Consider the following 922,746-nt stretch of genomic DNA (forward strand, 5'->3'; position numbering starts at 1 on the left):
CAAAATTTCCGATTTTAATTTTATTCGGGGGAAACAAAATATTTAATACCTTTTAGGACGAAATAAAAACCGATGAAAACTTTTCATAAACAGAAAGAGGAAACTGCAGAGCAGATCAGTTCCGGGAATTATCATCAGGCGTTGAAACGGATTATAGATTTTACGCTGGATACAGAGCACGTTAATTTTTACAGAAAAACCAACTTATTCCTGAAATGGTTTGACAGCCACCAGCATTCGGAAGAGGTGCCGGGAAAACTGACAGCCTTACTTTCTGAAGTTACAGATCAGCTTCAGAACAAAGAACCTGTGGACCGCCATATTCTCACTAAAATGATTGGTTGGGAGAAAAAACATTCTAAATCCTTTACATTAGGTCCTATGAACCTTGAGCTCAGAACCGGAGAAATAGCAGGTTTAGTAGGAGAGAATGGAAACGGAAAGACAACACTTCTCCGATCTCTGTGTGGAGAACTGAAAGCAGATAAAGGAGAACTTTATTATCTGTTTCCTTATACGGATGCCTATGATCTTCGTTCCAAACTTATTTATATTCCGCAGCGTACTCCTTCATGGAAAGGAAGTCTTATTCAGAACCTTTTGTTTACAGCGGTATCATACGGATATTCTCCTGATGAAGCAGTTGAAATTACAGAACTGATCATTGCAAGGCTCGGATTAAGAGAATTTAAAGAATATGCCTGGAAAAATCTTAGTTCAGGATATAAGATGAGATTTGAATTAGCCAGAATGCTTTTAAGAAAACCTAAAATTCTGCTCATTGATGAACCGCTTGCCAATCTGGATATTATTGCGCAGCAAACCGTTTTGGAAGATCTCAGACAGATTGCGGATTCACCGTTTCGTCCCTTGGCAGTAGTTCTCAGCTCACAGCAACTGTACGAAGTTGAGAAAAATTCCGGTCAGATTATTTTTCTGAAAAAAGGAAGACAGCAGAATCTGAATGCACACGAAACCGGATCTCTTATTGTAGAATTCGAAACGAATGAAGGAATTACAGAACTTAAGTGTAAGCTCTCTATATTGCCACTGCATTCTCTTGAGCAGAACGGAAGTACATTTATAGCCACTTTTAACGGAGATTTGAAGAGGGAAGATTTTATGAAATTTTCTTTGGACCAGGAAATTAATCTGGTTTATTTCCGTGATATTTCAAAATCAAGCCGGGTTTTCTTTTTAAAATAGATCTTATGTTGAAAAAATTTGATACTCAATTACTGCTTCGGTTTCCATTGTTGTGGAATACCAGATTTCCTTATATAGTTATAGTGGGAATACTGTTTCATATACTGGCATTTCTGGCTGGTTTCTGGTTTAATGATTTTGGAAAAGATCTTTATCGTAAAGATGTTTATTTTTATAAACACAGGGATCTTACAGCGTTCGGAATTGGGATTATAGGAAGTGTTATTCTTCTTATATGGTTTCTGTTTTATATCAGGAATAATGGTTTCAAATCATTTTACCCTAAAAAGAAAGACGATCTTTTTAAAGAATGGTGGATTGTACTGGGAATTTTTGTGTTTTTTTCAATGGCTTTTTTCTCAGTGAATTATGGAAGCAGAGATGCAGCAAGAACTGTTTTTTCTGCTGAGCAGCTAAGCCGGAATGCTGAAATTACCTATAAAGGCAGGCTGCTGATGCTTAATGATGATTATAATAAGGAAAGACAGCCTGAAAGTTCCTATATAGATCCTGTTGATTCTGTATATCAGACTATTGATAGTGAGTTTTTCAAATATAAAGATAAAGAGTATCCCTGGAAAAGTATGATAGCCAATCAGGATCGGGAAGTATTTTATTATGATAACAAATTAGATTCTTTATATACAGATCAGGTCAGACAGCTCTTTTACAGAAATGATTCCGTACAGCTGCAAAAAATCCTGAGCCAGTATTTAGATCTGCTTAAAGAACATCATTTAGAAACTAATGTAACCACTGCACTGTGGTTTAAATATTTTTATAATAAGGAATTTGTTTCTGATGTTTTAATTGGTGACAGAAGGGGGAACTCCTATGATGTTCCTGAATACCTTCCTAATAAAAAAGGGCTCTACGCAGATTCTTATATCCTGAAAGAGTATTACGGGAATCTAATAATGGGAAAAGATGCTAAAGTATTGCATTATGATATTTTTCTGGCATTGCTGTATCTGGCGACGACCTTATCAATGGTTGTAATTACATTCAGGATATCTTCTCTTCTGCAATGGTTTATTTCTATTGTGACGTTTATGTTACTGGTAATCATAAATACGGCTTTGCTGGGATTTATTAGTGACCGTGTTGTAGGTTTTCAGATTTTTTTGATAGCTTTGCTCGTGGAATTAATTGTTTTCCTGTCGCTTGCTTTTATCGCCAGATACAGGAAAAACCTGTCATCAGTAGCATTAAATGTAATTATTTTAGGCTTTACTTTCATAATTCCCTCTGTAATAGCTGTGTTTCGCAATGCATTCTGGAGTATGCAGGCACACCAGTTTAGTTTTTATTCTGGAAGTGAATCCTATACTTTAGACCGTTTTTTTAGTGATGCAGCAGCAGGAAATCTTATTTTGACAGGTATTGTGATGCTTCTTTTATTAAGATGGGTACGCAGCCGAAAAGCACTTCCGGGTAACTGAAAAATATGGAACTTAAAGAAAAACAGAAAAAAATACTAGACGTAGCCGTAGAACTTTTCAAAGAGAAAGGGTATATGGGAAGCTCGGTGAGAGATCTGGCTACGAAGCTCAGCATCAAGGCGGCATCTTTATATGCCCACATCCGTTCTAAAGAAGAAATTTTGGAATGGATATGCTTTGGTATTGCTCAGGAATTTTTTGATGAACTTCAGAAGGTGAAAAGTACTGAAGCTGCCCCAAAGGATAAACTAAACTTGTTTATTGACAGGCATTTATCCGTAGTGCTTAAAAACCGCGATGTCACCCATATTTATTCCAATGAATGGAAGCATCTCGAAGAAAGGCTTCCTGAATTTGTAGAGTTGAGAAAAAATTATCAGGAAGAAGTGGAAGAGCTGATCTCTGAAATTTACAAAGCGGAAATGTGGGAATTGAAATCACCTTCTTTTACCACAAGATTTATTCTGCATACCCTAAATAACTCTTATTTCTGGTTCAAAAGAAACAGCGATTCTACCGATGAGATTACTAGCGAGATAAGAGATAAAATTCTTTTCGGGCTGAGAGGAAATCAAAAATACTGATGAGCCCCGTTTTTAAACAGAAATTTCCCACAGAACGGCTTTATACTATTTGCCTATAGTAAGCGTGTCGCTATACGACCGCTTCATCGAATCAACGGAGTTGATTCGATCTTTGCCTCCTCTAAATCAGCATTGCCTATCAATGAACTTTGCGTTTGAAAAAAGAAGCAATGCAAATTTTCCCACAGACGGCACGGATTTACAGATTTTATGATTTTAACTCTCGCGGATCCGGCAGATTGAGCAGATTTTTTAGAAGGTCTTATCGTTTGTTAAAACTAAGGGTAACCGCCATAATTTAAATGCGCAATTTATAACTTCCATCTTCCTGCTCCCATCTTCGATTCTTATCTCATCAGAATTCCAGTTATTTAGAATCATTCAAAATATGATAAAAATCATAAAAATTTTGCCAGATAGCAAAATCTTTTTAAATTTACACCTAACAAATGTTAGTTAGTTAAGATATGGATTTTTCAGTTGAATATTTGAAGCTCGATCAGTTGAGACAGCTTCAGTCTGACCGGTTGGCGGCTTTGGTCACCTATCTTGCAGAGCGATCAGAATTTTATAGAGGAAAGTTTAATAAATCAGGAATTGCTCCGGAAGAGATAAGGTCGGTAGAAGATATTGCGAAACTTCCGATTACTTATAAGCAGGATTTAAGAGATAACTATCCATTCGGCCTCTTCACTGTTCCGAAAGGTGAACTGCAGAGAATTCACTGTTCAAGCGGGACAACGGGAAAGCCTACCGTGGTGGGCTATACCAAAGAAGATGTAGACCTTTTCAGTGAAGTGGTGGCAAGATCATTAAATGCTGCTGGAGCCAGACCGGGAATGCAGCTGCATAATGCATACGGATACGGAATTTTTACCGGTGGACTGGGACTACATTATGGAGCAGAAAAATTAGGAATGAGTGTTCTTCCGATTTCAGGAGGAATGACGGCAAGACAGGTAGATCTGATCATGGATTTCAAGCCGGAAGTCATTTGCTGTTCGCCGTCTTATGCACTGACAATTGCCGAGGAATTTGCCAACAGAGGAATTTCTGCTGAAGAAATCAGTCTGAAATATGCGGTTTTAGGTTCAGAGCCATGGACGGAAATTATCAGAGGACATATTGAAGAAAGATTAGGTCTTCATGCAACGAATATCTACGGATTAAGCGAAATTATCGGTCCCGGGGTTTCCATGGAAGACTTTGAGGAAAAAGGAGGTTCTTACATCTGGGAAGATCATTTCTATCCGGAAATTTTAGATCCGGTTACCAAACAGCCGGTTCCTTTCGGGGAAGAAGGGGTTTTAGTGATTACCACATTAACGAAAAAGGCAATGCCGCTTTTAAGATATTGGACCAACGATATCACCAGCCTGTATTATGATGAAAACAGCAAGAGAACCATGGTGAAAATGAGACCTATTAAAGGCCGGGCAGACGATATGCTGATCGTAAGAGGGGTGAATGTTTATCCAAGCCAGATTGAAGAAGCCTTTTCCCATGTAAAAGGAGTCGTTCCGAATTATTACCTGACACCCGTTGAAAAAGAACAGATGTGTGTAGCACTTGATATTGATGTGGAAATCGCAGATGAATTGGTGAAAGATCAAAAAATACTGGCGGGTACCGATGATTATTTTAATTTTGTTGGAAACTTTGGAAAAAGCATAGAAAACGAAATAAAAAAACGGGTAGGAATCACCACAAAAGTAAAAATTCACGCTCAGGACAGCTTACCGAAGTGTGAAGGCGGAAAAATTAATAGAATACTTAAAAAATAATGAATTCATTTTATAAACTTAAGACTGTAAAAGTTCAGAAAGATACTTCCGAAGCAGTAAATGTAGCGGTAGAAATCCCTGAAGAGCTGAAGGATAAATTCAGGTTCAAGCAGGGACAGTATCTTAATTTCCGGATGATTATCAACGGAAACGAAGAGAGACGTTCTTATTCTATCTGCAATGCCCCAAGTGAGAAAAGCAACACGTTGGAAGTATTGGTAAAGCTCCTTGAAGGAGGAAAAGTTTCAGGATATTTCAATGAACATCTTCATATGGATGAACTGCTGGAAGTAATGCCTCCAATGGGTGGTTTCAATACCTCTTACCATCCTACGAACGTAAAAACCTATGTTGGTTTGGCGGCGGGAAGCGGAATCAGTCCTGTTTTATCAAATATTAAAGAAAGCCTTTACCAGGAGCCTAACAGCAACGCTTATCTTTTCTACAGCAACAGAAGCATGAATCATGTGATGAAGAGAGCAGAGATTGATAAGTTGGTAGAGCACTTCAACGGAAGACTGAAAGTAATCTATCTGGTAAGCCGTGAGAAACACGAAGATCCTGTATTTGAAGGGCGTATTTCAGCCGAAAAACTGGAACAGCTGTTTGAAAGATATACAGACATCGATGTGAAAGAAGCGACCTATTTTATCTGCGGACCTGCAGAAATGATCAAAGGAATCGCTGATTATTTAAAGAAAGATAAAAAAGTACCTGCCATTCAGGTATTATTTGAATATTTCACCGCTCCTGACGAAGAAAATTCCGAAGAAATGAGTGATGAATTCAAGGCTATTGCCAACATTGAAAGTATGGTAACGGTAATCATTGATGATGATGAATATTCGTTCCACTTAAATTCCAAAAAAGAGAGTATCTTAGATAAAGCATTGAAAGACCAGCTTCCTGTTCCTTTCGCATGTAAAGGAGGCGTGTGCTGTACGTGTAAAGCGCAGGTTTTAGAAGGAGAAGTATTCATGGAGAAAAACTACGCACTTACCGAAGACGAAGTAGCCAGAGGTTACGTTCTTACTTGTCAATGTCACCCGACAACGAATGTGGTGATGCTTAATTATGACGTGTAATTAATGTAACAATGTAACAGTTTACCCATGTAACAATTATTGTTAGACTGTTATATTGATTCATTGTTACATTTTAAAATTTTAAAAATTTTAGTTATGGACTTAGAAAAATTTGTTCAATACGTTCACGAAGAAAATAAAGTAGAACCCAAAGATGTAATGCCGGATGATTACAGAAAATTATTGGTTCGTCAGATTTCACAGCACGCCCATTCTGAGATTGTCGGGATGCTGCCGGAAGCTAACTGGATTTCAAGAGCCCCTTCATTGAGAAGAAAAATGGCGCTTTTGGCTAAAGTTCAGGATGAAGCAGGACATGGTTTATACCTTTATTCTGCAACAGAAACATTAGGAGACGGAAGCATCAGAGCAGACAGAGATGCTACCTATGATGATATGTTGGAAGGAAAAGCAAAATACTCAAGTATTTTCAATTACCCTACTTTGAGCTGGGCAGATATAGGTGCTATCGGCTGGCTGGTAGATGGTGCGGCAATTATGAATCAGGTAATGCTGATGGGGAACTCTTATGGACCCTATTCAAGAGCAATGGTGAAGATTTGTAAAGAAGAATCATTTCACCAAAGACAGGGATATGAAATTCTGATGGCGCTTTGCCGTGGTACCAAACAACAGAAAGAAATGGCTCAGGCTTCATTGAACCGTTTCTGGTGGCCGGCTCTGATGATGTTTGGCCCGAATGATGACAGTTCACCAAACTCTAAAATCTCTATGAATTACAGAGTTAAAAGAGAAAGTAATGACAGTCTTCGCCAGAGATTTATTGACGTTACCGTTTCTCAGGCTGAATTCTTAGGATTGACGATTCCGGATAAAGACCTGAAATGGAATGAAGAAAGACAGCATTATGATTTCGGAGAGCTTCCATGGGATGAATTCATGACCATCTTAAAAGGAAACGGTCCTTGTAATAAAAAGCGTATTGAAACGAAGAGAAAAGCTCAAAGAGAAAACTCTTGGGTAAAAGAAGCGGCGATAGCTTTTGCAGAAAAACAACAAAAAGAAGTTATATGATTTGAAAATGTGCCAATTTGAAAATAAATTAAAAACGTTAATAATTCTCAAATTTTCAATGAAGGCAATCAATCAATTTTCAAATTAACCAATTTTCAAATTTTCAAATTAATTATGGCAAATTTAGATATGTGGGAAGTGTTTATTCAGACTAAACCGGGATTATCCCACAAACATGTTGGAATTGTACAGGCGCCAACAGCAGAAATGGCTTTGCAGAATGCAAGAGACGTTTATACAAGAAGAAAAGAAGGAACTTCTGTTTGGGTAGTTCCAAGTAAATATATTGTGACTTCAGAAGGGGTGGATAAAGAGGCATTCTTCGATCCTGCTGATGATAAGCTATACCGTCACCCAACTTTCTACGAAATCCCTAACGACGTAAAAAATATGTAATTAATCAAGATTTTAAGATATGAGATCTCAGATACCAGACTTTTTTTGTCGATCTGAAATCTGATGTCTGAAATCTGAAATCTACTAAACAATGAACCCATTATATAATTATTTATTAAAACTAGCAGACGACAGCTTCATTATGGGGCAGCGTTTGTCTGCGTGGTGCGGTGAAGGTCCTTATCTGGAAGAAGATATTGCATTGACAAATATTGCGTTGGATGAGCTGGGGCAGGCTAATAATTTTTACGTGTATGCTTCAAGAGTAATTGACAACGGTAAAAGTGAAGATGACATTGCTTTTTTAAGATATGAACACGAATATGTAAACGCTCACTGGACAGAACTTCCCAATGAAGATTATGCACAGACAATTCTTAAAGTATATGTGTTCTCCATCTATCAGAAGCTGATGTATGAAGCCCTTTCCAACTCTGCCGATGAAGAACTTTCTGCCATCGCTCAGAAATCATTGAAAGAAGTAAAGTATCACTATACCCACACTTCTTCCTGGATGAAAATTTTTGCCCAGGGAACAGAGGAAAGCCGTGAACGTTTGGTAAAAGCCATTGAGAATATCTGGGAATACACCAAAGGATTGTTTGCAAAAGTAGAAGGAGAGGATGACCTTATCGCTTTGAATATTGCTCCCAATGCTGACGAACTATACAATGAGTTTGTAGCCATTACACAAAAAGATTTTCAGGAGTTTGGGTTAGAATATCCTGCTAATCCTTTCATGCAGCCAAAATCAAGAACAGGATACCATACAGAATATTTTGGATATATCCTTTGCGAGTTGCAGTATATGCAGAGAGCATATCCGGGATGTACCTGGTAGACAATGGACCAATATATCAGTACAACAATGCAGTAAAGATTGTCTTGTTCTACTGCTAAATTGTTAAATTAAAGAAATTGAACAACCTATTAGATTTATTAAAAACAATCCCTGATCCGGAAATTCCCGTGATTGATATTGTGGAATTGGGAATTGTAAGAGGAGCTCATGTTACTGGTGAAAATACCTGTGAAGTGATCATTACACCTACCTATTCCGCCTGTCCTGCAATGTTTACCATTGAAGAGGATATCATCAAAATGATGAAGGAAAACGGCTGGGATGCAAAGGTGGTAACCAAAATGTTTCCAATCTGGACAACAGACTGGTTAACCGATGAAGCCAGAGAAAAACTCCGTGTTTACGGAATTACCCCTCCGGAAAAAGGAGCAGACGAACATCATATCGGAAAACCGAAAAAATGTCCGAGATGTGGTTCCGAACATACCAAACAGATCAGCAGATTCGGATCCACGTTATGTAAGGCCTCTTATCAGTGTTTAGACTGTCTGGAGCCGTTTGATTATTTTAAATGCCACTAATCAATAAACAAAGCGTAGCCGATATTGTTACATTTTATTTGTAACATTGTTAATCTGTTCAATTGTTATAGTATGGCAGGCCGTTACATTGATTTATATTGTTAAATTAGTGCATTGTTAAATAATAAAATTAAAAACTATGTATACACAACTTGATATTGAAATGCATTTTGACGGGAAACTGAAAATTGCTTATCTCAACCAGCCGGAAACCATGAATGCTCTTACAAAGCCGTCTTTATCAGATCTGAAAGATTTTATTAAAGAATGCAGCGAAGATGAAACAGTAAGATGTGTTGCCATTTCAGGAAGAGGAAGAGCTTTCTGCTCGGGACAGAACCTGGATGATGCTTTTGTACAGGGGAACGAGCATCGCGATAATGATATTATCAGAAAAATTGTGGTAGATTATTATAACCCTTTGGTGCTGGAAGTTACCCGTTGTAAAAAACCGGTTATCGCTTTGGTAAACGGTCCTGCAGTAGGAGCAGGAGCCATGCTGGCACTGATCTGTGATTTTGTACTGGCTAACAACAAAGCGTATTTCTCACAGGCATTCTCTAATATCGGATTAATTCCTGATACAGGAGGAACCTATTTCTTACCGAAACTTTTAGGTAGGCAATTAGCCAATTATCTGGCCTTTACAGGTAAAAAACTATCAGCAGAAGAATCTAAAATGCATGGTCTTGTGGCAGAAGTGTTCAGAGAAGAAGAATTTGCTCCTAAATCAATGGAGATCCTTGAAAAAATGGCCAATATGCCAACTGCAGCGATCAAATTGACGAAAAAAGCGTTTGCAAACTCTTACAACAATACCCTGAAAGAGCAGCTTGAATTAGAAGGAGATCTTCAGCAGGAAGCTGCAGAAACAGAAGACTTCATAGAAGGAGTAAATGCCTTTTTACAGAAAAGAAAACCTAATTATAAAGGAAAATAATCAATTTGAAAATGAGCTCATTTGAAAATTTTAAAATGAGAAACGATAGGGAAAATATAATTGTTAATAAAACTTTCGAATTTACATTGGATATTATTGAATTTTCAGAAGAACTCTATAAGGTAAGCAGATTTTCGATCGCGAATCAAATTTTTTAAATCGGGAACATCTATTGGGGCTAATGTAAGAGAAGCTCAAAATGCTAAAAGTAAGACTGATTTTATTCATAACAGAATATTGGTTTTTATTATGTTTGCAATCACCGTTTTTGAGTTCTCCGGACGAGAAATTATTTAAAGATTTAAAAGAGATTATATTAATTCTCTCTAAAATTGTTTCTACTTCAAAATTTAAATAATTTTCAAATGAGCTCATTTTCAAATTTTCAAATTAAAAATATGAATATCGGAATTATCGGTGCAGGAACTATGGGGGTAGGAATTGCCCAGGTAGCTGCAACAGCGGGATGCAAAGTTGTTTTATTCGATGCGAATACACCGCAGATTGATAAAGCGCTTACCGGCCTGGAAAAGACCCTTCAGAAACTGTCTGAAAAAGGTAAAATCTCTCAGGAAAAAGCCGCAGAAATCAGAACCAATATCGTTAAAGGTGAAGCTCTTCAGGATTTAAAAGATTCAGATCTTGTCATTGAAGCCATCATCGAAAACAAAGAAATTAAAACCAAAGTATTCACAGAGCTTGAAACCTATGTTTCTGACAGCTGTGTGATCAGTTCCAACACCTCTTCCATTTCTATTACCTCTCTGGGTGCAGAACTTAAGAAACCGGAACGTTTCATTGGTATCCACTTTTTCAACCCGGCACCTCTAATGCCTTTAGTGGAAATTATCCCATCTTTAGTAACAGAAAAAACTTTAGCGGAAAAAATGTATACCCTTATGAAAGACTGGGGGAAAATACCAGTTATTGCTAAAGATATTCCTGGTTTCATCGTTAACAGAATTGCCCGTCCATATTATGGCGAAGCATTAAGAATTGTTGAAGAAAATATAGCCTCTCCTGAACAGGTAGACGAAGCCATGAAAACCCTCGGGAACTTCAAAATGGGACCTTTTGAACTGATGGACCTTATCGGAGTTGATGTCAACTTTGCGGTAACCACTACCGTTTACAAAGATTATTTCTATGATCCGAAGTATAAGCCATCTTTGCTTCAACAGAGAATGTCTGAAGCCAAACTTCACGGCAGAAAAACCGGAAAAGGCTTCTATGACTACAGTGAAGGTGCAGAAAAACCTGCAGCTTCAAAAGATGACGCATTATACCAGCAGATCTTTTTAAGAATTATCTCAATGCTGATCAATGAGGCCGTTGAAGCCAAAAGATTAGGTATTGCCAATGATGAGGACATTGAGTTGGCTATGCAGAAAGGAGTCAACTATCCAAAAGGATTATTAGACTGGGGAAAAGAGATCGGATATGCAAAAATTTCAGAAACCCTGCAGAATCTTTACGGGGAATACCAGGAAGAAAGGTATAGACAAAGCCCTTTGCTAAGAAAATTATAAATCTGTTAGCTAGTTTATTTTATGATGAGTAGGTCAAGAAGGAAAACATCCATAACGGGAATTACTACTGCTGTGACAGAAAAAGAGAATAAAAGAAAAGCTAACCGAAAATTAAGAAGATTGAATAAAATCAAAATTCATAAAAAAGATTATGATTTGTTTCAATTAAGAGAAATATCAGATGTTTGGGGATTTGACAAAGATGGTAAACAATATTTGATAGCTCCGGATAAAAAATGGTTAAGGAAATAAAAGGAAAATAGATAAAATATTTTCATGAATATAGATGAATTCAGGGCAGAACTTGAAGTAAGACTTTTAATTGAGAAAGAATATTTAATCAGAGAAGCGTCCTCCATTGAAGATGTTCAGGAAAGGCTTGAGCTGTTGGGGAAGTTTAATGAGAAATACAAAATGTTGATTAAAAGACTGGCAAATGAAGAAGGTATTGATTTGAATGCACCTTATCCGCCTGAAGTTCCTTCCGACTCAGAAAACCTTACCTACGAACAGATCATTCTTGGCAAAACCATGAGTGTTTATGATAGATTATCTGATGAATTATATGAAGAAATAACGAACGTATGACAGAAATGAATCCAAGACAGGTTGCAGATTATATGCTTAATCAGGATTATTTTTCCCAATGGATGAATATCAGAATGATTGAGGTAAAAGAAAATTACTGTTTAATAGAAATGCCCATCAAAAAAGAAATGATTAACGGGCTGAAAACAGTGCACGGAGGAGTAACATTTGCTTTTGCGGACTCCGCTCTGGCATTTTCCTCCAACAACACCGGAGATGCTGCGGTAGCACTGAACTGTATCATCAATTTTACCAAAGCAGGAAAAGAAGGGGATACTTTCAGGGCAGAAAGCATTCTGGTGAATAATACCCGGAAAACAGCTGTTTACGATATTAAGATCACCAATCAAAATAATGATCTGATTGCAAAATTCGTAGGAACGGTATATAAAATAGGAAAAAAAATAACAGAGCTATAAATAAGATAAAAGACATCAGATATTAGATTTTGAAAATGTCTGCTATCTGAAATCTATCATCTAAAATCTAATAAGAAATGAATAACGTATACATTATAGACTATGTCAGAACTCCTGTTTCAAAACTACAGGGAGGATTATCAGAAGTAAGAGCCGATGATCTGGCAGCCATTGTGCTTAAAGAAATCGTAGCCAGAAATCCGGAAGTTCCTGTTGATGAAATTGAGGATGTTATTTTCGGATGTGCCAACCAGGCAGGAGAAGATAACAGAAATGTGGCAAGAATGGGACTTTTACTGGCAGGTCTTCCATATAAGATAGGAGGTGAAACGGTCAACAGGCTTTGTGCTTCAGGAATGTCGGCCGTTGCCAATGCTTTCCGTTCTATTGCAGCCGGAGAAGGAGAAATTTATATTGCAGGCGGAGTAGAACATATGACCCGTTCGCCGTATGTGATGTCAAAACCAAGTGCCGCTTTCGGAAGAGACAGCCAGATGTTTGATACTACGTTCGGATGGCGTTTTATCAACCCGAAAATGAAGGAAATGTATGGAGTTGACGGAATGGGAGAAACCGCAGAAAATCTTGCAGATATTCACCAGATCAGCAGAGAGGACCAGGATCAGTTTGCCCTTTGGTCTCAGCAGAAAGCATCAAGAGCTCAGGAAAGCGGAAGACTGGCCGAAGAAATTGTAAAAGTGGAAATTCCACAGAGAAAAGGAGATCCTGTAGTTTTTGAAAAAGACGAATTCATCAAACCTTCATCATCCATGGAAGGACTTGCCAAACTTCGTCCTGCATTCAGAAAAGAAGGAACCGTAACCGCAGGAAATGCTTCAGGAATGAATGACGGAGCAGCAGCTCTTATTCTGGCGAGCGAAGAAGCTGTGGAAAAATACGGACTGAAACCAAAAGCTAAAATTCTTGGATCATCTGTAGCAGGGGTAGAACCGAGAATCATGGGGATCGGACCTGTAGAAGCTACACAGAAACTGTTGAAAAGACTTAACCTGTCTTTAGAAGATATGGACATCATTGAGCTGAACGAAGCATTTGCAGCACAGGCACTAGCCGTAACAAGAAGCTTAGGTTTACAGGATAATGATCCAAGAATAAATCCAAACGGAGGAGCGATCGCCATTGGTCACCCTCTTGGAGTTTCAGGAGCAAGAATTGTTGGTTCGGCTGCTATAGAACTTCAGAAACAGGATAAAAAATATGCATTGTGTACCCTTTGTATCGGTGTTGGACAGGGGTATGCAATGGTGATTGAAAAAGTATAACTTATTTGAAAATGAAATAATCTGAGAATTTAAAATGCGCTACCGGAAATTTCTTCTGGAATGTAACCTTCTATATAGTTTCTAAACAATGAAAACGTTAGGAAATAAACAGCGTACTATTCATTTTCAAATTATCTCATTTTCAAATCTTCAAATTAAAGAAATATGAACATCTACTCATACCATGGAATACGCCCCGTTATAAAACCTTCAGCCTACATTCATCCGCAGGCCGTAATTATCGGAAACGTAGAGATTGGTGAAGAGGTCTATATCGGACCGAATGCAGTGATCCGCGGCGACTGGGGGAAAATTATCATTAAAGACGGTGCCAATGTTCAGGAAAACTGTACCCTTCATGTTTTCCCGAATATCGAAACTATTCTTGAAGAATCTGCCCATATCGGCCACGGAGCCATTATTCATTCTGGACATATCGGAAAAAACTGTCTGGTGGGAATGAATTCTGTAGTAATGGATAAAGCAGTTATCGGAGACGAATGTATCATTGGAGCTCTGGCTTTTGTTCCTGCTAATTTTAAATGTGAACCGAGAAAACTCATCGTAGGAAGCCCGGCAAAGATCATTCGTGATGTTTCTGATGAAATGATCCGCTGGAAAACAGAAGGAACAAAACTATATCAGGAATTGGCAAGAGAAGGCAAAGAAGCTATTCTTCCATGTGAACCGTTTACAGAATATGTGCAGCAGATCCCTACAAAAATTGTTGATTACAGCATTTGGGATGATGTGAAATAAAGATATATACAAACTTAAATCTAACAGGTTTCCAAAGCCTGTTAGGTTTTAAATTAAGCATCAGATTTATAAATTTTATATATGATAAAAAAAGCTTTTATTTTTTGCAGTATTCTTTGGGCTGTGAATTTTATGATGTTGGGGCAAACTGCAACAGTAAAACCGCTTACAATAGGAGAAGTAAGAACATTAAAATCTAAAGTCTTAAACGAAGACAGAATTTTAAACATCTATCTTCCACAGAATTTTGATAAAACAAAATCATATCCGGTGGTCTATCTTTTGGACGGATCAATGAATGAAGATTTTATCCATGTTTCAGGATTGGTTCAGTTTTTCAACCTGATGTATGCGATGCCTGAAACCATTGTTGTTGGGATTGCAAATATTGACAGAAAAAGGGACTTTACTTTTCATACAGATTTAAAAGATCTGCAGAAAGACTATCCTACAACAGGACATTCAGATAAATTCATCAGTTTTCTGGAAAAAGAACTGAAACCTTACATCGAAAGTCAATATAAAACAACAGACAAATATCTGTTTGGACAATCATTAGGAGGACTTCTGGCAACTGAGATTCTTGTAAAGAAACCGGAAATGTTTGATAATTATTTTATCATCAGTCCGAGTTTATGGTGGGATGACCAGAGCCTTCTGAAGCAGGCTCCTCAAATGTTTTCAAAATCAGGAGATAAAAAGAAATTTGTGTATGTTTCCGTAGGAAAAGATGAACATCCTGTAATGGTAAAAGATGCAGGATCGCTGTATGATGTCCTGAAAAAAACAGGAAAGAAAAACTGGACTGTTGAATACCAATTAATGGAAACAGATAACCACGCTACGATTTTACACAGAAGTCTGTACGAAGGATTAGTAAAAATGTTCCCGTATAAAGAGCCTAAATAATAGACTTAACCATGAGATACCTATTCGTTGCAGTTTTCTTTTCAATAGTAATGAGCGGTCAGAAGACCGAAGTAAAACCTGTTAATACAGAACTTAAAAAAGAGCTGGCACAAATCTATAAAGATGACCAGATCTACCGTGAGCTGATGTCTCCAATTACACCTGAGAGGCGAAAAGAAATTATGACGGAGAAAAATCTCACTCAGGCAGATATGGGGGCAGAACTGCCTAAACGGGCGGATGCTCAGGATCGTGAGAATCTTATCAAAGTAGAAAAAATTATCAAAAAATATGGTTATCCGGGAAAATCTTTGGTGGGAGAGCCTGAGAACAAAGCCGTATGGTATGTGATACAACACTCGCCAGAGATCGAAAAGTATTTTCCGATGATCAAAAAAGCAGCTGAAGAAAAAGAACTGCCGTTCAGACTGTATGCCATGATGCTGGATCGGAAGCTAATGCAGGAAAATAAAGAACAGATCTACGGAACACAGGCCCGTTCCTATACCGTGACAAAAGATGGAAAACAGCAGTTAGTGTGGCTGATCTGGCCCATAAAAGATCCTGAAAATGTTAATAAACTCAGACAGGAAGCAGGAATTGGAGGAACAGTAGAAGAATATGCAAAAGACCTTACAGGAGCAGAATATAAAAAATATACATTGAAAGAAGCTCTGGAGCTCATGAAAGCAAAATGAGAAATTTCCTGAGAAAATATTGGGTCTTGATATTGATTGCAGTGATTGCAGTCAATTTTTTGGGGTTTTATCTGATCAAAGAATCAATTGGCATTTCAGATGCGTTGGAACATATAGATTCAGAGAGGGTCATAAAAAAGCTGGAACAGAAAAGTTTTTTCTATACCCTGTTGATAGATGCCGTTCTGATTCTGGATTTCTCGCTGATCCTTTTTGTTCCTTATCTGCTCATCAGGAATTTGATTAAAAATAAAAACAGAAAATATAATAAGTAAAAATTAATATGGAAAAACTGAAAAACTATATCTACGGAGAATGGATAGAAGGTACCGGAAACGGAGTCCCTTTATACAATGCTGTTACCGGTGAGCAGGTTGCTGTCTCAGATACGGAAGGGCTTAATTTTGAACAGGCTCTTGATTATGGTAGAACAGTAGGGTACAAAAATCTTTCTTCAATGACTTTCTATGACAGAGGGGAAATGCTGAAAAAAGTAGCCCTTTATCTGTTGGAAAGAAAGAAAAAATATTATGACTTATCTTACAAGACAGGAGCTACTCATGTAGATTCATGGGTAGATATCGAAGGAGGTTTCGGAACTTTCTTCACCTATTCAGGACTAGCGAAGAGAATGCTTCCTAATACTCCGTTTTGGGTAGATGGTGATACTCAGAAAATTTCTGCCAACGGAACTTTCCTTGGAACCCATATTTTAACACCAAGTGAAGGAGTATCCATACAGATTAATGCTTATAACTTTCCGGTTTGGGGAATGCTGGAAAAACTGTCTACTTCATTATTGGCGGGGGTTCCTTCTATCGTTAAACCTTCACCATTTGGTTCATACCTTACCAATGCGGTATTCCAGGATATGATTGAAAGCGGAATTCTTCCTGAAGGAGCAATCCAATTGGTATGCGGAGAACCTGGAAATATTCTTGATTATGTTCAGGACGGAGATTCCGTTTTGTTTACAGGTTCAGCCTCTACAGGTAGAAAATTAAAATCCTTACCATCAGTTGCCGGAAATGCTGTACGTTTTAATATGGAAGCAGACTCTCTGAACTGCTCCATCCTTGGATTGGATGCAAAACCGGGAACTCCTGAATTCGATCTTTTCATTAAGGAAGTACGAAATGAAATGACCACAAAGGCCGGGCAAAAATGTACGGCAATCAGAAGAATTATTGTTCCAGAACATTTGATCGGAGACGTTCAGAATGCTTTATCTAAGGCTTTAGACCAGACTAAAATCGGAAGCCCGCTGAGCAGAGAAACCAGAATGGGTTCATTAGTAGGAAAACAGCAGTATGATGAGGTATTGAGAAAAGTTAATCTACTGAAAGCAGAAACCGAATTGGTATACGACGGGAAACATGAGCTGGTAGATGCTGATTATGAAAAAGGAGCGTTCATGAGCCCGAAATTATTCCTGAATGATAAACCGTTTGAAAAGAATATCTCTCATGATGTAGAAGCCTTCGGACCGGTTTCTACACTGATGCCTTACAAAGATGCAGAAGAAGCAGCTGCGCTGGCAAAAAGAGGAAAAGGAAGCTTAGTAGGATCTATTATATCCCACGATGAAAACTTCATCGCAGAAACGTCATGGAAAATGGCTTCCCAACACGGAAGAATTTTTGTATTGAACAGAGACAGTGCTAAAGAAAGTACAGGTCATGGTTCTCCACTTCCTACATTAATGCATGGAGGTCCTGGCAGAGCAGGAGGAGGCGAGGAAATGGGTGGACTGAACGGTCTCCATTTCTTCTTACAGAAAACAGCAATTCAGGGATCACCGGATGTATTGAAAGCCATTACCAAGATCTATCAGCAGGGTGCCGAGAAAAAATTCTCAGATAAGCATCCGTTCCAGAAATACTTTGAAGAAGTTGAAGTAGGAGATTCTTTAGAAACAGCAGGAAGAACTGTTACCGATGCAGATATCGTAAACTTCTCCAATGTTTCCTGGGATCACTTCTACGCTCATACAGATGCAACAAGCTTATCAGGGACAATTTTCGATAAAACCGTTGCTCATGGATACTTTATCCTTTCTGCAGCAGCAGGATTGTTTGTTTCCGGGAAAAAAGGTCCGGTTATCGCCAATTACGGCCTGGAAGACTGTAGTTTCTTCAAACCCGTATATGCAGGAGATACCATCACAGTATACCTTACAGCAAAAGAGAAGATCAACAGGGGCGTAAAAGGAAGAAATATTCCTTCAGGAGTTGTTAAATGGCTGGTTGAGGTAGTTAACCAGAGAGACGAGATCGTTTGCGTAGCAACCATTCTGACACTGGTCGCAAAACAGTCTCCTTTTATCGATCTGAATGTGAAAAATATTCAGAAAATTCTGAACGGATTAACAGAAAATACTCCGGCACAATGGGGTAAAATGTCTCCACAGCAGATGATTGAACACCTTGAACAGGGAGTGTTGGTAAGTTTGGGAGAACCGGAAGCTGAAAAATGTTTCACTCCGGAAGAACATCTTGAAAAATGGCAGGATTCACTATACACCCATAGAAAAATGCCGAAAGATTTTACCGCTCCTTTCCTTCCGCAGGATGGCAGCCTTCCGGAACCGGTTTATAAGAACCTGGAGAAAGCAAAAGAATCTTTCATTGAAACCATGAAGAAATATGCCATCTATTACAGAGAAAATCCTCAGGCAGAGCATATGAATTTTGTCTTCGGAAAATTGAACAAAGAAATGTGGGAACTAATGCACAAAAAACATTTTACCCATCATTTTGAACAGTTTGGATTAATTTAATTCCAACAGAATATCTAATAAAAACAGCAGTTCGTTTCTAGCGGGCTGCTGTTTTGCTTTGGTACTTAGCAGAGGGTTTTAATAGATTAAACTTGCTGAATGAAATGCCCTTGCAAACGAAAGTATACATAATGTTTTATGCATCCCTTTGCGTATTTTATGCGTTGAAGGAAATTTTACAGGTGTATTTTATTTTGCCCGCTGATCTGGCAGGTTCAGCAGATTTTTATATTTCTTTAAACCACAAATTTATGCCACTTCGTTGCTAATTATACGTCCGCTTCATCGAATCAACGGAGTTGATTCTGCTCTTTGCATCCTAAAATCAACATTGCCTGTACATTGAACTTTGCGTTTAAAAAATGTAAAATATTTAAGTTTATTCTTCTTGCTTTTTATGCTCCATTTCATCTTTTGATTTTAAATATCTCAGATACCAGAAAGCCAAAAGAGGAAGACCAAAAATCTGGAACAGAAAAATAACCAAAGATAAAATCCCCTCAGGTTTATTTTCATTCGCTTTTAACAGAATCTGATTTCCCAACGGGCCATTGGAAAACACAATAATATTGAAAAGGTTCCATCCAAGATGAAGCCCAAAGGGTAGATAAAGAGACTTTGTTATGGCAAAAGCATAAGCAAGCATATATCCGAAAACAGCGGTCATTACAAAAATAATAGCCATCTGGAAAGGACTGCCGAAAGCATTGTATGAAAACCAGTGATAGATTCCAAAGCAGGCTGCAGACAATAAACAAGCCTTCTTTATTCCTAATTTATCTATGGCAATATACAGTAAAGCACCCCTGAAAATAAGTTCTTCAAACAATACCGACTTTAAAACCCACCATACTCCCGGTAAAAGGGTCCGAAATGAAATCTGTTTATTCAGCTCCCAGTTATTATTTGCTGAAATTTTGGAGGTTACGTGATAAAAAATACAGCAGACTGCTGCAAGTAATATTCCGGAAAATAGCTGGATGAGCCTTTTTCTGGAGGGTTTAAATCCCAAAATACTGAGATTTTTTTTCACAATAAACCAAAGTAAGAGCCAGGAAATAATTAATTCAGTAATGATTCCAATCATAGGTTATTTGTTTAAATATCAAAGTATTACAGTTTTATAAAAACGAAATTAAGAAAAAATAGAACTTAAAGGCCTTTTTTATGAAATTATATGCTTTAGTAACAGGTTAAAAATTCAGCAAGAATTGGTATTCGTCAAATAAATTGTATTTTTAGAATTCAAATCCAAGCAGGACAAAATAATGAGCGATAGCTGTAGGGAACAATGGCACGAATAAGATTTTATGAATGAAACTTTTGCAGATAAGGTTATTGAGTTTAATGAAAATCTAAATTTTACAGGTGAACTTCCTGAAGGTTTTCAGGTGTTAAATCCGTATCTGGATAATCCGGAAACGATGATTGTGATGAAAGAATTTTATCACAAATATTATAACGATTCAGCACAAAGAAAATTGATGATCGGAATCAATCCTAGCCGTCATGGAGCAGGCGTTACTGGAGTCCCGTTTACTGACACCAAACGACTTGAATCTGTCTGCGGTATATCCATGAAGGCGGCGCATACCCATGAAGTTTCCTCTGTTTTCATGTACGATATGATAGCTGATTATGGTGGTCCGGCAGAGTTTTACAGAGATATTTATATCAATTCACCATTTCCGCTGGCTATTGTCAGAAAAACGAAAAACGGCTGGCTGAACGCCAATTATTATGATGATAAAAGTCTGGTTGAGGCGGTAAAAGATTTTATGATTGATTCATTAAAAAAACATATCAGTCTCGGATTGGATACCTCAGAAGTCTTCATCCTTGGAAAAAAGAATGCCGATTTCATTTCAAAATTAAACAAAGAAACTAAGCTGTTCGGGAAAATGACCGTTTTGGAGCATCCCCGCTATATTCAGCAATATAAATCCAAAGAAAAACAATTGTATATTGACAAGTATGTTCTGGCATTGAAAAAGTAAAATGTCAGCTTTACGATTCTTAGCTAAACCTAATAACCTATGACCATTTTTCCTGCAGAAGCAAAATTTAAATACAGTTGGCGTGCCTACCAGAAGAATTTTCTGGATAATATGGAAGAATATCTTCAAAACGGGCACCTTCATGTAACTGCGCCGCCCGGATCAGGAAAAACCGTTCTGGGACTGGAGGTCATGCTGAGACTTAATAAACCCTCCCTTATTGTTGCCCCTACTTTAGCTGTAAAAAATCAATGGATACAAAGATTCTGTGAACTTTTCCTGGATACAGAAGTTGTTCCGGACTGGATATCAGGAGATATTAAAAACCCGGGGCTTATTACTGTAACTACATATCAGGGAATTCATGCCGCATCGGGTTATGTGGATGAAGAAGAAGATACCAATAAAAAATCGTCAAGGGTTTCATTAGCTGATATCATCAGAAAACTGAAAAAACAGAATGTGGAAACCTTTATTTTTGACGAAGCTCACCATCTGAAAAGTGCATGGTGGCGAAGTTTAATGGAGCTAAAATCTAAGATTGAGCCTACCATAGTTTCCCTTACCGCAACACCTCCTTTTGATGTCTCAGGTTCCGAATGGCAGAAATATATCCAACTGAATGGTCCCATTGATGCAGAAATCTCTGTTCCTGAACTGATGATAGAAGGAGACCTTTGCCCACATCAGGATCTGGTCTATTTTACATTGCCGTCTTATGAAGAACAACAGAAAATAGAATATTATCATGCCCAGGCCGCCGCTTTTCTTAATGAGATCAGTACTGATGATATTCTTTTGAATGCTTTGGAACAGCATCCTGTTTATTTAAATCCATTAGAACATTTGGACTGGATCTATGAAAATGTATCATCTTATACTTCGGGGCTTGTATATATGCATTTCAGACAGAAAGAAATCCCTGAAATTCATTTTGAGGTTATAGGAGATCATCAGAAATATATCCCGGAATTTGACTTTTTCTGGCTAGAAGAACTGCTTGATTTTTACCTGATTGTAGATGAGATTCATTTTAAAAAAGAAGAAGAGCATCGTACAGCACTCGGAAACAGGCTTAAACGGCAAGGGTTTTTTGAGAAAAAGACCATAAGTTTTTTTAATAACAAACATTTAGGTCAGATCCTGAATTCCAGTATCGGAAAACTTCAAGGTATTAAAGATATAGCGGATTTTGAATTCTCAATTCTGAAAGAAGACCTGAGAATGGTTATCCTTACCGATTTTATAAAAAAAGAGTATCTGAGCAGCGGACAGCAAAACAATCTCACGCTGGACAAAATAGGAGCAGTGCCCATTTTTGAAAAACTGAGAAGAGAAAATGCTCAGAATAAAAAAATAGGAATTCTTACGGGCAGTCTGGTCATCATTCCGGCTTCAGTAAAAGATCAGTTAAATGCTCTTTGCTTTAAAAAAGGAATATCCGGAATTTCGTTTTCACAGCTTACGTATGACTCTGGATATGTTCAGATCAGCCTTAGCGAACAGATCAAACATGATATTGTACACATTGTAACCGAAATTTTTCAGTCAGGTGGAATACAGATTCTTATCGGAACCAAATCTCTGTTGGGAGAGGGCTGGGATGCCCCTAAAATGAATACTTTAATTCTTGCAAGCTTTGTAAGTTCTTTTGTCCTTTCCAATCAGATGAGAGGTCGGGTAATAAGAGTTGATAAAGATAACCCTTGTAAAAGTGGAAATATATGGCATCTTATATGTTTTGATCCACAAAGCGAAGATGGTGGGCAGGACCTGAATATTGTGAAAAAAAGATTCAAAACCTTTGTAGGAATTTCCAATAAAGAAGAAGCTACCATTGAAAATAATTTTGAAAGACTTCACCTGGGAATTATCGAAAAGCCGGAAAACATTTCAGCAGTTAATAAAGAAATATTTTCGAGGGCCGGAAACAGAAAAGGGCAGTCGTCACGTTGGAAAGAAGCTTTAGAAAAAGGAAATGTTCTCATTGAAGAAATCAAAGTTCCGTCAACGGATATGACGGAAATGCACGACATGAAAATGAACTATGTTAAAACCATGATAGGTGATCTTTCAGGGGTTCTTATTTCATCTGTTTTGCTTTTTGGAAAAGATCTTCTGATGGGAATTCTTGAAAATGCAGATTCAATAGATTCCAGGAAAGGTTTGTTACTGATTACTTTTATATTAGGAGTTGGAGGAATAATACGATATGGCAGGAAATTTTACCGTGCTTTACGGCAGTATCAAAAATATAAAAATGTAGGCAGACAGATTGGCCTTATCGGAGAAACAGTTTTGGAATGTCTGGTACATGAAAGAATTATTACTACAGATCCTGAAAAGATGAAAGTAGTAAGTTCCGGCAATAAAGATAAAGATGTATTCTGTTATCTGGAAGGTGGCAGTTATTATGAAAAATCACAATTCATCCAGGTGCTTCAGGAAGTAATTTCAAAAGTGGATAACCCAAGATATCTGCTGAAGCAAAAGACCATATTTTTCTTTACAAAAAAAGAAATGTATTATCCCATCCCTGAGGCTTTCGCCAAAAATAAGAAAAGTGCTGATTTCTTTGCCAAAACATGGAGTGAGAAAATTGAAAAATCAGAAGTGCTTTTTACCAGAACTATTGAAGGCCGCCGGATTCTGTTAAAGTTAAGATTTCAGGCTCTCCTGAAAACAGATGCAAGAATAGAGCATCTTCATAAATGGACCCGATAAACTAAAAAATCCCCCGAACATTTCAGGGGATTTGATCATTTATGCATTAGAATCTTTATCGCACAAAGACTTATGAAAAAATTGGATTTTATTTTTTGATGACCTTAGAAGATCCTGACGGAGTTTTAACGATATACGTTCCGCTTGGAAACTCTGAAAGATCAGCCTTTTGATTACCTTTCTTAAGATCCATAGTCTTCATTAGCTTTCCTTCCATACTGTAAACCTCAGCTTTTATATCCTTTTCCGTTTCAATGGAAACAGGTCCGTCAGTTGGGTTAGGATAAATACTGATCCCTTTTTGCGCAGCTTTGGTTTCGTTGGTTGCCAATACAATATTGCTGTCCTTTACCCAGGTGAAAGCATCAAAGCCAAGATAGTAGAAATTACCACCAAGCGTCAGCACCAGCTCATCAATAATAATATTTGAATAGTTCTGGCCGTTCAGATTAGTCATATCAATTAGCGTGTATCCATTTGTAGAGCCAAGTGATGTAGCAAAGTTTCCGGTTTTTATGGTGGAAAATTTAGTAACACCACTTAATTTTCCGGTTACAGTAAGTGACCCTGTGGCATTCTGATTGCTGAATTTATCAGCCGTGTATACCCAAAACTTGTTTACCTTAAACAGATTGGACGTGGTTTTAACACTGAATGATGGATTGGCCGGACCTACATTGGATGTATTGTCTATATACCTGTTATCATTAGCTGTACCAGACCAGCCTGTATTTGGGAAATTTACGACGTTAAAAGTGGATACATGCGAGTTAATTTTAAAAATTACCCCGTTATCTGTAAAGGTAGTGCTTCCAGGAGATTCAGTTTCAAAAAGTTCGCTGCTGGTCTGCCCAAATGAAAAAATTGAAATGAGCAGGCTACATATTGTTAAAAAGGTAGTGCTTTTCATGATTTTTGTATTAAATATTAGATTTTTGTTTGGATATTAACTGCGGGAAGGATATATTCCTTCAACACAGATAATATAGTTCAGTCCGATATACGGAGGCATATTATTCACAGGAAGATTCTGCCCGGTGAACATAATAGACTTTGTACTAATAGCCGTATCCGGATCAGCATCTATAAAACTTGGCACTGGGTCAAAGTTCCTCCCGTTTGGAATTCCCGAAATAGCAAGTGCTGAAGCAGCCGTAGGGGTTGCACTGTTGGCATTCTGGTTTTTTACTCTCAGCTGAAACCCACCTCCTATACTTGGAAGATTGGCTGATAATAGTGTATTCTGAGTGGTCCCTGCCTGAACTCCTAAAGGATAATTTTCGTTAGAGTTTACGGTTCCGGCTCCGATAGCCATACGCCCTTTCATGTTAGGGAGTGCGAAAGTATCAATCCCGTTTCCTCCGTAAGTTGTTCCCAGAATTGAAAATAAAGCGCTGTTTTGGGAAATTCTTAATAAGCTTCCGTCGCAGAACATCCAGCCTCTAGGTGCAAAATTTCCGGCAAATAATTTTACGATTCCAATGTACTCATCCATAATAAATAGTTTTCAGTGATTAAATTTCCTACTCGTATAGGGCTTTTCGGATTCCGCCTCAATAGATCAGTTGTTTTGATAGGTCAAAGGAACGATTTCCCATAAGGCAGTACTAGCGTAGAAAATACCAAATTTCGCACTACGTATTTATACGTAATTTCATTAAAAAAGGGATGAGTGATCTGATATTCCGAAGCGGTGATGAAAGAAATAATTTGTAGAGGATAATTTTCTCTGAAAGATCAGTATTTAGTATTTTTGTAAGAATCCAATTTAAAATAAAAATGAACGAATTTGTAGTATCAGAAATTAAAAATAATATTGCCGAAATTACTTTCGGAACCCCTAAAAGCAACTCTCTTCCGGGAGCAATTCTGGAAAAGCTTGCTCAAACCATTCTGGATGAAGGCGCAAAAGATGAGGTAAAAGCCATTCTGGTAAAGAGTGAAGGAGAAAAAGCATTCTGTGCAGGAGCCAGCTTTGATGAGCTTCTGGCTATTGAAGAACTGGAGGCTTCTACAAAATTTTTCGGAGGATTTGCCAAAGTGCTTAATGCGATGAGAAACTGCGGAAAGATTGTCGTAGTAAGAGTTCAGGGAAAAACAACCGGTGGAGGAGTAGGAATTGCGTGTGGAGCAGATTATTGTTTTGCTACTAAAGATTCTGCGTTAGCGTTAACAGAGATCAATCTGGGAATCGGTCCTTTCGTTATCGGTCCTTATGTAGAAAGAAAAATCGGAAAATCACAGTTCTCTGCAATGGCTATTGATGCTGATTTCAGATCGGCAGCGTGGGCAGAACAACACAATGTTTACCACTCCGTTTCAGACAGCATCGCAGAAATGGATGAACAGCTTGAGAAATTTTTACAGACTTTGGCGTCCAGAAGCAGTGATGCTTTGGCACTGATCAAAAAAGTATCATGGGAAGGTACAGATCATTTCAATGAGCTGATGCCTGCCAGAATCCATATGAGTGCAAGCCTTATCCTTGAAGATTCTGCCAAGAAAAATATCGAAGCCATCAAAGAAAGACTGAGAGCTAAGTAAAAACCAGCTTTCCTATAATACAGCCGTTGATTTGTTCAGCGGCTTTTTTGTTGACCATTAACTGCAAAATCAATTCGCTATTCATAATCTCTTATTTTCCATTTCAATTTTTTCGAAAAATATTTTGCAGGATAAAAATAAATTATAACTTTGTAATTCAAAGTTCTTTTTATGGATTCAAAAAATTATCATGAAGACCTGTCCCATATCCGTTCCATGATGGAGCGGTCTTCCCGGTTTATTTCACTGAGCGGGTTGTCCGGTGTATTTGCAGGACTTGCAGCCTTAATTGGGGCTGGATATGTATATTTTATACTTCAACGTGAAGGAATCGATTATTTTGAAGGTGAGAGGAATTTTTTTAGCCCGGAACTGGTGAAGGAACTGGTGATAACCGGATTTGTAATCCTGATAGTAGCTGTGGTTAACGGATCTGTGTTTACAGCCAATAAAAGTAAAAAGAAAGGACTGAAAATCTGGGATGCAACAACAAAACGCCTTTTGGTAACCTTTGCTGTTCCTTTGGTGACAGGAGGTATTTTTTGCCTGGCGCTCATCTTCCATCATCTGTATGTGTGGATTGCTCCGGCTACCCTGATCTTTTACGGGCTTGCATTGGTAAGTGCAGAACGATATACCCTCACAGACGTAAAATATTTAGGATATCTTGAAATTATTTTAGGAATGCTTTCATTATTCTTCTTAGGCTGGGGATTGGTATTCTGGGCATTTGGCTTTGGAGTATTGCACATTGTGTATGGATTAATCATGCATAAGAAATATAAATAATGGGAATAGGCTTTGTCATACTTATATATCTTTTCATACTCTTTATTTTAAGCTTGACTTGTGCAGTAATAGGAGGTATCATTACTTATTTTGTAAGTAGGGAAGGAAAAAGCAGAAATACGATATTGGTGATAATAGCCCCTTTTGTAGGTTTTTATACTTTTTTTATCTGTGGCTTTATGGGAATGTCTATTGTGGCAGATAAAAAGAAGGTAGATGTTGGAATTGGAGATGCATGGTATGTACCATTAAAACATGAACATCAGCTGTTATTCATTGATATTCCGGAGCAGGCATCTATTGCAAAAGAAAACGGAGAACTATTGGTTTCGGAAATATCAGAAATTGAGGAAAACGGAAATCAGATCTTGGGAAAGATGTTTGATGGCCAGTATTTTTCTTACAATACAAAGACCAGTGAAGTTAAAGAATTCAGTACTGAAAAAGAACTGAGCTCTTCAATTGGAAATAAGAAGCTTCAGCTGACAGATGCTTATGATTTTTATTCAGCCAGGAAAAGTAAAATAATGAGTTTATGGCCAATCTGGATAGGGATTTTATCTTTCATGGGAAGTGTAGGAGCAGTGTCGCTTTTGAAGCAAGTAGTTTTTAAAATTGTTAGAAAAAGATAACTGGAAAATAGAATTTATAATTGTGAAGAAATGGATCCTGTTTTTAATCATTATTTTTGCAGCTGTTTTCAGCAGGAATTTTCTGTTCAGCAGTTTATTCAGATATGAAATCATCAAAGAGAGACAGATTTATCCATTTGAAAATGAAAATTTAAAAGACGATAAACCTGCCAGGGAAATAGAAGAGATTATTCAGAACAACTTAGAACAGACCTCATCCGTACTGGCATTTAGTTTTGAGCGCTGTGAAAATGATCCCAATCTGCTTTTGAAAACAAAAAAGGCCAATTGTATAGGATATTCCGCACTTTTAGCAGCATTGATACAAACTGAGCTCAGGAAGAATAAATTAGATAAAAAATGGGAGGTGAGCCATGAAGTAGGAGAGATCTATTTTTTGAATAAAAATATCAATCAGTACTTCACCTCAAAATTTTTTAAAGACCATGATTTTGTGGTCGTGGAGAATAAAGAAACTAAAGAAAGAATAGCCATTGATGCAGCACTCTATGACTATTTCAGAATAAATAAGATAACGTTAAAATGATAAAGATAAATCAGCTCAATAAAGAATTCGAAAGCCGCGTAAGACTGGGCATCATGTCCGTTCTTATGGTGAACGACTGGGTTGATTTTTCTGAAATGAAGGCTCTGCTTGAAATCACAGACGGTAATATGGCAAGCCACAGCAATGCCCTGGAAAAAGCAGGATATATTGAAGTGAAGAAAGAATTTGTAGGAAAAAAACCTAAAACTTCTTACCGCGTAACCCAGAGTGGGAGACTGGCCTTCACGGAACACCTTAATGCTCTTGAAAAATTATTGGGACGATAATTCTTATATTTTTTTGAAAATTTACTTTGCAATTCAAAGTACTTTATAAAAAATAAAATTAAATAATATGATGACACAAAAACAAAAAACACTTACGATTTACGCCCTTCCATTGGTTTTACTATGTATTCCGCTATTTGGAACTATAATTACTGATGAGGTGAACTGGTCTCCTTCAGATTTTATGATCGCAGGAGTTTTACTTTTTGCTACTGCTTTTCTAGTCAACCTCGTAAGGAGCAGAATTAAAAAACAAAGTTGGAAAATCCTGATCTGTACTTTCATTCTGCTGGTTCTCGCATTAATTTGGATTGAATTGGCCGTAGGGATTTTCGGAAGCCCGTTTGCCGGAAATTAATGCCGGATTTACTTTCCCGGAATTAGAAAATACCACAGACCTTAATGATGACCAGAAGAAAATTTATTAAAAGATTGATGCAGATTTCAGTAATCGGAGCATTTCCTGCGCTGTATTCATGGCAGGTAGAACCTTTCTGGATAGAGTTTGTCCAAAAAAAACTTCCGGTTAAAAATTTGCCGGAAACTTTAAATGGTAAAACACTGATGCAGATCTCTGATCTTCATGTGGGAAACCGTTTCGACTGGAATTTTTTGATCGAATCTTTTCAGGAAGCCCAACAATTCAATCCAGATTTTGTAGTCTACACCGGGGATTTTGTGAACCACGGAAATGCAGAAGAGCAGGAAGCTCTGAAAAAAGTGATGAACCACGCTGTTCACGGAAATCTGGCTACTTTCGGGATACTGGGGAACCATGATTACGGAGCAGACTGGAAAGATATACCATGCTCAGAAAAGATCTGTGGAATTCTCGAAAACGCAGGTATCACGATGCTAAAAAACAGAAGTGAAGAAAGCCACGGGCTGAACTTTATTGGGTTTGATGATCTGTGGTCACCCAATTTCGGATTTTCTGAAGTCATGAAGAATTATAATCCTTCAAAAGCTTCCATTGTGCTTTGCCATAACCCTGATGCCTGTGATATAGACATCTGGAACGGCTACCAGGGATGGATTTTGAGCGGACATACCCATGGTGGACAATGCCGAATTCCGGGAATAATTACTCCGGTTCTCCCGGTGAAAAATAAACAATATATCTCCGGCGAGATTGATCTTCAGGATGGAAGAATGCTGTACATCAACCGGGCAATCGGGCATTCTTTCCAGATCCGTTTTATGGTACGTCCGGAAATAACGGTTTTTACTTTAGCTCAAGCTTAATATAAAAATATAACAATGAAAGACCATGAAATTATAAATATAGGAAGAGGGCTGTTTGGGTTATGCCTGCTGCTGGGAAATATATGTCTCTTTGGTTTTATATTCACCAGAGATGACGGTTTTATGGCTGGCGGTTATATGCTGCTTGTATTCGGATCTATACTGAATATGATAGCAATAGCAGGACTGCTGCTGTACGGGCTTATCTGTCATTCAAAACTCAATGCCTGCCTTAAAGCTATAGGAATAATCCTTATCAATATTCCTCTCGCTATTGTGTACACTTTAATAGGACTTACTATCATTTAAAATAATAAACTATGAAAAAAATGCGTGTTGCCTTTTTGCTTTTTGTTTATGATAAAACTCAGAAACTTTACAGAAAATACTTTAAGAAGAAAAAAAGACAGTGGCAGTTCAATGAAAAGCAGCTGCTGGAATTCAAAGAAGATTCTTTAGGCAGAAAGTTGGGGGAGTTTTATAAAAAACATGGATTCTCTATGATCCCTAAAATGGAGAACCACGATGTACACCATCTGATCACAGGCTGTGGAACTCATTTTGAAGATGAAATCGCTATGCAGTATCTGCTTCTCGGAAACGGAAAATTGAATGCCCACCTTCTTGCGGCAGTGGTATTGGGAACACTTATCCTTCCTGAATACATGAAAATGTACCTCAGAGCCTACAGAAAAGGACAGCGTATGAAACCATTTTATAACTGGGATTTTGAAAGCCTCCTGTGGCAGAATTTTGACCACCTGAGAGACTATATCCAACAGAAAGATCCAGTTGTACTTTATTAATTAAACTGATCAAACCATGAAGAGTATCAAATGCAGCCCGCTGGGTAGAAATGTTTTCCTTACCTCATTTTTAACAGGAACGTTTATTTTTATCAGCTTCCTGGTAACCCGATCAGATTTTCTGGTCATACTGGGCTTTTATTATGTCGTTGCTGCTGCAGTCATCAACCTGATTGTACTATTGTACGAACTCATAGAATTTCTAACGAATGTTTCAGATCATAAGGCTTCAGGAAATTCCATATTGCTGCTTCTCCTTAACATCCCGATAGCAGTTGTATACCTTCTTATTGTCTTTAATATATAAACCTTTAATCTCTAAATTTTTCAATTATGAAAACACATCACTATATATTTCTTACAGCCGCTTTATTTGTTGTTCTGTTTTATGATCAGGATATCGGATTGAATTTTGGAATCCTGGGAATTATCTATGCCTTATTAACTTTATTCAGAACGCCGGAGCAAAACAGGACCAGAATTTTTCTGATACTTTTTGTTACCAGTATTTTGTCGAGTATTGCTTTTATATGGTACGGGGACTTTCCTTCATTTCTGGCGGTTGTAAGTTCATTCCTTATGCTTTCTTACCGTTCCCGAAACAGGAAGCTGAAAATGTTATTCCTGATTCCGGTTTTTATAATCAACTGCATTACCTCATTTTTCCGGTTTTTCAGTTTTGATGCATGGCTGCCGAAAAGAAACGTCTCAGGGGTCTGGCAGAAAACATTGGCTTTTGTGTTAATTCCACTCATATTCCTGTCCATTTTTTTTGCGATCTATTCAGCAGGAAGTGATCACTTTGCTGCACTTTTCAGAGATTATGAACTGGATCTGAACGTTTGGCAGGTCATTTGTCTGTCAGCCATCGGGTTTTTTATTGCCTTCAATTACTGGAATTATGCAGTAGAAAGACCAATCTATAAAATGAATCACCTGTTGGATAATGACTTTAGTGAAAACAGGAAACCTCAGAAATCCACCTATTCATTTCTGGATCTTGATGCCGAAAGAATAAGCGGGGTCGTTTCTTTCTTCTCCCTCAACATTTTGCTGGTCTTTTTTATTCTGACCTACAATTATGAACAATTTTATGAAGCTGTAAAGACTCCTTACCAGCTTTCAGAAGAAACCCATCAGAGAGTGAATGCGGTGATTGTATCTATTATAATGGCTATTCTGGTCATCATGTTCTACTTTAAATCTGGCTTTAATTTTGATCCCAAAGCCCGGCTGATGAAAATTTTAGCCAAAATCTGGATATTTCTGAATGCTGTGTTGGTGCTGTCTGCAGCCGTAAAAAACTACGAATATATCGTGAATTACGGGTTTACCTATAAAAGACTTGGTGTGTTTGCATTTCTGATTCTGTCTCTGGCGGGGCTGGCAATGACTTTTATTAAAATTCAGAAGCAAAAAAGAAATGTATTCCTGTTCAATACAATGGCCTGGTATTTTTATGGAACGATCCTGATTTGCAGCTACATCAACTGGGGAGGGTTTATTACCTCACAGAATATGAAACGTAAAGATTTTGTCGTGGATTATCACTTCAGGTCTATTAATTTTAGTGAAAGACCTCTGCTGAAATATGCAGATGAAAAGAATAATCCGGAACTTAGAAAGAAAGTGCAGGATAAAATTAAAGAACAGAAATTAAAACCTTTCCTTTCAAAGATTGTATATTATCAAACCCTGAAATAGAAATAAAAGATTGTCTGAAAAACACTTGGAATAATTTTAGCTTTGAAAAGATCATATGAACCGGAGATACAGATGATTGAAAATATGTTTTCCCGGTTTAAACTACAGTTAACACATCATTCTAAAATAAAGTCCTATGAAAAAGAGCTTATTCTTCATTCCATTGTTGATTCTTTCCTGTAAAAAAGAAGCACCCCCGGTTACAGTACCCGACAAAGATTCTGCAGTGGTAACAGAAATACCGGATTCTGCAGTAAAATCAGATTCGGCAGTGCTTACTAGAGATTCTGTCACCAGGAATGTTTCGGCTGGCGGACGGAAGGGAGTCATGAGAGAAGAAAAAGGCAGACAGATCATAAGAACAGCAGATGCTTCCCAATTGCCTTTCGCATTGGGGGAAGAGTTTACAAAAGAAGGGCAGGAGCTTGTTCTTAAACTCAGGAATTATGGGAAATCAGATTTGAAAGCTACAATCACTACCAACCAGAAAGACTTTAATATCCGTTTCAACCAGATCAGGCTGCCGAACGGAAGCTATGATGGCCCTTTCGGAAGAGATATCACCTATAAAATTCCGGAAAAAGGCGAAGTATGGCTGATAATCGGGAAAAGTAATATGGCTTCAGGAAATACAAAAGGTAGTTTTATGGTTAATGTAGAATAATTGTAATCGGTTTGGTATAGTTTCTGCAAACTGAACACTAAAGTTTAAAATTATGAAAAATATATTTTTAATGACAGCAGCTGTTTCTGTGGTAGCAGTAAGTTGTGGAACGGTACAGTCGCTGGTTCAGAATACATTCCCCTATACAGCCAATGTTTTAGTTTCTACGGGAGTGCCTGCCGATAAAGAAGTTTCATCAACTTCTACTGCAACCAATGTACAGACATGGTTTGGAGGAAATAATAACGCTAAAATTAAAGACGTAAGAATTTCTGATGCGAAAATCTCTATAGTTTCTCCTTCAGGCGGAAATCTGAGTGCCTTTAAAACAGTTAAAGTATACATTTCATCAGGCGGTACCGGAGAAAGACTGGTTGCTTCCCGCTCCAATATATCAACCAATTCTTCCAGCCTGAATCTTGATCTTAATGATACCGGATTTCTGGATGAGGTCGTAAAAAGTTCCGGACTTACCGTAAGAACCGTTTATGAATTGAAAAACCAGACCAGTTCAGATATGAATATCAAAGTTGCGCTTAATTTCAGCAGCGTTCCTGCGAAATAGTTTAATATATATTGATTAAAAAAACACCTTTCAGTACTGCTGAAAGGTGTTTTTGTTGAGTTTATAATTTTGTGAATTTCTCAACAACTCTTCTTTGTCCTTCATTAATATTGATCATATATTGTCCCGGAGGAAGAGAAGATATGTCCATTCTTTCATCTGTAGAAACCGAATTTTTGATCACAGATCGTCCCTGCATATTGATAATTTCTATATCAAGCTTTTTATTTTCACCGCCTTTTAATGCAATATAGTTGCCTGCCGGATTAGGATAAATTTTGATTTCTAACGGAAGCATATTTTTTACAGGAGCTGCAAAGCTGCCCTCTAATTGTAATATGGCATTTTTTACATTGGGAAGTGGTCCTATTTTCTTATTGGTGTCTGTTCCTCCCTGAGGAATTCCCGTAGAAACCAAAAGGTTTTTCATGGCAGCCGGAGTTAAATACTGGCCTGTATTCTGACGGTAGAAAGACTGGATCAATACAGCTGCTGAGGCTACGGTAGGAGTGGCAGAACTTGTTCCGCTGAAATAGTTATAAGTCCTGTTGTTATCATTATCATATTTCTGGTAAGAACCATATCCTGCCGCCAGAACACTGCTTCCCCAGCCCTGAACATCCACCCTGTTTCCGTAGGTGCTGAAGCTTAGTTTAGAATGGGTAGTATTAGGAGAACCGGCTCCTACAATAATGGCTCCGCTGTTTCCTCTTGCCCGGTACGCTGCGTAAAAAGGCTCATCTAAATCCTGATTTCCGTTTCCTGCAGCAGCAATAATGATAATTCCGGAATCTGTAGCGGCTTTTGTCATATCCCAGATAACACTGTCATATTCTGCAGGGCAGTAACCATCTTTCCCGCCGGTCTGCATTTCGTATAAAATAATGTCGCCTGCCTGAGAAGCACTGATAGATCTGCTTACCGCCGAAGCCCTGTTATAACCAACAGTCGTCCATTCTAAATAACCTTTTATTTCAGAAGCACCATAGGCTGCCCCGGAAAGCCCTACATTATCTTTTGCTGAACCCATAATACTTACCACAGCGGTTCCATGATCCATATAATTGTTGCCCGATAATCCGGAGTTAGGAGTGTATCCTGATTCCAGCTGTATAAAGTTCTGTGCGGACAGCATTTCATGGGTTTTATGAAAGCCATATTCTACATCACGAATACGGATGTTTTGTCCGGTAATCCCTCTGGACCAGGCATATTTTGCATTGATGCCGGGATTATCGTTGAGGTAGGTCTGCAGGCTTTCCAGATTAGGTGTTACGGTATACATTTTAACTAACGGTGGCTCAATTGGAGTTCCGCTCATGACTGATACATACTCAATCTCAGGAAATTTTTCAAGAACCCGAATCATCTTTTTTGTACCTTCTTCATTTTGTAGAGGAAGCTCTGCCTTGAATATCCGTTTCAGTTTTTCTACAGATTCACCCGAATGACCATTGGCCTTACTGTCTCTCATCATTTCATCAAGTTTCTGATCACTGAAACCGAGATCATAAGTAAATGAAATCTGATTGGCTCTGGCAAAGCTTTCCAGCTCCGGATTTTTACTGAATGCCATTTTTTCAGAGTTGATCCCTTTTGAAAAGCATACATAAATGTGATCTTTCAAATGGCTTGCTTTATTAAATGTATTTTGCCCAAAAGAAAGGGTAAAGCATAAAATAAGTAACGTGAGAAGTGAAATTTTTGCTCTCATAATATTGTATTAAATGGTTGTGAATCATATATAATTGGTGTTTTTTTAGGTAATGAGATAAAAAATAAATGAACGAACGAAATCTTCATCTGCTATAATCAGATTACATCAAAAATAAGAATAAAATAAATGCAAATCACTTTTTTGTGAATTTTTCAAATAAATAATTCTTTTAATACTGATGAAAACTATATTTACAGGATTAAAATGAAAAACGTCTTTCAGAAATTTTGAAAGACGCTGTTTTATAGAGGATTAAAGTAATGCTGGTGAGGTATTCAATTCTTAATGAATACTGATGAATTCCTGGATTAGTTTTTTGTTATTGAATCCATCACAATGGTTACAGGTCCGTCATTAATTAGGGAAACCTTCATGTCCGCCCCAAAGATACCACTTTCAGTTTTTAATCCGGATCTGGCGATCTCTTCTTTAAAATAATCAAAGAGAGGGACAGCTTTGTCAGGTTTTGCTGCCTTTATAAATGAAGGACGGTTTCCTTTTTTATAGTCAGCAATCAATGTAAATTGACTGATACAAAGGATTTCTCCTGAAATATCCTTTACAGAAAGATTCAGTTTCCCATCTTCATCGCCAAAGATCCGGAGATTCAGTACTTTCTGAACCAGCCAGTCTGCATCTGCTTTTTCATCGTTTTCATCTATTCCGGTTAGCAGCATTAAGCCTTTACCGATCTCACCCACTGTTTTTCCATCTACTTTTACACTGGCTTCCGATACTCTTTGTATGACAATCTTCATTTTATTGATCTTTACTTTTAAACTTCCAATATAAGAAAACTCAAAGGATAGCAGCAAGAATTCAGGAAAGTTTTGTTCAATGGTAAGCTATAATTTTATATATTGTCAGCCTTTTATGTTCAGTATTCTGAAAAGCTTTAAAAACATGATAACAATGAAAAAGATAGCCGCGATACTATTGGCGCTCATGAGCTGTTTACTATATTCTCAAAATGACCGCTTTATTTATGAGATCAGTTTCAAAAAAGATTCTGCTTCCAGCGAAATCACAAAAGAAAATTACCATTTAGACATTACAAAAGAAGAAATAGCCTATTACAACAGAATTTTTTATATCAATGATTCCGTATTTGCGGCAACAGGAAAAGAGGGTTTTAAAGGATATCGTTTAACTTCCTTTTTAACCAGAAATAAAGGGAATTCCATTTATGAAAATTACGAATATATAGGAGATGTGAATTTTTATAAACTGGAAACACCTGCCCATCTTGTATGGAAGATATCAGACAGTACAAAGATGATAGGCGAGCTGAAAGTACAGAAAGCAGAAACCGGTTTTGGGGGAAGAAAATGGGTTGCGTGGTTTACCCAGGAAATCCCTTTGTCATATGGCCCGTATAAATTTAATGGTCTTCCCGGAATGATCATTGAAATCCATGATACCCGGAATGATTATATTTTCAAGCTGATTAAAAGTGAGAAAATTCCCGGAAATTACGAAAGCTACAGCCTTAAAGAGCGGAGAAGCAAAGCAATAAAAGTCAGTCAGAAAAAACTGAATGATCTGAAACTAGAACTGTATCAGAGCCCTTTTAAATACGTTTTTAATGGAAAATTGAGTATTCCTGAAGGCAAAAAGCTTCAGTTGGATGATGGCACCATCCTGACCAAAGAAGAATTAAAGCCGGCAGAAAAAAATGAACGGAAAAAGCTCAGATCTTTTAATAACCCGATAGAATTGGATAAGGCTATTCAATATCCCGATAATGAATAAAGAAACCGCAATTTAAGATCATTGCGGTTTTTATTTTGGACTAATAATAAATGTTCAGGGTTTTGGATGCCGGGTCATAATTGTAAGGGTACGTTTTCGGAGGAAGGGAGGTTTGAGCTCCATCCAGCGGCTGGCCTGTATTCAGTATCCATTTTGTATTATCTTTTGGACACAGAATATTGATGTTGTTTTGTACCTCAAGGGTAGTATTGGAATCAGGGCAGAGATGAGGAGCATTACGGTCATAAACCTTAAAGGCGTCACCAACACGGACAACAATCAGCCCTCTGGTTCCGGACTGCTGTTCGTCCACATAAATCCAGCCTCCGCTGTACGTAAGATTATAATAAGCCGGAAGGTTGAGGTTTAAGGTAACATTAATAGGATTGTTGGGAAAGCAGCTTACAGTATCTTCTCTGCTTCCACATGAGTTTATAGTTAAATTGCTGAAAATCAGAAGTATGAAAATAGATAGTATCGAAAAAGTTTTTTTCATTTCAATTTAAATTTTTATATATTTGTAAAAATAAAACGATTATAATACGAAAACATTGTCCGGCAAATGTCGGATTATTTTTTTATACTAAAACTAAATTTTGAAAATTATGGCAAGCTATGTAACAAAGGAGGGGCTAGAGAAAATGAAAGCTGAGCTGGAACAGTTAGAAACTGTGGAAAGACCAAAAATTACCCAGCAGATCGCAGAAGCAAGAGACAAAGGAGATTTGTCTGAAAATGCGGAATACGATGCGGCCAAAGAGGCTCAAGGGATGCTTGAAATGAGAATTTCCAAGCTGAAAGATACTATCGCAACCTCTAAAATCATAGATGAAAGTCAATTAGATACTTCAAAGGTTTCCATTCTTACAACGGTAAAACTTAAAAATAACGCTACCAAACAGGAGCAGGTGTTTACACTGGTACCGGATAATGAAAGTGACCTTAAAGCAGGGAAAATTTCTGTGAATACCCCTATCGCAAAAGGACTGCTTGGAAAAGTAGTAGGCGAAACTGCAGATATCGTTCTGCCTAACGGAAACAAACTGTCTTTCGAAGTATTAGACATTTCTCTATAGTCTGATACATCTTCTTATCTGAATTTCTGATTATTAACTCTATTATTTAATTTCTAACTTCTACAACATGAGCAGTATATTCACAAAGATCATCAACGGCGAAATTCCCTCCTATAAAATTGCAGAGGATGAGAACTTTATCGCATTCCTGGACGCAATGCCATTGGTGAAAGGACATACATTGGTTGTTCCCAAAAAAGAAGTAGACCTGATCTTTGATCTGGAGAGTGAAGAATACAAAAACCTTTGGGGATTTGCACAGAACGTAGCGAAGAAGATTAAAAATGCTGTTCCCTGCGTGAGAGTAGGGGTGGCAGTAGTGGGACTTGAAGTTCCGCATGCACATATTCATCTCATCCCTTTGAATAAGGTGGAAGATATGAATTTCAGAAATGAAAGATTAAAATTAACGGACGAAGAATACACAGAGATTAAAAACTCTATTATTAATTCTTAAAAACATAAATCGTAAAAAAGTAATTTTTTACGATTTTCTTTAACATATACAATATATTATTATAGTATGAACTCAAACCAATGTTCTTTCTGCGGCAGAAAAAGAAATGAAGTACAGATGCTGATTTCCGGGCAGAATGGTTTTATCTGCGAAAACTGTATAGAGCAGGCGCATGTGATTGTAAAAGACAGCGTTTCAAAAACAGGATATTCCCCGGCAGAAAATATAGACGAATTAAAAAAACCTAAGGAGATCAAGGTATTTCTTGATCAATATGTTATTGGGCAGGATCAGGCAAAAAAACAGCTTTCGATCGCGGTGTACAATCACTATAAAAGACTTCTTCATGCCAAGGATGAAAACAGAGAAGTAGAGCTGGAAAAATCCAATATCATCATGATTGGTGAAACAGGTACCGGAAAAACCTTACTGGCAAAAACCATTGCAAGAGAACTTAATGTACCTTTCTGTATCGTTGATGCAACTATCCTGACAGAAGCCGGTTATGTAGGGGAGGATGTCGAAAGTATCCTTTCAAGACTTTTAATGGTGGCAGATTATGACGTGGAAAAAGCAGAAAGAGGAATTGTATTTATTGATGAAATTGATAAGATTGCAAGGAAATCAGATAACCCGAGTATTACAAGAGACGTTTCCGGAGAAGGAGTACAGCAGGGACTGCTGAAACTGTTGGAAGGAAGCATTGTTAATGTTCCGCCTCAGGGAGGAAGAAAACATCCGGATCAGAAGTATATCCAGGTAAATACCCAGAATATCCTGTTTATAGCCGGAGGTGCTTTTGATGGAATCAAAGAGATCATTGAAAGAAGAATGAACAAGCAGGCTATCGGGTTTAGTTCTGAAAAGATTAATAAAGTAGATGAAGATGAATATGTATTAACAAATATTAATGCAATTGATCTTCGTTCTTTCGGATTAATTCCTGAACTTTTGGGAAGATTTCCGATCATTACTTATCTTGATAAACTAACAAAAGAAACCATGGTAAGGATTATGAAAGAACCTAAAAATTCTATCATTAATCAATTTGTGGAGCTTTTCAAAATGGATGGTACCCAATTGTCTTTCACAGACGGTGCTATCGAGAAAATTGTAGAAGAAACCATTGAGAAAGGATTGGGCGCCAGAGGCTTAAGAGGAACAACCGAGAAGGTTTTGGAGGATTATATGTTTTCAATAGGAGAAGAGAAAGAAATCATATTGACGGAAGATAATATTTTTGTTAATAAATAAAATATATTTTTTTCTAAGAAATAAAAATCATACCTTTGCGGGTGAGATTGTATTAACACACAAATAATTTATACAATGAGAAAAAGTTTATTTGCTATAGGTCTTTTAGCCGTTAGCTATTCTGTTCAGGCGCAGAATGTTTTATGTCACGTAGACACTAACGCTAATATGTATGTAAGCGAAGGTACCCTGGTTTATAGCGGTGGAGGTGTTCAGACAAAAGGAAATGGTCTTTTGGATGTTCACGGTAACGTTATGATTGTAGGTGCCGCAGGAGATGCCCTAAAAACAATTACCGGCACCGGTTCAGATAAAACCGATGGTGGTAATATCGTATTAAGGCTGAATAATTCAGGCAGCTATGACACTTCTACTTACGGACAGTTGTATATCAATGGGTTAAACCAAGGCGATATTACAGGTATTGTAAGTAAAGAATTCAGAAGCAAGAAACATGGTAACGGTAGCTATTATCAACAGCTGGCAATGCCATTTTTTGGTAAAACATTGAGTTCTCTGTCCTCAGAATTCGGTAAAGTATTCAATACTGCACGATACAGTAAAAATGAAATTCTGAAGCTGAACAACATTAACAATGTTGCAGAAACACTCACCAATCTTGCAGCAACAACCAGCGATGCAACCGGTTATTATATGTTGGGATCAAACAATAATAACTTAGATACCAGTACGCCGCCAGCATCAATGGCAACCATTGCTCCAACCCCTACAGGTTCTGTTTATACCCTTAACGGACGTCCTAATGCAACACTGGCTAACGCTACCTTGCAGAATGGAGGAAGTATAGATTTCGGAGCAGGAGGTAACAACCTGAATCCATATGGTGAAAAGTATAACACCCATATTCAGGATCAGTTTGAATTTTCAACAGGAGCCTGGGTATCATCAACATATGGTAAAAATATTTATCAGTTCGGAAATCCTTTCCTAACCAATCTTGACTTATCAAGAATCGGATATGTAGAGAACGGAGGAGTTACTGACGGAAATAATATTTCCAATATCTGGGGAGTAAGATATGACCCTGGAACTGTTGTCGCTACTCCTGCGGGTAATGCATACAGTATGGGAGCTCAGATTCAGACATATAATGCTTCCGGAATTCCGGCAGGGGATGTAGGACTTATTATTAAGCCTATGCAGGCATTTGTTTTGAAACTGAGAAACAATAATCCTCAGACTTTAAATTTTAATACCCTTAGAAGATTTAGCTCCACAACCAGAGCTGCAGGTACAGACTATAACGTAACTGCTGCTAAAAACGTAACTTCAGGAACTCTGAAGCAACTTGGAGTAATTGGTCTGGATGCTAACGGATATGAAGTTTCAAGAGCGTATTATGTAGTTTCCAATACTGCCACTACAGGGTTTCAGTCTTCAATTGCTACTACCGTTCAGGCAACCAATACAAGTGCCAATCTGATCGGAACATTTGAAGAATTACCAACTGGAGGTTATGATCCGAACTACAACGCTAAATATTGGTTATACATCAATGAAGCCAATGAAAACAACTTCCTTGGAAAAGATGTTTTACTTTGGAACTATGATTACGATAAGCCAAACAGAAAAATTGTATCTTATAAATTTGAGATCAGAGAAAACGCTGAACTTGTTCCGGCTGGAACACACCAGCTTTCTTCTGGGGAAGGTTTCTATTACAAAGCTTCTAATGGTACAGTACAGCAGGCAAAACAAGGAGATATAGTTTCTTTAAGTTCTAAATCTTATAATTTATACTACGGAGAGCCAAACAAAGGTTCGCTAGGAGCGAGAGATACTGAGGCTACACAATCAAGAACAATGGTAGTTTATAATCCAGATATTACCAACTACATTGTGAGATTCGATCCGGATTGGAAAAAAGCAGATATTGAAGTTTATGATATGAGTGGTAAACTGGTTATTTCTAAAAAAGCAGTTGACACATCTAGAGATTTTGTAATTGAGCTTAACAGCGCTCTTAAAAACTCTTATGTTGTAAAAATTGTTTCAGATAAAGGAATAACCGTTAGCACTAAAATCTTAAAATAAATATTATGAAAACTATAAATAAACTAGTATCAGCTCTTTTTATATTCGCAGTATTACTGGTCAGGGCAGCAGATCCTAATGATATGCCAGTGCCGGGTGGAGACGGAACAGGAACGGTAGGTCCTGGAAAACCGGCATCTCCTATCGATATGTACATTTATGTACTGTCAATAGTAGCTATCCTCTTCATTGTTTATTACACTAAAAAATATAAAAGCGTAAAAGCCTAAAATTTTATTAAAATAAAAAAACTCTCTGATTAATCAGAGAGTTTTTTTATTTTTACCCTATGAAAAAGATTTATATAGTATCTGCAGTATTAGCTGCATTTTCTTTACAGGCTCAGTTTACTGTAACCATTCAGGCGCCTGCAGATTTTAAAGATCAGGATGCCATTCTATATACACTCAACGGCTCAAAGGACGTTATTGTTACCAAAGAGCAAAATAAGAACAATACATGGACTTTCAAGAATCCTAATCATTACATGGGAATGATGAAGGTGTATTTTCCGGGCTCCAATAATACGGTGAGTTTTATTTCCGAAAATAAGAATGTCAATATTAAGCTGGATGTTCAGAACAATAAAATTAAAGATGTAGCTTATCTGGATGAAGTTAATGATCTGATGAGCAAACAGCAGGAAGGTTCTCAGAAAAAGGAAATGATTCTTCCGGCTTTGGCACAGATCAAAGAATATTATAAAGATAACACAGATTTCGGAAAAGCTCTCAAAACAGAAATTAGCAGACTTTCAGGTAATGCCGCCCCTATAGATGCAGCGAAACACCCGTTTATTTCTTTCTATAATACCAACTACAGTAAGTTTCTGTCTAATTCCTCAGATCCTTCTAAAAAGGTTTCTCAGGACGATATTATCAACTTCCTGGACAAGTCCAATGATATGCTTGAATCTTCATCCTTATTAAGACCAGTTTTAGTAGCTTATCTTAATGCTGGTGGCAATACTAATGTACCAGCTTCTGTAGATAAGGTGTTAGACCGCTTAAAAGTAGAAACTCCAAGAGGGCAGGCTGTTCTGTCTGAGCTTATTGATATTTTCGATGCTTACGAAATGGATGAGTTTAAAAACAAGTACCTTAGCCTGGCTAAAAATCTTAAATGTACAATCACCGATAGATTAGCTTCTACGTTAAAATCTAATGCTAATGTAGAAATAGGGGCTGTATTTCCTAATTATAAATTCCAGTCACCTGTGAATACCACAGCAAAGTCACTTCAGGATGTAAAAGCAGATAAGAAAATTGTAATTTTCTGGTCGTCTACGTGTTCTCACTGTGAAACTGAGCTGCCTAAGCTTCTGGAGAAATACAATGATCTGAAAGCGAAAAATATCCAGATTGTAGGTCTGTCTTTAGATACAGATAAAAATTCCTACACCAACAGAATTGCTGCATTTCCATGGATCAATGATTCTGAACTGAGAGGTTGGAACAGCAGTTATACCGAAACCTATAATGTTCACGCAACACCTACGTATTTTATTTTAGATGCTAACAATAAGATAATCAGCAAACCAGACCATGTAGGCGATGTTTTGGAATATTTTAAGGTAAAATAATTTTGGTAGTAAATAAATATTTTCTATATTTGCACCACCAAAACGGCGAGGTAGCTCAGTTGGTTAGAGCGCAGGATTCATAACCCTGAGGTCACGGGTTCAATTCCCGTCTTCGCTACAAAGTCCCTAATTTTAGGGACTTTTTTATTTGTATTCATTTGAATATTTTTTTAAACCTATTCTAGAATATCTTTCTTACTTTTGAGCGAAAATTGATAATTGATGAAAATCAGTAAAGAAGGGGTAATCCCCTATATAAATGGAGCTCTAATATTATTTATTATTTCTTATATTGCTTTTGGATTTATTACCCAGAAGCAGATTGGTAAAGAAAATGGTTTAGGATGGGACGGAGTGTATTATAATGCAGCTTATCAGGTATTTTCAGATAAAGGAAATGAACTGTATAAAAGTAAAGATCACAACAATACGTATTATAATTTATATCATGATGCCGATCCGTTTAATAAAAGGGTAGGGGTCCCCGAATTGGCAACAGCTCTTCCTTTTGATGCGGCTACCAGTTTTAAATTAATTAATCTTATAGCTTTCTTCTCCGGGCTTATCCTGTTGATGTATAAATGGGGAAAGAAGAATATTACTATTGCTTTAATTTTTATTCTTTCTATTCTGATAACGCCGCAGATGCCGTTCAGGCTTACTCTTTTTTATCCTTTTACCGTAGATGGGGTGCAGTTTTTATTTATTGCTTTAATGCTATGGTTTTTCGATAAACCTTTATATGTGATACTGGCAAGTATACTTTTTATGCCCTTTAAAGAAAGTACGATTCCTATTTGTTGTATCTATTTAGGAACAAGATTTTTAATCTATAGAAAGTTTAAATACCTGTTGTATATTGTACCGGTTGTTCTGCTCTTCTGGGGCTATTTGCAGTTGGGTGCCGAAATCTTTGGATTTAACAGTGAAAGTGTAGGGCTTGGTGCCCTTGAGTTTTTCTTCCACCGCTTTTATGGTGAGATTGAAAATACAGTCCGGCTTCTTGCGTGTTTCTTTATTGTATTTTCTTCCTTCTTGTTTATCAGAAGAAAATTTTCTGAGCAGACCTTGTTTTTTACATTTCTGATTGCACTTCTGTCCGTTTCAGGATCTGATCTTACAAGAATATTCTGTGTTGCACTTCCTTTCCTTTTTGATGAACTGATCAATAATGACAAAATAAAGAATGTTTTTCTCTATTTAATTATATTTATCATTTTTCTTCCTTATAAGTTTGCGTTTACTATTTTAGAATTTCAGGATAGTAATGAGATTGGGGAAGGGTTTTTCATTACGAATTTTGAATACCTGGATGTTAAAAAGAGTATCTTCTTTTTAATTTATTTTGTAGTTTGTAATCTGCTTTTATTTTTTTATTTAAAATATGCAAGACGCAAACAATTGATACAATAAAGTGAAATGATCATACCGGAAATTACTGCAGATTTCAATATAATTCTGGTTTATCATTATAACATTTAAAGCTGTAAGAGTTCTCTTGCAGCTTTTTCATTTATTCTTAGAATATGTTTTTTCAATATTAAATTATCACAACAAAGGGATAAATTAGGTATAAATACGTACTGTTTTTTTTAGAAGGGTGCTTAGATTTGTATTTAACATAAAAGTATAAATCTAAAAAAAAAACTAATTCTATGGCTAAATTCTTAAGAAAAAATGCATGGGAGAAAGGAGGCACTTTTGATAACCCTGATCTTTTTTGGTATGCAAAGGGAGTAGGAGCTTTGCAATCAAGACTTCTGAGTGATGAAAACAGCTGGTGGTTCTTTGCCGCTATTCATGGTGAACAGATTGGAGGAAAGAAATTTCCTAACTGGAATGTACTTACCGGTGTTCCGAAAGTTCCTACAAGCCCGCTTCCTTCCCCGGATGTTATTAAGAAATTCTGGAATCAATGTCAGCATCAAAGCTGGTATTTTACACCATGGCATCGTGGTTACCTTATCGCTTTGGAAGAACAGGTTCGTCAGGCGGTCATCAGTTTAGGAGGACCGGCAGACTGGGCACTTCCTTATTGGAATTATTTAGGTCCCGGAGATCAATATAAAATTCCACCTGCCTTTATGCAGGAGACAATGCCTGATGGTAGTGCCAATCCTTTGTATGTAACCGCGAGATATGGACCTAAAAGTGACGGAAATGTATATGTACCCATCCCACCCATCTCAGAGGTATGCCAGGGAAATACTATTTATACAGGAAGCAATACTTCAACGCCACATCCTGGATATGGAGGGCCAAAAACGAAATTTTCACATGACGGTAATGTGAGCGGAAATTTAGAAAGCAATCCGCACAATCTGGTGCACGTAAAGGTTGGAGGCCAGGATGGCTGGATGTCAGATCCTGATTCTGCCGGGCTGGATCCTATTTTTTATCTGCACCATTGCAATATAGACAGAATGTGGGCGGCATGGAATACAAGCAATGATAATCCTACGGATCCGGATTGGTTAAACGGGCCTGCAGCATCGGGGGAAAGAGAGTTTATCATGCCTGTACCGGGTAATGATAAAGGCTGGGTATACACTCCTGCAGAAATGAGTAACTTAGAGACACTGGATTACAGCTATGATGACCTTTCACTGACCACGGCTCCGCTGCCTCAGAAGACACTTGCTCAGAGATTAAATAAATTAGGTGCACAGCCTGTTGAAAATCTGGAAGAAAAAAATATGGATTTAGGACGTAACTCAGAGCTTGTTGGTGCCAATGCAGGACAAGTTCAATTAGACGGATCAGGAACAAAAACCAGTGTAAAGCTGGAAGGAAGCTCCTGGAAAAACGTATCCGGAAGTCTGATGAAAGCTTCGGTAAACAATTTGCCGGATCAGGTTTATCTTCAGCTGGAGAATGTGAAAGGAACCGCTGATTCCAATGTTTTAAGTGTTTCGGTAAATCATCAGCTGGCAGGCTACGTTTCTCTTTTCGGGTTACGTAACGCTTCTGACAAAGACGGGCATAATGGAGGTAATGGACTTACTTTTATCCTGAATATTACAGAGATCATTGACAACCTGTTTGTGAGTAATAATCTTGATGTAAATTCTCTGGAAGTAGCTATTCTGCCTGATAACGCAATTCCAAATGACGAAACCATTACGGTAGGACGGGTGAGCATCTACCGTGAACAACAGAAATTATGAAAATCTCAGTAAGAGATGGCAACTATATCACGGCTGTCATTCTCATCACAAGTATCATATTCTGGATTATATTGCTGGTGAATCCGGGTGGAATTATGGGGATAAAACATTGCCACATGACGGCAGACGGCGCATCAAATGTTTCTCTGCAGATGATGCTTCAGATGAATCCTTTTTCAGAGATGATGACAGGCTGGATTCTTATGGTATTGGCGATGATGCTTCCAAAGCTGATCTCACCGGTTCAGTATATTTATGCAAGAAGCCTTAAAAGACGTCGCTTCTGGCTAAGCTTACTCTTTGTATTAAGTTATACAATGGTCTGGACGGTTATGGGAGTAGTAATGAATGCTGTTATCCTCGGATTTAATCTGTTATTGCCCGGAGGCTCATATATTCCGGCTCTTATCGTAGGAATTGTAGCTTTGATCTGGCAATTTTCACCAGTGAAGCAAATGTGCTTGAACCGCGGACATGATCACATCTCGATTGCTGCTTTGGGATGGGCTGCAGATCGGGATGTCTTGAAATTTGGAATAATGCACGGAATATGGTGTATCGGTTCTGGATGGGCCTTAATGCTGTTCCCGATGATCCTGCCGGAAGGACATAATCTGGCGATGATTCTGGTAACGGTTATTATGATCAGTGAACATATGGAGCATCCAAGATATCCGCGCTGGAATTTTGATTTCCGTCTGAAGCTCATCCGGATCATGGTGGCCAGAATAAAAATCAATTGTAAAAGAAAAGAAGAAATTCAACATCAGGTTCACTTTGATATGACTGAAAAATTTCTTTAAATTCTGAAGAAACATAAAATAAAAACCGCAGCCTGAATCAGATTGCGGTTTTTATATATTTTTTTTAAAAGTATCAACTCTGATACCCCAGTAATTTTCTGATCTGGTAGAAGAATCTTTCAATCAGTCTTAGGTCCTGGGTGACAATTTCAGCATTCCCTCTGAGCTCTTTATCAAATACGAGGGTTTTGTTATAGCTGGTTTTTAATCCTTTTGGAAGAATTACATCTACGTAATAATTTCCTTTGTCATCCGGAATAAGAGAGATATTCTGTACTTTTCCTTCCACAATACCATATTCCTGAAAACGGTAATTATCCAGTTTAATCAGTACTTTTTCGCCTGGAATGATTTTTCCGGAGTTAATGGTAGGTACAGACATCCGTCCTACAAGATTCTCTTTATTGGCAGGAAGAATAGAAAGAATAGGTTCACCGGTTTTTACAAACTGATTTTCACCAAAAAACTGTTGAAAACTGGCCATACCGTCAGTCGAAGAAATTACAAGATAGGTTTGTTCCCATTGTTTTAAAGACTTACGAAGCTGTTCGAAAAGCTGTAAAGTCTGTGATGAATAAGTAATCTTGTCCTTTTCTGTATTAATGGCAGTACCGCTTTTGGTTTTATGTAGGTTGGAGATTCCTTCTTCCATCTGTGATAGAGAAATCGTAATATTTTCAAGATTCTGCTGGGCCTGAATATATTTTATTTTCTCGTTTTCCAGTTCCATGGAAGAAATAACGCCCTGGTTAAATAGTTCCTGCGATCGTTGATAATTCTTTTTTGTGAGTTCATATTTGGCCTGTTCTAAATTCTTTTGCTGCTTCGTTGTTGCCATTCTTACACGGTATTCCGAAAGACTCTGATTGGCTGCAATATTTTCCGGTGCATAAGGCTGGAGTCTGGTGAAAAGTTCTTCATCCTGAAATGCTTTTGCAAAATTGTTGTAGTCGCCCTGAAGCTCTCCAAGCTTAAACCTTGATGCCTGCGCGATGGGAAAGGACAGAACCTGGTTGGGAGTAATGGAATCCACCAGTTTTTTCAATTCCAGAACATCTTTATAGTTGGCTGCAGACTGCATCACCATAAGAACATCATTCTTTTTAACTTCCTGATGGTTTTTGATAAATATTTTTTCAATTTTTGAACTGGTCCGGGCCTCTATCTTTTCAGGAGGATTTTGTGAAGTAACAATAATTGGAGCCGGAACAAATTCAGGGTACTTGATGATGTAGCTCATCAGAAGAATAAGCAGAAGTATAATAAATATAAGCGTATTTCCCCAGCGTATCATCCAATGGGGCGGCTGGGTAAGAATGTCCTGAACGCTTTCCGAACGAAGTTCAATAGTATCTAAAATTTCCTTTTCCATATAAGCAGTCTGTTGAAACCAAAATCTTCACAGGAAGATCCTGATTCATTTTTTCATTTTAAAATAAATTATAACAAAGACAGTTGGCAATCATATCTCTAATCATTGTAATGCTGTCTTCAATTTTTTTCTTTGTAATATTGTAATTGATACGTATTAAGTTGAGTACGTGAATTTAGTAAAAACAGATTAATTCCCCAATTCCAGCTGATTCTTCACCAGTCTGTAATATTCACCTTTTAAAGCAACAAGTTCACTGTGGCTGCCTTCTTCCACTACCTTTCCTTTATCCAGAACAATGATCTTGTCGGCATGTTTTACGGTAGATAACCTGTGAGCTATGACAATGGCTGTTTTTCCTTTAAAGAATTGTTCCAGATTTTCCATAATGATCTTTTCATTATTGGCATCTAAGGCAGAAGTAGCCTCATCGAAAAAGATATATTCCGGAGATTTATAAACTGCTCTGGCAATGAAAAGCCTTTGTTTTTGTCCACCGCTTACTCCCACGCCTTCATTTCCGATTTTTGTATTGTAGCTTAAAGGTAGTCCTTCAATAAACTCTTTAATATTAGCAATTTCTACGGCACGTCTTAATTTTTGCTTGTCGATATGATCTTCGCCAACAGCAATATTGTTGGCAATCGTATCATTGAAAACATACCCTTCCTGCATTACAACCCCACAATGATCTCTCCAGAATCTTGGAGATACGTTTTTCAATTTTGTATTCCCTATTTTAATATCTCCTTCAGAAGGCTCATAAAACTTCATGAGCAGCTTTAAGAGCGTCGTTTTTCCGCTTCCGCTTGCTCCTACAATAGCGGTGGTTTTCTGATAAGGAATGCTAAGATCCAGATTTTCAAATACCGGAACATCAGACCCGATGTATCTGAATGACATATTGCTGATCTCAATGTCTTTTTGCGGTACTTCTGTAGCATATTGCTCATCCTTGTCTTCTTCATCTTCTTTATCATGAATTTCACCAAGCCTTTCAAGAGAAATTTTAGCATCCTGAGTTTGTTTGATAAAGTCAATAAGCTGAAGCAGTGGGCTGTTAAGCTGCCCAATAATATACTGTACAGAAAGCATCATCCCCAAAGTAAGATTACCGCTCAGAACAAGTTTTGCAGAAAGAAAACTTACCAGGATATCTTTCATCTGGTTAATGAAATTTCCTCCTACAGACTGCCATTGCTCTAATGAAAGTGACTGAATTCTTATTTTAAATAGTTTTACCTGAAGGAATTCCCAGTCCCAGCGTTTCTGTTTTTCAGCATTATGCATTTTAATTTCCTGCATCCCGTTGATCAGTTCAATGACTTTACTCTGTTCCTGAGAAACCTGAGAGAATCTTTTATAGTCTAATTCTTTTCTCTTTTTAAGGAAAAAGCTGATCCATCCAACATACAATACGGCTCCTACCAGATAAACGATAAATAGTCTATAGTCATAAAACAATAGAACAATACTGAAAATAATAAGGTTGACCAATGAGAACAATGTATTTAAAGACGAACTGGTCAGAAGCTGTTCAATTCTGTGATGGTCATTAATTCTCTGCATGATATCTCCTGTCATTCTCGTATCGAAAAAGCTGATAGGAAGTCTCATCAGTTTAATAAAGAAATCTGAAATGATAGAGATATTGATTCTGGCGGATAAGTGAAGCAAGATCCAGCTTCGGATAACTTCAATTCCCATTCTTCCCAGAAACAGCATGATCTGTGCAAGAAGTACAACATAAATGAAGTTAAGATCCTGATTTTGTATCCCCACATCTACAATACTCTGGGTAAGGAATGGGAAAATAAGGGAAAGTAAACTTCCTGCTAAAAGTCCTACTGCAAGCTGGATAACAAGTGATTTGTACTTTAAAAGATATTTGGACAGAAAAGAGAAGCTTGCCTTGCTTTCTTCTGAATCGAATTCGGTCTGGAAAAAAGCCGGTGTTGTTTCCAGAATCAGGACAATACCCTCTTCTGTATTTTCATTGGCATTTTCTCCTATCCATAGTTTGATGAATTCTTCTCTGGTATAGGTAATCAGTCCATAACTGGGATCTGAAATATAGACTTTATTGTTTTTGTCAATCTTATAAACAACAACGAAGTGATTTTTGTTCCAGTGTACAATGCATGGGAATGGAACTTCTTCTGTAAGGGTATTGAAATCAATCTGAACCCCAAGTGACCGGAATCCCAGATTTTCTGCTGCATCACTGAGCCCTAAGAGGCTGCTCCCTTCACGGGTAGTTTCAGAAAGTGTACGGATCTGCTGAAGCGAGATGCTTTTGCCATAATATTTACTTATTATTCTAAGGCAGGTGGGCCCGCAGTCTTTAGCGTCAGGCTGTTTATAAAAAGGAAATTTCTTCAAAACTTTTTTTCATTGTAAAATGCCGCCAAAAGATGGCGACATTTTTAATTTATCTACTATTATTAATATTCAAGCTTAGCGCTTATTTACAGAATGCATACCTTATTGCATACCCGTACACAAATTTCATCTAAAGGGCATCCGCCGATAGGATAGCATACTGATACAGCCTGGATACGGGCACATTCTTCAGTAATTCCCCCCTTAAGAGTCTTTAGGTTTTCCCTTGAAAGTTTTTTTAAATTTTTCACAATAGTCTTTTTTGTATTGGTTGTTGTTTTTAATTCAGTAAATTGATTAGATCGGATCATGGCAGAATGAAATCATACATTTAGTAAAACTCATGCACATTGGCGTACAGCCTTTATAGCATACTATTTCAAAACTGCTTGAACAACGCCATCCACCCAGACCATCACTTATAGGGGTACTGTCTCCACCAATGATCATTTTCAGGTTTTCGCGGGATACTTTCTTTAAATTTTTCATAATAATTAGTTTTGGTTGGCTTCCTACTCTTTTAAAGCTCTTCGGATTACGCTTTTATTTTTTCCTAAGATAGTGAATTTTCAAATTCAATAAAGGTTTTTCTTTTGGAAAATCTTACTAAAAGTCTTCATCTTCTATTAATTCATCAACGAAATACCAGATATCGTCACGATCATATTTATCCGGGAACTGATATCCGTTCAGAACGAATATAGGAGTGAAGTTAAGTCCTGCATTACTGTTGTCAGTAGACATTGCAGTGAATGGTGTAAGATCCTCAGTCGTAGCCAAGCCTGCTCTTGCCACAGCTTTGCTCTCATCTTTTGTTTCAAACCATTCTTCTATAGTGTGCATGAATTCTTTCTGAGGTTTGTTATGGTACATATAGTTGAATGCAGAAAGAAGCTGAGTGTATTTTTCAGGAGCCCTGTCCGGGAAATAATTGAAACGGATTTGTCCGGAAATATCTTCCGGGTATTTTTCCAAAAGTCCCTCCATAATCTTATGAGCATCTTTACAGAAACCGCAATAGGGATTAGATACAATGGCAATACGAAGTTTAGCATCTTTATTTCCCAGAGAAAAGGTCTGGTTATCCTGAAATGTTATTTTTTCATTTTCTAAAAGCTGACTTTTGAAAAGATCATAATTTCTTTTAAATCTTAGATTTTTTGCATTAGATTTCTGAAGGTTTTCTTTTTGAGTAAGCAGATTGCTGGAATATAGGACGGCTGAAAAGATAAGCAGCCACAAAATAAGAGTTAATAATAACATTCCTATACTAAAAACCGTGTTCTGAAACAACAGAGTACTGATTACGATTTGTCCTGCAAGAATTGAAATAATCAAAAGGCAGACTCTGCAGAATGTTTTCTCTACAAAAGCCTGAATATATAAAGAATAAGCAATGGCAATTACCGAAACAAACGTGAATCCCTTAATAATATAAGCTGAAGCTGGAAGGAATAATCCCATTACTGCAAGTCCGGTAAAATAGATCAGAGAAAAATCTGAAAACTTTAAACCGAAAATACTTGTTTTATCCTGTTTGATGATCTTATCACATGAATTAGCCGCCTGGCTGGCAGTTGTATCACCGCATATACTTCCGATAACTGTGGAAGTATTCCCGAATTTCTGGTTGAAGATTTCCAGCGAGATGTAAACGCCGGCTAACGAAAGAACATTGAAAATAGCTTCATATACACTCAGAGTTAGAAAAGAGTAGATAAGAATGACCGCAAAAACAAGATATAAAACAGGCTTAAAATCAAAAGCTGATTTATTTTCTGCGTTTTCTGTTTTTTCAAATAATAATACGAAATCTGTAGATTTTTGATGAAGTTCTTCTTTGTTAAGAGTTTTAGCTTTTTCTGAGTAAACTGAATAAGAGTTTCCTGATTTTTTTACAAGAGAGAAAGAGTTGTCCACAATAGCAATAAATTCTTCCGGCAATTCATCCCAGTATTCTTTATCCAGTTCATAGGCATCATTTTTTACCCCCATAAAGTTTAAGGTATCGCTGAATGCAAGTGCAGAAGGAAAATTAGGATGCGAATTGAACTGAAATGTGAATTCCTGTTTGTCTAATTTCAGGTAGTTTATTAGCTTGTCAAAAATCATATTAATATTTTTATCTAAAATACGCAGAGATTTCAAATAAACAAATTTTTTTTCTTTCAAGGGTGATATACGACGTTTAAGTGACTATATAAGGTTGTAAATCTGTACTTTTAGAAATAGTCTGGTATTTTATGCTATAGATTTTTATGAGCAGCAGGTAACCGATTGTAGCGGCTGATAACGTCAGAAAATCTTTTAGATTTTCGTTTTCTATTAAAAATTCCCCAATCCTGTCAACAAGAGTTCTGTTCAATGGGACCGTTTCCAGATTTTATTTTACACAGAATTGTATTTGATATCCGTTTTTTCCTGGTTTAACTATGAGCATGATCAGTTTGAGATATTATTAAAAATTGAAAGCCGTTTTATACCTTATATTCGATAATAACTCTAATTTTTTACTTCTGAAAAATAAAGAAAAACTGTTTATTATATCTTTATATAAGTGTTGAATTTTGTAACCTTTTTATATTTAAAACCGATCTTTAAAATCAATTTTATTGCAGAATTGTTGATTTTAACATAATGTTGATTTTCAATAGCAAACTCAAAAAAACTTAAAAAATCATAAAATTTTCATAAAGTTTAAAAAAAGGAGGGAAATCTTTTTGTATTTATGAAATATGTTGTACTTTTACATCGCCTTGAATGAGGGAACAAGTCAAGGTAATAAATTTTTTTTCATCATTTGTGTTTTTAGAATCGTATCGCCTGATACGATTCTTTTTTTATGCCTGTTAAAAAGGATAAAGCATAAAAGCTGAAGCTGCTTAAGATCTGACTAAATACCCCCATCATACATTATATCAAACATAAATCAAGGCAAAGAGATGGATAAATTTAGGGATAAACAAAGGTGTAAGTTTAGTAAAGTAATACAAAGACCTTATATTTCAAATATGAGCAAAGAGCCTTCAAAACAAGCCACTATTATTTTTTGTTTGCCTTCGCGGTCAATAAAAATTATTTCAAAATTTTGTGTCTTGCTTTCACAGAATTTTCATTTTAAGTCCTACACTATTTCTCATAGTTTAAAAGAAGGTCAATAAAGTAGGAGTACGTTACAGAACCTTCCTGCTGGTTACTTTTCAGAAACAGATTGTTCGTAAATCCGAAAAAATCATCAAGCCAGCCCTGATGCCTTAAAATAAAAGCTCTTTCATAAGCTCTGTCTCTTTTCATGGCAGGAGAATAGTGGTTCAAAACCATTTTTACAAATTCAGGATCTTCCTCCACAATGAATCTTAAAAGGCTTTTAAGAGTGAAATATTCGGTGCTGTATCTCAAATCAATATTGTCTGAATGAATGCCAATCAGATAGCCTATAAAATTAGCTTCCTGTTCCCGTGCAAAGCCAAGCTGATGAGAACTTTCATGCGCCGACGTAAACGGAATAAAAGTGTGCGGAAGCTCTCCATTATATTGAGCTTCTGCCGTAAAAGGATTATAATATCCCAATATTCCGGTAAAGTTCATTACTTTTTTAAACAGGCTGGGTTTGAAAGCATTAACCTGCGGGGCTCTTTTGTCTGAAATAAACTTTGGAAGCTGCTGCTGTTGTTTAAGAATTTCAGTTTGTACCGATTTCAGATCAGTAATAATGAAAATACCGTTTTTATCTTCCCGAACGGAGGTGCGGGTAGCTTTACATTTTTCAAGATAGCGGAGAGCAAGAGTTTTCGCTTTATTAATGTCAGGCTCCTGTTGAGATGCAAGCTTTTTGATGATTGGAGTCTGAAAATACAGCATTCCCCAGAAGATCTGGTAGGTAAAATAGAAAATATTGATGCCTGCGAGTATTTTAAGAAAAGCATCGTTTCTGCCTGTCTTTTTAAAACATTTAATGAGAAAATATAAAAGAAAGATTCCCAGAATAATATAGATCAGATCTCCGAAAGAAAAAGGAATCCAGCTGAAAAGTACCTGATGTATTCCTTTTTGATATTCAAAGAACTGTTCAAAAAAAGAAACCATCATGCTGGATTTCGAAAATCCATAGAACAAAAGAAATTGGGCAAGTAATACACCTGCCCAAAATCGTTTTTTATGAATAATTTTTTTACTGTTAATGACCACTGCCTTTAGAAATTTTGTCTAGATCAATACCTTGTGCCTTCAGGATTCCTGTGACACGGATTGCATAGAACGCAAGATAAGCAAAACAGATAACACCTACGATATAGCTGAAGTGAATATTTGTTAAATCAGCAATGTAACCCTGTATCATACTGACAATACCACCTCCCATGATCATCATAATCAGGTAACCGGATCCTTGGTTAGTATGCTTTCCAAGACCATTGATCGCAAGAGCAAAAATACACGGCCATAGGGTAGAACAGAATAAACCTACACTGGTAAATGCATATACAGAAGTCATTCCAGAGGTAGACATTCCTATCAATAATGCTGCAATACCAGCTACGGAAAAGATCAGAAGCATTCTTGCAGGATTTCCTTTACTCATAATATCGCAGATAATCATTACGATAATAACCGCTGCATACACATAAAACGGAGAAAGATCATGTTTTGCAATGGCATTCACCAGAAGGAAGACTCCAAATGCAAGATAAGGAGCAATGAATCTTAATATCTTTTTAAATCCGCCGCTCACATCAAAAGCTTCTACAGCTCCGGTCCAACGGCCGATCATTAATGAAGCCCAGTATAATGAAATATAAGGAGCAACTTCTTTAGTTTCGAAACCTAAACTTTTTTCCATATATGCAGGAAGATTACTTGCTGTAGAAACCTCCACCCCTACATAAACAAAGATGGCAATCATCCCCATAACTAATTGAGGGTATTGGAAAGCTGATGTTTTATGATCGCCAGGAACAATATCATCAGTATCTTTAGTATTGGTAGGAGTTATTGCAGGAAGAGATGAAAACTTAAGCATTACAGCTACCAAAGCAAATGCAGCCCCTAAGATCAGATAAGGAATTTTTACACTTTCAATACTCGCTTCCGTATTAGCAGCAGAAGCAGATCCGAAAATGGCAAATGAAACAATAAGAGGGCCGATCGTTGTTCCCAAATTATTGATTCCCCCGGCCATTGTCAGTCTTTGAGATCCTGTTTCCACCGGTCCGACTTCAATGGCTAATGGATTGGCTACAATCTGTTGCAGTGAAAACCCGAGACCTACGATAAAAAGTCCTGAGATCATTAATGGGAAAGAACCCATATTGGCTGCAGGATAGAAAAGTAAAGTTCCCGCTGCAGAAATAAGAAGACCTAAAATTAAGCCGTTTTTATATCCTATTTTGTTGATCAGGTCTTGTTTCAAACTCTTTGAAACAGCCATATAAATTAAAGAACCCACAGTGTAAGCCACATAAAAGCAGATCTGTACGAGCATACTTTCAGTTTGGGTCAGTTTAAAGGCTTTTTGAAAGACCGGGATCAGAATGTCATTACTTGCCGCTACAAATCCCCAGAAAAAAAACACAGTAACCAAAGGAATGAATTGTCCCCAATTGGTTTGTTTAGAATAATTTGACATATTTGTTAAAAATTTCGCAAACAAATATAACTATTTCTTTTAAATAGAATGTTCCAGCAGCGTTTTTTTTATCTGATTATAAGCTTCTGTTTTTAAGTCTTTTGGAGAATCTGAAGGCTCCATAATTCCGTTGAAATATACTTTTACTCTTCCAGGGTAGCCTTTCGAGCTGTCAAAGGGGAAAATTTCTTTTAACCCGATAAAAGTATACACAGCAATAGGAGAATTATGTTTCGAAGATAAGGTGAAGGCTCCGTCTTTAAAATCATCCAGAATAACAGACGTGTCATCCGGAACGCCGCCTTCAGGAAATATGGCGATGCTGTTACCTTCCTCCATCTTTTCAGCACATCTTCTGTAAACATCGGCTCGGCTTCTGGCGCTTCCCCGGTCTACCATTACACATATTCTTTTATAGATGGTTCCGAAGATCGGAATTTTTACCAGTTCTTTTTTACCCACAAAACAAATCGGGTTGTGTGGAAATAAAATGCAGGTAAGCATAATATCCATGATGGAAGTATGATTCGAAATGAAAACATACTGGGTGTTTTTATCTTTCTTCTGGTCTGAAAGCTTGATCAGGTCATATCTCAGTCCCATACCGTAAAACATACCAAAGCACCACAATCGTATGAATTTATACGCATATTTATAATGCTTTTTGTTGAAGGATAAAATATAAACAGGAATTCCCAGAGTAACTGTCAGTACAAAAGCTAACAGAAGAAGCCAGAATCTCCATAGGTAATTTAAAATCTTTGCCACTGCTTAACCGTTAAAAATTACTTTCTTTTTTACTGAATAATTAAGAATGGAAACCAGCAGGATTGCCGCTACTTTGCTGATCATTTCCGGGCTTAAGGTATAAAAAATTAAATTGATATTATCCTTAAATATAAAACTGTAAAATACCTGGAAAAATCCAAGACTCAATAAGGTTGAAACAAAAGAAACTCCCATAAAATAGGCAAATTCCCGTTTCTTGGAATGTTTTCCTCTTTCAAAAACAAACCAGATGCTCAGAAAATAATTGCTGATGATGCCACAGCTCGTAGAGAAAATATTGCTTAAAGGATAATGTATACCATGAAAATTAACTTCCCTGGCAAAGACATGAGGAAGGTAGGTGCTGAATGCCTTAAAACTTCCGATCTCTACTACAGCACTCAGTCCTCCGGCAATGATGAAGAACAGAACCTGCTTCTGGCGTATGAGTAACTCTTTCATTCAAAATATATGATCTGCAAATTTATAACTATATATTAATATACCGGAAATAAAAGTTTTCACACAAAAGATTTTGTATCTCCTCAACCTGTTAATCGTGAATTTCGTCTTGCTGGTGAATGATAAATTAATAAGAAAGAGAGTCAAAATTTAAAATAAAGAAAAAAGATTAAGAAAGATGAGATGATAACCTGTGTCTTAGAACATATAAACATAAGCTCAGAAAAGGATCAACTAATAATGATATGTTAAACACTGAAAAAAGTTGTTAAAAAATTTTTTTGAATCAAAATTATGTCTAAATTTAATCTTCTGAATGATGTAATTATAACCTGATAATAAATTCATTTTCAACTTCTTGTGTTGATGGTTTTTTCTATCTTGTAATGCACGATTGAAAGCATACACCCCATTTTTACGCCCCTCAATTAATAACAATATTTGTATGAAACGTCAAAACAAATACAGAAAATTCCAGCTTCAGCAAAAAAATATTGAAGCTCTTGAAAAAGAAAATTCCCGCTTCAAAAGAGTATATTCTGAATATGAAAATATGGCAGATGAACTCTGGAATCTTGAAAATTCTACAGGAGAACCCGTACCCGATGATTTTATCAATGCGATGGTTCTTCAGACCTCCTATCTGGAAGATGAAATTGAAGACTGGCTGATCCAGTTCAATAACGAAAAAACTGATATAAAACATTCGTGATTTTAAACAGCTTCCAGGTTGTTTTTAAACGCTAATTGAAGATAAATTCATATTTTAGCACCCTTAAACTAAAATGTAAAATATGGTTGCTATTGTTGACAGTGGTTCTACTAAGTCGGACTGGGTGATTCTTGATGATTTCAAAAAGGTTTTTCTAAAAACAGAAACTATCGGCTTCAACCCGAACTTTATCAACAGAGAACTTATTGTCCCTGAAATAGAGAAAAACAGCAACCTGACATTGATCAAAAACTCCATCACAAAGATTTTCTTTTATGGTTCCGGATGCGGTGTGAAAAAAAACTGCGAAACAATAGAAGAAGAGCTTAAAAGGATATTTACCAGAGCTGAAATTGTGGTAAAAGAAGATCTTATGGCCGCAGCTTATGCCGCATACAGCGGAAAACCGGCTGTCGTATGCATTTTAGGAACAGGGTCAAACTCTTGTTATTTTGACGGGAAAAACCTGAAAATAGAACTACCGTCCCTTGGTTTCCTTATAGGAGATGAAGGAAGCGGAAGTGCGATCGGAAAACAGCTCGTGCGCAGATATTTTATGAAAAAACTTCCTGCAGACCTTCATTCCGAATTTGAGCAGGCTTATCAGCTTACGGTAGAAGAAGCATTGAAAAAGATGTATCACAGCCCGAGACCGAATGCCTTTCTGGCAGACTTCAACAAATTTGTGATCGAAAGAAAAGATCATCCTTACCTTAAGGAGATGGTTTTCGAAGAAATGAAGAACTTTTTCGAATACCAGGTGATTCCTTATGCCGAATCAAAAGATGCCGAAATTAACTTTATCGGCTCTATCGCTTATTACTATGAAAATATTCTCCGTTCTGTTGCGGCAGAACTTCATTTAAATGTGGGTCATGTCGTACAAAAACCTATCGAAAGTTTAGTAGACTACCATATTAAATATATACTTTAATAAAAAACGAAATTCTATGTCAAGTAAAACCCACCGCGACGAAAAGAACTTTAATCAGGCCGCGTTAGACTATCATAAAGCAGAACCTAAAGGAAAGATCGAAGTGATTCCTTCAAAGCCGCACTCTTCTCAAAGAGATTTGTCCCTGGCCTATTCGCCGGGAGTGGCTGTTCCTTGTATGGAAATCCACGATAAACCGGAAACAGTTTACGATTACACAGGAAAAGGAAACCTGGTAGCTGTAATTTCAAACGGAACTGCCGTGCTTGGGCTTGGTGATATTGGGGCAGAAGCCTCAAAACCAGTAATGGAAGGGAAAGGACTTCTGTTTAAGATCTTTGCAGATATCAATGTGTTTGATATCGAAATCAATGAAAAAGATCCGGATAAATTCATTCAGATTGTAAAAGGAATTGCTCCAACGTTCGGAGGAATTAACCTTGAAGATATTAAGGCTCCCGAAGCATTTTATATTGAGCAGAGACTTAAAGAAGAGCTGGATATTCCATTAATGCATGATGATCAGCACGGAACAGCAATTATTTCTGCAGCAGCACTAATCAATTCACTTCAGATTGCCAATAAAGATATTGCTGAAGTAAAGATGGTAGTGAACGGGGCAGGAGCAGCTGCCATTGCGTGTACTAAACTGTACATTGCACTGGGGCTGAAAAAGGAAAACGTTCTGATGTGCGACAGTAAGGGAGTAATCAATCATAAAAGAGAAAATCTTACCCCTGAAAAATTGGATTTCATCGCTCAAACTGATATTGAAACATTAGAAGACGCTGTAAAAGGTTCAGATGTTTTTATTGGATTATCAAAAGGTAATGTGATGACTCCGGAAATGCTGATGAGCATGACCGAAAACCCTATTGTTTTTGCCCTAGCAAATCCAGATCCGGAGATTGCGTATGACCTGGCTGTTGAAACCCGTAAAGACGTGATTATGGCAACAGGAAGAAGCGACTATCCTAACCAGGTAAACAATGTATTGGGATTCCCGTATATTTTCCGTGGTGCTTTAGATGTTCAGGCAAAAGGAATTAACGAAGAAATGAAGCTGGCTGCCGTACACGCTATCGCAGATCTGGCTAAAGAACCGGTGCCTGAAGCTGTAATATTAGCATATAATGTACAGAATTTACAATTCGGAAGAGAGTATTTCATTCCGAAACCTTTTGATAACAGACTGATCACCAAAGTATCAAGTGCTGTAGCAAAAGCAGCTATTGAAAGCGGAGTTGCAGGGAAAACAATCACAGATTTCGAAGAATACGAAAACCAGCTGCTGGACAGAATGGGACGTGACGAAAAGCTGGTAAGAATGATGCAGAGCCGTGCAAGATCCAACCCGAAAAGAATTACCCTTGGAAATGCCGAAGAATACAATGTTCTGAAAGCTGCACAGATTCTTTATGAAGAAGGAATTGCTTTCCCAAGTCTTTTAGGAGATAAAAAATACATTCAGGAACAGATGGTACGTTTCGGAATCAATCTGGATGTACCGATTATCGATCCTAGTGATGACGATCAGAAGGAAAACAGGAAAAAATACAGAGAAACACTCTGGAAACTTCGTCAGAGAAAAGGAATGAACGAGTACAAGGCGAAAAGATATGTACGCCAGAGAGATTATTTCGGACCTCTGATGTTGAGACATGGAGATACAGACGGGCTTATCGTAGGGTTCTCTAAAAACTATACCTCAGTACTCCGTCCTGTTTTAGAAGTAATCGAAAAAGATAAAGGCGTAGACAAAGTAGCTGCAATGATGATGATCCTGTCTGAAAAGAAACCTATTTTCTTTGCAGATACTTCCATCAATCAGAATCCAACAGCAGAAGACCTGGTGAATATCGCTAAAATGGCAGAAATTACCGTAAAATCTTTTGCTATTGAGCCTAGAATTGCAATGCTTGGTTTTGAAAACTTCGCTGCCATCTCTGATACCTCTAAAAAAGTAGCCAAAGCAGTAAGTATTCTGCATGAAAAATACCCTAAAATGGTTGTAGATGGAGAAATTCAGCCGGATTTTGCCATGAACGCAGATCATTTAAGTGATTATCCATTCTCAAAACTTGGAACAACCCCGGCCAATACATTCATTTTCCCGAATCTTGAAAGTGCAAATTTATCTTACAAGATTATCAGAGGAATGAAAGTGGCACAGGTTATCGGACCAATCTTAATGGGATTAAAGCAGCCTGTACATGTATTGCAGATGCGTTCCAGTGTAGATGAAATCGTAAATCTTGCAACAATTGCAGTATTGGATGCTCAAAGAAGAGAAAGCAAAAAATAATAAAAAACCTGTTTTTTAAGAATAAAAATAGTATAAAACCTATCCGCTTGGATAGGTTTTTTGTATTTATATGAATTCATTGAATATACAGTCAAAATTTAAGTTAAAATTCATTCGTACTGGAAATAAAAACATTAATTAGTTTAAATTGCTATATTTGGGAGTTTTAAAAATTAATAATGATATTTTCTTTACAAGGCAGCGTTCAAGAACTTACGCCCACCTACGCAGTGATCAATGTACAAGGAGTTGGTTACTATGTAGGTATCAGTTTGATGACCTCCCAGGTACTGGCCCTGAATCAGCCGGCTTTCTTATTTACCCAGCAGATCATCCGGGAAGATGCCCACCTTCTCTTCGGTTTTAACACTCGTTCAGAAAAAGAGATGTTCAACCTGTTAATAAGCGTTAATGGGGTAGGCGCTGTTTCAGCACTTATCCTGCTTTCTACTTTAAGTCTCGGGGAGATTTCTTCAGCCATACTTTCAAAGAACAGTGCACTCATTCAAAAAGCAAAAGGAATCGGGGCAAAAACAGCAGAGAGGATCATTGTAGATCTTAAAGATAAAGTCCAGAAATTCAGTCTTCCGGAAGAAAACATTTCTGCCCTTGCAGATAATAAAATCAAGGAAGAATCGTTATCTGCATTAGAAGTTTTAGGGATTCCTAAACGGATGAGTGAAAAAATTGCAGACAGAATTCTGAAGCAGAATCCGGAGGTTTCTGTAGAAGAACTGGTAAAACAAATTTTAAAAAACATTTAACATTTGGTGGCGAAGAATAAGCATTTTAAGATATTTTTGTTCCTGTCGTTCCTGTGTATGTCAGTAAGTGGCTTTGCACAGCAGGTACGTGATACCGCGATTATAAAAAAGGAATATCAGCTGGCCGATCCTACAAGATACGAAGCCTACTATGACATAAAAACCGGAATGTATTTCATATATCCAAAAATTGGGAATATAATTACCGGTCCTCCTACAGCCATGTCTCCGGAAGAGTATAAAGAATTTATGATGGCAACCCAGACAAGGGCTTATTATAAGGAGAAATCGGATAAATACAACCTGCTTTTCAGGAAAGACAGAAGTGATGCCCGCAGAAAAGGCCTTATTCCTTCTCTGATGATCAATAACAAGCTTTTTGAAACTATTTTCGGAAGCAACAAGATTGAGATCATTCCTTCGGGATATGCCTCTTTAGACTTTGCAGGTTTGTATCAGAAAATAGACAATCCACTGATTTTACCGCAGAACAGAACGAGTTTCACCTTTGACATCGATCAGAGAATACAGCTGGGATTATTGGGAAAAGTTGGAGAAAATCTTCAGCTAAAAGCCAATTATGACACCCAGAGTGGTTTTGCATTCGAGAACAGAATGAATCTTGTCTGGCAGGCAAAAGGAAACTGGAAAGATTTACAGACTAAAGGTTTAGGTGATGTTGATAAACCAAGTGCCGGAGGAGAAGATAAAATCATCAAAAGAGTAGAATTCGGTAACGTAAACATGCCGCTTTCAACCAGTCTTATCCGGGGTTCGCAGTCTCTATTTGGTATGAAAACAGAGTTCCAGCTTGGGAAAACCTATGGAACTGTTGTGCTTTCCCAACAACAGGGTGAAGCAAGAAATATTGTTGTACAGGGTGGTGGTGTGATGAATAACTTTAAGGTCAATGCGATTGACTATGAAGATAACCAGCACTTTTTCCTTGGACATTATTTCCATGACCGTTATGATAATGCCTTAATGAACTATCCACAGATCAATTCCACAGTGAATATTACCAGGCTTGAAGTCTGGGTACTTGATCAGGGGAACAGTAATCTGGCGTATCAGAAAAGTATTATCGGGATCAGAGATCTTGGAGAAGGAGCAGGGTTGCCGGATAACTCTCAAAACGGCTTATATACATCAATTAATACCGCTATCGGAACACCTAGAGAGGCCGGTAAAAATTATGCACCCAATTTCCAGGGACAGACCTTTCCGGGAAGTGCGCAGCCTTATGATAATGGGGAACAGTTTATCTTCAATACCAAAGCAAGAAGGCTGAATTCCAACGAATATACATTACAACCTCAGTTAGGATATATTTCATTAAATCAGAAACTAAATGAGAATCAGCTTTTAGCTGTTTCCTATTCCTACACAGATGGGTCTAATAAAGTGTATAAAGTAGGGGAATTTTCAGAAGAAAGCCCTGTTCTGGTAACCAAAGTCCTAAGAGTAAATAACAGAGTGAATGTAGATTCGCCGATGTGGGACCTGATGATGAAGAATATTTATTCTCTGGATGCAGGGCAGGTTGCACAGGATGGCTTTATCCTCAACGTTTTTTACAGAGATCCTAAAACCGGAGGTAAAGTAAATTATCTTCCCGGAACACCGGTTGCAGACAAAAATTTATTGAAATTGTTGAATTGGGACCGCCTCAATATGAATGGTGACATTCAAAACAGTGGAGGAGTTCTGGGAGATGGTATTTTTGACTTTGTTAATGGTGTTACCATCAAACCTGAAACCGGAAGAATAATCTTTACCAAAGTACAGCCTTTCGGAACCTTTATGCAGAGTCAGGTTGGAAATGATCCGCAGTTTGTTTTCACAGACCTGTATAAGCAGCAGAAACAGACCGCTACGGCAAGTAACCTGGCACAGCGTTATACCATAGAGGGTCGTTATAAAGGAACACAGGGACAAGGAATTTCCCTTGGTGCAGTAAACGTTCCTCAGGGATCCGTAAAAGTTTCTGCAAACGGAGTACAGCTGACAGAAGGGGTGGATTACACCGTAGATTATATGCTGGGTACTGTAACAGTTATCAATGAAAATGTAAAACAGTCCGGACAGGCCATCAATATTTCATTAGAAAATCAACTGACTTTTAATACACAGAGAAAAAGATTCCTCGGCTTAAACCTCGAAAGACGATTCAGTGAGAACTTTATTCTGGGAGGAACGGTTGTTAATTATTCAGAATCTCCGCTTACCCAAAAGGTAAATTACGGACAGGAAGCTGTTAATAATACAATGGCGGGTATCAACATGATGTATAACAATCAGGTACCTTTCCTTACAAGATTAACGGATAAAATCCCATTGGTAAATACGGAAGCCCCATCCAATCTGAACTTCAAGATGGAAGCTGCCTATTTGCTTCCGGGACTTAATAAAGGAACAAATGACCAGTCTTATATTGACGATTTTGAGCAGACTACTTCTAAAATATCATTAAAAGAACCTGCTGCATGGAGTCTTGCCTCTAAACCGGAGAAAAATGTGCTCCCTCCTTTTAACGGAGTTCCGGCTAATGATGATACAACAACCGGTTACGGTAGAGGACTTTTATCCTGGTATAATATTGACCCTAGGTTCTGGGGAGTTGGAGGAAGAGCTCCGGCAGGGATTACGGCACAGTCAATGTCCAATCATGCATCCAGAAGAGTACAATATTCCGAAATTTATAACAACAGGGATTTTGTAGCTGGAGAGCAGACTTTCACCAATACCCTGGATATTTCTTATTTCCCTCAGGAAAAAGGTCCGTATAATGTGAATCCGAATGCAGAAGCTCCGGCCAGCAGATGGGCGGGAATTATGAGACCGGTGAGTGTACCTAACTTCATCACTTCGAATATAGAATATGTAGAATTCTGGATGATGGATCCGTATGCCGATGGTAATACCCTAGGATCGTCTCCTGGAAATCCGCCAAGACTTTTACTTCACTTAGGAAACGTTTCTGAAGACATCCTGAAAGACGGAAAAATGCAGTATGAGAATGGTCTTCCTACAGCAGGAGCACCTTCTACAACATCTGCTTCCAATTGGGGAATTCAGCCAAAACAACCCCCTATCCTTTATGCATTCTCTAGTGAAGGGGATGATAGAAGAGCACAGGATCTTGGGTATGACGGCTTAAGTTCAGAACAGGAATCATCGAGATTCGGAAATACATTTGTGAACCCGGTAACCAATCTGGTAGACCCTGCGGTAGATGACTTCGTATTCTATATGTCCGAGAAATTTACGGGCAGTCAGGCGTCTTCTGTGGTACAGAGATATAAATATTTCAGAAACCCGGAAGGAAACTCTCAGGCGAATTCATTGGAAGTTGCTTCACAGACACCGGATGCAGAAGATATCAACAAAGATTATAACCTTGACCAAACAGAAAGCTATAATGAATATGTTGTAAAACTTGACCAACCAAACCTTGCATTAGGACAGAATAATATCGTAGATGTAAAAACGGTGAAGGCAACCTTCCAGAACGGACAGTCTTCAGATGTAAAATGGTACCTTTTCAGAATCCCGGTTTCCAAATTTGAGGAAACTGGAGCAGAAGGAGAGCGTAAATCAGCAGTACTTAATAACGTAAGATTTGCGAGATTAATGTTAGCCGGATTCGAACAGACTTCTACATTAAGATTTGGAACATTGGATTTAGTGCGATCAGATTGGAGAAGATATCCAAATAAAATTGCCAGTATATCAGTGCCTGAGCCTAATGAAGGAACAACAGGACCTGATACGATGAACAATAATTTTGAGGTTGGAAGTGTAAATATTGAAGAAAATGCTTTAAATCAGCCTCCTTACGTATTGCCTCCGGGAATTGACAGACAGGTATTGAGTGGAAATGCAGGAGCTCAGAGACAAAACGAAGCGTCTTTGTATATGAAAGTGGACAATCTTTTTGAAGAGGCCAGAGGAGTTTTCAAAAATACATCCCTGGATATGAGAAGATATAAAAAGCTGAAACTTTTTGTACACGCTCATGATCCTACCCCTAGTGGAGGTAGTAATAACGGGCAAATAGATCCTAGAACCAGATTCTTTATTCGTTTCGGTAGTGATGCTACAGATAACTATTATGAATATGAGTCAGCATTGAAATTGACGGATAAGACCGCAACTGCACCTATGGATATCTGGCCGTTTGAAAATGATGTAGATCTTGAAATCCAAAACTTTGTTGATGCTAAAATCCGAAGAGACAAGAGTTCACCTACTGATATCATCAAAAGAATCATGGATCCTGTATTTGGTGATGATTTAAAGAGAATTTATATCAAAGGACGTCCAAGTTTAGGAAATATTACAACCATAATGATTGGGGTAAGAAATGCAGGAGACAGAGTAGGAGGTCCAATTACCAGAGTTCTATGGGTGAACGAGATTCGTCTTTCTGAAATTGAAAATGACGGAGGATATGCCGGAAATGCAAGTTTGAACTTTAATCTTGGAGATTTTGCAACGGTTAATACCAGCGCTTCCTATACCTCAGTAGGATTTGGAAACATAGACTCAAAACCGGCAGAAAGAACCCAGTCTACCCAATCAGCTTTCAGTATCAATACAGCGGTAAATGTAGATAAATTCCTTCCTGAAAAAAGCGGAGTGAAAATTCCTCTGAACTATTCATACTCACAAACCATCGAAGATCCTAAGTACAATCCACTGGATACCGATGTAGAGTTCAATAAAGCTGCCAACAAAGAACAGCTGAAAAAAGTAGCGAGAACATATACCCAGCAGAGAAGTATCGGGGTAGTGAATATGCATAAAGAAAGAATGAACCCTAATAAGAAACCTAAATTCTATGATATTGAGAACGTTTCTGTAACGGCGGTATATAACGATGATTACTTCAGAGATATTTATACTTCCAGAAATTACAGACAGTATCTGAGAGGATATGTTGATTATAATTATACCTTCAAACCGTGGGTGATCAAACCTTTCAATAGAATGATCAGCGATACGGCAAAATCAACGAAGTATCTGAGATGGGTTAAAGAGTTTAATTTCAATCCTATTCCTACAAGATTATCTTTCAGAACGGAAATCGACAGAAATTATAATGAACTTGAATTTAGAAATGTAGAAGCTATTTTAAGTGGAAACACAGGAAGCAGCTTCGATGCAATCAAAAACAGAAACTTCTATTTTGGATGGCAGTACGGGTTGGGCTTCAATTTCACAAAATCATTAAAGCTGGAAATCAATTCTGCTACAAGAACCCTTAATGATCAGGTGGATGTGAATACCATGAATGACAAATCCATTTTTGGAAATGTATTCAGAGCGGGAAGGCCGGTATTGTACAATCACAGAGCACAGTTGAACTATAAACTTCCGTTCCAGTATCTTCCGTATCTTGATTTCATTAATGCAGAAGTAGGATATGGATTTACCTACAACTGGAATGCAAGGTCTACAGCACTCCTTTCGAGTCCTGAAGGAAGCCTTGGTTCTGTTGGTCAGAATACCAATATGATCCTGGCAACAGCAACGGCGGATATTCCGAAGTTCTTCAGTCAGTTTAAGTACTTTAAGAATATCAATACAAAGCTTCAGAAACGTAAGCAGGAGATTGACTCCCTGAATAATGTTTATACTCAGCAGTGGGAGAAAAAAAGATTCAAATACAAAAAATATAAGTTCAAGAATAAACTGACACCGCTTGAGAGTGCAGCATTCTTCATGACCTCTTTCAAACAGCTGGATGTTAATTACTCTGAAAATAACGGAACAGTACTTCCTGGCTTACTGTCTGCTCCGAACTGGTATGGCTACGGTCAAACCCTGGGAGGACCTACTATGGGATTCTTATTAGGGTCTCAGGCTGACGTCAGAAGAACCGTTCTGGAGAACGGATGGGTAAGTGACTCTCCTTATATGACAGATCCTTATATACGGATGTCAACACGGGAATTAAGAGCCAATTTACAAATTGTCCCAATTAATGAATTCAGAATAGATCTGAGTGCGTTGCATAATTATAACAGAAACTTCTCCCAGTCAGGATTCAATAACAGGAATAACCTGGCAACAACAAACCATGATTATGTATTTGCTAATGATCTGGTAACTTACTCTAATTCTGTAGTACTGTTGAAAACCTCGTTCAAGCAAAGCGAAGCGATTTACCAGGCGATCAGGCAGAATGCAAGAGAACTTTCACAACAGCTTGGTGGTCCTAATGCTCCATTAACAGATGGTTTTGCAGACGGCTATAGTATTTCCAATGCTTATGTGTTAATTCCTGCATTCAGAGCTGCTGTTGAAGGTAAATCTGTAAAACAGATGGGGAATGCAAAGAAAGCAGGACTTCCAATTCCGAACTGGAAACTAACCTATTCCGGATTGAGAAATATCCCGATTATTAATGGTCAGTTCTCTAAGTTTGATATACAACATACCTACACAGCAACCTATACAGCGGCAGGGGTTCAGTCAAGTATTGATTATTTTAATAGCCTAACTGCTAAAGGGAGTGATCCTAATGCTGTGTTTGATGTGAATGGTGACTACATCAATCCATTTACATTCTCACAGGTAGGTTATGTAGAATCATTCTCTCCGCTTATCGGAATAGATGTTACCATGAGAAATAATATGCAGTTTGGTATTCAGTATAACAAAAACAGGATGTTATCACTAGGTTTGGTAAACCATACCCTGACAGAAGATTCCAATACAGAATACGTGGTAAGGCTTGGTTATATTGTGAAAAACTTCAGATTAGGTATGGCCAATACCAGAGGAAGCAGAGGAAAAGGAAGCGACCTTAATATCAGGGGAGACATCTCATTAAGGGACAGTAAAACCTCTATTATGAATATTCTACTGAATGATTCGCAGGTGACGGGAGGGCAAAAGCTAATGAATATTAAGCTTTCTGCAGATTACAATGTTTCCGAAAATCTTAACCTGAGAGTCTTCTACGAACAAATGACTTCAAAATATAAGATATCAACGGCATTCCCATTATCTACTATCAGAGCCGGAATTTCTGCAACGTTTACGTTCGGTGATTCAGGTGGTTTCTAAAATAAAGTGAAATAAACTCAAATGTCCTTCAATTTTGAAGGACATTTTTTATATCTGATATTTGAAGCTAGTATAATTTTGAATACATTTGTACAAAATAAAAATTTAAAAATGAACACACCATCAGAATTAAAGTACACTAAAGATCACGAGTGGATCAAGATTGAAGGAAATGTTGCTACGATTGGTATTACAGATTTTGCACAGGGAGAGCTTGGCGATATTGTGTATGTAGATGTAGATACAGTAGATGATGATCTTGAAGGCGGAGCGGTTTTCGGAAGTGTAGAAGCAGTAAAGACGGTTTCAGATTTATTCTTACCTATTGCAGGAAAAGTAATTGAATTCAATTCAGATCTTGAAGATCAGCCTGAACTGTTGAATACAGAGCCTTATGGAAACGGATGGATCATCAAATTAGAAATTGCTGACGGTGCAGATCAGTCTGAATTGCTTTCTGCAGAAGAATACCAGGCTATCATTGGATAAAATTTCAAAAATATTTAGTAAGATTTTGCCCATTTATTGGGCATTTCTTACTTATATGCTTCTCAAACCCGGGCAGGAAAATCAGGAGTACTGGTTTATGTTCAGCGGTATTGACAAAGTCCTGCACCTGAGTATATTTGCCGTTCTGGGCTTTTGTTTTATGGCCACATTTCCCCGTATAAAGTTTTCCTATTACATTCAGATCATGTTGATCTACGCTTTTCTCACGGAGATTCTTCAGGAAGAGATGGGACTGGGAAGATCTATGGAAACCCTCGATATCGTAGCCGATACTATAGGTTGTCTTTTGGGATACTATATATATAAGGCTTTACTCAAACGATTTTTCTGATCACTTTATTGAAGTCAAAGAGGAACTTCACGTTTCAACTTCTCCAGATTTTAAATCCCTTTAATAAGATAATTGCTTATTAGCACTTTCCCGCTATTCGCTTCTACTCCTCAGGCTTTACTTTCCGCGGCATTTCTAGCGTCTTTCCAGTGCATGTTGCGGGGTAACCGCTGCTATCGGGGCTAGTGAGGTGTACCTTTTATGATGATTATTCATGAAAGAATTCTTTCTCCCAATTATTTAATGATACTCATTCCAATCCCTCTTTCGGATTCTTCCATTAAAAAACGCCCATTGTCCCCAATATATCTCTATTATATATAGACTCTGGGGAAGAGGCTCGCCAATCTCCTCTTAATAAATCGTGTGTACATGTCTTCCCTATTCACTAGGAACGGGTTTTAACCTCTTCCCCTAAAAACAATCCCTCCAATGCGTCTTTAGCCAAACCCTATTATAGCATTTTTGAAATCCCTCGTATTAATAAGCCTATCTATTATATATAAAGCAGCATTTCCGTCGTCTAACTATGCCCAAGAGCCTCTTTCCAAAGCATCGTAAAAACAAATCCGCCATTGTTAATAACTCTGTATATCTCCTAACACGCATGAAACAAGCATTTTAAAAGGTATACTTATCCACAATATAAATATTATATGAATTTTATGTTAAGTAAGTTTGTTTTATGACGGTATAAGTTGTTATCTTTGCCGCACTGAAAACGAGAGATTATCAGTAAGCGCAGAAGAATAAAAAACACTCTAAGTATTCATTTAAGGAGACCGAAAAAACTTTATAAAATAAGTTTTGTGGAATTAAAAAAAATGTTTACCTTTGCAGTCCGGTTTGCCGGGAAGCGCAGGAGTTAAGGATTGAGTTTTAGAGAGGGGTTAAGGTTACTAAAAAAACTTTAAAATTTTCTTTCAAAACATTTGGTCATTAAGAAATAAGTTATTACTTTTGCAACCGCAAATAAGGAACAGAACGACAGAGAGAGTTCTTTATGAAAGCGGAAAGATATAAAGATCATTGACATACAATATAACAACCAAGTAAGGAAAAACTAAAGCGTTAAGAAACTTTGAGTGAGCTCGGGACAAACATACAATGGAGAGTTTGATCCTGGCTCAGGATGAACGCTAGCGGGAGGCCTAACACATGCAAGCCGAGCGGTATTTGTCTTTCGGGACAGAGAGAGCGGCGTACGGGTGCGGAACACGTGTGCAACCTGCCTTTATCTGGGGGATAGCCTTTCGAAAGGAAGATTAATACCCCATAATATATTGACTGGCATCAGTTGATATTGAAAACTCCGGTGGATAGAGATGGGCACGCGCAAGATTAGATAGTTGGTGAGGTAACGGCTCACCAAGTCTACGATCTTTAGGGGGCCTGAGAGGGTGATCCCCCACACTGGTACTGAGACACGGACCAGACTCCTACGGGAGGCAGCAGTGAGGAATATTGGACAATGGGTGCAAGCCTGATCCAGCCATCCCGCGTGAAGGATGACGGCCCTATGGGTTGTAAACTTCTTTTGTATAGGGATAAACCTAGATACGTGTATCTAGCTGAAGGTACTATACGAATAAGCACCGGCTAACTCCGTGCCAGCAGCCGCGGTAATACGGAGGGTGCAAGCGTTATCCGGATTTATTGGGTTTAAAGGGTCCGTAGGCTGATGTGTAAGTCAGTGGTGAAATCTCACAGCTTAACTGTGAAACTGCCATTGATACTGCATGTCTTGAGTGTTGTTGAAGTAGCTGGAATAAGTAGTGTAGCGGTGAAATGCATAGATATTACTTAGAACACCAATTGCGAAGGCAGGTTACTAAGCAACAACTGACGCTGATGGACGAAAGCGTGGGGAGCGAACAGGATTAGATACCCTGGTAGTCCACGCCGTAAACGATGCTAACTCGTTTTTGGATTTTCGGATTCAGAGACTAAGCGAAAGTGATAAGTTAGCCACCTGGGGAGTACGTTCGCAAGAATGAAACTCAAAGGAATTGACGGGGGCCCGCACAAGCGGTGGATTATGTGGTTTAATTCGATGATACGCGAGGAACCTTACCAAGGCTTAAATGGGAAATGACAGGTTTAGAAATAGACTTTTCTTCGGACATTTTTCAAGGTGCTGCATGGTTGTCGTCAGCTCGTGCCGTGAGGTGTTAGGTTAAGTCCTGCAACGAGCGCAACCCCTGTCACTAGTTGCCATCATTAAGTTGGGGACTCTAGTGAGACTGCCTACGCAAGTAGAGAGGAAGGTGGGGATGACGTCAAATCATCACGGCCCTTACGCCTTGGGCCACACACGTAATACAATGGCCGGTACAGAGGGCAGCTACACAGCGATGTGATGCAAATCTCGAAAGCCGGTCTCAGTTCGGATTGGAGTCTGCAACTCGACTCTATGAAGCTGGAATCGCTAGTAATCGCGCATCAGCCATGGCGCGGTGAATACGTTCCCGGGCCTTGTACACACCGCCCGTCAAGCCATGGAAGTCTGGGGTACCTGAAGTCGGTGACCGTAACAGGAGCTGCCTAGGGTAAAACAGGTAACTAGGGCTAAGTCGTAACAAGGTAGCCGTACCGGAAGGTGCGGCTGGAACATCTCATTTTAGAGCGTTGAAGAACGTTAAACAAAATTAAGTATCGTAAGATACACACGAACTTACTTAAAGTTCAGCTTTAGTTTTTTATTTGGTTGATATATAAAACAATACAACACCCACTAGAAATTAGTAAAAGGGATTGAGACGAGAGGAAAGATAAAAGAAAAAGCTAAGTCTGGTATCTATTATCTGAAATCTGTTAGTCTAACAGACAGTCTCGTAGCTCAGCTGGTTAGAGCGCTACACTGATAATGTAGAGGTCGGCAGTTCGAGCCTGCCCGAGACTACTAATTAAAGCGGTAAGCAATAAGCATTAAGCTGGAGGCATTAAGCCTTGGTTTTATAGCGTAAAGCCTACAGCACCTAGAGGGGGAATTAGCTCAGCTGGCTAGAGCGCCTGCCTTGCACGCAGGAGGTCAAGGGTTCGACTCCCTTATTCTCCACATAGTGGATGTTTTAATCTTAAAAAAGCAAATAGAGCCAAAAACAATATTTGCGGGTTAAAGCAGAAATAGCATTAAAGATCATTGACATTAACGGTAAAGACATCACAAAGAGAAAACCGAGCGCATAAAAGCGCTTGAGTAACCTAAAAATAGGAAAGAAATCGTTAAGGGCGTATGGCGGATGCCTAGGCTTTCAGAGGCGAAGAAGGACGTGGTAAGCTGCGAAAAGCTGCGGGGATCGGCACACACGAATAGATCCGCAGATGTCCGAATGGGGCAACCCGGCATGTTGAAGACATGTCATCCCTTAGGGGAAGCAAACCCGGAGAACTGAAACATCTAAGTACCCGGAGGAAAAGAAATCGAAGAGATTCCGTAAGTAGTGGCGAGCGAAAGCGGATTAGCCCAAAAGCTGATATATGTTTAATAGAATGTTCTGGAAAGAACAGCCGTAGAGGGTGATAGCCCCGTATATGAAAGGCATATTTGAGTGATAAATGAGTAGGGCGGGACACGTGAAATCCTGTCTGAATATGGGGGGACCATCCTCCAAGGCTAAATACTCCTGAAAGACCGATAGTGAACAAGTACTGTGAAGGAAAGGTGAAAAGCACTTCGAATAGAAGGGTGAAATAGAACCTGAAACCGTACGCCTACAAGCGGTCGGAGCAGCATTAAGCTGTGACGGCGTGCCTTTTGCATAATGAGCCTACGAGTTAATTTTACTAGCGAGGTTAAGGTATTAAGTACCGGAGCCGGAGCGAAAGCGAGTCTGAATAGGGCGGTTAGTTAGTAGGATTAGACGCGAAACCTTGTGATCTACCCATGGGCAGGTTGAAGCTCTGGTAACACAGAGTGGAGGACCGAACCGGTTGACGTTGAAAAGTCTTCGGATGACCTGTGGGTAGGGGTGAAAGGCCAATCAAACTGGGAGATAGCTCGTACTCTCCGAAATGCATTTAGGTGCAGCGTCGATGTTAAGTTTATTAGAGGTAGAGCTACTGATTGGATGCGGGGGTTTCACCACCTACCAATTCCTGACAAACTCCGAATGCTAATAAATGTTCGTCGGCAGTGAGGGCATGGGTGCTAAGGTCCATGTCCGAGAGGGAAAGAACCCAGACCAACAGCTAAGGTCCCCAAATATATGTTAAGTTGAAGCAACGCGGTTGGACTGCATTGACAGCTAGGATGTTGGCTTGGAAGCAGCCATTCATTTAAAGAGTGCGTAACAGCTCACTAGTCGAGCGGTCCGGCATGGATAATAATCGGGCATAAACATATTACCGAAGCTATGGATTTATACCTTAGGGGTATATCTGGTAGGAGAGCATTCTATTTGCGCCGAAGCAGTACTGTGAGGTATTGTGGAGCGGATAGAAAAGAAAATGTAGGCATAAGTAACGATAAAGGGGGCGAGAAACCCCCTCACCGAAAGACTAAGGTTTCCTCAGCCATGCTAATCAGCTGAGGGTTAGTCGGGACCTAACGCGAACCCGAAAGGGGTAGTGGATGGACAATGGGTTAATATTCCCATACTTGCTCAAGAATAAAGGGGACGGTTGGATGTAGCTGCTGGAGACTGACGGAATAGTCAAGGCCTAGCCTTCGGGCGAAGCTGCTGTAGTGTAATCTGATCCAAGAAAAGCCGAATTGAAGCAACCCGTACCAAAACCGACACAGGTAGTCGAGGAGAGAATCCTAAGGTGCTCGAGTGAGTCGTGGCTAAGGAACTAGGCAAAATAGTCTCGTAACTTCGGAAGAAGAGACGCCATCAGCAATGGTGGCCGCAGTGAAGAGGCCCAGGCGACTGTTTATCAAAAACACAGGACTCTGCTAAATCGAAAGATGCTGTATAGGGTCTGACACCTGCCCGGTGCTGGAAGGTTAAGGAAGGTGCTTAGGGTTAAACCGAAGGCATTAACTGAAGCCCCAGTAAACGGCGGCCGTAACTATAACGGTCCTAAGGTAGCGAAATTCCTTGTCGGGTAAGTTCCGACCTGCACGAATGGTGTAACGATCTGGGCACTGTCTCAGCCACGAGCTCGGTGAAATTGTAGTATCGGTGAAGATGCCGATTACCCGCAATGGGACGAAAAGACCCTGTGAACCTTTACTATAACTTCGTATTGACTTTGAGTAAGTAATGTGTAGGATAGGTGGGAGGCTTTGAAGCCGGCACGCTAGTGTTGGTGGAGCCAACGTTGAAATACCACCCTTTACTTACTTGGAGCCTAACTTCTGAATTGAAGGACATTGCGTGGTGGGTAGTTTGACTGGGGTGGTCGCCTCCAAAAGAGTAACGGAGGCTTTCAAAGGTACCCTCAGCACGCTTGGTAACCGTGCGTAGAGTGTAATGGCATAAGGGTGCTTGACTGTGAGACCAACAAGTCGATCAGGTGCGAAAGCAGGACATAGTGATCCGGTGGTTCCGTATGGAAGGGCCATCGCTCATAGGATAAAAGGTACTCCGGGGATAACAGGCTAGTCTCCCCCAAGAGCTCACATCGACGGGGAGGTTCGGCACCTCGATGTCGGCTCGTCACATCCTGGGGCTGGAGAAGGTCCCAAGGGTTGGGCTGTTCGCCCATTAAAGTGGCACGCGAGCTGGGTTCAGAACGTCGTGAGACAGTTCGGTCTCTATCTATTGCGGGCGTTAGATGTTTGAGAGGGCTTGATTCTAGTACGAGAGGACCGAATTGAACAAACCTCTGGTGTATCAGTTGTACCGCCAGGTGCACCGCTGAGTAGCTACGTTTGGAAGAGATAAGCACTGAAAGCATATAAGTGCGAAACTCGCCTCAAGATGAGACATCTTTTAAGGGTCGTGGGAGATGACCACGTTGATAGGCTATAGGTGTAAAGGCAGTAATGTCATAGCCGAGTAGTACTAATTACCCGTAGATTTATAGCCTATAGGTTGCTATAACAAATATAATTTAAATTATACAAGCCTTTTATGCGCAGTTAAGGTTTTGTCTTTGTGAAAGTTTTTATCGATAAAAAAGCAGTATGCTTTACGCTGTAAGCTTGAAGCTTATAGCCTACTGCCTACAGCTATATACCTTCTTTAGGGTGGTTTTAGCGGTGGGGCTCACCTGTTCCCATTCCGAACACAGAAGTTAAGCCCACCAGCGCCGATGGTACTGCGACAAGCGGGAGAGTAGGCCGCCGCCAGTTTTTATATTATTAGAAAGTCTCATACAGTTTTGTATGAGACTTTTTTTTGTTGTATACTGCACCCATTATTTTTGAGCTATAAGCTATAAGCTATAAGCTATAAGCTATAAGCTATAAGCTATAAGCAGTACGCTGGTAAGCTCCGTAGGAGCGCCCTGTTAATAGCATAGATTCATATTATGTTTTGGATTTGCTAGTCCTGTAAGGGCGGCCTGTAGCTATAATATCTGATTAATCAAAATAAAGAATACAAAATCCCGTACAAAATAATGTACGGGATTTTTTTGTCTTAAACTTTTAGAAACATTTAATTGATAAACAATATATTCAATAGAAGCGGGCTAAAGCCTGCTTACAGCAAAGCAGAACAGAAAAGCTTTAGCCAAAATCTAGATTCCAATATTTTTAACAATATTTTTTAATATCTGTAAAATAAAGATCTGCTCAATCCGCCTGATTAGCGAGAATTATTAAACATGAAGTTCCGTGCTGCCTGTGGGATTTGTTTGAAAATAATCTTTCCAGTTCTTAAATATTGTTTTCTATAATAATACTTCCTTTTATATCCAGTCCGTTTTCCACATGTTTCCTCTAATATTTTCCTTACACTAAACCTAGCTTATCCTCCAGACTTTGAAGTTTTTTTTCCTGGCTTTATTCCTGGTCTCCATCTTGTTTTCCAGTATTTTGAGGATCTCTCCACAACTATTAACTAATAATCTGTTATTGTGGATAAGTCTACTATTCCATTAACGTATTCAAAAATAGAATCTTATGACAATACTTATCCACAATATAAATATTATATGAATTTTATGTTAAGTAAGTTTGTTTTATGACGGTATAAGTTGTTATCTTTGCCGCACTGAAAACGAGAGATTATCAGTAAGCGCAGAAGAATAAAAAACACTCTAAGTATTCATTTAAGGAGACCGAAAAAACTTTATAAAATAAGTTTTGTGGAATTAAAAAAAATGTTTACCTTTGCAGTCCGGTTTGCCGGGAAGCGCAGGAGTTAAGGATTGAGTTTTAGAGAGGGGTTAAGGTTACTAAAAAAACTTTAAAATTTTCTTTCAAAATATTTGGTCATTAAGAAATAAGTTATTACTTTTGCAACCGCAAATAAGGAACAGAACGACAGAGAGAGTTCTTTATGAAAGCGGAAAGATATAAAGATCATTGACATACAATATAACAACCAAGTAAGGAAAAACTAAAGCGTTAAGAAACTTTGAGTGAGCTCGGGACAAACATACAATGGAGAGTTTGATCCTGGCTCAGGATGAACGCTAGCGGGAGGCCTAACACATGCAAGCCGAGCGGTATTTGTCTTTCGGGACAGAGAGAGCGGCGTACGGGTGCGGAACACGTGTGCAACCTGCCTTTATCTGGGGGATAGCCTTTCGAAAGGAAGATTAATACCCCATAATATATTGACTGGCATCAGTTGATATTGAAAACTCCGGTGGATAGAGATGGGCACGCGCAAGATTAGATAGTTGGTGAGGTAACGGCTCACCAAGTCTACGATCTTTAGGGGGCCTGAGAGGGTGATCCCCCACACTGGTACTGAGACACGGACCAGACTCCTACGGGAGGCAGCAGTGAGGAATATTGGACAATGGGTGCAAGCCTGATCCAGCCATCCCGCGTGAAGGATGACGGCCCTATGGGTTGTAAACTTCTTTTGTATAGGGATAAACCTAGATACGTGTATCTAGCTGAAGGTACTATACGAATAAGCACCGGCTAACTCCGTGCCAGCAGCCGCGGTAATACGGAGGGTGCAAGCGTTATCCGGATTTATTGGGTTTAAAGGGTCCGTAGGCTGATGTGTAAGTCAGTGGTGAAATCTCACAGCTTAACTGTGAAACTGCCATTGATACTGCATGTCTTGAGTGTTGTTGAAGTAGCTGGAATAAGTAGTGTAGCGGTGAAATGCATAGATATTACTTAGAACACCAATTGCGAAGGCAGGTTACTAAGCAACAACTGACGCTGATGGACGAAAGCGTGGGGAGCGAACAGGATTAGATACCCTGGTAGTCCACGCCGTAAACGATGCTAACTCGTTTTTGGATTTTCGGATTCAGAGACTAAGCGAAAGTGATAAGTTAGCCACCTGGGGAGTACGTTCGCAAGAATGAAACTCAAAGGAATTGACGGGGGCCCGCACAAGCGGTGGATTATGTGGTTTAATTCGATGATACGCGAGGAACCTTACCAAGGCTTAAATGGGAAATGACAGGTTTAGAAATAGACTTTTCTTCGGACATTTTTCAAGGTGCTGCATGGTTGTCGTCAGCTCGTGCCGTGAGGTGTTAGGTTAAGTCCTGCAACGAGCGCAACCCCTGTCACTAGTTGCCATCATTAAGTTGGGGACTCTAGTGAGACTGCCTACGCAAGTAGAGAGGAAGGTGGGGATGACGTCAAATCATCACGGCCCTTACGCCTTGGGCCACACACGTAATACAATGGCCGGTACAGAGGGCAGCTACACAGCGATGTGATGCAAATCTCGAAAGCCGGTCTCAGTTCGGATTGGAGTCTGCAACTCGACTCTATGAAGCTGGAATCGCTAGTAATCGCGCATCAGCCATGGCGCGGTGAATACGTTCCCGGGCCTTGTACACACCGCCCGTCAAGCCATGGAAGTCTGGGGTACCTGAAGTCGGTGACCGTAACAGGAGCTGCCTAGGGTAAAACAGGTAACTAGGGCTAAGTCGTAACAAGGTAGCCGTACCGGAAGGTGCGGCTGGAACATCTCATTTTAGAGCGTTGAAGAACGTTAAACAAAATTAAGTATCGTAAGATACACACGAACTTACTTAAAGTTCAGCTTTAGTTTTTTATTTGGTTGATATATAAAACAATACAACACCCACTAGAAATTAGTAAAAGGGATTGAGACGAGAGGAAAGATAAAAGAAAAAGCTAAGTCTGGTATCTATTATCTGAAATCTGTTAGTCTAACAGACAGTCTCGTAGCTCAGCTGGTTAGAGCGCTACACTGATAATGTAGAGGTCGGCAGTTCGAGCCTGCCCGAGACTACTAATTAAAGCGGTAAGCAATAAGCATTAAGCTGGAGGCATTAAGCCTTGGTTTTATAGCGTAAAGCCTACAGCACCTAGAGGGGGAATTAGCTCAGCTGGCTAGAGCGCCTGCCTTGCACGCAGGAGGTCAAGGGTTCGACTCCCTTATTCTCCACATAGTGGATGTTTTAATCTTAAAAAAGCAAATAGAGCCAAAAACAATATTTGCGGGTTAAAGCAGAAATAGCATTAAAGATCATTGACATTAACGGTAAAGACATCACAAAGAGAAAACCGAGCGCATAAAAGCGCTTGAGTAACCTAAAAATAGGAAAGAAATCGTTAAGGGCGTATGGCGGATGCCTAGGCTTTCAGAGGCGAAGAAGGACGTGGTAAGCTGCGAAAAGCTGCGGGGATCGGCACACACGAATAGATCCGCAGATGTCCGAATGGGGCAACCCGGCATGTTGAAGACATGTCATCCCTTAGGGGAAGCAAACCCGGAGAACTGAAACATCTAAGTACCCGGAGGAAAAGAAATCGAAGAGATTCCGTAAGTAGTGGCGAGCGAAAGCGGATTAGCCCAAAAGCTGATATATGTTTAATAGAATGTTCTGGAAAGAACAGCCGTAGAGGGTGATAGCCCCGTATATGAAAGGCATATTTGAGTGATAAATGAGTAGGGCGGGACACGTGAAATCCTGTCTGAATATGGGGGGACCATCCTCCAAGGCTAAATACTCCTGAAAGACCGATAGTGAACAAGTACTGTGAAGGAAAGGTGAAAAGCACTTCGAATAGAAGGGTGAAATAGAACCTGAAACCGTACGCCTACAAGCGGTCGGAGCAGCATTAAGCTGTGACGGCGTGCCTTTTGCATAATGAGCCTACGAGTTAATTTTACTAGCGAGGTTAAGGTATTAAGTACCGGAGCCGGAGCGAAAGCGAGTCTGAATAGGGCGGTTAGTTAGTAGGATTAGACGCGAAACCTTGTGATCTACCCATGGGCAGGTTGAAGCTCTGGTAACACAGAGTGGAGGACCGAACCGGTTGACGTTGAAAAGTCTTCGGATGACCTGTGGGTAGGGGTGAAAGGCCAATCAAACTGGGAGATAGCTCGTACTCTCCGAAATGCATTTAGGTGCAGCGTCGATGTTAAGTTTATTAGAGGTAGAGCTACTGATTGGATGCGGGGGTTTCACCACCTACCAATTCCTGACAAACTCCGAATGCTAATAAATGTTCGTCGGCAGTGAGGGCATGGGTGCTAAGGTCCATGTCCGAGAGGGAAAGAACCCAGACCAACAGCTAAGGTCCCCAAATATATGTTAAGTTGAAGCAACGCGGTTGGACTGCATTGACAGCTAGGATGTTGGCTTGGAAGCAGCCATTCATTTAAAGAGTGCGTAACAGCTCACTAGTCGAGCGGTCCGGCATGGATAATAATCGGGCATAAACATATTACCGAAGCTATGGATTTATACCTTAGGGGTATATCTGGTAGGAGAGCATTCTATTTGCGCCGAAGCAGTACTGTGAGGTATTGTGGAGCGGATAGAAAAGAAAATGTAGGCATAAGTAACGATAAAGGGGGCGAGAAACCCCCTCACCGAAAGACTAAGGTTTCCTCAGCCATGCTAATCAGCTGAGGGTTAGTCGGGACCTAACGCGAACCCGAAAGGGGTAGTGGATGGACAATGGGTTAATATTCCCATACTTGCTCAAGAATAAAGGGGACGGTTGGATGTAGCTGCTGGAGACTGACGGAATAGTCAAGGCCTAGCCTTCGGGCGAAGCTGCTGTAGTGTAATCTGATCCAAGAAAAGCCGAATTGAAGCAACCCGTACCAAAACCGACACAGGTAGTCGAGGAGAGAATCCTAAGGTGCTCGAGTGAGTCGTGGCTAAGGAACTAGGCAAAATAGTCTCGTAACTTCGGAAGAAGAGACGCCATCAGCAATGGTGGCCGCAGTGAAGAGGCCCAGGCGACTGTTTATCAAAAACACAGGACTCTGCTAAATCGAAAGATGCTGTATAGGGTCTGACACCTGCCCGGTGCTGGAAGGTTAAGGAAGGTGCTTAGGGTTAAACCGAAGGCATTAACTGAAGCCCCAGTAAACGGCGGCCGTAACTATAACGGTCCTAAGGTAGCGAAATTCCTTGTCGGGTAAGTTCCGACCTGCACGAATGGTGTAACGATCTGGGCACTGTCTCAGCCACGAGCTCGGTGAAATTGTAGTATCGGTGAAGATGCCGATTACCCGCAATGGGACGAAAAGACCCTGTGAACCTTTACTATAACTTCGTATTGACTTTGAGTAAGTAATGTGTAGGATAGGTGGGAGGCTTTGAAGCCGGCACGCTAGTGTTGGTGGAGCCAACGTTGAAATACCACCCTTTACTTACTTGGAGCCTAACTTCTGAATTGAAGGACATTGCGTGGTGGGTAGTTTGACTGGGGTGGTCGCCTCCAAAAGAGTAACGGAGGCTTTCAAAGGTACCCTCAGCACGCTTGGTAACCGTGCGTAGAGTGTAATGGCATAAGGGTGCTTGACTGTGAGACCAACAAGTCGATCAGGTGCGAAAGCAGGACATAGTGATCCGGTGGTTCCGTATGGAAGGGCCATCGCTCATAGGATAAAAGGTACTCCGGGGATAACAGGCTAGTCTCCCCCAAGAGCTCACATCGACGGGGAGGTTCGGCACCTCGATGTCGGCTCGTCACATCCTGGGGCTGGAGAAGGTCCCAAGGGTTGGGCTGTTCGCCCATTAAAGTGGCACGCGAGCTGGGTTCAGAACGTCGTGAGACAGTTCGGTCTCTATCTATTGCGGGCGTTAGATGTTTGAGAGGGCTTGATTCTAGTACGAGAGGACCGAATTGAACAAACCTCTGGTGTATCAGTTGTACCGCCAGGTGCACCGCTGAGTAGCTACGTTTGGAAGAGATAAGCACTGAAAGCATATAAGTGCGAAACTCGCCTCAAGATGAGACATCTTTTAAGGGTCGTGGGAGATGACCACGTTGATAGGCTATAGGTGTAAAGGCAGTAATGTCATAGCCGAGTAGTACTAATTACCCGTAGATTTATAGCCTATAGGTTGCTATAACAAATATAATTTAAATTATACAAGCCTTTTATGCGCAGTTAAGGTTTTGTCTTTGTGAAAGTTTTTATCGATAAAAAAGCAGTATGCTTTACGCTGTAAGCTTGAAGCTTATAGCCTACTGCCTACAGCTATATACCTTCTTTAGGGTGGTTTTAGCGGTGGGGCTCACCTGTTCCCATTCCGAACACAGAAGTTAAGCCCACCAGCGCCGATGGTACTGCGACAAGCGGGAGAGTAGGCCGCCGCCAGTTTTTATATTATTAGAAAGTCTCATACAGTTTTGTATGAGACTTTTTTTGTTGTATACTGCAATAGGGAGAAGGAATTAGGGAATAGGTGATAGTAATAAGCGATACCTGATCAAATCTTTGTATTTCAAAAATAAGCGAAGTGGCTTTATTTATCTTAAAAACAGTAAGCTGTTACCCATCTTTGTCTGCCATTATCTATTGCTGATAAACCCTAGCCCCGATAGCAGCGGTTACCCCGCAACTGGATGGAAAAGAAAGGATTGAGGCAGGGAACAGCTAATGGCGTGAGGAGTATGAGCGGATAGCGGGAAAATGCTCATGAAAAAGTTATTTACGATCACGTCATAAAATCTTGCTCCTACCCAGTGGAAAAGTTGAAACAGATACTTTGTAAACACATTTTTTATATTTAGCAGAATTAAATATACTTCAATACCCTGATCAGAATAAGAACTGGAAATTGTTTTTTTCGTTAAAGTGAATGATATTCTTTGGGCCTTATCAATAGCGCTTTCTTTGAGTGTATTAATATTCGGATAGGTTGTTCGAATATGCTGCTTTCAGTAATATTAAAGGCCTTCTGGCAGGATCAAAAATTTTCAGCTATAAGTCTAAATTTATGATCTGGTTTCCGAAGGGGAAATTGATGACAGCCTTTGCTTCTAATGGATCTCTGACAGTGGATAATTCTTTAATAAAAATGATTTTCTTCGGCTCTACAACAGGTAATTATGTCTTCGAAGCCTCAGAAAGTACTGTAGATTCTATATTCTCCCTGGGCTGTTTTGTAAGGATCTACAAAAAAATATACTGAACTGCTTTAATAATAAATCTTTAAAAACGGTCAGTTTTAATGATGATTCACGCAGTCGAAAGTAAGCACAGAATTAAGCCTCTGATCAGTAAGACTATTTTCATTTAAAATGAAATGTATAGTTTTTCCGTTTTCAGCAGGAAGATCTATAAATGTCTGTGAAATTTTTTCTTTTTTAGGCGATTTTCTTTAAACTGTTTTTCAAACCTTTGAAAATCGAAACGAAAAAGATTACAAGGTAAATGACACTTTTTTTTGATCCAGTGTCAAGAAATAGTTAAAAGCTATTAATAGAACAAAATTTTAATTATATTTCATGATAAAATGGTTTTGCTGTATAATTATCAAAAAAAACAATGACAAAATGAGATTTTTTACATTTTTATCATTGTTTTTTTAGATTTTACTGAAAATATTAATTGCTTTTCTGTTGAAAATGATTTTTTTATACTTGAATGACACCTAGGTTAAATTTCTCCGTAATTGGAGCATGATTTGCTGCTTCAATCCCCATAGAAATCCATTTTCTGGTATCTATTGGATTGATAATAGCATCTGTCCATAACCTCGCTGCTGCATAAGTAGCTTCAGTCTGCTTTTGATATTTCTTTGTAATCGTATCCAGAATCTCCTGATGCTCTTCTTCAGAGATCTCTTTGCCTTGTTTTTTTAGCGTTGATTCCTGTATCTGTGCTAAAACCTTTGCTGCCTGGGCTCCTCCCATTACGGCAAGATCTGCCCAAGGCCATGCAACAATAAGTCGTGGGTCATAAGCTTTGCCGCACATGGCATAATTTCCGGCCCCATAAGAGTTTCCTGTGATTATTGTGAATTTAGGTACTACTGAATTAGAAACAGCATTTACCATTTTCGCTCCGTCTTTGATAATTCCGCCGTGCTCCGACTTCGAACCTACCATAAATCCGGTAACGTCCTGAAGGAATATCAATGGTATTTTTCGTTGATTACAATTGGCTATGAACCGGGTTGCCTTATCTGCAGAATCAGAATAGATAACGCCTCCGAACTGCATTTCGCCTTTACCGCTTTTTACCAGTTTTCTTTGGTTGGCAACGATACCTACAGACCAACCATCCACTCGGGCTGTTGCACAAATAATACTTTTCCCGTAATCTGGTTTGTATTCTTCATATTCAGAATTATCAACAAGACATTTTATGATGTCAAACGTATCATATTGTTCTGCTCTGGAAGAAGGGATGATTCCAAAAATATGATCCGGATTTTCTTTAGGCGGAAAACTTTCTATTCTGTCGAAACCCGCTTTTTCGGTACTTCCAACAGACTTCATAATATTTTTAATCCTGTCTAGGGCGTCTTTATCGTCTTTTGCTTTATAATCGGTTACCCCGGAAATTGAACAATGAGTGGTAGCACCGCCAAGGGTTTCGTTATCGATACTTTCTCCGATGGCTGCTTTTACAAGATAACTTCCTGCTAGGAAAATAGAGCCTGTTTTATCAACAATCATGGCTTCATCACTCATAATAGGCAGATAAGCTCCGCCTGCAACACAACTTCCCATTACTGCAGAGATCTGGATGATTCCCATAGAGCTCATTTTTGCATTATTTCTGAAAATACGTCCAAAGTGCTCTTTATCCGGGAAAATCTCATCCTGCATTGGCAGATAAACTCCTGCGGAATCCACAAGGTAAATAATAGGAAGTTTATTTTCCATAGCAATTTCCTGAGCCCTCAGATTTTTTTTCCCGGTAATAGGAAACCATGCGCCTGCTTTTACAGAAGCATCATTGGCTACAACGAGACACTGTCTGCCGGAAACATATCCCATCACCACTACAACACCACCGCTAGGACATCCTCCGTGCTCTTTATACATTTCATAGCCGGCAAATGCTCCGATTTCTATGGAATCTGAACCTTTATCAAGAAGATACTCAATTCTCTCTCTTGCTGTCATTTTTCCTTCATCACGAAGCTTTTGGAGTCTTTTCTCTCCGCCTCCTTTTTTTATTTCAGCGAGTAATTGATTGATCTCAGATAATTTTAACCTATTTTGATCTTCCCGTTTGTTGAATTCAATGTCCATAAAACTTCAATTTTTTACGTCTAAAGATACTATTTTTATAAGGAATACAAGTTGGAGTAAAACAAGTGTTTAATATATTGGTTCTCAGAAAATTGTGAATTTTTTAACAAAAAAATATTTTTAAATGATTTATATTTTTTCTAACTTTACCTCAGAGTAAAAGGGAAGATATTCCCTGCTAAATACTCTAAGTTCCTAGTTTATTTTTTTAATAGTTTATTATTTGAAGGCCCTGAAAGTTGAACAAATTTTCAGGGTTTTTTTGTTGTATAAAATTGATTAAATGAACTTATTTTTACATTTTATATTTTTTTCTATGACTTAATTTACCTTTTTGCTAATTATTGCGAAAGCTATTTGTAAATTTGCATGTTAAAAATTTATAAGAGGTATAAGATGCATAAATTAGCACTTTTCAGATTGCATTTGATTGTTTTTTTGTGGGGCTTCACTGCAATTCTAGGAAAAATGATTCATGCCAATGCCCAGGTTCTGGTATTTTACCGAATGCTGTTTGCCGCTGTTTTTCTATTTGTCTTCATTAGGTTTTTCAAAAAAGAAAGCATCAGAGTTTCCAAAAAAATATTTTTTCAGCTGGCCGCTATTGGTTTTGCCATGGCTCTGCATTGGTATTGTTTTTTTTATTCTATTAAAATTTCCAATGTCTCCATAGCTTTGAGCTGTCTCTCCTTATCAACACTCTTTGCTTCCGTATTGGAGCCTATTATTTTTAAAAGAAAGATTGATGTGTCTGAAGTAATTATGGGAATCGTGATCGTAGCCTGTATATTACTTATTTTTAAAACAGAGTTTCAGTATAAAGAAGGAATTTTTTATGGAATTCTATGTGCGATCTTTGGAACTATCTTTTCTGTTTTTAACGGAAAAATGTTTGGAAAAACGAGTTCAGATAACATTATATTTTATGAAATATTTTGCGGATGGTTTATTTTAATGTTATTTTATCTGTTCACTGGACAGTTTTTTGAAATGAGTGAAATAAATTACCGTGATTTAGCGTTAATATGCTTGTTAGCAAGTGTTTTTACAGCTTATCCGATGCTTGAATCTGTGAAGCTAATGAAGTATATATCGCCTTTTACACTAATTTTAACAGTTAATTTGGAACCTGTCTACGGAATTATACTAGCTTTTTTTATCTTTGGAGAATCAGAACAGATGAGTCCTGTATTTTATATAGCCTCAGCAGTTATGATTCTGGCTATCATTGCTAATGGGGTCATAAAAAGCTATAAAACAAAAAAACTTTAACTAGCATCAAATTTATATGATGAAAAAATATTTTTTACTTGCATTCTCACTGCTATTTGGGCTGTCTCAATCTCAGATTATCAGAAAATATTCCAATGAATTTTTAAATATCGGTGCTGGTGCGAGAGGGCTGGCGATGGGAGGAGCTGTAATTTCCAACCAGGATGATGTGTATTCTCCTATGTGGAATCCCGCAGGTTTAATGGCCATTGAAAAAGATTGGCAGGGAGCAGCAATGCACGCAGAATATTTTGAATCTATTGCAAAATATGATTACCTGGCTTATGCAAAGGTACTTGAAGAAGGTGTTTTTGGGGTTTCTGTAGTAAGGCTTGGGGTAGATAATATCCTGAATACAACACAGATGATTGATGCTGAAGGGAATATTGATTATGATAAAATTACAAAGTTCTCTCAGTCTGATTATGCAGCAATTCTTTCTTATGCATTTAATCCGGCAGGAAACACTAAACTGGATATCGGGGTGAATGCTAAAATTGTCTATAGAAATGTAGGAAAATTTGCCAGTGGCTATGGTTTTGGTTTTGATATCGGGGCTATTTATAAAGCGGATAACGGATGGAAATTCGGGGGAATGTTGCGAGATGCAACCACTACGGTGAACTTTTGGAGTATCAATCAGGATAAACTTTCAACAGTGGTGAATGGAGAGGAATTTAACCCGGCACCAAAAGATAAAATGGAACTTACCATGCCTAAGCTTAACGTAGGAGCAAGTAAAATGTTCAATATCAACAGCAGTGTATATGTTCTGCCGGAAGCTGGGATTAATGTAGATTTTGCTAAAACGGCAGCTCTTGTTTCTACAGACTTTGCAAGTATTACACCTTATGCCGGAGCAGAATTAGGCTATCAGAAAATGATCTTTGTCCGATTAGGGGTCAACAGATTTCAGTCGATCACAGATATTGAAGATCTTAAAAGAAAAGTATCTTTCCAGCCAAGTGCCGGTATCGGAATCAGATACAGAGGACTTACCCTGGATTATGCTATTACCAATTCAGGAATAGGAGGATCTAATTTCTACTCTAATTTCTTCTCGTTGAAATTGGATATGGGAGAATTCAGAAATGATTAACTTTGAAGTACAATTAAAGAATTAATGAAAAAAATATCACTACTGGTATCCGTTTTTTTGGTAACTGCTGTTTTCGGGCAGAAGGTTTCCGATTATAAATATATTTCAATTCCGGGTAAATTTAAAGATTTTGAAAAAGAGTCTTATGGCTTAGACACCGCTTTAATTAATGCTCTGAAAGGTAAAAAATATGTTGTCATCCAAGGAGATAAAGAACAGTGGCCATCAGAAATTAAGGGGAAATCCTGCAATGCAGTTATCGCCAATCTTATTAATGATAGTAATTTTCTCAGAAACAGAGTAAAGCTGGAATTTAAAGATTGTAATGATAAGATTATATTTACCTCTAAAGGAAGCTCAAATATAAAAGAATTTGAAGAGGGATTTCACGATGCTTTGAAACAGGCACTCATCAATATTCCCGCTTCAATGCCTACAGACAACAAACCTGAACCTAAAAATACAGGTGAAGTAAAAGAAAGTACAGCGATTACTGAAAATAAAGTTAAAAAATATGTCAATGGTAAAATGAGTCTTCAGAAGATACAAATTGATACTAATCAGTTTATTCTGGTAGATGCTGCAGGTACCGCACCATACGCGACTTTTGGACTTACCTCTAAAAAAGATGTCTTCAGAGTAAAGCTGGCAGATGGGAAGTTTACAATCGGATATCTGGAAAATGGAGATCTGGTGATTGACATTCCTCAGGCTGACGGTTCATATTCTAAAGAGATTTTTTCAGAAAAATAATAAATAAAGTTCTGATACATAAAAAATAAAAGGTTTCCTCAAGTAGGAAACCTTATTTTTTATCATTTTATTGATTAAGAAAAGAAGCTAGTTTGATAAGGCTTTCTTCTTTGTTAAATTTGATTTTATTAATGTCAAAAAATTTGTCAAGTTCATTAGCTTTATCTGGATATAATTCAAGAACATCTTTTTTGTTTTTAACAGCTTTATAAATGTTTTTATCTGTTTTGATATAGTACACAGGATCATTTTTGACAAAACTTGACTTGTCATCCTTTTCCACAAAAGAAGCTGGTTTCTTGGTTGTTTGCGAAGGCTTTTGAATTTTTGAAGATACTTTCTTTAGCAATAGATTTTTTCCTTCAGCTAATAAGATGAAATATTCTGGTGTATGATCAACCGTTTCAAGAACGATGGTCTGCTTTGGGTCTGAAAATTGAATTTTAGAGTAGGGCAGCCCTTTTTGCAGAATATATACCATTCCATCTTTTTTAAACTCAATTTCATCAGCATAAGTATTATAACGCATAGGTAATGTTTCATTACAGCACGTTGCTTTAGCAAGCTTAAAATCAGAATTTAAATAAGGTGAACCATTGATTTCAGAATATTTTAAAAATTCTTCCTTTGTTGACGTTGTAGTCATTTGATATGAAGTTTCCTGTGAATAAACACTTATTGAGGAAAGGGCACACAGCAGAACTATTGTAAGATTTTTCATGAAAATTATTTGCATAAAAGTAATAAAATCTTACAACTAAAATAGCCCTATTTTACAAAAAAATAGGGTTTAGTAAATTGTCCTTGTCTTTAAGCTTTGTAATTAAGAATTTTAATTAACCTTTATTAATAAAATTAACAACTTTAATCAAGTCCTCTTCCTTGCTAAACTTAATTTTATTTGAGCTAATAAATGCTGTTAATTCAGCTGATTTTTCAGGATAAAGATCAAGAATATCACTTTTACTTTTGATCAGCTGATATACATCCTTGTCTGTTTTGATGAAATACTTTGGAAGATTTTCTTTGAATACAGTAGATGTTGTAGGCTTTTTTTCAAAGATGACTTTTTTTCCGGCAACCGTTTCAATTTTTTTTGAAACTTTCTTCAATAGAGAATTCTTACCATCAGCGAGCTCAATAAAATATTCCGGCTTATCATCAAAGGTGCCGAGAACAAGAGTAAACTTGGAATCTAAGAATTCAATTTTTGAGTAAGGCTGTCCTTTTTCAAGAATATATACAGTTCCGTCTTTCTGATATTCAATTTGATCAGCATATTCGTCATATCTCATCAGGGTTTTTTCACTACAGCAGGTTGCTTTTGCTATTGAAAATTCCTGATTGTAGTATGGAGTTCCATTAACTTCCGAATAATTTAAAAATTCGTCAGCACTGGCTGTTTTCGTAAACTGAAGTGAAGTCTCTTTATTTCTGGTGAAGTTTAATATAGCCTGAGCCTGCATAGCACCAGCTGTCACTAATAAAAAAAGAACGGTATATTTTCTCATATTGATAGGTTTTAGTTTTTACAAATGTAATAAAATGTTTTAATTCTTATCAGTTAGAATTAAAAAATTCCCAAATCATTTTTGCTTTGCTTTTCCCCAGAATTTCTTCCAGAGTTTCCAGGTTTGATTCTTTGATTCTTTTTACTGATTTCAGTTTAGAAAGCAGCAGCTCAATGGTTTTCTCACCCACGCCAGGAATTTCTTCCAGCTCAGATTTTATAGTGGAATTTTTTCTTCGTGTTCTATGGTGCTTTACTCCGAAACGGTGGGCTTCATCACGAACCCTCTGCAAAATCTTCAACGTTTCAGATTTTTTATCCAGATACAAAGGAATAGAATCTTCAGGAAAGAAAATCTCTTCAAGTCTTTTCGCAATCCCAACAATGGTAATTTTTCCGTAAAGTCCTAACAGCCTTAAACTTTTCACTGCAGACGAAAGCTGGCCTTTCCCACCGTCGATAAGGATAAGCTGGGGAAGACTTTCACCTTCATCCAGCATTCTTTTGTAACGGCGGTAGATTACTTCTTCCATGGTAGCAAAATCATTAGGCCCTTCTACCGTTTTAGGATGGAAGATCCTGTAATCTGCTTTGCTTGGCCTGCCGTCTTTAAAAACCACACAGGCTGAAACAGGATTGGTTCCCTGGATATTAGAGTTATCAAATCCTTCAATATGTCTCGGCTCTACAGGCATTCTCAAAAGTTTCTGCATTTCAGCCATAATCCTGTTCGTATGCCTTTCCGGATCTACAATTTGTACCTGTTTTAATTTTTCCAGACGGTATTCTTTGGCATTTTTTTCCGAAAGCTCTACAATTCTTTTTTTATCGCCAACTTTAGGAACAATAAGTTTTACATTCGGAATTTCTACAGACAGGTGAAAGGGAAGTAGAACCTCTTTAGAGTCAGAACCAAATTTCTGGCGGATTTCAATCAGGGCTTCCTCCATAATATCCTCATCCGTTTCCTCAAGAATTTTTTTGATTTCTGTTGTAAAACTCTGGATGATATTTCCGTTTCTTATCTTAAAGAAATTCACATAAGCCGCCGTTTCATCGCTCGTCATTCCGAAAACATCCACATCATCAATATTCGGATTTACAACGGTGTTTTTCGCCTGATAATCTTCAAGGATATCCAGTCTTTCCTTAATGATCTGTGCTTCTTCGAACTTCAGATCAGTGGCCAGTTTCATCATCTGGTTGACCAGATACTCCTTTGCTTTCCGGAAATCCCCTTTGATAATATCGCGGATTGCATCAATCTTTTCATCATATTCCTCTTTGCTTTCAAGATCTTCACAAGGGCCTTCACAGTTTTTGATATGATATTCCAGGCAGACTTTATATTTTCCCTCAGCAATTTTGCCGGGAGAAAGATTCAGGTTACAGGTTCTGAGCTTATAGATATGTTTAATAGTATCCAGTAAAATCTTTGCTGGACGTACCTTAGCATAAGGTCCGAAATATTCCGAACCATCTTTGATGATATTTCTGGTCAGAAAAATTCTTGGAAAATCTTCATTCTTGATACAGATCCAGGGATACGTTTTATCATCCTTCAACATGACATTATAAAAAGGACGGTGTTCCTTGATCAGATTATTTTCCAATAAAAGAGCATCGTATTCACTGTTGACAATCGTGGTCTCCAGACGGACGATCTTTCCCACCATGATTTTGATGCGGTAGCCGGACAAATTCTTGTTGAAGTAGGAGAGAACCCTCTTCTTCAGGTTTTTGGCCTTTCCTACATACAGCAGCTGATCATTCTTGTCGTAATAACGATAAACGCCGGGTTCTGAAGGTAAAGTTTTGAGCTGTAATTCTAAAGAAGGATTCATATAACAAAAATACGGAATCATTCCCGGATTTAAAAGCACAAAAAAACTGCAGGGTATTTCTGCAGTTTTAATCATTAATTTTAAATTTTATCCGTTGCTCATATCTGTATATTCACTAATCAGAAAACTGAAATAATCCCATTCAACAGATTTTTTCGGATACTTTTTAATGAACTCGGCATTATCTCCGAAAAGGAAGTCGTAATTGTCTTCAAAATCATCTTTGTGAAGCCACAACACTTTGTCTCCCTTTTTTACATAATAAGACTTGATAACTCCGCCGCCAAGCTGGGGAGAACCCATCACAGAAAAGCCTGCCGTTTCTTTAGCTCTGGGATCATGATACACCGAAATGATATCACTGAATTCAGGATTGATCAGCTGCATCAGGAATTCCTTGTCATCTTTTTTATTCTTCAGCGAAACGGTCTGGTTCACAAAATGTATTCTTTCCCCGGTTGTATTCTTAGTCAGCTTTTTAGTGCCGAAATTTCTGATGTTCCCCATGTACTTGGCAACTTTGGCTATTTTTTCAGCATTGCTAGGATAAACATACATTTCGCTGATCTGGTCAGCATTGAAATTAGCACTTTTTTTGGTGATGCTGTCTTTGATGGAAACCTCATAGATCTGTCCTTTTTTGGTTTCAATCCTGCCACAGAATCCTTTATGAGTAGTTCCGTCTTTTAAAATAAGGGTAGATGTTTTCTTGGGTGAAGGAGCATTAAAACCTTCATTAAAAAGGTAAGTCTCCATTTTTTTGATCTCTTCTTTAGAATATTTTACCTTTTGGGCGAAAGCAGTCGTACTCGCCAGACATAAGGCCAACAGTAGAGTTTTAAATTTCATGGGTTATTATTTTTATTCGGCGGTAAAAATAGCAAATAAAACGATTTATCCTTAAGAAAAATATAAGACCTTGAAATTTAGCTTTTACAATTATTGTTAAATGCGTAATTTTAAGGAAATTTTTTAGAAATGATATACGGTGTAGATGTTTTCACTTTCCATGATGTTTTGGAAATATGTAAAAAACCTAATAAAGCTAAGCTGAATAAAACAGCAAAAGAACAGATATTAAAATCTCAGCAGAACGTTCAGAAAATTGTAGAATCCGATCGATGTGTATATGGGATCAATACAGGTTTCGGACCACTTTGTGATACTAAAATTTCAGCAGATGAAACAGCTCAACTGCAGTATAACCTTATCATCTCGCATGCAGTAGGAGTGGGAAAACCAATAGAAAAGGAATATTCCAAGATCATGATGATCGCCAAGGTTCATGCATTATCTAAAGGATTTTCCGGAGTTTCTCTGGAAGTTATTGAAAGAATGATTCTGATGCTTGAAAAGGATATTATTCCGGTGGTTCCTGAACAGGGATCTGTTGGAGCATCTGGAGATCTTGCGCCTCTTGCTCACCTCGTACTGCCTTTATTAGGACTTGGACAGGTTTGGGAAGGAGATAAAGTTTCCGATACCATGGAAATTTTAGAAAAACATGGATTAGACCCGTTGGTTTTAGGCCCGAAAGAAGGATTAGGACTGATTAATGGAACCCAGTTTATTCTGGCTCATGCCATCAAAGGGCTTGAAAAGTTTGAATATTTATTAAACCTTGCCGATATGACGGCTGCCATGAGTATTGAAGCATACAGAGGATCTGCCAGTCCGTTTAAAAAAGAGCTTCACGAGATAAGACCTTTCGAGGGCAGTAAAAAAGTAGCAGCGAGAATGCTTAAATTCTTAAAAGGCTCTGAAAATATGAAAGCTCATGAAGACTGCGAAAGAGTTCAGGATCCTTATTCCATGAGATGTGTGCCACAGGTTCACGGAGCCAGCAGAAATGCTTTTGAACACCTTAAAAATATGGCAGAAACAGAATTGAACTCAGTAACCGATAATCCAATTGTGCTAAGTGCCGAAGAATCTATTTCAGGAGGAAACTTCCACGGACAGCTGATGGCACTACCTTTAGATTACGCAACTTTGGCTGCCGCTGAATTAGGAAATATTTCAGATAGAAGAAGTTACTTATTACTGGAAGGGAAATACGGGCTTCCGAGGCTGCTTACAGAAAGTTCAGGACTGAACTCAGGATTCATGATTCCGCAATATACTTCTGCTGCCTTGGTTACAGAAAATAAGACCCTTTGTTTCCCGGCTTCTGCAGATTCTATTCCAACGAGTTTAGGACAGGAAGATCATGTATCAATGGGAAGTATTTCAGGGAGAAAATTCAATCAGGTTCTTGGAAACCTGGTGAATATCCTGGCGGTGGAACTGATGTTTGCTGCACAAGGTTTAGAGTTCAGAAGACCTTCCAAATGTTCAAAAATTATTGAGGAAAACTTTGCGGTTCTTCGTTCTAAAGTTAAAAAGCTGGAAGATGACAGGCTGATCGGGCAGGATATGCTGGCCATAGCGGAGTTGATCAACGAAAGAAAATTTATTGTTGAGGCTTAATTCAGTAAAAATGAAAAAAGTAATAACCGTTTTAAGTCTTTTTATAGGAGCTCTGGCATTTTCCCAAGCTTCGGAAGCAAAGGTTAAGGAGTTCATAAAAATTACCGGTGCGGATAAACTTGCAATTTCTTCTATGCAGACCTATATGGAGCAGTTTAAAAATAGTGCTCCCAATATTCCGGATGAATTCTGGAATGAGTTTGCAAGAGAATTCACAGCCGATAAAATGGTACAGCTGTATGTACCTATTTATGCTAAATACTATACGGAATCAGATATTGATGAACTCATAAAGTTCTATAAATCTCCTGTAGGGCAGAAAACAATTTCAGTGATGCCTTCAATTTTACAGGAAAGTATGGAAGCAGGCGGAAAAATGGGCAGGGATGTAGCAGAAAGAGTTATGGAAAAACTTGATAAAGAAAAGGGCTACACAAACCCGCCACCTCCTGCAGATTCTAAAAAGAAATAAATTTCAGGCTTCCTTATCATTGGGGAAGCTTTTATATTTTCGTAAAATAAATTTTTAAAATGTTGTCATGAACATAGAAAGAACAGACTCTTCCAATATAGATTTTCAGAATTTAGTAAAACATCTTGATGCTGATCTTGCTGTTCGTAACGGAGATGATCATGTATTTTTTAATCAGTTTAACAAAATCGATATGATCAGAAATTGCCTGGTAGCTTATATTGATGGCACCCCGGCAGCCTGTGGAGCGTTCAAAAAACTTTCTGAAGAAACTGTAGAAATCAAAAGAATGTATACCAGTCCGGAATTCAGAAAAAGAGGTCTGGCCACAGCTCTTGTACAGGAACTGGAAATCTGGGCTAAAGAGTTCGGTTTTAAAAAAGCTGTTCTGGAAACTTCTGCAGAACAGAATGAAGCGCTTTCCGTATATGAGAAAAGTGGGTTTTACAGAATTCCTAATTATGAACCGTATGTAGGCATTGATAAAAGTGTATGTTATGAAAAAGTATTTTAAAGCATCAGCTCAGGATAAGAATTTCCGATTAATTTAATGGAAGTTTGAAGCTGGAAGCTATGAAGGTTATTAAGTATAAATGTTTTTTTTATACTATTAAAGTTTTATAGTGACTGTTAATACCTATAACTAAAAGTAACTCCCAGCCTCCTTCTTCCAGCTTCCAATCAATATCCTTAAACTAAGCTCAGAGTAAATCAATAGCCGCAACAGGGGAAGATTAATATTCCTGTAATACTAAATTCATTTTTTACGCATTTGTAATTCACTTTAAAGTGTTATATTAGGATTCCAAATCAAAATATTAACCTATGAAAAAAAGTGTATTCTACCTTTTGCCCCTGTTCTTTGTTCTGAACTCATGTAATACGAATGAACTGCCAGGTGAAGGTTCAAAAATCGAAACTGTTCAGAAAGATCCTTTAACGGCAAAACAGATCAATGAAGAGATCAAAAATTCCATTAAAAATACCGGAAGCTTTAATTGGAAAGAAGCTTCTGACCATTTGTTATGGAGTGCCGTGTTTCGCGGAAATAAAATGGTTTCCATTGGTTTCGGAACTTCGGGAGAGGATTTCGACAGAAGCCTTTCTGCCAACAGTAGAGAGATGGAAGATGAAATTTTAAATGTCATCAGAAAATCGGAAGGAAAAGAAAGAGGAGATGCTTTGATTTCTTCAGACAAATACCTCAATCAAATTGATGTTCTGATTGAAAAAGAAGAAACCTTAACTGCTCTCCGCCAGATGAAGACGATACGGTATGTAGAGCCTGGTGACTATCGTTACTTTGACTATGAAACCGATGTCGCGGCAAAATCCAGTGGATCATCATCAGGATGCGGATTTGAATCTACTGCCCTGAATGCCGCAGATTACACTTCTACCACACCTAATGCAAAAGTTCCGTGGGCATTTACCAAACACAATATCCCGAATGCATGGAATTACAGTACGGGTGCAGGAATAACAATAGGGCTTGTAGATACAGGAGTTTCAGCCCAGCAAATCCTGTTGGGAACCAATTTTAATACGGGAGCATCATCAGGAAGAACCATCACAAAAAATGGAGTTTATGTGAACGGATCCAGTACAGACGGACCAGCCGATCAGTGCGGGCACGGAACCAAAATGGCTTCTGTAATGGCCGCTCCGAAAAATAATGCAGGACTTCCTGTTGGAGTAGCTTATAATGCCAATCTGATTACGTATCGTGCTGCCGCCAACGTTTTGCTGGATACTTCCAGTGAGCAGAACGGAGTAAAGACAGCATTTACAGAATTGGCCAATAATACGAGTGTAAAAATCATTTCCATGTCAATGGGGCACATTTTTTCAGTAGGAAAAATTGAAGATGGTGTGAAATATGCCTATTCCAAAGGAAAACTGATTTTCTGTGCAGGCGGAACTTCTACCAGCTTTACCAATTTTGTAGGCGTTATTTTCCCGGCAAGCATGTCCGAAGTACAGGCCGTGACAGGAGTAAAGGAAGGGACTTCTAACCAAAAATGTGACGTTTGCCATTCCGGAAGCCAGATTGATTTCACCTTCCAGATGGAAAGGCCTTCAGGAAACACCGTTCCTGTTCTGAGTTATTATAACGGACAGGCAGATTATGTAGGTGGGTCTTCCGTTGCTACAGCAGCTACAGCAGGAATCGCAGCCTTGGTCTGGTCTAAAAACCCTTCATGGACAAGAGATCAGGTTCTGAATAAAATGAGACAGTCGGCAACCTATTATCCTTCCGTGAATTCAAGTTACGGGTACGGGAATATCAATGTTTTACAGGCTGTACAATAGAATTTACAGATTCATAAAAAAATAAATAAAAACTCAGATTAAAGGCTGGAAGATGGAAGAAAGGAGGCTGGAAGCTACTTTTAGGTATAGGTATTGAAAGCCACTGTAAAAACAGATCAATACTTATAACCTTCATAACTTCCCTCTTCCTGCTCCCAGGTTCAAGCCTATATAAATAAGAAAACCGCAGATATATTCTGCGGTTTTTTGTTCATATGATAGATGAAAAATTAAATTATTTTAATCTCCGAGTTGATAATCCAATGGAAGCATATTTTCAATCTTATTCTTTGAAAAATCCCCTTCATTAGTCAACAGATCCGGAGTGGTGATATTTCCTTCTTTTGAAACTTCAAAAGTTTCGCCCTCAGGATGAAGATAAGAAGTGAGGGTAACCGGATATTCACTTTTGATAAATTGTTTTCCTTTCTGCTCGTAAAAGTATTTCTGATAATTCACCTGCAGCATATCTTTAAAACTGAAGAAAACCTGTCCGTTCTCTCTCTTTACATAATCAGAGTCAGGAATCAGAGTTTTTACAATAGCAAGGGCATAAGGTTTCTGGCTGTTCTTTCTTTGAGCAATATCGAGGATGTCATCAGGAAATTTCAGGGTTCTGGAGCCTTTAGTCATCGCCTGAAAATCTTTCAGAGTTTTAAGCTCCTCTTCAGTAGGATACTTGGGATTGGGAACTTTTATAAGGTGGTTAACGACAAATTTGTCCTCAGAAATCTTATTCTCATAAATGCTTCTGAAGAAATGCAGCATACTTCCGTCATAGGCATTCATCCGGTTGAGTTTGATCTTATCTGTATTCTTAGTTTCCTGAAAAAAACTCGTTCCGATATAATTGATCATCCGGGTATTGAAATCCGCAGAATAGGTGATAAGATTATATTTGATTTCATATCCCAGATTTTTATTCTCAATGATCAGTGTTTTGGGTGCCTTTACCCTTAGAATTTTGTTCTCTTTATCAAATGAAAACTTAAGGGTATTTTGGTTTTTAATCTTTACATTTTGGTGATCGCTGCCGATGAAAGTGTCAAGGAAATATTTAATGTAGTTTTTGTAAGCTTCCGCAGTATAAGGAACTAACTTGATTTCCTCAATTTCATGGGTCTTGGTGAGAACCACTTTCAGATTTTTATTAATAAGGTCAGAAACAGGAGAGGTAAAAGTTTCATATTCTTCTTTCTGAAAAACTACACTACCAAGATTTCCTGCCGGAACTGAAAGACTGAAACTTCCATCCTCTTTAGAAACGGTCCCTGTTTTAGTTCCGTCAATGTAAATATTAACTCCGGGAAGAAAACCTCCCTTGTCACTCACAACACTTCCCCGGACAGTTTGTGCTGTCAGCAGATAAAGAGGAAGCAGCATTAAAAATAGAAATACTGTTTTTTTCATGGTAAAACAATATTACTAAATTTTTAGTGATAAAAAAATACCAGTGAAAAACACTGTTAATTTAGCCTATCCTTACACTGGTCATGCTCAGAGATCCGCCGATCAGCTCATCATTAAATAAAGCCAGATTTTCAGATGTATCCTTTAATCCTAATGTATAAATCAGCGGAAGATAATGATCCGGTGTAGGAACAGCATACTGCATAAATGTTCCTTGTCCCTGATAGTCAATGATATTTTGGAAATTTCCGTCCAAAAGCCAGTTATTTGTTTTTTCTCTGGCTTCAACAGCCCAGTCCCAGCCGGCTCCTACGGTATTGATGTTTCTCCAGTCGATCATACGAAGATTATGTACAATGTTACCGCTTCCGATAATTAAAATACCTTTTTCACGAAGCTTATTCAGTTTTTGGGCTAGCTCAAAATGATATTGGGGAGGTTTTGTGTAATCGATGCTCAGCTGGATCACAGGAATATCTGCTTCAGGATACATATGTTTAATGACCGACCAGGCACCGTGGTCAAGCCCCCAGCTGTGATCTTCCTCTACTTGAACAGGAGCAAGAAGCTCAGCCGTTTCTTTGGCCAGTTCAGGATCTCCGGGAGCCGGATACTGTACATCAAACAAAGCTTGTGGAAATCCCCCGAAATCATGAATCGTTCTGGGCATTTTCATAGCGGTTACTAAAGTTCCCTGCGTATACCAGTGGGCAGAAATACACAAAATAGCATTAGGCTTTGGAATTTCCGAGGCTGCCTTTCGGAATCCCTGTACAAACTGGTTTTCTTCAATGGCATTCATAGGAGAGCCGTGTCCCAGAAATAAAACAGGCATTCTCTGTGTGCTTTTAAAATTTTCGCTGATGTGCTGTAGATCGTTGAGGTTCATTGGATATTATGTATTGAAAAATAAAAGGCTCAAGGCTGTAGAAAAACCCTGAACCTTGTATTGTATGTGTTAGAAATTATGCCTGTTTTACAAACTGTAGTTCTCCGGCTACTTTTACTTCATCGCTTACCATTACACCTCCTGCTTCAAGAGCTGCATTCCAGTTAAGTCCGAAATCTTTTCTGCTGATCTTTCCTTCAAAAGAAAAACCGGCTTTGGTATTTCCCCAAGGGTCTACATTAATTCCTCCGAAATCTACATCAAGAGTTACCGGCTTTGTGATCCCGTTAATGGTAAGATTTCCTGTTACCGTATCGTTTAACGCCTGAGAATCGAAAGTGATGGTTGGGTGAGCCTCAGCATTGAAGAATTCAGCAGACTTTAAGTGGTTGTCACGGTCTGTATTGTTTGTGAAAACAGAGCCCGTCTCAATCGTAGCTGTTGTTTTAGCATTCGCAAAAGAATCATCTTCAGCTTCAATTTCAGCTGTGAAAGTTCTGAAGCTTCCTTTTACATTAGAAATCATCATGTGTTTTACTTTGAAGGTAATTTCACTATGCGTTGGGTCTAGGTTCCATTTTGTTGCCATTGTAATATATTTTTTTGTTGGTTAACTATGATGCAAATGTAGGACAGAGAACAGGTACAAATCATTGATATAGGATAAGAAATGCATACTGCCCTGCATTGGGAGTTCAGATTTTTAATTTTTCAGGAGCTTTTTCCCGCTATCCACTCATACTCCTCACGCCATAGCTTTCCCATTCCTGTTGCGGGGTAACCGTTTCTATCGGGGCTAATAAGATAAGCTATAATAATAGCAATGTCTGCCATCCGCTAGAGGTTAATTTAAGTTGAAGTTACTTCATTACGGCTTTATTTCAATACTCAAAAAAAATCTAGTATTAAGTTAAGAAATAATTTTTATCAGTCCATTAATTCTATTTTATGAATGTTTTATTTTAACATTTCTTAACGGATGATTTTTATTTCTTATTTTTGACAGATTCAATTTTATACAATGAAATTATATAAATTCTCTTTATTGATGCTGGTTTTGGGGAATGCTGCATTGGCCCAGACCCAAAAGTTTACCATGGCTGAGGCTGTAAATGGGATGAGAACCAACCTTGCGGTGAAAAATATTTCCCAGTTTTCATGGTCTGCAGACGGAAAATCTTACGTTCAGGCTGTAAAAGGCGGATACCTGATCACCGATCTGAAAACCAATAAACAGGATACGCTGGTATCTTTAACACAGTTGAACAGATCATTTGCTAATGATAAGTTAAAGACTGTTCCTCCAATTAAATTTTCAGGAAATCAGCAGGGATATTTCAATACAGATGGCAGTATGTTCTGGATTGAGAAGTCAGGAAATGACTGGAAAGTAAAGAATAAAGCTACCATAGATCAGGACGCAGCCAATATAAAAATGTTTGGTGACGGACAGACCTTTGCTTTTACGGCAAAAAATAACTTATTTGTCAATAAAAACGGGAAAACTGTTGCAGTAACCAATGAAGCTAATGAAAATATCATCAGCGGACAGGCCGTTCACAGAAATGAATTCGGAATTGATACCGGAATTTTTCCTGCTCCCAACTCAGAAAGTGTAGCGTTCTATAAAATGGATCAGACCATGGTTGCGGATTACCCCATCATCGACTGGTCTGTAACTCCGGCTGTAAATCACAATATCAAATACCCAATGGCGGGGCAGACTTCCCATCAGGTGACTTTGGGAGTATATAATATTAAAAGTCAATCAACCACTTTCCTGAAAATAGCAGGAGAAAAAGATCAGTATTTAACAGCGGTTACGTGGAGCCCGGATTCAAAATACATCTTTGTAGGTGTTCTGAACAGAGGACAAAACCATATGAAGATGAACCAGTATGATGCTGCTACAGGAGAGCTGGTAAAAACTTTGTTTGAAGAATCAGACAGCAAATATGTAGAACCACAGCACCCGCTTACCTTCTTCCCGAACTCTAACACAGACTTTATCTGGCAGAGTCAGAGAACAGGATACAATCACCTGTTCCACTATAGTCTGGAAAAAGGTCTTGTTGCTCAAATTACAAAAGGAGACTGGCTGGTAACCGATATCTTAGGCTTTAATGAAAAGAAAAAAGAGATTTATTTTACCTCTACAAAAGAAACACCTTTAGAAAGACATTTATATAAAATAGACTGGACCAATTTCAAAATGCAGAGACTGGATACAGTAGAAGGAATGCATACCGGAGTGTTAAGCAGCGACGGGAATTATTTATATGACACTTACAGCAGTTCAAACTCGCCAAGAGTAGCCAATATCATCAATACTGGTAACCTGAAATCTACCAATATCCTTACCTCTGAAAATCCTTTGAAGAATTACCAGAGACCGGAAGTTAAAAACGTAGAATTAAAAGCAGATGACGGAACTCCTTTATATGGAAAAATCATCCTTCCTACCAATTTTGATCCGAATAAAAAATATCCGGCAATCGTTTATCTGTATAATGGTCCTCATTTACAGCTTGTAAACAATACTTTTCCAGCTTCAGGAAACCTTTGGTACGAATACATGGCTCAGAACGGATATGTAATTTTTACCATGGATGGAAGAGGATCTGCAAACCGTGGAATGAAATTTGAGCAGGCCGTATTCAGAAACCTGGGAACCACCGAAATGAATGATCAGATGAAAGGTGTGGATTACTTAAAATCCCTTTCTTATGTAGATTCTCAGAAATTAGGAATTCATGGATGGAGCTTCGGAGGATTTATGACGACAAGTTTCATGCTTCGTCATCCGGAAGTGTTTAAAGTAGGAGTAGCCGGAGGCCCGGTGATAGACTGGAGCATGTATGAAATCATGTACGGCGAAAGATATATGGATACGCCTCAGGAAAATCCACAGGGATACAAAACGGCCAATCTTCTGGATAAAGTTCAGAATCTGAAAGGAAAATTACTGATGATTCACGGAGCTCAGGATGATGTAGTGGTTTGGCAGCATTCCGTGAAGTTTATTAAATCTGCAGTAGACAACGGAGTTCAGCTGGATTATTTTGTCTATCCGGGACACCCGCACAACGTTATCGGAAAAGACAGGGTACACCTGATGCAAAAGGTAACCGATTATTTTGATCAGTATTTAAAGAAATAAAAAAACAGAAAATCCGGATCTTTGGACTGCCCCCAAAAAGTTAGACACTTTTTAGGGGCATTTTTTTATGTATAGAAAAGAAAAATTTAGCGTTGCTTTCAAATGAGAGTGTATTAACCTTCATAAAAATTCTCACTGTTCGATTGAATCTATAGCAACAGAGAAAGGATTTAATAAAAGCTATTTGCACAGATGTTAGATATGATAAAAAATTCTCAAAAGAATAAAAATCAAAGATTTTTGAAGGCTTATGTGAACTTCTATGCACAAGGTATTTAGACTTAAAAATCACTTAAGTGTTTAAGATAAAACTTTTGCTCCTTTTGTGGTTTAATAAAAAAGTTTAAACAGCTTTTTGAATTACTGTTAATCATAAAACTCTTTGATCACATATTGGCCGTTATTGATTCTTTTCAGTTCTTTCAGCAGATAATACCTGTGCAGAAACCCTGTCAGGACTACAATCTTTTGATGAGGATGTTTTTCTGCGACTTTATAGATATTTCTTGCCATGGTCTGATTGCGTAGATCCCAGAAGCCGGACATCAATTTAAATCCGTCCCGGTAGCTGATCTTTTTACCATCAGGCTTGGTTACCCATCTTTTAGCAAATTCCGGTCTTCCGTCACTGATTTTTACCAATCCGGAATACTGGGCATTCTGTCTCCTTTCTGATATTTTATCCGTCGCTGCATTGTTGAAATTTTCGGGAGATAACCCTGCCGTTTTCATCAATTCTTTAGTGGTGTTGGTAAAATCTTCATAGAGCGCGGTTTCCTTAGAAGTCAATGCTTTTGCTTTATACAGGCTGTCAGTCAGTTTTACGGCCAAATTATCTGTGGGAACCATTCCCCGGTCTTTCCTGTATTGGTTTCTGCCTTCAAAATCAAAAGGAAACCTTAACGTTTTCGGGTATTTATTTACATAGAGATTGCTTGCTTTTATCTCATTGCCATTGAAGTCAGCACCACTTTCGTACTCTTTCATTCCTTCGCTGTCCACTTCATGAAGAATGATGTCCGGTTTGATTTTTTCAAGAATATCGAACAGTATTTTGGGATGATAATTCGGAACACTGTCATGAATATTCCCGATCACATAAATCTCCGTTTTATTTTGAGAAAAACATAGACCGGCCATAAAAAGCAGAAAAGTACTGATGATAGATTTCATTACGGGTAAAAATTAAGAGATAATCCTCAAATATAGCCAAGTAAAGGTAAATCAGCAAAACCGTTCTTAACAAACATCAATGTTTTTCATTTTTTACAGCCGTACTTTTGTATCTATAAAATCAGAAATATGGAATTAGGAATAGGAATGTTCGGGGATCTGGCTTTCGACCAGGCCACCGGAAAATATAGAGAAGCAGGAACCAAAATTCGTGAAATCCTGGATCAGGTAAAGCTAATGGATGAGGTAGGGCTTGATGTTTTTGCTATGGGAGAGCATCACCGTCCGGATTATGCTGTTTCGTCTCCGGAAATGGTTTTGGCCGCCGCCGCTTCCATCACCAAAAATATAAAACTGGCAAGCGGTGTTACCGTATTAAGTTCTTCGGAACCTGTAAAAGTATATGAAGATTTCGCCACTTTAGACCTTATATCAGACGGAAGAGCGGAAATATTTGTAGGAAGAGGAAGTTTTATTGAATCCTTTCCATTATATGGCTATTCTCTGAATGATTATGAAGAGCTTTTCGATGAAAAACTGGAACTGCTGATGAAGATCAATACTGAAGAAAATGTAACCTGGTCAGGAAAACTCAGAGCTCCCATGCAGAACCAGACCGTTTATCCGAGAGCTAAAAATGGTGGTAAAATACCCATCTGGAGAGCAGTAGGAGGAACTCCGCAGTCTGTTTTAAGCGCAGCACAAATGGGAATGCCTTTGGTGGTGGCTATTATCGGTGGAATGCCTGCACAGTTCAGAAACCTGATTGAATTCTACAAACAGGAATATAAAAAGGCAGGACACGATGTATCACAGATGCAGATTGCTGTTCATTCCCACACTTTTGTCAGCAATGATTCTGCAGTGGTGGACGGATATTTTCATAATTATAAATCCCAGATGGACAGAGTAGGAGCATCAAGAGGCTGGGCACCTTATACAAAAATGCAGTATGACGGCGGAAGAAGCCGTGAAGGCGCTTTGTTTATCGGAAGCCCGGCAGAAGTAGCTGATAAGATTGCTTATATGAAAGAACTCTTCGGGATTACGAGATTCATCGGGCATATGGATATTGGAGATCCTGCTCATGATATCACCCTGAAATCAATAGAATTGTTTGGTGATGAAGTAAAACCAGCTGTTCAGAACCTTTAAAAACAATCCTCCGTTGATTTTCAGCGGAGGATTTATTTTGATTTTAAAATTTAAAATAAACTGTTTACACAATTTCAATCAGGCTTCCCCGTTCTTCATCACGGGCGATATTCAGGGCAGCAGGTATTTTTTCTTTCAGCTCTTCCACGTGGGAAATGATTCCAACAATGCGGTTTTCTTTCTGAAGGCTCATCAGCGTCTCAAAAACAATATTCACCGATTCCGTATCCTGTGTACCGAAACCTTCATCAATAAAGAAGAAATTTTTATCGGCAGCGGCATTAGATTGTACACTTTCTGCCAATGCAAGCGCCAGACTTAAAGAAACCTGGAACGCCTGTCCTCCCGAAAGCGTTTTTACACTTCTGCTTCTGCCCTCATTCAGGTAATCGATGATCTCAAAATCATTGTTTTCATTAAGCTGTAAACTCAGCTGGTTTCTTGTCATTCTATGGAAACGTACGTTGGCATGATCGCACAGCTGTCTCAGATAGATGGAAGAAACGTACTGTACAAAACCAGCTCCTTTGAAAAGATTCATCATCAGTTTCAGGTTTTCAGAACGTTTCTGAAGACGTGACAGGTCTTTTAAAAGGTCTTCCTTCTTTTTGTATTCATTTTCCAGCCTTTCAATCTCTGCGGTGATTTTTACAACAGATTCCCCGATCTGTTTCACTTCACTCTGAACAGTATTGAACTCTTCTTCAGCTTTGGCGAACTGAGTTTCATCAAAAGAAAAATCCTTCAGCTTGATTTCCAGCTCATCAATTCCATTTTTCAGGGTTTCAAATTCAATACGGAAAGCCTGAACGGTTGTTCTTACATGCGCGACATTGATTTCCTGTTCAAGAATAAGGCGAACTTCATCAAGGGATGCGAAATTCTGTTCCTGAAGTGTTTCTTTCATTCGTTCCTGATGCGCGGAAATTTCCAGCGTGAGCTCCGAGATTCGTTTTTCCAACTGTTCAACCACTGTTTTTTGTGAAGCCAGCTGAGGGGAAAGTTCTTTTTCCTGTTGAGTCACTTTCTGGTAATTCTGCTCGATTTCTGCATTGGAACGGGATAGTTTTTGATAAGTATCTTCAACTTCAACTTTTGTTTTTTCACGGTAATCATCCCAGTTCAGTATTTTTAATGCCGAACGGCTAGTATTGATCTGCTCTTCTTTTTTAGCTTCTTCCAGCCTGAAACTTTCCAGCAAACTTCTGTATTTTTCTGCATTTTTACTTTCTTTTTCCAGGGCTTCACGTTCCTTCAGAATATTCTGATCTGCCTGTTCAATTTCCTTTTCAATAGCAAAAGAAGTCGATCGCTTTTCTTCAAAATCCTTTTCATTATCAGGATCAAATTGAGGCCAGGTAAAACTTTTCAGATGCTCTTCCATGTCTTTTTGAAGCTGTTCCGCTTTTTTTACCTCCGAAATAAGCTGATCCTCATAAATGGCTTTTCTTTCCAGAATTTTCTCTGCTGTGGTTTCTTTCTTTTGAAGTGCAACAGTCTGCAAATCTATAGATTCCATTTTTTCCTGTATCTCCTGAATTCCTGAATGTACATCATGAAATTCTACAATAGCCGGGTGATCATGGGAGCCGCAGAGAGGGCAGGCCTCTCCCGAATGAAGCTCATCAGCAAACCGGGAAAGCTCTTTCTGAACCTTTAAATGATCCAGTTTTTGAGACCAATTTTTTTTCTGTTTTTCAAAATCCGCGTATAAAGCTTTAAAATCTTCCTTAAATTGTTCAATATTGATCTCAAGAGGTTTTAGTTCCTCTTCTGTCAGTTTGATTTCCCGTTGTCCTTTTTCAACTTTTATAGCCTGTTCATCTATAAGTTTCTTCAGGCTTTTTTGATGGATGAACCAGTTTCCGACATTCAAAAGAAGTGCAGAATCAAGCTTTTTAACCTTCAGCGCTTCAGTATCTTTTGACAGTTTCTCAATATTTTTCCGAAGATTTTCCATGACCGTTTCCACTTCTCCTACCATTGCCTTTCCCTTGGCGGTTCTGTCTTTAAGAGCGGTAATATCGGTGGAGTAGCCAAGCATCTGCAGAATCAGCAGCAGGTCATTTTCCTGTATTCTGGATTGATCCAGCTGTTCAAACTGTGGCTGCAAAGCAGTAAGCTGTTGTTTTACCCCGTTGAAAGCTGTTTCTGTCTGCTGAAAAAGTTTTGTCTGTTTCTCTTTTTCCGCTTTTTGTTCGGAAATTTCCTTAGTCAGTTTCTGGTCTTCAGCGATCAGAGGACTGAATATTCTGGACACTTTATCATATTGTTCAGCCTGTACTTCCAGCGCATCCATTTTCTGTTTCTGTGCAGATAACCCGCTGAACTTTTCTTTTTTCTGCTTTAAATTCTCAAAATCAGCTTTTAAATTTTTAAGCCGTTGAAACCCTTCAGCGATTTTCTGAAACCGGGCGTCTGCCTCACTGAATTTTTTCTTTTCTTCGGTTAAATTTTCTTTATGAAGCTGTATTTTCTCCTCATTGATTTCCTCAAAACCTTTAAGCTGACCCTCAAGTTTATCCAGTTCAGAATTATTACCACTGTTTAAAACAGCCGCATTATTGTAAAGATCATAACGGTGAAGACTGAAGATCTCCTTCATCATATTGGTCCGTTCCGTAGCTTTCAGTTCCAGAAATTCTTTAAACTGGCCTTGCGGAATAATAATGGTGCGCTTGAAATTGGCATAATTTAATCCTATGATCGTCTCAATATCCGCATTTTCCATAGAGACCCATTTCCCATCGATATTTTGATAAATGTCGGCTGCATGAGGGTTTACATCATCAAACCTCTTGGAATTTCTTCTGAAATCTCTGGTAACACGAAACAGTTTATTTTCGTAATTCAAAAAATCAAACTCAATATAAAACCGGTTCGATTTTAGGTTCATCATATTGTAGGCCCTCTTGTCATTGGTATTCAGACGTTCCGTTTTTCCGTAAAGGGCAAATGAAATGGCCTCTAGAATAGATGATTTTCCGGAACCCACAGAACCGAATATTCCGAATAATCCGGCATCAGTAAGATTTTTAAAATCGATAACCTGGCGTTCCTGGTAAGAATAAAGCCCTTCGATGGTCAGTTGAACAGGAATCATAGCTTATGGATTTAAAATTTCGTTAAACAAATTCATCAGTTCTTCATTGGCTTCCTGGCCACCGTTTTTTGATTTAAAATAATCGTTGAATAAAGTTTCTATATTCTGGCTTAAATTCATTTCGTGAGATTGGTCTTCTGCAGGGTTGAGGTTTTTTATTTTCGGGATCAGGTGAACAATACCGGTATGAGATTGGTAAAGCAGTTTCCTTTCATCGGCAGTGATAAAGGTTTCGCTTTCCAGAGTAAGTTCAATAAAAGTATTTGGGTTTTCCTTCAGCCACTGAACGGTATCTTCAACATTGCTGAATATTTTCCGTACCAAAGCTTTTCCGTTTTTCAGGGGCTTTTTTTCAACAGAAACATTTTTTCCCGGGAAAGCTTCAACCATCGAAACATATTTGGTTTGTCCTGCCTCACTGAAGCTGTAGCAAAGTGGTGATGAAGAATAAATTACAGGCTTTTCTGCTGTTCCTATATTCCTGAAACCGTGAAGGTGCCCAAGTGCGGTATACTGAATCTGCTCTGGAATACAATCTGAATAGATCATATCCGCATTTCCGATCCTGATTGGTTTTTCCCCTTCCGGTTCCTCTAAAACAGGGCCGTCTTTTTTATTCATATACAAATGGGCCGTCAGAAGATTGACGCCTGCATCATCGCAAAATTCCTCAGCCAGCGTCTTCCAGGTATCCGAAAGTACTTTATTGATCTCTTCCTCTTTATTTTCTCCGAAATATTCTTTTAAACGGGCCTCATTCGCATAAGGAGTATGCAGAATTCTTACCGGAAAATCCAGATTTCCAATTTCCAGTTCTATAAATCCTTCCTTGGAGCGGGTAACTTCAAAATATTCGGTTTTAATAGGAGTGATGTGGGCTCTGGGATGACCAATCAGAATAATTCCGCATTCCCGGGCCAAAGGATCCGGAGCATCAATCAGATTAGGAGAGTCATGGTTGCCTGAAATGGCAATAACCGGACGGCTGCCATTACGGGAAAGCTGTTTCAGGGTTTTATAAAATAGTTCAACAGCTTCTACGCCGGGATTGAAATTATCAAAAAGATCGCCGGCTACCAGAATTATATCGGCATTTTGTTCATCAGCAATATCGGCGATTTCTTGCATAACCAGAACCTGCTCTTCCATACGGGAGAAGCGGTCCAGGCGTTTTCCTAAATGCCAGTCGGCGGTGTGCAGAATTTTCATCCCTCAAAGGTAAGGACAAAATTGCGATACTGGATTCCGGATTTCCGTATCAACTTATAATAATTTAATTTTGTAAAAAAATAAACAATGCAGCAGCCCTCCAAAGATCCTTTACACGGAAAAAGACTTGATGCCATTCTGGAAGAACTGGTAGAATATTACGAAGGCTTTGAGAAGCTGGGTGAACAGATCAATATCAAATGTTTTACCGATAATCCCAGTATCAATTCATCGTTAAAATTTTTGAGAAAAACGCCTTGGGCAAGAACCAAAGTTGAAAGTTTATACCTCTTTGTACTGAGACAGAAAAAAAGAGAGGAAAAAGGAAAGTAAGGTGCTGTCTGGAGATTTTTCTTTGAATTCTTTTCTCTGAACAATCATTTCAAAAACAGTATATTTGTATCATTAATCGTGAAAGAACTCACGACAAAAAAGAAAAGTATGACAATTGAAAAAAATCACGTTGTAGCTGTAAAATACATCCTTCACACTATCGAAGAAGATGGAAGTAAAGTTCTTGCAGAAGAAACAACAACAGAAAATCCACTTACATTTTTGTACGGTGTGGGAATGATGATTCCAAAATTTGAAGAAAACATCTTAGGATTGAAAGCAGGTGATAAAGCTGCTTTTATCGTTCAGCCGGAAGAAGCTTACGGTGACAGACAGCCTGATGCTATCGTTCAATTGCCAATGGAGATGTTTAAAGAATCAGGAACTCCGCCTATCGGGGCTATTTTACCATTATCTGATAACCAGGGAAATAATTTCCAGGCATTTGTGGTAGAAATCACTCCGGAAGCTGTAGTAGCAGATCTTAACCATCCGATGGCAGGTAAAGTTTTGGATTTCGAAGTAGAAGTTTTAAACACTCGTCCTGCAACAGAAGAAGAGCTGTCTCATGGTCACGCTCACGGAATTGACGGAACAGAAGGTCACTAAAAAATATAAATATCCGGTTTTTGCCGGATATTTTTACACTAAAAAAGAATCAACCGCTGTATTTTACTGCGGTTGATCTGTTTAAAAGCCTTTATCGGTAAGTTCAATTTTCAGATATTCTGTTTTATGAGCCGGATCTGAAGTATTGGTGTTCAGATGGGTCACTTTAAAATAAAGGATGTTGGAGGTTACCCAGACCAGTGATTTGGAATCGATAGCCTTGAAATTGGTAAAGTTGATGTACAGCAGATTTTCAAAACGGTCTGTTTTCGGATTGTACCGGGTCAGTGTAAAGTCTGAACCAACATCATTATTGGGGGTTACACAGGCAAGAAGCTTCAGTGTTGTATTGATCGCCGGATAACCCAGAAAAGTCATCCCTTCATCCTGTTTGGAAGAACGGTAGGCCGTGTAGTACTTATCCGTATTATAGCTGTTCTCTCCCACAAAGAATTCCCTTTGGGTAACCGGAGAAAAACCGATATACTGGTTGGTATATTCTGCTTCTTCATCCACTTCCTTTTTATTGATTTTTAAGAAATTAAGGCTCCAGGCTTTTCCGTCAAAATGAACTTCCGGATTAGGAGAAATTCTCTCATTCAGACTTTTGCTCTGCGCCTGAACATAAGCTGCTTCATCAATCATGCTTACCACGGCATAACTTTTTGACGTTTTGGTTTTAAAATCATCCACACCTTTCACTGTAGAACTGCGGATTTCATTCAGATCAATACCCTGAACCGAAAGCTGGGAATCTTTGGTAAATTCTTTCTTGGAAACATAAGCGGTGATCGTCCTGTTCGGCTGATACGCTATGGTGTAGTGAATTTCAAAAAAATCATTCAGGTCGTTGAAGCCGTAATAATTATTCAGCTTATCATTTTTGATCCTTAAAACTTTGGCATCTGCTTTTGGTTCTGTATAAAATGAAACGGAATCCATTTTGGAATACACTTCAAAAGGAACGTCATTAACATTGTCCACCTGCTGCGCTTCTTTAAAATCACTGATTTCTGCCTTCAGGTTTGAGGTCTTTTGCTGAATGGTATCTTTTTTTGTTTCTGCAGATGGTGAGGCAGACTCTTTTTTACAGCTTACTATAAGCGAAATCAGACCGATACTTGCTAATATCTTTTTCATACTCTATTTTGTAGTGGTGGTTATTTATTCAGCATCATATTCTGTGACATCAATAAAGGTAAGATACCACTGTGCATTTATTTTGGTCAGGATACATCTGAATCCGTTGATGGGAGCATTTTCTTTAGTGTTTTCGGCAAGCGTTACAAAAACGGTATTCTTCGGATCGGTATTGATTTTGAAAATAGTCTGATCCTTTACTGAATACTGCTCCAGGAAGTCATCGGCATATTGATTCACAATATTGGAATTAAGTTCTACAGATAAACCTTCCTTTTTCCATTTTTTATTTTTGCTGTCGTACTCCGGAGCTGGCCCGAACTGTAATGGAAATTGGTTGCGGATATTCCATGATTTCTGAATATATCCTAAAGACATATTGAAATCCACCTCTTCATTAAGGACAAACCCCAGATCTCCCGCACTTTTAAACAGAATTCCCACCCCATAATCTTGGTTCACATACCTGTTTAAAAGATCAGCATTTTTCGTTTGAAAACCTTTCAAAATATCAGTAACTGCCACTGAAATCTGCTTTTTGTCATCATTGCTTTGGGCATTGAAAAAACTGAAGCTGCAAATCAGCATCAGTGTCATGTAAATCATCTTCTTCATATCTTATTAACTTAAAAATTCACCTGAAACATAATACCATCGCTCATGCATTTTCTGGAATACGGAAAACTCGTGGTGGAGCTGCTGCTGTCCGTCCTGATCCGTATAATAGGCCTTAAACTCTACATGATTTAATGCCGGGGTCCGGATAATTTCCAGTTTTGTCCATTCATTGATCTCGCCCCACTCCTGAAGATCCTTTTTGTTATGAAATTTTCGTTTTCCGGGAAGGGTGGTTTCCATAAGATATTCCCCGTTGGGAATGGCAAATGCCGAAAACCGTGAACGCATTAACGCTTCGGCTGTAGGAGCATGCTGTTCTCCTTTGTGATAAGGGCTGCAGCATTCTTCATACGGTTTTCCAGAACAGCAGGGACAGTCCATAGTGTTGTATTTTATTGGTTGAAGGGCAAAAATAATGAATATCGCGGGATAATTCCCTTATAATACGTTTAGGATTTGTATTTCTGTAGCTGAAGGATCTGAAACATTCTGCTTTGATGTAGTATTTTATTGCCACTGATGCACGAGTTTTTTATTAGTGAATTAGTGTCTGAAAAACAAGAGAAATATGTAATCTTCCAGCATAAAAAAAGAAGCATTCCGAAGAATGCTTCCTGTTGATTTATTTAATAAAACCTCTGCTTCTTAATAAAGGTTTGATATCCGGATCATGTCCCGTGAAATCTCTGAAGGCCTGGTTAAGATCTACGGAATTTCCTACAGAAAGAATATATTTTCTGAAACGGTCACCGTTTTCTCTTGTAAGCCCTCCGTTATTTTTAATCCATTCCCATGCATCATTGTCAAGAGTTTCAGACCACAGGTAAGCGTAATACCCTGCTGAATAGCCTCCACCCCAGATGTGAGCGAAATAAGGAGTGTGGTATCTTGGCGGAACGGTTGCCAAAGTAAATCCGTGGTTGTTCAATGATTGTTTTTCAAAATCTAAAACCGGGATCAGCTGGCTTTCATTGGTTACGGTGTGCCAATCCATATCCAAAGCAGCGGCAGAAACAAGTTCTGTCGTCATATAACCCTGATTAAAGGTTGATGCTTTTTTAATCTTATCTACCAAAGCCTGAGGAATAGGCTGCTTGGTTTCATAATGAAGCGCATAATTTTTAAGCACTACCGGATCTAAAGCCCAGTGCTCGTTGATTTGGGAAGGGAATTCCACAAAGTCTCTCGGTACATTGGTTCCTGATAGAGATGGATATTTCTGGCTTGCAAACATCCCATGAATAGAGTGCCCGAACTCGTGGAACATCGTAGATACATCGTCATAGCTGATCAGGGAAGGTTTTCCCGGAGCTGGCTTCTGATAATTATAACAGTTAACAATCACCGGTTTTGTTCCTAAAAGGTAAGACTGTTCTACAAAATTACTCATCCATGCACCCCCATTTTTAGAATCTCTCGTATAGAAATCAAGATAGTAGATGGCAATAGATTTTCCGTCATGATCAAAAACTTCATAGGTTACCACATCAGGGTGATACACCGGAAGATCTGTTCTCTTTTTGAAAGTAAGGCCATAAAATTTTTCTGCAGCATAGAAAACTCCTTTTTCCAGAACTGTTGTTACTTCAAAATAAGGCTTGATCTGGTTTTCATCAAGATCATATTTCGCTTTTCTTACCTGCTCGGCATAGAAATTCCAGTCCCAAGGCTCTACCTTGAATCCTCCTTTCTGCTGATCGATCAGATCCTGAATATCTTTAGCTTCATGCTTTGCCGTTTCTACAGCCGGAGAAGCAATTTGGTTCATCAGTTTTGTAGCTGCTTCAGGTGTTTTGGCCATCTGGTCCTGAAGTTTCCAGTCTGCAAAGCTTTTCTTGCCTAACGTCTGAGCTTTTTTCAGTCTTAGAGCAGCTAGCTTTTCAATGGTTTCTCTGGTATCACTTGCATCACCTTTTTCAGCACGCTGCCATGAAGCTTTGAACAGCTTTTCTCTGGAAGCTCTGTTTTTCATATTCTGAAGAAGAGGCTGTTGGGTAGTATTCTGAAGGGCCAGAAGATATTTTCCGGGCTGGCCCGCCGTTTTGGCATCAGCTGCAGCCGCTGCAATTTCATCAGCAGAAAGTCCGTCTAATTCTTTGGCATCCGAGAAAAATACACCTCCTTGTTTTCTTGCTTCCAGTAATTTATTGGAATATTGTGTAGAAAGTGAAGCCAGTTCCTGATTGATTTGCTTTAGCTTCTCTTTGTCCGCTGCAGAAAGGTTGGCACCTGCAATTTCAAAATTCTGTTTGTAGTATTGTACCAGTCTTTTTCCTTCAGCATCCAGACCGTCTTCTTTTATCGATTTGATTCTTTTGTATAGGTTTTCGTTCAGGTACATTTTATCAGAATGTGCTGCAAATATAGGAGCATATTCTTCGTCTAAAGCCTGAAGGGTAGGGTTGGTATTAGCGCTGGTAAGGTTAGAGAATACAATAACCGCTCTTTTTAATACTTCACCGCTTTTTTCTAGGGCAACAATTGTATTTTCAAAAGTAGGAGCTTCCGGATTATTGGCGATCTTCAGAATTTCAGCATCCTGCTGCTTTAGTCCGAAGTCAAATGCCGGTTTGAAGTGTTCGTTCTTAATTTTATTGAATTCCGGTGCTTCATATTGAAGCTTGCTCTTCTTCATAAAAGGATTGGAAGATAAAGACGGATCGGTAACAGGAGCCTCCTGTTGAGTATCGGTTTTCTTCATTGTAGTACAAGATTGGTTAAGTGCCAAAGCAGAAATTAACAATACCGATGAAATATTTTTCATAAATTAGTTGTTATTAAAGTATAAAGATATTAAAAACTTAATTTATAAAAGTAGTAAACATGAAATCAAGGAATCTTTTTATTCTGTCAGCCTTTGTGCTGTTAGCATCATGCAACGAAAGGCATGAGAAAAAAAACAGGGAAAATAATGGCTGGGTAGAGAAAGTGATCAATAAAGAAAGCGGCCCGATTAAACAGAAAGAATTCAGTGGTGATTTTGACGAAATTGAGGTTTCACAGGCGATAGATGCTGAAATCATTAAATCTGAAACGGAAAGAGTAGTTATTTCTGCCCCTGAAAACATCATCAATGAAATCCTTGTGGATAACAGCGGCGGAAAACTGCATATCCATTACAAACCGGGAATCAGAGTGATGAATATCAATAAAGTTACAGCGAAGATCTATACTAAAGATTTTACCAGACTGAATGCTAATTCAGCGGCAAAAATTACAGTGAAAGATAAATTTACCCAGGAAAAAACCAATATTGAGATCTCAAGTGCCGGAAATATTACCGGTGATCTGGAAGCTAATGATTTTGATATTACTACAGACAGCAGCAGTAATTTCAGCGGAAAAATCTGGGCTGTAGATCTTGATATTGATGCTTCTTCAGGGGCCAGCATTGATATTTCCGGAAAAACTAAAAATGCGGATATCAGTTCATCTTCAGGCAGCAGCGTTTCTGCATCAGGTGTCGTTGCAGATCATGTGAAAGCAGAAGCATCCAGTGGGGCAAGTGTGCAGATCAGTGCGGTTTCCAGTGTAAAAGCTGAGGCATCTTCCGGTGGAAGTGTGGATATTTCCAAAAAAGGTCCACTTCAAAACGTAACCAAAGAAGAGAGTAGTGGCGGAAGCGTAAGCATTCAATAAAGTTAATCTGGGTTATCCTCGTCTTCATCTTCGGCAGACGAGGAACCTTCCCAGCCCTTGTGGTCAAAATTCAGATTGTCATATGCCAGCAGCTCTTCTTCACGCTGAAGAATTTCTTTTGTGGTGAATAATAAAATTTCATCATCACTATCCTTTGCTTTAGCCAGTCTTCTGATTGAGGCTTTATCTATAGCCATGAACCTCTGGCCGAGTCGCCTTGCTGCATATTTTCTCATACCAGTTTCGTGGAGTACATCTACAGCCATATCTACGGCAGTTCCTAAGGTTTCCCGGTAGATATGATTGATTCCGTTGTTGAGGTAATCATAAGCATCGATTCTGTTTTTTGCCCTTACAAATATCTTTACCGTTGGATAATGTTCGCGTACCAGATCGGCAATGAACTTATTATCATCGGGGTCATCAAGACATAAAACCAGAATTTCAGCGTCTTCAATACCGGCTGCCCTTAAAATAGGGATTCTTGTTGCATCTCCGTAATAGACTTTAAACCCGTAGCTTCTCAATAATTTTACACGATCCGAATCTCTGTCCAGAACGGTTGCTGAAATTTTATTGGCTTTTAAAAGACGCCCCACCGTGCTGCCGAAGTGTCCGAAACCTACAATAATGATCTTCTTCTGGCTTACATCGCTGTCCAGAATATTATAATCATGTTCTCCTTCCGGAATTTCTTTAATAAATTTAGGAGTAATGAATTTATCATTGATGATCAGAAGAATAGGAGTAATACACATGGTAATTGCTGTCACCGCCATCATCTGTGCGTTGAGCTCAGGTCCTAAAAGATAAAGATCTGTAGCATAATTGATTAATACAAAAGCGAATTCCCCAACCTGAGACAGCGCAAAAGCATAAAACAGGCTCTGTGGTGTATCAATTCTAAAAAACTTTCCAATAGCATACAGAACCGTAAATTTTACAAAAAGTACGGCCAATACTGTACTGAAAATAAATAAAGGATCATTCTGAATAATATTGAAATTGATTGTTGATCCCACACTTACAAAAAAAACGGCCAATAAAAGACCTTTGAAAGGATTGATCTGTGCTTCCAGCTCATGCCTGAATTCACTGTTGGCGAGCATTACTCCCGCAAGGAAAGCACCCAAAGCCGGGGAGAGACCAATGGCAACCATCAGCTCGGAAACCCCGATTACCAGAAACAGGGAGGAAGCGGTCAGAAGTTCTGTCATTCCGGATTTGGAAACATATCGTAAGAAAGGAACAAATACATACCTGCCTAAAAGGATCAGAAAGGCAACGCCAAAGATCACCGTAGCTGCCTGAAGCCATTCCGGAAGTTTCTGAATAAGGATCTGAATCTCGTTATCATGATGTGTTGCTTTATAATTGGCGATAAGCGGCAGAATAGCCAGAATAGGAATTACAGCAATATCCTGGAACAGGAGCGTCGAGAAGGAAGCTTCTCCTGCCATTGTTTTAAAGTTATTCTTTTCCTGAAGGGTCTGCAAAACAATGGCTGTGGAAGACAATGCAAAGCACATGGCAACGGCAACAGCCTTATCTATTCTCCATCCTGCACTTATGAATACCAGAAATAACAATGAAATCGTGAGAATCATTTGAGTAAGCCCCAGTCCCATGATCTTTTTCCGCATTTCCCAGAACTTACGGGGCTCCAGTTCCAGTCCTACCAGAAAGAGAAGCATAATAACCCCGAATTCACTGGCGTGCATAATATCATTAACGTCTTTTCCCGTAAGCCTGAGAACATAAGGGCCTATGATGATTCCGCCTAAAATATAGCCGATCACAGAACTCAGCCCAAATTTTCTGGCGAGCGGAACCATAATGATGGCTACTCCCAGAAAAATTAATGTATTCATTGCTAAGCTGGATTCCATAGGCTATTGATTCAAAAGTTCTGTAAATTCTTTTTTGTGTAAAATAATTTCTTTTTTGCTGAGTTTATTGGCTTCGTATACAATCTTAAGATGTCTGATATCTGCTTTGAAGACTTTTAATGATACAATCAGCCCGCTGATCAGTTCATCAACGGTATACTGATAGGTCCCGTTTTTACTGAATGATCTTTCTTTTCCGCCGGTGGTGACAAGGATATAGACTTCTTTTCCTTCTAATGGATTGTGTTCGCCTTCCTTCAGCCAGTCCCTGTCAAAAACTTCATCAATCCACAGTCTCAGCAGAGGAGGCATCCCAAACCAGATAAGAGGAAACTGGAATATAAAACGGTCATAATTTTTCAGACGTTTTCTTTCCCTGAAAGCGGCAATATGAAAATCAGGATATTCTTCATAGAGATCTCTTAAAGTGTAATGCTGGTGGCGGACATAGAAATTAATGAGCTCCACATTCGAATTGGAGTGCTCCAGATAAGGATGGGCAAAAACTACCAGCGTCTTCTTCATAAACCTGTTTTCAGTAAATATAACGAAAAATTTTTGAATTAAAACCAGTTTTTGTGTTGATTTGTTAATTTTTTAATATGTAAAACGGAATTTAATGTTAAAAAGGATAAAGAAAGGTTTGTTTTTTAGTATTTTAAATAAAAAATCGGACTGTTTAGTCCGATTATGTTGAATTTTAAATATTGTTGGGTTACCATCCGCCGGATGCCCCGCCGCCGCCAAAGCTTCCGCCTCCTCCGAAGCCGCCAAAGCCTCCTCCTCCGCCTGAACTTCCGCCGCCGAAACCGCCTCCTCCGAAGCCTCCGGGGAAAGGAAAGAACCCACCCGGATAATTTCTGCGTCCGCGTCTGGTGATGATCACGTCATCGTCATCATAATTTCCACCGCCACCACCACGTCCGCCTCCTTTGTTTCCGAAGAGAATAGCGATAATGATGAAAATAACAAATGCAATAATGAGTACTTTGAAAGCGCTTCCATTACCGGAAGGTGATGAGGTTTCCGTTGGTTTAAATTTTCCCTCAACAGCTTCCATGATTGCTGAAGTCCCACGGTTGATCCCTTCATACCAGTTCCCCTGTCTGAAATGAGGGGTCACAATATAATCAATGATCTGCCCTGCTACAGAAGCGGTCAAGTATTGTTCTATAGCTCGTCCCTGCTGGATAGCCATGGTTCGGTCTTCAGATGCAATCAGGAAGACAACGCCGTTATCCACCCCTTTTTTTCCGATTCCCCATTTTTCCCCAAACATTGTTGCCAGAAAGTTAATGTCTTCTCCTTTGGTAGATCGAATGATGATCACTTCAATTTCCGTTGAGGTAGAGTCTGCAAATTTAATCAGCTTATTGTTCAGTTCGTTTTTTTCCTGCTGGGTAAGCAGCCCGGCTTCATCCACAACAGGATAAAGAACCGGTGGCTTTGGGGGAATGGTATACTGTGCTGATACAAAAGTGTAAAAGCAGAGCATCATCAATGAAAATACTATTTTAAGAGAACGTAATTTCATTTGGGAGTTGGTTGGGGTTTTCTCCCTGTATGGGAAAATATTTTTTTAGCTCAATACCGGTTTCCAGAATAGCACTTTTCAGCGCTTTGTAATAATTTCCTTTGGCAAATTCAGCGGTGATATAATCATGAAGATGGTCCCAATAGGATTGGTGTACTTTTTCATGAATTCCGATATCCCCAATAATGGCCAGATATTTTTTCTCAAAATTGACATGAAAAAGCACAGCATTCCTGTCAGCAGTTTTATTCATACAGAGTTCTCTGAAAACTTCAAATGCCGTTTTTGCATTTTGGTCTTCCGTATTAGAGTCTATGTGCACTCTGATTTCACCTGTAGAATATTCTTCTGCCGATTTTATCGTTTCCACGAGGGAATTAATCTGCTGATGGGTCAGGAATTTATTCATCTTTGAATACTTCAGGCGCTTTATTAGCTCCGGCTTCTGCCTTGAAATAAGGTTTTTCTTTAAAGTTGGTAAAATTGGCCAGAATGTTATTCGGGAACGTTTTGATGGATGTGTTGTAATCTTTAGCAGCATCGTTATAATATACCGTTTCGGTTCTGATGCTGTTTTCAATCGCTGTATATTCTCTCTGGAAGTTAATGTACTGTTGGTCCGCTTTTAAGTTCGGATAAGATTCCACTACGGCCATCAATCTGCTTAATGCTCCGGATAATTCTCCCTGTGCTGCCTGGAATTTTGCCATATCAGCTTCAGTCATATTCGAAGGGTCAATGTTGATAGAAGTTGCCTTGGAACGGGCTTCCACTACTTTTGTTAAAGTTTCCTGCTCGAATTTAGAGTACGATTTAATGGTTCTTTCCAGATTAGGAATAAGATTGGCTCTTTTCTGGTAAACAGTCTCAATATTAGACCATTTAGCATCTACGTTCTGCTCTTTTCCGACGAAATTGTTGTAGCCGCTTTTTCCCCAGAAGAAAATAACTGCAACAATGATAAGCAGCGCAATACCGATAGTTCCTGCGCTCAGGCAGCCTTTATTTTTCATAGTTTATTTTTTTAATTTTTTGTGCTAATCAAATATACAAATTATGTGCTAATTTTGCAGAAAATTATTAGAATGATAACAATAGTGGTGGCGATAGGAGAAAACCGCGGTATTGGTTCCAACAACCAAATGCTATGGCACCTTCCTAAAGATTTAAAACATTTTAAAAATATCACTTCGGGACATCCTGTAGTGATGGGCAGAAAAACGTATGAAAGTATAGGAAAGCCTCTCCCTGGACGTACTAATATTGTCATTTCAAGAAAGAATGACTGGTTTGAAGAAGGTATTTTAATTGTTGGAAGCATCAAAGAAGCCCTGAAATTTGCTAAAAAAATTGATGAAGAAGTATTTATTATCGGTGGCGGGAATATTTATAAGCAGACTATAGATCTTGCGGATAAGATTGAACTTACTACCGTTAAAGCAACTATTGAGGCTGATACCTTTTTTCCGGAAATGGATGGTAAAGTCTGGGTAAAAACAAATGAAACCTGTCATGAGAAGGATGAGAAAAATCCTTATGATTTCTGTTTCCAGACGTTTGAAAGAATCAAGACTGATGAACTGTAAAAATTCTAAGTTCTAAGTTCTGGGTTCTAACCTCTAAATTCTTTATCTTTGCACTTCTAAAATTGAATAATGAATAAATACATAAAAATTGTAATTGCGGCAGTTCTTATCCTTTTAGGACTTTATATGATGTTCTTTACGAGAAGTTTAGGCTGGGGGATCGTTGTATTCCTTCTTGCTTCACTGCCGATCTTACTTTTCTTTAAAAATGAATATATTCTCCTTGCTTTCTGGCAGCTGAGAAAACAGAATATGGAAAAAGCCGCTGAATGGTTAACTCACATCACAAGTTACCAGGCACAGCTTCATAAGTCCCAATACGGATATTACCACTATCTTTTAGGTCTTACGCAGGCTCAGGCACATCCTACGAAAGTAGAGCCTTTAATGAAAAAAGCCTTGGAATATGGTTTAAATATGAAACATGACCGGGCGATGGCTACCTTAAATCTTGCAGCCGCTGCGATATCCAAAGGAAGAAAGCAGGAAGGCCAGAAACTTCTGGATGAGGCAAAAAGGTTAGACAGCGCAGGAATGATGACAGATCAGATCAAAATGATGAAAGACCAGCTGAAAATGCCTACGATGCAGAAACATATGCACAACCCTAATATGAGACAAAGAGGAAAATTCTTCTAGCAGATATAACAAAAGCACCTAATTTTAGGTGCTTTTTTATTTTGAATAAACTACAGTTACATTTCAGAATTATGATCATAGCCATAAAATTTGGGCATCTGCCATTGATATTTCACAGCAAGTGTTCTGATGGCAACAATCAGTATAATTGTAAAAATCTGTATAAAGGTATAGGATAATGAAGTGAATTTCGTCATCAGGAGAAATGCAGAACCTCCTACAATACAGGCGGTAGCATAAATCTCTTTCCTGAAAATCAGAGGAATCCTGTTCAGAAGAATATCCCGGATAATACCTCCAAAACAACCAGTAATCGTCCCCAGAGCAATACATATTAATGGGTGAATACCCGCATTTAATCCTTTCTGAACCCCGATAATGGTGAAAAGCCCCAGTCCGAAGCTGTCAAAAATGAACAGTGTTACCTTAAAGTTCTTTTCAATGGATTTAAATACCATGGCAAATATCGCGGTGATCAGGATTAGGGCACACATCAACAGATCATGCATCCAGAAAACAGGAATGTCCAGCAGAAGATCTCTTACTGTTCCTCCTCCTACAGAGGTAACGAAGGCAATAATGAGCACCCCAAACGGATCAAGGCGTTTCTGCATGGCAGCAAAACTTCCTGACATCGCAAAAGAAATGGTTCCAAGAACTTCTATGGCAAAATTAAACTGTTCGTGCATATCATGGTGAGTAATGAATGATGAGCAATGGGTAATAAAAATTATGCCATTTCATCCGGTAATCATTCGAATTAACTATTTTATAATCTTTACATTCTGCTTTTAAATGTAAGATTTTCTCCAGATTAAAAAATCTTTATTATATTCCAGATGGTTCTAAAATTACTTATTGCTCATTACCAATCATTTATTTTTCTATCCTCACCGAGTCTGGTACCAGCAGTTCGTATTCTCCGCCGTGATTGATGATCTCCCGGACGATGCTGCTGCTGATGAATGATTTTCCGGAAGAGGTCAAAAGAAAGACCGTTTCCAGTTTTTTGTGAGCCAGTGTTCTGTTGGTATGAGCGATGGCTTTCTCAAATTCAAAATCAGCAGGATTTCTTAATCCTCTGATGATGAACTGGGCGTTTTTTTCAAAACAGTAGTCTACCGTTAATCCTTCAAAATAATCTACTTCCACATTGGGAAATTCAGCGACTGAGTTTTGAATAAATTCCATTCTTTTTTCAAGAGGGAACATATATTTTTTCTGGGAATTCTGCCCGATTGCAATAATTAATTTGTCAAAAAGCGGAGCCGCTCTTTCTATAATATCATAGTGTCCCAGAGTAATAGGATCAAACGATCCGGGGAAAACAGCAATTTTCATATGGTATGAATTATAAATTTTCAGTTGTAAATTATGAATGATACATTTTTATTGTATATCTATAATGTACAACTTCTACTTTCTATTTTTTAAGTAAAGCTTTTTCTACCTCGTTTCCGCAAAGATCCATGATAGAGATTCCGTAATGTCTTGCCTGTTGCGGCAGGATACTGGCAGGAGAGAAGCCCGGATTGGTATTCATTTCAAGCATGTAAGGAATTCCTTCCATCAAAATAAACTCGCTTCTTGAAAATCCGCTCATTCCTAATGAATTGTATGCTCTTTTTGCAATTTCTTCCACTCTCAGACGGGTTGCATCATCAATTCTTGCAGGTGTAATTTCTTCGGAAGCTCCTTCATATTTGGCTTCATAATCAAAGAATTCATTGGTAGGAACAATTTCAGTGATTCCTAAAACAATGGTTTCGCCTTTAAAATCAATAACTCCTACGGAGACTTCCATTCCGTTCAGGAAACTTTCAATCAGGATCTCGTTATCCTCTTTGAACGCAATTTCTGTGGCAGCAATCAGTTCAGATTTTTCTTTTACTTTAGAAATTCCCAGAGAAGATCCGGATTGGTTCGGTTTTACGAAAAGAGGAAGCCCAAGGCTTTCTGTAATCTCATCGATATTGATGTTTTCTCCTTTTCTTAAATAAATGCTTTTGGCAGCCGGAATTCCGTACTTTGACAATACAGCCAGTGTATCTTTTTTATTGAATGTTAGAGCACTCTGATAGAAACCGCAGCCGGTATACTTTTGTCCTATAGCGTCCCAGTAAGCCTGAAGAATTCCGTTTTCGCCCGGTGTACCGTGGATAATGTTAAAACAGACATCAAATTTCAGGGTTTTATGGGTATCTAATGTTACAGAGAAATCGCCCCTGTTGATTTCATATTTTTTATCATTTTCGTCTAAGAAATACCATTCATCTTTAAGGATCACTACTTTATATACATCATATAGATTTCTGTCCAGAGAATCATAGATCAACTGACCGCTTTTTAAAGAAACGACATATTCGTCTGAATAGCCTCCCATGACAACGGCAACACATTTTTTGCTCATAACCATATAGTATCAATTAAGGCAAATTTAAACATTTTATACATTGTAATAAGGGAAATTGGGAAATTTTAGAGACGAAAATGAAATGTGTTAAATAAAAAGCACATTCTAAAATTATTAGCTATATTTGCCGTTATAATTATAGTATTTTTAAGTATGCTTAAATCACTTTTCAATTGGAAAGTTTTGCTGAACTTAGTAGTGGCCATCGGTGTTTTTGTGGGGTTGGTATGGCTTACGTTCCGCTGGCTGGAATACCACACCAATCATGGTCAGGAGATTCCGGTTCCCAATGTTATTAATAAATCGGTATATGACGCTGTTAAAATATTAGAGGATACAGGCCTAGAATATGAAGTAGACAGTGCAGAATATAATCCTAAATTTAAGCCTTTTCAGGTTTTAAAGATGCACCCGCTATCCAGTTCCAGAGTAAAACCGGGATCACTGGTCAGAATTGTAGTGAATCCAAGAACCTGGGCGCCTATTACGGTTCCGGATGTAATTAATAAATATTCAGGATTAGCTTTCCAGAGATTGGATCAGGTAGGACTGAAGATTGGAGATACGATCTATGAGCCAAGTATTCAGAAGGATGCCCTTTTAAGAATATTATATAAAGGAAACGCCGTAAGTCCGGGAGCACGTCTGCCTAGATTCTCTATGATTGATGTTGTAGTAGGATCAGGTCCTATGAGGAATATCTCCATTCCTAGTGTAGTAGGATTATCCGTAAAAGAAGCAAGAGCAATTATTGCAAAAAGTATGTTTGAAGTAGGACTTGTAGAGCATGAAGATGGTGGGAAAGATGAGTCTGATATTATCTACTATCAGGATCCTGCATCGGGTGATGTAAGAGATCAGGGAATGCAGATTGATCTTTGGGCAAGTAAGAAAACTCCTGCTGAGTTGGGAGCTAAAATAAGTCAGCTGAATTCTATCTACCGTATGAAAGTAGATACTTCGCTGCCTCCGGTGCGTTACGAAGAAATTCCTGCTCACCCTACCCCTAGCTATGATCCGCCTGCAGATGTTCCGGCTCCAAGGAAAGAAGCTCCAAAGCCTGAACCTGTGAAGACAGAAACACCGAAAGCGACAGTTCCTGCCAAACCAGCGGGATCTGCAACGGAAAAGCCTAAAACGTCTTCAGCTAATCCATCGGCCGGAAATACAAATAATAAACCGGCAGCCTCTACAACAGGGCAACAACCCGCTCAAAAGCCAAAAGCAAAGAAGATGGTCATAGAATAGTAATAACTTATTATAAAAAATAAGGCTTCAACTGTAAAATGTTGAGGCCTTTTGTGTAAAAAATAAAACAATGGCAGAAGATAACGAAGATTTTTTTGACGAGGAATTACTGGATTCCGGGAATATAGACAGTATTGAAAATATTGATATTGATGAGGAGAATAAAGGGTTGTATGAACATCTGAATATTACAGTAGACAGCAAGCAGGAACCTCTGCGGATCGATAAATTCTTATTACTATACAGACAGAATTCTTCAAGAAACAAAATTTCCCAAACCTGCCGTGCCGGAAATGTAGTGGTAAACGGAACTCCGGTAAAGCAGAATTACCGTGTGAAGCCGGGAGATCAGATTTCGGTACTGCTTGCGCATCCACCGAGGGAGAATGTGATTATTCCGCAGGATATTCCTGTTAATATTATATACGAAGATGATGATCTTGTCGTTGTAGATAAAGAAGCCGGAATGGTAGTACATCCCGGTTTTGGAAACTGGGACGGAACTCTGGTGAATGCGCTGGCTTTCCATTTTGAAAATAACGGGGAGAAATCTGATCTGGACAGGGTGGGACTTGTTCACAGGATTGATAAAGATACTTCCGGATTACTGGTTATTGCCAAAAATGAATATGCTTTAAGCTTTTTGGCTAAACAGTTCTTCAACAGAACTACAAAAAGACTCTACTGGGCTTTTGTCTGGGGAAATCTTCAGGAAGATGAAGGAACAATTAAAGGCCATATCGGAAGACATCCGAAAAACAGAATGCAGATGTCGGTATATGAAGATGGCAGCCAGGGGAAACATGCTGTTACCCATTATAAAGTATTGGAACGTTTCAAGTACATGACCTGGGTGGAATGTAAGCTTGAAACAGGAAGAACGCATCAGATCAGGGCTCATTTCAGGCATATCGGGCATACTTTGTTCAATGATGAGAGATATGAGGGGCATACTCCTTTGCGGGGAGTGAATCTGCCTAAGTATAAGCAGTTTATAAAAAATGTTTTTGATATTCTGCCAAGACATGCACTGCATGCCCATACTTTAGGTTTTATACATCCCACGACAAAGAAGGAATTGTATTTTGAGAGTCCAATGCCAAAAGATATGGCGGATGCTGTAAAAAAATGGAGAAATTATTTGGAAAACTAAAAATATATTGAGAATTTTTTTATATTTGTTGAATTGAAATCAAGATTTGTTATGAGAAAACTATATGCTATCGTATGTTTAGCTCTTTTGTCGAATGCATACAAAGCACAAGAATCACTACCATACTATCAGCAATATCTTTTGGATGGTGAGTTCCTGTTCAACCCAGCTCAATACGGAAAGACAGATTACGTACAGCTCAACGCCAATTATCACAAACAATTTGACAAGTTCAGCGACTCTCCAAACACGCAGTCTATTGGGATTAATGGAAACATTTTCGATAGAGTGGGAGCCGGACTTTCTATTTTCAGAGACAGCAATGGGCCTATCTCTGCAGGTGGTATTACTGCTGGTGCTTCTTATTTTATTCCACTAAGTAGTGAGGGGGAAAGAAAAGACCAGTTCTCTTTCGGTACCAGTGTAAGTTTCTATAACATGAATTTTGACTATACTTCGGTGAACGTTGAAGATGGTTATGATCCACTATTGATAGGAAAGGAAGGAAATATCTTCATGGCTTATGCCAACTTCGGAGCAGCAGCTACCTATAGAAATATTTTTGCAGGTGTTTCCGTGAATGATATTGCTTTAAGTAATGATAAAGCAATCGTAAACGGAATTGAACCTTCACCAATCAAGTTCTTCCTTAATTTAGGATACAACTGGCATTTAGCAGATAATATTTTCCTGACACCGTCAGCTTTGATCAACTTAAATACAAACTCAACAAGAATGATCGATTATAACCTAATGGGTACATTCTTTAATGATATCAACTCTTTCTCTTTCGGGGTAAGCTACAGAACAGTACAAAACAGATTCGACAGCCAGCAGCTTCAGGTTGCACCCGTAGTGAAAGTAAGATTTAATAAATTTATGGTTGGAGCTACTTACAACATCGGGATGTCTGATATTCAGACGTATGGAGGAAACAGCTTCATGATCAGTCTTGGTTATAACTTCGACAACTTTATTAATCATAGAGGATTTAGATATTAATCTGATTTAATTTAAATAAATTTGAGCTCTGAATTTTTTCAGAGCTTTTTTTATGATCTATATTCACGTTCCTTTCTGCAGACAGAAGTGCAGCTACTGCAATTTTCACTTTTCCACATCCCTGAACTTTAAGGATGAGATGATCCGTGCCATGAAAACGGAAATCATGCTCAGGAAAGATGAGCTTCAGGATAAAAATTTAAAATCCTTATATTTTGGAGGAGGAACTCCTTCCATTCTTTCTGCGGATGAAATCGGTTCTCTTATTGATGAAGTGCTCCGATATTTCAGTTTCGACAAAGATATTGAGATCACTCTGGAAGCAAATCCGGACGATCTGGATAAAAACTTTCTGAAACAGCTTTCAAAACTGCCGGTTAATCGTCTTTCCATTGGAACACAGAGTTTCTTTGATGAAGATTTAAAGCTGATGAACCGTGCACACAATGCGTCAGAAGCAGAAGGTTCCATCAAAAGAGCCCAGGATTTCGGCTTTGAAAACCTAAGTATTGATCTGATCTATGGTTCACCAACCTCTAATCTGGAAATCTGGAAAGAAAATTTAAATAAGACCATTGCTCTTGAGGTTCCTCATATTTCATCTTATGCTTTGACGGTAGAACCAAAGACTGCTTTGGAAAGCTGGATCTCAAAAGGAAAAGTGATTAGCCCGAAAGAAGAAGAGCAGAACAGAGAATTTTATTACTTGTCAGATTTCCTGAAAGATAACGGATTTGAACATTATGAAGTCTCTAATTTTGCGAAACCCGGTTTTTATTCCAGACATAATTCCTCCTATTGGAAGTATAAGGAGTATCTGGGAATAGGACCTTCTGCCCATTCCTATAACGGATTTGATGTCAGAAGCTGGAATGTGGCCAACAATCAGCAGTATATCAAAAAACTGAGTAGTAAAAATCTTGCTAAAGAAGAAGAATTGCTTTCACAGGAAGATCAGTTCAATGAAATGATTATGATCGGGCTGAGGACCATCTGGGGAGTAGACCTGGAAAGTCTTAACAGTAAGTTTTCGGATCAAATTCTTGAACAGTTCCGGAATGAAATAAAATCTAAGCTGGAAGAAGGTATTTTAATGACTGAAAATAACCATTTGAAAATTCCTGAGAAACACTGGTTCATGGCAGACGGAATTGCTTCAGATTTGTTTATTGTATAATGGCTGTATATATGCAACTGTGCCATAAAATTCACTATTTTTGTATAAAATTTCAGTTCGTTTGAAAACTAAAAAACAAGATTATTCGCATCTTTCATCCAGCCAGCCGATCGGTATTTTCGATAGTGGGGTGGGAGGTCTTACCGTAGCTAAAGAAATTAAGAGGCTTCTTCCGAATGAGGATCTGATTTATTTTGGAGATACCAAGCACCTTCCTTATGGTGAAAAGTCAAAAGAAGCGATTATAGAATATTCAACCAAGATCACCAATTTTCTGCTTGAGCAGAACTGTAAAGCTATTGTGGTTGCCTGTAATACAGCTACAGCCAATGCTCTGAATGAAGTGCTGCAGTCTGCTGCAGGAAGAGTTCCTGTTATTGACGTCATTAATCCCGTGGCTGAAAAAGTATCTTATGAAATCCATAATAATGTTGGGGTAATCGCTACGAAAGCTACAGTAAACTCAGGCCTGTATAAGAAAAGCATCCGGAAGCATAATAAATGGATCAAAGTAGATGAGCTGGCAACACCGTTATTGGTTCCGGCTATTGAAGAGGGGTTTAAAAACCATCCGATTACGCACGCCATCATTTATAATTATTTAAGCAACAGCAAGCTGAAGAATATAGAAACCCTGATCCTTGGCTGTACTCATTATCCGCTTTTGATTGATGAGATTAAACAATATTACGGAAACCGTGTCCGTGTGATAGATTCTCCGAATATTGTAGCCAATCATTTGAAAATTATTCTGGATAAGTACCATCTTCTGAATGAAAACAATCCAAAACCCAACTATCATTTTTACCTTTCAGATCTCACCAAAAATTTTGAAAAGATCTCTAAGAAGTTTTTCGGGAAAACGATAGACCTGGAGTTGAAAGTATTATAAATAAAAGGCTGTTTCTATAATGAAACAGCCTTTTTTGATGTTCAGACCAGTCATTGGATTTTACAACGCATCCAGAATTACTTTCTCAGCCTTCAGTCTGGATTTTGGATTGAATTTCGGTTGATTGGCATCTGTTTCCTCTTTAACTCCAATAGCTACAGCAAATAAAGTTTCATATTTTCCGTTTTCCAGAATTTCATCATACTGTTCCGGCTCAATTCCTTCCATTGGGGTAGAATCTATTCCCATAGCTGCACAGGCGGAAAGCAATATACCTAATGATAAATAGACCTGGTGAGCCAGCCATGATTTTACAGCAGCTTCACCTTTAGGTTTTACCCGGTTTATGTAATAGTTTACTGCTCCTTCAGGAAGGTTTTCCTCAATCTGCTTTTCAAAGTCTTCAGTCTTTTTTATCACTTGGAAAATAATCAGATGGCTGCAGTCCAACACTTTTTCTTTATTAATGAAAGAAACTTCTGCCAGCTGTTTTTTTAATTCAGGATTGCTGATGAAGATAAAATTCCATGGCTGGCTGTTGATGGATGAAGGGCTCAGGTTCAGAATTTCTTTCAGTTCACTGATTTGTTCTTCACTGATGGCTGCCTGAGGGTTATACTTTTTTACCGTATACCTCGTTTTCATTTTTTCTAAAAAGTTCATAATTTATACTATCATTTTTATAGTTGCAAAATTAATGTAAGTTTGTTACCTTTGCAATAACGGTTAAAAAGGATAGTATAAAAATGTATACAATAGACGATAAAAAATACCCCTGCTGCACAAGCGTGACGATGAGATTTATAGGTGGAAAATGGAAAGCTGTAATCTTATATCACCTGATAGACGGAGTTAAAAGATATAATGAGCTGCGAAAGCTCGTTCCCACCATTACAGAAAGAACGTTGAGCCTTCAGCTAAAGCAAATGGAGGAAGATGATATTATTGAAAGAAAAGTTTATACTGAAAAGCCTCCTTTAATGGTAGAATACAGCCTGACCGATTTCGGAAAGACGCTGCTGCCTGTTCTGCACGCCATTACAAACTGGGGAAAGGGTGCTCCGGAGCTTTCCAAAAAAATAATCAGGAATTAAATTTCCTGATTATCTTCTTTATTCGGTTCAAAAAAACTGAAACTAACGTTTCCGTATTTTCGGGTTTCTTTTAAGTTGGAGTGTTCAAGCTTCATACGGCTTTGATGTTCTACGATCAGAACTCCGTTTTCTTTCAGGAATTTATTGTTGAGGACTAAAGAGATCAGTTCATAATATTTCTTTTCTTCCATTTCGAAGGGAGCATCAGAAAATACAATCTCAAAACTCTTTTTATTTCTGAACTTTTTAAGCCAGTCAAACACATCTCCTCTCTGTACATTGATCTGTAAGGACATATCCAGTTCTGATGCAGTAGAATTGATAAATCCGGTATGTTTCGGGTTCATCTCCACAGAAGTAACATCCTGACATCCTCTGGATGCAAACTCAAACGAGATAGAACCAATCCCTGCAAAAAGATCCAGTACGGAAATGGACTGCATATCATACGTATTTTCCAGAATACTGAATAAAGCTTCCTTAGCGAAATCGGTTGTTGGTCTGACATCAAAATTTTTCGGAGCCGCTATTTTCTTGGCTTTCCACTTGCCGGATATTATTCTGAACATATTTTTTTAGTTGTTAGGTAACAGACATAGGTGGCAGATCACTGAATTTGGGAATTAATCCCTATGATCCGCTTCCTGCAGTCTAATTGAGTATAAAATTCTTATTAGGAACGTTGTCAAAAACAATTTTCAGGTTTTTGACAAATTTCTGAAGTTCGGAGATAAAGGTTTCATTTTCTGTGGTCTCACCATAAGCATAGAAATGGGTCTCATTGATGCCGAAACCTATTTTACTCAAAGTAAACATGATGAAATAAAGAAAATCTACTTCCGAATTGACATCCAGGTTGTTATACAGGATGATTTTTTTATTATCGATAGCAAAAAATTCACATTGGTTATGATATAGATTGATATGAATTTCTTTGCCGGTTTTAATGTTGATAGAATTTAAAAACTTTTCTCCCGAAAAATTAAAATGGACGGGAACCGCAATTTCTTTTATTTTTTTATAAAAGTTTTTCTGAAAAGTATAATAAAACTGTACCCCGAATTTTTTATTAACAGAGAGCATCAGTTCTTCTTTTTCTTTGTTGGTAGGAGCATTGAACGCAATAAGTTCAAATCCTGCCTCATGCTCAGAATATCCTTCCGGCATCAGGGTAAAATGATTCAGAGCCGAAACCACCTGTATTTCATCAAACCTTTGTTTGATAAGTATTTCATCAAGCTTGTCTTCGATTAGATTTTCCGGTGTTTCTTCCGTAACGAAATAAGACTTTTCCTCCAGGACACTCTTGTTTTTGGTGATCTGGCAGATTAATCCGTCTTTGGTAAAAAGTAAATTAAGTACGTTCATATTTCTATTGAATGCAAATTTAGTGAAATTCTATCATAACGGCACCCGATTGATGATGAAGTATTTCTTTATTATAAAAATCGATATCAGTCTGGCTTTCCAGAACATTCCATACCATTCTCTGCAGGGTTCCGTCACCAATACCGTGAACAATTTCAAGTCGCTTCAGATGATGTTTTCTACAGAAACTTAGCACTTCCATCAGTTTTTCCTTTTGGATGAAAAGTCTTTCAAAACTGTCATAATCATTAGGATTCTTCACCAGATTGTGGAAATGAAGATCCAGAACCATATGATTTTTCTGGTGTTTTTTAGAAATAACCTTTTTCAGTTCGGCTTTCTTTTCAACCCTAATATTCTCGTAAAGATCAACATCTTTGGGAACCAGCTTTTCTTTTGGATACTGATGAGTGAATCCGTACTCATCTTTAAAAACCACAATATTTCCATTTACGGAAGTAATAATTCCGCTCAAATCTTCATCTACTACAGAAACTTTGTTCCCGATCTTCATAATTCTTAACGCCTGTTTACTTTTAACCTTTGTTTCCCAGTTCAATAACTTCAAGATCCTTTATTTCTTCACCATCTACTACAAATCTCATCATGGTTCTCACCTTATGCCAGCCCTGTTGTCCGCATGCGCCGGGATTAAGGTGCAAAAGGCTGTTCTTTTCATCATACATTGCCTTTAAAATATGGGAATGTCCGGAAATAAATAATTTAGGGGCTTTCTCAGCAATCTCTTTTTTGGTTAACGGAGTATATTTCCCAGGATATCCACCGATATGAATCATCAGAACCTCAAGATCTTCGCAGAAAAACCTGTTCACTTCAGGAAATTCAGAACGGATCTTTGCGTTATCAATATTTCCGTAAACTCCTTTCAGAGGTTTTATTTTTTCCAGTTGTTCAATAACGTCCATACTTCCGAAGTCGCCGCAATGCCACACTTCATCAGCCTGCTGTGCATATTCTAAGATTCTGTCATCTATATAAGAATGCGAATCGGAAAGGAGAAGGATCTTGGTCATAAAACGCTGGAATTTTTTACAAAGTTAGGAAAGATTTAATTTTTCAATATTTAAAACGAAAAACTTTTATCATCCGTAAAATGGTATCTCTTAATATTTAGTAAATTTGGGAGAAATATATAAAAAAAATGAAGCAGAAATTTTCTTTTTTCCTTCTTCTTTTGGCGGTGGGATTTTCCAATGCCCAGGTGGAAGAAAAAAAACTGGATGAACTGATCCAGAATACTCTGAAAACCTTCGATGTTCCCGGAATGTCTGTAGGAATTGTAAAAGATGGAAAAGTGATCTATTCTAAAGGTTTTGGGCAGCGCTCTTTAACTACAAAACAGCCGATGGATGACAATACACTGGTAGGTATTGCTTCCAACTCCAAAGGGTTCACCTGTACCGCTCTGGCCATCTTAGCAGATGAAGGAAAACTGAATTGGGACGATAAAGTTTCAAAATATATCCCTGAGTTTCAAATGTACGATCCGTATGTTTCCCAAAATGTAACGGTAAAAGATCTTGTAACCCACAGAGCCGGATTAGGATTAGGACAGGGTGATCTGATGTTTTTCCCGGAAGGTGGAAGCATGACCGTGAATGATATTGTACACAACGTACGTTATTTGAAGCCTGAAAACCCTTTTAGAACAACGCTGGACTATAATAATATTATGTTTATCATTGCCGGAGAAGTTATTCACAGGATCTCCGGTTTAAGCTGGGCAGAATTTATTGAACAGAAAATCATGAAGCCGGTAGGGATGACCTCCAGCTATGGCAGCTATAACAAAGCAAAAGCAGTATCCAATAAAATTGATGCCCATGCTCCTGTAGATGGTAAAGCAGTAGCCGTTCCGCATGACTGGAATGAGACCGCTAATGCAGCAGGCGGAATTATGAGCAATATTAAAGATATGACTACCTGGGCAGATTGTCTTTTAAATAATTTCACTACTAAAGACGGCAAAAAACTGGTTTCAGATAAAAATGTACAGCAGTTGTGGAGCCTTCAGATTCCGGATAGAGTAGCGATGAAAAATCCTTATGACACCAGTTTCTATGGATATGGATTGGGATGGTTCTTAAGTGATGTGAAAGGACATAAACAGATACAGCATACCGGCGGATTAATAGGAACTGTTACCCAGTTCACCCTTATTCCGGATCTGAAATTGGGAATTGTAGTATTGACTAATCAACAGTCGGGAGCGGCTTTCAATACCATCACCAATACCGTAAAAGATTCTTATCTGGGAATTGCAGACAGAAACTGGCTGAAAACTTACGGAGAGAGAATGGCAAAAGTGAATGCTGAATATGAGAAGCAGAAAAAAGAAGCTTTTGCAAAATCTGAAGCTTTCAAAAAAGATAAAAACCTGCAGCCTAAAGCCGAACAGTTTGTAGGAAAGTATAATGACGAATGGTTTGGAGATGTGGAAATTTCACAACAGGGAAGTACCTACAGAATTATCTGTAAAAATTCACCAAGACTGAAGGGAGAATTGCTGCCTTATTCCAATAATACATTTATCATCAAATGGGACGACAGAAGCTACGATGCCGATGCCTATATTATTTTCGCCTATGATGAGAACGGTAAGGCAGAATCTGCAAAACTAAAGGCAATTTCAGATATCACAGATTTCAGCTTTGATTTTGATGACCTGAATCTGAAAAGAAAATAACAGAAGAGATTATTAAATTAACCTCAGTTCGGGATAAGAATATCTGATAAATGCAGGTTTGAAGCTGGATGATGGAAGAGGGAAGTTATGAAAGTCATTAAGAGCAAATATTGATTTGTTTTAATTTTCTGGAGGCTTTCAAACTCCTTGGCCCGAACTCACGTTAAATTATTCAATAGAAACGGGCTTAGGCCCGTTTTGTTTTTTTATATTATTTCAACACATTTAAATCTGCTTCAGTACGGGAAAGTTCAGTATTCAAATGTTGTTTTTCAAAGAATTGTTTCAGCTGGCTGAGGCGCTTTTTAGGATCGTAATGAATACTTGAGTTCAGTTTTTGCTGACAAAGCGAGCAGGCTCTTGCAAAATGAAAATCCGCCTCAGAAAGTGAATTGGTTCCGTTCATCACACAATTGGCATTAAGGCAGTGGCTGATGCCGAACATATGTCCGATTTCGTGGGAACTTATTTTTATTAGCCTAAGAAGACTTTCATTAAAATTAGATTCTGTTAAGTTACCATTAGCAAATCTGTACAGGGAAGTTACACCTACACCGTCTTCATAAGAAGCAAATCCGAAAACATAATTCCATTCCGGTCTGGGATACAGATCTCTTTCTGTAATTCCCATGAGTACCACACCATCTTTGGGCTTCCGTTTAATCAGAATATTGTCCAGAACATAGCTCGCCAATACCTGCTCATGTCCTTCCCTGGATATTCTTTTAGCCGTTTTGTCAATAATTGAATTAGGTAAAGCAGGAAGAATTTTTGTTTCCAGTTGGTAATAAGCATTTAAATATTCCTTAGTGAGCTGGATCTCCTTTTGCTGCAACGCATTGAAATTTCCTACAGGCTGTAGATAAATGATGTTTTTTCCGGGCTCAGGTTTTATTTTTTTTGACTTCTGAAAGTCTTCAAATTGCTGAAATTTTTCATCGTGGCTGTACCTCCAGCTTCCCGGTTGGGGATCAGAAAGTTTTACATCATTGATGGCGATTGTTTCCAGATAAGACTTTTCCTTCTTCTGGCAGGAGAAAAGGAAAATAAAAATAACTGCATAAAAAATACTATTATATTTTACCTGGTTCATAAAAGAACAGCAGCTTCTTTTTGGCTCCGTCAAATTCAGACCACGAATTGCAGTCGATCTCAAAGCCTGCTACCCCGCAGGTGGGAAAGTGAAAAATATCTTCCGAAATAGAATTGGCAAAGTTTGAAATACCATTGTTATGAGAGAACAGGGCTACAGAATTTATATGGTCATCCAGCTCGTAGATCACAGATTCAAAATTTCTTTCCGAGGGATTATACAGTTTATCTGCTGTTGACATATTCAGCTGATAGGTCTGGTTAAAGATCCTGCAGGTATTCAGTGCACGGACCGCCGGGCTGGATACCAGATAATCGATAGAAATATTCTTGTTTTTCATGAATCTGGACATGTTCATAGCGTCCTGCAATCCCTTATCTGCCAGGGGTCTGTCAAAATCTTCCGTTTCTTCCGGCCAGTCGCTTTTTGCATGTCTCACGAGGATGAGTTTCTTCATACTTTCGTTTTTTGGAAGATTAAAATTATAAAAAAAATAATGGAATAAAACATGATTTTTATAAAAAAACTGCGTTATGAATAAAATCAGTAAATTTTACTAAATTTGCAGACTTATGGGACAGATCCTTGCAATAGACTATGGAAAAGTGCGCTGCGGTATTGCCGTAACAGATGATATGCAGATTATTGCGAGCAGCCTGGATACCATTCAGACACCACTTCTGATGGAGTTTTTGAAGAAGTATTTCAGTGAAAACAAAGTGGATGAAGCAGTCGTAGGACTGCCTACAGATCTGAAGGGTAATATTTCTGAAGTGGAGACGGATATTTTGAAATTCATTGGAGTGTTTCAGCAGGAATTTCCGGATATCAGGGTTCACCGTTTCGATGAAAGATTTACCTCGAAGATGGCTTCCTTTTTTATTTCCCAGAGCGGAAAAAATAAAAAAAAGAGGCAGGAAAAAGGATTAATAGATAAAGTAAGTGCAACTATCATATTGCAGAATTTTTTAGAACAAAGAACAAGATGATTTTACCGATAAGAGCTTTTGGGGATCCTGTTTTGAGAAAAATGGGAAAAGACATAGATAAAGACTATCCCGGATTACAGGAATTGATAGACAATATGTTTGAGACGATGTACAGTGCAAACGGTATCGGATTGGCTGCACCTCAGATCGGGCTGGATATCCGTATGTTTGTGATTGACGTAACTCCGCTGGCGGAAGACGAAGATTATGAAGATATTAAAGACGAATTAGCAGAATTCAAAAAAGTTTTCATCAATGCACAAATTCTTGAAGAATCAGGCGAAGAATGGAAGTTCAACGAAGGATGTCTTTCTATTCCGGATGTAAGGGAAGATGTAAAAAGAAAGGGAACCATCGTTATTGAATATTATGACGAAAATTTTGTGAAACATACAGAAACTTTTTCCGATATTAGAGCCCGCGTAATTCAGCATGAATATGACCACATCGAAGGGATTCTGTTTACCGATCATTTGAGTGCGTTGAAAAAAAAGCTGGTAAAAGGCAAACTGACGAAAATCTCTCAGGGGGATGTAAGCATCAACTATAAAATGAGATTTCCAAAATAAGGATAAACAAGGATAAAAAGAAAAAATAATACAGAGCAAAAAGCCCCGAGCTGATTGCAGAATTTACAAACAATATAATTATGCTGTTAGAAAAAATAATTTCAATTTCAGGAAAGCCAGGACTTTACAAATTAGTTTCTCAATTAAGAAACGGGTTTATTATTGAAGACGTTACGACCAAGAAAAAAGTAAGCATCGGAAACTCAAGCCAGGTAAGCTTATTAGATAATATCGCAATGTTTACAGTGGATAAAGAAGTTCCTTTGTTCGAAGTTTTTGAAAATATTGCTAAAAATCAAGATTACAAAGAAACAATCTCTCACAAATCTTCAGATGCTGATCTGAAAGAATTTATGACGGCTTCTCTTCCTAATTATGATACGGAAAGAGTATATGCTTCTGATATCAAAAAATTGGCTCAATGGTATAATATCCTTCATAAAGCAGGATATATTACTCCGGAAAGCTTCGTAAAAGCAGAATCTGAAACTTTAGAACCTGCACAGGAAGAAGTAAGCATTGACAAAGATGCTCCTAAAAAAGCAGCTCCAAAAGCAGAAAAACCTGCCGCTCCGAAAGTAAAAGCTACTTCAGCAGCAAAAGCAGCTCCAAAAAGTACACACAGAAAGCAAGGATAATTAATCCTTAATTGTAAAATACAAAGCCCCGTCAATCCCGATGGGGCTTTTTTGTTGAAATTTATTCGCTCGCAGATGGGGTCTATAGCGCAGATTTTTTGATATATTTTGTTAGGTTTGCACAAAGACGCTATTTTTTTACCAGCTTTATGGATATAAGACGCCAGATTTTATCTCCGATAAAATTTCATACTGTGAAACTTGCTGAAAATCTCCGATTTTCTTGCGCCTTAAAGCAGCATAATCAAAATCTTGCGACCTTGCGTTTTCCAACCAAAGATTGCTGTTATGTTTCGGATTCATTCAATTTTAAAAATAAGGTTTGCCGGGGAGCCCAAATAACCCTTACCTTTGTATAACATTGAACGTTCAACAAGTTATGAATACCAGACAGGAAAAATTAGAAGCCTTCGGAAGATTGCTGGATATTATGGATGATCTCCGGGAAAAATGCCCATGGGACCAAAAACAGACCCTGCAGTCTTTACGTCATCTGACATTGGAGGAAACGTATGAACTTTCAGATGCCATTCTTCAGGAAGATCTTCAGGAGATAAAAAAAGAATTGGGTGATGTACTTCTTCATCTTGTTTTTTATGCTAAAATAGGTTCTGAAAAAGAAAGTTTTGATATAGCAGATGTAATCAATTCCCTGAATGAGAAACTCATCTTCAGGCATCCGCATATTTATGGGGGTACTGAAGTAAAGGATGAAGAAGAAGTGAAGCAGAACTGGGAAAAACTGAAACTGAAAGAAGGCAATAAATCTATATTAGGTGGTGTTCCGAAAAGCCTTCCAAGCATGGTAAAAGCCTACAGAATACAGGACAAGGTAAAAGGGATTGGATTTGAATTCCATGATGCGGAGGATGCCTGGAAAAAAGTGGATGAAGAAATACAGGAATTCCATGAAGAAACTGATCCTGAGAAGAAGGAACAGGAACTTGGGGATGTATTTTTCTCATTGATTAACTACGCAAGAATCTCTGGGATCAACCCGGATTCAGCGTTGGAAAGGACTAATTTGAAATTCATTTCGAGATTTCAGAAAATGGAAGGACTTGCTGAGGAGGACGGCCTGAAACTTGCAGATCTGTCACTCGAAGAAATGGATGTCTTTTGGGAAAAGGCTAAACGTTTGCCTTAGCAAAGAATTTTTTCAGCATCAATAGATAATTAATAACTTAGATTAAAAATAAATATGTTACGGACACTCATATTTTCAGCCTGCATTTTGTGGAGCTGTAATCCCAAGGCTCAGGATACCCCTAAAAATGATGAATTAAAAGTGGAGTTTTCTCTGCCCAAAAAGCTAAAGGAAGTTTCCGGAATAGCATTATCCAAAGATAAAAAAACGATCTGGGCTATTGAAGACCAGGGGAATAAGAATAGGGTGTATGGCCTGGATATGAAGGGGCAGCAAATTGCTGATGTTTTGGTAGAAAATGCAGAAAACAGAGACTGGGAAGATATAACAGCCGATACACAGGGAAATATCTATATTGGTGATTTCGGAAATAACGACAACAACAGACAGGATCTTGCCATTCTGAAGATAGGCCTTCAGAATATAGAGCAGAAAACAGCTAAAGTAGTGGAGACTATTAAGTTTCATTATGAGGGACAGACCGAGTTTCCTCCTAAAAAATCGAACTGGCTGTACGACTGCGAAGCTTTTGTTGAGATGAACGGTAGTTTTTATCTGTTTACGAAAAACAGAAGCAAAGGTTTTGACGGAACATTTCTGGTATTCCAGGTTCCTAACAGGGAAGGAGATTTCGAGGCTAAGCTAATAGGGAAACTGAAGCTTGATGGAAAATACAGTGATGCTGCTATCACATCTGCTGCCATTAACAGTACAAAAGATAAAATTGTTTTGCTGACCCATAAGAATATTCATGTTCTTTCCGGATTTAAAGCGGATGATTTCAGTACAGCAAAGATTGAAAAAATATCTTTAAATCATAATTCCCAGAAGGAAGCCGTTGTGTTTCTTGATGACAAAACCCTGCTGATTGCTGACGAAAAAGATAAGCAGACAGGCGGAAACGTGTACCAATTTTCTTTTTAGATAAACGACAGATCTAAGCTTTATATAACTTAAACTAAAAACCTTCAGTTGAAAGCTGAAGGTTTTTTGATGTTATATGTCATAATAGCTTAAAAAGTCATTCCGACTCCTGCCGAAATCCTTCCGCCATCTGAACCGTAAAAATAATTAAGCCTTGCAGAAAGCATCTCTACAATGCTCATCCAGAAACCTGCTCCTACAGACTGGTGCCATTTGGTGGAATTTTCATTATCATTCCATACACGGCCGATATCATAACCGATTAGCACTCCCATATTGGCGGGAACGATATTGTTTCTCACCCTTCCGAAATCCCAGCGGACTTCAGAATTGTTGGTGAAGTATGATCTTCCTGAGAATCTGTCGTTTCTGAAAGCTCTCATTCCGTTATTCCCTCCGATACTTGCCGCCTGATAGAATTCAAAATTATTATTGTTAATCCACATCACGTTGCTGGAATTGGCAAAAACAAAATTTCCTTTTTTATCAATTCTGTGGTCAATCGTCAATGTTCCGTTCAGCGTGACGAAATTCTTTTCAAAGTTGGATGTATTGGCTTTCCAGTCTGCATTAATCAGGAATTCCAGTCCTAAAGTCGGGAAAGCATTATTATCCATGTTTTTGTAACTGAATGTATAGTTGGCCCCGGTAAACTGCTGGCTTTTGAACACATCAGGACGTACATCCGGTGACTGGTCTACAAAACGGTCGCCTTTTCGCTGTACTTTATTATCCTCAAACGTAAGCTGGAACTGATGCTGAAGATTCATCCAGCTTTTTTTGGAAATGGAAGGGGCAAAATTGAATCTGGATATTCTGGCCCGGTTGTATTCCCTTTCCGTATTTTCTTTGTCGTAGGGGCTTTCATTGGAAAGGCCAAAGAAGTTTCTGGAAAATTTCGGAGTGGTATAACCTGCGTCAATATTGAAATCCCATCCGGAAATCGCTTTCTTAAAGATCCCTTTATACACAAGATTGAATCCTGCCGTAGCCGTATAGAAATTAGCTTTCAGACTGTGCTTCTGTGTGTAAGGATCGCGGATGAAGTTATTCACAGTATAATTGGCAAGGAAACCTATAATTACCCCGTCATCAGGATTGTAATCCGCATTCGGGTAACCCGCAACATAATTGAATTTCGGGTGTTTATAATTGTAGGTATTGATGTCATAGTCATCAGAAATATTTTTTGTTGCCGATCCTGCATTGTAGGTGTTTTTCTGAGATTTGAAATCATAAATTTTCACTCTGCTTCCGTCTGCAATATTATACACATCATGGTTGTAGCCACCTACGAGTCTGATGGCCATTTTAGGTCTGCCTTCTCCTGAAACTTCATAAATATCATCATCTTCCAGTCCGTAAATCCAGAGCTCCTTGGTTTTGGAGTCATCATAGTTTTTTTCGAAGACCAGCTCAGGATTTTCTTTGTCTTTGTCTAATTTATATTGTTTTACATTAACTGAATGCCCGGTTTTTGTGACCACAAACTTATCAGGATTCACGGTTCCGGCCAAAGGAACTTTTTTCTGAAGCACATCATAATATTGGGATGCATAATTCTGCAGTTTTGTTTTCCGTATTTTCAGCTTACTCAGGATGTCGGAAAGAGTTTCATCTTTTACTTCTTTCGGAAGATTAGTGAAGGCGTCGTCAATATCAGCATCCGTAAGATGATCCTGGATGTATTTGGCCTGAGCAATCCATTCTTCTTGTGTAGAACCTTTCAGGAAAACCAGATCCAGTGGATAAGGCTCCATATTCATCCATTTTACATTTTTTATGTCATCTTTGAAGGTTTTCATATGGCGGATAGCCGGAACATTCATAATGATTCTGAATGCAGCCCCGTCATACTTGCTGAAAGCCTGATCTCTGTCTTTCGGGATCGGTTTGTATACCACCTGATCTCCCTCCTGGTATTCTGCCCATTTCCATTGATCAGAATGCCTGTCCCAGTCGCCGATCAGCATATCGAAGATTCTTGCTCTGATGTAGGATTCACGGTCTACGGAATATTTATAATTTTTAGTGAAATTTTTCAGAACATCATCTGTAGAAACAATGTCTTTGGCATTATCCAGTGAGGCAAGGGTTTTAGGATCGGAAGAGAAACGTTCCTCAATCATGTACATTTCATCCCCGTAGTTTTCATTATATTCTCCCAGCGTATACTGCTTCGGGATGTAATATAATTTCGGATTGCTGTGAAAGATTCCCACCTTATCAGCCATATTTCCTACAGAAAAAGGGGTAAAAGGATGATTGGTAGTGTAAAAATCCAGCAGGAATTTTTCCGGGAAGGTATTATTCAGCTCATTTCCGAAAGTACTTTTCTTAAAAGCCATATTATTAAGGAAACGGACGGCGCTTTTCTTTACTCCACGCATCACAAACTCCTGTCCGTCTGCTGCTTTTAGTCGTAAGCTGTTCGACTGGTTTCCTCCTCCTTCTCGGAAAGGGGTAAAGCCTCCGTTTAACGTAGCAAGATCAGCTGTAGGAGCTTCGATAGGAATTCCGTAATACTTTCTGTAGTGTTCGCCCCATAGCCAGCGGTACACATTCCCTTTTTGGGTAAGCTCCACAGGGTATACTGTTGAGGTAGCAGTCCCAGGAAAAGTACGTGGATAATTATTGACAAATACATCCGGTTTTGAGATCACGGAAATATGGGTAAGCTTTTGTAAGTTGTTATTTTTTGTAGAAAAATATTCAACATCAGTGCTTTGATCTTTTCTGATATTCAGGACTGCGAAGCCGCTGCCTCCGTAAGAGAAATCGGTCTTCTGGGCAATGGTGGAGGGATCTGTTTTGGAACCTGCGCCACTGATAATCTGTCTTATATTCCGGTCTTCATGATATTGAAGATTATGATCATGTCCGGAAACAAAAATGATATTCTCTTTATCCTGAACAATGCTTTTTAAACGGTTGGCCAGATCAGCATAATGCTGGTTATTGAGATCTTCTGGACTGGCACCGGAAGAACTTCTCAGTATATTGATAAGACTTGCGACACCGGGAACCGGAATTTTACTTTTCAACGGAAAAAGATGGGATTTTGCTGAATTGAATCCCGCATGGGTACCACTGCTGATGATGGGATGATGCAGCGCAACAATGATTCTTTTATCCTGGTTTTTAGTCACCAGATCTTTAAATTCTGTAAAAAAATCTTCACGGGTTTTGATGGTGCAGCCTTTGTTCACCCCTGGATAATTATCCCAATTGGCCAAAGCCCATTCAGAATCAATGACGATCAGTTTGATGTCTTTTGATAGGTTAATATCATCTATAGGACAGGAATTTTTCGGTAAAAAAGCTTTTTTGTCGTTGAAATAATTCTTCACGAAATCCTCCTGTGCTTTTAGACCTCCCAAACCATTGTACCAGTCATGATTTCCCGGAATAACTAATGTTTTTCCTTTAAAATTTTTAGTGATAATCAATTGGTCTTCCAGCTTTTGTTTTGCCAAAGTATAGTCTTTGTCTGTCTCTTGGGGCATTCCGTTGGGATAGATATTATCTCCCAGGAAGATCAGCATCGAATTACTGTCTGCAGAGTCCAGCTTGTTTTTAAGAAGGCTGAGCGTCTGTTGTGCCTGAACTTCATCTGCATTGCCTGCATCACCAATCAGGAAAACTTTAAAATCATTTTCAGATTTTATATCAGAATTTTTTACTTCAAATAAGTTTTTACCCTTTTTTACGTTATATGTTGCGCAGGAGTAGAGAACTCCGGCAGACAATACTGCTCTAAAGGCAATAGAAGTATTTTTTAAATGAGTTTTAAAGGATAAATTCATAAATTTACATTAACAAAAATTCAGGGATGAGCATTTTACACAAAGCCAAAGATTATGTTGAAATCTTATTCAAAGATAAGTTATCTTCTGTATACTTTTACCATAATTTTATTCATACCACCTATACGGTCAATAAGGCTGAAGAGATTATGAAGCATACCCCGGTTTCTGAAGAGGACCAGGAAAAAGTGCTGCTGGCTCTCTGGTTTCATGATACCGGTTATATAGAATGTGCCCAGAACCATGAGGAAAGAGGGGTTGAAATTCTGAAAGACTTTTTACAGAAAGAAAACTATCCTGAAAATTATATCCACGATGTTTCCCAATTGATTCTGGCAACAAAAATCACTTATGAGCCGCAGAATCTTCTTGAAAAAATTGCGAAGGATGCCGATTGCAGCCATTTTGCAAGCCATGACTACAGTGATATTTCCGATTGTCTGAGAAAAGAATGGGAGCTTACGAATGTAAGATGCTTTTCCAATGAAGAATGGAATGCCGGAAATCTTGATATGCTGAAAAATAAACATCATTACTATACAGAATACGCCAAGGAAAACTGGGATCCTTTGAAAAAGAAGAATATTAAAAAAATAGAGAAAAAGCTGGAAAAAGAAGACGATAAAAAAGAAAGCTCCGATAATAAAAAAGAAAAGGAACCTAAATCTGACCGTAGTGTGGATACGCTGTTCAGGGTAACTTTGAATAACCATACCCGACTGAGTGATATTGCAGACAGCAAAGCGAACATCCTGCTTTCCGTGAATGCGATCATCATTTCTGTATGTCTTTCTGTGCTGGTTCCTAAACTGGATACTCCCAAAAATTCACACCTGATCATTCCAAGTTTTATTCTCCTGCTATCGAGTGTACTGACAATTATATTTGCGATTTTATCTACAAAACCCAATGTCACGAAAACGGCATTTACCGCCCAGGATATTAAAGAAAGAAAAGTAAACCTATTGTTTTTCGGGAACTTTCACCAGATGTTGTTCAATGATTATCATGATGCGATGAGAGACCTGATCAAAGACCGGGATTATATCTATGATTCTATGGTAAAAGATCTTTATTTCCTCGGAAAAGTGCTGGATAGAAAATACAAGCTTCTTTCTATTACCTATAAAATCTTTATGGCCGGTATTATTATTTCCGTGCTTTCTTTTGGGTATGCGTTTCTTTCGCTTTGATGAAGTGAAAACTTTATCTGCATACTTTTTTTAATCAGAGGGGCTATTTTTTCTTAAAAAATTATTGACGAAAATTTCAAATACTTTTCGCCCTACCGTCACAGACTTGTCAATAGATAAGCCTGGGACTTTGTGATGATTAAAAACAAGCATATTTGGCTGCTTTTATTTTTATTTTATTCATGCTTTTGTGAATTTTTTATATATTTAACCCACCAAAAAAACAAAAATGTATGAAGAAAAAATTAAACCTTACCAGGATTTTCCTGGTCATTCTGGCAGTGCTCTCTGTCTGTTCCTGTATCCGTGAGGATCTCCTTCAACCCGATAATACCAAGGGATTACCATCGAAAGGTGCCACTGCTGCAAAATATGTTTCGAAAAGTTTATGGCAGGAAGACGATGTATATATTGCGAAAATACAACAGGTATTCTTAAAGGCCGCCAACCTGGAAAAAGTAAAAGAAACTTATGGCGAGCTGTACTGGAATTATGCGATGAGTTTCGGTCAGTTTGGGGAAAAGTATCTATTGGTTCCTGTAGTGAAAAAAGACAAAGTTGTTCTTTTGATGGAGGCGGTAAGAAAAGGTAACAGGGTGTATTTCTATGAAAAAGATGATGCTGATCTTCTAGGTTTCTTTCAGCATGTACTATACTCTAATATTCTTAGCCACAGCGAAGTGATAGACGGGGCTGCCGCTTAGTCAAAATATGTATGCTCTACCAGAACCATTGTGATAGGCTGTCTGAATGGACAAACGGATTGTGAGCCGCTGAGCTACTCACAGATGGTTTGCGAATGGAAGGAAGGTGGGAACGGAGGTCCTCCTCCTAAGAGTTTTGATCCGCTTGGTGACCCGTTTAGCGGTGGAGGTGGTGGAGGTGGAAGCAGTGATGACGGCCATGAATATCCTGATCCACCAGAAGATCCATGCGAGAAAAATAAACAGATCATTACCAGCCCGGGGATACAGAATAAAATAAAAGATGTAAGAGAGAAAGCTGACAGTAATGGCAGATATGAGTTTGGGTTTAAGGTGAATGTAGATGGTACATCCACTGAAGTAACTCAGGGACCTGTAAAAGGAGAATGGGAGGTTGGAAGTTTAGCGGGGGATTAAAGGTTTTTATCACTCACACCCGGATGTAGGAATCCAGATTTTTTCTCCTAATGATATACAATCATTTTTCAGAACTAGAGTGACTTCAGGAACCCCCTCTACAGTAAGTGATATTTTTATCGGAGTAATAGGCGCTAAACCATGCAGCTGCCCGGGTGGTAAAAAATATTTTCATTATATGATTCGGTATGAAGGTTCATTAGAGGATGCAGGGACGGTTACTTTTACAGATTATAATATGATAGATATTATAAAAGATTATCAAGAAAGAGAAAATAAATTAACGTCTATATTGCCTACTTCTCCGTATTCAGATGATGGAGGAGTATCACTTAATTATAAAGGTGTTGAAAAATTATTTTTTGATACATTAGATAGAATGAATATAGATAAAACAAAAATGGTATTGCAAAGAATAGAAAATGATGGAACTATTAATACAATTATGTTTAATAATAATGGAATTCCAACCGAAATTCCTTGTCCTAACTAAAAAATTATCAAAATGAAAACTTACTTGTCAAAAATTATATTATTAGCTACTATAACATTAACTTTTTCATGTAAAGCACAGCAGGTGTATCCTTTAAATACAGATTATGAGACAGTACCCAATAATTCATATTTAAAAGATCTTAATAGCGAACTGGAACGTTATATTGGGGTTTATAAAACTAATTATGGAGGAAATGAAATTACATTGTTTATCACAAAGGATAATCAAAGACTGATTAAAAGAGCAAATAAAAATTTCTATCGGGATATTTTGATAATAAGATATATGATAAAGAATTCGTTTGGTAATGTACTGCAAGATATTCAAAATATGACATTTCCAGATAATCAACCCTCACATCATTTTATTGAAAGTATTGCCACCAACCCCTTACAAAATACTGTAACATTTATTTATAGTGGAACTAATTGCGGGATAGGCTGGGGAAAGATTATATTGAAAAAACTTAATGATACACAGATATCTTGGATCTATAGGCCAAATGGTTCAGCTACTACTGATGAAAATTGCCCGGGAAATCCAGATAAAACGGTATATCTTCCGGATACGGAAAATTTAGTTTTTACCAAACAATAATGAAAGGATTTGTTTCCTTTTTAGGAGAATTACTTGCTATGGTTTCTCCCAGATACAGAAGATTTAATCTTTGCCCAATAACGAATAATGGTAGTAATTATAAAACGACCACAATAATTTAAGCAGAACTTAATTATGAAATCTTTATTATTTTTTTTTATTCTTTCGTCTGCCTTATTACATGCTCAAATTATTAAAGATTCAATTTTAGGAAAACCTAAATTTGTAAAAGAGTTCGTCATTTTTCTAAATGATTCTGGACCATATACTTTTATAAAAGGGGATGATGAATATGGTCACTCAATCATTAAGACCCCTAGTAACCTAAGAAAAAGTATGAGGGATACGTGGTTTGAGACCTATTTTTGCAGATATATAAATAATGAAACCTATTATGATAAAAACAGAAATATTATAAAGGAAACATGGTATTACAAGTCGGGAGAAATTGTTGATGATTATGTTTATACGTTTGATCATTCAAACAGATTAATTACAGAAATATCTAAAAACAAATATTCCGAAAGAAGGTCTAAATACTGGTATGAGGAAAACAGTAAAACGGCAGCATTTAAAGAAAATTCTTATCAATGGAAAGATGAACCTGCAAGAAGATATTTGAATAAGACTGGAAACTATGAACCTTTAATTGTAACGAAGTTTGACACTCTTACAAAGACAGACAGCATTTTTGCCGTAACGAATAATATTTGGAAAGCAACAGGAAAGGGATCTTTTATGAGAAGCACAGACTCTGTTTATCATAAGAGATTGAGTAGAATTAAAATTTATGATAACGAATACAGGGTTATTGAAGAAGATTTTTTCAACTATGAAGATAATCTTCAAAACAAAATATATTCCATGGGACAATTTCGATATCAATATGATGCATCTGGAAATATTGTAAAAAAAACGTTACTAAAAGAAGGAAAACCTTATTCATATAGTTTTTTTGAGAATGGAAAATTAATTAAAGAAGAAAAAGCTGAAAGTTCAGAATATACAGTTTATACTAAAAACCAAAAACAAGAAAGGAAAACAACATATTACAAAGGTGAAATTTTACATGATCAGATAATTGAGTATAAAGGCAATTATATAACCGGACTATTTTTTCTGGATAAATTAGGAAAGGAAGATCAAAAAAAGGAATCCAAAATAATACGTTTCAAGTATAAGTTTGATAAATATAAAAACTGGATAGAAATAATTAAAAATGTAGATGGAAAAGATTTATATAAGTGGGTCAGAAAAATTGAATATTATTAAAATCTAATATCTGCCTTTCTAAAATGAATAGTAACTGATCTGGATATTTTAATTTTAAACTATTGAAATCCTCAGAGCCAGCAGCCCGGTAATTCCCTGAAGATCCTCTACTTTCAGGAATTCTACATCGTGCTGAAGGATTCCCTTTTTCTGGAGCTTGGCGATGTATTCCAGATATTCTTTCTGGTTTTCCATGCCAAAATAAACGATGGTAATCTTTCCGGGACAGGTAATCCTTTCTGTAGAGTCTTTAACATGGGATTTGTCAAGACGTTTTTTAACAATTTCATAATAAGAATTGTAGGCACCGTCTACATCAAAGCGTTTTTCATCCATTCTGAAACGGATGTCTATTTTTTCGTTGTACACAAAGATCAGGGAGGCAATATCCAGTCGGATGGGAAGATCCATTTTAAATGTCTGGAATTCGCGTTCCATATTGCAGATGGTTTTCAGCTGCCAGTATCTTAATTTGTGAACGACTTTGGAGGAGTATTGAAGTTCCGGGGCAATATTGTGCCCGATGTACAGATTATGCTCCACACCATCCGATTTGAATCTTTCATAATAATGCGGAAAGATTTGCTGGGCTTTGATCTGACTTTCATCCAGCATATCTGCCAGTTTCCTGTTGAGCAGGGTAATGGAATCATCCAGCCTTTTCCGGTTGGCATAAAAGAGGTCGGTTTGTGGGAAGACCTGTAAAAAATAATCTTTGATCTTTGCTTTGATTTCTCTTGTTGATTTCACCTCTAGTTTGCCCTGCAGGTAAGGATGAATTTCTTCTCTCAAAATCCTTTGGAAACGTTGTTCCGTATCAGCTTTGATCTCGTTGTTCAGTTCATTTTCAAAAACATCCAGTGCCAGCAGGTATTTCTCTGAATCGGAATTAATCAGAGTGAAAATATCATGAAGGACCTCAATCTGTTGATTAAGGTCTTCCAGCATCAGGTTAAAACGTTTGTCTGAAGAAGAACGGATATCTGAAAACCCAAACAGAGGGGTGAGATTCTTAAAGGAGATCTGCTTCAGTGTATACATTTTCTTGGCCAGATAAGCATTGAAATATTTTTCGGCTTCGTTCCGGAATTTCCAGACTACGCTGTTATGGATGGAAGTATATTCACGTTGGATAATGGCTTCTATCTGATAGTTTTTTTCAAAGCTGAACCGGGTCAGGGAGAACAGGATCATATCCGTGAAAAACTCCATCTTTTTCAGCTTTAAGCCGTTGAAACTATTGGCATGATGAGACGTAAATTCCATGATGGCCAGAAGCTCATTGTCTTTCATGATGGGGATCACCATGAAGCTGTTGATATCGTTCTCCTTTAAAATACTGAAAGAGGGCAGCGCTTTTATATTTTCATCCAGATTGCCGACATTGGAGACGACAATTGGTTTTGAATTATGACTTAAATTGTTAAAAGTATTGATTCGTGTTTCTTCGTCAAAGGCATTGATCCAGAAATCAAGAATATGATTACTGAAAAGGCTTTCATAGATCGGAAGTTTCTCCAGTTTCTGGCCTTTCTGGTCGAAAAGCATTAATCCGAAGCTAAGGTCTGCCACATCAAAGTACGATTTGAAAATTTCTGTAAGGTTTTCATCAGGACTCAGGTCTTCCGGGTCGATCTCTATCATACTTGATTTAAGCTCGGATAATGCCACTTCCGAAGTACAGTCTACCAGCGATATAATGGTGAACCCTTTCAGAACCCATGACTGTGACGGGAAATACCTTTTCCAGAGCTTGAAATCATCGAGGTTTTCCAACAGCATATCCAACACGTCATCTTCAGGAATTTTTGCCGTTTCTGTAGGATAGATTTCTGTAAAATCTGAATTGACCGTAATCTTATAATGTTTCATGATTCCCTGTTTATTCGGGATATCATAGTAAAACGGGATAGTGCTCTTGATATCTTTTTTGAAATAGCTCTGAAGGATCAGGCAGCAGCAGAATACATAAAATTCATTGTCATCAATATTCCTGAGTTCTATTTCAAAATCTTTACCGGCATCTTTAAGAATACTTTTAAATCTCTCCGTGTAATTGAAGGTGATATTGGAAAGTGGAATACTGGCCGCTTTGATCTCGTTATGGGTGAGTCCGGTGGGGAAGAGGTCTGCCAGAAGCATTCTGATGAGGTCCTCATGTTTGTCCAGAAGAGAAACATCCTGAAAACCTTCTCTTAGTTCCTGAAAATTTTTAGTACTGTCGATCAGGGATTCAGCGTAATTGACACGATATTCCAGACGATCATTGTACCGAATATGTTCCAGTACATCCAAATATTTTTTGAATGAAATGTAAACCTGAAAGGGTGAGTCTTTTTTGTAAAGATTGGCCAAAAGCTGAAATTTAGAGTAAAGTTATGAAAAAAACGGAACTTCCAATTTGAAGGGATTAGCTAAAAATGAAGCCAGGAAAATGTTTTGTTTAATACTTTTAAATAGATCTCTGAAATCTGTAAAACATTATTTGTTTCTCCTTTTCTTTTTTAAAAAATCAATAGTTTTATGTAGAAGATTAGGATAAAAGTCTAGTGTTCCGATCTTTAATTCTTTGGTTGCCGGAAAGAGGAATTTCATCACAGGAATGGAAAGCATCACGGCAAAAGGCAGTAAAAGTATTCCCGGGCCATTATTTTCTGCCGGATCTTTTTTTAGAAAAAGAACAAAAGCGGCAACAGATAAGGCTGCTAATAATGTGATAAGTATTTTCTTCATAAGATAATCAGCTTTTCAAATATAATGAATTTTAGACTGTTTTCTGATGAAAATGCCTATTGTTTTTCTTCAAAACTGCACAGTTTTGTAATTTCTGTTTTTCCGATAAGGGAATGGTCATATTTCAGGATTTCCGGTTCTTCCGGATCGAAGGTAATATCCTGAAGTTTTTTTGCAGCAGGGAAAAATTCCAGCCAGCCTACCGCATGATCTGCCATCATTTTTACGGATGAATCTTCGGAAATATCATTGGTTACATACAGTTCAACGGTGATTTTTTCAGATGTGACCTCTTCTATCCGGATTTTAACATCTTTGAAAGTTTTCAGAGCAGAAACATTGCTGGATTTCACCAAAGCTGCGATTAGTTCTTCGCACGATTTGAATGTGTCTTCTTTTTGAACAGGTGCTTTCTTTTGGGCAGGCTGGGCTTTAACAACAGTTGCTTTGGGTACTGAAGCTGTCTGCTCCTGTTTCTTTTCGCATGACAAAGAAAGAAAAGCTGCTACGGTGAAGATCAGAATTGTATAGATTTTCATTGAGGTTTGAAAAGGTTTAAAGGTCATAAGTTTTATTGTTTCTCAATCTTATATTCTTTCTGTTCCCCGACTATTGATTCCATAAGGCTTCCTTTAAGTATTAATTGATCTGTCTTTGTGATGGTCAGGGATTTTCCTGTGGATGGATCTTTTAATTTTAGCTCTTTGGGGGATTGGCTGAGCACTTCCAGATTTTTTTGAAGGATTTCAACATAAGAGTCAATGACAAAAATGGCTTTTTTATTGTGAATATCCAGTTTGATCTGGCCCCATGCCCGTGGATCGGCAGATTCATCTTTTAATCTCAGAAACGTTCCAAAATATTTTCCGTTCCAGGTGAAAGAAGGGGTGGTTTGCTGTGAAACAGCTTTATCTGAATTGATTTCCTGCTGTTTTTCCGAAATTTGTTTTTCAGGAATAATTTTCTCTGCTTCAGAAATCGGAGCGGATTTCTGTTTGTTTTTGGAATCATTAGTTTCCTTGCAGGAAATGATAGATACCACCAGGAGAAATAATAGAGTTCTCAGTGTTCTTTTCATGGTTTTTAATTGCAGAGTTCAAGAATCAGGGGTGTTTTACCTCCGTTTTCACGGATCAGCAGAAAATCTTTTCCGGTAAATTCAAGACGTTTTGTTTTCGTATATATATCAGGAAATAGAGAATACATTTTATTTCTTATTGGTTGGATGTTTTACTGATTACGAAACGATAGTTGGAAGATGGCTTCATTGTATAAAGTTCTGTATCATAATATTGATTGGTTAGAATGATGGGAACTATGTTTTGTTTTCCGTTTTTAAATGTAATAAATTTATTGATTTCAACTGTATCTTCAACAGGTGCTACATCTAAAATGATTTTTTTTACCAGTTTTTCTTTATCAAAATAGTACAACCTGTATCCATAGATGCCGGATTCATCTTCTTCCTGAATTAAAAGTATGTTCTCATACCCATCAGTAAATATAAAAGGAGTAAGCACGTAGGCATCCGATACAATAAAATCAATTTCTTTATTGTTGATATACATTTTTTTTCCACCGATATTTTTAGATTCATCTAAATAACTCTTTAACTGTAGTGTTAATCTGTTTTTCTGATAAATTCCCTCAGCCTTGTTTATTGTATTCCATTTTTCGTAAATGAAATAGGCGTTATTCTGGCTTTCAGGTTGATCAGAATTTACTTTATTGATCTTTTTATCCTTTTTATTAGTATCGTTAACAGGCTTTATCGCATCAGAACCTGATGGTTGATGGGTTTCCGGCTTTGTTTCTTTGCAGGAAAAGAAAATAAAAAGTCCGACTATAAAAAGTATTTGCGTCTTTATCATTTTAGTGACAGAGTTCAAGAATTAATGGGAGTTTACCGCCGTTTTCTTTTATGAGGAGAAAATCATTACCCACAAATTCTAGTTTTTGTTTTTTCATGTTATATAAACCGATCCATTGGAGTTTTGCTTTCCCGTTGTTTTGAAGAATCAGTTTTCCAATAATCTTATCTTTGGAGATCTCCTCATCTACAATTTTTAGATATTCTTTATAATAGTTTTCCTGAGAAGATACACTTGCATATTTAAGAAGATATTCATTCTTATTGGATGATCTTTCTACCTTTAGATTGATGTAAATGGCATTGAAATCGTACAGGGATAGAAAACCTTCATTTTTATTGACACTCAGTTCTGTTAATTCATTCTGACAGATTACGGCCCACATTCCTTTTAAATCCGAGGGATAAGTTTTTGTTTCAATAATTGTTTTATTCCTATTATTGTTTGAATTTATTAAGTGTGCTGAACTATTTTTCTGTGTAGTATTATCTATAGGTTGAAAATTCCCCTTGAACTGATAAGAACCAATTTCTAATAAATATGAACTATTTTGTTCTGATAAAGTAGCTTTAGAGTCTACATATAATTGATGGATATCCTCATGGGTTTCAAAATAAAAATGACTATCCGAAAACGTTTTTTTTAATTGATCATATTTTAATATTTGAAATGTTAAATACTCTTCAGTAATTGACGGAAATAAAAAGATGAGGTTATTTTTATCATTGGCGAGAAGCTTAATTTCATCAATAGCATCTTTGGCTGCAATGTCATAAGAAAAATTGAAATCAGTATTAATTTTTTGACTATCAATTTCTAAAATTGAAGTTTCCTTTTCTAAATCTAAAGTTAAAAAGATGTTCTTCATTTCTGAAGTTTTTAACTCATAGGTTATATTTTCTGAGTTTTCTTTTATTTTAACTTTTTCAATTTTAACTTCTGAATAAATATTAGAAACAGTTCCTGTCTTTTTTATATCTATTTTAGGCACTTCTTTTTTACAGGAAGTGATATTGATGCCTATAATTAATAGGAATAACAAGGACAATACATTTTTTAGCAAATATTTACTATTCATTATTTTATAGCTCCATTATTTTATATTTCTTTTTTAAAACTCTTTTTTCAGTAGAGTTATTTCTTGTATATATATTAATATCAAAAGTTTCAGTAATAACAAAATCTTCAATGGTTTCTCCATCCATTTTTCCAATTTGTAATGAAGAAATAATCTTATTATTGTTGACAATTTTTAAAAAATAGCCTTCAATATCAGAATCGGTAAAAGCAAGAATTATGGGTTGTAAATTGTTAATTTTCGGAAGAAGAAAAAAGATAGATGGTTGCTCCTTGATACCATAGTTTTCAAGGATATCTTTATTCTCCAAAAAAGTGTAAGAAGGATACTTACCCTCACAATTCTTATTATCTTCGATACATGCTTTATAAGAAGTATCAAAGTCAAATGGTAAAGTACAAAATTTGCTGTTGTTAGTAATATAAGTCTGTTTTGTTTTCGAAAATTTTGATATATCTACATTCTTATTTTTTAATAGAATCTTACTAAATTTTTTAAACTCTGCTTGAACATCAGGCATAAGATTTTGTAAAATATCATCATTTTTTCCTTCAAGGTTTACTTTTTCTATTTCACCTAAGCTATTATAAACAAAGTTATATTTCTCATAATATGTATCAGATGGTTTTTCATTAATATAGGTTTCAACTTTGAATTTTACATTTACTGTTTGCTTATCTTGTGAAACGGTTTCTGGTGTGTATGTCATCGCACAACCTGATCCACAGCTTAGTACAAAAGAATTATCATTTATATTATTAATAACAGACGAAACTTGATTTTCTTGTTTGGCTCGGATTATACTTTTATCTGAATCATTTTTCTTACAACTGATTGTTATAAAAAATAAGCAAAGAATTAATTGTGAAAATTTACTGGTTTGCATTTTTTGAATTTATTAAAGCAAATTGTACTTTAAGACAAGCATAAACTATGTAAAATATTATTTAGTCTTTTGTAAAGGCATTTCATTATTGCCAGGATTTATAAAATATATTGGACTTCCTGAGATAAAGTAATTATTGTCTGTTTTTTCAATATAAATAATTCCCATGTCACCAGCAGATTCGTCATAATTAATTTTGATTTTTTCATTATCAATTTGTTCAGCTTTTAAATTAGAATAGTTATTTTTTGTTCTGTCTTCCGTAACATTTACCATAACGTCTTCTAAAGAATTTATAGTGATATTGAAAATTGTTTTTATATTATCTTTATTTGTAGCCTCAAAGTAATAGGATCCTTTCCAAACATTAGTATTATTCTGAACTACAGTATTGTTTTCTTTTGTAAATAATTTTTGTTTTACCAAAAGTGTTTTTCCAGAAGTATTGATTTTGTATTGCTCCCATTTTTCAACACTTGCTCCGGATTCATCTTCTGCAATATCTAATAAATAAATATTGTCTTTATCAATATAATAATATTTTGTTTTTACAGTTAAAGCCTCGGAATAGTTGAAAGATTGATATACAATAATAGAATCTGACAGCGTTTTATTTTTCTCAATATATAATGTTGCTTGATAACTTAAATCTGCATTATTTGTACTTATAGGAGATGAGTTTTTAATGAATAACTCTATTCCCGAAGACAGTTTTCCAATATGGATCTTTTTATTGATAGAGTTTAGCTGGTCATAGTCAAATTTGATTTTTGATAATGCACATTTTGAATCATCTTCTTTAATCTGCTTTTCAGATCTATCAAAAAATGTAGTGCTTAGTTTACATGAAGAATCAATAGAATTCACAAAACTTAAATTAGAAATTAAAACGTCACCATTCCAAATTTTGCCAATAAAGAGCTCATTAGATATAGTTGTTTTTGATATGTTTTCCTGTGTTTTTTTACAGGAGAATAGGCATAGAATGGCAATTATATAAAATATTTGTTTCTTCATCATTTTAGTGACATAGTTCAAGAATTAACAGGAATTTACCGCCATTTTCTTTTATGAGGAGAAAATCGTTACCCACAAATTCTAGTTTTTGTTTTTTCATGTTGTATAAACCGATCCATTGGAGCTTTGCCTTCCGGATTATGGAGATAGGCTTTAATTTTGAAGGTGTATGTATACCTGTCTTGTTATTCTGATATAGTTTCATTTAAGTCAAGCTGTTTAAGAAGAATTTTTTTAGAAATTTCTTTTTTTATCCATTCTTCTTCTCCTGTTTTTGCACTCGTTCCTAAGGTTGCAATAAATATTTTTTCGATATAAAAGTCATTATTTTTAAAAAGAACAGGAATAACAACTTTTCTGAATATATTTTGATATTGATCAGTAAAACTCAAGATTAAATTGAAAGCTTGATTGTTTTTCGTTTTCGTTTTAATATCTATAAAATCACAAACAAAGTTTTTGTTAAAAAAAGATTTATTATTAGATTTTGCTTCAACATTATAACCTTCCGTTTTTTTCTCTACAATAATTATATCCTGATAATTATTGTTATTAAAATTTACTTTAAAGCTCTTAGTTTGGCCTAACTCATTTGAACCACTATTTGAAAGAGAAATTGTATCTTCTTCCATACTTTCTTTTGACTTTAAAAAGTATTTTTTACATTCTGGCAAGTCACAGCCTAAAAGCATTGTTGTTTTACCGTTAAAGAGTGATATATATGATCCTCCATTAATTTGTAAGTCATATTTTTTTCCTTTGTATGAATAATTACTTACATCAATATTACAGGGTGTAATCGGATATGAAAAATGCCATTCATTTTCGGTGATAGATGTAGCTAAACTCATTATTTTATCTACATCATCATTATTCAGAGACCATGCTTTATCTTTTTTATTTAATGTTTCTCCTGTTGAATATTGTCCTTTACATTTTGCAAAGTAAGTTGTCACTTGAGTCTTTTTATTTTCATTCTTATCCTGTCCCTTACAAGATAAGATAACTGACAATAATAAATATAAAATTGTAATATTTTTCATTATTTTAAATAATCTTTAATGGCATTATAAACAATCTGTCCTTCACCTGCTTCTTTTGCTGCTAAATGCTCATGACAATCAATTTTACTTGTATCTAAGTTATAGTAACTTAAAAGTGCGATGACAAGACATGCTACAGATTTTGCTTGTTCTTCAGTTAAGTTCTCCCAGCCTGCAACTGGATTTTGTCCCTTTAATCCTAATGTAGGTTTACCATTTTTATCTATTGCAAAACCAACTACTTCAATTCCTACGGATTTTGAATTCCATCCAGCACAATGCCAAGTCACTTTTGATAAATTAGCTGTTTGAATAATTACACCATCTTTCCCAACAATAAAATGTGTCCCATAATAATCTATACCTCCTTTTTTATTTTTTCTCCCACCTTTAAAAGCATTGATACAAGCTTGGGTTGTTCCACCGGCAGTTCTATGTAAGATTATTTTTTGAACACTTGTTTTTGGGTCTTTAAAAGTTCCATGTTCAATTACAGCAACATGATTTTTCATAACTCTTGAATGTTCTATAAAACCATTATTTACATTGAATGCTGTAGTACAAATACAGTCTTCTAAGTCACTTGGGCAAAGTTCATTCTTGCTTGATTTTTCCTTTTTATTTAGATTACAGCAGTTTTGAGGATATTGAAAAACTGTTTTTAATGCATTTATAGCATTAACCCGTTGATTATAGCCATTGATTGAGGATGATTTGGTTGCATTAGGCTTATTAACCATTCTGGAAGTATCAAAAACACTATCTTTATCAGCAAATGGATTAATATTTCCTTTATCATTATATTTCCAATACCATCCGCTTGACATGGCTGCTATTTCAATATTTGTAGAAACTAATTTAGGATTTTTTACAACATCATATCCGGAATTATCTTTAAATTTTTGATAATTTCCCTGTAATGTTAAATGAATAAACCCTCTACCTCTATATGGATCATAAGAATATTCTTGATTTATTTTCCCTTCTACACTTTTCATAAAAGCACCTGTTTCATGATAACATTGTCCTAAGAAGTGTATTTTTCTAATACAAGAAGTTATTTCATAATTTTCAAAAGTTTTGTTTAATACTTCAGCAAACTTTTCATATGATTTATCATTAAATTGTTCATGTCCACCTGTAAATAAATTGTCTTTGTTCCATTTATAGAAATTTTCTCCAGCTTCATCAAAGGTTGCTTTTCGCATTGCAATTACCATTTCTTTTAATTCCTTGGGATTAATTGCTCTATCACAAAAACATGTACAATTATCCGTCTTTTTTTCCAATTTCGGTTCTTTAATTACTGCGGGACTATTCCCTGGCGGGGGCGGAGCGGTAGGTCTTTGATCTTTTTTTATGGTGCCATTGCTTTCTCCCCAGTCCCAAAGCTCATTCCACCAGTCAATCACTTGGTGTGCTATGTCTTTTTCTTCTTTTTTAGACTTTGGTTTGTTCTCTGCAGGAGAGTCCTTAGCTTTGGACTGTTCTTTCGGAGAGACCGGTTTGGGGCTGGGTTTGCTACTCGGGAGATCAAGGATGATAGGATTTTTTACACTTTTATTCTCCGTAGCATGCTTTTTATGGGAATAGTATTCTACCGTTACATAAAACTCCAGTTCTTTAGGATCGGTTTCACCTTCCATAGCCTTCTTCATTAAGGCTTTGGTGAGCATAAATTCTACTCTGGCAATTCCGTTTTTTACTTTTTCTTTTTTGCTATCTATGGGTAAGTTTTTTGCATTATGACCTGAACCTTTGGCGTCATCTTCCCAAAGAGTAAATTGAAGATACTGGCCTTCCAGATTCATGCATTTGGCTTCTGCGACCAGTTTTTCCGTGAAGCTGAAAACAGTTCCGGGAGTATCGTCTATGTATTTTAATTCAACTTTATTGATTCTGGGAACATCGCTGGGTTGTGGCTGTATTTCCAGTGCCATTGGAGCTCTGCCTTCCGGATTATGAAGATAGGCCTCAATCCTGAAGGTATCTTTGTAAGCTGTTGTGTTAAAGGTAAAGCTGCTTACTCCTTTTTTCTTGATATTGGTAGGAACAAATTTCCCATTTACCTTTTTAAAAAGATGCCAGGTAACGAGTGCCGGATTTCTTTTCTCCAATGGAGTGGCAGGATACCATTCATCAATTTTATAAGTAACCCGTTCTCCTACTTTTGGTTTTGTATTTCCCGATATTTTATAAATTCCTTGTTTAGACATGGCCGAAAAGTTTTTGATTAGTAGGCGTCTGGTTCAGTGTCCTGCATTTCCTTCTGGAATTCCTTGAAATTCATGAAGGGATTGATATGATGCTGCTCCTGGGGATCTGCTTTTTTTACATTCTGCTGAGTCATCGCTGCGGTTTGTCCATGTTCCATGATGGTGATCTTTCCGCCTGTGGAGCACATAAGTTCTGAGACTTCAGTAACGCAGCTTTTGTCCATTACCTTTACTTTTTCATAGGTTTTCTGCCATTTTCCTGCGGGAGCGTAAGCGCAGGGAAGATACCCTCCAGATGAAGGTTTCAGTTTGCATCTTCCGAAACTTGGCCCCGAGGGATTGAACTGAAGATCATCTTCAGTTACGGCCAGATAATCGGCTTGACCTTTTTCATTATTCCAATAATGTTTCTGGTGAGAGGTTACTTTAAATTGTGGAAACTGATCGCCCTGATTACATTGAGCTTTTCCTTTCTGTATGACGAGATGTTTTCCGTCATGTGGTGATGCGGATCCGGACATATTTTGCGTTTTTATTGGTGTTGTTTCAAAGATAGTAAATTATTTTAATTGCTTTTCCAGTGTAAATACTTCTTTTTCAGTTATATTTCCGATCTGGATTTCAAAATTTCCGGTGATTTTCTGAACTTCCAGATCAGTCCGATTGATATAATATTCCGCTTCATGGTGGCAGGCTACGGAATATCCATTAAAAGGTGATGATTCCTGATATTCATGGTTTTTGTCATAAAGCTGATCAAGGTTTCTGTAATCACAGGAAGTTCCTTTCTGAACGATTTTCAGTATTTCATTATCGGTTGTATCCGGTTCTCTGGGTAAAATCCGGTTATACAGTTCGAAACGGATTGGGGAAGCATTGGTCAGCCATGGAAGAAATTCATGATAAATCCCGGAATCTGTCCAGCTTTCATATTGGGCATTATAAAATGAACCGAACAGAAATTGCATAGGTAATGTATTCCGGATATCTGTCAAGATTTGTTTTTTATCTTCAGTTTTCTTTTTCAGCTGATCAATATAAGAGGCGGACCATTCATCGGTAAAGTATTTTTTTAATGCCTCAAGCTCATCTTTAACAACCGTTTCCGGATGGTGGAATGCTGCATCTGTAAGTTTTCCTGTTTCATTAATTCTAATTTCTAAAGGAAACATAATTGCTGCACAGGCTTTGGCAAGGCTGGAAATTTTACTGTCTGATTCGTAGCCGTTTTTTATGGAACCGAATTGCTGGACTGAAAAATGATGCTGGTCTTTTTCATGTCTCAGATACTTCAGTTCTGTCCGATACAGATAATTGGTCAGAAGGGTATTATCCTGATATTTTTGATGTCTGACTGTATAGCTGCCCTCAATCAAAGGAATTTTAAACGGGATTTTCCCGTGAGGCGGATGATAATAGAGGCTGTCACCATTTTTATTGATCTTTTTATTGAGCTTTTTTATTTCATCACCAAAGGGAATATGGAGAAGAGTACCGGTTTTCAGTTTTACAGGATCTACAAGCCGATCATACAATGCACAATGGGCATTATGAAAATCTTTGATATATTTCGGGTTCTCTACTTTCAGATCAGAAGCAATCTTCTCTAAGGTATCGCCCGGAAGTGTCATGTAGGTGATCATGTGATTGTGTGTTTTTAACGATTAATAAGTTGACCGTTATAGTTCCAGACAACGGGATTTATTTATCAGGATGTAATTTATAAAAAATTTCATAAAAAAAACTTTCAAATCACGTGAAAGGTTTATTAATAAAGCAATTATCCCTGAAAACAGGGAGTAATTTTATACATTGAATCTACTTAATTTGGAGAGAAATTTTCTTTATTTTGATTTATTTCCCCAATGTAATTTCATCTTCCACTTGAAAAAACGAATGGATACAAAAAAACCTCTCAGTTGCCTGAAAGGTTTTGTGTTATATGTTTAATATTCGCTTATAATCCAAACTGCTTTGCAAACAGATCCGGGAAAACTCCCAGAAGGATAATGGATACAATAACGAATACCGCTACAATATTATAAGTAACTGTTACTTTTTCTGAAGACTTGAATGTTGATTCTTTAAAGAAGAACATCGCAATGATCATTCTTAAATAGTAAGCAATGGAAAGGGCGGACCCCAAAACAGCTACCAACACTAAGAAAACTCCGTGCTTTGAATTCATCGCCTGGGAGAATAAAGCAAATTTACCCATGAAACCTGCAGTTAAAGGAACTCCGGCCATTGAAAGCATAGAGATTGCTGCTGCTGTTGCCAGTAAAGGCTCAGTTTTAGCAAGACCCTTGAATGCTCCGAATGAAGTTTCTCTTTTCAGTTTTTCTACCCAGATCAGGCACATGAAAACTCCTACTGTAGATAGTGAATAAGCAAATAAATAAAATGCTAAGTTATAAGTAGAAAGGCTTGTCATACCGAAGAATACCAATCCGATATATCCTGCATGGGAAACAGAAGAGTAAGCAAGCATTCTTTTTGCGTTCGTTTGTGCAAGACCCATAACGTTGGCCAAAAGTAAAGTGATGATTAAGAATACCCCCAATACATTGATCCAGTCCTGGGTAACTCCTGCAAAACCAATCGTCATTAATCTGAACAGAGCAAAGAATCCGGAGATTTTCACCACACTCGCCATAAAGGCTGTAATCAGGGAAGGGGCACCTACATATACGTCAGGGCTCCACATATGGAAAGGGGCTAATGCTACTTTGAATGCCAGTGCGCAAAGGATAAGCAATACCCCTAGGATGAACATAACATTGGTTGTATTAGCTATTCCAAATTCATGGATCTTATATAAATCAAAACTTCCGGTACTTCCGTAGATGAATGCAATACCGAACAGTAAAAAACCTGTTGCGAATGCACCCATTAAGAAATACTTAATTGAAGCTTCGTTGGATCTTAAATCAGTTTTGTTGGCTCCGGCCATTACATATAATGGGATAGAAAGAATTTCAACACCTAAGAACATGGTTACTAAGTTCTGGTATCCGAAAAGAACAATTCCTCCAACTAATGCAAAAAGCATCAGGGCATATAATTCCGACTGGTGGCTTCTGTGGTTGCTGAATGCAAAACCTCCGAGAAAGAATAACAATAAGGTGGTTACAATTGATATTTTAGTGAACAAAGCTGTATTAGCCGTATATTCATACATATGTCTGTACTTTTCGAAGAAAGCACATTCTGGCATGAAACTTACGTACAATGCGATGATCAATCCCAAAATCCCAATGTATCTTGCGAATTTTCCCTGTTCAAAAACTCCCGAAAATAACGCAACAACTGCCGTTAGGAAAACAATAATTAAAACACTCATAATATAGATTTGAGAGGCGAGATTTAAGTTTAAAGGCTTAAAAGTTTAGAGTTTCCGGTTCAGAACCTTCCGTCTCTTATCTCTTTGTCTTTTACCTTTAGTCTTCTCTGATCTCTTATTTTTTAATTTTTAAATCTTTTAATTTTTTTAGTTAGCCATCGCTGTGTAGATAAACTTCACCGAACTGCCTACCATATCGATCACCGGCTGTGGATAAATACCCAATAGGATCACGAAAACCGCTAAACTTGCCAATACAGAGAATTCTACACCGGAAAGATCTTTTGCTGTGCTTAGAACTGCTTCATCACCTTCACCGAACATGGCTTTTCCGTAGAATCTCAACAGGTATACCGCACAAAGAATTATCGTAAGACCAGCAATCACTGCTGCCAATCCGTTGAAATCATATACTGCTTTTAACAGGATAAATTCTCCGATGAATCCATTGGTCAACGGAACTCCCATTGATCCCAGGATAATGATCAGGAATAACACGGCAAATTTTGGAGCTACTTTTGCTAAGCCTCCCATTTGTCTGATATCTCTTGACTTAAATCTCTTATATAAAATATCACAACAGTAAAACAATCCTACTACGTTGATACCGTGAGCAAAAGTCTGAACCAAAGCACCTTCAGCACCTTCAATATTGAATGTTCCTCTTAAAGTAATCACTGCTGAAGCGAAGATTCCCGCTACCATTAATCCAACGTGAGAGAAAGAAGAATAAGCAATAATTCTCTTCATATCGGTCTGGATGATCGCGATAAGTGCACCGTGAACAATTCCCACAATAGCAAGGATGATTACAATCTGTCCTGAGATCCCTGCAATTGGAAGTGGAGTGATTGGAAGTAAATAACGCATTACTCCGTACACCGCCATCTTAAGCATGATCCCTGATAACAACATCGATCCCTGAGTAGGAGAGTAGGTATAGGTATCAGGCTGCCAGGTATGGAAAGGGAATACCGGTAATTTCACTGCGAAGGCAAAGAAAATGAACCAGAATACCACCGTCTGCTGTGTTTCGTTAAGCTGAGCATTATACAGGTCTGTAAGTTCGAATGATGCAGAGTGGTTGTACACATAGATCAATCCTGCCAGCATGAATAATGAACCAACGAATGTATAAACGAAGAATTTCGTAGTGAATTCAAATCTTTTATTTTCCTGACCCCAAAGTCCGGCAATGAACCAGATCGGAATTAAGGTTACCTCCCAGAAAATGTAGAACAATAGTCCGTCTAAAGAAGTGAACACTCCTACAAGACCAAACTGCATTAACAGAATCAGACCGTAGAATGTATTTCTGTAGTTTACATTTTCATTGAAAGATGATAAAATAATGATTGGCGCTAAAATGTTCGTCAATAATAAAAGCAGCATGCTCATTCCGTCAATTCCGAAATGCAGAGTGCTTTTTATGAATTGAGACCACGGGTAATTGATTTCATGCTGCAATACACTGTCTACGGTTGGATTAAAATCGAAATCCGAAATAATGTAGAATGTTACAAGCATCTGGATCAATGCAATTCCCAGCGCCAAATATTTGCTGGAATTATTCTTCCAGGCAAAAACTAATCCCGAACCTACAAGAGGTAATAGTAATAATGTTAATAATAAACCAGACATTATTGTAATATAAAGTTAACAATCAGTATAATTCCCACAGCTAAAGACATGATAAGGATATAAGTCTCTACATTTCCGTTCTGGATGCGCTTCATTGCTTTTCCGCTGTCTTCAGCGCCTTCGCCTACGAAGTCTACAAAACGGTCTAAGATCCCTTTATCAAACATCTTTCCTCCGCGTCCTAATCCTTCAACAGTTTTTACAATCAATGCATTGTAAAGTTCGTCTACATATAGTTTTTTAGCAGAAAGCTTTTCCCATCCGGTATAGCTTTCTTCTGCAAGAGCCATTTTTTTCTTTTTCACGTAGGTGTTTCTTACGATAAACCATACGGAGAAGAACATTAGTACTGTTGCTGCTAATAAGATCATTTCAGTATTGAAAGGTACTCCGGAAAGAGTAGCTTCCATCTGCTTGAAGCTTTGCTCGGTAAGAACCGGTTTAAGCCATTCCATCAGCTTGGCATAATGTCCGTGACCGATGAAGTGTGGAAGGTTAATGAAACCTCCAAGTACAGAAAGGATAGCCAATACGATCAATGGTAATGTCATATTAGACGGGCTTTCATGTAAGTGGTGCTTCTGCTCTTCAGTACCTCTGAATTCTCCATGGAAAGTCAGATAGTACAGTCTGAACATATAGGTTGCTGTTATTGCTGCTAAAATAAATAAGAGTACCCAATACATTGGGTTTTTAGCGAAAGCAGCGACTAAAATTTCGTCTTTGGAGATCATCCCTGATAATAAAGGGAAACCTGAAATGGCTAATGTTCCGATAAGGAAAGTAGCGTGAGTAAGAGGAATGTATTTTTTTAGACCTCCCATGAAACGCATATCCTGTTCGTTGCTCATCGCATGGATCACAGAACCTGCTCCTAAGAACAATAAAGCTTTAAAGAATGCGTGAGTCATTACGTGGAACATCGCTGTGGTATAAGCTCCAAGACCTAAAGCGATGAACATAAATCCAAGCTGTGAAACGGTAGAGTAAGCTAATACTTTTTTGATGTCGTTCTGACGTAGCGCATAGAATCCGGCTAAAGCAGCCGTTAAGAATCCGATGAATAAAATTCCTCCCTGTACTGTAGGTGCTAAAGTAAATAAGAAATTAGATCTTACTACTAAATAGATACCTGCCGTAACCATGGTTGCTGCGTGGATTAACGCGGAAACAGGAGTTGGTCCGGCCATCGCATCCGGTAACCATGTATATAAAGGAACCTGAGCCGATTTACCGGTTGCACCGATGAATAAACTCGCTGTAATAAAGATAATTACTGTTCCGTCCAATTCAAATTTTGAAGAGTTCTGAGCTACCGTAAGATAATCTACAGCATTCGTCTGAGAAGCAATCATAAAAATACCGATCAGTAACGCAAGGTCACCAATTCTGTTCATGATGAAAGCTTTTCTTGCCGCTTTACCGTATTCCTCGTTGGTATACCAGAATCCGATCAGTAGATAAGAACAAAGACCTACACCTTCCCATCCAATGAAAAGAATAAGGTAGTTGCTTCCCATTACCAAAAGTAACATCGAGAAGATGAAAAGATTCAGATAAGTAAAGAACTTATAGAATCCTTTATCGTGGCTCATATATCCGATAGAGTATAAGTGGATCAGGGAACCGATACCTGTGATGATCATGACCATCATTAAAGAAAGCTGGTCGATCTGGAATCCGAAATTAATCTGAACCCCGTTTACTCTGAACCATTCAAAAGCTCTTACGATTACCGGCTGGCTTTCAGAATTGAAATTCATGAAAAGACTTACAGCAATACAGAATGATCCGAAAACCATGGCTGTTGCCAAAGAACCCACCACTATTTTTGGAAGATTTTTCCCGAATAAACCGTTAATAAGAAACCCTAAAAGTGGTAAAAGTACTATTGCATACACTAAATTTTCCATTCCTTATCCTCTTAATTTATTAAATATACTTACATCTACAGAACGGGTATTTCTATACAGCATAGCAATAATTGCAAGACCTACCGCAACTTCTGCGGCAGCCACTACCATAATGAAGAAAACTAAAAGCTGTCCGTCTCCGTTTCCTTTATACGCTGAAAAAGCAGCCAATAAAAGGTTTACAGAATTCAGCATAAGCTCTACACAGCCCAAAATAACAATAGCATTTTTTCTCAAAAGTACTCCAAGCACTCCCAGACAGAATAATACTGAACAAAGAATGATGAAATAATTCAGAGGGATGCTTTGTATAAATGTATTTACTTCTCCCATAATTTTATAAATCTTTTTTACCGATTAATACCGCACCTACAATACCTGCCAAAATCAGGATAGAAGCAAGTTCAAACGGTAAAACATATTCATTAAACAAAAGTCTGCCCAGATTTTTCGTAAGACCAATCCCTTTATCTACATTTTCAAGTACAATATGGTTGTCGCTTACTCCTCTGAATACACCTAAAACTCCAATTAACAGAAGACCTGCCGTAAAAACTCCAACAAATTTTAAAGTATTGTTCTTCTTACTTTCGTCTTGTTTATTAAGGTTAAGCATCATCAGGATATAAAGGAATAATACCATGATGGCACCGGCGTACACTATAATCTGAATGATTGCCAGAAACTGTGCATTCAGAAGAATGTACATTCCCGCAATGGAAAACATCGTAACAATTAATGACAGAATAGCATAGAGAGGATTTCTTGCAAACACGAAATATACCGCACTTGCCACTGCTAAAAACGCCACCAAGAAAAATAAAAACTGATCCATTATTTTACCGCATTTTTTTGTTTCTCGGATTGTCTGGTCGTGATGTCAATCCTTTCATTTATTTTTTCAACTAATTTATCTTTTCCGTAAATGAAAGAACCTCTGTTGGTTTCCACATCCACCAGTCTGTCGGTAAGATAGATGGCAGATTTCGGACAAGCTTCTTCACACATACCGCAGAAGATACATCTCAGCATATTGATTTCATATACTGATGCATATTTCTCCTCTCTGTAAAGACCTTTTTCTTCTTTTGTTCTTTCTGCAGCAGTCATGGTAATGGCTTCTGCAGGACAGGCTACGGCACAAAGTCCACAGGCTGTACATCTTTCTCTGCCTTCCTCGTCTCTTTTCAGAACGTGCTGGCCTCTCCAGATGGAAGCTCTCGGTTTCTTTACTTCCGGATACGAATATACTGCGGGAGCACCTTTTATCACGGTTCTTACAGCATGCTTAAATGTAATCCCCATTCCTGTAAAGATCGCAGGAAGGTAGATTTTTTCAGCAAGGGTCATTTCTTTATTGGAAACAACTTTTGATCTGTTAGTTAATTTCATTATATAATTTGAAATTTGAAGTTTGAGATTTGAAATGTATTGAAAATTTTATCTCTCAAACCCTTAATTATTAATTATTATTTCTTTTAAATTTATTTCCGTTGTGTTCTGTCATTTTCAGATAACTGATAAATCCTGACAGTTTTTTAGACAAAGATATTGTTTGGCTTTTTAAAAAATTAAAAACTTCTTCATCTAAATAATTTCGGTCAAAAGCTCTGATCAATTGAGAACGAACTTCTCCTGCAGAACCTTTAGACATGGTAAGAAAGTTTATCAATTCTTTATTACCTTCTCTTTCAAACCCTTCGGCTATATTATCCATAATTGATGCAGATGATCTGTCAATCTGGTTTTTATCATGGTTTAGAAATTTGGGATTCAGCAAACATTCTTTTTGAATCAACTGGCAAAGACTTCTTGACTGCTGCCATATTTCCAAATCTTCAAAATTATTTATCGTTGCCATATTTGATATTTGAAATTATTACTCTTAAAATTACTAATTTAAAGTCATTTCGCTGAATCTCAAATTTCAAACATCAAATCTCAAATTTACTGGAACGCTAAAATTACAGCACCTGTAACTAATAGGTTTACTAATGCCATAGGAATAAGAGTTTTCCATCCTAAGTGCATTAACTGGTCATATCTGAATCTAGGAAGCGTCCATCTGATCCACATGAAGATCAGGATTCCGATTACTGTTTTCGTTAAGAAAGCAACAATACTTAAGATTCCTGCAGCATTTTCTCCCCAGTTCTGAGTTACCCATTCAATTCCAGGATAGTTGTAACCTCCGAAGAAAAGAACAACCATGAATGCATTGGAAATAAACATGTTCACGTATTCACCGAACATATAAAGTCCCAGTTTCATGGAAGAGTATTCTGTAGAGTATCCTGTTACCAATTCAGATTCACATTCAGGTAAATCGAAAGGGTGTCTGTTGGTTTCTGCTAAAGCAGCTACAAAGAAAACAAGGAAGGCAATCGGCTGATAGAAAATATTCCAGTTCATCCCGGAACCCCAGGGAATAATTCCCCATAATTTTCCGCCAGTCTGGCTTTCTGTAATTTCTTTTAAATCTAAACTTCCTGTCATCATAATGATAGAAAGAAGGGCTAATCCCATCGCTAATTCATAAGAAATCATCTGTGAAGAAGCACGGATAGCACCCAGTAATGAATATTTGTTATTCGAAGCCCAACCTCCGATCATGATTCCGTATACTCCGATAGAAGCCATTCCGATGATGAAAAGAACTCCCACGTCAATATTCGCAACCTGAAGATCAAAAGAAGTACCTGCAATATTTAAACTTTTACCCCAAGGAATAACCGCCCCAGTGATTAATGAAATAAACATTACTAAAGCTGGTCCCAATACGAAAAGGAATTTTTCAGCATTGGCAGGCGTAAAGTCTTCCTTAAAGAAGAATTTTCCACCGTCAGCAAGAGGCTGCAGCAATCCGAAAGGTCCTGCTCTGTTAGGACCAATTCTATCCTGCATAATAGAGGCTACTTTTCTTTCTGCCCAGGTAGAGTAGGCTGCTATTGTCAGAGACAGTAGGAAAAGCGCTAGTACAAGTATAAGTTTAAATGTTAGTAAATCCATTTTTTATTTATTTAGATATTAGATGTCAGATGCTATATATCAGATTTAAAATCTGTTGTCTGTTGTCTGAAATCTTACGTCTTAAAGATTAAAATTTATTTTTCGTCTTTTTCACTGATTTCCTTAGCCATCGGATTGTCTAAAACTCTTAGTTCATCCTTAGGTTTTTCGTAGTGGTTCAATGAAATAACAGAATGTCTGTCGATATGCCTAGGTCCTTCAAGATTCCAGTCAGACAATTCTTTTCTTTCGAAACGGCAGGTATCGCAGATGAATTCTTCTACTTCACCCCACTGGTCTTTTCTGGCTGTAACTCTTACCACTTCATCACCTTTCATCCAAACAACAGCTTTTCCTGAACACTTATCACATTTACATGAAGCATTCATTGGTTTTGTAAACCATACTCTGCTTGCAAAACGGGCTGTTCTGTCTGTTAATGCTCCAACAGGACATACGTCAATAACGTTTCCGATGAAGTCATTATCCAAAGCTTTATTTAAATAGGTTGAAATTTCAGCATGATCTCCTCTGAAAAGAATTCCATGTTCTCTGGAATCGGTAAGCTGATTAGCGGTAAGAACGCATCTTGCACAAAGAATGCAACGGTTCATATTCAATTTGATGTTCGGACCAAGATCGTCAGCTTCGTAAGTATTTCTTTCGAATTCAGTTCTCGTGTTCTCTACACCGTGCTCATATCCTAAATCCTGAAGGTGGCATTCTCCGGCCTGGTCGCAGATAGGGCAATCCAGCGGGTGGTTTACCAATAGAAATTCGGTTACCGCTTTTCTTCCTTCCTGAGCCTTTTCGGAGGTAAGGTTTTTAACCTCCATTCCGTCCATTACATTGGTTCTGCAGCTGGCAACCAATTTAGGCATTGGGCGCGGATCTGCTTCAGATCCTTTAGAAACTTCCACAAGGCAGGTTCTGCATCTTCCTCCACTGGTTTCCAATTTGCTGTAGTAGCACATTGCAGGAGGTACAGATTTTCCGCCGATTTGTCTTGCAGCTTCCAGAATAGAAGTTCCAGGCAGTACTTCGGTGGTCTGTCCGTCTATCGTTATTTTGAATTTTTTAACCTCTTCGCTCATATTCTATGCTTTTCGCTTATGCTTTTAGGGCGTTAAGCTCTATTTTAATTATACTTCTTCGTGTTAAATGTATATCCTACTCCCGCAAGAACCTGTCCGAAAACAAAGTCCTGTCTTGCTTTATCAGGTTTATTATTTAATGTAGTTTTAATATCCCACATATTAATATATCCTGCTTTGGCTTCTGCTCTGATCATCCAGTTTTTCCAGAAAACCAGGTTAAGACTGGATCTTAAATCGGCTCCCATACCTGCAACGTGAAAACGGTCACTTCTTTCATTTCCAAAAAGCTTTATATTACTTTTCGGGAACATCACTCCGAGCCCGGCTCCGTAAGACCATACCAGATCTATATTTTTCTTATGAATAAGGTTTTTATATTTTTCTAAACCTAAATTCTCATAATTAAGTCCATCTGTATGTTCAAAGGTAAGAAACTGAGAGTCTGATAAGTCCACTTGTCCGTTCTGTACCATTCCTGCATATTTGGGATCTGAAATAGTTCCTGAAAAATCAACCGTCTGGTTCTGTTTCATTACATATTTCATGTGGTCTATTCCTAAAACAAGAGCCAGATCATCTTTTATAAAATATCCGAGTCTGAAATTATACTGGGTTACAGTAAACCAGCTTGGATCAATATAAACGATTCCGAACTTGGTAGGTTTATCCCTTGCCTGCACATTATTCAGCTGAAAATCATAACCGTTTCCTGAAAAATGGATGTCAGAATTACTGAAAGCTCCTCTGTTCCAACCGTAGAAAACGAATACCTGACCTTTTTTGCTCAAAGGTAAAGGCTTTTCTTTCTTTTCAGCTTTATATGGAGTTACCTCCAATTTATATTCTTTGTCTAATGTATCTTTTTTAATTTGCCCAAAAGCAAAGCCCGACATCATTAAGCCGACAACTAATAACTTCTTCATTTCTTTAGCTATGCATTTTTTTCAACAGCCGGGATAGGATCTGCATAATGTGCTAATCCATAGTTTTGTGTCTGAGCCAATTCAGGGTTTTTCACATGCCATTCAAATTCGTCTCTGAAGTGACGGATTGCCGCTGCAACCGGCCATGCTGCTGCATCACCTAACGGACATATCGTATTTCCTTCAATTTTTCTCTGGATATCCCAAAGAAGGTCAATGTCTTCCATTTTTCCTTCTCCTTTTTCTATCTTCTTCAGAATTTTGTGCATCCATCCTGTTCCTTCACGACACGGCGTACACTGTCCACAGCTTTCGTGATGATAAAATCTCGCTAACGTCATGGTATGTTCTACCACACACTGGTCTTCATCTAAAACAATAAAACCTCCTGAACCCATCATGGTTCCGGTAGCGAAACCACCGTCTGCCAATGACTCGTAGTTCATGTATCTTGGTTCTCCGTTTACCGTTCTCAGTAATAAGTTTGCCGGAACAATCGGAACGGAACTTCCTCCCGGGATACAGGCTTTTAATCTTTTCCCGTCTTTAATTCCGCCACAGTATTCATCAGAGTAAATGAACTCTTCTACGGTGATCGTCATATCAATTTCATACACTCCCGGTTTGTTGATATTTCCACAGGCAGAAATCAATTTTGTCCCTGTAGATCTTCCTACTCCGATTTTAGCGTATTCAGCACCTGTAATATCAATAATAGGAACGATAGCTGCAATAGATTCTACGTTGTTCACTACCGTTGGTCTTTCCCAAAGTCCCTTTACAGCCGGGAAAGGAGGTTTCAGTCTTGGATTTCCTCTTTTTCCTTCAAGGGATTCAAGCAATGCGGTTTCTTCACCACAGATGTAAGCTCCTCCTCCTCTCTGAACGTAGATTTCAAGATCGAATCCTGTTCCTAAAATATTTTTACCTAAGAATCCTGCTGCTTTGGCTTCTTCAATCGCTTCTTCTAAAATATCAGGAATCCATGAATATTCCCCACGGATGTAGATATAAGAAACGTTTGAGCCTAAACAGTAAGATGAAATAAGCATTCCTTCAATCAAAAGGTGAGGAAGGAATTCCATCAAATATCTGTCCTTGAATGTTCCGGGCTCAGATTCATCTGCGTTCACCACAAGGTGTCTTGGAACGCCTTCTGGTTTTGCCAGAAAGCTCCATTTCATTCCTGTTGGGAACCCGGCTCCACCACGTCCTCTCAATCCTGAAGTTTTTACTTCTTCAAGAATTTCATCAGGAGTCATTTTCAAGGCCTTTTCAGCTGCTGTGTACCCTCCCTGCTTACGGTAAGTTTCAAAGTAGCGGATGCCTTCTATATGTGCGTCTTTAAGTAAAAGTTTTTTACTCATTGTTATTTGCTTATTGCAATTGGCTTTTGGCTTCTTGCATTAATTATTATTAAACGTTAAGTGAATAATTTAAAATCTAAAAATTAGAATTTAAAATTTCTATTAGTCTAAAGCAATCTGTCCCTGTCTGCAAAGATCAAGGATTTCGTCTACTTTTTCTATCGTTAAATTTTCATGAAAGAATTTTCCAAGCTGCAGCATTGGTGCATATCCGCATGCTCCAAGACATTCTGCCGGTTTCAGGGTGAACATCCCGTCTTCAGTAGTTTCACCGTCTTTGATGTTCAGTTTGGTTCTGATATGGTCCAGAATTTTTTCGCTTCCACATACCATGCAAGGTCCTGTACGGCATACTTCCAATACATATTTTCCTACCGGTTTCATGTTGAACATCGTATAGAAAGTAGCCACTTCATATACTTCAATCGGCTTGATACTTAGTAATCCGGCAACATAATCCATTACAGGAACGTCCAGCCATCCTCCGAATTCTTTCTGTGCTAAATGCAGAACAGGAAGAAGAGCAGATTTTTGTCTTCCTTCAGGATATCTTGCGATAATTTTGTGTACCTGTGCTAAACTTTCCGGTTTAAAAGCTATTGTTTCGCTCATTTTTTATCTAAGATTTCAGATGTCAGATTTCAGACATCAGATTTTAAATTTATATGTAAAGCTAAGTGTCTAGCATCTGAAAATCAGATATCTGACATCTTATTTTTTATGCGTCTAATTCTCCCGCAATAATATTCATACTACACATCGTTACAATGGCATCTGAAATTACAGAGCCAGTAATCATTTCAGGATATGCCTGATAGTAGATAAAACAAGGTCTTCTGAAGTGAAGTCGGTAAGGGCTTCTTCCTCCGTCACTCACTAAATAGAAACCTAACTCTCCGTTTCCACCTTCTACAGCATGGTAAACTTCTCCTTTTGGTACATCTGTTTCTCCCATGACAATTTTGAAGTGGTAGATCAGTGCTTCCATTTTCTGATATACATCTGCCTTTTCAGGAAGATAGAAGTCCGGAACGTCTGCGTGGAACGGACCTTCCGGAAGGTTTTCGTATGCTTGTTTGATAATTTTAAGGGATTCCCAGATTTCCTGCTGACGAACCATGAAACGGTCGTAAGTATCTCCTGAAGTTCCTACAGGAATAATGAAGTCGAAATCTTCGTAGGAAGAATAAGGCTGTGCAACTCTTACATCGTAGTCTACACCTGCTGCACGTAGGTTAGGACCTGTGAATCCGTAGCTTAATGCTCTTTCTGCAGAGATCGCTCCGGCACCAATCGTTCTGTCCATAAAAATTCTGTTTCTTTCTAATAAAGTACAGAATTCTTTAAATCTTGGCGGGAAGGTTTTTAAGAAGTCTTGTAATAACTCATGGAATTTCGGGGTGAAATCTCTTTCAAAACCTCCAATTCTTCCCATATTGGTGGTCATTCTGGCACCGCAGATCTGTTCGTACATATCGTAGATACGCTCTCTTTCGATGAACATATAGGTAAGACCTGTGATGGCTCCTGAATCCATTCCGGTTACCCCGTTACAGATCAGGTGGTCGCCGATTCTTGCAAGCTCCATCAGAATAACACGCATATAGTCTACACGTTTAGGAACTTTTATACCGATCAGCTTTTCTACTGTCATATGCCATCCTAAGTTGTTAATAGGGGCAGAACAGTAATTCATACGGTCAGTAAGGGTAGTGATCTGAGAATAATTTCTTCTTTCGGAAATTTTTTCAAAGGCTCTGTGGATGTATCCTACGGTTTGTTCTGCGTGAAGGATTCTTTCACCATCCATGGTAAGGATATTCTGAAAGATCCCGTGAGTAGCAGGGTGGGTAGGTCCTAAATTGAGGGTATACAGCTGCCCGTCAATCTGTTCCTTACTTTCGTACTGGTTGAGTATATTAGATAATGAGTTATCTTTCATAATTTAAATGCTTTAGGCTATAGGCTTTAGGCTTTAAGCTTACCGCTTATTGCTTACTGCTTATTGCATTATTTTTATCTTCCGAACATACTGTCATTCTTATCCGTTCTGGTTCCGTCTTCAAGGCGGTATTCCTTCAGCATCGGATGGTATCCTAGATCTTCCATATTCAGGATTGGTCTCAGGTCAGGATGTCCTTTAAATTTAATTCCGTAGAAATCGTAAGTTTCTCTTTCCATCCAATTGGCTCCGGCATACAGCTCTACCAATGAATCTACTTCAATATTTTCTCTTGACATGAAAATTTTCAGACGAAGCCTGAAATTGGTCATCATATTCTGAAGATGATACACCACGCCAATCTCTTTTTCAGGAAATTCAGGATAGTGGATTCCACAGATATCGGTAAGGAATTTTATTTCTAATGATGAATCTCTCAGGTAATGAACGATTTTTTTGATGTCTTCTTTCTTTACTTCAATCGTCAACATTTCATAAGGTTCTGAACTTGAAATTACAGACTCCGGAAATTCTCTAGTGATTGCTTCTAATACAAATTCGTTTGTCATTTCCGTTTAGTTGCTTATGTTGTAAGAATCCAATAATTTCTGATATTCTGGCATATCTCTTCTTCTGATGCTTTCGCTTTCAGCAAGAGCCTGTACCTGCATTACCCCTTCAATGATCTGCTCCGGTCTTGGAGGACACCCCGGAACATATACGTCTACCGGAATAATCTTATCGATTCCCTGAAGTACAGAGTAACTGTCAAAAATACCGCCGCTGGAAGCACAGGCTCCAACTGCTACCACCCATTTCGGCTCTGCCATCTGAGTGTAAACTTCTTTTAGGACAGGTCCTAATTTTTTCGATATAGTTCCACAAACCATCAGCATGTCTGCCTGTCTTGGTGAGAAAGAGTTTCTTTCCATACCAAATCTTGAAGCATCATATGTTGGGTTCAGGGTAGCCATAAACTCGATACCACAACAAGAGGTTGCAAAAGGTAACGGCCAAAGAGAAAACTTTCTTGCCATCCCGATTACACTGCTCAGTTTCGTTGCGAAAAACCCTTCTCCTTCAAATCCTTCCGGAGCAGGTGCATCTGTTCTTATTACTGGTTTTTTATCTGACATTTCTTTTAATTTTAGATTTTGAATTATAGATTTTAGATTAAACTTCTGGGAGTCAATAATCCAAAACTCAAAATTTATAATTCATAATTTTTTTTTATTTATCCCAATCCAATGCGCCACGCTTCCAGACATAGAAAAATGCCATGAAGAAAATTGCTACGAAGGTAAGTACGGCCAGGAATCCTTCTAATCCAAATTCTCTGAAATTAACCGCATATGGGTAAAAAAATACGATTTCAATATCGAATAGTACGAACAATACCGCAGTCAGGAAGTACTTAATGGAAAACGGTGTTCTTGCGTTTCCTTCCACAGGAACTCCACATTCCCAACTTTGGTTTTTTACAGAATTTCCTTTTTTCTGCTTTGGTCCCAGAAAATGTGCTCCAAGCAAAGAAACGGCTACAAATCCTATAGCAACACCCGCTTGAATCAGGATTGGAATATAACTTTCAGGTAAATTCATTTTTGCATTATTATCTCAATTTGCAAATTTAGCGAATAAACAAGAAAGCATGAAATTTATCAGCTTAAAAGTCGGTTTAAAATAGGGAAAAGTGATAATTTAGAATCAATAAAAATAAGATTTATTTCTTCATTTTTTTGAGGAGAGCGTAGGCCATGAACGAGATATATCCGAAAAGAATACTGGCAAACATTATGTTAACTATAGTATTGGTTCTGTCGTCTTCCAACTGAAAAAAGAAGTTGTAAATAAGAAAGGCTGCAATCAGAACGGCAAAAATAATTAACTGTGGTTTCATTAGGTAAAGGTAAGATTTTAATAGCTAACAGAAATAGTTGAGTTATTACTCATAACTGATTACTCATTGCTAATATTCTTTGAATAAGTTCTTCTTCTTTTATGGTTAACGGGATTGTAGTCCTGCCAAAGGAGCTGAACACTTTTGTTTTCTTCCAGTTCAGGGTTGGTCTCAGCAAAGGCAATTCCCATACTGGTAAAGCGCACGAAAATTTCTTTGAATATGATGGCTGTTACTCCACGTCTCTGGTAATCCGGATGGATACCAATCAAATAAAAATTAGCACGGTCGTTTTTCTTTCCTGCCTGCAGAAGATGCCACCATCCGAACGGAAGCAACTTTCCTTTTGCTTTCTGAAGTGCTTTGGAATAAGAAGGCATGGTAATCGCGAATGAAACAAGTTCATTGTTTTCATCCACTACACAAATGACGTAGTTTTTGTCTATAAAAGGGAAATATTTTTCTTTATAGGTCTGTATCTGTTCTTCCGAAATAGGGGTATAGGTTGAAAGGTGCTTGTAGGTCTCATCAAGAAGTTTGAACATGGGTTCAACAAAAGGAAGTATTTCCTGTTTCGACTTGAAATTAAGGACTTTAAGTTTGTATTTCTGGGCAATCAGTCCACTGAATTTCTCTACTTTTTCAGGCAGGGTTTTGGGGAAGTTCATTTCATATTCCACCCATTCCTTTTCTTTAGTCAATCCCAGATCTTCAAGGTGTTTCGGGTAATATTCGTGATTGTATATTCCGATCATCGTTGCGAGTTTATCAAATCCCATTGTCAGCATTCCTGCCTTATCGAGATTGGTAAAACCCATAGGTCCTTCAATCTTGTTAATGTTATTTTCTTTGGCGTAATCTATAGCCTTTTGAATCAAAGCCTTGGAAACTTCTCTGTCATCAATGAAATCAATCCACCCGAAACGTACTTTACTGATCCCTAGCTCCTGTGCCTCTTTCTGGTTGATGATGACGGCAATTCTTCCGACTACCTTATTGTTTTTTAATGCCAGATACTGTTTTGATTTTGAATATTGCAGTGCCGGATTTTCTTTGGCATCCCAGATTTTATATTCCTCATTAACAAAAGAGGGAACATAGTAAGGGTTGTTTTTGTACAGATCCATCGGAAATCTTACGAACTGCTTGAGCTGGTCATTAGATTTTACTTCAATAATCGAAACTTCAGACATAGTTTTGTAGGGTAATTAAAGGGCAAATATAAATAATAAAATGTAATACTTTGGCACAGTTTTTACATCAATATGGTTAAATTTTAAACACAAAATCTATATAAAATGACGGGTTATTATATCATTATCGGTATTTCAATGCTGGTGAGCTGGTGGGTTTCATCCAGATTGAAATCGAAATTTGAATACTACTCCAATGTGCATCTTAGAAACGGCCTTTCGGGAAAAGAAGTGGCAGAGAAAATGCTTAGAGATAACGGGATCAATGATGTACAGGTGATCTCTGTTCCGGGCCAGCTTACGGATCATTATAATCCGGGAGATAAAACAGTCAACCTTTCTGAGGGGGTATATATGCAGAGAAATGCAGCGGCAGCGGCAGTGGCGGCTCATGAATGTGGTCACGCTGTACAACATGCAGTAGGATATTCTATGTTGAATCTCCGCTCTAAACTGGTTCCTATTGTAAGTATTAGTTCTAATCTGATGCAGTTTGTGCTTATTGCAGGGATCGCAGTGATGGCGGCAACCAGATCAATTGAAAATCCGAATGGGAATACCACGGTTTTAGCCATTGGGGTAGCGATGTTTGCCGTAACCACTCTTTTTGCTTTTGTAACACTTCCTGTAGAATATGATGCGAGCAACAGAGCGATGAAGTGGCTTAAAGATACGGGAACTGTAACCCAGGAAGAGTTTGTGGGAGTTCAGGACAGCCTTAAATGGGCTGCAAGAACATATCTGGTAGCTGCTCTTGGATCATTGGCTCAGTTGTTATACTGGGGATCTATGCTTCTTGGAAGCCGGAGGGATTAATCTTTAAATTCAAATGAAACATACTGCATCTCGGATAATTTATCTGAGATGCTTTCTTTTTGAGTCAGTTTTAAAGAAGCGGTGAGAATACAGTTTTCATTGGCATCGAAATTCAACACTTTAGCATCAAATTTTGAGAGTAGGGTAAAGATGGTATTCTGCTGGTTAAAGTTAAACTGAATTTCAATTTCGGTTTCCAGTTCTTTGGTGATGATATTGGCTTCTTCAAGGGTGATTTTCGCTGATTCTTTATAGGCTTTTACCAATCCTGAAACACCGAGTTTTGTTCCGCCGTAATACCGGATAACGACTACCAGGGTATTGGTGATTTCATGGGCCAGCAATTGATTGTAAATCGGGAGCCCTGCACTTCCTGAAGGTTCACCATCGTCATTAGCGCGGTAATTCTCGCCCTGAAGCCCCATTCTGAAAGCGTAACAATGGTGCGTTGCTTTGGGATGTTCTGTTCTGAGTTTTTCCAAAGCACTTTTTAATTCTTCTTCATTGTTGACAGGGTAGGCAAATCCGATGAACTTGCTTCCTTTTTCTTTTAATAAAGTATTTTCAATGGGGTTTTGTATCGTTTTGTATTCGAACATGCTTCAGAGTAGCTTTTGAAATGCAAATTTACAGCTAATATGCTACAAAAAAAAGAGCGTTGCCGCTCTTATATTATTATTGTTAACACATTGTTGTTGCAGGAATGCAAGCTCCCTTGGGCTCACATCTGTGAAATCCCGGTCTGCAGGGACATACCGTCATCCATGGTTCGCAGGATTGTATACCTCCCTGAATTGTTTTTAGTTCTCCTTTTGATAGTTTCCTTAGATTTTTCATGATTGTTATGGGTTTTAATGGTTGTTTTTTTTTCTAATCACACAGATCCATAGGGGTGTAGCATAGATAGCTGGTTGGTCCGCAGAAATCTGTAGGGCAGTGGTCTCTGCATTTTGTAGGCTGTCCGTTAGGTAAAGTACAGGTTACAAAAACTCCGCCTGTAATGGATCTCAGGTTACTTCTCGAAATTTTTTTCAGATTTTTCATGATGTTGTATTTGGTTTTTCCTACTCTGAAACTTTTCAGATTCCGTTTTAATTAATATTAAATATAGGTAAAATAATTCAATTGGTTATGAAATATCTAAACAATGTTGTTTTTGTTTGTGTAAAATGAAATGGTGTTATCTCTGAAATTCTCGGTTTTTTCGGGAATATGATTAAAATCCGGTGCTTTGGTTCCGCTTTCTAGTTTCAGGTTTTCATTTTTAATAATGATTGTTTCATCCCAGATTCCGGCATCAATAAATTGTTGCAGCGTAAATCTTCCTCCTTCAATAATAACAGACTGGATCTGTTCTTTGTATAATGCAGCCATCAGATCAGACTGAAAATTGCCTTTCCCAATTCTGATGAACCGGATATTGCCCTCTGTTCCTTCTTTTTCAGTGTTAAAAACAAGAGTTGGGGCTTCATCATTGTAAATCTTGAAATCCCGGGGAACTTTCAGATCGAAATCAATCAGAATTCTCACCGGATTTATTCCTTCAACGTGTCTTACCGTAAGGCCTGGATCGTCTGTTAAAGCAGTTTGTGTCCCGACTAAGATAGCATGTTCATCGGCTCTTAACTGATGAACAAACTGGCTGGCCAGTGTATTGGAAACGGCTGTAGGTTTAAAATCTTTATCCAGGAACCCGTCTCCGGACTGTGCCCATTTTAAAATAATGTAGGGTCTCTGCTTTTCGTGGTAGGTGAAGAATCTTTTATTTAACTGAATACATTCTTTTTCCAGAACTCCTGAAACAGCTTCGATACCGGCATCCTGAATGATCTTTTTCCCTTTTCCGTTTACTTTATCATGGGAATCCATGGCACCGATTACTACTTTTTTGAAGCCGAGTTCTTTAATTTTAAGGGCGCACGGTGGTGTTTTTCCATAGTGGGCACACGGTTCCAGCGATACATAGATGGTAGATTCAGGAATAAGGTTTTTATCTTTAACGGAATTGATGGCATTGATCTCGGCATGGTTTTCTCCTGCTTTGTGGTGATACCCTTCTCCGATGATTTTTCCGTTGTGAACAATCACACTGCCAACAAGAGGATTAGGGTAGGTGCTGCCCAAGGCTTTATGAGCCAGTTCAATACATCTTTTAATATAGAATTCGTCGTTGTTCATAGTGAAAAAAGAAAAAAGCGAAGACAAATTTCTTTGCTCCGCCTGTTTATGTTTTTTAATGTGTTACTCTCCAGCGATGATGTTGTGAAGGTTCTGTTTTAATGTTTCCAGATGGGCCTTTTTCTCGTCAATCGTATTGTAAGTGTCTCTTAGGAGAGGATTCTCTCTGGACGGTTTGTTGAAGAATGCTAAATTGTTTTCCAGTTTCACAATTTCGGCTTCAAGGTCGGAGATCTGGCTCTTCATTTTTCTTGCCTTGTCGGTAAGCTGAGTTTCTGTTAAGCCTTCTTCTTTCAGTTCAAGTTCATTGATCTTGTTCAGTTTCAGCTTCTCTCTCAACGTTTTGTTGAATTCAGAGTTGATGGCGATTTTATCTCTCGGCACTTTTCCGATATTGTTCCATGCTGTTTTAATGGCTTCAATTCTTTCAATGCTGCCATCTTCGTTGGAAACTGTTTTCAGCTCATCAAGCAGTTCTTTTTTGTGCTTGTAGTTTTCTTTCCAGTTGTCGTTGGAAGCGTTGTTCTTTTCTCTGTAATTATTGAAGAACGTGTTGCAGGCATCACGGAACTCATCCCAGATTTTGTTGGTCATACTTTTTGGAACATGACCTACTTTTTTCCAGTCTTCCTGAAGTTTTTTGAATAACGGAACGGCAATATCCCATTCTTCGTTGTTCATGTTGTCTTTAGCTGTCTGGATCAGTTTTAGCTTTTCTTCCAGGTTGGCCTGCTGAGATCCTTTCAAAGACTTATAATAGTTGTTCTTTGTTGTGTTGAATCCTCTTAATATGGTTTTGAAGTCATTCCAGTTCTGATTGGACAGTTTTCTTGGAACACTTCCTGTTTTTAAGAATTCAGAACGAAGATCTTCCACTCTTTTAATGGAGCTTTGCCAGTAGTTGTGGTTAGGTGTTTCTGATGGTTCAGAAAGTTTTTTAATCTCTGCAATAATCTGGTTTTTCTTTTCCAGATTAGCGTTCTGTTCTGTTTCAATAGCAGCAGAAAGCTCAGATTTTCTTTCATGGATCTTGTTAGAGATCTCTTTGAACTCTTCCCATGTTTTTTCACGGAATTCTTCTGCCACAGGCTCTGCCTCTTCTTTCCATAATTTATGAAGATATTGAAGCTCGTTCAGGGCTTTTTGAATGACAGGTTCATTTTCAAGTTCTTTGGCACGTGCAATGATATGCTGTCTTTTCTCCAGATTGTGGCTGAATTCCTGCTCCAGGAACTCTTTGTTCAGATCCAGCATCTGATAAAACTGGTTCAGATGGTGAAAATAGTTGTTGTTAAGGATCTTGAATTCCGATTTGGCAACCTGTCCTGCTTTTGACCAGTCTTCTTTAATCTCACGGATGGATTTGAAAAGATTGGTTCCTGCTTCAGAATTGGTATAAAGATTTTTAAGTCTTTCAATAATACTCTGGCGGTAGTCCAGATTTTTCTTTTGCTCTTCTTCCTGCGATTTCTGATAAGAATCGTGTTTTTCTCTGAAGATATTAACCAAAGCAGAGAATCTGGCTTGTAAAGGATGCTCATAACTGAAGTTTTCAGGAGCATTTCCTGCCTCTACATATTCATGTTTTTTGTCTTCCACTTCATCATGGATGTGATGACTTGCTTTATCTTTTAACAGGTTGAATCTTTTGAAGTTTTCTCCGGCATTGTCCGTATTGATAATCTTTTCCATTTCTTTCAAAGCATCGGAAAAAGTTATATCTGCATCAGCATGCTCTTCCTCATGATGTTCTGTGTCGTCATCATGGTGCTCATTCTGAGGTACGGTGTTTCCTGACGTTTCTTCCTGAGATACTTCCTGGGAATTTTTGTTTTCTTCGTTTTCAGAAAGATTGTTTTCTGTAGTCATAGCAAATCTTTTATGTGAGTGGCGTTAATATCCTTTCTATATAGCCTCAAAGCCAATTTGAGTACTAATTTAGTTTATTTTTTTTGAAAATTCCAAATTTCCCAGGCTTTTTCTGCTTGCTGTTCAAGCATGTAGTAGCCGTTCACTGTTTTTGCTCCTTTTTCGGATGCTTTTATAATGAATTGGGTGTAATTGGGATTATAAATAAGGTCTATGATAAGATGTTCCGCTGAAAGTCCGTCAAAAGGAAATTCCAGACAGTCTTCAACATTGGGAAAAGTTCCTACCGGTGTACATTGAACGATAATTTTATGTTCCTGTACGGTTTCTTTGCTTAGCGTATCAAACGTAATTTCAGATTTTCTGGAGATGGTTATGGAGGGGATTCCCAGTTTGTCCAGAACATACTTCACCGCTTTTGCTGCCCCGCCGTCTCCTAAGATCAGGGCTTTGTCGTGATGGGTCTTTTTATGCAGAAGCAGGGTTTTTTCGAATCCGAAAGCATCGGTATTGTAACCCGTCTTTTTTCCGTCGCGGATCAGTACGCAGTTAACTGCCCCTATTTTTTCGGCTTCATCACTCAGTTCATCCAGATAATTGATGATTTTTTCTTTGTAAGGAATGGTAACATTAAAGCCTAAGAGTTCCGGGTTGTTGAAGAGTTGTTCAGCTTCATGAATATCATTAAGGTCAAAAATATCGTAAGAATAGTCTTGAAGCATCAGCTTTTGAAACTTATTTTCAAAGAATTTTTTGGAAAAGGAATAGGAAATATTCTTTCCTATAAGTCCTAATTTTTTATTGGAATCCATGAATCAAAAATAAAAAAAAGACCGAATAAATCGGTCTTTGTTGTAAAATATTTTTCAAGTTTAATCTACTATGAATTTTGTAGAGAAACTATCCGTTTTCAGAATGTAATTTCCTTTAACAAGTCCTTTAAGGTTAATCTTATTAGAGTTTTTGAAAGGATTAGCGATCACTTCAATAAGCTTTCCTGAAAGATCATAGATTTCAGCTTTTGAAATTTTGCTCAGGTTTTCACCTTTTACAAACAGTTCATTGTTTTTTACCGGATTAGGGTAGATGGTGAACTCAGTTTTATCTTTTTTAATTTCGGAAGTACCTAATGCACCGAAGCATGTCCAGCTTAAGTCATCCATGGTAACTCTGTTGGAGCTAGGGTTGGTTAACTTGATGACAACATCTCCGTCAACATTAATGTTAAGAACTGTTGTTGTTGCAGTCTGGTTATATGGAATAGTACCTACTACAACATCATTAACCAATACGTTTACAGTGTTGTTTGAACCACTGAATCTTCTTTGGGTAGTCAGTGTTAACGTCTGAATACCTCCGGATATGGTTGTACTGGTCAACGTTCCGTTTCTGATAGTGATGGCTCTGGTTGTATTGATTTTCTCGTCTATTTTGGTATCTGTTGCAGTCCAGGTGATATTATTATTGGTCCAGGTTCTGATGTCATAACCATTATCTGTTCCTACAATACTATTGAAGTTTTCTGTACCACAGCTTGTATTTCCTCCGGACTGTCCGGCTAAAGTTGTTTCACTTGCAATGTTACTTTGAGGGGAAGAGTTTCCTGCTGCATCTCTTGCAATAACATAGAAGTTGTACAGTGTGGAAGGTGTTAATCCCGGAACAGTTGTAGAGGTTCCGGATACCGTGGTTTTTAATGTTCCGTTAGCATAGACATCATAACCTATTACTCCGATATTATCTGTAGAAGCAGTCCAGCTTAAAGAAATCGTGTTAGAAGTAGGGTTTTGTGCTGTAAGGTTGGTTGCAGCGGTCGGTGCTTGATTATCAGGAACCGGACTTCCCCAGATCATTTCAACATAAGCAGGATTGTCAATAAAAGGATTCCTGTTTCCCTGATAAGTATATGAAGCATTGTTTCTTCCTCTTTCAGCATCTGAAACCGGATCCATAGCATGCCATGCCATAAGCTGGCTCAGTTCCCACGGCTGTAGTCCCGGAAATGCAGATCCGCCCAGCATATTTCCTGAACTGAAAGAAGGAAGTTCTGCTTCGTATCTTGTTACAAAATAAAAAATCATTCGGGCAACGTCTCCTTTGAATTCATCAATCGGCTCAAATACTGTTCCTGAATATCCCGGAGATACAGAGTTACCTAACTTAGATCCATTCATAGAAGTGAAACTTGCAGTTGTTCCTACTTTCCCGAAAGGAAAATTGGATCTCATCCCGTTTACTTTTCCATCGGTAGCGCGGATAAAATGAACGTCCGCAACCATAGGACTCTGTTCACTAAAAAGACTTTGCGGTACAATGTGTTCTCTGTTATAGCAATGGCTTTCAGCGCTGTAGTTTCCACACTGATTCGTTCCTAAGGTATATGAGTATGGATCCGGGCCGGAAGGGTTTTCAGAGTAAATATCTAGAATTTTCCCATCATTATCATAATAATAATCCCGGTCTGTAGTTGCGTAAGCTGTCCATAAACCGTTGTAACCTTTGTCCTGATGACCATTCTTGATGATGGTTTTTAAGGCTGTCTTAAGGGGAGCTCCTGTTAGGCCTGCAGCATTATTATAATAACCGGCAGGTGCCTGTGCTGCAGCATTGATAAACAAAATGCCCAGCATTAAAAAGGATAGAATTCGTTTCATTTCTAAAAAATTAAGGGGCGTAAAGGTACAAAAAAATGAAAACGAAACGTGTTAATTTTTAGTAATATACTCTTTGCTTATTTTTGAAAAGAACCAAGAAATAGCAATCCCGAACAGGGAAGCGGTAAGGGCTACAATGAAATAATTTTTCCCGACAATTTTTACAGGGAACGGGAGGATAGAGTTGGCTCTGAAAAACTCTGTATAGAGTTGGAAATAACAAAGGATGGTTCCCAGAAGCAATCCGGAAATAACACCTGAAATTACAATAAGAATCCCTGTATAAAAATAAGTCATTCTCAGATGGCTCAATGGGAATCCTAATGAAATAAGGGATTTGGCCTGTTCTTTTTTATCCAGCTGAAGGATAATAATGGCTCCGGCCAGGTTGAAAGTCGTAATGAAGATAACAAGCGCAAAGATCAGGTAAATGAACATTTTTTCTGTGTTGATCATCTTCCAGAAAGCTGCATTTTCTTCTTCCTTGGTTTTTATTTCAAAGTTTTTTCCAAGGATATTGAGAAGGTTTTGCTTAACTGCATCGGCGCTGTCCGGATTTTTTAATTTGATAACAATCTCGTACGCGGATTTTTTTTGAAGATTAAGCAGTTCTTCGGTGAGCTCAATAGGAGCAATGATATAGCTGTCGAGTTGTTCTTTTCCCGGAAAAAGTCCGGTAACAAGAATATCTCTTTTGTTGTAAATATCTTCTTCTTTGTTAATGATCCCGGTTCCTGGTTTCGGCATAAATACTGTAGCATAATTGTCGGAAGAATCTACAGGAATAGAAAGTCTGTTATCCAGATTGGTTTCCATGAACACTTCATTGGAGTATTTAAAACTCGGATAAGTTCCGTAGATGACTTCTTTATCAATCGGATTAACTTTAGTATAGGCTGAATCTACTCCTCTCAGATAGGCAATATCGCCTTTCCCGCGAAAGCTGATGTATATTTTCTCTTCAATGATACGGGAAAAACTGCTGATCGCTTTGTTGTTCTTTAAGGTAGTATTTACCTTATCCAGATCTTTTATTGTCTTTCCTGAAACGCTTTTAAGGGTAAGATCCGCATGAAGATTGGAGATCAGATCTTTATTGAGGTCTTCAAGTCCTGAAAAAACGGAGATAATAACGAACATTGCAGTCACAGCAACCATCATGGCACCTACCGAAAGCCACGTAATGAACGTAACGGCAGTACTGCCTTTTTTAGCCAAAAGGTATCTGGATGCTATGTAAAATGCAATATTCTTCAAAATTCTTATAAAACAGGATTGTCGCCTTCGCCTCTTAATTCTCTTTCAAGTCTTTCAACGTCGTCAAGAGCGGTGTCTAGGTAAAAGTTAAGCTGTGGAATGATACGTACCTGTTTAGCCATTTTCTGGCCGATAAAATTTCTGTACTGAGGTTTGTTTTCTTCAATTTCCTTCATAACTGCAGCACGAAATTCCTGCGGGAAAATGCTTAAATAAATTTTAGCAATACCCAGATCTGCCGTTACTTTTACATCTGAAACGGATACTAAAATACTCTGCTTGCTTTCTGAAGCCTGTTTGCGGAAAAGCTCCGCGAAGTCTTCCTGAATGATCTGTGCTACTTTTCTTTGTCTATTACTTTCCATAAGTTGTGCAAATTTAGTACTTTTGTTTGAATTGATACCTGAAATTTAGCTCCGGTATCAAATTTACGATTTAATTATATTTATTAGTATTTATGAAGCTAGAACATATTGGTATTGCCGTAAAATCTTTAGGCGTTTCTGACGATCTTTTTGCCAGGCTTTTAGGAAAAGAACCCTATAAACAGGAAACTGTGGAAAGGGAAGGAGTGGTTACTTCCTTCTATGAAACCGGAGAGAGTAAAATAGAACTTCTGGAAGCCAGCAACCCGGAAAGCCCGATCTCTAAATTTATCGATAAAAAAGGCGAAGGAATCCATCACCTAGCTTTTGGCGTAGAAAATATCCTTGCAGAGGTTGAAAGACTAAAAAAAGAAGGATTTCAGTTTATCTCAGAAGAACCGAAAGAAGGTGCTGATAATAAATTAGTTGTCTTCCTTCATCCTAAATCTACCAATGGAGTGCTGGTAGAATTGTGTCAAGAAAAGCAATAAAAAATTTTGTAGTGAAATAAATTTTGCTATTTTTGCAGTCACAAAATTTAACCAAATTTTGAGGTCCTATAGCTCAGTTGGTTAGAGCACCTGACTCATAATCAGGTGGTCCCTGGTTCGAGCCCAGGTGGGACCACGAAAAAACGCTTACATCATGTGAGCGTTTTTTATTATTACTCCCCATCACAATAAATCTACAACTTTTACACTTTTCAAACCACCCAACAAATAACCCAAACAGGGTATTTCAAATTTCCTGCAGACTGCTTACATTTGATTAGAGAATTAAACAGAGAGGGTTGCAGACAACCAGGCGCGAACTTTCAGTAATACTTCATCAGAAGTATTAGCATTGATACCCATTTGACCCAATTTATACTACACTAATACCTAAAAACTTAATCTTATGGCAGACTGGTCACCTAACAACAGAGCATGTACCACTTTGTGGTCTACCTTTTATATTATGAAACAGTTATCCACCAATTTTAACGATAGTGGAGATCTGGTAATGAGCGATCTTACCTATTACAATCCGTTGGCAAGTGCAGAACTCAGGAAGCTGGACGCGAAGATGATTGCAGATCAGCTGGACAATGTGTTCAGGGTTGGCCGGGGAGCGAAATATGAAGACAAAATGACGAGGACAAAAGCCATAAACAGTATGGTGAAAGTTCTTACAGACGATACCAAAATGGTAAAAGATCTGGCCAAAGCTGTGGATGACGCTTACAGGTTCTGGGGAGAATAAAACAATTAAAACCAATGATCATGAAAAAGCTATATTTAAATCTGATTATATTAATTCTCAGTCTGGCAGGAGGTTTTCTGAATGCCCAGCAAGTATCGGACAAACAGATTAATGATTTGGTTACCGTCTTAAAAGCCAATAACAAAAGTGAAGAAGACATTAAAACCATCCTCAACGGAATCATCAAAGATCCTGAATTGTACAATGCCTTGTGGCAAAACTTTATTAAGCAGAGCTACATCAGCGAGAATAATAAATTTAAGTTCCTCAATGACCTGAATATCGCGTTTAAAACGTTTCAGTCGAAGGACAGTGCCACGACTTCTTTAGGTTTTACCTATGATTTTAATTTTGATTATGCCAAATTTATAGAAAAAGAGAACCATAGAGTTTCGCATACTTTCGGGCTTTCTGCCAAAGGGAATGTAGCATTTAACAAAGATGCCAATCCCAATAATTTTCTGGAAACGAAAGTCAACTACAGTTATACCCATTTCAGTGGAGGCGTTATCCGGCAAAATGATGAAGAGGTGTTTACCAGACTGAACGAAATTGAAGATAAACTGGTGGCGATGAAAGACATGAAAAGCCCTGAAGCCCTCAAATTATGGGACGAGTTCGGAAATAACCTTAAGCTTTCCGATCAGTTTTATTACGGCTTGTCACCTAAATTTGCTTTTGAATCCAATCAGGATTTTTCAAAAACTCAATTCACTCCCGGACTTATGATTGATTTAGGAGCCAAAGGCTGGGATAATTCAAGCCTGCTCTCAAAGCTGAATATTCTGGATTACCCGTTTGCTTTGCTGAGATTGATTACAGGCGCAGACAAGACTTTTACAGTATACGGTTCAACGGTTCCTACCTTACAGATCGGATGCGATTATGTGATTCCCAATAAAGATCTTGTCCGTGAAAGCCTCACCGGAAATAAGGATCCTTTTCCGAGATTCAGGATAGAAACGGGTTTCAGAACCTTTATTTCGAGAATAAAGAAGGAGAATATTTTCTTCAATGCCAATTATCGTTTTTATCAGGAAATAGACGCTCCTGCTTCTGTTAAAGCAGCCGGACTGAGTTCTGTGAACTATTTTGTAATGGCACTTCAGACCACTTCCGGATTCTATGCAAGCTATGCGGCGGGAAGGCTTCCGTTTGATGCCAAAAATGATCAGGTATATTCCCTTGGATTTAATTATAAATTCTAAGAGTCTGTTTAAATTTCTAAATTTGATTTTTTGTATAGAGTTCAAATCTTTATCTAAATCATAGTCTTTAAGTCTTTTTTTGATTAAAAAGATCATATACTGATGACGTGTTTTTGTAACGTTTTAACTTCATTATGGATATTTTCTGAATAATTGACCGATCGGACACTCATATCAAATGAGTGTCTTTTCTTTAAAAATAATTGTATTCAATTTGAGAAGGATTCACCACTCAGAACATATTTTGGTTAATTTAGCGGGAAAATACCATGAAAACAAAAATCACAGAAATCGTTCAGGGAATTAAAAAGAAGCATGTGAATGATCCCACTGTTTCAACGGATAAAGATTTGATTAGTGAGCTTATGCTTTCTGATGTATCAGGCGCAATAACAGCGCTTAATGAGCTTGATCTTGATACACTGGAATGGATCTCTTCGCGTTTTGAAGCAATTTCTTACCAGCTTCAGAATAAAGAATGGGTTGAAGGTCTGAAAAGATTGTTAATCAAATTTCCAGACAGTCAAACGCTGAAAGAAGATATCCATGATGCTGTTGAGGCTTATTATGGAGATGAAGGGTTGAAAAACTCAGTCCTACCCAAAACAGATTAATTCCTTAACTTTGTCGTTCTTAATGGATAACAAACCGTTCTATCTATAAAACCACCATTATGTCTATAACAAACGAAAGCGAATTGACCGGAATGCAGAAAGTGAGTGAAGCAGTTGCCTTTACTTTAAAGGAAATGATCAGTTATGCCCAGCCCGGAATGACAACGAAAGATCTTGACGAGTACGGAACAAAAATCCTCTCTGATTTCGGCGCTAAATCGGCACCTTATTTAACGTATGGGTTCCCGGGATGGACATGCATCAGTGTAGACAATGAATTCTGCCACGGGATTCCTTCTGATCAAAGAGTTTTGAAAGAAGGAGACCTGATTAATATTGATGTTTCGGCAGAATTGAACGGATATTGGGCAGATAACGGTGGATCTTTTGTTGTGGGGAATGATATTCTCGGACATCAGAAACTGGTGGATGCTTCCAGAGAAATCTTACAGAAAACGATCAGTAATATAAAAGGAGGCGTAAAAATAGCAGAAATAGGTGCCCTGATGGAAACCGAAGCCAAAAAAAGAGGCTTTAAAGTCATCAGAAATCTTGGCGGACATGGAGTAGGGAGAAGCCTGCATGAACAGCCTGATGAATTAATGAATTATAAAAACCGTTTTGATACCAGAAGGTTTAAGAAAAATTCCGTTGTAGCCATTGAAACTTTCATTTCCACAACGTCTAATCTTGCCGTAGAACTGAATGACGGCTGGACCATGGTGGGAAACAAAGGCGGATATATGGCACAGCATGAACATACCATCCTGATCACAGACGGGAAACCCGTAATCTTAACAGAAATGAATGGAATATTGAACTGATTTCATTCCTGTCAATAAAAAAGCAGACACTTACAGAAATGTGAGTGTTTTTTTGCTCATCAGTTTCTGATACAGAAGAATTTTTCCTGAAACAGTCCAGATTTATTTAAAATGTGTATATTAATTCATTATTTGAAGAATTATGTATTATAGCGGTGCAAATTGTGATATCTATATAGGCCGTGGAGCCGGAAAAAAACTCCTTGAAGATATTTCCTATGCCAGAAAAAATGTGAAAATCGTATCCCCTTATTTATCGGCGCACCTGGTAAGACAGCTTATTGCTTTAAGATCAAGAGGGATTCAGGTGAACCTGATCACTACGGATAATATTGAAGATTTTTACGGTGAATACGAAAAAAATATTCATAAAATGATTATCCAGCAACGGGTCGTTGATGAACATGCACAGGCTGTCCGCAACAGCTGGATAAGTCTGGAGAAAATGCTACTTTACATCATGCTGGGATCAGCAGCCTTACTGATTGTTTTGCTGTATTCTATGAAAGATCTGAAAATACTGTACGGTCTCTTTCCTTTACTGATCTTATTTTTCATCAGAAATTACTACCTCACCAAAATAAAAACGAAAAAAATATACAATTACCATTACCGGCAGCTGTTTCCTTTTAAAGTCTTTGTTTCCGATTCAGGAAGCAGTTTTATCCACAGCAAAATTTATATCATCGATGATGAGATTGCCTACATGGGATCCCTGAATTTTACAGGAAGCGGGCTCAAAGGAAACTATGAAACACGGATCAGAACAACAGATCCTAATGCGGTCGGCCGGATTGTTACAGAATTTAATGAGCTTTTTCATTCAGATCTCAGGCAGAGAGATATTCAGGCTTGGGGGAAACATCTGTATCCTGAACCTGCTAATTAAACTTTCTCAGAAATTTTCAGTATATTAATCAGATGCAAGATGAGATGAGAAAAGGATTTCCCGTATTGGTATCCAGACCTAACTGGACAATGACCTGGCTGATAAGGATTTTTGCCGGAGCGTTCCTGCTCTCTTTATTGATAATACTGTCCATATTTCCTTTGCTTTTTGCTGAATGGTCCATCGTTTTTATCGCAGGAGCCATTATATATTATTTTATATGGGGCACCGGGCTCTTTTTTTTATCCCGGCATATAAAAAGAAACGCAGAAAACAGGATCAAAAGAATTGTGGTGGATGACCAGGGAATTCATTATGAAAAAGCAGACGGAACCACAGATGAGGTGCTTTACAGCCGGATCAGAAACCTTAACCTTCCGGATACCTATGATGTACAGCTGACCAGCCAGAATAAGACCTATCTTATTGCAGTATTTACAGACACCGGATACGAAAAAATTAATTTTAACAATCTCGATCCGGCTTTGTCTTATTCACTCAAAAACAGCAGAGCCCTGAGAGCAGGTTTTATACAAAGAATCAGACATTTCAGACCGGATCTGAAAGTTGATCCGCGGATATATGGAGAATTCTGCATCCATCCGGAAACCTTTCAGTTTGATCCGAAAGCATTCTGGAAATTAGTGATGTTCTCTGTCGCTATTATATTTGGAATACTGGCATTCGCTGGGATTTTTTTACTAGTAGTATTGTATTTTTCCGGACAGCTGAAATGATATAAACCGTAAAATGTATCCGTTTTTCCTTAATTTGTATCCTTCCGGATAAACTTCTTAATTTTGCTGAATATTGGAGAGCTTATTAAGAGACGGTTTTGCCGGCGGAAGTCCTATGGAAGTTCTTAATAATGTTACCGCTCGGCGTTCCGCAGAAGTCAGAGGTGGAGATCTGCTGACTATCAATATGCTTCCTGATTCAGTAGAAGCCGGAAAACAGGCCGGAATTGAAGATATAGATGTCCTTGAAGCCACAGACTATTATAAAACCCCAAGAGGGAAGGCTCCGGGTGGAGCAACCAGTGCAGTATATTTCTGTATGGGCGCAGGAATGGGCTGGGATGCATTCTATTTAAGCGAAATATTATTAAAACAACCGATTTTGGTGGTAATAGGAGATAAACCCTGAGGTTTCGGTGCCTACAGAGACGGATACGAGATCATAAGAAGAGCCGCATCCGGGAAAAAGAATTACTGGTTATAAAAGAATATTCCCATTACGATCTGTATGACCAGCCTGAGCCCGTAAGACAGGCAATGGAAAAAGCAATTCCTTTTTTCAGAGAAAATCTTTAAACTGAAAATGCGGCTGTGTAAAAGGCCGCATTTTTATCACCCTGTTTTTATTTAATTTGATTTTCTGGTGGCTTTCAATACCTATAACTCAAAGTAATTTCCAGCCTACTTCTTCCATCTACTCCTTAATCCGAGCTCAGATTAATACAAAAAATATTTCCATACTTTCCTGTCAATTCTTATATTTATTTAGAAAAAATCCGGTTTTATAAAATTAAAAGACGACTGGGTTCAAAATAAATTAAAAAACAATGGTGGAGAATTTTATTTATTACCTGGGGCTGGTCTTAGTCATTATTGGTTCAGTTATGCTGGCCAACCGGCTGAAAGTGGCTTATCCTATCATTTTAGTGATTGCCGGACTTCTGATCAGTTTCATTCCCGGCTTACCTGTTCTGAGAATTGATCCCGAGCTTATTTTTATTATTTTCCTGCCACCTTTGCTGTATGAAGCTGCCTTTGCCGTTTCATGGAAAGAAATATGGAAGCTGAGGCGCATCATTACCAGTTTTGCTTTCATTGTCGTATTTCTTACTGCCATATCAGTGGCTTTTGTAGCCAACTCCTACATTCCCGGATTTTCACTGGCGTTAGGATTTGTGCTGGGAGGAATTGTTTCTCCACCCGATGCCGTGAGTGCCGGAGCTATTCTGAAATTTGTAAAAGTACCCAAAAATGTATCCACGGTTCTGGAAGGAGAAAGCCTGTTCAATGACGCTTCCTCACTGATTATTTTTCGGTTTGCAATGGTAGCGGTTGCTACAGGACAATTTGTGTGGCAGGAGGCCGCTTTAAGCTTTGGATGGATGATATTCGGAGGACTAGGAATAGGATTAGTACTAGCGTTTTTATTTTTAAAAATTGAAAAAATATTTCCTACCGATGTTAATATGGATGCTATTTTAAGTCTGGTGGCTCCCTATGTCATGTATATTGCTGCAGAGGAAGTTCATGCTTCCGGTGTATTGGCGGTGGTAAGCGGAGGACTATACCTTTCTGTCCGCAGGCATGAAATATTCCGTACTTCAGAATCAAGGCTGAAAGGATCAAATGTCTGGGAAAGTTTTGTATTTCTGATCAACGGAATTGTATTTCTGCTGATCGGTTTGGATTTACCGGAAATTATGGTAGGCTTAAACAAAGAAGGAATCAGTCTGTCTGGAGCGGTCGGCTATGGAGTACTGGTTACGGCGGTTCTGATTATAGTTCGTTTCCTGGCTTCTTTCGGAGCCGTATTTGTTACCCTGATTATGAGAAACTTTATCAACGTGGCAGATAGAGACCCCGGAATGAAAGCTCCCGTACTCATGGGATGGACCGGAATGCGCGGGGTAGTTTCTTTAGCCGCAGCATTATCAATTCCGGTAATGATGGAAAACGGGCAGCCTTTTCCGCATCGTGATCTCATCCTCTTCATTACCTTTGTAGTGATCTTAATAACATTAATTGTTCAGGGGCTGACACTGCCTGCATTGATAAAAAAACTCAAACTGTCTGAATCAGAAAGCAGTTACATGTCTGAAGAAGAATCGGAACACTTTTTAAGAAAAGGAATGCGTCGTGTAGCCTTAAAGTACCTCAATGAAAACTATAAAGAAAGACGCAGTGAAAACGAATATTTCAATAGATTGATGGACCGTTGGGAACAGGAAGATAAAGAAGATTCTACCCACAAACTTTCCGATGAAGCCAAAGAAATTTATTTTGAAACCCTGGAACAGCAGAGAACCTGGCTCCGGGAAGAAAACAGAAGGAATTCCCATATCGACGAAGAATACATAAGACATTATCTCACAAGACTTGATCTGGAAGAAGAAAGGCTCAGAATGTAAAAAAAATACAGCAATGAATTTAGTAAAACAACTCGGGCAGTTCCCCGATGAAAAAAGAAAAGAATACTTCAGTACCCTTCCCAACTATCTCAACGGAAGGTTTCAGAATATACTTCCTACACCCGCTTTACTGGAAGGCGAAAGCATGACCAAAGCCCTCCTGAACAGCCTGTGCAAAGTAGAGCATACCACTCCGGGATTTCCGCTTCCGTTTATCACAACAGACCTTAAAAATCTCAAGCCGGAAGAAAATGTGCTCGTGTGGTTCGGCCACAGTTCCTATTTTATCCAGATTGATGGTAAAAAGTTTCTGGTAGATCCGGTGTTCAGTGGGAATGCATCACCAATGCCGGGGTCTATAAAAGCATTTCCGGGAGCAGATTATTACAAGCCGGAACATATGCCGGATATAGACTTTCTGCTCATCTCTCACGATCACTGGGATCATCTGGATTATAAAACCGTTCAGGCGCTGAAAGACAAAACAGGAAAAATAATATGCGGATTAGGAACCGGACAACACTTTGAATACTGGGGATGGCCTTCTGAGAAGATCATTGAGAAAAACTGGTGGGAAATTGCAGACCTTGCAGAAGGTTTTACCCTTACGGTTACTCCGGCAAGACACTTTTCAGGAAGATTGCTCAACCGGAATATTTCCCTGTGGATCTCATTTGTTTTAAAAACACCGTCTAAAACTCTCTTTCTCGGTGGTGACAGCGGTTACGGAAACCATTTCTCCGAAATCGGAGAAAAATACGGGCCCTTCGATCTGGCTATTATGGAATGCGGACAATACAACGAAAAATGGCCATATATTCACAGTATGCCTGAACAGATCATTCAGGAAGTAAAAGAACTGAAGGCAGACAACTTTATTCCTGTTCATAATTCAAAATTTAAGCTGGCCCAGCATCCATGGTATGAACCCCTGGAGATGGTTTCAAAATATGCTGAAGAAAATAACCAGCCGATAACCCTTCCCATGATCGGTGAAAAAACAGATCTGGATCAGCTGGGAAAAGTTAATTGGGAAAAATGGTGGGAAAATTGTTGGTAGCCCCCGGATAAAAAAATAAAGCCTGCTCCTCTGAGCAGGCTTCACCATTCATCATCAACTAACTTAAAAAATATCTATGTTTTAATGGGGTTCGTTGTGGTTCACCTTGGTGTGGATGATATCATAGTATACAGAAGGATTCGCTGCATCAGGAGTAATTCTGTAGGTAAATTCACTGCTGTTCAGCGTAAGAATATCAACAACACGGGTGAAAAGCACATTCCCGTTATTATCCAAAGCCGTGATGGTTCTTTTCTTTCCGTCCGGAGAAATAGACCATGTACCTTTTGATCTCGGAGCATCATTTAATCCGTAAATAGCATATGTTCCGTTAGCTTTGAAATAAGAATACCCTACAAATCCGGCTACACTTGCATCAGTTAAAGCTACCGGCTGTCCGCTGCTGTTCTTTGCTCCCGTAGTTTCCCATGGAGTAGAAGCAAGCGTAAGCTGCCCGTTAGCAGGCTCAGCATGCGAAGTTCTTGTGTGGATAATATCATAATAGATAGACTGATCCGCTGCATTAGGACGGATTCTGTACGTAAATTCATTTCGGTTAAGAACAAGAATCTCTACATCACGAGTGAAAATCGTGGTTCCATCCGGATTTAATGCTGTAATGGTTCTCTTGGTTCCCAAAGCGTCTACAGACCATGTTCCTCTTGATCTGATAGCGTCATTAAGCCCATAAATAACAAAATTTCCGTCACTTTTGAAGTAAGCGAAACCTACATAGCCGTTTACGCTGGCATTGTTAAGGTCTACGGATTGTCCGTTTCTGTCTTTAGCCCCAGTAGTTTCCCATGGAGTAGAAGCAAGAGTCTGTGAGGGAGTTATCTGCTCAGTGATAATCTCATCATTATCAGAGCACGATACAAAAGCAGCAGAAAAAAACACGGCTGCAAACAGGTAACATAATTTTTTCAATGTATTCATAATTGGATTTTTAAATCTTTGCAAACTTATCCCTTTATGATCATCAAAATGTTGTATCAAATATCTCTTTTTTTGTAAAAAATATCACTCACGATTATTGGAGTTATTGATTTCTCAATAAAGCTGAGAAATCAAAAGATTACCCCCCGCTTACAAGCAGATTTCTGGCCGCCTTCATACTGCATTTCTGATATTGGGAATAGGCCGAAGCTGCTCGGGTCCTGATCTGTTCCCCGGATTCACCTTTTACATAACCTGTCAGGGCATCATGCAGAATATAAGCTTCAGGAGCCATCAGATGGGTAGTCCATACCAAAGGATTGGCACGCGTATCTTTTAGCTGAGGTGAAAAAAACTTCTTGCTGTAACAGGCTAAAATAATACAGTCCCTGACTTTTCCATCTGTGTTTTTAAAAGATTCCGATAACTGGAAATCCATCAGCCCGTCATGCCCGACATAAGAAACCATCTTTGCATTTCCATAGATTCCGATCCGTTTTCCGTTAATATTGACAACCTCCTTTAATTGGCCGGAATTGCTGTAGAAAAAATCTCTTGTGCAGTTTTCTATATATTGGCCATCATAGGCATCTGCCACCAGATAATAGTTTTTATCTGATGTATTCTGAAATACAAGCCTTTCCATTCGTACAGAATCCTTTTTCTCCAACTTTAAAAACTTCCATTCTTTACTTTTCTTAAAATAAGTACGGATTCCGTAAGCGGCACCCCAATAAAGATTCTGATCAGGATCCTGCCCGTTTCCTATCTTTTCAGGAACAGGTACTATTCCCTGGTACTTATTATCACATAAAGCCACAAGAACATGAATGGTTTTCGTATGCTCATCAAAGTCCTTTACATTTTTCAAAGTCTTTTTTTCAGAAGCTTCCTTTGCACCGGAGCCGTTTCCTTTCACCTTATATTCACAGCTCAAAAGAAACAGGGTAGAAGAAAAAAATAAGAGAAAAAACGAAATTGAAGAAATCTTTTTCATAACAGAAGTGTATTTCCGATAAAAATACAAAATATCTGAAGGTAATCTTTGTATTCCTTCACTAAGTTTACGCCCTTGTCTACCTTAAAAACCTTAATGGTTTAAAATAGTACCAATGAAAACCAGAATTTCGCTTCGCAGACACTCCATCATTGCTTTCATCATTTTCAGAAAAGAAAAAAGCTTCTCATTGCTGTAAAAATTCTATTTTTGAACATGAACAACAGAAACCGTGGAAAAAATACAGGTGATGATACCCTCTTCGGATCAGAAAAACAGCTCGATAAGCTGAAAATGGCTGTTCAGGATATGCAGTACCTATTAAGTAGAGGCTATGCTGAAAAAGCATCTTCTGAACTGGCGGGAAACCGCTACAGGCTTAAAACCCGGCAGATCCAGGCATTCCGGGGCGCTTCTGCATCAGAAGAACAGATCCAAAACAGGAAGCGTAAGCGGTTGCAGGCTGCAGAACTTAAAGGTAAAATCGTTTATCTGGATGGTTTCAATGTAGTGATTCTTTTGGAAAGCTTATTGTCAGGTGCTTATCTTTTTAAGGGCACAGACGGCTGTTTTCGTGATCTTTCAGGAGTTCATGGTACCTATAAGAGAGTCAATCAAACTCAGAGAGTTCTCGAACTTGTTGCCGAATTCTTCCGGAAAACAGAAGTGCAGAAACTGATCTGGATTTTCGATAAACCCGTTTCCAACAGCGGAAGAGTCAAGCAGATGATTCTTGATTTTGCAGTCGAAAATAACATGAACTGGGAAGCTGATCTGCAATTTAATCCGGATCATTTTCTGGCAGAAAATACAGAAATCTCCATTTCCTCAGATGCATGGATTCTGGATCACTGTAAAACATGGTTCAACCTGATTGATTACCTGATTGAAGAAGAAAAGCTGGATGTAAACCTGGTAAAAATGTATTAAAATGAAACTGCTTGATCCATACATTCCCTTATTCTCAGATCCTTGGAAACAAAAATACCAGGAAATCCTGGCTGAAGAGCATATCAATAACCTTGAAAATAACATCCAAAATTTTCAGGAAAAAATATCAGACTGGGAACTGCCGTATTTTAATGAAGAAATAAAAATCAGCAGAAAAGACAGCTTTGATCTGTTCATGAATATATTCCAAAATAATAATCCAGATGAGGTTAAAGCAGTTCAGCTCGAAGAAATTTCATTTGAACACTGGCTGAATATTCTGGGCCAGCGCCTGACTTCCGCCAGTATCCGTAATGAAGATGCGGTTCCTCCACTTAGAGAAACATTGCTTGAAGCCTGCCGACAACCTTTTAACAGTGAAATAACGATTGCCCAGAGAGCATGGGAAAAACATGTCGGAAGAATGGATGATGAATTCTGGGGCAAGATCAAAGGAAATAACAGCCAAAAGCAGGAAAAAGTGATGGAGAAAATCACTCATATCCTTGATAACAGAACCTGGTGGAACGTTTTCTTCCATTACAAACATGAACTGGTATTTGAAGTCAGGGAAAAAGGTGGACACGGTATCCGGTGGAGTCACGGAGGCAGGCAGCTGATCGGGTTTCTGGAAAAATTTATTAACGAATAATCAATCTTTTTTCTGCTGCGTAAAAAGATTGCGCATTTAGAAAATAGTTTTGCAGATATAAAACTGAAACAATGGAACTTTCGGAGCAAAAATTTTCACAAAACGAATGGGAAGCATGTCTCAAGGTACTGAATGCCCTGAAGGATGAACCCTTTCTCAATCCGGATAATAAAACGTTTTCAGGACTGATCACGAAGATTCATAAAAATGCGAAAAAACAGAACCGTCAGGAAAGCTATTCCCGGATGAAAACGCATGACCTGGAAATCAGCTCAGAAGCTGTACTTATGAAAAAAGCGCTGGCAGGGGTTTCAGGTTTTTATGATGATGAAAAAGACGAAACGAAATTAACGAAACTTCAGATCCCTAAAAACTGCTACTGCTGTAATCAGAGTTATCAGTATGCCCACTCTTTCTATACCCGGCTGTGCCCGAAATGTGCCGGAGAAAACTATGAAAAACGTTTTCAAACAGCGGATCTTACCGGAAGAAATGCCATTCTTACCGGAGGAAGAGTAAAAGTAGGCTTTGCCACGGCGTTGAAGCTGCTGAGAAACGGAGCTAATCTGGTTTTGACAACCCGTTTTCCCGCACTGGCCCTGGAAACTTTGCAGCAGGAAGCAGATTATAAGGAGTGGAAAGACAGACTTTGGATATATGGCCTGGATTTGAGAAACTTAAAAGCCATTCAGGAATTCGTAGATTTTTACAGAGCGAGCTTTGATACGTTGGATATACTGATCAATAATGCAGCCCAGACCATCAAATATCCTGATGAATACTACCTTCCGATCATCAAAAAGGAAAAAGAAAAAGAACTGGAATTTAAAAATATTCCGAATTTCATTCCAAACCGGACAGAAATTTCAAAGGAGATTGCGAGGCTGGAATATGCAGAAAATGAAGAGTCACAGATTGCTCTGACCCGATTCGGACAGCCGGTGGATAACCGTGAGAAAACAAGCTGGAATTCAACACTGGAAGAAGTTTCCATGTACGAACTGGTAGAAGTGAACCTCATCAATCATATTGCTCCGTATTTTCTGATCAAGGAACTGAAACCTTTAATGAAAAACTCTTTGTTTAAAGAAAAGTTCATCATCAATGTCACCTCATCAGAAGGAATTTTCAGCTACGAAAATAAAACGGTTTTTCACCCGCATACCAATATGACGAAGGCCGCTTTGAATATGATGACCCTTACTTCTGCAAAAGAATTTGAAAAAGATCAGATTTATATGAGTGCGGTGGACGTAGGGTGGATTTCTACAGGCGCAAAGGAAAGTTTAAGAAAAAAACAGTTTGAACAGGGGTATATTCCGCCGCTGGATTCTGTAGACGGAGCCGCAAGAATTTTGCATCCGGTGGCAGAAGGAATCAAAGGGAATTGCTTCAGTGGGGTGCTGCTGAAAAATTATAAAATTCATACCTGGTAAAACCAGACGGAGATAGTAGTAATAATTGGAAAAACACATTTTGCTAAGATGAATTGCAGGTTCGAATCCTGCTTATCTCCCAAAAAACGAAACGTTGGTTCAATGGAAGAACGCTTGCTTTCCTCGCCAGAGGATGCGGGTTCGACTCCCGCACGTTTCACAGGAGTACATAGTTCAACAAGAAGAATACGTCCGCAGCATGGACGAGGTTGTAGGTTCAAATCCTGCTGTACTTCCTTTTAACCCCGGAGATAATAGTTTAACTGGAAAAACGTATTCCTACCCCGAATGAATACGGGTTCAAATCCCGTTTATCTCCCAATTAAAACAGTAAAAGAAATAGTTTAATCTGGAAAAACTTATTCTTAAAGAGTACATTATCGGTTCGATCCCGGTTTTCTTTTACTTTAAAAAATGATGTTATGCTTAAAAATCTATTGCTTTTTTTCCGAATTGTTGATGAAATTTATACTCCGGCTCCGATTGTCAGAAGTGAAAAATCGGTGAAAGATCCTGTAAAGCCGAAGGAAACTCCAATTTATGAAGAAAATCCGGTAACAGCATCGAAATTGAAAATAATGCCAGTCAGCACGAAAAAAATTGCAAAACTGGAAGAACATACAAAAGGTTACAAGGAGTACTGTCTTGAAAAAACAAGCAATCAGCATACAATGAAAACATCGGATTATAAAGTAATCGACCGTAACGACAGCACGGAAACATTCTTTATTCAGGATGATGCTTTTATTACGCATAATGAACATAAGATGCTTCGTGTAGAAAGTAAATATTTTGTGAAATATATCCAGCAGGAATACAATCCTATAACACAGATCAACGAAAATGCATACGACTGATCCCATAAAAAGATATAAAATATTCTCAAACAAAGACCTGAAGGATATCCGTTTTGATGAATATGCATCCCTAGAGATCTATGGTAAAAATATGACCCTTGATTTCAAAGAAATAAATGGCAACCTGCTGTTGAGGGGAGAAGGATGCAGCCTTCCGGAACTGGTGAATATCCGGGGGAATCTTTCTATAGATGCCGAAAATTGTGTACTTCCGGAACTTAAATCCATAGAAGGTCATCTGGCAATGCATTATTCCGCAAAACTGGGCAGACTGGAAAAAGTAAACGGAAATTTCAAATGTATCGTTGATTTTGGATTTAAAGATCCGATAAAAATAGGCGGTAGCATCGAGGTAAAGAATGCCGAAGTATATTCAGGAAGCAGAAAACTGACAGACAGAAGAAAGGTCATTGAGATTAGCCACCAATATCAGGTTGATGCCCTGCCTAAAGACGGGAATTTTAACATCAATATTCTGGTGAATAATATCACTTTCGGCCATCGGGAAATCCGGGGAAGAATTACTATCTACAGTAAAAACGTTTCTTTTCCCAATCTTGAATATATCCACGGACGGTTAAAAATAGAATGCCGGGATAAGACACAGGCTCATTTCAATTACGATTTTCCGGTCCTGAAAAAAATAATAGGAAATCTGAAAATAGACCAAACCAGAGTTTCCTTTCCGGAACTTGAGGAAATATCAGGGAATATCGAGATCAATAATAATTCTTATGTTTCATTCCCGTTTCTGGAAAAATCAGGAAGTGTTTTGATCGGACAGCATGCAGGCGCGGAGTTTCCGTTCCTGAGAGAAATAAACGGAAACCTTCAGAACTATGGATTTGAAACCTGTTATATGATAGAACTGCAGAAGGTAAAAGGAAGTTTGAATACCCATCAGATTCTGGCAGAAAATATACTGGAAGTGGGAGATTTACTGATGGGAAAATACTGTGAATTCAATCATTTAAAGAAGATCAATGGCTATGTAAATTCTAACGAAAGCTTTAATTTCAGATCATTGGAGTATATTGGATCTTTGGTGAATGAAAAGCAGAAAAATTCAAAACTGCCTTCATTAAAAAAGATAGGAAACTACCTGTATGATGAAAATGATGGCTTCGAAGACTTTGCAGAACGTATCCATTTTAATGTAAAAGAAAACCTGTTTGTTTCAAAAGATCAGTGTTACATTGCAACACTGCATGCGGGAATAATGTATAACTGTTTCAGCTATCCGCTTAAAAAGCTGGTCTCTATTTTAAAATTACGGCACAAAAGCTTTCAGAACTTTGTCACCCGTGAATACGAAAGAGAATGGACCAACTACAATTCACCCAACTTTACAAAAGTTTTACGTCAGATTGAAAGAATATGGACTAAAACAGATCCAATCCGTTATGAAGAGTTTTTTACCCATTACGACAGGGATTTCAGGCTCTTCTGTTTCAGCTATCTTGGAGTGGGAACATTAATGAAAAAGCTTGACGCAAAAAAAATCTGTCAGGACGAAATTCAGGTCAACTACTTTGAATATGATGAAAACGGAAATAAAAACCAGATACAGAGAACCAATTATTACGAAGTATATGAAGTGGAGAACGAAAAGTTCAGATTGTCTTTATGGGGAAGAGAAAGACAGTCTTATGCCGTGAAATGTTGGTGTCCCTCTACTGCGGAAGAACATTGGCTGTGGATAGAATCTCGGTATAAGGATAATGCACTAACTGCAATAGCATCTACCTTCAGGATTCACGAAAATATCATCCCCCATATTAAATGTCTGAAAAGGCAGGGCGATGTGCTGATCTGTGAATTAAAAAAGGAAGTCCGTCCGGAAGGAACTGTAAGACCTTTAACCGCCGAAGAATATTTCAGCCTTCTGGAAGCAGAAGCATAATCATAGGACAGAAGCGGTAGTTTAAGCGGAAAAACGATCCCGACAAGGAGGTTTACAGGTTCAAATCCTGTCTGCTCTGTCTTTTTAAACGAAAAAACAAATTAAGAAAAGAAACAAAAGTATAGAAGCTGTCATTTCATTAAACGACAAATTACAACCCGACCAAGGAAGCCTAAGCGTTAAAAAAATGATTCCTGTGAACGTCAAAAAAATTCTACTGTTCGAAGCGTGAGACCACCTCTGCCGCGAAGAAGCCACCACGAATTCGCGTAAGTTTTAGAATTTTTAGAGAACAGAAATCATTTTTAGCGAAGGCTTCCAAGTCTTGAATTGTTGTTTCTTTTGTTTGACTACGTCGAATCTTCGATTTCAAGACAAAAGAAATTAAAAAAAACAAAAATATTATGAACACATACATCGACATTGGCATTAACCTGACCAATAAACAATTCCACAACGAGCACGACGAAATCATCAACCGCGCCCTGGACAACGGAGTAGATCACATGATCCTTACCGGAACCAGCGTAAGAGGAAGCAAAGAATCCGCAGAAATCGCATCAGATTACCCCGAAATTTTATATTCCACAGCGGGAATCCATCCCCACGACGCTAAATCTTTCAATGCAGAAAGCATTCTCGAACTCAGAAAACTATTGAGTCTGGATCATGTTATCTCAGTAGGAGAGTGCGGACTGGATTTCGACAGAGACTTTTCTCCAAGACCCGTTCAGGAAAAATGCTACAGAGCACAGCTGCAATTGGCTGTTGAGGTTAATAAACCGCTTTTCCTGCATGAAAGATCAGCTTTTAAAAGATTTAATGAGATCACAGACGAATATCTTTCCAGACTGCCGGAAGCTGTTGTACACTGTTTTACAGGAACTCTGGAAGAAGCGAAAATTTATCTGGATAAAGGCTTTTATTTAGGATTTACCGGAGCAATAAGTGACGAGAAAAGATTCAGTCATCTGGAAGAAGTACTCAAATATACGCCTCTGGACCGGATGATGATTGAAACAGATGCTCCGTTTATGCTTCCGAAAAATATGCCGAGAACACAGAACCGCAGTAACGAACCATCTTATCTGCCCTATGTTGCACAAACGATTGCCCGCTGGAAGAAGATCAGTATTGCTGAAGTTGCAGATGAAACAACAGAAACGGCCAGGAATTTTTTCAGAATATAAAAAAGAGCTCTACCCATAAAGTAAAGCTCTTTTATTTCTGCAACACAAAGTTTCATGATTAATATTGTAGATTTAAGAAGTATTGATTCAATGAAACGGATGTTATCACACCGCTTCATCAGCGACGAAGTCACACCTCTTTGCCTTCTCAAAATAAAATATCAGGTTATTCAAACTTTGCGTTTATTTTAAATATCAAGCCAGATCAGAAACAGTCAGTCTGTTGATGAATACAGTTTCTAAAGACTTTTCAAAGCTGCTTCCAAAGCCAGTTCCATCATCGGCTTCAGGGCTTTTTCCCTTTCGTCGGCTGAGATCTTTTCGTGAGTAGGAATAATATCAGTAACGGTAAGAATCGTGGCTGCATTTTTTCCTAAATGCTGGGCATTGGCAAATAATCCGAAAGCTTCCATTTCTACTGCAGGACAGTTGTATTTAGTCGCGATAGCAGGAACGTTAGGATCTTTTCTATAGAAAATATCGCTGCTGTGTACATTGATCGCTTTAGCATCCAGAGAAAGCTCTTTAGCGGTTTCGTTGATCGTTCCAAAGATATTCCCCTGGTGAGAAAGGATTTCGTCTTCAATTTCCCAGGCGTATTTAGCGTAGGTACTTTCGCTGGCCGCATTTTCGATATTTAAAATATCAAAAAGTTTAAGATCCGTAGTATAAGCTCCGCAGGTTCCGATTCTGATGATCGTGTCTACCTCATATTCGGTGAATAACTCAAAAGAATAGATTCCGATGCTTGGGAATCCCATTCCGCTGGCCCCTACAGTAATTTCTTTGCCTTTATAAAGACCGGTATAATAAAAAATTCCTCTTGTTTTGCTTACCAGTTTAGCATCTTCCAAATAGTTTTCAGCAATATATTGTGCACGAAGCGGATCCCCCGGCTGTAATACTACTTTAGCAATTTCTCCTTTTTTTGCACTGATGTGAATACTCATAATTTTATTTTGAATGTGGGCAAAGATACTAAATATGTGAATTATGTGTCGTCAATTGTGAATAGTCAATCCGCGATGCTTGTGAATTTTTTTACGCTTATAAATTCACCATTGACTTGCGGAGCAAAATTGACCATTCACAACAATAACATTGCAAATCCGGAGCAACGATAGCATAATACAGAGCAGGTTCCCCAATATCCCGGAAGCTAATTTTGTATGATAAATAAAAATTTTAAAAATGAAAATTGAACATATTGCTATTTGGGTAAAAGACCTTGAAAAATCCAGAATGTTTTATCAGAAATATTTCGGAGCAGTTTCCAATAAAAAATACCATAATCCGGTAAAGAATTTTGAATCCTATTTCTTAAGCTTTGAAAACGGATGCCGTCTTGAACTAATGACTAAACCGGATATTCAGGAAAACGAAAACTCTTTTGAAGCACAGAAGTATGGAATTATACATCTGGCTTTTTCAACAGGAAGCCATGAAAAAGTGGACCAGCTTACAGAAACTTTAAGAAATGACGGATACCGGATTGCCGGAGAACCCCGTACAACAGGAGATGGTTATTATGAAAGTGTGATTCTGGATCCGGAGGGTAATATTCTCGAAATAACGGAATAGGGATAATGTCAATGGTGAATAGTGAATCCGCTTTGCTTGTGAATTTTTTACGCTGTTTCAATTCACCATTGACTTGCGCAGTAAAATTGACCATTCACAGGTAATATTCCTAAAAAATTTTATTCTCAGAGAAATAATTTTATTTTTGTTCAATGATGGAAAACAAATCCGCATTTTTAGATACCTTATTTCTGCTTCGGAAGGATGAATGTATTACAATCTTCACAGATCTTTATGAAATCTCTAAAAAAGAAGAACAGGAGGCTGCTGATTATTTCGAATCCGAATTTGAAAAAGAAAGATTGGAGTTTTTATCCGATCAGATCACCTGTGACCGTGAAACAGCTGTCTGGGCGGCAAAAATTCTGTATCACAGCGCACAGTTATACCTGATCAGGAAAGATACAGCGAAGAATCTTGACAAATTAATTCCTCCGTTTAATGGCAAAAGAAATGTCTCAGCCTTATTATCGGCGGACCTGTCACTGCGGTTTTTACCCCAGACGATTTCTGCTTTACAATCTGCCGATCCGGAAGACCCGTTGATCAAAATGCTGGAAAATATCCTCCTTCAGTTTCATTATTCAGGAGTTGGATTTGATCTGGATCTTGAAAACATCAACTGGGAAGAAGAATTAAAAGATAAAACCTATCGGAAACTCTATCTGGAAAGAATTGTAGAAAAAAAATCCTACAGACTGGCCGAAATTCCATACATCAATCAACTGTTGATCGCGGAGTTTGGGCTACATAAAGATATTTTCTGGAGAGAATTAAAAATGAGTGAGAATGGAAATTAGTTCGGCCGTAACAATGGGCCTGGCTGCAGGAACCTATCTGTTTTTATTTTGCATAATATCATATTATACCAATAATCTTCTTTTTAGGAAAAATGTGGGTGAAATCGGTATGTTCATCTCTTTTGGAAAACCGCTGTACAAATATTATCTGAAAAACGGGATCAAAATAAGCTTTGGATATGTTCCTTTAGGAAGCTATATCACCTTTAAAACCCACGAACTTCCTGTCCCTGTATCAGTAGATGATGCAGAAGCGGCATACAATAAAAGAAGGATTAAAATCCTTAATCTCGTGGTATTGGCTGTCATTGTACTGGCTCTTTTTACAGCGAGTTATATCATAGGTTATGATCCTGTTAAAATATTCAAAGACATTCTTTCCATTGAATACCGTTTAATCACGCAGAAGCTGCTTTATAAAGACCTTGCTTCGGCTGTTTTTGACCGTTATGAAATGTATGGTAAATACTTCTTTCTTTGCTTTGTGCTTGTAGTACAGTTTATAATCTCATTAGTGCTGGTCTTTGTGCTGTCACTTTGGGACTATTTAGGATTAATCCTGGGTATTCTTTTATTGATTGCTTATTTTAAATATAATTTGGCTTTTTTTATATTTCCGGTTAATTTTTACATAGATTCGCTTCTTACACTTGTCATAAGTGGGTTTATATATTTTTTACTGCTTAGATTTTTTATTAAATAAATACTAATGAACCATAATATTACAAAACTCAACACCGTTCTTAATTATGTAAAAGATACCTTCGTCGGGAAAAATGATGTGGTAGATCTTTTGGGAATCTGCCTTCTGGCAAGAGAAAATGCCTTTCTGTACGGACCTCCCGGAACCGCAAAATCTGCAATCGTAAGAACACTTTCCAACACGGTAAAAGATGGGAAAAACTTTGAATACCTTTTAACCCGTTTTACAGAGCCGAACGAGATTTTCGGTCCTTTCGATATCAGAAAACTAAAAGAAGGGGAACTTCTTACCAACACAGAAGGAATGATGCCGGAAGCCTCTATGGTATTCCTGGATGAGATATTCAATGCCAACTCGGCGATTCTGAACTCTCTGCTGATGGCTTTAAACGAAAAGATATTTAAAAGAGGAAAAGAAACCAAACATTTACCGGCATTGATGTTTGTCGGAGCAAGTAACGTTCTTCCTGAAGATGAGGCTCTGAATGCCTTATTCGACCGTTTCCTGATCAGAATCAATGTAGATTATGTAAATCCTGACCTTCTTCAGCAGGTGCTTTTAGCCGGAAGAAAACTGGAAAATCCGGTGGAAACGGAAACCCCTGAAATCCTTTCCGGTGAAATTAGAGAACTGCAGAATCTGTGCAGAACTATTGATCTGAAACCTATTTATGAAGTATATCTAAATACCATCATCAGCCTCAGAAATACAGGAATTGCCATTTCCGACCGTCGTGCTGTAAAACTACAGAACCTGATCGCTGCAAGTGCTCTGATCTGTGGAAGAAACGAAGCAATTCTGTCAGACCTTTGGGTACTGAAACATATCTGGGATACCGAAGAACAGATTGAAATTCTGGAGGGGATCATCAACAGGACCATAGAAAAAGATGAAAATCCGAAATCCCATCCCCAGGCCATGCAGAATAAAACCCCGAATCCTGAAGAAATCATGAAAGATGTAAAAATTTTGGTTGAAAAATGGAACGGCGGTGCATTGAGTTTTGAAGAACAGAATGTAATCAAAGATAAGCTGAGATACCTTCAGACCCGCTGCGACTGGATCCGAAATCCGGAACAGAAACAATATATTCAACAGGAAATAGAAAGTTTATGGCAGAAAATCCTTCAAAGCGTGTAAAAGAATTCTGGGCAGAACTTCCGCGGGCAGATGAAGATTTTTTAGGCTCAATCCGGGACTGGAAAAATGTTCAGATCGCATTGGAAGAAGATGTGATCTGGATGAAAGGCTTTACCGGAGAACAGGCAGTTTCACCGGAAATTCAGCAGTTACCTGACTTTTTACTGTATGAATTGAGAGAAGGTCTCTTATTCAGGAAAGATGCTTTGGTTCCCAGTAAAAAAGTGAGAACCGCTTTGCTATGGACGCCTATTGATAAAGCTTTACGGCTTACTTTTCCACCGTCCAACCAGAATTTTTTTGGAATTGATGAAAAAGTAAAGGTCAGACTGGTTCCAAGTGAGGAAGAACAGCCTGTTATTGCCTTATTAAGCCTTATGGATGAGATTAAAGAAGCAATAATTGCCTTCCCGAAATTTAAACTGGAAAAAATAGACTGGACGGTTATTAATGATAAAGCCCTGTTTTTAGGAACACCATTATTAAGCCTTCCGGGGAAAACCCTTTGGATGAAAGACCATCATCTTCTTCCGGCGGGTTATGATTTTGAATTTAAAAATTTAAGCACTCTGTTACAGAGAAAATATAATGCAGCTCAGGACATGTGGCTTTTATGGAATGAAAACGGAAGTGTTTTACCTCTTGATAAAACCGATTTCCGTAAACTTTCCGTAAGCTCATTTCGTCTGACTGAAAAATCAAAGGAATGGATCTGAACGAATATTTCCAATCATACCAAAACTATTTCTGGGAATGGACTACCGATAAAGATGTTCCGGATCCCACAGGCTATCATGAAAACAACCTTATCATCATTCCGAATGTAGGGGCGGTAGCGTATAGACCTTACATTATGGAAATTCTGAAAGAGTTGATGCTGCAGGGGTTCCCGCCCTTCGGAGCATTATTGCTGGTGCTGTATGCCTCTCAGGATGGATACCTGAATTTAGACGGAATATATTATTATCTGAATAAAGTACAGACGGAAAGCAAAGAGGAAGTCCGTTTGGATATAGAATCAGGATTTAAATTTCTTGAAAACCTGAAAAATCTGGGACCGCGTTATAAAACCGGACAAAATAGGATTATGCTTTTACAGACCCTGTTCAGACATACTCCGCGTTTGGTGAGATCCTCTACAAGTGCAGACATGATCTTAAAAGGATTTGCCAGAAGACCTCACAGCCTTGCCGATTCGGCAGAGAAAAAAGAGTTGACAGATGCCGTTAAAATAAAAGACATCCGCACGTTAGCGATATTAAATGAGAAATTTCCGTCGGTAGAATCCATCATCAATGTCATGAAAGGGACCGTTGATATTCCTGAGCTGGAAGATGAAGTGGCCGAAGAAGAAACTACTGTTGAAACCAATAAAGATTTCATTCAGGAACTGATTGAAGAACCAAAAACTTTTCAGGTAGGAAGCCTGATCAAAAGAATCTGGAGCGGCCTGAAAATTCCTATGCGTCATCTTTCTCCCGGAGAACAGCCCATCGGAGGAATTTCTGATATGACGAATAAAGGAGAGCTTCATCGGATGCTTTTATCAGAATTTGCCAATGAAGATGATGTTTTCATGAACCGTGTTGCTAATAATGAAGCATTATATATCCAGCGGGAAATTCCGCCTGAAGAAAATATCTTTGAAAGAATTATTTTAATTGATACTTCTATAAAAAACTGGGGAACCCCAAAAGTATTAGCATTTGCCTCAGCTATTGCCGTGATCAAACATCCCAAAGCCCACTCCGAATGTAAAGTTTTTGCATTAGGACAAACTATTGTGCCGGTTTCTCTGGATAAGGTGGAAGAAGTAGTAGAAAACCTCAACCATGTAAGTCCGGTACTGGAGGCTTCCCAGGCTCTGGAAAAGTTCTTTGAAGAAGATCACAAAGAAAAGGATCTTGAAGTTTTTTTCATTACTCATCAGGATAATCTTGCTAACCATAAATTACAGAAAGTAATTAACGAAAACAGAGACCGTCTGAAATTTCTTGTAACAACTTCTGCAGACGGAGAACTGAATTTCTACAAACATCATAAAGGAACAAGAAAACATATTCAAAAGATTCTGCTTCCGTTGAAAGAGTTGTGGGCGAATCCTCCACAGAGAAGATCGAAGGCTCCTCAGGATTCCCGTAACGGAAAGAAAACAGATCTTCCGTTGAATTATCCAATCCTGTTTCCTTCTCCGGTTGGCCAGATTGCCCAGTTCATGTATGAAGGAGAATACTTTATTTTAAGCAGCAAAAAGCAGCTGCTCCGAACTTATCTGTCTGATAATTATTACAACAGGGAGTATTATGACCGTCATAAAACCCATCATGGCTGCGAGGTTCTGTTTGAAAATATCTCTATAAGGCCCAAAGGACAGTTTGCCTTGGCAAAAAACAAACAGCAGCAGTTCATCCTGTGTCAGTATCAGCCGGATAAAAAGCTGATTTCAAAGTTAAACCTGAACACCAAAGAATATTCAGAACTGAATATTACGGGAAAAATTATTCCACAGGAATTTAAGCTGGTTTATTTTAACAGGAATTTTTATCTGTTTTACGCGAAAGCTCCCTGGATTTCCGAAATTAACTTAGAAGGAAATATCTCTATTGAACAGGTTAAAAATGATGAAGAGATTGCCAGAAGCTATTCTAAGATAGAAATAGAACTGAGTAAATTATCCTCCGGAATCAGAGTTCTAAGCAGTTTCAACAGAATCGGGATCAATTCGGAAAATAAGCTGGTGATTTCCAACCATGAATTGCATAAAAATTATGTCAACACACTGACCTTGCGTAAAAATAAGCATCAGATAAAAATTTTTGCAGGTAAGAATAAAAACAAATTCAGTTTTTCCGATGGAAGCGACATCATTACAGATTCCCGAGGGGTGCTGACATTTAAAAGCAGTAACAAAAATATTCCGGAATTTTATATTCCTTCTGCAGAAAATAGTTTTCTGGCGATGGCTGCAGATACCGAATTTAGTGGTTCCGAATATTTCCTGCCGGATCACACTCTGCTAAAGGTGAGAAAAATGGAAGATATGTATGAAGAGTATTTGAAAAGATTTATAGATCAGATTGTGGAATATGGAACTTAGAATAAAACCTTTTCCGAAGAATAATTATCCTAAAAAAGGGCTTTTAATAAAAGGTTCCTCACCATTCACATGGTTATATGAGATGGAAACTTTAGGCATAGATCTTGATCATGTCCGCTCTTTTGCGATTCCTTCCAACGAGCCGAACGGAATATATGGGTGTTTCCTCATATTTAACGGTTCTGCTCCTGATGAGATCGGACGAAATGCTTATTTTCAGTGTGTGGATGGCAAATTGTTTATTCCAGAGAATACGATTTTCTATCCCAAAGTAAATCCTGAAGACTGGCTGAATACAGATGCGGAATTTCTGATTATGCATCCTGAATTTGGTATGGTGAAATTAAATGAAGAGATCGACTGGATCTCATTAATTCAGCATCCGGAACAGTCAAAAGATACAATCCGAAAACCATCCAACGGGGTAAAGATTCCCCAGAAAATTGAGAGCTATACCGTAGAAATGGACGATGACCAAGTTCTGGAAGCTCTTGAGAAACCGAAGACCGAGGAAGAATGGATGAAAAGCCTGCCTTTCGATCTGAAAAAAGTAATGGCCGGCAATAAAAAAGAGATTGAAAAATACCTGAACTATATTGAAAAATACCCTGACAGGGCTGTAGATCTCGGAGTTCCGCTGGATGTGATGGGAACCTCAAGAGGAGATGGTTTCGGGAATTTTAAATTTGGAAATCCCTGGCTGGATAAGCTTTTTGGAGGAAAAGAAAATGCAAGCGGTTCCGGGCGGGATTACCGCTGGGTTTTCTGGGTAATTTTACTGGCAATCGGCCTGGTCAGCATGTTTAGGCATTGGGGTGAAAGTGAGCCTGCAAAAAATGCTACAGCTTCCTCAGGTGAAATTTATACAGGACCGGGCAAAGAGCAGGATCCGAATCTAATGAAGCCTGTGGTAGCTTATCAGTCAGGCGTTACTGATATTGATATGAAAATAGATTCTATGTACGGCCGGAAAAGACGTGAGCTGATGCAGGAAAGTGTTTTGGCCAACATGATGTACCATAATCCAAAAAAAGAAACCACCTACAAGGAATATCTGGATAAAGGAGGAAGGCCTATTGAAAACATTTATAAAGATATTGATGGCATAAAAGCTAAAGTCAAAACATCTGAAGATTCCCTTAAAAAAGTGTACCGCAAGAGAATTACAGAATATATCGGGCAGAATGAAGCGGGCTACCGGCAGAAAATTAAAGATTCCATCAAAAAAGCCAATCCCGGAAAAGCTGTAGACAATGGAACTGTGAAAACAGTCTGGAAGAAAAAGCAGGTGCTGGTGGAAGATTCGCTGGGCCGTCTTTACGGAACAAAAGAATATGCTGATACACCGGTTTATAAGAATGAAAATTCAGACATTGGCGAAATAGAAATTAAGAAGCCTTATCAGAAGCAGAACATTTCCTTTTCGGATATTTTCTGGCTGATTGTAGCCATGACAGGAGCTGTTGGTCTCTACTCCTTCATTATTAAAAAAAGATCCCTGAACGTTGGTGGAGATCATGTTCCGGGCGGAGTCAAGATTTTCCTGATGATTGTTCTGGTAGCCATGCTGGCCTATATTTTCTATCCTTTGATTGAAATGTACGGTTACAACTGGTTCGTATGGATTCTCATCATTTGCGTTATACTCCTTCTTTACCGTTTGTTCAGTGAAGATAAAACCATTTTAAAATCAGATAAAGATGAATAGGCAGAAGTTTATAGATAAATTCATGGCGGCATTTTTCATTCTGGCGATCCTTAAGATCATCGGAATTCTGGCGCAGCTTTTTCATCAGAGTTTTTGGGAGGTAATATGGACCCTGGTTGTTTTCGCTTTTGTGGCCATTATGATTTTTGCCGTTCTGCTTCGTCTTGAAAAGAAAGAAAAAGGACAAAATTCATCAGGAGGAAAGAGCAGGGGAGGAAGTGTCTATGTAGAAACCTCTATTTTTGATAAGATCAGAAATAAATACGAAGAGCTGGCAGAAAAGTACATCGCAGAAAAGGATTACAAAAAAGCGGCAAAAGTTTATATGAATCTTCTTCAGGATCATTACCGAGGGGCAAGAACATTGGAAGACGGAGGCTTTTATACCGAAGCAGCAGTTGTTTATCTTAAAAAACTGAAGAACAGAACAGATGCTGCAGCCTGCTATGAAAAAGCAAAGCAGTACAAAAAAGCTATTGACCTTTACAAAGAACTTGAACAAAAAGAAAAAGTGGGTGACCTGTACAGGATCATCAACGATATAAAAAATTCCAATACCTATTATCAGATGGTGGTGGATGATTATGTGAGCAACAGCCAGATGGTGAAAGGCTCTCTGATCTACCGCAAAAAAATGGAAATGCCGGAAGAAGCACAAAAAATCCTGCTGAAAGGCTGGGAAGAAAACAAGGATGCTTTCAACTGCCTGAATAATTATTTTGCGAATATCTTTGATGTGAAACAGCTCGAACATTCCATTCAGGAACTCTATCAGAAGACACCTGAAGATAAAAAGATCATTTACCTTGATGCCATGAAGCATGAATTTAAAAAAGATCCGAAGCTTCAGACAGCAACCCGGAACATCGCTTACGAAATCATCACCGAAAAGGTAGCAGGACATTCCGAAATTGTCAACGAACTGAAACATTTTAATCCGGATGATGAGGTGATCCTGAAAGATATTTCCAGATATAAGACAGGACGGAATAAGATGTTCAGGAATTAATGCTTTTTAAAAGTTAAAAGGTAAAAAGATTTCATTGAAGCATTATACCTAAAAAAGTATCTTTGATGTTTCCTTAATTGATCTTAAAACTTAAAGAGTCTTAATGGTTCAAATAAAAATAAAAATGGATCACACCAACAAATACCTTTATTTAAAGCACGAAGGCAAAAATGCATATAAGATCGTTCTTGAAGCTACAGGAAATGGGAAAATGCCTTTGCAGGGAGTAAAGAAAATCAGAGAAATATTTCCGTTTCTTTCTCTAGCCGAAGCCAAGGAAATTGTCGTCATTGCAACTTCTGAGTACAAAAGCTTATATGATTATCCGGGAAGCTTATTCAAAGAGCTGGAAGAGTTAAATGATTCAACAAACGAGTCGTCTATTTGAGATCTCAAAAAAACAAGCTAATCAAGGCTTCTGAGCCATTATTTTTATTCGCCTACCTTGTGAAGATTATCAATTAATTAAGAAAAAGATTTATCTTTGCGCCATAAAAATATGAAACTACAAAGAACACATATCAATGCAGAACTATGCGAAAGCCCTTCAATAAAGGGATTATTCGTGTATGATTGGATGATATTGAGTGAGGCGAAATGTGCATTCTTTGGAAATTATTTACAGTGAACCCGTAAAAATTTTATCAAAATATAGCAAAAACGCCTCGGTTGCCGGGGCGTTTTTTGTGTTTTCAGGGCAAAAATTATTTAGAACGAAAAAAAATAACCATAGAAGTAAAAATTTTTTAATTAACAATGAACAATTAATAAGAAAATAAAGCGTGATAAGTAACCCAGTGAGAGACAGTCATTTAGGTATTTAAGAGATCTGCAATCTATTGCAGATAGGAATTTTCTATTCTGAATTTTAATTGTAATTAATTGATTTTCAAATAGTTAATTGAAAAATAAATTTGCAGGTTTCAAAATTTCATATTTACTTTGCAACCGAAAATTGAAAGCAACAGGTTTTCAGGATTCATTTAATAATTTAAAAACAAACAGTACAATGCTACAATTACATAACATACAAAGTCAGTTTTCAAAACTACACGGACAAGAACCGATGGAGCTGTGGTATGCGAATATTCTTGATTGTGGATTTATTGATAAAAGGTGCTTATATACGTAGGTCTCTCATGACCTGACACGTAAAAATATAGTAAGCGCCTCCCGAAAAGAGGCGCTTTTTTTATGGTTTCTTTAGCTTATTTGGTAAAGCGCCGGTCTGTGGAACCGGAGAACAGGGTTCGATCCCCGGAGATACCCCAAATAAAAAGATCCTATAGCTCAATTGGTTAGAGCGTCGGCCTGATACGTCGAAGGTTGAAGGTTCAAGTCCTTCTGGGATTACAAAAAATGGTCTATTGAGGTAATGGCTAACCTGCCCGACTGTCTCTTGGGCACTGCGGGTTCGATTCCCTTATGGAGTACAAAAGTGAAATGGTCAACAGCCATTCACAAATGATAAACGATTTCGTAGCTCAAGTGGTTAGAGTATCGGTTTCATAAGCCGAAGGTTGAAGGTTCGAGTCCTTCCGAAATTACAAAAATGATTCTGTAGCTCAATGGTAGAGCGCTGGTCTGTTAAACCAGAAGTTGAAAGTTCGAGTCTTTCCGGAATCGCGGATAATTAAATGTTAATTGTTTCAAAAGAGAAGAAGAAAGGGTTTGTCAAGAGCAGAAGATCTTTACGCCAAAACACAATACAGACAGACTTTTTCTTACCTCAAAAATGATGGTTCGCCGAAGTGGAAGAGTCGGGGCGGTCTGCAAAACCGTTGCGTGAGCTGAGTGGGTTTGAAATGTGAAACATTCGTGAATTCAAATAAAAAAATAAAATGGTTATGAACAATCCCATAGCCATCTCAAGGAAGAAGCTGGAAAATGAAGAAAGAGAAAAATAAGGCTGAATAACCTTCAGCAATGATGAAAACTAGTTAGTTCGAAAAAATAAAAGCCTGTCAAGCGCAGAAGTTCTTATATCAAAAAAAAAAATTAAGACAGGCTTTATTTTTTCAAAAAAGGAAGTGCGCCGGAGTTGGAGAGTCGGGGCAGACTGTAACTCTGTTGCTTCATAGCTGAGTAGGTTCGAATCCTACCACTTCCACCAAAAACCACCGGTAATGTAACGGCAGCATGCAGGAACTATACTCTTGTTGTTCAGGTTCAATTCCTGGTCGGGCGGTTTTTTAATAAAAGATAAAAATTGATGATAGGCTTCAGAAAAGAAGTCTTGATCAGGAAACATACATTACTCATGGAAAGAGAAAAGTTTGTCAAGCGCAGAAGATCTTTACAAACACTAACAGGCATAGTTTATTAATAGACAGACTTTCTCTGACCTTTTTAAAAATGATCAGTAATGAGCAATAAGTAATGAGTACTTTCAGACATTACCTATTACTCATTACCCATCATATAAGTACGCGGGAATGGCGGAACTGGCAGACGCACTTGATTTAGGCTCAAGGTATTGGGGGTTCGAATCCCTCTTCCCGTACAAAATTATCAGTAATGAGTGATAGGCAATAAGTAATTTCAAACATTACCGATTACTCATCACAAAACCCGGAAGAGTGGTGTACAAGGTGTGCACATTAGTCTGAAAAACTAAAGGTACAGGTTCGATTCCTGTCTGTTCCACAAAACAGCATAACACTGATCCATAGTGTAACTGGCAGCACCCAAGATTTTGATTCTTGGAGTTCAGGTTCGAATCCTGATGGATTAGCAAAAAATACTCCGATAGTGTAATGGCAGCATCCCGGTCTCCAAAACCGTTGGTACTGGTTCGAATCCGGTTCGGAGTGCAAAAAATGAATGATTGAAAACATTCAAAAAATAATTTTTATGAACTATAGAATTGAAACGTAGAATTTAAAATGTAAAAAAATGGAAACGCAACACGAAACATGGCAGAACATGAATGGAAAAATTTTCCGTAACTCTATCACACAGCTGGTAGAAGAAGCCATCATCCGCGAACTGGCAGCCGGGCACCGTCTGAAAGTATGTGTAGGATCAGATTCCCACGTATACGGAGAGGCCATCAATTATGCTACGGCAGTAGTATTCGTTCGTGAAGGAAAAGGAGCGTTTACCTTTATCAGAAAAGAAAGAGAGATACAGACGATCAGTATCAAAGAAAGGATGCTGAATGAGGTGAACAGATCCGTAGCAACAGCCTACGCTATCTGTGCCGTTCTGGATGCTTATGGCGTAGAAATGGAGGTACACGCAGACATTAATACCGACCCGGAATTCAAATCAAACACCGCTTTGAAAGATGCCATGGGATACATTCTCGGAATGGGGTATGTCTTTAAAGCAAAACCCTTTGCCTTTGCAAGCTCCAACTGTGCCGATATGATGGTTTAATCTTTTTGATCTGACAATGAAAACAGTTTTAATTATTAATGGAGAAAACTACTGGGATGATTACTTTGCCGGATTCAACACTATCCGGAAAAAAGTTCAGACCTCGGAATGTATCATAAAAAATGATGTTCTCTACGTCGCAGATGTGGAAGGAGCATGCAGCCCGGATGTCATATTCTGGAGATTGGGAGCTGTAAATCCTGAAGCTAAGCATAGAAATATGCTTGAATTGATTCAATATTCAGGAGTACCCTGCATCAACTCAGCGGAAACCCTGCTGAAAGGATACGACAGATTATCCATGTTGAATACGCTTAAAAAACTGGAATTACCGGTTATAGATTTCAATGCAGCGACAGGAACAGCTCATCTGAAAAATCTGGAAATGCCGTTTCCGTTTGTTGTTAAAGTGGGAAACCACCATGGCGGATATGGAAAAAGTCTGGTATCCGATGAAGAGCAATGGGAAGAACTTAAAGACCTGCTGTTTATTCATCAGGATTATGTAACGGTTGAGAAATTCATTGATTATAAATATGATATACGCTATCTGGCCGTCAATGATAAAGTATGGGCTATGAAAAGAAAAGGCAGATATTGGAAAGCCAATTCATTAACCCAGGAATACCAGATTATTGAACCTGAAAAAGAGTGGATAGGAAACGTAAAACTGTTACAGGAAAATATTAAAGCGGATATTGTAGCTATTGATGTTCTGGAAACAGAAAATGGAGAAAAAACAATTGTAGAATATAATGATATTCCCGGTCTTACCGGATTCCCGGAAGAAGCAAAGCTGGAACTATCAGAAACTGTGAAAAACAAATAAAAGAGAACCTTAAAAACTAGTAACCATGTATTTTTTAATTCAGGCTAATGTATATTTAGATCCCGACCATTACAGGATTTTTGATGCTCTGGAAGAACTGGGTATTGATTATGAAGTGATCAATATTCCTCCAACGGCAGAAAAAATAGATTTCAAAACAGACCGTAAGGATGTTTTTGTATATGGTTCGGTGACAATTGCAAGACTGGCCAGACAAAATTCAGACTGGTTTCCCGGTTCTTTTTACGGAGGAAATCATTTATATGAGGTTTATTCTCAATATTATGGCGAAAATCTCCTGAATCATACCATTTCCGTACATAAAATCTCAGAAGCTTTACCTTGGAGAAAGGATGAAATGAAATTCATTAAACCTTACACAGAAGCAAAGATTTTTACAGGAAAAGTTTTCACAGAAGCAGAATGGAACGATTTCGTTTTTGAATCACTGGAAAATTCGTCCAACAGGATTACAAAAAATTCTCTGGTACAGGTTTCCGAAGCTAAACGAACGGTAAAAGAAGCAAGACTTTGGATTATTGGCGGACAGATTATTGATGGAGGCTATTATAAATTCAATGATAATGCTCCTTTTGAAGAAACAGTTTCAGAAGACGGATTAGCTTTTGCCCGTGAAATGATTCAGCTTTTCAATCTTGAAGAAGCCTTTGTAATGGATATTTGTTTTACAGATGAAGGCTGGAAAATTGTTGAAATCAACTGTATCAACAGTTCCGGATTTTATCCCAATACCAATGTGAAAAGTATTATCAGAGCTTTGAATATTTACTTTTCCCAATAAAAAATACAGAATGTTTTTATACGATAAAGTCATAGTCATTGATATTGAAGCGACCTGCTGGGCAAAAGGAGAAGTTCCCGAAAATTCAAAAAGAGAAATTATTGAAATCGGGATCTGCAAACTGAATATGTCAGATGGAAGCATAGAAGATAAAAGAAGCTATCTGATCAAACCTTTATATTCAGAAATAAGCGAATACTGTACAAACCTTACAGGAATTACCGCTGAAAAACTGGAAAAAGAAGGAGTGACCTTTCAGCAAGCCTGCTCCAATATCAAAAACAGATACAATTCCCTGCACAGAACCTACGCCGGCTATGGTGGATTCGATAAGTCGATTATGGAAAGCCAGTGCAGCGAATTGGGAGTGAAATTCCCTTTCAGTGAGACCTATCTCGATCTGAAAGTGATGTTAAGTCTAATGAGCGGTGAAAAACCGATCGGACTTCTGAAAGAACTCGAAGCAAGAAATATCAGTTTTGAAGGAAGTGCACACAGTGGTGCAGATGATGCCTTTAATACGGCAAAGCTTCTGTATCATGTTTTAAAAAAATAAAGCAATGGAAATAACCAAAAGATTATTGTTTCTGGATGATATAAGATACCCAATTGAAGCGTATCATTATACAAAGAAGGACATTTTCCTCAGAAAAGACTGGCATATCGTCCGGAATTACGAACAGTTTGTCAACAGGATTTTGGAAAAAGGACTTCCGGAAATGATTTCTTTTGACCACGACCTTGCCGATGAACATTATTTAAAACCGGATACCCTGGAGTTTGTTGAGAAAACAGGCTACGACTGTGCAAAATGGCTCATAGAATACTGTATGGATAACTATTTAGACTTACCAAAATTCTACTGCCACTCCATGAATCCCGTAGGAAAAGAGAATATTCTAAACCTATTAAAAAATTTTAAGAACCATTAAATTAATAACGGATTGAATTATAAGAATATTAAGATGAATTTCACTTTAAAATGTGCTGTCTATGAAAAATCTTTGATTTTTTCCTTAATTAAACTTAAAACTTACCAGAATCTTAATGGTTTAAAACAACATTAAAAACTAAAAAATGATTTTCAAAACATATAACGCTATAGAAAATGCTTACCAGGCCCGCGTGATCGATCAGATCAGGATTCAGGGTTTTGGGGATGAGGTTTTCATCGTACAGGAGAAGGTCCACGGTGCTAATTTCTCTTTCTTTACCGATGGAAAGGAAATTAAGATTGGAAAACGGACCGCTTTCATCGAAAAAGATGATAAATTTTATAACGCACATCAGATTTTGGAACGTTACAGAAAAAACGTAACCGATTTGTTCCATAAAGTAAAAACGCTGTTTCCGGATCTTGAAACCGTAGTCATCTATGGTGAATTGTTCGGCGGAGGCTACAAACATAAAGAGGTTGCACCCGTAAAAGATGCCGTAAAAGTACAGGCAGGGGTGGAATATGCACCTTATAACGAATTTTATGCTTTCGACATCAAGCTGAATGGAACCACTTATCTGGATACAGACAAAGCCAATCAGATTTTTGAGGAAACCGGATTTTTCTATGCTAAAATTCTATTCCAGGGAACTCTGGAAGAAGCTTTGAAGTACCCGAATGCCTTTAATTCAAAAATTCCGGGATGGCTTGGCCTTCCTGAAATAGAGGATAATAGGTGTGAGGGAACCGTGGTCAAAACTTTAAAAACCCGTTATTTTGGAAATGGAGCCAGGATTATTCTTAAAAATAAGAACGAAAAGTGGGTCGAAAAATCCAAAGTAGAGAGAAAAGAAAGGAAAACCATTCAAAAACAGGTCAATTTCAGTGAAAAAGCTCAGGAAATCTGGAATGAAATTCAGAAATACGCTACTGTTAACAGATTGAATAACGTAATGAGCAAGATCGGCGAATTTGAACCTAAAATGATGGGACAGGTAATTGGCCTTTTCTCACAGGATATCCTGACTGATCTTGAAAAGGATTTCCCCGGCATTTTTACAGCAATAGAAAAAGATGAGCAGAAAAGAATCAATAAAAAACTGAATTCTTTAGCCATTGATGTGATAAAAGAAGAGCTGATGACTCTTAAAGTGTAGTTTCGGTAAATTTTTACCGGAACTTTTTTATGTGTACAATCCCACAGCAGAAGCTTTTAAAAAAAAACTTCTGTGATAAAAAACCAGAAAAAATGATACAGGCAGAAATAAAAAGTCTTTTAAAAGAAGACATCAGCATATTGGTGAAAATTCCGAACTCTTCAAAACATTATTTATGTGACTGCGGGGAAGCAAGCCTACTCACGGTGAAGGAAGCACAGTCGGTTTCAGCAATATTCATCAGTCATACCCATATTGATCATTTCTCCAATTTCGATGGAATATTCAGACATCAGATAGGGAGTGGCGAAAAAGTTGTGATCTGTGGGCCGGAAAATATTCACCGGCAAGTTGAAGCCAGATTAAAATCCTATACCTGGAATTTAATAGATGAAGGTGCCATAGCTTATGAAATCCGGGAAATTGTTGCAAAAGACAAAATCAATATTTACACCATTCACCCTCCGTTCTGGAATGCAGAGCAGGCAGGAAGTCAGGATTTCCTTTTTAAAGATGAATCTGTGGAAGTTGATTTTGCAGTTCTCGATCATAAGACAGCTTCTGTGGCTTACTTATTCAAAGAAAAAGATTCTGTGACATTCCATGAAAATGCCTCAGAATATAAAAAAGGAAAATGGATCAGCGAACTGAAAACTGCTTTTGAAAACAACAATTCGGATAAAGAAATTGAAATTGAGGGAACGGTGTACAAAGCTTCAGATCTCTTTTATCATTTAACACGTACCGAAGGCTATAAACTGGGCGTTATCATGGATCATGCAGTGTCTGAAGACAATTATAAAAAGATAAAAGCAGTTTTCAAAGGAGCGGATAAAGTATACATTGAAACCTTTTACAAAGATGAAGATCAGGAATTTGCAACAGCTAATTATCACAGTTTTGCTTCAGCATCCGGAAAGATCATGAACGAATGTGGAGTAAAAGAAGCTGTTCCCGTTCACTTTTCAAGAAGATACACCGAAAGTGATGTACAGGAAATTGAAACCGCTTTTTATAAAGCATTTCAGACCGTTAAAAACAATTAGTAATTAAACTTTACAATCATAAAGCCGAATCAACAGAGCATTTTATGGTTGAACAAAAACAATTAAAAAAAATGAAACCAAATATTTTTTTCACGGCAGACCATCATTTCGGTCATGCCAATATTATAAAATTCTCAGAAAGACCTTTTGAATCATTGGAACAGATGAATGAAGAGCTTATCAAGAGATGGAACGAGAAGGTTGGTGTCAATGATACCGTCTATCATTTAGGCGATGTCAGCCTCGGTAAACCTGATTTTACCAAAGAAGTCCTCGACAGGCTGAACGGTAAAATCCACCTGATAAAAGGCAACCATGAAGGCGCGGCACTTACCTATCCCAAACGTTTCGAATCCATCAGAGATTACCACGAACTGAGAGTTGATGAACCGGACAACAGCAATAGCAATCAGAAAATTATTCTTCTGCATTACGCCATGCGCAGCTGGAACGGCTCTCACCGCGGAGTTTGGCAGCTCTACGGTCATTCACACGGAACATTACCGGACGATGAAATGGCCCTGAGCTTTGACGTGGGAGTTGACTGTCATAATTTTTACCCGATTTCTTATGAAGAAGTCAAAGAAATTATGAAACGAAAAAAGTGGACACCCCCGTTTGCCCCAAGAAATTAAATTTAAAATAAAAAAGGGAGATAGAAACAGGGAGAAAGAAAATTGAGAAAGACCATATTAAATTCCATCTTCTGGCTCCCATCTTCCCCCTTTAGAAAATGTAAACCAATGAAAACAACAGAAAATATATTAATTATAGACCTTGAAGCCACATGTTGGGATAACCGCCCGCCCAGAGGTCAGGAAAGTGAGATCATTGAGATCGGAGTATGCATCATGAATGCAGCTACCGGCCGTATCTCCCAAAATGAAGGAATTTTAGTGAAACCGCAATATTCAAAAGTAAGTCCGTTTTGTACAGAACTGACTTCCCTTACCCAGAAAATGCTGGACGAAGAAGGTGTGATGCTGGAAGATGCACTGGACATTCTGCGTGCAGAATATGATTCCCAAGACCTTACCTGGGCCAGTTACGGAAATTACGACCTGAATATGCTGCAAAGCCAGGCCAGAAGATTTAACGTGGATTATCCGCTGAGTTATGACCATATCAACGTGAAAACCCTGTTCGGCCAGCTGCATCCAACAGTCAGGAAAAGTGTCGGAATGGCCAGAGCTCTAGGTGAACTGAATATGAAACTTGAAGGTACTCACCATCGAGGAGTAGATGATGCGAAAAATATTGCTAAAATCCTTTACTGGTGCCTGAATCAGGCTTAAAAATAGGAGTGAAATTCACTTAAAATCCGTATATTTAAAGAAATAACCTGTACCTGAAATGATTGAAAAAATTAGCCCGATTGAGCACATCAGAATGCGTCCGGGAATGTATATCGGAATCCCAAACCATTATGGAATTCTGGAAATGTTAGGCTATTTGATAGAGGATTTTTTTAAAGCAGGTATTGATGAGATACATTTCTCTCTGAAAGATGATAATCAATTGATTATTGAAGGATTTGGTAAAAAAAGTTTACTGTTACTAAGCAATACTTTAAAGAATGTTGATTCACATTTTAGTAAAAATTGTCCTTTCTCTCTTATCGAAATTCTGGCACTAAGTGAATCATCAGAAATGATGGTTAATGATAATGGTAATCAGTATGGAATAAGATCAGATAAAGGAAAATTGAAGGAGCTTACATCCGTTTTTCAGGAAACATGTAACAATATAAAAATAGACTATATCCCCGATCGGGAAATTTTCAAAGACCTTTGTCTTAATTATGAAATACTTAATCATTTATTCAGAAGATATGCCTTTCTGAATCCTGAAATTAAGATTAAAAGTGTCAATGAATTAAACAAAGATCAACAAGTCAATATTTTTCACTTTCCCAATGGAGTTTCTGAGATCATGGATTACGAACTTGAAAAAAGATTTCTCTATTACAGTCCTTTTTTTAAATTGGATTTCCAAAAGAAAACGGAATTTTCTTATGCGGTTGCTTTGCTTTTTTTTAATAACTGTTATGAAGCTTTTAAGATCAAAACCTACGCGAACTATAAAGAAGCTACATTGGGAGGTTCTCTATTAGATGGAATAATGCAGGGATTTCAAAAGTTTTTTAAAGAAGAAGCACGAAAGAAAAATAAAAGAATAAGTGTTCGTTCTGCTAAGCTTAAACAACATCTTTTTCTTTATGCATCAGTAACAGGGGAGCTTACTTTCCTTGGAGCAACCAGACAGAAACTTGGAACACCTTTAGTTCAAAAAGAAAGTAAAGAATTCGTCTATCAGGAACTGAAAACTTATTTTACTGATAAAGACGACGAACTCATTGATGTTCTCCGGATATTTGAAATAACAGCAGAGATATAAATATTCAGCTAAAATAAGGATCGTACAGCCGTATGATCCTTATTTTATTATGCTTTTTGGCAATGATCAGAATTTTTTTACCTATAAAATCAAATAATTTTCTTTAATTTTTTAATACGCAAAAAGGTTGCGCAATTGGTTTCTTACTTTGCATCATCAAAATGAAATACTACTAAAATTTTGAAAAACAGATTTTAGTCAAAATATCAGACAGGCCATGTTGGAGTGTTTCTGTATAGCACCATTGCAGGAGATTTTATTGAGAAATATGATGTTCTTCTGTTCAGCGGGTCTGAAGGTTAGGAGTTTTCCATAAAATTCCATGCGCTATGGGTCGAAGGTTCGAATCCTTCTATTTCCTTCACGGGAATATAACTCAGTTGGTTAGAGTAATAGCTTATGATGTGTGGGTTCGAATCCCACTGCCAATTCGATTGGTATGGCGGAATGGTTGACGCGCTGCACTATGACTGCAGTATCATTGAAATAGACTCAAAATCTATTTTTTATGCCGAGTTTTAAATGTTTCTCATTAAAAAAACATCTTTTTACAGGAAAATCTGAGGTTTTTTCAGCTGTTGGATCAGCATTTTGGAAAGACCTGCAGGAAAAGATTTTTCTGAAGATGAAATCGGTCTTAGGAACAGACCTTATTGGATAAATAGAGTTAATGAAAAGCTTTTGTATGAGTTTCAAAAAAGAACAGGATACAGAATCATGAAATCAACAATACCATTCAAAAAGCTGTTCAGAGGCAGAATGAATTTTCTGAAGCCCTTTTCTTCCGTTGTTTTTGAAAGAAACAATCTCGGTTTTTCCCTTTTTTAAATAAATAATAACCATAAAATACAATTAGAAATGTTGAAAAAAATTACAGTTAAAGCATATCAGACAGGTCTTGTTTTCCAAAACGGAAACCTTATTCAGATCCTTAAAGAAGGTGGTTACTGGATGTTCGGAAATAAAACCGTAACGATTCATGACATGAAAACAGCATTTCATGCCCCTGAAGACCTTAACCTTCTTCTTAAAAATGAACAACTGAACACTATGTTACAGGTAATTGATGTAAAAGACGGCGAAATCGTGCTGGTCTATGAGAACGGAATTTTCAAAGAAGTATTGAAAGTAGGGCAGTACGCCTTCTGGAAAGATATTCTGAAAAGAGAATTTCAGAAAATTGACCTTACCAAAGTGGAAATCACAGAAAACATATCCAGAACCGTTCTGGAAAATCCAATGTTGAGAAACTTCGTAAGAAAATTTTCAGTGATCAACCAATATAAAGGAATACTGCTTATTGACGGGAAACTTACGAAAGTGCTTGAACCGGGAACATACAACTTCTGGATGAATGAAATTCCTATTGAAGTAAAATGTGCCGATATCCGTATGCAGCAAATGGAAATTGCCGGACAGGAGCTTTTAACAAAAGATAAAGCTATGCTCCGTATCAACTTCTATGTAAGCTTTCAGATCATCGATATTGAAAAATCCCTGATGCATAATAAGGAATATGATAAGCAATTGTATGTTCTGATGCAGCTGGCTCTGCGTGAATTCGTAGGAGCACTTACCCTGGATGAACTATTGTTGAAAAAAGATGCTGTAGGAAAAGAAATCCTGGAAAACTTCGGAAATAAAGGAAATGATCTTGGATTGAAAGTTTCAGACGCGGGAATCAGAGATGTGATCCTGACCGGGGAAATGAAAGAAATCATCAACCAGGTATTGATTGCAGAGAAAAAAGCCCAGGCCAACAGCATCATGAGACGTGAAGAAACAGCTTCTACCAGAAGCCTTCTGAACACTGCAAAGCTGATGGAGGAAAATGAAGTCCTGTGGAAACTGAAAGAAATGGAATATATGGAGAAGATCGCAGAAAAGATCGGAGATATCACCGTTTCCGGAAACAGCAATATCGTTTCCCAGCTGAAAGAAATTTTTGCTAAATAGAAACTAATAACTATCACCATAGGGGCAGACTTGTGAATAAGCAGGTTTGCCCCGTTTTTATTTACTTACAATGCCAAATAATTATAATACCATCCGGAATAAACTTTTAGAAGCTTTCCCTCAATCGGATATATCATTTTTGAAGGTTTGAAACAGGAATTGAAGCTAATAGGTAAGAATATTTCATTCCAGAGGAAAAGAAATGGAGAGTCTCAGTTATAATCAAATAGCTGGGATTTATTTTTATTTATAAAAATTTGTAAAACAATTACTTATGTCGTGTTTCTGGTTTAAGGTTCCTGTCAAAACTTAAAATATTTACCCATAATACGGAAACCCGTAAGGTCATCAAGCCGGAAGCCTCTACTTTTACTTCCAAGAAATTAATACGATGACTACCCAAACCGAACAGGCACTGGAAAACGGACTGATAAAAACTCTTATAGACAACAGCTACGAATATGTACAGCTGAGAGAGGAAAATCTGTACGCCAATTTTAAAAGCCAGCTCGAGAAACATAATAAAAAGAGATTGGCTGAAGCCGGAAGAACAGCTTTTACGGATAAAGAGTTTGAAAAGATCCGTATTCACCTGGAAGGAGGTACCCGTTTTGAGAAAGCAAAAAAGCTGAGAGATCTTTACCCTCTTGATACGGAAGACGGTCAGCGCATCTGGGTTGAATTTCTGGACCGGCAGAAATGGTGTAAAAATGAATTTCAGGTTTCCAACCAGATCACTACTGAAGGAAGAAAAAAATGCAGATATGATGTCACCATCCTCATCAATGGGCTTCCTTTGGTTCAGATAGAGCTCAAAAGAAAAGGAACAGAGCTCAAGGAAGCATATAACCAGATTCAGCAATATTATAAAACATCTTATACAGGCCTGTTTGATTATGTTCAACTTTTTATCATTTCGAATGGCGTGAATACCCGGTATTTTGCCAACAATCCCAATGGTGGTTACAATTTCACATTCAACTGGACGGATACGGAAAATGTTCCCTATAATGATCTGAGCCAGTTTGCTAACTCTTTTCTGGAAAGATGCAGCTTAGGGAAAATGATCAGTAAATATATTGTTTTACATGAAGGGGATCGTGCTTTAATGGTCCTTCGTCCCTATCAGTATTATGCGGTTGAAAAAATCCTGACCAGAATAGAAAATACCGCCAAAAATGGCTACATATGGCATACAACAGGGGCCGGAAAAACATTAACCTCTTTTAAAACAGCTCAGCTGGCGTCTGAAATAGATGGGGTAGATAAGGTCATTTTCGTTGTAGACCGGAGGGATCTGGATACCCAGACCCAAAGTGAATATGATGCCTTTGAAAAGGGAGCCGTAGATGGCACCGATAACACATATGAACTGATAAAAAGGCTGGGAGGGAATTCCAAAATTATTATTACAACGATCCAGAAGCTGAACAATGCCGTTACGAGGGACCGTTACAATAAACATCTTCAGGAGGTACGCGAACAGAAAGTCGTGATGATCTTTGATGAGTGCCACAGAAGCCAGTTTGGGGATTCGCACCGTAATATCAGGCAGTTTTTCAGCAACCTTCAGATTTTTGGATTTACCGGAACGCCCATTTTTGCAAAAAATGCAAATGAGCATACAACGGCTGAAATATTTGATGACTGCCTGCATAAATACCTTATTAAAGACGCGATTGCAGACGATAACGTATTGGGATTTCTCGTGGAATATTACAAAGGAAATACTGAATTAGGCGGAGATTATATGAATGAAACCAGAATGACTGAAATTGCAAAATTCATTTTGGGGAATTTCCATAAATCAACTGCAGACGGAGAATTCAACGCCCTTTTTGCCACTCAATCTATAACGGCATTAGTGAAATATTATAAGCTTTTTAAGCAGCTTAATCCTGAAATAAAAATCGGTGCCGTATTTACTTTTCCCTCAATCAGTAATCAGGATGATGAAAATACAGGAATGGGGCAGGGGTTTGCCAATGAAAAGGTAACTTCGGATGAACTGGCAGACATTATGAGCGACTATAATCAAATGTTTGACACTTCATTCTCTACTGAAAATTTCGGAGCCTATTATGATGATATCAATTTGAGAATGAAGAAGAAAAAGCCGGATATGGAACCTCTGGATCTGCTTCTTGTGGTGAATATGTTCCTCACGGGTTTTGATGCTAAAAAACTCAACACTTTATATGTGGATAAAAACCTGGAATATCATGGATTATTACAGGCTTTCAGCAGAACAAACCGTATTCTGAACGATAAAAAGCAGTTTGGAAAGATCATCTGCTTCCGCAATCTTAAGGCTAATGTAGATGAAGCCATTAAATTATTCAGCAATAACCAACCTGTTGAGCATATCATCCGCGGGTCTTATGATGAAGTCAAAGGACAGCTTTCCGATCTTATGCAGGACTTTAAAGAGAAATATCCTGAAGTTCAGATCGTAGATCTGCTGCAAAGTGAAGACGACAGGCGTGATTTCGTACTGGACTTCCGTGATATTATTAAAAAGCGGGCTGAAATACAGGTGTATGATGATTTTGATTCCGAAGACAGCTCTTTTCCAATGACTAATCAGGAATTTATGGACTTCCGGAGCAAATACCTGGATATTGCAGATCGGGTGCATACTTCATCCACCATTGGAGAAGATCCGCAGGTGTATGGAAACCAACAGACTCTGGAGGATATTGATTTCTGTCTCGAATTACTGCACAGCGACATCATCAACGTAAGCTATATCCTGAAACTGATGGCAGGACTGGATACTAAAAAAGATGATTACGAAAAAGAGCGCCAGCGCATTCTGGATACCATTTCCAATGACTCGCAAACACGTAACAAGACACCACTCTTCCATGAATTTATGCAAGAGAACATTGACAACAATAAAGAAGAATTTGAAAGATCCAAAACCGACGGTACTCTGGATCTGGAAAGCCTTCTTAATGAATTCATAACCCGTAAACGCGATGAAGCCATCCATAAATTAGCTGATGAAGAAGGGATCAACGTTGAGGCACTGGCCGCTTTTATTGCAGAATATGATTATCTCCGGCGGGAAAAACCTGAAATCATTCAGGATGCAGTAAAACAGATCAAAGTCGGACTGAATGAACGTCGTACCATTATTGATCGTGTATCCCAAAAATTAAAAACCATAATCAGTGTCTTCAGCTGGGATTAAAAGCAAGACCAATCTTTATCAACATCCATTTCGGATATAAAAAACAATAATTATGAGCGAAGAATTACAGGAAAAACTGCGCACCCAGTTGTGGATGGTGGCTAATGCTTTGAGAGGAAATATGTCTCCAAGCGATTTTATGTACTTTTCACTGGGCTTTATTTTCTATAAATACTTGTCAGAAAAAATTGAACTTCACGTAAATGAAGAATTGGCCTATGACGGTGTGGATTTTCGACAGGCGTGGGAGGGTAATGATGAAAGCTTAAAAGAGAATATCAAGCAGACCTGTATTGATAATCTGGGGTATTTTATTCAGCCTGAGCATCTGTATTCTCACATCATCAGCCTTATCCAGAAAAAGGAAAATATCCTTCCTGCCCTTGAACGTTCTATGAAACGTATTGAAGACAGTACAATAGGACAGGAGAGTGAAGATGATTTTGGAGGACTGTTTTCCGATATCGATCTGGCATCTCCAAAACTGGGAAGAACACCTGAGGATAAAAACCGCCTGGTAAGTGAAGTTCTGATCGCTTTAAACGGAATAGATTTCGGTTTAAACGAAGCCGGGGATATTGATATTCTGGGTGATGCTTATGAATATATGATCTCCCAGTTCGCAGCCGGAGCGGGAAAAAAAGCAGGGGAATTTTATACCCCTCAGGAAGTCAGCCAGATTCTTGCGGAAATTGTTACTACCGATAAAATAAGGTTGAAAGATGTATTTGATCCCACCTGTGGAAGTGGATCCCTGCTTCTGAGAACCGCAAAAAACTGCCGGGCAGATGTGATTTACGGACAGGAAAAAAATCCGACAACCTTCAACCTGTGCCGTATGAATATGCTGCTTCATGGAGTAAAATATAAAGATTTTGATATCCGCAACGGCGATACTCTGGAGTCTGACCAGTTTGGAGACCAGCAGTTTGATGCGATTGTAGCCAATCCTCCGTTTTCCGCACAGTGGAGTGCTGCTTCAAAGTTTAATACGGATGACCGCTTCAGTCCTGCCGGAGTCCTGGCTCCCAAATCAAAAGCCGATTTTGCTTTTATCCTGCATATGCTCCACCATCTTAACGACCAGGGAACAATGGCTTGTGTAGCTCCACACGGGGTTCTGTTCAGAGGCAGTGCAGAAGGAAAAATCCGCCAGTTCCTGATTGAAAAGAAGAATTATATTGATGCTATTATCGGGCTTCCTGCCAATATTTTCTACGGAACAAGTATTCCCACTTGTATTATCGTAGCCAAGAAATGCCGTAAAGAGGATGAAGATGTTCTATTTATTGATGCCAGCAAAGAATTTGATAAAGTTAAAACCCAAAATAAAATGCGGGTAGAACATATCGAAAAGATTGTCGAAACATACCGCACCCGTGCAGAAATCCCAAAGTACAGCCATAATGCAACTTTACAGGAAATTGCAGATAACGAATATAATCTGAATATCCCGCGATATGTAGATACTTTTGAAGAGGAAGAACAGGTTGATATTCAGGCTGTCATGCATGAAATAAAACAATTGGAAGCTCAGCGCTCTCAACTTGATGAGGAAATCAATTCCTATATGGCTGAGCTAGGCCTTACCTTCGAATCACCTATCCTTAATGCTTTTACTAAATGATAATTCTATGATCGAGATAGCTAATCAAGTTTTTAAAAAGGGCAAAGTTCCTAATTTGAGATTCCCGGGATTTGTGGGGGAGTGGGAGGTGAAGAGGTTGGGGGATTGCTGCTTTTCTCTAGATTATGGAATGAATGCAGCAGCAACAACTTTTGATGGAGAAAATAAATATATTAGAATAACTGATATTGATGATACTTCATTAAAATATAAATCTACAGATCCTGTATCTCCTGCTGGAGATCTAAATGAAAAATATTTAGTCAATAATAACGATATATTATTCGCAAGGACTGGAGCGAGTACTGGAAAATCATATTTATATGACTCTTCTGATGGAAAGTTATATTTTGCAGGATTTTTAATTAGAGCAAGAATTAAAGATAGCCACAATTCTAAATTTATATTCTTTCAAACACAGACACAAGAGTACAACAAATGGATCAAAATAATGTCAATGAGATCAGGGCAACCTGGAATCAACTCACAAGAATATGCTAGCTTCAATTTTTTTATGTCTCCAATAAGGCACGAACAAGATAAAATTGTCAATTTTATAACCAAGCTAGATGAGAAAATTTTATTACAAAGCAAAATAATTAGGGATTTAAAGTTGCTAAAGAATACTCTTATTAAAAAATTATTTTCATACCAATTGAAATTTAAAGATGACAATGGGAATATTTTTTTTGAATGGAGAGATATAATGCTTGGAGACATTGGACAAATAATTACAGGGAAAACGCCATGCACTAAAAGCTTGGATTTGTGGGACGGAGATGTACAATTTATTACACCAACAGATATGGATGAAAGTAAATATCAATACTCTAGTGAACGAACTATTAAAAGAACTGAAAACCTAAAAATACTACCACCGAAGAGTATAATGTTTACTTGTATCGCTTCTATTGGTAAAATGAGTTTATCATTGAAACCTTGTGTAACAAATCAACAAATAAACTCTATTATACCTAATTCGGATTTTAATAATGAATTTGTCTTCTATGCTGTTGCAAATATCTCAGAATTTATAAAGTCTATACAGAGTTCGTCTACAATGCCAATTATTAATAAAACTGAATTTTCAAGATTCAAAATTTCAGTTCCTTCTTTAAAAGAACAAACCAAAATTGCTGATTTTCTTACATCAATTGATAAAAAAATAAATATTGAAAAATCATTGCTACAGCAATATGAGATACAGAAAGTATATATGCTGCAAAACTTATTTATATGAATAAGTTCTGCAATAGATAATTCTTTTGAAATTGATATATCTTTAACAAATTTCTCTCTATTTGTTTCTTAGCATCAATCGAAGATAATAATTGCGCTATAGAATTTTGTTCCAGTGAGTTAGGGAATGCTACTTCAAAATTTTTTATAGTTTCTGCATTTAGATTTCCTTGTGTACCAGTTGTAATATATTTATTGATAAATTTTTGAAAATAAACCAGATAGTAATATAAATATTCTATATTGATATCATTATTTGGAATTAGATTGAGTACAGCTTGGGAAGTTGCCAATTCTATTTTATTTATACTGACAAATCCAACAGATGCATACATTGAGTATATGATAGAATCTATTGGAACTATCCAACTTGCTGAATTATCTATACCTTTATTAGAAATATATTTTCCAGTTGAATACAAATATTTCCCCTGTTCTGTCATATCACTAATTGCAAGAAAAGGAATATTACCATCATAATACTCTTCTATTGTAGATTTTGGTGTACCTCCACTTTTAGCTTTTTTACATAGCTCTCCTAAACTTTGTGTCTCCCATTTATTCTCAAATTTTTTAAATCTAATTTTCTGAGAAAATAGTTTTTCACTTAGTCCTTTAATTAAAGTTTCCAACTCCTCAATTATTTTGCTTTGTGATAAAATTTTCTCATCAATCAATGAAAGAAAATCAGATATTTTTCTTTGTTCCTCAATTGATGGAAAAGATATCTCAGATTTCATTAATTGGTTCTTAGATAAATTGTATCTCGTGCTTCCTTGTGCCAATATTTTCACTATACTTCTGAAACCATCACTTCTAAATAAAAATTGACCAAAAGCAGGATTTAACATTTCAATTGAATACAGTCTGTATCCAAAACAAAAACTGTTTAAATATAATTCGTCAATTTCATCAAGTAGTACTGAAGACATACCTATTTCTTCGGGAGTTTCTGAAGATGTTGTAAATAGGATATCACCATATTTTACGTGATTTTGATTTTCGCTTTCATTAATTCGAACATAGTCAAATCTTGAAGTATCAATTTTGGAATGATCAAAAACCTGTTTGTACTGAACGTAAGGTTTCCCAGTTCCAAAATCTTCTTTGGTTTTCCCTGATAATCCACTATAGGTCTCCCCAATTTCCCCTAGTTTCTTTCTCTCCCAATCTTGTGTAAATCCGAAAAATCTCAAATTAGGAACCTTGACTCAAAAAAATCCTGAAGATTATTTATCCTTAATTACTTTCCTTTGGATTTTAAAAACTTAAATCATTATGAAGGAACAGAAACAACTTTCTGAAGTTATTAATCTGTGGAAGGCAGATAAAAAGCAGTATGTGAAAAAATCAAGTTTCTCAGCATACATGCTGTTGATAGAGAATCATTTATTACCTGTTTTTGGAGATAGGGATGGAGTAGAAGAGGCTGATGTACAGGCCTTTGTTTTTCAGAAATTGGAAGCCGGGCTGAGCCAGAAAACAATTAAAGATATTCTGATTGTTTTAAAAATGATCCTCAAATTCGGCGCAAAAAACAAATGGCTGGAGTATATGCCTTTTGATATTCAGTTTCCTACGGAAAGGGAAAAACATAATATTGAAGTACTGAGCCGGGCCGATCAGAAGAAAATTATGAACTACATTCAGGAGCATTTCACGTTCAGAAATTTAGGAGTTTATATCTGTCTGAGTGCCGGAATGAGAATCGGAGAAGTTTGTGCGCTAACCTGGCAGGATATTGATACCGATAATGGTGTGATCAGTGTCAACAGAACCATTCAGCGGATTTACATGATTGAAGACGGAAACAGAAGGACTGAGCTCATTCTTGATACCCCGAAAACCAAAAATTCTATCCGTGAAATACCAATCAGCAAAGACCTTCTGAGAATTTTGAAGCCATTCAAAAAAATTGTTAATCCTTTATTCTTTGTTTTAACGAATGATGCGAAACCCACAGAACCCAGAACCTACCGAAGCTATTACAAAAACCTCATGAAAGAGCTGGGAATGCCGGAGCTTAAATTTCATGGTTTGAGACACAGCTTTGCAACACGATGTATTGAAAGCAATTGTGACTATAAAACGGTTAGTGTTCTCTTAGGGCATTCAAATATCAGCACAACACTTAATTTGTATGTGCATCCTAATATGGAACAGAAAAAGAAAGCCATTGAACAGATGTTTAAAGCTTTAAGATAAAAGTTCACTTTGTATAAAAATTTTCATATAAATCCACATTCTTAATTACTGATGAAATGTGGATTTATTTTAATTGAATAGTAAAAAAAATAGTTTTTCATGCTGAAATTCAGACTAAGTAGCCTCAAAAAATATAAAATTTTGTTAAAAAACTCACTTTAAAGGGATAATTTATTATTCGTCTTCCTATTTTTGTTATTTTAGTCCCCCAAGATTGGAATTATGCTTATTGAAGAAGAATTTAAGAAGATTTATTTGAACTTTAAAATCAAAGAAATCATTCCTTTTCTTACAAAGCTTACCATAAAAGAAAAGAGAGAAATTGCAGCTGTTTTAAAGAAATCTTTAAACAAAAACTGGGGCCATAATCATATTTCTGTGCTCACTGCTTTGGCGTGCAGTAAAACAAAAGAAGAATATGATAAACTTTCTCCGGGATATTATGCCGTTCCGGTCAATCTTGTGGATGAACTTTTCGAATCTTACGTTCCGGACTGGATTGGGGAAAGTTATACTTTTCTAAAAAATATAGGCTACCTTAAAGCAATGGAATGGCAGCAGAAAGGCTATTGCGTTCTGAGTAACGAAATTCTGGCTGAACTGCTTTCAGAATCATTGGTTTCTGATCATACCGAAGGAGAACTCTTTTTAACATATCCGGAAACACTGGAAACGCATTTATGGTTTCTGTTCGAATATAACTCAGATATAACTTACAATTATCATCAAAGGAACTGGAAAGACATACTGAAACAACTTATCCTTGAAAACAAGATCAACCGTTTCAGAGTATTGAAATCCAGCCTTTATGCGGTAAACCAAAACTTTTCCAAAGAACATAATACCTGGTTCATAGAGCTGTTTTCCTATCTTAAACCTTCCACAGGTGAAATTCTGGATCTTCAGGATGAGCTGTTTCTTATTTTACAGTCATCCCAGCAGTCACTTTTTGTCCCTGTATTAAAAATGATAAGCCAGGCATGTACAGAACAAGGTTTTAAAACGTGGGATTTCCTGAAGTCAGCAGAAGTATTGGCTGGTCTTCCGGGGAAAAATATTTTAAATACACTGCTTCAGATAGCAGAAAAAATAGCTAAGAATAATGCAGAATTCCGTGAGGAGATCTGTCTGTTAGTAATGCCTGTATTTCTGAATAAAGATGCTGCCATACAAACTAAAACAGCTAAAATAATTACAAAGTGTGGAGATTCCTCATCCGATAAAATTCGGGAAGCAGTGAATTCTTATTCCGAATCATTTCTTACAGATACCCTTATTTTATTGGAACAATTTCTGTCTGAAAAGAAAAATATTGATACAGGCGGTAATGACAACCATGAAATAAGAGTATGGCATGTGTCAGAACCTATTGCACCTATTAAAACGATAAATGACTTTATCTTTTTTGCTCCACAGGCTTTTATCAAGAATGAACCCTGGTACTTTGATCTGTTTCTGGACGCATTGATGAGATTCGATGCAGAAATTAATGAAGAACATTGGTCTCAGCTGGAGCCTGCTTTCAAAGCTGCTTTGAAAAGGAAAAACGGAGAAGGCATGCATCATTTGCTGGCTGCATTTTTTATCAGTTATGCCCTGATGAAACAGGAAAAAGCATCTCCGGTATTGTATGAAGTAAAGAAAGAATTCCCTGCTTTAGAAAATTGGGCAGGAAAACGAACACCATTGATTTTTAAAGCGTACCATCGTTTTCTTCTGGATATTTTTGAATTATTAAAACAAGGAAAGAAACTTCCTCTGCTTTCCGTGCCTGATCAAACACCATGCTGGATTAATATCCGGGTGCTGACTGATAAACTGAAAATCTACCAGGAACAGAAAGAAAAGCCAATGCCTTTTGACCTGCAGAAAGCAGTACTTAAAACCAAAAAAGAAAACCTTGATGAGGCTCTGCGCTATGCACAAAAACATCTGGATAAAAACTATCTTCAACTCCTGAATCCGGTTTTTAACCCTGATTATTATAAAAGTACATACGAAAATACCTATCTGGAGGGCCGTTTTACCTGGAAAACCGGAACCAGAAAACTTTATCAATGGAACCAGACAGAAGAAGTTCCGGAGCTGATCTTCAATATTGAAAATCAGAAAGAGATTCCGGAAAATGCTCCATTACTGGACTATCTGTTCAATTCCTATCATGGAATATATTATGATGATCTTATTCCTGTTTTGTATACGGCTCCATACTTTTCGGGATCTGTTTTTGCAAAAAAATATAACGAAACACTTTCCAATGCAGTATATCATTATGACCTCAGAGGAAATACCGAATTACTGGACGCCTGGATGAAGCTGGAACTGCCTTTTCAGCCGGTTCATTATTTATTCCTTTCAGCAGCACTTCTTAATAAAGATAAAACCCTTTGTGGTACGGCTTTTGAAGCACTTATTTACAAGATAGTTTCTGATGATTTTGATGCATCTGCTACGGGAATGCTGATTGGGGAAATGATCAGATCCGGACTGGCTCCCGTAAAAAGACTGACTGATGGACTTAATGGCTTTATCAATCTGAGTACCAGTCATAATCATGCTTTTGAAAAACTATTGACAGCCATTCTTAGAGAAATAAATCACCCGGTTTTTAATCTTAAAAAGCTGCTTGAATTCTACTATGAACTCCTGCAGCTCAACCAGTCAGAAACTGAGACAGCTGTGAATAAAAGACTTGAAGAGTGGAAAAACGAAAATAACCTGAAAAAAATTATTATCAAATTAAAAACAAATGAAAGAAAGACTTTATGAGATTCTTAACGAGGAAAAAAAACATGAGATTATTCCTTTTTTGAAACAGCTTACCGCTGAAGAAAGAAAAACACTGGTTCCTACCATAAAAAAACTGGACCGTGAGATCAACAAGATCGTAATGACGAAAAACTCCTATCACACCTCCGGTTCTGTAGATCAGCATTCCATTATAGATATAGCATCATTTGTCTGTATGGATCAGAAGCATTACGGTAAAAATTACTGGAGTTTTTTTAGTGATAAAGAACAGACGGATAAAATATTAGAATGGGGCTGCCCAAGTTGGTTCTCCGATTTTATCAACGATTCTGTAGAAGCTGAATTTACGGCATTTAACTATCAGGATATTTTAGGTTGGGCAGAAAAAGGCTATGTAAAGCCCAGCCCTGAATTGCTGGGATATCATCTGAGCAATCAGCCTTCCGACCTTGAAAAGTATCCGGAAACACTGGAAACCCATTTTTGGTATCTGTGCGAATTCCCTTCCAAATCACTTCCTTTTTATAAAGAATGGCTTCCTTTAGTACAAAAACTGGTCGCCAAAAATAAAATTGACAGAAAAAGATTTCTAAAAGAATGCCTTCTGGCAGCCAACAGAAATTTCAATAAAAATGTCACAGGCTGGTTCATAGAGGCATTCAATACCCTGAAACCTACCTATGAAGAACTGCTTATGCTTCAGGATGAACTGCTGGCGGGCTTGGCTTCCCTGCAGTCAAAAGCAGTCAATACTATCCTTGTTCACCTGAAAAAAATAGTGACTGATCCGGAATTTAAAACCACCGAATTTTCACATTTTCTTCCGAATTTGCTAAGTTCGGAAATCAAAACCGTGGTTACTTCCAGTCTTTCCGTAACAGAAAAGATTCTTCAGAAGAAAAAATCTGATACAGAAGATCTTGGAATGGCACTAAGTGCGGCATTTGTGAGCAAAGATGAAAGCATACAATCCAAAGCAGCTAAAATTATCCATAAATATATTCCTGTTTCTGAAGGAATAAAAGAAGCTTTATCCCATTATTCAGACAATATTCTGGCGAATGTTAAACCTATATTGGCAGAATTTATAGAAGATAAATATCAGGAATTGGATGAGGTAACAGTTGAAACTTTAGAGCTAATTAGTGAAGACGTAAAACTTCAGGCGCCCGGAAGCTTTGAGGATCTCATGTTTTTCCTTCCGCAGGCTATTGAAAATCCCGGAACGTATTACTATGATCTGGCTATAGCAGCAATGGTCCGCTTTGCAGGAGAAGCAGATACAGAATCGGTAAAGCTGTTTGAACCTGTTTTTCAAAAAGCCTGTAAAACGATTGCAAAATGGGAAGTTCCTTATTTCAATGTGATATTATGTAACCTGATCATTAATTATGGTCTTACCTTATTGGAAAAATACCCTGTACAGCTTAAAAATCTGGAAAAAATATATACCAGAACACGTGAAGATGAAGCAACAAGAGAAGCCTATTCAAGTTATCAGAAAAAGCTAGTACCTCTTGAAGATCTTTTTGTAGGAGGACTGGCCATGAAACCGTTCAGAGAGATTGCTGTTCACGCTTTCCGTAAGATCCAATCGGGAGATCAGACCCCATTGCTTTCTACCACAACTCATGCTCCATGTTGGATATCTCCTGTGACACTGGTTGAGAGGTTTGAAATATATCAGAAAAAAGGGATAAATCCTGATTCTATGGATGTGCAGCTGGCATTACAGCGTTGCTCACTGGAAAGAACCACTGAAGCATTACAGCTGGCAGGCAGACTACAAGGTGAGTATAAAGATTTGCTGCTTTTCTTTTTAAATAAAAATAATGCAGCCCCTCAGGGAACATTTGAACATCCTTCATGGTGGATGACAGCAGGAATTACGCGTTCTCCACAAACTGTTTTTAAAGAATTTAAAGACTTTGGATATGATAGCATTCCTAAGGAACTTCTTTCCGGTAGATATAGCTGGAAGACTGTTGACAGTGGAAAAAACTCATATTATCCGGTAGAACTCGATATAAAAATTCCGAAATATCATTTTGAAAAAAGAGAACATCAGCTGTTTCTGGAGTATTTTATAGCAGAACAGACATCATTTTCTGAAGTTCCGGTCTTTATGTGGAGTTTTCCTAATACTCCTGGAAATGTACTGGCAAAAATAATTAAAACCTGCCTGTATTATTCAGGGGTAGCAGAAGTGTATGAAAGAGGGTTGGTTCTGAACACTACACAGGCGCTTCATGAACTGAAAAAACCTTTGGATGAAATGAGCATGCTGTTTCTGGGAACGATCTTTCTTAACGGAGACAAAGTAATCCGTGGTACTGCTGCGGAAATCTGGCTGGAACATGTCTCTTATAAAGTAATGAATAATAAACGTCTTGGAGAAGTAATCGGTCTCCATGAAAAATTAGAATGGGCTCCTGTAAAAAGATTTACAGATCTGGTACAGCATCAGATGCTGAACGTCAGCAGAGATCATAATCTGGCTCTTGAAGAACTCATGGTTCATATCCTGCTGCAGATGGATACTCCGGTTACCAATCTTAAAAGGATATTAGATGTATATTACGAAGTTCTGTCTTTAAACCAGTCAGAAGTCAATGAAAACTTAAAAAACAAACTTGATAGCTGGAAAGAAAACTCCAGTCTGAAAAAAATCTGCAATCTTCTTCTAAAAAAATAAACTATGGAAGATATGCTTATTTACAACTACCGGAGACCTTCGTCACTGGTAAAAAAAGATATTTCTGAAGAACTCTTTCTGGCAAGATACAGTGAGATTCAGAAAAAAACAGATGCGCCCTGCTTTTTCTGGGGAAATGTCAGTCAGCCGTTTATTCTGGCAAGATGTCTGATTGCGCTTTCCAATATTGTGAAATCCAGTTTTAATCTGTCACCGTTTCAGATGGCAATGCTTAAAGATCCTATCGTTACTGCCGGGAATGGACGTCTTCGCTTCGAAGGATTTTCCCATTGCGCAGGAGTCTATGCAAGAGTTGATGTACTGCCGGACGGTCTGGATGGAGAATTTCTGGAAAATGGAACCACCAATGTAGATTTTAATCAGCCAATGATTACTGCTTTAGGCAGCATCCGTCCCAATGAAAAAATTATGCTTTCTGTTGGGGAAAAAGAAATGGGGCTTTACAGAGAAGAGGAGAAGGTAGTGGAGAGAAAAGTACCGCTGCCTGTAAAATGGATTAAAGGTTTAAGTACCGTTCAGATCTACCTTTCAGAGTCAGAAAAGGTGTATACATTTAACAAGATCCAGACCCAGCAATTGTTCAGAGGAATACCTAAAGGAACTGTAAAAGCGGATTATTATCTGATCGTCAGAGGAAATAAACCCATGTTTTCCCCGGTAAGATCTATAGATGCAGTGTGTATTGGCGGACTTCACAGGCTTCGTCTGCTGGAACCTCTTTTGCCTTATATCGATCAGATGCAGGTTTTTCCGCATGCTGAGATGCATTCTACAACATGGCAGCTGTATATTGGGAATATCCGGTTCAGTTTTTCATTGTCAAGAGAATGCTGGAGGGGATTTTCAGGAGAAGGAGCTGTATTGGACAGCCTGATCAATGAAGTATCTGATGAGTGGATTGATGCTTTGGATAAATATGCCTATGCCAATCAATCCTTCAACCCTTCAGTGTTTGCTTTAAGTGAAAATATCAGCCCTGAAAAAACAGAAAATCTTACAGGAAGATTAGCAGCAATGGGACTGTTGGGGTATGATCTTGATGATAACGGATTCTTCTACCGCAGGCTGCCTTTCAAACTCAGCCGTATCATGAGTTTGAATCCCAGAATGAAAAATGCTCAGAAACTCATTGACGAAGGTAAAGTGGAAATTCTGAATACTAATGCAGGAAGAACCGAAGCCCGTGTACAGGGGAGTGGCGTACATCACACCGTCATTCTTGAAGACGAAAAAGAAAGATGTACCTGCGAATGGTTCAGTAAATATCAGGGAGAAAGAGGTCCGTGCAAACATGTACTGGCCGTAAAGAAAATAATACAGGTCTCTTAAAAAAACAAAGGGCAGATTGAATTACAGTCTGCCTTTTTATTGAGTTAATTTCTCAGTGTTAACCATTCATCATAAGAAATTACGCCCAGCTCAGGTCTTCCTTCCCCTTCCAGTATAGAAATAAATTCAAGCTGATTTCCATCAGGATCATTGAAGTAAATAGCCAGAGCCGGCATCCATGCAAAAACCATAGGCTTATCAATTCCGTCTTTCAGAAAATTATAAGGCTTGAGATCTTTATTTTTTAAAAATTCTACCGAATAATTCAAAATATCTTCTATGCTGCTGGAAAAAGCAAAATGCCGCGTCTGAAGATTCTCTTTCTGTTCCCACAACCCTAGCATAAATTCTTTTCCTTCTCCGATCCATAAAAATGCAATAGGACGTGTTTCGTCCCTGTGAGCCAGCTTCAATCCCAATACTTCAGTGTAAAACTGTATAGCATTCTCCAAGTTGCTTACCTGAATATGAGTTTCATATAATCCTTTGATCATTACTACTGATTTTAATTAAAAGCAAAACTAGACAATACGCCCATGAAAAACATGAATTAGCCATTCTTTTAGATAAAATGAATAATAGATGAATTGTATATCATTAAAAGTCCAACCAGATGAAAATCAAACTTTAAAATCTGCCCCTATCTTTAAAATAAAAACACTTACAAAGATCTGTGATATCTGAGGAATCTGTGGGAAATTTCAAGAAAAAATTCGTGCATCCGTGGCAATTATACTTTTCTCCAACAACTTCATTTCAGAAAAAACAAAAAAAATTCAAAAAAATATGCTACGCAAAAACATTGCGCGATAAGGGTTTTACTTTGCACCAGAAATCAGAAGCTAATTTTGATCTCCCTTATGTTTAACAATAAAAGCAGTAACCATGAAATTTAATTTTTTTAAAAAAGAAAACGGAACAGTAATGAACCATGAAGGGGCAAAAGCTTATTCCATGACCCCTGCCGAAGAATTATACAGTGCTGTTGTTACAACAGGACTATCAAATACAGCTTATGAGAAGGGGAATGAAAGACTAGCCAGAATTCAGTCACTGATCAGGAAGAATGATCCCGAATTTGTAGCAAAACTGGCTGTTTATACAAGAAAAAATATGTACTTGCGTTCAGTTCCTCTGGTTTTGACGGCAGAACTGGCAAAACAAACCTCCGGTACAGACCTTGTAAGCAGAACCGTAGACGGAGTTATTCAGAGAGCCGATGAAATTACCGAATTACTAGCTTATTATCAGATAGCGAATGAGAGGACGGATCTTAAAAAACTGAACAAACTTTCAAAGCAGATTCAGAAAGGGCTTGTAAAATCCTTCAATAAATTTGATGAGTATCAGTTTGCTAAATATAACCGGAAAGCAGACGTAACTTTAAAAGATGCCTTGTTTTTGGTTCATCCGAAAGCAAAAGATGAAAACCAGCAGGCGATTTTTAATAAAATTGTGAGTGATACATTAGCCGTTCCTTATACCTGGGAAGTTGAACTTTCCGTATTAGGACAGACCAAATTTGCCGATGAAGCGGAAAAGAAATCAGCATTCAGAAACAAATGGGAGGAACTTATTTTCAGCAATAAACTGGGCTATATGGCTACTTTGCGAAATCTGAGAAATATTTTAGAAGCTGACGTCTCAGCAGAGGCCATGGAAAAAATATGTCGTTATCTTTCCGATGAAAAAGCCGTAAAAAACTCAAAACAGCTTCCATTCAGATTTTTGGCAGCTTATAGAGAATTAAAAAACACAAAGTCAAAATATTCGTCATCTGTTTTGGAAGCCCTGGAAAATGCAGTGGCAGTAAGTGCGGAAAACATCAAAGGTTTTGGCTTCGATACCTCTGTGGTCATTGCCGCAGACGTTTCCGGATCCATGCAGACTCCTGTTTCACCAAAAAGTAAAGTGCTGCTTTACGATATTGGCTTATTAATGTCCTTGATCCTGCAATCGCAGTGCAAGAATGTTATTACAGGAATGTTCGGAGACATCTGGAAAAGAATTCCGGTGCCTAAAAATGGTATCCTGAGAAACGTAGATGAATTTTATAAGCGTGCAGGAGAGGTCGGTTATTCCACCAACGGTTATCTGGTGATTGAAGACCTGATCAACACAAGAGAAGTAGCAGATAAAGTAATGCTGTTTACCGATACCCAGCTGTGGAACAGTAACGGAACCCGGTACTCCTTTGAAAGTTTATGGAACCGGTATAAAGAAATTGCTCCTGATGCCAAGCTGTATATTTTCGATCTGGGAGGTTACGGTATACAGCCGCTTGATGTCAGAAAAAATGATGTGTATCTGATCGCAGGTTGGTCTGATAAAGTTTTCGATATACTGAACGCTTTGGAAGACAAAAAATCCGCAATTCAGATGATTCAGAAAGTAGTGTTGTAAAAGGCACTGCTTTTCAAAAATATAACCATTGAAAAACTTGTAGTGTAGATCGTGACAAAAGGACAAAAACTATATATGAATATTTAAAAAAATAGGAAAAAATTAAACTGCGTAAAAAGAATGCGCACCAGCATGATAAATTTGCAGCATACAAAACTAATAACCATGAATAACTATAAATCATGTCTTAAAGAAGCTGTGTATTGAGGTAAATGCCCAATACTCATGAAAAAAAATAAAGCTTTAAGACAAACTTTTGGAATCAATGAATATGGATTGATTGATTTCCCCGGGAAAATTTCCGGTGTACAGGTTTCCAGAATTTTATATGGAGATGAAATGGGGTGCTCCCGCTGTTTTCCGCACGGCTTCGAAGTAGTCAACGCAAAGCAGCGTAAATTTCAAAGGAACTGAAAAAAATACAGGAAAGCACAATGGAAAATAAAAAACAGGTGCCGTAAAACAGAATTGCTTCGTTGGGGAACAGTAATGCAGGTTCGAATCCTGCTCTGCATAGCAGATGGTGTAAAAAGGGAACACTCTGTTGTGAACGTCTGTTTGCTCTGTAGCCCTGATAAAAAAATCAAGTGTCGTTTCGGGATCATACTTCGGGAATATGAACATTGGGTCGCAGGTTCGATTCCTGCCCACTCCCCCGAAAAGGAGAGGTAGCTCAGACGGTAGAGCAGATGCACGAAAGATCCTGACCCTGTTACCTTGATTAAAATAATAATATTGTTAAAACCGATATTGAAGAAAAAAATAAACATCAGATGTCGTTTCAGAATCGTACTTCGATTTAAACCATCAGACGCAGGTTCAATTCCTGTCATTCCTGTTGTAAACGGAATGTAGCTCAACAGGCATAGCAGATGGCAAAGAAAGATTCTGATATTTTACTCTGATACAAAAAAAGAGTGCCGTAGAAAAGGCTTACTTCGAATGAAAATTTAGACGTCAAAATCTAATAAAAGTGTAATAATCCTGAATAACAGTAAGGTAAAAGGTGCACGTCTGTCTTTTCGATTTTTGCCTCTTTTTTATAAAAATAAAACAGATAAGTGCCGTAGAAAAAAGTTACTTCGTAACTATAACGGTCCTAAGGTAGCGTAATCCGGGCGACCGGATCAGCGAAGCCGGGTTGAAATCCGGCAGGGTAAAAGTTTTCTGTAAGAAAATGCAAGTCTCACGCAGATGTCGAATTATCGGTTCACTGCCCATAATGGGTAAGAACGGCGCTCTTCAATGAGCATACTTTTTTCGCTTTTTGCCTTATCTGTCTCAATAACAAGTGCCGTTGAATAGTGTTACTTCGCTCATTACGACGGGGACGCGGGTTCGAGTCCCGCCTCTTCCACAAAATACGATGTAAAGGAAGAGTAGCTCAGCTGGTTAGAGCACGACATTACACATTCAGTTGTCGCCTTGTTTTAAAATAAAGTGTTGTCAGGAAAAAGCTCCATCGCATCATTCCTTTGGGGAAATAGTGAAGCTGGTTATTCCGGTATGAAAACTGGTTTTTTCCAAGGGTAGCCTTTAAAAAATTAAATGCCGGTGAAATTATTCTCCGGCATTTAATACTTGCTTAATCTCTTCCTCGAAAGTCTTTTTCCAGTTGGTGATTGTTGTTCTGCTTATTTTATATTTTCTGGACATATAGCTGGTAGAAAAACCATGCTTCTGCTGATATTGCAAAAGTTTAAACATTGTTTTTTTATCATAGGTCTTTAGTCTTTGGTTGCTTTTTTGGCTCTCCCGGGACTGTTCAAAGATCTTTTCATTGAAGTTCAGGACATCTTCCGTCGTATGAAGCTTATCCAGAAGTTCTCTGATCTTGGGATCCTTTAATTTTTCAGGATGTTCCAGCTTTAGCATATCATGGTAAATTTTCTTGTAATTGGGACGCATAATATATCTGTTTATCCGTTAGTATTGTCATTACTTTTCTGAAACCAGCGGTGAAGCGTACTCTTGGGAATAGAATATTCTTTGATTGCTTCGCTGTGGGTCATTTCTCCTGAAGAAATTCTTCTCATAATAAAGTCTTTGATTTCTTGGGTATAGATGTTTTTTCTGAAATAAGGGATCTTTTCGGACTTTTTATGATTTTTATTAACTGCTGAAGGAGGGGCATATAAAATAAGGTGCGAACTGTAAAGCCTGAAAAAATCATATTCAAGCAGCTTGCTCCATCGCAGAAGAAGTTCTGTATCTATTGAGTTGCTGGAATATACATTTTCGATGAACTCTTCATCTTTATTGAGAAAATTGCATATCCTTTCCATCGGTACTTCATTTTCATCAACCATCTCTTTAATAAATTTTCCGATATGAATTTCTTTGTATAACATGTATCAATATTTTATGATTAAAGCATTAGGAAAAATAAATCATTATACCTGATACAAAGATGATCGGTAGAGACAGTTTGTAGATAAAGTTCAGGCTGTTGTATAGTAACAATTCCTCCTGTTCTTTTGAATGTTCAGGTGGATGATTAAGATACAATCAGCTAAACGGTCTTTCGTTAGTTTTCAGGTTATTTTATCTGTAAATTGTTTGCTTTAAATAAAGCAAGCTCTTCTCATATAATTTACTTAGCAGACCTCTGGTTCAAACTTCTTTTTCACAGTCCAGTATGAATCAAATATAACCTTTTAAAGATCTTTCATGCAATTCTATTCGTAATATTCTATAAATATATAAAAAATAGATTGTGATTTACTTTAAACTTTTTTAGCCTTGGGTAAATAATCTATTTGTTATTCTTCAAATTTAATTAAAAATTATAGAAAACTTAATTAACATGTAAATTTTAATGAAAATTAACATGTTAATTAAGTTTATTCATTAATAATTAAATATGCTATATAGAGAAAACCGGAATGATAATGAAGGATAATAATTGTATAAGATCTGTTGAGTACCTACCTTTGTCCCTCAATGAAAAATACCATAAGCTTATTCGATTTTTCGAAAAAAATAAATTATAAAAATGAATTGCTTGCAGGTTTTACTGTTGCAATGACCATGATTCCTGAATCACTTTCATTTGCTATATTGGCGGGGTTATCTCCTTTAACAGGCCTCTATGCTGCATTTATGATGGGACTTGTTACCGCAGTTTTGGGAGGCCGTCCGGGAATGGTATCCGGTGGGGCAGGAGCCACCATTGTTGTATTGATTGCTCTGATAAAATTTCATGGTGTAGAATATCTTTTTGCTGCAGTTGCTCTGGCCGGAATCTTTCAGATGCTGGTCGGTATTTTTAAATTAGGGAAATTTGTAAGATTGATCCCTCAACCTGTTATGTACGGCTTTCTCAACGGGCTGGCAGTAATTATTTTTATGGCTCAGATTGAGCAGTTTAAGATTATAGACAGCAGCGGTGCAGTCAGCTGGCTTCACGGAACATCTCTATATATTATGGGAGGCCTTACAGCACTTACCATCGCAGTGGTTTACTTCTTTCCGAAAATAACAAAAGCAGTTCCTGCCTCCCTGGCAGCTATTATGGTAGTATTTGCTGTTGTTTTGGGGTTCGGGATCCAGACAAAAACGGTGGCAGATATTGCTCATATCAGTGGAAGCCTTCCTGCATTTCATATTCCGAAGCTGCCTTTCACCTGGGAAACCCTGCAGATTATTTTTCCTTATGCGATGATAATGGCAGGTGTTGGCCTGATTGAATCTTTACTGACCCTGTCAATGGTAGATGAAATCACCAATTCAAAAGGAAATGCCAATAAGGAATCTGTTGCCCAGGGTCTTGCCAATATCACCAACGGATTTTTTGGAGGAATGGGCGGATGTGCCATGGTAGCACAAACCTTAGTGAATCTGAATGCCGGATCAAGAGCCAGATTATCAGGGATTGTAGCTTCATTGATGATCTTGCTGATTATTTTATTTGGTGCACCTGTTATTGAAAAAATTCCGATGGCCGCTTTGGTCGGAGTGATGATGATGGTTTCCATAAGCACTTTTCAGTGGGTTTCCATCAGGATTGTTAATAAAATGCCAAAATCAGATATATTTGTAGGAATTACAGTGGCTTTAATTACTATTGTTCTTCATAATCTTGCGCTGGCTGTGCTGATTGGAGTAGTTATTTCTGCTTTGGTTTTTGCCTGGGATAATGCCCAAAGAATCCGTGCAAAAAAATACACTGATGAAAACGGAATCAAATACTATGAAATATACGGACCTCTGTTCTTTGGCTCCGTAACTGCATTTATGGATAAATTTGATCCTGCCGGAGATCCGGATGAAATCGTTATAGATTTTAAAGAAAGTCGCGTTGTAGATATGAGCGCAATTGATGCTTTGGATAAACTGTCGAAACGATACAGTCAACTGAATAAAAGGCTTTACCTCCGCTACCTTAGTGAAGACTGCCGAAAAATGCTGGGAAATGCAGAAGCTGTAATTGAAGTGAATATTCAGGACGACCCTACCTATAAAGTGATGCCGGAAAAATAAGATAAACCCATCTGAAAGATTAACAAGATCTGCGTTATCTGTGAAATCTGCGGGAACATAAATCATTTAAATTTCGGAAATATAATGATGTATAAAAACTGATTTTCAAAACAATTCTATTTGAACATCATTGGTCTTTACTTTATTTGATAACTCTTAGAATATATTCAATAGCAATGGTCTTCAGCCTATTGTAAAGAAGAAATAAATCTAGCCAAAATTTGCATCTGACAATTTATTATTCATTTAAGATAATCATATTAATAAAAGATACCCCCATAACCAGACAAGGACTGTAAAATTACTTTACAGTCCCTGTTGTTTAGGTCATTAATGTTTCAGCAATGAAATCCGGCACTAGAGCATAGTGGGAGAATTGCATACTGATGGAAGCTCTTCCGCTGGATAAGGTTCTCAGATCGGAAATATATCCGAATGTTGAAGCCAATGGAATTTCCGCGGTGAAAATCTTTCTTCCTGAACGTTCATCAATAGAAGTAATGATTCCTCTTCTGCGGTTAATATCCGCTGCTATAGCTCCCGTGTATTCCTCAATACTCTGGATCTCTATCAGCATAATCGGTTCCATAAGTTTAGGAAAACATTTCACAGCTGCATTTCTGAAACCGTCTCTTGCAGCAATTTCAAAATCCAGTGCAGCCGAATCATTAGGGTGGAAAGATCCGTCCAGAAGTCTGATACTCATACTTTCCAGCGGATAACCTTTCAAAGGACCGTTTGCCATGGCTTCTCTGAAACCTTTTTCAACAGAAGGAATAAATTCACCGGGAACAGCACCGCCTTTGATCAGACTGACGAATTCCAGACCGGCTTCATTATTTTCTCTGGGGCCAATTTCAAACGTAATATCTGCAAATTGTCCGCTTCCTCCGTTCTGCTTAGAAAACTTTTCCCTGAAGGTATGCCCTTTTGTTAAGATCTCACGGTATGAAACTTTTGGTTTTCCCTGATTCACTTCAATGCCGTGATTCAAACGAATTTTTTCCAGCGTTACTTCAAGATGAAGTTCACCCAGACCGCTTAACAGAGTTTCTCCGGTCTGCCCATCTCTTTCTACAACCAGAGAAGGATCTTCTTCCTGGATTTTAGCCAGAACCAAACCGAAAGATTTCTCATCACTGTTCGTTTTAGGTTCAATCGCAACCCTTATCACAGGTGCCGGAATGGTAATAGACTCAAGAAACACAGGTCTTTCAGGTGCAGATAAGGAATCTCCGGTTTTAGCATCTTTTATACCCGTTAAAGCGACAATGTCCCCGGCTTTTCCTTCCTCCATCGATAATGTTTTATCCGACTGCATCCTCAGAATTCTGGAAATCCTGAAACTTTCCCCTGTTCTTGCATTTACTACAGAGTCGCCCGGCTGTATCGTTCCTGAATAGATGCGGAGCATGGCCAGTCTTCCCATATGCTTATCAATCACCACTTTGAAAACGAGGCCTGAGAAAGATGCTGTTTCCTTACTTTGTATTTCAATGACTTCCCCGGTTCCGGGATCTTTCCCCTGAATTGGAGGCAGATGTTCGGGTGCAGGAAGATAATCTGCAATGGCATCCAGAAGCGGCTGAACCCCCTTGTTTTTAAAAGCAGAACCACATAAAACGGGAACAGCAGCTCTTGACGTACAGATCCTCTGTATACAAGCAATAATCATTTCTACAGAAACCTCCCGGTCAGATTCCATAAAGATTTCAAAGAATGTTTCATCATGTTCCGCGAGGGTTTCCATCAGCTTTGTTCTGTATTCTTCTGCTTCCGGGATATAACTGTCAGGAATTTCCTTTTCCACAATGGTTTCCCCGGTCTCTTCAGTCCAGTAAAGCGCTTTTTGTTTTACAAGATCAATCACACCTTCAAAATGGTCTTCAGCACCGATCGGAATCTGTAGTGCCATCGGAACAGCATTCAGTTTGGTTTCAATTTCTTTTAAAACAGCAAAGAAATCTGCTCCCGTTCTGTCCATTTTATTGATGAAACAGATTTTCGGAATACCATGTTTCTCAGCCTGGAACCATACATTTTCAGTCTGCGGCTGTACTCCTGAAGAAGCGCAGAAAACAGCGACAACACTGTCCAGAACCCTCAAAGAGCGTTCTACTTCCACAGCAAAATCAATGTGGCCCGGCGTATCGATGATATTAATGTTGAATACATTTCCTTCTTTTTTCCATTGAGTAGAAACGGCTGCCGATGAGATGGTAATTCCCCGGTTTTTCTCCTGAATATCTTTATCCATGGTGGTATTGCCGTCATCAACATTTCCGATCTTATGAATAAGTCCTGTATAATAAAGAAGCCTTTCCGATAAAGTGGTTTTTCCTGCATCTACATGGGCTATGATTCCTATATTTCGTGTATTGTATTTCATTTTGTTTAATTATATGGGTTGAATTTATAGTGTTGAATATCAGTGTTCTAAGTGTGCGGCGAAATGAATATATTCTAAAAAATGCATAGCAGTTCCCGGACCGGGAAATTTCCGGTCTGAAGGGTTTTTACCAGTCTATGATTCTGACATGATGTTTTTCAGAGGAGAAACTGATGAATTGATGATATGGGTATTTCAGAACATGACATAACCGGACACCAGAAATTTCTGATGGGTTAAAGTCTGAAAAATTGGGCAGCAAAAAAGACCTGTCTGAATAGAGAGGTCTTTTAACATATTTTTAGTAAAAAAGATCTATATAACTATTCAGATAAATATTCAGTGCTGCCAAAGTACACAGCTCTGACAGGATTGCTTAAAGTTATAATATTTATCATTTTTGTTGACATTGTTGATGGTTAATCGGTTGCGAAATTATCATTTTTTTTCAATTGTCAAAAATTTTTTGCACATTTTTTTATAAAATTGGGTTAAACAGATTTTTCAATGAGTCTTTTATAATCTTCCGGATCAATAAAAAATTCTTAAAATATCTTAAAACAGAGAACGAAAGTGATGCGTTTATGATAAAAATTTTATCTTTGGGAAGAAATGAAAATTAAACACTTGTTGATGATTAAAAATTTTTAAATCTTTTTCAAGAAGCTAAATAAAAACTTTTAACTTAAAATTATTGAAAACAGATATCGATATTCATAACCACTGTCACTTTTCCTTTGACCTGTGGCTCACCTTAATCAAATCTCATCCTGAATTTAAAGCAAAAAGAGTTGAGCTGTTCTCCTCGTATTTTAATATTGATAAACCAATTGATGAAGTTGCGAAATCCGTAAAATATTATGATGATCTTTGTAATACCATCAATGAGGTGACCGGAGGGAATATAGATACTTTTGAAATCTATTTATTGATTTTAAGCTCAATGAATGTTGATGTAAAACAGATTGATAAAGAAAATCTGGAAGGATTCTATCTGAAAAGTGAAGAATTGTTTTTAGAATACAGACCCGTTGTTATTTTTGAAAATGTCCGCAGTTTTTTTGATGAAATTAAAAATCAGGGAAAGACCATCAATATTTTAAGCAATACAGGTTTTATTAAAGGAACAACGATGAGGAAATTTCTGATCGGTGAAAATCTGGATCAGTATATTGATTTCCATATCTATTCCGATGAAATTAACTGTTCCAAACCGAATCCGCTTATTTTTCAGGAAGTAAAGAATAAGATAACTGATCAGGAGCTGCCGCTTCACCGTATTCTGCATATCGGAGACAATCCCATTGCTGATTATAAAGGAGCGAAAGACTTTGGCTTCAGTGCACACTTACTTAAACACTAAATCAATATGAACAAGAGATACAGCTTACACCACATTCATTCGGCGGATGAATTCACTTTTTCGCCCGCAGAATACAGCTATTTCAAATATGGCGATAAGTCGTATGCTGAAAAGTTTGCTAAAGAATTATTCGATGGCTTTATTGCCGGCTATGAGTACCTTTTAGATACCGATAAAGAGATCGTTGTGCTTCCCAGCCCGTATATGGCGATTCCTACGGCATCTAATTTTTTATGCTTTTATTTTAAAAAGTATCTGGATTATTTTCTTTTTCAGAAAGGGAAGAGATCTAGCATCCTGTCTAAAATCAACAGAAACCATACCTATATCACAGATTATGGGAATCTGAACTTTGAAGACCGTAAAAATCTGATCGCAAACGATACTTATTACATTGATAAAGATTTTTTAAGAGGAAAACTTTGTATTTTTATAGACGATATAAAAATTACGGGAAGCCACGAATATACGGTACACAAAATTCTGAACGAATACAAGGTAGAAGCAGATTTTATGTTTCTGTATTATGCAGAACTGATGAACTTTGATATTGATCCGAAAATTGAAAACTTCTTCAATTATTATGCAGTAAAAAATGTAAAACATATTGCAGAAGTAATGCTGAAACCGGGTTTTCAATTCAATACCAGAATTGTAAAATATATTTTAGGCCTGGATTCAAGTAATTTTGACTATCTTACGTCTAAAGTAAAGAAGGAGCAGATGGATCTTCTTCTGGAGCTGGCAATCAGCAATAATTATCATTTAATAAAAGAATACGAAAATAACATCAATTTTTTAACACAAACGGAATTACACTATGGCTATTAACTTACAAAAAGGACAAAGAGAAAACATTAACGCACCTAAATTCACTGTAGGTTTAGGATGGGATATCAATAATACTTCTACAGGAACTGCATTTGACCTGGATGCTTCTTTATTCCTGTTGGGTGAAGACAGAAAGCTGGTTTCAGACAACCACTTTATTTTCTATAACAACCTTGAATCTCCGGATAAAGCGGTGATCCACACTGGAGATAACCTTACAGGAGAAGGAACGGGAGATGATGAGCAAATCAAAATAGATCTTACAAAAATAGATTCTGCGATCAAGGAAATCACTGTTGTAGTAACGATCCATGAAGCAGAATCCAGAAAACAGAACTTTGGACAGGTAAGAAATTCTTTCATCAGAATTTTCAATACAGATACGAATGAAGAGATCCTAAAATATGAATTAGATGAAGATTTCTCAATCGAAACGGCTGTAGAATTCGGAAGAATCTACAATAAAAACGGAGAATGGAAATTTGAGGCGGTAGGCGCAGGACAGCGTGACGGCCTTGACAAGTTTGTATCAATTTATCAGAATTAATTATGGACAATCAGGGAAATCAGCCAACAGATCCATATGGGTCTATTGAGCCTCTTAAAACATTTGAACCGGCTCCAATGACGCCGCCGGTTGAGCCTGCCCAAAATGCAGCACCGCCGGTTCTTGTGGACAGGGAAGGAAATGTAAATCTGACGCAGATGCAGTCAGATGACCGTCAGAAATATGAAGTTTTGGCTAATTCAATTGATGAAGCCAATCCTGGATCTATCGTAAATTATGGAGCCGAACTTCAGAAAACACTTTCCAATCAGAGTGACAGCTTTCTAGGAAATGTAAGAAGATCCAATTCAGGAGAAGTTGGTGTATTGATCAACGACCTTTTGGTAGAACTTAATTATGTAGACGTAGATGAGCTGAACAGCAATAAAGTAAAAAGTTTCCTAAGCAAACTGCCGTTCATGAAAAAAGTCATAACGCAGGTAGAAAATCTGTTTACGAAATACGATAAAATCATCAATAATATCGAGCAGATCTCTTACAAGGTAAACGCAGGAATCATTACTTCTACAAAAGATAACGCTGTTCTTCAGACGATCTTTGAAAGTAACGTGAACTCTATCAAGCAAATTGAAGACCTTGTGATTGCAGGAAGCCTGAGAATGGAAAGAGCTGCCGCAGAATTGGCTCAGATGGAAACTGCTCCGCAGAACTATCAGGATTACCAGATTGCAGATAAAAGAGATTTCATTGCAAGACTGGACCGCAGAATGGCGGATCTTAAAGTGGTGCGTGTGATCATGATGCAGTCACTTCCGCAGATCAGACTGGTACAGAACAACAACGTTTCTATTGCAGAAAAAGCACAGACGATCCTTACGACAACGCTTCCGGTATGGAAAAACCAGCTGTCATTGGCTGTAGCGATGTACAGACAGCAGCAGAATATTGAAATTCAGCAGAAAGTATCTTCCACAACAGAAGAGATTTTAAGAAAGAATGCAGAACGTCTTGGCCAGAATTCAGTGAATGTTGCCAGAGCAAACGAACAAACCATTGTATCTGTAGAAACATTGAAAGAAACAACTTCAATGCTTATCAATACGCTGAATGAAGTAAAACAGATTCAGAAACAAGGTGCGGAAAGCAGAAGAAAACTGGATCAGGATCTTCAGACATTAGAACACGAATTAAAAGCAAACGTAAGAGGTTAAATAACAGGATACCAAGGTGGGGGATGATGCAGCAACCATAATGTCTCAGAGCAGAAGAAGATTAACAAAGCTTAAACTTCTTGCTAATTTTTTTGAACATATTGACATTATATCGATTTACATTAAAACCGATATTATCCATAATCTGTTTCAGGAAAATAAGGCATTGGACTTTAACAAGCTGGAACTTTTCCACCTTCAGTATACCGACAGCCTGATTGAACTTCTCACGAAGATCAAAAGGCAGAAGGAAAACGAAATGCTGGCTGTCATTAACGAAATTGGTGTCAACAGCAAATATATTGCAGGTTTTGAGGAAAAAAAAGCAGACAGTTTTGAGACCGACAGGAAAATGTACAGCGGTATATTTTCCCAGCATCTGAAAACACTGTATAAAGATCTAACAGAAGACACTTTTACGGTAAATTGGGATAATGTGATGTATTTTCATAAAAAATATGCACAGGAATTTTACCGGAATCAGGCAGACGAAACACTGCTGAAGCCGGGCACATTTCCAGCTTATCAATACCGGGATTTTGCCATCGAAAGAAAGCTTTTGGGAAGATTGAATATACAGGGATTTAAAGTCCGGTTTGTCTGCGGTTATCTTATCGGGATTCATGAGTATGAACTTTTTAAAATCTTTCAGTCTGATGATTATTTCATTTTCAGCATAGACGATAAAAAGCTCTATCTTTTTGAACATGAACTGGATAAACTGGATATCTCTGAAAATGAATCCAACCAGAGTTCCATTATTAATCAGTTGAAAAATAAAAATGAACAGCTGGAAGGTTCTATGAACGAAAGAAAACGCACCCTCACCCCGGAAGTGGAAAACGTATTGAAAGACTACCTCCGAAACCTGGAAAATATAGACATTATGAGCAAAATATTCGATTTTGATGAAGAAACGAATATCCTGCGCGCAATGCTTAATTTGAATTTGAATAATAATTAAACGAAATTTGAGAAGCAGATACAGCATTTGCTTTTCGTGAAAATAACAACAATTACAAACATAAAAAAATGGCTATTAACTTACAAAAAGGTCAGAGAATCAACCTTAAAAAGGAGGACGGCGCAACGCTTAACCAGGCGTGTGTAGGGATCAACTGGGGGGCGATTGAAAAAAAAGGATTATTCGGAACTAAAAAAGAAGCAGTAGACTTAGACGGAAGCTGCATTTTATATGACTCAAACAAAAACGTTACAGAAGTAATTTACTTCGGAAACCTTAAATCCAGAAACGGTTCTGTAAAACACAGCGGAGACGATCTTACAGGGGACGTAAACGGTGATGACGGACTAGATAATGAAGTAATCACAGTAGATTTCAGCCAGCTGGAACCTAATGTAGAGCATGTTGCATTGGTACTGAACAGCTACCAGGGGCAGGACTTCGGAACCATTCCTTTTGCCTCCATCCGTATTTATGAGGGAACACCTACCAATGTGAAAGAAGTTTTTGCTAAATATGACGTTGCTAATGATGCTTCTTTCAGCGGTCACGTTGCCATGGTAATGGGAGTATTCTATAAGAGAAACGGAGAGTGGAAGTTCAATGCTATCGGAGACCCTACTTCTGACAGAAAACTGGAACAGACTATTCAGACCGTACAAATGAACTATTTGTAATAGACTATCAATCAAAAAAATAAATAAAACAGCAATACTTGTACCCCGTACAGCTATTGCTTTTGTCATATAATAACACATAACTGAAGTGGAACATCAAAGTATTTTAGATCTGCACCCTGGCCTGGTGTGGGGATTCGCGATAACAGTCGTTATCATGCTGCTCCTGGACTTAGGGGTATTTAATAAAAAAAGTCATGAAGTATCATCCAAAGAAGCTACGATTTGGTCTATCGTATGGATCTCGCTGTCCATGGTATTCTCAGGAGTTGTTTATTGGGTTTTCAATACAGACGGAACTCCTCAAAGTCATGCCCTGGCGATAGAGAAATTTACACAGTATCAGGCGGCCTATTGGATTGAGAAAGCCCTCTCCGTGGATAACTTATTCGTCTTTATTCTTGTTTTCGGATTCTTTAAAGTTCCGAAATACCTTCATCACAAAGTTCTCTTCTGGGGAATCATCGGTGCATTGGTATTCAGGGCTATATTTATCTTTGCAGGAGTAGGACTGATTAATCTGACCTATCTTCCTGAAATGAATGTCTTCGGAGAAGCCGTAAAAATCAACATAGTAATGACCCTGTTCGGATTATTCCTTGTATATGCAGGGATCAAATCATGGGGTGACGGTGGTGACGATGATGATGAAGATTACAGCAATACAGCCGGAGCCAGACTAATCAAAAGTTTCTGGAAAGTTTCCGATAATTACGATGGAGATAAATTCTTCACGATTCAGAACGGAATCAAAATGGCAACACCGCTTTTAGTAGTGGTAGGAGTAATTGAATTTACAGACGTTCTTTTCGCAGTAGATTCAATCCCGGCGATCTTTGCGATCTCTAATGACCCGTTTATCCTGTATACATCGAATATTTTTGCCATCTTAGGACTTAGATCACTCTATTTCCTGTTGGCGAACTTCATCCACATGTTCAGCAAACTTCCGTACGGACTGGCGATTATCCTGTCTTTTATCGGGGTGAAAATGCTGATCGCACCATGGATCCATATTCCGTCCCCAATTTCCCTGGGAATTGTAGGAGGAGTATTGGTCATCTCAGTTCTCTTATCCATTATTTTCCCTGAAAAGGAAGACGACGAGAAAGAGAAACTTGACGAGAAAGAAAAACAGATAAAATAATACAAACAACCCCTGGGATTTTTATCCCGGGGGATTTTTTTTGATGTAAATAGAGGAGAAGCACTGTTTTGCATAGGAAAAATCAATTTTGAATCAATAATATCCCACGGAGGAAAAAGATATGGATGTGATCAATTTCCAGCCTCCAGCTTCCCTTCTTCTATTTAATAATAAAAAGACAGACTGGTTTGTCTATTTTCTCTTTTTATTGTATATTTGCAGAACACAAAAACAAAATATTATGATATCTCCAAGAGAAAGAATTGTAGAAGCAACATTTGAACTGTTTGCTAAGCAGGGGTATAACTCTACAGGAATCAACCAGATCATTTCCGATGCAGGAGTAGCAAAAGCCAGCTTTTATCAATACTTCAAGTCCAAAGAAGACCTGTGTGTAGAATTTCTTAAAGTAAGACATGCTTACTGGTTTGATGAGCTCGAACATTTTTCCGAGAAAAGCCAGGATCTTAAGTCCAGAATACTCATAGCCTTTGATTTTCTCATTCATATGAATGAAAAAGAAAACTTCAGAGGATGCAGTTTCCTGAATATTCTCTCGGAAATCCCTACAGATAACGTAAAAATAATGAGGGAGATCATGGAACATAAGGCAGCACTCAGAATGTATTTTCTTGAATTACTGAAAGATGAGACCCTTTCAGATCATGTCTATATGCTTTTTGAGAGCAGTATTATTGAAAGTCAGGTCTTCAGATCCAATGAATTAATAGAACGTTCAAAAAAAATAATCATTAATCTAATCCCTTAAATATGGAACAGAAACATCCCCTTCCACCTTTCACCCTTGAAACGGCGATACAAAAAATCCAGATGGCAGAAGATGCATGGAACAGTCAGGATCCTGAAAAAGTTTCTAAAGCCTACACACTCGATAGTGAATGGAGAAACCGGGATACTTTTATCAACGGAAGAGAAGAGATTGTAAAGTTTCTTCAAAGCAAATGGGAAAAGGAACTGGACTATAAGCTTAAAAAAGAATACTGGGCCCATACAGACAACCGTATTGCAGTACGTTTTGAATATGAATATCGTACAAAAGACGGAAACTGGTTCAGAGCTTATGGAAACGAAAACTGGGAATTTGATGAAAACGGTTTGATGAAGAAAAGATTTGCAAGCATCAACGATCTGTCCATTAAAGAAGAAGACCGGAAATTTAAATAAACCCAAAGGGCTGTTATCATGACAGTCTTTTTTGTTCCAATGAATTACCTAAAGAAATCATAGATTTCTAAAGACTCATGTGTACTTTTTATGCATAAAGCTTTAAACTTATTTCTACTTAAGTGTAAAGCCTTTTATGCCTATGGTGGTTAAAAAAATTCCTTGCCACAGATGTACGAATTTTTTTAATCTCTTGCAGATTTTTTCTTTTGCGGTAAGTGGAAATTATTTCCCATGCAGAAGCTTATTGATTTTTCTTCTCGTTTGTATGGAAACCTTATAAGCTTCGTCTCTCAGTTTCTGGATCTTTCCCACTGGCTGAAAAGCGGCAATACTTTCAAACGGATTAAAAGATAGCAGTTCATTGGTACAGTCCCTCGGGTCAAGCAGGGAATCTTTCATTATTACCACCTCACCAATTTTAATAAAAGGAGAATTTTTCCATTCTGTATTCAGCTTATTGACTGGTTGGTCTTTGAGGTCATAGCAAAACTGGATGAAAACATCGGCTGCAAAATCATGATCCTTCAAATAGACTTTTACGGCTTCTTTTGTTTTTAATTTATTTCCAAAATGATGATCGGTAGACTTTGGAGTTAATTTTATTTTGATGATATGATCTCCAAGGCGGTAAGCGCCTACAGAATGATAATCAAAAGACAGGATAAAATCGTTTCTTTTGCGGAGCAGCTTCAGGATATTTCTTGCAAAAGATAAGGTGAATAACGATGGAACTATTTTAATGCTTTGAGCAAGGATAGAAAAAAAACTGCTCCATTTTTTCATATAAAACCTGTTCACAGCGGTAAACAGCTTCAGAAATGTCGAAACTGAATTAACAGGAAATAATGGAAAGTTTACCAATGGAAAATTCGCGATAAGTCCTCCGTTTTCATTCTTTATTTTTACTGCAAATCCATAAGCCGGAATATCTTTTTTGGAATTTTTAATTTTAAGCTGCGCATTGGAAAGCCGGATGATAAGGTCGAACCTGTCTTTGTCAAAAAAATAGCGAAGTTCTTCGGGAATATTTTCATCAATATAGAAAAAGCCTTCCGTAACTGCATACGTTTTGGCATGAGCATTTCGGGTAGCGTAATTGACATCGCTGATGGAAGAGGACTGTTCAACGAAATCGGCAATACTTTTTTTGTTGATTTCCAAAAGTTTCTTTTCCTCTTCATTCAGTACGTCGAGTTTCTTATTATATTTTAGTGGATGTGGCATTTAGTTTTTAAATTCAATTATAACACCAAGTTTCTGATTCTGTGTTAACATAATATTAAAGTTGTTTGAATTTTGATTACAGAAACAAAAGAGAACGCAGCAGAACTGAAATATTTTCAACACCAAAAAAGACTTATCTTTGTAAAAAAATAGAGTATGGGAGTAGCAGACATGTTATTTAAACGTAAAAAAGAACAAGCAGAGAAAAATCTGAAAGACGGTCAGGAATATATGCTGGAATACGGTAAGAGAGAAAGTGTTGTACAGCTGCCAAGTGGTTTACAGTACGAAATCATCACTGAAGGCGACGGAGCAAAACCAGGACCTAAGTCTACCGTAAAATGCCACTATCACGGGACAACTATTTCCGGAAAAGTTTTCGACAGCTCTGTAAAAAGAGGTACTCCGGCATCTTTCCCTTTGAACAGAGTCATTGCAGGATGGACGGAAGCTCTTCAGCTGATGCCTGTAGGAAGCAAATGGAGACTGATTATTCCTCCGCATTTAGCCTATGGAGATCAGCAGATCAGCAAAGAGATCGGTCCGAACAGCACCCTTGTTTTTGAAGTGGAACTGCTGGATATTAAGTAATCAATGCTTAAAAATAAAAAAAAATTTACCTGAATTCAGGTAAATTTTTTTTATTTGCATTACTTAAACTGAACTAAATTTTAAGTTAAGTGATCAAATGGATGAAATTTTATCTTAAATTAGCTGTATCAGACGGTCCAAACCGCCTGATCTTATTTAAAATCTGACTGAATGAAAAAACTGTTTTACCTTGTGGCTGTTTCCCTGCTGATGGCTTCCTGTGTTTCTAAAAAAAATCAGGTCATCAGACAGAATATCCTTACCCTGAAGGACAGTTATTGCAAGGCACCCTTCAAATACAATTACAACAATAAAGTTCCTTCTTATAATTCAGATTCTATTCTGGCGGCCAACAAAGATCTGAAACAGACGTTTTCAGACCAGAGTATTCTTATTCTGAATGCACTGGATAACCTGGATGAAGTTCATCAGATCATGAACCTTAAAAAAGACTCTTCCCTGGCTTCCCAGGTTAAAGTATTACAGCTTAAAAGTAAAATCAACAGTAAAATTACCATTGCCCTCACAGAACTGGATGCTGTTGCAGCAGAATTTGACTGTGAAGGGGAGAGAGTTGCCCAGATCGGAAATTATGTGGATAACCTGAATGATTCAAGAAACAATAAAATGATCCTGTATTCCATTATTGCAGGAGCTGCAGCTTCCATTGCCGGAGGAATTGTAAAAGATGAAAGCTGGAGCAATGCTATAGATATCGGAGGAGGGGTTTTGGGAGCAGGCTTCGGTCTCGCTACCCTTAATCCTAAAGGAAAGAAAGTGGAATTTATTCATCAGAGAAATCTTTTGAGAGATATCTGGAGGGAAAAACTGGAGTCTCCGAATTTCCCGCCTTTTATATGGTACATGTATACAGAGAAAAAATTCTCAAACAGAGAAGCCCGTTCCATTATCGGAAATATGAAAGAACGCTGGCTGCACTACCAATTTGATGACAACAGACAAAATGCAGATCAGTCAGTGATATTCAGTGATGGAGGATACTACAGAGCGAATGATCTTCACAACCGGGCGGCTATGCTTAACCAGATGCAGTCGGCTACCAGAACCATTAATCAGAATATCAATTACCTACTTCTGGATTTGGATCGTTTAATCCTTTAAGAAAAATTTAACTGTAATGAAATTTGTTACATTTAAAAATTTGCTTATCTTTGCCATGTAATTACAATGAACAATACAAGATTTGCTACGGCAATACATATTATGACCTTACTGGCGAAAAATCCTCAGGAATGGCTTACGTCCGATTGGATCGCTGGAAGCATCAATGTGAATCCGGTGATTGTCCGAAAGGAAATCAGCGTGTTGAGAGAAGCGGGTCTTATTGCCAGCAGACAAGGAAAAGACGGCGGAAGCCACCTAGCGAGAAATGCTGAAGAAATCAGTATTTCTGAAATTTACAGAGCAGTGAAAAATACGGAAGTTTTAGGGAAGAGAAATCAGAATCCCAATCCGGCCTGCAGCGTAGGAAAGGAAATCAATGTACATCTGGATACCTTATTTGAAGAAACCGATAAGTTGGTTGTTGGATTTCTGGGGAACAAGTCATTGAAAGAGTTTTCCGAACAGTTTGAGTAAAATTTTTTACCCATAAATGTAACAAAATTTATTACAATTAATTTAAAATAAAACAATATGAAAAAAGTAGCCGTAATTGGAGCAACAGGATTTGTAGGAACACAGATCGTAAATGAATTAACAGGCAGAGGATATGCCGTGGAAGCTTTAGTAAGAGATGCATCGAAGGTAAAAACACAGGAAAATGTAACCGCAAAAAGTATTGATGTAAATAATGTGGATGAGCTGGCAGAAGCTTTAAAAGGAAATGACGCCGTAATCAGTGCTTTCAATGCAGGATGGGCTAACCCCAATCTTTATCAAGATTTTTTAAACGGATCTGAGAACATTGAAAAAGCAGTAGAAGAATCCGGAGTGAAAAGACTAATCGTAGTAGGAGGCGCAGGAAGCCTTTATACACCAGATAACATACAGATTGTAGACACGCCTGATTTTCCTGAAGCCTACAAGCCGGGAGCAACGGCTGCAAGAGATTATCTGAACAAAATCAAAGGAAACAATACCCTGGACTGGACTTTCTTCAGCCCGGCTATTGAAATGAATCAGGCTAATACAGGAGAAAGAACAGGAAAATACAGAACTTCCCTGGAAACTCCGGTTTTTGATGAAAACGGAAGAAGCCGCCTTTCCGTAGAAGATGTAGCAGTAGCCCTTGTGGACGAACTGGAACAGAATAACCACATCCGTGAACGTTTTACAGCTGCCTATTAATCCATCAAAAAATAACCAATGTTTAAAAAGAAATTATTACCTCTGATTGTTCTGCTGTTTGTCGTCAATATGCTGTCAGCCGGAAATCTGAAGATCAAAGTGTACAACCCGGGATCAAAGGCGATCTTTTCTGTTACTTCTACAATTATCTATGGAGATAAGGATGCCGTACTTATTGATGCCCAGTTTCAGAAACAGTACGCCGAACAATTGGTGAAGGAAATAAAAGCTACAGGCAAAAATCTGAAAGCTGTTTTTATTTCCCACAGTGACCCCGATTTTTATTTCGGATTAGATGTGATCCGTAAAGCATTTCCCAATGCAAAAATCATTTCAACCGCCCAGACTGCTTATCTTATTTCAGCATCAAAAGATGATAAAATAGCAGTTTGGAAACTGCAGCTCAAAGAAGATGCACCATCAGAAATTATTGTTCCCGACGCAGTAACTGCAATTCCTGATCTTGAAGGAAATAAAATTGAAATCATCAACAAGCCTGAAGATCCGGCGCACAGCTTCCTTTGGATTCCATCTGTGAAAACCATAGCCGGAGGAATTTCAGTCTCCACAGGTTCACATCTTTGGATGGCAGATACCCAGGATATAAAGGCTGTTGATCAGTGGATTGCCCGGATTGATGCGATGAAAGCACTGAAACCGGAGCAGGTTGTCCCTTCACACTTTTCAGAGAATTCTTTATCACCCAAGTCTCTTGATTTCATAAAAAGTTATCTGGAGAATTACAAAAAAGCAGTAACTGAAAATAAAACAACAGATTCAATTGTGAATTTTATGGTCAGAAAGTATCCCGGGCTTCCCGGAAAAGAAGAGCTGGAAATGGGCGTAAAAGTTTTTCTTGGACAAATGAATTGGGATCTTAAATCTCCGTATCCTGCCATTGGGCACAAAGTGGAAGCTGATCTCGGAACATTCAGATTTATTCTTGACTTTAAAGACAATAAAGAGATGTCTTTTACAGGAGCAGGCGGAAAGGTAAAAGGAGCTACTGATACGGTACAATATACTGCAGTGGAAGTGGCTAAGAATGTTTTTATGGTCTATTGGCACGAGCCTAAACTGGGTTCCAATGTTACTCATATTCAGGATTACAATAAAAATATAGTATATACGAATATTGCAGATCCGGATGGTTCATTCAAACATCTGAAAGGAACACTCAAAATTGTAAAATAAATACGAACTGCTATCCATCAGGACGGCAGTTTTTTCTAACCTTATAGGTTTCCAAAACCTATAAGGCTTAATTAAATTATCACACAAACATCTGCCAATCTGCTAGAGATTTTTAGGCTCGCAGATGTATCAGATGAGGCAGATTTTAAGATTGAAAACATAAAATACAACCGAAAATCTTGTATTTCCTGGAGCCTTAAAAAGCATGTAGTCGTAAAAATCTTAGTGTCTTGGCATATCCCAACAAAAAAATCATCAAATAAAAAACGGCTGTCAGAAAGACAGCGGTTGGTTGTTATAAATTCATAAACAATTTCGGATTAACCGGAGTATTGTTCTTGTGTACTTCGTAATGAAGATGAGGTCCTGTAGAACGTCCTGAATTTCCGGATTTGGCAATAACCTGTCCTACTTTTACTTTATCGTTAACCTTTGAAACAAGCTGTGACAAATGCCCGTAAAGCGTAGCCAGCCCGTTACCGTGGGAAACAATCACGCAGTTTCCGTAACCTCCTTTCTGACCGGAGAAAATTACAGTTCCGGCTGCTGCAGCTCTTACATCTGAACCATAAGCAACAGCAATATCAAGCCCTTTATGGAACTGCATCTGGTCAGCCTCTGCGGGTGGGTTGTTTTTTTCCATTGAAGCTTTAGAATTGGTGTTTACAGCAACAGATTTTACTGAAGTAGCTGCTGGTGCAGGAGTCGGAGCGGCAGGGGCAACTTTTGGAGTAACCATTACCTTGATTTCCCTTTTGTTTCCATAGCTGTCTGTAACTTCTACGATTTTTTCAACCGGTACAGGTTTTACTTCAGGTTTTGGAGCAGCGGTTGCTGCAGGTTTAGACTCTGCTGAAACAGTAGATTTTACGGATGCAAATACGGTTTTGAAAGGAATCGGGTTTTTTCTTATGCCAAAATTAGATGAAATATAGCCGTCTGTAGGCATTCCCAGAGGAACCTGCATCAGTTTGTTCTGCAGATCCATTAAATACTGGCTGTATCGGTTGGATTGTTTGGCCAGATATACAGAATTTGAAATACTGTCTTTGCTCAGGGTCATCAGCTTTTCACTCGAAATGTCTTTAGATTTTAGGAATGAATTAAGCTGTGCCACAGTCTGATCTACTAAAGTAAGATCTGTTTTCATTTTTAAGTAATCTACACTGTCTTTTTCAGTGTTTATTTTTACAAGGTTGATCTCATAGGTCTTGTCATCTTTTTGAGAAAACAGCCTAGCAATAACAACGCCTTGTGCAAAAACTACTAGTAAAAGTCCTCCAAGAAGAATGTTTACGTTCTTTTTGCTGCTTAGAAATTTCTTCATATTTCTTCTCTTAGTATATTATAAAACGGTTTTAAGCGTGCAAATTTAAGTAAAAACTAAGTTTTGCGGGTTATTCTTAAATAAAAATTATATTTTTCTGTATTTAACGTTTAATTAGGTATTTAATTGTGCAGATGTGTTAATTTTTTCAGAATATGGGTTTTATCATGCTCTCAAAAGCCTTGTTACATCTTGTTTTAATATATTTGCAGTTCACATTCCAATTATGGCTAAAAAGAAAATAATTTCAGAATCTTCGAATCCTAAAAAGAATAATAAGGAGATTTCTGTAGGGGTGGTAGGAAGTGGAAGTTTTGCCACTGCCATCGTGAAAATGCTTGTTGAAAACTGTAAAATAGTGCACTGGTGTGTAAGAAGTGAATTTGTGAAAGGAGCTATAGAGCTTCGTGGGCATAACCCTACCTATCTTACCGCTGCCCATTTTAATCTGAAAAGCTTAAAGCTGACAACGGATATCAATGAACTGGTTTCTGCCTGTGACGTGATCGTTCTGGCTACACCGTCTATTTACCTGTCTGATACATTGGACAAAATGAGCTGTGATTATTCAGATAAGATCTTTGTTTCAGCAATCAAAGGAATTATCCCTAAAGTAAATGATGTGGTAGCACACTACCTGCGTGATGAGTTTAAGATTGGTTTCAGAAACCAGGCGGTGATTGCAGGACCGTGCCACGCAGAGGAAGTGGCAATGGAGAGGCTTTCATACCTTACTATTGCGACTGTGGAAGATGAAACGGCTGAAAAGCTTGAAGAAGTTTTTAGCTCAGACTTTATCAAAGTACACACAAGTAAGGATATTCTTGGAAATGAATACAGTGCGATCCTTAAAAATATTTTTGCTATTGGGGCTGGTATCGCAAGCGGATTGGGATATGGAGATAACTTTACTGCTGTTTTTGTATCTAATGCCATCCGTGAAATGGAAACCTTCCTGGAAGCCATCTATGAAGCACCAAGAGATGTGAATGAAAGTGCTTATCTGGGCGACCTTCTGGTAACGGCTTATTCACTTTTCTCAAGGAACCGTAACTTAGGTAATCTCATCGGAAAAGGGTACACTGTAAAATCTGCGATCCAGTCTATGAACATGGTCGCAGAAGGGTATTATGCTGCGGATTCTATTTATAAAACTGCAAAACAAAAAGGCCTTAAATTGCCGATTATTGATACAGTATATGCCATTCTTTACGAAGGTAAGAACGCCGAAAAGCAGTTCAGAAAGCTAACAGCAAAATTAAACTAGTAAAGTTCCGGTTACAGCCTTGCTATAATCATAAAAAAATAAGAAGCTCAGTCTTCACATAAAACCATAACAAGTATTCTGTTATGGTTTTATTTTGGCCTTCTTTTTCTTTCTTTTTTCAGAACACCCACACAAGGATAGTTTGTGATGCGAAATCTTGTTTTTTCATAGAAGAAAATTGTTTTATTTGATTTTTCAAAAGAATATAACCCAACGGGATTTATAAAATATGACTAATACGGAAATTGCTACATCGTATATGCCAGGAGATCAATCGGGTGATATTATATTACAAACTCCCATACATTGGATGGGGCAACTTTACAGCAGGAATCAAGATACAGAGTCATTGACTTGGCAGTTAATGATGGTTTACCTTTTATAAGTTCTTTAATCATCAATCAATACCTTTAATCAGGCTTTAGAAATCGGCATAATCAAAAAAATAAGGCCTTATTGTAAAGACCTTATTTTTATATATGTTTGACTTTTTATTGGCTCATTTTCGTGATTACCAGTACAAATGAAGATCTTGCATTAAGATTACTGTTGGTAAATCCGTTCCCGGTATCAAACTCGAACCTTTGTTTAAACGTTAAGGGAGCTGCTATCGTCAAAAAATAGGTTCCCTGGAAAAACGTAAAGGAGCTGGAGAGCTCACACATTTTGTTTTGCTCCGTGATGACAGCTGTACCGGCGGAGTTCGTCAGATAAGAACGTGTACAGGTAAAATTCTGAGACAGATATTGGGTATTGGCAGGTCCGCTGTTATTATTCGCATTGCTGGTATCTACAGAATATCGGATGATATAGGTTCCGGCTGGAATCGTAATGGATGAGGTATCGGAACCAAGAGAAGCTCCCGTAATCTTATTGGAAGCAACCGTAAATCCTGTAAGCGTATTATTGGTGCTGTTAGCCGGAATAAGAGTACCCGAACCTATTGTCAGAGACATGCTCTGAGGTTCTGCTCCCGCAAGAATAGCGCGCTGCCATTGATTTCTGATCCAGACATAGTACCCTTTGGGGTGAACAGATACCCCTCCCTTATTATAGATCATCAAACCGTCCGTAGGATTAGATACCGGACTGCTTGTGCTGTTCAGCGTGATGAGGTCATATTGTGGAAAAAGTACCCCTTTGTTGGTTGAATTAATATCCAGAACACTACCCGCTCCAGGAACATTTGTATTAATGCCAACCTGCGCTTTTGCTGTTATGCTGACAAAAAAAACAGCCATACAGATGATATAAATATGTTTTTTCATTTCTTTGATAGTTTATTGATTAAGTGCAGACCGCTGAATATCAACCTTTGTATTGGTGATAATGATCTCACCGTTGTTAGGAGTAGTACCCCCGGATCCCATTTGATAGGTCCCTCCCGCGTCATGCGCTATGGAAGGCATCAGATTAATAGGAGTGGTGGATGTTGTTACAAAAGAAAAACTCAGATTAAGTGTATGGGTTTTATTACTGGCAATAGACTGGGCATTGATGCTGATTGTTTTACCATATTGTGTATTGGTTGCAGGATCCCAAAGTCTTACAAGATACTGATGAAGATGTACAGGTGTATTTCCAATACCCGCAGAACTGCTTTCCAGGGTTGTTTTGATATTCAGACATACATTCACAAGATACCCGCTGTTTCCGGGAAGAGTAATGGCTCCGGTAGCAGTGCTGTATGAAGCCCCGATATCATTGGATACAACAGTCAGGGCAGCATCAGTAAAATCTTTATAAATACCGTTGTTAAGGCTGCCTAATATCGGGTAATCAGTATTTCTCTGAAGGATCATATAGCTTACCAGATTATAGGTGTCAGCAATCTGGCTCCAGCGGTTATTTTTCCATAAATATAATCCGGGACTGATAGAGTTTCCTTTATTGTAAACCAGAAGCCCTTCAGCAGGATTGTTTATCGGGGTTGTATTATTTAAAATATCCACAATGTCCACCCTTGGAAGCAGCACCCCTTTATTGGTAGATTCGGTTACCTCCAGAACAGCAGAAGCATTCACACTCGTTTTCCCAATAGCAACTTGCGCATAAAATAACTGAACTATTAATAAAAATAGCAGCATATAATTTCTTTTCATATTGTAAGTGTTTAAATTTTAGATATTTTGATGTAAGATCCGGTTGGAATTACATTAACAAGGTCATAGAACGTACTGTTCTGCATTCTCCCGAATCTCAGTCTCAACCCTCCAATGATATTGGCGTTCGCATTAGCCGGAACACTATAATAATAGGACCAGGAAGCCAGATGATTGGTGCTGGTTTTAGAAACAATCGGAATTTCTTTTCTTGTATTAACTCCTGCGGTAAACGTATTGGTAGAATTATTATAAGTATCCCCATAAAAATCTATAAAATATCCCATCAGGTAATAGGAGCTTCCAGTTAAAGGAGCAGTTCCGCCCTGTCCGGAAGGGTTTTCCGGTGGGGAATTAAGATTCAGGTTCACTTCTACTAAATAATTTCCCTGGGGAAGAACCAAGGAGTAGCCTCCTGACAAGGTATTCTGTACTACCTTAAAACCATTGATGTTGGAAACCCCTGAAATAGAAGGGGGATTCACAAGAAGCAGTGTATTAACACCGGCAGCAGCATTATCCAGAGCAGATAAAGAACCTGTAAAATCCAGATAAGCTACCTTAGGAGTATCTTCAGCATCTATAGTACTCTGCCAGCGGCCTAAAGTGCTGTTGAAAATATGCAGCGCCTTATTATTACTGTTGGTTCCTCCATTAAAAGCAATAAGTCCGTTGGCTGGACCATTAACCGGTGTTGTTGTGCTGCTGAGGCTGGCAAGGTTAAGATTGGGAAGAAGAAGTCCTTTGTTTCCTCCCGATACCGTAACTGATGGAGCAGAAGTATAGCCACTTCCTCCGTTGTTGAGAGTGATCCCTGTTACAACACCATTTGAAATGACAGCTGTGGCGCGAGCTTTATTTCCGCCGTTTACAATCGTTCCGCCTCCGTAGAAACTAACCGTTGGTGCAGAAATATAGCCGCTTCCTCCGTTTGTTACGGTAATACCGGTAACAGCACCGCCTGAAACAGTTGCCGTTGCGATTGCTGGTATTCCGTTGAAATTTTCAATGTGCAGAATGGCACTGGGGTCCGGTGTGGACGTGTTGATTCCTACATTTCCGCTTTGGGCTAATGCCGCTGCTGCGAAAAATGTACTTACGAAATTAATAATTTTCATCTGTACTATGTTTAATAAGAAATATTTTTAATTTAATTGTGTCTTAATGTGTGTTTATTTTAATGCAAATTACATAAAATAAATTATATATTAATGAATTTTTCGCATTTTAAAATGTTAAACATTGTGTTTTATTCAATAAAAAGTGATAATTTTAATTTTATGTTTAATATTTTTCACAAAATATTGATAAATTGTTATAACGTAAATGTTTACTGTTGAAAGATTTTTTATGATAAACTTAAAATAACTTAAGTTTTTATAACTTTTTTTAACATTTTAAGTCCTTTTTATGAGAGTTTTGTTATGGTAAATCAGGTTGGGATTTTTTTTGAAAATAGAGGTCCTGATGAAGGGAAATCCGGGAAAATAATCATATAATCACTATTTTCAATGAAAATCTATTGATACTTTCCATCACATTTTTTTGCGGAAACCGAAAGAATTTTTCCGTCAAAAAATAACGTGTTAAAATCGTTAAACGCGTTATTTTTTATAAAACTTTTCCCGAAATTTGAAGTAAAATTTTAGATTATGTCACAATCGCTTACAAGCAGAACACCGAAACCCAAGTACGATGTTGTCCTGATAGGTGGCGGAATTATGAGCGCCACTTTAGCAACACTGCTACACGAATTTGATCCTGAACTGGAAATTGCAATATTTGAAAGGCTTGGAAGGTTTGCTAAGGAAAGCACCGCAGCCTGGAATAACGCGGGAACAGGACACTCTGCTTTTTGTGAACTTAATTATACCCCTGAAAAACCAGACGGAACCATTGATATTACCAAAGCAGAAAGCATTGCCGAACAGTTCGAAATTTCAAAACAGTTCTGGTCATATCTGGTTACTAAAGGATATATTCAGGATCCCAAGGATTTTATCAACTCGTGTCCGCATATGAGTTTGGTATTCGGTGAAAAAGAAGCAGAATACCTCAGAAAACGTCACGAGAAAATGTCAGAATCTGTTTTGTTCTCCGGTATGGAATATTCTACTGACCATGAGCAGCTTAAAGAATGGATTCCTCTGGTAATGAGTAAAAGAAACGGATCCGAAGTAATGGCTGCTACCAAAATGGATATGGGAACAGATGTAAACTTTGGAACTTTGACCAGAAAAATGGGAAGACATTTGCTTGAAGATTCCAATGTTGAGGTTTTCCTGTATCATGAGGTGAAAGATATAGATCCTAGAGAGGACGGAAAGTGGGAGATGAAGGTAAAGGACAGAATTCATAGTCATCAGCAGGAAGTGGTTGCTGATTTTGTATTTATCGGGGCCGGAGGATACGCACTTCCGCTGTTGGATAGTTCAGATATTAAAGAAAGTGAAGGATATGGAGGTTTCCCGGTTTCAGGACAGTGGCTGGTAAGTCATAATCAGGAATTGGTAGAGAAACACCATGCCAAAGTATATACACAGGCCACAGTAGATGCTCCGCCAATGTCGGTTCCTCACCTTGATCTTAGAATTATTGATGGCAAAAAAGCCCTTCTATTTGGCCCTTTTGCTGGGTTTTCTACCAAATTCCTGAAAGAAGGAAGTTATCTTGATCTGCCGGAAAGCGTTAATACGAAGAATTTAAGATCATTATTCGGAGCATGGTGGCATAACATTCCTCTTACCAAATACCTTATCCAGCAGGTTGCGATGACAAAATCCCAAAGAATGCAGCACCTGAGAGAATTCATCAAAGATGCCAAAGAAGAAGACTGGGAGCTTAAAGTAGCAGGGCAGAGGGTACAGATCATTAAAAAAGATGAGAAAGAAGGCGGTAAACTGGAATTCGGAACAGAAGTGGTTGTGAATAAAAAAGGAACGATTGCTTCTCTTCTCGGAGCTTCACCGGGAGCTTCCACAGCGGTATATGCCATGTTAAATGTTCTTGAAAAATGTTTCCCTGAAAAACTGAATGGCGAATGGCGAGAAAAGCTGCTGGAAATGGTTCCTTCTTATGGACAAAAACTGGCTGATCATCCGGAGCTTACCGAGAAGCTGAGAAACTATACCAAAGAAAAATTAGAATTAGAATATTAACATAAGCGATGGGCAATGGGGAATAAGTAATCAGGATACATTACCCATTACTCATTGCCTATTACCCATTACTAATAAAAAAGTGGAAGAAGTTGTTGTAAAGCCAATCATTGTAAAAGAACTCCTGGAATCTCTTCAGACCAAGATAGAAGAGGAAAAGCAGGTCATTGTACACTGCTGTTTTCCGGCATCACCATTTTTAGGAAATCTGATCAGGATTTGGAATTCAACCTATCTTTTTGATAACCAGTCTGAACATAAAAGCAGCCTCATTCATGCCGAAAATATTACCATATATCCCAATTGGACGCCCGTTCCCTTTATGCAGGATTTTTGGTTTACGCTGATCTTTTCAGGCCTTCCCCAGGACTGTAAAAGTTTTGACCTGAAAGAAGTAATTCCTGAAGAAGGCGGTTTTTTTGTGGAATCTATCAAAAGAAACTCACTTGATGTTTACCGGGTGAAAATTTCAGAATCTTATTAAATCTATGAAAACAAGAGAAGAAAAACTGAAACAGATTATCAGCTGGGCAGAAGATAACCCGGACGTTCGTGCCGTCTTGCTCACGAGCTCACTGGTGAATCCCTATGCTCCCGTAGATGATTTCAGCGACCTTGATGTGGAACTTGTTTTTGAAAACAGGGCGCCTTATGAAATCCATAATGACTGGCTTTCACTTTTTGGAACTCCTATCTCCATGATAGAAGAAGATGACCGTGTTTTTGAAGGAAAGCACGCAATGAAAATGGTGCTGTATCGGGATCATGTAAAAGTTGATTTCAAACTTTACCAAAAAGAAGATTTTCTGGCAGAAATTCAACAGGATTCCCTTCCCGAAGATTGGGATGTGGGATATAAAATTCTGGTTGATAAAGATGATCTGACTAAAGAACTAAAACCTCCAACCTATCAGTCTGTGATGATTCACAAACCGAAGGAAGAGGATTTTAATAAACTGATCAACGACTTCTGGTGGGATACAACCTATGTGGCTAAATGCCTTCAGCGTGGCGATATTTTTTACGCAAAATTCATGACTGAAAATGTGATAAGAACAGACTATCTGGTTCCACTCATAGAATGGCATATTGGAGAATCACAGGGCTGGAATAATATCACCACCAATAAACACGGAAGACTTTTCCCGAAATACCTTCCTGAAGATTTATGGAATAGAGTAGAATCCACCTTCTCAGGAAGTAATATTGAAGATAACTGGATTTCTTTGTTAGCTTTTGCAGATCTCGTTCATGAACTGGGTGCTGCTTTGGCCCAAAAGCTTAATTTTATCTATCCCACTAAGCTAGAAGAGGATATCCGGAACTATCTTGCAGAAGTCAAAGCAATGCTTTAATTATAAACGAATTCATTCTGCCTGATCAGATTTTCTATACAGTATTCTGCAATAGCCGTAATTGTTACAAATGGATTGACGCCAATGGTTCCCGGAATTAAAGACCCGTCCAGAACATAAAGGTTCTCATGCTTTTTCAGCTTTCCGTATTCATTGGTGGCTTCTCCCAAAACACAGCCGCCGAGCGGATGATAGCATATATCAGCTCCGAATCCGTTCTTAAAAAGGAGATGACTTCTTGTACCGCCATTAGCCTTGTTCATTTTTTTTATAAAATAATCTGCATTGTCTCTCATTTTGGCAGTATGCTGTTCATTCCAGTCCAATACCAGTTCGCTTTTATCAGGATTATAAGTTACTTCTCCTTTTTTGTCAACCCTATTGATCAGTAAATACAAAGCGGTGGCAACGTCCATTCCCATAGGTAATGGTGCAATCTCTGTGAAAAAAGGATGTTCAGGATCATCCCAATTGTCAATCCCACCTACAGGAATTGTAGATTGTTTGGATCCCGTTCCGCCGGATAAAGGTTTAACCCAATTTCTTCCCGTCATAAAATTACCATTGTTACCCCAGTTTTTCCCGATACGTTCATGAACAGGAAATCCGTTTACAGCCTGAGAATGTAACAATAGTTTTAGCGTTCCCATAGTTCCTGCTGCAAGGATCAGCTTTTTGCAGTTGAATATTTTATCAGAAACCGATGCTCCGGAAGTATCAGTTTCCTGAACTTTTAAAGTATAGGTCTGGTCATCATTCAGTTTAATATAATCCACACGGTGAAGGTCAAGGATTTCCAGGTTTCCCGTTGCCATTGCTTTTTTCAGATAGGTTTTATCCAGGCTGTTTTTACCGTGGTTGTTTCCGTAAATCACTTCCGTGTTGAGTGCAGAACGGGGAACTTCATTTTTGTATTCCTTTTCCATATATTGAAAATCATAGACATTCGGAACCCGTATTGTTTTAAATCCGGCTTTGTGCGCTTCTGCTTCTCCCACTCTTGTAAATTGATAATAAGGACAGTCTTTCAGAAATTGTTCATTAATTACATTAACTTTCAGCTCTTCGTGCACAAGAGGGAAATAATGGTCATAAAATTTTTGAGTATCAAGGCTGGGAAAAACCTCTTTGAAATAGCTTTCTTTAGGAGTAACTGCCATACCTCCGTTGACTAGCGAACCGCCGCCAACCCCTCTGCCAGCCCAGATATTGATGTTTTCAAATTCCATCCGGTCCAGTGTTCCGGTAAATGGTGTCAGAGAGAATATATTCATAAACGGAGCAATCGTTTTATTTTTCAGCCATGCCGCACTTTTTCCGGGTTTGAGCAGATTGGAATAAGGAATTCCGGCTTTCTCCCAGTTAAGCCCCATTTCCAGAAGAACTACTTTTTTTCCGGATTCACAGAGACGTAATGCAGAAACAGCCCCTCCATAACCGCTTCCGATAATGATAATGGGAGCATCAATAATCTTTTTTTCAGACTGAGGCTGGGCAGCCTGAAACAAATTGGAATTAAGGAAATAAAATCCGGATACAGCCAAGAGGCCTGTCTTGATGAATTGCTTTCTGTTCATAGGCATTGCCTGTCAAAAAATATGCTAGGAAAAAAGGTTTGGGATTTATTTAAAACAGATTATGCTATTTTATCAGAATTTTAACTTTTCATACCGTTGGAAATTCATAGTTTTACTTATAATTTTAAATAGATCATGAAAAAATATATCATTTTATTTCTGCTGTTTCCCCTGATGGTTTTCTCACAGAGAATCGTGTCAGGAGAAGTTATGGCTGTTAAGAAATTCCAGGAGGACCTTAATGCGGAATACAAAGATCCTAAACAGACCCCTTTGCGAGGGGATAATTTTACCAATTTTAAAGGACATCCTTTTTTTCCGTTCAGCCGGAAGTACAGAGTAATCGCAGAGCTGACCAGAACAAAAAATGCAGAACCTTTTGAATTACCTACTTCTTCGGGCAAAACAAAGAAATACAGAGAATATGGAAAAGTAAATTTTATGCTTAATGAAAAACCGTATACTCTTACCTTATATCAGAGCTTAGACCTCATGAAGCAGAAAAAATATAAAGATTATCTTTTCCTTCCTTTTCGTGATGAGACCAATGGCAAAGAAACCTACGGCGGCGGAAAATATATGGACCTGAAAATTCCGAAAGGAAACACCATTGTACTTGACTTTAACCAATCATACCAGCCATTCTGCGCATATAACGCTTATGATTACAACTGTCCGATCGTTCCTGAAGAAAATAAACTTCCTGTGGAAATAAAAGCAGGGGTGATGTACGAAGATATTTATCATCATTAGTTATGGTAACCTTACAGTTCTTCAAAGAAGATGACCTTTTCAAAGTGAATTATGCTCTGGATGAAGATCAGCTGCGTTTTACTTCCACAGCGGAACAGGCGATACAGAGAATAAAAGAAAGAAATGATCATCAATCATTTGCGGTTATTATTATGGATAAAGGACTGCCTGTAGGTTTTTTTGTCCTTGATTTTGGTGAAGATAAACTGGATTTGACCAATAACAAGGATTCTGTCTTATTAAGGTCTTTATCTGTAAATCCTGAAATGCAGGGAAAAGGAATAGGAAAAGAAGCAATGCAGAAAGTAGATGATTTTGTCCGTGAAAATTTCAGTCACTGTAATGAAATTGTGCTGGCCGTCAACCAGAAAAATGAATCGGCGTATCATATTTACCGTAAAGCAGGATATTCTTATGATGGTAAAACGAGGATCGGAAGAAGCGGACGTCAGTATCTGATGTATAAAAAACTTTAAGAAAATTTTAAATTCAAAAACTTCTGTTCTGCTGATTTCTTCCATAACTTTGAGTAACATCAAATTCAAAATATGGAAATATCACTTCATCATCAGGTCGCTGTAGTTACCGGAGCTTCCAGCGGAATAGGTTCAGGAATCGCAAAATCTTTAGCAGCAGCAGGGGCTGCAGTGATCATTAATCACTCTTCGGAAAGATCTACAGAAGAAGCAAAAGCTGTCTTAAAAGAAGTTACAGATGGCGGAGGAACAGGAATAACCTATCAATGTGATGTCTCTAAGGAAGATCAGGTTATCAAAATGTTTCAGGATGTGGTTTCCGAATTTGGGACAGTAGATATTCTGATTAATAATGCAGGAATTCAAAAGGATGCGAAATTCACGGAAATGACCTTGGACCAATGGAATGCTGTTATCGGAGTGAATCTTACCGGGCAGTTTCTTTGTGCAAGAGAAGCAATAAAAGAGTTTTTACGACGGGGGATAGATCCTTCACGTTCTTTAGCGTGCGGGAAAATCATTCATATCAGTTCGGTTCATGAAATTATTCCCTGGGCAGGGCATGCCAATTATGCAGCAAGTAAAGGAGCCGTGAGAATGCTGATGCAGACTTTGGCTCAGGAATATGGGGCTGATAAAATCCGGGTCAACTCTATTTGTCCCGGAGCCATTCAAACTCCCATCAATACCAATGCCTGGAATACCCCTGAAGCACTCAATTCACTTCTTACGCTGATTCCTTATAACAGGATCGGTCAGCCGCAGGATATAGGAAATTTAGCCGCATTTCTGGCTAGTGACCTGGCTGATTATATTACCGGAACCAGCATTTTTGTTGACGGAGGGATGACCACGTTTGAAAGCTTTTCTACAGGAGGCTAAAAGAATAAATGTAGTGAAAAGTTTTCATCTTAATCCAGAGTAATATTGCTCATTACCTATTATTCATTACTCATAATTAACGTTTATGTCAGAACAACAAAGAATTTCGGATGTTTCCTGGAAAAAATGGGGACCTTATGTCAGCAACCGTGAATGGGGGCTTGTACGGGAAGACTATAGTGAAAACGGTGATGCCTGGAATTACACCAGCCATGATACCGCTGAAGCTAAAACCTATCGTTGGGGAGAAGAGGGAGTCTGCGGAATTTGTGATGATTTTCAACGGTTTATTTTTTCTGTAGGATTCTGGAATAAGAAAGATAAAATGGTAAAAGAGCGGTTCTTCGGCCTTACCAACGGGCAGGGAAATCATGGAGAAGATGTAAAGGAATATTTCTATTATCTGGATTCCACCCCCACTCATTCTTATATGAAGATGCTGTATAAGTATCCGCAGAATACCTTTCCTTATGAAGATCTGGTAAAAACCAATGCAGCAAGAAGCAAAGATGAACCCGAATATGAACTGATTGATACCGGGATTTTTGATCATAATGAATATTTTGACATCTTCATTGAGTATGCAAAAGAAAGCCAAAATGATATTCTGGTCAGGATAACGGTGATCAACAAATCTGAAAAAGAAGCTTCCCTTATTCTATTGCCGACGGTTTGGTTCAGAAATACGTGGAACTGGGGATACGATGACTATAGGCCACAGCTCCATGCTGAAGAGGCAGACCAGATCATCATTAATCATAAAGATGTTGATATAAAAAATATCTATGCAAAACAGTCTTCAAAAACTCTGTTCTGCAACAATGAAACCAATAATCAAAGACTTTATCAGTCAGTCAATGAATCAAAATATTGTAAAGATGGCATCAATGATTTTGTGATAACCGGGAATTCCCAGTCTGTAAACCCTCAGAATAGCGGAACTAAGGCTTCTTTTTTCATAGATGAAGATTTTAAAGAAGGAGAGACCAAAATATTTGAATTCAGGCTATCGGATAAAGATCTAACGAAACCGTTCGAGGATTTTGATTTTGTCTTTGAGGAAAGACAGAAAGAAGCAGATGAATTTTATGCTGAGATTCAGAAAGGAATCTCTTCAGAAGATGAAAAACTGGTCCAAAGGCAGGCCTTTGCAGGAATGCTCTGGAATAAAATGTATTACCATTACAACGTTGAAAAATGGCTGAAAGGTGATCCTGCTGAGGTTCCTCCTCCAAAATCTCGCGAAAAGATCCGGAATTATGACTGGAAGCACCTCAATAATGAACACATCATTTCCATGCCTGATAAATGGGAATATCCATGGTATGCCACCTGGGATCTGGCGTTTCATACAATAAGTTTCTCACTCATTGACCCTGATTTTGCAAAATACCAGCTGAAGCTTTTTCTCTTTGAATGGTACATGCATCCTAACGGGCAGCTTCCCGCTTATGAATGGAACTTTAGTGATGTAAATCCTCCGGTACATGCTTGGGCTGTTTTCCGCGTATTCAAAATTGATGAGTACCTGAAAGAAAAGCCGGATCTTGAATTTCTGGAAAGCGCTTTTCAAAAGCTGCTGATGAATTTTACCTGGTGGGTGAACAAAAAGGATAATAACGGGAATAACATTTTTGAAGGTGGATTTCTTGGATTAGATAATATCGGGGTTTTTGACCGGAACTCTGCTCTTCCCAATGGAGAGGAGCTGGAACAGTCGGATGGAACAAGCTGGATGGCTATGTTTGCCCTGAATATGATGAGAATTGCATTAGAACTGGCGCTGTACAACAATGTTTATGAAGAGATGGCGATGAAGTTTTTCGAACATTTCCTGTCCATTGCCAATTCTCTGGATAATATGGGGGAAGAAAATTTCAGCCTTTGGGATAATGAAGATGAGTTCTTTTATGATGCGATTGCTTCCAGTGACGGAACTCATATGTATTTAAAATTAAGAACAATAGTCGGATTAATTCCCATGTTTGCCGTTGAGGTTATTGATGATGAAATGATTGAAAATCTGCCCAATTTCAAAAAAAGAATGAGATGGGTTTTGGATAATAAACCTGAGCTGGCTTCTCTGGTTTCAAGATGGGAGGTGAAAGGACAGGATTCCAAGCACCTTTTATCTCTGCTTCGGGGGCATCGCCTGAAAAGACTTTTGAAAAGAATGCTGAATCCGGATGAGTTTTTAAGTGAGTACGGAGTGAGAGCGTTATCCAAAGAATATGAACAGAATCCTTACACCCTTAGCCTTAATGAAACAGATTATCATGTAAAATATACGCCTGCAGAAAGCGACAGCGGACTTTTCGGAGGAAACAGCAACTGGCGCGGTCCTATATGGTTTCCGATTAATTTTCTGATCATTGAAAGCCTACAGCGCTTTTTCTTTTATTACAGTCCCGATTTTTTGGTTGAATATCCTACAGGAAGCGGTAATTATGCTAATCTGGATCAGATCGCCGATTCTCTAAGCAGAAGACTGGCAAAAATATTTTTAAAGGATGAAAAGGGCAAAAGACCTGTACATGGACAATATGAAAAATTTCAGACAGATCCGGATTTTAAAGATTATCTTTTGTTTTATGAATACTTTCATGGAGATAACGGCCGTGGAGTAGGTGCTTCTCATCAGACAGGATGGACCGGGCTGATTGCAAAGATCCTGCAGCCAAGGTTTTCCAAAAAAGAAATCGCAGCATCTGAAACAGAAATGCCGAAGGAAGTGGCTGGGAAAATAAAAAAATAAATTTGCTTTTTCACTTTTCAGTCTTCCATTTCATTATTCAAAAATCTGCTGGATAACCTCCAGAGAGGCAGGCATTTTAAAGCCGGCTATATGATAATGATAATAGACGAGAAGGCTGTCCAGAAAATCTTTCCTTAGAGTGGAATGAATTTTTGCTGAGTATATATTTTCTGAAGTAAGCACTGCTTTCCACAGCGAAGAAATTTCCTGTCCAAATAACTGATGAGCTGAGGCCATAGAAAACGTTCCGGTTTCCGGATCTAAAAAAAGACCGTCATTAACAAGCGGGGCTACCCCCTGAATCTTTAAAATACTGATCATAAAAAGCAGGTGGCACTGGTAATTTTTATTCATCAGCTCATGAAGGAATTCATCAATAGTGAAAAATATATTCAGGTTCTTATTTTCATGTTTCAACACCTGGTTTAGAAAATCTGAAATGAAAAACAGAACCGTATTGGCTCTTATATCTGTAAAAGCATCGTTGGTTTTCAGCAATTCCATCCTTGAAACAGACGGGATTCCGGCTCCTCTGGCAGGATTAATGGAAAAACTGAGCTTATTCAAAGGCTGAAGCAGGGCTTTCTTTTTATTTCTTTTGGAATATACTCCTTTTAGAAAATAGGTCTGAAAGCCATCTTCTTCTGTGAAACAATGCAGAACCGCATCATTTTCGCCATATTTTATGAATGAAAGTAAAAATCCGTTTTGTGAATTCATTAATTAACTACGGCTATTTTGGCGGTAGCTTTATCTGAACCGTCTTCATTGGTCATCAATACAAAATAAATTCCTGAAGCAACACGGGTACCTTTGTTATTGTTAAGGTCCCATTCATAATATCCTCCTCTTGCTACTGCAGAATGTACTACGTTTCCTGCTGCATCGGCTATTCTGATATTGGTTTTTTCAGCAAGTCCTTTAATGGTTACTTTTCCTTTAAAGTTGGAATATACCACAGGATTTGGATATACTACCACATCTCCAAAATTAGAATTTACATCGGCTACATCGCCTTGATAAACCACAATTCCGTTATAAGTAGCGAAATATACTTTGCCTGTTTTTTTATCTACTTTGATATCAGTGACGGAGTTGGTAGGAAGGGGAGAGTTTTCTTTCGTAAAATGTTTAATTGTCTGCTGGCCGTCGGAAGAAAGGTAATATACCCCCCCTCCGTCTACGGAAATCCATTTATGATCTCCGGCATCTACTTCTATCTGAAGGATCTGGCTATCTCTGAAAAGTTCTTCTCCAAGTCCGTTCTGTTCAATAATAATAGGGGATACCTGTGGAGATGTTCCTTTTATTTCTGTAGCAGCGTTGGGTAATATTCTTAATCCACTGTCAGAACCGATCCATGCATCTCCGGATTTGTCAATGGCAACAGATATTGTTCCTTTTGCATTACCCGAAAATCCGTTGGTATCTTTTAGAATATATTCAGTATCATCAGACAGGTTGGCTGCATTTTTATAATCATAGACCATGAAAGTATTTGTTCTTGGAGTAGGAATCCATAGCATATTTTCATAAAAGAGAGGTTTTTGTAGGGCCTCACTTGATATATTAAACTTTTTAACAGTAAAATTATCAGCTGCTTTATCAAAAATACCTATAGAAGCAACCGCTTCGTAAAATGAAATTGAAACGAAAAGATTATTCTGATTGTCCGACGCGAAGCCTACAGGACGGCTGTAATATCCATTGGTGTTGCCCAGATCATAATATTTTACCATATCAAAATCTTTGTTGCCCGGGTTGTATTTCATTCTATAAACCCCTTGTGCGCCCAGAACGGTATAGTTGGCAAAAAATACTTCGCTACCGTCACCTGGATTTAAAACTGCATCCATAACATTAATAGGACCGGTATTTCCTACGAAAAAGGAAGGATAGATCCATTCAGCGCCGGTAAAATAATAAAAACCAGGTTTTTTAGGGTTCGTTACAGGTCCGTTATATCTGTCTATTCTTGCTCCGGAGGAGACTAGAATCTGATCGTTGTCGTATAAATTAATTTTGTAGGCAAAATTAGAGTATGGTCCCGACGGTTTATAGATGATGCTGTTTTCATCTTTTATTCCGGATAATATGGTTCCTCCAAATATTTTTCCGGCTGCTTTTATGGCTGTATTGCATTCTTCCCCTACACTTACTGTTCCCTGAGGCATTCCGTTGGTACTGAATGTATAGATTCTGGCAAGATCAGTCACCACAATATTGTCTGACGTTACCACTACATCATGAATGTCTCCAAAAGTTGATGGAAGCGCAGTGGGTATTCCATTATTGTACATGAAAGCAGAGGTTGCGGATGAAAATACAACAGAAGATTCAGCATCAATATGTTTAAATGAACCCGGTATTTCTGTTACCCAGGTAGAATATACAGGGAAGGTGGTATTCATTTCATGGGTTTTCAGCCCGTTATTGGTTACAGAATATACTTTATTCTGAAAAATAACAGCCTCGTTGCTGGCTTCATAGATGCCCGCTCCTGTCATAAAAAAGGTAGTGTCGTTGAACTCTTTCTTTTTCAGGTTAAATATGGAAAGCCCATAGCCTACAGAAATAACTGCCTGATCTCCTGTAATAGAGATATGATTGATCTTTTTGCTTCCATTGTACCCAGTTGCAATGGGGATATCAACAATATATTTGATTTCCTGCGGGGTGATAATATCTAAAGACCCATTACTATAACCTATAATTCCTGTTTTGGTTTGTGGATTATAGTCGAAAGCTGTAATCCCTGTATCATGAAGACCATTGGCTTTTGATAACTTTGTAATCTCTCCTGTTGAGATTGTATAATAGAATATCCCGTTTTCGGTAGCGGCAATTATTTTCCCGTTGTCTTCCTTCATGGCTAAGACATTGTTGTAGGAAAAAAGATCCGTCCATTTTTTTGAGGTAATGACCTGCGCTTTTGTCAGTTGCAGGGATGCTAAAATACCAAGAGAAATTATAGAAAGTTTTTTCATATTATGCTGTTATGCTGCTGTCAATAACCTGGTTATTCCAGGAAATATGCTGTATGTTTTTATTACTGTCAAAGTGGAAATCAATTCTGCCTAAAAGCAGGCCTGCCCATCCAACCTGGTTTACCAGAACATTTTTACCCTGTCTGTTGGTATACGTCTGAGGTTCCGGAAGGAAAGTATGGGTGTGCCCCCCAAGAATAATATCAATATTTTCCGTTTTAGCGGCCAGAATTTTATCACTTATCTTATTAGGTTCATCTTTATAATCATAGCCGATATGTGAAAGGCAGATCACCAGATCACATTTCTGCTCATTTTTTAGAAAATTTGAATAATGCTGAGCTACCTCTACAGGATCTGAATAGATGGTTTCTCCATATTGCTTTTTCCCGACGAGTCCGTCCAATTGGATTCCTACTCCGAAAATTCCGACTTTAATCCCGTTTTTATTAAAGATTTTGTACTGTGACGTCTTTCCGTCCAGAACTGTATTTTTGAAATCGTAGTTAGAACAGATGAAAGGGAATTGGGCATTCGGCAGCACTTTTAAAAATCCATCCAGACCGTTATCAAAATCATGATTTCCCATGGTAGAAGCATCATACTTCATCATGGACATCAGTTTGAACTCCAGTTCACCTCCAAAGAAATTAAAATAAGGAGTTCCCTGGAAAATATCCCCTGAATCCAGAAGAAGCACATTGTTTTCCTGACTTCTGATCTGCTGAATCAGGCTTGCTCTTCTTGCAAACCCTCCCTGATTGGGATTTTTTGTATAACTGGCATCAAAAGGTTCTATCCTGCTGTGCTGGTCGTTGGTATGAAGAATGGTAAGTTTATTCGCGGATTTAAAAGGGTTGAATTTTAATTCTTCCGCCATCATCATCTGGGGAGCTAAAGCCATTGCTAAAGATCCGCCGCCTATTGCTTTTAAAAATTTTTTTCTATCCATTATTTCTTACCGGTAAAATTTAAACGAACATCTGTATTAGGAACTATTTCAGGATTTTTTTTGAAATATTCAATAAACAGATCTCTTAGCTTGATTCCTGTAGGAATGGCTTCCCCCTTTGAGAAAAACTTCATATTGTCACCTCCCAGAGCCAGATAATCAGAAGTCGCTATATAATATTCCTCAGAAGGGTTTACAGGTTTTCCGTTGATTAAAGTTTTAGTAAGCTGTCCGTTATTGGTTTCAATGTATAAGTGGGAAACAGGATTGTTTACCTGCGTTTTTGCATAATAATCATAAAGCCCCTGAAGATCTGTTCCTTTTAGCTTTACAATAATGACTTCATTTTCGAAAGGCATTACTTCAAATATGCTTTTCAGAAGAATATCTCCTTTTCCGATGGTCGTTCTGATCCCTCCGATATTGATCAGTGCGGCATCTACATTTTTTTTCAGATGTGTTTTCGTCCATGCGTCGGCTCCATCAAATGTATAGTCTGCCAAAAGATTACCCAGATTGCTGTTATCACCTTGTTTGGTAAGGTCTACACTGGTGTGGGAGATCTTTTGGTTCATCTCTTTATCCAGTTTCTGCTTATAAGGTTCAATAACTTTTACAAATGCCTCATCATTCTTTAGCTCATTATTAATAGAAATGTTTTTCTGGGGCTGTACCTGAGCCAGCTGCAGCGTGGAAGCTGTTTTGCAGGCAGTCAGTGAGGCCAGAGCAATTCCTAGTAACAAGAATTTATTTTTCATAATATCTTTTAGTATATGCAAATATAATTATATGTATAATAAAACATTATTATTTATTATAAATTCTTACTGTAAATTATTAAATTTGACAAAAATAATTCGAACAGATGAGCATTTTAAAAGGAGTAGGTGTTGCGCTGGTAACACCCTTTAATGAAGATTTATCCGTTGACTTCGATAGTTTGACAAAACTTGTTGAATATAATATCGACAACGGTACCAATTATTTGGTAGTATTGGGAACGACAGCTGAGGCAGCAACGCTTTCTGATGAAGAAAAGAAACAGGTAATTGAACATATCATTAAGGTAAATAGTAAACGTCTTCCTTTAGTTTTAGGAATTGGCGGAAACAATACTCTGGAGGTCAAGAAGCAGATAGAAGAAACAGATCTTTCTGAATTTGATGCAGTGCTTTCAGTGTCTCCCTATTATAATAAGCCTAATCAGGAAGGGCTTTACCAGCATTATAAAGTGCTGGCATCTACAGGGAAGAAGATTATTATTTATAACGTTCCATCCAGAACAGGGCAGAATATTGAGGCGGATACTACAATCCGTCTTGCAAAAGAATTTCCGAACCTGTTAATGATTAAAGAAGCAGCACCGAATATTCTTCAGTATTTTGACATTCTGAGAAAGAAACCTGAAGGATTCTCTTTGGTTTCCGGAGATGATGAATATACACTTCCGGTAACATTGGCCGGAGGAAACGGGGTGATTTCTGTAATAGGGCAGGCCTATCCAAAAGAGTTTTCAACAATGGTTCAGTTGGCTTTTGACGGAAAAGTGAAAGAAGCCTATGAAATTCACAATAAATTGGTAGAAATTACCAGACTTATTTTTGCAGAAGGAAATCCTTGCGGAATTAAAGTGATTCTGGCAGAGAAAGGTATTGTGAAAAACTATTTGAGACTACCTTTGGTTCCTGCTTCTGAAGGACTTTATGCAAAGATCAAAGCAGAAATGGCTAATATCTAATAGGGTGAATTGTTAGTTTAATTAAACAATTGACCTGTAAGTAAAATTTACAATTGAAATAAATAACAAGGTGGAAAGTTCAGGCTTTTCACTTTTTTTAATCATAAAAAGTATGAAATTAATAGAAGCAACAGAAAAAGATATTCCGCTGATCCGGAATCTGGCAAGACGATCCTGGGAAAACGCTTATGCAGAGATTCTTTCCAATGAGCAAATGGATTATATGCTTTCAGAAATGTATTCGGAAGCTGAACTTACAAAACATTTTCAGGATACCAATTACTATTACTACCTGATTAAAGATGAAAATACGGATTCTTATGAAGGATTTATTGGATATGAGCATCATTATGATGAAAATACAACAAAGCTTCACCGTATTTATCTGGTGCCGGAAAGTAAAGGCAAAGGTTTTGGTAAAGAAGCACTCCTGTTCCTGAATCAGAAAGTTGCTGAAAACGGGGATCAAAGAATTATTCTGAATGTTAATAAACATAATGAAGCCAGACGTTTCTATGAATCTCAGGGGTATAGTGTTTATGGTGAAGGAGTATTTGATATTGGGAATGGTTTTGTAATGGATGATTATATGATGGAATTTTTAATTCACAAACAAATGACTTAAAATTCTGTAACAATATATGGTAATTCTATAACAAGTGAAATCAATTTTTAATTCATCTTTGCTCCAGAACCAAATCACTTATACAATACATTCATATGCTTGGTTTTGAGCTGTAGCAGCTTTTTATCAGTATATTTTTTTCATCCTTAGTGTTTAATTCCTGTATTCAACAATGCAGGAGTTTTTTGTTTTTATTAATATAAATAAAAATTTTTCTACTATTTCACTTTTACTTGAAATAAATTATTATATTTACTTCATAATTTAACACACTATAATAAGGATGAAAATGTATGTAAAATTTGATTTCAACGCACTCTGTAAGAAGGTGTTGGATGAGAAGCTTAAAGAACACGGACTAAAATACCGTCTGCTGAACTTTGGTGAAGTGGAGTTTTACGAACCCATCACACAGGAACAGCATAGTCTTTTTAAAAAAAATCTTGAAGACTATGGTATTGAAATTATCGAAAGCCAAAAAACGGCCTTGGTACAGAAAATAAAAGATGCTATTGTAGAGCTTGTCTTCTCTGAGGATCCAGTTTCTGTAAAAGCTTCAATTTATATTGCTGAAAAACTGAAGCACAGCTATGGATATCTTTCCAATCTGTTTTCGGAGCTGGCTTACACATCAATTGAAAACTTCATTATTCTTCAAAAGATAGAATATGCCAAAGAGCTTATCATCAGTAATAAACAAAGTCTGACGGAAATTGCCCATAAATTGAATTATTCCAGTGTGGCACATCTTAGTACCCAATTCAAAAATACAACAGGAATAACTCCTTCTCAGTTTCAAAAGTTCATCTCAAAGAGGAGAAAAGCACAAAGTATGATTGTTCATTCCAAAATGCAATATGAATAAAGAATTTTTGAATGTGATTGTCACAGATCAGGATGAAGGAAACCTGATTTTCTTTAAAAGTATATTTAAAGATCTTAAAATTGAAGTTAAGGTTCAGTGTTTCTATCATAAGTACGATCTGATGGATTATTTGAATAGCGATGATGCTATAATTCCTGAAATTTTGTTCATGAATTATGATATGGCGGATAAAACCTGTTTAAGTTGTATCAAAGAAATAAAAGAAGATTTCAGATTTAGCAATATGGTGAATGCTGTATATTCCGACACCATTTCAGAAATTGAAATTGAAGAACTGTTGGTGAACGGGGCTAATATTTTTATCAGAAAACCTGATACCTATGAAAATCTTAAAAAGGTTCTTACAGAAGTTATTGTAATCAATTGGCAATACCATACATCAGGATTGAATAAAGATAACTTTATTATGAAAATAGGATGAACAGTAGGTTTTCTTGATTGTTTTTTGTTAAAATTAAATGTATTTACTGCATACTATTCACAGAAAAGTGAAAATTTTATAACTAATAATTAAAATAATATAAGAGTAAATTCAGTCAATATCAGCAATTTTGTAAATGTAAATAAGCCAACACAAATTAGCTATATAAAAAGCAGAGAATGACAGAAGATTGATTATTTCGATCAGATGTACAGAATATAAATAACGATGTTAGTTAACAAAATGGATTATATCAATTTCCAGCTATAAAGCATAGAAGATCTTTAAACAAAACGGTACAATCATGAAAACTTGACCAGGTTGAAGGGTATTAATATTCGTTTCATTCCCACACCTTCAACTTAGACACAGTTAGTTTTTATAATAAGCAAGTTGGAAAAATAATTCATTTTGTTTTTTTATAATTTATTTTAATAGTTAGGGCAATAAGCATTCAAATAATATATAAATATTTTCACACCACATCACAAAATATTAAAGTCCGGCTATTAAAATAAATTTTTTAAAATAACCAAAAGTAATTTCTTCTAAATAACAGTTTTATAAGGGGGCCGCGGAAAGATTCTTTCCGCGGTTTTTTTATGATATCTTACTCCACTTATTCTTTCCTTTATAGTATTTCAGATAGTAGTTTTTGATGATCATATTTTCCGGCCGATTCAGGTGAGGGTCGGCTTCCAGTATTTTATCAACCACATTTTTGGTGGTCTTAATAATGGCAGAATCATTAACAAGGTCCAGTTTTTTGAAATCTACAACACCGCTTTGCTGTGTACCCAGAATATCTCCGGGACCTCTGAGCTGCATATCTACCTCCGAAATTTTAAATCCATCGTTTGTCTCCGTCATGGTTTTAATGCGGGTTCTGCTTTCCTTAGACATTTTATCAGAGGTCATCAGAATACAGTAACTCTGCTCAGCACCTCTTCCTACACGCCCTCGAAGCTGGTGAAGCTGGGAGAGCCCGAATCTTTCAGAGCTTTCTATGACCATTACCGATGCGTTGGGTACATTTACTCCAACCTCAATAACAGTAGTTGCCACCATAATCTCTGCTTTTCCGGAAGCAAAATAATTCATGGCAGCATCTTTCTCATCAGATTTCATTTTACCGTGAAGCATGGTGACATTATAATCTGAAAATGCATCCATCACATGCTCAAGTCCTTCCATTAGATTTTTATAATCTAAAGTTTCAGATTCTTCAATCAGAGGATACACAAAATAAATCTGTCTTCCTTTTCTAATTTCGTCTCTGCAGAAGTTATACACATAAGTTCTGTCTTTTTCGCGCCTGTGAGCTGTAATGATGGGTTTTCTGCCGACAGGCATTTCGTCAATAACAGACACATCCAGATCAGAATAAAAGCTCATCGCCAGCGTTCTCGGAATTGGGGTAGCGGTCATTACCAGAATGTGTGGAGGAATTCTGTTTTTTGCCCATAATTTAGCGCGCTGTGCAACCCCAAATCTGTGCTGTTCATCAATAATGGCAAGCCCGAGGTTTCTAAATTTTACTTTATCTTCCAGCACCGCATGAGTTCCTACTAAAATAGAAAGTGAGCCGTCTTCGAGTTCCTGATGAATGATTTTACGTTCTGATGTTTTGGTAGAGCCCGTCAGAAGGCGGACATTAATGCCGGTTTCCTGTAAAAGATCTTTGATTCCGTTGTAATGCTGCTGGGCCAGAATTTCAGTGGGAGCCATCAGACAGCTTTGGAAACTGTTGTCCATTGCAATCAGCATGGTTAATAGAGCTACCATTGTTTTTCCGGAACCTACATCGCCTTGCAGAAGCCTGTTCATCTGAATAGGTCTCTTCATGTCCATACGTATCTCTTTCAAAACCCTTTTTTGAGCATTGGTGAGATCAAAAGGAATATGATGATTGTAGAAAGTATTAAAATGGTCTCCTATGATAGGGAAGGGATTACCAACAGCCTGGGTTTTATGATGAAGTTTTTTCAGGCCGTATCCCAACTGAAAAAAGAAGGATTCTTCAAACTTCAGCCTGTGGTCTGCTTTTTCAAAATGCTCCATATCTTTCGGGAAATGGATGTTTAAAAAAGTATGTTGTCTGGATAAAAATTTAAAAGCTTTTATCAGGTATTCGGGGAAATTTTCCTCAATCAGATTAGGGATTTCTCTGCAGATATTTCTTAGTACAAACTGAAAAAATCTTTGATTCAGCCCTCTTTTGGTTAATTTTTCTGAACTTGGATAAATGGGTTTCAATCGGCTGTCCCCTTCTTTCTTCTCTTCTGCATCAATTTCCGGGTGCGGCATAGAAAACTGCCGGTTGAATACATTGATCTTTCCGAAAATATAAACTTCCCTGTTGATTGGAATCTGCTCTTTGAGCCATTTTGAATATTGAAACCATACCAGATCCATGGTTCCGGTATCATCATTGAATTTCGCAGAAAGTCTTTTTGTTTTCCCCGTCTGAATCTCCTGAACCTGAGTAATTTTTCCTTTAAGCTGGATTTCCTGACTAGTTTCCTCGAGCTGGGAAATTTTGTGAACTTTACTCTTGTCAAGATAGCGGATAGGATAGAAGTTCAGAAGATCGTCCACCGTAGAAATACCCAACACATTTTTGATGAGTTTGGCTCTTTCAGGACCTATCCCTTTTACGTATTCTATGGAAGTATCTAAAGTCATCAATTAGGTTCGAATGGAAAAACAAAGGTTCGAATTTCGGGAAAATAAAAAAGACTTCCAAAAAAAATTGGAAGTCTGAATTTAGTATAAGAAAATCCGAAGCCAGATTACTGTTTAATCTTTGATCTTAGATTTGAATTTTTTCTGGTAATCTTCCCATTGCTCTCTGGTACGGATCTTTTTAAAAAGATCTTTGGAGATCAGCTCCAGATAAGGTTCCAGTTCTTTAGCAGACAATTCGCCCTGAAGTATGGTAATAGGGCCGCCGTTTTCATCCAGAAAAACCGTGCTTGGAACAGCGCCTACATTCATATACTGGGTAAACTCATGCAGAGAATTCCGTCCTTTTTTATGTTCTGTATTTTCATTGGCAAATGTTCTGCCGAAAATTTCAAATGTCTTTTTCTCTTCAGCATTGAATTTTACAGGATAAAAATTATCATTCAGGATCTGAGCGATTATTGCATGACCATAGGTTTTTTTATCCATAATCTTACACGGTCCGCACCAGTCTGCATAAAAGTCAATAAGAATTTTTTTTGGACTTTCTTTTTGAGCCTTTATTGCTTCTTCAATAGTCATCCATTTTACCTGAGCAAAGCTGAAACTCAATAAAAATAATAGGGTTATGCTTAAAAATTTCTTCATATTTTGATATTTACGTAAAAATAAGCATAAAGTGCCTACTTTTTATTTAACATCTTGCATTAATTTCTTCACAAGCGAAGATAACAAAATTAATACCACACCGGCAGATAACGCATAGATTCCTAAAGTTTTATATCCGTCTGTGTAAGCTAACAGCTTACTCATATTAGTATTTCCTGTATTTGCTTCAGATAAGCTGGCTCCGATCTTTCCTGCTGCAAACTGCCCGAATGCACTGGCCAGGAACCATAATCCCATCATCATTCCGAACATTTTTTTGGGAGATAATTTGGTAATAATCGACATTCCGATCGGTCCAAGGCACAATTCTCCGAAAGTAATGACCAGCCATGTGAAAGTGAACAGGTTCAGTGAAGATTTACCATCTGGTCCGGCAAAGAATCGTAAACTGTAAAATAAAAAGAATCCTGCCGCTAAGAATAAAAATCCGATTCCAAATTTATTAATGGTATTAGGTTCCAGTTTTTTCTTATTCAGGCCTACCCATGCCAGACCGATTAACGGGCTGAAAATAATAATAAAAAATGAGTTGGCACTGTTATTAATAACATTAGGATCCATCCCAAATCCAAGTAAGTTGTGAACCAGGTTATCTTTTGCAAACAGAGATAAAGATCCTCCGCTCTGCTCATAGATGGAATTAAATAAGAAATACATGAAAATGAAAACAAATGCAGCGATCAGCTTTTTTTGGTAAGTTGAAGTCTGCTTCAGGGTTTCCATAATGAAATAGCCCACTGCGACAATCCCTATCAGATACATGAAGTAATCGGTGTAATCTGTATTTTTTACCATGATGAAGATCAAAGGCATGCTTAATAAAGCGCCTATATATACCAATACTTCACGCAACGATCTTTTAGACTGAGGCAGCATCTGTATCGGTGAGTCTCCGATGGGACCTAAAGATTTTTTAGTAATAAAAAAAGTAATCAGCCCTAAAAGCATTACTACAGCAGCGGCAAGAAAACACCATGACCATGAATGGTATTTACCTAAATACACACACAGAGCTCCCCCTAAAAGTCCTCCGATATTAATACCTGCGTAAAAAAGACCATATCCTGCATCTCTTCTCGGATCATCTTCTTTATAAAGTTCTCCTACCATTGATGAAATATTAGGCTTAAAAAATCCCGTGCCTATGATAGAACATGTAATCCCAAAATAGAAAAAATCATGAGGGGATAAAGCAATAATCAAATTACCGATCATCATAATAAGTCCGCCAAATATCAGTGATTTTTTGAATCCCAGAATTTTATCAGCAAAAATACCGCCTATGAAAGTAAAGGCATAAATGAAAGCCTGTATTGCACCGTATTGAAGGTTAGCTTTGTCTTCCAACAGCCCAAGCTGGTCTACCATAAAAATAGTAAGGACTCCCCGCATTCCGTAAAAACAGAAACGTTCCCACATTTCCACAGTAAAAAGTGTCCAAAGCTGTTTAGGATACTTTCCTTTAAAATTCTGTATTTCTTCTAGAGTTAAGCTCATAATTGTATATGATTAAGTTTTTAATTAGGGTTTCTATTGTTATTCTGATCCAGTTCAAAACGAATTCTGTCCTGATCAATAATTTGTTTTAATTCTTCTTCTTTAGGGAGATAGAGTAAATATTTGCTGGCGAAAAGATTTGATATAATAATTTATTTTATCAGAATCGTTAAGTCTTATTAACAGTCTATAATGAGTCCAGCTCAATTCATGACGCAATGCGTCACAAATTGGAAATGTCTGATAAAAGGAACGCATATTCCTTAGGTTGCTCTCATCAAACCCTTTTCCAAATTCCAGGGTAAGTTTTTGGGAAAGATTCTTCAGGATGTATTTTCCATATTCTGCACGCTCTTTTCCTTGTTGTTCATCTTCTACAATCAGTTTTCCGATTTGCCAGTAAGTAAGAAGCAGGGTAGAATTCGCTATTCGAAAAACTTTTTCGTGCGACTGTCTGATGAGTTCCTTTACGGACAGAAATAAAGAATCTTCGGAAATTTCCATCATACGAAAATAAAAAAAACCTCTGACTTAACAGAGGTTTTTATATAATTGATTGAATTTATTATTTGATACCGTGCATTTTCTTTTCAAGCCATCTGCTGATCACGAAAAGAATGAGTGCAGCTATACCACACATGATCACAAACACGATGAAGAAATCGAATAGGTTGGCAATTTCAAATCCTAAGAAAGAAGTTGTTTTTGCAGGGCCTCCGTTTTCTCCGCCGCCAGGAATTAATGCAGATAATGTTCCTGCAAACTTATTGGCTGCAGCATTCGCAAGAAACCATGTTCCCATAAGCAAAGAAGAGAAACGTACAGGAGATAATTTAGATACCATAGAAAGTCCGATAGGTGAAAGACAAAGTTCTCCCATAGTGTGGATCACATACAGACCAATAAGCCAGAACATGGAAACTTTATCCATCATTCCCAAACCATAAACGGCAAAAGCGATTACAGCATAACCCACCGAAATAAGGGCTAAACCATAGGCCATCTTTTTAGGAGAAGACGGTTCTTTACCACGATTTCCCAATCTTAGCCAGAATGAAGAGAAAAGTGGGGCTAAAAGTAAAATAGCCAAAGCATTTACAGACTGGAAGTAACTTGCAGGCATTTCCCATCCGAAAAGATTACGGTCCGTCTGTCTGTCTGCAAATATTGTTAATGAAGCACCTGCCTGTTCGAAAGCACCCCAGAAGAAAATTACAAAGAATGCCAAAATAAAAATGACTACAATACGGTCTCTTTCATCTTTGGTAAGACTTTTATCTGTAAGAACGATTAGTGGCATAAGGATCATAGCTCCATAAATAAGATATCCGATAACATCCAGATCACTGTTGAACATTGTTTTGAAATTCATCAGGAAGAAAATCAAACCAATAGAACCTAAAACGATAAGCAACTGAACAAATCCGAATTTATCTCTTGGCATTCCGATAGGTTTATTGTTAGCATCTACCAGTACCTTGTTCTTTTGAGTGATGAAGGTAACCAAACCTATAAGCATTCCGATACCGGCTGCTAAGAATCCCCACTTAAAATCTACTTTTTCTGCTAAAGTACCACACACAAGAGGTGACATAAATGCACCCAGGTTAATACCCATATAAAAAATGGTAAATGCTGAATCTACTCTACGGTCTCCCTGAGGATAAAGTTGCCCAACCATAGTGGAAATATTCGGTTTGAAGAATCCATTTCCGATGATCAGCATTGTAAGACCCAGCCACATCAGGGTAAGAGCGCTGCCTCCTGTTGTGGAAGCACTGAAGAATAAGATGAATTGTCCAATAGCCATCAGTAATCCTCCAATTTCAATACTTCTTCTGTTACCTAAAAACCGGTCAGCCAAATATCCACCCAAAAGTGGCGTAAGATAGACCAATCCTGTATAACTTCCATAAATTTCTGATGCATTGGCATCATCCATAAGGAGTATTTTTGTCATGTAAAGTACAAAAATAGCACGCATTCCATAGTAAGAAAAACGTTCCCACATTTCTGTTAAAAACAGAAGATAGAGACCTTTAGGATGTCCTTTCTGCTGAGCTGTATCCATATTTCTTGTTAAATTTTTGTTAAGACTGACAAATATAGTTTATTTTGAGTTTTTGGCAAGGTTTTAATTTTATATTTAAATAAAAAAGCTGCGGAATAGTCCCGCAGCTTTATATTCTTTATTCAAATTAAGGTTTAATGTCCTTTTTCTTTCATGATCTTGTTTAGTCTTTTTAACATAGAGAGTCCTAAAAGAGTCGCAAATATTAACAAAGCAAAGTTCACAAGGAAATAATTCATTTTGTTGTCATAATTGTACCAGGTACTGGCCAGGATTCCTGAAAGCTTGTTTCCTACCGAGTTGGCAAGGAAGAAACCTCCCATCATCAAAGCGGTGATTCTGGCAGGCGAAAGTTTGGAAACAAAGGAAAGCCCCATTGGGGAAAGGCATAACTCCCCGATGGTTATGACTCCATATCCGGCTACCAGCCATAATGGAGAAACCTTCACAGCTCCGTTGTCTCCGGCCATTACTGCAAGAACCATCACCAGACATGATAAAGCGGAAATAAATAACCCCAATACAATCTTAGTAGGTGTTAAAGGCTCTTTTCCTTTTCTTCTCAATAACGCCCAGAATCCTACCACAACAGGAGTCAGTGCAATTACCCAAAACGGATTGATCGACTGGAATAATTCTGTATTATAAAGGTATACTTTACTTTCTGGATTTTTTTCCAAAGCGGCACGCTGCTCAGCAGAAATATTTCTAAAATAAATATCTTTTCCGGTTTCTTTGATGCTGTTGCCATCTTTATCTTTCTGAGACTGAAACTGGTTGTCATACACAGGTACTTCTTTATCAGCATAGCTCTTTCCGTCTACCATATAAATTCCTTCAAGAGGTTTTTCCAGAGAAGCCGGAACACTTCTGTCTGTATAATAATTGGCCCATCTTGTAAGAGCGGTTCCGTTCTGTTTGAAAACGGCCCAGAAGAACATACTGATCAGGAATACCGAAAGCAGTGCTCCAATGGAAGGCTTTTCTTCAGGTTTAGCTTTAAAGTAAAGGGATGCATAAAAATAAATAACAGGGATACATGCGAAAATAAATGCATCTGTACTGTCGCTTCCGAAAATATTACCGGGAATAAACCATCCTATAACTCCGGCAGCTATAGCAGGTACAAAAACCTTGATCATAATTTCAGAAAGCTTGGTATCGCCTTCCTGTACAGGTTTCATTTGTGCTGCGTGGATGTAATGCTTTCTTCCGATACTGAAGATCACAAGACCTATAAGCATCCCAACTCCTGCTGTGATGAAGGCTTCACCCCAACCGAACTTATTACGCATAAATGCCGCAATAATATTACAGATAAATGCCCCGATATTGATTCCCATATAGAAAATATTATATCCGGAATCTTTATTCGCTTTATAAGGTTCTTCAGAATACAGATTTCCTAAAAGGGTAGAAATAGTAGGTTTAAAAAAACCATTTCCAATGATGATCAGTGCTAAAGAGCCATAGAACAGAGGAAGTTCTTTGAAAACTCCCATTCCGATATATCCTGCGGCCATCAGAATTCCGCCCAGGTAAATAGATTTGATGTAGCCTAAAACCCTGTCAGCCAGAAAACCTCCAAGAAAAGGAGTCAGGTAGGTCAATGCGATATAGGTTCCGAAAATGTCATCAGCTGTTTTGTCCGGCAGTCCAAGTCCGCCTTTCATACCGGCAGGCTCAATCACATAAAGAACAAAGATTCCGAGAATCAGATAGTACCCGAAACGCTCCCACATTTCTGTGAAAAAGAGGTAAGGCAGGCCTTTAGGATGTTTAGTCTTCATATATTCAAATTTCAAATTCCTCCAAAAATAAGTTTTTAATTTTAATTGATAAAATAAATAATTTACCCTGAAAACGATTAATAAAACAAATAGTAAAAATCCCTTTCAAAAAAATGAAAGGGATATCTGGGTTGTTTTAGTTTTCTGATAGGGAAAGAGAAGCTAAAAGAATCATCTCAATGTATTTTCTGTTTTTTATTTTACAGATTATTCAAAATAAAATCCGTCATTTTCTGATACAGCTGCGGTCTTGTCTGTCCTCCGTAGATTCCGTGATTTTTGTCCGGATAAGCCATGAATTCAAACTGTTTTTTATTCTGGATCAATGCTTCCGATAATTCCATGGAATTCTGGAAATGTACGTTATCATCGGCTGTTCCGTGGATCAGAAGGAATTTGCCTTTCAGCAATTTGGCATATTCTGTAGGAGAATTTTTATCATATCCGTCCGGATTTTCCTGAGGTGTTCTCATAAATCGTTCCGTGTATACAGAGTCATAATATCTCCAGTTGGTAACCGGGGCTACAGCAATTCCTGCTTTGAAAACATCGGCTCCTTTGGTCATTGCCAGACTGGTCATATAGCCTCCGAAACTCCATCCGAACATTCCGATTCTCGTTTTATCAATGTAAGACTGATTTCCAAACCATTTGGCAGCTGTGATCTGGTCTTCAATTTCATATTTCCCCAAATTCATATAAGTCACCTTTTTGAACTTAGCGCCTTTATATCCGGTTCCGCGCCCGTCTACACAAGCTACGATATACCCTTTTTGCACAAGATGGTTGAACCATAATGTATTTCCGTTATCCCATGAATTGGCCACTTGTTGTGATCCCGGTCCGGAATATTGGAACATAAACAGCGGATATTTTTTATTTGGATCGAAATTCTTAGGTTTTATAATCCATGCATTCATCTGGTCTCCTGCAGCATTAGGAATGGTGATGAATTCTTTTTCAGCAAAATTGTCTGCTTTTAACTTCTGAAGCTGATCATTGTTGTTCTGAAGTTCTTTTAGCGCTTTACCATTGCCGTCTTTCAGAACAAAGGTGTGAGGTCTTCCGGCTGTAGAAGAAGCTTCAATGAAATAATTATAGTTTTTGCTGAAACGTGCTGAATTATTTCCTTCAGCATTGGAAATCAGCTGTGATTTTCCGTTTTCAATATTTACTTTGGAAACCACCTTGTTAATACTGCCTTTTTCCGTAGTCTGAACATAAATTTCTTTAGATTTCGGGTTGAAACCATAATAATCGGTTACTTCCCAGTTTCCTTTTGTGATCTGCTTTTTAAGTTTTCCGTCTTTATCATACCAATATAAATGGCGGTTACCGTCTCTTTCAGAAGACCAAAGGAAAGAATCATCTTCAAGGAATTCCAAAGTCGGACTGTCTGTATCGATCCATTTTTCATCCGTTTCAGTGAATAATTTCTGAACTGCTCCGGTTTTGGTATTTACTTTTAAAATGTCAGACGCATTCTGAATTCTTTCAGAAGTGATCAGAACAATTTCATCAGGTTTTGCAGTCTGGAAAACATTGGGAATGTAATAATTCTTGAACGAACTTAAATTAAGCGGTATGATATTTCCGGTATCAAGACGATAAAGCTGTGCCGAAACAATAGAATTTTTTTCTCCGGCTTTAGGGTATTTATAACGCATTTCATCCGGATATAGTTTTTTGCCGTAGATTGGAATATAGATTTCCGGAACCTGGCTTTCATCTGATTTTACAAATACAATGGCATCAGAATTTTTCGTCCACTCATATTGCCTTGCATGTCCGAATTCCTCTTCATATACCCAGTCAGCAAGACCATTGATGATTGAGTTCTTTTTACCATCATTAGTAATCTGGGTGATTTTTCCTGAATTAAGATCCTGATAGAATAAATTATTATCAGCAATGAAGGCTATTTTCGAAGCATCAGGAGAAAATCTCGGTTCCTGAACGGGTTTTCCTTCATTCAGACTGATCACTTTTCCGGATTTCAGATCCTTTACATCAAATTTCCCTAAGAATGAATGTCTGTATATAGGCTGACTTCCTAATTGTAAAAGGATTTTTGATTCATCATCAGAAAACTCATAGCTTTCAAAGCTTCCGTCCACCAGATTTCCTTCTTTCTGTGAGGTTTTATAAGAATATTTTGCAATTCCTCCGGATTCAATCACCAGGTAATTCTCACCGTTTTTCATGGATGTAATTCCGGCAATACCTTTACCACGGTAATATCCTGAGTATATTTTATCTAAAGTAATTTCCTGCGCCGATACATTCTGGAATACAGCAGCAATTGTAAGTGTGAGTAAGAATTTTTTCATTTCTAATTTTAATGATTCCAAATTTAATAATTCTTACGTATATAACCATATAAAACAAAAAACCGGGATAAGTTCCCGGTTTTATCAGCTATCCTTCAATAATAGGTCCTTCTATCACCGGTGGGTAATACTCTCTGGGAGCACAAATAGGGTAGAGCAGGTTGCATGGTGTTTCCAGATCACCTCCGATAAAACCGAGTCTGTACTGGCAGGTTTCCGGATCCAGACATCTTCTCATTCCGGGTAAGCCTCCTCCCTGTATTTCTTTTAACTGGTCTCTCGTGATTTTTCTTGAATTTTTCATAATGCTATTTTGTTTTTTTGATTGAAATTCTAAAGTAATTAAAAATATCATTAGTTGGTGAATTTTATTGAGAAAATAGTTTTGGCAGAAAAATTGAATGTATAATAATATCAATCAATTTAAAATAATAATTATGGAAACAAATGCATACAACCAGAAACTGAATCGGTATGTTTTGAACGACCAGATTGTGTATACTGGTTTTTCAAGTTTTAAAGATGCTGAAGAATGTGCCCATAAAAAAGGCGGTACTTTAGTTGAAGTAAGTTTTAAAGATGGAAATGATAATCCTCAGATTACCAGTGAAGCGGGACTGATTGAAAAACAGCTTCATTACTATGTGTATGCAGGTGATGAATATAAATTTATCCATTCTTCAGATCCCGGATTCAGAAAATATGCCGATGAGCTGCAGAAAATAAAGGCAAGAAATGATAAAACAAGTCCCGATGAAAGGTACTTTGCCAGTTTTGAAATTGAAAATTCAGAAGACCCGATTATTGTTCTTAAAAATGATCATTTTGAATCGGTAACTTCAAGAGAACGCTGTAAATATCTTAAACACGCTAAAGTTTACGAATTAGGGGTATCCCTGCCAAAATCTTAAAAAAATCTTATCATGAGCAAGACAAAATATTCAGAAAAAGCTCAGGACAAAATAGGAGAGGTAATGCACGAATACAAGGAAGGAAAGCTAAAATCTTCTTCCGGAAAAAAGGTAACCAGTAGAAAGCAGGCTATAGCTATTGGTATCTCTGAGGCCAAAGAAAAAGGGCTGAAAGTGCCTAAGAAGAAAAAAGATTAATTTCAATAAAAAACCGTGTGAACATCTCACACGGTTTTTTATTGAGCTAATTATCTGCTGTCTTGCTGTTAGCTGTTTTGTTCATTATAAAGGAATCTGTAATATTCATCTGCCATCCTGTCGCTGTTGAATTGATCTTTTACATCATTCATCGCATTATACTGGATTTTCCTCCACTGCTCCGGATGATCGTAATAGGTTGGAAGAATTTCATTTTCAAGAATTTCATAGAGTTTGTTCAGATCATAGTTGTCCTGTTCGTAAATACTCATATTCAGATAATCTGCTTTAGGCACAACGAAAGAATTTTCACCTGATTGAGCAAATTCCGGAATCCATCCATCATCAGTTGATAGATTGACAGATCCGTTCATAGCAGCGGTCATTCCGGATGTTCCTGAAGCTTCTCTTGGAACTCTTGGATTATTCAGCCATAGATCAGATCCCTGCTTCAGAGATTTACTCAAAGAAAGCTCATATCCGGTAAGAACAGCCATATTTTTATGGTTTTTACTTTCTTCCACCAGTGAATTGAACGTGGAAATGGCTGTATAGTCCATTGGATAAGGTTTTCCTGCCCAGATGATCTGTACCGGATATTTGGGGTTGTTCAGAAGTCTGTAGAATCGGTCTTTATCATGAAGAAGAAGATCTGCCCTTTTGTAGCCTGCAAATCTTCTCGCCCATACAATAGTGAAAACATTCGGATTGAACAGGTTTCCGGTCTGGTCTGCTACTATTTTGAAAAGTCTGCTTTTTAAATGCTTTTTGCGGTAATCGAAAACGGTTTCGTCATTTTCATCCTTGGCATTGTAAAGTGGCTTGTCTGCCCAGTATTTGAACTCCTGTGCATTGGTAATAGATTTGATCTCGCAGATGCCCGGATATTTGCTCCACATAGCTCTGGAAACTACACCATGCAATTGAGAAACTCCATTAGCAATTCTTGCCATTTTCAGGGCGCACAATGAATGGTTGAAGCGGTCGTCATCACCTCCTTCAATGTTTTTTATATCCTCCATGCTGAATCCGGAGAAATAAGACATGTCATAACATAATTTAAGATTATGCTTTTCGTTTCCTGCCTCTTCCGGGGTATGGGTAGTGAATACCAGCTTTTCTTTTACTTTGTTCAGATCTCCATTGTATTTTTTCAGAAGGTAGAATGCTGCGGGAAGTCCATGTGCTTCATTAAGATGGTAAACATCTCTTTGAATATTCATCTCATCCAAAAGTTTAGCTCCTCCTTTTCCTAATAAAATATACTGAGCAAGTTTGGTAGATTCGTTGGCATCATACAATTTATGACAGATGGTTTTAGAAACATGATCATTTTCAGGAACATCTGTTGAAAGGAAAAACATAGGTGCCGTATTGAATATTTCAGGATCCAGATACCATACCTTTACCCAAACCGGTGCACTGTGAATTTCGATCTGGAACTTTATTCCGGTATCTTCCAGGAAGCTGTACATTTTTCTGGTCCATACCGGCTGAAGGGTCTGGTCATGGTTTCTTGCCTGATCATAATAACCGAATTTCCATAGAATTCCGATTCCGATAAGGTCCTGCTTAAGATTGTATGCACTTCTCATATGAGAACCTGCCAGGAATCCCAGCCCTCCCGAATATATTTTTAAAACCTGGTCAATGGCAAATTCCATCGAAAAATAGGCGGTTTTTTTAGAATATTGTGGATTGATGCTGTAAGGTATTTTAAAATTTCTAAAATCCATAAATTACGGTTTTGTATTAGAAGGGGCAAAGGTATTAATTATGAAAATAAACTTTATATTAATTATTTGATAAATTAATTTAAAAGTATCCGATGAATAGTTTTTTTACTTACCTTTAATGTATAATTTTTTGATTTTCAAAAAGTTCTAATAGTGAAAGCGGATAACGCATGTATTCTTCAGACCTATAAAAAAATGCACATGAAAAAGACATTTTCTGATGAAGATCTGACTAAGAATCTTAGCCTGTATTACCTGAACCGACATTTGAAAAAAAAGCCGATAGAAAAGTATCACCGTACTATAGATGAATCTCTTCTTCATGACCGCGAAAAATATAGGAAGAAATCTGAGATTCTGCTTCTCAATTCTTTCATGCACCATTTTCCCGAAGTAAAATTTGAAAACCTTACCTGCGAGAGTCCTGACTTTATCGCCAAACTCAATGACAAAAAAATCGGAATAGAACTCACTGAAGTCATTAATCATCTGGAAATGAAAAAAGCAGAAAGCACTTTGAACAAAATGTTCCGTCAGGCAGAAATATTATTAGAACAGGAAGACACTACGAAATATCGTGGTGTTTATTTTTTAGAATTTCACCCTCATTTAAAGCTTGATAATCCCGAAGAACAGCAGGAAAATATCCTTAATATTTGTAAAAGCATCAAAAGAAATAAAGCGGTAGGCTGTGTAAAAAGTCTGAGAAAATCTTTTCACAGGAGAAATGTTTTTATCACTCACGAATACAGTATGAACCTTTTTGATGAACTCTGTTCTGATAAAATTCTGGAACTCATTGAAAAGAAAAATGAAAAATTTCCCTATTATGATACCTCGGTAGATGAATGCTGGCTGGTTATCGTCTCTGATATGAACTCTATTGCTTCACGATATACTTTTATTCAGGATAAAGAACATCTGCAGGAGGTAAAAAGCCCCTTTCATAAAATTTTTCATCTTGAAAATCTTTGCGGAAATATTACAAGCATAAAATAATTTACTTTTCAGGTGTGTAATTTTTTGTTAATGCTTTAATTTAATTAAAATAATTCAAAATTTTATCGTTTTTGTTGTTTATAATTAAATTATGAGTATATTTGGTATTACCTTGTATATCATATGCTTGGTGATTTATTTTTAACAAAAAACTATGTATCTATGAAGAAACTTTTACTTTTTATTTTTCTTTCACTTTCGCAATTTCTTTTCTCACAGGCAGACTGTACGTCTGCACTGGCGGTTTGTGGAAATTCTAGTATTACCTACAGTCCTTCAGGGATTGGGAATGTCAATGAAAACTTAAGAGGCTGTCTGACAGAGGGGGAACACAACTCCATATGGTATAAAATTACCATTGCTACAGGCGGAACCCTTACTTTTAATCTGGTTCCGAATGATCAGGATGCAGATTATGACTGGGCAATTTATGGTCCGAATGTAAACTGTTCCAATCTGGGAACACCAATTCGCTGTAATGCAGCCACTGTTGTCGGAGTTGGAGCAGATACGGGATTAAATATGACGAGTACAATCATTAGTGCCCCCGGAGGCTCACCAACTCCTTACTGTAAATATCTGGATGTTCTTCCGGGGCAAACCTATTATTTGTATCTGGATAACTGGGTGAGTGCTACAAATCCAACAATGGCTCCGTTCTCTTTAACTTGGGGCGGAACTGCAACGTTGGCATCACCATTTACAGATCCTACTATCCAGCCGTTTCCGTTTACTCCTCCGGGAGTACCTGCTGCTAACCCTGCGGACCCAAGAGAGGTGGTGATTTGTTCTAATCCTGCTATATTTGATTTTACCACTTTATCTGCGGGAATCATCAATGGAAATCCAAACTTTTCTGTTAGTTATCATACAAGCCAGAATTCAGCTTTAACGGGAACCAATCCTATTACGGGTCCTACTTCCGTAACAGTAGGCCCTACTTATTATTACAGTATTAGTTATACGGACCCAACCAACCCTAATAGTCCGCTTAATAAATGTAAGCAGGTTGGATTATTTAAATTCCGGGATGGAAAAATCACGACAAGAAATGCTACATTAACCCAATGCAACAATAATAATGCAGGTACTGCAGTGTATGATCTTACAAGTGCCGATATCATTGGAGATCCTAATGTTACCAAAAAATATTATCACAGCCTTTCTGATCTTAATGCGGGAGTTGGAGAAATTACCAATCCTATGACATTTACTTCTGCAGAAGGTACCATTTATGTGAAAGTCACTTCACCTTTCGGATGTACTTCTGTGGCTCAGATCTTCCTGAAATTCTATCCTGTACCTGCAGTACAGAATGCCGAAATAAGAACATGCTCCTTGGAAAACAATCCTTCTACAGGATCATTTAATCTTACAGGGCCTACGGTAACAACGCAAGCGGGGGCTATCAAAAAATATTATCCTTCATTAACAGATGCAATAAATCAGACCAACGAGATTCTTACTCCAACGGCATATATAGCACCTACCGGAGTGGCTTATGTAAGAGTTTTCAATGCGCAAGGCTGCTATAATGTTGCTAAGATTACCCTGATTGTGATCGCCCCTGTCTATTCCAATGTTCTTCAGGACAAGATTATTTGTGTGGCTGATAAGACTACCTTGGATGCAGGTCCTGGATTCACTAACTATCAATGGAGTACAGGAGCTATTACCCAGACTATTAGTAATGTAGGAGTGGGTACATATTGGGTTAAACTTACTTCAGGAGGTTGTGTGGTGAAGCAGAATGTGAAAGTATATGCGTCTGAGCAGCCGGTAATCACCGGGGTTGATATTTCAAGCAATACCATTACCATATTTGCGATAGGAGGTACGCCGCCATATCAATATTCAATGGACAATATCAATTGGCAGGATTCTAATATTTTCACTAATCTTTCAAGAGGTGATCATAAAGTCTACGTAAAAGATTCCTATAACTGCTCCCCAATGGAAGTTGGAGTGGTAGTCCCTAATCTGGTCAATGTAATTACTCCAAACGGAGATGGTATTAATGATGTGATTGATTATTCTGCATTGGCTAATAAAAAGAATCTGGTATTCAGTATTTTTGACCGATATGGAATTAAGATTCATGAAGGAAGCAAACAGAACGGTTACAAATGGGACGGAAGTGTGAATGGTATCGGAAAAGTACCGACAGGTAACTACTGGTACTCTGTAACCTGGAATGAAAACGACAAAATGAGTACGCCAATCAAGTATTCAGGATGGATCGTTGTGAAAAACAGGGAATAAATACGATTAAAAAATTTAAAGAGTCTCCATAATATCAGTAATATTGGGGACTCTTTTATTATGGCGATTTTAAGCCAGCTAAAAAACTAAAACTATTGAAAACAATGAGTATGGATACTGTAGACAAGAGCTGCAGGGCAGATCCGTACAATATCACAAATTAAATCAATGAAGAACAGAATTTTTACAACTTTGCTGGGCTTAATCATAGGAATCCCTGCATTTTCTCAAACATGGACTTTACAGAATGCCGGATCCGGCGGTGCAGGACAGACATCGATGCATGTGTATGATGCAAACAGCGTTTGGGCATGTGCCAACTCTGGAACCGGGGGTGTTTTTACCAGAACTTCAAATGGAGGAACCAGCTGGACTCCGGGAATCTTTAATATAGGTAACAATACCAGATTATACAACATTCTAAATATTTCGGGAGTTAATGAAACAACTGCCTGGGTCATGAGTCCCAATGGATCTACAAGCCCTACCAGTACTTCTACTCTTGGTGAAGTATGGAAAACAACCAATGGAGGATCAAGCTGGACAAAGCAGTTTACGCTGCCATCAAGTGGAATTGCTGTTCATTTTTTTGATGCTAATAACGGTTTAGCTATCGGATCTCGGGCATCGGTTTATGATATATTTACCACTCAAAATGGTGGTGACAGCTGGTCACAGATACCGGCAGCTAACGTTTCCAATCCAATGACAGAAACATTTGGTTACCAGAAATATTATGTAATAGATAATGTCATTTTTATATGCTTTTATAATGTAGTGGGAGGTGTTTGGGATTATAAAGTGTATAAATCAACTGATAAAGGGCTGCATTGGTCAGCGCTTCCAACTTCATTTGAAGGAGGGCAGTCTCATGGGTTTTTAATGGCCTGGAGTGATGTAAATAAAGGTATTGTTTTTTCACAAACCTATTCATCAGGTACTCCAACTGATTTAAAAATATATGGAACTGATGATGGTGGTGCCTCATGGTCAGTAGTCCCATCTTCAGGGATTCCTGTAACAACTAGAATTGATGATATTGCTTATGTTCCAGGTAAAAATATCCTGGTCGCCGGAAGTGGAGATAATATAACAAAAGGATCTTGGAAAAGTATGAATAATGGAACCTCTTGGGAAGCTATAGATCCAGGAGTTTATCATTGGAATGTAAGGTGTGCCGGAAATAACTGTTATTCGGCAGGATGGACTTCAGCTGCTCAATTTGCGGCCATGTACAAGATAAGTTTCAGAGAACTGAGTACCCAGGAAACAAAATTGAACTGGGGTGGTATTTATCCTAATCCTACAAAAGGGGAACTCTATATAAAGACAGATAAAAAGATTAAGTCCTCAACCGTTCTGGATGCATCAGGCAGAATAGTATTAATGGCAGATTCATCTAAACTGGATCTTTCTTCATTTCCTAAAGGAGTATATGTTGTCAATATAGAATTCGGGGATGGCACATTTTCATCTGAAAAAATAATCAAAGAATAGTATATCAAGCTTTTTAAAAATAAAATTGATAGATAAAACCATTTCGTAAGAGATGGTTTTTTTGGGTGAAAAATGGTACATTTAGTTTTCAAGAATCATGAATATGAAGAATCTATTTGTAAAACGTTTTGAATATTATAAATCACTGGGTGATAAAACTTTCGGACAGCTTTCTGAAGAACAGATCTTTTGGCAGCCTAACGGAGAAAGCAATTCTATTGCCGTTATTGTGAAGCATATTGCAGGAAATATGCTGTCAAGATGGACGAATTTTTTAACAGAAGACGGTGAAAAACCCTGGAGGAACCGTGATGATGAATTCATCAATACATTTAAAACCCAACAGGAAGTTCTGGAATACTGGGAAAAAGGCTGGCAGTGTCTTTTTGAGGCTATGGATCAGATTAATGATGATAATTTACACTCCGAAATCTATATAAGAGGAGAGGCGCATTCTGTTCTTGATGCCCTTGTGCGTCAGGTAGCTCATTATCCTTATCATATAGGGCAGATGGTTTATATTGCGAAAATGATGAAAAATGACAACTGGGAAACACTTTCCATTGCAAGAAACAAATCTCACGAGTTTAATAATGAAATGAAAGAGAAGTTTTCAAAAAGTTCAGGTCATGGAAATGTATAATTTTACAATTAATGGAGAAAATGGGACTGTTTCCAGAAAATGTATTGAATTAAATATCCGCGACTTCCATACAGCGGCCAGATTGGTGGCTGAACTTTCCTATAAAAGAAATTCCGATAAAAATAATATCCTTTGTGTTTTTGATGATCAGGGCGGAACCTGCAGTACAAAACACGCGGTATTGAGAAAACTGGCGCTGGAAAATAATGAAAATCATATAAAACTAATGCTGGGTATCTTTAAAATGGATTCAAATTATGCTCGGCTATAAAAAATACACTCTGTAAATACGGACTTACTGATATTCCCGAAGCGCATAATTATTTAAGGATTGGAGATCAATATTACGATTTCACAAAGTCCAGATCAAAATATAACGACTTTAAAAACAATGTTTTATCGGAAACAGAAATAGAATATGACCAGATTGTTTCCGAGAAAATATCAATTCATAAAAAATTTCTTCAAAAATGGTTGAATGATGAAAAAATCAATTGTAATTTAGACGAAATATGGAAAATCCGGGAAGAATGTATTAAAAATTTGCAAAAATCTGAATATGACGAACCTGATCCTAATTTTTCTTCTGTCTGCTTCCTCAACAGCCCTGACGTAAGAGAAGAATATAAACAATAGACCGAATCAATTTAGAATTCTTATTAAAATTACTATCTTTGCACCCATAAAATTCAGGAGTAATAAATGTCTACTTTTCACAGAACTGCCGCATTTCATACACTGGGCTGCAAATTAAACTTTGCGGAAACATCTACTATTGCCCGTCAATTAACAGATGCAGGTTATGATAAGGTAAGCTTTGATGAAAGAGCAGATATCTATGTCATCAATACCTGTTCAGTAACTGAAAATGCAGACCGCGAATGTAAGCTTCATGTGAAAAGAGCCATGAAGGCCAATCCGGAAGGGCTTGTAGTCATTGTAGGATGTTACGCACAATTAAAACCTGAAGAAATTTCGCAGATTGAAGGAGTAGATCTTGTTTTAGGAGCTAAAGAGAAATTCAATATCTTAAGCTATCTTGATGACCTTGAAAAAACCGATCACGATGGCATTGTTCATTCATGCGAAATTGAAGAAACCGATTTCTTCATCGGAAGTTATTCTATCGGTGACAGAACCAGAGCTTTTCTAAAAGTTCAGGATGGCTGTGACTACAAGTGTACCTATTGTACCATTCCATTGGCTAGAGGGATTTCCCGTTCAGATACTATCGAGAATGTTCTTAAAAATGCAAAAGAAATTGCAGGAAGGAATATCAAAGAAATTGTTCTTACCGGAGTAAACATTGGTGATTACGGTAAAGGTGAATTCGGAAATAAGAAACATGAGCATACTTTCCTGGATCTGATCTCGGAACTGGATAAAGTAGAAGGCATTGAAAGAATCCGTATATCTTCCATTGAACCGAATCTGTTAAAAAACGAAAGCATCGAACTGGTTTCTAAAAGCAGAAGCTTTGTTCCGCATTTCCATATTCCCCTGCAATCCGGAAGCGACGATCTTTTGAAAAAAATGAAACGCCGTTACCTGACTAAATTGTACAGAGACAGAATCAGCAAGATCCGTGAGGTAATGCCTGATGCAGCTGTTGGTGTAGATGTTATTGTAGGCTTTCCCGGAGAGACAGAAGAAAAATTCATGGAGACTTATAACTTCCTGAATGAACTTCCTATTACCTATCTTCACGTATTTACTTATTCTGAAAGAGAAAATACAGAAGCGGCAGGTATGGACGGCGTTGTACCTGTAGCCGAAAGAAAAAAACGAAATAAAATGCTGAGAATACTTTCTGAAAAGAAGAAAATGGCATTTTACCAGACCCAGCTTGGAAAAACGCTTCCTGTACTTTGGGAGCACGAAAATAAAGACGGAAAAATGTTTGGCTTCACAGAAAACTATGTGAGAGTCCAGAAAGACTTTGACCAGGCATCCGTAAATCAAATCGAATTTTTGAATTTAGAAAAAATCCTGTCAGATGGCACGGTTTCTGTGCAATCTTCCTACGAAAGTTTTTTAGCAAAAGCGTAGTCTCTTTGCAAAATTTCCACTAAATTTATTTTTAACTTTAAAATACTACATTCATGAGAGATAAGTTTTTATCTTGGGGAATTGTATTAGTAACCGCTACGTGGATTGTAGCGTTACTGATCAGAGCGCATTACTGGATACCGATCCTGCTGTCCGCCATCTATGCATTGGGTGTTTACAATGCTTACCAGTCAAAACATGCTATTTTGAGGAACTTCCCGGTATTGGGTTACTTCAGATACTTTTTTGAAAGTATTTCACCCGAAATGCAGCAGTATTTCATCGAAAGGGAGACAGACGGGAAGCCATTTCCCCGAAACCAGCGCTCTGCAGTATACAGACGTGCCAAAAATCTGAGCGATACCGTTGCTTTTGGGACGCAGTTAGAAGTGAACCATAGAAAATATGAAGGGATCAAGCATTCTATTTATGCCAAATCACCATCCGAAGAACTTCCAAGAGTTTGGGTAGGAGGAGAACAGTGTACGCAGCCTTACCATGCATCTTTATTCAATATTTCTGCCATGAGTTTTGGAGCATTAAGTGACAGAGCGCAGATTTCTTTAAACAGAGGTGCTAAAAAAGGAAATTTCTATCACAATACAGGAGAAGGAGGAATTTCTCCGTATCATCTTGAAGGGGGAGATTTATGCTGGCAGATTGGTACCGGATATTTCGGATGCCGTGATGAAGAAGGAAAATTCAATGCAGAACTATTTACAAAATATTCTACACTTCCCAATGTGAAGATGATTGAAATTAAATTGTCTCAGGGAGCAAAACCAGGTCATGGAGGAGTACTTCCAGGGGTGAAAAATACACCGGAAATTGCAAAAATCCGTCACGTCACACCAGGAATGACTGTTATTTCACCGCCTTCTCATTCTGCTTTTTCAGACGCGGCAGGACTGCTGAGGTTTGTGCAGCATCTCAGAGAGCTTTCAGGAGGTAAGCCGGTAGGTTTTAAATTATGTATTGGAGATACCAGAGAATTTGAAGACATCTGTGTTCAGATGAATGTTCTGAAGATCTACCCTGATTTTATTACCATTGATGGAGCTGAAGGAGGTACAGGAGCAGCACCGCCTGAGTTCTCAGACGGAGTAGGAATGCCTCTGGAACCCGCATTGATTTTCGTTAACAGAACCCTTAATAATTACAATGTAAGAAATAAAGTAAGGGTAATTGCCAGTGGAAAAGTACTGACGAGTCTTGATATTTTAAGAGCTGTGGCTATGGGAGCGGATATGTGTAATAACGCAAGAGGTTTCATGTTCTCTTTAGGATGTATCCAGGCTTTAAGATGTAATTCCAATAACTGCCCGACAGGTGTTGCCACGCAAGATAAAATGCTGATTAAAGGGCTTGATGTAACGGATAAAAGTGAAAGAGTATACCACTTCCATAAAAATACGCTTCACACGTGTAATGAACTGATTGCTGCGGCAGGAAGAAGTTCTTATGAAGAAGTGGATGCAACCATGTTTATGAGAGGAGACGAGTTTGATCATCTGGCAGATCTTTACTTCCCTGATATTTTGGGAAATGTAAAACAGAAAGCAAGATCTTAAATAACCTGAGTTCGGGTTAAGGAGTTTAAATGTAAAAGATTGGAAGATGGAAGAAGGAGGCTTGAAGTTACTTTTAGTTATACGTATTGAAAGCCACCAGAAAATCAAATTAAATAAAAACAGATCAATATTTGTTCTTAATGACTTTATAACTTCCCTCTTTCATCATCCAGCTTCAAACCTGCATCCATCAGATATTCTTATCCCGAACTGAGGTTAAATAACAAAAAACCGTAATCGAAAGATTACGGTTTTATTTTTTGTACTATGCTTTATTATTGCGGTCTCGCAGTTGTTTTATACACCTGGAAATTGAAAACGAATGTTCTGTTTCTGAAAGAATATCCGCTGTAATTATAGTGGGCATCCCTTGCAAAAGCAGCTCTTGATGGTACAATAATTACTCCCTGAAGGTTATAAGGTGATTCGTCAGCCTTATCAAAAGCTTTAAATTTTCTTAAAGCCTCTCCAAAACCTTCTATCATATAATAACTTTGCTGTGCAGCAGCAGTAGTTGCAGCCCCTGTAATTAATGGGTCAGAAGGAGAAATATAATAGATTTTAGGATCTACTAAAGGAATACCGCTTCCGTCAACAGGACTGTAACCTAAAAAGGTTGTCACAGAAGAAAAAACTGAATTTCCGTCAGTATTGATAGCAAGATAGGTCTTAGCACTCATCATGATTCTTATGATGTCTTTTTCACCGATGGCTTTTCCGGCAGTTGGATCTACGTCATCCGGCTGGGCTCCCGGTCTTGTAATGTATATCGTACCTGAAGGTAAGGTTTCTTTAGGCAGCTCGCTCAGTTTTTTTTCGTTGTCATCAGAAGGATCAGTACTGCTGAAAGCTTTTATATTTCCCTGGGCATCCAGATAATTTTCGGTCATAAATTTTTGAATGGCCTGATCATCATAGGTATTCTGTACATTGATATCTTCAGGCTCCTGATAACCATCAACTTCATCATCCTTTTTACATGCAGTAAAACACAAAGACCCCGCGAGGATATATAAAAATATTTTTTTCATTTCAAAAAACTTTAATTACTTTACAGATAATATACCGGCAAAAGTATAAAAAATTATGAGAATAGATAAATTTTTATGGAGTATTCGTTTTTATAAGACGAGAAGTATTGCATCAGAGGAAATTAAAAAGAACAGGGTTTCGATGGGAACGTCTGCTGTAAAATCATCAAAAGAGGTAAAAGAGGGCGATGTAATCAAGATCAGGAAGAATCAGATTGATTATAAAATCAAGGTTCTTCAGATTCCCAAAAGCAGAATTGGGGCCAAGTTGGTTCCGCTTCATATACAGGATGTAACGGATAAAGAACAATATGAACTGCTGAAGATGCGTAAAATGTCACAGGATTATTACAGGAACAAAGGAGAAGGGAGGCCTACTAAAAAAGACAGAAGAGATATGGATGATTATGTCGGAAATGATATTGATGCCGATTTTACAGACTGGGATGACTTTTTTGGTGAAACAGGTGATGATACCGAAAACGAAGATTAAAAATAAAAAGCTCTAGAGATAGAGCTTTTCTGTTATTTCATTAACGATATCTTCAGGGGCCCGGGAGTCTGTAACAACGCTAAACTGGGCCTTGCTGTAAAATACATTTCTTTCAAATAAATGTTTAGCGATGAATTCGGGAAGATCTTCATCAGAAATATTGGCTATTAATGGCCTTTTTTCTTTTTGTTTCGAGAGTCTTTCTGATAAAGTGGCAACAGAAGCTTTTAAAAATATACTTTTAGAATTATGGTTGATGATCTCCATGTTATTATAATACACAGGGGTTCCTCCGCCCAGGCTTAAAACCACATTTTCTTCAGTCGCTAAAATCTCTTCCAAGGCCTCTCTTTCCAGCTTTCTAAAATAGATTTCTCCTTTTTTTTCAAAAATTTCTGGAATGGTTAATTTATTTCGTCTGGAAATCTCTTTATCGAGGTCAATTAATCTAAAATTTATTTTTTCGCTTAATATTTTGGAAACGTGAGATTTGCCACAACCCATGTATCCGATCAGTGAAATTATCATGAATTTTTTTTAAACAAATTTGCAAAAAAGTTTTGAGATAACGAAAAAACCCATATCTTTGCACCACTTAAAACAAGGGACATTACTTAAATGAAAACTTGTTAAAACAAGTGGCCGACTCGGTAGCTCAGCTGGTAGAGCAATACACTTTTAATGTATGGGTCCTGGGTTCGAATCCCAGCCGGGTCACAAGCGAAATAGATTACTAGATTTTTGTAATTTTATGGCCTGCGTGGTGAAATTGGTAGACACGCCATCTTGAGGGGGTGGTTTCCTAAGGATGTGCTGGTTCGAGTCCAGTCGCAGGCACTGCAACGATTTTTAATAATTAATTGAAATGTAATTCATTTAATTGTGGCCGACTCGGTAGCTCAGCTGGTAGAGCAATACACTTTTAATGTATGGGTCCTGGGTTCGAATCCCAGCCGGGTCACAAGTTTACTGAAAAGTAAATTTTTTTCATATTAATATTTTGTGATTTGGTGTTTCAAAGGTCTCCCTGAGACCTTTGATTTTTCTAAACCTCTTGCAGGTTCCAAAAAATATATATATCTTTGCAATTCTGTAAAACAAGAATATTGTAAAATAGAGTTGTTAAGTGACCGACTCGGTAGCTCAGCTGGTAGAGCAATACACTTTTAATGTATGGGTCCTGGGTTCGAATCCCAGCCGGGTCACAAGTTTACTGAAAAGTAAATTTTTTTCATATTAATATTTTGTGATTTGGTGTTTCAAAGGTCTCCCTCAGGAGGCCTTTGATTTTTTATTGCTGCTCCTTGGAAGTGCAAAGAATCACGGATGAAAGTTGTGGAGTAAGATGTAAACTCAATAAAGTAATACAAAGTCATTGTATTTCAAAATAAGCGAAGCACTCCCTGTTTATCTTATAAAACGTAGGCTATCTTTTTTTCAGAATAAAAAAACTCTGATCACAAAGTAATGATCAGAGCTGCTTTTATCAGTGTTTTCTTTTTAAAATTTAAATGAAATTAATCCAGATGCATGTTGTCAATCAATCTTACACCGTCTACAACAACTACGATAAATGCTCTGAAATTTCTGTCTTTATAAAAAAAGTCAGTTTCTTTTAGGGTGTCTTCATCTGCAATTAGAAAATATTCGAGCTTCATTCCCTGCTGGCGGTCGAAAATATCGGTTACCCTTTCTTTAATTTCAGGAATAGTAACAGTCCGGAACCAGTCATTTACTTTCTTTAACGTTTCATAAATGATTTTGGAGACTTCTTTTCTGTCTTCATGGAGTCTTTGGTTTCTTGAACTTAATGCCAGTCCGTTCTCTGCTCTGTAAATGGGAACGCCTTTTATTTTTACAGGAAGCTGTTTTTTCTCAACCATTTTTTTGATAATGGCCAGCTGCTGGAAATCTTTTTCCCCAAAATAAGCAGTATCAGGCTTTACCTGTCTGAATAATTCTTCTACTACAGTTCCTACACCGTCAAAATGTCCCGGTCTTGATTTTCCTTCCATTTCATTTTCCAGTCCATCAAAATCATAATGAAGACTTTCTGTTTTCTCAGGATAAATATCCGTAACTTCCGGAATGTACACTGCATCTACCAGCCCGGAGTTTTCCAGAATTAAAATATCCCTATTAACGTCTCTTGGATATTTTTCAAGATCTTCAGCATTGTTAAATTGAGTGGGATTTACAAAAATTGAAGAAACAACCAGGTCATTTTCTTTTCTGGCTTCTTCATATAAGGAAAGATGGCCTTTATGAAGCGCTCCCATAGTAGGGGCGAAGCCTATCCGTTTTCCCATTTCTTTCTGTCTTTCAATGAAATCCTGAAGGGTTTTCCTGTTCTTTATAACTTCCATAGTTTATTTTAATACTATTTCAAAAATACTAAAAATATCACAAAATAATATGTGTTTTTAATAATTTGGAAAAGGGAATTATCGTAAAAAAATGTTAATTAAAATAATGTTGGATGTTTTTTTGTAATTTTGCACATTAAAGCATTTTTACAAAAAATAGATAGAAGTTTATGCCGAATCAAAAAATACTGTACATTACTACAGAGATGTATCCATATCAGGAAGATACAAATATGGCTGCAGTGGTTAATAAAATGGCACTTAAGATGCACAATGAAGGCAATGATGTAAGAGTTTTTATGCCAAGATTTGGACAAATAAGTGAGAGGAAATTCCAACTTCATGAGGTGATCCGCCTTTCAGGAATGAATATTATTATCAATGACCTGGATCAGCCCTTAATTATTAAAGTAGCATCTCTTCCGGGAGAAAGACTTCAGGTCTACTTTATCGATAATGAAGAATACTTCAAAAGAAAACAATATTATTTCGATGATGAAGGGACTCCCTTTGAGGATAATGACGAAAGAGCTATTTTCTTTGCCAGAGGAGTTATTGAAACCATTAAGAAACTGAACTGGGTTCCGGATGTAATTCATCTGAACGGATGGATGTCTTCTTTTGTTCCAATTTATCTTAAAACCTATTACGAATCCGATACTTATTTTAAAGACGCCAAAATTGTGCTTTCCTTGTACAATGAGAAAGATGCCGCTTTGGATAAGAATATCGCTGAAAAACTGACATTCGATAATATTTCCGGGCTAAAAGCGTTAGATAACCCAACGATAAAAAGCTTTGTTATCGAAAGTATGAACTATGTAAATATGGTAGTGAAAGGAGATGAGTTTCTTGATGAAGATCTTGATCAAGGTTTTAATGAAACAACAACTCCAAAATCAGAATACGTAGACGTAGATTCTATAAACCAACTTTATTAAAAACACTTTTTTAATGACTCATACTGTTAAAAGGACTTTCGCCATGCTTTTACTGGCGTTTTTCGGGAGTGCACTTCTTTATAATTGTGAACCGGACGCAGATTCGCTTGGAGAACAGTTATTTATTAAAGATGCCACGGAAGGAAATGAAAAATCATACCCCGTTATTGCTTACAATATAGATAATAAAGATAGTTTAAGTAGCGATGCCTCAAGACTTATCAACCAGATTAATACCAATGGAGTATCTCCATCTACTGCTGTTTTAGGAGCTTTTTCCGAAGGCCAGTTCGGGATGCAGAAAGCTTCTTTTGTTTCCCAGCTTAGATTAACCCAATACGACTTTGACTTCGGTAAAGCACCAAAAGTAGACTCTGTTGTATTAGTAATAAGGCCGGCAAATGAAACACAATATAAAAAGGACTCTGTAGATGCAAGACCAGCAGCAGATATAGATTTCCTAGTTGGAAGTGAGACTGTAAAGGCTTCCATTGAAAAGAAATTCTATCCGGTTGTAAAATTCGGAAGAGGTAAAATAGGAAGTACAGACGTATTGTATCATGTAAAAGTACAGGAAGTGACTACTTTCTTAGATGCTAATAATGTTGCTTTACAAAAATCCAATGCTGCTATAAGTACCGGAGATTTGTTAGGAAGTACAACATTTAATGGAAATTATAGTGAAGTAACTGTATCTAAAAAGTCAGATAATACCAACATATTTTTAGGAGGTGTCGGGATGAGAATTCCTTTGGATAAAAATATTTTCCAGACCAAAATCCTGGATAAAAATAAAAAACCTGAACTTCTGAACGCAGCTAACTTCGTTAGATATTTTAAAGGGCTTAGAATCTCTGTGGATGAAACCAATGGATATCTTTTCCAGTTTTCTCCTGAAAACACAGAGGTAATCATGTATTACAGCAATGAAACCACATCCGGTGGTACTACAACAAGAGCACAGCAGACGCCATTTAAATTTACTCTTGGAGGAGCACGCCTTGGTCACTATGAATATGACAGATCTGGTAGTGCCTGGGAAACCGCAAAAACGGCTATCAACACACAGGATGGTGATCAAAAACTTTTCCTTCAGGGAATGGGAGGTCCTTCCATTGCTGTTAAAATTCCTGACGCTAAAATTGATGAACTGAGAACTTTATATCAAAAAGACAAAGCAGCCATCATTAATGCAAGAATCAGAATTTATACAGACCCTACAGACTGGGCTAACAATTATACAAAGCCACAAAATCTGACGTTGGTGACTGCTAAACCACAATCTTCAACATCATCACTGCTTATCCCTGACGGATATACTTCAGATCTTACTGCATTTGGATTGTTTAAAGGTTACGATTTAGATAAAAACCCAGCTTATTATGAGTTTTATGTAACCAAAACATTGAAAGATATTGTTGAGAAAAATACCGAAAATAAAATGCTGATGATTAATCCTGGAAATTTTATAAAAGATACAGAAAGTGTATTAGCCGGATTTAAATTTACCACAAAAGCATTTGCGATGGACAGAGCCGTATTTGTAGGTACAGTAGCGAATAATCCAAATAGCATTCAGTTAAAAGTAACTTACGGTACAAAAAAATAACACAATAAAAACACTAGAAAAAATATGTGCGGAATAGTAGGATATACAGGATTTCAGGATGCGTATGATATTGTGATCAACGGTCTTAGAAGATTAGAATATAGAGGATATGACAGTGCAGGAATCGTTTTGGAAGATGCAGGAAGAAAATTTGAAGTAGAAAAAACGAAAGGAAAGGTAGATGATTTAGTTAACATTTCCGCGCAGTTAAAAGGAAAAGCCAAAATAGGAATGGGGCATACCCGTTGGGCAACTCACGGAGTTCCAAGCGACAGAAATTCCCATCCTCATTTATCAAACAATGGTAAAGTAGCCATCGTTCATAATGGAATCATTGAGAATTATGATACCATTAAAAAAATGCTTACCGAAAAAGGATTTACCTTTAAATCGGAAACAGATACAGAAGTATTGGTCAATCTTATCCAGTATTTTATGGATCTGAATTCGGATATGGATTTTCCTTCAGCAGTAAGATTTGCACTGAATGAAGTATACGGAGCCTATGCGATAACCGTAATGCATGAAGATTATCCGGGAGTACTGGTAGTAGGAAGATTAGGCTCTCCATTGGCTATCGGAATCGGAGACCAGGAGTATTTTATTGCTTCTGATGCTTCTCCTTTTGTAGAATTTACAAAAGAAGCAATCTATCTGGAAGAAGGACATATGGCAACGATCTCTTTAGAAAATGGAGTAGACATAAGAACTATTACAGAGAATTCTAAAATTGAGCCGGAAATCCAAAAGCTTAAGTTAAGCTTAGAGCAAATCGAAAAAGGAGGTTATGAGCACTTTATGCTTAAAGAAATTTTCGAGCAGCCTAAATCTGTACATGATACTATGAGAGGAAGACTTCTTGTAGACGAAGGAATCATCAAAATGGCAGGAATCTGGGATCATGTTGAAAAGTTCAAGAATGCCAACAGAATTATCATCATTGCGTGCGGAACTTCATGGCATGCCGGTCTTATCGGAGAATATCTTATTGAAGAGTACGCAAGAATTCCTGTAGAAGTAGAATATGCTTCAGAATTCAGATATAGAAATCCTATTATTACAGATAAAGACGTTGTTATTGCGATTTCACAATCGGGAGAAACAGCTGATACCATGGCTGCACTAAAGCTGGCTAAAGAAAAAGGAGCATTTATATATGGTATATGTAACGTAGTGGATTCATCCATTGCAAGAATTACAGATGCAGGTTCCTATACGCATGCTGGTCCGGAGATCGGAGTGGCATCTACAAAGGCATTCACAGCACAGCTTACCATTCTTACCCTAATTGCATTTAAATTAGGAAAACATAACGGAAACCTGGGTAATGCTGAATTTATGAGCTTAATCGCTGAATTGGATGCAGTGCCTAAGAGAATTGAAGAAGTTTTGAATTCTACTCACGAACTTGTTCAGAATATAGCAAAAGACTTTGTGGAGGCTACCAATTTCCTTTATTTAGGAAGAGGATACAACTATCCGGCAGCACTGGAAGGAGCTTTGAAGCTAAAAGAAATCTCTTACATTCATGCAGAAGGATATCCGGCCGCAGAAATGAAGCACGGGCCTATTGCTTTGATTGATGAAAATATGCCAATCGTTATTATTGCCCCTAAAAAAGGTCATTATGACAAGATCGTAAGCAATGTTCAGGAAATTAAAGCAAGAAAAGGAAAAATTATTGCTGTTGTGAATAAAGGAGATCAGCAGGTAAGTTCAATGGCGGATTATGTTATTGAAGTTCCTGAGACTTCAGAATGTTTCTCACCAATCGTTGCATCAGTGCCTTTACAGCTGTTAGCATACTATATAGCAGTGTATAGAGGGGCCAATGTAGACCAGCCGAGAAACCTTGCAAAATCAGTAACCGTGGAATAAAAAATTGTTGTAAATAAAATAAATTTAGATTTCTTCCGTTATTTCAAAAAAAATCTTAAAAGTTTCTTAAAAAAATTATATATTTACGGCTTAATTATAAAAATTAACATGAAAAGGATATTTCTTTTATTATTGTCTGCGTCAGTAGCATCGGTATCTTGTTCAGGTGGTGGCAGCTCTTCAGTTGGGAAGCCTGGAACAAAAGGAGAATTGATACCAAGAGAAAAAACGAAATCATTTGTTGCGGAAAGACCATACGGAATGGTCGCAATTCCTGCAGGTTCATTTGTTGCTGGTTTAGCAGAACAGGATCCAACAAATACTCCTGAAAAAGCTTCATTGACTACGGTTACCGTTTCTTCTTTCTTCATGGATGAAGCAGAAACTACCAATGCAGAGTACAGGGTATTTATCAACTATGTAAGAGATTCTATTGCCAGAACACTACTTGCTGAAGCTGCCGGAGAAGGCGGAGAAGGCGGACGTGGAGGGAGGAGCATAGGAGATTATGCATATCTTGCTAAAAAAGAGGAAAATTTAACACCTTATCAAGAATATTTAGAAGGCCAGGGAGGAAGAGAAGATGGAAGCTATGATGCAAGCAAAAGACTAGACTGGAAAATTCCATTGCATTGGACTACAGGGAAGTATCCTGATGTAGAATATGCGGAAGTTTTAGAATCCATGTATCTGCCTGCTTCTTCCAGAATCGGAAACGAAAGAATCCTGGATGTAAGTAAACTTAAATATACCTACCAGTGGGGAGATATGGATGCTGCAATTGCTGATAACGAAAGAGGAGCAAACTACCTGAAGAGTTCAAGCATTGCCATCTATCCTGATACTACAGTGTGGGTAAAAGATTTCCACTTTGCTTATAACGAGCCATTGTTTGAACAGTATTTCTGGCACAAAGCTTATAAAAACTATCCTGTAGTAGGTGTTACATGGGATCAGGCTAGAGCTTACTGTAACTTCAGATCTAAGCTGAAAACAGATTATAACGAAAGTTTAAAAAGAAAAAAACAGAGACCATTGACATTCCGTCTTCCAACCGAAATCGAATGGGAATATGCTGCAAGAGGTGGAATGCAAAATGCTACTTACCCTTGGGGAGGTCCTTATTTAATGGACGACAGAGGTTGCTACCTTGCTAACTTTAAACCTAAGAGAGGTAACTACATGGAGGACGAGAAAAAAGGTACTTATACATATACAGCTCCAGTTAAGAAATTTAAGAAAAATGGGTTTGGGTTATTTGATATGGCTGGAAACGTTTCTGAATGGACTTCGTCTGCTTATAACAACTCTTCTTATGGATTCTCTTCTACTTTAAATCCTTCTACGAAAGATAAAATAGATACAAAAAGATCTGTAAGAGGTGGATCTTGGAAAGACGTTGGCTACGCGCTGATGACAGGTGCAAGAGATTGGGAAAGAAAAGACTCAGCCAGAAGTTATATCGGATTCAGAACTGTACAGGATATTCCTGAAGCAGCTGTTAAACCAAGAAGAGTTAACAGATAATCAATCAGACAATTATTTTTCAATACAATTTTATTTAACATTAAAAAAACTAACTTAATATGTTTAAGACTAAAGATGCTTGGATGAATTTCTTTTATTCATTCGGGGCTGCAATTGTAATTCTTGGAGCTTGGCTTAAAATTACTCACATTACCTTGGGACCTATTAACGGGAATATAGCTCTTACTGTGGGACTTATTACAGAAGCTATTATCTTTATCATTTTCGCATTCGACCCTCCAAAATCTGAAGAGTCTTATGCTTGGGAAAATGTATATCCTGAATTATTAGACAAACATGCAAACCCAAATCCACTTCACTCTAATGTATCTACTAAAGTGAATGCACAGCAGCAGTTTGCAGAATTAGAAAATTCTCTTTCAACGAAATTAGATAAAATGCTTGAAGATGCTAAACTTGATGTTCAGCTATTTGAAAGATTAAGAACAGGTATCGACAAGTTTTCAAGTTCTGTGGACCAGATCAATCAAACTGTTGATGTATCTGCATCTACTCATAAGTATAATGACCAGCTTAACAAAGCAGCTCAACACATGGAAAGCATGAATGCTTTATATGCAATGCAGCTTGAAAGTGGGAAAAGACAATCTGAATTTGCTAACAAATATGTAGCAGATATGCAGAAGTCTGCGGAACAGTCTGAGAAATTCAATCAAGAACTACAAGGTTTAACATCTAATCTGAATAACTTAAATAGAGTTTATGGCGGTATGTTAACTGCTATGAAGTCTTAATCCTGAACCATTTCTAAAATTTAACTACTTAATCAAAAAACAAAGAAAAGAGAATGGCACAAGGAAAACAGACCCCTCGTCAGAAGATGATCAACCTGATGTATCTGGTGTTCATCGCGATGATGGCCCTCAATATTGATGCAGAAATCATCAGATCATATTATGATTCAACCAGAGCATTGAATGAAACAAGAACATTAACAGAGAAGAAGAACGAAAAGATCTTTGAAAGAACGCTGGAAGCTAAAGCTCAGCAGGTTCCGGATACTTACGCTCAACCTTGGGAACAGTATAAAGTACTGAAGGGTAAGATTGATGTTTTGGTATCTTCTGCTCAGGGAATCAAAGATGCTCTTAAAAAACAATCAGAGTTCCACGATAAAGATCCTAAAACAGGTAAAGATATTGATGTAAGTGAAAACTTTGCTGCATTGAACAACAATGAAGCCACTACAGAATATTTCTTTAAAGAAGGTGATGAAAATGCACCTTCAAAAGGAGCTTTAGATTTAAAAGCTAAAATTGATGATGTAAGAAATTATATTAATTCAACTTTTGGTAATAATGAACAATTAAAAGATTTAGTTGACAGAGCCAACAAATCTCTTATCGCAGAATATCCTAAAGGAAAATCTCCGAATGATAAGACTTGGTTCCAGAACAAATTTTATCACCAGCCGCTTATTGCTGCAATTTCTAACTTGGAGATCATCCAAAATGATGCCAGAAATGTACAATCTGATGCATTAGCATTATTACTTCAGGAAAAAGTAGATGCGAGTATCAAATTTACAAGCTATGAAGCTATTGTTTCAGGTCCGGTAGATATCCAGGCAGGTAAGCAGGCAGAGGTAAAAGTAATGTTGGGTAACTATTCTAACAGTAATAAGATCAGTATTTCTGGTGTTAGCAGAGTAGAAAACGGAAAAGGTACCATTTCAATTTCAGGTTCTGGACTTGGAGAGCATAAATTAGGAGGTGTAATTACATTAACTGATGCTTCAGGTAAATCTCAGCCTTTCCCTTGGACCCATACGTATAACGTAATTGCAGGGCCAAGAGAAGTAAAACTTGAAAAAGGACTATTACTTTCTGCGGATAAGATGAATGTAATGTACAGAGGACTTGAGAATCCTGTTTCAGGATCTATCTTAGGTGCTGATAACTCTAAACTTTCATTATCTGCTCCGGGTGCTGTTGTGAAGAGCACAGGTCCAGGGAAGTGGGATGTAACTCCTACTACAGGAAATACAGTTAGGTTAACATTATCAGGAGTTGATCCTTATGGTAAGACTGTTTCTCAGGTATTTGAATACAGAATTAAAAATATTCCTAGACCTCAGGGACAAATCAGAGGAAAAACGGTTAACTATATGCCTGTAGGTTCTATTCCTAACCAGATTGTATCTGCAGCGTTGCCAGATTTTGATTTCCCTGTTTCGTTTACAGTAAACAGCTTCATTATCAAAGTTCCTGGAAGAGCAGGTACATTGATCCAAGGAAGTTCACTTCAGGGTGCAGAAGGTATGCTTAGAAATCTTAGACCAGGCGATGTCGTTCAGATCTATGATATTCAGGCAACAGCTACAGGTCTTGGAAGCCAAAAACTTAAAGAGATATCACCTGTAATTATTAATGTTCAATAAGGTTAATTTGTAAAATCATATTATGAAAAAATATATTAGCAGTCTTTTAGTACTAGTTTCGGGATTTGCTTTTTCCCAGACTATTCTGAACGCTTCTTCTCCTGAGGAATTTAGACAGATGAGAGCTGAATCTATGAGAAAAGCAGGGGATACTGTTATCAGTAATAAAGTGAAACCACTGGAATATGGATTCGTAGATGATAAAGACATCATGAAAAGTATGTTCGTTTGGGAGATCATTGATATGAATGATAAGATCAACCAACCTTTCTACTATGACAATCCGGATGGTCTTCTTTCTTCCTCTACAAGATCTATATATCAGCTTTTGTTAGATGGGGCACTTAACGGAACCATCAAGGAAGTATATGATGATGATAATTTTGTAACCAGACTTACTCCAGAAGCTATTCAAAAGAGATTGGAAAGTGTAAGATTGGATGAAGAAGCTATCGATATTCTTAACTCCGGAAGAGCATTAACAGAGGAAGAGAAGAAGAGATTAACAGATATCATCAGAACAACGACGGATAAAGTTAAAGTTCTTAAGATAATGGGTATGTGGTTCATCGATAAGAGAGACGGACAAATGAAGTACAGACCTCTAGGTCTTGCAGCTATGGGACCGGATCCATCTTCTGTAGGAAGAATTGGTCCTGATGGCCAGCCTCTTGCAGGAGGAGATGATCTTGTAGACCTGTTCTGGATCTATTATCCGAATGCACGTGAAATTCTTGCGAATAACTATGTGTATAACAGAAAGAACTCTTCTGCAGACCTGTCTTTCGATGATATTATCAATGCAAGAAGATTCTCTTCAGTTATTTATAAGTCATCAAGCGGTCTAGGAGACGGTAAAATCAAAGATTATATTCCTAGAGATGCTGATGATCAGCTGGAAGAAAGCGAGAGAATTAAATCGCAGATTCTTGAAATGGAAAATGAAATGTGGAATTACTAAATTTCACTTGATATTTATAGAAAACCTGAGTACTTTTACTCAGGTTTTTTTATTATGAAGAATGTAGATTATATTATTGTCGGAGACGGCTATGCCGGGCTTTTCTTTGCCCATCAGCTTATAAAGAATAACAAATCCTTTGTCATCTATTCTGACGGCAGGAAAAGCGCTTCCCAGGTTTCTGCAGGGATTATCAATCCGGTAGTCCTGAAAAAATTTACGATTTTCTGGAAAGCCCAGGAGCAGATTGATTTTCTAAAGGTTACTCTTGATGAAATTAAATCATATACAGATAGAAATTATCTGATCAGTGCACCTATCCACAGAATCTTTCATGACGAAAACGAGCAGAAACTCTGGTTGAAAAAATCAGAAAATGAAGATCTTTCTGATTTTCTTGATAAAAATTTCGATCGTTTAGAGGGGGTAAAAAATGATTTTAAGACAGGAAAGGTTAATCAGTCTGCCAGACTTGAAGTAAGTGGTTTTTTTGCAGGTCTATTCAGTTATTTCAAAAAAAATAGTCAGATTGAAGAAGGAAAGTTCGATTATGGGAAATTAGATGTTCAAAATTCATCTTACAAAGAATATCAGTTTAAAAATGTTGTGTTCTGTGAAGGAATGGGAGTTAAAGAGAATCCTTATTTTTCTGATATTGAAGTCAACCCTAATAAAGGACATCATATAAAAGTAAAACTCTCTGAACCTTTATCCGGAAATAATACAATTAAAAAGAAACACTTCCTCTTTCCAACAGACAATGGATTATATTTTTACGGAGGAACCTATGACAGAGAACAGCTTCATCACCATATAGACGATTCAGCAGTGGAACAGCTTGTCAATGGTCTCTCTGAAATCTATCCTTATGACTTTGAAGTAAAAGAAGTAAACTTTGGCTTTCGGCCAACAGTAAAAGATCGCAGACCTATTATCGGAAGACATAAAGAATATAAAAATCTCTATGTCTTCAATGGGTTGGGAGCAAGAGGAATTCTGAATGGATGCTATTTTTCCCGTAGTCTGTACCGCTTCATAGAAGAAAACATACCCCTGCATGAAGAAGTTTCCTTAAACAGATTCAAATAAATAAATCATTATCCAATACATAATCCCATGAATGAAAATATTCTCGGAATAGCAGCCGGCATTCTTACCTCCGTTTCTATGATCCCTCAACTGATAAAAGTAATCAGGGAAAAGGATGTGAAAGATATTTCTTTGGTAATGCTTTTGATCCTCATTTCAGGCCTTTCATTATGGGTATGGTACGGTATTAAGAAAGATGAGCTGCCTATTATTTTGTCGAACTCATTTGCCGTGCTGGTGAATATAAGTCTCTTAATTTGTTTTGTGATCTACAAAAAAAGATGAGTTTTGGTATAACAGCAGCGGCGGGCTATTCGGCCCGCCGCTGCTATTAATAATATATTTTTATCAATTACTGAAGCGTAAACTTGGCTAAAGGAGCCATTCTTGCCTTATTTAAAGTCAGAGTATTTCCGTTAACAGAATAATTATCTGCAGCAAGTACCGCTTTTGTAAACTGGTTTTCAATCTCCAGATCTTCACAAGCCATCATTGTAGACATTCCCTGGTTGAATTTGATTCTCATTGCTTCAGGTTTAATTTCAAAAGTACCTCCAAATCCATTACATCCGGCGTGTCCTTCATATCTCATTCCTTCTGTGTTAAGTTTGAAATAAGGATTGTTTTTCGGATTTTTAAGTTTAATGGGCTGTCCGTTAAGCTCAGTTAGCTTCCATGTTTTTCCAGTGATATCAGTGCTTTTTTGAACTGAGGGAGTTTTGCATGAAATAAGGAATGCAAATAAAAATACTGTGGATAAATAGTAAAATAAATTTTTCATAATAATTGAGATTTTGATTAAATGTAATGGAGCTGCCTTATTTTAGTAAGAAGCCATTTTTGTAGATCCTGAGCCTTTAGTGTCACGTTTAGCGTGGAATAACACCATATCTACATTTTTCTTTAAAAAAGTGATGTTTCCTTTAATGTCAGAATATTGATATTCTTCATTAGAGGCCGTATATTCAGGCAGTGCATCGCTTTTTTTCAGATTATACGTTTTTCCGTTCAGATGAACAATGGCCGTATTTTTTGTATTGTTTACAGTGACTTCTATTGTTTCGCCATAGCTGTCGGTGAAAACATTTTTAGATACTTCATCTTTGTTTTCCGGAACAGCTGTAACTGTTTCAGTTTCTTTAGCAGGATGTTTACACGCTGTTGAGGAAAAGAATGCCAGCCCTATAAAGACTGTTGTTACTAATTTTTTCATAGTGATAAGTGATTTTAAAGTGTTGCATGAAATTATGATATTAATATTATATAAAATTACAAATATTATTAATAATTATATGTTAATTTTACATAAATTAATTATATTTTTTTATTTAAAAAACAGTGTGATTTCTTTTAAAGTACTTTCTTTAGGCTTTTGAACGGGAAGAATTAAAGAATAAATCAAAAGGAAATACCCGGATTTTCAGACCTGATTTAAGAATAAAAACATATATTTTTTATCATTTCTCTGTGTTGTTTTAGCGTGGTGCAAAAGTATTAAAAATTACAACATGCTGATACATAGATTGAAGTGATTTAAATCATACCGGGATGAGATATTTGAATTCAATTTAAACTATATTTTCAATAAAACATTTCTATCAAAGAGATGGTAAAGCAATAATGGTTAATCATTTTATCTGAAGAATAAGAAAATAATTATAAAATCCCATGATTCCTTTATTCAGCTTATTTAAAGGAGCGTTAAATTTTGTTAATCTGCTATGAGGATATACATTTCTAAATGTACATTTGCGACTTCAAAATGAGAAACCTTATAATATATTTTTTGACCGGCCTTTTCCTACTTTTTGTAGTAGAAAGCCGTCTGAATGTCAAAACACTTCGGAATGACTATTCCGGACACGTTTCTCATCATATGCCCAAAAGAGCCAACCGCCTGAACCAGACTTACGAAAAGCTTACCGTTCAGCAGATGGCAGACAGCGTAGACAATTCCACATTAGAACTTTATGAAGATGATTTTCATCTCTCTGACACTTTTCAGGCCATTGTTGTTCTTGCCGGAGTTTTTAACCTCGTTTACATTTTTGGATTAAGGTCCTTTAAAAGCAAAAAACCTGATATTCATGGTTTTATTTCGCTGTTTTCCCATGTAAAAAAATTCATTCTGATCCGTTCTATCAGAATTTAAAAATTTATTTCTTTTTAATTTGTTTTCTGTTCTTATTACGGACAGGAGACAGACTGCGTTGTGTATGCCGGTAATCATCACACCGTAGAAACCCCTATTACCTTTTTATTTCCATTCAAAACATTAACGAATTTATATAACTCTAGAATTATGATGAAAAGAGTTGCCTCAGGCATTGCGCTTTGTACCCTTTTGTTGGCAGTAAGCTGCGGTCACAAAAAGGAAGAAAAGGAAGAAGCTGCAGTTTATCCAGTTACCAGTCCTGTAAGAATGGATACCGTGATCAATAAAGAATATGTAGCCCAGATCCAATCCGTAAAAAACATTGAAATCCGCGCACAGGAAAAAGGATTTCTCGAAAAAATTTATGTAGATGAGGGACAGTATGTACAGGCCGGCCAGACCCTGTTCAGAATTATGCCTCAGCTATACCAGGCAGAGCTGTTAAAAGCGAAAGCAGAAGTAGAGCAGGCCTCTATTGAACTTAAAAATGCAAGTACGCTGGCCAATAACAATATTGTTTCCAAGAATGAAAGGGCAATGGCTAAAGCTAAGCTGGATGCAGCGAATGCTGAAATGAAATTAGCTCAGATTCACTTATCATTTACCGATATTAAAGCTCCGTTTTCAGGGGTGATTAACAGAATTCCTTTAAAACTGGGGAGTCTTGTAGATGAAGGAGATTTGTTAACTTCTTTATCAGACAATACAAGTGTTTACAGTTACTTCAATGTTTCAGAACCAGAATATCTGAGCTATCAGACGCATGCGGCTGATAGAGGAAGTAACCAGGTATCATTAATTATGGCCAATGGAGAAACACTGCCTCAAAAAGGAGAGATTCAGACTATTGAGGGTGAATTTGACAACGAAACCGGAAATATTGCCTTCAGAGCAAAATTCCCGAATCCGGATAAACTCCTGAGAAACGGAGAAACAGGGAAGGTACAGATGACGCTTCCGGTACATAATGCATTAATTATCCCACAGAAAGCAACCTATGAAATCCAGGATCAGAAATATGTATTTGTGATCGATAAAAACGGAACTGCGAAATCCAGAAACATAAAAGTAGCTTATGAATTGCCAGATCTTTATGTAGTGGGTTCAGGGCTTTCGGTAGGAGACAAAATATTATTGGAAGGCGTACAGAAAGTAAAAGACGATCAAAAGATAAAAATAAAATTCCAGGATCCTAAAAAAGTTCTTCAGTCATTGAAATTAAAAGCAGAGTAGTTTACGCCTAATAAAAAAACAGTATGTTTAAGAAATTCATCCGCAGACCTGTTCTGTCTATCGTAATCTCTTTGATTATCGTATTTATGGGAATTTTGTCATTGGTAAAACTTCCGGTGACCCAGTTCCCTTCTATTTCTCCGCCTAAAGTAAATATTACGGCAGAATATCCCGGAGCCAACAACGAATTATTGATCAAATCCGTGGTTATTCCCCTCGAAAGAGGATTGAATGGAGTACCGGGTATGAAATATATGACCTCCGATGCCGGAAATGACGGGGAAGCTTCCATTCAGGTGGTATTCGATCTTGGAACGGATCCCAATGTTGCTGCAGTAAATGTTCAGAACCGTGTATCCTCGGTGGTGAATAAACTTCCGCCGCTGGTAGTACGTGAAGGGGTAAAAATTACCCGTGAAGAACCCAATATGCTAATGTACATCAACCTGTACAGTGACGATCCAAAAGCTGACCAGAAATTCCTGTTCAATTATGCCGATATCAACGTAATGTCCGAATTGAGAAGGGTAAGCGGAGTAGGATTCGCCGATATTCTCGGAACCCGTGAATATGCCATGCGTATCTGGTTGAAACCAGACAGGCTTACCGCTTATAATATCTCGGCAGACGAAGTAATGGAAGCCCTGAATCAGCAGAGTCTTGAAGCTTCTCCGGGAAAAACAGGAGAAAGTTCCGGTAAACGCTCACAATCATTTGAGTACATCCTGAAATATCCGGGACGTTTTAATAATGAAAAAGACTACGGAAATATCATCTTGAAAGCAAAATCAGCCGGAGAATTTGTAAGGCTGAAAGATGTTGCTGATATTGAATTCGGAAGTTCAATGTATGATATCTATTCCACATTGAACGGAAAACCTTCAGCAGCGATTACTGTAAAGCAGTCATACGGTTCCAATGCAAGTGACGTTATCAAAAATGTGAAAACTTTAATGGCAGACCTTGAGAAAAATACGTTCCCGAAAGGTATGCATTATGATATCAGTTATGACGTTTCCAGATTCTTGGATGCTTCCATGGAAAAAGTAATTCATACTTTATTTGAAGCCTTTATCCTTGTGGCTATCGTTGTATTCCTGTTCCTTGGGGATTGGCGTTCAACGTTAATTCCTGCTTTGGCGGTTCCGGTTTCATTGGTAGGAACATTTGCTGTAATGTCTGCATTCGGAATTACTCTGAATATGATCTCGCTCTTTGCCCTGGTAATGGCAATCGGGGTTGTAGTAGATGATGCAATTGTAGTGATTGAAGCGGTTCACGCCAAAATGGAGGAAAAACATCTTTCCCCTTTGAAAGCCACAGAAGAAGCAATGCATGAGATTAGTGGAGCCATTATTGCGATTACGCTGGTAATGGCATCCGTATTCATTCCGATCGCCTTTATGTCTGGTCCGGTAGGAGTGTTTTACCGTCAGTTCTCTATTACAATGGCTTCAGCAATTATCCTTTCCGGAGTGGTCGCATTAACGCTGACACCAGCACTTTGCGCCCTGATCCTGAAAAATAACCACGGAAAAGCCAAGAAGAGAACACCTGTTACTATTTTCCTGGATAAATTCAATAATCTGTTTACAAAAGGAGCCGGGAAATACGAAAAATTACTGAACAAAACAGTAACGAAAAAAGCATTTACCCTTCCGTTATTGCTGGCATTTTGCGCCTGTACCTTCTTCCTGAGTAATTCCCTTCCTTCCGGATTTATTCCTGCAGAAGACCAGGGAATGATTTATGCGATTATCCAGACGCCGCCGGGATCTACACTGGAAAGAACCAATCAGATTGCAAAAGAACTGCTTCGGGAATCTGAAGATATTGACGGGGTGCAGTCTGTTTCCTCACTGGCAGGATATGAAATTCTGACAGAAGGTACCGGGTCCAACTCAGGAACCTGTCTGATCAACCTCAAAAGCTGGGAGGAACGTAAAGAATCTGCCGCTGAAATTATTGAAAAGCTAGAAGAGAAGGCCAAAAATATTCCGGGAGCCAATATTGAATTCTTCCAGCCGCCTTCCATTCCGGGATATGGTGCCGCAGGAGGTTTTGAACTTCGTTTGCTGGATAAAGCCGGAAGCGGTGATTACCATAAGATGGAACAGGTGAGCAACGACTTCGTAAAAGAATTAAAGAAACGTCCCGAACTGGGATCTGCATTTACCTTCTATTCTGCGAGTTTCCCACAATATATGCTTAAAGTGGATAATGATCTTGCCGAACAGAAAGGCGTTACCATTGATAATGCGATGGGTAACCTGTCTACTCTCATCGGATCAAATTACGAGACCAGTTTCATTCGCTTTGACCGTCCTTACAAGGTAATCGTACAGGCTGGGCCACAATACCGGGCACTTCCGACTGACCTTCTGAAGCTGTATGTGAAAAATGATAAAGAACAGATGGTTCCGTATTCCGATTTTATGAAACTTGAAAAAGTATATGGACTTTCTGAGATTACAAGACATAATATGTATAACTCTGCAGAAGTGAGTGGAACTCCGGCGCCGGGATACAGCAGCGGACAGGCCATCAAAGCCATTCAGGAAGTCGCTGATAAAACGCTTCCTAGAGGCTTCGGGATTGACTGGGCTGGTATTTCTAAAGACGAGGTGAGCAGAGGAAATGAAGCCGTATTCATCTTCCTGGTATGTTTAGGATTTGTTTATCTCATCCTTTCAGCACAATATGAAAGTTTTATCCTTCCGCTTCCGGTAATTCTATCACTTCCTACCGGTATTTTTGGGGCATTTTTATGTCTGAAATTATTAGGGTTGGAAAATAATATCTACGCGCAGGTTGCAATGGTCATGCTGATTGGGCTGCTGGGTAAAAATGCAGTACTGATCGTGGAATTTGCGGTTCAGAAGAAAGCTGAAGAAGGAATTCCTGTAGTGAAGGCAGCCATTGAAGGAGCAGCCATCCGTTTCCGTCCTATTCTGATGACTTCATTTGCCTTTATAGCCGGGCTTATTCCGCTGGTAATGGCTACAGGTCCGGGAGCCGTAGGAAACAGAACGATTGGTACCGCTGCAGCGGGAGGTATGCTTATAGGAACTGTTTTCGGGCTGATGATCATTCCGGGACTGTATTATATCTTCGGAACTATTGCAGAGAAATCAAGACTGGCCAGATATGAAGAAGAAAACCCATTAACAGAACAAACCGAACCTTACGAACACGATGGAAAATTTGAAGATTAAAAATATATTCGCTGCGGCAGTGATAGCGCTTGTATTAACAGCCTGTAAAGCTCCGATGGCAACCGTTATAAAAGATGAAGTAAAAGAAAATCTTCCTCAGAATTTCAATCAGGAAGAGCAGCAGGATGCCAATAACAACAGTGGAACAACTCCCTGGAGACAGTTTTTTACAGATCCTAATCTGGTCAGCCTAATTGAAACCGCTTTAAAAAATAATCAGGAACTGCTGATTACGCTTCAGGAAATTGAAATTGCTAAAAGTGGTGTTTTAGCTAAAAAAGGAAGGCTGAGCCCTACTGTTTCAGCAGGAATAGGAGCGGGGCTTAAAAAGGCGGGACGTTACACCAGTGAAGGAGCCGGAGATGCTACTACAGAAATAGAACCCGGAAAAGAAATGCCGGATCCGCTGGGAAATTTCGAAGGAGGTCTGATGGCCAACTGGGAAATCGATATCTGGAAAAAACTCAGAACCGAAAAAGAAGCTGCAGTAGCTCACTATCTTTCTACAGTTGAAGGCAAGAACTTTGTATTGTCCAATCTTATTGAAGAAGTAGCGGATAATTATTATGAATTACTGGCTCTTGATAATCAGTTGGATATTATTCAGCAGTATATCAAGCTTCAGCAAAGAGCACTGGAAATTTCTAAGATTCAGAAAGAAGCGGCCGCAGCAACAGAACTGGCTGTGAAAAAATTTGAGGCTGAACTGGCAAAGTCGAAAGCTTCGGAATACACCATCCGTCAGCAGATTACAGAAAAAGAAAACCAGATTAATGCACTTTTGGGTAGATATCCGCAGCCTATTGTAAGAACAAAGGAAAGTTTTATGGCTACCATTCCGCAAACGGTTTATACCGGAATTCCGTCTCAGTTATTGTCTAACCGTCCTGATATTAAACAGGCAGAACTGGAGCTGAAAGCCGCAAAACTGGATGTAGAAGCCGCAAGAAAAGAATTTTATCCGTCCTTGGAAATTTCAGCAACCTTAGGACTGGAAGCTTTTAAACCTTCCTATCTGGTTAAAATGCCGGAATCCATTGCCTATAATTTAGCCGGAGAACTGGCCGGTCCGCTGATTAATAAAAGTGCCATCAAGGCCAATTTCCAGACTGCGGATGCCAAACAGATACAGTCTCTTTATGAATACGATAAAACTATTCTGAATGCTTATCTGGATGTAGCCAACATGATGTCTAAAATTAAAAATATAGACCAGTATTATCAGCTGAAATCCCAGGAAACCAAAGCGCTGGATCAGTCTATTGATATTGCCAACCAGTTGTTCCGAAATTCAAGAGCAGATTATCTGGAAGTACTTTTAAACCAAAGAGATGCTCTGGATGCAAAAATGGAACTGATTGAAGCTAAACAAAAACAGCTGAGCACCGTTGTAGACATCTATAAAAGTCTTGGAGGAGGCTGGAAATAAAAATATCATAATTCTCAATAAAAACAGTTAATGTTTTGATGCTGGCCCCTTCGGGGGCTGGTTTTTTTTTATTATAATGAATTAAATAGTTGATTCTTAAAATGATTCCGGAGAATTTGTTTACTATATTTGTGATACTGTCACCACACCAAATCTCTTCGTTATGAAAAATATTCTTTTGGCTGTTCTTGGTATCATGATTATTCTGATTGCCATATTGCTGATTAAAACCTATACGTATCCCTTTAAAAAGAACAAAGCAGGTGTCTCTGAAGGATGGAAGCCTGTAAAAAATGATTCTGCGGTGATGCGTTTGTCAGGTGGAATCAAAATTCCTACCGTTTCTACGGGAAGTATGGGTGTTTTTAACTATACACCTTTTGATCAGTTGAAAGAATATCTGAGAAATTCCTACCCATTAGTGTATCAGAATACTGAAAATTACGAGATCAATAACTATGCGCTGGTTTTTAAGCTGAAAGGAAGTACTTCCGGGCTTGAACCTGTTTTATTTCTTTCCCATATGGATGTAGTACCTCCCGGTGATGCTGATATAAAAAGTAAGGAACAGAATGTTTTCAGACCGGATGATAAACCCCTTTCCGCTGTATCTAAAGTCGCTGAAGACTGGGATTTTGAACCGTTTTCAGGAGCGGTTGCCCACGGAAGAATTTATGGAAGAGGAGCAATAGATATGAAAGGAATGCTTTTTTCTTTAATGGAATCCATGAACAACATGATTAAAAGCGGACAGGTTCCCAAACGGGATATTTACCTTGCTTTTGGTTTTGATGAAGAAGTAGGAGGGCAAAAAGGAGCAGTACAGATTGCAGAACATTTCAGAAAAGCAGGATTGAAGTTTGAAGCGGTTTACGATGAAGGAGGCCTGATTATGGAAAAAGGAAATGTCGCCGGAATAGATTCAGATGTAGCAGCGGTCGGATGTGCTGAAAAAGGCTTCTTATCTGCAAAAATCAAAGTAAAAGGACTTGGAGGACATTCTTCTATGCCACCAATGGAAAGTGCTATCGGAAAAGCGGCAGTGATCATGCAGCGTCTTGAGGATCATCAGATGAAACCAGTAATTACTCCCCTGATTAAGAATTTTTTTGATAATATTGGTGGTGCTATGCCTTTTACCAGCAGACTTGCTATTGCTAATCAGTGGCTTTTGAAGCCGTTGCTTCTGTCACAGCTCACCAAAAATAATACAACAAATGCATTGGTACGGACCACAACTGCTCTCACGATGATGAAAGGCAGTGACGGAGCTAATGTTCTTTCTCCGGAAGTGGAATTTGTAGTCAATTTCAGGCTTATTCCCGGGAATTCAGTAAAAGAGGTTCGCGAGCATATTGCCAAAGCAACAGAAGGATTCGATGTTGAGGTAGAAGACATTGATAATACAAGAGAAGCTTCTGCGGTTTCACCAACAGATACCAAAGCCTACAAAATGATAGAAGCCGGAGTAAATGAGATCTATCCTGGAACCATTGTCACGCCTTACCTTACCATGGCCGCCACAGATGCTTATAAATACCAGATTGTAAGCAAAAATATTTATAGATTTATGCCTATCAAGATCAACCGTTCAGAGCAGCAGAGTATTCATAGTACTAATGAATATATCAGCATTGAAAACTATCTTAAGATGATTCATTACTTTGAATATATCATGAAAAACTACGATCAATAAGCAGATAACGTTAAAAGATAATACCTGATTGGTGCCGCAAAATATACAAAGATACCAGGTCTCCTGTGTCTTTCATTTTTCAGTCTATTATCTATCCGTCTCTTATGTATTTGTCCGTTATCTATTAATCTCAATCCTTTTCAATAAAAAAATATATTACGTCAAGTTCTGTCGCATTACTGCAATAGCTTTGCTTTATCAAAATTACAGAGCTATGGAATTGCCGTTTTATTTAAGTTTTAATGAGTTTGAAAGCCATTATTATGACAACCTTGAAAAATGGTTTGAAGAATATCATAATACCAGTGAAACCGACTACCTGCAGGCATTGGCAGACATGTACAGTCCCTATTTGTATTATAGTTTTACAGATGACAGAATTATGGCAGATGCTTCTATGGAGATTAAAGATTGTTTTTTTCCTTACTACGACAAAATAGGTCTTTCTTTCTGTACCCCTTGTGAAAACGGGAAAACGCCTAAGCCAATCAAAGGAATGAACCATATATTTGAATGGAAAACAATTACCATGATGGAGTATGCACAGCATGTTCTGGATAAAATCAACAGGTATATTTCAAAAAACAAAAACTCTATTGAAACAGGCAGTATTCATGATTATATCAATGATCGTGGCATTATTACATCCAGAGAAGGAGCCGGATATTGTGTTAACTACACCAGGCATCAGACGGCAGTTCCTTTCCTGAAAGCTTATCTTCCCCATTACGGGCAGACCGTGAATATCGCAGTGTACAGGGATTTTATTTTTTCCGCAGCTCAAATTGCAGAATATATTGACAGTAAGCTCAGCTCAGTACAGGCTTTTGAACATACTATATATGCAAAACTGAAATCAGAGGCAAAATTCAGAGTTCAGATGAGTCATCAGTTTCTGACGATCTGCAATTAATCATCCGCACCAACATTCATATCTAAATTATATTTTGCCGGAGAGCGTTAAAGCGTTTTCCAGATTAAAATCCCGATCACTTGATTGGGATTTTATTGTTTTTTATAAGGCAGATTCCAGATAAGGTCAGCAGACAGATAATGAACACCGCCTTTTTTTATACTTCGGCTGTCTCTGATGAGATCATCCATATACCCAATATCTACGGTGAAAGGAGAATGGGGAATATTAAACATATAATAAGCCGCAATACGCATTTCTCTATATCCGAAAGGAGTCCAGCCATGATCCGGATTATTCAGGTAGCTTGCAGAAAAAAGCCCTTCCGCACTTAACGCCAGTTTTTGATTGTTTTTAGAAGATAAACTGTAGGTAAGCTGGCTTTTGATACGGGTTCTTAGCTGAAAATTTTCTTCAGCTTTATTAAAATCAGCATCAAAAAACTTTCTGAACTCCTGGCGTACTGTATTTTTTAGTTTCCATCTTTTTCCAAAGTTAAAAGTATAAGCGTATCGTCCATAGATTCTGAATTCCTGTTCTGTCCCTTCTTTTTCATAAGGAGAATGACTTTCATATTTGGGCTGGCGTCGGTAGCTTATGGCATAGCTGTACTGCTGGTGAGTAGCAAACGAATGATAAACCTCATGATTTAAAACCATGATCGCCTGCTTTGAAAACAGATTATCATTGTCGGGACTGCTCTTTCGCCCTAATGCAATATAGCTTAAAGACTGCTTCTTTCCCAAAGAATCCAGCTGGCGCTTAACCCCGAAAGCCGACCAGAATGCTGTATTGGCATCTCCCAGACCCGGTGGACTGATCTGTGCTTTTACAAAACTGCCTGTACAGCCCAATAAAAATAACCCTGCGAAAATTTTTTTAATGCTAAACGTCATGATAACTTCTTCAATGTTAATATGTATGCTAGGCCAAAAGATATAAACGGAATATCCGGACTTAACAAATTTAAACAGTTAAGAAATTCAATGTTTACTCAAAATCCCTTAATACTGTTTAAAAACATGACAAAATAAGCACATGATTTAGGATAGATTTAGGAATGAAAAGAATAACAGACTAGTGAATCCCGAATTTTTTATGATAACAGTCGATGTAAATACAGTTTTGTAAAAAGATCTTATTACCCAGCATTCCTGTCATCCCGGAAAATTTCATGAGCATGTATTGGGTCTGAGAGAATCCCTCTACGTAAGTTACCTCTGTTAAAGGAATTTCTTTGTTTTTAAAACGGATGGCATTGTTGCTCTTTGCGGTATAGGAAGTCAGAATATTAGGCCTCGATTGAGCTTTTTCTATAATAATTTTTGATTGAGGTGATTTTAAATCAGTCCATTGCTCTTTGTTGGTCAGTAGTTCATAAGCGCTTGTTCCCGAATCATAAAGGAATTTTTCTTCCTTTCCTCTTAAAATACCGCGGATAATAATTTTTCTCTTCTTAAATGTAAAATCAATAAGGCTGTTTTGAAACTCCGCAGGTTCTTCAGACAGATTAAAAATGATGAAGTTTTCCTTAAAATTGATAATGCTTTTCCTGTCTTCAAGAATATCGGCTCCAAGCGTACCGATGATCTTCCCGGATTCTTTTCCCATCTCAGAAATTTTGAATTTATCGGATGAGATTTTAGTTTTTCCGATGTAGAAGGTTGATGAAGCATGGTTATCATGAACCATAATTCCTTTAATTTGTTTTATGGGTAAATGATAAAATTCTGTATACACGGCACCGGTGTCAAATTGAAGATAATAAATAGCTGTATCTCCCGAGAAACTGACAGGTACAAGTAAAGCGCTTTTATCCTTTTCCTGCCATTTCATCGGAATCTTTCCACTTTCATTTTTTACTGTTAAATAATTTTTTTCCGGAGTGAATTTCTGATTAAAATAAAAATAGCCGCCTAAAAACAGAATTACTGTAATGATTAAAATACCCGACAAAATTCTCGTGATTGCTTTCATGTTGATTTTTGTACAACATTCGGAAATCCGGACCTGTTTTTATCCCAAAGGGATATGACAGTTTTACGACAATTTTATGACTTTTATTGTAAGATGTTGTATTCCAGTATTATGTTGAATAGTTAAAATCTGTTTTTATTAATGGCTAAGACAGATAAAGAATGAATACTATTGGAGTGTTTTTTTTGATAAACGAAGCCACTTCGCTTATTTTTGAAATACCAAGTCATCTCTAAATTTATATCTTTTGAAATATCAGATAATACTCTTTGTCTGATTGCTTTTTTATTCCAGAAGACTTTAAAATCTGCATTTACAATATAAAAACAGAAAAACCTGCTGAAATTCAGCAGGTTTTGTTTGCAGAGAGGAAGGGATTCGAACCCTCGATACAGTTACCCGTATACTACCTTTCCAGGGTAGCTCCTTCAACCACTCGGACACCTCTCTAATTGAGATTGCAAAAATAGAGTATTTTCTGGAATCTGCAAATTATTTGTAAAAATTAGTTGGATATTTCTCCACAAAGGCTTTTAGCGAAATTATCAGCGAATGTTCCAGGATAACTTGGGTTGTCTATCAGGTGCATTGCCTTGGTTATCGCACTTTCTGCAGTAATATCCCTTCCGCTGATCGCTCCGATCCTTGAAAATATATTGCTGTTTTCATATTTTCCGAATGATATTCCCCCTGATATACACTGGCTTACAACCACAATCTCTGTCCCGTTGTTTCTAATAGCCTGAAGCGTTTCCTGCGTCTTTTCACTGCTGAAAATTGTTCCCGAACCGAATACCTGAAGAATTAAAACTTTCATTTTAGGAATCTCTTTGAAATGGCTGAGGTGCATCCCCGGAAAAATTCTCCAGAACAGAATATCCTCAGAAATATGTTCGTCCACATGAAATTGTATTTGAGGGTCACAACGGTAAAGATTCTCTTTGATAATATTCAGATGTACTCCGGATTGCCCAAGGATAGGGTAGTTCGGGCTGGAATATGCATCAAAATATTCAGCGGAATATTTCAGGGTTCTGTTTCCTCTCAATAATTTATATTCAAAATAGATTGCTACTTCCTGAATAACTGCTTCATCATTTTCATAAAGACTGGCATAATAAAGGCTGGTCAGAAGATTTTCCTTTGCATCAGTTCTAAGGTCGCCAATCGGAAGCTGGGAACCCGTCATGATCACAGGTTTTTTAAGTCCTTTCAGCATGAAGCTTAATGCGGAAGCAGTGTATGACATCGTATCTGTTCCGTGAAGGATCAGAAACCCGTCATAATCCTCATAATTCTTATAGATATAATTGGCGATGATTCTCCATTCCTCAGGTCCCATATCTGATGAATCCAGCGGTTTTGCGAAAGGATGTACAAAAACTTCACATTCCATTAATTTCATTTCGGGCATTTTTTCAAAAATGTTTCCAAAATCAAAGGCGCGAAGACTTCCGGTTTCATAATCTTTTTCCATACCGATGGTTCCTCCGGTATAAATGAGCAGGACTTTTCGTTTCATGAATTACTTTTTAGTAAGAATTTGAGCCTCATTCAGGTTCATAGCCCAAAATTACGTTAATTTGCAAAGATTTGAAAATGAATGAAAGCTTATCATGAAATTTTATCAGAATAAGCCGGTCATCGTAAGTGTTATATTGAACTATTGAAAAAATAACGAGATGCAGATGAAAGATTTAACGCAGACTTTTGAATATTTGAAACAATTTTTAACAGAGGAAAGACTCTCAAAAATTGAACATTTTTCCCAGGAAAGTTCAGATTTTGTGCTGCCGGTTGTAGAAGATATCTATCAGTTTAGAAACGCGGCGGCCATCGTACGTTCGGTAGAGGCCTGCGGTTTTCATAAAGTGGTGGCATTACAGGAAGAATACAGCTTTGAACCCAACCTCCGCGTAACAAAAGGGGCAGACACCTGGGTGGAGGTAGAAAAACTTCCCCGAAATATGGAATCTTTTCAGAAAATTAAAGACAGAGGATACAAAATTGTAGTTGTTTCTTTAGAAAATAACGCAAAAATGCTTCCTGAATACGAAATTACAGAACCTATTGCTTTGGTTTTCGGAACCGAAATGGAAGGCGTTTCTCAGGAAATTCTGGAATTTGCAGATGAGACACTGGCCATTCCGATGTATGGTTTTACGAGAAGTTTTAATGTTTCTGTAGCGGCTTCAATCTGTATGTATGAATTGAAACAGAAGCTCATAAAATCTGATATTGATTATAAATTAGATGAAGAAAAGCTGTTAAGAATGAAAATACTTTGGGCCGTCAATTCAATAAGAAGCGGGCAGCAGATCTTCGATAAATATCTCAAAGAACACAATCTTGAGATATAGTATAAGTTATTTTGAGTTGCCCCTTTAAGTTTTAAGAAATCTGCTCAATCCGTGCAATCTGTGGGGACTTCAAAAAAAATAAACTTTTAAGGGATTGATCAATTTTACGTTGGAAAACGCAGTAGAGCAAGGGTTTTAAATTTTATTCTGCTTTAAGGCGCAAGAAAACTAAAGGTTTTTCAGCAAATAATTTTCGTGCTTACTAAATAGGGTTTCCATAGATTCCTCAGATTTCACAGAAAAAGATCTGTGGCCATCTGTGTGATCAGTGGGAGCTGAATAAAAAATATACATAATCTGCAAAGTCTGCGAGAACCGGGAAAATAGAAATTCATGCATCAGGGGCAATATGAAAACTTAAACACTTTCCATATTAAAATAATTCCATGCTGCTACAAATACTCCGGCTGTTTCTGTTCTCAATCTCTGGTTCCCCAATGAAACGGCTTTAACCTTATTTTCGGCTAAAAATGAGATCTCTTTTTCAGAAAAATCACCTTCCGGGCCGATTAAAAAAGTAAGCTGCTCCAATGAAGGAATAGCTTTAAGTTCAGTTCTTTCAAGATTTTCATGGCAATGCGCCACAAAGGTATGTTCCGGATTACTATTTTTTAAGAAATCAGTAAGCTTTATCAGATCATTGATCACAGGGAAATGAAACCTCAGGCTTTGTTTGGAGGCAGCAACAGCCTGTTTTCTGATTTTATCGATATTGATATTCTTACGCTCCGTTTTTTCTGTTACAATAATACTAATCTCTGAAACTCCCATTTCCACAGCTTTCTCCACAAAAAACTCAATTCTGTCTATATTCTTTGTAGGAGCAATAGCAATATGAAGCTTCGGACTGAATCCCGGAAGATTAGTTTTTATCTCGGAAACTTCTATTCCTGCTTTTTTACCTTCAATCAACAGCTGGCCTGAAGCAAGATTTCCTTTCCCATCGGTCACATGAATTTCTTCATCATTCTTCATCCTCAGCACTTTCACAATATGCTGCTGCTCATCATCATTAATGGTTACCGTGTTGTTTTCTATAGATCCGTAAAATAGTTTCATAAAAATGGGTGTTGTTCACAAAGTAAAAAGGCTAATCAGTCCTTTTATAAATCATATTTCGCTGTAGCCGTTGTTCTGAGATCCGTAAATTCTCCTCTTTCAAATTTCAGCTGAGCTACCATAGCAATCATGGCTGCATTGTCTGTAGTATATTCGAATTTTGGAATGTAAATATTCCAGCCCAGTTTTTCTTTGTTGTCTTCCATCGCTTTTCTTAAAGCAGAATTAGCAGATACACCGCCGGCAATGGCAACTTCTTTGATGTTTAAATCGCTGGCCGCTTTTTCAAGCTTGTTCATAAGGATTTCTATGATGGTTTTTTGTACGGATGCACACAGATCATTGAGATTTTCTTTGATAAAATCCGGGTTTTTTCTAACTTCTTTCTGAATGAAATAAAGAACTGAAGTTTTGATACCACTGAACGAATAATCGTACTGCTGCATTTTAGGCTTGTTAAACGTAAAGGCATCAGGATTTCCCTCTTTGGCGAGCCTGTCAATAATAGGTCCGGCAGGGTAATCAAGATCGAAAATTTTTCCGATTTTGTCAAAGGCTTCTCCCGCAGCATCATCGATTGTTTTCCCGATAATTTCCATATTGAAATAATCTTTAACCAGTACAATCATGGTATGTCCGCCGCTTACCGTAAGACACAGAAAGGGGAATTTAGGCGGCATAGGATTTGCATCCTCAATAAAATGGGCTAAAATATGGGCCTGAAGGTGATTTACTTCTATTAATGGTACGTTTAAACTCATTGCCAGAGACTTGGCAAAGGAGGTGCCTACAAGAAGAGATCCCAAAAGTCCGGGGCCGCGTGTAAATCCTATAGCAGAAATGGCATTTTGTTGTATATTTGCTTTAGTAATAGATTTTTCAACAACGGGGATTATATTTTGCTGATGTGCTCGCGATGCCAGTTCGGGAACCACACCACCGTATTCTTTATGGATGGCCTGATTCGCAGCAATGTTCGACAAAATGCAGTTTCCCTTGATGATAGCTGCTGAGGTGTCGTCGCAGGACGATTCAATACCTAAAATTATAGAGTCGCTCATAATAATGGCAAAGTTAGAGAATAATAACGAGAATGAGAATAAAAAATCAGTAGCTGAAAACATAAGTGATCAGGTACAAAAGACTGTTGATAATGTAGAAGGTGCTGTGAAAGAAACAGTTAAAGAGGCGTCTGAACTGGCATCGGATGCTATTCACCATCCGGTAGAAACTGCTGAAGAGTTTGGAAAACAGGCAATGAAAGACGTCACCAGTTATTCCTGGTGGGCGAAACTTCTTCTCATCCTTTTTTGGCTGGGCGTTATTCTTGTAGGTGGTGTTCTTATTGTAATTAATCTCCCTGCAACCAAGCAGTGGGCAGCGGATCAGGCTCTTCAGATTGTTAACAAAGACTTTAAAGCCGATATGTCTACAGAAAGTGTAGACGTTAATTATTTTGGAAATGTAACGATAAAAGGACTGAAGGTTAAAGACTACAAAGGACTGGAATTTATCACAGCAAAAGAGTTCCGTGCTAATTCAGACTGGATGTCTCTTGCTTATAATGCCATCTCGGGAAACAGCAATTCTTTAAGCTTTAACTCTCTCACACTTGTGAACGCAGATGTTAAAGTAATTACCTATAAAGGAGACAGTATTTCGAATTTTATCAGGTTTACAGAATTGTTTGACAGCGGGAAAAAAAGAGATCCGAAGAAACCTCCCTTTCAGTTGAATTCCCGCGTGCAGATCATCGATTCAAAAGTATCAATCATTAATCAAAACTCTCCCGGAGATCCCGGAAAATGGCTTACTGCAACAAAATTTAATCTTAAAGCGCCCAACGTAAAGGTGAACGGACCTAATGTTTCAGCATTGATCAATAATATGTCCTTCGTTACATCAAGATGGGGAAAATCTCATTTTGTAGATACGTTTTCAACCGAACTTTCTTTAACACATCAATTCCTTTCATTAAAAGATCTGACCTTAAATACAAATCACTCACTACTGCAGGGAAATATTAAATTTAATCTTAATAACGGTTCATGGGCGGGTTTTGCAGACCGTGTGCGCTGGGATATGGATATCCACCAGGGAAGCCAGCTTAGCGGATATGATATCAGCTATTTTGTAACCAACTGGGATAATTTCAAACCCTTTAACCTGGCAGGGAAAATGACGGGACCATTAAATAAGTTCCATCTTGAAAACTTCCTGATCAGAAACCCTGATGTGAATATTGCGACCAGTACCATGAAAGTAGACAGGCTGCTGAAAGGAAATTTCTCTATTGAAACCAACGATCTTTCCGCAGACTTTACCTACAAAGATCTTAAAGCAATGATGCCTTCATTCATTGCCAAAAAAATGAAAAATTTTGCCGATGATTTCGGTAAACTGAAATACAACGGTGCTGCAAAAGTAAATCCACAGCAGGTGTATGTATCATCAGGAAACCTGATAACGGGAATCGGGCAGGCAAAGATTTCAAAGTTTTCTCTTACGGACTACAGTACGGCAATGCCTAAATATTCCGGATATGCTGAGGTAAAGGATCTGAATACTTCGGTAATTACAAAAAATAAAACAGTAGGTCTTATTTCCGGTAAATTTGACATTAACGGGCAGAGTTTTGATGTCAATACCATGCGTCTGACTACAAAATCCCAGATCTCCAGTATTGAGATTATGGATAAGGAAATTAATAATCTGTATCTTGACGGACTTTTAGACCATAAAAAATACAACGGACTGATCACGGTAAATGATGAACAGGCCAAAGCAACAATTAAAGGGCTTATTGATTTCAGTACTTCAAAGGTGGCGATGAATGTGAATGCAGATGTCAGCTATCTCAACATGAATTATTTCACCAACAAACCCGGAAACCAGATTGTCAGTGGAAAGGTAGATGGCAAAATGGCCATGTCTTCCATGAATGATCTTACTCTGGATGTTGATGCCAGCGATCTTCATTTCGCAACGGCTACTCAAAAATATGTAATCCCTAAAGCTAAGGCTAAAACGTTCATTGAAGCAGGAGGAAGGGTTATAGAAATTGATGCACCGGGAGCCGCAAGCGGGAAAATCTCCGGAAAATATAACCTGGCAGACCTTGCCGGAATGGTAGAAAACGGAATCGGAAAAATATTGGTGGGACCTCCGCCAAGAAAGCTGTACCGAGGACAAAGCTTTACCATGAATTTCGATGTTCAGCAGGGAGTAATTAATTATTTTCTTCCGGATCTGAAACTGCCACAGGGCGCTGTTGTAGAAGGTGAGTACGACGGAAATTCAAACAACCTGACCCTAAATCTGGATGCCGCTTCTTTAAAATATATCATGACGAAGAAAGAAGAGGTTTCGGATGCTGATAAAGCATTGGCTGCTGCCAATCCAGAATATAAGATCAACGACCGGACCAATATCTCCAGAGACAGTGCCATGATCGATAGTGTTATGGTAAGGATCAATACAGCGAATCTTGATGAACAAGTTTATGCAAGAATTGCAAGGCTGGAATATAATAAAAATGTCATCAAGAATTTTGAACTGAAAGGGAAAAATGAAAACGGAACCGCTTTACATCTTGCAACAACATTCAAGCATGGAAGTCCTGAAGATGAAACGGATGATAATCTTAAAGCATATGCGATCAATGTAGATCAGTCTACCAATGCTGCGGGAGATTATGTTTTTAAATTTGAACCTACAGAAGTGAAGTTCAATGATGTAACATGGGCTATAGATACAAGTCCGGAGCTGGATCACTCTATTACTTACAGAAGGAAGACGGAAGATTTTGATATCCGGAATCTTAGGGTATATTCAGATAAAAGTGCCTTGTTTATTAAAGAGGCACAGTTTAAATCGATAAAGGACTTTTACGTAGATGCGGATATCCATGATTTTGCTATTGAAAAACTTCTTGAAATGAAGTCTGGCGGAAATCCTATGGATATTAAAGGACTTGCCAACGGAAGTGTAAAGATCAGAATGGATAAGAGCACGCTGCAGCCTTTGGTGGACCTTACTGTGGATGATATTATGATGAACGGTAATGATATGGGAGATCTTACCATTTCGGCCACAAACGGGTTCTCACTTAACGTTTATGACATTGATGTAAAGGTTAATTCTGCAGGGATCATCGGAAATAATAATCTGAACCTTACGGGTACCGTAAATAACAATACAGCATCACCAACTATTGATCTTACCGCAGAAATGCGCGATTTTGATCTTGGCTTTACCCAGCAGTTTGTACAGTCTATTTTCGGGAATCTGAGAGGGAAAGCAACGGGAGATCTTAAAATCAGTGGAAAGTTCAGTGATCTGGATTATAGTGGAGATATTGCTCTGAAGGATTTTGGTTTGAAACTCTTATTTACCGGGGTAGATTATTCATTTGATGATACGGTAATCGGTCTTTCAAGAGGACTTGCAATTCTTAACAATATTGAAGTGCATGACGGGAGATCCAATTCTAAAGGAACAATTTCCGGTGCTATCCAGTTTGAAACGCTTTCCTCAATGGGAGTCAACCTGATCATGAGAGCTGATAATCTCTTGATGCTGAATACCACACAAAAGGATTTTGATTTATTCTGGGGAAGGGTTTACGGACAGGGAGATTTGTATGTGGATGGTCCTGTTTCGGGCTTGAATATTTCTACGCCTAACATGAAGGCCCTGAACGGGAGTACTTTCACATTTAATTCCAGCTCAACTTCTAATGTTGAAGAATTTAAAATGCTGAGATTCCTGAAAGAAGGAAAAGACGGATTAATTACTCTGGAAGAAAAGAAAAGAACCGGAGCTAATATGAATATTGACTTCAGTCTTGATGTAGATAAAGGAACCACCGTGAATGTTCTTGTAGGAGATGATGTAGGAAACATTTCTGTAAAAGGGACGGCGGATAGACTTCGTTTCCAGATGGGAAGACAGGGAAATATTGCCATGAATGGTACCTATAAAGTGGATAACGGAACTTTTGTTTCTAAAGCGATTCTGAATAAAACCTTCCAGATAGAAAAGAACAGCAGCATCAGATGGGACGGAGACGCTATGAAACCAGCGTTGGATATTAAAGCCAATTATGTAAGAATGGTTTCCAATGCCGGAGAATATTTAAGTATAGGAAGATTGCAGCCAATCAGTGTACTGCTTCAGGCCAGTATTACCCAAAGCCTTATTAACCCTAAAATAGATCTGGATGTAACAGCCTTGGATGTTTCCAGCCAGGTAAAAGAAACGTTGGCTGCCAAGATGAGCCAGGAGGGGGAAAAAGTACTTCAGTTTGGTTCTGTACTGCTCCTGAGTACCTTTAATGTATCGAATACCGGCGGAGTAGGATTTGATGTGGCAGGTGTTGCAGAGTCTTCGGGGTATAATATGCTTCTTAAGCAGCTGGGGTCGGTTCTGAATACCATGAGTAATGAATTCCAGATTGACCTTAATTATGTAAAAGGAGATCAGAACTCTAATACAGGAGACAGGGCCAATGCCGGAGTAAGCGTAGCGCTTTCACCGAGAGTGAATATTAAAACCGGGCTTGGTATTCCACTGAATAAAACAGAAAGTACCCAGAACAATTATCTGTCCGGTGAGGGCTCTATTGAATACGATATTTCCAAGAAAAATGATGGAAGCCTTATCCTGAGAGGATATTCCAAGCCTACCAACATTGGTATGGTGAGTACTAATGGTTCTGCAAATCAGGCGTATGGCGGGGGTGTTGTATGGAGCAAAAGCTTTAATTCTTTATTTAAAAAGAAGAAAAAAGATAAAAAACCGGCAGAGTCTAAATCGGAAATAAAAACAGATTCTACAAAATCAGGTAGTAAATAATCGTAATATTTTAATGATTTTTATCATCTGTGTTAATTATTGTTAATATTTGATATAATTTTTTTAGTTAAATTATTTTTTATAAATTTGCAAAAAATACATAGATTTTTTAAGAAAATTGTAATTTAACTAATATGAACTATCAACTGGACGAAATAGACAAGAAGATTCTTGATTTCTTAGTAGAGAACACAAGAATGCCTTTTACTGAAATTGCTAAACAGATGGATGTTTCCGCTGGTACAATTCACGTAAGAGTGAAAAAAATGGAAGATGCAGGTATTATTTTGGGATCATCTCTTAACATCGATTATGGTAAGCTGGACTATCACTTTACAGCTTTCATCGGGATTCTTTTGACAAAATCAAACCGTACTCAGGAAGTACTGAAAGAATTGTCAACAATTCCTAACGTAATTGAAGCGAGTGTTATCTCTGGAAAATACAATATTTTCTGTAAAGTAAGAGCAAAAAACACCGATGACGCAAAGAGAATTATCTATCAGATAGATGACATTCAGGATGTAATGAGAACGGAAAGTATGATCTCTATGGAGGAGTACTTGAGTGATAAAAACAGATTGATCAACGCTATTTCTGTTTAATTCAAATTTTAAACGAATAATATATCCAAAGAACTTATGAAATTACTCATAAGTTCTTTATTTTTGTACCTATGGAAGAATACAGCTATTTTGACGAAGATCCGAAGAAAGGATGGGGATTTATTCTGGCGTTTGCAGCCTTGATGCTGTTTACGATTATGGGACTGGGAATTGATGTGGATGAATATCTTCAGCATGAATATCTTCAGATTCCGAGGTGGTATTTCTACGTTATTTTTTCCATAGATGCCCTGATGATGATTGGCCTTATTCTGATGCTGTTCTACAGGAAAATCGGCATTTACATGTTCCCTGCATTGCTTGTGCTGCATTTCTTTATGCATAATTATTATCTGTCTACATTCCTGTATACTGATGTAACCAATCTTTTCCTTTTTACAGGATTTGGAATGCTGGCGATTATCCCGAAGTGGAAGTTTTTCAGGTAAATTGTAGCTACGGCTTATAATAATTGATCGCTTTTTGTTTCAGCGGGTTTTTGCTCCATTCTTCCCATTTTCCGGTATAAGGATCATATCCGCATTTTAGAGGCTTTGAGCTATCTAAACCTTGATCGGTATGAGTTCTTTCCGTATAAGCCCTGCAATCTGTGCAGACATACCTGAATTCACAATCTTTGCAGACTTCAATGTGATCTTTGGTTAGATTCCAGTATTTTTTGAACCCAGGTTGCCGTAAAGCTTCTTCAAGACTGGAATTGTATATATTACCATACACTTCCGGCATTAAAGGACAGTTTTTAATGTTTCCATCAATATCAATCCCTATTTTTTTATGAAGACAGGAGTTGTGATTGATAGCTTCCAGTACTTTAGGAAGATTGGTACTGAAGTATTCCATATCAACTTTTCCACAAGATGATATTTTAAGATATTCTTTGACAAAATGTACCGTAAATCTAAATTCGTCTTTGACTTTAAAAGGTACTTTGGGGCAATTGTGAAAAATAATATTATATATCCTTCCCGTATGGGTATTGAGATTCTGAATGAAAGACTTATTGATTTCTTTATGAAAAGGAGAGTAGATCTCTATACCACATAAAACTGAAGCGCTGAATATACCGTCAATTTTTATTAGATCCTCTATTGTCAATGTTTTTTGACTATAAACTATTAAATGTTTAATACCAAGATTTTCTATAGACGGAAATATTGTTTTCAACAAAGCAATATCCTGTAATTCTATAAATAGTTCCGTTAATAAGCTAGGTTCATAATACTCATGAGAAAGAGATGGAAAATTGTTGTCCCATGAATTTTCTGTAATAAATCCGTATTCTTCCCTTAGTAGAATATCCAAATACTCTTCAATGATTTTTTGTGAATCTTGATCATAATTAGAGAGTAAGTCTTCAATGGAATATATTTTCAATTCCTGTATTACGTCATAAAGTTCCAGTGGGTATAATTCAGAGATTGCTCTTTGAAGGTCTGAAATAAGTATTCTGCTAATGCCTTTTGTAACCAATATATTTGAAAACAGATTGAAATATTTCATAGTAAACGAATTAGTGGTTTTACAGGCCTTTCCCGGACATAAAAATTAGTCTGGTATTTTTTGCACTTCAATACGTACGTTGTATTACTGTCTATTTTTAAAATATTTTTATTTTCAAAAAAGTCTATATGTTTAAATACAAGTGGTAGTTTATGCTGTTCTTTAAATTTTTCTTTCATAGGTAATCAGCAATTTTTTTAAATAATGGGTAATTACAATGATATGCTACATTGGCGAATTGTCCCACAGGATTTACTTCCAGAAAATAATATCGATCTTTACTCTTAATAAAATCAATAGAGCCACAGTTTAGATCTAAAGTCTGCATAAGTTCATGAATTTTATCTTCAAGATGTCGGGGTAATTTATAAGGAATATTTCGGTTAGGCTTCTTATGATTATATTTTCTGAAATCAGTTTTAGTCTGCTCATCATTTTGTGAGAAAATGGCCATCGAAAAACATTCTCCATTTAAATAAAATGTTCTGATCTCAAAATCTTTATCTATTTTTTCCTGGAAAAAAGAGATAAAGAAATCATGTTCTTCTATTTCTTCAATCACGGTTGTATACATGATACCATCCATCCCTTTATAGAGGTTATCTAATATTACACCCCCGGTAATGGCCTTAGTGACAGTTGTATTTAAGAGAACGTTATCCATGTTTTCTGCTAGAAAATAGGGAGGAACATCAAAACCTGTTTTTTGGGCATATTCTAATACCAACAGTTTATTTACATGACTGTTTCTTTGTTTGTTGATATGTTTTTTTGATTCTAAAGTCTGCATTATATAATTTTCCAACCAATACTGAGTTTCATTCATATGAAGATTAATAGGCTCAGTCTTATATTGTAAACGTTTAAATTTAAGTCCTCCTCTTCTGTACCAGACAGCTTTTATATCATCTATAAAAAAACTGTTATTCTGACTTATCAAAAGAATCTTTTTTTTATCAACTTTAATTTCAAAAACTTCATCTTCTTGAATAAAAATAAACTTCTTATTCATGGAAATGAGGTAACGAATCACTTCTATGGTGGTTCTGTCACTATTATCAGAAATTATCAGGATCATTTGCTATTTATTTTTTTCAAGAAAATCTTTTATTATTTTGCCACGGTAAGTAAGTGTCGGAAGGCCTATTTTTTTCCGGTCCCGCTTCACCTGTACCGAATCTTTTATTCCTTTATACCCCATATATACAGCATATGTATCTGGAATACCATGATGCATATTATATCTGTCTACCATAGCAGCATAATCCCGGGGAGGGCACTCACCAGACTTCACATATTCCAGTATTTTGGTTTTAAAATAGGGGTGGTATTCTTCAACGTCTGCCATGTGAAGGAGTATTGTACCCATAGGTATGAAGACTTCTTTGTAATACAAACCAATTTTCTGTTGGGAAGGAAAGCCGTAATTTTCAAAGGTCCATTTCAATAATTCAGCATTTTTTTTATCATTTTCAATACGGTCTGAATTATTTAGGCGCACTTGATCACGTTCATATGCTACAACAAAAGAGTCAATAAGCTGTCTATTCAGGTTTTTTTCCCATTTTGCAACTTTCTGTTCCATATTAAGGCTGTCTATCCCATACTTCTTATACAGCTGAATCAGTTCAGGGTCTTGTTGTCTATATTTCCAATAGGGAGCAATCAAAGGTATGAGTCGGTAAAGACTTTTCTTTCCTCCAAATTTTTTATGATACTTATCGGAAATTTTGATATAGGTTTCATATTCTTCTATGCGCTCCTGATTGAGAGGACGGTATTTTCTGAACAGTTTACGATATAAGTCAGCAGCTTTTTCAGGCTGTTTAGCCGCCCTGTTAATACTGTCAATTTCGTTTACTTTGTGGTAATAAGCAATATAATCCTTGCTTTTACAGCAGTAAAATAATAAGCAGATCATTAAAGAATTTAAAGATAGAAATCTGATATTTTGATGTTGCTTCATATTCAGGATTTTTTACTGATGTTATGAATAAACAGGCTGCCAGAAGATATTCTGGCAACCTTACTTGTAATCGTGTTACTCAGGATTTGGTCCGTCAATATATAAAGTCATTGTTTTAACACCATCCTTATAATAGGCTGTATCGGAACAGTTTGAGCCACATTCTGTTTGTGATGAGGTACGGTCATTTGTTGCTACTCCTCCTTTAATCGCCTGTAAATTTCTAAGTTTCTTGTTTTCTAATGAAGAGAAGCTGCTCTTCATTCCTTGTAGTTTTTTCATAATGTTGATAATTTTTTAATTAAAATTTGTGTTGCCATATAATCCCTGGCATGGGTGCTTATTCTTCTATTGTATCCGGCACTGTACACATGCAGGTAAAATAAAATGAACAATTGCTTCAACGTTGATAGTTTCAAAACTAAAAATAAGTATCTCACTATTTTGTGATTTTTAATGTATTTTGTTTGTAATTTTTACTTGCACAAACCCTTAATTATAGAGCCGTGAGAGGTTTATCCTAATTTGAAAATCGGAGAAAGGGATAAGATAACTGGAAATATTTTAAAGTAAAATATTAAGAAAATTATAGAATGTGCGGAATGTGTTTTTTAATGTACAATACTGCAATAAAATCTTAGAAATAAAAACATATGCAAAATGTGTATGCATATTAAGTTAATCTTGTATTATTTTGCGGAAATGCCCCTTGAAAGAAAGAATCCAGCGCTGTATTTTCATCCAGTCCGAACTTCTTTTTAAGACGGTATTTGGTCATTCTTACACTTTTGGGTTCTACGTTCAGCAGATGGGCGATTTGTTTGGTTTCCATGCCTAGATAGATGTAGGCGCAGTATTTCAGATCTAATGCCGTAAGTTTTTGCAGGGCTTTTTCATTGATGTTTTTAAAGAAATCGGGATGCAGTTCCTGAATTCTGAAAGTCGTCTTTTCAAAATCATTGTCTACGCGGTTTTCTTCTTTTACAACCTGCTGAATATTAATATTACGATCAGACAGTTGGGTTTGAAGCTGCTGAAGAACCTCATTCTTGTGCTGGATATGCAGCTGGCCGGCCAGAACTTCACTTTGAAGTTTCTGTTGTTGAAAGGTAAGCAGTTCCTGTTCTGCCTTTAACCTGGCCTTTTCTTCTTCCTGTAGTTTTACCTGTATTTCGGCTTCATGTTTCTCCGTATTGAGTTTTTTCTCTCTTTCTATGGAGTAGCGCAGTTTGTAATGATAGGAACGGAACATAAAGAATGCCCCTATCAATCCTATGATTCCCAATCCTATATATAAGAACTTTTCTTTTTTCAGACTGTTGGCTTTTTCGTTCAGGGCTTTCAGTTCAGATTCTTTTTTCCGGGACTGGTATTGTGCTTCCAGTCTTTTAGCAGTTTCAACCTGGTTTTCATTATACAGAAGACTGTTGTACTCTGTTAATTTCGACTGATATTCGTAAGCTTTCTGATAGTTCTGCTGTTTCACATACAGTTTGGCCAGATCGGTTACTATGTTGATCATGACGTGGTAGTATATGGGTTTTTGCGTCAAGAGTAATTGTTCAGCCTGGAGAAGATACTGTTCAGCCAGTTCATCGTTCTGATCCTTCATAGCAAGGGCGCTCAATACACCAAATGCTCCCGCCCGGATGTTCTGGTTATAGGTGGTATGCTGGGTAAGATTGAATATTTCTTTGGTATTATTTTGAATTTCCAGCCGGATTTCCAGGGTAATGGTTGGATAGCTTAATTCATAATTGGTAAGATTCAGCAAAGCCAGCGAGTGGGTGTAGTCTGAAACATGCCCAGGAAACTGATGATAAAGGGAAACTGCTTTTTTACACATTTCAATAACAGCTTTTAAATCTTTCAGATCTCCTGTTTTTTCATAGCGGAAAGAATAGCATACGGCCATGGCTGAATACGCAGAGCTCAATATATTTTTATTGCCCGATTTCTGAGCCAGATCTATTGCTTTTCGGGCATATCGGGTGGCGCTTTCTGCATCATTCCATTCAGCGTAAATTCCGTAAAGAAGATAATTCAGTTTGGCATTTAAAAGAATTTCGGAAGGATGCTTTTCTACTTCAGAAAGGGTTTTCTGGATCAGTTTTATTGTATTTTCAGAATCTCCTAAAGTATTATGATAATAGATATTGAGGTAAGCTGCATAGAGAGCGGAGACCGGGTCTTTACTTTTCTGTGCAATAGCATTTGCAGCATCAATGATCTTCGGAACTTTGTGATATTCAGATTGATTGAGCTGTATAACTCCCTGCTGTGACAGAGCTTTTACTTCTTCTGCATCATCATGCTCAGTTTGAGCCAATTTTAATTGCTGGTCGCTTTCATTACGGGAAAGAAAAAAGCAGACGGTTTTTTGAGATACCATCTTAAACAGGGGCTGGGATTAGCTGTTTTTTGGCTTGTTCTGGGAATTATCCTTAGAATATTAATGGCGGTTACCCACATCGGTCTTTTGGGAATATTAGGCTTTATTCCATTAATATTAACTGTTATCGGGATTATTAATGCAGCCAATGAAGTTCAGAAACCTTTACCTCTTATCGGGAAAATGGTTGAAGATAAATTTTAATTCATTGGATAGGCTGTTATGGAAGAATTTAAACATCTGAAAAAAGAAGGATCAGGTTATGTTGTGAAACAGTATATATCATTACAGCATATTATTGTAGTGATGTGGATATTGATTTCCATTCTGGTGATGGTGTACAGCAGTTATCTTAAAACAGGAATTGTATTGCTTCTGTTTTCTTTATTGCTCACAATCATTGCTTTCATCCCGCCCAGAATTCATTTCGATCCCGAATCAAAGCTTCTTACGGTGGTAAATACTGGATTGAAACGGAGACAGTTTACCTATAATCTGGATGAATTTGAAGGATTTGAACTACAGACCATCGGCATGGGAATTATTCCTTTAGGATGTTTTCTGTATGTTAATTTTAAAAATGTATCAGGTTTCAAACGCCCGGTAATCTCACAGTCTTTCAGTAAGAAGACCATGCAGGAAGTGGTGAATGAGTTGGAAGACCTCATAAAAACATAAGATAGCACACCCTATTATAATTGAACTATGAAAAAAACAGCAATCATTGCAGGAGTTTTTATATTTAGCCTTTCTGCTGTATCCTGTGATAAATTAGGTAAAATAAAAGATAAGCTTTCACAGGACAAGACGAAACAGATGAATCCTTTCAGTGTAAATTCCGGGGATGAAAACAGGGATATTATTGCTTTTAATAATAAAGCCGTGAAGATGGATGACGTTCATGCTGAATTTATCAAAAATTTTCAAGATGCCCTTAAACAAATGGATGATTATGTGAAAAATGCGCTTGCCAATCCGCAGTATTCCGGGATGACTCCCCTGTTTACACCCACCATCATGATGGGAGCCGAAAATGAAATGAAAGTTCCGGACGTATTAGGAAAGGATTATCAGGTCCTTGTAGATAAAATGATCAGTACATTTTCCGAATTAAAACTGCGGAAAAAGGAACTGGAATCTTATAAAGATGCCGAAGACTGGAAAGATGATCAAGGAAAGAAAATTTCCGAGCTGCGTGAAAAAGCAGATCAGCTGATCAAAGAAAACCGTAATGCTGCGAATGAATTATTTACCAAACTTGCTCCAAGAGCAGACAAAGCAGAAATAGAAGTTCTTAAAAATCATCCCCTTAAAGATCAGATCCTCCAATCTAAAGAAATAATGGAGCTGAGCCAGAAGATTGTTGATGATTCTTATAATTTTACAGATGCCAATGCTTATAAAAAACTGTTTGCCCAGCAGTATCAGCAAATGGAAAAATTGTATACCCGGAATACAGAAGAGAAAATTCCTTATTCTGAAAAACAGAAAGAAAGAAGTTATCTTGCTTTTAATAACTCGGTGAATGATTTTCTTGGTAAAATGCGGATTGCACAGCGCAGCCTGAATGAGAACAGCGAAAGTCTCAACAGTGATCTTGATGAGCTGGAAAGAGAGGCTGGATACGTTCTTGACCGTTATAACACTTTCGTAGGCTAATTCCCTAAATTGTAAAACTTAATATGATGAAAAAAACATTAGGTATTATTTTAATTATTATTGGATTTTGCCTCACGGTAATCGTGAAAATAGGCCCTTCCAGAGAAACTTCCTGGTTGTTCGGATATGGGGAGCTGCCACCGATACTTCTGGCTGCTGTCATGATCATTCCGGGTTGGATTATATACAATAAGAACAGGTAAACAGAGTAAAATAAGGTAGCTGTAATCATGAAACTGGCTGGTCCTTTACCGGATTATTTAAGCTGATTTTGTAAGATAAAAGTATTTTTGCCTACCATTAAAAAAGAAAAATATGAATTTTGAAGACCTGAAACAACAAATAGAAGATGCTGCGAAAAAAGCATTTCTGGAAGTATATGAAAAACATGGTGCCGAAAAGATCTACAGTTTTGCTTTATATAGCGATGAAGGAGCCATGACGGTCTGCCCGGCAGTCAATACTTTACGGAATTTAAAGGAAGCAGATGAAGATGACTTTCTTTACTACAAATATGAACCCGCTGAATGGGCTTATGAAATGGAAGGAGCGGAGGATGAATTTGATGGAATCTGCACTCGTCTCCGTAATGTGTTGGATCAATATGAAGATGACGAATGGTTTGCTGAATTTCAGAATAAGCTTTATGAAACCTGCATTGAAGTATTGGAAAAGCTCAAAAACGAAGATTTTTTCAAAAAGATTACAGGAGAGGATATTTTTCTGATCTTTACCGTTTCAGATTATGAATTTGAAAAAGAAGACCTCAAAAAAATAATTGCCAGGCTTAATGACAATTCCTATAAAGACGAATATCTGAGCTGGATGGATACCTGGGGAACTTATTAAAATAGTCTCAGTCCTGGACTGGAATTTCTGATTTAGACAGGTTTGAAGATTGGAGAGAGAAGTTATGAAAGTCATCAATAATAAGTCTCACTTTGTTTTATCTTTTTCAAGGTAATTTGATTTTACATAGGCCTTTAACCCTTTAACCAAAAGCAACTTTCAGCCTCCTTCTTTCATCTTCTATGCATTCATAAAATAAAAACTAATACCCATGAAAACATTTTAAAAATATACCCATGAAACTGAACAAAATAATTGTATCTGAGACCTCTTTTAACAGTCCTGAATCCTATGATGTTATTTCTTCCAATATTTCCGTAGTGAATCTTTTAGAAGAAGAGGGCATTGATATAGGAAACATTCATGAAGATGCTGTGACAAGCTATTATGTTGATTATTATCTTTCACAGTACAGAAACGGAAACTTCTCTCAGTTTGTCTGGAACACCGGATGGTCCCCGGAGCTGAATAAGGTCATTAAAAAAGGCCTGGAAAAGATGGGGGCTGAAAAACATCTGGAATTGTTCAACGAACAATGCTCAAAAGTGGAAGACCTGGAAGAAGGTGAGCTTCAGAAGTTTCTGGAAAGTGACTATTTCGGACCCAATAAAACCAGAGATAAACTGAAAAACAGCTCGTTTTATAACCTGGAAGAAGATCTGATCATTTTAAATTCTCAATGGCTGAAAAATCATCCTGATCTGCAGGTACTTCCGATTGAAGAGATGTTTGTTGAACTGGAAAAATTTATAGGAAGAGCAATAGACAGAGAAAATTAACAGAAATAAAAAGCACAAATAACGGCAGTGTTGAAGTACATGAGTACCAATTAAAAAAACACATCAACATAGATAACTAATGTACTCAACATTGAATATTACTTATGAACACATACAAGCACTACAAAAAAGACGGAAACCTTTATATTTTCAAAAATCAGCCTGTATTTATCACTATACTGACGGTTCTGATCTTTGCAGCTGCTGTGATGATATACAGGCTGAATATGCCGTTATTTGCTTTGTTTCTGGCCGCTGTAGGAATACTGATCATTGTTAATTTCTTTACCAAAAAATTTATTATTGATCCGGAAAGACAGACTATTACGGGACGGCACACCATCTTTGTTCCGGCAAAAACCTATTCCTTTAAAGATTTTACCAATTTCGAAGTATTTATTACCCGGTATATGGGCTTTATTACAACCAATGTCATCCTGTCTATCCATTTTGAAGCAGATGGTAAAGATCAAAGGCTGACCATCGGACAATCCGTTACTCAAAAAGGAATTCAGAAAATGGTGAATGAAACGGAAGATATTATGGGAATAAATAAAAGCAGCAGATGAATGCAGCAGACCGCTATAAATTCACAGAGTTCGGGAATGAAATAAGTTTTATGCCCAATTATAATTTCCTTAAAACGCTGGTCTGGTGGCTGGGATTGGGAATAATTGCTCTCCCGGTGATCATTTATTTTATGGATAAAATGTCCGCAGACCAATTCAGAACCGCCCTGATCATATGGGGCATCTATATGATTTATTTTCTCTTTGATCTGTTCTTCCGAATCCCGGTGAAGTATATTTTTAACAAATCGGAGAAGCGTATTTACCGAAAGCTGCTTTTCACCAAAAAGATCATGAGTTTTGATGAGATGACCTATTTCATCAACGAAAATAACGGCGGATATTTTTATGCGATCGGGAAAAAAAGAAACCAGTTTGTAAAAAGCTACAGGATCAGTAATTATTTTTCCAATTCCAAAATTTCAGAAAAGAGAGAGGAAGAATATATCAGGGAGGTATTATGTCCTGTGCTGGAAGCTGTGGGAATTTCTTTCGGTCAAAGGTAAACTTTGAAAAAACAATACAATGAAAACAGAGCTCGGGCTGTTCCTTCGGAACAGCCCGAGCCGTTTATTTAATGATCAAAAAAATCTTAGTTCGCTAAAATTCTTTTTACTGCTTCTTTTACTGCAGCAGAATCAATCTTATATTTCTTCATCAGTTCAGCAGGGGTAGCGGATTCTCCGAAAGTATCATTTACTGCCACAAATTCCTGTCTTGTAGGTCTTCTTCTTGCAAGCATTCCCGCAACAGATTCACCTAAACCGCCAAGATAGTTGTGCTCCTCAGCTGTTACGATTTTTCCTGTTTTTTCAACAGATTTTAAGATGATTTCTTCATCAAGAGGCTTAATGGTGTGGATATTGATCACTTCACAGGAAATACCTTCTTTTTCAAGCTCATCAGCGGCTACAAGAGATTCCCATACCAGGTGTCCTGTCGCAACAATCGTTACATCAGTACCTTCCTGAAGCATGATTCCTTTACCGATTTCGAAAGGCATATCTTCCGGAATAAATACAGGAACAGTTGGTCTTCCGAACCTTAAATATACAGGACCTTCATGCTCAGCAATAGCAATTGTAGCTGCTTTGGTCTGGTTGTAGTCACATGGGTTGATTACCGTCATCCCCGGAAGCATTTTCATCATACCGATGTCTTCCAGAACCTGGTGCGTAGCTCCATCTTCACCCAGAGTAAGACCTGCGTGAGAAGCACAGATTTTTACATTTTTCCCTGAATAAGCGATAGACTGACGAATCTGGTCATATACCCTTGAAGTAGAGAAGTTCGCAAAAGTTCCCGTGAAAGGAATTTTTCCTGTGATGCTTAAACCGGCAGCAAGACCCATCATGTTCGCTTCAGCAATACCTACCTGGAAGAATCTCTCAGGAGCCTTCTCAATGAATTTCTCCATTTTTAAAGAACCGATAAGGTCTGCACAAAGGGCTACTACATTAGGGTTTTTATCTGCAAGTTCCGCTAATCCGGCTCCGAATCCTGAACGTGTATCTTTTTTTTCTGTATATGTAAATTTCATTTTTATTTTTTTTATCGGGATTTAAGAATTAGTAATCAGCAGGAGCTTCTAAATACAATTGTTTGAATGCAGTATCCAATTGCTCATCATTAGGAGCTTTTCCGTGCCATGCATGAGTTCCCATCATATAATCTACTCCGTAACCCATTTCCGTGTGAAGGATGATCGCTACAGGCTTTCCTTTCCCTGTTTCTGTTTTGGCCTTTTCAAGAATCGCGATAACGGCTTCAAGATCGTTTCCGTTTTTCTCTTCAAGAACAATCCATCCGAAAGCTTCAAGCTTAGCATGAAGATTTCCAAGGCTTAATACATCATCAGTATCCCCGTCAATCTGACGGCCGTTGTAATCGATAGTAGAAATGATATTATCCACTTTTTTAGCAGCAGCATACATCAGAGCTTCCCAGATCTGACCTTCCTGAAGTTCTCCGTCCCCGTGAAGAGAATAAACAAGAGACTGGTCTCCGTCTAATTTTTTTCCCTCAGCTACACCAAGTGCTACAGAAAGTCCCTGTCCAAGAGAACCGGAAGCGATTCTGATACCAGGAAGCCCTTCATGAGTAGTAGGGTGCCCCTGTAATCTTGAATCCAGCTTTCTGAAGGTTCTCAGCTCATCTACCGGAAAGAATCCGAATCTTGCTAAAGTGGAGTAGAAAACCGGAGAAATGTGTCCGTTTGACAAATAAAAATGATCTTCATTTTTGCCCTCCATGGTGAAAGGAAGTTTATAGTTCATTACCTTCCCGTAAAGCGCTGTGAAGTATTCCGTACAACCTAAACTTCCGCCCGGGTGTCCTGAATTTACAGCGTGAACCATTCTTAAAATGTCTCTTCTGATCTGCGTAGTAAGAGATTTTAGCTCTTCAATACTTTTACTCATTATATCTGATTTATTTGCACGCGAATTTACGATTTTTTAATGGCTTACGGAAATGTAAAAATCCGGACCTAAGATCCGGATTTTGAATTATTTAATATTTCCTGCTTTTAACAGCCTTCATTAACATAAACTGTAATTTCTGTAACAATGTTGTTCACAAATTTAAAGGTAAGCTCTGTTCCTGCATCATAATCCTCAAGATTAAAATAACCTGTATCTTTCAGACGTTTTCCGTTATCATCCCAGGCCGGACGGACGCTGAATGTAGGATAATTTCTGTAAGTATTGATCAGTTCGTCTCTGGTACTTCCAACTCCCATTCCGCTTTTGGTTTTAAATTTTTTGCTGGTGGTTGTTATTCCGGTAATGGTAACAGCATTGGGTCTGGCTTCTCCTCCGTAACCCTGAAAAACATCAATATTAATCAGTTCACCATTATATTTTACAGTGTTTTTTACATCTCCTGTTGAAAGTTTTATTGATGTGCCGGCTATTTTTTCAGCTTCACTTTTGTCCATAAAGATTTTGAATGGCCCGATTCTTAAAGTAGAAACTTCGAAATTTTCCTGTGCATTCACAAAACCAAAAGTGATGACCAGTACAAGAAATGAGATCATTTTTTTCATAAGTGTAATTCCTGTTTTGATGTTTAATAATTTGCCTCCAAAGATACTCAAAATGGACAAATTTATGAATGGTTGAATAATTTATTATGATGGATAAGGTGTAAATATGATTAAAAAAATAAGAGGATCTTTAAAATAAGAACTGGAATTATATTTTTTTGATTAATATTTTACATGATATTAATTGTAATTAAGAATTTTTATTTAATGGAAGTGTTAAATTGATTATTAATGTTAATTGATGTTAATTTTGGTTTTTTTTAAATATGGAAATTGCTTAATTTTGTTTAATTAATAATTGTTTCAGGGTTAAATTGTTAATTTTTTAAACAAGGTTTTGTTATTCCTGTTTTTGTTTCCTGAATTATACATTGTAAAAATCAAAAATCACCATAATATGAAAATTAAAAAGCTATTTTATGTAGGGATATTTATGATATCCATTTCTTTGGGAAAGGCCCAGGATTTTTTTGCTGCAATCAGTGAAAAAACCATTAGAGCAGATCCTAAAAACAGAACGATACAGCCCGAAAAGTTTCTTACTTACAAACTGGATATGGCCGGAATGAGAAACTATTTTAATTCAGTTCCAGAGCTGAGTGATAATGATCTTAAAAATAAGGCTCCAATCATTGTTTTACCTATGCCTGACGGAACAAAAGCGAAATTTAAAATCTGGAAGTCTTCAGTAATGGCTCCGGAATTAGCCCAAAAGTTTCCTCAGTTAATTACGCTAACAGGGCAGGGGGTTGATGATCAATATGCAACCATAAAACTGGATATTACAGAGTTTGGATTTCATGCTCAGATAAAATCAGTAGCCACAGGCGATACGTATATTGACCCTTATGCAAGAAATGATGTCAATAATTATATCGTTTACAAAAAAGGGGATTTAATTGATAAAAACCCAAAGGTGTGTGAAACGAAAGATGAAAACTTTCAACGGGAAAAAAAAAGCGGACAAAAAACCGTAACACCAAGCGTAGGTACTCAAATTAGAATTTTCCGTCTTGCTATAGCTTGTACCGGAGAGTATGCACGGGCTGCTACAGGATCAAATTCTCCTACTGTTGCTCAAACCTTATCAGCCATTGTAACCACTGTAAACAGGGTAAATGGAGTATATGAGCAGGAAGTCGCTGTTAGATTGGTTTTAATTGCTAATGAAACCAGTATTATCTTTACAGATCCGGCTACAGATCCTTTTAACGGAAATAATAATGCATATACATTAATTGACGAAAGTCAGGAGCAAATTAATGCCATCATAGGAGCGGCTAATTATGACATAGGCCACACCTTTAGTACAGGAGGTGGCGGTTTAGCCGGCTCAGGCATATGTTATGCTGATTACAAAGCAAGTGGAATTACCGGCTCTTCTAATCCTGTTGGTGATCCTTATGATATAGATTATGTGTGTCACGAGGTAGGGCATCAATTTGCCGGCCCCCATACTTTTAATGCAGTAACAGGAAGTTGTGATGGTAATCGTAATGCAGCTACTGCTGTAGAACCGGGAAGCGGAATTACCATTATGGCTTATGCAGGGATTTGCGAAAACATAAATGACCTGGCCAACAATAGTATTCCTATTTTTCATACCAATTCATTTGAGTCTATTACTGCAGAAGTTCGGTCAATCTCATGTCAGGTGACAACTCCTGTTTCCAATACAGCTCCTGTGGTAAATGCAGGAAATAATTACATCATTCCTAAAAGTACTCCGTTTAAACTGACAGGTTCTGCAACAGATGCTGAAAATACAGCGCTTACCTATTGCTGGGAACAAAACGACGTAGGCCCTGAAAGCGACTGGAATGCTCCAACAGGAAATGCCGCGCTGTTCAGATCATTTATGCCGGTAACAGTTCCTTACAGATATTTCCCAAAGATTACAGATATCATCAACAATACAACAACCAAAGGAGAAATTCTGCCTTCTTACGGAAGAACAATGGAGTTCAGACTCACCGTGAGAGATAATAATGCAGGATGTGCAGGGGTGGCCAATGATGATGCATCCATTACTGTTAATGCCAGTTCAGGACCATTCAAAGTTACTACACCTACAACAGCAGTAAGCTGGAACGGGAATAGTTCTCAGACTATAACATGGGACGTAGCCAATACAACAGCAGCTCCTGTAAGCTGTGCCAACGTAAGTATTTTACTGTCAACAGACGGAGGACTTACTTATCCAACAACTATTATTGCTTCCACACCGAATGACGGTTCAGAGGTCATTACCATTCCTAATGTAAATACTACGCAAGCCAGAATTATGGTAGCAGGAGTAAATAATGTTTTCTTTAATATCAATCCTGTTAATTTTACCATCAGCCGTGTACTGGGTGTAGACGAAACAAAAGGTGATAAAGATGTATTCGCGGTATATCCTAATCCAAGCAAAGGGATACTGAACATTAAATTTATCAATCAAAAAGATGCATATGACATCATGGTATATGATGTAAGCGGAAGGCTGGTATTCAGTCAGATGAACAATAAATTAAATACTGATCAACTGGGAACTTTCAACTTGTCTCAACTAGTAAAAGGAGATTATCTGATTAAGATCAAAACAAAAGATATGGATAAAACCGTAAAATGGATCAAAGAATAATCAGTTCCTGAAAAATTTACCTGATAAAGGGCTGTTTTCCAACTTGTGAAAACAGCCTTTTTACTTTTAGAGTAAAATCAAATAAGAGCATAAAAAAGAGCAATAAAAATTACTCTTTTTAAAATTTATCCGGAATTTAATTTTCAGATTAAACGACTTTTAAATACTGCTTGTTTTTCACCAGCCATAAACCGATGAAGGTCAGAAGGCCGTTAAGAACAATCAGTTCAACTCCGATGCGGTAATCTGTGTATGTGGTAACCGCTAAATTGATCAGATAAGTGATAATAGGGGCTAAAATGGTTACTGCCAGGATTGAATATTTTCTTGAGATCTGGAATTTGGTGAAAATTCCGAAAGCAAACAGTCCTAATAACGGTCCGTAAGTGTAACCCGCAATTTCCATGATCAGATAAACGATAGATTTGTCATTCAATGCTTTAAATACCATGATCAGTATGAAAAATACCACAGTGAAAATCAGGTGGACTTTCATACGAAGACGTTTTTTCTCTTTTTCAGTTTTGGTTTTATCCTCGTTGAGGTTAAGCAGGTCAACACAGTATGAACTTGTTACCGCTGTTAATGCACCATCTGCAGAGGGGAATAAAGCAGAAATAAGCCCGATAATAAAGATAATGGAAATAGCCATTGGAAAGTATCCCTGAAGTGACAAAGCAGGGAAAAGGTCATCCCCCATAATATTTTTGATATTTCCGGCAGAGTCTTTAAATCCGAAAATATTGGTAATGGTTTCTCCGTTAATTTTCCCGTATTCCGCACCATTCTGTAAGGCAAAAAGATAAAGAAGACCTCCTAGGAATAAGAAGGCAAGATTTACAAAAAGAAGAGTTCCTGCAAAAGTCAACATGTTCTTTTTAGAATTCTTAAGGTTGTCCACGGAAATATTCTTCTGCATCATTTCCTGATCCAGTCCGGTCATGGCAATTGTAATAAAAATACCGCCCAGAATGGTTTTAAGAAAAAATGTCTTGGAATTCGGATCGGAATTCACAAAATGAGTATAATTTTTCTGTTCCAGAATAGTATAGGCTTCACTAAAAGATAAATTCAGGTTGGATAAGATATAAATGATACAGCCTACTAAACTGATGATCATGAATGAAGTTTGTAACGTATCCGTAATCACAATGGTCTTTACACCGCCTTCAAAAGTATATAAAAGCACCATAAGGAGAAGGACAAGGGCTGTAACCCAAAAAGGAACTCCCAGGCCTTCAAGCAGGAATATCTGTAAAACATTCACAACCAGATATAGTCTTGCAGTAGCTCCAATGGCTCTGGAAATGATAAAAAATATCGAGCCTATTTTATGAGCTTCTACATTGAATCTCTTTCCCAGATAAGTGTAAATGGAAGTCAGGTTCATCTTATAGTAGAGCGGAAGCAATATGGCGGCAACAATAAAATATCCTATGAAAAAGCCAATCACCATCATATAATATTCAAAACCACCGTAAATGTATTCCGAACCCGTCATTTTTCCAACGGTTCCCGGAACCGAAATAAAGGTAACACCACTTAAACTGGTTCCTATCATTCCAAATGCAACAAGCCACCATTTACTTTTTTTATTGCCGATAAAAAACGATTGATTATCAGAATTTCGGCTGGTAAAATAAGAAATCACCAGAAGACCGATGAAATAAATAAAAACAAATAGCAAAAGGATCGTTCCTGAATTCATGCTTTAATTAAATTTTAGCAAATATAGTTTTTTTCTGTTCTGCTGAAACCTCCATGTTTCAAAAATCATAGGATAGTCTCAATATCGGAAAAATGAAAAAACCTCCCGGGCTAATATCCGGAAGGTTTGTATGGTAAAAGACGAAAATAGTAATTAATTCACTAAAACATCCTGAAGTTCCTCACTTTTCTGAAAACTTGCTTTTGCGAAAGGGCAGAGCGGAATGATCTTTTTTCCGTTTTTCCTGGCAAAACCTACTGCTGCCAGAAGCATTTCTTTGCCTACGCCTTTTCCGTTGTAAGCTTCTTCCACTTCAGTGTGGTCAATAATAAATCTTTCTTCTCCTGCCCAGGTATAGGTCATTATTCCTGCGCGTCTTCCATCTATGAAAGCTTCAAAACTTCCGTGTTTCTCGTCGTTGTTTTGTTTTACTTCGATCATGCTATGAGAATTTAGTTAGTATTTCTATGTCGTTGGTTAATATTTTGTGAACAGGGCAGGCATCCGCAATGGTATGAAGTCTTTTCATCTGCTCATCATCCAGATTGCCTTCAAAACTAATATCTCTTTTGAAAACAGCCCTTTTGGTTAGTGGAAAATTTTCAAGCTCTACCTCTACATTGATATTTTCTATATCCCATTCCTTTCTGTCAATATACATTCTTAAAGTAGCTGCTGTACAGCTTGCCAGTGAGGTTGCCAGAATTTCAAATGGATTGAAGCCTTTGTTCTGTCCTCCCTTGTCGATAGGTTCATCAGTAATGATCTGGTTTTCGCCGGCTGTTACCTCAGTATAATATTTTGTTTTTCCTAAAATTGCTTTTACGGTTACCGCCATTATTGCTTTGTATTGAATTTATAACTTAATGCTCCTGAAGGGCAATGGTCTATTTGGTTTTTAAGTTCTTCCGGAGTTGCGTTTTCTGCTTTTATCCAGGGTCTGTCTTTCGGATTATAGACTTTGGGAAGCATTTTTACGCAGACAGCCGAGTGGATACACTTCTGGGGTTGCCAGATGACAGTGATACTGCCGTTGGGATATTCATGTGTTTCCATATCAATTTTCTTTTAATGATTTTTCGATTCTTCGGTCCGGAATCAGCCATATAAGAGCCACGATATAATAAAAACCTATGGCAATATAAGGATAAAAAAATGAAACGGCGATTCCTAAAACATAAAATATGATTGAAATATATTCTTTGAGTTTAGAATGAATTGCTTCTTTCAACTGTGAATTCTCTCCCTCACAACGGATAATTACATGTTCCAGAACGGTGTAGGCAATGGCACTCATAATAAGTCCGACACCATAGGTCGCAACGGGGTTTTTAGCAAAATGAGTGGTTCCTATCCATTCCGTGGCAATAGGCATCAGTGAAAGCCAGAATAGCAGATGTAAATTGGCCCAAAGAATACTGCCGTCCACTTTTTTTACTGCCTGAAACAGATGATGGTGGTTGTTCCAGTAGATTCCTACATAAATAAAACTGAAAATATAAGCCAGGAATTTAGGCATAATGGGCTTGAGACTAGCCCAGCTGGTTCCTTCCGGTACTTTCAGTTCAAGGACCATGATGGTGATAATAATCGCTAAAACACCATCGCTGAATGCTTCCAGCCTCCCTTTAGTCATTGGTTTTTACCTGATTTTTAAAGTTTTCTATCTTCATTTTCAGCTCAGCAAGCATTTCAGGATTGATTACACCGCTTTCCAGATCAAAATTTTCGTAGAACTTGGAAAGGGAGAACGTTTCTTTGATATCCGCTCCGAACTGAGGGAAAAAGGTTTTGGCTGTATTCATCACATTTCCTCCGCCATAGCCTCCCGGAGAAGTGCTCATCAGCAGCATTGGTTTGTTCTGAAATACCTTTACATTAATCCTTGATGCCCAGTCGAAAACATTTTTAAAAGCAGCACTGTATGATCTGTTGTGCTCAGCAAGTGAACAAATGATCACATCACAGTCTTCAATTACTTTTAAAAAGTTGTGCGCTTCATCAGGGAAACCTTTCTTTTCAAGATCCACAGAAAAAACCGGCATACTGAAATCATTAAGATCAATTAAATTGATTTCCTCATTCTGAAAATCTTTCAGAACAAACTTTACCAGTTCCCTGTTGATGGAGGTGGAAGACGTACTTCCTGCAAATGCTAATATTTTCATGGTTTTTATAATCAGTTCCGGACTGAATTTATTTTCTGTTTAAAATGGCTTTGGGAAGAGGTACATATTCTTCTTCATCTCCCGGAACTAATGGAAACGCATCATGGTTCTGATCGTTCCAGTTGACTTTGGCCTGATCAATCATTTCCTTGTCAGAATTCACAAAATTCCAGAATATAAAACGTTCCTCATCAAAAGGTTCGCCTCCGAAAAGATAAACCGTTCCGTTTTCACTCATATCAAATTCACAAAGTTTTGTGTCTTTTGCGATCATCAGCTGTTTGGAACCATAAGAATTCCCATCAGTTGTCACTGTTCCGTCCAGAACGTACATCGCTGCTTCACCATACAAATCTTTACCAATGCTTATTTTCTTTGGCTCTTTGGTTTTGATCTCAATGAAAAATAATTTGCTGTGAACAGGAACTGCAGATTTTCTGCCGAAAGCCTCACCTGCAATTAATTTATACTGAATTCCGTCTTCTTCCCATACAGGAATTTCATCTGCTTCAATGTGATGGAAAGTAGGTTCTGTCTGTTCAAGATGTTTTGGAAGACCTACCCAGATCTGGAATCCATGAAGTCTTTTGTCACTGTGTCTTAAATATTCTGGGGTTCTTTCAGAGTGTACAACTCCTTTTCCTGCAGTCATCCAGTTCACGGCACCTGGTTTTATCTCAATGGCACTTCCGATGCTGTCTCTGTGAAAAATAGACCCTTCCAACAGATAGGTAAGGGTAGATAATCCGATATGCGGATGAGGCGGAACATCAAGATTCTGATAGTCTTTCAGTTCAGAAGGTCCCATATGATCAATAAAAACAAACGGGCCCACTGCTCTTTTTTCACGGAAAGGAAGAAGTCTTCCCACCAGGAAATTTCCTATATCTGCCGCTTTTTCTTCTATGATAAGTCCGATATTTGACATAATAAAGTAAAATATTTTTTTAGTTGTTTCTTAATGCCCTGTAAAAGTGTAATTAAAGTTTGTCGTATCCGTTAAATCTTTCATCTACGATGCGTTTCCATTCCGGGTGTTTCTGGATATAAGCAAAAACGTAAGGACAGTACGGAAGAAGCTTTTTTTCATGTTCTTCAATGTATATCAGGGTTTTTTCCACAACGGCTGCTGCGGCACCGGTTCCTGCAAGTTCAGGCTCAGCTTCTGTATGTACCAATGCAATCTGGTGCCCCATTTCACGGTAATCAATAAAAGCAAAATGTCCGTTTACTTCTATTTCAAATCTTTTGTCGGTTTTTACAAGGGGTATATTTTCAAATTCTGGTTTCATAATTTTGTAGTAAAGGGGAGTTATATAAATTTTTATCTGAAGACTAAACCTAACAGGTTTCTAAAACCTGTTAGGTTTGCCAATTATATGTTTACTCTAACATGATATAAAGTTAGTAAAAAAGGAATAATCAAAGATTAAGATAAATTTAAATCTGTTAATCTTCCAGATAACCGAATTTTCCGGTATTGAAGTCTTCAAAAGCCTGCATGATTTCTTCTCTGGAATTCATGACAAAAGGTCCGTGAGGATAGATCGGTTCATTAATCGGCTCGCCGCTGATGATCAGCACCGTTGAATTTTCCTGAGCTTCAATGCTGAAAGTTTCCCCTTCATTTTTAAATAAAACAAAGTGGTCAGCAGTAACTTTTTCCTCTCCATTTACGGTAATGCTTCCTTCAATAACCAGAGCTGCCGTATTAAAATGAGCAGGAAAGCTGAATTCTGCTTTTCCGCCTGCGTTTAATTTGGCATTCATCATATTCACCGGGGTAAATGTTTCAGCAGGACCAGTATGCCCATTATATTCTCCCGCAATAATTTCCACAAGTCCGTTATCACCCAGATCTACACGCTCCATTGCTGAATTTTCTATCGCCTGGTATTTCGGATTACTCATTTTATCTTTGGCAGGGAGGTTTACCCACAGTTGTACCATCTGAAAAATTCCTCCTTTTTTAGACCATTCTGTTTCATGATATTCTTTGTGAAGAACTCCTTTTGCAGCGGTCATCCACTGTACGTCACCTTCGCCGATAATTCCGCCGCCGCCGGCACTGTCATGATGCTCTACCTTTCCCTGATAAGCTATGGTTACAGTTTCAAAGCCTCTGTGCGGGTGAACGCCTACACCTCTTGGTCTTTCAGAACCGTTAAAGTGAAACTTTGAATTGTAATCCAGCATAATGAAAGGATCCATTCTCTTCATATCCAGTCTGCTTGCGCCCGGAATAAAATTATGAACTCTAAAACCGTCGCCTACAAAATGCGCAGGTCTTGGAGATACTACGATTTCTACCTGTTTAGTTGTCATAATATTGTTGATTTATATAACAAAAGTACGACAGGCAAAATCCGGGTGCATTGATCTGTGATAAGTTCGGAAGAAAACAGATCAACAAGAGAAAAGTATTCACAAAGATCTTAAAATTAGTCCTCTAGGAATATGAAGCTCTTATGCTTCAAAGCAATATTAAAAATACATTTATTATTCTTCCTTCGATTTCATATTCTTTCCATCCGAAATATGCAATCTCCTGAAAACAAATCCCGATAAAATAGTAAGTATTCCTACAGTAAGGAACGTATATCTGAAGGCATTATGGGTTTCCCCTTTGATGAGGTCTGAACTTTCAAAAAGTTTTAAAACGATCAGTCCGAAAGCAATTCCGAAGCCGATAGCAAGCTGCTGGTTGACAGATATTAATGAATTTCCGCTGCTGGTCTGAAAATTCCTGAGGTCTGCAATAGAAATGGTATTCATTGAGGTAAACTGGATAGAGTTGAAAAATCCCAATACCGCAATAATAGGGACAAACCAATATAAAGAAGTATGAATATCCGGAATGGCAAGAAGACAGATCAGGGTTCCGATGATGAAGGTATTCACCATTAAGGTCTGGCGATAGCCGTAACGATCCAGAATTTTAATGACGGATGATTTTCCGAATATAGCGGTTAAAGCCATGGGAGCAATAATCCATCCGGAAGTAACCGCCGATTGTTTATAGGCAATCTGAATCATGAGCGGTAAAAGCAATGGAACAGAGCTGATCCCCAAACGGGTGGCCAGATTTCCTACAATTCCTACTCTGAAAGTTCTTACCTGAAATAAGTTTAAAGGGAAAATAGGATTTCCGTCTCTTTTGGCATGTTTGTAATAATAGTAAAGAAATAAAAATCCAAGGATGAAGACTAAAAGGACCGGGCTTATGTTCTGGATATCCCCGAAAAGTTCCAGGGAAATTGAAAGCAGGAGAGAAGCGGCTGCAAAAATTAAAAAACCTTTAAGGTCGAAGTCTACATCATCAGACTTATAGTTAGGCATAAATTTTAAGCCCAAAATAATTCCTAAAACTCCGATCGGAATATTGATCAGGAAGATCCAGTGCCACGAAAGGTAATCTACCATATAGCCTCCTACCAACGGTCCAAGTACAGGTCCTATCAATGCTGGAATAATGGCAAAATTCATGGCTTTAAGCAGCTCGCTCTTGTCAAACGTTTTAATCAGGGCCAGCTTGCCTACCGGAGTCATCAGACTTCCGCCAATCCCCTGAATAACTCTTGAAATAACCAGATGGGTGAGGTTTTGGGAAAGTGAACAGAATAAAGATCCCAGACTGAAAAGCACCAGGGAAAATATAAATACCTTTCTGGTTCCGAACCGGTCTGCTAAAAATCCGCTGGCAGGCATAAAAACGGCTAATGTTAAAACATAGCTGATAATAGCGTTCTGCATATTCAACGGAGATTCATTGAGGTCTTTGGCAATGGATGGGAGAGAAGTATTCAGAATTGTGGAATCCAGCATCTGCATGAAAATAGCAGTGGCCAGAATGAATGGGAGGATTTTCTTTATGCTTGTTTGTTGCGGGCTTAATTCTGTCATGATGTACAGGCTGAAATGTTCAAAAGCTTTCAGACTTATTTATTTTGAAGACACTACTTGCTTTAAGTGATTTGATCTTTAGATAAAGAATTTCCTATAAAATTAAAAAAGTCCTGTGAATTTTCACAGGACTTTTCAATTTATTTTCTAGGTTTTTCTACTCCTTTCCATTCGTCGCCGGCTTTTCTGTACTGGCTTAAGATGTAAGTTTTGAAATCCTTTGTTTTGTATTCAATATTATCAGTGTTTTGTTCAAACGGCATAATGTAATAGTAATCAACATCCGTTTTGTCTGATTTGTTTCCTTTTTTTACAGTAGGAACATACTTAGAGAATTTATAGCTTGGAAGATATTGTCTTAATCTTGTATAGAAAGCTTTATCTTCTTTTTCATTAGGAATAATATCAACGATATTGAAATCATCTTTTTTCTTGTCGATCCAAAGATAGTACGTTTTTTCCTCGCCTAAATTTCTGTTGTAAGAATTGAATGCAAACAGTTCTTTAGGAACCAGCTCTTTGATCTTTTCAGGATCTACCTTAGTGTAATATTGTCCTTTAGACGGATCTACATAGGTTTCAAGGTTGTACATCAATACAGAATTGTTGGTGAAATTCTTGTTCTTGAAATATTGATTTAGAGACAATTCAGCTGTTGCTCTGAGCTCTTTTCCTCTTTCATCTAATTTTTTAGTAGGGTTCTGAGGATTTACCTTTTTTACAAACTCATATAAAACAGCCGGTTTTACATCTTTAAGGTGAGGATAGGTTTTAAGTTCCTCAGCTTTTGCCAGCCAGTAAAACTGCTGATAGAAGTCGTCCTTATCAGAATCCTTTACACTTTTATAAGCCAAAGCAAGCTTTTTTGAATTTAAGTATTTGCCGTATTTTCCCTGTCCAAAAGCAAAACTGATGGATAGTAAGGCAAATAAAACAGTAAGATTTCTTCTCATTTTTTTATAATTGATATTTTCGTTTTCCAAATATAATTATTTATTAGATATTATTTTTGATTGTCAGTTAAATTCTGTGGATATTATTGTTGGTAATTCAAAAGAAAATCCTGTATTGCTACAGGATTGATAATTATAACTTTGAAGATTAGGCAGGTAGAAGTGAGAAATATGTTATACTGATTAATGTCAATAGTGAATTTTTGCTACGCAAAGTCAATGGTGAATAACAGTCTTCATAAATTCATAAGTGCTACGAATTGACTATTCACACTTCACCCATTCATTATTCATAAGAAGTTTCATGCACTTTAACCGCTCTTCCGCTTGGGTCATTCATTTTCTTGAAAGCTTCATCCCATTCTAAAGCAATAGGAGTGGAGCAGGCTACTGAAGGAACAGACGGAACTGTAGCTGCTGCCGTTTCACTTGGAAAATGTTCTTCGAAAATAGTTCTGTAGCGGTATTCTTCTTTATTCTGAGGGGTGTTGAGCGGAAATCTGAATCTTGCGCTGGCCATCATTTCATCGGTGACTTCTTTTTCTGCTATTTCTTTCAGAGTGTCAATCCACGAATATCCTACACCATCAGAAAACTGTTCTTTCTGTCTCCATACAATAGAGTCAGGAAGAATATCTTCAAAAGCTTTTCTCAATACCCATTTTTCAATTTTTCCTTCAGAAGTGTTGATCATTTTATCCTGAGGATTAACAGCCATGGCAATATCCATAAATTCTTTGTCCAGGAAAGGTACCCTGCCTTCAATTCCCCAGCTCATTAAGGCTTTATTGGCTCTTAAACAGTCATAAAGATGAAGCTTGCTCAGTTTTCTTACGGTTTCATCATGGAATTCTTTAGCATTCGGGGCTTTATGAAAATACAGATAACCTCCAAACAATTCATCAGAACCCTCGCCTGAAAGAACCATTTTGATCCCCATAGACTTAATCACTCTTGCCAGAAGATACATTGGGGTAGAAGCTCTGATGGTTGTTACATCATACGTTTCCAGATGATAGATTACGTCACGTACAGCATCCAGCCCTTCCTGAACAGTAAAGTTTACTTCATGGTGCACGGAACCGATGTGTTCCGCTGCTTTTTTTGCTGCAGCCAGATCGGGTGATCCTACCAGTCCTACTGCAAAACTGTGAAGTCTTGGATACCATGCTTCCTGCGTATCGCCGCTTTCAATTCTTTGTCTTGCAAATTTTGCAGTGATGGCAGAAATAACAGAAGAATCTAATCCTCCGGAAAGAAGTACGCCATAAGGAACATCACTCATCAGCTGTCTGTGTACAGCATCTTCAAGCCCTTTTCTGAGTATGGCAATATCTGTTTTGTTGTCTTTTACATGATCAAAGCTTTCCCAGTCTCTTGTGTACCACTTTTGAAGTTCAGAACCGTCCGGGCTGTAAACCAGATGTCCGGGAAGAAACGTTTCAATGGTTTTACAGATGCCTTCGAGGGCTTTTAGCTCAGAAGCTACATAATAGTTTCCGTTTTTATCCCATCCCTGGTAAAGAGGGCAGATTCCCATATGGTCGCGGGCGATAAGGTAGATGCCGTTTTCTATATCATAAAGAGCAAAGGCAAAGATCCCGTTCAGTTTCTCAAGAAAGTCCTTTCCGTATTTTCTGTACAGAGCAAGGATTACTTCACAATCAGACTGGGTCTGGAATTCAAAATCAGTAAACTCTTCCTTTAGTTCTCTGTGGTTGTAGATTTCGCCATTTACCGCTAAAACTACTTTTTCGTCTTTGGTAAACAAAGGCTGTTTTCCGGAAGCCGGATCTACGATAGCCAGTCTTTCATGAGAAAAGATCACGTTATCATCCTGAAACACGCCGCTCCAGTCCGGACCTCTGTGACGGATTTTTTTTGACATTTCCAGAACCTGAGGTCTTAATATTTCGGTTTTTTGTTTGGCATCAAACAAACATACAATTCCGCACATTTTTTATCATATTTTATTTGAAACAAAAGTAAAGGTGATGTTTAAAAATAACAATAAAAAATGAATAAAAGTTAATATTTTTAATCAATTAATTTATTTTTATGAAAAATATTAACTATAAAGATTAATTGTGATGTATTTGATTAATATTTTTCGTTTTCATAGACTTCACCGTATACTCTATACAAAATAAAAATGAGATAATTATTAATATATGGTAATTTATTATATGAATTTTAGCCCTTACTTTGTGGCTCGAAATAATTTTTTTTCATCATTTGTGTTTTTACCTTCTTGCAATTCTCTTTGCAAGAAGGTTTTGTTTTATTGGGACCCTAGTAAAACCCCTGAAACGTTCCAGGAACTGAAGCTTGTTCCTTCTGTAGCACCCTGTGGAATTTTTACCTGTATCGTATGTTTGCCGGCTTTCAGATCGCCGAGAGAAATAAAATTAGGATTGGTAACCGTTCCCGGACACCAGTTGGATCTGCTGAGGTCGGATGAAGAAAGACCATCAGGAAAATTACCGGAAGCAGGATTGTAAAGGCGGTAAGATCCGCAGTCTGCTCTCCATGGGATGAAAGAGAAGGTCATTTTTCCGTCCATCCAGATAGAATTGGGTTTAGGAACAAACTCATCCCCGTTTTCCCAGCCTCCATGTCCTGTTGTTGTAAAGCGGAGCTGGGCATTTTTCAGGTCTTTCTTTAAAGTAAACTCCACAAAAAGACCTTTGTCTTTGTCAAACATTGTAGAATAGTCCTGTCCGGCCATTTCCATAATGTTTAATGTATTGAAAAGAGGAATAACCGTATTGTTTTTATAAACCGTCTGATCACTGTTGTGAATCGTAATTTCAAGACTTACCTTGTGGCCGCCTTTATCGTAATTGCCTATAAAAGCACCTACCCATAATTCTTTTTCAGAAAGAGAAGGTTTCAGTTCCGTAATATCCTGACGGAAAGGGCTGATCGTCTGCCAGTCTTTTCCTTTGAGTTGAATATGATTAAACTTCTGAATTCCGAAAGAGGTGAAGAAGCGCATCATTTCTACTGCTGGATTATAGTTTTCGTCAGCTGCCACTCCATAATATTGCTTTCCGTTTCCGTTGTCATAAGCCGGAAGTGTTTTAGCTCCCTTTTCCAATCCGTCAAAAAAAGAAACGGATTTATCCTGTGGAATGAAGAATACGGTTCCGGTTCTGTCATACGCATCCCCGTTGGACTGTTGCTTCAGTTCTACAAAGATACTTTCACCTTCTTTGATGGCGGGAAACTTTATTTTTTTCAGAATAATAGTTCCGTTGGCGAATTTCTTTACGTTTTCATTGGACTTGGATTCATCTGAAAAATTGATGGTTTCATTTTCAAAAACTTTCAATATCGTGAAGCGGCTTTTCCAGAGAAGGTCTTTATAGCCTAAAAGATCAGTAGTCTGTACAGATCCTTTGATGATCTGGTCAATATCTGTTTTCTTTACCTTTTTAATGGAACTTGCTGTCACCAGTGAATTTTTATTTCTCTCAACTTCCAGAACAAGCCCTAAATTCTGCCCGAGAACAGAAGGGCCACCATTGATTTTTAAATCATTTGTGTACCAAACTTCAATGGTATTGGAGTTGATTTTAGTGACCGCCTTTTTACAGGTGTAGCCTAATATTTTTTTAGTTTCATCAGTCATTTCAAAAGTCTGCTTTTTCACAGATTCCGTATCGGAAGAAGAAATAGTTTCTCCCGGTTTCAGAAATGCATAAGAGACAATAGTATTGGAAGGCTTTTCCACTTTGGTGATCTCAAAAGGGTAGCTGCTCTTCTGTGCCCGGATAGTCTGGTTCAGAATGAAATTTTCTTTCTCATTGGCCCACACGAGGGTAGGAGGTTGATCAGATACGACCTTTCCGTTATAGGAACTGGTGTACTGAATTTCATAGGTCTGTGCAGAGATCAGACAGAATAAAAAGAGAGTGAAGAAGCTTAATACAGTTCTTTTATACATAATGACATAGTTTTCTATAAAGATAAATAGACTTTACAGGTTTAAAAATAAAACAGTTACCCTGATTAATGAGTAGAGATTGAATGTTCTGATGTTACATAAAAGCTTTAAAAAACAAAAAAACTACCCTGAAAATAGAGTAGTTTATATATTGTATTGATAAATCTGGTTTACGAAACTCTTTCGATCAATGCCATATAGAATCCGTCGTATCCTGTACTTGGCATCACCTTTTCATCCTTGATCATCTTGAATCCAGGGTTGTTTTTAAGGAATTCTTCTACCTGTAGATTATTCTCTGAAGGAAGGATGGAACAGGTTGCATATACCATTTTTCCGCCTTTTTTAAGCATCTTGGAATAATCCTGAAGAATCTGCTGCTGTTCTTTTTTAATTCTGTCGATGAAATCCTGATCAATTTTCCATTTGCTGTCTGGGTTTCTTTTTAAAACGCCCAGTCCTGAACATGGAGCATCAATCAGAAGACGGTCTGCTTTTTCATGAAGGCGTTTGATTACTTTATTGTCAGAAATCATACGGGTCTCAATATTGTGAGCTCCGGCTCTTTTGGCGCGGCGTTTCAGCTCGGCAAGCTTCCATTCAAAAATATCTAAAGCGATGATCTGTCCTTTGTTTCCCATTAATGCAGCAAGGTGAAGGGTCTTTCCTCCGGCTCCTGCACATGCATCCACCACTCTCTGGCCTTCTTTTACATCAAGGAAATACCCGATCTTCTGTGACGAAGCATCCTGAACTTCAAATAATCCTTCTTTGAAAGCCGTGGTAAGAAATACGTTTTTCTTTTCCTCCAGCTGTACGGCATCCGGATAATTTTTAATCGGATAGGAAACAACGTTCTCATCAGCAAGATCAGAAATCAGCTCTTTGGTTGATGTTTTTAAAGTATTGGTTCTTAAAACAGTCGGAGCCTGCTCGTTCAGGGCGTGCATTTCTTTTTCCCAGTTGGAGCCCAGTTCTTTTTCTAAAGTTTCAGCCAGCCATTCAGGGATAGAATGTTCAATAGCTTTGGTAGGAACTGTATTTTTTTTAAGCTTGGTAAGAATATCTGCGATTTTTATTCCGTCAAATTCTTCAAACTTTTTATAATTGGTCTTGCTCCAAAGCAGATAAGCAAGGATAAGTTTGTAAATGTTGTTGGGTTTTACCCCTTCCCCCATATAATATTCAAGACGTCTTTTCCAACGGATAATATTATAGAAGATCTCAGAAACAACGGCTCTGTCCTGGCTTCCCCATTTTTTATTAGCTTTTAAAAGCCTTTCGATTACTTTATCGGCATATTTGTTTTTCTCGAAAAATGTTTCCTGCAAAGCATCGTGAATTCCGATCGCCAGGTTTCTGTGAATAAGTTCCATAATTGGGTCTGCTGTTTTGAATCTGCAAAAGTACGATTTTTAAATGAGAAGCTGTACAATGAAAATAAGTGCTTTTCAATCGTCTGATTTTTCCAGTACAATCTGAAATCCTTCCTTGTCATATCGTAAGATCTGCTCTTCAGGAATTCTTTTATGTTTTAGAATATAGGAAGGAAAGTGATTCCCGAATAAAATAATTTTACGGTCACTGACTTTGGTAATTCCGTAAGCAATAGTTTTTTTATTGTGCTGAATTTCCAGCCAGAAATCCCGGATACGATAATCTTCCGAAAATTCACATTGAGTAGAAGAGAAAACAAGTGTTCCATTATCATTGATTTCAACAGCTGCATTTTTATCTAATGCACATTGTTCATCACGATAATCAAAAGGGAAAAAATCAAAAGGCTGGTTCATTATTTTCCACTTTCCCACCAGATATTGATCTTTATCACCCAGCATTTTTTGTTTTTTACATCCGATGGACAGCAATAACCATAAAAAGCATAAATATCTCATGGTTGAAAATTTTAATTAAAAATATTAAAAAATTAACTTTGTAAAAAATTAAAAATATGAGTGATACTGTACTTTGTCCGAAATGCAGCTCTGAATTTACTTATCCGAGCGATAATATGATGGTGTGTTCCCAGTGTTTCTACGAGTGGAACCCTGAAGAGACCGCCGCGGAGACCGCTAATGAAGGAAAGATTCTGGATTCTAACGGAAATGAACTTTTGGATGGGGATTCTGTGGTGGTAATCAAGGATCTTCCGGTAAAAGGTGTTCCAAAGCCGGTAAAAGCCGGAACAAAAGTGAAAAATATACGTCTTCGCCCGGGAAGCGATCATAATATTGACTGTAAAATTGATGGTTTTGGTGCTATGGCTCTGAAATCAGAGTTTGTAAAGAAAGCGTAATGCCGCTGGCTTTTGGCGGCTGGTAATTGGATTTTAATAAAAGATAAAAGAAATTATCCGAACTGCTTTTTATTTTTTTGCCACTAATGCACTAATAATAATGATTCGTGTATTAGTGGCAGAAAAATTTAATCGCAAAGCCAAACAAAGAATACATAATAATTGAGTGTAAAGGCGTAAACTCAACAAATCAATACAAAGCTTAATAAGAGGAATCGCTTTTGCTTATCTTAATTTTTTAAGATTAGTCCAAAAACTATTTGTGGTAAGCGCATAAAAAAAGGAAAGAATTGGACAGTGTAATCTTTCAAAGACTTAATTGCAAAGAGCTGCTAATGTCCGTCTTAAGGCAGAAAGAGAATTAACCAAAAATTTCCTTATGCTGTGTGAATACAAATGTAGGAAAAAGTTTCAAAATCAGCTTCCTGTATTGGTGTTTTTTTATCCACAAACTAACAATAAGTATAAGATAATCTTTGGGTTATGAGAAGTGTAGGGAATAAATAGTCGGATTTTTAACCCAATGAAATACCAATAGTTCCTGTTATCTTTTCGTCAGTATACATCACCATTTCCTTATCTTTTACCCTGATCTTATTCCAGTAATGGGTTCCGGCAAACCTGCTTTCAAGAACTTTGGCTTCCAGTCCGTTTTCAGTGAGTTTTATTTCTTTAGGGTAATAAAAAGATTTTGAAAGCCGGAAAGTGGCAATCTCAGTTTCATCAAAAATATTCACTTCTCCGAAAAGTTTCGCAACATAAGAATTATAAGGATTTTTATAGGTTGCTTCAGGACCGTCATTCTGAATTAATCTTCCACCTTGAAGAATCACGATCTGATCAAGCCACGGCATAATGTCCTGAAGCTCATGCGTAGAAATAATCAGGGAGATTTTATGCTGTTTTACATATCTGAACAGTCTTTCACGAAGTTCTATTTTTCTTGGAAAATCCAGATTACTGAAAGGTTCATCTAAAATAAGCAGTTTAGGAAGTACAGAAAGAGCTCTTGCTATGGCTACTCTCTGTTGTTGGCCCCCGCTTAAATATTTAGGAAGGACATCGGCAAATTCCTGAAGTCCTACTACTTCCAGAAGTTCTAGGACAATTTCTTTTTTCTGGGCTAAATTGATATTAGAAATAAATTTCCCTACATTTTCCGCAACGGTAGCATAGGGCATAAGGTCAAAATTTTGGGCAACGAATTTCATTTCTGCTTCTCCGGGAACAAGGTTGCCTTTTGGGCCCAGAAGATGGGTTTCATTAAAAATAATTTCACCGCTTTCCCAATCCAGAAGTCCGTAAATAAGACTTAGAAGAGTAGATTTTCCGCAACCGCTTTCTCCTGCCAGAGCAATGATTTTACCTTCCTCAAATCTCAGATTAAGGTTCTGAAACAGCGGTTTTTCTTTGGTATGGGAGAAGTATAAATTGTTTATTTCTAATAGCATATTACAAATGTAAGGTTTTTATGAAAACATAATTTTTTTTATTATATTAGCAGAAGTAATAAAAATGTATCAAAAAATGAGAAAAAAACTGTTTTCATTAGCTATTCCCGCTTTATTTATCGCTGCTGTAGCGGTTTCTTGTAAAAAAGACAAGCCTCTTACAAGCGAAAGTAATGAAGTGACGACTACTAAAGACGGAAGCCAGTATACACTGGATACACTGAACAGTAAAGTGGAATGGAAAGGATATAAAGTATTCAAGTCGGAAAATACAAGCCATTTTGGAACCATAAAATTTGAAAGTGGTGATGTGACGGTAAAAGACGGAAAGCTTGAAAGCGGAAAATTTGTTGCTGATATGAACTCTTTAACCTCTGTAGATTTAAAAGATGATGCAGAAAGTTTAGGTAAATTAAACGGACATCTTAAGAGCGGGGATTTCTTTGAAGTAGAAAAATTTCCAACCTCCTCTTTTGAAATTACAAAAGTGGCGCCTACTACTGAAGGGGATTATAATACTTTATTAGATGGTAATTTAACGATCAAAGGAATTACAAAACCGGTTCAGTTTAAAGCTAATGTTTCTATAAAAGATGGAGAAGTAAGTGTTGCTACTGAGCCTAAGGATATCAAAAGAGAAGAGTTTGGAGTAAAATTCCAGGCCCCTGCTGAAAACGGAGTGATTAAAGATGAGGTAACCCTTCAGATCAACGTTAAAGCTTTAGAAAAGAAATAATTTTTTTATTTAAGTGAAATAAGTGATTGAAGTCTGCCTCCGAAAAAGGGGCAGATTTTTTTATGACAGATTCATTATTAAACTTAAAAACCGTATTTTTGCAAAACATTTTGAAAGGGTAAAACAATGATAGAAAAGATAGAAGAACTACTTACCGAGGTAAACGGCTTCAATGCCACATCAAAGGAGGAAATAGAAAACTTCCGAATCAAGTACAATGGGAAGAAAGGGGTTCTGAATGATTTTTATGAAACATTAAAGACAATTCCTAACGACCAGAAAAAAGATTTCGGACAGAAAATTAATACTTTGAAGCTGGCCGTTAACGGAAAACTGGAAGATCTGAAAGAAGCTTCCCAGTCTTCAATTATTGTTGAAAAAGAAGATCTTACAAGACCTGCTTTTCCTTTGGATTTGGGGTCAAGACATCCGATCAACCTGGTAAAAAACAGAATTATCGAAATTTTTAAGTCGATAGGTTTTGCTGTAGCCGATGGTCCTGAAATAGAAGACGACTGGCACAACTTTACAGCATTGAATCTTCCTGAATACCATCCGGCAAGAGATATGCAGGATACTTTCTTCATTGAGCAGAACCCTGATATTCTTTTAAGAACGCATACATCTTCTGTACAGATCCGTTATATGGAAGAAAACCAGCCGCCTATCAGAATTTTGTCTCCGGGAAGAGTGTTCAGAAATGAAGCGGTTTCTTCACGTTCACACTGTATTTTCCATCAGATTGAAGGATTATATATTGATGAAAACGTAAGCTTTGCAGATCTTAAGCAGACCATTCAGTTCTTCACTACAGAACTTTTCGGAAAATCAAAGATCAGAATGAGACCTTCGTATTTCCCGTTCACAGAACCGAGTGCTGAGATTGATGTATATTGGGGATTAAACTCTGAAACAGATTATAGAATCACCAAAGGTACAGGATGGCTTGAGATCATGGGATGCGGAATGGTAGACCCTGCCGTACTGAAAAATGTGAATATCGATGCTGAGAAATATTCAGGATATGCTTTCGGGATGGGTATTGAAAGAATCGTAATGCTTCTTTATCAGATGAGCGACATCCGAATGTTCTTTGAAAATGATATCAGAACTTTAGAACAGTTTAAAACATTATAAAAAATCAAACCTCCGGAATTTCCGGAGGTTTTTGTTTTTAATTACTGACCTAAGAAACAAAACGTAATTAAAAACGATCTTATTGAAAAATTACAACGTGTTTTTTTAAGGCTTCCGGGAAAAGCAACTTCTCCCGGCTCTTATTATTAAGACAATCGTCTTTCGCAAAATATTACATCCGGAATAAAAAAATGTCTGTAAAATTTTACAGACATTTTTTATAAAAAGTTACTCCTTTTATTTGGTAAACTTTAAAGGGTACTTTACATTTTTGTAATCATCGATACTTGCTTTCAGAGAGCCTACAGCCAGTTCAGCTTTCAATAACATAGGAACATGGTTGGCATCATTGGAAACCCACATCGTAACACCTTCTTTTTCCTTAAAAACTCTTCCGCTTTTTACGGACGGGATAATTTTCAGGCAGTTGATTTTCCCGAATTTTGTTTTCAGATCTTCTGTTCCGGTTACTTTCAGCTGGAAAGGGAACATTTCATCATCAATCCATACATTCATATTGATAACAGTGCCTACTTTCAGCTCACTGGGGCTTTTGCTTCTCAGATAATAAAAGCAGGAAAGCATATCCTGAACTCCTTTTACCGATTTAATCACTTTTGAACCGTTGGCCGGAGTTTTCTTATCCGTTAAGATCAAAGTATTATCGTTATGATTGAAAACAGTTTCAAAATGCTGGCGGTAGCTGCCTTCACGTACATTTCTTACATAAAAACTCGGCAGGCCGGTATGTATATTAATAAAGCTTTCATACAGATCTTCTACCTTAAAGAATGCCTTTACGGCACCCGTGGTTTGCCCTGTACCTTTCACATACAGATGGGGAACTCCCATATAGTTTGTGGTTTTGGTGGTAAGATTAGCTGTTCCGGCATTCAGGATGCCATAATGTATTCTGAGGGTAATAGATTCACCATCAGCGATATTATCAACCTGAGCATGGCCCAAAAAGAACAGGAATACTGCAAAAAGATTTAAAATTTTCTTCATGATATGACTTTTACAAAAACACTGCCAAATTTAAAAATACCGGATCTTTGAAGGTATTTGATAAATCTCAGGTTTTTATTTAGAATCAATTAAATATGCTTCGCATTAAAATTAGTAAATTTGCAGTTATATGTATAATTAAATTATCTTTTTATTATGATAACTACCGATATATTGATCATAGGTGCCGGACCTACCGGGCTTTTTGCTGTATTTGAAGCAGGATTATTGAAAATGAAGTGCCATATTATTGATGCACTTCCACAGCCGGGAGGACAGTTGGCCGAGCTTTATCCTAAAAAGCCTATTTTCGATATTCCGGGGTATCCTTCGGTAAATGCCGGAGAATTGGTTGATAATCTAATGGAACAGATCAAGCAGTTTCAACCTGGATTCACGTTGGGAGAGACCGCGGTTTCTTACACCAAGGTAGATGATGAATGGTTTGAAGTGATTACCAACAAAGGAACGGTTCACAGAGCAAAAGCTATCGCTATTGCAGGGGGGCTTGGAACATTTGAACCAAGAAAACCTACGATTGAGAATATCGCTGATTATGAAGAAAAAGGGCTTGAATATTTTGTAAAAGAGCCTGAGCACTTCAGAAATAAAAAAGTGGTGATCGCAGGAGGCGGAGATTCTGCTCTTGACTGGAGTATTTTCCTTTCTAATGTTGCCAGTGAAGTTACTTTGATTCACAGAAGAAATGAGTTCAGAGGAGCTCTTGATTCCGTAGAAAAAGTTCAGGACCTTAAAAATCAGGGAAAAATCAAGTTGATTACTCCTGCTGAAGTTACTGGTATTAAAGGTGAAGGTAAAGTGGAAGCCATTACGGTAGAAGTAGAAGGTCAGGAGGCTTATGATATTGAAACAGACTATTTCATTCCTTTATTCGGTCTTACTCCAAAATTGGGAGAAATCGGAAACTGGGGATTAAATATCGAAAAAAATGCGATTGTAGTCAACAATGCTCTGGATTATCAGACCAATATCGATGGTATCTATGCCATTGGTGATATCAATACCTATCCTGGTAAATTAAAGCTGATTCTTTGTGGATTCCACGAAGCTACTTTAATGTGTCAGAGTGTATACAACAGATTAAATCCTGGGAAAAAATTCGTTCTGAAATATACAACAGTAAGTGGGGTAGACGGATTTGACGGAAGCCGTAAAGAAGCTGAGAAGGCAGTTGTTAAAAAAATTGACTAAATTTGCTGCAGGGAAAATGATGGTATCAGAAATAAAAAATCTGTTTGTCATTAACTATTAACCAGCAATTATCAGTAAATGAACGATATCAATATTAAAATCACCGATAGAGAAGGAGTAACCCACGATGTAGTAGCCCCTACGGATATGTCTATGAACCTCATGGAAATCATCCGTTCCTATGAACTGGCCGAAGAAGGAACCATTGGTGTATGCGGAGGAATGGCTATGTGTGCTTCATGCCAGGTATATGTAATCAACGATCCGGGGCTTGAGCCAATGGGTGCCGAAGAAGACGCCATGCTTGCAGAAGCTTTCCATGTAAAGGATAACAGTAGACTGGGATGCCAGCTGCACATCGTTAATGAAATGGAAGGATTGGAAGTAGAAATCGCTCCTTATCCTTAAGAATATTTTAAATTTAATTAATATAAAAACCTCCTGAAGATTTTCTTCGGGAGGTTTTGTTTATGCTAAAAAAGCTATTATCTGTAATCTGAAAAATAAATTGTTCCAAAATCTTTAACCGTTTGAACTTTTGTTTTACTTTCAACTTCCCCATTTTTATAGGATTCAGATATTCTAACTTCTTTGTGAAGAATGAAATTATTTGAAAGTTTATCATACTTAAAAGTAATTTTTTTTTTCATTTTTGTCCCTTCTGGAACCAATTGGTAGGCTAGAATAATAGAAAAACTATTCTTTCTAATTTTTAAATCCTTGAAAGGATCTGTGAGATCTTCATTACAGTCTGAACAAGGCACAATATTATTGTTTGATGTAGAAAATGAAGATGTTCCGTCTTTTTGTAACAAGTCTATTCTTACAATTCTACAGTTCATATCATCATGATCTCCAATATAATTATTTTTACATTTAACGCTTTCAATTTCTATATTGTCAGGAATTTTATCATTATTCAGATCATTTGTATATTCTTTGAAGATGTATCTTGATTTTTGCGCCTTACAAAAATTATTTAAAAGGAATGAAGAGAATAATATCAATATAAATTTAATCATCATTTATCAATCATTATTTTAAACTTTATCCTTCGAAATCCACTTACCAACTGTAGGTGCCTGATAGTTTCTCATCTTTTCCAAAAGTTCTTCGATGTTTCCACTTATCAAAAGCATATCCAGGTTCACCTGCTTTAAAAAACCTTTATCCACCATGGTCTGAACCAGTTTTATTAAGTCATCATAAAACCCGTCAATATTAAGAATCCCAATGGGTTTTTTGTGAAGACCAAGCTGTGCCCAGGTGATCATTTCGAAGAACTCTTCCAACGTTCCATAACCTCCGGGAAGGACGATAACACCATCACAAAGCTCATTCATTTTAGTCTTTCTCTCATGCATGGTTTCTACAAGAATAAGCTCTGTTAAATTTTTATGGGCGATTTCTTTTGATTTTAAAAACTGAGGAAGAACGCCGGTCACTTTTCCGTTTTCACTTAAGGCTCCGTTGGCTATTGTTCCCATTAAACCGGTCTCCGAGCCTCCATATACAAGCTGTATGCCTTGTTTGGCCAATGTTTTGCCCAATAAAAAGGCCTGTTCTTCATAGATTTTATCCGAGCCGAAGCTTGACCCGCAAAATACGGTGATACTTTTCATCATTGAATGAGTTTAAAATTAAAAATATCCAAAATCATAAGACTTTGGATATTCAATATAACAATATTATTTGATTTATTTCAAAGGGATATTCGCTAAAATATCTTTTGTAAAGCTCCAGAACTTCTGTGCTGAAGGAATATTTGCTTTCTCATCAGGAGAGTGCGCTCCTCTGATCGTAGGTCCGAAGCTTACCATTTCCATTGCTGGGTAATTAGCTCCGATGATTCCGCATTCCAGTCCTGCGTGGCAAGCTACTACATGAGGTTTTTCTCCGAATTTTTCTGTGTACAGCTTTTCCATTATCTGAACGATCTCAGAACCCGGCTTAGGCTTCCATCCCGGATAAGATCCGCTGAATTCTACATTCATTCCGGCTAATTCCGCTACAGATTTTAATTGTTCCGCTACAGAATATTTGGAAGAATCTACAGATGATCTGGTAAGGTTTAATATTTTAAGTTCTCCGCCTTTTAATTCCACTCTGGCTACGTTATTAGATGCTTCTACAAGATCTTTCACGTCCGGGCTCATTCTGTAAACTCCGTTGTGAAGCGATTTTAAAGTCAGGATGATCTTTCTGGAATCGTCTTCAGAAACTGCCTTCTCCGCTGAAGTAGAGTTTTCAATATTAATCTGGATTCCCGGTTCAACGGAAGCAAATTCTTCTAAAATTTCTTTTTTAAGAACGGTTACCTCTTCGATGAATTCTTGGGCATTTCTCACAGAAACTATAGCAACACCCTCTCTTGGAATGGCATTTCTAAGACCTCCGCTGTCAATAGAGATTAGTTGAATATTTTCTTTCGCGAGACCTTTGTAAAGAAGTCTTCCCAGAATAATATTGGCATTTCCGAAGCCTTTATGAATGTCCATTCCGGAGTGTCCTCCCTGAAGTCCTTTCACTTCAATTCTTACGGTCTGCCCTTTCGGAGCTTCAGTTTCATATTGCTGGGTAATGGTTACATCAACACCTCCTGCACAGCCTATATCGATTTCGTCATCTTCTTCCGTATCAAGGTTCAGCAGGATCTCACCTGTTAGTTGTCCCGGTTTTAAACCTAAGGCTCCTGTCATTCCTGTTTCCTCATCAATGGTGAAAAGTGCTTCCAGGGCAGGGTGGGGAATATCAGAGCTTTCAAGGATCGACATGATCGTTGCTACTCCCAAGCCGTTATCAGCTCCTAAAGTAGTTCCTTTTGCCTTTACCCAGTCTCCGTCAATTTCCATCTTGATACCTTCTGTTTCAAAATCGAAATTAATGTCATTGTTTTTCTGGCAAACCATATCCAAATGCGACTGAAGCACAACGGATTTACGGTTTTCCATTCCGGCAGTAGCCGGTTTTTTAATGATGACATTTCCTACTTCATCCACAGTAGTTTCAAGTCCCAGATTTTCACCAAATTCCTTGATGAAAGCAATTACTTTTTCTTCTTTCTTTGATGGTCTTGGAACAGCATTCAGTCTGGAGAAATTTTTCCAGATAATCTGCGGTTCTATATTAGATAATTCCATGAAATTTATTTTTCTCAAAATTACGAAATAAAAAATGCTTCCGTGAATTCAGAAGCATTTTTGTAAGTCGTTTTTAGGATAATTATCCCAATTGGCCAAGCAGCCTTATCGTTTTAACATCCGCATTCTCCGTAGATCGGCATTGTTTCTGTAGTCCCGTCTGGTTTTTCAATCGTCAGGGTTCCTTCAAATAATAAAGCCTCTTCGCCTTTTATTTTTTTACCTTTTACAGAGATTTTGTAGTTATCGTTTTCTATTTCTTTGGTGAGTTCTTCATCAGCTTCCATATCGCTTGAAGAGATCAGGTTCATAGCCAGTCTTTGCCCGTCCAGCTTCATATAAGCTGTTTTTCCGGCATCGTTGGCATAAATATATTTTTCAGCTTCAAAATCAGCCTTGTTTTTGGCAAAATAACATGAACATTCTTTGATTTCTTTCGGAAAAGGAAAGATATCCACCAGGATTTTTTCTGATGAAGCCTGAGCTTTTAGAGAATCCTTTGTTATATTCAAAGAATCGGCAGCTGGTGTATTGGTAACAGAACCTTTGTCCTTTTTACACGCGGTTAAAAGTAGTGCTGAAAAGAAAATAATCAGATATTTCATTGTGTGCTGTTTTTGTGGTTTAGCCTCTTGATCTTTCCAGAAGAACCATCATCAGTAATGATAAGATCACAAGACTTTCGTCTTCATCATCAATATCAATCAGTCTGTCCAGCTGAAATCTTCTTCCGAAGAATGAAGGCATTTTTTTCATTTTAAAATAGGCTTTCCCGTCAATTCCGGTTACGGTGTAAGAAGGATTAAGGAAATAACCGGTAAACATTCCGATGATTGGAATTTCACCTACGAAACCATCCCAGAATCTTACCCATGCACTGTCTTCCTGTACTTTGAATTTTGGCTGATCATTGGCATCAAGAATATCATAGCTTGCTTTCCAGATAGAACGCATCCCTTTTCTGGCCAGTCTTCCGTAATTTTTGTTTTCAGTAATGTCGTTCAGGGAATATGATGCATTGAAATCGATCCATTGATTGGCTCTGATTCTGAACAACTCTTTAGACTTGCTTTCATCATTGAAAACAATAACATCTTCTTTTAGTTTGAACATTTTCTGACGAACATAGGCTACATAGTTTCCGTTTTTATCAGTAATGTTGAAATCGCCGGCTAGTGTTGTGATTTTAAATTTGAAATCCAGCGGATAATTAAGATTTTTAAGTACCATTAGTTTATTTTTTCTTCCAATTAATATTTAGAGCTCAAAGATAAAGGTTTTTTTAGAGATTGAGGAAAAAAGAGGGATAAGGGAGAAGATAAAGGATAAAAGATAATGGATGAATAGATGAGAGATATGCAATTGCACTGCTATTGTTTATTTTACCCTAAACCCTAAACCCTAAACCCTAAACCCTAAACCCTAAACCCTAAACCCTAAACCCTAAACCTTAAATCTTGAACTCAAAACCATTGGTACTACTCAACTATATTCCTTATTTTTGCGCTATGGATTACCCTAGTAAAGTTTTGGCAAAGGCAGTAGATGAAATTTCGGGACTGCCCGGGATAGGACGGAAAACGGCTTTGCGACTCGCTCTTCATTTATTGAAACAGCCTAGCTCCAGGGCGATGAGCCTCGGAAACTCCTTAATTAATCTTGTTAATGAAATAAAATATTGTAGAGAATGTCATAATTTCTCAGATTTTGATGTGTGTGAAATATGTGATAACGAGAAGAGAAGCAGTGAGCTGATCTGTATTGTAGAAGATGTAAGAGATGTTATTGCTATTGAAAATACAGGAAAGTTTACGGGGAAATATCTGATTTTAGGCGGGAAAATATCACCAATGGAAGGAATAGGACCTTCCCAGCTGAATATCCCTAGTATTGAAAGAAAGCTGAATGAGGGAAAAGTCAAAGAATTCATCTTTGCACTGAGTGCTACGATGGAAGGAGATACAACAGCTTATTATATTTATAAAAAGTTTAAAAACTTCAATGTAAGTTTTTCCAGTATTGCCAGAGGAATTTCAGTAGGGGATGAGTTGGAATATGCCGATGAAATTTCTTTGGGAAGATCTATTATGAACAGGCTTCCGTATAACGAAAAAGATTAATATGAAGCTGTCAGTTATTATCGTTAATTATAATGTTACCCGGCTGCTCAGAAGCTGTCTCTTATCTGTTCAGAAATATACAGATAAGGAGACCTGTGAAATTATCGTTATTGACAATGCCTCTACGGACAGCTCGTGGAAAGATCTGGTCTCCGAATTTCCGGAAGTTCGTTTCATTGCCTCAGAATCTAATGACGGTTTTGCCATAGCCAATAATAAAGCCATTAAAACAGCATCCGGAGAATATCTTCTGATCTTAAACCCTGATACGGAACTGGAAGGTTTCTACATGCAGGAACTTCTGGATTTTGCCGATTCTAAGCCGGATTTTGGAGGACTTGGAGTCCGAATGCATGATGCGGAAGGTGTTTTTCTGCCTGAAAGCAAACGTTCTGTTCCTGATATGTTCAATTCTTTTGAAAAGCTGTTTACCAACTTTAAAAAGAACAATTCAAAGTCCTATTACAGGAATGATATTAATGAATATGCTGTAGCAGAAGTAGAGGTGGTTACAGGGGCATTTCTACTGGTGAAAAAAGACGTGTATGAGAAAATAGGAGGCTTAGACGAAGCCTATTTCATGTATGGTGAGGATATTGATCTTTGTTATACTTTATTGAAGCACGGCTATAAGAATTATTATTACGGAAAAGCTTCCATTCTTCATCATAAAGGAGAGAGTACGGTTAAAGATGAGGTGTACCTCGAAAGATTCTACGGAGCAATGCAGATTTTTATTGATAAGTATTATAAAAGCTCCAAACCGGTTCAGTATTCGTTTTTAAAGGCCGGGCTAAAACTGAGACATAAAATTGAAAGAATCAAGCTCAAATAAAAAAGCAGTTCAATAATTTGAACTGCTTTTGTTTTATATAAAAGTATAGACTTTTTATTATTTTGCCGGAGCTACCGGGGTTTGAGCCGGAGTTGTAGTAGAAGCCGGAGCAGACTGTTGCTTTGCCGGAGCCTCTTTTTTCACAGGCTGTTGTGCCGGAGCTGTTGTTGATGGTTTTCCGGTAACCACAACACTGATAAGGATAAGAACAATAATTATTCCTCCTAACGTCCATGTTGCTTTTTCCATGAAATCATTGGTTCTCTGTACTCCAAACTGTGCAGAAGATGCACCTCCGAAAGTACTGGAAAGGCCTCCACCTTTTGGATTTTGAGCCATAACAACAATTACCAATAAAACGCTGGCAATCATAACAAGAACCATCAATAGTGTAAATATAGTATCCATTAATTCTGATATCTTTTTGAATGGGCAAATTTAATCTTTTTTTACCGAACAACAAAAAAAGATGTCTGCAAATATCGTTTAAAATAAAAATGGCAGCTTTTGCTGCCATTTTTTATATGAAAACAGGTTGTTTTTATTTAAAATCTGAATCTTTAGCCTGGTTCAGCTGGTAAGCCTGTACAGTCAGATCTACATCCATTCCGCCCATATTCTGAATGATGGTAAACGGAAGTTTAACTCCTGAAACATCTTTGTAGTTGTTGTAGCTTGTAGGAATAGAACCTCCTTCAGATACTTTGATTTCTCCGGTTTTAAGGCCCGTCTTTACACTGTAGTAATAAGTGTCTTTAGGCCCTTTTACCACATATGAATCTTCATTGTTGTACTTTTCGATTCCTGCCACTTTAATATCCGCTGATTTTGCGAAAGTAAGCTCAGGAAAAAGTTCAGGATCTGCCATTTCAGCCTTTTCCTTGTCGCTTAAAGGTACTTTTTGTCCCTGTGCCTGCTGATAACCGTCTTTACCGTCAAAAACAATCTTCTGAAGGGTATTTCCTGCCATTTTCAGTTCCATAAGCATTTTACCACCTTTGGCCTGAATCAGTTTCATGCTCATATCCATTCCCTGGATTTTAGTAGTAGCATCCGAAGAAATAGACGTTACTTTCTGTACAGCCGCCAGACCACCAATTGCATTGATGTATTTATCCGCTACAGAAGCAGCAGTAACATTGGCGTCAGCCTTTTGTACAGCAGGTTTTGCAATTGGATTCGCTTCTCTGTCGAAATATTTTACCGGATAGCCCAGTTTTTCCAGTCCTTCAGAAATATCAGCGGCTTTTCCAGCGATGAAAATTCTGCTCTGGTTAGGAAGGATTGTAGCTTTAGCAGCAGCAGAAACATCAGCAACCGTTACTTTATCAATAGATTTCAGGTAATTGGAGTAGAAATCTGCCGGAAGGTCCTGTACTTTCTGGTTTAAAGCAAATCTTGCGATTGTTTCAGGTTTTTCAAGAGCCATGATGAAAGATCCTTTCAGTTTAGCCTTTGCATTTTCTAATTCCTGAGGTTTTATTGTGGTAATTCCGTTAAGTTCAGTCATAAATTCCTTAACAGCTTTATCAGTAACCTCATTTCTTACACTGGCTTCAGCAGAAAATACCGGAGTATATTTGCTGGCGCTCATGCTGGAGTAAGCTCCGTAAGTGAATCCGTTCTTCTCACGAAGGTTCATGAAAAGTCTGGCTTCAGCACCGCCTCCCAAAATATAATTGGCAATAGTAGCCGCAAAATAGTTAGGGTCTTTCATTTTTAAAGTATTGAGATTCCCTACAGATACTACAGATTGTACCGCAGAAGGAACATCCACTACATTAACCTCTGTCTTTGCCACGTTAGAAGCGGGTTCTAAAGCAGCAAACTTAGTACCTGCTTTTTTCCAGCCTGCAAAAGCTTTTTCAACCAAAGGCTTTATCTGGTCAAACTTCACGTCCCCTACAATCACAAGGTAAGCATTGTCCGGTGTATAATATTTGCTATAAACATTCTGTACATCAGAAAGTTGAATTTTATTGATTGATTCAACGGTTTCAAATTCTCCTCTTGAAGTATTTTTTCCGTACATCAATGCGTTGGAAACTCTTGACGCAATAGAAGGAGCATTTTTCTCGTCTGCCTTTAAACCTTCAATTGTTCTGTCTTTGGAATCTTTGATTTCCTCTGCAGAAAAGTTCGGATTGACAATAGCATCAGCCATCAGTCCTAAAACTTCAGGGAAATACTTTGATAATGAGCCTGCAGACGCACCTGCTGATGAGAAATTAATTTGGGCTCCTAAAAAGTCTACCTTTTTATTGAATTCGTCTTTGCTTAAGTTTTTAGTTCCGTTTTCAAGCTGCTCCGCCATGATCTCGCTTACTCCGGTTACATTTCCTTCATAATATGGAGGTCTGTCCATGGAAAGGCTTGCGCTTACTCTCGGCAGCTTGTTGTTTTCTACCACCATTACAGTAAGCCCGTTGCTCATCTGGAATGTTTTTGGCTTGGCAATGTTGATGGCAGGAGTTGGTCCCGGCTTTGGCATTGCGTTAAGGTCTATTTTTTGTGCAGAAAGCATTCCTGCGAATAAAAATGCTGCCGCTATATATGTTAATTGCTTTTTCATTTGTAAAAATTATTATGGTAATCAATTTTTTCCTGTACTCCGTAGATTACTTTTTCTCAGGAAGGTAGTTAATGATCACTCTTTGGTTAGGATTCAGATACTTTTTAGCAGCATTTTGCAGATCTTGTCTGGTGATGGATCTGTAAATGTCGATTTCCTTATTGATAAGGTTGGTATCTCCCATCAGTACGTGGTTGGTTGCTAGTGAAACAGCAATTCCCTGAATACTTGAGTTAGCGTTTACAAACTGATTTTCGAACTGATTCTGAAGTTTCTGATAATCTTCTTCGGAAATTAAAGTAGTCTGAACTTTTTTAATTTCTTCATCAATTACTTTTCTCAGATCCGCTTCAGGTGTAGGCCCCATCGGGATCGCAAAAAATGCAAAAACTCCGTCTTTTTCAAAAGCAAGCGGGTTAGCGGAAACCTGTAAAGCTTTCTTATCCTGATCTACCAGTTTTTTGTATAATACTGAAGATTTTCCACCGCTCAGGTAAGCAGAAAGCATGTCCAGTATTTTGGAGTCTCTTTCGGTATTAGCAGGCGTTCTGTATCCGTAAATATAAGCAGGAAGCTGAATATTGGCATCCGTATAGGTTACCACTTTTTCCTGAGTAATAGGAGCATCTTTAGTATAAGTTCTTGTAATAGCCGCTCCTTTCGGAATTCCTCCGTAATATTCCTGAATCCATTTTTTAGTCTGTTCAGATTTAATATCTCCCGCTACTACTAAAGTTGCGTTATTCGGGATATAATATTTTTTGTAGAAATTCTGGAATTCTTCCAGCTTGGCAGCATTAAGATCTTCCATAGAACCAATCGTAGACCAGTGGTACTGGCTGTTGGTAAACATATTGTTAAGAATAGCGGTGAAAAGATTTCCGTACGGTCTGTTATCCATACTCAGTCTTTTTTCTTCCTTTACAACTTCTCTCTGAGTATCCACCCCGATCTGGTTGATTACAGCATGGCGCATTCTTTCTGCTTCCATCCACAGTCCTAGCTGCTCGTTGTTGGAAGGGAAAGTCTCGTAATAATAAGTTCTGTCGTTGCTGGTGTTGGCGTTGTTCTGTCCTCCGTTAGAAGAAACAATTTTCATCCATTCGCCTCTTTTTATATTAGGAGTTCCTTCAAATAAAAGGTGTTCAAAGAAGTGTGCGAAGCCTGTTCTTTTTGTAGCCTCGTCTTTGGCCCCTACATGATACATTACTCCTGTAGTAACTACCGGTGCAGAATTATCCTGATGAAGGATTACATGAAGGCCGTTTGGCAGGTCATACTCTTCGAATTTAATTTGCTGTGCATTCAGCATCATTCCGAAAAAAGATGCAGCTGCAACAGAAAGAAGTCGTTTTTTCATAAAGCAGAAATTGTTTTGCATAAATTAGTAGAGAAAATACAGTATTTGTTACATTTCTTTATGTTTTTTTTTCATTTTTGTAAGGACGTAGAAATTATTTTAAAATCGGGATGAAAATTTACTCTGTTATATGGTTTGTCTTGTTCAGTATATTGATAAATGCACAGGAAATTACAGATAAAGAAGCCTTCAATAGGTGCCTGAAGGGATTTAGCAGGAAAACCTGTCTTTCTGATGAAGATAAGGATGGAATTCTTTTTTATCTGGATAAATGCCCTAAAGAAGCTGGGCCTGTAGAAAATAGCGGCTGCCTGCTGCCGGATCAGGACAAAGACGGAGTTTTGGATCAGGATGATGAATGTCCGGCAAATCCAGGGCCGGCAGAAAATAATGGATGCCCATGGATGGATACGGATAAGGACGGAGTTCAGGATAAAGATGATGCCTGCCCGGATGTATTTGGTGCAGCAGATAATCTTGGCTGTCCTCGACCCAAAAAAGATTGCAAAAAAGTATATGAAAGAGAGAAAACCCAATATAAAGAAGACCTGAAACAGGTTGAGAAAATGGATTTCAATCTACTTTTTACCATTATTTTAGAAGATGAGGATTTTAAAACATTCTTTATACCCAAAAGGAAATTTATTTTCCTGAGAAAAATAATTACAGGACCTTCTGCGGAATGTGGAAATGACCCTTATTATGATTGTCCGCATTTTGAAAAGATCATTGGGGCAGATGTTTTCAATAAATTGTGGAGCCCTGAAAATTTTAACAGATTCAGAAAAAAGACAGGTAGCAGTACCATCATTCCTGTACCGACTTTACAAAGAGGTGACGGAATTTTTTTCGGCCTGGAAAATGATGAAAATAATTACTTTGTAAATAATGGCATCACTCCGTTTTACAAAGGAAAAGTGAATGATAACGGAAGAATACAAAATATTTATTACATCTCCCCTCAAAAGCCTGTTGAAGATCTATTCATTACCAGAAAGGATGAGAAATTTATAGATATTGAGAGTGTGAGTTTCGGGATTGCAATGTATCCGAGGTACGACACTGAAGGTCATATGGGTTTTATGATCCAGCTGAGCTTTTCAGATTCTGAAGGAGCTTCCCGTAATGCACCGGCAAAATTCTATCAATTCAAAGAAAGAAAATGGGTTCAGATAAAAGGTCTTGAATAAGCAAACCTCTACAGCACTGAAAGAATACCCGTTCGGAAGTTAAATTGGTCTCATAATTTGAATTCTCCTTTGAATGCATTAATTTTGTGTTCCAAAAATTTTTTGCAGCATGGATTATCTGAAAGGACTCAATGAATCACAATATGAAGCCGTTACCTCTTTACAGGGACCTCTGATGGTACTTGCGGGAGCGGGCTCCGGAAAAACACGTGTACTTACGATGCGTATTGCCCACCTGATTAATAACGGAGTAGACCCTTTCAATATCCTGGCTCTAACCTTTACCAATAAAGCGGCCCGCGAAATGAAAGACCGTATTGCCAAGGTAGTAGGGACCAGCAATGCAAGAAGTTTATGGATGGGAACCTTTCACTCAGTTTTTGCAAGAATCCTGAGAATTGAAGCCCACTATCTGGGATACCCTTCCAATTTTACAATCTATGACCAGCAGGATGCCCTGAATGTGATCAAGAAAGTATTGAAAGACATGAATATCGATGCCGATCTTTATAAACCTAAAAAAGTTCAGGCGAGAATTTCGACGTATAAAAACAACCTGATCACGGTAAAGGCCTATTTCAACAATCCGGAACTGATGGAAGCAGATGAAAAAGCCAATATGAAATTTATCGGGCAGATCTATCAGAGATATGTGGATGCTTGTTTCAAAAATGGGTCCATGGATTTTGACGACCTTCTGCTAAAAACTAATGAACTTTTGACCCGTTTTCCGGAAGTACTGGCTAAATATCAGGACAGATTCAGATATATCATGGTGGATGAGTACCAGGATACCAACCATTCACAGTACCTTATTGTAAAAGCACTGGCTTCAAAATTTGAAAATATCTGTGTGGTAGGGGATGATGCCCAGTCGATTTATTCTTTCCGAGGAGCAAATATCTATAATATCCTCAACTTTAAAAAAGATTATCCTGACGCCATTACTGTTTCACTGGAACAGAATTACCGTTCAACACAAACGATTGTGAATGCTGCCAATGTTGTGATCGCAAAAAACCTTCAGCAGTTCAAAAAGAATGTATTCAGTGATAATGAAGAAGGGGATAAAATCAAAGTATACCGTTCCCTTTCCGATGCGGATGAAGCTAATTTCGTAGCTGGAAATATTTGGGAACTGCGTAACCGCGACCAGAGAAAATACAGTGATTTTGCCATTTTATACAGAACCAACTCTCAGACCAGAGCGTTTGAAGATGCATTAAGACGTAAAAATATTCCATACAAAGTATATGGAGGACTTTCCTTCTATCAAAGAAAAGAAGTAAAAGACCTTATTGCTTATCTCAGACTTCTGATCAATGAAAATGATTCTGAAGCGCTGACAAGAATCATCAATTACCCTGCAAGAGGAATCGGAGAAACTACACAGAATAAGCTGATTGTTTTTGCAGATGCCCAAAATGTTTCCATTTCAAAAGTTTTGGATAATCTTCCGATGTATGCTCCGCAATTAGGCTTGAATAATGGAGTTTTAAATAAGCTAAATGATTTCTGGTCGATGATCAAAGCATTTCAGGTACTGCTGAAAACTGAAACGGCTTACAGCGTAGCGATGGAAGTGGCAAAACGAAGCGGACTGATCAAGTTTTTAAAAGATGATCAGACCCCCGAAGGAATTTCCCGTGTAGAAAACGTACAGGAATTAATGAACTCCATGCAGGGATTCATTGAAGAGCAGATGCAGTTGGAAGACGGAGACCCAAGCCTTTCCAACTTCCTTGAAAACATTGCCCTTTCTGCCGATACTCAGGATAAAGAACTGGAAGATGATATGGTCTCTTTGATGACAATCCACCTTTCAAAAGGTCTCGAATTCCCGGTAGTTCACCTGGTTGGACTTGAAGAAAATCTTTTCCCGAGCTTTATGAGTTCTGCAACCCGCGAAGACCTGGAAGAAGAAAGACGTCTGTTTTATGTGGCACTGACCAGAGCAGAGAAACAGGTGTTCTTTTCATATGCCATTTCCCGGTTCCAATGGGGAAAAATTACAGATGCCGAGCCTTCACGATTCTTAAGCGAGGTAGATGAAGAATATATTGAATTCATCAATCCGGCCATGGAAAAAAGATTCATCAATAACGCCGGGCTTAAATCCAATATTTTTGATGAGTATCCTTCTGAACAGCGTTCTTTCAGAAAAGTAGAAAAGAAAACGATTGATAGGGGAGATACTTCACAACCAGCTCCTGAAGTAAAAAAACTGAAACCAGTAAGTACAGCCAGAATTATCAATCCAAGCGGGGCCTCTTCCCAGGATATTGAAGTAGGCGATAAAGTAAGACATGACCGCTTTGGAATCGGAGAAGTGACTTTCCTGGATGGAACAGATCCTCAGAACATCAAAGCCAAAGTTGTTTTTATGCATGAAGGTGAGAAAAACCTGATTCTGAAATACGCTAAGCTTACGAAAATATAGAATTCTTCGGTACAGAACTGAAATAACAATATAAAACGGATCCGGTTAAGGATTCGTTTTTTTTGTTGTAGAGAAGGAGAGTTGAGATAATAGACAGATAGATAACAGCTGGATAGATGATAGAGGTAACGGTGAATGGTCAATTTTGCTGCGCAAGGGAATGGTGAGTTTGGGAGTTTGAGATTCAGAGAAAAGATAATAGACGGATAGATAATAGATATTCGGGTTAAGAATAATAATCTCAGTTCAGGATAAGAAAATCAGACTTATATTAAGAGCTATAATTGGTAAACAATGTATAATTTTTTGTAAAAAAACGATATTATTTGAGCTTTTTTAAGTGCTCCGTAGAAGTACTCTGTTCATAGAATTTAATATATGATCTAAGGTGAGCTCCGTAGGAGCGACCTGATAATTATAATGATTAATATGTTACTCTGATAGAGCTTTAATACGACAAAATTTGAAAAACAATTATAATCTCAGTCCGGGATAAAATGTCTGATTTAGACTGGTTTGAAACTGGGAGAAGGAAAGTTATTAAGATCATTAAAAATAAGTGTTGATGTTTAAGGTAATTTGATTTTACAATAGTTTTCAATACTTGTAACTAAAAGTAACTTCTCGCTTCCAGCCTTATATACTTAAACTCGTTAATTCGAACTCAGGTTAATAATAAGAAATGAATCAAAAATAGGTCTTGCCTGATATGAGATACAGAACTGGAACCTTCAGTCTACCACTTAAAACCCGGTAGAGTTTATCTATAGAGGGCTTTACTCCAATATAAAGATCTCATCAATTTCCATCGCCAATCTTTCCGCTTCCATCTGCATAGACAAAAACTATAACTCTTTTTCAAAAAACAAAAGTCTATTAATTTTGTAGACTAATAAAATTACTTTACATTTGCCACTCAAAAAAACATAAACTATTAATTGATGTAAAGGATATGAAAAATAAAAATACCATCTTATCAGCTTCCGTCTTATTTTTTCTGGGAAGTTTTGCTTTCGGGCAGGAAAAAGAAAAAGACAGTCTGAAAACAAATAATGTAGAAGAAGTCGTGGTTCTGGGCTCAAGAGCGGGAGCCAGATCAAAAGTCGACAGCCCGGTTCCTGTGGATGTATTCAATATCAAAGAGGCTTCTGTAGTTCTTCCGCAATCAACTATAGGACAGATACTGAACTCGCTGGCTCCGTCTTTTACTTCTACCATTCAGACGAATTCTGATGGAACAGATCACTTAGACCCCGCCCAGCTGAGAGGATTGGGACCTGATCAGGTTTTGGTTCTGGTGAATGGAAAAAGAAGACACACTTCAGCACTGGTGAATGTGAACGGAACTCCGGGAAGGGGAACGGTAGGAACCGACCTTAATGCCATTCCTTCATTTGCCCTGAACAGAATTGAAGTGCTTCGTGACGGAGCTTCTGCCCAGTATGGATCAGATGCCATTGCCGGAGTTATTAATTTGGAATTAAAAAAAGATACGGGAAAGCTGACGGGACAGGTAAGCTACGGCGGAAATTTAACACCAACAGCGAATGACCATACCGGAAATTTTGACGGCCAGAATATTCAGCTAGATCTTAATTATGGAAACAAAATCGGGAATAAAGGCGGTTTTTATAATATTACCTGGTCTTCACAGTTCAGAGATCCTACTTCCAGAGCAGGAGCAGAAAGCGGATCCATCTATAATGCCTATAATGCCATTGAAAAACGAGCGCTGAACGACGGGGTAAATCTTTCTTCTCTGTTCAGCAATATCAACAATACCCCAAATTCACAGCAGCTTATTGATTATATTCACCAATATTCACAGGGAGTAGGTTATTTCAGCGCGGCACAGCAGAGTGCAATTCAAAATACATCGATTATCCAGGATATAAAGGATGCCCAGGGAAATGTGATCCAGAAAGGACTTCAGTCCTTGCTGAATTTTGATGTTACCGATCAGGAACTGGCTTACAGAGGGCTAACAAGGAAAGATTTCAATATGCAGGTTGGCCAGTCTAAGCTGAACAATCACCAGCTTTTTGCCAATATAGAAGTTCCGGTAAGTGATGACTGGAAAGTGTATTCATTTGGCGGATACAGCATAAGACACGGTGTTTCAGGAGGATTTTACAGAAAGCCTAATCAGAGCAGAACGTTCACAGGATTGTATGCAGACGGTTATCTGCCACAGATCGGAACAGATATTCAGGATTTATCACTTGCAGCCGGAATCAAAGGAAAATGGAACGGCTGGCATATTGATTTAAGTAATACCTTCGGACAGAATTCATTTACCTATAACATCAGAAATACAGGAAATACTTCTTTAAGATTTAATTCTCCAAGAGATTTTAATGCCGGAGGGCTAAGGTTTTCCCAAAATACCATCAATTTAGATTTCTCTAAAAAATATGATGTCTGGAATGGGATTAATGTCGCTTTCGGAGGAGAACATCGCTATGAAAATTTCAAAATAACAGCAGGAGAAGAAGCTTCCTATGCAACCTATGATGTTTCCGGAAATATATGGAATAACAACAGCCCGAGACCTACGGATTTTTTCGGAAATGCACTTCCGGGAGGATCTCAGGTGTTTGGAGGATTCAAGCCGGTGAATGCTGTAGATAAAAACAGGCAATCAGTAGCAGCCTATGCGGATGTGGAGTTCAATTTTACGAACTGGCTTTTGGTGGATGCAGCAGCGAGATATGAGAATTATTCAGATTTTGGATCAACTTTCAATTATAAATTAGCTTCAAGAATAAAAGTAGCGCCCAATTTCAATGTAAGATTGGCCGGATCTACAGGGTTCAGAGCACCATCTATTCACCAGATCTACTATAATGTAACATCTACTTTGTTTACGAACAGCCAGCTTCTGGAAGTAGGTACATTCAGCAATGATTCAAGAATTGCAGAATTACTGGGAATTCCCAAGCTGAAGCAGGAAACGTCCAAATCGGCAAGTGTAGGATTTACTTACAGAATTCCATCCGCGAACTTATCAGTTACAGCAGACGGATATTTTACAAAAATAGACAACAGAGTTATTCTTACCGATCAGTTCTTAAGAGCCAACGTACCAACAGCAGCTCAGGAAGCTTTTGATGCGGAAAATGTAAGTGGCGCCCAGTTTTTCACCAATGCCATTGATACCGAAACAAAAGGCGTAGATGTTGTGATTGCTCATAATATAAGAGTTTCAGGATTGAAACTGGATAACAGTTTTGCCGTAAATCTCAGCCAGACCAAGAGAGTAGGAAATATTCATTCTTCCGGATTACTGCAGTCTGCCAACCTTGAAAATACTTATTTTTCTGAAAAATCAAGAGTATATCTGGAAGAAGCAGTTCCAAGGGTAAAAGCCAGTTTGTCGCATACCCTTTCATGGAAAAATGCCAGTTTCTATCTTAGAAATACCTATTTCGGAAAAGTAACCGGAGCAGATATTATTGATGCCAATGGCGATGGAATTGTGGGGCCTAACGAGCACCAGCAGATCACGGCCAAAATTATTACGGATCTTTCACTAGCCTATCAGTTTACAAAAAATGTAGGATTGACTGTAGGGGTAAATAACCTGTTCGATATTTATCCAACCAGAAACCTTACTGCATCTACCAACAATGATCAGTTTGTGTATTCGCGTTCTACTTCACAGTTCGGGCAGAACGGAAGATATGTGTTCTCCAGACTTAGTTTCAACTTTTAATATTTTTTTTCACTTTCTATTATTATTAAAACAGGTCCCTTTTGAGGACCTGTTTGTTTTGTAATCTGGAATCCAGATATTTTCTCTGAATTATTTCCACATTTTCAAATTATAGGCAGCTTCCCAGAAATGAAACTCCATTCTTGATGACATGACAAATGCTTCGGTCATTTTTTTCCGGGTTTCCTCCGTACTGTTTTTAGCAGCTTTATCACAAATCGCGATAGCATGATCTACAGCCACGGAAAATTCATCACCGCCATAAGTATCAATCCACTTCTGGTAAGGATTATGATTGGTCTTAGGCAGGCTTAAAATATAATTCCCGACTTCCCTGTAAATCCAGAAACAGGGCAATACTGCAGCAATAGCCACTTCTATAGCTTCCAGAGCGGCAGTGCTTCTCAGAAAATGGATATAATGATGGCAGGCAGGCTGTAAAATACCTTTATCCGTAACGCCAAAATCCACGAAATAAGATTCATGTAAGGCATTTTCTACCACAATAGCATTTTCAGCAAACCTCATGAAAGCCAGTACTTCATGAATATCCTGAATTTTTGCAGCAATTAATGAAAGTGTCCGCCCAAAGTGTTCAAGATATAAAGAATCCTGAGCCATATAAAAGCGGAACTTTTCCTGAGGAAGGGTACCGTTTGATAATTCTTTAATAAAAGGCATATCCAGAATAGATTGATACCGTTCTTCTATAACCTGCCAGGTGTGTTCAGACCATTTCATTTTTGATAAGTTTTTGAGGATTAAAAAAGTGATTCAGCGGACCATTTCCAAAGCCGGTTTGTACATCTTTTCCGTTTTCTATAGCCTGATATACATACTGTTGTCCCAAAGAAACGGCATCATACAAAGTTTTACCCTGCGCAAGATAGGCAGCGATGGCAGAGGACAGGGTACAACCGGAACCGTGGGTGTTATTGGTGTCGAATTTTACCGTTTCAAAAGAACGATACTGTTCATTTTCATCGTAATACAATGAAGTTATCGTTGAGGTTTCCTGATGTCCGCCTTTAAGAAGAATGCTTTTACAACCCAGCTTTTTGATCTTTTCCCCTGCCATGTATAAATCTTCAAGGGTATGAACAGACGTATCAGCCAGAATTGCGGCTTCATCCATATTCGGAGTGATAACATCTGCTATCGGAAAAAGTTTTTCAATGATGGCGGTGATGGTCTCTTTCTCAATCAAACGGTGTCCGCTTGTAGCTACCATGACAGGATCAAATACAAGGGGTGTTTTTTTATATTTGGCTAAAGTAGAGACAATGGTTTCCACCAATTGAGGAGTATGAACCATTCCGATTTTAATAGCATCAGGGAAAATATCATCAAGAATGGCTTCGATCTGATCTGCCACCGCTTCTACAGGAACAGGATATATTTTTCTTACTCCCTGTGTATTCTGTACCGGTAAAGCAGTTAGTACCGATGTGGAAAAGCAGCCTAAAGCAGAAGCTGTTTTAATATCAGCCTGAATGCCTGCACCGCCGCTTCCGTCAAATCCGGCAATCGTCAATACGGATGGGTATTTATATTTTTTCATTTTAAAATTTCATTTTTTAATTCATAGGCTGCCTTTTGAGGATGGGGAGCACTGCAAATCGCAGAAACAACAGCAATGCAGTCCGCACCGGCGTTGATAACTTCTCTTGCATTTCTCAGATGAATATTACCGATGGCAACCAATGGTTTATCAGTAAGGTTTCTGATCTTTGCCACTCCTTCAAGTCCCCATTCCGTTATGGTATCCGTTTTGGTTGAGGTTTTAAAGACAGGGCTTATTCCTAAGTAATCAGACACTGAAGTCTGTTCGTTTTCAAGCTGTGAAAGGTATTCAATAGAGTAACCGATCATTTTATTCTGAATGAGAGGCTGTCGTCTCAGATAAACAGGTGAGGCATCACTGTTACCTACATGAATTCCAGCTGCGTTTACTTTTTCCGCTACTTCAATATTATCATTAATGATGAGCGGAATATTGTATTTTTCTGTAATTTCAATAAGCTGCTGTGCTTTCTTAAGAAATGAAGCAGTGCTGCTGTTTTTTTCTCTCAGCTGCATAACATCAACCCCTCCAAGAATGGCCTGCTCAGCTACTTCAAGAAAATTTTTTCCGGCACAGTCTGCCTCGGAAATAACCAGATATAGCTGATAAGGAAAAGAAGAAAGGCTCATTTCTGTTCAATTTTTATATGGCTGAAAAATTCTTCTTCAGTAATGTTGTACAATTTATCCAAAAGATTGACCTGAAGACTTCCAGGACCTTTACTTTCCCGGACAGCCAGTTCTCCCGATATACCCAGCAATGCCATTGCCGCAGCGGTGGCGATGGCCTTATCTTCCTGAATCCCAGCAAAAGCACCTGTTAATGCACTGGCAGAACAGCCGAGACCCGTTACTTTGGTCATCATCGGATGTCCGTTTTTGATATGAATTTCCTGTTTTCCGTTTAAAATAATATCTGTTTCCCCGGAAATACAGACTGTTGTATGATATTGTTCTGCGAGAATCTGTGCTGCGTGTACAGCTTCATTGCTTTGTGCGGTACTGTCTACTCCTTTTGTTATTGTAGTATTAGCCTTTGCAAGAGCAATGATCTCAGAAGCATTCCCTCTGATTACCGAAGGTTGATATTGTAAAAGCTGTTGTAAAACATCATCCCTATATGAAGTAGCTCCGGCTCCTACAGGATCCAGAATCCATGGTTTATTGATGGAATGGGCGGTTTCAGCAGCGATGAGCATAGATTCTGTCCAGTATTCATCAAGGGTCCCGATATTAATAACTACGGAATGGACAATATTAACCATTTCGCGGATCTCAGATTTTGCGTGCGCCATAATGGGGGAAGCTCCTGCAGCCAAAAGAGCATTGGCTGTATTGTTCATAACGACATAATTGGTAATGCTGTGAACCAGAGGAGATTTTTGTCTGACAAGCTGTACCTGTTCCCAAAGTATTTTTTCCATTGTTATCATTTAGAATAAAATAAAAAATAGCTTCAGGAGAAATCCAGACAAAAGATACACTGCGGGCAATGTATTTTTGCTTTTCCCTACGTCGGTGTAAGCCGTATCAGGTTCAAAGGGACTCTCTCAATTCTTTTTCAGAATACCCCTAAAGCAAGACAAATGTATAAAAATTATCAGAGCAGGCAAAAAACTGGCAATGCATTTTCCTTTCTTTCAGGAGTATCCAGTCCTTTTCAATAAAAACTGATCTCAATTAAAAAAATAGAAGATGAAAACTTTAGCCTTCAACGAATCCTGTTAATTCAACAGGACAAAAAAATCTGCGTAATCTGCTTTATCAGAAAAATAAAATAGATTGGTTAAAATTTTTCTTTCACGCAAAGATTATTTTTGATACTGCATATTTCAGGAGGCAAAGAGTAGAATCAACTGCGTTGGTTCGATGAAGCTGTGGATTAACCTTCGGCTGTTTTAATTCATAAATAATTGAACACAACTGAAAAAGATAGCTTAAAATCTTTGATTTTCTTGCGCCCTAAAAACATTATAATAATTAAAATCTTTGTGCCATTGCGTTAAGCCAACAGAAAACTTGCTCAATCTTTGAGTTTTAAAAGCACAAGCATCTGTGAAATTTGTGGGATCTGTGGGAAATAAAAACTTTTAAGAAGCCCTTCAGTGCATTATTTCTTCTGGGAAACAATAAAATCTACCATCTGATCTACCATTTGGTCCAGATAGGCTTTATCAGTTGTGGAAAAACTGTGTACACCATTATTAATGACGATTAAAGACGTCTGAACTTTTGCTCTTTTCAATTTCCTATGCAGCTTTTTAGACTGGCTTAAAGGAACTACCGTATCCTTATTTCCCTGTACAATCAAAGTAGGAACTCCATCAGAAACGAAATTAACAGGCGATATGGTTTTTAAGTATTCTATGGCTTTTTGCTGATCTTTGTTGATATCATATCCTGAAAGTCCTTTTACCAGATTCTGCTGCAGGCTGATGATCTTTTTAGAGATCATTCCGATGATAGAAACCGGAATAGTACCCGCACTGGTATGAAAAAGTTTATTAAGATCTGCCGGACCATAATGATCGATCACATAATTCACTTTTGCAGAATAAGATGAAAGTTCCGGGCTGCCGATATAAGTGTTATCAGGAGTATAGGCCGCAAGCAGTGAAAGATGAGCTCCTGCTGAAGCTCCGAAAAGTCCGATGTTATTGACGTCAAAATTATATTTCTCCGCATTTTTCCTGACCCATCTTACGGCATCTTTAGTATCTTCTAATGGTAAAGGGAAATGAGTGTTATCATTCAGGAGCGTATAGTTGATACTGATCACTGCATATTGTCTGGCGATCAGTTTTTTAATGGTATTTTCAACATAATCATCGGCAAGGATCATTTTATCACCTTCTATCCATCCACCTCCGTGAACGTAGATTAAAACCGGAAACCGTTCTGTGAAAGTATTTTTAGGAACATAAAGATCCAGAGCAACAGGACTTCCTTTTCTATTGGTTTTGTATACAATATCTTCGGAAACCGATGCTATTTCCGGAAGCAGGGAACTCTTTACGCGCGGAGCCTGAATTGGAGATTGTGAAAAAGTCTGCGCAAAAAAAGACTGTGAAAAACTTAAAAATAAAATAAAAAACAGGTTTGTAAAAAACCTGTAAAGTGATATGTTATTAATTCTTGAATACATAATAAACTTTTTTTAAGGAATGTGTTATTTTACTAACTCCTCAAAAAGCTTACCAAAGGTGGTCTCCAGATCTTTGGATTTTCCGGGATGTGGTCTGGAAGTCTGTAGAACAGAGCTTCTCACAGCCGTCAGCCAGCGGAAACGTTCAGGAATGTCCAGAAGGGCAATAGGTCCGCCGTCTTTGCCGCCTTCAGCAATTTTTTTGAAACTTTCCAGATTGTGGATAATATCTTCATAATCGAGTTTGCTGTGCATCAGTTTGAATTTATCAGGACACAGGTAGAATTCCACACGGATGAACTTCTCTTTTTTAGAAAACATTACCAGCCCGATATTGAAAAATTCTTCCCTTTCAACTTTAGGCACCAGTCGTATCACGGCGTATTCGTATATTTTATCCTCTTGCATTTTTGGCTTCGTTTACAAAGATTGGGGAATTTTCCAGTCTGGTTTTCAGGAACTGGAAATAGATTTCACGGATCTCTTCAGGAGTTTCATCAGCATCATCCCAATGCAGCCAGTCTTCAGGGATCAGATTGACGATGTCTCTGAAAAGAGTATCATTCAATACAGTATGGGCAAATGCATCTGCTTCATCCAGCATTTTGGCTTGTGGGAGCAGTACATGATCTTTTACATACTTAAACGGTGTCTTGGCTGCTGCATCAAAATTCTGCCATGAGTGGTGGAAGTAAAAAGAAGCTCCGTTGTCTATCACCCAGAGTTCTTTATGCCACATCATGAGATTGGTATTTCGGAATGTTCTGTCTATATTCGTAATAAATGCATCCAGCCATACAATTTTAGAGGCCAGAAGCGGATCGATCTTCACACTGGGGTCATAGGTAATAGAACCGGAAAGATAATGAAGCCCCAGATTCAGGCCTTCTGAAAATTTCAAAAGATCCTGGATTTCCTCATCGGCTTCCGTTCTTCCGAAATCTACATCCAGGTTAACCAGTACCAGTTCAGGGATCTTCAGCCCTAAAGCTTCTGTGATCTTTCCGCCCAAAAGTTCGGAGATCAGCATTTTTACTCCATGGCCGGCACCACGGAATTTCAGTACATATTTAAAATCATCGTCAGCTTCTGCCAAAGCAGGAAGAGAGCCGCCTTCCCTCAGGGGAAGGATGTAACGCATTACGGTTACTGTTCTTAAATCCAGCATTCAGCAAAAATAAGGTTATTTTTTCAGAATCTTTTTAGTGAATTCCGTTTCTCCCGCTTTATATTTTAGCAGATACATTCCGGAGGAAAGATGATTCAAAGGAATAGTATATCCTGAAACCGTTTTTTCAAGTTTGTAACGAAGCATCCGTCCTGCAGCATCTGTCAATGAGATCATTGAAATTTTCCCATAGGTATCAATGTTGATGAAATCCTGTACCGGATTAGGGTAAATATGAATGGAAGGTATATTCTGTTCTTTTGTTCCAAGCGTCTGAATAGCTACAGGTTTAGTTTTTATTGAGCTTTTATTGCATGCATTGGTGGTGAGACTCACCTGATAATTGCCAGTAGAAGTATAGGTATGTTGAGGGTTTTCCAATGTTGAAATCGTTCCGTCTCCGAAATTCCATAGAAAAGACGTTGCATTTTGTGTTTGATTGGTGAACTGTACGGAATTTCCGGATATAGTGTGGGTAAACCGTGTAGGAACATCATTGGTACTGACCAACCATGTATCCAATCCATTGAAAACGATATTTTTTACAATACTTTTTATAGCCTGCGATTCCATAGTAGTAAGGTTTCCATTGAAAGAGGCAAGTTCGGGATCTTTCTTAAATATCAGGGTATAGAAAGTATAAGCTGCTGCCATTGAACCTAAATAGCTTGGGTGTGATCCGTCTGAAGAATAAAGTTCCATTTCCGGATGCTGCTGTCGGATCATTCTCCAGACTTTTCCAACGGGAGAAATAAGGCTTTCATTAAGGCTGGCCATTTCTGTATATCGGGTAGAGATCAGATCATCCATCCCTTCATAAGTACATACCGCTGTATTACCATTGGCACAATTGGTTGCATCTCCGCTTTTGTAGCCCCATGTCATAAAAAATATGGGATTTCCGCAGGCATTGGTACTTTTTATCAGTTCTGCAAGCTGCTTTGCATAGGGAAACATTTCATTTTGGATGTATGAATTAGGGAAAGAAGGAATCTGGCTTTGCTCCTGCAAGACTACATAATCCCAGTTTCCCTGGTTGATTACTGAAGTAACGTCCGGATTTTGTGCATGCTGTTTCAGTCGGGATCCGCCTATTGCGTGGCTTTCGTAGGCTAAGCCATCTCCGGTAGAAGCTGCGATCAATTTTACCAGCTCCGGCAGATTATTGGTGTACGTATAGCTGTTTCCTACAAAGAAAACTCGTTTTACGGTTTGACTGAAGATGAATGAAAATGAAATTAAAAATAAAAAGAGTAGTGTTTTTTTCATATATTTAATTTAGAGTGGATATTACAAATATAACTGTTATTCAAAATATAATACAGTAAATCAAATGTTTATTTATGAAATTGATAAAAGACTTTAATATAAAGCTGGAAAATCCCGATACTAAGACATTTCTGGCTGATGCTTTTTATTCTGAAACCGATGCAAAACTACCGCTGGTCATTTTTGTTCATGGTTATAAAGGCTATAAAGATTGGGGAGCCTGGAGGCTTATGGCTGAAAAGTTCGCGGAAGCCGGTTTTTTCTTTGTGAAATTTAATTTTTCCCATAACGGTACAACGGTAGATGACCCCCGTAATTTTGCTGACCTGGAAGCCTTCGGAAATAATAATTATTCTAAAGAACTTTCCGATTTAGGGGTGGTTATCGATTATTTTAGTCATCATCCTAAAGTTGATGATCAGAAGATCATTCTGATCGGTCATAGCAGGGGAGGAGGGATTTCTATTATTAAAACGTATGAAGATGAGAGGATCAACGGGCTGATTACCCTTGCCAGTGTAGATACTCTGGAACGCTTCCCGAAAGATGAGGCTCTTGAAAGCTGGAAGAAAAACGGAGTGTATTATGTCCTGAACGGGCGTACCAGACAGGAGATGCCTCATTACTATCAGTTTTATGAAAACTTTGAACAGAATATTCACCGTTTTGATGTGGAAAGAGCAACTGAAATGGCAAAAGCCTACGTGCTGGTTATCCATGGAACAGATGATGAAAGTGTGAGTGTGAAAAATGCTGAACATCTTCATATTCTCAACCCGAATTCTGAACTCTTTTTAGTAGAAAATGCAAATCATACTTTCGGATCAAAAGAACCGTGGATAGAAAACAGACTTCCGGAACACCTGAATACCGTTACAGAAAAATGTATTGAATTTATCCAAAAAAATATAAAATAAAACTTGTCTGGAACAAAGTTTGAAGCGATACGCTAAAAAATAGTAATCACCCTATTAAAAGTAATTATGAAAAAATTAATGGTATGCGTTGCCGCATTTTCATTGCTGGCCGCTGTTTCATGTAAAAAAGAGGTACCTAAAACAGCTCCTGCTGAAACCGTTAAGGAAGTTGTACTGGCACAAAATATCCTGACTAAGAACGTAGGCAAATATCCGACTGATATTAACCTCTTTGAGGACAAAGAATTAACCGACAGACTTAAAAAGCTTATGGGAGCCGATTATGATGAAATGGTTAAAAATTTCAATGTTGTAAGCCCTATTAAAGCGGAAAATGAAGTATACAGAGCCAACGGATGTATGCAGCATAATTGTCCGGGATATTATGCATTTATTTATTTTGATGCTAAAAATGATAACCTGAATGTTCTAATAGACAGAGACGGCAAAGTGAAAGAGTATGCTGAAAAAGGCAAAATAGAAGTCAGTGAAGAACTGAAAACAAGATAATAAGTTTCTATTTTTTGATAAAAAAGGAGTGAAAATGAACTTTCACTCCTTTTTCATATTTTAATTCATTCTGATTACCTGATTAAGATTTTCCAGGCTTCTTCAATTTTGCTTTCCAGCAGTAATTTCTGGGCATCAGAATGGATATTTTCATCCGCATGGAAATCTCCGGCAGGAAGTACTTCTGTATTGGCAAGCATTCCAAGATCATTTCCTGTAAATACTTTGCTGTATTTGATGGCATCCGGCAGAAGATCAAAACCGATTCCTTTGGTCACCAGAGGTTTCGGAACCTCAAAAAGGCTGTTTTCATTGCTTCTGGAATACCAGTTGCTTCCTAATCTCGCTACCATATCCAGTTTTGCCTGGTCAAGATTTCCTGCTTCATTTAAATATTCTTCCCTGATATGGATTTTCTGAACTTCACAGATCACCAGATTTCCGGCTCCGCCCTGATCTCCCAGAGATTTTACTTCTAAAACTTTACATTCAAAGTTAACCGGGCATTCTTCAATCAGTTTTGGTTTCACCAGGTCTGCATCTTTCATCGTGAGACCAGACTTCACAAACTCATTTACTCCTGTTTCATATTCTGTAGAAGCTAATGAAATTTGCTGTACAATAGGAAAGTTAACGGTTCCAATCACAACTTCCGGAACTTGAAGAACATTTTCCAGGGTATGTTTCGTGGTATTGTCACGCACTCTTCTTGAAGGTGAGAAAATCAATACCGGAGGAACCGTACTGAACATATTGAAAAAACTGAATGGAGATAAGTTGATATTTCCATCCTTATCAACTGTAGAAGCCAATGCAATAGGGCGTGGTGATACAGCAGTCTGCATAATGGTCTGCAGCTGAACGGAGGTTATTTCAGAGGGGATTACTGTTTTCATTTTTTTATTTTTTAACACTTAAGAGTTATTTTAGTTATTTCTGAAGCTGTTTATTGAAGTACACTTAAGTTTGAAAATCTACGATTTTCATTCTTTTGGAAGTTCTTTAAATACTTTTGATGCGAAAGATTCACATCCTTCATGATAAAGATTGGTAACATTGAAATTAACTAGTATAGCTCGTGGCGCTTTTAAAAGATTCATATAATTTATTGTTTGTGCTTTATGGATCTGATGAATTTCAGCAACTGATTTTAACTCCAAAACAATTAATTCTTCAATCAAAAAATCACATTTAGCTTACAATTGATATGAGTTCCTTTATATGAGAATGGAATCTCAAGTTCACTTTGGTATTTTATACCTAACAGATTAAACTCTTTTTCTAAACATTGATGATACACTTCTTCATATAAACCAGGTCCGGCCAGCTTATGAACTTCAATACAGGCTCCTATTATTTTATACGATAGTTCATTAATCAATTTTTGTGTAATCATATTTAAAATAGAATTGAAAATCGTAGATTTTCAAAAAAACTAAAGTGAACTTAAATTTACCATTATCATGTAACTTAAAAATACTAAAGTGTTTTAGAAAGTTATACCGTTGGAATAATTTTCCCGCTTACTTCACCAAATCCTACTCTCACACCATCTTTTTCAGCCCAGGCTTTCATAATAACGGTATCGTTGTCCTCGATGAATTTTCTTTCCTGGCCGTCTTTTAATGATAAAGGATTCTGACCTCTCCATGTTAATTCCATCATAGAACCGAAAGATTTAGGATCGCTTCCAGAAATAGTACCGCTGGCATACATATCACCCACTTCTATGTTACATCCGTTTATGGTGTGGTGTGCCAGCTGCTGGGTCATGCTCCAGTACATATGTTTGTAGTTGCTTTCGCAGATCAGGTTTTCTTCACCGTTTTCAGGCTGGAGGTATACTTCAAGATTGATGTCGTAATTTTTATCTCCTTCAATTTTCAGATAATCCAATACTTCAGGATCCTGTACAGGAGAAGCGGTTCTGAATGGTTCTAAAGCCTCAAGGGTTACTACCCATGGGGAAATGGATGAACCGAAGTTTTTAGCAAGGAAAGGTCCAAGCGGAACATATTCCCATGCCTGAATATCTCTTGCGGACCAGTCGTTGAAAACCACCATTCCGAAGATGGCATCTTCAGCATCTTTTGTGGAAATACTTTCACCCATCTCGGTATTTTTGCTGACGATGAACGCCATTTCCAGTTCAAAATCAAGCTGTTTACATGGTCCGAAAACAGGTTTATCAGCATCTGCAGGTTTTGTTTGGCCTTTAGGACGATTGATATCTGTTCCTGAAACTACGATAGAGGAAGCTCTCCCGTGATAACCTACCGGAAGATGTTTCCAGTTAGGAAGAAGGGCGTTGGCAGGATCGCGGAGCATTTTACCTACATTGGTAGCGTGTTCAATGCTGCTGTAGAAATCCGTGTAATTCGGAATGTGTACAGGCATCATCATTTTTACCTTATCAAGATCGTAGAAAGCATCTTCAATGGTTTTTTGATCTTTAGATAAAGCAGAACCTTCCTGAAGAAGTTCCTGAATTCTGGTACGAACCGCATTGGTAACCGGTTTTCCCAGCTCAATAAATTCGTTCAGGGTATAGGCTTCAAACACATTATCGTCTAAGCCTTCAATATCTTCAAAATAACCTAGATCATACAGTGTTGCAAGATCAACGATCTGATCTCCGATTCTGGTACAGCATCCGATATATTCTTTGTTAAAAACAGTTACTCCGAAAGGAATATTATGTATAGAGAAGTCCGAATTCGGGGAATAGTCTACAAATGATTTCATAAGTTTGGATTTAAATTAAGGTGTAAGAAAATAACAGTATCGGTTTATTTTCCTGCCATGAGGGAAGTTTATTTCTTCTTTTTCGAATAGGACTCTTCGTCAATCCAGCGGTCTTTGGTGTTAATGTCAATAAGATACAGAATGTCTTTCTGTTTAGTCAGCAGCAGAGTTTTGGTTACGGGGATCGGAACTTTTGTGTTTTCAAGCATATCTGCCCGCAAGGAAACGATATTTTTTTTTCTGACGATATCACCGGAAAAGACATTGGAACTGCTTTCTCCGGTAGCTTTGTCATCAAAAACCTCTACATAGGTAGCCTGATTTCCTTTAATAATGATAAAATCCCTTTCCGTATGGTCCGCTGCATCCTTAATGAAGACGAACTTCTTATTGTCAATATTTACATTTTCAAGATGCTGGTTGATACCTTTTCTTTCTTCAAGTCTGTTGAGAATTTCATTGATGGTTCCATATTGCGCTTTAAGGCCTAATGTTCCCAGAAATAAAACTCCGATAAAAAATTTCTTCATGTACTGTGTTTTATAAAAAAGTTTTGCCAGAACTTTTCATTCTGACAAAACTTTGTAATTATATTGTTAAATTAAAGATTACCTCTTCTTTCCTGTTCTCTTTCCAGAGCTTCGAATAATGCTTTGAAGTTTCCGGCACCAAAACTCTGTGCACCGTGTCTTTCAATAATTTCGAAGAACAGGGTAGGACGGTCTTCTACAGGCTTTGTAAAGATCTGAAGCAGATATCCTTCTTCATCATGGTCAATAAGGATGCCAAGTTCCTGTAGTTTTTTAAGATCTTCATCAATATGACCTACTCTTTCAGGAACCATATCGTAATATGCTTCCGGCGGAGCAGAAAGGAACTCTACACCACGTTTTTTTAATTCTGTTACTGTATGGATGATGTCTTTTGTTGCCACAGCAATGTGCTGTACACCTTCACCTTCATAGAAATCAAGATACTCTTCTACCTGAGATTTCTTTTTACCTTCTGCAGGCTCGTTGATCGGGAATTTAGCATATCCGTTTCCGTTGGACATTACTTTAGACATCAATGCAGAATATTCTGTGTTGATCTGCTTGTCATCAAAAGAAAGGATGTTTACAAATCCCATTACTTTTTCGTACCATTCTACGGTAGGGATCATTCTGTTCCAGTCTACGTTTCCTACGCAGTGGTCTACATACAATAAACCGGCTTCTTCAGGCTTGTAAGCACTTTCCCATTTCTCGTATCCGGGCATGAAAGCACCGTTATAATTTTTTCTTTCCACAAACATGTGAACAGTTTCTCCGTATGTATAGATTCCGGACATTCTTACTTCACCATGCTCGTCATTTAAAGTTACAGGCTCTAAATAAGGTTTTCCTCCTCTTTTAGTAGTTTCTTCGAAAGCTGCATAAGCGTCGTCTACCCAAAGTGCCAAAATCTTTACTCCGTCACCGTGTTTTTTTACATGTTCATTGATTGGGGATTCAGATTTAAGACCGGTAGTCAGTACCAATCTTATTTTTCCCTGTTGAAGAACATAAGAAGCACGGTCTCTCACTCCTGTTTCAGGACCCGCATATGCTACAGACTGAAAACCGAAAGCGGTTTTGTAATAATGGGCAGCCTGTTTCGCATTTCCTACATAAAACTCAATGTAATCCGTACCGTTGATCGGCAGAAAATTCTCAGCTTGAGCAATTTTTTCGGCAAATGTAAGTGTTGACATATTTTCTTTTTACTTTTATTTTAATGGTATGCAAATTACAAAATTCTGAGTAATAGCGAAAATATTAATAGGTAATCCTTGGATTTACTTAACATAAAGTTAAAGAAAAGTTCATTTAAGTATATTTAAGTTTCTTATTCTGAAGTTGGGATATGTACATTTGTATTCACAAAAAACAAGTGGGAAAAAAATGTTTCGAAACACGAAAGCCGTAGAATCTCTACGACTTTCGTTATTTTATAGAAGTTCTACTTTCCTGTTGAGTCTTCCTGCATCGGGATTGTAATTATCCCAGATCTTCCAGACATTGTCTATTCTGCGGATAAAATAGATCTGGGTATTCAGTTGATTCACAAAATGTTCTTCACCTGTTTCACCTGCTTTGAAAAGCAGATTCCAGAATTCCTGAGATTCCAGGATTTTTTTATCCGGTTCGTCAGTCACCAGATGAATATCAAAAACCTCATAATTGGAGCGGTTATTTTTGGTTACCAGCTGGAAATCCCTGTCACAAAGTTCTTTGCTGAATTGTGAGGTTCTCTCTAAAAATGGAGATCCGTCAAAGACAAGATTCTTGAAAATCTCAGGCTTATGGGTCGGAAAATGTTTGTAGAATTCAAAGGTGGTGGCACAGTAATCATAGACTAATTGGGTAAGAAATTCATGGCTGCCAGTCTCTTTCTTTTCCTGATTTCTTTTTTTGACTGATAAAGTATAATCATTCAGATCTCTGTATCCCAAAAAAATACAGATTTTATCTAGGGTTTTTAAAAATCTCAGATCGCTGTGGGTTTTGTCCTGATAATCGTTTTCAAAAAAACGCTGCAGAGTAACATGTGAAATTGTGTTTCCTATTTCAAATTTCTTCCCTCCTTTTAGTTCCTCAGCTTCAGATAGTTCATCTTTGATGATTTCGGAAAGGATGATATAATGGCTTCTCTTCCATTCACTCACATTCCCCAAAACAGAATCCCTGACTTTTGAATGCTTTACAACTTCTTCTCTTATCGAATTATATATCGTTTTCAATTTCCTTGGTTTTGAAAGGATTTAATCAAAAATACTGCCAAATGTTAAAGTTTTTTGATGTGTGTTTAATTCTTATCCGGAAAATTTCTCTGCCTGGGGAACAAAAAATACCATAGCAGAGAAACCTTTCAGAATTTTTTTGGTTATTTAAATCTCTCAAAGGCAGCCCTCTCCAGCATTTCCCTATCATCCGGGTGGGCAATGCTAATGAGTTCCTGGGCTCTCTGACGCAGGTTTTTACCATACAGATAAGCCGTACCATATTCGGTCACTACATAGTGAATGTGCCCCCTTGTGGTAACTACTCCGGCCCCCTGTTTAAGAAAAGGAACAATTCTTGAAATCCCTTTTTTAGTTCTTGAAGTGATGGCAATAATCGGTTTTCCATCTTCACTCAGAGCAGCTCCTCTCATAAAGTCCATTTGTCCTCCGATTCCGCTGTACTGCATGGTTCCAATAGAATCTGCACATACCTGTCCCGTAAGATCAATCTCAATGGCAGAGTTGATGGCTACCATTTTTTTATTTCTCATGATATTGATCGGGAAGTTCACCTCACTTACATCTCTGAATGCAAAAACGGTATTGTCATCCACATAATCATAGAGTTTTCTGGTTCCGAAGCAGAAGCTGGTAATGGTTTTATTATCGTTGTAGCCTTTATATTTATTGTTGATCACATCGTTCTGAATCAGGTCAATAACACCATCGCTAAGCATTTCCGTGTGAACTCCCAGGTCTTTATGGTTGTTCAGACACTTCAGTACGGCATCCGGAATGGTTCCGATACCCATTTGCAGTGTAGATTTGTCTTCAATAAGCTCTGCAACGTTTTTTCCTACCAACATTTCTTCAGGACCAACTTTGGATCCGTAATCTACCGTAGGAAGTTCTTCTTCATGCCATACCAGTTTATGAATTCTGCTGATATGGATCATTCCGTCACCATGGGTTCTCGGCATCAGAGGATTAACTATTGCAACGATGATCTTTGCAGTATCTACGGCTGCTCTTGCCACATCTACAGAAGTTCCCAATGTACAGAATCCATGTTTGTCAGGAGGTGAAACAGTTATCAGAGCCACATCCAGAGGGAGGATATTTTTCCTGAACAGAATAGGAATTTCACTTAAAAAAACAGGAACAAAGTCTCCTCTGTCGGAATTTACCGCATCACGCACCGGAGTGGAGACAAATAATGAGTTGATAAAGAAGTTGTCTTTGTATTGCGGTTTTGCAATTTCCACATTCCCCTGCTGGGTAATGGAAACCATTTCTACTTTTTCCAGACGGTGCGCCTGTCTTGCGAGTTCGTCAATAAGATAATTCGGAGTACATGCACTTCCGTGGAAAAATACGCGGTTTCCGCTTTTGATTGTATATATAGCTTCTTCTGCACTTATATAATTGTACATAGTGAAATTTTTTTATGAATGATTTTTTATTCCTGAGAACGGTCTTCCATGGTTTTGTCAGTTTCTTCCAGCCAGGAAGTTTTATAGGAAGGATCTTCTACTTTTAAAGCTTCTTCAGTAATCTTCAACGGACGGAAAGGATCTACCATTACCGCATATTCTTCCGTAAATTTTTTGCCGATGCTTCTTTCCATAGCGCCGGGGTGAGGTCCGTGAACAATTCCTCCCGGATGCAGGGTGAAGTCCATCAGATCAATATGGTTACGGCTCATGAAATCGCCTTCCGTATAGAAAAGAACCTCATCAGAGTCGATATTGGAGTGGTTGTAAGGAGCCGGAATAGCCATTGGATGGTAATCATACATTCTCGCACAGAACGAACATACTACGAAATTGTGGCCTTCGAAGTTCTGGTGTACCGGTGGCGGTTGATGAATTCTTCCGGTAATCGGCTCAAAGTTTTTGATATTGAATTTGTAAGGATAAAAATAACCGTCCCAACCTACAACATCAAAAGGATGGGTTGCATAGATGAAATCTGTAATCTGGTTTTCCTTTTTTACTTTAATTAAAAATTCTCCCTTTTCATCTTTTGGCTCTTTAAAAACCGGAGCAATAATGTCTCTTTCACAGAAAGGAGAGTGTTCCAGAAGCTGTCCGAATTCATTTCTGTAGCGCTTTGGAGTATAAATAGGAGAGTGGCTTTCCAGCACAAAAAATACCGTATCATCAGACTGTAATTCTACCTGATAAATAGTTCCTCTCGGAATAATAAGATAATCACCTGTAACAAATTCAAGATCGCCTATAAAAGTTTTCAGAATACCATTTCCCTGATGTACATACAGGAGTTCATCGCATTCTGCATTTTTATAGAAATAATCCATGGATTTTCTCGGTTTGGCAAGGCCCATCTTCAGGTCATTGTTCATCAGAAGAATTTTTCGGCTGTCCATAAAATCATCTTCCGGAGTTACGTTCATCCCTTTGAACATTCTTGGAGCAACATTTTTCTCTACAGCAATTTTTGGGGTAACATCTTTTGGTACTCCTATGGATTTGATTTGCGTAGGACGATGAATATGGTAAAGCAGAGAGGAAATTCCATGAAAACCTTCCGTTCCGAAAAGCTGTTCGTAATAGAATTTATCTTCCGGCGATTTAAATATGGTATGCCTTTTTTGTGGGATGCTTCCCGATTGATGATATCTCATTTTACTTTTATATGTCGTTTCTCAAATTTACTAATTTTTCGTGAATTGGTTTCAACAACATTTATCATAGTGTTTTGTATTTCAAAAATAATTGTTAGATTTGTCTAACAATTTTAATTTCATGAAGCGAATATTATTTTCTATTACTTTTTTATCTTCCTACTGCTTTGCCCAGGAAACAGACAGTCTGAGTATTCCTCAAAAGATGAAGACAGATTCGTCATCGGTTTCACAACCGAATGTCAAAACAGGTCATATTGAAGATGTGGTAATCACGGGAACCATAAAACCGGTAAGCAGATCAAAAAGCCCGGTAGCAGTAGAAATCTATACTCAGAAATTTTTTCAGAAAAATCCTACCCCAAGTATCTTTGAATCAATTGCTATGGTGAATGGAGTAAAGCCTCAGCTGAACTGCTCCGTATGCAACACAGGAGATATTCATATCAATGGTCTGGAAGGACCTTATACAATGATCCTGATTGATGGGATGCCGATTGTAAGCTCACTTTCCACGGTGTATGGTCTCAGCGGTATTCCGAACAGCCTTGTCGACAGGATTGAGGTGGTAAAAGGACCTGCATCTTCCATCTATGGTTCTGAAGCAATGGGCGGGGTCATCAATATTATTACAAAGAATGCCCTTACCGCTCCGAAATTAAGTGTAGACCTGATGACTACAACCTGGAATGAAAACAATCTTGATCTGGCCCTTAAATTCAATGCCGGTAAGAATGCTTCATCACTTTTAAGTTTAAATTATTTCAGCTTTAAGGAAAAGATAGATCAGAACGGCGATAATTTTACCGATACAGCATTACAGAGTAGAATTTCAGTTTTTAATAAATGGAATTTTAAAAGGAAAGAAAACCGTCAGGCGAGTTTTGCTATGAGATACCTTTATGAAGACCGTTTTGGGGGAGAAATGCAATGGAACAGGTCTTACCGCGGCAGTGGTGAAGTCTATGGGGAAAGTATTTATACCAACCGGGCAGAGGTTTTTGGGCTGTATCAATGGCCATTGAAGGAATATGTAGTTACCCAGTTTTCCTATAATTACCATGATCAGAATTCCTTTTACGGATCAAATCCGTTTGATGCGCTTCAGAAAGTAGCATTTGCACAGACTTATTGGAGTAAAAAGCTTAAAAATCATGATCTGACTGCCGGATTTACTTTCAAAAGAACATTTTATGATGATAATACGCCAGGAACCTTATCAGCAGACGGAATGACGAATGAACCAATGAAATCTCCGATCTGGGGCGCTTTTGTTCAGGACCAGTGGGAAATAAACGATCAACATACGCTGCTTCTGGGATACAGATTTGATTATGATAAGATCCATCATTCTGTTCACTCACCAAGATTGGCCTGGAAATTTTCCCCGAATCCTTATCATACCCTGCGTTTCAATTTCGGAACCGGTTTCAGGGTTGTGAATTTGTTTACGGAAGATCACGCGGCTCTTACAGGATCGAGGGAAGTAGTGATTCAGTCTGATCTTAAGCCGGAAAGATCAGTTAACGGAAATCTGAACTATATCTGGAAGATTCCTGTCGGGAATCGTTTGATTCAGCTGGATGCTTCTGCCTTTTATACGTATTTCAGCAATAAGATCGTAGGAGATTTTGATACGGATCCTGATAAAATTATTTACGACAATCTACAAGGATACGGAATTTCAAGAGGAGCCTCAATGAATGTGGATTTCAGTTTCAGCTTTCCGTTGAGCGTGAATCTTGGGGTAACCTATCTGGATGTCTATCAGAAATTTGATTCCGGACAGAAATCACAGCAGCTGCATGCTCCGAAATGGAGTGGAACTTATAATCTGAGCTATAAGTTCAGGAATAATCTGACGGTAGATTTTACAGGACAGTTCTACGGACCGATGAGGTTACCTGTACTTCCTGATGATTACCGTCCTGAATATTCACCATTGTATTCCCTGGCCAATATCCAGGTTTCTAAAAGCTTTAAATCAGGATTTGAAGTGTACTGCGGAGTTAAAAACCTGTTCAACTTTACTCCAAAAGATCCTTTAATGCGCCCGTTTGATCCTTTTGATAAGTACGCAGATGATCCGGTGAACAATCCTAATCATTATACTTTTGATACCGCTTATGGTTACGCTCCGATGCAGAGGATCAGAGGATTCCTCGGAATAAAATATAATCTGAAATGAAAAATTTATTTTTATTTTTAATGTTAGTGCCCTGTTTTTATCTGTCTCAGATGAAGACAGGCACTTTTTCTGATCTGGAAACTGAAATGCTTAAAGATCCCAAGCCGATAATCATTCACCTGTATACAGACTGGTGTGCGGTATGTAAGATTGAAAAACACAGTTTGAGTAAGAATCAGGAGACTATAAAATTAATCAATGACAACTTTTACCTTATTAATTTTGAAGCTGAAAAGACCAAAGAAAAGATAAAATTTCAAGGAAAGGAATTCGGTTATCTTTCTAATGGCAACTCCGGAATTCATGAGCTGGCTTTGGCTTTATCGAAAAATAAAAAGCAGCCGGTGTATCCGCTGTGGATCTTTCTGGATAAGAACCAGAAGCTGGTGTATTATCATGAAGGTGCCATGCGTCCTGAAATCATGAAACAGAAGCTGCTGGAAATTTCAGTGCTATAAGTTTGTTGAAAACGTAAAAATTATTTGCTAAAAATCATGGATTTTCTTGCGCCTTAAAAGCGGCATAATAATCTAAAAATCCTAGCGTCTTTTGCGTTTTTCCAACAAAAACAATGATTTGATATACTCTCGCATATAACGCAGATCTGGCAGATTTTTAAAGTATGCTTTTCAAAGGAAGTTCCCACGGATCATACAGATGACACAGATTTTTTACTTTGCATTTGTGGGAATCTTAATTTTATAAAAAACTATCCCATTGATTGTTTAATTTTCTCCCGGTGGATGATTCCCCAGTTCACTAAGGTTTCAGTTACCGGAAAAACAGATTTGCCATATTCAGTTACCGCATAAGTAACGGTTACCGGTTTAGTGTTCTGAACCGTTCTGGTGATCAGAAGATTGGTTTCCAGTTCTCTTAATTCTTTGCTTAGCATCTTGGCAGAGATCCCTTCAATCCCACGTTCCAGCTTTTTAAAATGAATCTGCTGATCCGTTCTGTTGGTTAAATAACGCAGGATCATCAGTTTCCATTTTCCGCCTAAAACATCGAGACTGTCGCGCATCGCAAATAATTCTTCCGTACAGGTAGCTTCTCTTTCCGTTCCGTTTTCAGTGATTTTTGCCATAATAGTTTCATTGAGGTAACTAGTTACCTATTGTTAACTAGTAGCAAATATAAACTATTCAGTCGGTACATTTGTGCATCAAATCAACCCAATGAAAGCAGTTATATTAAACAAAAATTTTCAGCTTGAAGACGCCTTCACAGAAAAGCCTGTTCCGAAGAGCCATGAAGTCTTAATCCGGATCAAAGCCAGCGGTTTCAATCCAATCGACTACCAGATGCTGGAAAATGAACTGGAAAGAAAGCTCATCAGTTCACCCATCTTAGGCCGGGAATTGTCAGGGATTATTGTAGAGAAAGGTGCTGAAGCCACTCAATTCAATATTGGAGACGAAGTTTATTGCGGAAGTGGCTCAATGGGAAGTAACGGTTCTTATGCCGAATACATTGCTGTACCCGAAGGCATCGTTTCTTTCAAACCTAAAAATATCAGTTTTGAACAGGCAGCCTCAATTCCTTCAACCGGTCTGACTTCATTACAGATCTTTAAACGTTTAAACCCAAGTTATGATGACAGCATTCTTATAACCGGAGCCGCAGGAGGGGTAGGGTCATTTTTAATTAAACTTTTAGTGGCTCATCGTTATCAAAAAATTGTGACCACTGTCGGAAGCGAGGAAAACAGACAGATGCTTTTAAAAATAGGATTGAAAGATCATCAGATCATTAGCTATAAAGATGAAAAACTTAAAGAAAATCTTTTGAATGCGAATGACGGTCAGCCTTTTGACATAGGAATTGATCTTGTCGGAAACTATATGTCTGAAATTACTGCGGACCTTTTAAAGATCAACGGAGTCTATACGGACGTTACGGCACTTGTAACTAAAGATGCCCATGAAGCCTTATTTAATAAAGGAGCGCTGATTATGAATATTTCCAATTACACCTACAGTGTGACCAAAACCTATTCATACTATCAAAACGGACTGAACGAAATCGTAAAAATGATAGAAAACGGAAGTATCACTCCTCCAAATATTAAAATTGTAGGTTCGCTTTCTCTGGAGACTGTGATGGCCGCCCATTCCATCTTAAAGAATAATCAGACCCAGGGACATAAACTCATCATGCAGCATTAAAAAGATGAATACAATACCAAGACGCATCGTAACAGGCATTAGAAACGGAAAATCAGCGATCATAGAAGACCGCAGATCAGAAAATACTGTTGAACATTTACCGGGACTTTTTATTTCAGATCTTTGGAATTCTCAATCCATGCCCGCTTCACTGGAATCTGAACAGCCAATTCCTAATACCGGATTTCCGCAAACTCCGAAAAACGGAACTTATTTCCGGTATGTGGTTATTCCGCCGGATAAAGATCTCGGCACAGAATGGAAACCAGGTGAACCTCATCCTCTGATGCACCAAACTCAAACCTTAGATTATATCATCATCCTTTCCGGGGAACTTTATCTTATTATGGAAGATGGTGAAACCTTACTCAAACCCGGAGATATTGTGATCCAAAGAGGTACCAACCATGCTTGGAGCAACCGGTCCGGTCAGCCGTGTATTCAATTAGCTGTTCTGATTGATGCGGAAGGTTAATATTTTCCACAAATTGCACAGATTTCACAGAAAAAAAACCGTGTCATTTGTGTGATCCGTGGGAACTGCATTTAAGCAAGTTTTGAAAAACCATATTGTAAAATCTGCTCGATCTGCGAGAGAATATTAAATCAATATTTTTGTTGGGAAACGCAAAAAGGCGCAAAAAGCTTTAAATTATTATTCCGTTTTTAAGGCGCAAGAAAATCAGGGATTTTCAGTAAATTATTTCAGGAGAACCGCGATAATGGCTAAAATAGCCGGAAGAGCCTGTACAAAAAATATTTTCTTCGTAGCGGAAATAGCACCATAGATTCCTGCTACAGCTACACATCCCAAAAAGAATAAGGCAATATTGGTCTGCCATTTCGGATCTTCTATAAAAAAAGACCAGATCAGTCCGGCAGCAAGAAATCCGTTATAAAGCCCTTGATTGGCGGCCAATCCTTTGGTGGGTTTAAACATTTCCGGCGGCAGGGCGGCTTTAAAAACTTCTTTTCCCTTGGTTTCCCAGGCAAACATTTCCATCCACAGGATATAAAGATGTTCTAAAGCAACTACAGCAATAAGAATTTTGGCAATGAGTTCCATGATTTTATATTTTGTCATTGTAAAACTAAAAAAATAAAGTTAAGTTTGGTTACTCAATTGTAAAGATGGATACTTTCAAAGGACATTTAAACAAATTTATTACCATTACAGATCAGGAATATGACTCTGTATTTTCTTTTTTCAAGGTGCTCGAAGTAAAGAAAAAGCAGACGCTGATGCTTAACGGAGAAATTTGCAGATGCATATATTTTGTGGCGGAAGGCTGCTTACGAAAGTTCTTCATCAATGAGAAAGGGGCGGAGCAGACCACAGAATTTGCCATAGAAAACTGGTGGATTACTGATACTTTCGCCTATGAGAGACAGATTTCGTCGGATTTTTCTATTCAGGCTGTGGAACGTTCCACGATTCTTGTTATTGATCTTCAGCAGCAGGAACTTCTGCTTCAGAAACACCCGCTAATGGAACGCTATTTCAGAATGATTTATCAGAGAGCTTATGCCGCTTCGGAGAGAAGGATCCGTTATCTTTATGAAATGTCCAGAGAAGAACTTTACATTCATTTCAGTACCCTTTATCCGTGGTTTATTCAAAGGATTCCTCAGTATCTGATTGCTTCTTTTCTCAATCTTACCCCGGAATATCTGAGTGAAATCAGGGCAAAATTACGTTCTTAAACCAGTTTAAGATTTTTACGGATTATAAAGCGGAAATTTGTCATGTGATTAAAAGCCAATACAATGACAGACCAGAAAAATAAAATTCCGCAGTTGTTTTTAAGACTTGCCATTTCCGTGACCATGCTTTCCGCGGTGGCCGACAGGTTCGGGTTCTGGGGTGAAAATTCAGCATGGGGAAACTGGGGAAATTTTGAAAAGTATACCCAAAAACTAACTTTTTTTCTTCCAGAGACATTAAGTACAGCTTCTGCGTATGCTGCTACCACTTTAGAGATTCTTTTCCCGGTAATGCTTATTTTAGGATGGAAAACCAGAATTGCAGCTTATGGATCAGGTTTTCTGCTGTTGGTTTTTGCATTATCAATGACCATAGCACTTGGACCTAAAGCTCCGCTTGATTTTTCAGTCTGGGTAGGTAGTGCCGGAGCGTTTTTATTGGCCGTACAGTCCAGATATTTTTTTAGCATAGATCATTTAACCCAAAAATAAAATTATGAGTACAAGAATTAATATTGCTGCTGTAGATGCAGCGGCTTATAAAGCGATGTTAGGATTAGAAGGATATCTTCAAAACATTTCACTTAATCATATTCAAAAAGAATTAATCAAAATCAGAGCTTCACAGATCAACGGATGTGCTTTCTGTCTTGATATGCATGCGAAAGATGCCATCAAATACGGTGAAAACCCTCAAAGGATTTTTATTCTTGAAGGCTGGAGAGAAGCAAAGGATTTCTTTACAGAAGAAGAGCAGGTACTTCTTGCCATGACTGAAGAAATCACCCTGATCAGTCATAAAGGTCTTACTGAAGAAACTTTTCAGAAAGCAAAACAGTATTTTGATGATGCACAGATTGCCCAAATCATTATGGCGATTGTAACAATCAATGGATGGAACAGAATTGCGGTGAGCACGCATATGCAGATCCCGAAATAGTAGTTATATCAAACCAAAAGAGCCTTTCAGTTTTGAAAGGCTCTTTTGGTATAGAAGGGAAGATGGGAGAGGGAAGTTCTTGTAGTTTGTGTAGAAATTGCAGTACTGTTTATAAAAACTGAATTATTAAAAAACTAAATCAGAATGGTTATACATTGTTTATAGTCCAATCGTACTTCCATCCTCAGGCTTCCATCTTCCATTCAAAATTTTTCTATCTCCATCTTTCTTTCCCTTTTATATCTCATTCAGTGCAGAATTGATAAAGTTCAATTCTTCCTGAGATAGTTCAATAGACATTGCTTTGGCATTTTCAATGGCCTGCTGGGCGTTTCTGGCTCCGGCCAGAACAACGGTGATGGATGGCTGTAATGAAGTCCAACGTAATACAAGCTGAGAAAGGGTAGCTCCTTTTTCCTGTGCAAGAGGTTCGATCTTTTCCAGGAAAGTTTTTACTTTATTCAGATCAAATTGGGAGAAGTAACCATTTCTGTGGTCATTTTCTTTTAATTTATTTTCTTTGAAATATTTTCCGGTCAAAAGACCTCTTTCCATTGGGCTGTAAACGATAATTCCTGAATTATTTTCTAAAGAATAAGGAATAAGATCGCTTTCAATGGCCCGGTTCAGCATACTGTAAGAAACCTGGTTGCTGGCCAGATGAAGAGTTCTGTTCGCTTCCTGCATCTGTGAAACAGAATAATTGCTTACTCCTGCAGCACGGATTTTTCCCTGCTGGATCAAAAGTTCCATGGCTTCCATCGTTTCACTGATCGCTGTTGTACTGTCCGGCCAGTGAAGTTGTAGAAGATCAATATAATCTGTTCCCAGTCTCTGCAAGCTTTCTTCTACTTCTTTGATGACATTGGCTTTAGAAGCATATTTGTAAACCGGAACTGTTTTTCCATCCTCTTCAGCATCGAAGAAAAGCTCTCCTTTTCCGTTATTGCTTCCGTCCCAAACCAGTCCGAATTTTGTTAACAGCTGGATTTTTGAACGGTCTTTGCCTTTGATAGCTTCTCCGATCATTTCTTCACTCAGCCCGAAACCATAGAAAGGCGCGGTATCAATAGAAGTTACTCCGTGATCCAGAGAGGCGTGGATTGAGTTAATAGAGTCCTGCTTTTCATTTCCTCCCCACATATTTCCTCCGATAGCGAATGCTCCGTGGGTGATTACTGATAATTCAAGGTCTGTATTTCCTAATGTTCTGTATTCCATTTTATATTTTTAAAATTTGATGAAAAGCAACCACAAAATCCAAAAGCTTGTTTTAAACTATTAGGATTGGTGAAGGTTTTAAGATTAGTTAAGGAAAAATCTAAGATTTTTTATAAGCAACACGCCTTAAAATGAAGCTTAACTTAATATTCTGAAAATCTTAAAAGAACTTAATGTTGAAAAATTTTCAAAATCTGATTGATCTTAATTGTTCCGTTTTTTAGTTGCTTGAGAGATTGTCTGTTATTTGTTAAGCTCTTTTAAAATGGCTTCCCCCACACTTTTTGCAGACTGTGGGTTTTGTCCTGTGATTACTCTCTGGTCTGTAACCGTATAATTCTGCCAAAGTCCTGATTTTTTCAAATTTTGCTCCTCTTTCTTTTAATTTATTTTCCAGAAGAAAAGGAACAACATCCGTTAATTTTACTTCAGCTTCTTCTTCATTGGTAAAAGCGTTGATTTTTTTACCGTCTACCAGATATTGGGCGTTGCTGAGTTTAATATTAACAAGACCGGCAGGACCGTGGCATACACCCGCTACGATACCTCCGTTTTCATAGATCTTTGAGGCAATAGCTGCCAGTTCCGTATTATCTGCAAGATCCCACATGGCACCGTGGCCTCCGGCATAAAAGATCGTTGAATAATCTTTTGGGTTAACCTGAGACGGAGTTAGAGAGTGATCCATCTTGTTTTTGTATTCTTTGTTTTCCCAGAACGCTTTGTTGACAGGATCTTTCAAATCAAATCCGTCTACAGGGGGAGTTCCGCCTTTCGGGCTTACAAAATCTATTTCATAGCCGGCTTTGTGAAGAACTTCCCACGGGTGGGAAACTTCACCCAGATAATATCCTGTATTTTCTCCGGTATTTCCTTTTTTGTCATGGCTGGTTACCACAAATAGAATTTTCTTTTTCATAGGTTGGGATTTTTGATGCTGAGCCTGAACAATTCCTATCGTAAGCAGGCTTAAAAATAAAAGGGCCAGTTTTTTCATTGGATATTAAAGAATATGAGTAATATAGATCTGAGGTTTTTCCTGCAGTTTTTCATCTGCAATGGCTCCGAAAGCCTGAATATAGTGCTGCTGGTTGTGTTGGGCAAGTCCTTCTTCATTTTTCCAGATCTCATAAAAGACAAACTGGTTTTTGTCTTCAATACCCTGATGAAGGCTGTATAATTCATTGGCTTCTTCTTTTTGGGTTTCTGTTACCATATTCTGAAGAACTTCCAATACTTCTGCCTGATGTTCTTCTTTGGACTTGATTACTGCTGTAAGATAAATTTTCATTAGACTAACTGTGGTTTTAATTCCTGTTCAAAAACATGTTCAAGATGTTCTCTGTAAAGTTTCATATCGCGTTCTATATTGGCATTTTTCTCTACATCATGGAAGTGGAAACTTTCCATTTTCTCCAAGGAAACAAAGGCGTTCATTCTGTGGAAACCAAATAACGGCCCATTATCCACACTGGTTTCATTAAAAAATTCTCCGGAAAGCGTAAAAGCTGTTTCCGGTGCATTCCAGCTTGTAGTGACCATATATTTTCTTCCGCCCAGCATTCCTCCGGTTCCGTAATTGATTTCCGGGTTTTCTGCATTTCTCCCATCATTCATATAGATTCCTTTGGCGTGACCTGCCGTGAAAACATCATCGATATATTTTTTCAATCCGTTCGGAAGCTGAAACCACCAGATAGGGGTGTGATAAATGATATAGTCTGCCCATACGAATTTTTTAACCTCTTCATTCTTGTCATAGCCTTCTGCTACATTGGTAACTTTCACTTCTGTATTTTCAAATTTCTTTAATACTGCCAAAGTGTTTTCTGCAATAGTTTGATTATATTTTCCTCCGGAATGTCCGAAATTCTGTCCTCCGTTGATGATTAATACTTTTTTCATTTTTTTATGATTGTTAAATTTTCTGATGCAAAGTTAGGATGGGTAGTTGTATAATAAAAATAATATGAATTATAGATAAGTATTAGAAAAATTATAGATTAGGTGGAGATGAAAGATGATAGACGTGGGTTGTCTGTTCAGGCTACCTGTTGTCAATAGTGAATTTTGCTTTGCAAGTGAAGGGTGAATTTAAGATTGAAAAAGAAGAGCAAAGATAATAGATGGATAGATAAAAGACTGGAAATTATAACTTTAAGTTTATATAGTAGAGTGATAAGTTTCAAATACATGGTAAAAATCATACTCTTCCGGAGTTTAAGATCAGGTATCTCATGTAAATTTGTTAGATCAATTGAATGGATATGATACAGATTGCGGTTTTTAGTGATGTGCACGGGAATCTTCCGGCACTGGACACAGTTTTAAAGGATATAGAAAAGAGAGGAATACAGCAGAAATTCTGTCTTGGGGATCTGGTAGATTTTGCTCCTTGGGGAAATGAAGTGGTAGAGAAAATTAAGGGCCTGAATATTCCCTGTCTGATGGGGAATCATGATGAAAGAATAGCTTTTGATATTCCTGTAATTCCTTTATCTAAGCATTCACAAGAAGAAACGGAAGCAAGATGTATTGCTATTGAGCATTCTAAAAAGAATATCACGGAAGAAAATAAAAGATTTCTTTCACAGCTGCCTTTTCATATGAAGCTGAATTATAAAACAGGGAAGAAGCATTGGAATATTCAGTTGGTTCATTCCAGTTTGAAAAGCAATGATAGTTATCTGTACGAATCTGAAAATGATGAGGTTTTTTCGTGTATGCTGGAAGAATCCCAATCCGATATTATCGTGATGGGACACACTCATTTATCATTCAAAAAACATCTGGATAACGGAAAATGTGCGGTGAACTGCGGTTCTGTAGGGCGCTCCAAAGAAGAAAACAGATTAGCTTCCTACCTGGTTTTAACATTGGATGAAAATAAAATGACCCCTGAAATTGTACAACTGGCTTACCCGCTTGAAGAAACAGCCCGCCAGATCGAAGAAAGTGAAATTCCGGATTATTATGCTTTATTTTTAAGGAATGGAAAAATAGTAATGTCTTAATTTTTTTGGACATGCTGTGATCATTCTGAAACCTATCACGATCAAATCCTCTGAGAATTGCAGCCTGTATTTTATGTCATTGACGTATTTACCTTACTTATAAAGTACAAGAAAAGATGTTTTTTTACTATTTATTGAATGATCCTGAAATTTTTTCGATATACCAATTAGTTATTGATTGTGTTTTTAAGTATTTGATTGGTAGTGTTTTGTAATTATTCGAACTTTAATTTGAAGGAACTCGAACTCATTTTTTACTAAAATCAGTTCGAGTTTTTTTATTCGGTCTTTTTTAAAGATTCTCTGAAGGATATTTGTATCAAATTAAAATTTAGAAATCATGAAAAAGACAAGCCTTTTTATTCTTTTACTATTATCTGTATTTTGTATGGCACAATTACACAAAGGAAAAATAGATACTTTGCTTACTCCGGAAATTGGAGGAATAAAACAAGCCATAGATATTAAAACTGATGATTCCGGTAAACCGATATTGCTCTTTTTATCAGGAGGACCCGGAAGCTCAATGAGAACAAATGCAGATTCCTTTACGAATCTTTTAAAAAGCAAATTTACCATTGTTCAGTGGGACCAAAGAGATGCCGGGAAAACCCTGGAATTAAATCCTTCGCCAGTGCAGCCTTCAGTTGAGCTGATGGGAAAAGATACGTATCAGGTTATTAATTTTCTGAGAAAAGAATTAAAACAGGATAAAGTATACCTGTTGGGAAGTTCATGGGGGAATGCTTTAGGGTTCTATATCGTTAGAAATCATCCGGAGCTATTACATGCTTATTTTGCCGTAAATCCTGTTGTAAGCCAGTTGGAGAGTGAGAAGGAACTACTTCAGATTTTAAAAGATCATTTCAAAGAAGATCTTGTTGCGACTAAAGAATTAGCAAGTGTACAAATTCCGTTTAAAGTGGATGAAGACCTGTTTTATTAAGAAAGTGGCTTTTTTATAAAGACGGAAAGAAAAATGTAACCAGTGAAGATTTTAAAAAAGGTTTTCTTAAATGGTCAAAAACATGGTCACATGCCTGGAATGAAGTGATGAATATTGATCTGCCTAAGACTTTAAAAAAAGTGGAATGTCCTATTTATTTCTTTGTCGGCAAAAATGATATTCAAACTTCCACCAGAATTACAACCGAGTATTTCAGAAAAGTAAAAGCTCCTAAAAAAGATCTGTTTTTATTTGAAAATTCAGGACATCAGATTCATAAAGATGAACCGGAAAAGTTTCAGAATACAATTCTTCAGGTATTAAAATAATCGGAGTTCAGTTTGAACAAAAATAAAAGGCAGGAAGCAGGAGAGGGAAGTTTGGAGATCAGATTGAGCAGATGATTTATAGATATTATTGGATTCAATAAAAAAATCAATATATCAGGTGATCATTATTGTATAGGCTCATTGAACTTCTTTCTTCCAGTCTCCAGCTTCCTGATCTAATTAAAATAGCAATTAGTATTATGATTATTTTGTAATTTTGTATCATAATATTTATAATTAAAGTTATGGTCAACTTAGAATGGTACCGCACTTTTAAAGCCATCTATAAAACCGGAACACTGACAGGCGCTGCAGAATCCCTGTTTATTTCACAGCCGGGCGTAAGTCTTCATTTAAGTTCCCTAGAAGCATATGTAGGATATAAGTTATTTGACAGGACAGGCCGGAAAATGATTCCTACCGAAAGAGGAAAAGTTTTGTTTAATGCTGTTTCAGAGCCGTTAGCCAAACTTGAAGATGTAGAAAAAAACTTCCAGAAATCTACAGAAAAGCTGACGCCTACGATTAGTGTGGGCATGTGCTTTGAAACATTCCAGACCACATTGGAACAATATGTTTCCACGCTGCCTTTCAACCTGATCATCAGTTTCGGGGAATATCCTGAAATGCTGGAACAGCTTGATAAAGGGATTCTGGATCTTATCATTACTCCTAAAAAAGGCATATCTCCTAATATTGAACATGAAGCTTTTTCTTCAGAACAGATCATTCTGGTAGGCGGGAAAGATGTGGATACAGAAAGTTTTCTTGAAACCGCACATACAAAAGGCCCGGAATATATTGAAGAATGGCTGAAACAGGAAAAATGGTACGGAACCACCGGAGATATGGAGCATTTATTTCAGTTCTGGATCATGAATTTTGGACATAAGCCGAATTTCCGTCCGAATTATATCGTTCCGAATTTAAATTCAATCATAAGATGCCTGAAAGGAGGAACAGGATTGGCCGTTGTCCCTGATTTCCTGTGTAAGAATGAAATTGATAATGGTGAGATCAAGCTGATCTGGAAAGGAGAGAAAAAACTGGAAAACACATTGTATTTCGGATGCCGGAAGAAAACAAATTACCAGTCTGAAATAGATCATATCAAAGGCCTGTTCCGCCAGATGATGGGTAAGAAAGTAACGGCATAACCCCACTGATATGAAAAAAATAGCCGAAACTGAACGTCTTTTATTGAGAGAGCTAACCCCTGAAGATGCAGAACATTTCTTTAATCTCAACCAAAATCCCAATGTTATAAAATATACCGGAGATTCATCATTTACCAGTGTAGAAGAAGCCCGGAATTTTTTAAAGAACTATAAAGATTATGAGAGGAACGGTTATGGAAGATGGGCTGTTGTGGATAAATCTGGTCATACATTTCTTGGCTGGTGCGGTTTAAAGTACCATGAAGAAACCCGTGAAACAGATATTGGATTCCGGTTTTTTGAAGAATACTGGAATAAAGGATATGCTTCAGAAAGTGCAGCTGCCAGCCTTAATTATGGATTTGAAAAATTGAATCTTCCAAAAATAATAGGGCGGGCAATGATCGGTAATACTGCATCCATAAGAGTACTTCAAAAAATGGGAATGATCTTCGACCGAGAGTTTGATTTTGATGGGAATAATGGTGTCATTTACACTATTGAAGACCTACGGAAATAGTTCATGATAGATTGAAAATTCCAGAACCACCATATCCCGCATCTGTAAGCCGTTTTCGAAGATCGGAGAAGGATAATTTTCTATAAAAAAATCTTTACGGATCCCTTTTTTAACAAATCCATTCTTTTCATAGAATCTGATCTGCTGAAATCCGGTATCTGAAGTTCCCACAGTTAAAATTTCACACCCGTTTTTCAAAGCAATTTCTTTGGCTTTATCAATCAGAATACTGCCGATACCTCTGCTTCTGAAATCTTCAATAACGGCCATGTTCTTGATCTCCAACTCTGTATCGCTGTTATCGTAAAGTGCAATAACTGCAATATCAAACGCTCCGTTATTCAATAGATAAATGTCGGAATCAAAGATATATCGGTTGATAGCCTCAACGGTTTCATCGGCAAGCAGAAGCAGATCGTATGGAATTTCTGAATCCGGTTTTATTTTTCGGAAGGTATAATTCTCCATTTTACAGACTCATGTGGATGATAGGATAGTCTTTTCCGGAACCGTCTTTTTCTGATCTTCCGGTCTGTCTGAATCCCATTTTTTCGTAAAAGCCAATGGCCTGAGGATTCTGCTCATTAACATCTACCTTGGTAAGACCCTTTTTTTCCTTCATGAATTCATATAACTTTCTGCCATATCCTTTTCCACGGGTATCATTATGGATGAAAAGCATTTCCAGATTACCTTCCGCAACAGACGCAAAGCCTTCTGCTTTTTCATCTTCGGTGATGAGATAAACTTCAAGATTCGGAAGATAATCCCTTGGAATAACTTCTTTGAAATAGTTGAAATCTTCCTCAGCAAGAAAATCATGAGTAGCTTTTACCGCAGATTCCCAGATCTCCATAATTCTTGAATAATCTTTAGCATTGGCAAGCCTGATCGTATGTGACATTGTTTTTGTTTTTGCAAAAATAGGAATTTAGATGGTAGTTCCCAGTGTACAGGAATTAGAGTGATGATTTAATAAGCCAATCTATTTTTCTCTCGTGCATCAGGCAGATTGAGCAGATTTTACAATATTGAATTTCAAAATTTGTATAAATCTAGCTCCCACAAATACACAAATCACAGATTTTTTTCTGTGAAATTTGTGCAATCTGTGGGAACCTTTTTTAGTAAGAACGGAAATTATTTGTTGAAAATCTTTGATTTCTCGCGTATTAAAAGCAGCATAATGGTTTAAAGCCTTTGCGTATCTTGCGCTCTCCCAACTCACCCAATGCTAGTTTTTTAATAAATAACAGTAAAATTGGTAAGCCGGATTTTGAAATTTTTATCGCAAATTTGTTATACCTTATCTTGATATTAAAAATTTAAAGTAAAAATTATGCAAAAGAAGACCTATACAGGACAGCCTGTAGTGACCTTAAATAACGGAGTGGATATTCCTGCACTGGGTTTTGGAGTATGGCAGATGGAGAATCTGGAAGAATGTGAAAAGGCGGTGATTAAGGCAATTCATACAGGATACAGAATGATTGATACGGCAGCTATTTACCAGAATGAAACAGCAGTAGGAAATGCGGTAAAAAACAGCGGGGTGGACAGGGATGACCTTTTTATCACCTCAAAAGTATGGGTTCAGGATCACGGGTATGAAAAAGCCAAAAGTGCATTTCAGAGAACATTGGACAGACTTCAGATGGATTATCTGGATATGTATCTGATCCACTGGCCTTATGGAGATTTCCTGGGAACATGGAAGGCACTGGAGGAATTATACAGTGAAGGAAAGATCAAAGCAATAGGCGTATGTAATTTTACGGTAGAAAAACTGGAGGAATTAAAGGAAAATTCAACAATACTTCCTGTGATCAACCAAATTGAGCTTCACCCGGTATTCCAGCAGAAAGAGCTTCAGGTGTACGACAGGGAGAATAATATCATTACCCAGCCGTGGAGCCCGCTTGGAAACGGAAATGCAGACCTTTTAAATAATGCAGAATTAAAAGCAATTGCTGAAAAATACCATAAAACAACAGCCCAGGTAATTCTGAGATGGCATCTTCAGGAAGGTTTTGTAGTAATTCCTAAATCGGTAACCCCTTCCAGAATTGAAGAAAACTTCAATGTTTTTGACTTTGAACTGACAGAAGATGAAATGAATACCGTCCGTTCTCTGGATACAGGAAAAAGGCTGTTCTTTGATCCGAAAGATCCTGAATGGGAGCAGAAAATGCTGAAATCTGTAGCAGATATTTAACGATTATAAATTTTCCGCAGATCATCAGGTCTGCGGAAATTATTTTTTAAACTATGTGGATTAATTCAAGAAAATTTGATGAAGATAAAAATACAGTTACTCTGAACGGTGACTATATCTTCTCTTTTGATACTTCCGATGGTTTTAGTGAAAGATTGTTGGGGGCTGAACTGCTGATTGACCATGATTTCAATTATATCTTCCGGATGAAAGCTTTTCAGCATGAAAAAATAACGAAGAACGGTTCAGATGTTTATACTGAAGAAGGAGAAGTCCCGGAAACCATTTTTAATTACCTTGAAAAATTAATGGATTCTGATTATCAAAGCTTAAAACAGATCTACGAGAATGTAACTTTCTGTATGACGGATACGGGATCGCAAATGTTCTTAATGAATTGGGCGAAGCCTCTTTATATCAGTATTACAGAAGGGCTTCCACAGGAATTTTTTGTTTCTGAAACCGAGCAGTTATTGTTTAATTTCAATCAATATCTGAAAAAATGGGTGGAAGAAAAGTACAGGAACTGGCTTAAATAAAAAATTGTTATGACAGCAGGAGAATTCATAGAAAAGCTATCATCATTCAAAGATGAGAATGAAATTGATAAGGTTAAAAAGTTTTTCAAGGGAAATGATGGAATAACCCGGCATTTTGGGGTAAGGTTCGGAAATGTATTCACTACGGCAAAAGAATTTTCTGCGATGCCTTTAGAGGAAATCAATGAACTGCTTAACAGTGAATTTTATGAAGTTAGAATGGGAGCCGTGAGCATTATGGATTTCCAGGCCGGAAATAAGAAAGTTTCTGCAGATAAGAAAAAACAACTTTTTGATCTTTATCTGATACGTCATGACCGCCTGAATAACTGGGATTTTGTGGACAGAGGAGCCAGGAATATTATCGGAGAGTACCTTATTGACAAGCCCAGAGATATTCTTTATAAACTCGCAGAATCTGAAAGTCCCTGGGAAAGAAGAACTGCCATAGTAAGTACCCATGCTTTTATCAGGGAGAATGAGGTAGAAGATACGTTTGCCATTGCAGAAATCCTTGTGCATGATTCTGATGAACTGGTGAATAAAGCAGTGGGAAGCTGGGTAAGGGAAGCCGGTAAAAAAGATCCTGAGCGACACCGTTCTTTTCTTGACCGGTATGTGAAAACAATGCCTGCCGCCACATTTTCCTATGCCATAGAGAAGCTTGATCCCGAAATGAAAAAACATTATAAAGACCTCAGAAAAGGGTAGATCCTGTTTACATTTTATTCAGGAATTTTTATGCACTTGATGATCATATGTTTTGTTGATAAAACTCAATAAATCATGTTTGAAATTATTTTGTAATTAAAAAGATAAACGCAGGTTGATGAATAATACCGCTTTATTTGAAGTGGGGAAAGTGAAGCGACTTTGTCGCTGATGAAGCGGTATACTTATCCACACGCTTCGACGAATCAACGAAGTTGATTCTATCCTTTGCTCTCTGAAAATATCCATAATGAAGTTAAAACTTTGCGTGAAAAAACACGTTATCAGTACATTATCATTTTATTCAAAAAATACTCCAAAGAATTTGATTTAGATAAAAATTTAAATGTTATAAAAAATCAAATTTAGAAATTTAAACAGGCTCTTAATATTTTCTGTTGATCAAGACTTTAAATTAAAAGAATCTGTGCCAATCCCGGATAGGATCTTATGAGTCATATCATAAAAACATACAGTATTGGTTTTCTGGATTTTTCGTAAATTTTAGGTAAAATAAAACCTATGTTCTGGCCCGACACCATCAGCAAAAAATTGAATATAAAATATCCCATAATCCAAGCTCCGATGTTTGGAGTAAGTACCCCGCAAATGGCGGCCGCTGCTGCCAGAGCCGGAGGTCTGGGGTCTCTGGCAATTGCTGACCTCTCCGCAGAAAAGGCTGTTGAGCTGATCCGGGAAATAAAAAAGCTTACTGATCAACCTTTTGCGGTCAACCTGTTTGCCCATAACATTCCCGAAGTCACGGAAATATTAAAAGAAAAATACATCAGGACAAAGTATTTTATTGAACAGCTGGCCAGGGAAAATCATCTTGAAGTACAGCTTCCTGATCTCAGTGATCTTAAAGCAAATGGTTATCAGGAACTGGTGGAAGCTGTTATTGAAGAAGGCTGTAAAATACTAAGCTTTACTTTTGGAAATCTGGATGATAAAAGTATTCAAAAACTGAAAGAAAACGGAGTAACCCTCATTGGAACCTGTACTTCAGTTGAAGAAGCTTTAATTCTTGAAAAATCCGGAATTGATATGATCTGTGTTCAGGGAATAGAGGCAGGAGGCCACCGGGGCAGTTTTAATGCTGACAATATCCCGGAAATCGGAGGAATATCTTTGTTTTCTGAGGTATATAATCATGTGAAAGTTCCTCTTATCTATGCGGGCGGAATTTATAACGGAAGAACTTTAAGAGCAGCTAAAGAATTAGGGGCAGAGGGATTTCAGGTAGGAAGCATGTTGCTGGCTTCCCAGGAAAGTGCCCTGCAGCCATTTGAAAAAGAAAGGCTTAAAAATGTAACTGAAAAAGATATTATGCTCACCCGGAGCTTTTCAGGACGCTACGCCAGAGGAATCAGAAATAAGTTCATTGAAACCCTTGAATATTCAGAGCATATTCTCCCATACCCATACCAGAATAAACTCACTAATGAACTAAGACGGGTTGCAAAAACAATGAATAATACAGACTTTGTGGGGATCTGGACCGGACAATCCATTCATGATTACAACGAAGCTTCTACTGAAGAGATTTTGACCAATCTGATCAGGGATTCTGAAAAAACAAATTAAAACTCAGTAGCGGCGGGCTTTAGCCCGCCGCTACTGAGTTTTACCCAAAATATTCAAAAAAACTCCTTCCAGTTTACCTGAAAGGAGTTGAAATATAGATGAGTAGTATCTTATTATTGGGTAAGATCCAGCCCTCCGAAGTTCCCTGAACTCATCATCAGGTAAACCCCTTTGGTCTTATCTAAAGTATTCCAGTAGGCATGAAGGTCTTCAGCATTGGTGAATACTCTTAAACGGTCATTTTTAAATTTTTCTTTAATGAATTCCGGAGAAATAGGTTCCATTCTTTTGATCTTTAAAGCGTCCTCAGAATAGAAAACGATGGCTTCATCCAGTCCGTCCATAGCATGATCATACTGCTCAAGGAACACAGGATTTAAGCTTGAATACGTATGAAGTTCAAGGAAACCGTATTGGGTTTCGTTCTTAAACTGTTCCTGGAATGCCTTCACCGTTGCTTTTACCTTGCTTGGTGCATGAGCAAAATCTTTGTAAAGGGTGCCTTTATCATCTCTTTCTACCTTTTCAAGACGTTTTGAAGCTCCTTTGAAACTCATGATGGCTTCATAAAAATCCTCATCCATAATTCCCAGCTGTTGGCAGATATGTCTTGCTCCTTCCATATTCAGAAGATTATGAGCACCGAAAACAGACAGAGGAACATCTCCCATTTCCGTTTTCAGATATACTTTTCCGCCGTTAATCTCATATTCAGGAGTTTTGTAAGGAATTTTTCTGAAATAATTTTCAGCAGCTTCCACTACCTTTACCACTTCAGGATCTTCCTCGTTATACACCATAACACCACCCGGGGTAATGCTTGCCGTAAACTTTCTGAACTGTTCTATATAATCGTCGAATGTTTTGAAAACATTGATATGATCCCATGCAATACCACTCATCAAAGCGATATTCGGCTGATAAAGGAGAAATTTTGAACGAAGATCAATAGGAGAGGAAAGGTATTCATCACCTTCCAGTACCATAAAATCATTATCCTGGGTTAATTTCACCATACAGTCGAAGCCTTCCAGCTGTGCACCTACCATAAAATCAACATCCTTCTGATGGAAGTTCAGAACATGGAGAATCATAGAGGTGATGGTTGTTTTACCATGTGAACCGGCAATAACTACTCTGGTTTTATTTTTAGACTGTTCGTAAAGAAATTCCGGGTATGAGTAAATTTTTAATCCCAGTTCTTTTGCTTTGGCCAGTTCCGGATTATCCTGATGGGCATGCATTCCGAGAATAACGGCATCAATATCCGGAGTGATCTTTTCCGGGAACCAGCCCATTTCCTGAGGCAGAATTCCTTTCTTTTCCAGTCTGGATCTTGAAGGTTCAAAAATAGCATCATCTGAACCTGTTACCTTATATCCTTTGTCTTTTAACGCAATAGCAAGGTTATGCATGGCGCTTCCGCCGATAGCAATGAAGTGGGTTTTCAACTTTATTTACTGTTTTTTTACGTTGTTATTAATAATTTCCTGGAAAGCATTCAGAATGTTGTTCCAGTTGGTGGTGAAGTTAGGCATAATCATGCTGGCATCAGTTTTACTGCCTTCATTAGGTCCTTTCTTTACATTGATGGACGTTGCTATATTGTCATACAGCTTTTTACGGTCCTCCTGTATCCTTCTGAAATTGTTTTGGGAAAGAGTCTGATCCAGCTTTTTTAGATCTTCGTTAGAAATTTTGAAATCCTGTTTGTACTTTTTCCCCTGGCCTTCAAAAGAATAGTGCACATTATTACCTTTAATAAGCAGATTTTCATATATCGGTGCATAACCTCCGCTCTTGGAGTAGCTGATATCAAAATCGGAATATACTTTTTGGCTGTTGCACGAAACTAATACTATGACCGCGAATAAGATTCCTAATATTCTGTTCATAATTTTTTACTTACTTTAATTATCTGAGTCCTTTTGTTCTAATTTTTTAGCTTTAAGTTCTTCATCATAATTGTGTAGTAGATTGAAGTCTTCAGTCTGCTCAATGGCAGTCATGATCTTCAGTAATATTTCAGGCGCCTTTTCATTATCGTAATCAATATCTAGAGGTGCTTTGAATTCCATCGTAGGTTTTACGCCTGTAACCTTTACCCGGAGACCTTTCTTATCAAATGCCCTTCTGAATCCGTTAATCTTGATAGGGATTACAATCGGGCGCTGGTTTTTTACCAGCTTGGCGGTACCTCTTCTTCCCTGTGCAAATGCCGAGGTAGTACCCTGAGGGAAAGTAGCTACCCAGCCATTGTCCAGAGCTTTCATAATATTATCAACCTCGCTCATATCAACCATTCTGTTGATGTTTTTTCCTTCTGCTCTCCAAGTTCTTTTTACCGTTACCGCACCTGCAATCTTGAAGATCTTGGGAAGAATTCCTTTATTCATAGTTTCTTCAGCAGCTACATAATAAAAATCGATTTTGGGATTCAGCAGATAAATCGGGTTTTTAATGGTATTTAAATATCCGTTATTTACAGCACAGAATGCGTGGTACATTGCAGCTACATCTGCAAAATACGTCTGATGGTTGGATACGAAAAGCACATTGGAATCCGGAAGATCCACAAGGTGTTCAGTACCGGTTATTTTTAATTTATTAAAGCCGTTGAACCTTCTGTAGGATACAACTCCTAAAATAAAAATAATTAACCTTTTTAAAAAATAAGGTGTTCCGAATGCATCGGTGAAAATATTTTTCTTCGCCATCTCTCAATTAAACACGGTAATGCAAAGTTACATTTTTTTCAGCAACTGGCTAAACTCACTCAATATCATTGCTGTAGCGCCCCAGATAATATATCCGTTGAAATTAATCACCGGGACTTCGTGGCCTCCTGCACTTGGAAGCGCCATCAGTTCAGGACTGTCGGGCAGATTAAGGAAAGAAGTGATGGGAAATTCTATGGTTTCCACAGCTTCACTCTGCTGAAGAACAAAGAGCGGGTTCTTTTTCGTATATGAAATATAAGGATATACATAAAAGTTGCTTGGTGGAATATAGATGGGAGACATTTCTCTGATGATCCTTACATAATGTTTATCTATTCCTATCTCTTCCGAAGTTTCACGTACCGCTGTTTCAGCGAAGTCTCTGTCCATTTCCTCACGTTTTCCGCCTGGAAGGGAGATTTGTCCGCTGTGACGGTCATGTTCGTTAATCGTTCTCTGAATCAAAGGAAAGTACCACTCATTATTTTTTAAATACAATACGATATTAACCGCTGCAAACTTTGGATTTTTTGCCAGCACTTCATCATAAGTAAATACAGGACGGTAAGGTGGCGAAAATACGCCATGTGCATTTTCACCGGGCAGGCCTACACTCTTTATTTTTCTTAACAGGTCTTTTCCGAAACTTTCCATACTTCAAATTTAATAATATAAACTGAAGAATGGAAGCCGTTAACATTAATTAACCATCCCGGGATATTTTATCATGATCATCTACCGGAATTGTAGAATATAAAGCAGGAAGGAGAGGGTTACCGTATTTTCCCCTAACGGCAATAAGTGACCTTGTGAAAACCATAAACCGTTACTTTAAATACCATAAACCGTGATTTTTAAAATTTACGCTGATATGGTGGTTTCTTGCTTTGGTTTACCTTCTACCTTTGTCTCACTATTAACCAATTAATTTTTACTAAGATGAAAAACTTCATTACAGGTGTATTTACACTAATGGCCATGAGTTTCGGCTTCGCACAAGCAAACATAGATGTGACTGCCCAGATCGGAAACTTAAACACAGCTACAGTAGACCAGACAGGTCTTTTGAACATCAACTCCTTAACACAGGATGGGAACCGTAATACCGCGGATATTGACCAGGTAGGTGCTTTCAACGTAAACATTGCCTCAAGCGTAGGAAACAGAAATTCAATTGACGTAGACCAAACCGGAGTTGCCAACTATAACAACGTAAGCCAACAGGGTAACAGAAACTCTGCAACAACCTGGCAGTTCGGAATGCAGAACTCTACAGAGCAGACTCAGATAGGTAGAAGAAATGAGGCATCATCTATGCAGTTAGGCAGCGGAAACGAAGTCGTACAATATCAGGATGGAAGAAGAAATTCAGCTTCAGCCATTCAGGTAGGAGATGACAATGCTGCTTATCAGGTACAGGATGGTAGAAGAAATGAGGCTACCGGGCTTCAGTTAGGAGACAGCAACATTTTAGTACAGTATCAGAGCGGTGATGACAACAGCGCTACCAATGCTCAGCTAGGTGACGGTAATATTGCACTTTCTGCTCAGGTAGGAGATGATAATACTTCTGTAGGAGCTCAGATTGGAAACGGTAACCAATTGTATCAGCTTCAGGCTGGTGATTCTAACACTGCCATTGATCTTCAGATGGGTAACGGTAACTTTACCTGGGTAGCTCAAAGCGGAGTAGGTCATATGCACGTAGGAGCACAAGTTGGTAACGGAAACGCCATGGTGGTGAACCAATCCAACTAAATCCGGATGTAATGTAATCTTAAAAAGGAGAAGCATAAAGTTTCTCCTTTTTTAAACCTTAAGCACTTTACAATTCTCTATTCATCATATACCTTAATAAAAATGAATGCCGTATATAAGCTGGGATTAGGACTGCTGCTATTTTTTGCCACAGTTTCTGTAAATGCTCAGCAGGTAGACTGGGATAAGGTCAACAGCAGTACTGTTCTCAAGGTTATTGCCGGACAGAACGCAGAGCAGACACTTTATGGTTCACAGGTGATCCAGGCAGGGAATTATAACAATGCAGAACTCTCCCTTAATGCCAGAACCAATATTGCCGTTCAGCAGCTTGGAGATTATAATACGCTTTTATTCATCAATTCATTCACGGATAAGGAAACAAAAACAGCTGTTACCGCACAGGGAAATAACAATATCATTGATATTACCGGAAGCAACAGTATTTCAGACGGAATGCAGATTCATGTAAAAGGCGATAACAGGACTATTTTCATGAGAAACTATTAAAACACAGTGATGAAACTTTTATATTCCTTAAGTCTGTGCACTTTATTTGTCTTCCTGTCTGTACAGGGTTATGGGCAGGAAGATAAAAAAGTGAATGCTAAGATTGAAAGCAGTATCCTTGAAAATCAAATCCGGCTGAAGGCAGTTGTTACCAATAACACAACAGTTTATAAAGAACTGAATTATCTTTTGGTTTCCATTAAAAAGGAAAGCGGAGGGAATCTCTCCAATAATCAGCAGAGCGGGAAGTTTTCCATCAATCCCAATGAAGTCAAAACACTGTCTGAAATCAATGTCAATCTTGAAAAAAAAGATGCTCTGAAAGCCTTTCTGTATGTAAGGGATGAAGAAACCCAGAAACTGATCGCAAAGGACAGTCTGGAATTGAATAATGATCTCTTTAAGAAGAAAGCTGCAAAAATAGAAGAAGATGCTGTTTTTGAACTAAAAGGCCTGACGATTGATGAGACGAAAACCAAGGTAGGTAAAGATTTTTATGATCTTTTCTATCTCCAGTACAGTCAGCTTCCGGATAAAAGCAGCTCGGCAGTCACTATTTCCGAACTGCCTCTTCGGGGAACCAGCGGACAGATCAATATCCAGATTGAGGACAAAGTGATTTACAGCTTTATGACCAACCCAAGTGAAGATTACTTAAAAGAACAGATGGCGGCCAGCCTGAAATATATCAAAGAGTTTAACGCAAAGAAAAATCTTATCAAAAATGAATTTATCTACTAAAAAAGTCAGTCATGAAAACTTTACTCATTATTTTGACCTTTATCGCGGGTATTTTCTGCGGAAAATCCCAGCAGCTTGTCTATAAGCCCATCAATCCAGCATTTGGAGGAGATACTTTTAACTATCAGTGGCTTTTGAGTTCAGCAAATGCACAGAATCAGTTTGATGAAAAAGACGATTACCGCAGTTTGCTTGATGACATGGATTCCCTCAACAGCTTCAGCCAGAGCCTGAATAGACAGGTGCTGAGCGAGCTGTCCCGAAAATTGTTTGAAGATCAGTTTGGAGAAGGCAGTATCAAACCCGGAAATTATCTTTTCGGATCGCTGTATTTACAGATTACGTCTACTGCTCAGGGACTTCTGATCAATATTTTGGATACCAGTACAGGCGATCAGTCCGAGGTCGTTATTCCAAAATAATAGTAACTAAAAACCAGACGTATCATGAGAACTTACACTTACACCAGAATTTTTTTCTGTACGGTCCTGCTATGCTGCATACAGGCGTGCAGTTCGATCTTGGGACTTCCTTCAGATCCCGAAAGATCTACCATGGGCGAGGGAACTCCCTCTACTGCGGAACTTAAAAATCTGCCTCTGCCTAAAGAAAAAATTGTTATTGGCGTGTACAAATTCAGAGACCAGACCGGGCAGTATAAGCCTTCCGAGAATGGGAATAACTGGAGTACAGCCGTTCCACAGGGCACTACCACTATTCTGATCAAAGCGCTGGAAGACAGCCGGTGGTTTATCCCTATTGAAAGAGAAAATATTGCCAATCTTTTAAACGAAAGACAGATTATCCGTTCAACCAGACAGGAATATCTGAAAGATGCCGATAAAAATAATCAGTCGCTTCCTCCACTTCTATATGCAGGAATTCTCCTTGAGGGCGGTGTGATTTCCTATGACAGCAATATCATGACCGGAGGTCTGGGAGCCAGGTATTTCGGTATAGGCGCTTCCACACAATACCGTCAGGACAGGATTACCATTTACCTGCGGGCTGTTTCTACTCTCAACGGTGAGATTCTTAAAACCGTTTACACCTCCAAAACCATTCTTTCCACCAGCGTTAACGGAAGTTTTTTCAGATATATAGATACAGAAAGACTGCTTGAAGCTGAAGTTGGACTTACCCAGAATGAACCCGTACAGCTTGCCGTAACAGAAGCCATTGAAAAAGCAGTTAGGTCTTTGATTATTGAAGGTGTCCGGGACAAAATCTGGGGTAAAGCTTCCGAAAATCTGGAGGGCTACCAGGCCATGATCAATAATTACAATAAAGAGCAGGAACAAAATTCAGGAAGAACAGTAGGCAACAAATTTCCTGAAAATTACAGACAGAAAGTATCTGTTTTTGCCAATATTGAAGCCCAGAAAGTCAAAGACGATTATGTGAATCCCAAGATGAATTTAGGTGGGAAATTAGGAATGAAATATTTTGTCAGCCCTCATTTCAATATCGAAACCAGCGCAGGCTATTTCACTATGGAAAACGAAAATATTATGAAGAGAAGCTACTTTGTTCCTGAAGTCAACCTTGAATACATCTTATTCCCGAAATACAGGTTCAGTCCTTATATCTATGGTGGGCTGGGTGCTATGTTTTCAGAATATAAGCCTCAGTATAAAGGGCAGTTTGGAGGAGGTCTTGAATATATGATAGGAAACAATACCTCACTACGCCTTTCTTCACAGTATGATATCGGTTTTAAAGACAATTGGGAAGGGCTGGTTAACGGAAAAAGAAAAGACCAGGCTCTTCGCTTTGCACTTGGGATCAACTTTTACCTTGGAAACAAATAAAAACATGAACTATGAAAACTTTAATAAAATTACTCAGCATATTCATCCTTGCTTTTTGTCTGTTTTCATGTAATGAAGACCTTGTAGAGCAGGCTCAGACAGGAATATTAAAAGGAAAAGTCGTAAAAAGAGGGACTAATGTACCTATTCCCAATGTGAAAATTTTTACAGCACCTACCACAGAAACCGTTTTCAGTGGGACCGACGGAGCATTCTCCATTGCCGCCATGCCGGTGGGAAATTACTCTGTAAAAGCCGAATTGTCTGGTTATCTTACCACTTTTCAGGCCGTAAACATACAAAAACAGGATCAGGTGGTTACGGTAGTTTTTGAGATGGATGATGATACCTCTCTGAATTCCCCGCCTTCAGCACCGCAGCTGCTAAGTCCGGTAGACAACGCGGTGAACCAGCCTTTAAGTGTTGAATTGACGTGGAGTGCTGTGGATCCTGATTCAACAGATGTCCTAAAATATAGTTTGACAGTGAAAAATAATCTGAATACGAATGTGATTCAGGTTAATGATCTGACGGCGAATCATTATACGCTTTCAGATTTGAAGTTTGGTGTAAGTTACTTCTGGCAGGTGTCTGTTTCGGACGACATTCACCCGCCAGTTTTAAGCTCAATCAGTAAGTTTACTACCAATACAGTTCCTGCTAACCGCTATCATTATGTACAGAAACAGAACGGAAACTTTATCATCATGTCCAGTGATGAACTGGGCAACAGCTTCCAGTTTACAAGTCCTTCCTATAACAGCTGGAGACCCCGGAAAAATAATAACGCAGGCCTGATTGCGTTTCTGAGGACAGAAGGAGGAAGTACCCATATTTATACCGCTAATCCGGATGGTTCCAATCCATTCAAAGTGACTACCGTTCCTGCAGCAGGATTCAATAATTATGAAATGGATTTTGCATGGAGTACCAACGGACAGGAAATTATTTATTCTAATTTCAATAAACTGTACAGGATCAACAAAGATGGAAGCGGGCTGAATTTAGTGTACACTACACCAGACGGCAGCATGATTTCCGAATGCGACTGGAGCTATGACGGAAGCAAGATTGCCCTGAAAACAAATGATTACAACGGATACAATACGAAGATCTTTATTATTGACATGACAGGTAATATCTTAAAAACTGTTTTATCAGGTTCTTTAGGAGCTTCCGGTGGTCTGAATTTTTCTGTAGACGGACAGATGCTTGTGTTTACCCGGGATCTTTCAGGGTACCAGGACGGAAGCGGCAATTACAGGCAGCTTGATTCTAATATATTTATCTATAATCTCACCAATGATACGGTATACAATATCTCTTCGGAAAGCGAAAAACCTTTGGGAACTAATGATCTGGACCCGAGATTTTCACCGAACAATGCACAGGTGATCTTTATGAACACTTCCAATGATAATATTTCGCAGAAAAATATAATGGTTATTGATCTCAACTCTTCTATGACTGATCTTTCAAGAGCAACACTCTTCAGTAACGGTGAAATGCCGGACTATGAGTAGGGAAGATTGGTGCAGTATTTAGGGTTAGGAGGGAAGATAGGGACTGGAAGATGAATTTAGCTAAACACATAAGACGTACACAATTTTAAGTTTAAATTTTTTCCCGGTACCGTATTGTTATCTGTCAGTCTCTTATCTTCCACCGCCCTGATTATGAAATTAATCATTTTGCGAAGCAAAATTCACATTTCACATCAAAAGTTCCACAGTTCTTTATAAAAAGAAAAATTCCAAATCGCGAGGTTTGGAATTTTTCGGTTAATCGAAATAATTTTTTCTAATCAATCATGTGGTTTTCTAAGGCGTATTTTACAATTCCTACTGAGTTTTTTACATTCAGTTTTAAGAGAATTCTTTTTCGGTGGGTTTCTACGGTGTTGATGCTTATAAAGAGTTTTTCAGAAATATCTTTGCTGCTCAGTCCGTCGCAGATCAGTTTCAGAATTTCTATTTCGCGGCGGGTAAGAGGACCTTTAATAAGACGGCTGGGCCTGCCTTCGCTGCTGATGAAGCTGATCATTCTTTCTTTTGCGTAGTCGCAGATGTAGATTTCGTTGAGAAGCAGGGCATTGATTGATTTCATGAATTCATCATACCTGCTGTTTTTGTCAAGATAGCTTTTTATGCCTTTGTTGAAAAGCTTCCGGATGTCAATCACTTCATAATCATTGCCAATGACAATAATTTTGATTCTGTTGTTATTGGTGGTAATGTCTTCTACAAGTTTGAAAATATCTGTAAGTATCAGCATATTGGAGCTGATGACCAGAATTTCCGGGGGTTCTTCTTTTAAATGTTCAAATAAAGATTCATAAGAATTACAAATGTCAATGTTGTTAAAAATCTGGCTTTGTGCCAGTAGTTTTGATAAACTTTCAGTATACAGTACCGGTTCATCAAAAATGGTTAATCTTGGTTTCATCATGGTCAGTTTTGTTTATATAAAAATAGGAAAAAATCTTTGTATTTTAAACAAAATTGATAAATAATTGTAAAATTTTACATTAATAATGATTGTAAAATGAAATTTTTATTGATTTTTTATTAAATAATTCCCTTTTTATTGATTTTTGAATTTAAAAATTAGAGTTATTGTTTTATAAATCTCGTATTATAAAGAGTTTTGACAATTATTTTTTTGAAAATTAATTTATTTAATTAACACGGTAGGGATATGTTGAACAGGAAAATTAATGGAATTGGCAATAAAACAAAATTGATTGGCTTTATGATGCAGTTCTTTTGCCTTCTCAATCATCGATTCTTCGGCTACTGTAACGGTAGGATAGAGGGTTAGGAAAGTAAAATGTCTGCTTCCGTCAGCCGTTTCAGTCATAATTCCGGTAGCTTCATCCGTGTAATCAATTACATTGATACCGGCTTCAGAACAAAAATGAAGATACCAGAGCATGGGGCAGGAAGAAAGTGAGGACAGAAATAGTTCTTCGGGATTATGCTTTGTCTGGTCTCCACGGAATGTCAGGTCTGAAGAAGCTTTTACCAGCAGGATTTTGAGCCATTGTCCAAGAATAAGAAGTGCCGTTGACAACGTTATATATTCCGTTTGAAGCAAAGGAGTTATCTTTAGAGGTAATTTGAGCAAAAGCGTTTTGCACTGCAAGAAGCAGCACAAGAAATAAATTTTTTGTTATTGTATTTGAGTTTTCTTTAGTTGGTGCAAATCTAATAAAAAAACCTCCAGCAGGGCTAGAGGTTTGAATTTTTTGTTAATTAGAAAATTCTATCAATTCTTCTTTTTTAGAATTGTAGATTCTGTATTCTAAATATTTAAAAGAATCCCTTGGGATGATGGTTACCCATTTTTTGTACTTAATGAACCATTTCATCTGGATACTTTTGATGCCTTTGGTGAGGTAGGCTTCCACGAACGGATGTACATGCAGGTAGATTTTTCCTTTTTCTTTCTGCAGAATACTCCTCAGTGTTTCACCCATTCTTTCCACAATAACAATTGGAGCTACAATTTCTCCGTCTTTGTTCGGGTTTTCTTCTTTGGTTTCGATCTGTTTTTCCGGGCGGTTTCTTTGCCGGGTGATCTGGATCAGTCCGAATTTGCTCGGTGGAAGAATTTTATGACGCGCTTTGTCACGCTTCATTTCTTCTTTCAGGTGTTCATACAGATCTCTTCTGTGATCAGGATTCTGCATGTCTATGAAATCTATCACAATAATACCTCCCATATCACGGAGACGAAGCTGCCTGGCAATTTCTGTGGCTGCCATTTTATTCACTTTCAGTGCGTGTTCTTTGTTGACGGCAGTTCCGGTGGTAATATTATTTCCGGAGTTAACGTCTACTACGTGAAGAGCTTCTGTGTGTTCAATAACAAGGTAAGCGCCTTTTGAACTCGGAATGTTAACGTGTTTTCCGAAACTTTGTTTGAGCTGTTTTTCAACATTATAATATTCCAGAAGAGGAATATGAGAACTATAAAACTGGACAATATTCTTTCTTTCCGGAGCGATAATCTCCAGATAATTTTTCATTTCGGTAACCATCTGTTCGTCATCACAGATAATATTTACGAAATCCTGGTTGAAATTGTCTCTTAAAATAGCTGAAGCTTTGTCTTCTTCGCTTAAAACTTTAGACGGAACTTTATTTCGCTGGATGTTTTTAAAAGTACTTTCCCACTTCTGAATCAGCTGATTCATGTCGTTGTGAAGGTCGGCTACTTTTTTTCCTTCCGCTACTGTTCTGATGATAACACCGAAACCTTCAGGTTTAATGCTGTCAATCAGGGTTCTCAGTCTTTCTTTTTCTTCCGAGGTTCTTATTTTTTTAGAAATAGAAACTTTGTTGTCGAAAGGGATCAGAACCAGAAAACGTCCCGTGAGGGAAACCTGGGTAGAGATTCTTGGACCTTTGGTAGAAATAGGTTCTTTAGTAATCTGAAGCAGAACCAGATCATCTTTTGCAATGACTTTGTCTACGGTTCCGTTTTTATCTATTTCAGGCTGTATCTCGAAATTTTTTAAGCTTGAAGTGCTTTGTTTTTTAGAAATAGTATCTTTTAAAAACTTTCTGTATGTAAGATACTGTGGGCCCAAATCCTGATAATGCAGGAATGCATCCTTATCATATCCTATATTAACGAATGCGGCATTCAGATTAGGGGCCAGTTTTTTTACTCTTCCTATAAACAGATCTCCAACTATAAAATCGCTTTTGTCCTCTTGCTCATGAAGTTCACATAGTCTTCCGTCTTCCAGCAGTGCAATCTTTGTAAGATCATCTTCATGCGAAACGATGAGTTCTTTCTTCATTTTTTCTAATAATAAGGTTAAGATGATAGGAAACGGCTCTGTTTTTTTTTGCAGGTCATCTGATATTAAATATAAGGATTTAGAATGAAAAATCTTTATATTTTTTTTGAAAATACCGGAAACAGCCTGTTTCCTTGAGGAATCTTATAGTTGCAAACAAAAATATAGTCGGTGAACTTTAAAAAATTAAAACCACCAACTATATTTATTATATTGTAAATCTCAAGAAAAAGAGATTATTTCTTCTTATGTCTGTTTGCTCTTCTTCTTTTCTTTCTCTTGTGAGTTGCAACCTTGTGTCTTTTTCTTTTCTTTCCGCTTGGCATAATTTTAATTTTTTAGTAACTAGTTAATATTCAGTTAATGTTCTTATTTTACTGCAACTTTTGTTTTTACTTTCTCTACAAAAGATTTTGAAGGCTTGAAAGCAGGAATATTGTGAGCAGGAATCTCAATTGCAGTGTTTTTAGAAATATTTCTTCCTGTTTTAGCAGCTCTTGTTTTAATGATAAAAGATCCAAACCCTCTCAGATAAACGTTATCCCCATTATACATAGAAGTTCTGATCTCCTGCATAAAAGCTTCTACAACTTTCTGTGTTTCATTCTTTTCTGTTCCCAACTTATTTGAGATGGTGTTTACCAATTCTGCCTTTGTCATTTCCTTTTTTAATTTTAAATTTTAGGTGTGCAAATTTAGTTAAAAAAATTGAATACTAGCAAATTAGTGGCAAAATATTTTTGTTTAAATGGTAGAGTTTTAATGTTTACGGTATATTAATATTACATTAAGTTATTCTACATACTGGAATTGTAATAGCCGTTCTCTACACAGAAACGGATAAGATGGAGCTTTGTTTTCAGTCCCAGTTTTTCTGTCAGCCTGTTAATGTAAGTATCTATCGTTCTGGTGCTCAGGTTCAGCTTTTCTCCAATCTCTTTATTGCTGAATCCCTCATAACAGAATTTCATCAGCTGGATTTCGGTTGGGGTAAGTTCTTCCTGTCCTTTTTTCTGCCGCTCCATATAATCCTGTACAGCAAGAGGCTGTTGTTCCCATTCTTTAGAATATGCCTCATAATCAAACTCTTCAGAACCTGTGCTTCCTTTAATAATATCCTTAATAATATTGCTCTTTTTCTGGCAGTAATATATATTGGGAATCTTAGAAAGAATTTCTGCCATATCTTCCTGGTAGGTACTGGAATAGGTTACAATTGGCGTTTCAGTATTGTTTTTTCTGATGTACTTGATGGCTTCAATTCCGCTTAATACCGGCATGAATAGTTCAATGATGAACACATCCTCCTGTCTTCTGTAGATTCTGTTTACCAGCTCGTGCCCGTTATTACAGTCATTCAGAAGCATATAGAAAGGGTTCTCCATCAGCGTTTTGATCATGATTTTTTTAAAATAGAAATCACTGTCAGCTATAGAAAATCGCACCGTATTGGATAAAATTTTACTCATCTTTTAATATCGATTTGGCCTATGATATTTAAAATTCAGAGGCCTAATTTATGAAAAACTTATTAAAGTGAAAATTAATCTTAATTTAATTCTAGATAGGTTGAAATTAGTGCAGGTAAAATACAACTTGTGCATAAATTTTTTTTTTTATATTTTCACAGGCCAAACAAATTGCAAATTATGTCTTCTACTCGGGAAAAAAAATTAAACAAATCGGACGTCAGAACGGGCATTCTGAAGTTTATCCTATCTTTTGCAGTTCTTTCTGTAGTATCCTTTCTATGTCTGTTTCTCTTTTTTAAGAGTTATGCTGTGCAAAGAGAAGGAATTGATAGGGATGCCCGTGAATATACAACTCTTATGGAGAAAAGTGATAAGCTTAAAACTGTTGTTGATGAAATTTACAGTGAAATGAGCCAGCACGATAAGGTAGTAAATGATGGGTTTCTACGAACCAGCATCCTGGATAAGATGAAAGACGTCAAAAATGTGATGGGTAAGGACAGTGCAGGAAGCTTTAAACACTATGCCATTCTGATGAAGCAGATTAATCCCATGCTTACCCTTAAAAGAGAAATTGTTAAGCAGGGGAATAAAAAGCAGGGAACATGGGCCGAACTGCAGGATTGTATGGGAAAAACGGGAGTTGTTGACAGGGAGCTTCTGAAAGATCCTACAAGAAACTTCACAGGAGGTAAAAGAAGAAAATAAATAAAAAATAAAGTTATGCAGGGACAAATCACACTATCCAAAAAAGAGAGGCATTACCAGTTTTTTTATTTGATACTGATGCTTCTGGCTGCCATGATATTTCTCGGGATCATCTTTTTAAAAGGATTTGCTTCACCGTTTTCGGACGAAGACATAATAGGTATTCAGAGGCTTGAGAAAAAAAACGAATTCGAGAAGCAGCAGAAGCTCCTTCAGCCCAGAATAGACAGTACCTATTCTATTATCAGTAAAATGTCTGGCACAGCTCCAGAACCTTATATTGAACAGGAAATTTCTATCGGAATTAATGATATTGGGAATCACTTTGATGACGGAGTAACTGATATCCGTAAAGAAGCTTATCCGCAGATCGTTAAATTCTATAAAATGTATTTTGAAGATAAAAGGGCGCTTTCTATTACCACGGAAACTATTCAGAAACTTGAAAAAGATCTGGCGGACTGCCAGATAGGATTCAAAAATAAACAGGGACGCCTTTATGACAGAAATGAACAAATTAGGAACAGAACCCAGTAAGCCAATCAATAAATATTAAAAAAATAAAACACATCAATCACTAACTATGAATTATTTTCAAAAAAACAAAAAGAACATTATAATCGGTGTTATAGCATCCCTGCTGGTTGCTGCACTTGTTGCACTGTGGCTTCAGAAGAAAGTGATCCACTCTTCGGATGATATTCTTGGAATCGTTTATCCTTCCACTTTGTTCGTAGGAGATACCCTTTCATTCGATGACAATACCCAGTTTGCCAAAACCAAAAAATGGACTTTCGGAGATGGAACTACCTCTGATAAAAGCAAAGGAATTCATTTCTATAATAAATCCGGATATTACACGGTAAGTTTAATTGTGGATAATAAGTACACGAAATCTTTCCAGGTAATGGTAAGGGAAAGACCAATGAGGCAAGATACCACAAAGACTGCCACTACTATTGAAGCTCCTCTTCAGGCCATGCAGAATGAAGCGGTGCAATTCCGGGCGGTGTCTGATGCAACCAAGTTTGAATGGAGATTTGGAGAAAGCGGAGGGGTAGACGCCAGAGAAAAATTTGCCATTTACACTTTTAAACAGCCGGGTGAATATAAAGTGGCTCTGTTTACAGAAGAAAACAGAGAACCTGTTTATCATACGATTAAAATTACTCCTGAGTATAACTCTTTGGATGACGTACTGCCTGTAGAAGATGCTTATGCTAAGGTTGATAACAATTTTAAATACCACCTGCAGCAGATTGCCAACGGAAACGACTTTAATACACATTACAACTACCTGCTGAAAACGTACCTGTGTAACAATGAAAATTCAGTGGTAAAGGTAAATGACAGCAAAGTTAATAACTTCTATATGTACTGTGCAGGACTTCAGTTTGACAAGAATGTAGTAATCCAGACTGTGAAAGTGAACTTTGATGACACACAGACCTGTGTAACGAAAGTAGATATCAACCAAAGCAAATAATATTCTCCGGGATAACCGGTTACGCCAATCATAAAAAGATAAAATAGGATGAAAAATAAATTTCCTCTAGCAGCATATTATATAGGATTATCAGTGTTATTAGCGAGCTGTCAGGTGAAGCTGCCGTCTAAAAGAACCCCTGAGCCGTCACAATACGGACAGGTAGACAACTCACCGGTAGTGAATGGATACCCGAAAAAAGCGGTCCCATGGATCGTTATTTCAGACCGCTCAAGAAACACGGCCTATCTTGATAAAGACGACGAAAAGTCTTATAAAGAAGTTAAATTCCTGGAACCATTAATGGTCCTGAAGCACAGAGACGGAATGGTAAAAGTAGCGGAATACGTTCCGGATGCTTTAATGAAAAAAGTATCGTCAAAATCCATCAAAACTTATGGATGGATTGCCGAATCTGACCTTCTTTTATGGAACAGCTCCTTAAAAAGTGAAAAGACCGGCTACCCTGTAAGAGTAGCAGTGGTTCCGAATAACAGTGATGTGATCAGAAGTGCCGAAAGGTATTACAAGAATGACTCCATTATGGTATTCAATTCACCAAGCCTTATAGAAAACGCCAAAGCCAAAATTCCGAACGGACAAATGGTGTACGTGTACAAGCAGGCGGAAAACAACAGAAGGTTCCTGGTAGGTAAAAAACCATCTATCGATATAGACAGTATCAGTACCAATCTTTATGGCTGGGTAGATGCCAATGTGATCTCTACATGGGGTGAACGTTCCGCTATGAAACTGAAAAATGATGCCGGATATAACGATACTACCTTAGGAGTTCATGAAGGATATCCCGGAGGGGCCAATACCGAAAACAGAACCGCTATTCTTCTGACGGATGCGAGCAAGAGAACTCCTCTTGAAAATATTTATCCTGTAAGTCTGGCACTGAATGAGGCTCCAACTCCTGATTCTAAAACAAAATATTTTACCAATATCCTGGATTACAGTAAGAATTATGTATTTAATGTTTTAGGAGATAAAATTTATTTTGACCGGTATAAAGAAATAACGGAGAGAGATAAAAACATCAATATTGTTTTTGCATTGGATATAAGTGCTCCTAATGCACCGTATGCGCCCATTGTAAAATCTTTACTTCAGGATCTGCAGCTTAAATTTGAAACCCCTTCTTATTTTAGTACAGTAAAGTATGGTGTTGTTTTGTATAAAAACAATCCATGTGGGAATAATGTGGCAGTTTCCAGTTTAAATACAGATTACAGCAAGATCACCAAATTCATTGATGAAAAAACGAATGAAATGAACTGTGTAAGCAACAGTGGGTATCAGCCGGTAGGCGAAGCACTTTCTGCTGCCGGAAACCTGCTTTCCAATATGCCGGATGAAACGAATATCGTGATCACAGTGGGAACTTCTTCGTCTAATCAGAACGGAAATATGTATGGAGTGATCAGCTCACTTTCACAGGCCCAGGCAAGATTAATCATGTTCCAGACCAGCGCAAGATCATCTGATAATTACAATGATTTTGTATTGATGTCTGAAAACGTGGTAACCAATACGGCCAAAAATATAGCTGAGCTTAAAAAGGAGAAGATCGTTAAACAAAATGACGTTCTTACTAAGAATAATTTTAGTCTGATAGAAGGAGATGCCGGATTTTTCTCATTAGATTATCCTAAGCAGAGTATGTCTCAGGGATTTGTGATCTTCCCTAAAAAAGGAGAAATTGCAACGCCGGGATATCTTAAAAAGTCTGTAGACAGCCTTATTGCACAGGTAACTTTAGATAATCAGACGATTGATAAATCACTTAACGAATATTTCCACTCTTCTGTAGGGGCAGGAAATACCGATGTAGACGTGAAATATAAATATCTGTATCCAGGACTTACGAATCCTGTTTCCGCAGGAATTGCTGCACAGCTGATCAACTACGGAAACCCATTCCTTGTGAAAGGGCATATTCCGAAAGACCTGAAAGATTTCAAACCGGGACATGAAAAAGGAATCCTGATTTCTGAAACAGAATTTGATCAGCTGAAAAACTTCTATACTGAAGTATATCAGAAAACAGAAGCTGCCAGAGAAGATTTCAGTAGAGCAGGCGCTATCAGGGAATATATAAAATTGCTGAAAAAATATAATCCTACAATAAAGTTCCTGGACAAAGGAGATCTTTATCAGAAATCTATGGCTTACGCTGTAGGTTTGAGTACCGGATTTGACCTTTCTGAAGAAGAGTTGATGGCTAAGTTTAACTTGAGAGGCTGGAAAAAATCTAAAGATATTTCAGATCAGACGGTAAGAAACTACTTCCTGAACTATAAAAAGCTTGCAGACAGAATGCTTTCCTATAGAAAACATCCTGCTGTAAAGATTGAACAGAACGGACAGACGTTCTACTGGCTTAATGAGCACTTTATGCCAACCATGCAGGAAACAGAAGCACCGGAATATACCAAACATTAATTGGCAGTATAATAATATCAAAAGCAGAAGTTCAGTACTTCTGCTTTTTTTGTGCAGAAAATGATGAATTGATGATTTCCGGTATGAATTATTTCTGTGATCATTCAGCGCTCAGAAAATGCAGGAAATTCAGTCTTATTTCTCATTTAAGTGTAAAATATCATTGATTATCAATGTTTAATAAGTATTATGAAATCTTTTATTTATGGGGTTTCGAGTGTTGTTCTTAAATCTAATGTCGTAGAATTACTACAAAAAGTCGTAGAACTACTACAATTTTTCAGATTTATAGTAAAAAGCTTTTTTTAAACAAATGGACGTTCTATATTTGCTCACCAATCAATCACTAAATCACAAAATATTAACGATTAAAGTTTACCAATCATGGCAGCAAATTCAAGAGGAATCTTAAAATTCAACGGAGGAGAAGGTCAGAAATTATTAAAGCTGAACTACAGCGTATCTAGATCTACAGACGTTTCAGGACGTGTAGCATCAGATCCTTCCAATGCCCTTATTAAAATTACAGTAGAAGCTACTGAAAAATCAGACATCCTTGAAAGCTTACTAAACGGAAAGTATAAACCTACAACAGGAGAGGTTACTTTCAACAAATCTCACGAAGAAGGAACATTGATCACCCTGAGCTGGAACAACGGATACGTGATTCAGCACCAGGTGGAGTTTGACGCAATAGACGAAAACAGTATGTTGATCAGTTTTGTAGTGAGTGCAGAAAACATTGACTTCGGAAATTCCAAGTACGAAGGAGTATGGCCGGGTGCTTAATCTTACACTATTACACATCAACATTCATAAAAAAAGGCTGTCCCAAGAAAGACGGTCTTTTTTGCCTGTGATGGTCTGTTCTATGTTGGTTACATAAACAATAGACAAATAACCTGCCGGAAATGTATAGACCGGATGATTTTTTTTATTATCTTTAATGTATTCAAACACAGTAAAATATGAAAACCCAAACACAAAATATGCCGAAAAACTCTTCATTTCGTCCGTCTCAGAATGCCGACGGAATTTCTGAAAATCAACATTCCGGAATTAACCGCCTGGTGAAGTTGTCTTTAGTGATAGAAGGGAAAATTATTAAATTTTACAAACACTTTAAGCTGAAACAGAGTACCAGCCGCCACCATGAATTTAGTTTAACCTTAGCTCATGATGCTTTGGGAGACCGTCAGACCCATACTCTCGAAGAAGCCAATAAATTCCTGGGAAAACGCCTCACAGCTGTTATTTCGTATAAAGATATTGAGAATAGCCCCGAAAGAAATTTTGTAGGAATCATTACCAAGGTAGGTTTCAGTCAGGAAAAGATGAGTCTTGGGAATATTGTCCTTTCAGGATACAGTCCAACCATTCTTCTTGATGGTGCTCCGCATGTGCAGAGTTTCGGAGGCGGCCAGCCTGTGAATATGGGAATTATTGCCGAAGAAGTTATTAAACAGGGTATTGATAAAAGCCGGTTTGATATCAGAATTGATACCAATGATTATTCCCAGATCATATACAGCAGCCAATACGATGAAACCCATTATAACTATCTTGCAAGAATGGCGGAAGCCTACGGTGAGCAATTTTATTATGACGGCGAAGTTCTGCATTTCGGTAAACTTCCGCCTCAGAATAAACCTATTAAACTGACATACGGAAGTAACGCGGATGATATTAAAGTAGAGCTAAAAGCAGTTCATACGAAACCTGAATTCTACGGATATAACAGCAGCCGTAACGAGAAACTTACTTCCGGAACAACACCTATCCAGCATGTAAGTGATCTGGCCAAAACAGCTTATGAACACAACGACAAAATTTATAAAACACCTGCTCTTCAGGTAGCTCCTATAAAAGCAACGACTCATCTTGATGTTGAATATTCACAAAAAAGCACTTCAGGAAGCGAGGCCGTAAATGTATTTTCAGTATCAGGAAATACTACAGTTCCGTTTTTACATCCGGGGTGTGTAGTTGATCTTCAGATGAGAAAGCCTGATACCAACGAATCATCCTATTTCACCAGAATTATGGTGACAGAAACTACACATGAAATTGATACCATTGGCCATTATACAGGAAGTTTTGATGCAATTGCTTCAGATACAGGATTTTTACCAAAACCGGAATTCACATCCCCAAAAGCCGAACCACAAATTGCAACCGTGATTTCCAATGCCGATCCCGAAGGACAGGGAAGAGTACAGGTAAGATTTGACTGGCAAAATAATGATACAACTCATTTTATCAGAATGATGAGCCCTGATGCAGGAGGAACAGACCGGATTACTCAAAACAGGGGCTATGTTGCCATTCCTGAAGTAGGAGACCAGGTAATGGTGAACTTTGTACACAGTCATCCGGACCGGCCATTCGTTATGGGAGGAATGTTCCATGGCGGAGTAGGACTTGGAGGAGGATTAGATAACCGTGTGAAATCTATTCAGACCAGAAGTGGCCACAAAGTAGTATTTACAGAAGATGAAAGCATCATCATTACTGATAAATCCGGAAACGAAATCCATTTAGATACAACAGGAAGCAATATTACCATTACTGCCCCTGAAACCATGACATTGAACTGCAGAAATATGAATATTAATGTTGGTGAGAATATGACAACAAATGTAGGCGTCAATAAAATGGATACCATCATGGTCAACCATTCTGAAAGTGTAGGCTCTATGAAATATCTTTCTACCGGAGCCGATTTTATCACGAATGTAACCGGGAAAATGACAGAATTTATTCAGGGAAATAAAGAGTCTCACACAGAAAAAGACAGATTAAGAGTAGCCAACGGACAGATTACCACCCAAAGCCAGGGAACATTTGAGCAGCATGCTCAGAAAGAAATACAGAATAATTCCGGAGAGAAATCTAAAAATCATTAATCTCCGGAAATGGGCAAAGAATCTTACATAGGTGGTGATTATATAGAAACAACCGGTGGCGATGCTAAGACTTTTGCAGGAAAAAGTATTGTTAACTCTTCTGTACAGCAGTTTGCTCAAACAGGAGAAACAGCAGGAGTAAGCTATAAGGCAAATGCTGCACCACCTTCATTAGGAAGTTTGGATCTTATTAAAATTAAGATCAATACAACTTTTGATGTATGTCATGATGAAGTTTCCAGTTTCAGTGAGTTTAAAAATTTCTGGATACTGGAAGATAAAGGAAAGTATTACCATTGGCTTAGCCTCAGAGGAAATTCTGATGATAAAAATAAGCCGGATCCTTTACCTATCACTCTGGCAAGTACAGACAATTTTGTGTTTACAGCCACTTTTAAAACAAAGGGGCCAATAACGTGTAAAATCCGGGTACAGGATTCAAATAAAAAATATGTTTTTAAAGAACAGCAGCATCCTAAAAAGAACAAGGACGAAGAGCACGAACTAACATTCACCTGTGATACGAAGCCTTATAAAGACACTGTTCAGTATCTCGAGAACTTTACGCTCCATTTTGAATATTCTGAAGACGGAACCAATTGGGTACCCATGAAAAGTGTTAAGTTCTGTTTGTATCTTACATGGAAAACACCATTGTACAACAATTTTGAAAACCTTCCGTCTGTAAGTGATACAATGCAGATAAAATGCCAGCCCAACAAAAATCAAAAGAATATTTTTGAAACACTATTGTGGCTAGGCTGTAAAGGAGGATCTGGAAAAGGGAATACCGGTAAAACAAAAGAGGAAAATGAAGAAATAGTTTTAGATTCTATCTTTAAACAATTTGAAACCTTAAAAATAATAAGAAGAAGAGAAGGGCAGAATAGACCAGATGGAACTTCGTATTTAACGAAAAACTGGAGCGCAGAAGGATTAGGATATTGGAGGGGAATAAGCGCAGTTGATGCCAATCCATTAACAGATGCCAGGGACCCAAGGGCATATATGTTTTATGATGCGGCTACAGGTGCCTATATAGAAAGAACAGTAGGGTTATTTTAAAATATGGGGAATTCAGATGTGGTGAATGGACAGCCTTTTTATTGTATATAGGATTTGCTCAAGGTATTGCTTTGGACCAGTTTGCAATCTTTTCAGGAAGAGGGCATAATGATAGTTTTATGGCACAGATAACCACTCATTTTGTTAATTTAATGTTTTTAGTAAAAGGCTGGAATATTAAAGATCCTCTAGCTCCGGAGTTGCCGCCTTCTACAGCATATAGAGCGCAGGGAAATGCAAATCCTCTCCATTATTTTTCAGATCATGTTTTTACTTTATTTGAAAGAAATGGGGTGAAGAAATATTATGATGCATCATATGGCCTCAGATTTAAATCCGGCCAGAAAACAGAAAAAAAACTGTTGGCAGAATATTCTACTTCAGCTTTGACTGGGGTATTGTATATGAGAGAGAAGACACCCGGAAAGAGTGAATATAAAACCATTACAACCAATATGGAACAACATTTGGTCATTAGTCTGTATAAAGGACTTGGTGGTGGACCTTATTTAACTGATGATAAAATAACATATACTTTATGAGACGTTTGATTTTTTTATTTTCATTTCTTATAATTAATACTCATTTTTTATTTTCCCAAATAAAAGAAAACAATATGGATACTATATTAATTACAGATAATATACAATTATATTCTCAAAAGAATTCTGCTGACTGGAATTTGATTTTAAATACGAATAATAATAAAAAAACTTTGATTAATAAGAAAAATCCAGCTCCTCAAACAAATCAGTTTCTTAAGTCTTCAAAGGATTATTTTTTAGATATTCCGAAATTAATAGACGGATTTTCATATAAAAATAATATTTACTTTTTTGTTTTTATAGAAAGAGCACTTTGGTTATATCAATCAGATTTGGAAGGAGGAAATTTAACAAAGAAAAAAATAATGGATATGATTCCCGGATCTGTAGATAATTTCGGGGATGCTAAATTTTTTATAGAAAAATGTGATCATGATAATGACACTTATTTCTCCGTAACACATTCAAGGGTTGGCAGGCAGATCACAAAGTTTTTTGAATTGAAAAAAAATGACTTTACGGTAAAAGAATTTGATTTTTCAGAAAACAATACCGTTTTATCAAAAGAAGATCATGATATTTTTTATGACAAAAATCTGAAAGAAGACAAAGAAGAAATAAAAAAAGAGATAAAAAAAATAATATCGAAGATATCGAAAGATGATGCTAAATTCAATTATTTAGGAAATTTGAAAGGCATGAATGGAACTTATTTTTTATATTCCGATAAAACGGTTCATTTTCTTCTGTTTACAAATGATTATGAATGGATTTCACCCAAGTTTAAAGAAAAAGTTCTAAAGTGAAATTTTGAAAATTATAGAATAAAAAACCATCATCAAAATTTTACCATAAAAAGCCCTGTCTGAAAAACAGGGCTTTTTTGTGGATTTATCCTTCTGTATTCGGAAAATGAACCTTGATACTTCCCGTTTTAGTGTGAAAATAAATATAGAGTCAATAGAGGTAAATAATGACTAATAAAGGATATTTTTGATTGTTTTAAATCAAAAGTCGTAGAATTACGACATCAAATCGTAGAATTACTACAATTTTTCAGATTTACAGTGAAAAGCTTTTTTTAAAGAAATGGACGTTCTATATTTGCTCAACAATCAATCACCAAATCACAAAATATTAACGATTAAAATTTACCAATCATGGCAGCAAATTCAAGAGGAATCTTAAAATTCAACGGAGGAGAAGGTCAGAAACTATTAAAGCTGAACTATAGCGTATCTAGATCTACAGACGTTTCAGGACGTGTAGCATCAGATCCTTCCAATGCCCTTATTAAAATTACAGTAGAAGCTACTGAAAAATCAGACATCCTTGAAAGCTTACTCAACGGAAAATATAAGCCTACAACAGGAGAAGTTACTTTCAACAAATCTCACGAAGAAGGAACATTGATCACCCTGAGCTGGAACAACGGATACGTGATTCAGCACCAGGTGGAGTTTGATGCAATAGACGAAAACAGTATGTTGATCAGTTTTGTAGTGAGTGCAGAAAACATTGACTTCGGAAATTCCAAGTACGAAGGAGTATGGCCGGGTGCTTAATCTTACATTACTACACATCCACATTCATAAAAAAAGACTGTCCCGAAAAAGGCGGTCTTTTTTGCCTGAAATAATCTTATTCTGTGCGTATTACAAAAGATACGCAAATCAGAAACCTTTATGAAATAAACAGACCGGATGATTTTTTTATTAACTTTAAGGTAGATAATCACAGAAAATCATACATAGAATAAATATGATTCTGAAAAATAAAAAGAAACCCTCCAATAGAGATCTGAAATAATAAGTTCAGTCAAATACACCAAATCTAAAAACCACTAAACAATGAGTAAGGAAAGTTACATAGGCGGAGATTATATTGAAACCACGGGTGGAGATAATCGTAGTTTTGCGAAAGAAAATATTGTGAATTCTTCAGGAACACAGTTTAGACAGGAAGGAACAGAGGGAGTGACTTACGGAACCAACAAAGATCCGGTTAATATTACAGCCGCCGCAGTACTGGATGCTTATGTTGCCCGGCTTGAAGATAAAACTTACACTAAAATCAGTTCCGCTACAGTAGGTGATACAGTATACATAGTTGTGAAAACAGCAGGGCTGGCAGGTAAAAAAATAGAAGTCAATCTAAAAGACCGTGATGGTATTTTAAGCGCAAAGCCATATGAGTTGGTAGACCTGTTTCAAGATGACAAAGATGTAGAGGGAGTACTTACGGCAACGGTAGACAAAGAAGGCCTTGCTGTTTATAAAGTAAAACTTCAGCCTACAGCAGAAAAAAAAGATATTGAAGCCTGGGGAACTAAAATAAACAGTGCCAAAGACAAAAAAGTAAATACCTGCATCATGGTAGATGCCGGGAAGCATAATCCCGGAGTGGAAATTACTTATATGGGGAAAAATCCAAAAGAGAGTGAAAATGATTCCCAGACAGCTTCTCAGCCCAATTACTGGCTTGATGAAAACGGAAAATGGTTTGAGATTAAATATTGTGAATGCAGTGTTTACTCTATTGATAAAGAATTGCTTAACGGTCCGAATGTTGTTCATACCAAAGCAGACAGTAAGGTAAAAGGGAATGCGGGAATCCAGAAAATTATAGCCATTGTTTTACACAGGACAATCGGTTCATCAATTGCCGGGGCTATTGCTCATACAAAAGGAACCCATTTTTATGTGGAAGGATCACGGGGTACTGATGGCGAAATATTCCAGCCGATTAAGCTGGATCAGTATTCCAATCACATTATGAATAAGACGGCACGTACTGCCCATATGGAAATCCAGACAGAAAATTCCATCGGAATAGAGGTGATCGGAATGGCTTATTACAAAGATGGAAAAGACCTGTATACCGTTTATGATACCAAGGTGAAAAATCCGGAATCTGTTAAATTAACGGCAGCCTTCAAAGGACAGCGTCAGATTAATGGAAAATGGAAAGATGCTGATATTTACTGGGATCAGCTGACTGATGCACAGGTTAAATCAGTAAAGTGTATTGTAGTTGCATTGATGAAAAAATACAACCTGAAAAAAGAAAATATCTTTACCCATGAAGAAATGCAGTCCAAAACTGCAGGTGAAGGCCAGGTTGTAAAAGATGCTATTCTTCCATTATTAAATGAATGCTTATGAGAAACGTATTATTGATCCTATTTACATCTATCCTTTTCTCGGGATGTGGTTCCTTACAGGGGCAGAATAAAGATGTAGAACAGTTTGTTAAAAAAGTAGTGGAAATCTACAACGAAAAAAATTCTGATAAATTTAACCAGTTGATTGATAAAAATTCAGGATTGACCCTAATTACAACCACCGGTCCTAATAACAGCTGGTTAAAAGTGCAGAAACTTTGTCTGGATAAAAAATGCCTTGATAACAGAATTGCAGAATCAGCAGGAGTTCCTTACCAGTCACTTTTGGAAGAATACAAAACAGGAGATCTCAATCTGAATACCATTGAATTTACCGAAAAATCATTTTTTGAATGTGAAAAAATTGAGAAAGAGGGAATTTTTGTCGCTTCAGAAAATAAATTTCACGCTTTATCAGAATCCATTAATTTCTTTCTCGAAAATTCTCCTAAGATCCTTGGTGAAGAATTAGAAGCAAAGAAGAAAAACGAACTGGTAAAAGACATTGGGAAGTTCAAAAAAATGGAAACAAAAAGCCGCAGGGTAACGGTAAACAGTAAAGACGGAACTTTTATTTTCTATATCACCAATATAGGTGGGAAATGGTATCTCACCGTCATAGATTTTGCTTCTATGGATTGTAGCGTATAGATTAAATATCACGGATAAAATCAGTATAACAAAGTGTCTTAAGAGATCAGGGAAATATGAAAACCTTTTCAACAAAATATAAGCTGCTTTTAGCCTTATTAATGATTTTTAATTCTGTTTTTTCACAAAAAATAAAGCTTGCTGATCATGAAAATTTAAGAAAGGATACTGTCGTTTTATTTAATAAAAGCATCATAATTAATACCCCTGTAGTGATGGGGAACGGACCAGTTGAAACCGAGAATATTCTTGAAATTGAAGATAGAGGAAATACGAAAATTTTAAAGTTCAATTCCTTATCAAATGGAAATAGTTCCTGGCTTTATATTCAGAATAAACAAAATAAAATTTACATTACTAAAGAACTTAATTATAGCAACGGAATTTATAAAAAAGAGCTGAAGAAAAATGATTTTGATTACCTGCCCGCCACTCAAACCTGCACAAAAAAATCGTCAGTAATAGTTGATAAAAGTATTTCTTTAACAGACTTTTTTAAATTCACTCCTGATGATTGTTACAAATGTCCTATTAATATCAGTATTGATGAGTGTCTTAAAAATAGAAAGGTTAAGTACAACTGGTAACCTGAAAAATAGTTAAATTTGAAAACAAAACCAAGAAAACCCGGATTTATCAATGAGTAAAGTCACCAATCAATTAAAATATTTTTCAAAATTATCCGCAGTATTTTTTTTCAGTTTATTGAAGATCTATGGAATAGGAATACTTTCCACGGTGATCGTCATGGTAGCTGGAATTTATATATTATCCGCAAGCTTTGGAAGTGGTTTAGGGCACAGCGGAGCTTATTTGTTTATAGTGGCCGCCATTACAACAAAGCCGGTTTCCGCCAGTCTTTTCTTTTTACTGATGATTGCAGCACCGTTTTGTATCGGGATATTTTCCACAAAATACGCCATGTCCAATGTAATCAGCAGGTTGGTTAAAGATCATGCAGAAACCCTGTTGATCCCGGCTATTGATAAAGTGATGGACAAATTCAGATCAGGCCAGCCTACAGTCATCCGGAACAGTGCAGATTATGCTTTAGTTAAAATTCAGCTGATCAACGAGTTTAAAAACAGCTCAGAAAACAAAATCATAAAAAAGATTTTAAGCTATGCCTTAAAAAAGATGAGCTTCGATGAACTGGATCTTAAAAGCGGAAATATTAACTTCTACGATCTTATTAAAACAAAACTGATCGAAAAGCTTCACGAGCTTGCCGAACCTTCTGCCATGATCTTTTATATCTATATAGGACTGCAGTGGCTAAGTCTGGCTATGCTCTATTTTCTGAATATATAAGGAATTATCAGACAGACGTGAAATCTTCTGAACAACGATGAACAGTGTATTTGTTCACCTCAGATAAGCATTAGTTCTCTATTCAAAGAATTACCTATCTTTATCCTTGTATAAATTTATATAAAAAAGATATATTTGTAAACAAGTATCTTTTGACAGATGATACGGGCTGAGAATGATTTCCCGGCTCTAAACACCAAATAATCTGACAGAATTAAAAAGAACACAGACATATTAATATAAGAAAAATTATCAATGGGAGTACTAGTAACCAACGAAACAGTAAAACAGCTATTTCATATTGCTCAGTCGATAGCGAAGGAAAACTATAATGGTACCTATGGAGGTCCGCACATTCTGCAGGCTTTAATGCATAAAGATATCGGACTTAATGAATTCCTGAAAAGCATAGAAAAAGATCCCGGTTATTTTTACGAATGGGCAGATGTCCGTATCGAAGAATATCCCAAAACCAACCATCTCCCGGATGAAGTACGTCCGGATGAAGCAGTGGATATCCTTATCGAAGAAGCAGATGATATCCGTTTAAAATTGGGTCTGGATGAAATTACTCCAATCTGTATCCTGACAGCGATTGTAAAACCTCAGGTTGCTTTTTCACTCCAGCAGTTGAAATCATTACCGCTGAGAGAACATGAAATTTTCAATCTGTACAGAAAAGATACCCCTTTTACTGTAGCTGAAGACGGAGATTTCTCTTCCCTTTTTTCAAATGGATCAGACTTTACAGACTCCTCCTTTCCTTCCATTAAAAGTTATTGCGTAGACAGAACCGCACAGGCCAGAAAAGGAGAACTTGAAAATATTATAGGAAGAGACAAAGAACTGAGGATGCTCGTTGAGATTCTTTGCCGAAGAAGCAAGCCGAATGTAATCATTATTGGTGAACCGGGAGTTGGAAAAACAGCTTTGGTAGAAGGTTTTGCCATTGAAATTACCAAAGGAAATGTTCCTGAAATGCTAAAAAATGCAACTCTTCTGGAATTGGATACAGGAGCACTTTTAGCCGGAACTTCTTATAAAGGCGAAATTGAAGATCGTCTGAAAAAAGTCATTAATGAATGCAAAAAAATTGAAAAAGCAGTTCTTTTCATTGATGAAATTCACACTTTACTGGATCCGAAAGGAAGCATCGGAAACGTTGCGAACCTTCTGAAGCCGGAACTCGCAAGAGGCGAAATTACAGTAATTGGCGCCACCACTCAGGAAGAATACAGAAAGATCATTGAACCGGAACAGGCTTTTAACCGCCGTTTTGAAGTACTGACTGTGAATGAACCTGATGAGCAGACCTGCGTGAAAATGATTGATGTACTTTTGGAAGGTTATAAAAAACACCATGGTATTGAAGTAGAAAAAGCTGCCCTTCCGGAATGTGTACGTCTGGCAAAGCGATATGCCAAAGGTAAAAAACTACCGGATGCTGCTATTGATCTTCTGGACAGAACCATGGCCGCCATCAAAATGCTGGACGAGCTTTCAGAAAAAGAACTGGAAAGCTGGAAAGAAAGCTATGAAGCCATTCTGAAAGAAGAGTTTACAGACAGCAAACATCAGGCAGACGAACTGATCTGGACCTATAATTTGTTGAGAGATAAGATAAGTCCTATTTTATGGGGATCTCTAAGTGAGCAGCCCACGCTGGATAACGCTATGCCTGTAGAGCAGATTCATAAAATAATTGATGACACATATGCTGAACTTCTACAGCATGCAGCCCAAAAAAGAGAAAAAGTTGGCCGTCTGGAACTGGCAGCAGTAATGGCGGCAAAAACCAATATTCCTATCGGGAAAATCCAGGCTCAGGAAAAAGAAAAACTCCTGAATATGGAATCTATGCTCATGAACAGGGTAGTGGGCCAGGATCATGCACTGAAAATCCTTTCAGATGCCATTGTGGAAAACCGAAGCGGACTGAATAAACCGGGACAGCCTATCGGATCATTCTTCCTGCTGGGACCTACCGGGACAGGGAAAACCGAGCTGGCCAAATCAATGGCAGAGCTTCTTTTCAATGACGAAAAAGCAATGGTACGCTTTGATATGTCCGAATTTAAAGAAGAACATTCAGCAGCCCTTTTATATGGTGCACCTCCGGGATATGTAGGATACGAAGAAGGAGGGATGCTTGTTAACAAAATCAGACAGCAGCCTTATACCGTGGTTCTCTTTGATGAAATTGAAAAAGCCCATCATTCCGTTTTTGATGTATTCCTGCAGATCATGGATGAAGGAAAAGTTCATGATAAATTAGGAAAAGAAGGAGATTTCAGCAATGCGCTGATATTATTTACTTCCAATATCGGAAGTGAAGAGATCGTAAAGCAGTTTGAAGAAGGGAAAATCCCTGAATCATCTTCACTGATGCAGATCATGTCCAATTCCGGTAGATTCAGACCAGAATTCCTTGCAAGAATTACGGAGATTATTCCTTTTGCGCCAATCACAGAATCTATTGCAGAAAGAATTTTCAATATTCAGCTGAAATCACTTCACGCTTCATTAACGAGATTGGGAATGGCTTTAAAGATCAGCGACGAAGCCGTGAAGAATCTGGCGTTAGGCGGATTCAGCAGCAAATACGGAGCAAGACAGATCTCCGGAGTAATTCGTGCCCAGCTGGCAAGGCCTATCTCCAAAATGATTGTAAGAGAAGAAGTGAAAACCGGACAGACCATTCATGTAGACTGGAATCAAGAAGAAGAAAAAATAAGCTGGAAAGTAGACTAAAATATAAAGCGGATCTGCTTATCGGCATTTTCGCTTTTTTATCCGATTACTTTTCCGCTTTTTAGAAAATAATAGAAAAGCACTTACAATGAAAACTGTATTCAAAAATATCTTTGCAGGACTAATGCTGACAGGAACTTCCATATTGGTAAACGGACAGTTTCTTGCCGCTTCAGATACCTCAGAAAGCAGTGTGAAGAAATATCAGAACATTATTAATGCCAATAAAGATATTGTTAAATATATTGAATATTCACTGGCACAAAAAGGATTACCGAAACACCTGAGAAATCTGGCGATGATAGAATCCCATTTTAATGAGAATATTACATCAGGGGCAGGAGCAGTAGGAGTATGGCAGTTTATGACCGCACATGCCAATCAGTATGGGCTTACCGAGCAGGCACGCAGGGATGGCTATAAAAGTACAAGAACAGCCGTAATTTCTCTGACGAATCTCTATAAAAAATATAACAACTGGGTAACGGTTGTAGCCGCTTACAACTGTGGGGAAGGAAATATTGCCAAAGCCATGCAGGCTGCAGGTTCTACTCAGTATCATGAGTTTTCTAGGTTTCTTCCGGCAGAAACCATCAATCATGTAAAGAAATATCTCAATGCCTGTTATGCAACAGGGGAACTGGAGAGCGTTTTGAGCAACTATAATTCTTCACGCATCAATAAGATTTTCTTTACGGAAGGAGGTTCTCAGAAATATAATGGACCATCTCTGGCCGAAACAGAAATTAACGCAGGCTTTAATTTGAATATTATCGCAGATGAATTAAAAGTGGACGTAGATAAGATTCTTGCCTGGAATCCTGGAATTGAGGAAGAACTTCAGAATACTGGTGAAAGTTCTTTTTATCTGCCAACCGACCTTATGCCGGATTTTCTTTTAAGAAAAAATAAGATTCTTTCCCGTTCCATTAAAGAAGGAAGTAAAATGCAGCAACAGCAGTAAATTCAAACAGTTTGAAAAACATAGTAAAAACAGCCGTACTTTTTAGTTGCGGCTGTTTTTTTAACCTGTATGATATCATCAATTATTTCTTTTAAATTTTATCCTTTTTAATCTCCATACAAAAACTTTGATAAAAGCAGCTTTTGTTTATTCCTGAAAAACATAGAAATTATTGATCTGTTATTTGTTTTTGTAATTCAATGTTTTGGCATCATTAATCTATATAAAATCAATGGTTAAAAATATTCTAAAGTATCTTAAAATATATTAATATTTCTCAATTTAGTGTGAAAATTGAGTGTTTTGTTGAAATTTTTTAATAGTTTTAAATATCTTGTTATGAGGTGTTTATGGGTGTTTTTTAAATCAAAAGTCGTAGAATTACGACATCAAATCGTAGAACTACTACAATTTTTCAGATTTATATAGAAAAACTTTTTTTTAAAAAAAGGACGTTCTATATTTGCTCAACAATCAATCACCAAATCACAAAATATTAACGATTAAAATTTACTAATCATGGCAGCAAATTCAAGAGGAATCTTAAAATTCAACGGAGGAGAAGGTCAAAAATTATTAAAGCTGAATTACAGCGTATCAAGAACTACGGACGTTTCAGGACGTGTAGCATCAGACCCTTCTAACGCATTAATCAAAGTTACAGTAGAAGCTACTGAAAAATCAGACATCTTAGAGAGCTTATTAAACGGAAAATATAAGCCTACAACCGGAGAGGTTACTTTCAACAAATCTCACGAAGAAGGAACTCTTATTACTTTGAACTGGGAGAACGGATATGTGATCCAGCATCAGGTAGAGTTCGATGCAATTGATGAAAACAGCATGTTGATCAGCTTTGTGATCAGTGCTGAAACAATTGACTATGGTAACTCTAAGTATAGTGGAATGTGGCCTTCAGACGGAAGCAAATAAATCCGAACATCATCTTAGTAAAAATAAATTGGTACAGAATAGTAAATTCGAGAGAATAGACTATTCTGTTTTTCCATTTAAAGAAACTAAATCATTAATATTGGTTTTTATTAATTGATAATCAATGTTTTATAAATAATAATCGATCCGAAAAAGAGAAAGATATTCTCTTTGAATTCATTTAACTTAAAAAACACACATTATGTTTAAAGATGACCAATCGATAAAAGTACAGAACCCGAACAATACGATGAATGATTTGCCGGGAGAAAACCAGCTGACAGATGCTGTAAAAGATAATGTTGTAAAAAAAGCAGAACAAAAACTGGAAGGTGTAGGAAAAGCAGCTCAAAAAAATATTCAGAAAACCCAGCAGGCCTATTCAAATGCGGCACAGGGAACGAATATGTTTATGAATCAGACGCTGGTGCCGAATGATCCTTCCATTGTTGAAAATAAAGTGTGGTCTAAACAACCTACCTCCAAGATCCATAATGTTGAAGGTATTGTTGAAAATTATATTGCCGGTATCAACCGTGTTGTTAAGCTTGATATTGTGATCGAAGGACAGATCATTAAACATTTCAAGCATTTTAAACTCGTACAGAGTGCTTCCAGACATCATGAATTCAGTATCACATTAGCTCATGATACCTTAGAGAGTGCAGAAAATCATAACCTGCAGGAGGCACAGAGTTTTTTAGGAAAGAGAATCACAGTAGTTTTTAAATATAAAGATGTTGAGCAGGGGCCTGAACGTAACTTTGTAGGCGTGATCACAGAAGTGGGATTCAGCCAGGAAAAAGGAAGTTTAGGAAATATCGTGCTTACAGGATACAGTCCGACGGTGCTTCTTGATGCAGCACCTCATATTCAAAGCTTTGGCGGAGCACAGCCGGTCAGCTTAAACAGTATTGCCGATCAGGTGATAAGAGAAGGGCTGGGACAGAATAAGTTTGATTTCAGGGTAGATGCCCAGTACGGAAATGTTTCTTACAGTTCACAGTACGAAGAAACCCATTATAATTACCTGGCAAGAATAGCCGAAGCTTACGGTGAACAGTTTTATTATGATGGTGAAGTGCTTCATTTCGGGAAACTTCCGCCTCAGGAAAAACCTGTAAAACTTACTTATGGAAGCAGTGTAAGTGATATTGCGATCAAAATGAAAGCACAGCATGTAAGTCCAAGTTTTTATGGCTACAACAGCAGCAAAAATGAAAAGCTTACAGGAGGCAGCCCAAAGATCAGCCATACTTCAGATATTGCCAAACGTGCTTATGAAATATCAGAAAAAACGTTTACCACTCCATCTTTAAGAGTAGCGCCTATCAAAGCATCCTCTTTCATGGATATTGATGCTTCACAGAAAGGAACCGCTGGAAGTTCTGCTTCAGAAGTGTTCATCACATCAGGAACTACAACTGTTCCGTTCCTGTATCCCGGATGTACCGCAGATATTGAAATGCGTAAAGCAGATACCAACGATACCGCTTATTTCACCAAATTAATGATTACCGGGGTAGTGCACGAAGTGGATGCAAGAGGATATTATGACGGACATTTCGAAGCCATTGCAGCAGATACCGGATTTATTCCGCGCCCGGAATTCCATACTCCAAAAGCAGAATCTCAGTTTGCTAAAGTAATCTCCAATACAGACCCCTTAAACCAAGGAAGAGTAAAAGTACAGTTTGACTGGCAAAGCGGACCGGATACTACAGAATTTATCCGTGTTATGTCTCCTGATGCCGGAAGCAGCGACAAAGTCAATAAAAATCGTGGTTTCATGTCTATTCCTGAAGTGGGTGACCAGGTAATTACCAATTTCGTACACCAGCATCCGGACCGTCCGTTTGTGATGGGAGGAATGTTTCATGGAGGTATTGGTGCAGGAGGAGGAGCCGGAAATAATATCATGAGTTTAAGCAGTAAGAGTGGAAATATTATCCAGTTTCATGATGGATGCGGAATTGAGATTAAAGACAGAAACAAAAATCACGTTACTTTAAGTGGAACCGGTAATATAGATACAAAGGTAAGTAATGACAGTACGGAGAATATTGGAAATAATCTTACTATAAATGTAGGAACAAATACTACAATTGATGTCGGGAAAGGAAAATCCAAAATTACGATGGATAATGCCGGGAAAATTAATATTAATAGTATTTCTGAAATAAAACTGGAGACAGGGAGCAGTTCTATTACAATGGACAAAAGTGGAAATATTACAATAAAAGGAACTAATATTACGATAGAAGGAACTAATACAAAAGTTATTGGAAGCTCACTTGCACAAATTGGAAAAAAAGAGGCAAATCCGGGAGTATCAGTTGACGGGAACGTGACAATAAAAGGAGGAAAAATAATTGAAAATTAATAATGAATAAAATTCAATTAAGAGAAAAAGATAGTATTTCTGATATTGCAATAGATTTAGGAATAGATTTAACAGTCCTGATAGAATTTCATAATGCTAATTCTCAACCCCATGAATGGATTAGAAAAGATCTTACAGTTGCATCATGGGTCAACGAATTGATTATACCAGATTCTGCTGAAAATTTAAGGAAAATAAAAAAACAACGGGAATCACCAAATATTGTTAATTTGGTTCAAAAGCAGGTTGAAGCGAGCTATAAGATTTTACAAAAAATTGATATGCAAGTTTCAGGAAGCAGTATGATTGATTCTGAAACCGAAATTGTCTGGGAATTTAAAAAGACAGGAAAACAAGATGTTTTTTATGGTAATGTTCAACAAACAAAACATCAAATAAAATATATTAAATCAATGTATCGCCAATTGACCGAATATATGCAGAGATTTAATAAGCCAATTGAAAATCTTGTTGTGGAATTAGCTCCTCAAGGATCTATTAAGGCTATTTCTAATCAGTCCGAGATAAAATCAGAGTGGGAAACCCTTAGAAAAGAATTGCAATCTGAAATGGGTGATACATTGGAGGAAAAAAATATGTTAGAAGGAGGAGATAAAGATTTTAGTAATACTTTACCACTCATAAAAAATAATATCCTCTATAATCTGTTCTTTAATGAAGTTTTCCAGGAATATAATGAAGCAGGAGAGTTTATTCAATTAGGAGAACAAAAATATAATTCCCAAATTTTCAATAGTGAAAAAGTGAACACTACGATAAAAAGAAAAATAGAAAAAGAGGGTAACATTGCTAAACTAAAATTTTATTCTGAATCTCATCCTGAAAAAAATGAACATTTAAGAGAGCTTTATAATACTAAATTAAGAGAGTTTTTGAAAGAAGGTTATAATTATCTACTTACTTGGTCTATAGAATATCATTATGATATTGAAAAAGGTAAAATGTTATTCTGTCATTCTAAAATCAAAGAGCAGGCAAGTAATAGTTATAGTCATTTAATGGAACATATTATAAATCCCACATAAAATAAAACAATGAGTAAATTATATGTACCTGACGGAGCATGGTTAGTCTGCTCGGATGGAATGAAAAAACAGCAGATAAAAGTTACAAGCCAAAGTACAGTGACTATTGCTGGTGGTTATCTCAAAGCTACAACAGACGATCGTCCCGGAGGAAACTTTATGTGTGCAAAAATGGTTATTGGAGGAGCAATATTAGGGGCTGCAATTGCTGCAGTTTTAGTAGCTGGTTCTGTAGTGACAGGTGGTGCTTTGACTGTTGCTGTAGGAGCTGCAGTTGGTGCAGGAGTAGGTTTAAGAGCTGCAATGATGCCATCAATTTGTGGGATGTTATTAAAAGGTTGGACGCCCTATGATAAAGATGTTCTGACAGTGGGAAACCATCCTTTATTAGAAAATTCAATGATACCATGCCGGTTAGGGGGAAATGTTATGATTTTGTATTCGGAAAAGGCTGCTGATGAATTTACGGATAAAGTTATAGCAGAAACGGTATTAACAGTTGGAGCTGTTATTTGTGTTTCTTATCTTGCTACGGCTTTGGCTACCGCTGTTGTAAGCGGCGTAAGTACCGTGATATTAACAGGTATAGAATATGGTGTAACTTCAGCAGCTGTACAGGGAATCAGTGTATTTTCCGTTTTTGTAATGTCATATGGAGTAAATTTCGGATATGATTGGCTTAAAGAGATTAGCGGTTTTGAAAACTATGTAACAGGTGAAGCTTATGGTCTAAATAATAGACAGGAAAATGTTGAAATGGGAGAAGCTACAGATAAATTATACGGAGCAATGTCTGATGGAATGGGCTCAGGCAAAGATATCGCAAATGGACAAATTTCCGGATATAATAGTACCACTGCAAGTAATTCTACATTCTCACAAAATAGGGTTTTTATAGCTGATAATTCAGGGAATGTTACTCCTCCGGGAACTACAGTTACAAATACAACTGTCTCAGTTAATAATCAATTACCCAACTCCAGTGTTGGTGCAAGCAGAATTCAAATCAGTGAAACCAATTCCAATATTAGAGTCACTCCTAATACTACAAATGCTTCAACCACAAATGTGACATCTGTATATGGTACCCAATATAATAACTCTTTGAGAAGTAATATGGCTACTGGTGTTAAAGAAACTTTCGGTGGTGGTGTTTTAAGAATAAATGGTTTACTGAAAGGATTAGGTATTAATTTAGGTATTGATATATTCAGAGCTACATCAAACTGGGCTTTAGCTTCTCAAATAAAAGACCTGAACAATGCTATGCTTAACGAAGAAGCGGCTGCACGAGCTAAGATAACTGTATTGGCAGGAAAAGATTAATAACATTAACTTCATGAAAAATATTCTTTTTGTACTCATTCTCTTATTTCCAATAATTATTTCCATTTTTTGTTATTCTAAAGTGCTTGATATTAGCTCTAAACTACAATTTATTAGTGAAATGCCTATTATAGCAAAAGAAAATAGTAGGGTAAAGCTATATATTGATAAGCATGCAAGTAAAAGGCGAATTTATTTTTTTGTAAAAAAAGATTCTAAATTAATACAATATAAAAGAGAGTATAGAGGGGTGATCACCAACTGGCGGGTTGCTTTAAAGAATGAAGCTTTTGTAAGTGAAAATCATCTTTCATTTTATATAGATTCGAGCAAGCCGGATAATGATAATGAAAAACCCTTTTTTAGCTTAAATAATGAGAGAAAAAACGTTGCTTATTACTCAGATATATTTCAGTACGTGAAAGAAAAATATTTTTTTTATCTGCTAATTGTTTTTTTGATTTATGCATTTGGTTCTGGTTGGCTCATAGATTATTTAGGTGGAGTTACACAGCATAAAACTTTGGCAATATTGTTCTTTTTAGATATATTGTATTTTATAATTTTACTTTTCTGGTAATTTCAAAACTGATTATTTAAAATATTTTATGAAAAAAATACTGCAAATCATTATTCTGGTTATAGTTTTATTGCTATTAGCCGTTATTGTGAAATATAAGTTATTTACAGATAATGATACTAAATTTTATAAAGATGGATGGACTGCGTATGAAAATAAACAGTATGATCTGACAATTTTTTATCTCAACCGCGTGGATAAAAATAAATTTCCAGATATATCAGCTCCATTGGGGTTTTCTTATTTAGAAAAACAGGATTTTGAAAATGCTATAAATAATTTGCAGGAAGCTTATAATAACAAAATAGGCGAAAAAGAAGGGTATTATGATAAAATATCCAATTCTCTTGGAATATGCTACATGCAAAAAGGAGACCTGAATAAATCAAAATTGTATTTACAGGAAGCACAGAAATTGGGAAATCCAGATAGTAAAAGGAATCTTCAGATTTTGGATTCTTTAGAACATATCCGAAGCAAATAAGAGCTCATATTGGAATAAATGTTTCAGCCTCTGCAATAAGCCATTACACTTACTGTTTATTTATTTTTAGGAATTTTAATATTATGAAAAAACTAATTGCAATATTGGGTGTGGTTATATTACTAGGGGGAATGGCCTATCTTTTTTTGTTTAAGAATGACAATGAAAAATTTTTTGATCAAGGAGTGGAATATTATAACCAGAAACAATACAATGACGCTCTATTTTATTTTGAAAAAGCTGAACAATTGGACAATGTTGAAGCATTAAAATATTCCGGAACGATTTATCTTGAATCCGGAGATCCTCAAAAAGCAATTTCTAAGTTTGAAAAATACATAAGTAAGATTGGCCTTAATGATAATGATTCAAAGTTTGCATTAAATGATTTAGGAGTTGCTTATTTTAAGCTCAATGATATAGAAAATGCAAAAAAGTATTGGAAAAAGGCAGCAGAATTGGGGAATATAACGAGTTCAAATAATCTGAAAGAACTTGAGACAAAAATGAAATAATGTTGTTTCAATATATGTTTTGGAGTATATTTTGAAATATGAATCCTAATTAGAAAATAAAACTTGAAATCTAGAATTCTCAAAAGTAGAAGATCTGAAAAAGGTCTTTTTTATAAGAATGAGAAGCTATCCTTATATCATATAGAGATTTGAAAACATAATTGTAATCAATGAAAAGTAAAGAGTTCAGATTTGAAGGATTAGACACAAAAACAGAACTTAAATTAGCTTTAAACCTAATTCTTCCAGGATTAATTGTAATGATTGGAACTCTTGCACTCACAAATATGTTGCTTCCAAAAATTCATTTTTTATATCCATTGCTTTTTGCAGCCTTCTTAACTCTTTCGGGATGTATGCTTATTTTAAAACAGCTTGCAAAACGTATACAAGCAAAAGAGTGGGTGGTTGTAATAAATAATGAAAATCTTACTATAAAATTTCAAAACCTACAATATATTTTTAATTTGGCTGATATTAAGATGATTAAAAATTTGGGAAATGCAGGCTTTCGTTATTTAACCTTTATAACAAACAAAGATATTATTAAAATTAGAGTAGGTAACACAGGTTTAACGCCGTTTTCTTCAGAAAAAGATATTGAAGAATTGGATGAATTTGTTAAATATTTAATGCCCTATATTCGAGAGAATTTCAATCAAAAAGAACTGAAAAACATTATAAACATTAATGTTTTCCCAAATTTTGGGGTGTATGTTTTAAAAGGGGATAAAATAAAGTATTCAATCATCAATAAGATGGAACCATGGCAAGTCTTTGTATTTGGTATTGGATTATTTTTTTTAATTCTTTTTTTACTCATACAATTTTTATTTTATTATTTTGACAATCATTAAGACAGCTTATTTACCAAAAGAGATGTTTTATTTTAGTGTAAAATAATACTATTTCCAATTTAAAAAGAACGAATAATCCCTTTCCCAACAGCCATTGATCCATTATGTTAAATCAAAAGTCGTAGAATTACGACACCAAATCGTAGTATTACTACAATTTTTCAGATTTGTATTCTAAAACTTTTTCATTGAAGAGCTGAGGCCTATCTTTGCTCTGTAATCAATCACTATTCACAATATATAAACACTTTAAAATTCACCAATCATGGCAGCAAATTCAAGAGGAATCTTAAAATTTAATGGAGGAGAAGGTCAGAAATTATTAAAACTGAATTACAGCGTATCAAGATCTACAGATGTTTCGGGACGTGTAGCGTCAGACCCTTCTAACGCATTGATCAAAGTTACAGTAGAAGCTACTGAAAAATCTGATATTTTAGAAAGCTTATTAAACGGAAAATATAAACCTACAACAGGAGAGGTTACCTTCAACAAATCACACGAAGAAGGAACTCTGATCACTTTGAACTGGGAAAACGGATATGTAATCCAGCATGAAGTAGATTTCGACGCTGTAGACAGCAACAGCATGTTAATCAGTTTTGTAGTAAGCGCAGAAATCATCGGCTTTGGAGGTTCCAAATACGAAGGATTATGGCCAGGTAAATAAGTCCACAGTCTTTTATTAAAATAACAACTAAGCAGGATAGTAATTCACTATCCTGCTTTTTTATCCCCTGAGTAAATCTTTGTAGCTTTGCCTATATCATACAATCAGAAATAACTTTGAAAACGCATACCTTAATCACAACCCTTACTTTCATTGTTTTTTTTATACTCCCTACTGATTTTTTGGGTCAGAAAACAGCAGTTGATCCCGAGTATATCTTCCACGGTCCTGTAAAAACGATGTCAATCTCCAAACAGGATTACTCCGAAGAAAAAAAAGAACTGAAATCCTATTTTGAATACGATAAAAAAGGACGGAAGATCAGGGAAGTATCACCATACAGTACGGGAAGCGAATATTATTATCCGGATCAGAATACTGAAAGCCCCGTTCTTACCAGACTTTACAATAAACAGGATAACAAGGAATTAAAAATAAGCCTTGAAGATCAGGATTCCAATGGAAGGAAGAGGCTCAGCGGTGATCTTGAAAATGAAAAATGGTCATACTATTATATCTACGACTACGGCAGCAAAACCAATGAGATCAGATGGTTTGCAGATGGTGAAATATACCACCGGGAGACCCACGAATCCATAGATCTGAAGAAATTCAGAATTCCTGAAGGATTTGTACCTTTTGAATGGGACAGAAATCTTTCCAAAGGAACGGATGTTAAAAAGAAAACGTTCTCTGATAACGACGATAATCACGACCTTACCTTTGAGTTTGTACAGAAAGGAAATCCGGAAAATAAAGTAAGCTTTTACTATCATGGAAATGATGTTTATGATTCGGGAAGAGGAACCTGGTACAGATATGAGGATGGAAAATTAACAGAAGAGCGTTATGTATACAGCGGATCGGAACTTTCCGACTTTGGGCACCGTTATACCTACAATGACAAAGGTCTGCTGGTCTCTGATCATTACGGCTACTTCAGCAAAATACCCGATGATTTTATGCAGCGGAAAGTATATCAATACAATGAAAAAGGAGACTGTATACAGGAAACACAAGATGAAGAAAAGGCTAAACCATTTGTGATCCGTAGAGAATATAAATATGATAGCCAGAATAATTGGGTAAGCCGTAAAGAAATATATGGAGACGGGTCAGGAGGAACCATTACACGTCATTTTACCTATTATAAACCAGGCGATGAAAATAGTAAAAACAGCCTTACACCAGCCATTTATCAGGAAAACCTGGTGTTGCTCCGGCAATATAAACCAACCGCTGAAAACCTTTACAAAGACTATCTCTTAGCCCTAAAACAGAAAAACGAAACCCAGCCCAAAACAACAGACTACAGGAAGCTGAGATCTGCAAAATGGCAGGATTTCTTACCCTCACAACAAAAGTTGGATACCCTTGCTACAGGAGATCTTAATAAAGACGGACTGGAAGATGCGGTATTGGTCTATGAGCAGGAAAAGCTTCTTAAGCATGAGCGAAATGAAAAACGAATTCTCAGGATCCTTTTAAAACAGCCGGACGGTCAATACACGATGGCTGCAGAAAGCAGTGATGCTGTAGCGGGAGAAAACATGAATAATGTATTTTTTACCGGAATAGAGATCAAAAAAGGACTGCTTGTCATTAATCATGATTTCCTTAGAGGTGGTGCAGTACATAAATACAGATACCAGAACAACGGATTTTATCTGATTGGCGCAGAGTCACGCTCAGGAGATGCTTCCCACTATTCAAGTATAGACTATAATCTCAGTACCGGAAAATATGTTGCCGAATTTGAAAACTCCGAATCAGATCCCCAGCTCCCGAAATCATACAAAAAAGAAGGCGTAAAAAAGATCTCGCCTCTGCCGGAAATTGAAACGTTTGAGTTGTTTTCACTGGAAGTGAATGGAAATAGGCTTTAGTGACAGAAAAAAGATAATAGACAGAGAGATGATAGACATTTGGGGTAAGACCATAAAAATGAATCAAAAATAGGTTTTGCCTGATGTGAGTGCAGAGCTGCTACCTGCCACCGATAACCTAAAACCTCTTCCCTAAAACCTCTCACCTGAAATCCGGCAGACCTACCAACTTATACCCCTATTTTCTTATATTTGTTCATTATAGACAATATGGACGCAACACAAGATAAAAGACTCTTTCTCATCGATGCTTATGCGATGATCTTCAGAGGATATTACGCACTGATCAGGAATCCGAGATTGACCAGCAAAGGACTGGATACTTCTGCTGTTTTCGGTTTTACCAACTCCCTGATCGAATTAATCAGAAGGGAAAAACCCACCCACCTTGCCGTTGTTTTTGACGTAGGCCAGGCCAGCGTGAGAACAGAAGACTTTTCAGACTATAAAGCCAACAGAAGTGAAACTCCTGAAGCAATTAAAATTGCCGTTCCATACATCCACAGAATTCTGGAAGCAATGCATATTCCGATATTGGGAGTAGAAGGTTATGAAGCAGATGACGTGATCGGAACAATTGCCTGCAAAGCAGAAAAAGAAGGTTACACTACATTTATGGTAACCCCGGATAAAGATTTTGCCCAGCTGGTTACTGATAAAATTAAGATCTATAAACCGGGACTAAAAGGTGGTGATATCGAAATTCTGGGGGTTGACGAAGTCAAAGCGAAATATGAAATTGAAGACCCGAAACAGGTGATCGATTATCTGGCAATGATGGGAGATGCCGTAGACAATATTCCCGGACTTGACGGAGTTGGAGAAAAAACAGCCATGAAATTTCTTAAAGAATACGGAAGTATTGAAAACCTGCTGGCCAACACAGATCAGCTGAAAGGAAAACTGAAAGAAAAAGTAGAAGCTTCGGCAGAACGTGGAATCTTATCCAAAAAGCTGGCAACCATTATCTGTGATGCTCCCGTAGAGTTTCATCAGGAACAGTACGATCTTGAAACTCCTGATTTTGAGAAAGTAAAAGAAGTCTTTGACGAAATAGAGTTCAGAAGACTATACGAAAACCTGTACAGGGCATTTGCTCCGGCAGCAGCCGAAACCGTAGTAGTAAGTGAAGTTGAGGTAAAACAGACTGCCTCTGGTACAGAAGTAAAAGGACAGGTAATGCAGCTCGATCTTTTTGCCAATTTTGAGGAACTGGAACAGGCCACTTCTACCAAATCTACCATTGAACAGAATGATCATTTGTATCAGTTTGTCAATAATCCGAAAGCCCAGAAAATGCTGGTCAGTAATTTATTAAAACAGAGAGCCGTTTGTTTCGATACAGAAACCACTTCCCTGAATGAGCTGGAAGCTGAACTGGTGGGAATGAGTTTCTCCTATAAAAAAGGACTGGCTTACTATATTCCTTTATCAGAAAACAGGGCGGAAGTATTGCAGACCCTTGAAATTTTTAAACCGTTTTTTGAAAAGGAAGACCTGCTGAAGATCGCCCACAACCTGAAATTCGATTATAAAATCTTAAAACAATATGATATTACGGTAAAAGGAGCCATGTTTGATACCATGATCGCTCATTACCTGCTGAATCCGGATGGAAGACACGGAATGGACTATCTTTCGGAAGTATATCTGAACTATAAACCCGTTTCCATTGAAACCATTATTGGTAAAAAAGGCAAAAAGCAGGGGAATTTCAGAGATGCAGATCTGAGAACCCAAACCGATTATGCTGCAGAAGATGCCGATGTAACATTCCAGCTATACGAGCTTTTCGCTCCACAGCTTAAAAAGGAAAACTTAGAAGATCTTTTCTTCAAAATAGAAATGCCGCTGATGGAAGTTTTGGCTAAAATGGAACTGACCGGAATTTCACTTGACGAAAAATGGCTGGCCCAGGAAAGCATAGATCTTGAAAACGATCTGAAACAGCTGGAAACCAAAATTTTTGAGCTGTCAGAAGAAGAATTTAATATGAACTCACCAAAACAATTAGGTGAAATTCTATTTGAAAAAATGCAGCTTGATCCGAAAGCCAAAAAAACCAAAACCGGGCAGTATGCGACTTCTGAAGACGTCCTTCAGAAACTGGCTTCAAAACATGAAATTATCAAACACATTCTGGAATACAGAACCTACCAGAAACTGAAATCGACTTATGTAGACGCACTGCCTTCACAGATTGATAAAGAAGATCAGAGAGTACATACCAATTTCTCCCAGACAACAGCTGCAACAGGCCGTCTGGCAAGTGTAAATCCTAACCTTCAGAATATTCCGATCAGAACACTCCGCGGACAGCAGATCAGGGGTGCTTTCGTTTCGGGAGAAGGGAAAAAGATTATTTCGGCGGATTATTCACAGATCGAGCTGCGTCTGATTGCCGAAATTTCAGGAGAAGAAAATATGATCAAAGCTTTCCAGAACGGAGAGGATATTCACGCATCTACAGCTGCCAAACTCTTTAAAATTCCTTTAGAAGAAGTTTCAAAAACCCAGAGAAGTCAGGCTAAAACAGTGAACTTCGGAATTATTTACGGACAGGGAGCATTTGCCCTGGCGGAACAGACCGGACTATCCAGAACTGAAGCCAAACAGATGATCGAAGCTTATTTTGAAACCTATCCGAAATTAAAAGAATATATGGCGGAACAGGTAAATAAAGCCCGCCAGCTGGGATATGTGGAAACTATTCTGGGTAGAAAACGACATTTAAAAGATATCAACTCCAATAATTTCGTGGTAAGAGGTCATGCCGAAAGAAATGCCGTTAACGCCCCAGTTCAGGGAAGTGCAGCAGATGTTGTAAAGCTTGCAATGATTAAAATTGATAAAGAACTGGAAGCACAGAAACTGAAAACCAAAATGCTTCTTCAGGTTCATGACGAATTGGTGTTTGAATCTCCTGTTGAGGAAATTGAAACCGCTTCAGTACTGATTAAAAAAGAAATGGAAAGCGCGCTGGAAACACAGGTTCCTTTACTGGTAGAAGTAGGAGTGGGGAATAACTGGTTGGAAGCTCATTAATATAAAATGATCATATCTTCATAATAAATAAAACTTCCGTCTGTAGGCGGAAGTTTTTTTATCAGCATATTTTGTTTTCATACTGATTATAATAATAAAAAGAAGACCAAATTCAGGTCTTCTCTCATTTCCCACAGTTTCCTGTGAGGAATTATTTTTTCATCTGATGGTCTTACCCTCTTTTTCAGGTTCGCCTATGTATTTTAGAATCAAAATGTATGATGTAAAATACAGTTTAAAGGTATGAAGTATTCATAATCTGTAAAATCCCCTTTTTGTGGTAGTTTTTTATAATATAAAGGAATAGATGATTGATTCTATAAAAGGGCTCTATTCATGATAAATCATATTATAAACTTTGATAACCACTTCTTCCGGTGAGGTTTTCTCAAACAGATACTGTTCTTTTTTTAGAAGAATGGTTTTCGATTGAGAAGGCATATCTTCTTCCATAGTGTTCACTGTTTCATGGATTACTTTTCCTTTCATCGGTTCGTAATATAATGCAGAATGAGAGCCTGCTCCCATATTATACGTTTCCACATAAGTAAGGATCAGAGCGCCGTTCAGATATTTGAATTTATTGAACATGTTTCCGTTGGGGCCGATGTCGTACAAATTGATATGCAGCTCTCCTTTCGTAATGCTGATGTCTTCCGGATCATGCATTTTATATCCGTATTCATTGTATTCCGCAGGAAATACCTTGTCTGATGTTTTGTCCAGCCTGTAGGTTTTGTCTGCATTTCTCAGCAGGATGATCATCTTTCTTTCGCTTAGTGAATCATCTTTTTTTCTTAGGACCATTGCTTTATCCAAAAGACCGTCTTGGTTAAGATCACCTTCCGTATCATATTGTATTTCATAGCCGTTGGGAACCAGATCTTCAGCTTTAACAGCTGTTTTGAAGGATTCAGTTGGAAGTTCGGAACTAGCAATCGTAGTATCTTTTTTTATCACTTTTACAGAATTCGTTTTGGAATGTGGGACTGCCAGTTTTTCATTTTTACGACATGAATAGAGGAACAGAAGGCAGAAAGCCAGTATGGGAAGGATTTTTTTCAAGGGTATTTATTTTGTAAGTGATACAAATCTAGCTTTTATTTTGTTAATTATCTATAGGATCATTCTGATCATAGCAAGGTCATCCGTAGGTTTTACACCGTAGTGCTGTTCCAGATGTTTAAGCTTTCTGTTCAGCATTTCTTCAGTCTCACTATAGGTAAGATCTGTCATCAGGTATTGGGCAAAATTGATCTTATCCTCAGTATTCGCTTTTTTAACTTGGGTAAAAGTAAGGATTCCGTCTGTGGCAATAGAAATATCTTTCAGATCTTCAAAAAATATTTTCTGTTGCTGCCGGAAATACCAGTCATTAAAATCTTCATGAAGATGATAAGCTAAATAATCAGGTTTATTATCTCTGTCATATTCCGTTATTTCCCCGTTGATGCAAATGACACCGTCTCCAATGGTTAAAACACCGCCTTTATTTTCTTTGAAATTATAAAACAGGATAATAAGAGTGGTTAGCAATTCTTTTTCATCCAGCATTAACTGCTTTTTTGCAAAAGACATTTCTTCAAAAATACTTTGTATGATTTCTTTAAGTTCTTCGTCTATGCTTGTGGGAGCCGCTTCATATAAGTCCTTATAGCTTTTTTCAATAGCAGCCTTTCTTATTATTTTTCCTGTTAATACAGAAGCAAAATGACTTTCCAAAGCCGTGGAACATCCATCCATAACGGCACAGATAATTTTGTCTGAAGCTGTTTTTCTGATCACCAGATGGTCCTCACATTGGTTGGTATGATAGTCTCCGATTTGTAAAGCGGAATAAATGTTCATAAATAATATTAAATTGCTGTTATATGATGAGTTTTCCGTCGACCAGTTCTACAGCATTTCCTGGCTGGTCATACTTCCATCCCTGTTTGATGGCTTCTTTTATTTTGGATCGGATCAGATGTGGAGTGATTTTCATAGGCATTCTTCCATAATATCCGGATCTGCAGAAACCTGTATAGATCAGAAGAAGGTGTCCTTCGCTTTCATGCTGTACAGGAATCCCGTAATCCGAATCATGGCTTTCTCTATGTGAAACCGCTTTTCTTATTTTCCAGTAAAAAATTTTGTCATCCACAACAATTTTGCGGAGGCCTTTTTTTGCTATAGCCATAGTATCTTTATTAAAATAGTTATCGGCAGTATTCCTGAAGTTCTTTCAGTAGCTGGATCTGTGCAGATATGCGACTGATATCAGAGGCTTGTATTTCAAATGATTCATCGGTTTTAGATCCTCTGTTTCTATATTCTGTCATGTTTTCCCAGTCATCCGTATATTTTAAAAGATGATTGGTTTTATTAAACTGATCGAGATAGGCAACAGTTTCTAGAACACTTTCCTGATCAAAATCAAGATGAGGTTGTTGCAGATAATAAGTCAGATACTGATCAAGATATTCCATACTCTTTTCATTATTATAAAAAGCTAGGATAAGAGCATAAAGATCACCAGCATAACATACTTCACTTTTAAGAAAATGAGTGCCAATGATATCAATATGATTTTCGTAGTTTTTTAGAGCCGAAAGATAAGCGCCTACCGTTCTGGTCCGCCAGTTGAAGTCACCCAAAAGAGCCAATATTACTTCTTCTGTAATTTCGTCTTTGAGCTGTTTTAATTCTTCAGTCCAGGAACCGGAAGTATATCGTATTTTCATATAGAAAGGAATTACCCATTTATCAATGAACTCCTGGCTTAGTGTGAAATCATTTTTATAGCTTTCCAGATGGGTAAATATAGATGAATGTCTTACAGTAGCTCCCGCGGAGTGTAAATACATTTGGTTTTGAAGATCTTCGTTCATATAGAATTGGTGCTAAAATAATAAAATAAATATATTCTCTGCTACAACATACCATTCTTTTATTCATGGTGAAGATTCAGGTATTGAGACAGGTTACAGAATGAACGATTTCTTATCTGGTTATTCTTTCATATATAATTTCATCGCTGGTAAAATCATGTTTGAAACAGTTTTCCGGTGTCATATCAATAAGATCAAACCACAATTTGAAACGATATGTTCTTCCGAATATAAGGTGGCGGTACTGTATCGTTTCTTTTATAGGAATAGAATAAGTATAGGTTTGCCCGGGTTTCAGTTTCTTTACCTTTTTAATACAGTTAATGCAGTCTACATCGGCGGTATGTTTTATGGCAACACCGGGATTGGGACTTTTCTCGTGAATGTCCACAAGCTGCATTCTGTAAGAAGAAAAGCTTTTATTGATCTTAATTTTTTAGAACCAATATTGGTTACAGACAGCCTGACTATTCCTTGATTCTGAAGACTATCCGTATGATATACATACTTCAGCGAACATTCCTGTTGAGCAGACAGCCACATCGCCTGAAGCATCAGAAAAAGAGACAACAGTTTTTTCATGGTTAATTAATTCAGACTAAGATAATTAAAATTTTAATGGAAACGATATCAATTTCAGTAAGGATGCTGCTGTTTAATCATTTCAAGTTTTTCCTCAAGATTTATTTTTAATTTTTCATTAATTTCAGGCCATTTTTCATCATTTTCCAAATGAAAGTCCTGATAAATCTCAAGCAAAGTAAGAAAATGATATTGGTAGAGTTTCAACGCTTCATCAGTTTCATTAAGGTTGATTTCCCTGTATTCGTAATAACGGTAAAGTAAGAACTGTTCGTCAGAAGTAAGGCTTTCTTCGTAAGAAATATGGGTAGCAATATCAGCTGCTTTTTTCGGGGATATTTCTCCTTTCAGAAGTTCATGATATAGTATTCCAAGAAGGGCTCTGGAAACAATTTCAGGATCTGCATTTTCGGAATTTTTACGGAGTAACTGCAGCATATCATATCCGTTTCTGATGGTGGAAAGCTCAATGAATGCATATTCAGATTCATCCTCAGACGCCAAAACGGAATCAGCCCATAAGGAAATAGCAGAGGTTTTAATCACCCCTTGATCAAGAAGGATCATGAAAGCATGCAGCAAGTTTTCATGATCCTTTATTGGTTTTCTGTTCATCAGAACTAAACAGTAATTTCAATTTCTCCCATATAATGCAGGGAATAATCATCCGTTTCCACTGAAACCGGTTTCGGAATGGCAAATCTGCTGGCGAAAATAATGGCATTAACAGGGGTATCCATACCAAGCTCATTAATTTTACGCTCTATGACCGGAAGCCATTCATCCGCGTAAGAATACTCCGAAAATTTTTCGTAGATCCCCAGTCTTTCATCTTCAAATCCATATTCTAAAAAATCATAATCAAACCAGTTGATATGCTGTGATTCTGCAAATTTCGAAACGTACTGGTCATCAGATTCTTCACCAATATAATAATCGTCATCCTCTTCCACAAAATTATAAAACTCCTCTTCGTTTCTAAAATACCCCAGCCAGAAGTGTGAAATTTCTGTATCCATAAATTCTTTTTTTGTTACAATATTTTTAATAGTGCCGGATTTCGGCGTCCACAATAGTGTGCAAAATCCGGGCTTTCGTTTTGATATTCATCAGGAAGTAAATCTTCCGGGTTATAAAACTCTGCAGATACAAAAATATTCAATTAAATCGGATATAGAAATCTGTACCTTCAAAGTAGGGCAGTAACGTTTTTTATTGTAATTTTATTTTGGCTAAATTTTTTATATACTATGGAATTTTTACAGGACCATTCCGTCCAAAATGAACTGTTGCTGATACTGATCTCAGTTATCCTTGGTCTCATGATCGGGGCAGAACGGGAATACCGGAACAAATCGGCAGGGTTGCGCACTTTTATTCTGGTATGTTTCGGATCCTGTTTGTTTACAGTCCTTTCTATTCGTATTGGAGTAGAAAACCCTGACCGGCTGGCGGCCAATATCATTACGGGAATAGGTTTTTTAGGGGCAGGAGTAATCTTTAAAGGAGATAATAAAATTGATGGAATCACCACGGCAACAACCATATGGGCAACTGCTTCAATAGGAATGGCGGTGGGCTCCGGCTATGTTTACCTTTCTTTGGTGGGAACAGCATTGGTACTGCTTATTTTAAGTGCATTAATCTATCTTCAGGAGTTTATAGACAACCGGCACAAGATCAGGGAATACAAAATAGCAGTTTCAGGCCGGGAAGATATAAAGTATTGTGAAAAAGTATTTGAAGATCATCATTTAAAATATCTGTTAATTAAGCTTCAGTATACCAAGGAAAACCTTTCTATGACCTGGAAACTGACAGGAGACAATAAGGACCACGACAAAATAATTCAGAGTTTGATTGACGACCCTAAAATAATCGCTTACCAGTTTTAAAATAAGACAAAAAAATAAAGGCTCAAGCCTTTATTTTTTCTTGAAAACATACAGGTCCTTGTTAGGTCCGTCTATTTCTTTACCGTCCATATCCAGCTGGATAAGCATATTTTCACCTACTTTATATTTGTATTTAGCGGTTTTACCTTTTAATGTAATTACGCTTCCTGTTGAATCCCATTCAAAAGAACCTTTGTCATCAAATTTTGACTTTCTATCAATATATTCTTCAGTAATGCTGAACGTTTTATCGTTGTTGAGCGTTAATGAAGTCTTGATTCCCGGACAGTCAGCACATGGAACTACTGCATCATAAGTTCCGGGCCAGTCCAGTGCATTTTCTGAGGTGTCGCCCGGTGCAGAAGGTGTCGCTTTAGTGATACTGTCTGAGGGGGTTGTCTGAACAGTTGCAGAATCCGTTGCAGGAGCTGTTGTTTCAGTAGTTTTTTCTTTTGTACATGATGCAAGAAATGCAGCAGATGCAATTCCAAGGATTAACATTTTGCTTTTTAACATGATAAGTAATTTAAATATATTAATATTAAGCTTACTCTTAGTGAACAAAAATTACGCCATAAGGAAAGCAGGAAGAAGGGGGTTGGAAGATGGAAGTCTGCGAGGTCTTTATATGGAAATAAGGTCTTTTATGGGTAAGCTCTGCGGGATTTCAGGTAATAGGTAATAGGTAATAGGTAATAGGTGGCAGTTCTGTATCTCACATCAGGAAAAACCTATTCTTGATTCATTTTTATGGTCTTAACCCAAATGTCTATCATCTATCCGTCTATTATCTTTGCTCTTTCTTCCCCATCCCGCTTCAAACCACACAAAGCGAATTTTCACGGTCTTTTAATGGCAATGTTCTTAATTTTCTTCGTAAATTGGGCAAAATTTTGATTATGACAAAAAAGATACTTTTATCCGTATTTATTTTGCCGGCTGCAATGGCATTTGCACAACAATATGGAGGAATGTGGATTCCTACAGAATTGAATGAGAAGGAAATGAAGGATCTGGGAATGAAAATCTCTGCCAAAGATATTTTCAATACACAGAAGCCCAGCATAAAAGATGCAGTAGTGCAGTTCAACGGCGGATGTACCGCAGAAATCATTTCACCAAAAGGATTATTATTAACCAACCACCACTGTGGATATGGTCAGATTCAGGCGCATTCAACCGTTCAGAACGATCTATTATCCAATGGTTTCTGGGCTAAAAATACTCAGGGAGAACTTCCGAATCCGGGAGTGAAAGTAGACTTCATTGTTGATATCAAAGAAGTGACCGATCAGATCTTAGAAGGTACAGATAACCTTGTAGAGCCCGAGTTGGCTAAAAAGATCGCTAAAAATATTGAGATCTATAAGAATTCTCAAAAAATAGAATCATATCAGTCGATTACGGTAAAGCCGATGTATTACGGCAACAAATATTATGCTTATACCATCGAGACCTATAAAGACATCCGTTTGGTAGGAGCTCCGCCTCAAAGCATCGGGAAGTTTGGAAGTGATACAGATAACTGGGTTTGGCCAAGACATACCGGAGATTTCTCCATCTTCAGAATTTATGCAGGAAAAGATAACAAACCGGCAGAATATTCAGCGGACAACGTTCCTTACGTTCCAAAACATTACCTTCCGGTTTCCATAAAAGATAAAAATGAAAATGATTTTACCTTTGTGTTTGGTTTTCCTGGAAAAACTACAGAATATCTTCCTGCCGTAGCAGTAGAAAAGATCATGACAGATATTGATCCTGCAAGAATTGCTGTACGTGAAGTTGCTTTGAAAACACTTGATGAAAAAATGCGTACAGACAATGAAACGCGTATCAAATATTCATCAAAATATGCATCAGTAGCCAATTACTGGAAAAAATGGATCGGGGAAGTAGAAGGATTGAAGAAATCCGGTGCCGTAGAGAAAAAAGTAATGTATGAAGGTTCTCTGGTAGCCAAGAATCATGAAGTTAAATCGACTCTTGACCAGCTGAACAAACTGTATAATGATCAGGCTCCTTATGCCCTGAACAATGCCTACTACACAGAAGTGGTGAAAAATGCTGAAACCCTGAAACTTGCTAGTGATTATTTTGATTATATAGCATCAGTAGAAGCAGGAAGAATGGATGAAAAAGAACTGGCTAAATTAAAGACAAAACTGACTTCATTCTACAAAGACTACAGTGCGGAATTGGATGCCAAAGTAACGGCAAAATTATTGGCATTGTATGTTAATAAAACAGCTCCGCAGTTCATCCCTGCAGGATTCAGCAAATATAAAGATGAAAATCAGAATATGCCGCTTGTTGAGGAGATGTCGAAGAACTCAATCATTACAGGAAGAACACAGGTAAACGGTGCTGCCCTGAATGCAGATATTGATAAAGCATTTTCTAATCCGGACAAGCTGATCAAAACATTGAAAAAAGACCCGGTTTTCCAATTATATCTTACCATGAGAGAAACGTACATGAAGACAGCAGATCCTCAGTATACCACTCTTCAGGGGAAAATTGATGTTCTTCAGAAAACGTTCATGGCCCAGCAGATGCAAACGGACAAAGAAAGAAAATTCTTCCCGGATGCCAATTCTACGCTTCGTGTAACCTACGGGAAAGTAAAAGGTTCTAATCCCAGAGATGCCGTTTCTTATGCATACCAGACCCATTTAGCGGGAGTTATTGAAAAATATGTTCCGGGAGATTACGAATTTGATGTTCCTAAAAAACTGATCGATCTTTACAACAAAAAAGATTACGGAATCTATAAAGATAAAACAGGTGATGTTCCGGTAGGATTCACTGCTACCAACCACACGACCGGAGGAAACTCAGGAAGCCCGGCACTTGATGCCTATGGTAACCTTGTTGGGTTGAACTTCGACAGACAATGGGAGGGAACAATGAGCGACATCAACTTTGATCCGCGTTTCAGCAGAAACATTATGGTAGATACCAAATACATCCTTTTCATCATCGAAAAATTTGCCGATTCCAAATGGCTTATCGATGAAATGAAAGTGATAAAATAATTTTTAAAAACATACCTTTAAGAATCTATTTGAATTGAGTTTTGAATAGATTCTTTTTTATTTTTACAGGATGAAAGACAAGATCATCAATCTATTGGCAGCCTTTGAATCGGGAGACATTGGAAAATCTTTTCCGCTGGAATACTGTCTGCCTGTCTATCATTGCGTTTCTGATGAAAACCTGCCTCATACTAAGCATATTATCAGATATAAAAATACCCGCCAGTTTGAAGAAGACCTAGATTTTCTTTCAAAACACTTCCAGTTTGTCAATTGGTCGGAATTTAAAGATTTTGTCAGAGGAAATTTCAAGCCAAAGAAAAAGATTGCCCTGCTTACCTTTGATGACGGGTTCAGTGATTTTTATGAGACTGTAGTTCCCCTACTGGAAAGAAAAGGAATCTATGCTTGCAATTTTATCAATCCTGCCTTTATTGATAACCAGGATCTGATGTTCAGATGTAAAGCAAGTTTGATCGTTGATACTCTTGAAAAAAAGAGAACACTGAATCCTGAAATATATCCGCTGCTTTCACTGGAAGAGCTGGAAAGAGAAGCGGTAAAGCAGCAGGTATTACAAATACAATATAAAGAAAGAGAAATACTGGATCAGCTGGCCGAAAAACTGGAACTGGATTTTAGAGCGTATTTGCAAGAGCATCAGCCTTATCTGAGCACGGAACAATTAAAGATATTGACGCAAAAAGGTTTCGGAATCTCATCCCACAGCTGGGATCATCCTTTATACTATAAACTTTCTTTAAACGATCAGTTAGAAACCACCAACCGCACGTTCAGTTATCTTAAAGAAAACAATTTTCTATACGAAAGCTTTGCTTTTCCGTTCACTGATTTTGGGGTAAGTAAAAGCTTCTTTGATGAACTCTTTAAAAATGAAGACTTGTTCTGCAGTTTTGGATGTGCAGGAGTAAAACTGGACAGTGTAGCAAAAAATTTTCAGAGAATCCCCATGGAAACAGGAGAGGGAACCGAAAAAATTCTGAAAAGAGAAACGGCTTATTTCAAAATGAAAAAGCTGATCAATAAAAATACGATTGTAAGAAAATGATAGAATTGAAAACATTCAACAGAAAAGAACTGGAAGAATTGATCTCTTCCGGAGGTTTTCAGCAGTATGATTTTCTTCCGGTTACCAGGCATCGTGCAGAATCCCAGATCAGAAATCCAAAATCTTCAGATGAGCAAACCCTTCTTATCCTTGCCTTTTATAACGATAGGCTGGCAGGGTATGCAGGATGTTTTCCCGACAGCATTATCACAGGAGAAAAAGTAATTTCTTACGCATGGCTGAGTACATTATATGTGCATCCTGAATTCCGGAAAAAAAGAGTGGCAAAAAAATTATTGAAAAAGGCTTGTGAAGAATATGAAGGCCGGATTGCCATAACGGAGTTCACTGCTGAAGCCGAAGCTTTGTATACAATCATGGGCATTTTCGAATATGTTTTCCCAAAAGAAGGCAAAAGATACTATTTCAGAACAGATGCCACGGGTATTATTCCTGAGAAGAAGCCGGAAACAAAAGTTTTGAAGCCTCTTTTTCAGCTTATGGATGTTATAGGCAATTCTGTACTTTCAGTTAAAAATATAAGGGTAAAAGAGCCTGATTTCCGGTATGAGGTTCTTAGCAGGATTGATGCACAAAGTGCCGGTTTTATTAATGAGTTTTCAAGCCAGCGTAATGCTGAAGAAATCAATATTTTTATAGATCATCCATGGATTCTGGAGGGTAAGAAGGATCATCGGTATCTCTTTTCAAGTTTTGCTGAGGTTTTTAAATATTTCTGGATAAAAATCTATGATGAAAACAACAGGCTTTCTTCCTGTTTCCTGCTGCAGTTCCGCAACGGATATTTAAAAATACCATACCTGTTTTCAAATAATAATTTAGACCATGTTGTAGAATTCTTAACTTATTTCATTGTTAAAAATAAAATAAAAGGATTGACCAGCTATCAGCCAGCTCTCAATAATGAAATAAAGGATTCAGGCACATTTCCAAAAATCTATGAACGGGATTTTAAACGCGAATATCTTTTTCATAAACAACTCTTACAGGCCCTCCCTGAAGGATTTGATCCCCACTACCAAGACGGCGACGGCGATTGTATGATGACGTAATAGGTATTAGGTATTAGGTATTAGGTATTAGGTATTAGGTATTAGGTGGCAGTTTTTGTATTCCCATCGGAGAAAACCTGTTTTTGATTTATTTTTTATATTTTTTCTTAACCCGAATGTCTATCTATTCTTTATTCCGAATCTCAAACTACCAAATTTCCCTATTCACTTGCGATGCAAAATTCACTATTGACAGCCCCTATGTCTCTCATCTATCCGTCTATTATCTCACCGTCTTTCACAAAAAAAGACCGCCCAAATAACTGAACGGTCTCTATCTTTTAATGTCCGAAAATATCCCTCAGGCTGACTTCCGTAAAAATGCCCATCTGGTTCACGGCATCCATATCCAGGTTTTCCTTTTTGCCGATAATGGCAGTATTAAAGTGGACGGGTTTAATTTCTGTTTTGTAAAACTGTTTCACATCTTCAAACTTCAGACTTCCGATCTGCTCATAAATATCCTTTCTGAAGTCGTGTGAAATTCCCAGCTTTTTTAGTCTTAATGTATTGAAAAATATATTATTCCGGGTGATTCTTGCTGAGGCGATCTGTTTCAGGGCTGTATTTCTTGCATTTTCAAACTGTACGGGAACTTCAGGCAGCTCTGTCATAAGCTCTGTCATCGTATCTACGGCGGTCTGGAGCTTGTCGGGCTGGGTTCCGATGTAAGTGGTAATATAATCATGGTGACCCAGTTCAGAATTGGCTGTATAAGAAACATAGGCAGAATAGGCTAAACTTTTACTTTCGCGGATTTCCTGGAAAACGATAGAAGAAAGACCTCTTCCAAAATATTCATTAAAAACATTAATCTTTCCGAAATCAGAGGTATCCACAGGTTTTCCTCTTCCTATTTTACTCATTTCCATCTGGACCATGTCGTAATTGATAAAGTATACATTGCCGCCAGTCTCAGGTTCCGGATAGGATTTAGCTTCAGGAATCTGCAAACTTTCTGTTTCCGTGTATTGGTCAATATATCCTTTAAAAGCATCAAAATTCTTTCCGTAAAAGAAGATCTGGTAAGGAAATCTGAATAGCTTTTTCATACGGTCGGTAAACACTTGAGGGTGGCTGCTTTCAAGCTCTTCTTTTGAAATAACATCCGTAAAACGGGAGACACTTCCTAGTTTGGTATAAGTAGTGAGTGCCGTCATAATACGGTTTTTGTCATTTTTGGTTGCCTGGCGGTTTTCCAGAACGGTTCCTACAAATTGGCGGTAGATATCCTCATCAGGAAAAGCATTATACATCCAGTGCTGAAGAAGGGAAATTCCTTTCTCTATATTTTCTTCCAGCCCGCTCAGAGAGATCAGAAGCTGGTCATGGATGGTTTTGAAATCATTGGTAATTCCGATTTTGAAGAACTCTTTTTTAAGGTCTTCAGGGGAAAACTGATCCGTTCCCAGGTATTGAAGCAGCTGCGTTGAAATGCCCAGATCCCTGTCGTTATCACTTCCGAACGGGAAAATAAAGTGAACCTGTGCAATATCATTGTATTTGTTCCTTACAAAGCTTATTTTTTTATCTTTTACCGAGCCAGTAGTTATTTCTTTTTGATAATCAATAAATTCAGGTTGTATATCTTCCGTTTTTTCAGCTAAAATTTCCTTCAGAAACTCCGATTGCGCCTCACGGTTGATCTTAATAGGCGTTATTCCCGGATTATCAACTCTCAGAAGCCTGTCGTTGATCCCTTTCTCTTTGTAAATGGCCACATAATTATCTTTAAAGAAAGTATTGGCAAACACAACAACATCTTCTTTGGTAAAAGAAGCATATTCATCCATTTCGTTCAGTTCCTGTTCCCATGATCTGCCTCTGATGTAGGTATCATAAAGATTGGTAGCCAATCCTTCTGCCGTTTCCAGTCCTTTCATTCTCTGCAGCTTGAAATCGCTGATGATCGCCGGAAGCATCCAGTCTGGGAAATCTCCTTTTTTGATCAGCTCAATCTGTTCCAGAACCATTTCTATTGCTTCATCAAGTGTTTGTGATTCTTTGGGAACAGCTACAGCAGAAAAATAACCATATTCTTTTAAACCTAATGAGAAAGCCTGTGCCCAAAGCATTTTCTGGGTCTGGTTGATGTTCAGGTCAAGAAGTCCGGCTTCTCCTCTGTTGCTAAGAATATTGGCGATAATGTCAGCAAGAATGGCTTCTCTTGTACCATAGCTGTCTGTTCTCCAGGCAATCTGTACTCTCGGGGTAGTAGGGCTTTTTACCGTTCTTTTGACAATTTCAGTCATAGGCTGTTCAATAACCGGAGCTTTTTTCGGCAGCTCTTTATAAGGAAGAGCTCCGAAATATTGGTCAACCAATTGAATAGTTTCTTCAAAATTCAGATCACCTACCAGAACCATCGCATAATTATTCGGAACGTAATATTCATCAAAATACTTATGAATAGCCTTCATAGAAGGATTCTTCAAGTGTTCCGGTTTTCCCAGGGTAGTCTGCTGTCCGTTAGGATGAGTGGGAAATAAAGCATCCATCAGTTCATAACTCACCAGTCTGCTGTCATTATCCTGAGCCCTGTTGAACTCTTCATACACCGACTCCAACTCCGTATGAAAAAGGCGGAGAACCATTTCAGAAAATCTTTCCTTTTCAATTTTCAGCCACTTTTCAAGTTCGTTGTTCGGAATATTATTTTTGTAAACCGTTTCATCAAACCAGGTATGGGCGTTCGTTCCGCTGGCTCCCAGTGACGAAATCGCTTTGTCATATTCGTTGGCGATGGCGTATTGACTGGCTTCCTGAGAAATTTCGTCTATTTTCTTATAGATTTCTTTTTTCTTTTCAGAATCCTGTTCTGCCTTATGCTGTTCATACAGTTCTGAAATCTGGTCCAGAAGCTCTTTTTCCTTTTCCCAGTTCTGAGTACCCAATCTTGAAGTTCCTTTAAACATCATATGTTCCAGATAATGCGCAAGACCAGTGTTATCAGAAGGATCATTATTGCTTCCCGTTCTTACAGGGATGAAAGTCTGTATTCTGGGTGCATCGAAATTTTGAGCAAGAAAGACCTTCAGACCATTCTTCAGGGTGTAAATTCTTACTTTATTTTCGTCATGTGTTATGGTAATATATTCGTAGTTATTAGTATCCGTATGGACTGTTTCCGTATATTTTTTGTCAATCATAGATCAATTCATTTCATTCCTAAAATCCGAATGTATTACAAATGTAAGGAATCAGATAAAAATGGCGTTGCTTTTTCTTATTAACATCAGTTTGGGATAAGAATTTCTGGTTTAGGCAGGTTTGAAGCTGGGAGCTGGAAGAGGGAAGCTATAAAGGCCATCAATAATAAATCTCATTCTATTTTATCTTTTTTAAGATAATTTGATTTTAAAGAGACCTTTAATCATAGCTTCCATCCTTTAATCTTAGTTTCCTTAACCTAAGCTTCTATGTTATTATTACATCTATAAGACTGATTGAGAGCAGGTAAAAGGCAGCATGTGCTTTTGTCTTTTTCATCCTTTCAGAAAATTCCCTTTTTCCCTCGGGGAAAATTCAATAAGTTTGCATCAGGTTTTCCAAAAATAACGACTATGTCCGGAAACATTCTGATCATCGATGACGAGATCAAGCTCCTCAAATTATTGGGGATGATCCTTTCCCAAGAGAATTTTAATGTAAAAGAAGCTTCCACTGCACGTTCTGCCATGACGATGCTGGAACAGTATGATTTTGATGTGGTGCTAAGCGATGTACGGCTTCCGGATGCATTCGGGGTAGAACTTGTAAAATCCATTAAAGCCAAATATCCGCATCTTGAACTCATCCTGATGACGGCTTTCGGAAATATAACCGATGCCGTACAGTCTATGAAAAACGGTGCGTATGACTATCTGGTAAAAGGTGACGATAATGAAAAGATCATTCCTTTGGTTTATAAAGCACTGGAAAAAGTAAAAGACAACAGGTCCCGGATAATACAAAAATCAACTGGTTCGAAAGGATTCGGGCAGATTATAGGCAATTCCCCCTTAATTCTTCAGGCTAAAAAACTGGCAGAAAAGGTAGCTTTGACGGATGCCGCTGTTTTCCTGACCGGAGAAACCGGAACCGGAAAAGAAGTCTTTGCCAATGCCATTCATGAAGGAAGCGGAAGGAAGAAAAATACTTTCGTAGCCATTAACTGCTCTGCATTCAGTAAAGAAATTCTTGAAAGTGAACTTTTCGGTCATAAACAAGGAGCTTTTACCGGGGCCGTGAAAGATAAAAAAGGGTTGATAGAAGAAGCCAATGACGGAACCTTATTTTTAGACGAAATAGGAGAGATGCCTATAGAGCTTCAGGCTAAATTGCTTCGGGTTCTTGAAACCGGGGAATTCATCAAAATGGGTGAAACCAAAGTCTCAAAATCAGATTTCAGGCTGATCGCGGCTACCAACAGAGATCTGGAGGAGGAAATCAAACAGGGACATTTCAGGGAAGATCTGTATTTCAGGCTCAACGTTTTCGAGATCAGCCTTCCACCGCTGAGGGAAAGAAAAGAAGACCTGAAAATACTGGCCAAAAACTTTATCGATATATTCACTCAGAAGTTACATATGCCTTCAGTGCAGGTAGATCCTGAATACTATAAAACCCTGGAAAAAAACGACTGGAAAGGAAATATCCGTGAGCTTAGAAACACCATAGAACGGAGCCTGATCTTAATGGATGATCAAATACTGAACGCTGACAGCCTTCCACGTTATTCTGAAAAAGCTATTCCCGAAAATGATTCCATGAGTATGCGCTCCCTGGAAAAAATACATATCCTGAAAGTTATTCAATACACCAAAGGTAACAAAGCTGAAGCCGCCAGACTGCTCGAAATAGGCATTGCTACGCTGTACCGAAAGCTGGAAGAGTACGGACTAAGGTGATGAATAATGAGCAATGGGTAATGAGTAATAAGTAATTTTGCCAATAGCCAATAGCCAATAGCTAAACCCTATCATTTCAATAACGGGCCTATCATTTTGATAGGCTTTTGTCTTTTTGTATAATCATATATTTTAATATAATGTTTTGATATATAATGTGTTGTGTTCTTTTTTCTGAATTTGGACTTTCTTTTGGCCTATAGAATATGAATAAAATATTTAAAAATGACAATTTCAGGAAAAACGTTCAAAAAACGGGAGCACGCTTTCTTAAGCATGCTGATGGTTTCGTATGTAATGCTCACTCTTTTAATCTTAATAATAAAAATATGATGCTTTTAGGTTTGGTACTGCTGTGTGCAGTCATGTTTTGGCTCTTATATAAATCCGTTGAATTTTTTGATAGAATATAAAGTTATGTGGAGTTTATTTTTCCTTTCAATACTGGCCTTCGTGTACATTTGTTATGTTTTAATGAAACCAGAAAAATTTTAACCGGTCATGAATACAGAAATTTTAGGCATTATTGCCATGTTTGCCATCACGCTGGTGATCGGAATATTTTTAGGTAAATATATTGCTAACGTATACGGGGGCAAAAAGACTTTCTTAGATCCTGTTTTCAGGCCTGTAGAAAAATTAATTTATAGAGTTTCCGGAATCAATCCGGCCCGTCAGATGAACTGGAAACAGAATATGTATGCCATGCTGACGATCAACCTGGTCTGGTTTTTCATAGGATTTATGATCCTGATCAATCAGTCCTGGCTTCCTTTAAATCCTGACGGGAATCCCAATATGTCACCGGATTTAGCTTTTAATACAGCGATTTCATTCCTGGTGAACTGCAACCTGCAGCATTATTCGGGAGAAACAGGAGTAAGCTATTTAAGTCAGCTTTACCTGATGTTCCTTCAGTTTGTAACGGCAGCCACCGGAATGGCAGCAATGGCCGTACTTTTCAAGGCTTTTAAAGAAAAAACAGCTACAGAACTGGGGAATTTTTATGATTATTTTACAAAATCCGTTATAAGAATACTCGTTCCTATAAGCATTCTGGTAGCTTTGATCCTTTCAGCAAACGGAAGTCCGATGACTTTCGAGGGTAAAGATCATATCATCACATTGGAAGGGCAGAAGGCCGATGTTTCAAGAGGTCCTGTTGCCGCATTTGTTGCGATCAAGCATCTGGGAACAAACGGAGGTGGTTTCTTTGGAGCGAACTCGGCCCATCCGCTTGAAAACCCAAATTATATCACGAATATGACCGAAATGGTCACTCAGATGATCATTCCTTTTGCACTGGTCTTTGCACTAGGATTTTATCTGAACAAAAGAAAGCTTTCGTGGGTAATTTTTACCGTGATGACAGTCGGTTTTCTGGCTCTGGCAGTTCCGAATATCATCAATGAAACCAATGGCAACCCTTTGATAACTCAAATGGGTGCAAACAGCAGCCTGGGAGCGATGGAAGGTAAGGAAATCCGCTTTGGTAGTGCAGCATCAGGATATTGGAGCATTGCTACCACCGTAATTTCAACAGGCTCAGTAAATGCCATGCATGACAGTACAATGCCACTGTCCGGAATGAATGAACTGCTGGCCATGATGATCAATTGCTTTTACGGAGGATGCGGTGTAGGAATTCTGAATTATTTCATTTTCATCATTCTTGCGGTTTTCATCAGCGGATTGATGGTAGGACGGACCCCTGAATTTATGGGTAAAAAAATTGAAGCTAAAGAAATGAAGATCGCGATGATCGTAGCTCTTTTCCATCCATTCCTGATTCTTGTAGGAACAGCTCTGACAGCTTATCTGCCGGAATTCGGGGCGAAAACATTAAACAATCCCGGCTTTCACGGCTTCAGCGAAATGCTGTATGAATTTACCTCTTCATCAGCCAACAACGGTTCCGGATTTGAAGGGCTGGGCGATAATACCCCATGGTGGAATATTTCAACAGGAATCGTTCTGCTGCTGTCCAGATTTATCCCAATCATCGGTCCGGTAGCTATTGCAGGGTTGCTGGCGCAGAAAAAATTCATCCCTGAAAGCTCAGGAACATTGAAAACGGATACCGCAACTTTCGGCTTTATGACCCTGGCGGTTATATTACTGATCGCAGCGCTGTCTTTCTTCCCTGCGCTGACTTTAGGACCCATTGCAGAACAAATCCAATATTTCACTAAATAAAATGACAAGGCTCAGGAATTGAGAAACGTAATGCTTACCATCTGAGCCTGTCTATTAATCCATTTAAAATAATAAGAAAGATAAAAAAAGGAAAGCAGTCTGAGACTTTCTGACCTTTTGAATTTCTTAATTAAAAAATATAAAAAAACAATGAAAAATCAGTCACAGACATTGTTTCAGAAAGATTTGGTGAACGAAGCCATTAAGCAGTCTTTCGTTAAACTGAATCCGAAGATCATGTTTAAAAATCCGGTGATGTTCCTGGTGGAAATAGGAACCATTGTGATGTTTATCGTCAGTATGTTCAGTCTTACAGGCGATAAAACACAGGGAAGCTTCTCTTATAATTTTTTAGTATTTATCATCTTGTTTTTTACGGTGTTGTTTGCCAATTTCGCAGAAGCGATTGCAGAAGCGAGAGGAAAAGCACAGGCGGATACCCTTAGAAAAACCCGTGAAGAAACTCCTGCCAAACTGGTTGTGGGCAATAAACCTGGATTTCAGGTGGAAACCGCTTTAAAAATGTCTGCCGAAATGAAATTGGGCGACATTTTCCTTTGCGAAGCCGGAGATCAGATCCCAATGGATGGAGAAATTATAGAAGGTCTGGCAACCATTGATGAATCTGCCATCACCGGGGAAAGTGCTCCCGTAATCCGTGAAGCAGGAGGAGATAAAAGTTCTGTAACCGGAGGTACAAAAGTTCTGTCGGACAGAATCAAAGTAAAAGTAACCACCAAACCAGGAGAATCCTTTTTAGATAAGATGATTGCCTTGGTAGAAGGAGCTTCAAGACAGAAAACACCTAATGAAATCGCATTAACTATACTTTTGGCAGGATTTACCCTGACCTTTATTATCGTCACCCTTACTTTAAAACCTTTTGCAGACTATGCGCAGACACCGATTACGATTGCGGCATTTATTTCACTTTTCGTTTGTCTCATTCCGACAACTATCGGAGGTCTGCTTTCTGCAATCGGAATTGCTGGGATGGACCGCGCGTTGAGAGCCAACGTAATCACCAAAAGCGGAAAAGCTGTGGAAACAGCCGGAGATATTGATGTGTTGCTTCTGGATAAAACAGGAACCATTACCATCGGGAACCGTAAAGCAACCCAATTCCATCCCGCAGACGGAATAAAGATTGAAGATTTTATTAAAGCCTCTGCATTGAGCTCTGTAGCCGATGAAACTCCGGAAGGAAAATCCATTATAGAATTAAGCCAGCTGAAACCGGAAGATCTGCTTGTTCCGAATCCTACCTATATAGATTTTACAGCAGAAACAAGAACTTCAGGGATTGATTTTGAAAATACACGAATCAGGAAAGGAGCTTATGATACAATAAAAAAACTGACTGAAAAAGCCGGGAATACTTTCCCCGAGGAAACGCAGTATGCTGTAACTAAAATCTCTGAAAACGGAGGAACACCGCTTGTGGTAATCGTTAATGAAAAAGTCTGGGGAGTGATTGAACTTCAGGATATTATTAAAACGGGAATCCAGGAACGTTTCCAGAGACTTAGAAAAATGGGAGTGAAAACGGTAATGGTAACAGGAGATAATCCCTTAACGGCTAAATTCATTGCAGAAAAAGCGGGTGTGGATGACTTCATTGCTGAGGCTAAGCCTGAAGATAAAATGAATTACATCAAAAAAGAGCAGCAGGAAGGGAAACTGGTAGCGATGATGGGAGACGGAACCAATGACGCTCCGGCCCTTGCCCAGGCAGATGTAGGTGTAGCAATGAACAGCGGAACCCAGGCCGCAAAAGAAGCCGGAAACATGGTAGACCTTGATAACGATCCTACTAAGCTGATCGAGATCGTGGAAATCGGAAAACAGTTGCTGATGACTCGCGGAACGTTGACGACCTTCAGTATTGCCAATGATGTAGCCAAATATTTTGCAATTATCCCTGCTCTTTTTATCACTTTCATCCCTTCACTGCAGAAACTGAATATTATGAATCTTCATAGCCCGGAAACGGCCATCCTTTCAGCGGTAATTTTCAACGCGGTGATTATTCCGTTCCTGATTCCGCTGGCATTGAAAGGTGTGGCTTATAAACCGATTGGAGCCAGTGCACTGCTCAGAAGAAACCTTCTGATCTATGGTTTGGGCGGAGTTATCGTTCCGTTTATCGGAATCAAAATTATTGATGTTGTGATCAGTTTATTCTATTAAAATTTTTAAAAAATGAAAAATCATATTGTATCAGCATTCAGACTGACTTTGGTTATGCTGGCGGTTATAGGAATTTACCTGCTTCTGGTATATGGAGGCTCAAAAGTGCTTCCTACAAAAGGAAAAGCGGAAATCATTACGCAGAACGGACAGAAGTATTATGCAAATATCGGTCAGAATTTCAGCTCTGAGAAATATTTTCACGGCCGTCCTTCAGCAGTGGATTATAATGCAGGAGGAAGTGGTGGAAGCAATAAAGGACCAAGTAATGAAGAATATCTGGAAACTGTACAGAAAAGAATAGACACCTTAAAAATGCAGAACCCCGGAATGGAAAAAGCTGAGGTTCCCGTAGAATTGGTAACCGCAAGCGGAAGCGGGCTTGATCCCGATATTTCTCCCGACGGAGCACTGTATCAGGCAAAAAGAATTGCGAAGGAAAGAAACTTTCCTGAAGAAAAAATCCAAAATTTAATTAAAGATCAAACTGAAAAACCATGGCTGGGCCTTTTCGGTCCTGCAAAAGTAAATGTGCTGAAGCTTAACATCGCTTTAGACCAATTAAAATAATGTGAAATGTTTATGAAAAGATATATCGTTGCCGGAATTTTAGCCGGAGTTTTCTTCCCGAAAGCACAAACCTCAGATTCATTGAAAACAGGAAATAGTGTGACGTTTTCTGCTTATGCAGAACTTTTTTACACGTATGATTTTAACGAACCTGCAAGCCATCTGAGACAGAATTTTCTGTATTCCTACAATAGACATAATGAAGTAAATCTTAATCTAGGATTGATAAAAGCGAATTATCAGAGTGAAAATCTCCGTGCCAATGTGGCCCTGATGGCCGGAACCTATGCTCAGGATAATATGGCGGCTGAACAGGATGCCCTGCGTTATGTGAATGAAGCCAACGTTGGAATCAAAATTTCCAAAACTAAAAACCTGTGGGTGGATGCAGGAATTATGCCTTCCCATATCGGATGGGAAAGTGCTATTGGAAAAGATAATATCAATCTGACCAGAAGTTTTGCCGCCGAAAATTCTCCTTATTTTGAGACCGGTGCTAAAATCTCCTACACATCAGACAATGGAAAATGGCTCCTGAGCGGACTTGTCCTGAACGGATGGCAGAGAATCGCCAAAGCTGAAGGTAATCAAAGTCTTTCTTTCGGGCATCAGGTGATTTATAAACCTAATGATAAAATTACCATGAACAGCAGCTCATTTATCGGAAACGATAAAGCAAAAGAAGAGAAAAGAATGCGTTATTTTCACGATTTGTACGGAAGTTTCCAATTGACAGACCAATTTTCAGCGGTTCTGGGTTTCGACATTGGTGCAGAGCAGAAAACAAAAGGAAGCAGCAGCTACAATATCTGGTACACCCCCAATGTTCTGATGAAATATCAGTTGGATCATAAATGGGCATTGGCAGGAAGATTGGAGTATTACAACGATAAAAATGGGGTAATCATTAGTACAAAAACACCTAATGGCTTCCAAACTTTCGGCTATTCCCTGAATGTGGATTATGCGATTCTGAAAAACGTAGTGTTCCGTACGGAAGCAAGAGGCTTTACCTCCAAAGATGCCATTTTTGTAAAGAATGATCAGATGAAACAGGGCAATTTCTTTATCACCACAAGTCTGGCAGCCTGGTTTTAAAGGAAAGAAAAAAGTTGGAGGCTGGAAGAAGGAGGATGGAAGTTACTTTCAGTTATAAGTATTGAAAGTCTCTGTAAAATCAATTTGTTTTAAAAAAAGATATACAGTTATTTTTAATGACGTTTATCACTCCTCTTTCAGCTTTAAACCTATGTCAATCAGATCTTTTTATCTGAATTGAGGCTAATTACAAAGATTAGGAAAATATAAAAACTGAAAAGAGGTCCGTTACCATTAATAACCTAATAAAAATGGGCTTCAGCCCGTTAAAAACATAATTATTTTAAATTCATAGAATAAACAACCCATGTCATCAGCCAAACATTTTTTAGAACTGATTCAGAAATCCCGGAAAGGAAAATTTAAGATTTACATCGGGATGAGTGCAGGCGTAGGAAAGACTTTCCGGATGCTTCAGGAGGCACATGCATTATTGAGAAACGGCATTGATGTAAAGATTGGTTATATTGAAACCCATGGCCGGGAAGAGACGGTAGCTCTTACAGACGGAATCCCTGAGATTGCTAGAAGATCGGTTTTTTATAAAGGTAAAAACCTGGAGGAAATGGATCTTCAGACGATCATCAATGAACATCCTGAAGTGGTTCTGGTGGATGAGCTGGCGCATACCAATGTGGAAGGTTCCAAAAATAAAAAAAGATGGCAGGATGTACTGGAAATCCTTGATAACGGAATCAATGTGATCAGTGCGATGAACATCCAGCATATTGAGAGCCTTAATGAAGAGGTGAAAAAGATCACGGGGATAGAAGTGGCGGAACGTGTACCGGATAAGATTCTGGCTCTTGCCGATGAGGTGGTAAATATAGACCTTACTGCGGATGAGCTGCTAACCCGCCTGAAAGAAGGAAAGATCTATAAAAAAGAAAAAATTCAGACGGCGCTCAGCAACTTTTTTCAGAGTGGACATATTTTACAGCTTCGTGAATTGGCCTTAAAAGAGGTGGCAACCCATGTGGAACGAAAGGTGGAAACTGAGATCAAGACTGAAAATTTCAAACCTATCAAATTTCTGGCCTGCATCAGCAGTAATGAAAAGATTGCGAAGAATATCATCCGTAAAACAGCCCGTCTGGCGAGTTATTATAACAGTCCGTGGACGGTTTTATATGTTCAGAAACCCTCTGAAAACCCTGAAAAAATTGCCCTAGACAAGCAGCGGTATTTGATTAATAATTTTAATTTAGCACAGGAATTGGGGGCGAAAGTGGTACGGATAAAAGAAAGCAGTGTACATAAAGGAATTTTAGAATATGTCATTGCCCACAATATGACCACGGTTTGTATCGGGAAGCCTCACTCAAGCCTCTGGCAGCGCCTTTCCGGTTATAGCTGGATTTACACGCTGATGAATAGACTTAATGAAAGACAGATAGATATTATTATTTTATCTTAGAAGTAATGAAACTTAAAACGAAACTCACTTTAGGCGTAGGTCTTTTATTTTTACTGATTGTTTTGCTTTCAGTAATCGGTTCCGTCTATATCAACAAACTGAAATCGGATACGGAAAAGATTCTTACCGCCAATTATAACAGCCTGGAATTCTCCAAAAATATGCTGCTTGCTTTGGACAAGATAAGTACAGATAGTGCTGTTGCAGTAACCGATTTTCAGAAAAATAACAAGCTTCAGGAAAAGAACCTTACTGAGTTCGGCGAAAGAGAAGCTACCCAGAATCTTAATCTACACTTTCAGAGCTATCTGAAGCAGCCTTCTCCCGATAAAGAAAAGCTGATCCGTGAAGATCTGGCCAAAATCATGTCCCTGAATATGAAAGGGATCGAGCGGAAAAGTGATATTGCCATCATTACCGCTGAAAATGCTACATTCTGGATCGTAAGTCTGGGAACCGTATGTTTTCTGATTGCTTTTATCCTGCTTTTTAATCTTCCGCAGACGATTGCAGAACCAATTAACCAGCTGACCTTCAGTATCCGACAGATTGCGGATAAAAATTACAATGAAAGGGTTCATTTTAAAGGAAGTGAGGAGTTCAACAGTCTTGCAGAATCTTTTAATATCATGGCGGAAAAGCTTCAGGAATATGAGAGCAGCAGCTTTTCCAAACAGCTGATGGATAAGAAAAGGATTGAGACTTTGGTCAACAATATGCACGATGCAGTGATCGGACTGGATGAAAATCACTTTATCTACATGATCAACGATGAAGCATTGAAAATCACTAATCTCAACAAAGAAGAAATTATCGGGAAAACGGCTCATGAAGTGGCTGTGAATAATGACCTGATGCGCGAACTGCTCAAAAATATCGATCATCCGGTAGTCGAGCCTATCAAGATCGTCCGGGATAATAAAGAAAATTATTTCGAACAGGATATTATCCCTATCAACATCACGAAAACCGGAGAAAAAGAAAAGAAATATATCGGAAAAGTAATCCTGCTCCGGAATATCACCCCTTTTAAAGAACTTGATTTCGCCAAAACCAACTTTATAGCAACCATTTCTCATGAATTGAAAACACCTATTTCAGCCATAAAAATGGGCGTTCAGCTGCTCGGTAATCAGAAATTCGGTGAGTTGAATGAGCAGCAGCAGGAATTACTGAAGAGTATTAACGAAGATGGACAGCGCCTGCTGGATATTACAGGAGAACTGCTGAATCTTTCACAGGTAGAAACAGGAAATATCCGCTTAACCGTTGAAAAATGCTCACCAAAAGAAATGGTGCAGACCGCTGTAAAAAATGTTGAAAAACTGGCAGAACAGAAAAATATTTCCATAACCACAGAATATCTTATTGCTGATGATGATTTTGTTGCAGCCGATTTCGATAAAACAGTCTGGGTAATGAATAACTTCCTGACTAATGCCGTGAAACATTCGTTTCAGGATGAAACCATTCAGATTTTGGTTGAAAAACGAGAGACTTTCATTCAGTTCAGCATTACCGATACAGGAAGCGGTATTGATGAAAAATACCACCGCCAGATCTTCGACCGCTATTTCCAGGTTCCGGGAGAACACCAAAACGGAACTGGATTAGGACTCGCTATTTCCAAAAATTTCATTGAAAAACAAAATGGTGAAATTGGTGTGGAAAGCTCTCCGAATCAGGGAAGTACTTTCTTTTTCAGATTGCCGGTTTTATGAGGATTATTGTCATATATTTGAACAGGAAATATCAAATTTATTCTCTATTAAAAACTTTTAATTTTATCTTTTAATGCTAACAGCCCCTTTTTTTATTTTTTTTGGCAATTCCCATATTCTTTGTTGTTTCAGGCATTTTCTTTTTTATACAGAAAGGTGAAATTATAGAAAAGTACAGGCAGCCGGATGCAGTAATGTTAAAAAGCATCAATGGAACGATGGAGACTGTCAGTAACAATTTGCTGCAATATAAAAAGCTTTCAATGGTGTAGTTTTGAGATTCTTCTGAATCAGAATTCGATGTTTTTATTCCCCCGGAGTTTTTATATCCTTCCGAGAGGCTGTATTAATCTGAGATTCAAATCTGATGCAAAGAATACAAAAAATCCAACGGTTCTCAGGGAGTTTCATATCAATGCAGATTCTGTTGAGCTGATCTATTATCCGGATCATATGCTCAATGCAAAACGTACCATTTCTTTTAATGGCCTGAACGAAGAACAGATTTTACTTTTTCAGAAAGCGTTGATTAAGCAGGCATAATTTCAGTAGTATCATAGCAGAGACAGTATTGATGAAAAGATTTTCGACCGCTATTTCCAGGTTCCCAGAGAATATCAGAACTTTGCTATTTTCAGAATGTGGATGACCTTAGTGTGGATGATTTTATATCAAAGTTGAAAGACAATACTTTAATCCTGCAAAATAAAGACGTTCTGCTGGACAGGCTTAAAAATAATGAAAGCGCTTACGGTATTCTCATTATAATGAACGGAGTAAAGATGCTGAATGATAAAAACCTCTTCGATGAAGGGGGCTGCTATTGTTGTCAGCAGAAAAACTGAATTGGGAAAATTCCCGGTATGGGAAAAAGAATACAAAAATTTCATCAGAGAAAATAATATTAAAGAATAGTTGAACGATGAATACATTGAAGACGATTTTGAGCAGTTTATTTTTTATCCTGTTTTGTTCATTAGTCTCCGGACAGACTTTTAAACTGGAAGAACTTGCCGCATTCAACAACCTTGATATGGTTGCGTTCAAAAAAGAAATTAAAAAACAGAATTACACTTTTTACGATAAAACCGAAGGCCTTGGCTTTGTTGTGAATGAATATGAAAGTCCTGGATATCAATATAAAATCGCAAAGTTTGAATATAAAGAAGATCAATCTCAAAACAATATAGAATTCACCTTTAAAGATAAAAAAGACTATGACACCTACCTTAAAGCAGTTCTGGATACCGGATATAAACAGACAGGAAAAGGAAAAATAATAACCAAAGAAAGCTACACAGACTATTATAAAGGCAAACAACAGATCAGGATCGTTCAGCCGAAAACGGCAAAAGAACCCTATACGCTGATTGTTTTTAAATAAATGATCTGTTTTTTTAATAATAAAGAGGCTGTCTCAAAGCGAGACAGCCTTTATGTTGTTTGTAAATTATATTTATTTAATGTTTTATGATTAATTGTAAAGATCTCTTCTCTCCTGAAGCAGTTATTACAATGAAATAGTTGCCGTTTGGTAGCTCAGAGGTGGAAAATTTTACATTATTTAGTCCTTTGTTAAAATTTTTATTCCTTTCAATAGACTTTATTTCTTTTCCCAGCATATCAAATACCTGTATGTTAAGCTGACTGTCCTGTAATAATTCAAAATCCAGTTTTGCGAAATCCGACGATGGATTTGGAGAAACAGTAATACGCTTAAAATTTGAATTATTAGTATTACCAGTGCCTGATTTACCAGCCTCATCATAGATGAATTCTCCGTTTTCCTGTGTATGATTGATCTTTACATTGAATATACAGACACTTCCATACTGCTGATCTGGTTTTTCAGCAGCGACCTGGGAAACTGCATATTGATAATCCTGAATCACATCCGTCGGCTCCTTAAGTTCAAAAGTGAATTTTATTGCCCTGTATTCTCCTGCTTCCAGCATGATATTGTTCAGCTGTACATTTTCAAAATTGGTAACCGTAAGCTCGCGTTTCTCAGCATTCAATATCTCTATCCCACTACCTTCTGATCCGGCAGACATCCATTTTTCCCATAAACGATCATCCAGTTTAATTTTTATTCTACCTATTTTAGCAAAATTGTTATCATTTACCCCAACCCGATCAAACCTCACCATAAAATCCGTTTGTTCTGAAGAAGGATTTCCAATAAAGATGGAACTGTCAAATTTATAATATGAGCCTTCTAATCCCCCCAGTGGTACCAACGAAGTATTACGCGTTACCACATTATTGTTATTTTTAACATTGTCACCCATCATATTGGTTGTGCTTGCTGGAAGTTCACTGAACATAGGGTCATTCACATCAACGATTCTTCCCAGGAAACACAATACAGGATTGCTGATAACATTGGGATCTCCGAATAATGAAGGATTTACCGGCTGCCACTTCGCATCAATGATGATCTCCTGTCCCGGCTGTAAAGGTGGAATAATAAATCCAGGTGTACTCGAACTGCTATCATAGTCCGGAGCATTACTGTTGAAGACCAAGCTTCGCGCTTTGATCTCGCCTCCCGCAGGAACACAGGCATTAGTCTGTGGATTTACAATACACTTTGATCCGTCCCAGGAGTTAAGCGCTGTTGGGGAAGGAGGATTTACCGGAACTGCATTATTATCCCAGGATTCTCCTGTTGCCCCCATTGTCCAGTATAACCTTACACGGCTTTCAGTGGATGCCACACAGCCTAAATTCCTTATCCTGAATCGCATCACGTTGAATTTAGAAGGATCGGAAGAATATCCCGGATTTTCATGGGTCACACTTAGTCCATTGGCTGTCTTCCTGTTCCATATATCATTACTTTCCCAGATAATTTCATTTCCGGGTGCGGGAACATAAGGTTCTGCGCCTGTATCCGCAGCATTGTCAAATGCGGCCAGATCCCATCTGTAATTAGCGTGAGCGTAATTTTCATTATCAATTTGATCGGGTAGCAATCGTATTGTTTCGCCATAGACAATATCCATATTCGGAATGGTAAGATTCGGCACTTCTGTAACGGTTGAATTACTATGATTGATAGAAGACAATTTATATCCCTGAACAGTATTTGAAACAATATTTTCTTTTGATACGTAAAATTTCCCGTCAATTGCTTTTTCAATATAAGAGTTATAATAATTACTGGTATTAGGAATAAAATTTACCGTCAAAGGATTAATATTAACAATGGCAATTCCTTTATTACCTACATTAGAGTTATTTTGTGCAATAATAATTCTATTATAGTCAATAAATTCCACTCCATCAATTTTGGTAACTCCAGAAAGGTTCAGATTATTAATATTGATATAGTCCCCATTTTGATTGAGCGTCCAAACCCTTAATTCATTACCATTTCCATATGCTAATCTCATCTTTCCTGTAGTTGCATCTTCAAATAGTTCAACATCAGAAATATCACCTGTAGGATATATAGGTAATGTTTGTTGATGGGATATCCCATTTTTAGTAATCAAAAATCGCTCTACAGTATTTCCGACTGCAAATAAATAACGTGTTTTATTTTTTCTTAGTTTTGATATTGCAAAAATTCTATTTCCTTTATAGTTAAAATGCTCTGGTGGGGAAACATAAATTGAAGTGCTATTTACGGTTACCTTCACGGAAATGAGAGTATTAATAAAGGCTGGCATATTATATACTGTCATCGCAATAATATAAAATTCATTACATGTACCTGGCACATTGACAACTGAAATTTCTTTGGTTACGGTATTCACACCAGGTGTTATAGTATCTATCAAAACGTTATTTTGGTTATATATTCTGTTTCCCCGTACATAAAATAACAGATTACCATTAGAGTCAAATGCAGCATTTGATCCGGGAAAATTTCCTGCTCCTAAAGAATTTGTTAATAAGTGAGGATTTCCTGTGGCAGGAAAATTAACGAGAGAGTTTCCCAAAACCCATTGGGGCGATTGAGCATTCATCAGGGGTATAAAATTTGCGATTGCAAAAAGCAGTAGTATTAGATTTTTTTTCATAAACGGTAAAATTTTAAATAATTGTGTGGTAATGATAATTTTAATTAGCCAGTTCTAATTTAGGCACTGAATAACCAGGAAAACCACGATAACTAATACCTGCGCCATATCATTAAGCAACTGCGTTGATTTTTTCAATAACTGCGTCAGCATTGGAAAGGTTACGTAATCTTACGAATCTGGCATAGCAGATCAACTGTGGGCTTAATAAGATCACATTTTAATTTACAGTATTTTTTATGATAAAAAAACAAATGGAAAGAGAACTACTGATAATAAACATCAATGGAACAGCGTTCCTTGTCTATGTGGACAGCTTTCAGCTTAAACAAAAGACAACCCCATAACACGATTCCTCTTAATGAAAAGAAAGACACAAAATACGGATACAGGTTCGGTTACTGTTTTCTTTCAAAAGAAAAAGCTGAACAGGAAAATGCAGAATTAAAGCGAAAAGATAATAATAAAATCCAAGAAAAATAAAGGGATGGAATTGCTGATAAAAAAGAAGCTGCCCCAAAAGTGAGACAGCTTCTTTTTAAAGTTGACTACTGTTTTTCAATCAGATCTAAAAACTGCTGCTCATCGTAAATGGTAATCGTTCCGATGTCCTGCGCTTTTTTCAGTTTGCTTCCGGCTTTCTCACCTACCACAAGATAATTAAGATTCTTGGAAACCGCAGAAATATTCTTTCCACCGTGTTTCTCTACCATTTCTTCCGCCTGTTCTCTGGTGAAAAGCGATAGTTTTCCGGTGAAAAGGAACGTTTTTCCTTCCAGAACGTTTGATAGAACTTCATTGGTATTTTCTCCCTTTTCAAGCTGTACACCGTACGATTTTAAACGCTCGATCATCAGGAGGTTTTCAGAATTTCTGAAGAATTCTTCAATGCTTACCGCAATTTTGGTTCCGATATCTTCCACCTGGCAAAGCTCTTCCACAGATGCATTTTTCAGTTCTTCTATCGTAGGGAAATTTTTCACCAGTTTTTTAGCCACCGTTTCGCCCACATGCTTAATCCCGATTCCGTATAGAACCTTTTCAAACGGAATCTCTTTAGATTTTTCAATTCCTGAGATGATATTTTGGGCAGATTTTTCAGCCATTCTTTCAAGCGGAAGAAGCTGTTCTTTGGTGAGAACATAGAAATCAGCAGGGTTTTCAATCAGTTTTTCTCTGTACAGCTGTTCAATTGTTTCGCTTCCCAGGTTTTCAATATTCAGGGCCTTTCTGGAAACATAATGGATCATTCTTCCCACTACCTGAGGCGGGCAGTGAAGCTCATTCGGACAGAAGTGGATGGCCTGGTCTTCAATTTTTACCAGCTCCGTTCCACATTCCGGACAATGTTTGATGTATTCTATTTCACGGCTTTCTTCCGTTCTCTTTTCCGTATTTACGCCTACAATCTTAGGAATAATTTCACCGCCTTTTTCCACATATACAAAATCCTGTTCATGCAGATCCAGCTTTTTGATAATATCTTCATTGTGAAGAGAAGCTCTTTTCACGATAGTTCCGGCCAGTAAAACCGGTTTTAGGTTGGCCACAGGAGTAATTGCTCCCGTTCTTCCCACCTGATAAGAAACACACTGTAATTCCGTTTCCACCTTTTCCGCTTTAAACTTATAAGCCATAGCCCATCGCGGAGACTTGGCGGTATAACCCAACTGGCGCTGCTGCTGAAGAGAATTTACTTTCAACACAATTCCGTCAATCTCAAAAGGAAGGTTATGACGTTCTGTATCCCAGAAGCTGATGAATTCCTTCACCTCATCCAAAGTTTTGCAGAGTTTCGCCTGCTGTGATGTTTTGAAGCCCCAGCTTTGTGCCTTCTGAAGCAGTTCCCAGTGCGTTTCTGTAGGGAAATCCTCAGAAATAAACTGGTAAAGTACTGATGAAAGTCCACGCTTTCTTACTTCCGCGCTGTCCTGCATTTTTAAGCTTCCGCTGGCTGTGTTTCGTGGATTCATAAAAGGATCCAGTCCTTCCTCTTCACGAAGTTTATTGATCTTATCAAAGTTCTTTCGGGTTAAATAAATTTCACCTCTCATGAAAAAATGAGGCGGGAAATCACCTTTTAACGTCAACGGAATATCTGAGATCGTACGGACATTCGGGGTAATTTCGTCTCCCTGGAAACCGTCTCCACGGGTTACGGCCTGTACCAGCTTTCCGTTTTCATACAGGATGGAAATAGAAGCGCCATCATATTTCAGTTCCGCAACAAATTCTACAGGATCACTGATGGTCTTGATGATTCTTTTTTCCCAGTCCTCAAGATCCTCAAAATCATAAGAATTATCCAGAGAATACATCCTGAATCTGTGCTGAATGGTTGGGAAGACCTTTGTAATTCCGCCTCCTACACGTACGGTAGGTGAGTTTTCATCATAAAACTCTGGGTGTTTGGCTTCAAGATCCTGAAGCTGTTCCAGTAACATATCAAACTCATAATCAGAGATCGTAGGTGTATCCAGAAGGTAATAATTTTCGTTATGCTGATGAAGCTCCTTTCTGAGCTGTTCTATCTTTTGCTGTATATTTTCAGACATTCTTTTCTATCTTTTGAGCAAAAATAACTAAACTAATTTCATTTAAAAAATAACAGAATCAAATAGTACAGGAAAATTAAAAAACATTAATATCAGTCAAGAGATTGGTTGTGTTGATCTTAAAATAAGTGTTTATACTAACCTGATATGATGTAATAATTTTTTAAGAAATTATTAAAACTCCCTTAAACAGAAGCTCCCGCAAGTCAAAATACCTTTGTACGTCTCACAGCTTTTAACAATAAAACGTACCTTTATCAAAAGTTGGTCAGACTTTTTAATTAATTATCAGATTATATTATGAAAAATTTTATCTTAGGGTTAGCAGTTTTAAGTACAGTTCTCATGAAGGCACAAACCCAGATCATTGCACACAGAGGATATTTCCAGTCGCAGCCCGCAACCACGGAAAATTCCATTAAATCATTGGAAAATGCTCAGAAATTAAAGATATACGGATCCGAATTTGACGTAAGAATGACGAAAGACGGAGTACTGGTCATTAACCATGATGAGCATCACGGCAAAATGGAAATCTCCGAAACTTCATTCAAAGAGCTGGAAACATTGAAATTATCAAACGGGGAAAAATTCCCGACATTGAAAGATTATCTTAAACAGGGTAAAAAAGATCCGTCTTTGAAGCTGATCGTAGAAATCAAGCCGGATAAAACCCCGGAAAAAGAAAACGAGATCACCCAGAAGACGATTAAGATGATCAAAGAAATGAAGCTGGAAAATCAAAGTGAGTTCATTTCTTTCAGCCTGAATATCTGCAAAGAGATCAAAAGACTGGAACCGGCATTTAAAGTACAATACCTGAACGGAGAACTTTCCCCTGAACAGATTAAAAAAGAAGGTCTGGACGGAATGGATTACCACTACAGCGTTTTTCAGAAAAATCCTTCATGGATTACTGAAGCTAAAACACTGGGCCTAATTACCAATTCCTGGACCGTGAACGATCCTGCCATCTACGAACAGCTAAAAAAGCAGGGAATAGGCTTTGTAACCACTAACATTCCTGATCAGCTTAAAAATAAATAAATTTTACTGAAGAATTATAATTTATAGCCTGTCTCCTTAAAAAGAGGCAGGTTTTTATTTGAATTCCAATAAAATCTTGAATCGGTATACCCATCAAAAAAATCTGTGTCATCCGTGTGATCTGCGGGAACCCAAAAAAATAGCTTTCCTGGATCTTGTAGGATTTCTATGTTTGAAAACGTAACGATGCAAGGCTTTTAATCATTATGCGGCTTTTAAGGCGCAACAAAACCTTCAGCTTTCAGTAAAATCATTGCGCCTTATAATGCATGAAGCAGGTAAAAAAACAGAGTCCTTGCGAAAATTCCAACAAAACCGTATAATTCTAAAAAAAAAAAAATATTTTAAGTTATTGTTTATCAGTATTAAAATTGGTTTTGTTTTTATTTTCTCTGGAAAAGACAATAAAGGTATATAAATGCTTACAGGAAATGGCATTAAAAATACTTAATTTGTTAAATGCCTGTTTATTAGGATTGTATTCAATGTTAACAATAATAAGTTAACATTTTGTTTAGTAAATATTTAAAAAATGTTAAAATCGTGTTAAAGTCACAGTCATAATGTCGTTTTAATTTTGCGCAAACAAAAAGGATATGCGTAAAGAGACACAGAAACTGTTGGTTTTATCGCTGCTGGGATTAGTCAGCGTCAACCTGACAGCTCAGCAGAAAGTAAAAAAAGATACGATTAAAGGCATTGATGAAGTGGTGGTAACTGCTTTAGGAATTAAGAGGCACGATAAGGCCTTAGGATATGTTGCCGAAAAGGTGGGTTCAGCAGTTTTTGAAGAAACGCAGAACAACAACTGGGCACAGTCGATGGAAGGAAAAGTGGCAGGGCTTAAGATCCAGACTGCCGGAGCAGGACCTCTGGGAACTTCCCGAATTACCTTAAGAGGAGAAAAATCCATGATAATGGACCACAACTATGCTCTGATCGTAGTAGATGGTGTTCCGTTGGGAAATTCTACCACAGGATCCGGAACTCCTGCTTATGGGGCCGGTTCGGGGGGAGATGTTCCTATTGATTTAGGAAACGGATTAAACAGCATTAATCCTGACGATATTGAATCGGTAACGGTTCTGAAAGGAGCCTCCGCAGCAGCCTTATACGGTTCACGTGCCGCAAACGGTGCTTTAATGATCACTACGAAATCCGGGAAGACCAAAGACGGAAAGCTGAAAGTAACCTTCAATTCCTCTTCAAGTTTTGATACCGTATTGAAATGGCCGGACTGGCAGTATGAATACGGACAGGGAACCCTTGCTAAAAATTCAGCCGGACAATTTTATTATTCTTATGGACTTTCTCCGGATGGAGCCAGCACAGGCGGAACGAGCAGCGCCTTCGGACCAAAATTTGCCGGTCAGTACTATTTCCAGTATGATCCTACGGTACAGGGCCAGAGCCCGGCGAGACAGGAATGGAGAGCTTACAAAGACAATATTAAAGGCTTCTGGAGACCAGGATCTACCTATTCCAACAGTGTTTCTGTGGAAAGCTCAAATGATAAGACCAGCTTCAGAACCTCACTTACCTATCTGAATAATGAATGGATGATGCCTAATACCGGTTTTGACCGTTTTAATTTCGCCTTATCCTTTGCCCATCAGCTTACCAAAAAATTAAAAATCTCTACCAAGTTCGCATACAACACAACAAAAAGTGATAACCTTCCTGCTACAGGATACAACAACCAGTCGATCTCTTATTTTATGATTTTCCAGAACCCAAACGTGGATCTCGGATGGTATAAACCGATCTGGAAGTACGGACAGGAGCAGGTAGATCAGATCCATCCGTTCAGTTCTTATATTGATAATCCTTACCTTATCGCGTATGAAATGCTGAACGGGGTCAGAAAGAAAAATATCACAGGAAATATTACGGCGGATTATCAGTTCAATAATAATTTCAGTCTGATGCTGAGATCAGGAGTGGAAATCCTGAATGAAAAAAGGACTACCAGAAGACCCTGGAGCTCTGCCAACTATCTGAATGGTTTTTACAGAGAACAGTATATTAAAAATCATGAATATAACAACGACGTTCTATTCTCCTATAAAGCAGATCTTAATAAATTCAGCCTTTCTGCTTCTGCGGGAGGAAGTATCCGCTATAATGAATACGTAATGACGGATTATCAGGCCATCGGTCTGAAAACAGCCGGAGAATATATCCTTACCAATGCCCTTTCAATTCCGGTTAAATATCCTAGCCCGAATGATAAACAGGTAGACAGTGTCTATGGGTTGCTAACGCTGGGGTATGATAATAAGATTTTTGTAGATGTTACAGGAAGAAATGACTGGAGTTCCACGCTTCCGAAGCAGAACAGGTCTTTCTTCTATCCATCGGTAAGCACCAGCTTTATTCTTTCGGATATTTTTAAACTGAAAAGCAATACCCTTAATTTCTGGAAACTGAGAGGTTCATGGGCTAAAGTAGGTATAGACAGTGATACATATCTGTTGGATAATTATTATTCAGCAAGCAATATTACAGGAAGTGTTGTGGCACCTACCACTTACAATAACCCTAACCTTAGACCGGAAAAGAATACCAATATAGAAGCGGGCATGGATTTCAGTCTTTTCAAAAGCAGGCTTAATCTTAATTTTACCGCTTATCAGAATGTGAGTGAGGACCAGATTATTCCTGTATCCCTTCCTTATGAAAGTGGATATTCCAAAAGAGTGATCAATGCTGGGAAAATCCGCAACAGAGGATTTGAACTTTCAGCAGATATTTATCCGGTAAAGACAAAAAACTTCTCATGGAAAGTAGGAGGAAACTGGTCTACCAATGAAAATAGGGTGATGACTCTTCCGGAAGGATTTGACGGAATTATTTCCGGAGTGGGAGACGTTGTATTCTATAAAATGGAAGTAGGAGGTTCGCTGGGAGATATGTACGGTTTTAAACTATTAAGAACTCCGGACGGTCAGGTAATTTACGGAGATAACGGTCTTCCCGGAAGACCTGGAGATATAGAAAAAGTAGGAAATGCATTTCCGAAATGGAGAGCCGGCCTTCAGAATGATTTTAAGATTAAAAATTTCACTATCAGTTTCTCATTTGACGGACAGTACGGAGGAATTGCCTATTCCCAGTCCCATCATAAAATGTCAGAGCAGGGAAAACTTACCTCTACACTGGCAGGAAGAGAAACCGGGATGATCGTAGGAGAAGGGGTAGTGCAGAATGCAGACGGAACCTACAGCCCGAATACAAAAGCAGTAAATATCTCTGCCTATTACGGAGATTATTACAGAAGAGCCAACGTGGAAACCAACAGCTTCAGTACAGATTTTATCAAGCTTAGAGATGCAAGAATAGCATATTCTTTCCCAAGAGAAACCATCAAATCTTTAGGACTGGAAGATCTTACCCTTGCTGTCTTCGGAAAAAACCTGTGGATGTGGACGAAGTTCCCGCTGTTTGATCCTGAAGTAGCCACGCTGAATAATGCTACCATTACCCCGGGAGTGGAAATGGGACAGCTTCCTACAGCAAGAACTATCGGGTTTCAGTTAAATCTTAAATTTTAAATCTAAAACAATGAAAAAAATATTCATACATCTGGCATTAGTGGCTTCAGTCTTAGCCCTTAATTCCTGTGACAGAACTTTTGAAGAAATTAATACTGATACCAGCAGGGTCAAAGATCCGGCTGTTGGAAGCCTTCTGGCACCTATTCAATACGAAATGGGGAGTTACGGTTACAACAGGGCAGATGATTTTACCTTTGATATTATGCAGAACGCTCTGGATTTTCCGAATGAAGGAAATACCTACAGCAGATATTATATGGATGAAAAAAGTGGGAACGGATACTGGAATATGTCTTACAGATGGCTGAAGCAGGTTAATGATCTTAAAAAATATGCCACTAAAGAGCAGAATAATAACTATCTGGCCATCTCTATGGTGCTGAAAGCCTGGATTACTGCCAATCTTACGGATGCTTTTGGGGATATTCCTTTCACAGAAGCAGCAAACCTTGAGGAAGGGATTACAAGACCAAAATTTGACAAGCAGAAAGATATTTATGTTCAGCTGCTGAATGATCTGAAGACCGCCAATACTTTATTTGATCCCACAAAAGCTTTAACCGAAACAGATTTGTTCTACAATGCCAATACCAACAGCCAGACCGGTATTCTGGGATGGAAAAAATTCTGTAACTCACTTTCATTAAGGCTTCTGACAAGAATCCTGAACAGAAACGGAGAAGTGAATGTTTATGAAAGAATTCAGGAAATAGTTAATAACCCTGCCACCTATCCGGTTTTTCAGAATAATAATGATAGTGCAGTTCTTCCTCTTTCCGGAATATCTCCTTATCTGCCGCCTATTGCACGTCCTCAGGATTTTACCGCATACAGGGCTGCCGGAGAGTTTTTCATAAATGCCATGAAGGATAATAATGATCCGAGGTTAAGTATGTTTTTTACGAAAGCTAAAAGTTTGTCCGGAGCCGATTTAGGGTATAAAGGCGCTCCTTCCGGATACGCTTTGGGAAGTTCTTTTGATTATCAGCCTTCCAATCTTAATCAGAATCTGGCAAAAGCTCCTTTAAAAGTTCTGATTATGACCTATTCTGAGGTGCAGTTTATTCTGGCAGAGCTCGCTAACAAAGGAGTCATCACCGGAAATCAGCAGACATTCTATGAAACAGGAGTAAAATCTATTATAGAACAATGGGGAGCAACGGTTCCTGCGGATTACTTCAATAACAGCAATGTGGCTTATAACGGTTCTCTGCAAAGGATTATGATGCAGAAATACATCTCATTATTTTTCGTAGATCACCAGCAATGGTATGAATACAGACGTACTAAACTGCCTGTGCTTCCCAACAACGGAGGGCTGCTGAACGGTGGAATAATGCCGGTAAGATTTATGTATCCTACAACGACCAAAGTAATGAATACTGAAAATTATAATGCAGCAGTACAATCCATGGGCGGAGATAATATCAATGTGAAAATGTGGTGGAATAAATAAAAAGAATCAATAATATGAATATCAGAATAAAATTTTTAATGCCTTCTCTGCTGGTTTCGGCAATGGCATTTTCCCAGACCTCTGTTTCCGGTTATGTATATGAGGATATCAATAAGAACCAGAAGAAAGAAGGTCGCGAAAAAGGAGTAGAAGGAGTTTCGGTATCAAACGGAGTACAGGTGGTTCTTACGGATAAAAACGGAAGATACAGCCTTCCAGTTCAGGATGGGCAGACCATTTTTGTGATTAAGCCATCCGGATATCAGACTGCATTCAACAGTAATAATCTTCCTCAGTTTTATTATCATCATAAACCCAACGGATCACCTGCTGATTTTAAATACAAAGGATCTGCACCTACAGGTGAACTTCCCAAAGAACTGAACTTCCCGCTTTATAAACAGAATGAAAGCAAAAATTTCGATATTCTGGTTTTCGGGGATCCACAGCCTTATACAGAAAAAGAACTGGATTATTTCAAAAGAGGAATCGTAAACGAAGTAAAAAATACGAAGAAAAATGCTGTACTGGGAATTAGTCTTGGAGATCTGGTTGGTGATAATTTAAGCCTTCAGAAACCTTATGCGGATGTGATGAAAGAAATCGGTCTTCCATGGTATAATGTTATGGGAAATCATGATATGAATTATGATGCTAAAGAAGATCATCTTTCAGACGAAACCTTTGAAGCGAATTTCGGGCCGGCCAATTATTCCTTCAACTACGGGAATGTCCATTTCATTATTCTGGATGATATTCTTTATCCGGACCCAAGAGATGGTAAAGGATATTGGGGCGGATTCCGTGAAGACCAGCTGAAATTCATCGAAAACGATCTGAAGCTGGTTGATAAAAATAAGCTGATCGTGGTTTCATTCCATATTCCGCTGGAACATCATAACGAAGATAATTTCAGAAATGCAGACCGCCAGAAACTTTTTGATTTCCTGCAGCCTTTTGAAAATGTATTGCTGTTATCAGCACATACCCACATCCAGCAGCAGATCTTCTACGGTAAAAAAGCAGGCTGGGCTGGGATAAAAGAACTTCATGAATACAACGTAGGAACCACCTGCGGAGACTGGTATTCCGGAACTCCTGATAATTCCGGGCTTCCTACTTCAACGATGAGAGACGGTACTGCTAAAGGATATTCTTTCATCAGCTTTAATGATAATCAGTATAAGGTTAAATATAAAACTGCCGGAAAGCCTGAAGATTATCAGATTCAATTGTATGTACCTAAAGTAATTCCTTATCCTTCAAAAACATCAGCCAAAGTTTTGGCCAACTTCTTTATAGGAAGTAAAAAAGATAAGGTAGAATACAGAATAGACAACGGAAACTGGGAAGCAATGGAATATGATGAAACCGTAGACCCGAATTTTGCCCTTTCTGTTTTCAAGTGGGATAGTACACAAAATCTTTTCCCGGGTAGGAGACCTTCCAATCCGGAGATGTCAAAACATATCTGGACCATTGGTTTTCCTAAAAAATTAACGATGGGGAAACATAAAGTTGAGGTGAGAGCTTCAGATCTGTATGGGAATCAGTTTACTGCTTCCGAAGAATTTGAGGTTCAGAATCCGGTTCTTATACCATAAGCTTTTCATTTATTACTATACTTTCAGATTGCAAAACCGGTTTTTATAAGCCGGTTTTATTTTTTTGAGAATGTGCTTTTACAGGATATTATTGATTTTATTCTCGCAGATGGGGCAGATTACGCAGATTTTTATGATTGCATCTTGTTGGATATTATTTCACATGCTTTTCAGAATTATAGGTGGAGAATTACCTGAGGTTTTAAAATGATAAAGCAGATATACCATACAGGCAACTATTAAAATTCTATTAAATATGTTCTCTTCAGCTTCCGTAAAAATGATCTTTCGTAACTTTGTTTACAGTAAAAATACCATTATGAATATAAGCGGAAAAAATGCCGTAGTAACCGGCGGTGGAAGAGGACTTGGAAAAGCGGTTGCTTTAGCCCTGGCCAATGAAGGAGTAAATATTGCAGTAACCGGCAGAAACGAGGAAAACCTTAAAAATACGGTTGAAGAAATCAGAAATCTTGGCGTAAAAGCAGAATATGCTGTGTTCAGTATTGATAATGAAGCTGAAGTAAAAGCAGGAATCGAATCTCTGGCAGAAAAGTTAGGAGGAATTGATATCCTGATCAACAATGCAGGAATCGGGGATTTCGGGACGATTGAAGAGATGTCTTCTGAAACCTGGGAACAGGTCATTAAAACCAATTTATTCGGAGTATACTATGCTGCAAAAGCTGTCCATCCGTTCCTGAAAGAAAGAGGAGAAGGTGATATTGTAAATGTAGCTTCTACAGCCGGATTGAAAGGAGGTCCGAATATGTCAGCCTATGCCGCTTCAAAAGCAGCCGTGGTTTCCTTGTCACAATCGATGATGGCAGAATGGAGAAAACAGAATATCCGTGTAATTACATTAACACCAAGTACCATTGCTTCTGATATGAGTATCCAGGGCGGACTTACAGACGGAAATCCTGATAAAGTACTTCAGCCGGAAGACTTCGCAGAATGGGTAAGAGATATTCTGAAAATGAACAGAAGAGCATTAATTGCAAACGGATCTATCTTCTCTACCAATCCATAGTTTTAATGATTTAACGTATAAAAGCGGGCTTTAGCCCGCTTTATTTGTTTCCTGCTGATCATAATTCACCTGATATTACATCAATATTCAACATTTAATATTCCATAAAATATAAAATCCTCCGGCTTTAGCCAAAACTTATCCATTCCATTTTTTTAACCGTAATAACATTAGTATTTTTGCAGCAAATTATTCACATGCAAAATTATTTAGAATTCAATTTCAAGATCGTTCCACTGCAACCGTGGAATGAGATATTAATGGCAGAGCTTATAGAAATAGGTTTTGACAGTTTTACCGAAGAGATTGACGGAATTTTAGGATATATTCAGACGGAACTGTTCAATGAAGAAGAGTTGAAAGCCCTTCCGATCTTTGAAAACGAAAATGTGCAGATCAGCTATTCTTTTGAAGAAATGCCGAACATTAACTGGAATGAAGAATGGGAAAAGAACTTCTCACCGATCAATATTGATGATAAGGTCCTGATCAGAGCCGAGTTTCATGAATCGGTTCCTGGAATGCATGAAATTATTATCCAGCCTAAAATGTCCTTCGGAACAGGGCATCACCCTACAACCCACCTGATGATCCAGCAGATGATGGGTATTGATTTCAACGGGAAAAAAGTTCTGGATATGGGGTGCGGAACTTCGGTACTTGCTATTTACGCTAAACAGCAGGGAGCCGGAGAAACCAAAGCCATTGATATTGACGAATGGTCGGTAGAGAATTCAAAAGAAAATGCGGTAAGAAATGGGGTTGAACTGGATATTGAACAGGGAACTGCTGAAAATCTAGGAAAAGAAAATTATGATATTATTTTAGCTAATATCAACAGAAATATTCTGATCTCTGATATTCCTACTTATGTTTCTGTCCTGAATAAAGGAGGAAAGCTTCTTCTTTCCGGGTTATGTTTCTTTGATGTAGCTGATATTCTTGAAGTATGTAAAGAAAATGGCCTGGAACTTAAAAAACAGCTTCAGCGTGAAGAGTGGGTAAGCTTGCTTTTAGAAAAATAATAATAACAGAAATGAATATGAGATTTTTAATGACGGGGGTATTGATGCTGATTTTTCATTGCTTTTCAGCACAAGTAAGTGAAGAAATATATCCTGATACTATTTTTGATTTTACAGAAAATAAAACCCAGAAAATTTTTACTGACTGGACGAGGGTACGAAAAGATCCTGATGTAAAATCCCAGATATTGGATTCGCTGCCAACCAACCAGCAGGTAATGATCCTGAAAAAGGAAGATGCTGTTCTGAAGCTCGGAGAAAGAGCCGCTAACTGGTATAAAGTATCCTATCAAAAGGGAGATTTTGTGTCTGAAGGATATGTCTGGGGAGCTAATCTTTGTGTGGGATACCGTAACAAAAACGGGTATGATTTCCTTTTCGGACTGTCAAAAACCATCGATAGAAAAAATGAGTATAATCTGGTTGAAAAACAAAATATCGCCGGAATCAAGGTGATAGAAGGTAATACTCTGATTCAGGAAGTATATTTTGATGCCGGAAGGGGAGAAGAGCTGAGGTCTGCCACATTCAATATAGAAAGCGATCATAAACTGCAGAATGTGGAATTTACTTTAAAGGCTTCCACTTCAGGAGATGCATGTAGTATTGCCAGCTATGACCAATATATACTTTTCAAAGATAAAAAGCTGATCACCCTTCCTCGTCTGGCGAGTGTAAGTGATGCCGGAGTGTTTTATCATTCAGAAGAATTTATATTTCCGAATGATAAAGGGGGTATTCCTAATGCCTTCATCCTGAAAACAAGAGATATGGAACTGGACGACAAAGACCGGGAAAGGAAAACACAGTCTTCTAAAACCTATCTTTGGAATGGAAGTTCCTATAAGCTGAAATAATTCAGAATAAGAAAAAGTTAAACCGTTGTATTGGATGCAGCGGTTTTTGTTTTTATGGCGGTCAGAATGGTATGGGTTTCAACATCGTTTTCTCTTCTTTTATATTCCACTCTGGATATTCTGATCTGTTCAAAATTATTTTTTAAAAGGTGCTCTTTCAATTCGTCCAGTCTGTGAAAATAAAAATAAGCCCGGTCTCCGCTGCTGCTTACCTGAAATCCCGACTTATCCGGATCGCCTTCAACGAAACTTATATATAACAGTCCGTTTTTGATTTAATAAATGATAACAATCCGAAATGAATTTTTCACTTTCTGTTTGTGATAAATAGGGTAAACAAAAACCGCAGATAATGCCGTCATATTTTGTTTGGATCTGATCAATCTGCCGGCTGTCCATTACGGCAAAACTTGCTGTAGGATTATTCTTTTTGGCGAGTTCTATCATATTGGGGGCAATGTCAATTCCGAATATTGTAAAATCCGGTCGTGCAGTTAAAAGATATTGGGTAATATTTCCGGGCCCGCAGCCAATTTCCAGAAGTTTTGCATTCTTCTGAGCGATTGAGCGGCAGATAAAATCATAGGTGTTATTATACAGATCCAGATCCATAAATTTTTCCTGATATAATAAAGCAACTTTATTCCAGGTTTTAAATGTTTCTGTATATCTGTCCATTGTTTTGACGGTTTTCAAAATGAAACTGATTAAAAAGCGAGCTTATTTCGATTTAAGGATTAGCTTTTACTGCATTGTACATCATTGAGTCTTTCTGTTGACTGGTATAATTGTATTTGTAATTATAAAATGAAGATTCCCAGTCTCCGTAACCAATGTTCGGAATAATGATGAATTTTTTTCCAAACTCTTTCGCTGAACTTTTGACAGCCGCAGACCGTTCTGTTTCTGATTTTTTATCAAATATACCTGCGAAATCCGAAAGATTATCTCCTAACAGTAAAACGATATTATAGTTTTTAGCAATATCCTTTCTGCGGGTTTCTTTGCTGCTTTCCGCTGATCTGAGGATAAGGTTGGTATCACTTTGAAGAGGGAAATTATATTTTTTTAAATTTTTCAGCGTTCCTGCACGTTCCTTCTCCATACGGTTGGTTACATAAAAAACCTGAACACCTTTATTGGCTGCGTACTGGTAAAATTCCTGTGAGCCGGTAAGTGGTTTTGCAATGCCTTTAGCGGTCCATTCCTCCCATGTAGCCTGATCATAGTCTTTTCCCATTTTTGCACGCTCCACAGCGTAATAGGAATTATCCAGAAAGGTTTCATCAATATCTGAAACGATAGCTAAAGGTTTATCTGATTTCTGTGCTAAAGCCTCATCCAAACGGAGCTTTGCAATATTGTAGGCCTGAAGGCACAGGGCCTCATATTCTGCTGCTCTTTGCTGGTAAAATGCAGCATATATTTTTCCTTCACGTCCAAGATTTTGATAAGGTGTGTCCTGAACGGAAGCTTTTGAATCCGGTGCTGCTGTTTTGCATGATAAGACCAAAGCAAAGAAACAGCTTGTGATAATGAAGTTAAAATTTTTCATTGAATTTAAAATAGAGAATACAAAATTATAACAATTTGGCTTTTATTACAACTCTGTGGTGAACCGCTGTAAAAGGGCATCTGTCTTTAAGTAATGCGCTGGTCTATTTTAGCAGGTGGTTTCTTAGTCTTTCCTGTAAATCTTCACAGGAATTTCCTATGTAATATTCATCTGATGATTCAGAATAAAGAGTATAGCAGAAATACATGAAATTAATCTAAACAAAAAACCTCACAATAAGAATTGTGAGGTTTTTGTGAGCGCGAAAGGATTCGAACCTTTGACCGTCTGCTTAGAAGGCAGATGCTCTATCCAGCTGAGCTACGCACCCTTGTTTTTGAAAATAAGTCGGGGCGGCAGGATTCGAACCTGCGACCTCCTGGTCCCAAACCAGGCGCGATGACCGGACTACGCTACGCCCCGATTGGCAGTCATCTTAAACAAATTTTACTTCGTTTTTGCGAGTGCAAAGATAGAAACTTTTTTTGAATAATAAAAACAATTTGTAAAAAAAGATTTTTAGCCGCCAAAACTGGGAAATACTATTTCACTGTTTTTCTGTACGTTGAAAATTACAGGGAAATAAATATTTTTCTTTTTTGAAATTTATTACACTGACTTACAGTTTAGTAAGGCTTAACTATTGTTATTTCTAATTTTTAACGGAAATAAGGTTGAATTACTGCTAAAAAAAGCCCCTAGAAAAAATCTAAGGGCTTTGATCACAATATTGGAAAATAATTTATTTTTTGATGAATTTTATATTTTCCTGTTGTTTTTCATTTTTAAAGGTAATGAAGTAAACTCCTTTTGTCAGCTCAGATACATGAATTTTCTGATCTTCAATAACTCCGGTTTTGATAATCTGACCTACTGTGTTATGAATTTCATATTTCGTTTTATCTGAAACATTAGTTACATTCAGAATGTCACCTACAGGGTTCGGATAGATCCCTACAGTATTTTTTGCTTTTGTAACTTCATTGGTAGCTAACGCTCCAGTTACTTTAAATTGCTTACTCTGGCTGCTTACGAATTGATTATTTCCAGAAGAAATAATGTTTCCGGTTGAGTTTTTAATTCTATAAAATCCTCCATATGTAGTGATTCCGTCATTTTCACTGTCATTGATCGTGAAAGTATAGCAATCATTAGGAAGATTCCAGTTTACCGAGATAAGATCCGGAAGAGGGTCATTTTCTGGATCAACAACATCCGGGTACGGGCCTCCACTATATAAAGTAGTTCCAGTGCTGTTTTGTAATGTCCATGTAGTTTCTGAACCAAAATAGTCTAATTGTAATTCTAAAGTGAAATTTGGACTTGATACTGGTGCAGAATTACCTAAGGCAACGGATGCAAAATTATTCGTTGACCTTTGATCGGTAGTACCATTCACAGATGAAATTTTTGCAGAAATACTTCCTGCTCCGGCTCCTGTAGGAATATCAATAATTGCATATTTATCCTGGGCCAAATTTCCGCTCCAGTTTGTACTTTGCTGTGCTCCTCCATTTACCGAATAAATTATAACGGCAGAAGTAAGCGGGCTTGTCCCTCTGTTATATAATGAGAATTTTGCAGTAATAGCTGTTGGAGAATCACTACATGCAGTTTCGCTGCAGTTTCTTTCTCCTTTTAATTCGGCATCATTGGCAAACAATGGAATAGGAAGATCGGCTGTTGAAGCTTTTAGCTCTACTCTTCTTGGTGAATTGTTCATTACAGCAATCATTCTGTCTTTCTGGTTGGTTGTGAAAATGTTCATACATGAATCGTTTGTATAATCCATATAATTCTCAAACATTTCATCACTTGTACCGCAGTTATTTGATTTTGGATGGGGAGGGCATCCACCATTGGAACCTTCATGAGTAGGAGTGTCAGAACAGTAATCTGTTCCACAAGTGTCATCTCCCCATATATGTCTTAACCCTAGAAAGTGGCCAACCTCATGGGTCATGGTTCTTCCCCTGTTATAAGGAGCATTAAGAAGGAATGTTCCGTCATTGTAAGCAATACTTCCGAAAGTCGAATAATTGGCTACAACTCCGTCAGTGTCAGCATATCCTCCGCTAGGTGCCATTCCTGGTAAATTGGAATTGGAAGGAAACTGAGCATAACCAAGAAGTTGGTTGTTTGAAAACCTTACACTCCACATATTCATATATTTTGTAGGATCCCATATGGTAAGAGGCTTTACATAGCTGTTAATAAGGTTAGTAGGCCAGGATGTCTGGCAAAGATTAACACGATCAATCCCGTTAGTAGGGTTTCCGTTTGGATCAACTTTTGCCAGGGCAAATTGTATCATCGTATCTGCGCCAACAGGATTGGTGTTGAATCCCGGGGTTCCGCTCAACTTTCTGTAATCATTGTTCATTACAGTAATCTGGGACTGAACCTGAGCGTCTGTAATATTAGGAGCAGTACCTAATGCCTGGCCGCTGTGAATAACATGCACTACAACCGGAATCGTAATGATACCTCCGTTTTGAGATTTGTTGACCTGCGCATTGGCAATTAAAGGACCAATCCAGTCTTCAAATTCTTTTTCTGTCATTCTGCCTGGATTCTGTTTTTGTAGCATTGTTTCGTATTCAGAAGATGCACATCTTATAAATCCTTCGGTTTTTCTTAGCTCCTCCAATGTATAGGCCTTTCCAAAAACGATTTGATCGTCCTGGAGTTTCTTTTTTTGACCAAAAAACCAGCAGGTAAACATTAAAAAGAGTGGAAATGATAGTTTAAAAATAGTTTTACTATTCATTTAGATTTTTTTTAATTAATTTTGCAAATATATATTTTTTTTACAATCATTTCTTAATTCTAACTGAAAAATATAAAAGATGAAATTTGGCTTTCTTATTATATTAACTCCACTTTTATTATTTAACGTAAGCTGTAATTCCCAACAGAAGAGCTCTGATATACAATTGAATACGGTGCAAAAGAATTTTGACATCAAGAAAATAGAAGTTACAGAGCGGACAAGAGGAACCAACAGGATTACTACGTTTATCCCGGGTTCTAAGATAACATCCGTGAATGGCTCTGAATCAGTTGCTGTATTATCAGCTGCAGACTGGAATGCTATGGTAAAACAGGCCGAAATGATAGATCTGTCTAAGATCTCAACATTAAAATCACCTACACAGGGAAGGGCTACGGACAGGGCTTTGGCTTCTGCTGTGATTATTACAACAAGCAAAGAAATCTTTACCTCATCAAGCTTCGATGCAGGAATGCCCCCGAAAGAGCTGGAAGGCTTATACAAGATTCTCGTTGATAAAAGTTCATCAAAATCTAAACCTCCCAAACGTGACTTTCGATGATTTTGTGGAATATAATTTAGAATATAGGAGATTATAAAACAAAATTCCCCGAAATTGAATATTTCGGGGAATTTTATTTTTTATCCGCCTTTCTTTCTGACGAATAAATAAAAACTTATGACAGCAAATACAAAAATTGCGGCAATATTGCAGTAATCCAGTCTTTCAAAAGAAATATTTTCAGACATAAAATTCCCATAAGATTTATAGCCTCCGGTGTACACCAGAAAATCGGAAAACTTTTTTTCATTAGCCAGTCCTGAAAAAATCAGCATAAACATACTGATCCCGATAGGATAGATGAAGTTTTTGAAAACCAGACTGAGGGCCAGCTGGATCATTGCTATGGCAGAAAGGGTAATCGCAAATTTTAAGAAAGTATAAAAGATAACTTCCCTGAAATCATAGTTCTGGAAACCCATCTCAGGAAAAACTATGCTGAAAAGATAGCCGCTCAGCAGAAGGGCAAAGTAAGAAAGCAGAACAGATAACAGAACAGTAATCTGAATAAATAATGCTTTTGAAATGAAAATCTTTGATTTTGAAACAGGAATCGTGAAAAGAATCTTATAATTATTGTTCTTGTATTCCACATCACAGCAGGCATGTACAAAAAGAGAGACCAGAATAGGATAGAGCATATAGAAAAACATGAGTACCATTCTTCCCAGTGACATTTTCCATGGGTTTTCCGTGCCGCCTCCTGTTCCGATTCCGGAGCTGATGACATCATAGGCTATGTAAAGATCAATAGCGAAAATGATGAGTGCCGGAACCAGAAGGACCCCGAATATTTCCCTGTTTTTAGACAGTTTATACTGTTCAGAGGAAAAAGCTTTATAGAATGTATTAGTCATGGTTTTTAGAGATTAGGTTAATGAAGATCTGTTCAAGGTTCGCGCTTTGAGAATCGATTTCATAAATCTCGATTCCGCTTTCGATCAACGTTTTTAAAAGAGTATGAAACGCTTTGTCATCGTTGATTTTGACCGAAATTTTATCCGGACTGTTTTGAGAGGCAGAAAAAGATGTTCCCTGAAGTACAGACATGGCATTTTCCGGGTTGTTTATTTTTAAAAGGACTTCTCTTTCAACCTGGCTCAGTAATTCATCTTTTGTCCCCTGAAAAATCATCTGCCCACCTTCAATGATACCGATATGCGTAGCTGTCTTTTCCAGTTCGCTCAGAATATGGCTTGAAAGGAAAATCGTTTTTCCCTGACCGTTCAGATATTGAAAAAGCTTTCTCATTTCAAAAATACCCTGTGGATCCAATCCGTTCAGAGGTTCATCCAGGATCAGCAGCTTAGGATCGTGAAATATGGCCATGGCAATTCCGAGACGTTGTTTCATTCCCATAGAAAGAGCGCTGGCCTTCTTCTTTTTTTCACGGTGGAGATCCACCAGTTCCAGCACCTCATCAATCCTTTTCGTTCCTTTGCCATAAATGATATCAAGGTACTTCAGATTTTCAAAAACACTAAGTTTGGTATAAAAACAGGGAGATTCAATAAGGTTGCCGGTTTCGGACAGAATTTCGGTACGGTTATGTTTCAGGCTTTTATTCCGGATGAAAATCTTATCATCAGTTTCTTCCAGAAGCCCTAGAAGTAATTTTATTGTAGTGGATTTTCCCGCTCCGTTCCTTCCCAGATATCCGTAAATACTACCTTCCGGAACACTGAGGCTGATATTGTTTAAAATAGTTTTGTCGCCTAATGTATAGTTTAAGCCTTTAGTTGTAATGCTTTCCATTATTTTTTGAGTGGGGTTACAGTTTTATTAATATCGATATAAAAAATCCCGTCGCAAAAACGGCTCCATACCTTTTTTTCATCGATTCCCTGATTGATGGTAGATACAAATTCCTGTTTTAAGAATGAGCTGCCGGGGATATTTCTCAGATTGATAAAGAAATAAGGAGTTTTTGTTTCATGAAATGTATTTTCAATAGCAAATTTTCCGGGTTTGTTGATAATATTTCCTGCTTTGTTTGGTTTGCCATAGGATGAAAAATCAATCATATAGGAGGCTTTTCCATATTTATTTTTGATATGGGCTCCCAAAGGAAGATAATCTTTAGTGTACCGTGATGCAAAAGTGTGGATGTTGGCACACCATACAATGATTTTCTGATCTTTATACAAGGAATCCATCTGATAAAAAAGATTTCTGGCCATCAGAGAGTCCCTGAAATTCATGCTTGACATAGATCCGGATTTGTATTTCCAGATTTTAGTTAAATTATTTTTCATATCATTGAAATACCTAGCATACATTGTGTTTTCAGGGGTTTTGTCCAGTTTCAAAACAGCCTCTTCAAGTTTTTCGATTTCATTGACCAGATGTGTTTTATCACTGCCTTTCAGAATTTTGTCAGTATACCCATCATAAATAAAATAGGCAAATTCACCGGCGTGTTTATTAAAGAGAGGAAATTTTTTGATGTCAATATGATTTCTGCTTAGGAAGTTATTGATAAGTTTTACACGTCTGCTCATTAAGGCACCTCCCGAAAGCTGGATGTCAAACCCTCCCACTTCAATAGGAGAAGCAGATGTTTTCGTTTTCTGATAATATTGTATAAGAGGCTGGGTTTCTTTATTCATCCACCAGAATCCAAAGAGGCCAAGACCACCGATAGAATCGGAAGGAACTTTCAGCTGGTGATTCTTCATTTCCTCATTCATGAGCCACGTATCATACTGCCCGGCTTCATATAAAACTACATTATATCCTAAATTCTCATGGAGATATTTGATCAATCGGCTTTTTGCCTCGAAAGTAGCCCCGTCGTAATGGGTATTTTCACCAAGCAGAACGATTTTGTTATCTTTAAGGATCGTGTCAAATATTTTCAGATCGCTGTCATCGCTATTCTCCATAGAAATATTTTTGATGGGGAGTTGATAACGTTTAACCCCAGATAGGAGTTCTGCTTTTTCTTTTTCAGGGATCTTTTTATAGACCAATTGGTTGAGGACTAATACAGATGCTACGAGAATGATAAAAGTATATAGTATTTTCTTCATCAATTAAAAATTATAGGTTGCTATATATGTATAGGTTTTGATCTGTTAGTTACTTTTTTATAATAAATTATGTTTTTTAATGATAAATTATGAGGCTATAGGTCGAAAATAATGCCATCTGGTAAAATAAAGACGAATTGTCATGTGTGAGTGAAGTAAGAAAAGTTGTTTTTAGGGATCCGGAATGATAATAGAAAATAGTGAAAAAATAAAGATATGTTGTAAAATGAATGAATTTTATGGGTAACCTATTTGTTTTTTAATTTATTTTCAAAGAAATAGTGTTTTTCCCCTTTTTTTTAGATCAGAAGATGACTAATTTTGTTAAAGAAAAATTATAAACCACAAGAAATGAAGACTACTTTTTTATCTAAAAATTTAAGCATGCTTTTCATGCTGCTTATACTAGGTTTTTGTATGTTAAGCTGCACGCCGCCAGTAGATGACAGCTATAAAAATAAACTGATCAGCTACGATGAAAGACAGGTGCTGTTTGATGAGTATACCAGAACCAACCATATGATTCTTACCAAATACAGAAACGGAGAACCGGATTCCCGATGGTATTGGTTTTCTCTGGAAGAAATGGAAGGCTACATCCAGTACGTAAAAGAAGAAGCGAAAAAACAGAACAAGGAAAATGTAGGAATCAGGATTTATATGGGGAAATACCCAATAAACCATCCTAAAAGTAAAATGGCAAAACCTGAATATGCCGGATATCAGACTATATTTCTGGTACCCACTTCCAGAATGCCTAAAAATGATACTGGGAAAGTAATGTCAAGAACTACGTCAGATGAAAATACAGATATCCCGGATATAGAAGCCATGAATATGACCAATCTGGCTCCTCCTCCTAAGACATATTCCTCAGGAATGCAATAGCGAAAAACCATGAGCTGGAATATAGAAATAGGGAAACAGGTAACTGCGGCGGTATCGGTATCGGTAATGCTGCTGATGGCAGTAAAATACAGGAAAATAGAAAAAGTGAATTTGTTTTTCGTTGCAGGGTATGTACTGTCTTCCAGTATCGATATATTCTGCTATTTTTATTTCAGGCGGACAGAAAAACCTACTGATATATTTTATACAGTCGGATTTTTAATTATTGTTTTTTTCCTGTACCTATGCTATTATTACCAGCTGCTTTATTTGCCTTTGCTTAAGAAGATACAGGGAGGGATTCTTGCTCTTTTTGTGCTAAATATTCTGATCATGTTTTTTACAGAAGATAATCTGTTGGGACATTTTTCTTTTAATATGTTCTATATCAATATTCTTTTACTGATGTTTTCTATTATTTTATTTCTGTATCAAACCTTCAATTCTGATAAAATACTGGAGATCAAAAACTATCTGCCTTTCTGGATCTCGGTAGCTCTGTTGATCTTTTTTATAGGATGTATTCCGATTTCCTTTTTCAGAACTACGGTTTCAGAGAATATTTACTTTTTTATCTTATTTATGTTGAATATGATCAGTAACGGAATATTTATACTGGGACTGCTCTGGAATCGACAGGACAGATCCAGATCAACCTGAATTTGAATTATGGAAGAGAATAATTTAGTGATTTCCTTTACCATTACCCTTCTCATTGTTGTATTAACGATGATATTCATTTATGTGGTTTTTATTAAAAAGAAAACAACCCTTTTGATAAAGCAGAAAGAGAAAGATATGCGGTTTGAAAAAGAGCTAGCCACATCGCAAGTAGAAATAAAGGAGCAGACACTTAATTATATCGGCCAGGAACTGCATGACGATGTGGGGCAGAAACTTTCAGTAGTCCGGCTGCGACAGAACCAGCTTATCACCAAGTTGAAAAACGGAGAAAAAGAAGAATTAATCGAGCTGAGTGAACTGCTGGGAGAATGTATCCAGGACATCAGAAATTTATCTAAAACACTGATCACGGAACAGATCATTCATTTCGGACTTACAGAATCCATAGAAAGAGAAGTGGAACGGATAAAAAAACTGAAATTACTGAAAATTGAGTTCATTACCCAAAAACAGGATATCGATATTTCGCCCAAACATGCTCTGATCCTTTTCCGGATTATTCAGGAAAGCATCAATAACATTCTTAAGCATTCACGGGCCAAGAATCTTAAAATAGAACTGGAAGATAATGATGAAACGCTGCGTATTAATATTTCAGATAACGGGAAAGGATTTAATACCCGGAATATACAGGATGGCTCCGGACTGAAAAATATGGAGCTGAGAGCAAAACTTATTCATGCGGAATTTTCCATATGCTCAGAGCTGGATAAAGGAACACAAACCTCAATAACTTATTATAAATCTATACCATGAATACCATTCCGATAGCCATTGTTGATGACCATACCTTAATGTCTAAGGCATTAGAGAATATGATCGTGGAAAATCCGCAGTACAGCGTAATTATGAATCACCCTAACGGGGAAGACTTTATCGCCGCGCTGGAGCAGGCTTCCGAATTACCCGCCGTTGTACTGATGGACATTAATATGCCCTATAAAAACGGAATAGAAACAACAGAGTGGCTTAGTGAGCATCAGCCTGATATTAAGGTCATTGCCCTTACCATGGAAGATGATGAAAAAGTGCTGATCAAAATGCTGAAAGCGGGAGCAAAAGGGTATTTGCTGAAAGATATGCAGCCTTCCATTCTTTTTCAGGCTATTGATACGGTATTTGACAAAGGATGCTTTTATACCGATTTTGTAGCCCAGAAACTGCTAAAAGTAAAAGCGGAAGATTCTAAAACGGTATCACTTCTTTCAGAGCTTAAAGACAGAGAAAGGGAATTTATCAAATGGGCCTGCAGTGAGCTAACCTATAAAGAAATTGCAGACAAAATGTTTCTCAGTCCCAAGACGATTGATGGCTATAGAGATTCCGTTTTTCTGAAACTGGAAATAAAAAGCAGGGTAGGTCTTGTACTCTTTGCTTTAAAAAATGGATTGGAGTGATCATACTGATCATCCGATAATCTATTATTCACTATTATTTCAATTCTGCTTGATGAAGGCAGGATACTCTTCTCGTCCGACAGGATCATTTTGATTCTGCCGGATTTTTTTTGCCTGCCAATCTTTAAAAAGTAGGAGCAGGTGAAAAAGCTATGGACTGAAAACTTCAATTAATCAGTCCGGAAAAGTGTTTTTCCTGCTATAAGATGGTGCTTTTTCCTCTGTTTCCGGTGTGATAAATAATGGAATTTTGACCTGTCAAATTATAATTGGCGGCGGTACCTGAAAAGCCAGAACAGAGTAAGGGAAATTTTAAAAACTAAAACAATGAAAAAAGCATTAATTGTAGGAATCAATGATTATGCACCTATAGGATCAGGCGGTCCTGATCTGAATGGCTGTATTAATGATGCAAGAGATATGGCTAATACACTGGTGATTTGTGGTTTTAATCCTTCAAAGATTAAAATTCTCACCAATCAGAATGCTACAAGAGCCAATATCTTAAACTACCTAAAAGCCTTGATCAATAGCAGCTCAAAAGGAGATTCTCTGGTTTTCTATTATTCAGGGCATGGAACAAGAGTGGCCAATATTGGAGCAGATCTGGAAATAGATGGTCTGGATGAAGCCATCTGTCCGCATGATTATGCCACAGCCGGAGTTATCCGTGATGATGATTTTAAAGCGGTACTCGATAAGCTGAAGGCAGGAGTGAATATGGAAGTGATTTTTGACTGCTGCTACTCAGGAACCGGAACAAGAAAAATGGATCTGGGAATTGAATCGGAGCTTACTTTTGAAACGGCACGCTACATTCCGCCAATGCTGGAAGATGAATTTTACATGACGTATGCCAGTGAAATAAAGGCCTCCGGAAATTCTAAAAAAGCCAATATAATAACAAAGGCTTTAGTACCTGTTGCCGGACTGAATCATACCTTATGGGCGGCCTGTAAAGATAATCAGGTATCTATGGAAGGAAACATGAGCGGACAGATCAGAGGATATTTTACCTATCATTTCTGTAAAGTACTCAGAGCGACCAACGGAAATGTCATCAGAAAAACCCTTGATAGGCAGGTTGCTGTAGCTTTAGCGGCTATGGGGGCAGCCCAGATTAACCAGACGGAAAGCATTTCCACCGAATTTTCTCAAAAAATATTTTCATAAACAACCATAGGCGTAACCTGAAAAGCCATCAATAGAGTAGGGATCAACGGATTAAAAAACAATAATCATGTCTAATTCAGAAAACAAAAAACCAATGACCGCAGAAGAAGTTTCAAGACTTAAATCTGTAAAAGCAAAATCAGCTGAAAAATCAGCCAACACTGAGAAATTTTTAAATCAGAAACCGGAAATGGAAACCATTGACGGTCGTACATATCCGAAAGGAATGAAAACAGTCGGAATGACAATGGATGAGAAAAAATCTGGTGAGCAGCAACTTGAAACTGACCATTTTTATCCTGTTCATGCAGATTTTGAATACCAACCGAAGCTGGAGCCTAAAAAGAACCGCAAACCCAAATTTATTGAAAGAGAAACTTTCGAGGCTGTTGAAGGAGCTAGAACAATATTTGGCCCGGATCAGAGAAGAGTCTTCAACTCTACAGCCTATCCTTGGCGTTGCGTAGGAAGAGTAGAAAGTCCTTTAGGTACAGGAAGCGGAGTGATGATTGGGCCGAGACACCTGCTTACCTGCTCACACATTGTAGACTGGCAGCCTAATAACAATACAGGGTGGCTGAAATTTACCCCGATGTATTACAACGGAAGTGCTCCTTATGGAAGCGCATGGGGCGTACTCACTTATTATAAATACAAAGTAGCCGGACCAACTGTTGATTCCACCGAGATCCAATATGACTATGTGGTCATCGTATTAGATCGTCCGATAGGAAACAGCACAGGATGGATGGGCTCAAAATCCTATACCGATTCCTGGGATGGCGGAGCTTACTGGACCCATGCAGGGTATCCCGGTGACCTGACAGGAACTCAAAGACCAACGTATCAGACGGGAATTGCACTGGATGGCGACTTCTGGAGCGCTGACGATAATGAAAGCATGAGCCACAAGGCAGATATATGGCCTGGACAAAGCGGCGGGCCATTCTGGGGATATTGGGATGGAGCTCCTTATGCTGTTGCCACGCAAAGTGCTCATAACCCAAGTGATAATTTTGCGAGCGGAGGCTCAGATCTGGTAGATCTTGTCAAAAGAGCCAGAAACGAACACCCTTAATTAAAAATAAAAAGACTGTCTGATGAAGGCAGTCTTTTGCTTTTACAGAGAGTACAATATTGCTCTGTTCAATTTTTATAACAGTTTCAGGCTATCAGCAAATTCTTGGAAAATTTTATTTTTGAAATGTAATAAAGTGCTTTTTCAGGTGTCTTAAGAATAGATTGAAAAAAACATACAATCAATTATTTCATATGAAGAAAATAAGCCTGATTATCATCCTGTTTTTATCACTGAATATTTTTGCCCAAAATGTAAATGATAAAATAAAATTATTTGAAACCAACCTGAATTATTGGGATAAGTCTAAAGCTAAAAAATGGTCTTTAAAAGAAAGGCTGGCTTTCTATAACATCAATGCCGTAAGTATTGCAGTCATTAAAAATTATAAAGTAGAATGGGCGAAAGCCTATGGTTATGCAGATATTTCTGAAAAAAGGGAGGCAACTGTCCAAACGCTTTTTCAGGCAGCATCCATAAGTAAATCAATTAACAGTCTTGGGATCTTAAAACTTGTTCAGGAAGGTAAATTAGATTTGAATAATGATATCAATAATTATTTAACCACCTGGAAGTTTCCGTATGATAGTCTGTCAAAAGGGAACAAAATTTCAATTGCTAATCTGTTGAATCATACGGCTGGTTTATCGGTAAGTGGTTTTGGCGGCTATCAAAAAGGAAAAGAACTGCCAACCGTCACAGAAATTCTGGATGGATTAGCCCCTTCTAATTCAGGCGCGGTACGGTCTCTGTTTGAACCGGGGCTTAAATTTAAGTACTCGGGCGGGGGAACAACGATTTCACAGTTAATCCTGGAAAACGTAACCGGAGAAAAATATGAAGATTATATGATGAAAAATATTTTACAGCCGTTGGGGATGAACGAAAGCTCATTTAATCAGCCTCCATTGCAAAACCAGATTAATCTGCTTGCAACAGGATATGAAGGAAATGGTAAAGAAGTAAAAGGAAAATACCACATTTATCCTGAAAAAGCAGCAGCAGGCTTATGGACGAATCCTTCTGATTTAGCCCGATACGTTATTGAAACACAATTGTCATTATTAGGAAAATCAAATAAAATATTACCCAAAGAGAAGTCTGTAAAAAGGATAGAAAATAACTGGGGTGTATTTTCAGATGATTTTGAGGGAGTAAAATACTTTAAGCATAGCGGAGGAAACGAAGGCTTTGTCTGTCATTATGTAGGAAGCCTCGAAGATGGAAATGGTATTGTTGTGATGACCAATGGCCGGAATTTCGGATTGATCAATGAGATTATCAGCAGTATTGCTACATTGAACCAATGGAAAAACTATCCTGTTGTCTCTCAGAAAGAACCTATTGCTTTAACTATAAGAAAAGACTGCTATAAGAATATTGATAAAGGCATTACATTGTATAAAAATCTTAAAAAAAACCACAGTACCGGTTATAATTTCTCTAGTGAAAATGAACTGAATGAACTGGGTTATGAATTCCTGAGAGAAGGAAAAGTAGAATCAGCACTTAAGCTTTTTGATCTGAATGTTCATGAATTCCCGGGCTCTTCAAACGTATATGACAGCCGCGGTGAAGCTTATTTCAGAAAAAAAGAATACCTGTTATCAAAAAAAGATTATTTAAAAGTTCTTGAATTGGACCCGGCTAACCAAAATGCGAAAGAAATGCTTTTAAAAATTGAAAAAGAGACAGGGAAATAACCATGAAAATAATAATCAAAGCTCTATAACCTGAAATAATAAAGACTGTCTGACGAAGGCAGTCTTTTTTATAGAAATCAATATTATTGATAATAAAAAGCTTCCGGGAAGCCACTTGCTGTCATTTATGGGTATAAAAAAAGAGACAACTATCAAATAGTTGTCTTTTTAAGTGATCTCTACAAATATTCGAACTATAAGATCTGAACTAATTAGTAAATTTATTTGAACTAAAAAGGATAGTCCGATTTTTGCAGAATACATAATTTTGTATACTGTAAATTTGAATATATGGCTACTTTTATAGAATTCATTATCTTAGAATTCATGCTTATTAGGTAACTTACCATTTAGCCGTAAAATAATCAAAGTGGATATTTAAAAAGTAAGTAAATGAAAAAAATGATAAAGTTCCCGACTTCTCTGATAGGTCTTGATACACCTCAGAATACCTTAGAACTGGATGGGTGTACTTTAATTGAGCAATGTATACATAGTACAGAAGTTAGAGGTACGATGTATCTCGAACAGCATTTACTTCTTATTGTTCTTGAGGGAACGGTTGTTCTTACCTATGGAAAGCAAGAATATACAGTGGGCAAAAATGATATGATTTTGCTAAAGAAAGCTACTGCAGTAAAGTATCATAAGTTTGGAAATACTGAAAATGACAATATTTATGACAGTTTGATGTTCAGCATTAAAGATGATCTCCTAAAGTCATTTTTGTCAACATCAGAAATCAAGGTGTCAAAACCTGAAGGAGAGATCAAAACAAGACCATATCCAATGAATGAATGTTTGGTTGCATTTGCCAATTCCATGAAGCCCTATTTTTTTGATCATTCTGTGGTTCATCCAGGACAGCTTCGCTTAAAGATTATGGAATTATTATACGATGTTGCGGAATGTAACCGAAATATGTTTTTACAAATCTTACAATTACACGAGCCTATACGAACTGATATCCGTAACGTGGTGGAACAGCATTATGCTTCACCGGTTTCTGTTGCTGAACTGGCTTATCTTTCAGGCAGAAGCTTGTCAAGTTTTAAGAGAGATTTTCAGAATATCTACAATGTTGCGCCAGCAACCTGGATCAGAGAAAAGAGATTAGAGAAGGCAAAAGAAATGCTGGAAACAACATCTTTGTCGGTCTCAGATATTTGTTATTCCTTAGGATTTGAAAATGTCTCTCATTTTTCAAGAATATATAAAGAATTTCATGGACAGGCACCGAGCATATCCCGTTAACATATCATTTTAAAATTAAATGTATGAAAGTATTGGTTATTGGAGCAAATGGTAGAGTCGGATCTCTTTTAGTTACTAAACTAACTGCTAAGTATCAGGTTTTAGCGGGCTCAAGAAATCCAAATTCACCAAATAATACAGATAATATTGAGCAGGTTTACATGGATTTGCTCAGCGATGTTGATACGCTTGCAGAAAGTATGAATGGTGTTGATGTTATTTATTTTGTTTCTGGATCGCGTGGTAAAAATCTTTTACAGATAGATTTACATGGAGCGATTAAAACCATGCAAGCTGCTGAAAAAGCCGGAGTTCATCGTTATATCATGTTGAGTTCAGTTTTCGCATTACAACCGGAGCATTGGAAGGAATCTTTTCTCAGTGATCTTACAGATTATAATATTGCTAAACATTACGCTGATCTCTACCTCACCACCCAAACTGGTCTTGATTATACTATTTTACAACCCGGAGGACTTAAAGAAGGGCAAGGAACAGGAAAAATAGAGACCAATGTTACCAGCCCTGGAAGTAATTCTATTGCTAATGTTGTTGATACCCTTGTCGCAGTATTGGAAAATAATTCAACAATTGGTAAGGTTATTTTGATGCATGATGGAAATACACCGATTGATGAAGCACTTAATCAACTTGGATAAAAAGGCTGTATTCAATGAACTGAATATATTGGCATCCTATCTTACTTAATCTTCACTTTCCTATTAATTTTTTGAATCTTACTAATGGAGAAACGTCAACATTATATTTCTCAATTTTTCACTGCTAAATAGGACTAATTAGTCAAAATATTTGAACTAATTAGAAAAGCCATTACATTTTCGTCATCGTACCTTTGTTATAGAAAAAAAGCTTAATTATTGTGTCTGACAAGACAGTAATTTATACTTATAAAAATTATAACATTCAGGTAAACAGGACGATTTATGAAGAACATTCAAGAACAAAAAAATATGAATTCGGGTTCCGGAAATTCTAATCCTGACGGTTTAAGGCAAAACGTTGGAAAAATATCGAAGAAGATATTTTCTTCAATACCAAGGGTAGCAATTATCTCAGCCTTGACCGCTGGTGGATTATTAATTTCATGTCAAGATAAAAACAATCAAAACATTAAAACAGAAGTTATGCAAAACAATCAAGAGCAAAAAAAAGCTATCCTGAAAGCAATAGATTTATATGTTGAAGCAGGAAGAAAAGGCGATGGCAATATTGCTAAACCGGCATTCGCATCAACTGCAACCATGTCATGGTCTGAAGCCGGAGCATTGAAAAGTGTACCAATACAGGTGCTTTTTGACGGATTTTCCGCAGCAGAGCCAATGGAAGCAAATTATAAATTGACAACTTTAGATGTGGAAGGTGATGCGGCGATCGTGAGAATCGAATCTCAATTTGGACCGAACAAATATGCCGATATGTTTACACTGGTAAAAGACGGCAATGATTGGAAAATTATAAGTAAAATCTATCAAACCATAAAATAATGTCAGCAAATAAAAATATTAACACCGTTCAGGATTATGAAGATGTCTTGGCGGCAATGGAAGGCTATGTCAATGGACTTAAAACAGGAAATGTTGCAGAATTAAAAAAAACCTTTCACAAGGATGCTATCATGTATGGTCACTTAGGTAGTGATCTGTCGGAAGGAAGTATAGATAATCTGTACACCTATGTGGAGAAATTTGGCGCAGCGCCCAACATCAAAACCAATCTTACGGTTTTACACAAAACACCCACTACAGCAGTTGTTCGTATCGAAATGGAACACGATGCTGCCGATGAAGATTTTACAGATTTCCATTCATTGATCAAAATTGATGGAGCTTGGAAAGTTATTGCAAAACTTTTTCATCTCTACGATAAATAATTAAAAATCATTCTGTAAAAGTTTTACTGGGAGCCTCATATGGCTTCCAGTGGAAACTTTTGTGTCAAAAAAAAAATAAAATGTCAAAATTATTCAGTCGGTTAGCGGTTAAATCAGTTACGTTTAGAAATAGGATTATCACTTCTCCAATGTGTATGTACATGGCCGAAGATGGCTTTGCAAGTGATTGGCACTTGGTTCATTATGGTTCGAGAGCAATGGGAGGCGCCGGTGCAGTAATGCTGGAAGCAACAGCTATTAGAGCTGATGGACGTATTGGTGTTGGAGATTTGGGAATCTGGAAAGACGAACATATTGAAATGCTTACCAAGATCACGTCATTTATAAAAAGTACAGGATCTGTTCCGTCAATTCAATTGGCACATGCCGGTAGAAAAGGAAGTATGTGGACTTCAGGACGTGAGAGCCATCCGTTAATGCCCGATGAAGAAAATGGATGGGAAGTGATTGCGCCTTCTGCTATTGCATTTTCGTCAACAATACAAACACCCCGCGAAATGACTCTGGAAGATATTGAAGAACTTCAACAAGCCTTTGCGGATGCTGCCGCGAGAGCGTTAGAGGCTGGTTTTGAGATGATCGAAATTCACAGTGCGCACGGTTATCTGATCAATGAATTTCTGTCACCTATTCCAAACAAAAGAACCGATCACTATGGCGGAAGTATTGAAAATAGAGCAAGATTTTTATTTGAAATTATTGATAAAGTTAAAGCAGTATGGCCTACTGAACTTCCAATTGCTGTTCGTATTTCGGCTACAGACTGGATGGAAGATGGCTGGGACATTGATGATTCAGTTTGGCTAAGCAAAAAATTAGCAGGGAAGGGAATTGACATTGTTGATGTTTCTTCCGGAGGTACCGTTCCGAATGCTAAAATTACAGTAGGCTCAGGTTATCAATTACCATTTGCAAGTAAGATTAAGCGTGAGCTGAAAGATCAATTATTAGTGGGAACAGTCGGTATGATAACCAGCGCACATCAAGCCGAAACGATCTTGACCAATGGAGATGCTGATCTTATTTTCATAGGTCGAGAACTTTTACGAAATCCTTATTTTCCTTTAGACGCCGCAAAACAGCTTCGATCGGAAGTTCCTGTTCCGAAACCTTACGAGCTTGCCTTTTAACATCAAAAAACAAATTTTATGAATATTTATTTAACCGTTGTCGTAAAGGCAAAACCTGAGCATGTGCAAGAGATAAAAGACCTTCTATACAGTCTCCCGGAATTATCTAAGAAAGAAGAGGCCTGCATCGAATATGATGTCCACCAGAGTATTGATGATGAAAATACTTTTATCCTTAATGAAAAATGGGAAAGTGTAGATGGCTTAGATCTCCATAATGAGCAATCATATTCAAAGGAGTTTTTTGCATCATTCGATAAATTACAAGAGCAACCGATTATTTATCGATCCGCATAATTTTTAGGAGAATTTGTAAAATTTAGAAAATATGAAAAAATTAAATGAGTCCGTCACCATTATTACCGGTGCATCTTCCGGAATTGGTGCGGCAACAGCATTAAAATTAGGCAAAGCCGGAACCAGTATTGTTTTGGTGTCCAGAGCCGATGATAAAATAGAAAAAGTAAAACAACAGATTGAAGAAGAAGGTGGTAAAGCTGAAATCTTTGTTGCCGATGTAACAGATATTGAGCAAATGAAAGCGATGATTGATTTTGCCATTGAGAAATTTGGAAGGATAGACAACTTGGTTAATAATGCTGGTCTGATGTTATTTTCACAATGGAAGGACGTCGCGATTGATGAGTGGAATGCAATGATTGATACCAATATCAAGGGGTATCTGAATGCAATTGCAGCAGTTCTTCCTAAAATGTTGGAGCAGAAATCCGGTCATATTGTCAATATGGGCTCTGTGGCAGGAATCAATATCGATGTCGGTGCAGGTATCTATCATGGAACTAAATTTTTCGTTCGGGCAATTACCGAAAGTTTAAGAAAAGAAGTTTCTGTTCATAAAGGAATTAAGATAAGCCTGATAAGTCCGGGAGTGATTAACACTGGATGGGCAGATAAGGTGACCAATAAGGAAGGGGCGGAAATCGCGGCAGAGCTGAACAAGCAGGCTATTGAACCTGAAGACATTGCAAATGCTGTGTTATTTGCATTTGATCAACCTGATAATGTCAACGTGAATGATATCGTTATCAGCCCAACTTTGCAAGACTGGTAATATTTAATAAAAAAGAATTTTTAAGTAATGAATAAATATAATAAGCTATTTTCTCCTTTATCATTTGACAAAGGAGTGAGTTTAAAAAACAGAATTGTGATGTCGCCAATGACCACTTGGGCATCGAATGAAGACTTTACCATATCTGATGAAGAAGTCGAATATTACCATAAAAGAGTAAATGGGGTAGGATTGGTGATTACAGGATGTACTCACGTAATGGCAAATGGAATTGGTTTTACCCACGAATTTGCAGGATATGATGACACTTTTCTTCCTAGTCTGAAGAAGTTGGCCAATGCAGCTAAAAGTGGTGGTGCACCGGCATTTTTACAAATGTTTCATGCAGGAAATAAAGCAATTCCTGATCTAATTCCCAATGGCGAAGTGGTAAGTGCAAGTGCGATTTCAAGTGGACCAATACTGCTTTCTGATAAAGAAAATCTGCCGAGAGAATTAACTGAAAATGAGATTCTGGAAATTATCAAAGCATTTGGAGAAACTGCCAAAAGAGCGATCGAAGCAGGTTTTGATGGAGTTGAGATTCACGGAGCTCACGGGTTTTTACTTCAGAATTTCATATCCCCTTTTTTCAATAAAAGAAATGACCAATGGGGAGGTTCTCTTGAAAATCGTTTGAGACTTAGCCTTGAAATTGTTCGTGAAGTGAAAAAAGTAGTTTCAGAATATGCTGATCGTCCTTTTCTTATAGGTTACAGAATCTCACCTGAAGAAATGCCTCAACAAACCTATGGACTTCAAGATACTTTCATTTTAATTGATAAGTTGATTGAAGAAAACATCGATTATCTACATTTTTCCCTATTGGATGCTGTAAATCAAAAAACAATTGATTCAGAATTTTCGGATGAGCCAATATCAGTTGTACTCAACAATTATGTCAACGACAGAGTTCCTGTTCTTGTTGCCGGAAGTATTACAACACCTTCAATGGTAAATCAGGTTTTAGAATATGGTGTTTCTATGGTGGCAATAGGCAGAACTTTGGTTATCAATCCGGATTGGGTAGAATTAGTTGCAAGTGGAGAAGAAGAAAAAATAGATTCAAATCTTAAACTTGATACGGCAGAAGATAAAAAAATCCCCGCGAAATTGATGGCAATTTTTGAAGTGTTAAAAGGTTGGGTTTCATTGGAGCCTTGAAGAAATTAAAAATTATTAAACTGAATAATCTTGTTTTCCAAATAAATAAACATGGTGCCACTTGTTATAAAGTGGCGCTATTTGGCTGTTAGTGAACTTGATAGTAGGCTATCCAAGCTCTTTTTATGTTAATTTAAATAATGTATTAGAATTATGTGGCTGAACATCATATGTGTAATTTTCCGTAGTTTTTGTTTGATTCTGTTAGGCAAGGTGAATCTATATATATTCGAACCATCCGTGTCAAACAGGTATAAGTGATTCGAACTAACTCGTCCCAGCCACTTTTAAACCTCATTTTCAAGTATATTATAAAGAACTACCATGATTAAGCCACAAAAATTACTTGCAAAATCATGGCTTGGCCGCAATCACACTATAACGACTTCAGATACTATCCATAACTCTGATTTACATATATAATATATTTAAATCTCTTTTTGTAAATTGAAGTGCTGGAAATGGAGACTGGTAGGGCCTCATGGAATTGATTCTAAACACTTAATTTGCCACTACATAAACTCTCTCAATTAAAATCACTGTATTATAATTCTTTTTCTCGTTTGTAGAGATTTGATGAACAGCTGTTTCCAGGGCATGCCCCTTTATTGGCCACTGTTATCAGTATTAATATCGCCCCAAGAACCGAAATATAAATTTCTCTGTCCATACTACCGATTACAATGAAAAGCAGACCAAACGCTAATTTTATTAGTCCATTAATTTGGAAATTTCTAAAATAATCTGTCATAATTACTCCTTTTATTGGATAGCTGATAACAGATTTATGGTCATCATGATCCGTATTTAAAATGATATCATTCGCAACAGTAAGATGGCCGTTATGTAGAATAATAGAAGCTTTGCACTGGTAATTTGGGGACAAGTCATGAACAATGAGGAGAGTATACCGGATTATCCCGCCAACTTTCACATTGGATTTTACCAAAAAGATGAGAGTGCGGTCTGTTCAATCTATGACAAAATAAAGGACGAGAAATTTCTCAAAATTGATAGTGAGCCCAAAAAGATGCACAATACTTTTGGATTTTATTTTTACATCGAAAATCTGATGATTGAAATAAGTGTAAATCCCTTCTAATATTTTAGAAGTAAAGAGAGCACACAGGAATTAGCCGCAACATAGCAGCTGATCGTTTGATTGTCGGTAGAAAATCGCTAAAATTATCCGATATCAGAAAAATCAGTCTTGTTGGATATGTTGGACTAGATCTCTTCCTTTTCATAACCTTTATGATCAATTTTAATAGTAGGCTACTGTATTCCCTTTTCCAACTTTAAAAAAAATATTATATTTGCAAACTACTTGACTAATCAAGTAGTTTGCAAATATAAATATGAAAGAAATAAGTACAATTCTGAATATTTTAAAGGTTCAATCTATCATTACGAAAAAGTTTGACGGCTTAAGCCTACACGGTTTAAGCCTTACCGACTACATGATTCTGTACATTTTAGGTAATGCTCCAGGTCATCGTTTAAAAAGGATTGATCTAGCAGAAAATACAGGTTTAACCGCCTCTGGCATTACGCGCATTATTTTACCACTGGAAAAAATGGGACTTGTGGAGAAAGAAAGTAGCGATAGGGATGCCAGGGTGAGTTATGTAAAACTCACTTCTGCCGGAGAAAGAATTTTTACAGAAGCGACCACTACGGCGGAATACATATCCAAAAAGCTCTTAGAGGGGATTGTAACGGAAGATTTGAATGTTTTCGCCGGACAATTGAAAATCTTAGGGGGCGATCTTTAAATGTAATGAATGAACATGGACAAAAAATACAGAAAAAAATTAAACGCTGAGTTTTTAGAGATGAGACCGTTAATGGGTGTATTGACTATTCTGAATAATGCAGAAAATAAAATATTTATTAAAGAGAGTTTTAATTTAGGAGCGCTTACCAACAGAATTCGGTTTGAGCTGAACAACGGACGATTTGATATCAAGAGCTTACAGGAGGATTGGATCCGGCTAGGAGAGGAGAATTTCGTTTTTAAAATTGCAATCACTGTTCCATGGGAAGAGAACAAATTCATAGACTATAAAAAGAAGTTGCAGAAAGCTAGAAATGATCTGCAAGAAGAGCAAAGCAAAGCCAAAAATATATACTGATATGGGAAGCAACACCTATTTATATCCAACTTACGAAGCCGGCCGGGATCTTATGTTAAAAAATATTCAAGGAGCAATCGTAAATCTAAATCTGATACATTTAAAGGAAATTGCTGATTATTCCGAGTTTCCTGAAATTGCACCTGCCAGCGAAATTTCGGGTTACGAAGCTTTTATGCTCTATATAGACCTTGCCAAACCTTTTCTAGAGCAGGATGGTGGAGAGATTCTTTTTGTTGGAAAAGGAGACCGCTTTTTGATAGGTCCTCAGGACGAACAGTGGGATATCTGTATGTTGATTAGACAAAGAAGTGTATCGGATTTTTTTGCTTTCGAGCAGAATCCGGATTATATGAAGATTACGGGTCATCGTGTCGCTGCCATATTGGATTCAAGACTTTTACCCTTAGAGATCACATTGTAGTAAATTATTTATGGGATATATCGAGCTAAAAAATGCTACCATCTATTATGAAGTATTTGGAGCTGAAAACAACGAAACTATCATACTCATCAGTGGGTTAAACACACAAATGACCCGTTGGGAACTTCCATTTTGTAATAAGCTTGTAGAAGAAGGATTTCGCGTAATCTGCTTTGACAACAGAGACTGTGGAAAAAGTACTTTTACTACCTATGATAGCAACGACAGCCGTAGCTTTTCTTTGAATGATTTTCTACAGCATCCAGAAAAATATCCTGCCCCTTATTCTTTATTGGATATGGCAGATGATATAAAAGATTTGCTGCATTCACTTGGCATCAGGAGCGCAAATATTGTAGGGCGTTCAATGGGTGGCATCATAGCACAGCTATTTGCATCACGATATCCGGCAATGACTCAGACACTGACTTTATTGATGTCTTCAAGCTTTAATCCTGCCCTTCCGAAGGCAGATGATGCATTGATAGGCAAAATGACAAACAGCACTGCAAATTTTCACGATAATAAGCAAGCTTATATACATGAAAAAGTTGATTTTATGAAAGCTATTTATGGAAATAAATATAGTTTTAATGAAGAAAAAGAACGTTGGTTAATTATCGAAGACGAAAGCCGAAAGTCTCCATTCGTTAGGCCATTTCGTCAGATCATTGCCCTGCTGAGTTATCAATATGATTCAAATGTTCTTACTAGTCTCCATGTACCCACATTGACGATACATGGAGATGAAGATCCGTTATTTAATATTGAACATGCAGTTGATTTAAAAAATACTATTCCTTACTGTGAGCTGATCATAAAAAGAGGAATGGGACACGCTATCCCGGATTCACTATTTCCGTCACTGGTGAAAGACATTTCAAATTTTATTGCTAAAACTGAATGAAAAGTCATGATCAAAATGTAAGTAGCAATGGTGAAATATATGGTTTTGGAGTCCATTGCCACTGATCATCGGCACGTTCGATAAAGCCTATTCCCGGCCAGGGAAGGTGGGACGCACAAACCACAGATTTTTGTTTATGACATTGTTCCAGTATATTTTTTCGGGTGTCGATCCCCAAAGAAAAATCAGCATCCCATTGTGTACCCCAAACCGGATTAGAGATCAATACAGTACTATGAACCAGATCAACCAGATGCGTAATGGATAGCTTACCCGAATAAACCGTAAATATGATGTGTCCGGGAGTATGTCCGGGAGCTGCCTGTGTTTTAATACAGGAAAATAATTCATCACCTGCATCAAATATTCCTAAACGGTGGGTAATGGCTCCTAATATCTGCTTGACCAGTGAAACAGAACCATGTCCAAACTCAGGCCTCCGGCTGTTGGGGAAATTCGGCTGCTGTGCAAACCAGAATTCCAGTTCAGTCCGTGAAATATAGAATCTTACATTTGGAAATACCAGATTATCATTTTCGGTTAATATACCCCCAATATGATCCCGATGAGCATGCGTTATCAATACATCTGAAATATCACTGGCTCCGAATCCGGCACTTTTCAGACTATGTAATAATTTTCCTGCATTTTTTTTATCATAAAAGCCTTCTCCTGTATCTACGAGTATTAATTGTTCATTCTTTCGGATAAGCATCACATTAATAGGAGCTTCGTAGATATCGGCAGGTAAGTGCAGTCGGTTGAGCTCATTTTGAAGATCTGCAGGTGCTGCATCCGTAGCAACAATGGGTTGATATGATCCTATATCAAAATATCCATCGGAAAGAATATAGATTTCCAGGGTATCAAATGGAATCTTGAGGTGACTGTAGTTTGTTTGCATATTCATTAGGGTACTGTGATTAAATTAGCATTTGGTCTTGTTTAAAAACGGAAATATTCGTGGTGCTAATCCAGTCAAAACATGTCCCATTTCCGGAATGATTACTATGGTAAAGTCGTCGATAATATGTTGCAATCTAGCGGCAATTTCCTGATTAGAGCGGATTACATCCTGTTCTCCGCCGATGAATAACACAGGCATTGTCAAACGGCTGAGTTCATCATCTGAAAAAATATATTCTTTTTCTATCCTCGCATTAAAATTGGTTTGTATTAAATCCATAAATGCTACAATTTTTTGATCCACACGCTGGCTTCCCAAGACCAATCTATTAATCTTGATACGTCCAGTTGTTCCCAAAAGGGAATAGAGGATGGCTTTAATGATAAATGTTGTTTTGGTAGGAACTACTCCCGCCGGTGTCAACAAAACTAAGCGGTCGACTAATTCAGGAAAGCTTATTGCAAAGCGTAATGCCAACCATCCTCCTTGCGATAATCCAATTATATTTGCCTTGCTGATATTGAGCCTATCAAAAATCTCTTTTAGCCATTCCGCGAAGTCTTTTGTTTCATAAGAAGGTCTGGTTTCTGCGCTCTTTCCTGCCTCTCCGATAATATCTATTGCTATGACTTTATATTGTTTTGAATATTCGGCTATGTCTGATAACCATGACGTCGCATTAGAAGACGTGCCGTGCAGTAATACGATGATTTCTTGGTGTTGGCTTCCGGCCTCCAAAAAATGGGTGTCCCCAAAAGTTGTTTTCAGCACACCGGTTTTCAAATTCAGTGGCGTATTTTTTATGGCATCATCGTAAGCCCGGATAATATTGTCTTTTCCTTCAGGGCTTTTAAAGATTGATTGATTCATGAATGATTTGTATAAGGTTGTAAATGAGTATTATATTAACGTCCTGTCGCTTTATCACCTCTTAAAGTCATGACCGTACTTGTTATCATAGCGGCTTTTTTACCATCACTGCGGAAAATATCGCATTGATAATGGCTTAAGTTTTTTCCATTATGTAAGGGTGATGCTTTGGCAGTGATTATATCCTCGAAAACGGGTCGGTAAAAATTGATTTTCAATTCTACGGATGTAAAAGTTTCGCCTTCCTGAATAAGGGTCGAATGTGCGGTTCCGATGGCTGCGTCTGCCAGTTCACAAAGCAGACCTCCGTGAATGGTTCCCTGTTGGTTACTGTGCTTTTCTTTTGTAGCATTGATCTGTACAGTAGCTGTACCTAAACCGGCTTCAACAATGTCTATCCCCAGTGTTTTTGATATCGGTGTCGGATATTGCATGTGTGTATGCATGTCATCTGTGATTTCCCTTTTTATCAATTTATTTAGGTAATCTAATATCAATAGTTTTGTCATTATGTTGTATTATATTTATATAAAATAAACCAATCGGTCTTTTTTTTGATAAAAAATTACATAGTTTCCATGCTTCCTATTATGGACTGTATGGCGTGCAAATGGTGCAAATCATGCTCTGCAACAAAATGCATCAGATCAATGATAGTCATTGGCTGTTGTAACCTCGGATGTATACTTGTCTTCAATAAGTCTTCTTCACTCATTTTTTGAAGCATTGCAATTGTTTTGTGTCTTTCGCTGGCCAGGTTCTTAATAAGCTCTTCAACCAACATGTTGTTAAAAGAAGACTCATCGATTGCTGTATTGTTTAAATCGGCAGGAGACATATCTGGTTTTCCTTCCTTTATATCTCTAAAACGGATTCGCCATAGATCTTCTAAAAGGATTAAATGCCCTATATGCTCATTGACAGACCATTTACCTCCCATTTTGCAGGTTGAAACTTCTATAGGACAACTTTTTAGCAGCTTTTTTAAAACAGTTGGAAAATGTTCGAGTCGTTTTAGAAATTCGTCAAAATGTTCCGCACCCGTGTTTGAATCAAATTGTCGATCGAACCATCTGACAAATGATTGTGACTTTACTTCTTTCATTAGTATAAATTTAAAGTTTATTACTATTGATCCACGCTTTGGCAGGTATTATCCACTCATCTAATGCCCTGAACAGAAAGCCGTGTTCCAGACCTGTGTTGAGGGTCATTTCTTTAAAAGATTTTAAATCAGAATTTTTAAACCTAAGTTGCCTTGATAATAACTCAGCGTCAACATCGGTTTTTTCATTAATCGATAAAATCTTACCGTAGAGCCTGAACTTTTGATCTTTATTCATCGAATCATTTTTAAAGCTTGAGCCAATAAAAACAAATTTCAAATCTGGATTTTTGGCATAATAGGAGATGTATTGAGCTATATAGCCTCCTTGAGACGTTCCGACAATTGAAATTTGATCATAAGGAACTCCATGGTTATGTAAGCTGTCAATTTTCAAGATCACCTTTTTCGCATACATCTTAGGGTCAGTGTCGGGTTTTCTTTTTTCAGATAGTATGACAGAATTTGTGGATTGAATTTTTTCTAAAATAGCTGTATATGCCGCTGGTCCGTATTTAGGATGGGATGCATTTAACGGATGTCCTTCCAAAAATTTATTATGCAAAAAAAAGACATACTTTTTTTGAGCACCATTTTGAGCATTAACAGCAAATGGAAGAAATGACAGATAAAGAAATATTAACCTGAAAAACATATAATTTGAATAAACAGCGTATTTTAATTTAAGGACCACATTTTATTGTTCCGTATCTACAAGAAGCTTTTTTGAGGCTGTCAATGCATACACCATAGGGATCTTATCTTCAAGATGAGCAATTCTGAACTTACCAGGTTCAAATTCAATTGAATTATTGAAATTATTGTATGGCGAATAATCAAATTCTTCAATAGAATCCATTTCTAAACCATTTTGCATCAGACTACCTATTACTTCGGCTAAGCCGTGGTTCCAGCCGATTGATTTGACTTCAAATTCCGCTTCTTTATCTGCATAAGTTCCTTTTTCGGTTTCTATAATGGCTCCGGAATTAAAATATCTGTATTCAATTTTTTTAAACGCCGAATCAAACATCCAGACGACAGGATGAAATTCTACAAAAACAAATGTGCCGCCGGATTTCAGGAATTTCGAAATGATCTTTGCCCACCGATCCAGATCCGGAAGCCAGCCGATTGTCCCATAACTTGTAAAGACAATATCAAACTGACGATCCAGATGATTGGGTAGATCATAAACATCGCTGCAAATAAAAGTTGTTGAAACATTACTCTGTTTTGCCAGTTCCCGTGCTCGATCTATTGCTAGATCCGAAAGGTCAACGCCGACTACGTCCGCTCCAAGGCGACTTAAAGAAATACTGTCCTGTCCGAAATGGCATTGTAAATGCAATACAGATTTACCTGTCAAATCTCCAAGTAAATTAAGCTCTATATCTTTTAATGAACTTTTCCCCTTCAAAAAAGCATCCAGGTTATAAAAGTCAGAATTGATGTGAGCTTCTGTTCTGGTATTCCAAGATTCCCTGTTTATTTCCAAATAATGGTCTTCTGCATTCATATTTATTTATCTAATGAGGTGAATTGATTTTTTGCCATTCCTCGTAGCTGAGTACGCCAAGTTCTGGCTGACTTTTACCGTTCAGAATATGGATAAACTCCAGTTGGTTTCCGTCTGGATCGTCAAAATAAAGAGCAAGTGCAGACATCCAGGCAAAAACCATTGGTTCATTGCTGCCATTTTTAAGGAAATTATAGGCTTTTAATCCGTTTTTCTCTAAAAATGTATTTGCATCTTTTAAAATAAAATCTTTGGAACAGCTGAATGCAAAATGTCTTGTCTGGAGATTAACCTGTTGTTCCCAAAGTCCGAGCATTGCCTCTTTATTTTCTCCGATCCAAAGAAACGCAATTGGCCTGGTTTCATCATAGTGTGCAAACTCAAGTCCCAATATTTGAGTATAGAATTGAACTGCGTTTTCCAAGTTGCTTACTTGAATGTGTGTCTCATATAACCCTTCAATCATTTTTTATAATTTATTTTTAATAATTATAGTGTTGTGATAATGACGGCTTTTCATCTTACCATATGAATAATCGGATAATCTTTACCAGAGCCGTCTTTTTCTGATCTTCCTGCTTTTCTGAACCCTAAATTTTCGTAAAATCCGATGGCCAGATAATTTTGCTCATTGACGTCAACCTTTTTTATGCCTTTCGTCTCATCCATAAATTGAAATAAGCGCTTTCCATAACCTTTACCACGGTAGTCACTGTGAACAAATAGCATTTCTAAGCTTCCTTCTGATAGCGATGCAAATGCTACCGGTTGGCTTTGCAGCATAAAAAGGTATACTTCAAGATTAGGCAGATAATCCTTTGGGATGACTTCTTTAAAATAAATAAAATCCTCTTCGGCAAGAAAGTCGTGAGTAGCTTTGACCGCAGATTCCCAAATCTCCATAATTCTGGGATAATCTTCTTTGGTCGCCCGCCTGATTTGTTGTGACATAATTCTAAATTAATAACTTTATATATATTAAATATTCAATGATGGTCTTCCTGATGCTATTGTATAAGCCTCTTTTATTACCTCTGAATAAGTCGGGTGGGCATAACTCATGGTAGCCATACCATTCGCGGTTACTTCATATTCCAGTCCGACAACAGCCTGTGCAATCAAATCTGCCGCCCGGGCGCCGATGATATGCACTCCTAATAGTTCGCCGTACTTCGGATCGGAAAGCACCTTTACAAAACCTTCCGTTTCCATTCCTGCTCTGGCTCTGGCATTCACGGCAAATGGAAATTTACCGATATTATATTCCACTCCCTGTTTTTTTAATTGCTCTTCGGTAGCGCCTACAGAAGCAACTTCCGGCCAGGTGTACACAACTGAAGGGATACGGTCATAATTGATATGAGGTTTCTGACCATTGATCCTTTCCACTACAAATACTGCTTCTTCTTCTGCCTTGTGAGCCAGCATCGCGCCACCCACGACATCTCCAATTGCATAAATGTTTGAAGCTGTAGTCTGAAGCAATTCATTGACCTTCACCGTACCATTGTTATTCAATTCCACGTTGGTATTTTCTAAACCCAGACCGTTTACATAAGATTTTCTGCCGACAGCAACTAGAATATAATCGGCGGTTAGACCTTGTTCTTCTCCTTGTTTATTTTTAAAATACACCTTAGCTGTGTTGCCAAGATTTTCAGCTTTGTAGACTGCCTGCTGAAGTTTGATTTCCACGCCTTCATTAGTTAATATCTTCGTTAAAGCCTTTCCTAATTCACTATCCATCGTAGCAATAAGATTATCAGCATATTCTAAGATAGTCACTTTGGTTCCGATTCTGTTGAATATGGAAGCCATTTCCACACCGATTACACCACCACCAATAATCACGATGCTCTCGGGTTTTTCCTGCAATCCCAAAGCTTCGGTAGAGGTGATGATCCTTTTTTTATCGATAGCAATGCCCGGAATTGTGGACGGTTTTGACCCTGTAGCAATAATAAACTTATCTGAATTAATTACAGTTTCAGTCTTATCATCGTGTACAATTTTCAAGGTTTCATTATTAACAAAAGAACCCGAGCCGTGGAAAACCGTGATCTTATTTTTTCTCATCAGGAAATCCAGACCTTGTGTGTTTTTGGTCACTACCTCGTTTTTTCGCTTAAAAAGCTGTTCAACGTTGAGCCGAAGATTTGAATATTCAATACCGTGTGCTCCGAAACTATTAAGTGCATCTGAATAATGATGGGTACTGTCCAGCAACGCTTTGGTAGGAATGCAACCTACATTGGTACAAGTGCCACCCAGAGTATTATACTTTTCAATGATGGCAGTTTTATATCCTAACTGTGCGCTTCTGATAGCAGCTACATATCCGCCGGGACCTGACCCTATTACGGTAATATCGAATGTTTCCATTTTATTGTTTAAATATTTTAATTGACAAAAAAATAAACCAATCGGTCTTTTTGTAAGCAAAAAAATTACGCTTTCAAATTTCTGATCAATTTCTCTAAAAAAGACATCGCTATATTCAGCTCTGTCATATGGTTGTTGACCTTTGCCTGCATAAACGCACCTTCGATCATCGAGATCATCACTACAGCAATTTCGGTCGGATCGGTATCTGCTTTTATTTCATTTCTATCGATACCACGTTTGATTTGATTTTCGATAGATGTTTTCCAAAAGTCTAGGGCTTTTTGTACGCGTTTCTGGAGTGACGGATGCGTGTCATCAGCCTCAGTAGCAGTATTTAAAATTGGGCAGCCCGCCTGTAAATAGGGATACCTGAAATAGTTTTTGTAGGTATGGGGATAAACCAGCAATCTTTCGATAGAATCTTCAGTTGCTAAAATACGATCTTTCATATGCTGGGTTACTTTACCAAAATTGTAATCAAATACACTTAATGCAATCTCATCCTTATTCTCAAAATTGCCATAGATGCAACCTTTCGAAAGACCGGTGGCGCTCATTACATCATTTATGGATGTACCTGCGTAACCTTTCACGTTAAAAACGGTCGAAGTTTTTTCAATGATCAGCTGTTTGGTATTTTCGGATTTTTGAGTTTTCATCAGCAATAATTTTTACTGAAACAAAGTTATATAAAAAAATAAAACAATCGGTCTTTTTTTTCATCATTTTTCACAGTTCGGTCTTATCTAAAATGATAACAGGCTGCTTTTCGCAATGCGCTGTGCAGGAAGCTGTAAGTTTGATCTGTAAGTAAAAGAAGGCACATAGTTACATTTGGTTTCCTTGTAAATTGTGACCGTGTAGCTTGTGCATGATGAGCTATTTTTCATTTTTGAAGACAAAGATGGATATCACCGCCCCCAGAACAGCACATAAGCCAAAGACCTGAAAGCTTTCATTGATGCCGATATTTATGATGAGGCTTAAGATCAGGCTCCCCAATCCGTACCCCATGAACATCACAAACGCAAAAAGACCAATAGCAACGCCCTTTCGCTCAGATAAGGTTGTGATTAGTGCAGCGAAAAGAGGATGGGTCATGTCAAATGCAAGCGATAGGGTAGCGACCAAAAGGCAGGAGAGAGGCAATGGTAAGTGAATGGCCAGCAAAAGGGTGGAAAGTGCTTCAATTGTTATTCCTATGGGAATGATTTTATTCCTACCGTACCTGTCTGCCATCTTTCCTATCATTGGTCCCAAGAGAAGACCAGGAATCCCATATCCCAATAATGCTAATCCGACGCCTTTTTCGTCCAGGTGGTAGTTGCTGAAAAAGTAATATCCGGTCCATGCAAATATTCCACTATGAAACATAGAATTGAACAATACAAAACTGTATGTCCGTTGTCCCCTGGGCAACTTTAGAATGTTGTAGTACTCGGTGATCATATTTTTGAGCTTTTCTGCGGTTTGTTTTTTCTGAAGGAAACTTCTTCGGTTGAAAAGCAGTACGACAAGGATCAGCAGTCCCATTCCGGCAACTATGCAAAAAAGTGCCCGCCATCCGACAAAGGCAGTCAGCAGTGCACCTGTGCTGGATCCAAATGCTGTTCCTGCCGCCATGAATCCAAAAAACAAACCTAGGGCATGTCCTCTTTTCTCGTACGGAAAGTGGTCCCCGATCCAACCAATCGTCGTTGGTGCCACCCCTCCGGCAACCAGCCCTGTGAGCAGCCTTAGAAAAATCAGCTGATCAATACTTTCTGCCAGACCCGTAAAGGCAGTAATTAATATGAACCCCGACAATGAAAAAATTATGACCTTAAAGCGCCCATATCGATCTGAAAGGGGGGCGTAGATCAGGGTTGAAATTCCATAGCTCAGCAGATATGCAGGTTCGATAAAACTGACGTGCCGAACCGATACCCGAAAAAGTCCTGAAAGATGGGGAAGTATCGGAGCCACCATGAATCCCTGAAAGAAGATAATGAATGTGCCCAAAGAAAGTATCGCAACTAATGTAAAGGAAGGGATCTCCAAGGATGTTGACGCAGCATTTTTGCTGATTTTATGATATGTGTTCATTGTATTGTCCGTTTGCGCGGGAAAACCTGTGTATAATTTATTAAGGCAATTTGGAACAGCTTTTCAGCTGTTTAATCTTTTCAAGTAAGTGGCAATCTACCACGGTAGCTGTCCATGGATGCCTATAAACTGTCCTGTAGGGCCGGATTTATCGAGCGTAGCATATTTCAGGATAAGCTTTGCTGCATCCGATACATATCCGGTACCCTTGAACCCATTGAATTCAGTGGCCGTGTATCCAGGATCTACAGCGTTAACCCTAAATGCGGAGTCCCTCAATTGGTAGGCAAGCATGACCGTAAAAGCATTCAGTGCTGTTTTTGAAGGGCCATAACCGGCATCCTTAAATTCATAGAATTCCCAGTCCTGATTATCGTGCAGCGTGAGAGAGGCCAGTTCGCTGGCACATTTACGATACGTGGATTTTCTGAATTTTTCAGTAGTGGCATCATTGCCTGTGTCAGACGGATCGGACCAAAAAGATTGGTATCAAAAATATCCTTTATGATATCTATATCTACCGTAGCGGGCGGTTGTGGCTGCTGACCACGTATCCCGGCATTGTTTATCAATGCATCTAAAGATGAACTGTACTGCAGCATGTTCTGGTATGCATCGTTTAAACTCTGCGGGTCCCTGATATCAAATGCAACCGCTATAATGTTATCATAACCTGCGTTTCGTAGTTCTTCTGCGGCTTTTAGTCCATTTTCGTAGTTGCGGCTTCCAAGGAAAATTGTATAGCCAATTTTCGAAAACTGTTTTGCTGTTTCCAGTCCGATTCCTCTGTTTGCTCCACTGATAAGTACTGTTTTCATAATGATTCTATAATGTTAAAAGGAGTTGATTTTTTTATCTGTTATCTTCTACACTGCCCACATCGATATCCGGATCAAAATTATAAAAGTTATATTTGCAGTACAGGTACAGTATGAATCAAAATAATCAATACAGATGAAAACCTACAAGTTTGAGTTGTTTACCAATGAAATTGAGAAAAGTATTCGGGAAGGTGTTTTCAAACCCGGACATAAGCTGCCGTCGGTCAGGGAAATTAAGGAAAAATATCAGCTCAGTTCCAGTACAGTACAGATGGGCTATGAGCATTTAATACTTAATGGATCTGTGGAAAGTATTCCAAAATCCGGCTATTATGTTTGCAACAATAAACAGAATAAGTTTGAAACCTTACAAACCGGGCATAAGCTCGTGGTCAGAGATGCGACATTCAGCAATCATTTGGCACTTACAACTTCTCTTCGGTCGGGACGCAAAATTTCTGAATTTAACGTAGCTGCTCCCGGAAATCTTATCGTTCCACAAAAGTTATTGCTTCGGACCATGCAACAGGTAATCAGAGAGCATGGGGCAGGTTTATTACGTTATTATCCTGCCAGTGGATTGAGTTCATTAAAGGAAAATATTGTTGCGCGCGCAGTATCTTACCAGACAAGGCTAAACGGTGAGGAGCTGATTATCACTGATGGTGCGTTGCAGGCACTATACATATCGCTCGCCGCAACTTGTGGGCCAGGAGATGTGATCGCCTTAGAAAGCCCCAGTGTTTTTTCCGTACTTGAAGTTGTTAGAGTGCTGAAACTTAGGGTTGTCGAGGTTCCCGTCGATCCGATTATTGGCTTTGATGTAGACTTTTTCAGGAAAGCCTGTGAAAAAAATAAGATAAAGGCAGTCGTCGTCACGCCGAATTTTCATAATCCTACCGGAACACTATTATGCGGCGAGCAGAAAAGGATGCTGCTCAATATTGCTCAGAAGCACAATGTAGCTGTAGTAGAGAATGATATCTACGGAGATATTTATTTTCAGGGGCAGAGACCCTCTACGATCAAGAGTTTTGATGATAGCGGACTAGTGTTGACTTATTCATCCTATGCGAAAACACTGGCGCCCGGAATCAGACTTGGGTGGCTAAGTTCAGGAAAATTTATGGAGCGTACCGAACAGATAAAATTTGCCCTTGGAAGTTCCGTTTCCCCCCTGTATCAGGAAACAGTCAGCCGGCTCATTCAGGTTAGCAGTTACGACCGCCATGTGCGATCATTTCGCATGCTATTGGCAAAAAACGCCCACTTTGCCATTAATCTGCTATCTACCCACTTTCCAGAAAATATTTGTATGGCAGCACCGCAAGGTGGCTATAATCTCTGGATCAGAATGCCCGAAAGTACAGACATGAAATTTTTTTATGAGCAGTGTGAAAAGATCGGTGTCCGTTTTACACCTGGGTATACCTTTTCGTTTTCTTCAGCCTTTGACCAATATTTCAGGCTTGTTTTTGCCGATACGTTTTCCCCGAAACGGATAGAGGCTATCCGCTTGCTCGGTCAGCATTTAAGATAGATCCTGTACCAGTCTTATTTGAGAGAACTGTACTGTCCAGTACTGGCTGGCTTCAGTATTTTTGTGAAAAATATTGTGAATATGAGATGGATAATTTTAATTACGGCTGGAATCTTCGAGGTTCTTTTTGCTTTCTGTCTTGGTAAAATCCGTCTTGCTGCCGGTGTCCATTTTTATTTGTGGATAGGAGCCTTTCTAATCTCTATGTCCTTAAGTTTACTGCTTTTGTTTGAAGCAATAAAGATATTGCCGTTAAGCACTGCTTATGCTGTATGGACAGGAATCGGAACAGCAGGTACTGTATTGCTTGGGGTATTTGTGCTCAAAGAACCTGTTACTGCAAGCAGGATATTTTTTCTGCTGTTGCTGTTCGCATCCATCATAGGCTTAAAGCTTAATTAGCAGACCATAAATTTGTCTAAATTTTTAAAAATGAATATAATTTCAAAATTTGCTTTAGCAACAGATGAGTCTACGGATACTCTGTTGAATCTGATCATTGAACTGGCATCCGAAAAATTTGGTCAGCAACTGCAAACCCAGCAATTGAACGAATTTATCGAGAAGTATTATAACCGCAAGTATTTTGTTAGTGAGATGAACAGTATGTCCAACCAGTGGATTATGGTATATGTCGACAATCAGGCTGTGGGTTATGCGCGCGTTACATCTAAGGGGGAAGTTCCACCGGCAATCGATAATATGCGCGCGGTACATATAGGTGATTTTTCAATCCTTGAAAAATTTAGAGATTCCCAGATCATGGAGTCTTTATATGATAAGTGCATTTCATTGTGCAGGTTTGTAGATGTGATCTGGATCAACGAATACATTGATAATCCGTTCATCGAATTTTTTGAAAGCAAAGGCTTTATAAAGCAACCCGGAATGTATGAACTGGACGATATCGGTCTGCTGTCCAGCTGTCTGATCTTTAAAAATAGATCACATTAAAAAAGTGAAATGATAGAAGCAGTGATCTTTGATATGGACGGTGTGTTGATCGATTCGGAGCCATTTTGGCTTGCGGCAGAACGGGAAGTTTTTGAATCCCTGGGTATTATTGTTACTGAGGAGCATTCATCAATAACAAGCAGAATGACCACCAGAGAAGTTACCAAATACTGGTTTGCCATACAGCCCTGGCTGGAGAGAAGTTTGGCTGATGTCGAACATCATGTTATTATGAGGGTTGCAGAGCTTGTTGATCTTTATGGCGAAATAATGCCCGGGGTTGAAGAGATCCTGAACTACTTTAAGCAGGAAGGATATAAAATTGGTCTTGCGACAAATTCTCCGGGGATTTTGGTGCCCAGAATTCTTAAAAAAATAGGAATTGAGGGCTATTTTAGCAGTATTCTCACAGCAGATTCTGTTAATATAGGAAAACCTGATCCCCAGATATACCTCAAGTCTGCATCTTCCCTTTCTGTAAGCCCTTCCAAATGCCTGGTGTTTGAAGATTCCCAGGGAGGAGTTACGGCCGCTGTAAATGCGGGAATGGCAGTGATCGCCGTTTCGGGGAAATACTCAGATACTCATGGCAATTTTGATCAGGCCGACAGGTGGATAAGTAATCTACTTGATTTTTGTCCAGAATATATCGAGATAATAAATAGAAGGTTCAGTTAACTAATATGTAGCTGTGTTCGTCTATTAAGATGATCCGCTGGGCTAAGTTATCAGTAAGTCTCGCCACTCCAAACTAAAAGCAATTGTTGGAAAACGTGCTTGATATTATTTTATCGTGATTTATATTGAACACTGGGCATGCTCATTTCCGGAGAATCGGAAATTATGGTGTATATAGGGAGGGATTCTACACAGATCCGAACCATCCTCTTCAGAATAGCATAACAATCCACTATTTTAATCATTTTCAAATTACTGCCATGATTCTGCAATAAATGTAAATTATGCTATTATCTAGTAGAACAGAATATGACCGAAGCGTAAAAACTATTTGTCAGAACATGTATATAAACTAATCAAATAAATTGTTCTGTTTTTCGTTTAATATATAGGAGTTTTTAAATATAATAAAGGATTTTATAATAATACTCACGCCATGCAAGCCGTTTATCTGTACATACGAGTCAGTACTGATGAACAGGCTGTAAAAGGATATTCCCAACGCAGCCAGCTGGATCGACTTGTGCACTATTGTAAAGATCACAATCTCATTGTTGCCAAAACTATTTTCGAAGACTATTCGGCAAAAACATTTAACCGGCCGAGTGGAACAAACTGTTCGCTGAGCTTAAGCTCACTAAAAACCAATCTTCACTTATTCTCTTTACTTATTGGGATCGTTTCAGCCGCAATATTATGGACGCTTACAAGATGTTAGAAAGATTGCAGAATATGAAAGTCTCCATTCAGGCAATTGAACAGCAGATAGACTTCTCAATCCCGGAAAGTAAAATTATGTTGGCAATGTATTGGGCTACTTCTGAAGTAGAAAACGATAAAAGAAGCCGTAATGTACGTTTGGGAATGCAAAAAGCAAGACTGGAAGGAAGATGGATCAATAAAGCTCCTCTAGGATATAGAAATAAAATTACATCTGATGGGAAAAAATATATAGACATCTACGAACCGGAAGCATATATTATCCGTGAGGCTTTTACAGCTATAGTGAGACAAAATAAATATTGTTTAACTGAAATATACAAGGATGCGGTATCAAATGGGCTTAATTGTAGTAGAAGTGCTTTTTATCGCCTGGTAAGAAATCCTATTTATTGTGGTAAAATAAAAATTCCGGCATTTGAAGATAAAGCTGAAAAAATTGTTGAGGGTACTCATGAGCGTCTTATACCTGTCGTTTTATTTGATCATGTTCAAAGAATAATAAAAGACGCAGATTTAAACCATCCTAAAAAATTAACTTCAAAAAGGATAGCTAATGAAAATTTAATTTTTAGAGGTGTTCTACAATGTCCTAATTGTGGAAATACGCTTACAGGAATTGGATCGCAGGGACATACTAAAAAATATTATTATTACCACTGTATGGGACGTTGTTCATACCGGGTAAGAGCTGACGTTATCAATTTGAGTTTTCTTTCATTCCTTAAGAATAATAGAGTGGTAGAACCATTTTTAGAACTTGCCAATAGTATTTCAAAGGAAATTTATGGTGAAGAACATCATGATTATATTCAGAAAAAAGAGGAGATAAATGGAAAAATTAATTAATAGGGGATTCAATGCGCAAAAGCTATTTTCAAATGGGAATATTGACTATGATGATTATATACTAATAAGAAGTTGTTGCCAGGAATCTTTAAAAGATAATACTGATAAATTGAGACAGCAGGCTTTAAAAATAGTCGCAGAGAAACATACAGAAAAGGGAACTGATTACGTAATTAACCACTTAGGGGAGTTTTATGAAAATTCAGATACTATAACCAAACAGAGAATTATCAGGTTGTTTTTTCCGGAGAAAGTAAAGGTAATAGAAGGGAATATTGAAGAAATGCTATCAGAAAGTGTTAAGACCATATTTGGATTAACTGTTTCAGCTTCGAAAATAAAAGAAATCCATGGTCAGCAGACAGACCAGGCAATAGTTGAATTTTTTAAAGAATTATATTTTTTAGGGTATGAACAAAACTTAAAAAATATCTAAAAATTGATGGATTAGTTTTTGATTTTTCAGAGTAAAGCTGATTCATTAAATTGTATTTGTATAAAACGCTGAAAAACAGTTTTTTTAGGGTGTTTGAAGTGTTCGAGATCCTGTATAGATAACTTGATGGGCTTGTCTTTTCGAACTTTTTGTTCCAAAGAAAAAAAACACTTTTGGTATTTAATTGATCTTCAGTTGTTTAGTGTTTTCAATAAGGTTCGAATCCTGTCAGGTTTGTGACAATAATATGGAGTTTTAATCGAAAAATTGACCAAAAAAGATAAAATATTGGTTTTTAAAGAAAAAATTTTTGCTTTATAACATAAGGTAAAACAGTAAAAAGTACGTTAAATATGCTGAATAAGAGGTATTTATAAATAAAATGACACCATTTGGCCTAAATTGTCCTAATGGTGTCATTAAGTGAGCGCGAAAGGATTCGAACCTTTGACCGTCTGCTTAGAAGGCAGATGCTCTATCCAGCTGAGCTACGCACCCCTAAAAGAGTTGTTTCCGCTTAATATTATAAGCTTTAAAAGTCGGGGCGGCAGGATTCGAACCTGCGACCTCCTGGTCCCAAACCAGGCGCGATGACCGGACTACGCTACGCCCCGAAGTATATTTTAAGCGGAGGGTAAGGGATTCGAACCCTTGCGACACTTTCGCGTCGACAGTTTAGCAAACTGCTCCGTTAACCACTCCGGCAACCCTCCTTTTTGTTTATTTTTTAATGATCGTTGTTCCGTTATTGCGAGTGCAAATATAGAACAGATTTCTTTATTTACCAAATAAATTTCAAGAAAAATTTACGTATTTTTGAGCTAATAAATCATTAAAAAACTAAACTGATGCGTAAAACATTATATATCATCGGATTAAGCGCTTTTGTTTTTTCATGTACTTCTCAGCAAAATGTGAAAAAAAGTTCTTACCAGCCGAAAACCCCCGTAGTACAGGCAAAACCGCCCGTTAAAACTCCGGCTCCCGAACCTCCGAAACCTAAAATTACAAACGAACATGGAGTAGAGTTTTTTACAACCAATTTAGCAGATCCCACGAAAAATGACAATACGGCAAGTTATGGTTCCATTGTTTCTGCAAAACCTGCAGGATATAAAGTGGTGAAAACCTATTTTCCTGCTATTGCACAAAATTTCAGACAACGTTATCTGATTCTGCATTATACGGCTCTTCCGGATGATAAGTCTGTTACGGTGCTTACTCAGCAGGCAGTAAGTTCCCATTATCTGGTAAATAATACCGGAGATAATGAAATTTATCAACTGGTAGATGAAAACAAACGTTCCTATCATGCAGGAGTAAGCGCATGGAGAAGCGATAAAAATCTGAATGATACTTCAATCGGTATTGAAATTGTTAATACAGGCTTTACTACAGATGCAACCGGAAAAAGAGTATTTGTTCCTTTCAGTGATGAACAGGTGAAAAAAGTAGCGGCGCTGGCCAAAGATATTGTGACAAGATACCAGATTCCGGCAACCAATGTTCTGGCACACGCAGATATTGCGCCGACAAGAAAACAGGATCCGGGGCCAATGTTTCCTTGGAAGAAACTGTATGACGAATATCAGATAGGAATGTGGTATGATGAAGCTGCAAAGCAGAACTTCCTTACCCAGGCACAGGTAGATCTGGCGGCTAAATATAACGATGCCTCATTTATCTTTGGTATTCAGACCGCTCTTCAGAAGTTCGGGTATGGACTTGAATTCAGCGGGAAGTGGGATGATGCTACCAAAAAAACAATAGAAGCTTTCCAGTACCATTTCCGTCCGCAGAATTATGACGGGATCATGGATGCCGAAACATGGGCAATACTTCAGGCTTTAATGCAAAAATATCCAACGAAATAATTTATGTAAAGCGCATCGGTTAGATGCGTTTTTGTTATATTTAAAAATTAAAAAAGTTAAAACATCTGTAATGGAAAATTTCAGAAAAGAGAGTGACCTGCTGGGAGAACTGAACGTGCCGGCAAACGCTTATTATGGAGTTCAGACTCAAAGAGCAATTGACAACTTCAAGATCTCAGGACAACTTTTGTCTTCATATCCGGATTTTATCAAAGGATTGGCTTTCGTGAAAAAAGCAGCCGCAAAAACCAATTACGAATTGGGGCTGCTGGATGAAAACCTGTATTTCAAAATAGCAGAAGCCTGTGATGAAATTGCAGCAGGAAAATACCATGAACAATTCCCTGTAGATATGATTCAAGGGGGAGCCGGTACTTCAATCAACATGAATGCCAATGAAGTAATAGCGAATATTGTATTGGAAAAACTAGGAAAGAATAAAGGTGAATATGAATTCTGTTCACCTAATGATCATATCAACCTTTCCCAGTCTACCAACGATGCCTATCCTACAGGAATTAAAATGGGACTGCTTCACATGAATATGGGCTTAGTTGAAAGACTTGAGAAAATTGTTGAAGCTTTCCGTGCCAAAGGAAAAGAATTTCAGGATGTCATCAAAATGGGGCGTACCCAGCTTCAGGATGCTGTTCCAATGACTTTAGGGCAGGAATTCGAGGCTTTTGCAGCAACCCTGGAAGAAGATATTTCCAAACTGAATAACAATGCAGAGCTTTTCGTAGAGGTAAACATGGGGGCGACAGCCATCGGAACCGGACTTAATGCTCCGGTAGGTTATGCCATTCTTTGTGCGAAAAATCTGGCCAGAATCACTGGATTTCCGGTTGTTTCTGCACCGGATCTTGTTGAGGCAACACCAGATACAGGTTCTTATGTGATTTATTCCTCGGCAATGAAGCGTCTGGCGGTAAAATTGTCCAAAATCTGCAACGATTTGAGATTGCTTTCCTCCGGTCCAAGAGCAGGATTGTTTGAGATCAATCTTCCACCTATGCAGCCGGGATCTTCAATCATGCCGGGAAAAGTAAATCCTGTTATTCCGGAAGTGGTAAATCAGGTATGCTTTAAAGTAATCGGAAATGATCTTACAGTAACCTTTGCCGCAGAAGCCGGACAATTACAGTTAAACGTAATGGAACCAGTACTTTCTCATGCCATTATGGAAAACATCCATTTCCTTTGCAATGCATTGGATACGTTGCGTGAAAAATGTGTAGTGGGAATTACAGCCAATAAAGAAGTCTGCCTGAATATGGTGAAACACAGCATCGGTATTGTAACTGCACTTAACCCATACATCGGATACAAGCAATCTACAGCCATTGCTAAAGAAGCTCTGGAGTCCGGAAAAAGCGTGTACAACCTTGTTCTGGAGAAAGGAATTCTTTCCCAGGAAAAGCTGGATGAGATTCTTGATCCTAAAAACATGCTGAAACCGCATAACAAATAAAAAACAATCCATAAGTGATAAATGGTGGCCATCGGTACATCATTTATCACTTATTATTTAGTACTTATCATATCTTGAGGTTTTTAATTATAATTCCTGCCCACAACGAAGAGGAAAATCTTCCGTTCACACTGGATTCTTTACAGCAGCAAAGTTTTAAAGATTTTAAAGTCGTGATTGTTAATGACGGTTCAGTAGACCGTACTCCTGAGATCATCAGAAGATATACAGAGAATGATTCCCGTTTTCAGACGGTCAACCTTCAGAAGTCTGCCCACCAGCCGGGATCTAAAGTCGTCAATGCTTTTAAAAACGGATTGCAGACCCAAAATGTAGAAGAATTTGAGATCATTTGCAAATTTGACGCGGATATTATTCTTCCTGAAAACTATCTGGAAACCATAGAAAAAGCATTCAAAGATAATCCTGAATACGGGCTTGCAGGAGGTTTGTTATACATAGAAAAAGAAGGAAACTGGGTGTATGAAGGAAATTCAAACAAACATCATGTAAGAGGTCCTATGAAAGCCTACCGGAAAGAATGTTTTCTTCAGATGGGAGGGCTAAGAGAAACTTTAGGCTGGGATAATATCGATTCTATTTTATTGGAAAATCTGGGTTGGAAAGAAATGGTACTGCCTGAACTCCATGTAAAATTAATTAAAGTAAAAGGAGCTGATTACACCATCAGGCCCGCCGACTATTACGGCCGGTATTTTTATTTCTTAGGCCTGAACAGATTTCTTGCCTATATTGCCGCCTCAAAAGAAGCTGCAAAAAGCAGATCAGTTTCTTTTTTCTTCAAAATTACCGGAGCTTATGAAAATTGCAGATCCAAAAAACTGGAACTCAAACTTTCTGAAGAGGAACAAAAAGCAGTCAATGATCAGCGTTGGAAAATGCTGAAGAAAAAATGGCTTAAAATGTAGAATCTAATGGGATGAAATTTGAAATAAACACATAATATATTCAATAGAAACGGGCTTTAGCCCGTTTAAAACTATAATAAACCAACCAATTAAAATCTCCGGTTCAACAGTGAAAAAAATCGCCTACATCGAAATAGATACCCATGCAGAAATTGCGCAGGCTTTCATGAACATCATGAAGGATTCATCAGATTTTGCAGTAGATTATTATTTTTCAGAAAGAATAAGGAATAGGATTGAAGAGAATGGAGAAAAAGGATTTCTGTCGGATAGCTCTATGATTCTGGATCAGCTGAGTTCAAAAAAATATGATCTCATTATCATCGGAACCGTTCACAGGTATTTTAATACTTTTCAGGCAATAGTGCAGAAATACAATACTGTTGTTATTGTTCATAATATTAACTTTTCACAATCTTCAAAATGGTCTTTGTTAAAGAGTATTTTCAAATCAGATATTATTTATAGAGTAAAGCTTTGGTGGAAAGAAGGATTGCTGCAGTCTTCAAAAGTGTATCAGAAAGCGAAAAGGCTTTTGGTTCTGGATGAAGAGCTTTCTTCGGATCAACGTATATTCCTGCCGCTTTTCTATACTGAAGTTTTTGAAAAAACAGATAACGATCATACGGTCATCGTAATTCCGGGAGGAGTGTCTCAAAAAAGAAGAGATTATCATCATGTTTTTAACGTAATGAAGAACCTGAAAACTCAGGAAAGATATGAATTTATTTTCCTCGGAAAAGCTCAGGGTAATGAATTGAAACAGCTTGAAAGACTATCTGAAAGCCTTCCCGAAAATATTATGATTCAGTATTTTCCGGACAGGGTTTCCAATGAAGATTTTGAAAAATGGATGCAGAAAGCAGAGGTTTTATGGTGCCCGATTCAGCAGAAAACAGCGTTTTTCAGCCTTGAAGAAACCTATGGATTAACAAAAATGACCGGAAATCTGGGAGATGCTGTCGCCTATGGGAAAATGGCTGTTTTTCCTGAAAATTACCCTTCAAAACTTGAATTTATTATCCCGGAAAAGCAAGATGTAATCAGCCAGTTCACAGAGCTGAAAAATACTCAGTTCGATTTTCAGAAAACATACAATAAAAGTTCCGTTCAGAAAAGATTGGAAAACGTCCTGAAAAGCCTTCTTTAATATTATTTTTGGTGCTAAAATCCATTCAATAAAACTTGTCCGTTTTTAGACCTCAAAAACTTCCATCTTCCTGCTTCCTTCCTATTTAAACTTAAAAATACTTTTAATAAACTTCATATTCAGATAATCTTCAATCGGGAAAATTTTGGTGAAATAATTTCCGATATAGATCAAAATGAGTACAACAGCAGGTTTATACATCAGATTGATGAAATTACTGTTGAAATTCGGAAGAACAATAGCTACAGTGATAGCCAGTGTACAAATAATGGAAACGAAAATCATTTCGATAGTAAGCGGTGAAACCTTGAATACAATATAATTGAAAATGATTTTAACAACATTATAGGTTGTAAGGGAAATGGCTGTAGACAGGGCAATTCCAATAAGTTTCAGCTCCGTATTTTTAATGAAGTAATAATTCAGTCCAATCGTTAATCCGGCCAGTAAAAGCATGACCAGAATATTGAATCTGTAATATTTCGAAAGAGAAATAATATTTCCATTGAATCCGGTAGCGAGATCCAGCAAAACAGCAGATCCCCAGATCCATACTACGGGTTCATATTCTCTCAGCATCGTTCCGTTCTTCGGCATAAATTGCGTCAGATAAGGAAATCCTACCATAATGCAGGAGAATAATACAGCGCCAAGGAAATATAATGTAAGTGATGTTTTTTTATGGAACTTGTCAAGAGCTTCCATATCGCCGTCAGCAAGGTTTTTACTGATGATAGGAGCGGAAATGTTAAACAGGCCCAGCTGTGGAATAGAAATCAATGAAATTAAAGCATATAAAACAGAATAAATTCCGTTTTCCTCCATTCCCATAAACTCTCCGATCATAAAGCTGTTGATGGCCAGATAATTTCCAAAAGTTCCTAAAAAACCAAAGAAACAGTAATTGAGAAACTCTTTCCAGAAATTGTCTTTCTTAAAATAGCTCGTGTCGAGATCAAAATGTATTTTATCAAGCTTATTCGTGTAATAAACATATCCCAGGAGCATTAAAGCAAACATTCCGAAAAAGAATACAAATGCAATCCGCTGCGAAAGAACCTGTCCGTATTGTAAATACGTAAAATAAGCAAACAGGAGGAATGCGCCCAGGTTGGCTATTTTCGGAAAAAGATTGTCGAAGATATTGGAAACTACAATTCTCTTATAGTTGGATACATATTTATTGAAAATGGCACAGAGCGATAAAACCAGAATTAAGGGTAGAATAATTTCTTTAATTTTCCAGGCTTCCGAATGAAGGAATTTTGGATAAAAATAAGGGATAACAAAAAATACAACAGAAAATATAAGGAAATTAATCAATATTGTAACGAGGGACAAAGACAGCATATTTTGATTTTTACCGTCTTTTTGCAAAGAATTAAAATACTTCACATTTGCATAGGAAATTCCGAAGACAACGAACGGAACAAGCATTTCTGCCGTCTGCATACTGTAACGCAGTTTTCCGTAAAACTCAAAATCACTCGGAAAAATGAAAATGGCAGATACCGTACCCAGCAAAAAACCAATATAACCTATGATGGAATATTTGAAGCCTTGTCTCGCTACTACACTCATACTGTTTTTTAATGGTTTTTAGGGATGAAAATAATATTGTTGATATAGTTCGTTTTGTTTTTTTCATCATGGGTATTGCGCAGCAGAATCTCTTCCGTAAGAACTTCCAGTCTGAAGGTATTTCTGTTGAGGTATTGCGCTTCATAACCCCAGCTTTTTACTTCAGAAATATCGTTCCATATCGGGCTTTCGTGGTGTCGTTGTTCCATTTCTACCATCAGGGTAGGATAGAACTGCCGGATGATTTCCTTAGCTCCGGAAAGGGTCCTCATTTCATTTCCCTCTACATCTATTTTTATGAAATCAAGTCTGTTGAAGTGTTCAATAGCGGCCCAGTCGTCCAGCTTCAGAACCTTCACTTTTTCTGTGTAACTTTTTTCTTCCCCTTTTTCTTTATATGAAGTGTTTAATGTTCCGCGGGAGGCGATCATTTTTCCGTTAATAACCGGAACTTTAAATTCTGCAGTCGTATTTTCATCAGAAAGAGCCAGAGGCAGTACCCTCATGGATGGAAATAACCTTTTTAAACGGCGGCAGAGTTTTTTGTTCGGCTCAAAAGCGTAAATATTCTCAGAATCCAGTTTGTCTTCCAATTGATAAAGAAAAGTGCCGACATTAGCCCCAATGTCCAGGATCACGGCATTTTTAGAAAGGTATTCTTTAATCCATACCAATTCCGGTTCTACATTCCGTTCTGAAAAATTATCTTTATTAAGATTATTTAAGGTCTTAAAATATCTTTTTTTATAAAAATTCGGACTTATATATTGTAGTTTTTCTGCAATTCGCTGGTATAAAGACATCCTTAATTGTTTGACGAAAAGCAAAGATAAGCAAAAATGTTAAACTAATGTTAAAAAATAACAAATATAACAGATTGATTATCAATTTATAAATTGAAAGCCACTTTTTATAAAAAATTGAATTTTAAAAGATTGGGTTTTTGTTGCAAAAACAGATTTTAAAAACATTCATTTATATGATTTACCCGATATTTTATTTTTACATAGTACAATAAAAATTCGTGTATCCGTGGCATTAAAAACAAGCATGATAAAACCCAGAACCTGTATTTCCATTCGGATTAATTCCATTCGAAATGTTAAATTTTAACCCTTGTCATAATTTTTTTTAAAATTCTGGTGTTTTGATAAAATTTTGGCAGATGTTTTGATATTAACTCATTGCTTATCGATAAGGCTAACAGATTTAATAAATCAATTAATTGATTGTACTAACAGTTTAAATATTTAATAGTGATGAAACAGATACATCAAAATCAGGAATTTCGTTTTAACGAAGTCCTGTTTGAGCACCGTAACAAAGATTACGGAGCCTACGTTTTAAGAAATGAATCAGATCGAATATTAACCAAAGCCCTTTTTATCGGAGTAAGCTTACTGGCCGCAGTGTCAATAACCCCTTTCGTTATCTCAGCATTTAAATCAGATGCACCGTCAAAAGGACGGGAGGGAGTGGAAATTGAGTTTGTAGATCCTGTGATCCCGGATGTTCCTGTAACGCCGCCTGCACAGGTATTGCCTCCAAAAACAACACCACCGCCAAGTGTGAAACAGTTTGACAGTACAGTTCCTGAACCTTCATCAACAGCTCCTGAGGATAATACTAAAAAAGAGCCGATTCCGGATGACGCAGTAGCAGGTTTTAAAAACGACTTTACAGCGGAACCTATTAAAAGAGGAGCAGAGCCAATTAACCTTGAAGGAACAGGAAAAAGCCCAGTTTTACCTTATGTTCCGCAAGGGCCGCCAGCTCCGAAAGTTCCGGATGATCATATTGCTTCAGGTACGGAATTGTCTTCTGAAGCTGCATTTGAAGGAGGGATTAATGCATTCAGAAATAAAGTAACCAGCAATTTTGATGGTTCTTCATTTGATGGAAGCGGGGAAACCATGAGAACAGTTGTTACTTTTATAGTTGAAACGAATGGAACGATTTCCGGAATTAAAGCAGAAGGAGGAGATGCGGATTTCAACAGAGAAGCTATAAGAACCATAAAAAGTATCAAAGGGAAATGGAAGCCTGGAATGAATAAAAACAAAGAGGCTGTAAGAAGTTATTTCAAGTTCCCGATCTCAATGAAATTTGAGTAAAAGGACAGAATAAACAGATATTAAAAAGTTATCCACAAAGAATTTTTTTTGTGGATAATTTTTTTTATCGCTAAATTGCTTATTAACAATATTTTAACTCAATTTTAAATTTCACCGTTTATCGGGAGCAAAGAAAAAAGTGTATTTTTGAAACCTAAAGTTCGAATAATGGCAAAAATCATAGGTATCGCTAATCAAAAAGGAGGAGTTGGAAAAACAACAACAGCTGTAAATTTAGCCGCAGCATTAGGGGTATTGGAAAAGAAAATCTTAATCATTGATGCAGATCCACAGGCCAATGCAACCTCAGGCCTTGGTGTAGAAGATGTTCAGTATTCTACATATAATTTGTTAGAGCACAGTGCAGATACAAGATCCTGCATTAAAAGAACAGCAACCCCGAATCTGGATATCATTCCGTCTCATATTGATCTGGTAGCAGCAGAAATTGAACTGGTTGATAAAGAAGACCGTGAATATATGCTTAAAAAAGCTTTAGCAGAAGTAAGAGCAGATTACGATTATATTATCATCGACTGTGCGCCAAGTTTAGGGCTTATTACAGTGAATGCGCTTACCGCAGCAGATTCTGTGATCATCCCGATCCAGTGCGAATATTTTGCTTTGGAAGGACTAGGGAAATTATTGAATACCGTTAAAAACGTACAGAAAATTCACAATAAAGATCTTGGAATCGAAGGACTTCTTTTAACCATGTACGACAGTCGTTTAAGATTGTCCAATCAGGTGGTGGAAGAAGTAAATGCCCACTTCCCGGAAATGGTATTTGAAACCATTATCAGCAGAAACGTAAGATTGAGTGAAGCGCCAAGTTTCGGAGAAAGCATCCTGAACTATGATGCTGAAAGCAAAGGAGCAGTACAATATATCCAGCTTGCTGAAGAAGTATTGCTGAAGAACGAAAATTTAGTAAAAAATTAAATTAATAAATAAATGAACACCGGGTGGTCTTAACTGCCACTCATCACTCATCATTTATCAAGAATATCTATGAAGGACAAAAAAAGAGCTATGGGACGCGGTTTGGGCGCTATTTTAAGTGCCGAATCCAAAGCAACGATCAACTCTGCTACCGATGAAGGGGCAGACAAGTTTGTAGGGAATATTGTAGAAGTAGCCCTTGAAGATATCTACCCGAATCCAACCCAGCCGAGAACTTATTTTGACGAAAAAGCATTAAACGAACTTGCCCAGTCTATTAAAAACTTAGGCGTAATTCAACCGGTTACCTTAAGAAAAGACGGCGAAAAATTCGAGATCATATCCGGGGAAAGACGTTACCGTGCAAGTAAAATTGCCGGGCTTCCGACGATTCCTGCCTATATCCGTCTGGTAAACGATCAGGAACTTCTGGAAATGGCCCTTGTGGAAAATATCCAGAGAGAAGATCTGGACGCTATAGAGATCGCTTTGACTTATCAGAGGCTTTTGGACGAGATAGGACTTACACAGGAAAACCTGAGCCAGAGAGTAGGAAAGGACAGAAGTACCATTACCAACTCTATCAGGCTTCTGAGACTGAATCCTGATATTCAGAACGCTATCAGAAGTGGTGAGATTTCTGCCGGACACGGAAGAGCAATCATCAGCCTTGAAAGCGAAGAACATCAGCAGGTTTTATTTGACCTGATCATTAAGGAAAAATTAAATGTCCGTCAGGCCGAACAAGCTGCAACAGCATTGAAAAATCCTAAATCACCCGCAGCGAAAAAGGCCAATATTGAGCTTTCCAACAACTATAAAAAAGCTCAGAAAACCATCGCTGATATTTTAGATGTAAAAGTGGAGATCAAAACCACCGGAAACGGTAAAAAAGGTAAAATTGTCCTGGACTTCAAAAATGAAGAAGAACTGGAGTATATTTTATCCCATATTAAATAATGAAGAAAATATTTTTCACATTTTTTCTGTGCATTACAGCACTGGCCTATGCACAGGTCGCCCCCATAGATACAGTCCGGATGCAGGAACGTCCGAAAGACAGTATCGTATCGGTGAAACCTGTTAAGCCTTCAAAAACAGAAGCTAAAATAATAGCAGACCTGGAACAGGCTAACGGCCCGACCAAAAAAACGATAAAACTCAATCCTACAAGAGCAGGGCTTTATTCCGCTGTACTTCCGGGATTAGGACAATATTACAATAAGAAGTACTGGAAAATTCCTGTCGTTTGGGGAGCAGTAGGGGCCGGAGTAGGAATTGCAATATGGAACGATAATCAGTATAAAAAATACAGAGAATATTATATTGCAAAACTCAACGGAACCCCGAACGAATTCGTAGACAGTAACCCCGGATTAGATAAAAGAGCATTGGCTAATGCCCAGGACAGATCCAAAAGACAGAGAGATTATGCCATTGCAATTACCGGCCTGATCTATATTCTGAATATCATGGATGCTGTAGTAGATGCACACCTTTACGAAAGCCGTCATGATCCCGATCTTACGTTCAATCCTACAGTTATTCAGGATCAGTATGGGTTTTCACCACCAAAAACAGGATTGACTTTAAGTTACAGATTTTAAAAACCAGATTTTAATAGAGCCTGTTCAGATTGAAAAGTCTCACCAGGCATACAAATAAAGAATTTCACATGAGAATAGCATTAGTTGGATACGGTAAAATGGGTAAGATTATCGATGAGATCGCTCAGAAAAGAGGTCATGAAGTAGTAGCCCGTCTGAAAGAAACTCCAACCGCTGAAAACCTGAATAATCCGGACGTGGTTATTGAATTTTCACTGCCGGAAGCAGCATACGATAACATCAAAGCCTGTCTTGAAAATAAAATTCCGGTCATCTGCGGAACAACCGGATGGCTGGAGAAGAAAAGCGAAATTGAACAATTAGCGGTAGATAACGATACAGCATTTTTATACGGATCCAATTTTAGTTTAGGAGTGAATTTATTTTTTGCTTTGAACGAAAAACTGGCTGCTCTGATGAAAAATGTGGATGAATATTCATGTCAGCTGGAAGAAATTCATCACATCCATAAAAAAGATGCTCCAAGCGGAACCGCAATCTCCATTGCTGAAGGAATTATTCAAAATAATCCGAAATTTGATGCATGGAAACTTGAAGAAACCCAAGGGAAGGAACTGGGGATTTTTGCCGTTCGTGAAGATGAAGTTCCCGGTACTCACAGCGTGTTTTACAGAAGTGAAGTAGACGAGATTGAAATAAAACATACCGCGTTCAACAGAAATGGTTTTGCATTGGGTGCTGTAGTCGCTGCAGAATGGATCAAAGACAAAAAAGGAAACTTTGCCATGAAAGACGTTTTGGGGCTTTAATTTGTAACAAATTCTTTAAATTGCAGACCAATAACAGAAGTGATGAATAATGAATTGCAAATAGCGGGAAAGCTGTTCTCATTTATTATTCATCATTAATTATATATTATCAGAATAGGCACAAAAAAATTATGAATTATTTTCTGACTTATACAGTATATGTTCTCATTTTATCCGTATTAATGGGGATTTCCACTTGGAAACTGTTCAAAAAATTGGGGTATAGCCCTTTATTTGCATTTATCCCTTTCTATAATTATTTCATTATCTTAAAAGAAACTAAGCATCCGAAATGGTGGGCCATTTTATCCTATCTTCCGATAGTAGGGCCTATTATGATGTCGGTTTTCCACATTTATTTAATGAAGAAATTTGGAAAGAGCCTTTTCCAGCACCAGCTTCTTACCGTGATTCTGCCGTTTATTTATATGGCAACGGTGAACTATTCCAAAGATGTTGAAATAGAAGATGAAAATGAGCTGTTCCTTACTGAGGAAGAGAAAAACGCTAAAAAGAAAGATACATTCCTTGGATCTATTACTTTTGCAGTAGTTTTCGCAACCATTATCCACGTTTTTGTAACACAGCCGTTCGGAATTCCTACCGGATCCATGGAAAGAACCCTTTTAGTAGGAGATTTCCTTTTCGTCAACAAATGGAGTTATGGATACAGAATGCCGATGCGTCCTGTTGCTATCCCTTTCCTTCAGGGAACCATTATGGATACAGGGCAGCCAAATAACCCGAAAGATGATCCGAAATCTTATGTAGATGCGGTAAAGCTTCCTTATACAAGAATTTTACAGTTCAGCAAGCCTCAGAAAAATGATGTGGTAGTATTCAACTACCCGCAGGATTCTGTACATACAGCGATCGACAGAAAAGATCCCTACGTTAAAAGATGTGTAGCTACAGCAGGAGATACCTTTGAAATGAGAGCCGGAAGACTTTTTGTTAACGGGAAGCCGGAAACCATTCTTGGAGATCAGGAAGTACAGCACGGTTACCTGGTAACTACAGGAAGCCAGCTTGATATTCCTGCACTATATAACACCTACGGCTTTCTTCCTGTACAGGAGCAGCAGACGCAAACAGGATTTGTATATGGTTTCCAGGGGCTGACAGATAAGACGGCCAAAGAAATCAAAGAACTTCCGCAGGTGATTGATATGAAGGAGAATGTAATGCCAAAAGGAGAAGCATCCATTGCCTACAAAAACGAAGAAAGAACAAAAATAGATACTACCCAGTCTATTTTCCCTGTCAATAAACCTTGGAACCAGGATTGGTACGGACCAGTGAGAATTCCTAAAAAAGGAGATGTGGTAACTATCAATAAAGAAACCCTTCCAATGTACCGATGGATTATTTCAGAATATGAGCACAACAGTGTATCCGTTAACGGAGACCAGATTTTGATCAATGGTAAACCGGAGGCCAGCTATACCATCAAACAGGATTATTATATGATGGTAGGGGATAACAGAGATGCTTCATTGGATGCCAGGTTCTTCGGTTTCGTTCCGGAAGAGAATATCGTAGGAAAACCAATGTTTACATGGATGAGCGTTCAGGGTGCTTTCAAAGACAGTGGTTCTTCTTATCAGGCTCCGTTCAAGATCCGTTGGGAAAGAATGTTTAAAGCAACCAATACCGGAGAAGCCAACAAAACTTCGTACTGGTGGATTGCAGCCATGATTCTGATCTTATTCTTCGGATGGGAGTATTTTATGAAACTGTTCAAAAAGAAAAAAACAGAAGACGAATTATAATTAAATTAAACCCAAAATAGAATGAAGTATTTGAAAAAATGCTTCATTTTTGCATTATGAATATGACGAATGTATTATTGCCGGTATTTTATATGCCTCCGATCTCATGGTTCTCAGTGTTTTTAAACCCTGAAAACGAAATTATATTTGAACAGTTTGAAAACTTTCCTAAACAGACCTATAGAAACAGAGCCAATATCTACGGGGCAAATGGAAAACTTTCATTAATTATCCCAATCAACCACAACGGGAAAAGAGAATTCAAAGATATGGAGATCTCTTACAGGGAAGAATGGAGAAATCTTCATTGGAAATCAATCAAAACGGCTTATCAGAGTTCGCCTTACTTCGAATATTATGAAGATAAATTCAGAAAGATCTTTGATATGAAAGAAAAATTCCTTCTTGACTTTAACCTTAAAGGCCTGGAAGTAATCCAACAGATACTGAAAACAGAAAAGGCACACTCTTTGAATAAAGAATATATCAAAAATCCGGAAGAGATAAATTTCAGAGACAAATTCTCAGCAAAACGTCCTTCAGAATTCGGAATGGAAGAATATTATCAGACCTTTTCCGAGAAATACGGGTTTTTAGAAGATCTTTCGGTTCTGGACCTTGTCTGCAACAAAGGCCCGGAATCATTGATGTATATTAAAAATATCAAATAATTTACAGGTTGTCGTAAGAGAGAAAGCGACTGTCTGTGACCTCAATAAAATAAATATCAACATATGAAAAAGGTATTATTAGCGGCTGTTTTTTTAGCAGGATTCAGTTATTCTTATGCACAGGAAGCCAAAGCGGCAAACATAGATCCCAATGAAGATAAAGATCTGATGACCTGGTATCATAAAGATTTTTCTTCTACAAAAGTATACGGGGTAAATACTGAAAATGCATACAAATATTTAGAATCGAAAGGTCTGAAGCCTAAAACAGTTATTGTAGGAGTTTTGGACAGCGGAGTTCAGGTAGATCATCCGGGATTGGTAAAAAATATCTGGACAAACCCTAACGAAGTTCCGGGAAACGGAAAAGATGATGACGGAAACGGCTATATTGATGATGTTCACGGATGGAATTTCATCGGTGGAAAAAATGGAGACATTGGTATTGACAATATGGAGGTAACAAGAGTGGTTGCCAAATATAAGCCGGTTTTCGAAGGAAGCGATTCCGCTAAAAATAAAGCCAATCAGGCGAAAATGCCGGAAGAATTTGCTCTGTACATGAAATCCAAAGAGCTTTTCAATAAAAACAGCATTGAGGCCAGACAAAGCTTCCAGACGTATACCATGATCAATGATCTTATTCCTAATATGGTCAGATTATTAGGCGGTAAATCGGTAACGGCAGAAACGATCAATGCTATTAAGCCGACTGATCAGAAAGATGCCATTGCACTTCAGGTTTTAGGCCAGGTTTCTCAAAGCCCTGATTTCAACGGGAAAACTTCAGCAGAATTTGAAAAGCTGATGAAAGAACAGATGAAAGAAGCGCTTGATGAGTATACTCCAAAAGCTCAGCAATACGATTTAAGCTATGATCCGAGAAAAGAGATTGTAGGGGATAATTATGATGATTATACGGAGAAAAATTACGGAAACAATCATTATGAAGGACTGGATGCAGAACACGGAACACACGTTGCTGGTATTATTGCTGGACTTCCGCAAGGAAAAGTCGTTCAGTATGGAATAGCTTCAAAAGTAGCGAAAATCATGACTGTAAGAACCGTTCCCAATGGTGATGAAAGAGATAAAGATGTTGCCAACGCCATCAGATATGCTGTGGATAACGGTGCTAAAATTTTGAACATGAGTTTCGGAAAGCCTGTGTCTCCAGGGAAAAACGTAGTCTGGGATGCTTTCAAATATGCTGAAGATAAAGGCGTTCTTTTAGTAAAAGCAGCCGGAAATGAAAACGAAGATGTAGCAGAACACTTGGCTTACCCTACCAACTTTAAAAATGTAACAGATGAAAAACCATTTGTTAACAATGTGATGGTAGTAGGAGCAAGTACCAATAAAAATGATGCTCTGAGAGCAAGCTTCTCCAATTACAACAAAAAAATGGTAAACGTCTTTGCTCCGGGTGAAGAAATATATTCTACTGTTCCTAAGAATGATTACAAATACCTTCAGGGAACTTCTATGGCATCCCCGGTAGCAGCAGGGGCAGCAGCTGTATTATTAGCTTATATGCCCGATCTTAAACCTTACCAGATCATAGAGGCACTGGTAAAAAGCAGTAACCATAGCGCGGGCCAGTTTTCTGAGTATTCTCAGGCAGCTGGTGTAATTGATGTGAAGAAAGCTGCAGAATATGCATATACCAACTTCTATAACGGAAAAAAATCAACCAGCAGCAAGCCTGCGAAATCCGTAAAAAAGGGTGTTAAAAAATAGTATATCTGCCTGTATATAAGGTTAAAGCATAAAAAGTCCGAAATTTTCGGACTTTTTTATTTTTATTTTTCAATTTTGGCACGGTTTTTTGTAACTTTATAATAACAAAATAATAAACAACAAAATGAAAAAGTTACTACTTGCAGGGATGTTGGGAACATCACTTTTTGCAGTGTCTTGTTCCTCAGTGAAAAAAGCAGAAACATCACAAAACCAAAGATCTGAATACCTTAAGTTAAAAGGTGACTGGCAGATTGTAAGCGTAGATTATGAAAAGGGATACAAGATCAAGCCTTTTGATGAAGGAGCAGATGCTCAGTGTTTTGTAGGCAGTCATTGGAGACTGATCCCGAATAATTACAGCGGTGCTTATACTTTAAACGGAGGAGGTGCATGCCCGGCAGTGACACAACCTATCAAATTTGAAGTTAAAAACGGTGATACTTTCATGTTCAAAAAAATCGCTGCAGGAACAAAAGCTAAGCAAAATACTGCAGGATATTCTTTAACAATTACCAATCAGGCTGCAGATCAGTTCTCTTTAGTACAGGATGTTCCTTTTGACGGAAATACCGTAAAAGTTGTTTACAACTTCCAGAGAACAGGAATAAAATAATTTATAAACATAAAAGATTAAAAAAATGAAATTTACTAAAACATATATAGGAGCACTTTTCTTATCATCAGCATTGTTATTAACAAGCTGTGAAGCCGTTCAGAATTCTAATCACCAACAAAGAGGTACTGCGGTAGGAGCTGCATCAGGAGCTGTAATTGGAGGTATCCTTGGAAATAATGTAGGGAAAGGTAAAAATGGTGCTTTAGGAGCCGTATTAGGAGGTATTATCGGTGGTGTTGCAGGTAACGTAATCGGTAACAAAATGGATAAGCAGGCTAAAGATATTAAGGAAACTTTACCGGGAGCTGAAGTAGAAAGAGTAGGAGATGGTATTAAAGTAACCATGAACGAAAGTATTGTAAACTTTGCTTTCGATTCTTCAAATCTTACTTCTGTTGCTCAAACCAACCTTGATAAATTAGCAAAAGTTCTTGTTGATAACCCGGATACCAATATTAATATCTACGGACATACAGACAGTAAAGGATCTGATTCTTACAACCTTGCCCTTTCTCAGAGAAGAGCAGATGCTGTAAAAGCATACTTATCAGGGAAAGGAATTGCATCAAGCAGAATGTTTACTAAAGGAGAAGGAGAGGCAATGCCGGTGGCAAGCAATGATACAGATGAAGGAAGAGCTAAAAACAGAAGAGTTGAGTTTGCTATTACAGCCAATGAAAAAATGATTAATGATGCCAAACAAGGGCAATAATTAATTTAATATATAAATATTTTCGTAAGAAACCGCTTCGGCGGTTTTTTTTGTATTTTTATGCTATGAATTTTGAATTTATTATTTTTGCATCTGAAATAGCATAAATGAAGAAATACCTTAAACTGCTCCGGGTGGAGCAATGGGTGAAAAACCTGTTTGTTTTTGTCCCTCTGTTCTTTTCAGGAAACATTACCAATGTAGATCTGCTTAGCAAAAGTATCTTTGCATTCATCATTTTTTCGTTAGCAGCGAGTGTGGTATATATTCTGAACGATTATAATGATATTGAAGCAGATCGTAAACATCCTGAAAAAAGAAGAAGACCTCTTGCAAGCGGTGTTATTTCAAAATCAAAAGCATTGGGAATTCTTGCGGTACTTATTATCATCGATATTGCTTTGGTAGTTGCAGCCCAGCTTTACTTTCATGAATCTTTGTGGAAATTCAGTGCTATTATTGCATCTTATTTTGTGATGAATCTGGCCTATACTTTTAAACTGAAGCATGTTCCGATCATTGACATTTTTATTATAGCGCTGGGTTTTGTATTCAGGGTATTAGCAGGCGGTTATATTACAGGAATCAATATTTCGCAGTGGGCTATTCTGCTGACTTTTGTACTGGCACTGGTGCTGGCCATCGGAAAAAGAAGAGGAGAACTTATCAATGCACAGGTTTCGGGGAAAACAAGACGGGCGCTGGATGGGTATAACGTACAGTTTGCTGATATTGCGCTTTCCATTTCTGTAACATTGGCTATCGTATGCTATCTGATGTTTACATTATCACCTGAGGTCCAGGGAAGATTCCATCAAAGGGTTTTCTATACCGTGATATTTGTTGTTTTTGCATTTCTGAGGTATCTGCAGCAGACTTTAGTATATAACAGAACGGAATCTCCTACAAAAATTGTTTACCGGGACCGCTATATACAAGTTACCTTAGTGCTTTGGGTAGCCGCATTTCTAATTCAAATCTACTTTAAAAAATGAAGCCGAATTTCACACAGAAAGTTACAAACTGGGGCAATTTCCCGGTGGTAGAAAAAGAAATGAGATCTGAAGACAGTTTCAGAAAAATCAAGGACTTTGTATTGAATCATAATGAAGTGATTGCAAGAGGGAATGGAAGGTGCTACGGAGATGCTTCATTGGGAGAAAACATATTTTCAACCAAAAAACTCAATAAATTTATTAGTTTTGACCGTCTCAATGGAGTCATAGAATGTGAGTCCGGCGTGCTGCTTTCGGATGTGCTTGAGATTGCTGTTCCACAGGGATATTTTTTATATGTAACTCCGGGAACTAAATTTGTGTCGGTAGGCGGGGCAATTGCCTCTGATGTTCACGGTAAAAACCACCATGCTGAAGGCTGCTTCTCCGAATATGTTGTTGAATTTAAACTCATGACGGAAAGCGGAGGGATCATTACCTGTTCCAGAGAAGAAAATCCGGATAAATTCTGGGCTACAATCGGAGGGATGGGGCTTACCGGGATTATTCTTACCGCAAAATTCAAACTTAAAAATATAGAATCAGCCTATATACGACAGGAAAGTATTAAAGCAGAAAATCTGGATGAGATCTTCCGGCTTTTTGATGAAAGTGAAAACTGGACGTATACAGTAGCCTGGATAGACTGCCTTCAGAAAGGAAAAAATTTAGGAAGAAGTATTCTGATGAGAGGGGAACATGCCTTTCAGCATGAGCTTCCTCAAAATCTGGCAAAACAACCGTTAAGGCTGAAAGGAAAATTGCAGCCTACCGTTCCGTTTTATTTCCCCGGATTTGTTCTGAATGCCCTTACCGTAAAGATTTTTAATCTTTTGTATTATAAGAAACAGACGAAAAAAGAAGTCAAAAACTTTATCGATTACGAAACGTTCTTCTATCCGTTGGATGCCATCAATGACTGGAACAAGATCTATGGAAAATCCGGCTTTATCCAATATCAGATGGTCATTCCAAAAGAAGCCGGTAAAGAAGGAATGAAAAAGATCCTTGAAACCATAGCTGCAAGCGGAAACGGCTCTTTTCTGGCGGTTTTAAAACTGTTCGGAAAGAATAATCCTGAGGCTTATAATTCGTTTCCTTTTGAGGGCTATACGCTGGCTCTTGATTTTAAGGTGAATTCAAAACTGAAAAAACTGGTAGAAAAACTGGATGACATCGTTCAGGAGTTCGGAGGAAGGATTTATCTGACCAAAGACAGCATGAGCCGTTCGTCATTGACGAATTACCTTAAAAATATTCAAAGTCCTAAATTTGTGTCTTTGCAGCACAAAAGAATCATAAACAACAATTCATAAATGATAGTTCTGGGAAGTACGTCTGAAGTAGCACAGGCGTTTGTGGAAAAGGCTCTCCAGGAAGGAGAAAAATTTGAAAAGATCTATCTTTTCACTTCAAGTAAAGAAACTACGGAACGATTTGCGAGACATATCGACGTAAAATTTCTTCAGCAGTCTGAAGTTGTAGAACTTGACCTGATGAAAGAGATTGATTATAATAAATTTGATTATATCAATTCAAATGTATTATTTTGTGCCGTAGGATATTTGGGTGAAGGAACGGAAGAAGGTCTTTATGATAACAGGAATACAGAACGGATTATTGATATCAATTATGCCAGGCTGGTTCCGGTGATGAACTATTTTGCCCATAAATTTGAGAGCAGGAGATCGGGAACCATTATCGGGCTTTCATCTGTAGCCGGAGAGCGTGGAAGACAAAGCAACTTTATTTACGGAAGTGCAAAAGCCGCTTTTACAGCTTATTTAAGCGGACTTAGAAACTATCTTTTTGATAAAAAAGTACATGTTTTGACCATAAAACCCGGGTTTATGGCGACCAAAATGACGGAAGGGCTGCCACTGAATCCTAAACTGACTGCAACTCCTAAACAGGCCGCTGCATGCATTTATAAAGCATTCAAAAAACAGAAGAATGTAGCGTATGTTTTGCCGATTTGGAGTATTATTATGATGATTATCAGGAATATTCCTGAGTTTATATTCAAAAAATTAAAGCTTTAGTGTTATTTTGAAAGATAAAATCATTTATAAATCCAGTTCTTTTTCAATTAATCTTGTCGTTTTTTTTATAGGATTTATTTTCTTCAGTTTAATGATAGGTCTTACTTATCGGTCTTTAGAACAAAATCAGGATGGAGATTCGAAAATTGCGGTTTATATTATTGATTCTATATTTTTACTATTTGCATCAGGCTCATTGTTTTATTTTCTGAAGACTCAGATCATTAAGGTAACCCCAAATTACTTGATTGTTTCCTACCAGTTTTTGCCTTTTTCAAGAAAGATTTCACATGAGGATATCAGGGGATTTAAACAGATCCCAAGACCTGTAAAGTATTCGAAAGGATTTGAGAAGCAGACAACGGTTTATACTATTTTTGAAACATTCATTATTCTGAAAAATGATAAAAAAATCAGAACCTATGCTTTAAACGATTTTGAATTCAGGGAAGTGAGAAAATTAATAGAAAAAATAAAACGGAAAGAAGGGACGTTTGAAGTTAAAACATTAACCACTTCCGAATTTGTTTTTCAAAATTTATCTGTGATTTTATTCTTAATAATTTGCTTATTTTTGATTGCTGGATTATCAAATGCTTTAATTAATAAATAATTTGTAAAGTTTACCCTAAGTCATAGATTTATGAAAAAATTGTATTGTTTTGATTTTGACGGAACCTTAACGTATAAAGATACCATGTTTATGTATCTTAAATTCTACGATTCTACCAAATTCCGCATACAGTTTTTAAGACATGTCCCGCTTTTTATTCTGTTGAAACTGAAACTGGCAGAAACTGAAAAAGTAAAGAAAAGTTTTATTGGCTCTATTCTTAAAGGACAGACCAAAGAAAAGATTGAAATGAAGTCTAAACAGTTTTTTGAACAGCATTATCCTAAAATTGTAAGGGAAAATGCCTTGGACTTTATTCAAAATATCGATAGGAATAATACACAAAGTTTATTGGTAACTGCTTCGCTGGACATCTGGGTGAAACCGTTCGCTGAAGAACTCAAAATGCAGCTCGTTTCTACACGTGCAGAGTTTAAAAATGGGGTTTTTACAGGAAATTTTATCGGCAAAAACTGCAACGGAAATGAAAAACTGGTGAGAATAAAAGCCGAAATAAACGATTCTAAATACGATAAAATAATCGCTTTTGGAGACACTTCCGGTGACCGTCAGATGCTTAAATGGGCAAATGAGGGTCATTACCAATTTTTTCATTAATTTTGGAAGGTAAAAATGTAAAAATGAAAAGACTGCTTGTTGTATGTACCGCAATCCTTATGAGCTGTGCAGGAACACCGTCTCAAAAGCCTTCAGATATGCAGAAAAACGCAGAATTGCTTGTTTCCGAGTCTCAGGGTGGTGCAGACCGGCCGGGATTTACGGTGATTAAAAACGAACAAGAGTACCAGAAAGCCACTAAGGCAAGCTCTGGTCTTATTGTTGCGGAATTGGGGAAAGAACCATCCGCAAACTATCCTGCATTTCCGAAAAATAAGAAAGTGATCTTGTACAATCTGGGAAGTTTCAGATCTGGAAGCCATACGGTAACAACAATTAAAAGTGTTTCTGTAAAAGATAATATCCTGTATGTAGAGGTTCCTTATCAGGAATCCGGAGGAATGGAAATTCAGATGCTTTCCAATCCTTGGTTTATCTTTGCTGTGCCTTCAGACTATCAGTTTACTTCCGTAGAATTAAAATACTCAAAATAAAAATGAATAAAATATACCTGGATAATGCTGCTACGACTCCTCTTTCAGAAGAAGTAATCGATGCAATGGTGGGTACCATGAAAATGAATTTCGGAAATCCGTCTTCTACTCACAGTTTCGGACAGGAAGCCAAAATTTTGATCGAAAACGTGAGAAGACAGGTGGCAGACTATCTTCATGTAACGCCTGCAGAGATCATCTTTACCTCTTGCGGAACAGAATCGAACAACATGATCATCAAATCAAGTGTAGAACACCTTGGTGTACAACGAATCATCAGTTCTCCTCTGGAACATAAATGTGTTTCTGAGAGTATTCTGGATATGAAAAGCAGAAAAGGAGTAGAGGTAAACTATATCCGTCCTAATGAAAAAGGTGATATTGATCTTAATAAGTTAGAAGAATTATTAAAAGCATCCGACAAAAAAACGCTGGTGAGCTTGATGCATGCCAATAATGAGATCGGAAATATTGCTGATATTAAAAAGATTGCACAGCTGTGTAAAGAAAATAATGCCTTGTTCCACTCAGATACGGTGCAGACCATGGCTCATATGAATCTTGATTTTTCTGATATCATGGTGGATTTTGCTTCATGCAGTGCCCATAAATTCCATGGTCCGAAAGGAATAGGTTTTGCCTTTATCAGAAAATCATCGGGACTGAAGGGGATTATTACCGGAGGACCTCAGGAAAGAAGTTTAAGAGCCGGAACTGAAAATGTATGCGGTATTGTAGGACTTGGAAAAGCACTGGAGCTTTCTCTTAACCATATGGCGGAATATACTGCCCACATGCAGGAAATCAAGGATTATGCAAAAGAAAGTCTTTCTGCTGCTATTCCGGGGATTAAATTCAACGGAAGAAGTGCTGAAAAGGAGAACAGTCTTTATACGGTTTTAAGCGCATTATTGCCTTATAAAAATCCTTTGATTGGTCTTCAGCTGGATATGAAAGGAATTGCGATCTCCCAGGGGAGTGCGTGTTCTTCCGGAGCATCTAAGCCTTCTATGGTGATGATGATGGTGCTTTCTGAGGATGAAATGGACGGTTGTACGCCGCTTCGTATCTCTTTCAGCCATATGACGACCAAAGAAGAAATTGACGCGCTTGTTGAGGCGTTAAAAGAGATTTCAAAAGATTACGCTATAGAAAAAACAAATGTTGAGCATAGATAGTCTTATTGCTTAAAAAGCGTAATTTTGAATATCCAAATTAAGGAGTAAAAAAGAAAATAATATTAATTTAAATAAAAGAAACAAAATGGCTTTAGAAATTACGGACAGCTCATTTCAGGAAACGGTTTTAAAATCAGATAAGCCGGTATTGGTAGACTTTTGGGCAGTATGGTGCGGACCATGCAGAACTTTGGGACCAATCATCGAAGAAGTAGCATCAGATTTTGAAGGAAAAGCAGTAGTTGGAAAGGTTGATGTAGACAACAATCAGGAAATTTCTATGCAGTATGGTATCAGAAATATCCCTACAGTTCTTATTTTTAAGAATGGTGAAGTGGTTGATAAATTAGTTGGTGTAGCTCCAAAAGAGGTGATCGCTGAGAAATTAAGCGCACACTTATAAAAAAAATAAGTTTGATAATGAATGCCTTCCGTTTTTGGGAGGCTTTTTTTTGCAAAATAATTTGCAGGTAATGAAAAAAGGTGTAATTTTGCAATCACAAAAAAGAAACAACGTTCTTTATCACAACAGAAAATGATCCGGTAGTTCAGCTGGTTAGAATGCCGCCCTGTCACGGCGGAGGTCGCGGGTTCGAGTCCCGTCCGGATCGCAAAAGTTTTTCAATTTACTTTTAAAACAAAATTTGATCCGGTAGTTCAGCTGGTTAGAATGCCGCCCTGTCACGGCGGAGGTCGCGGGTTCGAGTCCCGTCCGGATCGCAGAAGTTTTCTCAATTTCTTTTAAAAAAATTGATCCGGTAGTTCAGCTGGTTAGAATGCCGCCCTGTCACGGCGGAGGTCGCGGGTTCGAGTCCCGTCCGGATCGCAGCTAATTTTAAAAACCCCTTCAGATTTCTGAAGGGGTTTTTTTGTGCTTTATTCTTTTACTGGAGCAGGAGTAAATGGATCAAGTATAAAAGTTGTGGGCTAAGCAAAAAGTTTGGTTAATTTAAAGAGGAAAATGTTCTATCTTTACTCCTCCTGAAGTTGTCAACGGTGATTCATCAACTTCTTCTTCGGAAGGATTCTTCCTAAATTTTTCTTTTCTATTTATTTGATTTAATGTAAGGAAAGCAAAGTTTTAATCAAACAAAATTTCTACATCCAAAGGCCTGAAATCAAATCCTGTAAGCTGATTGCCTTCAATGGCATTTTTTACTTCTTCGCTGCAGATTAATCCTATTCTAAAAGCTGGAGTAATATCGAAATGCCTTTTGAATTTTAATGTTTTTGGTATGATATCCCAATCTTCTTTTTCTGTATATAATTTTCTGAATTTAATTTTATAGTCTTCAAAATCACATATTTTAATTGTTTTTCCGTATTCTTTTTCAATTGTATTAAACTCTATAAAATCTGAATCTTTACAATTTATTTTACTTTTACCACCCATTTCATACCACAAGAAATGATACTCATACTTTTCATCAGGCTTATGTATAGTTAAAGGATAAAAACTACCATTAACAATGAATTCATTAAAAACCTCTTTGCATTTTTGGCTTATGAATAATCCGCTACTTTCAATAACAAAATTATTGGATAAATTATCCGTTAGTTTAGATTTTGAATGTAAAATAAAATTATTCAAATCCGGTATGTCTTCCTCCGTTTTCCAACTTGTAATTTTACCCCATTGAGAGGCCCTTGCTTCATGAAAACCTATCTTTAATTCTTTCACTTGTGGATATTTGCCAATTCTTTCAAAATCCGTCTCTTGAGTTATTCTAAAGTATTGCATAAAAGCTTTTTATTTCATGTTCATTAGTAATTAACCTGAATTCGGGTTAAGGAGTTTAAATATAAAAGGTTGGAAGATGGAAGAAGGAGGCTGGAAGTCACTTTTAGTTATAGATAATGAAAATCTCTGTAAAAATTAAATTAGCTAAAAAAGATGGCAACCTATTATTGATGAACTTCAGAATCTCCCTCTTTCATCTCTCAGCTTCCAAGCTCTATAAATTAAAAACTCTTATCCCGAACTGAGGTTAATTAATAAAAAACAACAATGTCAGGTGACGTTTGCAAAGCTGAAGAGTTTATTATGATTTCCCCATATTCTCTCCATATTATTTTTTAATGGAGCATCTAAAAGTGCTTTTCCAAAACGATTAGGAATTGTTATGCCAGCACCATATTCTAATTAAATTTTTCCGTCAGCTTTTTGATGAAAATTATTTTTTTTGAAACAAGTTTTTAAAGATCTTCAAGCAATTCCATAAATTCTTCTTTCTTGCGGACAGAAAGCGGTATTGCAGTCTTATTTTTCATAATAATTGTATTTCCGCCATCTGTTCTGATAAAATGGTCAAAATAAGCCATATTAATCAGATGAGATTGATGTGACCTGAAAAAATTATATGGTGTCAACAATATTTCATATTCTTTAAGATTTGTAGAGACAACCAGTCTTGGGGCATTGATAAAATAAAAAGTTGTATAGTTTTTATCTGATTCACAATTTACAATATCCTGAATGTTGACAGAATAAATTCTGTCGGCTGTTTTTAAAATCAGTTTCTGAAGATATTTTGGTCTTTCAAGGTTGGCAAATAAATTCTGAAGCTTTACATCGAATACTTCTTTGTTGATGGCTTCTTCTGCTTTTTGTACAGCTTCTTTTAAATCTGTAGGGTTAAGAGGCTTTAGCAGATAATCAATGGCCGAAAAGCGAAAAGCTTTAATGGCAAAATCTTCATAACCTGTAACAAAGATGACTTTAAAATTAATAACCTTTAGTTTTTTAAGCAGGTCAAATCCATTACCATCCGGCATTTCTATATCAAGGAAAACAAGATCAGGTGATAGCTGATTAATTAAATCTATTCCGGAAGCAACGGAATCAGCCTGTCCTATAATGGAAATATTGGAACAATGGGTCTTAATAACAGCAATATTATCTTTTCTTACTGACTCAATATCGTCAATTACAATAGCTCGAAGCATATGGTTTAGTTTTCGTAAATATAGGGTATTTCAAAAATTACTTTAGCTCCTATAATATTTTTATTGAGATCAAGTATATTTTGGGTCTGTAAAATAACATCCCGGTTTTTTGTATAATGAGCTAAACGTTCTTTGGTGATAGCCGTTGCCAAAGATTTATGATGTGTTGCTTTTTTATCGTTACTGAACCCGCTTCCATTGTCAGAAATTTCGAAAAACAATTTTCTGTCTTTTAAATAGAATTTAATTGCAATCATCCCATCTGCTGACTTACCGTTTAAGCCATGCTTAATCGCATTCTCGATAAATGGTTGTGTAAGCATTGGGGGTAAAAATATGGAGTCTGTATTTATTGTATCTTCCGCTTTAATCGTATAGTTAAACGATTTGTTATATAAAAGTTGTTGTAGGTTTATATAATTTTCTATCAGTTCAACTTCCTCTGTCAGGGAAGTGTAATTTTCGTGTGAGCTTTCAAGAATCTGGCGTGTAAGCTTTGAAAATCTGTTAAGATAATCTACTGCCTTCGCTTCTTCTTTGTCATTAATCAGGCTTCTGATATTTTGTATGGAATTAAAAATAAAATGCGGATTCATTTGTGATCTTCGTAATTTCTGCTCAGTAAGCAACTGCTTATTTTCCATTTTTATCTTCCTCGATTTTATGACCGTTGATATATAAACTGCGAGGAGAATCAATCCTAAAAAGGTAATAATGCCTAAGAAAACTAGTAATCGGGATATCAGCAGTTCACTTTTCTGATTTTCTATTACCTTTTTTAAAGAGCTTGCCTTTTCCCGAGATTGATTAAGACTGTCTTTTAAAAAAGCTTTGTATTTTATTTCTGCCTGAAAATCTTTTACCGAAATCTTTTCATCTAAACTGTTATTTTTATCATAATAAATTTCCGTCAATAAAAGAAAGAATGCTCTTTTATAGTCTGTAAGCTTGAGATCTTTGGCTATTATAGAACCTTGAGCTGCGTAATGTATTGCTGTTTTGTACTGCTCACCTGCATTATAAAGCCGTCCCAATTGTAAATAACAATCCATTTTACCTTTATTATATTGCAGTTTTTCGGCAAGTGCTTCCGACTCTTTAAGCAATTTTATCGCTTTTGCCGGATCTGTTAGGTTGATTTTGCCGGCAATTGTGTTTAACAGATCTACTCGTTGATTATCAATTTCAAAATGTTCTTTCAGCACTTTTTGTAAACTGTCGGCAGATCCTTTTTGTGCGAAAGAATCAGGAAATATAAAAAATGTTATAATTAAAATGATCAGTTTAAATTGCATGGTTACTAAAAATGGAGCAGGTTATTTACAAATATAAATAATTAAAAAGGCAGTCTTATGTTTAATTGTATGTGTCAGATTAAATTTTTAACGAATAAGTCCTTCAGATTTCTGGAGAGGTTTTTTGTGCTTTGTTCTTTCAATGGAGCGGGAGTAGATTCGTTAAAGAAAACAATTTGGACGTTCTTGTAGTCAAATCAAAATAAAACGTTATAAATCTGCTTAAATAAAAAGCTCTTCAGGCGTGTATCGAAATTTTCTTCTTATGCTTTTTGCTTGTACCCATTTTTTTTACTAGGATTCATAAGGTGGAAGAAATAGCAAAGTATGACCTCCTTCAATAAAGCATTGTTCCTTTTATGAAAAGCAGCATTGTCGGCCTCTATGTTACAGCTGAATAAGCAAATATTGAATAGCTTGAAGTTCGTTATTGCTCCGATAGCATTGACCCTTCCCCGGGCATGACAATCTTTGCCTGCATAATATTTTTCTCCTTTTGGCTGTACCCATTTTCTCTTGGTGTATAGTCTCATTGAGAGTCGCTCATATTATCAACACTCGTTAATAAAAGTTTAATCATTTACAAATGTTTTTTACTGAGCTTTTAAAGAATGAAATAAACAACTATAATATCACTTTAATGGGATTTATATTACATAAATATTGCCTGTTTTTTTAATTGTTATTCAAATTAATTAATATATAAAAAATTGATTTTCAATATTTTGTATTTCAATTGATTGTTTTAATTCAATTTTGTTTGAAATATGTTTTGTGGTGTCATTTATTTTTACTTCCTTGTGTGGTGAAAAATAAACAGAAAAAAATGATTGATTTTTCTAACCCAGAATAAAGATATAATGTGAATCTTTTAAATAAGAGGATAGTTTGTGCCTCTCGAAATATTACAAAACGTCTAGGTAAAGAGGGCGGAGGTTCTTTAATATGTATAAACTCATCAAATCCAAATTATTATGGAAACTAAAAAATTTAATCCAGAAGAATTCCTAGGAGCTAAAGTTGTTTCTCCTTTGGAGCAGGAAAAATTAGTTGGTGGTCTTGCTACAGCTGCCGACACTGTTACAGTTACAGTTACAGTTACAGTAACTGTTACTGTTACAACTTAAATTTAGGTTTATTTCCAACTACGGAAATGAATCCCTAAAACAGAGCCATCCTCTGTACAGGGGATGGCTCATTTTAATAAAAATCTTTAACTAACGATATTACCATGGAAAAAGTATATACTCCAACTCAGTCCCCAATGGTTCAGGATGACTGGTGGAACATGTTTTTAGATAAAAGTGAGAACCTCACTAAAACCCTGGTGTTAAAAAATGTATTTTCAAATGAAGATTCTGATCTTTTATCAAATGAAATATTAACTGTAATAAAGCATCTGTGCAGGCTCAGAACTAATAAATATGGGTACAGAGCATTTATAGATGGAAAAAAAACAGACGAGGAAACTTTAAACTATATTTTTGATAATCCTCCTCTTGATGGAGAAGATGTTACAGACTACGCAGAAAGAGTATTTTCCAATAAAGAGTTTGGTATGATCATTAACGGATGTGAAAAATTTTCAGATCCGTTATCAAGAAAACTTTTAAAGCTGATTGCTCCGTTACTTGAAAAAAAAGGAATTCCATTAACAGGCCTCAGCGTGCATACCTTCGTAGGAAACTATGGATATACTCCGATAGGGATTCATAAAGATAACCGGGGAGAAAATGTGATCCATTTTCATCTGGGTCCTGGAGGCAAAGAAATGTACAATTGGACGGATGAAGTATATGAAGAGATTAATGGAAAAGAAAAAAATGAGGACAAGAAATTCGAAGAGCTGATCCCATATGCCGAAAAATATCCTTTTGAAAAAGGAGATATATATTTTATGCCCTGGAATAAATACCACCTAGGCAAAACGAATGGACTGTCTATTGGGGTTACTCTTTGGTTCAACAATCCACCAAGAATAAAACTGTTTGAAAGTATCATTTCATCTTTGTCAAAACAATATATGATCCCTGATGAGAAAACTCAGGAAATTCTTGAGCCTACTAAAGATGTATACGGTCAAGAATCCTTTCAGGAGATTATGGATTTATTTAAAGATGAGGAGAATTTGTTTGATCTGCCTTTCCTGGATCTTTTAAAATTATTACATGATGACCTAAAGCTGGCTTTATTCAGTAATGCAGGCTGGAAGACCCGAACAATCTCACTTTCTGATGAAAGCCTGTATGATGTAAATGATTACCTAATATTGGAGAACAAAACGGTGAAGCTGGTTGAGCCATTTAAAATTTATTATAGAAAATCCACCAATAATAGTGAGATTATCATCTTTGCCAGAGGATCAAAATTGAAATTTAGATATGATAAGGGAATTGAAGCTATGCTTGATTTATTAAACTCAGGAAAAAAACTGAATACCGTGGAGCTTTTGAAAGCTCTTCCTGAGCAATGGCCGGCATCAGCAGGACTGTATATTCTCAGTCTTCTTTATGATAAAAGAGCAATTGAACTGAGCAATCTCTAAACAAAGTGATACCAATATATTGATGATGCAAAAGTTTTTTTTCTTCTTTTTACTTTTATTATTCAGTTTTAACCTATCTGCACAGAATATCGGTTATGAAATTAGAGGAACTGTACAAGGAAATAAACCTTTGATAGAGTATTTGGAAATTTCTGCAGAAGATTCACTAAACACAGTTGCCCAAAGAACTATGACAGATTCGGTTGGCAGATTTAGCCTTACATTGAAAGGAGGAACTTATAAACTAAAATCCAGTAGATTTAATACGATCTTATTTGAAAAAAACATTCAGGTTTCCAATAATATGGATATAGGTGCCATTCCTATTCATAATATCAATATTGAGATAGGAGAGGTAGTATTGAACGGCACTAAAAAACTCATTGAAAGAAAAATAGATCGATTGGTTTTCAATATTGAAAATAGCCCTTTACTATCTGGCGGAACTGCTTTTGATGCTATTAAAAATGCTCCCGGAGTGTATTTGGGAAACGGTGAGTCTATTAATATAATGGGCAAGTCTGGAGTGAAAGTAATGATTGATGATAAAATGCTTCAGATGAGCTCAGACGAGCTTATAAGTTTTATGAAAAGCATGGGAGCAGATAACATTAAGTCAATAGAAGTAATTACCAATCCTTCAGCTAAATATGATGCTCAGGGAAATGCAGGGATTATTAATATTGTAACTAAAAAAGGTAAGCAGAAAGGATGGAATGCCAACGCCGGACTTACATACTACCAGGGAACATATAACAGAATAATTGGAAATACAGGATTGAACATAAAGACCAAAAGAATTGATTTTACTTCCAATTATACACTTGGTGATGTTCGTTCCTTTGAAAAAATTGAACAAACAAATAATTTTAGGAGTCTTGGCGGAGATAGAGTTGATTTTTCTTCGTTAAATTATGAAAAACGGAAAGAGGTCTATCATTCTTTTTTAGGGCAGTTTGATTTCAAATTAAATGAATCTTCAAATATTGGAATATCAGGAAATATATATTCTAATAAAAGCCCCAGGCCTTCTGACAACAAAACATTTTCATCAGATAATACTTCTTTTATTTCATTGAATGATCATCAATTGAAGCTTTCAAACTATACTATGGATTTATATTTCAATCATAAACTGGATACCTTGGGAAAAACGATGAATATCAACGCTAGTTTATCAACATTCACTACAGGGAACGACCAGAATCTTACCAATGATTTTTTCATCAGTGGAAATTTTAGCAATCAGGAAAGGCTGAGGAGTTTTTTTGATAACCGTGCAAAAATATATTCCGGAAATCTGGATTTTAAATTACCTTATAAAAAGATAACCATTGAAACTGGAGCTAAAATAGCCCACACATCAATAACTAATGATTTTTTGTTTCAAAACTTTCAGAATAACCAGTGGATGAATAATGCTTTGCTAAGCAATCAGTTTGATTATAAGGAAACTAATACATCAGGGTATTTCTCACTATCAAGCAAGATTTCTGATGAACTCACATTCCAGGCTGGTTTGAGGGGGGAATATACCCAGACAAAAGGAATATCCCTAACTTCTAACACAGAAACGGAATATAATTATTTCCAATTATTTCCTACAGCCTATGTACAATATAGCCCAGAAAAAAAGAAATATACATTCAATTTATCATACTCAAGACGTATCAACCGTCCTACGTTTGAATATCTCAATCCATTCATATCTTACCAAAGTCCTCTATTTTCCAATACAGGAAATCCCTTGCTGTGTCCTTCTTTCACAAACTCTCTGGAATTAAGCACTACATTGAATAACCGTTATATTTTTACTGTTTTTGGAAATTCAACATCCAAGTATTTTTCAGAATTGCCACTAAGAGTGGGAGACAGTAATGAAACCCGCTACACATTTGATAACATTGGAAAAAATTATAACTTAGGATTCCAGACCATTGTGCCAGTAAAAGTGGTTTCGTGGTGGGAAATATCAAATACATTTTTGATGATGTATCAAAATTATAATCTGTCTTACCAAAATATTCAGCAAAATCTGAACAATTATTTTTTTCTGCTGAATACCTCAAATACATTTAAAATTAATAATGATATTTCATTAGAATTATCAGGAAGATACCGTTCGTCATCCCTTCAGGGCTTTTACCAGATCGGGAATTATTTTGATATGAGCGGGGCAGTTAATATAAAATTGTTTCAGGATAAAGGAACATTATCATTTTCGGCTCATGATCTGTTTTATACAAACCGGGCTGTTGTTAATATTCATTATCCTAATCAGGATCTGAGCTTTACCAGATATAATGACACTCGTTTGTTTAAATTGTCATTTAGATATAAATTTGGAAATACCGGCCTGAAAAACAAGGAAAAGAAACAGAGTGGAAGCATAGATGAACAAAACCGTGCAAGGAAATAACAAGTAAATGAAATTGAAATTTATTCCTCAACATGACCAGATGGATTGTGGCCCAGCCTGCTTAGGAATGATAGCAATGCATTTCGGCAAAAAATTTTCATTGCAGTTCCTGAGAGATAAATCCTTTTTAACAAAAGAGGGAGTAAGTGTTGCAGGAATCAGTCATGCAGCGAAATCAATAGGTTTGGCATCTACTGTCTATAAACTTTCTTTACCGGATTTGAAGATGATTATTGAACACAGTCCTATGATTTTACATTGGAATCAAAATCATTTTGTAGTGCTAATTGGGATGACTATGAAGAGAGGAAAGTGTATTTATAAGATTGCAGATCCGGGATATGGGATCATGTCAATTCAGGAAAAAGATTTGGTAAAACACTGGTTGGGAGGAGATGAAGAAGGAATTTTACTGTATTTTCAGAAAACCGAAGATTTTGATACACTTAATGATAATGATAAGCAGATCAATGTCTTTAAATATGTTAAAGAAAAAATTAAAACTTACCGATGGAGGATAGCAGCTATATTTGTGGCTATTTTTATTACGAGCGGTTGTACATTAGTTTTTCCTTTTATTACCCAAGCGGTGGTCGACAAGGGTATTGCATACAAGAACATTAATTTGGTTACCACTTTATTACTAGCCCATGCTTTTATATATATAGGAGCTACAGCTATTGATGTAATAAGGAACTGGATTACTCTTTACCTTGGGACTAAACTAAATATCGCGATTATTTCGGACTTCTTAATAAAAGTGATTCGTGTGCCCATTACATTCTTTGAATCAAAGCAGAAAGGGGATTTTAATCAGAGAGTACTTGATCAGCAGCGGATTGAATCGTTTTTAACGACTCAAAGTATCATTACATTATTTTCTATTGTTAATTTCTTTGTATTCTTTGGAATACTTCTTTATTATAGTGTATCTATTGTTCTTGCTTATACCCTGCTTACTTTTATCGCTATTTTGTGGTCACTGTTATTTGTAAACAAGCTTAAGACCTTAGATTATAATAAGTTTCAGTTGAGATCTGAAAATCAGGACACGATTTATGAGTTTGTAGATGGTATTGAAGAGATAAAGCTTAACAGCCTTGAAGAATATAAAAGGACGAATTGGGAAACGCTACAGCTAAAACTATTTGGAGCTAATATCAGAACATTGAAGACTGTACAGTTTCAAACGGTTGGATTTGATCTGGTTAATCAGTTAAAAAATATTTTGGTAACCTACCTTTCAGCCAGGGAGGTTATTAGCGGACATCTCACTTTGGGAGCAATGTTGAGTATCGCATATATTGTAGGTCTCATGAACTCTCCTATCAATCAGTTAATTACTTTTATCAGGGGTTTCCAGGAGGCTAAATTAAGTTTGGAAAGATTAAATGAGGTTCAAAACGTTACCGAAGAAGCAGAATTTAAAGGAGTCCAGAAAGGTCTGCTTAAGACTGTGTCTGACAGCAGTATCAAAATAAATAATCTTTCATTTCAGTATGGAAGTCCAACATCCAGAATGATACTGAAAGATCTCTCATTCAACATTCCTCATGGAAAAACAACTGCAATTGTTGGAGGAAGCGGAAGTGGAAAAACGACATTACTGAAACTCTTGCTAAAATTTTATAATCCTACCCATGGAGAAATTTTGATTGATGATATTTCAATGAATTTTATTCATCCCAATGAATGGAGAGAAAAATGTGGAGTTGTACTTCAGGAAGGTTATATTTTTTCAGATACCATCGAGCAGAATATTGTATGTGGGGATAAAGATTTTAATAAAGCCAAACTTCATCATGCAGCCAGCTTAGCAAGTATAGATATGTTCATTAATGAATTACCGCTTGGGTATAAGACCAAAATAGGCCCTACAGGGAATAGCCTTTCGGGTGGACAAAAACAACGTATTTTGATTGCGAGAGCGGTATATAAAAATCCTCAGTTTATTTTCTTTGACGAAGCCACTTCAGCTCTTGATGCTGAAAATGAAAAAATTATTCATGATAATATGCAGGAATTTTTCATCGGCAAAACAGTTGTTATTATTGCACATCGTCTTTCGACTGTTAAAAATGCAGACCAGATCATCGTTCTTAAGAATGGTGAAATAGTAGAGCAGGGTAGTCATTTACACCTTGTGGAACAGAAAAACGAATATTATAACCTTGTTAAAAACCAGCTTGAGTTGGGAGTGTAAGACGGAAACTATCCGCAGATAATGGACACTTTAATAGGAGATATTCTACTGCCAAAGAGTTGATTAAAAGTCCTGCGGAAGATATTACCAAGCAAGGAATTGTTAATATATTCTCTTTTGATAAACAATATTTCTTTTAATTTGTTTTTATAGCCCAAAGAGTTTTTGTGTATATTTCTGAATTGAAAATAATTTATAATTCATCAATGAAAGCCATTAATTATATTTTAATCCTATTGTTTTTGAGCAATAGCTGTTCCGCCCAGAGTTACACATTAATTGAGGCGATTCATACCACAGATCTTGGAGGAGTAAGAGGAGCCCGAACAGAAAATTTTGACATAAGTGTAAAAAATATTTCAAAAATGGAGCCCAGGTATTTGCTGGTAGGAACTGTGAAAATTCCCTTAAAAAAGGAAAATAAAAACAACATATTGTATCTGCAGGGTACTTATCAACCGGAATCCCCTAATCATATAACAGTAAATGCAGATGGTAAAGCAGAAAATTCACAACTGAATCAAATATTTGATCTTAAGAGGGTATATCTGGTCTCTGAAAATCTAAAAAATAAAAAACAGGTAAAACAAAAAATAAACTTTAACAATAAGAATAATGAAAAAAATAATTAAAATGTTAAAAATGAATAGATAAAAAACATAAGTAAATGTTTTTTTATTAAAAAATAATATTTGTCTGAAAATGTTTAAAAAATTCATAATTTATGAGAGAAAAAATGTATATGAATTTAAAATTAATTTTCGGAATAGGATTTACTATTGCCTCATTGTATTTAAATGCACAAGAAGGTCCAAAAAATACGGGCAGTAAGGGATCAAAAGTCAATAAAAAGTACCTTAAACACATTCAGAACGTTACCAGTACCTATCAAAAAAATGTTCAGTTTGCTAAGGAACATAATCAAAAACCACCAGATGAATATTATTTACAGGATTTTATTGCCACGATGGACCCTGAAACTGGAACGGTGCACAATAAAAATTATGTGGAGCTGGAAAAAAAGGTTGAAGACGGTAAATTCCGGCCTGATAAAAGCTTAAAAATATTCAATGGTTCCACCGATGGCCAGGCTAGCAAGAATATTACCAATCTTTGGGTAGAAAGAGGCCCTTATGATACGGGAGGAAGAGTAAGAGGCATTATGTTTGACCCGAACGATCCTACCGGCAAAAAGGTATGGGCAGGAGGTGTTTCAGGAGGATTATGGTTTAACAATGACATTACTAATCCCAATTCTGAATGGACTCTTGTGGACGCATTCTGGTCCAATACCACTGTATCATGTATTACTTCGGATCCTAATAATCCCCAGATTTTTTATGTGGGAACCGGGGAAGTGGAAACCGGAGATTTCAGCGGTATGGGGATCTGGAAAACTACCAACGGAGGTTCTACATGGCAGCAAGTATTTAATACGGAAAGCGGATATGCATCCAATGGAATAAAAAAAGGAATCTATAACGTCCCTGCCATAAAAGTGGTTAATAATAATGGTGTATCCGAGGTATATGCTGGGGTTGCAGGATCCTATCTTGGAGATGCAGGAACTTTTTCAGGGTTATATGAAGCAGGATTATATAAATCTACTGACGGCACAAACTTTACGCTGGTAAACAGCCTGCTTACTACCGCTACCAGAGGGTATGATATTCAGGATATAGACGTAGGTTCCGACAATTCCATATGGGTATCCACAAGAAGGAGCTTTTTCAGTAATTCTGCCTCTGGTGGAAGAGTTTTTAAATCTACGGATCATGGTGCTACATTCACCAATGTATATAATCTAGGGAATAACAATTCAAGGGTAATGATAGAAGTTTCCAGCACCAATCCTTTAAAAGCTTATGCATTGATGGAGGGGGCTACAAGCTCAGAACCTGTGAGAATTGTAAAGACTACAGACGGAGGAGCCACATGGATCTCTACTAATACAGCCGGGTCAGGAATCACTCTGCCGAACCCGGTAGATACGGGGCAGGCTGATAATGATTTTACAAGAGGTCAGGCATTCTATGATTTGGTCCTTGAAACTGATCCGGCCAATGATGACCATGTATATGTGGGAGGAATAGATTCTTACAAAAGTACAGATGGTGGTGCAACATGGACACAGTACACTAAATGGTCAAATAATAATGCACTTGGCAGTACCAACATTTCCCTGGTACATGCAGACCAGCATGCCTTGGTATTTAACCCCGTTAATCCCAACCAGTTTGTCATGGGTAACGACGGAGGTATTTTCTTTGCTACAGATAAAACTAATCTTGCTAATACAACAGCTGTAGGAGTAAGAAATAAGCGGTTTAATGTGACTCAGTTTTATCATGGTACCTTAAATCCTGCTGCGACATCTGCAAATGAAGAAATGATTCTGGGTGCCCAGGATAATGGTACAAAAAAGCTTTCAGGAGCTGCTTTAGCCAATAATTTCTATACCAGTTCAGAAGTATATGGCGGAGATGGTGCTTACACAGCTTTTGATGACCAGAACAGTTACCTTATTGCATCTTACGTTAATAACTACCATATTATTTTTAATGCACAGGGAGGATATTATCTTCTGGCTGCAGCCCAAAGAGATGGAGGGCTATTTATCAATCCTCTTGCTGTAGACAGAAATCTTGACATTGCCTACACCAATGCCAATGCATCCAATGCCACTTCTATTGTATTAAACAGAATAAGCGGACTGGCCAGTACCCCATTAAGTATGGTAAGAGCCCAGATTACCGTTGCCACAGTAGCAGCAGGTGAATTTGTAACAGATATTTTTGTTTCTCCTTACACCACCGCTAGCACTACACTTTTCATTGGTTTGTCTTCAGGGAAATTATTTAAGGTTACCAATGCCAATGCTACTCAAGCTACGACTACAATCAATTATAATTTCGGAGGCTATATTTCTGACATCAAACTTGGTGCTTCTGAAAATGAAATCATGGTTACTGTTTCCAATTTCAACAAAACAAGCGTATTTTACAGTACAGACGGTGGAACCACATGGGTTTCTAAAGAAGGGAATCTTCCTGATATTCCTGTAAAAGCTATTTTCATGAATCCTCATGACAATAACGAAGTTATTCTTGGTACCTATTATGGAGTATGGGGAACATCTAACTTTCAGGAAGCTTCACCTACATGGGCGCTATACTCTGACGGTTTAGGTAAATTTAAAGTTAATCACTTTGATTACCGTCCTTCTGATAAAACCATTCTGGCTGTAACTTACGGAAGAGGAGCTTTTACTAACAAGGTTACCAACCCGATTTTATCTACAGGCAACATCCAGAATACCCTTCTTAAAAATCAGGTATATCCGAACCCTACAAGAGGTCCTATGCACATAAAGTTTGAAAATGGAAAGGCTTCAGATATTGAAATTTATGATGCATCCGGCAGACTGGTATTAACAAAAAAGAATGTAAAGTCTGACGAGGAATTTAATATTGAAAGTCTGGGTAAGGGCGATTATGTATTGAAGGCTATGCAAAATGGAGCTATCATTCATACTTCTGTAATCGTAAGAAAGTAAGAAATAAAACTTAAAGATAAAAACAACAAAGTGATCTCTATTTACTTTGTTGTTTTTAATGCTTAAAATTGATGAAAAAAAACTACATTATTGTATTATTCCTAGGGATAACGGGATTTGCAAATGCACAGGAACATGATAAAAATATTGGAGAAATAGAAATTCACGCCAGAGCAAAAGTTAACAAAGAACGGGAAGAATTTAAAAAGCATTCTCAATCTACAGAAATCATCTCCGAATATGAAATTAACCGTAATAATCCTTCATTCATAGAGCAGAGTCTCAATACCATGGCAGGGGTACAGGTTGAAAAAAGAACGCAGTTGGGAGGGCAGAGAATTATACTGAGAGGCTACGGAAACGATCAGAAATTCAACAACTGGGGTATCAAAATATATTTGAACAATATGCCTCTTACCGGCGCAGACGGTGTTACTGTTTTAGATGATGTCAATTTTGGCTTAGTCAACCATATAGATGTAATAAAAGGTCCTGCTGCAACGCTATATGGTGGCGGTTCAGGAGGTGCTGTCAGATTCTACATTAAACCTGAAACCGCAAAAGGCAATTCTGTTTCTGAACAGTTTAACACAGGGTCCTTTGGTCTGTTTCAAAGCTCTACATCCGCTACAAGTGTTGGCGAAAATTACTCTTTAACAGCTAATTTCAGCCATATAGGAAGTGATGGTTACCGTCCCCACGGAAAAAGCATTAAGAATTTTTACAATATTAATGGAGAATTTAAGCTGAATCAGAATCAAACGGTTACTCTATTGGCTTCTCACGGGAATTCACTAGAGCAGGTATCAGGGCAGATTTCCTATGATGATTACTATAGAGGGATTGACAATGGCAATTTTGCCTACATCAGAAGGGGGGCAAAAACCAAGTTTGTCACTTCCAGAGTAGGAATTGGTCATATTTGGAAGATTAATGAATTTTTGAGTAACAATACCACTCTTTTTTATACGGGAACAACGGGAGACAGGATCGCTGCAGGAGCCTTTGAAACATCTTCTGGATCCAACTACGGCCTCAGATCGGTATTTGTATTGAACAAAGACTGGAGGTATTTCAGGAGCCAGACTGAATTAGGAGTTGAAATACAGCAGTCAAATTCTACCATATCCAATCACCGATTCAAAAGCGTAAATAGTACAGAACCACCCATTTTAAGGCCATTATATGAGGGTTCCTATTTCAACAATATCAACAACCAATCCAATTATTTCATCGTTGAAAAACTGACATACAAGCCCTGGGATCTAATGTTTCTCGCCGGTGTCAGCTTCAATCAGATCAGTTTCAATAGGAAAGATTTATTGGCCTTACCTGGTTTGTTTATAATAAAAGGTACGGACCTTTATAACAAAGACCTATCTTTTGACAAGAGGTTTAAGATGGTGGCAACTCCTCATTTTGCATTGCAGAAAATCTGGGAAAACCAGATCTTTAACTTCAGCTACAGTGAAGGGTATAATGCACCTACTTCTGCTACTTCTTTTACAACCGGTCTTAATACAACCAACGATAATCTTCGTGCAGAAAAAGCTAAAATGTGGGACTTTAGTATTCAGGGATTAATCAGGAATACCTCTATAGATTATCAGTTATCGGTGTTCAACATTCATATTAAAGATAAGCTGACCCAATTGAGAGGAACCATAAACAACGCAGAAAGAACCCCGTATTCTTATTGGGCAAACACGGGAGATCAAAAGAATAAAGGGTTGGAAATGAGTGTCGGTTATTCCTATAAACCTGAGAATTATTTTATTTCAAAAATTCAACCTTTTGCAAGTTATACATATAATGATTTTAAATACTCCAGATTCAGCACTTATCTGAAAGAGCATGGCTCTCCAGCAGCTGTGAACGTCTATGACAATAAAAATGTAGTCGGTGTACCTAAGACAAAATTAACTTTAGGACTGGATTTTGACTTCAGAATGGGTTTATACTGGCAGAATACCTATAGTTTTATGGGAAGTGTTTACACAGATTTTGCCAATTCAAATAAGGTGAAAAGTTTTGGACTGTTAAACTCTAAAATTGGCTATAAGCATACTTTCAATAAATTTGATGTAGATGTATTTGTAATAGGTAATAATCTAACCAGCCAAGTTAATTATACTTTTCTATTTTACGGAAACAGTATTAATGATACAGATATGGATAACCAATATAATAATTCTGCTGTTTATACTGATGTCAATCCAGGTCCCAGTAAAGCTTACTTCTTTACAGGATTTAATGTGAAGTACAATTTTTAAAAAGTATTTTCATCAATATAATAACATACAGAATTTCCCTCTGTGGTCATAACTTATATTTTAATAATGGGTAAAAGTGCTTTCATGAAGATAATTAATTTATGGCATGAAAGCATATCTCTAAACTACCTGTATGCAACACCTTTTGCCAGGGGTTTGAACCTGTAAATATAAAACGGAGCTTTTGCCAGATTTTTATTGTTGTTAAAAACTGCTCCCAAATGAACCTGCGCTGCAGATACGTACATATAGCCATCTACATGGTTATAGCTTACGCCATCGGGCCAAAGCAGGTTGGCATCTGAAAAAATATGATGAATACTTCTGTCCTTTGCGAGCACTACGGCTACACTGTTGGTTTCCATCGCTGTAAGGTAGAGATTTCCTTCGGTATCTATGCTTAAACCTCCATTATTGGGCTTGTCTGAGTAAGTTTCTATTCTTTTGTCCAATACGGTTGCCGATAGCGTTTCATCCAGCAAATCAAGCAATCGGACACGATAAATTTTTCTTCCATTTAAAGGAGCGTAATAAAGCCATTCAAAATTTTTATCTGCTGTAATTCCGTCGCAGCCGACCAGTAAATTTTTGCCGTTTATAGCTAAAGGCTTTCCATCTGTAACAGTGGGCACATTTTCGGGCAAAGTGGTACGATGGCCTTCTAATAACCTTCGTGTCTTTCCGGTTCGCATATCTACAACTATCAAAGCGGCAGTACTACCGTCCCCGCCATTGCCTATGCCTTCGTCTGCAATTACAAAAATATGATTTTTGGTATCCACCACCATGTCATTAGGCTGAGAGGTAGGAACCACCGAAGTGACAGGCAGGTAATAAATTCTTTCCAACTTATCGGTAACAGTATTCCAGCCTACAATTTTTGGGGTAACGGGATTGCGCTGCCCCATATCGAGCATCCATACAATGCCATTTGCATCGTTTCTGATGCCTAAGACGTTACTCAAATAATGATCGTCGGTTTCGCGTGGTGTATTCCATTCTTTATTTGGAAAAGGTAAGGCTGATTGGGTTTTGGCGTCATACTTCACCACCCGGAAAGCGGGATTAAAAAAAGGATGATGGCTGTATACCAACTGCCCTTGGTGGGTAAATGCAATATTGCCTACTGCCTGTTCCACAGTTGCAAAGATTTCAGGCCTTATTTTTTGGGCATAACTATTTAGGTTCAGAAAAATAAATAAGAAGAAAAAGGGATGTTTCATAGAGCGACTATATTGAGTGAATAATGTTTTCTAACGGCAAACGTGATTTTATTGTTATAAAACTAAATATAGTAAACTAACTTTGCAATAACGGTCAAAAAAGATAGTACCAGATGTATTTTAAAAACCCGTTCAAATTTGAAAGGGAGAGGTAATGGAAAAGGAGTAAAAGTTTAAGGATTATTCTCAAAAGCTAGTCGTCTTCAGTTAGTACATCTTAATTTTATACTAAGCAGTGACAAATTTCTTAGATTTAACTTCCTTCTCTCAGCGTGATTAAGTAATAAAAATTACACGAAAGGGTAATTGACAGACCAATATTTGTTATCTATTTTTGAATTGAATCTATGCACTTCCTGTTTTATATATTCGTTGAACTGAAGTACTTTTATTTCTCTGTTTTTCTATAATAACAATACTCTATTCCATTAACATTTAAAATTAAAAAATATGGCATCATTACTAAGACCAGTTCTCGGCTTCTCAAATGATATTGGCGGATTATTAGGCAATGACAATGATAATTTCGGAGCAATAGGCAATCTATTGAATATCCAGATGGATATGCTGGAAAATATGTCTTCAAAATTAGATAAGATTAAAGAATCCTTAGACCTGATTATTGAGAATCAGGAAGCAATAGAAAAAAAGCTTAATGCAACCCCTTCAAAAACAGTTTTAGAGCTTTATCAAAAAGATATTGAAGGGCTTTTTATTCTTCTCAAGGAAAAAGTGTCCGCATATATTGTGGAAAATGAAAGCGGAACGATTACCGCTGAAAGAATCAGTTTGATTTTTGATGAGATTTTAAGGGAATTACAGCTTGCCAGAGCGAAAGTTATGGGGAGTGGATATATTAACATTCCATTGGTGGCAACCTGTCTCCACTTTGAGGTTTTACTTATGGTGTTTGCGAATCAGCCTAAATCTTATATACGGGTTGTGCTTAATTCTTACAAAAACTGGTTTGAGAAAGTATCGAATAAAAAGGGAGAGCTCTACGTTTCATATGACCAGGCAAAAGGAAATGCTTTATTAATTAAGAGCGTAATCTATAATCTGTATACTTACAATAAAACTAAATTTTCAGAATCAAGAAAACATACGATTTCTGTTTATGGAAGTCAATTAGGAAAGAAAGGAGCAGCAGAGGGTGAATTATTTGATATAGAAATTACCTCCGTTTTTTATGATATGTATTTTAAAAAGTTTAAATACAAAATAGGAAATAGCTGGAACGATGAAGAAATGAAAATGATAATTGGATTGATTGATCGTCAATTGATTGAAAGAGATGAGGTTTACCCTGAACTTGAAGTAGATTATTCCAGCATTACAGAAATACCCGTTTATACATTTAATAAAGAAGTGACTAAAAATGGAACGGTTGCACCTACACAGATAAGTTTAGATTTTTTCATTAATGAAAGTTGGGAAGAATTAATGAATACGCCCGATAAAGATAAGATTACAGACGCAGAAAATAAACCCAGATTATTTGAAAATGCCAAGACAGAAATAGACAAGCTGAATTCAAATGGTGAACTTCTGCTTATGTATGCTGCTTTTGTAAAATCAGCAGATGATTCCTTAAATGCCATTGAAAAAATTTCCGAAAACCTGGAGACTTTTGATGATACAAAAGCGATTTCATTTTTTACAGAATATGATACGATACAGGAATTAAATAACAAGCGGATAGAGATCTGGCAGGCATTCATCAATGAGAAAATTGAAAAAATGGCCGACGACGAAAAAAAGAAAAAGCTTTTGGAAATAAATACCCGAATGCAGCAACTTAAAAATTCGGAAAAGGATATTATTGCGGCCTACGATAAAGCGCAAAAAGAGTTTGAAGATAATCTCTCGAAAGACCTCTGGGATGAAATAGCAAAGATTCTCGAGCCTATTGGCAAAGAGATAGAAAAAGGAATTCAGAATGTGGGTAAGGAAGCTGAAATTTTTGGGCAAAACCTGGGGAAGAATCTTGAAAAAGGAATTCAGGATATTGGAAAACAATTAGAAAGGGACGCACAAAACCTTGGTGAAGGGATTAGTGCATCGGTAACTTTTGTAGAAGATCAGGTTAAAGCCTACGGAAAAATGCTTTCTAATGCAGGAAAGAGATTATTAGAGGGTAAAATAGTTGATGCTGTTTGGCATTCTTATACGGACATGCTCAAATATTCAGATGAAAACTTTGCGAAAGCGGTTCAGAATTCTTCACTTCTCAATTCAATTGCATCCTCTGTTTGCACAATATATGGGGGACCGGCAGGTGCAGCGGCTTATGCTGCATGGTATACCTATAAGCTTACGAAGGATTTATCATTGGCCTTGAAAACGGGGCTTATTGCGGGATTAACTTCTTACTACACAAAAGAAATAAATGGCACAGAAGGGCTGGCAGTACCCAAAGATGAGGTGTTAAAAAAAGCTTTGGCAACTTCTGCTATTGGAGCCATTGCCATTGGAGCCAGTGGCGGTGATGAAAAGGCTATTTTGGAAGGCTTTTTAAAAGGTGCAGCGTTATCAATTGCCAGTAACAAGTATAAAGAGCTAACCTTAGAGGAAATTGAAGGGAGAGCTCCTACTGAAGGTCCTGTTTTGAAATTGGGCCGTATTGATGATAAATATTTGATTATGAGGAATAACGAAGGGAATAGTCTGTTTACAACGGTTTTCGATGAAAACTCTGGTGAGTATTTAGTAATTCCGAATGCTAAGTTAGAATTGTTAACCTTAAGAGAATTAGGAAGAAATGTTTCAATTGTTGGTGTTGGTTCAGTATCAGATGCCGGTTTACAGCTTTTTTCAAAATACGAAACCGGAGTGTTAATGCAGGGACTGGCTAAATTGCCTTATATGAATGATATGGCGTTGTTTCATGATCAATGGTGTGATACTCTTGGAAATCTAAACGATTTTGAAACCATGATAACTATTTTGCCTGCAACTATTTTAACTGTTGGTGGCTCTCCAACACCTCTTCTGACACAAATTCAAGAACTGGCTATTCAAAATAAGGAAAAAATAGAAAACCCTTAAAGGGATGTATGTAGAAATATTAACTAATCAAACTTAAAATATGAAACCAATAACCATCATCTTAGCTTTCCTTTGCTTATCGATTAAGAGCTTTGGACAGATTAATTCAGAGAAATTATTTAAATCCTTCAGACAAGGTGAGAGAAGTAACTGTGCATCAATTGCATTGATAAAAGCGTCTTTAGAAGTTTATGGGATGAACAATTTATTTATGGTCAACAGCAATGAAAATGATACCATTAAGGTAATTTTAAAGGATAACTCACGAGTGAAATTAGCTCTCAACGAATTAGCATTGGCCGAGACGTCCGCAGGATTTATAATGATTGAAGATAATCAGGACAGCAGAGAAATTCTTAAATATGCTGTATTAACTTATGCTATTATGGCAAAGCATAAACAGGACATAGAAAAAAAATATTCAACCTATCAGGGAGCTCTTGATGACTTAGAATATGGAGCTTTTGCAGGTGATGTTTATAAATATTTAGGATTTGAGAAGGGAAAACAGGTTATACGGCATAAGAGGTTTACAGCAGGTAAACTTTGTGGACTGATAGCGTGGTCCCCTGCCCATGCAGTATATGCGTGCGGAGGATATATGGATTATCATGGAACCAAGAAGCCATTGTGGGCCAAATATTCAGGTCGAATACAAATTGTTAAATAGATTATCCTTTCAGCATTGGTTATTGTAAGAATTATAATTATCCAATATGATCGTTTTCTGCAAAGTTGTATGTATCTTCTGCCATTAAAAAACAGAATATGAAAAGAAGCATTAAGCTCATTCTGATCCCAATACTTGCATACCTCATATATTCTTTTGTGATGTATCATTTTGAAAAGATCATGCATTTTTTCAATCCCTATACTCACTTTCCTTTGCTGTCATATTTTTTAGTGTATATAATGGCTGTTGTACCGCTGATGATCTCTCTTTATATGATTTCGGAGAAGAATATGATCAATACACTTGGATTGAATATAAACGGCTTAAAAAAAGGAATCCTGCTATCCTTTCTCTTTATCCTTCCGATGGTATTGTATGCACTGTTTTTTAGCAGGATAAATACCAATACAGATCCGGCGAATCTTTTTGCTAAAAGTGCCTTTGCAGGTCTGTTTGAAGAGGTCATTTACAGGGGCTTCATTTTTGGAATATTATTCAGGTACCTGAAAATGGGATTTATACCCGCTGTAGTTATTGCTTCAGTTATCTTTGCATCAGGGCATCTGTATCAGGGAACATTGCTGATTGATTTATTTCAGATCTTTATTCTTACCTTTTTGGGTTCCGTTTTATATGCCTGGCTTTACACAGAGTGGAATTTTAACCTGTGGATTCCCGTTGTGCTTCATTCTTTGATGAATTTAGTCTGGATGCTTTTTGATTTTGATCACACGGTGATTGGTTCTTCAGGTGCAAATATTTGCAGGTTCCTTACCGTTGCGCTGGCCATTATCTATACCGTCCGGTTTAAAAGAAAGAACAATATTCCTTTATCAGTTCATAAACAAAGCCTTTGGACGTTTAAAGCTATCCTTTAGTTTAACAAAGTTCATTATAGCAAGAGACGTTACGGTTTTGCATATCCCGCACTTTATTACTATTTTAGTCATAACCATATCAAAACTCAATGCCGAAAAGAAAATTCATTTTACTGTCAATGCTTAAGACCTGGCTTTTGGCTACAGTCATTTCAGAAATTTCATTGATGATCTTCATGGATGCTACAAAACGTCCTGAGGATTACCGGAGAATGTGTGATATGAGCGGTTTAGGTTATGTTCTTCTTGTCTTTTGGACATTGGTTTTGAGTACTTTTTCTTTCAGCAGCCTTCTATCGCTTTTAAAACCGTTTCAGGGGAAAATCAAAACAGCTCTGTGCTGGTTTCTGCTGCCTTCCGTTCCATTGATATATTCCTTGTTTTTAACGGAAAGTGAAGGATTTGATACACAAGGGACTTTTCTTTTACTGATTTTTGACCTGCCTTGGCTCATCTTGTGGGTGTTTTTTTATATCAGGTTTAATTCCTTGTTTAAATAAGGTTATATAACAACTGTATCTTATGAAAAAGCTTTTATTTTTATATAGCATCTTATTTTCTATTGTAGTTCATGCGCAGCCTTTTACTTTTAAATCGGTTGGTGAGGCTAAAGAATTCAGAGTAACATTTTATTATGGAACAAAAGGTAAAGGAGCCTTTGTGCAGTATGACGGGCAGAAAGGCAGGATTCCCTTACAAATTAAAAAGTACACCTTAGATACAAGCGGAAGAGACGATGGGCAGCCGGATACGCACCATTATGTCTGGGATGAAATGGTTGATGGGAAAGTAAACGGAACCTACAGGCTTTCTCTTATGAAACATACTTTTTTTGATGTAAGCTATATCCGGAAAAAAGACGGCAGAAATTTTAAGCTGGAACCTGTAGATGAAAAAACAGAAAAATATGACGGCGGCAATCAGTATTTGATGCATGGCGTATTGATTTCTTTCAACCACTTTTACAATGACCGCCTTACTTTTGATTATGGTAACGGTAAAAAAGAAAGTATAGAACTTTTATCTATAGAAAACCCGGATGCTGCCAGGCAGAGTATCATAGAAGACTATAATTTTGACGGATATGATGATGTCGCATTCTCTGTACCGGATGCCGGAATGGGCGTTTACAGAATGTTTACCATTTATCTGTATCAACCTGCGACAAAACGTTTTGTAGAACTTAAAGAACCAGATTATTCACGGTCACGATGCTCTTGTTTATGCGATGTAAGGGTGAATAAAACAAAGAAACTATTAGAAACCGGATGCAGGGGAGGAGCCTCATGGCATAAAGATACCTATAGGTTTGATAAAAACGGAATCCTGAAATGGAATTCTTCCAAAGAAGATAATGAATAAAACAGATAAGGGAAAAATAGTAACAGTATGTTTTTAAGATAAGCAAGGCAGCCGCTTTGCTTATCAAGTTTTATTTAAGGTATATCTTTAAAACTATAATAGAAGAAAATAATAGGTTAATACCTAAAAAACGTATTTTTATTGAGTATAACCCATCACCACTCAATATTAATGTTCAGAAAAATATTTGTAATTCTTATAAGTTGTATTTTTTCTATTCACATTTCCCAAATACCCGGATTGCGGAACTATAATGAAAATGACGGATTGAATAGTTCATACACCTATCGTTTAAAACAAGATAACAATGGTTTTATATGGATAGGTAGTGATAACGGACTCTTTAGATTTGATGGGAAGGAATTTAAGCAATATGGGAAAGAAGAGGGACTGATGAATATAGAAGTAATAGACTGTGAGCCTTTACCTAACGGAGAGGTTTTTTTGATCCCATATCTGAATGATTTTGCTTATTTAAAGAATGAAAAAATTATTAATTTAAGCTTCAGCAGATCTCTCAAAAACCAGTTTGCAAATTCTTTAGCCAGAACTGATAGAAATGGGAATAAGTTGTATTTATATAGTACAAATAATCCTAAAAGTATTCTTACGTATGAGAATGGTGCTTTTAAAACTCAAACCGTTACATTAAATTATGGTCAAAAAAATGTAAATGCCTTTAAATATGATTTTCACAGGAATATTTTATATATGAGGGATAATATTGAAGATCATGTCTTAGCCTATAATATGAATGATAATAAGATAAAAATTATTCAGGCTGAAGGAGAGTTTGTCTGTCAAAAAGATAATCTTTTTGTGTTCAATCATAAAGGAACAATTAATGTATACAAAAAGCAGGGGCTTTTTAAATTTCTGAAAATAAATTCCTACCAATTAAAACAAAATATCATATATGGTTCTATAGATAAGAACAATAAGTTATGGCTGAATTTAGAAGCTGGCGGAGCCTTATATTTTAACCAGTCATTACTGGACGAAAAGAAACTATTAGAAACGCCTGTAAAACTTTTACAGAATTATACTATTCATAATGTTCTCGTAGATAAAGATGATAATGTGTGGTTTAATTCAAAAAATAACGGTATTTTTTTTATTACTAAGGTTTTCTTTGATAACTATATTAATCTCTCATTAAAAAACAATTCAGGATATATAAAAGCTATTGCTACCGATGGAAAGAATATTTTTTTAGGTTATAATAATTCATCCAGTGCCATTTACAGGAATGGTAAATTAAAGAATATAGTATTTGATGAATACTATAAACATGATAGTAAAGGTATATATGCTCACGGAAATATATTAGTTTTCGCATTTTCTAACAGGATTTTTGTTTATGATACTAAACAAAATAAAAAGAGAATATTGAATTACAATGCTAAAAATATAGCTCCTTACAGCAAAAATTCTATATTACTTTGTACAGCACAGGGCTTATTTGCGTATCATATGCAAAATGAAAAAATTGAAATTTTATCTAATGAAAGAACTTACACTGCGCTGCCTTTTAGTCAGGATAGTATATTGATGGGTAATTTCAATGATTTGTATAAATTGAATATAAAAACCAAAAAAAGAAAAATATTTTTGGAAAGATGCTACCTTAAAGACATTAAAAAATTAAAAGAAAATCTTTATGTCGGTGCTGGTAATACTAATGGAGTCATTCTTTTTAATAACAAAGGTATAGTAAGGAAAATCACAAAAAATGATGGTTTAATAAATAACCAGGTTAAGAAAATTAATATTGAAACGCCTGATGTTTTTTGGGCAAGCACCAATTCCGGAATATCCAGAATTGAAATTAAAGAAAATAATATAAGAATTAATAATTTCACTCAGCTGGATGGGTTGCCTTCTAATTTAACAGCAGGTTGTATTGTAAGAAATGATTCTGTTTTTATTGGGACTTCCGGCGGGCTGGTGATTTTTCCAATCAGGAAATTACTTGCACAGGAGAAATCCATTAATAAAAAAGTAATTATCAATTCCGTAAAAATAGGAAATAAAGAATATTCCAATATCAGCCAAAAGCTGGAAGGAATCACTCCTGATGATGTCATCTTTAATCTCAGCTTTCCAGATTATACTTCACAAGGAAAGATTGCATTTAAATATAAGGTGGAAGGCCTTAATAATACCTGGCAGACAACTAATTCCTCTAAAATTATTCTTAATTCTATACCTCCGGGAAAATATTTGTTAAGAGTTATTGGTTTGGGCTACAATGGAAAACAGTCATATGCTTCTACAAATTTGGCATTTGAAATTAAGCCCCGGTTCTGGCAGACATGGTGGTTTACTTCAGTCCTAACCTTTATTCTTTTAACTGTCGTATATGTGCTGATTAATTTATATTTTCAAAAGCAGCGTAAGAAAAAACTGGAAGCACTGTATTTTGAGAAAAAAATAGCAGACTTAGAATTGCAGGCTATTAAAGCACAAATTAATCCTCACTTTATCTATAATTGTCTTAATTCTATCCAGTATCTGCTTTTCAAAGGTGATTATTCAAAAACTGAAAACTATTTAAATATATTTTCCAAAATGATCAGAAAGACACTTCATTATTCGGAAAAAACCTTTATTACGATTAATGAAGAAGTTGATTATCTCTTTTTATATCTTAATATGGAAAAGCTTCGTCAGGATGATCTTTTCGACTATAGTATCGATATTTCTGAAGAAGTAAATAAAAACTGGGCGATTCCTTCATTATTAATACAGCCTTTTGTAGAGAATGCAATTAAGCACGGTGTTTCCGATCTTGAAAATCAGAAAGGTCTTATCAGCATATCATTTGATTATAAAAATGGGTTTCTTTGTATAATAATTGAAGATAATGGTACAGGAATCAGCGATATAAAAGAATCTACACTTAGTAATTCTTTCGGACTAAAATTATCTCAAAAAAGGATTGAGACCTTCAAGCACCTTTTTGAAACTGATATTACTTTAAAAATCGTTAATCTTTCTGATGAGTCTGAAAAACAGGGCACAGCAGTTAAACTTTATATAACACCAAATGAAAACCAAAACACAAATTTGCATCATTGATGATGAAAAACATGGAAGAGATTATATTACACTCTTGCTAAAAGAAGAATTTCCCGAAATTGAGATCAGTTTTCAGGCTTCAAATATTAAAGATTCATATAAAAATCTTGTAAAAAAAGTTCCCGATATATTGTTTCTTGATATCCAGCTGCGTGACGGGACCATTTTTGATCTGCTGTCAAAATTTAAAGAAATCCCATCACAGATTATATTTATTACTGCTTTTGAAAACTTCGCCATTCAGGCTATAAAAAACGGAGCCACCGATTATCTTTTAAAGCCCGTTCAAAGGCTTGATTTTATTATTGCGGTCAATAAGGCTTTGGAAAATATAAAAAAAAATAAACCTGTTCATCATACCGTTTATGAAAATAAAATTAGCTTGCCCTCACTGCAGGGCTTCAAAATGGTTAATGTTGCAGAAATTATTCGCTGTGAAGCAGACTCAAATTATACCACGTTTTATATGATCAATAATACTAAAATAGTGGTGTCCAGAACTCTTTATGAGTTTGAAGAAATACTTGAAGGATACAATTTTTTTAGGATACATCACAAACACCTTATTAACCTTTCCCATCTTCAGGAATATATAAAAGGAAAAGGAGGACAGGTCATCATGAGTGATAACTCAATACTCAATGTTTCACAACGGAAGAAAAATGATTTCATACAGAAAGTAGAAGATATTGATATAGATTAACCTGAGTTCGTGTTAAGGAGTTTAAATGTAAAAGGTTGGAAGATGGAAGAAGGAGGCTGGAAGTTACTTTTAGTTATACGTATTGAAAGCCACCAGAAAATCAAATTAAATAAAAACAGATCAATATTTGTTTTTAATGACTTTCAAAACTTCCCTCTTCCATCATCCAGCTTCAAACCTGCATCCATCAGATATTCTTATCCCGAACTGAGGTTAGATTAATATTACGTTTATTTTCATCCGGGGAAGCAATATTTATACTTTTACCAATATTGATATTTTTCATGTAGATCAACTTCAGAAATCTTAGTTATCTGAAAGAACGTGGCAATTACTTAATCAACAGTTGCAGTTGCTCGTTATAATTACTTGTTTAGTCTGGTTCTTTCTATCTTCGAATTGTTAATCAAAACTTTTTATTATGAGAAATACCATTAAAAAAGAACTTATTAAAGTTCAGCAGAGCTCTGTTTTCAGAGTGGTGAAAAGAAAATTACTATTGGCAGCTATTGGTGTATTTACTTCTTATTCTGTATTTGCAACCCAGCCGAAAGAACAGAAATTAAATGAAAGTAGAGTATTTACTATACAGCCTGCAGGACAAGGACTAAATGAATGTGGATTACATGCATCTGTACGCATGCATAAAATTATTAATGGAGTAGTTCGCTACGATACTTATTATTACTATTTTAATTCTGTGGCAGACGCAGAACAGTACATCGCGGAAAATACCAATAGTATTAGGGGTGGGGTACTTGCTTGCTATGCAACAGGCCCAATGCGCTGAGCATAACTTTTTTAAGTATTTGGAGGCTGTCTCAAAAGTGAGATAGTCTTTTTGTGTACAAAAAAACTTTTACTTTCCTCCCGGTTGCAAATTGATAAATTTGCCGTGTTTTTTTTTTTTTTTTTTTTTTTTTTTTTCAATTGATTTATAGTGGTTTACAATATAAAATGATCATTCTGCCTGAGCTATTTCAACAATTGTAAACGTGCTGGATAGTATCAAAAAAAATTACTGTCATAAGACAGTAATAGTAGAGATTATCAGATCGATAATTTTGACCAGTTTAGTATTCTATTTCTTTGACTGATCTCGGATGACTGCTTTAATTCGGCCGCTGTTATTTAAAATTTTCAGTCTGAATTGACTCTCATGGTTTGAGTTATTTACGATAAAAACTTCATGGGCGAAATTCACTTTAACGGTGACCGAATCGTTAATAGGCAGTTCCTTTATTTCATGGTTATTGATGACATAGTGGAGTGGAGCTGTCCTGGAAGAATTGTATAAAACCGTTTCCAGACTTTCCTTTGTTGAATTTTTTATTTTTAAATCTTTGTGAGCGGGTATCATCCAGTGATTACGGTAGATATGCCTCCCTCTGGATATCTGAAATGAAGAAGACAGCATCACAAGTACAGCTGTACATAAAATAAATCGTGAATAGAAATAGATATTCTTCATTTTTCCTAAGATATACAGTACTGTGAATATTTTTCGCAAATGTATATCACGTCATTTTGATAACTGCTACACTTTTGTGTAGATTTGCTGTATAGAAACAAATACTACCTTTTTGGGTAGCAGTTCTAAGCACGTAAGGATACATGGAAGAAATAAACCAATTTTTTAACGAAAAAAATGAGGTAAGCAAAGATGCTGAAATTGATTTTTCGCAGTCCGGAGATTATCTGGAAGCCGTAAGAGCTTTTGCCAGGATTACTTATCAAAGCTTATACGTCATCAATTATCAGACTAAATCTTTCGAATATGTGTCCGATAATCCTTTATTTCTATGCGGAAAATCTTCCGAAGAAGTGAAAGAATTGGGATATGCCTTTTATTTTCAGCATGTCAGGCCGAAAGATGTAGAACTTTTAATAAAAATTAATAAAGCAGGATTTGAATTTTACGACACGATACCGGTGTCTGAAAGAAAAAAATACAGCATATCTTATGATTTTCACCTGATGAATGGGAAAAAGAATGAAATTCTTGTTAATCATAAGCTTACCCCTATGTTTCTCGCAGAAAACGGCCAGGTATGGAAGGCCTTATGTTTCGTATCTCTTTCTAACAGTACCGAGGCGGGGAATATTGTGCTGAGTAAAGAAGGATCAGATGAAATATGGAGATATGATCCGGAAGCAGATCAATGGAATAAAGAAGAAAAGATAAAACTTTCAGAAAGAGAACATGAGATTTTGCGCCTGTATACCAGCGGGATGACCATCAGCGAGATAGCCGGGAAATTATTTATTACCGCAGATACCGTAAAATTTCACCGGAAGAAACTCTTCGAAAAGATAGGCGTAAACAATATTGCAGAAGCATTTGCCTATGCTAAAACCAATAAACTGCTGTAAACAGATTGGGTTTGACTACCGTTTTTTTACGGTATTTTTCGGAATGTCTTTTAGGATTCAATTTTAGGTCTGATATTTGCACTGGGTAGCCAAACTAAGTGACCTATTTTATTTATGAAAAACATATCTGTGAAAAAATCATTTTTATATGCCTGTTTTTGTGCTGCATTGATGATTTCATGTAAAAAAGAAATTGAAAAGATCAGCGATACTTTTAAAGATACCGTTTCTTCATCCGAAAATCCTGTTGCAGAAAAAGATTCAGTAAAGAAGGATTCGGTGGTGAAAAAAGAATCAATGCCGCCGGCAATGCAGGAAAATGGTTTTTATAACGCGCTGGCACTTCCGAAAGACAAAAAATTAAGAGATTCCGTATATGCTGAATTCAGCAAAAAATACAGCGAACGCGAACGTTACGCTATTTTGGCCCTGAACAGACTTGATTCTAAAAATAAATGGAATTCCGATACCTTAGTGGTTCCTGCTAAAATAGATACAACCCTGATGGCTTACTCACCATTTCCTATGCAGTTGGATGTATTGAGCGGTGTTAAAAAATTTGTCATCTTTTCATATCCTATTCAGGCTTACGGAGTATATTCCAACGGAAGTCTTGTGAAATGGGGACCGACAAGTATGGGGAAAAAATCTGCGCAGACAACCAGAGGCCTTACTTTTGCCAACTGGAAAAAGAAACTTTCCATTTCAACAGTCAGCAGCGAATGGAAACTTCCCTATAATTTCAACATTCATAACATAGGCGGGATCGGATGGCATCAGTATGATCTGCCGGGATATCCTGCATCACACTCATGCTTACGTCTCTTAATGAAAGATGCGCAATGGCTGTATTCTTATGCAGATACCTGGATTCTTAATCCTGGAGGAGCAACCACAAAAGCAAAAGGAACGCCGGTAATGGTCTTCGGGGATTATAAATGGGGCGGAAGAAAGCCATGGAGAAAACTTCTGGAAGATCCGAATGCCAATAATATCTCAGTAGAAGAAATGAACAAGCTTTTAGAACCGAATGTTGAAAAAATGATCAAAGAACAGGATAACAGAGAGAGAGTGGCAGATTCCATCAAAACAGCGAAAGCAATGGCGGTACCTGCTGAAAAACCGGAAGAACTTCCTGTTAACTGATTTTTTTCTCAAACTGTAAAGTAGATTCTTCAGCAAATCTTCTCAGCTTAAACATCTCATCTTTACCCTTATGCTGCCCGAATCTTGCAGCGAGATAAGTAAGGAGTATGAAGAACAACATAACAAAAGAAGCGCTCAGGGCCCAAGGGTACTCGGCGCTTTTTATTTGTTTTTCCACATAATACATCGTGAAGAACGTCATCCAGAGAATGGAAAAAGAAAAATAAAGAAACATAAAAAAGGTCCATACTGCTGAACTGGGACCAAAAACGCCTCGTATGGTGGTATGCTCCTCCTCAATCTCTACCCTCAAAGAAAGTCTTGGTTTCCAGTAATTATCATAGGCTGTTTCTACATAGATTGTTGCTACTTCTTTATTAACGTTGCCGGAAAATTCACCTTTGTGCTCAGTAAGGTATTTTTTCAGATTATCTGCATATTCCTCTTTTGTAAGATGGGTATACATCTTGAATCTGGGCCGGGTTCTTATTTTATCTAATGTGGTTTCTTCTGTTTTCATATATTATTCTTGATAAGGGATGGGATCTTCCAATACAAAGCTGAACGTCATCTGCTGGGTATTTCTCTGGATTACCATCGTAATATTCTTTCCTTCCTCAGACTTCATCATATCCATGATTTTTTCCATGGTCATATCAGCAGTTTTGCTTCCGTTGATGGTGATAATGTGATCATCTTTTTTTAAACCTGCCTTATAAGCCGGGGAGTCTTTCCTTACACCGGCAATCGAAAATAGGGGTTTTAAAGTAAATTTATACTGAAATGTATTTCCTACAGAAATTTCGTTGCCGGATTCTGCTTTTCTCTGAGGTTCTATTTTTACGCGGTCCTGCTGCCATTCCAATCCGTCTTGTCTGAAATCCAGTCCACTCATGTTAAAATGAAAAGGATCATTGAAGTTTCTGTTTCTTTTAAGGTACAGCTTACCGCCGGTATAATCAAAAAAAGTGGTAAAGCGCCGCAGAATCTCTCCGCCTATAGAGCCTTTTCTGTTCTCTACTATTTTTACATGCTGGATAGAATACTCATCCGGCATGGCAGTAAGAGGCTTTTCAAACTGAAATTTTCCCAGATAAAGAGTATGAATTCTGCTTCTTTTACCATAAATATCTCCGTTGAAGCCACGCCCAAGAAAATCATCAATATTAGGCCTGTTGTATACAAAATCTTTGATCAGGGCAGGGAAGAGCCATATGGCATCACTATTTCCCAGATCAATCAGCAATTTTGAATTTTTCTTTTCAGTGGTCATTTCCACATCAGCCGTTAAATAAGGCTTGTCCTGTTCTATTGTAATCGGGATTTCCTCATACTTTCTGACTTTTTTTTGGATGGTTTCAGAATCCTGGTAAACCGTAATTTTTTTAGTCACATAATCTATGGAAACAGGGTGATTCTTGAAAAAATGATAGCCGATAACGCCATTTACCGGAATTCCAATATGGGAAGAAATGTTAAATTCTTCATCCATAATAAGATACAGCATCATAGATGTATTCACAATCTGATCTCCGATTTTGGCAAGATTACGGTCAGACTTAAAACCGTCAATACTTACGTTCTCTCCAAGACCTGAAAACTTCATCTTTTCTACATTAGAAAGCTTAATTTCTTTATTATCTAAACTGAAAAGCAGCGTTTCAGCAACTCCGGTATCCAGCAGAAAGGTTAATTCTGCCCCGTTAACATTGATAGGAATAAAGATCAGATTATTAATCAGTTTGAAAGGAATAACTGCTTTTTTTGTATTGATCAGTTCAAAAGAATTTTTCTGCGCACCAATAAAAATGCTGAAAAATACTGCCAGTAAAAAAAGCGTTGGTTTCATTTACTGAATTTAGTGAAATTATCCCGATTGTAAATAAAAAAACATTCCAAATGCAGGAATGTTTGTATAAACGGTAATTAATTCAGTTTTATTGATTGGAAATCTTTAATGGTATATAAGCCTATTTTGAAAAGAAATCCATCAGATCCATATAGTTTTTCTGATTGACGCCATGGCCACTCATATATTCTCTGAAAGTAAAATAACAGCTCAGATCATAAAGAAGATCCGCTGCTTTTCTTCCCCAATCTAGAGGAATAACAGCATCATCTGTACCGTGTGATACAAAAAACCGGAGTCTTTCCAGCTTCTTTTTATCTTTAACAATGCCATCCAGAATTTTTTCTTCAGGATAACTGCTCAGACAGGCTACATAATTGAAAAGTTCCGGATGCTTCAGTGCCAGAGCATAACATAAGATACCACCCTGACTGAACCCGCATAAGTGAACTTTACTGTCCGTAAGTCCGTAATGGTTGACAATCTTCAGAATACTTTCCAGAACACTGCTCAGGGATTCTTTAGCCTGTACAACATCTATAAAATTTTCCGGATCATTGAAATTAATATCAAACCAGGAATATCCTTCAAATTGAGTATCTCTTGGAGCTCTGAAACTTACAATAAGCCAGTCGGAGGGAAGCGTTTCCCTGAAACTGAAAAGATCCTGTTCATTGCTGCCATAACCATGAAGCATAAAAAGTACAGGAGTCGTAGAGGTGATATTTTCCGGTTCTCTTACAAGGTAATCTAAATTCATACAGCAAATATAATTAATAAATCATATTTTCTGATTTCAAATACTGAGGTTTTATTCCGTAAGTTGAATAGCATATAATTTTTGCCTTTCTGTACTGTTCACACGCTATACAGTTGCTAAATTGTAGTTTTGCTGATTTGATATTATTTGCAAATCTTTATTGGAAATTTTTCATAAAAGTTATTTTTATATTAATAAAAAACTTATATTTGAAACATTAAAAAATCTATTTGGAGAAATGAAGCAATTTTACAAATCAAAAAGTTTACTTAGACTTTCTTTTTTATTCGTCTTATTATTTTCTGTAATTACCGTTGTCAATTCTTGTAAAAAGGATGACGATGATGAATTTCAGGATCATGTCGTTCAGTTTGAAGTAAAAACAACTTCAGGCGGAGTGATTAAAGCTATCGTAACGCAGGTAGGAACTGTAAAAACTGACATATTTGATCCGGTGGGAACCACATGGGTTAGTGGTGAGTTTTTTGTAAATTCAAGTCAGGCACAGCTTAACCTTGATGCTAAAGCAGACCTTCCACAGCCAGATTCAGAGTTGGTTATCAATCTTTGGATAGATGGAGAAATAGTAAGAACTGATAAGAAAAAAGGAGCGGGTCCTATGGTAGCTTCTATTGATTATAGCTTCTTAGAATTGTAATTTTACACTTTATATAAAAAAATAAAACCGCTTTTCAGGAAGCGGTTTTTTTATTTTTATTACTCCTCCATCAGATGCATATGTACAGCAAGGTTAATCAGTTCCGTTGAATTTTTAGCCTGAAATTTCTGCAGCAGATTTTTTCGGTGAGTATCTACGGTAAGAGGGCTTAAAAAGAGCTCTTCTGCAATAACGGCACTGGTTTTCCCTTGAGCAACCATCTGTAAGATCTGTTTCTCTCTTTTGGTAAGCCTCGGAATCGGAAGATCATTGGAAGAGGGCTTGCTGATGATCTGTTTCGTCTCATTACAGAAAACAATATTTCCGGAAAGCGCTCCTTTGATGCATACAACCAGTTCATTAATAGACGTATTTTTCAGCAGATAACCACTGGCTCCGTTTTGTATAGACTGCATAATAATACTACGCTCCGATCTGTTACTGAACATGATTACGGAGGTCTCCGGAGATATTTTCTTGATTTCCCTGCAAAGTTCCGTTCCATTGGCGTCCGGCAGTGCAATATCAAGAAGAATGATATCCACTTCATTCGAACGGATAAAGCTGACAATCTCCGAACCGGAAGTAAAGCTTTCGGAGACGTGAAAAAAAGGCTGGCTGTTCAGCATTATTTTTAGTCCTTCAATAACAATCGGGTGATCGTCTACAATAGCTATATTTATTTTTTTATTCTCCATTAATCGTAAGTTCTATATTAATCGTGGTGCCCTGGCTGTCGGAGCTTACTTCCATTTTTCCTTTCAGGTAATTCACACGGTTTCTGAGATTTCTGAATCCCATGCTTTTGATATTGTTTTTACTGTTTTTTTCAAATCCTTTTCCATTGTCTTCAACCGTAATCATAAAACTGTCACCGGATTGAGAACACTGAAGAAGAATACTGCTGGCCTGGGCGTGTTTTACTGCATTAGCCAGTAGCTCCTGAACAATTCTGTAAATATTGAGTTGAATGGTAAGCGGGATATTTTTTTCAATATTGATAGACTGGAAGCATATATCCAGATCATTGCGGGTATAAAATTCACACAAATCATTCAGTGCCGTTTCCAATCCGAAATTAAATAAAGATTCAGGCATCAGATTCCGGGCTACATGTCTGAGCTCCGCTACAGAATGGTCAAGCTGGTGGAGAATTTTGTAAAAATCTTTATGCTGCTCCGGATCAAGATGTGTTGAAGACCAGGTAGACAGATTGATTTTTACGCCTGCCAGCATCCCGCCAAGACCATCATGAAGATCCTTGGCGACACGCTCTCTTTCTCTTTCTTCTCCTTCAAGAATTGCTTTGGTAAGGGCTAGTTCTTCCTTTTGTTTAATATCTTCTATTTTCTGCTGAAGATTGATCTCTTTCTGCTCAGAAAGCTTTTTACTGTTGGTGTAAATAACAAATAAAAAGGTTAGCAGGCTTATGAGAAATAATAAGGCGAGGCTTAATACCCATAGATAGTAATTCTTTTTATTAACTTCCAGTTGTTTCTGCTTCTTCTCGGCATTAAGAAGCGCTATTTTTTTCTCTTTTTCAGATGCATTAAATTTAGCTTCCAGTTTATTGATTTCCAGTTTTACATTTTCAGTATGCAAGCTGTCGCTCAGTTTTGAATACTTCTTTTCCCAGGCCAAGGCCTGAACCGGATCACCCATGAATTCATTGAGGCTGGATAAATGACTGTAGATGGTTTTCCTGTTGTTAAGGTCCATGCCCAGGGTTTTCTCGGCGAGAACATATTCCAGCAGTTCTTTGGCTTCTTTATATTTTTTAAGCTTTTTATAAGTATCATACTTCTGGAAATAAAACATCTGCATCAGCAGTTTCATATTGAACTTTTTAGTGTAAGACAATCCTCTTTCTACAGCTTCCAGTGCCTTTTTATTTTCCTGCTGGGTGATAAAATATAAAGCTTTGTGATAAAAGTAAGAAGCATTGGCAGAAGATTCAGGATAGGGAAGAATCATTTTCTCTGCCTGATCCAGAAATTTTTTCCCAACACTGCCTTTAGCCTGGTAGGAGTAATTTCCTGACCTGCTGAGATAGGCATAAAACAATTCGGTGGAATGAGGGGCTTTTTTTTCAAGAATATGAATGGCTTGGGTATTATAACTTTCTGCTTTTTCAAATTCAGCATTATAGGTCAGCATCAGAGACAGCTGGGTATATAAATAGCCAAGCATTTGGGTCTCTCCATACGGTTCAGCTGCCGGAATGCTCTTTTCAAGCATTATTTTAATACAATAAGGATAGCCTTCTTTATTTTTCAGGGTAATTCCGTAGCTGTACCAGGATAAAGCTTTATAAAAGTCAGATTTTTTTCCTTTGAATTTTGATAGCGCCTCTATTGCTTTTTGGTAAGAAACTGCTGCTTTCTCTTTATCCAGGTCAAAATAATACTGACCTTCATAATAAGAATACAAAGCAGCGGTAATAGGATCTTTTTCTCCAGATTTTCTGCCGTTTTCCAGATATTTTTTACTTAATGGGGGGGCTGTATTTCTGTAATAATCAGATAAAATAAAATAAGCATCTCTTTTAGAAAGACTGTTCGTGTTTCCTTTGATTACCTGTTGAAGACTATCTGTATATTTTTTTTCATTAAGAGGAAACAGTTCCTGTGAATACAACGGGAAACAGTTCAAAAAACATAAGAAATACAGTATTCTCCTCATTATTAGTTCAATTCGAATTTCAAGGGTTGAATATAATTAAAAATCCATCTATTAAAAATACCTAAAAAAAGGTAGAAAAAATTACATTTTTTTAAGGATTGTATTGTGCTCTTTCCTCTGATAGTTTTGCAGAGGTCTTCAAAGGCAGATTGAAATAACACATAAATTTTAATATCAATAAAAAAAATGTTTTTACTGGGGGCTTATTTCCATGTTTGGGATGATGAATGCACAAAGAGTACAGAAAGGAGAGGCACAGGTGAACGTAGACCTTGGTGTTGCAAATGGATGGGGAATGCCGGTTTATGCAGGATTAGATTATGGTATCCATAACGACATTACTGTAGGGCAGAGTTTAGCTTAGCTTCAGAGAAATACTCAGGAGATATCAAAGGAAGATGGATAGGAGCCGGAATTAACGGGAACTATCATTTATACCCTTTTTAAAACCCCCAATAAATGGGATGTGTATGCAGCAGCAACACTGGCTTACAACTCATTTTCTTATTGCTACAACGGATCAGATTATGATTATATCAGTGATGAATCTTCAGGTGTAGGATTTGCAGGACAGGCAGGTGCCAGATATTATTTCACCGATCATTTAGCTGTTAATGTGGAAGTAGGAGGTGGAACATTTGCTTCAGGAGGGAAAATCGGACTTTCTTACAAGTTTTAGGATTCCAAAAAAATATAAGATACATCATACACAAACATATATAACAAACTTTTCATCTTTTTACCTATAAAGCCTTATGACGACAGAGCTTTAAAAGTGATACTTTCTCATGAATACCACGGAATTATCCGTGGTTTTCTTTTGATTTGATTAAACAAAAAAAGACTGTTATGCACAGTCTTTTTAATTGTATTTGTATAGCCTTTTTACTGAACTTTTACAATAAAATAGCTTTTCTTACCTTTTTGTAACAACAGGAATTTACTGTCAATAAGGTCAGTTTCATTGGCTGTATAGGTATCGTTTACTTTTTGCTTGTTCACAGAAATGGAGTTTCCTTTCATTTCTCTCTGGGCCTCACTTTTAGACTTAAGAAATCCTGATTTTTCAGAAAGAAGATCAATAATGTTTATTCCCAAAACGTCTGCTTTTGCAATTTCTTTTTGTGGAACGCCGTCAAAAACCTCAAGGAAAGTTTCCTCATCAAGGCTCACCAGATCTTCAGCGGTTGAGCGTCCGAAAAGAATTTCAGAAGCTTTAAGCGCTTTTTCGTATTCCTCCCTTCCATGTACCCATACTGTAACTTCTTCGGCCAGCTTTTTCTGAAGCTTTCTTTCATGGGCCGCTGTTTTGTGCTCTTCAATTAAAGCTTCGATTTCTTCTTTGCTTAAGAAAGTATAGAACTTAATGAATCTTTCAGCGTCTTCATCGGTAGCATTCAGCCAGAACTGGTAGAATTTATAAGGTGAAGTTTTCTTTTTATCAAGCCAGTAGTTTTCTCCGCTCTCAGACTTTCCGAATTTAGAACCATCAGCTTTCGTGATCAAGGGAACAGTCAGTGCAAAAGCTTCTCCCTGAGCTTTTCTGCGGATAAGTTCAGTACCTGTGGTAATATTTCCCCACTGGTCAGAACCTCCCATCTGAAGTTTAACATTGTTGTTCTGATACAGGTGAAGGAAATCATATCCCTGGATCAGCTGGTAGGTAAATTCTGTAAAACTCATTCCGTCAGCACCGCTTTCTCCGGAAAATCTTTTCTTTACAGAATCTTTGGCCATCATATAGTTTACCGTGATGTTCTTTCCTACATTTTTGGCAAAATCAAGGAAGGAAATATTCTTCATCCAGTCGTAGTTGTTCACCAGTTCAGCTTTGTTAGGACCGCTTCCTTCAAAATCTAAAAATCGTGAAAGCTGATTCTTCAGACAGTCTACGTAATGAAGAAGGGTTTCTTCATCCAGAAGATTTCTCTCTGCGGATTTTCCGGACGGATCTCCAATCATTCCTGTAGCACCACCTACCAATGCAACAGGCTTATGCCCGTGCTGTTGAAAATGTGCCAGTATTTTTATCTGGATAAGACTTCCGATATGCAAAGAATCTGCAGTCGGGTCAAAACCAATATATGCAGTAGTTACCTCTTTATTCAGCTGTTCATCGGTTCCCGGCATCATATCGGCAAAAAGACCACGCCATTTTAGTTCTTCTATAAAGGAATTCATCTCTATTTTCTGTTTAAAATTTTACGGTGCAAAGATAATAAATTCAGAAGTATGATCATGAAAGGCAAAAAGAGGAATTTCAAATTGAATCTGCTCTTTGCAAATTCAGCCTAAAAAGCTATATTTGTTAGTGATGAACGACGAACAGTTATTTCTGCTTATTCAGAAAGCGAAAGAAAAAGACCAGAAAGCCCAGACTAAACTCATTAATATTTTTTGGGTGGATGTTTTCTCTTTTGTGATGAAGAAGGTAAGAGATGAAAATGATGCAGACGAAATTACAGTCAATGTTTTTTCAAAAGTGCTGTCGAAATTGGATATGTATGATCCGCATTTCCAGTTTAAAACCTGGATTCTTACTATTGCCCAGAATACCGTCATCGATTTCTGGAGGAAAAAAAGCCGTGAAAACCAGGATGCCACTGAAAATCTTGACGAGGTAAAAAATCAATATGCTAAATCTCCGGAAGAACTGATGATCTCTGATGAAGAACAGAAAAAGATCATTAAAACCATTGAGTCTCTGGATGCCAATTATCAGGATATTATCAAACTGAGATTCTTTGAAGAAAAAAGTATCAAAGAAATTTCTGAAGAGCTGGGAATTTCTGTTGCCAATACCAAAGTAAGGGTAATGCGCGCTAAAAAAGTACTGGCCGAACTGCTGAAAAATAACGAATTTGAAGACAGCTAAATTCGATTTCTCCCACGGATCACCTCAGATTACACTAATGTTGGCGAATATTTTTTCTCTCGCAGACGGTGTAAGCTTTGGCTAAAGCCAGAGAATTGATTGTTTTGATTTAGGCGGACTAAACAGAAGAGAAGATGTTTGTCAGTATTTTTTCTCTCGCAAATTTTACAGATTACGCAGATTTCTTATTGGGTTTATAAATAAAAATCGTAGATTTTTAAAATCTCATGTATACTTCTATGCGTTAAGTTTTAAACTTAAAAAAAACTCAAGCGTTAAAAACTTTCGTGGGTTAATATTTCCCGCAGATCTCACGAGTTCCACTGATGTTTGTGGATATTTTTCTCTCGGATTTTCAAATTAATCCAAAATCGTATACCAGTCATAAAATGGTTCCTTCCAGTTCGCAATTTTCACAGGAAAAGATCTGTGTCATCTGAGTGATCCGTGGGAAATTATTAATTTTACCTTCTACCAAGACCTTTCATATTTTGCGTTTATCCAACAATTTCAACATCTGCCATATCAGATATATATTAATATCTCCAATTATCATTTTCATCAATTTCTCCGGTAGATGGTTTCCATTAAAAATTACGTAACTTTGAACTTCAATTTTAGAAATGGAAAATTTAGTTCAAGATACTACCGTTCAGAAACCAAAGTGGATCCGTGTGAAACTTCCTACCGGAAAGAACTACAGAGAACTTAGAACTTTGGTAGACAAATATAAATTAAATACCATATGCCAGAGCGGAAGCTGCCCGAATATGGGTGAATGCTGGGGAGAAGGTACAGCTACCTTTATGATTTTGGGGAATATCTGTACCCGAAGCTGTGGATTTTGTGGCGTAAAAACAGGAAAACCGCTGGATGTAAACTGGGATGAGCCTGAAAAAGTAGCCCGTTCAATCAAATTAATGAAGATTAAACACGCTGTTCTTACGTCAGTAGACCGTGATGATCTGAAAGATATGGGGTCTATCCTTTGGGGCGAAACTGTAAACGCTGTAAGAAGAATCTCTCCGGGAACCACCATGGAAACACTTATTCCTGATTTTCAGGGAATCACCAAACATATTGACCGTTTGGTAGAAGTGGCTCCGGAAGTGATTTCGCACAATATGGAAACAGTAAAACGTTTAACAAGAGAAGTGAGAATTCAGGCTAAATACGAAAGAAGCCTTGAAGTACTGAGATATTTGAAAGAAGCCGGGCAACGAAGAACCAAAACAGGAGTTATGCTTGGATTAGGCGAAACGAAAGATGAGGTTTTCCAGACTATTGAAGACATCAGAAATGCCAATGTAGACGTTATTACACTGGGGCAGTATCTTCAGCCTACCAAAAAGCATCTTCCTGTAAAGAAATTCATTACCCCGGAAGAGTTTGATGAGCTTGGAGATTTTGCGAGAAGCTTAGGTTTCAGACATGTGGAAAGTTCACCACTTGTAAGAAGCTCTTATCATGCAGAAAAGCATATTCACTAAAAAATAAAAACCGTTCAGCAATGAGCGGTTTCTTTTTTATGTTGTAGAGAGAGGGAGATAATAAACGGATAGATGATAGACATTCGGGTTAATACTATAAAAATGGATCAAAATAGGTTTTGCCTGATGATGGGTACAGAACTGCAGCCTAAAACCTTTACCACCTACTGGACCGTTCATTTATTACAGGCCGAATCCCTGGCAATCTCTGCAATCCGTCCATTGATTTCAATTGCTTTAAAATGTTTTTTCCTGAATTCTGACGGGGTATCTCCCGTATGCTGTTTGAAGAGCTTATTAAAATACGACAGACTTTCAAAACCTACCTGAAAACAGACTTCCGTCACAGAATAATCTTTCAGCAGAAAAATTTTAGCCTGGTTGATCCTGTAATTATTCACAAAATCTGTAAAGGTCATATTCGTCTGCTTTTTAAAGTAACGGCAGAAAGCCGGAGTACTCAGGCTGACGATGGCTGCAATCTCGTTGACATTGGGCTTTTTATCATAATTTTCGTGAATATAATCATAGATCGTCCCCATTCTGATCTTGTCATTCAGAAACCATTTGATCCTGGTGTCTTCATTATTGAGTTCTCTTACTTCAGTAGAATCTGCAAGGATCTGAAGAATTTCAATCAGGCCCATTAATGATTCAAAAGAATTTTTTTCTTTGATAATCTGGAGTTTTTCGACCACGATGTCTTTAGTTGTTCCAAAAAATGAAAGCCCCAGATAAGATTTTTCTAAAAGTGTTCTGATATTTTCAAATTCAGGAACAGGAAGAATGATATCCTGGAGAAAATTTTCCCGCATCTGCAATACCAGCTGCCTGCATTCTGTTTGAATACCATAATCAAAGTTGAGATGGGGAACATTGGCTCCAATCAGTAAAAGATCGCTGTCTGTAAAACCTGAAATATCCTTTCCTACGTGGCGGATACCATTGAGAGCTTCTACGTATACAAGCTCTATTTCAGGGTGATAATGCCAGAAAAAACAATTTTTCAGCGAAGGAGAAAACAGCTTGAAAGATTTTCCTTTTTCAAACTCTATAATTTCTTTCTGAATTTTCATTTTGTTCTCATTTGATTGTTTACAGATTTAAAATTAAATAAAAAGGTTAATATGGAGCAAATTTTTATCATTTCAAGAGAGGTGAAAGTCAATCTTTCTTTCGATTTTTGCACTGTCAAAATAAGATAGGAATCATACTTACTATTGACCAGTTAATTTAAAAAGAATATACAATGAAGATTGATAAAAGGATCATCCCGCTGGCTATCGGCGGTTTGGGAATAGGAACAACGGAGTTTACCGTCATGGGACTGCTGCCGGATATTGCTAAAACATTACAGATCACCATTCCGCAGGCGGGTCACATGATTTCTGCTTACGCAATGGGAGTCGTAATCGGAGCGCCGATTCTGATCGGTTATTCCGTGAAATTCCCGCCGAAAAAAGTACTGATGGTTTTAATGGTTCTTTTCACCTTATTTAACGGATTATCTGCAATCGCTCCCGATTATACCACCATGCTGATCATCAGATTTATGTCCGGACTTCCACACGGGGCATTTTTCGGAGTGGGAACGGTTGTAGCATCCAGGATGGCAGGAAAAGGGAAGGAAGCATTCTATATATCCCTGATGTTTACGGGACTTACGGTCGCGAATCTGATCATGGTTCCATTGGTCACGTACATTGGTCACGTGTATCACTGGAGACTATACTTTGCTATTGTGGCTTTGATCGGTATTTTTGCCTTATTGTTCCTGAAGTTATGGCTTCCGGCTATAGAGGCCAATCAGGATACCCATTTCCTTGAAGAGTTGAAATTTCTGAAAAAGAAACAGGCATGGCTGGTGCTGGCTATTACAGCGATCGGATTTGGAGGTCTTTTTACGTGGTTCAGTTATATTACCCCTTTAATGACGGTGGTAGCAGGTATTGAAAGCAGCCGGATGGCCTATGTAATGATTCTTGCAGGCGGGGGAATGGTAGTAGGAAACCTTGCCGGTGGTTTTGTTTCTGACCGATTGGGCCCGGAAAAAACATGTGCGCTTCTGATTTTTCTGATGATGATTTCTTTGGCAGGTGTATTTTTCCTTTCGGAGCATCAGAATATCGCACTTATTCTGACATTTGTGTGCGGGGCACTGTCTATGTCGGTGGCAGCACCTATCAACATTATGATGATGAAGGCAGCACCTAAAAGTGAAATGATGGCCGCCGCATTTATGCAGGCAGCTTTTAATATTGCCAATGCGATGGGAGCATTTTTAGGAGGAATTCCTCTGGAATACAAGCTGCCCTACAATTACCCGTCACTGGTAGGGGTGGGAATGACCTTTATCGGGCTTGCTGTCAGCGTGCGCTATATGTATCTGTACAGATCAGAAACGCTGGTAGAAGAGCCTTCTGCAGAATGTGTATCTTGTGATAAATAAATCATGAAAAAAAAATTACGGTAAAAAAATGTAAAAGAAAACCGGGTTGTATTCTCTATTGATACAACCCGTTTTTTATGGGTATGAAATAGTTTATGCTTCTACTTCATTACCGTTTTTGCACCAGTAGAGTGCATTGTATAAATTTTCTTTCGGGAAAGATTTAAATTCTCCCGGCATCAGGACGCTGAAAATGTCCGTAAAGTTCTGTACCCCTTCTTTATCCGTAACAATAGCAGTACGGTTCCATTTAGCAAGATTTTTCAACCCCAAAAGCACATCTTCAAACCATGCTCCCATGGTAAACTTATCCAAATCGGTATCCAGATAAAATAAGTAATTCAGCTCCCCAAACTGGTCCACTTTTTCTTTAACATGTGGAAATACCAGATTTTCAAAATCCTCTTTCGTTACTTCTCCCGTTGCATTAAATGCTGCAACATTTTCAGGAGCTTCTGGAATAATCGTTATCATAATGAATATTTTAATGTGGTTTAGTTTTAGTCAGAGAACAATAATTGCACCATAAATCAATTATTAATAGTTAAAATACTTATAAATATTGCTATTTTTATTGTAAAATATTAATATGGATCTTAAATCAAATGAACCATTCTGGCTTATAAAAAATGGGCTGATCACTTCATATCCCTCACTGAAATCAGATGAAAAATGTGAAGTTTTAATTATTGGCGGAGGGATTACGGGAAGTCTTATTGCTCATCAGATGATACAGGACGGCTATAATACCATCCTTATTGATAAAAGGGAGATCTGCAATGGAAGTACCTCAGCAACTACCTCAATGTTGCAGTATGAAATAGATGTTCCGCTTTTTGAATTATCAGAGAAAATCGGTGGGAAGGCAGCGGCTAGAAGCTATAAAGCCTGTTCAGATGCAATACATACTCTTGAAAAACTCTCCGGATACATCAGATCTGCTGCGGGTTTTAAACGTAAAAAATCTTTGTACTTCGCTTCGAAGAAAAAAGATGTTGTCTGGCTCAAAAAAGAATATGAGGCGAGAAAAAAGGCTGGATTTGATGTGAAATGGCTGGATGAAGACCAAATTTTAAAACAGTTCGGATTTGAAAATACTTATGGCGGAATTCTGTCGAAACAGGGAGCCAGTATTGATGCTTTTCAGTTTGCCCATGAGCTGTTTACCCATAATGTGAAAAAAGGTCTGAGAATTTTTGATAAAACAGAAATGACCCATGTGGAATATCATAAAGGCTTTAATATAGCAACTACCCTGAACGGTTATCAGATCAAAGCGAAAAAAATAATCTACTGCATAGGATATGAAAGCAAAAACCTGCTGAAGGAAAACTTTGTGAATTTAAAAAGCACTTATGCTATTGTTTCGGAAATAGATGAGGATAAGTTTAAAAATATCAGCAGTACATTGGTTTGGAATACCGATGATCCTTATCTCTATATGCGGACAACAGATGACGGACGGATTCTGATTGGGGGCGGTGATGAAGATTTTTATGATGCTAAAAAACGGGATGCTCTGCTGGAAAAAAAAGAAAAAGAAATTTTGAAAAACCTGAAAAAAATAAAACCGGATTACCATTTTTATACAGATTTTGTGTGGGCGGGAACTTTCGGGGAAACTAAAGACGGACTTCCCTATATCGGGGAGCATAAGAAGTTCAGAAATTCTTATTTTGTCTTAGGTTTCGGAGGTAACGGGATTACATTTTCAATAACCGGTATGGAAATGGCTTCTTTGTTTATGAAAAATAAAAAACATCCATTATCACAGTACTTCAAATTCGGAAGATAAAAGCATTACTCGTTACCGATTACTCATAATTAATACTCTTATCAATAAAAAATGCTGCCCAAGAACCTGAGCAGCATTTTACCATAACAATTACAAACTGTATCCGTTCTTTTTTGCCTGTTCCAGAATAGATTTTTCTATTGCTTTTCCCAGGTCGTCGGAATCATTGTTTCCCCGTTTTTTCATTTCGGCATCAATATACTTCTGGCGTTTTCTGGAGAGTTCTTCAATTTCTTTCTGGATCTTTCCACGCTCGGCAGATTTGGCTGCAACGGCTTTTTTAATTTCCTCTTTGCTTTTGCCTTTCAGTTCAGCCGGAAGTTCTTCTTCTTTAACGGATGAAATAAAACCTGCGTCTTTTTCGGCTTTGTCCACCAAATCCCAGTGATCATTTTTATAGGCGTTCTTTTTGGATTTGGCAACGGTTCTTTCCACAAAGTTGGCTGCAGATTGTACTTCCGCATTTTTATCCTGCATGATCTGCTTGTTTTTATATTCAGAGCCGTGGCTTCCGTAATAGATATAAGTACTGTTCAGCCTTGAATTGCATTCCGAAATCCTTACATCGTATGGCGTTTCAATATAAATCACCTTTCTGTCGCTGTCGATATTGAAATATTTACCGCCGCCAAGAGAAGCTCCGTTCTGCCAGAAGGTTTGAATGCCCTCGTTTCGGTCTCCACAGAAAATAGTGCTGGTGTAAATATTTTTATTCTTAGCCTTCGAGATCACCTCTTTGTAATCTACTCTTCCCTGATTAAAGCCTTCATTTCCTGCAATATAAATCAGTTTCATGCTTTTTTCATCCTTGTCCCAGTTCAGGTTGGCAGAGGCGTCACGGATTACGGCCCCGCAATATTCACTTCCGCCGTTGGTTCGTAGGGCAAATAGCTTTTCAGAAACCAGATCCAGGTCCTGCGTAAGCGGAGTAACCTGCCGGATGTAATTATCATCCCGGATTCCGTCATTTCCGTATTCATACAAAGCGATCTCTATCTGTGGAGCCTGACCGTTATACTTCAGGGTGGTAAGGGTATTCACAATATTCCAGAGCCTTGATTTGGCCTGATCAATCAGTCCGTCCATACTGTTGGAAGTGTCCAGTAGCAAAGCCACCTGGATTTTATTGTCTTTTGCGGTTGTATTTACCAGAGGTAAAGAGGCGTTCTGTACAATGGGATCTCTGCCGGATGTATTGTCTTTTGAACATTGGATTCCTGAAATGCTGCCGGAGCTTAAAAAAGCTACACCTGCTGCCAGTGTTAAAATTTTAAAAGAAGTCATCATAATATATTTTTTTGGGTTATCTGCTGTAATATTGGATCTGCATATCTTTCGGAAATTTCACTTCATAAGAGAAGTTTATCTTGTCTGAACCTCCGCTGCTGATGTTTCTGTTCCACAGGATGCTTCCTGTTTTTTCATCATAACTTCCGCCGCCGGTTTCTAAAGCTTTTACCAGAATTTTGGAGTTCTCACTGATCGGAAGCTGGTCAAGCACTTCCAGTTCAATATTCTCTTTCGTATTGTTTCTGATGCTGATCTGGTAAGATTCTGTGTTCCATTTATTAGAATTCATGGTCTTTTGAGACGTTTTATCTTCCAGTTTTATTCTTTTTACAGTAATTCTTTCATCTACACCCAGTGAGATCGGGAATTCGTCTTTCACATAATTGCTGGTAATATTCGTTTTTCCGATATAATTATCTTCAAAATAAATATTAGCTTCTCCTGAAATAAGGTTGAGGTTCTGCCAGTTTTTCACAAAAGCCATCAGGAATACCTGGTTGTTAAGCTTCGGAACTGTATGGTATTTGTAGGCGGCATCAATTTGTTTTTTATCAAGAATTACATACTGCTCTTTCTCCTGGCTCAGTATCGTTTGATTGTAGTTGAGTTCATAAATCACATTCATCTGGCTATCAGAAACAGAGGCAATAGGGACCTGACTAGGTGATACAACTTCATCGGCTCTTACCTGATAAGAATTTACTGCTGAAGTTTCCTTTTTCAGTTTATAGTAGGCCACTTCTCTCATAGGGTTGTGAGGAGTATATTCTGCTACGTACAATGGAGAGAGGATAGGGCGGTCCTGATTGTAGGATGGGCGGTAGGTAGAAACAAAAAGCTTGATATTTTTCCAGTCCTGTCCGGTTCTCTGATAGATCTTTCCTTTATAAACCATTTCAAGCGGCTTCTTTACAGATTCTGCACGTAAATCGTAAGAAGGAATCCATCCTGCATCCGAAACAATATAACTTACTCCCAGATTCAGGCTGGTATCGTGATCTGCAAGGATTTCCAGAAGCAGCTCTTTTCTGTTGGTATTTTTATGGGTTTGTTCTTCAGCAGACTGTTTATTGATTTTGGCTATGCTTTCATCCAAAGCCGACTTCTGTTCGTTTAAAAGAAAAACCTGGTTGTCGATTTCCAGCATTCTTTTGCGGTAAAAATCGGTAAGTTTGATCAGCTGTTCCTGTGGGGTTGATTTATCATTCACGGAAACCTTCAGATTGTCATTGATGATGTTCTGCTCTCCGGTCAGGTTTTTAATCTGGATATTCAGAAGGTTTACCTGTCTCTGAAATTTTTTTCTTTCATCTTCAAGCTTTCTTTCCCCTTCAGACAGCTGGCCGTTATCCAGAAAATTGTTCTGCGGGGTAATGGACAGAAGGGTAGTATTCTTTTCAAGGTTGATTTTATACGTGTTCTCATCCAGATTATTGGGGAGGTTGATAATTCTTACCATATTTCTTCCTTTCTGCAGGCTTACGCTGGTATTTCCGAAGACCTTGGCTCCCTGAAGGAATACCGTTGCCTGTTTTACCTCAATTTCTTTTTTTATTTCCTGAGCGCTGATTAGAGCTGCCGAAAATATGATGAGTATTAAAAAATAACGTTTCATAGTTTATTGCTTTAAATTCCTGAAGTAAAATTATCAGTATTTAAGACCGGAAATCCGCAGACTTGGTGAAATGGGACTTTGGCTTGGTGAAGCGAAAATATCTATGTTAGTTTTGTTGCAGATATGGCAGATGATGCAGATTTTTTGCTCAGTTAGATTTGATAAAATTGAGAGAAATAAAATTCCAGCATCTATCAATATTCGGTAAAGTTTTAAATCTGCGCAATCTGTCGGATCTGAGAAAATACAAAAGAGACAGAATTTATTCAATAGGGGTGTACTTTAGTCCGCCCAAATAATAAGAAACAATCCATCGGCTTTAGCCTAAATCTATACAGCTAATACCTTTCGGAAACTGTATCTAAAAAATAAAAAAAACAGCCCTTTCGGACTGTTTCCTTAAATCTGTTATTGTAGTCTATTTTAAAGGATTTCGTATCGTGTTTTGATACTGTATTTTAGTTTGATATTTTCTATGTTCTCAAAAGAGTTTCCTGCCGCTGCATCTGCCATTTCCATTATGCTGTTCATTTTTCCTCTGTAAGCTACCGGAAGAACCGTATCGCTGGTATAATCTTCAATTTCTACGATTTCAAGAGGGCTTCCTGCTTTTTTGCCCATACTTTCCAACAGGTAATCTGCTTTTTCTTTAGCTGCTTTCAGGGCATTGATCTTAACTGTTTTTCTGAAATCTGCGATTTTGGTATTCTTAATTTCTGCAATATTCAGATTACTTACCCATTTTTGATTCAGATCTTCAAATATTTTACCGAGATCTGCCTTTGCATTGGCTTTAAACTGATAATTCTTGGTGAATTTTCCGGTTTTGGCATACGTATTCTGATACATGGATTTGAATTTGATGTCTTCGTTCTTAATTCCGGCATTCTTTAATGTTTCAAATAGTTTCTTTTCCGTGTCTGCCAGTTCATTTTTGTTGTCTGCCTTTATACCGATGCTGAAGATGATTTCATCCGGTTCTATTTCCATTTCGGCAACCCCTGTTACTTCAATTGCATTTTTCTTTACTTCCTGTGCATTCATAAAACTTCCCAGTGTAAAGATTCCGATCAATAAAAAATGTCTTAATTTCATAATTTCTTGTTTTAAATTCTGGAGTAAAATTACGGAGGTTCAGAAAGGAAATTCCGGAGACTTGGTGAAATGAGGTTTTCACTTGGTGAATTATTGAATGTCCGTTATCATAGGTAATAGGTAATAGGTAATAGGTGAGCTGGGATAAAAGAGATCAGGAGTTTATTTTAATCTGAGTTCGGGTTAAGGAGTTTAAATGTAAAAGGCTGGAAGCTGGAAGAAGGAGGTTAGAAGTTAATTTTAGTTTTACGTATTGAAAGCCACCTGAAAATCAAATTAAATATAATCAGATCAATATTTGCTGTTAATGACTTTCATAACTTCCATCATCCAGCTTCAAAGCTGCATCCATCATATATTCTTATCCCGAACTGAAGTTATTTAATAGCATCACAATTGTGACTTGGTGAAATAAGGTTTTGACTTGGTAAAGAATGAAGGAGCATAGATAAAGTTTTAGTTACTTTGCACTAAACATCTGAAATCCGTGAAATTAGTTTTTAAAATATTGTTCATTTTTAGTCTTGCCGCAGGTAATCTCTGCCTGGCACAGGATTCTACACGGGTTAACAAAGCTTCCAAATCAGTTTCTAAACTGAGGAAAGCAGTTGATAATAATGATAATAAAGGGGTTGCTGACAGTTATGTAGGCATTGCCAATGATTATTATAATCAGGGAAATTATGCCAAGAGTGAAGAATTTTTGACCAAGGCCAGAAATCTCTATAAAGATCTTAACGATAAAAAGAATCTCGAAATTGTAACCAGAAAAATTGCCCAGTCACAGGAAAAACAGAAAAAAATAGTCCCTGCGATCAGCAATTACAGCATGGCAGCTGAAATGAGTTTTGATGAAAAAAGCAGGACTGTCAATTCAAATGATGCGGCAAGACTGTCTGCACCTTCAGTAGAAAGGAAGGCAGATGCTATCCAGAGTAATATCAATATCAGTCTGAAAGAAAAAGATAAAAGTGCTGTGGCGGAAGGGTACAGCCAGATGGCAGAAGTTAATATTCAGCAGAATAATATTCCCAAGGCAGAAGAAAACCTGAATAATGCCTATGTTTTTTCGAAAAAAGAAGCTCCCCAGCAGGCCTTGGAAATCAATCAGAAGCTTACCAATTTCTATGTTGAAAACAGGAAGTTTGATAAAGCCATTGAAGCGAAAAAAGAGGTCTTGAAAGAAGATTTTGTAAAAGAAAACTCACAGGAAAAAGTGAACCAGATCCAGGAACTTGCCGATATTTATATTAAAAAAAATGATCCTGAAGAAGCCATTACTCTCTTGAAAAATGCCTACGGAATTGCTTTGGATAAAGGACATACACTGGAAGCCCAGAAAAGCGTGAAAAGGCTGGACAGCCTTTATAATATATCAGGAAATACCGATGCTTCGGTAACATTGTACCGTGATTTCCTAGGAAAACTTCCGGATCTTGTTTCCAAAGACAGAAGCCTGATTGATAATAAGATTCTTGAAGATACAGAACAGAGAATATCACAGCTGGAAAAAGAAAAACAGCTTAAAGATGAACTGATCCGTAAGAAAAATGTTTTTAATTACGGCCTGATCGGAGCGTTAATCCTGCTTACAGGTCTGGTATTCTTCATTTTCAGAACCCTGAAGAAAGTTCAGATCAAAAATAAAAAGATCGCCCTGCAGTCGCTGAGACGCGAAATGAATCCCCATTTTATTTTCAACAGCTTAAACAGTGTCAATCATTTTATTGCAACGAATAATGAACTGGAAGCCAATCAGTATCTGACCAAATTTTCAAAGCTGATGCGGGGTGTAATGGAAAATTCTGCTGAAGATTTTATTCCTTTTCAACAGGAACTCGACCTGCTTCAGAACTATCTGGCCCTGGAAAAGACCCGTTTTTCAGATAAATTCGATTATGAAATCGATACAGATGACAATTTAAATGTACAGAGCCTTAAGATTCCGGGAATGCTGGTTCAGCCGTTCCTTGAAAATGCAGTATGGCACGGTCTCCGCTACAGAACCGAAAAAGGATTTTTAAAATTAAGTTTCCAAAAAGAAGAAGCTCATTTAAAGATCACCATTGAAGACAACGGAATCGGTATTGAAGAAAGCAAAAAGCAGAAAACCGAGCACCAGAAGACCAGGGAAGGCCGCGGAATGAAAAATACACTCGAAAGAATAAGGCTTCTGAATGATCTTTATAAAAAAGACATTACCTGCTCCATCAAAGACAAAGAAAATAGCAGTGGAGTAGTGGTGACTATTAAAATCAACCTTATTTAAAACATAAACCCCGATGAAAAAAAATAGAGTATTGATATTGATCTCCTTATGGACTGGAATCTTATACGGACAGCAAATTGACGATACCCGGTATGAAAATATTGTAAAAAGCCTGAAGCTGGATAAAACCAAAATCAAAGAAGAACTCTGCACAGAAAAGAAAATGCCGAATGCCGAAAATTCTTACATTGTGGTTGTCCCGGTTGTGGTGGAACAGGATGAAGAAGACTATGTTTTTACAGTACAGAACTATATTTTAATTACTGATGAAAAAGGGGTTATAAAAAATAAATATTTAGATCCTGAGGAAATTTCTTCTGATGCTATATACTTAAGAAATTTTGGGATAGATACGGGATTGTATAATCTCAATACCAATATCCGTGCGTTTGGAGTGATAGCCGATTTTGCAGGCAGCAGCAAACCGAATCCATATGCTTCAGGAAGAATGTCAATGTATTATCCCGAAGGAAAAACGCTTAAAAAAGTTCTCAATCAGTTTGAAATGTATTCCACCCATGGGGAATGGGATACCCGATGCAATGGTGAATTTGAAGATAATCACTCGTTTATTGTTCTTGATAAAGCAAAGACCAATAATTTCACAGACCTGAAAATTAAAACTATTTCCGTGAAGACCGTTAATACAGATGTCAACGGAGAATGTAATGAAAAGGAAACCTCCAGAACAACTTATAAAATTTTAAAGTTGAGGGGTGGGAAATACCAATAGAAAAACTTTATTTCAGGGTCGATTTTTTATAATCTGATTTTTTCTGTAACCAAATGGAAACAGAAATTGTCTATATATAAAACTTGATCCCAATGAACACCCCTAACAAAACAGCCCGGCTGGCAGGATTTATTTATCTTATAGTAATGGCAGCCGGTTTCTTCAGTTTAATGTATGTTCCGTCTCAGCTTATAAACTGGGAAGATTCCCGGATTACATTTCAGAATATTTCTTCCTCTCCGCAACTGTTCAGATTAGGAATTGCAGGAAGTATGATCTGCTATATTGCGTTTATGCTCTTACCTCTGGTTTTATACAGATTATTAAAAAATGTAAATGAAACCCACGCCCGGCTGATGGTTATTTTTGCATTGATGAGTGTTCCCATATCATTTCTCAATCTGCAAAGCCGGTTTTCTGTGCTTACCATTATTGAAGGTGCTGATTATCTTAAAGGAGTTAATGCAGAACAGCTCCAGTCCCAGGTAATGCTCCTTCTTAACAGCTATAACAAAGGGATCTTAATTGTCCAGATGTTTTGGGGGCTTTGGCTTTTGCCATTTGGCTATCTGGTCTACAAATCTGGTTTTCTGCCAAAATTTTTAGGAGTTTTCTTAATACTGGGATGTGTGGGATATGTTGCCAATGTTTTTGCCAGAACCTTAATTCCGGATTTTTCTGCTTATCCTGTATCCAGTTATATTACTCTCCCCGCTTCCATAGGGGAAATAGGAACTGGATTATGGCTGCTGATCTTAGGCGTGAGGAATAAAAATTAACTAACTGATAAAACAATCGATCATGAATAACTCCATACATTTTGAAGAAACCTCTGTCAATATAAAAATTATTCTTGCCGGGCTCTGGACTTCTGCCACCCTGTGTTATCTTTATGGAGACTATTTTGAACTCTATATTCCCGGGAAGGCAAAGGGCTTAGTTGAAGGAACGAATCTACTGGATAGTCCTGTAAAGCTGTTTATGGCCGCTGTTGTACTGGCACTTCCCGCGGTAATGGTTTTTCTCTCTCTGATGTTGAAGGCAAAAATCAACAGGATATTCAACATTATTCTGGGAATATTTTTTACCGCCATAATGCTGCTTATTGCTGCGACTTCATTAACAGCCTGGCGCGCATTCTATGTTTTTCTGGCCTTATTGGAAAGTTTCATCACTATCCTGATTGTATGGAAGGCATGGAAATGGAAAAAAATATAGGTTTCTGTGGTGATTTTTGTTGACAGATTGTGTGACTGGCCAAATATTCCTAATTTTACTTTAAACAAATCCTTTAGGCCTGTTTAAATGAAAATAAAAGCTGTAATTGTAGACGACGAAATCATTGCACGAGAAGTTCTGAGAAGCTATCTCACCAAATATTGTCCGCAGGTGGAAATTCTCGGGGAAGCTGAAAATATAAAAGAAGCCGTTCCGCTGATTACAGAAACGCAGCCACAACTCGTGTTCCTGGATGTTGAAATGCCTTTCGGAAACGCTTTTGATGTACTGGAGGCTACCAAAGAATTTTCCTACGAAACCATATTTATTACTGCATTTTCACAATATTCACTGCAGGCCCTTAATAAATCGGCGAGCTATTACATTTTAAAACCCATCGATATTCAGGAGCTCATTCTGGCTGTCAACAAAGTTGTAGAAAGTCTTGAAAAGAAAGAAGAGCTCAACCGGAATAAAATTCTCCTCGAAAACTTAAAATTGAAACCGGAAAAACAACAGCTTATCCTGCCGACCCTTCAGGGGTTCGATGTGGTAAAAACAGAAGATATTGTAAGACTACAGGCAGACGGAAACTTTACCCAGGTTTATCTTACCGACGGTTCAAAGAAAATGGTTTGCAGATTCCTGAAGCATTTTGACGATCTGCTGGAAAGCCCGTTTGTAAGAGTTCATCGTTCTCATATCATCAATACCGGTTTTGTAAAATCTTATCATAAAAGTGGAACTGTAATGCTTGCTGACCATACTGAAATTGAGGTCTCCGGAAGCTTTAAAGATAACTTTCTAAAGGTGTTTTCCTAGAATTTACCGTTTTTTAACAGCCTGAAGGCATTATTTTTGAAGGTTTTTTCGTAACAACACAAAATTTCTGATTATGAAAACGCTTCACAAGATTGCCGTTCCCGTTTCGCTGGGTGTTTTGGGACTGATTATTTTCACTTCCTATTCGGTAGGAATTCCGAAAGGAGCAGCGGCTGTTAAAAATTTTGATGCCAAAAAATACCTCGGAAGATGGTATGAAATAGCCCGTTTCGATTACCGATTTGAAAAAAATATGGACAACGTTACGGCAGAATATTCAGAAAACCCTAATGGCAGTATCAGCGTAAGAAATAAAGGCTATAATTATCTTAAAAAAGAATGGAAAGAATCCGTTGGAGAAGCCCGTTTTGTAAAAGATAAAACCGAAGCCCGGCTGAAAGTCTCATTTTTCAAACCAATCTGGGCCGGTTATAACGTCATAGACATTGATGAAGACTATCAATATGCATTAGTGGCAGGAAGCAGCCTCAAATACCTTTGGATTCTGTCCAGAACCACTACAATCCCGGAAAGCATCAGACAGCGTTTCATAGAAAAAGCAAAAAGAATAGGATATAATACTGATGAACTCATCTGGGTAAAGCATAACCAATAGTTAAAAAAGCTGAGGTCTCTCAGCTTTTTTTGTTTTTATTTTCCGATATATTCTTTCCATTCTTCAAAACGGTGATCGATAACCTGCTTCATCAGATCATAGTTTTCGTAGGTATCTTCAATGTGATAAAACGTTTCATATTCGTAATCATTTTCCTCTGCCTTGGTATCAAAAAGATTAACGTAGTCATCCGCAAATGAGCTGTATTGATTTCCGAAATCCGTATCATCGGCATAATAATCTTTTGCAAAGAGATTTCCAAGGTCATTCAGGTCGTGTTCAGAAAATTTCCCGTCGCAGGAATCCATAATAAATTCAGCTCCGGTGATCTCTCTGCGTTTTACCTTTTCAATTTCCTCTTTTCCATCTTCTTTCAGTTCATCAGAGATCAGATCGTTGTTAATGCACCAGTTCAGGAACATTCCTGTATGTGTTGCTCCGTTTTTCTCAGGAAGACCTTCCGGAAAATCACCGCCGTAATGCCATGAAGCATCATCGTATTTTGACATAGTCTTTAATTATAGTTATAACCAATTTTCGTCAAAAATAGAAAAAATCAATTTATATTGCTGCAGCCGCAGATTTTTCCGTCATTTGCAGAACAATTTTTCTCAAGAATATACGATATGCAAAAAGCTGTTCTGATCACCATCGGCGATGAAATCCTTTCCGGAAACACGGTAGATACCAATTCTAATTTTATCGCTGCAGAACTCAAAAATATAGGAATTCAGGTTTCACAGATCTTTACGATTTCCGATGAAATTGATACTATTAAAAATACATTAAGCACTGCTTTTGACCTGGGTGAACTTATCATTACAACAGGTGGTTTAGGTCCTACAAGAGATGATAAGACCAAAAAAGCACTGGCAGAATTTTTCAATGACGAAATTGCACTGGATGAGGTAACATTTGAGCACCTTAAAGCCTATATGGAAAAACGTGGCCGTATTGATATTCTTGAACGCAATAAAGAACAGGCCTTTGTCCCTACAAAATCCGTTGTTTTTCAAAACCATTTCGGAACGGCTTCCTGTATGATGATGGAGCAGGATGGAAAGCTGTGTTTCAGTCTTCCCGGAGTTCCTTATGAAGTAAAACCGCTGATCAAAGACCAGATTATTCCTTATTTGAAAGAGAAATTCAATCTTGACTATATCCATACAAGAATTGTTTCTGTGGTGGGAATTCCCGAGAGCATCCTTGCAGACATGATTGAAGATTGGGAATTGGCCCTTCCTGAAAACCTTTCTTTATCTTATTTACCTGTAGGAACCCGTGTAAAACTGAGACTGACGGCTTCCGGAAGTGATGAAGAAGTCTTAAAACAGCAGACCGAAAATGAAATTCAGAAACTTCTACCTTTGGTGGGAGATCATGTAATTGCTGTTTCAGAAGATAAGATTGAAAAAATCCTGGCAGAAATTCTTACTGAAAGAAAACTGACCATCTCCACCGCAGAAAGCTGTACAGGAGGAGAGCTGGCAAAGATGATCACATCCAATCCGGGAAGCTCAGCCTATTTCCCAGGCGGAATCGTTACCTATGCCACAGAAAAGAAGATTGAGATCTTAAATGTTTCAAAGGTTACCGTAGATCAGTTCACAGTGGTAAGTGAGCAGGTAGCACAGGAAATGGCGAAAGGATGTCAGCAGTTATTCAATACAGATATTGCCTTATCTACAACAGGGGTGGCAGGTCCCGGAAAGGGAGAGGATGGCAAAGAAATTGGAACGGTTTATTATACTATTCAGCTTCATGATCAGCAGGTAACTTCCAGGCTGTATATGCCTCATCTGGAAAGACTTGATTTTATGAATTTTGTTTCCCAGAAGATTATTCAGGATCTGGTGGGACTTTTGATAGAACATTAAATTTTTAATTTTTTTTTAATTAAAATAAATATCATTTTTCACGCTTTTTGAGCTCTGTTTTATAAATTTCAAAACGTGGAAAACTCAAAACAGATTTTTCAGACCGACAGTAAAAAACGCTGGAAAAGCGTACAGTGGGGAAGTCGTATTTTTATCTTCATTGCGGTATTGCTTTTTCTTGCTTTAGGGCTGATGATGAAACTGGATAAAAGCCCAAAACTTCCTTTTAAAGAAGATTATAAAGCAGTAATTACTGCCAGTAAACCTTATCTCCAGGAAAACAGAATTTCTAAAGAATACAAAGGGTTCAGAAGCTTTATTTTTGAAAAAACAATGCATACCAGCCTTGCCAAAATTGAAAAGGCGCGTGCAGAAAGACGTAAAAATCAAAATCTCAGCTGGTCCCGGTTTCCGGGAGGAATCCGTTCTGCGTTTTATGTTGCCTGGGATCCGCAGTCGCTGATGTCTTTAAAAAGAAACATTAGACATATCAATCTGGTATTTCCGGAATGGTTTTTCCTCGATCCTAAAACGGGAGATTTAAAAACCAATGTCGATCCGGAGGGCTACAAAGTCATCAGAAGAACCAGTGTGGCGGCTATGCCTATTCTGAGTAACAACTTCCAGCAGGAATTTCATTCTGAAGGATTGGGCAAAGTTCTGAAAGACCCTCGGAAAAGAAGCCAGCTGATCCGGAAAATAACGCAGCAGTGTCTGAAACTTCATTTCAAAGGAATTAATATTGACTTTGAAGATATGAATCTGGATTCTGATGAGCCGCTTATTGCCTTTATGAAAGAGCTGTCAGAAACTTTCAAAAAAAACGGACTGCTTGTTACCATGGATATTATGACGGATAATGACGATTATAATATTCAGAAACTGAATCCTTACGTAGATTATTTCGTCCTGATGGCTTATGATGAATATTCAGCTGATAGTGATGCCGGTCCTGTTTCTTCACAGAAATGGATTGAAGCGCAGACTGATAAGATCTTAAAGAAAACATCTCCCGACAAAATTATCCTCGGATTGGGAGCTTACGGCTACGACTGGAGTACAAATAAAGATGACAACACCTCTGTTACTTATATGCAGGCAATCACCAAAGCCAGCGCAAGTAAGGCTGTGATGAACTTTGGCGACAATACTTTTAATCTCAATTATTCCTATACCGATTCTAAAAATAATACCCACACTGTATTTTTCAACGATGCAGCTTCTATTTTCAATACGATGCGTTATTCCTCAGAATATCCGTTGGCTGGAACAGCACTCTGGAGACTGGGAAGTGAAGACAGCAGAGTTTGGAATTTTTATGATAAGAACCTTACCCTTTCCGGGCTCTCAACATTAAATTTAAAAACACTGGAAAATGTAAAAGGGCAGACTATGGTAGACTATATTGGTGACGGGGAAGTACTGGATGTTCTGAATACCCCTCACGACGGAAAGATCGCCCTTGAAATTGATCCGAAAGAAAAGATCATCACCGATGAAAATTATGTAACCTATCCAAGTTCCTACGAAGTGAAAAAATATGGTGAAGCGCCCCAGAAAGAGCTTGTTCTCACCTTTGATGATGGCCCGGATGAAACGTATACTCCTCAGATACTTGATGTTTTATCCAAATACCATGTCCCTGCAGCCTTCTTTCTTGTAGGTCTGAATGCCGAAAAGAATCTTCCACTCGTTAAAAGAATCTATCGCGAAGGTCATGAGATCGGGAATCATACCTTTACCCATGAAAATGTGGCTAAAGTAAGCCCTGAGCGAGCCCTGCTTGAACTTAAGCTCACCAGACTTCTGATAGAATGTGTGACAGGTCACAGCACCATCTTATTCAGAGCACCTTATAATGCAGATTCCGAACCTACTACACCGGAAGAGATTATTCCTGTTGCCTTGGCAAGACAGCAAAACTATCTGGATATAGGCGAAAATATAGACCCCGAAGATTGGCAGCCGGGAATAAAAGCAAATGAAATTATACAAAGAGTAATGACAGGATTAAAACAGCAGCGGGGAAATATTGTGCTGCTTCATGATGCGGGAGGAGAAACCAGAGAAGAAACCGTAAAAGCTCTTAAAATTTTAATTCCGACATTACAAAAGCAAGGATATCATTTCACCAATCTTGCCAGTATTTTACATAAAAGCAAAAGCGAACTGATGCCAGAAATTCCTAAAACTAAATCCTATTACATCATGCAGCTCAATCTCGTACTGGCAACTGTAATCTACGGAATAAGCCATTTTCTGGTAGCGCTTTTCACCATCTTTATTATTCTGGGGCTTATCAGACTGATTTTGATGGCTTATTGGGCCCTTAAAGAACGAAAAAAAGAAAAAAAACTAGGTGGATTCCCTGTATTGGATTCTTATCCTAAAGTATCCATCATTGTTCCAGCCTACAACGAAGAAGTGAATATTGTTTCTTCCCTGAACAGCCTGTTAAAGCAAACCTACCCGAATTTCAATATTATTATGGTAGATGATGGAAGTAAGGATTCAACCTATGAAAGAGCAAAAGAAGCGTTTCCGGATCATCCGCAGCTGAAAATTTTTGCCAAAACAAACGGAGGAAAAGCTACCGCCCTTAATTTTGGAATTGCACAGACCAATGCTGAATATGTAGTCTGCATTGATGCAGATACCAAATTACAGAAGGATGCCGTAAAATATATGATCGCAAGATTCCTTAATTCAGCTCCTGAAGAAAAAATTGCAGCCGTAGCGGGGAATGTAAAGGTGGGAAATAAAGTAAACTGGCTGACCAGATGGCAATCGATAGAATATACTACCAGTCAGAATTTTGACAGGCTGGCGTATGCGAACATTAATGCCATTACCGTAATCCCCGGAGCTATTGGCGCATTTAAAAAGTCGGTGATAGCAGAGATCGGAGGATATTCTTCAGATACTTTGGCTGAAGATTGCGATCTAACGGTGAAAATTCTGAAAGCCGGATATACCGTAGCCAATGAAAACAGAGCCTTTGCTGTGACGGAAGCTCCTGAAACCGTAAAACAGTTTTTAAAACAGCGTTTCAGATGGACCTACGGAATTATGCAGATGTTCTGGAAACAGCGCCAGACTTTCCTTAATCCGAAATATAAAGGACTAGGATTGTGGGCGATGCCTAATATTCTGCTGTTCCAGTATATTATTCCGTTCTTTTCGCCTTTGGCTGATCTGATGATGTTTTTCGGAATTCTCTCCGGAAATGGAGAGAAAATCTTTACCTACTATCTGATTTTCCTTTTGGTGGATGCTTCGTTAGCTTTAATAGCATTTATCATGCAGCGGGAAAAATTAACCGGGCTGTTGTATGTAATTCCGCAGCGCTTCGGATACAGATGGCTGATGTATATTGTCTTATTTCGAAGCTTAAGAAAAGCATTGAAAGGAGAAATGCAGTCGTGGGGATTCCTGAAAAGAACCGGAAACGTAAAAGAGGTGGTTACTTCGTGATATTTATTTAAATTTGTTTCACATATAAGTAACAAACTTTAAAAAAAATATACTTATAGCATAAATTGTTATCATAATGAAAAAATTAACGCTTTCTTTGTTTTTACTGGCGGGCGTGTGTTCACAGACTACGCTGAATGCACAGGCAAAAGCCGTTAAAACAGCAGCAAACAGCACTGATAAAGGCTTAGACATCAGCCTTATGGATACTTCAGTTCGTCCGCAGGATGATTTTTACAACTATGTGAGCGGAACCTGGATGAAAACCGCTAAAATCCCTTCCGATAAACCAACCTGGGGAAGTTTCAACAAATTGGGTGAAGATACGGATAACAATTCCATGACGATCCTGAACTCTCTTCTGAAAGATAAATTTGCAGAAGGAAGCGAAGGGAAGAAAATCCAGGATCTGTATGCAAGCTACATGAATATGCAGAAGAGAAATGCAGACGGAATCAAGCCTATTCAGGAATATCTGAGTAAAATTGATGCAGTTAAGAATATGTCAGATCTTCAGAATTACCTGGCATCTGCTACAAAAGAGGGCGAAAATCTTTTCTACGGATGGGGAGTATATGCAGATTTGAAAGACTCTAATATGAACGCTGTTTACTTAGGCGAAGCTTCTCTTGGTTTAGGAAGAGACTACTATCAGAAAGTAAACGAAAAAAATACAGAAGCTATTGCTGAATATCAGAAATATGTAGCTTCTATGCTGAAAGAATTAGGCTATAAAAATGCTGATGCTACCGCAAAAGGAATCGTTGATTATGAAAAAAGCATTGCAAAAACCTATCTGACAAACGAGCAGAGCCGTGATAATACCCTTCAGTACAATCCTCAGACGATGGCTGAACTTTCAACACTGGTAAAGGGAGTTGATCTTCCTTCTTATCTTAAAAAAGTAGGGGTAAATACAGACAGAGTAATCATTGGGGAATTAGGATATTATAAAAACTTTGATAAACTGGTAAATGCACAGAACCTTCAGGTTATTAAAGACTACCTTAAGTTCCACATGATCAGCGGAAATGCTTCTTATCTGAGTGAGAAACTGGGCGACATGAAATTTGCTTTCTATGGCAAATATTTAAGAGGCCAGCAGGAACAAAGAGCATTGAATAAAAGAGGTTTTGAGCTGATTAACGGTAATCTGGGAGAAGCATTCGGTAAACTGTATGTAGAGAAATACTTCCCTGCAGAAGCTAAAGCCCAAATGGTAGAACTTATCGATTACTTAAAGAAAAGCTTTGTAGTTCACATCAACAACTTAGCCTGGATGTCATCAACAACCAAGGAAAAAGCCCTTAAGAAGCTGAACAAATTTACCGTGAAAGTTGCTTATCCAGATAAATGGAAAGACTATTCAAAATTAGAAATCATTCCTGAATCAAAAGGAGGTACTCTATATAAAAACCTTCAGAGCATCAGCAAATGGCAGTATAACAGAGAGCTGGCTAAAGTAGGAAAACCTGTAGATAAAACAGAATGGGGAATGACTCCGCAAACTGTAAATGCTTACTACAACCCGGTATACAACGAGATCGTATTCCCTGCCGCTATCCTTCAGCCGCCATTCTTCAACCCTAAAGCAGATGCAGCTGTGAATTTTGGTGGAATCGGTGCAGTAATCGGACACGAAATGAGCCACGGATTTGATGATTCAGGCGCTCAGTTTGATGCAGACGGTAACCTTGTTGACTGGTGGACCCCTGAAGATAAGGCAAACTTTGAAAAAGCAACAAAAGCTCTTGCTGCTCAATACGACAAATATGAGCCTGTAAAAGGAACTTTTGTAAACGGTACTTTCACCAACGGTGAAAATATTGCAGACTTAGGTGGGGTAAACATCGCTTACGACGCCCTTCAGATGTATCTGAAAGATAAAGGAACCCCGGGAAAAATCAGTGGATTCACTCAGGATCAGAGATTCTTCCTGAGCTGGGCTACTGTATGGAGAACATTATCCAGCGAGAAATACCTGATTAATCAGGTGAAAACTGACCCACACTCTCCGGGATATTTCAGAAGCTTTGGTCCGCTAATTAATGTTGATGCTTTCTACAAAGCATTCGATGTGAAAAAAGGAGATAAATTATATAAAACTCCGGAAGACAGAATCAAAATCTGGTAAACATACTCAACCGCTCAGTAATGGGCGGTTTTTGTTTTTTTAGGTATTAGGTATTAGGTATTAGGTATTAGGTGGGGGCTAATTTGTAATAAACGTTTCTTATTTAAATTAACTAATGAATTTGAAACTACAAACTTGCTTTTCTGTCATTTACTATTATAAATTGAAGGGTTGCTATATTCAAGAGGAGTGGGCTTTAGTCCGCTCACCTTATATTGTATTATTGATCCTATTCTGGGCTTTAGCCCACTTTTTCAATAAATATTCCATTCCATCGACCTTATCCAGGATTTAAAAATATTGATTTTAGAAGTGAATTTACATCATCATGTAACAAACTATAAATCAGGATATACCTATTAAGAAATGGATACCAATGAAAAAGCTGATATTTTCTTTATCTCTGATAACAGGGATCTCTGCACAGAATACAATGAATGCACAAACTAAAACGGCTAAAACAGCAGTTAATCATACAGAGAAAGGTTTAGATCTCGCAGCAATAGATCCTTCGGTTCGCCCACAGGATGATTTTTATAATTATGTGAACGGAACATGGATGAAAACAGCGAAAGTTCCTGCCGATAAACCGGCTTGGGGAAGTTTTGACAAATTAGCAGAGGATACGGATAATAATTCCATGATAATTCTGAACTCTCTTCTGACAGATAAGTTTGCTGAAGGAAGTGAAGGTAAGAAAATTCAGGACCTGTATGCCAGTTACATGAATATGCAGAAGAGAAATGCGGATGGAATTAAACCTATTCAGGAAAAGCTTAATAAAATTGATGCCATCAAAAATCTTACTGATCTTCAGAACTATCTGGCTTCTGTTACAAAAAGTGGAGAAAACAATTTCTATGGATGGTCTGTAAGTGCAGATCGTAAAAATTCTAAAATGAATGCTGTTTATTTGGGAGTTCCATCTTTAGGGCTTCTAGGAAGGGATTATTACCAGAAAATCAATGAAAAAAATACAGAAGCTCTTACTGAATACCAGAAGTATGTCGCATTGATGTTAAAAGAATTAGGATATACCAATCCGGATGCCGCTGCAAAAGGAATCGTTGATTATGAAAAAAGCATTGCAAAAACCTATTTAACAAACGAGCAGAGCCGTGATAATACCCTTCAGTACAATCCTCAGACGATGGCTGAGCTTTCAGCACTGGTAAAAGGAATTGATATTCCTGCCTATCTTAAAAAAGCAGGCGTAAATACAGATAAAGTTATTATTGGAGAACTGAATTACTACAAAAATCTGGATCAGTTAATAAATGCCCCAAATATTCAGGTGATTAAAGATTACATGAAATTTCATCTGATTAATGGGAATGCAACTTATCTAAGTGAAAAGCTGGATACTATTAATTTTAACTTTTATGGAAAATACTTATTCGGTCAGCAGGAACAGAGAGCATTGGATAAAAGAGGACTTGAATTGATTAACAGAAATATAGGAGAAGCTTTCGGTAAATTATATGTTGAAAAATATTTTCCGGCCGAATCTAAAGCCCAGATGGTTGAACTGATTGATTATTTAAAGAAAAGTTTTGCGGTTCACATCAAAAACTTGACATGGATGTCAGCCGCCACCAAAGAGAGAGCCATGGATAAGCTCAATAAGTTTAGTGTAAAAGTGGGCTATCCGGATCAATGGAAAGACTATTCAGCATTAGAAATTATTCCGGGAAGTACCTTGTATAAAAATCTTCAGAATATTGCTGAATGGAATTATAATAAGAAACTGGAAAAAATAGGAAAACCCGTTGACAAATCAGAATGGGGAATGACACCGCAAACTGTAAATGCCTATTATAGAGCTGTAAACAATGAAATTGTATTTCCTGCAGCCATTCTTCAACCTCCGTTCTTTAATCCTAAAGCTGATGCAGCAGTAAATTTTGGTGGGATAGGAGCCGTTATCGGTCACGAAATAAGCCATGGGTTTGATGATTCAGGAGCTCAGTTCGATGGAGACGGAAATCTGGTAGACTGGTGGATGCCTGAAGATAAAGCCAATTTTGAGAAAGCTACAAAAGCACTTGTCGCCCAATATGACAAGTATGAGCCTGTGAAAGGATCTTTCATCAACGGAACCCACACTAACGGAGAAAACATTGCCGATCTAGGTGGTGTAAATATTGCTTACGATGCCTTACAAATGTATTTAAACGATAAAGGGAATCCCGGAAAAATCAGTGGGTTTACCCCTGAACAAAGATTTTTTATGAGCTGGGCTACCATCTGGAAAACCAAAGCACCAGAAAAATACCTGCTTCTTCAGATAAAGATTGATAAACATTCTCCTGGATACCTTAGAAGCTTTGCCCCGTTGATTAATATTGATGCTTTCTACAAAGCCTTCGATGTGAAAAAAGGAGATCAGCTATATAAAGCTCCTGAAGATCGAATCAAAATCTGGTAAACATACCCAACCGCTCATTAATGGGCGGTTTTTGTTTTTTTAGGTATTAGGTATTAGGTATTAGGTGGGAGCTAATTTGTAATCATTTCATCAGCTTTAACCAAAATGAACATTCACATCAATCTCCATAATATTTTTATCTCTATACCCATAAATCTTCAAACTCAAGATGTAGACTTGTTATCATTTATGAATTATCGCTCATTATTTATTATTAAAGTTCGTATATTTGATCAGTTTGTGTACAATCAAAAATTATCTTTAATGAAAAAGCTAAATATTGGAATACTGGCCCTTTCGGGTATTGTATTTTTAAATTCGTGCGGTACGGCTAAAACGGCTGGAACAGAAAACAAAACTGAAACTACAGCTGCCGTTGCAGAACCGGTAAAAGGAAAAATGAAAGAGGAAGGGATTAATTTATCTTATATGGATAAAAGTATCCGCCCGCAGGATGACTTTTTTAGCTATGTGAACGGAAATTGGGTGAAAACTACTCAGATTCCTTCAGATAAAGCAAGTTGGGGGTCTTTCAATGCGTTGAGAGAAAATGTGGATGATGCTTCCCTTGATATTCTGAACAAAATTTTATCCGAAACTTACACAGAAGGATCAGAAGGACAGAAAATTCAGAATCTGTACGCATCTTTTATGGATGTAAATAAAAGAAATGCAGACGGGCTGGCTCCGATTAAAGCAGATCTGGCAAAGATTGATGCCATTAAAAACCTTAATGACCTTCAGAAATATCTTCTTGAAGCTACAAAATTGGGAGACAACTCTTTCTATGGATGGAGAGTAAGTGCGGATATGAAGAATTCTACCATGAATGCAGTATATCTTGGCGGTCCTGATCTAGGATTGGGAAGAGATTATTACCAAAAAGTAAATGATGCCAATACAAAAACATTAGCAGAATACCAGACCTACGTAGGAAAGCTGTTTGATGTTTTGGAAAATAAGAATTCCGCACAATCGGCTCAGAATGTGGTGGCTTTTGAAAAGCAGCTTGCCAATTATTTGCTGACTTTGGAGCAGAACAGAGATGCCAACCTTAGATATAACCCTAAAAATGTATCCGAACTGTCAGGTATCGTTAAGAACATCAACCTTGCACAATACCTGAAAGATGCTGGAGTAAATACAGATCGTGTTATCATTGGTGAACTGAAATATTATCAGAATATGGATCAGTTCCTGACAGAGAAAAATCTTCCGCTATTAAAAGACTACCTGAAATATCACCTGATCAACGGGAATGCCAGCAATCTTGATGACAAACTTGAACAGATCAGATTTGATTTCTATTCCAAATATCTTCAGGGGCAGAAAGAACAGCGCCCGATGAACAAAAGGGGGCTTGCTCTTGTGAATAGTGTGCTGGGAGAAGCTTTCGGGAAATTATATGTTGAAAAATACTTTACTCCTGAAGCAAAAGCTCAGATGGAAACCTATATTGACTACCTTTTAAAATCATTCAAAACGCATATTAATGATATAGACTGGATGTCTCCGGCTACCAAAGTAAAAGCTCAGGAAAAACTTTCTAAATTTACGGTTAAGATCGCCTATCCTGACAAATGGAAGGATTACACAAAGTTAAAAGTGGAGTCTCCAAAACAGGGAGCTACATTATATTCAAACCTGCAGAATGTTTCGGCATGGCAGTATCAGAGAAGCTTAGATAAAGTAGGAAAACCTGTTGATAAAACAGAGTGGGGAATGTCTCCGCAAACGGTAAATGCTTACTATAGCGGATCAAACAACGAAATTGTATTCCCTGCAGCAATCCTTCAGCCTCCTTTCTATAACCCGAAGGCAGATGCCGCAGTTAATTTCGGAGGAATCGGAGCAGTAATCGGTCACGAAATCTCCCACGGATTTGATGACAGCGGCTCCCGATTTGATGGCGACGGAAACCTGAATAACTGGTGGACAGATCAGGACCGTAAAAACTTTGATGCAAAAGTAGGACAGCTGGCAGCCCAATACAGCGCTTATGAACCCGTAAAAGGAAGTTTCGTGAACGGTAAATTCACAAGCGGTGAAAATATTGGTGACCTGGGTGGAGTAGCGGTTGCATACGACGCCCTTCAGATGTATCTTAAAGATAAAGGAAATCCGGGCAAGATCAGCGGATTTACTCAGGATCAGAGATTCTTTATGAGTTGGGCAACCGTATGGAGAACAAAAGCTACAGATCAGTTTATGATCAATCAGGTGAAGACAGATCCTCACTCTCCGGGAGTTTTCAGAGCATTTGGGCCGCTGGTTAATCAGGATGCATTTATCAAAGCATTTGATATTAAACCTGGAGACAAAATGTACAAAGCCCCACAGGACAGAATAAAAATTTGGTAAGACCTGCCAAAAAATTGTTAGAAAATAAAAACGCATCAGAAATGGTGCGTTTTTATTTTATTTTTCATAGTTTAGTGACAACATAACAAGATGATATTCCGTTATAATATAATTGGTTAAATTAAATATTTCAAGAAAAATCTTGACAAAATTTTGTATGTTACAGTTTTTTTTTAAATTTAAACATTGGATTAGTAATTTATTGAGTATATCAGTAAATTGCTCTTAGACAGATCCTAATCAAAATCAGAAATCTCAAAATAATAATAATATGGCAATGTTTAATTATGGTGTTGGCGGAAACGAGGTAAAAGTAGACGCTAATGAAGCTATCCAGGAAATACAGGAAAATAAATCACTGATAGTAAGCCAGCTTACAACAGAAGAATCGTATACCCCTGAAATTGTAACAGGATTAAAAACCGTAGAAGATGTCTTCAGACATTTCCAGCCTTCTGTAGCGGTACAGCATGAAACAGAGGATGGCGGTATGGTAGAAGAAGAATTCCGTTTTCAGAATCTTGGGGACTTTACACCCAAAAGTCTTACCCAAAAATCAGATTATCTACAGCAGCTTAGCATGGAACAGGAGCAGTACAATAAAATCGTACGCCAGCTGAAAACCAATAAGATACTGCGTAATATGCTGGAGAACGATCAGACAAGAGCTGCGTTCATTGAAGTATTGAAAGAAGTGGCACAAGAACTTGAAAAATAATTACATTAAATCAAATCATGGATAGCAAATTACAAGCACAAGAAAGCCAGCAGCAGGGACAACAGCAGCAGCACTCCGGGCAGCCGAAGGGCAACCCGCTTGCAGAGCTTAATAAAATGGGAGGTTTTGGCTTTGTTGAATCCGTTGTAGACGGTATCGCCAATATGAACCCAACAAGAAAGGCAAGAAAAGAAATCTTCCTGAACGACTCCAATAAAGCAGAGGAAAGAAAAGAACTTCTCCAGAAAATTAACCTGTGGGTTAGCCTGTTGGAAGGAAACGAATCTGCAGATAAAATGGCCGATACTTGCAAGACAAAAGCTCAGGCCGCAGATCAGAATTTAAAAACCAATCTGAAAAATACACTCGATGCAGTCCGTATGCTGGAAACCAACTACAGAACAGTAGCTCAATTCTATAAAAATACAGAACTGGATAAAGTAGATAACGTAAGCATCGTTAACGCCAGCCTTGAACAGGTTTCAGATCTGGATAATCCACTGTTCATTGATGCTATTTCTGAAGAATTCAAAAATTACTATGACCGTTTAGACCTTAGAGATAACTACTCACTTCTTGCGATTCCTGGATATTTAGGATCCAATAAAGTGATTGAAAAATGGGCTAAGATCTGTAACGAGAACAAAGTAATGATGGTTACAGATTTCGCCAACCTTGATAAGCCGGATGATGTGGTAGATTTATTCCACTCTGCCAACCTTACAGGTGGTGAGCTTCACAGAAGTAACGTGATCATGACATGTAACTGGTTAGTGGGTAGAGGAAAAGCTGAAGAAGTAGGAGAAGAGGAAAACGTAGAACTTCCGCCTTCCACTTCATTAGCTGGAAAAATCCACAAAACACTGATGTCTCAGGTTGCAGCAGGTAAAAAACACGGTAACATCAACGAGGTAGATGCTGTAAAATTCGAATTGAAGAAAAGTGAAATTTCTCAGTTGGAAAAAATGGGACTTGTACCAATGGTTAATGAATATGGAAAGATCATGGCTTTCTCTGCGAAAACATTATTCACAGGAGATAACATTGGTCTTCAGACCTATTCCGTAGTTCGTGTATTCGACTATGTAACCAAAGTATTACTGGACTTCCTGAACAGAAGAGCTTTTGAAAACTGGAATGCCAAGAATGAAGATGATCTGAGAAGACAGATTGTAACATTCCTGGACAACATCAAAGGCCCGGATAAACTGATCGAAAAGTTCAAAATTGTTCGTTTTGAACAGGACAGAGTAAACAAAGACAGAGTATGGCTTGACATCCGTATGACGCCTTATTTCCCTACAAAAAGTTTCGTTATCAAACTAGACGGACACAAGGGTGATGATGGTAACGAATGGGATGCACAGTATACTCAGGAATAATTACAACCCAACTTTTAATAATAAAAACCGATGCATTTTTTACATCGGTTTTTTACTGCCAAATCACATGAAAATTAATATAACCTTAAAAACATATGCTCTCCCGGTAGCTGTAATGCTTGTTCTGACAGGCTGTGAAAAGAAATATCAAAGCCCTGATCATTATAAAATAGACTATTTTAAAAACGAACGCCAGGAAGGGAAAGCTTATATCATGAATGAAGAAGAATGTTTTGACGCCAGTGAACTGGTGGTCGGAAGTTCCTCTGTAAAACTGGTAGACAGTTCATCAGGGAGAGGAAAGCCGTTCTTTCTTTACCAGGTGAGAAACGGAAAAATCCTGAAAACAGTGAGAGATTCTGTCATGAACTATCCTTTCATGTTTTTATCTCACCAGAGGCTTAAGCTTAAAAATGATTCCATGTACGTCTATCTTAAGAGACTCGAAGGGTATACTCTGATCAGAAAAGACAGAAACCTTAACTACCAATGGCTGAAGGCAGCTCCGGTATATTCCATTAAAAAAGATAAATAATCAATGGCTGGAAGAAGGAAGCTGGAAGTTGCTTCTGATTATAGGTATAGAAAGACATTGTAAAATCAAAATACTATAAAAAAGATAAAGATAGATCAGCACTTATTATTGATGATATTTATAGCTCCCGGCTTCAATCCTTTATAAATCAAAATAAGTTTATCTTTGCATAACGGGAGTGTAGTTGTATATTAAGCTAAGCATTCCTTCAATTATTTAAACAGACTGAGGTTTTTGGAAAAAGATCATAAAAGTTCAGGCTTTCTCCATATTGGAAACAAGCTTTTAAACTGGTACAAGAAGAATGCAAGAGACCTGCCGTTCAGGCAGACGAAAGACCCTTACAAAATCTGGATCTGCGAAATTGTTTTTCAGCAGACGAGGATCAGTCAGGGGCTGGGTCATTATAATAGCTTTATTAAAAGATTTCCCGATGTAAAAACTTTAGCTGAAGCTGAAGAAGATGAGGTTCTGTTATACTGGAAAGGATTGGGATATTACTCAAGAGCAATCAATATCCATAAGGCCGCTCAGCAGATTATGAATGATTATCAAGGTACATTTCCGGAACAGTATGAAGAGATTTTAAAACTGAAAGGGGTGGGAAAATATACCGCCGCCGCTATTTCAAGTATTTGTTTTGGAGGAAGAATGCCAGCAGTTGACGGCAACTTTTACAGAGTATTGAGCCGTATTTTTGCAGATGATTTCGATATTTCCAGTTCAAAAGCCTTTACCTATTTTTCTGAACTGGCCTTCCTGATAATGCCTGAAAGTGCAGGCGACTTTAATCAGGCTATGATGGACATAGGTTCCGAAGTTTGTAAACCCAAGAATCCTCTTTGTGGGGAATGTCCTGTGAATGAAGACTGTCTAGCATTCTCTTTACAGAAAGTTTCTGATTTTCCGGTGAAGACCAAAAAAGTAAAAGCAGAAGACCTTGCTCTACAATACTATTTTGTGCACAGAAACGGACAGTTTTTAATTCAGCAGAGAAAAGAGGATTTTATCTGGAAGAAATTATTTGAGTTTTTACCAGAGCTCCCAGCGGAACTCAAACCCTTTATCAGAAACACAAAAACAATTTCCCATAAGCTGACCCACAAGAACCTGACCATTGAAATTACCGATGTAGAAGTAGTGTCTGAGGCGGCCTGGAATAGCTTTACAGAGCAGAATCAGTACATTGTCACAGACTTTGAAGCCTTTCATGAAAGGTCTTTTCCGAAGCCTTTGGAAAACTACATTCAAAACTCACTGAAAGACTGAAATTTGTCTTCCTAAATCTGAAATCTAATTTGTACTTTTGCAAAATGATTAAAAACGTCATTTTTATTTTCATCACGCTGCTTGTTGTTTCATGTGGGAAAGATTCGGTTCCCAAACCTTACGGAGAACTTCGTCTGGAATATCCTGCACCGAAATACCAGAAATTTGAAAGCAGCTGTGCTTATACCTTTGAATATTCAGACTTTGCATCATTAACACCCGCCAAAAAGCCGTGCTGGTATTATCTGAACTATCCGCAAATGAAGGCTAAGGTATTCGTAACCTATTACCCGATACAAAACGATTTCGCAGATCATATCAAGGAAGCCGAAAAAATGGTATACGAACATACCGTGAAAGCCAGTTCCATAGAAACCAAATCTTTTGAATACCCTGAAAAAAAGGTATACGGAAACTTCTATGAATTGAAAGGGCAGAGTGCTTCCAATCTTCAGTTTTACATTACAGACAGCACAAAACATTTTGTGACTGCTTATTTATACTTTAATACAAGACCAAAGCCGGATTCTCTGGCTCCCGCAGTGAACTATATCAAAAATGATATGAAGCACCTGCTGGATACTTTTGAATGGAAAAAATAAATTACTTTTAAAATACATTGAAAAATATATGAAACTTTTAGTTGTAGGAAGTGTTGCATTTGATGCAATCGAGACGCCATTTGGTAAAACAGATAAAATTTTAGGAGGTGCTGCCACATACATCAGCATTACTTCATCTATTTTAGGCGTTAAATCTGGTATTGTTTCTGTAGTAGGAGGAGATTTTCCACAGGAACATCTTGATATGTTCTCCGGAAGAGATGTGAACATCGAAGGAATTGAGATCGTAAAAGAAGGAAAAACGTTCTTCTGGTCCGGAAAATATCACAACGATCTGAACACAAGAGATACTTTAGCTACAGAAGTGAATGTTTTGGAAAACTTTGATCCGAAAATTCCAGATTCGATGCAGAATGCAGAGATCTTGCTGCTTGGAAACCTGCACCCGGGTGTTCAGCTTTCCGTATTGGAAAAAATGAATGAACGTCCTAAACTTGTGATCCTGGATACCATGAATTTCTGGATGGATACGGCTTGGGATATTCTGATGGATATGATTGCTAAAACAGATGTGATCACCATCAATGATGAGGAAGCAAGACAGCTTTCAGGAGAATATTCCTTAGTAAAAGCGGCTAAAAAGATCCACGAAATGGGACCTCAATATGTCATTATCAAAAAAGGAGAGCACGGAGCCCTTCTTTTCCACGACAGCAAAGTATTCGCTATTCCTGCGCTTCCGTTAGAAGAAGTTTTCGATCCAACCGGAGCCGGAGATACTTTCGCAGGAGGCTTTGCCGCTTATCTTGCTAAAAAAGGAAAATTTGATTTTGAGACCATGAAATCTGCATTAATCGTAGGTTCTGCCATGGCTTCTTTCACCGTTGAAAAATTCGGAACAGAAAGAATTCAGGAAGTAAATGAATCTGATATGTTCAGCAGATTGAGACAATTCAAAGAATTAACGACATTTGATGTTGAACTGCAATAAATAAGTCTTTTTAAGAAATATTTATAATAAAAAATTTAGTGTAATTCATTAAGAATTCTAAATTTGCAACTTGTTTAAAATAGTAAAATGACAAATAAACTAAAAATCACTTTTCTCCTTGGGATTTTCATGATGATATTCTCTTCAAACATGATAAATGCCCAGCTAAAACCAGGAGAATTAGTGGATGGTATTGCGGCTGTAATCGGAGATGAAATTGTTCTGGAATCTGATGTAAACGAACAGATGCACTACGCAAAACAGCAGGGAGCTTCTAATACGGATAAGTGTGAGTTCCTGGAAAATCTGATCAGCAATAAGCTTTTGGTATACGAAGCAAAAAAAGATACATTAATTGAAAACCGTTCTGCTGCCATTAAAGAGCAGGCGAATGCGAAATACCGTCAGCTTCTTTCTCAGTTCCCGGACGAAAAAACAATGTTAGCTGCCTATAAGTTCAGAAACGGATATGAAATGAAAAATGCGATCGAGAAGATCGATACTGACCAGTACTACGGGCAGGCAAAATATCAGCGTGTTACAGAAAAAGCAGACGTTACTCCTAATGAAGTAACAGACTTTTATAACCTATATAAAATGCAGCTTCCTGAGGTAAAAGATGAAATTTCTATGGCTCAGATTGTCATGTATCCTAAACTGACTGAAGCGCATAAAGATGACCTTATTAAACGTCTTAAGAAAATCAAACAGGATATCCTGGGCGGTGAAACTTTTGAAAGCCAGGCAAGAATTTATTCCGAGGATGAAGGATCTGCTGCCACCGGAGGTCTGTATAAAAATATCTACAAAGGACAAATGGTAAAACCATTTGAAGCGGCTGCGCTGAATCTTCAGGAAAATGAAATTTCAGAACCGATTGAGTCTGAATTCGGATATCATATTATTCAGTTACTGAAGAAGTCAGGTAAAGTATATGATGCACGCCACATTCTTTTAAAGGCTACTCCTACTGATGATGAAATCAAGACTGCTAAAGCTAAGCTTGATAGCATCAAAGGATTGATCCAGGATGGGAAAATGACATTTAAAGATGCTGCGTTTAAATTTTCAGATGATAAAAGAACCAAGTTCAATGCTGGGGTTATTCCCGGAGCAGATGGTTCTGATAAAATTGAAAGAGAAAGCATTCCAGGAACAATCAGCTATGAATTGGCAGGGCTGAATAAAGGAGATATCACTCCCGCTTTTGAAGAAGAGGAAAACAAAAGAAAGCTGGTGAAGATCATCAAAATTGAAGATGTAATTCCTGCTCACCAGATTACGCTGGAAACAGATTATAACAGAATCAAGCAAATGGCACTCAATAAGAAAAAGAACGAGATGGTTGAGAAGTTCGTTAATTCTAAACTTCCTACAATCTTTATGTCGATAGACGGCCGTTATGACAGTTGTAATTTCAAAGCCAACTGGAAAAAAGAATCACTCAAAAAATAAAATATAAACCTTCAGAATTTCTGGAGGTTTTTTTTGTCTCAATACTATTTCCTTTCTGAAAAATTCTATCTTTAAACGATCAACTTTAAAGTAATGGATGAAGATTTTTACAGACAGAAGTTTCAGGAAGCAGTGGATATTATTTCCGGAAAAGAGTTTTGTGACGCAGGCCTCCGGGTATCTGTGGATGATGTCCTTGAATCTGTTGCATTAAAAATATACAAGCCGGAATGGTCCAGTACTCCCGAATCTCCTCTGAATGCTCCGGGGAAGGATCTTTTTTTCAGCCTGGGTTAATGAAAAAACAGTTGAGAAAAGAAAATTGTACTATAATATTCATGCTCTCTAACTGAGAGCACTTAAAGAGTACAAAATCCCGGCTCGAAGCTTTGCAGAAGACTTTAGAAAGCAATTTGCAGATGATCAGGGAAACTGGGAGAATGTCAGTGTAAGATACGGCCCTCTTACCCTGATGGAAGGCTGGATAGAACTTACTCCTGACCGTATTCAGAATGATCTGTGTATAATGGCTCATAAATTTCTTAATCTAAGCCCGGTAATAGATGCTGTTTTGTATAACTATCGATTGAAATCATAGTAAATATCAGTTATTTTATCCATTTTTTAATCACTGAGAATCCTTGTTTTTAGTATTTTTACGCATGAGCAATTTTATAGACTTTAATTCAGCAAAAAAATTTCATCAGATGCAGACAGAGCAGAATAGAATTACACAGCTTTTTAATATACAATATCCAATAATTCAGGCCGGAATGATCTGGCACTCCGGATGGAGGCTGGCTTCGGCGGTTTCCAATTGCGGAGGACTAGGATTAATAGGAGCGGGAAGTATGTATCCCGATATCCTGAGAGAAAACATTCAGAAATGTAAAATGGCTACAGATAAGCCGTTCGGAGTGAATGTTCCCATGCTATATCCTAACTTGGAAGAAATCATCCAGATTATTTTAGAAGAAGGTGTAAAAATAGTTTTTACCTCCGCAGGAAATCCTAAAACATATACAGAAACACTTCAGAAAGAAGGCCTTACCGTTGCCCACGTGGTATCTTCAACCAAATTTGCCGTAAAATGCGAAGAAGCAGGCGTAGATGCCGTTGTCGCTGAAGGTTTTGAAGCCGGAGGACATAACGGTAGAGATGAGACCACAACCTTCTGCCTGATTCCTAATGTAAAACAGCATATCTCCAAACCATTGATTGCTGCGGGCGGAATAGCATTAGGCTCACAGATGAAAGCCGCAATGATTTTAGGAGCAGACGGGGTACAGATTGGTTCCCGTTTCGCTGCCACCGTAGAAGCAAGCGCTCATGAAAACTGGAAAAAGAAAATTACAGAGCTGAATGAAGGAGATACTCACCTTACCTTAAAAGAACTGGCCCCGGTAAGGATGGTGAAAAATAAATTCTTTAACGAATTGGAAGGTATCTACCAATCCGGAAGAAATAAAGAAGCTTTAACAGCATCTTTAGGAAGAGCCAGAGCAAAACGCGGAATGTTTGAAGGAGATATGGAAGATGGAGAACTGGAAATCGGGCAGGTATCAGCATTAATTCATGATATTCTTCCGGTAGAAACAGTGTTCAGTACACTCCTGAAAGAATTTGAAGAAGCAAAATCACCGTCTTTGTAAATAACCTCAGCTCAGGATAAGAATATCTGATGGTTGCAGGTTTGAAGCTGGGTGATGGAAGAAGGACGTTATAAAGGTCATCGATAATAAGTGTTGACCTGTTTTTATTTAATTTGATTTTTTGGTGGCTTTCAATACCTATAACAGAAGTAACTTCCAGCCTCCTTCTTCCGTCTTCCAGCCTTTTATATTTAAACTCTGTATTTTAATATGGGAATTATTTTCATTAATTAATACATTTGCGCGGACGTTTTATAAAAGTGATAAAACGGAATTAAACAAATTGCAGCAAAAATCATGACCCAAAGCAAGCTGACAGAAATCAATGGAACTGATATTTATATAGAATACAATAATCGTTTTGAAGGCAGCCCCGTCATCGTTTTTCTCCATGATTCTTTAGGTTGTGTACAGCTTTGGAGAGATTTTCCTACTTGGTTGTCAGAAGCAACAGGGTGTAATTTTCTGGCGTATGACAGAGCGGGCTATGGAAAATCAGGTCCCATGCTTACCCATAAAAGACCTGTTAATTACATGGAGCTGGAAGCGGATTTTCTGAATGAGCTGCTGACAAAACTTAAGATCAATAGCGCCATTTTATTCGGCCACAGTGACGGCGGGACCATTGCCCTGATCACTGCTGCAAAATACCCGGAAAAGACAAAAGCCGTAGTGTGTGAGGCAGGGCATATTTTTGTAGAAGAAATTACATTAAAAGGCGTATATGATGCCTGGGAAGCATATAAAACAACCAACCTTCCGGAACGCCTGAAAAAATACCATGGCAACAAAGTAGAAATGCTTTTCAGAGCTTGGACCGAAACCTGGACGAGAGAAGACTACAGAACCTGGAATATAGAATATCTTTTAAAAGACATTAAATGCCCATTACTATTCATTCAAGGGGAAGTCGATGAATACGGAACTTTGGATCAGGTTGAAAAAACAGTAATTCAGATAAGCGGACCAGCAGAAAAATACATCATTCCCGAAATAGGACACACTCCCCACAAAGAAACTCCGGAATTGGTTTTGAAAAAGACCACAGAATTTATTAAAAAATTATAGATTTTTTCTAACCCTATTAAACAATCCTGTATCATTACAAAACGGGCTTCAGCCCATTTAAAATAAAAAAAACATCATATTAACCTCCCGGTAATCCGGAATGAAATTATTCTTGATTTCTATCGAAATATTCAATCCCACACATTCCCCAATCTCAACATTTCATAAATCTTTTATTAATTTTGTATAAATCTTAATAGTCAAGAAAAAAGATGCGGTTAACCGTCCCGGCAGAACCTGTTCCTATTCAGGAAATAGCTGTTAATAACAATATAAAGCTCTTCATTAAAAGGGAAGATCTTATTCATCCCTATATCTCGGGGAATAAATACTGGAAACTATTCTATAATATCAACCGGTATCTCGATAAAAATCCTGGAAAACCTTATGTTATTACTTTTGGTGGTGCATTTTCCAATCATATTGCTGCGGTCGCGGCAGCTGGGAATGCTGCGGGAATTCCAACGTTAGGTGTGATAAGAGGTGAGGAACTCCGGGATAAATGGAGAGATAACCCTACATTGCTTTTTGCCAAAAGAAACGGGATGAATTTGAAATTTGTAACCCGCGAAGAATATCGGCATAAAGAAAAATTAACCGAATTTCTTCAGCTCGAATTTCCCGAAGCGCTTGTAGTACCAGAAGGAGGAACAAACAAAGAGGCTGTAGAAGGCATAAAAATGATGCTGAATGACCAAACAAAAGATTTTGATTATCTTTGCACTGCGGTAGGAACCGGAGGAACCATTGCAGGGATCTCAAAATTTTGTGAAGAAAATCAGAAAGTTATAGGATTTAAAGTGGTTGACGATGATTCACTGGAGAATAAAATAGTTGAATTAACTTCAAGACGGAATTTTGATCTAATAGATTCATGTTTTGGAGGTTATGGTAAAATAAAAGATGAGAACATCCGTTTTATCAATGACTTCAAAGAAAAATATGGAACTCCGTTGGAACCGGTTTATACAGGAAAGATGATGCAGAAGGTTTTCGAACTAATTGATGAAGGATATTTTCCTGAACACAGCAGAATTTTGTGCTTTCATACAGGCGGACTGCAGGGAATTGAAGGCGCTAATCTGCTTTTAGAAAAACAGAACAGAAATTTAATTATATAAGTAAATTGAAAAACATGAAAAGACTTCTCTTACTAATAAGCCTTTTAGTTTTATCAAAATTTTCAGCTCAGGGCTGGGCCACTGAAGATCAGTATATCCAAAGATTTGCTAAATACGCCGTAGAGGAAATGGAAAAATATAAAATTCCGGCTTCTATTACTTTGGCTCAGGGTCTTTTAGAGACTGGGGGCGGACAGAGCAGACTGGCTCAGGAAGGCAAAAATCACTTCGGAATAAAATGTAAGGAAGACTGGACGGGTAAAACCATGAAACATACAGACGATGCACCTAACGAATGTTTCCGTGTATATGATGATCCGAGACAGTCCTATGAAGACCACTCCATATTCTTAGCAACAAGAAAATACTACGCGAATCTTTTCAAATTGGATATGAAAGATTACAGAGCATGGGCGCACGGTCTTAAAAAAGCAGGTTATGCCACCAATCCGCGCTACGCTTCCATCCTGATCAGCAAAATTGAAAAATATAAGCTTTACGAATACGATAATACTACTACCAATGAAGTATTGTATGCGGTTCTTAAAATGTATCCGGACCTGAAGGATGATAGAAATTTCATGGCTCAGCTGGAACCGTCAAAAGCAGTAAAAAAAGTTAAAGATCCTGTTACGGTAGAAGTTCCTTACAAGCAAACATCATATGCCCAGCAGCAGAAAAGGGTAGAAAGGATCAAAACAAAAGCGGAAATTCTGAATTCAATTATTATCAAAAGCCATCCGAACGAAGGCCTGAAATACATCGTTATTCCAGAAGATACCAATGTGAAATTCATTGCCAATAAATTTAAAGTAAGCGAAAGCAGACTAATGAAATGGAATGATCTGGACAGTGATGTCTTAAAGAAAAATGACATTGTCTTCCTTGAATCCAAAAATTCTGCAGGAAATACAGCCACTTATAAAGCAGAATCTGGCGAAGATATGCATGATATCGCCCAGAAATTCGGAATCAAGCTGAATAAACTCTATGCTAAAAACCGTATGGACGAAGGCCAGCAGCCTTCTGCGGGACAGCTGATCTATTTAATAGACAAAAAACCAAGAAATTAATTTTTTGTTGGTAGTTTTCAGGGGCAACCCAGAACTGCCAACCAGCAACTAATATATGAAATACCAAAGAAGTTCGGCTTTATTTGATGAAGCTTACCAATACATTCCGGGCGGAGTAAACTCTCCCGTACGTGCATTCAAATCAGTAGGAGGAGTTCCTGTTTTTATGAAATCAGCGAAAGGGGCTTACCTTACAGATGCAGATGATAATACCTATATCGATTACATCAATTCATGGGGACCCGCCATTTTAGGACATACTCATCCTGAAGTACTGGAAGAGCTGAAACTACAGGCCGAAAAAGGATTCTCTTTTGGTGCGCCTACAGAACTGGAAACCGAAATTGCAAAATTCATTGTAGAAAATGTTCCCAATATTGATCAGATCAGAATGGTTTCTTCCGGTACAGAAGCTTGTATGAGCGCAGTAAGGCTGGCAAGAGGCTTCACCAAAAGAGATAAAATCATCAAGTTTGAAGGCTGTTATCACGGGCATTCAGATTCATTCCTGATTAAAGCAGGAAGTGGTGCAGCTACTTTCGGGAATCCAAATTCTCCGGGAGTAACAGAAGGTACGGCAAAAGATACTCTTTTGGCCCGTTATAATGATATAGAGCAGGTTCAGGATTTGTTCCGTCATAATCCGGGAGAAATTGCTGCTATTATCATTGAACCGGTAGCCGGAAATATGGGTTGTGTACTTCCTGAAAATAATTTCCTGCAAAACCTTAGAAAAATCTGCGACGAAAACGGGGCTTTACTGATTTTTGATGAAGTAATGACCGGTTTCAGACTGGCTTTTGGAGGAGCTCAGGAATTATTTAATGTAAAAGCAGACCTTGTGACCTACGGAAAAGTAATCGGTGGCGGACTGCCGGTAGGAGCCTTCGCAGGAAGAAATGAAATCATGGACCATCTTGCTCCAAAAGGTGGGGTTTATCAGGCCGGAACATTAAGTGGAAATCCTTTGGCTATGAGAGCTGGATTGAAAACGCTTCAGCTGATTAAAAATGATCCGGAATTCTTCAACAGACTGGATAAAACAACAGAAACCTTAAGCATTGAGATCGGAAAAATTCTGAATGAAAAAGACATTGCTCATAAGATCAACAGAAAAGGATCTATGATGTCTGTTTTCTTCCATACCAACAGGGTTTCTAATTTTGATGAGGCTCAGGAAGCTAATCATTCATTATTTAATAATTTCTTCCATCAGATGCTTGAGAACGGAATTTACCTTCCTCCAAGCGGCTATGAAACCTACTTCATTAGTGATGCCATCAAAGAAAAAGAAATTGATATGACACTGGAAGCAGTAAGAAAATTTGAATATTCTAATAAATAAAAATAAGACCGGGTTTAAAATCCGGTTTTTTTATTTTCCACAGATTCCTAAATCTTTTTTAACAGCCAGAAATTCAATACATCACAAACATCTGCGAAATCAGTGCGATCTGTGGGAACTTTATGTAGATTGATATTTTCAAACTTTTCTCACTTTTATAAAGTAATTTCCGACAGATTCCACAGATTTTTTTAATATACAGAAGAAAAATCACATTGTTGGTTGAAACGTTATAAAGAAATAACTTTTTATATGCATCTTTTTCTTTCACCGATTACAGCGCAAACATCTGCGAAATCGGCGCGATCTGCGGGAACTTTATATAAATTATTAATGTTTTTATAAAGTAAATATACCTCAGTGCAGGATAAGAAAATTATACTTATATTAAGTGTTATAATTGATGATCAATTTATAAATTTTTGAAAAAAAATATGATGTTATTTGAGTTTTTTTAAGTGCTCCGTAGGAGTACTATGTTCATAGAATTTAATACATGATCTAAGGAGAGCTCCGTAGGAGCGACCTGATAATTATAATGATTAATATGTTGTTCTGATAGAGCTTTAATACAAACAAAATTTGAAAACAATTATAACTTCAGTCCGGGATAAAATATCTTATTTAGACTGGTTTGAAGTTGGGAGAAGAATACCTGCTAATCTTTTCAATCTGCCTGGTAAAATTACCTGAAGCATAAATTATACAGATTTTGTAATAAACCATACACTTTCTTCACAGCTGTTCTTTTTAATTTTGTCAGAAAGAGATTGGAAATGACGACTTCAGACAATACAATATCCCGTAAGGACTTTATCAGGAACTCAGCGCTGGCAATGGCCGGATTAACTTTAATACCCAACATCATGACTGCATCACCTTTTTTTGATGAGAAAAATGTTTCGGCAAAAGGAAAATTAAGCCTTAAAAATGTCCGTCTGGAAACAGGTTTTACCTATGAGGAAGGCGATGTAATAGCTACGAAAACCGATCTGTTTTATATTGAAGTTGATAACGGAAAAATTACAAAAATTGCTCCGAATCAGCCCAATGCTAAAGCTGTAGATGCAAAAGGCCTGTTGATGCTTCCTGCATTTAAAGACATGCACATCCATCTGGACAAGACTTTCTACGGAGATAAATGGCAGGCGGTAAGAAAAAGAACCGGAGGAATTAAAGGCATGATCGAACTGGAGCAGAAGATGCTTCCTGAAATGCTTAAAAACTCAACATTCAAGGCAGAAAAGATGATTGAACTGTTACAGTCCAAAGGAACATCATTTGCCCGAAGTCACGTGAATATTGAGCCTACGTCAAAACTACAGTCGTTAAAAAACTTACAGAAAGCCCTGGATAATAAAAAGAAAGGCTTTGGAGCAGAGCTGGTGGCTTTTCCTCAACATGGAGTGTTTTATACAGATTCAGTGCCTTATCTGAAAGAAGCTGCTAAGATGGATATTGATTTTATCGGTGGAGTAGATCCGTTCAATGTTGACGGAAATATTGAAAAGGTGGTCGATTTTACGGTTCAGCTGGCTTTAGATCATAAAAAAGGAATCGACATTCACCTGCACGAAACTGCGGATTCAGGGTTGAAAACCGTGGAATATCTGATTGATAAAGTTAATGAAAACCCTTCTCTAAAAGGAAAAACGTATCTGAGCCACTGTTTTATATTGGGCAAATTGGAAGCTGCAAAACAGGAAGAAGTTGCCGAAAAACTGGGAGCTGCACAAATCGGAATTGTCTCTACAATCCCTTTCGGAAGACTGGTTATGCCAATTCCGACTCTATATAAGCATAATGTAACGGTATTAACAGGAAATGACAGTATTGTAGATCACTGGAATACTTTCGGAACGGGAAGTGTGCTTCAGAAAGCCAACCTTATGGCACAGCTTTACGGCTATTCTACAGAGCTTGCGTTATCCAGAAGCTTAAAACTGGCGACAGGAAATATACTTCCACTGGATGATAAAGGAGTTCAGCAATGGCCTAAAACAGGAGATCAGGCAGACTTTGTACTGATAAACGCAAGTTGTTCCGCCGAAGCTGTATCCCGAATTTCAAACGTAGAATCTCTGGTTCATCAGGGAAATGTGGTCTTTTAAATCTCTAACCTTAAAAATGAGGCGCAATGAAAGTTTTAATATTTCTACTGGCATTCGGCAGCATGAGTGCTTGTGAGGCAAAACCCGATGGCTCTCCAAAAGAAAACAGGATGGAACAGAAAGATATAATAGGTCTGGTAAAGAAAAATGATCTGGCAGGAGTAAAATCAGCATTGGATAAAGGAGCAAATGTCAATACCAAAGATAGGATAGGGCGTTCGTTACTGCTGATCGCTACGAGAGAAAAACAGGTTGAAATGGCAAAGCTGTTGGTTTCTTATAAAGCAGATGTTAATCTTCAGGATGACCAGCTGGACAGTCCGTTTCTATATGCCGGAGCAAGCGGTCAGACAGAATTGGTGAAATTATTTTTGGAAAACGGAGCCCGTTTTGACCTGTTCAACCGGTATAATGGTACTGCATTAATTCCTGCCTGCGAAAGAGGACATGTGGAAACCGTGAAAGTATTGGTAAAGACAAAAGGATTTCCAATTAATCACGTGAACCGTTTGGGCTGGACGGCTCTTATGGAGGCCGTAATCCTTGGAAACGGAACCAAAAAATATCAGGAAATCGTAGAGATTTTAAAAGAAAATGGTGCAGATCTCAGCATTCCTGATCATTCCGGAAAAACTCCTCTGCAGCATGCCGAGGCTATGGGATTTGAACAAATTGCCCGGATATTAAGATCCTAAGACAAAATTTGGATATATATAGTTTAGTGTTGACCACAAAAACTACAGACATTTAATCATTTGAATCTTAGAAAAGCAATAAATCTTTTCAAAGAAATAGCCTGTGATTTTCCCGTTCTTTCGGAGTAATCACAGATATAAAAGTGTGATGGATCGTTTGTTTTTGTGGTTTTTTTATTTTCTCGCAGATTCTGCAGATTGAGCAGATTTTTTATTCTGTAGTAAATAGAAATCGTAGATTTCTAAAGACTGATGTGGACTTTTATACACTTAGCATGTAAACTTAGAATTTTTTGAAATAAATTGAAACAGCCTCTTATAATTTTTACTACTTTTAGGAGAAATTCAGACCGCGTGGGCCATCATACAGATCATTTTCCGGTTTTAGGAATTCAGGAGTTCAGTGAAAACCAGCTGAAGGGCTGTAATCTGCTGTTTAATGAACTTTACGGGGCACGTTCCATTGATGATCCCCACAAACATGATTTTTTTATCATTAATCTTTTTGAGCACGGTGTAGGTTCCCATACGATTGATTTTACAGAATATCAGGTAAAAGACCATCAGATCCACCTTGTTTTCCCCGATCAGGTACATCAATGGGTGATTGAAAAAGAAACAATAGGCTATCAGCTGATGATCAGCAGGGATTGGTTTGAAAGTTTTCTGCCGTCTTTAAGGTTTTCTGCATCTTATTATCAGAATCATCCGGTAATCAATCTTCCCGAAGATATTTTTGAAACCTTCAGATATGAATTTCAGGCCATCCGGAATGAACTGAAAGGAGAAACTGTTTTTTGGGAAATGATCCAGAAGCGCAGCGAGCTAATTGGTCTGATGGTAAGTAAATCTGTGGAAGGAGCTTTTAAAGATTTTGAAGTCTATCATTCAAACCCTATTATTTCCAAATTTTTACATCTGATCGATCAGCATTTTAAAACAGAAAGATCCGTTTCTTTCTATGCTGATAAACTGAATATTTCTGCCAATTACCTGAATATTGTCTGTAAGAAAAACCTTAATGCATCGGCTTCATCCCTTATTCAGGACCGTATTCTGCTGGAGGCTAAACGTCTGCTGAAAGTTTCCGAAATGTCTGTAAAAGATATTGTGTATGATCTTGGATTTTACGATCATGCCAGCTTTTCCAAATTCTTTAAGGCACAGACCGGAATGACCCCGTCCCAGTTCAAAGAATAATTTGTACAACACAAGAAATAATTGATACACCGGTTTTGAGCAGGAACAGGTGTAATTTTGTATGGTTAAAATTTTAAATCATGCAATTTCCCTATCAATTAACTGCAAAAGGAAAATATTCCCTGAAAAATGTCCGCCTGGAAACAGGTTTTGAATATGATAATGAAGAGGTGGTTGGAACAAAAACAGGCCTTTTCAGTATTGATGTTGAGGACGGAAAGATTAAAGCGGTAAAAACCAACGATCCTGATTCCGAAGCCGTAGATGCAAAAGGATATCTCATGCTTCCTGCGTTCAGAGATATGCACGTTCACCTGGATAAAACTTTATACGGACTTCCATGGCAGGCACTATCTCCGAAAAGAAGATCTGTGAAAGATATGATCGCCTATGAACAGGAACTTATTCCAAAACTCTTAAAAACTTCAGTAGAAAGAGCGGAACAGCTGATCAGCCTTTTACAGCATTACGGAACCCATTTTGCGAGAACTCATTTTAATGTAGATACCACTTCCGGATTAAAATCACTTGAACATTTAGAAAGAGCCCTCGAAAATAAAAAAGACTCATTCAGTGCTGAGCTGGTTGCTTTTCCGCAGCACGGACTTTATTATACAGATTCTGCGCCCTTGATGAAAGAAGCTGCACAACTGAAAAGTGTAGGTTTTATCGGAGGTCTTGATCCTTTAAGCATCGACGGAAGCATTGAAAAAGTACTTGATTTTACGGTACAGCTGGCCCTGGATCATAAAAAAGGAATTGATATTCATCTTCATGAAACCGGAGATTCGGGAATGAAAACCATCAATTACCTGATTGATAAAGCCATTGAAAATCCTCAGCTTCAGGGGAAAACATTCGTAAGTCATGCCTTTGCTCTGGCTCTTCTTTCAACAAAAGAAGCAGAGCAGATTGCGGAGAGACTGGCAGAAGGAAAAGTAGGAATTGCTTCGTCGGTACCGTTCGGAAAAACCATTATGCCTATTTCGTTATTAAAGAAACATGGAGTAAATGTATTGATAGGAAATGATAATGTGCAGGATTACTGGAGCACATTCGGATCCGGAAATATGCTTCAGAAAGCCAATCTTATTGCCGAATTGTATGGTTATGCTACAGAATTTGCCCTTTCAAGAGCACTACAGTTTGCTACCCAAAGTATTCTTCCGCTGGATGAAAAAGGAAAACAGCAGTGGCCTAAAGCAGGAGATGAAGCGGCAGTTGTATTCATCGACGCTTCATGTTCAGCAGAAGCTGTGTCCAGAATATCTCCAACAGAAGCCCTGATGAATGACGGGAATCTGTTCTGGAGAAGTTAATAATAAACTATATATTTTTTATATACTTGTTTTTTGTGAATCCGAAGCCATCAGTTTTCTGGTGGTTTTTTTGTGCAGATGGTTTTATGTACATTTAGGAAGCTTAAAATACTTATCGTTTTTGTAAAAACAGATTTATCCCTTAAAACAAACATAATGCAAAGAATAATAAAGGAGGGGACGTGGAAATACTCCGAAACTCATTTTGAAAAGATAATTTTAGTTGAACAGGACTGGGATCAGTTTTATGAGGAAGGGTATAGTGAAGACGAACCTTATTTAAATTCTGATGGTCTGGTCTATTACTTATATTTTGGTGATTATCAGTATAATGAACATAGAATAATATCCTCCAGAAGTATTTCTATTCCTTTTTTATCTTCCAATGAAGCTATGATACATGCAGAAAGTGAAATGCAGGGGGTGAAATGGAATGAGGAAGACTAATAAAAATCAAAAGCCATCAGAAAAAAATCTGATGGCTTTTTAATTTGATATGAAGAAACTAGTTACTTATTGTAATCCGGCTAAAAGGTTTATTCCGTCTACAGTAGCCCAGGCTCCAGGAGTTAGAGATACTTTTGTAACGGTTGAAGTATTAGTGAAAACTTTTCCTCCGTTTGGTGTGAACGCATACCCCCAAACCCCAGGATTGTCAGAGTTTAAGTAAGTCATAGGAGCAACAGATACTTTGTTGGTATTTACCTGACTTGTCTCTGTAGGTGCATCCTGAATCAGAACTGAATATGCCTTTTGAGTACCAATATTTTTATATCCGCTGATATAAACATTAGAGAAAATACCAGTTCCCTGCTTTTTAAACTGAATCGCTGAAATCTCAGGAGAGTTGGCCACTTCCGGATTAGTATTGGCATCTCTGATTAGGGTAATATTTGAAATTTTTGGGGCAACATTATCAATATTGCTGGAAGCTTCAATCTCCATACCGAAATTTCCTACACCTGTCTGGAAAGCATACCAGTTCGTATTGTTCTGCCCGCTCCATGCATCCTGCCAGTCGAAAGAATCGTCATAATTTCCATAAGAAATAATGTTTTTAGCACTTACAGTACCTCCGAAGAATTCATAGCCATCATCAGTTCCTTTGTAAGTCACAAGGTTTTCTAATGTAGTTCCTGCTCCTACTGCATAGAAAGTCATAGAGTTGGTTTCAGAAGTACCGTCACCAATCTTTTTACCTGCATATTCTACTCTTACAAACTTCATGGTTCCTGAGTTTGAATTAGCATCGCTTCCTCCGTAGTAAACATTGTTTCCATCCTCGGACAAAGCCTGAGTGTTTCCGTTGATTGCTTTGATAGGAGCACTTCCATATAAGGTAATACCACCCCAGTCACCAGGAGTTTTAGTAGCAGTTGTAAATACGATAGGTTCAGATGCTGTTCCAACAGCATTGATCTTACCGTCCTGAAGAACTACAAGACCACTCGTTTTAGTTGTAGAAACGTTAAAAGTAGCACCTGCTTCAATAGTAATTGTAGCATTGTTTGTTATTTTTACGATTCCGTCTAATGTATAATTTCCTTTTTTAATTAAGATATCCTTAGTAATGGTCCCGGATAAAGTTCCGCTTCCACTTAATACGCTTTCAGTAGTTCCAGGAGTAACTGGAGTACCATCTCCTAAGCCATCATTTACATCAATTGTACACGAATTTAAGGCTAATGTTAACACAGCAGTTAACGATAGTAATGATAAAACTCTTCTTTTCATTTTTATACTTTATTTATTTTTTATTTTTATTAATTATTTAGAACGTATATCCTACAGTCAGGTTAAAGTTTATTCCTCTGAAATAATCCGTATAGGTATTGGTTCCGTTGGTTTCTACATTATAGTAGCTTTTATCTCCTAAAAGAATTCTGTATCTGTTATTTAAAATATTTCGAACTCCGGCTTTTACGTTCCAGTTTTTAGTAAGTTGCTCCTGATATACGAAATCCAGCTGATGGAAAGGTTTTTCGTAGAAATTATCTGAACCGGAAGTCCCTACAGCGTAGATCTTAGATCCTGAAACATTGTATACCAGGGATAATGTTCTGCTTAAATTATTCTTGGTTTTGGTTTCGTATTTTAAGTCTGCGTTGATGGTGTAAGGTGAAGCTCCCTGAAGTCCTCTTTTACGTAGTTTTCCCGTATAAAAGCTAGGGTTAGGTTGTTCCAGCTTTAGCTGCTCTTCGCTTCTTTCAACATTGGTATACATAAAAGTAGCATTAGCACCTAATGTGAACTTGTCTAAAGATTCAGAAATTCTTCCCAAACTCATGATTCCTTCTAATTCGATACCAGCCAGCTCAGCTTTTTTAGCGTTGTAAAACGTAACGGTTACCCCATTGGCATCCCCAGAAGAAACAAAAGATCTTTCGATAGCGTTGTTAATTCTTTTAGCAAATAAGTTCACAGCGAACATTTCTTTGTTGGTTGGGAAATATTCCCATTTCAAATCAAAGTTATAGTTATCACTTAATTTAATGTCCGGATTACCTTTGATCGTCTCGTTATCTGGATTGATGTATGAAATTTCCATTGTTTCAATTAATACAGGACGGGTAACAGTCTTACTGAATGAAAATCTTAGGTTATTCTTATTGTTAAGAGCCTTTTTAACAGCTAGGGAAGGGAGAAATAGATTTCTTTCCTTGTCCAGATTTGTTTTTTTCTCAGCTCCCTGCTCAGAAAAACGGATTAACGTCATATCATTTTCATATCTTCCCCCAATAAGGATATCCCATGTTTCAGAAGGCTTGTAATTGAAATTAATATATCCGGCATTAACAAACTGATACATGCTTGTAAAGAAGTTGGACGCATCCGTTTCTTCCTGGAAGAAGAATCTGTTATTGGCAAGATCCTGATCAAATTTAGCCTGTGGAGAATTTTTATCGATGATAAAACTTTGTCCTGCTGTACCATTAGGTTTTCCGAAAATGAATCGGTATGATGTTTTTCTAAGATCTGCAAAGCCATTATATCCAATGGATAACTGCATCGGGAAATCTTTTTTATCTCCTTTTTCCCCTAAAAATACAGAGTACTCTCCGTAAGCGGAACCATAGAATCTTGAATTTACATCAAGGTACTGACGGATAATATTGTTTCCTCCATATGCCAGAAGCAGCTGGTTGTCAGGAAGCATATTTCCGTTTGAATCCAGACGGCTTCCTTCAAGAATCTTTCTGTCAGGCTGCTGATAGTTATTAATTACATAACTTCCTCCTGCTTTTACCTGATGTCTTTCTCCTATTTTTTGTGAGCCTGTCAGCTGAATGTTAAGGAATCTAGATAAATCCTGTTGGTTAGTACGGAAGAATCCAATATCTTTATTTTGAACCTGGTTATTTTTATATCCGTAATAATCTTCAATAATATTATTAACGTTCTGAAGGTACATCGCATTTAAATTAATAACCGTACCTTTATTTTTATATCCTAGTCCTAATAAAGCGGATGATTCTATCTGATAATTATACTGCTTTCTTTGTAATTCGTTGTTCAGGTTAATTACCCCTCCAAAATCTTTAAACTGGTTTTTTGCTCCTTCTTTATACGAATATTCCGAACTTTGATTTAATGAAAATAAGAACCCAAGATTCCCATTTTCTCCGGCTTTCATTTTTTGAACAGTGGTGAATCCGATATTAGTATTAGGTAAAGATTTCACATTATCTACATTCCAGCTGTCTTTAAACTGAGATAATGATTCACTTCCTGAAAATCTGTAATTGCTTGGCCTTGAATCTCTGATCGCTGATGGTAACTTTTTATCCCTTGAATTCAATCCAAGATAGCCCGTAAACCCGTCTGCTCCTTCTGAAACTTTAAACCCGTCTCTGAAAGTACTTACAGTATTAACACCAATCCCGAATTCAATTTTTGAAAAAGGCTTATCAATCGTCAATGTTTCAATATCAAAAGTAGCACCTGCGAAATCTCCGTAAAGGTTGGAGTTGAAGGTTTTGTAGATATTTAATTTACCTACTACATCCGTTGGAAACTGCTTTAAAGCAATAATCTTCTGGAATGGGTTGTTGGAAGGAGAGCCCAGACCGTTGATCAACAGGTAATTGTAACGCTCTTCAAGACCTCTTACGAAAAGACCTCTTCCTTCTACCGTAGTGATTCCTGTTACCTTTGTAAGTCCCTGCTCTACGTTGGAGATCCCTTTTCTGGAAATCTCTTCAGCACTTACAGCCTGCTTTTGAATAATCGCTTTTTTCTGCTCTCCTAATACGGCAGTTTCAGTTTTCTTGTTACTGCTTCCTTGGATTACTACGCCTTCAATTTTTTTCTCCTTACTGATGGTATCCTGCTTCGTTTCCTGTGCATAAAATACAGATCCGGATAAAAATAAGACTGCAATGCTAAGTTTATTAATTTTCATTATTTACTTACTTTATTTACTAGATTCTTTCGGTGCAAAGGAATAAAAGTTTGATGGCGTAAGTGGTTTAGTAAAATTTAATTTTTTTTTAACTAAACATTAATAAATAGGCATTATTGTTAACTTTATGTGAACGATAAAGGATTCGTTCATCTGTGCTTTAAAATTTATTAACTTTGAATCAGCAAAAATTTAAAATGAACCAAAAGAAAATCCTTTTAATAGACGACGAACTGGATATTTTAGAGATTCTGTCTTACAACCTGGAAAAGGAAGGCTACGACATCCACACAGCTACCAACGGAAACGAAGGAATAGAAAAAGCCAAAGAAATTATCCCTGATCTTATCTTATTAGATGTAATGATGCCGGAAAAAGATGGGATTGAGACCTGTCAGGAACTTCGTAAAGTGAAAGAACTTCAGAAAACACTGATTGTTTTTCTTTCCGCAAGAAGTGAAGAATTTTCTCAGTTAGCCGGTTTTCAGGCAGGAGCTAATGATTACGTTGTAAAACTAATCAAACCGAAGATCCTTATTTCAAAAGTTAACGCATTACTGCAGCTGACTTCCCAGGTTTCTGACAACGCTAAACTTATCGAGATTGGCGACCTTGTGATTGACAAGGATAACTTCAGAGTTTCCAAAAGCGGACAGCAGTTTCTTCTTCCTAAAAAAGAATTCGATCTGCTTTATCTGTTAGCTTCAAACACGGAAAAAGTCTTTAAAAGAGAAGAAATCCTTGAAAAAGTCTGGGGAAATGATGTAATCGTAGGTGAAAGAACCATAGATGTTCACATCAGAAGACTGAGAGAAAAACTGGGAATCAATACCATTCAGACCCTGAAAGGAATTGGCTATAAACTTATCGTTTAACGGCTTAAAATTTCTAAATTTATACCAACCTTAAAAATTTTGTAAAATTGAAATTTTACAGACTTACACTCGTCGCCTCGTGTCTTCTGACACTGGTGATGTTTCTTTTAGTAATCATCTTTGATTCGCTGAAGGACCTCTATTACCAGACACCGTTTTTTAAAATCGGACTTTTTATCTGTGTTCTCCTCATCTTTATGATCAATTATGTAGTTCTTGAACTCCTGTTCAATTACTACGGTAAAAAGCAGGTCCGCGGACTTTCTGAACTCCTTCCGCAGGAAATTGTTCATGATAATGATGAAAATATTACCATTAAAGAGCTCGGAGAAAGGTTTTCGGATCTCAATCAGCAGCAGGTAACGGAAATTGATATGATGAAGGAAATGGAAAGCTACCGTAAAGAATACATCGGCAACGTTTCCCATGAACTTAAAACTCCACTGTTTTCCATTCAGGGGTACGTGGAAACCTTAAGAGACGGCGGTGTGGATAATCTTACCATCCGTGATAAATATCTGGAAAGAATTGATAAATCCGTAGAAAGGCTTATTGCTATTGTTACAGATCTTGATATGATCAACAGGCTTGAAGCAGGGGAGATCAACCTTACAGTTTCTACATTTGATGTCAATCTCCTGATCAAGGAAATTTTTGATCTTCTTGAATTTGAAGCGGAGAAGCATACTACCACATTGCAGATTCAGACCTTACATCCGCAGATTTTTGTAGATGCTGACAAACAGAAAATATCGCAGGTTTTCATCAATTTAATTTCAAATGCCATTCATTATGCCAACAGACAGGAAGCAAGAGTAGTGGTAAAAACAAGTGTTCTGAAAAACAAGGTTCTTATTGAAGTTATTGATAATGGGATGGGAATAAAATCAGAGATTCTCCCCAGAATTTTTGAAAGATTCTACAGAGTAGAAACCAGCAGAAGCAGAAGGGAAGGCGGTTCCGGCCTGGGATTGGCGATTGTAAAGCATATTCTTGAGGCTCATAGTGAAAATATTACCGTAGAAAGTGTGTACCTTGAAGGAACCAAGTTCAGTTTTATGCTCGAGAAAAGTAAATAATCCGGTCAAAATGTAAGAAAAAAAAATATTTTAAAAAATCCTGAAATATTTTTTTGTCACATGTCATTTATTATATATTTGCAACAGAGATTTATCATAATAATTAAGGCAAAAAAAGTAATTTAAGAAACTGATATGGTTTACAAGATCCGCGTAATATTAGATGCGAAAGAAGATGTTTTCCGAGATATTGAAGTTAAAGGAAAACAATCACTATGGAACTTACATTTGGGAATTAAAAGTGCGTTCAATCTGCAGGGAGACGAGCTTTCTACTTTTAATCTTTTGGAAGATGACGGAACAATAGTAAAAAGTGTACCGTTGGAAGATATGAGTGACGATGGTGATGGCGAAATCATGTCGGATGTATACATCGATGAGGCTTTCCAAAATGCAGGTGACAAAGCACAGTTCCAATATGGACTTCTTGATCTCTGGGAGTTCTTCTGTGAATTAATTGAAATTATTGACGAGAAAAAAGGAGTTACCTATCCTATTACAGTTTATAGATTCGGAAATGTTCCTTTAAAGGCACCTAGCAAAAGTGGAAATGGAGGAAGCTCCAAAAAGAAATCAGCAATGCCTTTAATGGATGATGATTTTGGTTTTGAAGACGATTTCGGAGGAAGTGGAAACTTCGAAGATGAAGACGACAGCTTCGATGACGAAGAAGAAGATGACTACAACGATGATGTTTTCGATGATGAGGATGACAACGATGACGAGAGATAACATCTGAATACAATATAAGACCCCGGATCAATAATCCGGGGTTTTTTGTTGAAAGCAGAACTTGTTTTATCTCGTTCTGTATGATCGAAAACCTGACAGGTCTCAAAGACCTGTCAGGTTTAATAAAAAACTCCCAACCTTATCATTTTAATTCCCTTAGACTGAATTTCTCCTTCGGCTCTTTTGGTTTTTCCTCTTCTCTCAAAAAAACATTCCTTACTTTTGCTAAAATTAGATTAATGAAAAAATTAATTTTATTCGCAATCATTGGTCTGGGAATTGTTTCCTGTACCACCCAAAATACAAAAAATACTATGGATCTGCCCAAAGAATGGAAGCATACAACCAATATCTACGAAGTAAACATAAGACAATATACCAAAGAAGGAACTTTCAAAGCATTTGAAAAAGAAATGCCCCGCCTGAAGAATATGGGGGTGAAAACACTTTGGTTTATGCCCATAACTCCTATTGCCCAGCAGAATAAAAAAGGAAGCATGGGAAGTCCTTATGCAGCGTCAGACTATACTTCCATTAATCCGGAATTCGGAACTCTGGACGATTTTAAACATATGGTAAATGAAGCACACAGATTAGGATTTAAAGTAATCATAGACTGGGTAGCCAACCACACGGGATGGGATCATGTATGGACCAAAACGCATCCTGAATTTTATCTGAAAGATCCGGACGGTAAATTCCATATCGCTTCCGGAATGGATGATATCATTGAACTGGATTACAAAAACCAGGAAATGCGCCAGGCCATGATTGATGCCATGAAATTCTGGGTAAAAGAAACCAATATCGATGGCTTCAGATGTGATCTTGCTTCATGGGTAGAGGTAGATTTCTGGGAACAGGCCCGCCCTGAAGTAGAAAAATTAAAACCTCTTTTCTGGCTGGGAGAATTTGATGAATTAGAAAGCCCTGAATATGGGAAAGTATTTGATGCCAGCTACTCATGGAAATGGATGCACAAATCAGCAGATTATTATAAGAAAAATGAACCGCTTCAGGGGCTTAAAGATCTGTTGGTTCAGTATTCCAATATCGGAGATAACTCAATGAGAGCATGGTTTACCAGCAATCATGATGAAAACTCATGGAACGGAACAGAATATGAAAAATATGGAGTAATCACCAAACCGATGGCTGTTTTCTCAGCTACATGGAATGGGGTTCCTCTGCTGTATTCCGGACAGGAACTTCCCAACATGAAAAGGCTGGAGTTTTTTGAAAAAGACGTGATCAAATGGACCAATACTTATCAGGTATCTGATTTTTATAAAACTTTGCTGGAACTGAAAACTTCCAACCCGGCTTTAAGAGGTGGAGATACCCAGGTAACAACCTATCTTCTGAATACTACAGCCAACGATAAGATCCTCGCCTATGTAAGAAAGAATGGGAAAGATGAAGTTCTCGTAGTTTTGAATATGTCCAAAGAGCCTGTAAATTTCACCATTGAAGACGGAAACCTGTCGGGAACTTTCAAAAATGTCTTTGACAGATCCAAAAGAAACTTTGACACTGGAAAAGACTTCAGCTTCAAAGTTTCTGATTATGCGGTTTTTGAAAAATAATATTTTCTGAGAATCGTTAATTCTCAGATATAGTAGTAACTCTTATAAATTTCTCTCTTTTTCAGAGAAGATAAAAGCTTTCATGAACAAACAAGACCTACTAAATATTCTTACAAAAAAGATTACAGATAAGATCATACATTTTGAAAGTCTGATCGCCGAAACCCGTGCCTCCAATAATGATACTAAAAGTTCTATGGGAGATAAATATGAAACCGGACGTGAAATGCTTCAGCAGGAGATCAATAATCTTCAGCGGCAGCTTAATGAAACCCTGAGTCAGCAAGCTGTAGTTCAGAAGATATCATGCGAGCCGATGGATAAAGTAAAGAACGGAGCTTTAGTGAAAACTGATAAAGGATTATTTTATATTACAGTATCCGCAGGTGAAATTGTTTTTGAGAAACAAAAGATCATGACGGTTTCAGCAGAATCACCCCTTGTAAAAGCAATGTACGGGAAGAAGAAAAGAGAGGTTTTTACGGTGAATAACATCAGTCAGACCATTGGAGAGATCTGGTGATCTTGATAAAAAAGACTCTTATATTTCAATCTTCTGATTCTTTTTAGCCTAACTGAACAACAGTCATTTAATAGAAAAATAATATCGTTTCTATACAGGGCATTCATGAAAGTGAATGCCTTTTTAATAGTTTTTTAGGGAAGTTTTTTCTAAATTTGGACCATAAAAATCGCTTTCAAATGCAAAATTATTTAGACCTTTTACAGCATATTTTAGACAATGGAACAGACAAAACCGATAGAACCGGAACCGGAACCAGAAGTGTTTTCGGATATCAGCTAAGGTATGATCTGTCAAAAGGTTTTCCTTTGGTAACCACCAAAAAAGTGCATCTGAAATCAATTATTTATGAACTGCTTTGGTTCCTGAAAGGAGATACCAATATCAAATACCTGAATGATAATGGAGTTTCTATCTGGGATGAATGGGCCGACGAAAACGGTAATTTAGGACCTGTGTATGGAGCACAGTGGAGAAGCTGGCAGGGAGCAGATGGGAAAATTGTAGACCAGATCACAGAAGTGATCGATCAGATCAAGAAAAATCCGGATTCCCGCAGGCTGATCGTTTCCGCATGGAATACTGCTGAAATCCCAAATATGGCATTGGCACCTTGTCATGCATTGTTCCAGTTTTATGTAGCAGACGGAAAATTATCGCTGCAGCTGTATCAGAGAAGTGCCGATGTTTTTCTGGGTGTACCGTTCAATATTGCAAGTTATGCATTGCTTCTGATGATGGTGGCACAGGTATGTGACCTGGAAGTAGGCGATTATGTGCACAGCTTCGGTGATGTGCATATTTATAATAATCATTTTGAACAGGTGAACAGACAGCTTTCAAGAGAGCCAAGGCCACTTCCGGTAATGAAACTAAATTCAGAGATCAAAGATATTTTTGGATTTGATTTCGAAGATTTTACATTGGAAAACTATGATCCGCATCCCGGCATTAAAGCTCCTGTGGCTATATAATAATCAGTTCCGGAACTCCCGGAACTTTTTTTTGACGCTATTTTAACTAAAAAATAAAGAAAAGCAGCCCACAGATGAAGTCTGTCAAACCGCCAGCTTCATCGGATCAACGCAGTTGATTGCACTCTTTGCTCCCTAAAATTAACATTGCCTATAAATCATTCTTTGCGTCTATAAAAACAGCATAAAGTATGAAGGTTATTTATTTCTCATTTTATACCATCAAATGCTTCTTTCAAGGGCTTTAACTGTAACAATAGCCTTATATTAGCTACTGATTAATAAAATTAATAGTATGATGCTGAAAAAACTTTTCTTTGTAGCAGCGGCAGGATTTTCCTGCATGGCCTATTCTCAGAATACAGGCAGACAGAAACTGATGGATTATCTTGATTCCTTATCCGTTCATCATAAAGTAATGGGAAGTTTTGCCTTTGCAGACAATGATAAACCTACCTTTTTGAAAGTAACCGGATTTTCAGATGCTGCTAAAAAACAGAAAGCCAATATGAATACACAGTATCGCATAGGCTCTATTTCCAAAACATTTACGGCGGTGCTGGTGATGAAAGCAGTGGAAGACAAAAAACTTTCTCTGGATACTAAACTTTCTGCGTTTTACCCTGAAGTGGAAAATGCGGCTAAAATTACCATCAAAGACCTTTTGCAGCACAGAAGCGGTATTCATAACCTTACCAATGAAGAAGAGTACTGGACATACAATACTAAACCTCAAACGGAAATATCACTGGTATCAATCATTAAAAAATATAAAAGCGATTTTGCCCCGGGAACAAAATATGAATATAGTAATTCGGGTTATATCCTGTTAGGTTTCATCCTGGAAAAAGTATACAAAAAAAGTTATGCAAAACTTATTCAGGACAAAATTGCAGGACCTTTAAAATTAACACTTACGAAGGTAGGTGGTAAAATTGAACCTTCCAACAACCAGGCACTTTCTTATCAGTATGCTGATGGAAGCTACAAGCCATGGCAGGAAACAGATATGAGTGTTCCGATTGGTGCAGGAAACCTTATTTCTACGCCTACAGAATTGCTGAAGTTCATTATCGCTTTGGAAAACGGGAAATTAGTTGATAAAAACAGTCTTAAACAGATGAAAGAATTTATTGACGGGTATGGCTATGGGTTGGCTAAAGTTCCTTTTGATAAATATTGGGGATATGGCCATAACGGAGGAATAGATCAGTTCCGTTCCGTATTATATTATTTCCCTGAAGTGAAAGCAGGAGTAAGCTTCATTACCAATCAGTCAGATTACAATAACAATGAGATTTCGATAAAAATGTTGGAAACTGCCACAGGAAAAGACTTTAAAATGCCCAGCTTTAAAGAAGTTTCCGTTGCAGGAGACCTTTTGAAAAAGTATGAAGGACTTTATAAAGCTGAAGGATTTCCTTTGGATGTCAAAATATTTTCAGAAGGAGGCAAACTAAAAGGACAGGCCACAGGGCAGGGAGCATTTCCACTGGATGCTGTTTCTGAAAGCGAGTTCAAATTTGAAACAGCAGGAATCAAAATGAAATTCAATGCCGAAAAAGGAACAATGGATTTTTCGCAGGCAGGAAATAATTTCACTTTTAAAAAACAATAGAATGAAATATTTAAAAATAAATACCGAAGAAAATGCAGATGTTGAAGCGCTTAAAAATGCTGTGCTTCAGTTGAAAGGAGTAGAGTCGGTTGAAATCATCGATGATGAAAACCCTGAAAGCGAGCTGAAAAAAGCTTTTGCCAAAACCAAAGAACAATTAAAAACTGGTGATTATGAAACTTTGGTGAACGATATTTTTGATATACTAACGAAAAATAATTCTAAAAAATAATAAGGTAGACCATAATGAAAAAGGTGATTTTATCGATTGCTGTATTGGGAATCGTATTTTCTGCAAATGTATCAGCCCAGACTGAAACCTCAGGAAGAGAAAAGGTATACAGGGCCACTCATACCAAAATAACAGAGCTTAAACACACGAAACTTAAAGTCAGCTTCGATTATCAGAAAGAGCATATGAATGGAGAAGAATGGTTGACAGCATCTCCTTACTTTTACCCATCCAATGAACTCGTTCTGGATGCAAAAGGAATGTTGATTCATGAAGTTGCTCTGGATAATGACGGGAAAAAATCACCTCTGAAATACGATTATAAAAACGATGTTTTAAAAATCAGTCTGGATAAAATCTATCAGAAAAATCAGGATTATACCGTTTATATCAAATACACTGCCCGCCCGAATGAAGTAAAACAGGAAGGAAGTATGGCAATTAATGATGCCAAGGGACTTTATTTCATCAATGCACAAGGTAAAGACCCTGACATGCCTACGCAGATCTGGACGCAGGGTGAAACAGAGTCTTCTTCCGCATGGTTTCCTACAATAGATAAGCCGAACCAAAAAACGACTCAGGAAATTTACATGACTGTTCCAGATAAATATGTCACACTTTCCAACGGAGTTTTAAAAAATTCTCAAAAAGAAGGGGCTGGTCTTAGAACAGACCATTGGGTAATGGATAAGAGACATTCTACTTATCTTTTCTTCATGGGAGTAGGAGAATATGCGATCGTTAAAGACAAATGGAAAAATATTCCTGTAGATTACTATATTGAGAAAGAATATGAACCCTATGCGAAACAAATCTACGGAAACACACCGGAAATGATTGAGTTCTTTTCTAAAAAACTGAACTATGATTATCCATGGGTAAAATATGCACAGATTTCAGGAAGAGAATATGTAAGCGGTGCCATGGAAAACACAACAGCTACCCTCCACGGAAGCGATATTCTTCAGAAACCCGGGCAGCTGATTGATGAAAATAAATGGGAAGATACTATTGCCCACGAGTTATTTCATCATTGGTTTGGAGATCTTGTCACTGCGGAAAGCTGGAGTAACCTTACCGTAAACGAATCCTTTGCCAACTATTCCGAATACCTGTGGAATGATTATAAGTATGGAAAAGATCAGGCAGATTATCACCTGATGTCTGATGTAAATATGTACATCCATAATCCTTCCGATTTCAGGAAAAATCTGGTGAGATTCAACTATGATTCCCGCGAAGATGTTTTCGACCTTGTTACCTACCAGAAAGGAGGCGGAATCCTTCATATGCTGAGAAACTATCTTGGTGATGAAGCCTTTTTTGCCGGAATGAATGATTATCTTAAAACCAACGAATATCAGAACGCGGAAGCCCACCAGCTGAGACTGTCTTTTGAGAAAGTGAGCGGTAAAGATCTGAACTGGTTTTTTAATCAGTGGTATTTTGGAAACGGAAACCCAAAAATCAGTTATTCATCTACTTTTGAACCGGTTAAAAAACAGGTTACAGTCACGATTAATCAAACACAGGAACTCCCTTTCGAATTTCCTCTTGCTATTGATGTATATGATAGTGGAAAGCCGAAGCGATATAATGTTTGGGTAAATGCTGAAGATAAAAATACATTCACTTTTGATGTTTCTAAAAATCCGGATCTTGTCAATATCAATGCAGATGGTATTTTACTGGCAGATATTACCGACACGAAAACTCCGGAGCAGAATCTGATGCAGTTTACAGGCTCCAAAGAATTTAAAAACAGATACAAAGCTCTGACAGGGATAAAAGATCAGACTGGAAAAAATGCTTCCGCAGTAAAATTATTAGGTGCAGCACTGAAAGATCCGTTTTTCAGAATTAGAATAAAAGCATTAGAACTAATGGATCTTACTAATGCAGATCAGATGAAAGCACTGGGAGCTGAGGTTGAAAAACTGGCTTCAAATGATCCCAAAACCTTAGTTCAGGCTGCTGCAGTTGCCGCTTTGGCTAAAACTAAAGATAAAAAATACCTTCCAATCTTTGAAAAAGGAGTGAGTGCCGTTTCTAATGCAGTAAAAGGGAATTCTTTAAGTGCTGTTCTCACTATTGATCCTGCAAAAGCTGATGCCTTGGCAGATAAGATTGATCTGGAAGGAGCTTCTGATGAGTTGTTAGAACAATTACTTCCTGTTGTTGTAAAGAATAAAGTGACTTCTCAGATGTCTCATATCACTCCTCTTGCAGCATTTTATCCATTTGTTAAATTCAAAGATCCTGAACTGGGAAAAGCTGCTGAAGACGGTTTCAACTGGATCATGAGCTCAGATAATCTGAAGGCAACAGATAATATTGCCAAGATCATCACGAATGCAAAAGATCAGATGGGTGATAATCCCCAGGCTAAAATGATGGTTATCCAGATGCTTAAAGACGGACTGAGCAAGAAAATGGACCTTTTAAGACAGAATCCTCAGAAAGGGACAAGTATCAATAAGCAGATTGACGCATTGAATAAAGCGATTGAAAGCTTCAAATAAGTTGTTTCAGATACAGAATTAAAATACTCAAGCCACTGTTTTTCAGTGGCTTTTTTTATGAATAATCATCCCTGTTGGAAATCACAATATGAGATTTGACAATAATGCTTAAAAAGTAAATGATATTGAAGGAGTATTCAGTCCGCATTTTTTAAATTCGTATAAAAATTTAAAGAATATGACTTTTGGAATTGAAGCAGCGGGCTGGTATGTGCCGTCTTTGTATTTGGAAATCAGTGATCTGGCAGAGAAAAGAGGAATTGAAGCAGCAAAACTTGAAAAAGGACTTGGATTATATAAAATGGGATTTCCGGATGCTCATGAAGACACCGCTACTTTTGCTGCAGAAGCCTTATTAAAACTAATCAGGGATTATGAAATTGATCCTAAAGAAATAGCAAGAATCTATCTGGGAACAGAAAGTGCCCTGGATGCCGCAAAACCAACAGTTTCATATGCGGTTCAGATGGTAGAAAAAGTTTTGGTGAAAGAATTTGGAGAAAGATGTTTCAGAAACTGTGATGTGGCAGATATGACTTTTGCCTGTATCGGAGCTGTTGATGTACTGCATAATTCTTTAGATTTCGTAAGAGCAAATCCAGATAAAAAAGCAGTGGTTATTGCAAGTGATTATGCTAAATATGAACTTGCCTCTTCGGGAGAATATACCCAGGGCGGGGGAGCTGTTGCCTTACTGATTTCTTCGCAGCCGGATCTTCTGGAAATTGAGAATAACTGGGGAGTGGCAACGGAAAGCGTTTTCGATTTTTTCAAACCGAGAAGGCAGTATAATAAGGAAGATCTGAATAATGCTCCTGAAAATTTTCCGGATACAATTGAAATTTTTACAGATGAGCCTGTTTTTGACGGGCAATATTCCAACCAATGTTATCAGAACAGAATCAGAGAAGCCTATCAGCATTATAAAGAAATTACAGGGAAAGATAAACCTTATGAGACCTGGAAATACCTGATCTTCCACCTTCCGTATGCTTTTCACGGAAAAAGAGTATTTACAGAAATCTACAGCCTTGAAAACGGATTTCCTTACCATACTCAGGACGAACAGAAAGCCGCAGCGAAATCGGATGGCTATCTGCAGCTGGTCAGTGATAAAATAGAATATACGCAGAGAGCGTCTTCAGAGATCGGAAATATGTATACTGCTTCCATTTTTATGGCCATGCTTTCCGCATTGGAGGTTTCTTTTAATGAAAATGAAGAATTGGCCGGAGCCGAAATAGGATTTTTTGGATATGGAAGCGGTTCAAAATCAAAAGTATTTGCCGGAAAGGTGTCCGAAAACTGGAGAATGGTGGTTTCCAAATGGCAGCTTTTTAAAAACCTGAAGAACAGAACTGCCATTGACTTTGAAACGTATGAAAGACTACACAGAAAGCAGCTTGGAAATTCTGTCAATAAAAAGTATAAAGGATTTGGATTATTAGCTATAGAATCTGAAGATCCTGTTCTAAAAGGCGCAAGGTATTATGATTATAATTATTAAATCGCTCTAAAAAAAACAAAACACTCCAAATAGAGTGTTTTGTTTTTTTTAGAGCGATATTGCGTAATTTTATAAGTTTTTTATGTTAATTTTTGAAAATTTCTGATGAAATATTTATCTTTTTTTACTGTAAAAGTGTTTTTTTAATGAATTTTATTTATTGTTTGTTCTGATTTAGTTTATTCGGCTAGTTTTTTTTACAGTTTATAAATTTCTAACAATAGTTTTAAATATAGAATATTATATATATAAATGTAACTTTTTAAATCCTTTTTGTCATCCTACAGTTTTATTTTTGCGAAAATATTAAACTTTAATGTTTTGATTTTCAGATTTTTAATTGTTTTTACTGTTGATATTTATTAACATATTTGTCCATTAAAATATATTAAAATTTGTTAATATGAATGTTAAACTACGTGTAATAAGTGCTGGAGCACTGTTCTTCATAGGGCAGGCTGCTTTTGCGCAACAAAAACCAAAAAAGGATACCACTGCTCAATCAACTCAGATTGAAGAGGTCGTGCTCACGGGTTCTTATGGGATAAAAATTACTCCGGAACAATCCTCAGGAGCCCTTGTTAAAGTGTCAGGGAATGTTTTAGATAAACCTTCGGCTGTTTCTATTGATAATATTTTACAGGGAACCGTAGCAGGGTTAATGTCAACCGCAAGTTCAGGGCAACCTGGTGCATCTACTATCACATTAATTAGAGGAATATCTTCTCTTACTTCGGGTAATGATCCTCTGTATATTGTTGATGGTGTACCGGTTCAGTCTGGTGATATTTCTGGTGCGTTGACGACGCAAAACGCCTTATCATTGATAAATCCTGCCGATATCGAAGATGTACAGGTTTTGAAAGATGGTGTTGCAACGGCAATTTATGGTTCCAGAGGGGCTAATGGTGTAATTGTTATTACAACAAAAACAGGTAAGAAAGGAAAATCTAATTTGCAGTTTGTTAGTGAGATAGGTACATCAGATATTGCGTTTGATAAACTGAATATGCTGAATGCTCAGGAACATGTAAACTATCTTGGACAAGCTCTGTATAATAGATTTCCAGCTACATCTCCAGATGGATATGCAAATGTGCAGGAAGCGACTGATGACGCAAGAGTAGGTATATTGAAATGGGATGGTACTACTGATACAAACTGGAGAAAACTAACCAGAAGAAATTCTCCTATTACAAGCAGGTATAATTTAAGTTATTCAGGTGGTTTTAAAGATTTCACCATGTATGCATCATTAGGATACTTAAAGCAAGAAGGTTTATCATATGATGCAGCCTTTGACCGATATACAGGAGCAATCAAGGCTAGCTGGAAAGCAACAGATAAATTAAATATTACTTTTGGGACCAATTTATCAAGAACAGTACAGGCAGGGCCATCTGATGCGTCAGCATTTTCAAATCCTATTTTTTCAGGAACATTACTTTCTCCTACACAAAATCCGTACCTGAGTAATGGTGCTTATAATTTGAATTTAGTTTACTTAAATCCACAGTTTAATCCTTTAGCAATAACCGGGACGAATATCACTAAAGGAACCTTTGATAAGGTACTTACTTCATTAAACGTCGACTATAAAATTTTACCTTATCTAACATTTAATTCAAATTTTGGTATTGATAACACCTCTGGAAACGAATTTACTTATTGGAATCCTGATTTTGGAGATGGATACGAGCCATCAAATGGAAATGGAAATGGTCTCTACTTTAAAAGTTTGAGAAACTTTTTCACCTGGAACTGGTATAACTTCTTAAACTTTAACAAAACATTTGATGGAAAACATGATATTTCTGCTTCTGTAGGTATGGAGTCAACAAGAAGAACGCTAGAATATAATTCGTTTACGAAGAGAGGTTTTCCAGCAGGGACAAGAATACTGTTTGCAGATGCAGCAGCTAACGTTACGGCTGCAACTGGCAGAACTGATGCCTGGACGCTTGTGGGATATATTGCGAGAGCATCATATACCTTTAAGAAATTTGCAACCATTACAGGTTCTGCCAGAAGGGATACCTATTCAGGTTATACTAAAGCAGGAAATTTCTTTGGTGTTGGTGCCAGCTTTGATTTAGGTAAAATGGATTTTCTGCCATCCTATATCAATACATTAAAACTTAGAGCAAGTTATGGAGAAAATGGTAATCAGGCAGCAGGTCCTTATGAAAAATACCCACAATATTCTTTGGCGGGGAACTATCTTCAAACCAATGCAGGATTTATCCTAACTCCAGGAGCACCAGATGGCTTAATATGGGAAAAATCTAATAAAAGAAATATCGGGTTGGATTTTTCATTGGGCAAAAATGGAAGCTTTTATGGAACTTTTGATGTTTATTCCAATAAAAATCCTAATCAAATCTATGATGTTCCAATTTCTCCTTCTACAGGATTCAGCTCTATTGTTAAAAATCAGGCAGAAGTAAAATCTAAAGGTTTTGAAGTTTTATTAGGATATAGAAAAAATAATGAATTTTTCAGTTGGGATATTAAGGCAAACTACTCCTATAATGATTCTAAAATTACCTATTTAAGAGGAGATAGCGTACCTACAATTATTCCTGGTTTAAAAGCTTTTTTCCCAGGGCATAACCCGACAGAATATTACACAAGATTGTGGGCAGGGGTAGATTCTTCAAACGGAGATCCACTATGGTACACAGATGATACAAGAACTGCTACAACGAATGATATAAATAAGGCCAAATTAGCTTTTACAGGTCAAAAAGCTTTACCCACCCATATAGCTAGTTTAATTAATGAATTTACTTACAAAGGGTTTAAGTTTTCATTCATGTTAAATTATCAGGGAGATTATTCAGTATGGGACAGATGGGGATTTGTGTATGAATCAGATGGAGCGTTTCCTACAGTAAATACTACGACCGCAGCGCTTTATGATTCATGGAGTCCTAGTAATCCAAATGCATCAATGCCTAAACAGGTATTTAATGGTAATCGATCTTCCAATACCAACTCTACAAGATATCTTTATAAAGGGGATAATATTAGATTAAGAAATGTAGAATTGGGATTCACCTTTAAAGAATCAATGCTTAATGTAAAAGGATTAAAAGGTATTTATGCTTATGTAAGAGGCGTTAATTTATATACCTATGCGTTTGATAAGAAACTTCGTTTTGATCCTGAAGCAAATTCAAATGCATTTGCTTATACGGTTTCTAATTTAGGAGTTTTTGATATGACACAACCCAATATGAGACAGTTTATTTTTGGTGTACAGGTTGATTTCTAATTATTTAAAGTTAAAAAAATGAAAAAAATAAAAATATTATTAATATTATTGACTGGAGTTGTTGTAAGTTCATGTCAAAATGATTTTTCTGAAGAATTGCCTCCTACAACATTTCCTTTAAATGAAGCCATTACTAATGAAAAAGTATTAAACACGGCGGTAAATGGTCTATATGGATATTATCAGACGAATGGTGATGGATCAATTAATTCTTACGGAGCTTTATTGCCTACTTTACAGGAGCTGCTTGGGGATAATGCTTTTGTAGCTTTGGTAAATTCTAATAGATTTTCAACAACTAGAGATCCTAATCTTACTTTTTATACTCAAAACAGTGCTGATATTGCGACTGTATGGGCATCACTGTATAAAATTATTGCAAATGCTAATTTTGTTCTTGGATATGAAGGAAAGATTTCAGATGATTCAAACACACCAGGAACGCCAAACAATTTATTTGGTCAGGCTTATGCCGTAAGAGCAATGGCTTATACAACATTGGTATCTTTATTCAGTGATAATTTTAACGGTTCTAATCCTGAATTTGGGGTTCCTCTTCCGTTGGATTTTAAGCCCGGTACAAACTTACCTAGAGGAAGTGTTAAACAGGTTTATGATCAAATATTTGCAGATTTAACAAAAGCAGCTTCACTGGTAGGGACAACAAATGGTAGTAGGAAATTTAATGCCGCTGCAATAGATTTGTTATTTTCGAGATATTATCTTACAGTTAAAAACTATCCTCAGGCAGATACCTATGCTCAAAAAGTTCTTAATAACACGGCATATACTTTATTACCTTCATCGGGAGTTGCTAACTTTTTTAATGTTGCTGGAGAAACAAATGCTGAAATAATTTTCCAGATTGATTATAATGCTCTCGATTTACCGGGTGCTAATGATGGTATTACAGCAACCTGGTCTTCTACTGGAAGATATAAGCAGAACTTTGCTACCCAGACGTTTTTCAATAAATTGGGAGCTGATGATGTTAGAAGAGGAACATGGTACAGAAATACAGGATATGTTCTTACCTTAGCTGATAATCCTAAACCTATAGATGTTATGAAATATACTGCCACAGATAGAGATATTGTGGTATTAAGAAAAACCGAAGCTGTTTTTAATCAGCTGGAAGCTTTATATTATACCAATCCTGTAGAAGCCCTTGCGAAACTCAATACTTGGGTTAAAACATATAGAGATGTGGGATATACTTATGCAGGTACCGGAACAGATCTTTTGAAAGAGATTTTGATGCAGAAAAACCTTGAAATGTTCTTGGAAGGTTTCAGATATAGTGATTTAAAGAGAAACGGACTTGCTTTCAAAAATCCTCAGACACAGGTTGAATTGACATCAGCTAAAGTTCAGTTTAAAGCTCTCCCTTTACCACAAGCTGAATTAAATACAAACTTAGGTATTAAACAATTTCCAGGATATTAAAATTATAGCAGATAATAAATTAAGCCCTGTTTTTCAGGGCTTTTTGTTATAAATATAGACCTCAGTATTCAAAACCAAAATTTAACCTCTCAATATTCTCTAGAAAAAATAACCTTCATCTGATAATTCTTCGGTGTAACACCCACCAGCTGCTTAAATACCCTCGTAAAATAATTTGTATCCGAAAATCCGGTTTGGTAAGCAGTTTCTTTAATACTATTCTGATTCGAAAGTAATTCTTTGGCTTTATTAATCCTTTCCTGTAAAATAAAATCATTGGGAGAAATGCCCAGCTCATCCTTAAACATCCTGAAAAAATTCGATTTGCTCACATAAGCCAACTTGGCAATACTCTCAATTGAAAGTTTCTGATGAAGATTTTTCCGGATATAATCTACGGCAAAACCTATTCTGGATTTATTCTTGGCTACATTTTTTTCTACCATACTTCTGGCCTGGGTCTGCATAAGCCGGATCAAAAGCTCTTTTAAAGCAAGATCTGCCATGATATCCTTTTGGGAATTATCGTCCATAGCAATCCTCATAATGTTGTTGGTAGCAGAAGCCAGAGATTGATTGTTAAAAAGAAAATATTCATCCAGCTGAATATTCCATTGGGAAGCTTCATCTGTTTTAGGAAGGCTGTAATTAAAATAATTGAGAGAATCTTCTATGAAATCAGGATTGAGGCTCAAGGAAATACATTGAGTAGGGGATTCATCCGCATCGGGAAAATCAATCACCATGGTCTCACCCGGAGCTACAAGAATGCTTTCACCGGGAAAATAATCGAAGTAATTGGTTTTATGGTCCAGTTTCATATGCTTTTTTCCTCTCAGCATGGCTGTAAAAGCTATGTTTTCAAAATGAAGCTTAACCCCAAAGGCCGCTTTGTGAGTTTCATATATACTAAATTCACAATTGTTCAGACTGAATTTGGTCTGATGCTCTACAAGGCTTTGCAGCTGCTTTTCCTTCTTTAATTCAGGAGTATTTAATAAAAATTTATTATTACTGATCATTTCTAAATATTTTAAAGGACCTAATAACTCAAATATAGAAAATTTAGCTCTGGGTTGCTGTTAATAAAATTATAAAATTGGAGGGCTGCACTATTTTGAAGTGTTTTTATACGATTGTGCTATAGCTTTTTCTATGGTAAATGTAATTTGGCATAACGAAAAATTAAAACAATACTAATATGAGCACAATGACAGAACCGAGATCAGAGACCGCATTGCAGTGGCCTGAATTCAAAAACAAATATGATAATTATATTGATGGAAAATTTACACCTCCGGTAAACGGGCAGTATTTTGATGTAGTTTCACCGGTAGATGGTAAAAACTTTACCCAGGTGGCGCATTCCTCAAAAGAAGACCTAGAGCTGGCTGTAAATGCTGCAGATAAAGCTTTCCAGACCTGGAAAAATACATCATCCACAGAAAGAAGTGTTATTCTGAATAAAATAGCAGACAGAATTGAGCAGAACCTTCAGTACCTTGCTGTGGTAGAAACCATCGACAACGGAAAGGCAGTAAGAGAAACACTGGCCGCAGACTTGCCTTTAGCAATAGACCATTTCAGATACTTTGCTTCCGTAATCCGTGCCGAAGAAGGCTCTCACAACGAACTGGATAAAGATACGGTATCACTTATTGTTCACGAACCCCTGGGCGTCATCGCACAAATTATCCCATGGAATTTTCCTATTCTGATGGCAGTATGGAAGCTGGCTCCGGCACTGGCTGCAGGAAACTGTGTTGTATTGAAGCCTGCAGAAAGCACTCCGGTGTCCATTTTAGTTTTAATGGAAATCATCGGTGATCTTCTTCCTGCAGGAGTTGTTAATATTGTCAACGGTTTCGGGGCAGAACTAGGAAGAGCGTTGGTAACCAACCCTAAAGTATCAAAAGCGGCATTCACCGGATCTACTGCTACAGGGCGCCTTGTAATGCAGTATGCTACAGAAAATATCATTCCTGTAACTCTGGAGCTTGGCGGTAAGTCTCCCAATGTTTTCTTTAATTCGGTAATGGATGCGGATGATGAATTCCTCGACAAAGCCATTGAAGGAGCAGTTCTTTTTGCCCTTAATCAGGGAGAAATCTGTACATGTCCGTCCAGATTATTGGTTCAGGAAGATATTGCAGATGCTTTCATCGCCAGAGTGATCGAAAGAGTAAAAGCCATCAAAATTGGAAACCCGCTGGATAAGACAGTAATGATGGGTGCTCAGGCCTCGCAAATTCAGAAAGACAAGATTCTTTCCTACATTCAATTGGGAAAAGAAGAAGGAGCGGAAGTTCTTGTCGGAGGAGATGTTAATAATATAGGAGAAGGCCTGGAGGACGGATTTTATATCCAGCCTACCATTTTTAAAGGTAATAACAGGATGAGAATTTTCCAGGAAGAAATCTTCGGTCCGGTACTGGCTTTCACGACTTTCAAAGATGAAGAGGAAGCCGTAAAAATTGCCAACGATACCATTTATGGATTGGGTGCCGGAGTATGGACAAGAGATGCACATCAGCTGTACAATATTCCGCGCCAGATTCAGGCAGGAAGAGTTTGGGTAAACCAATACCATTCTTATCCGGCAGGAGCACCTTTCGGAGGATATAAGCAGTCCGGTATCGGTCGTGAAAACCACAAAATGATGCTGGATCACTATCGTCAGACTAAAAATATGCTGATCTCTTACAACAAAAACAAATTAGGTTTCTTTTAATTTTAATATTAGGGCGTGCCCGTTTGCCCCGGCGGAGCCGGGGCAAAACGGTCGGGCTGTTCCAGGGCTTCACTTCGTTTCGGTGCTTCATTTCATTCCGCACCGGCTCGTTCCTCGCCGCCCTTCCCATCCCTCACGTGGACAGATATACTCCTGATCAGGAAATTCCGGTTGAAAAGATAATCAGCACCCCTGTTTGAATAAAAAATATTTTAATCACCTAAGGTCATCATAAACCAGGTGCGAAAGTTGTGGAATAAATAAAAATTTCAAATATATTTCTACAAGTATTAAACAAAGAATAGCTATACAGAATATAGATAATGCATAAACTTAGCGAATAGTACAAAGTCTTTGTATTTCAAAGATAAGCGAAGCGGTTTTGTTTATCTTAAAAACACACTGTTATTACTCACCCTTGTCTTGCTATTAATAAAAAAGTATCCCCAATTTTTGTATCCATTCGTTATCCGTGAATTGATAATAACCCGTCAGAAAATTCACAGTTCAAACGACCTTCATAACTAATAAAAAACTTTAATCCATATGATTCCAAAAACAATGAAAGCCGCTGTAGTTCAAGGCTACGGACAACCCCTGAAAATTGAAGAAGTTCCGGTAAGAGAACCCGGAAGATATGAAGTACTCGTGAAAGTAATAGCCTGTGGAGTCTGCCATACCGATCTGCATGCTGTAGACGGTGACTGGCCGGCAAAACCTAAAATGCCCCTGATTCCCGGACATGAAGGAGTCGGTATCGTTGTAGCCTGCGGGCCCGAGGCACAGGTAAAAGAAGGGGATGCCGTAGGAGTTCCATGGCTGTACAGCGCTTGCGGATGTTGTGATTACTGTATTACCGGCTGGGAAACACTGTGTGAAGCTCAGAAAAATGGAGGATATAGTGTAGATGGAGGTTTCGCAGAATATGTTATTGCAGATTCCAGATATGTGGGACATTTAAAATCAGATGTCAACTTTTTAGAAATTGCCCCGATTTTATGTGCTGGAGTAACTGTTTACAAAGGCTTGAAAGAAACTGAAACAAAACCCGGAGAATGGGTAGCGATCTCAGGAATCGGAGGATTGGGACATGTTGCCGTTCAATATGCCAAAGCAATGGGAATGCACGTGGCAGCAATTGATGTAGCAGACGATAAGCTTGAATTAGCCAAAAAATTGGGAGCAGATTTAGTAGTCAATGCAAAAACTACAGATCCCGGAGAATATCTTCATAAAGAAGTTGGCGGTATGCATGGTGCATTGATTACGGCGGTTTCTCCCATTGCTTTCAAGCAGGGAATAGACGTTCTTAGAAGAAAAGGAACCATTGCTCTCAACGGTCTGCCTCCCGGTTCTTTTGAACTTCCGATCTTTGAAACGGTTTTAAAAAGAATCACGGTAAGAGGTTCTATCGTAGGAACAAGAAAAGATCTTCAGGAAGCACTGGATTTCGCTAATGAAGGACTGGTAAAAGCTACAGTGACCTCTGCAAAACTGGAAGACATCAATGAGGTATTTGATAAAATGAAAAAAGGACAGATAGACGGACGAATCGTACTGGATATTGCCGGTTCAAATTAATGGACCCGGCGTCAAATAGCCGGGTTTTTCTTTTAAAAAGATGTATTGAAAGATAAAATTAATCAGCCATTGATTAAAAAAATTGCTAAGTCTGCCGGATTCGCGAGAGAAAAATTTTAGTAACAATATTTTCACTGATGGTAACAGATTCTTAACATAAAAAAATCAATAAAATTTAAAGTTAAGAATAGCTCTGAATAAAAGAAGCCTCAATTTAAAGCGTTTCAAGAATTAAAAAACAATAGCGCCCTAGCGTTTATCCAACTACAGAAAAACCTGAACTAACTAATTCAAAAACAGCTATGGAAACAAAAAAATGCAGACTATCCGCTACAGAAAAAGCTCTTGAAGTAATCCGCGAGCTGGAAATAAAATATGGAGCATTAATGTTTTATCAGGCAGGAGGATGTTGTGAAGGAACGCAGCCGCAGTGTTTTGAGAAAGGAGGATTCTTTCCCAGAATGAACGACGCTATGATCGGAACCATAAACGGGCATGAATTCTGGATAGACCGAGACCTTTTTGAATACTGGCAATACTCTCACTTTACCCTTGATGTGACTGATGGGTTCGGTCCGGGAGGATTCTCACTGGAAACCCCTTTAGGTAAAACTTTTAAAGTTCATTACCGGCTCTTTACTCCGGAGGAATATGGAAATCTAGAACAAGTAAAGCGCAGTGAATAAAAGCTGGGCAATATTCAAATAAGAAATTTACAAGATTTGTTCAATATGGAAAAAATCAGGTCTTCACAAACCGGTTCACAAACATAGCTGCAACCACATCACCCACCGCATTGAGAACCGTAGCCAGAGGATCTACAAGAGTTCCGATGATCATCACGGCCGGAATAGCTTCCTGAGGCAGTTTATAAACCGAGATCATCAGCATTTCTCCGATATATCCACCGTTCGGAATACCACCGGCTACAATACTCACAAATACAGTTATACCTAAGGCTAGCAGAAGATTGGCTGGATCAAAAAAATCTTTCCCGATAATCAGAAATGCAACATAGATCTTAATGATAGAAGACATTGAAGAGCCGTTCTTATGAAGAGTAGTCCCAATTGGGATCACCAGATTCGCAATAGAATTCGGGATACCGATCTTAGATGCTGCCTGAAGATTTGCGGGCATCGTTGCAAAACTGCTGCACGTACTTAAAGCGGTAAGAGTAGGGTAGGCAGCATTGCCCCAGAAACCTTTGATACCCTTGCGGCCATCTGCCATGAATGCATATAGGGTAAAAAACATAAAGAAATAAACGATTCCGGCAATATAATACAGTCCGAGAGGTTTTGCATAAAATCCAAAAAGCTGAGGTCCCAAAGTGGCGACCTGATAAGCAAAATAGGCACCTAAACCAATTGGAGCCAGCTTCATAATCAGTAAAAGAAGTTCTTTCATGACTTCATACCCTGAAGCAATAAATACCCTGAAAGGTTCTCCCTTTTCACCTGCCTTCCGGGCCGAAAATCCTGTAAGGAAAGCAAAAATAAGAAGCGCCAGCATATTCTGTCTTGAAAAAAGTGCCGTGAATTCCCCAACGGTGAAAAAGCCTACAATCCGGTCACCCCATGTATCAGTATTCGCTGTTTCTGTAATGACTTCACTGCTTCCCGAAACCCCGGAAACAGGAAACAAATACACCGCACAGATGGTAAAAACAGCGGCTGTAAGAATGAAGAACAGAAACGTTAAAGACATGGTAAGAATAATCCTTCCAAACTTAGACTGTTGTTCCAGAGAGGCAATAGAATTGGATACTGCGAAAAATACCAGAGGAACTACACTCACAAAAAGAAGATTGAGGAAAATATCCCCCAACGGTTTAATATATTCTACAATGCTGGGAGCTGCAATCCCTATAATGCTCCCAACTGTAATTCCTAAGAGTAAAAGTATAATTCCTGAGTAGTTTTTCAAGACCTCTTTCATGTAGTACTTTTTATCAAAGATAGGTTTATTTTTAACATTCTGTTATACAATTTTCAGAGGCAAATTTCATAAATTTGAGTAAATATCGTTTCTATGGCTTATATAGATTACTATAAAATTTTGGGCGTAGATAAAAGCGCAACACAGGATGACATTAAAAAAGCTTACCGCAAACAGGCGAGAAAGCTGCATCCTGACCTTAATCCCGATGATAAAGAGGCCGAAAGAAAATTCAAGGAACTGAATGAAGCCAATGAAGTGCTCAGCAATCCAGAAAATCGTGCCAAGTATGACAAATACGGAGAAAACTGGAAACATGGTGAAGAATATGAAAAAGCCCAGCAGCAGCAAAGGCAGTATCAACAGCAGAATTACGGTGGAGGTGGATTTTCCGGTGCCGATTTTGGTGAGGGTGAAGATTTTTCCGATTTCTTTCAGAATATGTTCGGTGGCAGTGGTGGAAGTAGTTTCGGGAGAGGTTCACGAGGAAGTGCCTCCGGGAAATTCAAAGGACAGGATGTTCACGCTGAACTGAATTTAAATTTACGAGATGCTGCCCAAACCCATCCGCAAACCTTTGAGATCAACGGTAAAAAAGTAAGAATTACCATTCCGGCGGGAGTATATGACGGACAGCAGATCAAGCTTAAAGGTCATGGAAACCCAGGATTTAATGGAGGTCCGCATGGGGATTTGTACATTACATTCAATATTCCGGCAGATCCGGATTTTGAAAGAACAGGAGATGATCTGAAAACGAAAGTAGCCATTGATCTGTATACCGCTGTGTTAGGAGGAGATGTAAAAGTAAATACTTTGGATGGAAGTGTCAATCTTAAAGTTAAACCGGAAACCCAGAACGGAACGACCGTAAGATTGAAAGGAAAAGGCTTTCCTTTATACAAAAAAGAAGGTCAGTATGGAGATCTTTTTGTGACTTACGAAGTAAAGCTGCCGGTAAATCTTACCGAAAAGCAGAAAGAACTTTTTGAACAACTTAAAAATTCCTAAGCCATGAGTGAAAGAATATCACGCGAAGAAGTAGTGAAAATATACAATATAGAGATCACTTTTTTTAATGAACTCGTAGACTACGGATTACTAAGTATACACATCGAAGATGAAATCAGCTATCTGATGTACGAAGACCTGCCTGATCTGGAAAAATTTGTCAACTGGCATTATGATCTTGAAATTAATCTTCCGGGAATGGAAGTCATTCATCATATGCTGAAAAAACTGGATACCCTGAAACGGAGAAATCGAGAACTGATGAATAAACTTGCTGCAATCAGTGATAAGTATGGGGAAGAGTAGGGTTCAGGATAGCATTTATTCTCAAATCCTGCACTCAGCTTAAAATAATTTCCGGATTCAGACTATTTCGTTTAGCTTTGCAGACTAGAGCAATAGAATCGTTATGAATGAAGAAAAGGTGATTATTTTAAAGCCTAAAAGACAGGATTTTGAGGAAATATACTTCAGCGGGAACCAGGGAAGCTTGCTGTTTTCGCCTACAACAAAGAGTAAAACAGTTTTTACCATAGCTTCAGCACTGATTGTAGGTGCTGCTTTTCTTTTAAAAGATCAGTTCAGTAAAGAAAATCAGGGGATTTTATATTTTCTGAGTTTTATATTCCTGCTTTGTGCTGTTTTTCTGTCCGTAAGTATCAATAAAGTTTCAAGATGGAAAAAACAGGTGAATCAATACTTAAATGGGCTTGAAAACTGTAAAGTATACGAAATCCGGTTTGATCAGAATTTTTTCGTAGTAGTCATTGATGATGAAAAGGAATCCAGCGAATGGAAAGATTTTGATTATTTTGAAAATAATGAACAGTTTATTTCCCTTGAAGGAAAGTACAGCTATATGTTTCCTAAGAAATCAATGAGCGAAAAAGACTACAATTTCCTTAAGAAAACATTAAAAGAAAATATTAAATCATAAAAAATCAGAGCAAGTTGCTCTGATTTTTATTTTATGGGTGAATCAGTAAATCAGCGGTTCTGCCTTTGTCCGATTTAACCTTTTATATTCTATTATTCCAGCCATCCCATCTCTTTCATCCACTCATCATTGTAGATCTTTCCTACATATCTTGAACCGTGGTCATGAAGAAGCACAACAATAACATCGTCTTTGGTAAACTGATCTTTCATTTGTATAAGAGAAGCAATCGCACTTCCTGCAGAATATCCGCAGAAAATTCCTTCCTCCTTAGCAAGCTTTCTTGCATAGATGGCACCGTCTTTATCAGTTACCTTTTCAAAATGATCAATAACAGACATATCATAGTTCTCAGGAATAATATCTTCCCCAATCCCTTCTGTGATGTAAGTATAAGCATGATCGTAGTGAAGTTCCCCTGTTTCATGGAATTCTTTCAGGATAGAACCGTAAGTATCCACACCGATTACTTTGATATCAGGATTTTTCTCCTTGAAGAAAGTTCCGCATCCTGTAATAGTACCTCCTGTTCCTGCACCTACTACAAAATGAGTTAGTTTTCCTTCCGTCTGTTCCCAGATTTCAGGAGCAGTAGACTCATAGTGAGCTGCTCTGTTGGATAAATTATCATATTGGTTTACATACCATCCGTTTTCTGTTTCCTTAGCCAGTCTTTTGGAAACGGAATAATAAGAACGAGGATCCGTAGGTTTTACATCGGTAGGACAAACAATTACTTCTGCTCCTACAGCACGTAGAATATCACATTTTTCTTTTGACTGCTTGGAATTCGTTACAAAAATACATTTGTAACCTTTGATAATAGCGGCAAGAGCCAGTCCCATTCCTGTATTTCCGGAAGTTCCTTCAATAATGGTTCCGCCGGGTTTTAATCTTCCGTCTTTTTCGGCATCTTCAATCATTTTAAGAGCCATTCTGTCCTTCACTGAGTTTCCAGGATTGAAGGTCTCAACTTTTGCCAAAACTAAAGCCGGAAAATCTTCACCTAAAACTTTATTAAGCTTTACAAGAGGAGTATTTCCGATAGTTTCAAGGATATTTTTTGCGTATTTCATAAATGGTTTATAAGCGGTTGCAAAGATAAGGCTTTAAAAATTAGCCACGTAATTTGGTAGAAATGATTTATAAAAAGTGAATGATTAATTATTAGTGGTGAATTTTTTACTGTGAATCATTAATAAGATAGCAGAGAATTCACTATTCATCCTTAATTATATTTAATCACTTTCACTGGTGAAATCTTACTGATCAGATAACTCGGAATAATCAGAGCCAGTCCGGAAATAAGAAGAATTCCTAATGAAATGGAGATAATGGCGATAGGGTTAAGATCTACCGGAACCGTGCTTACATAATAATTCTCAGGATTAAGCTTGATTACCCCAAAAAATTTCTGAATCAGAATAAGTCCAAGACCAATGGCATTTCCATAGAGAAGTCCTGGAATCATAATAATCAGGGTGTAATTGATGAAGGTTGCTCTGATCTGAGCATTGCTCGCTCCCAGTGTTTTAAGAAGCCCGATTGAATTGGTCCTTTCGATGATCAAAATTAAAAGAACCATGATGATGTTGATCACCACTACCACGAGCATAATGATAATGATAAGGGCAATATTCGTATCAAATATACTGATCCAGTCATTGATCTGAGGGTATTTCTCAGTTGCTTTTTCTGCATAATTTTTATAGCCGATAAGCTTTTCAATCTCCGGAAAATCTTTATCAATATCATTGACGTTTTTCAGGAAAATATCAATTCCGCCCACTTCATCCGGTTTCATTTCCTGTATTCTTCGAACGTGATTGATTCCTCCAATAACGAACTGATCATCAATCATTTTTATGTCAGTTTTGTAAATTCCGATAATTCTGAATTTACGATAGATTGGTTTCTGATCCGCTTTTGAAAATATAGTTACGATACTGTCGTTCACTTTAAGGTGAAGGTCATTCGCAACTTTTTGTGATATGGTAACATCATTGTTGAAGCCTTTTTCCGTTACCGTTGGAGTTGTTCCGGCTATAAGGAATTTTTTAAATCTCAGGCTGTCAAAATCTTTGCCGACTCCTTTAAAAATGATTCCTGCAAAACTATGCTCGTTCCGCATAATTCCGGTAACCGTAGCATATTTCTGAACGCTTTCCACATCGGGAAGCTCCTTGATCTTTTGAATATTAAGTCCCTGATTATCTAAAATAGAGGTGTTATAAGAGGAATTTGATCTTGTAGACCGCAAAGTAATATGGCCGCTGAAATCTGCCAGTCTCTCTTTAATGGCTTTCTTTGAACCGAAACCGGTAGCTACGGTAATTAAAGAAACAATGATTCCCAAAGCTACAGAAAGCCTGCCGATGAAGATGATAACCCTTGATAGGTTATTTTTGTTATCTTTGGAAAACGCTATTTTTCTAGAGAAATATAAAGGAAATTTCAAGCTTATGAATTTAGATTTCAAAATTAAAAATTTACTTCTGATTTGCCTAATTTTTTTGGGAGTATTCAATCAATATTATTCTCAGAGCCAAGATCAAACAGATTTTAAAACAGGGGCCGATCAGCCGGAAGTTTATCTGCCGTTACTGAAAAATAAAACGATTGGTGTTGTGACGAATCAGACTGGACTGATGAGCGACAGAACCCATGTCGTAGATTTTCTGGTTAAAAATAATATTAAAATCAAAACGATTTTTGCACCGGAACATGGTTTCAGAGGAGATGCAGATGCCGGAGAAAAAGTAAAAAACGGAGTAGATGTGAAAACCGGAATTCCCATCATTTCTTTATATGGAAACAACAAGAAACCTAAACCTGAACAGTTGAAAGGAATTGATGTTGTTGTGTTTGATATCCAGGATGTTGGGGTGAGGTTTTACACTTATATTTCTACATTAGCCTACCTCATGGAAGCCGGAGCTGAAAATAATGTTGAGGTCATGGTACTGGATCGTCCCAATCCTCATGACGGGTATACAGACGGGCCTGTCTTAAGAAAAAAATGGTCAAGTTTTGTAGGAATGCACGAAGTTCCTGTAGTATATGGGCTGACGATAGGAGAATACGGTAAAATGGTAAATGGTGAAAGCTGGCTGAAAAATGGAGTTCAGGCAAAATACACCCTGATCCCGATGAAAAATTATCATAAAAAACAGCGGTATCCTATTTTAGATAAGCCTTCTCCCAACCTTCCGAATGATCAATCAATCAATCTGTACCCAAGCTTATGCTTTTTTGAAGGAACCCAGGTTTCTGCAGGAAGAGGAACAGATCTGCCGTTTCAGGTATACGGATCTCCGTGGACGCCGGAACTGCCTTATCAGTTTACTCCAAAACCTAATTTCGGGGCAAAAGATCCCTTCCTGAATGGGAAACTCTGCTATGGGGAAAACCTTTCAGAATACCCGAAAGATCTTCGGGAACTTAATCTCGAATGGCTTATGAAAGCTTATAAAAATTATAAAAATCCACAGCAGAATTTCTTTCTTGAAAATTTGTTTTTTGATAAACTGGCGGGAACAGATGAGTTCAGAAAACAGATTATTGCCGGAAAATCAATTCAGGAAATCAAAGCCTCCTGGAAAAATGATCTGGAAAAATTTGAAAAAATCCGTACCAAATATGTGGTGTATCAGGATTAATTAATTGAAGAAATTATAAAGTTGGAAGCTGGAAGAGGGATGCTGGAAGTTACTTTTAGTTATAGGTATTGAAAGCCACCAGAAAATCAAATTAAATAAAAGCAGATCAACATTTGCTCTTAATGACTTTCAAAAACTTCCTTCTTCCATCATCCAGCTTCAAACCTGCATCTATCAGATATTCTTATCCTGAACTTACGTTAATTAATCAAAGTTTTGTGGAGGCTTATTATCATTCTTACCTTTATTCAGAATGAAAAGTCCTACAGATAATCCGATAACTCCGGCAAAGGCTGTCATCAGGGCTCTTTCCATTTTGTCAGGCTGATTATTCCCGAGATAATTCATTAAAAAAAGGATCACAAAAGTGGTCACTGAAATGATAATATGATTTTTTCCGAACAGTTTCATGAAGATTATTTTATCTGGTAAGAAATCATAACACCTCCTCTATAAGGGATGATCTCGCCACTTTTATTATATTTTTGAGCCATATCGTAGCGTTTGCCACTTTCACGGTCGTATCCTTTGTAGAAATCCTGAGAGGTACCTATACCTGCATAGATGTCCATGTTCCAGCGGTCGGATAATTGAAATTGGTATCCTCCTGTAATACCAAATATAAGAGAATATCCCTTTTGATACATATTTGATCTAATGAAAGTTTCCCCTCTTTCATTACCATACAGATTATCATTCCAATAATCCCATTTCTGCAGAACAAATGCTGATGCAGCAATGTTAGCTCCTATATACCAATGGTTGAAAGCTTTGTTAAAATAATATCTTCCTTCTACCGAAACAGAATAATACTGCAGTTCATGTCCTGCAAATGATTTCCATGGAGAGACAAGAACATCTCCCTGAAGCGTATATTTTTCACTCAGCTGTTTCTCTGCGGCAATATTAATTACACCAATAGGAATAAGAACGGCATTGCCTTTCAGATATAATTTCTTTTCCTGTTCGGGTTCCTGCTCCTGGGCTGATAATGTTCCTATAGACAGGATTGCAAAGAGTCCGGCGAGAAATTTTTGTTTCATCATTAATTTTATTTTAGTTGATTTAGTAATTCATCTGCAAGGTTATAGTCTTTATGGGATTGAATGGCTATATTCTTTGACATGGTTGCATACGTCTTGGCCAACTGTTTATTTCCGGTCAGGAAGTAGAGTTTGGCCAGAATATAAGTGTTTTCAGAGGTTTCGCCCCGCATTACAGATTTCTCAGCCCATTCTGTGGCTTTCTTTAATGATGATGGCGTTTTTATGTGATCACTGAATACCCACGCAGCTCTTAGAAGCTCATTGGGATCATAGGCATCAGAATTTTTGTAATAATCCATAGCAGCTTTTTCAAACTCAGGATAGTTGGCATGCTGCTCATAATAGCTTAGCTTAGTCTGGTTAAGCTTAGACAGAGCAAGCTCTTTTCCTACCAACGGTTCAGCAGATTTCATGAAAAAATCCTCGTTGATCTTTTTATTTTTATCATCGATGGATTGTGCTAAGATTTTCGAGAGTTTTAGTTGGCTGTCGAATTCTTTGTAGGTATCTTCCGGAAGGTATTTTACAATATCGGATTTTCTTGATGAAAATGTTTTATAGTTGCTGTCTTCAGTAGACTTCAGAAAAAACAGAAGAAAACCTATTTCTTCTTTGGAAAGTTCTTCTGTAGCTTTTTTATTTTCAAAATATCTTTCAGATGCTTTTTTAGCGAAATCATAATCAGAGCTAGAGTTCAGCTTCATAATATTGATCAGAAATGCAGGATCTTTTTCACCTTTGGCAAAACGTTCTTTTAAAGAACCCTTTTTGTTGGAAGGAGAGTTGATATCCTGAGCCATAGCTACAAAAAGACCTTCTTCCATGTAGCCGGAATTCTGAGAAACCAGTTCACCTTCTCCATTTAAAAAAAGGTAAGTAGGATAGGAACGTACTCCAAATTTAGCCGCGATTTCCCTGCCTTCTCCCTTCTCCATATCGAATCTGGCATTAATGAAATTGGCATTATAATAATCTCCGACAGATTTTTGGGTAAAAACATTTTTCTCCATCATCTTGCAGGGTCCGCACCAGGCCGCATAAGCATCTATAAAGACCAGTTTTTTTTCTTTTTTGGCCTTGGCTATAATATCTTTAAACGGTAATTCCTGAAACTGGATGGCTTCCTGAGCCAGTATAATGACAGAACAAAAAACAAATATTCCGGAGATCAGTTTCTTCATTTTCAAATAAAATTTACAGGCGAAGATAGGTAATTTCCGAAATATAGGCAGTGAAATTGAGGAGGCAGAACTCTATATTAACTATTTTTAAGACTATCATTTTTGTTTTATAATAAAAAAACAGGCCTAAAGCCTGTTGATTATAGTAAGTTTAAAGCAAGTTTCAAGAAACTGCATTAACTGCTTCTTTGATCAGTTCTGTAATTTCCTTGGGATGAGTCGCTAATGAGGCATGGCTGGCATCCAGATGAATGATTTTTTTCGGATTCATTCTTTCTGCCATTTCTTTTTCTGTTTCAGGAGGGATCATACGGTCATTATCTGATACCTGATACCAGCTAGGTTTGGTTTTCCAGGCAGGTTCTCCGGCTTCTGCAGCAAAAATACTCCCGTGGATAGGCTTTTGAGATAAAGACATTACAACAGAATCTTCAGGATTTAAGTCCTGCGCAAAACTTTCATGGAATTTGTCATATTTTATCCATAAAAACCCTTTGGCATCCGGAACAATATTGGCTGCTCCTGAAGGTTGATCCCTGCGTCCGAAAATTCCTCCCAGACTTTCGCCTTTATCAGGTGCAAAAGCTGCAATATAAACAAGTCCTGCTACTTTATCATGATGACCGGCACCGGAAATTACAGCTCCTCCATAGGAATGTCCTACCAAAATAACTTTGCCTTCCTGCAGGTCAATCAGGTCCTTTGTTTTCTGAATATCGTCTTCCATAGACGTTAAAGGATTCTGTACGCTTCTTACGGTATATCCTTCATGGTGAAGGTTTTCAATAACATGTCTCCAGTGTGAGCCATCCCCCCATGCTCCGTGAACTAAAACGATCGTAACATTTTTATTTTCCATATACTTTAGATTTTGTACTACAAATTTAGGATGCTGATGGTGAAAAAATGTTCACTTTAGTTAACGTTTTAAAGTCCGGTTCCGGATTCGGCTTAAAGACTGAGGTTTTATCCCTAGATAACTGGCAATATGTTTCTGGGCAACCAGCTGAAAAATTTTTGGGTTTTCGGTGAGAAGTCTGTGGTATCTTTTTTCAGGTGAATAATAGAGAAGCTCTTCAATTCTTTTTTTGGCGTTCAGATAAATAACTTCTGTCATTTTTCTTCCGAACTCCTGCCAGTAGGCATCTTTCTGATACAGTTTCTGAAGATCATCTTTATGAAGCAGCAGAACCTCTGAATCTCTTACCGCTTTGATATTCATTTTTGAACGGGTGCTGCAAAGAATACTTTCATAATCCGTAAAAAAGTAATTGTCAAAATGAAACGTGAAATTAACGTCCTCACCATTTTCATTGAGGTAAAAGGTTCTCATAAATCCGGTTTTTAAAAAACCTAAATATTGACATTCATCACCCTCCTGCAGGAAAAAATCTGATTTTTTATAAACTGCTTCCTGCAGATAACCACAGAATTCTTCATAATGGGCTTCGTCAACCAAAAACAGAGGACCATATGTAGCGTATTCGTTGAGGATATTTTTCATTATAAATATTATTTCGCCATATCTATAATACTAAATTATTAAAAACTGACGAAAAAAAAGAAGTGAAAATCAAAAATAATAGACAGACCATAAGAACGGGGGTATACGATTCCTATACATTCTGTTTTGTGAAAGACTTCTCTTATGTATAATTTATTTACTTTGATACAAAATACAAGTTTTTAACCTTTCATCATCTCTTAATAACGGATGTTCAAATTCTTTCACTTTCTCCAATCCAATTTTTTTCATTACGGCCTCTGATTTTATATTAATTTTAGGAGCAATTGAATAAACTTTATCAATATTTAAATTTTTTTCAGCATATTCTAAACATCTTTTTGCTCCCTCTGTTGCAAACCCTTGATTCCATTCATTACATTTTATTCTCCAGCCAATATCAATACACTGAGTAAAATCTGCCTCATAATTTTGCTCACTAAGTCCTATAAAACCAATAAATTCTTTGTTTTCTAATTTTTCAACAGCAAAATAGCAAAATCCATTTTTTTTGAATTGAATTTTCATTTTTTCAATAAATTCAATTGTTTGATTTTTAGTTAAAAGAGTAGGAAAAAATTCCATAACTCTTGAATCTGAATTTATTTTATATAATTCTTCTACATCTTTTTCTTCCCAATTTCTAAAACCAAGTCGGGTAGAAGTGAATATATATTTCTGTTCTTTTGTCATTATTATATTTTCTGTAAACAAAGATATTAAACTCATTTCTACATGAAAGCGTAAAGGTATAAAAGGTTACAGCCGGTGTATCTTAGAGAAAACGGGTAGTAGTGTCAGAATATAGTCAGTTTTTTGATGTTTTTTATAAAAAATAGAATGATACTTTTAATTCACTTTATGGTCCTCAGATCTTTGTTATATTTTTGCAAACGAATTAATTATCTGTAAAAGAAATACTAAAAAGGGATAAAATTTCACCCGGATTTCTTTTAAAGAAAATAGCAATGCAGAAGAAATTGAACATTAACTTTAAACAAGCGCTCTCTCAAAAATCAGTTTACATCGCGGTATTGTCAGCCTGTATTATTGCGGTAACAGCTCTTGCTGTTCTCAGCTTTTTAATTACCAGAGATAGCCGGAAAAATACTGAAGATTTTGCCAGAAAAACCTTTGTCCGGAAATACGAGTCCGTAGAAAACGAATTCAAAAATATTGAAGATTATCAATATCTGCTCCGTGCGCTGATTCAGAAAGACGGGCTGAAAAACTATAAAGATTATTCTTCCGTTCTGAATGACCTGAACAAAAAACGGAACCTTCTGGCCTACAGCTGGTATTATTATGATAACAACAGTACAGGAAAGCCAGAGACCAATAGTCCTTTAACGGATATTTTCAGAAAAGCGGACAATGCAGACCGATCCATTACCATAAAAAACAACAGACCCGGGCATTTTAAAGACCTTCTGGTCACCCGTAAAGACAGCATGTACTGGATAAGCTATGATTCTCTTGCGCTGACAGGTAAAAACAGGCTGTATTATGGCTCTGCAGTGAGTTTAGATGATCTCCATCAGTACTTTATCAATGTAGATAAAAATTCTAATACGTATGCTTATGTTTTTACAAAAGAAGGCATCTGTATTACCCATCCTGAGAAGAAATATCTTGGGAAAAGTATTTTTGAATTTACAGATATTAAACCTAAAGATACTTTGTGTAGTACGGCTAAATCTGGATATACTCAGGGAACTGCCATTTCAGAATACCTTGGAGTAGAAGTAACCCGGTTTATCAAGCCGTTGAAAACAGATAATTTTGAAGGATACACCGTTGTTAATCATGTTAACTTCATCATCGATGAAAATATTTATAAGGTAAAAGCTTATACCACCTATATTTTCCTGGCGGCATTGTTTCTTATTGTCACTGTGTTTATTCTGTTTCAGAGATCTGTTAGGATAGCCTATAAGGAAAAAGAAAAAATACAGTCTGAAAAAAACCTGCTGCTGATTGAAAATGAGAAAATGCATAAAGCAGAAGTGTTGAACCAGCTTCGGCAGCTGAAAAATAATATCAATCCGCATTTTCTTTTCAATTCATTGAATTCCCTGTATATGCTGATCGGGATTAATAAAGATAGCGCACAGAAATTCACCATGAACCTTTCCAGGATCTACAGGTATCTTATTGTGCCTCCAAAAGAAAACAGGGTTCCCGTTGAGCAGGAAATTAATTTTATCCGGCAGTATATGGAACTTTTGAAAAGCAGGTTTGAAGAAGAGCTGACTTTTGAACTGAAGATTAATGCTCCGGAAAGCTTAGAAAAAAAGATTCCTTATTTATCCCTTCAGATCGTAACGGAGAATGCGATAAAACATAATATAGCTACCATAGATCATCCTCTGGAAATCATGATTATCGTTGAAGAAGAGGCGGTTATTGTAAAGAATACTTGGCAGCCGAAAACAGAGCCCGTAGAGGGCGAAAAGTTTGGGATTGATTATTTGAATCAAATTTATGATTATTTTAGGATTAATTCTCTTAATATTTCAGTTGATGGTGAATATTTCGTATGTTTTTTGCCTTTAATGAAGTGAAAATAAAAATCCATTCACTCCCGAAAAACTACCTTTCACTCCCTAACACTATATATAATATTGCTTTACCTTATAGCTTTGCCGGCTAAATCTACTATTTGGAATGAATCGGACTATTTTAATGAAGAACTACAGACTGGCTCTGTATCTGGGACTTGCTATGGCATCGCCGGCAGTACTGGCACAGAAAAAAGATTCTGTAAAAACAGATAAAGAAAAAACGGAGAAAACCGATGTTTCTTCAAAGAAAACAAAAAAAATTGAAGACCTGATTAAAAAAGGAACCTTCAAAAAAGGGCTTTTTAATACCATTCAGGTAAAAACGGATGTTTATTTTGAAATTCCCGACAGCCTTATGGGACGTCAGTTCCTGGTGGTGAATAAACTGTCTCAGGTACCGATGCAGGTGAATGAGGCGGGATTAAATAAGGGAATGAACTATGAAAACAAGATCATCTCTTTTCACCGTGATAATGTAGCCAAAAAAGTTTGGGTGAAAACCTCAGACGTAAAAGTATCATCTCCTAAAAACGACGCGATCACAAAATCTGTAAAAGATAACTTTTCAGAATCTGTGATTGAGGTTTTTGATATTGAGGCCCAGAACAATGACTCTACTTCGGTAGCGATCAAAGTCAATAAGGTTTTTGATGGTAATCAGAAGAGTTTCAATGATGTGCTGGCCAATGTGGGGTTAGGAGGATCTGTGAAATCAAACCTTTCCTATATCGAAGGAGTGAAAACCTTTCCTCAGAATCTTGTGGTGAAATCCCAGTTGACCACTTCTGTGAATGAAGGTGGGGTAGATCTGCCTGTGACATTGGGGGTGACCACTAATCTTGTGTTGCTTTCCAAAATCCCTATGAAACCAAGAGTCTCCGATCAGAGAGTCGGTTTCTTTAGTGAAAAGCATTGGGCATTCAATGACCGTCAGCAAAAAATGGATGAGAAATTCTTCATTACCAGATGGAATTTAGAACCTAAAGATGAAGACAAAGAAAAATATCTGAGGGGAGAGTTAGTAGAGCCGAAAAAACAGATCGTTTATTATATCGATCCCGCAACACCAAAACAATGGCGTGAAAAAATCATAGCAGGAGTGCATGACTGGCAGGCAGCCTTTGAGCAGGCAGGTTTTAAAAACGCGGTCATTGCTAAAATGCCGGATGAAAAAGATGAAGATTTTGACATTGATGACGTAAGATATTCGGTAATCACGTATGCTGCTTCTCCTAAGTCAAATGCAATGGGACCTTCGGTGGTAGACCCGAGAAGTGGGGAGATTATTGAAGCGGATATCATCTGGTGGCATAATGTAATGACTTCTCTTCAGGAATGGATGAGAATTCAGATAGGACCAATAGATCCGAAAGCGAGAGGAAATAAATTCAGTGACGAATATATGGGGGAAGCGATCCGTTTTGTATCGTCTCATGAAGTGGGGCATACGTTCGGATTAAAGCATAATATGGGATCTTCATTTGCATTTCCTGTAGAATCGCTCCGTTCAAAAGAGTTTACTGATAAAATGGGAGGAACAGCTCCTTCTATCATGGATTATGCCCGTTACAATTACGTAGCACAGCCGGAAGATGGCGTTACCGCGATCACTCCAAAAATCGGAATTTATGATAAATACGCTATAGAATGGGGTTACCGCTGGTATCCAGATGAGTTTTCCGAGAAAAAAGCCATCAGAAACTTAATCGAAAAGCACCAGGATGATCCATTGTATTTCTATGGTGAACAGCAAAGCTATCTGGAGACTATTGATCCGCGTTCGCAGTCTGAAGACCTTGGTGATGATGCGATGAAAGCCAGTGAATATGGATTGAAAAACCTGAAAATTGTTATCAATAATCTTTTACAATGGACTTATGAAGATGGTAAAGAGTATACGGATGCAGGTAAGCTGTATTTGGGAGCGATCGGGCAGTGGGACTTGTATACAGGTCATGTAATGGCAAATGTAGGAGGAATTTATCTGAACAATACGGTTTTCGGGAATAAGAAAAAAGCGTATGAAGCAGTTCCTGCCGAGACTCAGAAGAGAGCAGTTGATTATCTTGTGAAAAATGCCATCAACCTTCCGGAATGGCTGTTCTTTAATCCGATTTCAGAAAAAACATATCCTGTGAAGAATTCTCCGATGGGACCTTTCGAACAGACGCCTTATACGCTGGCAAGAGGAATGCAGTATGCCAATATTTATGCTCTGTTGATGGATGACAGGCTGCTCAGAATGCTTGAAAATGAACTGAAGCATGAAGTTTCAGGATCAAAAGAACAAATCTATACCGTTGAGAATCTATTTGACCAGATAAGAACTGCCATTTTCAGGAAAAAAGGAACACTGACTATTCTTGAAAAGATGACACAGAAGAACTATGTAGATGCACTGATTGTTTCTGTCAATAAATTATTTGAAAAAACAGCAGTAAAGGCATTGAAGACAGACCAAACGCTGAATATGCCGCTCATCTGTAATTTCCATGGTGAAGATCAAAATCTTAGGAATATTAATTATTCATCCATGAAAAGAGTATCTGAAGTAACCACTTACAAGAGAGCGGAACTACAGAAAGTGCTGGATCTGCTGAACAGGACCAGATATAAAGGAGATGATGCTTCAAGAGCTCATTACACAGACTTAATTATTCGTATTGAAGAGGCTTTAAATAAATAATCGGAAATGAAAAAAACTCTAATACTTTTACCTCTTTTGGCTGCTAATATTGCGCTGGCGCAGCAAAAGAAAACGATTACAGGTAAAGTTCAGGATGGCAGTACTTCACAAATCATTGCAGGAGCATCCATTAAAATTGAAACACAATCTGTTTCTTCCAAAACCAATCAGGATGGGATCATTGAAAGTGTTTCCATTGGTACCGTTACAGATAAAAACGGAAATTTTACTTTAGAAATTCCTACCGATACCAAGTCGGTATTGGTGAGCTATCTTGGCTATGAATCCAGACTGATTCAGATTGATGAAGACCAGACCAACTATAATATTTCATTAGCGCCGGCGGGTGAAGTTTCTGAAAAAAATAAAATTCAGGAAGTAATTATTACCGGATATCAGAAGATTGAAAAACGTAAGCAGACCTCAGCGGTTTCTACAGTGAAGATGGACGCGATCAGCCAGTCCGGGGTTGCCAGTGTTGACCAGATGCTGGCCGGGCAGATTGCCGGGGTAGTGGTGACTCCTGAAACAGGATCTCCGGGAGGTCCTGCAAAGATCAGAATTCGTGGAACGGCTTCTTTGTCCGGTCCGCAGGATCCGTTATGGGTAATTGACGGACTTCCGCTGGAGGGAAACGATGTTCCCAATTTCAGCGATAAAGATAATATCGATCAGCTTCAGAACTTTTCTATTGCAGGCCTGAATCCTAATGATATTGAGGATATCACTATTCTTAAAGATGCGGCCGCCACTGCCATCTATGGAGCAAGAGCGGCTAACGGGGTGATTTCCATTACAACGAAAAAAGGGAAAAAAGGAAGCATGAAAGTGAATTTTTCAGCAGATACCTTTATTACATCTCGCCCTGACTTTGACAAGCTAAATCTTCTGAACGCTTCTGAAAAAGTAGACTTTGAGTTAATGCTTGCCAAACGTACTGACCTTACTTACCGTGCTGATAAAGGGGAAGTCATGAGAATTTTAACTAAAAATAACCAGCTTGATGCTTTCAGAAGCGGTGGTTTGGATGCGTTGAATTCTATGACACGCCAGCAGCTTGATGGTCTGAGAAACAGCAACACAGACTGGGGAAAATTGCTATACAGAAATGCAATCAATAAGCAGTATGGACTGAGTGTTTCCGGAGGAAGTGACCGTTCAGATTACTATTTCTCACTAGGGTATTTTGATGAAGAAGGAACAACTATCGGTACAGGTTTTAAACGGTATAACCTTACCTTAAAGAACAATTATAAATTAAGCGATAAGTTAAATGCAGGAATCTCTATTTTCGGGACACAGAGTGAGCGTTCATCGTTCATGACGGATGCTGATGCGGCGGCCAGCCCCATTAATTATTCAAGAAATGCCAATCCTTATCTGACACCTTACAATCCGGATGGTAGCTACAGATATGACCGGGATATAGATGGTTATGCAGATCAATATGTTCCTTTTAACTTCCTTGAGGAAAGAGAAAATACGGATTACACCCTTAAAAATCATTCCTTGAAAGGTATATTGGATCTTGAGTATAAAGTTTCAAAAAGCCTGAGGTTCACGTCACAGTTAGGTCTTCAGTATGACACCAATAAAACGGAGAAGTTTGCTGCTGAAAATACCTATTATACCAGAAAGATGAGAGAGGGAACCCGTTATTATAAAGATGGTGCCTTCCAATATTTCCTGCCTAAAGGAGGGGTAAAACAAAACTGGGATAATGAGTTTTTCCAATACAACTGGAAACTTCAGGGAACCTACAGCACAAAGATCAACTCGGTACATGAAATTGATGTGATGGCCGGAACAGAAATCCGTAAAACGAAAGACAATACTACGGTTACAAGAGCTTTCGGTTTTGACAGTCTTACCAAAACAGGTGTTCCGATCATTTTTCCGAATTCTAACTTTGCAGCAGATAAAAAATATGAAACGTACCGTGAAATGCCTGTCGCAGAAAACGCCTATGCTTCTATGTTTGCGACTGCATCCTATACTTTTGACCAGAAATATACCTTCTTCGGAAGTGTAAGATATGATGGAACTAATTTATTCGGAGTTAATAAAAAGTACAAATACCTGCCGATTTGGGCGGTTTCAGGATCATGGCTGGTATCGAAGGAAAATTTCATGAAGAATCTGAATGCCATTTCTAACCTTAGATTAAGAGCATCCTACGGTTTACAGGGAAATATTGACCGAAATACATCACCATTCTTTATTGGGGAATATAATAATGCTACCATTCTGCCGGGCGGAAAAGAAGATGTGATTAACGTGATCAGCCCTCCGAATGATAAACTTCGCTGGGAAAAAACAACCAATGTAAACCTTGGGCTGGATCTGGGCGTATTCCAGAACCGCATCAACCTTACCTTAGATGTCTACAGCAGAAAAGGGACAGATATGATCAGTATGAAAGAAACACCGCTTGAAACCGGATTCAATTATACGATGATGAACTGGGGAAGCCTTACCAATAAAGGTTTTGAACTGGCTTTATCCACAAGAAACATCAATAAGGATAACTTTAAATGGTCAACTACGATTAATTTCGCGCATAATAAGAGTGAAGTTCTTAGCGAGCAGCCTCGTGATAATGCTTTCCTTCCATCCAGAGAAGGTCTTCCTGTGAATGCTGTTTTTGCATTGAAAACAGCAGGAATGGATGAATACGGAAACCCGATGTTCTGGAAAGGAAATGAAAGAGTAAAAATCGCAGATTTCTTCAAGCTTTATGATGTATATGAAGAATTTCTTCCGGGCCAGCTTGTAGATTCTAAGCTTTCACAGGCAGAAATGAGAAGCCTTTTTACCTATATCGGGGATAGAGATCCAAAGTTTACAGGAGGTATTATCAACACCTTTAAAATCCATAATTTTGACTTTACCGTTTCTGCAGCTTTCAACTTCAAGCAGACGGTAATGAGATCACCTTCTTACCGGGGAATGGAACTGGATAGAGGTAGAAATTATACAAAAGATGTCTACGAAGCAGGAACAACACTTCCGGGAATTACAGGCTCCGAAATGGAAAACAATCCCGGCTGGATGGGGAATAAATGGCTGACGAGCAATCCTTCCAATGCCTACGGTCTGCTTGATATCTGGGCTAAAGAGATCAGCTATGTAAGAATAAGCAGCATCCGTTTAGGGTATACGCTTCCTAAAGAATTTACCGCTCCTATGGGCATCAGCAGTCTGAGATTGAGTGTTGAAGGCCGCAACCTGTTCGTATTCAGTAATGGGTATAAAGGGTATTTTGATCCGGAAACCTATGGTAATATTTATGCACAGCCTATTCCTAAATCAGTTACCGTAGGATTTAATGTTTCTTTTTAAAACTTGAAAAAAATGAAAAAAATAACAGCATGTATCGCATTGGCATTGATCAGCTTTACCAGCATAGGATGCGATCGATTTTTAGATATTCAGCCTGAAGGAAAAGTGATTCCGGTAACTGTTGAGGATTACAGAAAAGTACTTACCTCAGCCTATGCCAAATATCCGAGTCATAAATCTCTGACAGCCCTTCGTACAGATGAAACTTATCTGGATGAAACGTTGAATGAATTCAATGTATACCGTGAAATTGCCATGTGGAAAGACACCAACAACGATGCAGCAACGATGGAGTTTCCCTGGGTGAAGTTTTACTCCGTGGTATTCTATCTGAACCAGATCATCAACGAAGGAAGCAAGACAATGGCAGATTCTCCTGAAAAACAGCAGATTCTGGCAGAAGCGTATGCATTGCGTGCCTATACCTATTTTGATATGGTTAATTTATACGGAAAACCATACAATAACGCTACTGCATCTACAGACAGAGGAGTTCCGCTAAGTCTGGAAATTGATCTGGAAGCAGTCCTGAAGCCTTCTACCGTTCAGGAAGTTTACAATCAGGTTCATGCGGATATGGAAAAAGCGGAGGACTTAATGGTGGCAGAGAAGCAGCCTTTAGATATCAGCTATAGATTTTCAAAGATATCAGTGAATGCTCTTCAGGCAAGAATAGCCCTTTATCAGAGTGACTGGAATAAGGCGTTACAATATTCAGAGCAGGCTTTGTTAATGAAAGGAAGTCTTACGGATTTGAATACAACCAATACCTTACCCAATCATTACGCTTCAGCAGAAGCGATCATGGCTTTGGATGCTGTGTTTGACGATGCTGCCGGAAACTTATCATATGCTTCTCCGGAATTGATTTCAAAATTTAATACGGCTGCAGACAAAAGATTCGGAATTTATTTTGAAAAGAAGAATGATAAGTATAAAATCATCAAAAAAGGAACTGCAGATTTTAAAGTGTCTTTCAGAACGTCTGAATTGTATTTTATTAAATCCGAAGCATTATTAAAACTGAATAAACTTGATGAAGCTAAGCAAACCCTTCTTAAAGTGGCCAAAAACAGATATACTCCGGATGGCTATACCTCTGTTCAGAATACAATAACCCCGATGAATGCTGCAGAATTTATGAATTTCATCCAGGATGAAAGATTCAGAGAATTTACCGCAGAAGGACACCGTTGGTTTGATTTAAGAAGAGCCAATCAGAAAGAAATAAAACATACCGTGAGCGGTAAAGAGTATATTCTTCAGCAGAATGACCCGAGATATACCATAGAATATCCGATGAGTGCAAAGAAGAATAACCCCAACTTATAACATTTCATATTAACATCCCCTGAAACCGCTGGAGCTTAAACGTTCTAGCGGTTTTTTTGTACTTTTGTACCGTTATGAAAATTGCCATTATAGAAGATGAGCTCCTGGCTGTTAATTATCTGAAAAACCTTTTGGATAAACAGAACATCGTTCCTGTCACAGAGACCGTTATTCTTCGCTCAAAAAAACAGGCAATAGACTTTTTCAGTAAAGATTCTGCAGATCTTGTCTTTATGGATATCCATTTGGGAGACGGGATGAGCCTTGAAATTTTCGAGCATGTGGAACTTTTCACGCCGATCATTTTCATAACAGCCTTTGATGAATATGCGATGAGGGTTTTCAGGCATTTTACCATAGATTACCTTCTGAAACCTTTTGAAGAGGAAGACTTACATAAAGCTTTACAGAAATTCATTTCAATCAGAAATAATTTTGATCCCGAACCTCTCCTGAAATCCGTCTCAGCATTACAGCAGGATGGCAGCTCAGAAATGATGAAACGTTTTATGGTAAGAGAAGGAAATAAACTCAAATCAATACACGAGCACAATACTGCGTATTTTTTTGCTTCGGGAAAATACCTTTTTCTCACCACAATAGATCATCAGACCTATATTTTCGATGATACCATTAAAGATATCATCCAGAAGCTGAACCCGCAGGTTTTCTTCAAAGTGAACCGCAAATTCATCATCAACAAAAAAGCGGTTACCGAAATCATCAAACATTCAAGTCAGAAAGTAGAGCTGAAGCTTTCCCCGGAACCGGAAGTCAATACGGAAATATTTATCAGTAAGCCGCAGATTGCAGAATGCTTGAACTGGCTTAATTCTTAGGGAAAGGAAGCCAGAAGAGGGTAGCTGGAAGTTACTGTTCCGCGGAGTACTTTTTCTTGGCCTCCTGCAGAACATCATCCAACATGAAAATAAAAAACAGCCATCTGTTTTCCAGACTTTCATAACTTCCATCTTCCTGCATCCATCTTCCGTCCTTATCCAATATTTTTCGTATTTTTCTCCTCCTAAAACTAACATGAAATTATGAGAATGTACTTGCTGGCAGTCCTGTTGTTTTCTTCCCTGCTGTTTTCACAGAAAATCCAGCTGAAGAAAGACAAAATCCAGTTCAATGAAAAAGAAATAGGCATTCTGAAATCACCTTACCGCGATCATTTTGAGTTTTATACCTTAGCCAATGAAAAGGTTTTTGATGCCGATCTGAAAGGAGTTTCCCTGGCCAAAGAAGAAATTCTCTACTATCTGGATATGAAATCGGCAGATGGAAAGACCACGCAGATTCCTTATGAAGTGCTCATTACTTCTTTTAAACCGGATCGTATTGTTGCTCATCAACTGGCTGTAAAATATAAGCTTTTCAATGAAAATGGTTTTGATAAAGCTGAACTGGAAACATTCTTTACAACCCCAAGGGAAAATCTTGGCGACAAATACCTGAAAGCAAAAACAAGCAGTATTGCAGAAGATAATGAAAGAAAAAGCAGACTGGATAATATCAGAAACCTCTATAATCCTAGACTGGGATCAAAAGGAGAGATCCTGATCAATAACGGATCTTATCCGGCTAAGATCATTGGTTACTCCAGAGCATATAACTGCGTTGGGTTCAATAATACAGGGCCATGTCTGGAGGTAAGTGATCTTGATGGTATTAAAGTAGCAACGATGTATCAGACCCAGGGCATGAAAACCTATGCGGTAAGAACTTTTGATAATAATGAATTCACCTTTACAGCTTCCCGATCTTATGCGTCTTCAGATTATGCTTTTGTGAGTGAGTTTATAGCCAATCTCTTCATAGAAGGATATACACTGGAACATCAGGCTTATTATAAAAATGAAGAACTTCAGCAGGCTAAAGTGGATGATGCCATTAACAGGAGCATCAATTTATACGATGTACCAGGATATTTAGTCGAAAAATCCGGTAAAAAACAGAAGGAATGATCACCATCTGGTTTGAAATGCTGGATACGGAAAGAACCGGCCAGAAACTTCCCGAAGGTGGAGCCGATCTGTTCGGGCAAAGAGTAACTTTGAAAAAACAGCTTCCAGGAATGAGAAGCATGGCTACGAAAGTCTATGATGCAGATTCAGGCGTTCACTTCTGTGTTTCCCCGAACGGAAATGAAGAATGTTATTACGGACTGGATGTGAAAGGAGAGTTCATGAAAAAACTTCAGAATTATGGAAGTATGCATGGAAATAATGCCTATTTCTACAGACTTGTTGCCAGAGAAAATAGAATTATGCTGCTTCAGGATCCTGTTGAGCTTCACAAATATGTCATCAAAACAGACCTTCAGCCTAAAGGGCAGATGCTCGATAACAGATCCAACGACAAACTTTCTGAAAAGCTGGCCGATTATCTCAAAGACTGTAAAAGCCTTTCCGATCAGCTGAAAAAAGAAAGCCTGGATCTTAAGAACGAAGAAAACCTGCTCCACGTCATTTCAGAATACGGTAAATGTAAAAAATAACATACTTTTCCTTACTAAATATCATGGGACAAACACTTGTAGAATACGAAAAAGATAAAGGATTCTGGATCGCGGAAACGATGATGCAGCTGGTACTGCATTATATTGTTCAGGAAATGGAAAAACCTGAACATCTTATCCCGAATAAATCTGATCTGCTGGAGGATACAAAATTTCATATCAATGGATACAGCGGAGGTCATATGTATTTCAGCCTGTTTGATAAAGTCAGTTCACCGGCAGACGAACAGGCCATGATACAGATCCTGGATAATGTGAAGACAACACTGCAAAATAAAGGAGACCTTATCTCCGTAGAAGAATTAATGAGCATTCCTACGGATGATCTTACCCTGAAATATATTCTTGACAAGAAACCCTTTCCAACCGCAGAATTAATCCGCGTAATGGATGCTCTTATCCAGATGCTGGAAAGAACCTGGCCCCACAAAGATTATGAAATGGATCTGAAATGGAAGTATTTTGATTAAACTGAATTTCAAGAGTAATTGACAAAGAGCAGAAAGAATGAAATATTTACAGTTTTTAAAAGATCACCACACAGCAGATTCCTTTACCAATAAAGGAATAAGCGATGCAGAAATAGAAAATCTGGAAAAACAGTACAATGACGGACGCTTATTTCCTGTCGCTTTAAAGGAACTTCTATTACTGGCCGGAAATTTCTGTCATGCATTGGATTATAACATTTATGACAGCCAGGAAGAACTGCAAGCTGAAGAAAGAGAAGAGCTGAAAGATTTGTATGATCTTACCATAGAGCGGCCATTCTTTTTCATCGATCTGGTTTCTCATGGTCTTCCTGTATTTGTATTTCTGGATGAAGGAGATGATCCGCCTGTCAACCAGATGGTAAATGATCCTACTAAGGAAAAATATTATGAAAGAGCAGGAGGAACACTTCAATCCTATGTGATCAGCAGGATCCGGTATTATCAGAAATGGTATCCCCATTAAAAAACAAATCATGATGACATGAATAGACTATTTTGCAGAAAATAATATTGAAGTGATATGACCGGATATAAAAACTCAGACGGACAGATGGTGACGGAACAGGAATTCGACAGAACGAAAGGAGGAACCATTCATACCTATGATGACATTACCGGAAGGCTGAAAAAGACTGAAAATATCATTTTTATGTCAAAGCCGGGAACAACACGTACCTGGTGCGAATATTATCTGGATCCTTCGGAAAGTGAAACGGATATTATCCGGCAGTATACGGGTGAAACTGAAAATCATTCCCTGACCGTCTATTTAAATCAACAGACAGCACACGGATTTGAAATGTGGGACGCCAGAGATTATAACAAAGAAGGGGTTTTAAGATTCAGAAGCAGGATTGTTTATGACAGCCGGGGAAGAATGGTTTCAAAGATTAATTTCGATGTACAGACGGAGGAGGTAATGCGGCATTCGGCGTACTGTTCTTCAAAATACTATTATGGAACCGATATAGATACTGAAAACGGATTGCTGGATCTGGAGCTCAGGTTTACCTATGAGTTTGATGAGCGCATCAGTCGGTTTGTTACTTACATCAAAGATGTCAATGAAACTACCGGAGAAATCCATACCATGAATGTTGAAGACTTTATAGAACTCTTTGGCGGGGATTTCTGGAATGCGCATCCTTATTATCATTCATTGTATCCGATATTACCGGAGTCTCCGGTGGTATAAACAGAGTAGAATAAATTATATGATTAAAGAATATTACGGTCTTTCAGGTGAAAAGATCACAGAACAGGAAGCCCTTGAACATACAGAGTTTATGATCAGGTGGTCAGAACATTTATCAGATCTTCCGTTCAAAGAAGAGGAGCATATTATCAATGGTAAGCCGGATTTCATTCAGTACTTTATTGCTCACGATGAGAGTGAAGCGGAAGTTTTCGATCATCTGAGCCGTAAATCGGAACAGTTTCAGATTAAAAAAAGAATAATGGCAGAAGATTTTGTGGTGGATGTCAATAAAGATTATTCCCTTACCAACGGAAACGGAGCCTTAATTTCAAAAACAGTATATACAACGGATGATCCTAATGACAACTATATCTGTATTCATGTACTGGATGCACAAACCCGTCTTCCTATACCGTTCAGAACCCGGAAATACTGTTATAAAACAAGTAGAAACGGAGAACGGTATGAAGCCATAGAGTTTCTTTACGATGAAAACGGTTTATTGCGGGAAGCCATAGAAATGCCCTATAACTCAGATGAACAGGACTGGAATTATTATGACCGGGATCATTTTCAGCTCCTGCAGGATAAGAACTCAACCGATTTAAGTTATTACAAAAATAGTGATCTGCTGCCCGGGTATCTGCTTCATCTCCTTGAAGAATGATTATCACATAAAAAAACTAGAAAATGATCAAAGAATATTATCCCATTTGGGGTGAAAAAATCACAGAACAGGAAGCTCTTCGGCTTAAAAATTTTAAAATCAGGTGGATTGATGGATTATATAATCTTCCCTTTAAAGAAGAGCATGTTATCAATAATGATGAAATTGAATGTATTGAGTATTACATCTATGATGGTGAAAATGAAGCAGAAGTTCTCCATACACTGAGCAGTAAATCAGAAAGATTTGATATTGTAAAAAGAGTGGTAATAGAGAATTTTATCGTGGATACCAGTAAAGGATATATCCGTGGAAATCATATTCCCTTAGTCGGTAAAGTCGTTTACAATGCTGATGACCCTAATGCCCATCATATCTGTATTCAGACATTAGATAATAAGACTCATCTTCCTATACATGATAGGACGGTAAAATATTGGTACGATACAGATGAAAATGGTAAGAAATACCAAGCTGTTCGTTGCCTGTATGATGAGAACGGCTTATTGGAGGTTGCGATAGACCAAAGAGCTTACGATTCAGAACAGGATTGGGATTACTTTTCGCTTCAAGGTTTTTATAAATTACAGCGTACCATATCCGAAGATATAAGCTATTACCAGAATGGAAACCTGCTGCCTGAGCATCTGCTGGATACGGAATCTGATTTTGAAAACAAATAGCAGGGGCATCCGTGTCATGAGAAATAATCTCACATTGTAAGAAAGTTCCCATAAAAAATCATCATTACAACACAAACCGCTAGTAACTTCCATCCTCCCTCTTCCAGCTTCCTTTCAAACCCTATTTCCCCAGCACTTTTTTCGCATTCTCATTATCAGGATTAAGCTCCAGGGATTTTTTATAATTTTCCAGGGCTTCCTTCTTTTTGCCAACTATCAAAAGGTTTTCACCATAGCTGTCATAGGTGTTCCAGGCATTAGGGTAAAGTTCTATATTCAGTCTGAATATTTTCAGGGCATCATCCATTTTCTTTTCTCTGGCCAGCTGATAGCCAAAACTGTTGATTTCTCCCTCACCCATATTATATTTTGATGCAAGTCCTTTCTTATATTCTGACTTTATAAACGGAATCAGCTTGTCAATGGATTTTTCGTTGTTATAGGCTTCATTCAGGGAGATGAGATTCATTTTTCTCTCCTTTTCCTCCTGTTCTTTCAGGGTTTCAACACTGTAATATTTTCTCTGTTCATCGGTAATCTGAGAAGGATCGATTTTATAGCGTGCCCATTTTCCATTAGTTGTATGATCTTTATAGAACTGGGTTCCGTAGATCTGTGGCTGGTTTCTGCGCATCAGGTCTCTGTCTACGGCAGCGGCATACCACCAGCGGTTCAGGGTAGGGTCCATTTTCAGGGCCTGCCCGAAACTTTTAACAGCCATTCCTGAAGAAATACTGTCGTTTCCGTGTTGAAAAACAATTCCGGAATTGAAATAATCTTTAGCGGTCTGCACTTTGCCTTCCTTCATGAGAATAAGAATTCTGGCTCTTCGGTCGCTGTCTTCCTTACTCAGAACAGACCAGTCAATATTCGCAGCCTTTCTTGCATTCTGATCATCGTCTGCCATTTTCTGAAGTTCGGGATTATCCTTTGCCTGAGAGAAAATCAATAAAGGAAATATCAGTAAAAGCAAAGTGAAAAGCAGGTTTGATTTTTTCATACGGTTAAAGTGATTAGTTTTTAGGAGGTTAATTAACCTGAGCCAATTTACAAATTAATTTTTAACATATTTTATTTGCTTTTTACCATAGAATGCTGGATCAGAGAATACAAAAAATGCAGAATTTATTCAATAGAGGCGGACTTTAGTCCGCCTAAATAATAAAATCATTCATCTGGCTTCCTATACAATAAATTCATAAAATTCAGAAGAAAAATATCCGCAAACATCTGTAAAATCCGTGGCATTCGTAGGAAATAATTTAACCACAAATTTTTTTCACTTAAATTTTATAAATCTAATATCATCATGTTAAGAATAATATTCATTAAAAATAAATTCTTAAATTTAAAAAAGACTTCTAAGATTAAAATAGGACAGGTAATAGGATAAAAATGAATTTCAGGTTTATAAAAACGAAAGATGAGTTGTTGAAAAAATATCTGGAAGGATTTTATATTTTTGAAAGCGGAACAGCAGATGCTCAGACAGAATATATTGTTTTTCCTTCCAATCACTGTGTCGTTTCTATATACCATAATGTTCGGTTGCATATAGAATCTAATAAAATCCACTATTCAAATTCACCTGGGGAATCTGTTGTTTCTACGGTTGCTATTGCCTTTCAGAAACCTCTCATTGGAACCTACGAATCAGGAGTCAGAGAAATATCGTTTTGTTTTTATCCTCTTGGTTTTAATCATTTTGTTGACAAAGATTTAAGCGGCCTTCAACGGGGAGGGCTTCAGTTTTTTGATTATGAAGAGGATTTTAAAGCCTTTATTTCAGAGATTCTTGATGAAACGGATAAGACTGTTTTACAGGAGAAAATTGAAGCGTATTGGCTGCGGAAGTTTCGGGATAAAGACTTTTCACAGCTCGAAAATGCATTGGATATGCTCAATAAAACAGATCTGGATATCTCTGAAATTGCAGATAAAATGGGATTAAGCAGGCAGTACCTGGCCCGGATGTTCACGAAGCACCTTTGTAAAACACCCTCTGAATTCCGTAAAATTTTTCGGTTCAGAAAAGCATTGCAAAGTTTTACATCATCCAGAAATCTTACCCATCTTACCTATGACAACTTATTCTATGATCAGTCTCATCTTATTAAAGATTTTCAGAAACTGACAGGAATGTCTCCCAAACAGTTCTTTAAAGGAAATAAATCACTGAATGAAGGATCGGTGAACTGGTTTTTCCCGGATTAGTTTCCATTTTTACAATTTTATCAGCTGAATACAGAATAATTTTGATGAACACCGGTTAGTTCCGGCCATTTTAAAATTATTGCGCTATGATAAATTTTTTTCTTACCCTCTTACTGTTTCTGTTCAGTATTTTTAGTTTTGCCCAGACTGCTAAGGGAACAGATATTTCTACAGATCATACTTTTGATAAAGGTTCATCCGTATCCGTTCAGAAGCTATCCGGAACTCAGATCAGAGATCTTGCAGTTCTTGGAAAAGTGTGGGGCTTTCTGAAATATTATCATCCGAAAGCCAATTCAGGGACACTCAATTGGGATTATGAACTTTTTAAGGTAATGCCCGGAATTCTTTCAGCTAAAAATGAATCAGAAAGAAATAAGATTCTTCTTACCTGGACAGCATCTCTTGGGGATTTCTCCAAAAGAACAGACGTAAAAGAAAATTCAGAAGTAAGATACAAACCGGATTTACAATGGATCAGCAAATCATTAGGTAAAGATCTTAGTGAGTCGCTGATGAATATTTCCAGGGCAGAGAGAAAGCCGGAAAATCATTACGTTAAAATATATTCAGAGGATATGCCTATTCCTTATTTTCAGAATGAAGCGGCTTATGCTCAGTTCAAATATCCCGATGCGGGTTTCAGACTGCTGAGCCTGTACAGATACTGGAATATGATAGAATATTTTTATCCGTATAAAAACACTCTTGAAAAAAGCTGGGATAAAACATTGATAGAGCTGATTCCAAAATTTGCAGAAGCAGAAAATGAAATGAGTTACAAACTTGCAGTAGCTTCTATGGTTGCAGAAATACAGGATTCACATGCGATATTGTCAATATGGACAACTCCTCCCTTATATGAACAATATGGTAAAATGAGACCTGCCGTGAATCTGGTATTTGTGGGTAACAGACCGGTGGTTTCCGAAAGTCTTGAAGAAAAGAACGGAAATAAAAATGAACTCCTTCAGGGCGATGAAATTGTATCTGTGAACCAGAAGGCCGTTGAAACGCTGCTTAAGGAACAGCTGCCCTATGCATCTGGCTCTAATGAACCTGTCCGCCTGTCAAAAGTTGCAGTAAGTCTTTTAAGAACCAATGATCCTCAGATTGAAGTAGGAGTGAAAAGATCCGGTACTTTAAAAACGATTAAAGTAACAACACTTCCTCTGGAAAAATCTCTTATTGAAGAAAATCAGGGAGAACCTGCCTTCAAAATGGTGGAAAATGATATCGCTTATATTCATCCTGGAAGACTGGATGTAAAAGATCTTGACGGAATTATGCAGAAAGCCATAAAAGCCAAAGCCATTATTATCGATATGAGAACCTATCCGAAAGAAACCATGTTTCTCATGAAAATCGGAGACTATCTTTTTGATAAGCCGAAAGACTTCTGCAGAATGACCAAAGGTAATGTTGTAACGCCTGGACAGTTCAGCTATTTAAGTAATGAATATATGAGTAATGTCAAAATAGGCAAAGATACTCCCGATTATTACAAAGGAAAATTGATTGTTCTGTGTAACGAGACTACCCAGAGTTTTGCAGAAATGAGCCTTATGGCATTCCGTGCAGGGCCCAATACAACGATCATCGGAAGTCAGACAGCCGGAGCAGACGGCAATGTAACAGCAACTATCTCACTGCCGGGGAATATCAAAACAATTTTTACCGGAATTGGAATGTATAATCTGGATGGAACAGAAACCCAGAGAATCGGAATTGTGCCTGATATAGAAGTAAAGCCTACGGTTCAAGGCATTCTGGATAAGAAAGATGAAGTGCTGGAAAGAGCAATACGTTTTTCCAATGGAGCATAACCAGTAGAGATCAAAAGAATGTCATTATATAAAATACCGGATGATGAATCAGATGAAAATTTTCAGTACTGTTTTACTGTTAATTCTTAATATAAATGTCATATTGGCACAAAGCAGAAAGAACAGCAATGAAGTCGCTTTAATAAGAGAAATCAACGTATCGGAATGGAGTGGAAAAAATTACCGGTTCAGTGCAGACATCAGATGTGAAAACTATGATGAAATAACAGAAATAGGGATTAATACAGTACAGGTGGGAAAAGAAAAATTTGATCTGCTGAATCATACGGCAGCACAGAACAGAATTTCTCCATCCACAGAAAATAAAAACTGGAAAACCATTACCATAGAAGGTAAAATTGATCCGCAGTCAAAATTAATCTGGCTTTATCTGCTGGCTTTCGGAAACGGTAAATTTTACTTCGATAACCTCAAATTAAGCATTCAGTCTCAGAGCGGCTGGATCAGTATTCCGATGGAAAACTCTGGTTTTGAGGAGACTGATGAGGTGAAAAAAGTTTTAAAAGCTTATAAAAACACAGTCTCTTTAAATAAAAATGATCATATAAAGGCTTCTATTGTAAAATTAGGAGATAATAATGCCCTTATGTTTGATTCCCGGAACAATACCTTTCATTATGAAACCTATTACGGTTACAATCCGGTTAAGGGAAAGTACATAACCATGCCAGACGGTAAAAAGATTTACTGTGAAATATACGGACAGGGAGAACCTTTGCTGCTGCTTCATGGGAATGGTGATTCTATCAACACATTTAAGAACCAGATTCCGGAATTCGCAAAATACTATCAGGTAATTGCCATTGATACAAGAGGGCAGGGGAAGAGTACAGATAATGACACTGAATCTTTCAACTACCAGATTTTTGAAAAAGACCTGGAAGAAATAATCCGCCAGCTTCAGCTTCAGAAAGTCAGTATTGTAGGATGGAGTGACGGAGCCATCACCGGAATGCTCTATGCCATGGAGCAGCCGGAAAAAGTACATAAACTGGTGCTGATGGGCGCCAATCTTAACTCGTCTGAGGAAGCTGTTACCTCCAAAATTCTTTTCCAGACCCGAAAAGATATCGACCGGCTCAAAAAACAAAACGATCCTAAGAACAGGACAACTATAAAACTTTTAGAAATGATTCTGAAGGAACCCAATATCCCCGCATCTGAGCTCTCCAAAATAAAAGCGGAAACTTTAGTGATGGCTGGGGAAAAAGATCTTATTCTGGAAAAACATACCCAATTGATCGCTCAAAATATACCTCATTCAGAATTGAAAATCGTAAAAAGGGAAAACCATTTTTTACCCGATGAAAATTCTGTATTGTTCAATAGTATTGTGCTGGAGTTTTTAAAACGGTAAACCGGCAATTAAATCTATTTATGGTATTACGGTCAGGAAACATCTGTGGTGAATTCCTGCATTTCATAATACTTTATGGCATTTTGTTTTAAAGGATTGGTGCTCCATGCTTCCCATTCACCGGTATAGGGATTGTAACCACATTTTAAAGGTTTGGAAATATCTAGTCCGTTACGGTCTGTATGGGTTCGTTCTGTATATGCTCTGCAGTCTGTGCAGATATCCCTGAACTCGCAGTCCTTACATATTTCGATCTTATCCTTTGTAAGATTCCAGTATTTTTTTAAATCAGGAGTGTTGGCAGCGTTCTTTAGTAAGGTGTTTTTGATGTTTCCAAAACTTTCAGGCATGGATGGGCAATTCCGTATATATCCATTTTGGTCAATTGAAATTTTTTTGTACAGACAGGAGTTATGAGCTTTAGATTCTAAGCTAAAATGATAATTTAAGTTGAAATTTTTAGCATTAATGCATCCGCAACTGGTGGGAATAGCTATATCCTGTCTGATCAGGCTTAAAATAACCGGACCAAAAGTTTCCTCTTTGTCCAGATCAGAAGAATACAACGTAAATCTGATCAGTTTATTGGTATGAATATTTCCTTGCTTTATACTATCAACTAATTCAGAACTATATTTTGCAACAATTGAAATTTCATGTAGAGAAGAATTATCAAACAAAGTAAGTTTTGAAATAATCCGTTTAATATTGGCTGTATTGATCTCTTTTATGATTCTGATTTCCAGAAATTTGATTTGTAAATCATTGATCTGGCCAGCCAGCTGCTTATTCAGTAGAACAGGATCGGAAATATCAATAATAATATACTCAATGAGGGTTGGATTTTCCTTAAAAGAAGAATTACTTCTAAAATTTCCCAGTTCTTTTTTGTCTTTTACGGTGAAGCCTAGCTTATGAGTGATAATAAAGTTCAGATAATCATTGAGAATCGGCAGATCTTCCGGGTCCATCTCTTTCCTCAGTGAACTGTAATCGGTCCGTTCATTGGCAATCAGATTAAAAAGCCCTTTGGGGATTATTCTTAAAAAACCTGAAGCTGTATCGTATATGATTGCCTGTTTAGCTCCGGCAGTAATTTTTACAGAATGATATAATTTTAAAAACATAGATCAGTGTAATAATGAATAATGTTTTACAGAACGGAAAATCTTAGTATTGCTGCTTTTAATATCTTTATTGGAAGAATACGTGACTTTTTTTACATCGCCACATTTTTTCCATTCCTGTAAAGTAAATTCAGTACCTTTTATCTGTAGTTTTTTCATAGTAAATCTGCAATATATTTTTCTATCTGATAATTGCCGTAAAGGCTGACTGTGTGAAATTGTCCGACAGGATTAACCTCTAAAAAATAATAATCCTCTTTTGATTTCAATAAATCAATCGTTCCGCAATTGATCTTTAATTTTTTGGCAAGCTGCTTGATCTTTTTCTTCAGGTCTGAAGGAAGATTGATCGGAAGATATTTTTTATCGCTGTTAGAGGTATTTCTGATATCAATTTCTTCCGAAAATTCAAATGTTGCAATAGCCCATATTTTATTTCCGAAAAAAAACACTCTTATTTCATAATCCTTTTCTATTCTTTCCTGAATCAGGGTAGGAATAATATTATCCTGCCTGGAATATATTTCACTAATATTAATTTCTTTTGTATAATTCATATACAGCTCACCTTCATGAAAGATATGAGCCATTTCCGCTACTGATTTTGTAATATACTTTCCTGAAGGATCAAGCTTAAGGATATTTTGAAGCTGAGAATAGATGTAAGTATCAGGGATTTTAAAATTCAAAGTCTGAGCAATATGAAGGACTTCCAGCTTATTCACTTCTTTTGTAGTAAGATTTCCATATATTCTTGCTTCTGATATATTCAGAAAATAATAAATGAACTGCGTTATAACATGAAGCTCCGAATTAAAAAAAGAGAGAAGCTGTTCATCTATTTCTCCGGTAAATCCACCATATACCAATGATCCGTTTCTGTAAAAAACCGATTGAAAATTTTTCAGATCGTATTTCAGTCCGTCGATTTTTACTGTAAAAAAAGAATTTTTGAAATCAAAAGAAACCGCTTCAATGATTTGATTTTCGTTAAGACGGACAAATTGTTTTTCTAACCGGGACAACCAGACGCAGACTGCATCTGTCATGGTATCGTTATCTGCACTAATGATGAGAATCATTTAAATTTAATAAGAATTTTTTTATTTTTTTAGCATCTTCTGCTGTCTGGAAACTCATGCCTACAATTTGGGCCTGGGGAAGAATAAAATCTTTGTGACGTAGAGTGAAAACTTTCTTTTTAAGGTTATCATCAAGATTGCTCATACCCAGTTTTTTTCTGTTTTCATTAATGGGATTAACTAAAATATTTCCTTGTTCTCCCCTGTTTTTCGGATAGAACCACTGATGGACATAGCAGCAGTCAGCTTTTTTTAAATTTTCAGTTATATTATCATGAGGTCTTGCCGGATCTCCTTCGTTTTTAATAAACTCAATGATGTCAAAATGTCGGGAGGTATAATTGTTGGTACTGTTATTCAGATCAAGTAGAAAAGCAGTGGTGTCAGGAGTAATTTTGCCTTGATTTAAAGCTTTTATCAGTTCATTGGAAAAATTGACCTGCTGAGGTTTTAGCTTGTTGCTGGAAGTCTGGTGCCAGATAATAAAATAAAACTGATGGAAAAAATCCTTACCCGCAGATTGTAAGCCTAAGTCGTATTCATTAGGAAATCCTTTTTGTTGGATAAGCTTTAACAGTCTTACAGATGCAATACTGTCATTTTTTGTAATTTCTTTCTGGTATTTGGCATAGTCTCCTCCAGAAAGCTTTCGGTAATACTGATCCATTGTAAATAAAGAATCAAGAGACTTTTTGTAGGATTGGTTTAATGATACTGTACAGTGTACATCATCAGTTTTTTTGTGATCAGGAAAATATTGAGTTAAAAACTGGTCTTCAAATGGATAATCAAGGCACTTTAAAGAGCGATATTGTCTGAAAGCATAATCTGTGTCCTTTATTTTTAACGCGGTTTGCATACTGTTATAAAGATCCTTTGCATGAGGACGGTCAAAAGCTTTAAATGCTTTTTTGTATAAAATAAGAGCGCTGTCTAATTTATTGCTGACAATTTTGTTTTCTGCCTTATTGATAATTTCGTAGTAGAGAATCAGTTTTTTATTGGTAAGTTCCTGTGTTTGGGAGTAGGTGAACGAACCTATGCATAAAAAGAAAAAGGTGATGAATAGTTTCATGGGAAAGTAATTAAAACAGGAGAAGTATCAGAGATACTTCTCCTGAATTTTTTATTTTAGTTTGGTCCCTGGTATACTATCGTTTGATTGTGATAAATATATTGTCCATTGGCAACCATTGTATCGGATGTATATTTGATTGTAGTACAATAGCCCGGGCTTGGCCAATTCTGTTCTGATGTTTCTCCTCCTCCTGTAGAAGTAACGCCAAGGTCAAAAGAAGGTTTTGCAGGTCCTCCTTCACCTCCGAAAACATTAAGCAATTTCTCATTCTCTAACTGGAAGCTCTCCAGTTTTTCTAAATTTTTCATGTGTTAAAAGTTTTTTTATTTATGTCACTATTGACGGATATAAAACTAGTAATATAAACCTTACATTTATAACATTTAACAAAATTTAACTTTTTGCTTATTTTGTTAAAATGTTAATAATGAATTTCAAGTTTGATTATTAATGCTTTAATGAGGTTTAACGTGTTGAGTTTATATCACTGAAAAACAAAAAAACCTCTGACTAATCAGAGGTTTTCAAGTGGTTTCTCCAGGAATCGAACCAGGGACACATGGATTTTCAATCCATTGCTCTACCAACTGAGCTAAGAAACCATTATATTGTTGTTTAACTTACTTCGTTGTTTTAAAGTGATGCAAAAGTAGTACATTTTATAATATCTCACAAGGATTTTTTAATGTTTTTTAATAATATATTCAGGTGGAATCCTTAAGGATTACAGTAACAGGCTTTTAAATTAAAATATTTTTCTGTCTGAAAACTTTCCGAAGAAATTTTGGATACAAGTCTTATATTACTTTGCTAAGTTTACGCCTTTGTTTATCTTATTCATACGTTGTATAAATATTCTTTGTCGCCCCTGCGGGAACTTTATTTCTAATCTGTCTGGTCTTTAATCTCTGCTCATTCCAGTACTTTTAACCTGATGTTATCACTAATAAAAAAATATTTCTCTCTAAGTTTTGAGGAGAAGCTTTGTAGAAACCTTATAGGTTTTATAATGCATATGTTGATAAACCTATAAGGTTTGAGGATTATCTTTATTTATTACTTTTTTGCCTCCATGTCTGTACCTGATCCAAAATATTCGTGAATGAGTGATGAAAGATAAAACAAAAAAACCTCTGACTAATCAGAGGTTTTCAAGTGGTTTCTCCAGGAATCGAACCAGGGACACATGGATTTTCAATCCATTGCTCTACCAACTGAGCTAAGAAACCATTATATTGTTGTTTGACTTACTTCGTTGTTTTAAAGTGATGCAAAAGTAGGAAGTTTTACCATACAAAGCAAGTATTGATCGTACTTTTTTTGAATAAAACTAAAAACTTACTGATTTTCAGATGTATTATTTTCCTGCTCCTTTCTGATCTGGTCGCTCATCTCTTCCAATACCGGTTTAATGGTGCTTTCCGGAAGATCACTGATCCTGATGTACATCAATCCGTCAATCGCATCATTGAAGTTCGGGTCAACATTGAAGGCGATTACTTTTGCGTTCTGTTTAATGTATTTTTTGATCAGAACAGGAAGTCTCAGCTCCGGTTCCAGGTCATCAATGATTTTATCCAGTTTGTTGAGATCAGATTCCATTTCCTCAAAGAAAAGGTTCTTATCCCTGTCACGAAGCTTTACTTTATATTCATTTCTCGGGGTGATGTATTGTGCCACTGCAGAGTCAAAATAATTGGAACGCATGAACTCAATCATCAGCGATTTCGAAAATTCTGAGAATTTATTGGAGATACTTACACCGCCCATTAAGAACTTATGATCGGAATTTCTCAGACATACATGCACAATTCCTCTCCATAAAAGGAAGAGTGGAAGAGGTTTCTGCTGATATTCCTGGCAGATGTAAGCCCGGCCCATTTCAATTACCTTTTTAAAGAACGGATGAATGTCCTGCTCAAACTCAAACAATGAACTGGTATAGAAACCTTTGATGCCATATTTCTTCATGACCTCCCTTCCTAAAGCCATTCTGTAGGCTCCGGCAAGCTTTTCCTCACCGCTGTCCCAAAGGAAAAGGTGATGATAATGCTTGTCATACTCATCAAGGTCAAATGGCAGGTTACTGCCTTCACCCACTGCCCGGAAAGTAAGCTCTCTCTGACGCCCGATTTCCCTCATTACAGAAGGAATTTCTTCATAGGTTGTAAAGTAGATCTCGTAATTTCCGTTGCTGAAAAGCATTTTGTCCGTACCTTTCAGTTTACTGATATCTTTAAGAATATCCTCTTTCGGAGTTTCATCAATGATGTTCTGAACAATATTTTCTTCCTTCAGCAGAGGGAATTTTACCGATAAATTCTGAAGATTGATGCTTTGGGCCAATGATTTTCTCTTTTCATAATAAGATTTCATCATATACACCTTACGCTTAAGGAATTCGCCCAATTCTTCTATGGTTTCCATTTCATCCATAGCCTTTACCGTAATAGGACGTCCTATTCTGATCCTGATGGGCTTCTCCCTGTCATTCATCATTTCAGCAGGAAGCATCAGAGTTTGTAAATTGGGATGAAGTTTGGCCACCTGATAAAAAAGGCGGCTGTTCTTGGCATGGAAATACATAGGAACCACCGGCACTTTAGCCATTCTGATCAGCTTAAGTGCCGTTTTTTCCCAATCTTTATCTAAAATTTCTCCGTAGGGATTATTTTTGTTAGAAACTTCTCCGGCAGGAAAAATACCTACACAACCTCCGTTTTGAAGGTGCTTCAGGGTTTCACGCATTCCGGAAGAGCTGCTGTATGCTTCTTTTCTGTTTTCAAAAGGATTTACAGCGATTACATACGGTTCCATTGGTTTGATCTTTTCCAAAAGGAAATTTCCCATCACCTTAAAATCCGGACGTACCTCTGAAAGGATCTTACACATTAAAATTCCGTCAATAGCACCCAGTGGATGATTCGAAACCAGAATAAACGGTCCTGTCTTCGGAATTTTTGCGAGGTCTTCCTCAAAAGCCACATAGCTTAAATTCCGCTCTCTCACAAATGAGTCGAAAAAATCTTTGCCTTCCTTGTCTTTTAGTTTATCGTATAGTCTGTTTACTGCATTTATTTTAGCAACGCTCATCACAGCAGATGCTACCGGGTTCTTGAAGAACCCGATTTTACTTAAGCCGGAAGCTTTGATAAGATCGTCTTTCGAAATTAAACTCATATGTGTTTAGTCGCAATTAAAATTATTGTGTTACCATTTGAAGGGTATTTTTAGAGATCTGCTCCAATAATACGTTTTTTTCCTGGTAAAATTTATCAATGTGATCCTTCTTCGCATTTCTTACGGTAAATAAAGATACATTTTTAACTGCTTCGGTTTTAAATATTTTTTGAAGTTCTTCGTTTAATTCATCAATTTGTCCGAATTTATCTTCCAGACATAATGCGAGTGAAATAGCAGAATTCTGCATCAGGGATACTTTAATCTTATATTTAGACAGATAACCGAAAATGAGGCTCATATGATCTTCCGCAATAAAGGAAAAGTCCCTTGTTGAAATTTTTAAAAGATCCTGATTTTCTTTTAAAATGTAGGATTCCTCCTGTTGGTTTTGGTCTGATGCACCCACTTTTGTCCCTGCTTTTGTAGGATCCACAAAAGATTTTACGTAAAAAGGTATATTTTTTTGCTGAAGAGGCTGCAGTGTTTTCGGGTGAATGACACTTGCTCCGTAATAAGCCATTTCAATAGCTTCTTCATAGGAAATATGGGAAAGCAAGGATACATCACTGAACTTTCTCGGATCTCCTGTCATTACTCCCGGAACATCTTTCCAGATTGTCATTGCTTCGGCATTCAGACAGTAAGCGAAAATAGCAGCAGAGTAGTCAGAACCTTCTCGTCCTAAAGTTACCGTGAAATTATTTTCATCAGAACCAATGAATCCCTGTGTTACATAGCAGATTTCCGGGTTTAAAGTTGAAATAAATTCCTCTGTTCTTGTCCAGTCTACAATCCCTTCCCTGTATGAGTTGTCTGTTTTGATATAATCTCTGGCATCCAGCCATTGGTTCGTAAACTGGATCTCGTTCAGATATTCACTCACAATTTTTGTAGAGATCATTTCTCCGCAGCTTACCACCTGGTCGTAAACGAAATTGTAGTTGGGAGATTTATTTCTTCTTAAAAAAGAGTCGATGTCATCAAAAAACAGATTGATCTCAGCAAAAACAGCATGGTTCTCAGGAAAAAGACCTTCCGCAATCTCAATGTGTTTTCGTTTTATCTTTTCAATTTCAGTTTGATAGTTATCCTTCTTGAAATAAAGTTCTACAACTTTTTCCAATTCATTAGTCGTTTTGCCCATCGCTGAAATGACCAGCAGACATTTGGCAAATCCCTGGCTTTGTAAAACCATGGACACATTTTTTACACTCTCGGCATCTTTTACTGATGCTCCACCAAACTTGAAAATTTTCATTAATTTGTTAAAAATAAAATTGTTAGATTAAAAATTACATGAGTTTTTTACGGAGGTCAAAATTATAAATTTACAACGAGATATGAAATAGGCAGGCGGTGTGCAGGAATTAAGATTTTATTAAAATTGAGACTTGGTGAATATTATCAGAATTTCATTGATATATTGTCATTGATTGGGGAGTAATAATGATCCCTGAATTTTGATCGTGTTGCTTTTATAATGCTGTATTTGTTTGAAATACAGGTGTTAAAGTCTTTTATTGGAAAAGCTTTCCTACTATGATAAATTTTACGAAATTTGGGGAAAACATAAAAAGTAAAATATGTCAGATCAATCATTACAGACGTTAGGAGAATTTATTATTGATAAGCAGGATGATTTTCAGTATTCTACGGGTGAATTTTCTCGTCTTCTGAGTGCAATAAGATTGGCCTCTAAAATAGTAAACAGAGAAGTAAATAAAGCCGGAATTGTAGATATTACAGGGGCTGCCGGCAACCAGAATATCCAGGGAGAAGAACAGCAGAAACTGGATGTGATTGCCAATGACATTTTTATCACGGCTTTGTCTCAGAGAGAGGTGGTGTGTGGTATTGCTTCCGAAGAAAATGATGATTTTATTGACATTCAATGTGGTGAAAATGGCCACTTAAGTAAATATGTAGTGCTTATTGATCCTCTTGACGGATCCTCTAATATTGATGTAAACGTTTCCGTAGGAACTATTTTCTCTATTTACAGAAGAGTTTCAGAACCGGGAACCCCTGTTCAGCTGGAAGACTTTTTACAGAAAGGTGTGAACCAGATTGCTGCAGGATATGTGATTTACGGTTCTTCCACCATGATCGTTTATACCACAGGAAACGGAGTGAACGGATTTACTCTGGATCCTTCTTTAGGAACTTATTACCTGTCTCATCCTAACCTGAAGTTTCCGACCAAAGGGAAAATCTATTCCATTAACGAAGGTAATTATATCAAATTCCCTCAAGGAGTAAAAAATTATCTTAAATACTGCCAGATGGAAGAAGGAGACCGTCCGTATACCTCAAGATATATTGGTTCTCTGGTAGCGGATTTCCACAGAAATATGCTGAAAGGAGGAATCTATATTTATCCGTCATATTCTCAGGCTCCGAACGGAAAGCTGAGACTTCTGTATGAATGTAACCCAATGGCATTCCTTGCAGAACAGGCTGGAGGAAAAGCTACAGACGGATTCAGACGAATTCTGGAAATAGAACCAACAGAGCTGCATCAGAGAATTCCATTTTTCTGCGGAAGTATCGAAATGGTGGAAAAAGCAGAAGAATTTATGCGGATTGATAGCGTAAAATAAATGAAAGCATCTTATTTCAGATATATGCTGCAATTTAAACGCCCGGGAGGAACATCCCGCGGCGTTTTGCATGAAAAAGAAACCTTTATTCTCGAAATTGAAGATCAGGGAAGGAAAGGAGTAGGAGAGTGTGCGGTTTTCAGAGGGCTTAGTTTTGATGACAGACCGGACTATGAAGAAAAGTTACAGTGGCTCTGCGAAAATATCCAACAGGATAAAAACTATTTGCAGGAAGAGCTGAAAGAGTTTCCTTCTATATGGTTTGGATATGAACAAGCTATTCTGAACCTGAAATACGGAGCCCATCTCTATTTCCCCAGTGAGTTTACTGAAGGAAAATCGGCTATTACCATCAATGGGCTGATCTGGATGGGAGATATCAGCTATATGGAAGAACAGATTCAGGATAAACTGGATAAAGGATTTCACTGTATTAAGTTGAAAATCGGGGTTAACTGGCCATCGGAACATCAGATTCTGAAACAGCTCAGAGAGAAATTTTCACCGGATCAGCTTGAACTTCGGGTGGATGCAAACGGTGGATTCAGTAAAGAAGAAGCAATGACTGTTTTACAGCAATTGGCGGATTTGAATATTCATTCCATAGAACAACCTATTAAAGCCGGAAACTGGGAAGACATGGCTTCATTATGTACTGTTACTCCAACTCCGATTGCTTTGGATGAAGAGCTTATCGGAATTGTTGATTCTACCGAAAAGAGAAAACTGTTGGAAGCCATAAGGCCACAGTACATTATTCTGAAACCAGCTTTGGTAGGAGGCTTTTCAGGAGCTGATGAATGGATTTCCCTAGCTGAAAGTCTGAACATCGGATGGTGGATTACTTCTGCGCTGGAAAGTAACGTCGGGTTAAATGCTATTGCTCAATATACCTTCACAAAAAAAAGTCCAATGCCTCAAGGTTTAGGCACTGGATCTTTGTTCGTTAATAATTTTGAATCTACTTTAGATCTCAGAAATGAGTTACTCTGGTTCAAAATATAACGGAGAAAATTAACTAACAAAATGGAGGTGGTGCATCTGGGCAGGTAGGTTGGTTACAGTAGTCAGGAGCCCATTCTCTGCAGCATCTGTTTCTTCCGTCCCATCTGTTACATCCAAGAGGAATAATTCCACCTTTGATGGTTCTCAATTCTCCTCTGTTGAGTTTTTTTAGATTTTTCATAGTGAATATTTTATATTGATTGTCAAGTAAATATCGGTAAGATTTTTCACATAAACAAGATTTAATTTACTTAAGTTATTCAGAAATAATACATTATTTGTATTTCAAAAAGCGAAGCGGCTGGTGTTTTTCTAACCTAACAGGTCTCAAAGACCTGTTAGGTTTTGGATTCCTGTTAAAATTAGTCACAAGGATTTGTTTATCTTAAAAACATCAGCATTTAATTTATCCTTGTCTGCCTTTACGATAAATAAAAAAATATTCTTAGCTTTTGTATGTCCAATTTTTTGAACAACACATAATGCTGGTTTTATTAGTGAATATAATCTCTTCCTTTCTTCACTAAAAACAAAGAGTATTCGTGAAAATCCAGCAGCTTGTTGGATTCGCTGAAATCCTAGCCCTGATAGTAACGGCTACCCCGCAGCAAGAGCGGGCACTGATTGGGGCGCGAGGAGTAGGAGTGGATAGCAGGATAAAGCTCCTAAAATATCCAATACACAGATAAGTACCCACAATTATTTTGTAGGAACTTTAAATTGAATTTATTTTTAAAGGATAAAGTAGTTTTAGGGTCGGATAATTTTTATTTTATTAATTAATACTTGGGTTAAATTACATCTTTTACGAAAATTGCTTTCTTAATATATCTCAATAAATAAGAAAAGCGGGTTTTAATTCCTTTCATGATGATACAATTTGTATTTCTCTGTTTAATGAAAATTTACAATCTCTGTGCCAATTACTTAGCTATTTCGAAATTTAACATATGATTCATTTTATGGTCTTTTTTTTAATTAATCGTTAAGAAATAATTGTGAAAATATTTTCGTTATTTTTTATCCGGCCTTCGATAAGATTCCGGTCTATACCATATAAATTCTGGAAAATATCATTCTGAACCTGCGAGCTGGAAAGGTATCCCCAATGGTTTCCAATATCAAACTTAATGCTGCTCTGGATATCATCTTTCACAAAAGTACAATCAATAACAGAAACAATATCTTTGAATTTTTCAATGTCACTTGGCCCGTTTTTTCCTAGTCTCGGGGTAAGAATATTTTTAGTAAACTGTGAAATGCCCAGAATAACATCCTGTCTGTTTAAGTAGATGGAAACCCGGTTGGCCAATAGCGGAAGCTTATTAAAAGAGTCCTCAGAATCCTCAAAAACTTTATAAGATACATCTGCGTTCAACAGCAGAACCTGATCAATAACCCGGAGAATGTTTTCTTTTTTAAGGCTGTACAGCATACTTTGCAGAACCCTGTTTCCCATAGAGTGGGTCATCAGATGAATTCTCTGATTGCAGGGAACAAGATCACGATTGGAAAATATATCCTTTAAAAACTGCGTATAAAAATAAAACAGCCTCATCAGTGAATTTCCTGAATTAATACTTGAAGCCTTGTCATCAAAATACGTAAGCGGAACAATACTGCTGGAAGCTGGCCAGCTCACGAACAGAATATGTTCTACAGGAGATTTCGGATTATCAATAAACAGCTTTTTAAGATCGATAATCGCTTTTAATTCATCATCAAAATCATAAGCATATCCATGGATAAAGATCAGAACATCGCTTCTGTCTTTGGTGGAAGACATGTTTTTATACAGTTCATAGAACATCCGTTGGGTTCCGCCTAGATTATTGGCAGTGAGTGAAGTTTTTTTAACGCCTTTTTCACTGAGAAGAACATCCAGTACTTCCTGATATCCCTGTTTTTCAGGCTCTGAAAATAACCGGTAGTTCAGGATATTCCGGTTGGTATAGTCTTTTTTCTTTTTTGCGGCCGCAGTAGGCTCTTTATAACCTTCAAAATCACATTTTGCGATCCTGAAATTAGGAATAGAATATTCGTCATTGGAAAAAGAATCTACTCTTTCGCCTTTATGACGGATGATCTTCCGATTGCTTAGGATATAAACAGCCATGGTCAGAAATTTTATAAGCGGTTTTTAGTCTTATCTAAATTAATGAAAAATACTGAATTAACATCAATCGGGTGTTAAAATTATCATTTCTGTAAACCCTAAATTTTCCTTAACTTTGTAAAACTTTTTTACATCAAGTAAAAGCTAATTTTAATGGAAGAAGAAAAAAAATCACTCAATTTTATTGAGCAAATTATTGAAGATGATCTGGCAAACGGTTTGAAAAGAGATCAGATCCGTTTCCGTTTTCCCCCTGAACCTAATGGATACCTGCATGTAGGGCACACGAAAGCCATCTGCATTAACTTTGGTCTGGGCGAAAAATACAACGCTCCCGTAAACCTTCGTTTCGACGATACGAACCCTGAAAAAGAAGAACAGGAATTCGTAGATTCTATCAAAAAAGACGTTGAATGGCTGGGTTTCAAATGGGATAAAGAGCTGTATGCATCCGACTACTTCCAGCAGCTTTACGAGTGGGCTGTACAAATGATCAAAGACGGGAAAGCTTATGTAGATGAGCAGCCATCTGAAGTGATCACAGAACAGAGAAAGAGTCCTACAGAACCGGGAGTGGAGTCACCGTACAGAAACCGTCCGGTAGAAGAATCTCTTGATCTGTTTGAAAAAATGAAGAACGGTGAATTTGAAGAAGGAACCATGTCTCTTCGTGCAAAGATCGATATGGTTTCTCCGAATATGAACATGCGTGACCCTGTGATGTACAGAATTCTTAAAAGGCCTCACCACAGAACCGGTACAACCTGGAAGATTTACCCGATGTACGATTGGGCTCATGGTGAATCTGATTATCTGGAGCAGGTTTCTCACTCTTTGTGTTCATTAGAGTTTGAAAATCACAGACCGCTTTATAACTGGTACCTTAATCAGGTGTATGACGAATCTAAAGTAGCACCGAAGCAGAGAGAATTTGCCAGAATGAACGTTTCTTATATGATTACTTCCAAAAGAAAACTGCAAAGGCTGGTTGCCGAAAAAGCAGTAACAGGATGGGATGATCCAAGAATGCCTACCATTTCAGGGATGAGAAGAAAAGGATTTACACCTGCTTCCATCAGAAATTTCATTGAAAAAGTAGGAGTGGCGAAAAGAGAAAACCTGATTGAAATTCAGCTTCTGGATTTCTGTGTACGTGAAGACCTTAATAAAGTAGCTAAGCGTGTGATGGCTGTCGTAGATCCGGTAAAACTGGTGATCGAAAACTATCCTGAAGGGCAGGAAGAATGGCTTGAAACGGAAAACAATCCGGAGCAGGAGGGAGCAGGAACAAGAGAAGTCCCATTCTCAAGAGAGCTTTATATTGAAAGAGAAGACTTCAAGGAAGAAGCTAACAATAAATTCTTCAGATTGAAATTAGGCGGTGAAGTACGTCTGAAATCGGCTTATATCATCAAAGCTGAAAGAGTGGAGAAAGATGAAAATGGCGAGATCACAACGATTTATGCTACTTATGATGATAAGAGTAAATCCGGAAGCGGAACCGAAGAAAGCTTAAGAAAAGTAAAAGGTACGCTGCACTGGGTGTCTGCAAAACATGCGCTGCCTGTGGATGTAAGAATCTACAATCAGTTGTTTACTGTTGAGCAGCCAGATGCTGAGAAAGATGTAGACTTCTTAAACTTCATCAATCCGGAATCGGTAACGATGGTTAAGGGGTTTGCTGAACCAAGCTTAAAAGATGTGGCAGTAGGAGAGCCGCTTCAGTTCCAGAGAATCGGGTACTTTACCAAAGATCAGGATTCTACGGATGAAGTAATGGTATTCAACCGTACAGTAACGTTGAAAGACTCTTACAAACCAGAATAATTTTAACGCAAAATAATAAAGAAAGCAGGATCTGTTACAGGTCCTGCTTTTTTATTGATGTGATAATTATTAAACCTTAAATCTCAGTTGGGATAAGAATATCCGATTGATGTAGGTTTGAAGGTCAGCAATAATACGTACTGATCTGTTTTTTACTCTTTTGATGACATTAAAATTGTATAGTAACGATCAATACTTATCACTAAAAGTAGCTTCCAGCCTCCTTCTTCCAGCTTCCGGTCTTTTTTATCCTTTCACTCCTTTGATCCAATCCTGGAACTTACCAATCTGTTCCATAAAGAAAGATTCATGTTCTTCTTTTTCTTCAGGGCGGTTAACCAAAATATGTTCAAAATATGTCCCTTTCAGTATTTTTCTTAAAATACCTTCTCCCAGGAAGGGTTTATAGTCATTCAGGGCCTGAGTGGCTTTCAATAAATGACGGATATCGTACTGAAGCGGATTAATATCCGGAACCTGTTTGTTGAGGTTCAAAAGGCTGTATACGGCTATTCTTGCCGTTCTTACGGAGCTTTCCATGGTGAAAACCACATCATTATTGGTTTCTACAAACTGTCCTACAAGACCTAAATTGGTACAGCCTTCAGGAACTACTCTAGGGCGGTCTCCCTGAGCTCTCGGCATGAACATAGAGGTAATATACGGCATGAAAGAAGTACGTACAATCGTATTGTCAATCACATTATCCAATTGATCTTCTATACCGAGATGATAACATAGCTCAGCAAGAATTTCGTTTCCTGTACACTGCGGCATTGTTTTTTTAACATAATTTCCCTGTTTATCCATCAAAAGGGCATAGACCCAAACTACAAGAATATCATCAGGCTGCGTAGGAAAATGAGGCTGTCTGTTGCAGGTAAAGCTCATCACCCAGTTGGAGTCTGTAATGGTGATAATACCTCCTGTTGCCGTTTTTCCGGAATAAGGATCATTCACACATAATTCCTTTAGTTTTTCGGTAAAAGCTGAAGGCCGGCAGGTAAGGGTAGCAGATTCCCATGCAGATTTTTCAATATGACTGCAGAACTTTTCCGGTTTTCCGAAGACTTCTGATTTGGCAGCAAGGTTTTTCCATAACTTCCATCCTGCGCTTTGTCCGGTGCTGCTGTTATCAATGGTGATTTCCGGAGCAGTATTATTATCCCCATAGAAAGTGCTTTCCGTCATGGATCCCGTAGTTACAATAACATAATCTTCTTTACCTATAGGGATTTTTACTTCTTTTCCTTCCTGTTCCGTGATGATACCTTCTACAGTTTTTCCTTCCGTATTAATCTGAATGTCCAGATCTTTTACCAGAGTATTGAATTGGATCTGCACTCCTTTTTCAATCAGGAAGTTTTTTAAAGGAGTAACATACGTGTCGTATTGATTATATTTTGGGAATACAAGACAAGAGAAATCTTTCATTCCGTCAATGGCGTGCAGGAATCTGTGCATATACAGTTTCAGCTCCAGTAAGCTATGCCAGTTTTCAAAAGCAAACATAGAGCGCCAGAAAAACCAGAAATTACTGTTAAGGAAAGATTCTGCGAAATAATCTTCAATCGTCAGGTCATCAAGCTCCTCTTTTTTCTTCAGTAAAAGTTTGACAATGGCCAGCTGATCTTTCTTTTCCAATCCAAATTTACTGAAATCCTTGATCTGTCCCTGGTTGTGGATTAGTCTGGCTTTGGAATAGTTCGGATCGTTATCATTAATCAGACGGTATTCGTCTAATACGCTGTATGGCGCAGGAAGCTCCAGAGCAGGAATATCCTGGAACATATCCCATAAGTTTTCATAGGTCATGTCCATTTCTCTTCCACCGCGGATGATGTAGCCGTCTTTTGCATTCCCGGCTCCGTCCAGTGAACCGCCTTCAACATTAAGCTGGTCAAGGAAAATAATATTTTTTCCCGGAACACGGCCGTCACGGATGAAATAATAAGCAGCCGACATTCCGGCAATTCCACTTCCTACAATATAAATTTTGCTGTTTTCATAGGATTGTAAAGGGATTCCTTTGTTACGCTGGTAGTTTCCGATCTGGTCTGAAAAAGGCATAGTCTTCTCAGGCGTATTGATCTGAACTTCCCGGCTTGAATCCGGTTCGTGATTTACTTTTCCAAATTGCTCAGAAGCATTTAAAATGTTGTCGAATTTTGAATTGATCGTACTCATTTTTATATTGTTTTTAATGAACAGTATAAAGGTACCTCTATTCATAAAGCAGGGTATATCCCTAATGTCAGATTTATTGTCCCCAAATTCTTTAAGACTGGATATTTTCTCTGTTCCGATATTCAGAAGGAGAAACGGAAGTCTGTTTCTTGAAAAAACGGCCAAAAGCTGATGCAGAATTAAACTGAAGCTGAAAAGCAATTTCAGAAATTGTGACAGCCGGATTGCCAAGCATAACATAGGCTTCTTTCAGCAGAGCTTCATCAATAACTTCATGAGGCGTTTTTCCACTGGCTTTTTTGATGATTTCGATGAGGTATTTCGGAGAAACACATAATTGATCAGCATAAAACTGTACACTTCTCTGCTGCCTTATATTTTCCCTGATCAGCTTACTGAATCTAAGATAAATATCTTTCTTCCCTTCCTCTTTTTCAGCAATATCATCATGTTCTTTTTCCATAATCTCTGCTGTTTCCAGCAGCAGATTAAAAATAATGGTACGAACGATTTCTTCTGTAAACTTTCCCTGTTTTCTGGATTTTTTTTTGAGATAATCCAGAAGGCTCTGAATCTGTAGAGAGTTTTTCTCTGTTGTTTTTATGAGGCTGTAGGAACCTTCGGAGAAAAGATTCATTTTCTCGATGATGAAAGGATTGGATATATTTTTGATCAGAAAATTTTTATCAAAGAACAACAGTTTCATTTTGAAATCGCTGCTGGTTTTCAGAAACTTCACAATGGTAGAAGGAGCAGCAATCAGAAAGCTGTGGGCATTTATGTGATACTTCTGGCTGTCAATTTCGAGATCTACCTTCCCTTCAGTACAGATGCATAAGGCATAATAATCTATACGGAAAGACGTTTCGGGGAAATCGGAAATAGGATTGCCTGATGAAATATAATAAGATTCACGACAGTCTATATGGTAAAATGAAAGGGTATCATGTAAATTTTCGTAGGTGATCATTGGTGAGTATGATTCTGTTACATTATAATGATTTTTATGAAACTTGAGAATAAAACCTCATTATTACTGCAATTTACGAAAATTATAAGTTTGTTTTAGTTGATTTTGGTAAAAACATCCGTGGCTTCTAAATATTAATAGTATATTTTTATTTCTTTCATTTATAAAAAAACTCCCTTGGAGCCATAGTTTTGAGCTAATTTGGTTAATTTTGCTTTTTTAAATTTTTCCCCACCCCATTTATCATGAAATTAATAAGTGTATATACGAGTTCTTTCAAAGGGCTTTCGGAAGAGAGCTGGATGCTGGCGCTGGTTATGCTTATTAACCGTGCGGGTTCTATGGTGCTTCCTTTTTTAGGAGTCTATATGACAGCCCATTTGCATTTCACTATTGAAAATTCCGGGATTGTTCTGAGCTTTTTCGGAATAGGATCTGTACTGGGTTCCTGGCTGGGAGGTATGATTACAGATAAGGTCGGAGAATACCGGGTACAAAGCCTGAGTCTGCTCCTCAGTGTTCCTTTATTCTGCCTGATTCCTCTTTTTAAGACAGAAGCCGGTCTTGCCGCTATTATTTTAGCTCAGAGTATTGTCAGCGAGATGTTTCGCCCTGCCAATTCGGTAGCCATTACGAAATATGCCAAACCTGAAAATATAACCAGAGCATTTTCACTGAATAGAATGGCCGTGAATCTCGGGTTTTCGATAGGACCTGCTTTAGGCGGAATCTTATCAGCTATTTCCTATGAGTTTTTATTCTTCAGTAATGCATTGGCTGCACTGCTGGCTGGATTGTTATATATCACGTTCTTCAAAGAACGAAATAAGCAGGCTGTAAAAGAAACTAAAAAAGTAAAGGAAGCTATTGCCGTTAAAAAAGAAAACTCGCCCTACCGTGACCGTAAATTTCTGATCTACTGTTTTTTCTGTATGCTTTTTTCTATGTGTTTCTTTCAGCTGTTCAGTACATTAACTATATTTTATAAAGATACGGCTCATCTGAGCCAGCAGAATATCGGATATATTCTCGGATACAGTGGCTTCCTGATCGTTTTGCTTGAAATGGGATTTGTACAGATCGCAGAAAAATATTTTAATCTGGCTTTTACCATGCTGATCGGAACTTTTCTGTGTGGAATCTCCTATGCAATGTTGGCCTTTGATTATACGATGATCACATTGGTCGTTTCTATGACCCTTCTCTGCATCGGTGAAATATGGACCCTTCCTTTTATGTCAACGATAACTGCTATGCGCTCGGGAGAAAATAATAAAGGAGCTTATATGGGATTAAATGGGATATCGTTCTCTTTAGCTTTTATCTTTACCCCTTATGTAGGCACCCTTATTGCCGATAAGCTGGGATTTACTGTACTTTGGATAGGAACCGGAGTTCTTGCGGCAGGCATTGCCATAGCGTTTTATTTCATCGTTCCGTGGATGCTGAAAGGAAAGAGGGAAAAAGAATTTGAAGTCCCGAAGTTGTAAAGTTTCTTCCCGGGGTTAGAATATGATATTTAACTTCTGCAATCAGTTCAGCAGTGCTAAATTTCGGAGTTACTGAACTGCTTGGAAAAGGTTTTGCCCGTTGTCAATCACGTTTTTCACAATCATCTCTGCATGAATCCTTGAATTTTCGATAAACCATAGATGGGTGTCTTTACCACCACATACTACTCCGGCGAGATAAAGATTTTTGGTATTGGTTTCCATGGTTTCGGGATTATAGAATGGATTCAGACAGTCGCCCTGTAATTCGATTCCTGCGTTTCGCAGAAAATCAAAATCCGGAAGATAACCGGTCATGGCGAGCACGAAATCATTTTCAATCTCATGAATCTGTGCCTGTTGATCTTTAAAAATAACTGTATTTTCAGTTATCTCTATGATTTCTGAACTAAAATGGGCTTTAATGCTTCCCTCAGCAATACGGTTTTCAATGTCAGGCTTTACCCAGTATTTTACACTGTTGGAAATTTCGGAATGACGAATAATCATGGTAACATCAGCACCTTTACGATACGTTTCCAAAGCAGCATCTACAGCAGAATTGCTGGATCCTACAACCACAATTTTCTGTTGGGCATAAGGATAAGGTTCCGTATAATAATGCTTTACCTTAGGAAGATTTTCCCCGGGAACATTCATGAGATTTGGAATGTCATAGAATCCGGTAGCAATAACAACATTTTTTGCCCGATAGATAGCTTTTGACGTGACAATTTCAAATAAAGCATCAATTTTGGAAACTTTCAGTACCTTTTCATAAAGATGGATGTTGATTGTTCTTTGCCTGGCAATTCCCTGATAATATTCCAATGCATCCTGTCTGCCCGGCTTCGGGGCTGTTGAAATAAAAGGAATTCCATCAATTTCCAGCTTTTCTGCCGTTGAAAAGAAACGCATGTATAAAGGATAATGGTATAAAGAGTTGACAATAGTTCCTTTTTCTATCACCAGATAGCTCAGTTTATTTTTTTGAGCTTCAAGTGCACAGTTCAGTCCGATTGGCCCGCCTCCTACAATGAGAATATCTAAAATTTCCATAGAACAAAGGTACGGGTTTCATGTAAAATACAGATAAGGAGAATAGAGGGTAGATGAATAGATAATAGACGGATAGATAATGGACGAATAGATGATAGATGGAAGCATATATTTTTTCAATATCAAGAGGAGTCTGATATCTATTCTGGCATTGGTTTTGGTGCTTTTTCTGATTAAAATCAATTCATTATGAAGAAACTGATTATTTCAATATTGGTTATTGGTGTGGCAGTGGCCTGTAAAAAGACACCTGAAAAACCAGTTCCGAACGTTATTGATTCTATGGCGGTAGCGCAGGAAAAAAATAAAGAGGCGGTAAAACATAAAACAGATACTGTGGCTTTAAAGAAAGTCAACGATGAAGTATTGCAGACTTTGAAAAATAAAGACTATAAAGCTTTTGCTTCCTATATTCATCCGGAAAAAGGAATTCGTTTTTCAATGTATGCTATGGTTGAGCCTAAAGAAGATAAACAGTTTTCCAAAGCCGACTTTGAAAAATTTCAGCCTACAAAAACCCTATTTACCTGGGGAGCAATGGACGGTTCCGGAGATCCGTATAAAGTAACAATCAATGACTACCTTTCTAAATGGGTGTTCTCTAAGGATTATACAGCATCTCAATATTCTGTAAACGAGTTTCAGGCTGGTGGAAATTCACTGAATAATTTAAAAGAAATCTATACTGGTGACGACTTTACCGAAAACTACATCAAAGGAACGGCGAAAAACGGAGAAATGGACTGGAAAACGCTCCGTCTGGTATGGGAAGAATTCCAGGGTAAATATTACCTGATTGCTGTTGTTAACGATCAGTGGACGATTTAATTTATAAGAGGGAAGAAGGAAGTTATGGAGGTCATTAATCATAAACTTTGCGTTAATCTTTTTTGCAGTGGCTTTCAATGTCTATAACTAAAAGCAACCCCAGCCTCCAACATTTTATCTATTTCAACTATAATATTTCAGCCAGTTTTCCGGTAAGGTTTCTTCTGGAAAACTGTTCAATGTTCTGGATGTTATCAGAAAGGTTTCCCTGTTTCCAAAGTTCAAATTTTTCGAGGATAAAACTTTTAACGGCTTTAGAGTCTTGATAGCTGAAATGTTTTCCTGCCTTGGTTTCATTCAGGATTCTGGAGACGTCTGCACCTTCCGGGCCAAAAGAAATGATCTGTTTTCCGGAAGCCAGATATTCAAATATTTTCCCAGGAATAATACCCTTGGAAGATTCATCAGGAAAATTGGTAATCAGCAGTAATGAAGATTTTTGCATTTCTTCAACGGCTTTATGATGGGGCAGATAACCAAGGTTCAGAATGTGATTTTTCAGTACATCCGATTCAAGTGCCTGTAGGGCTTTATCATCCACTCTTCCTGCAAACTTCAGCGTGAAATTCTGTGCAAATTCCGGATTTTCTTTAACCAGTTCGGTCAGTGCTGTCCAAAGATTCTCAGGATTACGAAGCTGTTCTAAGACACCGATATAGCTTAAGGTGAATTTTTCACTGCGGGTTTCATTCATCTTTTTTGTACTGTCCGTTTCATCAAATCCATTTGTGATACATACAGAATTTGCTCCTGCTTTCCGGAAGTTTTCAGCGTCCGTATAACTGGTTGCCAGGGTAATATCTGCGGTTTTAAAAACGGCACTTTCAAGAAGTCTGTGCTTTCTGTCTGAACTTTTGGTAAGCTTCAGATGTTTGTAATAGGATATTTCTGTCCAGGGATCACGAAAATCAGCAATCCATTTAAGACCCGGAAGCTTTTTTTTCAGTCCTAAACCAATCAGGTGCATTGAATGAGGTGGTCCGGAAGTAACCACAACATCTATTTTATTTTCTTTTAAATACTGCTCCAGAAATTTAATGGAAGGTTTTACCCAGAATACTCTCGCGTCAGGAATGAAAAAGTTTCCTCTCACCCAGATGGAAAGCCTGGATTTCCAGCTTTGGTTTTTACCGACATCGAATTGCCCCGCTTTAAATTTTTTGTTGCTTTTGTTCAGCTTTTCAGCCAATTGATAAGGTTCCCATATTTTGGTTTTTACCATTTCAATGTTTTGGGGAACATCTTTCAGCAGGCTTTCATCAACCAAAGGATAACTTGGATTTTCCGGAGTATAGATCACAGGATTCCAGCCGAAATCCGGCAGATACTTGGCAAACTTCAGCCATCTCTGAACACCAGGACCTCCCGCAGGAGGCCAGTAATAGGTGATAATCAGTATTTTCTTTTGTCCCATTAATTTTGAACAATAAACCTTAAACGTTGAATATTAAACTGTTTTTACAGCCGGTTCTTCCTGCTTTTTCTTTTTATTCATCCAGAAAATTCCGAACGCGCTCAATGCAATAAACAATCCGAAGCACAGCAATGAAAGCCATTTCCCTTTTTCAATCACTTCAGGTTCAAAAACCATTCTGATCTGGTGTTTTCCTGCCGGAACGTGTACTGCACGTAAAAGATAATCTGCTTTGATATAAGGAACTTCTTTTTCGTCTACAAAAACTTTCCAGCCATGAGGATAATAGATCTCAGAGAAAACGGCCAGCTGAGGTGTTTTTGATTCAGCTTTAAACTCAAGCTCATTAGGCTGGTATTTCGTAAGGTTGATAAACGCTGTAGAGTCTGCCTGAATCTGTTTTCCGTTGAAGTACTCTTTGTCAGAAGCAGCGATAACAGCGGTTCTCTTGCTGTCGATCACTCCAATGGATTTGATTTCTTCATCAGGAGTATTGACAAACTTCAGATCACTTACAAACCATGCGTTTCCGTTGGCTTTGGCGTTTGGCATCGCCTGAGGTTCTTCAGGACCGCCTACAACCCAATATTTGGCATTAAGAAGATTCAGGATATTCGGAACTTTTACCGAATCCATTACCTGGAAGTATTCATTGATCACATCATCATATCTTCTCAGTTTTACGGCGTGATAGCCCCCGATGGAAGACTTGAAATAAGAGGTGTTGGTTTCACTGAATGTTCCTAAAATATTGTTGAAAATTCTGTAGTGTGTTTTATCTTTTTCAGCAATGGTCTCAAGAGTTTTGTTGACGTTGACACTGCTTAGAATTGATCCTAAATTCGGATTTTGCTGAACTTTTTCAGCCAACAGATCTGAACTTTCTGTCTGAAATGGGTTTTCAGCAAAAACTTTATCTACATAGTTCTCATCGTTCAGGTAACGTTTGTTTACCGTCCACAGATCAAATAAGCTTACTACTCCAATAATAACCAGTGCAATATTCTGGTTAAGTTTCTGTTTCATGGCCATAAAAAGAACGCCTGCTGTGATTCCTACATAAATCAATGCTTTTAAAGCATCTGCTCTGAATAGCTTATATCTTTCTCCGGAAAGATAATCCAGCAGGAAAGGAGGGAAGTAAGTTCTTTCACTCTCCGTAGTGAATCCTAATATAGATTTTCCGAAAACCAGAAGGATAAGAAGCACACCTAATGTTCCGCCGCTTACGTAAAGAAGGATTTTCTTTTTATATTCTTCCGTTAATTTTTCATCCGTAAAGAATCTGTAAAGTCCGATTACAGCAATCAGAGGGAATAACAATTCTACCACCACCAATATAGAAGACGGTGCTCTGAATTTACTGTAAAAAGGAACGTAATCTATAAAGAAATCAGACAAAGGCATAAAATTGCTTCCCCATGCCAATAAAACGGTAAGAATAGAAGCTTCCAAAATCCAGTATCTGTATTTTTTCCATGCAAAGAAGAACCCTAAAAGAGCAAGAAAGCACACCACTGCACCCTGATAAGCTGGTCCTGAAGTTCCCGGCTGATCTCCCCAGTAGGTTACCCCGTTGAATCCCTTGGAGATTCTATCCATTTCAGCCTGAGAACCTACATTTTCCTGAATAAGCTCCTGAACTCTGTTCATAATTTCTTTTCCTTCAGGTTCCTGACTTCCGCCTCCCATTAATCTTGGAATAAAAAGATTCAGAGTTTCCAGTTTTCCGTAGCTCCACATCAGGATGCTGGTTTTATCCATTCCTGATTTTCCTGAAGTATGGCTGTCGTTGGTCAAAATCTGTTTTCCACGAACCGTTTCTTTAATATACTCAGAATTGGCCATGATTCTTTGAGAATTCATCCCAACACCAATAATGCAGGATGCAGCAATAATCCCTGATGAAATAAGGAAATGCTTCAACTGGATTTTCTTCTGGATTACCCTTACGAGTTCGGAAAGGAATAAAAATCCTAATGCGAGGAACAGATAGTAGGTCATCTGTGGGTGGTTCGCTGCAATCTGAAGCCCCATAAACAGGGTAGTGGCAATGAATCCCCAGATATATTGTTTCCTGATATAAACCAGTAAAATTCCGGCTAAAAGCGGAGCGAAATACTCAATAGTATTCACTTTACCGTTATGTCCGGCAGCTATAATAATATAAAAATAGGTGGAAAGTCCGAAAAAGGTAGCTCCGAGAAGGGCATATTTCCAGTTTCTGACAGCTACCATTCCCAGAAAGAAGAATCCTGCGAAAAGCAGGAACAGATAATTGACCGGCCTTGGAAGGAAGTTCAGATACCTGTCGATCTGTTTGATGATATCGCCTTTAAACTGGCTTCCCATCTGGTAGGTTGGCATTCCGCCAAACATGGAGTCACTCCAGTAAGTTTCTTTTCCGGTATCAGCTCTGTAGTCCAGAAGTTCTTTTGCTCCTCCTCTGTACTGCACGATATCATGCTGGAAAAGCTGTTTCCCTGAAAAAACAGGAGTGGAATATAAAAATGCTAAAACTATAAATACAACTAATGAAATTGCAATATAAATTAAGTTTTTATTTTTAGCCATGCTGGTTATTATCTTTTATTTCTTGGAATTTTTACCTTTTGTCATTGTTTTCTTTTACCTCTTCATAATCCACCGTTTCTGCGTCCCAATTGACGTTCTTTCTGGAATTCTTATTCGAGTTGGTGATGTCCTGCTGCCTGTTATTATTTTCATTGTTGTTGAACCTGTAGCTGTAAAAGGTTTTAAAGAAAATCCTTTTCAGGATATTCCAGACAAAGAAAAGAATAATTGCAATAAGTACTAACTCAAGAATGTACTTCATAATAAATGTTATTTAAGGTTTTAGATTTAAGGCTCAAAGTTGTTTGATGAAAGCACTGTTTAGTAGTTGAAACAGTACTTTCAAATCTCAGACTCTTAACCCCTCAAACTTATTTACTTCAGTTATTTTAATTATTTGGAAGAAGGGTTTACCATCACAGAAGAATTGGAAACACTGGTCATCGATTGTGACTGCTTGCCGTCTGAAATGGTTTCAATCTGCGTGGTCTTTACCGTGATATTCTGATTGGTAATCCATCCTGAACTTTGGTCAAACTTAATCGTCCCGTTCTGGGCAAGCTCGCTGCTCAGGCTGTGGGTGATTGGTCCCTGTGTTTTCTTTTCTGTTTTCTTAGGAATTCCTCCGGTTACTGAAATCTCAGCAGCTCCGTTTCCTACGCTTTTCAAAACATAGTTTGACGTTACTTTAATGCTTCCGTTTGCATCTGCATTTTCAGAAGTAGTCCACTTTCCTCCGATCTTAACTCCTTTTTTAGGAATAATCGTCAGGTTTTTTGTAAACTGGTCTTTCAGTACTTTCTCATTGAATGTTTCTTTAAGACTTGCTACCACACTTGCTTTCTGGTTGGCATCTTTAAGAAGTGTTCCCGCAGCATCAGATACCTTTTTGTAAACAGCATCAAAACCAGTGATAGAAAGTACGTTTCCTTTATCATCCATCTTCATATTCAGCTTATTTCCGGTAAGAGCTTTGTTGATATTCCAGATCATTTTAAGATCATCTTCTTTTGGAATCGGAAGCTTGGTGTCCACTACAAGGGTTTTTCCCTGAGAAGTTTGGGAACTTCTTTTGGAAACCAGGTTAAGAGTCATATCATACACATTTCCTTTCACATCATTCACGGTGAAGTTCATTTCATCAGTAGATTCGCTGGTAGCTGTGATTGATTTTCCCTGAGGGTCAGTCATCGTTTTTACATCTCTCTGGTATGTAGTAAGAGGATATGTCTTTCCTTTTTCCAGTTTAAACGTCTGTGTGAAAACTCCTGCGGAATCTTTGATTGCCGGGTTTTCTGCCACTTTTGCTACGGAATCAGCAGGAACTTCTACCGTAACTGTTTTTCCGGTTTTAGGATCTACTTTGGTGATGGTTGCTGTTTCTTTCTTACATGAAACAAGAGCTATTGATGATATTAATGCTAGCGCTGCTATGTTTTTCATTTGAATCTTTTTAAATTTTACTACTACTTTTATTTTTCCGGGAGAGAAACATACTAAATCTGTACCGTTGTCATTTTCTGTCTTACGGCTTCATATAAAATCGCTCCGCAGGCAACAGAAACATTCAGAGATTGTGTTTTCCCTTCAATAGGAAGTTTTATTTTTTCATCTGCATGATGCATCACTTCTTTAGAAATTCCGGTTTCTTCATTTCCCATAACCAAAGCACATGGTTCGGTAAAGTTTACATCATAAATAAGCTTCTGGGCCTTTTCTGTTGCTGCAAATACGGAAATTCCGCTCTGCTGAAGAAAGTCTACCGCATGGGCCAGGTTGGCTTCCTTACAGATCTTGATATTGTAAATGGCACCTGCCGAAGTTTTGATAGCATCCGAGTTGATAGGAGCCGCGCCTTTTTCAGGGATAATTACTGCATCTACGCCTACACATTCTGCTGTTCTGCAGATCGCTCCAAAGTTTCTTACATCGGTAAGCCTGTCCAGAATCAGTAAAAAAGGAGTTTTCCCTTCTTCAAATAATTGTGGAACGACATCTTCTATCTTATGAAAAGGAACATCCGAAATAAAGGCCACTACACCCTGGTGATTCTTTCGGGTAAAACGGTTCAGTTTTTCAACCGGAACATAATTGGGACGGATTTTATTTTTGGCTAAAATGGTTTTCAGCTCAGCATAAATAGGACCCTGAAGTGCGTTTTGCACAAAGATCTTGTCAATCGTTTTTCCCGCTTCAATTGCTTCAATCACGGGACGCAGCCCGAAAATAAAATCGTCTTTCATTGAGTTGTTTAAGGTTTCTATGTTTAAGGTATGAAGTTCAATGTTCAATGTTCAATGTTCAATGTTCAATGTTCAATGTTTTGAACTTTAAGGCTTGTACTTTATTCCTTTTAAATCTGTTGTTTTTAAATATTTAATAAATGAGCTGATTTTTTTGCTTAGTGTTTCTGTTCGCTCAATTAATGTTCTCAGTTTTTCTTCTGAAATAAAATTTCTGTCAAAAATCCGGTAGAGTTGTGATCTTGTTTCTCCGCAGGAAGCTTTTGCAATGGAAAGAAACTGAATGAATTCTTTATTTCCATTTCGTTCAAACCCTTCAGCAATGTTATCCATAACTGAGCCTGAAGATCCGTCAATCTGGTTGCTAAGTTTAAAATTGTTTTTAAGTCCGGTAAATTCAATGATAAAGTAGATTTCCTTACAAAGCTCACGAGACAATTGCCAGATCTCCAAGTCTTCAAATCTTCTTATTGTCGCCATAACTTTAAACCTAAAACATTAAACTAATTTACCTTCCTTTCTCTCCCAAAATAGCCCTTTTCTGTGCCATTACATAACCATAATGGAGGCTTTCATGCATGTTGTTGAAGATAATGGCATCCTGAATGCTTTTCAGATCCATCCCGAAACTTGTCGTATAAGGAGTATAATCCGAGAAGAAGTCACTGTCATAATCTTTCATCAAAATTTTTGACGTTTCTGTGAGCAGAAATTCAAGGTCTTCTACTTCTGACTTCTGAACATTTAAATTAGGAAGGGTTCCTTTTTTATAGGTTTCAATCCAGTATTTATCTATTCTGAAAGGATTTCCGCTCAGGTAATAATGCAGCAGCTGCTGGGTAGCAACCGTATGGGCAATATTCCAGTAAATATTATTGTTGAAACCGTCAGGAATCAGCAGAAGGTCATCATGAGACGTGTTCTGAAGGATCTCCAAAAGGTTCTTTCTTACTTGTCTGTGGGCTTGAAAATGATAATTCATTTTGCAAAAATTTTTAATCTCCAAAAATAGTTTAATAAACTGGAAATGACAATTTTTTGAGCCAATGATTAAATTAAAACTTCTTAAATTCTGAAAAAATAGGTTAATTGTTGTATGTTATGTGAATGTAAAACACTAGAACAAGTGATGCTTTCCCATCATAAAAAAAACTCCCACGAAATGTATTCGGAAGGAGTTTTTATCTTTTAAATCAGTTGGCTCGTAGTTGTTATTTGAATCTGATCACTTGGGTTGTAGTACCGTAACTTCTATTTCTTAATGATTTTATGTTTAAAAGTTGTTCCGTCTTTGAGAACAATACTCAGAAAATAAACACCTGTTGTGTATGGAGTTAGGTCAATTTTATTTTCTCCATAGTTTTCAGATAATTTCCTTCCGTCTATCCCGAAAAGACTGATTGAAGCTATATCGGTCTTTGATTTTATGTTCACGAAATCAGCTGTGGGATTAGGATATATGCTTACATCCACTGTTTTTACATCCTGTACATTCAGAGAGGCATTGCTTTTCCCCTGCATGTAAACGGATAGATAGACATCTCCCTGCTGCTGGTTAAAAACTGCTGTTGGTATGGTGTGTTTCAACGTGTGATTTCCTGCTGCTATCGTTGGCATGGTAAACCCTCTGATAGGAACAGAATTTCCGGGGCACCAGTTGTTCCATGAAGTCCACTCTGCAAAAGATTTTGGAGAGGCTCCATAGATTCCGTTACCCTGCGTATTGTATACTCTGAATGGTTCACAGGAAATTCCTCCGGGAGTATAAGTCAGCATTTGTACGTCATCCATATAAGTGTAATTTTGTCTTCTTACGTATTCTTCACCACCGCTGTTAGCTCCATGAGGTGTGGATATTACAAAGAAACGGGCATCGGTGACGGGATTGGGAAGGTTGAATGTGACAATTCTCACCGTTTCACCAGGAACGTCAGTGGCGTTATAGTTATTTAATCTGTTATAGGTAAGGATAGGGGCAACAGTATTGAAATCTGTCGCCGTTGCTCCGGCATCTGTTGAGAAAAAAGTCAGAGTTCCGGAAAATACATCAATTCTGCCGCTGCATCCTGGTACTTCATTCTGTGCTGCATACGGAACACCGAAAACATCCAGTTCCATATATAGATCATAGCTTGTACGCAAATTTGTATCATGGAATATACTATACATATTGCTTAAGTCATAGGTGTAAGGAACTTCCAGAGGTGAACGGTTTTTGTTCATAAACGGAGTGATATATCGGCCTATTTCAATTCTCTTTACATTGGTGTCATCTACGGTGTAGGTGGGTTGATTTTTAGGAACCATTGCCAAAAAGACACTTCCGAGACGGTCATAGTTATCACATAGCGCTCCAATAGTTACTCTCATAGCAATTTTTGCTTTAAAAGAGTTGAGTTCTGCATCGGTAAGCTTCCTTGCATATTTGGAATTTGACAGCCTAATCAATCCTGGAGGAACAGGTTCAGACACTGTAGCAGCATAGCCGTCATAATAGACTGCCTGAGAAATCACATTAGTCATTGTTGTCTGTGATTGTAAAAGACCCGTAAAAAAAACGCTTAAAAAAAATAGCTTTTTGTACATATCGTTGGTGTTTGATACAAATATATTAAAATATGTGTTTGGATATGTAGTTTTGTTGTTTAATTTTTAAAATTAAAACTATTTGTTTATGAAATGTGTAAAATTAATGAATAAGGTAATGTGTTTTATTCGCTAAAAAATCAAAAATATTTAATTTAATAGATATTAATTTAAATAATTGTGTAGAGTATTAATTTATTTGCCTTAATGGTTGTTTTTATCTATAATATTTGAAATTTTATTATTAAATTAGCATCAAATCCAATGTTAATTTTATTAATTATGAAAAGAATTTTACTTTTGTCATTATTGTTGGTTGTTTCCGTGTTGAAGGCTCAGATCAATCTAAATATTGGAAGTACAAATGTAGGTACTGCACCGATAAGCAGTTTTTTTTCCTATTCTTATGTTCAGCAGATTTTTCTTAAACAGGAACTCAATGCCAATGCTGCAGGAAACATTACAGGCTTGTCCTTTTATCTGGATCCTTCGGCAACTATCACCGATTCTTCCAATTGGACTGTTTACCTTGGGCATACATCAAAAACTACTTTTGCTTCAGGAACGGATTGGATTCCGGCTGCACAGCTTACCCAGGTGTTTACGGGAACAGTAACCAATAATAACGGAAAAGTGGACGTTGTTTTTACAACACCGTTTCCTTATAATAATACTGATAATTTAGTCATTGCTGCAAAAGAAAATTCTCCGAATATTGATATCAATAACTTTGATGAAGTTTTTCGTGTCTATTCTTACCTCCCGTCTTCCACTATTTATTATAAAGGAGACCAGGTAGTTGTAGATCCTGCTTCTCCGCCTGGAGGGATAACAGCAGATTACAAATCATCAATCACTATTTCAGGCCTTACTCCGAAAACTACCCCGCCGTGTCCTTTTATTACGTTCCCAGTAAATAATTCTCAATCCGTTCCGATGTCTCCCAATTTCAAATGGATGCCTGTTGCAGGAGCAGATTCTTATAAAGTTTCCTTAGGAACAACTCCTGGAGGTACTAATATTGTTAATCAGCAGGTTGTAACGGCTACGAACTTTACTCCATCTGTAGCATTACAGCAGAATGTTGATTATTATTTAAGAGTGACAACTGTTTCTGCAGGCCTTGAATCTTCCGGTTGTTCAGATGTTGTGTTTAAAATTCCACCGGTGCCGGTGAATGATGCCTGTTCCGGTGCCTTAGTGCCGTCTGCGTTCCCTTATAGCTATACCCAGACTGATGCGGTATCAGCTACCAATAACGGAGCCTTTGTACAGATATGTGCTGATGCGATGAATGATGGTGTATGGTTTAAGCTTATAGGCGACGGTAGTAAATATACGATCAGAATAACAATGCCTTCCGGCAGTACTTTTGATCCTCAAATGGGCTTTTACAGAGGCAGCTGCAGTAGTCTTACATGTCTGGGAACAGTGGATAGTGGAGGAGCAGGGGCAGCAGAAGGAGTTACGCTTACAACAACAGCAGGCGTTGAATATTATATCAATATAGGATCTTATGAGGAAACAGAAGATGTTCCTGAAGATGTATTTACTATAACCATGACAAAAATTTAGAACAGATACGTGCTGTGTATAGTAATTGACAGAGGTTGATTCTATTTTCTGATTCTGGATTTTTATTTCTAACAACAGATAACCGGCTTTTTAGGCTGGTTATTTTGTTTCCCGTCTACTCACAACTGCCTGTTTATGCTTTTAGATGGAAGTTTCTAAATGGTTAGGAAATAAATTATTATAAAGAAGTTTTGTTATTCCGCAAATTCCTACAAAGAAACTCACGTTGCCTGCATGGACCATTCTGTCAGGCTTTCCGGAATATTTAACAAACTTTAACTCAAAAATGGCATTGATTGTGTTGATTACTGCAAGTATTTATCAGAAATTTACCAATTATTTTAAATCAAGCTATGTCAGATACATATCAAGCTGAAGACATCCGCCAGCTGACGGAAAAAGTAAAGGAAAAAAACTACTTATTTTCTCTTCTGAGACAGGAAATCAATAAAGTGATCATTGGACAGGAATATATGATAGACCGCCTTCTGGTAGGTCTTTTGGGGAACGGGCATGTTCTTTTGGAAGGAGTGCCGGGACTGGCAAAAACTTTAGCGATTAAAACCCTGGCAGAAGCTGTTCATGGTGATTTTTCAAGAATACAGTTTACCCCGGATCTGCTGCCTGCAGATGTAGTGGGAACCATGATCTATAATATCAAAGACAATGATTTTTCCATAAAAAAAGGTCCTGTTTTTGCCAATTTTGTGCTGGCGGATGAGATCAACCGTGCTCCGGCAAAAGTACAGTCGGCACTGCTGGAAGTCATGCAGGAAAAGCAGGTAACCATTGGTGATGAAACCATGAAGCTGCCCAAGCCGTTTTTAGTACTGGCAACACAAAACCCTATCGATCAGGAAGGAACTTATCTGCTGCCGGAAGCGCAAAGTGACCGTTTTATGCTGAAATGTAAGATTGATTATCCTGATTTCGAACATGAACGAACTGTTATGAGAATGGTTTCTACCTCACATCAGCCTGTGGTGAAACCTGTGATCTCTCTTCAGGATATTATAGATGCCAAAGAACTGATCAATCAGATCTATCTAGATGAAAAGATCGAAAAATATATTCTGGATATGGTGTTTGCCACACGTTATCCGGAAAAATACGGACTTTCTGAATTGAAGAACTATATTGGTTTCGGTGCTTCACCAAGAGCATCAATCAACCTGGCTATTGCATCCAGAACCTATGCATTCTTAAAAGGAAGAGCCTTCGTAATTCCTGAAGATGTAAAGGCGCTCGCACAGGACGTATTGAGACACAGAATAGGTCTTACCTTCGAGGCAGAAGCGGAAGAAATTTCGTCTGAAGAGATTGTTAACAGAATATTGGCAAAAATTCAGGCGCCCTAATGAGTGAAGTAATTATCAGAAAAGCCGTTCAGGAAGACTGTGCCCCGATGCTGGAACTCATCAGAGAACTTGCGGAATATGAGAAAGCACTTCATGAAGTGACTTTAACGCTGGACGAATTCATTAATGATGGTTTCGGAGAATCTCCTGTTTGGGGAGCTTTCGTAGCAGAAACAGCGGGTGAGATCGTAGGAATTTCCCTCTATTATGATCGTTTTTCAACGTGGAAGGGCAGAAGGCTGTATCTTGAAGATCTTGTAGTAACCGAAAGAATGAGAGGAAAGCAGATCGGAAAAATGCTGTTTGATGCAACATTGGAATTTGGAAAATCCGGACAATACAGCGGAATGGTTTTTCAAGTACTGAACTGGAATGAACCGGCCATTAATTTTTATAAAAAATACAGTCCGAAATTTGATAATGAGTGGCTGAATGTTTCCATTGAATTTAAAAGTTAAGATAAATATTTGACAGTAGAGGACTTATGGAAATAAAAGATATTGTAAAAAAAGTAAAGCAGATTGAAATCCGTACCAGAAAAAAGACGGAGGCTTCACTTATGGGGCAGTATCACAGTGCTTTTAAAGGTCAGGGAATGACTTTTTCTGAAGTACGTCCTTATCAGTTTGGAGATGAAATCCGAAGAATCGACTGGAACAAGACCGCACGTTTCCGTGAGCCGTTTGTGAAGGTGATGGAAGAGGAGAGAGAACTCACCATGATGATTCTGGTAGATATTTCCGCTTCTATGGATTACGGGACCAAAGTTCAGCTGAAAAGAGAGTATGTGGCAGAAATAGCCGCAAGCCTTGGGTTTTCTGCTGCAGGAAATAATGATAAAGTTGGGCTGATCTTATTTGCAGACAAAGTATACAAAGTGATTCCTCCGCAGAAGGGGAGAAAACATATTCTTTCCATTATCAGCACTATTCTTACGGCTGATTATGTGCCGGCAGTGTCCCAGATTGATAAAGCACTGGAATATATGATGGGAATCTTCAAGAGAAAATCTCTGGTTTTCCTTTTGTCCGATTTTGAAGATGAATACGATTCCAAAATGCTTAGAGTAGCTTCCAAAAAACATCAGCTGCTGGGAATGAGGGTTTACGATGAAAAGGATAATGAAATTCCGGATATTGGATATGCACTTTTGTATGATGCTGAAACCGGAAATAAAGTCTGGGCAAATACGTCCAGCGCAAGATGGAGGTATACCTTTGCTGAGGCCCAAAAACAGAAGGTGAAAGCATTGGAAGACGATTTTGCAAACAGTTCGGCAAGTTTCATGAATATCAATACAGGATCGGATTATTCTAAACTATTGTACAATTATTTTCAGAGGAAATAAACAATATTGATGGAAAGATCCTATCTTAAAGGAATATAAAATAAGGCTCCGGCCGAAATGATTATTATATAGAATTGAAAAAAATATTATTTATACTGTCCCTTTTGATCTGTGGAACCGCTTTTTCGCAGATACTTTCGTCTAATCTTGAAAAGAAGACGATTGCTCTGGGAGAAATAAACCGTTTTATAGTTAAAATCGATAATCTGAACGGGAAACAGGTAAGTTCCGCAGCAAAAAATGAACTTCTTCCTTTTCATTTTGAAGAAATAAAAGACAGTATCGGACAGAATCAAAATTCCTACGAAAGGAGGATCGAATTTTCTGTTTATGAAGAAGGAAAATTTAAAATTCCCGAATTGGAGTTCAGTGTGGATGGTCAGGTTTTAAAGACCATTCCTTATGAGATTGATGTGATCAACACGGCTCAGAAAGCAGATCAGATCAATGATATCATGAAGAACAAAGAAGTAAAGCTTGATCCTAAAGATTACTGGGAACTCTACAAATTTTACATTCTGGCCGCTTTAGCAGTTATTGCACTGATTATTGCTGTTGTTATGATCATCAAATGGGGAAGAAAAGCCAAAAGCTCTCCTGTTGTGGCTACCAATCAGACTTTGAAAGAACTGGATTCTTTAAAGAAGAAAAAATATATTGAAGGCGGAGATTTCCGTTCGTTCTATGTTGAATTAATAGATATATCCAGGGCATTTATTACAAAGCAATATCACTTACCGGCGGAAGTTCTTCTTACAGACGATCTTATTGATGTGATGAAGAAGAATAACACCATTTCTCAGGAAAATGAAAAAATAGTGGAAGAGGTATTTTTAAGAGGAGATCTTGTGAAATTTGCCAAAACCTTTCCTGATCAGGTAACGATGGAAAAAGATTTCAGTGATATCAGTGACTTTGTGAGGAGATCTTCAAAAGATCTGGAATTTGAAAACTTGAGAAAGGATGTTTAATTTTGAGTTTTATAGTCCGTGGTTTCTGCTCCTTTTTCTGCTGTTCATTCCTCTTTTTATTAAAGATGCCAGGACACGGAAGAAAAAAGGGATAAAAGTTCCTACAGTCCGGAATATGGAAGGCAGCGGGGGAATTCATGCTGTACTTTTTCTTCTTAAACTGTCGAAGTATATTATTCTTACTGCGCTGATCATTGCGATGGCACGACCTAGAACTTTTACGGTTTCCCAGGACCGCGATGATACCAAAGGCGTAGATATTATGCTGTCCATAGACGTTTCCCTGAGTATGCTGGCTAAAGACCTTAACCCGGATCGTATAACAGCATTGAAAGATATTGCAGTAAAGTTTGTTAGAAAACGGCCTAATGACAGGATCGGAGTAGTAGCGTATGCTGCAGAAGCATTTACTAAAGTACCTGTAACTTCAGATCATCAGGTGGTTATTGACGAAATCAAAAACCTTAACTCTACCGGTCTTGAACCGGGAACAGCTATTGGGGAAGGCCTTTCTGTAGCAGTCAGTCACCTTACTAAAAGCAAAGCGAAAAGTAAGATCGTGATCCTGATGACGGACGGGGTAAGCAATATCCAGAATGCAATTCCTCCACAGGTAGCAGCGGAACTCGCCAAGAATAATCATATTAAGGTATATGCCATCGGAATCGGAACAAACGGTTATGCGCTAATGCCTACTTCACAGGATATTTTCGGAGATCTGGTCTTTACTGAAACAGAAGTGACAATTGACGAAAATACATTACAGGAAGTAGCGCAGACTACCGGTGGGAAATACTTCAGGGCTACCTCGAACAGCAGTCTGGAAGAAGTATATAATGAGATCAATCAATTAGAAAAATCCGATATTAAGGTCTCTAAACTTTACAATTATGATGAGTATTTTAAAATTTTCCTTTGGATAGCGTTGGGAATGTTGTTCTTTGATGCGCTGTTGAGATGGGGTATATATAAATTTTTGAGCTGATGAGTTGGTCTTTAGGAAATTACTGGTATTTATTACTGCTGTTGCTGCTGCCGCTGTTAGCTTCCTTTTTGATCCGTTTTCTGAAATGGAAAAACAAGAGAAAAGAGGTTTTTGCAGACGCTAAGTTTCATGACAGTTTATTTGAAAAAAAATCTGGATTTACAAAGTTTTTTCCGGCATTATATCTGTTGGGAACCCTTTTTCTGATATTCTCTATTATTGATCTGCTGAAAGGATCGGAAGAAATAAAATCCAATCAGAAGCTTAATAATGTGATCTTTATGCTGGATGTTTCCAACTCTATGAATGCAGAAGATATTGATCCCAGCCGTCTGGATGAAGCCAAAAACCTGATGATCAACACCATGAAAAAAATGAAGAGTGATAGGATAGGGATCGTGATCTTTGCAGGAGAAGCAGTCTCTATTATGCCGCTGACAACAGATTACGGTTCTGCGGAAACTTATATTACCGCGATAGAAACCAATTCGATGAAAGCCCAGGGAACTGATTTTCTGAAAGGAATGAAAGCCGCCGCAGAAAAGTTTGGAAATGTAAGCAAAGGTTCCAGAAAAGTAGTTCTGATGAGTGATGGGGAAGATAATGAAGGAAACGATAATGCAGCCATCAGGCTGGCGAATAAAGAAGGGATCAGCATAACCTCGGTTGGAATAGGTACAGATGAAGGAGCTCCGGTTCCTGAATATGTTTATGGACAGCTGATGGGATATAAAACAGATATGGATGGTGCAACGGTGATCTCCAAAAGACAGACTGAGGCCCTTAAAAAAATGGCTGGATCTACAGGAGGAGAATACATTGACGGAAATAATGTGAATGAAGCACCTGACAGGATCATTGATGCATTAAGCAAAAAGGCTTCATTTTCAGAAACCATGGTTCAGTCACAGAATGCTGTTCATTATTATCAATATTTTCTTGCCGTATCTATTTTCTTTTTCTTTTTAATTTATATATTAAATCCGAAAAAGGATCTGAATGTATAGATTTCTTCGGCTTGTTTATCAAGATTTTAAATAAGCACTTTAACCCAATTTTAACAAATAGAGACCTGTTTATTAACATATAAAGAAATAATTTTGCAGAGGATGAATACTAAAATCTTATTTTTATCGTTAATTATTGCTTTCATGTTCCCAGGTGTTCTGTCCGGGCAGGATAGATACAAGACTTTAGTATATGAAGGAAACCAGAAATTCAATGGTAAAGACTATGACGGAGCCTCTTCCAAATACATGGAAGCGGTAAAGTCGGATGAAAAAGATTTTACAGCTCATTACAATTTGGGGAACGCATTGTATAAGAGTAAAAAATATGAAGAAGCCAAAGAAGAATTTGAAAAAGCTCAGAAACTTTCTCAAACTCTTCCTGATGCAGCAGCAGCTCTTCATAATCTTGGGAACACTTATATGCAGATGAACCAACCGGAAAAAGCGGCAGATTATTATAAACAGTCTCTGAAGCAGGATCCTTATAATGAAGCAACAAGAAAGAATTATGAAATTGCCAAGCTGAAAGAGAAAGAAAAACAGCAGCAGGAAAAAAATAAAAAGAGCAATTCCGGAAAAGGCGGCGGAAACGAACCTAGTAAAAGCAACGATCAGAAAGGGGATCAGAAAGATCAAAAACAGGATCAGGGAAGCGGACAACAAAATGAAGGGAAAAGCGATCAGGGAGATGCCCAAAAAAAGAAGCCTAATGAAGAAGGCAAAATACCAAAAGATCTGGAAAATGCCATATTAGATAAAGTAAACGAAAAGGAAAAAGAAACCGCCCGAAGAATACTAAATAAAGATTCTTATTCCATGCCTCAGAGCAATGAGAAAGACTGGTGATGCAGCATAGACTGATCTACATATTATTCATTCTTGTTTCCGTAATTTCTTACGGACAGGTAAACTTATCTTTGGAAACAGATAAAAGTGAGTACAGCGGAAAAGATATCGTAAATCTTACTATTATTCTCGAGATCAATGGAAGCGATATTGATCATCAGACCCGTTTTCAGCTTCCTGACCTTTCAAAATTTACGATGATCGGAAGCGGATCGGTAACCAATACCCTGGTTGATCCCGCTACCAATACCGTTATTACCCAGAAAATATCCAGAATCGCCCTTGAACCGAAGAAAAAAGGTAAAATCAAGATTGGTTCTGTATTGGTAACCCTCAATAATAAAATCTATAAAACAGAACCTTTTGACATCAATATCAAGGATATTGTTGATAAAAGATCTCTGGCTACCAATACTTCCGGTGATGTGTATCTGAATATGGAGATTGAAGACCGGGAGGTCTACCAGGATCAGCCTACCTTGGCTGTTCTGAGGGTGTATTCCAAAAATATGGATAACTTCAGGAAGGTGAAGAATATCCGCCTTCCTCAACAGGATAATATCAATGTACATCCTGTAAGCTTTGGGAAATCAGAAATTGACCCGTCCGGCTCCGGGAATATGGCTTCCCAGGTTCTGGCCGTATTTATGATATTCCCCAATGAAGCCGGTTATGTGGAAGTTCCATCGGTATCAGCTTCGGTGAATTCCTATGCAAAAAAGAATAAAATTGTTTCCAATAAAGTAAAATTGAATGTAAAGAAGCTTCCTGAGGGTTCACCTGAAGGTTTTAAAAATGCAGTAGGAAACTTTAAGGTAAGTGTTTACAATACTTCGAAAGATAAAATTGAAGTTGATAAACCTGTAAACGTTGTGGTGAAAGTTTCGGGAGAAGGAAATCTTCCGGATATGGATCTGCCTAAAATAATAACGTCTCCGGATTATGAATTCTTTACTCCTAAAATCACGTCTAAAGTGGTTCCCGGGTCTACAGGAATGAAAGGTGAGATTTTGGCAAATTATGTACTAATTCCTAAAAAACCGGGAGCAATTTCTGTAAAAACAGAACTCTTTGCCTTCTTTGATCCTGAGAGCCGTGAATACATAGAGATGGGGCAAAAATCTCTGGCACTTAACGCTTTTTCCCATGAGCAGATATTGGAATCACGTACTACCGTTGAAAAAGTAAATGAATATACCAATACCCTTCTGGAAACAGTGAATACTCCTGTATTAAAAACTACAACCCTTAAAGTTAAGGAAAAGCATAAATTTCACTGGAATATTCTTTTAACTAATATCGCGATTCTTGTAGGATTATTTATTGTCTATCTTTTGTTTAAGACTTGGCAAAAAAAACGCGCGTTAGTTAGAGAAACAGTATCTTCAAAACCTCTTGGTTCTGTGGCAGAAACAGAAAAAGAGATCAAAGAAATGCTGAAAACAGACATCAATGATTATTTCAGCTATCTGGAAAATCTTAAAGATAACGGAGAATATCCGAAATTCTTTGATACCCTTGAAGAAATGGATATAGAAGTAAGAAATCAGTATCCACAGGTTGATTCTAAAGACTTCATGGCATTTTTAGAGAATGAAAAAGGTTTATCTGTTGCAGAGGAATATAGAAATCTGATGCAAAGAATTGAGATGGAGAAATATTCTCCATTGAAATCATCAGAAGGAATGGAGGATCTTTTAAAAGCAGTTGTTAATTTGTATTCTAAAATTAACAAATAATCAATTTTTTTTCATATTTTTGCGAAATTTTTAATTACAAAAAGATGGAAATATTTAATGATTTTTCTATTAAAGAAATCTTTACCTGCTTTATGGTTCTTTTTGCCGTGATTGACATTATCGGCTCTGTTCCTATCGTGGTAAGCCTTCAGCAGAAGTTCGGTCAGATTGAAGCAGGAAAGGCCGCTATTACAGCCGGAGCAATTATGATTGTCTTTCTGTTTGTTGGAAATAAGATCCTTAAGCTTATCGGAGTAGATGTAAACTCGTTTGCCATAGCAGGTGCTTTTGTGATTTTTATCATTGCACTGGAAATGATTCTGGGAATTGAAATCAATAAAACGACAGAGGCCAAAGCCGCTTCCATCGTTCCTATCGCGTTTCCATTGGTAGCAGGGGCAGGAACACTAACGACAACTTTATCCCTCAGAGCTGAATTTCATGATATTAATATCATTTTAGGAATCGTTCTCAATACAATTTTCGTATATTTGGTGCTGAAATCAGCAAAGTGGCTGGAGAACAAAATGGGAGAGGCAACATTGTCTATTCTTCAGAAAGTTTTCGGAATCATCCTTTTGGCTATTTCAATAAAATTATTCACCGCAAACTTTGCCCAATTAGTGCAGAATTATATTAATTTTTAAGAATCATGCAGAAGTTTTATAAAGTATTTTTAGTAATATTTATCGTTTTCATTGCCATCAATGTTTATGCTATCGACTGGCAGACTGACATTTTATCTGAAGATAACCTGAAATTCGTATTTTCAATTGCATCCGCTGTGATTGGTCTTATCCTCTTATTTGTATTGGATACCTGGAGCAGAATCGGAGTAAAAAAATAATTAAGATTTATATCTGATATACAGCCTCTTCCTTATGGGAGAGTTTTTTTTTGATCAGGACGAGAAATTTCGGAGATAACAGATCAGATGTAAACTCTTTTTTCAATGAAGTAAGTTTAGAATAAGACCTTGTATTTCGAAAATAAACGAAGCGGCCTTGTTTGTCTTAAAAACACACCAATATTATTCATCTTTGTTGGACTCAGCAGTGTTATAATTGATGATCAATTTATATTTTTTTGTGAAAAATATGATGTTATTTGAGTCTTTTAAGTACTCCTTAGGAATACTCTGTTCATAGAATTTAATATATGATCTAAGGTAAGCTCCGTAGGAGCGACCTGATAATTAACCTCAGTTCAGGATAAGAATTTTTGATTTATAGAGCTTGGAAGCTGGGGATGGAAGAGGGAGGTTCTGAAGGGCATCAATAATAGATTGCCATCTTTTTTAGCTAATTTGATTTTACAGAGGTTTTCAGTATTTATAACCAAAAGTGACTTCCAGCCAGCCTCCTTCTTCCATCTTCCAACCTTTTATACTTAATCCCCTTAATCCGAACTCAGGTTAAATAGTTACTAGGTTTTTGAGAATAGCTTCAGATTTCAGTTCTGTCTCTTTCCATTCTTTTTCCGGGTTGCTTTGTGCGGTAATTCCGCCGCCTACAAATACATGTACAGAATCCTGATAAAGCCTTGCACATCGCAGATTCACGAAGTACATAATACTTTCTTCCGTTTCAATTCTTATAAATCCGGCATACAGTTCGCGTGGAAATTTTTCAAACTTCTGAATATTTCTTTTGCATACCTCTTTTGGAATTCCACAGACTGCAGGAGTAGGATGGAGTTCTGTAATAATAAAATCAAGTTCCTCCGGTTTTATTAGGGCCTTAAAATCTGTACGAAGATGCTTAATGTTTCCCGAAATATGATCATAGGTATCTGAGATCTCAATATTTTTAGCATAATTTTCAAGGACATTCCGGATGTATGAGGTAACAGGTTTCTGCTCTTCAATTTCTTTTTCTGACCACGCTTCAGATACAGGAAGCGTTCCGGCAAGGCTCATGGTCTCAAATTCACAGGTTGTTTTATTAAATTTTCCAAGGACTTCGGAGAAAGCTCCCATCCATGCATGTTCTCCGTCATTAAAAATATACCGGAATGCATTCGGATAAGAAGTACATAAGTTGTTAAAACTCTTTTTAAGATCAATTCTGCTAAAATTTCTGAAGATCTTCCTTCTGGAATAAACGAGTTTGGGAAGCTGCTCTTCTTTAATAACTTCAATGACACTGTGCAAAGTCTGCAGATATTCATCTTTTATCTCTGCATGAAAATGACTTTCATCTTTCAACAGGTCATCACTGGTAATTACGGCTTGTGAAAACTCTTCTGAAGCCTCAATGATGTTTCCTTTAAAATCAATCTGCCTCAACCTGTCAAAAGAATAAAAACTTATGGATTCTGTGTCTTGCTGAGGGTCGGTTGAATATAATTTTTCGTCGAAAGGAAATTTGAAATAAATCATGAGCTGTAGAAAGTTTTTAGAAATCACCACCCGGAAACAGAATAGGAAATTCCGAGGTTGATTTTCCTTTCAGCAAAGGTATTATTAGTCTTAAAAATGTCAAAATTAAACGAGCTGTTTTTTAACGAAATATTCCTCATCTTATATTCTTGGTATTCCAAAGAAACAAGAAATTTTTTCATGATCCGGTATTGCAGTCCTAGTGTATATCCAAAATTGATCTGATTACTCTTAAAATCATCGGGTTTATTAAGCACATTGTTTTCAGGAACCAGAAACTGCATTTTATAGCTGTTCCGGTTGGCCAGAAATCCGATGAACGGGCGGATGTTTTTCCATTCATAAAGGATTTTAAGCTGGGCAGCATATTCAAGATGTTTATTGTTGAATCTTTGAAAAAGCAGAGGCTGATGGTCTTTTGTAAAATAATAGCCGCTCAGCCAGGTATCTTCTTTAGTACCATCGAGATTAAAAGTAGAATTCCAGTAATACAGATGGGCAGAAAGGAGTAATGAAAATCTTTTATATATTGGTTTTGAAGCCCATATTCCGGCATTGAATCCGGATTGCGTTTTCTTTCCGGAAGAATCTATGGCCCAGGAGCTTCTTTTTATCCCTGTGCCTGCTTCAATTCCAAATTCTGTTCTTTTGGAGAAAGAGAAGGTAATTCCTTTTACCTCATCTTTGAAAGAAAAGAATTCCTCTGGCTGGGGCATTGTAATTTCCGGCAGATTCAAAGAAAGTCCTTTGGGCTGTATTTTTAAAGCTTTTTCTAAATAAATCGTATCACGTACAATGACTTTCTCATATACATATACCGTATCTTTCTTTTTCCGTTGGGCATTCAACGGATATAGGATGAAAAAAATGAGCAGGACTGCTATTTTTTGCAGAGGAATACAGAAACTTAATTTATCTTTCAACATATATAGTATCTCTCTGAATGATTTTTTTTACAACAATGACCTTTTCCTGTGCAGAATCTTTTGTACTCAATCTGGGTTCTTTTGATTTGATTGTATTGGCTTTTTCAACAGGCATTTCTTTTTTTTCTAATATTTGATTAGACTTCGTCTGTTCTCCGTTTTCTGAATATTCCTGACCAGAAAATCCTGTAACGGATTTATTCAGACTTACTGCTTTAATCTCTTTTTTGTCTGTTATAGATTCTGTATTGTTTTCAGTAACAATACTACTGTTGGAGAAATTATTTTTCTGAGGACGGAAAAACAGAATATAACTTAAGACCATAAGTACAGCAGAAGCAGCAATGATTTTTATTTTCCATTGATTGTTTGAATGGGAAGTAAAACTGAGATTTTGAATATTTATATTATCAGGAACGGTAAACGGTTGAGAAGGTGATACCGAAAAGCCGGTAAAACTATTTCTGAAAGTCTGTGCCCAGAGCAATCCGCCAAAACCAAGGAAAATAAGCAGCTGGGTGAGCTTTTTTTTGCTTTTGGGAGTGCCGGGTTTTAGGATAGTATTGAGAAGATAATTTTGTATTGATTTTTTGGCTCTTAAAAGGTGAGATTTTGAAGTATTAACAGGAATTCCCAGCATGTGTGAAATTTCTGAATGGGAATAATTTTCAATACAGTATAAATTAAAAACTGATTTATGATGAGAAGAAAGACTGTCAATAGAAGCCAGAAGCTCTTCACGCGTAAAATCATAAGCAAGAATATGAGATTTTTCTTCAATAGTGTTGTTCATGGCAAAAGATATTTCGGGAATTTCTGAAAGCTCTTCAGCAATGAAAGTTTCTTTGCTGTTTTTCCGGAGGTATTGTAAGGCATTATTAACAATAATTTTCTTTAACCAGGCAAAGATTGCTTTCTCATCTTTAAGCTGATGTTTTTTCTGCATTGCAGCGATAAAGCTGTCCTGAAGGATATCTTCTGCGGTAGAAAGATCCTGTATATACCTACGGCAAATCCCCAAAAGTTTTGGGGAATATGTGCTGTAGATTTTTTGCCAGTCACTGCTGTTATACATAATGGAAATATTTAATTCTGCACAACAAAGATGGAGCTAAAACTGCCGCCACTCGCTATACTTTGGGTCTCCACATCATTGATATATACTTTATAAGTCAAATTTGAACCATCCAGCCATCTGATCATATAAATGTTTTCATTCAGGGCTTTCATATCTGCTATGCCATGGAATGTAGACCAGTTTACAGATACTTCATTAGCGTTTTTATAATATTTTTTTAAGGCCATCCGATATACATCATTGTTATCTATTAGTATTTTATTGGATGAAGCATTGAATGCGTCGGGTACCGGAGTGAGATGAGTTTCTGTTCCCGTAAGTAAGTTTTTGTAAAAATTGTTTCCGGAAAGGTAAATGCTGGAAGTGTTGGATGATATTGCATTAGTCTGGTATCCGGTGGCAACGGGATAGAATGTTCCATTTTTGAAATAACCGAAATTAACGGTTCCGTTGATTTTCTGATGTCCCGAAACATATACCACAGACTGAAAAATGGTCATTGAATAATTGGAGTTATTATAAACCATTTCTCCCGGATCGTAGGAAACAATTGTTTTGGCTCCGTTTTTCCAATAGCAGAGCTGGTATCTTTGTGAGGGATTGACAGGGTTGGGATCTTCTACATACCCCAGTAAATAAACATCTCCGTCTTTCACATAAAATTCACGGATTCTTAATACAAGTGCAGCTGGAACCGCAAGATACTGCCTGATATCTGTCTTTATATTATCTTTCCAGAAGACATTATTTTCAAAAACGTACACATGGTTATTTTCCACGATGATTTTTGACGGAGTGATGTTGGTGCCATCTGCGAGGTTGGTTTTCTGCCCGTTTTTCCAGTAGCAGGCAGTATTGTTTTCTCTTCCGGCCACGTATACATCATATGAAACTGTTTTTTCTGACAGTTCCTGATCATCTTTAGCATCGCTGCAGGATACGAACAGGCTTAACACGAATAAGAAAGGAATAAATAATGTTTTCATAGTTCTTTTTTCTTATAAGATGCAGAAAATTAAAAAGGTTGCAGCAAGTATATAAAAAAAGACCCAATATTTTGAGTCTTTTATTTTTTATAGGAGTTGAAATTTATCTGTTGATAATATTGTTGGTCATCGTGGTATGATTGATGAGTGTTCCTTTTTCATCACGGATCTCAATTTCAGAGACATGCATGGTTTTTCCTTTTCTGATGAATCTGGCTACAGCTGTTACCATTCCGTCTTTTTTACTTCTTAAATGATTGGAATTGATATTGGTACCTACACCATAATATTTTTCACCGTCAATGAAAAGATTAGACAGGCTTGACCCCATTGTTTCTGCCAGAACACAGCTTGCGCCTCCATGCAAAATTCCAAATGGCTGATGAACTTTTGGCTGAACAGGCATCGTGGCTGTAAGGGTTTCATTTTCCAGATCAATATCAATGAATTTTATTTCCACATTTTTGGCTAAAGTAACTTCTCCGCCCCAGCTGTTTAGAAATGCTAATATCTCTTCTTTCGTTTTATCTTTAGTATACATGTCAATATTTGTTAACTTCTAACTTTTAGTTTCTTCCTGCCCGCTTCCCATAATATCAGGATTCCAGTTGGCCTGTATTTTCGGTACAATGTCATTTTTAACGTAATAATCCTGAATCTCCTGCATAATCTCTGCAAAAGGAACAGAGGCTATTCTTTCGTAAGGAATGGTGTACCCCAAATAGACAATATTTCTTTTAAAGTCGCCGGCAGCCAAAACAATAGGAACTTTAGCAGCTAACGCCATGTGGTAGAATCCTTTTCTCCATTTCGGAACCCAGCTTCGGGTGCCTTCAGGGGTAATGACAAGACTGAAATCTTCTTTTTCAAATTGTTTGGCAACGAAATTGACGAGGTCATTTTTCTGACTTCTGTCGATCCCGATTCCGCCCAATCCTTTTACGACACTTCCGTACCATGCTTTGGTGTGAGCGTCTTTAATGATGATTTTCAACGGTTTTTCTAAAGACCAATAGGCAAGATTTCCCAGCAGATATTCCATATTATGGGTGTGGGGAGCCACTACCAGAATACATCTGTTCAGACTGTTGACATCGCCCTGAAGGACAACTTTCCAGCCCAGGATCTTAAGCATTAATTTACCTATCAGTTTTTTCATAAATCGTTGGATTAAAAACAAAAAAGTATAACCAAAGTGGTTATACTTTACAAATATATTGAAATATTATCGCTCTTAAAACAAACCGCTGATGAAATCTACGATTTTTATTACAATTTCTAGTGCTACTTGTACCATGGTTAGGGTATTTTTTTAATTGATTTGGTTAATTATTTTAACTACACGAATTTATAACTTTTTTTTAACATAGCGAACTAAATATTTATCTTTTTTTCTCTTTCTGAGAGAAGAAGAGTGTGAATTTCAAACGGTTGCTCTTCCTTCACACCTTCTGCACTCTCTGAAGTTAATTATTTAGTTTGTATGGAAATTTCATTTTTTCCGTCTTTGATCTTGATGTCTACATCTTTATTCATTTTTTTGATGCTGGACTTCATAGAATCGATTACCTGGTCAGCCTGAGAGCTTGGAACTTTTTTTCCGTTGATGATGACGCTGTCTTTATCATCGGAATTGTATTCAATGGTAGAGCCGTTCACAGAGATCTTATTCTTTTCGATTCTGATTTTTCCGTGCTCATCTTTGTCCTGATCATCATCATTAATACCGTCTCCGTTCAGATCTCCATCGAAATCAATTCTGTCATTTTTCACCGGAATCACTACTGCATTCTGAGGAATTACCAATTCATAATTTACTCTGTAATTTCTGAATCTGTGCTCGTAAGGATACTTGATGTAGTTTGGAAGGATTATTTTGTTATCCACTACTTCTACAGGTACCGTCACCTGAACAGGAACGTTATAGCCGCTTCCTTCTTTTTTGATGATCAGGTATGGTGTTTTAATATCCGGTTTTCTTGTTACTTCTACATAGATATAGTCTTCTTCATATACCGTTCTCTTGTCAGAATAAATATCATCATCATAGGCTTTGAAGCTTTGAGGGATGCTTACCTGTTTTACATCTACATATAAAGTATCTGATGTTGTATTGATCGCGATATTTTCAGTGTCTTCCTTGCTTCCTTTATAGATCAGGTTTTTCTTAGCCATGCTTACTCCGAAATAGGATCCCAGTCCCAGAAGTAAAAGGAATATACCTCCCAATACCCATCCTATATTTCTCAGTTTTGTTTTTGGAGAAAATATCTTGATGCTTAATAAGCTGAAGATGATGGCCGGGATTAAACTTCCTAATACCATGATCGCAACCAGGATTTTATCAAGTCCGTTTTCACCCATGTAAAACTCCATTTTATTGGCTCCAGGGAAATCTGCACCTGTTCCGAAAAGTCCGAAGACTACGAAGATTCCTATGATGCTGCTTACCGCCATCAGAACGAAGATACCTCCTACGATATATTTCAGTACATTCCAGATTCCGCTCCCGGCATTGTTGATGTAAGGTTTGGTCTCGTTGTACATTTCTCCGACCCTCTGAGTAGATTCATTGGCAAACTGTACCAATTTATTAGACTCATTCTTAAGATTGTCGAAGTTCATAGGCTTTCCCTTCATTTTCAGGAAATCTGCTGCTGTTTCAGCTTTTGGAAGTACAATCCAAAGAATAACATAAAGAAGTCCGATCAGAGAAGAAGAGATGGCTGCTGTAAAGATCCCCAGTACAAAGATTCCTAACCAGATAGCTCTCATTGCCGTAATGTCCATTCCTACATAGTGGGCAAGACCTGCGCAAACTCCTGCAATCTTTTGTCTTTCAGGATCACGGAATAACTGCTTTTTATCAGTATATTCAGTTCCTGACTGATAGGTTTTTTTGGTGCTCTTTTCAGAATAGTAAGCTTCTTCCTGCTCTTCAATTTTTTCTGGGCTCCCGATCTGTGCGATTACCTTTTCTACATCGGTATCGTTGATCACTTCACGTTTTCCAAGAGAATCTCTGAAAATTTCCACCATTCTGATTTCTATGTCATGCATTACCTCATCCGCTTCTGAAGCATCCAGTGAGCTTCTCAGTGCATTCAGGTAATCGCTTAGCTTTATATATGCGTGTTCTTCTATGGTAAAAGAAAAACCTGCGAGTCCTATTGAGAGTGTCTTGTTCATAGCTTTGTTTTTTAATTTTTTTGAGTGATATGGTTTACTGAAGTGGTCAACTCATTCCATGTATTCTGAAGTTCATCCAGGAAAAGCTTTCCTTTTTCGGTGATCTGATAATATTTTCTTGGCGGTCCTCCTGTAGATTCTTCCCATCTGTAGGATAAGAACTCACCATTTTTAAGTCTTGTAAGGAGAGGGTAGAGGGTTCCTTCCACTACATCCAGTTTTCCTTTTTTTAGCTCATCTATAAGGTCGGAAACATACATTTCGCGGTGATTGATGAGACTTAAAATACAGAATTCCAGAATTCCTTTTCGCATCTGCGCTTTGGTATTTTCGGTATTCATCTTTAATAAGTTTTGTTAATTAGTTATATAGTTTCAGAATAAAAGCCTAGCTAGATGATTCTATTCTGATTTTACATTACAAAGATATGTAATTAAAATGGTATTATGCAATACAAAGTAGTGAAATTTTTTAAATAAATATTTTAAGTAATTGATAATCAGTTTAATAATTTTTAATCGATAATTTTGTTAAAATTAAATTAGGTTAAAATACGATCCAGAAATGTCAAAATAGGCTAATGATTTGTATTTTTGTTTGATGCTTTTTTAGTGTAAATACCTTTATCCAAATGACAAATATTTATTTTATTTACCGTTTATTGTCTCCTTTAGCGCTGCTGGGGCCTTTATGTTTCGGACAGCATCACTTTGAAATCAAGGATGCCTCCCCAAAATACAATGCCGAAATTATGGTAGAAGAATGCGTGGATGATGGATGCAGAGGGAAAGGGACTGTGATCTTATTTGATAAAAACGGAAATAAAAAACAGTCGTTTCAGTCACCAGACCTTAGATTTTATTTTAAGGAGAACTTTAAACCTTTCAAAGGTATCATGACGATTACCCATGAAATGCTGCGTGATGAACCTTTATATTTTGGTGATTTCAATTTTGACGGAACAGAAGATGTAGCGGTGAGAAATGGCAGCGGAGGAAATTACGGAAGCCCTTCGTATGATGTTTATGTTTTTAACTCAACAAAAATGCAGTTCGTACCCAGTGCAGAACTTACAGAATTGGCAAGCGGATACCAGGGAATGTTTGGAGTGGATGAAAAGAACAAAAGGTTGAGCACCTTTGCCAGATCCGGTCCTGTTTATTATACTTACGAATATGAAGTAGTTCCCAGAAAAGGAATTGTATTGGTCTATGAAAAGATCGAGGACCACACTCATGAAGTCGTAAAAATTACCGTAAAAAAGAAAGTGAACAATAAATGGATAGTGAAAAAAACTACCGAATAAAATGATAATTATAAAGTAAGATGAAAATACAGAAGGAGATTGATTTTATCCTGGCAGTAGATGCCCTGAAAAATGTACAGAGAAGAAATTATAACGCAGACGATTCCAGAAGAGAAAATACAGCTGAACACTCATGGCAGATTATTATTCTGGCGCAGATCCTGTATCCCTATGCGAAAAACCGTACCGGTATAGATCTGTTGAGAGTGATCAGAATGCTTTCTATTCATGATCTGGTGGAAATTGAAGCCGGAGACACTTTCCTTTTTGACGAACAGGCCATGGTAGGGAAATTTGAAAGAGAAAAAATTTCAGCACAGAAGATTTTTGGTATTCTGGATGAGCCATTGCGTACAGAGTTTTTTAACCTGTGGCTTGAATTTGAAGAAGAAAAAACTCCGGATGCCATATTTGCCTGCTCTATAGACCGGATTATGCCTTTTATTCTGAATTCTCATACCTCAGGAAAAAGCTGGACAGAAGCTGGTGTGACAGAAAAGCAAATCAGAAACATGCTGGAAACAGCTATTACCAGAGCCTCAGATGAAATGGGTGAGGCTTTTGAACTCCTGTTAAGCAGAAGTCTGGAAACAGAAAAGGTTCTAAAATAACCCTGTTTTTCTATAAAAAATGATAGCACTGTTCAGAATTGAGCAGTGCTTTTTTTATTGGGTAAGAGAATTTAATGTATAATACAAATCAATCTCAGTTTTATTGTTGATTTGGTGAATTATTTGATTTTTTTAATTCCGTATATGTTTAATATTCGTACATTTAGGTAAAATATTTATAAAAAGGATTATTATGAAGAAAAAATTACTATTTATTAGTTTGTTGGTTGCAAGTCTTTCTTATTCGCAGGTAACAATAGGTTCAGGAACGAGAGTTGATTCCAACGTAGGCTTATCAGCTCCTATATCGATTTATTATGGATACAGTTTGTCTCAGCAGCTTTATCTAGCCAGTGAGATCGGAGGTCCGATGATGATTCAGCAATTAAAATTCTATACAAAAACGGCTCCGTCTGCATTGAATAATACAGGAGAAATAGAGGTCTGGATCGGTCACACCGCTTTGAATGGATTCCAGAATACCGTAAGCACCACCGGAGCAGGATGGATTCCTATAGCACAGCAGCAAAAATCACTTACAAGCGGAAGTGTTTCCATCAATGGAAATGAAATTACACTTATTTTAGATACCCCATTTTCCTACAATGGTACAGATAATCTTGTGATTACGGTGGATGAGAATCTGCCAGGAGATGACGGATCAAATTATCCCTTCTACCAGACTGCCGATTATACCGAGGATATGACACTCATCAACAGGAATGATGATGACAATCCTGATCCTGCCAACCCTCCGATGAACTATACAGGACCGTCTTCTACCTCCACAACCCAGGCACAGTCTAAAAAGTACAAGCCTATTCTTACGCTGATTGGTCAGAATTTAGGAGTAGCAGAAGTAAAAACAATCGGAGATGCAGAAGTTTCTCCTAATCCTGCTTCTGATTTTGTTACAATCACAAGCAAACGTTCTGTGAATTCTGTGGATATATTAGATCTAAACGGAAGAAGAATGAACAACTCAGGATTAATGGACAATAAAATAGATGTGAGTAACCTGTCTTCCGGAATTTACTTTCTGAGAATCAATTTTAAAGACGGATTGAGCACAACTAAAAAAATAGTCAAAAAATAACGACAGTTGTTTTTTTGTATTTTAATAGAGAGTTTCGGGCGGCCGGAGGCCGCCCGAAACTTTTTCCTCAAAATTTATAATCTCTTCTACTTAAGAAATCCCTTGTAACGATTCAACTATTTTAAAGTCTAATTAAAATAAAAATGGATTTTGATTTAAGTTCTATAAGGAAATATTATCTGTTTAAAAGCCATGATAATAGAGTATTTCAGAATATTCCGGATGAAACGGCTGAAGATTTAAATCTTGATTTCCTCTTTTTTAAACTGGATCAGACAAAATCCAAAATAGGGAGGCAGTATTTTTACTCCAAACTGAGGATCATCCCTCAAAATAAAGATCCTTTCTTTGACCATTACATGGACTACTGCAGTGAAAATAAAACGGATATTATTGAGAAAGAACTCGAAAAACTGAATAAATTTCATGATTATGAAATCATTGATCTGATTGAAAACAGAATTTTTATTAATCAGAAATACCTTAATTACGCAAAACTTTCACTCACCTTACTCTGTATTATCCTGGTCTGCGGTATTTTTGTGAAGCCTGTTCTCGGATTTATTGTTCCCTTGTTTTTAGTCAATGCTTATTTTCATTATGCCAATAAAAGCTATGTGGAATATTACAATGCGATTATTTCCAGATTATATACTGCCATTATAGTAGCGAAAAATATAAGCAAAACAAAGGCTCTGGCGGAAGAATATAAGACCATTGATCTCAAAAGATTAGTGCGGGTCATATGGTCGGCAAATGCAGCACAACAATTGGCGAAAAATGAGTTTCTGATCGTTTTCTGGTTATTACTGGAAATTGCCAGGATCACCTGCAATCTTGAGATTTTCGGATTCAGCAGGAACGTAAATATTCTGAATGCTTCCAAAGACAATCTGCTGAAAATTTATGAATATATCGGTAAAATCGATACTGCTGTAACCCTCTCTGAAATTAAGCATCAATATACGGTTTGCAGACCGGTTTTCAGTGAAAAGAAAGAAATAAAGGCAGAGAAAATTTATCATCCTCTGATTGATGACTGTGTGAAAAATGATCTGCATATTTCAGATTCCGGTATTGTTCTTACGGGATCAAATATGTCCGGTAAAACAACCTTTATGAGAAGCCTGGCTGTTAATGCACTGATGGCTCAGCTATTCGGATTTTGCTTTGCAGATGCTTATGAAGCTCCTTTCATGAAGATCTTAACCTCAATTTCAATTAAAGACGACATTAATGAAAACAAAAGTTATTATCTGGAAGAAGTATTAAGAATCAAAGATTTCTTTAATGAAAAAGAAGGTTTTAATCTGATCCTGATTGATGAAATTTTTAAAGGTACGGGAACCAAAGAAAGAATAGCCATAAGTAAAGCTGTTTTAAAAGCCATGAACTCTGAGCGAAACTTAATCTGCATTACCACCCATGATCTGGAAATAGCCCATTTCCTGGAAAAAAATAATTATGCCTTGTACTATTTTTCGGAAGAAATACAGGAAGATAAACTGAGGTTTACTTATCAGCTGAACCAGGGAGTCAATCAAAAACCAAATGCCATAAGAATTTTGAAAATGTACGGGTACCCCGAAGAACTCATCAAAGAGTCCTATACCTATCTTGAATAATTATGGCAATGGAATGCTTTTATAGAATACGGATCGGTTTCTTGAATTCATCGATCGCTACAAAAGTGAAATCACCAACAATTGCTCTTTCTCTTTCGTAAGAATACATCTGTTCCGTGTAGATTTCTACATTCACCTTCATACTGGTCTTTCCGACGTAAGATACTTTTCCGATCAGTTCTACAATCGTACCGGCAGGAATAGGCTTTTTAAAATCAATTTTGTCGCTGCTTACCGTGACCACTCTTTTACGGGCAAAACGGGTTGCCGTAATAAAAGCTACCTCATCCATCAGCTGCATGGCCGTACCTCCGAAAAGAGTATCATAATGATTCGTAGTGTTGGGGAAAACCGCTTTAAAAATCCTGGTTTCGGATGCTTCAATTCTTTCTTCTGTAGTCATATTTCATTATTAATTAAAGCGAGATGAAATAAATTAAAACAACAGAACAATAACAGGAATCATAGGAATTCCTGAAACAATTCATCGGATCAATAAACTTCAAATCGCGAAAGTTTTTTGTTTAAAGAAAAGGCAGGTCTCCTGACTTGTAACATCTTTTATCTCCTTCCCGTGCCCTGCACAGTGGATCTTTTGATAAAAAATTCAGTTACTTACAGTTGCGCGACAGTCCGTGATTTCCACACGGTTCCCTTTTAATCTGCGTAAAGCAGAACCAGTTTCTATGATGAATAAGTACAAAACTTTTTCAGTTGCAAAAATAAGGATAATACAGAGAAAAACAGCAATTATTCCGGATTATTATAAATGATCTGGCTCATTACCCTTCCTTCCTTGATCGTCCAGAGGGTAGTATACCTGTTTTCACCGGATCCGTTAATCATGTAGAGATAGATATGGTCGTTATCAAGAGCGGTTACACCAATATTGTTGAAATCCATGGTAGGTTGGAACATATTTTTAATCGCTTCACGAACAAAAACAGAACCTCTTCCCGGCTGCTGTACTCTGATTGATTTGATTTCAGTCATTCCTTCTGGAATTTCATTTTTGATACCCCACGGCTTTACTTTATCAATGGTAAGAATTTTTCCGTCAGCATCTTTTTCCTGCTTACGATAGCTTGCGTTGGAAGGATATACATCAATCACCACTTTGGTTCTTTGAGAGGTAGGGATCTTAGGATTGCTGTTGTCTGTGAAAATTAAAGATTTCCCGTTTTTAGATTTGGTAGGGGTAAAAGCAGGAAGCTGATCAACAAAAGAAATACGTCCTTTGTTTACCATTCCTTCTTTGTCAAGGGTTTCATACCTTACAAAAGGTTTATCATCATCTTGTTTTTCAGGATATTTAATCCAGATCCATTCCGTTTCTCCCGGAGCCGGTTTTACATAAACAAACACGTCCCCTTTACGCATACGGATCTTATCTACAATCTTTCTGTAATCCTCTTTGTGTACACGTACATTGGCATAACCTTCCTCAGCTTTTACAACACCGAAAGGAACTTTATTCTGCCCTTTAACAAATGCTAAAGAAAAAATACTGAAAGCGGAGAGATACAATGCCTTGTTTACAGAAATCATGATGAAATTTTTTTGACCCTCAAATATATAAATTAAAAACTTTTCGGAAGATAATTAAATTGTTTCAGTTCTTCAAAATCTTTGATTTTTCTCAAATAGGTTTGGGCGAGAAAGTAAATATCATCAGCCATCCTGAATAGAGGTTCATAATTGTGATCAGAAATAATAATGCCTTTATAGGCTGACTGCCTTTTGATGATTCTTTCCATTTCATCACAGAATTTAGGAGAAATCCCGCTGAAAGGTTCATCCAGCAAAATAAAATCAGCTTCAGAATAGAGGATAAGTAGTGTTTCTACGATTCTTTTTTCTCCCCCGGAAAGATCCCTGGTTGTCTCCTCTAAAAAGGGTTTCATCATATTAAGATGATAAAGTTTTTCCCTATTTTCTTCATTACAGAACAGTGAAATTAAGTTTTTTATCCTGATATTTTTCGGAAGGAAAAAAGTACGCTGAGGCAGGTAAGCAATTCTGCTTTTCCGGTCAGACAGGGTTTTGAGAATGGTGTCATTATATTTAATAAACTGGGTATCACCTTTTATTGTTCCGAACATGATCTGGAGCAGCGTAGACTTTCCTCCGCCCGCCGGGCCGATAATTCCTGAGATTTTCCCGGTTTCACAGCTTAGAAAAACATCCTGAAGAATTTTTTTGGTACCGAAAGATTGGGTTATACTGTCTGCATGAAGCCTGTTTACCATAATCCTGAGAGCATTTTTACAATTAAACTTAATGATAAAGTGAAGACCCAGAGGAATATTCTTGAAAATCCAAAGTTCGCATAAAAGAAATATTCACCTTTTAACCTTATTTCATAGATGAAAAAATGAAGCAGGGGAAGAATCAATAGAAAACATAGTCCGAAATTTCCAATGCTGAATCCACTTAAAAAACAAACCAGCAGAGAAAATAATACCGCCGGAAACAGAAGTTTGTAATAAAAGATCCAGAGAACCCTGATGTTTTTATCCATATTTCAAAAATACAAAGAAAAGTGTCTGTATATAACCATAATATAGGACCCATGCTTTAAAAAATGTAAAAATATTTGATTTTTTAGTGTAATTTTAAGGTGAAAATTCAATAACCATTGACTATGAGAAAAAAACTACTTTTTATGCTCCTGCTTTCTACAGGAACAATGCTGCTTCAGGCCGCAAAAATTACCGGAAAAGATATTTTCGTAAACAGCTTCAAAACACCTGTTAATGTTATGGTATCTAATATCGGAGCAACCTCAGCAGATGTCACCTGGGATCCGGTACCTGGCGCGACCAGTTATAACGTGAGATTCAGACCTGTAGGTAACTCTGTATGGGTAATGGCGGTAGTCACTTCCGGAGCTGCTGCTTATCAGATTACCTCTCTTACCCCCTGTACGGCCTACGAAGTTCAGGTTGCTGATGGAAATACCCCTTTTTCAGCTTCTGTATTTTTTTATACAGGGCTTAATTACTGTTCCACAGGATCTACAGATTCAAGTATTATGCATATCTCTAATGTTACAGTCATTCCTTACGGAGGAGTGCCCCAGATGAACAGTTCTTCCGGACCTTCCCAATATACTGATTACCGATATGATTCGTCAAGAAGAGTACAGCTGTCTGTTGGAAGCCCTGTCAATACCCTTGCAGTAGCCTTGGGTTGGACAGCTCCGCAAAGTACAGTAAATGTAACAGCCTGGATAGATTTTAATGCCAATGGAGTTTTTGAAGCCTCTGAAAAAGTGATGACACAGTCTGCTAACTCTTCAACTCCTGCCGTTTCTTCATTTGCGGTTCCTTCTTTGGCTGCAATTACACAATGTGGAGTAACAATGAGAGTGATGGTCAGCCTGACACAGCCTTCAAACGCTTGCGGAACATTCACTTACGGAGAGGTGGAAGATTACGGAGTAAATTTAACCAATACTTCACTGTCTGTCAATGAAAACGTAAAGTCAAATGAATTGAATATGTATCCTAACCCGGCTTCAGACATTCTGAATATCGATGGATTGTCTTCAGATAATGCATCATATGAAATTTATACGGCAACAGGACAAAAAGCAGCTGAAGGGAAAGTCTCAGGAAATACAATTACAATCAGCCGGCTTACAAAAGGAGTCTATTTCCTGCAATTAAAAGACAAAGATCATACAACCCGCCTGAAATTTATAAAGAAATAAGATTTTGTTTAAATTGAAGAATTTTATTTTTAACCCTTAAATTTCTTTAAGGTTTTTAGAATTAAGCCGGGTTTCACGTTAAGATCTTTAGCTTATAAAAAAAATGATTTTTTCTTTAATTCATCTTAACTCTTAAAATCAGCAGTTTCAAAAATGATCTTTGCTTTAGGAAAAATACAAAGAATGTGAATTAAACAACGATTTGAATGTAATACAAAAAATCAAATTTAGGAATTTATCACATACTCTTAACAGAACCCTAATGGTTTAAAAAATAAAAACAGCACTGAAATTCAGTGCTGTTCTTTATCTTGGCAAGGATTCTCCTCATTAAATTCTTTCCAGTTCCTCTGAATCAATCGTGGTTTTAAAAGTTCCGTAGTTTACGATTACTTTATTTCTGGAAATTTTCTCAATCGTTCCTACACTGGTACTTCCAGTGATTCGTACACGCTGTCCTACTTTCAGCCAGATGGCACGGTCGCTTTTACGTTGTTCCTCAAGCTTTTCATTAGTTTCAGCAATCTTTTCGATAACCTCTTCCTTTTTAAGCTGCTGGGTGATCTTTCTTTTCACAACCTGTAAACGCTTTGATTCATCTTTATCTGCTCCAATCTTTCTGAATTTCTCCTGTTCCAGCAATTTAACGAAATCTTTCACCACGTCTTTTCTGGATTTTCCTTTCGTATAGCTGTCGATGAAAGTTTCAATCTTATTTCCAAACTGAAGCTTGCGGTGTTCCTCTTCATACAGTTTCTGGAAATTGAACAGTTTCTGCTGTAGCTGGTCGTTCAGCTTCTGAAGGTTGTCCCGTTTATCTTCAACAGATTCTTTTCTTTCAGCAAGATCAGACTTCAGTTTTTCAACCTCAAACTTTTCCTGCTGCAGTTTTACAATCGTTTTATCCAGGTTAACGATATCATGCTCTACCTTTTTCTTGGCAGCATGAATGATAAATCTTGGAATTCTGTTCTTCTCTGCCACTTCAAAAGTAAAGGAGCTTCCTGCCTGTCCCACTTCCAGCTTATACATCGGTTCCAGTGTTTCTTCATTGAAAAGCATGGCAGCATTTTGAGCATTCGGAAGCTGTTCAATCACCAGTTTGATATTCGTATAGTGCGTGGTAATAATAGCGAAACTCTTCTTGTCGTAGAAATATTCCATGAAACTTTCAGCCAGCGCTCCTCCCAATTCAGGATCCGAACCTGTTCCGAATTCATCAATAAGAAGCAGGGTTTCTGCATCCGCTTCACGAATGATTCCTGACATCTTTTTCAGTCTGGAAGAATAGGTAGACAGATGATTTTCGATGGATTGATTATCCCCGATATCCGTCATGATCTTATCAAAGAAAAACATTTCTGATCTCGGATGTACCGGAACAAGAATACCACTCTGAATCATTAGCTGAAGCAGCCCCACTGTTTTCAGGGTAATTGATTTCCCCCCGGCATTCGGTCCTGAGATACAGATGATTCGGTTATGTTCAGTAAGGGCAAGGGTCTGAGGATGGATCGTCTTTTTTTCCTGTTTATTTCTCAGCCACAATAAAGGATGGTAAGCATCTTTCAGCCTTAACGTTTTATGGCGGTTAATCTTCGGAAGAATTCCGTTCACCAGTTCACCAAACTTGGCTTTAGCTCTCGTAAGGTCAAGATCAAAAATATACATCTGATATCTCCAGAGCTGAGGCTGGAATTCCGCCAGTTCTGCAGTAAGTTTTCTAAGGATCTTGTCAATTTCCTTTTTCTCTTCCTCTTCGTTTTCGCGCAGCTTGAAATAATGTTTCACAACACTGTCCGGCTGGATATACGTAATGGATCCCGTTTTTGAAATTCCCAGAACTCTTCCCGGAACCCTTTTCTTAAATCCGGACTTTACTGCTAAAACCCTTTGATCTTCAATAATACTTTCGCGGATGTCATCCAGAAATTCACTCTGCCCGTAATTGAACAGGGCCCGGTTGAAATTTTCCTGAATTGCTTTTTTAGCATGCTGGATTTCCGTTCTCAGTTCCTTTAAAATAGGAGAGGCTTCACTTTTCACTTCCCCAAAACGGTTAAAGACCTTATCTACCTTATCAATGATCTCTTTTCTGAACTCCAGAACAGAAGCTTCCTCCATTAAATTAGGGAAGGTTTCGGGCATTGTCGGGAAAAACTTCTGTAGTTTTCCGATCTGTTCCGTGATGGTTTTTATTTTGATGAAAGCACTGTTTTCCAGGCGATAATTCTCGATCAGCATGAGCTTCAGCTCACTTTCAATATCTTCATATTCATCGAACGGAATTGCATTTGAACTTTCAAAACTCGAAAGATATTCCGACGTTTTTTTCAATGAAAGTTCCGCCTCGTCAATTTCCATCGGACGAAGTTGAAGAATTTTTTCTCTCGTTTTCGGAGAATACGCAAATGGAGAGATTTCCGCGAGCAATTGCGGAAACTCTAATTCGTTTAAATCTTCTTTATCTATATACACACTGCAAATTTAGTGAGAAATTTAAAAAATTTGATTACTTTTATTTATACATCTTTATATTGCCTCAATTATGAAAAGAACTCTGTTTTTCCTGTTTTTATTTTTCTTTGCTGTAAGCTGTAAAAAATCAACTGTAAAAAAATTTTTTGAATATGATGAAATTGATTATTACCATAGCGGTATTCAGCAATTAACGCCAGATGGATTGTCAAATGGATTGCTGTCAGGAAATACACCGGAGAACCTGAGGGATATGAAATTTCTGAATGATATGGACAAAATTGGTTTTAAAAAATTTATTATTAATCCATCAGATTTTGATGAAATCAATGAAGTTTTTAGAGAAAAAACTACCTCTGATAACATTTATTCGAAATGTACCCCTATTTACAGAGATGTGTTAATCTTTAAAAAAGAGGGAAAAATAAGCGGGATAGCCAAAATATGTTTTAGCTGTAACCAGAATATGATCATCGGAACAAAAGCCTCAACGGATAATTTTGGACAGAAAGGTGATTATGACAGACTTGAAAAGACTTTAGCAAAAGTCAGAGATCTTCATTAATTGAAGATCTTGGAAAAAATTTAATCATATAGCTAAAAATTTAGATCAGAATTAATGAAACTGGAAACTGAAAGATTACAATTAAAAGAAATCAACGAAAGCTGCGTTGAAGATATTTTGAAAATCCGAAGCAACGAAATCACCAATCAATTTGTTCAGAGAAATTCTCCGAAAAATAATTATGATGCCCTGCAGTTTATTTTAACCATTAAAGAGAGAACTCAAAACAATCAGACATTTTATAGGGGGATTTCTCTAAAAGATCAACCGAATCTGATCGGAACAATTTGTCTCTGGAATTTTTCTGAAGACAGAACTGTGGCAGAAGTCGGTTATGAATTATTACCGGAATATCACAGGCAGGGAATCATGTCGGAAGCATTGAAAGCCGTTTTAAATGTTGCTTTTAATGACCTGCATTTTCAGGAAATTCTGGCAATGACCAATAAGCATAATGAAAATTCGAAAGGCCTTCTTGTAAAACATGGCTTTACTTTAATGGAAGGCAGAATAGATGAAGGACTTCCTCACAACCTTGTTTTTAGTCTGAGAAATTAAATGATGTAAACACTGCATTCTATGATTTATTCAAAAATTTGATATTGCCTGTTTTTTAATTTATATTTGAACTTTTATCAGATAAACCATGAAGAAGTTTTTAACCGTTATTGTTATTTTGGTACTTGTTTTCTTTGTTGTCCTGCAGGTTTTATGTGGTATAACAAAAATAATATCATGAGCAATCAGGCCGTTTTCAAAGTTTATTTGGATGTAAAAGATGAAGATATGGATGAATATTTCGGAGTGGAAAAAGGAACCTATGACAAAGATAAACATGTGATTGTCTGTGATCTTCCTGTAAATGCCGCTGCATTTAAACCGCACAGCCAGATTGTTAACCGTAATATTGCCGAGATCAGCTGTGATGAAAAATATAATCCGGAGATACACGATAAATACGATCAGACTGAACTTGCCGATGGCGGGAGCATGACCCTGATGATTCTTGATAACAATTCACCTGTTCCTGTGCAGATGGTGAATAAAAACCTGGGAGGATCAAGTATTGTAGCAAAAAGACAGGTCTATTTCGACTACGGAAAAGGAATAATCAATCATATCATTTTAGCAAAGGACAAAGTATACGATTATTGTAATAAATAATAAAATAAAATTGATAACCGCCCGCCAATTTTCAAATTAACTCATTTTCAAATTCACAAATTCCCCACATGACCTGGACAGAAGTTTTAGCCCCGATAAAAAATACAGAATATTTTAAAACCCTTTGGGAAAAAGTAAAACAGGAATATGCCGCCACAAAGGTATTTCCACCGAAAGATCAGATTTTCAGAGCACTGGAAATCACTCCTTTTGATGATGTTGAAGTGGTCATTATCGGGCAGGATCCTTATCATAATGATTATCAGGCCAATGGTCTGTGTTTTTCTGTTTCTGAACAGGTAACGGCACCGCCATCCCTTAAAAATATTTTCATCGAATTGAAAGATGACCTTGGAGTGGTGAGAACATCTAAAGAACTGGACGATTGGGGCAAACAGGGAGTTCTTCTTCTGAATGCCACTTTAACGGTTCGAGCCCATACTCCGAACTCTCATAAAGATCTGGGATGGGAAAAGTTCACCGATTTTGTGATCAAAGAGATCTCAGACAAAAAAGAAAATGTGGTCTTTGTACTCTGGGGTGCTTTTGCACAAAAAAAAGCCGAACTTATTGATCCGGCTAAGCATTTTATTTTAAAATCGGCGCATCCGTCACCGTTTTCTGTTCACAGAGGATTTTTTGGAAGCAAACCCTTTTCAAAAATCAACGAATATCTGGTGTCAAAAGGAAAGAAGCCTATTTCTTGGTAGGCACTGAAGTTTCGTCTGCTTTTTTAATACTGATGCCGATCCTGTATTTTCCGGAAAGAGCCCTGGCTCCATCCTGAGATTTAGGATATGGCGTTACCTCTTCAAGCGTAATCACATATCCGTTGAATACTTCCGACTGATGATAATTTTTCCCCGGATGATTTAAAGTGGCCAGATTCAGAACCATAGGTCTGGAAGTAGTTAGCATTGCTTCCACCTGTGCTACGGCAGCTCCGGCCCAGATGCAGTTTACCCCTTCAGGACAGCGGCTGTCTTCAGAAATTCCTTTAAAAGTAACATTCATCTGGTATTCATCCAGAAATTTATTTTCCCCTTCATTCAGGTAAACAATCCCTTTCTGTTCTTTAGGCTGGGTTCCTGAAGGATCAGACATTTTTGTTTCTGTTGTTTTGGGTGGAATTTTGTCTTTCTTCTGGGCATTGCATCCGGCTAAGGCAAGCATTCCCAGGGTTAATATGATGGCTTTCTGGAACATAATCTCTTTTTTAATTTTAAATAATATCGAGCATATCTAACACTACTACCAAAAACATTGCCACACCTACTACGAAACTAAAACCGGTTCCGTAAATAAATCCTACAAAAGCTCCTTTGGTTGACTGTAAGGCCTTTTTCATATCTTTGCTGTCGTGAAGCAGTTCCCCGATAAAAACACCTGCAAACATTCCAATCAGGAAGCCTAAAGGGATAGGAATGAATAATCCAACAATGGTTCCAATGATAGAGCCAATACTTCCCCAGCGTGTACCTCCGTATTTTCTGTTGGTTCTGGCCGGAATCACATAGCTTAAAACTGCAGATGCTGCCGTAAGAATTCCGAATGCCCACACATAAATCATGGGAAGATCAGAGTCTGTTCCGAACTTATAAATCAGAAGCCCACAAATGCTCAGTAGAAGTCCGGGAAGGATCGGAAGAAAAGTTCCAAGTATCCCCAGAACCAATAAAATAAGGCATAGAAGGTTAATTAAGGTAGTATCCATTCTTTAAAAATATAAATGCAAGATAGGAAAAAAGAAGATTTACAGAAGTATTTTAAGAATTTGGGATGAAAATTGATTGGGAATTGTAACATGATCCTTCTTAATTTTATAAATTTGCTGTAATGAAAGACGAAATTCAGGATACCAAAAATTTTTTGCAGGAAATCAGCGACCAGCTTTACATCTATATCAGTCAGGTAACCCCTGCCGGTTTGGATTGGGTGATTCATATTATTGTGAAACTGGCATTGCTTTGCGCTGTTTTTTTAGTTGTGGATTTTATTTTTAAATTCACTATCAATTTTATTTTCAGGTTTTTCCGGAATGATGATAAATATCCGGTGATACGATCGATCTATCAGTCTAAAATTACAAATTCCGTAGCTCATTTTGCCGCTCTTCTTGTTGTGGGAGCTATACATCCTTCCATATTTCCGGCTACCGCACTGCCCAAGACAACCACATTTATCAACAGGTCTGTCAATTTAGGACTGGTGCTCATTCTTGCGGGAATGCTGTACCGTTCATTAACCGGTTTCAGAAACTACTTTACCATTAAGCAGGATTTCTACAAGATCATGGCGCTGAATGCAATTTCGGAAACTGTAAAGATTTTAGGAATTTTTGTCTTCTCCGTAGTTGGAATCTGTGTAATCTTCGGAATCAAAGGAACAACTATTGTAGGAAGTCTGGGGGCAATAACCGCTGTATTGGTATTGGTTTTCAGGGATACTATTTTAGGATTTGTAACCGGCATACACGTAGCGACATCTAAAAACCTGAAGGTAGGGGACTGGGTAAGCATTCCGAAATACAGCATCGAAGGAAATATTACGGAAATAAGTCTTCTGACCACAAAGATCACCAATTTTGATAAGACCGTTTCTACCATACCTACCTATGACCTGTTGACCACAGAGATCAAAAATTTGCAGATCATGTCTGAGTCAAATACCAGGAGAATCAAAAAATCGATTTACTTTAATATTAATTCCTTTAAATTTTTAACAGAGGAAGATATTGAGCGTCTGAAAGAAATCAACCTGATCTCGGATTATATTGACGAGAAAACCCAGGAGATTAAAAAAGAAAAAGAAAGTCTGAAGCACAGTGATAAAACGATCAACGGCAGGCAGCTTACCAATATCGGGGTTTTCAGATATTATGCCCAGAAATATATAGAAAACGACCCTGACATTGATAAAAACGGGGCTAAAATGGTCCGCCAGCTGGATATTACACCACAGGGGCTGCCTCTCGAAGTATACTGTTTTGCAAATGATTCGAAATGGGAACATTTTGAACAGATCCAGGCTGACATTTTCGACCATCTGCTGGTGGCCTCAAAAGAATTTGATCTGCAGGTGATGCAGGTGAGTGTAAAGGTGTAATAAAAACAGAGGGTTAATCCCTGCAACATAGATAATAAATAAGAGAATAAATAGAGAATTGAGTAACTGCCCGGTTCTGAATTTAATCTCCAACTTCCAAAAAGATATGACAAAATTAAGCGTAAACATCAATAAAATCGCAACATTAAGAAATGCCAGAGGAGGCGATACGCCAAGTGTAACAGAGGCAGCGGTTAAAATCCAGGAATTCGGAGGACAGGGGATTACCATCCATCCAAGACCTGACGAAAGACATATAACAAGAAAAGATGTCTACGATCTGAAACCTTTGGTAACTACAGAATTCAATATTGAAGGAAATCCGCACCGTCATTTTATTGATATGGTGCTTGATGTAAAGCCGGAACAGGTAACACTGGTTCCTGATGCTGATGATGCCATCACTTCCAATGCAGGATGGGATACTAAAAAACACTTAGATTTGCTTACGGAGATCATTGCTGAATTTAAAAATGCAGGAATCCGTACCTCAATTTTCCTTGATCCAATGCCGGAACTGGTAGAATACGCTGCGAAAACAGGTGCAGACAGAATTGAGCTGTACACGGAAGCCTACGCAAAAAATTACCTTTCCAATAAAGAGCAGGCTGTAAAACCTTATTATGATACTGCTGTTGTAGCAGCAGAACATGGATTAGGAATCAATGCCGGGCATGACCTTAGTCTTGAAAACTTAAAATATTTTGCAGACCATGTTCCCAATCTGCTCGAAGTATCAATCGGTCACGCCCTTATTTCGGAAGCTTTGTATATGGGACTTGAAAATACAGTCCAGGCTTATCTGAAGAGACTGGCCAAATGGTAAAAGACAAATCAGGCCGGATGAATATCTGGCCTTTTTCCTTTCTGATTATTAATCTTTAAAATTTTAATTCCTAAAAAATGGAAACCTTAAACTCAAAAATATTCGGTGAAAATTTAACAACAACACCTCTTCTTGTATTCCACGGATTGTTTGGAATGCTTGATAACTGGGGGACCTTCGGGAAAGACCTGGGAGAATACCTTCCGGTACACCTGATCGACCTTAGAAATCACGGCAGAAGTTTTCACTCAGACCAGATGTCCCATGATGATCTTGCGGATGACATTGCCCGCTATATGGATCATTACGGAATTCAGAAAGCCCATGTTTTAGGACATTCGTTAGGTGGGAAAGCAGTAATGCAGTTCGCTATAAAATATCCTGAAAGAGTAGAAAAGCTGATTGTCGTAGATATTTCCCCTAAAGCATACCCTCCACATCATCAGGGAATCATTAAGGCATTGGAAACCGTGGATTTTGATATCGTTGGATCAAGAGGTGATGTAGAAGCTGTTCTTACCCAATATATTCCTGAAAAATCAACAATTCAGTTCCTGGCGAAAAACCTGTATTGGGATGATAATAAAAAGCTGAACTGGAGATTCAATCTTAAAACACTTTCTGAAAAATATAACGAATTTGTTTCAAATGCTATAAAATTTGGTGTGTTTGAAGGTGATGCTTTATTTATTGCAGGAGAAAAATCAAACTATATCCTGCCACAGGATGAATACGGTATTAAACAGCAGTTTCCAAAAGCCAGGATTGTCACTGTAAAAAATGCAGGACATTGGGTTCAGGCTGAAAATCCTGTTGATTTTGCAATAGTTGTTAAGCAATTTTTAGGTTTGGATTAAATTGATTCTCTGTGTTTTATATTTTAGTTAAAATTTTCTTAAAATAAGATAATATTTCCCCAGGTAATGAAATTTTTGTATTTTAGTTTTAGAGAAAAACTAAAAATATTAACTTATGGAAAAGAAAAACTCAAAAAAACCGTTCTTTGCTTCGTTTTTAGAGAAACAAATTCAAGATCCGGAAAAAATTCAGGGAGGAGGATTATCAGATCCTTCATCGGATATTATTACTCTTCCGGCAAGAGATCAGGTTACATCAGTTACCCTTGACAGTGTTACCCTTCCCTATAAGGACAACATTGTTACGATGAAACATCCTTCCGACAGCGATGAAGCCGGAGAGCTGGATTATCTGTAACCACAAGGCCTAAGAATTTTATTAACCAACCAAACTAAAATACTATGAAAAAGAACAACTCTAAGAAACCGTTTTTTGCTTCATTTCTGGAAAAGCAGATTCATGATCCTGAAAAAATACAGGGAGGAGGAACAACTCCTGATACAGATGTGATCACTCACCCTGCTACAGACGGAAGTACGTCGCCTATTCTCGATAATATGACAACTCCAAAACAAGACTATATCGAGACCAAGAAGTATCCATCCGACAGCGATGAAGCTGGAAACTTTTAACCCCCAAATTCAATTATTATGAAAAACAAAAATTCAAAAAAGAAACCGTTTTTTGCATCCTTTCTTGAAAAGCAGGTTGCAGACCCTGAAACTGTAAAAGGTGGTGGAACAGGAATTATCACCATCCCTGAAAAAGATGGAATCACAAAGCCTTCATTAGATACCGCTACATCCCCGAAAGATGATATGGCTCACACGCTGAAGTATCCTTCAGACGGAGATGATGATTCACCTACAGTTCCGCTTTAATAATGACATGAAATACTAACGTTAATACAATCATATCAAAGGAAACTTACCACTAAGTTTCCTTTTTTAATAAAACCGGCAAATGATTCTCTGCATTACCCATTCACAGGATTTTTATAATATCGATATCTTTTCTGAATATCTTGCCTCTAAGAATATTCCTTATTTCAGACTGAATTCGGACAGGATGAACCACCTTCAGAAAATAAACGTCACTGAAGATTCATTTGAGCTGACTGATGAAAATGGAAATACCATTCATTCTAATGAAATAAAAGGAGTGTGGCACAGAAAAGCCTGGGGAATAAAGGCTCCTGAAGAACTGGATAAAGACTACGAGAAAATATTCCTTAAAGGGTATGAAAATATCCGCTATAACCTTATTACTGTGCTGGAAGATGTTCCATGGATTAACCCTTATGAAAATGAACGGAAAATCGACGGAAATAAAATGCTTCAGCTGAAACTTGCCGAAAAAAACGGCTTAACTATTCCTAAAACCATTTTTTCTAATGATGAAGAGAAAATACTTTCTTTTTTTCATACCTGTTGTGAAGGAAAAGCAGTAGCCAAGCTTCATAGCCTGACCTCAAAATCCATGAGCGGGGAAACTTTGATCTCAACCATGATCATTGATGAAACAACGCTGGATCATATTTCTGATATAGCTTACTGTCCCATGATCTTTCAGCCGTATATCGACAAAGAGTATGAGCTGCGTATCGTATATATCGCCGGTGATTTTTTTACCGGAAAGATCAATAACAGTGAACATGCCGATTGGAGAATTGCCCATGAAGGTCAGTTCTGGTCAGCTTATGACCTGCCGCAGCATATCAAAACAGGATTGGTTTCCATGATGGAAGAAATGGGGCTTTATATCGGAGCTATTGATATGATCAAAGGAAAAGACGGGGAATATTATTTCCTGGAAGTAAACCCTCAGGGAGAATGGGGAATGCTGCAAAAAGAGCTGGGTTTCCCCATAGCAGAAAGAATTGCCGACAACCTTATAAAAAGAATCTATACCCATGAATAAAATTTTAATCATTACCCATACCGCAGATAATTTCTCCATTGAAAAAGTAACAGAATACATAGAAAAGAACGGCTGTGAAGTCATCCGCTTTGATGTTGACCTTTATCCGCTTCAAAACAAACTCACAACTTCTTTTCAGGATGGTGAATGGGTAAGTATTCTTGAAACACCGGATGCTAAATACCGTCTGGACGATATTGCTGCTGTATGGTACAGAAGGGCATATAATATGGGGCACGGGCTTAGAGAAGAAATGGACCCTAAATTCTTTGGAGCAGCGATGGGAGAGATCCGCAACACGCTTTTCGGATTCCTGGAATCTATAGATACTTATGCTCTTGGAAAACCAAGTGTTTACAGGAGGTTAGACAGTAAAGAAGAACAGCTTAAAATTGCTGATAAAATAGGGCTTAAAATTCCTGAATCCTGCATCACAAACAATCCTGAAGAAGCCAAAAAATTCATCCTGAAACATCAGAATGTAGTTGCTAAAATGCAGACCGGTTTTGCTATTTATGAAGACGGAGTAGAATGTGTGGTGTTCACCAATGTAGTCAGCGAAGATAAACTTGATGAACTGGATTCGCTTCTGTACTGCCCGATGCAGTTTCAAAAGAAAATTGAAAAGAAAAAAGAACTCCGTGTAACTGTTGTGGGCCGAGATGTATATACTTTTGAAATCGATTCCCAACAGTCTGAAGAAGCCAAAATAGACTGGCGAAAAGACGGGGTGAATCTCATCAAAAAATGGGAGAGAACAGAATTACCTGCTGATATTGAAGCGAAGATCCTGGAACTACTGGACGTTTATAACGTGGATTATGGCGCTATCGATATTATCGTTTCGCCGGAGGATGAATATTACTTTATTGAAATCAATGCTGCCGGTGAATTTTTCTGGCTGGATAATCTTACGGAAGGACATCTTATCTCAAAAAGTATCGCTGATGTCCTTTGCGATAAAGCTCCAAGAAGAAATAATATGGTCTTAGTTTAATGAAAAGCAGATTTTTGTTGGAAATATTACATCTACGGAGTAGGTGAAAAAATAGCGCCCTTTAGTTTGTAAAAAGAAATTAAGTTTACAGAATTAAACCATTCACAAGAAACTTTGCGTAAACCTCAACAAAAAATATATAAATCAAAAAGATCCGCGTCATCTGCCCGATCTGCGAGCGTAAGAAATTCTCTTGCAGATTTGCAGATGTTTGCGTGATAAATTAAAACGTTATCGGTTTTCAAAAACTATGATGTTTGTAACTATATTTTCCATTCAGAATCCCAAATATTTTATAAATTAAGCAGAATTCTGCTTTAAAAATCGCAAATTTGCAGAAGCAATTTTTCAGAAATTTCTAATGATACAATGGAGAATTGCCAGAGAGAAAATATTGTCATATTTTAGTCAGCAATCAAGTAGAATAATTAATGGTTTTTGTAACGGGTGCAACCGGAATCCTGGGAAGGATCATCGTTTTAGAGCTTCTTAAAAAGGGAAGAAACGTACGAGCTTCCAAAAGACCGGGCAGCAATTTAAACGATGTAAGACATTCTTACAGTTTTTATACGGAAGATCCTGAAGGCTTTTTCAATAAGATTGAGTGGGTGGATGTAGATTTTGATGATCAGGATTCCCTGCAGGATGCATTGAAGGACATAGATGAGGTCTATCATTGTGCCGCAAAAGTAGGATTTGATCCGAAAGACGATAAAGAAATGTACCATACCAATGTAAAAGGTACAGAAAACCTGCTGTATGCGTGTGAGGGTTCGGAAGTCAGAAAATTCCTGCATGTGAGCACAATTGCTGTTTTAGATACATACAATGAAAAAGGAGAGCTGGATGAAAGTTCAGATTTCAATCCCAAAGAAGAGCATTCCGCTTATGGAATTTCCAAACATCTTGCTGAAATGGAAGTGTGGAGAGCATCCGCAGAAGGTTTGAATACCGTGATCGTAAATCCCGGAATGATCATAGGGAGCGGGAACTGGGGACAGAGCAGCGGGGATATTTTTCCTACTTTTGAAAAAAACAGCTTTACATTTTCCGGAGGAACCAGTTATGTGGATGTAAGAGATGCAGCTAAAATTTCTATAGAATTGATGGATAGAAATGTTTTCGGAGAGCGCTTTATCCTTATTTCTGACAATAAAAGATATGCTGATCTTGGAAAACAGATCAGATCAAAACTGGGACTCAAAGAAGCCAGAATTCTTACAAGATCCCAGCTGAATATCGGAAGGGCTGCCAATATTCTATTCGGATGGCTTATTCCCAAACTGAGAATGATTACCAGATCAAACATAGAATCGATCTCATCCCTCAATACCATTTCCAATCAAAAAATTAAAGACAGGCTGGATTATCAGTTTATTTCTGTAGAAGAAAGTATTGATTTCCATCTTAAAAATTATATTAACGACAAAAAGCTGACTCAATGAATCTTGCAGAGGCAATTATCCTTAAAAATGTAGAAAAACATCCTGTAAAATCGGCAATCGGCTTTAAAAAGAAAGAAGAAAACTGGAAAGAGCTGAGCTGGAAAAAGCTCGGTGAAATCGTTTTTAAAACAGCTAATGCACTGAAAAATGCCGGGATTCAGGAGAATGACAGAGTGGCTATTTATTCAGACAACTCTTCTGAATGGATGATCTTTGATCTTGCTTCAATGGCGATTGGTGCTGTTACCGTTCCTGTTTATTCCACCAATAATGCCGAACAGGCAGAATATATCATCAACGATTCCGGAGCTAAAGCTGTTCTCACGGGAAATCAGGCTCAGTATGATGCGTGTCTGGAACTGCTTCAGAAAGAAAATAACAGCCTTGAAACTATTATTGTATCCAAAAAAGCGGTGTGGATCAAAAAAGAATTCAACAGTTTTTACCTTGAAGACTTTATTGCTAAAACCTCACCTAAACTGGAGATCTGCAAGAAGGAGTATGATGATACGGCTACGCTGATCTATACTTCGGGAACTACCGGAACGCCAAAAGGAGTTATGCTTACCCACGGAAATTTTATTAAAGCTTTTGATTCTCATTTTGAATTCTTTAAATTTAAAAACTTTGAGGAAGAGCTGTCTTTGGCATTTCTTCCGCTGAGCCACGTTTTTGAGAGAAGCTGGAGTTTACTTTGTCTGTATGGAGGGGCAAGAGTGTATTTTCTTGAAGACCCAAAGAATATAGCAAAAGCACTGGAAGAAGTAAAACCGACGATGATGTGTGCAGTGCCGCGGTTCTTCCAGAAAGTATATGCCGGGGTGCTGGAAAAGGCAGAAGAAGGCGCTTCAATGAAAAAGAAAATTTTCGACTGGGCCCTGAAAACAGGATGGCAGACCGCTGAATTGAGAAGAAATGAAAAACCAATTCCTTTTGGATTAAAACTGAAAGAGTCAGTGGCTGATGCTTTGGTTTTCAGTAAAATCAAGGAGAAAATGGGTGGAAGACTTTGGTTTCTGCCATGCGGAGGAGCATCGCTTTCACCGGAAGTTACAAAATTCTTTGAATCAGTAGGTATTCACGTGACGGTAGGATACGGATTGACTGAAACCACAGCAACCCTGACGCTTTTCCCTTTAACCCATTTTGAACATGCCACCAGCGGAAAACCGCTTCCGGGAGTGGAGATCCGTATCGGAGAAAGTGATGAGATTCAGGCAAAAGGAAACGGGATCATGAAAGGCTATTACAATAAGCCGGAAGAAACACAGAAAGTATTTACAGAAGACGGATGGTTTAAAACCGGGGATGCCGGGAAATTTGATGAAAAAGGGAACCTGATCATTACAGACAGGATCAAAGACTTGATGAAAACATCAAACGGTAAATACATCGCTCCGCAGCAGATTGAAAACCTTCTGACGAACAATAATTTTATCCAGCAGATCATGCTGGTTGCAGAAGGAAGACAATTTGTTTCCGCCCTGATTGTTCCGAATTTTGAATTCCTTCAGGATTATATGAAGAAAAACAATATTCCGTTCAGCAGCTGGGAGGAAGCAGTGAAAAATGATAAAATCAACAGCCTTTATAAAGAAAAGCTTAAAGAATTGCAAAGTCATCTGGCGGATTTCGAAAAGGTGAAAAAATTTACTTTAATGCCGGCAGAATTTGACATCAATACCGGAGAAATTACTCCTACCCTAAAAGTCAAAAGAAATGTAGTGCTTAAAAAATACGCAGATATTATAGAAAAAATGTATTAATAATAAAACAGGCGGAGTCCTAAAGAGTAAATGTAAAAGCTAAAAATTTTAATTTTTATAACTTAAGTGACCTTAGATATACAGTTCGCTGGTAACTTAAAAAACTTAAGTGTTAAAAAAGCTTTTTAAGATAACAATGTTTTATCATTTAAATCAGATTATGACAACACAAGAATTTCTGGGAAAACAGGATTTTACCATACATACACAAACGGTTTCAGAGAGCTGCCCGTCCAATATTGCCCTGATCAAGTACTGGGGGAAATACGAGAATCAAATACCGGCTAATCCCAGTATCAGTTATACATTGAATCATTGTAAGACCAATACTTCAATGGAATTTCAGGCAGGTGAGCCTTTCTCTGTACAGACCTTTCTGGCGGGAAATGAAGAACTGAAATTTGCAGAAAAAATAGAAAAATATTTCAGGAATATTGAACAGTATCTTCCATGGATTCTGAAAGGAAAATACATCATCAGAACAGAAAATACATTTCCTCACAGTTCAGGAATTGCGAGTTCTGCTTCAGGATTCGGAGCGATTGCAAAATGTCTGATGAAGTTGGATGAAACTTTTTCCGGAGCATTTTCTGAAGAAGAATCTTTGAAAAAAGCTTCTTTTCTGGCTCGTTTAGGAAGTGGAAGTGCCTGCCGAAGCCTGTATAACGGACTTGTTGTATGGGGAACTTCTGATGAGGTAAACGGAAGCTCGGATCTGTTTGCTGTAAAATACCCGGATAGTGATATTCATGACACATTTAAAAACTTCAACGACTGGGTTCTGTTGATCCATGAAGGGCAGAAGAGTGTTTCTTCAACAGTAGGACATGGGCTGATGAAAACCAACCCTTACGCTGAAAGAAGATTTCAGGAAGCCAGAGAAAACTTTGTTCCCATGAAGGAAATCCTGAAAAGTGGAAACATGGAGCAGTTTATCAAATTGGTAGAACATGAAGCGCTTACCCTTCATGCGATGATGATGATGAGTGATCCTGCCTTTATCCTGATGAAAACCGGAACGCTTGAAGTCATCAATAAAATCTGGGATTTCAGAAGAGAAACCGGTCTGCATTTATTCTTTACACTGGATGCAGGAGCCAACGTACATCTATTATTCCCGAATGACGGCTCGGAAGAAAAGATCAAAATATTTATAGAAGAAGAACTGTTACAGCATACCCAAAAAAATGGAGTAGTGAAGGATATAATGAAGTTTTAACCGAAAAATCATAAACCCAATATTTAAAATCAGCAGAAAATCACTTTTCTGCTGATTTTTTTGAATAAAATGTGCTTAAAAAGCATGTCTTTTTGATTAATATGTCGGGAGGAATTAAACTTTCTTAATATCTTTTGAAAAATGCAGCCACCAACCTATAAGGTTTTTATTACCATGTAAACAACTGTAAACCTGTTAAATGTTTTTTCTCGCAGATTTGGCAGATGACACAGATCTTTTTCTGGGAAATCCGTGTAATCTGTGGGAACCTTTTTTTAGTAAGGGTGAGAATTATTTGCAGAAAATCTTGGATTTTGTTATGCCTTAAAAGTGTAATAACAGGCCAAAACCCTTGCGTCTTGGTGTTTTCCAACCATTAATCCTTATAAAAAGGGTGCATTCAGAAAATCATTAAAAGGCTTCATTACTTTAAATATCTTTGCCAGGTTTTTTACAGCGCTTTTATTTAAAACATCTTCATCCTTCAGAGAATATACAACGATGTAATTTTTAAGCTTTAAATATTCCGCCATTGGATCTTCCTTTTCAAATCCCTGAGGAACCTTTTTCAGTTTATCATCCTGATCCAGTTCAGGGAAATGTTTTTTAAATTCTTTATTATGGAGGATCTTCAGGAAATCTTCGCCGTATAAAGAAATTTCTTTTCGTACCTCTTTAAGAACAGATGACTCAGGCATATAGATTCCTCCGGCTAAAAAGGATTTGCCGGGTTCAAGATGAAGATAATATCCTCCTTTCTGGCTCCCTTTTCCCATTCCTAACGAAGCCCCAAAATTAGTCTTATAAGGAGCTTTGTCTTTAGAAAAACGGGTGTCTCTGTAAATACGGAACAAGGATTTTTTAGCATCAATTTTACCAAGTTCTTCATCAAATCCGGACATTTCTTTGATCAGTTCATCAAGAAAATCAACAACATTTCCCTGGGATTCGGTATAAAGGTTTTTATTTTCATTAAACCATTCGCGGTTGTTATTTTTCGTTAATTTATTTAAAAAATCAAATGTTTGGGGAGAAATGCTGACTGACATATTTTTGGATTTAATTTATCGTTGTTTTACCCAAATTTACATAAAACTATTCATATCTCAATGCTTCAGGAAGATCGGGATTGGAAGCTTTTAATACAGAATAAAACAAAGAAAATACTTTGGCGACGGTACATCATCAGAAAAACAGTATGGAAATTTTTTTTCTTTACTTTCTGGTGTTAAAACAGACGCTGAGCTGCCGGATAAGAGGTTGTTTATGCAAATATTTCAAACGCCGGAAACAAGGGAATTGAAAAGAAAAATTTGCGTTTCATGGTCCTATTTTTGAAAATTCATAAATAATCCAGAAAAAATCAATCCAATTTAATAAAAAAAATAATGTTTAACATGTTTTTAATTAAAGTCTTCTTTTTTTAGATTTAATTTTTTAAAAATTAAAAATATATTAAAAGATTCTGAATTTAAGTTTAGATATTTAAAACTTTATTCAAAAACAAATCAAATATTTATTGTATCTTTGCAAAAATTTTAAAATATTTAATGAATTTATTTACGGAGACCAATTTAAGTCCTGACATCCTTAAGGCAATTGGCGAACTGGGCTATGAGAGCCCGACAGAAATCCAAAAACAGACTATCCCTTTTATTCTTTCAGATATTCGCGATTTGATCGCACTTGCGCAGACAGGGACAGGCAAAACAGCAGCGTTTTCGCTTCCGATTTTGGATATGATTGACGATACGAGTCGCAAAATCCAATTATTGGTGCTTTGTCCGACACGGGAATTATGTCTTCAGATTTCTAAAGACATAAAAAATTACTCCAAGTACATGAAAGACATCAAAACCACAGCGGTTTACGGTGGAAGCAGTATTATGGATCAGATTCGTTCTTTAAAGGATAAACCACAGATTATTGTGGGAACTCCGGGAAGAGTAATCGACCTTATCAACAGAAAAGCACTTGATTTTTCTGCTATTCATTGGCTGGTTTTAGATGAAGCTGATGAAATGCTGTCAATGGGTTTCAAAGATGAGTTGGAAACAATTTTAAGTGAAACACCGGAAACTAAGCAGACTTTCTTATTCTCGGCTACGATGAATAAAGAAGTGGAGAGAATTTCTAAAAACTATCTTACTAATCCACACCGTATTTCTGTAGGTTCTATTAACGAGGTTAAAAAGAACATTAAGCATGAATATTATGTTGTAGGATACCGTCAGAAAAAAGAAGCTCTTAAGAGATTAATTGATGCCAACCCTAACCAGTATTCTATTCTTTTCTGCAGAACAAGAATGGAGACTCAGGAGGTTGCCGATTTCTTAATGCAGAACGGATATGCAGCAGATGCCCTTCACGGAGATCTTTCCCAGGCACAGAGAGATACAGTAATGAAGAAATTCAGACTGAAAAATATTGATATTCTTGTAGCGACAGACGTAGCAGCAAGAGGACTTGATGTAAACTCTTTAACACACGTTATCCATTATTCTTTACCAGATGATCCGGAAGTATTCGTTCACAGAAGCGGAAGAACCGGTAGAGCAGGGAAAGATGGGGTTTCTATGGCATTGATCAAGCCTGAAGAAAGCAGAAAACTGAAGCAAATTAAATCTGCAACGAAAATTGAAATCGTTGAGAAAACAATACCAACCGGTAATGATATCATCAAAGCTCAGGTAGGTGGTGTTTTTGAAAAGTTATTTACAGAACACGAAGAAGATATTTTCGAGTTTGATGACAGCTTAATTCCGGATCTGAGTGCATTCTCTAAAGAGGAATTAGTACACAAGTTATTACAGTTCCAGCTGAAAGATCTTGCTCTTTATTACAAAGATAAACATGACCTTGTTGAACAGAAACTGAGCAGCAGAGATGATGATTATTCAAGAAGAGACAGAGGACGCGATAGAGATCGTGACAGAGGAAGAGACCGTGACAGAGGAAGCAGAGATAGCAGAGACCGTGGCGGAAAACCTAGAAGAAAAGATGAAAACATGGTAAGATTCTTCTTCAACTTAGGGAAAAAAGATCACCTGAAAAAACTTGATGTATTAGATATCATCAATAAAGCTACCGCTGGAAAAAGCAAAAAAAGAGCTGAAATCGGTGACATTGAAATCCTGGAGAAATTCTCTTTCTTTGAAGTTGAAAAATCATTCAAAGACAATGTGATGAGCAATATTCCTTCAATGAAATTTAAAGGAAAAGAAATGAGAGCTGAAGTAGCAAACTAAAGCACTTTAAAATCATATAAAACCGGCCTTACAGCCGGTTTTTTTATTTGATAATCAGAGGTTAATCGAATGTTAACAAAACTTAATGTCATATTGTTTCAGGTACAATCCTTTTTTAAGAAATTTGCACACGAATTATAAATACTTAAAAATGGGAATTGGTAATATTTTCCACGCTTTTCAACCAAAAGATAAAATTTTCTTTGTACTTTTTGAAAAAGTAACTGAAAACCTAGTTGCAATGTCTGAAGACTTTAACAACGGTATCAAAGATTTCGATCTTAATGACGATACAATGTTGAAGAAAATGAGCGACTATGAACACAAAAATGATGAACTTACCCACGAGATCTTCGTTGAACTAGGAAAAAACTTCATTACACCGTTTGACCGTGAAGATATCCACACCCTGGCTACCGGTCTTGATGATATTGCCGATTATATCTACGCTTCCACCAAATACATTTTCTTATATAAATCTCCTGAGATGAAAGCGTATTCTGATTTCTCCCTGCTGATTCACAAAGCATGTCTTGAAATCCAGAACGCCATGAAGAACCTTAAAGGCTTCAAAAACATGGATCAGGTAAAAGAGGCTTGTATCAAAGTAAACTCTATCGAGAACATCGCAGACGACCTTCTTTCCAACTCAATGGTGGAGCTGTTCGAAACAAACGATGCAATCAACATTATCAAAGTTTCATCAGTACTTAATTATCTTGAGGTAGTAACTGACAAAGCGGAGGATGTTGCCAACACGATTGAGAACATCATGATTAAATACGCCTAAAAACAATATAACTGACAGAAATGGAATTTCCTATTTTACTTATAGTTATTATTGCTCTGGCGCTGATCTTTGACTACATCAACGGTTTTCACGATGCAGCCAACTCAATTGCAACTATAGTTTCTACAAAAGTTTTAACTCCATTCCAGGCGGTACTTTGGGCGGCGCTTTGGAACTTTGCAGCCTTCTTTATTGCTGCTTATATCATTGGAGAATTTAAAATTGGTAATACAATTGCCAAAACCGTCAACGAGAATTTTATCAATCTTGAAGTGATCTTTTCAGGTCTTGTGGCAGCTATTGCATGGAACCTGTTAACCTGGTGGTTCGGGATCCCTTCTTCATCGTCACATACTTTGATCGGTGGATTCCTGGGAGCAGCTCTGATGCATGCTTTCATGATGGATTACCACGATGTTGCCGCAGCACAGCCGGATCTTGGGTTATGGGGAACCATAAAAGAAGCTTTCAGCCAGGTAACTCATCAGAGTGTTGTGAAATTTGATAAAGTAATTCCTATCTTCCTGTTCATTTTCATGGCACCGATCATAGGGATGATTATCTCAATCATTATTACATTAATTATCGTTCACCTTTATAAAAGATCAAACCCGCACAAGGCAGACCAGTCTTTCAAAAGACTACAGCTGGCTTCTTCAGCACTGTTCAGTTTAGGGCACGGTCTGAATGATGCTCAGAAAGTAATGGGAATCATTGGAGCGGCATTGATTTTCTATCATGTTGAAATGCTTCACGATCCTGTATATCTTAACATACCTTCTGCAGGACGTTTCGATTATTTTGCAGAACATTACCTTTGGGTTCCTTTGGTTTCATTCCTTGCTATTGGTTTAGGTACCATGAGTGGAGGATGGAAGATCATCAAAACAATGGGAACCAAAATTACCAAAGTAACTTCACTGGAAGGGGTAAGTGCTGAAACTGCAGGAGCAATCACCTTATTCATTACAGACCACTTCGGTATTCCTGTGTCTACAACGCACACTATTACAGGTTCTATTATCGGGGTAGGGTTAACGAAGAGAATTTCTGCCGTAAGATGGGGAATCACCGTGAGCCTTCTTTGGGCTTGGGTACTTACAATCCCAATCTCTGCGATTGTTGCAGGAATAACCTATCTTTTGGTAACATTCTTGTCTTAAGATTAAAAATTAAATATCTATACAAAACTTTGTCCTTTTGGGCAAAGTTTTTTGTTTTATAAAGCCCCGAAAAATCGTATTTTTGTTCAAATTATAAGATTTTATGGAATTTTTAGACAGATACCAGCAGATCGTTGCTGATGCCATCAATAAGTATACTTTCAAAGACAAACCTGCGGAATTGTATGATCCTATGAATTATATCATTTCTCACGGTGGAAAGCGTCTTCGTCCTATTATGGTTCTGATGGCTTGCGACTTATTCGGTGGAGATCTCAAGCAGGCTGTAAAACCAGCACTGGCTATAGAATTTTTCCATAATTTCACCCTGATCCATGACGATATCATGGATGAGGCACCTTTAAGAAGGAACAAGCCTACGATTCATACTTTACACGGAATTAATGTAGGAATTCTTTCCGGAGACGGGCTGATGCTTAAAGCTTATAAATTCTTTGAAGATCTTGAACCTGAAATTTTCAAAGCCTGTATCCGGATTTTTACCCATACCGGACTTTTATTATGTGAAGGGCAGCAATATGATATCAATTTTGAAACTCAGGAAAATGTAACTTTTGATGACTATATCAGAATGATCACCTATAAAACCGGAGTTTTAAGTGCTTCTTCTTTTGAAATCGGAGCGTTGATTGCTAGAGCTAATTTTAAAGATGCCAAAGCGATTTTCAATTTCGGAAAACATATCGGTATCGCTTTCCAGATTATGGATGATTATCTTGATGTATTCGGAGATCAGGCTCAGTTTGGTAAGAAACATGCAGGAGATATTTACGAAAACAAGAAAACTGTTCTTTATCTTTTGGCAAGAGAACATGCTACAGAAGAAGAAAGAAAAGAACTGGACTATTGGTATGGCAAGAAAACCGATAATATAGACAAAGTATACGGAGTTGAAAAGATCTTCAGAAGAACTAAGGTAGATGAAAAAGCCCTTCGTCTGATTGAAAAGCACAACGAGATCGGCCAAAGCTATTTAGAGAAGATCAATATTCCTGAAGAAAAGAAAAAACCTTTCATAGAACTGGCCAATTACCTTTTAAGAAGAGAAAGCTAAAGAGAGAGAGGTAGTAGAGACAGCTTACGGGTAGCAGAGATTACCTGCAACCTATAGCCTGCAGCCTGAAATTTATACAATGAAATTCAGAACAGAAGTCAGCATCCCCGGATCAGAAAAAAAGATTGGAATTGAAGATAAGATATTTTCAATAGGGTCGTGTTTTGCCTCGGAAATGTCGGAATTGTTGCAGCAGGGACAACTTCAGACCCTTAATAATCCTTTTGGAACCATCTTCAATCCTTTTTCCATCTATAAGGAAGTGCGGGTGCTCCATGAATCTGCATTTTACGAGGAAGAAGACCTGATTACTTATAATGAGGAGTATATTTCGCTGGATCATCATACAAGTTTTGATACCCGGTATATTCATCAGACGCTGGAAAAAATCAACGGTGCTATTGAGACCGGAAATGCATTTCTTCAGGAAGCAGACTGGATTATTGTGACATACGGAACTTCATTTATTTATGAATTTATTCCTAAGAAGCAGTTAGTGGCCAACTGTCACAAGATTCCGCAGAAGTTTTTCGAAAAAAGACTGCTTTCTCATCAGGAACTCACCCATGCCATTTACAATACGATTTTAGATCTTAAAGATATCTGTAAAGAAGGAGTACAGATTCTGTTCAGTGTTTCGCCGGTGAGACATACCAAAGACGGTATGGTTGAAAACCAGTTAAGTAAATCCAAGCTGATTACGGCAATACATGAGTCTATTTCCATGTTTGAAGACTGCCATTATCTGCCGGTGTATGAAATTTTAATGGATGACCTCAGGGATTACCGTTTTTATAAAGAAGACATGATTCATCCGAGCTCCCAGGCGGTTAACTATATTTTTGAAAAATTTGGTGATTCTTATTTCTCTGAAGAAACCAGGGATTTTATCAAAGAAAACTTTAAGATCATGAAAGCTTTGGAGCATAAAACCACCGATACGAAAGATCCGAAGTTTATTGAGTTCAGGGAAAAATTGGATCAGAGAATTAATAACCAGAGAAATAAAGTTAAACATAACATATTTTAAAAAACTATGGCCGCTATTAAAAATATGGAGGGCTTAACCCATGAACAGATTAATCATGAGCTGCAGAGAGGGGCCAGGTTTGTCCATTTTCAGTATACCATTTCTATTATTATCATGACTTTTAAAAGAGGGAGTGATATTTATTTTATTAAAAGTGATGATGTTTCTGTGAAATACAGCTGGAAATATTCTTTACTGACATTTGTTTTTGGATGGTGGGGATTCCCTTTCGGACCTATTTACAGTATCTCTTCATTGTATAGCAATTTTAAGGGAGGAAAAGACATTACCCAGGAAGTTCTGAATCATTTTAGTACAGCACAAACTGTAAAGGAAGTTGTAATTTAGACGTTCACAACTGAAAAGATTAAAAAATAGTAAGATGATTGATTTCACCGGCATTGAATATCTGAAAGATGGGAATGAAAGACAGCAAAGAGCCTATGAAGTTCTTACAAAATATCAGGTTTTTCCCAAGCTGAAACCCTATTCTCCGGTGTTGGCGGGAACCGTTCCGATCGGGATTGATATTGAAAGTAGTGATCTTGATATTATCTGTGAAGTGGATCTCCGGTTTGAGGAAGATTTTCTGGATGATATCATGTTCAGTCGGTTAATTCCCCCAGATGCTGAAGTAAAGGTTGAAAACATCTTGATTAACGGAGAAAAAAGCATCGTTCTGAACTTTATGCTGGAAGAGTTTCCTATTGAAATTTTCGGTCAGAATAAACCGTCTCTGGCACAGAATGCTTACCGTCACATGATGGCTGAATACAGAATATTAAGAGATAAAGGAGAAGAATTTAAACAAAAAATAATAGAACTTAAGAAACAGGGAATCAAAACAGAGCCCGCATTCGGAATGCTGCTGGGTTTGGAAAATCCCTATAAAGATCTGTTGAAATTTTAAAATAATGATTGATACACATACTCATTTATATGCAGGAGAATTTGATGAAGACAGAAAAGAAACCATTCAGAGGGCTTTGGACAAAGGAATTACAAAGTTTTATCTTCCTGCCATCGATTCTGAATCCCATGAAAAAATGCTCCGGCTGGAAGCAGAATATCCCGGGCAGATTATTTCCATGATGGGGCTTCATCCATGCTATGTAAAGCCTGAATACTGGGAAAAAGAACTTGAAATTGTTAGAAATTATCTGGATCAAAGACATTTTCCGGCGATCGGAGAAATAGGAATTGATCTTTACTGGGATAAAGCAACATTGGATATTCAGATAAAAGCCTTTGAGCAGCAAATTGACTGGGCTATAGAAATGGATCTTCCGATCGTCATTCACACCAGAGAAAGCTTTGATGAAACATTTGAAGTTCTGGAAAGAAAAAAGCACCCGAAACTTCGTGGAATTTTTCACTGTTTTTCAGGAAACCTCGAGCAGGCAAAACACGCCATTGATCTTAATTTTATACTGGGAATCGGTGGAGTAGTGACCTTCAAAAATGGAAAGATCGATCAGTTTTTAAATGAAATTCCTTTAGAGAAAATTGTTCTGGAAACAGACTCTCCTTATCTGGCTCCGGTTCCGCACAGAGGAAAGAGAAATGAGAGCTCTTATCTGGATCTGGTAGCAGGAAAGCTGGTAGATATCTATGGAGTTGACTTTTCAGAAATAGACAGAATAACGACAGAAAATGCGTTGAAAATTTTTCAATAATACATCTGGATATAAAATAAAAAATCTTCTCAGGATATGAGAAGATTTTTTTGTTATTTAAATGAATTCCGAAAGATTCTGAAGTTTAAAATGGCCAGTCAGTAATTATATGACTAATAGTAACTTCCATCCTCATTCTTCCGGCTTCCATCCCTGAATTATTTCTTTCTGGTAAAATTCTTATTCTTAGGCTTTTTAAAACCAACTGAAGGAGTACTTCCCGTAGTAGGTTTCTTTTTAGCCTGTGGTCTTCCTGATCTTTGATTCGGAGCTTTTTCAGCACCCGCAGAGACAGGCTTATTATTGGAGTCTCTCTTCTGAATCACTAAGTCATCCGTATGGAAAGGGTGGTCTTTCACAATCGGAATTTTCTTGCCAATCAGTTTTTCAGTATTTCTCAGATTAAGAAGGTCAAGGCCGTCTACAAAAGAGATAGAACTCCCTTCTGCGCCAGCTCTACCGGTCCTTCCGATTCGGTGTACATAGGTTTCGGAAACATCTGAAAGCTCAAAGTTGATGACGAACTTTAATTCGTCAATATCAATCCCTCTTGCCGCGATGTCTGTGGCTACCAGAACCCTTGTTTTTCCGGACTTAAAGTTGGTTAAGGCATTTTGTCTTGCATTTTGGGATTTATTCCCGTGAATGGCCTCTGCCGAGATCTTGTCTTTCTGTAACTTTCTTGCAATCTTATCAGCCCCATGTTTCGTTCTTGAAAAAACCAATACAGAGTCTGAAATATCATTTTCTAAAATGTGAGTAAGAAGATTCAGTTTATTTTCTTTTTCTACAAAATAAACAGACTGTTTGATGGTTTCTGCAGTAGAAGAAACCGGAGTTACTTCCACTTTTACAGGATTGTTCAGGATAGAATCTGCCAGCTTTTGTATTTCAGAAGGCATGGTTGCAGAGAAAAATAAAGTCTGTCTTTTCTGTGGAAGAAGTTTGATGATTCTTTTTACATCATGTACAAAACCCATGTCCAGCATTCTGTCAGCTTCGTCTAAAACAAAGATTTCAAGATTTTTTAAGCTGATAATTCCCTGAGCAATAAAGTCAAGAAGTCTTCCTGGTGTAGCAACCAGAATATCAACTCCTTTTTTCAGAGCAGCTTCCTGATTCCCCTGTTTTACTCCTCCGAAAATAACAAGCTCCTTCAAAGGAAGGTATTTCCCGTAAGCATGGATATTTTCTTCGATTTGTATTGCCAATTCTCTTGTAGGCGTTAAAATCAGGGCTTTTATATGGTGGGTTGAAGTTTTGTTTTTGGATAAATTCTGCAGGATAGGAATGGCAAAAGCAGCCGTTTTTCCAGTTCCTGTCTGGGCACATCCTAAAAAGTCTCTGCCTTTTAAAATTTCAGGAATAGACTTTTCCTGAATGGGAGTGGGATTGGTATATCCCTGTTCCTGAATTGCTTTTGCAATAGGTTCTATTAAATTAAGGTCTGTAAAATTCAAATGAATTATTTTAAAATTTAAATAAAAATTCCTTCAGTCTGAAAGAATTACATCCTGCAAAGGTAGTCTAAAAAAAATTAAGAATCTGATCTTACTGCCTATGATGTTGCAGGAGCATATACAAAAAACAAGACCAGCTTTAAAAGTATTTGTTTTTTTGATAAAATGAGTGGGAATACTGTTGTATAGTAAATCTGTAACTATTAATGGGAATTACGTAATATTTTATACTAGTAAAGAGATTATTTTTGAGAAAACTTTTAATACAAAAATAACCATGAAAAAAACAATCATTGTGCTTGCAGCTATTGCAGGTATCCAAACTAGTGCACAATCCTGGAATCTTACAGGAAACGCAGGAACTACTCCCAACAATAATTTTATCGGAACAACGGATAACCAGTCGTTGGTTTTTACGACCAATAATGCCGAAAAAATGAGAATCACTCCGGAAGGAAGATTTATTTTTTACAATATAGGAACTCCGGGGATGGTATGGGATAAAAACTTATTCTTTGGAGGGGGAACAGATAATACCACCACTACTAATAACGTAGCTTTCGGAATGGGAACTCTTACCCAGGTTACAGGTGGAGGAGGAAATACCGCTTTTGGAAATAATGCCCTGTCATCTTTCAGCAATGGGTTGTGCAATGTAGCCGTAGGGTTTAACTCTATGAGACACACAGATTCCGGAAATTATAATACCGCTTTGGGAATGAATGCATTGGAGTACTTTAAACAAGGATTAGGGAATATTGGAGTAGGAAACAGCGCAATAGGATCAGGAAGCCTTATAGGAGATTTCAACGTAGCTGTAGGAACAAGCGCATTAAGGTATATCAACAGCGGAAATTATAATACAATCATTGGAGGAGAATCCTTCAGAAGTCTCGCAAAAGGATCATATAACATCAATATAGGCCATGCTAATGCACGATTGATTACTTCAGGAAGCAATAATATTATTATAGGGAATTTTATTACGACATACAATGCAACCTCTCCTGAAAACGAATTAAATATCGGAAACTGGATTGTAGGAAATAATGGAACGATCGGTATCGGGCAGTTTAGTACTCAATTACCAGCAGATGGTATTTCAACAGACGGGGCAAAGTATAAACTTTTTGTAAAAGACGGGATTAGAACAGAAAGGGTAAAAGTAGATATTTCAGCCAGTAACGGCTGGGCAGATTATGTTTTCGCCAAAGATTACAAACTAATGCCACTGAAAGAGCTGGATCATTTTATCAGCATAAATGGGCATCTTCCGGAAGTTCCTACTACTGAAGAAGCTATTAAAAACGGAATTGAACTGAAAGAGATGAACATCCTGCTTCTTAAGAAAGTAGAAGAGCTTACCCTTTACACTCTGGAACAGGAAAAGCGTATTCAGGCTCTGGAAAAGAAAATTAAATAAAGGTTATATAGTATGAAAAAGATTTATATAACATTATTAATGACCATTCCTCTGATGCTTTTTTCACAAGGGGAAAATGACAACTGGTATTTCGGAGGGTTTGCAGGAATTAATTTCTCTGGAAGTACTCCCATAGCTCTTCATGACAGCCAGATGTTTGTAGCCGGGGCAGCCACAGCTTCTGTAAGTGACAGCAGCGGAAAACTGCTTTTTTATACGGATGGAGACAACGTCTGGAACCGTGAGCATCAGCTGATGGACAATGGAGATAATCTGAATCAATACTCTTCATGGCAGATTTGTATTGTAAAGCATCCTGCTAATCCTAATCTGTATTATATTTTTGGAAGCGGAACACCAGTTTCCGGAATAGGAAATGTAATCCGTTATTCTGTAGTTGATATTTCCCAGGGAAGTATTGGGCAAAATGGTTTGCCTTTGGGAAGTGTTTTACCTAATTTTAAAACAGTCCCGATTCTAAATGATTCCGGAGAGTTTACATCTTCTAAAGGTGCCACCATTGTACCTCATGCCAATGGAAATGCCTTCTGGGTGTTATTTACAGAAGACAGAACCCTGTACAGCTATCTTCTGGATAGTACAGGACTCGTTAATAACAGTCCGGTTATAAGCAATCTGAATATCGGAAATATTAACCCGTCTTTCTTTACCCATCATTCCTACCTTAAAGCATCACCCAGATTAAGTAACTGCAGCGCGTTTTCAAATTATCTGAGCTTTACATCCGTAGGTAACAATTCTTATAATGAAAGCAGGGTATATTCCTTTGATGACAGTACAGGAAAGATTACCAACGATTATGAGCTTGTAATAGCCACCTTAAACCCTTTTTTAACAGAGTTTAATAGTACCTCATCTATTTTATATATGGGCGGATATGAACCTGGAGTCGGGGCGCTTTATGCCATCAATCTGGAGGCTTCTACAAATAATAATATCGTATATAGCAGTGTATATCCCATTAATCATACTTCTATTCCTTACACGGCGGTAGAGGGAATGCAGAGAAATAAAGACGGAGATATCTACATTCAGTACGGGTATAACTATTCAGCATCAAAAATACTTAATCCGGATGTATATGGCGGAGCAACGCTGGATTTATACAACATTTATCTGCATCCCGGCGTTGGAAGATCATTTCCCCAACTTGTTCCCTCATTGTCTGCGAGTACCGGAGCCCATTGTATTCCGGATAAAATTCTGCAGAATCCTGAACAGAATATGAATCACACGTATCAGGTGGCCAATACCATTACGGCAAAAGATAATTATAAAATTGATGCCGGAAAGAACATCACGATGAAGGCGGGGAATAATATAACCCTTCTTCCCGGAGTTGATATTCAGTCAGGAGCCCGTTATCTGGGAACGATTGAAGGATGTGAAACTCCGTGTGGAGCAGCTGAAAGGAAAAATAAGTCCGAAAAGAAAAGCATGTTTCTGGATTTAAGGAAAAAGAACTCTTCAAAAACAGGAATAGAGGTGAAAGATACTTCAGTTACTATTTACCCTAACCCTGCATCCGATATTTTAAATATTAAGACCCAGGCTAAAATTAATGAAGTTGAGGTTTATGATAAATCCGGGAAAAAGATCAATGTCCCTGTAAATAACGATAAGGTTAATGTGAAAAACCTTCCTGCAGGTTCCTATCTTATCAGAATTATAACTGAAAAGGACACCGTTTCCAAACAGTTTATTAAAAAATAATACCTGAAGTAAATAAATGAATAATGGCTGTCCATTTCCGGGCAGCCATTGATATATAATTACTATTAAAATATTTTTAAACGAAGCTATTTTATCTTAGTCCATTGTTGATTCTTTCTAAGATCCTCAAAAAAACGGTAAACTTCCGAAAGCTTTTCACTCCCTCGTTTTCCGTAATCTTCAACATTTTTTGATGTTCCGTCTGTAAAATTTATCCTTAGATAAGACGTCGGGAGATCAGTAATATTTCTTTCCCCGTATTTGTCATTTAAATTTTTTACATTCAGATCATTCAGTAGACCGACTAATTTATTATAATCCTCTTGTCTGATGGTTCCCTTAAAAGTTCCTTCTCTGGGTTTTGAGAATTCATCCTTTGAAGGTTTATTACTGAAATTAAAATGTTCTGCTTCAAAAATTGCTGTCCTGTCCGAATTGACCGTTATTTTGAAAACAGGGCAGAATCCGAAACAGGGAGTTGCTTCATATTCAATTTTGGAATACTGAGGGTTGCTTTTTTGAGTGTTGCATGAAAACAGGAATATAAATGCACATAATGCCAGTATGTATCTCATCGTTTTATTTTATGAAACTTACTCAATAACTGTTCCAAAAAAATGGCATTTGTCTTTCATATAAAATAAAAATAACCCCGGAATGGTTTCCGGGGTTGTTATTTTATGCAGCTTCAGCCAAAGCTGATGAGTTTTAATGTAAATGTTCTATCCGTGCAGTTTTTTCCAGATTGCATCCTTCAGTTCTACAAGGCCTTCACCTGTAACCCCTGAAAAGAATAGCGGTTGTCTGTTCTCTGGGAATTCTGCGGAAATTTCTTTTTTCAGCTCATCATCCAGAAGATCAGATTTTGAAATAGAAACAATGAAATCCTTATCCAGAAGTTCAGGATTATATTCCTTCAGCTCATTTTCCAGAATTTTAAACTCCTGGAAGTGATCCTCAGAATCAGCAGGAATTAAGAATAGCAGGATCGAGTTTCTTTCAATATGTCTTAAGAATCTGTGTCCCAGTCCTTTTCCTTCTGCGGCACCTTCAATAATCCCCGGAATATCAGCCATTACAAATGATTTGTAATTTCTGTAGTCTACAATCCCAAGATTAGGAGTAAGCGTGGTAAACGCATAATTGGCAATCTTAGGCTTTGCTGCGGAAACTGAAGCTAAAAGTGTAGATTTTCCTGCATTGGGGAAACCTACAAGACCTACATCAGCAAGAATTTTAAGCTCAAAGACAATATAGCCTTCTTCTCCGGGAAGTCCGGGTTGTGCATATCTTGGCGTTTGATTGGTAGAAGACTTGAAATGTTCGTTTCCTAAACCTCCTTTTCCACCACGCATCAGGATGATTTCCTGCTTGTCGTCCAGAATTTCACCAATGATTTCTCCATCTTCATTTTTGGCAATTGTACCAATGGGAACATCAATATAAATATCATCTCCGTCTGCTCCCGTAAGCTGGCTTTTTCCTCCGTTTACACCTCGGTCGGCTTTTACGTGACGGGTATAACGAAGAGGAAGAAGAGTCCATTCATTGGCATTTCCCCTCATGATGATGTGTCCTCCACGGCCACCGTCTCCTCCATCAGGGCCTCCTTTAGGAATATATTTTTCACGGCGGAGATGGGCAGAACCCGCGCCCCCGTGTCCACTCTTACAATGGATTTTTACGTAATCTACAAAATTTGACATTTCTTATAATTAGGAGTTATGAGTTATGAATTATGAGCTATGAATTGTAAAAACTTAAACTCATTACTCATAACTTTTAACTATTTTATTTTTTCTACTTCAGCGAAAAGCTTTTGGGAAATCTCATCAATTTCACCTACACCGTTTACCTCAACATATTTTCCCTGCTGCTTGTATAGTTCGGCTACTTCTGCTGTTTTAGCATAATATTCTTTGATTCTGTTTTCGATGATCTCCATGTTGCTGTCATCAGATCTTTTACTGGTTTCTCCTCTTTTCAGAATTCTTTCCACCAGGATCTTATCTTCTACCACCAATGAAAGACAGATGTCGATCTTATCATTCAGTTCTTCTTTAACAATTCTTTCCAGAGCCTCTGTCTGTGCAGTAGTTCTCGGATAACCGTCAAAAATAAATCCGTTGGTATCAGTCGGCTTTCTGATCTCGTCAACCAGCATATCTGTTGTCACCTGATCCGGAACCAATTCTCCCTTGTCAATGTAAGACTTTGCCAGTTTCCCAAGTTCAGTATCATTTTTCATGTTATACCTGAAAAGGTCGCCGGTTGAAATCTGTTTTAAATTGAATTTTTCGATCAGATTTTGGGCTTGTGTTCCTTTTCCACTTCCTGGAGGGCCGAACAGAACTATGTTTATCATAATTTTGATGCGCTTTTGGCCTTAGTAATATACCTTTCGGCCTTTAGCTTTTTTAGTTAATATTTTACTTTTATTTCGATTAAGTTTTAAAGCTAAAGGCTAATAGCCGATAGCTAGTAGCAGTGATTAATGGTTGATCTGTCCCTCTTCCAGCTGATACAGATTAGAAAGGTTTCTTCCCAGTTCATCATAATCAAGTCCGTAGCCCAGAACAAATTTATTAGGAATCTCTTTTCCAATATAATCCAGTTTGAAATCTTTCTTGTACACCTCAGGCTTTAATAAAAAAGAAGCCAGTTTTACAGATTTCGGACGTTGTGTTTCTGTGAAATATTTAAAAAGACTTTCCACTGTATTCCCGGTATCTACAATGTCTTCCACAAGAATGATGTGACGGTCTCTTACGTCTTTGGTAAGCTCCATTTTCTGGTAAACGATTCCCGTAGATTCAGTTCCCACATAAGAACTCATTTGGATGAACGCAATTTCGCATTCGCCCGGATAATATTTTAAAAGGTCTGAGAAGAACATGATCACTCCGTTCAAAACACCGATGAAAACAGGAACCTCGTCCTTGTAGTCTTCATAAATCTTTAAAGCTGTTTCTTTTACAATTTCCTGAATTTCGGCGTCCTTCAGATAAGGAACGAAAGTTTTGTCGTGAACTTTAATGCTTTCCATAAAAAATTTTAGTAGGTGGCAAAGTTACGGATTTTTGGCAGAATGCAGAAATCTATACTGCTTCCATTTTCATAAAGCTGTTTCTGAATGAGTTTGGCCCAAAAGAAATACAGAACAGACATCAAAAAAACTGAGATTAAATGATTTGTAGTATATTTGTACTTTCAAAACCCAAAATACGGACATGTAGGATTCAATTTCTTTCAGACTTTTATTAACGGTAGCAGAACAGCTGCCCATCTTTAACCATTCCATAAGAAAGAAATTATGATTTTGCTTCACTACATATCCTACGGGTTCCCGGGAGGGGATCTCCTTTTTAATCATATCAGTTTAACCATACAACCCCATACAAAATCGGCTTTAACCGGAAGTAACGGCATGGGAAAATCAACCCTGCTTAAAATTATGGCAGGAGAAATTCAGCCATTGGAAGGCAGCATAACGATCAAGGATGATCTGTATTATGTCCCGCAGATGTTCGGGAATTTTAATAATAAAACCGTGGCAGAGTGCCTTAAAATTGACAAAAAACTGGACGCTCTTCAGAAAATTACAGAAGGCGAAATAGATGAAGAATATTTTGAAACCTTAAATGATGACTGGGACATTGAAGAACGCAGCCAAAATGCTTTGTACTATTGGGGACTTGAAAACCTGAAACTGAACCAGAAGCTTGAAAACCTGAGCGGAGGTGAGAAAACAAAAGTTTTCCTTGCGGGAATCCAGATTAACCAGCCCGAGATTATTTTAATGGATGAACCTACCAACCATATGGATCTGAAAGGCAGAAAACTCCTGTATGATCTTATCGAAAAAACAGATGCAGCTGTTGTGATGGTAAGTCATGACCGTGCTTTGCTTAATCTTGCCGATACAATATTTGAACTCAGCAGCCAGGGAATTGATACTTATGGCGGCAATTATGATTTCTATGCAGAACAAAAAGCTATAGAGCAGGAAGCCCTTCAGAATGATATACATGCAAAAGAACGCGCCCTGAAAAAGGCAAAAGAAAAAGAACGTGAAACATTGGAACGTAAGCAAAAGCTGGATGCAAGGGGAAAACAGAAACAGGAAAAATCAGGAGTAGCCAGAATTATGATGAATACCTTGCGGAATAATGCCGAAAAAAATACATCTAAGCTGAAAAACATCCATGCAGAAAAGATCAGCGGTATTTCCGGAGACCTCAGAAACCTCCGTACCTCTGTAAAGAATGCGGATCAGATGAAGGTTATTTTCAATGATTCAAACCTGCATTCCGGTAAAATTCTGATTACAGCAGAGGAGATTAATTATCAGTATACTTCTGAAAATCTATGGAAAGAGAGTCTCAATCTTGAAATCCTCAGTGGAGACCGGATTTCAGTAAAAGGCTCGAACGGATCAGGAAAAACGACTTTAATAAAGCTTCTGATGGAAAATCTACAGCCCACGACAGGGAAAATAATAAGGTCAGATTTTACTACTCTTTATATCGATCAGGAATATTCAATGATCAATAAAGAGATTTCCGTCGAAGACTTTGTCCAGCAGTTCAATGAGGGGGCTCTCCCGGAATCTGAGGTAAAAACAATATTGTCAAGATTCCTGTTCAGAAAAGAAACCTGGGATAAGAAATGTGGCGCATTAAGTGGTGGAGAGCGCCTGAGACTCCTCCTTTGCGGGCTTTCAGTCAGTAATACAACTCCTGACATGATTATTCTGGATGAACCAACCAATAATCTGGATCTGCAGAACGTTGAAATTTTAACGGAATCTGTTAAAGACTATCACGGAACTCTTATTGTGATTTCTCATGATGAAATCTTTCTGGAGGAAATAGGAATAGAAAAGGAAATCACTTTATAATTTTTATAGTCGGAAAACACAACGGCAAAAGTTTTTTTGATTATTTTGCTGTTTTTAGGCGCAAGAAAATCCGATATTTTCAGCAAATAATTTTTATTTACTAAAAAGATTTCCCACAGAATACCCAGAAAAAGATCTGCGTTATCTGCCCGATATGAGAATGTGAAAAATTCTCTCGCAAATCAGCAGATGTTTGCATTATAATTAAAACGTTATAGGTTTCCAAAACCTATAACGTTTATAGTTATATCCCCACAAAAAGTATTTATTTTGTGGTCTTTTTGATAGCATCCAGATAGATTTTCTTAATGCTGTTCTTTTCTTCCTTCTCAGAGATACTTTCAAGGGTTGGAAGAAGATCTGAATTATATTTTGTTTTTAGCTTAAGGATTTCTCCCAGAGCAAATGCGGCACTCCATCGTACCACAGTTCCTTCGTGATCAGTATTGGCAAGCAGTCCGCTGATTGGCTTCTCCAGATGGTCCTGAAAAAGATGAGCAATATTCCCGATTACTTTAGCGCTTTCCCATTTTATCCGGGGTGCTTTTTCTGGCAGGGTAGAGGTTACAAACGTCAGGACTGTTTCATCTGCAATGTCGGGTTTCTGTTTGGTGGCATATTCCAGTGCTTCAACGCAGGTGCCTTTTAGCGGATCTTTAGCTTTTTCGGCAAAGGCGATCAGTTCATCGGTTGGAAGTGATCCGTCCAGTATCCATTTACTGATGATATCTGTTTTTTCTTTGGCTTTTATGGCCTTGTCTTTAAAAAGTTCTTCGATTGTCATTGTATTTTTCAGTTTTGTTTTTTCCAGCGTTCTAATTTAGGAATTCCTTTTGAAAACAGGCCTGCTAGGAATCTGGGGAATCCCATTTCTTTCATTTTCAGTTTTACGAAATGCTGCATTTCCTGAGCGGTAATATCGGGTTGTTTAAACTGTCCGTTTTCATAGCAGTAGCCGCAGTATATTTTGCTGATGCTTCCATCTTTATCCGTTCCTCCTCCGTTAGGCGATTTTTTCAGAGGAATCCCGCAGCTCTGACAGTTTTTGTAGGTTTGATTCATGTTTTCTCGTATTTTCCGGCAAAGGTAAAAGGGGAGAATGACAACCCTATGTCAGTCTGTTTTAAAAAAATTACGTCAAAGAATTAATATACTCCTGAAGAGTAAAATGATCTTCTTTTCTGAAAGGCTGACCTATATTTTTCAGATCCCGGATCTGTAGTACTTTAAAATCCCGGTATTCCTTACGGATCCAGCACCAGCCGATAAGATGCCATTGATTGGTATAAAAACTCATACCAATCGGTTCTATTTCCCTTTCACTGGCTTCATTTTGATTGTTGACGTAGCTTATTTTCAGGATCTGCTTATCGACAATCGCATTTTGAATGATGGTCAGATGATCCCGGTTGCGGTCTGTTTCCGGAGAAACATAAATACCGATTTTTTCCTGGAGAAGATCCGCCTTTTCTTTTTCCCTGTGCTGCAGTACCGATTTTATCTTGTCAATAGCATTTGAAACATTTTTATGAATGGTTTTGTCTGTGTAGCGTTCTGAAAGCTTGGCGATCATAATCAGGGCATTGGCTTCATCACTGGTTAACAGAACAGGGGGAAGAAAAAATCCCTGTAGAACGGTGTAGCCTTTCTGCGGTTCATAGTCAATGGGAACTCCGATTTCTCCAAGTGCTTTAATATCTCTGTATACCGTTCTGACACTGATCTCATATTTATCAGCAATATAATCCGCAGTCACAAACTTTTTAGACTGAAGGGTAGTCAGTACAGAGATAAGCCTGTCGATTCTGTTCATGGTCTTTGTAGATATTTTATCAGGAAGACAAATGTATATAAAATGTTCAGGAAAATCTTACAGACTTTTTTTAATATTGTATCTGAAACCGTTCCCTGATGCTCAACATTGAAATATGTAACAGGATTAGAAATCCAAAAACAAATAAAAGACCTTTCTGAGGAAGCTTTACCAAATTTTCAGTAAATAGAACATACTGTTGGGGAGAAGTAAAATCATTGATATAGTTCCAGATATTTTTCTGAGAATTACCTTCAAATGTGTAGAAGGTACCGCAAAGGATATAATCTTCTTTTTCCTCGCTTATTACAGGAGAAATATACTCATGCAGGGCAAAAATATGACCGGTTTTTCCTGCATCTACCGCATAGCTATCCATTCTGGCTTTATGCAGGTCATTAAGAACAGAAACAAAATCTCCATAAGTATTCCGGTCTGAAAGAACAAACTCAATCCCGGAGTTCTTTTTATTATCTGTTCCGAGCTTTTTAAGCTGTGAAACATGGAGTTCTGAGTTTTTTTCGGCTTCATTTGGATCGATGGACATCTGTTGATAATCCCAGTTTCTTAAAGGTTCAAAAGATGACTGGTCATAAGGACCGGTAGGAGCATTCTTTGAGGGCAGTCCAATATCAATCACACTGTAAACAGTCCTGTCAATATGCGGAGAAATGTAATACAAGAACAGTATTGGGATTACTACAGCACTTATCAGACCAGGGAAATAATATATTTTTCTCATTCCTGTCATTTTTGATAAAAATAATAAAAAAACTGTCAGCTGTATACATTGAGACTGTTTTTAACATTTTCAGATCGATCCCATAGAAACAAAAAAGTGATCCAATGGACCACTTTTGATTTTTTATATTTCTGAAAATTTACCAATCTCTTTTTCTCAGAATCCAGTAAGACCCGAAAATGAAAATACCAGACCATACGATGCAGGCGATAAGGCTTTCAACAGGATAGGTGAATTCATATTGAAGTCCCATCATTTTAGCTGTTTTCAGACGCATCATCGGATTAGGAATAAGGCTTGACATACTTTCCAATGGCAGAAGATGGGTAATGAAAAAATCATCTTTCATCACTTTCAGTCTTTCCGGTTCCTGAAGTCCTCTTACTTTCTGGAAGGTTTCAATCACGGTCAGAATTCCTTCAGCAATCCAGTAGACAAAGAAACCAAGAAATACAAACATTGATTTTCTAAGCAATACCGAAAGGAACATCAGGAAGCAGAAGAACGTAAACAGCTTTACAAAATAATTTCCGATAAAGAATATCTCTTCAAAAACTTTAGCCGATTCTGTGGTAGTAGAGTACTGATACCCCAAAAACAATGTAATGATGAATACCAACAGTGTAGAAATAGCTGTAAAAATAGTAATAGTCAACAGTTTTGAACCAATAAACTCTTTTCTGCTAAGCCCGTCGATGGTGTTTTGTTTAAACATCCGGTTGGTAAACTCCTGAGAAATTGAAAATACAATGATAAGCCCAAGGAAGATCTTCAGTAAGGCCACAATCCAGGTGGTAAAATTCCATATTTCGGGAAAGTTGTAAATGCCCTGTTCTTTCAGATTGATAGTGGCTCCGAAAACATCCAGATCCACAAGACCAATGAAAAGAAGCACCGTGAGAATAGCGAAATATAATGCTGTGAAAATCTTGAACGGTCTGTAGTTCAGATTTTTATAATATTCGAGTTTTAATAATTTAAGCATGGTAATTGGTGTTTTTTACAAGTTCAAGGAATTGAGATTCAAGAGACAACTTTTTCTTGGTTAAATGAGAAAGGAAAATTCCTTTTTCCACCAGTTTCTGGTTCAGGGCAGAAGCCGAAATAGAAGCGTCTTCACGGATCTGGGCCTTGATGATTTCACCTTCTGTTTTTACCGAAGTAAACCATTGAAGTTCCTCCAAAGCACTTAACAATTGGGTATTGTTGTCTGCTTTTAATTCAAAATAACCGTTGTTGGCCGTCATTTCATCCACTCTTCCGCAGTAGATTGAATTTCCTTCCTTCAATACAATCACATGACTGCAGATCTTTTCAATTTCATCAAGAAGGTGGCTGGCGATAATAATAGTGATTCCTTGTTTCGCAATATTGCTGATAATCTCCCGGATCTGGATAATTCCTTCCGGGTCAAGACCATTGGTGGGTTCGTCAAGGATCAAAACTTCCGGATTGTTCAGCATGGCAGAAGCAATGGAAAGGCGCTGCTTCATTCCCAGAGAATAAGTTCTGAAAGGATCCTTTTTTCTTTCCAGAAGACCTACGGTTTTCAGTACTTCATCAATTCTTGTATGAGGAGTTCCTTTGATCTCTGCAACAATCTTAAGGTTGGTTTCCGCATTCAGGTACGGGTAGAAATTAGGCTGTTCAATAATGGCTCCAATCTTTTTTAAGGTGTCGGGCTGGGTTCCTCTCTCTCCGAACCAGTACCAGTCGCCGCTGGTAGGATTAATGGTAGACAACAGCATTCCGAAGGTGGTGGATTTACCGCTTCCGTTAGGACCCAATAAGCCGTAAACATTTCCTCTTTCCACATCAAAAGAGATATTGTTTACGACAGTTCGTTTGAATTTTTTAGTCAAATTCTTTACTGACAAAACTTTTTCCATGATATTTGTTTTACATAGTAGTAGGTCTGTTAAAATTTCAGATTGTTACAAAATGGGAACTATTTTTCTGCTTTCTGATATTGTTAAGTGCTTTATAAAGATGTAATAAATATCAGATTATCATTATTTTATAGATGTGTAACTTATTTTATGAAAAGAATACCTATTCTGAAAATAATCATTACAAAATATTAAAAATATAACTTATGAAAATTCTCAAATGGCTGAAAAGACTTGGAATGGGTCTGCTTATTCTCATCATTCTTTTATTGATTTCAGGATTTATTTTTGAAAAAGTTTCCCGTTCAAACGCGGAAAAAATACAACCTGACGGCCAGCTGGCAAATGTGGACAATCATAAAATGCATTATTTTAAAAAGGGAACAGGAGGACCTTCTATTATTTTTGAAACGGCTTTTGATCCTGCGGGACATCTGCAATGGTATCATATTCAGCAGCAGCTTCCCGGAACTTATACAACATTTTCCTATGACCGTTCCGGTATTTTATGGAGTGAAAGAGGCACGAGCCCAAAAACAGGAGAGAAAATGGCCGAAGAACTTCATACTTTACTGGAAAAGGCAAACGTACCTAAACCTTATATTCTCGTAGGTCATTCCTTTGGCGGTATGCTTACCCGTTTTTTTGTTAAGAAATACCCACAGGATGTGGCCGGAGTGATTCTGGTAGACAGCCAGTATCCGGAGGATGATAAGTTTTTGTCACCAGAACTTTACGCCATGGTGAATCAGGGACTGCCTGCCGGATTCCTGAAATTTGCGAATACTTTCGGAGTGGCAAGGCTTATGTTTAAAAATATGTTTCCCAATAAAACGGAATATCAATATCAGAACTCTGTTATGCCTGCGCTGCTTTATAAAAGTGCTTATGCTGTGCTTGAAGAGCAGGAACAGATGAAATCTATCAAACAGGAAGCTGCCCGGATCAATACTTTTGGATCTGTTCCTCTCTATGTAATTACAGCGGGAGATAAAACGAGGTATAACAGTTTTATTAAAGATGAAAAATTAAAGACCGAAATGCTGGGTGCATGGGATAAAATGCAGAAAGATCTTCTGAAATTATCATCAGATAGCAGGCAGATTATTGCTTCTGGAAGCGGACATTATATCAATCAGGATCAGCCGAAAGTGATTGAAGATGCTATTAATGATATGCAGAATAAGCTTTCAGAAAAGCAAGAAAATCCAGAACAAAAGTAATGTGGTATTCATTTTCAGCATTCAATATTTAGCAAATTTTAGCAATTTTTTCAATAGATTTTTGAGATTAAAATACTAAATTTGATAGAATTAATCGGGAATTATGAAGTTAATTGAACTTGCCAGAGAGCTGAATGTATCGGCAGAAGCCATTAAACAGTTTATCCAGGATTTCGACCTTGAATTGGGAGTCTGCATCAGCACCAACTTTGAAGTAAAAGAAGATTTTGAAAAATTTGCACGGGAAAATATAGATTTTTTAAGGCTTTATGAGAAGGATCTGGATAAAAATAAAACCGTTGAGCAGATTGCTGAGGTCATCAATCAGCCTAAAGAAGATATTGAAAAAGCCATTAAAGAGACCAATCCCAATATTTTTGACAACGGTTTCTTCCGTTCATCAATTTCCAGTTATGGCATTGATAATAAATTAGGTGGAAATTATCAGTTTGTCTATGATTATTTCGGACATAAAACCAGTCTGAAACACAGAGATTTTATCGGTTACAGGGATCTTTTCTTTTATATTTCATCGGTTTTAGAACCATTTCTGAATCCTCAGCAGATCAAAGACTGGGGGATCAACAAGCCCGCAGGAATTGTCTTGTATGGACCTCCCGGAAGCGGTAAAATCTTTTGGGCAACCAAGATTGCGGAAATTATCGGGTATCGTTTTAAAGAAGTCAAAAAACATTATCTGGGAACTTCATTTATCGACGGAAATAAAACCAATTTCAATGATTTCCTGCTCACCATGATGAAAGAAGATAAAGTGTTGCTTTTCCTTGATGATTTTGATGAAATTATGATGCAGAGAAGGGCAGAAACAGACATTGCTTCCTGTAATCTTGAAACTCAGGAACTTATCCTTCATTACATCGGAAAGTTTGAAAAAGAAGAACTGTTGATGGTAGGTTCAGCCAACTCAATTGCAGAAATTGATGAAGAAATTCTGGCTCCCGGAAGATTTGATGTAATGATTCCTATTTTCCCGCCCAATGCCTCCGAACGTTCAGAAATTATCCTGTACGCCATGACAAAAGATCTGCAGGCAGATTCTCTCCTGTTTAAGATTCTTAAAAAGAATAAAGCCGATAAAATTCCGTTCTGGCATGACATTTCTTCAAAAATGAAAGTATTCAGCAACACCATGCTGATTGACTTTACCCAAAGCCTGAAAAAACGAATTAAAAACCTTTACCAGAGAACCAGAAATGAAAATCTTAAGATCGACCAGAACCTGCTGAATGCAGCTTTGAGAGACGCTGCCGGGAAACTGACCGAAGAATACCTGGAACAGATCGCAAGATTCCTTGCTGATGTGATCATTAATAATTTCGATGAATTTCGCTACAGAATCCAGGCTTTGAAAAAAGAACTCGAAACCTATCAGGTCGTAGAAGAGCCAAGAAGAGCCATCGGATTCCATCATAACGGAGAAGATGACGATTCACAGGGATAAGCAGATAAAAAATTACAGCTTTAGATAACAGATTACTAATTCTTTATTACTAATCACTCATTACCTATTACTCATGAACAGTATCTGGGAACTCGAAACTTTCTACAGAAGGAGAAATATCATCATTATCGGATCCGGATTTTCAGGATTGTGGACTGCTTTGGCCGTGAAAGAAAAATATCCTGAAAAATCAGTTCTGATTATTGAACGAAATACGATTCCGCTAGGTGCTTCAACAAGGAATGCCGGTTTTGCCTGCTTTGGGAGCTTAACAGAGGTTATTGCCGATTCACAGAAAATGGGGTGGGAAAAAACGCTGGAATTGGTCAGGATGAGGTTTGAAGGACTTCAGAAAATTCAGAAATATTTTAAAAGTAATGAGATCGATTTTGAACTGGATGGAGGGTACGAGATTTTAAATAATAATGAACCTCTGCAGCAGCTGGATCCGGTTAATGAAAAGCTGAAGCCAATAACCGGAATTGAAAAAACATATACCCTGAAACAGGACAGGATAAAGGAATTAGGTTTGGGGAAATCTGAATTTTTAATTGAAAACCCTTGTGAAGGAAGTCTGCATTCAGGAAAACTCCTGCAAAAACTTCAGGAAAAATGTCAGGATCTGAACATTGAATTTCTATTCGGAACAGAGGTGAAAAGGGTAGATGAAAAAGAAGATGCTGTAGAGGCTTGGCTTTCAGAAATTCTTTCTATAAAAGCAGACCAACTAATTTACTGTACCAATGCTTTCAGTTCAAAATTCATGGAAAATGAAGAGATCATTCCGGCTCGTGGACAAATCATTCTGACGGAACCCATTGAAAATTTAAGGTTAAAAGGAACATTCCATTACGATGAAGGTTTTTATTACTTCAGAAATCTGGGAAATAGAGTATTATTGGGAGGCGGCAGAAATCAGGATTTCAAAACAGAAGAAACGGCAGCTTTTGAAACTACAGAGTTTTTGCAGGACCATCTGGAAAATTTTTTGCAAGAAGTCATTTTACCGGATCAGAACTTTAAAATTGCGCTTCGCTGGTCAGGAATTATGGCGATGGGATCAGAAAAAAGTCCGGTCGTAAAACAGCTTTCAGAAAGACAGTTCTGTGGAGTAAGATTTTCCGGAATGGGAGTGGCGCTGGCTCCAAAAATCGGAGAGCTGCTGGCAGAAATGATTTAGTAAAACAATAGATTTTCCCACCAATCCATGATATCGGCTGTTATTTTTTCTGAATTGAATTCATATCTGTAAAGACCATATCCCACACAGAGTTCAGTTTCTATTATACCTTGTATTTTTGGGGAATCTGCTCCTTTCTCCAATTGATGAAGAAGCCTTTCCGCAAGATAAGCACAAAAGTTTTTATCCATGCCCGAGCTTATATTCATTGATATAATCAGCTTTTTTAATTGCTCAGAATGAGCCCGGTGCTCATTAATTAAAATATTCATGTAGTTTTTATCCATTCAGATGATATTGGGGATCAGATGCAAAACTTGAGAAGGAACAAAAGCATACAAAACTCAAGCTTACAAATATCCTCTCAAGCTTGTATTTCAAAAGTAAGGGAAGCACCTTTGTTTATCTTAAAAACGGTCGCTATTATTTATCTTTTGTATTCCTTTGCGATTAATAAAAAAAATCTCTCTAATTTTTGAAACCGATCTATATTTTGTCAGAGGTAAATATACATTTTTGAAAAGAAAAGAAGATGGGGATCTTGAAAAAGTCCTTCGTTTGAAACATTAAACGTTAAACCCTGAACTTTAAACAAGAAACCTTGAAACCTGAACTCCCAACTGACAAAAGAATTCCTTATTTTTGTATAAAATTAAAAATTCGTGATCAACAACGACCAGATAAAAGAAGTTCAGTCGAGAATAGAAGACTTACATAAATATCTTCAGATTGAAAAAAAGAAGATAGAAATTGCCAATGATGATGAAAAAACAGCTGCTCCGGAATTTTGGGATGCCCCGAAAGAAGCGGAGGCTTTTCTGAAACAGCTCCGTTCCAAAAAAAGATGGGTAGAGGATTATGAAGAGATCAGAACCCAGTTTGAAGATCTGCAGGTCCTTATGGAATTTGCAAAAGAAGATCCTGATTCTGAAAAAGAGTTAGATGATACTTTTCCTCAGCTGGTAGAAAAGATAGAGGATCTGGAATTCAAAAATATGCTTTCCAATGAAGGAGATGAACTTTCTGCAGTTCTTCAGATCACGGCTGGAGCCGGAGGTACTGAAAGCTGTGACTGGGCGTCCATGTTGATGAGAATGTACACAATGTGGGCGGAAAAACAAGGATACAAAATTCGTGAACTTAATTTCCAGGAAGGTGATGTGGCTGGAGTAAAGACCGTTACCCTGGAAATCGACGGGGAATATGCTTTCGGGTATCTGAAAGGAGAGAACGGGGTACACAGGTTGGTAAGAATTTCACCTTTTGACAGTAATGCAAAACGTCATACAAGTTTTGTATCGGTCTATGTTTATCCTCTGGTAGACGATACCATCGAGATCAATATTAATCCTGCGGATATTTCATTTGAAACAATGAGGTCATCAGGAGCCGGAGGCCAGAACGTAAACAAGGTAGAAACCGCTGTACGTCTTCGTCACGCACCAACCGGAATTATCATTGAAAACTCAGAATCCCGTTCACAGCTTCAGAACAAAGAAAAAGCAATGCAGCTCCTTCGTTCAAGACTTTATGAAATGGAGTTGGAAGAACGCATGAAAGCCAGAAACGAGATTGAAGCCAATAAAATGAAAATCGAGTGGGGAAGCCAGATCAGAAACTATGTAATGCATCCGTATAAACTGGTAAAAGATGTACGCTCAGGCCACGAAACATCAGATGTGGATTCTGTAATGAACGGAAATCTTACCCCATTCCTGAAAGCCTTCCTTATGGCCGATGGTACCGCAGTTTCTGATGATGATCTTGACTTGTAAAATATCATGTCTGTATTTTAGTTAAAATCTTATAATTAATTTTTGTTTCAGACTTTTTACGCTTACTTTTGTTGCTAATCGTTATTTATGGAAGATTTCAATAGCTGGAAAGATTTACTGAACCCCGAATTTTATATCAAAATGGGTGGGTTCTGGCTTATTTTATTCATTGTCTTTGCCGAGACCGGACTTTTTGTAGGATTTTTCCTCCCGGGAGACTCTCTGCTTTTTGTTTCAGGGATTTATGCCGTTGAAATCATCAAAGAGACTTTTAGCTCTACAGGGAGCGATTTTCTGGATACCACAATCCTGGCTACCGGTGTTGCCATCGCAGCGGTAATAGGAAATGAAGTAGGGTATTATTTCGGAAGAAAAACAGGTCCTGCTTTATACAAGAGACCGGATACGATGCTTTTTAAGAAAAAATACCTTTATCAGGCTCATGACTTCTTTGAAAAACACGGCGCACTGGCGATTATTATGGCAAGATTCCTGCCGGTAGTAAGAACGTTTACTCCTATTGTTGCAGGAATTGTGAAGATGGATAAAAAAGAATTCCTTAGAGATAATATTATCGGCGGGGTTCTATGGTCGTTCATTCTGATCTTTGCCGGGCATTACCTGGATAAATTATTCATGGAACAGTTTGGTATCAATTTGAAAGAAAAACTGGAGTACATTATCATTGTTATTGTGCTTGTAACAACACTTCCGGTAATCATTAAATTTGCTTTCGGAAAAAAAGAGGATTTCTCTAAGTACGAAAACAAAGACTTTGAATAATCATTCAACACCAATATAATACATAACCTGCCTTTGAGCAGGTTATTTTTTTATCCATTCCAGGATATTCGGATAGATGATGCTGTCTCTTTTTCTTTTGCTGAAAAGCCTCGGAACATGTCCTGTTTTTTTCATGAAGACAAGTTTGTGCGGAACATTCTCCCTGGTAAGTGCTGAATCCATGGCAATTCCCTGATGCTGATTCACCAGAAAATCATTATTTCCCTGAAAAAGAAGTGTGGGAACCTGGGTAATATTGGCGATAGGACTGGCTTCTTTGAAGGCTTCAGATATGTTTTTCCGGTCAAATTTCGTACCCACTACTTTCTGGAAAGTAGGAGAGGTATATTTGGAATAAAAAGAATTCAGGTATTCCGGGCTGTAAAAATCGGTCGGTCCACTCAGGGAAATGATCTTTTTGATCTGATCGGGATGTTTATAGCCGTAAAGAAGAGCTAAATGTCCTCCGGCACTTTCTCCGAGTAAAATGTAATTGTCTGGTTTTAGTTCGGCTTTTTCCGAAAGGGAATTGAATTTTTCGATGGCCAGCCCAATGTCTTCCAATTGCTGCTTATACGTGATTTTTTTTCGTTTGGAAACCAGCCTGTAATTCATATTGATGCTTGGAATCTGGTTTTTAAAAAGCATTTTCTGAACCTGGATCATGTGTTCTTTTTTTCCTATACTCCACGCGCCGCCATGTACAATAAGTACTACAGGGCTGTTTTCAGGATAATCAAGAGGAAGAAAAACATCCATCTTTTGTCTTTTATGCTCTCCGTATTTTAAATTATAGATCTTCTGCTGGCCGCCGGGACCTACCCAGACCCTGAATTTGGTATTACACGACTGAAGCAGGAAGCTGATGCATCCGACTACGAAAAAATGGTATCTCAGAATGAGCTTTTTCATAGATTAAAAGTACAAAATAAACGGGATAAAGAAGCGGGATAATGGGTTATTCAAGGATAATTTTATTACTGCATCGGTCCTCATCCCAGTAAATAATTTTGGTTATATACCCTTCTGGGCAATTGCATGGGCCGGAAGCCGGAACATAGGCTGATTTCTTTAAGAAGGGTCTGTTCTTTTTATCTAACCGGTAAGATTCATCTACAGGATATTCCGTAATTATTTTTTCGGATGTATCTTCATTTTTATAATAGGAATATTCTTCAGAAAGTATACCATTCTTATATACTTCAGTAAGTTCCGGACCATACAACGAATCCTGGTAGATAAATGTATATTCAATGAACTCATTACCATGCTGATGAAAACTATATTCTAACCGATCTTGTTGATTATAAAAGTAATAATAGACTTCATAATCCCGGTTATTTTCATTTTCTCTGCTATAAAGCTGAAGGTATTTCTGTGGGGAGTTGAGATTAATATCTTTGAATTTTTTCAGATCTTCAGTTCCTTTATATCTGATTTTAGGATTATATTGGCCGGAATAAATAAAATTAAATTTTCTGTCATCTCCGGAGTTTTGGACGTAGTAGATCCTGTTGATGCTATCAAATTGTATTTTCTCATTACAGCTGAAACGGATCTTCTCTTTATACTTTTCAAAGGATCTTTCGGACAATTCCTTTTTCAGATCTTCCAGCCGTCCGTATATTTTAATCCCTCCCTCACTACTAATCTCAGAAATCGTTTTGCCACTTTCTTTACAGACTGTTTTGAGAGATTTTAAGTCACATTTAAGGTAGTCACGTGCTTTCTGGGCAGGAAATAGCAATGGAGCAATACCCAACAGGAGAAACCGGATTTTTATATGGAGACTTTTCAATGACATTTTTATTTTTTAAGAAGATCAATTTCAATGATATTGTTATCTTTTTTGATCTGGTCAAGCTTGATTTTTTCTATTTCCCTTACTTTTTGCTGTCCGCTCACTGTATTGCCGTTTTCATCCTGATAATCAGGGATTTTTCCTATGAGGTTGGCAACAGGATTAATCCGGTAGTTTTTATATAGTTTTACAAATTGAAGATACGATATTTTTGATGTTTTATAATTGTTTAAAGAGGGATAAACCAGTTCTTCCTGACTGTCTTTGATTCCTTTAAGGGTATAATGATGACTTTTAGTATCATCTTCCAGCTCAAGGATCAGTCCCGGAAGTCCATAGAACTTATAGGGTCCGTCCTGAAAAGGGATATCTTTCGCGAACCATGCCGTCCAGCGCCTTCCACCGTATGGTACGGTTGCTTTTTGTACTTTATGATTCAGGATTGTTTTGAATTCAGATACCAGATTCCATGGAAGCTTTACTTCCTGGCTGACAATATATTTTTCGTAAGAAACTAATTTTACGTAATCAATCTGAGATGAATTAGGATATTTGATGACCTGTTCACTGATCATCAGTTTATCCGGAGGCATGGAGAATATCCCTTTTTTGGAATCGCTGAGCAGGGTAGAGTCAGACCTGTAGATTTCCTGTCCGAAAAACAGAGATCTTTTTTTATCAATATCCAATATCATTATTTCGGTGGCTATCTGTTTCTTTTCAGTAGAATCCGGAATAAATCGATACTCGTAAAAAAACTGCTTATTTTGACTATGAAAAAAATTACATAAAAAAATCACAAAAAATAAAAATAAAGATCTCATATCTGGTTTTAGATTTATAATTTTCGGTGTATTACGAATATACAAATATCACTTCAGATTGTTATCAAAAAGAATAGGTGGAGCTCCATAAAAATTAATGTTTTATAAACCGTTTGAAAATAGAATTAAATAATTATTTTTGCTCAACTTAACAAATATTAAAAAAATATTAAAATATGGCGTCAGGCTTTTTTGCAATTTTAGATGATATTGCAGCATTGATGGATGATGTGGCAGTTACCAGTAAAATAGCGACACAAAAGACAGCAGGAATTTTAGGGGATGACCTTGCCGTAAATGCCGAAAAGGCAACAGGTTTTCTTTCTTCCCGCGAAATTCCGGTGTTATGGGCAATCACCAAAGGCTCATTCATCAATAAACTGATTATTCTTCCCGTTGTATTCCTTCTCAACTGGCTTTATGCTCCTGCCATTAATTATGTATTGATTGCCGGAGGATTATATCTGGCATTTGAAGGCGTTGAGAAAATCATAGAATTTCTTTTTCACCGGGATAAAAAAGGCCACGAAGTTGTAGAAGAAATTGTAGAAGACGAAAAGAGTGATGAAGAAATAGAAAAAGCAAAGATAAAATCGGCCATTACCACAGATTTTATTCTATCTGTTGAAATTGTCATCATTGCTTTAGGAACGGTTTTGGAAGAAAGTCATCCTTTCATTACCCAGATTTTGGTGACGAGTTTGGTTGCTTTTATCGCTACAGTAGGAGTATACGGAATTGTTGCTTTGATTGTAAGAATGGATGATGCAGGATTTAAATTAATCAAAAAGAGCAATGACAAAGGCTTCTTCGGAATGCTTGGACACTTCTTAGTGAAAGCCTTACCTGTTGTTATTAAAGCTTTGGGAGTTATTGGTACCATTGCTTTGATTATGGTAGCCGGCGGTATTTTCTCACACAGAATAGAATTTCTTCACTATGTTTTACCTTCCTGGTCTTCTAATGAAATGCTTACTATTCTAAAAGAAATTATCCTAGGGCTTGTAGGAGGATTATTTGCCGTAGCACTTTTCACGATGGGAAAAGGTGTTGTTTCTCTGGTAAAGAAGAAATAGAAATTTGATATTTAAATAAACGTATCGGCGCGGCTTCGAAGAAGCCGCGCCGATACGTTTATAACCAAAAAAAGAGACTAACAAAAGTCTCTTTCACGATGAATAAAATGATTTATTTCCTTGCCATAAAGAAATAATTAATTGACTATAATTGATAAAAAGCTCAGCAGTAATCTACTGCTGAGCTTTTTTGTATTGATATTATTTGTGATTATTGAGGTCGTCAGATCTTTTACTTACTAAACCTAACAGGTCTCCGAGACCTGTTAGGTTTTTAATGAGCCTGAGAAAATCAAAGCACAAAAAAGAGACCCTAAGGCCTCTTTTAATTATCAATTTAACATACCACAAAAGCTTTTCACATCCTTGTTGAAAAAATAAAATACAGAAATAAAATCAGTTTGTTTTTTAGTAAGATTGATTTGTTTTAAAAACTTTTCATGTGCAATATCAAAAGTTTCGTCATGTAATTTTGAAAATTGTATTTGCATAGTAGGATCAGGATATTTTTTTCTTGCAACAGTATAACAAGAATCATCAATCTCAAATTCTCTTTTCATAAAGTCACAATAACTTAAATTTATTTTATCAAGAGAGTCTAAAAGAATCGTAAGTTGCGTCTGATCCTTTTTATGTTCTAATTTAGGCAGTATTTTTTCGCGAAACTCATCATTGGGCAGAGTATATATTTTTGTTTTTGTTTTATTTCTGTTCTCTGAGCTTTGTATTTCTTTTTTACAGGAAATAATCAGCATTAGCAGACAGCAGAAATAGACTATACCTTTTTTCATGGATTTTAATTTTAATCAAAGGCTAAATTAAAAACCAATTACCACAAACAAAAAAGGATTCCCGTAAGAATCCTTTTGTATTTTAATTGAATAAATCTTTCACTTTGTCAAAGAAAGTTTTTTCCTTTCCGGATGGTTCTGCAACCATATCTCCGCTGTTCATCTGCTTTTCAAAGAAATCTTTCTGTTCCTTATTAAGCTTTTGCGGGGTCCATACATTGATGTGGATGAACATATCGCCTTTTCCGTAGCTGTCAATGCTTGGAAGACCTTTTCCTGCCAATCTCAGAATTTTTCCGGATTGAGTTCCCGGGTCAACCGTGATTTTCACTTTTCCGCCAACGGTTGGAACTTCTTTCTTAGTTCCTAAAGCAGCTTCTGCAAATGAAATGTATAATTCCTGATGAAGGTTGTCGCCTTCTCTTTTGATCGTTTTATCAGCTTCCTCTTCAATGATCACCAATAAATCACCCGGAATTCCACCGAAAGGAGCATCATTTCCTTTTCCTCTGACATTAAGCTGGATACCGTCTCTTGCTCCCGCAGGAATATTGATGGTCACTTCCTCCTCATCTTTGATTAGTCCCTGAGCATTAGCTCCGGCAGGAATTTTATCAGCTACTTTCCCGATTCCTTGGCAGGTTCCGCAGGTAGTCTGGGTCTGCATCTGTCCAAACATGGTATTCATCACTTTAAGCTGAACACCGGATCCGTTACAGGTAGGACATGTTTTTGAAGTAGCCCCTTCAGCCATCTTCATTTTTTTAACTTTGATGGTTTTCTGAGTACCATTTACCATCTCTTCAAGGCTCAGCTTGATTCTGATTCTTAAGTTAGAACCTCTTGCCTGCTGACGGCCACCGCCGCCACCGCCGAAACCTCCAAAACCTCCACCGAAAATATCTCCGAACTGGCTGAAAATGTCTTCCATATTCATGCCACCTCCGAAGCCTCCGCCTCCGAAACCACCGTTACCGCCTACTCCGGCATGACCAAACTGGTCATATCGGGCACGCTTCTGATCATCGCTCAGGATTTCGTAAGCCTCTGCAGCTTCTTTAAATTTTTCTTCAGCTTCTTTGTCGCCCGGATTTTTATCAGGGTGATATTTGATAGCCATTTTTCGGTAGGCTTTCTTTATTTCGTCGCCTGAAGCAGATTTGCTGATCTCCAGAACCTCGTAATAGTCTCTCTTTGACATAATGCTTATAACTGATTACTGATAAATGATAATTGATGTCTATGGCGTAGTGCTTAAAGCATTTGCTAATCAATTATCTCTCATCATTTATCATTATTTAATATTAGTTTCCTGTTACTACTTTTGCGAAACGGATTACTTTATCGTTCAGGGTATATCCGGTTTCAATAACATCTACGATTTTGCCTTTCAGATCTTCTGATGGGGCTGGAATCTGTGTGATCGCCTCATGGAAGTCTACATTAAAGCTGTCACCGGCTTTTACTTCCATTGTTTTTAAGCCTTTTTCCGTCAGTCTGTTCTTAAATTTCTGATAGATAAGTTCCACACCCTGAAGATCAGCTGGATTCCCGTTCTTAGCGATTTCTTTCAATGCTCTTTCGAAGTCATCTAAAACTCCAAGCATAGAAACCATCATGTCCTGGTTGGCATACTGGAAGAATTCCATCTTCTCTTTAGCCGTTCTTTTTTTATAGTTTTCGAATTCAGCATACAATCTGATGTAACGGTCTTTTTCTTCTGCCAAAAGTTCCTCTGCAGAAGGTGAAGCTGTCACATTGTCTTCAGATGCTGTTTCATTCTGAATATTGTTCTCTTCCTGATTATTGATGCTTTCTTCGTTAATATCCTGATTTTCCATAATTCAATATTTATTTACACAATGGTTTGACAAAGATTCTGCCAAATGGAAAAATCAGGACATTAAGGCAGAAAAAAGAGAAGAGAAAAAATTGTCAATGATGAATAGTGAATAGTCAATTTCTTAACAGCTCAAACAATCATTCAATGATTACTCATTATTCTCATGTAAACGTCTGGTACAATAAATATAGATTCAGAATAATAATGATCACGGAAATAACCCATACACAGACCTTAAGGAAAGGCTTGTTGGCAAATTCACCCATTTTGGCTTTGTCGTTCGTAAACATAACGAGCGGAACCACTGCAAAACTCAGCTGCATGGACAAGATAACCTGACTCAGTACCAGCAGATCCGTAGTTCCCTGTTCACCATAAATAATAGCAACAATCAGAGCCGGGATAACCGCAATTAGTCTTGTAATTAACCTTCTTAGCCATGGCTTTAACCTGATGTTTAAAAAACCTTCCATGACGATCTGTCCGGCAAGAGTTCCGGTAAGGGTAGAATTCTGCCCTGATGCCAGAAGCGCAATAGCAAAGGCTATACTTGCCATAGAAGCTCCTAAAATAGGGGTGAGCATTTTATAGGCGTCGTGAATATCTGCTACATGTTCATTTCCTGTAGTGTGGAATGTTGCCGCAGCAAGGATAAGAATGGCAGCATTGATGAAAAATGCCAGCATTAATGAAACTGTACTGTCTAAAGTGGCAAATTTGATAGCCTCTTTTTTTCCTTCCCGGTCCCGCGTATAATCTCTGGTCTGTACAATGCTGCTGTGCAGGTACAGATTATGAGGCATTACAGTGGCTCCCAGAATTCCGATGGCAATATATAGCATAGCCGGATTCTGAATAATCTCTTTCTGAGGAACCAATCCGCCAAGAATTTCATTAAATGCCGGTTTTGAAATCACAATTTCATAGACAAAACAGGAGAGGATGATGAAAATAAGCCCTCCTACAATACTTTCGATCCACCGGAAACCTTTGGCCTGAAGAAGCAGGATAATCAGAACATCTACAGTGGTAATAACGATTCCCCAGGTCAGAGGAATATGAAACAGGAGGTTTAATGCAATGGCGGAACCAATGACCTCGGCGAGGTCACAGGCAGCGATGGCAATTTCACAGAATATCCATAAAATAAAATTAGTGGTAGGACTGAAGTGATCCCGGCAGGCCTGCGCAAGGTCTCTTTCTGCAACCACCCCCAGTTTTACGGAAAGGTGCTGGAGAACCATGGCAAAAATATTAGAAATAAGGATAACCGAAAGCAGAGTATATCCAAATTGGGCTCCTCCGGCAATATCAGTTGCCCAGTTTCCGGGGTCCATATAGCCTACAGCAATCATGAGTCCGGGACCTGCAAAAGCAAGGTACTTCCTCCAGAAGGTCGCTTTTTTAGGGACCTTAATCGAGGAGTAGGCCTCAGGAAGTGAATGAGCGGTTTTCTCTTTTCGCCAGGCGTTCTTTATATTGAAATTCATAAATGTTAGAAATGACTAACAAATTTAATTAAATAAATGTAAATACAAGAATAAGTACAAGAAAAATCCCGGAAAATTACTTTCCGGGATCTTATTTTTATTAATTCTAAAGAGAATTATTTTGCGAATCTTACCGCCATTTTTCTGTCTGCAGCTCTTTCTGCATCAGAAGCTTTAGCGTCTACCGTAGCAAATTTACTTCCGTAACCGTTAGCTTCCAGAACCTGAGCGCCTACACCTGCTTTTGTTACAGCAGCTTTGATGAACTCAGCTCTTTCTTTAGATAATTTCAGGTTAGCTGCTTCATTTCCTGTTTTATCAGTATAACCTCCGATTTTAACTTTAGCTTCAGGGAATGCTTTTAGAATTGCTACTAAATTATCAAGCTGTCCCTGAGAACCAGCTTCCAGTTCAGTAGAGCTTCCCATTTTGAAATTTACATGGTCAAAATTATACCACTTATCTTTTAAGGCAGCATCATCTGCGGCATTTTTATATCCTCCTGATTTTAGGAAAGCAATCATCTGGTCTTCCATTCCTCCTTTGTATCCTTTCAGCATAACCCCATTAAGATCGATGTTTTCATCTGTCTTGGTGGCTGCCGGAGCTGCTGTTGTAGAAGCAGAAGTATCCGGTGGAGTGGCTGCCGTAGATGAATCCATAGAAGATCCTGTAGAATCTGTTGCTGTAGTAGTTGTGGTGGTCTGTTTTTTCTCACATTGCTTCCATAAGAAATAGCCGGCGGCAATTAACAGTAAAAGCGGAAGCAACCATTTCCAGATTGAACCTCCGCCTTCATTGTTGTTATTTCTGTCAGGATCTGTTCCTGTAGGTGTAGTACTTCTTGTTACCTCTATTTTAGGCTCTTCACTGGCTGCAGCTGTTGCGGTATCGTTGTCATTACCAAACTTGTACCCTTTAGCCCAGTCGCCGATATTCAGTGATGCAAGAGAAAGTCCTGCAGGCAGTAATGAAGAAATAATACCTTTCTGGTCATTCAGTAAGCCTGAAATACCAGATTTATCCAGATTATTATCTGCAGCATACTTACCTATAGAACCTACCGTAGCTCCTGTTACCAGATTCAGCAGTGAACTGGATGAGTTATTGCTGATTCCTGCAAAAGTGGCAATAGAGTTCACAATTCCGCCTACTTTATCTCCAAAGATGGAAGTCAGAAGGTTAGATATCATAGGATTATTAGAAGCACCTCCTAATAAATTTCCTAAAATTCCGCTTGACGAAGCACCGGTTATTGCATCTAAAACTCCCGGATTGTCTGCGTTGTTTGCCAGTCCTCCTACCACAGCAGGCAGTAAACCTCCAATTGCTTTTGAAATACCGGATTCACTTTCTCCAAACTGGGAAGCTGCTTGTGAAACCAAAGCCGGACCTAGCTGTCCTTTAATTAAATCAATGACATTTAAAGACATAATAAATTATTTTGAGATTAATGTTCCATAAATTTAAACAAAAATCTGTCCAAATGTCACTTTTTTTAAATATTTATTTGAATTTCGTCTAAATTTTTGGAAATTAACAAAATTATTAGTAAGCTTTTGCGAATAATACACGTCTTTTAGAAGGTTTTCCTGAAATCATGGAAATTCCCTCTTCAATGTCATCATCTAAAGGAATACATCTGATTGTGGCTTTCGTTTCATCCTTGATCTGCTCTTCCTCTTCAGCTGTTCCGTCCCAATGTGCATAGATGAAACCTCCTTTTCCTTCAAGAACGGTTTTGAATTCCTCGTAGGTATCCACTTTCGTGATATTATCTTTTCTGAAGTTTAATGCCTTTTCAAAAATATCTTTCTGGATGGTTTGTAGTAACTCTTCAATGTAGCTGTCCAGCCCTTCAATTGAACGTACTTCTTTGGTAAGATTGTCTCTTCTTGCAATTTCAACAGACTTGTTTTCCAAATCTCTTGGTCCCATTGCAATTCTTACCGGAACTCCTTTCAGTTCATATTCTGCAAATTTCCAGCCCGGTTTGTTCTGAGTATCATTATCAAATTTCACAGAAATTCCTTTAGCTTTTAATTTAGCCTGAATATCCAACGCCACCTCACTGATCTGCGCAAGCTGTTCGTCTCCTTTAAAGATTGGAACAATTACAACCTGGATCGGTGCAAGAGTAGGAGGAAGCACCAAACCGAAATCATCAGAGTGGGTCATGATCAAAGCTCCCATCAGACGGGTAGATGTTCCCCATGAAGTTGCCCATGCGTGTTCAATTTTTCCTTCCTTATTGGTGAACTTCACATCAAAAGCTTTTGCGAAATTCTGTCCCAGAAAGTGGGATGTACCGGCCTGAAGAGCTTTTCCGTCCTGCATTAAGGCTTCAATACAGTAGGTTTCATCAGCACCGGCAAATCTTTCAGAAGGTGTTTTCAACCCCTGAATTACTGGCATAGCCATGAAGTTTTCCGCAAAATCAGCATATACCTGGTTCATTTTTTCAGCCTCTTCTACAGCTTCATCCTTGGTAGCATGTGCCGTGTGCCCTTCCTGCCATAAAAATTCTGCCGTTCTTAAAAATAGACGGGTTCTCATTTCCCAACGTACAACATTAGCCCATTGGTTGATCAGGATCGGAAGGTCTCTGTAAGACTGGATCCAGTTTTTATAAGTGTTCCAGATGATGGCTTCAGAGGTAGGACGTACGATAAGTTCTTCTTCCAGTTTCGCATCCGGGTCTACAATAAGTTTAGAAGGGTTGTCAGGATCTGTTTTTAATCTGTAATGGGTAACCACTGCACATTCTTTAGCAAAACCTTCTGCATTTTTCTCCTCAGCCTCAAACAAACTTTTGGGCACAAAAAGCGGGAAATAAGCATTTACGTGACCTGTTTCTTTGAATTTTTTATCCATTTCATCACGCATTTTTTCCCAGATTGCATAGCCGTACGGTTTGATCACCATACATCCCCGCACTCCAGAGTTTTCAGCTAGGTCAGCTTTTACAACCAGCTCATTATACCATTTGCTGTAATCTTCGCTTCTTGAGGTTAATTTTGCCATTATTTTTTTTAAATTTTTTTAACTTTTGTACATTATTGTAATCTAAAAATAAAGATCTATTTTTGATAGATTTTTTTACCAGTGTTTGGTACATTTTTGGTACAGATTGCAAATATAATTTAAATTAAAAATTTATACGTTATCATGAAAAAAAATATACATAAAAATTTGCTTGGTTTGTTAAAGTCCAAAGGGATTTTAGCCATATCGGGCGGATTGCTGCTTGTGTCTTGTGGCGCTCAGATGGGCGGATACACAGAGACAGACGGGGTGTACTATGACCCGAATAAAGATACGCTGCCAGAAGGAGTAATTATCAATGATGGCGGAAACCGAGTAGGCGAAAATTATGATTATTATCAGGATTCCAATGTGATTCAAAATGCAGAGGCTAATGCGAAGGAGCGTGATAACAGATACAATTCATGGAGTGATGTTAACCTGAATATGAATGCTACAGATTCAGACTGGGGTAATTTTGCCGGCTCACAGACTAACTATTATGACAATTCCTGGGGATGGGGAAATCCTTGGGGATGGTATGGAGGCTATAACCCTTATTGGGGTTGGAACCGTGGCTGGGGTATGGGATTATCCTGGGGTTGGGGTGGATCATTCGGTTGGGGCTGGGGAGGCTCTATCGGATGGGGAAGCCCATACTGGGGATATGGCTACTCACCTTACTGGGGAGGATATTATGATCCGTTCTGGGGCGGAGGTTACGGCTACCCTTATTGGGGTGGTGGTTACTGGGGCCACGGATATTATAACAGACCCATTTACAGAAGAAGCGGCGGAGGAGGCTTCAGTAATCCTGGCTTAACCAATGCGGTATACAATACCAATACTTACAGAGGCGGATTCAGAAACAGTGGAGATGCTGTAAGAAGTTCAAACAACGGTTTCAGAAACAGCAATAGCTCAAACAGCGGATTCCGTAATTCAAATACGAATGGAGGCTTCAGACAAGGGAATTCAAACGGTGGTTTCAGACAAGGAAACACGAATGGAGGATTCAGAAATCAATCTCAGCAGTCTGGCGGATTCCGTAATTCAAATTCTCAGCCAAGACCTAATTACACTCCGCAGAGAGATAATGGAGGGTTCAGGAATGACAGTGGATTCAGATCGAACGGAGGCTTCAATAACAGCAGCTCAGGAGGAGGCTTCAGAGGAGGCGGTTCTTCAGGCGGCGGTGGCGGTTTTAGAGGCGGCGGCGGTGGCGGCGGTTTCAGAAGCGGCGGCAGATAATTATAAACTCAATAACTATTAAAAGAATAATGTTAAAAAAATCTTTAGTATTAACGGGCATTGCTGCAGCTTTTTTTGCGCAGGCTCAGGATGTTTCTGTATTAAGGAATACTGTAGAGGCTTATTCCGGTTCTTCTATGACAGGTTCTGCAAAATTCAATGCAATGGCAGGATCTAACGGAGCTTTGGGAGGTGATGCCAATTCCTTGCTTACTAACCCCGCTGGTTTAGGGGTTGCTATTTCAAGTGAAGTTTCCGGAACTTTATCCATTGCAGGAAATAGGAATAAAAGTACCTGGAACGGTTCTACAGTAAATTATAGCAAGACAAACACTGATGTAGGGAATATCGGAGGGGTAATTACCTTCCCGCTTATGACTGAGACAGCCTGGAAGTTTGTCAATATCGGGATCAACTATTCCAATCAATCATTAGATAATTATATAGAATCCTCTGGAAGTAATAACCTTATCACAGATTTCAATGATGGTAAAAGTGCATCATTAGCGGGTCATGCTTATAACAGATACGGAAATCTTTCCAAAACAAGTTTTGGGGTTGGAGCGAATTATAATCATAGTGTATATATTGGTGCCGGCTTAAATTTCTTCGGAGCATCTATTGATCAGTATGATACAGCTGCTTTTCAGATGGTTGATAACGGATCTTTAGAGTTTTTCGACAGACAGAATACTCCTTTTTCTGAAAGATCTACAGGTTTTTCAGCTTCACTAGGGGTTATCGGAAAGTTAAATCCTAATTTCAGAGTAGGAGCTTCCATTGAAACGCCTACTTTCTGGTCTATTGACAGGGAATATAACTTCTATAATGATCCTCAGCGGGGAGATGGTATCGGTGGAGAGAATCAGAAATTGACCACGCCGCTTAAAGCCACTGTGAGTGCAGCATTTGTAGCAAGCAAAAACTTTTCATTGAATGTGGACTATACCTTAGGGGTTACAAGACCTAAGTATAAGGTATATTCCGGAACAGAAAGTGATTTGAACAGCTTCTTTAAAGATAATTATAAGAATATTTCAGAAGTAAGAATCGGTGCGGAATACAGAATCAAACAATTCAGACTAAGAGGTGGATATTCTTATACATCCAATCCTTTTGATGCTTTAACGGTAAGTCAGCTGAATCCTGATGCTTCTGTTGCGGACAGATCGTACAGCAATATGATGTTGAATGACAGAAACCTGGCTTCTTTCGGATTAGGATATGATTTCAAGTCATTCTATATTGATGCATCTTATCAGTATGTTACTTCCAGCTATAGCAATCCTTATTTAAGAGGGATTGAAACGGGAGATCCTGCTACAGATACAGCTTATTATTCTAGTAATAGAATCTTAGGATCAGATCATTTTGTAGTAACTGATGTGAAAAATAACAGAAATAACTTCTTTGTTACATTCGGCTGGAAATTCTAATTCCAGATTGTGTAATGAGTGATTAAATTGAGGCTCCGGACATTGTCCGGAGCTTTTTTATTGGGCGTATTTTAAGATTAAATGCTGAAAGAAGGAGACTGACAGCTACTTTTAATTATAGATATTGAAGGCTACTTAAAAAAGATAAAAACAGGTCAATATTTTTTATTATGGATGATCTTCATAACTTCCTCCTTCCATCTACGTGCTTCAAACCTGACTGATATTAATGATGATGTCCCGCATGAGGGTGGCTGTGGAAAAGATGCATAACCAGAGCGAGAGAAACCCCTACAATGACCAGTCCGATCTTGATCCAGTCAATATTATGGTTTTTGTTGCTTTCAAAAATGATAACAGATGAGATATGAAGAAAAATTCCGCCTACAATGGCCAGAAAATAGGGCTGAAGATCCGGATTGAAGTAATTCCCCAAAAGCATTCCCATAGGCGAAGCCAGAGCAAACAAAGCAACAATCAGGAGTGACGGATATGATGATCCTTTGGATTCATTTTTTCTGTTGAATAAAAAGGCCCCAAGAATAAATGAAATAGGAAGGTTATGAAATAGAATTCCCAAGAGATAAGGTGAAAGCTCGTGCTCTTCATTAGCTAAAGGAATTCCTTCAATAAAGGCATGAACAAATAACCCTACCATTAAGGCTACCGGAAGAATATTGTGCTCATTGTGATGGTGAAAATGACCATGCTCAAAGCCTTTTGTCAGCGCTTCAAGGATCATCTGCAGAAGAACCCCTGCAATCACGAATATTCCAAGATTACTGCCTGCTTCGGAGGTATACACTTGAGGGAACACTTCATTCAGACAGATCGTAATCAGGAATCCTGCACTCAGAACCAGCAGATTTTTGGCCAGTTTTTCCTTCTTCCCGAAGTGTTTTCCGAGAAATACTCCTGCGATCACACTTAGGATCAGTAAAAATACCGTCATCATTATTTTTTCTTAAATAAATTAATACATCTTGGTGAGATATCTTTAGAGAATTCATTTAACTGGTAATCTCCCCAGACTTTTATTCTTTCGAAACCACAATCTGCTGCATAAGAATGGATCTCTTCCAGTGAGTGAAGTTTTACTTTTTCAAAGAAATGAAAAGGTTTTCCGTCTGCTTCAAAGCGAATGTCTTTGATAATATGCCTGCCTTCGATCTTTTTAAGGATCTTAAATTCAATATCACCGCGTTTTACGGAGGCTTCAGGAATTAAAGTTTTTCTCACGTATTCTTCATTCAGATAATCCAGAACAAAGTATCCTTCGGATTTCAGGGCATTGTACACAGACTGAAAGACTTTTTTATCGTCATTTTCATTGTCGAAATATCCAAAGCTTGTAAATAAATTGAAGACTGCATCCATAGGATCAGCATCAATCGGATTTCGCATATCATGCACGTCGAAAATAAGCGTCTGGTTTTCAAATTGTTTATCAAATTCTATACTCTGTCTGGAAAGATCAAGTCCCAGTACATCGTAGCCCAGTTTATTCAGAAAAACAGAATGTCTTCCTTTTCCGCAGGCCAGATCAATGATTCTGGATGAAGGCGGGAGCTGAAGGTCTTTTGTCAGTGCTGTAATAAAGTTTTCTGCTTCCGTATAGTCTCTGTTATTGTAGAGAAGATGATAATAAGGGGTATCAAACCAAGATTCAAACCATTCCATAATACAAAAATAACTAAATTTGCGCTGTTAAAAGCAAAGTATTTGCATTTTGAAAGATTGACAGGATCAATGGAATTTTGAATTTTGATAGCTAATCTTTTAATTTTTAAATCATTAAATCTTTTAGCACCTTAATTATGGATACAGAAAATCTACAGATTCAGATAAAAACATTCTTCGGGCTGGAACAGATTTTGGCAGAAGAAGTCAAAAAGTTAGGAGGAAGAAAGGTAGAAGTGAAAAACAGAGCGGTTAATTGTGAGGGTGACCTTGGCTTTCTTTATAAAGTAAATTATTCGGCGAGAACAGCTTTGAAAATTTTGATCCCGATTCATGAATTTAAAGCGTTCAACCAGCATCAGTTTTACGATAGACTTTTTAAGGTAAACTGGGAAGAATTCATGGATGTTGATCAATCTTTTGCCATTGATGCTACAGTGAATTCAGAAACATTTAAGCATTCACAGTTTGTGACCCTTAAAATGAAAGATGCCATTGTAGACTATTTTCAGGATAAGTTCAAGAGACGTCCTAATGTAGAAACAAGATCGCCGGATATTAAATTTCACCTGCATATCGATCGTGAGCTGATTACCATTTCTTTAGATTCTTCCGGAGACGCTTTGTTTAAAAGAGGATACAGGAAGGAGCAGGGCGAGGCGCCTATTAATGAGGTTCTTGCCAGTGGAATGCTTCAGTTAGCAGGATGGGACGGAAAAGGGAATTTCCTTGATCCGATGTGCGGTTCGGGAACACTTCTGATTGAAGCGGCAATGATTGCGATGGATCTTCCTGCACAGACTTTCAGAAAAAGATTTGCTTTCCAGAACTGGAAAAATTATGATGCTGATTTATTTGCCAAGATCAAAGAATTCCGCATCAACAGAGTAAAAGAATTTACCGGAAAAATTGTCGGCTATGATATTGATGCCCGTATGCTGAACGCAGCGAGAATGAATATTGAAGCGGCAGAAATGGAAGACGTGATTGAAGTAAGAAAACAAAACTTCTTTGATTCTAAAAAAGAACTTTTCCCTTTACTGATGGTATTTAACCCTCCTTATGATGAAAGAATCTCTATCAATGATGACGATTTCTACAAGAAAATAGGAGATACTTTCAAAACCCATTATCCAAATACATTGGCATGGCTGATTTCTTCGGACCTTGAAGCGGTGAAAAAAATTGGGCTTCGTCCATCCAGAAAGATTAAGCTTTTCAACGGAAAACTGGAAACACGATTCCTGCAGTACGAAATGTATGAGGGAACAAAGAAAGTTCATAAAATTGAAAACCCTAAATAACAGATCAACCTTCCATCCCGGAAGGTTTTTTTATTATTTTATGAAAAGAATTTTTATTTTTGTCTAAATTCAAATACACTATGGCCCTGGATTTTGTAGATGTTATAGACTTTATATCGAATCTTATTTCACTAGGAGGAACATCATCATCCAATCACCATTATGATGACCAACCTGAGAAGAATAAAAAAATAAAATATCTTACGGAAAAAGCCAGTGCTGCTTTTGTTGTTGCGGCTTCTGTATTGCTGTTTTTTGTTTTTAAAGATCCGCTTCCGCCGGAAAACTACAGCCAGACTCTTATTATTGCTTCACTAATCGGGATTGCGGTTTCAGGCATCCTGTTTTTTATTTTATACATTGCAGAGCTTTATTATTTTAAAAGTCTGTTCAGGCTGCTTCTCTTCAGTGGTTCAGTAATCTTGTTTTTTATTTCACTGGTTCTGTGTATTTACTTTAAATCCGGTCTGTTTGTTTAAATAAAAAAGCTCCCTGAAAAAAGGAGCTTAAGTATTGTAAAAACTGGTTTCAGACAGTACTATTTTATAAAGTTGTTTTGGTAAACATCTGAACAGACATATATCCTCTTCCCCAGTTAAAATTCGGATCCGCAGTAGCCCACATGTTAAATCTGATGGTTGAAGTATCCGCAGTAGGTTCTACATAGCCATTTAAAGCATAAATAACGTTGATTGGGGTAGCTGTATTATTAACAACAGTATCACCTACTGTTGCATTTACTGAGGCCATTCTTGACGCTACTCCTGTTGAAACGGCCGGAACTGTATATTTTCTGGACCCGGCCGGAAGCTCAGCTCCGTTTTTCAAAAATCTGATCCCGAAATATCCCCCGAAATTGGTTGATATGGTAGTAGTACCTATGGGAACACTGTAAGTGGTAACCAGCTTGGCCTGAGTAAATGGTGGAATGGTGATGGTAATGTTTAGTCCTAAATTGAGATTATTTACTGTGGTCCCTACAGTAACTGGCTGATCAACAGGAGCAGCTGCCGTAACGTCAAATACGTTGTCAAGCCTCCAGGCTGTTTTGTCACGCTGCTGATAAGTGATCCATTGGGGAGATGCCGGAGTTCCGTAATTGGTGTAAAACCCTTCTTCCATATTCACTGTAACATTGGTATTATAAACAATAAGACCCTTGGCAGGAGAAGGAATTGTCACTCCATCTGTAGGAGTAGATAGGCTGACGCGAGGAATAAGCATCCCCTTATTGGTAGCATCCACCTGAAATTTTGCTGAAGCATCCGGTGTTATCGTTCCTAAGGCTGCAGATCCAGCAGAGGTAACAATGAAATCGTTGGCTGTTTGGGCAGGGGTAGGAGAAGCTGCATTGTCTTTACTCCCATCTACGTGAAATGCTCCGCTAGGCGTATTTGTTCCTATTCCAACTTGGGCGTATGAAAAAATACTGAAGGCTAATAAGATAGATGTTAAATTTGTTTTCATAAATTGTACTTTTGGTTATAAAATTCTTTAAAATTAAGAATTATAAGTTAGATATAACTAATAATTAATCAACAATGTATGAATTATATTTTAAATAATTGTTTATGAGTATTTTTTTTGTTCTGATTAAAAAATGTTGGATAATCTATGGCAAAGTGTTTGCGGGTTCTTCTGTGAATAAGTAATTTTGAAAAATTTTTAATTTGAAGCCTACTATTTCCATTGTCGTTGCTATTTTCAACCGAAAAGATGAACTTTTTGAGCTGCTGAATTCTCTGTCACACCAGACAGATAAAGAGTTTGAGGTGATTATTGTAGATGACGGTTCCTTTGTAGATCTTAAACCCACCATACATAATTTTGAGGGAATGCTGGATGTCAAATATTTCCGTAAAGATAATTCAGGACCGGGTCTTACCAGAAATTACGGAGCAAAGCGGGCTCAGAATGACTGGCTGCTATTTGTTGACAGTGATGTGATCGTAGAGAAAGACTATATTGAGAATATCAAAAAAGACATAGAAACCATTCCGTGTGACGCATTCGGGGGAGCAGATAAGGCTCATAAAGGTTTTAACCTGATGCAGAAAGCCATTTCTTACTCCATGACGTCTGTTTTTACAACCGGCGGGATTAGAGGAAGTAAAAAATCTGTTTCTAAATTCCAGCCGAGAAGCTTTAATATGGGAGTGAAGAAGTCTGTTTTTGAAAAAGTAGGTGGTTTTTCCGAAATGAGAATAGGTGAAGATCCGGATCTGTCGATGACTCTTTGGGAAAATGGCTTTACAACCGCTTTTTTTGATGATATTGCTGTTTACCATAAACGCAGGGTGGACTTTGGAAAATTTTCCAAGCAGGTATATCAGTTTGGCTGTGCAAGACCTATCCTTAATCAAAGGCATCCGAATTATGTGAAAATGTCCTTTGCTTTTCCTACTTTGTTTCTTTTGGGATATATTTTAGGCTTCCTTGAGTATTTTCTTATGCAAAGGGGAATTATCCTGGCTTTTTATGGATTGTATACTTTCATGGTGCTTTTTCATGCACTGATTGTTACCCGGAACATAAGTATTGCCGGAATGGCAGTCATTTCCACCTATATCCAGATGTTTTCTTATGGTTACGGATTTTTAAAATCGTGGATATTACTGAATGTTTTCAGAATGAAGCCGGAAGAGGCTTTTCCAAAACATTTCCATACAAAATAAAAGCTGCCGGAAAATTCCGACAGCCTTTGTAACAATAAATTAAGATATGAATATAGTTTCATGGTTGAGAACGCCTGTTTTCAGCATGCATTCCCGCATTTTTTGATAAGTTCTCTCTATATCCTGATCCAGGCCTATAGAGAATCTGATAAGTCCGTCTGATATTCCCATGGCTTCACGTTCTTCCTCAGGAATTTCTGATGAGGTTGAACTTCCGGAACATGAGAATAAGGTTTTATAGAATCCAAGGCTTACCGCTAAGTATCCTAAGTTTTCCTGCTGCATCATTTCCATGAGTTCATTGGCTTTATCGGTTGTTCCGGCATCTAATGTCAGCAGTCCGCCGAACCCATAGTCTTCATGCATCATGCTTTTCATCAGTTCATGATCTTTGTGAGAAGCTAACCCCGGGTAAGATACTTTTAAACCATCTTTTTCAAACCTTTCAGCAAGGTATAGGGCATTGTAGCTATGTTGTTTCATTCTGATGTGGAGTGTCCTCAGGTTCTTCAGGATGCTTGCCGAACGGAAGCTGTCCATGGTAGGTCCCAGAAGCATGCAGGCTCCGTTATTTACGTTTTTAGTATCATTAATAAATTCCTGGCTTCCACAGTATACTCCGCCAACAGTATCGCTGCTTCCATTGATGAATTTAGTAAGGCTGTGGATCACAATATCTGCTCCCAGTAATTTCGGTGAAACGGAAAGAGGGGAGAAGGTGTTGTCTACGATCAGCTGTAAACCATGTTTTTTACAGATTTCAGAAAGTTTTCTCAGATCTGCAACTTCCAGAAGCGGATTGCTTACGCTTTCGCAGTAAATGATTTTAGTACTTGGCTTTATGGAATTTTCGATAGACTCAAAATTGCTGATGTCTACGAAAGTGGTTTCAATATTGAAAGGAGGCAGGAAGTTCTTTAAAAAAGCATACGTTCCTCCATAAATGGTTCTGCTGGAAATAATATGATCTCCGCTTTTACAGATTTGCATCAAAACTGACGTAATAGCACCCATACCTGATGCTGTTACATTGGCTGCTTCGGTGTTTTCCATTTTAGCCAGAGCCTGTGCCAGATAAAGATTCATCGGGGATGAATGTCTGGAATATAAATAGCATCCTTCTGCATTTCCTTCAAAAGTATCGAACATGGTTTTTGCAGAAAGAAAAGTATAAGTAGAGCTGTCAGAGATCGAAGGATTTACTCCTCCGAATTCACCAAAATACTGAAGATCCTGAATCTCATTCGCCGCATTAAAATTTTCCATAAGCTTTAAGTTTTATTGATGGCCTAAATATGCTTTGTTTTCAGAATTATTACAATATAAATTTAAATTTGTAGAATATAAATCTATTAATTCCGTTTTACTTAGAAAATATGTTTGTTATCTTTGAGAATGTTAAACTTTTTCCAAAAAAACATCTATGAATTTTGATGAAACAGATAAAAAACTGCTCGTGTTACTTCAGGAAGACTGCAAGCAAACCACCAAAGAACTGTCTTACAAGCTTGGACTTTCTGTTACAGCCGTATACGAACGGGTAAGGAAGCTTGAAAATCTGGGCGTGATCTCAAAGTATGTAGCTCTTCTTGACCGGCATAAAGTAAACCGGGATTTTATTGTACTGTGTCATATAAAATTAACGCAGCACAAAAAGGAATTTGTGATGCAGTTTGAAAAGGAAATCATGAACCTTAACGAGGTTACAGAATGTTTTCATGTAAGTGGAGATTATGATTACATTCTTAAAATAGGGGTGAAAGATATGCAGGATTACAGAAATTTTATGCTAACCAAACTGACCGCTTTGCAACATATTGCGAGTACTCACAGCTCATTTATGATCTCTGAGGTGAAAAATACAACGGCTATTGAGCTTTAATTATTGAAATTCCGGCGCTTAGATTAAAACTCCGTGTTTCGATGCAATGGGTTCAGGAAGGTCGGTTTCTCCCGTCATTTGAAGTAGGTCAATTTCAATGGTTCTGCATATCGAAAGCATTGGGACATCAAACATGAGCCCGGCGAAAGGGTTTTCAGAATAATCTCCCACCAATTCCATGATGATGTAAATCCATCCGATGATGATACAAAAAGGAATAGAAGCCCAGATTCCAAAATCTCCCAGTTTAGCAAATTCATTAACAAGTCCCAACGGAAGCAGCATAATAAAAAGAATATTGAAGACAAATGCTGTACTGGCGAACTGTCTTGGTGAAGGGAATTTTTTAATTCTTTCCGCCTGTCCCTGAAAACCGTAGAATTCATTCAGGCAGGTCTGGAGCTGCATCTGGTTGAATTCTGTGATAGCATTCATATTTTTTAATTCATTGATGTCTTTTGCCTGTTGTGAGTTCAGATAAGTGGCAAAGTTTTTATAATCATCCTTAAGATCATATTCTTCTTCTGAAAGATATTTGTGCAGGAAAATAGGAGCTCTTCCGTAGTCGGGAAAACCAGCTTTAATTAGTCTGTTTCTTCTCAGGTTTATATTTCCGAATTTATTTTCCGAGCTGATATGCTCCCATTCGGTAGGAACCAGAAGCTGCTCACGGAAAGTATAGAGCCACGCAATATGACGGTAGACAATTCTCCTTTTCCGGTCTTCAAGATCAAAGGTTCCTATTTCTTCGTTCTTTGTATCGAACGCATAGATCATTGAAGCAAAAGACCGGCTGGAATTCACAATGCCTCCCCAGATCTTTCTGGCTTCCCAAAGTCTGTCGTAAGCCTGGTTGTTTTTAAAACCTACTAAAAAGGCCTCCGCTGTACCAATCAAAGCTACGGGAACCCATGGTATGATCATCCACTCCCAATTGAAAAAATAAAAAAGAACGGCGATCAGGGTACACCATATGCTGATCAGGATCAGATGAGCGCCGGATAGATTGAGAACCTGTCTGTAATTGACATATTTCGTTGTGATCATAATGCTTCAGGAAATTTGATGTGCATATAAACAAAATGGATACCAAAAATGAGGCACCCTTCTGTTTATTAAAATTAATAAAAAAAACCTCTGATTTTTCAGAGGTTTCAATATTTAATAATTAAGCATTTCTTCTATTTTAATGCTGAGTTTTTCAGCATTCGGAAGCATTTCTTTTTCCAGAACAAGGTTGATTGGAACAGCCGGAACATTCAGTGATCCCATGGTTTCTACCGGAGCATCCAGATATCTGAAGCAGTTTTTAGAAATACGGTGTGCAAAAGCTTCTGCGAATGAATTGTTAAGCTGTTCTTCAGTTAGAACGATACATTTTCCGTGTACTTTTACTCTTTCAAACACAAGTTCTTCATCTAATGGAATTAAAGTTCTAAGGTCTATAACCTCAACTCTTCCGTTAAAGTTCTTAGCAGCTTCTTTAGCCCAGTAAACGCCCATTCCGTAAGTAACTACAAGTAATGTTCTGCCTTTTTCGGTTTCGTTCTGATCAGCTTCAATAATTACTTTTCCTTTTCCGAAAGGTAGGATATAATCTTCTGCAGGTTCAATGGTTTTGGCATCTTCAGTTCCGGGAACCTTGCTCCAGTACAGACCTTTATGTTCCAGCATAACAACTGGATTCGGGTCATAATAAGCGGCTTTTAAAAGTCCTTTGAAATCTGCAGCGTTACTTGGGTAAGCTATTTTAATTCCCTTTATATTAGCTAAGATACTTTCTACACTTCCGCTATGGTAAGGACCACCTCCGCCATAAGCACCAATCGGTACACGGATGATATTGCTGACGGGGTATTTTCCGCCACTTAGGTAGCTTGACTTTGAAATTTCTGTGATCAACTGGTTGATTCCAGGATAAATATAATCGGCAAACTGAACTTCAACAATCGGCTTTAATCCAACAGCACTCATTCCTGTAGTGGAGCCTATGATATAAGCTTCCTGAATAGCTGTATTGAATACCCTCTTATTTCCGAATTTTTTTCCTAAAGTAACGGTTTCACGGAAAACTCCTCCGATTCTTTCCCCAACATCCTGTCCGTATAGCAATGCTTCCGGATGTTTCCACATCAGCTCCTGGATCGCGTGAATGGCTGCGTCTACCATAACGATTTTTTCACCGTCTGCAGGTTCTCGGGTTCCTGTTTCTTCAGTTATAGGGGTAGGGGCGAAAACGTGCTGCATAACCGTTTCAGGTTTTGGGTCTTCAGCATTTTTTGCTTTTTCGAAAGCTTCTTCAGCTTCAAGACGGGCTTTTTTCGTGATCTGTTTTAAAAGATCCTCATCTGCTCCTGATTCCAGTAAATGTTTTCTCAGAATTTCTCCAGGATCTTTTGCTCTATGTTTGGTTAAATCTTCTTCATCTCTGTAGAATTCTCTTCTTACTCCTGAAGTATGATGCCCGATAAGTACAGTTTTTGCACAAACTACTAAAGGCTTTCTTTCATTTCTTACGAAATCAACCGCTTTTTTCATCGCTTCAAAACTTTCCACGAAGTCTGTTCCGTCTACACGCATTCTGCTAAGACCGGTAAATCCAGCCACGAAATCGTAAGCGTCGCAGGTTCTTGCCTCTTCTTTGGTTACGGAAATCCCCCATTCATTATCCTGTACGAGGAATATGATCGGAAGCTGATGTAAGGCTGCAAATTGTAAAGCTTCACTCACTTCGCCTTCCGTTACCGAGTTGTCTCCAAGACTGCATACAACAACCGGATTGTTTTCGAAATTCTGTAAATTGAATTCCTGAATGTATTTTATTCCCTGAGCAACACCAGTGGTAGGAATTGTCTGCATTCCTGTGGCTGAACTCTGGTGAATGATTTTAGGTTTATCTTCGTCTCTGCTTGAAGGATGGGAATAATACGATCTTCCTCCTGAAAAAGGATCTTCTGCCTTAGCTAATAGCTGAAGCATTAATTGATAAGGTTCAAACCCGATTCCTAAAAGAATACTTTCGTCTCTGTAGTAAGGCGAAACCCAGTCCTCTTTTTTTAATTGGTATGCGGTAGCCAGCTGAATAGCTTCATGACCTCTTGAAGTACTATGAACATATTTACATATATTTCTGTTTTCTTCATAGATGTCTGCCATTGCCTTAGCCAGCATCATATGATTGTATGCTTTTAGCAGGATATCCTGAGAAACCTTTTCGTGAAGTGTATTTTCCATAGATAGCAAATATACATAAAAAAACAAAATACTAACAAGTGTTAGTATTTTGTGTGAAATCTTTGAGTTGGAAGACTATTCCTTGATCACTTTTTTAGAAATGACATCTTTGTTGGTTTTTATTTCAATGATGTAAATTCCTTTAGTGTAAGAAGATAGATCTATTGTTTCTTTTTCATTATTGATTGTTCCGTTTTGTAATTTCTTTCCGGAAAGATCATAGATGGTGAACGTTGATTTTTTAGGAGCTTTTAATATGTTTACAATATCTTTTGTAACGCTTGGTGCTATTGCCAGTTCTCTTACACTTCCTGCTTCCTGGGTTCCTAAAACAGATGTATAGCCTGTCACAAGAATTGAATAGTTCTGGGGAGCATTACCGCCGGTACTGTTTCTTAAAGTTCCTTTATTGGTAATTTCAATTCTGTAGTTTCTTCCTGCCACCGGATTGTCGATAACTACCTGTTCTACATTGTCAACCTGATTATCCGCTTTGGAAGCAGGAAACATAGGGTTGTTGGCATCCAGTTTCCACGGATAGTATATTGTATTGGTTTGTGTGTCAATGATTCTTAAATCCAGATCATTAACTAGTTTAGATGCTCTATTATTATGTACATCTTGCCACGTTAGATTTTGCGGAATTATATATGCCGGATCTATCCATGATATGGTTACTTTAAGAGGTTCTGTTCCAGATGCCTGTACCGTTTTTCTATTGGTTGCCGCATTATTTAAAGTTTCATCATTGAATATGATGGAATTGTTTGATTTTCCTACAAGTAGCTCGGCTCCTTTTTTAGCATTGATGTAACCCCATCCGTGCCAAGGATCCGGACCGATATTGCCGGCTTCAGAAGCTGAATGGATTGTAAGCACTTTTGCGGAAGCTGCATTAAGCTCAAGGGTAGGGAACAATTGCTTATAAATCTGCATCCAGAGACCAATAATACCCGTTACTATTGGTGCTGAATATGATGTGCCACTTCCAACAGATATGCTATTGCTTCCCGTAGTGTCCTCATTGGTAGATGCATGAGCTACCTCTGTTCCTGTGGTGGTAATGTCGGGTTTTATTCCTCCGTCATCTCTTGGTCCTGCGCTACTGTACTCCGAATGTATTACATCAGCAGCTGCGGTATATCTTTTATCATTAGTAGTAATAATATCAGTAGCACCTACAATAATCAGATTTTTAGCTAAAGAACCTGTTCCGATACAATCATAACCCTGTGAGCAGTTGTTGGGAGGTAAGACATCCGTTGCCGAAAACTGTACAGGATTACCTGAAGCATCTTCATAGTATCCGGGAACAGAGTTGCCATTGGGTCCCATTCCAAAGTAATTACCGGCAGACTTTACAATAACATAGGACGGATTATTGTATACAATCTGATCGTAATTTTGATCATTGATAAAATAAGTACCTTGTATATCATATGATGTTCCGGCATTGTAATATCCAGTCCAGAAATAAGCTCCGGGAACTACAGTATCTGTCCACCCCATATTTGTACCATAAGAATGATTGGAAATTTTCGGTGCAGCAGTCAGTATTTTCTGAAATACATTACTTTCGGTAGTATTTCCCGGCAAAGTACTATTGTTGAACGTATAATTATCGAAGGTAGCATTAGGAGCAATTCCTTTAAAATTGACCGGATGGGTTCCTCCGTTGTTGAGTTGGAATGTAAAGGGATAATCTTTTGATCCGATAAAACTCGTAACAGCAGTTGCATGATCGCTGTAATTCATTGTGGCTGCTTCTTTATTGGTAACTCTGTTGGGAGCATTGTTGAAAAGAACATGACCGGCAAATGCTCTGCCTCCGTCAAAAACAGTAAACTTGATATTTTCACCATTAAATGATCCCGTCAATCCATTTACAGTACCATTTTGGAGAAAATCAGAATTGGAATTTTTAATTTGATCCATGTCCTGGTTCTGTAAAAAATAGGGTTTGCCTCCTGGAGTAAACCCTGCCAGCTTACTTCTTTGTTTCTCAATTTCTTTTATCATCTCTGGGGATCTGTTCAATCCATAACGTTTTGAGATATAAGTTTCATATTTTTCATTGTTTTCCAGCCTTTGTTTTTCAAACTCTTTTATCAGAGCATCATCATGGTCCTGGGCAAATGTGAAAAAAGCAGCTAATATGCTGATTGAAATAAAGATTTTCTTCATAAAGTTTATAGGTTTAAAAAAAATTGCGGTTTATTTTTTTTTTTTTTTTAAATATATAAATTAAACATTATGTTGCTTCATTTTGTGTGAATTATATGGGTTTTAGTTGAAATTGTATATGTATTTTTAATTTTTTTATTTAAAATTTTAAACATATGATATTTTTCAATGATTTTAATTTTGTAAAAAATGGGTTAAATACCTTCGTTTTAACCTTTTTCTTTACCCTATTTTGCCCAAAACGTACTACAAAAAAAAGGATACTAACATTTTTGTTAATATCCCTTTTTGAGACAATATTATAATTAATGATTATTCCTTGATGACTTTTTTAGAAATAACATCTTTGTTGGTTTTTATTTCAATGATGTAAATTCCTTTAGTATAAGAAGAGAGATCTATCGTTTCTTTTTCACTATTGATCGTTCCGTTTTGTAATTTCTTTCCGGAAAGATCATAGATGGTGAACGTTGATTTTTTAGGAGCTTTTAATATGTTTACAATATCTTTTGTAATACTTGGTGCTATAGCAAGACCGCTTAAAGCGCTGGTTTCATTAGTTCCTAAATTAGTTTGTGTCTGTCCTGTAACAATAATTGAGTAGTTCTGCGTTGTCAATACAGGTGTTGCCGCATTATTAACAAGTGTTCCTTTATTGGTTATCTCAATTCTGTAAGTTCTTCCTGCTACCGGATTATCAATAACAACTTGTTCAACGTTATCCACTGTATTGTCACCTTTTGTGGCTGGCGTCATTGGACTGGTGGCGTTTAGTTTCCATGGCGTATAAACAGTGTTGTTTGTAGTATCTATGATTCTTAAATCTAGGTCATTAACTAATCTTGAAACTCTATTGTTATATAGATTTGACCATAGGTTTGAGGTTACTTTATATTCAGGGTCAATCCATGAAATGGTCACTTTTAATGGTTGGCTTCCTAACGCGGTAACTGTTTTTTGATTAGCAACCCCGCTGGTTAACGTTTCATTATTGAAGATGACTGAATTATTGGATTTTCCTACCAACAGTTCTGCTCCTTTTTTGGCATCAATATATCCCCAGCCATACCATGGATCAGGCCCAACGTTTCCAGCTTCAGCTGCTGAATGTACCATTAATGTTTTAGACGCTGCAGCATTCAGTTCAGCATTATTGAAAAGTGATTTGTGAATCTGCATCCAAAGACCGATAATTCCAGCTACCTGAGGAGCAGCCATAGAAGTACCGCTGTTGACCTGCCAAGTAACACTTCCTGTAGTATTTTCAGCTGTAGAGGCCATCCAGATACCAGTTCCGGGAGCGGCGATATCAGGTTTAATACCCCCATCGTCTCTAGGCCCTGCATTACTGTAATCGGATCTTACCACATCAGTTGGGGCGGTGTAGCGAAAATTATTTGATGTAATAATGTCTGTAGCTCCTACAACAATAATATTTTTAGCCAGCGATCCATAACCAATACAATCAAAACCCTGGGCGCAATTAGCTTCAGGGGCTGAGCCTGCAGGGTAGGCAGCATACCCGCTTGATGTGCTATAATAACTGTTGGTTGTCGTATTTGAGTAGCCTGGGCCATATCCGAAGTAGTTTCCTGCAGATTTTACGATGGTATAGGCCGGATTGTTGTACACAATGGCGTCATAAGCCTGATCGTTTTGGAAGTAGGTTCCCATCAGGTTATAGTTATTGCCGGAAATATAATTTCCATTCCAGTACCATGCGTTATTCGGATACCCTGTTGATGTAGTACCATAAGTCCAGCCCGGATTTATTCCGTAAGAGTGGTTGGAGATTTTAGGCTGTGCAATTAAAATTTTCTCGAAAACAGTACTGGCAACTGTTCCTCCGGGAAGTACAGTGGTCGAATATCTGTAAGAATCCATTGTGGAATTCAGAGCAATACCTTTTGTGTTTCCGGTTGCTATAATATTATTATTTTCGTCTCTTTGCGTAAGAGGGACTGATCTACTTCCTATGATGCTGGCAACACCAGTAGAGTGACTGCTGTAATCATTGGTAGCAGCTTCCATATTAATTATCCTGTTGGGTGCATTATCAAATGCAGGATGGGGAGCGTAAATTCTGCCTCCGTCAAAAATGGTATACTTGATTCCTTCTCCATTAAAAGCTGTAGCTAATCCATTTACACCACCTACAGTTGTTAAAGCATCAACATTATTATTGAAGATTTGATTTTGGTCATCAGTCTCATAAAAGTTGGGTACATCTCCTGAAAATCCAGCCAGATTTGCCCTCATCTCATCTATTTTTTTCTGTGTTTCAGCATTTCTCTCTTTTCCGAATGCTTTAATTACATAAGAGTCAAACTTTGCGTTATTTTCTCTGTTTAATTTCTCAAACTCTCTTTTTAATCCTTCATTGTTTTGAGCACTTATTAAAGCAAAAGCTAAAGTGCTGACCAAAAGTAAATGTTTCTTCATGATAACTGATAAAATATTAAAAATTATAACGGGTTAAATATAGTGTTAAATATTTATAAATTAGGTTTTTCGTGTAAATAATTCTAATATTTTGTTGATTTATTGTTGTTTGATAATGGTAATGGATTATTTTTATTAGTTTTTTTAATTCTATATGTTTTATGTATTTGTGAAAGTTGTACTGCTTGTATTTTACTGAAAAATTCTATTGAACTCTAATTCTTGCTATGGTTATATTGGTGTTGTGCTTTGAATTTATAATAGCAAAAAACCCGTTTCTGCAATTGCAGAAACGGGTTGGAAAGTGAGAAATGTTGATTTACTATTCTTTAATAACTCTCTTGGAAACAGTTTCTTTTCCTGTATTGATTTCTATAATATAGATGGCATTAGGATAAGATGAAAGATCTATAGATTCTGTTCCACGGTTGATTGTTCCGCTATGTAGTTTTTTTCCTGATAGATCATATAGGTTAAATACTGATTTTTCCGGAGCATTCAGTACGTTTACAGTGCTTTTTGTTAGTGTAGGAACGATACTGATATTACTGTTCAGAGATTTTTCATTGGTAACTGATTTGGATGCTGGCGCTTGCTGGCTGTTGTAGCCGGTTACCATAATAGAATAGTTTTGAGGAGCATTAGCACCGGAATCGTTAACCAGATTTCCTTTATTGGTAATTTCTATTCTGTAAGATCTTCCTGCAGTTGGAGCATCAATGACTACCTGTTCTACATTGTCTACTTTATTATCAGCTTTAGTTGCTGTTAGCGGATTAGCCGGATCCAGTTTCCAAGGATAATAAACTGTATTATTGGAGGTGTCAATAATTCTAAGATCAATATCATTTACTAAAGTAGATGTTCTTACGTTGTGTAATTCTTGAAAAGTTTGATAGTTGGGTACCTTGTAAGCTGGATCGATCCATGAAATCGTTACTTTAAGAGGTTCTGTTCCGGTAGCTGTAATTGTTTTTCTGTTAGCTACACCGCTATTTAAGGTTTCGTCTGTAAATAGAACCGTACCGTTGGACTTTCCTACCAATAATTCTGCCCCTTTTTTAGCATTAATGAATCCCCATCCGTGATGAGGGTCCGGTCCGATATTTCCTGCTTCAGATGCGGAATGAATCATAAGTACTTTTGCAGAAGCCGCATTAAATTCAGCACCATTGAATAACTGCTTATTGATCTGCGTCCAAAGTCCTATAATTCCGGTAACAATAGGTCCGGAATAAGAAGTTCCACTGCCTGAACCATAGGTGGTGCTTCCTGTAGTATTTTCAGCTGTAGAAGCATGGCCTACGTTAGTGCCGACTGTTGTAATGTCAGGCTTTATCCCTCCGTCATCTCTTGGTCCTGCACTGCTGTAGCTGGATTTGATGACGCTGGAAGCATTGCTGTATCTTTTATTGGAAGCAGTAAGAATATCTGTAGCTCCAACAACGATAATATTTTTAGCCAGCGAGCCGGTTCCGATACAGTCATATCCTGAATTACAGTTCTTTGTAGGAATGTTGGAAGACATGAAACCAAACGTTACAAGGTTTCCAGAGGAATTCTGATAGTATTTAGTCTCATATGATGATGGTGTCATGCCATAAGAGTTACCGGCAGATTTTACAATAATATAAGAAGGATTGGTGTAGACAATTTTATCATAATTTTCATCATTGTTTAAGTAGGTTCCTTGGGCATTATAAGATGTCCCGTTGTTGTAATAACCATTCCATATCCATGCATAAGAGCCATTTACAGGACGGTAATCCCAACCTAAATTGGTTCCATAGGAGTGATTGGATATTTTAGGCTGTGCGGTTATTATTTTTTGAAAAACATTGCTTTCTGAAGTGTTGCCCGGAAGTTTTGATGTCATGAATGCATAAGAATCAAAAGTGGAGTTCTTGGCAATACCCTGGATGTCTTTATTGGAAGAAACGAATGATTTACCTCCTATGAAACTGGAAACAGCTGTGGCATGCGCGCTGTAATTCATTGTGCCGGCTTCTTTATTGGTAACACGACCGGTTGCATTGTTGAATACATTGTGTGCTGCATAAACTCTTCCGCCGTCAAATACGGTAAATTTAATGTTTTCACCATTAAAAGACCCGTTCAGTCCTGCAATGGTTCCATTTTGAAGAAAATCAGAATTTGAGTTTTTAATCTGGTCTATATCATGAAGTTCATAGAAATAGGGGATTTCACCCAGAAATCCGGCAAGATGGCTTTTCTTCTCTTCAATTTCATGCTGTGTTTTGGAGTCTTTTTTAGTCCCGTAGTTTTTCGAAATGTAAGCATCAAATTTTTCGCTGTTTTTGTTGTTCTGGTTTTCGAACTCACGCATTAATGCGTCATTTTTTTGTGCACCTGCTAAAAAAGCAATCAGAGTGCTTGCTAGAAATAAATGTTTTTTCATGTTGATATTTTTGTTGCAGGACAAATCTATAAAAAGTTAAATATTACGCAAGTTTTATTTTGTTAAATTATCTGTTTTTAGCAATTTTTATTAAAGATAATTTTGATTTATTGTTTATTTATTGTGTTTTGTTTAATTTTTAGTTTGTTTTAAATGTAATTTGTTGTTTTTATTTATATTGGCTTTTTTAACAAAAAAAATATAGATGTCTTTTCTATTTCGAGGGTAAATTTTGTAAAAAAAATGAAGTAACTTTACATTCTCTTTTTTAAAAAAGTTAGAAAATTACATGTATTTAATTTTTGACACAGAAACAACCGGTTTACCTAAGAATTTCAACGCCCCGCTTTCCGATTCAGAAAACTGGCCCAGAATGGTTCAGATTGCATGGCAGGTGCATGATGACAATGGAAATCTTATTGAAAACCAGGACTACATTATAAAACCGGAAGGGTATGATATTCCCTTCAACGCTGCCAGAATTCACGGGATTACAACTAAGATAGCTAATGAAGAAGGCCGTGATCTTCAGGAAATCCTGGAAGAATTTTCCAAAGTGCTTGAAAAAGTAAGGGTGGTATCCGGTCATAATGTAGAATTTGATTACAATATTGTAGGAGCTGAATTTTACAGAAAAAATTTACAGGACAACCTTCAGGATAAGCCTAGAGCAGATACCATGATCTTAGGAACCAACTACTGCCAGCTTGGCGGCGGAAGGGGAGGAAGGTTCAAACCACCAAAGCTGGAAGAGCTTTATGAAAAATTGTACGGACATAAATTTGACGAAGCACATAATGCCGCAGCCGACGTAAATGCCACGGCACAGGTGTTTTTTGAAATGATGAGAATCGGGGTGATTCCTGCAGAACTGTTAAAAGTTTCTGAAGATCAGCTGGCTTATTTCAAAACGCTTCATCCTGATCCTATCAAGCCTTTCAGTATTGTTATCAGAAGGCAGGTAGCTGACTTTAATAATAAGAAAAAACAACAGGACTTTGGAAGTATTGACGAGATTGATCTTGGGCAATATTTTAACTTTGATAATCATAGTGTCTTCTCAACGTTATCAGCTACTTCAAGCATTAATGATTTAATTAAAAGGGCATCAGATGACAATTTTCCGGCTGTCGGAATGGTGGATCTGGGAAATATGATGGGTGCTTTTAAATTTGTGTCTGCAGTAGAAGGAGCCAATGGGGACCGTGCAAAAAAGCACAAAGAATTTTTAACGAAAAAACAGGAAGCTGAAGAAAACGGAACCGAATTTAATGAAACAGAACCTGTTTCAGAGCCTTTGATTCCTGTTGTTGGCTGTGAATTTTATATTTCAGACCGCTATGAACAGAAACAGTTTACCAAAGATGATCCGGACAGAAGAACACAGGTTGTTCTCTTAGCAAAGGATTTTAACGGATACAAAAACTTAGCAAAGCTTTCAAGTATCGGTTTTTTAAAAGGTTTCTATTTCGGAGTTCCAAGGGTAAGCCGTGAGCTGATTGCCCAGTATAAAGAAGGGGTTATTGCTTTGACGTCAGGGATTCATGGAGATATCCCGGATGCTATTCTTAATACCGGTGAACAAAAAGGTGAGGAACTTTTCAAATGGTGGAAAGATACTTTTGAAGATGATTTTTATGTTCAGATCCAGAATCATAAGCTACCGGAAGAAGAACATTTGAACGAAGTTTTACTGTATTTTGCAGATAAATATAATGTTAAGATTTTAGCTCAGAACGAAACGTATTATACCAATAAAGACGATTCTAATATTCAGGATATTGTAAGCTGTATTAAAGACGGTGAAAAACTGTCAACCCCTGTTGGGAAAGGATTTGGAAAGAGAAGAGGACTGGCAACGGGAGAATATTATATTAAAAATGCTGAAGAAATAAAAGAAACTTTTCTGGCTTATCCCGATGCTTTCGAAGCATATGAAGAATTTACGGCTAAGTTTAAACCATATACTTTAAAAAGAGATGTTCTCCTGCCGAAGTTTGATATTCCTGAGGAATTTATTCATACGGAAGATGAGATAGACGGAGGAAAACGTGGTGAAATGGCTTATCTTACTTACCTTACTTATGAAGGCGCTAAAAAGAGATATGGTATTGAGGGTATTACAGAAGAAGTTAAAGAACGTCTTGATTTTGAGCTTGAAGTAATTGCCAATACTGGGTATCCGGGGTATTTCCTTATTGTACAGGATTTTTGTAACGAGGCCCGTAAAATGGGAGTTTGGGTTGGTCCCGGAAGAGGATCGGCAGCAGGCTCTGCGGTAGCATACTGTATTGGAATTACTAATGTTGACCCAATTAAATATGATCTCCTTTTTGAGAGATTCCTGAATCCCGAAAGGGTCTCAATGCCGGATATTGATATCGACTTTGATGATGAAGGTAGAGACAGGGTTATCAAATGGGTAATTGATAAATATGGACAGAGCCAGGTGGCGCAGATTATTACTTACTCTGTTTTGGGTGGGAAATCTGCGATTAAAGATGCAGGAAGGGTTCTTGATGTTCCGATTCCTGATACTAATAATATTGCGAAACTTATTCCATCTACACCAGGAATGAATATTGCCAAAGCTTTGGCAAAATATGAAAAACTGAAACCGGAAGAGCAAATGCTCGTTGATGAAATGAGATTTGTTCTTGATAGCCCCGGGGATCCACGCCATGACGTTCTTGCGAGTGCAAAAAAGATGGAAGGATGCATCAGAAATACAGGAATCCACGCCTGCGGAGTAATTATTACTCCTGAAGACGTAAGTAATCTGGTTCCGGTGACTATTGCTGCGAAAGATGCTGATATTCTGGTGTCACAGTTTGATAACTCAGTAGCGGAAAGCGCAGGACTTCTGAAAATGGACTTTTTGGGTCTTAGAACACTTACAATTATCAAAGATGCAATAAAGCTGGTTAAAGCAAGATATGGAGTAGATATTGATCCGGATCTTATTCCGCTGGATGATACAAAAACATATCAGTTATTTAAAGAAGGAAGAACAGTAGGGATTTTCCAGTACGAAAGTCCCGGGATGCAAAAATACATGAGAGAGCTGAAGCCAACGGTTTTTGCCGATCTTATTGCCATGAACGCATTGTATCGCCCAGGTCCAATTAAGTATATCCCGAACTTTATTAACAGGAAACATGGAATTGAAGAAATTGTCTATGACCTTCCTGAAACAGAGGAATATTTAAAAGAAACCTACGGAATTACTGTTTATCAGGAGCAGGTAATGCTTTTATCTCAAAAACTGGCCAACTTTACAAAAGGTGAAGCCGATACGCTGAGAAAAGCAATGGGTAAAAAACAGATCGACGTTCTGAATAAGATGTACCCTAAGTTTATTGAAGGAGGAAGAAAGAATAATCTTAATGAGGAAAGGCTGGAGAAGATCTGGAATGACTGGAAAGCTTTTGCGGAATATGCCTTCAACAAATCCCACTCAACCTGTTATGCCTTTATTGCTTATCAAACGGCTTTTTTAAAAGCCAACTATCCTGCAGAATATATGGCGAGTGTAATGAGTAATAACATTAACAATACGGATTCGATCACCATGTTCATGGAAGATTGTAAAAGTATGGGGGTTGATGTTCTGGGGCCTGATGTGAATGAATCACAATATAAATTTTCCGTAAACGAAAAAGGGCAGATCCGTTTTGGATTGGGAGCAATTAAAGGTATAGGTGAAGGGCCGAGTGAAGCCATTACGCGAGAAAGAGAAAACGGAAAATTCAAAAATATTTACGACTTTTTTGAAAGAATACTGCCTTCCCAGATGAATAAGAGAGTGGCGGAAAGTTTAGTGCTTGCGGGAGCATTTGATGAATTGGATGCTTTCCATAGAGGCCAGTATTTTGATATTGATATGGCTGGAAAAACCAATCTTGAAAGGTTGATCAGATACGGACAAAGCTTCCAGGAGAGTAAACACGAAATGGAAAATTCCCTGTTTGCTGATTTTGCGGAAGAAGTACAGATTGAACAGCCTAAACTGCCTCCTTGTCCGGAATGGCCCAATATGCATAAGCTGAATAAAGAAAAAGAAATTATAGGATTCTATCTTTCTGCGCATCCGCTGGATGAGTTTAAATATCAGTTCCAGTTTATGCAGGGACAGCTTTCCAAAAAAGCGGTATTGGAAAAAGAAGAGGAAGAAAAAACAAATACAGAAGAAGCTCCCGTTCTGGAGACCGATGCACAAGATGATTCTGTTGATCTTACAGAGATTGTATCGGATGAAATGTCCATAGGAGAAGAGGAAGTTGTAGAAGAGGTTGTTAAAAAAGCAGAACCGAAAGGGAATTTTCTGTTTCTCAATCTGGATGAAGTAGATGCTTATAAAGAACAGGCATTCTCTAATAAACAGGAAGAGCTTTTTGAAGAGAAAAAGAAAGACTGGAAAACAATTCAGAAAGAAAGAGAGAATGGCGGTGGCGGAAAAGAATATACCGTAGCCGGACTTATCACAGAATATAGAGTTCAGGATGGATTCCGAAGCGGGGAGAAGGTGGCTTTTGTTACTTTGGAAGATTATTCCGGATCTTATTCTTTCAGGCTGGGGGATAGAGATTATATGCGCCTGAAAGAAAAGCTGGAAGTTCAGAGGTTTGTTATATTTAAAATAAAATTTGCCCAGGTAAAAGACGGACGGGTTTTTGTGAATGTGAATGATGTAATCGAGCTGCAGGAAGCTTTTGAAAGATTTGCTAAAAGTATTTCTCTGGTAATGGATGTGATGGATGTCAGGCCGGAAGATCTGGATTTCTTCAGAACAGTTCTCGACAGGAATAAAGGAAACCAGAAACTGAAATTCTTTATTAAAAATATAGAAGATGATTCCCATCTGGAAGTGCAGTCTATGAAACATTCTGTAGATCTGAACGGAGATCTGATTAAGGAGATTCAGCTTCTGAATAAATATGAGTTCTATCTCAATTAGTAATAATAAAATATGTGGTATATAAAGCGGCTTTTTGCCGCTTTTTTTATTTTTTCAAGACCCTTGAAAGTGATTAGTCTATAAAATTTATCAACAATTATATTATGTTAAGTAGGGTTTTTTCTTCCTGCTTGTATTTTGATGCTTGTGTTTTAACGTTCTTAAAATCAGTGTTTTAAATTTTAACTCTATATTGTGAAATATTAGTTAAAATTAAATAAATGTTTAAGTTTTTATAAAATTACAGCCTATTTTAAATATTTGGATTTAATATTTTAAGATAAATTTTGATATTTGATTAAATATTTACTTACTTTTACCTCCCTAATTTTTATTTTACGAAGTATGAAAAAACTTTTACTGTCGTGTATGTTGGCTCTGAGTATGGGAGCATCTGCACAAATTATTGTAAATGAGAGCTTCGAAGGAAGTTCTTTGCCTTCGGGATGGACGGGCTCAGCACTGCCATCTACAGCAGGTCAGACCACTACTGTTTCTATGTGGAGTGGAGGAACAGCCTGCGTAGGCTCGAAAATGGCTTACAGAAATCTGTATAGCGGTGTTACCTCTTATAATATTACCTATTCATCAGCAAGTTCAAACGGAACAGAACTTACTTATTCCTTTCAGTATGCAGCAAAAGGGTATTCCTCTAGCGATGCAATTAAAGGTAGCGTTGTCGCTGAATATACAGTAGATGGAGGAACAACATGGGTTGCTCTGGGGGTGCCAATTAATCTGAATAATCCAAGCTCAACACCTGTTCCTTGTACCACTGTTTCAGGAGTAATTCCTGCGGGAACAATCCCGGCAGGGGCTGATTTTAAATTCAGACTGACCGGAAATTATACTGCAACTTCTGATTTCTATTTAGGTTTTGATGACGTGAAGTTAACGCAGGTTGTTACTGCACCTCCGGGATGTTCAACAATTTCAGCGCCGGTAGCAGGTGCGACAGGAGTTTCCAGGACACCTGCTATTACCTGGAGTCAGGCAGCAGGAGCTACAGGATATCTTTTGAATGTAGGAACTACTCCGGGAGGAACAGATGTTATTAACGGCCAGAATGTTGGGAATGTTACATCATATAGTATTCCGACGGCTAGTGCTCTAAATTATTCAACGGTTTATTACGTAAAAGTTATTCCTACCAATAATTTAGGAAATACAACCAATTGTACAGAGAGTTCTTTTACAACATTAAATATTGGCTGTCCGTCTGTAAGTGCACCATCTAATAATGCCTTGAATACAAGTGTGACTCCTGCAATAACTTGGAGCTCAGTTAGTGGGGCTACGGGATACAGGCTGTCAGTAGGAACTACTTCTGGAGGGACTGAAGTTTTGAATAACATAGACCTTGGGAATGTATTAACTTACACATTTCCCTCTCCTTTGAACTATAATACAGCGTATTATTATACGGTAAATGCTTATCAGGGAACGACGAGTACATCGGCATCCTGTACAGTTAGAAAATTTACAACCAAGGCACCTCCTCCTGCTAATGATGAGTGTGCGAATGCGGTAGTTTTAGGAGTAAACTCAGATATCAACTGTGCTGTAAAAGGTACAGGAAATACATTGGGTGCAACACAGTCTGCATCATCAGGTACTTGTAGCTTTGTTACTTCAGATGATGATGTTTGGTTTAGCTTTGTTGCTACAGCCAGCAGTCATGTGATTAAATTGTCTAATGTAGTTTCTACAGGAACATCATCTACAACCGATATGTATTTTCAGGTATTAAGCGGAACTTGTGGTTCTTTCACAAGTTTACTTTGCAGTGATGCTGATGCTAATTCTGTTTCAGGACTTACGCCGGGAGAAACTTATTATGTAAAAGTTTTTACCTATAGTTCAGGTGCGGAATATGCTGCAAGTTTTGAGATTTGTATAGGAACACTTCCTCCGCCTCCTGCCAATGATGAGTGTTCAGCGGCCACAGCCCTTACGGTAAGCTCAGGAGCTTTATGTACTTCTGCAGTGGCAGGAACTACTTTATCTGCAACCAGCTCAGGCGTTGCTGTATCTCCATGTACAGGTACTGCAGATGACGATGTATGGTATTCTTTTGTGGCAACCTCTACATCTCATGTGGTTGCTTTAACTGATGTTGTGTCAGTAGGAGTAACTTCTTCCACGTCTTTATATCTTCAGGTTTTAAGCGGAGCTTGTGGAAGTATGACATCCCTTGCATGTGATACAAGCCCTGCTACACCAACAGTGCTTACAGGTTTAACAGTTGGTAGTACTTATTATATCAGAGTATATAACTCTAATACTGGAACAGGATATGCCAACACATTCAAGATTTGTGTATCAACACCGGTTGCGCCTGCCAATGATGAATGCGGTAATGCCGTAACTCTTCCTGTAAGTGCGGATTTAAACTGTGCAGCTCCTACTTCGGGAACAACACATAGTGCTACAAATTCTAATTTAGCTGTATCTCCATGTACAGGTACTGCAGATGATGATGTATGGTATGCTTTCACGGCTACAGGCCCGGTTCATACAGTAATGCTGTCTAATGTGGTTTCTACAGGAAGCACTTCGTCCACAAGTTTGTATACTCAGGTATTTAGTGGAGCATGCGGATCTTTAACAAGTCTTGTATGCGGAACTTCTAACTCAACTGTTGTGCCTGGATTAACAACAGGTCAGACGTATTATGTAAGAGTTTATAATTCTAATGGATCAGGATATTCCAACAGCTTTAATATCTGTGTAGGAACTCCTCCTCCTCCTCCTGCCAATGATGAGTGCTCAGGCGCTGTTGCTTTAACGGTAGGGAATAACTTTAATTCAAATCCTATTACTGCTACAAGTGTATCGGCAACGACTAATGGAGTGTCAACATGTGTTACTACCGGGTCTAATAATGTTAATAATGTATGGTTTTCTGTAGTAGTTCCTCCATCAGGAAGTGTTACCGTTGAAACAGCTTCGCTTACAGGATCTTCGTTTGCTGATTCTATTATGGAGATGTATAGCGGTAGCTGCGGGACGCTTACTTCTGTAGGATGTAATGATGATGTTAGTGGAGCCAGCAACAGATTTTCTAAAGTGTCAGTTACAGGCCAAACTCCTGGATCCACACTATATGTAAGTGTTTGGAAATTCGGGCCTACAAATCCGGATGGAGAGTTCAGAGTTTCAGCTTATGACAGTTCTGTTTTAGCCACTTCAGAAACGGCAGTGGTGAAAAATAACCTTAAAGTGTATCCAAACCCATTCTCTGATATTCTGAATATCTCAGATGTGAAGAATGTAAAATCAGTTTCTGTTATTGATCTTTCAGGAAGAGTAGTGAAAACTATTGACAATCCTTCTTCAGCTCTTCAGCTTGGAGATTTGAAACAGGGAATGTATCTGATTTCTTTAAAAATGAAAGACGGATCAGTACAAACATTAAAAACTATTAAAAAATAAATTTTTTAGTATTAATCAGTGTTTTATGAATAGCAGCCTAATAAGCTGCTATTTTTTTTGTTATATATTCAAAAAATATTATTAATTTAACAAAAAAATAAAACTTAATAAACTATGAAAAGAATTTTACTCTGGGGTATGCTTCTGATAAGCATAACCATGAATGCACGGGTAGAGACAGGAAATTTCTCTACTGATAAGAAAGAATATAACGGCCGGAATAAAGCATGGAACCCTCCGGCTAATGATGATTGTGAGAATGCAGTACAGCTTACCGTGAATTCAAATCTGAACTGTGGTGTTACTGTTGCAGGAACAACACTTGACGCTACAGATTCAGGATTAGCTCCAGCTCCTTGCTATGGAACTGCCGATGATGATGTATGGTATAAATTTACAGCAACTGCTTCAATTCATGTAATTTCTCTCAAAAATATTGTTTCTGTAGGAAGTGATAACTCTACCGATATGTATTTTCAGGTATTCAACGGGACTTGTGGTAATCTGACGAGCATTAAATGCTCTGATCCTGAAGAAAATATTGTAAGAGACCTTACACCGGGAGAAACCTATTATATCCGGGTGTACAGCTATTATGGAGCAGGCAGGGCTCAGACTTTTAATATTTGTGTAGGGATGCTGCCTCCACCTGTAGCGAATGATGAATGTTCCGGAGCGGTAACTTTAACAGTTAATGCAGATCTTTTTTGTGGTAATAAAACGTCAGGAACTACAATAGGTGGTACAGATTCTGGTATTGATCCGTGTGAAGGCGAATCAGATGATGATGTCTGGTATAAATTTACTGCGGTAGAAACTTCTCATGCTATATCATTAAGCAATGTAGATTCTATCTATGGATATGATTCTCCTATGTTTGAAATATTTAGCGGTTCATGTGGTGCCTTAACCAGTATCGGATGCTCAGATTATGAAACCTCTCAGATTCTCACCGGACTGAATCCCGGAGAAACTTATTATATAAGAATATTCAGTGATGCTGAAGGGTTTAATACTTTTGATATTTGTATAGGGACTCTTCCTGGTGCTCCTCCTGCTAATGATGAATGTTCAGGAGCTGTAGCATTGACGGTGAATTCAGATATGAGCTGCAGTAATAAAATTTCAGGACATACCGCTGAGGCTACAGATTCAGGCATTGATCCTTGTGATGGTGAGGCAGATGATGATGTATGGTATAAGTTTACTGCAGTAGGTACTTCTCATATTGTCTCAATAAGTAATGTGGCTGCTGTTTCCGGATATGGAGGAGCTTTCTTTGAAGTTTTCAGCGGAGCATGTGATACTCTTACCAATATTGTATGTTCAGACTATGAAGACTATCAGGTTCTTTCCGGATTGACACCTGGTGAGACGTATTACATAAGAGTATTCAGTATGTATGACGGAGCTATTACTTTTGACTTATGTGTAGGCACATTACCTCCTGCACCAGCTAATGATGCATGCTCCGGAGCTCTTTCTGCAACAGTATTCCCATACAGCTATACTCAGGCTGATGCGGCGGGTGCTACCAATAATGACGGATTTATTGAAAGCTGTACAGATGAGGGAATGAATGACGGAACATGGTTCACATTTACCGGAACTGGAAGTACTTTTGATATTTCAGTTACGATGCCTTCTGGAAGTTCTTTTGATCCTAAGATTGGGGTATACAGTGGAAGCTGTGATAATTTAACCTGTGTAGGAACGGCAGATGATGGATTGTCAGGAGGTGCAGAAGCAATTTCTGTTCAAACCACGGCTGGAACTGTTTATTATGTAAATGTGGGTAATTATAGTGCTTATTCGGATAATATGGAGGGAGAATTTACCATTGCAATCAAAAATGCATCTCTTGGAACTTCAGAAGTTTCTAAAGAAAAAGATAAGATCAAGGTATATCCGAATCCGTTTACAGATGTATTGAATATTGCAGATATTTCAAAAGTGGGATCCATTACTATTTCTGATGTATCAGGAAGACAGGTGAAAAATATAAATGTACCTTCCTCCGTACTTCATTTGGAAGATCTTAAACAAGGTATGTATCTGGTGATTTTAAATATGAAAGACGGATCAAAGCAGACTGTGAAAGTAATCAGAAAATAATATTTTAATTTTTAATAATGAACGGCAGCTCAAAAGGCTGCTGTTTTTTTTGATATGTGGTGGCCAGATGATAACCTGATAAGGTCGATGGTTTTGTTTTTTCATCCAATCTGTTGTTGTAATTGAACGGTGTGATCATCAGCTTTCCTGTGATGTAAAATATCAAAAAGGAGGGAAATACTGTTTTTTTCTTTATTTTGTGAAATATGAAATATTTATTTATATCGGATATTTTTTTAATTTTAATTGGGGTTTTGTGCTTAATTATTGTTAATTTAGTTGTCTAAACACTAAAATATACTAATCTATGAAAAAACTTCTATTTTCATGTTTGTTAATGCTAAGCATGATCATGAATGCCCAGATTGACTTGGGCACAGGAAGTACGAGTGTAGGGGTTGCCCCTATAAGTACTTATTACGGATATTCTTATGTCCAGCAGATCTTCACAAAACAGGAAATTAATGCCAATGCAGCAGGTAATATTACCGGGCTTAAATTTTACCTAAGTCCCAATGCGGTTCTTACCAATTCTTCTGACTGGACTGTTTTTCTGGGACATACTTCAAAAACGAACTTTACCTCTGAAAGTGACTGGATTCCAGCGGCTGGTCTTACAGAGGTGTATACAGGAGCAATTTCCCAAAACAATGGAGTAGTGGAAGTTACTTTTGCAGTTCCTTTTCCCTACAACAATACCCAGAATCTGGTAGTGGCTGCTCAGGAAAATTCATCGGGATATGACTCCAATGGTTTCAGTGAAGCTTTTTATGTGTATAATCTTTCGGCTGCAGGATCTTCTCTTTATTATAGGAATGATGATGATCCTTTTGATACAGCGAATCCGGAAGACGGAAACTTAAGTAGCAATAAATCCGTTATTACTATTATGGGGCTTGCTCCTAGTTCTATACCGGCATGTCCTGTTGTGGCATATCCTGCCAATAATGCACAGTTTGTTCCATTATCTCCTAATATTACCTGGAACGCACCAACGGGTGCTCAAAGCTATAAAGTATCTATAGGAACTACGCCGGGGGGAACAAATGTTGTTAACCAGGAATCGGTAGCAACAACAAGCTTTACCCCTTCCACTCCTCTGGCTGCCAATACGACTTATTACCTTAAAGTGACTGCTGTAGGAGCGGGAGGAGAATCTGCAGGCTGCTCAGAAATTACCTTTAAAAGCGCACCACCTCCACCCGCAAACGATGAGTGTACAGGCGCTGTTGAGCTTACTGTAAGTGCTAATATCCAGTGTAGTAATCCTACTTCCGGATATACGTTAGGTGCTACAGACTCAGGAGTAGCTACGGGTACTTGTTCCGGAAATCCTGATGATGACGTATGGTATAAATTTACTGCTACAGCTTCCACTCATTTCATCTCGCTTAGCAATATCGTTTCTATAGGAAGTACAGATACTACAGATACTTATTTCCAGGTTTTAAGTGGCGCATGCGGCAATATGTCGAATGTATTCTGTTCAGATCCTGCAACAGCACTTGTTAATGATCTTACACCAGGAGATACTTACTACATAAGAGTATACAGTTATGGAGGAGCTGGCAGAGCCCAGAGCTTTAACATCTGCGTAGGTACCTTGCCTCCACCTCCCGCTAATGATGCATGTTCAGGTGCACTGGCAGCAACAACATTCCCATATAGCTATACACAAACTGACGCAGGCGGTGCAACGAATAATGATGGATTTATTGAAGTTTGTACTGATGGAACAATGAATGATGGTACGTGGTTTACCTTTACAGGAGACGGAGATACTTACAATATTTCAGTATCAATGCCAGCGGGAAGTTCATTTGATCCGGAAGTAGGGGTTTACAGTGGAAGCTGTGATAACCTTACCTGTGAAGATTCTATGGATGATAACGGTTCAGGAGGTACCGAAACCGTTTCTATACCTACTGTTGCCGGAACAGTTTATTATGTAAACGTAGGCAACTACAGCGGTTTTACAGATGAAATGGAATGGCCGTTTACCATCAATATCAGTAAAGGAGCTCTTAGTACAGCAGAAACAGCTAAAGCGAAAGACGCAGTTAAAGCATACCCGAATCCGTTTACAGATGTGCTGAACATCTCGAAAATAGAACTGGTAAAAGCCGTTTCCATTTCAGATGTTTCCGGAAGATTGGTGAAAACAATTGATAATCCTTCTTCTACTCTTCATTTAGGAGACTTAAAACAAGGACTTTATTTTGTTACATTACAAATGAAAGACGGATCTAAACAGACCATCAAAGCAATCAAAAAATAAAATAACATATTGTATCATTGTATAATAAAAAAGACGGCTCCAGCCGTCTTTTTTATTACTTATCATTCATTACTCATTACTCATTACTCATTATTTATCTGGTACCGGCTGTATATCCCCTGTGTTCATCAGGTCAAATAGGGTAGGGAAAAAAGTGACTAGTATAAAATAAATGATAATCATTAACACAATCAGGGCAAATAGAATAATGACCAGACTGTTGGGTTTGTTTTTCTTTTTTGGTTCCATGATATTGTGATATTGGGTTAATAATTCAGTATTTACCTCATATCAAGCTAATTTCTTGCCACACTGCTTACAATACCTGGCATCATCATCAATATCTTCATTACCGCAACGGTCACAAACCTTTTCCAGATTCTGTCTTTTATTCCGCATTTCCGCGGTTACAATTCCAGTAGGAACAGCAATAATAGAATACCCGGCAAGCATCAGAATGACTGCAAAAAACTTACCCAGAGGAGTAATAGGGGAAACGTCTCCATATCCAACGGTTGTTACAGTAACTACCGCCCAGTAAATGGATTGCGGAATGGTTTCAAACCCAGGCCTGCCTCCTTCTACCATAAACATCATAGAGCCCACAATGACCGAAAAAATAATCAGAAACAGAAGGAAAATATAAATCTTTCTGGAACTGTTCTTCAGTGCCCTTACGATGAGGTAACCGTCATTCATAAAATCAAGCAGGTTGAAGATTCTGAAAATTCTAAGCATTCTGAGCATTCTGAAGATCAGGAAATATTTTGTTATCGGGAAAAAGAGACTCAGATAAAAAGGAACCAGTGCAAGAAAATCAATAATTCCGAAAAAACTGAAGACATAATGTTTTTTATTTTTTACTACAGCAATACGCATCAGGTATTCTGCGGAGAAAAACAGGGAAATAATCCATTCCAGAATCAGAAACGTATAATGGAATCTTTTGTCAAGTTTGGGCACACTTTCCATCATAATGATTGCTGTACTTGCAAGAATTAAAGATAAAAGGATGATGTCAAACAGCTTTCCGAGCCTTGTATCGGAGCGGTAAATTATACGATAAAGGAATCTTTTCCAGAGTTTATCTTCAGGAACAAGGTTATGCTCTCTTTCCATTTCAAAATCAGTATTTCACGGCAAAGTTAATAATTTCCCCTATAGGCCAGGTAAATATACGATAGTTACTATATATCTTCAAATGTTAAAAGTTTTTCTATCATTTAAAAGTGAATTATTTTATATTATTGTCATGGTTTTCAGTGACTTATGTTTTGTAATTTACGAAAATAATATGAGAATTAAAAACTTATTTTTTAACATAAATTAAGATTCAATATGTAATTTTATTCTACAAAAACAAACATTATGAGAAAAATTTTAATTTCGTGGATCTCAATTTTTATGTACAGTATTTTATACACACAAGTTGGGATCAATACAAGCTCTCCAAACGGAGCAGCCGTATTGGATATTGTTTCCAATCAGAAAGGCCTTCTTATTCCACGTCTTACTGATGCAGATAGAGATACCTATCTGGCTGATAATACTACAGCTACTATACCTCCGGCTGGAATGCCGAACCCTAATCTTATCGCGGGCACTCTTATTTTTAATACAACATCAAATAATTTCCAGTACTGGGATGGCCTTCTCTGGAGGCAACTTTTTGTTCCCACATCATCTCAGGCTGGTAACGACGGTGTCGTTAAAATAAATTCTGGAAACGCAGATGTAAAACCTTCCCTCAGTCTGAATGGATCAGGTAGTGGTTATGGACCAAGGCAGCAGGTAGTATACACCACTCCATTAGTCTTCGCTACAAGCCCTACAACGAGCTGGCCGGAAACAACAGTTCCTTTCCCCGGAACTACAGCCAATATCTATAATTCAGGCAAATGGAGAGAAAATGAAATTTATGGCCAGGTTCACGTTTGGAGACTTATTGTGAATGTGGCATCTGGAGCCAATTCTTCAGGATCTGTAAAAGCTACCTTTAAAAATCCGGATTCAGGGTTTGAAATCAACTCTATCCAGCTTGTTCCCAGCGGGTCGGCATCCGGAAACATTCTTACTTTCTACTTTTACACTATTGCAGATGCTGCCAGTCTTGATCCGGGTAGAGGATATCAACTTTTCCTTGAAGCAGACTTAACATGTACTGCAGTAGTAGACTCCTTTACCAGGGTATCCTTATTTAAAGATTGAAAGAATTTGGATAGGTTTTAGTTTGAAACTCAGCCGGCTTCAACAGGCCGGCTTTTTTTATTGCTTCAGAAATACTTTCCGGGTTTTTCTAAAAATCAATATCTTCGCTGAAACTGAAAATTTATACAATGAAGCTAAAAACAGTTATTTCAAGAATTGAAGAGGAGATCAGTATAAGGCAGGCGGAAGATTTTGATAACGTGGGTTTACTGTGTGGTGTTCCTGACCGAGATGTTTCAGGAATTCTGGTGTGTCACGATGCACTGGAAAATGTAGTGGAGGAAGCTATTCAGAAAAACTGTAATCTGATTGTCTGCTTTCATCCCATCATCTTTTCCGGATTGAAATCTATTACAGGAAAAAACTATGTGGAAAGAGCGGTTTTAAAAGCGATTGAAAATAAAATTGCCATTTACGCAGTACACACGGCATTCGATAATGATTTCTTCGGAGTGAATCATGGGATCTGCAGCCATCTGGGACTGAAGAATATGAAAATCCTTCAGCCTAAAGAAAATAATCTGAAGCAGCTGACGGTTTTTGTACCTTCAGAGTTTTCCGAGAAAGTAAAAGAAGCCATGTTTGCTGCAGGAGCCGGAAGTATAGGATTTTATGACGAATGCAGTTTTACGGTGAACGGAAACGGAACATTCAGACCGGTAGAGGGCTCCAATCCATTTTCCGGACAGCAGAATATCCGTGAAAATGCTGATGAAAATATGATCTCAGTTATTTTTGAAGAGTACAAACAAGGGCAGATTGTGACCGCAATGAAGCAGGCACATCCTTATGAAGAAGTAGCCCACCATATCTACAGTCTGGATAACAAAAATCATCATGCAGGACTGGGAATGTACGGAGAGCTGGACGAGCCTATGGAAGAAAAAGATTTCTTACAACTGGTGAAAGAAAAATTTGGTCTTGAAATGATCAGGCATTCCGCATTCAATAATAAAAAAATCAAAAGGGTAGGGGTTTTGGGAGGTTCCGGAGCAAGCGGGATCAGGTCTGCTTTATCCAAAAAATGTGATGCTTATCTTACCGGAGATATCAAGTACCACGATTTTTTCCTGGCAGAATCTAAAATGCTGATCTGTGATATAGGGCACTATGAATCAGAACAATTGGTTACCCAACAATTATTTGAAATTTTGTCACAAAAATTTAGTACATTTGCAATTTCAAAATCTATTGAAAAAACAAACCCAGTAAATTATTTCATTTAAATATGGCAAAAACCAACGATATTTCAGTTGAAGAAAAATTAAGAGCTTTATACGATTTACAGATCATTGATTCAAGATTGGATGAAATCCGAAATACCAGAGGAGAATTGCCAATTGAAGTTGAAGATCTTGAAATTGAGATTGAAGGACTTGAAAAAAGAGCTGAAAAATTTCATGCAGACATTAAGGATCAGGACGACCAGATCAAGACAAAGCATGAAGTAATCAACCATGCGAAAACTTTAATTGAAAAATACAAATCTCAGCAGGATAATGTAAGAAACAATAAAGAGTTTGAGGCATTAGGAAAAGAAATGGAATTCCAGGATCTTGAAATTCAGCTTGCTGAAAAAAGAATTAAAGAATTCGGAGCTAAAATTGCTCATAAAAATGAAACTTTAAGTGAACTGAATGCAAAGATAGATGATCTTAAGAATCACTTGAAATTCAAAAAAGAAGAATTAGACGGTCTGATCTCTGAAACTCAGAAAGAAGAAGAATATCTGATTGAGAAGTCTAAAGAATTTGCAAGCCAGATTGACGAAAGATTATTGGCTTCTTACAACAGAATCAGAACCAACTCTATCAACGGTCTTGCAGTAGTAGGATTGGAAAGAGGAGCTCCTAAAGGTTCATTCTTCACTATTCCACCTCAAAAGCAAATGGAAATTGCCCAGAGAAAGAAAATCATCATTGATGAGCACTCTGGAAAAATCCTTGTTGATGATGAGTTGGTAATGGAAGAAAACGAAAAAATGAAATCTGTAATTAAATTCTAATTACCGGTTTTTAAAATAACAGAACTGCTTCAGAAATGGAGCGGTTTTTTTTATATTATGGGAAGCCAAATAAAATAAATAAATCAAATCAATATTTGCTCTTAATAACTTCCCTCTTCCAGCATTTTAACATTGTATAATCTTAGAGATCAATTATTTTTAGGGACATAGCCTTCTTTTATCGTTACATTTCCGAAAGAATCTATGTAGGCAAAGGCTTCACCATAGTTTTCATAAAAAGACTGAAGGCCTACAAAATTTTTCTCAGAGGAAAGCCTGTGGCTATAAATCAGCGGGAGGATTTGTTTTCCGGTATTATCGTAAATCCCGAATTTCGATTTTTGGGCTACCAAAAAGAAATCCAGTTCCGTATTTCGAATGAAGCTGAACTGTGTAGGAATAATTTCCTTACCTCCTTTTACATCATATACTCCCCATTGTTTATTACCTGTTTCAGGGGATTTTCTGGCTACATGTACATATCCCGTCATCGCTGATTCGGTAATCATATCATAGATGTTATTGAGGATGATTTTGTAGTTATTATCCATGATTCCGTATTTTCCGTCTTTCTTAAAGTAGATAAAATGATTGGGATGGTTGGCTGACATGGAAGGCTCAAAAGTAAGGATGGGCTGATTAGAAGCAACGAAGGCTTCCGGCAGAATTTCATCATAGATAAAATCAGAAATGACTTTTCCTTCTTTCACAATGGCCAGCTTATCTTTTTTTCTTAAAAACAAGAAAGGCTCTGAATGTTGTTCAAAAGAATTTACCCAGTAAATGATCTCATCATAATCCACGTTAAAGTTTATTTTTTTTCCATCCAAGGTCATCAAATCTTCTGTCTGTTCCTTTACATCACCTGTATTGACCACTCCTTTTGCATAGTAATCAGAGGCAGCGATAAAATTATATTTAAAATCTGTAATCGGCTTAAGATCTTTGGTGAAAAGAGCTGCTTTATTATGTTGATTATGAACGACCACCGCTACATTTTTATCATTTCCTATATCATTAAAATAATGCATAGCTTCTTTTATGATGAGGTTTCCTTTCAGATCATAGGCGTATTTTTTATAATCATCGGTTCCGGCGACAAGAAACTGTGCTTTTTCCATATAATTGACATAGCTGAACTTCGCCGGAATAACCATTTTTGATGACGACAGATCATACACTCCGAATTTATTTTTATCCGCAGGGCTGGCCACCATAAAGAGGGTATTGGTGAGAGGGATAACTTTGCTAAACTTTTTAGACAGTTTATAGATATCGGGGTTATTGTCAAGAGGTGTAGTTCCCTGAAGCTTATACAGACTTTCCTTATGTTTGATCTGTTCGCCTTTTTTATTGAGATAGATAGAAGATTCTCCCTGTTTTGCCTTGAAGATAGAATCTTTAAAAATCCTTGATTCAAACTTTTCCGGTTGGATTCTTTTGGCTACAGGCAGGTATTCTTCAAACCAGAGATGGTCATAGATAAAAGGAGTTTTCGGGCTGCCGTAATAATCGGAAATGGCCCATCCTTTTTCATTTTGAAGAAGGAAATGATCATGATAGCCGGGAAGTCCGGTCCAGGTATTATAGATTCCTCGGATTTGTTTATATTCATTTTTAAGGATCTCTTTCCCATAAAGGTCTATTACTCCAAGCTTATTGTCTTTAACGGTTCCTGCATAAATTAAAAGCGGATTAAGGCTGATCGTATCGAACTTTCCTATACCGTCATAGCCTTTTTCTTTTTTCAGCTTTACATACTCGGATTGGAGAAGAGTTCCGGTTTTATCGGTCTGAAGCTTTTTTTGTGAAGCCAGAGGAACAGATAAACATAAAAATGCAAGCAAGGAACTTTTAAAATGGGTATAATGTGTAAACATGGTTATATTTTCTGAAATCAAAGGTTCAAAGATAAAGAAATCTTATGCTGTTTTAATACAAAATAAAAACCGCTTCAGTTGAAGCGGTTTCTTTATCATTCATGATGCTCATACATTTTATTGTAGAGATCAATAAATTTTTCTTTAATGGCTTTTCTTTTCAGCTTCAGGGTAGGAGTAAGCAGACCTCCGTCAATGCCCCAAACTTCAGGAGTGAGCTCAATTTTTTTGATCTTTTCCCAGTTTCCAAGATGTTCGTTGATGCCGTCTATTTCTTTTTCAATTCTTGCTTTCAGTTCAGGGCTTTTAGCAATTTCTGCCGGAGTAGAACCAATATTTAAATTATTTCTCATCGCCCAGTTCTTGGCAAACTCGAAATCTGGCTGTACCAATGCGCATGGCATTTTCTCACCATCACCTACCACCATGATCTGCTCGATGAATTTAGAAGCTTTGGCTAAATTTTCAATGGTTTGAGGAGCAATATATTTACCTCCGGATGTTTTAAACATCTCTTTTTTACGATCTGTGATCTGAAGGAAACCTTCACTGTCGATGTGGCCAATATCTCCGGTTTTAAAGAATCCGTCATCGGTAAAGGCTTCTTTGGTCATCTCTTCATTTTTGAAATATCCTTTGAAGACAGAAGGTCCTTTTACCGTAATTTCACCATCTTCCTGGATCTTTACCTGTAGATTATCCAACGGAGGGCCTACCGTTCCGATTTTCATTTTATTCACACTGTTTACAGAGATTACAGGAGACGTTTCCGTTAAACCATATCCTTCCAGAATCGGAATTCCGGCGTTCTGGAACATCAGATTTAATCGTGTAGATAAAGCTGCAGAACCAGAAACCAATGTAATGATCTCACCTCCCAAACCTTCTCTCCACTTAGAAAATACCAGTTTGTCAGCAATGATCTGCTGTAATCCGGAAGGCTTGGAAACTTCCTTCTTTTTATTGATAAGATTCAGCGCCCAGAAAAATATTTTTGATTTAAGACCGCCGGCTGAAGACCCTGTATTATAGATTTTGTCGTATACTTTTTCAACCAGTCTTGGCACTACGCTCATGTAATGAGGCTTCACTTCTTTCACGTTTTCCCCCATCTTATCGATGCTTTCTGCAAAGTATACGGAGAAACCGTTGTATTGGAAAAGATAGAAAAGCATTCTTTCAAAAATATGACAGATCGGAAGAAAGCTCAGAACTCGGGTATCCTTATAATCTAAACTTTTTTTCTTAGGAATTCTCGGAACAGAACCTAAAACATTGGAAACAATATTGTGGTGGGTAAGCATTACCCCTTTTGGTCTTCCCGTCGTTCCGGAAGTATAAATAATAGTCGCCAGATCCTCAGCGTTGATCGCATTGGAAAGATCCTCAACTTCAATTTGTGTTGAATCATCTTCACCAAGATCCAGAATTTCTCTCCAGTTAGCTGCTCCGCTTATCGTATCGAAAGTGAAGATCCCCTGTAGAGTAGGAATGTTATGTTTTACCTTCATTACCTTAGCAAGAAGCTCTTTATCTGAGACAAAACAGTATTGTATTTCGGCATTATTAAAGATGAATTCGTAATCTTCAGGAGAAATACTCGGATAAACAGGTACGGAAACTACCCCGATCTGGGATAGTCCGAAATCCATAATCGCCCATTCCGTACGGGAATTTGTTGTGATCAAAGCAATTTTGTCACCAGGTTTTATACCCAGCTTCAGAAGCCCCCTGGATATCTTGTTGCCTTCATTGATAAACTCCTGTGTTGAAGTTTTTTTCCATTCACCCTGATATTTGGTCACAAACATATCCGTTTTAGGAAATTTTTCTAAAGCGTAATGTGGAATATCGAATAATCTCTTTATCGTCATGATTTTTTAAGTAATATTTAAAGAAATCTAAATATAAGCATTTTTTTTAATTGCAGATAGCAGAAACGACTAATTGAAAATTAATTGAATGCCTGCCATAATATATAAATCCGTAAAGCTTCTTCAGGATCTCAGGAATATTAAAAACACAGTTTCATCTTTTTTACAGATTTCTAATTACCGATTCTATTTTCAGATTTCGCCAAAAAGTGTAAATTTACGGCTATCTAATTATTATTTTTTATGGACTTTAATTTATCCGAAGAACAGCTGATGATTCAGCAGGCTGCAAGAGATTTTGCGCAAAACGAACTATTACCTGAAGTTATTGAAAGAGACCGCGACCAGAAATTCCCTACAGAACAGGTGAAGAAAATGGGTGAAATGGGACTTTTAGGAATGATGGTGGATCCTAAATACGGTGGTGCAGGTATGGACAGCGTTTCTTACGTTCTGGCAATGGAGGAGATCGCAAAAATAGATGCTTCTGCAGCAGTGGTAATGTCTGTAAACAATTCATTGGTATGTGCAGGTCTTGAAAAGTTTGCTTCTGAAGAGCAGAAAGTAAAATATCTTACGCCTCTTGCAAGCGGACAGGTAATTGGTGCTTTTGCATTATCTGAGCCTGAAGCGGGTTCTGATGCGACTTCTCAGAAAACAACAGCTGAAGATAAAGGAGATTACTATCTTTTAAACGGGATTAAAAACTGGATTACGAATGGTGGAACTGCTTCTTACTATATCGTCATTGCACAGACAGATCCTGAGAAAAAACATAAAGGAATCAACGCTTTCATCGTAGAAAGAGGTTGGGAAGGTTTCGAGATCGGAGCAAAAGAAGATAAACTGGGAATCAGAGGAAGTGATACGCACTCTTTGATCTTCAACAACGTAAAAGTTCCGAAAGAAAACAGAATCGGTGAAGACGGTTTCGGATTCAACTTTGCAATGGCAGTACTTAACGGAGGAAGAATTGGTATTGCTTCTCAGGCTTTAGGAATTGCATCAGGAGCTTATGAACTGGCTTTAAAATATGCAAAAACAAGAAAAGCTTTCAAAACAGAAATCATCAACCACCAGGCAATTGCTTTCAAATTAGCAGATATGGCTACTCAGATCACGGCAGCAAGAATGTTATGTTTCAAAGCTGCTTGTGAGAAAGATGCAGGAAAAGATATCTCTGAAAGTGGTGCAATGGCAAAATTATACGCTTCTCAGGTGGCTATGGATACTACCATTGAAGCTGTACAGATTCACGGTGGATACGGATACGTAAAAGAATACCACGTAGAAAGACTGATGAGAGATGCGAAGATTACGCAGATCTATGAAGGTACTTCTGAGATCCAGAAAATTGTGATCTCCAGAAGCATCGCAAAATAAAAATAACATCAACACACTGCTTATGAAAAAATCTTTGTGGATCACCCTCGGAGTTGTCCTTTTGCTGATAGGAGTATTTGTATGGTATAAATTTTTCTTCGTTTTCGGAGAAGGAGTAAAGTCCGGATATCTGAATTACGCCATGAAAAAAGGCTATGTCTTCAAAACCTATGAAGGAAAGCTGATTCAGGAAGGATTCGGAAGAGGAAAAACAGGCACGGTAACGAGCTATGAGTTTGAATTTTCTGTAGAAGATCCTGAAATTTTCAAGCAATTGGAAACCAACAGCGGAAAAACTTTTGATCTTCATTATAAGGAATACAACGGAACGCTTCCGTGGAGAGGAAATACAAAGTTTATTGTAGATAAAGTAGTGAATATGAAATAAAATGAAAGGCTCCTGAAAGGGAGCCTTTGCATTACAAACCACTTTTTATAATATATTTATAGTTTACCCCGATTATGAGAACAGGGTAAACCCAATATTTGAAACAGATCATAAAATATTATTGTTTGTTTCAACATCATTTTATGAATAGTTAAATATAGAAAGAACAGACTGTACGGATCGCTGATTTTTATTAAAATAATATTAAAAAATACAGGAGCTGAAATACACTTGAAATTTACGATCATAAACAATAAAAAATCCGCCTCAGTGGACTGCCCCCAAAAAGTTAGACACTTTTTAGGGGCATTTTTTTATGTATAGAAAAGAAAAATTTAGCGTTGCTTTCAAATTAGAATGTATTAATCTTCACAAAAACTCTTATCGTTCGATTGAATCTATAGCAACAGAGAAAGGATTTAATGAAAGCAATCTGCGCAAATGGATTGGTTTTTATAACAAGTACGTAATCTCGGGGCTACAACCGAGAAAAAACAAGAGCTATTCCCTGAATTTTAAGGTTAAAGTTCTAAAAGCCATCGAAACAGAACATATCTCCCAAAGGGAAGCATGTATCCGATTCGATATCGCAGCTCAGTCTAGCGTGTTGAATTGGCAAAGGGATTACGAAAAAAGTGGTATTTTAGGGTTAAAGAACAAACCCAAAGGAAGACCCTGCATTATGAGTGATCACAAGCGTAAGAAAAGAAAGTCCGATAAGCCATTGACCAGAGAAGAAGAACTTTTATTGGAAAACGAAAGGCTTCGAGCTGAAATTGATTTTCTAAAAAAGTTAGACGCCTTAACTCTCAAAAAGAACAAGCAGAGGCCATCGAAGGATTAAGGCGAAAATATGACCTGTCACTCCTGCTGGATTGTACAGGTATGGCCAGAAGCAGTTTCTATTACCATCAGAAAGCTCTTGATAAAAAAGATAAATATGGAGAAGTAAAAACTTTGATAAAACAGATTTATCATAGGCATAAAGGCCGGTTTGGATACCGTCGTATTACTTTGATTATGAAACAGCAAGGAATTGTAATTAATCATAAAACGGTCTTAAGACTGATGAAGACCCTAGGATTGAAAAGTATCGTTAGGGTTAAAAAATACAGATCTTACCGGGGAGAGCAAGGCAGGATAGCACCAAATATTCTGGAGAGGAACTTTAAGGCAGATCAGCCAAACAGAAAATGGGCCACTGATGTGACAGAATTTAACGTCTCGGGCAGTAAATTGTATCTTTCGCCGATAATTGATCTTTACAATGGCGAGATTATCAGTTACGATCTCTCGGAAAGGCCTGCCTTTGCACAGGTTGTAAATATGCTCAAAAAAGGGCTCAGAAAAATCAAGAATACTGAAAACCTCATTATCCACTCTGATCAAGGCTGGCAATATCAGATGAAAGCCTATCAGCATCTGTTAAAAGAAAAAGGCATTATCCAAAGTATGTCCCGCAAAGGAAACTGCCTGAATAATGCGGTAATAGAAAACTTCTTTGGAACTTTAAAATCTGAAATGTTCTATACTAAGAAATTTAAAACCATTGATGAGCTCAAAAAAGAAATAAAGAAGTATATCAATTACTACAATAACGACAGGATAAGACTTAATCTAAAAGGAAAGAGTCCGGTACAGTACCGAACTCTTTCATATAATAATATTGTTTAATTTTGTCTAAACTTTTGGGTGCAGTCTACAGGAGACGGACTATAAAAATCTAATGTGAATTGTTATCAGGAATATTTTTGTTTCTCTTTTTATAAAAATAATATCCGATACCGGCAATAAGGAACAGTGGCCATAGTGGGAGAAGGAAAAGGAAAATAGAAGTAATCACATTCCAGCCTGAAGAAATAGCTGCCATTGATTTCCCTCCGAAAGTTTCAGATTCTTTCCCATAGGCTTTATCAGTAAGTGTTACTGCAATAGTACATATCGTATTATCTGAGTAATGATCTCCGGAAGCCTGGATGTTTTTACTTTCAATCGTTCCAATATTACTTAGATCATCCATCAGATTATCAAAATTCCGGATAGGCACCTTGATTTCCATATAATATGATTTCTCGTTGGCTTCTTCAGAAGATTGTCTGTCTGAGTATTCAGAAGCAACATAAGAGAGCGCTTCACTTTTTACAAAACCGTTGTTTTTTATCGTTTCTTCTTTAATAACATCTTTTATCGTTTCAGTATTATCAGCTGTTATGGACAGTTCTCCGGATTTCACCAGTCTGTTTTTTACAGCCAGCTCATAACTGTCGTTTTTAGGTTTGTCTTTGTATACAACTTTGGTTTCTTTAATTACTTTTGGAGCCGGTACATTCACTACAATCTTCTCAGATTTCTTTTCCGTGGAATCTTTTTTCTCCGTTTTAGATGTCAGTTTTGCAGACGCGATTTTATCTGATAAAGAATCTACTGTTTTTGCTGTATTTTCTATTTTCTGCTGAATATCCTCCTTGGTATCGTCAAAATCTTTTATTCTTACATTGGCAGAATCCATAAGCTTTCCAGCTTCATTACTTATTGAGTTAGCTGTTTCTGTCATTGCTGAAGCAGTACTGTCTGCTGAATGAACAGCACCTTCTATTTTTGATTGTGCCGTTTCTCCCTTTTTACAGGTAATAAATGTCAGAGATATTGCTGCTAGTAATATGAACTTTTTCATAATAGTAATTTTTTGATGAAGTAAAATTAAGACCGGATCTTTTGTAGCGCTTGTAAATAGAATGTATTATACTGGTAAAATTTCAATATTCAGATTTTCAGCACTTTGTATTTGTTTTACAAAAGATTTACAAAGCTGCCGGATGGAAAAAAGATTAAGAAAATTACATGTTGTAATAAAAGACCTGTCCAATCTGCCAGATTCGCGAGAGAAAAACCAATCTATTTATATGTTGGAAAGCGCAAAGCCGCAAGGACTTTAAACTATCATGCTGCTTTTAAGGCGTAAAAAAAATCAAAGATTTTTAGCAAAGATTTAGGCTTGATTATGTGGTATACAATTTTATCGGAGATAATCTTGCACCTTATTTTAGATGGTATAAAAAATAAATTGTGTCCTTTAGTTTCCCAACAAAACAAAAAATCCGCAGAAAATTTCTACGGATTACTATGTTTTAGCTTTTTAAAGCTTTATTTAACTATTCTGAAATTCACTGATGAAATGCAGTTTCACATTCGGGAATTTCTCCTGCGTCATATGAATAGTGAATGAAGAATCAGCAAGGAATACCAGCTGGTTGTACTTATCTCTCGCAAGGAATCTTTGTTTTAATCTCGCAAACTCTTTAAATTCTTCAGATTTTTCATCTGCTTCTACCCAGCATGCTTTGTGCATTGAAAGCGGTTCATAGGTACATTTTGCTCCATATTCATGTTCCAGACGGTACTGGATTACCTCGTACTGAAGGGCACCTACTGTTCCGATGATCTTTCTGCCGTTCATTTCTAAGGTAAATAACTGGGCTACACCTTCATCCATCAACTGATCAATACCTTTGGAAAGCTGTTTGGCTTTCAGCGGATCGTTGTTGTTGATATAACGGAAATGCTCAGGAGAGAAGCTAGGAACACCTTTAAAGCTTAGCTTTTCACCACCGGTTAATGTATCCCCGATTCTGAAACTTCCTGTATCATGAAGACCTACAATATCGCCCGGGAAACTTTCATCTACCACTTCTTTTTTGTCGGCAAAGAATGCGTTTGGAGAAGAGAACTTCATTTTTTTTCCTTCTCTTACCAATAAATAATTTTCATTTCTTTTGAATGTTCCGGAAACAATTTTTACGAAAGCAAGTCTGTCCCTGTGCTTAGGATCCATATTCGCGTGGATCTTGAAAACGAATCCTGTGAAGGTATTTTCTTCAGGCTTCACAATACGGGTATCACTTTCCTTAGGCTGCGGCATCGGCGCAATTTCAATAAAGGCATCCAGAAGTTCACGCACTCCGAAATTATTTAAAGCAGAACCAAAGAAAACAGGCTGTAAATCACCTTTCATATAATCTTCACGGCTGAATTCCGGGTATACGGATTGTACCAGTTCAAGCTCATCCCTTAATGTTTGAGCGGCTTTTTCCCCGATTACCTCATCAATAGAAGGATCATTAATGTCGTCAAACTTTATCGTTTCACCAACCTTCTGCTTCTTTTCTTCCAAAAACAGCTGAATGTTGTTTTCCCAGATATTATAAATTCCCTGGAAGTCACTTCCCATACCAATCGGAAGGGAAAGCGGAACAACACTTAATCCCAGTTTTTGTTCTACTTCATCCAGAAGATCGAAAGCATCCTTACCCTCACGGTCAAGCTTGTTGATGAAAACCAGCATAGGAATATTTCTCATTCTGCACACCTGAACAAGTTTTTCAGTCTGCTCTTCGACCCCTTTTGCAACGTCAATAACAACAATTACAGAATCTACGGCAGTTAAGGTTCTGTAGGTGTCTTCAGCAAAGTCTTTGTGACCAGGAGTATCCAGAATATTAATCTTATGGCCTTTATATTCAAATGCCAATACGGAAGTTGCTACAGAAATTCCTCTCTGTCTTTCAATTTCCATAAAGTCGGAGGTGGCTCCTTTTTTTATTTTATTGGATTTTACCGCACCTGCTTCCTGAATAGCACCCCCAAAAAGAAGAAGCTTTTCAGTAAGAGTTGTTTTTCCGGCATCCGGGTGGGAGATAATCCCAAAGGTTTTTCTTTTTTGTATTTCTTTGATTAAGTCTGACATATCGTATTTTGAAGTTACAAAAATCGTGATTTTTTACGAGGTTTTCAAATCTGATGAACTTCTATTTTGAAAATAAACCTATAAATAAGTAAAATACATAGATTAAACCGATAACAATGGCAAAAGCTACCATTGTTATTATCCATTCAAATTTTCCAAATTTTGGGGAAGGAGGGGGTTCCGGTGTCAGATAATATTCTTCCAAAGTCCGACTGTTTATTTTAAGATCAGGCCGGAAAGTCTGTACACCCAGCAGGAAATGCCGGTAAAGCTCATATTTATTTTTGAAACTATAATAATTGTTATTGAAACTGATCTGGCTCATTACCGTTCCTCCGGATTTATCATACTTAAAAACAAGGAGCGAGTGTGTGAAATACGGCTGATAACCGGTTCTGCTGCTTACATCAGAAAGATACCTGTCGTTGGATGAACAGAGGTCAGAATATTGTAAAGAGGAAATAAGTCTGTTTTCAACATTATACATACCTATTCCTTTTTCATCTACAACCACTCTGTGGTAATCATTTTTTCTGCCTTTGGTCATGTAGATTATAAGAAATACAGAAACAGCAATAAGGACAATTCCTGCAATAAGGAGAATAAAAAACTGATCTGGCTTGTTATAAAGGTAACTGGTAAATCCATAGTCCAAGACTTCATAAAAAAGGGTAAGTATCACAACAGCGGTTGCAATAATCACGGCCCAGACAAGGGCGATTCCCAAATAAGTCAGCGGCCGGTTGATTTCCGATTCCAGAGTGGCAAACTTTTCCTGCATAATTAATCCATTAAGTGAATACCATCACCAGCCAGATCAATAATCCGGCAGTTAAAAATACAGCTAAAAACATCAGAAGCAAAAGCGAGGTTGAGCTTTTATCAAATACCTGCCAGGTTTCTTTGTCAATTGAATAATCCCGGAAAACCTTCGGATCAATCTTCAGATCCGGCCGGAATGTTGAAATTCCTTTCAGAAAGTGAGCATACAAATGATAACGGTTGTTTACAACATGCATAGGCAGGCTCATTTCGATCTGTTTCACCACATGATCTGCCTTTTCATCCTGTACATGAAATTCAAGAAGGGATTTTAAGCCTTTAGAAGTACTGATGGTGGTAATATCAAAATCCCGGCCTGAAGAAACAAGCTGGGTGTATAATATTCTGGTCACAACCTCATTATGGGCATTGTAATGGAAGAGACCACTATCATCAATCACAATTTTATTAGCCATCTTTTTTCTTTTCATACCATAAAACCAGACAGAAGGAGCCCAGATAAAACATAAAATCAGAAGACAGATGATTATCGGAACTGTTGTATTTTCCCATCCTCTTTTATAAATTCCATAAACAGGAAGTGCTCCGAAAATAACAAAACAGAATAGAAGAAGTCCATACAGAAGCCCGTTGACAAGCCACGTCGTCAATACACTGATTTTGGATTCAACTGCCGGGAAAAGTTTTTTCTGGTTCATTTTTCACTATGCTTCTCAAGAACAGACGAAAATAAGTATTTCCTTTTTTAGTTGCTTAAGGGTGGCAAAAAAATTATCTTTGTTTTTATTAAATTTTTTACAGAAATAGAATGGAAAATAGCAGATATCCGAAGTATACTTTCACATGGATCGGAGGTCTTGTTTTACTGGCAGGATTATTTATAGGGACAATGTCTGTTTCTTTTTTTAATCTTTTTTGGAAAATAGTTTTCAAAGAAAACCTGGAACTTAAAGAATGGTACCTTATGATAACCAATGCAGTCGGTTTTCTGACAGCAATCGCTTTCTTTGATTTTTTTATTGTAAGACCTTCCACGGGAAAGAAGCTTAATTTTAATTTTTCCACAACCAACTTCTATACTTACGTTCTGATTTTTCCTATGATGATCGGAATGATGTTCATTGCAGAATTTACCACTTCACTTATTCCTACAACAGGTCCGTTTTGGGGAGAATACTATGAATTTTTCTCTCAGTTGATGAACCAGCTTACTTTTGAACCCATCATGATGATCATTATGACGGTCATCATGGCTCCTATTTTTGAAGAAATTATCTTCAGGGGGATTATTCAGAAAGGATTGATGAATAAAGGAGTAAACCCTAAAAGAGCTATCTTTTATGCTTCAGTAATTTTTGGCCTGGTTCATGGAAACCCATGGCAGTTTGTAGGGGCAGTGCTTCTGGGATGCGTTCTGGGATTGGTGTATTATAAAACAAAATCATTGCTGCTGCCTATGCTGCTGCATGCTTTTAACAACCTGTGTTCATCACTGCTTATAACCTATACTAAAAATGAAAGCTTTGCAGAAGCATTTAAAATCCCGGAATGGGTAATACTTATGGTGGGAATCGTGTTGTTTTCACTATTTTACTATCTTTTTACAAAAAAATATAAAGTACATTACGCTGAAATTTAATAGGCAGAGAGAATCGGGAAAAAGAAAATTAAGTAAAAATGAATATAGATATGGAATTATTGGTTGCTACACACAACGAGCATAAAAAAGAAGAGATCCAGCAAATTCTGGGAAATGATTTTACAGTAAAAAGCCTTACGGATTATGCTATTCATGAGGAAATTATAGAGGACGGCGACTCGTTTAGCGCCAATGCTCTGATCAAAGCAAAATATTGTTTTGAAAAAACAGGGATTCCAAGTCTGGGAGATGATAGCGGACTGGCTGTTGAAGCACTGGACGGCAGACCCGGAATTTTTTCAGCCCGTTATGCAGGAGACCATGATTTTGCTAAAAATATAGAAAAAGTTTTAAGTGAGTTAGAAGGAACAGAAAACAGAAAAGCTTATTTTATCACAGTTCTTTGTTATTATGACGAAAATGGAGCTAAATATTTCGAAGGAAAAGTTCATGGAAATCTGTTAACAGAAAATAAAGGACATAAAGGATTTGGATATGATCCGATCTTCGTTCCTGAAGGATACGACAGAACCTTTGCTGAAATGAATCCTGAAGATAAAAATAAAATAAGCCACCGCAAACAGGCTTTGGATCTGTTTCTGGATTTTTTAAAAGTAAAAGATTAATATCAGATCTTTAAGATAATGCTGGCTGATAATATACAATTCCCTTCCATTGGTGGGGAATTTCCTTTTTTTATGGAGCCGGGAAATATAAAAACACAGAAGTATCATGATAAAGAATTATTTTTCGATTTTCTTGTCGTACATTTGTTTATAATAAACTATTGATTTGAGTACTTATTTAACGATATTAGGCTTTAATTCGGCAATTCCTACCATTAATTCTTCACCCACAGCCCAGCTGCTGGAAATAGAAGAAAGACATTTCCTGATTGATTGCGGGGAAGGAACACAGGTACAGCTGAGAAAAGCCAAAGCAAGGTTTTCAAAGATCAACCATATTTTTATTTCGCATCTTCACGGTGATCATTGTTTTGGGCTGCCGGGATTGATTGCTTCATTCCGTTTGCTTGGGAGAGAAAATCCCCTCCATGTTTATGGCCCGAAAGGAATCAAGAAGATGCTGGAAACTATTTTTCAGATTACAGAAACCCATCGTGGTTTTGAAGTCGTATATCATGAACTGGATAAAGACTATTCAGAAAAAATTTATGAAGACAACAGGGTAGAGGTATACACCATTCCTTTAGACCACAGAATCTATTGTAATGGCTATCTTTTCAGGGAAAAACCGAAAGAAAGACATCTGAATATGAAGGAAATTGCCAAATACAGTGAAATAGAAACCTGTGATTATCATAATCTCAAAGCAGGAAAAGATTTCGTGCTTAGTGATGGATATGTTCTTAAAAACGAAGTGCTTACTGTAGATCCTGCTCCTCCGGTTTCTTACGCATTCTGCAGCGATACCCGTTATCTGGAAAGTGTGATTCCGATCATTAAAAATGTAACGGTTCTTTACCATGAATCTACCTTCCTTCACGATCTGAAAGAAATGGCAGATTATACAGGACATTCTACAGCATTGGAAGCTGCAATGATTGCTCAGAAAGCGCAGGTAGGAAAATTAATTTTGGGACACTTTTCCAACAGATATGCTGATCTGACAGTATTTACCGATGAGGCAAGAGCTGTTTTTCCAAATTCTTTTCTGCCAAAAGCGCTGGAAAGCGTAAAAATTTAAGATCAGTATGCTGAATTTTGAAGAGTTAAAAAGTTTTTTAGACGAAAAGGCAGACCGTTATAACACTACCGATTTTATAGAAAATGATCCTATACAGATTCCGCACCGTTTTTCTTTAAAACAGGATGTAGAAATTGCAGGATTTCTGGCAGCAACCATCTCTTGGGGAAACCGGAAATCAATCATTAAATCGGCGGAAAAGATGCTTGAAATCATGGGGAATTCTCCATATGATTTCGTCATCAGCCACACAGAGAAAGATCTGGAAAGTTTTCAGGATAAAAGTATTCACAGAACGTTCAATGGTGAAGATTTTGCTTATTTCATCCGACAGTTCCGCAGGATTTATAAAGAAAATGAAAGCCTGGAAAATCTGTTTATGCTGAAAGATCAGGAAACCAGTTTTCTGCATGCCATCGAAAGATTCAGACATGGATTTCTTGAAACAGAGAAGCACCGAAGTCATAAGCATATCAGTTCACCTTATAAAAACTCTTCCGCTAAAAGAATCATTATGTTTCTGAGGTGGATGGTGAGAAAAGATAAACATGGCGTAGATTTTGGAATATGGGAAAATATCGATCAGAAATATCTGTCTATTCCACTGGATGTCCATACCGGAAATATTTCGAGGAAACTGGAGTTAATCCAGCGGACACAAAATGACTGGAAAACAGTTGCAGAGTTAGATACTGCTGTCAGAAAATTTGATGAAAATGATCCCGCCAAATATGATTTTGCTTTATTTGGACTGGGAGTGACCAAAGAACTTTTATAAACGAAAAAGGATGAAGAAATACGGTGAAAAAACAGAGGTTTTAGAAAAAATTGCAAACGGAATTACATGGTGGATAGGTTCTATTCCGTCACTGATTGCTCATACCTTATTTTTTGTGATCTCCTTCCTCCTGCCACTGCTTCATCTGGTTGAATTTGATAAAATGCTGCTGATTCTTACCACAGTGGTTTCTTTAGAGGCTATTTATCTGGCTATTTTCATTCAGATGTCTGTAAATAAAAGTCATGAAAAAATAGAAGATATCCAGGAAGATATTGAGGATATTCAGGAGGATATTGAAGAGATCAGTGAAGATATCGAGGAAATCAGCGAAGACATTGAAGAGATCAACGAAGATATTGAAGATATTCAGGAAGACATTGAAGAAATTAATGAAGATGAAGAAGATGAAGACCACAATGAAAGAGCGAAAAATGTGATGCTCAAAAGCAATGTAAGTTCAAATAAAAATGAGATTAAAGCATTAAAAGATATTATTGCCCAGCTTCAGAATGAAATTGAAGATCTGAAGAAAGATTAACCGCTTGGGTAAATCTCAGTAATGATAAATGATAAACAGGCCTCTAGACGGGTCTGTTTTTTTTGTTTTCTGATTTTAAAAAATAATCTCTACTAAATTTGTGGAATATTTAGTAATATAAGATATTAGGTGATAAGTTGTTAAAAAAAGCAAACGAAATCCACTTAAATGTGATATAGTTCAAATATTTTGCTAAATTTGGACAAACAAGAATAAAATGTTAGGCTATAGATTAAAAAAATACTTTTTATTTTCGGTATTGCTATTCATATCTGCCGGTGCTTTTGGACAAAATTTACGTAAAAATCCTGCAAAAAAGCAACTTTCAGCAGAAAGTAAGAAAGCAGGCGCATTTATAGATGTAAATGTACCTACTTATGCTCCTTCAGGGTATACCATAGAGGATCTTGTAAAGAAAGTACTGATTGCAGGAGGTTCGCAGTGCGCTGTGCCGAATGTAACCAATGTAACGGTTTCCCCTAATCAGCTGCCCACAGATGCAGACAGAGCATGGGGATATTTTCACAAAGGAACGACCAATTTTCCTTTTACGGATGGTCTTGTTCTCGTTGCCGGAAAAGCAAGAAAAGCAGGGAACGGTCCTGAATCCGGTGTGTTATCGGATGAAGTTGCAGGAGGGGGATTGAATGATCCGGACCTTGTAGCTGCTGTTAATCCTCCTGTTGATCTTAAAGATGTGGTAACGGTAGAATTTGATTTCGTCCCCAACAGCACTCAGGTAAAATTTAATTATCTTTTTGCTTCAGAAGAATATACAAGCGGATATCCTTGTGGGGATTTTGCAGACAGCTTTGCGCTTCTTCTTAAAAAAGCAGGAGATCCTACGTATACCAACCTTGCCATTCTTCCCAACGGAGGGGGGCCTGTAAGTGTAACCAATATCGTTCCGGAAGGAGTTGGATGTGATGATGAAACAAAGAACGAAGAATATTTCGCAGGCTTGAATAACCCTTCAATAGAAACCAACTTTATTGGAAGAACCATTTCTCTTAAGGCGACTGCTACCGTTATTCCGGGGCAGACGTATCACTTTAAACTGGTTTTGGCCGATGCGTCAGATCAAAGATATGATTCCGCTGTATTTATTCAGGGTGGCTCTTTTGATATCGGGATGACCATTGTTGACGAAAACGGAAATCCGCTTGGAGAAACAATCAACATGTGTGATAATACTCCACGGACTCTAAAAGCACAGGTGGTAGCAGCTCCGGGAACAACTTATAGATGGTATAAGGATGGAGATTTCATTCCTTATGCAACCAATCCTACCTATGTAGCAACTTCACCCGGAACTTACGAAGTCAGAACCTATGTAGGGACTACAGAATGCCAGAAAGCAAGTATTATCATTGTTGGCGGAACTTCCCCTCTCGTACAGAGTGCTACCATGAAACTTTGTGCGACTCCTACTGCGAGTACTTTTAATCTGGAAGATGCCAAACCTCTGATCAGTACTACGGCTGGAGCTACATACCGTTTTTATGCCAGCCAGACCGATGCAGCAGCTCAGAATAACAATTATATTACCAATCTTACAAACTATAACGGAACCGATAATCAGGTGATCTATGTTGTGGTGAAAAATGGAGGATTCTGCAGTAAAACGGCTACCCTTACTTTAAGACGGGAAGAAACACCGGTAGTTCAGCTTGATGCTCCAAAAGTAAAAATATGTGCCGGAGAAACTTTAGTTCTTACTGCTTCCGGAGGAGTGACTTACCAATGGGATGATACCTCGTCAAAAGTAGGTGTAAGAACAGTAAGCCCAACACAAACCACTACGTATACAGTGTATGCAATTGGTGCTCAGGGTTGTAAATCATTGCAGCCTGCCAGAATAACCATTGAAGTAGTTCCGGCTATTGTTTCCACCTTAAAAGGCGGTCATATTTGCGTAGGTGATATGATTCTTCTTGATGCAGGTGCCGGTCCCGGATATACCTATGAGTGGAATACAGGAGAAACCACACGGGCAATTACGGTAGGGACGCCTGGAGAATATACGGTAAAGATCAGCAATGGTGTATGTTCTAAAGAATTTAAAGCCCAGGTAATTCGTGCAGTAGTGCCGCAGATTATCAAAGTAGATTATAACGACAGCGGAACGATGGTTCTTACCGCGAGCAATCCAAGTAATGGAACATTAGAGTATTCAGTAGACAATGGCTTTACATGGCAGTCTTCCAATGTCTTTACCAATGTTCCTAAAAACAAAGTAATTACCATCCGTGTTAAGGTGAAAAATACAAGCTGTGAAGGATATTTAGAGTACTTTACATTTGTCATGAAGAATGTAATCACACCTAACGGAGATAAAGTGAACGATATCATAGACTTCAGCGGAGTGAGTGATTATAAAGACTTCAAAGGATTTGTTTTTGACCGCTACGGAAGAGAAGTGTTTAAAGCAGAGAAAATAAGAACCTACTGGGATGGTTATTTCCAGGGGAAACGTCTTCCTACCGCTTCTTACTGGTATCAGGTGACCTTTGAGGATCCTGCAAGCAAGCAGCTAACCGTGAAAACAGGCTGGATCCTGCTTAAGAATATCGAGTAATAACATGTTTTATATATACAGAAGCTGGCTAATATGCCAGCTTTTTTTATGGATTTCAAAATAAAGGAAGTTTTTATTGTAAAATAAATAAAAATGTATTAATGATAATGTAAGTTGTATTCGATGAAGTTTAAATTAAAAAAAATAGTATTTTTGTTTAAAATAATATAAAATGTTAAATAGGAGAAGCAGAAATTTATTTTTGGCATTATTTTTTGCATTAATAGGAAGCTTTGTCTTTTCTCAGACCAGAAAAGGAGTGGGCGTTGCCAACCGGCCTTCTGCAGCGTCCAAGAAAGCAGGAGCTTTTATTGATGTAAATACGCCCAATTATCCTGAGTCCAGCTTTGGTATTGCACAGCTGGTAAAAGATGTATTGATATCCGGCGGAGCCTGTTCAACTTCTAACGTAAGCAACGTTAATGTTTCTCCGAATTTATCTGCAACCAATGCTAACCGCAGCTGGGGATATTTTAATAAAGCAACTACCAATTTTCCTTTTGCAAAAGGGATTATTCTTTCTACAGGATTTGCAGCAAGGGCTGGTAATGACTTTCAGCTTACGCTGGAAGATCAGCTATCTACAATGGGGGATGCGGATCTGGCAGCAGCTTTAAATGTTCCGAACAATGCTCTGAAAGATGCTACTTATATAGAATTCGATTTTGTACCCACTACTACAGAGGTAAAGTTCAGATATTTATTTGCTTCTGCCGAGTATCAGGGGAATTTTCCATGTCAGATTACCGATGGTTTTGCTTTATTGCTGAAAAAGGCAGGTGATCCTACCTATACCAATCTCGCTGTACTTCCCAATAATGCGGGGGCTGTGAGTGTTACCAATATTGTTCCTGCTGATTTTTACTGCGGACCTAAAAATGCAGCTTATTTCGGAGGATTGAATACTGCTCAGATTGAAACCAATTTTAAAGGACGTACCGTTCCTTTAACGGCTACGGCAACTGTAATACCAGGGCAAAGCTATCATTTCAAAATGGTTCTGGCAGATTATACGGATTACCGGTATGATTCTGCTGTTTTTCTGGAAGCTGGATCATTTGATATTGGGGTGAGCATTTTAGACCCTACAGGAGTTCAGCTTCCTGCTTCGGTTAATATGTGTGATAATGCTCCTCAGACTTTCACAGCTTCTGTGCAGGCACCTAATGTAACCTATCAGTGGTATCTGGGCAATGATCCGATTCCCGGAGCAACCAATCCCAGCTATACCGCTACACAACCCGGAGTATATAGTGTAAAAGTATATGTTCAGGGGAATACCTGTCCGGGAACTGCAACGATAACCGTTGTAGGCGGAACTTCTCCTACAGTGCAGAATGCTACGCTAACAGCCTGTTATGGACCGGGGAATGTCACATTTAATCTGCCTTCAGCGCAACCTTCTATCAGTGGAACTCCGGGTGCAACCTTTTCCTATTATGTAAACCAGGCTGATGCGGTTGCCGGAAATGCCAGCACAATTCCAAGTCCGGCTACGTACTCCAGCGCAGGAGGACAAACGGTATACGTCCGGGTAATGAATGGTTTTTGCTCAAAAATAGCAGAATTACAACTGGTAAAAGCTCCGCAGATGACAGCTTCGGCAGCTCCTCCGGCAGTATTAACCTGTACGAACTCGCAAACTACTTTGAACGCTTCTGCTTCTGTTTATCCTGCAGGATCTACATTCAACTGGACTACAACAGGAGGAAATATAGTTTCAGGACAAAATACATTAACTCCGGTGGTGAATGCGCCGGGAACCTATACTTTAACGATTTCAAATACTTACCAGCCTGGAAATCTGACCTGTACGGCAGTTACCAATGTAACGGTAACAGGGGACAGTGCTCCTCCGGTTACAGGTCTTACAGCCAGTAAAATACAAATCTGTAACGGAGATTCTGTTATCTTAACAGCATCCGGTGGAGTTACTTATAATTGGACTGGGCTTTCGGGAACAGGAAATACGCAAACCGTATCCCCTACAGCAACAACCACTTATACCGTTGCCGCAGTAGGCGCAAACGGATGTGTTTCCCAGAATCCTGCGACAATTACGATTGAAGTTTCAAACCCTATTACTGTACAGAATGCTGTGCTGCATAAGTGTTATGCACCGGGACTTACTTATGATCTTACAACAGCACAGAGTCAGATCACTACAGTTGGAGGAGTTACTTTTACCTATTATGTGCTTCAGGCTGATGCGCTTGCTGAAAATAACAATACCATCCCGAATCCTACAAACTATGCACCTCCAGGTAATCAGACGATATATGTTCTTGTAAAAAATGGGGGATGTCATTATGTAGTTTCCCTGCAATTATTAAGAACCGCTGAAACAACTCTTACTATACAACCCCCGCAAACCGTTACCTGTACAACTCCTCAGGTTACTTTAAATGCATCTGCTTCAGTAGTTCCTACAGGTTCTACTATCGCCTGGACAGCAGCGGGAGGAGGGATTATTGTATCCGGAGCCAATACACTTACACCGGTAGTAAGTACAGGAGGTACTTATACACTTACAGTGACTAATGTATCTCAGCCAGGAAATCTGAGCTGTACCTATACTGCCACTGTTACCGTAACACAAGATACAACCCGTCCGACAGCTGCATTGGTGTCATCACAACCAAGAATCTGTTTAGGCGAGTCTGTAACACTGACCGCTTCAGGCGGAGCAACTTATAACTGGGGGAACGGTCTTACCGGGAATGGAAGTACTCAGGTAGTTTCTCCTACAATGACTACTGTATATACGGTACACGCTGTGGGTGCCAACGGATGTATTTCTGCTACCCCTGCCACAGTAACGGTTGTAGTAGGACCTCCTATTGCAGGCATTGCAGCTTCTAGATCAAAAATTTGCGTTGGTGAATCTGTAACCCTTACCGCGACTGGAGGTTTTACCTATGAATGGGATGGCCTTCCGGGTAATGGAAATACTCAGATTGTTACGCCTACCGTTACAACAACCTATTCTGTTTACGCATTGGGAGGAAACGGATGTCGTTCAACACAGCCTGCTACAGTGAAAATTGAGGTAGTTCCTGCTATTGTTTCTACCTTGGCGGATGTTTCAGTCTGTGCGGGAGATACCGGAACATTAGATGCGGGAGCCGGACCAAGTTATACTTATCTGTGGAGTACAGGAGCGACTACCCAAACCATATCTACCAATGTTCCGGGGACATACAGTGTTACCATAAGTAATGGAGTATGTTCTAAAACATTCTCTGCCCAATTACTGAACCCGGATCTTCCACAGTTTACCAATGTTATTTATGAAAACCATGTGCTTACCCTTGTTTCAAGCAACCCAACAGGAGGTGCTCTGGAATATTCTATAGATGGAGGAATAACCTGGCATACATCCAATATATTTACCAATATTCTGGATAATACGAATTACCGCCTGATGGTAAGGGTAAAAGGAGCAAAATGCGGTTCTACACTGGAATTCTTTACATTTGTTATCAATAATGCTATTACTCCGAATATGGACGGTATCAATGATACGATAGATTTCACGGGAGTAAGCGGTTATAATAATTTTGCAGCTTCAATTTTTGACAGATATGGAGCAGAAGTGTTCAAGGCGAAAAAAGGAGATGCAATATGGACAGGTTCTCTGAAGGGAATTAATCTGCCTACAGGAACATATTGGTATAAGCTACAATGGGAACATCCGGCGAGTAAGAAGCTAGAGCAGCGCTCAGGTTGGATATTACTGAAAAACAGAAATTAATAAAATAATAAAACATAAATTATTCACAGAAATCTTTCAATAATGAAAGATTTTTGTGTTTTTTGTGAAGGAGCATTGTATATTTCTGTGATTGAAAAATAATGAATCGACGATATAGAGAAATCTCTTTCTACAAATAAATTAATGGAAATATACATTTTTAAAATGATTGAGAAAGATTTAAAATGCTCTCTCACAATCAAGTGAAAACAAGTTTTTGATATTTTTTTTGTTCTAATTCGTATAAATACCAACATTTTCATCCATTTGGTGCTGATTTATAAAGGTTATTGCTAATTTCTTGTTAAATGCTTTTGCTTTGTTATTTTGTACTTTTTATGTAAAAAAATTAAATATGTATATGACATGTTTAAAAAAAAATTAAATTTGTTGAAACAAAAGTATTATGAGAAGAATTCTATCTGTTATTTATTTATTCCTTTTAGTCGTCCCGGTTTTTTTATTTTCACAAACTCCACAGCCCCGAAAGCTTGTAAAGAAACAGGCGACTGAACAATCCCGAAGAGCAGGGAACTTTATTGATGTGAACGCAGCTGGCTACAACGAAAGTAATTATTCCATCACACAATTGGTAAAAGATGTTTTGATATCTTCCGGAACCAATACCTGTGTGACACCTACTGTAAATAATGTCAAAATAACCCCTAACCATGCTGTTACCAATAATAACAGATCCTGGGGATACTTCCATAAAGGAACTACGAATTTCCCTTTTAAAGATGGTATTGTACTTTCTACAGGATTTGCCAGAGAAGCCGGAAATAATTTTGTAGATGGACTTAATGCGAATAACGGTGGGGGAACAGATTCTGATCTTGCTCAGGCTATCGGCGCTACAGGAACACTTGCTGATGCAGTTCTTCTGGAATTTGACTTTGTACCTACGACTTCCCAGATTAAATTTAATTATATCCTTGCCTCTGAAGAGTACTACAGCTCATATCCCTGCAATTATGCGGATGCTTTTGCGATATTACTGAGACCTACATCAGGAGGACCTTACCAGAATATGGCGGTACTTCCCGCTGGTGCCGGTCCGGTGAGTGTTACTAATATACGTCCTGCAATAACAGGATTTGGAGGCTGTCCAGCCCTTAACGAACAATATTTTGCAGGCTATAATACCACCAATATTGAAACCAATTTTAACGGGAGAACTGTTCCGCTTACGGCTACAGCTACTGTAACTCCTGGTCAGGAATATCATTTTAAAATGGTTATTGCAGACTATACTCCTTACGCTTCTCCCGATCACGTTTATGACTCTGCTGTATTTCTGGAAGGAGGGTCTTTCAATATCGGGGTAGAACTTTTAGACCCGAGTGGAGCTACACTTCCTTCAGATATCAACGTTTGTGACAATGTACCGCAGGTAATTACTGCTTCTGTAAGCGATCCTAACCTGTTATATCAATGGTTCTTCAACGGAGATCCTATTCCTGGTGCTACCAGTAATACTATTACAGCAATACAGCCAGGTAGTTATACTATCGAAGTAAGTGTACCTGGTAACCCTTGTCCGGGAAAAGCTACCATAGAAATTCACGGAGGAACTACACCTCTTGCACAGGATGCTACATTGCTTCTTTGTGCAACTCCGGATATAACCACTTTTGATTTAACCAATGCTATGTCCTCAATAAGTCCTACACCTGGAGCGGTATTCAGGTTTTATGTAGATCAGGCTGATGCCATAGCTAAGAATGATAACTATATCCAGAATGTGCTGAATTATAATGGTACGGACGGACAAATTTTATACACAGTAGTATCAAATGGTGGCTTCTGCAGCAAAATGATAGAGTTGAAGCTGCTAAAAGAAACAACGCCTACAGCAGGAGTAAAATCTTCCAGGATTAAAATCTGTCCGGGAGAAACAGTAACTCTGACAGCAGAAGGAGGAGCGTCTTACCAATGGACCAATTTCTTGGGAACAGGGAATATACAGACTGCCACGCTTTATCAGACTACTACATTCACAGTATATGCTCTTGGACCTAAAGGCTGCCGTTCATTAAATCCTGCGACCATTACAGTAGAAGTTACACCGGAACTTACTTCCCCTCTGAAAGATGTGGAAATGTGTTTAGGTGACCGTGTTATACTGGATGCAGGTGCTGGTCCTAATTATAAATATTTATGGAATACCGGAGCTACTACCCAGACTATCCTTGCCAGCGATTGGGGTGTTTATACGGTAGAGGTAGATAACGGATTCTGTAAAAAGACCTTTACGGCTAAAGTAGGAGGAGCTGCAGTTCCTTTTGTAACTGCTGCTAACTATGAAAGCGCTAAGAAAACCCTGACTGTTATTGCCGAAAATCCGATGATGAATAATATGCCAAGCAGCCTGGAATATTCTATTGATAACGGAATTTCATGGCAGGATTCTAATGTATTCACCAACCTGTTGGATAATACCAATTATACCATCATGGTAAGAAGAGTGGGGACACATTGTGTGGGCACATTTGAATTCTTTACCCTTCAGATCACGAATATCATCACGCCAAATGATGACGGAATCAATGATGTGCTTGACCTGAAATCTCTGGGTGACTTCAAGAACTTTACAGGATCAATCTTCGACAGATACGGTGTAGAAATGTTCCGTTTCTCTAAAGAACTGCCTGTATGGAACGGAACAGTAGGAGGGAAGAGACTTCCGACTGCAACGTACTGGTATAAATTCAATTTTGAATATCCTAAGTCTAAAGTTCAGATGAACTGGTCTGGATGGATCATGCTGAAAAATAGAGAATAATATACGATAGTCTATCATTAAAAAAGCCTTTCAGATTAATTTGAAAGGCTTTTTTGTTTATTTAACTTCAGTTCGGGATAAGAATTTTTGATTTATAGAGCTTGGAAGCTGGGAGAGGTTATAAAGGTTATCAATAATAGACTTCCCTCTTTTTTTAGCTGATTTGATTTTACAGAGGCTTTCAGTATTTATAACTAAAAGTGACTTCCAGCCTCCTTCTTCCATCTTCCAACCTTTTATATTTAAACTCCTTAACCCGAATTCCGGTTATTTATTTTCTTTCCAGAGATTGGCAAAGCTTATGAAGTCGAGAATACTAAGCTCTTCCGCTCTTTTGTCTAAAAACTCATGGGTTTTTAAAGCTTCCGGAATTTCCAGAACCTTCAGAGAATTTGAAAGTTTCTTTCTCCTTTGATTAAATCCGGCTTTTACAATCTTTTTAAAGAGTATTTCATTTCCGGCCAGGCCTTCTTTTGGGTTTCTTGTCAGTCTGATCACTCCCGATTTAACTTTCGGAGGCGGATTGAAGACATTTTCATGTACCGTAAAAAGATAGGATACATCATAATAAGCCTGTATCAGAACGGAAAGAATTCCATAGTCTTTGGTTCTGGGAACCGCTGCTGTTCTTTCGGCAACTTCTTTTTGAAACATTCCTACCATTTCAGGAATCAGTTCATAATGATCTACGATCTGGAATAATATCTGTGAAGAAATATTATAGGGGAAATTACCGATGATGGCAATCTGCTCACCGTTCACGAATTGGAAATCCTGTTTCAGGAAATCTCCCACAAACGTATTTTCTGTAATCTTTGAATAATTGTTTTTCAGGTATTCAATAGATTCGGTATCAATTTCTGCCAGGTAGACGTTCTGGTCTTTTTCAAGAAGATATTTGGTGAGGACGCCCATTCCGGGGCCAACTTCCATCACATTATTATAGTTCTCAAAACTAAGACCTTCCACGATTTTTCTTGCGATATTTTCATCTGTCAGAAAGTGCTGGCCCAGATGTTTTTTTGCTTTTACACTCAAAGTTTTTTATGATTTTATTAACAATGATTTTCTTTATTTCGTCCCAAATTTCGGAAGTTTTTTTCTATTTTAGCCAAAAATTTTAATATTAATGGCTAAATCTGTAGAAGAGTTTAATAAGAAAAGGCTTCGGTCCAGCAATATTACAGTAGTGATAAGTATTGCCCTAGTGTTATTTTTACTGGGTTTAATGGGACTTATTCTGATCAATGCGCAAAAGTATTCAGACTATCTTAAAGAACAACTTGTTGTAAACGCATATTTCGATGAAAACTATGATGTAAAAGATTCAGCTAAAATATTAAAACAGGAAAGCGATGCGGTTCAACAGATCCAGAAGCTGGAATCGGTGAAGCGTACAACCTATATTTCTAAAAAAATGGCTTCAGCAGAAGCTAAGAAGAGTTTAGGAGTAAACAGTGAGGCTCTTTTTGAAGACGATATTTTTCCTGCATCTGTAGAGATTGCTTTGAAACCGGAGTACACAGATTCAACTAAAATTGGAAAAGTGCTTACAGAAATTAAATCGGTGCCGGGGATTGTAGATGTGAAAAATGATTCCGATTCACAGAAGATTTATGACAAACTGAATCAAATCCTTAAATGGATTCTGGCATTCTGTATTTTATTCCTAGTTCTTGCGATTGTATTGATCAATAACTCAATCAGGCTAAAAGTATTTTCAAAAAGGTTTATTATTAAAACCATGCAGCTGGTAGGAGCGAAGCGAAGATTTATCCTTATTCCTTTTATCAAAGAAGCGCTTATTCTTGGAGTTTTAGGTGCCTTACTTGGATTACTGGCATTATTCGGACTTTGGTATTATTTTACAACCACTATAAAAACACCTTTCGTTCAGGACACTAATCAGTATATATGGCTGGTGGTACTGGTATTTGGAGTAGGTATTTTCATCAGTGTATTAAGTACAATCATTGCAACATGGAGATTCTTACGATCTAATGTTGACGATTTATATTATTCTTAACATGAGTAAAAAAACAAATAAATTTTCCGCTTCAGCTTTTGGCAAGGAAACTGAAGTTCCACAGGAAAACGCTTTTTATTTTGGCCAGCAGAACTTCAAGTGGATGCTGATAGGACTTGCATTTATCGTTGTAGGATTCCTTCTGATGATGGGACCGGATGCCAACACAGTGGATGGCAAGTTTGATCCTAATTCATGGAATGACGGCATTTTCTCTATCCGCAGAATCAGAATTGCACCTTTATTTGTTGTAATTGGTTTTGCAATTGAAGTCTATGCGATTTTAAAAAGAAAGTAATTAATCAATTCTTTATTGAGAGATTAAGAAATTAAGAGATTCAGAAGTTGATTGTGAATCTCAAGATCTCTTGATCTTTTAATTTTTTACAGACACAACATATGGATTTAATTAAAGCAATTATCATTGCTATTATTGAAGGGCTTACAGAGTACCTTCCGATTTCTTCTACAGCACATATGGGATTCACCGCTAATCTGCTTGGGTTACCGGATGATGAATTTCTCAAAATGTTCCAGGTTTCCATTCAGTTCGGTGCTATTTTATCTGTGGTAGTGGCTTACTGGAAAAAATTCTTTGATCTGAATAACATCCAGTTTTACTTTAAACTGGGTTTTGCTGTTGTTCCCGCATTGGTTTTAGGATATCTGTTTGATGATAAAATTGAAGCTATTCTTGGAAACCAGATTGCTATTTCTTCCGTACTGGTGTTGGGAGGGGTTGTTCTCTTATTCGTAGATCGATGGTTTAAAAATCCTAAAATTGATGATGAAAAAGGAATTACTATAAGAAAAGCAATTACCATTGGGTTCTGGCAGTGCCTGGCCATGATGCCGGGAACAAGCCGTAGTGCAGCCTCCATCATTGGGGGAATGACGCAGGGACTTACACGAAAGGCCGCTGCAGAATTTTCCTTTTTCCTTGCTGTACCTACGATGCTTGCCGTAACCGTATATTCTGTTTTCCTTAAAACATGGGGGAAAGAAACCGCAAACCCGCAAAAAGGTTACGAAATGATTATGGCTTCTCAGGATCACATCATGATTTTTATTGTAGGAAATGTAGTGGCATTTATTGTGGCCCTGATCGCTATCAAAGCCTTCATTGGTGTTCTTAATAAATATGGTTTCAAACCTTGGGGATGGTATCGTATCTTTGTTGGGATTGCCCTGTTAATCTATTTCTATTTCTTTAAATAAATGAAAAGCAATATTTTAAAGATATTGGCTGTTTCCGGTTCAGTAATTTCCTGTTCGCCGGCACATACCTTGTTTGTGAAGAACAATACCAATGAAAGACTGGACTTTTTTGTTGAGCTGAAAGAGAAAACACAGATTAAGGAGCTTCTGATCTGTAAAGAACTGGTTCCGGATGAAAAGCTTGAAAGTAAAGCCTTTATCAATTATTCTAAAGAAGGGAAATGCTATCACCAGACGGTCAATACCGTCAATAATAAAAGCTATAAATTTACTTTGCCTGTAAGCTATACCATCAATATTGCTCCCAATAATTCTATTTATCCTTTTAAAGCAGTTTATTATATGAGAGGGGATATAAAATGTTTTATCAATACAGGTACTTCCGCAGACTGTAGGCAGAAAACAAGCCAGCAGCCCGGCTTAGTAAATATCACAGAAATTTTAGAATAATGACAGCTGAAGAACTGCAATCAGGATATGTGTTTTTATTGGACAAGCCTCTGGACTGGACTTCCTTCCAGGCTGTCAATAAAATGAAATATAAGCTTAAAAGAGAATTTAATCTTCCCAAAAAGTTTAAAATAGGACATGCCGGAACTCTTGATCCACGGGCTACGGGCCTGCTTATTATATGTTGTGGGAAATTCACCAAGAAAATTCCGGAAATTCAGGATGCGCCCAAAGAGTACTGGACGGAAATTAAATTGGGAGTTCAGACGGAATCGTATGACACAGAAAAACCTGAGATCCTTCATCAGGACATCTCTCATATTTCAGAGGAAATGATCCGTGAGGCCCTCAATAAGTTTGTTGGAGAAATAGATCAGAAACCGCCGGTATATTCAGCGATAAAAATAGATGGCGAGAGAGCTTACAATCTGGCAAGGGCAGGAGAGGAAGTAGAAATGAAGTCCAGAAAGACCACCATATTTTACATTAAAGATGTTAAGATAGAACTTCCGTTAGTCAGCTTTATGGTAGGATGTTCCAAAGGAACTTATATACGAAGTCTGGCACACGATATAGGGCAGGAATTGGGTATAGGTGCTTATCTTACTCAGCTCAGACGTACAAAGATTGGAGATTATACTATTGAAAATGCAACCTCTGATTATTTGGAAAACGAATTCAGATTTGAAAATATATGATGAAAAATTTATTTCTGTTGGGATTACTATTTTCTTCTGCTCAGTTTTTTTCACAGGAGACGGAAACTAAGAAACCCAAAATGGACTTTTATTTCAATCCGTCGCTGAATTTTGGCTATAATGCGGGATATAAAGAACCGGAAGTCAATAATTCTCAATACATTCAGACCCAACGTTTGGGGAAGATCACTTATGGGGTCACAGCAATAGGCGGCTACAATTTTCTTCCTAACTTTGCAGTCGGAACCGGATTGCGATACAGTTTTGTAGAAGATAATAATCACCTGGTGTTCTGGATGATTCAGCCTAAGATTATATTTTCACCGGGAGACCGGCCTTTTTATATCGATCTGAACTATGGTAAGCAGATCAATCATTCAGCGGTTTCTAATTCTGAACTTTGGGGAGGGAGACTTGGAATGATGGTTTCCTACTCAAAAAGGTTGAGCCAGGAAGGAGGAATTGTATTGGAAGCACAAAAGATAAAGGGAAATTCTAATGCTTTTTTCATCGGATTAAGCTATGGAATTACCATTTTCAGCAATAAAAATTATACCGGTTACGGAGAAGATTAATGGAAAAAACGCGCATCAATAAATATCTGTCAGAAGTAGGATACTGTTCAAGAAGAGCGGCAGATAAGCTTTTGGAAGAAGGAAGAATAACAATTAACGGAAAAGTTCCGGAACTGGGAACCAAAGTTTCAGATGAAGATCTTGTGGAAGTAGATGGAAAACCTGTTCGTGAACCACAGGAAAAACCTGTTTATATTGCATTCAACAAGCCAGTAGGAATTGTCTGTACCACAGATACAAAGCGGGAAAAGAATAATATTGTAGATTATATTAACCATCCGCAGAGAATCTTCCCGATCGGAAGACTGGATAAACCCAGTGAAGGCCTGATTCTGCTGACCAGTGACGGTGATATCGTCAATAAAATCCTCAGAGCAAGGAATAATCACGAAAAGGAATATCTTGTTCGTGTAGATAAGCCTATTACCCCTAGATTTCTTGAAAAAATGAGAAACGGTGTGCCTATCCTGGATACGGTTACCAAAAAATGTGAAGTAGAAAAGATAGATGACATGAACTTTCGTATCATTCTTACTCAGGGTCTGAACAGACAGATCAGGAGAATGTGCGAATATCTCGGCTATGACGTAAAAAAACTGAAGCGTATCCGAATCATGAATATCAAGCTGGATCTGCCGGTGGGAAAATGGAGAGATTTAACGGATCAGGAGCTTTCAGCGCTTAATCTGCTGCTTGAGGATTCCAGTAAAACGGTGGATTAGAATGATGAATTTCAGTCTGATTGTATTTTTTTCTGATTATTCAAATCTGTAACCCGATTCATCATCGAATCTCTTTCTGTCTTCAGGGCTCATTCTGTTTCTGAGAAGACGGATTGTATAGCCGCCCTGTAAAATGTCGTGATCAAAATACATCCAATCTGAAATTTCATTTTTTTCGATTTCCACAACCTCATCCTGTTTCACTTCTTTGGTGTGGAGAGGAGGGCTGTTGATAATTCCTACATACTTGTTCTTTTCCTTAGAAAATAAAACAGGGGATATCCAGATAAATTCATCCCCTTCGTTACTTCGGAATGCTTTTTTTATGGCAAAATTTTTAAAATCAGGATTCTCACTTTTTATAGCTGTTTCGAATTTGTCAAAGGTTTTCTTTGCTGTTTTAATTGCAGCTACCATTTCTTTGTCGGCAGCAGCCACTTCATATACAGAGTTTTCAAACGATTTTTCCTTTCCTGCATTATTTTTCTCTTTGTTACTCACCGACTGGCCTGTACAAAATGCAAATAATAATACAGATAATATGATGAATATACTCTTACTCATGTTACTAAAATTAAGGCATTATAGTTAAATTTTCAGATTTACTTTCCAATATTAAATTCTCCTGTGACTTCATAAGAGATCAAATTAGCATTATTAATAAATTTTCTGGCAGATAATCCGGGTTGATAGACCTCTGTAAAATCTTCTTTATGCTTTTTAGCCAGTATTTTTTTCTCAAACTTTTTTGATTTTCCTTCATACCGTTCCGTAAAATGGATGGTATCATTTTTAATACTTCCATTAACGTAATAGTAGGTTTCCTTATAGGGGCTTTCTCTGCTTTTCCTTGTCTTAATGATATTGCCCGCTAACTCATAATCGCCGAAATATTGAAGATTAATGGGCTGCAATACTTTTACAACTCCGTTTTCCGGAAAACTTAATATCTTTCCATCCATATCCAGATCCACTGTACTCATACAGAAAGTTTCCTCGTCAGAATAGACGACAAATTGTACTGAAGCAGGAGTGATATAATGGATATATACTTTGTTTACTTTTAAATAAGGGTTAGATTCCAGTCTTAGCTTTTTCTCGTAAAATAAAAAATCACCATAATAAGCACTGAAAATACTGTCATTCAATTCTTTGAATGGAATTTTTTGAGCATTTAAATATTCTTTGAATGCTGCATTCCTTTCATCTTTATATTGTTTTTGTTTTTTGGTCTGGCTGTTACAGCTTTCGAAACAAAACAAAATAAGAAGCAGAACAACTATTTTATTTATTCTCGGTTTCATTTTTTTTATTTTCATTTTCTGACTCTAATCTATAAAATTTTTGTAATTCTTTATTGGGAATATCTGCTTCAAAATATTTTTTAAGACGATTAAAATTAGGTTTACGTGAGCCATCTGAATAAACAACAAATAAATGATGAAACGTTGAATTGGGTTTTAATCTTACACTGATTTTATAATCCGTCAATCTTTCATAATATTTATCCATATCCTTCTTATACTGAATTATAGCCTCATCAAATTTACTGCGGTCTTTGTAGTCGCTTTCTATAGGCTCTTTGGGTTTCTTGGGCTCGCTGGGGAAATCAATTGCATTATGCATATTGTTAGACGGCCAGAAGGTACCATACCCAAATTTGGTTCTGGTATTCAGATTTCCCTGTGCATCTGTAAAAGAGAACGTTTCCTGACCGCGGTTTAATAATAAATCAAATAATCTTTGGGTATCATAGTTTTGCCCGTCGATATTCTTATCCAGATTATACGGATTTTCATTATTGGATTTACCATAATATAGATCGAAGGCATAGGCCATATTAATTTTATCCGTAATCTTTGCCTGGACATTTACCCCTGCGGACCAGTATTGATCAGAATCCATTCCAAAGAATAAAGGTGGTTTAAAGATATCATTGTAGGAAGAGATCATAAAATTTCCTACTTTTATAGATGAACCGCCAATAATCTGATGCCGGTGAGGAGTGTCAAATTTATTATACTTGTCCTGTAATCTTTTTCCGTTTTTATCATATTCGCTGGTTACTCTTCCCGAGCTCAGAACCCCTGTTGATCCTAAAGTAAAAGCATATTCGTAAGGGTTATTTACCCCTGAGCCCGAGAACTGGTTGAATAGATTCATATTAAGCGAATTTCCGGTTTTATAGCCTAATGTGATGGCTGGTGTTCCACTTAAAGTAACCAGATGCCGGCTCATAGGAGAGGTTCCGGGAGTACCATATCCGTAATACGTAAGAGCAGCATTAAAGCTTGGCATCACACCAAAATTACCCATTTTGATCTGTTTGGAAATGCCTGCGTATAAACTTGCGGAGAACCCGCCTCCGAGACTAAAACTGAATTTCATTCCGATATTAAAAGGCGGATCTCCGGGGCCTTCTTCAGAACTATTAGCAGAGGGATCAGGTGCTTCATAATATCCATCAAAGTTTCCTGCGCTGGGGCCTCCTCTTTCTTTTTCCCTTTCCCGGAAGTAATAGTTGTCAGGTGGAGGAGGAGGTGCTTCCGTTTCACCTTCTGGTTTTGGAAAACTGATATCCAGATTTCCTTTATAGGTTGGGGATTCCAGCTTTGCAATAACTATTGTAGATTCTCCGGAAGCATCAAATCTGAAAAGATCATAATCATAGGTGTCAAAATTATCCTTTTGGGGAAGACTTTCCTTTAAAACAGCATTGATGTATTGCCCATATGCTTCAGCAAGTGCTGCAATTAATTTGATTTTTTTATCGTTATCCTTTTCTATATCAGGCAGCATAGCTTCCCAAACGAGGATGTTTTTGCTTTCCTCATCATAAAAAGCTTTTAAGGAAGGACGGTTTTTGGTGACAACAATTGGAGGATTGGCAATTTTCCCTTCCGCAATGTCTTTATAAAACTTATAGACAATGCTTGTATTATCCGCATCAAATTGAGACGTGATCTCAGAAGCAACCATTTTGATGTGATCGTGGATATAAGAGCTTTCCAGCTTATATTCACTTTCTTCCGGTGCAGCGGGTGTGTATTTTTCAGGGTCCCCATAAATTACACCGTCTTCTTTGCCAACCTGTATTACCTTTGAGCCTATATTCTCAATCTCATCATTGGAATATCTTTTATAATTTCCACCGATGATTTTTGTAATATTTCCTTTTACAATCCTTGTCCTGCTCATGTTTTAGGTTTTAGAAATTATTACTTTTTTCTGAACTGTTGTTCTTTACGATCTTATCAGAATGCTGTTCATTGGTTCCGGCGCTTTGTGTCACGATTTTACCTTCACTCATCTCGTTTCTTTCCTGTTTTGTTTCACTGTGTACGTCGCCATCTATCATTTCTGTGAGTTTTCCGGTAATGAACATACTTGCATCACCTGTAACAGAAGTTATTTTCATGGCACCAATGCTTTGTGTTTCATTCAGGGTAACGGTTTCTGTTTTGTTCATACCCACAGTATTGCTTTGGTTAGCCATTACATTGGTGGTCATATTTTGCCCTACATTGATGTCAAGATTGGCTCCTACATTGAAAGTCATGTTTTGGGGAGAAGTTACTGTAATATTTCCTTTTCCATCCATAAAATAGATATTACCGCTGGGATCTTCAATATGAATACTGCCTTCGGTATCGTTAAAAATAACCCTGTTACCACTGCGGGTCTGTATAGATTTGATGTGATTGTTTACTCCGCCGCCTAATCCAACGCCTCCGTGAAACATTCCGCCCATAGCAAAAGGAAAGTCGGGATGATGGTATTCAAAACCAACCATTACCTGATCACCCACTTCCGGAATAGCCACAAATCCTCTGTTTTGTGTGATCATATCTGTACCTCCCGCATCAGGGCTCATCATCCGGATGAAATAGGTAGTATCGTTGAGCTGCCAGTCAAACTGTACCTGTATCCGTCCCTGATTCAGGGGGTCTGTATTGGAAACAACGGTTGCAATCTGTGGCTCTGCATGAGGAAGTTTAAATTCCGGGGCAGGAATATATCCGGTTCCTTCAGCAATGGCTTCAAAAAATCCTGTGTAATACCCTCTGGCATCTACTTCGTGGGTAGCTTCTGTGATCATCAGTTTGGTGAAGTAAGAAGTGTCATTCGTGTTGGATTTTCTCATGTTAATATCTGCTGTACAGCCTGGATACAGAAACGGAACGGTAGTGTTTCCGGAAACCGTAAAAACTTCTACAGCCGCACTTCCTGCTATACTTTTTTGGGTGTCGTCCACATTTAAATACATGTTGGCATTGGCAGGGGAAGGTGTTAATGACCGGGTTTTAAAGATGCCCTCATTCAGCTCATATGATTTTGACGCAAGATGTCCCAAATGTTTAATATTTGCGGTAGAACTTGTCAGTTTCTCATTTTTACTGCTGTTATATCCGAAAAATTCAGGTTTGGTATGAATGGCCTTCAGCTTAACATTGACGTCATTTACATTGCTGCCATAGATCAGTTGTATAGATTGCTCACCGGAAGGAAGCTTTCCGAAATGTAATATCTCGCCATCATAATAAAATTGTTCACCATAGGTTTCTGCCAGCCTTGCAAGATAATTATAATGGGTTTCCTTGTATTGTGCACTATAGTTAATCTGGCTTGCATTTTTTGCATTTATTGTATAATCGTATTTAGAGCCAAGGGTTTCTTTGAAAATTTTGTCGGCAATAATTGATGTATTAACGGGCTGGTCACCTCCGAAACTTTGGGTGTGATAGGCCGAATCCATCAGAATGGTGGGACTTTTTCCTTTCAGAACAATATTGCCAAGGCTCATTTTTTCCTGACTGAACCCAACTTCTGTAATCAACCCTACAAATGTTCTTTCCGGGCCGTCATTTTCAATATCTTTATACTTTATGGTTACCGTAAGACGTTTTCCCAGAAATAAATAAGCATCCTGTAACTGATGATCCTGTATTTTCTCTAAAGCATCATGAGCCAGTATAAGTTCAAAGTCATGATGACTTCTAATGCTTTGTCTCAGCCGGAAATGCTTGAAGTATTTTATAATTTTACCTTCAATAACAATGTCAAGGTTAACGATACGGTTGATTCCCGAAATTTCATTCTCTGAAATCTTTTCTGAATTCGAGCTGTTTTTTTTCATGGTATAGTGCGTTTTGGTAGTAATTCTTTAAAGTTAGAAATATTATCTTGTTTAGAATTAATACTTTTGGAAAAATATGAAAAGTGTCGTACTTCTACGATTTTACCATGACTACCTGACATACAATCTCATCCTTGCCTCATATTCGGGTTTCAGCTTCAATAGTTTCCATATTTTTTTATCATCCGGATTGCTGATGCGGTAAAATATAATCTTGTCTGCGGAATACTTAAAATAGGGATGACTTTTCAGCCATTCTTCAGGAGCATCAGTTAAAGTATATTTAGGAACTTCCGAAGAATTAAGAGGGCAGATGGAAACCAACTTCTGAACTCTGTCTTTATCAATATTATAAGTTTCAAGGATTTGTTCTTTAGTGATAAAACCTCCCAGTTTTCTGCGGAAGCCAATAATATATCCTGCACTTTTTTCATCCAGACCAAATTCTATGAGCTGTTTAAAACTGATCGTATTCAGATCGGTTTTTGAAAAATCAGTCTTTTCCTGTTGTCTTTCCTCTTTTTTGACAGGTACAAAGCTTAGTTTGATATAAGGTTTTATTTCCCGGAATTTTTCAGGGGAGATAACAAAACACTTTTGAATATCCTCAAGATTTTTGAAACTTCCATGAAGATTCCGGTCACGGTAATTAACGATTGTTGAAGCCTGTTTCTCAGAAAAACCAAGTGCTTTCCATCCGTCCTGATTTAAGATGTTAGGATCAAAAATGCGGTATTGGATATTGGCTTTTACAGCATCATTTCTCCCTGAATTTTTGAAATGATCCGGAGTTTTTGAGGGAAGCAGCAGATACGGTTCAAGTTTACCATACACCTCATCGGAAATAATAAAGCATTCTTTAAATTTTTCCTTACTGATAAAGCTTCCACCCAGGTAATTTCTGTATTTTACAATAGCCTGGGCCTGTTTTTCACTGAAGCCCATCTGTTCCCAGTTTCCGGCAGAAAAGTGGTCCGGATTGAATTGTTTGGAAATACTGATTTCTTTCTTTCCAAAATATTTATAATGCTTGTTATTCGTTTCCGAAAGCAGAAGATAAGGCTCTAATACTGCGAATTTTTCAGGAGAAACGGCATAACATTTTTTGAACTGCTCTTTGGAGGAGAACTGGCCGCCAATCATCTTTTTATAATTAAGAATCGTCGCTACCTGTTTCTCTGAAAAACCTAGCTTCTGCCATTGTTTTTCATCTAAAGAATTGGGGTCAAAATCAGACAGGCTGGCGGAAACTGAAGCCTCAGATATGAATCGGACCTTTGGGAAATCCGTTTTTTCTTGGTTTATATATTGCTGAAAAGCCATAAGGACAATCAGCAGCATTCCCATGAATGCAAGCTTGCGGTAATAACTTTTTCTCATCATACCATAAACTTATTAATAAAAACAAGTTGAGGCAATGGGAAACAATAAAGTGAATGCTTTTATAATACAGATATACTAGAACTACTGGAAATTATAAATCAAAACATGGTGGCATTGTGAAATAATTCAATACCAGTGGTTTGCATTTTTTTGCTGAAAAGATAAAGAGTGCTGTGGATATAAAAAAGATGAGGTTTTACTCCGGTTGATCTGCCAGAGAATCCTTCAGTTTAATAAGCTCGGCCTTCACAAATTCCAGACGGTCAATTAAGGTAACGGTTTCAGATATTTTGCTGTTGGTCGTCAAAGCTACCCTTGCGCCATCCAGAGTATATCCTTTTTCTTTAACCAGGTGATAGATCATCTGAAGATTTTTGATGTCTTCCGGAGTGAAGTAACGATTCCCTTTTTTGTTTTTCTTAGGCTTGATGATAGGGAATTCCTGCTCCCAATAGCGTATTAATGAAGTGTTTACGTCAAATGCTTTTGCCACTTCTCCAATGGAATAATACAGCTTATCAGGTAGATTTATTTTCATGTGATGAATCCTAAAGTCCAAAGATAAAAATTTTTCAAAAACAGATGCAAATATCTGGGATCAAATCTCTCTCAAAATATATTCTCAACGCCGATTCAATCCATTTTTATTAATAAACCTCAGTCTGGGATAAGGGTTTCTGATTTATATAGGTTTGAAGCAGGGAGCTGGAAGAGAGAAGATATGAATGTCATCAATAATAGTTGTTTATCTTTTTAAGTAAATTTGATTTTACAGCGGCTTTTATTAGATATAATCCAACGTAACTTCCATCCTTTGTGATAGAAGAGGGGGTAATTGCCGGTTCTTTTTTGTGAAAACTTGTGTTTTGACTTTGTTTATATTATTTTTATACCATAAAATAGCATCACCGATCTTGTAATGAATTCTATTTCTGTTCTTCATATTGACCTTTTCCAATCCGGAAGACACTCTTCTGATTTTTATTTCAATACACTGAAGGACCATCTTATTTTAGGACACCGTCATATTGAAAAACCTCACAGGCATGATTTTTATGCAGCTGTTCTTTTTACACAGGGAACAGGAATTCATGAGATCGATTTTCATAAATATGATGTTTCAGCAGGAAGTCTTTTCTTCTTGTCTCCCGGACAAATCCACAGCTGGGAGCTTTCAGATGATATTGACGGATACATCTTTTTTAGTTCACAGGAATTTTATGAAATGCATTATGTGAACCAGAAACTTAGGAATTTTCCATTCTTCGGTTCCGTATCTTTTCCAAGAAAACTTCAACTGGATCTTGAGGAACTTGAAAAAAAGATTCTTCTGTTTCAGGAGTTGGAAAACGAGCATCATGGAAAACTTCTTATGAAGGAAGGAAGCATTCTTTCACTCATGTCCCGGATCTTTATCAATGCTACCAGACTTTTTTCAAAAGATATTGATATGCTTTCCTCTTCAGCCGGACTTTCTTATTTTAAGCATTATCAGGATTTTGAAGATCTTATAGAACAACACTTTACCCATGAGAAATCCATTACTTACTACGCATCTTTATTGGGAATATCTCCAAAGCACTTAAACAGGGTAGCACAGACAACAGTTCAGAAAACAGCAACAGAAGTTATTACAGAAAGAGTGGTCCTGGAAGCCAAAAGAATGCTGATGTATCTGGATGAAAGTCTTGTGGAAATTGCTTTCAGGCTGGGATACGAGGAATATTCATACTTTGTAAGAGTCTTCCGGAAAAGTTCCGGAATGACCCCTACTCAGTTTATGAGGAAATATAAGGCTTAATGGTTTAAAGTTCAATGTTCAGTGCTGTTTTCGATAAGGTTTTATGTCCTGATTATAATACCAGCTTAAATGGTCCTTCAAATGTGGTATCAAATGAATCTACGAGGATTCCCTTTTCGTCAAAAACCCCGATAACCATATTCTGTTTAGAGAGCTTAATATCCTTTTCAGGAAAAGAAATGTTGATGTTACCCTTTAGAATTTCATCACCTTTCAGAATAATTTTTTCAGACCCGAAATAGGTGATTTCCGCATTGGAAGGACTGATCACTTTGATGTAAAGCGTTTTTTTCTCATTGGATTTATTTAAAAGGGTATAAATAAATGTATTCGTTATTTTCCCGTTTTTAACAAAGAAAGTAGAGCCTGCAGGTTTAATGAACTTGGCTTCCATAGATCCGCGGTCGTACATTAAAAATCCAAGGAACCCAATAAGCAAGGCAAGAATCACAGTCGTGGCTTTCATTCTTGGCGTAAATTTGAACTTCTCCTGGTTTTCAATCTCAGATTCTGTGGCATAACGAACCAGTCCTTTAGGAAGTCCTACTTTTTCCATTACCTCATCACAGGCATCAATACAGGCTGTACAGTTCACACACTCCAGTTGCTGTCCGTTTCTGATATCAATACCGGTAGGGCACACCACTACACATTGATGGCAGTCGATACAGTCTCCTTTTCCTGCTGCCTTCCGGTCTTCATTGTTTCTCCATTTTGAACGGCCTTCCCCTCTTCTGAAATCATAATAAACATTGATGGTCTGCTTATCGATCAGTACCCCCTGAAGTCTTCCGTATGGACAAACCAGTGTACACACCTGTTCGCGGAGCCATGCAAAAACAAAGTAGAAGGTCAGCGTGAAAAAGATCATCGTGATAAACTTTAAAGGATGCTCGGAAGGTCCCTCAATCATAATCTGGAAAACCTGTTCATACCCTACAATATACATGAACATAAACGTAGAGATGATTAATGAAATCAAAAGAAATACACTCCATTTTGTTACTCTTTTTCTGATCTTTTCAGCATCCCATTCCTGTCTGTCCAGTTTCATCTGCTTGTTCCGGTCACCTTCTATCCAGTATTCAATTTTACGGAAAACCATTTCCATAAAAAGGGTTTGCGGACAAAGCCAGCCGCAGAATATTCGTCCGAAAACTACGGTGAACAGCATCACAAAGATGACGGAAGTTACAGCTCCCAGAGCGAGAATAAAGAAATCCTGAAGATAAAAAGGCTGTCCTAAAATGAAAAATCTCCTGTCAATCACATTAATCAGCAGAAAAGGATTACCGTTTATTTTGATAAAAGGAAGTCCGAAAAACAAAGCAAGCAGGGCATAGCTGGTATAATTCCTGTAATTGGTATATTTTCCTTTGGGCTTTCGTGGAAATACCCATTTTCTTTTCCCGGTTTCATCCATGGTTCCCACCGAATTTCTGAATTCTTCATTTTCTATTTCGATGAACTTGCTGTTGCCTGATTCTGCACTCATTGCTTTACTTTATTAAATTGAAAAAGTAGTAAGGGAATATTTAAGGCCGGATCAAGTTGTTTTCAGTCAGTTTTTATAAGGGAAAATTTCGTTGATCTCCTACCTCTGCAAAGGTCCGGATTAAACTTTTTGAGTACTAATATTATCTACTTCCAGAATAGGACAATTG

834 protein-coding genes, 36 tRNA genes, 6 rRNA genes, 1 pseudogene and 2 riboswitches are annotated in these 922,746 nt (G+C 37.6%); of the genes and pseudogenes, 533 read left to right on the forward strand and 344 right to left on the reverse strand.

Features of this window, described 5'->3' with window-relative positions:
* Positions 1-72: 72 nt before the first annotated feature.
* The 20 genes from FW768_RS18275 (at position 73) to paaZ (ending at position 18,819) form a co-directional block, all read left to right on the forward strand.
* Entirely contained in the window at positions 73-1,206 is a 1,134-nt protein-coding gene (locus tag FW768_RS18275) for an ABC transporter ATP-binding protein (RefSeq protein WP_153397852.1), read from the forward strand.
* Positions 1,207-1,211: 5 nt separating this feature from the next.
* Entirely contained in the window at positions 1,212-2,648 is a 1,437-nt protein-coding gene (locus FW768_RS18280) for a hypothetical protein (protein ID WP_153397854.1), read from the forward strand.
* Between the two features lie 5 nt (positions 2,649-2,653).
* A complete protein-coding gene (locus FW768_RS18285; RefSeq protein WP_153397856.1) occupies positions 2,654-3,232 on the forward strand; it encodes a TetR/AcrR family transcriptional regulator in 579 nt (192 codons plus the stop codon).
* 467 nt (positions 3,233-3,699) lie between these two features.
* The gene (locus tag FW768_RS18290; RefSeq protein ID WP_153397858.1) at positions 3,700-5,016 is read left to right on the forward strand and encodes a phenylacetate--CoA ligase family protein; all 1,317 of its coding nucleotides are present in this window, start codon (positions 3,700-3,702) and stop codon (positions 5,014-5,016) included.
* Positions 5,016-6,101 carry a 2Fe-2S iron-sulfur cluster-binding protein gene (locus FW768_RS18295; protein ID WP_153397860.1) on the forward strand — a complete coding sequence of 362 codons (1,086 nt, stop codon included), beginning with the start codon at positions 5,016-5,018 and terminating at the stop codon, positions 6,099-6,101. The genes FW768_RS18290 and FW768_RS18295 overlap by 1 nt, the downstream gene beginning before the upstream one ends.
* A gap of 96 nt (positions 6,102-6,197) precedes the next feature.
* Complete coding sequence (gene paaA, locus FW768_RS18300) at positions 6,198-7,136, forward strand: 1,2-phenylacetyl-CoA epoxidase subunit PaaA (RefSeq protein WP_153397862.1); 939 nt, start codon at positions 6,198-6,200, stop codon at positions 7,134-7,136.
* A 114-nt stretch (positions 7,137-7,250) separates the two neighbouring features.
* On the forward strand, positions 7,251-7,532 hold the full coding sequence (gene paaB / locus FW768_RS18305; RefSeq protein ID WP_002981782.1) for a 1,2-phenylacetyl-CoA epoxidase subunit PaaB: 282 nt from the start codon (positions 7,251-7,253) through the stop codon (positions 7,530-7,532).
* A 91-nt stretch (positions 7,533-7,623) separates the two neighbouring features.
* A complete protein-coding gene (paaC, locus tag FW768_RS18310; protein WP_153397864.1) occupies positions 7,624-8,373 on the forward strand; it encodes a 1,2-phenylacetyl-CoA epoxidase subunit PaaC in 750 nt (249 codons plus the stop codon).
* 77 nt (positions 8,374-8,450) lie between these two features.
* Positions 8,451-8,915 (forward strand): 1,2-phenylacetyl-CoA epoxidase subunit PaaD, encoded by a 465-nt coding sequence (paaD, locus tag FW768_RS18315; protein WP_153397866.1) that lies wholly within the window; start codon positions 8,451-8,453, stop codon positions 8,913-8,915.
* A 139-nt stretch (positions 8,916-9,054) separates the two neighbouring features.
* The gene (locus FW768_RS18320) at positions 9,055-9,855 is read left to right on the forward strand and encodes an enoyl-CoA hydratase-related protein (RefSeq protein ID WP_153397868.1); all 801 of its coding nucleotides are present in this window, start codon (positions 9,055-9,057) and stop codon (positions 9,853-9,855) included.
* Between the two features lie 398 nt (positions 9,856-10,253).
* Positions 10,254-11,384 carry a 3-hydroxyacyl-CoA dehydrogenase NAD-binding domain-containing protein gene (locus tag FW768_RS18325; RefSeq protein ID WP_231128724.1) on the forward strand — a complete coding sequence of 377 codons (1,131 nt, stop codon included), beginning with the start codon at positions 10,254-10,256 and terminating at the stop codon, positions 11,382-11,384.
* A 21-nt stretch (positions 11,385-11,405) separates the two neighbouring features.
* Positions 11,406-11,636, forward strand: coding sequence for a hypothetical protein (locus FW768_RS18330; RefSeq protein WP_231128726.1), 231 nt, complete (start codon positions 11,406-11,408; stop codon positions 11,634-11,636).
* Between the two features lie 24 nt (positions 11,637-11,660).
* A complete protein-coding gene (locus tag FW768_RS18335; protein WP_153397871.1) occupies positions 11,661-11,972 on the forward strand; it encodes a hypothetical protein in 312 nt (103 codons plus the stop codon).
* Between the two features lie 5 nt (positions 11,973-11,977).
* Positions 11,978-12,391, forward strand: a complete 414-nt coding sequence (locus FW768_RS18340) for a PaaI family thioesterase (protein ID WP_153399973.1) — start codon at positions 11,978-11,980, stop codon at positions 12,389-12,391.
* A gap of 77 nt (positions 12,392-12,468) precedes the next feature.
* Positions 12,469-13,674, forward strand: a complete 1,206-nt coding sequence (gene pcaF / locus FW768_RS18345; RefSeq protein ID WP_153397873.1) for a 3-oxoadipyl-CoA thiolase — start codon at positions 12,469-12,471, stop codon at positions 13,672-13,674.
* A gap of 165 nt (positions 13,675-13,839) precedes the next feature.
* A complete protein-coding gene (locus FW768_RS18350; RefSeq protein ID WP_153397875.1) occupies positions 13,840-14,433 on the forward strand; it encodes an acyltransferase in 594 nt (197 codons plus the stop codon).
* Between the two features lie 81 nt (positions 14,434-14,514).
* On the forward strand, positions 14,515-15,342 hold the full coding sequence (locus FW768_RS18355; protein ID WP_153397877.1) for an alpha/beta hydrolase: 828 nt from the start codon (positions 14,515-14,517) through the stop codon (positions 15,340-15,342).
* Between the two features lie 11 nt (positions 15,343-15,353).
* Positions 15,354-16,040 (forward strand): DUF6624 domain-containing protein, encoded by a 687-nt coding sequence (locus FW768_RS18360; protein ID WP_153397879.1) that lies wholly within the window; start codon positions 15,354-15,356, stop codon positions 16,038-16,040.
* Positions 16,041-16,066: 26 nt separating this feature from the next.
* The gene (locus tag FW768_RS18365) at positions 16,067-16,315 is read left to right on the forward strand and encodes a hypothetical protein (RefSeq protein WP_153397881.1); all 249 of its coding nucleotides are present in this window, start codon (positions 16,067-16,069) and stop codon (positions 16,313-16,315) included.
* Between the two features lie 8 nt (positions 16,316-16,323).
* Positions 16,324-18,819 carry a phenylacetic acid degradation bifunctional protein PaaZ gene (gene paaZ / locus FW768_RS18370; protein ID WP_153397883.1) on the forward strand — a complete coding sequence of 832 codons (2,496 nt, stop codon included), beginning with the start codon at positions 16,324-16,326 and terminating at the stop codon, positions 18,817-18,819.
* Between the two features lie 379 nt (positions 18,820-19,198).
* On the opposite strand, the gene FW768_RS18375 is transcribed toward paaZ, so the two are convergent.
* Positions 19,199-19,906, reverse strand: coding sequence for a CPBP family intramembrane glutamic endopeptidase (locus FW768_RS18375; protein ID WP_153397884.1), 708 nt, complete (start codon positions 19,904-19,906; stop codon positions 19,199-19,201).
* A 223-nt stretch (positions 19,907-20,129) separates the two neighbouring features.
* Between FW768_RS18375 and FW768_RS18380 the strand changes: the two genes are divergently transcribed.
* Both FW768_RS18380 and FW768_RS18385 read left to right on the forward strand, forming a co-directional pair.
* Positions 20,130-20,816 carry an SMUG2 DNA glycosylase family protein gene (locus FW768_RS18380; protein WP_153397886.1) on the forward strand — a complete coding sequence of 229 codons (687 nt, stop codon included), beginning with the start codon at positions 20,130-20,132 and terminating at the stop codon, positions 20,814-20,816.
* Positions 20,817-20,855: 39 nt separating this feature from the next.
* On the forward strand, positions 20,856-23,540 hold the full coding sequence (locus FW768_RS18385) for a DEAD/DEAH box helicase family protein (RefSeq protein ID WP_153397888.1): 2,685 nt from the start codon (positions 20,856-20,858) through the stop codon (positions 23,538-23,540).
* A gap of 88 nt (positions 23,541-23,628) precedes the next feature.
* On the opposite strand, the gene FW768_RS18390 is transcribed toward FW768_RS18385, so the two are convergent.
* Together FW768_RS18390 and FW768_RS18395 are read right to left on the reverse strand one after the other, a co-directional pair.
* Positions 23,629-24,450, reverse strand: a complete 822-nt coding sequence (locus FW768_RS18390; RefSeq protein WP_153397891.1) for a T9SS type A sorting domain-containing protein — start codon at positions 24,448-24,450, stop codon at positions 23,629-23,631.
* A gap of 36 nt (positions 24,451-24,486) precedes the next feature.
* Positions 24,487-25,035 carry a phage tail protein gene (locus FW768_RS18395; protein ID WP_153397893.1) on the reverse strand — a complete coding sequence of 183 codons (549 nt, stop codon included), beginning with the start codon at positions 25,033-25,035 and terminating at the stop codon, positions 24,487-24,489.
* Between the two features lie 284 nt (positions 25,036-25,319).
* Here FW768_RS18395 and FW768_RS18400 point away from each other — a divergent pair, with 284 nt between their 5' ends.
* The 13 genes from FW768_RS18400 to FW768_RS18460 all read left to right on the forward strand — a co-directional run bounded on the left by FW768_RS18400 (position 25,320) and on the right by FW768_RS18460 (position 33,323).
* Positions 25,320-26,084: an enoyl-CoA hydratase/isomerase family protein gene (locus FW768_RS18400; RefSeq protein ID WP_153397895.1), complete on the forward strand. Its 765-nt coding sequence runs from the start codon at positions 25,320-25,322 to the stop codon at positions 26,082-26,084.
* A gap of 171 nt (positions 26,085-26,255) precedes the next feature.
* Complete coding sequence (locus tag FW768_RS18405; protein WP_153397897.1) at positions 26,256-26,873, forward strand: hypothetical protein; 618 nt, start codon at positions 26,256-26,258, stop codon at positions 26,871-26,873.
* Positions 26,874-26,926: 53 nt separating this feature from the next.
* Complete coding sequence (locus FW768_RS18410) at positions 26,927-27,505, forward strand: hypothetical protein (RefSeq protein ID WP_153397899.1); 579 nt, start codon at positions 26,927-26,929, stop codon at positions 27,503-27,505.
* Positions 27,506-27,527: 22 nt separating this feature from the next.
* Complete coding sequence (locus FW768_RS18415) at positions 27,528-28,052, forward strand: hypothetical protein (protein WP_153397901.1); 525 nt, start codon at positions 27,528-27,530, stop codon at positions 28,050-28,052.
* Positions 28,049-28,339, forward strand: coding sequence for a winged helix-turn-helix domain-containing protein (locus FW768_RS18420; RefSeq protein ID WP_153397903.1), 291 nt, complete (start codon positions 28,049-28,051; stop codon positions 28,337-28,339). Before FW768_RS18415 ends, FW768_RS18420 begins: the two co-directional genes overlap by 4 nt.
* Positions 28,340-28,406: 67 nt before the next feature.
* Positions 28,407-28,697 (forward strand): hypothetical protein, encoded by a 291-nt coding sequence (locus FW768_RS18425; protein WP_153397905.1) that lies wholly within the window; start codon positions 28,407-28,409, stop codon positions 28,695-28,697.
* Between the two features lie 47 nt (positions 28,698-28,744).
* Positions 28,745-29,584, forward strand: coding sequence for a metallophosphoesterase (locus tag FW768_RS18430; RefSeq protein WP_153399975.1), 840 nt, complete (start codon positions 28,745-28,747; stop codon positions 29,582-29,584).
* A 15-nt stretch (positions 29,585-29,599) separates the two neighbouring features.
* The gene (locus tag FW768_RS18435; RefSeq protein WP_153397907.1) at positions 29,600-29,893 is read left to right on the forward strand and encodes a hypothetical protein; all 294 of its coding nucleotides are present in this window, start codon (positions 29,600-29,602) and stop codon (positions 29,891-29,893) included.
* Between the two features lie 11 nt (positions 29,894-29,904).
* Positions 29,905-30,390, forward strand: a complete 486-nt coding sequence (locus FW768_RS18440) for a Coq4 family protein (protein WP_153397909.1) — start codon at positions 29,905-29,907, stop codon at positions 30,388-30,390.
* Positions 30,391-30,406: 16 nt separating this feature from the next.
* Entirely contained in the window at positions 30,407-30,697 is a 291-nt protein-coding gene (locus FW768_RS18445; protein ID WP_153397911.1) for a hypothetical protein, read from the forward strand.
* Between the two features lie 26 nt (positions 30,698-30,723).
* On the forward strand, positions 30,724-32,094 hold the full coding sequence (locus tag FW768_RS18450) for a DUF4153 domain-containing protein (RefSeq protein WP_153397913.1): 1,371 nt from the start codon (positions 30,724-30,726) through the stop codon (positions 32,092-32,094).
* Positions 32,095-32,230: 136 nt separating this feature from the next.
* Complete coding sequence (locus tag FW768_RS18455; RefSeq protein WP_153397915.1) at positions 32,231-32,758, forward strand: hypothetical protein; 528 nt, start codon at positions 32,231-32,233, stop codon at positions 32,756-32,758.
* Between the two features lie 52 nt (positions 32,759-32,810).
* Positions 32,811-33,323, forward strand: a complete 513-nt coding sequence (locus tag FW768_RS18460) for a hypothetical protein (RefSeq protein WP_153397917.1) — start codon at positions 32,811-32,813, stop codon at positions 33,321-33,323.
* A gap of 61 nt (positions 33,324-33,384) precedes the next feature.
* Here FW768_RS18460 and FW768_RS18465 read toward each other — a convergent pair whose 3' ends face one another.
* Positions 33,385-35,037 (reverse strand): S8/S53 family peptidase, encoded by a 1,653-nt coding sequence (locus FW768_RS18465; RefSeq protein WP_153397919.1) that lies wholly within the window; start codon positions 35,035-35,037, stop codon positions 33,385-33,387.
* Between the two features lie 311 nt (positions 35,038-35,348).
* Positions 35,349-35,798, reverse strand: a complete 450-nt coding sequence (gene dtd, locus FW768_RS18470) for a D-aminoacyl-tRNA deacylase (RefSeq protein ID WP_153397921.1) — start codon at positions 35,796-35,798, stop codon at positions 35,349-35,351.
* Between the two features lie 154 nt (positions 35,799-35,952).
* Between dtd and FW768_RS18475 the strand changes: the two genes are divergently transcribed.
* Positions 35,953-36,792, forward strand: coding sequence for a GLPGLI family protein (locus tag FW768_RS18475; RefSeq protein WP_185152005.1), 840 nt, complete (start codon positions 35,953-35,955; stop codon positions 36,790-36,792).
* Positions 36,793-36,832: 40 nt separating this feature from the next.
* Here the strand turns inward: FW768_RS18475 and FW768_RS18480 are convergent, their stop codons facing one another.
* The gene (locus tag FW768_RS18480; RefSeq protein WP_153397925.1) at positions 36,833-37,288 is read right to left on the reverse strand and encodes a hypothetical protein; all 456 of its coding nucleotides are present in this window, start codon (positions 37,286-37,288) and stop codon (positions 36,833-36,835) included.
* Positions 37,289-37,397: 109 nt separating this feature from the next.
* On the opposite strand from FW768_RS18480, the gene greA reads away from it, so the two are divergent.
* From greA to FW768_RS18530, 10 genes are all read left to right on the forward strand, one after another.
* On the forward strand, positions 37,398-37,868 hold the full coding sequence (gene greA, locus FW768_RS18485) for a transcription elongation factor GreA (RefSeq protein ID WP_153397927.1): 471 nt from the start codon (positions 37,398-37,400) through the stop codon (positions 37,866-37,868).
* A gap of 67 nt (positions 37,869-37,935) precedes the next feature.
* Positions 37,936-38,325 (forward strand): HIT family protein, encoded by a 390-nt coding sequence (locus FW768_RS18490; protein WP_153397929.1) that lies wholly within the window; start codon positions 37,936-37,938, stop codon positions 38,323-38,325.
* A gap of 66 nt (positions 38,326-38,391) precedes the next feature.
* On the forward strand, positions 38,392-39,579 hold the full coding sequence (clpX, locus tag FW768_RS18495; RefSeq protein WP_153397931.1) for an ATP-dependent Clp protease ATP-binding subunit ClpX: 1,188 nt from the start codon (positions 38,392-38,394) through the stop codon (positions 39,577-39,579).
* Between the two features lie 75 nt (positions 39,580-39,654).
* Positions 39,655-41,634, forward strand: a complete 1,980-nt coding sequence (locus tag FW768_RS18500; protein ID WP_153397933.1) for a T9SS type A sorting domain-containing protein — start codon at positions 39,655-39,657, stop codon at positions 41,632-41,634.
* A gap of 5 nt (positions 41,635-41,639) precedes the next feature.
* Positions 41,640-41,864: a signal peptidase gene (locus FW768_RS18505; RefSeq protein WP_153397935.1), complete on the forward strand. Its 225-nt coding sequence runs from the start codon at positions 41,640-41,642 to the stop codon at positions 41,862-41,864.
* A 59-nt stretch (positions 41,865-41,923) separates the two neighbouring features.
* On the forward strand, positions 41,924-43,216 hold the full coding sequence (locus FW768_RS18510; RefSeq protein ID WP_153397937.1) for a TlpA family protein disulfide reductase: 1,293 nt from the start codon (positions 41,924-41,926) through the stop codon (positions 43,214-43,216).
* 44 nt (positions 43,217-43,260) lie between these two features.
* A tRNA-Met gene (locus FW768_RS18515) sits at positions 43,261-43,334 on the forward strand.
* Positions 43,335-43,438: 104 nt separating this feature from the next.
* The gene (locus FW768_RS18520) at positions 43,439-44,629 is read left to right on the forward strand and encodes a hypothetical protein (RefSeq protein ID WP_153397939.1); all 1,191 of its coding nucleotides are present in this window, start codon (positions 43,439-43,441) and stop codon (positions 44,627-44,629) included.
* A gap of 242 nt (positions 44,630-44,871) precedes the next feature.
* Positions 44,872-46,383: a tyrosinase family protein gene (locus FW768_RS18525; protein ID WP_153397941.1), complete on the forward strand. Its 1,512-nt coding sequence runs from the start codon at positions 44,872-44,874 to the stop codon at positions 46,381-46,383.
* A complete protein-coding gene (locus FW768_RS18530; protein ID WP_153397943.1) occupies positions 46,380-47,186 on the forward strand; it encodes a DUF2182 domain-containing protein in 807 nt (268 codons plus the stop codon). The genes FW768_RS18525 and FW768_RS18530 overlap by 4 nt, the downstream gene beginning before the upstream one ends.
* 73 nt (positions 47,187-47,259) lie before the next feature.
* Here FW768_RS18530 and FW768_RS18535 read toward each other — a convergent pair whose 3' ends face one another.
* The 9 genes from FW768_RS18535 to FW768_RS18570 form a co-directional block, all read right to left on the reverse strand.
* Positions 47,260-48,558, reverse strand: a complete 1,299-nt coding sequence (locus FW768_RS18535; protein ID WP_153397945.1) for an HlyD family secretion protein — start codon at positions 48,556-48,558, stop codon at positions 47,260-47,262.
* A gap of 189 nt (positions 48,559-48,747) precedes the next feature.
* Entirely contained in the window at positions 48,748-50,940 is a 2,193-nt protein-coding gene (locus FW768_RS18540) for a peptidase domain-containing ABC transporter (protein ID WP_153397947.1), read from the reverse strand.
* An 86-nt stretch (positions 50,941-51,026) separates the two neighbouring features.
* Entirely contained in the window at positions 51,027-51,251 is a 225-nt protein-coding gene (locus FW768_RS24065; protein WP_449397383.1) for a bacteriocin-like protein, read from the reverse strand.
* The gene (locus FW768_RS18545; RefSeq protein ID WP_153397949.1) at positions 51,238-51,429 is read right to left on the reverse strand and encodes a bacteriocin-like protein; all 192 of its coding nucleotides are present in this window, start codon (positions 51,427-51,429) and stop codon (positions 51,238-51,240) included. The genes FW768_RS24065 and FW768_RS18545 overlap by 14 nt, the downstream gene beginning before the upstream one ends.
* A gap of 117 nt (positions 51,430-51,546) precedes the next feature.
* Positions 51,547-53,052: a vitamin K epoxide reductase family protein gene (locus FW768_RS18550; RefSeq protein WP_153397951.1), complete on the reverse strand. Its 1,506-nt coding sequence runs from the start codon at positions 53,050-53,052 to the stop codon at positions 51,547-51,549.
* A gap of 1,017 nt (positions 53,053-54,069) precedes the next feature.
* Positions 54,070-55,122, reverse strand: a complete 1,053-nt coding sequence (locus FW768_RS18555) for a DUF3810 domain-containing protein (protein ID WP_153399977.1) — start codon at positions 55,120-55,122, stop codon at positions 54,070-54,072.
* Complete coding sequence (locus FW768_RS18560) at positions 55,118-56,563, reverse strand: MFS transporter (protein WP_153397953.1); 1,446 nt, start codon at positions 56,561-56,563, stop codon at positions 55,118-55,120. Before FW768_RS18560 ends, FW768_RS18555 begins: the two co-directional genes overlap by 5 nt.
* A 39-nt stretch (positions 56,564-56,602) precedes the next feature.
* Positions 56,603-57,331, reverse strand: a complete 729-nt coding sequence (locus tag FW768_RS18565; RefSeq protein ID WP_153397955.1) for a lysophospholipid acyltransferase family protein — start codon at positions 57,329-57,331, stop codon at positions 56,603-56,605.
* A gap of 3 nt (positions 57,332-57,334) precedes the next feature.
* Positions 57,335-57,793 carry a GtrA family protein gene (locus FW768_RS18570; RefSeq protein ID WP_153397957.1) on the reverse strand — a complete coding sequence of 153 codons (459 nt, stop codon included), beginning with the start codon at positions 57,791-57,793 and terminating at the stop codon, positions 57,335-57,337.
* 445 nt (positions 57,794-58,238) lie between these two features.
* Here FW768_RS18570 and FW768_RS18575 point away from each other — a divergent pair, with 445 nt between their 5' ends.
* The 17 genes from FW768_RS18575 (at position 58,239) to rrf (FW768_RS18655) (ending at position 83,058) form a co-directional block, all read left to right on the forward strand.
* The gene (locus FW768_RS18575) at positions 58,239-58,505 is read left to right on the forward strand and encodes a hypothetical protein (protein WP_153397959.1); all 267 of its coding nucleotides are present in this window, start codon (positions 58,239-58,241) and stop codon (positions 58,503-58,505) included.
* A gap of 82 nt (positions 58,506-58,587) precedes the next feature.
* On the forward strand, positions 58,588-59,439 hold the full coding sequence (locus tag FW768_RS18580) for a BadF/BadG/BcrA/BcrD ATPase family protein (RefSeq protein WP_153397961.1): 852 nt from the start codon (positions 58,588-58,590) through the stop codon (positions 59,437-59,439).
* 16 nt (positions 59,440-59,455) lie between these two features.
* Positions 59,456-61,744 (forward strand): NADP-dependent malic enzyme, encoded by a 2,289-nt coding sequence (locus tag FW768_RS18585; protein ID WP_153397963.1) that lies wholly within the window; start codon positions 59,456-59,458, stop codon positions 61,742-61,744.
* Positions 61,745-61,923: 179 nt separating this feature from the next.
* The gene (ruvA, locus tag FW768_RS18590) at positions 61,924-62,508 is read left to right on the forward strand and encodes a Holliday junction branch migration protein RuvA (RefSeq protein ID WP_153397965.1); all 585 of its coding nucleotides are present in this window, start codon (positions 61,924-61,926) and stop codon (positions 62,506-62,508) included.
* Between the two features lie 6 nt (positions 62,509-62,514).
* Entirely contained in the window at positions 62,515-69,585 is a 7,071-nt protein-coding gene (gene sov / locus FW768_RS18595) for a T9SS outer membrane translocon Sov/SprA (RefSeq protein ID WP_449397384.1), read from the forward strand.
* 111 nt (positions 69,586-69,696) lie between these two features.
* The gene (gene gcvH / locus FW768_RS18600; RefSeq protein WP_153397966.1) at positions 69,697-70,074 is read left to right on the forward strand and encodes a glycine cleavage system protein GcvH; all 378 of its coding nucleotides are present in this window, start codon (positions 69,697-69,699) and stop codon (positions 70,072-70,074) included.
* Between the two features lie 25 nt (positions 70,075-70,099).
* Complete coding sequence (locus tag FW768_RS18605; protein WP_153397968.1) at positions 70,100-70,426, forward strand: VanZ family protein; 327 nt, start codon at positions 70,100-70,102, stop codon at positions 70,424-70,426.
* 1,104 nt (positions 70,427-71,530) lie between these two features.
* A 16S ribosomal RNA gene (locus FW768_RS18610) occupies positions 71,531-73,047 on the forward strand.
* Positions 73,048-73,254: 207 nt separating this feature from the next.
* Positions 73,255-73,328: transfer RNA gene (locus FW768_RS18615), tRNA-Ile, on the forward strand.
* Positions 73,329-73,410: 82 nt separating this feature from the next.
* Positions 73,411-73,484 (forward strand) — tRNA-Ala (locus FW768_RS18620).
* A 157-nt stretch (positions 73,485-73,641) separates the two neighbouring features.
* Positions 73,642-76,401: ribosomal RNA gene (locus FW768_RS18625) — 23S ribosomal RNA — on the forward strand.
* 157 nt (positions 76,402-76,558) lie between these two features.
* Positions 76,559-76,667: ribosomal RNA gene (gene rrf, locus FW768_RS18630) — 5S ribosomal RNA — on the forward strand.
* A 1,254-nt stretch (positions 76,668-77,921) separates the two neighbouring features.
* Positions 77,922-79,438: ribosomal RNA gene (locus FW768_RS18635) — 16S ribosomal RNA — on the forward strand.
* 207 nt (positions 79,439-79,645) lie between these two features.
* Positions 79,646-79,719: transfer RNA gene (locus tag FW768_RS18640), tRNA-Ile, on the forward strand.
* An 82-nt stretch (positions 79,720-79,801) separates the two neighbouring features.
* Positions 79,802-79,875: transfer RNA gene (locus tag FW768_RS18645), tRNA-Ala, on the forward strand.
* A gap of 157 nt (positions 79,876-80,032) precedes the next feature.
* Positions 80,033-82,792 (forward strand): 23S ribosomal RNA (locus FW768_RS18650).
* Between the two features lie 157 nt (positions 82,793-82,949).
* Positions 82,950-83,058 (forward strand): 5S ribosomal RNA (rrf, locus tag FW768_RS18655).
* Together the 16S, 23S and 5S rRNA genes with 4 tRNA genes alongside form the textbook arrangement of a ribosomal RNA operon.
* A 1,259-nt stretch (positions 83,059-84,317) precedes the next feature.
* On the opposite strand, the gene FW768_RS18660 is transcribed toward rrf (FW768_RS18655), so the two are convergent.
* Positions 84,318-85,946, reverse strand: coding sequence for an acyl-CoA carboxylase subunit beta (locus FW768_RS18660; RefSeq protein ID WP_153397970.1), 1,629 nt, complete (start codon positions 85,944-85,946; stop codon positions 84,318-84,320).
* A 396-nt stretch (positions 85,947-86,342) separates the two neighbouring features.
* Between FW768_RS18660 and FW768_RS18665 the strand changes: the two genes are divergently transcribed.
* Genes FW768_RS18665 through FW768_RS18675 form a run of 3 tightly spaced genes read left to right on the forward strand, consistent with a single transcriptional unit; the run spans position 86,343 to position 89,070 of the window.
* Positions 86,343-87,218: a DMT family transporter gene (locus FW768_RS18665; RefSeq protein WP_153397972.1), complete on the forward strand. Its 876-nt coding sequence runs from the start codon at positions 86,343-86,345 to the stop codon at positions 87,216-87,218.
* A gap of 16 nt (positions 87,219-87,234) precedes the next feature.
* Positions 87,235-88,317: a putative type IX sorting system protein PorV2 gene (locus FW768_RS18670; RefSeq protein ID WP_153397974.1), complete on the forward strand. Its 1,083-nt coding sequence runs from the start codon at positions 87,235-87,237 to the stop codon at positions 88,315-88,317.
* A 24-nt stretch (positions 88,318-88,341) separates the two neighbouring features.
* A complete protein-coding gene (locus FW768_RS18675; protein ID WP_153397976.1) occupies positions 88,342-89,070 on the forward strand; it encodes a hypothetical protein in 729 nt (242 codons plus the stop codon).
* 67 nt (positions 89,071-89,137) lie between these two features.
* Here FW768_RS18675 and FW768_RS18680 read toward each other — a convergent pair whose 3' ends face one another.
* From FW768_RS18680 to FW768_RS18695, 4 genes are all read right to left on the reverse strand, one after another.
* A complete protein-coding gene (locus FW768_RS18680; RefSeq protein WP_153397977.1) occupies positions 89,138-89,791 on the reverse strand; it encodes a hypothetical protein in 654 nt (217 codons plus the stop codon).
* Between the two features lie 115 nt (positions 89,792-89,906).
* On the reverse strand, positions 89,907-90,581 hold the full coding sequence (locus FW768_RS18685; RefSeq protein ID WP_153397978.1) for a hypothetical protein: 675 nt from the start codon (positions 90,579-90,581) through the stop codon (positions 89,907-89,909).
* 49 nt (positions 90,582-90,630) lie between these two features.
* A complete protein-coding gene (gene uvrC / locus FW768_RS18690) occupies positions 90,631-92,424 on the reverse strand; it encodes an excinuclease ABC subunit UvrC (RefSeq protein ID WP_153399981.1) in 1,794 nt (597 codons plus the stop codon).
* 87 nt (positions 92,425-92,511) lie between these two features.
* A complete protein-coding gene (locus FW768_RS18695) occupies positions 92,512-93,273 on the reverse strand; it encodes a hypothetical protein (protein WP_153397979.1) in 762 nt (253 codons plus the stop codon).
* A gap of 129 nt (positions 93,274-93,402) precedes the next feature.
* On the opposite strand from FW768_RS18695, the gene hutH reads away from it, so the two are divergent.
* The 4 genes from hutH to FW768_RS18715 all read left to right on the forward strand — a co-directional run bounded on the left by hutH (position 93,403) and on the right by FW768_RS18715 (position 97,678).
* Positions 93,403-94,893 (forward strand): histidine ammonia-lyase, encoded by a 1,491-nt coding sequence (hutH, locus tag FW768_RS18700; RefSeq protein WP_153397980.1) that lies wholly within the window; start codon positions 93,403-93,405, stop codon positions 94,891-94,893.
* Positions 94,894-94,903: 10 nt separating this feature from the next.
* Entirely contained in the window at positions 94,904-95,365 is a 462-nt protein-coding gene (locus tag FW768_RS18705) for a DUF2059 domain-containing protein (protein WP_153397981.1), read from the forward strand.
* A 67-nt stretch (positions 95,366-95,432) separates the two neighbouring features.
* Complete coding sequence (locus tag FW768_RS18710) at positions 95,433-95,879, forward strand: GNAT family N-acetyltransferase (protein WP_153397982.1); 447 nt, start codon at positions 95,433-95,435, stop codon at positions 95,877-95,879.
* Positions 95,880-96,190: 311 nt separating this feature from the next.
* On the forward strand, positions 96,191-97,678 hold the full coding sequence (locus tag FW768_RS18715) for a S8 family peptidase (protein ID WP_153397983.1): 1,488 nt from the start codon (positions 96,191-96,193) through the stop codon (positions 97,676-97,678).
* Positions 97,679-97,918: 240 nt separating this feature from the next.
* Here FW768_RS18715 and FW768_RS18720 read toward each other — a convergent pair whose 3' ends face one another.
* The 3 genes from FW768_RS18720 to FW768_RS18730 form a co-directional block, all read right to left on the reverse strand.
* On the reverse strand, positions 97,919-99,088 hold the full coding sequence (locus FW768_RS18720) for a carboxypeptidase-like regulatory domain-containing protein (RefSeq protein WP_153397984.1): 1,170 nt from the start codon (positions 99,086-99,088) through the stop codon (positions 97,919-97,921).
* 61 nt (positions 99,089-99,149) lie between these two features.
* Positions 99,150-99,977, reverse strand: coding sequence for a 4,5-DOPA-extradiol-dioxygenase (ygiD, locus tag FW768_RS18725; RefSeq protein WP_153397985.1), 828 nt, complete (start codon positions 99,975-99,977; stop codon positions 99,150-99,152).
* Positions 99,978-100,053: 76 nt separating this feature from the next.
* Positions 100,054-100,566 carry a YceI family protein gene (locus FW768_RS18730; protein WP_153397987.1) on the reverse strand — a complete coding sequence of 171 codons (513 nt, stop codon included), beginning with the start codon at positions 100,564-100,566 and terminating at the stop codon, positions 100,054-100,056.
* A 432-nt stretch (positions 100,567-100,998) separates the two neighbouring features.
* Here FW768_RS18730 and FW768_RS18735 point away from each other — a divergent pair, with 432 nt between their 5' ends.
* Positions 100,999-103,137 carry a S9 family peptidase gene (locus FW768_RS18735; protein ID WP_231128728.1) on the forward strand — a complete coding sequence of 713 codons (2,139 nt, stop codon included), beginning with the start codon at positions 100,999-101,001 and terminating at the stop codon, positions 103,135-103,137.
* Positions 103,138-103,503: 366 nt separating this feature from the next.
* On the opposite strand, the gene FW768_RS18740 is transcribed toward FW768_RS18735, so the two are convergent.
* Entirely contained in the window at positions 103,504-104,310 is an 807-nt protein-coding gene (locus FW768_RS18740) for a hypothetical protein (RefSeq protein WP_153397989.1), read from the reverse strand.
* A gap of 129 nt (positions 104,311-104,439) precedes the next feature.
* On the opposite strand from FW768_RS18740, the gene FW768_RS18745 reads away from it, so the two are divergent.
* Positions 104,440-105,465: an LLM class flavin-dependent oxidoreductase gene (locus FW768_RS18745; protein ID WP_153397991.1), complete on the forward strand. Its 1,026-nt coding sequence runs from the start codon at positions 104,440-104,442 to the stop codon at positions 105,463-105,465.
* A 64-nt stretch (positions 105,466-105,529) separates the two neighbouring features.
* Here FW768_RS18745 and FW768_RS18750 read toward each other — a convergent pair whose 3' ends face one another.
* Entirely contained in the window at positions 105,530-108,568 is a 3,039-nt protein-coding gene (locus tag FW768_RS18750) for an AAA family ATPase (RefSeq protein ID WP_153397993.1), read from the reverse strand.
* Positions 108,569-108,571: 3 nt separating this feature from the next.
* Positions 108,572-109,777: a metallophosphoesterase family protein gene (locus FW768_RS18755; protein ID WP_153397995.1), complete on the reverse strand. Its 1,206-nt coding sequence runs from the start codon at positions 109,775-109,777 to the stop codon at positions 108,572-108,574.
* A gap of 87 nt (positions 109,778-109,864) precedes the next feature.
* On the opposite strand from FW768_RS18755, the gene FW768_RS18760 reads away from it, so the two are divergent.
* The gene (locus tag FW768_RS18760; protein WP_153397997.1) at positions 109,865-110,110 is read left to right on the forward strand and encodes a VF530 family protein; all 246 of its coding nucleotides are present in this window, start codon (positions 109,865-109,867) and stop codon (positions 110,108-110,110) included.
* Positions 110,111-110,218: 108 nt separating this feature from the next.
* Positions 110,219-110,719, forward strand: coding sequence for an FKBP-type peptidyl-prolyl cis-trans isomerase (locus FW768_RS18765; RefSeq protein ID WP_153397999.1), 501 nt, complete (start codon positions 110,219-110,221; stop codon positions 110,717-110,719).
* Positions 110,720-110,800: 81 nt separating this feature from the next.
* Here FW768_RS18765 and FW768_RS18770 read toward each other — a convergent pair whose 3' ends face one another.
* From FW768_RS18770 to FW768_RS18785, 4 genes are all read right to left on the reverse strand, one after another.
* Positions 110,801-111,859, reverse strand: coding sequence for a hypothetical protein (locus FW768_RS18770; RefSeq protein ID WP_153398000.1), 1,059 nt, complete (start codon positions 111,857-111,859; stop codon positions 110,801-110,803).
* A 24-nt stretch (positions 111,860-111,883) separates the two neighbouring features.
* Positions 111,884-112,474 carry a hypothetical protein gene (locus tag FW768_RS18775; protein WP_153398002.1) on the reverse strand — a complete coding sequence of 197 codons (591 nt, stop codon included), beginning with the start codon at positions 112,472-112,474 and terminating at the stop codon, positions 111,884-111,886.
* A 6-nt stretch (positions 112,475-112,480) separates the two neighbouring features.
* Positions 112,481-112,858, reverse strand: a complete 378-nt coding sequence (locus tag FW768_RS18780) for a YchJ family protein (protein ID WP_153398004.1) — start codon at positions 112,856-112,858, stop codon at positions 112,481-112,483.
* Positions 112,859-113,099: 241 nt separating this feature from the next.
* Entirely contained in the window at positions 113,100-115,241 is a 2,142-nt protein-coding gene (locus tag FW768_RS18785; protein WP_153398006.1) for a M3 family metallopeptidase, read from the reverse strand.
* A 59-nt stretch (positions 115,242-115,300) separates the two neighbouring features.
* Between FW768_RS18785 and FW768_RS18790 the strand changes: the two genes are divergently transcribed.
* Positions 115,301-116,116 (forward strand): head GIN domain-containing protein, encoded by an 816-nt coding sequence (locus tag FW768_RS18790; protein ID WP_153398008.1) that lies wholly within the window; start codon positions 115,301-115,303, stop codon positions 116,114-116,116.
* 2 nt (positions 116,117-116,118) lie between these two features.
* Here FW768_RS18790 and FW768_RS18795 read toward each other — a convergent pair whose 3' ends face one another.
* From FW768_RS18795 to FW768_RS18815, 5 genes are all read right to left on the reverse strand, one after another.
* Positions 116,119-118,005, reverse strand: a complete 1,887-nt coding sequence (locus FW768_RS18795; RefSeq protein WP_153398010.1) for a monovalent cation:proton antiporter-2 (CPA2) family protein — start codon at positions 118,003-118,005, stop codon at positions 116,119-116,121.
* Positions 118,006-118,008: 3 nt separating this feature from the next.
* On the reverse strand, positions 118,009-118,530 hold the full coding sequence (locus tag FW768_RS18800) for an NAD(P)H-dependent oxidoreductase (protein ID WP_153398012.1): 522 nt from the start codon (positions 118,528-118,530) through the stop codon (positions 118,009-118,011).
* A 190-nt stretch (positions 118,531-118,720) separates the two neighbouring features.
* On the reverse strand, positions 118,721-119,539 hold the full coding sequence (locus tag FW768_RS18805; RefSeq protein WP_153398014.1) for a TPM domain-containing protein: 819 nt from the start codon (positions 119,537-119,539) through the stop codon (positions 118,721-118,723).
* Entirely contained in the window at positions 119,520-119,948 is a 429-nt protein-coding gene (locus FW768_RS18810; protein WP_153398016.1) for a TPM domain-containing protein, read from the reverse strand. The genes FW768_RS18805 and FW768_RS18810 overlap by 20 nt, the downstream gene beginning before the upstream one ends.
* The gene (locus FW768_RS18815) at positions 119,941-120,552 is read right to left on the reverse strand and encodes a LemA family protein (RefSeq protein WP_153398018.1); all 612 of its coding nucleotides are present in this window, start codon (positions 120,550-120,552) and stop codon (positions 119,941-119,943) included. Before FW768_RS18815 ends, FW768_RS18810 begins: the two co-directional genes overlap by 8 nt.
* Positions 120,553-120,624: 72 nt before the next feature.
* Between FW768_RS18815 and FW768_RS18820 the strand changes: the two genes are divergently transcribed.
* On the forward strand, positions 120,625-121,125 hold the full coding sequence (locus tag FW768_RS18820) for a dihydrofolate reductase (RefSeq protein ID WP_153398020.1): 501 nt from the start codon (positions 120,625-120,627) through the stop codon (positions 121,123-121,125).
* A gap of 69 nt (positions 121,126-121,194) precedes the next feature.
* A complete protein-coding gene (locus FW768_RS18825) occupies positions 121,195-121,764 on the forward strand; it encodes a DUF2892 domain-containing protein (RefSeq protein WP_153398022.1) in 570 nt (189 codons plus the stop codon).
* Positions 121,765-121,820: 56 nt separating this feature from the next.
* Here the strand turns inward: FW768_RS18825 and FW768_RS18830 are convergent, their stop codons facing one another.
* From FW768_RS18830 to FW768_RS18840, 3 genes are all read right to left on the reverse strand, one after another.
* Positions 121,821-122,453, reverse strand: coding sequence for a trimeric intracellular cation channel family protein (locus FW768_RS18830; RefSeq protein WP_153398024.1), 633 nt, complete (start codon positions 122,451-122,453; stop codon positions 121,821-121,823).
* 187 nt (positions 122,454-122,640) lie between these two features.
* Complete coding sequence (gene coaD, locus FW768_RS18835) at positions 122,641-123,105, reverse strand: pantetheine-phosphate adenylyltransferase (protein WP_153398026.1); 465 nt, start codon at positions 123,103-123,105, stop codon at positions 122,641-122,643.
* Between the two features lie 82 nt (positions 123,106-123,187).
* Entirely contained in the window at positions 123,188-124,174 is a 987-nt protein-coding gene (locus tag FW768_RS18840; RefSeq protein WP_153398028.1) for a D-alanine--D-alanine ligase, read from the reverse strand.
* Between the two features lie 156 nt (positions 124,175-124,330).
* Between FW768_RS18840 and FW768_RS18845 the strand changes: the two genes are divergently transcribed.
* The 5 genes from FW768_RS18845 (at position 124,331) to murI (ending at position 129,649) form a co-directional block, all read left to right on the forward strand.
* Positions 124,331-125,425, forward strand: coding sequence for a PASTA domain-containing protein (locus FW768_RS18845; RefSeq protein ID WP_153398030.1), 1,095 nt, complete (start codon positions 124,331-124,333; stop codon positions 125,423-125,425).
* A 70-nt stretch (positions 125,426-125,495) separates the two neighbouring features.
* On the forward strand, positions 125,496-126,578 hold the full coding sequence (locus FW768_RS18850) for an RluA family pseudouridine synthase (RefSeq protein WP_185152006.1): 1,083 nt from the start codon (positions 125,496-125,498) through the stop codon (positions 126,576-126,578).
* Between the two features lie 51 nt (positions 126,579-126,629).
* A complete protein-coding gene (locus tag FW768_RS18855) occupies positions 126,630-127,580 on the forward strand; it encodes a PorP/SprF family type IX secretion system membrane protein (protein WP_153398032.1) in 951 nt (316 codons plus the stop codon).
* 52 nt (positions 127,581-127,632) lie between these two features.
* Positions 127,633-128,757 carry a radical SAM family heme chaperone HemW gene (gene hemW, locus FW768_RS18860; protein ID WP_153398033.1) on the forward strand — a complete coding sequence of 375 codons (1,125 nt, stop codon included), beginning with the start codon at positions 127,633-127,635 and terminating at the stop codon, positions 128,755-128,757.
* A 61-nt stretch (positions 128,758-128,818) separates the two neighbouring features.
* Entirely contained in the window at positions 128,819-129,649 is an 831-nt protein-coding gene (murI, locus tag FW768_RS18865) for a glutamate racemase (protein ID WP_153398035.1), read from the forward strand.
* Between the two features lie 60 nt (positions 129,650-129,709).
* Here the strand turns inward: murI and FW768_RS18870 are convergent, their stop codons facing one another.
* Entirely contained in the window at positions 129,710-130,312 is a 603-nt protein-coding gene (locus FW768_RS18870; RefSeq protein ID WP_153398037.1) for a nitroreductase family protein, read from the reverse strand.
* An 83-nt stretch (positions 130,313-130,395) separates the two neighbouring features.
* Between FW768_RS18870 and FW768_RS18875 the strand changes: the two genes are divergently transcribed.
* Complete coding sequence (locus tag FW768_RS18875; RefSeq protein ID WP_153398039.1) at positions 130,396-130,743, forward strand: winged helix-turn-helix transcriptional regulator; 348 nt, start codon at positions 130,396-130,398, stop codon at positions 130,741-130,743.
* On the opposite strand, the gene rsmD is transcribed toward FW768_RS18875, so the two are convergent.
* From rsmD to FW768_RS18895, 4 genes are all read right to left on the reverse strand, one after another.
* A complete protein-coding gene (gene rsmD / locus FW768_RS18880) occupies positions 130,740-131,312 on the reverse strand; it encodes a 16S rRNA (guanine(966)-N(2))-methyltransferase RsmD (protein ID WP_153398041.1) in 573 nt (190 codons plus the stop codon). The two genes, FW768_RS18875 and rsmD, sit on opposite strands and share 4 nt — an antisense overlap.
* Before the next feature lie 82 nt (positions 131,313-131,394).
* A complete protein-coding gene (locus FW768_RS18885) occupies positions 131,395-132,111 on the reverse strand; it encodes a DUF3822 family protein (protein ID WP_153398043.1) in 717 nt (238 codons plus the stop codon).
* Positions 132,112-132,130: 19 nt separating this feature from the next.
* Positions 132,131-132,625: a Smr/MutS family protein gene (locus FW768_RS18890; protein ID WP_153398045.1), complete on the reverse strand. Its 495-nt coding sequence runs from the start codon at positions 132,623-132,625 to the stop codon at positions 132,131-132,133.
* A gap of 22 nt (positions 132,626-132,647) precedes the next feature.
* Positions 132,648-133,145, reverse strand: coding sequence for a metallophosphoesterase family protein (locus FW768_RS18895; protein WP_153398047.1), 498 nt, complete (start codon positions 133,143-133,145; stop codon positions 132,648-132,650).
* 128 nt (positions 133,146-133,273) lie between these two features.
* Between FW768_RS18895 and FW768_RS18900 the strand changes: the two genes are divergently transcribed.
* Entirely contained in the window at positions 133,274-134,818 is a 1,545-nt protein-coding gene (locus FW768_RS18900) for a serine hydrolase (RefSeq protein ID WP_153398049.1), read from the forward strand.
* A 211-nt stretch (positions 134,819-135,029) separates the two neighbouring features.
* Here FW768_RS18900 and FW768_RS18905 read toward each other — a convergent pair whose 3' ends face one another.
* Positions 135,030-135,911, reverse strand: a complete 882-nt coding sequence (locus FW768_RS18905; RefSeq protein WP_153398051.1) for an archaemetzincin — start codon at positions 135,909-135,911, stop codon at positions 135,030-135,032.
* On the reverse strand, positions 135,892-136,368 hold the full coding sequence (locus FW768_RS18910) for a SixA phosphatase family protein (RefSeq protein WP_153398053.1): 477 nt from the start codon (positions 136,366-136,368) through the stop codon (positions 135,892-135,894). The genes FW768_RS18905 and FW768_RS18910 overlap by 20 nt, the downstream gene beginning before the upstream one ends.
* Positions 136,369-136,483: 115 nt before the next feature.
* Between FW768_RS18910 and ruvX the strand changes: the two genes are divergently transcribed.
* From ruvX to FW768_RS18935, 5 genes are all read left to right on the forward strand, one after another.
* Entirely contained in the window at positions 136,484-136,900 is a 417-nt protein-coding gene (gene ruvX / locus FW768_RS18915) for a Holliday junction resolvase RuvX (protein ID WP_153398055.1), read from the forward strand.
* Positions 136,897-137,469, forward strand: a complete 573-nt coding sequence (gene def / locus FW768_RS18920) for a peptide deformylase (protein ID WP_153398057.1) — start codon at positions 136,897-136,899, stop codon at positions 137,467-137,469. The genes ruvX and def overlap by 4 nt, the downstream gene beginning before the upstream one ends.
* 80 nt (positions 137,470-137,549) lie before the next feature.
* Positions 137,550-138,107, forward strand: a complete 558-nt coding sequence (locus FW768_RS18925; protein WP_153398059.1) for a DUF5606 family protein — start codon at positions 137,550-137,552, stop codon at positions 138,105-138,107.
* Between the two features lie 379 nt (positions 138,108-138,486).
* Positions 138,487-139,254 carry a nucleoside triphosphate pyrophosphohydrolase gene (gene mazG, locus FW768_RS18930; protein ID WP_153398061.1) on the forward strand — a complete coding sequence of 256 codons (768 nt, stop codon included), beginning with the start codon at positions 138,487-138,489 and terminating at the stop codon, positions 139,252-139,254.
* Between the two features lie 54 nt (positions 139,255-139,308).
* The gene (locus FW768_RS18935; protein WP_153398063.1) at positions 139,309-140,178 is read left to right on the forward strand and encodes an NHL repeat-containing protein; all 870 of its coding nucleotides are present in this window, start codon (positions 139,309-139,311) and stop codon (positions 140,176-140,178) included.
* A gap of 89 nt (positions 140,179-140,267) precedes the next feature.
* Here FW768_RS18935 and FW768_RS18940 read toward each other — a convergent pair whose 3' ends face one another.
* A complete protein-coding gene (locus FW768_RS18940) occupies positions 140,268-143,984 on the reverse strand; it encodes a metallophosphoesterase (protein WP_153398065.1) in 3,717 nt (1,238 codons plus the stop codon).
* 26 nt (positions 143,985-144,010) lie between these two features.
* On the opposite strand from FW768_RS18940, the gene FW768_RS18945 reads away from it, so the two are divergent.
* The 6 genes from FW768_RS18945 to FW768_RS18970 all read left to right on the forward strand — a co-directional run bounded on the left by FW768_RS18945 (position 144,011) and on the right by FW768_RS18970 (position 148,663).
* Positions 144,011-145,177 carry a Pycsar system effector family protein gene (locus tag FW768_RS18945; protein WP_153398067.1) on the forward strand — a complete coding sequence of 389 codons (1,167 nt, stop codon included), beginning with the start codon at positions 144,011-144,013 and terminating at the stop codon, positions 145,175-145,177.
* 233 nt (positions 145,178-145,410) lie between these two features.
* Entirely contained in the window at positions 145,411-145,881 is a 471-nt protein-coding gene (locus tag FW768_RS18950; protein ID WP_153398069.1) for a hypothetical protein, read from the forward strand.
* Positions 145,882-145,965: 84 nt separating this feature from the next.
* A complete protein-coding gene (locus FW768_RS18955) occupies positions 145,966-146,298 on the forward strand; it encodes a hypothetical protein (protein WP_153398071.1) in 333 nt (110 codons plus the stop codon).
* A 79-nt stretch (positions 146,299-146,377) separates the two neighbouring features.
* Complete coding sequence (locus tag FW768_RS18960) at positions 146,378-146,791, forward strand: hypothetical protein (RefSeq protein WP_153398074.1); 414 nt, start codon at positions 146,378-146,380, stop codon at positions 146,789-146,791.
* Positions 146,792-146,803: 12 nt separating this feature from the next.
* The gene (locus FW768_RS18965) at positions 146,804-147,391 is read left to right on the forward strand and encodes a DUF6705 family protein (protein WP_153398076.1); all 588 of its coding nucleotides are present in this window, start codon (positions 146,804-146,806) and stop codon (positions 147,389-147,391) included.
* 135 nt (positions 147,392-147,526) lie between these two features.
* Entirely contained in the window at positions 147,527-148,663 is a 1,137-nt protein-coding gene (locus FW768_RS18970; protein ID WP_153398078.1) for a hypothetical protein, read from the forward strand.
* Between the two features lie 54 nt (positions 148,664-148,717).
* Here the strand turns inward: FW768_RS18970 and FW768_RS18975 are convergent, their stop codons facing one another.
* The 31 genes from FW768_RS18975 to FW768_RS19115 form a co-directional block, all read right to left on the reverse strand.
* Complete coding sequence (locus tag FW768_RS18975; RefSeq protein ID WP_231128730.1) at positions 148,718-150,958, reverse strand: GAF domain-containing protein; 2,241 nt, start codon at positions 150,956-150,958, stop codon at positions 148,718-148,720.
* Between the two features lie 186 nt (positions 150,959-151,144).
* Positions 151,145-151,396 carry a hypothetical protein gene (locus tag FW768_RS18980; protein ID WP_153398082.1) on the reverse strand — a complete coding sequence of 84 codons (252 nt, stop codon included), beginning with the start codon at positions 151,394-151,396 and terminating at the stop codon, positions 151,145-151,147.
* Positions 151,397-151,452: 56 nt separating this feature from the next.
* The gene (locus FW768_RS18985; protein WP_153398084.1) at positions 151,453-151,935 is read right to left on the reverse strand and encodes a hypothetical protein; all 483 of its coding nucleotides are present in this window, start codon (positions 151,933-151,935) and stop codon (positions 151,453-151,455) included.
* Positions 151,936-151,967: 32 nt separating this feature from the next.
* Positions 151,968-152,474 (reverse strand): hypothetical protein, encoded by a 507-nt coding sequence (locus FW768_RS18990; protein ID WP_153398086.1) that lies wholly within the window; start codon positions 152,472-152,474, stop codon positions 151,968-151,970.
* Between the two features lie 5 nt (positions 152,475-152,479).
* Entirely contained in the window at positions 152,480-152,602 is a 123-nt protein-coding gene (locus tag FW768_RS23865) for a hypothetical protein (protein WP_262885782.1), read from the reverse strand.
* 8 nt (positions 152,603-152,610) lie between these two features.
* The gene (locus FW768_RS18995) at positions 152,611-153,267 is read right to left on the reverse strand and encodes a hypothetical protein (RefSeq protein ID WP_153398088.1); all 657 of its coding nucleotides are present in this window, start codon (positions 153,265-153,267) and stop codon (positions 152,611-152,613) included.
* 1 nt (position 153,268) lies between these two features.
* Positions 153,269-154,345 carry a hypothetical protein gene (locus tag FW768_RS19000; protein WP_153398090.1) on the reverse strand — a complete coding sequence of 359 codons (1,077 nt, stop codon included), beginning with the start codon at positions 154,343-154,345 and terminating at the stop codon, positions 153,269-153,271.
* Between the two features lie 4 nt (positions 154,346-154,349).
* On the reverse strand, positions 154,350-155,231 hold the full coding sequence (locus tag FW768_RS19005) for a hypothetical protein (RefSeq protein WP_153398092.1): 882 nt from the start codon (positions 155,229-155,231) through the stop codon (positions 154,350-154,352).
* A gap of 57 nt (positions 155,232-155,288) precedes the next feature.
* Positions 155,289-156,251 carry a hypothetical protein gene (locus tag FW768_RS19010; RefSeq protein ID WP_153398094.1) on the reverse strand — a complete coding sequence of 321 codons (963 nt, stop codon included), beginning with the start codon at positions 156,249-156,251 and terminating at the stop codon, positions 155,289-155,291.
* Between the two features lie 182 nt (positions 156,252-156,433).
* The gene (locus FW768_RS19015; RefSeq protein WP_153398096.1) at positions 156,434-157,291 is read right to left on the reverse strand and encodes a hypothetical protein; all 858 of its coding nucleotides are present in this window, start codon (positions 157,289-157,291) and stop codon (positions 156,434-156,436) included.
* Positions 157,291-159,408, reverse strand: a complete 2,118-nt coding sequence (locus tag FW768_RS19020; RefSeq protein WP_185152007.1) for an N-acetylmuramoyl-L-alanine amidase — start codon at positions 159,406-159,408, stop codon at positions 157,291-157,293. Before FW768_RS19020 ends, FW768_RS19015 begins: the two co-directional genes overlap by 1 nt.
* A 116-nt stretch (positions 159,409-159,524) precedes the next feature.
* Positions 159,525-160,028: a DUF4280 domain-containing protein gene (locus tag FW768_RS19025; protein WP_153398100.1), complete on the reverse strand. Its 504-nt coding sequence runs from the start codon at positions 160,026-160,028 to the stop codon at positions 159,525-159,527.
* 39 nt (positions 160,029-160,067) lie between these two features.
* Positions 160,068-161,150 (reverse strand): hypothetical protein, encoded by a 1,083-nt coding sequence (locus tag FW768_RS19030; protein ID WP_153398102.1) that lies wholly within the window; start codon positions 161,148-161,150, stop codon positions 160,068-160,070.
* Between the two features lie 314 nt (positions 161,151-161,464).
* Positions 161,465-162,850, reverse strand: a complete 1,386-nt coding sequence (locus FW768_RS19035) for an NADH-quinone oxidoreductase subunit N (RefSeq protein WP_153398104.1) — start codon at positions 162,848-162,850, stop codon at positions 161,465-161,467.
* Between the two features lie 147 nt (positions 162,851-162,997).
* On the reverse strand, positions 162,998-164,491 hold the full coding sequence (locus FW768_RS19040; RefSeq protein WP_153398106.1) for a complex I subunit 4 family protein: 1,494 nt from the start codon (positions 164,489-164,491) through the stop codon (positions 162,998-163,000).
* The gene (gene nuoL, locus FW768_RS19045; protein ID WP_153398108.1) at positions 164,491-166,404 is read right to left on the reverse strand and encodes an NADH-quinone oxidoreductase subunit L; all 1,914 of its coding nucleotides are present in this window, start codon (positions 166,402-166,404) and stop codon (positions 164,491-164,493) included. Before nuoL ends, FW768_RS19040 begins: the two co-directional genes overlap by 1 nt.
* Positions 166,405-166,407: 3 nt before the next feature.
* Entirely contained in the window at positions 166,408-166,737 is a 330-nt protein-coding gene (gene nuoK / locus FW768_RS19050; RefSeq protein ID WP_062702146.1) for an NADH-quinone oxidoreductase subunit NuoK, read from the reverse strand.
* 4 nt (positions 166,738-166,741) lie between these two features.
* Positions 166,742-167,239: an NADH-quinone oxidoreductase subunit J family protein gene (locus FW768_RS19055; RefSeq protein WP_153398110.1), complete on the reverse strand. Its 498-nt coding sequence runs from the start codon at positions 167,237-167,239 to the stop codon at positions 166,742-166,744.
* Positions 167,239-167,796 carry a NuoI/complex I 23 kDa subunit family protein gene (locus FW768_RS19060; protein ID WP_153398111.1) on the reverse strand — a complete coding sequence of 186 codons (558 nt, stop codon included), beginning with the start codon at positions 167,794-167,796 and terminating at the stop codon, positions 167,239-167,241. Before FW768_RS19060 ends, FW768_RS19055 begins: the two co-directional genes overlap by 1 nt.
* Positions 167,797-167,866: 70 nt before the next feature.
* Entirely contained in the window at positions 167,867-168,265 is a 399-nt protein-coding gene (locus tag FW768_RS19065; RefSeq protein ID WP_153398113.1) for a four helix bundle protein, read from the reverse strand.
* 86 nt (positions 168,266-168,351) lie between these two features.
* A complete protein-coding gene (nuoH, locus tag FW768_RS19070) occupies positions 168,352-169,413 on the reverse strand; it encodes an NADH-quinone oxidoreductase subunit NuoH (RefSeq protein ID WP_153398115.1) in 1,062 nt (353 codons plus the stop codon).
* Positions 169,414-169,508: 95 nt separating this feature from the next.
* Complete coding sequence (locus FW768_RS19075; RefSeq protein ID WP_153398117.1) at positions 169,509-170,507, reverse strand: 2Fe-2S iron-sulfur cluster-binding protein; 999 nt, start codon at positions 170,505-170,507, stop codon at positions 169,509-169,511.
* Positions 170,508-170,551: 44 nt separating this feature from the next.
* On the reverse strand, positions 170,552-171,433 hold the full coding sequence (locus FW768_RS19080) for a hypothetical protein (protein WP_153398119.1): 882 nt from the start codon (positions 171,431-171,433) through the stop codon (positions 170,552-170,554).
* 8 nt (positions 171,434-171,441) lie between these two features.
* Positions 171,442-172,800, reverse strand: coding sequence for an NADH-quinone oxidoreductase subunit NuoF (gene nuoF, locus FW768_RS19085; RefSeq protein WP_153398121.1), 1,359 nt, complete (start codon positions 172,798-172,800; stop codon positions 171,442-171,444).
* A 102-nt stretch (positions 172,801-172,902) separates the two neighbouring features.
* Positions 172,903-173,412 (reverse strand): NADH-quinone oxidoreductase subunit NuoE family protein, encoded by a 510-nt coding sequence (locus FW768_RS19090; protein ID WP_103247731.1) that lies wholly within the window; start codon positions 173,410-173,412, stop codon positions 172,903-172,905.
* Positions 173,413-173,518: 106 nt separating this feature from the next.
* Positions 173,519-174,742: an NADH dehydrogenase (quinone) subunit D gene (gene nuoD, locus FW768_RS19095; RefSeq protein ID WP_153398123.1), complete on the reverse strand. Its 1,224-nt coding sequence runs from the start codon at positions 174,740-174,742 to the stop codon at positions 173,519-173,521.
* Positions 174,743-174,816: 74 nt separating this feature from the next.
* Positions 174,817-175,311: an NADH-quinone oxidoreductase subunit C gene (locus FW768_RS19100; protein ID WP_153398125.1), complete on the reverse strand. Its 495-nt coding sequence runs from the start codon at positions 175,309-175,311 to the stop codon at positions 174,817-174,819.
* A gap of 6 nt (positions 175,312-175,317) precedes the next feature.
* Positions 175,318-175,878 carry an NADH-quinone oxidoreductase subunit B gene (locus FW768_RS19105; protein ID WP_153398127.1) on the reverse strand — a complete coding sequence of 187 codons (561 nt, stop codon included), beginning with the start codon at positions 175,876-175,878 and terminating at the stop codon, positions 175,318-175,320.
* A gap of 94 nt (positions 175,879-175,972) precedes the next feature.
* Positions 175,973-176,344, reverse strand: a complete 372-nt coding sequence (locus FW768_RS19110; RefSeq protein WP_153398129.1) for an NADH-quinone oxidoreductase subunit A — start codon at positions 176,342-176,344, stop codon at positions 175,973-175,975.
* Positions 176,345-176,465: 121 nt separating this feature from the next.
* Positions 176,466-176,642, reverse strand: a complete 177-nt coding sequence (locus FW768_RS23565) for a hypothetical protein (protein WP_185152008.1) — start codon at positions 176,640-176,642, stop codon at positions 176,466-176,468.
* A gap of 59 nt (positions 176,643-176,701) precedes the next feature.
* Complete coding sequence (locus FW768_RS19115; RefSeq protein ID WP_153398131.1) at positions 176,702-177,835, reverse strand: GTP cyclohydrolase; 1,134 nt, start codon at positions 177,833-177,835, stop codon at positions 176,702-176,704.
* A 105-nt stretch (positions 177,836-177,940) separates the two neighbouring features.
* On the opposite strand from FW768_RS19115, the gene FW768_RS19120 reads away from it, so the two are divergent.
* Positions 177,941-178,651, forward strand: a complete 711-nt coding sequence (locus tag FW768_RS19120) for a zinc metallopeptidase (RefSeq protein ID WP_153398133.1) — start codon at positions 177,941-177,943, stop codon at positions 178,649-178,651.
* Here FW768_RS19120 and FW768_RS19125 read toward each other — a convergent pair.
* The 9 genes from FW768_RS19125 to rbfA form a co-directional block, all read right to left on the reverse strand.
* Entirely contained in the window at positions 178,648-179,250 is a 603-nt protein-coding gene (locus FW768_RS19125; protein WP_153398135.1) for an IMPACT family protein, read from the reverse strand. The two genes, FW768_RS19120 and FW768_RS19125, sit on opposite strands and share 4 nt — an antisense overlap.
* Positions 179,251-179,332: 82 nt before the next feature.
* Positions 179,333-179,488 (reverse strand): bacteriocin-like protein, encoded by a 156-nt coding sequence (locus FW768_RS24070; RefSeq protein ID WP_409017723.1) that lies wholly within the window; start codon positions 179,486-179,488, stop codon positions 179,333-179,335.
* Positions 179,489-179,521: 33 nt separating this feature from the next.
* Positions 179,522-179,695 carry a bacteriocin-like protein gene (locus FW768_RS19130; RefSeq protein WP_153398137.1) on the reverse strand — a complete coding sequence of 58 codons (174 nt, stop codon included), beginning with the start codon at positions 179,693-179,695 and terminating at the stop codon, positions 179,522-179,524.
* A 96-nt stretch (positions 179,696-179,791) separates the two neighbouring features.
* Positions 179,792-180,829 carry a bifunctional diaminohydroxyphosphoribosylaminopyrimidine deaminase/5-amino-6-(5-phosphoribosylamino)uracil reductase RibD gene (gene ribD, locus FW768_RS19135; protein ID WP_153398139.1) on the reverse strand — a complete coding sequence of 346 codons (1,038 nt, stop codon included), beginning with the start codon at positions 180,827-180,829 and terminating at the stop codon, positions 179,792-179,794.
* A gap of 63 nt (positions 180,830-180,892) precedes the next feature.
* Positions 180,893-182,698: a DUF349 domain-containing protein gene (locus FW768_RS19140; protein ID WP_153398141.1), complete on the reverse strand. Its 1,806-nt coding sequence runs from the start codon at positions 182,696-182,698 to the stop codon at positions 180,893-180,895.
* Between the two features lie 74 nt (positions 182,699-182,772).
* On the reverse strand, positions 182,773-183,510 hold the full coding sequence (locus FW768_RS19145) for a shikimate dehydrogenase family protein (protein WP_153398143.1): 738 nt from the start codon (positions 183,508-183,510) through the stop codon (positions 182,773-182,775).
* Positions 183,511-183,570: 60 nt separating this feature from the next.
* The gene (locus FW768_RS19150; RefSeq protein WP_153398145.1) at positions 183,571-185,352 is read right to left on the reverse strand and encodes an endonuclease; all 1,782 of its coding nucleotides are present in this window, start codon (positions 185,350-185,352) and stop codon (positions 183,571-183,573) included.
* A 51-nt stretch (positions 185,353-185,403) separates the two neighbouring features.
* Positions 185,404-186,609, reverse strand: a complete 1,206-nt coding sequence (locus FW768_RS19155) for an ABC transporter permease (protein ID WP_153398147.1) — start codon at positions 186,607-186,609, stop codon at positions 185,404-185,406.
* A gap of 5 nt (positions 186,610-186,614) precedes the next feature.
* Positions 186,615-186,974 carry a 30S ribosome-binding factor RbfA gene (rbfA, locus tag FW768_RS19160; RefSeq protein WP_153398149.1) on the reverse strand — a complete coding sequence of 120 codons (360 nt, stop codon included), beginning with the start codon at positions 186,972-186,974 and terminating at the stop codon, positions 186,615-186,617.
* 92 nt (positions 186,975-187,066) lie between these two features.
* Here rbfA and mce point away from each other — a divergent pair, with 92 nt between their 5' ends.
* The 11 genes from mce (at position 187,067) to FW768_RS19215 (ending at position 195,956) form a co-directional block, all read left to right on the forward strand.
* Positions 187,067-187,465, forward strand: coding sequence for a methylmalonyl-CoA epimerase (gene mce, locus FW768_RS19165; protein ID WP_153398151.1), 399 nt, complete (start codon positions 187,067-187,069; stop codon positions 187,463-187,465).
* A gap of 62 nt (positions 187,466-187,527) precedes the next feature.
* Positions 187,528-187,601, forward strand: a tRNA-Ile gene (locus FW768_RS19170).
* A 270-nt stretch (positions 187,602-187,871) separates the two neighbouring features.
* On the forward strand, positions 187,872-188,216 hold the full coding sequence (locus FW768_RS19175; protein ID WP_153398153.1) for a hypothetical protein: 345 nt from the start codon (positions 187,872-187,874) through the stop codon (positions 188,214-188,216).
* A gap of 20 nt (positions 188,217-188,236) precedes the next feature.
* Entirely contained in the window at positions 188,237-189,424 is a 1,188-nt protein-coding gene (locus FW768_RS19180; protein ID WP_153398155.1) for a hypothetical protein, read from the forward strand.
* A 269-nt stretch (positions 189,425-189,693) separates the two neighbouring features.
* The gene (locus FW768_RS19185; protein WP_153398157.1) at positions 189,694-190,038 is read left to right on the forward strand and encodes a hypothetical protein; all 345 of its coding nucleotides are present in this window, start codon (positions 189,694-189,696) and stop codon (positions 190,036-190,038) included.
* 59 nt (positions 190,039-190,097) lie between these two features.
* Positions 190,098-190,862 carry a type I methionyl aminopeptidase gene (map, locus tag FW768_RS19190; RefSeq protein WP_153398159.1) on the forward strand — a complete coding sequence of 255 codons (765 nt, stop codon included), beginning with the start codon at positions 190,098-190,100 and terminating at the stop codon, positions 190,860-190,862.
* Positions 190,863-191,004: 142 nt separating this feature from the next.
* A complete protein-coding gene (locus FW768_RS19195; RefSeq protein WP_153398161.1) occupies positions 191,005-191,751 on the forward strand; it encodes a phospholipase D family protein in 747 nt (248 codons plus the stop codon).
* A gap of 44 nt (positions 191,752-191,795) precedes the next feature.
* The gene (locus tag FW768_RS19200; protein ID WP_153398163.1) at positions 191,796-192,488 is read left to right on the forward strand and encodes a hypothetical protein; all 693 of its coding nucleotides are present in this window, start codon (positions 191,796-191,798) and stop codon (positions 192,486-192,488) included.
* A gap of 73 nt (positions 192,489-192,561) precedes the next feature.
* A complete protein-coding gene (locus FW768_RS19205; RefSeq protein WP_153398165.1) occupies positions 192,562-192,897 on the forward strand; it encodes a hypothetical protein in 336 nt (111 codons plus the stop codon).
* Positions 192,898-193,315: 418 nt separating this feature from the next.
* Positions 193,316-194,896 (forward strand): Na+/H+ antiporter, encoded by a 1,581-nt coding sequence (locus FW768_RS19210; RefSeq protein ID WP_153398167.1) that lies wholly within the window; start codon positions 193,316-193,318, stop codon positions 194,894-194,896.
* Positions 194,897-194,909: 13 nt separating this feature from the next.
* The gene (locus tag FW768_RS19215) at positions 194,910-195,956 is read left to right on the forward strand and encodes an MBL fold metallo-hydrolase (RefSeq protein ID WP_153398169.1); all 1,047 of its coding nucleotides are present in this window, start codon (positions 194,910-194,912) and stop codon (positions 195,954-195,956) included.
* 81 nt (positions 195,957-196,037) lie between these two features.
* Here the strand turns inward: FW768_RS19215 and FW768_RS23760 are convergent, their stop codons facing one another.
* A complete protein-coding gene (locus FW768_RS23760) occupies positions 196,038-196,892 on the reverse strand; it encodes a DUF4822 domain-containing protein (RefSeq protein ID WP_231128732.1) in 855 nt (284 codons plus the stop codon).
* Positions 196,893-197,031: 139 nt separating this feature from the next.
* Positions 197,032-197,889, reverse strand: coding sequence for a hypothetical protein (locus tag FW768_RS19225; protein ID WP_231128733.1), 858 nt, complete (start codon positions 197,887-197,889; stop codon positions 197,032-197,034).
* Between the two features lie 216 nt (positions 197,890-198,105).
* Here FW768_RS19225 and FW768_RS19230 point away from each other — a divergent pair, with 216 nt between their 5' ends.
* The 10 genes from FW768_RS19230 (at position 198,106) to FW768_RS19275 (ending at position 204,857) form a co-directional block, all read left to right on the forward strand.
* Positions 198,106-198,819 carry a DUF434 domain-containing protein gene (locus FW768_RS19230; protein ID WP_153398170.1) on the forward strand — a complete coding sequence of 238 codons (714 nt, stop codon included), beginning with the start codon at positions 198,106-198,108 and terminating at the stop codon, positions 198,817-198,819.
* Between the two features lies 1 nt (position 198,820).
* Complete coding sequence (locus FW768_RS19235; RefSeq protein ID WP_153398172.1) at positions 198,821-199,471, forward strand: hypothetical protein; 651 nt, start codon at positions 198,821-198,823, stop codon at positions 199,469-199,471.
* Between the two features lie 71 nt (positions 199,472-199,542).
* The gene (locus FW768_RS19240) at positions 199,543-200,907 is read left to right on the forward strand and encodes an SDR family oxidoreductase (RefSeq protein WP_153398173.1); all 1,365 of its coding nucleotides are present in this window, start codon (positions 199,543-199,545) and stop codon (positions 200,905-200,907) included.
* Positions 200,908-200,916: 9 nt separating this feature from the next.
* Positions 200,917-200,987, forward strand: a tRNA-Ser gene (locus FW768_RS19245).
* An 8-nt stretch (positions 200,988-200,995) separates the two neighbouring features.
* Positions 200,996-201,067, forward strand: a tRNA-Gly gene (locus FW768_RS19250).
* Between the two features lie 88 nt (positions 201,068-201,155).
* Positions 201,156-201,226, forward strand: a tRNA-Gly gene (locus FW768_RS19255).
* Between the two features lie 103 nt (positions 201,227-201,329).
* A complete protein-coding gene (locus FW768_RS19260; RefSeq protein ID WP_153398175.1) occupies positions 201,330-201,764 on the forward strand; it encodes a hypothetical protein in 435 nt (144 codons plus the stop codon).
* Positions 201,751-203,667: a hypothetical protein gene (locus tag FW768_RS19265; RefSeq protein WP_153398176.1), complete on the forward strand. Its 1,917-nt coding sequence runs from the start codon at positions 201,751-201,753 to the stop codon at positions 203,665-203,667. Before FW768_RS19260 ends, FW768_RS19265 begins: the two co-directional genes overlap by 14 nt.
* A 10-nt stretch (positions 203,668-203,677) precedes the next feature.
* Positions 203,678-203,746: transfer RNA gene (locus FW768_RS19270), tRNA-Cys, on the forward strand.
* 325 nt (positions 203,747-204,071) lie between these two features.
* Positions 204,072-204,857: a TatD family hydrolase gene (locus tag FW768_RS19275; protein ID WP_153398178.1), complete on the forward strand. Its 786-nt coding sequence runs from the start codon at positions 204,072-204,074 to the stop codon at positions 204,855-204,857.
* Between the two features lie 239 nt (positions 204,858-205,096).
* Here the strand turns inward: FW768_RS19275 and deoD are convergent, their stop codons facing one another.
* Entirely contained in the window at positions 205,097-205,807 is a 711-nt protein-coding gene (gene deoD, locus FW768_RS19280) for a purine-nucleoside phosphorylase (protein WP_153398180.1), read from the reverse strand.
* 241 nt (positions 205,808-206,048) lie between these two features.
* Here deoD and FW768_RS19285 point away from each other — a divergent pair, with 241 nt between their 5' ends.
* The 34 genes from FW768_RS19285 to FW768_RS19450 all read left to right on the forward strand — a co-directional run bounded on the left by FW768_RS19285 (position 206,049) and on the right by FW768_RS19450 (position 233,463).
* Complete coding sequence (locus tag FW768_RS19285) at positions 206,049-206,438, forward strand: VOC family protein (RefSeq protein WP_153398182.1); 390 nt, start codon at positions 206,049-206,051, stop codon at positions 206,436-206,438.
* Between the two features lie 152 nt (positions 206,439-206,590).
* Positions 206,591-207,238, forward strand: a complete 648-nt coding sequence (locus FW768_RS19290) for a hypothetical protein (RefSeq protein WP_231128734.1) — start codon at positions 206,591-206,593, stop codon at positions 207,236-207,238.
* Positions 207,228-207,941, forward strand: coding sequence for a hypothetical protein (locus tag FW768_RS19295; protein ID WP_153398184.1), 714 nt, complete (start codon positions 207,228-207,230; stop codon positions 207,939-207,941). Before FW768_RS19290 ends, FW768_RS19295 begins: the two co-directional genes overlap by 11 nt.
* A gap of 6 nt (positions 207,942-207,947) precedes the next feature.
* On the forward strand, positions 207,948-209,081 hold the full coding sequence (locus FW768_RS19300) for an AAA family ATPase (protein WP_153398186.1): 1,134 nt from the start codon (positions 207,948-207,950) through the stop codon (positions 209,079-209,081).
* Positions 209,054-209,797, forward strand: coding sequence for a hypothetical protein (locus FW768_RS19305; RefSeq protein ID WP_153398188.1), 744 nt, complete (start codon positions 209,054-209,056; stop codon positions 209,795-209,797). Before FW768_RS19300 ends, FW768_RS19305 begins: the two co-directional genes overlap by 28 nt.
* Positions 209,788-212,178, forward strand: coding sequence for a hypothetical protein (locus tag FW768_RS19310; protein WP_153398190.1), 2,391 nt, complete (start codon positions 209,788-209,790; stop codon positions 212,176-212,178). The genes FW768_RS19305 and FW768_RS19310 overlap by 10 nt, the downstream gene beginning before the upstream one ends.
* Positions 212,168-213,886, forward strand: a complete 1,719-nt coding sequence (locus FW768_RS19315; protein ID WP_153398192.1) for an APC family permease — start codon at positions 212,168-212,170, stop codon at positions 213,884-213,886. Before FW768_RS19310 ends, FW768_RS19315 begins: the two co-directional genes overlap by 11 nt.
* On the forward strand, positions 213,879-214,895 hold the full coding sequence (locus FW768_RS19320; RefSeq protein ID WP_153398194.1) for a tetratricopeptide repeat protein: 1,017 nt from the start codon (positions 213,879-213,881) through the stop codon (positions 214,893-214,895). The genes FW768_RS19315 and FW768_RS19320 overlap by 8 nt, the downstream gene beginning before the upstream one ends.
* A gap of 124 nt (positions 214,896-215,019) precedes the next feature.
* Complete coding sequence (locus FW768_RS19325; protein WP_185152009.1) at positions 215,020-215,283, forward strand: hypothetical protein; 264 nt, start codon at positions 215,020-215,022, stop codon at positions 215,281-215,283.
* An 808-nt stretch (positions 215,284-216,091) separates the two neighbouring features.
* Positions 216,092-216,164 (forward strand) — tRNA-His (locus FW768_RS19330).
* 10 nt (positions 216,165-216,174) lie between these two features.
* A tRNA-Ile gene (locus FW768_RS19335) sits at positions 216,175-216,248 on the forward strand.
* Positions 216,249-216,256: 8 nt separating this feature from the next.
* Positions 216,257-216,328, forward strand: a tRNA-Asp gene (locus FW768_RS19340).
* A gap of 40 nt (positions 216,329-216,368) precedes the next feature.
* A tRNA-Met gene (locus FW768_RS19345) sits at positions 216,369-216,442 on the forward strand.
* 7 nt (positions 216,443-216,449) lie between these two features.
* A tRNA-Asn gene (locus tag FW768_RS19350) sits at positions 216,450-216,521 on the forward strand.
* A gap of 400 nt (positions 216,522-216,921) precedes the next feature.
* Positions 216,922-217,008: transfer RNA gene (locus FW768_RS19355), tRNA-Tyr, on the forward strand.
* A 316-nt stretch (positions 217,009-217,324) separates the two neighbouring features.
* A tRNA-Leu gene (locus FW768_RS19360) sits at positions 217,325-217,398 on the forward strand.
* A 70-nt stretch (positions 217,399-217,468) separates the two neighbouring features.
* Positions 217,469-217,541: transfer RNA gene (locus FW768_RS19365), tRNA-Phe, on the forward strand.
* A gap of 16 nt (positions 217,542-217,557) precedes the next feature.
* Positions 217,558-217,629, forward strand: a tRNA-Gln gene (locus FW768_RS19370).
* An 8-nt stretch (positions 217,630-217,637) separates the two neighbouring features.
* Positions 217,638-217,708, forward strand: a tRNA-Trp gene (locus FW768_RS19375).
* Between the two features lie 82 nt (positions 217,709-217,790).
* Positions 217,791-218,276, forward strand: coding sequence for a ribonuclease H-like YkuK family protein (locus FW768_RS19380; protein WP_153398198.1), 486 nt, complete (start codon positions 217,791-217,793; stop codon positions 218,274-218,276).
* A 16-nt stretch (positions 218,277-218,292) separates the two neighbouring features.
* The gene (locus tag FW768_RS19385) at positions 218,293-219,105 is read left to right on the forward strand and encodes an ATP-grasp domain-containing protein (protein ID WP_153398200.1); all 813 of its coding nucleotides are present in this window, start codon (positions 218,293-218,295) and stop codon (positions 219,103-219,105) included.
* Positions 219,106-219,130: 25 nt separating this feature from the next.
* On the forward strand, positions 219,131-219,907 hold the full coding sequence (locus tag FW768_RS19390; RefSeq protein WP_153398202.1) for an ATP-grasp domain-containing protein: 777 nt from the start codon (positions 219,131-219,133) through the stop codon (positions 219,905-219,907).
* A 10-nt stretch (positions 219,908-219,917) separates the two neighbouring features.
* Positions 219,918-220,463: a 3'-5' exonuclease gene (locus FW768_RS19395; protein ID WP_153398204.1), complete on the forward strand. Its 546-nt coding sequence runs from the start codon at positions 219,918-219,920 to the stop codon at positions 220,461-220,463.
* 4 nt (positions 220,464-220,467) lie between these two features.
* Positions 220,468-220,839 carry a cyclic-phosphate processing receiver domain-containing protein gene (locus FW768_RS19400; RefSeq protein WP_153398205.1) on the forward strand — a complete coding sequence of 124 codons (372 nt, stop codon included), beginning with the start codon at positions 220,468-220,470 and terminating at the stop codon, positions 220,837-220,839.
* A 145-nt stretch (positions 220,840-220,984) separates the two neighbouring features.
* A complete protein-coding gene (locus tag FW768_RS19405; RefSeq protein ID WP_153398207.1) occupies positions 220,985-222,001 on the forward strand; it encodes an RNA ligase, Rnl2 family in 1,017 nt (338 codons plus the stop codon).
* Between the two features lie 92 nt (positions 222,002-222,093).
* The gene (locus tag FW768_RS19410; RefSeq protein WP_153398209.1) at positions 222,094-223,047 is read left to right on the forward strand and encodes an MBL fold metallo-hydrolase; all 954 of its coding nucleotides are present in this window, start codon (positions 222,094-222,096) and stop codon (positions 223,045-223,047) included.
* 71 nt (positions 223,048-223,118) lie between these two features.
* Positions 223,119-223,682, forward strand: a complete 564-nt coding sequence (locus tag FW768_RS19415) for a metallophosphoesterase (RefSeq protein WP_153398211.1) — start codon at positions 223,119-223,121, stop codon at positions 223,680-223,682.
* 108 nt (positions 223,683-223,790) lie between these two features.
* Positions 223,791-224,342 carry a 3'-5' exonuclease gene (locus FW768_RS19420; protein ID WP_153398213.1) on the forward strand — a complete coding sequence of 184 codons (552 nt, stop codon included), beginning with the start codon at positions 223,791-223,793 and terminating at the stop codon, positions 224,340-224,342.
* Between the two features lie 58 nt (positions 224,343-224,400).
* Positions 224,401-225,444, forward strand: coding sequence for a DNA topoisomerase IV subunit B family protein (locus FW768_RS19425; RefSeq protein ID WP_153398215.1), 1,044 nt, complete (start codon positions 224,401-224,403; stop codon positions 225,442-225,444).
* A gap of 365 nt (positions 225,445-225,809) precedes the next feature.
* Positions 225,810-225,872, forward strand: a tRNA-OTHER gene (locus FW768_RS19430).
* 430 nt (positions 225,873-226,302) lie between these two features.
* On the forward strand, positions 226,303-227,400 hold the full coding sequence (locus FW768_RS19435) for a slipin family protein (RefSeq protein ID WP_153398217.1): 1,098 nt from the start codon (positions 226,303-226,305) through the stop codon (positions 227,398-227,400).
* A gap of 391 nt (positions 227,401-227,791) precedes the next feature.
* Positions 227,792-230,596, forward strand: coding sequence for a type I restriction endonuclease subunit R (locus tag FW768_RS19440; RefSeq protein WP_153398219.1), 2,805 nt, complete (start codon positions 227,792-227,794; stop codon positions 230,594-230,596).
* A gap of 52 nt (positions 230,597-230,648) precedes the next feature.
* Positions 230,649-232,223 (forward strand): type I restriction-modification system subunit M, encoded by a 1,575-nt coding sequence (locus FW768_RS19445; protein ID WP_153398221.1) that lies wholly within the window; start codon positions 230,649-230,651, stop codon positions 232,221-232,223.
* Between the two features lie 7 nt (positions 232,224-232,230).
* Positions 232,231-233,463, forward strand: a complete 1,233-nt coding sequence (locus FW768_RS19450; RefSeq protein WP_185152010.1) for a restriction endonuclease subunit S — start codon at positions 232,231-232,233, stop codon at positions 233,461-233,463.
* Here FW768_RS19450 and FW768_RS19455 read toward each other — a convergent pair.
* Complete coding sequence (locus FW768_RS19455) at positions 233,456-234,658, reverse strand: restriction endonuclease subunit S (RefSeq protein WP_153398225.1); 1,203 nt, start codon at positions 234,656-234,658, stop codon at positions 233,456-233,458. The genes FW768_RS19450 and FW768_RS19455 overlap by 8 nt on opposite strands.
* 82 nt (positions 234,659-234,740) lie before the next feature.
* Between FW768_RS19455 and FW768_RS19460 the strand changes: the two genes are divergently transcribed.
* From FW768_RS19460 to FW768_RS19475, 4 genes are all read left to right on the forward strand, one after another.
* Entirely contained in the window at positions 234,741-235,667 is a 927-nt protein-coding gene (locus FW768_RS19460) for a tyrosine-type recombinase/integrase (protein ID WP_153398226.1), read from the forward strand.
* Positions 235,668-235,889: 222 nt separating this feature from the next.
* Complete coding sequence (locus FW768_RS19465) at positions 235,890-238,436, forward strand: DUF6493 family protein (protein WP_153398228.1); 2,547 nt, start codon at positions 235,890-235,892, stop codon at positions 238,434-238,436.
* Positions 238,417-241,113, forward strand: coding sequence for a DUF6493 family protein (locus FW768_RS19470; RefSeq protein WP_153398230.1), 2,697 nt, complete (start codon positions 238,417-238,419; stop codon positions 241,111-241,113). Before FW768_RS19465 ends, FW768_RS19470 begins: the two co-directional genes overlap by 20 nt.
* Positions 241,114-241,116: 3 nt before the next feature.
* Positions 241,117-242,463 (forward strand): SWIM zinc finger family protein, encoded by a 1,347-nt coding sequence (locus FW768_RS19475; protein ID WP_153398232.1) that lies wholly within the window; start codon positions 241,117-241,119, stop codon positions 242,461-242,463.
* 44 nt (positions 242,464-242,507) lie between these two features.
* On the opposite strand, the gene FW768_RS19480 is transcribed toward FW768_RS19475, so the two are convergent.
* Positions 242,508-242,957, reverse strand: coding sequence for a VOC family protein (locus tag FW768_RS19480; RefSeq protein WP_153398234.1), 450 nt, complete (start codon positions 242,955-242,957; stop codon positions 242,508-242,510).
* 391 nt (positions 242,958-243,348) lie between these two features.
* Between FW768_RS19480 and FW768_RS19485 the strand changes: the two genes are divergently transcribed.
* Positions 243,349-244,866: a TROVE domain-containing protein gene (locus FW768_RS19485; protein ID WP_153398236.1), complete on the forward strand. Its 1,518-nt coding sequence runs from the start codon at positions 243,349-243,351 to the stop codon at positions 244,864-244,866.
* A gap of 225 nt (positions 244,867-245,091) precedes the next feature.
* Positions 245,092-245,280 (forward strand): phosphate ABC transporter substrate-binding protein, encoded by a 189-nt coding sequence (locus tag FW768_RS19490; protein WP_153398237.1) that lies wholly within the window; start codon positions 245,092-245,094, stop codon positions 245,278-245,280.
* Positions 245,281-246,426: 1,146 nt separating this feature from the next.
* Here FW768_RS19490 and FW768_RS19495 read toward each other — a convergent pair.
* Both FW768_RS19495 and FW768_RS19500 read right to left on the reverse strand, forming a co-directional pair.
* Positions 246,427-246,774, reverse strand: coding sequence for a helix-turn-helix domain-containing protein (locus FW768_RS19495; RefSeq protein WP_153398239.1), 348 nt, complete (start codon positions 246,772-246,774; stop codon positions 246,427-246,429).
* An 11-nt stretch (positions 246,775-246,785) separates the two neighbouring features.
* The gene (locus tag FW768_RS19500; protein ID WP_062701380.1) at positions 246,786-247,217 is read right to left on the reverse strand and encodes a helix-turn-helix domain-containing protein; all 432 of its coding nucleotides are present in this window, start codon (positions 247,215-247,217) and stop codon (positions 246,786-246,788) included.
* 592 nt (positions 247,218-247,809) lie between these two features.
* Between FW768_RS19500 and FW768_RS19505 the strand changes: the two genes are divergently transcribed.
* A complete protein-coding gene (locus FW768_RS19505) occupies positions 247,810-249,348 on the forward strand; it encodes a SulP family inorganic anion transporter (protein ID WP_153398241.1) in 1,539 nt (512 codons plus the stop codon).
* Between the two features lie 322 nt (positions 249,349-249,670).
* Here the strand turns inward: FW768_RS19505 and fusA are convergent, their stop codons facing one another.
* A complete protein-coding gene (gene fusA / locus FW768_RS19510) occupies positions 249,671-251,737 on the reverse strand; it encodes an elongation factor G (protein ID WP_153398243.1) in 2,067 nt (688 codons plus the stop codon).
* 694 nt (positions 251,738-252,431) lie between these two features.
* Here fusA and FW768_RS19515 point away from each other — a divergent pair.
* From FW768_RS19515 to FW768_RS19555, 9 genes are all read left to right on the forward strand, one after another.
* Entirely contained in the window at positions 252,432-253,100 is a 669-nt protein-coding gene (locus FW768_RS19515; RefSeq protein ID WP_153398245.1) for an HAD family hydrolase, read from the forward strand.
* Between the two features lie 6 nt (positions 253,101-253,106).
* Complete coding sequence (locus tag FW768_RS19520) at positions 253,107-253,931, forward strand: phosphoribosyltransferase family protein (protein ID WP_153398247.1); 825 nt, start codon at positions 253,107-253,109, stop codon at positions 253,929-253,931.
* A complete protein-coding gene (locus tag FW768_RS19525; RefSeq protein ID WP_153398249.1) occupies positions 253,921-254,478 on the forward strand; it encodes a TerD family protein in 558 nt (185 codons plus the stop codon). Before FW768_RS19520 ends, FW768_RS19525 begins: the two co-directional genes overlap by 11 nt.
* A 2-nt stretch (positions 254,479-254,480) precedes the next feature.
* The gene (locus FW768_RS19530; RefSeq protein WP_185152011.1) at positions 254,481-255,650 is read left to right on the forward strand and encodes a toxic anion resistance protein; all 1,170 of its coding nucleotides are present in this window, start codon (positions 254,481-254,483) and stop codon (positions 255,648-255,650) included.
* Between the two features lie 40 nt (positions 255,651-255,690).
* Complete coding sequence (locus FW768_RS19535) at positions 255,691-256,614, forward strand: hypothetical protein (RefSeq protein WP_153398251.1); 924 nt, start codon at positions 255,691-255,693, stop codon at positions 256,612-256,614.
* 68 nt (positions 256,615-256,682) lie between these two features.
* Positions 256,683-257,291 (forward strand): TerD family protein, encoded by a 609-nt coding sequence (locus tag FW768_RS19540; RefSeq protein ID WP_153398253.1) that lies wholly within the window; start codon positions 256,683-256,685, stop codon positions 257,289-257,291.
* Positions 257,292-257,379: 88 nt separating this feature from the next.
* Positions 257,380-258,438, forward strand: a complete 1,059-nt coding sequence (locus FW768_RS19545; RefSeq protein ID WP_153398255.1) for a TerC/Alx family metal homeostasis membrane protein — start codon at positions 257,380-257,382, stop codon at positions 258,436-258,438.
* A 241-nt stretch (positions 258,439-258,679) separates the two neighbouring features.
* Complete coding sequence (locus FW768_RS19550) at positions 258,680-259,207, forward strand: TetR/AcrR family transcriptional regulator (RefSeq protein ID WP_153398258.1); 528 nt, start codon at positions 258,680-258,682, stop codon at positions 259,205-259,207.
* Between the two features lie 2 nt (positions 259,208-259,209).
* Positions 259,210-259,623, forward strand: a complete 414-nt coding sequence (locus tag FW768_RS19555; RefSeq protein ID WP_153398260.1) for a nuclear transport factor 2 family protein — start codon at positions 259,210-259,212, stop codon at positions 259,621-259,623.
* A gap of 225 nt (positions 259,624-259,848) precedes the next feature.
* Here FW768_RS19555 and FW768_RS19560 read toward each other — a convergent pair whose 3' ends face one another.
* The gene (locus FW768_RS19560) at positions 259,849-260,850 is read right to left on the reverse strand and encodes a catalase family protein (protein ID WP_153398262.1); all 1,002 of its coding nucleotides are present in this window, start codon (positions 260,848-260,850) and stop codon (positions 259,849-259,851) included.
* Positions 260,851-261,006: 156 nt separating this feature from the next.
* Here FW768_RS19560 and FW768_RS19565 point away from each other — a divergent pair, with 156 nt between their 5' ends.
* The 5 genes from FW768_RS19565 to FW768_RS19585 all read left to right on the forward strand — a co-directional run bounded on the left by FW768_RS19565 (position 261,007) and on the right by FW768_RS19585 (position 264,945).
* Positions 261,007-261,441, forward strand: a complete 435-nt coding sequence (locus FW768_RS19565) for an FKBP-type peptidyl-prolyl cis-trans isomerase (protein WP_153398264.1) — start codon at positions 261,007-261,009, stop codon at positions 261,439-261,441.
* A 171-nt stretch (positions 261,442-261,612) separates the two neighbouring features.
* Entirely contained in the window at positions 261,613-262,563 is a 951-nt protein-coding gene (locus FW768_RS19570) for a hypothetical protein (RefSeq protein WP_153398266.1), read from the forward strand.
* Between the two features lie 66 nt (positions 262,564-262,629).
* Complete coding sequence (locus FW768_RS19575; protein WP_153398268.1) at positions 262,630-263,040, forward strand: Rrf2 family transcriptional regulator; 411 nt, start codon at positions 262,630-262,632, stop codon at positions 263,038-263,040.
* A gap of 57 nt (positions 263,041-263,097) precedes the next feature.
* Positions 263,098-263,751, forward strand: coding sequence for an NAD(P)-dependent oxidoreductase (locus FW768_RS19580; RefSeq protein WP_153398270.1), 654 nt, complete (start codon positions 263,098-263,100; stop codon positions 263,749-263,751).
* A gap of 18 nt (positions 263,752-263,769) precedes the next feature.
* On the forward strand, positions 263,770-264,945 hold the full coding sequence (locus FW768_RS19585) for an MBL fold metallo-hydrolase (RefSeq protein WP_153398272.1): 1,176 nt from the start codon (positions 263,770-263,772) through the stop codon (positions 264,943-264,945).
* A 295-nt stretch (positions 264,946-265,240) separates the two neighbouring features.
* On the opposite strand, the gene FW768_RS19590 is transcribed toward FW768_RS19585, so the two are convergent.
* Positions 265,241-266,272, reverse strand: a complete 1,032-nt coding sequence (locus FW768_RS19590; RefSeq protein ID WP_153398274.1) for a M23 family metallopeptidase — start codon at positions 266,270-266,272, stop codon at positions 265,241-265,243.
* A gap of 226 nt (positions 266,273-266,498) precedes the next feature.
* Between FW768_RS19590 and FW768_RS19595 the strand changes: the two genes are divergently transcribed.
* The gene (locus FW768_RS19595; RefSeq protein ID WP_153398276.1) at positions 266,499-267,539 is read left to right on the forward strand and encodes an NAD(P)H-dependent glycerol-3-phosphate dehydrogenase; all 1,041 of its coding nucleotides are present in this window, start codon (positions 266,499-266,501) and stop codon (positions 267,537-267,539) included.
* Positions 267,540-268,030: 491 nt separating this feature from the next.
* Here the strand turns inward: FW768_RS19595 and FW768_RS19600 are convergent, their stop codons facing one another.
* Genes FW768_RS19600 through FW768_RS19610 form a run of 3 tightly spaced genes read right to left on the reverse strand, consistent with a single transcriptional unit; the run spans position 268,031 to position 270,759 of the window.
* Positions 268,031-268,807, reverse strand: coding sequence for a hypothetical protein (locus FW768_RS19600; protein WP_153398278.1), 777 nt, complete (start codon positions 268,805-268,807; stop codon positions 268,031-268,033).
* A 12-nt stretch (positions 268,808-268,819) separates the two neighbouring features.
* Positions 268,820-269,641, reverse strand: a complete 822-nt coding sequence (locus FW768_RS19605; RefSeq protein ID WP_153398280.1) for a hypothetical protein — start codon at positions 269,639-269,641, stop codon at positions 268,820-268,822.
* 11 nt (positions 269,642-269,652) lie between these two features.
* Positions 269,653-270,759 (reverse strand): hypothetical protein, encoded by a 1,107-nt coding sequence (locus FW768_RS19610; RefSeq protein ID WP_153398282.1) that lies wholly within the window; start codon positions 270,757-270,759, stop codon positions 269,653-269,655.
* Positions 270,760-271,293: 534 nt separating this feature from the next.
* Between FW768_RS19610 and mqo the strand changes: the two genes are divergently transcribed.
* The 3 genes from mqo (at position 271,294) to FW768_RS19625 (ending at position 274,154) form a co-directional block, all read left to right on the forward strand.
* Positions 271,294-272,799 (forward strand): malate dehydrogenase (quinone), encoded by a 1,506-nt coding sequence (mqo, locus tag FW768_RS19615; RefSeq protein ID WP_153398284.1) that lies wholly within the window; start codon positions 271,294-271,296, stop codon positions 272,797-272,799.
* 82 nt (positions 272,800-272,881) lie between these two features.
* Positions 272,882-273,283, forward strand: coding sequence for a hypothetical protein (locus tag FW768_RS19620; RefSeq protein ID WP_153398286.1), 402 nt, complete (start codon positions 272,882-272,884; stop codon positions 273,281-273,283).
* A gap of 4 nt (positions 273,284-273,287) precedes the next feature.
* Positions 273,288-274,154 (forward strand): AadS family aminoglycoside 6-adenylyltransferase, encoded by an 867-nt coding sequence (locus FW768_RS19625; RefSeq protein WP_153398288.1) that lies wholly within the window; start codon positions 273,288-273,290, stop codon positions 274,152-274,154.
* Here FW768_RS19625 and FW768_RS19630 read toward each other — a convergent pair.
* Positions 274,151-275,731, reverse strand: coding sequence for a GMC family oxidoreductase N-terminal domain-containing protein (locus FW768_RS19630; protein ID WP_153398290.1), 1,581 nt, complete (start codon positions 275,729-275,731; stop codon positions 274,151-274,153). The two genes, FW768_RS19625 and FW768_RS19630, sit on opposite strands and share 4 nt — an antisense overlap.
* A gap of 135 nt (positions 275,732-275,866) precedes the next feature.
* Between FW768_RS19630 and FW768_RS19635 the strand changes: the two genes are divergently transcribed.
* The 4 genes from FW768_RS19635 to FW768_RS19650 all read left to right on the forward strand — a co-directional run bounded on the left by FW768_RS19635 (position 275,867) and on the right by FW768_RS19650 (position 280,597).
* Positions 275,867-276,484: a DUF1684 domain-containing protein gene (locus tag FW768_RS19635; RefSeq protein ID WP_153398292.1), complete on the forward strand. Its 618-nt coding sequence runs from the start codon at positions 275,867-275,869 to the stop codon at positions 276,482-276,484.
* A 2-nt stretch (positions 276,485-276,486) separates the two neighbouring features.
* Positions 276,487-276,960, forward strand: a complete 474-nt coding sequence (locus tag FW768_RS19640; protein ID WP_153398294.1) for a GNAT family N-acetyltransferase — start codon at positions 276,487-276,489, stop codon at positions 276,958-276,960.
* 72 nt (positions 276,961-277,032) lie between these two features.
* The gene (locus tag FW768_RS19645; protein WP_153398296.1) at positions 277,033-277,842 is read left to right on the forward strand and encodes a glucose 1-dehydrogenase; all 810 of its coding nucleotides are present in this window, start codon (positions 277,033-277,035) and stop codon (positions 277,840-277,842) included.
* Positions 277,843-277,927: 85 nt separating this feature from the next.
* The gene (locus tag FW768_RS19650) at positions 277,928-280,597 is read left to right on the forward strand and encodes an MGH1-like glycoside hydrolase domain-containing protein (RefSeq protein ID WP_153398298.1); all 2,670 of its coding nucleotides are present in this window, start codon (positions 277,928-277,930) and stop codon (positions 280,595-280,597) included.
* 33 nt (positions 280,598-280,630) lie between these two features.
* Here FW768_RS19650 and recO read toward each other — a convergent pair whose 3' ends face one another.
* Genes recO through FW768_RS19670 form a run of 4 tightly spaced genes read right to left on the reverse strand, consistent with a single transcriptional unit; the run spans position 280,631 to position 285,294 of the window.
* Positions 280,631-281,317 (reverse strand): DNA repair protein RecO, encoded by a 687-nt coding sequence (recO, locus tag FW768_RS19655; RefSeq protein WP_153398300.1) that lies wholly within the window; start codon positions 281,315-281,317, stop codon positions 280,631-280,633.
* The gene (porZ, locus tag FW768_RS19660; protein WP_185152012.1) at positions 281,317-283,584 is read right to left on the reverse strand and encodes a type IX secretion system anionic LPS delivery protein PorZ; all 2,268 of its coding nucleotides are present in this window, start codon (positions 283,582-283,584) and stop codon (positions 281,317-281,319) included. The genes recO and porZ overlap by 1 nt, the downstream gene beginning before the upstream one ends.
* Position 283,585: 1 nt before the next feature.
* On the reverse strand, positions 283,586-284,536 hold the full coding sequence (locus FW768_RS19665) for a bifunctional metallophosphatase/5'-nucleotidase (protein WP_153398302.1): 951 nt from the start codon (positions 284,534-284,536) through the stop codon (positions 283,586-283,588).
* Positions 284,536-285,294, reverse strand: coding sequence for a 5'-nucleotidase C-terminal domain-containing protein (locus FW768_RS19670; protein ID WP_153398304.1), 759 nt, complete (start codon positions 285,292-285,294; stop codon positions 284,536-284,538). Before FW768_RS19670 ends, FW768_RS19665 begins: the two co-directional genes overlap by 1 nt.
* 107 nt (positions 285,295-285,401) lie before the next feature.
* Here FW768_RS19670 and dapA point away from each other — a divergent pair, with 107 nt between their 5' ends.
* From dapA to FW768_RS19690, 4 genes are all read left to right on the forward strand, one after another.
* Positions 285,402-286,274 (forward strand): 4-hydroxy-tetrahydrodipicolinate synthase, encoded by an 873-nt coding sequence (gene dapA, locus FW768_RS19675; protein WP_153398306.1) that lies wholly within the window; start codon positions 285,402-285,404, stop codon positions 286,272-286,274.
* A gap of 112 nt (positions 286,275-286,386) precedes the next feature.
* Entirely contained in the window at positions 286,387-286,899 is a 513-nt protein-coding gene (locus tag FW768_RS19680; RefSeq protein ID WP_153398308.1) for a GNAT family N-acetyltransferase, read from the forward strand.
* A 283-nt stretch (positions 286,900-287,182) separates the two neighbouring features.
* Complete coding sequence (locus FW768_RS19685) at positions 287,183-287,764, forward strand: helix-turn-helix domain-containing protein (protein WP_153398310.1); 582 nt, start codon at positions 287,183-287,185, stop codon at positions 287,762-287,764.
* Entirely contained in the window at positions 287,757-288,206 is a 450-nt protein-coding gene (locus FW768_RS19690; protein WP_153398312.1) for a response regulator, read from the forward strand. Before FW768_RS19685 ends, FW768_RS19690 begins: the two co-directional genes overlap by 8 nt.
* Positions 288,207-288,806: 600 nt before the next feature.
* Here FW768_RS19690 and recG read toward each other — a convergent pair.
* The 8 genes from recG to FW768_RS19730 all read right to left on the reverse strand — a co-directional run bounded on the left by recG (position 288,807) and on the right by FW768_RS19730 (position 299,552).
* On the reverse strand, positions 288,807-290,891 hold the full coding sequence (recG, locus tag FW768_RS19695; RefSeq protein ID WP_153398314.1) for an ATP-dependent DNA helicase RecG: 2,085 nt from the start codon (positions 290,889-290,891) through the stop codon (positions 288,807-288,809).
* 114 nt (positions 290,892-291,005) lie between these two features.
* Positions 291,006-291,539 carry a thioredoxin family protein gene (locus FW768_RS19700; protein ID WP_153398316.1) on the reverse strand — a complete coding sequence of 178 codons (534 nt, stop codon included), beginning with the start codon at positions 291,537-291,539 and terminating at the stop codon, positions 291,006-291,008.
* 42 nt (positions 291,540-291,581) lie between these two features.
* Entirely contained in the window at positions 291,582-293,057 is a 1,476-nt protein-coding gene (locus tag FW768_RS19705; RefSeq protein ID WP_153398318.1) for a peptide MFS transporter, read from the reverse strand.
* A gap of 102 nt (positions 293,058-293,159) precedes the next feature.
* Positions 293,160-293,564 (reverse strand): DUF1016 N-terminal domain-containing protein, encoded by a 405-nt coding sequence (locus tag FW768_RS19710; protein WP_231128735.1) that lies wholly within the window; start codon positions 293,562-293,564, stop codon positions 293,160-293,162.
* A gap of 58 nt (positions 293,565-293,622) precedes the next feature.
* Entirely contained in the window at positions 293,623-295,128 is a 1,506-nt protein-coding gene (locus tag FW768_RS19715) for a peptide MFS transporter (RefSeq protein WP_153398321.1), read from the reverse strand.
* 134 nt (positions 295,129-295,262) lie between these two features.
* Positions 295,263-296,918, reverse strand: coding sequence for a peptide MFS transporter (locus FW768_RS19720; RefSeq protein ID WP_153398323.1), 1,656 nt, complete (start codon positions 296,916-296,918; stop codon positions 295,263-295,265).
* Positions 296,919-297,118: 200 nt separating this feature from the next.
* Positions 297,119-299,248 carry a S9 family peptidase gene (locus FW768_RS19725; RefSeq protein ID WP_153398325.1) on the reverse strand — a complete coding sequence of 710 codons (2,130 nt, stop codon included), beginning with the start codon at positions 299,246-299,248 and terminating at the stop codon, positions 297,119-297,121.
* 88 nt (positions 299,249-299,336) lie between these two features.
* The gene (locus FW768_RS19730) at positions 299,337-299,552 is read right to left on the reverse strand and encodes a bacteriocin-like protein (protein WP_153398327.1); all 216 of its coding nucleotides are present in this window, start codon (positions 299,550-299,552) and stop codon (positions 299,337-299,339) included.
* 133 nt (positions 299,553-299,685) lie between these two features.
* On the opposite strand from FW768_RS19730, the gene FW768_RS19735 reads away from it, so the two are divergent.
* A complete protein-coding gene (locus tag FW768_RS19735) occupies positions 299,686-300,159 on the forward strand; it encodes a hypothetical protein (protein WP_153398329.1) in 474 nt (157 codons plus the stop codon).
* Between the two features lie 12 nt (positions 300,160-300,171).
* Positions 300,172-300,357 (forward strand): DUF6496 domain-containing protein, encoded by a 186-nt coding sequence (locus FW768_RS19740; protein ID WP_153398331.1) that lies wholly within the window; start codon positions 300,172-300,174, stop codon positions 300,355-300,357.
* A gap of 68 nt (positions 300,358-300,425) precedes the next feature.
* On the opposite strand, the gene glgP is transcribed toward FW768_RS19740, so the two are convergent.
* Positions 300,426-302,093, reverse strand: a complete 1,668-nt coding sequence (gene glgP / locus FW768_RS19745; protein WP_153398334.1) for an alpha-glucan family phosphorylase — start codon at positions 302,091-302,093, stop codon at positions 300,426-300,428.
* A 201-nt stretch (positions 302,094-302,294) separates the two neighbouring features.
* Here glgP and FW768_RS19750 point away from each other — a divergent pair, with 201 nt between their 5' ends.
* The 7 genes from FW768_RS19750 (at position 302,295) to FW768_RS19780 (ending at position 311,114) form a co-directional block, all read left to right on the forward strand.
* Entirely contained in the window at positions 302,295-303,092 is a 798-nt protein-coding gene (locus FW768_RS19750) for a hypothetical protein (protein WP_153398336.1), read from the forward strand.
* 162 nt (positions 303,093-303,254) lie between these two features.
* Positions 303,255-305,354 carry a T9SS type B sorting domain-containing protein gene (locus FW768_RS19755; protein ID WP_153398338.1) on the forward strand — a complete coding sequence of 700 codons (2,100 nt, stop codon included), beginning with the start codon at positions 303,255-303,257 and terminating at the stop codon, positions 305,352-305,354.
* 168 nt (positions 305,355-305,522) lie between these two features.
* Positions 305,523-306,851: a T9SS type A sorting domain-containing protein gene (locus FW768_RS19760; RefSeq protein WP_153398340.1), complete on the forward strand. Its 1,329-nt coding sequence runs from the start codon at positions 305,523-305,525 to the stop codon at positions 306,849-306,851.
* A 103-nt stretch (positions 306,852-306,954) separates the two neighbouring features.
* A complete protein-coding gene (locus FW768_RS19765; protein WP_153398342.1) occupies positions 306,955-307,494 on the forward strand; it encodes a DUF1572 family protein in 540 nt (179 codons plus the stop codon).
* Positions 307,481-307,765, forward strand: a complete 285-nt coding sequence (locus tag FW768_RS23570; RefSeq protein WP_185152013.1) for a hypothetical protein — start codon at positions 307,481-307,483, stop codon at positions 307,763-307,765. Before FW768_RS19765 ends, FW768_RS23570 begins: the two co-directional genes overlap by 14 nt.
* A gap of 431 nt (positions 307,766-308,196) precedes the next feature.
* Positions 308,197-309,543 (forward strand): tRNA (N(6)-L-threonylcarbamoyladenosine(37)-C(2))-methylthiotransferase MtaB, encoded by a 1,347-nt coding sequence (mtaB, locus tag FW768_RS19775; protein WP_153398344.1) that lies wholly within the window; start codon positions 308,197-308,199, stop codon positions 309,541-309,543.
* Positions 309,544-309,596: 53 nt separating this feature from the next.
* Complete coding sequence (locus FW768_RS19780) at positions 309,597-311,114, forward strand: FMN-binding glutamate synthase family protein (RefSeq protein ID WP_153398346.1); 1,518 nt, start codon at positions 309,597-309,599, stop codon at positions 311,112-311,114.
* A 275-nt stretch (positions 311,115-311,389) separates the two neighbouring features.
* On the opposite strand, the gene FW768_RS19785 is transcribed toward FW768_RS19780, so the two are convergent.
* Entirely contained in the window at positions 311,390-312,145 is a 756-nt protein-coding gene (locus FW768_RS19785; protein ID WP_153398348.1) for a hypothetical protein, read from the reverse strand.
* A gap of 55 nt (positions 312,146-312,200) precedes the next feature.
* Between FW768_RS19785 and FW768_RS19790 the strand changes: the two genes are divergently transcribed.
* Complete coding sequence (locus FW768_RS19790; RefSeq protein WP_153398350.1) at positions 312,201-312,638, forward strand: RNA-binding S4 domain-containing protein; 438 nt, start codon at positions 312,201-312,203, stop codon at positions 312,636-312,638.
* 12 nt (positions 312,639-312,650) lie between these two features.
* On the opposite strand, the gene FW768_RS19795 is transcribed toward FW768_RS19790, so the two are convergent.
* Positions 312,651-313,166, reverse strand: a complete 516-nt coding sequence (locus tag FW768_RS19795) for a shikimate kinase (protein WP_153398352.1) — start codon at positions 313,164-313,166, stop codon at positions 312,651-312,653.
* A 116-nt stretch (positions 313,167-313,282) separates the two neighbouring features.
* Here FW768_RS19795 and FW768_RS19800 point away from each other — a divergent pair.
* The 4 genes from FW768_RS19800 (at position 313,283) to FW768_RS19815 (ending at position 313,843) form a co-directional block, all read left to right on the forward strand.
* Positions 313,283-313,355, forward strand: a tRNA-Lys gene (locus FW768_RS19800).
* Positions 313,356-313,392: 37 nt separating this feature from the next.
* Positions 313,393-313,475, forward strand: a tRNA-Leu gene (locus tag FW768_RS19805).
* Positions 313,476-313,526: 51 nt separating this feature from the next.
* Positions 313,527-313,599 (forward strand) — tRNA-Lys (locus FW768_RS19810).
* Positions 313,600-313,770: 171 nt separating this feature from the next.
* A tRNA-Lys gene (locus FW768_RS19815) sits at positions 313,771-313,843 on the forward strand.
* Positions 313,844-314,155: 312 nt separating this feature from the next.
* Here FW768_RS19815 and panC read toward each other — a convergent pair.
* Complete coding sequence (panC, locus tag FW768_RS19820) at positions 314,156-315,004, reverse strand: pantoate--beta-alanine ligase (protein WP_153398354.1); 849 nt, start codon at positions 315,002-315,004, stop codon at positions 314,156-314,158.
* 170 nt (positions 315,005-315,174) lie between these two features.
* Between panC and FW768_RS19825 the strand changes: the two genes are divergently transcribed.
* From FW768_RS19825 to FW768_RS19865, 9 genes are all read left to right on the forward strand, one after another.
* Positions 315,175-315,945 carry a glycogen/starch synthase gene (locus FW768_RS19825; protein WP_153398356.1) on the forward strand — a complete coding sequence of 257 codons (771 nt, stop codon included), beginning with the start codon at positions 315,175-315,177 and terminating at the stop codon, positions 315,943-315,945.
* A 13-nt stretch (positions 315,946-315,958) separates the two neighbouring features.
* The gene (locus FW768_RS19830; protein WP_153398358.1) at positions 315,959-317,554 is read left to right on the forward strand and encodes a DUF4270 family protein; all 1,596 of its coding nucleotides are present in this window, start codon (positions 315,959-315,961) and stop codon (positions 317,552-317,554) included.
* Positions 317,555-317,578: 24 nt separating this feature from the next.
* Positions 317,579-319,432 carry a glutamine--fructose-6-phosphate transaminase (isomerizing) gene (gene glmS / locus FW768_RS19835; protein WP_153398359.1) on the forward strand — a complete coding sequence of 618 codons (1,854 nt, stop codon included), beginning with the start codon at positions 317,579-317,581 and terminating at the stop codon, positions 319,430-319,432.
* A gap of 108 nt (positions 319,433-319,540) precedes the next feature.
* A complete protein-coding gene (porK, locus tag FW768_RS19840; RefSeq protein WP_153398361.1) occupies positions 319,541-320,959 on the forward strand; it encodes a T9SS ring complex lipoprotein PorK/GldK in 1,419 nt (472 codons plus the stop codon).
* A 59-nt stretch (positions 320,960-321,018) separates the two neighbouring features.
* On the forward strand, positions 321,019-321,714 hold the full coding sequence (porL, locus tag FW768_RS19845) for a type IX secretion system motor protein PorL/GldL (RefSeq protein ID WP_153398363.1): 696 nt from the start codon (positions 321,019-321,021) through the stop codon (positions 321,712-321,714).
* A gap of 53 nt (positions 321,715-321,767) precedes the next feature.
* On the forward strand, positions 321,768-323,360 hold the full coding sequence (gene porM / locus FW768_RS19850; RefSeq protein WP_153398365.1) for a type IX secretion system motor protein PorM/GldM: 1,593 nt from the start codon (positions 321,768-321,770) through the stop codon (positions 323,358-323,360).
* A gap of 22 nt (positions 323,361-323,382) precedes the next feature.
* Positions 323,383-324,321, forward strand: a complete 939-nt coding sequence (gene porN / locus FW768_RS19855) for a type IX secretion system ring subunit PorN/GldN (protein WP_153398367.1) — start codon at positions 323,383-323,385, stop codon at positions 324,319-324,321.
* 54 nt (positions 324,322-324,375) lie between these two features.
* A complete protein-coding gene (locus tag FW768_RS19860) occupies positions 324,376-325,410 on the forward strand; it encodes an NAD(P)/FAD-dependent oxidoreductase (protein ID WP_153398369.1) in 1,035 nt (344 codons plus the stop codon).
* A gap of 27 nt (positions 325,411-325,437) precedes the next feature.
* The gene (locus FW768_RS19865; protein ID WP_153398371.1) at positions 325,438-325,695 is read left to right on the forward strand and encodes a SemiSWEET transporter; all 258 of its coding nucleotides are present in this window, start codon (positions 325,438-325,440) and stop codon (positions 325,693-325,695) included.
* A gap of 67 nt (positions 325,696-325,762) precedes the next feature.
* Here FW768_RS19865 and FW768_RS19870 read toward each other — a convergent pair whose 3' ends face one another.
* Positions 325,763-326,191: an META domain-containing protein gene (locus FW768_RS19870; protein ID WP_153398373.1), complete on the reverse strand. Its 429-nt coding sequence runs from the start codon at positions 326,189-326,191 to the stop codon at positions 325,763-325,765.
* Positions 326,192-326,233: 42 nt separating this feature from the next.
* Positions 326,234-326,623 (reverse strand): hypothetical protein, encoded by a 390-nt coding sequence (locus FW768_RS19875; RefSeq protein ID WP_153398375.1) that lies wholly within the window; start codon positions 326,621-326,623, stop codon positions 326,234-326,236.
* 549 nt (positions 326,624-327,172) lie between these two features.
* On the opposite strand from FW768_RS19875, the gene FW768_RS19880 reads away from it, so the two are divergent.
* From FW768_RS19880 to FW768_RS19905, 6 genes are all read left to right on the forward strand, one after another.
* Positions 327,173-327,562, forward strand: coding sequence for a hypothetical protein (locus FW768_RS19880; RefSeq protein ID WP_153398377.1), 390 nt, complete (start codon positions 327,173-327,175; stop codon positions 327,560-327,562).
* Between the two features lie 153 nt (positions 327,563-327,715).
* On the forward strand, positions 327,716-328,798 hold the full coding sequence (locus tag FW768_RS19885) for an efflux RND transporter periplasmic adaptor subunit (RefSeq protein ID WP_153399996.1): 1,083 nt from the start codon (positions 327,716-327,718) through the stop codon (positions 328,796-328,798).
* A 23-nt stretch (positions 328,799-328,821) separates the two neighbouring features.
* Positions 328,822-332,013 carry an efflux RND transporter permease subunit gene (locus tag FW768_RS19890; protein ID WP_153398379.1) on the forward strand — a complete coding sequence of 1,064 codons (3,192 nt, stop codon included), beginning with the start codon at positions 328,822-328,824 and terminating at the stop codon, positions 332,011-332,013.
* Complete coding sequence (locus tag FW768_RS19895; RefSeq protein WP_153398381.1) at positions 331,994-333,442, forward strand: TolC family protein; 1,449 nt, start codon at positions 331,994-331,996, stop codon at positions 333,440-333,442. Before FW768_RS19890 ends, FW768_RS19895 begins: the two co-directional genes overlap by 20 nt.
* Before the next feature lie 163 nt (positions 333,443-333,605).
* Positions 333,606-335,138 (forward strand): M20/M25/M40 family metallo-hydrolase, encoded by a 1,533-nt coding sequence (locus FW768_RS19900; protein WP_153398383.1) that lies wholly within the window; start codon positions 333,606-333,608, stop codon positions 335,136-335,138.
* A gap of 214 nt (positions 335,139-335,352) precedes the next feature.
* Complete coding sequence (locus tag FW768_RS19905; RefSeq protein WP_153398385.1) at positions 335,353-336,051, forward strand: hypothetical protein; 699 nt, start codon at positions 335,353-335,355, stop codon at positions 336,049-336,051.
* A 92-nt stretch (positions 336,052-336,143) separates the two neighbouring features.
* Here the strand turns inward: FW768_RS19905 and FW768_RS19910 are convergent, their stop codons facing one another.
* The 4 genes from FW768_RS19910 to FW768_RS19925 form a co-directional block, all read right to left on the reverse strand.
* Complete coding sequence (locus tag FW768_RS19910; protein ID WP_153398387.1) at positions 336,144-336,947, reverse strand: DUF2490 domain-containing protein; 804 nt, start codon at positions 336,945-336,947, stop codon at positions 336,144-336,146.
* Positions 336,948-337,128: 181 nt separating this feature from the next.
* Entirely contained in the window at positions 337,129-338,028 is a 900-nt protein-coding gene (locus FW768_RS19915) for a hypothetical protein (RefSeq protein ID WP_153398388.1), read from the reverse strand.
* Between the two features lie 363 nt (positions 338,029-338,391).
* Positions 338,392-338,478: transfer RNA gene (locus tag FW768_RS19920), tRNA-Ser, on the reverse strand.
* 55 nt (positions 338,479-338,533) lie between these two features.
* On the reverse strand, positions 338,534-339,550 hold the full coding sequence (locus FW768_RS19925; RefSeq protein WP_153398390.1) for an asparaginase: 1,017 nt from the start codon (positions 339,548-339,550) through the stop codon (positions 338,534-338,536).
* 166 nt (positions 339,551-339,716) lie between these two features.
* Here FW768_RS19925 and FW768_RS19930 point away from each other — a divergent pair, with 166 nt between their 5' ends.
* Complete coding sequence (locus FW768_RS19930) at positions 339,717-340,388, forward strand: TrmH family RNA methyltransferase (RefSeq protein ID WP_231128736.1); 672 nt, start codon at positions 339,717-339,719, stop codon at positions 340,386-340,388.
* A gap of 357 nt (positions 340,389-340,745) precedes the next feature.
* Here the strand turns inward: FW768_RS19930 and FW768_RS19935 are convergent, their stop codons facing one another.
* Positions 340,746-341,447, reverse strand: a complete 702-nt coding sequence (locus tag FW768_RS19935; protein ID WP_153398394.1) for an RsmE family RNA methyltransferase — start codon at positions 341,445-341,447, stop codon at positions 340,746-340,748.
* Between the two features lie 44 nt (positions 341,448-341,491).
* Positions 341,492-342,508, reverse strand: coding sequence for a tRNA (adenosine(37)-N6)-threonylcarbamoyltransferase complex transferase subunit TsaD (tsaD, locus tag FW768_RS19940; protein ID WP_153398396.1), 1,017 nt, complete (start codon positions 342,506-342,508; stop codon positions 341,492-341,494).
* Positions 342,509-342,512: 4 nt separating this feature from the next.
* On the opposite strand from tsaD, the gene FW768_RS19945 reads away from it, so the two are divergent.
* The 3 genes from FW768_RS19945 (at position 342,513) to FW768_RS19955 (ending at position 348,357) form a co-directional block, all read left to right on the forward strand.
* On the forward strand, positions 342,513-347,303 hold the full coding sequence (locus FW768_RS19945; RefSeq protein WP_153398398.1) for a translocation/assembly module TamB domain-containing protein: 4,791 nt from the start codon (positions 342,513-342,515) through the stop codon (positions 347,301-347,303).
* A 134-nt stretch (positions 347,304-347,437) separates the two neighbouring features.
* Entirely contained in the window at positions 347,438-347,908 is a 471-nt protein-coding gene (locus FW768_RS19950; RefSeq protein WP_029298841.1) for an Lrp/AsnC family transcriptional regulator, read from the forward strand.
* 71 nt (positions 347,909-347,979) lie between these two features.
* Complete coding sequence (locus FW768_RS19955) at positions 347,980-348,357, forward strand: hypothetical protein (RefSeq protein WP_153398400.1); 378 nt, start codon at positions 347,980-347,982, stop codon at positions 348,355-348,357.
* Positions 348,358-348,364: 7 nt separating this feature from the next.
* On the opposite strand, the gene gwsS (FW768_RS19960) is transcribed toward FW768_RS19955, so the two are convergent.
* The 5 genes from gwsS (FW768_RS19960) to FW768_RS19980 form a co-directional block, all read right to left on the reverse strand.
* The gene (gene gwsS, locus FW768_RS19960) at positions 348,365-349,429 is read right to left on the reverse strand and encodes a grasp-with-spasm system SPASM domain peptide maturase (protein WP_153398402.1); all 1,065 of its coding nucleotides are present in this window, start codon (positions 349,427-349,429) and stop codon (positions 348,365-348,367) included.
* A gap of 175 nt (positions 349,430-349,604) precedes the next feature.
* Entirely contained in the window at positions 349,605-350,507 is a 903-nt protein-coding gene (gene gwsG / locus FW768_RS19965) for a grasp-with-spasm system ATP-grasp peptide maturase (RefSeq protein WP_153398404.1), read from the reverse strand.
* Positions 350,508-350,510: 3 nt separating this feature from the next.
* Positions 350,511-351,395: a hypothetical protein gene (locus FW768_RS19970; RefSeq protein ID WP_153398406.1), complete on the reverse strand. Its 885-nt coding sequence runs from the start codon at positions 351,393-351,395 to the stop codon at positions 350,511-350,513.
* Positions 351,396-351,470: 75 nt separating this feature from the next.
* The gene (locus FW768_RS19975; RefSeq protein WP_153398408.1) at positions 351,471-351,677 is read right to left on the reverse strand and encodes a TIGR04139 family peptide modification target; all 207 of its coding nucleotides are present in this window, start codon (positions 351,675-351,677) and stop codon (positions 351,471-351,473) included.
* Positions 351,678-352,068: 391 nt separating this feature from the next.
* Entirely contained in the window at positions 352,069-353,724 is a 1,656-nt protein-coding gene (locus FW768_RS19980) for a helix-turn-helix transcriptional regulator (protein ID WP_185152014.1), read from the reverse strand.
* Positions 353,725-353,775: 51 nt separating this feature from the next.
* Between FW768_RS19980 and FW768_RS19985 the strand changes: the two genes are divergently transcribed.
* The 8 genes from FW768_RS19985 (at position 353,776) to FW768_RS20020 (ending at position 358,149) form a co-directional block, all read left to right on the forward strand.
* Positions 353,776-353,991, forward strand: a complete 216-nt coding sequence (locus tag FW768_RS19985) for a hypothetical protein (RefSeq protein ID WP_231128737.1) — start codon at positions 353,776-353,778, stop codon at positions 353,989-353,991.
* 18 nt (positions 353,992-354,009) lie between these two features.
* Positions 354,010-354,465, forward strand: coding sequence for a hypothetical protein (locus FW768_RS19990; protein WP_153398412.1), 456 nt, complete (start codon positions 354,010-354,012; stop codon positions 354,463-354,465).
* A 27-nt stretch (positions 354,466-354,492) separates the two neighbouring features.
* A complete protein-coding gene (locus FW768_RS19995) occupies positions 354,493-355,446 on the forward strand; it encodes a DUF3829 domain-containing protein (RefSeq protein ID WP_153398414.1) in 954 nt (317 codons plus the stop codon).
* 26 nt (positions 355,447-355,472) lie between these two features.
* Positions 355,473-355,649, forward strand: coding sequence for a hypothetical protein (locus FW768_RS20000; RefSeq protein WP_153398416.1), 177 nt, complete (start codon positions 355,473-355,475; stop codon positions 355,647-355,649).
* A gap of 112 nt (positions 355,650-355,761) precedes the next feature.
* On the forward strand, positions 355,762-356,295 hold the full coding sequence (locus FW768_RS20005; RefSeq protein WP_153398417.1) for a DUF4303 domain-containing protein: 534 nt from the start codon (positions 355,762-355,764) through the stop codon (positions 356,293-356,295).
* Between the two features lie 236 nt (positions 356,296-356,531).
* Positions 356,532-357,074 (forward strand): DMP19 family protein, encoded by a 543-nt coding sequence (locus tag FW768_RS20010; protein WP_153398420.1) that lies wholly within the window; start codon positions 356,532-356,534, stop codon positions 357,072-357,074.
* 104 nt (positions 357,075-357,178) lie between these two features.
* Positions 357,179-357,643 (forward strand): hypothetical protein, encoded by a 465-nt coding sequence (locus tag FW768_RS20015; protein WP_153398421.1) that lies wholly within the window; start codon positions 357,179-357,181, stop codon positions 357,641-357,643.
* The gene (locus tag FW768_RS20020; protein ID WP_231128738.1) at positions 357,640-358,149 is read left to right on the forward strand and encodes a hypothetical protein; all 510 of its coding nucleotides are present in this window, start codon (positions 357,640-357,642) and stop codon (positions 358,147-358,149) included. Before FW768_RS20015 ends, FW768_RS20020 begins: the two co-directional genes overlap by 4 nt.
* Positions 358,150-358,235: 86 nt before the next feature.
* Here FW768_RS20020 and FW768_RS20025 read toward each other — a convergent pair whose 3' ends face one another.
* The 3 genes from FW768_RS20025 to FW768_RS20035 form a co-directional block, all read right to left on the reverse strand.
* Positions 358,236-359,183, reverse strand: coding sequence for a transketolase family protein (locus FW768_RS20025; protein ID WP_153398423.1), 948 nt, complete (start codon positions 359,181-359,183; stop codon positions 358,236-358,238).
* 28 nt (positions 359,184-359,211) lie between these two features.
* The gene (locus FW768_RS20030; protein ID WP_262885801.1) at positions 359,212-360,066 is read right to left on the reverse strand and encodes a transketolase; all 855 of its coding nucleotides are present in this window, start codon (positions 360,064-360,066) and stop codon (positions 359,212-359,214) included.
* A gap of 104 nt (positions 360,067-360,170) precedes the next feature.
* Positions 360,171-360,689: a hypothetical protein gene (locus tag FW768_RS20035; RefSeq protein ID WP_153398427.1), complete on the reverse strand. Its 519-nt coding sequence runs from the start codon at positions 360,687-360,689 to the stop codon at positions 360,171-360,173.
* 397 nt (positions 360,690-361,086) lie between these two features.
* Between FW768_RS20035 and FW768_RS20040 the strand changes: the two genes are divergently transcribed.
* Positions 361,087-363,315 carry a reprolysin-like metallopeptidase gene (locus tag FW768_RS20040; RefSeq protein ID WP_153398429.1) on the forward strand — a complete coding sequence of 743 codons (2,229 nt, stop codon included), beginning with the start codon at positions 361,087-361,089 and terminating at the stop codon, positions 363,313-363,315.
* A 148-nt stretch (positions 363,316-363,463) separates the two neighbouring features.
* Here FW768_RS20040 and FW768_RS20045 read toward each other — a convergent pair whose 3' ends face one another.
* From FW768_RS20045 to FW768_RS20115, 15 genes are all read right to left on the reverse strand, one after another.
* Complete coding sequence (locus FW768_RS20045; RefSeq protein WP_153398432.1) at positions 363,464-365,023, reverse strand: sodium:solute symporter; 1,560 nt, start codon at positions 365,021-365,023, stop codon at positions 363,464-363,466.
* A 153-nt stretch (positions 365,024-365,176) separates the two neighbouring features.
* The gene (locus tag FW768_RS20050; RefSeq protein WP_185152015.1) at positions 365,177-365,464 is read right to left on the reverse strand and encodes a GNAT family N-acetyltransferase; all 288 of its coding nucleotides are present in this window, start codon (positions 365,462-365,464) and stop codon (positions 365,177-365,179) included.
* A 1-nt stretch (position 365,465) separates the two neighbouring features.
* Positions 365,466-365,861, reverse strand: coding sequence for an OsmC family protein (locus FW768_RS20055; protein WP_153398434.1), 396 nt, complete (start codon positions 365,859-365,861; stop codon positions 365,466-365,468).
* On the reverse strand, positions 365,861-366,079 hold the full coding sequence (locus FW768_RS20060) for a (4Fe-4S)-binding protein (protein ID WP_153398436.1): 219 nt from the start codon (positions 366,077-366,079) through the stop codon (positions 365,861-365,863). Before FW768_RS20060 ends, FW768_RS20055 begins: the two co-directional genes overlap by 1 nt.
* Position 366,080: 1 nt before the next feature.
* The gene (locus tag FW768_RS20065; RefSeq protein ID WP_153398438.1) at positions 366,081-366,659 is read right to left on the reverse strand and encodes a TMEM175 family protein; all 579 of its coding nucleotides are present in this window, start codon (positions 366,657-366,659) and stop codon (positions 366,081-366,083) included.
* Positions 366,652-367,191: an NADPH-dependent FMN reductase gene (locus FW768_RS20070; protein WP_153398440.1), complete on the reverse strand. Its 540-nt coding sequence runs from the start codon at positions 367,189-367,191 to the stop codon at positions 366,652-366,654. Before FW768_RS20070 ends, FW768_RS20065 begins: the two co-directional genes overlap by 8 nt.
* Before the next feature lie 28 nt (positions 367,192-367,219).
* Positions 367,220-368,119 (reverse strand): pirin family protein, encoded by a 900-nt coding sequence (locus FW768_RS20075; RefSeq protein ID WP_062701075.1) that lies wholly within the window; start codon positions 368,117-368,119, stop codon positions 367,220-367,222.
* 52 nt (positions 368,120-368,171) lie between these two features.
* Positions 368,172-368,483, reverse strand: coding sequence for a GNAT family N-acetyltransferase (locus FW768_RS20080; protein WP_153398442.1), 312 nt, complete (start codon positions 368,481-368,483; stop codon positions 368,172-368,174).
* Between the two features lie 157 nt (positions 368,484-368,640).
* Positions 368,641-369,516, reverse strand: a complete 876-nt coding sequence (locus FW768_RS20085; protein ID WP_153398444.1) for a pirin family protein — start codon at positions 369,514-369,516, stop codon at positions 368,641-368,643.
* Between the two features lie 174 nt (positions 369,517-369,690).
* Positions 369,691-371,094, reverse strand: coding sequence for an MFS transporter (locus FW768_RS20090; RefSeq protein ID WP_153398446.1), 1,404 nt, complete (start codon positions 371,092-371,094; stop codon positions 369,691-369,693).
* A 140-nt stretch (positions 371,095-371,234) separates the two neighbouring features.
* Positions 371,235-372,047, reverse strand: coding sequence for a hypothetical protein (locus FW768_RS20095; RefSeq protein WP_153398448.1), 813 nt, complete (start codon positions 372,045-372,047; stop codon positions 371,235-371,237).
* A 286-nt stretch (positions 372,048-372,333) separates the two neighbouring features.
* Positions 372,334-374,004: an asparagine synthase B gene (asnB, locus tag FW768_RS20100; protein WP_153398450.1), complete on the reverse strand. Its 1,671-nt coding sequence runs from the start codon at positions 374,002-374,004 to the stop codon at positions 372,334-372,336.
* 324 nt (positions 374,005-374,328) lie between these two features.
* Positions 374,329-375,996 (reverse strand): GLPGLI family protein, encoded by a 1,668-nt coding sequence (locus FW768_RS20105; RefSeq protein ID WP_153398452.1) that lies wholly within the window; start codon positions 375,994-375,996, stop codon positions 374,329-374,331.
* A 170-nt stretch (positions 375,997-376,166) separates the two neighbouring features.
* The gene (locus FW768_RS20110) at positions 376,167-377,372 is read right to left on the reverse strand and encodes an RsmB/NOP family class I SAM-dependent RNA methyltransferase (RefSeq protein ID WP_153398454.1); all 1,206 of its coding nucleotides are present in this window, start codon (positions 377,370-377,372) and stop codon (positions 376,167-376,169) included.
* Between the two features lie 75 nt (positions 377,373-377,447).
* The gene (locus FW768_RS20115) at positions 377,448-377,891 is read right to left on the reverse strand and encodes a hypothetical protein (RefSeq protein ID WP_153398456.1); all 444 of its coding nucleotides are present in this window, start codon (positions 377,889-377,891) and stop codon (positions 377,448-377,450) included.
* A 56-nt stretch (positions 377,892-377,947) separates the two neighbouring features.
* On the opposite strand from FW768_RS20115, the gene FW768_RS20120 reads away from it, so the two are divergent.
* On the forward strand, positions 377,948-378,292 hold the full coding sequence (locus tag FW768_RS20120; RefSeq protein ID WP_153398458.1) for a zinc ribbon domain-containing protein YjdM: 345 nt from the start codon (positions 377,948-377,950) through the stop codon (positions 378,290-378,292).
* A 515-nt stretch (positions 378,293-378,807) separates the two neighbouring features.
* Here the strand turns inward: FW768_RS20120 and FW768_RS20125 are convergent.
* Positions 378,808-379,743: a sulfate/molybdate ABC transporter ATP-binding protein gene (locus FW768_RS20125; RefSeq protein ID WP_153398460.1), complete on the reverse strand. Its 936-nt coding sequence runs from the start codon at positions 379,741-379,743 to the stop codon at positions 378,808-378,810.
* Positions 379,744-379,819: 76 nt separating this feature from the next.
* Between FW768_RS20125 and FW768_RS20130 the strand changes: the two genes are divergently transcribed.
* Together FW768_RS20130 and pheS are read left to right on the forward strand one after the other, a co-directional pair.
* Complete coding sequence (locus tag FW768_RS20130) at positions 379,820-380,479, forward strand: YceI family protein (RefSeq protein WP_153398462.1); 660 nt, start codon at positions 379,820-379,822, stop codon at positions 380,477-380,479.
* 126 nt (positions 380,480-380,605) lie between these two features.
* Positions 380,606-381,616, forward strand: coding sequence for a phenylalanine--tRNA ligase subunit alpha (pheS, locus tag FW768_RS20135; protein ID WP_153398464.1), 1,011 nt, complete (start codon positions 380,606-380,608; stop codon positions 381,614-381,616).
* A 237-nt stretch (positions 381,617-381,853) separates the two neighbouring features.
* Here the strand turns inward: pheS and FW768_RS20140 are convergent, their stop codons facing one another.
* Positions 381,854-382,624, reverse strand: a complete 771-nt coding sequence (locus FW768_RS20140; RefSeq protein ID WP_153398466.1) for a DUF3108 domain-containing protein — start codon at positions 382,622-382,624, stop codon at positions 381,854-381,856.
* A 156-nt stretch (positions 382,625-382,780) separates the two neighbouring features.
* On the opposite strand from FW768_RS20140, the gene FW768_RS20145 reads away from it, so the two are divergent.
* Positions 382,781-383,836, forward strand: a complete 1,056-nt coding sequence (locus FW768_RS20145; RefSeq protein WP_153398468.1) for an NAD(P)/FAD-dependent oxidoreductase — start codon at positions 382,781-382,783, stop codon at positions 383,834-383,836.
* A 78-nt stretch (positions 383,837-383,914) separates the two neighbouring features.
* Positions 383,915-384,244 carry a 2Fe-2S iron-sulfur cluster-binding family protein gene (locus tag FW768_RS20150; RefSeq protein ID WP_062701105.1) on the forward strand — a complete coding sequence of 110 codons (330 nt, stop codon included), beginning with the start codon at positions 383,915-383,917 and terminating at the stop codon, positions 384,242-384,244.
* A 77-nt stretch (positions 384,245-384,321) separates the two neighbouring features.
* Here the strand turns inward: FW768_RS20150 and FW768_RS20155 are convergent, their stop codons facing one another.
* The 5 genes from FW768_RS20155 to FW768_RS20175 form a co-directional block, all read right to left on the reverse strand.
* Positions 384,322-384,861, reverse strand: coding sequence for a hypothetical protein (locus FW768_RS20155; RefSeq protein WP_153398470.1), 540 nt, complete (start codon positions 384,859-384,861; stop codon positions 384,322-384,324).
* 15 nt (positions 384,862-384,876) lie between these two features.
* Positions 384,877-385,458 (reverse strand): LOG family protein, encoded by a 582-nt coding sequence (locus FW768_RS20160; RefSeq protein ID WP_153400002.1) that lies wholly within the window; start codon positions 385,456-385,458, stop codon positions 384,877-384,879.
* Positions 385,459-385,533: 75 nt separating this feature from the next.
* On the reverse strand, positions 385,534-386,976 hold the full coding sequence (locus FW768_RS20165) for an aminoacyl-histidine dipeptidase (RefSeq protein WP_153398472.1): 1,443 nt from the start codon (positions 386,974-386,976) through the stop codon (positions 385,534-385,536).
* Positions 386,977-387,089: 113 nt separating this feature from the next.
* Positions 387,090-387,581, reverse strand: coding sequence for a hypothetical protein (locus FW768_RS20170; RefSeq protein ID WP_153398474.1), 492 nt, complete (start codon positions 387,579-387,581; stop codon positions 387,090-387,092).
* Between the two features lie 19 nt (positions 387,582-387,600).
* A complete protein-coding gene (locus FW768_RS20175) occupies positions 387,601-388,206 on the reverse strand; it encodes an LURP-one-related/scramblase family protein (protein WP_153398476.1) in 606 nt (201 codons plus the stop codon).
* A gap of 278 nt (positions 388,207-388,484) precedes the next feature.
* Between FW768_RS20175 and recR the strand changes: the two genes are divergently transcribed.
* Both recR and FW768_RS20185 read left to right on the forward strand, forming a co-directional pair.
* A complete protein-coding gene (recR, locus tag FW768_RS20180) occupies positions 388,485-389,096 on the forward strand; it encodes a recombination mediator RecR (protein ID WP_153400004.1) in 612 nt (203 codons plus the stop codon).
* The gene (locus FW768_RS20185) at positions 389,092-389,931 is read left to right on the forward strand and encodes a glycosyltransferase family 2 protein (protein WP_153398478.1); all 840 of its coding nucleotides are present in this window, start codon (positions 389,092-389,094) and stop codon (positions 389,929-389,931) included. The genes recR and FW768_RS20185 overlap by 5 nt, the downstream gene beginning before the upstream one ends.
* A gap of 57 nt (positions 389,932-389,988) precedes the next feature.
* Here FW768_RS20185 and secG read toward each other — a convergent pair whose 3' ends face one another.
* From secG to FW768_RS20200, 3 genes are all read right to left on the reverse strand, one after another.
* Positions 389,989-390,339: a preprotein translocase subunit SecG gene (secG, locus tag FW768_RS20190; protein ID WP_153398480.1), complete on the reverse strand. Its 351-nt coding sequence runs from the start codon at positions 390,337-390,339 to the stop codon at positions 389,989-389,991.
* Between the two features lie 133 nt (positions 390,340-390,472).
* Positions 390,473-392,503, reverse strand: a complete 2,031-nt coding sequence (locus FW768_RS20195) for a M16 family metallopeptidase (RefSeq protein ID WP_153398482.1) — start codon at positions 392,501-392,503, stop codon at positions 390,473-390,475.
* Positions 392,504-392,549: 46 nt separating this feature from the next.
* Complete coding sequence (locus FW768_RS20200) at positions 392,550-393,863, reverse strand: M16 family metallopeptidase (protein WP_153398484.1); 1,314 nt, start codon at positions 393,861-393,863, stop codon at positions 392,550-392,552.
* Positions 393,864-393,973: 110 nt separating this feature from the next.
* Between FW768_RS20200 and FW768_RS24040 the strand changes: the two genes are divergently transcribed.
* The 3 genes from FW768_RS24040 (at position 393,974) to FW768_RS20215 (ending at position 401,208) form a co-directional block, all read left to right on the forward strand.
* Positions 393,974-395,053 (forward strand): thrombospondin type 3 repeat-containing protein, encoded by a 1,080-nt coding sequence (locus tag FW768_RS24040; protein WP_153398486.1) that lies wholly within the window; start codon positions 393,974-393,976, stop codon positions 395,051-395,053.
* Positions 395,054-395,162: 109 nt separating this feature from the next.
* Positions 395,163-397,493, forward strand: a complete 2,331-nt coding sequence (locus FW768_RS20210; RefSeq protein WP_153398488.1) for an ATP-dependent helicase — start codon at positions 395,163-395,165, stop codon at positions 397,491-397,493.
* Between the two features lie 952 nt (positions 397,494-398,445).
* Complete coding sequence (locus tag FW768_RS20215) at positions 398,446-401,208, forward strand: TonB-dependent receptor plug domain-containing protein (protein WP_153398490.1); 2,763 nt, start codon at positions 398,446-398,448, stop codon at positions 401,206-401,208.
* A gap of 90 nt (positions 401,209-401,298) precedes the next feature.
* On the opposite strand, the gene tenA is transcribed toward FW768_RS20215, so the two are convergent.
* From tenA to FW768_RS20255, 8 genes are all read right to left on the reverse strand, one after another.
* Positions 401,299-401,949, reverse strand: coding sequence for a thiaminase II (tenA, locus tag FW768_RS20220; RefSeq protein ID WP_153398492.1), 651 nt, complete (start codon positions 401,947-401,949; stop codon positions 401,299-401,301).
* On the reverse strand, positions 401,936-402,769 hold the full coding sequence (thiD, locus tag FW768_RS20225) for a bifunctional hydroxymethylpyrimidine kinase/phosphomethylpyrimidine kinase (protein ID WP_153398494.1): 834 nt from the start codon (positions 402,767-402,769) through the stop codon (positions 401,936-401,938). Before thiD ends, tenA begins: the two co-directional genes overlap by 14 nt.
* Positions 402,766-403,401: a thiamine phosphate synthase gene (gene thiE, locus FW768_RS20230; RefSeq protein WP_153398496.1), complete on the reverse strand. Its 636-nt coding sequence runs from the start codon at positions 403,399-403,401 to the stop codon at positions 402,766-402,768. The genes thiD and thiE overlap by 4 nt, the downstream gene beginning before the upstream one ends.
* Positions 403,398-404,195, reverse strand: coding sequence for a hydroxyethylthiazole kinase (gene thiM / locus FW768_RS20235; protein ID WP_185152016.1), 798 nt, complete (start codon positions 404,193-404,195; stop codon positions 403,398-403,400). Before thiM ends, thiE begins: the two co-directional genes overlap by 4 nt.
* A gap of 66 nt (positions 404,196-404,261) precedes the next feature.
* A riboswitch (TPP riboswitch) is annotated at positions 404,262-404,355 on the reverse strand.
* Positions 404,356-404,881: 526 nt separating this feature from the next.
* Positions 404,882-405,916: an alpha/beta hydrolase gene (locus FW768_RS20240; protein WP_153398498.1), complete on the reverse strand. Its 1,035-nt coding sequence runs from the start codon at positions 405,914-405,916 to the stop codon at positions 404,882-404,884.
* Between the two features lie 24 nt (positions 405,917-405,940).
* The gene (locus tag FW768_RS20245; RefSeq protein WP_153398500.1) at positions 405,941-406,324 is read right to left on the reverse strand and encodes a DUF3037 domain-containing protein; all 384 of its coding nucleotides are present in this window, start codon (positions 406,322-406,324) and stop codon (positions 405,941-405,943) included.
* Entirely contained in the window at positions 406,311-407,084 is a 774-nt protein-coding gene (locus FW768_RS20250) for a HipA family kinase (RefSeq protein ID WP_153398503.1), read from the reverse strand. Before FW768_RS20250 ends, FW768_RS20245 begins: the two co-directional genes overlap by 14 nt.
* A gap of 15 nt (positions 407,085-407,099) precedes the next feature.
* Positions 407,100-408,353, reverse strand: a complete 1,254-nt coding sequence (locus FW768_RS20255) for a T9SS type A sorting domain-containing protein (protein ID WP_153398505.1) — start codon at positions 408,351-408,353, stop codon at positions 407,100-407,102.
* 74 nt (positions 408,354-408,427) lie between these two features.
* On the opposite strand from FW768_RS20255, the gene FW768_RS20260 reads away from it, so the two are divergent.
* Entirely contained in the window at positions 408,428-409,270 is an 843-nt protein-coding gene (locus FW768_RS20260) for an alpha/beta hydrolase family protein (RefSeq protein ID WP_153398507.1), read from the forward strand.
* A gap of 66 nt (positions 409,271-409,336) precedes the next feature.
* A complete protein-coding gene (locus FW768_RS20265; protein WP_153398509.1) occupies positions 409,337-409,780 on the forward strand; it encodes a hypothetical protein in 444 nt (147 codons plus the stop codon).
* A gap of 74 nt (positions 409,781-409,854) precedes the next feature.
* On the opposite strand, the gene FW768_RS20270 is transcribed toward FW768_RS20265, so the two are convergent.
* The 8 genes and pseudogenes from FW768_RS20270 to FW768_RS20305 all read right to left on the reverse strand — a co-directional run bounded on the left by FW768_RS20270 (position 409,855) and on the right by FW768_RS20305 (position 417,915).
* Positions 409,855-410,676, reverse strand: coding sequence for a flavin reductase family protein (locus tag FW768_RS20270; RefSeq protein WP_153398520.1), 822 nt, complete (start codon positions 410,674-410,676; stop codon positions 409,855-409,857).
* 87 nt (positions 410,677-410,763) lie between these two features.
* Positions 410,764-411,176: pseudogene (locus FW768_RS20275) on the reverse strand (GxxExxY protein).
* A 101-nt stretch (positions 411,177-411,277) separates the two neighbouring features.
* The gene (gene fahA, locus FW768_RS20280) at positions 411,278-412,525 is read right to left on the reverse strand and encodes a fumarylacetoacetase (RefSeq protein WP_153398522.1); all 1,248 of its coding nucleotides are present in this window, start codon (positions 412,523-412,525) and stop codon (positions 411,278-411,280) included.
* Positions 412,526-412,593: 68 nt separating this feature from the next.
* A complete protein-coding gene (locus FW768_RS20285; protein ID WP_153398524.1) occupies positions 412,594-413,055 on the reverse strand; it encodes a hypothetical protein in 462 nt (153 codons plus the stop codon).
* A 71-nt stretch (positions 413,056-413,126) separates the two neighbouring features.
* The gene (gene hppD / locus FW768_RS20290; protein ID WP_153398526.1) at positions 413,127-414,257 is read right to left on the reverse strand and encodes a 4-hydroxyphenylpyruvate dioxygenase; all 1,131 of its coding nucleotides are present in this window, start codon (positions 414,255-414,257) and stop codon (positions 413,127-413,129) included.
* Between the two features lie 237 nt (positions 414,258-414,494).
* Complete coding sequence (locus FW768_RS20295) at positions 414,495-415,286, reverse strand: hypothetical protein (protein ID WP_153398528.1); 792 nt, start codon at positions 415,284-415,286, stop codon at positions 414,495-414,497.
* 143 nt (positions 415,287-415,429) lie between these two features.
* Positions 415,430-416,701 (reverse strand): acetyl-CoA hydrolase/transferase family protein, encoded by a 1,272-nt coding sequence (locus tag FW768_RS20300; RefSeq protein WP_153398530.1) that lies wholly within the window; start codon positions 416,699-416,701, stop codon positions 415,430-415,432.
* Between the two features lie 26 nt (positions 416,702-416,727).
* Positions 416,728-417,915, reverse strand: a complete 1,188-nt coding sequence (locus tag FW768_RS20305) for a homogentisate 1,2-dioxygenase (protein ID WP_153398532.1) — start codon at positions 417,913-417,915, stop codon at positions 416,728-416,730.
* A 121-nt stretch (positions 417,916-418,036) separates the two neighbouring features.
* On the opposite strand from FW768_RS20305, the gene FW768_RS20310 reads away from it, so the two are divergent.
* A complete protein-coding gene (locus FW768_RS20310; protein WP_153398534.1) occupies positions 418,037-420,103 on the forward strand; it encodes a TonB-dependent receptor plug domain-containing protein in 2,067 nt (688 codons plus the stop codon).
* Positions 420,100-420,561, forward strand: a complete 462-nt coding sequence (locus FW768_RS20315; RefSeq protein ID WP_153398536.1) for a thioredoxin family protein — start codon at positions 420,100-420,102, stop codon at positions 420,559-420,561. The genes FW768_RS20310 and FW768_RS20315 overlap by 4 nt, the downstream gene beginning before the upstream one ends.
* A gap of 251 nt (positions 420,562-420,812) precedes the next feature.
* On the opposite strand, the gene FW768_RS20320 is transcribed toward FW768_RS20315, so the two are convergent.
* Entirely contained in the window at positions 420,813-421,190 is a 378-nt protein-coding gene (locus FW768_RS20320) for a winged helix-turn-helix transcriptional regulator (protein ID WP_153398538.1), read from the reverse strand.
* A 91-nt stretch (positions 421,191-421,281) separates the two neighbouring features.
* Here FW768_RS20320 and FW768_RS20325 point away from each other — a divergent pair, with 91 nt between their 5' ends.
* Positions 421,282-422,271 (forward strand): NADP-dependent oxidoreductase, encoded by a 990-nt coding sequence (locus FW768_RS20325; protein ID WP_153398540.1) that lies wholly within the window; start codon positions 421,282-421,284, stop codon positions 422,269-422,271.
* 4 nt (positions 422,272-422,275) lie between these two features.
* A complete protein-coding gene (locus FW768_RS20330) occupies positions 422,276-422,746 on the forward strand; it encodes a cupin domain-containing protein (RefSeq protein ID WP_153398542.1) in 471 nt (156 codons plus the stop codon).
* A gap of 225 nt (positions 422,747-422,971) precedes the next feature.
* Here the strand turns inward: FW768_RS20330 and FW768_RS20335 are convergent, their stop codons facing one another.
* Positions 422,972-423,337 (reverse strand): DUF1304 domain-containing protein, encoded by a 366-nt coding sequence (locus FW768_RS20335; protein WP_153398544.1) that lies wholly within the window; start codon positions 423,335-423,337, stop codon positions 422,972-422,974.
* A 65-nt stretch (positions 423,338-423,402) separates the two neighbouring features.
* Between FW768_RS20335 and FW768_RS20340 the strand changes: the two genes are divergently transcribed.
* From FW768_RS20340 to FW768_RS20350, 3 genes are all read left to right on the forward strand, one after another.
* Positions 423,403-423,975, forward strand: a complete 573-nt coding sequence (locus FW768_RS20340; protein WP_153398546.1) for a Crp/Fnr family transcriptional regulator — start codon at positions 423,403-423,405, stop codon at positions 423,973-423,975.
* A 63-nt stretch (positions 423,976-424,038) separates the two neighbouring features.
* Positions 424,039-424,467: a DoxX family protein gene (locus FW768_RS20345; protein WP_153398548.1), complete on the forward strand. Its 429-nt coding sequence runs from the start codon at positions 424,039-424,041 to the stop codon at positions 424,465-424,467.
* 4 nt (positions 424,468-424,471) lie between these two features.
* Complete coding sequence (locus FW768_RS20350; protein WP_062701183.1) at positions 424,472-424,915, forward strand: carboxymuconolactone decarboxylase family protein; 444 nt, start codon at positions 424,472-424,474, stop codon at positions 424,913-424,915.
* A 237-nt stretch (positions 424,916-425,152) separates the two neighbouring features.
* Here FW768_RS20350 and FW768_RS20355 read toward each other — a convergent pair whose 3' ends face one another.
* The 4 genes from FW768_RS20355 to FW768_RS20370 form a co-directional block, all read right to left on the reverse strand.
* Positions 425,153-426,136, reverse strand: coding sequence for an aldo/keto reductase (locus FW768_RS20355; protein ID WP_153398550.1), 984 nt, complete (start codon positions 426,134-426,136; stop codon positions 425,153-425,155).
* 250 nt (positions 426,137-426,386) lie between these two features.
* A complete protein-coding gene (locus tag FW768_RS20360) occupies positions 426,387-427,133 on the reverse strand; it encodes a type 1 glutamine amidotransferase domain-containing protein (RefSeq protein WP_231128739.1) in 747 nt (248 codons plus the stop codon).
* A 6-nt stretch (positions 427,134-427,139) separates the two neighbouring features.
* The gene (locus FW768_RS20365) at positions 427,140-427,427 is read right to left on the reverse strand and encodes a putative quinol monooxygenase (RefSeq protein ID WP_153398552.1); all 288 of its coding nucleotides are present in this window, start codon (positions 427,425-427,427) and stop codon (positions 427,140-427,142) included.
* Positions 427,427-428,041: an NAD(P)H-dependent oxidoreductase gene (locus FW768_RS20370; RefSeq protein ID WP_153398554.1), complete on the reverse strand. Its 615-nt coding sequence runs from the start codon at positions 428,039-428,041 to the stop codon at positions 427,427-427,429. The genes FW768_RS20365 and FW768_RS20370 overlap by 1 nt, the downstream gene beginning before the upstream one ends.
* 362 nt (positions 428,042-428,403) lie before the next feature.
* Between FW768_RS20370 and FW768_RS20375 the strand changes: the two genes are divergently transcribed.
* The 5 genes from FW768_RS20375 to FW768_RS20390 all read left to right on the forward strand — a co-directional run bounded on the left by FW768_RS20375 (position 428,404) and on the right by FW768_RS20390 (position 432,102).
* The gene (locus tag FW768_RS20375) at positions 428,404-429,150 is read left to right on the forward strand and encodes a metallophosphoesterase family protein (RefSeq protein WP_153398556.1); all 747 of its coding nucleotides are present in this window, start codon (positions 428,404-428,406) and stop codon (positions 429,148-429,150) included.
* A gap of 340 nt (positions 429,151-429,490) precedes the next feature.
* Positions 429,491-430,096, forward strand: coding sequence for an alpha/beta fold hydrolase (locus tag FW768_RS23600; protein ID WP_196782928.1), 606 nt, complete (start codon positions 429,491-429,493; stop codon positions 430,094-430,096).
* Positions 430,097-430,203: 107 nt separating this feature from the next.
* Positions 430,204-430,425: an alpha/beta hydrolase family protein gene (locus tag FW768_RS23605; RefSeq protein ID WP_196782929.1), complete on the forward strand. Its 222-nt coding sequence runs from the start codon at positions 430,204-430,206 to the stop codon at positions 430,423-430,425.
* 245 nt (positions 430,426-430,670) lie between these two features.
* Positions 430,671-431,582: a LysR family transcriptional regulator gene (locus FW768_RS20385; RefSeq protein WP_153398558.1), complete on the forward strand. Its 912-nt coding sequence runs from the start codon at positions 430,671-430,673 to the stop codon at positions 431,580-431,582.
* Positions 431,583-431,592: 10 nt separating this feature from the next.
* Positions 431,593-432,102, forward strand: a complete 510-nt coding sequence (locus tag FW768_RS20390; RefSeq protein WP_153398560.1) for a GNAT family N-acetyltransferase — start codon at positions 431,593-431,595, stop codon at positions 432,100-432,102.
* On the opposite strand, the gene FW768_RS20395 is transcribed toward FW768_RS20390, so the two are convergent.
* On the reverse strand, positions 432,091-432,570 hold the full coding sequence (locus FW768_RS20395; protein WP_153398562.1) for a GNAT family N-acetyltransferase: 480 nt from the start codon (positions 432,568-432,570) through the stop codon (positions 432,091-432,093). The genes FW768_RS20390 and FW768_RS20395 overlap by 12 nt on opposite strands.
* Position 432,571: 1 nt before the next feature.
* Positions 432,572-433,006, reverse strand: a complete 435-nt coding sequence (locus tag FW768_RS20400) for a GNAT family N-acetyltransferase (protein WP_153398564.1) — start codon at positions 433,004-433,006, stop codon at positions 432,572-432,574.
* Positions 433,007-433,441: 435 nt separating this feature from the next.
* Here FW768_RS20400 and FW768_RS20405 point away from each other — a divergent pair, with 435 nt between their 5' ends.
* The 4 genes from FW768_RS20405 (at position 433,442) to FW768_RS20420 (ending at position 437,154) form a co-directional block, all read left to right on the forward strand.
* Positions 433,442-434,317 carry an aldo/keto reductase gene (locus FW768_RS20405; RefSeq protein WP_153398567.1) on the forward strand — a complete coding sequence of 292 codons (876 nt, stop codon included), beginning with the start codon at positions 433,442-433,444 and terminating at the stop codon, positions 434,315-434,317.
* 53 nt (positions 434,318-434,370) lie between these two features.
* Positions 434,371-434,856 (forward strand): hypothetical protein, encoded by a 486-nt coding sequence (locus FW768_RS20410; protein WP_153398569.1) that lies wholly within the window; start codon positions 434,371-434,373, stop codon positions 434,854-434,856.
* A 9-nt stretch (positions 434,857-434,865) separates the two neighbouring features.
* Positions 434,866-435,567: a DNA alkylation repair protein gene (locus FW768_RS20415; RefSeq protein WP_153398571.1), complete on the forward strand. Its 702-nt coding sequence runs from the start codon at positions 434,866-434,868 to the stop codon at positions 435,565-435,567.
* Positions 435,568-436,089: 522 nt separating this feature from the next.
* Positions 436,090-437,154, forward strand: a complete 1,065-nt coding sequence (locus tag FW768_RS20420) for an NAD(P)H-dependent flavin oxidoreductase (RefSeq protein ID WP_153398573.1) — start codon at positions 436,090-436,092, stop codon at positions 437,152-437,154.
* Positions 437,155-437,267: 113 nt separating this feature from the next.
* Here FW768_RS20420 and FW768_RS20425 read toward each other — a convergent pair whose 3' ends face one another.
* From FW768_RS20425 to FW768_RS20440, 4 genes are read right to left on the reverse strand one after another with little or no spacing between them, the layout of a single operon-like run.
* Complete coding sequence (locus FW768_RS20425; RefSeq protein ID WP_153398575.1) at positions 437,268-438,605, reverse strand: UDP-N-acetylmuramate--L-alanine ligase; 1,338 nt, start codon at positions 438,603-438,605, stop codon at positions 437,268-437,270.
* Positions 438,606-438,611: 6 nt separating this feature from the next.
* Entirely contained in the window at positions 438,612-439,049 is a 438-nt protein-coding gene (locus FW768_RS20430; protein WP_153398577.1) for a hypothetical protein, read from the reverse strand.
* 15 nt (positions 439,050-439,064) lie between these two features.
* Positions 439,065-439,871: a lysophospholipid acyltransferase family protein gene (locus tag FW768_RS20435; protein ID WP_153398579.1), complete on the reverse strand. Its 807-nt coding sequence runs from the start codon at positions 439,869-439,871 to the stop codon at positions 439,065-439,067.
* Positions 439,872-439,898: 27 nt separating this feature from the next.
* Positions 439,899-440,528, reverse strand: coding sequence for an NUDIX hydrolase (locus tag FW768_RS20440; RefSeq protein WP_153398581.1), 630 nt, complete (start codon positions 440,526-440,528; stop codon positions 439,899-439,901).
* A 285-nt stretch (positions 440,529-440,813) separates the two neighbouring features.
* On the opposite strand from FW768_RS20440, the gene FW768_RS20445 reads away from it, so the two are divergent.
* From FW768_RS20445 to FW768_RS20470, 6 genes are all read left to right on the forward strand, one after another.
* Entirely contained in the window at positions 440,814-441,632 is an 819-nt protein-coding gene (locus tag FW768_RS20445; protein ID WP_153398583.1) for a hypothetical protein, read from the forward strand.
* Positions 441,633-441,734: 102 nt separating this feature from the next.
* Complete coding sequence (locus FW768_RS20450) at positions 441,735-442,142, forward strand: hypothetical protein (protein ID WP_231128741.1); 408 nt, start codon at positions 441,735-441,737, stop codon at positions 442,140-442,142.
* Positions 442,143-442,151: 9 nt separating this feature from the next.
* Positions 442,152-442,883 (forward strand): curli-like amyloid fiber formation chaperone CsgH, encoded by a 732-nt coding sequence (gene csgH, locus FW768_RS20455; RefSeq protein WP_153398585.1) that lies wholly within the window; start codon positions 442,152-442,154, stop codon positions 442,881-442,883.
* An 11-nt stretch (positions 442,884-442,894) separates the two neighbouring features.
* A complete protein-coding gene (locus FW768_RS20460) occupies positions 442,895-443,305 on the forward strand; it encodes a curli production assembly/transport component CsgF (RefSeq protein ID WP_153398587.1) in 411 nt (136 codons plus the stop codon).
* A gap of 24 nt (positions 443,306-443,329) precedes the next feature.
* Entirely contained in the window at positions 443,330-444,694 is a 1,365-nt protein-coding gene (locus FW768_RS20465; protein WP_153398589.1) for a CsgG/HfaB family protein, read from the forward strand.
* 11 nt (positions 444,695-444,705) lie between these two features.
* Positions 444,706-446,217, forward strand: coding sequence for a carboxypeptidase-like regulatory domain-containing protein (locus FW768_RS20470; RefSeq protein ID WP_153398591.1), 1,512 nt, complete (start codon positions 444,706-444,708; stop codon positions 446,215-446,217).
* 277 nt (positions 446,218-446,494) lie between these two features.
* Here FW768_RS20470 and FW768_RS20475 read toward each other — a convergent pair whose 3' ends face one another.
* The 5 genes from FW768_RS20475 to FW768_RS20495 all read right to left on the reverse strand — a co-directional run bounded on the left by FW768_RS20475 (position 446,495) and on the right by FW768_RS20495 (position 450,973).
* Entirely contained in the window at positions 446,495-447,142 is a 648-nt protein-coding gene (locus FW768_RS20475; RefSeq protein WP_231128743.1) for a response regulator transcription factor, read from the reverse strand.
* A 225-nt stretch (positions 447,143-447,367) separates the two neighbouring features.
* Positions 447,368-447,772, reverse strand: coding sequence for an OsmC family protein (locus FW768_RS20480; RefSeq protein ID WP_394349983.1), 405 nt, complete (start codon positions 447,770-447,772; stop codon positions 447,368-447,370).
* Positions 447,773-447,944: 172 nt separating this feature from the next.
* Complete coding sequence (locus FW768_RS20485) at positions 447,945-449,504, reverse strand: Rne/Rng family ribonuclease (protein ID WP_153398593.1); 1,560 nt, start codon at positions 449,502-449,504, stop codon at positions 447,945-447,947.
* A gap of 369 nt (positions 449,505-449,873) precedes the next feature.
* Positions 449,874-450,164, reverse strand: a complete 291-nt coding sequence (locus tag FW768_RS20490; protein WP_002984212.1) for an HU family DNA-binding protein — start codon at positions 450,162-450,164, stop codon at positions 449,874-449,876.
* 137 nt (positions 450,165-450,301) lie between these two features.
* Positions 450,302-450,973 carry a response regulator transcription factor gene (locus FW768_RS20495; protein WP_153398595.1) on the reverse strand — a complete coding sequence of 224 codons (672 nt, stop codon included), beginning with the start codon at positions 450,971-450,973 and terminating at the stop codon, positions 450,302-450,304.
* 180 nt (positions 450,974-451,153) lie between these two features.
* On the opposite strand from FW768_RS20495, the gene tssO reads away from it, so the two are divergent.
* The 27 genes from tssO (at position 451,154) to polA (ending at position 482,702) form a co-directional block, all read left to right on the forward strand.
* Positions 451,154-451,684, forward strand: coding sequence for a type VI secretion system TssO (tssO, locus tag FW768_RS20500; protein WP_153398597.1), 531 nt, complete (start codon positions 451,154-451,156; stop codon positions 451,682-451,684).
* A 15-nt stretch (positions 451,685-451,699) separates the two neighbouring features.
* Complete coding sequence (locus FW768_RS20505; protein ID WP_153398599.1) at positions 451,700-452,221, forward strand: type VI secretion system transmembrane protein TssO; 522 nt, start codon at positions 451,700-451,702, stop codon at positions 452,219-452,221.
* Between the two features lie 46 nt (positions 452,222-452,267).
* The gene (locus tag FW768_RS20510) at positions 452,268-453,170 is read left to right on the forward strand and encodes a PKD domain-containing protein (protein WP_153398601.1); all 903 of its coding nucleotides are present in this window, start codon (positions 452,268-452,270) and stop codon (positions 453,168-453,170) included.
* Positions 453,171-453,218: 48 nt separating this feature from the next.
* The gene (gene tssR / locus FW768_RS20515) at positions 453,219-455,621 is read left to right on the forward strand and encodes a type VI secretion system protein TssR domain-containing protein (RefSeq protein ID WP_153398603.1); all 2,403 of its coding nucleotides are present in this window, start codon (positions 453,219-453,221) and stop codon (positions 455,619-455,621) included.
* A gap of 384 nt (positions 455,622-456,005) precedes the next feature.
* Positions 456,006-456,410 carry a type VI secretion system tube protein TssD gene (gene tssD, locus FW768_RS20520; protein ID WP_185152018.1) on the forward strand — a complete coding sequence of 135 codons (405 nt, stop codon included), beginning with the start codon at positions 456,006-456,008 and terminating at the stop codon, positions 456,408-456,410.
* Between the two features lie 179 nt (positions 456,411-456,589).
* The gene (locus FW768_RS20525) at positions 456,590-458,527 is read left to right on the forward strand and encodes a type VI secretion system Vgr family protein (protein ID WP_153398607.1); all 1,938 of its coding nucleotides are present in this window, start codon (positions 456,590-456,592) and stop codon (positions 458,525-458,527) included.
* A gap of 9 nt (positions 458,528-458,536) precedes the next feature.
* Positions 458,537-459,592 (forward strand): hypothetical protein, encoded by a 1,056-nt coding sequence (locus FW768_RS20530; RefSeq protein ID WP_153398609.1) that lies wholly within the window; start codon positions 458,537-458,539, stop codon positions 459,590-459,592.
* A 119-nt stretch (positions 459,593-459,711) separates the two neighbouring features.
* Entirely contained in the window at positions 459,712-460,134 is a 423-nt protein-coding gene (locus tag FW768_RS20535) for a hypothetical protein (protein WP_153398611.1), read from the forward strand.
* 74 nt (positions 460,135-460,208) lie between these two features.
* A complete protein-coding gene (locus tag FW768_RS20540; protein WP_153398613.1) occupies positions 460,209-460,943 on the forward strand; it encodes a hypothetical protein in 735 nt (244 codons plus the stop codon).
* A 354-nt stretch (positions 460,944-461,297) separates the two neighbouring features.
* Positions 461,298-461,702 carry a type VI secretion system tube protein TssD gene (tssD, locus tag FW768_RS20545; protein ID WP_185152018.1) on the forward strand — a complete coding sequence of 135 codons (405 nt, stop codon included), beginning with the start codon at positions 461,298-461,300 and terminating at the stop codon, positions 461,700-461,702.
* Between the two features lie 285 nt (positions 461,703-461,987).
* The gene (locus FW768_RS20550; protein ID WP_153398615.1) at positions 461,988-463,301 is read left to right on the forward strand and encodes a peptidoglycan recognition protein family protein; all 1,314 of its coding nucleotides are present in this window, start codon (positions 461,988-461,990) and stop codon (positions 463,299-463,301) included.
* Positions 463,298-463,951, forward strand: coding sequence for a hypothetical protein (locus FW768_RS20555; protein WP_153398617.1), 654 nt, complete (start codon positions 463,298-463,300; stop codon positions 463,949-463,951). The genes FW768_RS20550 and FW768_RS20555 overlap by 4 nt, the downstream gene beginning before the upstream one ends.
* Before the next feature lie 56 nt (positions 463,952-464,007).
* A complete protein-coding gene (locus FW768_RS20560; protein ID WP_153398619.1) occupies positions 464,008-464,538 on the forward strand; it encodes a hypothetical protein in 531 nt (176 codons plus the stop codon).
* Between the two features lie 52 nt (positions 464,539-464,590).
* Complete coding sequence (locus FW768_RS20565; RefSeq protein WP_153398621.1) at positions 464,591-465,262, forward strand: hypothetical protein; 672 nt, start codon at positions 464,591-464,593, stop codon at positions 465,260-465,262.
* Between the two features lie 255 nt (positions 465,263-465,517).
* Positions 465,518-468,013, forward strand: coding sequence for an ATP-dependent Clp protease ATP-binding subunit (locus FW768_RS20570; protein ID WP_153398623.1), 2,496 nt, complete (start codon positions 465,518-465,520; stop codon positions 468,011-468,013).
* 88 nt (positions 468,014-468,101) lie between these two features.
* Positions 468,102-468,977 (forward strand): lytic transglycosylase domain-containing protein, encoded by an 876-nt coding sequence (locus FW768_RS20575; protein WP_153398625.1) that lies wholly within the window; start codon positions 468,102-468,104, stop codon positions 468,975-468,977.
* Positions 468,978-469,496: 519 nt separating this feature from the next.
* Positions 469,497-469,910 carry a type VI secretion system tube protein TssD gene (gene tssD / locus FW768_RS20580; RefSeq protein WP_185152019.1) on the forward strand — a complete coding sequence of 138 codons (414 nt, stop codon included), beginning with the start codon at positions 469,497-469,499 and terminating at the stop codon, positions 469,908-469,910.
* 202 nt (positions 469,911-470,112) lie between these two features.
* On the forward strand, positions 470,113-472,293 hold the full coding sequence (locus FW768_RS20585; protein WP_153398628.1) for a type VI secretion system Vgr family protein: 2,181 nt from the start codon (positions 470,113-470,115) through the stop codon (positions 472,291-472,293).
* Positions 472,294-472,295: 2 nt separating this feature from the next.
* Positions 472,296-473,339: a hypothetical protein gene (locus FW768_RS20590; RefSeq protein WP_153398630.1), complete on the forward strand. Its 1,044-nt coding sequence runs from the start codon at positions 472,296-472,298 to the stop codon at positions 473,337-473,339.
* Between the two features lie 9 nt (positions 473,340-473,348).
* Entirely contained in the window at positions 473,349-474,665 is a 1,317-nt protein-coding gene (locus tag FW768_RS20595) for a PAAR-like protein (RefSeq protein ID WP_153398632.1), read from the forward strand.
* 13 nt (positions 474,666-474,678) lie between these two features.
* Positions 474,679-475,245, forward strand: coding sequence for a hypothetical protein (locus FW768_RS20600; protein WP_153398634.1), 567 nt, complete (start codon positions 474,679-474,681; stop codon positions 475,243-475,245).
* 28 nt (positions 475,246-475,273) lie between these two features.
* Positions 475,274-475,729, forward strand: a complete 456-nt coding sequence (locus FW768_RS20605) for a tetratricopeptide repeat protein (RefSeq protein WP_153398636.1) — start codon at positions 475,274-475,276, stop codon at positions 475,727-475,729.
* 83 nt (positions 475,730-475,812) lie between these two features.
* A complete protein-coding gene (locus FW768_RS20610) occupies positions 475,813-476,244 on the forward strand; it encodes a tetratricopeptide repeat protein (RefSeq protein WP_153398638.1) in 432 nt (143 codons plus the stop codon).
* Between the two features lie 170 nt (positions 476,245-476,414).
* On the forward strand, positions 476,415-477,101 hold the full coding sequence (locus tag FW768_RS20615; RefSeq protein ID WP_153398640.1) for a hypothetical protein: 687 nt from the start codon (positions 476,415-476,417) through the stop codon (positions 477,099-477,101).
* 265 nt (positions 477,102-477,366) lie between these two features.
* On the forward strand, positions 477,367-477,771 hold the full coding sequence (gene tssD, locus FW768_RS20620; RefSeq protein WP_185152020.1) for a type VI secretion system tube protein TssD: 405 nt from the start codon (positions 477,367-477,369) through the stop codon (positions 477,769-477,771).
* Positions 477,772-477,887: 116 nt separating this feature from the next.
* The gene (locus FW768_RS20625) at positions 477,888-479,657 is read left to right on the forward strand and encodes a hypothetical protein (protein ID WP_153398644.1); all 1,770 of its coding nucleotides are present in this window, start codon (positions 477,888-477,890) and stop codon (positions 479,655-479,657) included.
* Between the two features lie 210 nt (positions 479,658-479,867).
* Positions 479,868-482,702 carry a DNA polymerase I gene (gene polA, locus FW768_RS20630; protein WP_153398646.1) on the forward strand — a complete coding sequence of 945 codons (2,835 nt, stop codon included), beginning with the start codon at positions 479,868-479,870 and terminating at the stop codon, positions 482,700-482,702.
* A gap of 330 nt (positions 482,703-483,032) precedes the next feature.
* Here the strand turns inward: polA and FW768_RS20635 are convergent, their stop codons facing one another.
* From FW768_RS20635 to FW768_RS20665, 8 genes are all read right to left on the reverse strand, one after another.
* Positions 483,033-483,767: a hypothetical protein gene (locus FW768_RS20635; RefSeq protein WP_153398648.1), complete on the reverse strand. Its 735-nt coding sequence runs from the start codon at positions 483,765-483,767 to the stop codon at positions 483,033-483,035.
* A gap of 51 nt (positions 483,768-483,818) precedes the next feature.
* On the reverse strand, positions 483,819-484,550 hold the full coding sequence (locus FW768_RS20640) for a protein phosphatase 2C domain-containing protein (RefSeq protein WP_153398650.1): 732 nt from the start codon (positions 484,548-484,550) through the stop codon (positions 483,819-483,821).
* A 19-nt stretch (positions 484,551-484,569) separates the two neighbouring features.
* Positions 484,570-484,881, reverse strand: a complete 312-nt coding sequence (locus tag FW768_RS20645; RefSeq protein ID WP_153398652.1) for a hypothetical protein — start codon at positions 484,879-484,881, stop codon at positions 484,570-484,572.
* A gap of 19 nt (positions 484,882-484,900) precedes the next feature.
* A complete protein-coding gene (locus FW768_RS20650) occupies positions 484,901-485,548 on the reverse strand; it encodes a DUF6000 family protein (protein ID WP_153398654.1) in 648 nt (215 codons plus the stop codon).
* Positions 485,549-485,684: 136 nt separating this feature from the next.
* Entirely contained in the window at positions 485,685-485,963 is a 279-nt protein-coding gene (locus FW768_RS20655) for a hypothetical protein (RefSeq protein WP_153398656.1), read from the reverse strand.
* The gene (locus FW768_RS23575) at positions 485,921-486,154 is read right to left on the reverse strand and encodes a hypothetical protein (protein ID WP_185152021.1); all 234 of its coding nucleotides are present in this window, start codon (positions 486,152-486,154) and stop codon (positions 485,921-485,923) included. Before FW768_RS23575 ends, FW768_RS20655 begins: the two co-directional genes overlap by 43 nt.
* Before the next feature lie 54 nt (positions 486,155-486,208).
* Positions 486,209-486,769 (reverse strand): hypothetical protein, encoded by a 561-nt coding sequence (locus FW768_RS20660; RefSeq protein WP_153398658.1) that lies wholly within the window; start codon positions 486,767-486,769, stop codon positions 486,209-486,211.
* 5 nt (positions 486,770-486,774) lie between these two features.
* On the reverse strand, positions 486,775-487,173 hold the full coding sequence (locus tag FW768_RS20665; protein ID WP_153398660.1) for an immunity 22 family protein: 399 nt from the start codon (positions 487,171-487,173) through the stop codon (positions 486,775-486,777).
* Positions 487,174-487,404: 231 nt separating this feature from the next.
* Here FW768_RS20665 and FW768_RS20670 point away from each other — a divergent pair, with 231 nt between their 5' ends.
* Positions 487,405-488,049 (forward strand): MgtC/SapB family protein, encoded by a 645-nt coding sequence (locus tag FW768_RS20670; RefSeq protein ID WP_153398662.1) that lies wholly within the window; start codon positions 487,405-487,407, stop codon positions 488,047-488,049.
* 30 nt (positions 488,050-488,079) lie between these two features.
* Here the strand turns inward: FW768_RS20670 and FW768_RS20675 are convergent, their stop codons facing one another.
* Positions 488,080-488,565, reverse strand: a complete 486-nt coding sequence (locus tag FW768_RS20675) for a copper resistance protein NlpE (protein WP_153398664.1) — start codon at positions 488,563-488,565, stop codon at positions 488,080-488,082.
* Positions 488,566-488,948: 383 nt separating this feature from the next.
* Between FW768_RS20675 and FW768_RS20680 the strand changes: the two genes are divergently transcribed.
* From FW768_RS20680 to FW768_RS20690, 3 genes are all read left to right on the forward strand, one after another.
* A complete protein-coding gene (locus tag FW768_RS20680; RefSeq protein WP_153398666.1) occupies positions 488,949-491,087 on the forward strand; it encodes a S46 family peptidase in 2,139 nt (712 codons plus the stop codon).
* A 70-nt stretch (positions 491,088-491,157) separates the two neighbouring features.
* The gene (locus FW768_RS20685; protein ID WP_153398668.1) at positions 491,158-492,156 is read left to right on the forward strand and encodes a polysaccharide deacetylase family protein; all 999 of its coding nucleotides are present in this window, start codon (positions 491,158-491,160) and stop codon (positions 492,154-492,156) included.
* The gene (locus tag FW768_RS20690) at positions 492,153-493,229 is read left to right on the forward strand and encodes a GNAT family N-acetyltransferase (protein ID WP_153398670.1); all 1,077 of its coding nucleotides are present in this window, start codon (positions 492,153-492,155) and stop codon (positions 493,227-493,229) included. The genes FW768_RS20685 and FW768_RS20690 overlap by 4 nt, the downstream gene beginning before the upstream one ends.
* A gap of 281 nt (positions 493,230-493,510) precedes the next feature.
* Here FW768_RS20690 and FW768_RS20695 read toward each other — a convergent pair whose 3' ends face one another.
* Positions 493,511-496,378 carry a M16 family metallopeptidase gene (locus FW768_RS20695; RefSeq protein WP_153398672.1) on the reverse strand — a complete coding sequence of 956 codons (2,868 nt, stop codon included), beginning with the start codon at positions 496,376-496,378 and terminating at the stop codon, positions 493,511-493,513.
* A 414-nt stretch (positions 496,379-496,792) separates the two neighbouring features.
* Here FW768_RS20695 and FW768_RS20700 point away from each other — a divergent pair, with 414 nt between their 5' ends.
* The 10 genes from FW768_RS20700 (at position 496,793) to FW768_RS20745 (ending at position 508,694) form a co-directional block, all read left to right on the forward strand.
* The gene (locus tag FW768_RS20700; RefSeq protein ID WP_153398674.1) at positions 496,793-498,118 is read left to right on the forward strand and encodes a sigma-54-dependent transcriptional regulator; all 1,326 of its coding nucleotides are present in this window, start codon (positions 496,793-496,795) and stop codon (positions 498,116-498,118) included.
* Between the two features lie 501 nt (positions 498,119-498,619).
* Positions 498,620-500,314 (forward strand): potassium-transporting ATPase subunit KdpA, encoded by a 1,695-nt coding sequence (kdpA, locus tag FW768_RS20705; protein ID WP_153398676.1) that lies wholly within the window; start codon positions 498,620-498,622, stop codon positions 500,312-500,314.
* Positions 500,315-500,464: 150 nt separating this feature from the next.
* On the forward strand, positions 500,465-502,504 hold the full coding sequence (gene kdpB, locus FW768_RS20710) for a potassium-transporting ATPase subunit KdpB (RefSeq protein ID WP_153398678.1): 2,040 nt from the start codon (positions 500,465-500,467) through the stop codon (positions 502,502-502,504).
* 12 nt (positions 502,505-502,516) lie between these two features.
* Positions 502,517-503,074, forward strand: a complete 558-nt coding sequence (locus FW768_RS20715; RefSeq protein WP_153398680.1) for a K(+)-transporting ATPase subunit C — start codon at positions 502,517-502,519, stop codon at positions 503,072-503,074.
* A gap of 12 nt (positions 503,075-503,086) precedes the next feature.
* The gene (locus FW768_RS20720) at positions 503,087-504,172 is read left to right on the forward strand and encodes a porin (RefSeq protein ID WP_153398682.1); all 1,086 of its coding nucleotides are present in this window, start codon (positions 503,087-503,089) and stop codon (positions 504,170-504,172) included.
* Positions 504,173-504,479: 307 nt separating this feature from the next.
* A complete protein-coding gene (locus FW768_RS20725) occupies positions 504,480-505,589 on the forward strand; it encodes a sensor protein KdpD (RefSeq protein ID WP_153398684.1) in 1,110 nt (369 codons plus the stop codon).
* 5 nt (positions 505,590-505,594) lie between these two features.
* The gene (locus FW768_RS20730) at positions 505,595-507,310 is read left to right on the forward strand and encodes an ATP-binding protein (RefSeq protein WP_153398686.1); all 1,716 of its coding nucleotides are present in this window, start codon (positions 505,595-505,597) and stop codon (positions 507,308-507,310) included.
* A gap of 210 nt (positions 507,311-507,520) precedes the next feature.
* Positions 507,521-507,853 (forward strand): hypothetical protein, encoded by a 333-nt coding sequence (locus tag FW768_RS20735; RefSeq protein ID WP_153398688.1) that lies wholly within the window; start codon positions 507,521-507,523, stop codon positions 507,851-507,853.
* Positions 507,854-507,951: 98 nt separating this feature from the next.
* On the forward strand, positions 507,952-508,155 hold the full coding sequence (locus tag FW768_RS20740) for a hypothetical protein (protein WP_153398690.1): 204 nt from the start codon (positions 507,952-507,954) through the stop codon (positions 508,153-508,155).
* A gap of 77 nt (positions 508,156-508,232) precedes the next feature.
* The gene (locus FW768_RS20745) at positions 508,233-508,694 is read left to right on the forward strand and encodes a hypothetical protein (RefSeq protein WP_153398692.1); all 462 of its coding nucleotides are present in this window, start codon (positions 508,233-508,235) and stop codon (positions 508,692-508,694) included.
* A 76-nt stretch (positions 508,695-508,770) separates the two neighbouring features.
* Here FW768_RS20745 and FW768_RS20750 read toward each other — a convergent pair whose 3' ends face one another.
* Together FW768_RS20750 and ligA are read right to left on the reverse strand one after the other, a co-directional pair.
* Entirely contained in the window at positions 508,771-511,341 is a 2,571-nt protein-coding gene (locus FW768_RS20750) for a T9SS type A sorting domain-containing protein (protein ID WP_153398694.1), read from the reverse strand.
* A gap of 548 nt (positions 511,342-511,889) precedes the next feature.
* Positions 511,890-513,896 carry an NAD-dependent DNA ligase LigA gene (gene ligA, locus FW768_RS20755; protein WP_153398696.1) on the reverse strand — a complete coding sequence of 669 codons (2,007 nt, stop codon included), beginning with the start codon at positions 513,894-513,896 and terminating at the stop codon, positions 511,890-511,892.
* Between the two features lie 300 nt (positions 513,897-514,196).
* Between ligA and FW768_RS20760 the strand changes: the two genes are divergently transcribed.
* The 7 genes from FW768_RS20760 to FW768_RS20790 all read left to right on the forward strand — a co-directional run bounded on the left by FW768_RS20760 (position 514,197) and on the right by FW768_RS20790 (position 524,475).
* Positions 514,197-514,943, forward strand: a complete 747-nt coding sequence (locus FW768_RS20760) for a glycerophosphodiester phosphodiesterase (protein ID WP_153398698.1) — start codon at positions 514,197-514,199, stop codon at positions 514,941-514,943.
* A gap of 596 nt (positions 514,944-515,539) precedes the next feature.
* Positions 515,540-518,497, forward strand: a complete 2,958-nt coding sequence (locus FW768_RS20765) for a SusC/RagA family TonB-linked outer membrane protein (protein WP_153398700.1) — start codon at positions 515,540-515,542, stop codon at positions 518,495-518,497.
* Positions 518,498-518,507: 10 nt separating this feature from the next.
* Complete coding sequence (locus FW768_RS20770; protein WP_153398702.1) at positions 518,508-519,956, forward strand: SusD/RagB family nutrient-binding outer membrane lipoprotein; 1,449 nt, start codon at positions 518,508-518,510, stop codon at positions 519,954-519,956.
* Between the two features lie 38 nt (positions 519,957-519,994).
* The gene (locus FW768_RS20775) at positions 519,995-521,560 is read left to right on the forward strand and encodes a calcineurin-like phosphoesterase C-terminal domain-containing protein (protein WP_153400013.1); all 1,566 of its coding nucleotides are present in this window, start codon (positions 519,995-519,997) and stop codon (positions 521,558-521,560) included.
* Positions 521,561-521,879: 319 nt separating this feature from the next.
* Complete coding sequence (locus tag FW768_RS20780; protein ID WP_153398704.1) at positions 521,880-522,593, forward strand: 3-ketoacyl-ACP reductase; 714 nt, start codon at positions 521,880-521,882, stop codon at positions 522,591-522,593.
* 197 nt (positions 522,594-522,790) lie between these two features.
* A complete protein-coding gene (prmA, locus tag FW768_RS20785; protein WP_153398706.1) occupies positions 522,791-523,618 on the forward strand; it encodes a 50S ribosomal protein L11 methyltransferase in 828 nt (275 codons plus the stop codon).
* Positions 523,619-523,629: 11 nt separating this feature from the next.
* Positions 523,630-524,475, forward strand: coding sequence for an SH3 domain-containing protein (locus FW768_RS20790; RefSeq protein ID WP_231128747.1), 846 nt, complete (start codon positions 523,630-523,632; stop codon positions 524,473-524,475).
* 17 nt (positions 524,476-524,492) lie between these two features.
* Here the strand turns inward: FW768_RS20790 and FW768_RS23770 are convergent, their stop codons facing one another.
* From FW768_RS23770 to FW768_RS20820, 7 genes are all read right to left on the reverse strand, one after another.
* Positions 524,493-524,636, reverse strand: coding sequence for a hypothetical protein (locus FW768_RS23770; RefSeq protein WP_231128749.1), 144 nt, complete (start codon positions 524,634-524,636; stop codon positions 524,493-524,495).
* A 79-nt stretch (positions 524,637-524,715) separates the two neighbouring features.
* Complete coding sequence (locus FW768_RS20795) at positions 524,716-525,153, reverse strand: class I SAM-dependent methyltransferase (protein WP_231128751.1); 438 nt, start codon at positions 525,151-525,153, stop codon at positions 524,716-524,718.
* A 52-nt stretch (positions 525,154-525,205) separates the two neighbouring features.
* Positions 525,206-526,030, reverse strand: a complete 825-nt coding sequence (locus FW768_RS20800; RefSeq protein WP_153398708.1) for a 5'-nucleotidase, lipoprotein e(P4) family — start codon at positions 526,028-526,030, stop codon at positions 525,206-525,208.
* Positions 526,031-526,133: 103 nt separating this feature from the next.
* The gene (locus FW768_RS20805) at positions 526,134-526,238 is read right to left on the reverse strand and encodes a GIY-YIG nuclease family protein (RefSeq protein ID WP_153398710.1); all 105 of its coding nucleotides are present in this window, start codon (positions 526,236-526,238) and stop codon (positions 526,134-526,136) included.
* Positions 526,239-526,287: 49 nt separating this feature from the next.
* A tRNA-Arg gene (locus tag FW768_RS20810) sits at positions 526,288-526,361 on the reverse strand.
* A gap of 17 nt (positions 526,362-526,378) precedes the next feature.
* Positions 526,379-526,453: transfer RNA gene (locus FW768_RS20815), tRNA-Pro, on the reverse strand.
* A gap of 319 nt (positions 526,454-526,772) precedes the next feature.
* Positions 526,773-528,593 (reverse strand): M43 family zinc metalloprotease, encoded by a 1,821-nt coding sequence (locus tag FW768_RS20820; protein ID WP_185152022.1) that lies wholly within the window; start codon positions 528,591-528,593, stop codon positions 526,773-526,775.
* A gap of 286 nt (positions 528,594-528,879) precedes the next feature.
* Here FW768_RS20820 and FW768_RS20825 point away from each other — a divergent pair, with 286 nt between their 5' ends.
* Positions 528,880-529,365, forward strand: coding sequence for a hypothetical protein (locus FW768_RS20825; RefSeq protein ID WP_153398714.1), 486 nt, complete (start codon positions 528,880-528,882; stop codon positions 529,363-529,365).
* An 80-nt stretch (positions 529,366-529,445) separates the two neighbouring features.
* Here FW768_RS20825 and FW768_RS20830 read toward each other — a convergent pair whose 3' ends face one another.
* The 3 genes from FW768_RS20830 to FW768_RS20840 are packed head-to-tail and all read right to left on the reverse strand — an operon-like array spanning position 529,446 to position 532,397.
* On the reverse strand, positions 529,446-530,222 hold the full coding sequence (locus FW768_RS20830) for an ABC transporter permease (protein ID WP_153398716.1): 777 nt from the start codon (positions 530,220-530,222) through the stop codon (positions 529,446-529,448).
* On the reverse strand, positions 530,215-531,120 hold the full coding sequence (locus FW768_RS20835) for an ABC transporter ATP-binding protein (protein WP_153398718.1): 906 nt from the start codon (positions 531,118-531,120) through the stop codon (positions 530,215-530,217). Before FW768_RS20835 ends, FW768_RS20830 begins: the two co-directional genes overlap by 8 nt.
* Positions 531,120-532,397 (reverse strand): erythromycin esterase family protein, encoded by a 1,278-nt coding sequence (locus tag FW768_RS20840; protein ID WP_153398720.1) that lies wholly within the window; start codon positions 532,395-532,397, stop codon positions 531,120-531,122. The genes FW768_RS20835 and FW768_RS20840 overlap by 1 nt, the downstream gene beginning before the upstream one ends.
* 351 nt (positions 532,398-532,748) lie before the next feature.
* Between FW768_RS20840 and FW768_RS20845 the strand changes: the two genes are divergently transcribed.
* From FW768_RS20845 to FW768_RS20915, 15 genes are all read left to right on the forward strand, one after another.
* Positions 532,749-533,285 carry a hypothetical protein gene (locus FW768_RS20845; protein ID WP_153398722.1) on the forward strand — a complete coding sequence of 179 codons (537 nt, stop codon included), beginning with the start codon at positions 532,749-532,751 and terminating at the stop codon, positions 533,283-533,285.
* A gap of 9 nt (positions 533,286-533,294) precedes the next feature.
* Positions 533,295-533,945, forward strand: a complete 651-nt coding sequence (locus tag FW768_RS20850) for a hypothetical protein (protein WP_153398724.1) — start codon at positions 533,295-533,297, stop codon at positions 533,943-533,945.
* 9 nt (positions 533,946-533,954) lie between these two features.
* Positions 533,955-534,725 carry a sensor histidine kinase gene (locus FW768_RS20855; protein WP_153398726.1) on the forward strand — a complete coding sequence of 257 codons (771 nt, stop codon included), beginning with the start codon at positions 533,955-533,957 and terminating at the stop codon, positions 534,723-534,725.
* Positions 534,722-535,366, forward strand: coding sequence for a response regulator transcription factor (locus tag FW768_RS20860; protein ID WP_153398728.1), 645 nt, complete (start codon positions 534,722-534,724; stop codon positions 535,364-535,366). Before FW768_RS20855 ends, FW768_RS20860 begins: the two co-directional genes overlap by 4 nt.
* A 327-nt stretch (positions 535,367-535,693) precedes the next feature.
* Complete coding sequence (locus FW768_RS20865; protein ID WP_153398729.1) at positions 535,694-536,539, forward strand: caspase family protein; 846 nt, start codon at positions 535,694-535,696, stop codon at positions 536,537-536,539.
* A gap of 67 nt (positions 536,540-536,606) precedes the next feature.
* On the forward strand, positions 536,607-537,617 hold the full coding sequence (locus FW768_RS20870) for a trypsin-like serine peptidase (protein ID WP_153398731.1): 1,011 nt from the start codon (positions 536,607-536,609) through the stop codon (positions 537,615-537,617).
* Between the two features lie 194 nt (positions 537,618-537,811).
* On the forward strand, positions 537,812-539,320 hold the full coding sequence (locus FW768_RS20875; protein ID WP_153398733.1) for a serine hydrolase: 1,509 nt from the start codon (positions 537,812-537,814) through the stop codon (positions 539,318-539,320).
* Positions 539,321-539,713: 393 nt separating this feature from the next.
* Complete coding sequence (locus FW768_RS20880) at positions 539,714-540,574, forward strand: AraC family transcriptional regulator (RefSeq protein WP_153398735.1); 861 nt, start codon at positions 539,714-539,716, stop codon at positions 540,572-540,574.
* A gap of 23 nt (positions 540,575-540,597) precedes the next feature.
* Positions 540,598-541,233 (forward strand): SDR family oxidoreductase, encoded by a 636-nt coding sequence (locus FW768_RS20885; protein ID WP_153398737.1) that lies wholly within the window; start codon positions 540,598-540,600, stop codon positions 541,231-541,233.
* Between the two features lie 285 nt (positions 541,234-541,518).
* Positions 541,519-542,079 carry a nuclear transport factor 2 family protein gene (locus FW768_RS20890; RefSeq protein ID WP_153398739.1) on the forward strand — a complete coding sequence of 187 codons (561 nt, stop codon included), beginning with the start codon at positions 541,519-541,521 and terminating at the stop codon, positions 542,077-542,079.
* Complete coding sequence (locus tag FW768_RS20895) at positions 542,079-542,465, forward strand: nuclear transport factor 2 family protein (protein WP_153398741.1); 387 nt, start codon at positions 542,079-542,081, stop codon at positions 542,463-542,465. The genes FW768_RS20890 and FW768_RS20895 overlap by 1 nt, the downstream gene beginning before the upstream one ends.
* Before the next feature lie 80 nt (positions 542,466-542,545).
* Positions 542,546-543,616: an NADH:flavin oxidoreductase/NADH oxidase gene (locus tag FW768_RS20900; RefSeq protein WP_153398743.1), complete on the forward strand. Its 1,071-nt coding sequence runs from the start codon at positions 542,546-542,548 to the stop codon at positions 543,614-543,616.
* A gap of 18 nt (positions 543,617-543,634) precedes the next feature.
* Positions 543,635-543,913: a putative quinol monooxygenase gene (locus FW768_RS20905; RefSeq protein WP_153398745.1), complete on the forward strand. Its 279-nt coding sequence runs from the start codon at positions 543,635-543,637 to the stop codon at positions 543,911-543,913.
* A gap of 31 nt (positions 543,914-543,944) precedes the next feature.
* Entirely contained in the window at positions 543,945-544,688 is a 744-nt protein-coding gene (locus FW768_RS20910; protein WP_153398747.1) for an SDR family oxidoreductase, read from the forward strand.
* 27 nt (positions 544,689-544,715) lie between these two features.
* Positions 544,716-545,852 (forward strand): NADH-dependent flavin oxidoreductase, encoded by a 1,137-nt coding sequence (locus FW768_RS20915; RefSeq protein ID WP_153398749.1) that lies wholly within the window; start codon positions 544,716-544,718, stop codon positions 545,850-545,852.
* 544 nt (positions 545,853-546,396) lie between these two features.
* Here FW768_RS20915 and FW768_RS20920 read toward each other — a convergent pair.
* Entirely contained in the window at positions 546,397-546,603 is a 207-nt protein-coding gene (locus FW768_RS20920) for a hypothetical protein (RefSeq protein WP_153398751.1), read from the reverse strand.
* A gap of 607 nt (positions 546,604-547,210) precedes the next feature.
* Between FW768_RS20920 and FW768_RS20925 the strand changes: the two genes are divergently transcribed.
* Genes FW768_RS20925 through FW768_RS20940 form a run of 4 tightly spaced genes read left to right on the forward strand, consistent with a single transcriptional unit; the run spans position 547,211 to position 549,318 of the window.
* The gene (locus FW768_RS20925) at positions 547,211-547,627 is read left to right on the forward strand and encodes a MarR family winged helix-turn-helix transcriptional regulator (protein ID WP_153398753.1); all 417 of its coding nucleotides are present in this window, start codon (positions 547,211-547,213) and stop codon (positions 547,625-547,627) included.
* 9 nt (positions 547,628-547,636) lie between these two features.
* Complete coding sequence (locus FW768_RS20930; protein ID WP_153398755.1) at positions 547,637-547,987, forward strand: GIY-YIG nuclease family protein; 351 nt, start codon at positions 547,637-547,639, stop codon at positions 547,985-547,987.
* A gap of 1 nt (position 547,988) precedes the next feature.
* Positions 547,989-548,411, forward strand: coding sequence for a DUF1330 domain-containing protein (locus tag FW768_RS20935; protein ID WP_153398757.1), 423 nt, complete (start codon positions 547,989-547,991; stop codon positions 548,409-548,411).
* 10 nt (positions 548,412-548,421) lie between these two features.
* The gene (locus tag FW768_RS20940) at positions 548,422-549,318 is read left to right on the forward strand and encodes an alpha/beta fold hydrolase (RefSeq protein ID WP_153398760.1); all 897 of its coding nucleotides are present in this window, start codon (positions 548,422-548,424) and stop codon (positions 549,316-549,318) included.
* A 10-nt stretch (positions 549,319-549,328) separates the two neighbouring features.
* Here FW768_RS20940 and FW768_RS20945 read toward each other — a convergent pair whose 3' ends face one another.
* The 13 genes from FW768_RS20945 to FW768_RS21000 form a co-directional block, all read right to left on the reverse strand.
* A complete protein-coding gene (locus FW768_RS20945) occupies positions 549,329-550,228 on the reverse strand; it encodes an MBL fold metallo-hydrolase (protein ID WP_153398763.1) in 900 nt (299 codons plus the stop codon).
* 18 nt (positions 550,229-550,246) lie between these two features.
* Entirely contained in the window at positions 550,247-551,095 is an 849-nt protein-coding gene (locus tag FW768_RS20950) for an alpha/beta fold hydrolase (protein ID WP_153398766.1), read from the reverse strand.
* Between the two features lie 35 nt (positions 551,096-551,130).
* On the reverse strand, positions 551,131-551,541 hold the full coding sequence (locus FW768_RS20955; RefSeq protein ID WP_231128753.1) for a PaaI family thioesterase: 411 nt from the start codon (positions 551,539-551,541) through the stop codon (positions 551,131-551,133).
* A gap of 119 nt (positions 551,542-551,660) precedes the next feature.
* Positions 551,661-552,200: a DinB family protein gene (locus tag FW768_RS20960; protein WP_153398772.1), complete on the reverse strand. Its 540-nt coding sequence runs from the start codon at positions 552,198-552,200 to the stop codon at positions 551,661-551,663.
* A 10-nt stretch (positions 552,201-552,210) separates the two neighbouring features.
* Positions 552,211-552,894, reverse strand: a complete 684-nt coding sequence (locus tag FW768_RS20965; RefSeq protein ID WP_185152023.1) for an alpha/beta hydrolase — start codon at positions 552,892-552,894, stop codon at positions 552,211-552,213.
* A 3-nt stretch (positions 552,895-552,897) separates the two neighbouring features.
* On the reverse strand, positions 552,898-553,719 hold the full coding sequence (locus tag FW768_RS20970; protein ID WP_153398778.1) for a class I SAM-dependent methyltransferase: 822 nt from the start codon (positions 553,717-553,719) through the stop codon (positions 552,898-552,900).
* Between the two features lie 10 nt (positions 553,720-553,729).
* The gene (locus FW768_RS20975; RefSeq protein WP_153398781.1) at positions 553,730-554,185 is read right to left on the reverse strand and encodes a VOC family protein; all 456 of its coding nucleotides are present in this window, start codon (positions 554,183-554,185) and stop codon (positions 553,730-553,732) included.
* 50 nt (positions 554,186-554,235) lie between these two features.
* On the reverse strand, positions 554,236-554,670 hold the full coding sequence (locus tag FW768_RS20980; RefSeq protein ID WP_153398784.1) for a GNAT family N-acetyltransferase: 435 nt from the start codon (positions 554,668-554,670) through the stop codon (positions 554,236-554,238).
* Between the two features lie 27 nt (positions 554,671-554,697).
* Positions 554,698-556,101, reverse strand: a complete 1,404-nt coding sequence (gene lpdA / locus FW768_RS20985; RefSeq protein ID WP_153398787.1) for a dihydrolipoyl dehydrogenase — start codon at positions 556,099-556,101, stop codon at positions 554,698-554,700.
* A gap of 65 nt (positions 556,102-556,166) precedes the next feature.
* Positions 556,167-556,763 (reverse strand): TetR/AcrR family transcriptional regulator, encoded by a 597-nt coding sequence (locus tag FW768_RS20990; RefSeq protein WP_231128755.1) that lies wholly within the window; start codon positions 556,761-556,763, stop codon positions 556,167-556,169.
* Positions 556,764-556,983: 220 nt separating this feature from the next.
* A complete protein-coding gene (locus tag FW768_RS20995; protein WP_153398794.1) occupies positions 556,984-558,189 on the reverse strand; it encodes an MFS transporter in 1,206 nt (401 codons plus the stop codon).
* A gap of 96 nt (positions 558,190-558,285) precedes the next feature.
* Positions 558,286-558,483 (reverse strand): Rossmann-fold NAD(P)-binding domain-containing protein, encoded by a 198-nt coding sequence (locus tag FW768_RS23870; protein WP_262885783.1) that lies wholly within the window; start codon positions 558,481-558,483, stop codon positions 558,286-558,288.
* Positions 558,484-558,497: 14 nt separating this feature from the next.
* Complete coding sequence (locus FW768_RS21000) at positions 558,498-559,007, reverse strand: SDR family NAD(P)-dependent oxidoreductase (RefSeq protein WP_262885784.1); 510 nt, start codon at positions 559,005-559,007, stop codon at positions 558,498-558,500.
* 136 nt (positions 559,008-559,143) lie between these two features.
* On the opposite strand from FW768_RS21000, the gene FW768_RS21005 reads away from it, so the two are divergent.
* The 7 genes from FW768_RS21005 (at position 559,144) to FW768_RS23785 (ending at position 564,187) form a co-directional block, all read left to right on the forward strand.
* Positions 559,144-560,550, forward strand: a complete 1,407-nt coding sequence (locus FW768_RS21005) for an aminotransferase-like domain-containing protein (protein WP_153398797.1) — start codon at positions 559,144-559,146, stop codon at positions 560,548-560,550.
* Between the two features lie 81 nt (positions 560,551-560,631).
* A complete protein-coding gene (locus FW768_RS21010) occupies positions 560,632-560,952 on the forward strand; it encodes a DMT family transporter (RefSeq protein WP_153398800.1) in 321 nt (106 codons plus the stop codon).
* A 30-nt stretch (positions 560,953-560,982) separates the two neighbouring features.
* A complete protein-coding gene (locus tag FW768_RS21015; protein WP_153398803.1) occupies positions 560,983-561,504 on the forward strand; it encodes a GNAT family N-acetyltransferase in 522 nt (173 codons plus the stop codon).
* A gap of 9 nt (positions 561,505-561,513) precedes the next feature.
* Positions 561,514-562,182 (forward strand): HAD family hydrolase, encoded by a 669-nt coding sequence (locus FW768_RS21020; RefSeq protein ID WP_153398805.1) that lies wholly within the window; start codon positions 561,514-561,516, stop codon positions 562,180-562,182.
* A gap of 436 nt (positions 562,183-562,618) precedes the next feature.
* Entirely contained in the window at positions 562,619-562,900 is a 282-nt protein-coding gene (locus tag FW768_RS23775) for a recombinase family protein (RefSeq protein ID WP_262885785.1), read from the forward strand.
* Entirely contained in the window at positions 562,840-563,751 is a 912-nt protein-coding gene (locus FW768_RS23780) for a recombinase family protein (protein WP_262885802.1), read from the forward strand. Before FW768_RS23775 ends, FW768_RS23780 begins: the two co-directional genes overlap by 61 nt.
* Complete coding sequence (locus FW768_RS23785) at positions 563,735-564,187, forward strand: hypothetical protein (protein ID WP_231128756.1); 453 nt, start codon at positions 563,735-563,737, stop codon at positions 564,185-564,187. The genes FW768_RS23780 and FW768_RS23785 overlap by 17 nt, the downstream gene beginning before the upstream one ends.
* 424 nt (positions 564,188-564,611) lie before the next feature.
* Here FW768_RS23785 and FW768_RS21030 read toward each other — a convergent pair.
* The 3 genes from FW768_RS21030 to FW768_RS21040 all read right to left on the reverse strand — a co-directional run bounded on the left by FW768_RS21030 (position 564,612) and on the right by FW768_RS21040 (position 564,900).
* A tRNA-Arg gene (locus tag FW768_RS21030) sits at positions 564,612-564,685 on the reverse strand.
* 41 nt (positions 564,686-564,726) lie between these two features.
* Positions 564,727-564,801 (reverse strand) — tRNA-Pro (locus FW768_RS21035).
* Positions 564,802-564,815: 14 nt separating this feature from the next.
* Positions 564,816-564,900 (reverse strand) — tRNA-Ser (locus tag FW768_RS21040).
* Between the two features lie 135 nt (positions 564,901-565,035).
* On the opposite strand from FW768_RS21040, the gene FW768_RS21045 reads away from it, so the two are divergent.
* The 4 genes from FW768_RS21045 to FW768_RS21060 all read left to right on the forward strand — a co-directional run bounded on the left by FW768_RS21045 (position 565,036) and on the right by FW768_RS21060 (position 569,611).
* Positions 565,036-566,061: an N-acetylmuramoyl-L-alanine amidase gene (locus tag FW768_RS21045; RefSeq protein ID WP_153398808.1), complete on the forward strand. Its 1,026-nt coding sequence runs from the start codon at positions 565,036-565,038 to the stop codon at positions 566,059-566,061.
* A 70-nt stretch (positions 566,062-566,131) separates the two neighbouring features.
* On the forward strand, positions 566,132-567,532 hold the full coding sequence (gene aspA / locus FW768_RS21050) for an aspartate ammonia-lyase (protein ID WP_153398811.1): 1,401 nt from the start codon (positions 566,132-566,134) through the stop codon (positions 567,530-567,532).
* A gap of 74 nt (positions 567,533-567,606) precedes the next feature.
* Positions 567,607-568,461: a glycosyltransferase gene (locus FW768_RS21055; RefSeq protein WP_153398814.1), complete on the forward strand. Its 855-nt coding sequence runs from the start codon at positions 567,607-567,609 to the stop codon at positions 568,459-568,461.
* 109 nt (positions 568,462-568,570) lie between these two features.
* Positions 568,571-569,611 carry a hypothetical protein gene (locus FW768_RS21060; protein WP_153398817.1) on the forward strand — a complete coding sequence of 347 codons (1,041 nt, stop codon included), beginning with the start codon at positions 568,571-568,573 and terminating at the stop codon, positions 569,609-569,611.
* Positions 569,612-569,692: 81 nt separating this feature from the next.
* On the opposite strand, the gene FW768_RS21065 is transcribed toward FW768_RS21060, so the two are convergent.
* Both FW768_RS21065 and FW768_RS21070 read right to left on the reverse strand, forming a co-directional pair.
* The gene (locus FW768_RS21065) at positions 569,693-571,192 is read right to left on the reverse strand and encodes a lipopolysaccharide biosynthesis protein (RefSeq protein WP_153398821.1); all 1,500 of its coding nucleotides are present in this window, start codon (positions 571,190-571,192) and stop codon (positions 569,693-569,695) included.
* 8 nt (positions 571,193-571,200) lie between these two features.
* Positions 571,201-571,995, reverse strand: a complete 795-nt coding sequence (locus tag FW768_RS21070) for an FkbM family methyltransferase (protein ID WP_153398823.1) — start codon at positions 571,993-571,995, stop codon at positions 571,201-571,203.
* Between the two features lie 456 nt (positions 571,996-572,451).
* Here FW768_RS21070 and FW768_RS21075 point away from each other — a divergent pair, with 456 nt between their 5' ends.
* The 20 genes from FW768_RS21075 to FW768_RS21170 all read left to right on the forward strand — a co-directional run bounded on the left by FW768_RS21075 (position 572,452) and on the right by FW768_RS21170 (position 588,905).
* Positions 572,452-573,306 (forward strand): energy transducer TonB, encoded by an 855-nt coding sequence (locus tag FW768_RS21075; RefSeq protein ID WP_153398826.1) that lies wholly within the window; start codon positions 572,452-572,454, stop codon positions 573,304-573,306.
* Positions 573,307-573,474: 168 nt separating this feature from the next.
* On the forward strand, positions 573,475-574,248 hold the full coding sequence (locus FW768_RS21080; RefSeq protein ID WP_153398829.1) for a ParA family protein: 774 nt from the start codon (positions 573,475-573,477) through the stop codon (positions 574,246-574,248).
* Positions 574,249-574,317: 69 nt separating this feature from the next.
* Entirely contained in the window at positions 574,318-575,208 is an 891-nt protein-coding gene (locus FW768_RS21085; protein ID WP_153398832.1) for a ParB/RepB/Spo0J family partition protein, read from the forward strand.
* The gene (locus tag FW768_RS21090) at positions 575,208-575,855 is read left to right on the forward strand and encodes a DUF5683 domain-containing protein (protein WP_153398834.1); all 648 of its coding nucleotides are present in this window, start codon (positions 575,208-575,210) and stop codon (positions 575,853-575,855) included. The genes FW768_RS21085 and FW768_RS21090 overlap by 1 nt, the downstream gene beginning before the upstream one ends.
* 68 nt (positions 575,856-575,923) lie before the next feature.
* Positions 575,924-576,625, forward strand: coding sequence for a 4-hydroxy-tetrahydrodipicolinate reductase (dapB, locus tag FW768_RS21095; RefSeq protein WP_153398836.1), 702 nt, complete (start codon positions 575,924-575,926; stop codon positions 576,623-576,625).
* A gap of 131 nt (positions 576,626-576,756) precedes the next feature.
* A complete protein-coding gene (lepB, locus tag FW768_RS21100; RefSeq protein ID WP_153398838.1) occupies positions 576,757-578,397 on the forward strand; it encodes a signal peptidase I in 1,641 nt (546 codons plus the stop codon).
* A gap of 56 nt (positions 578,398-578,453) precedes the next feature.
* A complete protein-coding gene (locus FW768_RS21105) occupies positions 578,454-579,068 on the forward strand; it encodes a WbqC family protein (protein ID WP_185152051.1) in 615 nt (204 codons plus the stop codon).
* A gap of 63 nt (positions 579,069-579,131) precedes the next feature.
* Positions 579,132-580,808, forward strand: a complete 1,677-nt coding sequence (locus tag FW768_RS21110; RefSeq protein WP_153398840.1) for a S8 family serine peptidase — start codon at positions 579,132-579,134, stop codon at positions 580,806-580,808.
* Positions 580,809-580,932: 124 nt separating this feature from the next.
* Complete coding sequence (locus FW768_RS21115; RefSeq protein ID WP_153398842.1) at positions 580,933-581,424, forward strand: lipocalin family protein; 492 nt, start codon at positions 580,933-580,935, stop codon at positions 581,422-581,424.
* Positions 581,425-581,449: 25 nt separating this feature from the next.
* Positions 581,450-582,139 carry an OmpA family protein gene (locus FW768_RS21120; RefSeq protein ID WP_153398844.1) on the forward strand — a complete coding sequence of 230 codons (690 nt, stop codon included), beginning with the start codon at positions 581,450-581,452 and terminating at the stop codon, positions 582,137-582,139.
* A 107-nt stretch (positions 582,140-582,246) separates the two neighbouring features.
* Positions 582,247-583,134, forward strand: a complete 888-nt coding sequence (locus tag FW768_RS21125; RefSeq protein WP_153398846.1) for a decaprenyl-phosphate phosphoribosyltransferase — start codon at positions 582,247-582,249, stop codon at positions 583,132-583,134.
* Entirely contained in the window at positions 583,131-584,450 is a 1,320-nt protein-coding gene (locus FW768_RS21130) for an FAD-binding oxidoreductase (protein WP_153398848.1), read from the forward strand. Before FW768_RS21125 ends, FW768_RS21130 begins: the two co-directional genes overlap by 4 nt.
* On the forward strand, positions 584,451-585,176 hold the full coding sequence (locus FW768_RS21135) for an SDR family NAD(P)-dependent oxidoreductase (RefSeq protein ID WP_153398851.1): 726 nt from the start codon (positions 584,451-584,453) through the stop codon (positions 585,174-585,176).
* A gap of 643 nt (positions 585,177-585,819) precedes the next feature.
* Positions 585,820-586,407: an HAD family hydrolase gene (locus tag FW768_RS21140; RefSeq protein ID WP_153398854.1), complete on the forward strand. Its 588-nt coding sequence runs from the start codon at positions 585,820-585,822 to the stop codon at positions 586,405-586,407.
* Between the two features lie 23 nt (positions 586,408-586,430).
* The gene (locus FW768_RS21145) at positions 586,431-586,901 is read left to right on the forward strand and encodes a hypothetical protein (protein ID WP_153398857.1); all 471 of its coding nucleotides are present in this window, start codon (positions 586,431-586,433) and stop codon (positions 586,899-586,901) included.
* A gap of 2 nt (positions 586,902-586,903) precedes the next feature.
* Entirely contained in the window at positions 586,904-588,079 is a 1,176-nt protein-coding gene (locus FW768_RS21150; RefSeq protein WP_153398860.1) for a cysteine desulfurase family protein, read from the forward strand.
* Between the two features lie 85 nt (positions 588,080-588,164).
* Positions 588,165-588,482 carry a thioredoxin gene (trxA, locus tag FW768_RS21155; RefSeq protein ID WP_040995543.1) on the forward strand — a complete coding sequence of 106 codons (318 nt, stop codon included), beginning with the start codon at positions 588,165-588,167 and terminating at the stop codon, positions 588,480-588,482.
* 134 nt (positions 588,483-588,616) lie between these two features.
* Positions 588,617-588,690 (forward strand) — tRNA-Asp (locus FW768_RS21160).
* Positions 588,691-588,725: 35 nt separating this feature from the next.
* Positions 588,726-588,799, forward strand: a tRNA-Asp gene (locus tag FW768_RS21165).
* Positions 588,800-588,831: 32 nt separating this feature from the next.
* Positions 588,832-588,905: transfer RNA gene (locus FW768_RS21170), tRNA-Asp, on the forward strand.
* 255 nt (positions 588,906-589,160) lie between these two features.
* Here the strand turns inward: FW768_RS21170 and FW768_RS21175 are convergent.
* From FW768_RS21175 to FW768_RS21185, 3 genes are all read right to left on the reverse strand, one after another.
* The gene (locus tag FW768_RS21175; protein WP_153398863.1) at positions 589,161-589,820 is read right to left on the reverse strand and encodes a hypothetical protein; all 660 of its coding nucleotides are present in this window, start codon (positions 589,818-589,820) and stop codon (positions 589,161-589,163) included.
* 455 nt (positions 589,821-590,275) lie between these two features.
* Entirely contained in the window at positions 590,276-591,025 is a 750-nt protein-coding gene (locus FW768_RS21180; protein WP_153398866.1) for a LytR/AlgR family response regulator transcription factor, read from the reverse strand.
* A 5-nt stretch (positions 591,026-591,030) separates the two neighbouring features.
* A complete protein-coding gene (locus tag FW768_RS21185) occupies positions 591,031-592,230 on the reverse strand; it encodes a sensor histidine kinase (protein WP_185152024.1) in 1,200 nt (399 codons plus the stop codon).
* Between the two features lie 1,064 nt (positions 592,231-593,294).
* On the opposite strand from FW768_RS21185, the gene FW768_RS21195 reads away from it, so the two are divergent.
* The 7 genes from FW768_RS21195 to FW768_RS21225 all read left to right on the forward strand — a co-directional run bounded on the left by FW768_RS21195 (position 593,295) and on the right by FW768_RS21225 (position 605,316).
* Positions 593,295-593,447: a hypothetical protein gene (locus FW768_RS21195; RefSeq protein ID WP_153398875.1), complete on the forward strand. Its 153-nt coding sequence runs from the start codon at positions 593,295-593,297 to the stop codon at positions 593,445-593,447.
* Between the two features lie 104 nt (positions 593,448-593,551).
* A complete protein-coding gene (locus FW768_RS21200; RefSeq protein ID WP_153398878.1) occupies positions 593,552-594,865 on the forward strand; it encodes a hypothetical protein in 1,314 nt (437 codons plus the stop codon).
* Positions 594,866-595,055: 190 nt separating this feature from the next.
* Entirely contained in the window at positions 595,056-597,284 is a 2,229-nt protein-coding gene (locus FW768_RS21205; protein WP_185152025.1) for an outer membrane beta-barrel family protein, read from the forward strand.
* 7 nt (positions 597,285-597,291) lie between these two features.
* Positions 597,292-599,487, forward strand: a complete 2,196-nt coding sequence (locus FW768_RS21210; protein ID WP_153398884.1) for a peptidase domain-containing ABC transporter — start codon at positions 597,292-597,294, stop codon at positions 599,485-599,487.
* Positions 599,488-599,693: 206 nt separating this feature from the next.
* Positions 599,694-600,119 (forward strand): hypothetical protein, encoded by a 426-nt coding sequence (locus FW768_RS21215; RefSeq protein ID WP_153398887.1) that lies wholly within the window; start codon positions 599,694-599,696, stop codon positions 600,117-600,119.
* Positions 600,120-600,229: 110 nt separating this feature from the next.
* Positions 600,230-603,043, forward strand: coding sequence for a T9SS type A sorting domain-containing protein (locus FW768_RS21220; RefSeq protein WP_185152026.1), 2,814 nt, complete (start codon positions 600,230-600,232; stop codon positions 603,041-603,043).
* 71 nt (positions 603,044-603,114) lie between these two features.
* Positions 603,115-605,316 carry a TonB-dependent receptor gene (locus FW768_RS21225; RefSeq protein WP_153398894.1) on the forward strand — a complete coding sequence of 734 codons (2,202 nt, stop codon included), beginning with the start codon at positions 603,115-603,117 and terminating at the stop codon, positions 605,314-605,316.
* A gap of 125 nt (positions 605,317-605,441) precedes the next feature.
* Here the strand turns inward: FW768_RS21225 and FW768_RS21230 are convergent, their stop codons facing one another.
* On the reverse strand, positions 605,442-606,539 hold the full coding sequence (locus FW768_RS21230; protein ID WP_153398897.1) for an L-dopachrome tautomerase-related protein: 1,098 nt from the start codon (positions 606,537-606,539) through the stop codon (positions 605,442-605,444).
* A gap of 450 nt (positions 606,540-606,989) precedes the next feature.
* On the opposite strand from FW768_RS21230, the gene FW768_RS21235 reads away from it, so the two are divergent.
* The 9 genes from FW768_RS21235 (at position 606,990) to FW768_RS21270 (ending at position 617,074) form a co-directional block, all read left to right on the forward strand.
* A complete protein-coding gene (locus FW768_RS21235; protein WP_153398900.1) occupies positions 606,990-609,587 on the forward strand; it encodes a hypothetical protein in 2,598 nt (865 codons plus the stop codon).
* A 40-nt stretch (positions 609,588-609,627) separates the two neighbouring features.
* Positions 609,628-610,257, forward strand: a complete 630-nt coding sequence (locus tag FW768_RS21240; RefSeq protein WP_153398903.1) for a hypothetical protein — start codon at positions 609,628-609,630, stop codon at positions 610,255-610,257.
* A 98-nt stretch (positions 610,258-610,355) separates the two neighbouring features.
* Positions 610,356-611,138, forward strand: a complete 783-nt coding sequence (locus FW768_RS21245; protein WP_153398906.1) for a CPBP family intramembrane glutamic endopeptidase — start codon at positions 610,356-610,358, stop codon at positions 611,136-611,138.
* A gap of 89 nt (positions 611,139-611,227) precedes the next feature.
* The gene (locus tag FW768_RS21250) at positions 611,228-611,638 is read left to right on the forward strand and encodes a hypothetical protein (protein ID WP_153398908.1); all 411 of its coding nucleotides are present in this window, start codon (positions 611,228-611,230) and stop codon (positions 611,636-611,638) included.
* A gap of 22 nt (positions 611,639-611,660) precedes the next feature.
* Positions 611,661-612,500, forward strand: a complete 840-nt coding sequence (locus FW768_RS21255) for an XAC2610-related protein (protein WP_153398911.1) — start codon at positions 611,661-611,663, stop codon at positions 612,498-612,500.
* Between the two features lie 240 nt (positions 612,501-612,740).
* Complete coding sequence (locus tag FW768_RS21260) at positions 612,741-615,581, forward strand: sensor histidine kinase (protein ID WP_185152027.1); 2,841 nt, start codon at positions 612,741-612,743, stop codon at positions 615,579-615,581.
* On the forward strand, positions 615,550-616,284 hold the full coding sequence (locus FW768_RS21265; protein WP_153398917.1) for a LytR/AlgR family response regulator transcription factor: 735 nt from the start codon (positions 615,550-615,552) through the stop codon (positions 616,282-616,284). Before FW768_RS21260 ends, FW768_RS21265 begins: the two co-directional genes overlap by 32 nt.
* Positions 616,285-616,326: 42 nt before the next feature.
* Positions 616,327-616,506 carry a hypothetical protein gene (locus FW768_RS23580; protein ID WP_185152028.1) on the forward strand — a complete coding sequence of 60 codons (180 nt, stop codon included), beginning with the start codon at positions 616,327-616,329 and terminating at the stop codon, positions 616,504-616,506.
* A gap of 199 nt (positions 616,507-616,705) precedes the next feature.
* Positions 616,706-617,074 (forward strand): hypothetical protein, encoded by a 369-nt coding sequence (locus FW768_RS21270; protein ID WP_153398920.1) that lies wholly within the window; start codon positions 616,706-616,708, stop codon positions 617,072-617,074.
* Positions 617,075-617,365: 291 nt separating this feature from the next.
* On the opposite strand, the gene FW768_RS21275 is transcribed toward FW768_RS21270, so the two are convergent.
* On the reverse strand, positions 617,366-617,755 hold the full coding sequence (locus tag FW768_RS21275; protein WP_153398922.1) for a hypothetical protein: 390 nt from the start codon (positions 617,753-617,755) through the stop codon (positions 617,366-617,368).
* A 143-nt stretch (positions 617,756-617,898) separates the two neighbouring features.
* Here FW768_RS21275 and FW768_RS21280 point away from each other — a divergent pair, with 143 nt between their 5' ends.
* Positions 617,899-618,657 (forward strand): response regulator transcription factor, encoded by a 759-nt coding sequence (locus tag FW768_RS21280; RefSeq protein WP_153398925.1) that lies wholly within the window; start codon positions 617,899-617,901, stop codon positions 618,655-618,657.
* Positions 618,658-618,786: 129 nt separating this feature from the next.
* Positions 618,787-619,803, forward strand: coding sequence for a L,D-transpeptidase (locus FW768_RS21285; RefSeq protein ID WP_231128758.1), 1,017 nt, complete (start codon positions 618,787-618,789; stop codon positions 619,801-619,803).
* Here FW768_RS21285 and FW768_RS21290 read toward each other — a convergent pair.
* From FW768_RS21290 to FW768_RS21300, 3 genes are all read right to left on the reverse strand, one after another.
* Positions 619,796-620,323, reverse strand: a complete 528-nt coding sequence (locus FW768_RS21290; protein WP_153398931.1) for a hypothetical protein — start codon at positions 620,321-620,323, stop codon at positions 619,796-619,798. The two genes, FW768_RS21285 and FW768_RS21290, sit on opposite strands and share 8 nt — an antisense overlap.
* Before the next feature lie 3 nt (positions 620,324-620,326).
* The gene (locus tag FW768_RS21295) at positions 620,327-621,652 is read right to left on the reverse strand and encodes a PDZ domain-containing protein (RefSeq protein WP_153398934.1); all 1,326 of its coding nucleotides are present in this window, start codon (positions 621,650-621,652) and stop codon (positions 620,327-620,329) included.
* A gap of 121 nt (positions 621,653-621,773) precedes the next feature.
* The gene (locus tag FW768_RS21300; RefSeq protein ID WP_153398938.1) at positions 621,774-622,412 is read right to left on the reverse strand and encodes an alpha/beta hydrolase; all 639 of its coding nucleotides are present in this window, start codon (positions 622,410-622,412) and stop codon (positions 621,774-621,776) included.
* 238 nt (positions 622,413-622,650) lie between these two features.
* Here FW768_RS21300 and FW768_RS21305 point away from each other — a divergent pair, with 238 nt between their 5' ends.
* Entirely contained in the window at positions 622,651-623,070 is a 420-nt protein-coding gene (locus FW768_RS21305) for a hypothetical protein (RefSeq protein WP_231128760.1), read from the forward strand.
* A 59-nt stretch (positions 623,071-623,129) separates the two neighbouring features.
* Here FW768_RS21305 and FW768_RS21310 read toward each other — a convergent pair whose 3' ends face one another.
* Entirely contained in the window at positions 623,130-623,768 is a 639-nt protein-coding gene (locus FW768_RS21310; protein ID WP_153398944.1) for a response regulator, read from the reverse strand.
* Positions 623,758-625,707, reverse strand: coding sequence for a sensor histidine kinase (locus FW768_RS21315; protein ID WP_185152029.1), 1,950 nt, complete (start codon positions 625,705-625,707; stop codon positions 623,758-623,760). Before FW768_RS21315 ends, FW768_RS21310 begins: the two co-directional genes overlap by 11 nt.
* A gap of 265 nt (positions 625,708-625,972) precedes the next feature.
* On the opposite strand from FW768_RS21315, the gene FW768_RS21320 reads away from it, so the two are divergent.
* Together FW768_RS21320 and FW768_RS21325 are read left to right on the forward strand one after the other, a co-directional pair.
* Positions 625,973-626,116 (forward strand): hypothetical protein, encoded by a 144-nt coding sequence (locus tag FW768_RS21320; RefSeq protein ID WP_153398950.1) that lies wholly within the window; start codon positions 625,973-625,975, stop codon positions 626,114-626,116.
* Between the two features lie 66 nt (positions 626,117-626,182).
* Positions 626,183-626,431: an outer membrane beta-barrel protein gene (locus FW768_RS21325; protein WP_262885803.1), complete on the forward strand. Its 249-nt coding sequence runs from the start codon at positions 626,183-626,185 to the stop codon at positions 626,429-626,431.
* A 206-nt stretch (positions 626,432-626,637) separates the two neighbouring features.
* Here FW768_RS21325 and tyrS read toward each other — a convergent pair whose 3' ends face one another.
* Positions 626,638-627,933, reverse strand: coding sequence for a tyrosine--tRNA ligase (tyrS, locus tag FW768_RS21330; RefSeq protein ID WP_153398956.1), 1,296 nt, complete (start codon positions 627,931-627,933; stop codon positions 626,638-626,640).
* A 133-nt stretch (positions 627,934-628,066) separates the two neighbouring features.
* On the opposite strand from tyrS, the gene FW768_RS21335 reads away from it, so the two are divergent.
* Both FW768_RS21335 and lipA read left to right on the forward strand, forming a co-directional pair.
* The gene (locus FW768_RS21335) at positions 628,067-628,627 is read left to right on the forward strand and encodes an RNA polymerase sigma factor (RefSeq protein WP_153398959.1); all 561 of its coding nucleotides are present in this window, start codon (positions 628,067-628,069) and stop codon (positions 628,625-628,627) included.
* 623 nt (positions 628,628-629,250) lie between these two features.
* Positions 629,251-630,117 (forward strand): lipoyl synthase, encoded by an 867-nt coding sequence (gene lipA / locus FW768_RS21340; protein WP_153398962.1) that lies wholly within the window; start codon positions 629,251-629,253, stop codon positions 630,115-630,117.
* A 176-nt stretch (positions 630,118-630,293) separates the two neighbouring features.
* Here lipA and FW768_RS21345 read toward each other — a convergent pair whose 3' ends face one another.
* Positions 630,294-631,193 (reverse strand): AraC family transcriptional regulator, encoded by a 900-nt coding sequence (locus tag FW768_RS21345; protein ID WP_153398965.1) that lies wholly within the window; start codon positions 631,191-631,193, stop codon positions 630,294-630,296.
* A gap of 173 nt (positions 631,194-631,366) precedes the next feature.
* Here FW768_RS21345 and FW768_RS21350 point away from each other — a divergent pair, with 173 nt between their 5' ends.
* The gene (locus FW768_RS21350) at positions 631,367-632,566 is read left to right on the forward strand and encodes an MFS transporter (protein WP_153398968.1); all 1,200 of its coding nucleotides are present in this window, start codon (positions 631,367-631,369) and stop codon (positions 632,564-632,566) included.
* A gap of 93 nt (positions 632,567-632,659) precedes the next feature.
* On the opposite strand, the gene FW768_RS21355 is transcribed toward FW768_RS21350, so the two are convergent.
* Positions 632,660-633,040: a SpoIIAA family protein gene (locus tag FW768_RS21355; RefSeq protein ID WP_153398971.1), complete on the reverse strand. Its 381-nt coding sequence runs from the start codon at positions 633,038-633,040 to the stop codon at positions 632,660-632,662.
* A gap of 115 nt (positions 633,041-633,155) precedes the next feature.
* Here FW768_RS21355 and FW768_RS21360 point away from each other — a divergent pair, with 115 nt between their 5' ends.
* Positions 633,156-634,361, forward strand: coding sequence for an NAD(P)/FAD-dependent oxidoreductase (locus FW768_RS21360; RefSeq protein WP_153398974.1), 1,206 nt, complete (start codon positions 633,156-633,158; stop codon positions 634,359-634,361).
* Between the two features lie 90 nt (positions 634,362-634,451).
* Here the strand turns inward: FW768_RS21360 and FW768_RS21365 are convergent, their stop codons facing one another.
* The 3 genes from FW768_RS21365 to FW768_RS21375 form a co-directional block, all read right to left on the reverse strand.
* Positions 634,452-635,648: a VWA domain-containing protein gene (locus tag FW768_RS21365; RefSeq protein WP_231128762.1), complete on the reverse strand. Its 1,197-nt coding sequence runs from the start codon at positions 635,646-635,648 to the stop codon at positions 634,452-634,454.
* Between the two features lie 16 nt (positions 635,649-635,664).
* Positions 635,665-637,266: a DUF4139 domain-containing protein gene (locus FW768_RS21370; protein WP_153398977.1), complete on the reverse strand. Its 1,602-nt coding sequence runs from the start codon at positions 637,264-637,266 to the stop codon at positions 635,665-635,667.
* A 423-nt stretch (positions 637,267-637,689) separates the two neighbouring features.
* The gene (locus tag FW768_RS21375) at positions 637,690-638,361 is read right to left on the reverse strand and encodes an SIMPL domain-containing protein (protein ID WP_153398980.1); all 672 of its coding nucleotides are present in this window, start codon (positions 638,359-638,361) and stop codon (positions 637,690-637,692) included.
* A gap of 487 nt (positions 638,362-638,848) precedes the next feature.
* On the opposite strand from FW768_RS21375, the gene FW768_RS21380 reads away from it, so the two are divergent.
* From FW768_RS21380 to FW768_RS21405, 6 genes are all read left to right on the forward strand, one after another.
* Positions 638,849-640,630 (forward strand): histidine kinase, encoded by a 1,782-nt coding sequence (locus FW768_RS21380; protein ID WP_231128764.1) that lies wholly within the window; start codon positions 638,849-638,851, stop codon positions 640,628-640,630.
* Positions 640,631-640,643: 13 nt separating this feature from the next.
* A complete protein-coding gene (locus FW768_RS21385) occupies positions 640,644-641,363 on the forward strand; it encodes a PA3715 family protein (RefSeq protein WP_153398983.1) in 720 nt (239 codons plus the stop codon).
* Between the two features lie 92 nt (positions 641,364-641,455).
* Positions 641,456-642,142 carry a DUF4386 domain-containing protein gene (locus tag FW768_RS21390; RefSeq protein WP_153398985.1) on the forward strand — a complete coding sequence of 229 codons (687 nt, stop codon included), beginning with the start codon at positions 641,456-641,458 and terminating at the stop codon, positions 642,140-642,142.
* Between the two features lie 22 nt (positions 642,143-642,164).
* Positions 642,165-642,581: a DUF6326 family protein gene (locus FW768_RS21395; protein ID WP_153398988.1), complete on the forward strand. Its 417-nt coding sequence runs from the start codon at positions 642,165-642,167 to the stop codon at positions 642,579-642,581.
* A gap of 87 nt (positions 642,582-642,668) precedes the next feature.
* Complete coding sequence (locus FW768_RS21400) at positions 642,669-643,403, forward strand: LytR/AlgR family response regulator transcription factor (RefSeq protein ID WP_153398991.1); 735 nt, start codon at positions 642,669-642,671, stop codon at positions 643,401-643,403.
* Between the two features lie 73 nt (positions 643,404-643,476).
* Positions 643,477-644,019, forward strand: a complete 543-nt coding sequence (locus tag FW768_RS21405) for a lipocalin family protein (RefSeq protein ID WP_153398994.1) — start codon at positions 643,477-643,479, stop codon at positions 644,017-644,019.
* Between the two features lie 35 nt (positions 644,020-644,054).
* On the opposite strand, the gene FW768_RS21410 is transcribed toward FW768_RS21405, so the two are convergent.
* Entirely contained in the window at positions 644,055-644,528 is a 474-nt protein-coding gene (locus FW768_RS21410; RefSeq protein ID WP_153398997.1) for a DUF7832 domain-containing protein, read from the reverse strand.
* A 117-nt stretch (positions 644,529-644,645) separates the two neighbouring features.
* On the opposite strand from FW768_RS21410, the gene FW768_RS21415 reads away from it, so the two are divergent.
* The 23 genes from FW768_RS21415 to FW768_RS21525 all read left to right on the forward strand — a co-directional run bounded on the left by FW768_RS21415 (position 644,646) and on the right by FW768_RS21525 (position 675,237).
* Positions 644,646-645,896, forward strand: coding sequence for a CinA family nicotinamide mononucleotide deamidase-related protein (locus tag FW768_RS21415; RefSeq protein ID WP_153399000.1), 1,251 nt, complete (start codon positions 644,646-644,648; stop codon positions 645,894-645,896).
* A gap of 75 nt (positions 645,897-645,971) precedes the next feature.
* Positions 645,972-649,370 (forward strand): polysaccharide deacetylase family protein, encoded by a 3,399-nt coding sequence (locus FW768_RS21420; RefSeq protein ID WP_153399003.1) that lies wholly within the window; start codon positions 645,972-645,974, stop codon positions 649,368-649,370.
* 76 nt (positions 649,371-649,446) lie between these two features.
* Entirely contained in the window at positions 649,447-651,504 is a 2,058-nt protein-coding gene (locus tag FW768_RS21425; RefSeq protein WP_153399006.1) for a M13 family metallopeptidase, read from the forward strand.
* 376 nt (positions 651,505-651,880) lie between these two features.
* Entirely contained in the window at positions 651,881-653,932 is a 2,052-nt protein-coding gene (locus FW768_RS21430) for a M13 family metallopeptidase (protein WP_153399009.1), read from the forward strand.
* Positions 653,933-654,196: 264 nt separating this feature from the next.
* Positions 654,197-656,293 (forward strand): M13 family metallopeptidase, encoded by a 2,097-nt coding sequence (locus FW768_RS21435; protein WP_153399012.1) that lies wholly within the window; start codon positions 654,197-654,199, stop codon positions 656,291-656,293.
* Between the two features lie 271 nt (positions 656,294-656,564).
* Complete coding sequence (locus FW768_RS21440; protein WP_047096402.1) at positions 656,565-657,011, forward strand: type VI secretion system contractile sheath small subunit; 447 nt, start codon at positions 656,565-656,567, stop codon at positions 657,009-657,011.
* A 17-nt stretch (positions 657,012-657,028) separates the two neighbouring features.
* Positions 657,029-658,393 carry a DUF5458 family protein gene (locus FW768_RS21445; RefSeq protein WP_153399015.1) on the forward strand — a complete coding sequence of 455 codons (1,365 nt, stop codon included), beginning with the start codon at positions 657,029-657,031 and terminating at the stop codon, positions 658,391-658,393.
* Positions 658,394-658,460: 67 nt separating this feature from the next.
* Positions 658,461-658,928 carry a hypothetical protein gene (locus tag FW768_RS21450; RefSeq protein WP_231128765.1) on the forward strand — a complete coding sequence of 156 codons (468 nt, stop codon included), beginning with the start codon at positions 658,461-658,463 and terminating at the stop codon, positions 658,926-658,928.
* Between the two features lie 234 nt (positions 658,929-659,162).
* Entirely contained in the window at positions 659,163-660,197 is a 1,035-nt protein-coding gene (mutY, locus tag FW768_RS21455; RefSeq protein WP_153399020.1) for an A/G-specific adenine glycosylase, read from the forward strand.
* Positions 660,198-660,241: 44 nt separating this feature from the next.
* Positions 660,242-660,799 (forward strand): gliding motility lipoprotein GldD, encoded by a 558-nt coding sequence (gldD, locus tag FW768_RS21460; RefSeq protein WP_153399023.1) that lies wholly within the window; start codon positions 660,242-660,244, stop codon positions 660,797-660,799.
* 28 nt (positions 660,800-660,827) lie between these two features.
* Positions 660,828-661,751, forward strand: coding sequence for a PfkB family carbohydrate kinase (locus FW768_RS21465; RefSeq protein ID WP_153399025.1), 924 nt, complete (start codon positions 660,828-660,830; stop codon positions 661,749-661,751).
* Between the two features lie 87 nt (positions 661,752-661,838).
* Positions 661,839-663,206: a peptidylprolyl isomerase gene (locus FW768_RS21470; protein ID WP_153399028.1), complete on the forward strand. Its 1,368-nt coding sequence runs from the start codon at positions 661,839-661,841 to the stop codon at positions 663,204-663,206.
* A gap of 93 nt (positions 663,207-663,299) precedes the next feature.
* Positions 663,300-663,503 (forward strand): hypothetical protein, encoded by a 204-nt coding sequence (locus FW768_RS21475; protein WP_153399031.1) that lies wholly within the window; start codon positions 663,300-663,302, stop codon positions 663,501-663,503.
* A 410-nt stretch (positions 663,504-663,913) separates the two neighbouring features.
* Entirely contained in the window at positions 663,914-664,858 is a 945-nt protein-coding gene (locus FW768_RS21480) for an NAD(P)H-dependent flavin oxidoreductase (protein ID WP_153399034.1), read from the forward strand.
* A 297-nt stretch (positions 664,859-665,155) separates the two neighbouring features.
* Complete coding sequence (locus FW768_RS21485) at positions 665,156-665,926, forward strand: alpha/beta fold hydrolase (protein WP_153399037.1); 771 nt, start codon at positions 665,156-665,158, stop codon at positions 665,924-665,926.
* A 212-nt stretch (positions 665,927-666,138) separates the two neighbouring features.
* Complete coding sequence (locus tag FW768_RS21490) at positions 666,139-667,047, forward strand: 1-aminocyclopropane-1-carboxylate deaminase/D-cysteine desulfhydrase (protein ID WP_153399040.1); 909 nt, start codon at positions 666,139-666,141, stop codon at positions 667,045-667,047.
* 14 nt (positions 667,048-667,061) lie between these two features.
* Positions 667,062-668,120 (forward strand): glucosaminidase domain-containing protein, encoded by a 1,059-nt coding sequence (locus FW768_RS21495; RefSeq protein ID WP_153399043.1) that lies wholly within the window; start codon positions 667,062-667,064, stop codon positions 668,118-668,120.
* A 55-nt stretch (positions 668,121-668,175) separates the two neighbouring features.
* Complete coding sequence (gene hemL, locus FW768_RS21500; protein WP_153399046.1) at positions 668,176-669,465, forward strand: glutamate-1-semialdehyde 2,1-aminomutase; 1,290 nt, start codon at positions 668,176-668,178, stop codon at positions 669,463-669,465.
* Between the two features lie 776 nt (positions 669,466-670,241).
* A complete protein-coding gene (locus FW768_RS21505; protein ID WP_153399048.1) occupies positions 670,242-671,576 on the forward strand; it encodes an amidohydrolase in 1,335 nt (444 codons plus the stop codon).
* Between the two features lie 26 nt (positions 671,577-671,602).
* Positions 671,603-672,271, forward strand: a complete 669-nt coding sequence (locus FW768_RS21510) for an ankyrin repeat domain-containing protein (RefSeq protein WP_153399051.1) — start codon at positions 671,603-671,605, stop codon at positions 672,269-672,271.
* 354 nt (positions 672,272-672,625) lie between these two features.
* The gene (locus FW768_RS21515) at positions 672,626-673,471 is read left to right on the forward strand and encodes an AraC family transcriptional regulator (RefSeq protein WP_153399054.1); all 846 of its coding nucleotides are present in this window, start codon (positions 672,626-672,628) and stop codon (positions 673,469-673,471) included.
* A gap of 80 nt (positions 673,472-673,551) precedes the next feature.
* Positions 673,552-674,790 carry an amidohydrolase gene (locus FW768_RS21520; RefSeq protein WP_153399056.1) on the forward strand — a complete coding sequence of 413 codons (1,239 nt, stop codon included), beginning with the start codon at positions 673,552-673,554 and terminating at the stop codon, positions 674,788-674,790.
* Between the two features lie 156 nt (positions 674,791-674,946).
* Positions 674,947-675,237 (forward strand): hypothetical protein, encoded by a 291-nt coding sequence (locus FW768_RS21525; RefSeq protein ID WP_153399058.1) that lies wholly within the window; start codon positions 674,947-674,949, stop codon positions 675,235-675,237.
* A gap of 66 nt (positions 675,238-675,303) precedes the next feature.
* Here the strand turns inward: FW768_RS21525 and FW768_RS21530 are convergent, their stop codons facing one another.
* Both FW768_RS21530 and FW768_RS21535 read right to left on the reverse strand, forming a co-directional pair.
* Positions 675,304-676,524: a hypothetical protein gene (locus tag FW768_RS21530; protein WP_153399061.1), complete on the reverse strand. Its 1,221-nt coding sequence runs from the start codon at positions 676,522-676,524 to the stop codon at positions 675,304-675,306.
* Between the two features lie 37 nt (positions 676,525-676,561).
* Positions 676,562-679,192 carry a TonB-dependent receptor plug domain-containing protein gene (locus FW768_RS21535; RefSeq protein WP_153399064.1) on the reverse strand — a complete coding sequence of 877 codons (2,631 nt, stop codon included), beginning with the start codon at positions 679,190-679,192 and terminating at the stop codon, positions 676,562-676,564.
* Positions 679,193-679,389: 197 nt separating this feature from the next.
* On the opposite strand from FW768_RS21535, the gene FW768_RS21540 reads away from it, so the two are divergent.
* From FW768_RS21540 to FW768_RS21595, 12 genes are all read left to right on the forward strand, one after another.
* On the forward strand, positions 679,390-680,067 hold the full coding sequence (locus FW768_RS21540; RefSeq protein WP_153399067.1) for a response regulator transcription factor: 678 nt from the start codon (positions 679,390-679,392) through the stop codon (positions 680,065-680,067).
* Between the two features lie 47 nt (positions 680,068-680,114).
* Positions 680,115-681,146: a sensor histidine kinase gene (locus FW768_RS21545; RefSeq protein ID WP_153399070.1), complete on the forward strand. Its 1,032-nt coding sequence runs from the start codon at positions 680,115-680,117 to the stop codon at positions 681,144-681,146.
* Between the two features lie 135 nt (positions 681,147-681,281).
* On the forward strand, positions 681,282-681,878 hold the full coding sequence (locus FW768_RS21550) for an IS1096 element passenger TnpR family protein (protein WP_153399073.1): 597 nt from the start codon (positions 681,282-681,284) through the stop codon (positions 681,876-681,878).
* A gap of 239 nt (positions 681,879-682,117) precedes the next feature.
* Positions 682,118-683,464, forward strand: coding sequence for an alpha-amylase family glycosyl hydrolase (locus FW768_RS21555; RefSeq protein WP_153399076.1), 1,347 nt, complete (start codon positions 682,118-682,120; stop codon positions 683,462-683,464).
* 82 nt (positions 683,465-683,546) lie between these two features.
* The gene (locus FW768_RS21560) at positions 683,547-683,987 is read left to right on the forward strand and encodes a GreA/GreB family elongation factor (RefSeq protein WP_153399079.1); all 441 of its coding nucleotides are present in this window, start codon (positions 683,547-683,549) and stop codon (positions 683,985-683,987) included.
* A 179-nt stretch (positions 683,988-684,166) separates the two neighbouring features.
* Positions 684,167-684,961, forward strand: coding sequence for a thymidylate synthase (locus FW768_RS21565; RefSeq protein WP_153399082.1), 795 nt, complete (start codon positions 684,167-684,169; stop codon positions 684,959-684,961).
* A gap of 295 nt (positions 684,962-685,256) precedes the next feature.
* Positions 685,257-686,579 (forward strand): serine hydrolase domain-containing protein, encoded by a 1,323-nt coding sequence (locus FW768_RS21570; protein ID WP_231128766.1) that lies wholly within the window; start codon positions 685,257-685,259, stop codon positions 686,577-686,579.
* Position 686,580: 1 nt separating this feature from the next.
* A complete protein-coding gene (locus FW768_RS21575; RefSeq protein ID WP_185152030.1) occupies positions 686,581-686,811 on the forward strand; it encodes a hypothetical protein in 231 nt (76 codons plus the stop codon).
* 14 nt (positions 686,812-686,825) lie between these two features.
* Positions 686,826-689,336, forward strand: coding sequence for a M1 family metallopeptidase (locus FW768_RS21580; RefSeq protein ID WP_153399087.1), 2,511 nt, complete (start codon positions 686,826-686,828; stop codon positions 689,334-689,336).
* Positions 689,337-689,514: 178 nt separating this feature from the next.
* A complete protein-coding gene (locus FW768_RS21585) occupies positions 689,515-690,843 on the forward strand; it encodes a hydroxymethylglutaryl-CoA synthase family protein (protein WP_153399090.1) in 1,329 nt (442 codons plus the stop codon).
* A gap of 403 nt (positions 690,844-691,246) precedes the next feature.
* A complete protein-coding gene (locus FW768_RS21590; RefSeq protein WP_153399093.1) occupies positions 691,247-694,120 on the forward strand; it encodes a SusC/RagA family TonB-linked outer membrane protein in 2,874 nt (957 codons plus the stop codon).
* 18 nt (positions 694,121-694,138) lie between these two features.
* A complete protein-coding gene (locus FW768_RS21595; protein ID WP_153399096.1) occupies positions 694,139-695,566 on the forward strand; it encodes a RagB/SusD family nutrient uptake outer membrane protein in 1,428 nt (475 codons plus the stop codon).
* A gap of 89 nt (positions 695,567-695,655) precedes the next feature.
* On the opposite strand, the gene FW768_RS21600 is transcribed toward FW768_RS21595, so the two are convergent.
* Entirely contained in the window at positions 695,656-696,588 is a 933-nt protein-coding gene (locus FW768_RS21600) for an AraC family transcriptional regulator (protein ID WP_231128767.1), read from the reverse strand.
* Between the two features lie 179 nt (positions 696,589-696,767).
* On the opposite strand from FW768_RS21600, the gene FW768_RS21605 reads away from it, so the two are divergent.
* From FW768_RS21605 to FW768_RS21615, 3 genes are all read left to right on the forward strand, one after another.
* Complete coding sequence (locus tag FW768_RS21605; RefSeq protein ID WP_153399099.1) at positions 696,768-698,297, forward strand: aldehyde dehydrogenase family protein; 1,530 nt, start codon at positions 696,768-696,770, stop codon at positions 698,295-698,297.
* 546 nt (positions 698,298-698,843) lie between these two features.
* Positions 698,844-699,878 (forward strand): alcohol dehydrogenase AdhP, encoded by a 1,035-nt coding sequence (gene adhP / locus FW768_RS21610; protein ID WP_153399102.1) that lies wholly within the window; start codon positions 698,844-698,846, stop codon positions 699,876-699,878.
* Between the two features lie 302 nt (positions 699,879-700,180).
* Entirely contained in the window at positions 700,181-700,564 is a 384-nt protein-coding gene (locus FW768_RS21615) for a DUF779 domain-containing protein (RefSeq protein ID WP_153399105.1), read from the forward strand.
* Positions 700,565-700,619: 55 nt separating this feature from the next.
* On the opposite strand, the gene FW768_RS21620 is transcribed toward FW768_RS21615, so the two are convergent.
* A complete protein-coding gene (locus FW768_RS21620) occupies positions 700,620-701,819 on the reverse strand; it encodes a dicarboxylate/amino acid:cation symporter (protein ID WP_153399108.1) in 1,200 nt (399 codons plus the stop codon).
* Between the two features lie 93 nt (positions 701,820-701,912).
* On the opposite strand from FW768_RS21620, the gene FW768_RS21625 reads away from it, so the two are divergent.
* From FW768_RS21625 to FW768_RS21635, 3 genes are all read left to right on the forward strand, one after another.
* Positions 701,913-702,830 carry a DnaJ C-terminal domain-containing protein gene (locus tag FW768_RS21625; protein WP_153399110.1) on the forward strand — a complete coding sequence of 306 codons (918 nt, stop codon included), beginning with the start codon at positions 701,913-701,915 and terminating at the stop codon, positions 702,828-702,830.
* Between the two features lie 3 nt (positions 702,831-702,833).
* Positions 702,834-703,136: a chaperone modulator CbpM gene (locus tag FW768_RS21630; RefSeq protein WP_153399112.1), complete on the forward strand. Its 303-nt coding sequence runs from the start codon at positions 702,834-702,836 to the stop codon at positions 703,134-703,136.
* Positions 703,137-703,239: 103 nt separating this feature from the next.
* Positions 703,240-703,767: a hypothetical protein gene (locus FW768_RS21635; RefSeq protein WP_153399115.1), complete on the forward strand. Its 528-nt coding sequence runs from the start codon at positions 703,240-703,242 to the stop codon at positions 703,765-703,767.
* Positions 703,768-703,859: 92 nt separating this feature from the next.
* Here the strand turns inward: FW768_RS21635 and FW768_RS21640 are convergent, their stop codons facing one another.
* Together FW768_RS21640 and FW768_RS21645 are read right to left on the reverse strand one after the other, a co-directional pair.
* Complete coding sequence (locus FW768_RS21640; protein WP_062703210.1) at positions 703,860-704,843, reverse strand: PLP-dependent cysteine synthase family protein; 984 nt, start codon at positions 704,841-704,843, stop codon at positions 703,860-703,862.
* Positions 704,844-704,995: 152 nt separating this feature from the next.
* A complete protein-coding gene (locus FW768_RS21645) occupies positions 704,996-706,225 on the reverse strand; it encodes an ABC transporter permease (RefSeq protein ID WP_153399117.1) in 1,230 nt (409 codons plus the stop codon).
* Between the two features lie 4 nt (positions 706,226-706,229).
* Between FW768_RS21645 and FW768_RS21650 the strand changes: the two genes are divergently transcribed.
* A complete protein-coding gene (locus FW768_RS21650; protein ID WP_153399119.1) occupies positions 706,230-707,426 on the forward strand; it encodes an exo-beta-N-acetylmuramidase NamZ family protein in 1,197 nt (398 codons plus the stop codon).
* A 204-nt stretch (positions 707,427-707,630) separates the two neighbouring features.
* Here the strand turns inward: FW768_RS21650 and FW768_RS21655 are convergent, their stop codons facing one another.
* From FW768_RS21655 to FW768_RS21680, 6 genes are all read right to left on the reverse strand, one after another.
* Positions 707,631-707,837: a hypothetical protein gene (locus FW768_RS21655; protein WP_153399120.1), complete on the reverse strand. Its 207-nt coding sequence runs from the start codon at positions 707,835-707,837 to the stop codon at positions 707,631-707,633.
* A 5-nt stretch (positions 707,838-707,842) separates the two neighbouring features.
* On the reverse strand, positions 707,843-708,472 hold the full coding sequence (locus FW768_RS21660; protein WP_231128768.1) for a DUF3575 domain-containing protein: 630 nt from the start codon (positions 708,470-708,472) through the stop codon (positions 707,843-707,845).
* A 5-nt stretch (positions 708,473-708,477) separates the two neighbouring features.
* The gene (locus FW768_RS21665; protein WP_153399122.1) at positions 708,478-709,653 is read right to left on the reverse strand and encodes a thioredoxin family protein; all 1,176 of its coding nucleotides are present in this window, start codon (positions 709,651-709,653) and stop codon (positions 708,478-708,480) included.
* Between the two features lie 163 nt (positions 709,654-709,816).
* On the reverse strand, positions 709,817-710,512 hold the full coding sequence (locus FW768_RS21670; RefSeq protein ID WP_153399125.1) for an alpha/beta hydrolase: 696 nt from the start codon (positions 710,510-710,512) through the stop codon (positions 709,817-709,819).
* Positions 710,513-710,572: 60 nt separating this feature from the next.
* Complete coding sequence (locus FW768_RS21675) at positions 710,573-711,157, reverse strand: Crp/Fnr family transcriptional regulator (protein ID WP_153399128.1); 585 nt, start codon at positions 711,155-711,157, stop codon at positions 710,573-710,575.
* 153 nt (positions 711,158-711,310) lie between these two features.
* Entirely contained in the window at positions 711,311-711,850 is a 540-nt protein-coding gene (locus FW768_RS21680) for a GNAT family N-acetyltransferase (protein ID WP_153399131.1), read from the reverse strand.
* A 275-nt stretch (positions 711,851-712,125) separates the two neighbouring features.
* Between FW768_RS21680 and FW768_RS21685 the strand changes: the two genes are divergently transcribed.
* The 5 genes from FW768_RS21685 to FW768_RS21705 all read left to right on the forward strand — a co-directional run bounded on the left by FW768_RS21685 (position 712,126) and on the right by FW768_RS21705 (position 721,920).
* A complete protein-coding gene (locus FW768_RS21685; RefSeq protein ID WP_231128769.1) occupies positions 712,126-713,721 on the forward strand; it encodes a histidine kinase in 1,596 nt (531 codons plus the stop codon).
* A gap of 103 nt (positions 713,722-713,824) precedes the next feature.
* Positions 713,825-716,407 (forward strand): zinc-dependent metalloprotease, encoded by a 2,583-nt coding sequence (locus FW768_RS21690; RefSeq protein ID WP_153399134.1) that lies wholly within the window; start codon positions 713,825-713,827, stop codon positions 716,405-716,407.
* A 6-nt stretch (positions 716,408-716,413) separates the two neighbouring features.
* A complete protein-coding gene (locus tag FW768_RS21695) occupies positions 716,414-719,749 on the forward strand; it encodes a SusC/RagA family TonB-linked outer membrane protein (RefSeq protein WP_153399137.1) in 3,336 nt (1,111 codons plus the stop codon).
* A 12-nt stretch (positions 719,750-719,761) separates the two neighbouring features.
* The gene (locus FW768_RS21700) at positions 719,762-721,081 is read left to right on the forward strand and encodes a RagB/SusD family nutrient uptake outer membrane protein (RefSeq protein ID WP_153399140.1); all 1,320 of its coding nucleotides are present in this window, start codon (positions 719,762-719,764) and stop codon (positions 721,079-721,081) included.
* Between the two features lie 74 nt (positions 721,082-721,155).
* Entirely contained in the window at positions 721,156-721,920 is a 765-nt protein-coding gene (locus FW768_RS21705) for a LytR/AlgR family response regulator transcription factor (RefSeq protein ID WP_153399142.1), read from the forward strand.
* A 31-nt stretch (positions 721,921-721,951) separates the two neighbouring features.
* On the opposite strand, the gene FW768_RS23875 is transcribed toward FW768_RS21705, so the two are convergent.
* On the reverse strand, positions 721,952-722,083 hold the full coding sequence (locus FW768_RS23875; RefSeq protein WP_262885786.1) for a hypothetical protein: 132 nt from the start codon (positions 722,081-722,083) through the stop codon (positions 721,952-721,954).
* Positions 722,084-722,124: 41 nt separating this feature from the next.
* Between FW768_RS23875 and FW768_RS21710 the strand changes: the two genes are divergently transcribed.
* From FW768_RS21710 to FW768_RS21740, 7 genes are read left to right on the forward strand one after another with little or no spacing between them, the layout of a single operon-like run.
* The gene (locus FW768_RS21710) at positions 722,125-723,048 is read left to right on the forward strand and encodes a hypothetical protein (RefSeq protein WP_153399145.1); all 924 of its coding nucleotides are present in this window, start codon (positions 722,125-722,127) and stop codon (positions 723,046-723,048) included.
* Positions 723,045-723,581, forward strand: a complete 537-nt coding sequence (locus tag FW768_RS21715) for a hypothetical protein (protein WP_153399148.1) — start codon at positions 723,045-723,047, stop codon at positions 723,579-723,581. Before FW768_RS21710 ends, FW768_RS21715 begins: the two co-directional genes overlap by 4 nt.
* Before the next feature lie 23 nt (positions 723,582-723,604).
* Complete coding sequence (locus FW768_RS21720; RefSeq protein ID WP_153399150.1) at positions 723,605-724,072, forward strand: hypothetical protein; 468 nt, start codon at positions 723,605-723,607, stop codon at positions 724,070-724,072.
* Positions 724,073-724,109: 37 nt separating this feature from the next.
* Positions 724,110-724,559 (forward strand): hypothetical protein, encoded by a 450-nt coding sequence (locus FW768_RS21725; RefSeq protein WP_153399152.1) that lies wholly within the window; start codon positions 724,110-724,112, stop codon positions 724,557-724,559.
* Positions 724,560-724,616: 57 nt separating this feature from the next.
* On the forward strand, positions 724,617-725,291 hold the full coding sequence (locus FW768_RS21730; protein ID WP_153399154.1) for a hypothetical protein: 675 nt from the start codon (positions 724,617-724,619) through the stop codon (positions 725,289-725,291).
* Between the two features lie 19 nt (positions 725,292-725,310).
* Complete coding sequence (locus tag FW768_RS21735) at positions 725,311-725,961, forward strand: hypothetical protein (protein ID WP_153399156.1); 651 nt, start codon at positions 725,311-725,313, stop codon at positions 725,959-725,961.
* A 23-nt stretch (positions 725,962-725,984) separates the two neighbouring features.
* Positions 725,985-726,644: a hypothetical protein gene (locus FW768_RS21740; protein ID WP_153399158.1), complete on the forward strand. Its 660-nt coding sequence runs from the start codon at positions 725,985-725,987 to the stop codon at positions 726,642-726,644.
* Positions 726,645-726,765: 121 nt separating this feature from the next.
* Here the strand turns inward: FW768_RS21740 and FW768_RS21745 are convergent, their stop codons facing one another.
* Complete coding sequence (locus FW768_RS21745; RefSeq protein WP_153399160.1) at positions 726,766-727,644, reverse strand: tetratricopeptide repeat protein; 879 nt, start codon at positions 727,642-727,644, stop codon at positions 726,766-726,768.
* 395 nt (positions 727,645-728,039) lie between these two features.
* Here FW768_RS21745 and FW768_RS21750 point away from each other — a divergent pair, with 395 nt between their 5' ends.
* The 3 genes from FW768_RS21750 to FW768_RS21760 all read left to right on the forward strand — a co-directional run bounded on the left by FW768_RS21750 (position 728,040) and on the right by FW768_RS21760 (position 732,062).
* Positions 728,040-728,858, forward strand: coding sequence for a helix-turn-helix domain-containing protein (locus FW768_RS21750; protein WP_153399162.1), 819 nt, complete (start codon positions 728,040-728,042; stop codon positions 728,856-728,858).
* An 86-nt stretch (positions 728,859-728,944) separates the two neighbouring features.
* The gene (locus tag FW768_RS21755; RefSeq protein ID WP_153399164.1) at positions 728,945-730,684 is read left to right on the forward strand and encodes a S41 family peptidase; all 1,740 of its coding nucleotides are present in this window, start codon (positions 728,945-728,947) and stop codon (positions 730,682-730,684) included.
* Between the two features lie 43 nt (positions 730,685-730,727).
* Positions 730,728-732,062, forward strand: a complete 1,335-nt coding sequence (locus FW768_RS21760; protein ID WP_185152031.1) for an alpha/beta fold hydrolase — start codon at positions 730,728-730,730, stop codon at positions 732,060-732,062.
* A 32-nt stretch (positions 732,063-732,094) separates the two neighbouring features.
* On the opposite strand, the gene gwsS (FW768_RS21765) is transcribed toward FW768_RS21760, so the two are convergent.
* The 9 genes from gwsS (FW768_RS21765) to FW768_RS21805 form a co-directional block, all read right to left on the reverse strand.
* A complete protein-coding gene (gene gwsS / locus FW768_RS21765) occupies positions 732,095-733,189 on the reverse strand; it encodes a grasp-with-spasm system SPASM domain peptide maturase (protein WP_153399168.1) in 1,095 nt (364 codons plus the stop codon).
* A gap of 3 nt (positions 733,190-733,192) precedes the next feature.
* On the reverse strand, positions 733,193-733,348 hold the full coding sequence (locus FW768_RS21770; protein WP_153399170.1) for a hypothetical protein: 156 nt from the start codon (positions 733,346-733,348) through the stop codon (positions 733,193-733,195).
* The gene (locus tag FW768_RS21775) at positions 733,345-734,271 is read right to left on the reverse strand and encodes an ATP-grasp domain-containing protein (RefSeq protein WP_153399172.1); all 927 of its coding nucleotides are present in this window, start codon (positions 734,269-734,271) and stop codon (positions 733,345-733,347) included. The genes FW768_RS21770 and FW768_RS21775 overlap by 4 nt, the downstream gene beginning before the upstream one ends.
* Positions 734,255-735,346, reverse strand: coding sequence for a hypothetical protein (locus tag FW768_RS21780; protein ID WP_153399174.1), 1,092 nt, complete (start codon positions 735,344-735,346; stop codon positions 734,255-734,257). Before FW768_RS21780 ends, FW768_RS21775 begins: the two co-directional genes overlap by 17 nt.
* A gap of 56 nt (positions 735,347-735,402) precedes the next feature.
* Positions 735,403-735,657, reverse strand: coding sequence for a hypothetical protein (locus tag FW768_RS21785; protein ID WP_153399176.1), 255 nt, complete (start codon positions 735,655-735,657; stop codon positions 735,403-735,405).
* 221 nt (positions 735,658-735,878) lie between these two features.
* A tRNA-Phe gene (locus tag FW768_RS21790) sits at positions 735,879-735,951 on the reverse strand.
* A gap of 554 nt (positions 735,952-736,505) precedes the next feature.
* A tRNA-Phe gene (locus tag FW768_RS21795) sits at positions 736,506-736,578 on the reverse strand.
* A 109-nt stretch (positions 736,579-736,687) separates the two neighbouring features.
* Complete coding sequence (locus FW768_RS21800; RefSeq protein WP_153399178.1) at positions 736,688-738,529, reverse strand: lysophospholipid acyltransferase family protein; 1,842 nt, start codon at positions 738,527-738,529, stop codon at positions 736,688-736,690.
* A gap of 22 nt (positions 738,530-738,551) precedes the next feature.
* Positions 738,552-739,790 carry an aspartate kinase gene (locus FW768_RS21805; protein ID WP_153399180.1) on the reverse strand — a complete coding sequence of 413 codons (1,239 nt, stop codon included), beginning with the start codon at positions 739,788-739,790 and terminating at the stop codon, positions 738,552-738,554.
* A 325-nt stretch (positions 739,791-740,115) separates the two neighbouring features.
* Here FW768_RS21805 and fbp point away from each other — a divergent pair, with 325 nt between their 5' ends.
* Positions 740,116-741,132, forward strand: coding sequence for a class 1 fructose-bisphosphatase (gene fbp, locus FW768_RS21810; protein WP_153399182.1), 1,017 nt, complete (start codon positions 740,116-740,118; stop codon positions 741,130-741,132).
* On the forward strand, positions 741,133-742,137 hold the full coding sequence (gene menC / locus FW768_RS21815) for an o-succinylbenzoate synthase (RefSeq protein ID WP_153399184.1): 1,005 nt from the start codon (positions 741,133-741,135) through the stop codon (positions 742,135-742,137).
* 13 nt (positions 742,138-742,150) lie between these two features.
* Here menC and FW768_RS21820 read toward each other — a convergent pair whose 3' ends face one another.
* Together FW768_RS21820 and FW768_RS21825 are read right to left on the reverse strand one after the other, a co-directional pair.
* Complete coding sequence (locus FW768_RS21820) at positions 742,151-742,318, reverse strand: bacteriocin-like protein (RefSeq protein ID WP_153399186.1); 168 nt, start codon at positions 742,316-742,318, stop codon at positions 742,151-742,153.
* 804 nt (positions 742,319-743,122) lie between these two features.
* Entirely contained in the window at positions 743,123-744,253 is a 1,131-nt protein-coding gene (locus tag FW768_RS21825; RefSeq protein WP_153399188.1) for an alpha/beta hydrolase, read from the reverse strand.
* A 153-nt stretch (positions 744,254-744,406) separates the two neighbouring features.
* Here FW768_RS21825 and FW768_RS21830 point away from each other — a divergent pair, with 153 nt between their 5' ends.
* Positions 744,407-746,080 carry a glutamine--tRNA ligase/YqeY domain fusion protein gene (locus tag FW768_RS21830; RefSeq protein WP_153399189.1) on the forward strand — a complete coding sequence of 558 codons (1,674 nt, stop codon included), beginning with the start codon at positions 744,407-744,409 and terminating at the stop codon, positions 746,078-746,080.
* A 246-nt stretch (positions 746,081-746,326) separates the two neighbouring features.
* Here the strand turns inward: FW768_RS21830 and FW768_RS21835 are convergent, their stop codons facing one another.
* Together FW768_RS21835 and FW768_RS21840 are read right to left on the reverse strand one after the other, a co-directional pair.
* The gene (locus tag FW768_RS21835; protein WP_153399191.1) at positions 746,327-748,267 is read right to left on the reverse strand and encodes an oleate hydratase; all 1,941 of its coding nucleotides are present in this window, start codon (positions 748,265-748,267) and stop codon (positions 746,327-746,329) included.
* Between the two features lie 91 nt (positions 748,268-748,358).
* Positions 748,359-749,237 carry a helix-turn-helix domain-containing protein gene (locus tag FW768_RS21840; protein ID WP_153399192.1) on the reverse strand — a complete coding sequence of 293 codons (879 nt, stop codon included), beginning with the start codon at positions 749,235-749,237 and terminating at the stop codon, positions 748,359-748,361.
* Positions 749,238-749,482: 245 nt separating this feature from the next.
* Between FW768_RS21840 and FW768_RS21845 the strand changes: the two genes are divergently transcribed.
* Complete coding sequence (locus FW768_RS21845; protein ID WP_153399194.1) at positions 749,483-750,727, forward strand: MFS transporter; 1,245 nt, start codon at positions 749,483-749,485, stop codon at positions 750,725-750,727.
* 69 nt (positions 750,728-750,796) lie between these two features.
* Here the strand turns inward: FW768_RS21845 and FW768_RS21850 are convergent, their stop codons facing one another.
* The gene (locus FW768_RS21850) at positions 750,797-751,786 is read right to left on the reverse strand and encodes a YpdA family putative bacillithiol disulfide reductase (RefSeq protein WP_153399196.1); all 990 of its coding nucleotides are present in this window, start codon (positions 751,784-751,786) and stop codon (positions 750,797-750,799) included.
* A 189-nt stretch (positions 751,787-751,975) separates the two neighbouring features.
* Here FW768_RS21850 and FW768_RS21855 point away from each other — a divergent pair, with 189 nt between their 5' ends.
* Positions 751,976-752,614 carry a hypothetical protein gene (locus FW768_RS21855; protein ID WP_153399198.1) on the forward strand — a complete coding sequence of 213 codons (639 nt, stop codon included), beginning with the start codon at positions 751,976-751,978 and terminating at the stop codon, positions 752,612-752,614.
* 127 nt (positions 752,615-752,741) lie between these two features.
* On the opposite strand, the gene FW768_RS21860 is transcribed toward FW768_RS21855, so the two are convergent.
* The 8 genes from FW768_RS21860 to FW768_RS21895 form a co-directional block, all read right to left on the reverse strand.
* Positions 752,742-754,028 (reverse strand): glycosyltransferase family protein, encoded by a 1,287-nt coding sequence (locus FW768_RS21860; protein ID WP_153399200.1) that lies wholly within the window; start codon positions 754,026-754,028, stop codon positions 752,742-752,744.
* Positions 754,029-754,061: 33 nt separating this feature from the next.
* Positions 754,062-756,602, reverse strand: a complete 2,541-nt coding sequence (locus FW768_RS21865; protein ID WP_153399202.1) for a YfhO family protein — start codon at positions 756,600-756,602, stop codon at positions 754,062-754,064.
* A gap of 31 nt (positions 756,603-756,633) precedes the next feature.
* Positions 756,634-756,864, reverse strand: coding sequence for a hypothetical protein (locus FW768_RS21870; RefSeq protein WP_185152032.1), 231 nt, complete (start codon positions 756,862-756,864; stop codon positions 756,634-756,636).
* A 131-nt stretch (positions 756,865-756,995) separates the two neighbouring features.
* Positions 756,996-758,045 (reverse strand): DUF6263 family protein, encoded by a 1,050-nt coding sequence (locus FW768_RS21875; protein WP_153399206.1) that lies wholly within the window; start codon positions 758,043-758,045, stop codon positions 756,996-756,998.
* A gap of 53 nt (positions 758,046-758,098) precedes the next feature.
* Complete coding sequence (gene rlmB / locus FW768_RS21880; RefSeq protein ID WP_153399208.1) at positions 758,099-758,845, reverse strand: 23S rRNA (guanosine(2251)-2'-O)-methyltransferase RlmB; 747 nt, start codon at positions 758,843-758,845, stop codon at positions 758,099-758,101.
* A gap of 87 nt (positions 758,846-758,932) precedes the next feature.
* Positions 758,933-759,325 (reverse strand): four helix bundle protein, encoded by a 393-nt coding sequence (locus FW768_RS21885; protein ID WP_153399210.1) that lies wholly within the window; start codon positions 759,323-759,325, stop codon positions 758,933-758,935.
* Positions 759,326-759,353: 28 nt separating this feature from the next.
* Positions 759,354-759,827 (reverse strand): DinB family protein, encoded by a 474-nt coding sequence (locus FW768_RS21890; protein WP_153399211.1) that lies wholly within the window; start codon positions 759,825-759,827, stop codon positions 759,354-759,356.
* A gap of 269 nt (positions 759,828-760,096) precedes the next feature.
* On the reverse strand, positions 760,097-761,431 hold the full coding sequence (locus tag FW768_RS21895; RefSeq protein ID WP_153399213.1) for a peptide-N-glycosidase F-related protein: 1,335 nt from the start codon (positions 761,429-761,431) through the stop codon (positions 760,097-760,099).
* A 282-nt stretch (positions 761,432-761,713) separates the two neighbouring features.
* Here FW768_RS21895 and FW768_RS21900 point away from each other — a divergent pair, with 282 nt between their 5' ends.
* From FW768_RS21900 to FW768_RS21950, 11 genes are all read left to right on the forward strand, one after another.
* A complete protein-coding gene (locus FW768_RS21900; RefSeq protein WP_153399215.1) occupies positions 761,714-763,006 on the forward strand; it encodes a hypothetical protein in 1,293 nt (430 codons plus the stop codon).
* 353 nt (positions 763,007-763,359) lie between these two features.
* Positions 763,360-764,364, forward strand: a complete 1,005-nt coding sequence (locus FW768_RS21905) for an AAA family ATPase (RefSeq protein WP_153399217.1) — start codon at positions 763,360-763,362, stop codon at positions 764,362-764,364.
* Positions 764,364-764,822 carry a GNAT family N-acetyltransferase gene (locus FW768_RS21910; RefSeq protein ID WP_153399219.1) on the forward strand — a complete coding sequence of 153 codons (459 nt, stop codon included), beginning with the start codon at positions 764,364-764,366 and terminating at the stop codon, positions 764,820-764,822. Before FW768_RS21905 ends, FW768_RS21910 begins: the two co-directional genes overlap by 1 nt.
* A gap of 26 nt (positions 764,823-764,848) precedes the next feature.
* Positions 764,849-765,712, forward strand: coding sequence for a DUF58 domain-containing protein (locus FW768_RS21915; RefSeq protein ID WP_153399221.1), 864 nt, complete (start codon positions 764,849-764,851; stop codon positions 765,710-765,712).
* 74 nt (positions 765,713-765,786) lie between these two features.
* Complete coding sequence (locus tag FW768_RS21920; RefSeq protein ID WP_153399222.1) at positions 765,787-766,683, forward strand: BatD family protein; 897 nt, start codon at positions 765,787-765,789, stop codon at positions 766,681-766,683.
* Complete coding sequence (locus FW768_RS21925; RefSeq protein ID WP_153399224.1) at positions 766,676-767,668, forward strand: VWA domain-containing protein; 993 nt, start codon at positions 766,676-766,678, stop codon at positions 767,666-767,668. The genes FW768_RS21920 and FW768_RS21925 overlap by 8 nt, the downstream gene beginning before the upstream one ends.
* A complete protein-coding gene (locus FW768_RS21930) occupies positions 767,668-768,675 on the forward strand; it encodes a vWA domain-containing protein (protein ID WP_153399226.1) in 1,008 nt (335 codons plus the stop codon). Before FW768_RS21925 ends, FW768_RS21930 begins: the two co-directional genes overlap by 1 nt.
* 102 nt (positions 768,676-768,777) lie before the next feature.
* On the forward strand, positions 768,778-769,524 hold the full coding sequence (locus tag FW768_RS21935; RefSeq protein WP_153399229.1) for a tetratricopeptide repeat protein: 747 nt from the start codon (positions 768,778-768,780) through the stop codon (positions 769,522-769,524).
* Positions 769,524-771,263 (forward strand): BatD family protein, encoded by a 1,740-nt coding sequence (locus FW768_RS21940; protein ID WP_153399231.1) that lies wholly within the window; start codon positions 769,524-769,526, stop codon positions 771,261-771,263. Before FW768_RS21935 ends, FW768_RS21940 begins: the two co-directional genes overlap by 1 nt.
* Before the next feature lie 44 nt (positions 771,264-771,307).
* A complete protein-coding gene (locus FW768_RS21945) occupies positions 771,308-771,910 on the forward strand; it encodes a MarC family protein (protein WP_153399233.1) in 603 nt (200 codons plus the stop codon).
* A gap of 5 nt (positions 771,911-771,915) precedes the next feature.
* The gene (locus FW768_RS21950) at positions 771,916-772,110 is read left to right on the forward strand and encodes a hypothetical protein (RefSeq protein ID WP_153399235.1); all 195 of its coding nucleotides are present in this window, start codon (positions 771,916-771,918) and stop codon (positions 772,108-772,110) included.
* Positions 772,111-772,677: 567 nt separating this feature from the next.
* Here the strand turns inward: FW768_RS21950 and FW768_RS21955 are convergent.
* The 8 genes from FW768_RS21955 to FW768_RS21990 form a co-directional block, all read right to left on the reverse strand.
* The gene (locus tag FW768_RS21955) at positions 772,678-773,643 is read right to left on the reverse strand and encodes a chorismate-binding protein (RefSeq protein WP_153399237.1); all 966 of its coding nucleotides are present in this window, start codon (positions 773,641-773,643) and stop codon (positions 772,678-772,680) included.
* 23 nt (positions 773,644-773,666) lie between these two features.
* A complete protein-coding gene (locus tag FW768_RS21960; protein WP_153399239.1) occupies positions 773,667-774,569 on the reverse strand; it encodes an outer membrane beta-barrel protein in 903 nt (300 codons plus the stop codon).
* On the reverse strand, positions 774,556-775,644 hold the full coding sequence (locus tag FW768_RS21965; protein ID WP_153399241.1) for an RNA polymerase sigma factor: 1,089 nt from the start codon (positions 775,642-775,644) through the stop codon (positions 774,556-774,558). The genes FW768_RS21960 and FW768_RS21965 overlap by 14 nt, the downstream gene beginning before the upstream one ends.
* An 11-nt stretch (positions 775,645-775,655) precedes the next feature.
* Positions 775,656-776,633 (reverse strand): hypothetical protein, encoded by a 978-nt coding sequence (locus FW768_RS21970; RefSeq protein WP_153399243.1) that lies wholly within the window; start codon positions 776,631-776,633, stop codon positions 775,656-775,658.
* A 103-nt stretch (positions 776,634-776,736) separates the two neighbouring features.
* The gene (locus tag FW768_RS21975) at positions 776,737-777,174 is read right to left on the reverse strand and encodes a PaaI family thioesterase (RefSeq protein WP_153399245.1); all 438 of its coding nucleotides are present in this window, start codon (positions 777,172-777,174) and stop codon (positions 776,737-776,739) included.
* Positions 777,175-777,192: 18 nt separating this feature from the next.
* Entirely contained in the window at positions 777,193-777,792 is a 600-nt protein-coding gene (locus tag FW768_RS21980) for a 1-acyl-sn-glycerol-3-phosphate acyltransferase (protein ID WP_153399247.1), read from the reverse strand.
* A gap of 311 nt (positions 777,793-778,103) precedes the next feature.
* On the reverse strand, positions 778,104-779,822 hold the full coding sequence (locus tag FW768_RS21985; RefSeq protein WP_153399248.1) for a PspC domain-containing protein: 1,719 nt from the start codon (positions 779,820-779,822) through the stop codon (positions 778,104-778,106).
* Positions 779,823-779,833: 11 nt separating this feature from the next.
* Entirely contained in the window at positions 779,834-780,163 is a 330-nt protein-coding gene (locus FW768_RS21990; protein WP_153399250.1) for a PadR family transcriptional regulator, read from the reverse strand.
* Positions 780,164-780,453: 290 nt separating this feature from the next.
* Here FW768_RS21990 and FW768_RS21995 point away from each other — a divergent pair, with 290 nt between their 5' ends.
* From FW768_RS21995 to FW768_RS22010, 4 genes are all read left to right on the forward strand, one after another.
* On the forward strand, positions 780,454-781,128 hold the full coding sequence (locus FW768_RS21995) for an XAC2610-related protein (RefSeq protein ID WP_153399252.1): 675 nt from the start codon (positions 780,454-780,456) through the stop codon (positions 781,126-781,128).
* 20 nt (positions 781,129-781,148) lie between these two features.
* Positions 781,149-781,739, forward strand: coding sequence for an HD domain-containing protein (locus tag FW768_RS22000; protein WP_153399253.1), 591 nt, complete (start codon positions 781,149-781,151; stop codon positions 781,737-781,739).
* Positions 781,740-781,932: 193 nt separating this feature from the next.
* Complete coding sequence (locus FW768_RS22005) at positions 781,933-782,835, forward strand: T9SS type A sorting domain-containing protein (RefSeq protein WP_153399255.1); 903 nt, start codon at positions 781,933-781,935, stop codon at positions 782,833-782,835.
* A 143-nt stretch (positions 782,836-782,978) separates the two neighbouring features.
* Positions 782,979-784,460: a MutS-related protein gene (locus FW768_RS22010; RefSeq protein ID WP_153399257.1), complete on the forward strand. Its 1,482-nt coding sequence runs from the start codon at positions 782,979-782,981 to the stop codon at positions 784,458-784,460.
* A 19-nt stretch (positions 784,461-784,479) separates the two neighbouring features.
* Here the strand turns inward: FW768_RS22010 and FW768_RS22015 are convergent, their stop codons facing one another.
* The 3 genes from FW768_RS22015 to FW768_RS22025 all read right to left on the reverse strand — a co-directional run bounded on the left by FW768_RS22015 (position 784,480) and on the right by FW768_RS22025 (position 786,709).
* Positions 784,480-784,863 carry an acyl-CoA thioesterase gene (locus FW768_RS22015; protein ID WP_153399259.1) on the reverse strand — a complete coding sequence of 128 codons (384 nt, stop codon included), beginning with the start codon at positions 784,861-784,863 and terminating at the stop codon, positions 784,480-784,482.
* A 114-nt stretch (positions 784,864-784,977) separates the two neighbouring features.
* Positions 784,978-785,158, reverse strand: a riboswitch (cobalamin riboswitch).
* 52 nt (positions 785,159-785,210) lie between these two features.
* Positions 785,211-786,008: a hypothetical protein gene (locus FW768_RS22020; RefSeq protein WP_231128773.1), complete on the reverse strand. Its 798-nt coding sequence runs from the start codon at positions 786,006-786,008 to the stop codon at positions 785,211-785,213.
* A 32-nt stretch (positions 786,009-786,040) separates the two neighbouring features.
* Entirely contained in the window at positions 786,041-786,709 is a 669-nt protein-coding gene (locus FW768_RS22025; RefSeq protein ID WP_153399263.1) for an ATP-binding cassette domain-containing protein, read from the reverse strand.
* A 395-nt stretch (positions 786,710-787,104) separates the two neighbouring features.
* On the opposite strand from FW768_RS22025, the gene FW768_RS22030 reads away from it, so the two are divergent.
* Entirely contained in the window at positions 787,105-788,175 is a 1,071-nt protein-coding gene (locus FW768_RS22030; protein ID WP_153399265.1) for a GEVED domain-containing protein, read from the forward strand.
* Between the two features lie 330 nt (positions 788,176-788,505).
* On the opposite strand, the gene FW768_RS22035 is transcribed toward FW768_RS22030, so the two are convergent.
* Positions 788,506-790,653 carry an endonuclease MutS2 gene (locus FW768_RS22035; protein ID WP_153399267.1) on the reverse strand — a complete coding sequence of 716 codons (2,148 nt, stop codon included), beginning with the start codon at positions 790,651-790,653 and terminating at the stop codon, positions 788,506-788,508.
* A gap of 70 nt (positions 790,654-790,723) precedes the next feature.
* Here FW768_RS22035 and FW768_RS22040 point away from each other — a divergent pair, with 70 nt between their 5' ends.
* The 4 genes from FW768_RS22040 to FW768_RS22055 all read left to right on the forward strand — a co-directional run bounded on the left by FW768_RS22040 (position 790,724) and on the right by FW768_RS22055 (position 793,092).
* Positions 790,724-791,218 carry a hypothetical protein gene (locus tag FW768_RS22040; protein WP_153399269.1) on the forward strand — a complete coding sequence of 165 codons (495 nt, stop codon included), beginning with the start codon at positions 790,724-790,726 and terminating at the stop codon, positions 791,216-791,218.
* Positions 791,219-791,272: 54 nt separating this feature from the next.
* Complete coding sequence (locus FW768_RS22045; protein WP_153399271.1) at positions 791,273-791,776, forward strand: GNAT family N-acetyltransferase; 504 nt, start codon at positions 791,273-791,275, stop codon at positions 791,774-791,776.
* 177 nt (positions 791,777-791,953) lie between these two features.
* Positions 791,954-792,382 (forward strand): hypothetical protein, encoded by a 429-nt coding sequence (locus FW768_RS22050; protein ID WP_153399273.1) that lies wholly within the window; start codon positions 791,954-791,956, stop codon positions 792,380-792,382.
* Positions 792,383-792,450: 68 nt separating this feature from the next.
* Entirely contained in the window at positions 792,451-793,092 is a 642-nt protein-coding gene (locus tag FW768_RS22055; RefSeq protein WP_153399275.1) for a uracil-DNA glycosylase, read from the forward strand.
* Here the strand turns inward: FW768_RS22055 and FW768_RS22060 are convergent.
* Positions 793,079-793,588 carry a hypothetical protein gene (locus tag FW768_RS22060; protein ID WP_153399277.1) on the reverse strand — a complete coding sequence of 170 codons (510 nt, stop codon included), beginning with the start codon at positions 793,586-793,588 and terminating at the stop codon, positions 793,079-793,081. The two genes, FW768_RS22055 and FW768_RS22060, sit on opposite strands and share 14 nt — an antisense overlap.
* A 16-nt stretch (positions 793,589-793,604) precedes the next feature.
* Entirely contained in the window at positions 793,605-794,096 is a 492-nt protein-coding gene (locus FW768_RS22065) for a DUF456 domain-containing protein (protein ID WP_153399279.1), read from the reverse strand.
* Positions 794,097-794,218: 122 nt separating this feature from the next.
* On the opposite strand from FW768_RS22065, the gene FW768_RS22070 reads away from it, so the two are divergent.
* The 11 genes from FW768_RS22070 to FW768_RS22120 all read left to right on the forward strand — a co-directional run bounded on the left by FW768_RS22070 (position 794,219) and on the right by FW768_RS22120 (position 804,518).
* Entirely contained in the window at positions 794,219-795,487 is a 1,269-nt protein-coding gene (locus FW768_RS22070; RefSeq protein WP_153399281.1) for a mechanosensitive ion channel family protein, read from the forward strand.
* A gap of 106 nt (positions 795,488-795,593) precedes the next feature.
* Positions 795,594-796,313, forward strand: a complete 720-nt coding sequence (locus FW768_RS22075) for a pyridoxine 5'-phosphate synthase (RefSeq protein ID WP_153399283.1) — start codon at positions 795,594-795,596, stop codon at positions 796,311-796,313.
* Positions 796,314-796,390: 77 nt separating this feature from the next.
* The gene (locus tag FW768_RS22080) at positions 796,391-797,170 is read left to right on the forward strand and encodes an alpha/beta fold hydrolase (protein ID WP_153399285.1); all 780 of its coding nucleotides are present in this window, start codon (positions 796,391-796,393) and stop codon (positions 797,168-797,170) included.
* A gap of 115 nt (positions 797,171-797,285) precedes the next feature.
* Positions 797,286-797,528 (forward strand): microviridin/marinostatin family tricyclic proteinase inhibitor, encoded by a 243-nt coding sequence (locus FW768_RS22085; RefSeq protein ID WP_153399287.1) that lies wholly within the window; start codon positions 797,286-797,288, stop codon positions 797,526-797,528.
* A 44-nt stretch (positions 797,529-797,572) separates the two neighbouring features.
* The gene (locus FW768_RS22090; protein ID WP_153399289.1) at positions 797,573-797,803 is read left to right on the forward strand and encodes a microviridin/marinostatin family tricyclic proteinase inhibitor; all 231 of its coding nucleotides are present in this window, start codon (positions 797,573-797,575) and stop codon (positions 797,801-797,803) included.
* Positions 797,804-797,821: 18 nt separating this feature from the next.
* Positions 797,822-798,052 carry a microviridin/marinostatin family tricyclic proteinase inhibitor gene (locus tag FW768_RS22095; protein WP_153399291.1) on the forward strand — a complete coding sequence of 77 codons (231 nt, stop codon included), beginning with the start codon at positions 797,822-797,824 and terminating at the stop codon, positions 798,050-798,052.
* Positions 798,053-798,134: 82 nt separating this feature from the next.
* Positions 798,135-799,091 carry an MvdC/MvdD family ATP grasp protein gene (locus FW768_RS22100; protein ID WP_153399293.1) on the forward strand — a complete coding sequence of 319 codons (957 nt, stop codon included), beginning with the start codon at positions 798,135-798,137 and terminating at the stop codon, positions 799,089-799,091.
* Positions 799,084-800,088: an MvdD family ATP-grasp ribosomal peptide maturase gene (locus tag FW768_RS22105; protein ID WP_153399295.1), complete on the forward strand. Its 1,005-nt coding sequence runs from the start codon at positions 799,084-799,086 to the stop codon at positions 800,086-800,088. Before FW768_RS22100 ends, FW768_RS22105 begins: the two co-directional genes overlap by 8 nt.
* A gap of 431 nt (positions 800,089-800,519) precedes the next feature.
* Positions 800,520-801,533: an NAD-dependent epimerase/dehydratase family protein gene (locus FW768_RS22110; protein WP_153399296.1), complete on the forward strand. Its 1,014-nt coding sequence runs from the start codon at positions 800,520-800,522 to the stop codon at positions 801,531-801,533.
* Positions 801,530-803,299 (forward strand): AMP-dependent synthetase/ligase, encoded by a 1,770-nt coding sequence (locus tag FW768_RS22115; RefSeq protein WP_153399298.1) that lies wholly within the window; start codon positions 801,530-801,532, stop codon positions 803,297-803,299. The genes FW768_RS22110 and FW768_RS22115 overlap by 4 nt, the downstream gene beginning before the upstream one ends.
* A 160-nt stretch (positions 803,300-803,459) precedes the next feature.
* Positions 803,460-804,518 (forward strand): diphosphomevalonate/mevalonate 3,5-bisphosphate decarboxylase family protein, encoded by a 1,059-nt coding sequence (locus FW768_RS22120; protein WP_153399300.1) that lies wholly within the window; start codon positions 803,460-803,462, stop codon positions 804,516-804,518.
* 383 nt (positions 804,519-804,901) lie between these two features.
* On the opposite strand, the gene FW768_RS22125 is transcribed toward FW768_RS22120, so the two are convergent.
* On the reverse strand, positions 804,902-805,567 hold the full coding sequence (locus FW768_RS22125) for a DUF2461 domain-containing protein (RefSeq protein WP_153399302.1): 666 nt from the start codon (positions 805,565-805,567) through the stop codon (positions 804,902-804,904).
* Positions 805,568-806,068: 501 nt separating this feature from the next.
* Here FW768_RS22125 and FW768_RS22130 point away from each other — a divergent pair.
* The 8 genes from FW768_RS22130 (at position 806,069) to FW768_RS22165 (ending at position 813,500) form a co-directional block, all read left to right on the forward strand.
* Positions 806,069-807,766, forward strand: coding sequence for a DEAD/DEAH box helicase (locus FW768_RS22130; RefSeq protein ID WP_153399304.1), 1,698 nt, complete (start codon positions 806,069-806,071; stop codon positions 807,764-807,766).
* A 151-nt stretch (positions 807,767-807,917) separates the two neighbouring features.
* The gene (locus FW768_RS22135) at positions 807,918-808,556 is read left to right on the forward strand and encodes a DUF47 domain-containing protein (RefSeq protein WP_153399306.1); all 639 of its coding nucleotides are present in this window, start codon (positions 807,918-807,920) and stop codon (positions 808,554-808,556) included.
* Positions 808,557-808,576: 20 nt separating this feature from the next.
* Positions 808,577-809,719 carry an inorganic phosphate transporter gene (locus tag FW768_RS22140; protein ID WP_153399308.1) on the forward strand — a complete coding sequence of 381 codons (1,143 nt, stop codon included), beginning with the start codon at positions 808,577-808,579 and terminating at the stop codon, positions 809,717-809,719.
* A gap of 103 nt (positions 809,720-809,822) precedes the next feature.
* A complete protein-coding gene (locus FW768_RS22145) occupies positions 809,823-810,794 on the forward strand; it encodes a polyprenyl synthetase family protein (protein WP_153399310.1) in 972 nt (323 codons plus the stop codon).
* A gap of 79 nt (positions 810,795-810,873) precedes the next feature.
* Positions 810,874-811,824, forward strand: a complete 951-nt coding sequence (locus FW768_RS22150; RefSeq protein ID WP_153399311.1) for a GSCFA domain-containing protein — start codon at positions 810,874-810,876, stop codon at positions 811,822-811,824.
* Between the two features lie 6 nt (positions 811,825-811,830).
* Positions 811,831-812,172: a hypothetical protein gene (locus FW768_RS22155; protein ID WP_153399313.1), complete on the forward strand. Its 342-nt coding sequence runs from the start codon at positions 811,831-811,833 to the stop codon at positions 812,170-812,172.
* A gap of 34 nt (positions 812,173-812,206) precedes the next feature.
* Entirely contained in the window at positions 812,207-812,734 is a 528-nt protein-coding gene (locus FW768_RS22160; RefSeq protein ID WP_153399315.1) for a DUF4269 domain-containing protein, read from the forward strand.
* 4 nt (positions 812,735-812,738) lie between these two features.
* Positions 812,739-813,500: a TatD family hydrolase gene (locus FW768_RS22165; RefSeq protein ID WP_153399317.1), complete on the forward strand. Its 762-nt coding sequence runs from the start codon at positions 812,739-812,741 to the stop codon at positions 813,498-813,500.
* A 158-nt stretch (positions 813,501-813,658) separates the two neighbouring features.
* On the opposite strand, the gene FW768_RS22170 is transcribed toward FW768_RS22165, so the two are convergent.
* The gene (locus tag FW768_RS22170) at positions 813,659-814,960 is read right to left on the reverse strand and encodes a DEAD/DEAH box helicase (protein WP_153399319.1); all 1,302 of its coding nucleotides are present in this window, start codon (positions 814,958-814,960) and stop codon (positions 813,659-813,661) included.
* A gap of 277 nt (positions 814,961-815,237) precedes the next feature.
* On the opposite strand from FW768_RS22170, the gene FW768_RS22175 reads away from it, so the two are divergent.
* Both FW768_RS22175 and FW768_RS22180 read left to right on the forward strand, forming a co-directional pair.
* Positions 815,238-816,383 carry an autotransporter outer membrane beta-barrel domain-containing protein gene (locus FW768_RS22175; RefSeq protein ID WP_153399321.1) on the forward strand — a complete coding sequence of 382 codons (1,146 nt, stop codon included), beginning with the start codon at positions 815,238-815,240 and terminating at the stop codon, positions 816,381-816,383.
* 12 nt (positions 816,384-816,395) lie between these two features.
* Positions 816,396-818,117 carry a T9SS type A sorting domain-containing protein gene (locus FW768_RS22180; RefSeq protein WP_153399323.1) on the forward strand — a complete coding sequence of 574 codons (1,722 nt, stop codon included), beginning with the start codon at positions 816,396-816,398 and terminating at the stop codon, positions 818,115-818,117.
* 86 nt (positions 818,118-818,203) lie between these two features.
* On the opposite strand, the gene FW768_RS22185 is transcribed toward FW768_RS22180, so the two are convergent.
* From FW768_RS22185 to FW768_RS22200, 4 genes are all read right to left on the reverse strand, one after another.
* Entirely contained in the window at positions 818,204-818,692 is a 489-nt protein-coding gene (locus FW768_RS22185) for a DUF6438 domain-containing protein (RefSeq protein WP_153399325.1), read from the reverse strand.
* Positions 818,693-818,839: 147 nt separating this feature from the next.
* A complete protein-coding gene (gene obgE / locus FW768_RS22190; protein ID WP_153399327.1) occupies positions 818,840-819,823 on the reverse strand; it encodes a GTPase ObgE in 984 nt (327 codons plus the stop codon).
* An 80-nt stretch (positions 819,824-819,903) separates the two neighbouring features.
* Positions 819,904-820,482 (reverse strand): adenylate kinase, encoded by a 579-nt coding sequence (locus FW768_RS22195; protein ID WP_153399329.1) that lies wholly within the window; start codon positions 820,480-820,482, stop codon positions 819,904-819,906.
* A gap of 126 nt (positions 820,483-820,608) precedes the next feature.
* Positions 820,609-821,163, reverse strand: a complete 555-nt coding sequence (locus FW768_RS22200) for a phosphoribosyltransferase (protein WP_153399331.1) — start codon at positions 821,161-821,163, stop codon at positions 820,609-820,611.
* Between the two features lie 267 nt (positions 821,164-821,430).
* Here FW768_RS22200 and FW768_RS22205 point away from each other — a divergent pair, with 267 nt between their 5' ends.
* Positions 821,431-823,017 (forward strand): ABC-F family ATP-binding cassette domain-containing protein, encoded by a 1,587-nt coding sequence (locus FW768_RS22205; RefSeq protein ID WP_153399333.1) that lies wholly within the window; start codon positions 821,431-821,433, stop codon positions 823,015-823,017.
* Between the two features lie 265 nt (positions 823,018-823,282).
* On the opposite strand, the gene FW768_RS22210 is transcribed toward FW768_RS22205, so the two are convergent.
* The 6 genes from FW768_RS22210 to FW768_RS22235 form a co-directional block, all read right to left on the reverse strand.
* Complete coding sequence (locus FW768_RS22210) at positions 823,283-823,801, reverse strand: hypothetical protein (RefSeq protein ID WP_153399335.1); 519 nt, start codon at positions 823,799-823,801, stop codon at positions 823,283-823,285.
* A gap of 8 nt (positions 823,802-823,809) precedes the next feature.
* Positions 823,810-824,079: a zinc ribbon domain-containing protein gene (locus tag FW768_RS22215; RefSeq protein WP_153399337.1), complete on the reverse strand. Its 270-nt coding sequence runs from the start codon at positions 824,077-824,079 to the stop codon at positions 823,810-823,812.
* Positions 824,080-824,149: 70 nt separating this feature from the next.
* A complete protein-coding gene (locus tag FW768_RS22220; RefSeq protein ID WP_153399339.1) occupies positions 824,150-824,830 on the reverse strand; it encodes a helix-turn-helix transcriptional regulator in 681 nt (226 codons plus the stop codon).
* A gap of 70 nt (positions 824,831-824,900) precedes the next feature.
* Complete coding sequence (locus tag FW768_RS22225) at positions 824,901-825,572, reverse strand: hypothetical protein (RefSeq protein ID WP_153399341.1); 672 nt, start codon at positions 825,570-825,572, stop codon at positions 824,901-824,903.
* Between the two features lie 139 nt (positions 825,573-825,711).
* Positions 825,712-826,557 carry an ABC transporter permease gene (locus FW768_RS22230; RefSeq protein WP_153399343.1) on the reverse strand — a complete coding sequence of 282 codons (846 nt, stop codon included), beginning with the start codon at positions 826,555-826,557 and terminating at the stop codon, positions 825,712-825,714.
* The gene (locus tag FW768_RS22235) at positions 826,550-827,461 is read right to left on the reverse strand and encodes an ABC transporter ATP-binding protein (RefSeq protein WP_153399345.1); all 912 of its coding nucleotides are present in this window, start codon (positions 827,459-827,461) and stop codon (positions 826,550-826,552) included. Before FW768_RS22235 ends, FW768_RS22230 begins: the two co-directional genes overlap by 8 nt.
* 206 nt (positions 827,462-827,667) lie before the next feature.
* Between FW768_RS22235 and FW768_RS22240 the strand changes: the two genes are divergently transcribed.
* The 3 genes from FW768_RS22240 (at position 827,668) to FW768_RS22250 (ending at position 831,326) form a co-directional block, all read left to right on the forward strand.
* Positions 827,668-828,684 (forward strand): alpha/beta fold hydrolase, encoded by a 1,017-nt coding sequence (locus FW768_RS22240; RefSeq protein ID WP_153399347.1) that lies wholly within the window; start codon positions 827,668-827,670, stop codon positions 828,682-828,684.
* A gap of 103 nt (positions 828,685-828,787) precedes the next feature.
* Positions 828,788-830,146: an ATP-binding protein gene (locus FW768_RS22245; RefSeq protein ID WP_153399349.1), complete on the forward strand. Its 1,359-nt coding sequence runs from the start codon at positions 828,788-828,790 to the stop codon at positions 830,144-830,146.
* Positions 830,147-830,219: 73 nt separating this feature from the next.
* Entirely contained in the window at positions 830,220-831,326 is a 1,107-nt protein-coding gene (locus tag FW768_RS22250; RefSeq protein ID WP_153399351.1) for an NAD(P)/FAD-dependent oxidoreductase, read from the forward strand.
* On the opposite strand, the gene FW768_RS22255 is transcribed toward FW768_RS22250, so the two are convergent.
* The gene (locus FW768_RS22255; RefSeq protein ID WP_153399353.1) at positions 831,323-831,598 is read right to left on the reverse strand and encodes a hypothetical protein; all 276 of its coding nucleotides are present in this window, start codon (positions 831,596-831,598) and stop codon (positions 831,323-831,325) included. The two genes, FW768_RS22250 and FW768_RS22255, sit on opposite strands and share 4 nt — an antisense overlap.
* A 390-nt stretch (positions 831,599-831,988) precedes the next feature.
* Here FW768_RS22255 and prfB point away from each other — a divergent pair, with 390 nt between their 5' ends.
* The gene (gene prfB / locus FW768_RS22260) at positions 831,989-833,101 is read left to right on the forward strand and encodes a peptide chain release factor 2 (protein WP_153399355.1); all 1,113 of its coding nucleotides are present in this window, start codon (positions 831,989-831,991) and stop codon (positions 833,099-833,101) included.
* An 87-nt stretch (positions 833,102-833,188) separates the two neighbouring features.
* Positions 833,189-833,884, forward strand: coding sequence for a DedA family protein (locus FW768_RS22265; protein ID WP_153399357.1), 696 nt, complete (start codon positions 833,189-833,191; stop codon positions 833,882-833,884).
* A 42-nt stretch (positions 833,885-833,926) separates the two neighbouring features.
* On the opposite strand, the gene FW768_RS22270 is transcribed toward FW768_RS22265, so the two are convergent.
* From FW768_RS22270 to FW768_RS22280, 3 genes are read right to left on the reverse strand one after another with little or no spacing between them, the layout of a single operon-like run.
* Positions 833,927-834,796 carry an alpha/beta hydrolase gene (locus tag FW768_RS22270; RefSeq protein WP_153399358.1) on the reverse strand — a complete coding sequence of 290 codons (870 nt, stop codon included), beginning with the start codon at positions 834,794-834,796 and terminating at the stop codon, positions 833,927-833,929.
* Between the two features lie 46 nt (positions 834,797-834,842).
* The gene (locus FW768_RS22275) at positions 834,843-835,688 is read right to left on the reverse strand and encodes a hypothetical protein (RefSeq protein WP_153399360.1); all 846 of its coding nucleotides are present in this window, start codon (positions 835,686-835,688) and stop codon (positions 834,843-834,845) included.
* A gap of 2 nt (positions 835,689-835,690) precedes the next feature.
* Positions 835,691-836,509: a GLPGLI family protein gene (locus FW768_RS22280; protein ID WP_153399362.1), complete on the reverse strand. Its 819-nt coding sequence runs from the start codon at positions 836,507-836,509 to the stop codon at positions 835,691-835,693.
* A gap of 176 nt (positions 836,510-836,685) precedes the next feature.
* Here FW768_RS22280 and FW768_RS22285 point away from each other — a divergent pair, with 176 nt between their 5' ends.
* The gene (locus FW768_RS22285) at positions 836,686-837,585 is read left to right on the forward strand and encodes a DUF808 family protein (RefSeq protein ID WP_153399364.1); all 900 of its coding nucleotides are present in this window, start codon (positions 836,686-836,688) and stop codon (positions 837,583-837,585) included.
* A gap of 332 nt (positions 837,586-837,917) precedes the next feature.
* On the opposite strand, the gene FW768_RS22290 is transcribed toward FW768_RS22285, so the two are convergent.
* The 6 genes from FW768_RS22290 to proS all read right to left on the reverse strand — a co-directional run bounded on the left by FW768_RS22290 (position 837,918) and on the right by proS (position 844,733).
* Positions 837,918-838,376, reverse strand: coding sequence for a hypothetical protein (locus FW768_RS22290; RefSeq protein WP_153399366.1), 459 nt, complete (start codon positions 838,374-838,376; stop codon positions 837,918-837,920).
* 82 nt (positions 838,377-838,458) lie between these two features.
* Positions 838,459-839,577: a molecular chaperone DnaJ gene (dnaJ, locus tag FW768_RS22295; protein WP_153399368.1), complete on the reverse strand. Its 1,119-nt coding sequence runs from the start codon at positions 839,575-839,577 to the stop codon at positions 838,459-838,461.
* A 103-nt stretch (positions 839,578-839,680) separates the two neighbouring features.
* Positions 839,681-840,217: a nucleotide exchange factor GrpE gene (locus FW768_RS22300; RefSeq protein ID WP_153399370.1), complete on the reverse strand. Its 537-nt coding sequence runs from the start codon at positions 840,215-840,217 to the stop codon at positions 839,681-839,683.
* Between the two features lie 163 nt (positions 840,218-840,380).
* Entirely contained in the window at positions 840,381-841,709 is a 1,329-nt protein-coding gene (locus FW768_RS22305; RefSeq protein WP_153399372.1) for an Nramp family divalent metal transporter, read from the reverse strand.
* 116 nt (positions 841,710-841,825) lie between these two features.
* Positions 841,826-843,142, reverse strand: a complete 1,317-nt coding sequence (locus FW768_RS22310) for an OmpA family protein (protein WP_153399373.1) — start codon at positions 843,140-843,142, stop codon at positions 841,826-841,828.
* 115 nt (positions 843,143-843,257) lie between these two features.
* Entirely contained in the window at positions 843,258-844,733 is a 1,476-nt protein-coding gene (proS, locus tag FW768_RS22315) for a proline--tRNA ligase (protein WP_153399375.1), read from the reverse strand.
* Positions 844,734-844,877: 144 nt separating this feature from the next.
* On the opposite strand from proS, the gene FW768_RS23950 reads away from it, so the two are divergent.
* On the forward strand, positions 844,878-845,984 hold the full coding sequence (locus FW768_RS23950; protein ID WP_153399376.1) for a prolyl-tRNA synthetase: 1,107 nt from the start codon (positions 844,878-844,880) through the stop codon (positions 845,982-845,984).
* A gap of 29 nt (positions 845,985-846,013) precedes the next feature.
* On the forward strand, positions 846,014-847,420 hold the full coding sequence (locus tag FW768_RS22325) for an OmpP1/FadL family transporter (protein WP_153399378.1): 1,407 nt from the start codon (positions 846,014-846,016) through the stop codon (positions 847,418-847,420).
* 226 nt (positions 847,421-847,646) lie between these two features.
* Here FW768_RS22325 and FW768_RS22330 read toward each other — a convergent pair whose 3' ends face one another.
* Both FW768_RS22330 and FW768_RS22335 read right to left on the reverse strand, forming a co-directional pair.
* Positions 847,647-848,372, reverse strand: coding sequence for a ZIP family metal transporter (locus FW768_RS22330; RefSeq protein ID WP_153400029.1), 726 nt, complete (start codon positions 848,370-848,372; stop codon positions 847,647-847,649).
* A gap of 2 nt (positions 848,373-848,374) precedes the next feature.
* Positions 848,375-849,100 carry a class I SAM-dependent DNA methyltransferase gene (locus FW768_RS22335; protein ID WP_153399379.1) on the reverse strand — a complete coding sequence of 242 codons (726 nt, stop codon included), beginning with the start codon at positions 849,098-849,100 and terminating at the stop codon, positions 848,375-848,377.
* Between the two features lie 137 nt (positions 849,101-849,237).
* Here FW768_RS22335 and FW768_RS22340 point away from each other — a divergent pair, with 137 nt between their 5' ends.
* Both FW768_RS22340 and FW768_RS22345 read left to right on the forward strand, forming a co-directional pair.
* Positions 849,238-850,404 (forward strand): THUMP domain-containing class I SAM-dependent RNA methyltransferase, encoded by a 1,167-nt coding sequence (locus FW768_RS22340; RefSeq protein WP_153399381.1) that lies wholly within the window; start codon positions 849,238-849,240, stop codon positions 850,402-850,404.
* Positions 850,405-850,463: 59 nt separating this feature from the next.
* Entirely contained in the window at positions 850,464-850,883 is a 420-nt protein-coding gene (locus tag FW768_RS22345; protein WP_231128775.1) for a branched-chain amino acid ABC transporter substrate-binding protein, read from the forward strand.
* Between the two features lie 64 nt (positions 850,884-850,947).
* Here the strand turns inward: FW768_RS22345 and FW768_RS22350 are convergent, their stop codons facing one another.
* Positions 850,948-851,871, reverse strand: a complete 924-nt coding sequence (locus FW768_RS22350; protein WP_153399383.1) for a hypothetical protein — start codon at positions 851,869-851,871, stop codon at positions 850,948-850,950.
* Between the two features lie 203 nt (positions 851,872-852,074).
* On the opposite strand from FW768_RS22350, the gene FW768_RS22355 reads away from it, so the two are divergent.
* Positions 852,075-853,079 carry a glycosyltransferase gene (locus FW768_RS22355; RefSeq protein WP_153399385.1) on the forward strand — a complete coding sequence of 335 codons (1,005 nt, stop codon included), beginning with the start codon at positions 852,075-852,077 and terminating at the stop codon, positions 853,077-853,079.
* Positions 853,080-853,118: 39 nt separating this feature from the next.
* Here FW768_RS22355 and FW768_RS22360 read toward each other — a convergent pair whose 3' ends face one another.
* Positions 853,119-854,345, reverse strand: a complete 1,227-nt coding sequence (locus FW768_RS22360) for an aminotransferase class I/II-fold pyridoxal phosphate-dependent enzyme (RefSeq protein WP_153399387.1) — start codon at positions 854,343-854,345, stop codon at positions 853,119-853,121.
* A gap of 157 nt (positions 854,346-854,502) precedes the next feature.
* Here FW768_RS22360 and FW768_RS22365 point away from each other — a divergent pair, with 157 nt between their 5' ends.
* Positions 854,503-854,961 carry an Lrp/AsnC family transcriptional regulator gene (locus FW768_RS22365; protein ID WP_153399389.1) on the forward strand — a complete coding sequence of 153 codons (459 nt, stop codon included), beginning with the start codon at positions 854,503-854,505 and terminating at the stop codon, positions 854,959-854,961.
* 18 nt (positions 854,962-854,979) lie between these two features.
* On the opposite strand, the gene FW768_RS22370 is transcribed toward FW768_RS22365, so the two are convergent.
* The 5 genes from FW768_RS22370 to FW768_RS22390 all read right to left on the reverse strand — a co-directional run bounded on the left by FW768_RS22370 (position 854,980) and on the right by FW768_RS22390 (position 865,240).
* On the reverse strand, positions 854,980-856,008 hold the full coding sequence (locus FW768_RS22370) for a bestrophin family protein (RefSeq protein ID WP_153399391.1): 1,029 nt from the start codon (positions 856,006-856,008) through the stop codon (positions 854,980-854,982).
* 114 nt (positions 856,009-856,122) lie between these two features.
* Positions 856,123-858,195, reverse strand: a complete 2,073-nt coding sequence (locus FW768_RS22375) for an alpha-ketoacid dehydrogenase subunit alpha/beta (RefSeq protein WP_153399393.1) — start codon at positions 858,193-858,195, stop codon at positions 856,123-856,125.
* Positions 858,196-858,270: 75 nt separating this feature from the next.
* Positions 858,271-860,379, reverse strand: coding sequence for a S8 family peptidase (locus FW768_RS22380; RefSeq protein ID WP_153399395.1), 2,109 nt, complete (start codon positions 860,377-860,379; stop codon positions 858,271-858,273).
* A 312-nt stretch (positions 860,380-860,691) separates the two neighbouring features.
* Positions 860,692-862,821 carry a S8 family peptidase gene (locus tag FW768_RS22385; RefSeq protein ID WP_153399397.1) on the reverse strand — a complete coding sequence of 710 codons (2,130 nt, stop codon included), beginning with the start codon at positions 862,819-862,821 and terminating at the stop codon, positions 860,692-860,694.
* A 322-nt stretch (positions 862,822-863,143) separates the two neighbouring features.
* On the reverse strand, positions 863,144-865,240 hold the full coding sequence (locus FW768_RS22390; protein WP_153399398.1) for a S8 family peptidase: 2,097 nt from the start codon (positions 865,238-865,240) through the stop codon (positions 863,144-863,146).
* A 289-nt stretch (positions 865,241-865,529) separates the two neighbouring features.
* Between FW768_RS22390 and dnaE the strand changes: the two genes are divergently transcribed.
* From dnaE to FW768_RS22410, 4 genes are all read left to right on the forward strand, one after another.
* Complete coding sequence (gene dnaE / locus FW768_RS22395) at positions 865,530-870,197, forward strand: DNA polymerase III subunit alpha (protein ID WP_153399400.1); 4,668 nt, start codon at positions 865,530-865,532, stop codon at positions 870,195-870,197.
* 345 nt (positions 870,198-870,542) lie between these two features.
* A complete protein-coding gene (locus FW768_RS22400; protein WP_153399402.1) occupies positions 870,543-873,632 on the forward strand; it encodes a T9SS type A sorting domain-containing protein in 3,090 nt (1,029 codons plus the stop codon).
* A 114-nt stretch (positions 873,633-873,746) separates the two neighbouring features.
* Positions 873,747-875,747, forward strand: a complete 2,001-nt coding sequence (locus FW768_RS22405) for a T9SS type A sorting domain-containing protein (protein ID WP_153399404.1) — start codon at positions 873,747-873,749, stop codon at positions 875,745-875,747.
* A gap of 307 nt (positions 875,748-876,054) precedes the next feature.
* On the forward strand, positions 876,055-878,025 hold the full coding sequence (locus FW768_RS22410) for a T9SS type A sorting domain-containing protein (RefSeq protein WP_153399406.1): 1,971 nt from the start codon (positions 876,055-876,057) through the stop codon (positions 878,023-878,025).
* Between the two features lie 291 nt (positions 878,026-878,316).
* On the opposite strand, the gene FW768_RS22415 is transcribed toward FW768_RS22410, so the two are convergent.
* Positions 878,317-879,144, reverse strand: a complete 828-nt coding sequence (locus FW768_RS22415; RefSeq protein WP_153399408.1) for an ion transporter — start codon at positions 879,142-879,144, stop codon at positions 878,317-878,319.
* Positions 879,145-879,393: 249 nt separating this feature from the next.
* Here FW768_RS22415 and FW768_RS22420 point away from each other — a divergent pair, with 249 nt between their 5' ends.
* The 3 genes from FW768_RS22420 (at position 879,394) to FW768_RS22430 (ending at position 882,238) form a co-directional block, all read left to right on the forward strand.
* Positions 879,394-880,233 (forward strand): hypothetical protein, encoded by an 840-nt coding sequence (locus tag FW768_RS22420; protein ID WP_231128777.1) that lies wholly within the window; start codon positions 879,394-879,396, stop codon positions 880,231-880,233.
* A 128-nt stretch (positions 880,234-880,361) separates the two neighbouring features.
* Positions 880,362-881,459, forward strand: coding sequence for a Nif3-like dinuclear metal center hexameric protein (locus FW768_RS22425; RefSeq protein WP_153399410.1), 1,098 nt, complete (start codon positions 880,362-880,364; stop codon positions 881,457-881,459).
* 2 nt (positions 881,460-881,461) lie between these two features.
* A complete protein-coding gene (locus FW768_RS22430; protein ID WP_153399412.1) occupies positions 881,462-882,238 on the forward strand; it encodes a zinc ribbon domain-containing protein in 777 nt (258 codons plus the stop codon).
* A 149-nt stretch (positions 882,239-882,387) separates the two neighbouring features.
* On the opposite strand, the gene FW768_RS22435 is transcribed toward FW768_RS22430, so the two are convergent.
* Positions 882,388-884,118 (reverse strand): hypothetical protein, encoded by a 1,731-nt coding sequence (locus tag FW768_RS22435; protein WP_153399414.1) that lies wholly within the window; start codon positions 884,116-884,118, stop codon positions 882,388-882,390.
* A 95-nt stretch (positions 884,119-884,213) separates the two neighbouring features.
* Positions 884,214-885,992, reverse strand: a complete 1,779-nt coding sequence (locus FW768_RS22440) for an AMP-dependent synthetase/ligase (RefSeq protein ID WP_153399416.1) — start codon at positions 885,990-885,992, stop codon at positions 884,214-884,216.
* Positions 885,993-886,235: 243 nt separating this feature from the next.
* Between FW768_RS22440 and FW768_RS22445 the strand changes: the two genes are divergently transcribed.
* The 4 genes from FW768_RS22445 to FW768_RS22460 all read left to right on the forward strand — a co-directional run bounded on the left by FW768_RS22445 (position 886,236) and on the right by FW768_RS22460 (position 889,437).
* Entirely contained in the window at positions 886,236-887,375 is a 1,140-nt protein-coding gene (locus FW768_RS22445) for an acyl-CoA dehydrogenase (RefSeq protein ID WP_153399418.1), read from the forward strand.
* Positions 887,376-887,397: 22 nt separating this feature from the next.
* On the forward strand, positions 887,398-887,763 hold the full coding sequence (locus tag FW768_RS22450; protein ID WP_153399420.1) for a hypothetical protein: 366 nt from the start codon (positions 887,398-887,400) through the stop codon (positions 887,761-887,763).
* Positions 887,764-888,079: 316 nt separating this feature from the next.
* Positions 888,080-888,607 (forward strand): helix-turn-helix domain-containing protein, encoded by a 528-nt coding sequence (locus FW768_RS22455; protein WP_153392342.1) that lies wholly within the window; start codon positions 888,080-888,082, stop codon positions 888,605-888,607.
* Positions 888,595-889,437: an IS3 family transposase gene (locus FW768_RS22460; RefSeq protein ID WP_153393733.1), complete on the forward strand. Its 843-nt coding sequence runs from the start codon at positions 888,595-888,597 to the stop codon at positions 889,435-889,437. The genes FW768_RS22455 and FW768_RS22460 overlap by 13 nt, the downstream gene beginning before the upstream one ends.
* A 49-nt stretch (positions 889,438-889,486) precedes the next feature.
* On the opposite strand, the gene FW768_RS22465 is transcribed toward FW768_RS22460, so the two are convergent.
* The 4 genes from FW768_RS22465 to FW768_RS22480 all read right to left on the reverse strand — a co-directional run bounded on the left by FW768_RS22465 (position 889,487) and on the right by FW768_RS22480 (position 893,988).
* Complete coding sequence (locus FW768_RS22465) at positions 889,487-890,437, reverse strand: DUF4349 domain-containing protein (RefSeq protein ID WP_153399422.1); 951 nt, start codon at positions 890,435-890,437, stop codon at positions 889,487-889,489.
* Between the two features lie 474 nt (positions 890,438-890,911).
* On the reverse strand, positions 890,912-892,507 hold the full coding sequence (locus FW768_RS22470; RefSeq protein ID WP_153399424.1) for a peptide chain release factor 3: 1,596 nt from the start codon (positions 892,505-892,507) through the stop codon (positions 890,912-890,914).
* Positions 892,508-892,568: 61 nt separating this feature from the next.
* Entirely contained in the window at positions 892,569-893,288 is a 720-nt protein-coding gene (locus tag FW768_RS22475; RefSeq protein ID WP_153399426.1) for a hypothetical protein, read from the reverse strand.
* Between the two features lie 10 nt (positions 893,289-893,298).
* Complete coding sequence (locus tag FW768_RS22480; protein WP_153399428.1) at positions 893,299-893,988, reverse strand: hypothetical protein; 690 nt, start codon at positions 893,986-893,988, stop codon at positions 893,299-893,301.
* A gap of 110 nt (positions 893,989-894,098) precedes the next feature.
* Between FW768_RS22480 and FW768_RS22485 the strand changes: the two genes are divergently transcribed.
* The 8 genes from FW768_RS22485 (at position 894,099) to FW768_RS22520 (ending at position 907,072) form a co-directional block, all read left to right on the forward strand.
* On the forward strand, positions 894,099-894,929 hold the full coding sequence (locus tag FW768_RS22485) for a CPBP family intramembrane glutamic endopeptidase (RefSeq protein WP_153399430.1): 831 nt from the start codon (positions 894,099-894,101) through the stop codon (positions 894,927-894,929).
* Between the two features lie 38 nt (positions 894,930-894,967).
* Positions 894,968-895,555 carry an RdgB/HAM1 family non-canonical purine NTP pyrophosphatase gene (rdgB, locus tag FW768_RS22490; RefSeq protein ID WP_394349966.1) on the forward strand — a complete coding sequence of 196 codons (588 nt, stop codon included), beginning with the start codon at positions 894,968-894,970 and terminating at the stop codon, positions 895,553-895,555.
* A gap of 166 nt (positions 895,556-895,721) precedes the next feature.
* Complete coding sequence (locus FW768_RS22495) at positions 895,722-896,636, forward strand: ribonuclease Z (protein ID WP_153399432.1); 915 nt, start codon at positions 895,722-895,724, stop codon at positions 896,634-896,636.
* Positions 896,637-896,643: 7 nt separating this feature from the next.
* Entirely contained in the window at positions 896,644-897,414 is a 771-nt protein-coding gene (locus tag FW768_RS22500) for a TIGR02757 family protein (RefSeq protein WP_394349967.1), read from the forward strand.
* Positions 897,415-897,424: 10 nt separating this feature from the next.
* The gene (locus FW768_RS22505) at positions 897,425-897,955 is read left to right on the forward strand and encodes a DUF1003 domain-containing protein (protein WP_153399434.1); all 531 of its coding nucleotides are present in this window, start codon (positions 897,425-897,427) and stop codon (positions 897,953-897,955) included.
* A 217-nt stretch (positions 897,956-898,172) separates the two neighbouring features.
* Positions 898,173-900,533 (forward strand): choice-of-anchor L domain-containing protein, encoded by a 2,361-nt coding sequence (locus FW768_RS22510; RefSeq protein WP_153399435.1) that lies wholly within the window; start codon positions 898,173-898,175, stop codon positions 900,531-900,533.
* Between the two features lie 172 nt (positions 900,534-900,705).
* Positions 900,706-904,287, forward strand: coding sequence for a choice-of-anchor L domain-containing protein (locus FW768_RS22515; RefSeq protein WP_153399437.1), 3,582 nt, complete (start codon positions 900,706-900,708; stop codon positions 904,285-904,287).
* Positions 904,288-904,693: 406 nt separating this feature from the next.
* On the forward strand, positions 904,694-907,072 hold the full coding sequence (locus FW768_RS22520) for a choice-of-anchor L domain-containing protein (protein ID WP_153399438.1): 2,379 nt from the start codon (positions 904,694-904,696) through the stop codon (positions 907,070-907,072).
* A gap of 267 nt (positions 907,073-907,339) precedes the next feature.
* On the opposite strand, the gene rsmA is transcribed toward FW768_RS22520, so the two are convergent.
* The gene (rsmA, locus tag FW768_RS22525) at positions 907,340-908,110 is read right to left on the reverse strand and encodes a 16S rRNA (adenine(1518)-N(6)/adenine(1519)-N(6))-dimethyltransferase RsmA (protein ID WP_153399440.1); all 771 of its coding nucleotides are present in this window, start codon (positions 908,108-908,110) and stop codon (positions 907,340-907,342) included.
* Positions 908,111-908,201: 91 nt separating this feature from the next.
* Here rsmA and FW768_RS22530 point away from each other — a divergent pair, with 91 nt between their 5' ends.
* The 7 genes from FW768_RS22530 (at position 908,202) to rluF (ending at position 912,761) form a co-directional block, all read left to right on the forward strand.
* Positions 908,202-909,098, forward strand: a complete 897-nt coding sequence (locus FW768_RS22530; RefSeq protein WP_153399441.1) for a cell division protein FtsX — start codon at positions 908,202-908,204, stop codon at positions 909,096-909,098.
* Position 909,099: 1 nt separating this feature from the next.
* On the forward strand, positions 909,100-909,396 hold the full coding sequence (locus FW768_RS22535; protein WP_153399443.1) for a DUF3098 domain-containing protein: 297 nt from the start codon (positions 909,100-909,102) through the stop codon (positions 909,394-909,396).
* 101 nt (positions 909,397-909,497) lie between these two features.
* The gene (locus FW768_RS22540) at positions 909,498-910,316 is read left to right on the forward strand and encodes an undecaprenyl-diphosphate phosphatase (RefSeq protein ID WP_153399444.1); all 819 of its coding nucleotides are present in this window, start codon (positions 909,498-909,500) and stop codon (positions 910,314-910,316) included.
* On the forward strand, positions 910,317-910,766 hold the full coding sequence (locus tag FW768_RS22545) for a hypothetical protein (protein WP_153399446.1): 450 nt from the start codon (positions 910,317-910,319) through the stop codon (positions 910,764-910,766).
* Entirely contained in the window at positions 910,766-911,464 is a 699-nt protein-coding gene (gene truB / locus FW768_RS22550) for a tRNA pseudouridine(55) synthase TruB (RefSeq protein ID WP_153399448.1), read from the forward strand. Before FW768_RS22545 ends, truB begins: the two co-directional genes overlap by 1 nt.
* Positions 911,461-912,039, forward strand: coding sequence for a hypothetical protein (locus tag FW768_RS22555; RefSeq protein WP_153399450.1), 579 nt, complete (start codon positions 911,461-911,463; stop codon positions 912,037-912,039). Before truB ends, FW768_RS22555 begins: the two co-directional genes overlap by 4 nt.
* Positions 912,039-912,761 (forward strand): 23S rRNA pseudouridine(2604) synthase RluF, encoded by a 723-nt coding sequence (rluF, locus tag FW768_RS22560; RefSeq protein WP_153399452.1) that lies wholly within the window; start codon positions 912,039-912,041, stop codon positions 912,759-912,761. Before FW768_RS22555 ends, rluF begins: the two co-directional genes overlap by 1 nt.
* Positions 912,762-912,797: 36 nt before the next feature.
* On the opposite strand, the gene FW768_RS22565 is transcribed toward rluF, so the two are convergent.
* The 6 genes from FW768_RS22565 to FW768_RS22590 form a co-directional block, all read right to left on the reverse strand.
* The gene (locus FW768_RS22565; protein ID WP_153399454.1) at positions 912,798-913,325 is read right to left on the reverse strand and encodes a DUF2314 domain-containing protein; all 528 of its coding nucleotides are present in this window, start codon (positions 913,323-913,325) and stop codon (positions 912,798-912,800) included.
* Positions 913,326-913,363: 38 nt separating this feature from the next.
* Positions 913,364-914,065: a hypothetical protein gene (locus FW768_RS22570; RefSeq protein ID WP_153399456.1), complete on the reverse strand. Its 702-nt coding sequence runs from the start codon at positions 914,063-914,065 to the stop codon at positions 913,364-913,366.
* The gene (locus FW768_RS22575) at positions 914,046-915,959 is read right to left on the reverse strand and encodes a polymorphic toxin type 23 domain-containing protein (RefSeq protein WP_153399458.1); all 1,914 of its coding nucleotides are present in this window, start codon (positions 915,957-915,959) and stop codon (positions 914,046-914,048) included. The genes FW768_RS22570 and FW768_RS22575 overlap by 20 nt, the downstream gene beginning before the upstream one ends.
* A gap of 10 nt (positions 915,960-915,969) precedes the next feature.
* Positions 915,970-917,898 carry a type VI secretion system Vgr family protein gene (locus tag FW768_RS22580; protein WP_153399460.1) on the reverse strand — a complete coding sequence of 643 codons (1,929 nt, stop codon included), beginning with the start codon at positions 917,896-917,898 and terminating at the stop codon, positions 915,970-915,972.
* Between the two features lie 111 nt (positions 917,899-918,009).
* Positions 918,010-919,281, reverse strand: a complete 1,272-nt coding sequence (locus FW768_RS22585) for a helix-hairpin-helix domain-containing protein (RefSeq protein WP_153399462.1) — start codon at positions 919,279-919,281, stop codon at positions 918,010-918,012.
* Positions 919,282-919,477: 196 nt separating this feature from the next.
* Positions 919,478-919,819, reverse strand: coding sequence for a MerR family transcriptional regulator (locus tag FW768_RS22590; RefSeq protein WP_153399464.1), 342 nt, complete (start codon positions 919,817-919,819; stop codon positions 919,478-919,480).
* 381 nt (positions 919,820-920,200) lie between these two features.
* Here FW768_RS22590 and FW768_RS22595 point away from each other — a divergent pair, with 381 nt between their 5' ends.
* Positions 920,201-921,082, forward strand: a complete 882-nt coding sequence (locus FW768_RS22595; RefSeq protein ID WP_153399466.1) for an AraC family transcriptional regulator — start codon at positions 920,201-920,203, stop codon at positions 921,080-921,082.
* Between the two features lie 52 nt (positions 921,083-921,134).
* Here the strand turns inward: FW768_RS22595 and ccoG are convergent, their stop codons facing one another.
* The gene (ccoG, locus tag FW768_RS22600) at positions 921,135-922,577 is read right to left on the reverse strand and encodes a cytochrome c oxidase accessory protein CcoG (protein WP_153399468.1); all 1,443 of its coding nucleotides are present in this window, start codon (positions 922,575-922,577) and stop codon (positions 921,135-921,137) included.
* Positions 922,578-922,746: the final 169 nt, after the last annotated feature.

The organism is Chryseobacterium vaccae (assembly GCF_009602705.1).
Lineage (GTDB): Bacteria > Bacteroidota > Bacteroidia > Flavobacteriales > Weeksellaceae > Chryseobacterium > Chryseobacterium vaccae.

Bases quoted from the DNA above. Each gene is read 5' to 3' on its own strand.
- FW768_RS18275 (WP_153397852.1), top strand. From the start codon at position 73: ATGAAAACTTTTCATAAACAGAAAGAGGAAACTGCAGAGCAGATCAGT.
- FW768_RS18280 (WP_153397854.1), top strand. From the start codon at position 1,212: ATGTTGAAAAAATTTGATACTCAATTACTGCTTCGGTTTCCATTGTTG.
- FW768_RS18285 (WP_153397856.1), top strand. From the start codon at position 2,654: ATGGAACTTAAAGAAAAACAGAAAAAAATACTAGACGTAGCCGTAGAA.
- FW768_RS18290 (WP_153397858.1), top strand. From the start codon at position 3,700: ATGGATTTTTCAGTTGAATATTTGAAGCTCGATCAGTTGAGACAGCTT.
- FW768_RS18295 (WP_153397860.1), top strand. From the start codon at position 5,016: ATGAATTCATTTTATAAACTTAAGACTGTAAAAGTTCAGAAAGATACT.
- paaA (WP_153397862.1), top strand. From the start codon at position 6,198: ATGGACTTAGAAAAATTTGTTCAATACGTTCACGAAGAAAATAAAGTA.
- paaB (WP_002981782.1), top strand. From the start codon at position 7,251: ATGGCAAATTTAGATATGTGGGAAGTGTTTATTCAGACTAAACCGGGA.
- paaC (WP_153397864.1), top strand. From the start codon at position 7,624: ATGAACCCATTATATAATTATTTATTAAAACTAGCAGACGACAGCTTC.
- FW768_RS18320 (WP_153397868.1), top strand. From the start codon at position 9,055: ATGTATACACAACTTGATATTGAAATGCATTTTGACGGGAAACTGAAA.
- FW768_RS18325 (WP_231128724.1), top strand. From the start codon at position 10,254: ATGAATATCGGAATTATCGGTGCAGGAACTATGGGGGTAGGAATTGCC.
- FW768_RS18330 (WP_231128726.1), top strand. From the start codon at position 11,406: ATGATGAGTAGGTCAAGAAGGAAAACATCCATAACGGGAATTACTACT.
- FW768_RS18335 (WP_153397871.1), top strand. From the start codon at position 11,661: ATGAATATAGATGAATTCAGGGCAGAACTTGAAGTAAGACTTTTAATT.
- FW768_RS18340 (WP_153399973.1), top strand. From the start codon at position 11,978: ATGAATCCAAGACAGGTTGCAGATTATATGCTTAATCAGGATTATTTT.
- pcaF (WP_153397873.1), top strand. From the start codon at position 12,469: ATGAATAACGTATACATTATAGACTATGTCAGAACTCCTGTTTCAAAA.
- FW768_RS18350 (WP_153397875.1), top strand. From the start codon at position 13,840: ATGAACATCTACTCATACCATGGAATACGCCCCGTTATAAAACCTTCA.
- FW768_RS18355 (WP_153397877.1), top strand. From the start codon at position 14,515: ATGATAAAAAAAGCTTTTATTTTTTGCAGTATTCTTTGGGCTGTGAAT.
- FW768_RS18360 (WP_153397879.1), top strand. From the start codon at position 15,354: ATGAGATACCTATTCGTTGCAGTTTTCTTTTCAATAGTAATGAGCGGT.
- paaZ (WP_153397883.1), top strand. From the start codon at position 16,324: ATGGAAAAACTGAAAAACTATATCTACGGAGAATGGATAGAAGGTACC.
- FW768_RS18375 (WP_153397884.1), bottom strand. From the start codon at position 19,906: ATGATTGGAATCATTACTGAATTAATTATTTCCTGGCTCTTACTTTGG.
- FW768_RS18380 (WP_153397886.1), top strand. From the start codon at position 20,130: ATGAATGAAACTTTTGCAGATAAGGTTATTGAGTTTAATGAAAATCTA.
- FW768_RS18385 (WP_153397888.1), top strand. From the start codon at position 20,856: ATGACCATTTTTCCTGCAGAAGCAAAATTTAAATACAGTTGGCGTGCC.
- FW768_RS18390 (WP_153397891.1), bottom strand. From the start codon at position 24,450: ATGAAAAGCACTACCTTTTTAACAATATGTAGCCTGCTCATTTCAATT.
- FW768_RS18395 (WP_153397893.1), bottom strand. From the start codon at position 25,035: ATGGATGAGTACATTGGAATCGTAAAATTATTTGCCGGAAATTTTGCA.
- FW768_RS18400 (WP_153397895.1), top strand. From the start codon at position 25,320: ATGAACGAATTTGTAGTATCAGAAATTAAAAATAATATTGCCGAAATT.
- FW768_RS18405 (WP_153397897.1), top strand. From the start codon at position 26,256: ATGGATTCAAAAAATTATCATGAAGACCTGTCCCATATCCGTTCCATG.
- FW768_RS18420 (WP_153397903.1), top strand. From the start codon at position 28,049: ATGATAAAGATAAATCAGCTCAATAAAGAATTCGAAAGCCGCGTAAGA.
- FW768_RS18425 (WP_153397905.1), top strand. From the start codon at position 28,407: ATGATGACACAAAAACAAAAAACACTTACGATTTACGCCCTTCCATTG.
- FW768_RS18430 (WP_153399975.1), top strand. From the start codon at position 28,745: ATGACCAGAAGAAAATTTATTAAAAGATTGATGCAGATTTCAGTAATC.
- FW768_RS18435 (WP_153397907.1), top strand. From the start codon at position 29,600: ATGAAAGACCATGAAATTATAAATATAGGAAGAGGGCTGTTTGGGTTA.
- FW768_RS18440 (WP_153397909.1), top strand. From the start codon at position 29,905: ATGAAAAAAATGCGTGTTGCCTTTTTGCTTTTTGTTTATGATAAAACT.
- FW768_RS18445 (WP_153397911.1), top strand. From the start codon at position 30,407: ATGAAGAGTATCAAATGCAGCCCGCTGGGTAGAAATGTTTTCCTTACC.
- FW768_RS18450 (WP_153397913.1), top strand. From the start codon at position 30,724: ATGAAAACACATCACTATATATTTCTTACAGCCGCTTTATTTGTTGTT.
- FW768_RS18455 (WP_153397915.1), top strand. From the start codon at position 32,231: ATGAAAAAGAGCTTATTCTTCATTCCATTGTTGATTCTTTCCTGTAAA.
- FW768_RS18460 (WP_153397917.1), top strand. From the start codon at position 32,811: ATGAAAAATATATTTTTAATGACAGCAGCTGTTTCTGTGGTAGCAGTA.
- FW768_RS18465 (WP_153397919.1), bottom strand. From the start codon at position 35,037: ATGAGAGCAAAAATTTCACTTCTCACGTTACTTATTTTATGCTTTACC.
- dtd (WP_153397921.1), bottom strand. From the start codon at position 35,798: ATGAAGATTGTCATACAAAGAGTATCGGAAGCCAGTGTAAAAGTAGAT.
- FW768_RS18475 (WP_185152005.1), top strand. From the start codon at position 35,953: ATGAAAAAGATAGCCGCGATACTATTGGCGCTCATGAGCTGTTTACTA.
- FW768_RS18480 (WP_153397925.1), bottom strand. From the start codon at position 37,288: ATGAAAAAAACTTTTTCGATACTATCTATTTTCATACTTCTGATTTTC.
- greA (WP_153397927.1), top strand. From the start codon at position 37,398: ATGGCAAGCTATGTAACAAAGGAGGGGCTAGAGAAAATGAAAGCTGAG.
- FW768_RS18490 (WP_153397929.1), top strand. From the start codon at position 37,936: ATGAGCAGTATATTCACAAAGATCATCAACGGCGAAATTCCCTCCTAT.
- clpX (WP_153397931.1), top strand. From the start codon at position 38,392: ATGAACTCAAACCAATGTTCTTTCTGCGGCAGAAAAAGAAATGAAGTA.
- FW768_RS18500 (WP_153397933.1), top strand. From the start codon at position 39,655: ATGAGAAAAAGTTTATTTGCTATAGGTCTTTTAGCCGTTAGCTATTCT.
- FW768_RS18505 (WP_153397935.1), top strand. From the start codon at position 41,640: ATGAAAACTATAAATAAACTAGTATCAGCTCTTTTTATATTCGCAGTA.
- FW768_RS18510 (WP_153397937.1), top strand. From the start codon at position 41,924: ATGAAAAAGATTTATATAGTATCTGCAGTATTAGCTGCATTTTCTTTA.
- FW768_RS18520 (WP_153397939.1), top strand. From the start codon at position 43,439: ATGAAAATCAGTAAAGAAGGGGTAATCCCCTATATAAATGGAGCTCTA.
- FW768_RS18525 (WP_153397941.1), top strand. From the start codon at position 44,872: ATGGCTAAATTCTTAAGAAAAAATGCATGGGAGAAAGGAGGCACTTTT.
- FW768_RS18530 (WP_153397943.1), top strand. From the start codon at position 46,380: ATGAAAATCTCAGTAAGAGATGGCAACTATATCACGGCTGTCATTCTC.
- FW768_RS18535 (WP_153397945.1), bottom strand. From the start codon at position 48,558: ATGGAAAAGGAAATTTTAGATACTATTGAACTTCGTTCGGAAAGCGTT.
- FW768_RS24065 (WP_449397383.1), bottom strand. From the start codon at position 51,251: ATGATCCGATCTAATCAATTTACTGAATTAAAAACAACAACCAATACA.
- FW768_RS18545 (WP_153397949.1), bottom strand. From the start codon at position 51,429: ATGAAAAATTTAAAGAAAGTATCCCGCGAAAACCTGAAAATGATCATT.
- FW768_RS18550 (WP_153397951.1), bottom strand. From the start codon at position 53,052: ATGATTTTTGACAAGCTAATAAACTACCTGAAATTAGACAAACAGGAA.
- FW768_RS18560 (WP_153397953.1), bottom strand. From the start codon at position 56,563: ATGTCAAATTATTCTAAACAAACCAATTGGGGACAATTCATTCCTTTG.
- FW768_RS18570 (WP_153397957.1), bottom strand. From the start codon at position 57,793: ATGAAAGAGTTACTCATACGCCAGAAGCAGGTTCTGTTCTTCATCATT.
- FW768_RS18575 (WP_153397959.1), top strand. From the start codon at position 58,239: ATGAAACGTCAAAACAAATACAGAAAATTCCAGCTTCAGCAAAAAAAT.
- FW768_RS18580 (WP_153397961.1), top strand. From the start codon at position 58,588: ATGGTTGCTATTGTTGACAGTGGTTCTACTAAGTCGGACTGGGTGATT.
- FW768_RS18585 (WP_153397963.1), top strand. From the start codon at position 59,456: ATGTCAAGTAAAACCCACCGCGACGAAAAGAACTTTAATCAGGCCGCG.
- ruvA (WP_153397965.1), top strand. From the start codon at position 61,924: ATGATATTTTCTTTACAAGGCAGCGTTCAAGAACTTACGCCCACCTAC.
- gcvH (WP_153397966.1), top strand. From the start codon at position 69,697: ATGAACACACCATCAGAATTAAAGTACACTAAAGATCACGAGTGGATC.
- FW768_RS18660 (WP_153397970.1), bottom strand. From the start codon at position 85,946: ATGGACATTGAATTCAACAAACGGGAAGATCAAAATAGGTTAAAATTA.
- FW768_RS18665 (WP_153397972.1), top strand. From the start codon at position 86,343: ATGCATAAATTAGCACTTTTCAGATTGCATTTGATTGTTTTTTTGTGG.
- FW768_RS18670 (WP_153397974.1), top strand. From the start codon at position 87,235: ATGATGAAAAAATATTTTTTACTTGCATTCTCACTGCTATTTGGGCTG.
- FW768_RS18675 (WP_153397976.1), top strand. From the start codon at position 88,342: ATGAAAAAAATATCACTACTGGTATCCGTTTTTTTGGTAACTGCTGTT.
- FW768_RS18680 (WP_153397977.1), bottom strand. From the start codon at position 89,791: ATGAAAAATCTTACAATAGTTCTGCTGTGTGCCCTTTCCTCAATAAGT.
- FW768_RS18685 (WP_153397978.1), bottom strand. From the start codon at position 90,581: ATGAGAAAATATACCGTTCTTTTTTTATTAGTGACAGCTGGTGCTATG.
- uvrC (WP_153399981.1), bottom strand. From the start codon at position 92,424: ATGAATCCTTCTTTAGAATTACAGCTCAAAACTTTACCTTCAGAACCC.
- FW768_RS18695 (WP_153397979.1), bottom strand. From the start codon at position 93,273: ATGAAATTTAAAACTCTACTGTTGGCCTTATGTCTGGCGAGTACGACT.
- hutH (WP_153397980.1), top strand. From the start codon at position 93,403: ATGATATACGGTGTAGATGTTTTCACTTTCCATGATGTTTTGGAAATA.
- FW768_RS18705 (WP_153397981.1), top strand. From the start codon at position 94,904: ATGAAAAAAGTAATAACCGTTTTAAGTCTTTTTATAGGAGCTCTGGCA.
- FW768_RS18710 (WP_153397982.1), top strand. From the start codon at position 95,433: ATGAACATAGAAAGAACAGACTCTTCCAATATAGATTTTCAGAATTTA.
- FW768_RS18715 (WP_153397983.1), top strand. From the start codon at position 96,191: ATGAAAAAAAGTGTATTCTACCTTTTGCCCCTGTTCTTTGTTCTGAAC.
- FW768_RS18720 (WP_153397984.1), bottom strand. From the start codon at position 99,088: ATGAAAAAAACAGTATTTCTATTTTTAATGCTGCTTCCTCTTTATCTG.
- ygiD (WP_153397985.1), bottom strand. From the start codon at position 99,977: ATGAACCTCAACGATCTACAGCACATCAGCGAAAATTTTAAAAGCACA.
- FW768_RS18730 (WP_153397987.1), bottom strand. From the start codon at position 100,566: ATGGCAACAAAATGGAACCTAGACCCAACGCATAGTGAAATTACCTTC.
- FW768_RS18735 (WP_231128728.1), top strand. From the start codon at position 100,999: ATGAAATTATATAAATTCTCTTTATTGATGCTGGTTTTGGGGAATGCT.
- FW768_RS18740 (WP_153397989.1), bottom strand. From the start codon at position 104,310: ATGAAATCTATCATCAGTACTTTTCTGCTTTTTATGGCCGGTCTATGT.
- FW768_RS18745 (WP_153397991.1), top strand. From the start codon at position 104,440: ATGGAATTAGGAATAGGAATGTTCGGGGATCTGGCTTTCGACCAGGCC.
- FW768_RS18750 (WP_153397993.1), bottom strand. From the start codon at position 108,568: ATGATTCCTGTTCAACTGACCATCGAAGGGCTTTATTCTTACCAGGAA.
- FW768_RS18755 (WP_153397995.1), bottom strand. From the start codon at position 109,777: ATGAAAATTCTGCACACCGCCGACTGGCATTTAGGAAAACGCCTGGAC.
- FW768_RS18760 (WP_153397997.1), top strand. From the start codon at position 109,865: ATGCAGCAGCCCTCCAAAGATCCTTTACACGGAAAAAGACTTGATGCC.
- FW768_RS18765 (WP_153397999.1), top strand. From the start codon at position 110,219: ATGACAATTGAAAAAAATCACGTTGTAGCTGTAAAATACATCCTTCAC.
- FW768_RS18770 (WP_153398000.1), bottom strand. From the start codon at position 111,859: ATGAAAAAGATATTAGCAAGTATCGGTCTGATTTCGCTTATAGTAAGC.
- FW768_RS18775 (WP_153398002.1), bottom strand. From the start codon at position 112,474: ATGAAGAAGATGATTTACATGACACTGATGCTGATTTGCAGCTTCAGT.
- FW768_RS18780 (WP_153398004.1), bottom strand. From the start codon at position 112,858: ATGGACTGTCCCTGCTGTTCTGGAAAACCGTATGAAGAATGCTGCAGC.
- FW768_RS18785 (WP_153398006.1), bottom strand. From the start codon at position 115,241: ATGAAAAATATTTCATCGGTATTGTTAATTTCTGCTTTGGCACTTAAC.
- FW768_RS18790 (WP_153398008.1), top strand. From the start codon at position 115,301: ATGAAATCAAGGAATCTTTTTATTCTGTCAGCCTTTGTGCTGTTAGCA.
- FW768_RS18795 (WP_153398010.1), bottom strand. From the start codon at position 118,005: ATGGAATCCAGCTTAGCAATGAATACATTAATTTTTCTGGGAGTAGCC.
- FW768_RS18800 (WP_153398012.1), bottom strand. From the start codon at position 118,530: ATGAAGAAGACGCTGGTAGTTTTTGCCCATCCTTATCTGGAGCACTCC.
- FW768_RS18805 (WP_153398014.1), bottom strand. From the start codon at position 119,539: ATGAAATTACGTTCTCTTAAAATAGTATTTTCATTGATGATGCTCTGC.
- FW768_RS18810 (WP_153398016.1), bottom strand. From the start codon at position 119,948: ATGAATAAATTCCTGACCCATCAGCAGATTAATTCCCTCGTGGAAACG.
- FW768_RS18815 (WP_153398018.1), bottom strand. From the start codon at position 120,552: ATGAAAAATAAAGGCTGCCTGAGCGCAGGAACTATCGGTATTGCGCTG.
- FW768_RS18820 (WP_153398020.1), top strand. From the start codon at position 120,625: ATGATAACAATAGTGGTGGCGATAGGAGAAAACCGCGGTATTGGTTCC.
- FW768_RS18825 (WP_153398022.1), top strand. From the start codon at position 121,195: ATGAATAAATACATAAAAATTGTAATTGCGGCAGTTCTTATCCTTTTA.
- FW768_RS18830 (WP_153398024.1), bottom strand. From the start codon at position 122,453: ATGCACGAACAGTTTAATTTTGCCATAGAAGTTCTTGGAACCATTTCT.
- coaD (WP_153398026.1), bottom strand. From the start codon at position 123,105: ATGAAAATTGCTGTTTTCCCCGGATCGTTTGATCCTATTACTCTGGGA.
- FW768_RS18840 (WP_153398028.1), bottom strand. From the start codon at position 124,174: ATGAGCAAAAAATGTGTTGCCGTTGTCATGGGAGGCTATTCAGACGAA.
- FW768_RS18845 (WP_153398030.1), top strand. From the start codon at position 124,331: ATGCTTAAATCACTTTTCAATTGGAAAGTTTTGCTGAACTTAGTAGTG.
- FW768_RS18850 (WP_185152006.1), top strand. From the start codon at position 125,496: ATGGCAGAAGATAACGAAGATTTTTTTGACGAGGAATTACTGGATTCC.
- FW768_RS18855 (WP_153398032.1), top strand. From the start codon at position 126,630: ATGAGAAAACTATATGCTATCGTATGTTTAGCTCTTTTGTCGAATGCA.
- hemW (WP_153398033.1), top strand. From the start codon at position 127,633: ATGATCTATATTCACGTTCCTTTCTGCAGACAGAAGTGCAGCTACTGC.
- FW768_RS18870 (WP_153398037.1), bottom strand. From the start codon at position 130,312: ATGAACTTTTTAGAAAAAATGAAAACGAGGTATACGGTAAAAAAGTAT.
- FW768_RS18875 (WP_153398039.1), top strand. From the start codon at position 130,396: ATGTATACAATAGACGATAAAAAATACCCCTGCTGCACAAGCGTGACG.
- rsmD (WP_153398041.1), bottom strand. From the start codon at position 131,312: ATGTTCAGAATAATATCCGGCAAGTGGAAAGCCAAGAAAATAGCGGCT.
- FW768_RS18885 (WP_153398043.1), bottom strand. From the start codon at position 132,111: ATGAACGTACTTAATTTACTTTTTACCAAAGACGGATTAATCTGCCAG.
- FW768_RS18890 (WP_153398045.1), bottom strand. From the start codon at position 132,625: ATGAAGATCGGGAACAAAGTTTCTGTAGTAGATGAAGATTTGAGCGGA.
- FW768_RS18895 (WP_153398047.1), bottom strand. From the start codon at position 133,145: ATGACCAAGATCCTTCTCCTTTCCGATTCGCATTCTTATATAGATGAC.
- FW768_RS18900 (WP_153398049.1), top strand. From the start codon at position 133,274: ATGAAGCAGAAATTTTCTTTTTTCCTTCTTCTTTTGGCGGTGGGATTT.
- FW768_RS18905 (WP_153398051.1), bottom strand. From the start codon at position 135,911: ATGAACCAGGTAAAATATAATAGTATTTTTTATGCAGTTATTTTTATT.
- FW768_RS18910 (WP_153398053.1), bottom strand. From the start codon at position 136,368: ATGAAGAAACTCATCCTCGTGAGACATGCAAAAAGCGACTGGCCGGAA.
- ruvX (WP_153398055.1), top strand. From the start codon at position 136,484: ATGGGACAGATCCTTGCAATAGACTATGGAAAAGTGCGCTGCGGTATT.
- def (WP_153398057.1), top strand. From the start codon at position 136,897: ATGATTTTACCGATAAGAGCTTTTGGGGATCCTGTTTTGAGAAAAATG.
- FW768_RS18925 (WP_153398059.1), top strand. From the start codon at position 137,550: ATGCTGTTAGAAAAAATAATTTCAATTTCAGGAAAGCCAGGACTTTAC.
- mazG (WP_153398061.1), top strand. From the start codon at position 138,487: ATGAATACCAGACAGGAAAAATTAGAAGCCTTCGGAAGATTGCTGGAT.
- FW768_RS18935 (WP_153398063.1), top strand. From the start codon at position 139,309: ATGTTACGGACACTCATATTTTCAGCCTGCATTTTGTGGAGCTGTAAT.
- FW768_RS18940 (WP_153398065.1), bottom strand. From the start codon at position 143,984: ATGAATTTATCCTTTAAAACTCATTTAAAAAATACTTCTATTGCCTTT.
- FW768_RS18945 (WP_153398067.1), top strand. From the start codon at position 144,011: ATGAGCATTTTACACAAAGCCAAAGATTATGTTGAAATCTTATTCAAA.
- FW768_RS18950 (WP_153398069.1), top strand. From the start codon at position 145,411: ATGAAGAAAAAATTAAACCTTACCAGGATTTTCCTGGTCATTCTGGCA.
- FW768_RS18955 (WP_153398071.1), top strand. From the start codon at position 145,966: ATGGTTTGCGAATGGAAGGAAGGTGGGAACGGAGGTCCTCCTCCTAAG.
- FW768_RS18965 (WP_153398076.1), top strand. From the start codon at position 146,804: ATGAAAACTTACTTGTCAAAAATTATATTATTAGCTACTATAACATTA.
- FW768_RS18970 (WP_153398078.1), top strand. From the start codon at position 147,527: ATGAAATCTTTATTATTTTTTTTTATTCTTTCGTCTGCCTTATTACAT.
- FW768_RS18980 (WP_153398082.1), bottom strand. From the start codon at position 151,396: ATGAAGAAAATACTTATCACATTATTAGCAGCCTTATCTGTTGCCGCT.
- FW768_RS18985 (WP_153398084.1), bottom strand. From the start codon at position 151,935: ATGAAAATCTATACAATTCTGATCTTCACCGTAGCAGCTTTTCTTTCT.
- FW768_RS18990 (WP_153398086.1), bottom strand. From the start codon at position 152,474: ATGAAAAGAACACTGAGAACTCTATTATTTCTCCTGGTGGTATCTATC.
- FW768_RS23865 (WP_262885782.1), bottom strand. From the start codon at position 152,602: ATGTATTCTCTATTTCCTGATATATATACGAAAACAAAACGTCTTGAA.
- FW768_RS18995 (WP_153398088.1), bottom strand. From the start codon at position 153,267: ATGATAAAGACGCAAATACTTTTTATAGTCGGACTTTTTATTTTCTTT.
- FW768_RS19000 (WP_153398090.1), bottom strand. From the start codon at position 154,345: ATGAATAGTAAATATTTGCTAAAAAATGTATTGTCCTTGTTATTCCTA.
- FW768_RS19005 (WP_153398092.1), bottom strand. From the start codon at position 155,231: ATGCAAACCAGTAAATTTTCACAATTAATTCTTTGCTTATTTTTTATA.
- FW768_RS19010 (WP_153398094.1), bottom strand. From the start codon at position 156,251: ATGATGAAGAAACAAATATTTTATATAATTGCCATTCTATGCCTATTC.
- FW768_RS19015 (WP_153398096.1), bottom strand. From the start codon at position 157,291: ATGAAAAATATTACAATTTTATATTTATTATTGTCAGTTATCTTATCT.
- FW768_RS19025 (WP_153398100.1), bottom strand. From the start codon at position 160,028: ATGTCCGGATCCGCATCACCACATGACGGAAAACATCTCGTCATACAG.
- FW768_RS19030 (WP_153398102.1), bottom strand. From the start codon at position 161,150: ATGATCACCTACATGACACTTCCGGGCGATACCTTAGAGAAGATTGCT.
- FW768_RS19035 (WP_153398104.1), bottom strand. From the start codon at position 162,850: ATGAGTGTTTTAATTATTGTTTTCCTAACGGCAGTTGTTGCGTTATTT.
- FW768_RS19040 (WP_153398106.1), bottom strand. From the start codon at position 164,491: ATGTCTGGTTTATTATTAACATTATTACTATTACCTCTTGTAGGTTCG.
- nuoL (WP_153398108.1), bottom strand. From the start codon at position 166,404: ATGGAAAATTTAGTGTATGCAATAGTACTTTTACCACTTTTAGGGTTT.
- nuoK (WP_062702146.1), bottom strand. From the start codon at position 166,737: ATGGGAGAAGTAAATACATTTATACAAAGCATCCCTCTGAATTATTTC.
- FW768_RS19055 (WP_153398110.1), bottom strand. From the start codon at position 167,239: ATGGATCAGTTTTTATTTTTCTTGGTGGCGTTTTTAGCAGTGGCAAGT.
- FW768_RS19060 (WP_153398111.1), bottom strand. From the start codon at position 167,796: ATGAAATTAACTAACAGATCAAAAGTTGTTTCCAATAAAGAAATGACC.
- FW768_RS19065 (WP_153398113.1), bottom strand. From the start codon at position 168,265: ATGGCAACGATAAATAATTTTGAAGATTTGGAAATATGGCAGCAGTCA.
- nuoH (WP_153398115.1), bottom strand. From the start codon at position 169,413: ATGGATTTACTAACATTTAAACTTATACTTGTACTAGCGCTTTTCCTA.
- FW768_RS19075 (WP_153398117.1), bottom strand. From the start codon at position 170,507: ATGAGCGAAGAGGTTAAAAAATTCAAAATAACGATAGACGGACAGACC.
- FW768_RS19080 (WP_153398119.1), bottom strand. From the start codon at position 171,433: ATGAAGAAGTTATTAGTTGTCGGCTTAATGATGTCGGGCTTTGCTTTT.
- nuoF (WP_153398121.1), bottom strand. From the start codon at position 172,800: ATGAGTAAAAAACTTTTACTTAAAGACGCACATATAGAAGGCATCCGC.
- FW768_RS19090 (WP_103247731.1), bottom strand. From the start codon at position 173,412: ATGAGCGAAACAATAGCTTTTAAACCGGAAAGTTTAGCACAGGTACAC.
- nuoD (WP_153398123.1), bottom strand. From the start codon at position 174,742: ATGAAAGATAACTCATTATCTAATATACTCAACCAGTACGAAAGTAAG.
- FW768_RS19100 (WP_153398125.1), bottom strand. From the start codon at position 175,311: ATGACAAACGAATTTGTATTAGAAGCAATCACTAGAGAATTTCCGGAG.
- FW768_RS19105 (WP_153398127.1), bottom strand. From the start codon at position 175,878: ATGTCAGATAAAAAACCAGTAATAAGAACAGATGCACCTGCTCCGGAA.
- FW768_RS19110 (WP_153398129.1), bottom strand. From the start codon at position 176,344: ATGAATTTACCTGAAAGTTATATTCCAATCCTGATTCAAGCGGGTGTT.
- FW768_RS23565 (WP_185152008.1), bottom strand. From the start codon at position 176,642: ATGAAACCACAGTTAATTATTTTTGCCGTTCTGATTGCAGCCTTTCTT.
- FW768_RS19115 (WP_153398131.1), bottom strand. From the start codon at position 177,835: ATGTCTGAAGTTTCGATTATTGAAGTAAAATCTAATGACCAGCTCAAG.
- FW768_RS19120 (WP_153398133.1), top strand. From the start codon at position 177,941: ATGACGGGTTATTATATCATTATCGGTATTTCAATGCTGGTGAGCTGG.
- FW768_RS19125 (WP_153398135.1), bottom strand. From the start codon at position 179,250: ATGTTCGAATACAAAACGATACAAAACCCCATTGAAAATACTTTATTA.
- FW768_RS24070 (WP_409017723.1), bottom strand. From the start codon at position 179,488: ATGAAAAATCTAAGGAAACTATCAAAAGGAGAACTAAAAACAATTCAG.
- FW768_RS19130 (WP_153398137.1), bottom strand. From the start codon at position 179,695: ATGAAAAATCTGAAAAAAATTTCGAGAAGTAACCTGAGATCCATTACA.
- ribD (WP_153398139.1), bottom strand. From the start codon at position 180,829: ATGAACAACGACGAATTCTATATTAAAAGATGTATTGAACTGGCTCAT.
- FW768_RS19140 (WP_153398141.1), bottom strand. From the start codon at position 182,698: ATGACTACAGAAAACAATCTTTCTGAAAACGAAGAAAACAAAAATTCC.
- FW768_RS19145 (WP_153398143.1), bottom strand. From the start codon at position 183,510: ATGGATTCCAATAAAAAATTAGGACTTATAGGAAAGAATATTTCCTAT.
- FW768_RS19150 (WP_153398145.1), bottom strand. From the start codon at position 185,352: ATGAAACGAATTCTATCCTTTTTAATGCTGGGCATTTTGTTTATCAAT.
- rbfA (WP_153398149.1), bottom strand. From the start codon at position 186,974: ATGGAAAGTAATAGACAAAGAAAAGTAGCACAGATCATTCAGGAAGAC.
- mce (WP_153398151.1), top strand. From the start codon at position 187,067: ATGAAGCTAGAACATATTGGTATTGCCGTAAAATCTTTAGGCGTTTCT.
- FW768_RS19175 (WP_153398153.1), top strand. From the start codon at position 187,872: ATGGCAGACTGGTCACCTAACAACAGAGCATGTACCACTTTGTGGTCT.
- FW768_RS19180 (WP_153398155.1), top strand. From the start codon at position 188,237: ATGAAAAAGCTATATTTAAATCTGATTATATTAATTCTCAGTCTGGCA.
- FW768_RS19185 (WP_153398157.1), top strand. From the start codon at position 189,694: ATGAAAACAAAAATCACAGAAATCGTTCAGGGAATTAAAAAGAAGCAT.
- map (WP_153398159.1), top strand. From the start codon at position 190,098: ATGTCTATAACAAACGAAAGCGAATTGACCGGAATGCAGAAAGTGAGT.
- FW768_RS19195 (WP_153398161.1), top strand. From the start codon at position 191,005: ATGTATTATAGCGGTGCAAATTGTGATATCTATATAGGCCGTGGAGCC.
- FW768_RS19200 (WP_153398163.1), top strand. From the start codon at position 191,796: ATGAGAAAAGGATTTCCCGTATTGGTATCCAGACCTAACTGGACAATG.
- FW768_RS19210 (WP_153398167.1), top strand. From the start codon at position 193,316: ATGGTGGAGAATTTTATTTATTACCTGGGGCTGGTCTTAGTCATTATT.
- FW768_RS19215 (WP_153398169.1), top strand. From the start codon at position 194,910: ATGAATTTAGTAAAACAACTCGGGCAGTTCCCCGATGAAAAAAGAAAA.
- FW768_RS23760 (WP_231128732.1), bottom strand. From the start codon at position 196,892: ATGAATACATTGAAAAAATTATGTTACCTGTTTGCAGCCGTGTTTTTT.
- FW768_RS19225 (WP_231128733.1), bottom strand. From the start codon at position 197,889: ATGAAAAAGATTTCTTCAATTTCGTTTTTTCTCTTATTTTTTTCTTCT.
- FW768_RS19230 (WP_153398170.1), top strand. From the start codon at position 198,106: ATGAACAACAGAAACCGTGGAAAAAATACAGGTGATGATACCCTCTTC.
- FW768_RS19235 (WP_153398172.1), top strand. From the start codon at position 198,821: ATGAAACTGCTTGATCCATACATTCCCTTATTCTCAGATCCTTGGAAA.
- FW768_RS19240 (WP_153398173.1), top strand. From the start codon at position 199,543: ATGGAACTTTCGGAGCAAAAATTTTCACAAAACGAATGGGAAGCATGT.
- FW768_RS19260 (WP_153398175.1), top strand. From the start codon at position 201,330: ATGCTTAAAAATCTATTGCTTTTTTTCCGAATTGTTGATGAAATTTAT.
- FW768_RS19265 (WP_153398176.1), top strand. From the start codon at position 201,751: ATGCATACGACTGATCCCATAAAAAGATATAAAATATTCTCAAACAAA.
- FW768_RS19275 (WP_153398178.1), top strand. From the start codon at position 204,072: ATGAACACATACATCGACATTGGCATTAACCTGACCAATAAACAATTC.
- deoD (WP_153398180.1), bottom strand. From the start codon at position 205,807: ATGAGTATTCACATCAGTGCAAAAAAAGGAGAAATTGCTAAAGTAGTA.
- FW768_RS19285 (WP_153398182.1), top strand. From the start codon at position 206,049: ATGAAAATTGAACATATTGCTATTTGGGTAAAAGACCTTGAAAAATCC.
- FW768_RS19290 (WP_231128734.1), top strand. From the start codon at position 206,591: ATGATGGAAAACAAATCCGCATTTTTAGATACCTTATTTCTGCTTCGG.
- FW768_RS19295 (WP_153398184.1), top strand. From the start codon at position 207,228: ATGGAAATTAGTTCGGCCGTAACAATGGGCCTGGCTGCAGGAACCTAT.
- FW768_RS19300 (WP_153398186.1), top strand. From the start codon at position 207,948: ATGAACCATAATATTACAAAACTCAACACCGTTCTTAATTATGTAAAA.
- FW768_RS19305 (WP_153398188.1), top strand. From the start codon at position 209,054: ATGGCAGAAAATCCTTCAAAGCGTGTAAAAGAATTCTGGGCAGAACTT.
- FW768_RS19310 (WP_153398190.1), top strand. From the start codon at position 209,788: ATGGATCTGAACGAATATTTCCAATCATACCAAAACTATTTCTGGGAA.
- FW768_RS19315 (WP_153398192.1), top strand. From the start codon at position 212,168: ATGGAACTTAGAATAAAACCTTTTCCGAAGAATAATTATCCTAAAAAA.
- FW768_RS19320 (WP_153398194.1), top strand. From the start codon at position 213,879: ATGAATAGGCAGAAGTTTATAGATAAATTCATGGCGGCATTTTTCATT.
- FW768_RS19325 (WP_185152009.1), top strand. From the start codon at position 215,020: ATGGATCACACCAACAAATACCTTTATTTAAAGCACGAAGGCAAAAAT.
- FW768_RS19380 (WP_153398198.1), top strand. From the start codon at position 217,791: ATGGAAACGCAACACGAAACATGGCAGAACATGAATGGAAAAATTTTC.
- FW768_RS19385 (WP_153398200.1), top strand. From the start codon at position 218,293: ATGAAAACAGTTTTAATTATTAATGGAGAAAACTACTGGGATGATTAC.
- FW768_RS19390 (WP_153398202.1), top strand. From the start codon at position 219,131: ATGTATTTTTTAATTCAGGCTAATGTATATTTAGATCCCGACCATTAC.
- FW768_RS19395 (WP_153398204.1), top strand. From the start codon at position 219,918: ATGTTTTTATACGATAAAGTCATAGTCATTGATATTGAAGCGACCTGC.
- FW768_RS19400 (WP_153398205.1), top strand. From the start codon at position 220,468: ATGGAAATAACCAAAAGATTATTGTTTCTGGATGATATAAGATACCCA.
- FW768_RS19405 (WP_153398207.1), top strand. From the start codon at position 220,985: ATGATTTTCAAAACATATAACGCTATAGAAAATGCTTACCAGGCCCGC.
- FW768_RS19410 (WP_153398209.1), top strand. From the start codon at position 222,094: ATGATACAGGCAGAAATAAAAAGTCTTTTAAAAGAAGACATCAGCATA.
- FW768_RS19415 (WP_153398211.1), top strand. From the start codon at position 223,119: ATGAAACCAAATATTTTTTTCACGGCAGACCATCATTTCGGTCATGCC.
- FW768_RS19420 (WP_153398213.1), top strand. From the start codon at position 223,791: ATGAAAACAACAGAAAATATATTAATTATAGACCTTGAAGCCACATGT.
- FW768_RS19425 (WP_153398215.1), top strand. From the start codon at position 224,401: ATGATTGAAAAAATTAGCCCGATTGAGCACATCAGAATGCGTCCGGGA.
- FW768_RS19435 (WP_153398217.1), top strand. From the start codon at position 226,303: ATGTTGAAAAAAATTACAGTTAAAGCATATCAGACAGGTCTTGTTTTC.
- FW768_RS19440 (WP_153398219.1), top strand. From the start codon at position 227,792: ATGACTACCCAAACCGAACAGGCACTGGAAAACGGACTGATAAAAACT.
- FW768_RS19445 (WP_153398221.1), top strand. From the start codon at position 230,649: ATGAGCGAAGAATTACAGGAAAAACTGCGCACCCAGTTGTGGATGGTG.
- FW768_RS19450 (WP_185152010.1), top strand. From the start codon at position 232,231: ATGATCGAGATAGCTAATCAAGTTTTTAAAAAGGGCAAAGTTCCTAAT.
- FW768_RS19460 (WP_153398226.1), top strand. From the start codon at position 234,741: ATGAAGGAACAGAAACAACTTTCTGAAGTTATTAATCTGTGGAAGGCA.
- FW768_RS19465 (WP_153398228.1), top strand. From the start codon at position 235,890: ATGCTTATTGAAGAAGAATTTAAGAAGATTTATTTGAACTTTAAAATC.
- FW768_RS19470 (WP_153398230.1), top strand. From the start codon at position 238,417: ATGAAAGAAAGACTTTATGAGATTCTTAACGAGGAAAAAAAACATGAG.
- FW768_RS19475 (WP_153398232.1), top strand. From the start codon at position 241,117: ATGGAAGATATGCTTATTTACAACTACCGGAGACCTTCGTCACTGGTA.
- FW768_RS19480 (WP_153398234.1), bottom strand. From the start codon at position 242,957: ATGATCAAAGGATTATATGAAACTCATATTCAGGTAAGCAACTTGGAG.
- FW768_RS19485 (WP_153398236.1), top strand. From the start codon at position 243,349: ATGAAATTTAATTTTTTTAAAAAAGAAAACGGAACAGTAATGAACCAT.
- FW768_RS19490 (WP_153398237.1), top strand. From the start codon at position 245,092: ATGAAAAAAAATAAAGCTTTAAGACAAACTTTTGGAATCAATGAATAT.
- FW768_RS19495 (WP_153398239.1), bottom strand. From the start codon at position 246,774: ATGCGTCCCAATTACAAGAAAATTTACCATGATATGCTAAAGCTGGAA.
- FW768_RS19500 (WP_062701380.1), bottom strand. From the start codon at position 247,217: ATGTTATACAAAGAAATTCATATCGGAAAATTTATTAAAGAGATGGTT.
- FW768_RS19505 (WP_153398241.1), top strand. From the start codon at position 247,810: ATGAAAAATACCATAAGCTTATTCGATTTTTCGAAAAAAATAAATTAT.
- fusA (WP_153398243.1), bottom strand. From the start codon at position 251,737: ATGAAATACAATACACGAAATATAGGAATCATAGCCCATGTAGATGCA.
- FW768_RS19520 (WP_153398247.1), top strand. From the start codon at position 253,107: ATGAACAAGAGATACAGCTTACACCACATTCATTCGGCGGATGAATTC.
- FW768_RS19525 (WP_153398249.1), top strand. From the start codon at position 253,921: ATGGCTATTAACTTACAAAAAGGACAAAGAGAAAACATTAACGCACCT.
- FW768_RS19530 (WP_185152011.1), top strand. From the start codon at position 254,481: ATGGACAATCAGGGAAATCAGCCAACAGATCCATATGGGTCTATTGAG.
- FW768_RS19535 (WP_153398251.1), top strand. From the start codon at position 255,691: ATGTCTCAGAGCAGAAGAAGATTAACAAAGCTTAAACTTCTTGCTAAT.
- FW768_RS19540 (WP_153398253.1), top strand. From the start codon at position 256,683: ATGGCTATTAACTTACAAAAAGGTCAGAGAATCAACCTTAAAAAGGAG.
- FW768_RS19550 (WP_153398258.1), top strand. From the start codon at position 258,680: ATGATATCTCCAAGAGAAAGAATTGTAGAAGCAACATTTGAACTGTTT.
- FW768_RS19555 (WP_153398260.1), top strand. From the start codon at position 259,210: ATGGAACAGAAACATCCCCTTCCACCTTTCACCCTTGAAACGGCGATA.
- FW768_RS19560 (WP_153398262.1), bottom strand. From the start codon at position 260,850: ATGCCACATCCACTAAAATATAATAAGAAACTCGACGTACTGAATGAA.
- FW768_RS19565 (WP_153398264.1), top strand. From the start codon at position 261,007: ATGGGAGTAGCAGACATGTTATTTAAACGTAAAAAAGAACAAGCAGAG.
- FW768_RS19570 (WP_153398266.1), top strand. From the start codon at position 261,613: ATGAAAAAACTGTTTTACCTTGTGGCTGTTTCCCTGCTGATGGCTTCC.
- FW768_RS19575 (WP_153398268.1), top strand. From the start codon at position 262,630: ATGAACAATACAAGATTTGCTACGGCAATACATATTATGACCTTACTG.
- FW768_RS19580 (WP_153398270.1), top strand. From the start codon at position 263,098: ATGAAAAAAGTAGCCGTAATTGGAGCAACAGGATTTGTAGGAACACAG.
- FW768_RS19585 (WP_153398272.1), top strand. From the start codon at position 263,770: ATGTTTAAAAAGAAATTATTACCTCTGATTGTTCTGCTGTTTGTCGTC.
- FW768_RS19590 (WP_153398274.1), bottom strand. From the start codon at position 266,272: ATGAAGAAATTTCTAAGCAGCAAAAAGAACGTAAACATTCTTCTTGGA.
- FW768_RS19595 (WP_153398276.1), top strand. From the start codon at position 266,499: ATGGCTAAAAAGAAAATAATTTCAGAATCTTCGAATCCTAAAAAGAAT.
- FW768_RS19600 (WP_153398278.1), bottom strand. From the start codon at position 268,807: ATGAAAAAACATATTTATATCATCTGTATGGCTGTTTTTTTTGTCAGC.
- FW768_RS19605 (WP_153398280.1), bottom strand. From the start codon at position 269,641: ATGAAAAGAAATTATATGCTGCTATTTTTATTAATAGTTCAGTTATTT.
- FW768_RS19610 (WP_153398282.1), bottom strand. From the start codon at position 270,759: ATGAAAATTATTAATTTCGTAAGTACATTTTTCGCAGCAGCGGCATTA.
- mqo (WP_153398284.1), top strand. From the start codon at position 271,294: ATGTCACAATCGCTTACAAGCAGAACACCGAAACCCAAGTACGATGTT.
- FW768_RS19625 (WP_153398288.1), top strand. From the start codon at position 273,288: ATGAAAACAAGAGAAGAAAAACTGAAACAGATTATCAGCTGGGCAGAA.
- FW768_RS19630 (WP_153398290.1), bottom strand. From the start codon at position 275,731: ATGAACAGAAAGCAATTCATCAAGACAGGCCTCTTGGCTGTATCCGGA.
- FW768_RS19635 (WP_153398292.1), top strand. From the start codon at position 275,867: ATGAAAAAATATATCATTTTATTTCTGCTGTTTCCCCTGATGGTTTTC.
- FW768_RS19640 (WP_153398294.1), top strand. From the start codon at position 276,487: ATGGTAACCTTACAGTTCTTCAAAGAAGATGACCTTTTCAAAGTGAAT.
- FW768_RS19645 (WP_153398296.1), top strand. From the start codon at position 277,033: ATGGAAATATCACTTCATCATCAGGTCGCTGTAGTTACCGGAGCTTCC.
- FW768_RS19650 (WP_153398298.1), top strand. From the start codon at position 277,928: ATGTCAGAACAACAAAGAATTTCGGATGTTTCCTGGAAAAAATGGGGA.
- recO (WP_153398300.1), bottom strand. From the start codon at position 281,317: ATGAATTCACAAAACGGATTTTTACTTTCATTCATAAAATATGGCGAA.
- porZ (WP_185152012.1), bottom strand. From the start codon at position 283,584: ATGAAAAAACTTTCTATAATTTCTCTTGGTATTTTAGCATCCCTGCAA.
- FW768_RS19665 (WP_153398302.1), bottom strand. From the start codon at position 284,536: ATGGATAGAAAAAAATTTTTAAAAGCAATAGGCGGCGGATCTTTAGCA.
- FW768_RS19670 (WP_153398304.1), bottom strand. From the start codon at position 285,294: ATGAAAAATAAATTCTTGTTACTAGGAATTGCTCTGGCCTCACTGACT.
- dapA (WP_153398306.1), top strand. From the start codon at position 285,402: ATGAGCATTTTAAAAGGAGTAGGTGTTGCGCTGGTAACACCCTTTAAT.
- FW768_RS19680 (WP_153398308.1), top strand. From the start codon at position 286,387: ATGAAATTAATAGAAGCAACAGAAAAAGATATTCCGCTGATCCGGAAT.
- FW768_RS19685 (WP_153398310.1), top strand. From the start codon at position 287,183: ATGAAAATGTATGTAAAATTTGATTTCAACGCACTCTGTAAGAAGGTG.
- FW768_RS19690 (WP_153398312.1), top strand. From the start codon at position 287,757: ATGAATAAAGAATTTTTGAATGTGATTGTCACAGATCAGGATGAAGGA.
- recG (WP_153398314.1), bottom strand. From the start codon at position 290,891: ATGACTTTAGATACTTCCATAGAATACGTAAAAGGGATAGGTCCTGAA.
- FW768_RS19700 (WP_153398316.1), bottom strand. From the start codon at position 291,539: ATGAAGAAATTTTTAAGCATAACCCTATTATTTTTATTGAGTTTCAGC.
- FW768_RS19705 (WP_153398318.1), bottom strand. From the start codon at position 293,057: ATGAGCTTAACTCTAGAAGAAATACAGAATTTTAAAGGAAAGTATCCT.
- FW768_RS19710 (WP_231128735.1), bottom strand. From the start codon at position 293,564: ATGATGGAAATTTCCGAAGATTCTTTATTTCTGTCCGTAAAGGAACTC.
- FW768_RS19715 (WP_153398321.1), bottom strand. From the start codon at position 295,128: ATGGATACAGCTCAGCAGAAAGGACATCCTAAAGGTCTCTATCTTCTG.
- FW768_RS19720 (WP_153398323.1), bottom strand. From the start codon at position 296,918: ATGAAGACTAAACATCCTAAAGGCCTGCCTTACCTCTTTTTCACAGAA.
- FW768_RS19725 (WP_153398325.1), bottom strand. From the start codon at position 299,248: ATGAAAAAATTCTTACTCACACTTACAATTGCTGCTGTATTCCAGAAT.
- FW768_RS19730 (WP_153398327.1), bottom strand. From the start codon at position 299,552: ATGAAAAATTCAAGAAAAATCACGAGAGACCAGTTAAAAGAAATACAG.
- FW768_RS19735 (WP_153398329.1), top strand. From the start codon at position 299,686: ATGGAAACAAATGCATACAACCAGAAACTGAATCGGTATGTTTTGAAC.
- FW768_RS19740 (WP_153398331.1), top strand. From the start codon at position 300,172: ATGAGCAAGACAAAATATTCAGAAAAAGCTCAGGACAAAATAGGAGAG.
- glgP (WP_153398334.1), bottom strand. From the start codon at position 302,093: ATGGATTTTAGAAATTTTAAAATACCTTACAGCATCAATCCACAATAT.
- FW768_RS19750 (WP_153398336.1), top strand. From the start codon at position 302,295: ATGAAAAAGACATTTTCTGATGAAGATCTGACTAAGAATCTTAGCCTG.
- FW768_RS19755 (WP_153398338.1), top strand. From the start codon at position 303,255: ATGAAGAAACTTTTACTTTTTATTTTTCTTTCACTTTCGCAATTTCTT.
- FW768_RS19760 (WP_153398340.1), top strand. From the start codon at position 305,523: ATGAAGAACAGAATTTTTACAACTTTGCTGGGCTTAATCATAGGAATC.
- FW768_RS19765 (WP_153398342.1), top strand. From the start codon at position 306,955: ATGAAGAATCTATTTGTAAAACGTTTTGAATATTATAAATCACTGGGT.
- FW768_RS23570 (WP_185152013.1), top strand. From the start codon at position 307,481: ATGGAAATGTATAATTTTACAATTAATGGAGAAAATGGGACTGTTTCC.
- mtaB (WP_153398344.1), top strand. From the start codon at position 308,197: ATGTCTACTTTTCACAGAACTGCCGCATTTCATACACTGGGCTGCAAA.
- FW768_RS19780 (WP_153398346.1), top strand. From the start codon at position 309,597: ATGAGAGATAAGTTTTTATCTTGGGGAATTGTATTAGTAACCGCTACG.
- FW768_RS19785 (WP_153398348.1), bottom strand. From the start codon at position 312,145: ATGAAAAAAATATTTTTATATATCCTCGCGGGGTCTTTGTGTTTTACT.
- FW768_RS19790 (WP_153398350.1), top strand. From the start codon at position 312,201: ATGAGAATAGATAAATTTTTATGGAGTATTCGTTTTTATAAGACGAGA.
- FW768_RS19795 (WP_153398352.1), bottom strand. From the start codon at position 313,166: ATGATAATTTCACTGATCGGATACATGGGTTGTGGCAAATCTCACGTT.
- panC (WP_153398354.1), bottom strand. From the start codon at position 315,004: ATGGAAGTTATAAAGAACAGGAAAACCCTTCAGGATTTCATTGAAAGA.
- FW768_RS19825 (WP_153398356.1), top strand. From the start codon at position 315,175: ATGCCGAATCAAAAAATACTGTACATTACTACAGAGATGTATCCATAT.
- FW768_RS19830 (WP_153398358.1), top strand. From the start codon at position 315,959: ATGACTCATACTGTTAAAAGGACTTTCGCCATGCTTTTACTGGCGTTT.
- glmS (WP_153398359.1), top strand. From the start codon at position 317,579: ATGTGCGGAATAGTAGGATATACAGGATTTCAGGATGCGTATGATATT.
- porK (WP_153398361.1), top strand. From the start codon at position 319,541: ATGAAAAGGATATTTCTTTTATTATTGTCTGCGTCAGTAGCATCGGTA.
- porL (WP_153398363.1), top strand. From the start codon at position 321,019: ATGTTTAAGACTAAAGATGCTTGGATGAATTTCTTTTATTCATTCGGG.
- porM (WP_153398365.1), top strand. From the start codon at position 321,768: ATGGCACAAGGAAAACAGACCCCTCGTCAGAAGATGATCAACCTGATG.
- porN (WP_153398367.1), top strand. From the start codon at position 323,383: ATGAAAAAATATATTAGCAGTCTTTTAGTACTAGTTTCGGGATTTGCT.
- FW768_RS19860 (WP_153398369.1), top strand. From the start codon at position 324,376: ATGAAGAATGTAGATTATATTATTGTCGGAGACGGCTATGCCGGGCTT.
- FW768_RS19865 (WP_153398371.1), top strand. From the start codon at position 325,438: ATGAATGAAAATATTCTCGGAATAGCAGCCGGCATTCTTACCTCCGTT.
- FW768_RS19870 (WP_153398373.1), bottom strand. From the start codon at position 326,191: ATGAAAAATTTATTTTACTATTTATCCACAGTATTTTTATTTGCATTC.
- FW768_RS19875 (WP_153398375.1), bottom strand. From the start codon at position 326,623: ATGAAAAAATTAGTAACAACAGTCTTTATAGGGCTGGCATTCTTTTCC.
- FW768_RS19880 (WP_153398377.1), top strand. From the start codon at position 327,173: ATGAGAAACCTTATAATATATTTTTTGACCGGCCTTTTCCTACTTTTT.
- FW768_RS19885 (WP_153399996.1), top strand. From the start codon at position 327,716: ATGAAAAGAGTTGCCTCAGGCATTGCGCTTTGTACCCTTTTGTTGGCA.
- FW768_RS19890 (WP_153398379.1), top strand. From the start codon at position 328,822: ATGTTTAAGAAATTCATCCGCAGACCTGTTCTGTCTATCGTAATCTCT.
- FW768_RS19895 (WP_153398381.1), top strand. From the start codon at position 331,994: ATGGAAAATTTGAAGATTAAAAATATATTCGCTGCGGCAGTGATAGCG.
- FW768_RS19900 (WP_153398383.1), top strand. From the start codon at position 333,606: ATGAAAAATATTCTTTTGGCTGTTCTTGGTATCATGATTATTCTGATT.
- FW768_RS19905 (WP_153398385.1), top strand. From the start codon at position 335,353: ATGGAATTGCCGTTTTATTTAAGTTTTAATGAGTTTGAAAGCCATTAT.
- FW768_RS19910 (WP_153398387.1), bottom strand. From the start codon at position 336,947: ATGACGTTTAGCATTAAAAAAATTTTCGCAGGGTTATTTTTATTGGGC.
- FW768_RS19915 (WP_153398388.1), bottom strand. From the start codon at position 338,028: ATGAAAGCAATCACGAGAATTTTGTCGGGTATTTTAATCATTACAGTA.
- FW768_RS19925 (WP_153398390.1), bottom strand. From the start codon at position 339,550: ATGAAACGAAAAGTCCTGCTCATTTATACCGGAGGAACCATCGGTATG.
- FW768_RS19930 (WP_231128736.1), top strand. From the start codon at position 339,717: ATGAAAGATTTAACGCAGACTTTTGAATATTTGAAACAATTTTTAACA.
- FW768_RS19935 (WP_153398394.1), bottom strand. From the start codon at position 341,447: ATGAAACTATTTTACGGATCTATAGAAAACAACACGGTAACCATTAAT.
- tsaD (WP_153398396.1), bottom strand. From the start codon at position 342,508: ATGAGCGACTCTATAATTTTAGGTATTGAATCGTCCTGCGACGACACC.
- FW768_RS19945 (WP_153398398.1), top strand. From the start codon at position 342,513: ATGGCAAAGTTAGAGAATAATAACGAGAATGAGAATAAAAAATCAGTA.
- FW768_RS19950 (WP_029298841.1), top strand. From the start codon at position 347,438: ATGAACTATCAACTGGACGAAATAGACAAGAAGATTCTTGATTTCTTA.
- FW768_RS19955 (WP_153398400.1), top strand. From the start codon at position 347,980: ATGGAAGAATACAGCTATTTTGACGAAGATCCGAAGAAAGGATGGGGA.
- gwsS (WP_153398402.1), bottom strand. From the start codon at position 349,429: ATGAAATATTTCAATCTGTTTTCAAATATATTGGTTACAAAAGGCATT.
- gwsG (WP_153398404.1), bottom strand. From the start codon at position 350,507: ATGATCCTGATAATTTCTGATAATAGTGACAGAACCACCATAGAAGTG.
- FW768_RS19970 (WP_153398406.1), bottom strand. From the start codon at position 351,395: ATGAAGCAACATCAAAATATCAGATTTCTATCTTTAAATTCTTTAATG.
- FW768_RS19975 (WP_153398408.1), bottom strand. From the start codon at position 351,677: ATGAAAAAACTACAAGGAATGAAGAGCAGCTTCTCTTCATTAGAAAAC.
- FW768_RS19990 (WP_153398412.1), top strand. From the start codon at position 354,010: ATGGAAGAATTTAAACATCTGAAAAAAGAAGGATCAGGTTATGTTGTG.
- FW768_RS19995 (WP_153398414.1), top strand. From the start codon at position 354,493: ATGAAAAAAACAGCAATCATTGCAGGAGTTTTTATATTTAGCCTTTCT.
- FW768_RS20000 (WP_153398416.1), top strand. From the start codon at position 355,473: ATGAAAAAAACATTAGGTATTATTTTAATTATTATTGGATTTTGCCTC.
- FW768_RS20005 (WP_153398417.1), top strand. From the start codon at position 355,762: ATGAATTTTGAAGACCTGAAACAACAAATAGAAGATGCTGCGAAAAAA.
- FW768_RS20010 (WP_153398420.1), top strand. From the start codon at position 356,532: ATGAAACTGAACAAAATAATTGTATCTGAGACCTCTTTTAACAGTCCT.
- FW768_RS20015 (WP_153398421.1), top strand. From the start codon at position 357,179: ATGAACACATACAAGCACTACAAAAAAGACGGAAACCTTTATATTTTC.
- FW768_RS20020 (WP_231128738.1), top strand. From the start codon at position 357,640: ATGAATGCAGCAGACCGCTATAAATTCACAGAGTTCGGGAATGAAATA.
- FW768_RS20025 (WP_153398423.1), bottom strand. From the start codon at position 359,183: ATGAAATTTACATATACAGAAAAAAAAGATACACGTTCAGGATTCGGA.
- FW768_RS20035 (WP_153398427.1), bottom strand. From the start codon at position 360,689: ATGAAAAAAATGATCTCATTTCTTGTACTGGTCATCACTTTTGGTTTT.
- FW768_RS20040 (WP_153398429.1), top strand. From the start codon at position 361,087: ATGAAAATTAAAAAGCTATTTTATGTAGGGATATTTATGATATCCATT.
- FW768_RS20045 (WP_153398432.1), bottom strand. From the start codon at position 365,023: ATGAATTCAGGAACGATCCTTTTGCTATTTGTTTTTATTTATTTCATC.
- FW768_RS20050 (WP_185152015.1), bottom strand. From the start codon at position 365,464: ATGATCGAAGTAAAACAAAACAACGACGAGAAACACGGAAGTTTTGAA.
- FW768_RS20055 (WP_153398434.1), bottom strand. From the start codon at position 365,861: ATGGCGGTAACCGTAAAAGCAATTTTAGGAAAAACAAAATATTATACT.
- FW768_RS20060 (WP_153398436.1), bottom strand. From the start codon at position 366,079: ATGGAAACACATGAATATCCCAACGGCAGTATCACTGTCATCTGGCAA.
- FW768_RS20065 (WP_153398438.1), bottom strand. From the start codon at position 366,659: ATGACTAAAGGGAGGCTGGAAGCATTCAGCGATGGTGTTTTAGCGATT.
- FW768_RS20070 (WP_153398440.1), bottom strand. From the start codon at position 367,191: ATGAAAATATTAGCATTTGCAGGAAGTACGTCTTCCACCTCCATCAAC.
- FW768_RS20075 (WP_062701075.1), bottom strand. From the start codon at position 368,119: ATGTCAAATATCGGACTTATCATAGAAGAAAAAGCGGCAGATATAGGA.
- FW768_RS20080 (WP_153398442.1), bottom strand. From the start codon at position 368,483: ATGAAACCAGAATTTGAAAATATACCCCTTGTAAAAACCGACAAAAGA.
- FW768_RS20085 (WP_153398444.1), bottom strand. From the start codon at position 369,516: ATGACAACTAAACAGGTAGAAATCGTAGTATCTCCAAGACCTGCGCAT.
- FW768_RS20090 (WP_153398446.1), bottom strand. From the start codon at position 371,094: ATGACAGAATTAAGCCCGCAACAAACAAGCATAAAGAAAATCCTCCCA.
- FW768_RS20095 (WP_153398448.1), bottom strand. From the start codon at position 372,047: ATGAGAAGAAATCTTACTGTTTTATTTGCCTTACTATCCATCAGTTTT.
- asnB (WP_153398450.1), bottom strand. From the start codon at position 374,004: ATGTGCGGAATTGTATGTTTGTTTGATGCCAAACAAAAAACCGAAATA.
- FW768_RS20105 (WP_153398452.1), bottom strand. From the start codon at position 375,996: ATGTATAAAAGAACTGTATTAAGCTTCTTCACTCTCTTTTTATTCTGT.
- FW768_RS20110 (WP_153398454.1), bottom strand. From the start codon at position 377,372: ATGGAACTTATTCACAGAAACCTGGCGATCGGAATTCACGATGCTTTG.
- FW768_RS20115 (WP_153398456.1), bottom strand. From the start codon at position 377,891: ATGAGATATTTATGCTTTTTATGGTTATTGCTGTCCATCGGATGTAAA.
- FW768_RS20120 (WP_153398458.1), top strand. From the start codon at position 377,948: ATGAGTGATACTGTACTTTGTCCGAAATGCAGCTCTGAATTTACTTAT.
- FW768_RS20125 (WP_153398460.1), bottom strand. From the start codon at position 379,743: ATGCTATTAGAAATAAACAATTTATACTTCTCCCATACCAAAGAAAAA.
- FW768_RS20130 (WP_153398462.1), top strand. From the start codon at position 379,820: ATGAGAAAAAAACTGTTTTCATTAGCTATTCCCGCTTTATTTATCGCT.
- pheS (WP_153398464.1), top strand. From the start codon at position 380,606: ATGATAGAAAAGATAGAAGAACTACTTACCGAGGTAAACGGCTTCAAT.
- FW768_RS20140 (WP_153398466.1), bottom strand. From the start codon at position 382,624: ATGAAGAAAATTTTAAATCTTTTTGCAGTATTCCTGTTCTTTTTGGGC.
- FW768_RS20145 (WP_153398468.1), top strand. From the start codon at position 382,781: ATGATAACTACCGATATATTGATCATAGGTGCCGGACCTACCGGGCTT.
- FW768_RS20150 (WP_062701105.1), top strand. From the start codon at position 383,915: ATGAACGATATCAATATTAAAATCACCGATAGAGAAGGAGTAACCCAC.
- FW768_RS20155 (WP_153398470.1), bottom strand. From the start codon at position 384,861: ATGATGATTAAATTTATATTGATATTATTCTCTTCATTCCTTTTAAAT.
- FW768_RS20160 (WP_153400002.1), bottom strand. From the start codon at position 385,458: ATGAAAAGTATCACCGTATTTTGCGGGTCAAGCTTCGGCTCGGATAAA.
- FW768_RS20165 (WP_153398472.1), bottom strand. From the start codon at position 386,976: ATGGAATTATCTAATATAGAACCGCAGATTATCTGGAAAAATTTCTCC.
- FW768_RS20170 (WP_153398474.1), bottom strand. From the start codon at position 387,581: ATGAAATATCTGATTATTTTCTTTTCAGCACTACTTTTAACCGCGTGT.
- FW768_RS20175 (WP_153398476.1), bottom strand. From the start codon at position 388,206: ATGGTACTTAAAAATCTTAATTATCCGCTGGATTTCAAATTTAAAATC.
- recR (WP_153400004.1), top strand. From the start codon at position 388,485: ATGGATTACCCTAGTAAAGTTTTGGCAAAGGCAGTAGATGAAATTTCG.
- secG (WP_153398480.1), bottom strand. From the start codon at position 390,339: ATGGATACTATATTTACACTATTGATGGTTCTTGTTATGATTGCCAGC.
- FW768_RS20195 (WP_153398482.1), bottom strand. From the start codon at position 392,503: ATGAAAAAGCAATTAACATATATAGCGGCAGCATTTTTATTCGCAGGA.
- FW768_RS20200 (WP_153398484.1), bottom strand. From the start codon at position 393,863: ATGAAAAAACGACTTCTTTCTGTTGCAGCTGCATCTTTTTTCGGAATG.
- FW768_RS24040 (WP_153398486.1), top strand. From the start codon at position 393,974: ATGAAAATTTACTCTGTTATATGGTTTGTCTTGTTCAGTATATTGATA.
- FW768_RS20210 (WP_153398488.1), top strand. From the start codon at position 395,163: ATGGATTATCTGAAAGGACTCAATGAATCACAATATGAAGCCGTTACC.
- FW768_RS20215 (WP_153398490.1), top strand. From the start codon at position 398,446: ATGAAAAATAAAAATACCATCTTATCAGCTTCCGTCTTATTTTTTCTG.
- tenA (WP_153398492.1), bottom strand. From the start codon at position 401,949: ATGAAATGGTCTGAACACACCTGGCAGGTTATAGAAGAACGGTATCAA.
- thiD (WP_153398494.1), bottom strand. From the start codon at position 402,769: ATGAAAAAATATAAATACCCATCCGTATTGACGATTGCCGGATTTGAC.
- thiE (WP_153398496.1), bottom strand. From the start codon at position 403,401: ATGAGCCTTTCTTCTTTTCCTTATCAGCTATATCTGGTTATTTCCGAG.
- thiM (WP_185152016.1), bottom strand. From the start codon at position 404,195: ATGGAAAAAATACTTTGGGAACAGGTACAGCTTGTCAGACAAAAATCT.
- FW768_RS20240 (WP_153398498.1), bottom strand. From the start codon at position 405,916: ATGTATTCAAGAATTAATAACATATCACTTTACAGGTTTTTTACAAAC.
- FW768_RS20245 (WP_153398500.1), bottom strand. From the start codon at position 406,324: ATGCAAGAGGATAAAATATACGAATACGCCGTGATACGACTGGTGCCT.
- FW768_RS20250 (WP_153398503.1), bottom strand. From the start codon at position 407,084: ATGCTGGATTTAAGAACAGTAACCGTAATGCGTTACATCCTTCCCCTG.
- FW768_RS20255 (WP_153398505.1), bottom strand. From the start codon at position 408,353: ATGAAAAAAACACTACTCTTTTTATTTTTAATTTCATTTTCATTCATC.
- FW768_RS20260 (WP_153398507.1), top strand. From the start codon at position 408,428: ATGAAATTGATAAAAGACTTTAATATAAAGCTGGAAAATCCCGATACT.
- FW768_RS20265 (WP_153398509.1), top strand. From the start codon at position 409,337: ATGAAAAAATTAATGGTATGCGTTGCCGCATTTTCATTGCTGGCCGCT.
- FW768_RS20270 (WP_153398520.1), bottom strand. From the start codon at position 410,676: ATGAAAACAGTAATCCCCTCTGAAATAACCTCCGTTCAGCTGCAGACC.
- fahA (WP_153398522.1), bottom strand. From the start codon at position 412,525: ATGAAATCATTTGTAGACTATTCCCCGAATTCGGACTTCTCTATACAT.
- FW768_RS20285 (WP_153398524.1), bottom strand. From the start codon at position 413,055: ATGAAGAAATTTTTTATCGGAGTTTTATTTCTGGGAACATTAGGCCTT.
- hppD (WP_153398526.1), bottom strand. From the start codon at position 414,257: ATGTCAACACTTACATTTGCCGAAAAAATTGCTCAAGCTGAGAATTTT.
- FW768_RS20300 (WP_153398530.1), bottom strand. From the start codon at position 416,701: ATGTACAATTATATAAGTGCAGAAGAAGCTATATATACAATCAAAAGC.
- FW768_RS20305 (WP_153398532.1), bottom strand. From the start codon at position 417,915: ATGAGATATCATCAATCGGGAAGCATCCCACAAAAAAGGCATACCATA.
- FW768_RS20310 (WP_153398534.1), top strand. From the start codon at position 418,037: ATGAAGCGAATATTATTTTCTATTACTTTTTTATCTTCCTACTGCTTT.
- FW768_RS20315 (WP_153398536.1), top strand. From the start codon at position 420,100: ATGAAAAATTTATTTTTATTTTTAATGTTAGTGCCCTGTTTTTATCTG.
- FW768_RS20320 (WP_153398538.1), bottom strand. From the start codon at position 421,190: ATGGCAAAAATCACTGAAAACGGAACGGAAAGAGAAGCTACCTGTACG.
- FW768_RS20325 (WP_153398540.1), top strand. From the start codon at position 421,282: ATGAAAGCAGTTATATTAAACAAAAATTTTCAGCTTGAAGACGCCTTC.
- FW768_RS20330 (WP_153398542.1), top strand. From the start codon at position 422,276: ATGAATACAATACCAAGACGCATCGTAACAGGCATTAGAAACGGAAAA.
- FW768_RS20335 (WP_153398544.1), bottom strand. From the start codon at position 423,337: ATGGAACTCATTGCCAAAATTCTTATTGCTGTAGTTGCTTTAGAACAT.
- FW768_RS20340 (WP_153398546.1), top strand. From the start codon at position 423,403: ATGGATACTTTCAAAGGACATTTAAACAAATTTATTACCATTACAGAT.
- FW768_RS20345 (WP_153398548.1), top strand. From the start codon at position 424,039: ATGACAGACCAGAAAAATAAAATTCCGCAGTTGTTTTTAAGACTTGCC.
- FW768_RS20350 (WP_062701183.1), top strand. From the start codon at position 424,472: ATGAGTACAAGAATTAATATTGCTGCTGTAGATGCAGCGGCTTATAAA.
- FW768_RS20355 (WP_153398550.1), bottom strand. From the start codon at position 426,136: ATGGAATACAGAACATTAGGAAATACAGACCTTGAATTATCAGTAATC.
- FW768_RS20360 (WP_231128739.1), bottom strand. From the start codon at position 427,133: ATGAAAAAACTGGCCCTTTTATTTTTAAGCCTGCTTACGATAGGAATT.
- FW768_RS20365 (WP_153398552.1), bottom strand. From the start codon at position 427,427: ATGAAAATTTATCTTACAGCAGTAATCAAGTCCAAAGAAGAACATCAG.
- FW768_RS20370 (WP_153398554.1), bottom strand. From the start codon at position 428,041: ATGAAAAAAGTATTAATCATCAACGGAGGACAGAATTTCGGACATTCC.
- FW768_RS20375 (WP_153398556.1), top strand. From the start codon at position 428,404: ATGATACAGATTGCGGTTTTTAGTGATGTGCACGGGAATCTTCCGGCA.
- FW768_RS23600 (WP_196782928.1), top strand. From the start codon at position 429,491: ATGAAAAAGACAAGCCTTTTTATTCTTTTACTATTATCTGTATTTTGT.
- FW768_RS23605 (WP_196782929.1), top strand. From the start codon at position 430,204: ATGAATATTGATCTGCCTAAGACTTTAAAAAAAGTGGAATGTCCTATT.
- FW768_RS20385 (WP_153398558.1), top strand. From the start codon at position 430,671: ATGGTCAACTTAGAATGGTACCGCACTTTTAAAGCCATCTATAAAACC.
- FW768_RS20390 (WP_153398560.1), top strand. From the start codon at position 431,593: ATGAAAAAAATAGCCGAAACTGAACGTCTTTTATTGAGAGAGCTAACC.
- FW768_RS20395 (WP_153398562.1), bottom strand. From the start codon at position 432,570: ATGGAGAATTATACCTTCCGAAAAATAAAACCGGATTCAGAAATTCCA.
- FW768_RS20400 (WP_153398564.1), bottom strand. From the start codon at position 433,006: ATGTCACATACGATCAGGCTTGCCAATGCTAAAGATTATTCAAGAATT.
- FW768_RS20405 (WP_153398567.1), top strand. From the start codon at position 433,442: ATGCAAAAGAAGACCTATACAGGACAGCCTGTAGTGACCTTAAATAAC.
- FW768_RS20410 (WP_153398569.1), top strand. From the start codon at position 434,371: ATGTGGATTAATTCAAGAAAATTTGATGAAGATAAAAATACAGTTACT.
- FW768_RS20415 (WP_153398571.1), top strand. From the start codon at position 434,866: ATGACAGCAGGAGAATTCATAGAAAAGCTATCATCATTCAAAGATGAG.
- FW768_RS20420 (WP_153398573.1), top strand. From the start codon at position 436,090: ATGTTCTGGCCCGACACCATCAGCAAAAAATTGAATATAAAATATCCC.
- FW768_RS20430 (WP_153398577.1), bottom strand. From the start codon at position 439,049: ATGAACAGAATATTAGGAATCTTATTCGCGGTCATAGTATTAGTTTCG.
- FW768_RS20435 (WP_153398579.1), bottom strand. From the start codon at position 439,871: ATGGCGAAGAAAAATATTTTCACCGATGCATTCGGAACACCTTATTTT.
- FW768_RS20440 (WP_153398581.1), bottom strand. From the start codon at position 440,528: ATGGAAAGTTTCGGAAAAGACCTGTTAAGAAAAATAAAGAGTGTAGGC.
- FW768_RS20445 (WP_153398583.1), top strand. From the start codon at position 440,814: ATGAAAAACTTCATTACAGGTGTATTTACACTAATGGCCATGAGTTTC.
- FW768_RS20450 (WP_231128741.1), top strand. From the start codon at position 441,735: ATGAATGCCGTATATAAGCTGGGATTAGGACTGCTGCTATTTTTTGCC.
- csgH (WP_153398585.1), top strand. From the start codon at position 442,152: ATGAAACTTTTATATTCCTTAAGTCTGTGCACTTTATTTGTCTTCCTG.
- FW768_RS20460 (WP_153398587.1), top strand. From the start codon at position 442,895: ATGAAAACTTTACTCATTATTTTGACCTTTATCGCGGGTATTTTCTGC.
- FW768_RS20465 (WP_153398589.1), top strand. From the start codon at position 443,330: ATGAGAACTTACACTTACACCAGAATTTTTTTCTGTACGGTCCTGCTA.
- FW768_RS20470 (WP_153398591.1), top strand. From the start codon at position 444,706: ATGAAAACTTTAATAAAATTACTCAGCATATTCATCCTTGCTTTTTGT.
- FW768_RS20475 (WP_231128743.1), bottom strand. From the start codon at position 447,142: ATGATGAAACCAAGATTAACCATTTTTGATGAACCGGTACTGTATACT.
- FW768_RS20485 (WP_153398593.1), bottom strand. From the start codon at position 449,504: ATGAAGAAAGAACTCATCGTTTCGCATGAAGATGATCTTACAAAGATT.
- FW768_RS20490 (WP_002984212.1), bottom strand. From the start codon at position 450,164: ATGACAAAGGCAGAATTGGTAAACACCATCTCAAATAAGTTGGGAACA.
- FW768_RS20495 (WP_153398595.1), bottom strand. From the start codon at position 450,973: ATGAGTAAAATTTTATCCAATACGGTGCGATTTTCTATAGCTGACAGT.
- tssO (WP_153398597.1), top strand. From the start codon at position 451,154: ATGTCTTCTACTCGGGAAAAAAAATTAAACAAATCGGACGTCAGAACG.
- FW768_RS20505 (WP_153398599.1), top strand. From the start codon at position 451,700: ATGCAGGGACAAATCACACTATCCAAAAAAGAGAGGCATTACCAGTTT.
- FW768_RS20510 (WP_153398601.1), top strand. From the start codon at position 452,268: ATGAATTATTTTCAAAAAAACAAAAAGAACATTATAATCGGTGTTATA.
- tssR (WP_153398603.1), top strand. From the start codon at position 453,219: ATGAAAAATAAATTTCCTCTAGCAGCATATTATATAGGATTATCAGTG.
- tssD (WP_185152018.1), top strand. From the start codon at position 456,006: ATGGCAGCAAATTCAAGAGGAATCTTAAAATTCAACGGAGGAGAAGGT.
- FW768_RS20525 (WP_153398607.1), top strand. From the start codon at position 456,590: ATGAAAACCCAAACACAAAATATGCCGAAAAACTCTTCATTTCGTCCG.
- FW768_RS20530 (WP_153398609.1), top strand. From the start codon at position 458,537: ATGGGCAAAGAATCTTACATAGGTGGTGATTATATAGAAACAACCGGT.
- FW768_RS20535 (WP_153398611.1), top strand. From the start codon at position 459,712: ATGGCACAGATAACCACTCATTTTGTTAATTTAATGTTTTTAGTAAAA.
- FW768_RS20540 (WP_153398613.1), top strand. From the start codon at position 460,209: ATGGATACTATATTAATTACAGATAATATACAATTATATTCTCAAAAG.
- tssD (WP_185152018.1), top strand. From the start codon at position 461,298: ATGGCAGCAAATTCAAGAGGAATCTTAAAATTCAACGGAGGAGAAGGT.
- FW768_RS20550 (WP_153398615.1), top strand. From the start codon at position 461,988: ATGAGTAAGGAAAGTTACATAGGCGGAGATTATATTGAAACCACGGGT.
- FW768_RS20555 (WP_153398617.1), top strand. From the start codon at position 463,298: ATGAGAAACGTATTATTGATCCTATTTACATCTATCCTTTTCTCGGGA.
- FW768_RS20560 (WP_153398619.1), top strand. From the start codon at position 464,008: ATGAAAACCTTTTCAACAAAATATAAGCTGCTTTTAGCCTTATTAATG.
- FW768_RS20565 (WP_153398621.1), top strand. From the start codon at position 464,591: ATGAGTAAAGTCACCAATCAATTAAAATATTTTTCAAAATTATCCGCA.
- FW768_RS20570 (WP_153398623.1), top strand. From the start codon at position 465,518: ATGGGAGTACTAGTAACCAACGAAACAGTAAAACAGCTATTTCATATT.
- FW768_RS20575 (WP_153398625.1), top strand. From the start codon at position 468,102: ATGAAAACTGTATTCAAAAATATCTTTGCAGGACTAATGCTGACAGGA.
- tssD (WP_185152019.1), top strand. From the start codon at position 469,497: ATGGCAGCAAATTCAAGAGGAATCTTAAAATTCAACGGAGGAGAAGGT.
- FW768_RS20585 (WP_153398628.1), top strand. From the start codon at position 470,113: ATGTTTAAAGATGACCAATCGATAAAAGTACAGAACCCGAACAATACG.
- FW768_RS20590 (WP_153398630.1), top strand. From the start codon at position 472,296: ATGAATAAAATTCAATTAAGAGAAAAAGATAGTATTTCTGATATTGCA.
- FW768_RS20595 (WP_153398632.1), top strand. From the start codon at position 473,349: ATGAGTAAATTATATGTACCTGACGGAGCATGGTTAGTCTGCTCGGAT.
- FW768_RS20600 (WP_153398634.1), top strand. From the start codon at position 474,679: ATGAAAAATATTCTTTTTGTACTCATTCTCTTATTTCCAATAATTATT.
- FW768_RS20605 (WP_153398636.1), top strand. From the start codon at position 475,274: ATGAAAAAAATACTGCAAATCATTATTCTGGTTATAGTTTTATTGCTA.
- FW768_RS20610 (WP_153398638.1), top strand. From the start codon at position 475,813: ATGAAAAAACTAATTGCAATATTGGGTGTGGTTATATTACTAGGGGGA.
- FW768_RS20615 (WP_153398640.1), top strand. From the start codon at position 476,415: ATGAAAAGTAAAGAGTTCAGATTTGAAGGATTAGACACAAAAACAGAA.
- tssD (WP_185152020.1), top strand. From the start codon at position 477,367: ATGGCAGCAAATTCAAGAGGAATCTTAAAATTTAATGGAGGAGAAGGT.
- polA (WP_153398646.1), top strand. From the start codon at position 479,868: ATGGACGCAACACAAGATAAAAGACTCTTTCTCATCGATGCTTATGCG.
- FW768_RS20640 (WP_153398650.1), bottom strand. From the start codon at position 484,550: ATGAACATTTATTCCGCTTTACAAATCGGAGACTATCATACCAACCAA.
- FW768_RS20645 (WP_153398652.1), bottom strand. From the start codon at position 484,881: ATGGCTATAGCAAAAAAAGGCCTCCGCAAAATTGTTGTGGATGACAAA.
- FW768_RS20650 (WP_153398654.1), bottom strand. From the start codon at position 485,548: ATGTATTTACACTCCGCGGGAGCTACTGTAAGACATTCATCTATATTT.
- FW768_RS23575 (WP_185152021.1), bottom strand. From the start codon at position 486,154: ATGAAAAAACTGTTGTCTCTTTTTCTGATGCTTCAGGCGATGTGGCTG.
- FW768_RS20660 (WP_153398658.1), bottom strand. From the start codon at position 486,769: ATGAACAGAAAACCAATAAAGGATCATGAAAACTTGCTGCATGCTTTC.
- FW768_RS20665 (WP_153398660.1), bottom strand. From the start codon at position 487,173: ATGGATACAGAAATTTCACACTTCTGGCTGGGGTATTTTAGAAACGAA.
- FW768_RS20670 (WP_153398662.1), top strand. From the start codon at position 487,405: ATGGAATTTTTACAGGACCATTCCGTCCAAAATGAACTGTTGCTGATA.
- FW768_RS20675 (WP_153398664.1), bottom strand. From the start codon at position 488,565: ATGTTAAAAAGCAAAATGTTAATCCTTGGAATTGCATCTGCTGCATTT.
- FW768_RS20680 (WP_153398666.1), top strand. From the start codon at position 488,949: ATGACAAAAAAGATACTTTTATCCGTATTTATTTTGCCGGCTGCAATG.
- FW768_RS20685 (WP_153398668.1), top strand. From the start codon at position 491,158: ATGAAAGACAAGATCATCAATCTATTGGCAGCCTTTGAATCGGGAGAC.
- FW768_RS20690 (WP_153398670.1), top strand. From the start codon at position 492,153: ATGATAGAATTGAAAACATTCAACAGAAAAGAACTGGAAGAATTGATC.
- FW768_RS20695 (WP_153398672.1), bottom strand. From the start codon at position 496,378: ATGATTGACAAAAAATATACGGAAACAGTCCATACGGATACTAATAAC.
- FW768_RS20700 (WP_153398674.1), top strand. From the start codon at position 496,793: ATGTCCGGAAACATTCTGATCATCGATGACGAGATCAAGCTCCTCAAA.
- kdpA (WP_153398676.1), top strand. From the start codon at position 498,620: ATGAATACAGAAATTTTAGGCATTATTGCCATGTTTGCCATCACGCTG.
- kdpB (WP_153398678.1), top strand. From the start codon at position 500,465: ATGAAAAATCAGTCACAGACATTGTTTCAGAAAGATTTGGTGAACGAA.
- FW768_RS20715 (WP_153398680.1), top strand. From the start codon at position 502,517: ATGAAAAATCATATTGTATCAGCATTCAGACTGACTTTGGTTATGCTG.
- FW768_RS20720 (WP_153398682.1), top strand. From the start codon at position 503,087: ATGAAAAGATATATCGTTGCCGGAATTTTAGCCGGAGTTTTCTTCCCG.
- FW768_RS20725 (WP_153398684.1), top strand. From the start codon at position 504,480: ATGTCATCAGCCAAACATTTTTTAGAACTGATTCAGAAATCCCGGAAA.
- FW768_RS20730 (WP_153398686.1), top strand. From the start codon at position 505,595: ATGAAACTTAAAACGAAACTCACTTTAGGCGTAGGTCTTTTATTTTTA.
- FW768_RS20735 (WP_153398688.1), top strand. From the start codon at position 507,521: ATGGAACGATGGAGACTGTCAGTAACAATTTGCTGCAATATAAAAAGC.
- FW768_RS20745 (WP_153398692.1), top strand. From the start codon at position 508,233: ATGAATACATTGAAGACGATTTTGAGCAGTTTATTTTTTATCCTGTTT.
- FW768_RS20750 (WP_153398694.1), bottom strand. From the start codon at position 511,341: ATGAAAAAAAATCTAATACTACTGCTTTTTGCAATCGCAAATTTTATA.
- ligA (WP_153398696.1), bottom strand. From the start codon at position 513,896: ATGTCTGAAAATATACAGCAAAAGATAGAACAGCTCAGAAAGGAGCTT.
- FW768_RS20760 (WP_153398698.1), top strand. From the start codon at position 514,197: ATGAAAAATTTTATCTTAGGGTTAGCAGTTTTAAGTACAGTTCTCATG.
- FW768_RS20765 (WP_153398700.1), top strand. From the start codon at position 515,540: ATGCGTAAAGAGACACAGAAACTGTTGGTTTTATCGCTGCTGGGATTA.
- FW768_RS20770 (WP_153398702.1), top strand. From the start codon at position 518,508: ATGAAAAAAATATTCATACATCTGGCATTAGTGGCTTCAGTCTTAGCC.
- FW768_RS20775 (WP_153400013.1), top strand. From the start codon at position 519,995: ATGCCTTCTCTGCTGGTTTCGGCAATGGCATTTTCCCAGACCTCTGTT.
- FW768_RS20780 (WP_153398704.1), top strand. From the start codon at position 521,880: ATGAATATAAGCGGAAAAAATGCCGTAGTAACCGGCGGTGGAAGAGGA.
- prmA (WP_153398706.1), top strand. From the start codon at position 522,791: ATGCAAAATTATTTAGAATTCAATTTCAAGATCGTTCCACTGCAACCG.
- FW768_RS20790 (WP_231128747.1), top strand. From the start codon at position 523,630: ATGAATATGAGATTTTTAATGACGGGGGTATTGATGCTGATTTTTCAT.
- FW768_RS20795 (WP_231128751.1), bottom strand. From the start codon at position 525,153: ATGGACAGATATACAGAAACATTTAAAACCTGGAATAAAGTTGCTTTA.
- FW768_RS20800 (WP_153398708.1), bottom strand. From the start codon at position 526,030: ATGAAAAATTTTAACTTCATTATCACAAGCTGTTTCTTTGCTTTGGTC.
- FW768_RS20805 (WP_153398710.1), bottom strand. From the start codon at position 526,238: ATGTATTTCTGCTATACTCTTTATTCTGAATCATCAGATGAATATTAC.
- FW768_RS20820 (WP_185152022.1), bottom strand. From the start codon at position 528,593: ATGACAGAAAAAGAATTTGAAGACTGGATTGGTCCTTTAATTGCCAAT.
- FW768_RS20825 (WP_153398714.1), top strand. From the start codon at position 528,880: ATGAAATTTGGCTTTCTTATTATATTAACTCCACTTTTATTATTTAAC.
- FW768_RS20830 (WP_153398716.1), bottom strand. From the start codon at position 530,222: ATGACTAATACATTCTATAAAGCTTTTTCCTCTGAACAGTATAAACTG.
- FW768_RS20835 (WP_153398718.1), bottom strand. From the start codon at position 531,120: ATGGAAAGCATTACAACTAAAGGCTTAAACTATACATTAGGCGACAAA.
- FW768_RS20840 (WP_153398720.1), bottom strand. From the start codon at position 532,397: ATGAAGAAAATACTATATACTTTTATCATTCTCGTAGCATCTGTATTA.
- FW768_RS20845 (WP_153398722.1), top strand. From the start codon at position 532,749: ATGAAGACTACTTTTTTATCTAAAAATTTAAGCATGCTTTTCATGCTG.
- FW768_RS20850 (WP_153398724.1), top strand. From the start codon at position 533,295: ATGAGCTGGAATATAGAAATAGGGAAACAGGTAACTGCGGCGGTATCG.
- FW768_RS20855 (WP_153398726.1), top strand. From the start codon at position 533,955: ATGGAAGAGAATAATTTAGTGATTTCCTTTACCATTACCCTTCTCATT.
- FW768_RS20860 (WP_153398728.1), top strand. From the start codon at position 534,722: ATGAATACCATTCCGATAGCCATTGTTGATGACCATACCTTAATGTCT.
- FW768_RS20865 (WP_153398729.1), top strand. From the start codon at position 535,694: ATGAAAAAAGCATTAATTGTAGGAATCAATGATTATGCACCTATAGGA.
- FW768_RS20870 (WP_153398731.1), top strand. From the start codon at position 536,607: ATGTCTAATTCAGAAAACAAAAAACCAATGACCGCAGAAGAAGTTTCA.
- FW768_RS20875 (WP_153398733.1), top strand. From the start codon at position 537,812: ATGAAGAAAATAAGCCTGATTATCATCCTGTTTTTATCACTGAATATT.
- FW768_RS20880 (WP_153398735.1), top strand. From the start codon at position 539,714: ATGAAAAAAATGATAAAGTTCCCGACTTCTCTGATAGGTCTTGATACA.
- FW768_RS20885 (WP_153398737.1), top strand. From the start codon at position 540,598: ATGAAAGTATTGGTTATTGGAGCAAATGGTAGAGTCGGATCTCTTTTA.
- FW768_RS20890 (WP_153398739.1), top strand. From the start codon at position 541,519: ATGAAGAACATTCAAGAACAAAAAAATATGAATTCGGGTTCCGGAAAT.
- FW768_RS20895 (WP_153398741.1), top strand. From the start codon at position 542,079: ATGTCAGCAAATAAAAATATTAACACCGTTCAGGATTATGAAGATGTC.
- FW768_RS20900 (WP_153398743.1), top strand. From the start codon at position 542,546: ATGTCAAAATTATTCAGTCGGTTAGCGGTTAAATCAGTTACGTTTAGA.
- FW768_RS20905 (WP_153398745.1), top strand. From the start codon at position 543,635: ATGAATATTTATTTAACCGTTGTCGTAAAGGCAAAACCTGAGCATGTG.
- FW768_RS20910 (WP_153398747.1), top strand. From the start codon at position 543,945: ATGAAAAAATTAAATGAGTCCGTCACCATTATTACCGGTGCATCTTCC.
- FW768_RS20915 (WP_153398749.1), top strand. From the start codon at position 544,716: ATGAATAAATATAATAAGCTATTTTCTCCTTTATCATTTGACAAAGGA.
- FW768_RS20920 (WP_153398751.1), bottom strand. From the start codon at position 546,603: ATGACAGATTATTTTAGAAATTTCCAAATTAATGGACTAATAAAATTA.
- FW768_RS20925 (WP_153398753.1), top strand. From the start codon at position 547,211: ATGAAAGAAATAAGTACAATTCTGAATATTTTAAAGGTTCAATCTATC.
- FW768_RS20930 (WP_153398755.1), top strand. From the start codon at position 547,637: ATGAACATGGACAAAAAATACAGAAAAAAATTAAACGCTGAGTTTTTA.
- FW768_RS20935 (WP_153398757.1), top strand. From the start codon at position 547,989: ATGGGAAGCAACACCTATTTATATCCAACTTACGAAGCCGGCCGGGAT.
- FW768_RS20940 (WP_153398760.1), top strand. From the start codon at position 548,422: ATGGGATATATCGAGCTAAAAAATGCTACCATCTATTATGAAGTATTT.
- FW768_RS20945 (WP_153398763.1), bottom strand. From the start codon at position 550,228: ATGAATATGCAAACAAACTACAGTCACCTCAAGATTCCATTTGATACC.
- FW768_RS20950 (WP_153398766.1), bottom strand. From the start codon at position 551,095: ATGAATCAATCAATCTTTAAAAGCCCTGAAGGAAAAGACAATATTATC.
- FW768_RS20955 (WP_231128753.1), bottom strand. From the start codon at position 551,541: ATGCATACACACATGCAATATCCGACACCGATATCAAAAACACTGGGG.
- FW768_RS20960 (WP_153398772.1), bottom strand. From the start codon at position 552,200: ATGAAAGAAGTAAAGTCACAATCATTTGTCAGATGGTTCGATCGACAA.
- FW768_RS20970 (WP_153398778.1), bottom strand. From the start codon at position 553,719: ATGAATGCAGAAGACCATTATTTGGAAATAAACAGGGAATCTTGGAAT.
- FW768_RS20975 (WP_153398781.1), bottom strand. From the start codon at position 554,185: ATGATTGAAGGGTTATATGAGACACACATTCAAGTAAGCAACTTGGAA.
- FW768_RS20980 (WP_153398784.1), bottom strand. From the start codon at position 554,670: ATGTCACAACAAATCAGGCGGGCGACCAAAGAAGATTATCCCAGAATT.
- lpdA (WP_153398787.1), bottom strand. From the start codon at position 556,101: ATGGAAACATTCGATATTACCGTAATAGGGTCAGGTCCCGGCGGATAT.
- FW768_RS20990 (WP_231128755.1), bottom strand. From the start codon at position 556,763: ATGAAAACTCAAAAATCCGAAAATACCAAACAGCTGATCATTGAAAAA.
- FW768_RS20995 (WP_153398794.1), bottom strand. From the start codon at position 558,189: ATGAACACATATCATAAAATCAGCAAAAATGCTGCGTCAACATCCTTG.
- FW768_RS23870 (WP_262885783.1), bottom strand. From the start codon at position 558,483: ATGCTTGCCTACCAATTGAGGGACTCCGCATTTAGGGTTAACGCTGTA.
- FW768_RS21000 (WP_262885784.1), bottom strand. From the start codon at position 559,007: ATGAAAACAGTACTTATCAGTGGAGCAAACAGAGGAATCGGACTGGAA.
- FW768_RS21005 (WP_153398797.1), top strand. From the start codon at position 559,144: ATGAAAACCTACAAGTTTGAGTTGTTTACCAATGAAATTGAGAAAAGT.
- FW768_RS21010 (WP_153398800.1), top strand. From the start codon at position 560,632: ATGAGATGGATAATTTTAATTACGGCTGGAATCTTCGAGGTTCTTTTT.
- FW768_RS21015 (WP_153398803.1), top strand. From the start codon at position 560,983: ATGAATATAATTTCAAAATTTGCTTTAGCAACAGATGAGTCTACGGAT.
- FW768_RS21020 (WP_153398805.1), top strand. From the start codon at position 561,514: ATGATAGAAGCAGTGATCTTTGATATGGACGGTGTGTTGATCGATTCG.
- FW768_RS23775 (WP_262885785.1), top strand. From the start codon at position 562,619: ATGCAAGCCGTTTATCTGTACATACGAGTCAGTACTGATGAACAGGCT.
- FW768_RS23785 (WP_231128756.1), top strand. From the start codon at position 563,735: ATGGAAAAATTAATTAATAGGGGATTCAATGCGCAAAAGCTATTTTCA.
- FW768_RS21045 (WP_153398808.1), top strand. From the start codon at position 565,036: ATGCGTAAAACATTATATATCATCGGATTAAGCGCTTTTGTTTTTTCA.
- aspA (WP_153398811.1), top strand. From the start codon at position 566,132: ATGGAAAATTTCAGAAAAGAGAGTGACCTGCTGGGAGAACTGAACGTG.
- FW768_RS21065 (WP_153398821.1), bottom strand. From the start codon at position 571,192: ATGAGTGTAGTAGCGAGACAAGGCTTCAAATATTCCATCATAGGTTAT.
- FW768_RS21070 (WP_153398823.1), bottom strand. From the start codon at position 571,995: ATGTCTTTATACCAGCGAATTGCAGAAAAACTACAATATATAAGTCCG.
- FW768_RS21075 (WP_153398826.1), top strand. From the start codon at position 572,452: ATGAAACAGATACATCAAAATCAGGAATTTCGTTTTAACGAAGTCCTG.
- FW768_RS21080 (WP_153398829.1), top strand. From the start codon at position 573,475: ATGGCAAAAATCATAGGTATCGCTAATCAAAAAGGAGGAGTTGGAAAA.
- FW768_RS21085 (WP_153398832.1), top strand. From the start codon at position 574,318: ATGAAGGACAAAAAAAGAGCTATGGGACGCGGTTTGGGCGCTATTTTA.
- FW768_RS21090 (WP_153398834.1), top strand. From the start codon at position 575,208: ATGAAGAAAATATTTTTCACATTTTTTCTGTGCATTACAGCACTGGCC.
- dapB (WP_153398836.1), top strand. From the start codon at position 575,924: ATGAGAATAGCATTAGTTGGATACGGTAAAATGGGTAAGATTATCGAT.
- lepB (WP_153398838.1), top strand. From the start codon at position 576,757: ATGAATTATTTTCTGACTTATACAGTATATGTTCTCATTTTATCCGTA.
- FW768_RS21105 (WP_185152051.1), top strand. From the start codon at position 578,454: ATGAATATGACGAATGTATTATTGCCGGTATTTTATATGCCTCCGATC.
- FW768_RS21110 (WP_153398840.1), top strand. From the start codon at position 579,132: ATGAAAAAGGTATTATTAGCGGCTGTTTTTTTAGCAGGATTCAGTTAT.
- FW768_RS21115 (WP_153398842.1), top strand. From the start codon at position 580,933: ATGAAAAAGTTACTACTTGCAGGGATGTTGGGAACATCACTTTTTGCA.
- FW768_RS21120 (WP_153398844.1), top strand. From the start codon at position 581,450: ATGAAATTTACTAAAACATATATAGGAGCACTTTTCTTATCATCAGCA.
- FW768_RS21125 (WP_153398846.1), top strand. From the start codon at position 582,247: ATGAAGAAATACCTTAAACTGCTCCGGGTGGAGCAATGGGTGAAAAAC.
- FW768_RS21130 (WP_153398848.1), top strand. From the start codon at position 583,131: ATGAAGCCGAATTTCACACAGAAAGTTACAAACTGGGGCAATTTCCCG.
- FW768_RS21135 (WP_153398851.1), top strand. From the start codon at position 584,451: ATGATAGTTCTGGGAAGTACGTCTGAAGTAGCACAGGCGTTTGTGGAA.
- FW768_RS21140 (WP_153398854.1), top strand. From the start codon at position 585,820: ATGAAAAAATTGTATTGTTTTGATTTTGACGGAACCTTAACGTATAAA.
- FW768_RS21145 (WP_153398857.1), top strand. From the start codon at position 586,431: ATGAAAAGACTGCTTGTTGTATGTACCGCAATCCTTATGAGCTGTGCA.
- FW768_RS21150 (WP_153398860.1), top strand. From the start codon at position 586,904: ATGAATAAAATATACCTGGATAATGCTGCTACGACTCCTCTTTCAGAA.
- trxA (WP_040995543.1), top strand. From the start codon at position 588,165: ATGGCTTTAGAAATTACGGACAGCTCATTTCAGGAAACGGTTTTAAAA.
- FW768_RS21175 (WP_153398863.1), bottom strand. From the start codon at position 589,820: ATGCAATACTTTAGAATAACTCAAGAGACGGATTTTGAAAGAATTGGC.
- FW768_RS21180 (WP_153398866.1), bottom strand. From the start codon at position 591,025: ATGCTTCGAGCTATTGTAATTGACGATATTGAGTCAGTAAGAAAAGAT.
- FW768_RS21195 (WP_153398875.1), top strand. From the start codon at position 593,295: ATGGAAACTAAAAAATTTAATCCAGAAGAATTCCTAGGAGCTAAAGTT.
- FW768_RS21200 (WP_153398878.1), top strand. From the start codon at position 593,552: ATGGAAAAAGTATATACTCCAACTCAGTCCCCAATGGTTCAGGATGAC.
- FW768_RS21205 (WP_185152025.1), top strand. From the start codon at position 595,056: ATGACAGATTCGGTTGGCAGATTTAGCCTTACATTGAAAGGAGGAACT.
- FW768_RS21210 (WP_153398884.1), top strand. From the start codon at position 597,292: ATGAAATTGAAATTTATTCCTCAACATGACCAGATGGATTGTGGCCCA.
- FW768_RS21215 (WP_153398887.1), top strand. From the start codon at position 599,694: ATGAAAGCCATTAATTATATTTTAATCCTATTGTTTTTGAGCAATAGC.
- FW768_RS21220 (WP_185152026.1), top strand. From the start codon at position 600,230: ATGAATTTAAAATTAATTTTCGGAATAGGATTTACTATTGCCTCATTG.
- FW768_RS21225 (WP_153398894.1), top strand. From the start codon at position 603,115: ATGAAAAAAAACTACATTATTGTATTATTCCTAGGGATAACGGGATTT.
- FW768_RS21230 (WP_153398897.1), bottom strand. From the start codon at position 606,539: ATGAAACATCCCTTTTTCTTCTTATTTATTTTTCTGAACCTAAATAGT.
- FW768_RS21235 (WP_153398900.1), top strand. From the start codon at position 606,990: ATGGCATCATTACTAAGACCAGTTCTCGGCTTCTCAAATGATATTGGC.
- FW768_RS21240 (WP_153398903.1), top strand. From the start codon at position 609,628: ATGAAACCAATAACCATCATCTTAGCTTTCCTTTGCTTATCGATTAAG.
- FW768_RS21245 (WP_153398906.1), top strand. From the start codon at position 610,356: ATGAAAAGAAGCATTAAGCTCATTCTGATCCCAATACTTGCATACCTC.
- FW768_RS21250 (WP_153398908.1), top strand. From the start codon at position 611,228: ATGCCGAAAAGAAAATTCATTTTACTGTCAATGCTTAAGACCTGGCTT.
- FW768_RS21255 (WP_153398911.1), top strand. From the start codon at position 611,661: ATGAAAAAGCTTTTATTTTTATATAGCATCTTATTTTCTATTGTAGTT.
- FW768_RS21265 (WP_153398917.1), top strand. From the start codon at position 615,550: ATGAAAACCAAAACACAAATTTGCATCATTGATGATGAAAAACATGGA.
- FW768_RS23580 (WP_185152028.1), top strand. From the start codon at position 616,327: ATGGAAGAAGGAGGCTGGAAGTTACTTTTAGTTATACGTATTGAAAGC.
- FW768_RS21270 (WP_153398920.1), top strand. From the start codon at position 616,706: ATGAGAAATACCATTAAAAAAGAACTTATTAAAGTTCAGCAGAGCTCT.
- FW768_RS21275 (WP_153398922.1), bottom strand. From the start codon at position 617,755: ATGAAGAATATCTATTTCTATTCACGATTTATTTTATGTACAGCTGTA.
- FW768_RS21280 (WP_153398925.1), top strand. From the start codon at position 617,899: ATGGAAGAAATAAACCAATTTTTTAACGAAAAAAATGAGGTAAGCAAA.
- FW768_RS21290 (WP_153398931.1), bottom strand. From the start codon at position 620,323: ATGAAAACAGAAGAAACCACATTAGATAAAATAAGAACCCGGCCCAGA.
- FW768_RS21295 (WP_153398934.1), bottom strand. From the start codon at position 621,652: ATGAAACCAACGCTTTTTTTACTGGCAGTATTTTTCAGCATTTTTATT.
- FW768_RS21300 (WP_153398938.1), bottom strand. From the start codon at position 622,412: ATGAATTTAGATTACCTTGTAAGAGAACCGGAAAATATCACCTCTACG.
- FW768_RS21305 (WP_231128760.1), top strand. From the start codon at position 622,651: ATGAAGCAATTTTACAAATCAAAAAGTTTACTTAGACTTTCTTTTTTA.
- FW768_RS21310 (WP_153398944.1), bottom strand. From the start codon at position 623,768: ATGGAGAATAAAAAAATAAATATAGCTATTGTAGACGATCACCCGATT.
- FW768_RS21320 (WP_153398950.1), top strand. From the start codon at position 625,973: ATGATGAATGCACAAAGAGTACAGAAAGGAGAGGCACAGGTGAACGTA.
- tyrS (WP_153398956.1), bottom strand. From the start codon at position 627,933: ATGAATTCCTTTATAGAAGAACTAAAATGGCGTGGTCTTTTTGCCGAT.
- FW768_RS21335 (WP_153398959.1), top strand. From the start codon at position 628,067: ATGAACGACGAACAGTTATTTCTGCTTATTCAGAAAGCGAAAGAAAAA.
- lipA (WP_153398962.1), top strand. From the start codon at position 629,251: ATGGAAAATTTAGTTCAAGATACTACCGTTCAGAAACCAAAGTGGATC.
- FW768_RS21345 (WP_153398965.1), bottom strand. From the start codon at position 631,193: ATGAAAATTCAGAAAGAAATTATAGAGTTTGAAAAAGGAAAATCTTTC.
- FW768_RS21350 (WP_153398968.1), top strand. From the start codon at position 631,367: ATGAAGATTGATAAAAGGATCATCCCGCTGGCTATCGGCGGTTTGGGA.
- FW768_RS21355 (WP_153398971.1), bottom strand. From the start codon at position 633,040: ATGATAACGATTATTCCAGAAGCTCCTGAAAATGTTGCAGCATTTAAT.
- FW768_RS21360 (WP_153398974.1), top strand. From the start codon at position 633,156: ATGGATCTTAAATCAAATGAACCATTCTGGCTTATAAAAAATGGGCTG.
- FW768_RS21365 (WP_231128762.1), bottom strand. From the start codon at position 635,648: ATGATGACTTCTTTTAAAATTTTAACACTGGCAGCAGGTGTAGCTTTT.
- FW768_RS21370 (WP_153398977.1), bottom strand. From the start codon at position 637,266: ATGAAACGTTATTTTTTAATACTCATCATATTTTCGGCAGCTCTAATC.
- FW768_RS21375 (WP_153398980.1), bottom strand. From the start codon at position 638,361: ATGAAATTAAGACATTTTTTATTGATCGGAATCTTTACACTGGGAAGT.
- FW768_RS21385 (WP_153398983.1), top strand. From the start codon at position 640,644: ATGAAAAAAAATAGAGTATTGATATTGATCTCCTTATGGACTGGAATC.
- FW768_RS21390 (WP_153398985.1), top strand. From the start codon at position 641,456: ATGAACACCCCTAACAAAACAGCCCGGCTGGCAGGATTTATTTATCTT.
- FW768_RS21395 (WP_153398988.1), top strand. From the start codon at position 642,165: ATGAATAACTCCATACATTTTGAAGAAACCTCTGTCAATATAAAAATT.
- FW768_RS21400 (WP_153398991.1), top strand. From the start codon at position 642,669: ATGAAAATAAAAGCTGTAATTGTAGACGACGAAATCATTGCACGAGAA.
- FW768_RS21405 (WP_153398994.1), top strand. From the start codon at position 643,477: ATGAAAACGCTTCACAAGATTGCCGTTCCCGTTTCGCTGGGTGTTTTG.
- FW768_RS21410 (WP_153398997.1), bottom strand. From the start codon at position 644,528: ATGTCAAAATACGATGATGCTTCATGGCATTACGGCGGTGATTTTCCG.
- FW768_RS21415 (WP_153399000.1), top strand. From the start codon at position 644,646: ATGCAAAAAGCTGTTCTGATCACCATCGGCGATGAAATCCTTTCCGGA.
- FW768_RS21425 (WP_153399006.1), top strand. From the start codon at position 649,447: ATGAAAAAATTAACGCTTTCTTTGTTTTTACTGGCGGGCGTGTGTTCA.
- FW768_RS21430 (WP_153399009.1), top strand. From the start codon at position 651,881: ATGAAAAAGCTGATATTTTCTTTATCTCTGATAACAGGGATCTCTGCA.
- FW768_RS21435 (WP_153399012.1), top strand. From the start codon at position 654,197: ATGAAAAAGCTAAATATTGGAATACTGGCCCTTTCGGGTATTGTATTT.
- FW768_RS21440 (WP_047096402.1), top strand. From the start codon at position 656,565: ATGGCAATGTTTAATTATGGTGTTGGCGGAAACGAGGTAAAAGTAGAC.
- FW768_RS21445 (WP_153399015.1), top strand. From the start codon at position 657,029: ATGGATAGCAAATTACAAGCACAAGAAAGCCAGCAGCAGGGACAACAG.
- FW768_RS21450 (WP_231128765.1), top strand. From the start codon at position 658,461: ATGAAAATTAATATAACCTTAAAAACATATGCTCTCCCGGTAGCTGTA.
- gldD (WP_153399023.1), top strand. From the start codon at position 660,242: ATGATTAAAAACGTCATTTTTATTTTCATCACGCTGCTTGTTGTTTCA.
- FW768_RS21465 (WP_153399025.1), top strand. From the start codon at position 660,828: ATGAAACTTTTAGTTGTAGGAAGTGTTGCATTTGATGCAATCGAGACG.
- FW768_RS21470 (WP_153399028.1), top strand. From the start codon at position 661,839: ATGACAAATAAACTAAAAATCACTTTTCTCCTTGGGATTTTCATGATG.
- FW768_RS21475 (WP_153399031.1), top strand. From the start codon at position 663,300: ATGGATGAAGATTTTTACAGACAGAAGTTTCAGGAAGCAGTGGATATT.
- FW768_RS21480 (WP_153399034.1), top strand. From the start codon at position 663,914: ATGCAGACAGAGCAGAATAGAATTACACAGCTTTTTAATATACAATAT.
- FW768_RS21485 (WP_153399037.1), top strand. From the start codon at position 665,156: ATGACCCAAAGCAAGCTGACAGAAATCAATGGAACTGATATTTATATA.
- FW768_RS21490 (WP_153399040.1), top strand. From the start codon at position 666,139: ATGCGGTTAACCGTCCCGGCAGAACCTGTTCCTATTCAGGAAATAGCT.
- FW768_RS21495 (WP_153399043.1), top strand. From the start codon at position 667,062: ATGAAAAGACTTCTCTTACTAATAAGCCTTTTAGTTTTATCAAAATTT.
- hemL (WP_153399046.1), top strand. From the start codon at position 668,176: ATGAAATACCAAAGAAGTTCGGCTTTATTTGATGAAGCTTACCAATAC.
- FW768_RS21505 (WP_153399048.1), top strand. From the start codon at position 670,242: ATGACGACTTCAGACAATACAATATCCCGTAAGGACTTTATCAGGAAC.
- FW768_RS21510 (WP_153399051.1), top strand. From the start codon at position 671,603: ATGAAAGTTTTAATATTTCTACTGGCATTCGGCAGCATGAGTGCTTGT.
- FW768_RS21520 (WP_153399056.1), top strand. From the start codon at position 673,552: ATGCAATTTCCCTATCAATTAACTGCAAAAGGAAAATATTCCCTGAAA.
- FW768_RS21525 (WP_153399058.1), top strand. From the start codon at position 674,947: ATGCAAAGAATAATAAAGGAGGGGACGTGGAAATACTCCGAAACTCAT.
- FW768_RS21530 (WP_153399061.1), bottom strand. From the start codon at position 676,524: ATGAAAAGAAGAGTTTTATCATTACTATCGTTAACTGCTGTGTTAACA.
- FW768_RS21535 (WP_153399064.1), bottom strand. From the start codon at position 679,192: ATGAAAATTAATAAACTTAGCATTGCAGTCTTATTTTTATCCGGATCT.
- FW768_RS21540 (WP_153399067.1), top strand. From the start codon at position 679,390: ATGAACCAAAAGAAAATCCTTTTAATAGACGACGAACTGGATATTTTA.
- FW768_RS21550 (WP_153399073.1), top strand. From the start codon at position 681,282: ATGGTTTACAAGATCCGCGTAATATTAGATGCGAAAGAAGATGTTTTC.
- FW768_RS21555 (WP_153399076.1), top strand. From the start codon at position 682,118: ATGAAAAAATTAATTTTATTCGCAATCATTGGTCTGGGAATTGTTTCC.
- FW768_RS21560 (WP_153399079.1), top strand. From the start codon at position 683,547: ATGAACAAACAAGACCTACTAAATATTCTTACAAAAAAGATTACAGAT.
- FW768_RS21565 (WP_153399082.1), top strand. From the start codon at position 684,167: ATGCAAAATTATTTAGACCTTTTACAGCATATTTTAGACAATGGAACA.
- FW768_RS21570 (WP_231128766.1), top strand. From the start codon at position 685,257: ATGATGCTGAAAAAACTTTTCTTTGTAGCAGCGGCAGGATTTTCCTGC.
- FW768_RS21575 (WP_185152030.1), top strand. From the start codon at position 686,581: ATGAAATATTTAAAAATAAATACCGAAGAAAATGCAGATGTTGAAGCG.
- FW768_RS21580 (WP_153399087.1), top strand. From the start codon at position 686,826: ATGAAAAAGGTGATTTTATCGATTGCTGTATTGGGAATCGTATTTTCT.
- FW768_RS21585 (WP_153399090.1), top strand. From the start codon at position 689,515: ATGACTTTTGGAATTGAAGCAGCGGGCTGGTATGTGCCGTCTTTGTAT.
- FW768_RS21590 (WP_153399093.1), top strand. From the start codon at position 691,247: ATGAATGTTAAACTACGTGTAATAAGTGCTGGAGCACTGTTCTTCATA.
- FW768_RS21595 (WP_153399096.1), top strand. From the start codon at position 694,139: ATGAAAAAAATAAAAATATTATTAATATTATTGACTGGAGTTGTTGTA.
- FW768_RS21600 (WP_231128767.1), bottom strand. From the start codon at position 696,588: ATGATCAGTAATAATAAATTTTTATTAAATACTCCTGAATTAAAGAAG.
- FW768_RS21605 (WP_153399099.1), top strand. From the start codon at position 696,768: ATGAGCACAATGACAGAACCGAGATCAGAGACCGCATTGCAGTGGCCT.
- adhP (WP_153399102.1), top strand. From the start codon at position 698,844: ATGATTCCAAAAACAATGAAAGCCGCTGTAGTTCAAGGCTACGGACAA.
- FW768_RS21615 (WP_153399105.1), top strand. From the start codon at position 700,181: ATGGAAACAAAAAAATGCAGACTATCCGCTACAGAAAAAGCTCTTGAA.
- FW768_RS21620 (WP_153399108.1), bottom strand. From the start codon at position 701,819: ATGAAAGAGGTCTTGAAAAACTACTCAGGAATTATACTTTTACTCTTA.
- FW768_RS21625 (WP_153399110.1), top strand. From the start codon at position 701,913: ATGGCTTATATAGATTACTATAAAATTTTGGGCGTAGATAAAAGCGCA.
- FW768_RS21630 (WP_153399112.1), top strand. From the start codon at position 702,834: ATGAGTGAAAGAATATCACGCGAAGAAGTAGTGAAAATATACAATATA.
- FW768_RS21635 (WP_153399115.1), top strand. From the start codon at position 703,240: ATGAATGAAGAAAAGGTGATTATTTTAAAGCCTAAAAGACAGGATTTT.
- FW768_RS21640 (WP_062703210.1), bottom strand. From the start codon at position 704,843: ATGAAATACGCAAAAAATATCCTTGAAACTATCGGAAATACTCCTCTT.
- FW768_RS21650 (WP_153399119.1), top strand. From the start codon at position 706,230: ATGAATTTAGATTTCAAAATTAAAAATTTACTTCTGATTTGCCTAATT.
- FW768_RS21655 (WP_153399120.1), bottom strand. From the start codon at position 707,837: ATGAAACTGTTCGGAAAAAATCATATTATCATTTCAGTGACCACTTTT.
- FW768_RS21660 (WP_231128768.1), bottom strand. From the start codon at position 708,472: ATGATGAAACAAAAATTTCTCGCCGGACTCTTTGCAATCCTGTCTATA.
- FW768_RS21665 (WP_153399122.1), bottom strand. From the start codon at position 709,653: ATGAAGAAACTGATCTCCGGAATATTTGTTTTTTGTTCTGTCATTATA.
- FW768_RS21670 (WP_153399125.1), bottom strand. From the start codon at position 710,512: ATGGAAAATAAAAATGTTACGATCGTTTTAGTTCACGGAGCATGGGGG.
- FW768_RS21675 (WP_153399128.1), bottom strand. From the start codon at position 711,157: ATGAAAAATATCCTCAACGAATACGCTACATATGGTCCTCTGTTTTTG.
- FW768_RS21680 (WP_153399131.1), bottom strand. From the start codon at position 711,850: ATGACAAAAGAACAGAAATATATATTCACTTCTACCCGACTTGGTTTT.
- FW768_RS21685 (WP_231128769.1), top strand. From the start codon at position 712,126: ATGCAGAAGAAATTGAACATTAACTTTAAACAAGCGCTCTCTCAAAAA.
- FW768_RS21690 (WP_153399134.1), top strand. From the start codon at position 713,825: ATGAATCGGACTATTTTAATGAAGAACTACAGACTGGCTCTGTATCTG.
- FW768_RS21695 (WP_153399137.1), top strand. From the start codon at position 716,414: ATGAAAAAAACTCTAATACTTTTACCTCTTTTGGCTGCTAATATTGCG.
- FW768_RS21700 (WP_153399140.1), top strand. From the start codon at position 719,762: ATGAAAAAAATAACAGCATGTATCGCATTGGCATTGATCAGCTTTACC.
- FW768_RS21705 (WP_153399142.1), top strand. From the start codon at position 721,156: ATGAAAATTGCCATTATAGAAGATGAGCTCCTGGCTGTTAATTATCTG.
- FW768_RS21710 (WP_153399145.1), top strand. From the start codon at position 722,125: ATGAGAATGTACTTGCTGGCAGTCCTGTTGTTTTCTTCCCTGCTGTTT.
- FW768_RS21715 (WP_153399148.1), top strand. From the start codon at position 723,045: ATGATCACCATCTGGTTTGAAATGCTGGATACGGAAAGAACCGGCCAG.
- FW768_RS21720 (WP_153399150.1), top strand. From the start codon at position 723,605: ATGGGACAAACACTTGTAGAATACGAAAAAGATAAAGGATTCTGGATC.
- FW768_RS21725 (WP_153399152.1), top strand. From the start codon at position 724,110: ATGAAATATTTACAGTTTTTAAAAGATCACCACACAGCAGATTCCTTT.
- FW768_RS21730 (WP_153399154.1), top strand. From the start codon at position 724,617: ATGACCGGATATAAAAACTCAGACGGACAGATGGTGACGGAACAGGAA.
- FW768_RS21735 (WP_153399156.1), top strand. From the start codon at position 725,311: ATGATTAAAGAATATTACGGTCTTTCAGGTGAAAAGATCACAGAACAG.
- FW768_RS21740 (WP_153399158.1), top strand. From the start codon at position 725,985: ATGATCAAAGAATATTATCCCATTTGGGGTGAAAAAATCACAGAACAG.
- FW768_RS21745 (WP_153399160.1), bottom strand. From the start codon at position 727,644: ATGAAAAAATCAAACCTGCTTTTCACTTTGCTTTTACTGATATTTCCT.
- FW768_RS21750 (WP_153399162.1), top strand. From the start codon at position 728,040: ATGAATTTCAGGTTTATAAAAACGAAAGATGAGTTGTTGAAAAAATAT.
- FW768_RS21755 (WP_153399164.1), top strand. From the start codon at position 728,945: ATGATAAATTTTTTTCTTACCCTCTTACTGTTTCTGTTCAGTATTTTT.
- FW768_RS21760 (WP_185152031.1), top strand. From the start codon at position 730,728: ATGAATCAGATGAAAATTTTCAGTACTGTTTTACTGTTAATTCTTAAT.
- gwsS (WP_153399168.1), bottom strand. From the start codon at position 733,189: ATGTTTTTAAAATTATATCATTCTGTAAAAATTACTGCCGGAGCTAAA.
- FW768_RS21770 (WP_153399170.1), bottom strand. From the start codon at position 733,348: ATGAAAAAACTACAGATAAAAGGTACTGAATTTACTTTACAGGAATGG.
- FW768_RS21775 (WP_153399172.1), bottom strand. From the start codon at position 734,271: ATGATTCTCATCATTAGTGCAGATAACGATACCATGACAGATGCAGTC.
- FW768_RS21780 (WP_153399174.1), bottom strand. From the start codon at position 735,346: ATGAAACTATTCATCACCTTTTTCTTTTTATGCATAGGTTCGTTCACC.
- FW768_RS21785 (WP_153399176.1), bottom strand. From the start codon at position 735,657: ATGAAAAATTTAGAAAAACTGGAGAGCTTCCAGTTAGAGAATGAGAAA.
- FW768_RS21800 (WP_153399178.1), bottom strand. From the start codon at position 738,529: ATGAGTTTAATTTCGAAAGACGATCTTATCAAAGCTTCCGGCTTAAGT.
- FW768_RS21805 (WP_153399180.1), bottom strand. From the start codon at position 739,790: ATGAAAATTTTCAAGTTTGGTGGAGCATCAGTAAAAGATGCCGAGAGT.
- fbp (WP_153399182.1), top strand. From the start codon at position 740,116: ATGTCAGATCAATCATTACAGACGTTAGGAGAATTTATTATTGATAAG.
- menC (WP_153399184.1), top strand. From the start codon at position 741,133: ATGAAAGCATCTTATTTCAGATATATGCTGCAATTTAAACGCCCGGGA.
- FW768_RS21820 (WP_153399186.1), bottom strand. From the start codon at position 742,318: ATGAAAAATCTAAAAAAACTCAACAGAGGAGAATTGAGAACCATCAAA.
- FW768_RS21825 (WP_153399188.1), bottom strand. From the start codon at position 744,253: ATGGCTGTTTATATCCTAAGCAATCGGAAGATCATCCGTCATAAAGGC.
- FW768_RS21830 (WP_153399189.1), top strand. From the start codon at position 744,407: ATGGAAGAAGAAAAAAAATCACTCAATTTTATTGAGCAAATTATTGAA.
- FW768_RS21835 (WP_153399191.1), bottom strand. From the start codon at position 748,267: ATGAGTACGATCAATTCAAAATTCGACAACATTTTAAATGCTTCTGAG.
- FW768_RS21840 (WP_153399192.1), bottom strand. From the start codon at position 749,237: ATGATCACCTACGAAAATTTACATGATACCCTTTCATTTTACCATATA.
- FW768_RS21845 (WP_153399194.1), top strand. From the start codon at position 749,483: ATGAAATTAATAAGTGTATATACGAGTTCTTTCAAAGGGCTTTCGGAA.
- FW768_RS21850 (WP_153399196.1), bottom strand. From the start codon at position 751,786: ATGGAAATTTTAGATATTCTCATTGTAGGAGGCGGGCCAATCGGACTG.
- FW768_RS21855 (WP_153399198.1), top strand. From the start codon at position 751,976: ATGAAGAAACTGATTATTTCAATATTGGTTATTGGTGTGGCAGTGGCC.
- FW768_RS21860 (WP_153399200.1), bottom strand. From the start codon at position 754,028: ATGGGACAAAAGAAAATACTGATTATCACCTATTACTGGCCTCCTGCG.
- FW768_RS21865 (WP_153399202.1), bottom strand. From the start codon at position 756,602: ATGGCTAAAAATAAAAACTTAATTTATATTGCAATTTCATTAGTTGTA.
- FW768_RS21870 (WP_185152032.1), bottom strand. From the start codon at position 756,864: ATGAAGTACATTCTTGAGTTAGTACTTATTGCAATTATTCTTTTCTTT.
- FW768_RS21875 (WP_153399206.1), bottom strand. From the start codon at position 758,045: ATGAAAAACATAGCAGCGCTAGCATTAATATCATCAATAGCTCTTGTT.
- rlmB (WP_153399208.1), bottom strand. From the start codon at position 758,845: ATGAAAGACGATTTTATTTTCGGGCTGCGTCCCGTGATTGAAGCAATT.
- FW768_RS21885 (WP_153399210.1), bottom strand. From the start codon at position 759,325: ATGGCGACAATAAGAAGATTTGAAGACTTGGAGATCTGGCAATTGTCT.
- FW768_RS21890 (WP_153399211.1), bottom strand. From the start codon at position 759,827: ATGAATTATCATTTTCAAGCCCACAGACAAGTAAGAAAGAACCTTTTG.
- FW768_RS21895 (WP_153399213.1), bottom strand. From the start codon at position 761,431: ATGTACAAAAAGCTATTTTTTTTAAGCGTTTTTTTTACGGGTCTTTTA.
- FW768_RS21900 (WP_153399215.1), top strand. From the start codon at position 761,714: ATGAAAAGAATTTTACTTTTGTCATTATTGTTGGTTGTTTCCGTGTTG.
- FW768_RS21905 (WP_153399217.1), top strand. From the start codon at position 763,360: ATGTCAGATACATATCAAGCTGAAGACATCCGCCAGCTGACGGAAAAA.
- FW768_RS21910 (WP_153399219.1), top strand. From the start codon at position 764,364: ATGAGTGAAGTAATTATCAGAAAAGCCGTTCAGGAAGACTGTGCCCCG.
- FW768_RS21915 (WP_153399221.1), top strand. From the start codon at position 764,849: ATGGAAATAAAAGATATTGTAAAAAAAGTAAAGCAGATTGAAATCCGT.
- FW768_RS21925 (WP_153399224.1), top strand. From the start codon at position 766,676: ATGTTTAATTTTGAGTTTTATAGTCCGTGGTTTCTGCTCCTTTTTCTG.
- FW768_RS21930 (WP_153399226.1), top strand. From the start codon at position 767,668: ATGAGTTGGTCTTTAGGAAATTACTGGTATTTATTACTGCTGTTGCTG.
- FW768_RS21935 (WP_153399229.1), top strand. From the start codon at position 768,778: ATGAATACTAAAATCTTATTTTTATCGTTAATTATTGCTTTCATGTTC.
- FW768_RS21940 (WP_153399231.1), top strand. From the start codon at position 769,524: ATGCAGCATAGACTGATCTACATATTATTCATTCTTGTTTCCGTAATT.
- FW768_RS21945 (WP_153399233.1), top strand. From the start codon at position 771,308: ATGGAAATATTTAATGATTTTTCTATTAAAGAAATCTTTACCTGCTTT.
- FW768_RS21950 (WP_153399235.1), top strand. From the start codon at position 771,916: ATGCAGAAGTTTTATAAAGTATTTTTAGTAATATTTATCGTTTTCATT.
- FW768_RS21955 (WP_153399237.1), bottom strand. From the start codon at position 773,643: ATGATTTATTTCAAATTTCCTTTCGACGAAAAATTATATTCAACCGAC.
- FW768_RS21960 (WP_153399239.1), bottom strand. From the start codon at position 774,569: ATGTTGAAAGATAAATTAAGTTTCTGTATTCCTCTGCAAAAAATAGCA.
- FW768_RS21965 (WP_153399241.1), bottom strand. From the start codon at position 775,644: ATGTATAACAGCAGTGACTGGCAAAAAATCTACAGCACATATTCCCCA.
- FW768_RS21970 (WP_153399243.1), bottom strand. From the start codon at position 776,633: ATGAAAACATTATTTATTCCTTTCTTATTCGTGTTAAGCCTGTTCGTA.
- FW768_RS21975 (WP_153399245.1), bottom strand. From the start codon at position 777,174: ATGTATACTAAAGATAAAACGAAAGAAGAGATATTAGCATTTCTAAAC.
- FW768_RS21980 (WP_153399247.1), bottom strand. From the start codon at position 777,792: ATGAAAAAACTGATAGGTAAATTAATGCTTAAGATCCTGGGCTGGAAA.
- FW768_RS21985 (WP_153399248.1), bottom strand. From the start codon at position 779,822: ATGAACAAGACACTCTCAATAGGACTCGCAGGTTTTTCTTTTACCATA.
- FW768_RS21990 (WP_153399250.1), bottom strand. From the start codon at position 780,163: ATGAATACCGAAAATACCAAAGCGCAGATGCGAAAAGGAATTCTGGAA.
- FW768_RS21995 (WP_153399252.1), top strand. From the start codon at position 780,454: ATGACAAATATTTATTTTATTTACCGTTTATTGTCTCCTTTAGCGCTG.
- FW768_RS22000 (WP_153399253.1), top strand. From the start codon at position 781,149: ATGAAAATACAGAAGGAGATTGATTTTATCCTGGCAGTAGATGCCCTG.
- FW768_RS22005 (WP_153399255.1), top strand. From the start codon at position 781,933: ATGAAGAAAAAATTACTATTTATTAGTTTGTTGGTTGCAAGTCTTTCT.
- FW768_RS22010 (WP_153399257.1), top strand. From the start codon at position 782,979: ATGGATTTTGATTTAAGTTCTATAAGGAAATATTATCTGTTTAAAAGC.
- FW768_RS22015 (WP_153399259.1), bottom strand. From the start codon at position 784,863: ATGACTACAGAAGAAAGAATTGAAGCATCCGAAACCAGGATTTTTAAA.
- FW768_RS22020 (WP_231128773.1), bottom strand. From the start codon at position 786,008: ATGATTTCTGTAAACAAGGCATTGTATCTCTCCGCTTTCAGTATTTTT.
- FW768_RS22025 (WP_153399263.1), bottom strand. From the start codon at position 786,709: ATGGTAAACAGGCTTCATGCAGACAGTATAACCCAATCTTTCGGTACC.
- FW768_RS22030 (WP_153399265.1), top strand. From the start codon at position 787,105: ATGAGAAAAAAACTACTTTTTATGCTCCTGCTTTCTACAGGAACAATG.
- FW768_RS22040 (WP_153399269.1), top strand. From the start codon at position 790,724: ATGAAAAGAACTCTGTTTTTCCTGTTTTTATTTTTCTTTGCTGTAAGC.
- FW768_RS22045 (WP_153399271.1), top strand. From the start codon at position 791,273: ATGAAACTGGAAACTGAAAGATTACAATTAAAAGAAATCAACGAAAGC.
- FW768_RS22050 (WP_153399273.1), top strand. From the start codon at position 791,954: ATGAGCAATCAGGCCGTTTTCAAAGTTTATTTGGATGTAAAAGATGAA.
- FW768_RS22055 (WP_153399275.1), top strand. From the start codon at position 792,451: ATGACCTGGACAGAAGTTTTAGCCCCGATAAAAAATACAGAATATTTT.
- FW768_RS22060 (WP_153399277.1), bottom strand. From the start codon at position 793,588: ATGTTCCAGAAAGCCATCATATTAACCCTGGGAATGCTTGCCTTAGCC.
- FW768_RS22065 (WP_153399279.1), bottom strand. From the start codon at position 794,096: ATGGATACTACCTTAATTAACCTTCTATGCCTTATTTTATTGGTTCTG.
- FW768_RS22070 (WP_153399281.1), top strand. From the start codon at position 794,219: ATGAAAGACGAAATTCAGGATACCAAAAATTTTTTGCAGGAAATCAGC.
- FW768_RS22075 (WP_153399283.1), top strand. From the start codon at position 795,594: ATGACAAAATTAAGCGTAAACATCAATAAAATCGCAACATTAAGAAAT.
- FW768_RS22080 (WP_153399285.1), top strand. From the start codon at position 796,391: ATGGAAACCTTAAACTCAAAAATATTCGGTGAAAATTTAACAACAACA.
- FW768_RS22085 (WP_153399287.1), top strand. From the start codon at position 797,286: ATGGAAAAGAAAAACTCAAAAAAACCGTTCTTTGCTTCGTTTTTAGAG.
- FW768_RS22090 (WP_153399289.1), top strand. From the start codon at position 797,573: ATGAAAAAGAACAACTCTAAGAAACCGTTTTTTGCTTCATTTCTGGAA.
- FW768_RS22095 (WP_153399291.1), top strand. From the start codon at position 797,822: ATGAAAAACAAAAATTCAAAAAAGAAACCGTTTTTTGCATCCTTTCTT.
- FW768_RS22100 (WP_153399293.1), top strand. From the start codon at position 798,135: ATGATTCTCTGCATTACCCATTCACAGGATTTTTATAATATCGATATC.
- FW768_RS22105 (WP_153399295.1), top strand. From the start codon at position 799,084: ATGAATAAAATTTTAATCATTACCCATACCGCAGATAATTTCTCCATT.
- FW768_RS22110 (WP_153399296.1), top strand. From the start codon at position 800,520: ATGGTTTTTGTAACGGGTGCAACCGGAATCCTGGGAAGGATCATCGTT.
- FW768_RS22115 (WP_153399298.1), top strand. From the start codon at position 801,530: ATGAATCTTGCAGAGGCAATTATCCTTAAAAATGTAGAAAAACATCCT.
- FW768_RS22120 (WP_153399300.1), top strand. From the start codon at position 803,460: ATGACAACACAAGAATTTCTGGGAAAACAGGATTTTACCATACATACA.
- FW768_RS22125 (WP_153399302.1), bottom strand. From the start codon at position 805,567: ATGTCAGTCAGCATTTCTCCCCAAACATTTGATTTTTTAAATAAATTA.
- FW768_RS22130 (WP_153399304.1), top strand. From the start codon at position 806,069: ATGAATTTATTTACGGAGACCAATTTAAGTCCTGACATCCTTAAGGCA.
- FW768_RS22135 (WP_153399306.1), top strand. From the start codon at position 807,918: ATGGGAATTGGTAATATTTTCCACGCTTTTCAACCAAAAGATAAAATT.
- FW768_RS22140 (WP_153399308.1), top strand. From the start codon at position 808,577: ATGGAATTTCCTATTTTACTTATAGTTATTATTGCTCTGGCGCTGATC.
- FW768_RS22145 (WP_153399310.1), top strand. From the start codon at position 809,823: ATGGAATTTTTAGACAGATACCAGCAGATCGTTGCTGATGCCATCAAT.
- FW768_RS22150 (WP_153399311.1), top strand. From the start codon at position 810,874: ATGAAATTCAGAACAGAAGTCAGCATCCCCGGATCAGAAAAAAAGATT.
- FW768_RS22155 (WP_153399313.1), top strand. From the start codon at position 811,831: ATGGCCGCTATTAAAAATATGGAGGGCTTAACCCATGAACAGATTAAT.
- FW768_RS22160 (WP_153399315.1), top strand. From the start codon at position 812,207: ATGATTGATTTCACCGGCATTGAATATCTGAAAGATGGGAATGAAAGA.
- FW768_RS22165 (WP_153399317.1), top strand. From the start codon at position 812,739: ATGATTGATACACATACTCATTTATATGCAGGAGAATTTGATGAAGAC.
- FW768_RS22175 (WP_153399321.1), top strand. From the start codon at position 815,238: ATGAAAAAAACAATCATTGTGCTTGCAGCTATTGCAGGTATCCAAACT.
- FW768_RS22180 (WP_153399323.1), top strand. From the start codon at position 816,396: ATGAAAAAGATTTATATAACATTATTAATGACCATTCCTCTGATGCTT.
- FW768_RS22185 (WP_153399325.1), bottom strand. From the start codon at position 818,692: ATGAGATACATACTGGCATTATGTGCATTTATATTCCTGTTTTCATGC.
- obgE (WP_153399327.1), bottom strand. From the start codon at position 819,823: ATGTCAAATTTTGTAGATTACGTAAAAATCCATTGTAAGAGTGGACAC.
- FW768_RS22195 (WP_153399329.1), bottom strand. From the start codon at position 820,482: ATGATAAACATAGTTCTGTTCGGCCCTCCAGGAAGTGGAAAAGGAACA.
- FW768_RS22200 (WP_153399331.1), bottom strand. From the start codon at position 821,163: ATGGAAAGCATTAAAGTTCACGACAAAACTTTCGTTCCTTATCTGAAG.
- FW768_RS22205 (WP_153399333.1), top strand. From the start codon at position 821,431: ATGATTTTGCTTCACTACATATCCTACGGGTTCCCGGGAGGGGATCTC.
- FW768_RS22210 (WP_153399335.1), bottom strand. From the start codon at position 823,801: ATGACAATCGAAGAACTTTTTAAAGACAAGGCCATAAAAGCCAAAGAA.
- FW768_RS22215 (WP_153399337.1), bottom strand. From the start codon at position 824,079: ATGAATCAAACCTACAAAAACTGTCAGAGCTGCGGGATTCCTCTGAAA.
- FW768_RS22220 (WP_153399339.1), bottom strand. From the start codon at position 824,830: ATGAACAGAATCGACAGGCTTATCTCTGTACTGACTACCCTTCAGTCT.
- FW768_RS22225 (WP_153399341.1), bottom strand. From the start codon at position 825,572: ATGAGAAAAATATATTATTTCCCTGGTCTGATAAGTGCTGTAGTAATC.
- FW768_RS22230 (WP_153399343.1), bottom strand. From the start codon at position 826,557: ATGCTTAAATTATTAAAACTCGAATATTATAAAAATCTGAACTACAGA.
- FW768_RS22235 (WP_153399345.1), bottom strand. From the start codon at position 827,461: ATGGAAAAAGTTTTGTCAGTAAAGAATTTGACTAAAAAATTCAAACGA.
- FW768_RS22240 (WP_153399347.1), top strand. From the start codon at position 827,668: ATGAAAATTCTCAAATGGCTGAAAAGACTTGGAATGGGTCTGCTTATT.
- FW768_RS22245 (WP_153399349.1), top strand. From the start codon at position 828,788: ATGAAGTTAATTGAACTTGCCAGAGAGCTGAATGTATCGGCAGAAGCC.
- FW768_RS22250 (WP_153399351.1), top strand. From the start codon at position 830,220: ATGAACAGTATCTGGGAACTCGAAACTTTCTACAGAAGGAGAAATATC.
- FW768_RS22255 (WP_153399353.1), bottom strand. From the start codon at position 831,598: ATGAATATTTTAATTAATGAGCACCGGGCTCATTCTGAGCAATTAAAA.
- FW768_RS22265 (WP_153399357.1), top strand. From the start codon at position 833,189: ATGGAAGATTTCAATAGCTGGAAAGATTTACTGAACCCCGAATTTTAT.
- FW768_RS22270 (WP_153399358.1), bottom strand. From the start codon at position 834,796: ATGAAAAAGCTCATTCTGAGATACCATTTTTTCGTAGTCGGATGCATC.
- FW768_RS22275 (WP_153399360.1), bottom strand. From the start codon at position 835,688: ATGTCATTGAAAAGTCTCCATATAAAAATCCGGTTTCTCCTGTTGGGT.
- FW768_RS22280 (WP_153399362.1), bottom strand. From the start codon at position 836,509: ATGAGATCTTTATTTTTATTTTTTGTGATTTTTTTATGTAATTTTTTT.
- FW768_RS22285 (WP_153399364.1), top strand. From the start codon at position 836,686: ATGGCGTCAGGCTTTTTTGCAATTTTAGATGATATTGCAGCATTGATG.
- FW768_RS22290 (WP_153399366.1), bottom strand. From the start codon at position 838,376: ATGAAAAAAGGTATAGTCTATTTCTGCTGTCTGCTAATGCTGATTATT.
- dnaJ (WP_153399368.1), bottom strand. From the start codon at position 839,577: ATGTCAAAGAGAGACTATTACGAGGTTCTGGAGATCAGCAAATCTGCT.
- FW768_RS22300 (WP_153399370.1), bottom strand. From the start codon at position 840,217: ATGGAAAATCAGGATATTAACGAAGAAAGCATCAATAATCAGGAAGAG.
- FW768_RS22305 (WP_153399372.1), bottom strand. From the start codon at position 841,709: ATGAATTTCAATATAAAGAACGCCTGGCGAAAAGAGAAAACCGCTCAT.
- FW768_RS22310 (WP_153399373.1), bottom strand. From the start codon at position 843,142: ATGTCTTTAAATGTCATTGATTTAATTAAAGGACAGCTAGGTCCGGCT.
- proS (WP_153399375.1), bottom strand. From the start codon at position 844,733: ATGGCAAAATTAACCTCAAGAAGCGAAGATTACAGCAAATGGTATAAT.
- FW768_RS23950 (WP_153399376.1), top strand. From the start codon at position 844,878: ATGAAAAAAAATATACATAAAAATTTGCTTGGTTTGTTAAAGTCCAAA.
- FW768_RS22325 (WP_153399378.1), top strand. From the start codon at position 846,014: ATGTTAAAAAAATCTTTAGTATTAACGGGCATTGCTGCAGCTTTTTTT.
- FW768_RS22330 (WP_153400029.1), bottom strand. From the start codon at position 848,372: ATGACGGTATTTTTACTGATCCTAAGTGTGATCGCAGGAGTATTTCTC.
- FW768_RS22335 (WP_153399379.1), bottom strand. From the start codon at position 849,100: ATGGAATGGTTTGAATCTTGGTTTGATACCCCTTATTATCATCTTCTC.
- FW768_RS22340 (WP_153399381.1), top strand. From the start codon at position 849,238: ATGGATACAGAAAATCTACAGATTCAGATAAAAACATTCTTCGGGCTG.
- FW768_RS22350 (WP_153399383.1), bottom strand. From the start codon at position 851,871: ATGAAAACAAATTTAACATCTATCTTATTAGCCTTCAGTATTTTTTCA.
- FW768_RS22360 (WP_153399387.1), bottom strand. From the start codon at position 854,345: ATGGAAAATTTTAATGCGGCGAATGAGATTCAGGATCTTCAGTATTTT.
- FW768_RS22365 (WP_153399389.1), top strand. From the start codon at position 854,503: ATGAATTTTGATGAAACAGATAAAAAACTGCTCGTGTTACTTCAGGAA.
- FW768_RS22370 (WP_153399391.1), bottom strand. From the start codon at position 856,008: ATGATCACAACGAAATATGTCAATTACAGACAGGTTCTCAATCTATCC.
- FW768_RS22375 (WP_153399393.1), bottom strand. From the start codon at position 858,195: ATGGAAAATACACTTCACGAAAAGGTTTCTCAGGATATCCTGCTAAAA.
- FW768_RS22380 (WP_153399395.1), bottom strand. From the start codon at position 860,379: ATGAAGAAAATCTTTATTTCAATCAGCATATTAGCTGCTTTTTTCACA.
- FW768_RS22385 (WP_153399397.1), bottom strand. From the start codon at position 862,821: ATGAAGAAACATTTACTTTTGGTCAGCACTTTAGCTTTTGCTTTAATA.
- FW768_RS22390 (WP_153399398.1), bottom strand. From the start codon at position 865,240: ATGAAAAAACATTTATTTCTAGCAAGCACTCTGATTGCTTTTTTAGCA.
- dnaE (WP_153399400.1), top strand. From the start codon at position 865,530: ATGTATTTAATTTTTGACACAGAAACAACCGGTTTACCTAAGAATTTC.
- FW768_RS22400 (WP_153399402.1), top strand. From the start codon at position 870,543: ATGAAAAAACTTTTACTGTCGTGTATGTTGGCTCTGAGTATGGGAGCA.
- FW768_RS22405 (WP_153399404.1), top strand. From the start codon at position 873,747: ATGAAAAGAATTTTACTCTGGGGTATGCTTCTGATAAGCATAACCATG.
- FW768_RS22410 (WP_153399406.1), top strand. From the start codon at position 876,055: ATGAAAAAACTTCTATTTTCATGTTTGTTAATGCTAAGCATGATCATG.
- FW768_RS22415 (WP_153399408.1), bottom strand. From the start codon at position 879,144: ATGGAAAGAGAGCATAACCTTGTTCCTGAAGATAAACTCTGGAAAAGA.
- FW768_RS22420 (WP_231128777.1), top strand. From the start codon at position 879,394: ATGAGAAAAATTTTAATTTCGTGGATCTCAATTTTTATGTACAGTATT.
- FW768_RS22425 (WP_153399410.1), top strand. From the start codon at position 880,362: ATGAAGCTAAAAACAGTTATTTCAAGAATTGAAGAGGAGATCAGTATA.
- FW768_RS22430 (WP_153399412.1), top strand. From the start codon at position 881,462: ATGGCAAAAACCAACGATATTTCAGTTGAAGAAAAATTAAGAGCTTTA.
- FW768_RS22435 (WP_153399414.1), bottom strand. From the start codon at position 884,118: ATGTTTACACATTATACCCATTTTAAAAGTTCCTTGCTTGCATTTTTA.
- FW768_RS22440 (WP_153399416.1), bottom strand. From the start codon at position 885,992: ATGACGATAAAGAGATTATTCGATATTCCACATTACGCTTTAGAAAAA.
- FW768_RS22445 (WP_153399418.1), top strand. From the start codon at position 886,236: ATGGACTTTAATTTATCCGAAGAACAGCTGATGATTCAGCAGGCTGCA.
- FW768_RS22450 (WP_153399420.1), top strand. From the start codon at position 887,398: ATGAAAAAATCTTTGTGGATCACCCTCGGAGTTGTCCTTTTGCTGATA.
- FW768_RS22455 (WP_153392342.1), top strand. From the start codon at position 888,080: ATGTATAGAAAAGAAAAATTTAGCGTTGCTTTCAAATTAGAATGTATT.
- FW768_RS22465 (WP_153399422.1), bottom strand. From the start codon at position 890,437: ATGAAAAAGTTCATATTACTAGCAGCAATATCTCTGACATTTATTACC.
- FW768_RS22470 (WP_153399424.1), bottom strand. From the start codon at position 892,507: ATGTCAGACTTAATCAAAGAAATACAAAAAAGAAAAACCTTTGGGATT.
- FW768_RS22475 (WP_153399426.1), bottom strand. From the start codon at position 893,288: ATGCAGGAAAAGTTTGCCACTCTGGAATCGGAAATCAACCGGCCGCTG.
- FW768_RS22480 (WP_153399428.1), bottom strand. From the start codon at position 893,988: ATGAACCAGAAAAAACTTTTCCCGGCAGTTGAATCCAAAATCAGTGTA.
- FW768_RS22485 (WP_153399430.1), top strand. From the start codon at position 894,099: ATGGAAAATAGCAGATATCCGAAGTATACTTTCACATGGATCGGAGGT.
- rdgB (WP_394349966.1), top strand. From the start codon at position 894,968: ATGAATATAGATATGGAATTATTGGTTGCTACACACAACGAGCATAAA.
- FW768_RS22500 (WP_394349967.1), top strand. From the start codon at position 896,644: ATGCTGAATTTTGAAGAGTTAAAAAGTTTTTTAGACGAAAAGGCAGAC.
- FW768_RS22505 (WP_153399434.1), top strand. From the start codon at position 897,425: ATGAAGAAATACGGTGAAAAAACAGAGGTTTTAGAAAAAATTGCAAAC.
- FW768_RS22510 (WP_153399435.1), top strand. From the start codon at position 898,173: ATGTTAGGCTATAGATTAAAAAAATACTTTTTATTTTCGGTATTGCTA.
- FW768_RS22515 (WP_153399437.1), top strand. From the start codon at position 900,706: ATGTTAAATAGGAGAAGCAGAAATTTATTTTTGGCATTATTTTTTGCA.
- FW768_RS22520 (WP_153399438.1), top strand. From the start codon at position 904,694: ATGAGAAGAATTCTATCTGTTATTTATTTATTCCTTTTAGTCGTCCCG.
- FW768_RS22530 (WP_153399441.1), top strand. From the start codon at position 908,202: ATGGCTAAATCTGTAGAAGAGTTTAATAAGAAAAGGCTTCGGTCCAGC.
- FW768_RS22535 (WP_153399443.1), top strand. From the start codon at position 909,100: ATGAGTAAAAAAACAAATAAATTTTCCGCTTCAGCTTTTGGCAAGGAA.
- FW768_RS22540 (WP_153399444.1), top strand. From the start codon at position 909,498: ATGGATTTAATTAAAGCAATTATCATTGCTATTATTGAAGGGCTTACA.
- FW768_RS22545 (WP_153399446.1), top strand. From the start codon at position 910,317: ATGAAAAGCAATATTTTAAAGATATTGGCTGTTTCCGGTTCAGTAATT.
- truB (WP_153399448.1), top strand. From the start codon at position 910,766: ATGACAGCTGAAGAACTGCAATCAGGATATGTGTTTTTATTGGACAAG.
- FW768_RS22555 (WP_153399450.1), top strand. From the start codon at position 911,461: ATGATGAAAAATTTATTTCTGTTGGGATTACTATTTTCTTCTGCTCAG.
- rluF (WP_153399452.1), top strand. From the start codon at position 912,039: ATGGAAAAAACGCGCATCAATAAATATCTGTCAGAAGTAGGATACTGT.
- FW768_RS22565 (WP_153399454.1), bottom strand. From the start codon at position 913,325: ATGAGTAAGAGTATATTCATCATATTATCTGTATTATTATTTGCATTT.
- FW768_RS22570 (WP_153399456.1), bottom strand. From the start codon at position 914,065: ATGAAACCGAGAATAAATAAAATAGTTGTTCTGCTTCTTATTTTGTTT.
- FW768_RS22575 (WP_153399458.1), bottom strand. From the start codon at position 915,959: ATGAGCAGGACAAGGATTGTAAAAGGAAATATTACAAAAATCATCGGT.
- FW768_RS22580 (WP_153399460.1), bottom strand. From the start codon at position 917,898: ATGAAAAAAAACAGCTCGAATTCAGAAAAGATTTCAGAGAATGAAATT.
- FW768_RS22585 (WP_153399462.1), bottom strand. From the start codon at position 919,281: ATGATGAGAAAAAGTTATTACCGCAAGCTTGCATTCATGGGAATGCTG.
- FW768_RS22590 (WP_153399464.1), bottom strand. From the start codon at position 919,819: ATGAAAATAAATCTACCTGATAAGCTGTATTATTCCATTGGAGAAGTG.
- FW768_RS22595 (WP_153399466.1), top strand. From the start codon at position 920,201: ATGAATTCTATTTCTGTTCTTCATATTGACCTTTTCCAATCCGGAAGA.
- ccoG (WP_153399468.1), bottom strand. From the start codon at position 922,577: ATGAGTGCAGAATCAGGCAACAGCAAGTTCATCGAAATAGAAAATGAA.